The sequence below is a fragment of the Burkholderia sp. MSMB1588 genome (assembly GCF_001546925.1).
In the GTDB taxonomy this organism is placed as follows: Bacteria; Pseudomonadota; Gammaproteobacteria; order Burkholderiales; family Burkholderiaceae; genus Burkholderia; species Burkholderia humptydooensis.
The window spans coordinates 1,470,432-2,393,177 of record NZ_LNJS01000001.1 but is presented as its reverse complement, the minus strand read 5'-3'; the positions used below and the strand labels follow the sequence as shown (position 1 = coordinate 2,393,177).

The following is a 922,746-nucleotide window of genomic DNA, read 5'->3' as shown; positions in this document are numbered from 1 at the left end:
ATGATCAATACGCTGCGCGCGGCGGAAGGCGGCGGCGACGCGCGGCGCGGATGATCGCGGCGGCGCGCGCGGCTTGCGTGCCGCGAGGTGCGGGAAGGAGCGGGATGGCCGGGCGGCGCGGGCGCGCTCGAACCGGACGGGGAAGGGGGGCGATCGAGCGTCGATTGCCGAGTGACGCGCGGCCTTTACGGTATAATCCGTTTTTCCCGCGAGCATCCAGCGATGACCAAATATGTTTTCGTCACCGGCGGCGTAGTTTCCTCCCTCGGCAAGGGCATTGCCGCCGCCTCTCTCGCCGCGATCCTCGAATCGCGCGGTCTCAGAGTCACCCTCCTCAAACTCGATCCTTACATCAACGTCGATCCCGGCACGATGAGCCCGTTTCAGCACGGCGAAGTGTTCGTGACGGAAGACGGCGCGGAGACGGATCTCGACCTCGGCCACTATGAGCGCTTCATCAGCACGAAGATGCGCAAGGCCAACAACTTCACGACCGGCCAGATCTACGAATCGGTGATCCGCAAGGAGCGCCGCGGCGATTACCTCGGCAAGACCGTCCAGGTGATCCCGCACATCACGAACGAGATCCAGGCGTTCATCGAGCGCGGCGCGGCGTCGGCCACCTGCGGCGAGCCGGACGTGGCGATCGTCGAGATCGGCGGCACGGTGGGCGACATCGAGTCGCTGCCGTTCCTCGAGGCGGCGCGCCAGATGAGTCTGCGCCTCGGCCGCAACAGCGCATGCTTCGTTCACCTGACGCTCGTGCCGTTCATCGCGACGGCGGGCGAGCTGAAGACGAAGCCGACCCAGCACAGCGTGCAGAAGCTGCGCGAGATCGGCATTTTGCCGCACGTGCTGCTCTGCCGCGCCGATCGCCCGATCCCCGACGACGAATCGAAGAAGATCTCGCTCTTCTCGAACGTGCCGGAAGACGCGGTGATCTCGGTGTGGGACGTCGACAGCATCTACAAGATTCCGCAGATGCTGCACGACCAGGGGCTCGACCGCATCATCTGCGAGGAACTGCGCCTCGATCCGCAGCCGGCCGACCTGCGCATGTGGGCGGGGCTCGTCGAGAAGCTTCAGAATCCGAAGCACGAGGTGACGATCGGGATGGTCGGCAAGTACGTCGACCTGACGGAGTCGTACAAGTCGCTGATCGAAGCGCTGCGTCATGCGTCGATCCACACGTCGACGAAGGTCAACATCGAGTACATCGATTCGGAAGAGCTCGAGGCGAACGGCACCGCGAGCCTCGCGCATCTCGACGCCGTGCTCGTGCCGGGCGGTTTCGGCCGGCGCGGCACCGAAGGCAAGATCGCGGCCGTGCGCTACGCGCGCGAGGCGAAGGTGCCGTATCTCGGCATCTGCCTCGGCATGCAGCTCGCCGTCATCGAATTCGCGCGGGATGTCGTCGGCCTCAAGCAGGCGAACAGCACCGAGTTCGATTCGAACACGCCGGAGCGCGTCGTCGCGCTGATCACCGAGTGGTACGACCGCGAGGGCAAGGTCGAGAAGCGCACCGAGGAATCCGACCTCGGCGGCACGATGCGGCTCGGCTCGCAGCGCTGCCCGATCAAGCCGGGCACGCTCGCCGAGGAGATCTACGGCAAGGACGTGAACGAGCGCCACCGTCACCGCTATGAAGTCAACAACCGCTTCGTGCCGCAGCTCGAAGCGGGCGGCCTCGTGATCAGCGCGCGCACGCCGAGCGAGGATCTGCCGGAAATGATGGAACTGTCGCGCGGGATGCACCCGTGGTTCGTCGGCGTCCAGTTCCACCCGGAATTCACGTCGACGCCGCGTGACGGCCATCCGCTCTTCAAATCGTTCGTTCAAGCCGCGCTCGCGTGTCAGCAGGCGCGCGCCGGAGCGAAGGCATGAATCTCGCCGGATTCGAAGTCGGCCTCGACAAGCCGTTCTTCCTGATCGCCGGCACCTGCGTCGTCGAATCGGAGCAGATGACGATCGATACCGCGGGCCGGCTGAAGGAGATCTGCGCGAAGCTCGGCGTGCCGTTCATTTACAAGTCTTCGTACGACAAGGCCAATCGCAGTTCGGGCAAGTCGTTTCGCGGGCTCGGGATGGACGCGGGGCTGCGGATTCTCGCCGAGGTGAAGCGCCAACTGAACGTGCCGGTGCTCACCGACGTGCACGAGATCGACGAGATCGCGCCCGTGGCGGCCGTCGTCGACGTGCTGCAGACGCCCGCGTTCCTGTGCCGCCAGACCGATTTCATCCGCGCGTGCGCGCAATCGGGCAAGCCCGTCAATATCAAGAAGGGCCAGTTCCTTGCGCCGCACGACATGAAGAACGTGATCGACAAGGCGCGCGACGCCGCGCGCGAAGCGGGGTTGTCGGAAGACCGCTTCATGGCGTGCGAGCGCGGCGTGTCGTTCGGCTACAACAATCTCGTGTCGGACATGCGGTCGCTCGCGATCATGCGCGAGACGCTCGCGCCCGTCGTGTTCGACGCGACCCACTCGGTGCAACTGCCAGGTGGGCAGGGCACGAGCTCGGGCGGCCAGCGCGAGTTCGTGCCGGTGCTCGCGCGCGCGGCGGTCGCCACGGGCGTCGCGGGGCTTTTCATGGAGACGCACCCGAATCCGGCCGAGGCCAAGTCCGATGGCCCGAACGCGGTGCCGCTCGGCAGGATGGCCGCGCTGCTGGAGACGCTCGTCACGCTCGATCAGGCGGTGAAGCGCGCGCCGTTCCTGGAAAACGATTTCAATTGATGAACTCGGCGGCCGTTGCGCGCGTCAGTAGCAGGAGCGGCTGCCGCGCCGGATCGGCCGCCGTCGCTGAAGACAGGAACCATCGTCATTTTCAGAGGAAACCATGAGTGCAATCGTAGACATCATCGGCCGCGAAATTCTGGATTCGCGCGGCAATCCCACCGTCGAATGCGACGTGCTGCTCGAATCGGGCACGATGGGCCGCGCGGCGGTGCCGTCGGGCGCGTCGACCGGCTCGCGCGAGGCGATCGAGCTGCGCGACGGCGAAGCCGGCCGCTACAACGGCAAGGGCGTGCTGAAGGCGGTCGAGCACATCAACACCGAGATCTCCGAAGCGATCATGGGCCTCGACGCGTCCGAGCAGGCGTTCCTCGACAAGACGCTGCTCGAGCTCGACGGCACCGACAACAAGTCGCGCCTCGGCGCGAACGCGATGCTCGCCGTGTCGATGGCGGTCGCGAAGGCCGCGGCTGAAGAAGCCGGCCTGCCGCTGTACCGCTATTTCGGCGGCTCGGGCGCGATGCAACTGCCGGTGCCGATGATGAACATCGTCAACGGCGGCGCGCACGCGAACAACAGCCTCGACATCCAGGAATTCATGATCGTTCCGGTCAGCCAGCCGACGTTCCGCGAAGCGCTGCGTTGCGGCGCGGAAGTGTTCCATGCGCTGAAGAAGATCCTCGGCGACCGCGGCATGAGCACGGCGGTCGGCGACGAAGGCGGCTTCGCGCCGAACTTCGGCAGCAACGACGAATGCCTGTCGACGATCCTGCAGGCGATCGAGAAGGCCGGCTATCGCGCGGGCGAGGACGTGCTGCTCGCGCTCGACTGCGCGGCGTCCGAGTTCTACCACGACGGCAAGTACCAGCTCGCGGGCGAGGGCCTGCAACTGTCGTCGGCCGAATTCACCGATTACCTCGCGACGCTCGCCGACAAGTTCCCGATCGTGTCGATCGAGGACGGCATGCACGAAAGCGACTGGGACGGCTGGAAGCTCCTGACCGAGCGCCTCGGCAAGAAGGTGCAGTTGGTCGGCGACGACCTGTTCGTCACGAACACGCGCATCCTGAAGGAAGGCATCGAGAAGGGCATCGCGAACTCGATCCTCATCAAGATCAACCAGATCGGTACGTTGACCGAAACGTTCGCGGCGATCGAGATGGCCAAGCGCGCGGGCTACACGGCCGTGATTTCGCACCGTTCGGGCGAAACCGAGGATTCGACGATCGCCGACATCGCAGTCGGCCTGAACGCCGGCCAGATCAAGACGGGCTCGCTCTCGCGCAGCGATCGCATTTCGAAGTACAACCAACTGCTTCGCATCGAAGAGGACCTGGGCGACATCGCGAGCTACCCGGGCAAATCGGCGTTCTACAACCTGCGCTGACGCGCGCTAACGCGTTACTATCGGTCTTGTTCACTGATGACGCCGCTTCGCGATCCCGTGAAGCGGCGCTTCTTATATCTGCGGCTTATTCATGCGGCTCGTTACCGTCGTTCTGATCGCTTTGCTGGTCGTGATTCAGTACCCGTTGTGGTGGGGGCACGGCGGCTGGCTGCGGGTGCACGAGTTGCGGCAGCAGTTGAACGACCAGTTGCAGAAGAACGCCGATGCGAAGCTGCGCAACGAGCGGATTGCGGGCGAGGTGCAGGATCTGCAGAGCGGCACGTCGGCGATCGAGGAGCGCGCGCGCTACGAAATGGGCATGGTGAAGGACGGCGAAGTGTTCGTGCAGTTCGTGTCGCCGAATTCGCCGGCGCCCGCGGCGCAGAGCAACGCGCAGCCGTCGACGTCGACGCGCGGCGAGGTGTCGGCCGCGCCGATGCGCGTCGTGCCGAATCCGGTGTCGCGCGCAAAGCCCGAGAAGCGGCACGGCGGCGACAAGGCGCACAAGCCGGCGCACGGCTGACGGGCGCGCCGCCGGGCGTTGCACGGTGAAGATTTTTTGTTTCCCGTGGGTTTTCAATTCGCCGGAATTCGGCGATTTCACCACCACCAGCCCGGGTAGCCGTAGCTGAAGCCCGACCCCCAGCCATGTCCCCAGCCGCCGCCATAGTAGCCGCCGTAATAGGTGACGGGCGGCGGATAGTAGTACGACCAGGCGCGCGCCGCGTCCTCGGCCGCGATCGCCGCATTCTGCTCGCGCAGCACCTGCCGGTCGATCTCGTCGTAGCGCTTGCGCTCGTCGGGCGTGAGCGTGTGCGCCGGGGTGCCCGCCTGCTCGGGCAGACGACTCAGGACCGTCGTCGACGGCGGCGCGACGCATCCGCTCAGCGACGCGGCCGCAACGAGCGCCGCGAGCGGCGCGGCGCGAACGAGAATCGGTTTCATGCTGCTGCCTCCTGGCTTGTGCCGGCGCCGCGCTTGCCGGACGGCGGCGCGGCGCATTGCCCGCTTGCTCGTTTGTCCGTTTGCTCGCGGGCGAATCAGTGCCGTTGCGCGGCGGCGGGCGCGACGCCGGCGCCGAGCTCGGGCGTCGAGAATAGCTGGACGACGTCGACCGGATCGAATTCGTAGCGCTGATTGCAGAATTCGCAGTGGATCTCGACATGGCCGCGCTCTTCGATCACGCCGTCGATCTCGACGCGCCCGAGCATGCGCAGCATCCCGCCGACCTTCTCGCGCGAGCACGTGCACTGGAAGCGCGTGGCCGTCGGTTCGAAGTGCTGCACGTTCTCCTGCCAGAACAGACGCCGGAACACGGTCTCGGGTTCCACTTCGAGCAGCTCTTTCGACGACAGCGTGCCGCCGAGCGTGCAGACGCGCTCCCACGTATCCGTATCGGTCTCCTCGACGCGCGGCACGATGCCGCCGTCGCCCGGCAGCTTCTGCAGCAGCACGCCGACCGCGCGATCGTGATCGGCGGCGAGCCAGAGGCGCGTGTCGAGCTGCTCGGAGTGCCGCATGTAATGCTCGAGCACGTCGGCGATCGACGCGAGCTGGCCGTCCTCGCCGTTCAGCGGCACGATGCCCTGATACGGCTGCTGGCCGGGCCGCTTGTCGGCGGGATCGAGCGTGATCACGCAGCGGCCGTGGCCGCTCGCGTTGATCAGGTCCGCGAACGAAGTGTCGTCGCCGACGGCCCGCGCGGCGTCGCCCGAGAACTTCGCGGTCGCGCGCATCGCGAGGTCCGAGCTGCACTGGACGACGAGCATCTTCAACGGACCGTCGCCGAAGATCTGCATGATGAGCGTGCCGTCGAACTTGAGATTTGCCGACAGCAGCGCGCACGCCGCCATCATCTCGCCGAGCACGTTGCGCACGGGCGTCGGATAGTCGCGGCGCGTGAGCACCTCTTGCCACGTGTTGCGCAGCGAGACGATCTCGCCGCGCACCGGGGCCGCGTTGAACATGAATTTCTGTAACTGGTCGCTCACTTTTTCCCTCGACGATCAAACGGCTCGTGCGCGGCGGTTCAGCCGATCCGCACGAGCTGCTCCTTGAAATACGCGCGCCGCATCGCGTAGCTCTTCGTGTTCATGTGCATCCGCGCGACGTCCTCGTCGGACAGCGTACGCACGACCTTCGCCGGCGCGCCGAGAATCAGCGAATTGTCGGGAAACGCCTTGCCCTCGGTGATCACCGCGCCCGCGCCGACCAGACAGTTGCGGCCGATCACCGCGCGATTCAAGATCACGGCCTGAATGCCGATCAGCGAGCCCTCGCCGATCGTGCAGCCGTGCAGCATCGCCTGATGGCCGACCGTCACGTTCGGCGCGATCGTGAGCGGGCAGCCCGGATCGGTGTGCAGCACCGCGCCTTCCTGCACGTTGCTGCCGGCGCCGACCGTGATCGGCTCGTTGTCGCCGCGGATCGTCGCGCCGAACCAGACACTCGCGTTCTCTTCCAGCACGACCTTGCCGACGATCGTCGCGCTGTCCGCGACGAACACGCTTTCGTGGATGGACGGGGCGTTGTCGCCGAGCTTGTAGATGGTCACGATGTCTCCCTTGGGCCTTGTCTGGGCGGCCGGTACAATGGCGCGCGGTTGCGTCGCGCCTGGATGCGGCGCATCGAATCTTTTATTGTAAACGGTTGTCCCGGTCGTTCGCGCGCGCAGCGTGCGAGCATGTCGTCTTCTCATGTCATCCGTCTCGATTTCGTCGCCCGAACCGTTGCGCTGCGTGCGCAGCGACGCACTTGCCGCGCTTTGCGAACCCGATCCCGCGCGCAAGGCCGCGCTCGTCGTCGAGCTGCGCTCGGCGCTCATCGACGGCCGCGCGGCGGCGTTCCCCGAGCGCGAGCTGAGCGCGCCCGAGCACGGCCTGCCCGGGCGGCCGGTTCGCCCGGAGCTCGTCGAGCCGCGCCGGCTCGAGCGGCGCAGCATGCGCTCGCCGCAAGGGCGGGTCGTGCTGCTGCATGCGCTCGCGCACATCGAATTCAACGCAATCAATCTCGCGCTCGACGCGGTATGGCGCTTTGCGCGGATGCCCGCGGCGTTCTATGCGGACTGGCTGAAAGTCGCCGCGGAGGAGGCGCACCACTTCTCGCTGCTCGCCGCGCGTCTTGCCGAGTTCGGGCACGCGTACGGCGATTTTCCGGCGCACGACGGCCTCTGGGAGATGTGCGAGCGGACCGCGGGCGACGTGCTTGCGCGGATGGCGCTCGTGCCGCGCACGCTCGAGGCGCGCGGGCTCGACGCGTCGCCGCCGATCCGTGCGCGGCTTCAGCAGGCGGGCGATCATGCGTCGGCGGCGATTCTCGACGTGATCCTGCGCGACGAGATCGGCCACGTAGGGATCGGCAATCGCTGGTTTCGCCATCTGTGCGACGACGCCGGGTTCGATCCGCATGCGACCTACGAACGGCTCGCCGAGCAGTATCGGGCGCCGCGGCTGCGCGGCCCGTTCAATGTCGATGCACGGCGCGCCGCGGGCTTTACCGACGACGAATTGAATGCGCTCGTGGCGCAGGACGTCGATCCGAAGGGATGACGCGGGTGCCGGCTCAGTTTGGCTCGTTCGGCACGGCGGGGCGGGTTGCGCCACGCCCGACGCCCGCATCGGCGTGGCCCAGGGTCTGTTCACGCCCGTCATCAGCGTGAACAGACCCTGGAGAAGTGTCTCGACACGCGCCCGGCCTTGCGACTCGCCATACGCCGGACGGGCCGGATCGATATAATCGAACGGTCATTCTTTTTTGGCGGTTGCGATGCACTCCACTCAATCTGTCTCCGATTTCGTCACGGTTCGCGGCGTGAAGCTGCATGTGCGCCGCTGGGGGCGGCCCGATGCGCCGACACTCTACATGCTGCACGGCTGGATGGACGTCGCCGCGTCGTTCCAGTTCGTCGTCGACGCGCTCGCGGGCGACTGGCAGGTGATCGCGCCCGACGCGCGCGGCTTCGGCCTGTCCGATTGGCCGGTCGCCGCGCAAGGCGGCGGCCATTACTGGTTCCACGAGTACCTGGCGGACCTCGATGCGCTGATCGATCACTACACGCCGGAAGGCGAGGTAAACCTCGTCGGCCACAGCATGGGCGCGAACGTCGTGTGCCTGTATGCGGGCGCGCGGCCGCGGCGGGTGCGGCGAGTCGTCGATCTGGAGGGCTTCGGGCTCGCGCCCGCGCGCGCCGAGCAGGCGCCGCGGCGCCTCGAGCAATGGCTCGACGAGCTGCGCACGCCGCCGACGCTCAAGCGTTACGCGTCGCTCGAAGACGTCGCCGCGCGCCTCGTGAAGACGAATCCGCGCCTCGAGCCGCGCCGCGCGGCGTTTCTCGCCGCGCACTGGTCGACGCGCGATGCGGATGGCCAGTACCGGCTGCTCGCCGATCCCGCGCACAAGCTGCGCGGCCCGCTGCTGTACAGGCTCGACGAGGTGATGGCGATCTGGGCGAAGGTGCGCGCGAAGGTGCTGCACGTCGAGGCCGTCGATTCGCCGACGTTCGCGTTTCTGGCGGGCGAGATTCCGATTCCCGAGTTCAAGGCGCGCTTTGCGGCGTTCGCCGACTGGCGCGAGAAGCTCGTCGAAGACGCGGGACACATGGTCCATCACGACCAGCCGGAGCAGATCGCGGCGCTGATCGAGGCGTTCTGCGCCTGAGCCGATTTCGAGGGGCGTCGATCCGGGCGGGGCGGCGAATCGGCGAATCGGTGGGCGGCGAAAATCTGAAGGCGAAAGACCGAAGGCGACGAGCGAAGGGCGAAGGAAGGGCGGCCGCGCGCCGGCTCGCCGGGTCCGCCGCCGTTCGCGGTCCCGCCGGCTGAGCGTCTGCGGCGAATTTGCGCGTTGCAGTAGAATGAACGCTTAGCCTCCGACGCCCACGATGAACGCCGATCTCCACTGCCATTCGAACGTTTCCGACGGTCAGCTCGCGCCCGCCGACGTCGCGCGCCGCGCGCACGCGGGCGGCGTCACGCTGTGGGCGCTGACCGATCATGACGAGGTCGGCGGCCAGCGCGCCGCGCGTGAAGCCGCCGAGGCGCTCGGCATGCGCTATCTGCACGGCGTCGAGATTTCCGTGACGTGGGCGTCGCGCACCGTGCACATCGTCGGCCTGAACATCGATCCGCAGAACCCCGCGCTCGTCGACGGGCTCCGCCGCACCCGCAACGGCCGCGCGGCGCGCGCGGTCGCGATCGGCGACGCGCTCGCCGCGCTCGGCATCGAGGGGGCCTACGAAGGCGCGCTCGGCTTTGTGTCGAATCCCGATCTGATCTCGCGCACCCACTTCGCGCGCTTTCTCGTCGACAAGGGCTACGCGGCGTCGATATCCGACGTGTTCGACCGCTATCTCGGCGACGGCAAGCCGGGCTACGTCGCGCACCGCTGGGCGAAGCTGTCGGACGCCGTCACGTGGATCCGGCAGGCGGGCGGCGAAGCGGTCATCGCGCATCCGGGCCGCTATGCGTACACGAGCGTCGAGTTCGACGCGTTCTTCGGCGAGTTCATCGATCTGGGCGGCGTCGCGATCGAGGTCGTGACGGGCAGCCACACGCCCGACCAGTACCGCGAATACGCGGACGTCGCGCGGCGCTTCGGCTTCGAGGCGTCGCGCGGCTCCGATTTTCACGCGCCGGGAGAAGGGCGCACCGAGCTCGGCAGCCTGCCGCCGCTGCCGTCCGATCTCAAGCCCGTCTGGGAGCGCTGGCTGTAGCGGCGTTTGCCGGCAGCACATCCGGCCGCGGCACGCGCGCGCCGATCCATACCTTTGTCCCCATGTCCCAATTCTTCAGGATTCACCCGGATAATCCGCAGACGCGTCTCGTCAAGCAGGCGGCCGAAATCGTGCGCGGCGGCGGCGTGATCGCGCTGCCGACCGATTCGAGCTATGCGCTCGCATGCCATCTGGACGACAAGGACGCGGTCGAGCGCGTGCGCCGCATCCGCGGGCTCGACGAAAAGCAGCACCTGTCGCTGCTCGTGCGCGATCTGTCCGAGCTCGCGACGTTCGCGATGGTCGACAACCGGCAATACCGGCTGATCAAATCGGTGACGCCGGGGCCGTACGTGTTCATCCTGCAGGCGACGAAGGAAGTGCCGCGGCGGCTGTCGCACCCGTCGCGCAAGACGATCGGCCTGCGCGTGCCCGCGCACGCGATCACGCTCGCGCTGCTCGAGGCGCTCGGCCAGCCGCTTCTCGGCACGACGCTGATCCTGCCGCCCGACGATGAGCCGCTCAACGATCCGGAGGAAATCCGCGCGCGCCTCGAAAAGCAGATCGACCTCGTGATCGACGGCGGCGCGTGCTCGCGCGAGCCGTCGACGGTCATCGACCTGACGGGCGACGAGCCGCAGCTCGTGCGGGCGGGGCGCGGCCCGCTCGAGCCGTTCGGCCTCGCCGCGTGAGCGCCGCCGCGCCGTCCCGGCGCACCGGAGCGGCCGCCGTTTCGGTCCGCATGCACACGCGCCGTTCGCGCGTTTGCCGCTTGTTACAATAGTGCGCTATGGATGCTTCTTCCCTGATACAGACAATTGCCGTCTACGCACTGCCCGTGGTCTTCGCGATCACGCTGCACGAGGCTGCCCACGGCTACGTCGCTCGCCTGCTCGGCGACAACACCGCGTACATGATGGGCCGCGTGTCGTTCAACCCGATGCGCCACATCGATCCGTTCGGCACGATCGTGATTCCGCTCGTGCTGTACTTCCTGACGAGCGGCGCGTTCCTGTTCGGCTACGCGAAGCCCGTGCCCGTCACGTTCCGCAATCTGCGCAACCCGCGCTGGGGGAGCCTGTGGGTCGCGCTCGCGGGGCCAGGCTGCAACTTCGTCCAGGCGCTGATCTGGGGCTTCGTGAGCATCGGCCTCGCCGCGTTCGCGGTCGACGAGCCGTTCTTCACGCGCATGGCGGGAGCGGGCGTCGGCGTGAATCTCGTGCTCGCGGTGCTGAACCTCTTTCCGCTGCCGCCGCTCGACGGCGGGCGCGTGCTCGCGGCGCTGCTGCCGCCGAAGCCATCGATCGCGCTGTCGCGGCTCGAGCCGTACGGCTTCTTCATCGTGCTCGCGCTCGTCGCGACGGGCCTTCTGACGAAGCTCTGGCTGCGGCCGCTGGTGGGCGCGGGCTACGCCGTCGTGACGGCCATCCTGACTCCTTTCGCCTCGCTTTTCTAACGACAATCATGTTCCCAGACCGTATCTTTTCCGGCATGCGACCCACGGGGTCGCTCCATCTCGGCCACTATCACGGCGTGCTGAAGAACTGGGTCAAGCTGCAGTCCGAGTATCCGTGCTTCTTCTGCGTGGTCGACTGGCACGCGCTGACGACGCACTACGAAACGCCCGAGGTGATCGAGAAGAACGTCTGGGATGTGCTGATCGACTGGCTCGCCTCGGGCATCGACCCGGCGCAGGCGACGCTCTTCATCCAGAGCAAGGTGCCCGAGCATGCCGAGCTCGCGCTGCTGCTCGGCATGAGCACGCCGCTCGGCTGGCTCGAGCGCGTGCCGACCTACAAGGAGCAGATCGAGAAGCTGAAGGACAAGGATCTGTCGACGTACGGCTTCCTCGGCTACCCGGTGCTGATGGCGGCCGACATCCTGCTGTACCGCGGCTCGCTCGTGCCGGTCGGCGAGGACCAGGTGCCGCACGTGGAGATGACGCGCGAGATCGCGCGCCGCTTCAATTATCTGTACGGCCGCGAGCCGGGCTTCGAGGAGAAGGCGCTCGAGGCGGCGAAGAAGCTGGGCGGCAAGCGCGCGAAGCTCTATCACGAGCTGCGCAACGCGTATCAGCAGGAGGGCGACGACGAGGCGCTCGAACAGGCGCGCGCGATGCTGCAGGAATCGCAGAGCCTGTCGATGAGCGACCGCGAGCGCCTGTTCGGCTATCTCGAAGGCGCGCGCAAGATCATCCTCGTCGAGCCGCAGGCGCTTCTGACCGCAGCGTCGCGGATGCCGGGCCTCGACGGCCAGAAGATGTCGAAGTCGTACGGCAACACGATCGGCCTGCGCGAGGACGCCGAGACGATCACGAAGAAGGTCCGCACGATGCCGACCGATCCCGCGCGCGTGCGCCGCAGCGATCCGGGCGATCCCGATAAATGCCCGGTCTGGCAACTGCACCAAGTCTACACCGACGACGCGACGCACGACTGGGTTCAGAAGGGCTGCCGCTCGGCGGGCATCGGCTGCCTGGACTGCAAGCAGCCGGTCGTCGACGGCATCCTGCGCGAGCAGCAGCCGATGCTCGAGCGCGCGCAGAAGTACATGGACGATCCGTCGCTGCTGCGCGCGATCGTCGCGGACGGCTGCGACAAGGCGCGCAAGCACGCGACCGAGACGATGCGCGACGTGCGCGAGGCGATGGGGCTGTCGTACAGTTGAAAACGCTGACGATCGCGGTTCACGACGCGCCCGGCGCGGGGGCGCACGGCGTGGCGGCCGAGCCGTCGGCGTGGGTGCGCGAATGGTCGCATCTCGTGCCGGCGGGCGGCGCGGTGCTCGACGTCGCCGCGGGCCACGGCCGCCACGCGCGCTGGTTCGCCGAGCGCGGCCATCCGGTCCGCGCGCTCGAGCGCGAGCCGGCCGCGCTCGCGTCGCTCGGCGCGCTGCCGGGTGTCGTCGCGCAGGCGGCCGATCTCGAAGGCGCGCCGTGGCCGCTCGCCGGCGATGCGCGCTTTTCCGCCGTCGTCGTCACGAACTATCTGCATCGCCCGCTGCTGCCGCGTCTCGTCGCCGCGGTCGCGCCGGGCGGCGTGCTGCTGTACGAGACCTTCGCGCAAGGCAACCAAACGGTCGGCAAGCCGTCCAATCCGGCATTCCTGCTCGCGCCGGGCGAGCTGCTCGACGCGGTGCGCGGGCAGTTGCGCGTCGTCGCGTTCGAGGACGGGTTCGCCGCCGCGCCGCGCGACGCATTCGTCCAACGAATCTGCGCGGTGCGCGAGCGTGCCGTGGCGGAAGAAGGGGCGGGATTTCCGCGTTACGGACTGGCGGGCTAATCCGCTACAATCGACCCTTACCGATTTTTCATCGCGTTTGTTTCATGGCTAACGGCACTCAAGACGGCATTCAAATCCGCGGCAGCGTCCCCGCGATCGTCACCCCGATGCTCGAGGACGGCGGCCTCGATCTGGCGGCCTTCCGCAAGCTGATCGACTGGCACATCGAAGAGGGGACGGATGCCCTCGTCGTGGTCGGCACGAGCGGCGAATCGGCGACGCTTTCCGTCGACGAACATGTCCTCATGATCGAAACCGCCGTCAAGCATGCGGCGAAGCGGATTCCGATCGTTGCGGGCGCGGGCGGCAATTCGACGACCGAGGCGATCGAGTTGTCGAAGCATGCGAAGGCGGTGGGCGCCGACGCGACGCTGCAAGTGGTGCCGTATTACAACAAGCCGACGCAGGAAGGGATATACTGCCACTTCAAGGCGATCGCCGAGGCGGTCGACCTGCCGGTGATCCTGTACAACGTGCCGGGCCGCACGGTCGCGGACATGTCGAACGACACGATCCTGCGTCTTTCTCAGGTGCCGGGCATCGCCGGCGTGAAGGACGCGACGGGCAACATCGACCGCGCCGCGCAGTTGATCAAGGCGGCGCCCGCGCACTTCTCGATCTACAGCGGCGACGATCCGACCGCGATCGCGCTGATGCTCCTCGGCGGCCATGGCAACATCTCGGTGACGGCGAACGTCGCGCCGCGCGCGATGAGCGAGCTCTGCCGCGCGGCGCTCGCCGCCGACGTGAAGACGGCGCGAGAGATCCATATGAAGCTCCTGTCGCTGCACAAGCATCTGTTCATCGAGGCGAATCCGATCCCGGTGAAGTGGGCGCTGCAACAGATGGGCAAGATCGCGGGCGGCATTCGCCTGCCGCTCACACCGCTCGACGAGCGTTGCCACGACACCGTGCGCGGCGCGCTTCGCGAGGCCGGCCTCCTGTGAGGCCGGACGCGGCCGCTCGGGCGGCCGCACCGCACCCCGATCGATCCGACACTGACCCGGCCGCTCCCGGCGCCGTGCGTGACACGCGTTCTAGCAAGACGAAGGACTTCATGAAACATTCCGCCTTTTCCTCCCGCGCGATCCAGGTTTCGGTGCTGGCGCTCGCGCTGGGCGCGCTCGCCGGCTGCGACACGCTGAACGACTACCTCGCGCCCGACCGGGTCAACTACAAGTCGACCGGCTCGGCGCCGCCGCTGCAGGTGCCGCAGGATCTGACGGCGATGCCGCTCAGCCCGTCGTACGTCGCGCCGCCGACGAATTCGGGCCTGGGCTCCGCACCGACGCGCGCGGTGACGGCCGCGGGCAACTCGACGGAAGGGCAGCCGAGCGCGCAGGACCCGTTCGGGATGCACATCGAGCGCGACGGCGACCGCCGCTGGCTCGTCGTCGACGGCCGCACGCCCGAGCAGCTCTGGCCGCAACTGAAGGAGTTCTGGCAGGACAACGGCTTCGCGCTGAAGACGGACGCGCCGTCGACGGGCATCATGGCCACCGACTGGGCGGAAAACCGCGCGAACATTCCCGACGACTGGTTCCGCCGCACGATCGGCCGCGTGATCGATTTCGCCTATTCGTCGGGCACGCGCGATCGCTTCCGCACGCTCGTCACGCGTACGCCGGACGGCAATACGGACATCTCGATCACGCATAGCGCAATGGAAGAGAAGCTGACGGGCGCGCAGGGCGGCTCGTCGTCGCGCTGGGAGGAGCGTCCGCGCAATCCGGTGCTCGAAGCCGTGTTCCTCGCGAAGCTGATGGAGAAGTTCGGCCTGACCGACGCGCAGGCGAAGCAACTGCTCGCCGACGCGCGCCCCGCCACCGCGCCCGCGACCGTCGTCGGCGCCGGCGGCGCGTCGACGCTCGATCTGGCCGAGTCGTTCGACCGCGCGTGGCTGCGCGTCGGTCTCGCGCTCGACCGCACGAACTTCACGGTCGACAACCGCGATCGCTCGAAGGGCGTCTACTACGTCCGCTATGCGAATTCGATGGAAGAGCTCAAGCGCGACGGCCTGTTCGGCAAGCTGTTCTACGGTGGCCCGACGGCCGCGAAGCCGGGCAAGGAATTCCTCGTCAACGTGCGCGCGCAAGGCGACTCGAAGACGCAAGTGGCCGTCGTCGATGCAAACGGCCAGATCGACACCTCGTCCGACGCGCAGCGGCTCATCTCGCTGCTGCACGCGCAGCTAAATTAAGCGCACGTGCGATTCGCGAGCCTCGGAAGCGGCAGCGAAGGCAATGCGCTCGTCGTCGAAGCGTCGAATGGCGCGACGACGACGCGCGTCCTGCTCGACTGCGGCTTCTCGGCGAAGGAACTCGAACGCCGGCTCGCACGCGTCGATTTGCGCGTCGACGATCTCGACGCGATTCTCGTCACTCACGAACACGGCGACCATGTCGGCTGCGCGCTGGCGCTCGCCCGCCGTGCGTCGCTGCCGCTGTACACGAGCTGGGGCACCGCGCGCGCGGTCGGCGCGGACGAGGCCGACGTCGACCTCCGCGTGCTCTGGGGCGACGAGACGGCCGCGGTAGGCGATCTGTGCGTGCTCCCCTATACCGTTCCGCACGACGCGCGCGAGCCGCTCCAGTTCGTCTTCAGCGACGGCGCGACGCGTCTCGGCGTGCTGACCGACGTCGGCATGTCGACGCCGCGCATCAGCGCCGTGCTGAGCGGCTGCGACGGCCTCGTGCTGGAGGCGAATCACGACGTCGCGATGCTCGCGGCCAGTCGCTATCCGGCGTCGCTGAAGGCGCGCATCGGCGGCTCGCACGGCCATCTGAGCAACGACGCGGCGGCCGCCATCCTCGCCGAGCTCGATCGCAGCCGGCTGCGACACCTGGTGGCCGCGCATCTGAGCCAGCAGAACAACGCGCCGGCGCTCGCGCAGGCGGCGCTCGCAGCGGCTTTGGGAGGGCAGGCGGACGACGTGCTCGTTGCGTCGCAAGACGAGGGATTCGGCTGGCTCAGCCTGCGCTGAAGCGCGCCCTGCGGCGCCTCATGGACCCGCAGGTCATGCAAGGGACATAAAAAGGACGTAAAAAAAACCGGCCCGTAGGCCGGTTTTTTTTTAGCTGATGCTGACGCGGACTTACTGGCTTGCGCCCGAAGCCGGAGCAGCCGTCGCTGCCGAAGCAGCCGACGCCACAGCAGCAGCCGCATCGCTCGCAGCAGCGGCAACGCTCGAAGCAGCGTCCGAAGCAGCAGCGGCAACGCCCGAAGCAGCCGAAGCGGCAGCGGCGGTTGCTTCGCTAGCAGCCGACGAAGCAGCTTGCTCGGAGCTCTTGTTGCACGCAGCCAGTGCAACGGCAGCCAACAGGGAAGCTACGAGGAGGGATTTCTTCATGATCACGTCCTTTTATGGTTAAAGGTAAGCAACAGCGCGAAACAATACCGGTAATGTGCTCCAACACCGACCTGGGCCGCTGGTGGAGATGCACTTCTAGAGCGTGAATCTTCCCTACGGCTTGGGCGGAAATTATATGCACTTTCCTATCGACCGTCGACAAATGCGGGGTCAATACGTTGTCTTTCCCATACAAAAACATGCGTTCGTATGGGTATACGGCCGGGCAACTCTACCCCATGTCGCCCACCCGTATCCAGCCCGCACGATACCACTCGTGCAGCAGGCCTGTCATGGCGGGGTCCCGGGAGAGTGTTACAAACCGTTTCGCCTCCATCCGCCGCGTATCGGCCAGCTCCGGCAGCCATTTCGCCGCGGTTGCGAGCGGATGCGCGTCGCCGTTGATGAAGTACGAGCGCGCGTTATACAACAACGCCGCTTTCCTGTCGAGCCGGATGCCCCGGCGAGACGCCTGGGCGACGAACGCGGCTTCGCCAAGTCGTCGCGGCGGCGGCTCGAAAACGACGTTTGATTTGGGCTCGCTCAAATAACAGCCAAGAAAATCGCCAATATCGCGTTCGTCCCATTTGATTCCAGCGAGCATCGCGGCCGCGCGCTCGACCATCGCGGCAGGCAGCATCGCGGGCGTGTCGACCGCGGGCTGCGCCGGGTCGCGGTATCGCGTGTCGTCGCACGTGCCTGTGCGCAGGCCGCCGCGCTCCGCGAGGTGATAGAGGAACTGCGCGCGCAACTCGCCTGCGGACGGGGCTCGGAAGCCGATCGAGCACGTCATGCACTCGCCGAGCGCGATGCCGTCGTGCGCGACGTGCGGCGGCAGGTACAGCATGTCGCCGGGTTCGAGCACCCATTCGTCTGTCGGCTCGAAATTCGCGAGGACCTTGAGCGGCAAACCTTCCTGCAGCGACAGATCCTGCTGCGCGCCGATCCGCCAGCGGCGCTTGCCGTGCACCTGCAGCAGGAACACGTCGTACGAGTCGAAATGCGGGCCGACGCCGCCGCCGTCCGTCGCGTACGAGATCATCAGGTCGTCGAGGCGTGCATCCGGAACGAACCGGAAGCGCTCGAGCAGCGAGCGGGCGCGCTCGTCGTGCAGGTCGAGCCCCTGCACGAGCAGCGTCCACTCGCGGCGCTTCACGGACGGCAGATTCTCGGGCTCGAACGGCCCGTGCTCCAGTTGCCATCTGTTACGAAAATGGGTGACGAGACGCGATTCGACGTCAAAGTCGGCTGCAAGCTCGAACAGCGCATCGCGCGACAGCGGCGGCGCGATGTCGGCAATGGCCTGCCGAATCAGAAGCGGCTTTTTCTGCCAATATCGGCGCATGAATTGCGCGGGACTGAGATTGCCGAGAAGCGGGGTCGGCGCCTCGGGCAACGGCGCGCGGGTGCGTTCGAGCACACGGCCGGATGGTTCGGGTAGGGGCCGTTTGGGCATCGTATAATGGCTGTTGTACTTGGGAGAATTGGATGAAAATCGCAAAAAACACTGTCGTATCGGTCGCTTACAAGCTGTCGGATGCGCAAGGCAATCTGATCGAGGAGAGCGATGAGCCGATGGTCTATCTGCACGGCGGCTATGATGGCACGTTCCCCAAGATCGAGGAACAACTCGACGGCCAGGAGCCCGGCTATCAGACGCAAATCCAGCTTGAGCCGCAGGATGCGTTCGGCGATTACGATCCTGAACTCGTGAAAATCGAGCCGCGCGACCGTTTCCCCGAGCCGCTCGAAGTCGGCATGCAATTCGAAGGCACGCCGGAGGACGGTGACGAGGAAATCGATTCGCTGATCTACACGGTGACCGATATCGCGGAAGACAAGGTCGTCCTCGATGGCAATCACCCGCTCGCCGGGATGGCGCTGCGTTTCGCGCTGACCGTCAAGGACGTGCGCGAAGCGACGGAAGACGAAATCGAGCACGAGCATGCGCACGGCGCGGAAGGGCTCGAAATCGTCGACGAAGACGAGGATGACGACAACGAAGGCAACGGTTCAGCGCGCACCCTGCATTGAGCCCGGTGCGGCGATGCCCGGCGTTTCGCCGGGTGTCGTGCTCGATGGCGCGTGGTGATCGAATGAACCTTCGCGCGCGCCATGCCATTCACCATAGCCAGGCGGCGTCGCGCCGCTCGCGCCCGAATCGGGCAGCACCGGCGGCGCCGGGATTTCCGGCATGTCGGGCAGCGGCGTGTTCTCATGCGGCACGATGGGCAGCGCGGGCGGTTGAGGCAGATGCTTCGGTACGGTCTGCATGCTCACGTTGAACATCGGCTGCTTCGCCGAATCCACGCCGATTCGCACCCATTGCGTCAGGCGCGCATGCGGCGCGATCGCGACGCGCGTCAGATTGCCGACCAGATTCCCCTTGTCGTCGCGTAACGGGCGGTCGATCCTGAATCCGTCCGCAAGCGGCTCGCCGCTCGGATGCACGACGATGATCGAGCCGCGAAAGACGGCCGCGGCTTTCACCAACGCTCGCTTGAATTCGCGAAAGCCGTCGCGCACGCGCGGGCGGTTGAAGCGCAGCCACCCGAAGCGCTCCGAACGTTCGTAGCGATCGAATTGCGGGTCGCCCTCGAGAAAGATCACGAGCGCGCGCGCCTTGCGGCGCTTCGCATACTCGGCCGCGTGATCGATCCAGAACGCATTTGCGATGACACGATCTTCGAACTCGCCGTTGCGCCCGCCTGCTGTCAGGTAGCGATTGTTCGGCCCCGGCGCGTTCAGGCCGATGAACACCGTATCGTCGCGGACCCAGCGAACGTTTTCGCGATACGGGTGAAAGCGCGCCACTTCGCTTTCGCGCGCGAGTGGCATCGGATTCGCGCCGGGCGATGCCGGCTCGGCAAAGACGTTCTGACGCAGGAAGTCGAGCCGCTCGACGGGATCGTACGCACCGGCATCGCGCGTGCCGCAGGCTGTCCAGTCGTATTGGCCGGGCAGCAGCACGAGCGGGACGCGGGACGCTGCGAACAGCACGTTGCGCTGCTCGTACAACTGATCGCGACAGGCTTCCTTCGGCCCCTTCAGGTTGCCTTCGTAGACGATGAACGACACCGAACGGTCGCGCGCGATCGCATCGAGCAGGCGCCGGGCCTGCGGTTCGTCGTCGGCCGACGCGATCACGCCGGACAAGACCGCGAATGTGTACGGCTCGCTGCCCGCTCGCGACGATGCGTGCGCGGCCGGTGCGCTGCCGGCGAGTGCCCATGCGAGCGCGCCGGCGAGCGCCGCGGATGCGGTGACGCGCGCGCGAAGCGTCGCGCGCGGCGCGGTACGGTCAGCGTTGCGCATCCGTTGAGCCTGAGCGGGCGAGCGCGTGCAGTTCGTAGAGCAGATCGAGCGCGTCGCGCGGTTTCAAGTCGTCCGGATCGAGCCCGAGCAGGCGCTCGAGCGCCGGGTGCGGCGTCGCAGCCGGCGGCTCGTTGCATTCCGGTTCGTCGACGATCGGTTGCGCGGCGAAGAGATCGAGCTGCGGCGTTGCCTGGGCCGCGGACTGCTGCTCGAGGTGCGCGAGATGCTTGCGGGCGGCACGAATCACCGGCGCCGGAACGCCCGCGAGTTGCGCGACCTGCAGGCCGTAGCTCTGGTTCGCCGGACCTTCCTCGACCGCGTGGAGGAACACGATGCCGTGGCCGTGCTCGACCGCCGACAGGTGTACGTTCGCCGCTTGCGGGAATTCCGCCGGCAATTGCGTGAGCTCGAAGTAGTGCGTCGCGAACAGCGTGTAGCAGCGATTGTGCGACAACAGATGGCGCGCGATCGCCCATGCGAGCGCGAGGCCGTCGAACGTCGACGTGCCGCGGCCGATTTCGTCCATCAGCACGAGGCTGTGCGGCGTCGCGTCGTTCAGGATCGCGGCGGCCTCCGTCATCTCGACCATGAACGTCGAGCGGCCGCCCGCGAGATCGTCCGCCGCGCCGATGCGCGTGAAGATGCGGTCGATCGGGCCGAAGCGCGCCGCCTTCGCCGGCACGTAGCTGCCGACGTATGCCATCAGCGCGATGAGCGCCGTCTGTCGCATGAACGTCGACTTACCGCCCATGTTCGGGCCGGTGATGAGGAGCAGCTTCCGATCGGGGTTCAGCGCGCAATCGTTCGCGATGAATTGCTCGACCTGCGCTTCGACGACCGGATGGCGGCCCTGATCGATCTCGATGCCGATCTCGTCGGTGAATTCCGGCGCCACCCAGTCGAGCGTGCGGGCGCGTTCGGCGAATGCCGCGAGCAGATCGAGCTCCGCAAGGCCGCTTGCGACGCGCTGGCAACCCTCGATGTGAGGCAGGAGCGCCTGCAATACGCCGTCGTAAAGCGCGCGTTCGCGGGCGAGCGCGCGCTCCTGCGCGGACAGTGCCTTGTCCTCGAACGTCTTCAGCTCGGGCGTGATGTAGCGCTCCGCGTTCTTGAGCGTCTGGCGGCGGCGATAGTCGTCGGGCACCTTGTCGGTCTGGCCGCGCGTGACTTCGATATAGAAGCCGTGAACCTTGTTGTACTCGACGCGCAGGTTCGGAATGCCCGTGCGTGCGCGCTCGCGCGTTTCGAGATCGATCAGGAACTGGCCACAGTTCTCCGAGATATCGCGCAGCTCGTCGAGCTCGGCGTCGTAGCCGCGGGCGATCACGCCGCCGTCGCGGACCATCGCCGCCGGCTCGGCCGCGATCGCGCGCGTGAGCAGATCGAGGCAGCCGGGCGGCGGCTCGAGCGCGGCGTCGAGGCGTCCTAGCGCGGCCGCGTTCGGTGCGATCTCGGCGACGCGTTCGCGCAGCGCGGGAAGGGCGGCGAACGTGTCGCGCAGGCTGGACAGATCGCGCGGCCGCGCGGACAGCAGCGCGAGGCGGCCGGTGATCCGCTCGACGTCGGCGATCTGCCGCAGCGCCGAGCGCAGGCTGTCGAGGCCGACGTGCGCGGGCGCGTCGAGCAACGCGCCGATTGCCTGGTGGCGCGCCTGCGCGGCGACCGATGCGCGCGGCGGATGATGCAGCCAATGGCGCAGCAGGCGGCTGCCCATCGCGGTGCAGCAGGTGTCTAGCAGCGAATAGAGCGTCGGCGATTCGGTGCCGCGCAGCGTTTCGGTGAGTTCGAGATTGCGTCGCGTCGACGGGTCGAGACCGATGTACTCGGATTCGTTTTCGACCTTGAGGCTGCGCACGTGGCGAAGCTGCTGGCCTTGCGTCGCGGCCGCGTAGATCAGCAGCGCGCCCGCCGCTCCGCTCGCGCTCGTGAGCGCTTGCGCGCCGAAGCCGTCGAGGCTCGCGACTTCGAGTTGATCGCAGAGGCGTTGCGTGCCCGATGCGATATCGAAGTGCCACGCGGGCACGCGCGTGATCGCGCCCATGCCGGCCGGCACCGCTTCGATCGCGCCGTCAGCCGCGAGAATCTCGGCGGGGCGGATGCGCTCGAGCGCCGCGCCAAGCTGGTCCGGCGCGATCTCGGCGAGCCGCAGCGCGCCGCTCGCGAGATTGAGCCATGCAAGGCCGATGTTCGACGCGACGCCGCGTTTGTTGTGTCCGACGCAAAGCGCGAGCAGGAACACGTCGCTCTTGTCGGACAGCAGCGCGGCGTCGGTCAGCGTGCCCGGCGTCACGACGCGCACGACCTTGCGTTCGACGGGGCCCTTCGACGTCGCGGGATCGCCGATCTGTTCGCAGATCGCCGCCGATTCGCCGAATTTCACGAGCTTCGCGAGGTACTGCTCGACCGCGTGGTGCGGCACGCCCGCCATCTTGATCGGGTTGCCGGCGGACGCGCCGCGTTGCGTGAGCGTCAGGTCGAGCAGGCGAGCGGCTTTCTCCGCGTCTTCGAAGAAGAGCTCGTAGAAGTCGCCCATCCGGTAGAACACGAGCGTGTCGGGGTGCTCCGCCTTGATGCGTAAATATTGCTGCATCATCGGCGTATGCTGCGCGGCGGCCGTTGCCGCTGCGTCGGAGGAGGCGTCGATTTGGGTGGCCATCTTGCGGATATCTGTCTGCGTATACGGAATTGGGTGAGAGTTTACCTTGTCGCGCCGGCGCGCGAAGCTGGCCGGACGGCCAATGTATCGTCTCGGTGGCGATCCGCACGTGTCGCGCGCGCCGTTTGACGGCTCGGCGACGTGTTTCGCAGAAGGCCGGCCGTCGCGGCAAGCGATATCGAAATTCGGTATCGAACCCATCTCGCGCTCGATCGGCGCGATACGGTTCGCCCGGGCATTCGCCCGCGCATATCGAATCGATGCATCGGGCGCTTGTCGCGCATCTGCGCATGGCAAAGTCTTCAAACGACGCATTGCACGCGCGGATCGGCGACGCTGGTCGTGGGGCGCGAATTAAAAGACGCCATGGCGCCATGCAAACAAAATTCACTATCGCACTATTCAATGATTTATTTTTTGTGAGAATAAAATCTTTGCATGATGAAGTTCATATTGCTTGTTTTGTAATCGATGATGCCGAATCCTATCGAGTGGCGGGTTGGATAAATTAATACCATTTGTTTTGATGGCGGGGAGGTAATAGTCTCCGTCGAGTGCCAAATTCGAATGAATTTGAAAATCCATGATCGGTTTCGGTGCATGTGTCGAGGCGATGAAAATGGCCGATCGACGCATTGAATAAAGAGGGGTTGTACGGCGTCGGCCGAGAAGAACCCGGAATGTGACGTTGTTGGAATCTCTTCCTGAAGAAGATAATCGTTTCGAGTAGCGATGTCCGCCGATCGGCTTGAATGGCCGACACGACGCGGCAGTCGCGGAAGTCGGGGAAGTAGCGGGAAAAAGCGGACGGCATCGAACGATGCGACGCCGTCGCGGAGATCAGTAACATCCCGTGAAAAAGGGGACTCGTGATGTCTCGTCAAATCTTGTCGGCTTGGCCGGGGTTGGGCTCGATGCGTGTGTATGCGTCGGTTTGCTTTGTGCGCCGTCACGCCACGTTGAGAGATTCATGATTTTTTGATGATCGATGCGCGTTGTGCCCGCCGTCGATGCGGCCGCTGACGCGAATCTCCCCGTTCGAATCCATTGCATGCGCGTTGCGCTCCACGAAGCCGGGGCGTCAGGCGCCGTGTCCGCTTGTTTCGAATCTGGCGCGTGAGAATCGGCCGGCGGCGCATATTCGGATGTCCGAATGTTGTTGGAGTTGAGCAGACGTTGTGAAAGGGTGCATGCAGCCATGCTTTTCAATCGCCAATCCTTCTTGTTTAGGAGAATGAAATGAAAAAGACTTTTGCCGCAGCCGTTTCCGCCGTACTTCTGGCCTCGTCCTACGCGCACGCCGACACGTTGTGCACGTCCGGTACGATCACCAAGCTCGTCGTCGACAATACCGGCGTCATGGAGGTGACCGTCGGCAGCCTCGCGTATCGGAACGGAAACAAGGATACCTATTCGATCATCACGTCGGCGTTCCTCGCGAACAAGCAGTTATATATCTACGCGCCCAATTGCCAGCCGGATTCGACGATGGGGAGCTTCGCCGTGCGGTAACGCGGGCCGCATACGCGGGCGAGGGGCGCGCGACGTTCTTCGTTCGCGTCGTGAAGTCGCCTGATGGTTCGCGCTTTCGCGATGAAGAAGCGCGCGCTTGCGCGTTTCTTCTCGAAATCGGCGGGATGGCGCACGCCGGCGCGTTCGCGCAGGCCGGAAATGAAACGGCCCGCGGCGCTTCGAGTGCCGCGGGCCGCCGGAGCTTGCCCGCCGCCGCGATCGGCGTCACGCGGGCGGGGGAGTCGAGCCGCTCATTCGTCCGCCGGCCGCGTATGCGTATAGCGGTTCAGGATCGGAATCATTTGCGCATAGATCTTCGGATTCGCAGCGACGATCTCGCGCCGGTGCAGGAAATCGGAGTCGCCCGTGTAATTGCCGACGAGGCCGCCCGCCTCGGTGATGAGCAGGCTGCCCGCCGCGACGTCCCACACGTTGATGCCTTGCTCGAAGAAGCCGTCGAGGCGGCCCGCCGCGACGTTCGCAAGATCGAGCGCGGCCGCGCCCGGACGGCGCAACCCGGTGCACGCCTGCGTCATCTCGGTGAAGAGGCGCGAGTAGGCGTCGAGGCCGTCTTTTTCGCGGAACGGAAAGCCCGTGCCGACCAGCGCGTCCGCGAGGCGGTCGCGCCGTCCGACGCGGATGCGCCGATCGTTCAGGTACGCGCCGCGGCCGCGCGTCGCGGTGAAGAGGTCGTTGTGGTTCGGGTCGTAGACCACCGCCTGCGTGACGACGCCCTTGTGCGCGAGCGCGATCGACACGCAGTAGTACGGAAAGCCGTGAATGAAGTTCGTCGTGCCGTCGAGCGGATCGATGATCCACTGGAATTCGGATTCGTCGCCCGACTCACCGGACTCTTCGGCGAGGATCGCGTGATCGGGATAGGCGGTCTTCAGCGTTTCGATGATCGCGTCTTCCGCCGCCTTGTCGACTTCCGTCACGAAATCGTTCTGCTGCTTCTTGCGAATCTCGATCAGATCGAGATCGAGCGAGGCGCGATTGATGATCTGTCCGGCGCGGCGAGCCGCCTTGACAGCGATGTTGAGCATGGGATGCATGAGCCTGAATCCTGAAGCCGGCGACGCGAGGCCGCCACGAGGGTGATCGAACCAGCGAAGCGGCGCCGCGCGCGCGGGAGGGCGGCAGGCGGGCGTTTCGCCGACGGAAGACGAATTGGCAAAGAGCGGGTGCAGCGGGTGCGGGCCGAACAGCGCGAGCGCCGCATGCAAAAACGCGATTTTACCCGACTCGCGGCAGTTTTTTGCGAAACGGTCGCGCATACCGTTCGATCGTCCGTTCGGACGAGTGGGTTTGCCGGCGAGTTGGCGATACCATACCGGCATCCTGATCAGTCGAATGAACGCTTTGGAATCTCAGCAGAAACCGTCCGCGCCGTCCGGCGGCGCGGCCACATCCCGTCCGGCGCGGGCCGCGCGCGGCGGATTCACGTCGACGCGCTTCGTGCTCATCGAGCCGAGCCACCCCGGCAACGTCGGCGCGGCGGCGCGCGCGCTGAAGACGATGGGCTTTTCGCGCCTCGTGCTCGTCGCGCCGCGCGTGCCGCGCGTGCAGAGCGATCCAGAGGCGCTCGCGATGGCGAGCGGCGCCGACGACGTGCTCGCGTCCGCGCACGTCGTGCCGACGCTCGCCGACGCGCTGAACGGCGTGCAATGGTCGCTCGGGCTCACCGCGCGTTCGCGCGAGTACGGGCCGCCGCGGCTCGCGCCCCGCGCGGCGGCCGCAAGCGCGCTCCAGCAGGTGCGCACGGGCGACATCGCGCTCGTGTTCGGCAACGAGCGCACCGGCCTGTCGAACGAGCACGTCGAGCGCTGCAGCGCGATCGCGCACATTCCGGCAAACCCCGCATACAGCTCGCTCAATCTCGCGCAGGCGGTGCAGGTGCTCGCGTACGAGCTGCGCGTCGCGCTGCTCGAAGACGACGAGTCCGCCGCGCCGCCGGACGCCGCGTTCGGCACGCTCGCGCAAAGCGACGAGATCGAGCGGATGTTCGTTCATCTCGAAAATGCGCTGATCGCGCTCGATTTCCTCGATCCGCGCAATCCAAAGAAGCTGATGTCGCGGTTGCGGCGGCTCTTTGCGCGAACGGGGATCGAACGCGAGGAAGTGAACATCGTTCGCGGGATCGCGAAGCACATCCTGCTGAAGGCGGGCGGTGCGGACGCGCGCGCGGGCGCTTCGGGCGACGGCGAAAGCGGCCCGGGCGATGCGGACTATTCCGGCCGCGACACCGGGCGGGACGACTGACGCGGCGCGGCCCCGCGGCCGGCCATACCCGCGGCCGCAGCAGGGAGAACGCGGCGCCTGCTGCGCGTTCGCGGCGGCGACTCTACAATCGTCCTCGTGTCATAAGCAAAGCTGTCAAAACGATAATGCAACGACAGCGCGATAACGGCTCCGCCCGGCGGCCGCGCACCGGGCTTCCTTCTTCCATCGTCACCACCATGTTCACGAGACTTCGCGAAGACGTCGTTACGATCCGTGAGCGCGATCCCGCCGCCCGCAGCGCCTGGGAAGTGCTCACGTGCTATCCGGGGCTGCACGCGCTCGTGTTTCACCGGATCGCGCACGCGTGCTGGCGTTCCGGCTGGCGCTGGCTCGGCCGGTTCGTGTCGCAGGTCGGCCGCTTCCTGACCGGCATCGAAATCCACCCGGGGGCGACGCTCGGCCGGCGCGTGTTCATCGATCACGGGATGGGCGTCGTGATCGGCGAGACGGCCGTTGTCGGCGACGACTGCACGATCTACCAGGGCGTGACGCTCGGCGGCACGTCGCTCACGCGCGGCGCGAAGCGTCACCCGACGCTCGAGCGCGGCGTGATCGTCGGTGCGGGCGCGAAGGTGCTGGGCGGCTTTACGGTCGGCGCGGGCGCGAAGATCGGCTCGAATGCGGTCGTCGTGAAGCCGGTGCCGGCGGGCGGTACTGCGGTCGGCAATCCGGCGCGGGTCGTCGTGCCCGCCGATGCGAAACGCACGCCCGAGCGCGCGGCGTTCTGCGCGTACGGAATCACGCCAAACGCCGACGATCCGATGTCGCTCGCGATTCACGGCCTCATCGATCATGCGGCAAAGGAGGCGCAGCGCGTCGACGAAATCGTTGTCGCGCTTGAGCGTCTGGGCGCGCACCTGGATGCGCTGCAAGGCTCGGACGGCGCGCGACTCGATTTGCGTCGCCTGTCCGCCGCGTTCGAGGGCCGAGCGCTGGACGGGAAGGCGGCCGAGCGCTGAGCGGGAGCGCGCGGGTCGCGTTCGCCCGGCCGGCACGCCCGGCTGCGGCCGCCTGGTGGGCTTTTGAAAGCCCGGCCTCTTGAAAGCGCGCAACGCTCAATCGAGCGGCCGTGCGCGTATCCCTTCTGCGTCGATGCACAGATAGCCGCCGCGTCGCGGCCCGTGGTCCAGCTCCCAATCCGGCAGTACCCAGCGCACGCCGCCCGCCTCGACATGCCGCGCCGGTTTGTGCGTGTGCCCGTGGATGATCGTGCGCGCGCCGCTGCGCCTGAAGAGCGCGGCGATGCCCTTGCGCGTCACGTCGTAGCGCGGCGATGCGGGGCGCATCCGGCCGGATTCGCTCGATGCGCGCATCCGTTCGGCGAGCGCGCGGCGCCACGCGAACGGGCATGCGAGAAAGAGCCGCTGCGCCATGCCGTTGCGCGCGAAGCGGCGAAACCACTGGTAGCCGCGATCGGCCGTGCACTGCGCATCGCCGTGCGCGAGCGCGATGCGGTTGCCGAACGCGACGACGACGGACGGATCCGGAATCAGGAGCGCGCCCGCCGCCTTCATGAAGCGCTTGCCGAGCAGGAAGTCGCGATTGCCGCGCATCACGTAGAGCGCGATGCCGCGTTCGGAGAACGTGTGCAGCAATTCCGCCATCCGTGCGGCGAACGGATCGTGATCGAGGATGTCGTCGCCGATCCAGTATTCGAACAGATCGCCGAGGATGAACACCGAATCCGCACTGTCGGCCGTCACGCGCACGAAGTGCTCGAACGCGGCGACCGTGTGCGGAATCGCGTCGCTCAGATGCAGATCGGAGACGAACAGGAACGGGCGCGCCGCGTGCGCGAGCACGCGCTCGCCCGGCACGCCCGCAAACACGCTTCGCGGCGGTGTTTCCTGCAACATCCCGATGCCTCGTCGCGCCGTCTTCAGACCACGACAGCCTTCTCGATCACGACGTCGTCGTTCGGCACGTCCTGATGGAAGCCCTTGCTGCCCGTCTTGACGGCTTTGATCTTGTCGACGATATCCTGGCCCTCGACGACCTTGCCGAACACCGCGTAGCCCCAGCCCTGCGGCGTCGGCGACGAGTGGTTCAGAAAGTCGTTGTCGTTCACGTTGATGAAGAACTGCGCGGTCGCCGAGTGCGGATCGTTCGTGCGCGCCATCGCGATCGTATACGTGTCGTTCTTCAGGCCGTTGTTCGCTTCGTTTGTGATCGGCGCGTCGGTCGGCTTTTGCTTCAGGCCCGGCTCGAAGCCGCCGCCCTGGATCATGAAGCCGTTGATCACGCGGTGGAAGATCGTGCCGTCGTAGTGGCCCTTCTTCACGTAGTTCAGGAAGTTCTCGACCGTCTTCGGCGCCTTCGCCTCGTCGAGTTCGAGCTTGATGACGCCGTGGTTCGTATGCAGTTCGATCATGATGAATTCCTTCGATGGATGGGGTTTAAACGGCGCGCGGCCGCTCGGGACGACGCGGCCGCGCGAAAGAGTCTGGCTGGCTTATTTCGAGACGATCGTCGCCGATTCGATCACGATCGGCTTTTCCGGCACGTCGCGCATCGGACCGCGCACCGTCGTCGTCGTGGCCTCGATCTTCTTCACGACGTCCATGCCCGACACGACCTTGCCGAACACCGCGTAGCCGTTGCCGTCCGGATTCGGATAGTCGAGGCTCGCGTTGTCGACGGTGTTGATGAAGAACTGCGCGGTCGCCGAGTTCGGATCGCTCGTGCGCGCCATCGCGATCGTGCCCGTCGCGTTCTTCAGGCCGTTCTTGCTCTCGAGCGGGATCGGCGCGCGGGTCGGCTTTTCGTCGAAGTTCGTCTTGTAGCCGCCGCCCTGGATCATGAAGCCCTTGATCACGCGATGGAAGATCGTGCCGTTGTACTGGCCCGCCTTCACGTAATCGAGGAAGTTGGCGACGGTCTTCGGCGCCTTCTCCGGATACAGCTCGATGCGGATGTCGCCCTGCGTGGTCTTCATCTGCACGACGGGGTGCGTCGCGGCCGATTGCGCGAACGCGGGGGCGGTCGCGAGGAGGGCGGCGCTGCCGAGCGCCAGCAACAGACGTTTCATAACGGTCCTCTGGGTGGGTGAAGGAAAGACGCGGCGGCCGCCGCGCGTCATTGCGTCATTGGGACGGCGCGACGTAAGGCGGCATCGCGAGCGTGCCGCTCGGCCCGCCGAACTGGAACGTCGGAGAGAGCGGCAGCGTGGTCGTCGTCACGTTCGCGGCCGCCCGGGCCGAATAGTCACGCGCGGCCGGCGCCTGCGCGGCCGCCGATTTCGTCTTCGGCGGCGTGATGATCTTCTGCAGATCCGACAGGCGCTGCGCGGTCGCGCCCGTCGTGCGGCCGAGCGACTGCGCGCGTTTGTACGACTCGGCCGCGAGGCGCAGGTAGAGATCGCCGAGGTTCTCGTACGCGAGACCGTAGTTCGGGTTCGCATGCGTCGCCGTGACGAGCGCGCTGCGCGCGTCGTCGTAGCGGCCGTGCTTCGCGTAGAGCGCCGCCAGGTTGTTGTAGGGTTCCGGCAGTTCCGGATAGGCCTGCGTCAGCTCGACGAACTGCTTGATCGCGTCGTCGTCGCGGTTCAGCCGCGCGAGCACGGTGCCGCGCTTGAACTGCGCCTGCACGTCGCGCGGGTTCGACGCGATGCGCGCGTCGAGTTGCGCGAGCGCCTGCGCCCAGTTGCGATTCGCGATCGACGCGTCGATTTCCGGCGTGCCGTCGGTGGGGGCGGGCGCTTTCTGCGCAAGGGCCGCCGCGCCCGGAAAGAGCGCGAGCGCGGCGCTCACGGCGGCGGTCGCAACAAGGGTCGCAGCGCTCGGCGCGCGGCCGCGGGAAGGTTTCATAGGCTCAAATCGGAATGTTATACTCCGACCCATTCTAACAAAACGTCCGCGCGTTCCGGCGAGCCGCGGACAGTCTTTGCCTCTCGTGGCCGTCACCGCTTCGCTTGCGGATCGATCGCCGCATGTCATCCGAGGAAGCGCACGGCACGCGGCCCAGCCAGAAGTCCGGCCGGGTGCCGCATGCACGGCGGGCATCGCCAGGCGGTTTCCCTCGGCTCACTTTCGTCTCTATGGAATCACTGCGCATCTACAACACGCTCGCGCGTGACAAGCAAGTCTTCGTGCCGCGGCAGCCCGGCGAAGTGCGGATGTACGTCTGCGGGATCACCGTCTATGACTATTGCCATATCGGCCATGCGCGGATGGTGGTCGTGTTCGACGTCGTCCAGCGCTGGTTGCGCGCGGCCGGCTATCGCGTGACGTACGTGCGCAACATCACCGACATCGACGACAAGATCATCCGCCGCGCGGTCGAGAACGGCGAGACGATCCAGTCGCTCACGAGCCGCTTCACCCGCGCGATGAACGCGGATTTTGACGCGCTCGGCGTCGAGCGGCCGGACATCGAGCCGCGCGCGACCGATTTCATCCCGCAGATGCTCGGGATGATCGAGAAGCTCGAGGCGAACGGCTACGCGTACCAGGCGAAGGACGGCGACGTCAATTACTCGGTCCGCAAGTTCGCGAACTACGGCAAGCTGTCCGGCAAGTCGCTCGAGGACTTGCGCGCGGGCGAGCGCGTCGCCGCGAACGACGCGAAGGAAGATCCGCTCGATTTCGTGCTGTGGAAGCGCGCGAAGCCGCAGGATCCGGCCGGCGCGTCGTGGGAATCGAAGTACGGCGCGGGCCGTCCGGGCTGGCACATCGAATGCTCGGCGATGGGCTGCACGCTGCTCGGCGAGCACTTCGACATCCACGGCGGCGGCCAGGACCTGCAGTTCCCGCACCACGAGAACGAGATCGCGCAAAGCGAGGGCGCGACCGGACAAACTTTCGTCAATTATTGGATGCACAACGGTTTCGTGCAGGTCGATAGTGAGAAGATGTCGAAGTCGCTCGGCAACTTCTTCACGATCCGCGAAGTGCTGGAGAAGTTCGATGCCGAAGTCGTGCGCTTCTTCATCGTTCGCACCCACTATCGTTCGCCGCTCAATTACAGCGACGTTCATCTCGACGACGCGCGCGCGTCGCTCACGCGTCTTTACACGGCGCTGAAGGACGCGACGCCGGATGCGGCGCCGCTCGACTGGAGCGAGGCGCACGCGCGGCGTTTTGCGGCCGCGATGAACGACGACTTCAACACGGCGGTCGCGGTGGCCGTGCTGTTCGAGCTCGCGACCGAGGTGAACCGCACGCGCGAGCCGGCGCTCGCGCGCCAGCTCAAGCGGCTCGCGGGCGTGCTCGGCCTGCTCGGCCGCGAGCCGCGCGAGTTCCTGCAGCAAGCGGCGGGCGCCGCGCGCGCGGGCGCGCTCGAGCCGGAAGAGATCGAAGCGAAGATCGCCGCGCGCGTCGCGGCGAAGCAGGCGAAGAACTATGCCGAAGCGGACCGGATCCGCGCGGAACTGCTCGAAGCCGGGATCGCACTTGAAGACAAACCGGGCGGATCGACCGAGTGGCGTCGCGTATGAGCGCGCATGGTCTGTCCCGCTGATCGATTCGCCAGGTAGGAGGCTAGATGGCAACGGCCAGAAAAGCGCCGGCTAAGCGCGCGGCGACGCAGCCGCCGATTGCGGCCAAGCGGGCCGGCGCGCGTGCGCCGGCGGTGCACAAGGCGGGCGCGAAGCGCGCGGCGCCGAACGGCGCGGCCAACGGCGCCGCGCACAAGCCGAGCTTGCGCACGGCGGCTGCGAAGTCGGCGCGCGCGAAGGTCGATGGCGAGCGCGTCGCCGACGCATTGCCGCGCGAGGCCGCCGTAACCGCGGCGGAGCCCGCCGCGCGCAAGGCGCGCGTATCGGAGGCAGCCGTGCCCGTGCAGCTCTCCGACGCCGAGACGGTCGCGCGTCCGCCATACTGGGACAAGGCGTGCGCCGATCTCGTCAAGCGCGACCGGATTCTCAAGAAGCTGATCCCGAAGTTCGGTCCCGCGCATCTCGTCAAGCGCGGCGATTCGTTCGTCACGCTCGCGCGCTCGGTGGTCGGCCAGCAGATCTCGGTCGCCGCCGCGCAATCGGTTTGGGTCAAGATCGAGACCGCGTGCCCGAAGCTCGCGCCGCCGCAGATCATCAAGCTCGGCCAGGAAAAGCTGATCGCGTGCGGCCTGTCGAAGCGCAAGTCCGAATATATTCTCGATCTCGCCCGGCACTTCGTGTCGGGCGCGCTTCACGTCGACAAATGGGCGACGATGGACGACGAGGGCGTGATCGCCGAACTCACGCAGATTCGCGGGATCGGCCGCTGGACGGCCGAAATGTTCCTGATCTTCAACCTGTCGCGGCCGGACGTGCTGCCGCTCGACGATCTGGGGCTCATTCGCGCGATCAGCGTCAATTATTTCAGCGGCGAGCCCGTCACGCGCAGCGAGGCGCGCGAGGTGGCTGCGAACTGGGAGCCGTGGCGGACGGTCGCCACCTGGTACATGTGGCGCAGTCTCGATCCGCTGACCGCCGTTAACTGATCAAAGCTATTGCTTTTCTCCAATCGATAGTTGCGGCCCGGTCTTGCGTCCGGCGGGCGCGGTTAGAATACGCGCTGCCGCAAGATTCAAGGATTTCAGACACATGAAGACCACCTTTCTGGATTTCGAACAGCCGATCGCCGAGCTCGAGGCGAAAATCGAGGAACTGCGCTTCGTGCAGGACGATTCGGCTGTCGACATTTCGGAAGAGATCGAGCGGCTGTCGAAAAAGAGCCAGCAGCTCACGAAGGATCTGTACGCGAACCTGACGCCTTGGCAGGTGTCGCAGATCGCGCGCCATCCGCAGCGGCCGTATACGCTCGATTACGTGAGCGAGCTCTTCACCGATTTCCATGAGCTGCACGGCGACCGCGCGTTCGCGGACGACCAGTCGATCGTCGGCGGCCTCGCCCGCTTCAACGGCCATGCGTGCATGGTGATCGGCCACCAGAAAGGCCGCGACACGAAGGAGCGCGCCGCACGCAATTTCGGGATGCCGCGCCCGGAGGGCTATCGGAAGGCGGAGCGCCTGATGCGCGTCGCCGAAAAGTTCGGGCTGCCGATCTTCACGTTCGTCGACACGCCGGGCGCGTATCCGGGCGTCGGCGCGGAAGAGCGCGGCCAGTCGGAGGCGATCGGCCACAATCTGTACGTGATGGCCGAGCTGAAGACGCCGATCATCGCGACGGTGATCGGCGAGGGCGGCTCGGGCGGCGCGCTCGCGATCGCGGTTGCCGATACGGTGACGATGCTGCAGTTCTCGACGTACTCGGTGATCTCGCCGGAAGGGTGCGCGTCGATCCTGTGGAAGAGCGCCGCGAAGGCGCCGGAAGCGGCCGAGGCGCTCGGCCTGACCGCGCATCGGCTGAAGGCGCTCGGCCTCGTCGACAAGATCGTCAACGAGCCGCTCGGCGGCGCGCATCGCGATCCGAAGGGAATGGCCGCGCTGCTGCGCCGCGCGCTCGGCGATTCGCTGCGCCAGTTCCAGGGCATGAGTGTCGATGCGCTGCGCGAGCGCCGCTTCGGACGTCTGATGGCCTACGGCAAGTTCAAGGAAACGACGCCGCGCGCGTGAGCGCCGGGCCGTCGACTCACGAGGCGCGCCGCGCCTTCCCGCCGTGATTCCCCCGCATGAATTTTCCGCCGATCGCGTCGTGCTCGACGCGATCGGCGTCGCATTGTCCACGCTGCCCGACGATGCGCCGATCGCGATCGCGTATAGCGGCGGCCTCGATTCGACCGTGCTGCTGCACGCGGCCGCGCGCGTCGCGGGCGCCGGGCGCTGCATCGCGCTGCATGTTCACCACGGCCTGAGCGCGAACGCCGACGCGTGGCTCGCGCATTGCGCGGAAACGGCGGAAGCGCTCGGCGTGCGGTTCGACGCGGCGCGCGTCGACGTGCCGTGCGCGAGCGGGCAGGGCGTCGAAGCGAGCGCGCGCGAGGTGCGCTATCGCGCGCTCGAGACGATGTGCGCGCGGCACGGCGCGCGCACGCTGTGGCTCGCGCAGCATGCGGACGATCAGGCGGAGACGGTGCTGCTGCAACTGTTGCGCGGCGCGGGCATCGCGGGGCTGGCGGCGATGGCGCCGCAGTACCGGCCGGCGCCTGCCGACGTCGTGCGCGTGCGGCCGCTGCTGCACCTGCTGCGTGCGCAGCTCGAGCGCTACGCGCAGCAGCATGCGCTGCGCTGGATTGACGACGAATCGAATGCGGATACGCGCTATGCGCGCAATGCGCTGCGCGTCGACGTGCTGCCCGCGCTTGCGCCGCACTTTCCGGGCTTTCGCGATGCGCTCGGCCGCACGGCGCAGCATGCGGCGGCGGCCCAGCGTCTGCTCGACGATCTCGCCGCGATCGATCTGCGCGCGGTCGCGCGCGACGACGCTCGCGTGTTGTCGCGTGATGCGCTCGTCGCGCTCGACGACGAGCGCGGCGCGAATCTGCTGCGCTACTGGATGCGCTCGCTCGGGCTGCCGGGCGCGTCGGCCGCGCGCCTTGCCGAGATGATGAAGCAGTTGCGCGCGGCGCGCGACGCGCATGCGCTGCGCGTCGATCATGCGGGATGGCGTCTGCGTCTCTATCGCGACGATGTTCAATGGGAAGCGGGTGACGGCGGCGCATCGCCAGCGGCGCGAACCGCGCGCGCCGCCGCGGCTGACGATGACGCCCGCGACGACGCGGCCGATGCCGCGGGCGCCGCGCGGCGGCCGGAATGCGTGCTCGCGTGGCGGGGGCAGGCGGTGTGGCGCCTGCCTGAATGGCGCGGCACCTTCGTGTTCAGCCCGGCGGCGGCGCACGAGCACGATGCGGTGCCGGAGGCGCTGCTCGCGGCCGCCGACCTGCGCGCCTGCGCGCGCGCGGGCGGCGAGCGGATGCGCACGTGGCGGGGCGGCCCTGGGCGCACGCTGAAGAATCTGTTCCAGGAGCGCGGCGTGCCCGCGTGGCAGCGCGACGTGCCGCTGTTGTACGCGGGCGAGCGGCTGCTGTTCGTGCCGCGCATCGGCGTGAACCGCGCGGTGCACGACGGTGCCGATACGCCGGGTGGCTGGCGGCGCATCGAATGGCGGCCGGACATGCTGATCGCTTGAACGGCGCATCCGGCGCGCATCGCGGCGGATGCGCATCCCGTGTCGGCGGAAAAAGATTGCGATCCGGCCTGCCGACGTCCGCTCGGCTTGTCAAGCAGCCGTCGATCGGGTACGCTCAAGTGTTTGCTCGGCTCGACTTTCGAGCGTTTTGTGCAGGTTTTCCGCGTGACGTACCCGGTTTGCGCGGCCTGATCCGCCTTCTCCGGGCAAATCGCCACGCCCGCGTGCTGCGCCCCAGCCGTTCTTCCCGTCGTCCGTCCACAGCCACAAGCCGCGTGACCGAACGGCACCGCGGTCTGTCCAGTACGCCCGTGCGGCCCTTCTCCAGTTCTGAACGACAATGGCACTCATCGTACATAAATACGGCGGCACTTCGATGGGCTCGGTCGAGCGCATCAAGAACGTCGCGAAACGCGTCGCAAAATGGCATCAGGCCGGGCACCAGATGGTGGTCGTGCCGTCCGCGATGTCCGGCGAAACGAACCGTCTGCTCGGTCTCGCGAAAGAGATCTCGAGCCAGCCGAGCCCGCGCGAGCTCGACGTGATCGCGTCGACGGGCGAGCAGGTCAGCGTCGGCCTCTTGTCGATCGCGATGCAGGAAATCGGCGTCGAGGCGGTGAGCTACGCCGGCTGGCAGGTGCCCATCAAGACCGACAGCGCGTACACGAAGGCGCGCATTCATTCGATCGACGACGAGCGCGTGCGCCGCGATCTCGAAGCGGGCAAGGTCGTCATCATCACGGGTTTTCAGGGCGTCGATCCGAGCGGCCACATCACGACGCTCGGCCGCGGCGGCTCGGACACGTCGGCGGTCGCGGTCGCGGCGGCGCTCGAGGCGGACGAATGCCTGATCTACACGGACGTCGACGGGGTGTACACGACCGATCCGCGCGTCGTCGAAGAGGCGCGCCGGCTCGATAGCGTGACCTTCGAGGAAATGCTGGAAATGGCGAGCCTCGGCTCGAAAGTGCTGCAGATCCGCTCGGTCGAGTTCGCGGGCAAGTACCGCGTGAAGACGCGCGTGCTGTCGAGCCTCACCGATCCGCAGATTCCGCTCGACGAAGAGATGCGCTCGGGCACCCTGATTACTTTTGAAGAAGACGAGACCATGGAAAAGGCAGTCATTTCCGGCATTGCGTTCCAGCGCGACGAAGCGCGCATTGCGGTGATGGGCGTGCCCGACAAGCCGGGCATCGCATATCAGATCCTCGGCCCCGTCGCGGACGCGAACATCGACGTCGACATGATCATCCAGAACCAGAGCGTCGAAGGGAAAACCGACTTCACGTTCACGGTCGGCCGCGGCGACTACCAGAAGGCGATGGACATCCTGACGAACCAGGTGAAGGGCCACGTGAACGCCGAGCAGGTGCTGGGCGACCCGAAGGTGTCGAAGGTATCGGTGGTCGGCGTCGGGATGCGTTCGCACGTCGGCGTGGCGAGCACGATGTTCCGCACGCTGTCGGAGGAGGGCATCAACATCCAGATGATCTCGACGTCCGAAATCAAGATTTCGGTGCTGATCGACGAGAAATACATGGAATTGGCGGTGCGCGCGCTGCACAAGGCATTCGAACTCGACCAGGCGTGACGAAATTTCCGTGACGCGCTGAACAAAATGCGTCGCGGAAATTGACCTTGGCCCCGTAACCCTATAGAATTTTGGTTTCGTCGCGCTGCCTCCCTGGCGCGAGCGAAGGTTTGGGAGACGTGGCCGAGAGGTCGAAGGCACTCCCCTGCTAAGGGAGCATCTGGGCCAAAACCTGGATCGAGGGTTCGAATCCCTCCGTCTCCGCCAGGAGTTTTGAGCAAGAAAGCCCCGTAAATTCAAGGATTTACGGGGCTTTTCTCATTGTGTTTCGAGTTCTAAGTTCGATCGTCCTACCCATGTGAATACCCACGGTAGCGATGGCCTCTGTCCAAAAAACCCCGTGTACACGGACCGTGGACAAATAGAACTTTTGGGCAAACGTTCGGAGCGGTCAGCGCCATGCTCTCGTTTCCGTCGAATATCGCAAAGGTGAGAGGCGATGTAGCCGCTAGCATCTAGGCGCCTGGCTCCCCGGGTGTCTCGACCGGCGTTTCGTCTTGTGGCTTCTGACCGCGACTTCGAGGGATTTTTTGTAGCGCAGGGCCGGGGGACGGTTCTCGGTAGTAATGCTCTGACAGACGAGCAAGGCAGTAGAGAATTCGCCGAACTTTGCCCCGCCGGCGCAGTTTGCCTGCACAAGTACTTCGGATAGGCGCTGCTCTCGGCGCCTCGCCGTTCATTGCGTTACTTCGCGCTAACGTCGCCAAGCCGATGGCGCCAGCGGATATTGCCTGATTTCGCGCTATGATTCCGGCAGTGGCACATGAGCAGAAAATAAGACTCGGGAGCGTTGGTTCCCGTGGCGTATTCGGGGTAGCCTGCCGTGACTCAAAAAGAACCAGAATCAGACCAGCCGATTCCTAACAAGCGCCGTATGCGCTTGCCTGCGAAGACAAAATACGTAATCGAGGCTGGCGCTCATGCGCCAGTCGCCCAATTGCGACTGCTCAATCCAGCACAGTGGGAGCAATTCATTGAAGAGTGCTGCTTGCCCTTAGAAGGAAATGCCTACGCAAAAGTGAAGCGCCTCGGTATGCCGGGCGATAAAGGTCGCGATGTCGAGGCAATCGTTTCGCTGCCGCGCGCCAAACATGGCTGGGATCTTTACCAGTGCAAATACTATAAGGATCCAGTCTCTCCTTCGAGCTTCTTCCCGGAGATGGCTAGTTTCTTCGGTCACCTTGCCGGCAAAAGTTATCCTGAGCCGCGAGCCTATTACATCTGTGCCCCGATGGATTGCGGTGTTGATCTTCATGACCTCCTTGTTGCAGATCCTGCTGCATTCAAAGCGGTGTTTCTTGAAGCTTGGCAACAATGCAAGCGAGGATTGAAGAGCAAGCCGACCGACGACGTGAGGGCCGCAGTCGAAGCGTTCGATTTCGCTCGATTCGAGGAGATGCCCGCTCGAACTCTGGTAGAGCTGCACGCAGCCAACAAAGTTGCCCACTACAAAAGATTTGGCATCAAGCCGAAGCGAGACGAAGACGATGAGGCTCCTTCGTCCCCTACCGCAGAGGAAGACCGGTACATCGAGGAGCTGCTGGCGGTATATAGTGAGCACGCCGAATGTCCAATTGGGCGAGGCACACTGCCTGGCAGCGACTACGAAGACCACTTTTCTGGGAGTCGCTCGGAGTTCTACAGTGCGGCAGGATTGGAACGATTTAGTCGCGACATCTTCCCTGGCGAGTTCGACACATTTCTCTCCATGATGTTGAAAACTGTGAAGACTTCCGTCAGCCATCCGAAGCATAAGAGTGGATTCGAGCGACTCGACGCCGCGGTGAATCGCGCACACCAATTCAGGATGCCGGAAAGTCCTCTCAGCGAGAGCTTCCGGCAACCGGACATGCCTGGTGCCTGCCATCACTTGGTCAATGTCGGCAAGCTCAAATGGGTGAAATGAGATGACTGTTTCTCCATTCAATTCTGCATTTGAGCTTGGTATCAGGATGGCGTTCCTGCTACAGGCGTTACGTCCCAAAGTCGCCGACCTTCAAAAACTGGTGCTGCTCGACTATGCGCTTGTCTATTCGGCCGACCTTGACGGGCCGTCGAGTCTTCATACGCCGGTTCCACAGCGAAACAGCGAGATATTCACGCGTCGTGACCGCATTGAGGAAGGCCTGTACATGATGAGTGTGAAAGGCGTCGTCACAGCCGACTACGACCACGACGGGATTGTCTATCTTGCGGGTCCACGCTGCCGACAGCTTGTCCAGGCATTTACCTCGAAGTACGCGCGGGAATTGGAAGAGCGTGCACGCTGGGTTGCGGAGACGTTCGGGGATGTTACTTCTGAGGATCTGACCCGACGGTTCGACCGTGAAGGACGGCGCTGGGGCGCTGAAATTGGCGACTTGCTGAGCTGATCATGGCCTTTACACTGGAACGACTCATGGTGACGGGGCCGGGAAAAGAACCCGCCATCATCGACTTGTCCCGACCCGCCTCGGTCATTTACGGGCCCAGCGAAACAGGCAAGTCATACGTTTATCAATGCATCGCTTACTGCCTGGGCAGTGACGAAATCCCAGAGGAAATTCCACAAGCACATGGTTACCAATCGGTTTACCTCGAGATTTGTGCCGGTCGTGGCGCGGAATCGGTAGCGGATGAAACCGACAAGCAGGATGAGTTCGATTGGGACGGTGTTCAGGACGAGTTCGAATTCGAAAGAGCACTTGACCAGGTCACCGCACCGGAGAAGGTCTTTACCATCGTGCGTGGTATTCAGGGTGGCTCCGAAGCGATCTACCGTTCGACCATCGAGGGAACCGCGACTGCGCGGAAACTGAAACTCGATTGCAATGAACTCATGAAGCGTCTCGTGGGCGTTAGTGAGAACGTTGTCTTCAAGAAGGCCGGGAAGAAAGGCCATATTGCGGCCGGACCTTTACGACATTGGTCGCTGCTGTCGCAGACATCGATCGTCGCAAAAGACAATGTTCTGGGCGATTCCAACACGCGCACCGAAAGAAGCGCGGCTCTGGCGCTCATGCTGACTGGCGTGGACGATGCAGCGATCGAGACGGGTGTAAGCACGGACGAGCGACGTTCAGCAGCCGGTGGCGCCGACGCCGTGCGCGGAATGATTCAGGCGTTGCAGGCGGACATTCCCGAGGGCGCTGTCAAGAAGGATGTCGAAGAGGCTCTTTCACGGGTGGATGAGACACTGAAGGCACTGTCAGAACAGCAAAAGTCGCGAGCCCAAGCACTCGAAACCGGTCGGAGCGAGATCGCGCGAGTGAGCGGAGAGCTTCGCAAGCGTGATGTCGCGATAGCGCAATCGGCAGGCCTCGAAAGCCGATTCCGCTTGCTGCAAGCCAAGTATCAAAGCGATTTCGCTCGTCTGGTGTCGCTCGACGAAGGAGCGGCAGTATATGGCCTTCTCGAGAACGTACCATGCCCGTTATGCGGCGCAACAATGGAGAAGCATGCCAAGGAGTCGCTGACATCGCCTGGCGCGGCCAAAAAGCAGCGGCGCGCAATCATAGCGGAAGCGAAGAAGATTGAGAAGCAACAGGCCGGCCTCGATGCTGCGCTGCGATATGAGACACAACGACTGATCGATTTGAAGCTGGAACGCAAGGAACTGCAGGAGGAATTCGAGCATTATAGCGCGCAAGAAAAGCGCATGATTGCGTCCGGGATCGACGAGTTCAAGGTGTCTGCAACCGACCTTGCCCGTCGACGGACAGAGCTGTACACGCAGGTGCGCGCATTCGATGAGATCGTGCGTTTGACGCGTGAGGCAGCACGACTGCAAGCCATCAGTGTGACGAAGAACGCGCGCATCGAGCGCCAAGTGGCCGGAGACGGCTTGGAGTTATCGGCACTCATCAAGCAGTTGCTGCATGTGTGGGGCTTCGAGTCCGTGAGACAGGTCGCGTTCGACGCCTCGACTTTTGATATCACGGTTGATGGTCGTCGTCGCACTTCGTTTGGGCAAGGTGTTCGCGCGCTTTTCCTGTCCGCGTATTACATCGCACTTCTGCAATACGCGGAAACCGCCGGACGTCCTCATCCCGGTTTGGTCGTAGTTGACTCGCCCTTAAAGTCGTTCGCAGACCAAAAGCAGGAAGGAGACCCGGATGTTCCTTTGGTGACAGTCAACACCAAGTTCTACAACTGGCTTGCCGGCTGGAAGGGGCCGGGGCAATTGATCGTCCTGGAGAACGAAGAGCCACCGGCCGAGCTACGGCCAACCTTGGACGCTATCGAGTTCACAAAGATAGACGGAGTTCGTCGTCGTGGGTTCTTTCCCTGAGGATTTTGTGTGACCGTATTGCGGCTCCGCCGCCGCATGTTTCGCTAACTGCAGTGAAGCATCGGCGGTCCGGGCCCGCGAGACGACAACTGGCATTCGACCGCATCTACGGGACGGTCTACGGCAACGCGATGCGAAAGAAGATGGGAAACGTGCGCACGACGGAGCCTTGTCCTTCCATGGCGCGGTATTAGCAAAAACTAGAGGCAAAGCCACTACGTAGAGTATGTCAATCAATCTGACACCGTTCAGCCACGAATCGCTCTGCCACGGTAATACTTGGACCGTCGCAGATGAACTTGTTCTTGCCCAGCAAATTGCACGCGTTGCCCTCGGCCAGTCAAGGCATGTGCAAAAGATTCTCGCCGGAGCATCGCTTGGTGTACCGCCGACCACGAGCAACGCGGCAGCAGGGGCCATTGAGCTCCTTACTGTTGCCAAGGGCGAGGATCCTTGGCATCGGGACGGTTGGATGTTTCAGGTGCTATCTTGGGTTGCCGCTCATCGTGCCGCTCCGGGTGGCATCATTCGGGCGCCACATATGATATTGGCGCATAAAGGCTTCGACGGTCTTCAGCTCGAAGTTGAGAAGGAGAAGGTAAAGGCTGCCATAATTTTTGAAGACAAGGCGACCGAGAATGCTCGAGCCACTATCCGAGACGATGTCTGGCCCGAGTTCGCGGCGATGGAAGCCGGCGACCGCGAAAACGTGCTGACTGCCGAAGTAACCGCGCTTTTGGCGACACAGCCAAACATTGACCCAGACGTCGCAATCGAGAACGTGATCTGGAAGAACGTCCGTCAATACCGTATCAGTATCACCGTGGGCGATAGTCATTCAGATGAAGCGGGGCGGCTTCGACTTTTCAAAGGCTATGACCAGGTCGCCGCTGGAGAAAATCAACGACGCCGGGGCGAAACCCTCCATGTGAGCAATTTACGGAAATGGATGCAAGGCTTGGCCGATCAGGCGATCGCCGAAGTTCACGCGGGGGTGACGAAGAATGTTTGATGCCGACACGGTTGCTCTGATTTCGAGCGCACCTCCGCTTCCTGGGCTTAACCTCGCGGATCTTCCTCAACAATTGACAGGCGCGTATGCCACCCTTGTCGCGGCTCGCATCCGCATCCGCGAACTGGCCAATGAGGACTCATTGCCAGACGATATTACGAATCTTGTGAGGGAAACAAATCGTCTTGCGTTTTCCCAGGAAGCGCTCGTCTCCGCGCTAGGTGAGCGTGAAAATCGTGCGGCCGCTGCATTCGTAGCCGGTGCTGCACACCACGTGGCATTGCTGGCTGACAGGATACGAAAGACCGAATCACGACGGAGCAGCCTCGCGCTGGACAGCATCTCGCCTGAAGTGTCGGCGACAATTCTTTTCCTAATCGCCGAGTCAAGCGCCGATGCTGCAGAGATGGCTAAGGCGATCGTCATCGGAGCATCCGAGCCGGTCGAAGCTGCGTTGCTTGCTGCGATCGTTCATCTTGCAAACGGCCGACTGCGAAATGTCCTTGACATTGCGTTGCCAGGCACAGCTCAGATACTGGTCGGCAACCGGTATGACCAGGCCGTCAGTGCGCTCTATCTTATGCTGCTGCAGGGAGTGCGCCTGATGGCAGCCAACATGCTCGGCGGAAATAGCGAGGACCCTTTCGCCAATCAAGCCGATCCCGTCGAACTGTTCGAACGGGTGAAAGCGCTCTGCGTCGAACCGCTGAACGATATTTTGGGCGGAGTGGGTGCATTGCCCTACAGCGTTTATCCCGGGCCACGGCACCTTGCGTCCCTTCTGTCTTCTGCCTCACGAGATCTCGCTGCATCTGCACTTGTCAACACGCCTCCGCCGTCTGGCATAGATGGTGAGCAATGGCGGGGCTTATTAAAGAGGACGGCAGAGCGTCGTCCCTATTTATGGCGGAACCATCGGCAGGCGATCGCGTCGGGATACCTAGAGCCCGGGGTTTCCGCCGCCGTCAGTTTTCCAACCGGCGCGGGGAAATCGACCCTGGCAGAACTCAAGATTGCTACAGCTCTGCTAAGGGGCGTAAAAGCAGTCTTTCTGGCGCCGACCCTTGCACTTGTTGACCAGACGGCGAGCGCCCTAAAGGCGACCTTCCCGGATTCGGATGTGTTGCGAGAGCGAACAGACGAACTTGTTCTGGACGTCGAAGGCGACACGCTGCCAGCGATCTCGGTGATGACGCCGGAGCGGTGCTTGGCCATGCTCAGCTTTAACCGGGAGATATTCGCTGACGTGGGCTTGCTGGTATTCGACGAATGTCATCTTTTGCATCCGCGGGGGACGGAAACGAGTCGTCGAGCGATTGACGCCATGCTTTCGGTGCTTAATTTTGTCGCTGTGGCACCGAAGGCCGATCTGCTGTTTCTATCAGCGATGATGATGAACACGGAGGAAATGGCCGGTTGGATGAGCGAGCTCACGGGACGCGAGTCTTTGTCACTTACGTTGACGTGGAAACCAACTCGGCAGGTGCGTGGGTGCGTGGTATATGGCGATGAGGAAATCAAGGCCCTAAATCTTCGTTTGCGTCAAACTCGTGCGAAGGTGTCCAATAAGGATGCGCCGGCGGAGCTAAAACGTGGCTTGAAAATCTCGCCATTCGGGTTTTTCTGCCTACACCAAACCTGGCAATCGAAAGCCCGCAAGGACTATGCGCTTCTGCCGCTGCTCGACGAGCAGGTAACGCTTTCTACCGGATCGACAAAGAACCGGGATTGGTACCTTACGCCAAACGGAAATCAGGTTGCTGCTGCGATCGCTCAGGCAACTGCTCACCAAGGATTAAAAACACTAATATTCACTCAGACTATTCCTCTTGCCAACAGTGCTTCGAACACCCTCTCGAGGGAGCTCGGTCAACCGGACTGCTTGCTGACAGCTGACGAACGGGACCTCTACCTATCCGCTGCTGACGAGCTCGGAGGAGCAGAACATTTGTACCTGCAGGTCGAACATGAAGTAAGGCTGGTGTCATCAAGCGCATGCCATCACGGATTGCTACTACCCGCCGAGCGGAACCTTCACGAGTCTCTGTTCAGAAGGGAGGATGGCATTAATGTCCTGGTTGCGACGTCGACACTTGCCCAAGGCATGAACCTGCCCAGCGAGGTGGTCATCATCGGAGGCGACAGCCGGTTCGACCCGAAAGCAGACCGGATGGAAAAGCTTGATGCTCACGAACTTCTGAACGCTGCGGGTCGAGCGGGCCGAGCAGGGGATGCATCCTATGGGTTTGTATTGATTGTGCCAAGCAAAGTGGTCAACTTCGATGACAAGGCCAGCAAAATTCATAGCCACTGGTCCGATTTGCAAGCCATCTTCGCCCAGAGCGACCAATGTCTTACTATAGATGATCCATTGACGCGGCTGCTCGACCAAATTCACGACGAAGCAGCATCGAAATCTGAAATGGCAATGTATTTGCTCCGAAGACTACCTGTTTCGGCTCCATCGGATGCAGGCGACGACGATGCGCCAGCTAAAGCATTGCTTGTTCGTTCCTTCGCTGCGTTTCGCGCCAGGCAGCAGGGGAATGCTCAGTGGATTCAATCCAGAATTGACGCCGCGATTGCTCTCAGACGCGCGGATCCGAACACACCCTCCGTGCTGACGTGGGCCGATCGCCTGGCTGCGTCCGCAGGGATCCCTGTTGCAATCATTCGTGAGCTCGGGCAACCACTATCTGGATCAGTGAACCCCAACGCAACGACGCGCGACTGGTACTTATGGCTCGTCGGTTGGTTCACACAGAGACCAAAGTTGATACCGCAACTCATTCGTAAAGAAAGTCTCGAAGGGATGTTCGGAAACACCTACAAGAAGCTTGAGGATGACGAAGCGCGCGGAGCGTATGCCGTCGGTCGCATCTTCTCGCTGCTGGATCGCTGGATAGCAGGAGACACACTCGCGCAAATGGAGCGCGTGTTTGGTACGAAAGAAACTCGTCTCGGAAAATGCGAGGCGGCGCGGGAATTCGTTCTACGTCTATTACCAGAAATCTCATATATTTTTAGTTTGCCGGCACAGATATTCCGGGCAATCTCCGTTGAAAATGGGCAGAAGCCTGATATGCCACTTGTGCTTGACTTACTTGGTTCGTGCGTTCGACAAGGTTTTGACGATGCAGACAAGCTGGTCCTGCGACAATACCTGAGTGGGCGGCCGGCTCGTCGTGCAGTGCACCGGAAGTTCGCGGAAATTGCCTCCGTGCTACAACCCGCTTCTGCAGGTGAAGACTTTGGCCGTGCGTTTAAACGTGTCGCCCAAGCCGTTGAAATTTCCGCATTCCTGTAGCCGTTTGCTTCACGCGTCACAAGTTCATTCGCGGTCGTATACGCTTGCGCAATCACACAATCTACTTACTCGACCCTGGAAATTGGACAAGCAACTCTCCGAAAGCCTCTCAATGCTGGCCCTGTTCATAAAGCGCTTTCCGAACCAGCTTTCTATAGCAAGACGCCAACCGTCCTTTCCGGAAATAGAGACGAGGATAGTGGACGCGATTGGGGATGCTGTTTCTCCTGCCGCGGCGGCGGACGCTTATGAGCGCTTTGGCAGCATCTTGCCTAACTGGACGTTCTATGTTGCGTCAGACACAGGTGTCGCGCCCGGCGTTTCGGTAAACAGATCATTTTCCGAGGGCTCGGTCGTTCGTGGCTTGTTGCCCAAAGAACGGGTAATGCTACTAGACAGCAATATTCAGCAGACGCGGTCAACGGGGAGTTATGCCGTACTCTCATGTGACTATTCGATCGCTTTAGACACGCAAACAGTTAGTTACCTCGAACCTTACCTTTCGGGAAACCGTGGACGCCTACCTAAAGACTTCCGGGAGGTCTTCGAGTTCATTGCTCGCGACGACGTGTTTGTGGACCCGATTCCGTACATGATAGAGAACCTTCCAAACATTTTGGAGGAAGAAAACGTTCTCGGAATCAAGGAAAAACTGATTGGCTACGAACGGTTGCGAGAGCTTGATGCGAGCGCTCTCCACTCAACGGGGGACGTACGTTTCAAAAGCTCGGACGAAGAAATTGAGCGCCGCGTCGACGAGCATCTCTCGATGATGAAAGAGGACGCGGCGCAGCCGGAAATATTGGAATCGGTCTTGTATGATCACGCGGTGATGTACAGCCTTCTCCTGAAGATGACGATCATCCAATTACGTAAGCCGCAAGCGTTAGCGGTAGCTTCAAAGGTGAACGAATTTTTGGAGTTCCTTAACGACCGCTTGCATACGCTGTTTCTCAGGGAAATCGTAGTCGCAACAGAGTATTTTAAGAAGGGGCAGCAGTTGCGATTTTTTGGAAAGATTCAACGTTCCGAACCGGACTGTCTTCCGGAACTGCTTGATCAACTCAAGAACATGGCGTGGGATCTTCTGCATCTTCGAATGATGGAGGGCATGCTCAACGTTCGGCTCAGAACGACGGCCTTACGTAGCCGGCCGCGCTACTATTTTCCGTCACTGCTCACTTGCGACAGACGCTTCATCGAAGTAATCGATCTCTATCCGCTTAAGGCTTATGCTTATTGTCACGACTCAGGGCGAATTCTCACGTTCCCAGAAGCCTCGTGGAAAAAAAGACTTATCGAAACGGGAATCGTCACCGCAAAGTCGTTAGATGAAGTACTTAGCGAAGATGCAGCTCTGCGCAGAAGGGCAAATCGTGACAATTCCAAAAAATACCTAGCTTCGCTGATTCGTGAATTAGAGGAGGAATTTGCGGCAGCGGCAAAGCGAACCGGCTAAAAAGCCACGTAGACTCTCAACTACCCACGCGAGTCCCAGCGACAAGCCGCCCTCGACCGTGCCAACATTCGCACTCGTTGTTCACCTCCGCAGGAAACGTCTCAAGCACGCGACGAGGGCTGAAACATCGCTGCCCGGTGCCAGTTCGAATGTCCCTACCCGAAACGCATCCTGGAATGCGCCGTCTGCCAGCCAGTCGACGGCTCCACCTCGCGGAAGGAGGAGAAAACTGCCCGACGGACGTTCGCCGTGCCACGTGAGGCTGTCCTGATAGATGTGAGCCGACTGCATGGCGTCCAGGACATTGTCCCGACTGACTCGGTACTTTGCATCGAGCACCAGGAAGCGCCGGGCCTGAGAAGACTCAACCGTGAGAACGATGTCCGGCTCACGCTGCCGTGACAGACTTCTGAAGTCACGCACGCTCGGTTGGTCCCAGGCGTGAAACGTAGGCTGCAAATGAAGGATCACGGCATCGCTGTCCATACAGCCTTGCACCCGGGGGCGAACACGATCGGAGTCGCCAGCGGCGAATCGCCATTCGGCTTCGGGCGCGATCTCCTGGAGCAACTGCCACACCTGCAAGAAGCACCATCGCTCATAGACCTGCCACGTCGCCCCTGTCGGCAACGAGTCGTCGGCGTCATCGCCGAGCACTCCCATGTTCAAGGCCTTCCACGCCAACTGGAACGCGCGGGCATAGTCAGGCTGCGCCGAAATGGCGTTAAGACCCGCCGCGGAAATTTCCGGGCGCGTCACGGCGCTCAATACCGGAGACCGCCGGATGCTATGCAGTCCATCGTCGAGCGCAGCCAGTACACCAAGGCGGCGCGATACCCTGGTCGACAGCCGCTCATTCTGTCGGCCGGTCATGCTGGCGAACTGCTGGCCGAGTGCCGCCGCGCGAGCACTCAAGCGGTCCACCATAACCGCAATCGTCCGGTTGGCGGCATGGTCGAAGGTGGGATGCACATGGGGCACCGTCACCCGGCTCAACTCAACGGGATCGCCCTGGTCCAAGCCCAGCAGTTGCACCACCGCGGGCGTCCGGGAGAGTTCTTGCACTGTTCTGAGATCTAGTTGCCGAATCTGGTGCGGCCGTACGGTGCGTCGCTGCTCTTGCAGACGCATCAGGGGATGCAAGCAGACGGCACGCAAGGCAGCGAGGCACGCGGCGCCGTAGCGACGCATTCTGGCATAGGCCACCTCAACGGACGCGACGTCTCCGTCCTGGCCGAATCGGGGCAATGCAGCGCCGTCGCCCAGAAGCAGCTGGGGCATGGCGGACAGAATCTCGCTGACCATGCATACAAACTGAGGCTGGCCCAACTTGTCCGGCGAGGGGCCGACATCCAAGCCATAGGTAGCTATCAGCCTGCCTGCGCCGTCGAGCACCTCCGCATCAACCCTGCCAGCATAGAAACCAGGCGTCCAGACCCATATCTGCTGGGCAAGCTGCCGACCCAACGGGACTTCGTCAACCAGGACGAAAGCATGCGGCATCGCCACCCGAAACGTATAGATACCGCCCTCCACGAATCCCGTGGCAACATCGCCGGGCGGTACTTCCCATGACCGCCCCGTGGCCTCCTCGATCCAGAGCATACGCGCGTCAGCGCCAGAAGCGGGCGCTGCCCAAGCGGGCAAGATCGTCGGACAGCTGTGTTACTTTTTCCAACGACATCGGCAACTGGTTCGTCTCCAGCAGCTTCTTCGCCTCGGTCAAGGCCGCGCGCAGACGCGGGCTATCCTCGCCACGCAGCTTGGGCAGGATCTTCCCATAGACGGCATGGTCGACCGCCTGCCGGAATCCGACGACGCCGCCGGCGAGCGCAGTCCGCACGTATCCGATCACGTCACCGATCGTGCGCCAACCGAAATGCAGGCGCACCGGCCGAAGAGCCGCAGCCAACTGCCTCAGAATATCTTTCAGATCCGCAGTATGACCACTATCGAGACCGCAGCTTCCCCACCCAGGATACGCATCCGTGTCGATGTCCCAGAACTCGATGACCGATGCGCGATCAAGTACTTTGTCGCTCAGGCCATGCGTGGTTTCATCCATATTAACCGTCCCGATAATCAGCAAGTTGGACGGGTAGGCTACGCTCGGTGGAATTTCATCGACATCGTCATCCTGGGCATGCAACTCGATTTGATCTCCCGTCTCCATTGCAGACAACAACGGCGCGAGATACTGCTCCGGGTGGGATAGGTTCATCTCGTCGAGTACCACCGTATAGGGTCGCTCGGGATCGCGCACGGCGTCCAGGAGAAAGTTCAGAAAGCTCGTGCGCACATACCGCTCTGTGTTCAGGGGATTCACATATCCGAGCAGAGGGCTCGGATCGTGCCAACCGGGCTGCACCGGTAGCACATAAATACCGTCGTCGGTACCTAGTGGAGATTGACCACGCAATGCACGGCCGTAGCTGCGAGCCAACTGTGTTTTGCCGGATCCGCTGAGGCCGCTCAACACCACAAAGTGGCGCCGCTCGTGACTCCACAATGCGGCATCCAGTTGCGCAACCAGCGCTCGATTGAATACCAGTGCGTCAGGAAACTGCGCCAGGATCTGATCGACGCTTGGGCGTTCGAACACGAGCGACGGGGCTCCATCGGCCAACGGAAGTGCGGGCTCGGTCGGCGTGGTCGCCACTGCCAGCTTGCCCGGCTCCCAGTGGATTCGACTCGCCCAGTCCTTGCCTCGGGCCGTTAGCGCCAGAGTCTTGCCGGTTGTGAACTCCACGAGCTCCATGGCGCGCAACCAACCAATTAGTGACGTAGGTGCGAAGTTGGTTTTCCAGCCGGGGTTGACCTGCTGGAGGTCCGAAATCAAGGTTTTCTGCTCGCGCGGCCCTTCGCGCAGCAAATACAGCAGGTTGTCAAAGCCAAGAATCTGCGTCAGCATCCAATCGGACACCTCATCCGGATCACCGGACTCGAGAAACGCCATCCCGCGTGAGGTCAGCTTCAGGTTGTTACCGTCAGCCGTCAGCACACCCCATTCCGCGATCAGGGCATTGATGTTTGTGTTGACGGAACTTGCCGACAACTTGGGATTGACCGCGCGCACATGCTCGCGGAAGTCCTCGCGCGAGCATCCGTCCTTGACGAACTGGAGCATAGCAAGCACCGAGGACATCGATCCGGCGATGGCCAACATCCCGCGACGGCGTCGGTTTGCCGGCAAAGGCCTTAGTTGGCCCTGGCCCGCGGCGTCGCCGCTGTCCGTCGTGACTTCTTCGTCTGCCTGAGTGTTCTCCCGCTTGAACAGGAGCCATGGCAACTTCATGCGCGTCAGTTCGGGCGGTTCGTTCTGCAAAACTTCGATGCGCGGCCAGACGCTATCGAGCCGGTTAAGGATGCGTTGATTCAGTACTGCACGACCTTCGCGGAGCCTGCCGACATGCATGGCTTTGCCAACACTGTCGAGAGCCTTTCCGTCGGCGAGGCTCGTGAAATGTTCGGGCTGCAGGGCCGCAAACACGCGTGCGAGTTTGAGCCGCGGTACCCGGGATCCGCGTTGCTGGATCTTTTCAGCGACCTCATCCCACAACCGCTGCAGTTCCTGCGTGAAGGCCTCGTGCTCGGGTGAGGCACGCAAGTTACGGACCGCCCAGAGGCAATCAACCATTGCGGCGTCCGTCCAGAACGGTCGCGTCGCAATGAAGCCTTGCCCGGTCGCGGAAATGGCTTCGCTGTCCCACAGTACCTGCTGGAAGTCCTCGGTCCGAAACACATCCTCGCTTGCCTGCTGTACCTTGGCGATATGCGCAGCCAAGTCCTCCGTCCACTTCCGATAGCGCGGATCGTTTCGCCGAGCTGCCAATGCCTGGTTTGCCGCTGCGACCAGCACGTCATCCTCTTGCAGATCCATTCCCGATTCCTGAAGCGAGTTAAATTAACGGTGACGCGATATCAACGTTCACCCGCAATTGTGCAGTTGACCTCTTCGTGGCAGCAAGCTATTCCAATCCACGGATCGGAGCCTTGTATCCGACGCAGACAGCCATTGGCGGTCGGCGTTGCGGCAGTTAAACCGCCATGGTTGCGTCCTCTGGCGCCAGTTCGATGATTCTGGTCGCCGGATGGATGGTGATGCGCACGACATCACCCGAGTCATAGCCCTGCGCGAGCATCTCCTGGATCAGCCGGTTAAGGACCGTCGCTCCTGAGGAACGGTTGACGCAGTCAGCGGTCGACCCAGAATCGCGCACGCGGTATTCGCCCGCGGGCACGTATGGGACAGCGCTGGCGGGAATGAGACATGCTTTGCTCTCGGCGGCGAACTCTGTGATGACGTAGGGAAAGCTCAGACTCCCATCAGGATGGCGGCGCACCTCGATCCGGTTCGGCGTTCCTTCGCGTGGCGACGCAGCTCGCGCAAAAGCGGTGGGGTCCAGCGGCCTTCCCGTAATGGCGTAAATGCCGCGGCTAACGAGGCGCACGACGGGCGTCGTCATGAGCGCTGCTGAGAAGGTTATCAGCTTGATGTCGGCAAGTGCGGACCTCAGTTCGAAACGGCTGGCCGCGCCGTCTCGTGCCTCGAGCGCCGCCACCAGTCGCAACTCCGTCTCTGACAGCTCTTCCCTTGGGTTCAATGGTGTGCTCGCGCGATAATCGTCATGCTGGACGACTTGCAGCCATGTAAGTCGCTCCAGGACCGCGCGCGCGACATGGATCGGCGGAATAAGCATCAGCGAACGATCACGGTCGAATTCTGCGGTTGCCGTCCGGCTGCGGTAGCGCATGATTGCTGCCAGCAGTTGGTCGATGTCGACACGCTCGCGCGCCACTGCGAACACCTTCCGGGCGACGCTCAGGATAATGTTGCGGCTGGGCTTTTCTGGCCCGAACCAGAACCACAGCCTGTCGGCGTCAAGCCACTCGAAGCCCTCTACTGACTGCAGCATGTTGGCCAGGCTCGCACCTTGCAGCCCGTGAGTGAGCGACGCCTCGCCAGCGACCGTAGGGAGATGTGCCACGCCGCAGGAACGGATCATGGCGTATGCGACGCTTCGGACTGCCTTGACGTCTTCGACCTGCGCGACGTCATCTTGGCCCGGACCATATGCCCATGGATCGATGCGCAAGCCGCCCGGTTGCATGACCGGATCACTCATTCGAACAATGCGTTTTCCAAGCAGGTCATTGGCAAAGAGACACGCGTCTTCGAGCGTCAGATGTTCACCTAGTTGTGTACGCACCTGGTTATTCAGTACCGACACGGGGCAGGGTAAATGTGAGGCACAGGCGAGTTGAAGGGAATCGAATACTGGGATGCCAAACTCAAATTGAGAAGAGCGTTCGGTCAATTTCTCGATGATCTGACGTGCCCGCTCTCGGGTGATTCCCACGGGTGCCGCGAGCTCGATCAAGGTGGTACCGTCCGGACCGTTCACACCGTAGCGCCTAGCAAAGAGATCGGCGTCGCGTTGTGCGCCCGCCTCGATAGGTCGATCGGGAAAGGCCAGATTCCGCCCCCGTGTGGCGAGACAGGTCGCGACCTCGCGGATTGCATCGGTTACCGTGTTGGCGACGATGGTCACCTGCTGTCGCCGAGGCGCGGGAACCGCTGGCTCATCGCCGTCCGGCGCGAGGAGCCAGCCGGATGGCAGCGCGAGCGCCATCTCCCATGCAAGCAGACGGCTGCTGTGGATCGAGCGGGGAAGCTCTCCTCTTTCCCATTTGAGCAAACTCGGGACAGAGATTCCGGCCCGCTCGCCGACCTGTGCCCGTGACAGTCCGAGACTACGTCGGCGAGAGCGGGCGCGCAGGCCCAAGGCGTGGCCGGCTGCCGCCGGAATGAGCACGCGGTCAGATTGCACTGAAACCGAAAGGGGCGCGGGCGATTCTGTAATGACCGGGTCGGGCAGGGTCTTGCTATCTGGCGACAGCAGCCACCCGGAGGGCGCCTGCAAGGCCGCCTCCCATGCGTTGACTCTCGTCGGGCGCATGCTGTCGGGTAGATTACCCGATTCCCATCGAGCGATAGTCGGCGGCGTCACATTGACGAGCGCCGCTATTTCCGGGATGGACTTTCGCATTGCCTCGCGGCGTGCGCGGGCCCGAGCTGCGAGATCGGGCGCAAGCGATCGCGGGATATATGTACGAGGTTCTGTCTTCACAGGCTAGGCGCGGGCGGCGGAGTGGTGGGTTGCTTGCTTTTTTCCGGAGCCAGGCGAGTTCGGTGTCACCCTTTGGATAGTGCAGCAGGCTGCTTGGATCCCACGTAATCTTGTTGTGCCCATTTTCATCCCCGGTCATTATTTTTTCCACGCGGAGAGTATAGCCAGGACAACAAGTGCATCGACGTTCGCTTTCCGCTCCGCCATTCGGCCCGATTTTGCTACCAGCTCAGTTACTCGAAGAAGCGCATCAGCTTGGCCCATTCCAATTCGTCGCCTTTGAAGGTTTCGCTCAATGGTCGCGATGAACCACCGAGATAACGAACCTGCTCGATGCGTCTCGGTTCACCGGCGACCCTTTGTGTCAGTAGTCGTCGCCCAGCGGGATCGACAACGAATAACCCGAATTCCGCGTTTGCTTCTTGAGCATCGCATATCGCATCGTTGATGTGGTGGTCGTTAAAGCTATAACCGATGGTCATCAAAAGGCTATTGGCCTGAGTGAGGGACTCGCTGAAATATCGCCCGTAGCTGGCCAGCAACGGATTCCGTTCGATCGCTTCCAGCTTGTTGCCGCCGATGACGATCACGGGAGCTCGGTCATTTTCCGGTCCTTCATACCAGTGCGCTGATCCGTGCAGTTTGATTATCGGCTGAAGATGCGCTTCAATCTGCAATTGTTCCTCTGCTTGCCCCACTATCCACCGCTGTCGGGGCAAACCTCCGATCGTGGCACGGGTGATGGCCCGGAACTCGGGCGGCACCACACATCCAGGCCATTGGACGCCTTGCCAGCGGCGTTGTCCGGCAAGCTCGATGCCGTGATAGTGCAGCTCGAGCAGCATGTCCTGATTGAGAGTAAAGATCGCGTCGAAGCGTGACAGAAAATCGAGAATTGAGAACTGTCGATCTTGCGATAGCTCCAGGGATGGACGTCGTGTAAAGGAGGCATTCATGGCGCCGAACGCCTCCCAGAGCGCCGTTTGAAAAGCAAGAATCTGTGGCAGAAGCCTATTGCCGTCGGGGCGGCGGAATTGCTCGTACAGGTCAAAGAACGCCGGTTCGAAGCCTTGCTCCAGGATCAGCGAGCAGATTGCTGGGTACTCCTTGAGGCGCCAAACCAGATCGTCGCAAACCTCACTGGCAAGCCAGCCACCCCAATTCCGGCTGAACCCCGCCCCCAATAGCAAGTAGCGTCGCATGGTCTGTCTCCTGGTCTAAGGGACCTCGTCGGCACTGGAGCGAGAAGAGCGCTTCGAATATCGTGTTTATCCATTACACGTCTCTTCTGTTTATCCTTCCTTCGATGTCAGCGCATGCCTGCATGAGTTCATCGAAGGTTGCAGGATCGCCGAGCAATATTGCGTCATCCAGCATGGCGGCGTAGTCGTCGGCTAGGGCTTTGCGCGCATCCTCTTCGGGAACGAGCCGTAGCTGTCCCTGCGCCGCTTTGGTGTAGTCGATGACCGCGCCATCGGTGTCTTTTTCGATGAAGAAGATGGACTTGTGCTGGGCGACCATGGTCGCGACAGCGCGATCGGAAACGACTTCGTCGAAGTACGCACTGCGCGCGATTGCAGCGAGATCATGCCAATGCCGAGCATAGCGCTCACCACGGATACGGCCTTGTGCACAGTACACGTGCGCCGCAGTCGCTTTCTCCCAGAAAGTGCGTGCGAGGCTCATGACCAGCGGCGAAGCTGTTGGAAACGACACCTCAGGTACATGTCCGTCCATGTCGCACGTGACCGACATAATCTGATGCGGTTCTCCTGTAGCACGGGCGCCAAATTCCAGGGTGACCACCGGCGCCACATAGCCAGTCCCCTCGGCGAGGGGAGGGTAACGCAAGAACAGTTTGTCGTTCTCCTGTCCGCCAATCTCGACCTGTGCGTCCAGCCGATCGTGTTCCAGCGCTGCCTGAATGACGGGTTGGACGTTCGTTTTGATCCAATCCGGAAGCCGGTGGCGTACGGCTTGCGTCCATTTGCTGGCTTGGCTGCGGCTGGATGGTAGTTCGCCACCGTCGTCAATCAAATCCGGTATCAGTTTGCGAATGTCGTAGGTCAGGTCAATGTCTTCGGAGAAGCGATCGATGATTTTGTAGGCCTTGGACAAGGAGGTACCACCTTTGAAGGTGAGATCGGCGGCTAGCGGCGACTCGAAGATCGAGCGCAGTGCCCACACGACCCACACGTCCTTTTCAAGCAGATGCGCAGGGCGCCCCGTTTGATCGCGGGCGTATTCCAGCGCTTCGCGCCGGTCGTCCGCGCTGAGACCGAAGAAGTATTCAGCCATGCGCCGCTTCCTGACCGATAGCCTGAGCCATCCACGACGGCAGGATGGCTCGGGCAGACGTCAGCGTTTGCCATTCCGTTGCCGGAAGGGTGCGGTGCAGTGCCGCTAGCGAGCTGCCGACATGTGTCGGCCCCATCCAGGCCAGCGCGCGGATCGCGGCGCCGGCCGGCCCGTTACCCAAAGCCAGCATCCAGCGGGGGGCATGTTTGACTAGCAACTCCGAGCGACCGAGTTTCAGTTTCCGGGTACGCCCCGACGTCAGATAGACCTCCCGGGTCGGCACCTGCTGGGTCAGGCCGAGCGCGTTCGCAGCACTGGCGCCGTGCGGGGCGATGGTTTCGCCGCTTTGCTCCGCCATGGCCTTTACGACCTTTCCCGGCGCAGGGGCGCGCGAGCCGAACCGGCTGGAGACGGGGGCGACATAGGTGCCGCGCGCTACGCGCATAAGCTTGCCGGCCTTGCTGAGGCGCGAAAACGCCTGGTCGACCGCAACGCGGCTTCCCAGGTGCAGGAATTCCTTGGGCGACAGCACGCCGCCCTCGGGGAGAGACTGGGCGTGGAGCAGGATCGTTTCAGGGAGCGTGTTCATGGATGCCTCTCGTGTCAGTAATTGTACACTGTTTCTGACATCCAATGCAACCGCCGGGGCTGAGGTAACGGCCCGGGCGCTTTTCACGGCGAGCTTCGAGGGGACGGGCGGTTAAAATTTCTCGGCGATGGTTGTCATCGCGACTTCGTAGCAGTCTGGCGGGAATACGAACCGCGGCGCTTCCGGCGAAGCGACTACCGATCTCGTCTCGTTTAGGCGGGAGAATGTGACCCTTATATTTGTCGCGAGATGGGATGTCTGTCGGTGAGCCCTGTGACGTTTTCTGCTGCTGGCGCGCCGGCTTCAGCGATGATGTCGGTTGCGGGAATGGACGAGCTGATCTCCGAACACGAATTGATGACCAAACTCGATGATCTGGCGGCGCTGCGGGCGGAAAATACCCGACTGATCGCATTGCTGGAAGCCCACGGCATAGAATGGCGCCAGCCGCCTGGATCTGCTGATCCACCCAAGGTCGCGGATTCGTTGCGCCTGTCCACTGACGAAAAGGTCGCGCTGTTTCGCAAGCTATTTCGCGGTCGTACCGACGTCTACCCGGTGCGTTGGGAAAGCAAGAGCACCGGAAGAGCCGGCTACACGCCAGCCTGCGCCAACGAGTGGCGCGCCGGAGTATGCGAGAAGCCGCGGGTCAAGTGCGGTGATTGCAATAATCGTCTGCTGATACCGCTTTCCGATGCCGTCATCTACGACCATTTGGCTGGCGAGCACACAGTGGGCGTCTATCCCTTGCTGGAGGACGACGGGTGCTATTTCCTGGCCGTCGACTTCGACGAGGCGGAGTGGCGGGATGATATCCGAGCGTTCTCACAATCCTGCCGTGAGCTGGGCGTGCCCGTGGCGCTGGAGATTTCGCGCTCGGGCCAAGGGGCGCACGCATGGATATTCTTCTCGACCAAGGTGTCTGCGCGTGATGCTCGCCGGTTGGGGACGGCCATCATCAGCCATACCTGCTCGCGTACCCGGCAACTTCAGCTTTCATCGTATGACCGCCTATTTCCGAATCAGGATACGATGCCCAAGGGCGGATTCGGCAACCTGATCGCCTTGCCGTTGCAGAAGCGGCCCCGGGAGGTCGACTGCAGCGTGTTTGTCGACACCGATCTATGTCCCTATTCCGACCAATGGGCATTCCTCGCCTCCATTCAACCCATGGAGCCTCTGGACATCGAGCCCATCATCCTGCGTGCTACCGGGAACACGCATCCTCTCGACATTACTTTCATTGACAATGAGGATCTCGCTACGCCATGGAAGCGGAACGGCGTACCAACGAATCAGCTGGCCGAGAAGATGCCGTCGTCGTTGACGGTGACGCTTGCCAATCAGGTCTACTTCGAAAAGGCGCAACTGCCGCAGTCGCTGGCCAACCGCTTAATCCGGCTCGCAGCCTTCCAGAATCCAGAGTTCTATCGAGCCCAAGCGATGCGGTTGTCGGTGTGGGACAAGCCTCGTGTCATCGGGTGCGCTGAGAACTATCCGCAGCATATCGCGCTGCCGCGTGGCTGCTTCGACGCCACCGTAGAATTGTTGGCGGCCAACGGGATACGCTGCGACGTGAATGACGAGCGGATTGCTGGGATGCCGATCGACGTTGACTTCGTTGGCACACTGCGGCCCGACCAGGAGGCCGCTGTCTCGGCGATGATGCATCACGATATCGGTGTGCTTTGCGCACCGACTGCGTTCGGTAAGACAGTGACGGCCGCCTCGATGATCGCTCGGCGGAAGGTGAATACCTTGGTGCTGGTGCATCGCACCGAACTGCTCAAACAATGGCAGGAACGCCTGCAAGCGTTTTTAGGCGCGGGAAAGGGCATGATAGGCACACTCGGTGGCGGCAAGGCTAAACCTACGGGCGTGATCGACATCGCGGTCATGCGGTCGGTGTCACGACAGGGCGAAGTGAATCCGTTGGTGGAGAACTACGGTCACGTGATCGTGGATGAATGTCATCACGTCGGCGCGGTTTCATTCGATGCCATCCTGAAACGAACGAAGGCGAAGTTCGTGCTCGGACTCACGGCGACGCCGATTCGCCGCGATGGGCAGCAGCCGATCATCTTCATGCAGTGCGGCCCAGTCCGGTACACCGCGGCCAAGCCGGTCGGTGCTCCTGACGACCTGGAGGTAGTGCCTCGCTCATTGACTGTGCCCATCGATTTGCCTGCAGGCGTGGGTATTCAAGACGTGTTCCGTCATCTCGCCAAGGACATGGTAAGAACGGAAGCCATCGCCGCTGAAGTCGGCGCCGCCGTCGAACTAGGACGCAAGATTCTTGTGTTGACCGAACGCACGGAGCACATCGACGCAATCCTTGCTGCGCTGGAAGGTGTGAAGCCAGCCCCATTCGTCCTGCACGGTAAGCTATCCAAGAAGCAGCGCGCAGCTTTAATCACTGAGTTGGACGCTTTGCCTCCTGATGCACCTCGCATTCTGCTGGCCACAGGCAGACTCGTTGGCGAAGGCTTTGACCATCCACCGCTCGATACATTGGTACTGGCCATGCCGATTTCCTGGAAAGGCACCTTGCAGCAGTATGCCGGTCGTCTGCATCGCGAGCATATCAACAAGACGAGCGTGCGCATCGTCGATTTCGTCGACATGGGCCACCCGGCTCTGCAGAGGATGTGGGACAAGCGGCAGCGCGGCTATAGGGCGATGGGCTACCGCATAACAGGCATCTCTACCGGTGGAGAATGAATATGCCGCGACCTGGCCGGTTCGCCGATGAGGATGGCGGGAGATAAAGCAGGCTGTCTTCCGCTGCACGCCGAGGAGGAACGGCAGCGCGGGCGTACGGTGGGCGAGCAAGCAGTTTGCGACTCGGATGCCTCGGCTCTGCGACAATAAGGCCTCGTCGCCTCATCGAGCTCACCATGAAGCATTCGGATTTTCACATCGGTCTCGAATTTCTCGGTCCGGCCGGTTTCCGTTGGCGCTGCACCGACGTCGGGACACGCACGATCCTCGCTGTACGCCTCGAGCACGACGATCCGAACTGGTATTGCGGCCCACCATACGTCGCGACGGAAGAGGTATTTGATGAGCACGAGATGGAGCGCTGCCACCTCACGCAAGAGCATGCCATTCGCGCGGCGATTGAAGAAGCGGATATGTCAGGCCATCCCGGCTATCCACATAATGTCGTCAGTCACATGTTGCATGCTCGTGTTGATGAAGCTGCTGCGGTTCCCTACCCGAACAAGGGCGTCTTGCGCTTCGACCGGTGCGCGCCCGATGGCGAAATCCTGCACCCGTTCGCTGGGCGCAAGGACGGCGAGCAATGGATCGTGCGGCTCTATCTGCCGTTCCTGCAGGCATTCCGCGAAATGTCGGAGCGGGAGTTCATTGCGTTGCCGATCGCCACGGCCGCCGACGTAAAGACACGCGCCAATCGGCAATCTGTTTGACGAGGAAGCATTACCCACGATGGCCAATATCGCGCTCGCCCGCCAAGGACGTCACGTGCGGCTGCTCCGAGAGTTCTGTGGCCGCAGCGTTGACGATGCCTGTCAGGTTATACATCACCCAGAAGCTGAACCGATCAGATGGAAGCCGCTTCTCGCAAAGGCTCGGCGCGGTCGGTCCTGGTGTTGGCAGGCTGCTGTGCCTCGGCTGGCGCCGTATTGATGTAATTGCACCAGGACTGCATCAATTCGCGTCGCTTCTCGAACATGTCGCTGCGGAAGTAGGCGGCCTCAGCCTTGTTGCTTAGCGTATGTGCAAGCGCAGCTTCAGCGAGCTCGCGAGGGTAGGTGGTCATTTCGGCGCACCAGTCACGGAACGTCGAGCGGAATCCGTGAACCGTAAGTTCTGAATAACCAGCCTTGCGCAGCAACTGAAGCATGGCCATGTTCGAAAGACCCGTTCCCGCTTTCCATCCCGGGAAGACGAAGTCGCTCTTGCGTGCTTTCTTCATCTGCCTCAGAAGTTCGACTGCGCGGTCGGACAGCGGAACCCGGTGTTCGCGCTTTGCCTTCATCCGCGTTTTTGGAATGATCCAGATCGCCTCGCGCAGATTGATCTCTTCCCAGGTGGCTGCGATGACCTCGCCCGTGCGTGTCGCAGTCAGAATGGCGAACTCGAGTGCTCGCGCAGTCACGCCGGGTTGTGCGCACAGTTCGATGACGAACGAGTGGATATCTTTGTAGGGGAGGGCTGCGTGATGTTTCTGCCGTTGTACCGAGGTGGGCCGGGGCAAAAGAGTATCAAGATGATTACGCCAGGTCGCCGGATTGTCGCCGGTGCGCAAGCTGCGGGTTTTGGCCCATGCCAACACGCGCTCGAGGCGGCCGCGTACACGGGACGCTGTTTCGTTCTTGCTAATCCAGATCGGTTCGAGGATCTGGACGATATGCTGGGTGTCGACAAGACCGACGTCGAGCTTGCCGATGACAGGCATCGCATACGTCTCGAGGGTGCTTGTCCACTGGCTGGCGTGCTTGGGATTTTTCCATCCGGGGCTGTGCATGGCAATGTATTGTTCGGCGCACTGTGCGAAGGTCAGCCTGGCCGCGGCCGCCGCCCTCGCGGCAATGCGTGCTGCGAGCGGGTCCTCGTCGCGTCCGAGCGCGTGGCGCATGGCCTCCGCTTTCTGTCGTGCCGCGCTTAGCGGTACGTTCAGATAGGAGCCCAGTCCCAACTCATGGGTACGGCCGTTTCGCGTGTACCGGAAAACCCACGATTTGCTGCCCGACTTGCTGACCTGCAGCCAGAGACCGCCGCCATCGCCGAAGTATCCGCGTTGTTTCATTTCTCGGACCATGCGGTCCGTAAGCTTGAAAAGTTTTAGGGCCATACTGTCCTCGGATGACGCTTCACCCATGTTATTACCCACGCCAATGGGGTCGATTTAAGCGTACGCCATTAAACGCGGATGGACAAGTATTTTCATTTAAAACAATGGCTTGGGTGATTTTGAGTGACGTAGAGTGACCTGCCGTGACAAGCGGAGGAGTTCTCCGTCTCCGCCAGTTAATGGCGGCGAAACCCCGCAGAGTCTAGGCTCTGCGGGGTTTTTGTTTGGCGGTCACTATCAAAGCGACTATCAAAACACTCGGCGCTTCAACAGCCCGTTCCCACCCGAAAATTCAGTCAACCTCCATCGGTTCCTGAGCGCAAGGATACCCTAGCAGGCTGTTGAAAAGCCCTCCGTCATGACAACCGGAGCGCTGGTTAAAAGGATTTCACGTGCGATCAAGCGGTGAATTACAGCAGCACCATGCAAATCTCCCGGCTGGTGGACATGCCAGCCGGCATGCCGACGCACGTCGGCCCCGCTCAGGCGGCTTATTGCGCAACTCGGGGCGACACCACCGTCAGTATTCGAGCCATGCGAGTCAGGTTACTGGCGAGCATCGTCAGCTTGAAGTGCTGATCGACGCGCCGGATGCCGCGATACACCGTCTGCCGAATCCGGCCCACCGTCTTGCCCCAACCGAAGTGCTCTTCGATGCGTTTGCGGATGACTTGGCTGATCCGGTAGCCGGCATGCCGCGAGGTGCGGCCGTCGATCGCGCTGCCGCCTTGGCGGGTGTCGTTGCGTGCCACGTGCGGCGTCACCTTGCGTGCCCGGCAATCGCCAACGAAGTCGCGCATGTCGTAACCCTTGTCGGCGCCCAGCGTCTTGGCATGGCGGCCCGGTACACAATCAAGCAAGCGCAGGGCGCTCGCGCGTTCGGCAAAGCCGTCGGCATGGCTCACCACGGCACCCACCACCAGGCCCGAGCGGTTCTCCATGAGAATGTGTCCTTGGTAAGCGAGGATGGCCCCGCTTTGCTTGCTCTTCCTGAACAGGCGTGCATCCGGATCGGTACTCGACTGGTGTGTCTCGTTGCTGCGCCGCTGGCCACGCCAGTCAGTGTCGGCGTTGCGAGCGCCACCCGCGGGCGGCTCGTCGCCCGGGCCGTCCTTGGGGCGGAAACTCTTGTGGCTGGCCCAGGCCTGGATCAGCGTGCCATCGACCGAGAAGTGCTCGCGCGAGAGCAGGCCACGCTGCTCGGCCAAGCCCATGACCTTGGTGAAGAACGCTTCGACGACCTCGTGTTCGAGCAGCCGGTCGCGGTTCTTGGAAAACGTCGAGTGGTCCCACACGGCGTCCTCGATCGCCAGCCCGACGAACCAGCGGAACAGCAGGTTGTAGCGCATCTGCTCCATCAGCATGCGCTCGCTGCGCACCGAGTACAGCACCTGCAGCAGCAACGCCCGCAGCAGCTTCTCCGGCGCAATCGACGCGCGGCCGCTGTCCGCGTAGATCACGCTGAACAATCCGTTGAGCTGCTTGAGCGCTTCGTTGACAAGTTGCCGTACCGGCCGCAGCGGGTGATCGGCCGGCACGAAGTCTTCCAGCTTGACCGTTGTGAACAGCGGTTCTTGCATCTCGTCCATTCCGCGCATCGCTCTCATTGCCCAAGGTCATGAACACGATATCCATAACGCGCGACTCTCAACGCCCGTTTACGCTGGGCCCAAATTCAACAGCCTGCTAGACAATGGATTTCGATCGTTCCGTGGCGAGATGAGCGGCGGCTATGGCTCCGGCCGCGCCATGACACAAGGTGTCCGGTGCTAGAACGGCGTGTGGCGCAGATCGCCTTGCGCGCACTGAGACCGTCCGACGCCTTCCGTATATATAGAATGGCGACTGTCGTCGTCCGCACGAAGGCCGTGAGCATTGCAATTAAGAGCCAGCCTAGAACGCTGGAACATCGAATGAGCCCCTGCCGTTGATGCGGGCGACTTTGTGCAAATGAGTACGCTGGGTTTGGGGCAATAACCAGGGAGGCGCGATGGCGGGGGCAATGCGAGAAGGCGTGATGACGGAGGCAGACACTTGCCGTGAATTCGTCACGCCGCGATTGATCGAGGCCGGCTGGGCAACAGAGGGTCATGCCATTGGCGAACAGCGCACTTTCACTGATGGCCGCATCATGGTTAGCGGGGGCAAGGTGCGGCGTGGCAAGCAAAAACGGGCCGATTACCTGCTCTTTTTCGACGCGACTTTCCGCTGGCAGTGGTGGAGGCCAAGGAAATAGGCATGCCCGCTGAAACCGGGGGGGGCAGCAGGCGCATGAGTACGCGGAAATCCTCGGCCTCAAGTTTGCGTACGCCACCAACGGCCACCGCATCATCGAGATCGACTACACCACCGGGACGGAGCGGGAAGTTGAACGCTATGACGCTCATCGAACCCTAGCAGGCTGTTGAATTTGGGCCCAGCGTAAACGGGCGTTGAGAGTCGCGCGTTATGGATATCGTGTTCATGACCTTGGGCAATGAGAGCGATGCGCGGAATGGACGAGATGCAAGAACCGCTGTTCACAACGGTCAAGCTGGAAGACTTCGTGCCGGCCGATCACCCGCTGCGGCCGGTACGGCAACTTGTCAACGAAGCGCTCAAGCAGCTCAACGGATTGTTCAGCGTGATCTACGCGGACAGCGGCCGCGCGTCGATTGCGCCGGAGAAGCTGCTGCGGGCGTTGCTGCTGCAGGTGCTGTACTCGGTGCGCAGCGAGCGCATGCTGATGGAGCAGATGCGCTACAACCTGCTGTTCCGCTGGTTCGTCGGGCTGGCGATCGAGGACGCCGTGTGGGACCACTCGACGTTTTCCAAGAACCGCGACCGGCTGCTCGAACACGAGGTCGTCGAAGCGTTCTTCACCAAGGTCATGGGCTTGGCCGAGCAGCGTGGCCTGCTCTCGCGCGAGCACTTCTCGGTCGATGGCACGCTGATCCAGGCCTGGGCCAGCCACAAGAGTTTCCGCCCCAAGGACGGCCCGGGCGACGAGCCGCCCGCGGGTGGCGCTCGCAACGCCGACACTGACTGGCGTGGCCAGCGGCGCAGCAACGAGACACACCAGTCGAGTACCGATCCGGATGCACGCCTGTTCAGGAAGAGCAAGCAAAGCGGGGCCATCCTCGCTTACCAAGGACACATTCTCATGGAGAACCGCTCGGGCCTGGTGGTGGGTGCCGTGGTGAGCCATGCCGACGGCTTTGCCGAACGCGCGAGCGCCCTGCGCTTGCTTGATTGTGTACCGGGCCGCCATGCCAAGACGCTGGGCGCCGACAAGGGTTACGACATGCGCGACTTCGTTGGCGATTGCCGGGCACGCAAGGTGACGCCGCACGTGGCACGCAACGACACCCGCCAAGGCGGCAGCGCGATCGACGGCCGCACCTCGCGGCATGCCGGCTACCGGATCAGCCAAGTCATCCGCAAACGCATCGAAGAGCACTTCGGTTGGGGCAAGACGGTGGGCCGGATTCGGCAGACGGTGTATCGCGGCATCCGGCGCGTCGATCAGCACTTCAAGCTGACGATGCTCGCCAGTAACCTGACTCGCATGGCTCGAATACTGACGGTGGTGTCGCCCCGAGTTGCGCAATAAGCCGCCTGAGCGGGGCCGACGTGCGTCGGCATGCCGGCTGGCATGTCCACCAGCCGGGAGATTTGCATGGTGCTGCTGTAATTCACCGCTTGATCGCACGTGAAATCCTTTTAACCAGCGCTCCGGTTGTCATGACGGAGGGCTTTTCAACAGCCTGCTAGGTATTGCGCGATGCCTACACGGAATGAAGGAAGCATTTCCAGAGTGGATCATTCTATCTAATTCGCCGATGTCGCGTGCACTGTGAGCGAGTTCAAAGAACGATGACGGAAGACGGCAAAATGCGCGCGAATGGATGTCGAGATGCCATGCATTTCGCTTGGCCTGTACAAGACGTTCACCTGCAATAAACGTAGTGAGGATGACTTAACGAGTATTCGTACTCGTGGATCACTCTAGATCCAATGCTCCAATTCTGACACCGTCACCACCCCTGGTTCAGCCAACGAAATCAGTTCGCGATGCACCGCTGTATCTTCACGCAAGAGCCGCCCCAGTTGCGGCAACAATGGGGGCGAGGGTGTATCACGCGATTCACGAGCGTGCTAGGCAGGAAGTAGACCGGCCGCACGATAGCCGTCGATCAATGTGTCGTAAAGGGAGACGTCCGAACGGCTCCTTGCAATGAGCTGTGCGCCAGCTACCGCAGCGAAGATGGCGCGGGCCCGTTGATCACTCCTTTTTGAGTCAACAACCTCCGCCGATGAGAGAGCCTTGCTCAGCCAAGCAATGTGCACCTCAGCGAAGGTTCGGACTTCTTTCATCACTTCATCGGGAAGGTCATCGCTTTCGGCAGCCATGAAGCTGCACAAGCAGATCCGATTTGCGTTTTCCAGCGCCTTGCGGAACGTTTCGGGATAGCGGTGCAGGCGGTGCAACGGGTCCGGGGATTCGGCCTGGAGGGCTTCAAGAACCGCTGCCGAGTCCTCCCAATAGCGTCGTGCCACCGCTGCACCGAGGTCGGCCTTGTTTGCGAAATGGTGATAGATGCTAGCGGGTCTGATACCGACGTCTTCCGCGAGATCCCGAAAATTCAACCCACTGTAGCCGTGGGCCTGAGCAATCTTCGTGGCCGCCGCCAGGATCCGCTCCCTGGAGCCTGTGTTCGATTCGTTCTTCACTTGTACGGTTCTCCGCATCGACGACTCAGTGTTGACAACCCGGATTGTAACGCATATGATAAACCTAACGAACGTTAGGTAGGCAATGTCGTTCGCCACAACACAACCGCGGAAGGAAAGCCAAATGAGTGCTACTGCAACGAGCATCAATGACCATCAATTGTCGACGATGACGATTTATGACTTCCCGCAAGGGCCGTATCCGACGCGTGTTCGCATTGCGTTGGCGGAAAAGAATCTGCAATCGCGAGTGCGTTTCGTGCTGGTCGATCTGTACGCGGGCGAGCACAAGAAGCCCGAATTCATGGCGAGCAAGAATTACTCGGGCACGCTGCCGGTGCTCGAACTCGATGACGGGACCTGCATCGCCGAGTGCACGGCCATCACGGAGTACCTTGATGGACTCGATGGCGTGCCGACACTGACTGGCATGGCGCCGCTCGAAAAAGGCGTGATCCACATGATGAGCAAGCGTGCCGAATTGGAACTGCTCGACGCGATAAGCGTGTATTTCCATCACGGGACGCCGGGCCTGGGGCCGCAGGTCGAGCTGTACCAGAACCCCGAATGGGGATTCAGGCAGCGCGACAAGGCCCTGCGCGGGATGCATTACTTCGATGCTGTTCTACGAAACCAGCCGTACGTTGCGGGCAACGAATTTTCGATGGCCGACATCACCGTAATCGGCGGCCTGGTCTTCGCTTCTATCGTCAAGCTGCCAGTGCCAGCCGAGTGCACCGCGCTGCTGGCGTGGTACGAAAGAATGCAGGAGCGGCCCAGCGTAAGTACCCAGCCGGCGTTTTCCGTACTGGCGGCCGACTGAAAAAAATTCATTCTTTCAAAGTCAGTATTCCTACCAATCGCCGAAAGATCCGCCTATTTGTTGCGGGGATTCGCGGCAGCGGCACCTCAGCGTCCATACTTTGGAGAATAATTCATGTCCGCATTACCTCAAGCAGTTCAGTCTGTTGACATTTTCCACGGCCCGTATTACCTCAGCATTGCTGGTAATCTTGTGAAGTCGCAAGATAGCTTTGATGTAATCAACCCGGCTACTGGTGAAGTATTCGCCAAGGCTCCGGCAGCCTCAGCCGAGCAGCTTGAAGAAGCCGTCGCAGCGGCCAGGCATGCGTTCAAAGCCTGGTCTGCGCTTGGCTACGATGGGCGCCAGAAGTACCTCAACGCCTATGCCGATGCACTCGAAGTACATCGGGATGAGTTGTCACGCCTGCTGACCCTTGAACAGGGGAAGCCGCTGAAGACCATGGCGGAGCCGGAGGTCGATCAATCCATCTCGTGGATTCGTCAGATTGCCGCCCGTCGAATTCCGGTCGAGATCGTCGAGGAGACCGAAGAACATATTGTCGAGTTGCACCATACGCCGCTCGGCGTGATCGGCGCCATCACACCGTGGAATTTTCCGGTGCTGCTTGCACTTTGGAAGGTGGCGCCTGCGCTGATTACTGGCAACACCATGGTGATCAAGCCTTCGCCCTTTACTCCCTTATCAGCACTGCGCTTTGGGCAGATTGCGCAATCCGTCCTGCCGCCAGGCGTGCTGTCGGTAGTTTCGGGGGGCAGTGAACTTGGCCCGCTGCTGACCAATCATCCCGACATCGCCAAGATCAGTTTCACAGGTTCTACAGAGACGGGAAAGCACGTGTTGCGCGCTGCCGCTGGAACGGTCAAACGCGTGACGCTTGAAATGGGTGGTAACGACGCAGCGATTGTGCTTCCCGACGCAGACTACAGATCGATCATCCCTCAACTCTTTTGGGGGGCTATCGGTAACTCAGGCCAGTGGTGTGTCGGTATCAAGCGTCTCTACGTCCACCGGTCGCTCTATCCCGATTTCGTGAAGACCTTCGTCGACTATGCACGGCAACAAAAGCTTGGCAACGGGCTCGATCCTGAGGTTACGATCGGACCGGTGCAGAACAGAATGCAGTATGAAAAGGTGAAAGATTTTCTCGACGACATCAAGGCTAACGGCCAGAAGATTGTTCTTGGTGGGAACGTCGACGAAAGCCGCCCCGGCTATTTTATTCCGGTTACGATTGTCGACAACCCACCGGAGAACGCGAAAATCGTACAGGAGGAGCAGTTCGGCCCGATAGTACCGATCATCGCCTACGACGATGTAGACGATGTAATCGATCGCGCCAATAACAGCCCGTTTGGCCTCGGCGGCTCAGTCTGGGGCCGCGATACCCAAGTCGCAGTTGCGGTAGCGAACCGCCTGGAAACGGGAATGGTCTGGGTGAACGAGATCCATACCCAAGGCGTTGACATTCCGTTTGGCGGACACAAGCAATCAGGCCTCGGTACGGAACATGGTGCTGAAGGTCGTCAACTCTTTACCAATCCGAAGACGGTGTTGATAAGGAAAACCGTCAGCCAGCGATGAGTGCCTGCTAATGAAGGGGGCGAGCGCGTGACTGATCAGGATAGCTACGCCTGGTCCTGGCCGCTCTCAGGAACCCGCGACTTTGAGCGTCTGGCCATCTACGGCCCGCTGGAAGGAGCGTTGATCGGAATCGCCGCTACCGGCCGGGCCATCCGAGCTTCTGTGCCCGGTCGAGCGAGGCTCGCACGACGAGGCGATGGAAAGGAGCGATAAGGCCAAGATAGACCCGACCCAGCAGACGATTGTAGAAAACAAGCGTAGTGACTGTCAGTCGCTGGGGCCGGTCCTCAGATGCAGGCAGCACGAGAACCGACACGCGGAAATCAAGATGCGTGTCGTCCTCGCCCAGAATGATCTCGTCTTTATGCCGTTCGAACACGCGAAAAATACTTAGCCGGTTGTCCTTCGCGATTTTCAGATCAATCGTTCTTTTAAGGCCGAATGGCCATACCGCAATGTCGCGAACCCCCAGCAGCATCGCGATCCACTTGGGTTGCCCTGCAAAGATGTATCGAGCGAGAGACTCTGCGTCGTTGCAGGCAGTCGCTGGCAAGTCCACCGCAAATGCGTCGACAAAATCAGCCTTGCCGTACGAGCGGCTCAGCCGTGAGGTCGCCGGCGGGCCGACCTGTTCGGTTTTCTTCGAATTCGTCTGCATGCTTATTCTCCATGCGTTCAAGTTGCCCGGCTGCCTCAGTGCGACCCAAGCGAACGCAGTCGAGAGAATTAGCGTGACATATTCCTGCGTGAGCCGAAGCCAAACTGATTGCGGCGGTCCGGCAATGGACAATGCTAAGACATTCATCCGGTGGCTGGGCGTCTGCGAACGGACATTCGCGAAAGACCGACGCTCTTCGGATGACCGGTGCCAATTTCGTCCGGCCGAGAACATTGGACCGGATCACCCCTCGGGGGCAGCCCACCTTTGGACACTAACCTCTGCCAGCGCCTCGAATATAGCCGGCGTGCGTTCCAGGCGGGCGATCGTCCGCGCGCCTTCGAGGGCGGCTACCAATGCGGCTGCGGTAGAGGACGCGCGCGCGGGAGCGAAACCGCACCCCCTAAAATGCTCCGCAATAATCTCGGTCGACTCAACAAATCCGCGCGCTACCCGTTTGGTCAGCTCAGCGTCGAGCGCGGGCAGCTCATTCGCCAGATTTTGCATTAGACATCCATACTGGAAATCAGCGGCGACCATTTCGGCCGCGAATGTCCTGAAAATCTGATGAACAAAATTCAGAGCATCACCCGTCGTATTCGCCGAGATGTCCCGTAATACGGCAATTCGATTCGCAACGTAATTATCGATTGCTTCTTCTGCGAGTTGCGCCTTACCGCGTGGAAAGTGAAAGTAGAACGATCCTTTAGGCGCACCGCTTTCTTCAAGGATCTGGATCAATCCCGTCGCAGTGTAGCCTTGGATGCGAAACAGTCGTTCGGCCGTGGCAATCGCGCGAGCACGGGCGTCAGTCTTACGTGGCATGCCGAGAACATAGCACGTTTCGCTTGATGGTTCTATGGTGATTGCCATACTATGGCGATCACCATACTAGGAGTCCGGCGATGCTCCCCGACCCAATCGCAAGCCAGGAAGGTTCGTTCAGTGATGCGCAACCTGCCCAGATTGCGGCAGGAATACTTCAAGACGAAGCACGCGGGCTTCCTCGCTCACCCTCTGCCGAGCGTCTTCGTTTCGGAGCTAATCGTCCTCGATTGCCCGGCCGCCGTGCGAATTGTTCGTCGCGTGCGCTGCCGCAGAAGCTGAAGATAGCGCTTGCACGCGGACGGCGCGCTCCGTCATGAGTCATCCACTTAGCTTCAAGCCATCGGCGTCCCGACGAGCCGTCTTAGCGATGGGCGCGGCCAGCCTGGTTGCGGCTGTACTTCGACCCGCCCGTGCAACCCCCATAGGAGAAATTGATTTGTCCACATCAACATATGGCGAGGGAACGCTTCCGAATAGGGTTCGCTCGCGCATGATCCATGGGGTCAACGGCCTCGATGTCCATATTCTCGAGGCCGGTTACGAAAGCCCCGGCCTGCCGCTCGTGCTGCTTCTGCACGGCTTTCCGGATCTGGCTTACGGCTGGCGACACCTGATCCCGATTCTGGCTGACGCCGGCTACCATGTCGTGGCGCCTGACCAGCGGGGTTTTGGCCGCACCACCGGTTGGGTGAACGACTACGACGCTCCGCTAGCGCCCTTCAGCCTCCTGAACATGACGCGTGACGCCCTCGGATTGGTTTTGGCGTTGGGGTATCGGCGCACCGCAATGCTCGTCGGGCACGACCTCGGCTCACCCGTGGCGGCCTATTGTGCGCTGGCCCGACCTGACGTTTTTCCCTCGGTGGTGCTGATGAGCGCACCGTTCCCCGGTCCGCCCGTGCTTCCGTTCAACACCGCGGAAAGCGAGGCATCGTCGGTTCAACCGAATACTGGCAATCAAAAGTTAGCGGCCGCGTTGGCGGCGCTCGGCCCACCGAGAGAGTATTACCAGCAATACCTGAGCACACGGGAGGCGAACCATGACATGTGGCACCCACCTCAAGGCCTACACGCGTTTCTTCGTGCATTTTTCTACGTCAAGAGCGCCGACTGGCCGGGAAATAAGCCGCATCCGTTAAAGGCGCTAACCGCCGCAGAACTTGCACAAATGCCCACCTATTACGTCATGGATCTCGGCAAGACGATGCCCGAGACCGTCGCTCCATTCCAACCTTCCTCCGCCGAGGTCCTGGCCAGCAAATGGCTCACCGAGCCGGAACTTGGGGTGTACACGGAGGAGTATGGCCGCACGGGATTTCAAGGCGCTCTGCAGGCTTATCGCGTCTTTTCCGATCCTGACCTGAACGCTGAGTTGCGCCTGTTTTCGGGCAAGACGATCGATGTCCCGTCGCTCTTCATTGGCGGGAAGAGCGATTGGGGCACCTATTCGGCGCCGGGCGCGCTCGATCTTATGAGGACCAAGGCGACGACGAGAATGGGGGGCATCGAGCTGATCGACGGCGCCGGTCACTGGATCCAACAGGAGCAGCCGGTTCGGCTCAGCGAACTCTTGCTCGCCTTCATCAAGGCGGTAGCTGGGGCGGATCACACCAGCGGTTAGGTTGGGGAATGGCTATCGTTGCTCTTGAAAATATCGTCCGGCCTCCAGACCACCGTCCCGTCAGGTCCGTCACGTTTCAGTGATGCGCTTTTGGCTGGATGGTCCCGGTCTGGCATCAGCTTCCGCCTCCGCTGCCCTCGATCGGGGAGTGACACATGCTCCCCGATGTTGAACGACGTCCCGGGGGCTAGATGCACTTAACGACCGAAAGACGTTCTACACTGGACACCGACTTTGCTTCGGTCCCAAGGACCGCAGTGGGTCGGCGAAATGCGTCCGCCGAGCAACGCACGGTTAGCGTGCCCAACTTCTGCGATGCAGCAGAGAACGCCAGTTTCGACGGCCTATGGCGCGACGCTGCCGCTGCGGCTCGCGCTGGCGCTGCGCGTCGCGCGCGCGATCGGCGAGCGCGCGCAGTCGAGCCGGCTCGTCAACGCATGCTATCCGGACGCATCGAACGAAGTCCTCGCGCGGCTCGGCCACGACGTGGCGTGCGGCATCGGCAACGTCGCGACGCTGGCCGCGACGTATGCCGCGCAACTGGGCGTCGAGGCGCCGCGGCGGCTGCGGATGCTCGCGCATCATCGGCAAGTCGCGGCGGCCATCGCCGGGCGGAGCCGCCTGCATCCGCCGCGGGTATGGATCGACGGCGCGGCACAGTGCACGCCGGATGCGCTGCCCGACGTGCGGCTGCCGGCCGGCCCATCGCTCGCCGGTCGCTCGATTTTCGCTCGGCCCACACACAGGTCGCGCAAGCGGTGCGGGAAAGCGTCGCGCAGGGGCGCGCGAGCCATGACGCGCTCGTCGCGCTCGATCCTGACTTCGTATTGCGCGCGCCGCTGGATTGGGCGCGCAGCCATCGGTTTCGGCGGCGGCCCGGGCGCGGCCGATCTGAATCATGGCGTCGCGCGCGCGTGCCGTGCGCTCGCCGACGACGAAGCCGCGTTTCGCCGCAAGCAGGACGTGTGGCGGGAAGCGGAGCAAATGCGGCGGCTTGCGGCGCAGCAATTGGCGGGCGACCGATCGGCCCGGCGCGTGACGGCTGCGGTCGCCGCCAGGCCTCGGCGATGGCTTGATCGTTTCCGTGCCTGTCGGTAATATACGTTTCGTGTATAAACCGTATAAAATCGTGCGATGGGAATAGTCAAGATATCCGACGCGATGCATGAATCGCTGCGTCACGCGAGCGCCGCTCTGAGCCGGTCGATCAACGCGCAGGCGGAGCACTGGCTGCGCATCGGGATGCTCGCAGAATTGCATCCCACACTGACCTACGCGGAGATTTGCCGCCTGCTGATCGAGACTGAAATCCAGGGCGACGAAGCGACGCCGCCCGTCGACGCCGCGAGGAGCGCATGATGGCGCGTTCTCGACAGGTCCCGATCCGCACGCAAGCCGAGATCGCGATGGCGCGCCGCGCCGGCACGATGGCGGCGCAGGTGTTGAGCATGATCGCGCCGCACGTGCGGGCCGGCGTGACGACGAACGAGCTCGACCGGCTATGCCGCGAGTACATCGTCGACGTGCTGCGCGCGCGGCCCGCGAACATCGGCTATCACGGGTATCCGAAGACGATCTGCGCGTCCGTGAACCACGTGGTCTGCCACGGCATTCCGTCCGATCACGCCTTGAAGGACGGCGACATCGTCAATATCGACGTCGCGCTCGAGATGGACGGCTGGTATGGCGACACGAGCCGCATGTACTTCGTCGGCGAGCCGGCCGAGCCGGCGCGGCGTCTCGTCGACGCGACCTGCGAGGCGATGCTGGCGGGCATCGCGGCGGTGCGCCCGGGCGCGACGCTCGGCGACGTCGGCCATGCGATCCAGCGCGTCGCGCATCGCGAGGGCTTCAGCGTCGTGCGCGAGTATTGCGGCCACGGCATCGGCCGCATCTATCACGACGAGCCGCAAGTGCTCCACTACGGACGGCCGGGCACGGGGCTGCGTCTTGCGCCCGGGATGATCTTCACGATCGAGCCGATGCTCAACGCGGGGCGCGCCGAAACGCGGCAGCTCGCCGACGGCTGGACGGTCGTGACGCAGGACCGCTCGTGGTCCGCGCAGTGGGAGCATATGGTCGTCGTGACGGAAGACGGCTTCGACATCCTGACGCCCTGGCCGGATGGCGAGCCCGAGCAGTCGCCGGTCGCGGCGGAGGCCGGCGGCGCGGTCGAGCGGGGCTGAATAGACGGCGCGGGCGATGGTTCGCCCGCGCGCGTCGGGCCGCGATGCGTGCGCCGCGTGACACGTCGTTCTCGCGCGTGTCCGGCACGCCGGCGTTTGCGATGCACGCATGCACGCCGAATCCGGCGCGTGCGATGCGTCCTTCACTTCTTCTGCTGCGTGTCGCCGTCGAACGATCGTATCGTGTACGCGAGCACCGCGCGCAGCACTTCGCCGCGGCGCTCGGGCGTCGCCATCGCGCGCGCGACGAGCACCGCGCCGATCGCCGCGCAGCCGAGCGTCCACGCGGCTTCGTCGTCGTCGAGCGCGCTCGCGAGCGACGCCTGGAAGCGCTTGATCAGGTCTTCGAACATCTTGCGGGTCGCGACGTCGGCGCGCGCGATCTCCGCGCCGAGCGCGGGCACGGGGCAGCCGAGCTCCGGATGATCCGCGTGCGCGGTGCTCAGATAGCTTCGCAATGCGGCGACGAGGTCGTCCTTCGAGCGGTTCTCGACCGTCGCGAGCACCTTCGACATCTCGTGCTCGACGATCGCGTGCAGGAATTCCGGCTTCGAGCGGAATTGCGAATAGAACGCACCCGTCGTCACGCCGGCCGCCGCGGTGAGCGCATCCATGCCGGTGTTCGCGAAGCCGTTCTGCTTTGCAAGCGCGGCGCCCGCCTCGACGAGGCGCGCCCGGCTTGCCTCCTTGTGTTTCGGTGAATAACGCATGTCCGTTCCGTTTTCGAGGCTTTGTTCGATTGACGTCGATGGAAGTATAGAATAACGTCCGTTACGATAACGACCGTTATTCAATATTCACCCTTCCCCGATCCCGGCGGATGCGCCGGCAGATGGAGCGTGCGATGGCAGTCGAAAAAACCGCCTGTATTTTGTGTTCGCGCAATTGCGGCCTCGTCGTCGACGTCGTGGACGGCAAGTTCGCGAAAATCCGCGGCGACGACGATCATCCGGTTTCGAAAGGCTATCTGTGCCAGAAGGCCGCGCGTCTCGCGTACTACCAGCATCACGACGACCGCCTCACGCACCCGCTGCGCCGCGAGCCCGACGGCAGCTTCACGCGCGTCACGTGGGACGAGGCGCTCGACGACATCGCGCAGCGCCTCGTCGCGCTGCGCGAGCGGCACGGCGGCGACGCGTTCGCGTTCATCGGCGGCGGCGGGCAGGGCAATCACGTCGGCGGCGCGTACAGCCGGCAATTGCTCGCGGCGATGCGAAGCCGCTTTGCGTACAACGCGCTCGGCCAGGAGAAGACCGGCGATTTCTGGCTCAACGGCCGACTGTTCGGCCGTCAGGATTGCCATACGACCGAGGACATCGAGCATGCGGACTACGTGCTCGTCATCGGCGCGAATCCCTATCAGGCGCACGGCATCCCGAACGCGCGCGACACGCTGCGCGAGCTGAAGAAGGACCCGGACCGCACGCTCGTCGTCGTCGATCCGCGCCGCTCGGAGACGGCGAAGCTCGCCGATCTGCATCTGCAGGTGCGGCCGGGCGCGGACGCGTATCTGATGAGCGCGATGCTCGCGATCATGCTGCGCGACGATCTGATCGATCGCGAGTTCATCGCGCGGCGCTGCACGGGCTTCGAGTTCGTCGAGCGCGTGCTGCGCGACGTGCCGATCGCCGAATACGCGCGCCGCGCGGACGTGCCGCTCGAGGACATCGAGCGCGTCGCGCGCGGATTCGCGACCGCGCGCGCGGCTTGCCTGCGCATCGATCTCGGCATCCAGCAAACGCTGCACACGACGCTCAACGGCTACCTCGAGAAGCTGCTGTTTCTCGTGACCGGCAATTTCGGCAAGCGCGGCGGCAACAACCTGCATTCGTTCCTGCTGCCCGTCATCGGCCATACCGACGAGCGCGCGAGCAGGAACGGCAAGCCGCTCAAGCGGACCGCGCATCACCGGATGTTTCCGATCGCGGGCATCTATCCGCCGAACATCCTGCCCGACGAGATCGAGCTCGCGGGCGAGAAGCGCGTGCGTGCGGCGTTCGTCGACAGCGCGAACCCGGTCGTCACGTATGCCGATTCGAACGCGTACGAGCGCGCGTTCGGCAAGCTGGAGCTGCTCGTCGTGATCGACGTCGCGATGACCGAGACCGCGCGCCTCGCGCACTACGTGCTGCCCGCCGCGTCGCAGTTCGAGAAATGGGAGGCGACGGGCTTCAACCTCGAGTTTCCCGCGAACGCGTTCCATCTGCGTCATCCGCTGCTGCCGCCGCTCGGTGAATCGCTGCCGGAGCCGGAGATCTACACGCGGCTGCTCGAGAAGATGGGCGAGCTGCCGCGCCGCTTCCCGCTGCTCGAGCGCATCGCGCGGCTCGAGCCCCGTGGGTCGAAGCATCTCGCCTACATGGGTGCGCTCGGGATCGCGCTCGCGGCGAACAAGAAGTGGCAGCGTCACGCGGCGTCGATCGTCTATCGAACGCTCGGCCGCGCGCTGCCGAACGACGCGGCGGGGATCGCGCCGCTGCTGCCGCTCACGATGCTGTATGCGCAGCGGCATGACGCGGCCGTGCGCCGCGCGGGATTTCGCGGCAGCCGCGCGACGCTCGGCACGGCGCTCTTTCGCGGGATTCTCGAACGGCGCTCGGGGACGTTGATCAGCGTTCACGAGTTCGACGAAATGTGGCGTTTCATTCGCCATCCGGACGGCCGCGTGCATCTGCACATTCCGGAGATGATCGACGAGTTGCGCGCACTCGAGACGGAGACGCCGCCCGGCGCCGACTATCCGTTCGTGCTGATGGCGGGCGAGCGGCGCGCGTACAACGCGAACCAGATCTATCGCGACCCGACGTGGCGCAAGGTCGATCCGCACGGCTCGCTGCGGATTCATCCGGACGACGCGGCGGCGCTCGGCGTCGCGGACGGCGGCAGGCTCGTGTGCGCGTCGGCGACGGGCAGCATCGAAGTCGTCGCCGAGTTCGACGACAGCGTGCGGCGCGGGATGGTCACGTTGCCGCACGGCTATGGCATGCGCTACAAAGGCGGGCCGCCGATCGGGCCCGAGCTCAATCGTCTGACGTCGGGCGCGCATTGCGATCCGCTGTCGCGCACGCCTTATCACAAGTACGTGCCCGTGCATTTGCGCGCCGTCGATATGCCGGTTGCCGTGCCCGCGACCCTCGAAGCCGAGCCGGCTTGATTGCGCGCGCCGCCGCGCGAGGCGGATTTCGTTCGCTTCCGATTTCTCCGCTCGGTGGTCTGCCGCCCCGTTCGCGCGTGCGGGCCGGGCTGCCGTCCGGTTCCCGGTCTTTCCCTTCCGTCTCTCCCGCCTGCCTCTTCCTCCGCGGCGCTCGTGTTGCCGCCTCTTCGCAGCCGCCGCGGGCCCGAATGTAACCAAAAGTTAGCCCGCCGATGCGGCTGCGATGCCGCGCATCAGTTCTTACAAAGTTGAAATATGCGGTGCAGACGGTTCCCGCTATAGTCGAATCCAACGAATCAACCAGAAGGGGAGTCCATGAAAACCTTGCGTGCTGCCTCGCTCGCGGCCGGTCTCGCCGCGCTGCTCGCATCTGGCGCCGCGTTGGCGGGCGTCAGCGTCGGCATCAACGTCGGCGTGCCCGCACCCGTCTACGTCGCTCCGGCGCCCGTTTATGCGCCGCCGCCGCCCCCCGTCGTGTACCAGCCGGCCCCCGTCTATGCGCCGGCGCCCGTCTACGTGCCCGCGCCGTCGATCGTGATCGGCTGGCACGGCGACCGTTACTGGGACGGCCGCCGCTACTGGGGGCGTGACGAGTGGTATCGCCATCGCGGCCGCGATTGGGACCGCGGCGGCCACTGGGACAACGGCCGCCACAACGGCTGGCGTCACTGATTCCGTCGCGTGTCCGCGGCCGGCCACGCGACGGCTGCCGGCCGGCATGCGGCGCGACGGCCGCAGCGCTGGCGCGCTGACTCTTTTACTCTTCGAGGCCAGCCATCCCGCCCACCACCGCGTTGAAGCCCGAGTCGACGTGCATGACTTCGGCCGTGACCCCGCTCGCGAGGTCCGACAGCAGGAACGCGCCCGCGTTGCCGACCTGCTCGATCGTCACGTTGCGCTTGAGCGGCGAGTTGCTTTCGACGAAGTCGAGAATCTTGCCGAAGCTCTTGATGCCGCTCGCCGCGAGCGTCTTGATCGGGCCCGCCGAGATCGCGTTCACGCGCACGCCCTTCGCGCCGAGCGACACCGCGAGATAACGGACGCTCGCTTCGAGCGCCGCCTTCGCGAGGCCCATCGTGTTGTAGTTCGGAATCGCCCGTTCCGCGCCGAGATACGAGAGCGTGAGCAGCGACGCGTCGTCCGACAGCATCGGCAGCGCGGCCTTCGCGAGCGCGGGGAAGCTGTATGCGGAGATGTCGTGCGCGATGCGGAAGTTCTCGCGCGTGAGGCCGTCGAGGAAGTCGCCCGCGATCGCCTCGCGCGGCGCGAAGCCGATCGAGTGGACGAGGCCGTCGAGCGTGTCCCAGTGCGTCTTCAGCGATGCGAAGAGCGCGTCGATCTGCGCGTCGTCGGCGACGTCGCACGGGAACACGAGCTCGCTGCCGAACTCGGCCGCGAACTCGGTGATGCGATCCTTGAAGCGATCGCCGACGTAGGTGAACGCCAGCTCGGCGCCTTCGCGCTTGCACGCCTTGGCGATGCCGTAAGCGATCGAACGGTTCGACAAGAGGCCCGTCAGCAGAATACGTTTACCGTCGAGAAAGCCCATGAATTCTCCTATGTGTGGCGCCCGCGCCCGCACGGTCGGCAGGCGGCGGTTGGCTGCAACCGGTTGCGAATGGGTAGAATTCTCTCACATCGCCATCCTCGAACGACTGCCAACACCCCCATGACGATCGGTTCGCTCCGGGCTCGCCGGCCGCGACCGCCGCGACGCGCGGCGGCATCAGAACAGGCCGCGCAAGCCGCCGCGCCGCAACGGGCGGCCCGCGTGCGCGCCGCGCTCGCGCGTGTCGCGCGCCGCGCGGCGGCAGGCGTCGCGCTCGCGCTTGCCGCCGCGCCGGCGGCGCACGCCGCCTACGCGATCGCGCAGTACGGCGAGCCGAAGTACCCGCCCGGCTTCAGGCATTTCGACTACGTGAATCCCGACGCGCCGAAAGGCGGCACGCTCGTGCTCGCGAATCCGAACCGGCTCACGACGTTCGACAAGTTCAATCCGTTCACGATGCGCGGCAACCCGGCGCCCGGGATCGACCTGCTGTTCGAGAGCCTGACGACGGGCAGCGCCGACGAGCCCGCTTCCGCGTACGGCCTGCTCGCGGACGACATCGCCGTCGCGCCGGACGGGCTGTCGGTCACGTTTCATCTGAATCCGCGCGCGCGCTTCTCGAACGGAGAACCCGTCACCGCAGCGGACGTCAAGCATTCGTTCGACACGCTGAAGAGCCCGAAGGCGGCGCCGCAGTACCCGGCCTACTACGCGGACATCACGCGCGCGGTGATCGTCGATCCGGCGACCGTGCGCTTCGAGTTTCGCAGGAAGAACCGCGAGCTGCCGCTGATCGCGGGCGGCATCCCGGTGTTCTCGCGCAAATGGGGCTTGCGCGCGGACGGCTCGCGCATTGCGTTCGACCAGCTCGCGTTCGAGCAGCCGATCGGCAGCGGCCCGTACCTGATCGAGCGCTACGACAGCGGGCGCACGATCACGTACCGGCGCAATCCCGCTTACTGGGGCGCGGCGCTTGCCGTGCGGATCGGCACGAACAACTTCGAGCGCATCGTCTACAAGCTGTACGGCGATGGCGTCGCGCGGCTCGAGGCGTTCAAGGCGGGCGAATACGACGTGCTCGTCGAATACATCGCGCGCAACTGGGCGCGGCGCGACGTCGGCAAGCGCTTCGACAGCGGCGAGCTCGTCAAGCGCGAGTTCCGCCAGCACAACGGCGCGGGGATGCAGGGCTTCTTCATGAACCTGCGGCGGCCGCTGTTCCAGGACGTGCGGGTGCGCCACGCGCTCGATCTCGCGTTCGATTTCGAATGGCTGAACCGGCAGCTCTTCTACGGCGCCTACACGCGTCAGAACAGCTACTTCGCCGATACCGACCTGCAGGCGACGGGCCTGCCGAGCGCGGGCGAGCTCGCGCTGCTGAATCCGTTGCGCGCGCAGCTCGACGCGGCCGTGTTCGGGCCGATGACCGTGCAGCCCGCCACCGATCCGCCCGCGTCGCTGCGCGCGAACCTGCTGAAGGCGCGCGCGCTGCTCGCCGAGGCCGGCTGGACCTACCGCGACGGCGCGCTGCGCAACGCGAAGGGCGAGCCGTTCGTGTTCGAGATCCTCGACGATTCGGGCTCGGCGTTCGAGCCGGTGGTCGCCGCGTACATCCGCAATCTCGCGAAGCTCGGGATCGTCGCGAAGTACCGGACGGCCGATTACGCGCTGCTGCAAAAGCGCCTCGACGCATTCGACTACGACATGACGACGGTGCGCTACCCGGGCGTCCAGGTGCCGGGCGCCGAGCAGGTCGCGCGCTTCGCGAGCCGCTACGCGGACGAGCCGGGCTCGGACAACCTGACGGGGCTCAAGTCGCCCGCGGTCGACGCGATCCTGAGGGCGCTCACGCAGGCCGAGACGCGGCAGGAACTGCTCGACGCGACGCACGCGCTCGACCGCGTGCTGATGCACGGCTACTATGCGGTGCCGCAGTGGTACAGCGCGACCCACCGGATCGCGTTCAAGCGCACGCTCGCCTATCCGTCGACGCTGCCGCTGTACTATTCGGCGGAAGGCTGGGTCGCATCGACGTGGTGGGCGAAGCCCGAGCATGGCGCGCCCGCGCGCTAGCCCGGCCGTGCGGGTCGCGCGCCGGCCGAGCCCGGTCGGGCGGCGGCGGCCCGGCTGACCCGCGTGCCGCGCGCGGCTTGGCGTGCGGCGCGAAGTACGATGTGAAGCGCGATGCAACGAGCGGCCCTCCGCCGCCGCGCCGATTGACGAAACCGTTCGAACACGCCCGAATGCGCCTATGTGGAGCTACATCCTCAAACGTCTGCTGCTGATGATCCCGACGCTCGTCGGCGTTTTGACCATCACGTTCGCGGTGATCCAGTTCGTGCCGGGCGGCCCCGTCGAGCAGGCGGTGCAGGAGCTGCGCAAGGGCGCCGAGCGGGGCAGCACGCCGTTCGGGATGCGCTCGTACACGGGCGTCGACGCGCAGCAGCTCGCGCAGCTCAAGGCGCTGTACGGCTTCGACAAGCCGCCCCTCGAGCGCTACTGGCTGATGCTCGAGCGCTTCGCGCGCTTCGATCTCGGCGACAGCTACTTTCACCATCAGAGCGTGTGGTCGCTCGTCGTATCGAAGCTGCCGGTGTCGATCAGCATCGGCGTGTGGACGTTCCTGCTCACGTATCTGATATCGGTGCCGCTCGGCATCGCGAAGGCGGTGCGCAACGGCTCGCCGTTCGATTTCGCGACGAGCCTCGTCGTGCTCGTCGGCTATGCGATTCCGGGCTTCGTGCTCGGCGTGCTGCTGCTCGTGCTGTTCGGCGGCGGCTCGTTCTGGCAGATCTTCCCGCTGCGCGGCCTCACGTCGGACAACTTCGCGCAGCTCACGCTAGCCGGCAAGATCGCCGATTACCTGTGGCACATCGCGCTGCCCATCATCGCGTCGGTCGTCGGCAGCTTCGCGGTGATCACGATGCTCACGAAGAACGCGTTCCTCGACGAGATCCGCAAGCAGTACGTGCTGACCGCGCGCGCGAAGGGGCTCGCCGAGCGCACCGTGCTGGGCAAGCACGTGTTCCGCAATGCATTGCTGCCGCTCGTCGTCGGCTTTCCTGCCGCGTTCATCGGCGCGTTCTTCACGGGCAGCCTGCTGATCGAGACGCTCTTCTCGCTCGACGGGCTCGGCCTTCTGTCATACGAATCGGTGATCCGGCGCGACTATCCGGTCGTGCTCGGCACGCTGTACGTCTTCACGCTGATCGGGCTCGCGACGAAGCTCGTATCCGATCTCTGCTACGTGTGGGTCGACCCGCGCGTTCAATTCGAGCAACTGGAGCGCTGATTTGAGCCGACTCGCCGTCTCTCCCCGGATCGACGCCGCGCGCGCGCGGGTGTCGCCGTCGCCCGCGCGGCGCGTGTGGCAGCGCTTCAAGGGGCAGCGCCTCGGCTACTGGAGCCTCGTGATCTTCGTGATCGCGTTCGCGGCGAGCCTCGCCGCGCCGCTGTGGTCGAACGACAAGCCGATCGTCGTGCGCTACGACGGCCAGTTCTATTTCCCGCTCTTCAAGAGCTATCCGGAAACGACGTTCGGCGGGGATTTCCCGACGCCCGCCGACTATCTCGATCCGTACGTGCGCGGCAAGCTCGACGCGCCGGGCAACTTCGCGCTGTATCCGCCGAACCGCTATTACTACGACACGCTCAATTACTTCTCGAAGCGCCCGAACCCGGCGCCGCCGTCGCGCGAGAACTGGCTCGGCACCGACGCGCAAGGGCGCGACCTGCTCGCGCGGCTCGTCTACGGCTTTCGCGTGTCGGTGGAGTTCGCGCTGATCCTGACGTTCATCGGCACGCTGCTCGGGATCGCGGCGGGCGCGGTGCAGGGCTTCTTCGGCGGGCGCATCGACATCGTCGGCCAGCGGCTCATCGAAATCTGGAGCTCGATGCCGGAGCTGTATCTGCTGATCATCTTCGCGTCGGTGTTCGAGCCGAGCTTCGTGCTGCTGATCGTGCTGCTGTCGCTGTTCGGCTGGATCGGGCTGTCCGATTACGTGCGCGCGGAGTTCCTGCGCAACCGCACGCAGGACTACGTGCGCGCCGCGCGCGCGATGGGCCTCACGAACTGGCAGATCATCTGGCGCCACGTGCTGCCGAACAGCCTCACGCCCGTCATCACGTTCCTGCCGTTCAGAATGAGCGGCGCGATCCTCGCGCTCACGAGCCTCGACTTCCTCGGGCTTGGCGTGCCGCCGCCGACGCCGAGCCTCGGCGAGCTGCTCGCGCAGGGCAAGGCGAACCTCGACGCGTGGTGGATCTCGCTCGCGACGTTCTGCGTGCTCGTCGCGACGCTCCTGCTGCTGACGTTCATGGGCGACGCGCTGCGCAACGCGCTCGACACGCGGATCGCGGACACGACGCGCGCCGCGGGAGGCCTCCGATGAGCGCCGTGCAAATCGCGGGCGGCGGCGCGGCGCCGTCGCCGCCCGAGCCGCTGCTGTCGATCGAGCGGCTGCAGGTGCGCTTTCGCGACGCGCTAGCCGTCGACGACGTGTCGTTCGTGATCGGCCGCGGCGAACGCGTCGCGCTCGTCGGCGAATCGGGTTCCGGCAAGAGCGTGACCGCGCTGTCGATCCTGCGCCTGCTGCGCGACGCCGACGTGAGCGGCGCGATCCGCTTCGCGGGCGAGAACCTCGCCGACAAGAGCGAGCGCGAGATGCGCGGGCTGCGCGGCGCGGACATTGCGATGATCTTCCAGGAGCCGATGACGGCGCTCAATCCGCTCTTCACGGTCGGCGAGCAGATCGGCGAGACGATCGAGCTGCACGACGGCGTGTCGAAGCGCGACGCGCGCGAGCGGGCGATCGCGCTCCTCGCGCGCACCGGGATCGACCGGCCGCGCGAGCGCGTCGACAGCTACCCGCACCAGTTGTCGGGCGGCCAGCGGCAGCGCGCGATGATCGCGATGGCGCTAGCGTGCCGGCCGCGCCTGTTGCTTGCCGACGAGCCGACGACCGCGCTCGACGTGACGGTCCGCGCGCAGATCGTCGAGCTGCTGCTCGAGCTGCAGCGCGACGCGGCCGCCGAACGCGGGATGGCGGTGCTCCTCATCACGCACGATCTGAATCTCGTGCGGCGCTTCGCCGAGCGGGTCGCGGTGATGGAGAAGGGCAAGCTCGTCGAGTGCGGGCCGGTCGAGCGGATCTTCGATGCGCCCGAGCATCCGTACACGCAGCGTCTGTTGCACAGCCGGCCGCAGCGCACGGTGTCGCCCGTGCTGCCGATCGCGCCCGTCGTGCTCGACGCGCACGGCGTCACCGTGAAGTTCAAGCAGAAGCTGCCGGGCTTCGCGGGCTGGTTTCGCTCGGGGCGCTTCACCGCGGTGTCGGACGCGAGCGTGTCGGTGCGGCAGGGCGAGACGCTCGGGATCGTCGGCGAATCGGGTTCCGGCAAGTCGACGCTCGCGATGGCGCTCCTCGGGCTGCAACAGGTCGCGCACGGCGACATCGAATTCGAGGGCCGCTCGCTCGCGAGCTTTCGCGGGCGCGAGCGCACCGCGCTGCGCGCGAACATGCAGGTGGTATTTCAGGACCCCTTCAGTTCGCTTTCGCCGCGGCAGACGATCGAGCGGATCGTGTCCGAAGGGCTGGCGCTGCATCGCCCGCAGCTCGCGGGCGATGCGCGCCGCGACAAGGTGGTCGCGGTGCTGCGCGAAGTCGGCCTCGACCGCACGGTGCTGCATCGCTATCCGCACGAATTCTCGGGCGGCCAGCGCCAGCGGATCGCGATCGCGCGCGCACTCGTGCTGGCGCCGCGCGTGCTCGTGCTCGACGAGCCGACGAGTGCGCTCGACGTGTCGATCCAGCAACAAGTGTTGAAGCTTCTGTCGAATTTGCAACGAAAGTACAACCTTGGCTACGTATTCATCAGCCACGATCTGGAGGTGATCGGCGCGATGGCGCACCGGGTGGCGGTGATGCAGGGCGGGGTGATCGTCGAGACGGGCGACGTCGAGCGGATCTTCACTGATCCGGTGCATCCTTACACGCAAAAATTGTTGAAAGCAGTTCGTTAAGTCTGATGAACCCGAATGGTGCAAGAAGTTTGATTGAAATTATCAATTCCTTTTGACAAACAAATACTTCGTGGCTAGTATCGAGCGAAATTTTTCCGCCAATCGAGCTGATTTTCCAGCGCAAATCCATCGACCAATGCAGCACCGATATCTGACCCAGGCTTGTACGCGCGTCGTCGCCGGGATGTTCATCGGCGTCCTGATCGCTGCAGCTCCCGGCGCGTTCGCCGACGAAGTCAGCAGTTCCAGTCAGAATGCGATCAGTTCGGCTCAATCCGAGCCGGCTTCCTCTTCCCAGAATCCCCAACAGGTCAGTGCCGCCACGCCCGCGAAGAGCCAGGGTGGTGCAAAGGCGTTCCTGTCGGGCATGGCCGGCAAGGCGGGCGACGTCGTCGTCGGCGCGCTGAACATGATCGGCGTGCGCTACCGCTGGGGCGGCAATACGCCGGATTCGGGCCTCGATTGCAGCGGCTTCGTCCGTTACGTGTTCCAGGACACGCTCGGCATGTCGCTGCCGCGCCGCGCGGAGGAGATGAGCCGCGTAGGCGAGAAGGTGCGCATGAGCGAGCTGAAGCCGGGCGATCTCGTGTTCTTCAACACGATGCGCCGCACGTTCTCGCATGTCGGCATCTATATCGGCGACAACAAGTTCGTGCACTCGCCGTCGACGGGCAGCACGATTCGCGTCGACGATCTCGATAGCGGCTACTGGGAAAAGCGTTTCACCGGCGCGCGCCGGATCGAGACGCAGTTCTCGACGAAACCCGACGATCTGCGCCAGCGCGTGAAGGCGACGATCGGCGACGGCGGCGTCAACGCGAGCGCGAACGGCGGCAACTGAATCGCGCACCGGTTTGCGCCGGCCGATGTCGCGCGCCGAAGCCCCGCTCCTCGATGGATGCGGGGCTTTGCTTTTGTGGATCGCGTTTTCGATGCGGCGTGACGTTGATGTGGCTCGGCGCGGGCAGGCGTCGGGCGTCAGCCGTCAGGCGGCCGCGGTCGCCGAGTGCGCGGCCGCGAGCTTGCGCTGCAGCTCCGGCATGATTCGCGCGACCGCTTCCTCGCCCGCGAGGATTGCCGCGTTGCGCTGATTGAAGTCGCTGCCGCCCATCGCGGCGAGGTTCGGGCGGATCACGACGTCGGCGTACTTGTCGAGCTCGTAGGTCTTGATCGTCTGGCCCATGATCGTGAACGTCTGCAGCAGCATCTCGATCGGATTGCCGGTCGCCGCGCCGTCGGGGCGCGAGGAGATGTCAACCGCGATCACGAAGTCCGCGCCCATCCTGCGCGCGAACGACGCGGGCACGGGGCTCACGAGCCCGCCGTCGACATACTCGCGATCGCCGATGCGCACCGGCTCGAACACCGAGGGCACGCTGCACGACGCGCGCACCGCGAGCCCCGTGTTGCCGCGCTGAAACAGGATCGGCTGGCCGCTCTTCAGATCGGTCGCGACGATGCCGAGCGGCTTCGCCATCTTCTCGATCGGCCGGTTGTTCAGCGTCTTGTTGATGAAGTTCTGCAGCGCGATACCTTGCAGCAGGCCGCGCGAGCGGAACGGCGTCGCCCAGTCGCTGATCGACGCTTCGTCCATCGTGAGCGCGAGCTTGTTGATTTGCAGCGCGTTCATCCCCGACGCGTACAGCGCGCCGACGACCGAGCCCGCGCTCGTGCCGGCGACGAGCTCGACCGGAATTCCGCGCGCCTCGAGCGCCTTCAGCACGCCGACGTGCGCGAAGCCGCGCGCCGCGCCGCCGCCGAGCGCGATGCCGATCCTGATCGGCTTCTCGCGCGGCGGCGGGTTGGCGGGCGTGGCGGCGCCCGTCGTCGGCTTCGTGCCGGTCGACGTGCAGGCGGCGAGGGCGGCCGACGCGCAGGCGAGCGTGAACGCGCGGCGGGACAAACGGGGGGACGACATCGGCTCGATCTCCAGCGACGAGCCGCGCGCGGCCTCGATGGACGCGCCGCGCGCGGCGAAATTCCGGCGGTCGCGCCGACGGAGTCGGGCGGCCGTGCGCGGCGCCGGCATGGCGGCCGCGGCGCGCACATCATAAAGCAACTGGCGGCGCGCGCACGAAAGCCGCGCGCGGCGGCGCGATCGTCGGCCGAAAGGACGACGGGCGATTCGGGCGGACATCGGCGAAGATGGTGGCGTGCCGGGTTCGCGAACGGCTCGCGGGCTGCCTCGGCGCCGGCGCGGCCCTGCTCGGCGCGACGAGGAACCGCGGCGCGCCGAGTATAATTCGTGCTCTTTCCGTTCCGGTCGCGTGCGCACCCGGCAATGCCGTGCGGCGCGCGCCGCCGCGTCGTTTCAATTGATGCGCCGCTTGAGGCGTTCGAGCTATCGTTTATGACCCGTCCTGTACGCACCCGTTTTGCGCCGAGCCCCACCGGCTTCATCCACCTCGGCAACATCCGATCCGCGCTTTATCCGTGGGCGTTCGCCCGCAAGATGAAGGGCACGTTCGTGCTGCGGATCGAGGACACCGACGTCGAGCGTTCGAGCCAGGAGGCGGTCGATGCGATCCTCGAAGGGATGGCGTGGCTCGGCCTCGATTACGACGAAGGTCCGTACTACCAGATGCAGCGAATGGACCGCTATCGCGCAGTGCTCGCGCAGATGCTCGAGAAGGGCCTCGTCTATCCATGCTACATGTCGACCGAAGAGCTCGACGCGTTGCGTGAGCGCCAGCGCGCGGCGGGCGAGAAGCCGCGCTACGACGGCACGTGGCGCCCCGAGCCGGGCAAGGTGCTGCCCGAGCCGCCCGCCGGCGTGAAGCCCGTGCTGCGCTTCCGCAATCCGCTGACGGGCACGGTGGCCTGGGACGACGCGGTGAAAGGCCGCGTCGAGATCTCGAACGAGGAGCTCGACGATCTCGTCGTCGCGCGTCCCGACGGCACGCCGATGTACAACTTCTGCGTCGTCGTCGACGATCTCGACATGGGCATCACGCACGTGATCCGCGGCGACGACCACGTGAACAATACGCCGCGCCAGATCAACATCCTGCGCGCGCTCGGCGGCGAAGTGCCGGTGTACGCCCACCTGCCGACCGTGCTGAACGAGCAGGGCGAGAAGATGAGCAAGCGCCACGGCGCGATGAGCGTGATGGGCTACCGAGATGCCGGCTATCTGCCGGAGGCGGTGCTCAACTATCTCGCGCGCCTCGGCTGGTCGCACGGCGACGCGGAGATCTTCTCGCGCGAGCAGTTCGTCGAATGGTTCGACCTCGAACATCTCGGCAAGTCGCCTGCGCAGTACGACCACGACAAGCTGAACTGGCTGAACAACCACTACATCAAGGAAGCGGACGACGCGCGTCTTGCCGAGCTGTCGAAGCCGTTCTTCGCGGCGCTCGGCATCGACGCCGGCGCGATCGCGCAGGGCCCGGGCCTCGCGGGCGTGATGGCGCTGATGAAGGATCGCGCGTCAACGGTGAAGGAGATCGCGGAGAATTCGGCGATGTTCTACCGTGCGCCGGCGCCTGACGCGGACGCGCTCGCGCAGCACGTGACCGACGCGGTGCGTCCGGCGCTTGCCGAATTCGCGGCGGCGCTGAAGACGGCCGAGTGGACGAAGGAGGCGATCGCGGCCGCGCTGAAGGCCGTGCTCGGCGCGCACAAGCTGAAGATGCCGCAGCTCGCGATGCCGGTGCGCCTGCTCGTTGCGGGCACGGCGCACACGCCGTCGATCGATGCGGTGCTGCTGCTGTTCGGCCGCGACGTCGTCGTGTCGCGTCTCGAGGCGGCGTTCGCGTAAGCGCGCGGCAAGTGTGCGACGCCGCGTCGTTCGAGGTGACGAGCCATTCGGAGCCATTCGGAGCCGTTCGAATAAGCGGGTTCGCAAAAAATTTTGCTCGAGGCGCAAATAGGGTATTTACAAACCTCAAAACGGTCTCTACAATCTCGCTTCTCTGTTGTTCAGCAGTCAACGAGACACGGGGGTATAGCTCAGCTGGGAGAGCGCTTGCATGGCATGCAAGAGGTCAGCGGTTCGATCCCGCTTACCTCCACCAGTTGAACGCAGAGTGAATGAAGTTTGCGAAGCATTGAGTGACAGAAAAAATGCTTCACAAATGGAATGAAAGAAGTTAGAATTTCGTTCTCTGCTGTTGGTGAAAATTAACAGCGAGAACAAAGTGGCAAGGCAGATCTGAAAAGATTTTGTCCCCTTCGTCTAGAGGCCTAGGACATCACCCTTTCACGGTGAGTACAGGGGTTCGAATCCCCTAGGGGACGCCAGACATGGCGTCGTTTCGACAGAAGCGAAGCGAAGCGGGTCGGCAAGAGCGTAACCGACGCTTGTCGATCAGGTGCAGGAAGTGGAGCGGTAGTTCAGTCGGTTAGAATACCGGCCTGTCACGCCGGGGGTCGCGGGTTCGAGTCCCGTCCGCTCCGCCAGATCGAGAGCCCGTTCAGGCTGCATGTGAACGGGCTTTTTCGTTAAAGGTGTAAGCAGTACGTTGTCCCCTTCGTCTAGAGGCCTAGGACATCACCCTTTCACGGTGAGTACAGGGGTTCGAATCCCCTAGGGGACGCCAAGACAAAGCGTCGTTCGGCCGAGTGTCGAGACGATGCGCCGGCAGGAAGCAACCGACGCCTGCCAGGCAAGCAGCAAGACTGGAGCGGTAGTTCAGTCGGTTAGAATACCGGCCTGTCACGCCGGGGGTCGCGGGTTCGAGTCCCGTCCGCTCCGCCAAATCGAAGCCCGTTCAGGCATGCCTGAACGGGTTTTGTTTTTGCCCCGCACGTTTTCGAGGCGAACGATGTGGCGCGCCGTTGCCGCATGCGTGCAAATCGGCATTGCAACGTGCGCCGGCTGCGCTATCGTGGCGGTGACGCAGGTTTTGCGAATATGCCATGTCCGATTCCGCCGCCGTTCCTCTCGTTTACCTGCTGCGTCCCGCCGAGCAGGGCGATTTCGAGTTCGCGGAAGCGCTCACGCACGGCAACATGAACGCGTACTACCAGCGCCACGGTCTCAGGTGGCGCGCGGATCTCTTTTTTGCGAGCTGGCGCGATTCGGAAAACTTCATCCTCGAGCTCGACGGTGTGCCGATCGGCCTGTTGAGGATTACGGAGGAAGGCGATTCGCTGCACATCCGCGACGTGCAGATCGCGCCGGGGCACCGGCAGCGCGGCGCCGGCACGTATCTGCTCGAATCCTCGCACCGTTTCGCGAAGGCGCGCGGGCTGCGCGAGACGCAACTGCGCGTGTTCGTCGACAATCCGGCTGCGCGGCTGTACCTGCGAATGGGGTATCGGCTCGCGGGGCCGCGTCTCGCGCAGTTCGGATCGATCCGTCATATGGCGCGGCCCGTGTCCTGATCGTGGCCCGAATGAGCACGCGGAACCGCCTCGGTCCGCCGGACGAGCGAGATCGCATCGTGCGGACTTCGTTCGGGCTGCATTCCTCGGGGACGGCGGACGGCATCGTTCGATCCTTCCGTTGTCATCCGGTTCTGCCGCGCCTGGCCGCAAGTGCCCCTATCCTGAAGACTTCAGCGACTTGCGCAACCGAGCTCACAGCAGCGGTTCCGCATCCCCATCATCGAACGATGCAAGCTCCGTCGCCGCATGCATGTCGCCGCGCTGAATGAACGCGCGCGGGCTCGCGCCGAACGCGCGCCGGAACATCGCGGAGAACGCGCTCTGGCTCTGGTAGCCGAGTTCGCGCGCGATGTGCGACAGCGGCCGCCCCTGATTCAGGAGCGGAATCGCGCGCGCGAGCAGAGCCTGCTGGCGCCATTGCGAAAAGCTCACGCCGAGCTCCTGCTTGAACAGCCGCGCGATCGTCCGCGTGCTCGCGCCGACGCGCGCCGCCCAGTGCTCGAGCGATTCGCCCTGCGCCGGATGCGCGAGCACCGCTTCGCACAGCGCGCGCAGCCGCTTTTCGGTCGGCATCGGCACCGCGAGCGGCAACGGCTCGGCGCGCGTGAGTTCGTCGAGCACGAGCTCGGCCAGCAGCCGCTCGCGCGAGCGGTTGAGCGAGCGCGCCTCGAGCGCGACGATCAGCTCGCGCAGCAATCCCGACACCTCGACGACCCGGCACGCGTCGAGCCCGTCCGGCACCGCCGATTCGTCGACGTACAGCGTGCGCAGATACGCGTCCTCGACAATCACGACTTCGTGCGGAATTCGCGGCGGCACCCAGATCGCGCGCGACGGCGGCACCATCCACGTCGAACCGGCCGTCGCGAGCCGCAGCACGCCACGCGACGCGTACGCGAGCTGCGCCCACGCGTGCGTGTGCTGCGGCACGCGCACGCCGGCCGCGATCGCGCGGGCGCGCACGCGCATCGGATGCGAGCGCGTCGGCGCGAATTCCGACGGAACGTCGATCGTGGCGGCGGGCGGCGGCGCCAAAAGGGGAACGGACGGGCTCATCGATGATCGAAGACGGGGCGGATGGTGCGTCCGGCTATTGTAGGGCGAGCCTTCTACCCGCCGCAGCGGGAATTTTCTTCGCCGATAATGCCGGATCGACACCCTACGACTATCCAGGAGACTTCGACATGATGTTCGCCACCACCGACCTTTGCGACGCGAACGAAGACCGCCTCGCGGCCGGCACGCTGCGCGTGCTCGAGTCCGTGTTCCGCTCGTTCGGCGGTGTGCGGCGCTTCGCGGGGCCGGCCGCGACGCTCAAGCTGTTCGAGGACAACACGCTCGTGCGCGCGGCGCTCGAGCAGGGCGGCGCGGGGCGCGTGCTCGTCGTCGACGGCGGCGGCAGCCTGCGCTGCGCGCTCGTCGGCGGCAACCTCGGCAAGCTCGCCGAGAAGAACGGCTGGGCCGGCATCGTCGTGAACGGCTGCGTACGCGACTTGGACGAGCTCGCCGAATGTCGCGCGGGCGTGCTCGCGCTCGCCGCGCATCCGCGCAAGAGCGACAAGCGCGGCGCCGGCGTGAGCGACGTGCCCGTCGACGTGCGCGGCACGCGCATCGTGCCGGGCGACTGGATCTACGCGGACGCCGACGGCGTCCTCGTCAGCGACGACGCGCTGCTCGAGTGACACGGCGGCGTGCCGGTTGGATGGCGCGACTGAAACAAGGAAGGAAGATGCGATGCGCTACGTATTCTGCTACGGGACCCTGAGAGCGGGCGAGATCAACGACATCGGCCGTGCGGCGGCGACGCACGGCATCGCCGCGCCGATGCTCGTCGGCGCCGTGGCGGTGACGGGGCGGCTGTACGACTTCGGCAACTATCCGGGGATGGTCGCCGACGGCGGCCGCGATCTTGTCTGGGGCGACGTCTACGCGATCGACGAGCGGCTCGTGCCGGTGCTCGACGAGATCGAGGAGGTCTATCCGGGCATCGAGGGGCTGTTCTTGCAGCAGCAGGCATCGGTCGAGCTCGGCGGGCGCCGGTACGATTGCCTGTATTACCCGGTCGGCGCGCATTCGGTTGCGGGCAAGCCGCGGATCGAGTCGGGCGACTGGGTGCAGTATCGCCGCGCGCGCGTCGCGTGACGCCTCGCGGCGGCGCTCGAAGCCTTGACGAACCGTGCCAAGAGGCTGACGCTCGGGCGTCCAAAGGCTGCGGAACAAAAATGGATACCCGTGTCCGATGCGGAACGCGGAACGCCATACCGTCATCGCCTACGGCGGCCTGAAGCCGAGCCCGCGTGCAAGGGCGCGTCGTTCAGCCGGCCGATCCGCGAGCGGCAGGTGGCGCATCGACCCCGCCTGCCGCCCGCGTCGTTCAGATCTCCTCGTAGAGCGGCAGCGTCAGGAACTCGGTGAAGTTCTCCGACGTCGACATCTGCTCGAAGATCGCCGCGGCGCGAACGTACGGCGCCGTGTCGCCACCGACGACCTGCTTCACGTTCTCGAGCTCGACCTTCGCGTACTCGCGCACGAGCTCGGCCGTGACCTTGCGGCCGTCGTCGAGCGTGCCCTTCGGCGAGCGGATCCACTGCCACACCTGCGAGCGCGAGATCTCGGCCGTCGCCGCGTCTTCCATCAGGTTGTGGATCGGCACGCAACCGTTGCCCGCGAGCCACGAGCCGAGGTAGTGGATGCCGACGTTGATGTTGTTGCGCAGGCCGGTTTCGGTGATCGGCGCTTCCGGCTGGAAGTCGAGCAGGTTCTTGCCTTCGATCTGCACGTCGTCGCGCTGTTTGCCGATCTGGTTCGGCTTGTCGCCGAGCACCTTGACGAACTCCTCCATCGCGAGCGGCACGAGCCCCGGGTGCGCGACCCAGCCGCCGTCGTAGCCGTCGCCGGCGTCGCGCGCCTTGTCCGCGCGCACGCCCGCCATCGCGCGGTCGTTCGCCTCCGGATCGTTCTTGATCGGAATCAGCGCGCTCATCCCGCCGATCGCGGGCGCGTTGCGCTTGTGGCAGGTCTTCAGCAGCAGGAGCGCGTAGGCGCGCATGAACGGCACCGTCATCGTGATCTTCGCGCGATCGGCGAGGCAGAAGTCGCGGTCGTTCTTGAACTTCTTGATCGCCGAGAAGATGTAGTCCCAGCGGCCCGCGTTCAGGCCCGAGCTGTGCTCGCGCAGCTCGTGGAGGATCTCGTCCATCTCGAACGCGGCGAGGATCGTCTCGATCAGCACGGTCGCGCGGATCGTGCCGCGCGGGATGCCTACCGCTTCCTGCGCGACGACGAAAATGTCGTTCCAGAGGCGCGCCTCGAGATGGCTCTCCATCTTCGGCAGGTAGAAGTACGGGCCGGAGCCGCGCGCGATCAGCTCCTTCGCGTTGTGGAACAGGAAGAGGGCGAAGTCGAAGACGCCGCCCGACACGCGCTGGCCGTCGACCGTCACGTGCTTCTCGTCGAGGTGCCAGCCGCGCGGGCGCACGATCAGCGTCGCGATCTTGTCGTTGAGCTTGTACGACTTGCCGTTCTGCTCGAGCGAGATCGTGCGGCGCACGGCGTCCTTCAGGTTGATCTGGCCGTCGATCTGGTTGGCCCAGCTCGGCGCGTTCGAATCCTCGAAGTCCGTCATGTACGAATCCGCGCCCGAGTTCAGCGCGTTGATGATCATCTTGCGCTCGACGGGGCCCGTGATCTCGACGCGGCGGCACTGCAGGTCCGCGGGCAGCGGAGCAACCTTCCAGTCGCCTTCGCGAATCGATTTCGTCTCGGCGAGGAAGTCGGGGCGCTCGCCGGCGTCGAGGCGCTTCGTGCGCTCGGCGCGCGCCGCGAGCAATTCGCGGCGGCGCGGCTCGAACTGGCGATGCAGCTTCGCGACGAGTTCGAGCGCCTCGGGTGTGAGGATCGCTTCGTAACCGGGCTTGATCTCGCCCGTGATCGCCATGCCTTGCGGCAGCTTCAGCGTCGTGGTCATCGGTTTTCTCCTTGGTCGGTCAGTGACTGAGTGATGCAAATGCGTGAATCTGGTCCGCGCCGCGTCAGGCGGGCGCCGGGCGCGTGCGGCCGGCCGCTTTCGCGGCGGCGGGCGGCGCGTCGAGAAAGGCGAGCAGCTCGGCCATCCCGGCGCCCATGCCCGAGGGCGCTGCGCCGAGCTCCTCGAGCGGCGCGCCCGTGCGGTTCAGCCAGAAGGTCCGGTAGCCGAACCAGCCGGCGCCCGCGACGTCCCAGCCGTTCGACGACACGAACGCGATGTCGGTCGCGGCCGCATCGAACGCCGCCGTGCCGAGCGCATACGCGGCGGGCGACGGTTTGTACGCGCGAACCGCGTCGACGGACAGCACGCGATCGAAGAGGCCGCTCATCCCGGCGCTCTTGACCGCGATGTCGAGCATCTGCGGATTGCCGTTCGACAGGATCGCGAGCTTCGGCGGCGCGCTGCGCGCGCGTAATGCGCGCAGCGTCGGCACCGTGTCCGGATACGTCGACAGGCACGCGTATTCGTCCATCAGCCGCTTCTCGGCCGCGGCGGGCAGCGCGAGGCCGAGCGCGCGCGCGGCAAAGCGCAGCCCGTCGAGCGTCAGGTCCCAGAACGGCCGATAGCGCGCGCCCGCCGGATCGGCGAGCGTGCGCAGTTGCGAGTATTCGATCTGTTTGCGCCGCCAGAGCTGCGACAGCGCCTCGCCGCGCCCCGGAAACATCTGCTCGGCCGCGGCGACGACCGCGTGCACGTCGAACAGCGTGCCGTACGCGTCGAAAAGAATCGCCTTCGGGAAGGCGGGCGGGGTGCCGGGCATGATGTCGCGCTCCACGATCAGAGGTCGAAATCGATTCTATTAGTGATGGCATGAACTAAAAAAGACAGTAATCATCACTTGATCTTTTACTTTTTGATATCTAATCTGGAGCGACTTCGGGTTTGACGGGGCGGCCGGTTCGCGCCGCCCGCATACGGGATGGATCGCTTCAAACAGATCGAAACGTTCGCCGCGGTCGTGGCGAAGGGCAGTCTGTCGGCGGCCGCGCACGCGGAAGGGGTCGCGCCCGCGATCATCGGCCGCCGGCTCGATGCGCTCGAGGAGCGGCTCGGCGTGAAGCTGCTTGTGCGCACGACACGCAAGCTCACGTTGACGTTCGAAGGCTCGGCGTTCCTCGAGGACTGCCATCGGATCATCCACGACATGCAGAACGCCGAAGCGAGCGTGTCCGCGGGCGGCGTGAAGGCGAGCGGGCACTTGCGGGTGTCGGCGCCCGCGGGCTTCGGCCGGCGTCACGTCGCGCCGCTCGTGCCCGCGTTCACGGGCGCGCATCCGGACGTGTCGGTCACGCTTGATCTGTCCGACCGGATGGTCGATCTCGTCAACGAGGGGTTCGATTGCGCGGTGCGGCTGGGCGAGCTGCCCGATTCGTCGCTCGTGTCGCTGAAGCTCGGCGAGAACCGGCGCGTGTGCGTCGCGTCGCCTGAGTATCTCGCGCGCGCGGGCACGCCCGAGACGCTCGCCGATCTCGCGCGCCACCACTGCCTCGCGCTCGCGGCGAACGCGAACCAGCAGCGCGGCTGGACGTTCGTCGACGACGGCGAGGTGGCGTCGATCCGCGTGTCCGGCACGATGGAATGCTCCGATGGCGCGGTGCTGCATGAATGGTGCCTCGAAGGCCACGGCCTGGCGTGGCGCTCGTGGTGGGAAGTCGGCGCGGACATTGCGGCGGGCCGGCTCGTCAGCGTGCTCGACGCGTTCGCCGCGCCGCCGATCGGCATTCACGCGGTGTTTCCGCAACGCCGACACCTGCCGCTCAGGGTCCGGCTCTTTCTCGATTTTCTGAAGCACACATACGAGCGTCCAGGCTACTGGGGATGACGCCCGCACGGCGGCGGCGCTCGCCTTCGCCGCGCGCGCGCCGTCCTTGCGCATCGTTTCGGCGCGCGGTGCTTGCGCCGAATACGTACCCGAATTCGCACCCGATTGCGCGCGTTTCCGATATGAGGGCGAACCCTCTAGCGGGTTCGGCGGCGCGGATTCGCGCACTACAATCGAATCACCCAGCGTCCGCGCGGGCTGCCCGGCATCGGCTGCCCGCCGCGGGTACGCCCGCGTCCGGACGCGCCGCAGTTGCCGACGGAGGTCGCCATGTTCAAGCACATCCTGGTTCCGACCGACGGGTCCGAACTGTCGAAGAAAGCGATCGACGGCGCGATCGATCTCGCGCAGGCGGTGGGCGCGCGCGTGACCGCCTACGCGTGCCTGCCGCAATATCCATACTCTCCGTTTTCCGAGGTCGTGATCGAGCCGCCCGCCGATTTTCGCGAGCGCAGCGAGCGCGAGGCGCGCGCGCATCTGGACGAGGTCGAGGCGGCCGCGCGGCGCGCGGGCGTGGCGTGCGAGTCGGCGACGAGCGTGCACCCGTCGCCGTATCTCGGCATTATCGAGGCCGCGGAGCGGGGCGGCTGCGATGTGATCTTCATGGCGTCGCACGGCAGGCGCGGGCTCGGCAGCCTGTTGATCGGCAGCGAGACGCAACGCGTGCTGACCCATACGAAGATTCCTGTGATCGTCTATCGATAGCGGGCCGCACGCAGCCGGACGATCGGCGGCAATGCGTCGCGCAAAAAATAGGCGCGCCGGGCAGGGGCCGGCGCGCTCGAATGTCCGCGGCGTCGAAAGACGCTGCGCGCCCTGGGCAGGCATGGCGCAACCATGCGCGCGGCGGGCGGGTTCTCCCTGATAGGGTCTTGTCTTTTGCCGGGGCGCGCGCCGCGACGGCTCGTGGCCGCGCGCGGCGCGCCTGCGCCTGTCGGCGCTCAGGCGACTTTCTGGCCGTCGAAGAATTGTTCGTCTTCGGTCGAGCCGTGCAGCGCGGTCGTCGACGCTTCGCGCTCGACCGTCTGCGTCACCGCGTCGAAGTAGCCCGTGCCGACTTCGCGCTGGTGCTTGACCGCGGTGAAGCCCTTGTCGGCCGCCGCGAACTCGGCCTGCTGCAGTTCGACGAACGCGCTCATCTGCGTGCGGGCGTAGCCGTGCGCGAGGTTGAACATCGAGTAGTTCAGCGCGTGGAAGCCGGCGAGCGTGATGAACTGGAACTTGTAGCCCATCGCGCCGAGTTCCTTCTGGAACTTCGCGATCGTCGCGTCGTCGAGGTTCTTCTTCCAGTTGAACGACGGCGAGCAGTTGTACGACAGCAGCTTGCCCGGGAACTGCTTGTGGATCGCTTCCGCGAACTTCTTCGCGTACTCGAGATCCGGCTTGCCCGTTTCGCACCAGATCAGGTCGGCATACGGCGCGTACGCGAGACCGCGCGAGATCGCCTGCTCGAGGCCCGGCTTCGTGCGGAAGAAGCCTTCGACCGTGCGCTCGCCCGTCAGGAACGGCTTGTCGTTGTCGTCGATGTCGGACGTGATCAGGTCGGCCGCTTCGGCGTCGGTACGGGCGACGAGCACGGTCGGCGTGCCCATCACGTCGGCCGCGAGACGCGCGGCCGTCAGCTTCGCGACCGCCTCGCGGGTCGGCACGAGCACCTTGCCGCCCATGTGGCCGCACTTCTTGACCGATGCGAGCTGATCTTCGAAGTGAACGCCCGACGCGCCCGCCTCGATCATCGCCTTCATCAGCTCGAACGCGTTCAGCACGCCGCCGAAGCCGGCTTCCGCGTCAGCGACGATCGGCGCGAAGAAGTCGACATAGCCTTCGTCGCCCGGGTTCTTGCCTTCCGACCACTGGATCTGGTCGGCGCGCGTCAGCGTGTTGTTGATGCGCTTGACGACGAGCGGCACCGAGTTCGCCGGATACAGCGACTGATCCGGGTACATTTCGCCTGCGACGTTCGCGTCGCCCGCGACTTGCCAGCCCGACAGATAGATCGCCTTGAGGCCGGCCTTTACCTGCTGCATCGCCTGGTTGCCCGTCAGCGCGCCGAGCGCGTTGACGAACGGCTCGTTGTTGACGAGCGTCCAGAGCTTTTCCGCGCCGCGCTTCGCGAGCGTGTGCTCTTGCTGGACCGAGCCGCGCAGGCGCACGACGTCTTCAGCCGTGAACGCGCGCTTGATGCCCTTCCAGCGCGGATTGGTTTCCCATTGCTTTTGCAGTTCCTGAACCTGTTGTTGACGCGACATGATGCGTACTCCTTGAGTGGTCGTTGCCTGAAGAGAAGAAATCCTTGACTTTGCGAAGCGGGCGGCGCGGTTTGGATCAAGCGGTTCCCTTCGTTAAGTCTTGTATAAGAGTCTAGGCAAATCGACTGCGTCGAGACAGGGGCTTTTTCACAAAGATATAAAAAAATTATTCCATAAAAATCAAATGCTTGCTGCGTTAATTTCTTATTGCGGAATGTGGTTTCCCATGCTGCAACGGTCTTGGTTGTGCCACGCAGCATGACTTTTTACGACGCAAAAGATTTTTTCGCATCGTGAAATCTCGGGCGCAAACAAAAACCGGCGCGAATGCGCCGGTTTTCGAGGGGGGAAGGCGGACACGTCCGCGCCGCGAACGTGTCCGCCGATGGCCGCTTACGCGGCCGAGTTGCCGCGTCGCGGGCCGCCGCGCTGGCCGTCGCCGCGGCGCGCGCCGTAGCCTTCGCGGTTGCCGCTGCCCGGCTTGCCGCTCCAGCCGCCCGAGCGGCCGCCGCCCGGCTTGCCGCCGAACCGGCGGCCGCCATTGCCGTTGCCGCCCGGACGGCCGCGGCCGTTGCCGCGATCGTTGCGCGGCGGCGGCGCCTTGCGCGGCTCGAAGCCTTCGACGACGTTCACGGGCAGCGGCGCGCGCACGAAGCGCTCGATGCGCTTGAGCGCGCCTTGCTCCGCATGATGCACGAGGCTCACCGCGGTGCCCGAGCGGCCCGCGCGGCCCGTGCGGCCGATCCGGTGCACGTAGTCCTCGGCGAACTTCGGCAGGTCGTAGTTGAACACGTGCGTGATGCCGGGGATGTCGATCCCGCGCGCGGCGACGTCGGTCGCGACGAGCACGCGCACGCGGCGCTCGCGCAGCGCGCGGATCGTGCGGTTGCGGGCGCCCTGCGGCAGATCGCCGTGCAGCGCGGCCGACTGGAAGCCGGCATCGGCGAGGCGGCCGGCGAGCTGGTCGGCGTCGATCTTCGTCGCGGTGAAGATGATCGCCTGGTCGAGCGCGACGTCGCGCAGCAGGTGGTCGAGCAGGCGATCCTTGTGATCGCGGTCGTCGACGTAGTGCACGGTCTGCGCGATGTTCGAGCGCGATTCGATCTTCTGCGTGATCTCGATGCGCTCCGGATCCTTCAGCAGGCGGTTCGTGAGCGAGCCGATCTTGCCGTCGAGCGTCGCCGAGAACAGCATCGTCTGGCGCGACGCGGGCGTCGCGGCGACGATCGTGTCGATGTCGTCGATGAAGCCCATGTCGAGCATGCGGTCGGCTTCGTCGAGCACGAGCATCTTCAGTTCGGACAAATCGATGCGGCCGCGCTCGAGGTGGTCGAGCAGGCGCCCCGGCGTCGCGACGAGGATCTCGGGGTTCTTCGCGAGCAGCATCAGTTGCTGGCCGTACGCGACGCCGCCGAGGATGCTGACCGTGCGCAGACGGCGCAGGTGCTTGCCGTACGTCGACGCGGCCGTCGTCACCTGCATCGCGAGCTCGCGCGTCGGCGTGAGGACGAGCAGGCCCGGGCGCGCGACGGGTTGCGGGCGGCGGCCGCGGCGCTCGCCAGGCTGTCCTTCGCGCGGCGCGCGCGGCTGCAGCGCCTGCGTCTTTTGCAACTGCGCGAAGCGCTCGATCGCGGGCAGCATGAACGCGGCCGTCTTGCCCGAGCCCGTCGGGCTCGACACGAGCAGGTCGCGGCCTGCGATGCCGGCCGGGATCGCGCGCTGCTGGACGGGCGTCGGTTTCACGTAGCCGGCCGCCTGCAGCGCGGAGACGATCTCCGGCGACAGGCCGAGCGACGCGAACGTCGGTTCGTCCGGCGCGGCGTCGCCGAGGTCGCTCGTGGCAGGCTGCGCGGCGGCGGGCAGGCCGAGCGCCTCGTCGGCGATTGCGTTGAGCGGGCTGAGGGAATTGCTCGAAGTCATGTCAATCCTTGAAACACAGTGGGTCGAACGCCGCGCCAATCGCGCATACCCAAGTCGACGGATTCATCGAGCAAATCGGGAAACGTGGCGATTGTCCGCATGTCGACGACGTGCGGACAACAATTTCGTTAGAAGCTGTTTTTGGGTGCGGCGCGCATCAGGTGCGCATGCCGCCAGCCTGAGACTTGACAGCCCGCAAGGGGCCACGCAGGAAGGGACAGGTTCTAAACTGGATTGGAGCGAAACGCTATGGAACGCTGGCGAAGAGGGCTGCCGACCTTGGCAGGCAGAGCCGCCCGTCGCGAAGCGCAGCCCGCATTATACCGTTTTTTGCTGCGCCGCGCCACCGTCGATTTCGCACGCCGCGGGTGCGTTGCGGGCGATAGGCCGGCCGACGCGCGCGCCTTCAGGACGCGGTGCCGTTCTTCAGCGATTCGACGAGCTCGACGTATTGCTTCTTCGCATCGTCCTGCGACGTGCCCTTCAGCGCTTCCCACGCGTCGTACTTGTACTTGCCGACGATGTCGGTGAAGCCCGGCTTGTCGCCGTGCGCGTCGCCGTCGGTCGCCTGCTTGAAGAGCGCGTAGAGGCGCAGCAGCGTCAGGTTGCCGGGGCGCTCGGTCAACTGCTTCACGTCGACCTGCGCTTGCTCGAATTGGGCGGTGATGTCGCTCATGGGTGTCTCCGTAAGGGTTTCCAGGCTGGCTTTTCCAGGCCGACGATCTTAGCAAGCGGGGGCGGACGGCGGGTCGAGCGTTCCTTCCAAACCGATTCGCGCACGACAAGCGCGCACGAATCGGGCCCGATCGCCCGTGCGGGCGGGGCGCCGCATTACAATGTCGGCCATGACGCAAACAGTGCTCCTTGCCATCGATACGTCGACCGAGTTCTGCTCGGTCGCGCTTCTCGTCGCGGCCGGTCCGACCGCCGACGCCGCTTCCATCCGAACCTGGGTTCGCCACGAGCGCACGGGCGCCGTGTCGAGCACGCGCGTGCTGCCCGCCGTGCGCGAGGTGCTCGACGAAGCGGACCTCGCGTTCGCCGACTGCGACGCAGTCGCGTTCGGCGCGGGCCCCGGCTCGTTCACCGGGCTGCGCACCGCGACGGGCGTCGCGCAAGGGCTCGCGTTCGGCCGCGCGCTGCCCGTCGTGCCGGTCGGCACGCTCGTCGCGTGCGCGGAGGCCGCGCGCCTGAACGCGGGCGCCGCCGCGGGCCGCGCAATGCGCGTGCTCGCCGCGCTCGATGCGCGGATGGACGAGGTCTACTGGGCCGATTACGCGTGGGACGACGCGGCGGGCGATTGGCGCGAGCTCGCGCCGGCGTCGCTCGCGGCGCCCGCCGACGTGCAGGTGCCCGATACGCCGTTCGTGCTCGCCGGCAACGCGGCTGCCGCGTTCGGCGCTCGCTTGCCCGCCTTCGCGCGCGCGCAGGCGATCGATGCGGGCGCGCTGCCGCACGCGCTGCCGGTCGCGCACGTCGCGCTGCGCGCATATCGCGCGGGGCGTGTCGTGCCGGCCGATCGCGCGGCGCCCGAGTACGTGCGCGACAAGGTCGCGCAGACCACCGCCGAGCGGCTCGCTGCGCGCGCGGGCGGGGACGGGCGATGAGCGGCGTGCTGATGACCGACCGCTATCTGGCGCCGATGACGGATGCCGATCTCGACGAGGTCGTCGAGATCGAGCGCGCCGCGTACGAATTCCCGTGGTCGCGCGGCAATTTCGAGGATTCGCTGCGCAACGGCTATTTCGGCGTCTGCATGCGGCACGTGACGGGCGTGCTCGTCGGCTATTGCGTGCTGATGCCCGTCGTCGACGAGATGCATCTGCTGAATCTGTGCGTCGCGCCCGCCGCGCAGCGCGCGGGCGTCGGGCTCGCGCTGCTGCGAGAGGCGGTGCGGATCGCGCGCGCCGAGCGGCTCGACGGCGTGCTGCTCGAAGTGCGGCCGTCGAATCCGCGTGCGATCCGGCTGTACGAGCGCTTCGGCTTCGTGTCGGTCGGGCGGCGCAGGAACTACTATCCGGCGAAGCACCGGAGCCGGGAGGACGCAATCGTGATGCGTCTCGCATTGACGAAGGAGGGAGGCGCGCATGGCATTGGCTGAAGCGGCGCTCGAAGAGCTGGGGCTCGCGCCCGTGTGGGTGCGGCGCGGCATCGCGCGCGCCGGGGACGTGAACGAGGATGCAACGGGCGCGGCGCGGGAAGCCGCCGCCGCGGCGGTTGCGCAAGGGGCTCAGCCCGTGGCGTTGGATGCGTCGCGCGAGCCGGCGCATCGAAGCTCGCGCGACGGCGGGCAGGACGGGGCGCGTGGCGGCGTCGCGGATTCCGCGGCATTCGCGCGCGACGCGGCGGACCCGGCGCGCGCGTCGACGGCGCCCGCGCCGGCCGCGCGAACCGGCGGCGACGCCGGCGCGGCGGAACCCGACGAAGACATGTCGTGGTTCGATCTCGAGCCGGTGCGCGAGCCCGCGCTGCCGGATGTCGCCGCGAAGCCCGCCGCCGTCACCGCCGGCGCCGAGCCGTCCGTCGCCGAACTCGGCTGGGACGCGCTGCGCGCGCGCGTTGCCGACTGCGAGCGCTGCCGCCTCTGCGAGAAGCGCACGAACACGGTGTTCGGCGTCGGCGACGAGAGCGCCGACTGGATGCTCGTCGGCGAGGCGCCCGGCGAGAACGAGGACAAGCAGGGCGAGCCGTTCGTCGGCCAGGCGGGCAAGCTGCTCGACAACATGCTGCGCGCGCTCGCGCTCAAGCGCGGCGAGAACGTCTACATCGCGAACGTGATCAAGTGCCGGCCGCCCGGCAACCGCAATCCCGAACCCGACGAGGTCGCGCGTTGCGAGCCGTATCTGCAGCGCCAGGTCGCGCTCGTGAAGCCGAAGCTGATCGTCGCGCTCGGCCGCTTCGCCGCGCAGACGCTCCTGAAGACCGACGCGAGCATTGCTTCGATGCGCGGGCGCGTGCACCGGTACGAAGGCGTGCCCGTGATCGTCACGTACCATCCGGCGTATCTGTTGCGCAGCCTGCAGGACAAGGCGAAGGCCTGGTCCGATCTGTGCCTCGCGAACGATACCTACCGGAACGCCGCGCCCGCCGCCGATCCGCAATGAGTGCCGCGGCGTCGCCCGTGCCGCTTCGCGCGCTGCGCGACGCGGCCGTGCGCGACCTCGCGTGGCTGCTGTCGAGCGCGAGCCTGCTCGCGCCGTCGGCGGGGGCGCCGCTCGCTCAGCCCTGGGCGAGCGTTGCCGACGCGGCGCGAACGGCCGCCTGGCTCGCCGCACTCGACGCGCAGCCCGAGCCGCTGCACGACGCGCTCGCGCACGCGCGGCCGGTTCGGCTTGGCCGCTACGCCGAGTGCCTGCTCGGTTTTTTCGCCGAGCATGCGCCGTCGCTGCGGCTCGTCGCCGCGAATCTGCCGCTGAGGCTCAACGGCCGCACGCTCGGCGAATGCGATTTCCTGATCGAAACCGCGCGCGGCGAGCGCCTGCACTGGGAACTCGCGGTCAAGTGCTATCTGTGCGTCGCGACGTCGGGCGCCGCGTCGCTCGCCGATTTCGTCGGCCCGAATCTCGCCGACCGCTTCGATCTCAAGCGCGCGAAGCTCGTCGATCATCAACTGCTGCTCACGGCCCGCGACGAGTTCGCGTCGCTCGGCCACGCGGGGCCGTGGCGCGCGCAGATGCTCGTGAAGGGATGGCTGTTTCATCGCGCGGGCGACGACGCGAATGCGGGCGGCGCGATCGCCGATCCGCCGGAAGTCGACGCCGATCATCCGCGCGGCTTCTGGATCACGCGCGAAGCGTGGCCGGCGTTCGCGCCCGCCGCGCGGCAGGACGCCGCGTGGATCGTGCTGCCGCGCCTCGCGTGGCTCGCGCCGCGCGCGATCGGCGATGCGGACGTGGCCTGCGGGCGCTGCACGCTGCTCGCGCCGCAGGCCGTGCTCGACGAGGTCGCGCGACTACCGGGGCCGTCGCTCGTCGCCGCGCTCGCGCGCGACGCCGACGCGGTGTGGCGCGAAACCGCGCGCGGCTTCATCGTGCCCGACGATTGGCCGCAGCGTGCGATCGCGTTCGCCGCGCGCTGATCGGTGTCGATGCGCATCGGTTCGCGCCGATGCGCGCACCCGCGCGGCTTCCATTCGCGTACGCCTCGTTCGCTCGCTAAGCGGACGCCGCGACGCATCGCGCCAGAAACGTGTCTTGGAGGCCGACGGGGCTTGCCGCCTGTTCGACGCGGATGCCGCCGCGTTCGATGCGCGGCTCGCGCAGTCGGATGCGGCTCGTGTGGCGCGACGTGTCGACGCACGACGCGAGCGAGCGATTCGCGCGCGATATCCGCGGCGTCGGCGCACGCTGTCGCCGCCGGCAGCGTGTGACGATGCCGACGAGACACGAAGCGCGTCAAACGGCGCCACGAGTCCGGGCGGCGAACGCGAACGTCAAGGCGAAACAGAAACAGAAGCCGAAGCCGGGCGACCCGCGCCGGCGCTTGCCCGCCGGCTCACCACCATCGATAGAAGTGATGCACGGGCCCGACGCCGTGTCCGACGTCGAGCCGCCCGCTCGCGCCGATCGCGCCCGTCAGATAGATCTTCGCATCGGCGATCGCGTCCGCGAGCGTCGCCCGCTGCGGCAGCAGCGCGGCGATCGCCGACGACAGCGTGCACCCGGTGCCGTGCGTGTTCGCGACCGGCAGCCGCGCGCCCGCGAAGCGCTGCGCGCCGCGCGCATCGATCAGCCAGTCCGGGCTTTCGCGCTCGGCGCCGAGATGGCCGCCTTTCATCAGCACCGCCTTCGCGCCGCGCGCGACGAGCGCTTCGCCCTGGCGCACCATGTCCTCCTCGGTCGTCGCGGCCGCGACGCCGAGCAACTCGGCCGCCTCCGGCAGATTCGGCGTGACGAGATCGGCGAGCGGCAGCAATTCGTTGCGCAGCGCGTCGACCGCGTCGGGCGCGAGCAGCGCGTGCGTGCTTTTCGAGATCATCACCGTGTCGAGCACGACGTGGCGCGGTGCGTAGCGCGCGAGCGCCGCCCCGACCGCGCGCACGATCGACGCGTTCGCGAGCATGCCGATCTTCACCGCGTCGATGCGGATGTCGTCGAACACCGCATCGAGCTGCGCGGTCACGAAGCCCGCATCGGGCGCATGCACGCCCGTCACGCCGCGCGTGTTCTGCGCGGTGAGCGCGGTGATCACGCTCGCGCCGTATGCGCCGAGCGCGGAGAACGTCTTCAGGTCGGCCTGGATGCCGGCGCCGCCGCCGGAGTCGGAGCCGGCGATCGTCAGCACGTTGGGAATCGGTCGGGTCATGGCGGCGAGGCGGGAAAGGTTGCGGCTCAAGGGCAAGGGTGCGCAGGAGGCGATGTGCCGCTTGGCCGACGGTGGCGCGCGCTGCGGTTCAGTGCTTCGATTCGCCGATCAGCGCGACCGAATCGAAGCGGCGCTGATTCGCGACATGCAGCCGCATCACGAGCCACATCGTCAGGCACACGAACGTGCCGAACAGCACGATCACGACGCCGACCGGCACGTCGAGCCACACGAGCGCCGCGTACACGCAGAGCATCACGAGCACCGACAGGTTTTCGTTGAAGTTCTGCACGGCGATCGAATGACCGGCCGACAGCAGCACGTGGCCGCGATGCTGGAGCAGCGCATTCATCGGGACGACGAAGAAGCCGGACAGCGCGCCGACGAACATCAGGAACACGTACGCGACGAGCAGATAGAGGGGCAGGTGCAGGCGCCCGATGTGCAGCGCCCAGTGCGCGGGGAACAGCTCGCGCGAGTAGAACGCCATCAGCATCACCGCGATGCCCATCACGATGCCGACGGGCAGCACGGTGAGCGACTTGCGCAGCGGAATCCGGCTCGCGGCGATCATCGCGCCCGCCGCGACGCCGAGCGCGACCACCGCCTGCAGGATCGCGCCTTCGGACAGCGACATGCCGAGCGACACTTCCGCCCACTTGAGCACGATGAACTGCAGCGTCGCGCCCGCGCCCCAGAAGAGCGTCGTGACGGCGAGCGAGATCTGGCCGAGCTTGTCGCGCCAGAGCGCCACGAAACAGTTGGCGAAATCGGTGACGAGCTTGAGCGGGCCGTGCTGCTGCTTCGGGTAGCGCGCGCCCGTGTCGGGAATGCGCAGGTTGAAGAGCGCGGCCGTGACGTAGATCGCCATGATGACGAGCATCGCGGCCTCGGCGGGCGTGTTGATCGACGGCGGCGTGTACGCGATCACGTGCGACGCGATCTTCGGGCTGATGAGCGCGCCGCCGAGCACCGTGCCGAGGATGATCGAGCCCACCGTCGTGCCCTCGATCCAGCCGTTCGCGGCGACGAGCCGCTCGGGAGGCAGCAGTTCGGTCAGGATGCCGTACTTCGCGGGCGAATACGCGGCCGCGCCGAAGCCGACGATCCCGTAAGCGACGAGCGGATGCGCGCCGACCAGCATGATGAGGCAGCCGACCACCTTGATCGAGTTGGTGATGAACATCACGTGCCCTTTCGGGCGCGAATCGGCGAATGCGCCGACGAAGGCGGCGAGCACCACGTACGACAGGACGAAGAACAGCTTCAGGAGCGGTATCATCCAGTTCGGCGCGTGGAGGTCTTTGAGCAGGGCGATCGCGGCGATGAGAAGAGCGCTGTCGGCCAACGACGAGAAAAACTGCGCGGCCATGATGGAGTAAAAACCTTTTTTCATCTGAAGCGATGCGTTCCTCGCGGCTCGGCCGCGCGGGCCGTGCAATCGGACTTATTCCGTTCGAAATGGGTTGTGCGCACGGCTTTATATCATGAAAATACGTCAATTCGGACTAGCATGATCCCCCGATCGTTCCGCGCGTTTCCCGCGTCGCGCCCAAAAGGCGCGATAAGCTGATGATTCGCAAGCGTCTTTACTGAAATTTCCTATGCCGCGCCCGATTTCCGCCACGATCCACACCGCTGCCCTCGCGAACAACCTCACCGTCGTGCGCCGCCACGCCGCCCAGTCGAAAGTCTGGGCGATCGTCAAGGCGAACGCGTACGGGCATGGTCTCGCACGGGTCTTTCCCGGGCTGCGCGGCACCGACGGCTTCGGCCTGCTCGATCTCGACGAGGCGGTGAAGCTGCGCGAGCTCGGCTGGGCGGGGCCGATCCTGCTGCTCGAAGGCTTCTTTCGGTCGACCGACCTCGACGTGATCGACCGCTACAGCCTGACGACCGCGGTGCACAACGACGAGCAGATGCGCATGCTCGAGACGGCGCGGCTGTCGAAGCCCGTCAACGTCCAACTGAAGATGAACAGCGGAATGAACCGGCTCGGCTATGCGCCGGAGAAGTTCCGCGCCGCGTGGGAGCGCGCGCGCGCGTGCCCGGGCATCGGCCAGATCACGTTGATGACCCATTTTTCGGACGCCGACGGCGGCCGCGGCGTGGCCGAGCAGATGGCGACGTTCGAGCGCGGCGCGCAAGGTATCGCCGGCGCGCGCAGCCTCGCGAACTCGGCCGCCGTGCTCTGGCACCCGTCGGCGCACTTCGACTGGGTGCGGCCTGGCATCGTGCTGTATGGCGCGTCGCCGTCCGGGCACTCGGCGGACATCGCCGACAAGGGCCTGAAGCCCGCGATGACGCTCGCGTCCGAGCTGATCGCCGTGCAGACGCTCGCGAAAGGGCAGGCGGTGGGCTACGGCTCCGTGTTCGTCGCCGAGGAGACGATGCGCATCGGCGTGGTCGCGTGCGGCTATGCGGACGGCTATCCGCGGATCGCGCCCGAGGGCACGCCCGTCGTCGTCGACGGCGTGCGCACGCGGATCGTCGGCCGCGTGTCGATGGACATGCTGACCGTCGATCTCACGCCCGTGCCGCAGGCGGGCGTCGGCGCGCGCGTCGAGCTGTGGGGCGAGACGCTGCCGATCGACGACGTCGCCGCGCGCTGCATGACGGTCGGCTACGAGCTGATGTGCGCGGTCGCGCCGCGCGTGCCCGTGCGTGCCGAGTAAGGGCGCGCGCATGGCGAAGCAGAAGACGGTATTCGTCTGCACCGAGTGCGGCGGGCAGACGCCGAAGTGGCAGGGGCAATGCCCGTCGTGCCACGCGTGGAACACCCTCGTCGAATCGGTCGAGAGCGCGCCGTCCGCGCACCGTTTCCAGTCGCTCGCGAAGCGCGCGCCCGTGCAACGCCTCGCCGACATCGAGGCGGCCGACGTGCCGCGCTTCTCGACCGGGATCGGCGAGTTCGACCGGGTGCTGGGCGGCGGGCTCGTCGCGGGCGGCGTCGTGCTGATCGGCGGCGATCCGGGGATCGGCAAGTCGACGCTGCTGCTGCAGTCGCTCGCGCAGATCGCGAGCGAGCGGCCGGCGCTCTATATCAGCGGCGAGGAATCGGGCGCGCAGATCGCGCTGCGCGCGCAGCGGCTCGCGCTCCTCGAAGGCGGCGCGAGCGCGGCCGACCTGAAGCTCCTCGCCGAGATCCAGCTCGAGAAGATCCAGGCGACGCTCGACGCCGAGCGGCCCGACATCGCGGTCATCGACTCGATCCAGACGATCTACTCGGAAGCGTTGACGTCGGCGCCGGGCTCGGTCGCGCAAGTGCGTGAATGCGCGGCGCAATTGACGCGCATCGCGAAGCAATCGGGCACGGCGATCATCATGGTCGGCCACGTGACGAAAGAGGGCAACCTCGCGGGGCCGCGCGTGCTCGAGCACATCGTCGACACCGTGCTGTACTTCGAAGGCGACACGCATTCGTCGTTCCGGCTCGTGCGCGCGTTCAAGAACCGCTTCGGCGCGGTCAACGAGCTCGGCGTGTTCGCGATGACCGAGCGCGGCCTGCGCGGCGTCGCGAATCCGTCCGCGCTGTTCCTGTCGCAGCATACGGAGGTCGTGCCCGGCTCGTGCGTGCTCGTCACGCAGGAGGGCACGCGGCCGCTGCTCGTCGAGGTGCAGGCGCTCGTCGATACCGCGAACGTGCCGAACCCGCGCCGGCTCGCGGTCGGCCTCGAACAGAACCGGCTCGCGATGCTGCTCGCCGTGCTGCACCGGCACGCGGGCATCGCGTGCTTCGATCAGGACGTGTTCCTGAATGCCGTCGGCGGCGTGAAGATCACCGAGCCGGCTGCCGATCTTGCGGTGCTGCTCGCGATCCACTCGTCGATGCGTAACAAACCGTTGCCAAAGGGTCTGATCGTATTCGGCGAAGTCGGGCTCGCGGGCGAGATCCGGCCGTCGCCGCGCGGGCAGGAGCGCCTGCGCGAGGCGGCGAAGCTCGGCTTCACGATCGCGCTGATTCCGAAGGCGAATGCGCCGAAACAGCCGATCGACGGGCTTCGCGTGCATGCGGTCGAGCGGATCGAGCAGGCGATCGACCAGATCCGCGTGCTCGAATGAGCGCGGCGGCCGGCGGGCGCGTCCTGGTCCGCCGCCTGTCATGCGCGGATCGGGGGCGTAAAACCATGTAACGTTTTGGTACGTTGATGTAACCCTTTTGCAGCCTGTTTTTTTCTATGCTTGCCCAGGTTGTCTGCCGCATGACGCGGAAAAGGGAAGCGTGTTGAAACGATCTCATCAAGCCAGTGCGCAACCGCGCACGTACAACGTGCGCGGTTGCCGCGTGTCCGAGCCGATCGGCGAGCCGTGGGGCGGCGGTTGCCGGATCGTCGAATGGATCGGCGGAGACGGGCGGATCGCCCGCCGCGTCGCCGCCATCAACGTGACCGAGGCGGAGGTCTACGCGATGATCCGCCGGCCGGTCGAAGGTCGTCGCTATCTGATGGGCGACGACGAGCAGATGCCGCGCGACACGCTGCCGCGGCGCTGACTGCCGGGCGCGGCGCGCGGCGGCAAGCCGATGCCGGCTCGCCGCGTTCGCGTTACCCGATTTTCTCCAGTTCGTCCTGCGCGCCGAGCCAGTCCGCCTCGAGCGTTTCGAGCCGGCCGTTCACGTCGCCGAGCTTGCGGATCGCGTCGGTGAGCCGCGCCTTCAGGTCGGCCGCGTAGCTCGCTGGATCGGCGACGAACGTGTCGAGCTCCGCCTTCTCCGCGTGGAGCCGCTCCATTTCCTTCTCGATCTTCGTGATGCGGGCCTGCAGCGGCTTCTTCAACTGCGATAGCCGCTGGCGCGCTTCGGCTTCCTGCCGTTTCTGATCCTTGCGGTTCACCGCAGACGCGCCGCCGTCGGCGTCGCCCGTCGAACCGGATGCCGCCTTTGCCGCCGCGCGCTGTTGCGCCGCGTGCTGCAGCAGCCAGTCGCGATAGTCGTCGAGATCGCCGTCGAACGGCTGCAGCCGGTGCTTTGCGACAAGCATGAACTGGTCGGTCGTCGCGCGCAGCAGATGTCGATCGTGCGACACGAGGATCAGCGTGCCCTCGAATTGCGCGAGCGCCATCGTGAGCGCGTGGCGCGTTTCGAGATCGAGGTGGTTCGTCGGCTCGTCGAGCAGCAGCAGGTTCGGCTTCTGCCAGATGATCAGCGCGAGCGCGAGCCGCGCTTTCTCGCCGCCCGAGAAAGGCGCGATCGGCGCGGTCGCCATGTCGCCCGAGAAGTTGAAGCCGCCGAGGAAGTCGCGCAGTTCCTGCTCGCGCGTGTCGGGGGCGAGGCGCGCGAGATGCGCGAGCGCCGAATCGTCCTCGCGCAGCGTCTCGAGCTGATGCTGCGCGAAATAGCCGATCGTCAGGCCGCGGCCGGTGCGCACGTCGCCCGAAAGCGGCGCGAGCGTGCCCGCGAGCGTCTTGATGAGCGTCGACTTGCCCTGGCCGTTCGCGCCGAGGAGGCCGATGCGCTGGCCGTTCTGGATCGACAGCGCGACGCGCTCGACGATCGGAATCTCGTCGCCGTCGTCCGCGCGATAGCCGCAGCGCACGTCTTCCATCACGAGCATCGGGTTCGGCGCGGAATCGGGCGTGCGGAATTCGAACGTGAACGCCGACGCGACGTGCGCGGGCGCGATCAGTTCCATCTTCTCGAGCGCCTTCACCCGGCTCTGCGCCTGCTTCGCCTTCGACGCCTTCGCCTTGAAGCGATCGACGAAGCTCTGCAGATGCGCGATCGTCTTTTGCTGCTTTTCGTACGCGTTTTGCTGCAATTCGAGCTGCTGCGCGCGCAGCACTTCGAATTGCGAGTAGTTGCCGCCGTAGCGCTTCACCTGGCGATTCTCGAGATGCAGCGTCACGTTGCAGACGGCGTCGAGGAATTCGCGGTCGTGCGAGATGATGACGAGCGTGCCCGGATAGCGATGCAGCCAGTCTTCGAGCCAGACGATCGCGTCGAGATCCAGGTGGTTCGTCGGCTCGTCGAGCAGCAGCAGATCCGAGCGGCACATCAGCGCCTGCGCGAGATTGAGGCGCATCCGCCAGCCGCCCGAGAAGCTCGCGACGGGCTCGCGCGTCTGCGCGAGCGTGAAGCCGAGCCCGAGCAGCAGCGCCTCCGCGCGCGCGGGCGCGGTGTAGCCGTCGGCATCCGCGAACGCCGCGTGCGCTTCGGCCTCGGCCGCGCCGTCGTGCGCGGCGGACGCCCGCGCGATGCGCGCCTCGATCGCGCGCAATGCGGCGTCGCCGTCGAGCGTGTAGTCGAGCGCGCTGCGCTCGACGGCGGGCGTCTCCTGCGACACGTGCGCGATGCGCCACGCCGGCGGCATCGAGAAGTCGCCCGCGTCCGCGTGCAGCTCGCCGCGCAGCACCGCGAAGAGCGTCGATTTGCCGGCGCCGTTCGCGCCGACGAGCCCCGCCTTCTCGCCGGGATTCAGCGTGAACGAGGCCGCGTCGAAGAGCGGCTTCGTGCCGCGGGCGAGACTGAACTGATTGAAACGGATCACGGCGGGAAATGCTGAGGAAAACCGCTATTCTAGACTGCGCGCCGCCTTCGGGGGATCGTCCGGACGGCGGAGTGTGCGCACCGCGCCGAATTCGCCTAGACTTTCGCGGACGGCGCAACCCTATCGAAACAGGGAGGAACGAGCCGATGTCGAAACTGTATTCATTCAACGCGCAGGCGCTTTCGGGCGGCGAGGTGCCGCTCGAGCAGTACCGGGGCAAGGTGCTCCTCATCGTCAACACAGCGAGCGAATGCGGATTCACGCCGCAGTACGCGGGGCTGCAGCAGTTGTACGACCGCTTTCGCGAACGCGGGCTCGTCGTGCTCGGCTTTCCGTGCAATCAGTTCGGCAAGCAGGAGCCGGGCGACGCGTCGCAGATCGGCGCGTTCTGCGAGAAGAACTACGGCGTCACGTTTCCGATGTTCGCGAAGATCGACGTGAACGGCGCGAACGCGCACCCTCTGTACCGGTATCTGACCGAAGAGGCGCCCGGCATTCTCGGCCTCAAGGCGATCAAGTGGAATTTCACGAAATTCCTCGTGAACCGGGAAGGCGAGATCGTGAAGCGCTACGCGCCGTCGACGAAGCCCGAGGATATCGCTGCGGACGTCGACAAGCTGCTCTAAGCCAGGCGGCGCGCGGTGCGCCGCGCGCCGTCAGAGAATCGGCGCGAACAGCCGCGCGACGTGCATCGCGACGCGCCGCCACGCGGGCGAGCGCCGGTATTCGCTCAGATCGACTTCGAACGCGTCGCCGAAGTCGCGCGCGAGCATTGTCTCGACTTCGGTTGCGAAGCCTTCGTCGACGGTCAGCACCATGATCTCGAAATTCAGCCGGAACGACCGGTTGTCCAGGTTCGCGCTGCCGATGGCGGCGGCAGCGCGGTCGATCAGCACGACCTTCTGGTGCAGGAAGCCGGGGCGGTAGCGGAAGATCCGCACGCCCGCGTCGACGAGATCGCGCGCATAGAGCTTCGACGCTTCGAATACGACATAGTGATCGCGCCGGCTCGGGATCAGCACCCGCACGTCGACGCCGCGCATCACCGCGAGCTTCAGCGCGGAAATCACCGCCTCGTCGGGCACGAGGTAGGGCGTCGTGATCCACACACGCTCGCGCGCGGCGTTGATCGCCTCCGCGAAGAAGAGCGAGCCCGTCTCCTGCTTGTCGGCGGGGCCCATCGGCACGACGAGGCAGTGCATGTCGGCGTCGGGCGCGGGCGCGGGCGGCGGCGCCTGCGGCGGCAGCGACTGGGTCGCCCAGTGCCAGTCCTCGGCGAACACGTACTGGATGTTCGCGACGGCGGGGCCGCGCACTTCGATGTGCGTGTCGCGCCACGGCGACAGGCGCGGGTTGCCGCCGAGATATTCGACGCCGACGTTGTGGCCGCCGACGAACGCACGTTCGCCGTCGACGACGACGATCTTCCGGTGGTTGCGGAAGTTGAGCTGGAAGCGGTTGACGAACTGTTTGTTGGTCGCGAACGGATGCACTTCGACGCCGCCTTCGCGCAGCGCGTGCACGTAGCTCGACGGCAGATCGAAGCTGCCGATGCTGTCGTACAGCAGATAGCAGCGCACGCCCGCCTTCGCGCGCGCGATCAGCGTGTCGCGCAGCATCGCGCCGAGCGCGTCGTCGCGGACGATGAAGAACTGGACGATCACGTAGCTGCGCGCGGCGTCGATCGCGGCGAGGATCGCGGAGAACGTCGCGTCGCCGTTGACGAGCGTGCGCACCGCGTTGCCCGCGACGAAGGGCATGCCGACCAGGCGCGTGAGCGCGCGCACGCGCGCGATGCCGAGCGCGTCCTTCGGCGCGCCGAGCGTCGAGCCTTCGGCGCCCCACGGCGCGGGATGCGTGCGGGTGCGCAGCGCCGCGGTCTCGTGGCGGCGCGCGTCGACATAGCCGGAGAACTTGCTGCGGCCGAGGAACAGATACGGGATCAGCGTCAGGTAGGGCATCGCCGTCAACGACACCGCCCAGGCGATCGCGCCTTGCGACGTGCGCGTGTTCAGGATCGCATGGCAGGCGGCGATCACGCCGAGCATGTGCGCGAGGCCGATGAGGGTGCCGAGATGGAGCCAGTCGAGGGTCATGAGCGCGTCGGATTCCAGAAGGAGGCCACGCGGCGCGCGCCGACCGGGCGCCGCTTACGCGCATCTTACCGAAGCGTGCGCGCAAGCGGTCACTCCGTATGAGCCGGACATGCCGGTCCGCTTCAGCCGGCGACGGCGGGCAGGTCGCCCGCGTGGATCAGGAACACGCTGTCGTCGCCCGCGCTCGTCGGCAGCCAGACGAGATCGAGGCCGCCGAACGCCGCCTCGACGTTCGCGCGCTCGTTGCCGATCTCGACGACGAGCACGCCGTCGTCCTTCAGCCAGCGGCGCGCTTCGCCGACGATGCGGCGCACGATGTCCATTCCGTCCGCGCCGCCCGCCAGCGCCATTTCCGGCTCGTGCCGGTACTCGGCGGGCAGCTCGGCCATCGAATCCGAGTTCACGTACGGCGGGTTCGTGATGATCGCGTCGTAGCGCTGCGCGGGATCGATCCACTTGAACTGCGGCAGCGGCGCGTACAGGTCGCCGCGGTACAGCGCGATCCGCTCGTCGAGCCCGTAGTCGTCGCGATTGATCTTCGCGACTTCGAGCGCGTCGGCCGACAGGTCGACTGCGTCGACGCTCGCGTTCGGGAATGCGAGCGCGGCGAGGATCGCGAGGCAGCCGGAGCCCGTGCACAGCTCGAGCACCGAGCCGACCAGTTCGGGGTCCTCGACATACGGCTGCAGGCCGTCGTCGAGCAGCTCGCCGATGAATGAGCGCGGGACGATCACGCGCTCGTCGACGTAAAAGCGATGGCCGTGCATCCACGCTTCGCGCGTGAGATACGCGGCGGGCACACGCTCGGTCGCGCGGCGCTCGATCACGGCGAGCACCGCGTCGATCTCGTCGGGCGCGAGGCGCGCGTCGAGGAACGGCTCGAGCGTGTCGAGCGGCAGATGCAGCGTGTGCAGCACGAGATAGACCGCTTCGTCGAACGCGTTGTCCGAGCCGTGGCCGAACGCGAGCTTCGCCTGCGAGAAGCGCGACACCGCGTAGCGCACGAGGTCGCGGACGGTCTTGAACGGGGAGGGGGATGTCGTCATCGGGCGGCCTTCGTCAAGCGATCAGTTGTTCGAGCACGCGGCGGTACACGTTCTTCAGCGGATCGACGAAGCGCACTTCGATGTGCTCGTCGATCTTGTGGATGCTCGCGTTCGGCGGGCCGAACTCGATCACCTGCGGGCAGATGCGCGCGATGAAGCGGCCATCCGACGTGCCGCCCGTCGTCGACAGCTCGGGCGAGAGGCCGGTTTCCGCGCGGATCGCCGCGTCGAGCGCGTTCGACAGCTCGCCGCGCGGCGTGAGGAACGGCAGGCCGCTCACCGACCAGTTCAGCTCGTAGTCGAGCCCGTGCTTGTCGAGGATCGCGTGCACGCGCGCCTGCAGGCTCTCGACCGTGCTCGCCGTCGAGAAACGGAAGTTGAACATCAGATCCGCGTGGCCCGGAATCACGTTCGTCGCGCCGGTGCCCGCGCGCAGGTTCGACACCTGCCAGGTGGTCGGCGGGAAGTATTCGTTGCCCGCGTCCCATTGCTCGGCCGCGAGCTCGGCGAGTGCCGGCGCGAGCAGGTGGATCGGATTCTTCGCGAGATGCGGATACGCGATGTGGCCCTGCACGCCCTTGACGATGAGCTCGCCCGACATCGAGCCGCGCCGGCCGTTCTTCACGACGTCGCCGAGCGTCGCCGTCGACGTCGGCTCGCCGACGATGCAGTAGTCGAGGCGCTCGCCGCGCGCGGCGAGCGCTTCGATGACCTTCACGGTGCCGTCGGTCGCCGGGCCTTCCTCGTCGCTCGTGATCAGAAAGCCGATCGAGCCGCGATGCTGCGGATGCGCGGCGACGAACTCCTCGGCCGCGACGACGAAGCCCGCGAGCGAGCTCTTCATGTCGGCCGCGCCGCGCCCGTACAGCTTGCCGTCGCGGTGCGTCGGCACGAAGGGCGGCGAGCTCCACTGCTCGATCGGGCCGGTCGGCACGACGTCGGTATGGCCCGCGAACGCGAGCAGCTTGCCTTCGCGGCCGGCCGCGCCGCGCTTGACGGCCCAGAAGTTCGTCACGCCGTGCGACGCGATCGTTTCGCACTCGAAGCCGAGCGCGGCGAGGCGCTCGATCATCAACTGCTGGCAGTGCTGATCGTCGGGCGTGACGGACGCGCGCGCGATCAACTGTTCGGTGAGGGCAAGGGTGGCGGACATGTTTCGGACCACTTTCGATAAAAAATGCCGGCGCGACGGCCGGCAGCATGTTGGGGGCGGCGGTGCCCGGGGCTCAGGCGAAAAGCCCCGCGTACTCGTCGGCCGAGAAGCCGAGGGCCTTCACGCGGCCGTCGACGACGACGACGGGCCGCTTGATCACCGAGGGCTTGTCGATCATCAGCGCGATCGCGCCCGCCTCGGATTCGGCTGCGGCCTTCTGCTCGTCGGTGAGCGCGCGCCACGTGGTGCCGCGCCGGTTGACGAGCGCCGCGAGCGGCACGTCCGCGAGCCAGCCCTCGACGAGCGGCGCGCTCACGCCCGCTTTCTTGAAATCGTGGAACGCGAACTCGACGCCGTGCGATTCGAGCCACGTGCGGGCCTTCTTCACGGTGTCGCAGTTCGGTATCCCGTAGACGACGGTGCCGGCCGCGGCTTTCGCGCCCGCCATCAGTCGCCCCGCAGCAGTTCGTTCAGGCCGACCTTCGCGCGCGTCTTCGCGTCGACCTTCTTCACGATCACCGCGCAGTACAGGCTGTACGCGCCGTCCTTCGACGGCAGGTTGCCCGCGACGACGACCGAGCCGGCCGGAATGCGGCCGTACGTCACTTCGCCCGTCTCGCGATCGTAGATCTTCGTGCTCTGGCCGAGGTACACGCCCATCGAGATCACCGAGTTCTCCTCGACGATCACGCCTTCGACGACTTCCGAGCGCGCGCCGATGAAGCAGTTGTCCTCGATGATGACGGGGTTCGCCTGCAGCGGCTCGAGCACGCCGCCGATGCCGACGCCGCCCGACAGGTGCACGTTCTTGCCGATCTGCGCGCACGAGCCGACCGTCGCCCAGGTGTCGACCATCGTGCCTTCGTCGACGTATGCGCCGATGTTCGTGTACGACGGCATCAGCACGACGTTCTTCGCGATGAACGAGCCGCGGCGCGCGATCGCGGGCGGCACGACGCGAAAGCCGCCCGCGGCGAAATCTTCGGCGGTGTAGTTCGCGAACTTCGACGGCACCTTGTCATAGAACTGCGTGTAGCCTCCCGCCGGCATCGGCGCGTTGTCCTCCAGGCGGAACGACAGCAGCACGGCCTTCTTCAGCCACTGGTGCACGGTCCATGCGCCGTCGATCTTCTCGGCGACGCGCAGCGCGCCGCGGTCGAGCTGCTCGATCGCGTGCGCGACGGCTTCGCGGATTTCCGCGGACGCGGCCTTCGGCGACAGCTCGGCGCGGTTTTCCCAGGCGTTATCGATGATTTGCTGAAGTTGTTGCGACATGTTCGTGGCTATGCTGGACGTGGATGATGGATGAATCGGGGGCGCTTTGGCGCGCGGCGCGCGTTCAGCGGGCGAGGCCGCGGCAGAAGTCGACGATGCGCTGCGCGCCTTCGACGCATTCGGCCGTGCCGGCGACGAGCGCGATCCGGACGAAGTCGCAGCCGGGATTCGCGCCGTGCGCGTCGCGGGCGAGATACGAGCCGGGCAGGACCGTCACATTATAGTCGGCGTAGAGGCGCCGGGCGAACTCGGTGTCCGACAGGCCGGTTCGCGCGACGTTCGCCCACAGGTAGAACGCGGCGTCGGGCAGGCGCACGTCGACGACGCCGGCGAGCATCGGCGTGACGGTGGCGAATTTCTGCGCGTAGAGCGCGCGGTTCTCGCACACGTGCGCCTCGTCGCCCCACGCGGCGATGCTCGCCTTTTGCCAGACGGGCGACAGCGCCGCGCCGTGATAGGTGCGGTACAGCAGGAAGCGCTTGAGGAGCGCCGCGTCGCCCGCGACGAAGCCCGAGCGCATGCCCGGCACGTTCGAGCGCTTCGACAGGCTCGACAGCATCACGAGGCGCTCGAACCCGCGGCCCAGCTTGTGCGCCGCCTCGAGGCCGCCCAACGGCGGCTTCGCCTCGTCGAAGTAGATCTCCGAATAGCATTCGTCCGACGCGATCACGAAGCCGTGCTCGTCCGACAGCGCGAAGAGCTCGCGCCAGTCGTCGAGCGTCAGCACGGCGCCCGTCGGGTTGCCCGGCGAGCACACGTAGACGAGCTGCGTGCGCGCCCACACGCCGGCCGGCACGACCGAATAGTCGGGCGCGAAGTTGCGCGCCGGGTCGCTGTTGACGAAGTACGGCTCGGCGCCCGCGAGGAGCGCCGCGCCTTCGTAGATTTGATAGAAAGGATTCGGACAGAGTACGATCGGCCTTTCGCCGCTTTGGCTTTCACCGCTTGGTCTTTCACCGTTCCCGCACGGGCTCGAATCGATCACTGCCTGCGCGAGCGAGAAGAGCGCCTCGCGCGAGCCCGACGCGGCGAGCACCTGCGTCGCCGCGTCGATCGCCGGCAGCCCGTAGCGCCGCTCGAGCCAGCGCGCGAGCGCCTCGCGCAGCGCGTCGGTGCCCGCCGTCGCCGGATACGACGCGAGGCCGTCGAGCGCGGCGGCCGCGGCGTCGCGGATCAGCGCGGGCGTCGCGTGCTTCGGCTCGCCGATGCCGAAGCTGATCGGCGACAGATGCGCGCTCGGCGTCACGCCGGCAAAGAGCGCGCGGAGCTTTTCGAACGGGTAGGGCTGCAGCGTGTCGAGACGAGGATTCACGGGCGTGTGGCTCACGGAGCCGGTAGATGGCCGATCGGATGGGCCGGTTTAAGCGAAACGGGCGCGAAGCGGCGGCGCGGCTGGCGCCGCCGGGCGCGGGCGAAGACGGGCGCGGCGGATCGCGGCGTGGGATGCCGGCGGGCCGGCGCGTGCCGGCCTGGTGGGCGCGGCGACGGCGCTCGATTATAGCGTGACATCGGACGGCGGAACGCGCGGCGCGCGCGCCGCGATGCCGTCCGGGGAAGGAAAAAAATAGAGGTTCGGTTTGCAAGCGAATGAACGACGGAGCGCCGGCTGGCCGACGCTCGCGATTCTGGTCGGGGCGTCGGTATGGGGCCTGATCTGGTATCCGTTGCGCCTGCTCGCGGCGCTCGGCGTGACGGGCACGGCGGCGAGCGCGGCGACGAGCGTCGTCGCGTGTGCGTTCGTGCTGATCGTGCGGCGCAAGTCGATCGCGACCGTGCGCCGGCATTGGCTGCTGCCCGCGTTGGGCGTCGCCGCGGGCGTGACGAATCTCGGCTTCGTCTGGGGCACGATTCACGGCGAAGTGCTGCGCGTGATGCTGCTTTTCTATCTGACGCCCGCGTGGACCGCGATCTACGCGCACGTCATCCTGCGCGAGCGGCTGACCGCGGCGGGCGCGGCGCTCGCCGCGCTGTCGCTCGGCGGCGCGGTGCTGATGCTGTGGTCGCCGCGGCTCGGCGTGCCGCTGCCGTCGAACCCAGCCGAATGGGCGGGGCTCGCGGCCGGGATGAGCTTCGCGATGAGCAACGTGCTCGTCGTCAAGGCGAGCCGCGAGCTGCCGCAGATGAAGCCCGAGATGCGCACGGCGACGCTGTTCGCCGGCGCGGCCGCGATGGGCGTCGCCGCGTCGTTCGTCGAGGGGCTGCCGCCGTTGCCCGCGGGCGGCGAGCTCGGCCGTGCGGCGCTTCTCGTCGTCGGGATCGGCGTGACGGTCGCGGCGAACAACATGCTCGTCCAGCACGGCCTCGCGCGCGTGCCGGCGAACCGCGCGTCGATCATCATGCTGTTCGAGATCGTTATCACCGCGTTGTCGGCGTGGCTTTTTGCCAACGAAGTGCCGAGCGCGCGCGAATGGGCGGGCGGCCTGTGCATCGTTGTGGCGACCCTGCTGTCGAGCCGCGTGCATCGGGCCCGCCCGGCGGGCGACGAGCCGCGCGAGCCGCGGGACGGCGCGCGCGCGATGGTATGATTGGCCCCATCCGCGGGGCCGGCTGCTTGACAGCACGGCCCCGTTTTTCGAATCTTGGGCGTGCGGCGCGCGCGCGGGCCTTTTGGCCGAATCGCGGCGCGCAACGCAGGCTCCGAACCGTTTCACACTCTTTACCACCGATACCGCCGTGCGTCTGAGCTCGATCAAACTCGCTGGCTTCAAATCTTTCGTCGATCCCACGCACTTCCAGGTTCCAGGTCAACTGGTCGGCGTGGTGGGCCCGAACGGGTGCGGCAAGTCCAACATCATCGACGCCGTGCGCTGGGTGCTCGGCGAGTCGCGCGCGTCCGAGCTGCGCGGCGAGTCGATGCAGGACGTGATCTTCAACGGCTCGACGGCCCGCAAGCCCGGCAGCCGGGCGAGCGTCGAGCTGATCTTCGACAACTCCGACGGCCGCGCGGCCGGCCAGTGGGGCCAGTACGGCGAGATCGCCGTGAAGCGCGTGCTCACGCGCGACGGCACGTCGAGCTACTACATCAACAACCTGCCCGCGCGCCGCCGCGACATCCAGGACATCTTCCTCGGCACGGGCCTCGGGCCGCGCGCGTACGCGATCATCGGGCAGGGGATGATCGCGCGGATCATCGAGGCGAAGCCCGAGGAGCTGCGCGTGTTCCTCGAAGAGGCGGCGGGCGTGTCGAAGTACAAGGAGCGCCGCCGCGAGACCGAGAACCGGCTGCACGACACGCGCGAGAACCTGACGCGCGTCGAGGACATCGTCCGCGAGCTCGGCTCGAATCTCGAGAAGCTCGAGGCGCAGGCCGTCGTCGCGACGAAGTACAAGGAGCTCGTCGCCGACGGCGACGAGAAGCAGCGCCTGCTGTGGCTGCTGCGCAAGAACGAGGCGGCCGCCGAGCAGGACAGGCAGCGCCGCGCGATCGGCGAAGCGCAGCTCGAGCTCGACGCGCAGACCGCGAAGCTGCGCGAAGTCGAGGCGCAGCTCGAGACGCTGCGCGTCGCGCACTATTCGGCGAGCGACGCGATGCAGGGCGCGCAGGGCGCGCTCTACGAGGCGAACGCCGAGGTGAGCCGGCTCGAGGCGGAGATCAAGTTCATCGTCGAATCGCGCAACCGCGTGCAGTCGCAGATCGCCGCGCTCGTCGCGCAGCAGGAGCAGTGGCGCGCGCAGGCGGACAAGGCGCAGGGCGACCTCGAAGAGGCCGAAGAGGCGCGCGCGGTCGCCGACGAAAAGGCGGCGATCGCCGAGGACGACGCGGCCGCGAAGCACGACGCGCTGCCCGCGCTCGAGGCGCGCTGGCGCGATGCGCAGGCGGGCCTGAACGACGAGCGCGGCCGGATCGCGCAGACCGAGCAGGCGCTCAAGCTCGAAGCCGCGCACCAGCGCAACGCCGATCAGCAACTGCAACAGCTTCAGCAGCGCCACGAGCGCCTGAAGGCCGAGGCGGGCGGCCTCGACGCGCCGGACGAGGCGCAGCTCGAGGAGCTGCGGATGCAGCTCGCCGAGCACGAGGAGATTCTGGCCGAAGCGCAGGCGCGCCTCGCCGACGCGCAGGAGACGCTGCCGCGCCTCGACGCGGAGCGTCGCGCGGCGCACGAGCGCGTGCAGGCCGAGAGCGCGCAGATTCATCAGCTCGAAGCGCGCCTCGCCGCGCTCAGGCAACTGCAGGAAAACGTGCAGACGGAAGGCAAGATCCAGCCGTGGCTCGACAAGCACGAGCTCGGCGCGCTGCCGCGTCTGTGGAAGAAGCTGCACGTCGAGGCCGGCTGGGAAACCGCGCTCGAAGCGGTGCTGCGCGAGCGGCTCGCGGCGCTCGAAGTGTCGAATCTCGACTGGGTGAAGGCGTTCGCGACCGACGCGCCGCCCGCGAAGCTCGCGTTCTACGCGCCGCCCGCCGCAGGCGAGCCGCTCGCCGCGCCGGGCGCGCTGCGCCCGCTGCTGCCGCTCGTGCGGATCGATGACGCGGGCCTGCGCGCGGTGCTCAACGATTGGCTCGGCACGGTGTTCGTCGCCGACGACCTCGCGCAGGCGCTCGCCGCGCGCACGCAACTGCCGCAGGGCGGCGCGTTCGTCGTGAAGGCGGGCCACGTCGTTACGCGCTCGGGCGTGCAGCTCTACGCGGCCGATTCCGAGCAGGCGGGGATGCTCGCGCGCGCGCAGGAAATCGAGAACCTGGCGCGCCAGGTGCGCGCGCAGGCGCTGCTGTCCGACGAAGCGAAGGCGGCGGCGGTCCGCGCGGAAGCGGCGCACACGCAGGCGTCGCAGGCGCTGACCGAAGTGCGCGCGCAGGCCGAGCGCGCGACGCAGCGCGTGCACGCGCTGCAAATGGACGTGCTCAAGCTCGCGCAGGCGCACGAGCGCTACACGCAGCGCAGCACGCAGATCCGCGAGGAGCTCGAGGAGATCGGCGCGCAGATCGAGGAGCAGCGCGCGCTGCGCGCGGAATCGGAGGCGAACTTCGAGCGCCACGACGCCGAGCTCGCCGAGCTGCAGGCGCGCTTCGAGGACAACCAGCTCGCGTTCGAGTCGCTCGACGAGACGCTGACGAACGCGCGCCAGGAAGCGCGCGAGCGCGAGCGTGCGGCCACCGACGCGCGCTTCGCCGCGCGTCAGTCCGCGAACCGGATCGACGAGCTGAAGCGCTCGATCCAGGTCGCGCACGAGCAGGCGGAGCGCGTCGCGGCGTCGCTCGAGGACGCGCGCGCGGAGCTCGAGACGATCAACGAGCAGACCGCGCACACCGGCCTGCAGGACGCGCTCGAAGTGCGCGCGGCGAAGGAGCGGGCGCTCGGCGCCGCGCGCGCGGAGCTCGACGATCTCACCGCGAAGCTGCGCGCGGCCGACGAGACGCGGCTCGCGGCCGAGCGCTCGCTGCAGCCGCTGCGCGAGCGCATCACCGAGCTGCAACTGAAGGAGCAGGCGGCGCGCATGACAGGCGAGCAGTTCGCCGAGCAGCTCGCGGCGGCCGAGGTCGACGAGGCGGCGCTCAGGGAAAAGCTCGCGCCGGACATGAAGCCGTCGTACCTGCAGGGCGAGGTCACGCGGATCAATAATGCGATCAACGCGCTCGGCCCCGTCAACATGGCGGCGCTGGAGGAGCTCGCGGCCGCGAGCGAGCGCAAGGTGTTCCTCGACGCGCAATCGGCCGACCTGACGAACGCGATCGAGACGCTCGAGGACGCGATCCGCAAGATCGACCAGGAAACGCGCGCGCTCTTGCAGGCGACCTTCGACGAAGTGAACCGCCATTTCAGCGATCTGTTCCCGCGCCTGTTCGGCGGCGGCCAGGCGAAGCTCATCATGACGGGCGACGAGATTCTCGATGCCGGCGTGCAGGTGATGGCGCAGCCGCCCGGCAAGAAGAACGCGACGATCCACCTGCTGTCGGGCGGCGAGAAGGCGCTGACGGCGACCGCGCTCGTGTTCGCGATGTTCCAGTTGAATCCGGCGCCGTTCTGTCTGCTCGACGAGGTCGACGCGCCGCTCGACGACGCGAACACCGAGCGCTTCGCGAATCTCGTGCGCGCGATGTCGGACAAGACGCAGTTCCTCTTCATCTCGCACAACAAGATCGCGATGGAGATGGCGCAGCAACTGATCGGCGTGACGATGCAGGAGCAGGGCGTGTCGCGGATCGTCGCGGTCGACATGGAAACGGCCGCGGGTTTTGCCCAGAATTGACGTTTGACGAATGGCCCCGCGGGCGCGCGGCGCATCGGCGCCCGCCCGCGAGTCCGATGAAAAAGAATTGGATGGAGCTTGCATGGACGAGTTGACACTCGGGTTGATCGGCGCGGGCGCCGTCGTGGTGGGCGGCGTCGTGGTCTACAACGCGTGGCAGGGCGCGAAGGTGCGCCGGAGGATGCCGCGCCCGATGCCGACGGAGGCGGCCGAGGCCGCCGCGCGGCACGAGCGCGACGAGGACGCGCCCTTCATCGAGCCGGTGCGGCAGCCGGCGCGTCGCGAGGCCGTGGCGGGCGGCGCGGCGGGCAGCGCGTCGGGCAGCGCGTCGGGCGCGCGAAGCGGCGACGCAGCGCGCGTCGAGCCGACGTTCGGCGGCGGCGTGGCCCCCGCCGATACGCCGGCCGACCTGCAGGCCGAGGCGACCGCCGCGAACGGCGCGGTCGAGCCCGCCGTCGAAACAGCGCATGGCGACGAAGCGGCCGCCGCGCCCGATTCGGCGCGCGACGAGCCGGTCGAACCGGTGCTGCCCGCCGCGACGACGATTTCCGCGGCGCCGCCCGCGATCGTCGACCGCCGGATCGACTGCATCGTGCCGATCCGCCTCGCGAGCCCGCTTGCGGGCGACAAGATCCTGCCCGCCGCGCAGCGGCTGCGCCGCGCGGGCAGCAAGCCGGTGCACATCGAGGGCAAGCCGGATGGCGGCGACGCATGGGAGCTGCTGCAAAACGGCGTGCGCTACGAAGAGCTGCGCGCGGCCGCGCAGCTCGCGAACCGCAGCGGCCCGCTCAACGAGCTCGAGTTCTCCGAATTCGTGACGGGCGTCCAGCAGTTCGCGGACGCGATCGACGGCGCGCCGGAATTCCCGGACATGATGGAAACGGTGTCGATGGCGCGCGAACTCGACGGTTTCGCCGCGCAATGCGACGCGCAACTGTCGATCAACGTGATGTCGGACGGCGCGCCGTGGTCGGCGAACTACGTGCAGGCGGTTGCGTCGCAGGACGGGCTCTTGCTGTCGCGCGACGGCACGCGTTTCGTGAAGCTCGACGCGAAGCAGAATCCCGTGTTCATGCTGCAGTTCGGCGACACGAATTTCCTGCGCGACGATCTCACGTACAAGGGCGGCAATCTGATCACGCTTGTGCTCGACGTGCCCGTCGCCGACGAGGACATTCTGCCGTTCAGGCTGATGTGCGACTACGCGAAATCGCTGTCCGAGCGGATCGGCGCGCGCGTCGTCGACGACCAGCGCCGGCCGCTGCCCGAATCGACGCTGCTCGCGATCGAGCAGCAACTGATGAAGCTGTACGCGCGGCTCGAGGAGGCGGGGATTCCGGCCGGCTCGCCCGTCACGCGGCGGCTGTTCAGTCAGTAGGAACAAGCCGGGCGCTGCGGTTTTCGCTGCGGCGCAGCGCGGCCGGCGCGCCTCGCGCGGGCGATGGCGGTCGCGGCTGCCGATGGCGGCTTGGTGATCGCGGCTGGTGATCGCGTTGCCGCACCGCATCATCCGAACCGTCGGACGCAGGCGATTTCCGCACTCGTTCGGCCATCCAGCCGATGCCGAAACGGGCTCGGAACTGAGATAATCGTCGCCTGATTATCCTCACGAGAAAGTGCCGCCAGCATGGCCCGATCCCCTGTTGAACCGCCCGCCAGCCAGCCGGCGAAGCGCGCCGCGTGGCTGCGCGCCGAGCTCGAGCGGGCGAACTACGCGTATTACGTGCTCGATCAGCCGGACCTGCCCGACGCCGAGTACGATCGCCTCTTCGTCGAACTCCAGCAGATCGAGGCCGAGCACCCCGATCTCGTCACGCCCGATTCGCCGACGCAGCGCGTCGGCGGCGAAGTCGCGGGCGGCTTCACGCCGGTCGTCCACGACACGCCGATGCTGTCGCTCAACAACGGCTTTTCCGACGACGACGTCGTCGCATTCGACAAGCGCGTCGCCGACGGCCTCGACAAGGCGACCGACCTCGCCGGCACCGTGACCGAGCCCGTCGAATACGCGTGCGAGCTGAAGTTCGACGGCCTGGCGATCTCGCTGCGCTACGAGGGCGGCCGCTTCGTGCAGGCATCGACGCGCGGCGACGGCACGACGGGCGAAGACGTCACCGAGAACATCCGCACGGTCCGCTCGATTCCGCTGACGCTCAAGGGCAGGCATGTGCCGCGCATGCTCGACGTGCGCGGCGAAGTGCTGATGTTCAAGCGCGATTTCGCGCGCCTGAACGAGCGCCAGCGCGCGGCGGGCCAGCGCGAGTTCGCGAATCCGCGCAACGCGGCGGCGGGCAGCCTGCGGCAGCTCGATTCGAAGATCACCGCGTCGCGGCCGCTGTCGTTTTTCGCATACGGGATCGGCGTGCTCGACGGCGTCGAGATGCCCGGCACGCACAGCGGCCTGCTCGACTGGTACGAGACGCTCGGCCTGCCGGTGAACCGCGAGCGCGCGGTCGTGCGCGGCGCGGCGGGCCTGCTCGGATTCTTCCATTCGGTGGGCGAGCGGCGCGAATCGCTGCCGTACGACATCGACGGCGTCGTCTACAAGGTGAACCGCCGCGACGAGCAGGATCGGCTCGGCTTCGTGTCGCGCGCGCCGCGCTTCGCGCTCGCGCACAAGTTCCCCGCGCAGGAGGCGCTCACGAAGCTCGTCGCGATCGACGTGCAGGTCGGCCGCACGGGCGCGATCACGCCGGTCGCGCGGCTCGAGCCCGTGTTCGTCGGCGGCGCGACCGTCACGAACGCGACGCTGCACAACGAGGACGAGGTGCGCCGCAAGGACATCCGGATCGGCGACACGGTCATCGTGCGCCGCGCGGGCGACGTGATTCCGGAAGTGGTGTCGGCCGTGCTCGACCGGCGTCCCGCCGATGCGCGCGAGTTCGTGATGCCGACCGAGTGCCCGGAATGCGGATCGCGGATCGAGCGATTGCCCGACGAGGCGATCGCGCGCTGCACGGGCGGGCTGTTCTGCCCCGCGCAGCGCAAGCAGGCGCTCTGGCACTTCGCGCAGCGCCGCGCGCTCGACATCGACGGGCTCGGCGAGAAGATCATCGATCAGCTCGTCGAGCAGAACCTCGTGCGCACGCCGGCCGATCTGTTCAATCTCGGCTTCTCGACGCTCGTCGAGCTCGATCGCTTCGCGGAGAAATCGGCGCAGAACCTGATCGACTCGCTCGAGAAGGCGAAGCACACGACGCTCGCGCGCTTCATTTACGCGCTCGGCATCCGGCACGTCGGCGAATCGACGGCGAAGGATCTCGCGAAGCACTTCGGCTCGCTCGATCCGGTCATGGACGCGTCGATCGACGAGTTGCTCGAAGTCAACGACGTCGGGCCGATCGTCGCCGAATCGATCCATCAGTTCTTCGCCGAGGAGCACAATCGCACGGTGATCGAGCAACTGCGCGCGAAGGGCAAGGTCACGTGGCCCGAAGGGCCGCCCGCGCCGCGCGCGCCGCAAGGCGTGCTCGCGGGCAAGACCGTCGTGCTCACGGGCACGCTGCCGACGCTCACGCGCGACGCCGCGAAGGAGATGCTCGAGGCGGCGGGCGCGAAGGTGGCGGGCTCGGTGTCGAAGAAAACCGATTACGTCGTCGCGGGCGCCGACGCGGGCAGCAAGCTCGCGAAAGCCGAGGAACTCGGCATTCCGGTGCTGGACGAAGCAGGCATGCACAAACTCCTGGAGGGCCACGCGCGATGATTCGCGAGATTCTGAAGATGGGCGATCCGCGTCTGCTGGAAGTTGCCCGGCCGGTCGAGACGTTCAACACGCCGGAGCTGCACGCGCTCGTCGCGGACATGTTCGAGACGATGCATCACGCGAACGGCGCGGGGCTCGCCGCGCCGCAGATCGGCGTCGGGCTGCAGGTGATCATCTTCGGCTTCGGCAACAGCGAGCGCTACCCGGAGGCGCCGCCCGTGCCGGAGACCGTGCTCGTCAATCCAGGCGTCGAGTATCTGCCGCCCGACATGGAGGAGGGCTGGGAGGGCTGCCTGTCGGTGCCGGGGCTGCGCGGCGTCGTGAGCCGCTACCGGCGCGTGCGCTACAGCGGCTTCGACCAGTACGGCGCGAAGCTCGAGCGGATCGCGGAGGGGTTCCACGCGCGGGTCGTCCAGCACGAGTACGATCATCTGATCGGCAAGCTCTATCCGATGCGGATCACCGATTTCTCGAAGTTCGGCTACACCGACGTGCTGTTCCCGGGGCTCGACGCGCAAGCCGACTGACCGGCGAAGCGGCGCGCGACGGCGCCGCTCGCGGCCGCTATTGCGCGGCACCCGGGCGCACGGCCGTCGTGCTCAGAACGACTCGTCCAGCCCGAGATAGCGCCACTGGCCTTGCGGCAGCGCGCCCAGCATCACGCGGCCCATCCGCACGCGCTTCAGGCCGATCACCTCGAGACCGACGAGCTCGCACATCCGGCGAATCTGGCGCTTCTTGCCTTCGCGCAGCACGAAGCGCAACTGCTCGCCGTTCTGCCAACTGACCATCGCGGGCTTGAGCGGCGCGCCGTCGAGCTCCAGGCCGTGGCGCAGCTTCGCGAGCGACTCGGCGGGGAAGTGTCGCTCGATGTCGGCCGTGCGCTCGCCGAAGCGCACGCGCACCAGATATTCCTTGTCGATGTCGGATTGCTCGCCGATCAGTTGTTTCGCGACGCGGCCGTTCTGCGTCAGCACGAGAAGGCCCGTCGAATCGATGTCGAGCCGGCCCGCGGGCGCGAGCGCGCGCAGGTGCTGCGGCGAGAAGCGCAGCGGCGAGCGGTCGCCGCTCCAGTGGTTCTCGCGCGTGACGAGCGTCGCGGCGGGCGCGTAGCCGTCCTCCGCCTGGCCCGACACGTAGCCGACCGGCTTGTGCAGCAGGATCGTCACTTGCGCGGCCTGCGCGGCGCGCGCGTTCGAATCGATCTCGATGCGCTGGTCGGCGCGCACCTTCGTGCCGAGCGTGTCGATGCGCTCGCCGTCGACGAGCACCCAGCCTTTCTCGATCCATTCGTCCGCTTCGCGGCGCGAGCAGAGGCCGAGTTCGGACATCCGCTTCGACAGGCGCACGAGGCCCGTTTCATCGCCCCGGTCGACTCGGTCGCCCTGGGCGGCGGTTTCATCCGGCCCGCCGATGCGGCGCTTGACCGGTTGCGCGGCTTTCAGGCGCGCGCCTGTCTTTGCGCGGGCGGCGGGGCGGCGATCGTCGGACGCGCTCGCGCGGGTTGCCGAGCGGTTGTCGAAGCGCGCCGTGCGTTCGGTACGCTCGGTGCGCGGCGACGCGCGCTTCGCGGATGCGCCGTGGCGATCGTCGGCGCGCTGCGGCGCACGCTTGCCGGTCGTCGCGCTCTTGCCCGCGAACGACGACGACGCGCCGCGCGCGCCGCGGCCGTCCGCGCGGGATGACGGGCCGTCCGTGCGACGCGCCTCGGTGCGCGGCGCACCGCCGAATTTCGCGCCCGTCGCGCCGCGCGCGCCTGGATCGGACGAGCGCATGCCCGGGCTGCGCGACGGCCGCTCGTCGCGCGCGGCTGCGCGGTCGGCCGTGCGACGCTCCGGCTTCGCATCGGTGCGGCGCACGCGCTCGCCGGCCGCTGCGCCGGGCGCGCCGGCACGCTTGGCCGCCGCGCGTTCGTCGCCCGCGCGGCCGGCGTCATGCGCGGCGCGCGGCTTCGCGACGCGCTTGCCTTCGGATGCCGCCGGACGAGCCGGCACGCCCGCGCGTTTTTGCGCGGCGGCCGCCGCGCCGCGCGGCGCCGATGGCTTTGCCGCGGACGCTGATGCAGCGGACTTCGCCCCAGGCTTCGCCGCGGCCGGCTTCGCGCCAGCCGCTTTCGGGTCGGGCCGCGCGACCTTGCGCGCGGTAAGGCTGCCGGAACGGACGGGGGCGCGGCCGGGCGTCGCCGGGCGCGGATTCTTGACGGTCAATTTTGTGCGCATAAACGCTGGAACACTCACACTGCGATCGCGCGCAGCAACTCGGTTTCGACTTGGATCTGCAGACGGTTGTCGGACAAGCCGGTGCCGTCGAGCATGAAGACGTCCTCGACGCGTTCGCCGAGCGTATTGATCCGCGCCGCATGGACGCCGACCCGGTGCTCGGCCAGCACGCGCGCGATCGAATAAAGAAGGCCTGGCCGGTCGTTCGCGGACACGGACAGAATGTAGTACTGGCCACGCTCGTCGGCCCGCAGGTCGACGCGCGGCGTGATCGGGAACGTGCGCGACAGCCGCGAGAGCCGCCCCTTCGACGGCTCGGGCAGCGGCGCCGATTCGGCGAGGCGCGCGGCGAGCTGCTGCTCGACGAGGTTCGCGATGTCGCGGTATTGCACGTCGCGCTCGGTCTGCGTGACGATGAAGTTGTCGAGCGCGTAGCCGTGGCGCGTCGTGTTCACGCGCGCGTCGAGCACCGACAGCCCGTTGCGGTCGAAGTACGCGCAGATGCCCGCGAACAGGTCCGAGCGGTCCTTCACGTAGACGAGCACCTGCAGCGCGTCGCCGACGGGCGACGGCCGCGCGCGGACGATCGCGGTGTCGGCCTCGACGTGCCGGTACAGCACGCGGGTCTGCCACGCGATGTCGGCCGCGTCGTGGCGCAGGAAGTAGCCGACGTCGAGCTGGTCCCACAGCGCGCGGTGCGCGTCGGGCGGCACGGTTTCGAGGCGCAGCAGCGCGAGCGCCTCCTCCTGCCGCGTCTTCAGCTCCGAATGCGCGTCGGGCTGCGCGCCGCCCAGCACGGCGAGCGTCGCGCGATACAGATCCTCGAGCAGCTTGCCCTTCCAGGTGTTCCACACCTTCGGGCTGGTGCCGCGAATGTCGGCGACGGTCAGCAGATAGAGCGCGGTCAGCCGCCGTTCGCTGCCGACGAGGTCCGCGAAGCGCTTGATCACTTCCGGGTCGCTCGTGTCCTGCTTTTGCGCGACCTGGCTCATCGTCAGGTGATGCTGGACGAGCCAGACGACGAGCGCCGCATCGTCGCCCTCGATCCCGTGCTCGCGGCAGAAACGCCGCGCGTCGGCCATCCCGAGCGCCGAGTGGTCGCCGCCGCGGCCTTTCGCGATGTCGTGGAAGAGGGCGGCGACGTACAGCACCCAAGGCCGCTCGAAGTTCACGATCAACTGGCTGCAGAACGGATATTCGTGCGCGTGCTCGGCCACCGCGAAGCGCCGGATGTTGCGCAGCACCATCAGGATGTGCTGATCGACCGTGTACACGTGGTACAGGTCGTGCTGCATCTGGCCGACGATCCGCCGGAAGTTCAGCAGATAGCGGCCGAGCACGCTCGTCTGGTTCATCAGGCGGAATGCGTGCGTGATGCCTTCCGGCTGCTGCAGGATCTGCATGAACGTGCGGCGGTTGCGCGGATCGCGCCGCCACGCGTTGTTCATCACGTCGCGCGAGTTGTAGAGCGCGCGCAGCGTGCGCGCGGACAGGCCCTTCACGCCGCGCGTCGCCTCGTACAGCAGGAACGCTTCGAGGATCGCGTCCGGGTGGCGCTCGAACACGTCGTCCGCGGCGATCTCGAGCATGCCCTGCTTCTCGACGAAGCGCCCGGGCGACAGCACGCGCGTGACGCCGCTCGTCGCCGGGAAGAGTTGCGCCTCGATGTTCTGGATCAGGATCGTCGCGAGCTGCGTGACCGCCTTCGCGGCCCAGTAGTAGCGCCGCATCAGTTGCTCGCTCGCGCGCTTCGCGGGCGTCGGCTGATAGCCGAAGCTCTCGGCCGCCTGAGTCTGCAGGTCGAACACGAGGATGTCCTGGCGCCGCCCGGCGATCACGTGCAGCCGCGCCCGCAGCGTCTTCAGGAAGCCTTCGTTGCGGCGCAGCTCGCGCGCCTCGCGATCGGTGATGAGCCCGCGCGTGTCGAGCTCGCGCCAGCTACTGCCGAAGCCCGCCGCGCGCGCGATCCAGAGAATCGTCTGCAGATCGCGCAGGCCGCCCGGGCTTTCCTTCACGTTCGGCTCGAGGCTGTATGGCGTGTCCTGGAACTTCGCATGGCGCTGGCGCATCTCGAGCACCTTCGCCTGGAAGAACGCGCGCGCGTCGAGCGCCTCGCGGTAGCGCAGCATGAAGCGCTCGAAGAGCGTCGTGCTGCCGACGATGCGGCGCGCCTCGAGCAGCGACGTCTGCACGGTGACGTCCTGCGACGCCTCCTCGATGCACTGGTCGACCGTGCGCACGCTGCTCCCGATCTCGAGCCCGAGATCCCACGCCATGCCGATGAAGCGCTCGATCCGTTCGTCGAGCTCGCTCGCGTGCGCATCGGGCAGCAGCACGAGGATGTCGACGTCCGAATGCGGCGACAGCTCGCCGCGCCCGAAGCCGCCGACCGCGACGAGCGCGAGCGTCGCGGGCAGCCCGCATTCCTGCCACAGACGGCGCAGCGCGTCGTCGGTCGCGCGCGACAGCGCGTGCATCAGCGGCGTGACGTTGGTCGCGGTCTTGAAGCGCGCGAGCAACCCGGCCTTCGCGGCCTTGAATTCGGCTTTGCGCGACAGCGCGTGAGGCGGCGCGGCGACGGATGCGCTCATGGGCGGCGATCGAATTGGGCGGTTGAACGGCCGCGCGCGATGACGCGGGCGGCTACCTGGCTAAATCAAGCTGAACAAGCGTCAAGCGTGCGAAGCGGACGGCGGTGCGCACAAAGCGCGCGGCAAGCCGCTCAAGCCGCTCAAGCCGCCGTCGCCGGCGAGGCGAACGTCGGGCGCGCCGGCGTGCCGGCTGACACCGTCAGCACCTCGTGGCCCGTCTCCGTGACGAGGATCGTGTGTTCCCACTGCGCGGACAGGCTGCGGTCGCGGGTCTTGACGGTCCACTGGTCGGGCATCGTGCGGATGTCGCGCTTGCCGGCGTTGATCATCGGCTCGATCGTGAAGATCATGCCGGGCTTGAGCTCGATGCCCGTGCCCGGGCGTCCGTAGTGGACGACCTGCGGGTCCTCATGGAACACCGTGCCGATGCCGTGGCCGCAGTATTCGCGCACGACGCTGTAGCCTTGCGCCTCCGCGTGCTTCTGGATCGCGTGGCCGATGTCGCCGAGATGCGCGCCGGGCTTCACCTGGTCGATGCCGAGCCACATGCATTCGTAGGTGGTTTGCACGAGGCGCTTCGCGAGGATCGAGCCCTCGCCGACGATGAACATCCGGCTCGTGTCGCCGAAATAGCCGTTCTTGATGACGGTGATGTCGATGTTCAGCGCGTCGCCGTTCTTGAGCGTCTTGTCGCCCGGAATGCCGTGGCAGATCACGTCGTTGACCGACGTGCAGGTCGCCTTCGGGAACGGCGGGTAGCCGGGCGGCTGGTAGTTGAGCGGCGCGGGCACCGTGCCCTGCACGTTGACCATGTACTCGTGGCAGAGGCGATCGAGTTCGCCCGTCGTCACGCCGGCGACGACGAACGGCGTGATGTAGTCGAGCACTTCGCTCGCGAGACGGCAGGCGATGCGCATCTGCGCGATGTCGTGTTCGTTTTTGAGCGTAATAGCCATGAGTCGATGCCTGAAATGCGGTGAATTACACGCAATTATCGCACCTTATTCCTGCCGTCGCAGCCCTTCGCGGAGCGGCGCAGCGCGAATTTTGGCGTGAATTCCGGCGCAGTCGGATGGCCGAGGGTAAGCCGTCCTGCGGCGGCCGGGCGCGCGCCCGGCCCGGCGAAAGCAGCGGGCGACTTGAGGGGCGTCACGCCTGCGTGCTATACTTATTGGCTAAGTCGACGCTGAAATCGCTATTTTTGTCTTGCGCGGGAACCGTTGGAGTTTTCGCTCGGGCGGCGGTCGCGGCGAAGGCTGGCGGCGCGAAGCTTTCGGATGGTTTCGGAGCGCGCGCCGAATCGCGAGCCGGCGCACCCAGGGTGTCGCGGCGCGAACGGAAGAGGCGAGTGCCCGCCGTCGCGCCATGATACGGCAGCCGGCTTAAGACCCAAACCCTCGTGGAGAAATACAAATGGCAGTCACGATGCGCCAAATGCTGGAAGCCGGTGTCCACTTCGGCCACCAGACGCGTTTCTGGAACCCGAAGATGGCTCCCTTCATCTTCGGCCACCGCAACAAGATTCACATCATCAACCTCGAAAAGACGCTGCCGATGTTCAACGACGCACAGAAGTACGTGCGTCAGCTCGCGGCGAATCGGGGCACGATCCTTTTCGTCGGCACGAAGCGCCAGTCGCGCGACACGATCGCCCAGGAAGCGCAGCGCGCGGGCATGCCGTATGTGAACGCTCGCTGGCTCGGCGGCATGATGACCAACTTCAAGACGCTGAAGGTGTCGATCAAGCGCCTGAAGGACATGGAAGCGGCGGTCGAGGCGGGCGAGCTCGAGAAGATGAGCAAGAAGGAAGCGCTCCTGTTCGAACGCGAAATCGCGAAGCTGCAGAAGTCGATCGGCGGCGTGAAGGACATGGGCGGCATTCCGGACGCGATCTTCGTCGTCGACGTCGGCTACCACAAGATCGCCGTCACCGAAGCGAACAAGCTGGGCGTGCCCGTCATCGCCGTGGTCGATACGAACCACTCGCCGGAAGGCGTGGATTACGTGATCCCGGGTAATGACGACTCGAGCAAGGCCGTTGCGCTGTACGCCGAAGGCGTCGCCGACGCGATCCTCGAAGGCCGCACGAACGCGGTCAATGAAGTGGTCCAGGCGGTGCGCGGCGGCGACGACGAATACGTCGAGGAAAACGCGTAACCGGCCCCGAGCCGGCGCAAAAAGGGGGCTCTCAACAAGCCCCCTTTTTTTAAGCCGCTTTTTTGTGCGGCCGATCCGGGCTGACGCGGCGCAAAAATTGCGCGGATGTCCGGAAACGAATGCCTGCCGCCTGCGTCGAAGTGCGGGCGGCGTTGTGAATACAGACTCAAGGAGCGAATGATGGCGGCAATTACCGCAAGCATGGTGGCAGAACTGCGCGCGAAGACCGACGCACCGATGATGGAGTGCAAGAAGGCGCTGACGGAAGCCGACGGCGACATGGGCAAGGCCGAAGAGCTGCTGCGCGTGAAGCTCGGCAACAAGGCGAGCAAGGCCGCGTCGCGCGTGACGGCCGAAGGCGTCGTCGCATCGTTCGTCGGCGCGAATGCCGGCGCGCTCGTCGAGCTGAACTGCGAAACCGACTTCGTCGCGAAGAACGACGATTTCAACGCGTTCGCGAAGACGGTCGCGGAACTCGTCGCGACGCAGAACCCGGCCGACGTCGCCGCGCTGTCGGCGCTGCCGCTCGACGGCAAGACGGTCGACGAAGTGCGTCTCGCGCTCGTCGGCAAGATCGGCGAGAACATCTCGATCCGCCGCTTCGTTCGCTTCGAAACGTCGAACAAGCTCGCGACGTACCTGCACGGCAGCCGCATCGGCGTGATCGTCGAGTACACGGGCGAGCAAGAGCAGGTCGGCAAGGACGTCGCGATGCACGTCGCGGCGATGAAGCCGGTCTCGCTGTCGTCGAGCGACGTGCCGGCCGAGCTGATCGAGAAGGAGCGCCGCGTCGCCGAGCAGAAGGCGGCAGAATCGGGCAAGCCGGCCGAGATCGTCGCGAAGATGGTCGACGGCAGCGTCCAGAAGTTCCTGAAGGAAGTGTCGCTGCTGAACCAGCCGTTCGTGAAGAACGACAAGCAGACGATCGAGCAGATGCTGAAGGCCGCGAATGCGGCGGTGCAGAAGTTTGCCCTCTTCGTGGTCGGCGAAGGCATCGAGAAGCGCCAGGACGACTTCGCGGCGGAAGTGGCCGCGCAGGTCGCCGCCGCCAAGCAGCAGTAACCAGTCGTAAAAGCGGTAACCAGCAGTACGCTTGACCCGCGGCGGGCGACCGTTCCGCCGCGGCCGGCAGCGCCGCCTGACGGGGCTTACAGCCAGCCCGGCCCGGCGGCGCTTGCTCGAATCAGCATTTCGCCCCTACAGTTCGTGCTTGTCATCCTCTCGTCGCTCGGAAGTCCCTATGCCCAATGCCTATAAACGCGTCCTCCTCAAACTTTCCGGCGAAGCGCTGATGGGCGACGATGCCTTCGGCATCAATCGCGCGACGATCGAGCGGATGGTCGCCGACATCGCGGAAGTCGTGCGTCTCGGCACGCAGCTCGCGGTCGTGATCGGCGGCGGCAACATCTTCCGCGGCGTCGCGGGCGGCGCGGCCGGCATGGACCGCGCGACGGCCGACTACATGGGGATGCTCGCGACGATGATGAACGCGCTCGCGCTGCAGGACGCAATGCGCCACGCGGGCATCGAGGCGCGCGTGCAATCGGCGCTGCGCATGGACCAGGTGGTCGAGCCGTACATCCGCCCGCGCGCGATCCGCCAGCTCGAGGAGGGCAAGGTCGTGATCTTCGCGGCGGGCACGGGCAACCCGTTCTTCACGACGGACACGGCGGCCGCGCTGCGCGGCTCGGAAGTCGGCGCCGAGGTGGTGCTGAAGGCGACGAAGGTCGACGGCGTCTATTCGGCCGATCCGAAGAAGGACCCGTCCGCGACGCGCTATTCGTCGATCAGCTTCGACGAGGCGATCGGCCGCAACCTGCAGGTGATGGACGCGACGGCGTTCGCGCTGTGCCGCGACCAGAAGCTGCCGATTCGCGTGTTTTCGATCAACAAGCCGGGTGCGCTCAAACGTATCGTTCAAGGTGAGGACGAGGGCACGCTCGTCCACGTGTAAACTCTCGCCGATGCGCACGGGCGGCGCGAAGCGCCGCCTTTGGCCATTGCCCGCATCGTTTTGAAGTTCGGAAGGTTCGGAGGTTGAAATGAGTGTCGCTGATATCAAGAAGGGCGTCGAGCAGAAGATGCAGCGCTCGATCGAAGCGTTCAAGAACGATCTGGCGAAGATCCGTACGGGCCGTGCGCATACCGGTCTGCTCGATCACGTGCAGGTCGACTACTACGGTTCGATGGTGCCGATCTCGCAGGTCGCGAACCTGACGCTCGTCGACGCGCGCACGATCGGCGTGCAGCCGTGGGAAAAGAACATGGTCGCGAAGGTCGAGAAGGCGATCCGCGAGGCCGATCTGGGCCTGAATCCGGCGACGTCGGGCGATCTGATCCGCGTGCCGATGCCGCCGCTCACGGAAGAGCGCCGCCGCGAGCTGACGAAGGTCGTCAAGGGCGAAGGCGAAACGGCGAAGGTCGCCGTGCGCAACCTGCGCCGCGACGCGAACGAGCAGCTCAAGAAGCTCGTCAAGGACAAGGAAATCTCCGAGGATGACGAGCGCCGCGCGGGCGACGACGTGCAGAAGCTGACGGACAAGCACGTCGCGGAGATCGACAAGCTCGTCCAGGCCAAGGACGCGGAGATCATGACGGTCTGAAGCCGCCTTGCGTCGCACTTTTTCCTGCAGCTACAGTCTCAGCGGCCATGACCTATACCAGCTCTACCGTTCGCGTGCCTGACGTCGCCGCCGTGCCGCGTCACATCGCGATCATCATGGACGGCAACGGCCGTTGGGCGACCGAGCGCCGCCTGCCGCGCGTCGCGGGACACACGCGCGGCGTCGACGCGGTGCGCTCGGTCGTCGAGGGATGTGCGCGCTCGGGCGTCGAATACCTGACGCTCTTCGCGTTCAGTTCCGAGAACTGGCGCCGGCCGAACGACGAAGTGTCGTTCCTGATGCGCCTGTTCATCACCGCGCTCGAGCGCGAAGTCGGCAAGCTGCATGCGAACGGCATCCGGCTGCGCGTCATCGGCGATCTGACGAAGTTCGAGCCGCGCATCCAGGCGCTGATCCGCCGCGCGGAGACGAAGACCGCGCGCAACACGCGCCTGACGCTGACGATCGCCGCGAACTACGGCGGTCGTTGGGATATCCTGCAGGCGACGCAGAAGCTCATCGACGAGGCGGCGCGCGAAGGGCGCGCGGCCGAGGTCGACGAGGATGCGTTCGCCCGCCATCTGGCGATGGCCTATGCGCCCGAGCCGGATCTCTTCATCCGCACGGGCGGCGAGCAGCGGATCAGCAATTTCCTGCTCTGGCAGCTCGCGTACACCGAGTTCTACTTCACCGATACATTCTGGCCGGACTTCGACGCCGGCGCGCTTGCCGAGGCGCTCGCGTCGTACACGCACCGCGAACGCCGCTTCGGCCGCACGAGCGCGCAGCTCGAACCCCAGGCCCAGGACGCCGATTCCCTTTCATGCTGAAGACCCGTGTCATCACGGCGGTCGTGCTGCTGGCAGTGCTGCTGCCCGTGACGCTGTTCGCGCCGCTTGCCGCGTTCGGCGCGCTGATCGCGCTCGCGCTCGTGTTCGCCGCGTGGGAGTGGGGGCGGCTCCTGAAGCTGGGCGGGATCGGTCCCGTCGCGTACGCCGTGGTCGCGGCGCTCGCGCTCGGCGCGAGCACGCGGCTCGGCATCGGCGCGGACGCCGCGCGGCCGCTTTTCGCGGCGGCGGGCGTGTTCTGGCTGCTGGCGGGCCCGTATGCGCTCTGGCGCAAGCCGGCGCTCGCCGAGCGCGCATGGAAGCCGTTCCTGCTCGTCGCGGGCCTCATCGTCTTTTCCGCGTGCTGGCACGCGCTCGTCGCCGCGCGCGCGCAAGGCGTACCCTTCGTGTTGTCGCTGCTGCTGGTGGTATGGCTCGCCGATATCGGCGCATACTTTGCCGGAAAGGCGTTCGGCAAGCACAAGCTCGCGCCGTCCGTGAGCCCCGGCAAAACCTGGGAAGGCGCGGCGGGCGGCTGGCTCGCGGTGACGATCGTCGCCGGCGCGGCCGTCGCGGCGCACGCCTTCGAACCGACCCTTTATTCGGCGTTCGTCGCGCATTACGGCGCGGCGGGCGCATTCGCGGCGCTCACGGCGCTCGTCGCGTTCAGCGTGGTCGGCGACCTGTTTGAGTCGCTGCTCAAGCGCCAGGCCGGCGTGAAAGACTCGAGCGGCCTCCTGCCCGGCCACGGCGGCGTGCTCGACCGCGTCGACGCGCTGCTGCCCGTGCTGCCGCTCGCGATGCTGCTGCTCGGTTAAAACTAGACCCTATTATGCAAAAACGTCTGACATTGCTCGGTTCGACGGGCTCGATCGGAGACAGCACGCTCGACGTCGTCGCGCGTCATCCGGAGCGCTTCGCGGTTCACGCGCTCACGGCCCACCGCAACGGCGACAAGCTCGTCGCCCAGTGCCTGCGCTTCGCGCCCGACGTCGCGGTGGTCGGCGACGCCGAAACCGCCGCGCGGGTCGAAGCGCAATTGCGCGCCGCGGGCTGCAAGACCCAGGTTGCGCACGGCCGGCAGGCGCTCGTCGACGTATCGACGAGCGACGGCTGCGACACCGTCGTCGCGGCGATCGTCGGCGCGGCGGGGCTCGCGCCGAGCCTTGCCGCCGCGCGCGCGGGCAAGCGCATCCTGCTCGCGAACAAGGAGGCGCTCGTGATGTCGGGCGCGATCTTCATGGACGCGGTGCGCGACCACGGCGCGATCCTGCTGCCCGTCGACAGCGAGCACAACGCGATCTTCCAGTGCATGCCGCGCGACGCGGCCGGGCACGGCGGCATCGCGAAGATCATCGTGACCGCGTCGGGCGGCCCGTTCCGCACGCGCGAGCCCGCGACGCTCGCGAGCGTGACGCCCGACGAGGCGTGCAAGCATCCGAACTGGGTGATGGGCCGCAAGATCTCCGTCGATTCCGCGACGATGATGAACAAGGGTCTCGAGGTGATCGAGGCGCACTGGCTGTTCGGCCTGCCGAGCGAGCACATCGACGTGCTGATCCATCCGCAGAGCGTGATCCACTCGCTCGTGTCGTATCGCGACGGCTCGGTGCTCGCGCAGCTCGGCAATCCGGACATGCGCACGCCGATCGCGCACGCGCTCGCGTTCCCCGAGCGCGTCGACGCGGGTGTCGCGCAGCTCGATCTCGCGCAGATCGCGGCGCTCACGTTCGAGAAGCCCGATTACGCGCGCTTCCCGTGCCTCGCGCTTGCCATCGAGGCGCTCGAGGCGGGCGGCGTCGCGAGCGCGGCGCTCAATGCGGCGAACGAGATCGCGGTCGACGCGTTCCTGTCGCGCCGCATCCGCTTCACCGCGATCGCGCAGACGGTCGACGCGGTGCTCAACGGGCTGTCCAATCGCACGCCGGGCGGCCTCGACGACGTGATCGACGCCGACGCCGCCGCGCGCCGCGCGGCGACGACGTTCATCGACAAGCTGCCCGCGCCCGGCGTCGAGCGAGCCGCCTGAATGGAGTCGATACGCTCATGAACGTGCTGGTCGAACTGGTCGCGTTTGCGGTGGCGATCGGCGTGCTGGTCGTCGTGCATGAGTACGGGCATTACCGCGTCGCGCGCTGGTGCGGCGTCAAGGTGCTGCGCTTCTCGATCGGCTTCGGCGCGCCCGTCGCGCGCTGGGTCAGCAAGCGGACGGGCACCGAATGGACGCTGTCCGCGCTGCCGCTCGGCGGCTACGTGAAGATGCTCGACGAGCGCGATCCCGGCGACGGCATTCGCGCGAACGAACTGCCGCACGCGTTCAACCGGCAACCGGTCGGCAAGCGGATCGCGATCGTCGCGGCCGGCCCGATCGCGAATTTCCTGCTTGCGATCGCGCTCTTTTCGGCCGTGTTCGCGACCGGCGTGACGGAGCCCGCGGCGATCGTCGCGCCGCCCGCGGCCGGCACGCCCGCCGCGGTCGCGGGTTTCGACGGCGGCGAGACGATCGTGTCGATCCGCGCCTCGGGCGCCGGCGACGCACAAGGCGGCGACGCCGAGCCGGTGCGCTCGTGGTCCGATCTGCGCTGGAAACTGCTCGGTGCGGCGTTCGACCGCAAGGACGTCGTGCTCGGCGCGCGCAATCGCGCGGACGGCGCCACCTACGATTTCCGCGTCGATCTGCACGGCGTCTCGAATCGCGACATCGACGACGATTTCATGTCGCGCCTCGGCTTCGAGCCGGGCGGCGGGTCGCTGACGGTGACGTCGGTGCTGCCGGGCGGCGCCGCGCAGCAGGCGGGGCTTCAGGCGGGCGACAAGCTCGTGTCGCTCGACGGCGCGCGCATCGGCGGCTCGACGCGTTTCATCGACGACGTGAAGGCCCACGCGGGCCGCGCGCTCGCGTTGCGGATCGAGCGCGCTGGCGTCGCGCGCACGGTGTCGATCGTGCCGCAGGCGCAGCGCGACGACGAGACGGGCAAGCAGGTGGGCCGCATCGGTGCGGCGCTCGCGCTGCAGACGCCGACCGTCGACGTGCGCTACGGCGCGTTCGAGAGCGTCGAGCTCGGCGTGCGGCGCACGTGGGACATCTCGGTGTATTCGCTGAAGATGTTCGGCAGGATGGTGACGGGCGAGGCGTCGCTGAAGAACCTGTCCGGCCCGGTGACGATCGCCGACTATGCGGGCAAGAGCGCGAGGCTCGGTTTGTCGGCGTTCCTATCGTTTCTCGCCCTTGTCAGCATTAGCCTCGGCGTGCTGAACTTGCTGCCGATTCCCGTTTTGGACGGGGGGCATCTGTTATATTATCTGGTTGAAGCCGCGACCGGCAAGGCCGTATCGGAGCGCTGGCAACTGATTCTGCAAAGAGCGGGGTTGATCTGCATCGTCGCGTTGTCGGCGATCGCGCTGTTCAACGATCTGGCTCGGTTAATCCATTTTTGACGCGTCGGGCGGCAGCCGCAACGGTGGTCGCCTGATCTGATGCAAGCTTAAACACTGGGGATGCATGTTGTTCAAACCTCATCGCTTCGTACCTAAGACGGTTGCTGCCGCGGCGCTCGCCGCGCATGGCCTCGCGGCACACGCAACGGCGCCCTTCGTGGTGCAGGACATCAAGATCGAAGGCTTGCAGCGCGTCGAAGCGGGTTCCGTGTTCGCCTACCTGCCGATCAAGCAGGGCGACACGTTCACCGACGACAAGGCATCCGAAGCGATTCGCGCGCTGTACGCGACGGGCTTCTTCAACGACGTGCGGATCGCGACGCAGGGCAGCGTCGTGATCGTCCAGGTGCAGGAGCGTCCGGCGATCGCGTCGATCGACTTCACCGGCATCAAGGAATTCGACAAGGACAACCTGAACAAGGCGCTGAAGGCCGTGGGCCTGTCGCAGGGCCGTTATTACGACAAGGCGCTCGTCGACAAGGCGGAGCAGGAACTGAAGCGCCAGTACCTGACGCGCGGCTTCTACGCGGCGGAAGTGTCGACGACGGTCACGCCGGTCGACGCGAACCGCGTGTCGATCCTGTTCGCGGTCGCTGAAGGCCCGAGCGCGAAGATCCGCCAGATCAACTTCATCGGCAACAAGGCGTTTAAGACGAGCACGCTGCGCGACGAGATGCAGTTGTCGACGCCGAACTGGTTCTCGTGGTACACGAAGAACGACCTGTACTCGAAGGAAAAGCTGACGGGCGACCTCGAGAACGTGCGCTCGTACTACCTGAACCGCGGGTATCTGGAGTTCAACATCGAGTCGACGCAGGTGTCGATCTCGCCGGACAAGAAGGACATGTACCTGACGGTGGCGCTGCACGAAGGCGAGCCGTACACGGTATCGAGCGTGAAGCTCGCGGGCAATCTGCTGGATCGCCAGGCGGAGCTCGAGAAGCTCGTCAAGATCAAGCCGGGCGACCGCTTCTCGGCCGAGAAGCTGCAGCAGACGACGAAGGCGATCGTCGACAAGCTCGGCCAGTACGGCTATGCGTTCGCGACGGTGAACGCGCAGCCGGAGATCGACCAGGCGTCGCACAAGGTGGGCCTCACGCTCGTCGTCGATCCGAGCCGCCGCGTGTACGTGCGGCGGATCAACATCGTCGGCAATACGCGCACGCGCGACGAGGTCGTGCGGCGCGAGATGCGCCAGCTCGAGAGCTCGTGGTTCGATTCGAGCCGCCTCGCGCTGTCGAAGGACCGCGTCAACCGTCTCGGCTACTTCACCGACGTCGACGTGACGACGGTGCCCGTCGAAGGCACGAACGACCAGGTCGACGTGAACGTGAAGGTCGCCGAAAAGCCGACGGGCGCGATCACGCTCGGCGCGGGCTTCTCGTCGACGGACAAGGTCGTGCTGTCGGCCGGCATCTCGCAGGACAACGTGTTCGGCTCCGGCACGAGCCTCGCGGTGAACGTGAACACCGCGAAGAGCTACCGCACGCTGACCGTCACGCAGGTCGACCCGTACTTCACCGTCGACGGCATCAAGCGGATCACCGACGTGTTCTACCGCACGTACCAGCCGCTCTATTATTCGACGAACTCGAGCTTCCGGATCATCACCGCGGGCGGCAACCTGAAGTTCGGCATTCCGTTCTCGGAAACCGACACGGTCTATTTCGGCGCGGGCTTCGAGCAGAACCGCCTCGACGTCGATACGAACACGCCGCAGTCGTACCAGGATTACGTGAACGAGTTCGGCCGCGTGTCGAACACGGTGCCGCTCACGATCGGCTGGTCGCGCGACGCGCGCGACAGCGCGCTGATTCCGAGCCGCGGCTACTTCACGCAGGCGAACGCCGAATACGGCGTGCCGGTCGGCAAGATCCAGTACTACAAGATGGACGTGCAGGGCCAGTACTACTACTCGTTCGCGCGCGGCTTCATCCTCGGCCTGAACCTCCAGGCGGGCTACGGCAACGGCATCGGCAACCCGTACCCGATCTTCAAGAACTACTACGCGGGCGGTATCGGCTCCGTGCGCGGCTACGAGCCGAGCTCGCTCGGCCCGCGCGACACGAAGACGAACGATCCGATCGGCGGCTCGAAGATGGTCGTCGGCAACATCGAGCTGACGTTCCCGCTGCCGGGCACGGGCTACGACCGCACGCTGCGCGTGTTCACGTTCCTCGACGGCGGCAACGTGTGGGGCAACGCGCCGGGCGGCACGAGCACGGGCGCGAACGGCCTGCGCTACGGCTACGGTGTCGGTCTCGCGTGGATCTCGCCGATCGGGCCGCTCAAGCTGAGCTTGGGCTTCCCGCTGCAGAAGCACGAAGGCGATCAGTATCAGAAATTCCAGTTCCAGATCGGGACGGCGTTCTGATCGATCAGGCACTGACTACAGCATCGAGAGGGTAATCTTGCTAACCGGTAAGTTTTCGAAACGAGTGATGTGCGCGCTGGCGCTTGCGGCCGCGCTCGGCGCGACGGCCGCGCACGCGCAGGACGTCGCGCGCATCGCGGCCGTCAATTCGGATCGGATCCTGCGCGAGTCCGCGCCCGCGAAGGCCGCGCAGACGAAGCTCGAAGCCGAGTTCGCGAAGCGCGACAAGGATCTGCAGGACATGGCCGCGCGCCTGAAGTCGATGTCCGATGCGCTCGACCGGAACGGGCCGACGATGTCGGCCAACGACCGCGCGCAGAAGCAGCGCGACCTCGCGCAGCTCGACACCGATTTCCAGCGCAAGCAGCGCGAGTTCCGCGAGGATCTGAACCAGCGCCGCAACGAGGAGCTCGCGGCGGTGCTCGACAAGGCGAACAAGGTGATCAAGCAGATCGCCGAGCAGCAGAACTACGATCTGATCGTGCAGGAAGCGGTGTACGTGAGTCCGCGCATCGACATCACCGACAAGGTGCTGAAGGCGCTCGCATCGCCTTCGAGCCTGTCGAACTGAACGGAGCGAACGTCGAATGGCATTGACGCTTGAGGCGCTCGTCGCGCGGTTCGGCGGCGAGATCGTCGGCGACGGCCGGTGCGAGGTCGGTGCTCTCGCGCCGCTCGATCAGGCGGGCCCGCGGCAGCTCGCGTTCCTCGCGAATCCGAAGTATCTGGCGCAGGTCGAGACGACGGGCGCCGGCGCGGTGCTGATCGCGCCGCGCGATCTGGAGAAGCTCGGCGCGGCCGCGAACGGCCGCAATTTCATCGTCACGCCGAATCCCTACGCGTATTTCGCGCGCGTCGCGCAGATGTTCATCGATCTCGCCGCGCCGCAGCGCGCCGTGGGCGTGCATCCGAGCGCGACGATCGACCCGGCCGCGCAGGTCGCCGCGAGCGCCGTGATCGGCCCGCACGTGAGCGTCGAGGCGGGCGCCGTGATCGGCGAGCGCGTGCAGCTCGACGCGAATGTGTTCGTCGGCCGCGGCACGCGGATCGGCGACGACTCGCACCTTTACCCGAACGTCACGATCTATCACGGCTGCACGCTTGGAGCCCGCGCGATCGTCCATTCGGGCGCCGTGATCGGCTCCGACGGCTTCGGCTTCGCGCCGGATTTCGTCGGCGAAGGCGACGCGCGCACGGGCGCGTGGGTCAAGATTCCGCAGGTCGGCGGCGTGAAGGTCGGCCCCGACGTCGAGATCGGCGCGAACACGACGATCGACCGCGGCGCGATGGCGGACACCGTCATCGACGAATGCGTGAAGATCGACAACCTCGTGCAGATCGGCCACAACTGCCGGATCGGCGCGTACACCGTGATCGCCGGCTGCGCGGGCATCGCGGGCAGCACGACGATCGGCAGGCACTGCATGATCGGCGGCGCGGTCGGCATCGCCGGGCACGTGACGCTCGGCGACTACGTGATCGTCACCGCGAAGTCGGGCGTGTCAAAATCGCTGCCGAAGGCGGGCATCTATACGAGCGCGTTTCCGGCCGTCGAGCACGGCGACTGGAACAAGAGCGCGGCGCTCGTGCGCAACCTGGACAAGCTGCGCGATCGGATCAAGGCGCTCGAAACCGCGCTGGCCGCGCGGGAAGGCGACGCCGGCGGCGCATGAACCCACGTCGGCCGGAAACGCGCGGCGCAGCCACTCGCAGGCTGCCCGCCGCGCCGGTCGACCGAACCCCGCGCGCCGCCTTCCCCGACGCGGCCCGCATCAGCACTTGCAGTCATCACCGCGCAGCCATTGCGTGAGACGAACCATCATGAGCACTGAAAAAATCAACTTCGACATTCACAAGATCCTCACGCTGCTGCCGCACCGCTATCCGATTCTGCTCGTCGATCGCGTGCTCGAACTCGAACCGCACAAGTCCATCAAAGCGTTGAAGAACGTGACGGTCAACGAGCCGTTCTTCACCGGCCACTTCCCGAAGCGGCCGGTGATGCCGGGCGTGCTGATCATCGAGGCGCTCGCGCAGGCGGCCGCACTCCTCACGTTCGCGGAGGCCGAGCCGAAGGACCCGGAGAACACGCTGTACTACTTCGTCGGCATCGACAACGCGCGCTTCAAGCGCGTCGTCGAGCCGGGCGACCAGTTGATCCTGAACGTGACGTTCGAGCGCTACATTCGCGGCATCTGGAAGTTCAAGGCCGTCGCGGAAGTGGACGGCAAGGTCGCGGCGGAAGCCGAGCTGATGTGCACGGTCAAGACGGCCGACGCGGCGCCCTGAGCGCGCGCGGCACGCAACGGCTACGCAACGCGACATAGACATTGAGAGGCAACGGCGCATGAGCAGGATTCACCCCACGGCGATCATCGAGCCGGGCGCGCAGCTCCACGAGACGGTCGAGGTCGGCCCGTACGCGATCGTCGGTCCGAACGTGACGATCGGCGCGCGCACGACGGTCGGCTCGCACAGCGTGATCGAAGGCCATACGGCGATCGGCGAAGACAATCGCATCGGCCATTACGCGTCGGTGGGCGGCCGCCCGCAGGACATGAAGTACAAGGACGAGCCGACGCGGCTCGTGATCGGCGATCGCAACACGATCCGCGAATTCACGACGATCCACACGGGCACCGTGCAGGACAAGGGCGTCACGACGCTCGGCGACGACAACTGGATCATGGCGTACGTGCACATCGGCCACGACTGCCGCGTCGGCAGCCATGTGGTCCTGTCGAGCAACGCGCAGATGGCGGGGCACGTCGAGATCGGCGACTGGGCGATCGTCGGCGGGATGTCGGGCGTTCACCAGTTCGTGCGGATCGGCGCGCATTCGATGCTGGGCGGCGCGTCGGCGCTCGTGCAGGACATTCCGCCGTTCGTGATCGCGGCGGGCAACAAGGCCGAGCCGCACGGGATCAACGTCGAAGGGCTGCGCCGCCGCGGCTTCGCGCCGGATGCGATTTCCGCGCTGCGCAGCGCGTACCGGATCCTGTACAAGAACAACCTGTCGCTCGAAGAGGCGAAGGTCCAGTTGAGCGAGCTCGCGCAGGCGGGCGGCGACGGCGACGCGGCGGTGAAGGCGCTCGTCGACTTCGTCGAGTCGTCGCAGCGCGGCATCATTCGCTGACGCGATGGCGTTCCAACCCACACCGCTGCGCATCGCGCTCGTCGCGGGCGAACCGTCGGGCGACCTGCTCGGCGCGTCGCTCCTCGGCGGGCTGCACGCGCAGTTGCCCGCATCGTCCCGCTATTACGGGATCGGCGGGCCGCGCATGACCGCCGTGGATTTCGACGCGCACTGGCCGATGGAAAAGCTCGCGGTGCGCGGCTACGTCGAGGCGCTCAGGCACATTCCCGAAATCCTGCGCATTCGCGGCGAACTCAAGCGCCAGTTGCTCGCCGAGCCGCCCGACGCGTTCGTCGGCATCGACGCGCCCGATTTCAACTTCGGCCTCGAGCAGGCGTTGCGCGGCGCCGGCATTCCGACGATCCACTTCGTCTGTCCGTCGATCTGGGCGTGGCGCGGCGGCCGGATCAAGAAGATCGTCAAGGCCGTCGACCATATGCTGTGCCTGTTCCCGTTCGAGCCCGAGCTGCTCGGGAAGGCAGGCGTCGCGGCGACGTTCGTCGGCCATCCGCTCGCCGACGAGATCCCGCTCGAGCCCGACACGCACGGCGCGCGGATCGCGCTCGGCCTGCCGGACAGCGGCCCCGTGATCGCTGTGCTGCCGGGCAGCCGCCGCTCGGAGATCGAGCTGATCGGCCCGACATTCTTCGACGCGATGGAGCTGATGCGGCAGCGCGAGCCCGGCGTGCGCTTCGTCGTGCCGGCCGCGACGCCCGCGCTGCGCGAGCTGCTGCGGCCGCTCGTCGACGCGCACCCGTTGCTGCCGGTCACGCTGACCGAGGGCCGCGCGCAGGTCGCGATGACTGCGGCCGACGCGATCCTCGTGAAGAGCGGCACCGTGACGCTCGAAGCGGCGCTCCTCAAGAAGCCGATGGTGATCTCGTACAAGGTGCCGTGGCTTACCGGGCAGATCATGCGCCGGCAGGGCTATCTGCCGTACGTCGGACTGCCGAACATCCTCGCGGGCCGCTTCGTCGTGCCCGAGCTGCTGCAGCATTTCGCGACGCCCGACGCGCTTGCCGACGCGACGCTCACGCAATTGCGCGATGATGCGAACCGCCGCACCCTCACCGACATTTTCACCGACATGCATCTCGCGTTGCGCCAGAACACCGCGCAGCGCGCGGCCGAGGCCGTCGCGCGCGTGATTGACAGCAGGAAGCCGCGCTGATGGCGACGACTCGCAAACTCCGCGGCGGCGCCGATGGCGCGGCCCAGCCCGCGCCCGATTTCGACGCGCCGGGCGAGATCGTCTGCGGCGTCGACGAAGCCGGACGCGGCCCGCTCGCCGGGCCCGTCGTCGCGGCGGCCGTCGTGCTCGATCCGGCGCGGCCGATCGTGGGCCTCGACGATTCGAAGGCGCTGTCCGCGAAGAAGCGCGAGCGGCTCTTCGACGAAATCGTCGCGCATGCGCTCGGGTACTGCATCGCATCGGCGAGCGTCGAGGAAATCGACACCCTCAACATCCTGCACGCGACGATGCTCGCGATGAAGCGCGCGGTCGAAGGGCTCGCGGTGCGGCCGACGCTCGCGAAAATCGACGGCAACCGCTGCCCGGCGCTTGCGATCCGCAGCGAAGCGATCGTCGGCGGCGACGCGCTCGTGCCGAGCATCTCGGCCGCGTCGATTCTCGCGAAGGTCACGCGCGACCGGATGCTCGTCGAGCTGCATCAGCAATTCCCGATGTACGGATTCGATGCGCATGCGGGCTACGGCACGCCGCAGCATCTCGCCGCCTTGCGCGCGCATGGGCCGTGCGAGCATCACCGCCGCTCGTTCGCGCCCGTGCGCGCCGCATTCGATCTGATTCGATGAAAGCGATCACTTCCCGCGACAATCCGCTGTACAAGCGCCTGAAGTCGCTCGCGGGCTCGACCCACCAGCAGCGCCGCGGCGGCCAGGCGCTCCTCGAGGGGCTGCACCTCGCGAGCGCCTATCTCGACGCGGCCGGGCAGCCGGAGCTCTGCGTCGTCACCGACGGCGCGCTCGCGCACGCGGAGGCGCGCGAGATTGTCGCGCGCATCGAGCCGGCGCGGGTCGTCACGCTGCCCGACGCGTTGTTCGGGCAGTTGTCGAACGTCGTCAACGGCGTCGGGCTGCTGCTGCTCGTCGCGCGTCCGGCGCCCGCGTTGCCGGCGCGCGTCGCGGACACATCGGTCGTGCTCGACGGCGTGCAGGACGCGGGCAACGTCGGCTCGATCCTGCGCAGCGCGGCCGCGGCGGGCGTGAAGCGAGTGTTCTGCGCGCCGGGCACCGCGTACGCGTGGTCGTCGAAGGTGCTGCGCTCGGCGATGGGCGCGCATTTCCTGCTCGATATCCACGAGGACATCGACGCCGGCACGCTGATCGAGCGGCTCGCGATTCCGGTCGCGCTGACCGATTCGCACGGCGCGCGCGCGATCTATGATTGCGATCTGGCCGGGCCGCTCGCGTGGGTGTTCGGCAACGAAGGGGCGGGCGTGTCCGCCCGGTGGCGCGACGCGGCGACGCATCGCGTGACGATTCCGCAGCCGGGCGGGATGGAATCGCTGAACGTGGCGGCTGCGGCGGCGGTTTGTCTTTTCGAGCAGTGCCGGCAGCAACGCGCGCCCGGCGCGTGACGCGCGCCCTTCGTCAATACGACTGCCGCTCGAGCTTGATTTCCTGCAGGATCGTCGTCGCGATTTCCTCGATCGACTTGTGCGTCGACGACAGCCATTTGACGCATTCGCGCCGCATCATCGCTTCCGCCTCGTTGATTTCGTAGCGGCAGTTCTCGGGCGCCGCGTACTTGCTGCCGGGGCGGCGCTCGTTGCGGATCTCCGAGAGGCGCATCGGATCGATCGACAGCCCGAACAGCTTGTCGCGATGCGGATTGAGCGGCGTGGGCAGCTTGCCCCGCTCGAAGTCTTCCGGAATCAGCGGATAGTTCGCCGCCTTCACGCCATACTGCATCGCGAGATACAGGCTCGTCGGTGTCTTGCCGCTGCGCGACACGCCGATCAGGATCACGTCGGCGTCGGCGAGGTTGCGGTTCGACTGGCCGTCGTCGTGCGCGAGCGAGAAGTTGATCGCCTCGATCCTCGTCTTGTATTCCTCGGTGTCCGCGTTCTGGTGAACGCGGCCCATCGCATGACTCGACTTCAACTGCAGTTCCTGCTCGAGCGGTTCGACGAAGCGCTGGAACATGTCGAGCACGAGCGCGTTCGAACGCTTGACGATCTCGTTCGATTCGCCGTCGACGAGCGTCGTGAACACGATCGGCCGGCGGCCGTCGTGCTGCGCGGCCTCGTTGATCTTCTGGATGGTGCCGTACGCCTTCTCGATCGAATCGATGAACGGCACGCGCACGAGCCGGAATTTCTGATCGAACTGGGACAGGATCGAATGCGCGAAGGTTTCGGCGGTGATCCCGGTGCCGTCGGAGACGATGAATACGGTTGGAAGCATGAATCGAAGAATGCGTCGAGCGTGTGCGTGGCGGCCGCGCGCGGCCGGAAAGCGGTCATTTTAGCAGGCGCGGGCGCGCGGCCTGGCGCGGCGCATCGCGTTGCGCCGCGCGCCCTCGCTTGCGGCGCGCAGCATCGCCGCCGGCTTCGCGCTATGCTCGTGCGGCGCCGCGCGGGCGGCGCTTCGCTCGTCGAACGACCCAGGAGCCATGACCGTGAACAAGAAACTCGTCGGCGCCGTGCTCGTCGCGCTCGCGCTGGCCGGCCGCGCGGCCGCGCAAACCCTGCCGCTGCCCGGCGGCCTGATCGACCTCGGCAGCCGCGCCGGCGAGCAGATGCTGGCCGAGAGCGGTGCGCGCAGCGCATACGCGTCGCTCGGCAGCCACTTCGTCACGCAGAAGACGCAGAGCTATTGCGGCGTCGCGTCGCTCGTGATGGTGCTGAACGCGCTGCGCGTGCCGGCGCCCGCCGCCGAGCAATATCCGCCGTTCCACTATTTCACGCAGGACAACGTGCTCAACGACGCGACCGAGAAGATTCGTCCGCGCGAACTGATCGAGCGGCACGGCATGACGCTCGATCAGCTCGGCGCGCTCGCGAACGCGCTCGGCGCGAGCGGCGACGTGCGCCATGCGTCCGACGTGTCGGTCGACGCGTTTCGCGCGGACGCGGTCGCGCATCTCGGCCGCCCGGGGCGCTACGTGCTCGTCAACTACCTGAGAAGCCGCCTCGGCCAGCAGACGGGCGGCCACATCTCGCCGCTCGGCGCGTACGACGCCGCAGCCGACCGCTTCCTGATCCTCGACGTGTCCCGCTACAAGTACCCGCCCGTCTGGGTGACGACGGCCGACCTGTACGCGGCGATGAACACGCCCGATGCGGACAGCGGCGGCCGCAGCCGCGGCTATGTGCTGATCGACGGGGCGGCAGGCGGGAGGTGATATCCGGGGCCAGACTGGAACTCGGAACCTGACGGCTGACACCGGACACATCGAGCACTCTCCTCACCGCACCGCCAAACGCCGGCCTCCTTGAGGCAGCACGGAAATCGGCGGTTCGGCGAGCGCGCCCGCGCCGACGACGCGCCCCGGCGCGCCGCGCGTCGAAACCGCGCGCTAGAGCACCATTGCGAGCGGGTTGCGCCACATCCGTTGGCCGGCACGGTAGAATAGCGGCAACCTGTTGGATAAGCCCTTGCGGCTGATGCGCGGCGCGGCCGCGTTTCGGGTCGCGATGCGCTACGGATTCCCGGCAAGTTCGGCGATTTGTCTGCTTTTTCGCCTTTCTGCCGGGATTTTTTGCAAGCGCGCCGGAATCGTCCCCGCCCCGCGAAGGCTTATCCGACAGGTTGTGCAAAGCGCGCCCCGCTTTTTGCAGGCGGCCGCGCTCCGAGCCCATTGCACGATCGAGCATTTTTTCACACTTAGGGGCTTGTATGACTAACGCAGCAAACGTCGCAAAGGATCAGGCGTATGTAATTCCGTTCGAGCAGTTGCGAATGACCGATGTCGAAATCGTCGGCGGCAAGAATGCGTCGCTCGGCGAGATGATCAGCCAACTGGCCGAGGCAGGCGTGCGCGTGCCCACCGGTTTCGCAACGACCGCGCTCGCGTTTCGCGATTTTCTCCAGCACAACAACCTCACCGAACGCATTGCGCAACGTCTCGAGTCGCTCGACATCGACGACGTGAAGGCGCTCGCCGAAGCCGGCGCCGAGATCCGCAAGTGGATCGTCGACGCGCCGCTGCAGCCGCGCCTCGAGCAGGAAATCCGCGCGCAGTTCGAGATCCTGAAGAACGGCTCGCCGGGCGAGCTGTCGTTTGCCGTGCGCTCGTCCGCCACTGCGGAAGACCTGCCCGACGCATCGTTCGCCGGTCAGCAGGAGTCGTATCTGAACGTCGTCGGCATCGAGGACGTGCTCGATCGGATGAAGCACGTGTTCGCGTCGCTGTACAACGACCGCGCGATCTCGTATCGCGTGCACAAGGGCTTCACGCATGCCGAGGTCGCGCTGTCGGCGGGCGTGCAGAGGATGGTGCGCTCGGACGTCGGCGCGGCCGGCGTGATGTTCACGATCGACACCGAATCGGGCTTCAAGGACGCCGTGTTCATCACGTCGAGCTACGGCCTTGGCGAAACCGTCGTGCAGGGCGCGGTGAACCCGGACGAGTTCTATGTGTTCAAGACCACGCTCGCGCAGGGCAAGTACCCGATCATCCGCCGCTCGATCGGCTCGAAGCTGATCAAGATGGAGTTCACGCAGCCGGGCGAGCCGGGCCGCGTGAAGACGGTCGACGTGCCGCACGAGCAGCGCAACCGCTATTCGATCACCGACGACGACGTGATCGAGCTCGCGAAGTACGCGGTCATCATCGAGAAGCACTACCAGCGCCCGATGGACATCGAGTGGGGCAAGGACGGCCGCGACGGCAAGATCTTCATCCTGCAGGCGCGCCCTGAAACTGTGAAGAGCCAGGCGCATGGCAAGATCGAGCAGCGCTTCAAGCTGAAGGGCCAGTCGCAGGTGCTCGCGACGGGCCGCGCGATCGGCCAGAAGATCGGCGCGGGTCCCGTGCGCGTGATCCAGGATCCGTCGGAGATGGAGCGCGTGCAGCCGGGCGACGTGCTCGTCGCCGACATGACCGACCCGAACTGGGAGCCGGTGATGAAGCGCGCGTCCGCGATCGTCACGAACCGCGGCGGCCGCACCTGCCACGCGGCGATCATCGCGCGCGAACTGGGCGTGCCGGCGGTGGTCGGCTGCGGCGACGCGACCAACGTGCTGAAGGACGGCTCGCTCGTCACCGTGTCGTGCGCGGAAGGCGACGAAGGCAAGATCTACGACGGCCTGCTCGAGACCGAGGTGTCCGAGGTGCAGCGCGGCGAACTGCCGCCCGTTGCGGTCAAGATCATGATGAACGTCGGCAATCCGCAGCTCGCGTTCGACTTCTCGCAATTGCCGAACGCGGGCGTCGGCCTCGCGCGCCTCGAGTTCATCATCAACAACAACATCGGCGTGCACCCGAAGGCGATCCTCGAGTACCCGAACATCGACGCGGACCTGAAGAAGGCGGTCGAGAGCGTTGCGCGCGGCCACGCGTCGCCGCGCGCGTTCTACGTGGACAAGCTGACGGAAGGCATCGCGACGATCGCGGCGGCGTTCTATCCGAAGCCCGTGATCGTGCGCCTGTCCGACTTCAAGTCGAACGAGTACAAGAAGCTGATCGGCGGCTCGCGCTACGAGCCGGATGAGGAAAACCCGATGCTGGGCTTCCGCGGCGCATCGCGCTACATCGCGGAGGACTTCGCGCAGGCGTTCGAGATGGAGTGCGTCGCGCTCAAGCGCGTTCGCGACGAAATGGGCCTGACCAACGTCGAGATCATGGTGCCGTTCGTGCGCACGGTGAAGCAGGCGGAGCGCGTCGTCGGCCTGCTCGGGAAGTTCGGCCTGAAGCGCGGCGACAACGGCCTGCGCCTCATCATGATGTGCGAAGTGCCGTCGAACGCGATTCTCGCCGAAGAGTTCCTGCAACACTTCGACGGCTTCTCGATCGGCTCGAACGACCTGACGCAACTCACGCTCGGCCTCGACCGCGACTCGGGCATGGAACTGCTCGCCGTCGACTTCGACGAGCGCGATCCGGCCGTGAAGTTCATGTTGAAGCGCGCGATCGACACCTGCCGCAAGCTCGACAAGTACGTCGGCATCTGCGGTCAGGGCCCGTCCGATCACCCGGATTTCGCGAAGTGGCTCGCCGACGAAGGCATCGCGTCGATCTCGCTGAACCCGGACACGGTCATCAAGACGTGGCAGGCGCTCGCCGCAAAGCAGTAATTCGCGGTAATCGCCGGTCCGGGCGGCCATCGGCCGATTGCCATCCGAATGAAGGCAACTTGCAAGGTTCATGCTATAAACACCCCGGTAACGCCGGGGTGTTTTTCTTTGCGCAACGGGAGGCGCGATGGTATCGGGGCAGTTTTTCTGGTGGATCGGCGTCGGTGTGTTCGTCGTCGCGGAACTGCTGACGGGAACGTTCTACCTGCTGATGATCGCGCTCGGCTTTCTCGCGGGCGGCCTCGTGCATCTCGCGGGCGCGCCCGCCGCCTGGCAGTTCGCCGCAGCGGCGCTCGTCGCGATCGTCGCCGTGATTGCGTTGAGGCGTTCGGGGCTCGGCCGCAAGCAGAAGCGCGACGCCTCCGCGAATCCCGACGTCAACATCGACATCGGCGCGACGATCGCGGTCAGGCATTGGCACGATCGCCGGGCGCGTGCGCAGTATCGGGGCGCGCAGTGGGACGTCGAGCTCGCTGCCGGCGAGCGCGAGGACGCGCATCTATACGAGGTGCGCGCGGTGCGCGGCAACTGCCTGATCGTTGCCGCAAAGCCGTCGGCTTAACCGTGCGCGTTGTCGTGCGCGTTTTTGCGCTTATATTCGCGCTCGTATCCGCGCGTTCGGCTTTCACATTCCAACCAGGAGGACTTGTTTCATGGATTTGTTGATCGTCTGGGCGGTGCTGCTCGTCATCGCTTTCGTGATCGTGTCGCAGACGGTGAAGATCGTGCCGCAGCAGCACGCGTGGGTGCTCGAGCGCTTCGGCCGCTATCACGCGACGCTGTCGCCGGGCCTGAACATCGTGCTGCCGTTCGTCGACCGGATCGCGTACCGGCACGTGCTGAAGGAGATCCCGCTCGACGTGCCGAGCCAGATCTGCATCACGCGCGACAACACGCAGTTGCAGGTCGACGGCGTGCTGTACTTCCAGGTCACCGATCCGATGAAGGCGTCGTACGGTTCGAGCAACTTCGTGCTCGCGATCACGCAGCTCGCGCAGACCACGCTGCGCTCGGTGATCGGCAAGCTCGAGCTCGACAAGACCTTCGAGGAGCGCGATTTCATCAATCACAGCATCGTGTCGGCGCTCGACGAGGCGGCGTCGAACTGGGGCGTGAAGGTGCTGCGCTACGAGATCAAGGATCTGACGCCGCCCAAGGAGATCCTGCACGCGATGCAGGCGCAGATCACCGCGGAGCGCGAGAAGCGCGCGCTGATCGCCGCGTCCGAAGGGCGCAAGCAGGAGCAGATCAACCTCGCGTCGGGCGCGCGCGAGGCGGCGATCCAGAAGTCGGAAGGTGAGAGGCAGGCGGCAATCAACCAGGCGCAGGGCGAGGCGGCCGCGATTCTCGCGGTGGCCGAGGCGAACGCGCAGGCGATTCAGAAGATTGCGCAGGCGATCCAGTCGCAGGGCGGGATGGACGCGGTGAACCTGAAGGTCGCCGAGCAGTACGTCGGCGCGTTCGGCAACCTCGCGAAGACGGGCAACACGCTGATCGTGCCGTCGAACCTGTCGGATCTGAGCACTGCGATCGCGTCGGCGCTGACGATCGTGAACCGCGGCGCGCCGGGCGCGGCCGGCCTGGGCGCGAGCAAGGGCTGAGCGCGGCGCGGATCGAGTGAGGACTCGAATGAAGAAACGGCCCGCTTCGAATCGATCGAAGCAGGCCGTTTCGATTTCGGCGCGGCTCGTGCAGTCCAGTTCGTGCGGCGCGTGCGGCAAAACGTCGCGCGTCAGGTGGCCGACCGCATGATTCGCGCCTTCTCGCGTTCCCAATCGCGCTTCTTCTCGGTTTCGCGCTTGTCGTGCAGCTTCTTGCCCTTCGCCAGGCCGATCTCGCATTTCACGCGACCGCCCTTGTAGTGGAAGTTCAGCGGCACGAGCGTGTAGCCGCGCTGCTCGACCTTGCCGATCAGCTTTTTGATCTCGTCGCGATGCAGCAGCAGCTTGCGGGTGCGGACGGGATCGGGCTTGATGTGCGTCGAGGCCTCGGGCAGCGGGCTGATGTGCGTGCCGATCAGGAAGATCTCCGCGTTCTTCACGACGACGTAGCCTTCCTTGATCTGGCCGCGCCCGGCGCGCAGCGCCTTGACCTCCCACCCCTCGAGCACGAGCCCCGCTTCATAGCGTTCTTCGATGTGGTAATCGAAGAACGCTTTTCTGTTGTCGATGATGCTCATGAAGGGAAATGGCCAACTCGTTTAAAATCACAATTTTAGCAAAGCGGGGCGGCGTTGGCCCGGCTTGCTCGTTTACCTTTGCGATGCCGCGCGATTTATGGCAGATGTCCAGAAAACCGTATTGATCCGCCATTCGGCGGAACAGATGTTCGACCTCGTCACCGACGTGGCCGATTACCCGAACTTCCTGCCCTGGTGCGGCGGCGTCGAGATTCGCCGCCGCGACGAAACCGGGATGGAGGCGCGGATCGACATCAATTTCAAGGGCATCAAGCAGCATTTCGCGACCCACAACACGCAACAGCGCCCGACCCGGATCGACATGGAGTTCGCCGACGGGCCGTTTCGCAAGTTCACCGGCTACTGGCGCTTCACGCCGCTGCGCGCGGACGCGTGCAAGATCGAGTTCGCGCTGCACTACGAGTTCTCGAGCATCATCCTCGAGAAGATCATCGGTCCCGTGTTCACGCACATCGCGAATACGTTCGTCGAATCGTTCGTGAAGCGCGCCGATCAGCGCTACGGCAAGGGGTGACGCACATGCCGAAGGTTCAGGTCTGCTATGCGTTGCCCGAGCGGCAGACGCTCGTCGCCGTCGACGTGCCGGCCGGCGCGACCGTGCGCGACGCGATCCTCGCGAGCGGCGTGCTCGCGCTGCATCCCGACGTCGACCTCGCGACGCTGAAGACGGGCATTTTCGGCAAGCTCGCGCCGCTCGACGCACCCGTCGCCGACGGCGATCGCGTCGAGCTCTACCGGCCGCTCATCGTCGATCCGAAGGTTGCGCGGCAGCGCCGCGTCGACAAGACCCGCCGCGAGGGATCGATCGAGGGCCGCAAGTGGTTGCCGAAGGATTCGCGCTGAGCGGCGCGCAGCGTGGGCGATTCGCCTGACGAAATCCGTCGCCGCCTATTCGTCAAGGCTATCGTCAACGCTATTCGTCAACGCGTTTCGCCGAGCGGTCCGGCCAAACATCCGATGAAATGCGCGGCGCCCGCGCTCAGTGCGCGCCGAGGTTCGCGTTGAGCGGATCGTCGGCCGCGCGCTTGTCGCCGTGCCGGCGCACCGACCCGTAGACGCCCGCGAGCAGCAGCACGAGCGCCGGGATCTCGAGCGCGCGCGGCAACCGGTGATCGAAGACGAAGCCGTACAGCAGCGCGAAAACGGTTTCGAACACGATCAACTGGCCCGATAGCGTGAGCGGCAGCCGCTTCGACGCCGCGTTCCACAGCCCGTTGCCGAGCCACGACGCGCCGATCGCGAGGCCGAGATTCAGCAGCCAGAACAACTGCCAGCGCGATGCGGGCAGCGCGGGCTGCAGCGCGCCGGCCGGCAGCGCGGCGATGCCGATCCAGCACAGCCCTCCGATCAGGCCCGTGACGACGCCCCACAGCACCGACCATTCGTTGCCGTCGAAATGGTGATGGCGTTGCAGATAGCGGGCGTTCGCGACCGCGTACCACGTCCAGCTCGCGAGCGCGCCCGCCGCGCATGCGATGCCGGCGAGCTTTTGCGCGAGCGTCGTTGCGTGCGCGGCTTCGGACGTGAACAGATCGACGTTGATGCACACGATGCCGGCGATGACGAGCGCGAGCGGACCCGCGAGCCGCTTGAGCGGCACCGCGCCGTGGTCGCCCAGGCCCGCGAGCGTGACGGTGACGGGCAGCACGCCGACGATCAGCGAACTGGGCGCGATGCCGATCAGGTGCACGGCGCTCGACAGCAGCATGTAGTACGCGACGTTGCCGACGAGCGCGAGCTTCACGAGCGCGACGAGATCGTCGCGCGTGAGGCGCGCGGCGAGCGAGCGGGCGGCCGGCAGCGCGGCCGCGAGCGATACGAGGCCGTACATCGCGTAGCGGCCGACGCTCAGCAGCAGCGGCGAGAAATCGGTCAGGAGCCGCGGCACGAGAAACACCATTCCCCACAAGGCGCCTGCCAATACGCCATACACCACACCGCGCCGCATCGAATTCTCCGACCATTCCACTGACGAGCGCGCATCATAGCGGTGCGGGGCGGTGTTCGTCTTGTTCATTCCTGCACTCGGCCGATGCGGCGCGTCGGCCGGGGGCGCGCATTGCCGCGGCTACTCGTCGGCCGAGCCGGCGGCGCGCCCGGTGTCGCCGCGAGTCGCGGCGTCGCGCGCGGGGCGGCGGACGGCCCGCACTTTTCCGCTGTTTCCGCCGCCGCAGTAGAACCGGTCGCCGCCGTCGGATTCGAGCCCCGATACGCCGACGCCCGCCGGCATCCCGAGCGCCTCCAGCACGTCGCCCGTTCGCGGATCGACGCGGCGCAGCTCGCTCTCGTCGTTTTCCCACGTGCCATGCCAGAGCTCGCCGTCGACCCACGTGACGCCGGTGACGAAGCGGTTCGATTCGATCGTCCGAAGAATCGCGCCCGTTTCGGGATCGATCTGATGAATCCGGCGTTCGCGATACTGGCCGACCCAGAGCGCGCCCTCGGCCCACGCGAGCCCGGAGTCGCCGCCGCCGCCGGGCGCGGGAATCGTCGCGAGCACGCGGCCCGTGTCCGGGTCGATCTTGTGAATGCGGTCCTCCGCGATCTGATACAGATGCCGGCCGTCGAACGCGGTGCCGGCGTGCGCGGCGACGTCGATCGAGCGCAGCGTCGTCCCGCTTGCCGGGTCGAGCGCGTTCAGCCTGTCGCCGGATGCGAACCATACCCGGTGGCCGTCGTATGTGACGCCGTGCACGCCGTCGACGCCCGGAAACGGGCCGTATTCCCGAATGATTTCGGCGGTCGATCGCTTCATGTCCGTCTCCCGGTTGCTCGATTACGTCATCCTAATCGCCCGGCAGCGGCGCGGGGAGTAACAAGGTCGTCGCGAATCCCGGCACGGGCGGAGTCGTCCAGCGGCGCGCGCGGCCGCGGCCGAACGACTGCGCCTTGCCGGCCGTCGCGAGCGCGTCGAGCGAGCGCTGCACGGTGCGCTGGCTCGCGCCGAGCGCGAGCGCAAGCGCGGAGCTCGACCACGACTCGCCGTCGGCGAGGAGGGCGAGCACCGTCGCGTGCGCGTCTTCGACCGGGCGCGCGAGCACGGCCACGTCGCGCGCCGTGCACGGCGTCAGCGCGAATCCCCGCTTCGTCGCGCGAATGTCGGCCAGTTCGCCGAGCAGCGCGCGCAGCCGTCCGATCTCGACGCGCAGGCGCGCGCGATGCGATTCGTCGATGCGCTTCGCGCGGAACGCGCGGGCGACGAGCGCCTCGCGCGGCACGTCGTCCGGCCAGGCTTCGCCGAGCGCGCGGGCGAGCGCGAACAGGACGGGGCGTCTCGCGAGCGGGACCGTCGTGCGCGCGTCGTGCACGACGTGACGGCACGCGTCGACGACGAGCGACGTCGACGTGCGCCATGCCTCGACGTCGTCGAGCCGCAGCGCGTGTGTTTCGCCGCGCGCGATGAGGCGCGCGGCGGGCGTGTCGAGGGCGCGAAACGCATGTTCGACTTCGGCCGCGAGCGCGGGAATGCCGGCGACGCGCGCCGCGCGTTCGGCGCGGGCGAGCGCCGCGCGCGCGGGTTTCGTCTCGATGCGCCGCAACGCGATGCCCGCGACGATCAGCTCGTGGGCGGCCTGCAAGGCGGGCGGGCAGGCGGCGGCATCGAGCGTGGCGAGCATGCGCTCGGCCTCGCCGACGCGGCCGATCAGCAACAGGCGACGGACCGCGAGATACCGCGCGTGCGCGGCGTTGACGCGGTCGCCATGCGCGTCGAGCGTCGCGCGCGCCGCGTCGAGCGCCTTCTCGGGCCAGCCGAGCTCGCGCGATGCGAGCGCTATCTCGGCTTCGGCGACGACGCATCGCGCACGGGCGAGCGCCTCCTTCGGGCCGAATGCGCGGGCCGCGCGCCGCACGAGCGCCTTCGCCCGGACGAAATCGCCGAGCTGCGCCATCGCGACGCCGCGCAGCGCGAGCGCGGGCGCATCGTCGCGCAGCGCGACGCGGTTCAGCGCGCCGAGCGGATCACCCGCCGCGAGCGCGCGCGCCGCGGCCGTGATCAGCGAGTCCATCGGAATCCCGCCACACTTGTCACTCCCACCGTTCGAAGCACGCGACTAATCTACCACCACGCGATCAAGCAGCCCGCGCGCCGGATCGCGGACCGATCGAGCGGCGCGCGGCGCAGACGAAAAGGAGGGACGAACGATGACGACACACACGATCGGCACGCGCGACGAATGGCTCGCCGCGCGGCTCGAACTGCTCGATGCGGAAAAGGCGCACACGCGGCGCGGCGACGCGCTCGCGCGGCAGCGCGCGGCGTTGCCGTGGGTGCGCGTCGACAAGGCGTATCGATTCGACACCGACGAGGGCGACGCATCGCTCGCGGAGCTTTTCCGCGGCCGCTCGCAACTGCTCGTCTACCACTTCATGTTCGGCCCCGACTACACGGCGGGATGCCCGTCGTGCTCGGCGATCGCGGACGGCTTCGACGGCTTCGTCGTCCACCTCGCGCATCACGACGTCACGCTCGCGGCGGTGTCGCGCGCGCCGCTCGCGAAGCTGCAGGCATACCGGAAGCGCATGGGATGGACGTTTCCGTGGGCGTCGTCGCGCGACAGCGACTTCAACTACGACTTCAACGTGTCGTTTACTGACGCGCAGCAGCGCGACGGGCGCGTCGAATACAACTACCGGCGCGGCGGCCACGCGATGGACGCGACGCCCGCGCCTGCGCCCGTTGCCGAATTCGCGGCCACCTGCGGGACCGACGCGCGCACGTACGCGCGCGAGCGGCCGGGGATGAGCGCGTTCGTGCTCGAGGACGGCGCCGTCTATCACACGTATTCGACGTACGCGCGCGGGCTGGACGGACTCTGGGGCATGTACCAGTGGCTCGACCGCGCGCCGAAGGGGCGCAACGAAACGGGCGTCTGGTGGCGTCGCCATGACGAGTACGACGGGCGCTGACGGCGCGCGTGAGCGCGGCCGGCGCGTTCCCGGGCGCGACGTGTCGTGCCGCGCGGCGCAAGGCGCGCGCCGGGGCGTATCGGCGGCGCTGTTGATTGCGCTGTTGGTTGCGGCGGAGGCGGCGGCGCTCGGATGGCTTGCACCGACGCCCGCGACGGGCGAGACGCCGATGCCCGGCGGCTGGATGTTGTCGGCGATGTGGACGCGGCTGTGCGGACGGACGTGGGGCGGCTCGGCGGCGTCGTTCGTCGGCATGTGGATCGCGATGATGGCGGCGATGATGCTGCCGTCGTTCGCGCCGATGCTGTGGCGCGGCGGGCGATCCGTCCTGCGGCTGGGCCTCGCGGGCGGCGCGCGCGCCGGGCTGCGGGCCGCGTCGGTCGCAGCGGGGTACGGTTTCGTGTGGGCCGTGGCCGGCCTCGCCGTCCATGCGCTCGGCGCGGCGCTGGCGGCGCTCGAGTGGCGCATGCCGGCGCTCGCCCGCGCGGCTCCGGCCGCGGGCGGCGCGATCGTGCTCGGCGCGGGCGCGCTTCAGTTCACCGCGTGGAAGGCGCGCCATCTGGCGTGCTGCCGCGATGCGGCGCGTTGCGGCGGTCCGTCGCCGGCGAGCGTTGGTGCGGCGTGGCGACAGGGCGTGCGTTTCGGTGTGCGCTTCGGCGTTCGCTGCTGTTGCTGTAGCGCGGGCCTCACCACGAGCCTCCTCGTCGCCGGGATCATGGATTGGCGCGCGATGGCCGCCGTGACCGCCGCGATCGCCGTCGAGCGCCTCGCGCCGGCGGGCGAGCGCGCCGCGCGCATGATCGGCGGGGGCGTCGCCGCGATGGGCGCGGTCATGGTCGCCCGTGCGGCGGGCCTGGGTTGACGTCGCGTGCGATGCGCGCGGCGCGTCCGTCGCATCCGGCACATTTCTGCCATTCGGCGCGAACCCGCGCGATGCCGGCCGAAACGAAACCGGCTCGAAAACGACTCGAACTGGAATCCGAACGATTCGGGGGGCAAACGGCGAGAAAGGGGGGAGAGACGGCTAAGCCGTTGTTCGTGTTGTGAAAATTAGCCGGGCATCGCGTATAATTCGCTTTTGCGCCTATAGGATTTGCCATGCGTCTGATCCAAAAAGCACTCACGTTCGATGACGTGCTCCTCGTCCCGGCGTTCTCCGACGTTCTGCCGCGCGACACCAGCCTCAAGACCCAACTGACTCGCCACATCTCCCTGAACATGCCGCTCGTGTCCGCCGCAATGGACACGGTCACCGAAGGCCGTCTCGCGATCGCGATGGCGCAGCAAGGCGGCGTCGGCATCGTCCACAAGAATCTCACCCCCGTCGAGCAGGCGCGCGAGGTCGCGAAGGTCAAGCGCTTCGAATCGGGCGTCGTGCGCGATCCGATCACCGTCCCGCCGAGCATGAAGGTGCGCGACGTGATCGCGCTGTCGCGCCAGCATGGCATCTCGGGCTTCCCGGTCGTCGAAGGTCCGAAGCTCGTCGGCATCGTGACGAACCGCGATCTGCGCTTCGAAACCCGCCTCGACGAGCCGGTCAAGTCGATCATGACGCCGCGCGAGCGCCTCGTGACGGTTGCCGAAGGCACGCCGCTCGCCGAGGCGAAGGCGCTGATGCACAGCCATCGCCTCGAGCGCGTGCTCGTCGTCAACGCGGCGTTCGAGCTGCGCGGCCTGATGACGGTCAAGGACATCACGAAGCAGACCGAGCACCCGGAAGCGTGCAAGGACGAGCACGGCAAGCTGCGCGCGGGCGCGGCGGTCGGCGTCGGTCCGGACAACGAGGAGCGCGTCGAGCTGCTCGTGCAGGCGGGCGTCGACGTGATCGTCGTCGATACCGCGCACGGCCACAGCAAGGGCGTGCTCGAGCGCGTGCGCTGGGTCAAGCAGAACTTCCCGAAGGTCGAAGTGATCGGCGGCAACATCGCGACCGCGGCCGCTGCGAAGGCGCTCGTCGAATACGGCGCGGACGCGGTGAAGGTCGGCATCGGCCCAGGCTCGATCTGCACGACGCGGATCGTCGCGGGCGTCGGCGTGCCGCAGATCAGCGCGATCGCGAACGTGTCGGACGCGCTGCGCGGCACCGGCGTGCCGTGCATCGCCGACGGCGGCATCCGTTTCTCGGGCGACGTGTCGAAGGCGCTTGCCGCCGGCGCGAACGCGGTGATGATGGGCAGCATGTTCGCCGGCACGGAAGAAGCGCCGGGCGACGTGTTCCTGTATCAGGGCCGCCAGTACAAGTCGTATCGCGGCATGGGCTCGGTCGGCGCGATGAAGGACGGCGCGGCGGACCGCTACTTCCAGGACAACTCCGCGAACATCGACAAGCTCGTGCCGGAAGGCATCGAAGGCCGCGTCGCGTACAAGGGCTCGGTCAACGCGATCCTCTTCCAGTTGATCGGCGGCGTGCGCGCGAGCATGGGCTACTGCGGCTGCAAGACGATCGCCGAGCTGCACGACAAGGCCGAGTTCGTCCAGATCACCGCGGCCGGCATGCGCGAGTCGCACGTGCACGACGTGCAGATCACGAAGGAAGCCCCCAACTATCACGTGGACTGATCGCCGATGAAACCGTTGCTGCGCGCCGTTCTCCTGATCGATGCCGTCCTGCTTGCCGCTTTCGGCGCGCTGTTCGTGCTGACCCCGTGGAAAGCGCTGTATGACGCGCTGCAACTCGTCACCGTCGATCCCGCGATGGTCGGCCAGGCGTTCGGCATCGCGCTCCTCGGGCTCGCATGGCTGTCCGCGCACGCGGCTTTCAACGGCGATCTGACTGCGGGCGTCGCGCGCGCGGTCGGGCACGTGAACTGGCTCACGGGCGTCGTGATGTTCGTGTGGCTGCTCGCGATTCGCTCGCCGCAGTTGTCGTCGTTCGGTCAATTCGTATCGGTCGTCGCGGGGGCCGTGCTGCTCGTGGTCGGTCTCGGCGGCGTGCGGCTCGCGGCCGCGGTGCGGCGGCGCGAGAAGGCGCAGGCGGCGCAGGCGGGCGAGGCGCGCGTCGCGTCGAAGCGCGCTTCGGAGCCGGCCGTGACGCCGCCCGCCGCCGCGCGGATCGAGCCGGACGTGTCGCGCGCGGATGCAGTGGCCGGATCGTCGGGCGCCGCATCGGCAACGAGCGCCGCGCCGGCCGCGGCGAGCGAGTTCGGCGACGCGGCGCGACCGCCGTCGCAACCGTGACCGGCCCGGCTTTCCCGACTGTCAGGCCACCGCGCTTCGCGGCGGCGCGATCGCCCGGATACGTGTTCGATGCAGCGCCTCGTGCGCTGCTTTTGTTATTCCATTGTTCTTTTCTCCGTCCGCTGCCATGCACGACAAAATCCTGATTCTCGACTTCGGTTCGCAAGTCACCCAACTGATCGCGCGGCGCGTCCGCGAAGCGCACGTCTACTGCGAGATCCATCCGAACGACGTCTCCGACGACTTCGTCCGCGAATTCGCACCGAAGGGCGTGATTCTGTCCGGCAGCCACGCGAGCACCTATGAGGACCATCAACTGCGCGCGCCGCAGGCGGTGTGGGATCTCGGCGTGCCCGTGCTCGGCATTTGCTACGGAATGCAGACGATGGCCGTGCAACTGGGCGGCAAGGTCGAGTGGAGCGATCATCGTGAGTTCGGCTATGCGGAAGTGCGCGCGCACGGCCACACGCGCCTGCTCGACGGCATCCAGGACTTCGCGATGCCGGAAGGCCATGGAATGCTGAAGGTGTGGATGAGCCACGGCGACAAGGTCGTCGAGATGCCGCCGGGCTTCGCGCTGATGGCGTCGACGCCGAACTGCCCGATCGCCGGCATGGCCGACGAGGCGCGCGGTTACTACGCGGTGCAGTTCCACCCGGAAGTCACGCACACGGTGCAGGGCCGCAAGCTGCTCGAGCGCTTCGTGCTCGACATCGCGGGCGCTGCGCCCGACTGGATCATGCGCGACCACATCGAAGAGGCGGTCTCGCGAATTCGCGAGCAGGTCGGCGACGAGGAAGTGATCCTCGGTCTGTCGGGCGGCGTGGATTCGAGCGTCGCGGCGGCGCTGATCCACCGTGCGATCGGCGATCAGTTGACTTGCGTGTTCGTCGACCATGGCCTGCTGCGCCTGAACGAAGGCAAGATGGTGCTCGACATGTTCGAGGGCCGGCTGCATGCGAAGGTCGTCCACGTCGACGCGTCCGAGCAATTCCTCGGCCATCTCGCGGGCGTCACCGATCCCGAGCGCAAGCGCAAGATCATCGGCCGCGAGTTCGTCGAAGTGTTCCAGGCCGAGGCGAAGAAGCTGACGAACGCGAAGTGGCTTGCGCAAGGGACGATCTATCCGGACGTGATCGAATCGGGCGGCGCGAAGACGAAAAAGGCGACGACGATCAAGAGCCATCACAACGTCGGCGGCCTGCCGGAAACGCTCGGCCTGAAGCTGCTCGAGCCGCTGCGCGATCTATTCAAGGACGAAGTGCGTGAACTCGGCGTTGCGCTTGGCCTGCCGGAAGAGATGGTGTATCGCCATCCGTTCCCGGGCCCGGGCCTCGGCGTGCGAATCCTCGGCGAAGTGAAGCGCGACTACGCGGACCTGCTGCGCCGCGCAGACGCGATCTTCATCGAAGAGCTCCGCGGGACGTTGGCGACCGAGCAGGATGCGGCGGCGGGTCTTTGCGAGCCCTCGCAGGTCGGCAGGAGCTGGTACGACCTGACGAGCCAGGCGTTCGCGGTGTTCCTGCCGGTGAAGTCGGTCGGCGTGATGGGCGACGGCCGCACGTACGACTACGTGGCTGCGCTGCGCGCCGTGCAGACGACTGACTTCATGACCGCGCACTGGGCGCATCTGCCGTATGCGCTGCTCGGCCGCGCGTCGAACCGGATCATCAACGAAGTGCGCGGAATCAACCGGGTCGTGTATGACGTGTCGGGCAAGCCGCCGGCGACGATCGAGTGGGAGTGAAATCAGGTCCTTCGGGGACTATCGTCAGCTATCGAAAATATGCCGTAACTTATTGATTTATAAGGAAATACGTCGCATCACCTATCGGTGGCTATCGCCGGCCAGCGGAACAGGTTGGCAGTAGAAGTGGCGGTAAGAACTGGAGGCCGGATTAAGACCGTCCCGTTCACTATTCAGACCAAAGCCGTCTTTGACGGTAAAAGTCTTCTCAGGAAAGCTGGTTTTATGCGGCTTACCCAAATGGCGAGGACGATGAAGCGAAGACGGTGTTTCCAGATGTGATCGTGCATCGGCGAGGTACAGACAGAACCATCTGGTCTTGGAGTTCAAAAAATCAACGAGCCGCGTTGACAGACAGATCCAGGCTGTGCGTGAATGGATTGCTGAGCTTGTCACTGTCGCGCAGATCCGGATCGAATGGCGCGAGTTCAATCATCGTGTCCTTGTGTTCAGCGAGTGCCGCAGGCAGTCTGGATTGATGATCTTGACAGTGCGCTGGCGATGATCGGCAAGCGTGGCGATGCGGCACACTTCGGCCGCTTGCTCACCCTCGTGGGCTCGCGGCAGCCGGCGCTGCTGGTATGGTTTCGCCGGCGTCCGCTGCAGGCGCTTGAGCTGGCTGACGAATGTGAACGTTTACTGGCAGTGGTCGGTTGGATCGTACGGCATCCACGTCCCGGCATTTACCTGAGACAAGTGGACATTGCCGATGTACACAGCAAGTTCATCGAAAAGTGGCGCGGTGTGTTGTCGGAATGGCTCGATCTCGTACTTCCCTTGGAGGCCGTCGCGGTAGAAAGAAACGGCGGTGCGCATTTCGCGGCCCGCTACGGCTTCCTCGAAAAGCCTGACCGTATCCGGTTTCGCGTGCTCGACGCGCAATTGCCCATGTTGCCCGGTCCTGCGCTTCCCGATATCACAGTCGATGCAGACAGCTTTGCCGCGCTGGCCGTGCCGATCCGCCGGGTTTTCATCACTGAGAACGAGACGAACTTCCTCGCGTTCCCGCCTCTAGCCGATGCGATCGTTGTCTTCGGTGCAGGCTATGGATGGGACGCGCTGTCGAAAGCGGCATGGCTTTCCCGCTGCAGCATCCACTACTGGGGAGATATCGACACGCATGGCTTCGCCATCCTCGACCAATTGCGCAGCCGCTTTGACCACGTCAAGTCTTTCCTGATGGACCGGGCGACGCTGATCGCCCACGAAGCTCAATGGGGCAAGGAGCATGATCAGGTGCTCCGCGACTTGCCGCGGCTCGACGATGCGGAGCAAGCGCTGTTCAACGACCTGCGCGATAACCGGATTCGTAAAAATTTGCGGCTCGAGCAAGAGCGTATCGGCTTTCAGTGGGTTGAAACCGCGCTCGCCACGACTGCAAGACAGTGAAGACGGTATTCGGGGGCAGTTCGAGAGGAGGCTCACTTGATACTGTCGGAGGTGTCAACGATCGTATTGACATGCCACGTTGTGGCGATGCTGCAGAAAAAGCGGCATCGATCGTCCGAGGCGGTCGGTCGAAGGCCGTTAAGTGCCGGCAGGAATCCTTGAAGCGCTATGCCGGCAACAGACCGGCAGCGCGGTAGCCCTCGATCAATGCGTCATAGACGGAGATGTCCGACCGGCTCCGCGCGATGAGCTGGGCGCCGGCGACCGCCGCGAAGATGGCGCGAGCCCGCTGTTCACTCTGCTCCGGCCTGACCGCGTTCGCGGCCGACAAGACCTTGCTGAGCCACGCGACATGCACGTCGGCAAAGGTCCGAACCTCTTTCATTACCTCGTCGGGCAGGCCGTCGCTTTCGGCCGCCATGAAACTGCACAGGCAGATGCGATTGCCGTCCACGAGCGCCTTGCGAAACGTCTCGGGGTACCGGCGCAGGCAGCGCGCCGGATCTGCGGATTCCGCCAGCATCGCGTCCAGAACTGCCGCCGAGTTCTCCCAATATCGCCGCGCCACCGCCGCACCGAGGTCGGCCTTGTTCGTGAAGTGATGGTAGATGCTCGCGGCCCTGATGCCGACGTCCTCCGCAAGATCCCGAAAATTCAGTCCGCTGTAGCCGCGGGCCTGCTCCATCTTCGTGGCCGCCGCCAGGATTCGCTCCCTGGAGCTTGGATTCGCTTCGTTCCTCACTGCTACGGCCCCCGCTTCGAAGGATCGGTTCTTGACAACAGGGATTATAACCTTTTATGTTTGCCCTAACGAACGTTAGGTAGAATGTGCGATAAGTGACGATCCTTGTGCCATCTGTTCCAGTACAAACCGTGGAGAGGAAACGCAATGACTTTCGCTGCGACGAGTTTTGACCCGACCCGACTGCCGATGATGAAGATTTATGACTTTCCCCGAGGGCCTTATCCGACACGCGTGCGCATCGCCCTGGCAGAAAAGAACCTGCAATCCCGCGTGCAGTTCGTGATGGTGGATCTGCGTAAAGGGGAGCACAAAAAGCCCGAATTCATCGCGAGCAAGAACTACTCGGGCACGCTGCCGGTGCTCGAACTCGACGACGGGACGTGCATTGCCGAGTGCACGGCCATCACCGAGTACCTCGACGGGCTTGACGGCGCGCCCACGCTTACCGGCAGGACGCCGCGTGAAAAGGGCGTGATCCACATGATGAGCAAGCGCGCCGAACTGGAACTGCTCGACGCCGTTAGCGTCTATTTCCATCACGGGACGCCGGGGCTCGGGCCTGAGGTCGAGCTGTATCAGAACCCCGAATGGGGGTTCCGTCAGCGTGACAAGGCCTTGAGAGGCATGCACTACTTCGACGCCGTTCTGAAGAGCCAGCCATATGTCGCCGGAGAGGCTTTTTCGATGGCCGACATCACCGCGATCGGCGGTTTGCTCTTCGCGTCGATGGTCGAGCTGCGGGTGCCTGCGGAGTGCCGGGCCCTTCTAGGCTGGTACGCGAGAATACTGGAACGTCCCAGCGTAAAGAACCAGCCGGCGTTTGCTGCACTGGCATCCGACTGAACGCGATCTCTGCAAATGCGTGCTTTCGTCCTTTGAAGTCAGCCTTGGCGCGCGGTGTCGTGAGGATCCTGTTCATCCGTCATGCAACCTTCGGGACCGCGCCGATCGGTCACGGCGACGGTTGCCGGCAGGCCCTTCATCTCGAAGGCAATCCCGAGGCGCGTCGTCGATACCGGGAATTCCGGCGGCGCGGGACTCGTGTTGCCACGGCCGCGCGGCAACACGCGACGTCGCTGCCGCTAGCCGGCGTCGCGCGTCGGCCCGGCCGGATGCTCGTTCAGTACCCGTAGCATCGTCTCGACGAGGACTGCCGCATCCGAGCGGCGCTTCACCGCGAGGCGCGCCTCGCCGAGCGCCCTGAATGCCGCGCCGCCGAAGTATTCCATGATGTCGGGGAGGCGGTGCACGCTGCCGCGGCTGCCCCAGCAGCCGTCGTCGACCTCGGTCGGAAAGATCCACACGCGTGCCCCGATCTCGTCCGCTGACGTGCCTTCCGCACGCGCGACGGCCGCAGTGACTTCCTTGACGAGGCCGGCTCGCGCGGCATCCGTGTACTGGCCTTCCGGCACCGACGGCACGATCCGATAGATCGGCGCGCCGGCGGGCGCACCCGCCCGATAGACCGCCGCGGGCCGATGCACGAATATCCACGTGACGTCACGCACGCGTGGATCGTCCGGATCGAGCTGCTCGTGACGGATCAGAATATTGGTCAGCTCGCGCATCAACTGCGCCTCTGCTTGCGGCGCGAGCGCGCGCTCCGGTATGAATGCATCGATCATCGGCATCGTATGTATCCTCGAATGGTGTTTGGGCGAGTCGCGCCGAGTGCGGCGCGACAGGGTTCCACTTTAGGAGCGCATACGCTGCAACGACAGTGTCTGAACTGCCATTCGACAAGGGCATTTCAGACACACCCATCGACGAAGCGGATCACCGGCGATCACCGCGCGAACCGGCGTCGATATTCGCCGGGCGATATGCCCGTCACGCGCTTGAACAACTGCCGGAAGCCGCTGACGTCGGTATATCCGACGCGCTCGCAGACCGCATCGATACCCAGCTTCTTCTGTTCGAGCAGCCGCTTCGCGACTTCGATCCTGATCGTTTGCAGATACTTGAGCGGCGGCGTGCCGACGGCTTGCTTGAAACGCCGGTTGACCGTCCGCTCGCTGAGCGCAAGATGGCGGCTCAAGCGGGGCAGATCGAACGGCTCGCGCAGATGTCGCTCCATCCAGCGCTGCGCCCGCGCGACCACGGGATCGTCGTGCTCCAGGCCGTCGGCGCGGTGCAGGTCGATGAACGAATCCTGCGACACGCGATTCAAGTCGATCAGCATGATCTTTGCCGTCGCCGCGGCAAGCTTCGGCGTCCCGAGCTTGTCGACCACACGTAGCGCGAGATTCTGATAAGACGTGACCGCGCCGCCGCAGAGAATGCCGTCCTGTTCGGTCAGCACGTCAGCCGCGCGCAACTCGACCTCCGGGTACCGCATGCGGAAGCTCGCCGCTTTCGACCAATGCGTGGTGGCTACGCGAGCGTCGAGCAGGCCCGCTTCGGCGAGCAGGAACGCGCCCGTGCAATACGTCGCGAGCAGCGTGCCGCGCGCGTGCTGCCGCCGCAGCGCGTCGACGAGCGGCGCCAGCCGCGCGGGGCGGCTCAGGATGCGATCGATATCGGATACGAACGGCCCGGTCAGCCAGACCGCATCGGCGACGCTTCTGCCGTCGATTCGACCGTCCACCTGAATGATCTGGCCCGACGCGGCGCGGACCGGCTTGCCGTCGATCGATTCGACGCGCCACGTGAACGGGCGCGCGTGCCGCTCGCCATCGGCTTGCGTGGCGAGGCGATTGGCGGCCGTCAGGATGTCGATCGGCGCGGCGACGCCCGATGCGAGGCAATGCTCGACGGCCCAAATCCGGATGAGTGGCATGGTTGGCAGAATCGTCCCTGTACAGGGACGATCCTACCATCGCGATATTCGCTACCGGGGTTGCCCGTTTGCGGTATTTCCCGACGCGGATTCGCACGGCGTCAACCGCGCCGTGGCCGCCCAGAACACGAGCGCCGCCGCGCTGACAGCCGCGCCCAGCATGCAGACGCCGCGCCATCCGGCGCTCGCGTAGACGGCCGTCGAAGCGAGCGCGCCAAGCCCGCTGCCAACCGAGTAGAACAGCATGTAGACGGCGACGAGCCGGCTGTGCGCGTCGGGCCGCGCGCGGAATATCATGCTCTGATTCGTCACGTGAATCGCCTGCCCGCCGACGTCGAGCAGCACGATGCCGAGCACGAGCGCCCACAGCGATGCCGGCATGAAAGCGAGCGGCAGCCATGCTGCGAGCAGCAGTGCGAGCGCCGCGGCGCTCGTCGGCTGTCCGAAGCCGCGATCGGCCCAATGTCCGGCGCGCGCGGCGGCGAGTGCGCCCAATGCGCCGACGAGCCCGAACGCACCGATCGCGGTGTGCGAAAACGAGTAGGGCGGCGCGCTCAGCGGCAGCACGAGTGCATTCCAGAAGACGTTGAACGCGGCGAACATCAGCATGGCGATCGTGCCGCGAATCTGCAATACGCGCTCGTCGCGCAGCAGGACGAACAGCGACGCGATCAGCCGCGGATAGCCGATGCGCGGCGACGCCGGCGCGAGGACGGGCAGCTTGCGCGAGAGCAGCGCCGCGAGCACGAGCATCGTCGCCGCCGACACGAAGTAGACGCCGCGCCATCCCGCGATGTCGCTGACGGCGCCCGCCAGCACGCGCGCGAGCAGCAGCCCGATGACGACGCCGCCTTGCGCGGCGCCGACCACGCGTCCGCGCTCGTGCGAGGCTGCGGCGCTCGCCGCGTACGAAACGAGCCCCTGAGTCATCGCCGTGCCGAGCAGCCCTGCGCCGAGCATGCCGGCAAGCAGCACGGCGGTCGTCGTCGCGAAGCCGACAACGATCAACGTCGCCGCGAGCGCGAGCGATTGCACGAGCATCAGCCGCCGCCGGTCGACGAGATCGCCGAGCGGCACGAGCAAGAGCAGCGCGAGCGCGCAGCCGATCTGCGTGGCGGTCATGACGCCGCCGATCGCCGCGCGCCCGATTGCGAAATCGGCGGCAAGCGCATCGAGAAGCGGCTGCGCATAGTAGACGTTGGCGACGCTCAGGCCGCTCGCACAGGCGAACAGCGCGACCGTGCCGCGCGGCAACGCTGCCGATGCCGTGGACGAACCGGTCGTGTGAATCGAAGGGGCGGCGGGCGCCGCTTGTGGAGCTGGCATGACGACATCTCTCTTTGTGGTTGCAAATTGAAACCAAAAGAAGAATAAATGCGCCGGTTTTAAATTGCAACTCGTTGGGCGAGCCTCGATGCCGCGATCCGGCCGGATGTGCGATGAAAAGCCGAGTGCGGGGAAGCCTCGTTTCGCGCCGAGCATCGTCGGCGGCGAGCGTGGCCGTCCGATCCGGTCTATGCTGCGGAGCCGGCGTCAACCGTAGCCGGCCATCCCGCAGACGATCCAGGAACCCGTCAGGAGAACCCATGGCACTTTCGATGTACGACGTCTCCATTCCCGTGCTCATTCGCGGCTTGAACAACCTGTTGGCCGTGCTCGACAAGGGCGACGCATACGCACGCGCGCAGGGCGTCGATCCGGCCGAGCTCGTTCGCGCGCGGCTTCGCGACGACATGCATGCGCTCGACGCGCAGGTCCAGCGGGCGAGCGACACCGCGAAGGGATGCGGCGCGCGGCTCGCGGGCATCGCGGTGCCGTCGTTCGGCGATACGGAGACGACGTTCGCCGAGCTGCGTGCGCGCATCGGCAAGACGATCGATTTCCTGAAGACGATCCAGCCCGCGCAACTCGACGGCAGCGAGACGCGCACGATCGAGCTGCCGTTGCGCGATGGCGTGATGACGTTCGACGGCAAGTCGTATCTGCTTGGCTTTGCGTTGCCGAATTTCTATTTCCATACGACGACCGCGTACGACATCCTGCGGCACAAGGGCGTGCCGCTTGCCAAGATGGACTTTCTCGGCGGGCGTTGACGTGAATGGGGCTCGCGCCGCCGTTGCCGGCGGCGTCCGCGAGCGTGCCACGTTCGGACGACAACGACCAACGCGGCAGTCGACGTGGCCGGCCGACACAAAGACGGGCGGAGCGACGCGGATTTTCGACGAGTGCATATGCGGGAAGGGGGAACTTGACGGATCGGCACATGCGGCGCGAGTCGATGAGTCGGCAGCCGGAATCCGGCGAAGGAGGCGGCGCGAGAACAATCGGAGGCCTGCGCGGCGCGGCGCCGTATGCCGGGATGGCGCGATGGGTCGATGGCGCGGAGCGCCGTCGACCGACGCCATTGATCGCGATTCCGCCGCACGCGGCCGACGTTTGCCGACCGGTTCCGCTTGCGTCTCGCGTCACGCGCAGAGGCTTTCCGCTACGGCTAGAACCTAAAATCTCACCCCGGTCGCGCATCCGCCCGCGAATCCGCCGGTCCCGCCGGCGCCGCCGCACATCATGCCGCAGCCCGACGCCAATCCGGCGACGCTGAGGGCAGCGGCAAAAACGAGGGCGCGAACACTGCGCCAAGTGACGACCGACATTGTTTCGTTGCCCTGAGCGAGCGCGGAACGGCAGGCGCCGCGCGGTTGGATGGATCGCAGCAAGAATAGCGCCTTTTCTCGCGTCCGAGCCCGGATATCGAGCATTTACTCGGGCGGGCTGGACCTGGGCGCGCCGCCTGCTAAAATCCGCATGCCGCATTGTCATGAAACCCCGATGAAACTGCTTGACGCTCTAGTCGAACAACGTATCGCTGCCGCCGCCGCGCGGGGGGCGTTCGACGATTTGCCGGGTGCCGGCGCGCCGACGGAGCTGGACGACGATCTGCTCGTCCCCGAAGAAGTGCGCGTCGCGAATCGGATCCTGAAGAACGCGGGCTTCGTGCCGCCCGCGGTCGAGCAACTGCGGGCGCTGCGCAATCTGCAGGACGAGCTGCGCGCGGTCAGCGACCGCGCGACCCGCTGCCGTCTGCAAGCGAAGATGCTCGCGCTCGATATGGCACTGGAATCGCTGCGCGGCGGCCCGATGGTCGTGCCGCGCGAATACTGCCGTCGCATCGCCGAGCGGCTGTCCGAGCGCGTGCTCGGCGACGCGCAGGGCGAAGCGGGGGTGATGTGAGGCCCGTCGACGCGCCCGCGTCTGGCGACGAACTCGACGACGAACCGCCAGCGCCGCTTCCGTCCGCCGCCGCCGAGCGCGACCGCCGCTACATGCGCATCGCGCTCGCCGCCGCCGAGGAGGCGCGCGCGGCGGGCGAAGTGCCGGTCGGCGCGGTGATCGTGCGCGGCGACGAGGTGATCGCACGCGGCTTCAACCATCCGATCGGCGGCCACGATCCGTCCGCCCACGCCGAGATGGCCGCGCTGCGCGCCGCCGCGCGCGCGCTGCGCAATTACCGGATGCCCGGCTGCGAGCTGTACGTGACGCTCGAGCCGTGCCTGATGTGCTCGGGCGCGATCATGCATGCGCGGATCGCGCGCGTCGTGTTCGGTGCGCCGGACCCGAAGACGGGCGCATGCGGCAGCGTCGTCGATGCGTTCGCCGATGCGCGCCTGAACCATCACACGACAGTCGAGGGCGGCGTGCTCGCCGACGAATGCGGCGCGGCGCTCAAGTCGTTCTTCGCGGAGCGGCGGCAGGCGATGCGCGAGGCCCGCCGCGTGCAACAGACGCCCGACGCGCCGCCGCGCGACGAATGAACCGGGCGGCGCGGAACGCCTCTAACCACGTCCGATCCTCTTCCTGCGAATTCATGATTTCCACGTTCCGCACGCCGCGCACGATTCGTCTGCTCGCCCCTTCCGGCTATCCGCACGACCCGGCCGCGATCGATCGCGCGATCGAACGCCTGAGCATCGAGCAGCATCGCATCGAGAACCTCGACGCGACGCAACGCCGCTACCAGCGCTTCGCCGGCACCGACGGCGAGCGCGCAGGCGACCTGAACCGGCTCGCCGATCCGTCGCTGCCGCTGCCCGACATCGGCCTCGCGGTGCGCGGCGGCTATGGCGCCGCGCGAATCCTGCACGGGCTCGACTACCGGGGCCTCGAAAGGCGGCTGCGCGACAAGCCGATCGCGCTGGTCGGCCATAGCGATTTCACCGCGATCCAGCTCGCGCTTTATGCGAAGGCGCGCGTGCAGACGTTCGGCGGCCCGATGCTGTCGGCCGATTTCGGCGCTCAGGCGCCGAGCGAGTTCACGCTCGCCCATTTCTGGCAGACCCTCACGCAGCCGACGACGACGATCGTCTCCGACGTACCACAGACGCAGGTCGTCAACGCGTCGGGCACGCTGTGGGGCGGCAATCTCGCGATTCTCGCGTCGCTCGTCGGCACGCCGTACATGCCGCAGATCGAAGGCGGAATCCTGTTCGTCGAGGACGTGAACGAGCAGCCGTTCCGGATCGAGCGGATGATCTATCAGTTGCATTTCGCGGGCATTCTCGCGCGCCAGCAGGCGCTCGTGCTCGGGCAGTTCACCGGCGCGCGTCCGTTCGAATACGACAACGGCTACGACATGCAGACGATGATCGAGCAGGTGCGCGGCGTGATCGGCATTCCTGTCGTCACCGGGTTGCAGTTCGGCCATGTGCCCGATCTGCTGACGCTGCCGTTCGGCGCGCGCGCGGAACTCGTCGCGAACGAGCATGGCTTCAGGCTGACGATGTCCGACTATCCGCATCTCGCGGCGTGAGCGGAGCGCGAGCCGATGCAAAAAAAGGCGGTCTCCCGCCTTTTTTTGCATCGATATGCGCAACTAACGGTCAACCCTCATCGAGTACTCGAACTGTCGCGCGGCACCAAACAAAGGCAAAATTGTCGACAAAATAGTACAGGCTTGACGGCGAGGGCTGCGGTCGAATGCGCCAGAAGCTTGGTCGAATGTACCAATTCAGGGCGATGGCACCGATGCGAAGCACGCGGCATCACTCGAATTGTGCAAAATGGCAAAACAAAATTGTTGACAATATTTATGTCCAACCTACGATGCTGTCGATAACGAGATGCGAATCATGACGAAGAAAGATTCCGCGCTGACGGGCGCGAGCCCCGAGTCGATCGCCGAGCGGATCCGCACCGCGATCCTCGAGCATCGGCTCGCGCCCGGCACGAAGCTGACGGAAGCGCAGTTATGCGAAGTGTTCGGCGTGAAGCGCGGCGCGATCCGGCAGGCGCTCGCGCTCCTCGCGACCGATCGGCTCGTCGATCTGGAGCCGAATCGCGGCGCGTTTGTCGCGAGTCCGACGCTGCAGGACGTGCACGAAGTGTTCGAGATGCGGCGCATCGTCGAGCTCGCGGTGATGGAGCGGCTCGCGACGGGACCGGGCGCGAAGCGCCTGAAGGGCGTCGCGGCGATGATCGACAAGGAGCGCCACGCATTCGAGCGGCGCGATTATCCGGCATGGATTCGGCTGTCGGGCGAGTTCCATACCGAGCTTGCGGCGCTCACCGGCAACACGGTGCTGCGCGATTGCCTGGGCGGGCTCGTCGCGCGCTCGACGCTGATGTCGGCGCTGTATGAATCGCACGGGCGCAGCCCGTGCTCGTTCGACGACCATGCGCAGATCCTCGCGGCGCTCGAAGCCGGCGACGCGAAGCGCGCGGCGCAGTTGATGGCGCGCCACCTGCAGCACGTCGAACTGAAGATGCTCGATCGGCCGGCGCAGGGCGCGGTCGATCTGCGCGAGGTGTTCGGCCATCCGGGCTGACGGCCCGGCCGCACACCGAGCGCGCTCACTGAACTGACGAAATGCCGGGCGGCCGCGCACGCGGACGCCTCGCCAGGGCGGCATCGGGCGACCACGTTCGAGCCGCGATTTCAATGACGATCGCGCGGCTCGTCCGCGGCAGGCAAGGAGATGTCATGGCTCAGTTCAGTGTGGCGCAGCAAAGCGCGTCGTATCGGCCGAACGAGGATCGCCCGGGCGATCCGGACGGCGGCGCGGCGATGCCCGCCGGCTACAGCAAACGTCTGTACAACGAAGATCTCGCGCCGCTCGCGAACCAGAGCTGGGGCGCATACAACATCTTCGCGTTCTGGATGTCCGACGTGCACAGCGTCGGCGGCTACGTGTTCGCGGGCAGCCTGTTCGCGCTCGGCCTGACGAGCTGGCAGGTGCTCGTCGCGCTGCTCGTCGGCATTTCGATCGTCAACGTGCTCTGCAACCTGATCGCGAAGCCGAGCCAGCAGCTCGGCGTGCCGTATCCGGTTGCGTGCCGCGCGACGTTCGGCGTGCTCGGCGCGAACGTGCCCGCGGTGATCCGCGGCCTCATCGCGATCGCATGGTATGGCATCCAGACTTATCTCGCGTCGAGCGCGCTCGTGATCGTCGTGCTCAAGTTCTTTCCGCAATGGATGCCGTATGCGGACGTGCATCGCTATGGCTTTCTCGGGCTGTCGGCGCTCGGCTGGGCGGGCTTCATGCTGCTGTGGGTGCTGCAGGCGCTCGTGTTCTGGAACGGCATGGAGACGATCAAGAAGTTCATCGATTTCGCCGGTCCCGCGGTCTACGTGGTGATGTTCGTCCTCGCGGGCTACATGGTGTGGCGCGCGGGCTGGCGCAATATCGGCCTCAATCTCGGCGGCGTCAGGTATCACGGCGCCGCAGCGATCCCGGTGATGGTGACGGCGATCTCGCTCGTTGTGTCGTATTTTTCCGGGCCGATGCTCAACTTCGGCGACTTTTCGCGCTACTGCGGGAGCTATCGCAGCGTGAAGCGCGGCAATTTCTGGGGGCTGCCCGTCAACTTCCTCGCGTTCTCGCTCGTCACCGTGATCACGACGGCCGCGACGCTGCCGGTGTTCGGACAACTGATCACCGATCCCGTCGAGACGGTCGGCCGCATCGATCATCCGACCGCGGTGATTCTCGGCGCGCTGACCTTCACGATCGCGACGATCGGCATCAACATCGTCGCGAACTTCGTGTCGCCCGCGTTCGACTTCTCGAATGTCGCGCCGCGCCTGATTAGCTGGCGCGCGGGCGGGATGCTCGCGGCGGTCGCGTCGGTGTTCATCACGCCGTGGAATCTCTTCAACAATCCCGCGGTGATCCATTACACGCTCGACGTGCTCGGCAGCTTCATCGGGCCGCTGTACGGCGTGCTGATCGTCGATTTCCATCTCGTGAAGCGCGGCGCGTTGCGGCGCGACGATCTGTACACGACGTCGACCGACGGCGCGTACTGGTATCGCGACGGCGTGAACCGGCGCGCGGTCGCCGCGCTGCTGCCCGCGGCCGCGATCGCCGTCGCGTGCGTGATGGCGCCCGCGCTGTCCGGGCTCGCGAACTTCTCGTGGTTCATCGGCGCGGCGCTCGGCGGCGTGTTCTACCGCGCGCTTGCGAAAGCATGACGGAGTCCATATGAAAATAAAACTGATCAATCCGAACACGACGCAGCGGATGACCGACGCGATGGGCCGCTGCGCGCGCGAGGTCGCGTCGGCGGGCACGGCGATCGTCGCCGTGAGCCCGGCGATGGGGCCGCCTTCGATCGAAGGCCATTACGACGAGGCGCTCGCGATGCCCGGCCTTCTGGCCGAAGTCGCGGCGGGCGAGCGCGACGGCTTCGACGGCTACGTGATCGCGTGCTTCGGCGATCCGGGGCTGTACGCGGCGCGCGAGCTCGCGCGCGGGCCCGTGATCGGCATCGCGGAGGCGGCGATGCACGCGGCGAGCGTGCTCGCGCCGGGCTTCTCGGTCGTGACGACGCTTGCGCGCACTTGCGGGATGGCGTGGCATCTCGCCGAGCGTTACGGGATGAAGCGGTTCTGCCGCAACGTGCGCGCGACCGATGTCGCGGTGCTCGATCTCGACCGGCCCGGCTCGGCCGCGCGCCGCGTGATCGTCGACGAATGCCGGCGCGCGCTCGACGAGGATGGCGCGGACGCGATCGTGCTCGGCTGCGCGGGGATGGCCGAGTTCGCGCACGAGATCGAGGCGGCGATCGGCGCGCCCGTCGTCGAGGGCGTGACGGCCGCCGTCAAATGGGCGGAGGCGCTGATCGCGCTGAAGCTCGCAACCGCGAAGCGCGGCGATTTCGCGCGGCCGCTCGCGAAGCGCTACGACGGCGAGTTCGCGCGCTTCAGCCCGGACGGGGCGCTCGCGCCCGTCGCGGCGACGCAAGACACGCCGTCTCCCGACGTTTTTCCGCAACCGCACATATATTCCGTCTGACATGCATTATCCGTGTGCCCGTATGGGCGCTCCGGGGTGTTTTCGCTACACTGGGTCGTCCGTCGCATCGGCCGCGCAGCCCCGGTTTCCGGGCATCGCGCGGCCGAGGCGAACCCGCTGACGGAGCATCACTTCGCACCCAACCATGGCATTCGATCCCAACTATCCACGCGATCTGATCGGCTACGGCCGATATCCGGTGCAGGCGAACTGGCCGGGCCGCGCGCGCGTCGCGGTGCAGTTCGTGCTCAATTACGAGGAAGGCGGCGAGAACTGCGTGCTGCACGGCGATCCCGCGTCCGAGCAGTTCCTGTCCGAGATCGTCGGCGCAGCCGCGTATCCGGCGCGCCACATGAGCATGGAATCGATCTACGAATACGGCTCGCGCGCGGGCGCGTGGCGCATCCTGCGCGAGTTCGAGACGCGCGGGCTGCCGCTCACGGTGTTCGGCGTCGGCATGGCGATCGAGCGGCATCCGGAGCTCGCGCGCGCGTTCGTCGAGCTCGGCCACGAGATCGCGTGTCACGGCTGGCGCTGGATTCACTATCAGGACATGACGCCCGAGCGCGAGGCCGAGCACATGAAGCTCGGGATGGAAGCGATCGAGCGCGTGACGGGCGTGCGCCCGCTCGGCTGGTATACGGGCCGCGACAGTCCGAACACGCATCGGCTCGTCGCCGAGTACGGCGGCTTTTTGTACGACTCCGATCATTACGGCGACGACCTGCCGTTCTGGATGGACGTCGAGGTGTCGGGCGGCGCGAGCGCGCCGCAACTGATCGTCCCGTACACGCTCGATGCGAACGACATGCGTTTCGCGACGCCGCAGGGCTTCAACACCGCCGATCATTTCTTCCACTACCTGCGCGACGCGTTCGACGTGCTATACGAAGAGGGCGACGAGGCGCCGAAGATGATGTCGATCGGCATGCACTGCCGGCTGCTCGGCAGGCCGGGGCGCTTTCGCGCGCTGCAGCGCTTCCTCGATCACGTCGAGCGGCACGATCGCGTATGGGTTGCGCGCCGCGTCGACATCGCGCGCCACTGGCGCGAGCATCATCCGTATCGGCCGCAACCTCGGCGCGAGGGGGACGCATGATGCAGGCGATGCACTACACGCTCGCGCAGTTGAACGCGATGTCGACGGATGCGTTCGTCGCGGCGCTGTCCGGGATCTTCGAGCATTCGCCGTGGGTCGCCGAGGCGGCGGCGGCCGCGCGGCCCTTCGCCAGCATCGGCGCATTGCACAGGACGATGAAGGACGCGGTCGAGGGCGCGGGCGACGCGCGGCAGCTCGCGCTCGTCAATGCGCACCCGGAGCTCGCCGGCAAGGCGGCGGTGCGCGGCGAGCTGACCGCAGAATCGACGCGCGAGCAGAGCGGCGCGGGTCTCGACCGCTGCACGCAGGCGGAGTTCGACAAGCTGCAGCGGCTCAATCGCGCGTATCGCGAGAAATTCGGCTTCCCGTTCATCCTCGCGGTGCGCGGCTACGACCGGCACGGAATCATCGCGAACTTCGAGGCGCGCGTCGGCCATACGCGCGACGAGGAACTGCGCGCGAGCCTCGGGCAGATCTATCGGATCGCGCGTTTCCGGCTCGACGATCTGATCGACGCGTGAGCGCCGGCTGAACGCTTCGGCCGGTTCGGCGCGGCCCCCGCCAGGTCCGCGCGCGACGACGCGCGGCGGCGGTTTTCCACTCATCAGGCATCAGGTATCACGCACCACGACAAGGACAAGACGATGACTCTTCCGCTTTTCGATCCGAATGCTCCCGAATTCACGCGGCGTTACGTGAATCTCGCCGACCCGCGTCTCGGCGCGCAGGCGCTCGAGGCGAGCGACGATTTCTTCGCACCGAAGGAGCGCATGCTGAATCCGGAGCCCGCCGTGTTCATCCCGGGCAAGTACGACGATCACGGCAAATGGATGGACGGCTGGGAGACGCGCCGCAAGCGCACGACGGGCTACGACTGGTGCATCGTGAAGCTCGCGCGGCCCGGCGTGATCAAGGGCTTCGACATCGATACGAGCCACTTCACGGGCAACTTCCCGCCGGCCGCGTCGATCGAGGCCGCGCACGTGCCCGAAGGCGCGCCGAACGAGGCGACGGAGTGGGCCGAGATCGTGCCGTCGACGACGCTGCAGGGCAATAGCCATCATTACATCGAAGCGCATGACGCGAACGCGTACACGCATCTGCGCGTGAACATCTACCCGGACGGCGGCATCGCGCGGCTGCGCGTGTACGGCCAGCCGCAGCTCGATTGGGCGGGCGCGAGCCGATCCGAGCTGTTCGATCTCGCGGCGATGGAGAACGGCGGCTACGTCGTCGCGGCGAACAACCAGCACTTCGGCCTCGCGTCGAACGTGCTGCTGCCGGGCCGCGGCGTGAACATGGGCGACGGCTGGGAGACGCGCCGCCGCCGCGAGCCGGGCAACGACTGGGCGATCATCGCGCTCGCGCGGCCGGGCGTGATCCGCAGGATCGAAGTCGATACCGCGCATTTCAAGGGCAACTATCCGGACCGCTGCTCGGTCCAGGCCGCCTGCGTGACGGGCGGCACCGACAGCTCGCTCGTCACGCAGGCGATGTTCTGGCCGGTGCTGCTCGGCGAGCAGAAGCTGCAGATGGACAAGCAGCACGCTTTCGAAGCCGAGCTCGCCGCGCTCGGGCCCGTCACGCACGTGCGGCTGAACATCATTCCGGACGGCGGCGTGTCGCGTCTGCGCGTATGGGGCACGCTCGACAAATGAAGACGCTCGCGATCGAACCGTTGACGCGCGCCGCGTTCGCGCCGTTTGGCGACGTCATCGAAACGGCGGGCGCGAAGCAGATCCCGATCAACCTCGGCACGACGATGCGCTTTCACGATCTCGCGAAGATCGACGTCGCCGACGAAGGCGGGCGGCCGCTCGTGAACCTGTTTCGCGGACAGCCGCGCGCGCTGCCGTTCGAGGTGACGATGCTCGAGCGGCATCCGCTCGGCAGCCAGGCGTTCATTCCGCTGACGGACCGGCCTTATATCGTCGTCGTCGCGCCGGCGGGCGATCTCGATCCATCGAAGATTCGCGCGTTCGTGACGAGCGGATGGCAGGGCGTGAACTACGCGAAGGGCGTCTGGCACCACCCGCTGATCGCGCTCGGCGAGGTGAGCGACTTCATCGTCGTCGATCGCGGCGGCGACGGGTTGAACCTCAATGAACAGGATCTGCAGGAATCGCTGTGGCTCACCGAAGAGGCGCTGCACGCGCTGACGGCCTGATCCGGCAAACCCCCCGCTTGACCCGGGAAGCCCGCGCAACGATGTGCGGGCTTTTTTCGTATCGGGGCGTGGCGACTGCGTAAGGACTTTGCATATTCCGTATTGTTGGTTCGTCGCGACGAACGGATCCGGTATCGTGACCGCCGCGTCAATCTATCGATCGATGCAGGTCAATTTCCCGCGATCCTGTCCCACGAACATCCCAACATGAACCGAAGAATCACGATCGCGGCAGCCGCGGCGTCAGCCGTGCTGGTGCTCGCCGCCTGCGGCGACGGCGGCATCGTCGCCAGCAACGACACCGGCACGAGCGCGGTGCGCGGCGCGAACCCGCTCGCCACGCCCGATCAGATCGCGGCGGAGAAGCTTGCGATCGAACTGGTGGCCGCACCCGCGGTCGTGCAAGCGAAGGCCGCGCTGAAGGCGCAATGGCTGGCCGCGGCGCAGGCGGTCGGCGGCGTGCCGGACGAATCGCTCGCGTATCTGCAGACCGCCGTCGATGAATCGGCGATGTCGACCGCGCTCTCGCTCACGAATCAGGATCTGAACGCGCCGAAGGTGATTTCCTGGCTCGCGGCGCCGCACTCATGGTTCGGTATGGACGTGCCGGGCTCGCGCACGACGTTCGACAATCCGGACACGATCTATCGCAGCTTCCCCGTCGACCCGGCGGCGCGTTACGTGATCCATGGCACCGTGCATCGCGACGGTCCGGTCGATACCAACGTCAGCCTGTGGGACAGCCGCCACGCGACGCTGGCGAACCTGACCGGCGATCAACTGCAGGTGAGCGCGGACGGCCGCTTCGCGATCACCGCCGATGCCGGCGCCGGAGACGGCGCCGGCAATCACGTTTCGTTGCCGCCGGCCGCCGCATCGTTCTTCATTCGCGATACCGTCGCCGCATGGGGCGAGCAGCAATTCGACGACCTGTCGGTCGAGCGCGTATCCGGCGTATCGCCGGCGGCGGCGCCGACCCGAGACGCGATGGTAGCCGCGCTGGCCGCGCAACTGACCAGCGGCGGTAGCGTGTTCGCCAGTTACAACGCACTCGCGAATGCACAGCCGGTCAATACGATTCCGGCCGTGTCGCTGGGCGGCACGGCCGGACGACTGGCGACGCAGGCGGCCACGTACAGCGCATTCCGGATCGCCGACGACGAAGCGCTGGTCGTGACGGTCGACCTCGGCGGCGCGAAATACTTCATCGCACCGGCATACGGGCGCTGGCTGATCACGACCGACTATGTGAATCACACGCAGTCGCTGAACAACAGCCAGGCGGTCGCGAATCCGGACGGCACGTTCACGTTCGTCGTGTCGCCGACCGATCCGGGCGTCTATAACTGGGTCGATACGGTCGGTATTCACGAAGGTTTCCTGAATCTGCGCTGGCAGCGGCTGCCAGCGACGTCGGGCGGTGCTGCGCCGGCCGCGCGGGCGACGCTCGTGAAGCTGGCCGAGCTGCGCTCGGTGCTGCCCGCGGCGACGCGCTACGTCACGCCGGCGGAGCGGGCAGCGCAGCTCGCCGCGCGCAAGGCGAGCTACGCACCGCGCTATTCGGCGGGTTGAGCGCCCGGGTTGACCCGGCCGCGGCGAGACCTTCGCCGCGGTCGCAGATCGCCCGCGTTCCGCAGCCGCGCTCATCGCGGGTGGTATCGTGCGTCGATCGTCATCACTTCGCGCCCGACCTGGACGCCCGCTTTCCGATGAGCCAGCCCGAAAGCGATCTCGCAATCCTGTTGCGCACGATGCAGCCCGAGCTGAACCCAGGCGCGTACGCATTCACGACCACATCTTCGTCGCATTCGTCGACGGCGCGCGGGCGCTCGACGTACTGGTCGCGCTGCAGCGCGACGCTTTGCGCGACTGACGCACGCATCCGCCGCACGCAAAAAAAACGGGCCCGTTTCCGGGCCCGCGAACGGAGAGGATGGCGCCGGCGCACCGGCACGCGGCAGCTTACTTCGCCGCGCCGCTCTCGAACCACGCGGCGATCTTCGTTCGCTCGTCATCCGTCATGTGCGTGACGTTGCCGATCGGCATCGCTTTCAGTTGCACCGCCTGCTGATAGATCCGCGGCGCGTTCCGCGCGATCTCGTCGGGCGTGTCGAACATCACGCCGGCGGGCGCGCTGCCCATCAGCGTCGGTTTTGCCGAGTGGCACGCGACGCAGCGCTGCTGCAGGATCGGCGCGATGTCCCCGATTGCGGGCTTCGGCGCATTCGGGGCGTTCGCCGCCTGCGCTTCGGGCGCGATCGGCTTGGGCATCGTCGTCACGAGCGCGAGCACCATCAGCGCGACGCCGCCGAGCGGCAGATACCAGAGCTGCTGGCCGCGATGCCGCATCACGAAGAACTGACGGATCAGCGCGCCGGCGAGCATGATGACGACGAGCACGATCCAGTTGTACTGGTTCGCATACGTCATCGCGTAGTGGTTCGACAGCATCGCGAACACGACGGGCAGCGTGAAGTACGTGTTGTGCACCGAGCGCTGCTTGCCGCGCTTGCCGTAGATCGGGTCGGGCGTCTCGCCCTTGAGCAGCGTGTCGACCATCTTGCGCTGGCCGGGGATGATCACGAAGAACACGTTGGCCGTCATGATCGTCGCGAGCATTGCGCCAACGATCAGGTACGCGGCGCGACCGGAGAACACGTGGCACGCGATGTACGCCGCCGCGATCACATACAGGCCGACGAACGCGCCGAGCAGCCTGTCGCGGCTGCCGAGCAGGCGGCACGCGCAGTCGTAGACGATCCAGCCCGCGAGCAAAAAGCCGAGCGCGGACGAGACCGCGACGACGGGCCCCATGTCGAGCACGTTCCGGTCGATCAGGTACGTGTTCGGCGCGAGCAGGTACAGCACGAAGAAGAGGCCGAAGCCGGACATCCACGTCGTGTACGACGGCCACTTCGACCAGTGCAGATCCTCGGGCATCTCGGGCGGCGCGACGAGGTACTTCTGCATGTTGTAAAAGCCGCCGCCGTGCACGTGCCACAGCTCGCCGAACACGCCGCGCGATTTCAACTGCGCGTCCTTCGGCGGCTTCAGGCTGTTGTCGAGCGCGACGAAATAGAACGACTCGCCGATCCACGCGATCGCGGCGACGACGTGCAGCCAGCGGATCGCGAGATTCAGCCAGTCGGTGATGAAGCCTTCCATGAAACTCCTCCTGAGTCGATCGTTGTCGTGTGCGGGCAGCGATGCGCGGTCAACTGCCGCGATAGGTGCTGTACGACCACGGCGACACGAGAAGCGGCACGTGATAGTGCGCGGCGGGATCGGCCACGCCGAAGCGCAGCACGACGAGATCGACGAAGCGCGGCTCCGGCAGCGCGACGCCTTGCGCGGCGAAGTAGTCGCCCGCGTGGAACACGAGTTCGTAGGTGCCGGCCGCGAGCGCGTCGCCTTCGAGGAGCGGCGCGTCGCAGCGGCCGTCGTCATTGGTGAGCGCGGTCTTCAGCAGCCGGCTGCCGTCGCCCGAGATCGCATGGAGCTCGATCTTGATCGCGGCGCCGGGGCGGCCGTACGCGATGTCGAGTACGTGGGTAGTGAGCTTTCCCATTCGCATGAGTCCTTGTGTAGTCGCGAGGATCGGCGGCGGCTCGATCCGTTGATGCTGCGGCGGATCGAGGCTCCACGTCAGTGGCTACATACCCGTCGGCGGATCGAAGCGAGCGCCGTGCAGCCATTGTAAGAAGGTTCGGGGGGCAAACCGTGAGCGATAACGAAGATAATGCGCGCCGCATGAGCGCGCGTCCATGCGCGTCGCCGCCGTCGCCAGCGGTAGCCGAACATATCGCCGGCGTGAAGACGATCATGCGCGCGGCGAAGCTTGCGCCGCGCCGCGCGTTCGACGATGCTTGGCCCGTGCGGGCGAGCGTGCCGATCCGTCGGAATCGCGCTCGCGCACCCCGAAGACGGCGGGCACGCCGGGTAACCGGGCCAGGGCGTTCGAACGGACGCGGCGGCGCGGTGCGTGCCGAGCGTCGCGTTCGAGCGTTCGGACATTCGAGCAGCGAGGCCGCTTCGGCGGCGCAACGACACGGAGATCGAACGACGATGGAACGACACCCGAGCGCGCGCGCCGGCGCGCAGTCCCTTTCCCAAAATCGGCCAAGGACGCTCGCCGTCAGGCACGCCGACGTGCTCGTGACGATGGACGGCGCGCGCCGCGAGCTGCGCGATGCGGGCCTCTATGTCGAGGACAACCGGATCGTCGCGGTCGGCCCGAGCGCCGAGCTGCCCGCGCACGCGGACGAAGTGCTCGATCTGCGCGGCCATCTCGTGATCCCGGGGCTCGTCAACACGCATCATCATATGTATCAGAGCCTCACGCGCGCGATTCCCGCCGCGCAGAACGCCGAGCTGTTCGGCTGGCTCACGAGCCTGTACCGGGTCTGGGCGCATCTGACGCCGGAGATGATCGAGGTGTCGGCGCTGACCGCGATGGCCGAGCTGCTGCTGTCCGGCTGCACGACGTCGAGCGATCATCTGTACATCTATCCGAACGGCAGCCGGCTCGACGACAGCATCGCGGCCGCGCAGCGCATCGGCATGCGCTTTCACGCGAGCCGCGGCAGCATGAGCGTCGGGCAGCGCGACGGCGGGCTGCCGCCCGACTCGGTCGTCGAGCGCGAGCCGGACATCCTGCGCGATACGCAGCGCGTGATCGAGACCTACCATGACGAAGGCCGCTACGCGATGCTGCGGGTCGTCGTTGCGCCGTGCTCGCCGTTCTCGGTGAGCCGGGGCCTGATGCGCGACGCGGCGGCGCTCGCGCGCGCGTATCGCGTGTCGCTGCACACGCACCTTGCGGAGAATGTGAACGACGTCGTGTACAGCCGCGAGAAGTTCGGGATGACGCCCGCCGAATATGCGGAGGATCTCGGCTGGCTCGGGCGCGACGTGTGGCATGCGCACTGCGTGCAGCTCGACGAGCCGGGCATCGCGCGCTTCGCGCGCACCGGCACGGGCGTTGCGCATTGTCCGTGCTCGAACATGCGGCTCGCGTCCGGGATCGCGCCCGTGCGGCGGATGCGGCTTGCGGGCGTGCCGGTCGGACTCGGCGTCGACGGCTCCGCGTCGAACGACGGCGCGCAGATGGTCGCCGAGATGCGGCAGGCGCTGCTGCTGCAGCGCGTCGGATTCGGCCCCGACGCGATGACCGCGCGCGATGCGCTCGAGATCGCGACGCTCGGCGGCGCGCGCGTGCTGAACCGCGACGACATCGGCGCGCTCGCGCCCGGCATGGCGGCGGATTTCGTCGCGTTCGACTTGCGCACGCCGCAGTTCGCGGGCGCGTTGCACGATCCCGTCGCGGCGCTCGTGTTCTGCGCGCCGTCGCAGGCGGCGTACAGCGTCGTCAACGGACGCGTCGTCGTGCGGGAAGGGCGGCTGACGACGCTCGAGATCGAGCCGCTCGTCGAGCGACACAACGCGCTTGCGCGGGCGCTTGGCGAGGCGGCGCGCTGAGCGGCGCGGCTTGCGGGCGGTTCGGCGCGGGGGCGGCCCCGTGTGTCGCGCGCGCGGATGGGTGTGCGCCCGTGCGGATTCGGCCGAGCATCCGCAAAAGCTCGTGGCGGCATGCGCGTCGGCCGATCGCGCGCCGACATCGCCGCCGACGGCGTGACGCGCATCAAGCGCCGTGACCCCCGCGCCGCGCGTCCTTACACCTCGATCAGCGTGCGGGTCGCCTCGGCGACGAGACCGCGCAGCCAGCGCACCTCGTCCGAGTAATGGCAGCGCTCATGCCAGAGCTGGTAGTACTGCATCGGCGGGAAATCGAGCGGCGCGGGCACGACCGACAGCGGCAGGAACTTCGCGTAGTGATCGGCGAAGAGCCGCGTCGTCGTGAAGATCAGATCCGACTTCACGAGCACGTAAGGCGCGAGATTGAAGTACGGCAGCGTGACGACGACGTGGCGCTTCAGGCGCTCGCGCGCGAGATGGACGTCGATCGCGCCGCGCTGCCCGACCGAGTACGGCGTCGGCGCGAGATGCGGCGCGTTCAGGTATTGGTCGAGCGTGAGGCCGCCGCGCTTGGCGAACGGATGCGTGTTGCTCATCAGGCAGACGATCTCGTCGACGAACAGGTTCGACAGGTGCAATTGCTCGGGCGGCTCCGGCCAGTTGCCGACGACGATGTCGAGCTTGCCGTCCTCGAGCGCGAGCTCGTAGTCGAACGCGGGGCCGAGCGAATGGAACTCGAGCGTCGCGTTCGGCGCGGCCTGGCGGAAGCGCTCGACGACGGTCGGCACGAACAGCACGTTCAGATAGTCCGGGCAGCCGATCCGGTAGCAGCGGATCGACGTCGCCGGATCGAAGTTGTGCTGCTGGAACTTGATCCGTTCGATTTCGCGCAGCGCGTTCTGCACGGGCTCGAGCAGGCGCAGGCCGTACTCGGTCGGCACCATCCCGGACTTGCCGCGCACGAGGAGCGGATCGCCCGTGATGTCGCGCAGGCGGCGCAGCGCGGCGCTGATCGCCGGTTGCGACTGGTTCAGCTTGACGGCCGCGCGCGTCACGCTGCGCTCCATCAGCAAAGTATGCAGGACGCGCAATAGATACGTGTCGATCGCCTCGCGTTGCTGGCTCATGCTCTCTCCGTTTATATGTCCGGGCTGATCGATGGGGGCTGGGGGTATATGGTTTTTAATATGGACATAAAGGAGCGTCAAGCGTGACGCATTCGAATCGCCGCGCGCGGCGGGGGATGATCCGCGACGGGCGGGCGGTGCGGACGGCGGCGGCGAGCTTGCGGTGCAACCGTGCGAAGGCGGCTGAAAAGGAGGTAAAGGGGACGGCAAGAAAGACGGTGAAACGAGCGGCGGGACGAGCGACGAAAAAAGGAACGACATGTCGACGTGCAAAGGAGACCGAAACGGTAACGGCAGGTCGGCCCCATCGGTAGCGCCGAGCCGATGTCGCGCGAGGCGTCACGTATCATCGGGCGCCTGAGAGGCGGACCGGACGATACGCCGCCCGACGCGCGTTCCGCGCGCGTCGCGGGGCGATCGTCGCGTTCCGCGCGAACGAGCGTTCCAAACGTTCGTTTGATGCCCGCGCGTCGTGCGCGGCGCAGCCGGCCGGTCCGCCGGGCCCGTTCAGTCCTCGATCCGCAATCCGACCTTCAGTGTCACTTGCCAGTGAATCACCTGATCGCCTTCGATGTGTCCGCGCGTGTCGGTGACTTCGAACCAGTGCAGATTGCGCACGGTCTTCGCCGCCTTGGCGATCGCGTTGCGAATCGCGTCGTCGCTCGACTGGCGCGACGAGCCGGTGAGTTCGAGCAGCTTGTAGACGTGGTCGTTCATGATGTTCTCCGGTGAGTCGTTCGACGTTCGGTTCAGCGGGCAAGACGCGCGCATCAGGCGTTCCCGCGCATGCCTTCTTGAGTGATAGGTATGATGGGCGGCAACTGCAATCGGTATTCGAACGAGAGGAAAGGGGAAGACGTGGACGTAGGATTCTGTGGGCCGGGGTTGATGGGCGCGCCGATGATCCGGCATCTGCTGTCGGCGGGCCATCGGGTGCACGTATGGAACCGCACGCGCGCGAAGGCCGACGCGCTCGCCGCGCACGGCGCGCAGGTCGTCGACACGCCGGCCGAACTCGCCGCGCGCGCGGAGACGGTGATGCTGTGCGTGCTCGATGCGCAAGCGGTCGGCGACGTCGTGTTCGGCGCATCCGGCGTGCTCGCGGGCGATGCCGCCGCGCGTCGCGCGCGGCGCATCGTCGATCATTCGAGCATTCCGCCCGCGGCGACGCGCGCGTATGCGGCGCGCGCGGCGGCGCTCGGCGCGAGCTGGGTCGACGCGCCGGTGTCGGGCGGCGTGCCGGGCGCAGAGGCGGGCACGCTCGCGGTGATGGCGGGCGGCCCGCAAGCGGATGTCGATGCGGTGCGCGCGCTGATCGGCGCTTACGCATCGCGCGTCACGCATCTCGGCGATGCGGGAGCGGGGCAGACGGCGAAGCTGTGCAATCAGGCGATCGTGACGGCGACCGTCACGGCGATCGCCGAAGCGGTGGGGCTCGCGCAGGCGAGCGGCATCGACGCGGCGCGCCTGGCCGAAGCGCTCGCGGGCGGCTGGGCGGATTCGGTGCTGCTGCAGACGTTCGTGCCGCGGATGACGGGCACGGGCCATCCGTCGATCGGCGCGCTGAGGACGTTTCAGAAGGATGTCGACGCAATCGCCGATGCGGCGCGCGATACGGGCGCGGTGATGCCTGTTGCGGCGGCCGTGCAGCAGGTGCTGCGGCTCGGCGCGGCGATGGGGCTTGCGCAAGCCGATTTCGCGGCGTTCATCAACATCGTGCGGCCGCAGGCGAAGCGAGGCGAGTGACGGGTGGATGTTTATGCGCTGGCGTCGCGGCGGCGCGTGCAGATCTCTCTGACAACGCGCCGAAAGATACGCCGAAAAACGCGCATGCCGCCGCGCGACGGCGGCGGCGTGAATGAAGAACGGGCCGTTTCAAACGGCCCGTTTCATGATGGCGAGAATTACAGCGAGCGAGGCGTGGTATCGCCGGCGTTCGGCTGTCCGATTCCGCTGCGCAGCCCGGCTTTCACGCCCGCACCAAATTCGGGCAGGATGCGCGCGCGGGCGCGGCTCGCGAACACGAGGAAGCCGAATCCGTTTGCTTCGTACCAGTAGCCGCCGTTTTCGAGCCCGTCGAGCGGCTGCTCGAGCGCATTGGCAATCGATTCGATGCAACGCTTGCGCAGCTCGGCGATCGCGGGATACGGCGGCTGCGCGCCGCGAACGCTGCAGAGCAGGACGTCGAGGCCGGGCAGCACGTGCGCGTAGAGCACGGGCTCGTCCTGCGCGCGCGCGCGCGCGATCTTCGTGTCGAGCTGGGCGAACGGCTTCGCATGGCGCAGCACTGCGAGGAACGATTCCTGGCCGTCCGGTTGCGCGCGTCGGCGTTTTTTCGGGAAGGACATAAACACTCGCCTCAAAAACAATTGCAAGAAATGCGGCATCCTCATGCGACCCACTCCCGGCTATGCGCGCCGCATGTCGATCTTTTATAGCATACGAAAATGCCGGCTTCACGAAGTTCGCCGATGCGTTTTGCCGTGCGTCGACCGAACCGGGGAGAGCCTACGATCGCCAAAGCCAGCGCTTCTGCGCCTGCACTGTCGTTGAGTCTCCATCATAGACCCGGTAGCGCCGCGCGTGCGTCAGAACGTCGCAAAAAATGATGCGGGTATTCTCTGCCTTGCGCGCGCCGCACCGCCGGAGACCGTCCGGACGACGAAAAAAAGCCCGCGCGCGGCGGGCTTCGTGGCGATCGTGCGGCGCGTGCGTTCAGCGCTGCTTCAGCGAATCGCGAATCTCGCGCAGCAGCAGCACGTCTTCGGGCGTCGCGGCGGGCGCGGCTTCTTCCGGCTTGCGCAGCTTGTTGATGAACTTGACCATCAGGAAGATGATGAACGCGAGGATGATGAAGTTGATCAGCACGGTGATGAACGAGCCGTAGCCGAACGTGGCGACGCCCGCCGCCTGCAGATCCTTGAACGATTCCGGATTGCCCTTGAACGACGCGGGAATCTGGCCGAGCAGCACGAATTTGTTCGAGAAATCCAGGCCACCCGTCAGCACGCCGATGACGGGCATGATGAGATCCTTCACCACCGAATCGACGATCTTCGAAAACGCTCCGCCGATGATCACGCCGATGGCGAGATCCATGACGTTGCCCTTGACGGCAAATTCCTTGAATTCCTTGATGATGCTCATGGGCGGCTTGCTCCTGTCGAAAGTGAATTGGCGCGTGGCGCAACGATTCGTTACGGCACATTGATGGCCGTCATCATAACGAACCCGATCCTTTATCGATAGTTCATCTGAAAAATCTTGACAAAGGGGCGCGCAAAAAAAATGGGCCGTTTCCGGCCCATTTCGTCGTTTCCGCGGCGCATCGTCAACCGTTGCTGCTCCAATCGTCGCCGCTGCTGCCGAGATCGACGCTTCCGCCGCCGTCCGAGCCGCCGCTGTCCCAACTGTCGCCCTGGCCGAAGTCGATGCCCGGATCGGCGCCTGCGCGGCGCCGCGCTTCGTCGTCGACGATCACTTCGCGCTCGATCACGCGGTCGCGGCCATGCGACATCGCCTGACCGAGCAGCACGCCCGTGAGCAAACCGCCCATGCCGCCGCCGAAGCCGCCGCCTTGCTGGATCACGACGGGCGGCTGCTGTTGCGGCTGCGGCGGATATGGCGAGTAGGGCGGCTGGCCTTGCGCGCCCGTCAACCGATCGGCCTCCTGAGCAAATACCGAGCCCGTTTGGCCGGGGGCGCCTGCTGCGGCCGCGGCCGCGTTCGGATCGGGGCGGCCCTCGACGCGCGCCTTCAGGCTCGCGAACTGCTTCTCCAACTCGTCGAGCCGGTACGGCGGCACCGGGTTCTTGCCGTTCGACAGCGTTTCGACGAACTCGCGCGCCTGCGCTTCGAGCGCCTCGATCTCGCCGTTGAGCGCGGCGGCGCCGGGCGCCGTCGACAGCCGCGCGTCGAGCTTGAGCGGGCGCACGTCGTTGAGGATGTCGGTTGCGCGCTTCAGTTGCGCGCGACGTTCGTCGTCGGCGCGCTGATCGTCGGCCGAGCGCGCGCGGCGCAGCGTTCTGCGCAGCACGAGCACGATCGCGCCGATCAGCACCGCGAGGCCGATCCACATGCCCGCCGACGGGCCGCGGTGCACGGGCGCGGCGGGTGCCGCGGCGAATTGCGATTGGGATTGGGCCTGGGCCTGCGGCGCGGCGAGCATGCCGCCCGAGGTCGCCGAGCGCGACGTCTGCGCAGCCGCCACGCGGCGCGCATCGGCGCGCACGCGCGCTTCCGTCTGCGCGAAGCGTGACGGATCGGTGAAGCGCAGTTGCGGATCGAGCGACTTCGCGCGCTCGATCTGCGCGAGCGCGTCGGCGGGGCGGCCCTCGCGGTCGAGCACCTGGCCGTACAGATAGCGGGCGCGCGCGTTGTCCGGATATGCGTCGATCACCTGCGAGAGCTGCGCGTCGGCGCGCTGCCAGTTGCCTTGCGCGATCGACTGCTGGATTTGTTGCAGCGACGGCACTGCCGCGTTCGCGGCGGCCGACACGAGGAGTAGCGACAATCCGACGGCTGCGAGAAGCTTTTTCATGATCGGTTCGGGCGCTCGGCCCGTCTCCTTGCGGATGTTCGCGGCGCGGCGGCGGAGCGAAGCGGACGCGCCCGCCGCCGCGGCTGCGAAGCGCCGGCTGGCGGAGCCGCCGTTACTGCGCCGGCGTGTTCAGTTGCTTTTTCAGCGCTTCGAGGCGGTCCTCGACGGACGGCCCCTTGTTCAGCGCCGCGAGCTTGTCGTCGAGCGCGCGGCCGCTGTTCGTATCGGCCGAGTTCAGGCGCGCGTCCGAACGCGCGTTCGACAGCGCGACCTTGTCCTCGAGCTTCTGGAAGTCCTCGGACAGGTTCTTGCCGCCGATCCCGCCGAGCGCGGTGGCCGCGACGTCCTTCGCCTGCGCGATTTCCTGCTTCGCCTGCAGGATGTTCGAGCGCGCGTTCAGATCGTTGCGGCGCGCGCGCATGTCGGCGATCTGGCCTTTGAGCTTGTCGACCGACGGCTCGAGCGTCTCGAGCTCGCGGGCGAGCGCGTCGCGCTCGGCCTCGGCGTTCGCCTGCGCGGCGAGCGCTTCGCGCGCGAGGGCTTCGTCGCCCGATTGCAGCGCGCGCTTCGCGCCGTCCTCGTACTTCTTCGCGCGCTCGTCGGCGGCGTCGCGCTTGCTGCGTTGCGTCGCGACCTGCGCCTCGATCTCGATCAGCGAGTTTTCCGCGCGGCCGATGCTGTCGTCGAGCTCCCGCACGATCTGCCGCGCGTCGCGCGACGGGTCCTGCACCGAGTCCGCCGCGTCGTTCAGCAGACCTTTGATCGTGCGCGAAATAGAGTCGAAAAGCGACATGGATTCCTCCGTAAGTGATGAACGATGCGCGCATCGCGCATCGCGGGCAATGCCTCGCCGCGGTGCGAGGCGGCTCGCGTCGGCGGATATTACACCACCGGTTCGCTTAAACGCCGCTTAAACGCAGGCCCGGGCGGGCGGCGCGCATGCCGGCCGCCGCGACCGAACATATGGCCGGCGACGGCAATTTCCAGTGCGCCGCGCGCCATTTTTTTGCGCGTGCGCGCCTTTCAGAACGAAAGGAGGCGTCGCGCCGCGTTTCGCCTTCATCATAGGAGCGTTCGCGGCGCACGACGGTGCGCGGCGCAACGAACTGGGGGATTTTTTACAAAAAATCCTGAAGGGGGGCGATCGATTTCATTAAAATGCGCTGTCACGCTGCGGACCGGACAGCCGTATGGACCGACGCGCGCCGGGAGCCGTCGACGTGATACGCTCCACGACGCTACGTCCATCGATTCCACGCACGCGCTCAGCGCGTGCTCGAGGCGCGCCTCGTGCGCCGCCCATCCGACATGCCTATTATCAAACGACCGCCTTCCTCCCGCGCCACGAACGAGCACCATTATTCGCTACGACGCTCGCCTGCCGGCGCCTATTACACCGATGACGACGATGACGGCGACCGCGCGTCGCGCCGCACGAGCCGCGACAGCGGCTCGCGCACGTTCGGCTCGCGCGTCGCGTTGTGGTTCGTCGGGCTCTTCGCGACGCTGCTCGTCGTCGGCGCGCTGATCGTGGGCTACGCGCTCGTCGTGATGGGGCCGCAACTGCCTTCGCTCGACGCGCTCACGCACTACCAGCCGAAGGTGCCGCTGCGCGTGTACAGCGCGGACCACGTGCTGCTCGGCGAATTCGGCGAGGAGCGCCGCAGCCTCGTGCGCTTCGCGGACATCCCGGACGTGATGAAGAAGGCGGTGCTCGCGATCGAGGATTACCGCTTCTACGAGCACGGCGGCGTCGACTTCGTCGGCATTCTCCGCGCGGGCGTGGCCGATCTGCTGCACGGCGGCGCGCGGCAGGGCGCGAGCACGATCACGATGCAGGTCGCGCGCAATTTCTTCCTGTCGAGCGAGAAGACGTACACGCGCAAGATCTACGAGATGCTGCTCGCATACAAGATCGAGCGCGCGCTCACGAAGGATCAGATCCTCGAGCTGTACATGAACCAGATCTATCTGGGCCAGCGTGCTTACGGCTTCGCGGCCGCCGCGCGCGTGTACTTCGGCAAGGACCTGAAGGACATCACGCTCGCCGAGGCGGCGATGCTCGCGGGGCTGCCGAAGGCGCCGTCCGCGTACAACCCGGTCGTCAATCCGAAGCGCGCGAAGGTGCGCCAGGAGTACATCCTGAAGCGCATGCTCGAGATCGGCTACATCACGCAGCAGCAGTACGACCAGGCGGTGAAGGAGGAAATCCATGTGCGCACGCCGGGCAACCAGTACGCGGTGCACGGCGAATACGTCGCCGAAATGGTGCGGCAGATGATGTACGCGCAGTACAAGGACGAGACCTATACGCGCGGCCTCACCGTCACCACGACGATCAACGCGGCCGACCAGGAGGCCGCGTACCAGGCGGTGCGCCGCGGGATCATGGACTACGAGCGCCGCCACGGCTACCGCGGGCCGGAAGGCTTCGTCGCGCTGCCGCCCGCGGGCGACGAGCGCGACGAGGCGATCGACGACGCGCTCGCCGATCATCCGGACAACGGCGATCTGCAGTCGGCCGTCGTGCTTGCCGCGTCGCCCGCGGCGGTCGACGTGCAGTTCGTCGGCGGCGCGACCGCGACGATCAACGGCGCCGGGCTGCGCTTCGTGGCGGGCGCGTTGAGCGCGCGCGCGTCGGCCGCGCTGAAGATCAAGCCGGGCTCGATCGTGCGCGTGATGAAGGACGCGAAGAGCGCATGGCAGATCGCGCAGTTGCCGCAGGTCGAAGGCGCGCTCGTCGCGGTCGCGCCGCAGGACGGCGCGATCCGCTCGCTCGTGGGCGGCTTCGACTTCAATAAGAGCAAGTTCAACCACGTGACGCAGGCGTGGCGGCAGCCGGGCTCGTCGTTCAAGCCGTTCATCTATTCGGCGTCGCTCGAAAAGGGCCTCGGGCCTGCGACGATCATCAACGACGCGCCGCTCTATTTCCCGCCGAGCGTGCCGGGCGGCCAGCCGTGGGAGCCGAAGGACGACGATCAGCCGGACGGCCCGATGCCGATGCGCACCGCGCTGCAGCGCTCGAAGAACCTCGTGTCGATCCGGATTCTCGCGTCGATCGGCACGTCGTACGCGCAGGACTACGTAACGCAGCGCTTCGGCTTCGATCCCGCGAAGACGCCGCCGTATCTGCCGATGGCGCTCGGCGCGGGCCTCGTCACGCCGCTGCAGCTCGCGGCGGGCTATGCGGTGTTCGCGAACGGCGGCTACAAGGTCGATCCGTATCTGATCGCCGAAGTCGACGACGCGCGCGGCCAGGCGCTGCAAAAGGCGCAGCCGGTGGTCGCGGGCACGAGCGCGACGCGCACGATCGACGCGCGCAACGCATACGTGATGAACAGCCTGCTGCACACCGTCGCGACGGCGGGCACGGGCGCCGGCACGAACGCGCTCGGCCGCGGCGACCTGCAGGGCAAGACGGGTACGACGAACGACGCGAAGGACGGCTGGTTCGCCGGCTACCAGCAATCGCTCGTCGCCGTTGCATGGATGGGCTTCGACCAGCCGAAGAGCCTCGGCAGCCGCGAATTCGGCGCGCAGCTCGCGCTGCCGATCTGGGTGAACTACATGCGCACCGCGCTTTCCGGCGTGCCCGAGCAGCAGATGGCGATGCCGGACGGGCTGACGACGATCGACGGCGAGCTGTATTACGCGGATCGCACGCCGGGCGCGGGCTTCGTCGCGAACGTCGACTTCAACCCTGCCGCGAGCCCCACCGTGAGCGCGAACGACGCGCTCGGCTCGGCGGGCGCCGCGGGCCTGACGCCGCCGCCCGTGACGCCGGAGGAGAAGCGGCAGATTATCGACATGTTCGAGGGCAACAAGCCTTGATCGAATGTCGATGCGTTGATCGCATCGCGAAGAAACGGGCGCTGACGGCGCCCGTTTTTTTGCCGGCGCGGATTTGGCGGCGGCGATTGCCGATGGCGGTGCGGTGCCGTTGCGCCGGCGGGCGGCGCGCTCGCCGGCAATATTCGGTCTGCTTCGACTTGGAGGGCGAATGACCGGCCGCCATGCAATGCATTCCGGAACGAGCCGATCAGAACGACGCGCAAACGCGCGCCAGCACGAGCCCGACCGATTGCTGATGAAACCGCTCGATGTACGCGCGGCGGATGGCGGCGAGGCTGTCGAGCGTCGCGGGCGAGTCGGGCGCGACGATACGGATCACGAAGCTTTTCTCGTGCACGACGCCGCCCGTTTCGCGATCGCGCCATTGGCCGCGCGTGTCCCACGTCGTGATCCCGTCGGGAAAGCGCGGCGTGACCGCGTCGGCGACGAAGCGCGCGCGCTCGGCGTCGGTGACGGGGCCGCGGCCGGCGATGTCGCGGCCGAACAGCAGGTCTGCCTGCAGTTCGCGCGTGCCGCCGGCTTGCGCGCAGCGCGCATCGCTTGACGCCGGCTGCGGCGACGTCGCGCAGCCCGGCAGCGCGGCGACGGCGGCGATCAGCGCGATGCCGCCGATCCATGTCGAATGAGTCACTCGCATCGTTGATCCTCGTCGAATGTCGTGTTTGATCGACCACGCGACCACGCGACCGTGCAAATGCGCGCCGCCGCATCCGGGAGCGCGACTGCAAAGCGCTGCGCGCTCAGGCATTTACGCAGTTGTCCGGCCGCTTATCAACAAGCCTGTCAACATAATCTGTGGAAAACGCGCCGCCCGGCCCGGCGCGCGGCCGACGCGATTCGATCGTGCAACGCTCCGCGCCGGCGCAGGCGAATCGAATCGGATCAAGCAGTTAGCGCCGCTGCCCCATGCTTATCAACAGCCCTTTCAACAAAAACTGGGGATAACCGCATCGCTTTGCACGCCCGCTGCGCGCACTATCGACGCATTTCGCGGCGCTCCCCGAAAACGTCGCGCGATCAACGCGTTAGCGCGCTTGTCCGCGGCTTTTCAACATGCTCTTCAACATGAACTGGGGATAACCGGCGTCACGGCCGCGCTGCCCGGTGCAGCCGCGCGTGCTCGAGATGCGTGGCGAGCGCCGTCGAATCGATATTGGTGCCCGACAGCAGCACGCCGACGCGCCTGCCCTGCAGCGGCTCGCGCAGCGGCCCGAGCAAGGCGGCTGTCGCGGCCGCGCAGGCGGGCTCGACAGCGACTTTCAGATGCGCGAACAGATAGAGCATCGCCGCGCGCAGCGCGTCGTCCGAGACGGTGACGATCCGGTCGACATGGCGGCGGCACAGCTCGTAGCTGTACTCCTCGGTGTGCGGCGCCATCAGCGAATCGGCGATCGTGTGCATCGCACCCATCCGGATCGGGTGATTCGCGGCGAAGCTGCGGCTCATCGCATCCGCGCCCTCCGGCTCGACGCCGTACACGTGCACGCGCGGATTCGCGAGCCGCAGCGCGGTCGACGTGCCCGCGGCGAGACCGCCGCCGCCGATCGGCACGATCACCGCATCGAGGTCGGGCGTCTGCGTCGCCCATTCGTAGCCGAGCGTCGCGGTGCCGAGAATCGTGTGATAGCCGTTGAACGGATGCACGAAGAAACGGCCTTCCTCGGCCTCGATTCGCCGGACGATCTCGAACGCCTCGGCGGGGCTCGACGCCATCACGACCTCCGCGCGGTACTGGCGGCAGAGCGCGATGCGCGCCGGGCTCGCGGTGTCGAACATCACGACCTTCGCGCTCATGCCGAGCCGCATCGCCGCATAGGCGACGGCCGCCGCGTGATTGCCCGCCGACACGCAGGTGACGCCCGCGCTCTTCCTGTCCGCGCCGAGCGCGAGCAGGTTCGTGAACGCGCCGCGCGCCTTGAAGCTGCCGCTCGCCTGCAGCAGCTCGAACTTGAAGTTCACGTGCGTGTTGTCGAGCGACGGCAGGTCCGCGCGCTCGAACACCGGCGTGCGCATGACCCACGGCGTGAGCGCGAAGTGTTGCGCGGCAATTTCGTCGAGCGTCGGAATCGGCTCGCCGTTGATCGTCAAATGAGCGGGGCGGTTGGGTGAAGTCGACATGTGCGTGCGCGTATCGATGAGGTGGCCGATCGGCCGGCCAAGACGAAGCTCGCCGCGGCGCGCGGGCTCACGCGAGCGTCATGCCCCGCACGAGCTTGCGCAGGAAGCGTTCGCACGACGCGAGCTGGTCGAGCTCGACGAACTCGTTCGGCTTGTGCGCCTGCTCGATGTAGCCGGGCCCGCAGATGACGCTCGGAATGCCCGCGCGCTGGAACAGGCCCGCCTCGGTGCCGTACGCGACCTTGCGCTTTTCCCGATCGGCGGTGAGCGTGCGCACGAGCTCCGTGACCGCCGCCTGTTCGACTGCGTCGAGGCCGGGCGCGGCGGCGACCTTCGTGAACTCGATCGCCGCGTTCGGATGCTCGCGGCGCATCCGCGGCAGCAGCGTGTCGCGCGCGTAGGCGTTGATGCGCGCGAAGATCGCATCGGGGTCGAGCGTCGGCAAATTGCGGAACTCGAACGAGAACTGGCATTCGGCGGGCACCGTGTTGACCGCGTTGCCGCCCTGGATGATGCTCGTCTGCGCGGTCGTGAACGGCACGTCGTACAGTTCGTCGAACGGGCCTTGCGCGCGGAATTCGTCGGCGAGATCGCGGATGTGGCAGATGAGGCGCGCCGCGTATTCGATCGCGTTCAGGCCCTTCGGCGTGAGCGACGAATGCGCGGCGTGGCCGCGCACGCAGCAGCGGTAGACGTTGATGCCCTTGTGCGCGATCACGGGGCGCATGCCGGTCGGCTCGCCGACGATGCAGCCGGCGGGCGCGACGCCGCGCGCCTTCAGATCGGCGAGCATCAGCGGCGCGCCGGCGCAGCCAATCTCCTCGTCGAACGACAGCGCGAAGTGGATCGGCTGCGCGAGCCTTGCCGCCTGCATCTCGGGCAGCAGCGCGAGCGCCGCGCCGATGAAGCCTTTCATGTCGCAGGTGCCGCGCCCGTAGAGCTTGCCGTCGCGCACTTCGGGCCTGAACGGATCGCTGTCCCATTGCTGCCCGTCGACGGGCACGACGTCGGTGTGGCCCGACAGCACGATGCCGCCGTTCGTCGCGCCGTCGTGCGCGGGGATCGTCGCGAACAGGTTCGCCCAGCCGTCGCGGGCGTCGTGCGTGAGCGTCGATTCGACGCCCGCCGCGGCGAGCGTGTCGCGGACCATTTCGATGAGGCCGAGATTCGGCACGCGGCTCGTCGTGTCGATCGATACGAGCCGCTCGACCCACGACAGGCTGATCGGTTCGGCTAGCGAGGTGGGCGAGGACGCGGACGGTGCCGTTGCGTCGGGAACGGACATGGCGGGGCTCCGGCAGATGGGCAGATGAATGCAAAGATCATACTCAAAAACGATGCGGCCCGTCTTCGCGCGACGCTTTGCGGCGCAGCATCCGGCGCGTTCGCGCGCTGGGTGTGCTGGCATCTGTCGGCGGAGCGATCCGCATTGTCCTGCGAATCCGTGACAACGCTCCCGGCGGGCCTGTGGCCGGATACTGTCCGTGCGACGCGCTCGTCGACGCGTGACTAAGTTCTATTTAGAAACTTAATATCGAGACAATTACATTTATCGATGTAATTGTTTTGGCGGCCGCAGCGCCGAACAGCCGAACAAGGAGACGATGACGCATCTGCACATCGAACGCAGCGCGCGCGTGCTGATCGTGAGTTTCGACAATTCACCGGTCAACTTTCTCACGATGGCGATGATGCGTGAGCTGAAGCGCCTGCCCGACGGCATCGAGCGCGGCGCGGAGATCGGCGTCGACGAACTGGGCACGTGGATCGACGGCGTGGCCGTCGATTTCTCGCGTTAGGGCGGGGGGCTTCCGGCAGCCGGTCGTGCGACGGCTGTCCGCACGCGCCGGCGGCTCGCGCGCGAAGGATGCGCTGCGTCGCTCGGCGACGAAGCCGCCAGCCGCGCCCCGCGTCCCATGCCCCGCCAACTATCGCGCCGCCGCCTGCGCGCGCGACTGCTGAGGCTGGCCGAGCGCGCGCAGCGTCTCTTTCACCGTCGACACGCGCACCGCGAGGTCCGGCGTGCGCGTCTCGATCCGCAGCTTGTCCTGGCCCGCGAGCTTGATGTGCCGGTGCTTCTGCACCATGTCGATGATGCGCATCGGATCGATCGGCGGATTCGGCACGAACTGCAGCCCGATCGCCGCTTCGCTCGCGTCGATCTTCACGATGCCGAGCGGCTTCGCGGCGAGCCGCAGCCGGTGCGTCTCGACGAGCGCGTGCGCCTGCGGCGGCAGCTTGCCGAAGCGGTCGATCAGCTCTTCCTGGATGCCGTCGATCGAATCGCCGTGCTCGCAGTTCGCGAGCCGCTTGTACAGCGACAGCCGTTCCTGCACGTCGCCGCAATAGTCGGCGGGCAGGATCGCGGGCGCGTGCAGGTTGATCTCGGTCGTCGCGGCGAGCGGCGCGGTGAGGTCCGGCTCCTTGCCGTTCTTCAGCGCCTTCACCGCGTCGTTCAGCATCTCGGTGTAGAGCTGGAAGCCGATCTCGTGGATCTCGCCCGACTGCTTGTCGCCGAGCACCTCGCCCGTGCCGCGGATCTCGAGGTCGTGCATCGCGAGGTAGAAGCCCGAGCCGAGCTCCTCCATCTGCTGGATCGCCTCGAGCCGCCGCTGCGCCTGCTTCGTGAGCGCCTGCGGATCGTGCACGAGCAGGTATGCGTACGCCTGGTGGTGCGAGCGGCCGACGCGCCCGCGCAACTGGTGCAACTGCGCGAGGCCGAACTTGTCCGCGCGGTGCATGATGATGGTGTTCGCGCTCGGCACGTCGATGCCGGTCTCGATGATCGTCGTGCACAGCAGCACGTTCGCGCGCTGCGCGACGAAATCGCGCATCACGCGCTCGAGCTCGCGCTCGTGCATCTGGCCGTGCGCGATCGCGATGCGCGCCTCGGGCACCAGCGCCTCGAGCATCGCGCGGCGGTTCTCGATCGTTTCGACCTCGTTGTGCAGGAAGTACACCTGGCCGCCGCGCTTCAACTCGCGCAGCATCGCCTCGCGGATCACGCTCTCGTCCTCGCTGCGCACGAAGGTCTTGATCGCGAGCCGCTTCTGCGGCGCGGTCGCGATCACCGAGAAGTCGCGCAGGCCCTCGAGCGCCATGCCGAGCGTGCGCGGGATCGGCGTCGCGGTCAGCGTGAGCACGTCCACTTCCGCGCGCAGCGCCTTCAGCGCTTCCTTCTGGCGCACGCCGAAGCGGTGCTCCTCGTCGATGATCACGAGGCCGAGCCGCTTGAACTGCACGTCTGACGACAGCAGCTTGTGCGTGCCGATCACGATGTCGACGCTGCCTTCGTTGATCTGCTGGATCGCCGTGTTCACTTCCTTCGTCGACTTGAAGCGCGACAGCTCGACGATCTTCACGGGCCAATCGGCGAAGCGGTCGATGAAGGTCTGCGTGTGCTGCTCGGCGAGCAGCGTGGTCGGCGACAGCAGCGCGACCTGCTTGCCGCCCAGCACCGCGATGAACGCCGCGCGCAGCGCGACCTCGGTCTTGCCGAAGCCGACGTCGCCGCACACGAGGCGGTCCATCGGCTTGCCGCTCGTCATGTCGCCGATCACGGCCGCGATCGCGGCGGCCTGGTCGGGCGTTTCCTCGAAGCCGAAGCTGTCGGCGAACTTCACGTAGTCGCGCGGATCGAGCGCGAACGCGTGGCCCTCGCGCGCCGCGCGGCGCGCATAGAGGTTCAGCAGCTCGGCCGCGGTGTCGCGGATCTGCTGCGCGGCGCGGCGCTTCGCGCGCTCCCACTGGCCGGAGCCGAGCGCGTGCAGCGGCGCGCTGTCCGGGTCCGCGCCGCTGTAGCGCGAGATCACGTGCAGTTGCGCGACGGGCACGTACAGCTTGCTGTCGCTCGCGTATTCGAGATGCAGGAACTCGGTCTCGCCTTCGCCGAGATCCATCGACACGAGCCCCATGTAGCGGCCGATCCCGTGCTGCGCGTGAACGACCGGGTCGCCCACCTTCAGCTCGGACAGGTCGCGCACCATCGCGTCGACGTTGCTCGCCTGCTCCTGGCGGCGGCGTCCCGCGCGGCGGCCGAGCGCGCCGTACAGCTCGGTCTCGGTGACGATCGCGTAACCTTCGCCCGGCACCGCGAAGCCGCTCGCGAGGGGCGCGACGCCGAGCGCGAAGCGCTCGTCGCTCTCGAGCCACGCGGCGAAGCTGTCGCTGCCCGCGGGGCGCAGATGGTGCTCGGCGAACAATTGCGCGATCGTCTCGCGGCGGCCCGCGGATTCGACGGTGAAGAGCACGCGGTTCTTCGTCGCTTCCAGATATGCGACGAATGCGGCGAGCGGCGCGTCCGCGTGGCGGTCGAGCGCGAGGTTCGGCAGCGGCGCGGCCCAGCCGCCCGCCGGCTGCGCGGGCAGCACGAGCCGCGCGAACGGCTTCGCGAGCAGATAGAAGTCGTCGTCGGACAGGAACAGGCGCTGCGGCTCGAGGATCGGCCGCTCGCGGTCGTGCGACAGGAACGCGTAGCGCTGCTTCGTGTCGGCCGTGAAGCGCTTGATCGCCGCGTCGAGATCGCCCGCGAACACGAGCTGCGCGCGCTCGGGCAGATAGTGGAAGAGCGTCGCCGTCTCGTCGAAGAAGAGCGGCAGGTAGTATTCGATGCCGGCCGACGGCACGCCGTTGCCGATGTCCTTATAGATCGGCGAGCGGCTCGGGTCGCCTTCGAAGGTCTCGCGCCAGCGGCTTCTGAACGCGGTGCGCGCGGCCTCGTCGAACGGGAACTCGCGGCCGGGCAGGAGGCGCACGTCGCGCACCGGGTAGAGGCTGCGCTGCGTGTCCGGATCGAACGCGCGGATCGAGTCGACCTGGTCGTCGAACAGATCGATCCGGTACGGCAGCGGCGAGCCCATCGGGAACAGGTCGATCAGCGAGCCGCGCACGCAGTATTCGCCGGGCCGCACGACCTGGCTCACGTGCTCGTAGCCGGCGAGCGTCAGTTGCGCCTTCAGCTTCGCTTCGTCGAGCCGCTCGCCCTGCGTGAACGAGAACGTGTACGCGGCGAGGAACGACGCGGGCGGCATCCGGTAGAGCGCCGTCGTCGCGGGCACGAGCAGGATGTCGCAGCGGCCTTCGCCCAGGTCGTGCAGCGTCGCGAGCCGCTCGGACACGAGATCCTGGTGCGGCGAGAACGTGTCGTACGGCAGCGTCTCCCAGTCGGGCAGCACGCGCACGCGCGCGTCGGGCGCGAAGTAGCGCAGTTCCTGCGCGAGCCGCTGCGCGTCGACCGCGTTCGCGCAGATCACGGCGAGAAGCGGCACCTGCGCGCGGTGCGCGGCGAGATAGCGGGCGATGACGAGCGCGTCGGCGGAGCCGTGCGCGCCGTCGAATGCGAAGCGTTGGCCCGCCTTGACGAGCGCGATGGGGGACTGCGAAGGGGAGGCGTTGTCTGACATAGCGAGCGGCTGGTTGGCGGACGCCGGATGGCGGACGAGCTCGGCGCGGCTCATCGCGGCGAAAGACGTATTATAAAATCCGTCCTTCGATTTCATCTTTCCCGGCGCTCCCTTTCCGTGACCTCCCGACTTTTTGCCCTGATTCCGTGCGCCGGCACCGGCAGCCGTTCCGGCTCGGCATTGCCGAAGCAATACCGCACGCTCGCCGGACGCGCGCTCCTGCACTACACGCTCGCCGCGTTCGACGCGTGCAGCGAGTTCGCGCAGACGCTCGTCGTGATCTCGCCCGACGACGCCCACTTCGACGCGCGCCGCTTTTCCGGCCTGCGCTTCGCGGTGCGGCGCTGCGGCGGCGCGTCGCGGCAGGCATCGGTGATGAACGGGCTGATCCAGCTCGCCGAATTCGGCGCGACGGACGCCGACTGGGTGCTCGTGCACGACGCCGCGCGCCCCGGCATCACGCCCGCGCTGATCCGCACGCTGATCGGCGCGCTGAAGGACGACCCCGTCGGCGGCATCGTCGCGCTGCCGGTTGCCGATACGCTCAAGCGCGTGCCGGCGGGCAGCGACGCGATCGAGCGCACCGAGTCGCGCAACGGCCTCTGGCAGGCGCAGACGCCGCAGATGTTCCGCATCGGGATGCTGTGCGACGCGATCCAGCGCGCGCAGTTCGAGGGCCACGATCTGACCGACGAAGCGAGCGCGATCGAATGGGCGGGCCACACGCCGCGCGTCGTGCAGGGCAGCCTGCGCAACTTCAAGGTCACGTACCCGGAGGATTTCGACCTCGCGGAGGCGATCCTCGCGCATCCGGCGCGCGCTTCCTGAACCGCATCTTCACCATCGCATCACACTCGGATCGAATCACATGGATTTCAGAATCGGACAAGGCTACGACGTGCACCAGCTCGTTCCCGGACGGCCGCTCATCATCGGCGGCGTGACGATCCCGTACGAGCGTGGGCTCCTCGGCCACTCGGACGCGGACGTGCTGCTGCACGCGATCACCGACGCGCTGTTCGGCGCGGCGGCGCTTGGCGACATCGGCCGCCATTTCTCCGACACCGATCCGCGCTTCAAGGGCGCCGACAGCCGCGCGCTGCTGCGCGAATGCGCCGCGCGCGTCGCGCAGGCGGGCTTTTCGATCCGCAACGTCGACAGCACGATCGTCGCGCAGGCGCCGAAGCTCGCGCCGCACATCGACGCGATGCGCGCGAACATCGCGGCCGATCTCGGCTTGCCGCTCGAGCGCGTGAACGTGAAGGCGAAGACGAACGAGAAGCTCGGCTATCTTGGCCGCGGCGAGGGGATCGAGGCGCAGGCGGCGGCGCTCGTCGTGCGCGAAGCGGCCGCGTGAGCGGCGGCTTTCGCCATGATCGATCGCCGTTGCGGCGAGCTCGAATGCTGGCGTCGCGTCGGCCCGCCGTGCCGGCCATCTCGCCGCCCGCACAAACGAAAACGCCACGCGCAATCGCCGCGTGGCGTTTTTCATTGAAACGACGGCCGCGCCGCGAACGTGCGCGGCTGCGGCGGCGGCCGCCGCGCTTACTTGCCTTCCGCCGCGATCACTTGCGCGGCGGCGTTGATCACCGCCGCGATCCGGCCGACGTCGCGCAACTGCGTGACCGTCATCCCTTGTTCGTTCTTGAGCAGCGCGTAGTGCGATTTCACGCAGAAGTGGCACTTGCCGACGATCGACGCGGCGAGCGCGTACATCTCGAACTTGCGCTTGTCGACGCCGCCGTGCGAAGCGTACGCGCCCATCCGCAGCTCGGCGCGCTGGGTCTTCAGGTCGGCGTCGTCGGCCATCTCGACATACGGATACCAGACGTTGTTCATCCCCATCAGCGCGGCCGCCGTCAGCGCCGCCTGGGATTCCTCGGGCGACAGCACGCCCGCTTCGCGAATCGCCTTCACGAGCGCCGGGCTCTTCGCCGCGAAGGCCGCGGCGAGCGCCGCGCCGACCGCGTCTGCGCCGTCGAGCGACGAGCGCGAGATCGTGCCGTCGAGGTTCAGGCGGATGTCCTTCGCGTAGTCGGGAATTAGCGCCTTAATCGAATCGATGAATTCCATTGATATCTCCTATGATTGGGCCGTTAAAAAAGCCCGCGGGCAACACGCAGCGCCGCGGGCTTTCGTGCATCGGACGCTTACAGCGTCGCGCCGCCGATCGCGCGGTTGCACGGGCAGAGTTCGTCCGTTTGCAGGCCGTCGAGAATGCGCAGGATTTCTTCCGGGCTGCGGCCGACGTTCAGGTTGTTCACCGACACGTGCTGGATCGTGTTGTCCGGGTCGACGATGAAGGTCGCGCGCAGGGCCACGCCCGCTTCCTTGTCGCGCACGCCGAGCTGGTCGATCAGCTCGCCCTTGACGTCGCCGAACGAGTAGTGGTTCAGCTTGTCGAGATCCTTGTGCTCACGGCGCCACGCGAGCTTGACGAATTCGTTGTCCGAGCTGCCGCCGAGCAGCACGGCGTCGCGCTCTTCGAACTGCTTCGCGAGCTTGGCGAATTCGACGATTTCCGTCGGGCACACGAACGTGAAGTCCTTCGGGTAGAAGTAGACGACCTTCCACTTGCCCGGGAACGACGCTTCGGTGACGGTCTCGAATGCCGACTGGCCGTTTTCTTCGTGATTGTTGAAGCCCGGCTTCGCGGCCACAACGGTGAAAGCTTCGAGTTTATCGCCCACGGTCTTCATGCGGATGCTCCTGTATGAGTTGGAAAAAACGGCTACCTAGGTCAAGCTACCGATGCGCTGCAACGTTTCCGTGACAGCATAGGCAACATCATAACGCTATTATATTTTTCTATCAATAGATTTTAACTAACGATCCTCATAGAAATTTTCAAAGACGTCGATAGGGTCGACCATCGGGGGAAGGGAGGCGCCGTGCGTTACGCGGCCGCACGCGCTCTTGCGCTCGGAAACTCCAGCGTGACTTCGAGGCCCGCGTCGGGCGTGCGGTTGCGCAGCCGCAGCGTGCCGCGGTAGCGGTTGACGAGGCGCAGCACGATCGCCATGCCGAGCCCGGTGCCGTCGGCCTTGCTGCGCGCGGTGTCGACGCGATAGAACGGGCGCATCACGAGGGGCAACTGATCATCGGGGATGCCGGGGCCCTCGTCGGCGACGACGAGCTCGACGCGCGCGTGCGTCACCCGCGTTTCGAGCAGGATGCGCGCGATGCCGTCCTTCTTGCTCTGCCCGTACTTGCGCGCGTTCTCGACGAGGTTGCCGATCACGCGGCGCATGTCCGTTTCGTCCGCTTCGATGACGGCCGCGGGCGCGAGGCGGATGTCGAGCTGCACGCCGTCTTCGCTGACGATCCGCGCGGCGACCTCGCGTGCGACCTGCGACAGATCGACGGGCTCCGGTGTGCGCTGCGCGGGGCGCGCGTAATCGATGAACGCGGCGATGATGCGGTCCATCTGCTCGATGTCGTCGACCATCGCGTCCTTCGTCGCCTGATCGGACGGGCTCATCTCGGTCTCGAGGCGCAGCCGCGCGAGGGGCGTGCGCAGGTCGTGCGAGATGCCCGCGAGCATCAGCGCGCGATCGGCCTCGAGCTGCTCGAGATCGCGAACCATCTGGTTGAAGCTGCGGTTCGTCTCGGCGGCGACGCCCATTCCGCGCTCGGGCAGCGGTTCCGGCGTTTGGCCGGAGCCGACCTTGCGCGCGGCGAGCGCGAGCCGCGAGAACGGCTGGTTCACGAGGCTCGTGATGAACGCCGAGCCGAAGAGCGACAGCGCGAGCGCGAAGAGGCCCCATCCCGCCCATTGCAGGCCGGTGACGGTGTCGAGCTGATCGCGGTCGAGCGCGACCCAGTAGTCGTCGTCGTCGATCTTGAAGCTGATCCACACGCCGGGAATGTCGTTGACCGATTGCGCGATCACCGTGTCGTCGCCCAGGCGGCTGCGGATGTCGTGCTCGATCAGCCGGTTCAGCGACTCGTCGGGCTGCAGCTTGAACTTGTCGGTTTTCTCGCGCGGATAGACGCGCACGCCTTCGTTGCTCTCGAGATCCTGCAGCAGCGCGCGGCGCAGGTCGGGATCGGAATAGAGCAGCGCGGTGCGCGTGAGCTTCACGATGGCGACGAGCTGGAGCGCGACGCGCTGCGCGCGCGGCTCGCGCTCGATCACCCGGAAGCTCTGGAACCACGCGGCGAGGCTGACGGCGATCAACAGCGCAATCAGCAGGAAGGTGCGCCAGAACAGCCCGCCGAACACGAGCGTCAAGAGGCGCCGGTCGATACGCATAGGGACTGGCTGTCTAACTGGCGTCAAAGGCGTGGCGTCAAAGGCGTGGCGTCGAAGATGGCGTCGACGCCACGTATTGCGTCGAAGCGGAATCAGGCGGCGCCGTCGGGGATGAACACATAGCCGAGACCCCACACCGTCTGGATGAAGCGCGGGCTGCCCGGATCGGGTTCGATCAGCTTGCGCAGGCGCGAGATCTGCACGTCGAGGCTGCGGTCGAACACTTCGTATTCGCGGCCGCGCGCGAGCTCCATCAGCTTTTCGCGCGACAGCGGCTGGCGCGGATGGCGCGCGAACACCTTCAGCACCGAGAATTCGCCCGTCGTGAGCGGAATCTCCTGGCCGGATTTCGTGAGCGTGCGCGTGGCGAGGTTCAGCGAGAACTCGCCGAACTCGAACACCTCGGTGGTCTCGGAGGGCGCGCCCGGCAGCTCGGCGGGCGCCTGGCGGCGCAGCACCGCGTGGATGCGCGCGACGAGCTCGCGCGGGTTGAACGGCTTCGGCAGGTAGTCGTCGGCGCCCATCTCGAGGCCGACGATGCGATCGACGTCCTCGCCCTTCGCGGTGAGCATGATGATCGGCGTGCGGTCGTTGCTGCCGCGCAGGCGGCGGCAGATCGACAGGCCGTCCTCGCCCGGCAGCATCAGGTCGAGCACGAGCAGATCGAAACGCTCGCGCACCCAGAGCTTGTTCATTGCCGTCGCGTTCTCCGCGACATACACGTTGAAGCCCTGCTCGCCGAGGTAGCGGCGCAGCAGGTCGCGCAGGCGCGGGTCGTCGTCGACGACGAGAATCTTGGAGGGGTTTTTCGTTTCCATGAGCGGCATCTTATCGCGATTAGGAAAAAACGCGCGGTAGCGGCTTTCGACGGGTTACAGTCAGTTACAAAATTTACCCGCGCTATTGTGCGGAGTAAAGACAGTCACGACAGACTCCTTTACTCGAAGACGACATTCGGTGGATACTCCATCCACTTAACATTTACATGGTTTGCACGCCCGATTCTCGCAGGGTTTGTTCGTGTGCCAAAGGTAGCCGGTTGCCGCGTGACGAAGGGAACAAAACGACGAAAGAGGCGAGGCCAGTGATGCGGCCGACGAAGATGGCGCTCGTGCTGGCGCTCGCGTGCGTCGGCTTCCTCGCTTCGGACTTCGCTTGCGCGCAGCGCCCGGACCGCGGCGCCGCGACGTCGCACAAGATGCCGCGCGGCAACGGCGCGGCAGGGCGTTCCGCGCCGCCCGGCGAGCCGCCCGCGCGCGCGGCCGCCGTCCCGCCCGATCTCGAGCAGCGCCGCCGCGACGGCCACATGACGCCGGAAGAGCGGCATCTCTTGCGCCAGCACATCGAAGACGCAGTGCGCGAGCTTTACAAACGTTGAATCGTTAAATCCGGCGTATCGCCGCGCGCCGTCCCTCGGACGTTGTCCTTCGTCCTTCGTCAGAAAAATTCCGTAGCAATTCGACCGTCAACTGCGCGTCGCCGCGAACCGTTGAATCGCCATCACGGACGGCTCGCGCGCTTCGCGAGCCGACGTGGCTTGTCTCTTTCGGAGAACGGTCGACGATGAGCGATTCGAGAACGTCCGGGCGGCCCCCGGCGAAGCCGGACCGGATTCCGGCTGCCATGCAGACGCTGCTTGACGCGGACGACGCGCGCTTCCTGCTGACGCGCACCGGCTTTTCGCCGCCGCCGCGCGACGTTGTGCGCCTCGTCGGCATGACGCGCGCGCAGGCGCTCGCCGAACTGCTCGACGGTGCGCGCACGCAAAGCGTGACGCCGCCGCCCGACTGGGTGCGCGAGGCGCCGCCGTCGCGCGCGGCGCGCGCCGCGTTCTCGCCCGACGAGCGACGCGCGGAACAGCAACTGCGCAATCGCCGCTACGACGAGCTGCGCGCGTGGTGGGTGCGCGAGATGCTCGTGACGCCTTCGCCGCTCACCGAGCGGATGACGCTCTTCTGGCACAACCACTTCACGTCCGGCCAGGACAAGGTACCGTTTCCGCAAACGATTGCGGCGCAACATGCGCTGCTGCGCGCCGATGCGCTCGGCAACTTCGGCGCGATGCTGCACGGCGTCGCGAAGGACCCGGCGATGCTGCAGTATCTCGACGGCGCGAGCAATCGCCGGGGCCGCCCGAACGAGAACTTCGCGCGCGAGGCGATGGAACTTTTCACGCTCGGCGAGGGCCACTATACGCAGCGCGACGTGTCCGAAGCCGCGCGCGCCTATACCGGCTGGGGGCTCGATCCCGATACGCTCGCGTATGTGTTCCGGCCGAACGTTCACGACGACGGCGTGAAGACCGTGCTCGGCGAAACCGGCCGCTTCGACGGCGACGCGGTGCTCGATATCCTGCTCGCCCGCCCCGAGACCGCGCGCTTCGTCGTCGCGAAGCTGTGGCGCGAGTTCGTCTCCGATGCGCCGGATGCCGGCGAGCTCGAGCGCATCGCCGCGCGATTCCGGCAGAGCGGCTACGACATCAAGGCGGCGCTCGCGGAGCTGTTCTCGTCCGATGCGTTCTGGGCCGACCGCAATCGCGGCGTGCTCGTCAAATCGCCGGCGGAGTTTGTGGTCGGCACGGTGCGGCTTTTCGACGTCGACTACGGCGATACCGCGCCGTTCGCGAACACGTTGCGCGCGCTCGGCCAGAACCTGTTCTATCCGCCGAACGTGAAGGGCTGGCCGGGCGGCGCGGCCTGGATCAACAGCTCGACGCTGCTTGCGCGCAAGCAGTTCGTCGAGCAGATGATGCGAGCGACGGAGGCGCCCGGCATGCGCGCGGCGCCCGTCTCCCATGACATGGCAGGCCGGCCGGCGTCGATGCGGCGCGCGGCGATGCGCTTCGATCTCGACGCGTGGCTCGCCGCGTACCGGACGAAGCCGCAGGCGCAGCCGGATCTGTCGACGGAGCTGCAACTGCAGCACGCGGTGCTGCCGATTTCGCCCGTCGCGGCGATCGAGGCGGGCGCGACGAGCAGCGCGTATTTGCAGACCCTGTTGATGGATCCGGCGTATCAACTGAAGTGAAGAACATGAACATGACGACGACGGAATATCGCGCGATGCGGCAACGCGCGGGCCGCGTCGAATGCTAAACGAGGAAAGCAGCATGAAACGACGCGATTTTCTGGCCTTGGCGAGTCTTGCCGGCGCGGCGGGCGTATCGCTGTCGCTGCCGCGCGCGTTCGCGGCGGCGCCGGCCGCTTCGGGCGAGAAGGGGGCATTCGGCGCGATCGGCGCGGCGGGCGCCGCGCGCTACTCGAACCTGCTGATCCTCGTCGAGCTGAAGGGCGGCAACGACGGGCTCAACACGGTGATTCCCTATGCGGACCCGCTGTACCGCACGCTGCGCCCGACGATCGGCGTCAAGCGCGAGCAGGTCGTGCAGCTCGACGAGCGCGCCGCGCTGCATCCGGCGCTCGAGCCGATCGTGCCTCTCTGGCGCGAGGGGCGGCTCGCGATCGTCGACGGCGTCGGCTATCCGCAGCCGAATCTGTCGCACTTTCGCTCGATCGAGATCTGGGATACCGCGTCGCGCGCGGACGAGTATCTGCGCGAAGGGTGGCTCACGCGCGCCTTCGCGCAGGCCAGCGTGCCGCCCGGCTTCGCCGCGGACGGCATCGTGCTCGGCAGCGCGGAAATGGGGCCGCTCGCGAACGGCGCGCGCGCGATCGCACTCGTCAATCCCGCGCAGTTCGCGCGCGCGGCGCGGCTCGTGCAGCCCGTGTCGCTGCGCGAGCAGAATCCCGCGCTCGCGCACGTGATCGACATCGAAAACGACATCGTCAAGGCCGCCGACCGGCTGCGTCCGCACGCGGGCACGCCCGCGCTCGCGACCGCGTTTCCGGGCGGACCGTTCGGCGCGTCGGTGAAGACCGCGATGCAGGTGCTCGCCGCGTGCGACACGCCGCAGCGCACGCCGGCGCCGGGGCAGGGCGTTGCGGTGCTGCGCCTCACGCTGAACGGCTTCGACACGCACCAGAACCAGCCCGGCCAGCAGGCGGGATTGCTCAGGCAACTGGCGCAGGGGCTTGTCGCGATGCGCTCGGCGTTGATCGAGCTCGGGCGCTGGAACGATACGCTCGTGATGACGTATGCGGAATTCGGCCGGCGCGCGCGAGAGAACCAGAGCAACGGAACGGATCACGGCACGGCCGCGCCGCATTTCGTGATGGGCGGGCGTGTGCGCGGCGGGCTGTATGGCGCGCCGCCCGCGCTCGCTGCGCTCGACGGCAACGGCAACCTGCCCGTCGCGGTCGATTTCCGTCAGCTCTATGCGACCGTGCTCGGCCCGTGGTGGGGGCTCGACGCGACGAGCGTGCTCAAGCAGCGCTTCGAGCCGCTGCCGCTGCTGCGCGCCTGATGTGCGGGACGTGCGGCGGCATGTGTCGGCGCGTGTCAGCGGCGCCGCGCGGCGCGCCACGCGATCCACAGCTTGCGGATCGGTGTGAGCGCGATTCGCTGGTGCAGCACCTGGAAGCCGTCGCGCTCGATCTCGTCGAGCACCGCGAGCGCGAGCGCGCCGAGCGCGCGCAGCGTGCGCTGCGCGCGGCGCTCGTCGGCGGGGATGCCGGATAGCGACGCGTTGAGCGCGTCGCGCGCGCGCGACGTCTGGAAGCGCATCAGCTCGGTATACGCGGGGGTGTAGCGGCGATTGAGGAGATCGGCGGCCGTCACGCCATAGCGTTGCAGTTCGTCGATCGGCACGTAGATGCGCCCCTGCCGCGCATCCTGCCCGAGATCCTGCACGAATTGCGCGAGCGTGAGCGCCTCGCCGAGCGGCTGCGCCCAGCGCGCGTCGCCCGCGGCGGGCCGGCTCGCGCTCGCGCGCGCGACGAGCGCGGCGAACGTGCCGCCCGTATGGTCGACATAGCGGCGCAGATTCGCGAAGTCCAGATAGCGCGCCTGCTCGAGATCCATGCCGTATCCGCTCACGAGCGTGCGCAGCGCGCCGGCTTCGCGCGCGATGTCCGGATGATGCGCGGCGAGCGCCTGTGACACCGGATGCGACGGATTGCCGGCCGCGAGCGCGGCGAGTTCCTTTTGCCACCACGCGAGCTTCGCGTGGCCGACAGTCGGATCGCTGACCTCCTTCACCGTCTGCTCGATTTCGCGACGCAGCGCGAACAGCGCGGCGACGAGCGGCTGGCGCGCGAGCGGCGCCTGGCGCAGCGCATAGTAGAAGCTGGAGCCGGGCGGCGCGGCTTTCTGCTGGCAGTATTCGTCGAAATTCACGGGGGCAGGAACGAGTGAGGCGAGATCGGCTCGGACGGGGGCGGGCGTTCGACCGCACGGTATCGCGGCCGCATTGCGGGGACAACGGCGAATTCTAGCATCGCGGCAAAAGAGAGGCAGGACGCTAGAGACAAGCGTAGGGAGATCGGTTAGAATCTCGCGCTCGCGCTTTCCAGGCGGTCGCGAAAGCGTTATGCGACCCCGGCGTGCAGCCCGTTGGCTGCAGCATTTTCTCGCGTGCGTGAGTGGCGAAATTGGTAGACGCACCAGGTTTAGGTCCTGACGCCCGCAAGGGTGTGCCGGTTCGAGTCCGGCCTCACGCACCATCCACGCTTTTCCGCTTCGATCAGGCTCGAAGCCGAGATCGGTTCGATCGACGCATCGTCTGAATCATTTCGATCCGTCGTTTCGGAAAGCGCTCCCGTCATTCTTCCGCTTCTCCGTTAGCCACCGCCGAACGTCCGTCGCGCGTATCGTGGCCAGAGGCAAAAATCTTCCGTTATTCCGTCATTTTCGGGTTTCGCCGCGCGACAGTTCGTGTGGCGCGTTGTCGATGCGCGATCGAGGCCGTGCGGCGCGGCATCCGAATCGCGGCATCCAGGCGCGGCGTTCGGGCACGGCATTCGTCAGCGGCCGATGATTCCTCGATTCGTCGAACGCTTCTCCGCACGCGTTGAACCAGGCGCACAATCTGCAGTCGATTCACCTTGACGCGTGCGGCGGCGCGTTTCGCCGTGCTCGCGCGATTTCCTCCACTCATTTTCAGAAACAGAACGAAGCCATGTCCCATTCGCTTGCGCTGGATCCGGATTTCTTCGATCTCCTTGCGGTCAGCCACCTGCGGCTGATCGGCACGCCGCTCGTCGACCCTGCGGTGCCGCGCGCCGACGGCCCGCGCTGGCTCTACGAGGACGCGCCGTTTTGCGTGCTCGCCCACGACGCCGCCGAGGACCCGCGCTACGTCTATGCGAACAGGACCGTGCAGCGCTGCTTCGAGTACGACTGGGACGAGATGACCGCGTTGCATTCGCGGTACTCCGCCGAGGAGCCGAATCGCGACGAGCGCGCGCGGCTGCTCGAATCGGTGCGGACGCGCGGCTTCGCGACCGGCTATCGCGGCCTGCGGGTGGCGAAATCGGGGCGGCGTTTCTGGATCGAGGACGTCACCGTCTGGAATCTGATCGATCGCGACGGCACGTATCGGGGGCAGGCCGCGACCTATCGCCGGTGGACGGACGCGTGAGTCGCGGTGGCCGGCCGATGCGCGAACGGCGCGTGCGAGCGAGCCGGCGATCGAGCATCGAGCCTTCGCCGACCGATAGCCGACCGATAGCCGACCGATAGCCGACCGATAGCCGACCGATAGCCGATCAATAAGTCGACCGATAATCGGTCCCCTGATCGTACCGGTTCTGCCAGTGCTTCAGGTACTGCGCGGCGAGCGCCGGATTGTTCCAGACGACGAGCACGTTTTCCGAGTTGCGCGCGGCCGCGGCGGCGCTGAAATTGAACGACCCCGTCTCGACATGGCGGCCGTCGACGACGATGTACTTGTCGTGATGGATCGCGTAGCGGCCGATCGTGCGCGTCGGCACTTTCGCGTTGACGAGCAGGTTGAGCGCCTGCTTCGACGCCCTTGAGCGATTGCCGTCGTTGTCGACGACGATCGCGACGTCGACGCCGCGGCGGCGCGCGTCGAGGAGCGCGCGCACGACCTTCGGCGACGTGAACGAATAGCCGGCGAGGCGGATCGACGCGCGCGAGGTGCCGATCACCTTCAACACGAGCGTTTCCGCGCCGCCGTCCGGCGAGAACGCGGCCTCGACGACCTGTCCCGCCGGCGCTTCCTTCGCGGACGACGGCAGCGCGTCGGCGATCAGCGCGACGAGGCGCTCGATCAGTGATTCGGAAGCCGTCTTGCTGACGGCGGGCGGTGCGGCGGACAGGAAAACGGCGGCGAGACACGCGGCGGCGAGCCGCTTCGGCAACTGCATGAGAGGGTCGGGCGTTCGAAACTGACGAGGACGAGAGTGTAACGGCATCGGCGCGGTTTTCGTCGACGCGCCGGAAAGTCTCTGTCGACGCGCACCGGCGCATCGTCGACGCCCATCCACGCCCATCGACGAACGGCGCCGCGCGGCGCCGTATCGGCATGCTTCGCGCCGCCCGATCCTCGGCCGCTCGATCAATAACCGAAGCGCGCCGCCATCTCGTCGATCAGTTGCCGCTGGAACGCGTTGAAGCGCTCGCCGGGCTGCTGCGCGATCGCAAGTTCGAGCATCGGATCGGCGACGTCGGTGCGCATGCCCGACAGCGCCTCGACGATCGCCTGTCCGCAAAACGGTACATAGGCCTCCGAATAACCGCCTTCGTGCACGACGACGAGCCGCCCCGCGCAATGCCGCTGCGCGGCCTGCTTCAGCGCGTGCGTCATGAACCGGTAGCTGTCGCTGTGCAACTGCATTCGCGCGAGCGGGTCGACCGCGTTCGCGTCGAGCCCGCTCGCGACGACGACGAGGTCGGGCCTGAACGCGTCGAGCGCGGGCAGCACGATCCGCTCGAATGCGTAGCGATACGCATCGTCGCCCGCGCCAGCGAGCAGCGGAACGTTGACGTTCGCGCCCGCACCCGCGCCCGCGCCGCGCTCGTCGGCGCCGCTGTAGCCGGGCGGAAAGCAGCGGTCCTGATGCAGCGAGATCGTCAGCGTGTTGGGATCGTCGTAGTAGATCGCCTGCGTGCCGTTGCCGTGATGCACGTCCCAGTCGATCACCGCGACGCGCTCGACGCGATGCTTCGCGCGCGCGGCCTCGATTGCGATCGGAATGTTCGCGAGCAGGCAGAAACCCATCGGCTTGTCGCGCAGACAGTGATGGCCGGGCGGGCGCGACAGCGAGAACGCGTTCGCCGCGCGCTCGGCGAGCACCGCGTCGACGGCGGCGAGCGCGAGCCCCGCCGACAGCGCCGCGATCTCGTAGCTGCCCCGCCCGAACGGCGCGAGCTCGCCGAGGTCGCCGCCGCCCGCATCGCTCGCGCGCTTGAACGCGTCGAGGTAATGCGCGGGATGAATGCGCAGCAGATCGTCATCGGTTGCGGCGGGCGCGCTCGACATGTCGAGCCTCGCGGCGAGCCCCGACGCGTGCACGAGCGACAGCAGGCGCCGTTTCGAGTCGGGCGATTCCGCATAGCCCGCGCTCGACGGCGGCTGCACCCATCCGCCGACCGGAAAGAACAGCGCATGCGCGCCGCCCGTGTGCCAGAAAGTGCGTTCGTCGGTGAAGAAAGCGGTTTTTGTCATGGCGATGAGCCGAAGCGATGAAGGAGGGGAAGGAACGGCATCAGGCGTCAATGCGCGTCGCGCTCGACGCGCAGCATCGTCGCGAGCGATGCGGCCGAGACCGCGGCCGCGATCGAGAACAGCGCGCGCAGCGTGCCGCCGCCGTCGAGCAGCAGTCCGGCGGCGAGCGGCCCGGCGGCGAGCCCCGAGCCGATCACGAGATTGAGCGTCGCGATCAGGCGCCCGGTCGCATCGACGGCCGCGACGCTCGCGAGGATGAACGGCAGGACGAAGGTCCACGCGAACTTGAAGCCGAAGATCGCGATCGTGTAGCCGGTTGCGTTCGGCGCCGCGGCGAGCGCGACGAGCGATGCGGCGAGGATTCCGTAACCGGCGAGCAGCATCGCGCGCCGCGCGGCGCGGCCGCCCAGATACGACGCGAGCGCCGCGCCCGCGATGCCCATCAGGCTCGCGATCGCGAGCACGTTGCCGCTCGCCTGCGCGTCGAAGCCGACGGCCGCCGCCGCTTTGCTGGCGAAGGTCCATACACCGCCGATCGCGAGGTAGAACGTCAGCACCCCACCGACCGCGAGCGCGGCCGCCGTGCGCGCCGCGGCCGGATGCGCGTGCGACGCGTGCCGCGCCCGCGCGTGCGGCACGGCCGGAAAGCGGCTCGCGAGCGGCGCCGCGCACAGTGCGAGCGTGGCGAGCACGACGTACAGCGCGCGCAATCCGACCGCGCCGAACAGGTGCGGCAGCAGGAACAGGCCGGCCGCGCCCGCGACCAACTGGCCGACGACCCAGAGCCCGTAGACGCGATCGCTGTTGCCGCTCGCCGCGGCGCTCGTCATGCAGAGCACCATCAGCGTGCCGCCGCCGAGCGCCGTCGCCGCGCGCAGCGCGAGAAGCGGCGCGAAGCCCGGCATCCACACGGCGGTCGCGAGATTGCCGGCGCAGAACACGGCGGTCGCGCACCACGCGATGCGCCGCGCGTCGATGCGGCCGAGCCATAGATACGACGGCAGCGTCGCCGCGCTGAACGCGCCCAGCTCGACGAAGAAGTACGTGCCGATCTGCGACGCCGACAACCCGAGCTGCGCGCCGAGCTGGCCGGCCACGGCCGGCGCGACGAGCAGCAGGAGCGGCGTGATCGCCGCGAACGCGACGAGCGCGGCGAGCGTGCCGCTCGTGAAATCGGGCGCGTCGGCGGACGGCGCCGCGCCCGGCAGCGCGGGTTCTTGCAGCAATGTCTTGATGGTCATGGTCGTGATCTCGCGGGCTCGATTCAGAAGACGTGGTACATGCCGAGCATCGCGCCGAACTGCGATGCGCCGGCGAGCGGCGTCGGGTCGTATTCGTAGACGGTCTGCGAGCTGCGGTCGCTGTTTTTCGCGTAGCCGAGGTTCAGGTATGCGACGGTGCGCTTCGACAGCGAACAGGTCGCGCTCGCGATGAAGAGCGTCGGATGGCCGATCCGTGGCGTCGGCGAATCGGTGTGATAGACGCCGCCCGCGAAGCCGAAGCGGCCGCTCGTCTGGTAACGCGCGCCGCCCCAGACGATCGTGCGCGCGGGATCGAGATCGCCCGTCAGGCGCTCGACGCCGGCATGGACGGTGAGCGGCAGCGATGCGAACGCATAGCGCGCGGCGAACGTGCCGATGTCGCGCCGCTGCGCGGAGCGGTCGACGCCGCCGTCGACCGTGCCCTGCGACCGATGCAGCACGGCGCTCGCCGACAGGCCGTTGCTCGTGAACTGGCCGCCCAGCTCGAGCACGCGGCCGGCGCGCGTATTGCCCGCGATGCCCGCCGTCGCGGCGAGCGCCTCGACGTCGAAGCCCGCGAACGTCGCCGACTGGAACTTGATCGAGTGGTCGATGAAGTTCGCGGACAGCGGCACGAGCACGCCCTGGCCGCTGTACGACGCGTACCAGAGCGGGTCGTAGAAGAGCGTCTTGTCGAACAGCGTGCTGAACTGGCGGCCGAGCGTGACGGTGCCGGCGGGGCCGCCGATGCCGACGTACGCGCCGCGAAAGAACGCATGGCCGGGCACGGTCGCCGTGCCGTCGTTCAGGTTGATGCCTTGCTCGAGCTTGAAGAGCGCCCGCCAGCCGCCGCCGAGATCCTCTTCGCCCTTGATGCCGACCTGGGAAGGCAGGATTCCGTAGTTTTGCAACTGCCAGGCGGCATGCCGGCCGTCGGCGTTCGACAGATACTGCACGCCCGCGTCGGCCACGCCGTAGAGCGTGGGCGTCGACTGCGCGTGCGTCGGGCCGGACAGCGCGGCGAGCGTCGCGGTTGCGGCGAGCGCGCGTCGTCGGCGTGTATTCCTGAACCTGAACGTCTTCATCGCTTCGTTTCTCCAAACCGGGTGATCGTTTTTCTTGAGGGGGCGTGCGCAGTGTCGGTAGCGGCAAAGTCGCTGCAAAGCCGTTCAGATGAACGGTGCGGGAAACCCTCCAGGCATCCTGAATGCCGTCATGCCGCGGCGCGCGCGGGCGGCTGCGGCGCGACGGCGTCGATGACGCGGTGCGGCAGCGCGCCGACACCGTTCAAATGGATGGGACATTCGCGCGTTCGCGCACGGGCGGTTTTCAAAAAAGCCGGCGGCTATAATCAAGCGCTCAGCGAAGCGATCGAAGCGCGCAAGGCCGGCTGCGAGCGGGCAAGGGAGCGGTCAGTGGTGGCGAGCAGGGCGGGATTCCGGCAGGACATCGATGCGCTGCGCGACGTGCCGGCGGCGATCGTGCTCGACGAAGCCGCGTGGCCGCCGCTTGCGTTGCGCCGGCGCGATTTCGACGGCGTCACGCAGACGCCCGGCCCGGCGTCGCGCGAGCTGAGCCTGTTCCTGCTCGATCTGTACGCGGTCGCGAGCCGCGCGTCGATCGGCGAGTTCGAGTGCCGCTTCTTTCAGTTGCTGTCGCGCTATCTGCCGTTCGACGCCGGCTGGACAGGCGTCGCGAACCACACGCCGACCGGCCCCGTGATGCACAACAGCTATCTGTACCGGCTTCCGCACGAGTTCTTCCCCGACTGGAAGCGCGTGCGCGACTGCGATCCGCTTGCGCACCGGACCTTGCATGGCGCATACGGCCGGGCGGCGATCCTGTCCGTCGTCGAGCCGGGGCTCGATGGGCGTTTTCGCGACTGGTGCGTCAAATACGGGCTCGCGCAACTGATGTGCGTGTGCACGCTCGACCGGCGTTTCGGACTCACGACGTTTCTGTCGATCTACCGGCAGGCCCTGAATCGTCCGTTCACCGAAGACGACGCGCGCCGCTACGAAGACGTGATTCCGCACCTCACGGCCGCGCTGACGATCAACCGCGCCGCGCAGCTCACACGCCTGCGCAGCGAGGCGGCCGCATCGACGATGCGCGCGATCTGCGACAACTTCGGCGTGCTGCATCACGCGGACGCCGGCTTCGGCGCGGTGCTGCGCACCGAGTGGCCGGACTGGGCCGGCTCGCGGCTGCCGCCCGCGCTCGTCGAGCACCTGCGCCGCCACGCGTCGCAGCCGTATTTGGGCGACGCGCTGCGCATGCGGTGCGTGCCCGTCGCCGGACTGTTCCAGCTCGAGGTGCGGCCGCGCTCGCTGCTCGATCGCCTGAGTCCGCGCGAGCTCGCGGCGATCCGCTATTACGGCGAGGGGCGCTCGCACAAGGAGGTCGCGCAGCAGATGGAGATCGCACCCGCGACCGTGCGCCACTATCTGCGCTGCGCGTATCGCAAACTCGGGATGCACGACAAGAGCCAGATTTCGGGCGTGCTCGGCGAGCTCGATCGCGCCGCGGAGGGAGCCGGCGCGGCGCGCGACATCGACGAGTGACGCGCGGTGCGCGACCAGATGGTTGTGCACGCAACCATTTGGCTCTATGCTCGCCGCTTCATTGAACGAGGAGGGGGTGCATATGGATCGGGCACCGGTGCGCGCGGCGATCGTCGGGATCGGCGCGATCGGCGGGCTGTTCGCGGCGGCGCTTGCGCGCGCGGGCTGGGACCTGAGCGCGTTCGCGCGCGGCGCGACGCTCGATGCGCTGCGCGAACGCGGGCTGCGGATCGTCGGCGAGTCCGGCGACGAAGCGGCGGTCCCGCTGCGCGCGAGCGACGACGCGCGCGTGCTCGGCGAACAGGACTACGTCGTCGTCGCGCTGAAGGCGCAGGCGTTGCCGGCGCTCGCCGCGCGCATCGCGCCGCTCGTCGGGCCGCGCACGACCGTCGTCGCCGCGATGAACGGGCTGCCGTGGTGGTTTTTCGACGGCTTCGGCGGTCCGCTCGACGGCGCCGTGCTCGACGCGGTCGATCCGGGCGGCGTAACGGCCGCGGCGCTGCCGCCCGCGCGCGCGATCGGCTGCGTGGTCCACCTGTCGTCGGCGACGCGCGAGCCGGGCGTCGTCGTGCGCGGCCGCGGCAACCGGCTGATCGTCGGCGCGCCGCGCCCCGAGCTGCTCGATCCGGCCGCACGCGTCGCCGGCGCGCTTGCGGCGGGCGGCTTCGACGTCGAGCGCTCGGCCGACATCCGCACCGACATCTGGGCGAAGCTCTGGGGCAACATGAACATGAATCCGCTGAGCGCGCTGACGGGCTCGGCGGCGGACCGCCTGCTCGACGATCCGCATACGAACGCGCTCGCGCTGCGAATGATGGAGGAGGCCGACGCGATCGGCGCGCGGCTCGGATTGTCGGCGGGGATGAGCGGCGCCGAGCGGATCGCGGTGACGCGCCAGTTGGGCGCGTTCAGGACGTCGATGCTGCAGGACCTGGAGGCGGGGCGGCCGCTCGAAGTCGGGCCGATTCTCGGCGTGTTCCCGGAGCTCGGCCGCAAGCTGGGCGTGCCGACGCCGTATTGCGACGCGGTGCTCGGGCTGTTGCGCCAGCGGGCGTTCAATTCCGGGCTGTGACGCGTCGCGCGGCGGCCGGCCAGTTCGCCGATTGCGCCGGCAGGTCGACCGGCGGCAACGGGCCAGCGGGCGATCGGCCGCTCAATTCTCGCGTTCGCGCGCGCCGGCGATGATCTTGTCGAGCGCACGACTGAACGCCGCCCTTTCGCTTTCGCTCAGGCAGTCGAGCAGCGTGGCGTTCCACTTGCGCGCGATCGGCATGATTTTCCGGTTGAGCGCGGCGCCCGCCGGCGTGAGCGCGATCAGCACGACGCGCCCGTCGTCGTCGCTCGGGCCGCGCTTGACGAGCCCGCGCCGGATCAGCGCCTCGGCCGCGCGGCTCGCCTGGCTTTTGTCGAGGTTCGCGCGCCGCGCGAGCTCCATGATCGAGAACGGCCCGAACGCGCCGACCGACGCGATGATCCGCGCCTCAGGCAGCGATACGCCGAGCCTCGTCTGATACAGCTCGCCGATTCCGCGATCGGACAGCTTGTTCAGCACGTGCATCCGGTAGGTCATGAACTGGTCGAGCCCGACTTTGCTGCCTGCCATGTCGTGTCCTGAATGAGGGGTGCGGCCCGATTGTTGCCGCATCGCGGCGCGCGGTCAACGGTGCGGTTCGCGGCGCGCGCGCCGCGCCCGTCACGCGCGGCCGTAGCGCAGCCGCGTCAGTTGCTCGGCCGCGTTCTCGATGAGGCGCGCGGCGTCGCGCAGCGCGGCGTCGAGCGCGATCGGACCGGGCGCCGGCGAGAAGCAGCCGTCGAAATGTTCGGACAATTGCGGCAGCGCTGCCGTGTCGATGGCGCCCGACAGCAGTGTCGCCGGCACGCCCGCCGCGCGCGCATGCCGGCACGCGACGAACGGCGCCTTGCCGTGCAGCGTCTGCGCATCCGAGCGGCCTTCGCCCGTGATCATCCAGTTCGCGCCCGCGAGCGCCGCATCGAGCCCGATCTGCCGAGCGACGACTTCGGCGCCCGGCTCGAAGCGCGCGCCGAGCACGTGCAGCGCGAAGCCGAGCCCGCCCGCCGCGCCGGCGCCGGGCAAGTCGCGGGCGCGACGGGCGGAAGCCCCGGTGGAGCGGCCCTCGAGCGCGGCTTCGACGAGCGTCGCGAAATGGCCGAGCGCGGCGTCGAGCGGCGCGACCTGCGCGGGCGTCACGCCCTTTTGCGGGCCGAACACGGCGGTCGCGCCGTGCTCGCCGGTGAGCGGGTTGTCGACGTCGGACATCGCGACGAACGACGCGTCGGCCACGCGCGCGTCGAGCCCGGCGACGTCGACGCTCGCGACGTGCGCGAGCCGCTCGGGCGTCGGCTCGATCTCGCGGCCGTGCGCATCGAATGCGCGCAGGCCGAGGCCGGCCAGGAGGCCCGCGCCGGCGTCGTTCGTGCTGCTGCCGCCGAGCGCGACGTAGAACGTGCGCACGCCGTCGTCGAGAAGCGCGCGGATCGCGTCGCCGAGCCCGCGCGTGCTGCGCGCGGCAACGGGTAGGCGCATGCCGGCCGGATCGGTGATGCCGACGATCTCCGCCGTCTCGACAATCGCCGTGCGCGCGTCGATGAGGCCGACGGCGGCGTCGCGCGGCGCGAGCGACGCGCCCGGCACGCGCAGCGTTCGACGCGTGCCGCCGTGCGCGAGCAGCGCATCGAGCGTGCCTTCGCCGCCGTCCGCCATCGGCCGGCGCCGGACGACGGCGTCGGGGCGCGCCCGCGCGACGCCGGCCGCGATCGCGTCCGCGGCCTGCTCGGCGGACAGCGAGCCCTTGAACGAATCGGGCGCAATGACGACGACGGGCGAGGGCGGCGGCATGGTGTCTCCGGATGCGGTTCGTGATGGCGGGCGGTTCGCGCGGGGCGGCGGGCACGGCGCATGCATGCGCACGCGTGCGGCGCGAGGGCGGGCGACGACCGTGAAGGGAGCTTACCGGATGGCTGGCGCGTGCGGGATATGGCGGCGCGCATGTCCGGGATCGCGCGGCGGCATGCGGCTGGCGGCGACGCGCGACGATGCTGCGGCGCGCCACTGCCCGAACTCGCGGTGAGGGGAAAATAGTTTGCTAGAATAGCCGATTCTTCCGGCCAAAGCCGTGCTTCAAGCCGCCGACGGCTCGCATGCGGCGCACGCGCAGTCGGGCGCGGACCGCGCCCGACTGCGCCCGCATGAGCGAGACGGCGGTGCGCGACGGCGCGTCCGCCGCAAGGCTGGCACGGCAAGGAAAAACCGATTCGCTCGAATAATTTTAGGACGATTGAAGCCATGGCTAACGTTGTTGAAAACCTCGGCAAGCTCGAACGCCGCGTGACGATCTCCCTGCCGAAGGATGTCGTGCAGAAGGAGATCGACGCCCGTATCCAGAAACTCGCGAAGAACGTGCGCATGCCGGGCTTCCGCCCGGGCAAGGTGCCGCTCAAGATGGTCACGCAGCAGTATGCGGGCCAGGTCGAGGCAGAGGTGCTGAGCGACAAGATCGGTCAGGAATTCTTCACGATCAGCCGTGCGGAAAACCTGCGCGTCGCGGGTCAGCCGAGCTTTGCGCCGAAGCAGGATGCGGCGGAAGAGGGCGCGTACGCGTTCGACGCGACGTTCGAGGTGTATCCGGAAGTGAAGATCGGCGATCTGGCGGCGGCTGAAGTCGAGCGCTCGACGACGACGATCGGCGACGCCGAGATCGACCGCACGCTCGACATTCTGCGCAAGCAGCGCGTGCACTTCCACGCGCGCGGCGAAGGCGGCGAGCACGGCGACGGCGGCGCGGACACGGCCGCGCAGAACGGCGACCGCGTGACGGTCGACTTCGTCGGCAAGATCGACGGCGTCGCGTTCCAGGGCGGCACGGCCGAAGACTTCGTGTTCGTGCTCGGCGAAGGGCGGATGCTGCCCGAATTCGAGACGGCGGCGCTCGGCCTGAAGGCGGGCGAGCCGCGCGAATTCGACCTGAAGTTCCCGGACGACTATCACGGCAAGGACGTGGCGGGCAAGACCGCGCAGTTCACGGTCACGATGAAGAAGGTCGAGTGGCCGCACCTGCCCGCGATCGACGCCGATTTCTCGAAGTCGCTCGGCATCGAGGACGGCGATCTGACGAAGATGCGCGGCGAGATCAAGGAAAACCTCGAGCGCGAGGCGAAGCGCCGCACGCAGTCGATCGTGAAGAACCAGGTGATGGACGCGCTCCTGAAGATCTCCGAGCTTGACGTGCCGAAGGCGCTCATCGAGCAGGACCAGCAGCGCCTTGTCGAGATGGCCCGCCAGGACCTCGCGCAGCGCGGCGTGCCGAACGCGAAGGACGCGCCGATTCCGGTCGAGATGTTCGCCGAGCAGGCCGAGCGCCGCGTGAAGCTCGGCCTCGTGCTCGCCGAGTTGGTGAAGGCGAACGGCCTCGAGGCGAAGCCCGAGCAGATCCGCGCGGAAGTCGACGAATTCGCGAAGAGCTACGAGGACCCGAAGGAAGTGGTCCGCTGGTATTATTCGAATCAGCAGCGCCTCGCCGAAATGGAAGCGTTCGTTGTTGAGAGCAACGTCGTCGATTTCGTGCTGGGCAAGGCGAAGGTGACGGACAAGGAAGTAAGCTTCGAAGCACTGGCGAGCGCAACGGCGCAAGCGTAAGTTTCGCTCTAGCGGCGTGCCGGCTGTCGGAGCGACGACGGCCCGCACGCCGTTTTTTCATCGGCGCGGCGCCGCGCCGCGTGTGCGACGCTCCCCGGCTCGTTTCCTGCCGTTCAATACTCATTCTCGGACAAGGCTCATTGAATGATTAATCGCGCTCAATTGCTGGACACGTTGGCTTCGCAAGCCCCGCGGGATTTCGAGGCGCAAGCGCTCGGGCTCGTGCCGATCGTCGTCGAGACGAGCGGCCGCGGCGAGCGTTCGTACGACATCTACTCGCGGCTCCTGAAAGAGCGCATCGTGTTCATGGTCGGCGAGGTCAACGACCAGACGGCGAATCTCGTCGTCGCGCAGCTCCTGTTCCTCGAAAGCGAGAATCCCGACAAGGACATCAGCCTGTACATCAACAGCCCGGGCGGCTCGGTGTCGGCGGGGATGGCGATCTACGACACGATGCAGTTCGTGAAGCCGGACGTGTCGACGCTCTGCATGGGCCTCGCGGCCAGCATGGGGGCGTTCCTGCTCGCGTCGGGCGCGAAGGGCAAGCGCTACGCGCTGCCGAACGCGCGCGTGATGATCCACCAGCCGCTCGGCGGCGCGCGCGGCCAGGCGTCGGACATCGAGATCCAGGCGCGCGAGATCCTCTACCTGAAGGACCGCCTGAACCACCTGCTCGCCCACCATACCGGTCAGGACGTCGAGCGCATCGCGCGCGACACCGACCGTGATAATTTCATGTCCAGCGAAGATGCGAAGGCGTATGGGCTGATCGACCACGTGTCGACGAAGCGTCCGTAAGCTTTAGTGGGGTGCCGCCCCAATAGGAGCGGCGCCCGCCACGCGCCCCGAGCATCTGCGGCAAAAGAACATGCCGGCGTTTCCCGAGTATTTACCAGGTCATGGTGCCGGGGACAAACGGCGTATCATGTAACTCACGTGTCCGGAGGCTCTACATTCATGGCGGACAAGAAAGGTTCGAACAGCGAGAAGCTGTTGTATTGCTCGTTTTGCGGCAAAAGCCAGCATGAGGTGAAGAAACTCATCGCGGGGCCGTCGGTGTTCATCTGCGATGAATGCATCGATTTGTGCAACGAGATCATCCGGGACGAAGCGGCCGCGGCGGGTGTCGAAGCCAGCCTGTCCAAATCCGACCTGCCGAGCCCGCAGGAGATTCGCGACATCCTCGATCAGTACGTGATCGGCCAGGAGCGCGCGAAGAAGATCCTCGCCGTCGCCGTGTACAACCACTACAAGCGCCTGAAGCATCTCGACAAGAAGGACGACGTCGAGCTGTCGAAGAGCAACATCCTGCTGATCGGCCCGACGGGTTCTGGCAAGACGCTTCTCGCGCAGACCCTCGCGCGCCTGCTGAACGTGCCGTTCGTGATCGCCGATGCGACCACGCTGACGGAAGCCGGCTATGTCGGCGAGGACGTCGAGAACATCATCCAGAAGCTGCTGCAGAACTGCAACTACGAGGTCGAGAAGGCGCAGCGCGGGATCGTCTACATCGACGAGATCGACAAGATCAGCCGCAAGTCGGACAACCCGTCGATCACCCGCGACGTGTCGGGCGAGGGCGTCCAGCAGGCGCTGCTGAAGCTCGTCGAGGGCACGATGGCGTCGGTGCCGCCGCAGGGCGGCCGCAAGCATCCGAACCAGGATTTCATCCAGGTCGACACGACCAACATCCTGTTCATCTGCGGCGGCGCGTTCGACGGCCTGGAGAAGGTGATCACCGATCGCACCGAGAAGACGGGCATCGGTTTCGGCGCGACCGTGAAGAGCAAGCAGGAGCGGGACGCGGGCGAGGTGCTGCGCGAGGTCGAGCCGGAAGACCTGATCAAATTCGGGTTGATCCCCGAGCTGATCGGCCGGCTGCCCGTCGTCGCGACGCTCGGCAAGCTCGACGAAGCCGCGCTGATGAAGATTCTCGTCGAGCCGAAGAACGCGCTCGTCAAGCAATACCAGAAGCTGTTCGCGATGGAGCGGGTCGAACTCGAAATTCGTCCGGACGCGCTGCAGGCGGTCGCCCGCAAGGCGATTCGCCGCAAGACGGGCGCGCGCGGGCTGCGCTCGATCATCGAGCAGGCGCTCCTCGACGTGATGTACGAACTGCCGACCCTCAAGGGGGTCAGCAAGGTGATCATCGACGACAATGTCATCGAAGGAGACGGTAAGCCGTTACTCATCTATGAGGACACGCCGAAAGTGGCGGGTTCGAATTGACCGGCTTTGACGTTTCGTGTGCAAAAAAGCCGTTCATGGAATCGTGAACGGCTTTTTTTCGTTTATCTTGTGGGTAACTCTGACTCGTACCGTACGGTAACTTTTTTACTGAATATTTCCCACGCGCTGAAGGCTTGCAATCCGCTATGCCGGCCTTACTTACCGAACAATTGATTCCACTCATGGGGAAATGAAATGTCAGGCACCCAACTTCTCCCGCCGGAACGCACTACGCTCCCACTGCTGCCGCTGCGGGATGTCGTCGTTTTCCCGCACATGGTGATTCCGCTCTTCGTGGGCCGGCCGAAGTCGATCAAGGCCCTCGAAGTGGCGATGGAGGGCGGCAAGCACATCATGCTCGTCGCGCAGAAGACTGCCGCGAAGGATGAGCCGACCGAAAAGGACATGTACGACGTCGGCTGCATCGCGAACATCCTGCAGATGCTGAAGCTGCCCGACGGCACCGTGAAGGTGCTCGTCGAGGGCTTGCAGCGCGCGCAGGCGCTGTCGATCGAAGAGCAGGAGACGCAGTTCTCGTGCGAGGTGATGCCGCTCGAGCCGGATCACGCCGACAGCGCCGAGACGGAAGCGCTGCGCCGCGCGATCGTCTCGCAGTTCGACCAGTACGTGAAGCTGAACAAGAAGATTCCGCCCGAGATCCTGACATCGCTGTCGGGCATCGACGAGGCGGGCCGTCTTGCGGACACGATCGCCGCGCACCTGCCGCTCAAGCTCGACCAGAAGCAGCACATCCTCGAGATGTTCCCGGTCATCGAGCGTCTTGAGCACCTGCTTGCGCAGCTCGAGGCCGAGATCGACATCCTGCAGGTCGAGAAGCGCATCCGCGGGCGCGTGAAGCGCCAGATGGAGAAGAGCCAGCGCGAGTACTACCTGAACGAGCAGGTCAAGGCGATCCAGAAGGAACTGGGCGAAGGCGAGGAGGGCGCGGATCTCGAGGAACTCGAGAAGCGCATCAACGCCGCGCGCATGCCGAAGGAAGCGAAGAAGAAGGCCGATGCCGAGCTCAAGAAGCTGAAGCTGATGTCGCCGATGTCGGCGGAAGCCACCGTCGTGCGCAACTACATCGACACGCTGATCGCGCTGCCGTGGCGCAAGAAGAGCAAGGTCAACAACGATCTCGCGAACGCCGAGAAGGTCCTCGACGAGGATCACTTCGGCCTCGAGAAGGTCAAGGAACGGATCCTCGAGTATCTTGCGGTGCAGCAACGCGTCGACAAGGTGAAGGCGCCGATCCTCTGCCTCGTCGGGCCTCCGGGCGTCGGCAAGACCTCGCTCGGCCAGTCGATCGCGCGCGCGACGAACCGCAAGTTCGTCCGGATGGCGCTGGGCGGCGTGCGCGACGAGGCCGAGATTCGCGGTCACCGCCGGACCTACATCGGCTCGATGCCGGGCAAGATCCTGCAGAGCCTGTCGAAGGTCGGCGTGCGCAATCCGCTCTTTCTGCTCGACGAAGTCGACAAGATGGGGATGGATTTCCGCGGCGATCCGTCGTCGGCGCTGCTCGAAGTGCTCGATCCGGAACAGAACCACACGTTCGCCGATCACTACGTCGAGGTCGATTTCGACCTGTCGGACGTGATGTTCGTCGCGACGTCGAACTCGCTGAACATTCCGCCGCCGCTCCTCGACCGGATGGAAGTGATCCGCCTGTCGGGCTATACCGAGGACGAGAAGGTCAGCATCGCGCAGCGCTACCTGTTGCCGAAGCAGAAGAAGAACAACGGCCTGAAGGAAGGCGAGATCGAGGTCGCCGAGCAGGCGATCCGCGACATTATCCGCTACTACACGCGCGAAGCCGGTGTGCGTTCGCTCGAGCGCGAGGTGTCGAAGATCTGCCGCAAGGTCGTGAAGATGCTGCTGCTGAAGAAGGCATCGGGTGCGGTCAAGGTCGACGGCGAGAACCTCGATACGTTCCTCGGCGTGCGCAAGTACGATTTCGGTCTTGCCGCGAAGGAGAACCAGGTCGGCCAGGTCACGGGTCTCGCATGGACCGAGGTGGGCGGCGATCTGCTGACGATCGAGGCGGCCGTGATGCCCGGCAAGGGCAACGTGATCCGCACGGGCTCGCTCGGCGACGTGATGAAGGAATCGGTCGAGGCCGCGCGCTCGGTCGTGCGCTCGCGCTCGCGCCGGCTCGGCATCAAGGATGAGGCGTTCGACAAGCAGGACATCCACATCCACGTGCCGGAAGGCGCGACGCCGAAGGACGGTCCGTCCGCCGGCATCGCGATGACGACGGCGCTCGTGTCGGTGCTGACGGGCATTCCGGTGCGCGCCGACGTCGCGATGACGGGCGAGATCACGCTGCGCGGCGAAGTGCTGCCGATCGGCGGGCTGAAGGAGAAGCTGCTCGCCGCGCACCGTGGCGGCATCAAGCTCGTGCTGATTCCGGAAGAGAACGTGAAGGATCTCGCCGACATTCCGGACAACGTGAAGAACGCGATCGAGATCGTGCCGGTTCGCTGGATCGACAAGGTGCTCGAGCTCGCGCTCGAACGTCTGCCGAACGCGCTGCCCGAGGAAGAGGCGAAGGCGGCGGCGCCTGTCGCGGAATCCGCGAAGGAAGCCGGCTCGACCGAAGTCGTCAAGCACTGAGCGCCCGCGCGAGCGGTTGCGTTTCACCGAACAAGCTCACGGCCGCAAGGCCGTGGGCTTTGTTTTTGCGCGGCGGGTGGGCGTTGGTATCGGAGGGTTGGCTGCCGGCGGCGAGTGCGACTTCCTGCTTCGGGTCGAGTTTTTCTCGCGCGATGTGCCGCCGGCGTGTTTCTTCCGCACAAGTAGCGGCGGACGGGCCGGGTGCGGATCAGAATTTGGTGCTGGTAAAGAGGGGAAGGTTGCGCTAAACTAGCAGGCTCGCTGCGTGAGGGGTGCGATGCTCCGATCGAGAACGGCGTGAATCCGGAGCGGGTGCTTAGCTCAGTTGGTAGAGCGGCGCCCTTACAAGGCGTAGGTCGGGAGTTCGAGCCTCTCAGCACCCACCATTTCCGTTTCGCGACACGCGTTCGACGCAGCTCGAAGAAGATTGCAGCAGTAATCGAAACCCGCATGGCGATTGGCTTTGCGGGTTTTTGCTTTTTTGGGACGTCGCCGGCGGTGTTCTTGGTCGCGCGCCGCTACGCGGACTGTCTCGCCCGGTCGCGGCGCTTGCTCACCGCATCGTCGAGCATTCGCTCGGCATTGCCGAACGCATCGCGCAGCGCGACGTACACGTCCTCGTCGGACTCGCGATTGGACACGATCTCGATCCCCGGAATCGTCACGTCGACGTGCACGTCGAAGGGCTTGCGCTGGTGCTTGTGCTTGTCGTCGAGGATCACGCTGACCTGGCGGGCGGCGACGCCTTCATTGTTCGTCGCGGCGCGAATGGCGGTTTGACGCCGATCAACGTCGATCGGTTGCGCGGGCATGCGCATCGCGGCGCGCATTGCGCCTGCCCGGGCGCCCGGCATGGCTTCGTTGACTCAGGTCAACGTGGGCGCGAGCGGCCGCCATAGGCTGGAGCTGTCGTTGCACTCGTTCGGCATCATGCAAGGAGCGTCTCCATGAACCGTCGCACGCGGCCTTTCAAGGCAGGCAGTCACGAAGAGGTCTATCCTGGCCTCGCGCAAGATCCCTATGCGATGCGTCGCAAACTGCACGAGCCGACGGTGTGCCCCACCTGCGGCGCGGTCTTCAGCGCCGGGCGCTGGCAGTGGCTCGCGCGTCCCGACGGCGCGCACGAGCATCTATGCGGCGCCTGTCGGCGCAGCGCGGAGAACATGCCGGCCGGCTATCTCCATATCGACGGGCCGTTTGCGAGCGAGCATTGGTCCGAGCTGCTCCAGTTGCTCCGCAGTCGCGAGGAACAGGCGCGGGCCGAGCATCCGATGCAGCGGATCATGTCGATCGACACGGACGACGGCGCGACGGTCGTGACCACGACCGATGTCCATCTGGCGCGCAATCTCGGCTCGGCGCTGAAGTCCGCGTATCAGGGCTCGCTCGACCTGAAATACAGTCCGGACGAGCAGCTCGTGCGGGCGTATTGGCGTCGATAGCGACTCGCGGGCGTCGCGTGTGCGCCGCCCGGGGCCCCGGGGCGAGCCGCACGTTCGAAGGGGTTCCAACCATTCGCTGTCGGGTGTGGAGGCAACATGCCGTGGACCGTCGATCGCTATCCGGCGTCGATGCGCAACATGACGCCCTGGGTGCGCGACAAGGCGATCGAGATCGCCAATTTGCTTCTTCTTTCTTTTGGGCGGTTGCTGCGTCTCGGCGCGTTGAGTTCGGCGATTCGGCGTTCGTGGATGCCGCCTGCCGCCTCTCGCGCGATGGTTCGGCTCCAGGTGCGCCCACACGTGAACTTCCGATGCGCCGCGCCGTGTTGACATGCGTCAATCGGCAGCGCGCCCGCCCGCCGACAATCGGTTCGTGGCGAACGCATCGTCGCGATTCGGCCGTGCCGCGCAATGGTTTTGCCGGGGCTTGCCGGGCGCGCGCCGGCATCGGCGAGCGCGCGATGCGTGGCGCGGACATGCTGCGGCCGGCCTCGACGGGCCGCATGGAGACCGATGATGAGCAAGACCTATCCCGAGCAATATCACGAATTTCAACTGACGCTGGGCAAGCTGGCGAACAGCCCGCTCGGGCCGACGCTCGACGGATTCTCCCGGATGCATCAGCCGGCGCTCGCGGCCGGCGCGATCGACGAGCGCGGCAAGCGGCTGATCGCGCTCGCGATCGCGGTTGCGACGCAATGCGACGATTGCATCGGCTACTACGTGCACGAAGCATTGCGCGCGGGCGCATCCGATCACGAGATTCTCGACGCCGCGGGCGTCGCGGTGATGATGGGCGGCGGGCCGGCCGTCGTCTATGCGTGTCACGTCTACGAGGCGCTCGAGCAGTTTTCGGCCGCCGCGGCGGAGCCGCCCGTGCCGCCCGATGCGGTGCTGGCCGGCACGGCGACTGTCGACGATCCCGATTGAGCGTCACGGTTTTTCGCCCGTGTGTCTTCGTGGTCGGCGGGCCGCCGGCGCATGGTGGGCGAAGACGCCGCGAGAATGCCGAGGCGGCTGCGCGACCCGCGCCGAAGTTTCGGGCCCGAGAACCTGAAGTTTATCGATCGTGATCTGCAGGCACGTCGATATTGCGTGCAGGCGACAACTTCGGATACCATTGCAGATTGGCCGCGCTGTCGCGGTAGCTGCTGGGCCCAGCCGGGCGCGCCTTCGATCGGCGCCTCGGCGCGCCGCAAGGTTGCGCGTGCCCTGCACGCAAGCAAGACCAAGGAGCGGTAGTTCAGTCGGTTAGAATACCGGCCTGTCACGCCGGGGGTCGCGGGTTCGAGTCCCGTCCGCTCCGCCATCATCCCGAAAGGCGAACTCCGGTTCGCCTTTTTTCTTGCCTGCTGTTGTAATATCGGGCGTTTTGTCCAGTTCACGCCGTCACGCATGCTCGATTTCTTTCGCAATCACCAGCGCCTGATGATGTTCTTCCTGCTCCTGATCGTGCTGCCGGGGCTAGGGATCGTCGGCATTCAGGGTTTCCGTGGGTTCTTCGACGAAAACGCGAACGTCGCGGCCGTCAACGGGCACAAGATCACGCGCGCCGAATTCGACGGCATGCTGCGCCAGCAGGTCGACCAGGCGCGCCAGATGCTGGGCGCGCAGTTCGACGCGAAGGCGTTCGATACGCCGGAGCGCCGCCAGCAACTCCTCGACGGGCTGATCCAGCAGCGCGCGCTCGCCGACGAGACGCAGCGCCTGCATCTGACCGCGTCGGACGGCGCGGTGCGCCAGACGCTGTTGAGCGACCCCGTGATCGCGTCGCTGAAGAAGCCGGACGGCTCGTTCGACGCCGAGCGCTACACGCAGATGCTCGCGATGCAGGGCATGACGCCCGATCAATACCAGGAGCGCGTGCGCTACAACCTCGCGCTGCAGCAGATTCCGGCCAGCATCGTGGCGAGCGCGTTCACGCCGAAGAGCATCGCGCGCCGCCTGACCGAACTTGCCGAGCAGCAGCGCGAAGTGCAGCCGATGGTGCTGAAGCCGGCCGACTACGCGGCGAAGGTGCAGCCGACCGACGCACAGATCTCCGCCTACTACGACGCGCACAAGCAGGCGTTCGCGACGCGCGAGACGGCGACGATCCAGTATCTCGTCTACTCGCAGGCGGCGGCCGTTGCGGCGGCGCAGCCGAGCGACATCGACATCAAGAAGTACTACGACGACAACATCGCGCACTACCGCACCGATGCGCAAGTGCGCGTGAGCCATATCTTCATCGCGGCGGCGAAGGACGCGAGCGCGGCCGACAAGGCCGCCGCGAAGGCGAAGGCCGAGCAGTTGCTCGCCGAAGTGAAGGCGCACCCGGACCAGTTCGCGCAAATCGCCGAGAAGAACTCGCAGGACGCGCCGTCGGCGGCGAAGGGCGGCGATCTCGGCTTCATCACGCGCGGCTCGACGGCGGGCGGCGCAGCGTTCGACGATGCCGCGTTCGCGTTGAAGAAGGACGAAGTCAGCGGCGTCGTGCAGGGCGACTTCGGCTTTCACATCCTGAAGGCGACCGACGTGAAGCCGGCCGTCGTGAAGCCGCTCGCCGAAGTGAAGGATTCGATCGCGGCGGACCTGAAGCAGCAATTCGCGGCGAAGGCGTTCGCCGACAACGCGGAAGGCTTCACGTCGACCGTCTACGAGAAGGCGAAGAGCCTGCAGCCCGCCGCCGACAAGTACAAGCTGACGATCCAGACCGCGGCGGTGTCGCCGCAGCCGAACCCGGCGCTGCCGCCCGACAGCCCGCTCAACAACGCGAAGTTCCTCGCGGCCGTGTTCGCCGCCGATTCGGTGAAGAACGGCAACAACACGCAGGCGATCGACGTCGGCAACAACACGCTGATCGCCGCGCGCGTGACGAATCACCAGCCGTCGACCGTGCCCGCGCTCGACGCGATCAAGGACCGGGTGCGCGCGAAGGTGGTTGCCGACGAGGCGGCGCGTCTCGCGAAGCAGGACGGCGAAGCGAAGCTCGCGGAGCTGCGCAAGTCGAAGTCGACGGCGGGCTTCGCCGCGGCCGACAAGATCTCGCGCACGCAGGCGCACGGCTTGCCGCCGGCGGCCGTCAGCGCGATCTACAAGGTCGATCCGAAGACGTTGCCTGCCTATGTCGGCGTCGATCTCGGCAACGACGGCTATGCGATCTTCCGCGTGAATTCGGTGGTCGCGGCTGCGCCCGCCGACGATCAGCGTCTCGCGGCCGCTCAGCAGCAGCTCGCGCAGGTGTATGCGCAAAGCGAGACGGAAGCGTATCTCGCGTCGCTGCGCGCTCGCTCGAAGGTCAAGCTGTACGGCTCGACCGCCGGCGGCGCGCAGGACGGCTCGAACTGACGGCGGACGACGGCGCGCCAGCGCGCTCGTTCGAGAAGGAACAGCCCCGCCATCGCGCGGGGCTGTTTCGTTTCGGCGGGTGTGCGGGGCCGGGTGTTCGGGGTCGGGTTTCGCGCCGGGCGATGCGGGGCGCGAAGCCGAAGCGGCTGTCTGACGGCATCGGCCGGTCCGAGACGGTCGACGGACAGACGAATCGCCGCATCGACGCATCGAGCGCCGGCGCGGCGCGGTCAGCGCGCCGACGTCCGCAACAGCGGCTTGAGGGTCGGCCACACGTTGTCGAGCAACTGGCGCTGCGCGGCCTGCGTCGGATGGATCTGGTCGGCCTGGAACATGTCGGGCTTGTTTTCGATGCCGGCGAGCAGGAACGGCACGAGCGGCACGCGCATTTCCTTCGACAGCGCCGTGTAGACGCCGTGAAATTTCTGCGTGTAGTCCGGCCCGTAGTTCGCCGGCACGTACATGCCGACGAGCAGCACCTGCGCGCGTGCCTGCCGTGCCTGCGCGACGATCTCGCGCAGGTTGCTTTCGGTCGCGGCAAGCGGCACGCCGCGCAGCGCGTCGTTCGCGCCGAGCTCGACGACAACGACGGCGGGCTTGAGCCGCGCGAGCGCCGCGGGCAGCCGCGCGCGGCCGCCGCTCGTCGTGTCGCCGGAGATGCTCGCGTTCGCGACGTTATAATCGATTCGCTCGGCCGCGAGGCGCGCGCGCATCAGCGCGACCCAACCCGTGTCGCGCGGCAGGCCGTACTCGGCCGACAGGCTGTCGCCGAGCACGAGGATCACCGGCTTGCTGCCGTTGGCGTTCGGCGCGGGCGCGGCATTCGTTGCGGCGGATGCCGCGCCCGCGAGCGCCACGATCACGGCGAGCGTCGCGCCGACCTTCCAGTGAAATGTGCGTTTCATGCTCAAGATTACCGATCCGATCATCGAAGTGCGGAATGTGTGCAAGCGTGTCGCCGATGCCGCAGGCGAGCTGACAATCCTCGACGGCATCGACCTGACGGTCCGCGCGGGCGAGAGCGTCGCGATCGTCGGCGCGTCCGGGTCGGGCAAGTCGACGCTGCTCGGCCTGCTCGCCGGCTTGGACAGCGCGACCGAGGGCACGGTTCGCCTGTTCGGTCAGGATCTCGGCCGGCTCGACGAGGACGCGCGCGCGGCGCTGCGCAACGGCGCCGTGGGCTTCGTGTTCCAGTCGTTCCAGTTGATGCCGCATCTGACCGCGCTCGAGAACGTGATGCTGCCGCTCGAGCTGCAGGGCGGCGTCGGCGCGCACGAGGCTGCGCAGCGCGCGCGCGCGCTGCTCGAAGAGGTCGGACTCGGCGCCCGCACGGGGCACTATCCGAAGCTGCTGTCGGGCGGCGAGCAGCAGCGCGTCGCGCTCGCGCGCGCGTTCGTCACGCGTCCGGCGCTCCTGTTCGCCGACGAGCCGACGGGCAGCCTCGATGCGGCGACGGGCCATGCGGTCATCGATCTGATGTTCGAGCTCAATCGCGCGCACGGCGCGACGCTCGTGCTCGTCACGCACGATCCGGAGCTCGCGCGCCGCTGCGGGGCGACGGTCGTGCTCGACGCGGGGCATCTGCGCGGCGCGGACCGCGCGCGGCAGCAAGCGAGCTGACGCGGCGCGCGCCCCGAGCCGCACGAGCGCAGCGGCCGCGCTCTCGCCGCCGCCCGCGTGGGCGCATGCGTTATTCGCCCAACGCCTTCCTTGCGCGCGCGATCAGCGCCGACGTCGACGAATCGTGCTTTGCCGGATCGGCCTGCGCGGCCGTCAGGTCCGCCTCGACGACCTTGCCCAGAATCTTGCCGAGCTCGACGCCCCACTGGTCGAACGGATTGATGTTCCACACCGCCGCCTGTACGAGCACCTTGTGCTCGTACAGCGCGATCAGCGCGCCGAGCGTGCGCGGCGTGAGTGCGTCGACGAGAAGCGTCGTCGTCGGCCGGTTGCCGGGGAACGTCAGGTGCGGCGCGAGCTCGGGCTTGGTCGGGCCGGCGATCTTGCGCGCTTCGTCGAGCGTGCGGCCGAGCATCAGCGCCTCGCTCTGCGCGAAGCAGTTCGCGAGCAGCTTCGGATGATGGCTCGCGAGCGGATGCTCGGGCGTGAGCACCGCGATGAAATCGATCGGCACGAGCGTCGGGCCCTGGTGCAGCATCTGGAAGAACGCGTGCTGGCCGTTCGTGCCGGGCTCGCCCCACGTGACGGCGGACGTCGGGTAATCGACGAACGCGCCGTCGATTCGCGCGGACTTGCCATTGCTCTCCATCTCGAGCTGCTGCAGGTACGACGGCAGGTAATGCAGCGCCTCCGAGTACGGCGCGACGAGATAGCTCTGCGCGCCGAAGAAATTCCGATACCAGATGCCGACGAGACCCTGCAGCACCGGCAGGTTGCGCTCGAGCGGCGCGGTGCGGAAGTGCTCGTCCATGTCGTGCGCGCCGGCGAGCAGTTCGTCGAAGCGCTCGGGCCCGATCGCGATCATGATCGACAGGCCGACCGCCGACCACAACGAATAGCGGCCGCCGACCCAGTCCCACATCTCGAACACGTTCGCCTCGGCGATGCCGAACCTGACGACCTCGGCGGGATTCGCCGACACGCCGACGAAGTGCTTCGCGAGCGCGCTCTCCGGGCAGCCGTTCGCGACGAACCAGTCGCGCAGCGAGCGCGCGTTCGTCATCGTCTCGAGCGTCGTGAAGGTCTTCGACACGATGATCGCGAGCGTTTCCTGCGGATCGATCTGCTCGAGCACGCGCGCGAGGTCCGCGCCGTCGACGTTCGACACGAAGTGCGTCGCGATGTCGGGCGTCGCGACGTGGTGCAGCGCGTGGACGACCATCTTCGGCCCGAGGTCCGAGCCGCCGATGCCGATGTTCACGACGTGGCGGATACGCTTGCCGGTGTGGCCTGTCCATGCGCCGCTGCGCACCGCGTCGGCGAAGCGCGCCATTTTCGCGCGCTCGGCCGCGAGCTGCGCGTGAAACGGCGCGTCGGGCGCATTCGCGCGCAGCGCGGTGTGCAGCGCCGCGCGTCCTTCAGTCGGATTCACGGTTTCGCCCGCGAACATCGCGTCGCGGCGCGCCTCGACGCCCGCTTCGCGCGCAAGCTGCACGAGGAGGGCGAGCGTCGCGTCGGTGATGCGGTTCTTCGAGAAATCGGCGGCGAGGCCGCCGCCTTCGAACGTGAAGCGTTCGGCGCGCGTCGGCGCGCGATCGTTGGCGGGGGCGAACCAGTCGCGCAGATGCGCGTCGCGGATCTCTTCGTAGTGCGCTTGCAGCGCGGGCCAAACGGGGAGCGAATTCAGCGTCATGGCAATCAGGAGCGAAACAGCATGAACCGGGGGAGGGCTGCGCCTGCGCGCCGGCGCGCGGCATGCAGGCGGACGAGGAGCCCGCCTGGGCGGCGGGACGATCAGTATAGCGGCGCTTCGCCCGGTGCGGCGGGTCGCGTATAAAACAGCCGATTGACGAGCACGCGCACGGCGGCCGCGAGCTCGCCCGCGGCGAGGCCCGCGGGGCCCGCGCCAGCCGCGCACAGCCGCTCGGCGGCGAGCCCGTGCAGATAGACGCCGGCAAGCGCCGCTTCGTAGCGCGGCATGCGCTGCGCAAGAAACGCGCCGATCAGGCCGCCCAGCACGTCGCCCGTGCCGCCCGTGGCGAGCGCCGCGTTGCCGGTCGGATTGATCGCGATACGGCCGTCGGGCGCCGCGATCACGGTGCCCGCCCCCTTCAGCACGACGACCGCCGAAAAGCGCGCGGCGAGCGCGCGCGCGGCGGCGATACGGTCGCGCTGGACGGCGGCCGCGTCGGTGGCGAGCAGGCGCGCGGCTTCGAGCGGATGCGGCGTGAGGACGGCGGCGTCACCCGCGCGGCCGCGCGCGGCGAGCGCGTCGGCGAGCGCGGGCGTGTTCGCGATCAGGTTCAGCGCGTCCGCATCGACGAGCTTCGGCGCATCGAGCGGCAGCAGCGCCGCGAGCGTGCGCGCGGCCCGCTCACTCGCGCCGAGCCCGCAGCCGATCGCGAGCGCGGTGAGCGACGCGCTCGGCAGCGCGTCGGCCGGATGCAGCATCAGCTCCGGATACGGCGGATCGTACGGCGGCGCGCCCGCGCCGACAAAGCCGACGTGGACCTTGCCCGCGCCCGCGAAGAGCGCCGCGCGCGCGGCGAGGATCGGCGCGCCGCACATGCCCGTGTCGCCGCCGACGATCGCGATGCTGCCGTACGTGCCCTTGTGCGACGCGAACGCGCGCGGCGGCAGGCGCGCATCGAAGAGCCCGGGTGCGTTCAGCCGGATCGCGGGCGCGGGCGGCTCGCCGAGATCGAGGGGCGCGACGTGAATCTCGCCCGCGAGGTCGCGCCCGTCGCCGGTGTAGAGGCCGGGCTTCGCGGCGATGAACGACAGCGTGTCGGTGGCCGCGACGGCGCTCCCGCCGCCGACGCGCGTGCCGGTGTCGCTGTCGAGGCCGCTCGGCACGTCGAGCGCGAGCACGCGGCCGGTGCGCCGCGCGCGCGCCGCGATGCGCTGCGCGATCGCGGCGAACGCGCCGTCGAGCGGCCGCGCGAGCCCGATGCCGAACAGGCCGTCGACGAGCCAGCCGTAGCCGTCGAACGATTCGGGCGCCGCCTCGTCGATCGGCACGTTCGCCGCGCGCGCGCGCTCTAGCGCCCAGCGCGCGTCGCCGGGCTTCACTTCGATCGGCATCCAGGCGTCGGCCGCGAAGCCGAGCCGGCGCAGCTCGGCCGCGGCGACGAGCGCGTCGCCGCCGTTGTTGCCGGGGCCGACCGCGAACCAGACGGGCCGCGGATCGCTGACGAGCCGCGCCGCGAGCCATTGCGCGGCCGACTTGCCCGCGCGCTCCATCAGCGTGTGGGGCGGCAGCGCGGCGGCCGCCGCGGTTTCGATGTCGCGCAGCTCGGCGATGGTCAGAAGCGGCTCGCTCGCGTGAAGCGGCGGCAAGTCGAACGGTTCGGACGAATGGGGCAGGGGGGAATCGGCGGACAGGATCATGGGCGGCTCGCGATCACGCGCCGCCCGCGCGCGGCGGCAACGGCGTCAGGTGGCAAAGCGCTCCGCGCGCAGCGCGGCGAGCGTGTCGGCGGGCACGCGCTGCGCGCTGCCGCCGAGGTCATCTGCCACCACTTTAGCAGACCCGAACGCGAGGCCCCAGCCCGCCGGGCCGTGGCCGAAGTTGACGAAGACCCGCGGATCGGCGGTCGGCCCGACGACGGGCAGGCCGTCCGGCGACAGCAGCTTCGCGCCTTGCCACGCGCGCGCGGCGGAGATCTTCGCGGTGCCGGGCAGCCAGTCGTGCGTCGCCTGGCCGAGGAGGGTGAGCGCCGCCTCGGACAGCGGCTCGGGCAGCGGCCGCGCGAGATCCCGCGCGCTTTGCAGCACGGCGCCGCCGCCGATCCGCAGCCGCTGGCCGAGCCGCGTGATCGCGATCCGCTTGACCGAGTCGACGATGCTCAGATGCGGCGCGTGCTCCTCGTACGCGAGGGGCGCCGTCAGCGTGTGGATGCGCACCGGATGCAGCGGCGCGCGCACGCCGAGCGGCTCGACGAGCGCGAGGCTTTCCGTGCCCGCCGCGACGACGATCGCGTCGGCCGAGATCACGTCGACTTCCTTCGATTTCGCCGCGCGCGGATCGGCCGGGTCGGGCGCGAGCTCGACGGCCGCGCGCGTCGCGTCGGTGCGGATCGCGGCGACCGCGCGGCCGAGCCGGAACTGCACGTCGCGCTCGTCGAGCACCTGCTTGACGAGCTTCGCGAAGAGCGGGCAGTTCGCGGTGCGCTCCTGCGCGAACAGCACGCCGCCCGCGAACGCGGGATCGGCCGGCATCGACGGCTCGAGCGCCGCGCACGCGTCGGGCGCGAGCGTCTCGTAAGGCTGGCCGAGGTCGCGCATCAGGTCGAGCGCGGGCTGCGTCGCGTCCCATTCGGCCGCGTCGCGCACGACGTGCAGCACGCCGCTCTTCTGTTCGAATTCGAGACCGAAGCGCGCTTCGACGTCGGCGATCGCCTCGCGCGACAGCTCGACGAGCGGCCGCAGCCTCGCGTACTGCGCGGCGAACGCGGCGGGCTCGCGCAGCGCGTCGAGGCGGCGCGTGAAGCGCCGCAGCGCGCCGTCGAGGCCCGGCTTGTAGACGACGCCGCTCTTCTGCGCGCGCCGCTCGCGCATGAAGGTCGGGCCGAACCAGACGTCGAGCGGGGTCGGCAGCAGCGTGCCGCCCTGACCGTAGGTCGCGCCTTGCGCGACCGTCGCGTGGCGCTCGACGACGCACACGCGATGGCCGGCCGCGCGCAACTGGTAGGCGGTGGCGATGCCGGCGATGCCGCCGCCGATGACGATTACATCCATGTTCGATTCGATGTCGGGCGCCGCATACGGCCCGATTGAGGATCTTGCGTGGCGGGCCGTGCGCGGCCCGGTGAAGCGCGCATGATAGCGCCAAATGAAGCGCGCCGGCCGATGCGGCGCGCGCGGGCGGCCGTTCGGCGGGCGACTTCCGGGTATAATTACGGCCTTCCTTACGCCCCACGTCGCCAGCTTGCGCGACTCATCGACGTCAGTCCAGCCCATGGCTCACTTCTCGTGTTTTCCCGGTGCTTCGGCGCTTTCCGATTTCCGTCAAACCCGCCTGCTCGACGCGCTCAAGCAAATCGACGGCGACATCGTCGCGGTTCGCGGCCAGTATCTGCATTTCGTCAACGCACATGAGCCGCTCACCGCGGACGACGACGCGCGCATCGGCGCGCTGATGCACTACGGCGCGCCGTTCGAGCCCGCCGCGGAGAAGGGCGCGATCGAGACCTTCGTCGTGCTGCCGCGCTTCGGCACCGTCTCGCCGTGGGCGAGCAAGGCGACCGACATCGCGCAGCACTGCGGCCTCGCGCGCGTGCGCCGGATCGAGCGCGGCATCGAGTTCACGGTGACGCTGAAGGCGGGCCTCCTCGGCGTCGGCGCGAAGAAGGCGCTCGCCGCCGACGCGCGCGCGGCGGTCGCGGCCGCGCTGCACGACCGGATGACCGAAAGCGTCGTCGCGTCGCGCGACGACGCGCGGCACCTGTTCGACGAACTGCCGGCGAAGCCGCTCGCGACGGTCGACGTGCTCGCCCGCGGCCGCGCCGCGCTCGAGCGCGCGAACGTCGAGCTCGGCCTCGCGCTCGCCGACGACGAGATCGACTACCTCGTCGACGCGTTCAAGAAGCTCGAGCGCAACCCGACCGACGTCGAGCTGATGATGTTCGCGCAGGCGAACAGCGAGCACTGCCGTCACAAGATCTTCAACGCGCAGTGGACGATCGACGGCGAAGCGCAGGACATGTCGCTTTTCGCGATGATCCGCAACACCGAGAAGATGAGCCCGCAAGGCACGATCGTCGCCTATTCGGACAACTCGTCGATCATGATGGGCGCGCAGGCGGAGCGCTGGTTCCCGCGCGGCGCGAACGGCTCGAATGGGCTCGCCAATACGCCCGCCAATGCGCCTGCCGAGCGCTACGGCCGCCATACCGAACTCACGCACACGCTGATGAAGGTGGAGACGCACAACCACCCGACCGCGATTTCGCCGTTTCCGGGCGCCGCGACGGGCGCGGGCGGCGAGATCCGCGACGAAGGCGCGACGGGCCGCGGCGCGCGGCCGAAGGCGGGCCTGACGGGCTTCACGGTGTCGAACCTCGATCTGCCGGGCGCGCGCGAATCGTGGGAAAACGCGCGCGACGCCGCGCGGCCGGCAGGCGCGCGCGACGCGCACGAGCCGCACGCGCCGTACGGCCGCCCGGACCGGATCGCGTCGCCGCTGTCGATCATGATCGACGGCCCGCTCGGCGGCGCCGCGTTCAACAACGAATTCGGCCGGCCGAACCTGGGCGGCTACTTCCGCGTGTACGAGCAGAACGTCGGCGGCCAGGTGCGCGGCTATCACAAGCCGATCATGATCGCGGGCGGCATCGGCAACATCTCGGACGCGCACACGCACAAGCACGACGTGCCGGCAGGCTCCTTGCTGATCCAGATCGGCGGCCCCGGCATGCGGATCGGCATGGGCGGCGGCGCGGCGAGCTCGATGGCCACGGGCGCGAACACGGCCGAGCTCGATTTCGATTCCGTCCAGCGCGGCAACCCGGAAATCGAGCGCCGCGCGCAGGAAGTGATCAACGGCTGCTGGCAGCTCGGCGATCAAAACCCGATCCTCAGCATTCACGACGTCGGCGCGGGCGGCCTGTCCAACGCGTTCCCCGAGATCGTCGACGGCGCGGGCAAGGGCGCGCGCTTCGAGCTGCGCAAGGTCGCGCTCGAGGAGTCGGGCCTGTCGCCGCGCGAGATCTGGTCGAACGAGGCGCAGGAGCGCTACGTGCTGGCGATTTCGCCCGCCGATCTGCCGCGCTTCGAGGCGATCTGCGCGCGCGAGCGCTGTCCGTTCTCGGTCGTCGGCGTCGCCACCGACGAGCGCCGGCTTCAGCTCGTCGACGACGAGGCGACGGGCGCGGCCGGGCATCCGGTCGACATGCCGATGGACGTGCTGCTCGGCAAGCCGCCGCGCATGCACCGCGACGTGAAGCGCGTCGCCGTCGAGCGCGCGGGCGTCGACGTGACGGGCCTCTCGTTCGCCGACGTCGCGCGCGACGTGCTCAGGCACCCGAGCGTCGCGAGCAAGTCGTTCCTCATCACGATCGGCGACCGCACGGTCGGCGGCACGTCGGTGCGCGACCAGATGGTCGGCCCGTGGCAGGTGCCCGTCGCCGATTGCGCGATCACCGCGCTCGACTACGCGGGCTTCGCGGGCGAGGCGATGACGATGGCCGAGCGCACGCCGCTCGCCGTGATCGACGCGCCGGCGTCGGGCCGGATGGCGGTCGGCGAGGCGATCACGAACATCGCGGCCGCGCCGATCGCGTCGCTCGACAAGCTGAAGCTGTCCGCGAACTGGATGGCTGCGTGCGGCACCGAAGGCGAGGACGCGAAGCTCTTCGACACCGTGAAGGCGATCGGCATGGAGCTGTGCCCGGCGCTCGGCATCGGCATTCCGGTCGGCAAGGATTCGCTGTCGATGAAGACGAAGTGGGACGACAACGGTGTCGCGAAGGAAGTCGTCGCACCGGTGTCGCTGATCATCTCGGCGTTCGCGCCCGTCGAGGACGTGCGCCGCCATCTGACGCCGCAACTGCGCCGCGTCGCCGACGTCGGCGCGAGCGTGCTGATCGCGATCGATCTCGGCCGCGGCAAGCATCGCTTGGGCGGCAGCATTCTCGCGCAGGTCACGCAGCAGGTGGGCGACGAAACGCCCGACGTCGACGATCCGGAGGACCTGAAGCGCTTCTTCGCGGCGATCCAGTCGCTGAACGCGCGGAATAAGCTGCTTGCGTACCACGACCGCTCGGACGGCGGTCTGTGGGCGGCCGTCTGCGAAATGGCGTTCGCGGGGCACGCGGGCGTGTCGCTGAACGTCGACATGCTGACGCTCGATGCGCAGCACGAATCCGATTACGGCGACGCGAAGGACTGGGCGAAGCAGACGAGCGGCCGCCGCGAGGATCGCACGATCCGCGCGCTTTTCTCCGAGGAGCTCGGCGCGGTCGTCCAGGTGCGCGCGGCGGACCGCGACGCGGTGCTCGGCGCGCTGCGCGAGCATGGCCTGTCCGCGTGCTCGCACGTGATCGGCGCGGTCAACGAGACCGATGCGATCGAGGTGTACCGCGACGCGAAGAAGATTTACGAAGCGCCGCGCGTCGAACTGCAGCGCGCGTGGAGCGAGGTGAGCTGGCGCATCGCGCGGCTGCGCGACAATCCGGCGTGCGCGGACGCGGAGTACGACGCGGTTCTCGACGCCGGCGATCCGGGCCTCGCGCCGGTGCTGACGTTCGATCCGGCGGAGGATATCGCCGCGCCGTTCATTGCGACCGCGGCGGGTGCGCGGCCGCGCGTCGCGATCCTGCGCGAGCAGGGCGTGAATTCGCATCTCGAAACCGCCTATGCGTTCGACCGCGCGGGCTTCGACGCGCACGACGTCCACATGAGCGACCTGCTCGCCGGCCGCGCGACGCTCGCCGATTTCGCGGGCGCGGTAGCGTGCGGCGGCTTCTCGTACGGCGACGTGCTGGGCGCGGGCGAGGGCTGGGCGAAGACGATCCGCTTCAACGACAGGCTCGCCGACATGTTCGCCGCGTTCTTCGCGCGCCCCGACACGTTCGCGCTCGGCATCTGCAACGGCTGCCAGATGATGTCGAGCCTCGCGTCGATGATTCCGGGCGCGGATGCATGGCCGAAGTTCACGCGCAACAAGTCCGAGCAGTTCGAGGCGCGCTTGTCGTTCGTCGAGGTGCAGAGCTCGCCGTCGATCTTCTTCGCCGGCATGGAAGGCTCGCGGATTCCGGTCGCGGTCGCGCATGGCGAAGGCTACGCGGACTTCTCGCAGCAGGGCGATCAGAGCCGCGTCGCGGTCGCGATGCGCTACGTCGATCATCGCGGCGGCGCGACCGAGCGCTATCCGTTCAACCCGAACGGCTCGCCCGCGGGCATCACGTCGGTGACGACGGCGGACGGCCGCTTCACGGTGCTGATGCCGCACATGGAGCGCGTCCATCGCACGGTGACGATGAGCTGGCATCCGGAAGGCTGGGGCGAGGCGAGCCCGTGGCTGCGCGTGTTCCGCAACGCGCGCCGCTGGATCGGCTAAGCGGCGGCCCGCGCCGCGCGCATTGCCGCCGGCGCTTCGCTTTTTGCGGCAAACAAAAAACCGCTCGGGGGAGCGGTTTTTTTGCGATGCATGGCCGCGCGCGATGCGCGGCGCCGAGGCCGGCGAGCGTTACTGGATCTTCGCCTGCTGGCGCAGGCCTTCCTCGAATGTCTGCAGTTTCTGCTGGACCATCTGCTGCGCGATCTGCTGCTTGACCTGCTCGAACGGCGGCGGCGTGATGCTGCGGACGTCGTCGACGCGGATGATGTGCCAGCCGAACTGCGTCTTCACCGGCGCGTCCGTCATCTGGCCTTTCTGCAACTGCTGCGCGGCCGCCGCGAACTCCGGCACGTACGCCTTCGGATCGGACCAGTCGAGATCGCCGCCGTTCTTCGCCGAGCCCGGGTCCTTCGAGAATTGCTTCGCGAGATCCTCGAACTTCGCGCCGCCCTTGATCTTCGCGATCAGGTCCTTCGCCTGCTGCTCGTTGTCGACGAGGATATGGTGCAGGTGATATTCGCGGCCCCCGGCGTTCTTCACGAGCTCGTCGTAGCGCGCCTTCAGCTCGGCGTCGCTCGGCTGGTTCTTCTTCAGGAAATCCTCGATCAGCGCGCGCAGCACAGCGGTCTGCTGCGCGACGACGATCTGCGCCTTCACGTCCGGGCGATTCGGAATCCCGCGCCTGATCGCTTCCTGCATCAGAATCTCGCGATTGACGAGCTCCTGGCGCACCGCCTGCTCGAGCTGCGGCGTGTCCTGCTGACCTTGCTGGACGAGCTGCGCGATCATCGCGTCTGCGCGCGATTTCGGAATCGGCGTGCCGTTCACGACGGCGATGTTCTGGGCGAAAGCGGGAGCGGCTGCGAGAGCGGCTGCCGCGGCCCACAGGCGGGGAGATTTCAGGATCATCGGGAAGTTCCTAATGAGACGGACTTAATGAGAACGGGAAGACTCGGGATATTCTTCTGGCGTGTACGCAACGATCGCAAGCGCGTGAACGCCGCGCTGCAGGGCGTCGGCGAGCGCATCATACACCAGCCGATGTCGCGCAACGCGGCTCTTGCCGGCGAACGCGGCGGACACGATCGTGACCGTGTAGTGGCCGCCAGCGGCCGCGCCCGCGTGGCCCGCGTGCTGCGCGCTATCGTCGCGCACATGGACCGACGCGGGCGCGAGCGCGGCGGCAAGCCGTGCCTCGATGAGCGCGATGCGCTCGCTCGGCGTGGCGTGCAGGAAGGTGTCGCTCATCGTCACTCGTCCTTCAGGTATTTCGCGAGCCAGAGGCTTTGCAGGATCACGAAGACGACGATCGCGCCCGTCGTGCCGAACAGCTTGAAGTTGACCCACTGCGATTCTGTGAAGTTGTGCACCACGTACAGATTCGTCACGCCGAGCGCCGCGAAGAACGCGGCCCATGCGAGGTTCAGCTTGTCCCAGACCGGCTCGGGCAGCGTCAGTTGCTTGCCCATCATCTTCTCGATCAGGTTCTTGCCGAACGCGTAGCGCGCGGCCACGAGGCCGACCGCGAACAGCCAGTAGAGGACGGTCGGCTTCCACTGGATGAACTTCTCGTCATGCAGCACGAGCGTCGCGCCGCCGAACACGACGATCACGCCGAGGCTCACCCACAGCATTGTGTCGACCTTCCGATGCCGGAACGCGACCCACGCCACTTGCGCGAGCGTCGCGGCGATCGCGACGGCGGTTGCCGTGAAGATGCCCCATAGCTTGAAGGCGGCGAAGAACAGAATGATCGGGAACAGATCGAACAGGAATTTCATGGTGCTCGCGGCTGCGTGGCGGGCGCGTGACCCGCCACCGTTGTAGGGACGCCCCGTCGCGGCGCGCGGGCCGGCCGGCTCCACGGCCGGCGCGGGCTCACTTCCGCTCGGGTTTAGCCTCGAAGTTTAACGCAGCCGAGTTGATGCAGTACCGCAATCCGGTTTTGTCGCGCGGGCCGTCCTCGAACACGTGGCCGAGATGCGCGCCGCACTGGTTGCAGCGCACCTCGACGCGCGTCATGCCGTGCGTGTAGTCCATCTTCTCGTCGATCACCTCGCCGTCGATCGGCATGAAGTAGCTGGGCCAGCCGCAGCCCGAATGGTATTTCGCGCCCGACTCGAAGAGCGCGGTGCCGCAGACGACGCAGTGATAGATGCCCGCGTCCTCGGTGTCCGTGTACTCGCCGGTGAACGGCCGCTCGGTCGCCGCGCGCTGCGTGACCTCGTATTGCAGCGGCGTGAGCCGGCGGCGCAGCTCGGCGTCGTCCTCCTGATACGGATAACGCCGGTCGTCTCGATCTCCTGACATCTTCGATTCTCCTGATGGATTCATGCGCAACGCGCGCGGCGGATGCGGCTTCACGACGAGCAGCTCACTTCGAGCGTGCTCGCCCAGTCGGGCGGCAGCGCGGCGTACGCGTCGTGCTCCGGCTGCTCGTCGAACGGGCGGCGCAGCACGGCCGCAAGGCGCTCGATCTCGGAAAAGTCTTTCTCCTTCGCGCGGCGGATCGCCGTTTCCGCGAGATGGTTGCGCAGCACGTATTTCGGGTTCGAGCGGTTCATCGCGGCCGCGCGTGCCGCGTCGTCGCGCGCTTCTTCCGACAGGCGCGCGCGGTAGAGGTTCGCCCAGCGGTCGAATGCGTCGCGATCGATGAAGAGATCGCGCGCGGGCGCATCGCCGCGCGCGTCGTGCTTCGACACGCGCGCGAGATGGCGGAACGTCAGCGTGAAATCGGCGTGGCTCGCGTCCATGATCTCGAGCAACTGGTTCGCGAGCGCCGCGTCGCCTTCGCGCTCGAGCGCGAGACCGAGCTTTGCGCGCATCGCGCGCTCGAGCGCGGGGCCGAATTGCTCGGGGAAGCGGCCGAGCACCGCGTGCGCGTCCTCGACCGCGCGCTCGGCGCGCGCGTCTTCGCTCGGCGCGTCGCGATCGAGGCCGAAGAGCGGCAAGAGCGCCTGCGCGAGGCAGAAGCAGTTCCAGTGCGCGATGCGCGGCTGCATCCGGTAGGCGTAGCGGCCGTGCGTGTCCGAGTGGTTGCAGACGTGCTTCGCGTCGAACGCGTCGATGAAGCCGAACGGGCCGTAGTCGATCGTCACGCCGAGGATCGACATGTTGTCGGTGTTCATCACGCCGTGGCAGAAGCCCACCGCCTGCCATTGCGCGACGAGCTCCGCGGTGCGCCGCGTCACTTCCGCGAGGAGCGCGAGATATGGATCGTCGGCGTCGCGGCAGGCCGGGTAGAAACGGTCGATCACGTGGTCGGCGAGCGCGCGCAACTGCTCGGGCCGATCGTTCGCGAAGAAGTGCTCGAAATGGCCGAAGCGCACGAAGCTTTCCGCGACGCGCGTGACGACCGCCGACGTTTCGATTTCCTCGCGGATCACCGGCTGGTCCGAGCCGATCACGGTGAGCGCGCGCGTCGTCGGGATGCCGAGGTGGTGCATCGCCTCCGAGCCCAGGAACTCGCGAATCGACGAGCGCAGCACCGCGCGGCCGTCGCCCATGCGCGAATACGGCGTGCGGCCCGCGCCCTTCAGTTGCAGCTCGTAGCGGCGGCCGTCGTGCGCGAGCTCGCCGATCGTGAGCGCGCGGCCGTCGCCGAGCTGGCCCGCCCACACGCCGAACTGGTGGCCCGAGTAGACCGACGCGTATGGCAGCGACGCTGGCGGCCAGTCGCGCGTCGGGTTGCCGCAGAACAGCTCGGCGAAGCCGGGCGCGTCGCGCAGTGCGGGATCGAGGCCGAGCATGCGCGCCGCTTCGTCGGAGAAGCCGACGACGTACGGCGCGGGCAGCGGCGCGGCGGGCAGCCGGGTCAGGAAGGCGCCGCCGAGCTGCGCGAACGCGTCGCCGCGCGGCGCGGCGAGCGTCGCGGCGAGATCGGGGAGAGGGGCGGCCGGTGCGGCTTCGCTTGTGGAAAACGACATATTGCTGATCGGTAAGTTAGCCGATATTGTAAGTCCGCGCCGCGCGGCGCGCTCGAAGCCGTCCGCGCGCCGCCGAGCCGCTTGCAGCAGACCGTATCGGACAAATCACTTCAGGGAGAAGGAAGACGATGGGTAAGCCGTTGCTGGGCCAGATGATGGATATGCCGCTCCTCGTGTCGTCGCTGATCGCGCATGCGGCGCGGCACGCGGGCGACGTCGAGATCGTGTCGCGGCGCGTCGAGGGCGACATCCACCGCTATACCTATCGCGATTGCGAAATGCGTTCCAAACGGCTCGCGCAGGCGCTGATCCGCCTGGGCGTGGGCGTTGGCGACCGGGTTGGAACGCTCGCGTGGAACGGCTACCGGCACGTCGAGGCGTATTACGGGATCAGCGGGATGGGCGCCGTCTGCCATACGATCAACCCGCGCCTCTTTCCCGAGCAGATCGCGTACATCGTCAACCACGCCGACGATCGATACGTCCTCTTCGACCTGAATTTCGCGCCGCTCGTCGACCAGATCGCGCCGCAATGCCCGAACGTGAAAGGCTGGATCGCGATGACGGACGACGCGCATCTGCCGAAGGGCACGACGCCTTATCTCTGCTACGAGACGCTCGTCGGCGCGCAAGACGGCGATTACGCGTGGCCGCTCCTCGACGAGCGGCAGGCGTCGTCGCTCTGCTACACGTCCGGCACGACGGGCCACCCGAAGGGCGCGCTCTATTCGCATCGCTCGATGGTGCTGCACGCATACGGCGCGGCGCTGCCCGACGCGATGGGGCTGTCGTCGCGCGACGCGGCGCTGCCCGTCGTGCCGATGTTCCACGTCAACGCGTGGGGGCTGCCGTACACGGCGGCGCTCACGGGCGCGAAGCTCGTGCTGCCCGGCAAGGACCTCGACGGCAAATCGCTGTACGAGCTGATCGAAAACGAGCGCGTGACGTTCTCGGCGGGCGTGCCGACCGTCTGGCTCGGCCTGCTCGCGTACATGCGCGAGGCCGGCGTGCGCTTCTCGACGCTCGGCCGGGCGGTGATCGGCGGCTCCGCGTGCCCGCCGTCGATGCTCGAGACGTTCGAGGATGTCTACGACGTGCGCGTGATCCACGCATGGGGGATGACCGAGCTGTCGCCGCTCGGCACGCTGTCGAAGCTCAACTGGGCGCAGTCGCAGCGGCCCGTCGGCGAGCAGCGGCGGCTCCTCGAGAAACAGGGCCGGGTGATCTACGGGATCGACATGCGGATCGTCGGCGACGACGGCCGCGAACTGCCGTGGGACGGCGTCGCGTTCGGCGATTTGCAGGTACGCGGCCCGTGGGTGATCGATCGCTATTTCGGGAGCGACGCGTCGCCGCTTGTCGACGGCTGGTTCCCGACGGGCGACGTCGCGACGATCGACGCCGACGGCTTCCTGCAGATCACCGACCGCAGCAAGGACGTGATCAAGTCGGGCGGCGAGTGGATCAGCTCGATCGACATCGAGAACGTCGCGGTCGCGCACCCGGCCGTCGCCGAGGCCGCGTGCATCGCGTGCAGGCATCCGAAATGGACCGAGCGGCCGCTCCTCGTCATCGTCAAGCGCGCCGGCATGGACGTGACGCGCGACGAATTGCTCGCGTTCTATGACGGCAAGGTGGCGAAATGGTGGATTCCGGACGACGTCGTGTTCGTCGACGCGCTGCCGCACACCGCGACGGGCAAGCTGCAAAAACTCAAGCTGCGCGAGCAATTCCGGGACCACGTGCTGCCGACGGCGGTCGACGCGTAGGCGCGCAGCGCACCGCCCGCCGGACGTCCCGCGCGCACCGCCACGCACCGCGCGCCGCGCGGGCCGTCACTAAATTGAACGACCGTTCTTTTTTGTTGTATCCTGCCTCTGTTTCTCGGAAAACGGCGCATCGACCGCACGGCTTGCCCGCCGTTGGCGGACAATGACCGCATCACAAGCTGGCGCCGCCGCACCGGCCGCGCATACGCATGGAGGCAGGCAGATGGCAGTGGACTACACGACTCGCGACGGCGTGGCCGTCATCACGCTCAACAATCCGCCCGTCAACGGCCTCGGCCTGTCGACGCGGCTCGGCATCATGGAAGGGCTCGAGCGCGCGCAACGCGACCCGTCCGTCGCGGCGATCGTGCTCACGGGCGCGGGCCGCGCGTTCTCGGGCGGCGCGGACATCACCGAATTCAACACGCCGAAGGCGCTGCAGGAACCGACGCTGCACACCGTGATCGACGCGGTCGAGGCGAGCGGCAAGCCCGTCGTCGTCGCGATCCACGGCGTCGCGATGGGCGGCGGCCTCGAGCTCGCGCTCGGCGCGCACTACCGCGTCGCGTCGCCCGGCGCGCAGATCGCGCTGCCGGAGGTGAAGCTCGGCCTGCTGCCCGGCGCGGGCGGCACGCAGCGCCTGCCGCGCGCGGTCGGCCTCGAGACCGCGCTGAACATGATCGTCTCCGGCGCGCCCGTGCCGTCCGAGCAGCTCGCCCAAAGCGGGCTGTTCGACGCGCTCGTCGAAGGCGATCTGCTCGATGCGGCCGTCGCGTTCGCACGCAAGGCTGCTGCTGCGAGCGGCCCGCATCCGCGCGTGCGCGACCGCGAGATCGTCCACGAGAACGCGGCGGGCTTCATCCAGTTCGCGCGCAACAGCGCGAAGGCCGTCGCGCAGCATTATCCGGCGCCGCACAAGTGCATCGACGCGATCGAGGCGGGCGTGCTGCAAGGCTTCGACAAGGGGCTCGCGTTCGAGCGTGACTGCTTCGTCGCGCTCGTGCAGACGCCCGAGAGCCGCGCGCTGCGCCACGCGTTCTTCGGCGAGCGTGCGGCGAGCAAGATTCCCGACGTGCCGGCCGACACGCCCGCGCGCGAGATCAAGGCGGTCGCGGTGATCGGCGCGGGCACGATGGGCGGCGGGATCACGATGAACTTCCTGAACGCGGGGCTGCCCGTCACGCTGCTCGAGACGAAGCAGGAAGCGCTCGACCGCGGCGTGGCGACGATCCGCAGGAACTACGACGCGCAGGTGAAGAAGGGCAAGCTCACGCAGGAGAAGCTCGACGCGCGGATGGCGCTCATCCGCCCGACGCTCGCGTACGACGACCTGAAGGACGCCGATCTCGTGATCGAGGCGGTGTTCGAGGAGCTCGGCGTGAAGGAGCAGGTGTTCAGGCGGCTCGACGAAGTAGCGAAGCCGGGCGCGATCCTCGCGTCGAACACGTCGACGCTCGACGTGAACAAGATCGCCGCGTTCACGAAGCGGCCGCAGGACGTCGTCGGCATGCACTTCTTCAGCCCGGCGAACGTGATGAAGCTGCTCGAGGTGGTGCGCGGCGAGCGGACCGCGAAGGATGTGCTCGCGACCGTGATGCAGCTCGCGAAGAAGATCCGCAAGACGGCGGTCGTGTCCGGCGTGTGCGACGGCTTCATCGGCAACCGGATGGTCGAGCAGTACATCCGCCAGGCGCTCTTCATGCTCGAAGAGGGCGCGCTGCCCGCGCAGGTCGACCGCGCGATCGAGAAGTTCGGCTTCGCGATGGGGCCGTTCCGGATGAGCGATCTCGCCGGCAACGACATCGGCTGGGCGATCCGCAAGCGCCGCTACGTCGAGCAGCCGGATCTGCATTACTCGAAGATCGCCGATCGCCTGTGCGAGCAGGGCCGCTTCGGCCAGAAGACGGGCGCGGGCTGGTACGACTACGTGCCGGGCGAGCGCCACGCGAAGCCGTCGAAGCTCGTCGACGAGATGATCGTCGCGTATTCGAACGAGCGTGGGCTCGAGCGGCGCGAGATCGGCGACGACGAGATCGTCGAGCGGCTCGTCTACGCGCTCGTCAACGAAGGCGCGAAGATCCTCGAGGAGAAGATCGCGTCGAGGGCGTCCGACATCGACATGGTGTATCTCACGGGCTACGGCTTCCCGCTCTGGCGCGGCGGGCCGATGCTGTACGCGGACACGGTCGGCCTCTACAACGTCGAGCGCGCGATGCGCGGCTACGCGGCGCGCGCGAACGGCGATGCGTGGCAGATCGCGCCGTCGATCGCCGAGCTCGCGAAAAGCGGGCGCGGTTTCAACGCGTGACGCGCGGCGGCGGCGTCGCCCATTGACGGAGCACCACGATGCAGCGCACCGACGATGTCCTTCTCGTGATCGACGTGCAGAACGATTTCATGCCGGGCGGCGCGCTCGCGGTTGCGCACGGCGACGAAGTCGTGCCGGCGATCAACCGGCTCGCCGCACGCTTCGATTGCGTCGTGCTGACGCAGGACTGGCACCCGCGCGATCACGTGTCGTTCGCGGCGAACCATCCGGGCCGCGCGCCGTTCTCGACGATCGCGCTGCCGTACGGCGAGCAGGTGCTGTGGCCCGCGCACTGCGTGCAACGCACGCAAGGCGCGGCGCTGCACGCCGATCTCGACATCCCGCACGCGCGGGCCGTGATCCGCAAGGGGCACGACGCGTCGGTCGACAGCTACTCGGCGTTCGTCGAAGCCGACCGCAGCACGCCGACGGGTCTTGCCGGCTATCTGCGCGAGCTCGGCGTCAAGCGCGTGTGGTGCTGCGGGCTCGCGACCGACTATTGCGTCGCGTGGTCCGCGCTCGACGCGCGCGCCGCGGGATTCGACGCCGCCGTGATCGAGGACGCGTGCCGCGCGATCGATCTCGACGGCTCGCTCGCGCGCGCATGGGCGTCGCTCGCGGCGGCGGGCGTCGCGCGCGTGCGGGCGGCCGACGTCCATCCCGGCGTCAATTCGTAGCCGCCGTCATTCATTTCATCGCCTATCGATCCACAGAATTCAGATTCAGAATCAGGAGACTCGGATGACCGAAGCCGTAATCGTATCGACTGCCCGCACCGGGCTTGCGAAATCCTGGCGCGGCGCGTTCAACATGACGCACGGCGCGACGCTCGGCGGCCACGTGGTCGCGGCCGCCGTCGAGCGCGCGAAGCTCGATCCCGCGCGCGTCGAGGACGTGCTGATCGGCTGCGCGAACCCGGAAGGCGCGACGGGCGCGAACATCGCGCGGCAGATCGCGCTGCGCGCGGGGCTGCCCGTCAGCGTGCCGGGGATGACCGTCAACCGCTTCTGCTCGTCGGGATTGCAGACGATCGCGCTCGCCGCGCAGCGCGTGATCGCGGGCGAGGGCGACGTGTTCGTCGCGGGCGGCGTCGAATCGATCTCGTGCGTGCAGAACGAGATGAACCGGCACATGCTGCGCGAGGGCTGGCTCGACGCGCACAAGCCGGAGATCTACTGGACGATGCTGCAGACGGCCGAGAACGTCGCGAAGCGCTACGGCATCCCGAAGGAGCGTCAGGACGAATACGGCGTGAATTCGCAGCTTCGCGCGGCGGCCGCGCAGGCGGCGGGGCGCTTCGACGCGGAGATCGTGCCGATCACCGTGCGCGCGGGCGTTGCCGACAAGGCGACGGGCCGCCTCTACACGAAGGAGGTCACGCTCGCCGCCGACGAGGGCGTTCGGCCCGACACGACGCTCGAAGGCGTCGCGAAGATCCGCGCGGCGTTGCCGGGCGGCGTGATCACCGCGGGCAACGCGAGCCAGTTCTCGGACGGCGCGGCCGCGTGCGTCGTGATGAACGCGAAGCTTGCGGAGCGCGAGGGCCTCGCGCCGCTCGGCATCTTCCGCGGCTTCGCGGTGGCGGGCTGCGAGCCGGACGAGATGGGCATCGGGCCCGTCTATGCGGTGCCGAAGCTCCTGAAGCAGGCGGGGCTCAAGGTAGCCGACATCGATCTGTGGGAGCTGAACGAGGCGTTCGCGGTGCAGGTGCTCTATTGCCGCGATACGCTCGGGATTCCCGACGATCGGCTGAACGTGGACGGCGGCGCGATCGCGGTCGGCCATCCGTATGGCGTGTCGGGCGCGCGGCTCACCGGCCATGCGCTGATCGAGGGCAAGCGGCGCGGCGCGAAGTACGTCGTCGTGACGATGTGCATCGGCGGCGGGCAAGGCGCGGCGGGGTTGTTCGAAGTGGTTTGACGGCGGCGTCGCGCCGATCGGGCGCGGCGGGTCCCTGCTGTCGCGCCGGCGCCGCATCGCGCGATGCGGCGCCCGCCGGCCCGGCACGCCGATCAAGCGGATTGCGGCTCGGCGGACTCTAGTATTTCGGCGGTTTTTTCACGAGGGGCGACTGTATGCCGGCAAGCTTGCGGTCGATCGTCCCGTCTTTGATGCCTTCCAACTGAAGCGCGCGCTGCAACGGCGACGCGGGCGTGACGGGCTTCGCTTTATTGTGCCGAGGCGCGACACCGATCCTCTTGCCGAGATGGTAGATGCCGGAAAGCGTGCGTGCTTCCCATGCCGGATACTTGCCGTTCGAGACCCAGTCCCGCGTCAGAAAATAGTGTTCGACACAGGCCATGATTTCGTCGTCCTTGTCGACGAGATTGCCGGGCAGATTCGGCGGCGGCGAAATGCCGCCAAATCCGGCGTTTCGCACCAGGTACAGATCGTGTGCAATCCGTTCGGACCGTTCGGTGGCGGACGTGACGCCCAAAACGGTCGAGTAGTGGCGATCCCAGCGCCTGATGAGCGTCCTGACTGTCGATTCCTTGGGGAACACTTTGCGCTCCTTGGATTCAGGTGGAGCATGCGCAGACCAACCGCCGACGTCGCATCGCTCCCGTCTCCGATGTATCCGGGCATCATTCGAGTGCCGGGCGGCGGCGTCTTCCTTCGACAGGATTCGACGTTCTGCGGGAATCGGCATCCGGGGGCCCGATCGCGCGGCGATGCGCGCCGTCGGCGTTCGACGCGACTATCGTCAGGCAAAAAGCAGTATAGGACGCGCGGCGCGATTAGCCAGCGTCCTGTCGGCCGCACAAGGCGGCGTCATGCCGGGCGACGCACGCCGATCTGTCGCGCGTTTCGCGGCCGCCCGCGCGCTACCGCTTCGCCGGGCTCCGCGCCAGAACCATCGGAATCGATAAGTTTGGTAGGCTTGCTGTCTGTCTCGGCTCGGCCGATGTCGGCGGCGATTTCGGGCGGCGCGGGCAAACGGCGGATGTCGCCGGACGGCCGGACCGCTGAACCGCGAACGCCGACGGCTCCGGCGAGGCGGAATTGACGAACGACTGCGAAGAACCACGGACATCATGATCAGACACATCGTAAGCTGGAAACTCAAGGAATCGGCCGAAGGCGCGACGCGCGCGCAGAACGCGCAGAAGCTGAAGGAAAAGCTCGAAGCGTGCCGCGGCATCGTGCCGGGGCTGCTCCATCTCGAAGTCGGGCTCGCGACGCCCGGCCTCGAGGCGACCTGCGACGTCGTGCTCGTCGCCGATTTCGCCGACAAGGCCTCGCTCGACGCATACCAGGTGCATCCGGTGCACGAGGAGGTGAAGAAGTTCGTCGGCGCGGTGCGCGAGAGCCGCGAGTGCATCGACTACCTCGTCGACGACGTGCGATGAGCGCCGGCTCCGCCACGGCCGGCCGCGAGCCGGCGATCGAAAGCCCGTTCGTCGACGCGCTCGGCGTGCGGCTCGTATCCGCGAAGGACGGCGCGAGCGAGATCGTGCTGCCGCTCGTCGAGCAGCACATGAACACGTGGAACATCGCGCACGGCGGCGTCACGATGACGCTCGCCGACGTCGCGCTCGCGATGGCCGCGCGCAGCCTGACCGACGACGGCGTCGGCGTCGTCACGGTCGAGATGAAGGTGAACTTCATGCAGCCGGGGCGCGGCGAGTTGCGAGCGTACGGCCGCGTGCTGCACCGCTCGACGACGATGGCGTACTGCGAAGGCGAGGTCCGCGACAGCGCGGGCAACTTCGTCGCGAAGGCGCTCGGCACGTTCAAGTACATGAAGCGGCTCGCGGTCGGCCGCGACATCGCGCGGCAGCGCACCCGCACCGATCCGGGCGCGCATCCCGGCCCGAGCGACGCGTGATGCAATCGGGCGGCCCCGCCTGTCGGCGGGGCCGTTTGCCGTCGGCACGGCCGCGCGCGGCGATGGACAGGCGGACAAGGAGGCAGGCGATGTCACAGGTCAACCGGCGGGTGCTGCTCGTTTCGCGCCCCGAACGCGAGGCGAGCGTCGAGAACTTCAAGCTCGTCGAGACGCCGCTCGCGCCGCTCGCCGACGGCGAGGTGCGCGTGCGCAATCATTTCCTGTCGATCGATCCGTACATGCGCGGGCGGATGAATGCGGGGAGGTCGTACGCCGAGCCGCAGCCGCTCGGCGAGGTGATGGGCGGCGGCACCGCGGGCGAGGTCGTCGAATCGCGCAACCCGGCGTTCGCGGTCGGCGACAAGGTGGTCGGTGCGTATGGCTGGCAGGAGTACGGCACGTCGACGGGCAAGGAACTGCGCAAGGTCGACACGACGCACGTGCCGCTGTCCGCGTATCTCGGGCCCGTCGGCATGCCCGGCGTGACCGCGTGGTACGGGCTGAACCGGATCATCCGGCCGCGCGCGGGCGAGACGGTCGTCATCAGCGCGGCGAGCGGCGCGGTCGGCAGCGTCGTCGGGCAGCTCGCGAAGCTCGCGGGCTGCCGCGCGGTCGGCATCGCGGGCGGCGCGGACAAGTGCCGCTACGTCGTCGACACGCTCGGCTTCGACGCGTGCGTCGACTACAAGGCCGGTCGGCTCGCCGACGATCTCGCGGCCGCCGCGCCGAACGGCGTCGACGGCTATTTCGAGAACGTTGGCGGTGCGGTGCTCGACGCGACGCTCGCGCGGATGAACCCGTTCGGCCGAGTCGCGATGTGCGGGATGATCGCCGTGTACGACGGCGCGCCGGCGCCGCTCGCGAACCCGGCGCTGATTCTGCGCGAGCGGCTGCTCGTGCAGGGCTTCATCGTGTCCGAGCACTTCGACGTGTGGCCCGAGGCGCTCGCGCAGCTCGCGGCGCTCGTCGCGCAGAAGAAGCTGCATTATCGGGAGACGATCGCGCACGGCATCGAGCGCGCGCCCGACGCGCTGCTCGGGCTGCTGAAGGGGCGCAATTTCGGCAAGCAGCTCGTCGCGCTCGTCTGACACGCCGTGGCATCATACGGCGCTCTGAGTCCCCGGGCTTTTTCGCCGGCGCGCTCGCGCCGCTCGCCCGCCGTTTGCCTTGCCGTTTGCCTTTGACGATGCCGCTGAACCCGAAGATCGCGCAGGTGCTCGACATGATCGAGCGCGCAAAACGTCCCGATTATCACGAACAGACGCCCGCGCAGGCGCGCGCGGCGTACGAGAAGAGCGCGCCGATCCTCGACGTCGCGCCCGCGCCGATGTTTTCGGTCGAAGATCTGCGCGTGCCGTCGCGCGACGGCGGCGCGTTCGGCGCGCGGCTCTATCTGCCCGTCGAGCCGAGCCTGGCCGAGCCGCTGCCCGCGCTCGTCTACTATCACGGCGGCGGCTTCACGGTCGGCAGCGTGAACACGCACGACGCGCTGTGCCGGATGTTCGCGCGCGACGCGCGTTGCGCGGTGCTGTCGGTCGATTACCGGCTCGCGCCGGAGCACCGGTTTCCGACCGCGGTCGGCGACGCGGAGGACGCGCTCGTGTGGCTGCATGCGCACGCGTCGCGTTTCGGGATCGATCCGGCGCGGCTCGCGGTCGGCGGCGACAGCGCGGGCGGCACGCTCGCGACGGTGTGCGCGGTGCTCGCGCGCGACCGCGGGATCGCGCTCGTGTTGCAACTGCTGATCTATCCGGGCACCACGGGGCATCAGCAGACCGAATCGCACGCGCGGCTCGCGAAGGGCTATCTGCTGTCGGCGGACACGATCCAGTGGTTCTTCGAGCATTACGTGCGCGACGCGTCGGATCGCGACGACTGGCGCTTCGCGCCGCTCGACGGCACGCGCGGCGCGCCGTCGTTCGAGTGCGTCGCGCCCGCGTGGATCGCGACGGCGGAGTACGATCCATTGGCCGACGAGGGCGACGCGTATGCGGACAAGCTGCGTGCGGCGGGCAACCGGGTGACGCTCGTCGCATACGCGGGAATGATTCATGAGTTCTTCAAGATGGGCGGTTTCGTGCCGGAAGTGCGGCTCGCGCATGCGGACGCGGCGGGCGCGCTGCGCGCGGCGTTCGAAGGCGATTGAGCGCGAACGCGCGGGCGATTCGGCGCGGCGCGGAATCCGCGAGACGGGACGTGCGTCATGGGTCGGAGGGAATGCCGCGCCGCGTGTAGCGGCTCATCGCGGCTTGCGCGGCCGCCCGGACGGCGGGATTGGCCAATCGGCCGATTGCCGGGGCATTTCATTCGGCAGACGATACGGATATGAAGCGGGCCGATGAAGTGGGGCAACGAGGCGCGCCTATCATGCGGAGCCGTTTCCGGCGGCGGACACGAGCGGCATGCGCGGCACGGGCGGCCGGCGACGGCCGGATGATCGGCGCGCGAATGCGGTGCGCCGCACCGGGCCCGGCGAGAACCGGCTGACGAGGATTCGACACATGGAAAGCATCGAAATCGAAACAGGCGACTGGTCGCGCCTTGGCGGCGATGCGTCGCGGATCCGCGACGCGGTGTTCGTGCGCGAGCAGCGCATTCCGGCCGAGCTCGACCTCGACGACGACGATCCGCACGCGCGGCACGCCGTCGCGTATCTGGTCGGCGGGGCGGCGGGCGCGCGGCGCGCGGTCGCGACCGGGCGGCTCTTGCCGACGGGCGCGATCGGCCGGGTGTCGGTGCTCGCCGACGTGCGTGGCCGCGGCGTCGGCTCGCGGCTTCTGGACGCGCTTCTCGCCGAAGCGCGGGCGCGCGGCGACGCGCTCGTGCGGCTCTATGCGCAACAGCGCGCGGTCGCGTTCTATTTGCGGATCGGCTTCCGGATCGTCGGCGAGCCGTTCATCGAGGCGGGCGTGCAGCATGTCGAGATGGCGCGCGAGCCGTGAGCGGGGCGGGACCGGGCGGGCGCGCATCCCGATCCGCCGCCGGCGCGATCACCGCCGCGCGACGCCGCTCCCGTCGACATCGAACGTGTACGCGCGCTCGAACGCGCCCGGCCGCACGATCCGGTGCGAGCCGTCGTCGTCGCAGCGCTCCTTCATGTCGAACCTGAGCCGTCCCTCGACGTCGCGCACGACCCGCAGCACGGTCGTGCCGCGTGATCCGTACTCGGGCGTCTCGATGAACGCCGCGGACAGCGCGCGCTCGCGCTCGATCGGAATGCCCGTGTGCGGCAGCGCGTCGGCGGCGGCCTCGCGAGTGTCGCGCATCATCTCGATCAGCGCGTCGAGCGGCGCCGCCGCGTCGTCGGTGAGCAGCGCGCCGAGCGCGCTGCGCTTGCCGACGAGCTTCGGCCACGGCGTGTCGAGCCGCGCGTTCGACAGCCCGTGCATGCCGGGCGCGACGGACACGGGCGCATCGGGCGCGGGCCGCGCGTCGTCCGGCCGGTTGCAGTACCACGCGAGCTCGCCGCGCGCGACGTCGCCCGCGAGCAGCGTGAAGCCGTTGTAGAACACGGCCTTCTCGGCGACGTTCGCGAGATAGTCGAGCGGCGCGACGTTCTCGCCCGTGAGGAATCCGGACACGAGCTTGCCGCGCGTCGGCGCGCCCGCGCGTATGTCGAACGGCGCTCGGTAATTGGTGAGCGCGGCGAAGCGGCCGTCGCGCGCGACGCCGAGCCATGTGCCGCCGCCTTCGAGATCGCGGCCCGCGAGCACGTGCGGCGCGTCGCTCCACCACGCGAGCGGCGCGCTCGTGCGGCGGAAGAATTCGTCGCGGTTCGCGGCAAGTGTCAGCACCGGGCCGTGCGTGGCGTCGGGCTGCCAATCGAATACGATCAGGCACATCGGGCGATATCCTCGCTGGGTGAGGCCGGCGCGCCGCGGCGCGTGCGCTCCGGCGGCGCGGCTGTCAGGCTTCGGCGGGCAGCGCGTAGGGAAGCGGCAGGAACGCGAGCGTCGGACCGTTCGCGGACGCCAGGTGGACCGACCCGTTCCCGAGCGCGGCGAGCTTGATCTCGACGAGCGCGTCGACGCCGCCTTCGGGCGCCGCCGCCGCGTTCACGATCATCCCGCACGGCTGACCGGGGTCGTCCGAATGATAGAGCTCGACGCCTGCACGTGCGGCGTCAGTGTCGGCCGCGACGTGCGCGAGCGCCGTGCGGCGCTTGATCGTGCCCCGGTACTGGCTGCGCGCGACGACTTCCTGCCCCGGATAGCAGCCCTTGCGGAAGTTGACGCCGCCGATCACGTCGAAATTGACCATCTGCGGGACGAATTGCTCGACGGCGGGCTGCGTGATGCGCGGCTCGCCCGCGCGCACGTCGAGCCAATCCCAGACGGCGGCCGACACGCGCGGCAGCGCGTTCTCGAGCGCGGGCAGGCGCGCGTCGAGCTCGGCGCGCGTGGCGATCCACAGGTGGCGCGCGCGCCCGGCCGCGTCGGGCAGCCGCACGAGCGCGCCGGCGGGCGCGTCGACTTTCGTGTGGACGCCGTCTGGCAGCGCATCGAAGATGCCCGACAGCGCGGCGCGCACGTCGCCCGCGAAGCCGACCGCGACGAGCGTGCCGCTCGCGTCGGCGAGCTTCGCCTTCGCGCGCAGCACGAACATCGACAGGCGCTTTTGCACCGCGGGCTGTACGTCCTTCGATACGAGCAGGCGCACGTCGTGGCCGGTGCGCCACGCGAGGAACGACGCGAGCAGGCGCCCCTTCGGCGAGCAGTAGCCGGCGAGGCGCGCGCTCGCGGCGTCGAGATGCTCGATGTCGTTCGTCAGTTGGCTGTGCAGGAACGTTGCGGCGTCGGGGCCCGTCACGTCGACGATGCCGAACTGTTCGAGCACCGCGAACGCGCCGCGCTCGAGCACGGCGGCGAAATCGCCGGCGCCCGGACGGGGCAGCGTCGGCGGCGCGGTGGGGGCGTCGGCCGGTGCGGCCGGAGAGGCGATCGGTGTGCTCATGGAATGAGGGAACAGTCAATCCTGACTTTGGCAGAGGCGAGCAAGTATTATATGGGTCTTACCTGATTCACGTTCCGCATGTCCCTACTGAAGAAGTGCGCCGCGCTCGCGGCGCTCGCCGTCGTATTGCTGGGCGCCGCGTGCGCGGGCGGCGCCTATTACTGGGCCACCCGGCCGATCGCGCTCTCCGCGCCCACCCTCGACGTCACGATCAAGCCCCGCAGCAGCGTGCGCAGCGTCGCGCAGCAGCTCGTGCACGGCGGCGTGAGCGTCGAGCCGCGCCTCTTTGTCGCGATGACGCGCGTGCTGTTCCTGTCGAGCCGGCTCAAATCCGGCAACTACGAGTTCAGGACGGGCGTGACCCCTTACGACGTGCTGCAGAAGGTCGCGCGCGGGGACGTCAACGAATACGTCGTCACCGTGATCGAAGGCTGGACGTTCAGGCGCATGCGCGCGGAGCTCGACGCGAATGCGGCGCTCACGCATTCGAGCGCGGGGATGAGCGACGCGGCGCTGTTGCGCGCGATCGGCGCGCCCGACGAAGCCGTCGCGCACGGCACCGGCGAGGGGCTGTTCTTTCCGGACACCTACCTGTTCGACAAGGGCACGAGCGACCTGAACGTCTATCGGCGCGCGTACAGGCTGATGCAGACGCGCCTTGCCGACGCGTGGACCGCGCGCCGGCCCGGCCTGCCGTTCAAGACGCCTTACGAGGCGCTGACAGTCGCGTCGCTCGTCGAGAAGGAGACGGGGCACGCGGCCGATCGCGCGTTCGTGTCGGGCGTGTTCGCGAACCGCCTGCGGGCCGGGATGCCGCTGCAGACCGATCCTTCGGTGATCTACGGAATGGGCGACGCATACGCGGGGCGGCTGCGCAAGCGCGATCTGCAGACCGACACTCCGTACAATACCTACACGCGCCGCGGGCTGCCCCCGACGCCGATCGCGCTGCCGGGCGAGGCGGCGCTCTATGCCGCGGTGAACCCGGCGGCGACGTCCGCGTTCTATTTCGTCTCGAAGGGCGACGGCACGAGCGTCTTTTCGGACACGCTCGGGGATCACAACAAGGCCGTGGACAAATACATACGAGGTCAATGAATGGCGCGTGGCAAATTCATCACGTTCGAAGGGATCGACGGCGCGGGCAAGACCACGCATCTGCAGTGGTTCTGCGACCGGCTCCAGGAAAAGCTCGGGCCGGCCGGCCGGCACGTCGTCGTCACCCGCGAGCCGGGCGGCACGCAGCTCGGCGAGACGCTGCGCGAGATTCTCCTTAACCAGCCGATGGACCTCGAGACCGAGGCGCTGCTGATGTTCGCCGGCCGGCGCGAGCATCTCGCGCTCGTGATCGAGCCCGCGCTCGCGCGCGGCGACTGGGTCGTGTCGGACCGCTTCACCGATGCGACGTTCGCCTACCAGGGCGGCGGGCGCGGGCTGCCGCGCGACAAGCTCGAGGCGCTCGAGCGCTGGGTGCAGGGCGGCTTCCAGCCGGACCTGACGGTGCTGTTCGACGTGCAGCCGCAGGTGGCGAGCGCGCGGCGCGGCGCCGCGCGGATGCCGGACAAGTTCGAGAGCGAATCGGACGCGTTCTTCGCGCGCACCCGCGCCGAATACCTGCGCCGCGCGCAGGAGGCGCCGCATCGGTTCGTGATCGTCGATTCGAGCGAGCCGATTCCCCAGATCCGCAAGCAGCTCGAAGGCGTGCTCGCCGCGCTGTGACGAAAGGAAGACGCGAACGATGATCTATCCGTGGCAGACCGACGACTGGACCCGCCTGCAGGCGCTGCGCGCGCATTGGCCGCACGCGCTGCTGCTGTACGGCCAGGCGGGAATCGGCAAGCTCGCCTTCGCGCAGCATCTCGCGAAGGGCTTCTTGTGCGAGACGCCGCGCGAGAACGGCGAGCCGTGCGGCGCGTGCGCCGCGTGCACGTGGTTCGAGCAGGGCAATCATCCCGATTACCGGATCGTCGTGCCCGAGGCGCTCGCGGCCGAGCTGCCGGGCGCGGCCGACGAGCCGAAGGCCGCCGACGCCGACGAAGGCGGCAAGAAAACCAGGACCCCGAGCAAGGAGATCAAGATCGAGCAGGTGCGCGGGCTCGTCGACTTCTGCGGGATCGCGTCGCATCGCGGCGGCGCACGTGTCGTCGTGCTGTATCCGGCCGAGGCGCTCAACGTCGCGGCTGCGAACGCGCTGCTGAAGACGCTCGAGGAGCCGCCTTCGGGCGTCGTGTTCCTGCTCGTGTCCGCGCGCATCGACCGGCTGCTGCCGACGATCGTGAGCCGCTGCCGGCAGTGGCCGATGACGGTGCCCGCGCCCGACACGGCCGCCGCGTGGCTCGCCGCGCAGAACGTGGCGGACGCGAACGCGCTCCTCGCCGAGGCGGGCGGCGCGCCGCTCGCCGCGCTCGCGCTCGCGAGCGACGAGAACCGGCCGCTGCGCGACTGGGCGCTCGCGCAGCTCGCGGCGGGCGCCGCGTGCGATCCGTTCGCGTGCGGCGAGACGCTGCAGAAGCTGCCCGTGCCCGTCGTGCTCGGCTGGCTGCAGCGCTGGCTGTACGACTTGCTTGCCGAACGCGCGGCGGGCGCGCCGCGCTATTTCCCCGCGCAGCGCGCGGCGCTCGCGCGCTGCGCGGCGGCCGTCGACGCGAACGCGTTCGCGCGCTTCCTGAAGACGGTCACGCGGCAGCGCGCGGTGGAAAACCATCCGCTCAGCGCGCGCCTCGTGTTCGAAGAGCTGTTTCTCGGCTATCGGGAACTGTTCGCGTCGTCCTGACCGACCGTTTCGTCCAACCGTTTCGCCCATCGGATCGCATTCATGACCCAGCTTGCCTACCGCGACGCCACACCCGCCGATCTGCCGGCGATCGTCGCGATCTACAATTCGACGGTCGCGTCGCGCCGCGTGACGGCCGACACCGAGCCCGTGACGGTCGACAGCCGCCGCGCGTGGTTCGACGCGCACAATCCGCATGCGCGGCCGCTGTGGGTCGTCGAGGAAGCGGGGCGGGTGATCGCCTGGCTGAGCTTCTCCGATTTCTACGGCCGTCCAGCATACGGCCACACGGCGGAGATCAGCATCTATCTCGACGAGGCTGCGCGCGGCCACGGGCTCGGCAGCCGGCTGCTCGACGCGGCGCTCGCGAAGGCGCCCGCGCTCGGCGTGCACACGGCGCTCGGCTTCATCTTCGGGCACAACGAGCCGAGCCTGCGGCTCTTCGCGCGCTACGGCTTCGCGACCTGGGGCACGCTGCCGCGCGTCGCGGTGCTCGACGGCGTCGAGCGCGATCTCGTGATCGTCGGCAGGCGGCTCGCCGACGCCTAAGCGCGCACGGCGCGGCGAGCGGGCGCGTCGGTCCGCCGGCGCCGGCACGCGCAGCGCAGCAAGGAATTCAACATGTTCGTCGATTCACACTGTCACATCAATTTCGAAGGGCTCGCCGACCGGCTGCCGCAGGTGCTGGACAACATGCGCGAGCACGGCGTCACGCACGCGCTCTGCGTATCGGTCGATCTCGAGACGCTGCCCGCCGTGCTCGCGATCGCACGCGATCACGACAACGTTTTCGCGTCGGTCGGCGTGCATCCGGACCACGAGGACGCGAAGGAGCCGACGGTGGCCGAGCTCGTCGAGCTCGCCGCGCATCCGAAGGTGGTCGCGATCGGCGAGACGGGCCTCGACTACTACCGGCTCGAAGGCCGCTCGATCGCCGACATGGAGTGGCAGCGCGAGCGCTTTCGCACGCACATCCGCGCGGCGCACGCGACGGGCAAGCCGCTCATCGTCCATACGCGCGCGTCGTCGGAGGATACGCTGCGGATCATGGCCGAGGAGCGCGCGAGCGTGCCGGGCGGCGTGATGCACTGCTTCACCGAGCCCTGGCCCGTTGCCGAGGCCGCGCTCGCGCAGGGCTTCCACATCTCGCTGTCGGGCATCGTCACGTTCAAGAGCGCGACCGACGTGCAGGACGTCGCACGGCGCGTGCCGCTCGACCGGCTGCTGATCGAGACCGATTCGCCATACCTTGCGCCCGTGCCGTATCGCGGCAAGCCGAATGAACCTGCGTACGTGAGCCATGTCGGACGCTTTATCGCGGCGCAACGCGGGATGACCGACGAGGCGCTCGGCGCCGCGACGTCGCAAAACTTTTTCCGGCTGTTCAAGATCGCCCGCACGGGCGGCGCCAGCCCAGTCAACCAGGGGTAGGAGCTGAAAAAAATGAAGTCGATCAAGCACTTGTCGAAACAACGCACGATGGGCGCCGTGCTGCGCACGCTCGCGGTCGCGGGCGGGCTCGGTGCGCTCGCGGCGGCGTCCGCGCACGCGGAGTCGCTCGACGGGATCGTGAAGGCCGTCAAGTTCGACGACATCAAGGACATCTCGAAGCAACTGAAGAACGGCCTCGACCCGAACACGATCGCGCCGAACGGCGATCCGCTCCTCGTGATCGCCGCGCGCGAGAAGTCCGACCAGGTCGCCGCCGCGCTCGCGGCCGCGCCGAACGCCGATCTCGACAAGGAAGACAAGGCGGGCGAGAACGCGCTGATGCTCGCCGCGCTGAACGGCGATCTGCAGCTCGCGAAGCTGCTCGTCGACAAGGGCGCCGAAGTGAGCAAGAAGGGCTGGTCGCCGCTCCATTACGCGGCGACGAACGGCAACGACGAGGTCGTCAAGTATCTGATCGACAAGTCCGCATACATCGACGCCGCGTCGCCGAACGGCACGACGCCGCTGATGATGGCCGCGCGCGGCAACCACGGCTCGACCGTCACGCTGCTGCTCGACCAGGGCGCCGACCCCGCGCTGAAGAACCAGCTCGGCATCACCGCGCTCGACTTCGCGAAGCACTACAACGCGCCGGACGCGACCGCGATCCTGTCGAAGCGCACGGTGCGCATCGGCGATGCGCCGGCGCCGAATGCACAAAAGAGTGCAAAATAAGGGTTTTCGGCGCGGCGGCCTGCCGCGCCTTTCGAAGTATCGGCGGTTTCGCCTTCTGACATAAGGAAGATTCATGTTGCGGGCTATGTTTTGCGCCGCCGCGTTCGCCGTGCCGCTGACGGCGGCCGCCTTCACGGCCGGCGACCTCGACAAGCTGTGCGCGAAGACCGACGTCAAGTCGCGGGCGTCGTGCGCGGCGTACATCGAGGGCGCGGCGGACGGCGTCTACAACACGATCGACGCGATCGGCGGCACCACGGGGCCGCGCGTCGGCCAGTACTTCTGCCTGCCGCCCGACATCAAGGCGCAGCAGATGACCGATGCGGTGCGCAAGTACATCGCGGAGAATCCGAAGCTCGCCGACTACAACGCGAGCACGGCAGTGTCGCTCGGGCTCGGCAAGGCGTTTCCCTGCCGCGGCTATTGATCCGGGCCGGCCGCCGCCCCGGCGCGGGGGCGCGTTCCCCGCGAACCTGACGGAGACACGGCGCGCATGTTGACGATCGACGACTTGTGGCGCATCGCCGATGCGCCGCTTCATACCTGGCTCGGCACGCTTGTCGTGTCGGCGCTCGTGTTGCTCGCGGTCGCGGGCATGCACCGCGTCGGCGCGCGCATCGTCGTGCCGATCGCCCGGCCTTATCCGTTCATGAGCGTGATCGTGTCGTATGTCGACCGGCCGTCGCTCGCGCTGCTGTCGTTCCTCGCGCTCGAATTCCTGTGGCTGCAGGTCGACGAATCGCTGCCGCACGCGGGCGGGCTGCGCACGCTCGCCGCGGTCGGCACGATCGCGGCGCTCACGTGGCTGTTGATGCGCCTGGCCGCCGCGGTCGGCGACGCGATCATCCGCGCGCATCCGCTCGATACGCCGGACAACCTCGAGGCGCGCCGCATCCACACGCAGACGCGCGTGCTCGCGCGGACCGTGATGGTGCTGATCGTGATCATCGGCACGGGCGCGGCGCTGATGACGTTCCCGAACGTGCGGCAGGTCGGCGCGAGCCTGCTCGCGTCGGCGGGCGTCGCGGGCCTCGTCGCCGGTATCGCCGCGCGGCCGGTGCTCGGCAACCTGATCGCGGGGCTGCAGATCGCGCTGTCGCAGCCGATCCGGCTCGACGACGTCGTCATCATCCAGGGCGAGTGGGGGCGCATCGAGGAGATCACGGGCACCTACGTGTCGGTGCGCTTATGGGATCAGCGCCGGCTCGTCGTGCCGCTGCAGTGGTTCATCGAGAATCCGTTTCAGAACTGGACGCGCAGCAGCGCCGAGCTGATCGGCACCGTGTTCCTGTATGTCGACTATCGGCTGCCGCTCGAGCCGCTGCGCGCGGAGCTCGCGCGGATCGTCGCGGGCGCGCCCGAATGGGACGGCCGCGTGCAGGTGCTGCAGGTGACGGACGCGACCGAGCGCTCGATGCAGGTGCGCGCGCTCGTCAGCGCGCGCGATTCGTCGCTGGCGTGGGATTTGCGCTGCCGCGTGCGCGAAGGGCTCATCGCGTTCATCAATGCGCATTATCCGCATTGCCTGCCGCGCGAGCGCACCGAATGGACGACGCCCGATGCGCTCGCGCACGAGTCGCGTCCGGGCGAACGCGCGCCCGAGCCGGCCGCGAGCACTGCGGCGTTCACCGCCGCGGACCCGACGACGTCGGAGACCGGTGTGCCGCGCGCGCCGCATTGAGCGCGGCGCGCCGCGCCGGGCCGTGCGTCGCGCCGGCTTGAGGCCCGGTTGGCGCACGCTTCGCTCGATGACCGCCTCGTTCGTCGCCGATTCGCCTGATTCGCCCGATTTGCCCGATTTGCCTGATTCGCCTGATTCGCCTGATTCGCCGACTCGATCCACCGATTTCCGACAACCCGTTTCCCGATGCCGCCACTCACCGCACTCGCCATCGCCAATTACCGCTCGCTGCGCGATCTCATCGTGCCGCTCGCGACGCTCAACGTGATCACCGGGCCGAACGGCAGCGGCAAGTCGAGCCTGTATCGCGCGCTGCGCCTGCTCGCGGATACCGCGCAAGGCCGCGTGATTCCGTCGCTCGCGCGCGAGGGCGGGCTGCCGTCGACGCTCTGGGCGGGCCCCGAGCGCTTCTCGCGCGGGATGCTGGCGGGCGAGGTGCCGGTGACGGGCACGGTGCGCAACGAGCCCGTGAGCCTGAAGCTCGGCTTCGCATGCGAGGATTTCGGCTACGCGATCGATCTCGGGCTGCCGCCGCTCAACAGCGAGACCGAGTTCGGGCTCGATCCGGTCGTCAAGCGCGAGTGCATCTGGAGCGGACCGCTGCCGCGGCCGTCGACGCTGCTCGTCGACCGGCGCGGCGCGCAATTGCGCACGCGCGGCGAAACGGGCGAGTGGCAGACCGTGCCGCAGCCGATCGCGAGCTTCGACAGCATGATGACCGAGTTCTCGGACCCGCGCGGCGCGCCGGAGATGATCGCGGTGCGCGAGCGAATCCGCTCGTGGCGCTTCTACGATCATTTCCGCACCGACGCGCTCGCGCCCGCGCGGCTTGCGCAAGTCGGCACGCACACGCCGGTGCTGTCCGACGACGGCGGCGATCTGGCGGCCGCGCTGCAGACGATCTACGAGATCGGCGACGCCGACGCGCTCGACGCGGCGATCGGCGACGCATTCCCCGGCGCGCGGCTCGAGATCGACAATCCGGGCAAGTGCGGCCGCTTCGAGGTGCTGATGCGGCAGCCGGGCCTGCTGCGGCCGCTGCGCGCGGCCGAGCTGTCGGACGGCACGCTGCGCTACCTGCTGCTCGTCGCGGCGCTGCTGACGCCGCGTCCGCCCGCGCTCCTCGTGCTGAACGAGCCGGAGACGAGCCTGCACCCGGACCTGCTGCCCGCGCTCGGCCGGCTGATCGCGCAGGCGGCCGAGCGTTCGCAGGTGATCGTCGTGTCGCACGCGGCGCGGCTCGTTGCGTCGCTCGAACGCGAGCCGGACAGCCATTCGATCGTGCTCGAAAAGGAACTGGGCGCGACGCGGATCGTCGATGCAGACGCGCTCGAACTGCCGGCGTGGAAGTGGCCGGCGCGGTGAGGGCGGTTCGATCAGGCGCTCGACAGGAGCGGAAAGGCAAGCGCGGAAAGGCAAGCGCGGCCCGACGCGGCGGGCGGGGCTGCAAACATGCGGCTTCCATGAATGTATCCCGTCTGTAACAAGCCCCAAAAAATGCAATCGGTCCGCTGGCGCGTGCGCCGATCGCTAATAATGGCAATTTGCGGGCGTCGCCCGACGCCGGTCCGCTGGCCGGCCGCCACTGGAGATCGTACCCATGAGAATTGCGCAGATCGCTCCGTTGACTGAATCGGTGCCGCCGAAGCTCTACGGCGGCACCGAGCGCGTCGTGTCGTACATCACCGAGGCGCTCGTCGATCTGGGGCATGACGTGACGCTGTTCGCGAGCGGCGACTCGATCACGCGCGCGAAGCTCGACGCGGTATGGCCGCGCGCGTTGCGGCTCGATTCGTCGATCCGCGACCGGATCGCGCCGCACATGCTGCTGATGGAGACCGTCGCGCGCCGCGCGCGGGACTTCGATGTGCTCCATTTCCACATGGACTACTACTCATTCTCGATCTTCAAGCGGCAGGACACGCCGTTCGTGACGACGCTGCACGGCCGCCTCGATCTGCCCGAGCAGCAGCCCGTGTTCGACACGTTCGACACCGCGCCCGTGATCTCGATCTCGAACGCGCAGCGCCACCCGATGCCGCAGGCGAAATGGCTGACGACCGTCTATCACGGGCTGCCGGAGACGCTCTACACGCCGCAGCCCGTCGAGCAGTCGTATCTCGCGTTCCTCGGCCGGATCTCGCCGGAAAAGCGCGTCGACACGGCGATCCGGATCGCGCAGCGCTGCGGGATGCGCATCCGCATCGCGGCGAAAGTCGATGCGGCGGACGAAGAGTATTTCGAGCGCGAGATCAAGCCGCTCTTTGCGCTGCCGCACGTCGAATACATCGGCGAGATCGCCGACCACGAGAAGGCGGCGTTCCTGTCGGGCGCGCACGCGTTGCTGTTTCCGATCGACTGGCCCGAGCCGTTCGGCCTCGTGATGATCGAGGCGATGGCGTGCGGCACGCCCGTCATCGCGTTCAATCGCGGCGCGGTGCCGGAGGTGATCGACGAGGGCGTGTCGGGCTTCATCGTCGAGGACGAGATCGGCGCCGCCGCGGCGGTGAACCGGCTGCACACGCTGTCGCGTGAGCGGGTGCGTGCGCGCTTCGAGGAGCGCTTCACGTCACGCCGGATGGCGCAGCAATACGTCGAGGTTTATCAATCGCTGATTCGCGCGCAGAAGCGCTCGCGCTTCAAGGTGATCGATTCGGCGTCTTGAGCGAGCGGCGAGGGCGGCGGCGCGCGGTGCGTGGTCACGCCCGCGCATTGCCGCCGCGCACGCGGATCGTGCGAGCGTCAGCCGGCTGACGCATTGCGATGACGCATGAAAAAACGGCGATGCGCTTTTACGCGCATCGCCGTTTTCGCGTCGGCCGCCGCTCGCCCTCGGCGCGTCGGCCGCCCGCGCGGGCGTCAGATCTTCAGCTTCGTGACCTTCGTGCCGCTGATCGACACGTCGCCCATCAGGCCGGCGTTCGTCAGCACGATCACTTCGACGGGCGCGGTCGCCGTCGTCGTGTCGATTGCGCCGTTCGCGCCCATCTTCACGAGCGCGACTGATGCGTCGGCGCCCGCCGCCCAGCCTTCGGAGTTGCGGAATTTGTCGAGCGCATCCTGCGTCATGAACAGGAACACGATCGCCTTCGACTGCGCGCCCGCCTGCAGGCCGACCGACAGCGACGACGTGTTGTAGTAGCCGAGCGTCGCGCCGCCGACGCGCAGCGCGCCGTTGCCGGTCTGGCCGCCGATGATGAGGCCCGCCTGGATTACGTCCGGGAACACGAGCACGCCGCGCGACTTCGCGACGAGTTCACGCGAGCCGGGCACCGTCGAGTACAGGCGCGACAGCGTCGCGTCGACGCTCGCATCGATGGCTTGACGCTTCGACGCGTTGGTCGCGGCATTGGCGGGCTTGTCCGGCGTCGTCGTGCAACCGGCGAGCGCCAGGCTGCCCACGACGAGCGCGGCGGCGGCTTTCAACACGAGATTGCGTTTGTGCATCGTTTTTCTCCATCAAGTGTAGATCAGCGTGATTCCCGCGAACGGGCGTGTCACGCGGGACTTTATAACACAGCGAAACGCCTTGCCTTGCCGCTGTAAGGTGAAAGACGGTCAAATCGGCGTGTTTCATTGTGCGGCGGCGCGCGCGCATGCACGTTGTCGCGGGCCAAGGTTCGTGTCGGTGAGCGATTCGCGCGCCACGCGTCACGCATGATTTTGCGCGCGGCGCCAGCCGTCAGTGATGCGAAACGGGAGGTTCGATGGGCGGCTTGATGGGCGGACGCCGCAGCGCGCGGCGCACGAGGCCGATCACGACGCCGCACGCGAACAGGAACGCGGCGGGGACGATCCAGTAGCCGACGAACGCGTGCCACAGGTAGCTCGCGAGCGTGCGCTTGCGCACCGCGAATTCGTCGCGCGCCTCCTGCTGGCGGCGCGCGTTCGCCGCGAGCACGTCGGTGGGGCAGCCCGCCGCGCGCGCTTCGTCCGGCTCGCTGCGGCAGACCTTCGCCGCGCCCGCCGCGCGCTGCGCGTCGGTGAGCTCCCAGGTCGACAGCGCGAGCTTGAGGTCGGCGCGGTTATAGGCCATTTCCTCGCGGATCTCCCGCACGGCGACGATCGCGACGGGCACGGCCCAGAACACGATGACGATCAGCCAGCGCCGGAACCAGCGGTTTTGTCTCCATGCCATCCCGTGCCTCCGTTTGATGCGCGGTGCGCATCTGTCATGAGGGCGGCCCGATGGCGCTTCGTTTTGGTGGTGAGGGCCGCGCTGCAGCCATCATAGAAGAAATTGCGGCCAAACGCCGCAGCCGGCCGCGCGCATGCATGCGCCGCAAAAGAAAATGCCGCGCCCGTCGAAACGGTGCGCGGCATCGTGCCGATTCGCCGGAAGCGTCAGGCGGCGGGCTTCGCCGACAGGCAGTCCTTCATGAACGCCTTGCGATCGTTGCCCGTCTTGCCGGCGGCTTGCGTGTTGCAGGCCTTCATCTTTTCCTGCTGCGACATCTTCTTCGCCGGCTTCGCCGACAGACAGTCCTTCATGAACGCCTTGCGCTCGTCGCCCGTCTTGCCGGCGGCCTGCGCGTTGCATGCCTTCATCTTGTCCTGCTGGCTGTTTGCGGCGAATGCAGGCGTTGCCAGCACGCCGCCGACGAGCAGCGCGGCCATCAGCGATCGGATCTTCATTGGACACTCCCGGTGGGTGAATTGCATCTTGTTCGATAAGCGACGAATCGCGCGGCTGCGCGGATCGCGGTTTGCATTATGGCAAATCGGCGCCGAAACGACAAAATACTCGGGAAAACGAGCGGTGCGCTAATTTTCGCGTGACGCGCGCGCAACGGCCGGCCGCGCCCGAAATGCTTTCGCAAGGCTGCAAACGCCGGCGCCGCAGGCGTTTCGGGCGGCCGCCGCATGCGAATGCCGCGTGCTGTCGCCGAGGCGCGCCGCCGGGCGTCGTCACGGATTTTGTCTATTTCGGGATAACGCGGACCGGTGCGGCGCGCGCGGTCTCGCGCGTCGCGCGTGCATTGCACGGGAGTGCGAACGGTCGCCGCGCGCGCCCGCCCACTCGGGGAAACTCCGTCCTTGCCGAAGGGCGGCCGGCTGCCGTTACAATCGCGGCCATGAACGCACCGACATCTTCCCATCCCCTCCACGTTTCGAACCCGGCGCCGCGCGCGCTGCCGCGCATCGCCGTCCTCGCGACGGGCGGCACGATCGCCGGCGCTGCCCCCGACGCCGCGCAGACGGCCGGCTATCAGGCAGGCGCGCTCGGCGTCGACAGGCTGCTCGCCGCCGTGCCCGCGCTCGCGCAGATCGCGACGATCGAGGCCGAGCAGATTGCGAGCATCGACAGCAAGGACCTGTCGCCCGCGCTGTGGACGACGCTCGTCGAGCGGATCAATGCGCTTGCCGCGCGCGATGCGATCGACGGCATCGTGGTCACGCACGGCACCGACACGCTCGAAGAAACCGCGTACCTGCTGCATCTGACCGTGAAGACCGCGAAGCCCGTCGTGATGACGGCGGCGATGCGCCCGGCGACCGCGCTGTCGTCCGACGGCCCGCTGAACCTGCTGAACGCGGTGGCCGTCGCGGGCAGCGCGGCGGCGCGCGGGCAGGGCGTGCTCGTCGCGTTCAACAACCGGATTCACAGCGCGCGAGACGTCGTGAAGACGAGCACGTACGCGGTCGACGCGTTTCATTCGCCGGAGCTCGGCGCGCTCGGCTGGGTGCAGGACGGCCGCATCGAGTTCGCGCGCCGCGCGACGCGCCCGCATACGCTCGACTCGCGCTTCGCGACCGGCGCCGCCTGGCCGCAGGTCGACGTCGTCGCGAGCTATGCGGGCGCATCGCGCGTGATCGTCGACGCATGCGTCGCGGCGCGCGCGCGCGGGCTCGTCGTCGCGGGCACGGGCAACGGCTCGATCCACGCGACGCTGCAGACGGCGCTCGCCGAGGCGGCGGCGAAGGGCGTCGCGATCGTGCGCGCGTCACGCGTCGGCTCGGGGCACGTGATGCGCAATGGCGCGGCGAACGACGATGCGCTCGGCTTCGTGAGCGCAGGCTCGCTCAATCCGTACAAGGCGCGCGTGCTGCTGATGCTCGCGCTCGCGGCGGGCATGGCCGACGTGCGCGAATTGCAGCAGGTGTTCGATACGTATTGACCGGCGCGCGCCGGCATCGCGCACGGCGCGCAAGAAAAAAGCGGACTCGCAGGTCCGCTTTTTTCATGATGTCCGCTGCGCGCGCGTCGTTCAGGACTGCGGCGGAATCACGAGCTTCTGGCCCGGATAGATCTTGTCCGGGCTCGACAGCATCGGGCGGTTCGCCTGGAAGATCACGTCGTTCTTCGAGCCGTCGCGGTAGTACTTCTCGGCGATCTTCCACAGGTTGTCGCCGGAGACGACGTCGTGATATTGCACTTGCGGATCGTCCGGCTGCAGGTCGTCGTCGTTGACGCCCGCGACGCCTTGCACGTTGCCTGCCGCCACTTTGACCTTGGCCTTGGTGTCGAGATCCGCGACGCTGCCCGTGAGCGTGACGGTGCGCGACGTGCCGTCGAACGCAACCGTCAGGTTCGACGTGTCGAGGCCCTGTGCGGAGATGTAGTTCTTGATCGCATCGGCGGCCGTCTGGTTCGCGGCGGCCGGATCGGCCGCGGCTTGCTCGTCGCTCTTGCCGAGCAGTTTTTCACCCGCTTCCTTGATGAACGAAAGAAGACCCATCGCAACACTCCTTCAGGTGATTGACAAAAATGCGCCGTGAAGTCGCGAGAAGCGCCCGGGTGATGCGACGCTTCTCGAAAGGCGTCGCGAAAGTGTAGGCGTTCACGTTGCAAATTGCATGAAAAATCGCTTCGTCGAACGTAAAGAAATGTAATACGCGCCGCGACGAATCCGACAGACGGACACCCGACGACGACGTCTGACCGACCAAGGCTTCCCCGTCGGCGCCGGGTGCCGCTGCGGACCCACCTGCCGCTCTCAGCCGAAAGCGGCTTCGTTTGCCTGCCGCGCGCACGATGCGCGCGGCGAGGCGCCCCATCGACGATGCGTCGCGCACGCATCGCATTCGATTGCGTCGAATGTCACGTCGACGACTCGTTGTTGTGTTAAGCCTTGATGCGGTGGCGAAGGCGCGCAGCATCGCGGCGTCGCGATTCGCCGCGCCACGCCGCCGCGTTCGCTCACGCGACCTTCTTGCCGCTTTGCGGCTCGCCAATCTCGACGTTCGACATGATCTCGAGCGCGCGCACGATCGCCGAGTGATCCCACGCGCCGCCGCCGTTCGCCGCGCACACGCTGAAGAGCTGCTGCGCGCTCGCCGTGTGCGGCAGCGCGATGTTCATCCGGCGCGCGCCGTCGAGCGCGAGGTTCAGGTCCTTGCGATGCAGGTCGATCCGAAAGCCCGGCTCGAACGTGCGCTTCGTCATTCGCTCGCCGTGCAGCTCGAGAATCCGCGACGACGCGAAGCCGCCCATCAGCGCGCGCCGCACGCGCTCCGGATCCGCGCCGGAGCGCGCGGCGAAGAGGAGCGCCTCCGCGACCGCCTCGATGTTCAGCGCGACGATGATCTGGTTCGCGACCTTGCAGGTCTGGCCCGCGCCGTTCTCGCCGATCAGCGAGACGTTCTTGCCCATCCGCTCGAAGAGCGGCTTCGCGCGCTCGAACGCGCGCTGCGGGCCGCCGACCATGATCGTGAGCGTCGCGTCGCGCGCGCCGACTTCGCCGCCCGATACGGGCGCGTCGAGATAGTCACAGCCGAGCGAGTTGATCTCCTTCGCGAACTCGCGCGTGTCGAGCGGCGAGATCGAGCTCATGTCGATCACGAGCTTGCCGGCCGAGAGGCCCTTCGCGACGCCGTCGTCGGCGAACAGCACGTTTCGCACGTCGGGCGTGTCGGGCACCATCGAGATCACGATGTCCGACGCCTGCGCGACGGCCGTCGAATTCGCGACGACCCGTGTCTGCTCGCGCAGGTCGGCAGGCACCGGATACGCGCCGTTCACGACGAGGCGGTGGCCGCCCTCGAGCAGGTTGCGCGCCATGTGCGCGCCCATGATGCCGAGGCCGATGAAGCCGATCGTTGTCATTGCAGTGTCTCCTGTGAGTGCGTTGATTTCGAATCCGAAACGGGTGAATAGGGACGTGTGCGCGCCGGATCACGCGCCGCTGCGCGCGCGCGGCGCGTCGGCGCGCGCGATCTGCCGCAGCCAGCCGAGGCCTTCGGCCGTCGTCGTGCGCGGCTTGTATTCGCAGCCGACGTAGCCGTCGTAGCCGAGTTCGTCGAGCAGATCGAACAGGTACGCATAATGGATCTCGCCCGTGCCGGGCTCGTGGCGGCCAGGGTTGTCCGCGAGCTGGATGTGCGCGATCGCGCCGAGGTGCTTGCGCAGCGTCGCCGCGAGCTCGCCTTCCATCCGCTGCATGTGATAGATGTCGTACTGCAGGAACAGATTGTCGGCGCCGACCGCGCGGATCACGTCGAGCGCTTCGGCGGAGCGGTTCAGCGCGAAGCCCGGGATGTCGTACGAATTGCACGGCTCGACGAGCAGGCGAATGCCCGCCTGCTTCAATTCGGCCGCGGCGAAGCGCAGGTTCCCGACGATCGTCGCGAGCGCCGTGTCGCGCTCGACGCTCGCGGGCGCAATGCCGACGAGGCAGTTCAGTTGCGGCACCTGCAGCGCGCGCGCATAGTCGATCGCGCGGCCCACGCCGTCCTGGAATTCGCCGACGCGATCGGGCAGGCACGCGATGCCGCGCTCGCCCCGATCCCAGTTGCCCGCGGGCAGGTTGTGCAGCACGAGGCGCAGGCGATTCGCGTCGAGCCGCTCGGCGAGCTCGTCCTTCGCGTATGGATACGGAAACAGGAACTCGACGGCGGTGAAGCCCGCGTCGGCCGCCGCCTCGAAGCGGTCGAGAAACGGGACTTCGTTGAACAGCATCGTCAGATTGGCTGCGAATTTCGGCATGTCGGTCGTCTCACGGGGCGGTCAGTGGTGCAAGTCAAGTGTGGCGAACTGATCAGCCATGCTGATCAATCAATCGAGCAATCGAGCTGGCAAGCGAAGCGCGTCAGTCGAGCAGCGAGATCGCGGTCGGCGCGTGCTCGGCCTTGTCCGCGAGATCCTCGAACTCGTTGATCGCATCGATCTCGGCGCCCATCGAGACGTTCGTCACGCGCTCGAGAATCACCTCGACGATGACGGGCACGCTGAACTCGGCCGTCATCTGTCGCGCACGCTCGAGCGCGGGCGCGATCTCCTCAGGCTTGAACACGCGCAGCGCCTTGCAGCCGAGCCCTTCGGCGACGGCGACGTGATCGACGCCATAGCCGTTCACCTCGGGCGCGTTGATGTTGTCGAACGCGAGCTGCACGCAGTAGTCCATGTCGAACGCGCGCTGCGCCTGGCGAATCAGGCCGAGATAGGCGTTGTTGACGACGACGTGCACATAAGGCAGCTTGAACTGCGCGCCGACCGCGAGCTCCTCGATCATGAACTGGAAGTCGTAGTCGCCGGACAGCGCGACGATCGGGCGCTGCGGATCGGCCGCGCGCACGCCGAGCGCGGCGGGAATCGTCCAGCCGAGCGGGCCCGCCTGGCCGCAGTTGATCCAGTTGCGCGCCTTGAACACGTGCAGGAACTGCGCGGCCGCGATCTGCGACAGCCCGATCGTGCTCACGTAGCACGTATCGCGGCCGAACGCCTTGTTCATCTCTTCGTACACGCGCTGCGGCTTCACGGGCACGTTGTCGAAATGCGTCTTGCGCTGCAGCGTGCGCTTGCGCTGCTGGCAGTCGGCGACCCACGCGCCGCGGTTCTTCAGCCTGCCCGCGGCCTTCCATTCGCGCGCGATCTCGACGAACAGCTCGAGCGCCGCCTTCGCATCCGATACGATCCCGAGATCGGGGCCGAACACGCGGCCGATCTGCGTCGGTTCGATGTCGACGTGCACGAACTTGCGGCCCTTCGTGTAGACCTCGATGCTGCCCGTGTGGCGGTTCGCCCAGCGGTTGCCGATGCCGAGCACGAAATCGGAGGCGAGCAGCGTCGCGTTGCCGTAGCGGTGCGACGTCTGCAGGCCGACCATGCCGGCCATCAGCGGATGATCGTCGGCAATCGCGCCCCACGACATCAGCGTCGGGATCACCGGCACGCCGAGCGTTTCGGCGAACTGCACGAGCAGTTCCTCGGCCGCCGCGTTGATCACGCCGCCGCCCGACACGATGAGCGGGCGCTCGGCGTCGTTCAGCATCGCGAGCGCGGCCTCGATCTGCGCGCGCGTCGCGCGCGGCTTGTAGACGGGCAGCGGCTCGTAGGTCGCGATGTCGAATTCGATCTCGGCGAGCTGCACGTCGATCGGCAGGTCGATCAGCACGGGGCCCGGGCGGCCCGAACGCATCAGATGGAACGCCTGCTGGAACACGCGCGGCACGAGCGCCGGCTCGCGCACCGTGACGGCCCACTTCGTGACGGGCTTCGCGATCGATTCGATGTCCACCGCCTGGAAGTCTTCCTTGTGGAGCCGCGCGCGCGGCGCCTGGCCGGTGATCGCGAGGATCGGAATCGAGTCGGCCGACGCCGAGTAAAGGCCCGTGATCATGTCGGTGCCGGCCGGGCCCGACGTGCCGATGCACACGCCGATGTTGCCGGGCGCGGCCCGCGTGTAGCCTTCCGCCATGTGCGACGCGCCTTCGACGTGCCGCGCGAGCACGTGGCCGATCGCGCCCGAGCGGCGCAGCGCCGAATACAGCGGGTTGATCGCGGCGCCCGGCACGCCGAACGCGGTCTGCACGCCTTCCTTCTCGAGCACGAGCACGGCTGCGTCGACGGCTCTCATCCTGGCCATGAAATGTCTCCTTGTTCGATGCGAATCGCGGGTATCGCTGGTGTCGAGGACACTTTAGGGATGCAGGAAAGGTTTGATAAGATCAGCTCAAGTCGCTTATTCCGAGACTAAAAGTATCGAATGCCGGGCGCGCGGTGGCGCCGGGCAGGGAGGAGACAGCGGATGGACCGGTTCAAGCAGATCGAAACCTTCGTGCGGGTGGCCGACGCGGGCAGCCTCGCGGCGGCCGCGCTCGAGGAGGGCGTGTCGCCCGTCGTGCTCGGGCGGCGCATCGACGCGCTCGAGAAGCGCCTCGGCGTGAAGCTGATGTACCGGTCGACGCGGCGGCTCGTCGTGAGCGAAGACGGCGCCGCGTTCCTCGAGCGCTGCCGCGGGCTCCTCACCGAATGGGCGCAGGCGGAGAACGAGGTTGTCGCGGGGCGCCGCGCGGTGGGCGGGCACCTGATCGTGTCGGCGCCCGCCGCGTTCGGGCGCAAGCACGTCGCGCCGCTCGCGCCCGCGTTCATCGCCGACAAGCCCGACTTGCAGATGTCGTTCAACCTGACCGACCGCGTCGTCGATCTCGTGCGCGAGGGCTATGACCTGTCGATCAGGATTGGCGGCGCGGTCGATCCGAACTTCGTCGCGGTGAAGCTCGCGTCGAACCGGCGCGTCGTGTGCGGCACGCCCGAGTATTTCCGGCGGCACGGCCGGCCGACGACGCTCGACGATCTCGCCGAGCACAACTGTCTCGCGTTCAATCTGCAGGGCGGCCAGAACCGCGGCTGGTACTTCCGGCGCAACGGCAAGCTCGTGACGATGCGCGTATCGGGCACGCTCGACTGCAACGACGGCGAGCTCCTGCACCGCTGGGTGTCGGAAGGGCTCGGGCTCGGCTGGCGCTCGACGTGGGAGATTGCGCAGCAGCTCGCGCGCGGCGAGCTCGCGACGGTGCTCGACGAGTACGCGCTGCCCGATTACGACATCCTCGCCGTCTATCCGCAGCAGCGCTACGTGCCCGCGCGCGTGCGCTATTTCATCGATTATCTGCGCGACGTGTATGCGCGGCCGGGGTATTGGGAAGGCGCCGCGTGAGCGCGCCGGGCGCCGCTCGGTTAGCCGGCGGGCCTTCGCGCTACCCGACGACGAGCACGCCGTTCATCGTCTCGTGCCCGGAGCCGCAGAAGATGTCGCACAGGAACTGGACCGTGCCCGGATCGCCCGCCTGCGCGGCAAGATGGACGACCGCGCCCGGCGGCACGTCCGCACGCACGCCGTACCGCGGGATCGAAAAGCCCATCACGGTGTCCTGCGCGGTCAGCTCGAACACGACCGATTCGTGCGGCGCAAGCGCGATCCGGTCCGGCGTGAACACGAAGCGCCGTGCGTGAACCTTGATCACGCGCGGCGGTGCCGCACGCGTGCGCGACGTGTGAGCGCCCGCGAGCGCGGCGAGCGCCGCGCTGCCCGCGGCGAAGAGCCAGCGGCGGCGCGACGCGGACAATGCAGTCGCGCGAGCCCGGCCGCGAAGCGCACGCGGATCGAAGAAAAAATGGCGCATCGCGTTCTCCTCAGGCAGCCGGTTGCGTCTGCTTCGCGCCGACGGGCATCTCGGTGAGCACCGGCGCGCGCGCCGCGTCGCCGACGCGCACCTCGCGCCAGCCGAGCCCGCGATAGGGCGCCGCGGCATCCCACGGCACCGGCAGGCGCTTGTCCTGCGAGCCGGGCGCGGGCAGCGGGAACATCAGCGAGCGCGCCGCGTGATGCGCGATGTGGCCCGTCATTGCGTGGTGCTCCTGGTGGATGTGCCCGTAGAACACAGTGACGTTCGGATAAGGCATCAGCACGTCGACGACCTTCGCGCCGTCGCGCGTCGCCCAGTCCCATTGCGGCGCGAGATCGAAGAGCGGGCGGTGCGTGAACACGACGATGCGCGCGTCCTTCGGCTGCCGCGCGAGATCCTGCGCGAGCCATTCGATCTGCGCGTCGCCGACGCGGCCGGCCGGGTCCGACACGTTGTCGACGACGACGAAGTGCACGCCCTTGTGATCGAACGCGTAGTGCGTGTCGCCGAAGATCTCGCGGTACGCGGCGCCCGCGTCGAGACTCGCGTCGTGCTCGCCCGGCATCAGATGCAGCGGCTTCGCGTTCAGTTGCGCGACGATCGACTGGAACTGCCGCAGCCGCGCGCGGCGCTCGGCCGGGTCGTCGGTCGTGTGCGTGAGGTCGCCCGTGAACATCACGAAGTCGGGCGCGACGGGCAGCGCGTTGACGGCATCGATCGCCTTCGGCAGCGTGCCGCGCGCGTCCGGGTTGATCGCGGGGCCGGTGAAGCCCCAGTGTGCGTCGGAGAGCTGGACGAAGAAGAAATCGGCGCGGGCGTTCGCGGCGAAACTCCAGCCGGGCAGCGCGGACGCGAACGCGACACCGCCGCCGCACGCGGCCAGGCGCAGGAAATCGCGCCGTTTCAGGGATCGGGTGGGGTTCGGCATGGGGGCGCCTTCGCAAGTGACGGTTCGTGCATGCAATACCGCCGCGGCGGCGCGGATATTCCCGGCTTATTTTTCGCCGCCGTGCGCGGATCGCGGGAATAAACTGGATCGATGAGCGGTAAGCATCGTTGACGGCGTGCGCGGCCTCGGGCGGCATGCGCCGGACGCGAGCGGCCGGCGGGCGGCCGCGCATCCCCGGGAGGCGACGTGGGTCAATTCGGCCGGATGGTCGACGAACGTGACGCGGGCGACGAGGACAGCAAGGATGGGGCGGGCGGCAGGCGCGCGGCGGCCGACGCGGCGGCGCGCGGCGAGCGTTTTCGCACGCTCGCGCTGCCGCATCTGGATGCCGCATACAACCTCGCGCGCTGGCTGTGCGGCAATGCGAGCGACGCGGAGGACGTCGTGCAGGACGCGTGCATGCGCGCGTTCCGCTTTCTCGATTCGTGCCGCGGCGACAACGCGCGGCCGTGGCTGCTGACGATCGTGCGCCACACGTGGTACACCGAATGGCGGCGGCGGGTGAGCGCGCACGAGGTGGCCGCGACCGACGCGCTCGACGCCGCCGATTCGCCGGACGATTGGCATCCGGCGGCAGAAGATCCGCTCGCGCTGCTGATGCGCAGCGAGGACGTGCAACGCGTGAACGCCGCGCTCGCGAAGCTGCCGCCCGAGTACCGCGAGGTGCTCGTGCTGCGTGAAATGGAAGACTTGAGCTATCGCGAGATCGCTGCGATCGCCGACGTGCCCGTCGGCACCGTGATGTCGCGGCTCGCGCGGGCGCGGCGGCGGCTTGCCGCGTTGCTCGGCGGAGCGCGCGACGTGACGACGCCGGCGTCGCGTGCGGCTCGCGCGCCGGCGCGTTCGGACGATCGCGCGGCGGAGGGCGAGCGCGGCGCGCCGCCGGCCGGAACCGCATCGGAGGCCATCGATGGACTGTAACGAAGCGCGTGCGCTGCTCGGCGCGGACGTCGACCGCGAGCTTTCCGCCCCCGACGCGTGGCGGATCGAGCGGCACGTCGACGGTTGCGGCGCGTGCCGTGCCGAGCGGGAGCGGCTCGTCGCGCTCGGCCGGGCGGTGCGGCGGGCGCAATATCATCTCGCGCCGCATGCGCTGCGCGAGCGCGTCGTCGCGCAATTGGCGGGGACGGAGGTGCCGGTGGCGGAGGTGCCGGTGGCGGATGCGTCGGTCGCCGAGACGCCGGCCCCGGTCATGTCGGACAGCGGCGGGCGGGAAGGACGGACCGCCGAGATCCCGGCTGCCGATGCGTCGGCGCCGGGCGGTGACGGCCCGCCTGCGTCGCGGGCGAGGCGCTGGTTCGCGCGGCCGGGTTCGCACGACAGGCCCGCCGGGCAGGGCGCTGGGCAGATGGCCGGCGGGCCGCGGCCGCGCGCCGCGGCGCTGCCTGGCCTCGGCTGGGGCGTCGCGCTGGCGATCGCGTTTGCCTCGGCGGCGGGCCTCGTGCTCGATGCGCGCCGCGCGGCGACGGAGCGCGTCGTCGACGAAATCGTCGCGAGCCACGTGCGGGCCGGCCTGTCGTCGCGCGACATCGACGTGGTTTCGAGCGATCGCCACACGGTCAAGCCGTGGTTCAACGGGCGCCTCGACTACGCGCCGCCCGTCGTCGACCTGAGTGCGAGCGGCTTCGCGCTCGCGGGCGGCCGGCTCGATTATGTCGGGCAGCGGCGCGTCGCGGTGCTCGTCTATCGCTACCGGCAGCATGTGATCGACGTCTACGTGCAGCCGGCGGGCGAGCGCGGCGCGGCGCGTTACGCGACCGTGTCGCAGGGCTATGCGCTCGACCGCTGGGACGCGGCGGGCATGACGTGGTGGGCGGTGACGGACGCGGAGCCGTCCGCGCTCGCGGCGTTCAGGGCGGCGTTGATCGCGCGCGTCGCGGCGCCGCGGAGCCAATGATCCGAGGGGCGGGATGCGACCCCGTCATGGCTCAGCCCAGCCCAGCCAAGCCAAGCCGGCCCGGAACCGAACGGGCCAGCGACCGTTGCACGCGCCCAGCGAATGAGCGTGCCGCCCGGCGCCGCCCGCGAAGTCCCCAAGTCGTTGAAAACACGGCCGAAACACGCGGCGAAACGCTGATCAGCCTTGCGCGCGACCCATATCCGGGTTAAACTTTCCGGCTTCTCACTTGCCACACCGGTTCAGACGCCCGGGTGGCTTCTATCCATAAGGAGTGTGTAATGCGTCATTACGAAATCGTCTTCATCGTGCACCCCGATCAGAGCGAGCAAGTGCCCGCGATGATCGAGCGCTACAAGTCCACGATCACGTCGCACGGTGGCCAGATCCACCGCGTCGAAGACTGGGGCCGCCGCCAACTGGCCTACATGATCGAGAAACTCGCGAAGGCTCACTACGTCTGCATGAACATCGAGTGCGACCAGGCGACGCTCGACGAACTCGAACACGCGTTCAAGTTCAACGACGCCGTGCTGCGCCACCTCATCGTCAAGATGAAGAAGGCCGAAACCGGCCCGTCGCCGATGATGAAGGAAGTTCAGCGCGAAGAAGCCAAGAAGGCGGCTGCAGCTCAGCCGACCGAAGCGCAGGCTTAACGCACCAAGCCATCAGGGAAGGAGCGCGTCGCCTCCGTGAACAGGCTGCAATTGACGGCGAGCGTCGTCGAGCGTGAACCGGTGCGGTACACCCCCGCCGGCGTTCCGATCGCAAGCGCCACGTTGCAGCATCGCACGGAAGTCGTCGAAGCAGGCATCGCCCGGCAGGTCGAATTGACGATCCCGGCCGTGGCGGCAGGCGAGGCGAGCGGCAAGCTGGAAGCATGCGAGATGGGCGTCGAGACGCTCTTCACCGGTTTCCTGGCGAAAAAGCACCGCAACGCGAGAACCCTGGTGTTTCACATCACAGCATTGCAGGACATTGGAAAGGACTGAACATGGCCCGCCCCACTGGTAAGAAATTCGACAAGCGTCGTCAGCAACAAAACCCGCTCTTCAAGCGCAAGAAGTTCTGCCGCTTCACGGCAGCCGGCGTCGAGCAGATCGACTACAAGGATACGGAAACGCTGAAGGACTTCATCGGCGAGAACGGCAAGATCACGCCGGCGCGTCTGACGGGCACGAAGGCCCACTATCAGCGCCAGCTCGATACGGCGATCAAGCGCGCGCGTTTCCTCGCGCTGCTGCCGTACACCGATCAGCACAAGGCGTAATCAGGCGACGCAATAAGGAGAATTCGAATGCAAATCATTCTGTTGGAAAAAGTCGCCAATCTGGGCAATCTCGGCGATATCGTCAAGGTCAAGGACGGTTACGCCCGCAACTTCCTGATCCCGAACCGCAAGGCACGCCGCGCGACGAAGGACGCGATCGCTGAATTCGAAGTGCGCCGCGCCGAGCTCGAGAAGGTCGCCGCTGAAAAGCTGGCAGCTTCGCAGGCAGTCGGCGAGAAGCTGACGGGCCAGACGTTCGAAATCACGCAGAAGTCGGGCGTCGACGGCCGTCTGTTCGGCTCGGTCACGAACGGCGACGTCGCGGAACTGCTGAAGAAGGCGGGCTACGAAGTCGAGAAGGCGCAAGTGCGCATGCCGGAAGGCCCGCTGAAGATGATCGGCGAGCACGGCGTGCAGGTCGCGCTGCACACCGACGTCGTCGTCGACGTCACGATCAACGTGATCGGCGACCACGCGTAAGCGACATGCAGTCTTTGCGGGCGGCCCACGCCGCCCGACATGAAGGGCAGGGGCCCGGGCAACCGGTTCCTGCCTTTTTTCGTTTCTCGGCGTTGCCGACGCCGGGTGGCGAAGCCGCGCCCATTTCGCGATAATCCGAAGCCATGAACGCGCCGAAAGACCCCCAAATCGAATCGCTGAAAGTCCCGCCGCACTCGATCGAGGCCGAGCAGTCCGTGCTCGGCGGCCTGTTGCTCGACAACGGCGCCTGGGACCGGATCGCCGACTTCCTGTCGCAGAGCGATTTCTACCGGTACGACCATCGCATCATCTTCGAGCACATCGGCCGGCTCATCGCGGCGACGCGCCCCGCCGACGTCGTCACCGTCTATGAGGCGCTCACGACGTCCGGCAAGGCCGAGGACGTGGGCGGGCTCGCGTATCTGAACGCGCTCGCGCAGAACACGCCGAGCGCGGCGAACATCCGCCGCTATGCGGAGATCGTCCGCGATCGCGCGGTGCTGCGCCGGCTCGTGTCGGTCGCCGACGAAATCTCGGCCGATGCGTTCAATCCGCAGGGCAAGGAAGTCCGCCAACTGCTCGACGAGGCCGAATCGAAGGTGTTCTCGATCGCCGAGGACGGCGCGCGCGGCACGCAGGGCTTCCTCGAGATCGGGCCGCTCCTCACGCAGGTCGTCGAGCGGATCGACACCCTTTACCACACCGCGAATCCGAGCGACGTGACGGGCACGCCGACGGGCTTCGTCGATCTCGACCGGATGACCTCCGGCATGCACGGCGGCGAGCTGATCATCGTCGCGGGCCGCCCGTCGATGGGCAAGACGGCGTTTTCGATGAACATCGGCGAATACGTCGCCGTCGAGTACGGATTGCCCGTCGCGGTGTTCTCGATGGAAATGCCGGGCACGCAGCTCGTGATGCGGATGCTCGGCTCGGTCGGCCGGCTCGACCAGCACAGAATGCGCACCGGGCGCCTGACCGACGAGGATTGGCCGAAGCTCACGCACGCGGTGCAGAAAATGAGCGAGGCGCAGCTCTTCATCGACGAGACGGGCGGCCTGAACCCGATGGAGCTGCGCTCGCGCGCGCGGCGTCTCGCGCGCCAGTGCGGCAAGCTCGGACTCATCATCGTCGATTACCTGCAACTGATGACGGGCTCGTCGCAGGGCGAGAACCGCGCGACCGAGATTTCGGAAATCTCGCGCTCGCTGAAGAGCCTCGCGAAGGAGCTCGACGTGCCGGTGATCGCGCTGTCGCAGCTCAATCGCGGCCTCGAGCAGCGGCCGAACAAGCGGCCGGTGATGTCGGATCTGCGGGAATCAGGCGCAATCGAGCAGGATGCGGACGTGATTCTGTTCATCTACCGCGACGAAGTGTATAACCCGGACAGCCCCGACAAGGGCACTGCCGAGATCATCATCGGCAAGCAGCGTAACGGCCCGATCGGCCCCGTTCGCCTCACGTTCCTGGGGCAATACACGAAGTTCGACAATTTTGCAGGGGTGCAAAACTTCTACGGCGAGTAACGCCGGATGTAAACCCCTATTTCGCAAAACGTTGTATCTCGTCGCCGTCGTTGCGATCGGGCGCTTGGCGGCCAAGTGTAAAACAGTACAATGTCGCCGGTTTTTGTGACCGCCGTTTGACCATCTTTCAGGAATCCCATGTTCGGTCGATTCATGCCCACCGAGGGCAAGTTCTTTGAAATCTTCAATGCGCACGCGAATTACATCGTCTCTGGCGGACGCGAGCTCGAACTTCTGATCGACAATCTCGCGGACGCCGAGATTCACAAGCAGAACGTGCAATCGGCCGAGAAAGCCGCCGACAAGCTGACGCACGAAGCGATCGATCTGCTGCACAAGACGTTCATCACGCCGCTCGACCGCGACGAGATCCACAAGCTGATCACGACGATGGACGACATCCTCGATCTGATGGAGGACGTGGCAACCGCCGTGTCGCTGTACGACGTGCGGTCGGTGACGTCCGAGGCGAGCCAGCTCGCGCACATCGTCACGCAGTCGGCGCAGCACGTGCAGGCGGCCGTCGCGCTGCTGTCGGACATGAAGCAGTCGGGCCAGATCCTGAAGGCGTGCGAAGAGATTGACCGCTGGGAGTCGGAGGCGGACCGCGTGCTGCGCGCGGCGATGTCGAAGCTCTTCCGCGAGGAAGACGACGTGAAGACGCTCATCAAGCTGAAGGCGATCTACGAGCTGCTCGAGCAGATCACCGACAAGTGCGAGGATGTCGCGAACATCATCGAAGGCATCGTGCTGGAAAACGCCTGAGCGGATCACGATGCATTCGATACAACTCGCCTTGTGGGCCGTCGCGGCGCTCGTGCTCGTCGCGCTGGTGTTCGATTTCATGAATGGCTTTCACGACGCCGCGAACTCGATCGCGACCGTCGTGTCGACCGGGGTGCTGAAGCCCCAGCAGGCCGTCGTGTTCGCGGCGGCATTCAACGTCATCGCATATTTCATCTTCCACCTGAAGGTCGCGCAGACCGTCGGCAAAGGGACGATCGACGCGAGCATCGTCGATCACTATGTCGTATTCGGCGCGCTGTTCGGCGCGATCGGCTGGAACATCATTACGTGGTACTACGGGATTCCGTCGAGCTCGTCGCATGCGCTGATCGGCGGGCTCGTCGGCGCCGCGGTGTCGAAGTCGGGCTGGGGGTCGCTCAACGTCGACGGGCTGATGAAGACCGTCGCGTTCATCTTCATCTCGCCGCTGCTCGGCTTCATCCTCGGCTCGCTGTTCATGCTCGGCGTGTCGTGGCTGTATTTCCGGACCGCGCCGAGCAAGGTCGACCGGCGTTTCAGGCGGCTGCAACTGCTGTCGGCCAGCCTCTACAGCCTCGGCCACGGCGGCAACGACGCGCAGAAGACGATCGGCATCATCTGGATGCTGCTGATCGCGTCGGGCTACGCATCGGCCGCGTCCGACGCGCCGCCCATCTGGGTGATCGGCGCGTGCTATCTGTCGATGGGCCTCGGCACGCTGTTCGGCGGCTGGCGGATCGTGCGCACGATGGGCCAGAAGATCACGAAGCTCAAGCCCGTTGGCGGTTTCTGCGCGGAGACGGGCGGCGCGCTTACGCTGTTCATCGCGTCGTGGATGGGCATTCCGGTGTCGACGACGCACACGATCACGGGCGCGATCGTCGGCGTCGGCGCGACGCGCAAGCTGTCGGCCGTGCGCTGGGGTGTCGCGGGCAACATCGTGTGGGCGTGGGTGCTGACGATTCCCGCATCGGCGCTGATCGCGGCGGCCGGCTGGTGGATCGGGCACCGCGTGTTCTGATGCGCTGAGCGCGCCGGTCGCGCGGCACGACGCCGCGTTTCGCCGCGTAGAAAACAACGATGCGCCGCATGCCGACAGGCTGCGGCGCATCGTCTTTTCAGCGCCGGCGTTTTCCGGCGCTCGGATGGTCGTTCGCGTTTGGGTGTGCGTCCCGCTTTTGCCGGGTGGGTCGGGACGACGCGTCGAGCAGCCCGCACCGCGTGCGTTCGCGCGGTTCGTCCGGTTTGTCAGTAGCTGCCGTTCGCGAAGCGGGCGATCGGGTCGTCGTTCGTGCCGGTTGCGGCGGCGCGCGCCGCGCCGCTTGCTGTCGACGCGCGCAGGATTTGCACGTTGCCGGGCGCGGCGAGCTGCGCCTGGCGGGCTGCCGCGCTCGCGGCGGGCGGGGGCGGCTCGAATGCGTCCGCGGCGGCGTCGATCGGATCGGCCGGCGACGCGCCGGCAACGCTCGCCGTGCCGCCGCGCGGCGGACATCGCGGACGGCGGCGGCTCGTACGGGTCGGCGGCGGCGGTGGTGGCGACAGGCGGCACATTCGGCACGGCGGGCGTCGTCGGCGCATTGGCCGCCGCGTAGGTCGCCGCGGGGCTCACGCGCGGCACGGGTTCCGGCTGCCGGCTCGCCTGATAGGTCGGCGCGTCGAACGGCGCCGGCTTCGCCTTCGGCGCCGCGACGCGCCGGATCCCGTCGAAGCGCTTCGCCCAATACGGATTCGTCAGATAGTCGAGCCGCACCGTGCCGCCCGTGGACGGCGCGTTCACGAAGCGCAGCTTGCCGACATAGATGCCGACGTGCGAATGCGGCCGCCCCGACGTATTGAAGAAGATCAGATCGCCCGGCGCGATGCCATCGGGCTCGATCGATTCGCCGGCCGAGCTCATGTCGGCCGTCGTGCGGGGCAGGGTGACGCTCGCCGCGCGATCGACGACATAGCGCACGAGCCCGCTGCAATCGAAGCCGCTGTCCGGCGTGTTGCCGCCCCAGCGGTACGGCACGCCGACGAGGCTCATCGCCTGGATCGAGATTTCCTCGCGGCCGACGCTATGGTCGACGAAATTCGGGAAGCCGCGCGGCGGCGTATACGCGCGCGGCGTGGTGATCGCCATGCCCGACGACGAGCGCGCCGACTTCTGCGGCGCACTCGAGCAGGCGGCGAGCAGCGAGATCACGAGAACGGACAGCGAAAGACGCAGCATGAGAGGCGGGCGAACGCGCTGCGCTCGCCAATCGTATGACAACGGTTAATCGCGATAGTAGTGTGTCCGGCGGGGCTTCCGCAAGAATTCTTGAGAAATGACTTGAAGTTTCGCGCGTAAATGTTGTGCAGGAAGGACGTTTTGCTCGTCGCTGATTCGACCCTGAAATGAAAAAGCGGCGCCTGACGAATCAGGCGCCGCTTCAGGCCGGAAGCCGCTCGCCGCGGCCGCCGGCGCATCGTTACAGGATGTCGGACGCGTAGTCGGCAAGCCGCGAGCGCTCGCCGCGCGCGAGCGTCACGTGGCCGCTGTGCCCCCAGCCCTTGAAGCGGTCGACGACGTACGTGAGGCCCGAGCTGCCTTCCGTCAGGTACGGCGTGTCGATCTGCGCGATGTTGCCGAGGCAGATGATCTTCGTGCCGGGGCCCGCGCGCGTGACGAGCGTCTTCATCTGCTTCGGCGTGAGGTTCTGCGCCTCGTCGATGATCACGTACTTGTCGACGAACGTGCGGCCGCGCATGAAGTTCATGCTCTTGACCTTCAGGCGCGAGCGGATCAGCTCCTGCGTCGCCGCGCGGCCCCATTCGCCGGCCGCGTCGTCGGTCTTCTGCAGCACTTCGAGGTTATCGTCGAACGCGCCCATCCACGGCTGCATCTTCTCTTCCTCGGTGCCGGGCAGAAAGCCGATGTCCTCGCCGACGGGCACGGTCGCGCGCGTGACGATGATCTCGTTGTAGCGCTTGTCGTCGAGCACCTGCGCCAGGCCCGCCGCGAGCGCGACGAGCGTCTTGCCGGTGCCGGCCTGACCGAGCAGCGTGACGAAGTCGATCTCGGGGTTCATCAGCAGGTTCAGCGCGAAGTTTTGCTCGCGGTTGCGCGCGGTGATGCCCCACACGTTGTTCTTGTGGTGGCTGTAGTCACGCAGCGTCTGCAACAGCGCCGTCTTGCCGTTCAGCTCGCGCACGATCGCGTGGAACGCGGGCTCGCCGTTCTGCGGCTCGAGATAGACGAACTCGTTGACGAGCATCGACGCGACGAGCGGGCCCGTCACGCGGTAATACGTCGTGCCCGTCTTCGTGTCCTGCCAGCTCTCCATGCCCTTCGCATGCTTCGTCCAGAAGTCCTGCGGCAGTTCGCGCACGCCGGAGTAGAGCAGATCCTTGTCCTCGAGGACCTGGTCGTTGAAGTAATCCTCGGCGGGCAGGCCGAGCGCGTGCGCCTTGATCCGCATGTTGATGTCTTTCGACACCAGCACGACCTGCCGGTCGGGCCGCTCGCGCTGCAGCGCGCGCACGACGCTCAGGATCTGGTTGTCGGCCTTGCCCTGCGGCAGGCCCTCGACGGGCTCGATGCTCGTGAGCGTCGTCTGGAAGTACAGGCGCCCGAGCGCCTCGCGGCTGCCGAGGCGCGCGAGCGGAATGCCGGCCGAGATCGGGCCCGCATCGGCGACGAGCGAGTCGAGCGTGCGGCTCACCTGACGCGCGTTGCGCGCGACTTCCGACATCCCCTTCTTGTGATCGTCGAGTTCCTCGAGCGTCATCATCGGCAGATAGACGTCGTGCTCCTCGAAGCGGAACAGGCTGCTCGGATCGTGCATCAGCACGTTCGTGTCGAGCACGAAGAGCTTTTGCATCTCGATTTCGGCGCTCTTGCCGCCGCGCGTTTTCGCGGCCGCGCGCGGCGTGGCGGGCGCGGCCGCCGCGGGCTTCACCGCATCAGTCTTCGACGAGCGCGCGACGGGGGCGGCGGGCGACGCGGGCGCGGCCGGCACCGGTTGCAGCAGCGCGGCCGTCTGCTTCGTCTTGCGCGCGCGCGGCGCGGCGGCGCTCGCTTCGGTGGGCGCGACCGCGCGCAGCGGCGAGGTGGTGTTCGCGGCAACGACCATCGGTTCGGCTACGCTCGCCGGGCTGTAATCGGCCGCGGCAGCGTGAGCGGGGCCCCCGGAGGCGGATTGCTTCGCGGCTTTCGCGGGCCGCGCTTTCGCCTTGTATTCGTCGGGCGGCAGAAGGCTGCCGAGCTTGCTGGGGGGAGTAGGCAAAGGCATGGTGTCCCTCGGGAGGAATCGTGTCGCAGGCATGCGCCGCCGTTCGCATCCTGCGACGCGTCGTGCGTGCAGTTTGCGCGCAGTGGCGCACATGGGGTTCGAATCGCCGGTTCGCCTAGATTTCGATCGTCTCCTTGACGCGTTGGACGGCCGGCGCGCAATGGCTGGCCCGGAAACCATAAAAAAAGCCGCTCCCCCGAACAGGGGCAAGCGGCTCGGCTTTAACCGTCGTGCTGCGCGTCAGACGCGTGGGCGCATCGTTGGGACCACCGGCGCAGCTACGAGAAAAATGGGTCGGACAGGCATTCATTGCGGCCCAATATAACGCGCCTCAAAGCGCTTGTACAGCGCTCAGCACGTCGTCGACGTGGCCCGGCACCTTCACGCCGCGCCATGCGTGGCGCAGCACGCCTTCGCCGTCGATCACGAACGTCGAGCGCTCGATTCCGCGCACTTCCTTGCCATACATTTTCTTCAGTTTCATGACACCGAACAGCGCACAGAGCGTTTCATCGGGGTCCGAAATCAACGGGAACGGCAATTCGAGCTTCGCCTTGAAGTTCTCGTGCGAGCGCAGGCTGTCGCGCGACACGCCGGCGATTTCCGCGCCGGCCTTCTTGAACTTCGGATACAGATCGCGGAACTGCAGGCCCTCGGTCGTGCAGCCGGGCGTGTTGTCCTTCGGATAGAAATACAGCACGAGTTTCTTGCCCCTGACGCCCGACAGCGAAAACTCGCCGCTCGTGGCAGGCGCGGTGAAATCGGGAACTTGACGGTCGACTTCGACAGACACGTGTTTCTCCTGTTGTTATGAACGAGCGCGGACGGCGGGCCGCGCGTGGCGATGCGGGATGTGAGGCGAAAGCCGGCGACGGCGTTCGTTCAGTCGGGCTGGACGATCAGTTCGCCGGAGCGGCCGGGGATCTCGCCCCACGCGACAGGGTACGATGGCAGCGCGGCGCGGTCCAGCGTCGCGTAATAGTCGCCCATCGTCGCGAACGTGTGGCCTTGCGCGCGCCAGCCCGCGAGCAGTTGCTCGAACACGGGCGCGAGCTTCTGGCCTTCGAGCTCCGCGTGCAGCGTGAATACCTGATCGTGCGGATTGCGCTCGGTGTGCTCAAGCAGATGCGCGGCGACGTTGCGCGTGTCGATGCCGTCGATGCCGAGGATCTCGTCGAGCGTCGGCAACGTCGTCGGCATCTGCACGTGCGCGAGCGTCCTGCCCGCGACGACGGGCAGATACGGCGAATGGCCGCGGCCGTCCGACGCGTAGCGCATCCCCCACGCGTCGATCTGCTCGAATGCGGCGTCGTTCATCTGCCAGCCGGCCGCGCCGTGCGTGACGGGCGGCGCGCCGAAGATCTCGACGAAGCGCTCGCGGCTCTTGTTCATCTCGCGCACGGTCCAGTCGCGCGAACGCTGGCGGACGTTGTCCTGCCAGTACACGTGATCCCAGGTGTGGATCCCGCATTCGAAGCCGGCTTCGTGGATCGCGCGCATGTCGGCTCTCGCGCGGCGGCCGATGTCGGGGCCGGGCAGCAGCACGCCGTACAGCAACTGCCTGACGCCGTAATGCTCGACGACCGACGTGCGCGACACCTTCTTCAGGAACCCCGGCCGCAGCACGCGGCGCATCGCCCAGCCGGTGTGGTCCGGGCCGAGGCTGAAGAGGAAGGTCGCGCGCGCGGCGAAGCGATCGAAGATGCGCGCGAGGTTCGGCACGCCTTCGCGCGTGCCGCGCAGCGTGTCGACGTCGATCTTGAGGACGATGCGGGCCAAGTGGCGGCGCCCCTCTTCAGCCTTGCTGCTCGACGAGCGCGCGTGCGTCGGCGACGTGGCCGCGGTACGCCTCGAAGATCTGGCGCAGCGCGTCGTCGAACGTGAACTGCGGCGCCCAGCCGAGCTCCTGCATCGTGTTCTCGATCTTCGGCACGCGGTTCTGCACGTCCTGGTAGCCGTTGCCGTAGTACGCGCCCGACGTCGTCTCGACGAGCTGCACGCGCTTGGCCGAATCGGCGTATTCGGGGAATTCCGCCGCGAGCTCGAGCATCTTGTTCGCGAGTTCGCGCACCGAGAAGTTATTGTCCGGATTTCCGATGTTGTAGATCTTGCCTGTCGCGACGCCGTTCGGATTCTCGATGATCTTCATCAGCGCGCTGATGCCGTCGTCGACGTACGTGAACGCGCGCTTCTGCGAGCCGCCGTCGACGAGGCTGATGTTCTCGCCGCGCACGATGTGGCCGAGGAACTGCGTGACGACGCGCGAGCTGCCTTCCTTCGGCGTGTAGATCGAGTCGAGGCCCGGGCCGATCCAGTTGAACGGGCGGAACAGCGTGAAATTCAGGCCCTCCATCCCGTAGCCCCAGATCACGCGGTCCATCAGTTGCTTCGAGCACGCGTAGATCCAGCGCGGCTTGTTGATCGGGCCGTAGGTGAGGGCGGACGCGTCCGGATCGAACTGCTCGTCCGCGCACATGCCGTACACCTCGGACGTCGACGGGAACACGAGGTGCTTGCCGTACTTGACGGCCGAACGCACGATCGGCAGGTTCGCCTCGAAGTCGAGCTCGAACACGCGCAGCGGCTGCTTGACGTAGGTGGCGGGCGTCGCGATCGCGACGAGCGGCAGGATCACGTCGCACTTCTTCACGTGATACTCGACCCACTCCTTGTTGATCGTGATGTCGCCCTCGAAGAAATGCATCCGCTCGTGCTTGACGAGGTCGCCCAGCCGATCGGTCTGCATGTCCATGCCGAACACTTCCCAATCGGTGGTTTCAAGAATGCGCTTGGACAGGTGATGGCCGATGAAGCCGTTCACACCCAGGATCAGGACTTTTTTAGCTTTCATGAATGACGGGAAGAATGAATGAACTGCGCGAATTCCGCCGGGGAAACGACGGCTTCGCCGCCGTCGCGCTGCCGGCGCAGTTCGAGAATGGAGACGGCGCGGCTGTCGCCGCAAACGCCGAACAGCGCATTATCGCTTACGTGCAGGCCCGGCGGCAAATCGGCGGCCGCGCGCGCGGCCGCCGAGCCGGGCGCGGCGAGCCGCGCGCGCGCGATCACGAAGCGCGCGCCGTCGAGGTCGGTGAACGCGCCAGGATACGGCGGCGCGACTGCGCGGATCAGGTTGTATACGGTCGCGGCCGGCTGCGACCAGTCGATGCGCCCGTCCTCGGGCTTGCGCCCGCCGTAGTAGCTGCCCTGCGACAGATCGTTCGGCAGGTGCGGCGCCTCGCCCGCGAGCAGCGCGGGCAGCACGCGCCAGAGCGTCTGCTCCGCGGCGACCGTGACCTTGTCGAATACCTGCGCGGCGGTGTCGTCGGGCAGGATCGGCACCGCGGTCTGGCCGACGATCGCGCCCGCGTCAGGCTTCGCGGCCATCTCGTGCAGCGTCGCGCCGGTTTCGGTCTCGCCGTTGAGCACCGCCCAGTTCGTCGGCACGCGGCCGCGGTACTTCGGCAGCAGCGACCCGTGCATGTTGTAAGCGCCGCGCGCGGCGAGCGCGAGGAGGTCGGCGGGCAGCATGTGCCGGTAATAGAACGAGAAGATGAAATCGGGCTTCGTGCTCGCGACCGCCGCGCGCACGTCGGCGCCCGCCGGATCGGCGGGCGTGATGACCGCGATGCCGTGCTCGGCCGCGACCGCCGCGACGCTGCCGAACCAGATGTTCTCGGTCGGGCTGTCTTCGTGCGTGACGACGAGCGCGACGTCGACGCCGCGCGCGAGCAGCACCTGCAGGCAGCGCACGCCGACGTTGTGATACGCGAAGACGACGGCGCGCGGCTTCATCGCGCGGCCTCGCGGCGCTCGGCGGCGAGCGTGACGCCGGGCTTGCCGTCGCGCGCCTCGAGCACGGTGTGGATCAGGTAGCGCGGCCGCGCGCGGACCTGCTGATAGATGCGTCCGATGTACTCGCCGAGCAGGCCGAGCGCGAAGATGATCACGCCGAGCAGGAAGAACGTGATCGCGAAGAGGGTGAACACGCCTTGCACTTCCGCGCCGACGATGAAGCGCCGCACGACGAGCAGCACGAAGAGCGCGGCCGAGCCGAGCGAGAGGATCACGCCGATGAACGACAGCCATTGCAGCGGCACGACCGAGAAGCCCGTGACGAGATCGAAGTTCAGGCGAATCAGGCTGTACAGCGAGTATTTCGATTCGCCCGCGAAGCGCTCTTCGTGCGCGACCTCGATTTCGGTCGGGTTCTGCGCGAACGTGTACGCGAGCGCGGGGATGAACGTGTTCACCTCGCCGCAGCGGTTGATCGTGTCGATGATGTGGCGGCTGTAGGCGCGCAGCATGCAGCCCTGATCGGTCATCTTGATGCGCGTGATGCGCTCGCGCAGCCGGTTCATCGCGGCCGACGCCTTGCGGCGGAACAGGCTGTCCTGACGTTGCAGCCGGATCGAGCCGACGTAGTCGTAGCCTTCGCGCATCTTCGCGATCAGCTTGCCGATTTCCTCGGGCGGGTTCTGCAGGTCGGCGTCGAGCGTGATGACGATCTCGCCGCGCGACTGCTCGAAGCCCGCGAGGATCGCCATGTGCTGGCCGTAGTTGCCGTTCAGGAGCACGACGCGCGTCGTGTCCGGACGCACGCGGAACTGGTCGGCGAGGAGGGCGGCCGAGCGGTCGCGGCTGCCGTCGTTGACGAGGATCACTTCGTACGGCGTGCCGAGCGCGTCGAGCGCCGGGTAGAGCCGCGCGAAGAGCGCAGCGAGCCCCGCTTCCTCGTTGTACACGGGGATGACGATCGAAACTTCAGGATTCGTCGCGCGTGTTTCAGGGTGAGTCATGTCCGCTTATTTTCCGTATTGTTCGCAAATCTGGTTGACGGCGTCGACGACCCGTTGCACGTCCGCATCGCTCATCTGCGTGAAGAGCGGCAGCGTGACGGTCGACGCGCCGAAGCGCTCGGCGTGGGGGAACATGCCCTCCGTGAAGCCGCGCGCGCGGTACAGCGTGAAAAGATGAATGGCCGGGTAATGGACGCCCGAGCCGATGCCGCGCTGCTTCAACTGCTCCATGAACTCGCCGCGCGAGATCGACAGTTTCTCGAGCGGCAGCGTGATCTGGAACATGTGCCAGTTGCCGTGCTCGAAGTCCGCGACAGGCAGCCCGACGCCGAGCGCGAGCGCGGGCCCGCTCGCGAACGCGTCGAAGTAGCGGCGGGCGAGCCCGCGGCGCGTCGCGTTGAAACGCTCGAGATGCGCGAGCTGGCCCCAGCCAACGCGCGCGGCGACGTCGGTCAGATTGTACTTGCCGCCGAGCACGTCGCAGTCCATCCCGTCGAGGCCCGTGCGCGTGATCCCCTGCAGGCGGTACTTCTGCGCGAGCGTCGCCTCGGCTTCGTCGTTGAGCACGAGCGCGCCGCCTTCGATCGACGTGATGTTCTTGTTCGGATGGAAGCTGAACGACACGATGTCGCCGATCGCGCCGATGCGCTGGCCGCGCCACGTCGAGCCGAGCGCCTGCGCGGCGTCCTCGATCACGCGCAGCTCGTGTGCGCGCGCGATCGCGTAGAGGCGGTCCATGTCGACGGGCAGGCCCGCCAGGTACACAGGGATGATCGCCTTCGTGCGCGGCGTGATCGCCTTTTCGACGAGGTCGAGATCGAGGTTGCGCGTGGCGGGATCGATGTCGACGAACACGGGCGTCGCGCCCGTTTCGAGGATCACGTTACTCGTCGCGACCCATGACGCCGGCGTCGTGATCACTTCGTCGCCGGGGCCTGCGCCCGCGATCCGCAGGCCGATCTCGAGCGTCGCCGTGCCCGAGTTGAACACGCGCACGGGGCGCCCGCCGCAGTATTCGGACAGCGCGGCCTCGAAGCGCTGGCACTGCGGGCCGGTCGTGATCCAGCCGGAGCGCAGCACGTCGGCCACGCCCTGAATGGTTTCCTCGTCGATCTCGGGTTTGACGAACGGCAGGAAAGGAACGGAAGTCTGGCTCATGTAAGCTTCGCTCGTTGTCGTGTGAAAGGAATCGGGCGCCGCCCGACACGCGCATTTGACACTGTCCGCCGGAACGGGTGCGTCACTTTTTGTCGGCGCGGCCGGTGCGCGTCGAGCGCGCGGGCCGGGTGCGGGCGCGTCAACTGCGCGCGAGCACGAACACGCCGATCAGGATGATGCCGATGCCCACGAGGCGCTGCACCGACAGCACCTCGCCGAACAGGTACCACGCGGCGAACGCATTGACGACGTAGCCGAGCGAGAGCATCGGATACGCGACCGACACGTCGACCCGGGACAGCCCGACGATCCACACGACCACCGAGAGCACGTAGCAGCCGAGGCCGCCGATGATCGGCAATTGGGTCGCGATCTTGAAGCCGATGGGCACAATGTTCGCACGGGTGAATTCGAAGTGTCCAACGGCGCGCACGCCGGCTTTCAGCAGCAGTTGCGCGCAGGCGTTCAGCATCACGCCCGTGACGATGCAGAAGAGAGAGACGGGATTCATCGGTTCGGGTCCCTCGCGGCTCAGGATTGCGGCTTCTCGACGACGACGCGCCGGTTGTCGCGCGCGACGACGCGCATCGGCAGGCCCGCTTCCGACAACTGCCTGTAGCGGTCGGGCGACATCAGCGCGAGCGCGTAGCGATCGGCGCGCCAGCGTTGTTCCCATTCGGCGACGGTCGGAACCCACTTGTCGGGCTCGACCGAGATGCCGAACGCGAGTTCGTCCTTGCGCTCGACCATGATCATCGTGTGGCCGACGTAGAACGGCAGCGTGTGGTCGAGCGTGTCGACCGAATAGAACGGCGTGTCGGGCGGCAGCTTCGCGAGTTCCGCGCGGATCGCGGGCGCGAGGAGCGCGCCCGAGCTGTAGCGGCCGAACGCGTCGTGCCCGGTGCCGCCGATCGTGCCGAGGAGGAGCCACCCGGCGCCGAACGCGACGGCCGCCGCGGCGATGCCCGCGCGGCCCCGGCGATTGAGCCACACGGCGACGAGCGTGAGCGCGAACGCGGCGGCGAGCGCCGCGTACACCCACTTCTGGAACGCCAGGTATTGCGCATTCGGCGTGCGCGCGTCGCCCAGGCGCGCGAGGAAGAGCGCGCCGAACGCGGCGGCGACGAGGAACACCAGGTAGCCGAACAGATGGCGGCGGAACCGCTCGCGCGGCACGAGCGGCAGATACGCGCCGATCATCAGCGCGAGCGCGGGCGCGACGGGCAGCACGTACGAGATCAGCTTCGAGTGCGACGCGCTGAAGAACAGGAAGATGAACGCGCTCCATGTAGCCAGCACGAGCATCGGCGCGAAGCCGTTCGGCTGGCGCGGGATGCGCAGCGCGTGGCGCACGCTCTGCACGCTCACGGACAGCCACGGCAGGAAGCCGACGATGAGCACCGGCACGAAGTAGTAGAACGCGCCGGGGCGGTTCTGCTCGGGCGTCAGGTAGCGCCGGAACTGCTGGACGATGAAGAAGAAGTTGAAGAATTCGGGGTTGCGCGACTGCACGAGCACGAACCACGGCGTCGCGATCGCGAAGAAGACGACGAGGCCGCTCGCGAGGTGGAGGCGCTTCCACAGCGCCCAGTCGCGCGACGCGAGCGTGTAGAGGACGAGCACGGCGCCCGGCAGGATCAGGCCGACGAGGCCCTTCGACAGCACGGCGAGCGCCATCGATGCCCAGCAGAGCCACATCCAGCCGCGCTCGGCGCGCTTGCCGATGCCGGGCCGCTGTGCGAGGAGGAGGGCGCAGAGCGTGATCGTCATCCACAGCGACAGTCCCATGTCGAGCGCGTTGAAGTGGCCCATCAGGTTCCAGTACGGCGAGCTCGCGAGCACGAGCGCCGCGAAGAAGCCCGCGCGCGGGTTGAACACGCGCGCGCCGGTGTAGCCGGCGAAGAGGACGCCCGCGAAGCTCGCGAGCGCCGTGTACAGGCGCGCCTGCCATTCGCCGACGCCGAACCACGCGAACGTGAGCGCGTTGAGCCAGGTCTGCAGCGGCGGCTTCTCGAAATACTTGTAGCCGTTGTAGCGCGGCGTGATCCAGTCGCCCGTGGCGAACATCTCGCGGGCCATTTCGGCGTAGCGGCCTTCGTCGCTCGGGATCAGATGGCGCAGGCCGAGCGGCGCGAACCAGATCACGGCGAGCGCCGCGACGAGAAAGAGGAGCGTGGCGCGGCTCAGCGTCATGGGCGCGGCGCGATCGAGCGGTAGCCTGGTCGGCGTATCGTTCATAGGGTTCGTATCGAGTTTGTCAGATTCGGTCGGGTTGCGGCTGTCGTCCGCGGCGAGTGGGGTGCGGTGCGAAACAGGGGCAAACACGGGCACAAGCACAGACGCAAGCGCCGCCGGGGGTTTTAGCGCGGTGCGGCTTAACGCTCGCTTAACGTTCGATCAGCAGCGCCGCGGCGACCTTCCGGCCTTCGGCCATCAGGATGTTGTACGTGCGGCAGGCGGCCTGGAAATCCATCGTCTCGACGCCGATCCGCTGCGCAGTGAGCTGCGCGGTCAGGCGCGGGTGCGGGAAACGCAGTCTCGCGCCGCTGCCGAAGATCACGACCTCGGGCTGCGGCTCGAGCAGCATCGCGAAGAGCTCGGGCGTGAGCGCGTCGAACGATGCGACGGGCCATTCGGCGACGGGCGCGCCCGGCAGCACGATCACGCTCGTCTCGTGGCGCTGCAGATTGATGTCGACATAATCGGGGCCGTAGCCGGTGACGGTATTGAGCGCGTTGCTCGGGTCCTGATGTAATTTCAAATCGGTCTTCCGCGGTGTCGAAAAGGGCCGGAACAGCGGCCGCGCCGCTCGGCAATCCGGCCCCGAACGGGACGGGCCGCCTGCCGCGATGCGTGCGGCCGTCGTGGCGGACACTGCCGCGCGAAGGCCGCGGCCGGGTTGGTGCATTGCGAAAGTCGGCCAAAATCCGCTAAATTATAACTTTTTAGCCGCTCCCGGGCGGCGTTTCTGTCGCGCGCCGCCACAAGCCGCGCCCGTCAGCCGCATGAAGCCATTCCTAGACAGCGCGCTACCGGCCGCTCTCCAGTTTTGATCCCCGCCCCCAGGCCCGCAGGCATTACCCAGGAACGTGTCCGCCGTGAAACCGATTCAGAAGTCGAACAAGCTGCTCAATGTCTGCTACGACATCCGCGGCCCCGTGCTCGAGCACGCGAAGCGCCTCGAGGACGAGGGGCACCGCATCATCAAGCTGAACATCGGCAATCTGGCCCCGTTTGGATTCGACGCGCCGGACGAGATCATCCAGGACATGATCCGCAACCTGCCGACGTCGTCCGGCTATTCGGATTCGAAAGGCGTGTTCGCCGCGCGCAAGGCGATCATGCACTACACGCAGCAAAAGGGCGTGCAGGGCGTCGAGCTCGACGACATCTACGTCGGCAACGGCGCGTCCGAACTCATCGTGATGGCGACGCAGGCGCTCCTGAACGACGGCGACGAGGTGCTGCTGCCCGCGCCCGATTACCCGCTCTGGACGGCGGCCGTGAGCCTGTCGGGCGGCACGCCCGTGCACTACGTCTGCGACGAGTCGAACCGCTGGATGCCCGATCCCGACGACATTCGCCGCAAGATCACGCCGAACACGAAGGCGCTCGTCGTGATCAACCCGAACAACCCGACGGGCGCGCTCTATTCGGACGAATTGCTCGTCGAGCTGATCGCGATCGCGCGCGAGCACGGGCTCGTCATCTTCGCCGACGAGGTCTACGACAAGATCGTCTACGACGGCAAGTCGCACACGGCGCTCGCGTCGCTCGCGGAGGACGTGATCACCGTCACGTTCAACAGCCTGTCGAAGAGCTACCGGTCGTGCGGCTATCGCGCGGGCTGGATGTCGGTCGCGGGGCTCACGGCCGGGAACCGCCGCCGCGCGCACGATTACCTGGAGGGGCTCGGCATCCTGTCGTCGATGCGCCTCTGCGCGAACGTGCCCGGCCAGTACGCGATCCAGACCGCGCTCGGCGGCTATCAGAGCATCAACGAGCTGATCATGCCGAGCGGGCGCCTGTACAAGCAGCGCGAGCTCGCGTACGACATGCTGACGTCGATTCCCGGCGTGTCGTGCGTGAAGCCGGAAGCGGCGCTCTACATGTTCCCGCGCCTCGACCCGAAGCTCTATCCGATCGACAACGACCAGCAGTTCATCCTCGAGCTGCTGCTCCGGGAGCGCGTGCTGCTCGTGCAGGGCACGGGCTTCAACTGGCCGACGCCGGATCACTTCCGTGTCGTGTTCCTGCCGAACGTCGACGACCTGACCGATTCGATCGAGCGGATCGCGCGCTTCCTCGATGGCTACCGGAAGCGCAACGCGGTCTGACCGGGCGCGTCCCATCTTTTTCATTCAATAGACCACACGCAGCATGGAACCGATCAAAGTAGGCCTGTTGGGCTTCGGCACGGTGGGCGGCGGCACCTTCAAGGTGCTGCGCCGCAACCAGGAAGAAATCAAGCGGCGCGCCGGGCGCGGCATCGAGATCGCGCGCGTCGCGGTGCGCAATCCCGCGAAGGCGCTCGCCGCGCTCGACGGCGACGCGGGCGGCGTGTCGATCGGCGACGATTTCAACGCGGTCGTCGACGATCCGTCGATCGCGATCGTCGCGGAGATGATTGGCGGCACCGGCATCGCGCGCGAGCTCGTGCTGCGCGCGATCGCCAACGGCAAGCACGTCGTGACCGCGAACAAGGCGCTGCTCGCCGTGCACGGCACCGAGATCTTCGAGGCGGCGCGCGAGAAGGGCGTGATGGTGGCGTTCGAGGCGGCCGTCGCGGGCGGCATTCCGATCATCAAGGCGCTGCGCGAGGGGCTGACCGCGAACCGGATCCAGTACATCGCGGGCATCATCAACGGCACGACGAACTACATCCTGTCGGAGATGCGCGACCGCGGCCTCGATTTCGCGACGGCGCTCAAGGCCGCGCAGGAGCTCGGCTACGCGGAAGCCGATCCGACCTTCGACATCGAGGGCGTCGACGCCGCGCACAAGGCGACGATCATGAGCGCGATCGCGTTCGGCGTGCCGGTGCAGTTCGAGCGCGCGTACGTCGAAGGGATCAGCAAGCTCGCCGCGACCGACATCCGCTACGCGGAAGAGCTCGGCTACCGGATCAAGCTGCTCGGCATCACGCGCCGCACCGAGCGCGGCATCGAGCTGCGCGTGCACCCGACGCTGATTCCCGCGAAGCGCCTGCTCGCGAACGTCGAGGGCGCGATGAACGCGGTCGTCGTGCATGGCGACGCGGTCGGCACGACGCTGTACTACGGCAAGGGCGCGGGCGCGGAGCCGACGGCGTCGGCCGTCGTCGCCGATCTCGTCGACGTCACGCGCCTGCACACGGCGGACCCCGAGCACCGCGTGCCGCACCTCGCGTTCCAGCCGGACAGCCTGTCGAACACGCCGATCCTGCCGATCGAAGAGGTGACGAGCGGCTATTACCTGCGCCTGCGCGTCGCCGACCAGACGGGCGTGCTCGCCGACATCACGCGCATTCTCGCCGAATCGGGCATCTCGATCGACGCGCTGCTGCAGAAGGAGTCGGAGCAGGTCGACGACGCGAACGGCGAGACCGACATCATCCTGATCACGCACGAGACGATCGAGAAGAACGTCAACGCGGCGATCGCGCGCATCGAATCGCTCGCGACGGTCGTGTCGAAGGTCACGAAGCTGCGCATGGAAGCGCTCAACTGAGGACGACATGAATTACATCTCCACGCGTGGCGCCGGCATCGGCGAGCGCCACACGTTCTCCGACATCCTGCTCGGCGGCCTCGCGAAGGACGGCGGGCTCTATCTGCCGAGCGAGTATCCGCGGGTGAGCGCGGACGAGCTCGCGCGCTGGCGCGCGCTGCCGTACGCGGATCTCGCGTTCGAGATCCTGTCGAAGTTCTGCGACGACATTCCCGCCGACGACCTGCGCGCGATCACGCGCCGCACGTACACGGCGGATGTCTACCGCCACACGCGCCACGGCGGGAACGCGGCCGACATCACGCCGCTCACGACGCTCGGCGTCGAGCACGGCGCGCCCGTCGCGCTGCTCGAGCTGTCGAACGGCCCGACGCTCGCGTTCAAGGACATGGCGATGCAGTTGCTCGGCAACCTGTTCGAGTACACGCTCGCGAGGCACGGCGAAACGCTGAACATCCTCGGCGCGACGTCGGGCGACACGGGCAGCGCGGCCGAGTACGCGATGCGCGGCAAAGCGGGCGTGCGCGTGTTCATGCTGTCGCCGCACCAGAAGATGAGCGCGTTCCAGACCGCGCAGATGTACAGCCTGCAGGACCCGAACATCTTCAACCTCGCGGTGCAGGGCGTGTTCGACGACTGCCAGGACATCGTGAAGGCCGTGTCGAACGATCACGCGTTCAAGGCGCAGCAGAAGATCGGCACGGTCAATTCGATCAACTGGGCGCGCGTCGTCGCGCAGGTCGTCTACTACTTCAAGGGCTACTTCGCGGCGACGCAGTCCAACGACGAGCGCGTGTCGTTCACGGTGCCGTCGGGTAACTTCGGCAACGTCTGCGCGGGCCACATCGCGCGCATGATGGGGCTGCCGATCGAGAAGCTCGTCGTCGCGACGAACGAGAACGACGTGCTCGACGAGTTCTTCCGCACGGGCGCGTACCGCGTGCGCAGCGCCGAGGACACGTATCACACGAGCAGCCCGAGCATGGACATCTCGAAGGCGTCGAACTTCGAGCGCTTCGTGTTCGACCTGCTCGGCCGCGATCCGGCGCGCGTCGTCCAGTTGTTTCGCGACGTCGAGCAAAAGGGCGGCTTCGATCTTGCGGCGAGCGGCGATTTCGCGCGCGTCGCCGAGTTCGGCTTCGTGTCGGGCCGCAGCACGCACGCGGACCGGCTCGCGACGATCCGCGACGCGTTCGGGCGCTACGGCACGACGATCGACACGCACACGGCCGATGGTCTGAAGGTCGCGCGCGAGCATCTGCAGCCGGGCGTGCCGATGGTCGTGCTCGAGACCGCGCAGCCGATCAAGTTCGGCGAGACGATCCGCGAGGCGCTCGGGCGGGAGCCGTCGCGGCCCGCCGCGTTCGACGGGCTCGAGGCGCTGCCGCAGCGCTTCGAGGTCGTCGGCGCGAACGCTCAGCAGGTGAAGGACTTCATCGCCACGCATACGGGCGCGTGACGCGCCGGCGAATGCGGCGGGCGGCGCGTGCGATGCCGTTGTCGGTCGCCGCGTTGCGCGAAGTCACCGGGGTGCGACGCCGTGACGCGCGCTGCTGCGCCGCATGGCCATCGTGCGGTGCGATATCGGCCGATCGGCGGGACCAGCGGCAAAGGCCGCGACGTGCAATCGTCAGACCCATTCCGTGCCGACTCGCGCTGCCGTATCGGCGAGCGGGGCGGCCGGGCCGAACAGCTCGATCGGCACACGCTGATCGGGCTGTTTTTCTTTTCAGGCGATCGATTGCGCATGCGCGATCCGCCGCGCGCGGTCATCGCTGCGATCGGTCGCCCACATCCGTGCGGAGGCGTCGCTACAATGTCGCCATCCGGTCAACATATCAATCGACGATGTCCCACCCCAATCCCCAGACGCCGCGCGCGCCGATGCTGTCGACGGCCGATGCGCTGGCGGCGCTCCTCGCGGCGGCGCGCCCGCTCGCCGAAACCGGAGCCGAAACCGAAACCGTGCCGACGCTCGATGCGCTCAACCGCGTGCTCGCGGCCGACGTGGTGTCGCCGCTCGACGTGCCGCCGATGAACACGAGCGCGATGGACGGCTACGCGGTGCGGATCGCGGACCTGACGCGCGGCGAGCGGCGCCTGCCGGTGTCGCAGCGGATTCCCGCGGGTCATCCGGCCGGGCCGCTCGCGCCGGGCACGGCCGCGCGCATCTTCACGGGCGCGTCCGTGCCGGCCGGCGCGGACGCGGTCGTGATGCAGGAGCAGACGGAGGAGGCGGGCGACGAGATCGACATCCTGCATACGCCGACGGCGGGCGAATGGATCACCGCGCAGGGCGCGGACATCCGCCGCGGCTCGGTGATCCTGCCCGCCGGCACGCGGATGACGCCGCAGGCGATGGGGCTTGCCGCGTCGGTCGGCTGCGCGTCGCTCGCGGTCACGCGGCGCGTGAAGGTCGCGGTGTTCTTCACGGGCGACGAGCTGACGATGCCGGGCGAGCCGCTCAAGCCCGGCGCGATCTACAACTCGAACCGCTTCACGCTGCGCGGGCTGCTCGAGCGGCTCGGCTGCGACGTGACCGACTACGGCATCGTGCCGGATCGGCGCGACGCGACGCGCATGGCGCTGCGCGAGGCGGCGCGCGAGCACGACGTGATCGTGACGAGCGGCGGCGTATCGGTGGGCGACGAGGATCACGTGAAGCCCGCGGTCGAGGCGGAAGGCCGGCTCGCGCTGTGGCAGATCGCGATGAAGCCGGGCAAGCCGCTCGCGTTCGGCGCGATCCGGCGAGACGGCGCGGCGGGAAGGGCGGCCGCGGGCGAAGCGTATTTCGTCGGCCTGCCGGGCAACCCGGTGTCGAGCTTCGTCACGTTCCTGCTGTTCGTGCGGCCGTTCCTGCTGCGGATCGCGGGCGTGACGCAGGTCGCGCCGCGCGCGGTGTCGCTGCGCGCGGACTTCACGCAGAACAAGGCCGACCGCCGCAATGAATTCCTGCGCGCGCGCGTGAACGCGGCGGGCGGGCTCGACCTGTTTCCGAACCAGAGTTCGGCCGTGCTGACATCGACGGTATGGGGCGACGGCCTGATCGACAATCCGCCCAACCACGCGATCAGCGCGGGCGAGACGGTGCGTTTCATTCCTTTTTCCGAATTGCTCGGCTGAAGCCGGGCGGTGTAGTGACGATGAAGATCGAACTGAAGTTTTTTGCGAGCGTGCGCGAAGCGCTCGGCGTCGCGAGCGAGACAGTGACGGTGCCGGACGGCGTCGCGACGGTGGGCGACGTGCGCGCGTGGCTGCGCACGCGCGGCGGCGCATGGGCGGACACGCTCGCCGAGGGGCGCGCGCTGCGGATGGCGTGCAACCACACGATGACGGATGCCGGCACGCGGATCACCGACGGCTGCGAGGTGGCGTTCTTCCCGCCCGTGACGGGCGGCTGAGGAGGCGGCGATGGCGACGGTACGGGTGCAGGCCGACGATTTCGACGTGAGCGCCGAGATCGCGGCGCTGCGCGCGCGCAATCCAAGGGTGGGCGCGGTCGCGTGCTTCGTCGGCACGGTGCGCGATCTGAATGAAGGCGAGCAGGTCGACACGCTCGAGCTCGAACACTATCCGGGGATGACCGAGAAGGCGCTCGCCGCGATCGCGGACGATGCGATCGCGCGCTGGCCGGGCATCGACGTCGCGATCGTCCACCGGGTCGGCAAGCTCCGTCCGCTCGATCAGATCGTGTTCGTCGCGACCGTGTCCGCGCATCGCGGCGACGCGTTCCAGTCGTGCGAGTTCGTGATGGATTACCTGAAGACGCAGGCGCCGTTCTGGAAGAAGGAGAAGACGCCTGCGGGCGAGCGCTGGGTCGACGCGCGCAGCGCCGACGACGCGGCGCTCGCGCGTTGGGGCGTCGAATCGGGGAACGCGGGGAGCGAGAAGCGCGGATAGTGAGGTTTCCTGCGTTCGGGACCGTTCGGCAAATGATCGTTCGCCAATTTTGGTGTCGCCGACGCCTGCGGGAGAGCGCCGTTTGAAACAGGGCGTTCGTGAGTACATTGATTTCGACGCTGAAGCGCCGGTCGCCCGGCGCAGTCACGCGCTTACGTATCGTCGTGCGCCGTCCGGCCGACGATCTTCGCCGGAAACGGCTCGCCGCGCGGCTGGCGCGCGTGCGCGTCGTCGTCTGCCGGCCGTTTCGGCGCGATCAGATCGAGAATCGCCTGCTGCTCGGCCGGAATCCGGTAATCCCAGCCGAAGCGGCTCAGTTGCAGGCTCTGCGCGATCCGCAGCGCGGGCTCCATGAAGCGCACGGCCGCCGCGGGCTCGTAGCGCGCCTCGACGGTCTTCAGGAACAGCGCGAGCCAGCGGCTGAAGTGGACGGGTTCGAGGCCGTCGAGCGGCTGGTGCGCGGCCTGCACGTTGCCGCGGTAGCGTTTCGTGCCGAGCACGAGGCTCGACCAGAATTCGCCCATTTTCGGCAGGTGCTGGTCCCAGCGGCCGGCGAGCTTGCTTTCGAACACGGGGCCGAGGAGCGCATCGTCGCGCACGCGATCGTAGAATGCGTCGACGAGCGCGCGGATGTTCTCCGGCGTCGGTTCGGCGTCGCGCGCCGGCGCCGCAGCGGCGGATGAGGCGGAAAAAGCTTGGGTCATCTAAAAAGGGCCGGGTAATACGGCAGCACGTGGGTGCGTTTTTGTCGCACAATATTAAACGGCCACTCTCTCAATAAAAGTGCTGACGGCATGCATCTTATGACGCGGCCGTCCGATCGGCAATGGCAGACGCGCGATGTTTGCGTGAGCGCCGGTCGCACTGACACAACATCTACTTCGTAATGAGACTAACCGACTACACCGACTACTCTTTGCGCGTCATGTTGTTCCTCGCAGTCCGAGGCGAGGGCCTGTCGACGATCCAGGAGATTTCGGATGCCTACGGCATCTCGAAGAACCATTTGATGAAAGTGGTGCAGCAGCTCGGCGAGCTTGGTTGGATCGAGACGGTGCGCGGCCGCAACGGCGGCTTGCGTTTGAACGCCCAGTCCGCGACGCTGACCGTCGGCGAAGTCGTGCGCAAGACCGAAAACGATTTCGCGCTCGTCGGCTGCTTCGCGGGCGAAGCCGAATCGCACCGCAACTGCGTGATCCAGTCCGTGTGCCGGCTCAAGGGCGTGTTCGTGGCGGCTCGCGAAGCGTTCTTCGCGGAGCTCGACAAGCATACGATCGGCGAGCTCGCGCAGCCGGCGTCCCAACTCGCGACGCTGCTCGGCCTCACGCCGGTGCGGATCGTGTCCACGGCCGACGTCCGCGCGGCCGCGACCATCGTCGGCTGAAGACGCGCCGCCCGCGCTGCGTGGGCGGCTTTCCCGGTGGTCTCCTCGCGTGCGCCGGCCGCGCCGCTCGCTGCGCTTCGTTCCCATCGCCGCCACGCGTTTCGCGTGACGCGTCCCTTTGCTGTGCCTCAATAAAAAACCGGCTTGAAAGGCGGATAACCATCCTCATTTGGTTGCTATTCGCAAATTGGAGGTCTCATTCATGAGAATCGACAAGCTCACCACCAAATTCCAGGAGGCGCTCTCGGACGCGCAGAGTCTTGCCGCCGGGCGCGACAACCAATACATCGAACCCGTTCACGTGCTGGCCGCGCTCGTCGCGCAGCAGGACGGTTCGTCGCGCTCGCTGCTGTCGCGCGCGGGCGTGCACATCCAGGCGCTGCAAGGCGCGCTCAACGAAGCGATCTCGCGCCTGCCGCAGGTGACGGGCACGGGCGGCGACATCCAGGTCGGCCGCGAGCTCGCGGGCCTGCTGAACCAGGCCGACAGGGAAGCGCAGAAGCTCAACGACACGTTCATCGCGAGCGAGATGTTCCTGCTCGCCGTGGCCGACGACAAGGGCGACGCGGGCCGTCTCGCGCGCCAGCACGGGCTCACCCGCCGCGCGCTCGAATCCGCGATCGCCGCCGTGCGAGGCGGCTCGCAGGTGCACAGCCAGGACGCCGAAAGCCAGCGCGAGGCGCTGAAGAAATACACGATCGACCTGACCGAGCGCGCGCGCGCGGGCAAGCTCGATCCGGTGATCGGCCGCGACGACGAGATCCGCCGCTCGATCCAGATCCTGCAGCGCCGCACGAAGAACAACCCGGTGCTGATCGGCGAGCCGGGCGTCGGCAAGACCGCGATCGTCGAAGGGCTCGCGCAGCGGATCGTCAACGGCGAAGTGCCCGAGACGCTGAAGAACAAGCGCGTGCTGTCGCTCGACATGGCGGCGCTGCTCGCCGGCGCGAAATATCGCGGCGAGTTCGAGGAGCGCCTGAAGGCGGTGCTCAACGACATCGCGAAGGACGAAGGCCGCACGATCGTCTTCATCGACGAGATCCACACGATGGTGGGCGCGGGCAAGGCCGAAGGCGCGATGGATGCGGGCAACATGCTCAAGCCGGCGCTCTCGCGCGGCGAGCTGCACTGCATCGGCGCGACCACGCTCGACGAATACCGCAAGTACATCGAGAAGGACGCCGCGCTCGAGCGCCGCTTCCAGAAGGTGCTTGTCGACGAGCCGAGCGTCGAGGCGACGATCGCGATCCTGCGCGGGCTGCAGGAGAAGTACGAGCTGCACCACGGCGTCGAGATCACCGATCCGGCGATCGTCGCCGCGGCGGAACTGTCGCACCGCTACATCACCGACCGCTTCCTGCCCGACAAGGCGATCGACCTGATCGACGAGGCCGCGTCCAGGATCAAGATGGAAATCGATTCGAAGCCCGAAGAAATGGACCGGCTCGATCGCCGTCTGATCCAGTTGAAGATCGAGCGCGAAGCGGTGAAGAAGGAGCAGGACGAGGCGTCGCAAAAGCGTCTTGCGCTGATCGAGGAGGAAATCGAGCGGCTCGGGCGCGAGTACGCGGATCTCGAAGAGATCTGGACGGCCGAGAAGGCGGCCGTGCAGGGCAGCGCGCAACTGAAGGAAGAGATCGACAAGGTGCGCGCCGACATCGCGCGGCTGCAGCGCGAAGGCAAGCTCGAGAAGGTCGCCGAGCTGCAGTACGGCAAGCTGCCGCAGCTCGAGGCGCGCCTGAAGCAGGTCGCGCAGGCGGAGGAAAGCGAGCAGCACAATCCGACGCGGCCGCGCCTGTTGCGCACGCAGGTCGGCGCGGAGGAAATCGCCGAGGTCGTGTCGCGTGCAACGGGTATTCCGGTGTCGCGGATGATGCAGGGCGAGCGCGAGAAGCTGCTGCACATCGAAGAGAAGCTGCATGAGCGCGTGGTCGGCCAGAACGAGGCGATCGACGCGGTCGCCGACGCGATCCGCCGCTCGCGCGCGGGCCTCGCCGATCCGAACCGTCCGTACGGCTCGTTCCTGTTCCTCGGCCCGACGGGCGTCGGCAAGACCGAATTGTGCAAGGCGCTCGCCGGTTTCCTGTTCGATTCGGAAGAGCACTTGATCCGCATCGACATGAGCGAGTTCATGGAGAAGCACAGCGTCGCGCGGCTGATCGGCGCGCCGCCCGGCTACGTCGGCTACGAGGAAGGCGGCTATCTGACCGAAGCCGTGCGCCGCAAGCCGTACAGCGTGATCCTGCTCGACGAGATCGAGAAGGCGCACCCGGACGTGTTCAACGTGCTGCTGCAGGTGCTCGACGACGGCCGGATGACGGACGGGCAGGGGCGCACCGTCGACTTCAAGAACACGGTGATCGTGATGACGTCGAACCTCGGCTCGCAACTGATCCAGTCGATGTCGGGCGCGTCGCAGGAAGAGATCAAGGACGCGGTGTGGGTCGAGGTCAAGCAGCACTTCCGCCCCGAGTTCCTGAACCGGATCGACGACGTCGTCGTGTTCCACTCGCTCGACCGCAGCAACATCCAGGCGATCGCGAGAATCCAGCTCGCGCGCCTGCATGACCGGCTCGCGAAGCTCGACATGGCGCTCGACGTGTCGGAGGCCGCGCTCGAGCAGATCGGCAAGGTCGGCTACGATCCGCTGTTCGGCGCGCGGCCGCTCAAGCGCGCGATCCAGCAGGAGATCGAGAACCCGGTCGCGAAGCTCATCCTCGCGGGCCGCTTCGGTCCGAAGGACGTGATTCCGGTCGATGTGCAGGACGGCAGGTTCATGTTCGAGCGCGTCGTGCATTGAGCGCCGCGGCTCGGCTGGGCGGTTCGGCGCCCGGTCTCACGGCCGGCTCCGGCCCGTGAAAGCAAAACACCCCGCTCGCGAGCGGGGTGTTTTTTTATCGGCGGCGTATGCCGTTTCGGCGGTCGGCCGCGATCGCGGGGCGCGGTGCGGTTACGCCTGCTTGTTGCCGAACAGGCCCGTGAGCTGCGACAGCGTGCCGAGCACGTTCGACGTGTCGAGCTGGCCATTCGCCGGCACTTCGCCGTTCGGCGTCGCGCCGTTGACGACGTGCGGCAGCACCTGCGCGAGGAGGCCGGACACCTGCTGAGGATCGATGCCGATCTTTTGCGCGAGCGCGCCGACCGTATCCGAGCCGAGCACGTTCTGCAGCGTCTCGGGCGAGATCGGCTGGTTTTCGCCGGTGCCGACCCACGAGCCGATGACGTCGCCCGCGCCGCCCGCCTTGAATTTTTCGATGAGGCCGTTCAGGCCGCCCGGCTGGTTGTTGATGAACTCCAGCGCGGCGCTGACGAGCGCGTTCTGATTGCCGCCTTGGCCGCCGATCAGACCGCCAACGATGTCGAGTAGACCCATGATTCACCTGCTAGGTTGAGGCGGCGCCGCGAACGGCGCCGGTGGAACGAAGACGCCGCGCGCAACGCGCGGCGCCCGACTTATGCGCCCGATGCCGCGGACGCGGGCGTCGCCGCCTTGTTCTTCTTGCTCTTCCTCGAGCCCTTCGCCTTCATCGACGACGCGGCGGCAGGCGCGCTCGCTTCTGCCGCGGCGCTCGCCGCGGCGGCGGCCTTGTCCTTCTTCTTCGACGAACGGGTCTTTTTCGCGGCCGGGGCGCTCGCCGCCGTCGCCGGCGTGGTCGCGGCGGGGGCGGGCGTCGTCGCGGACGGGGCCGGCGCGGGTGCTGCGGTCGTCGCGGTCGTCGCGGTCGCGGCCGGCTTCGCCGCGCTCGTCTTCGCCTTCGCGCCCGTCGGCGGCGTCGTCGAGCCGCCGATCGTCAGGCCCGCCGCCTCGAGATTGGCGACCGATTTCGCGCCGAGACCCTTTACGCGGCTCGCGAGATCGTCGGCGTCCTTGAACGGGCCGTTCTTCGCACGCTCGTCGATGATCGCCTTCGACTTCACCGGGCCGAGGCCCTTCACCGATTCGAGCGCCGCCTGGTCGGCGGTGTTGACTTCGACCGCGGCGGCGAGCGCGGCGGTCAGCGAAAGCGACAGTGCGACGACCAGCATCAGCAGCTTTTTCAGCATGGCGGGAGCTCCCTTTTGATGGAACGGATGAATGGCTGTCGGAACGAACGCCGGCGCGCGGCGCGAGCCGGGCGTCGCGTTCAAGCATAGGACAAATGCGTGCCCTTTTTAAGACAGCGGGGGCAGTGTTGCGCATCGACGGCGACACTGTAAAGGCTGCCGCGTCGCGTGCGGGCGGGTTTTGACCATCTTTGACGGAAAAACGGGCCGGGCGACGGCGCGAAGCGGCGACGCAGGCCACCCGGACGCTGGCCATCGCGCGGCGCTTGACTTAGAGTGCACTCTAAGTCCTAACCTTGAGAACGTCATGTCGAACGCATCGAAGCCAACGTCCCCGCGCGCCTTGACGATCGGCCAGGTGGCCGCGCTCGTCGGCGTGTCGACGCACACGCTGCGCTATTACGAGCAGGCCGGTCTGCTGAGGTCGATCTCGCGCACGCCGGCGGGGCACCGGCTGTACGCGCCCGCCGATCTCGACTGGCTGCGTTTCGTGATGCGGCTGAAGGCGACCGGGATGCCGATCGCCGGGATGCAGGCGTTCGCCGAGCTGCGCGCGCAAGGCGATGCGACGTTCGGCGAGCGGCGCGCGCTCCTCGCCGCGCATCGCGACGCGGTGCGTGCGCAGATCGACGCGCTGCAGACGAACCTCGACGCGATCGTCGATAAGATCGCGTATTACGAGCGGGCCGAGCGCGACGCGATTCGACAGACAGGGCAGACGACTCAACCTCAACCGGACAAGGACGAACGATGGAACCACGAATCGCAGAAGACCGCTACGCGCGCGGCTGGAACACGCTGAAGGAAATCGACGGCGAAGTCGGCGAGCGCGTCGTCGCGGCGCTTGCGCCGATCGCGCCGGACTTCGGGCGGCTGCTCGTCGAGTTCGGTTTCGGCGACATCTACAGCCGGCCGCAGCTCGACCTGAAGTCGCGCGAGATCGCGACGATCGCGTCGCTCGCGACGCTCGGCCACGCGCAGCCGCAACTGAAGGTGCATATCGAGGCGGCGCTGAACGTCGGCTGCACGCGTGACGAGATCGTCGAGGTGTTCATGCAGATGGCCTTGTACGCGGGCTTTCCGGCCGCGCTCAATGCGCTCTTCGCCGCGCGCGACGTGTTCGAGCAGCGCGACGCCGCGCATGCGTGACGAAGCCGTCGCGTGCAGCGGCTTCGCGCGCGGGCGGCGCGCTCACACGCGATGCGGCGCGACGATGCGGTATTTCGCGATGCGCCGGTAGAGCGTCGCGCGCGAGATGCCGAGTGCGCGCGCAGCCGCGTCGGGCCGCCAGCGATGCGCGGTGAGCACGGCGACGATGCGGCTGCGCTCGTCGGTTGCGCCGGTTGCACTGGCCGCGCCGCCGTGCGCGGCGTTCGCGGGCGCCGCGTCGCCCAGTTGCGCGGCGAGCCCGGCGGGCAGATGGCGCAGCTCGACGCGCGCCGAGTCGCACACCGCGCACGCATAGCGCAGCGCGTGGCGCAACTGGCGGATGTTGCCAGGCCACGCGAACGCGCGGAGCCGCTCGACGAGCGCGGCGTCGAGCGTCAGCACGTGGCCTGCCGCCTGCGCTTCCTCGCCGAACACCGCATCGACGATCTCGCGAATGTCCGCGCGCTCGCGCAGCGGCGGCAGCTCGAACACCGCGCCGCTCAGCCGGTAGTACAGATCTTCCCGAAAGCCGCCGTCGGCGACCATCCGCGCGAGATCGCGGTGCGTGGCGCAGATGACGTCGATGTCGACGCGTACCGGCGCGTCGCTGCCGAGCGGCACGACTTCGCGATCCGCGAGCACGCGCAGCAGGCGCGTCTGCAGCGCGAGCGGCATGTCGCCGATCTCGTCGAGGAACAGCGTGCCGCCGTCGGCGAGCGCGATCTTGCCGCGCGCGCCCTGGCGGCGCGCACCGGTGAACGCGCCCGCCGCATAGCCGAACAGCTCGCTTTCGATCAGCGCCTCGGGCAGCGCGCCGCAGTTGACGGCGACGAACGGCCGCGCGCGGCGCGCGCCCGCATCGTGCACCGCGCGCGCGAACACTTCCTTGCCCACGCCCGTCTCGCCGAGCACGAGAATCGGCAGCCGTCTGCTCGCGACGCGCAGCGCGACTTCCGCGTGGCGCGCGATGCGCGGGTCCGCGCTGCGCAGGAACGGCGTCAGCGCGCCGACGCTGCGCGCGGCGGCATCGGGTGCGCGGTGCGCCGCGCGGCCCGCGTCGCGCGGCGCGCGCGCGAGCGGCGCGCGGATGCGCGCGTGCAGCGTCGCGCCGGTGGCGCGCAGCCGCAGCGCGACGACTGCATCGATGCGGCCCGCGTCGCGCAACGGCAGATCGACCGTGTCGAAGATCTCGTCGATGTGGCGCGGATGGGCGAGCTCGGGCAGCGCGTCGCGCGCCGGACGATTCGCGGCGACGACGTTGCCGCATTCGTCGAACGCGATCAGCCATTCCGGCTGCGCTTCGACGAAATGGCGGCTCGGATGCCCGAACAGCACCGAGTGCTGCGCGGTGCGATGCAGGAAGTAGCCGTTCTCGATCAGCGTCGCGCTCTGCCGCACGAGCTGGAAGACGAGCCGCTGGCTGTCGCGGTTGTCGGGCGACTGCACGGCGGACGCGTCGAGCACGCCGATCAGCTCGCCCGTCGGCGCGAAGATGGGCGCCGCGCTGCAGGTGAGCGTCGTGAACGCCGCGCGGAAATGATCGGTCTTGTGCACGGTGATCGGCGCGAGATCGGCGAGCACGTTCGCGACGCCGCACGTGCCTTCCTCGCTCTCGGACCAGCACGAGCCGATGTGCAGCCCAGCGTGGCGAAAGTCGCCGCGCCGCTCGCGGTCGATCCGGTAGTCGATCGTCACGCCGTGCGCATCCGTCAGCATCACGCAGTAGTCGGCGACGCGGATCATCTCGTGCAGCCGCGTCAGGCACTGGCCGGACGCGCGCAGGAACGCCTCCTCCCTGTCGCGCACTTCGCGCAGCTCCGCCGCGGTCAGCACGCGCGGGCCGATCGTCGACGCGGGGTCGAGCCGGTAGCGCTCGAACGAGCGCTGCCAGGACGACGCGAGGCGCGGCGAATCGGCGGGCGCGGGCAGGCGGCCTTCGAGCGCGCCGCGCACGCGGTCCGCGTGCCGGGTCTGGGAAGCGGCGTAAGGCATGATCGGCTGACTCTTCGCGGCAGGGATGTCGACGTTTTGTAGCACATCCGGTTCGCGCGATCACCCTGCATTGCAGCACGGCAAACGGTTGAGACAATTGTCTCAGCGCGCGTCTCACGCGCGTGAGACGCGCGCCGATGCCCGCGCGGCGGGCCGCGCGCGGCAGTCGAGGCGAGGCGTCGCAGCGGTCGCAGGGACGTGGAGGCGAGACGCGTCGCATGAGTCGCCCCCGGCGCGCGCATCGCCAGATCGGCCGCGAAGCCGCGCGCGGCGGCGCGCTCGCGCCGATCGTCAGGTCTGCTGCGCAATGTGGCATGCCGCTTGCAGAGATCACGGGCAAGCACGGTGCGTCCGCACCGCCGATGAAAAACAGTTCGCGCTTGACGCTGCGAACAGGAGACAAGCCCGTGACCTCGCCCGTTACCGTCGGCGTGATTGCGAACCCCGCGTCGGGGCGCGACATCCGTCGTCTCACGACGCACGCGTCGGTTTTTCCGACCGCCGAGAAGGCGAACATGGTCGTGCGCCTGTTCGCGGGCCTCGGCGCGCTCGGCGTCGAGCGCGTGCTCGCGCTGCGCGACAAGACGGGCATCGCGACGCTGATCCTGCGCGCGCTCGACACGCACGCGGCCGTCGAGCGGCGCACGCGCTGGCCCGCCGTCGAATTCGTCGATCTGCCGATCACCGACAGCGTCGCGGACACGCATGCGGGCGCCGCCTACATGCGCCGCGCCGAAGTCGCGCTGATCGCGGTGCTGGGCGGCGACGGCACGCATCGCGCGGTGGCCGCGCATTGCGGCGACACGCCGCTGCTCACGCTGTCGACCGGCACGAACAACGCGTTTCCCGATCTGCGCGAGGCGACCGTCGCGGGGCTCGCGGGCGCGCTCGTCGCGACGGGCGCGGTGCCGCCCGACGTCGCGCTCGCGCGCAACAAGCGGCTCGTCGTGCGCTGCGTCGCGGGGCCGGACCGCGGCCGCGAGGAGATCGCGCTCGTCGACGTGTGCGCGGCGCGGCAGCGCTTCATCGGCGCGCGCGCGATCTCGGCGCCGGAGGACATCGACGCGCTGTACCTGACGTTCGCGCAGCCGCACGGCATCGGCCTGTCCGCGTTGGGCGGCGCGTGGGCGCCGATCGAGCGGCGCGCGCCGCACGGGCTCGCGATGCGCTTCGCGCGCCCCGGCGAGCGCGGCGGCACGCCGCTCGTCGCGCCGATCGCGCCCGGCCGGATCGAGCGCGTCGTGATGCGCGGCTGCGAGCGGCTCGACGCGAACGCGTGGACGCCGATCGAACTCGAGCAAGGCACGCTCGCGTTCGACGGCGAACGCGAAATCGAAGTCGCGCGCGGCGAGCGCTACGAGATCGCGCTCGACTGGCGCGGCCCGCTCACGGTCGACGTCGAGCGCACGCTGCGCCATGCGGCGTCGCATCGCGCGCTCGGCGACGCCTATCCCGGCGACGCATTTCCGTATCCCGCCGCCGACTGAGCGGCGCATCCACGATTCCAACCGAGAAGGAGACAAGAAGCATGACGACACCATTGGAAGGACAGGTCGCCGTGGTCACGGGCGGCGCGCGCGGCATCGGCCGCGGCATCGCGCTCGCGCTCGCCGCGGCCGGCGCGGACATCCTGCTCGCCGATCTGCTCGCCGACGCGCTCGACGCCACCGCGCGCGACGTGCGCGCGCTCGGCCGGCGCGCGGCGGCGCTCGAGGTCGACGTGACGCAGCAGGCGCAGGTCGACGCGATGATCGCGCATGCGCTCGACGCGCTCGGCGGGCTCGACATCGTCGTCAACTGCGCGGGCGTGATCGGCATCCGGCCCGTCGCAGAGCTCACCGAGCGCGACTGGGATTTCGTGATGGACGTCAACGCGAAGGGCACGTTCCTCGGCTGCCGCGCGGCGCTGCCGCATCTGAAGGCGCAAGGACGCGGCCGGATCATCAACGTCGCGTCGATCGCGGGCAAGGAGGGCTTTGCGAATCTCGCGCACTACAGCGCATCGAAGTTCGCGGTCGTCGGCTTCACGAACGCGCTCGCGAAGGAGCTTGCGCGCGACGGCGTGACCGTCAACGCGATCTGCCCCGGCATCGTGCGCACGTACATGTGGGAGCGGCTGTCCGACGAATGGAAGCAGGCGGGCGAGACGGTCGAGGAGTCGTGGCAGCGCCATCAATTGACGCTGATTCCGCAGGGCCGCGCGCAGACGCCCGAGGACATGGGCCGGCTCGCGGTGTTCTTCGCGACGATGGACAACGTGACCGGGCAGGCGGTGAACGTCGACGGCGGCTTCACGTTTCATTGAGCGCGTCGAGGCTCGCGCATTCGACGCCGCTCGATTTTGCGACGGCGCGCCGCGACGGCGCGAGCCGTCGTCCCGCCGCCTCGCGGCACAGGCCGCGGCGCGGCTTCAACGATAACCTATCCAGGAGACAGACATGTCCGTTTCGAATCAGCTCGGCAGCGATCGGCTGCTGCACGCGTATCGCCTGATGCGCACGATTCGCGAATTCGAAGAGCGCCTGCACGTCGAGTTCGCGACGGGCGAGATACCCGGCTTCGTGCATCTGTATGCGGGCGAGGAGGCGTCCGCGGTCGGCGCGATGCTTCATCTGAACGACGTCGACTACGTCGCGACGACGCACCGCGGCCACGGCCACTGCATCGCGAAGGGCGTCGACGTGCACGGCATGATGGCCGAGATCTACGGCCGCAGGACGGGCGTGTGCCGCGGCAAGGGCGGCTCGATGCACATCGCCGATCTGGCGAAGGGGATGCTCGGCGCGAACGGGATCGTCGGCGCGGGCGGGCCGCTCGTCTGCGGCGCGGCGCTCGCCGCGAAGCTGCGCGGCACGGGCGGCGTCGGCGTGTGCTTCTTCGGCGACGGCGCGTCGAACCAGGGCGTCATCTTCGAATCGATGAATCTCGCGTCGGTGTGGCGGCTGCCCGCGATCTTCGTCGCGGAGAACAACGGCTACGCGGAGGCGACCGCATCGAGCTGGTCGGTCGCGACCGACAACATCGCCGATCGCGCGAACGGCTTCGGGATGCCCGGCGTGATCGTCGACGGCTTCGATTTCTTCGCGGTGCACGAGGCGCTCGGCGAGGCGGTCGAGCGCGCGCGCGGCGGCGGCGGGCCGACGCTCGTCGAAGTGAAGTTCTCGCGCTACTTCGGCCACTTCGAGGGCGACGCGCAGACCTATCGCGCGCCGGGCGAAGTGCAGAAGCTGCGCGACGAGAAGGATTGCCTGAAGCGCTTCGAGGAGCGCGTCGTGCGCGCGGAAGCGCTCGCGCGCGAGGATCTGCGCGCGGTCGACGCGGCGGTCGCGGAACTGATCGACGACGCGCTCGCGCAAGCGAAGGCCGCGCCGCTGCCCGACGCGGCCGATCTGCTCACGGACGTCTACGTGTCGTACCCGTGAACGCGCGATGCGCGGCGAGCCGACATCGAACAACACTCAGGAGACAGACATGGCACGGAAAATCAGCTATTCGCAGGCGATCAACGAAGCGCTCGCGCAGGAGATGGCGCGCGACGCGAGCGTGATCGTGATGGGCGAGGACAACGCGGGCGGCGCGGGCGCGCCGGGCGAGGACGACGCCTGGGGCGGCGTGCTCGGCGTGACGAAGGGGCTTTATCATAAGTTTCCGGGGCGCGTGCTCGACACGCCGCTGTCGGAGGGCGGCTTCATCGGCGCGGCGGTCGGCGCGGCCGCGTGCGGGATGCGGCCCGTCGCGGAACTGATGTTCATCGACTTCATGGGCGTGTGCTTCGACCAGATCTTCAACCAGGCGGCGAAGTTCCGCTACATGTTCGGCGGCAAGGCGGTCACGCCCGTCGTGATTCGCACGATGATGGGCGCGGGGCTGCGCGCGGCCGCGCAGCATTCGCAGATGCTCACGTCGCTCTTCACGCACATTCCCGGCCTGAAGGTCGTGTGCCCGGCCACGCCGTACGACGCGAAGGGCCTGCTGATCCAGGCGATCCGCGACGACGATCCGGTGATCTTCTGCGAGCACAAGCTGCTGTACAGCCGCGACGGCGACGTGCCGGAGGAGTCCTACGCGATTCCGTTCGGCGAGGCGAGCGTCGTGCGCGACGGCGACGACGCGACGATCGTCACGTACGGGCGGATGGTGCACGTCGCGGCGCAGGCGGCGGACAAGCTCGCGAAGGACGGCGTGCACGCCGACGTGATCGATCTGCGCACGACGTCGCCGCTCGACGAGGAGACGATCCTCGAGAGCGCGGCGCGCACCGGGCGCGTCGTCGTCGTCGACGAGGCGAATCCGCGCTGCTCGATCGCGACCGACATCGCCGCGCTGATCGCGCAGCGCGCGTTCAGATCGCTGCAGGCGCCGATCGAGCTCGTCACCGCGCCGCACACGCCGGTGCCGTTCGCGAGCGTGCTCGAGGAGCTGTACATCCCGTCGTCCGATGCGATTGGGCAAGCCGTGCTGAAAACGAGGAGCTGACACGATGTCGATTCACATGATCACGATGCCCAAGTGGGGGCTATCGATGGAGCAGGGGCAGGTCAACGGCTGGCTGAAGGCGATCGGCGAGCGGGTTGCGAAAGGCGACGAGCTCGTCGACGTCGAGACCGACAAGATCTCGTCGGGCGTCGAATGCGCGTTCGACGGCACGCTGCGCCGGCAGCTCGCGCAGGCGGGCGAGACGCTGCCCGTCGGCGCGCTGCTCGGCGTCGTCGCGGCGCAGGACGCGAGCGATGCGGACATCGATGCGGCCGTCGCCGCGTTCCAGCGCGATTTCGTGCCGGACGCCGGCGCGGACGGCGACGCGGGACCGCAGCCGGAGAACGCGCGGATCGGCGGGCGCACGCTGCGCTTCCTGCGGCTCGGCGACGGCGGCGGCACGCCCGCCGTGCTGATCCACGGCTTCGGCGGCGACCTGAACAACTGGCTCTTCAACCACGCGGCGCTCGCCGCGCGCCGGCCGGTGTGGGCGCTCGATCTGCCGGGGCACGGCGAGTCGGGCAAGGCGGTCGAGACGGGCGGGCTCGACGAGCTCGCGGACGCGGTGCTCGCGCTGCTCGATGCGCGCGGCGTCGAGCGCGCGCATCTCGTCGGCCATTCGATGGGCGGCGCGGTCGCGATGACGGCGGCCGAGCGCGCGCCCGCGCGCGTTGCGTCGCTCACGCTGATCGCGAGCGCGGGGCTCGGCAGCGAGATCGACCGCGACTACATCGACGGCTTCGTCGCCGCCACGAGCCGCAACACGCTGAGACCGCACCTGACGAAGCTCTTCGCCGACGGCTCGCTCGTCACGCGGCAGCTCGTCGAGGACCTCGTCCGGTACAAGCGGCTCGAGGGCGTCGACGCCGCGCTGCGCAAGATCGCCGGCGCGGCGTTCGACGGCGCCGCGCAGCGCCGCGTGTTCCGCGAGCGCATCGCGTCGCTCGCGCCGCGCACGCTCGTGATCTGGGGCGGGGCGGACCAGGTGATCCCCGCGCATCATGCGCGCGGTTTGCCGGACGGCGTGCGCGCCGAGGTGCTGGCGGGGTGCGGCCACATGGTGCAGATGGAGGCGGCGGCCGACGTGAACCGCCTGGTCGACGCGTTCCTCGGAGACTGACGATGGCGCGCCGCGCCCGAACCGGCCGCCGCCGTCGAATCGACGGGCGCGGCGGCGGGCCGCGCGCGCGGTTCGACGCTCGAAAGACCGAAATCCGATGCCGGGAAGCCGAACGGGCGGCGACGGGAACGACGGGAACGACAGGAAGCCGGAGGGTGTGAGCGGGGGCGTTGCGGGCCGGACGAGCGAAGCGTGACGGGCGCGCAACCGACGCCCGCACGCAAGGCTTTCACGGCCGGCCGCGGCTACTGCGGCGCGCCGCCCGACTCCCGCTTCCCGACGCGTCGCAGATAGACCGCGAGCCCGCCGCCCGCGAGCATCAGGCTCGCGGCGTTCGCGATCCAGAAGCCGCGCGCGCCCGTGAGCGACGCGGGCACCGCACCGCCGACGTCGAACCCCAGCAGGTATCCGCCGCCGAGCCCGACGCCCCATAGCGCGACTGCATAGATCGCGGTCGGCACGATGGCGACCTTGTGCGCGCGCAGCACGAACGCGGTCGTGATCTGCAGCGCGTCGAAGAAGTGATAGAACGTGACGATCGCGACGAGCGGCATCGCGGCCGCGACGACGGCCGGGTTCGGCGTGTAGCCCGCCACGATCAGCGGCCGCAGCGCGAACACGACGACGCCGTACATGCACGCGAGCCCGCACGCGAGCGCGATGCCGTGCCGGCCGGGCGCGCGGGCCTCGTCGAAGCGCTTTGCGCCGAGCGCGCGCGCGACGAGCGTCGACGACGCGACGCCGATCGACAGCGGCGTCATGTACAGCACCGCGCCGACGTTGCCGGCGATCTGGTGGCCGGCCGAGCGCCGGCATGCCGAGGCCGCCGAAAATGAACCAGACGTTGAGCGGCACCTTGACGACGATCCGGCGGATGTCGCGAACATCGGTCAGCGGGCTTTGCGGGGCGCGCGGCGCTTGACTGGCGTCTTCGGGCGCTCGATCCGCTCGTACAGGCGGAAGCGCTCGTCGCGGTCGGCGACGCGGCGGCCTTCCCACACGAGACGCCACACGTATTGCGAGATCGAGCTCGGCTCGCCGAAGTCCGCGCGATCCTGGCGCAGGATCACGTCGCAGTCGTCGGTGAACGAGAAATGCATGTCGCCGAAATACGCGAACGTCGCGATCTGCGCGTCGCCGAGCCGCACGGGCGAGATGCATTCGTAGTCGGAGGGCAGGTGCGCGGCGATCTGCTGCGCGACGTCGCGATAGGTCCGGCTGTAATTGACGATCGGCAGCCACAGCGTCATCAGCAGCACCCACATCAGCGTCGTGCCGGCGCTCGACAGCACGACGCTGCGCCACAGCACCTTCGGTTGACGCGAGATGCGCCAGCGCACGAGCATCAGCCAGCATGCGGTCGCCGCGAGCGCGCAGACGAATGACAGCACCTTGAAGTGCGGCTCGTAGCCCGGCACGAGGCGCCCGAGGTTGCGCGCGAGCGGGTGCGGGAAGCCCGTCAGCGATGCGAGCCACACGAGCCACACGAACGTGCCGAGGATCGTGAAGCTCAGCACCGCGAACCAGTCGATCGCGTTGATCGCGCCGCGCTTGAGCGTCGGCAGCGCGAACGTCGCGACGACGGCGAGGGCGGGCAGCAGCAGCATGTACATCCGGTTCGTTTGCTGGCTCTGCAGGATCACGAGCACGAGGAGCGGCACGACGACCGACAGCGGAATCGCGATGTGCGGCCGGCGGCGCAGCCCCGCCCAACTGACCCACGCCCAGATCGCGAGCGGCCACGCGGGCCACGTGAAGAGCGGCAGGTTCTTGGCCGCGTACGCGAGCACCGTCGTCGGCGGGCCGGAGAAGCGCGTGAGGCTGCCGTGCAGCCATTGGTTGAAGAACCAGCTCGCGTCGTCGGGGAACGCGACGTGCGCGGCGAGCGGCCAGATCGCGAACACGGCGACGGCGAGCGGCAGCCCGATCGCCGGCACCTGAACGCAGCGGATCTCCGGCGTGACGAGATAGAGCGCGAGCGTGCCGACCGCGAGCGCGGCGACGAGCACCGGGTTGCCCGACAGCGCGACGAGGCCGAGCGCGAGGCCCCACCAGAGCGCGCCTTGCACCGGCTTGTCGATCACGCGCACGAGCCCGTAGACGAACATCGCGATCCACGCGAACTGCGCGAGTTGCGGCGTCGTCTCGTGGCCGCGCTCGGCGAGGCCGAAGCACGCGAGCAGGATGAGGAGCGCGCCGTCGGCGAGCGTGCGCCCGTAGTCGCGCGGCTCGGGCTCGCCGCCGAACGCGTACTTGAACGGCTGGATCTCGGCGCGCCGGCCGAGCAGGTAGGCGGCGTACCAGACGAACGCGGACGCGACGCAGAACAGCACGCCCGTGTAGACGCGCGACGCGTTGCTCGCGTCGACCCACGGCAGCGCGCGGATCGCGAGGCTGCCGAGCCAGTAGCCGAGCGGCCCGTCGGACGTGACGAACTTGCCGACGAGATTCGGCAGCAGCCAGTCGTGCAGGCCGCCCTGGGCCATCGTCCACATCACGCCGAAGCCCGCCGCGTCCTCGTTCTTCCACGGATCGCGGCCGAACAGCCCGAACGCCGCATAGACGATGCAGAGCGTGAGCAGTAGCCAGCGCGGCAGCGCGCGGGTGGCGGAAGCGGTAAGGCGAACGACAGGCTTCATGCAGATGGGGGCAAGAGGATGAGCGGCATGCCGACGCGCGAGCGGCGGGCGGTTCGGGCATCCGGCATTGTAGACGCGCCGGGCGGCGCGCGTCAGCGAACCGGAAGGCCCGCGCGGCGCCCGGCGGCGACGCGGGATCGGCAGGGACAAAAAAAGGCAGCCCAGGCTGCCTTTTTTTGCGGGAACCGGCCCGGCGCGACGCCGGGTGCCGTGCGGGCGCGAAGCTTACTTCGCGGCCTTGCCGCTGGCGCGTGCGCCGAACTTGTTCTTGAACTTCTCGACACGGCCCGCCGTATCCATGATCTTTTGCTGGCCGGTGTAGAACGAGTGCGATTCCGACGACACTTCGACCTTCGCGAGCGGGTAGGTCTTGCCGTCGAGTTCGATGGTCTCACGCGTCTGGATCGTCGAGCGCGTGATGAACTTGAAGCCGTTCGACATGTCTTGGAAGACGACTTCGCGGTAATCCGGGTGAATGCCTTGTTTCATGGTTTTTCCTATGTGAGAGCGGTAGCCAGCCCGCCGCTTGCGCATCGTGGCGCGAAAGCCCGGCGCGAGCCACTTGCCTAAGGTCGAAAGCTCGTGATTATGCCAGAAAATCAGACGCTTGGCGAATTTTTCGTCAGACGTGCGCGACGAGGCGCGAGAGACACCCCGTTTGCGCCGGGTCCTGCCGGTAGTAACGGGCGAGCAGCCGGTACAGCTCCGGAAATTCGGCCTCGAACGGGCGCGGCTTGACGAAGAGCGCCTCGCTGCAGACCGCGAAGAATTCCGACGGGTGGTCGGCCGCGTACGGATCGATCAGCGAGTCGCGCTCGAAGCGCGCCCACGCGCGGTCCGGCACCGCGTCGACACGGTCGCAGAACTGATCGTACGCATGGTCGAACACGTCGGCCCAGCGCTCGGCGTCGAGCTCCGGCGCATGCCAGCGGCGAAAAAGGGGCGGATGACCGTCGGCCGCGCCGCTCATCATGTCGATCTTGTGCGCGAATTCGTGGATCACGACGTTGTACGCGTCCGAGCCGTCCGACATCTGCACGTCCTCCCACGAGAGGATCACCGGCCCGCCTTCCCATGCTTCGCCGCTCGCGTCGTGCTCGACCTCGTGCACGACGCCGTCCTCGTCCTCGACCGTCTTGCGGATCACGAATTCGCCCGGGTAGACGACGATGCCGACCCAGCCGCGATACAGGTCGAGGCCGAGGTTCAGCACGGGCACGCACGCCTGCGCGGCGATGCCGACGACGATCGCGTCGGTGAGCTCGAGCCCGTGCGCGGTCGAGAACGACTTCTGCGCGAGAAAGAGGCTCGTCGTTTCGCGCAGCCGTGCGCGGTCTTCGCCGGACAGGTACGACAGGAACGGCAGGCGCTCGAGCGTCTCGCGCCACAGTGCGTCGGGAATCGGATGCGAGCGCAGTGCGCGATTGCGGCGGCGCGCGTCGAGCCATTGGTTGAGCTTGGAGAACATCGAGGCGGAAAGGGCGTGAAGCGACAGGCGCTAAACGTACCTCAATCGATCTCTTTTTGCCAGGCGGCGAAGAGGCCGCCGCAGATCGCGACGCCCGCGAGGAAGTAGAAGCCGTCGAGCGACGCGAGGAACGACGCCTGTTGCGCGATCGTGCGGCTCACGGTGACGAGCGCGAGCGCATGCGCGTCGGAGAGCGCGTGGCCCGCGGCCGCAAAGCCGCGCGCGAGTGTGTCGACGGTCTGCTGGAACAGCGGATTGTAGACGTTCGCCTGCTCGACGAGCCGCGTCTCGTGCACGGCGAGCCGATGCCGCTCGACGATGATGACGGACGCGGTCGCGAACGAAATCGTCAGTTGCCGGACGATGTTCTTCAGCCGGTAGCCGTGCGAATACTCATCGATCGCGAACACGCGGAACGTCAGGTTCGCGACGGGCAGCACGATGAAGAGGAGCAGCAGCCCGCGCATCAGGAGCGGCGCGACGAGTGCCGCCTCGCCGGCATCGGGCGACATCCGCGTCATCCACAGCGCGGCGAACGCGGCGAGCGCGAAGCCGGGCACGATGATCCATTTCTTGTGCGTGAGGCGCTTCGCGTAGCGCAGATAGACGAAAAGCGCGCTCGCGGAGATCAGCGACATCGTGCCGACGAGCCGCCCCGAGTTCTCGACCGGATAGCCGAGCCCGGTTTCGAGAAAGCGGGAGATCAGATAGCTGTAGCCCGTCGTCTCGTAGTAATAGAACATGTAGAGCAGCAGGCCGACCTGGAACGTGCGCTCGCGAAACGCGTGCAGCCGCACGAGCGGCGCCGGATGATGCCACTGGTGATGGCCGAACCACGCAAGCGCCGCGAGGCCGCCGGCGGCGAGCAGCACGAGCTGCGGCGAGCCGGCGAAGAGCTGGAAGCGCACCTGCTGCATCACGATCTGCAGCGCGCCCTGCGCGAGCGCGAAGATCACATATGGCCAGAAGTGCGCGCCGCCGCGCTCGTCGGGCGGCGTGTGGCCGGAATCGGGCAGCGCGACGAACGCGAGCGCCGCGAACAGGATGCCCGCCGGCACCGTGCACGCGAACAGCGCGCGCCACGTGAAATGCGCGACGAGCAGGCCGCCCGCGATCGGCGCGAGCGCGCTGCCGAGCAGCAGCATGATGAGGAATGCGCGCGTCGCGGGCGGGCGATCCTTCGGCGCGAAGCTGACCTGGATCAGGATCCGGCACGCGCCCATCATCGGGCCGATGAAGTAGCCCTGGAAGCCGCGCGCGAACGCGAGTTGCAGCGACGTGTCAGCGAGTGCCGCGGCGGCCGCGCCGAGCGAGAACATCAGCATGCAGCCGGCGACGTAGCGCCGGTGCCCGAGCCGGTCGACCCACCATTGCTGCTGCAGGATGCCGAGTACGGCCGTCACCGCGTACGCGCTCGACGCCCACACGAGCTCGTCCGGCGACGCGTTGATGCCGCCCGCGATATAGCTTGCGAAGAACGAGAACGTCGCGTTGTCGAAGTAGTCGAGGCCGGTGACGATCGCGAGCACCCACGGAAAGAAATCGCCGCGCAGATTGGCGGCGTTCCATAGCGGCGGCCGGCCCGGCGTCGCGTTCATGCGCCGGGCCCGCCGGTCTTGCGGATCTCGCGGGTCTTGCGGGTCTTGCCGCCGCGCGCGGCGGCGCGGCGCTGCGCGATCAGCTCGTCGGGGTTTTCGCCGGCGAGCCGGCGCTCGACGTAGTCGATATCGTGCTGCAGCTCCTTCTTCAGCGCGCGCACTTCCTTCAGTTCGCGCTGCGCGGCGGCGATGCGCGCATCGAGCGTCGCGATCTGCTGCGACAGATCCGCGTGGATATCGCGCAGCGACGCGTCCGAATAGCGCCGCCGTCCGTCGCCCGCCGGCTCGAGCGGGCGCTTGAGCATCTCGGTGATGCCGTGCAGCGAGAACCCGATCGCGCGCAGCCGCAGGATGCGCTCGAAGCGCTCGAGGTCCGCGGCGTCGTACAGCCGATAGCGGCCTTCGCTGCGCGACGGCGTGACGAGCCCGCGCTCCTCGTAGTACTTGAGCGTGCGCGGCGTCACGCCGAGCCGCTCGGCGGCGTCGCGCACGGTCAGAAGCAGGGTGGGCGGGGCGTCGCTCATGGCGCGGAATTCTCCGGATGACGAAGGATCGATGTCCGCGATTATAGATCAACGTGTACGTTCACGTACAAGTTTGCCGATAAAAAACCGCCCGGGGAAGCGGGCGGTTTTTCGCGCTGCGGGGCGTGCGGCCGGAATCAGCCGCCGCGGCGCATCAGATCGAAGAACTCGGCGTTGTTCTTCGTCTGGCGGATCTTGTCGAGCAGGAATTCCATCGCCTCGACTTCGTCCATGTCATGGATGAACTTGCGCAGCACCCAGATCTTCTGAAGGATCTCGGGCTTGATCAGCATTTCCTCGCGGCGCGTGCCCGACTTGTTCAGGTTGATAGACGGATACACGCGCTTTTCCGCGAGACGGCGCTCGAGGTGCACTTCCATGTTGCCCGTGCCCTTGAACTCTTCGTAGATCACGTCGTCCATGCGGCTGCCGGTTTCGATCAGCGCGGTGCCGATGATCGTGAGCGAGCCGCCTTCCTCGATGTTGCGCGCCGCGCCGAAGAAGCGCTTCGGGCGCTGCAGCGCGTTCGCGTCGACGCCGCCCGTCAGCACCTTGCCCGACGCCGGGATCACGGTGTTGTACGCGCGCGCGAGGCGGGTGATCGAATCGAGCAGGATCACGACGTCGTGCTTCATCTCGACGAGGCGCTTGGCCTTTTCGATCACCATTTCGGCGACCTGCACGTGGCGCGTGGCCGGTTCGTCGAACGTCGACGCGATCACTTCGCCCGCCACCGAGCGCTGCATTTCGGTCACTTCTTCGGGGCGCTCGTCGATCAGCAGCACGAACAGGATCACGTCCGGGTGGTTCTGCTTGATCGCGTGCGCGATGTGCTGGAGCATCACGGTCTTGCCGGACTTCGGCGACGCGACGAGCAGGCCGCGCTGGCCCTTGCCGATCGGCGCGATCATGTCGATGATGCGGCCCGTCACGTTCTCCTCGCCGCGCATCTCGCGCTCGAGCCACAGCGGCTTGTTCGGGTGCAGCGGCGTGAGGTTCTCGAACATGATCTTGTGTTTCGAGGCCTCGGGCGGCTGCCCGTTGACTTTGTCGACCTTCACGAGCGCGAAGTAGCGCTCGCCGTCCTTCGGCGTGCGGACTTCGCCTTCGATCGTGTCGCCGGTGTGCAGGTTGAAGCGGCGGATCTGCGACGGGCTGATATAGATGTCATCCGTGCTCGCGAGGTACGACATTTCAGGCGAGCGCAGGAAGCCGAAGCCGTCGGGCAGCACTTCGAGCGTGCCGTCGCCGAAGATCGTTTCTCCCGTCTTGGCGCGCTTTTTGAGAATGGCGAACATCAACTCCTGCTTGCGCAGGCGGTTCGCGTTTTCGATCTCCAGGCCATTGGCCATTTCGATCAATTCGGAGACGTGCAGAGACTTGAGCTCGGATAAATGCATACGGAGATCCCGCCAGGGAGGAGATGCGACGAAAGATATAGGGAGGAGGGCGAGCGGAAGCGCTCAGAGACTTAAATGCGTCTTATCGACGTTTTTGATTCTAGCATAGGCCGATTCGGGCTTGAGCGACCGATCGGCGGATTTAACGGCGCACGTGTTGCCGGCTGACAACACGTGCGCCGCGGCGCATCTATTTAGAGATGGCTGTCCAGGAACGCGGTGAGCTGAGACTTTGACAGCGCGCCGACCTTCTGCGCGGCGACCGCGCCGTTCTTGAAGAGGATCAGCGTCGGGATGCCGCGCACACCGAACTTCGCGGGCGTCGCCTGGTGGTCGTCGACGTTGATCTTCGCGATCTGCAGCCTGTCGCCGTAGTCCTTCGCGACTTCGTCGAGGATCGGGGCGATCATCTTGCACGGACCGCACCACTCGGCCCAGAAGTCCAGCAGGACCGGCTTGTCGGACTTGACGACGTCCTGCTCGAACGATGCGTCGCTGATGTGTTTGATCTGTTCGCTCATTGGGTCAATACCTCTTTCGGTTCGGGGACTGCCTGCGCCGGCCGCCCATGGGCCTTGCCGGTCGCCGGGGCAGGAAGCTCCGCTCTTGCGAAAAGAAGGGCGTGAGCGCTGCGTACCGCGGCTCGCGGGTCATTCGGGCGTCATATTAGCCTAAATTGCTATCCGCTGTTGACGGCGATAGTAGTCGTCATGCGAACAGGGATGTGATGCGGTTTCGGGCTTGCCGCCCGAGTGTGTCCCGCGTGTGTGTCAAATGGGAGCGGCGTCGCGAATTGCAAGGGGCGCGCGACGCCGCGCGATTTGTCGTCTCGTATGCGAATAACGGTCGCGCGGCGCGCCAAGCGATGCTAGAATGCGCCGTGACGGGCCTCCTCGCATGGTGGGGCGGTCAACCTGGTCAGGTCGGGAACGAAGCAGCCACAGCCGTTTTCCGCCAGTGCCGAGGGTCGGGCTCGTCACCTTCCACTTGCTTCACCCGCATTCCGCTGCTCGCCGTCGCTCGCTATTCTCCGCTCGCGTTCTTCCGTTTTCTCTCCCTTTTTCTTCGCTTCCCTGATCGGCTCGATATGCGCGTGCTTCGCGGCGTTCAACCTGTCGGCGCGGCGCAGCGTTGCTGATACAATTTCCCGATGACCTATCAAGTTCTCGCACGCAAGTGGCGTCCGAAGGATTTCGCTTCGCTCGTCGGCCAGGAGCACGTCGTCAGGGCGCTCACGCACGCGCTCGACGGCGGGCGTTTGCATCACGCCTATTTATTCACGGGCACGCGCGGCGTCGGCAAGACGACGCTGTCGCGCATCTTCGCGAAGGCGCTCAATTGCGAGACGGGCGTCACGTCGCAGCCGTGCGGCGTGTGCCGCGCGTGTCGCGAGATCGATGAAGGGCGCTTCGTCGACTACGTCGAAATGGATGCGGCGAGCAATCGCGGCGTCGACGAAATGGCCGCGCTGCTCGAGCGCGCGGTGTACGCGCCCGTCGATGCGCGCTTCAAGGTCTACATGATCGACGAAGTGCACATGCTGACGAACCACGCGTTCAACGCGATGCTGAAAACGCTCGAAGAGCCGCCGCCGCACGTCAAGTTCATCCTCGCGACGACCGACCCGCAAAAGATTCCCGTCACCGTGCTGTCGCGCTGCCTGCAGTTCAATCTGAAGCAGATGCCGGCCGGGCACATCGTGTCGCACCTCGAGCGGATTCTCGGCGAGGAGCGGATCGCGTTCGAGCCGCAGGCGCTGCGTCTTCTCGCGCGCGCGGCGCAGGGCAGCATGCGCGATGCGCTGTCGCTGACCGATCAGGCGATCGCGTATTCGGCGAACGAAGTGACCGAAACCGCTGTATCCGGGATGCTCGGCACGCTCGACCAGACCTACATGGTGCGGCTACTCGACGCGCTCGCCGCCGCCGACGGTCCGCAGATTCTCGCCGTCGCCGACGAGATGGCGCTGCGCAGCCTGTCGTTCTCGGCCGCGCTGCAGGATCTCGCGAGCCTGCTGCACCGGATCGCGTGGGCGCAGTTCGCGCCCGCGTCGGTGCTCGACGAATGGCCGGAAGCGGCCGATCTGCGCCGCTTCGCCGAGTTGCTGAGCCCGGAGCAGGTGCAGCTCTATTATCAGATCGCGACGCTCGGGCGCGGCGAGCTCGGCCTCGCGCCCGACGAATACGCGGGCTTCACGATGACGCTGCTGCGAATGCTGGCGTTCGAGCCGGCGACGACGGGCGGCAGCGCGCCGGGCGGCGGGTTGCCCGCTCAGGCGGCCGGCGCCGCGCCGAAGTCGGGCGCGCGCGCGACGGCTGCGGTCGGCGCGGCGGCGCCCGCAGTTGCTGCGGTGGCGCAAACGCCAAGGGCGGCCGGCGCGCGTGCGGCAACGCGCGCCGAGACGCCGTCGCTCGCGCAAGCGGCGCTGGCGACGGCCGAGCGGGGCGGAGACGCGTCCGCGAACACGCGCGTGCCGGCCGACGCACGCCCCGGCGAGCACGAGCGCGACGCGCGGCTGCATGCCGGCGCGCCGCGCGCCGACTTGAGCGCATCATCGGGCACGCAGTCGGACGCTGCGTCCGAATCCGCGCCGCGCGCGGCCGAGTCGTCCGAATCGACGCCCGCTGCCGTGTCCGCAGCGCCCGCCGTACCCGAGTCGGCCACGCCGATCGCTGCCTCATCGACTGAGGCAGCGACCGAGGCCTCGACTGAGGGGGTCGCCGCGGCGCCCGCGCCCGTCGCGGCCGAATCCCGAGCGCCGGCACCCGCATCCGCTGCCGGCGCACCCGCGCCGCGCGCGACTGGCGCGGCCGCCGCGCTCGACGTGCTGCGCAACGCGGGCATGCGCGTGTCGTCCGATCGTGGCCGCGGCGCAGACGCCGCGCGCCCGGCCGCGCCGGCCACGGCGTCCGCCGCGAAGTCCGCGCCGCGCGTGCAGGTGCCCGTGCCGACGCCGCGCGCCCGCGCGTCGGCCGGCGATGCGCCGCCGGACGGCGCCGCGCGCGCCGAAGCGAGATCCGGGTCTCGCAACGCGCCGCCGCCGTGGGAGGACATACCGCCCGACGATTACGTGCCGTTGTCGATGGACGACGGGTTCATCCCGCCCGACGACGGTTTCGTCCCGGTGTTCGACGGCGGCCCCGACGACGTCCGCGTCGCGCCGAAGCCGGCACCCGCACCGCCCGTCGACGCGCGTCCGTTGCCGGAGCCGATTCCGCTCGACGCAATCGGCTACGACGGCGAATGGCCGACGCTCGCGGCGAGCCTGCCGCTCAAGGGCGTTGCTTACCAGCTCGCGTTCAACAGCGAACTGACGTCGGCCGGCGGCGGCGCGCTCAAGCTTGCCGTGCCGGTGCCGCAATACGCGGACGCCGCGCAGGTCGCGAAGCTGAAGGCGGCGCTTGCGGATGCGCTCGGCAAGCCGATCGACGTCACAGTCGAGGTCGGGCCGGCGCGCCGCACCGCGGCGGCGATCGCTGCCGCCGAGCGTGCGAAGCGGCAGCGCGAGGCCGAGCAGGAGATGAGCGCCGATCCGTTCGTCCAGCAGTTGCTGCGCGAATTCGGCGCGAGCATCGTCGAAGGCTCGATTCGGCCCGTCGGCCCGGAAACGGGCGCCGCGGACGGCGCCGCGCCGACGCTGCATTGACGCGAGCCGGACGCCGCGCACGCCCGGTTTCCCTATTCACGCGCGGGCGCTAAGATCGCGCCCGTTCGCAATCGATTACGAAGGAGCAAGTCCATGATGAAAGGCCAACTCGCCGGGCTGATGAAGCAGGCCCAGCAGATGCAGGAAAACATGAAGAAGATGCAGGAGCAACTGGCCCTCATCGAAGTGGAAGGCCAGTCGGGCGCGGGGCTCGTCAAGGTGACGATGACCTGCCGCAACGAGGTGCGCCGCGTGTCGATCGATCCGAGCCTGCTCGCCGACGACAAGGACATGCTCGAGGACCTCGTCGCCGCGGCGTTCAACGACGCCGTGCGCAAGGCCGAGGCGACGTCGCAGGAGAAGATGAGCGGGATGACGGCGGGCCTGCCGCTGCCGCCCGGCTTCAAGCTGCCGTTCTGACGATGAACCGTTCGGCCGACGCCGCAAGCGCATGAGCATCAAGCCGCCGTCCGCGCTGTCCGAGCTCGTCGAGGCGCTGCGCGCGCTGCCGGGCGTCGGGCCGAAATCCGCGCAGCGCATCGCGTACCACCTGATGCAGCACGATCGGGAGGGGGCCGAGCGCCTCGGGCGGTCGCTGCTGTTCGCGACCGAGCATCTGCGGCATTGCGAGAAGTGCAACACGTTCACGCAAGCGCCGATCTGCGAGGTCTGCAGCGATCCCGAGCGCGATCCGGCGCTGCTCTGCGTCGTCGAGACGCCCGCCGACCAGATCATGCTGGAGCAGACGATGACCTATCGCGGGCTGTACTTCGTGCTGATGGGGCGCCTGAGCCCGCTCGACGGCATCGGGCCGAAGGAGATCCATTTCGACCGGCTCGTGCGCCGCGCGTCCGACGGCGTCGTGAAGGAGGTCGTGCTCGCGACGAACTTCACGAACGAAGGCGAGGCGACCGCGCACTATCTCGGCCAGACGCTGAAGGCACGTGGCCTTGCCGTCACGCGGCTCGCGCGCGGCGTGCCGGTGGGCGGCGAGCTCGAATACGTCGACGCCGGCACAATCGCCCGCGCGATGCTCGATCGGCGCACGCTCTAGCCGGCCGCGCGGCCCGCTGGCGCCGCGCGTTCCGTTCAACGATCCAAGGAAGCAACATGAGCGCAACCCCCGGCCCGCTCGCGGGCGTCAAGGTGCTCGAACTCGGCACGCTGATCGCCGGCCCGTTCGCCGCGCGCCTGCTCGCCGAGTTCGGCGCGCAAGTCATCAAGATCGAAGATCCGAACGGCGGCGATCCGCTGCGCAAGTGGCGCAAGCTGTATCCGGAGGCGGGCGGCACGTCGCTGTGGTGGGCGGTGCAGGCGCGCAACAAGAAATCGGTGACGATCAACCTGAAGTCCGACGAGGGCAAGGAGATCGTGCGCCGCTTGGCGCGCGACGCCGACATCGTCGTCGAGAACTTCCGCCCCGGCTTGCTCGAGAAACTCGGCCTCGGCTACGACGTGCTGTCGGCCGGCAATCCGGGCCTCGTGATGGTGCGCCTGTCCGGCTACGGGCAGACGGGCCCGTACCGCGACCGTCCCGGCTTCGGCGCGATCGCCGAATCGATGGGCGGGCTGCGCCACATCACGGGCTACCCCGAGCTGCCGCCGCCGCGCATCGGCATTTCGATCGGCGATTCGATCGCGGCGCTGCACGGCGTGATCGGCGCGCTGATGGCGCTGCATCATCGCAACGTGAACGGCGGCGCGGGACAGGTTGTCGACGTCGCGCTGTACGAGGCCGTCTTCAACATGATGGAAAGCGTCGTGCCCGAGTACGGCGTCTACGGGCTCGTGCGCGAGCGCACGGGCGCGTCGCTGCCGGGCATCGTGCCGTCGAACACGTATCCGTGCCGCGATGGCAGCGTCGTGATCGGCGGCAACAGCGATCCGATCTTCAAGCGCCTGATGAAGGCGATCGGGCGCGACGATCTCGCCGACGACCCGGCGCTCGCGCACAACGACGGCCGTGTGCCGCGCACGCAGGAGATCGACGCGGCGCTCGCCGAATGGCTCGCCGGGCGCACGATCGACGACGCGCTCGCGGTGCTGAACGCGGCTGACGTGCCGGCGTCGCGCATCTACAGCGTCGCCGACATGTTCGCCGATCCTCAATTCGTCGCGCGCCAGATGATCCAGCGTTTCAAACTCGCCGACGGCGCGGAGATCCCGCTGCCGAGCGTGACGCCGAAGCTGTCCGACACGCCGGGCGAAACGCGCTGGCTCGGCCCGGCGCTCGGCGAGCACACGGACGAGGTGCTCGGCGCGCTCGGCTACGACGCGCAGGCGATCGCCGCGCTGCGCGAGAAGCGCGCGATCTGAGCGCCGAGGGCCGCGCGGCGTGCGTTTGCGCGCCGTCGCGCGCGGCGCGCCGTGCGGCCCGGGCTGTCGCTCTCGCGCAATCTTTCCTCGGTTACAATCGCCGGATGCGAATACTACTCAGCAACGACGACGGATATCTCGCGCCCGGCCTCGCCGCGCTGTACGAAGCGCTGTGCCCGCTCGCCGAGATCGTCGTGATGGCGCCCGAGCAGAATTGCAGCGGCGCGTCGAACTCGCTCACGCTGTCGCGTCCGCTCTCGGTGTCGCGCTCGGCGGCCACGGGTTTCTACTACGTGAACGGCACGCCGACCGATTCGGTGCACGTCGCGCTGACGGGCATGCTCGACGCGAAGCCGGACCTCGTCGTGTCGGGGATCAACAACGGCCAGAACATGGGCGACGACACGCTGTATTCCGGCACGGTCGCCGCCGCGACGGAAGGCATCATGTTCGGCGTGCCGGCGATCGCGTTCTCGCTCGTTCACAAGGAATGGGCGCACCTCGACGACGCGGCGCGCGTCGCGGCGGAGATCGTGCGTCATTACCTCGACCATCCGCTGCCCGGCCCGCCGCTCCTGAACGTCAATATTCCGAACCTGCCATACGACGAGCTGAAGGGCTGGCGCGTGACGCGGCTCGGCAAGCGCCATCCGTCGCAGCCGGTGATTCGCCAAACCAATCCGCGCGGCGAGCCGATCTACTGGATCGGTGCGACGGGCGACGCGCTCGATGCGAGCGAGGGCACCGATTTTCACGCGGCCGCGTCGGGCTACGTGTCGATCACGCCGCTGCAGCTCGATCTCACGCACACGCAGATGCTCGCAGCCACGCGCGATTGGGCGCGTGCCGGGAGCGGCGCTTCATGAGCGGCGAGCGCGCGAAGCGGTTTCCGCTCGCGCTCGAGGACCTGAAGCGCGAGCCGCGCAAGCCCGAGGGGCGCGCGGCCGAGCGCCAGGCGGCTGGCGACGCCGCCCGCCAGCGCCTCACCGCGGCGGCGGCAGCCGCGCCCGCAGCGGCTTCCCCGATCGTGTCCGGGCGCCGCGCGCCACGCGCGGCCGGCGCGTCGGGTATCGGCGGGTCCGTTTCGAAATCCGTGCGCGCGAAGCAGCATGCGCCCGCGATGCCCGGCGTCGCGAAGGGCGCGTTGTCCGCCGGCACGAAGAACGGCGACAAGGGCGCTGCGCCGAACGTCGCGTTGAGCAGCGCGCTCGCGCTGACTTCGGAACGGGTGCGCGAGCGCATGGTCGAACGGCTGCTGGCAAACGGCGTGAGCGATCCGCGCGTGCTTGCAGCGATGTCGGCCGTGCCGCGCCACATGTTCGTCGATCCCGGGCTCGCGGCCCAGGCGTACGAGGATGCCGCGCTGCCGATCGGCCATCAGCAGACGATCTCGAAGCCGTCGGTCGTCGCGCGAATGATCGAGCTCGCGGCGGCGGGCCGCACGCTCGAGCGCGTGCTCGAAATCGGCACCGGCTGCGGCTATCAGGCCGCGGTGCTGAGCCGCGTCGCGCGCGACGTGTATTCGATCGAACGCGTGAAGCCGCTCTACGAGCGCGCGAAACTGAATTTGCGGCCGCTGCGCGTGCCGAACATCCGCCTGCACTACGGCGACGGACGCGTGGGCCTGCCCGCCGCGGCGCCGTTCGACGCGATCGTGATCGCGGCGGCGGGGCTCGACGTGCCGCGGGCGCTGTTGGAACAATTGGCGATCGGCGGCAGGCTAGTCGCGCCTGTCGGAGAGCAGGCGGGCGAGCAGGTGCTGACGCTCGTGGAGCGTGTCGCACCCGCGCAGTGGCGCGAGTCGCGGCTTGATCGCGTTTTCTTTGTCCCTTTAAAATCCGGAGTGATTTGATACCGATGAGTATGCTGCGCGCGATGCAAAACAATCGTTCGAAGGTTCCGCTCTCGCTCGCTCAGCGCGCGATTTGCATGGCGGCGTTCACGCTGCTCGCCGCGTGCGCGACGCGGCTCGACCAGGCGCCCGTCGTCGACCGTTCCGGCTCGCTCGGCACGACCGCCGCCGCGCAGCCGCCCGCGCCGCTGCCGCCTGCGCCTCCGGGTTACTACCGGGTGAAGCCGGGCGACACGCTTTATCGGATCGCGCTCGAGAACGGCCAGAACTATCGCGACATCGCCGCGTGGAACAACCTGACGAACCCGAACCAGATCGAAGTCGATCAACTGCTGCGCGTGTCGCCGACCGCGGGCGGCGCGACGGCGGCCGCACCGGTCGCGGGCGCCGCGGTCACGCCGCCGCTGTCGAGCGGTCCGTCGAGCGGCTCCGCCGCGGTGCCGCCGATCTATGGCTCCGGTTCCAGCGCGAGCGCCGCGCCGACTGCGCCGGCCGCGACCGCGCCGACCGAAACGGGCGCGCTCGCCGCGAGCAGCAACGTGTCGTTTGCGTGGCCGGTGCGCGGCGCGCTGCTCAACACGTTCGACGATTCGAAGAACAAGGGGATCAACATCGGCGGCCCGGCCGGCGAGGCCGTGAAGGCCGCCGCGGATGGCCGCGTGGTATACGCGGGCAACGGGCTGCGAGGCTATGGCAACCTCATTATCATCAAGCACGACGCAACTTATCTCACGGCGTATGCACACAATCGCGCTTTGATGGTAAAAGAGGGGGACGCGGTGACGAAAGGCCAGAAGATCGCAGAGATGGGCAACAGCGATTCCGACCGCGTGATGCTGCATTTCGAGGTTCGCCGGCAGGGTAAACCTGTCGATCCGCTGAAGTATTTGCCGCCTCAATAAACGAGACGACCATGCCGAAATCGAAGCGCCACGATCCGCAAGCCGAGTCTGAGAAGATCAGTCGAGCCACGCAAGCATCGGCGGAGCGAGCTGGCGCTTCGACGGACGAGGACGAAGACGCTGCCGACAGCGAACGCGACTACGAGCCGCGCGACGCGGATTCGGACGATTCGGGCGAAGGGCGCAGCGACGCGGCCGACGCGTCGCCTGATCTGGACGACTTCCGGGCGCTTCTGCAGGCGGAGCTCACCGCCGACACGATCCAGCACTACCTGAACCGCATCAGCGTGAAGCCGCTGCTGACGGTCGAGGAAGAGCAGCGCTATTCGCGGCTCGCGAAGGCGGGCGAATTCGAGGCGCGGCAGGTGATGATCGAGCGCAACCTGCGGCTCGTCGTCAGCATCGCGAAAGGCTATCTGAATCGCGGCGTGCCGCTCCTCGATCTGATCGAAGAGGGCAACCTCGGGCTCATGCACGCGATCGAGAAATTCGATCCGACGCGCGGCTTTCGCTTCTCGACATATGCGACCTGGTGGATCCGCCAGAGCATCGAGCGCGCGATCATGAATCAGGCGCGCACCGTGCGGCTGCCGGTGCACGTGATCCGCGAGCTGAACCAGGTGCTGCGCGCGAAGCGACATCTGGAGAAGAACTCGCTGTCGACGGGCGCGGCGGCCGAGCGCCGCGAGGCGAGCATCGACGACATCGCGTATCTGACCGGCAAGACGGCCGAGGAAGTCACCGACATCCTCGCGCTGAACGAGCACACCGCGTCGCTCGACGCGCCGCTCGATCTCGATCCGGCGAGCAGCCTGCTCGATCTGCTGCCCGACGACCAGAGCCAGTCGCCCGACGCTGAGGTTCAGCACCGCGAACTGGAGACGCTGACGCGCGCGTGGCTGTCGCGCCTGTCCGACAAGCATCGCCACGTGATCGAGCGGCGCTTCGGCCTCAACCATATCGAACCCGCGACGCTCGAGGAGCTTGCCGACGAGATGGGGCTGACCCGCGAACGGGTCCGCCAGATCCAACAGGAAGCGCTCGTGCGGCTCAAGCGGTTTTTTGCCTCCAACGGCGTGCGCAAGGACGCCGTTCTGTAATTCATCGATGACACCGATTCTGGTTTTTGACATCGAGACGATTCCCGATGTCGACGGCATTCGCCGTCTCGAAGATCTGCCCGCCGACCTCGCCGACGCCGAAGTGGCCGAGCACGCGTTCGCCGCGCGCCGCGAGAAGACGGGCAGCGATTTCCTGCCGCACCATCTGCAACGGATCGCGGCGATCTCGTGCGTGTTCCGCGACAGCAACGGCTTTCGCGTGCGCTCGCTCGGCACGCCGGGCGACCCGGAAGCGACGCTGGTCCAGTCGTTCTTCCGGGTGATCGAGAAGTACACGCCGCAGCTCGTGTCCTGGAACGGCGGCGGCTTCGATCTGCCGGTGCTGCATTACCGCGCGCTCGTGCACGGCGTCGCGGCGCCGCGCTACTGGGACATGGGCGAGGACGATCGCGACTTCAAGTGGAACAATTATCTGTCGCGTTACCACACGCGGCATCTGGACCTGATGGATCTGCTCGCGCTCTACCAGCCGCGCGCGAGCGCGCCGCTCGACGCGCTCGCGAAGCTATGCGGCTTCCCGGGCAAGCTCGGGATGGACGGCAGCCAGGTGTGGACGGCATTCCAGGAGGGGCGAATCGAAGAGATTCGCAATTACTGCGAGACCGACGTCGTGAACACGTACTTGCTGTATTGCCGGTTCCAGCAGATGCGTGGCAGCCTGTCGCCCGCCGAATACGCGGAGGAGATCGTGCTCGTGAAGAACGCGCTCGTGCAGGAGCCGGCGCCGCACTGGGCCGAATACCTCGCCGCGTTCGGCGCGTGACGCGGCGCGCGATGCGCAACGCGTGACGGGGACGTCGCGCTTTCCGTTCATCTCGATCCGCTTGCGCATCGCCCGGCTACGCGTCGCTCAATTCGAGCACGATCGGCTGATGATCCGACGCGCGCACCGCGCCGTCGATCTCGCAGCGTGATATGCGGTGCGCGAGCGTATCGGTGACGAACACGAAATCGCAGGTCATCGGCCCTTCGTGCCATTGCACGGTGTCGTAGACGCCCGCCGTCATCGGCGGCGTCTTGCCCGGATGGCGCGCGAGCCATGCGTCGACGAAGCGCGGCGCGTCCGGAAACGGCGCGAGAAAGCGCCGGTACGCGTCACTGCGGTACGCGCTGTTGAAGTCGCCGCAGACGATCGCGTCGGCCGCGCGCGCGGACGGCGCGAAAGGGCCCGTCGGCGTTTCCGGCGGCGCGCTCTCGCGTGCGTGCGCGGCCGCCTCGCGATGCAGGCGTCGCAGCGCATCGACCTGCGCGAGCCGCTGCCGCGCCGAGTAGTACTCGAGATGCGTGACGACGACGCGCAGCGGCCCGAACGGCGCGCGCAGCGTGACTTCGAGCGCGCAGCGCGGCATCGACGGCGCAGCGGCGCTCGCGGGCCACGGCAGCGCGTGGCGCATCGCGCGCTCGACGGGCAGCCGCGTCGCGAGCGCGTTGCCGAATTGCCGGCGCGGCGCGCCCGGCTCGAGCGGCGGCAGATCGACGCCGATCGCATCGAACACCACGTAAGCTGGCAATAGCGCGCCCAGTTCGGCATACTGATCGCCGGACGGCCCGCCTGGCAGCGCGTGAAAGCCGCGCGTGACTTCCTGCACGCACAGCACGTCGAAATCGCCGAGGCCGCGCGCGGCGTCGACGGTGCGCGCGAGGTCGACCGTGCCGTTCGCGTCCCGTCCCCATTGGATGTTCCAACTGATGAGTCGCATCGTCGAATCTCCATTGCATGGCGGCCGTTCGTCTACAATCTCGCCTTTCCCCACAATCGTTCGTCAGGAAAAGCTGGTGTCAGAAGCCGTCCCTCTCTCCACGCGCCGCGCGTCCCATGCGGGCGCCGCGCCTGATCGCGCCCCGGTTCTCGATATCGATTCGCTCGACATGGAAGCGCGAGGCGTCGGCCGCGTCGTCGACGAAAACGGCGAGCCCGGCAAGGTGATTTTCGTCGAGGGCGCGCTGCCCGGCGAGCGCGTCACCTATTCGAGCTTTCGCCGCAAGCCGACCTACGAGCAGGCGCAGGTCGTCGATATTCTGCGCCCGAGCGTGATGCGCACGCAGCCAAAATGCGCGTTTTTCGGCACCTGCGGCGGCTGCTCGATGCAGCATCTCGACATGCGCGCGCAGGTCGCGATCAAGCAGCGCGTGCTCGAAGACAATCTGTGGCATCTCGCGAAGCTGCGCGCCGAGGCGATGTTCGCGCCGATTCACGGCCCGTCGTGGGGCTACCGCTATCGTGCGCGCCTCACCGTGCGCCACGTCGCGAAGAAGGGCGGCGTGCTCGTCGGCTTCCACGAGAAGAAAAGCAGCTACGTCGCCGACATGACGAGCTGCGAAGTGCTGCCGCCGCACGTGTCGGCGATGCTCGTGCCGCTGCGCCGGCTCGTCGAGCAATTGTCGATCCGCGATCGCATGCCGCAGATCGAGCTCGCGGTCGGCTCGCAGGTGACGGCGCTCGTGCTGCGCGTGCTCGAGCCGATCGACGCGGCCGACGAGGCGCTCCTGCGCGAATTCGCGGACGCGCACCGCGTGCAGTTCTGGCTGCAGCCGAAAGGGCCGGATACGGCTGCGCCGTTCTATCCGCTCGACGTGCGGCTCGACTACACGCTGCCCGAATTCGGGATCCGGATGCCGTTCAAGCCGACCGATTTCACGCAGGTCAATCACCAGATCAACCGCGTGCTCGTCGGCCGGGCGCTGCGCCTGCTCGCGCCCGAGCGCGGCGACCGCGTGCTCGACCTGTTCTGCGGAATCGGCAATTTCACGCTGCCGCTCGCCCGGCTCGCGCGCGAGGGCGAGGTGGTCGGGATCGAGGGCAGCGAGACGCTGACGTCGCGCGCGCTCGCGAACGCGAAGGAAAACGGCGTCGACGGTCATACGTCGTTCGCGTGCCGCAACCTGTTCGAGGTGACGGCGGACGATCTGCGCGCGCTCGGCGCATTCGACAAGTTCCTGATCGATCCGCCGCGCGAAGGCGCGCTCGCGGTGTCGAAGGCGCTCGCCGAGATCGCGCAGAGCAGTGAAGGGCCGCTGCCCGCGCGGATCGTCTACGTGTCGTGCAATCCGTCGACGCTCGCGCGAGACGCGGGTCTCCTCGTGCACGAGGCGGGTTATCGGCTCAAGGGCGCGGGTGTCGTCAACATGTTCCCGCACACGTCGCACGTCGAATCGATCGCGCTCTTCGAGCGCGGCTGACGCGGAATGCGGGCGGCGCGCGCATGAAAAAACCGGCCCGAGGCCGGTTTTTCGTGACGCGCGGCGACGTGTCGCCGAGCTTCAGTTCCGGTTGCCGCCGAAGATGCCGAGCAGCGCGAGCAGGTTCGTGAACACGTTGTACAGATCGAGGTAGATCGCGAGCGTCGCGCTGATGTAGTTGGTCTCGCCGCCGTTCACGACGCGCTGGACATCGAACAGCATGTACGCCGAGAAGATTACGATCGCGAGCACCGACACGGTCAGCATCAGCGCCGGCAACTGCAGGAACATGTTCGCGACCATCGCGAGCAGCAGCACGATCACGCCGACGAAGAGCCATTTGCCTAGGCCGGAGAAGTCGCGCTTGCTGACGGTTGCGACCGTCGCCATCGCGGCGAAGATCACGCCGGTGCCGCCGAACGCGAGCATGATGAGCGAAGGGCCGTTCGAGAAACCGAGGATGAAGCTCAACAGGCGCGACAGCATCAGGCCCATGAAGAACGTGAAGCCGAGCAGCACGAACACGCCGGCCGAGCTGTTCTTCGTGCGCTCGATCGCGAACATGAAGCCGAACGCGATCGCGAAGAATGCGAGGAGGCTCATTATCGGGCTCGTCGCGGCGAACCGCGAGAAACCCGTCGCGACGCCGGCCCACGCGCCGAGCACGGTGGGCACCATCGACAGCGCGAGGAGCCAGTAGGTATTGCGCAGTACGCGGTTGCGGGTCTCGGCGGTGCTGATCGCGCCGCCGCGGCCGAAGTTGTACGGATAATCGTTCATGGTTTCTCCTAGCATGGAACGTGGCGGCACCGCCGGCGGGCGACGCGCTTGTTGCGCCGCAAAAAACCGTGAAGCCGCTACCCCTATGATGGGTTTCGACGGCGGAGGTTTCAACGCCTTGGCGCCTGCGAAACACGAAGTATTAGAACCTTTCTGCCGTGTAAGGGTTCAATCGCAATGATACACGGGATCGTGTTACAATAACGGATTCATTTGGAACTGTAACCTCTTAATTTCTTGGAGTTTTTATGGCACTCGAGCGCACCCTGTCGATCATCAAGCCGGATGCGGTGGCGAAGAACGTGATCGGCCAGATCTACAGCCGTTTCGAAAACGCCGGCCTGAAGATCGTGGCGGCGCGCATGGCGCACCTGTCGCGCGCCGATGCGGAGAAGTTCTACGCCGTGCACGCCGAGCGTCCGTTCTTCAAGGATCTCGTCGATTTCATGATCTCGGGCCCGGTGATGATCCAGGTGCTGGAAGGCGAGGACGCGATCCTGAAGAACCGCGACCTGATGGGCGCGACGGATCCGAAGAAGGCGGAAAAGGGCACGATCCGCGCCGATTTCGCGGACAGCATCGACGCGAATGCCGTGCACGGCTCGGACGCGCCGGAAACGGCGCGCGTCGAGATCGCGTTCTTCTTCCCGGAAATGAACGTCTACTCGCGCTAAGCTGGTCAGGGTCCGGCGCGTTCGGCGGCAAGGCAGGGCAATCATGGCGGGCGAAACCATCGTCAATCTACTCGACCTCGACGCCGAGGGGCTCGTCGCGTATTGCGGCAGCCTCGGCGAGAAGGCGTTTCGCGCTAAGCAACTGCAGCGCTGGATCCACCAATACAACGCGGCCGATTTCGACGGGATGACCGATCTCGCGAAATCGCTGCGCGAGAAGTTGAAGGGGCGCGCCGTGATCGGTACGCCCGACATTCTGAGCGATCACCTGTCGGCCGACGGCACGCGCAAGTGGCTCATCAACGTCGGCAACGGCAATGCGGTCGAGACGGTGTTCATCCCCGAGGAGACGCGCGGCACGCTGTGCGTGTCGTCGCAGGCGGGGTGTGCGGTCAATTGCCGCTTCTGCTCGACCGGCAAGCAGGGTTTTTCCCGCAATCTGTCGACGGGCGAGATCGTCGGGCAGTTGCGGATGGCGGAATTCGCGCTGCGCGCGTCGCTCGGCCGCGCGCCCGGCCCGAACGGAAAGGCCGAGCGGGTGGTCACGAACGTCGTGATGATGGGCATGGGCGAGCCGCTTCTCAATTATTCGGCGGTCGTGCCCGCGATGCGCCTCATGCTCGACGATAACGCGTACGGCCTGTCGCGCCGGCGCGTGACGCTGTCGACGTCGGGCGTCGTGCCGATGATGGACCGGCTCGGCGCGGAGCTGCCCGTCGCGCTCGCGGTGTCGCTGCACGCGCCGAACGACGCGCTGCGCGACGAGCTCGTGCCGCTCAACAGGAAGCATCCGCTGCGCGAACTGATGGCCGCGTGCCAGCGCTATCTGAAGGTCGCGCCGCGCGATTTCATCACGTTCGAATACTGCATGCTCGACGGCGTCAACGATACGCAAGCGCATGCGCGCGAGTTGCTCGCGCTGACGCGCGACGTGCCGTGCAAATTCAATCTGATTCCATTCAATCCGTTCCCGGAATCGGGGCTCGTGCGCTCGAAGACAGAGCAGATCAAGCGCTTCGCGCAGGTTCTGATCGACGCCGGCATCGTGACGACGATCCGCAAGACGCGCGGCGACGACATCGACGCCGCCTGCGGGCAACTGGCGGGCGCGGTCAGGGATCGCACGCGCCTTGCCGAGCGGACGGGGACGACGAAGGTTATCGAGGTCCGGGCGGTTTGATGGGGATGTCCGGGCCGGTAGTGAAATGCGCGTAAAGCGATCGGGGGCGGCGCGCGGCGCCGCGCAGTGTGTGACAACGGTGGTGTTGCGGGCCCGGCCGGAGCTGGCGCGGGCGTGCAGGCAAGAAGAATCGACGCGAGGATGAGGATGAGCGAACCGCAGCCGTCAAAGGGCCCAGAGACGAACGCAGGCGAGAAACCGGCGGCGGCCGGCGGCGGCATTGCGTCGGTCGCGGCGGTGGGCGCACGGCTCGCGGCCTTGCGTGAGTCGAAGGGATGGTCGGTTGACGACGTGTCCGCGCGGCTGAAGGTCGCGGCGCCGAAGCTGCAGGCGCTCGAGGCGGGCGATACGAGCCGGTTGCCGGGCACGACGTTTGCGCTCGGCCTCGTGCGCAGCTACGCGAAGATGCTCGGCGTCGATCCGGAGCCGTTCGCGCAGGCGCTGCGCCGCGAGAAGGGCGCGCCCGAGGTCGATCTGTCGATGCCCGCTTCGGCCGGCACCGATCTGCCGCGCGGCCGGGTGTCGATCCCGCTCGGCGGCTCGTCGCGCGGCCGGCCGTGGCTGTGGGCGGTTGCGGCGGTCGTCGTCGCGCTCGTCGCGGCGGCGATGTGGCGCACGGGCGGCGAATCGTCGAACTGGCTCGCGCGCTTCAAGTCGAGCGGCGCGGGCGAGGCCGCGTCGGGCACGCACGCGCAGCAGGAAGGCACCGCGTCCGATCTGCCGGCGAGTGCGGCGGTGTCGGGCACGGTGACGCAGGCGGGCGCGATCGCGGCGCCCGCGACGCAGCCGATCGGCGGCGCATCGGCGAGCGTGCCGGCCGCGGGCTCGGCGCCCGTCGTCGCGAGCGCGGTGGTCGTGCCGCCCGCTTCGACGCCAGTTGCCGTCGCGCAACCGGCGCAACCCGCGCAGCCGGCGCAAGTGACGCAGCAGCCGGCCGCGCCGGCGGCCGACGGCGCGAGCGCAGCCGTCGCGGTCGCGACCGGCCAGTCGGTCGTCGCGCTGAAGGTCGCGCAGGACTGCTGGTTCAGCGTGCGCGACAAGAACGGCAAGGAGCTGTTCTCGGCGCTCGTGCGCGCCGGCGAGACGAAGCAGGTCGCGGGCGCCGCGCCGCTCAAGGTCACGATCGGCAACAAGGCCGGGCTCGAATCGGTCGCTTTCGACGGCAAGCCTGTCGATCCGGCAAAATACTCGACGGCTCGGGGCAACGTCGCGCGTTTCGCATTGCCCTGACGGCAAGCGCCCCGCGGCCGGCCCGGTCGCGGCGCTTTTCCCTTTCGCGCGCAGCCGGGCAGGCGGCGCGCTTGGCGTAAATTGGATCTATCGATGCAATCCGAAGCTCAATCCCCACGCAGCAGTCAGATTTGTTCAACCGAGCCGGTATTCGGCGGGCATGCGCCGCGGCGCGTGTCGCATGCGGTCGACGTCCGCTGGGGCGGCACGCTCGTGACGATCGGCGGCGCGGCGCCCGTGCGCGTGCAGTCGATGACGAACACCGACACGGCCGACGCGATCGGCACCGCGATCCAGGTGAAGGAGCTCGCGAACGCGGGCTCCGAGCTCGTGCGCATCACCGTGAACACGCCGGAGGCCGCCGCCGCCGTGCCGGCGATCCGCGAGCAGCTCGACCGGATGGGCGTGTCGGTGCCGCTCGTCGGCGATTTCCACTACAACGGCCACCTGCTGCTGCGTGATTATCCGGGCTGCGCGGAGGCGCTGTCGAAGTACCGGATCAACCCGGGCAACGTCGGCCAGGGCGCGAAGCGCGATTCGCAGTTCGCGCAGATGATCGAAGCCGCGATCAAGTACGACAAGCCGGTGCGAATCGGCGTGAACTGGGGCAGTCTCGATCAGGATCTGCTCGCGCGGATGATGGACGAGAACGGCGCGCGCGCGAAGCCGTGGGAAGCGCAGAGCGTGATGGTCGAGGCGCTGATCCAGTCGGCGATCGGCTCCGCCGAGCGCGCGGTCGAGCTGGGCCTCGGCCGCGACAAGATCGTGCTGTCGTGCAAGGTGAGCGGCGTGCAGGACCTGATCGCCGTGTACCGCGAGCTGTCGCGCCGCTGCGGCTTCGCGCTGCACCTCGGCCTGACCGAGGCGGGCATGGGCTCGAAGGGCATCGTCGCGTCGACGGCCGCGATCGGCGTGCTGCTGCAGGAAGGCATCGGCGACACGATCCGCATTTCGCTCACGCCGGAGCCGGGCGCGGCGCGCACGGGCGAAGTGGTGGTCGGCCAGGAAATCCTGCAGACGATGGGGCTGCGCTCGTTCGCGCCGATGGTCGTCGCGTGTCCGGGCTGCGGGCGCACGACGAGCACGCTGTTCCAGGAGCTCGCGCTGCAGATCCAGACATACCTGCGCGAGCAGATGCCGGTGTGGCGCGACGAATATCCGGGCGTCGAGAAGATGAACGTCGCGGTGATGGGCTGCATCGTCAACGGCCCGGGCGAGTCGAAGCACGCGAACATCGGCATCAGCCTGCCGGGCTCGGGCGAGAATCCGGCCGCGCCCGTGTTCGTCGATGGCGAGAAAGTGAAGACGCTGCGCGGCGAGCGCATCGCGGAAGAGTTCCAGCAGATCGTGAGCGACTACGTCGCGCGCACCTACGGCCGCGCCGCGGTCCAGAATTAATTCGTCCACCGTATTTCAGATGACAGAACAAAAGCGAAAGCTCGAGAAGCTGACGGGCGTGAAGGGCATGAACGACATCCTCCCGCAGGATGCCGGCTTGTGGGAATTCTTCGAAGCGACGGTGAAGTCGCTGCTGCGCGCGTACGGCTATCAGAACGTCCGAACGCCGATCGTCGAGCACACGCAGCTCTTCACGCGCGGCATCGGCGAAGTGACCGACATCGTTGAAAAGGAGATGTACAGCTTCGTCGACTCGCTCAACGGCGAGCACCTGACGCTGCGTCCCGAGAACACCGCGGCCGTCGTGCGCGCGGCGATCGAGCACAACATGCTGTACGACGGTCCGAAGCGGCTGTGGTACCTCGGGCCGATGTTCCGCCACGAGCGCCCGCAGCGCGGCCGCTATCGCCAGTTCCATCAGGTCGGCGTCGAGGCGCTCGGCTTCGCGGGCCCGGACGCGGACGCGGAAATCATCATGATGTGCCAGCGCCTGTGGGACGATCTCGGCCTCGCCGGCATCAAGCTCGAGATCAACTCGCTCGGCCTCGCCGAGGAGCGCGCCGCGCACCGCGTCGAGCTGATCAAGTATCTCGAGCAGCATGCCGAGTCGCTCGACGACGATGCGCAGCGCCGCCTCTACACGAACCCGCTGCGCGTGCTCGACACGAAGAATCCGGCGCTGCAGGAGATCGTGCAGAACGCGCCGAAGCTGATCGATTTCCTCGGCGACGCGTCGCGCGCGCACTTCGAGGGCCTGCAACGGCTGCTGAAGGCGAACAACCTGCCGTTCACGATCAATCCGCGCCTCGTGCGCGGGCTCGACTACTACAACCTGACCGTGTTCGAGTGGGTGACCGACAAGCTCGGCGCGCAGGGCACGGTCGCCGCGGGCGGCCGCTACGATCCGCTGATCGAGCAACTGGGCGGCAAGCCGACCGCCGCGTGCGGCTGGGCGATGGGCGTCGAGCGTATCCTCGAGCTCCTGAAGGAAGAGAACCTCATGCCGGAGCAGGAAGGCGTCGACGTGTACGTCGTCCACCAGGGCGACGCCGCGCGCGAGCAGGCGTTCATCGCCGCCGAGCGCCTGCGCGACACGGGCCTCGACGTGATCCTGCATTGCAGCGCGGACGGCGCGGGCGCGAGCTTCAAGTCGCAGATGAAGCGCGCGGACGCGAGCGGCGCGGCGTTCGCGGTGATCTTCGGCGAAGACGAGGTCGCGAACGGCGCGGCGAGCGTGAAGCCGCTGCGCGGCGCGGGCGCAGACGGCGAGAAGAACGTTCAGCAGTCCGTGCCGGTCGAAAGCTTGACCGAATTTCTAATCAATGCGATGGTTGCAACCGCCGAAGACGGCGACGACTGATCGCGGCGCATCCGCTCGACAAAAAGCGTGTACAGGAAGGAATCGCTAGGCGATGAGTTATCACGACGAACAAGAATCGATTGAAAACCTGAAGGCGTGGTGGGCCCGGTGGGGCGATCTGACGACCTGGATCGCGATCGCCGTTCTTGCCGCCGCGGCCGCCTGGAACGGCTGGAACTACTGGCAGCGCCGTCAGGCGTCTCAGGCGGCCGTGCTCTATGAGCAGGTGCAGCAGGCCGTCCAGTCGAACGACAAGGCGAAGGTCTCGCGCGTCGCGTCCGACATGGAAGACAAGTTCGGCGGCACCGCCTATGCGCAGATGACGGCGCTCGAGGCGGCGAAGGCGCTGTACGGCGCGGGCGATGCGGCGGGCGCGAAGGCGCAACTGCAGTGGGCCGCCGATCACGCGAAGGACGACGAGTACAAGCAGATCGCGAAGCTTCGCCTCGCGTCGTTGCTGCTCGACGAGAAGGCGTACGATGCGGGCCTCGCGCTGCTGTCGGGCACGCCTTCGGACGCGTTCAAGGGCGCCGTCGCCGATCGCCGCGGCGATCTGCTCGCCGCGCAAGGCAAGAGCGACGATGCGAAGGCGGCGTACAAGCTCGCGCTCGACGCGCTGCCGAAGGACGACGCATCCGCTCGTCAACTCGTGCAGTTCAAGCTGGACGCGCTCGGCGGCTGAGCGCCCACGCTTTCGTTTTACAACTTAACTTTGCTTCGCTATCGATGAATCTGCTGAAACGTTACGCTGCACCCGTTGCCTGCGCGGCGGCCGTCCTGGTTCTCGCGGCCTGTTCGTCAACGAAGGACGCGCGCCGCGTGCCGACGCCGCTCACCGAGTTCAAACCCGTGCTCGACGTGCAGCAGGTGTGGAAGGCGAGCGTCGGCAAGGGCGGTCGCTATTCGTTCTCGCCCGTCGCGGTGGGCGATGCGGTGTATGTCGCCGGCGCGAACGGTTCGGTCGAGAAGATCGACGCGAAGACGGGCCAGGAAGTCTGGCGCGCGAAGATCGGCTCCGACCTGTCGGCGGGCGTCGGCAGCGACGGCAACCTGACCGCGGTCGGCGCGCTGAAGGGCGGCGTGTTCGTGCTCGGCCCGGACGGCAAGCAGTTGTGGAAGAGCACCGTGCAGGGCGAGATCTTCTCGCCGCCGCTCGTCGGCAACGGTCTCGTGATCGTGCGCACGATCGACGGCCAGGTGATCGCATTCGCCGCGCAGACGGGCGAGCAGAAGTGGACTTACCGCAACCGCGCGGTGCCGCTCAACCTACGCGTGTCGGCCGGCATGACGTTCGCGGGCGACGCCGCGGTGCTCGCGGGCTTCCCGGGCGGCGGCCTCGTCGCGTTGAACCTGCAGACGGGCGAGCCGTTCTGGCAGACGCCCGTGTCGTTTCCGAAGGGCGTGACCGAAGTCGAGCGGATCAATGACGTGACGGGCGCGCCGACGCTCGTCGGCGCCGAGACGTGCGCGGTGACGTTCCAGGGCCAGCTCGGCTGCTTCGATGCGAACTCGGGCCGCCCGCTGTGGGAAAAGGCGTTTTCGAGCCGCAGTGGCGTCGCGCAGGACGATACGGCCGTCGCGGGCGGCGACGACTGGTCGGTCGTGTCGGCTTACGACGTCGCGACGGGCAAGGAGCTCTGGCGCAACGACAAGCTGAAGAGCCGCGACGTCGGCGTGCCGTACCTGCTCGGCCGCGCGGTCGTGCTCGGCGATTACAAGGGCTTCGTGCACTTCCTGTCGCGCGACGACGGCACGTTCGTCGCCCGGATGAAGACGGACGGCAGCGCGATCGCCGCGGCGCCCGTGCTCGCCGGCAACACGCTCGTCGTCCTGACGCAGGACGGCGGCGTATACGGTTTCCGTCCGCGCTAAGCGCGCGACGTTTTTCGCGCGGCCGTGCGCTTAGCCGGCCGCGCGTCGCATTTTTTGCGCGCGCGCTCGGCGTTGGCCGGGCGGGCGCGGCCCGGCGGCGCGGCATCGCGCGATCGGCGGGCAGCCGGGAGCGAATCGAAAAAAATGAGCGGCGCGACACGTATGCCGCCGCCTGCGCGCCGACGCGGCGCGAATTCGTGCTAATTTCCATCAAGCGCAGCCGCCTGCGGCATGCGGGCTCACCGCCGCTGCGTTTCACGTAGACGACATCATCAGATGAAACCGGTCATTGCCCTCGTTGGGCGCCCCAATGTGGGGAAATCCACGCTGTTCAACCGGCTCACGCGCTCGCGCGATGCGCTGGTCGCCGATCTGCCCGGCTTGACGCGCGATCGCCATTACGGCGAGGGGCGGGTCGGCGCGCGGCCGTACCTCGTCGTCGACACGGGCGGCTTCGAGCCCGTCGCGAAGGACGGCATCCTGCACGAGATGGCGCGGCAGACGCGTCAGGCGGTCGAGGAGGCGGACGTCGTCGTGTTCATCGTCGACGGACGCAACGGCCTCGCGCCGCAGGACAAGTCGATCGCCGATTACCTGCGCAAGACCGGCCGGCCGATCTTCCTCGTCGTCAACAAGGCCGAGGGGATGAAATACACGGCGGTCGCGTCGGATTTCTACGAGCTCGGCCTGGGCGACCCGCGCGCGATCTCGGCCGCGCATGGCGACGGCGTGACCGACATGATCAACGAGGCGCTCGAAGGCGCGTACGCGGGCCAGCCGGAAGAGAGCGAAGAGGACGCCGCCGCGCGCGGCACCAAGATCGCGATCGTCGGCCGGCCGAACGTCGGCAAATCGACGCTCGTCAACACGCTGATCGGCGAAGACCGCGTGATCGCATTCGACATGCCGGGCACGACGCGCGATTCGATCTACGTCGATTTCGAGCGCAACGGCAAGCAGTACACGCTGATCGACACGGCGGGCCTGCGCCGCCGCGGCAAGGTGTTCGAGGCGATCGAGAAGTTCTCGGTCGTGAAGACGCTGCAGTCGATCTCCGACGCGAACGTCGTCATTCTGCTGCTCGATGCGCAGCAGGACATCTCCGACCAGGACGCGCACATCGCGGGCTTCGTCGTCGAGCAGGGGCGCGCGCTCGTCGTCGGCGTGAACAAGTGGGACGGGCTCGACCCGCACGTGCGCGAGCGCACGAAGGCGGATCTCGCGCGCAAGCTGAAATTCCTCGATTTCGCGAAGTTCCACTTCATCTCGGCGGCGGAGAAGACGGGCATCGGCGCGCTGATGCGCTCGGTCGACGACGCGTATGCGGCCGCGATGAAGAAACTGCCGACGCCGAAGCTCACGCGCGCGCTGATCGAGGCGGTCGAGTTCCAGCAGCCGCGCCGCCGCGGCCCGGTGCGGCCGAAGCTGCGCTATGCGCACCAGGGCGGACAGAACCCGCCCATCATCGTGATCCACGGCAACGCGCTCGACGCCGTGACGGAAACGTACAAGCGCTATCTCGAGAATCGTTTCCGAGAAACTTTCTCGCTGACGGGCACTCCATTGCGCATAGAGTTCCGCTCGTCGACGAACCCGTATGCCGACAAGGACTGAGCGGCGCGCGCCGCGTCGGCCGGTCGGCAGAGCCGGGCGGGGCGGACAAAATCGGCTATAGTGTAGCGATTGGCGGCGGCTCTCTTTTTCTTCGCCCCAATCTAGTTCAACCTGCAAAAAAGATGGAGTACGCCATGAGCAACAAAGGGCAATTGTTACAAGACCCGTTTTTGAACGCACTGCGTAAAGAGCACGTGCCGGTTTCGATCTATCTCGTCAACGGCATCAAGCTCCAAGGGAACATTGAATCGTTCGACCAGTACGTCGTGTTGCTCCGGAACACAGTTACCCAGATGGTTTACAAGCACGCCATTTCGACGGTCGTGCCGGCGCGTCCGGTGAACTTCCACCCGGATGCGGAAGCAGCGTCCTAACCCATGCCGCGGCTGGCTTGCGTCGCCGCCGGCAGCCGATGCCAGCCGCCTTATCTTGACGTCCGATAATTTGATCAACGCAGCGTTAGTGGGCATCGATTTCGGCAAGACCGATTTCGAAGCCAGTCTCGAAGAACTCAGCCTGCTCGCCTCCAGCGCGGGCGCCCATCCCGCCGTCACGCTGACGGGCCGCCGCGCGAGTCCCGACGCCGCGATGTTCGTCGGCAGCGGCAAAGCCGAGGAACTGCGGCTTGCCTGCGAAGCGAACGACGTAGAAATTGTCATCTTCAATCACGCGCTCGCACCCGCCCAGCAACGCAATCTGGAGCGAATGCTTAATCGGCGCGTCGTCGACCGCACGAGCCTCATTCTCGACATCTTCGCGCAACGCGCGCGCAGCCACGAAGGCAAATTGCAGGTCGAGCTCGCGCAACTGCAGTATCTCGCGACCCGGCTGATTCGGGCCTGGACCCACCTCGAGCGGCAAAAGGGTGGCATCGGCCTGCGCGGCCCCGGCGAAACGCAGCTCGAAACCGACCGCCGGCTGATCGGCGAGCGCATCAAGATGCTGAAGTCGCGGCTCGACAGGCTGCGCCGCCAGCATCACACGCAGCGCCGGCAGCGCGCGCGCAGCGGCGCGATGTCGGTGTCGCTCGTCGGCTATACGAACGCGGGCAAATCGACGCTCTTCAATGCGCTGACGAAAGCGCAGGCCTATGCGGCCGACCAGTTGTTCGCGACGCTCGACACGACGTCGCGGCGCGTGTATCTCGGCGACGAGGTCGGGCAGATCGTCGTGTCCGATACCGTCGGCTTCATTCGCGAACTGCCGCACCAACTCGTCGCGGCGTTTCGCGCGACGCTCGAGGAGACGATCCACGCGGATCTGCTGCTGCACGTCGTCGACGCGTCGAGCGCGGTGCGGCTCGAGCAGATCGAGCAGGTCAACGACGTGCTGCGCGAAATCGGGGCGGACTCGATCCGCCAGGTTCTCGTGTTCAACAAGATCGATGCGGTGCCCGAGCTCGCGGCCCGCGGCGGCGCGGTCGAGCGGGACGAGTATGGTAATATTTCGCGCGTCTTTTTGAGCGCGCGCACGGGCCAGGGTCTGGATTCGCTGCGTGCCGCCATCGCCGAGATCGCTACCGCGGAACATCTTGTCGGCGCCGTGCCGCTCGGCGGCGCGCCGGCGCAACCACACGAAGACCACCCGGTTTCCGAACACGGGCGCTGACGGCTGCGGCCGATCGAGTTGCTCCAATCTGGTGAACAAATACAGGTGAACGATTACAACGAGCGGAGTACCTGGCGGCGAATGCGCGCCTTGCTGTCGATCAACGATCCCCGCTGGGGACGCGGCGGCAACGGCGACAAGCCGCGCGCGAACGAATCGAAACGCCCGAACGGGCGCGACGACGGCCCCCCGGATCTCGACGAAATGTGGCGGAACTTCAACCGTCGCCTGAGCGGCTGGTTCGGCGGCAAGGGCGGCGGCAACAACGGCTTTCGTCCCGACAACGGGCGTGCCGCGCGCGTCGGCGTTGGCATTGTCACGGGCGTGCTGATCGCGATCTATCTCGGCAGCGGCATCTTCATCGTTCAGGATGGCCAGACGGGCGTCGTGCTGCGCTTCGGCGAATACAAAGGCTCGGTCGGCGACGGCGTTCACTGGCGCCTGCCGTATCCGTTCGAATCGCACGAGATCGTCGACACCGCGCAGGTGCGCTCGATCGAGATCGGTCGCAACAACGTCGTGCGGCTCGCGAACGTGAAGGACGCGTCGATGCTCACGCGCGATGCCGACATCGTCGACGTGCGTTTCGCCGTTCAATATCGGGTCGGGTCCCCGACCGATTACCTGTTTCGCGCCGTCGACCCCGAGCGCAGCGTGTCGCAGGCCGCACAGGCGGCGGTGCGCGAGATTGTCGGCGCGAAGCGTGCTGAAGACGTGCTCGCGCAGGATCGCGACGCGCTGCGCGATGCGCTCGCGAAGGCGATCCAGCGCGACCTCGACCGCTATCGCACGGGCCTCGTCGTGACCGGCGTGACCGTGCAGAGCGTGGCGCCCCCCGAGCAGGTGCAGGCGGCCGTCGACGACATCGCGAAGGCGCGCCAGGACAGCGAGGCCGCGAAGAACGCCGCGCAGGCGTATGCGAGCGAATTGCTGCCGCGCGCGCAGGGCGACGCGGCGAAGATGGTCGACGACGCGAAGTCTTACGCCGAGCGCGTCGCCGCGCAGGCCGAGGGCGACGCGGAGCGCTTCAAGCAGGTCTACGCGCAGTACTCGAAGGCGCCCGCGGTGATTCGCGAGCGGATGTACCTCGAGACGATGCAGGAGATCTATTCGAACACGACGAAGGTGTACGTCGGCAACAAGGCGGGCAACAGCGTGCTGTATCTGCCGCTCGACAAGATCGTCGAGGCGGGGCGCCAGCGCGCGGCCGAGGCGGCGAGCGCCGCCGCCGCGACGCCTGCGAGCGGCGCGCAAGCGCCCACGCCCGCGTTTTCCGCGCCGGCATCGGCCGCGGCTGCCGCGAGCGCGCCGCGCGCGTCGGCGCCCGCCGCGGCGAGCCCGGCGTCCGGCAGCGATTCGCTGCGCTCGCGCGAGGCGTTCCGCAGCCGTTCGCGCACCGACGATCTGCAGTAACGAGGAGCGCTTTACATGAACCGAATCATCGCGCTCGTCGTAGCGATCGTCATCGTCGCGCTGGTGGCTTCGTCGACGGTGCTCGTCGTCGATCCGCGCCATACGGCCGTGCTGTCGTCGCGCGACGGCGACACGCCGGCGCTCGCCGGCCCCGGCCTGCATTTCAAGCTGCCGCAGCCGTTGCAGACGGCGACGCTCGTCGACGTCCGCGTGCAGACGCTCGACTCGGCCGATCCGCTGAGCCTCGCGACGAAGGACAAGAGCGACGTGCTCGTGAGCCCCGTCGTCAAATACCGGATCGCCGACGTGCTCAAGTACTACAGGGAGACGGGCGGCGCGCCGCGCGGCGAGGTCGATCGCCTGACGGCGGCGGCCAGGGGCGCGCTCGGCGCCGCGTTCGCGAAGCGCGATCTCGACGACGCGCTCGGCAGCCAGCGTGCGATCGCCGACGATGCGAAGCGCGCGCTGCAGGCCGACGCGGCGCCGCTCGGCATCGACGTCGTCGACGTGCAACTGACGCGCGTCGACCTGCCCGCCGCGCAGGCGGACGGCGCGTATCAGCGGATGACGGCCGAGCTGCAGCGCGAGGCCGAGCGCGAGCGCGCGGAAGGTGCGGCGCAGGCGGAAGAAATCAAGGCGGACGCGGCCCGGCAGCAGCAGACGATTCTCGCGGAAGGCTACAAATCCGCGCAGTCGATCAAGGGCGAGGGCGACGCGAAGGCCGCGTCGATCGCCGCCGACGCGTTCGGCCGCGATCCGCAGTTCTACCAGTTCTACGCGAGCCTGCAGGCGTATCGGAACAGCTTCAAGCCGAACGACGTGATCGTCGTCGATCCGGACAGCGAGTTCTTCCGCTTCATGCGCAGCCCGACGGGCGGCGCCGCGGCGCCGGCTGCCGCGCCCCGCAACCGTTGATGTGCAAGGGGCGTCGTCGTCTGCATGGATCTCGCTGGCTCGTTACTGCTCGCTCTCGCGCTGATGCTCATCATCGAGGGCGCCTTTCCGTTCGTGTTTCCGAGCGCATGGCGCGACACGTTCCGTAGAATAGCGGAGCGGCCCCCGCACCATATCCGGATCGGCGGGTTCATCGTGATGGCGCTCGGGCTCGCGCTGCTTCTGCTCGTCACCTGATCCGGCCGCTTGCGCCCGTTCGGCGCCGCCCGGCCATCCGCCGAGGCGCCGGGCGCCGACCCGATTCCAATCCGAGGCGCGCGACGCGCGCGCCGTGTTTCCTGTCGTAGGACCGCCACGATGTCGACCTGGTTACTTCCCGAGAATATTGCCGACGTGCTGCCGTCGGAGGCGCGCAAGATCGAGGAGCTGCGTCGCAGGCTGCTCGACCGCTTTCGTTCGTACGGCTACGAGATGGTCATGCCGCCGCTCCTCGAGTATCTGGAGTCGCTGCTGACGAGCGGCGGCAACGAACTGCGCCTGCGCACGTTCAAGCTCGTCGATCAGGTGTCGGGCCGCACGCTCGGCTTGCGCGCCGACATGACGCCGCAGGTCGCGCGGATCGACGCGCACCTGCTGAACCGCCAGGGCGTGACGCGCCTCTGCTATGCGGGCCCCGTGCTGCACACGCGTCCGCGCGGGCTGCACGCGAGCCGCGAGCAGTTGCAGATCGGCGCGGAAATCTACGGGCATGCGGGCCTCGAGGCCGATCAGGAGATCCAGCAACTGATGCTCGATGCGCTGCACCTGACCGGCCTGAAGAAAATCCGGCTCGACCTCTGTCACGCGGGCGTGCTGGCCGCGCTCTTCGCGCGCGATGCGGTCGCGGCCGAGCGCGGCGAGGCGCTCTACGACGCGCTCGCCGGCAAGGACGTGCCGCGCCTCACCGAGCTGACCGACGACCTCGGCGCCGATACGCGCGCCGCGCTGCGTGCGCTGCCGCGCCTGTACGGCGACGCGTCGGTGCTCGACGAGGCGCGCCGCCAGTTGCCGGCGCTGCCGGAGATCGCCCGCGCGCTCGACGATCTCGCGCATCTCGTCGCGCAGGTGAAGGACGCCGAGGTCGCGATCGATCTCGCCGATCTGCGCGGCTACGCGTATCACAGCGGCGCGATGTTCGCCGCGTACGTCGACGGCGTGCCGAACGCGGTCGCGCACGGCGGCCGCTACGACCACGTCGGCCAGGCTTACGGCCGCGCGCGTCCGGCGACGGGCTTTTCGCTCGACCTGCGCGAAATCGCGCGGATCTCGCCGGTCGAGGCGCGCGGCGCCGCGATTCTCGCGCCGTGGAAACAGGACGACGCGCTGCGCGCGGCGGTGGGCGCGCTGCGCGACGCGGGCGAGGTCGTGATCCAGGCGCTGCCGGGGCACGATCACGTGCTCGACGAATTCGCATGCGATCGCGCGCTCGTCGAGCGCGACGGCGCGTGGGTGGTCGAGCCCCGCTGAACGTGTTGCGCCACCGGGCTTCCGATGCGCGTCCAGCGTGCAATGTCGTTGAAGCGAAACGGAAAAATTCGGAGCCGGCGGCGAACCTAGGTAGAATACGTTTTTAACCAGCTAACGAATCAACATGTCTGCCAGCGCAGTGAACGTGACTCCCGGGCGCAACGTCGTCGTCGTGGGGACTCAATGGGGTGATGAAGGCAAAGGCAAGATCGTCGACTGGCTGACGGACCACGCTCAGGGCGTCGTGCGTTTCCAGGGCGGCCACAACGCCGGCCACACCCTCATCATCGGCGGCAAGAAAACCATCTTGCGCCTCATCCCGTCGGGCATCATGCGCGAAGGCGTTGCCTGCTACATCGGCAACGGCGTCGTCCTGTCCCCCGAGGCACTGTTCAAGGAAATCGGCGAGCTGGAAGAGGCCGGTCTTTCCGTTCGCGAGCGCCTGTTCATTTCCGAGGCGGCGACGCTGATCCTCCCGTATCACATCGCGATCGACCAGGCGCGCGAAGCGCGCCGCGGCGCGGGCAAGATCGGCACGACGGGCCGCGGCATCGGCCCCGCGTACGAGGACAAGGTCGGCCGCCGCGCGCTGCGCGTGCAAGACCTGTTCGACGCGAGAACGTTCGCCGATCGCCTGCGCGAGAATCTCGACTTCCACAATTTCGTGCTGACGCAGTATCTCGGCGGCGCGGCCGTCGATTTCCAGGCGACGCTCGATACGATGCTCGGCTACGCGGATCGCCTGAAGCCGATGGTCGCGGACGTGTCGCGCCGCCTGTACGAAGAAAACCACGCGGGCCGCAACCTGCTGTTCGAAGGCGCGCAGGGCACGCTGCTCGACATCGATCACGGCACCTATCCGTTCGTCACGTCGAGCAACTGCGTCGCGGGCGCGGCGGCGGCGGGCGCGGGCGTCGGCCCGCAGAAGCTCAACTACATCCTCGGCATCACGAAGGCGTATTGCACGCGCGTCGGCTCGGGCCCGTTCCCGAGCGAACTGTACGACGCGGACAATCCGAGCCGCCAGGATCAGATCGGGATCACGCTCGCGAACGTCGGCAAGGAATTCGGCTCCGTCACGGGCCGTCCGCGCCGCACCGGCTGGCTCGACGCGGCCGCGCTGCGCCGCTCGATCCAGATCAACGGCGTGTCGGGCCTGTGCATGACGAAGCTCGACGTGCTCGACGGCCTTGACGAAGTGAAGCTGTGCGTCGGCTACAAGATCGACGGCGAAGACGCTGATCTGCTGCCGCGCGGCGCGGCCGAAGTCGCTCGCTGCGAGCCTGTCTACGAGACGTTCGGCGGCTGGAAGGAAAGCACGGTCGGCATCAGCTCGTGGAACGCGCTGCCCGAGAACGCGCGCGCGTACCTCGCGCGCGTGCAGGAAGTGGCCGGCGTGCCGATCGACATGGTGTCCACGGGCCCGGATCGCGACGAGACGATCCTGCTGCGTCATCCGTTCAAGGTGTAAATCGCCGATGACGCAGAACCTCATGACCGCGCTCAAGATGTCCGATCCGCGCAACGACGACAAGAATCTCTGGGTCGGCTGGGACGAATACCACCGGCTGATCGAGATGCTCGCGCTCGCCGTGCACGATTCCGGGTGGAAGTTCGACAAGATCCTGTGCCTCGCGCGCGGCGGGCTGCGCGTCGGCGATCAGCTCTCGCGCATCTACGATCTGCCGCTCGCGATTCTCGCGACGAGCTCGTATCGCGAGGCGGCGGGCACGCAGCAGGGCGATCTCGATATCGCGCAGTACATCACGATGACGCGCGGCGAACTGACGGGCAACGTGCTGCTCGTCGACGATCTCGTCGATTCGGGCGTGACGCTCGCGCGCGTCCAGCAGCATCTGAAGGAGCGCTATCCGGCCGTGACGGCCGTGCGCTCGGCCGTGCTCTGGTACAAGGGCTGCTCGAAGGTGAAGCCCGATTATCACGTCCAGTATCTGCCGACGAATCCGTGGATTCATCAGCCATTCGAAGAATGGGATACCGTGCGTCCGCACAATCTCGCGGCGTGGATCAAGCGCGGCAACGCGCAGCGCGACGACACGTCCGCCGCATAAGCGCGCGGGATGTCGCACCGGAAACGGCGCCTCGATGGCGCCGTTTTTTTTTAGGGGGTGCGTTCGATCTTTTACGTCTTCTTTACGGTATCCGAAGAATCGCGCGAGAGGGTAGGCGCGGCGCCCGCGCCCGGCTATCATGACGCCCCATCGCGGCAGGAGGCATCGTGCCCCCATGCTACACTTGGCGCGCCGCAGCAAGTGGTGTGCCGACAACGTCAGTGGGCGGCATTTTTGCGTGCCCAGTTAGAGTAGCGCTCGTTTTTCCGACCCCAGCACGGATTTATCCCGCTTTTATGACCGACACGAATCACTCGTCCATGCGCCAGCATTCGCTGCAATCGCTCGCGATTGCAGCAATCGGCGTGGTTTTCGGCGACATCGGCACGAGCCCGCTGTACTCGCTCAAGGAAGCGTTCAGTCCGGCACACGGCATTCCTCTCACGCCGAGCTCGATCCTCGGTGTGATCTCGCTCCTGTTCTGGGCGATCATTCTCGTCGTCGGCATCAAGTACGTGCTGTTCGTGATGCGTGCCGACAACAACGGCGAGGGCGGCGTGCTCGCGCTGATGGCGCTGTCGCTGCGGCCGCTGAATCCGAAGTCGCGTATCACCGGCCTGATGATGGCGCTCGGCATCTTCGGCGCGTGCATGTTCTACGGCGACGCGGTGATCACGCCCGCGATCTCGGTGATGTCGGCGGTCGAGGGCCTCGAGGTTGCGACGCCGCAACTGTCGCACCTCGTGCTGCCGATCACGATCGTGATCCTGATCGCGCTGTTCTGGATTCAGCGGCACGGCACGGCGATGGTCGGCAAGCTGTTCGGCCCGATCATGGTGCTCTGGTTCGTGACGATCGCCGCGCTCGGCGTCTATCACATCGCGCGCGCGCCGATGATCGTCCGGGCGATCAATCCATACTACGCGTTCTCGTTCATGTCCGAGCACGTGCTGCTCGCGTACGTGGTGCTCGGCTCCGTCGTGCTCGTGTTGACGGGCGCGGAAGCGCTCTACGCGGACATGGGGCACTTCGGCGCGAAGCCGATCCGGCTCGCCGCATACGTGCTCGTGATGCCGTCGCTCGTGCTCAACTACTTCGGCCAGGGCGCGCTGCTGCTGCTCGATCCGAAGGCGATCGAGAATCCGTTCTTCCTGCTCGCGCCGCAATGGGCGGCGCTGCCGCTCGTCGTGCTGTCGACGGTTGCGACCGTCATCGCGTCGCAGGCGGTGATCTCGGGCGCGTATTCGCTGACGAGCCAGGCCATCCAGCTCGGCTACGTGCCGCGGATGAAGATCCTGCATACGTCCGAGCTCGCGATCGGGCAGATCTACGTGCCCGTCGTCAACTGGCTGCTGCTGTTCGTGATCCTCTGCATCGTGATCGGCTTCAAGAGTTCCGACAACCTCGCGGCCGCGTACGGCATCGCGGTGACGGCGACGATGGTGATCACGACGATCCTCGCCGCGGTCGTGATGGTGAAGGTCTGGAACTGGAACAAGCTGCTCGTCGCGGTGATCATCGGCGTGTTCCTCGTCGTCGACCTCGGCTTCTTCGGCGCGAACCTGCTGAAGGTCGAGCAGGGCGGCTGGCTGCCGCTCGGCATCGGCGCGCTGCTGTTCTTCCTGTTGATGACCTGGTACAAGGGCCGTCATATCGTCAAGGAGCGCACCGCCGCCGACGGCATTCCACTCGCGCCGTTCCTTCAGGGGCTGCTCGCGCATCCGCCGCACCGCGTGTCGGGCACGGCGATCTATCTGACGGGCAACGACACGCTGGTGCCTGTGAGCCTTCTGCACAACCTGAAGCACAACAAGGTGCTGCACGAGCGGACCATCTTCATGACATTCGTCACGCGCGACATCCCGTATGTGAAGGACGACGAACGGGTGACGATTCACGATGCGGGTGAAGGACTCTACATCGTCAAGGCGGAATACGGCTTCAACGAAACGCCGGACGTGAAGGCGGTGCTCGAGGAGGTCGCGCGTCAGCGCGGAATGACGTTCGAGCTGATGGACACGTCGTTCTTCCTCGCGCGCGAAACCGTCGTGCCGACCCATCTGCCGGGCATGTCGATCTGGCGCGAGCGCGTGTTCGCGTGGATGCATCAGAACGCCGCGAAGCCGACCGATTTCTTCGCGATCCCGGCGAACCGCGTCGTCGAGCTCGGCACGAAGATCGAGATCTGAGCGGCGAGTGCCGCGCGCCGTTCGTTGTCGACGTGCGGCGCGTTCCACCGCTTTCGCGCGACAGGAATCGATGCCAGCGCTATCGGGCGGAGATGCCGAATCGCCCCCCGTCTCGCGATCGGGCAGATCTACGTGCCCGTCGTCAACTGGCTGCTGCTGTTCGTGATCCTCTGCATCGTGATCGGCTTCAAGAGTTCCGACAACCTCGCGGCCGCGTACGGCATCGCGGTGACGGCGACGATGGTGATCACGACGATCCTCGCCGCGGTCGTGATGGTGAAGGTCTGGAACTGGAACAAGCTGCTCGTCGCGGTGATCATCGGCGTGTTCCTCGTCGTCGACCTCGGCTTCTTCGGCGCGAACCTGCTGAAGGTCGAGCAGGGCGGCTGGCTGCCGCTCGGCATCGGCGCGCTGCTGTTCTTCCTGTTGATGACCTGGTACAAGGGCCGTCATATCGTCAAGGAGCGCACCGCCGCCGACGGCATTCCACTCGCGCCGTTCCTTCAGGGGCTGCTCGCGCATCCGCCGCACCGCGTGTCGGGCACGGCGATCTATCTGACGGGCAACGACACGCTGGTGCCTGTGAGCCTTCTGCACAACCTGAAGCACAACAAGGTGCTGCACGAGCGGACCATCTTCATGACATTCGTCACGCGCGACATCCCGTATGTGAAGGACGACGAACGGGTGACGATTCACGATGCGGGTGAAGGACTCTACATCGTCAAGGCGGAATACGGCTTCAACGAAACGCCGGACGTGAAGGCGGTGCTCGAGGAGGTCGCGCGTCAGCGCGGAATGACGTTCGAGCTGATGGACACGTCGTTCTTCCTCGCGCGCGAAACCGTCGTGCCGACCCATCTGCCGGGCATGTCGATCTGGCGCGAGCGCGTGTTCGCGTGGATGCATCAGAACGCCGCGAAGCCGACCGATTTCTTCGCGATCCCGGCGAACCGCGTCGTCGAGCTCGGCACGAAGATCGAGATCTGAGCGGCGAGTGCCGCGCGCCGTTCGTTGTCGACGTGCGGCGCGTTCCACCGCTTTCGCGCGACAGGAATCGATGCCAGCGCTATCGGGCGGAGATGCCGAATCGCCCCCCGTCGATCCAGACGCCGCGTGTCACAAAAAAGCCCGCTTTGAAGCGGGCTTTTTCGTGACTGGCGCGTCGCGCTCAACGCGGCTGCTTGAGCTTCGCGAACGCGGCGGCCATCGCGCCCGCCGGCTCCGGCTCGCGCGAGCGCTGCGGCCGCGCGCCGCCGCGCTCCGCGCCACCGCGATTGCCGGCCGTGCTCGGCGCCGCGTCGTCGTCGAGCCGCATCGTCAGCGAAATCCGCTGGCGCTTCACGTCGACGTCGAGCACCTTCACCTTGACGACCTGGCCCGCCTTCACGACTTCGTGAGGATCCTTGATGAATTTCGTCGACATCGCGGACACATGGACGAGCCCGTCCTGATGCACGCCGATGTCGACGAACGCGCCGAACGCCGCAACGTTCGTCACCACGCCTTCCAGCACCATCCCCGGCGCGAGATCCGACACTTTCTCGACACCTTCGCGGAACGTCGCGGTCTTGAATTCGGGCCGCGGATCGCGGCCGGGCTTCTCGAGCTCGGACAGGATGTCGCGCACGGTCGGCAATCCGAAGCGTTCGTCGACGAATTCGGCGGGCGACAGGCCCGCGAGCGCGTCGCGGTTGCCGAGCACGTCGTCAATGCGCTTGCTGATCTTCGCGAGCATCCGCTCGACGACGGGGTACGCCTCCGGGTGCACCGACGAGCGGTCGAGCGGATTCTCGCCGCCATTGATGCGCAGGAAGCCCGCCGCCTGCTCGAACGTCTTGTCGCCGAGGCGCGGCACGCGGCGCAGATGCTCGCGCGACGGGAACGGGCCGTTTGCGTCGCGGTAGTCGACGATGTTGCGCGCGAGCGTCGGGTTCAGGCCCGACACGCGTGCGAGGAGGGCGGCCGATGCGGTGTTCGCGTCGACGCCGACCGCGTTCACGCAGTCCTCGACGACCGCGTCGAGCGACCGCGCGAGCTCGCGCTGGTTCACGTCGTGCTGATACTGGCCGACGCCGATCGCCTTCGGCTCGATCTTCACGAGTTCGGCGAGCGGGTCCTGCAGCCGGCGCGCGATCGATACGGCGCCGCGCAGCGACACGTCGAGCTCGGGGAATTCCTTCGCGGCGAGCTCCGACGCCGAGTAGACGGACGCGCCCGCCTCCGACACGACGATCTTCTGCAGCTTGAGCTCGGGATGCCGTGCGATCAGCTCGCTCGCGAGCTTGTCGGTTTCGCGCGACGCGGTGCCGTTGCCGATGCTGACGAGCTCCGCCTGCGTGTGCGCGGCGAGGCGCGCGAGCTTTGCGATCGAGCCGTCCCAGTCGCGGCGCGGCTCGTGCGGATAGATCGTGTCGGTCGCGAGCACCTTGCCCGTGCGATCGACGACGGCAACCTTCACGCCCGTGCGCAGGCCGGGGTCGAGACCGATCACGGCCTTCGGGCCCGCGGGCGCGGCGAGCAGCAGGTCCTTCAGGTTGCGCGCGAACACGCGGATCGCTTCGTGCTCGGCCGTCTCGCGCAGGTGCGTGAGCAGCTCGGTCTCGATGTGCGGCTGCACCTTCACGCGCCAGCACCACCGGCATACGTCGGACAGCCACTTGTCGGCGGGCCGGTTCTGGTTCGCGATCCCGAAATGGCGCGCGATCGTCGCCTCGCCCGGATGCGGCACCTGCGCGTCGAGCTCCTCGCCGAGGCCGAGCTTCACGGTCAGCACGCCGGCGTTGCGGCCGCGGAACAGCGCGAGCGCGCGGTGCGACGGCACGGTCTTGAGCGTTTCCGAGTAGTCGTAGTAGTCGCGGAATTTCTCGCCTTCCTCGCCTTCCTTGCCGTCGACGACGGCCGACGACACGACGCCGCGCTCGAACAGGTAGTCGCGCAGCTTGCCGAGCAGCTCAGCCGTCTCGCCGAATTGCTCGGACAGGATATCGCGTGCGCCGTCGAGCGCCGCCTTCACGTCGGCGACGCCTTTGTCCGCGTTCACGTAGGCGGCGGCCTCCGTTTGCGGATCGAGGAGCGGATTCACGAGGAGCGCCTGCGCGAGCGGCTCGAGCCCGGCTTCCCGGGCGATCTGCGCGCGCGTGCGGCGCTTCGGCTTGTACGGCAGGTACAGATCCTCGAGCGTCTGCTTGCTGTCGGCCGCGTCGATCGCCGTGCGCAGTTCGTCCGTCAGCTTGCCCTGCTCGTCGATGCTCGCGATGATCGTCGCGCGGCGTTCCTCGAGCTCGCGCAGATACAGCAGGCGCTCTTCGAGCTGGCGCAACTGCGTGTCGTCCAGGTTGCCCGTGACTTCCTTCCGGTAGCGGGCGATGAACGGAACGGTGGAGCCTTCGTCGAGGAGTTGCACTGCCGCGGCGACTTGCCGGGGCTGGACCGACAGTTCGTCGGCGATGCGCTGTACGATCTTGAGTGCTACGGTTTCCGTCATGTCGTGATGTGCGTCTACTGCCTGCAGAAATCGCCCGGTCCGGCCGGCTGCGCCCTCGAGTCGGCCCGGGCGGGTGAATGGAGCGGGGCATTTTGCCATAAATGCGAAAGGGTCTAGCCGCGGGTGTTAGAATTCGCCCCATGATCCGCAGCTTTCCTACGACGTTGCCAACCTCCCGATTTTCCGTTCTCGCGTTCGCCGCTGCGCTTGCGGCGACGCTCTCCTGCGCGCCCGTCGCCGGCATCGCGCAGACGTCCGCATCCGCCGTCGCGGCGCCTGCCGCCGCCGCATCCGATGCGGGCACGTTCGGCGCGCAGGCGAATTTCGACGCACGTCAAAAAGTGCTCAATCAACGCGCGTCGGAAAACGATTATCGTTATGCGGTGGCCCAGCACGATTGCTACAGCACGTTTTTCGTCAATCACTGCCTGAACAAGGCGCGCGAGACGATGCGGGCCGAGCGCGCGAGCGTCAGCCAGGAGCAGCTCGCGCTCGACGACGAGCAACGGGCGGTGCGCGCGCAGGAGCGGGACCGGCAACTCGCGCTGAAGGAAGCCGAGCGGCAGGCGCAGGCGCCGCAGCGCGCGGCGAACGAACAGGCGAACGCGGCCGCGTACGAAGGCAAGCAGCAGGAAAACGCGCTCAAGCGCGCGCAGCGCGACGCGCAGGCGCCGCAACGCGCGGCGAACCAGCAGGCGTATGACGCGAAGCAGGCCGAGTTCCAGCGCAAGCTCGACGCGGCGCACGCGCAGGCGGCGAAGGATGCGCAGCAGCGCGCGGAGAACGCCGGGCGCTACGAACAGAAGCAGCGTGACGCGGCGCAGCACAAGGCGGACGTCGACGAACGCCGGCGGCAGGCCGCCGAGAAGGCGAAGCAGAAGCAACAGCAGCAGTAACGGTTAGCAGCAGGGGTACACGCGGCAGCGTTGGGTGGTGGTTTCGCAAGGCAATCTCGGGCATGCAGGCGGCTCGGTCGGCATGCCGATTCAATGAGGAGGCAAGTATGCAAACCCGTTCGGCGGAAACGCAACAGGAACTGTACAACCGACTGGTGTCTTTGCAGGAGCTGCACCAGCAGCTTGCCCGCGAGATCGAGCAGAAAGAGGGACGCTCCGACATCGACGACCTGGCGCTGCACCGGCTGAAGAAGGAAAAGCTGCTGGCCAAAGACAAGATCATCATGCTGCAATCGCAGCTCGAACCGGATAAGCGCGCTTGACGCGCGGCCTGGCAAGCGCCGGCGCCGCGGCAGGCGCCGGATGATATTAGGAACCGCTTGCCTTGAATTCACCGCTTGATGCCACTCCCGACGCGCGGCGCGACGATTCGTCCGCCGCGCGCTCCCGCACGTCCGGCGGCAGCGCCGTTGCCGCCGCGGGCGCGTACACGCCGAGCGTGAAGCGCATCGTCGAGCTCGACGCCATCTTCGGCGACGGCGGCCTGTTCGCGCGCGCGCTCGACAACTACCGCCCGCGCGCGTCGCAGATCGACATGGCGCGCGCCGTTGCCGCCGCGATGGAAGCATCGGGCAAGCTGATGCCGGAGCCCGAGATCTTCGAGGCGCGCAAGCGCCCCGCGCGGCGCCTGCAAGACGGCGCATCCGCCGGCCGTGACGATGCGCACGCCACGTCGTCCGGCGACGAAGGCGCCGACAACGGCGACAACGGCGACAACACGTTGATCGTCGAAGCCGGCACCGGCACCGGCAAGACATATGCGTACCTCGTGCCGGCGATGCTCTGGGGCGGCAAGGTGATCGTGTCGACGGGCACGAAGCACCTGCAGGATCAACTGTTCCAGCGCGACATCCCGACGGTGCGCAACGCGCTCGCGGTGCCCGTGACGGTCGCGATGCTCAAGGGGCGCGCGAATTACCTGTGTCATTACTATCTGCAACGCACGGCCGACAACGGCCGCTTGCCGTCGCGGCAGGACACCGCGTACCTGCAGGACATCATCCGCTTCGCGAAGATCACGAAGAGCGGCGACAAGGCCGAGCTCGCGAGCGTGCCGGAGACGTCGCCCGTGTGGTCGATGGTCACGTCGACGCGCGACAACTGCCTCGGCCAGGAATGCCCGCATTACAAGGACTGCTTCGTGATGCAGGCGCGCCGCGAGGCGCAGCAGGCGGACATCGTCGTCGTCAATCATCACCTGTTCTTCGCCGACATCATGCTGCGCGACACCGGGATGGCCGAATTGCTGCCGAGCGCGAACACGATCGTCTTCGACGAGGCGCATCAGTTGCCCGAGACCGCGACGCTCTTTTTCGGCGAGACGCTGTCGACGACGCAACTGCTCGAGCTCGCGCGCGATGCGGTGGTCGAGGGGCTCGCGCATGCGCGCGATGCGGTCGAATGGGTGAAGCTCGGCGGCGCGCTGGAGCGTGCGGCGCGCGACGTGCGGCTCGCGTTCGCCGACGACGGGATCGTCCGGATGTCGCTCGCGCAACTGGGCGACGGCCATCCGCTTTTCGGCGCGCTCGATGCGGTCGATTCGGCGCTCGACGCGCTGTCGACGGCGCTCGCGGGGCAGGCGGAGCGGGCCGAATCGATCGCCGCCTGCCAGCGCCGCGCGCGCGAGCTGCAGGAGTTGCTCGCGGGCTGGGTTGCGCCCGGTGCGAAAGACGATGCGGCCGATGCGAAGGCCGCTGCGGAAGCGGGCGAGCGCGACGATCCGAACGAGAAAGTGCGCTGGGTCGAGGTGTTCGCGCACACGGTCCAGTTGCACGAAACGCCGTTGTCCGTCGCGCCGATCTTCGCGAAGCAGCGCGCGGGCGTGCCGCGCGCGTGGATCTTCACGTCGGCGACGCTGTCGGTGCGCGGCGATTTCACGCACTACGCGGCGCAGATGGGGCTCAATTCGCGCCGCTCGATGACGCTGCCGAGCCCGTTCGACTATCAGACGCAAGGGCTCCTGTACGTGCCGCGGAACCTGCCGCAGCCGTCGTCGCCCGCGTTCACCGACGCGGTGTTCGACGTCGCGCTGCCGGCGATCGAGGCGTCGGGCGGCGGCGTGTTCGTGCTGTGCACGACGCTGCGCGCGGTCGACCGGATCGCCATGAAGTTGCGCGAGACGATCGAGGCGCGCGGCTGGAACACGCCGCTCCTCGTGCAGGGCGATGCGAGCCGCACTGAGCTGCTCGACCGGTTCCGCGCATACGGCAATGCGATTCTCGTCGGCAGCCAGAGCTTCTGGGAAGGCGTCGACGTGCGCGGCGACGCGCTGTCGCTCGTCGTGATCGACAAGCTGCCGTTCGCGCCGCCCGACGATCCGGTGCTCGCCGCGCGGCTCGATGCGCTGACGAAGAAGGGGTTGAGCCCGTTCGCCGTCCATCAGTTGCCGCAGGCCGTCATCACGCTGAAGCAGGGCGCGGGGCGGCTGATTCGCGCGGAGACGGACCGCGGCGTGCTGATGATCTGCGACACGCGCCTCGTCGACAAGCCATATGGCCGTCGTATCTGGCAGAGCCTGCCGCCCTTCAAGCGAACGCGCGAGATCGACGTCGTGCGCGAGTTCTTCGCCGAGCGGCGCGAAGCCGAGCAGGCTTGAGCGCGCGGTAATCGTTGAGCCTGCGCGGCAGGGGCAGGCGCGCAAAAAGAAAAACCCGGCTCGACCAGGCCGGGTTTTTCTTTCATGCGCCGGTCGCGCACGAAGCGCGACGCGCGATGCTCAACTCAGAACTGCCACCACGATTTCTTCGCACCCGGCCGCGCATGGCCCGTGACGTAGGGGCTGTCCGGGAACGTCGACGCGAGCACGCGTTTCGTGTCGTCGGCGAGCTGCGGCTGATTCAGCTTCGCGTACGACAGCATCATGATGTGCAGCGCGTCCTCGATCGCCGGCGCGTTCTTGTATTCCTTGATCGCGAGCTGCGCGCGGTTGATCGCCGCGACATAAGCGCCGCGCCGGTAGTAGTAGTCGGCCGCGTGCACTTCGTGCGACGCGAGCGCGTTGACGATGTAGCGCATCCGCGCGGCCGCATCGGGCGCGTACTTGCTCTTCGGATAGCGGTCGACGACGACCTTGAACGCGTCATACGATTCGCGCAGCGCCTGCGGATCGCGCTCGCTCATGTCCTGGCCGGAGAAGCGGCCGAAGAGACCGAGGTCGTCGTTGAAGTGGATCATCCCCTTCAGGTAGTACGCGTACGCGACATCCGGGTGATCCGGGTGGAGCTGGATGAAGCGGTCGACCGCCTGGTCGGCGGAGGCCGTTTCGTTGTCCTTCCAGTTGCAGTAGGCGACGTTGATCTGAGCCTGCTGCGCGAAGTGGCCGAACGGGTCGCGCCCCTGCAGCGCCTCGAAATATTTCGCGCACTTGCCCCAGTCGCCGCCCGTCAATGCATCCTGAGCCTCTGAGTATAATTTGTTGTTCGACCAGGTTGCCGTCTCGTCGCTCTTCTGCGGCAAGCCGTGGCAACCCGCGACGAGCACCGCGGCCGCCGCCAGCGCGGCCCAGGCGGCCGCAGGTTTTGCGACGCGTTTGGTCGAATGCATCATGGTGAAAAGGGCTCGCATTGTCCTAGCTTCAAGTCTCAAGTGACCCAGTTTAAATGACCCGTTCAAGTTCGTTGAATGCCCGTGCGGGCAAGTCAAACCGCGACGATTATAGCCCAAGCGCCAGCCCCGCCGACGCTTCTGCCGGCGATTCGCTCGACGACGATCTGACGAGCGACGCGCTCGTCGCGCCAGCGGGCGCCGATGCCGGCGCCGATGCGCCGCGCGTCGTCGGCGTGCCGCCCGCGCTCGCGGGCGAGCGCCTCGACAAGGCGCTCGCGCAGTTGTTCCCCGAGTTCTCGCGCAGCCGTCTGCAGCAGTGGATCGAGTCGGACCGCGTGCGCGTCGACGGCGCGCCCGCGAAGATCCGGCAGCCCGTGCCGCTCGGCGCGACGATCGAGCTGCTGCCGGATCTGTTGCCCGAGCAACTCGCGTTCACGCCGGAGCCGGTGCCGCTTTCGATCGTCTACGAGGACGAAGCGATCGTCGTCGTCGACAAGCCGGCCGGCCTCGTCGTTCACCCGGCGGCCGGCAACTGGAGCGGTACGCTGCTCAACGGCCTGCTGCACCGCTATGCCGACGCGGCCGGCCTGCCGCGCGCGGGCATCGTGCATCGGCTCGACAAGGAGACGTCGGGCCTGATGGTCGTCGCCCGCACGCTCGCCGCGCAGACGGATCTGATCCGTCAATTGCAGGCGCGCACGGTGAAGCGCCGCTATTTCGCGCTCGTGTGGGGGCAGATGCCCGACGAGGGCACGATCGACGCGCCGATCGGCCGCGATCCGCGCGAACGCACGCGCATGGCGGTCGTCACGGGCGCGGCGGGCAAGCCTGCGCGCACGCATTTCCGCGCGGTCGACACGACGCTGTGGGAGCGTCAGCCGGTGTCGGCGATCCATTGCGATCTCGAAACCGGGCGCACGCACCAGATCCGCGTGCACTGCGCGCACGTCGGGCATCCGCTGCTCGGCGATCCGGTGTACGGCCGCGCGCGCGGCAAGCGCTCGGTCACGCCGCTGCCGGGCGGCTTCGCGCGGCAGGCGCTGCACGCATGGCGGCTCGGCCTCGTTCATCCGGCGACCGGCCGGACGATGCAATGGCGCGCGCCGCTGCCGGCCGATCTCGCGGCGCTCGTCGAGGCGCTCGGCTTCGGCGCGGACGATGCGGAATTCGGCGACGACGACGCGGTCTATGACGACGGTTACGATGAAGGCATCCCGTATGCCGACGACGATGAGGACTGACTGCCGATGACGACGTTGCGACCCCTGACGCTGGCCGATTGCGTGCAACCCGACTGGCATGCGCCGCCGCGCGTGCGCGCGCTCGTCTCGACGCGCAACGGCGGCGTGAGCGAGCCGCCTTATGGCGGGTGGAGCGGCTGGGGTGGCCGGGGCGGTCAGGGCGGCGAGGTCGCGGGCGGGATGAACCTCGGCCGGCACACCGGCGACGATCCCGCGCATGTCGATGCGAATCGCGCGCGGCTGCTCGCGTTGACGGGCCAGCCGCGCGCCGCGTGGCTCGAGCAGGTCCACGGCACGGATGTCGTGCGCGCGGAGGACGTGCTCGCCGCAAGCGCGGCGGATGCGGGCGAGGGCGGCGTCGTGCGCGCGGATGCGAGCGTCGCGGCGACGCCGGGCGCCGTCTGCGTCGTGATGGTCGCCGACTGCCTGCCGGTGCTGCTGTGCGACGAAGCGGGCCGCGCGGTCGGCGCCGCGCATGCGGGCTGGCGCGGCCTCGTCGCGGGTATCGTCGAGAAGACGGCCGAGCGCGTCGCGGCGCTGGCGGGCGACGGCGCCGGCAGCCTGCACGCGTACCTCGGCCCGGCGATCGGGCCGACCGCGTTCGAAGTCGGCGCCGACGTGCGCTCGGCCTTTCTCGATGCGGCGCCGCTCGCCGATTACGCGGCGACGGAACGCGCATTCGCGCCGCGCGCGGACGCGCCCGGCAAGTATCTGGCGGATCTCTACGCGCTCGCGCGGCTGCGCCTCGCGCGTGCCGGCGTCACGCGCGTGAGCGGCGGCACCGCGTGCACGGTGACCGAGCGCGAGCGCTTCTATTCGTATCGCCGCGATCGCGTGACGGGCCGGATGGCCGCGATGATCTGGCTCGCCGACTGACGGCCGTCGGTTGCGAGCGGCGTCGTGGCGACTGGCCGCGACGGCATGCCGGCGCTGTTCCTGCCGCGCCGCGGCGCGCGGATTGCTGCGCCGCACCGTGCGATGGTTGTCATCGAGATCGCTTAGGCTCTTGCCGGCCGAACGGGCCGGACATCCCCGCCGCGCGTCGCGCGGCGCGTCCCGCAACAATCATTCCGGTTGTCGAAGCATGTGTTGTCGGAGGTGACGGATCACATGGGGAAAACGATAATGATAAAACTACTGCACTGCGGCAGAATCTGGAGAAGCGCTCCGGAACACGACGCCCGGCCGGACGGGGCGCGCAGTGGGTGGTCGACTTCATGCGGCTCGAGCAGGATTTCCAGGGTCCCCGCAGGCAACACCGAGGAACCACCGAGGAACCACCGTTAAGGCAGGTATGACAGCATCGAAAAAATCGTCGACGTCCTCTCGCACGGATACTCCCCAGGGCCGCAACACAGCCGGATCGGCGGCCCAGCCCATGCAACAGTTGTTCGAGTCCTGGCTCGACGCATGGCGCAGCTTCGCGGAACCGGCCCGGGCGGCTGCGGGCGGCGCACCCGCGCAGTCGCCGTTCGCGGCGTTCCAGACGCCTCAGCCGTTTTCGTTCGCGATGCCGAAGATGCCGCCGATGCCGGACTGGTCCGGCGCGGCCGCGTCGCCCGCCGGGCTCGCGCCCGTCGCGTCGGTGCCGCCCGCGCGGCTGCAGAAGCTTCAGGCCGATTACTCGCGCGAGTGCATCGCGCTGATCCAGCAGGCGAACGTCGCGACGCCGACCGTTCCTGAACTGAAGGATCGGCGCTTCAGCTCGGATGCGTGGAAGGCTTCGCCCGCGCACGGATTCGCGGCCGCCTGGTATCTGCTGAACGCACGCTATCTGCAGGAGCTCGCCGACGCGCTCGAGACCGATCCGAAGACGCGCGAGCGAATCCGCTTCACGGTCCAGCAGTGGACGGCCGCCGCGTCGCCGAGCAACTTCCTCGCGCTCAATCCGGAGGCGCAGAAGAATCTCGTCGAGACGCAGGGCGAGAGCCTGCGTCTCGGGATGATGAACCTGCTCGCCGACATGCAGCGCGGCAAGATCTCGCAGACGGACGAATCGCAGTTCGTCGTCGGCGAGAATCTCGCGGTGTCGGAAGGCGCGGTCGTCTACGAGAACGATCTGATCCAGTTGATCCAGTACAAGCCGACGACGCCGACCGTCTTCGAGCGGCCGCTGCTCATCGTGCCGCCGTGCATCAACAAGTTCTACATCCTCGATCTGCAGCCCGAGAACTCGCTCGTCGCGCACGCGCTGTCGTGCGGCCATCAGGTGTTCCTCGTGTCGTGGCGCAATGCCGATGCATCGGTCGCGCACAAGACATGGGACGACTACATGGACGAGGGCCTGCTCGCCGCGATCGACGTCGTCCAGCAGGTGAGCGGGCGCGAGCAGATCAACACGCTCGGCTTCTGCGTCGGCGGCACGATGCTTGCGACGGCGCTCGCGGTGCTCGCCGCGCGCGGCGAGCACCCGGCCGCGTCGATGACGCTCCTCACCGCGATGCTCGACTTCTCCGACACGGGCATTCTCGACGTGTTCGTCGACGAAGCGCACGTGCAGATGCGCGAGCAGACCATCGGCGGCAAGAACGGCGCGCCGGCGGGCTTGATGCGCGGTGTCGAGTTCGCGAACACGTTTTCGTTTCTGCGTCCGAACGATCTCGTGTGGAACTACGTCGTCGACAACTACCTGAAGGGCCGCACGCCCGAGCCGTTCGATCTGCTGTACTGGAACGGCGATTCGACGAGCCTGCCGGGCCCGATGTACGCGTGGTATCTGCGGAACACCTATCTCGAGAACAAGCTGCGCGAGGCGGACGCGCTCACCGTGTGCGGCGAGCCCGTCGATCTGTCGCGGATCGACGTGCCGACGTTCATCTACGGCTCGCGCGAGGATCACATCGTGCCGTGGCAGACCGCGTACGAATCGACGTCGCTGCTGACGGGGCCGCTGAAGTTCGTGCTCGGCGCGTCGGGCCACATCGCGGGCGTGATCAACCCGCCCGCGAAGAACAAGCGCAGCTACTGGAGCTACGACGCGGATGCAAAGGCGCTGCCGGAATCGGCGAACGACTGGCTCGACGCGGCCGTCGAGCATCCGGGCAGTTGGTGGCCGGTGTGGATCGAGTGGCTCGATCAGTACGGCGGCAAGAAGGTGAAGCCGCGCGCGCAGCCCGGCTCCGCGCACTTCCCGGTGATCGAGCCCGCGCCCGGCCGGTATGTGATGCGACGCGATTGACGAACGACGGAAGGCGGAGCACGCTTTGCGTCGCCACCGATTTTTAACAGGGCGGTTCGCGGCGCGCCGTGCCGCGTTCGTTCGGAGGATAGTGAAATGACTGACGTAGTGATCGTATCGGCCGCGCGCACCGCGGTCGGCAAGTTCGGCGGCTCGCTCGCGAAGATCGCCGCGCCCGAGCTCGGCGCGACCGCGATCCGCGCGGTGCTCGCGCGTGCGGGCGTGAAGCCTGAGCAGATCAGCGAAGTGATTCTGGGCCAGGTGCTGACGGCGGGCTCGGGCCAGAACCCGGCGCGTCAGGCGCTGATCGCGGCGGGGCTGCCGAACGCCGTGCCGGGCATGACGATCAACAAGGTGTGCGGCTCCGGCCTGAAGGCCGTGATGCTCGCCGCGAACGCGATCGTCGCGGGCGACGCGGAGATCGTCGTCGCGGGCGGTCAGGAGAACATGAGCGCCGCGCCGCACGTGCTGCCGGGCTCGCGCGACGGCTTCCGGATGGGCGACGCGAAGCTCGTCGACAGCATGATCGTCGACGGCCTTTGGGACGTCTACAACAAGTACCACATGGGCGTCACCGCGGAGAACGTCGCGAAGGAATACGGGATCACGCGCGAAGAGCAGGACCAGTTCGCGGCGCTGTCGCAGAACAAGGCGGAAGCCGCGCAGAAGGCGGGCCGCTTCGACGACGAGATCGTGCCGATCGAGATCCCGCAGCGAAAGGGCGAGCCGCTTCGCTTCGCGACCGACGAGTTCGTGCGTCACGGCGTGACGGCCGAGGCGCTCGCGGGCCTGAAACCCGCGTTCGCGAAGGACGGCACGGTGACGGCCGCGAACGCGTCCGGCATCAACGACGGCGCGGCCGCGGTGCTCGTGATGTCGGCGAAGAAGGCCGAGGCGCTCGGCCTCGAGCCGCTCGCGCGGATCAAGGCTTACGCGAACGCGGGCGTCGATCCGAGCGTGATGGGCATGGGCCCCGTTCCGGCGTCGCGCCGCTGTCTCGAGCGCGCGGGCTGGTCGGTCGGCGACCTCGACCTGATGGAGATCAACGAGGCGTTCGCCGCGCAGGCGCTCGCGGTCCACAAGCAGATGGGCTGGGACACGTCGAAGGTCAACGTGAACGGCGGCGCGATCGCGATCGGCCATCCGATCGGCGCGTCGGGCTGCCGGATTCTCGTCACGCTGCTGCACGAGATGCGCAAGCGCGATGCGAAACGCGGCCTCGCGTCGCTTTGCATCGGCGGCGGGATGGGCGTCGCGCTCGCGCTCGAGCGCCCGTAACGCCAATCAGGAGGCACCCGAGCCGGCCGCGCCGACGGGCGCGCGGCCAGGCGAACGGGCGGATCGGCATGCAGGCGACGGAGAGGTTGCCGCTCGGCGCTTCTCAAAACGATAATGGAGTGATGGTTATGTCTCAGCGAATTGCTTACGTAACGGGCGGCATGGGCGGCATCGGTACGAGCATCTGCCAGCGCCTGCACAAGGACGGCTTCCGGGTGGTCGCGGGCTGCGGCCCGAATTCGCCGCGCCGCGTGAAATGGCTCGAGAACCAGAAGGCGCTCGGCTTCGATTTCTACGCATCCGAAGGCAACGTCGGCGACTGGGATTCGACGAAGCAGGCGTTCGACAAGGTGAAGGCCGAGATCGGCGAGATCGACGTGCTCGTCAACAACGCGGGCATCACGCGCGACGTCGTGTTCCGCAAGATGACGCGCGAAGACTGGACGGCCGTGATCGACACGAACCTGACGAGCCTCTTCAACGTCACGAAGCAGGTGATCGACGGCATGGTCGAGCGCGGCTGGGGGCGCATCATCAATATTTCGTCGGTGAACGGCCAGAAAGGGCAGTTCGGCCAGACCAACTACTCGACCGCGAAGGCGGGCATTCACGGTTTCACGATGTCGCTCGCACAGGAGGTCGCGACGAAGGGCGTGACGGTCAACACGGTGTCGCCGGGCTACATCGGCACGGACATGGTGAAGGCGATCCGTCCGGACGTGCTCGAGAAGATCGTCGCGACGATTCCGGTGCGCCGTCTCGGCTCGCCCGACGAGATCGGCTCGATCGTCGCGTGGCTCGCGTCGGAAGAGTCCGGCTTCGCGACGGGCGCCGATTTTTCGCTGAACGGCGGCTTGCATATGGGCTGAGCCATTCGGCCGGGCGGCGCATGCCGTCCGGCCGTGTGGGTCGGATGTTCCGGGAACGCCCGGTTCCGCGCGCGGCTCGCGCCCGCGTGCGGCGCCGGGCGCCGTCACTGCGCGCATCAGGCGCTCAAAGGCGTTACATGACTACTACAAAGAAAACTGGCGAACGGCTGATCAAGAAGTATCCGAACCGCCGTTTGTACGATACGGAGACGAGCACCTACATTACGTTGACCGACGTGAAGCAACTCGTGCTCGAACAGGAGGACTTCAAGGTCATCGATGCGAAAAGCAGCGAGGACCTGACCCGCAGCATCCTGCTGCAGATCATTCTCGAAGAGGAGAGCGGCGGCGTGCCGATGTTCTCGTCGTCGATGCTCTCGCAGATCATCCGGTTCTACGGGCATGCGATGCAGGGGATGATGGGCGCGTATCTGGAGAAGAACATCCAGGCGTTCATCGACATCCAGAGCAAGCTTGCCGACCAGTCGAAGAACCTGTACGAGAACAACGCGATGAATCCGGAAGTCTGGTCGCAGTTCATGAACATGCAGGCGCCGATGATGCAAGGGATGATGACGAGCTACATCGAGCAGTCGAAGAACATGTTCGTGCAGATGCAGGAGCAGATGCAGAACCAGGCGAAGACGATGTTCAGCTCGTTCCCGTTCAAGCCGGCGACGCCGCCGGGCAGCGAGCCGGAGAAAAAGTAGACGCAACGCGCGACGTCGTGCGACGTCTTTCGCCGGGACCGTGGCCGGAATGCGACCCGGCTGCGTTGCGATACCGCATGTGTCGTCGCTCCGTGAACCCGCTTGCGGCTCGGCGGGGCGGCATCGATTGCGCTCGGCGGGCGCATCGCCCGAGGGGCCGCGGCTTGCCGCGCGTCATCGGGCGGACGTCGCAATCGCATGCAGGAAACGGCGCCGCGCAGGCGCCGTTTCTTTTCGGGGTGGGATGCGCCCGAATGATGCCGCCGCGGCAGACGGGCAGGCGGCCGTTTCGTCTGCGACGCACGCGCTGCATTCGCGAACCCGACTCCTGAAGCTGTCGGCCGGCCTCGCGCGTCTGCCGTGTACGAGCGCGATGGGCGCGTGCTACGTCGGGGCGATCCGGCTCATGAGGCTCGTCACCAAGCAACTCGCAATCGGCGTCACGCATGCGGTCCGGGTGGGCGACGCGCTCGGTGTGCTCCCTCGGGGAAACGTCGCCGCGCGGAGGGTAAAATGCCGGCAAACCCAAGGCGTGCCGCCACCGGACGCCGTCCCCTCACGCATGGAAGCGATAGTTGGAAAATTCATTGAAATCACGCGGTAAGCCGCTCGCCGCGCCCAAGGTGGGCATGGTTTCGCTCGGGTGCCCAAAGGCGCTCGTCGACTCCGAGCAGATCATCACGCAACTGCGCGCCGAAGGCTACGAAATCTCCGGCACCTATGACGGCGCGGATCTCGTCGTCGTCAACACCTGCGGCTTCATCGACGAAGCGGTCCAGGAAAGCCTCGACGCGATTGGCGAAGCGCTCGCGGAAAACGGCAAGGTGATCGTCACCGGCTGCCTCGGCGCGAAGAAGAGCGCGAGCGGCTCCGGCCTCATCGAGGAAGTGCACCCGAAGGTGCTCGCCGTCACCGGCCCGCATGCGGTCGGCGAAGTGATGCAGGTCGTGCACAGCCATCTGCCGAAGCCGCACGATCCGTTCGTCGATCTCGTGCCGGCCGCGGGCATCAAGCTCACGCCGCGCCACTACGCGTATCTGAAGATCTCCGAAGGCTGCAATCACCGCTGCTCGTTCTGCATCATTCCGTCGATGCGCGGCGATCTCGTGTCGCGGCCCGTCGCCGAGGTGATGCTCGAAGCCGAGAACCTGTTCAAGGCCGGCGTGAAGGAACTGCTCGTGATCTCGCAGGACACGAGCGCGTACGGCGTCGACGTCAAGTACCGCACGGGCTTCTGGAACGGACGGCCGCTCAGGACGCGGATGACCGAGCTCGTCGGCGCGCTCGGCGAACTCGCCGCGCAGTACGGCGCGTGGGTGCGTCTGCATTACGTGTATCCGTATCCGCACGTCGACGAAATCATCCCGATGATGGCGCAAGGCCCGCTCAAGGACCACGTGCTGCCGTATCTCGACGTGCCGTTCCAGCACGCGCACCCGGACGTGCTCAAGCGCATGAAGCGCCCGGCGAACGCGGAGCGGGTGCTCGAGCGCGTGCAGAAGTGGCGCGAGATCTGTCCGGATCTGACGATTCGCAGCACGTTCATCGCGGGCTTTCCGGGCGAGACCGAAGCGCAATTCGAGACACTCCTCGACTTCATTCGCGAGGCGGAGCTCGATCGCGTCGGCTGCTTCGCGTATTCTCCGGTCGAGGGTGCGAGCGCGAACGAGCTCGACGGCGCGCTGCCCGACGACGTGCGCGAGGCGCGCCGCGCGCGCTTCATGGAAGTCGCCGAGGAGGTGTCGGCCGCGCGCATCGAACGCAAGGTCGGCAAGACGCTCAAGGTGCTGATCGACGAGGTCAACGAAGAGGGCGGCGTCGGCCGCACCGCGGCCGACGCGCCCGAGATCGACGGCGTCGTCTACGTCGAGCCGGCAACGAAGGCGTCGAAGCGGTACAAGGTCGGCGATTTCGTGTCCGTGAAGATCACGGGCGCCGACGGCCACGATCTTTGGGGCGAGGTCTGACGATGCCGGCGACGTCTCCGGACGTGCTCGCGCTCGGCGAGGCGATGGTCGAATTCAATCAGGCGCGGCCGGGCGAGCCGAACTATCTGCAGGGCTTCGGCGGCGATACGTCGAACTTCTGCATCGCCGCCGCGCGGCAGGGTGCGCGCGCGGGTTTCGTGTCCGCGGTCGGCGACGATCATTTCGGCCGGTTGCTGCTCGATCTGTGGCGTCGCGAGCGCGTCGACACGTCGTGCGTGCGGATCGACGGCAGCGCGCCGACGGGCGTCTATTTCGTGTCGCACGGCGAGCACGGCCACGCGTTCGATTATCTGCGCGCGGGCTCGGCCGCGAGCCGCTACGCGATCCGCGATCTGCCGCTCGACGCGCTCGCGGCCGCGCGCTTCGTGCATCTGTCGGGCGTGAGCCTCGCGATCAGCACGAGCGCGTGCGATGCGGCGTTCGCCGCGATCGGGCACGCACGTGCGAACGGCGCGCGCGTGAGCTTCGACACGAACCTGCGGCTCAAGCTTTGGCCGCTGCCGCGCGCGCGGGCGGTGATGACGGAGGCGCTGCGCCATACGGACGTCTGCCTGCCGAGCTGGGATGACGTGACGGCGCTCACCGGGCTCGTCGAGCGCGACGCGATCGTCGATGCGATGCTCGGCCTGGGGCCGAGCATCGTCGCGCTGAAACTCGGCCGCGAAGGCGCGTATGTCGCGACGCCCGACGAGCGGCGCGCCGTGCCCGGCTTCTCCGTCGACGCGCTCGACGCGACAGGCGCGGGCGACTGCTTCGGCGGCGCGTTCGTCGCGCGGCTCGCCGCAGGCGACGATCCGTTCTCGGCCGCGCGCTACGCGAACGCGGCGGCCGCGCTGTCGACGCAAGGCTTCGGCGCGGTCGCGCCGATTCCGTCGCGTGACGCGGTCGAGCGGCTATTGGATGCGTGATCCGATGCGTGAATCCAGAGCTGGTCCGAATGCATGACGCGCACGATCGCGGTCGCGCGCTCGATCGGTTTTCATCAAGAGAAGAGAGGGAGGCAACGATGCAACGCGAAGTAGTGGTGGTAAGCGGCGTACGCACCGCGATCGGCGATTTCGGCGGCAGCCTGAAGGACTTCGCGCCGACCGAGCTCGGCGCGCGGGTCGTGCGCGAAGCGCTGTCGCGCGCGCAGGTGTCGGGCGACGAAGTCGGCCACGTCGTGTTCGGCAACGTCGTGCACACGGAACCGAAGGACATGTATCTCGCGCGCGTCGCGGCGATCAACGGCGGCATCGCGCAGCACGCGCCCGCGCTGACGCTCAACCGCCTCTGCGGCTCGGGCCTGCAGGCGATCGTGTCGGCCGCGCAGGGCGTGCTGCTCGGCGACGCGGACATCGCGGTCGCGGGCGGAGCGGAGAACATGAGCCGCGCGCCGTACTCGGTGCCGGTCGCGCGCTTCGGCCAGCGGATGGGCGACGCGAAGCTCGTCGACATGATGGTCGGCGCGCTCAGCGATCCGTTTCAGTCGATTCACATGGGCGTGACGGCCGAGAACGTCGCGGCGAAGTACGGGATCACGCGCGACGCGCAGGACGCGCTCGCGGTCGAATCGCATCGGCGCGCGTCGCATGCGACGAAGTCCGGCTACTTCAAGGAGCAGATCCTGCCGATCGAGATCGCATCGCGCAAAGGCACGGTCGTGTTCGACGCCGACGAGCACGTGCGCCACGACGCGTCGCTCGACGATTTCGCGAAGCTCAAGCCCGTGTTCGCCAAGGAGAACGGCACGGTGACGGCGGGCAACGCATCGGGCATCAACGACGCCGCCGCCGCGGTCGTGCTGATGGAGCGCAGCGTTGCCGAGCAGCGCGGCGCGAAGCCGCTCGCGCGCCTCGTCTCGTATGCGCACGCGGGCGTCGATCCGGCGTACATGGGCATCGGCCCCGTGCCCGCGACGAAGAAGGCGCTCGAGCGCGCGGGCATCACGGTCGCCGATCTCGACGTGATCGAGGCGAACGAGGCGTTCGCCGCGCAGGCGTGCGCGGTGTCGAGCGAGCTCGGCTTCGATCCGGCGAAGGTCAACCCGAACGGCTCGGGCATTTCGCTCGGCCATCCGATCGGCGCGACGGGCGCGCTCATCACCGTGAAGGCGCTGTACGAGCTGCAACGGACCGGCGGGCGCTACGCGCTCGTCACGATGTGCATCGGCGGCGGGCAGGGCATCGCCGCGGTGTTCGAGCGTCTGTAACGAGAGGGCCGCGCAGTTGAAGCTGATCACCGGAATCCGCGGCGCGGCGCTCGCCGCCGCACTTGCGACGGCGGCGGGGCTCGCGTTCGCGCAGTCTCCCTCTCAGGGCGTGGCGGCTTCCGCGGGCGCGGCCGATGCGGCGTCCGCCGCCGCGCCGCAGGCGGACGCGCCGCCGCCCGCCGCGCCGCTCAAGCCGAATCCGGCGTATGCGCGGCTGCCGCGCTACGAAGGGACGGTCGGCGGCCGGCAGGTCGTCGTGCGTCTCGGGCCGAAGACGGACGAGCCGGGCGTGCATGGCGAGTGCCAGTATCTCGACACGGGGGCGGTCGTCCTGCTCGCGGGCGATCGCGACGGCGACACGCTCGAGATCGAGGAATCGGACGACGGCACGAACATCACGGGCGTGTGGATCGGCCGCTTCGATGCGTCGGGCGGCTTGTCCGCCGACAGGATGAACGCCGATCAGTCGGATCCGCTGCCCGTCGCGCTGCGCCCGGCGGGCGGCGCGCCCGCGCCGTCGCATGCGGCGGGCGCGCAGCCCGCGCCCGCCGCCGCAGGCGCGCCGCAGGCGGGCGTCCGGGGCAGTCGATCGACGGCGTGAGCAATCTGCGGACCGCCGAATAGCGAACGCGGCGGGTCGGCGCGGCGGCCGAGTCTCCCGGTCGCCGATCGGCGCTTGCCGGGCGGCTCAACGGGCCGGGTAGCTCAACGGTTTTGGGCGATGCGGCCGGGGCTCGGCGGTCTCTTGCCGGTCCTCTTGCCAGTCCCCCTTACCGGCCCCATCTGTTGCCCCCGCTCCCGCATCGGTCTCGGGCGCGGGCGCCTCTCGCCGGCACGGTCGCGGCCGCGCCGACTGTACCGGGCCAAACGTGTGGAATCCGGCTAAGCTAGCCGGGTTTCCAATCTTTTCCGGCTCGTTTTGCGCCGAGCCCTCCCAGTGATGACCGCATCCATTCCCAAGCGCGCGCTCCAGACGCGCGTCGTCCAGCCGGACGATCGCATTCCCGCCGGTTTCGAATCGTTCGTCGTGCCGGTCGCGCGAGCGTCGACGGTCGTGTTCCCCGATCTCGCGACGATGCGCAACCTCGACTGGCACCAGGATGGCCAGTGGCGCTACGGGTTGCACGCCACGCCGACGTCGCTCGCGCTCGCGCAGCGGCTCGCCGAGATCGAAGGCGGCACGCACGCGCTGTTGCAGCCGTCGGGGCTCTCCTCGATCACGAACGTGTACTTCGGCCTCGTCAAGGAAGGTGACGACGTGCTGATTCCGGACAACGCATACGGGCCGAACGGCGATTTCGGCAAATGGCTGGCGAAGGATTTCGGCATCACCGCGCGCTTTTACGATCCGATGATCGGTGCGGGCATCGCCGATCTGATCCAGCCGAACACGCGCATCATCTGGCTTGAGGCGCCCGGCTCGGTGACGATGGAGGTGCCCGACGTGCGGGCGATCACGGCGGTCGCGCACTCGCGCGGGATCGTCACGGCGATCGACAACACGTATTCGGCGGGCCTTGCGTTCAAGCCGTTCGAGCACGGCGTCGACATCTCGGTGCAGGCGCTGACGAAGTATCAGTCGGGCGGCAGCGACGTGCTGATGGGCGCGACGATCACCGCCGACGACGAACTGCACGCGAAGCTGAAGCTTGCGCGGATGCGGCTCGGCATCGGCGTGTCGGCCGACGACTGCTCGCTCGTGCTGCGCGGCCTGCCGAGCATGCGGGCGCGTTTCGAGGCGCACGGCCGCAGCGCGCTGTCGCTTGCGCGCTGGCTGAAGACGCGTGCGGAGATCGCGGCGGTGCTGCATCCGCAACTGCCCGATTGCCCCGGCCACGAGGCCTTCATGCGCGACTTCACGGGCGCGGGCGGCCTGTTCTCGGTCGTGTTCGACGAGCGCTACGATGCGGCGCAGGTCGACCGCTTCGTCGAGGCGCTCGCGCTGTTCGCGATCGGCTGGAGCTGGGGCGGCGCATGCAGCCTCGCGATGCCGTACGACGTTCAGTCGATGCGCACGGGCAAGTGGCCGCATCGCGGCACGCTGGTGCGTTTCTATGTCGGCCTCGAAGATGAAGCCGATTTGCGCGCGGACATCGAGCGCGCATTCGCCGAAACGTTCGCGTAACGCGCGACATCGGACCGCGGCGGCGGTTCTTTCGGCCGCGCCGCGCGCGGGCCGGGCGAGCCTGAGCGCGGCCTCAGAACAGCCGCAGCAATCCGTCGAGGCCGACGTGATCGAACGCGGCGCTCGCCGCGCTGCGCACGACCGGCTTCGCGCGAAACGCGATCGAGAAGCCGCCGGCGGCCATCATCTTCAGATCGTTCGACCCGTCGCCGAGGACGATCGCGCGTGCGGGCTCGATGCCGAGCGCCGCGCACGTATCGCGCACCGCGCGCGCCTTCACGTCCGCGTTGACGATCTCGCCGACGACCCTGCCCGTCAGCTTGCCGTCGACGATCTCGAGCGTGTTCGAGTGCGCGAAGTCGAGGCCGAGCCGCGCCTTCAGGCGCTCGGTGAAGAAGGTGAAGCCGCCCGATACGAGCAGCGTCTTCAGGCCCGCCGCTTTCACGCCGGCAAGCATCGACTCGGCGCCCGGCGACAGCCGCAGCCGTTCTTCGTAGACGCGCTCGAGCGCGCTCGCGTCGAGGCCCGCGAGCAGCGCGACGCGGCGGGTCAGGCTCTCGTTGAAATCCTTGATCTCGCCGCGCATCGCCGCCTCGGTGATCGCCGAGACTTCGGCTTTCAGGCCGCAGAAGTCCGCGATCTCGTCGATGCACTCGATCGTGATCAGCGTCGAATCCATGTCCATCGCGACGAGTCCGAAGTCGGCAAGCTTGCGGGCCGCGTCGACGAACGCGTAGTCGAGCGCGTGCGCGCCGCAGTATGCGTCGATGTCGGCGCGCTGCGCGGGGTCGGCGCCCTCGATGCGGATCGACTGCGCGTCGAGCGGAACGACGCGCGCGCCGCGCGCGAGTGCGGCGAGCGGCTTGTAATGCGCGTCGGAGAGCGGCGCAGTGCTTTGAACGACGAGATTCGTGGTCATGGAAGTGTCACGGTGGAGCGGGTGGCGGCGCCGACCAAGGGGATGCGGCGAACCCGTTATTGTAGCCGGTTGCGACGCAGCGCCAGCGGACGGGCGGTAGGGGGACAGGGCTTCCGCATGAAGGCCCCCATGAATCAAGGCTGAGAGCGGAAAAGGTTGTTGTAAACATTTGGCGTCTCAGGTTTACTCTCGATTTTTGCCGGACGAGAGATGCCAACGATCATGGACGCGTTTGCCGAACTGCGAGACCCGCGCTGCCGCGCCTGCCGTTATCCGCTGGAGGAAGTCCTGTTTGCGGCGCTGTGCGCGGTGCTGTGCGGCGTGGAGGACTGGGAAACGATGACACTGTGGGGCCGCACGCAGCTTGCTTGGCTGCGTAGCCATCTGGCGTATGAGAACGGCGTGCCGTCGCCCGATACGTTCCGGCGGGTATTCGGCGCGCTCAGTGCGAAAGCGTTTGAGCGCTGCTTCATCGACTGGGTCGGGCAACTGTGTCCGGCGCTGGCTGGCCAGCATGTGGCGATTGACGGCAAGGCGGTGCGCGGCAACCGTAGCGGCACGCATGCGGCGCTGCATTTGGTGTCGGCATGGTGCTCGAACAACGGCTTGAGCCTCGGGCAAGTGAGCACGGCCGATAAGAGCAATGAGATCACGGCGATCCCGGAATTGCTGGCCGCGCTCGATTTGCAGGGCGCGACGATAACGATCGACGCGATCGGCACGCAGCACGAGATCGCACGCACGATCGTGGAGGCCGGGGCCGACTACGTTCTGGCGGTCAAGGACAATCAGCCGCGACTGGCCGAAGGCGTGCGCCAGTGGTTTGCGGCTGCCCAGGACGGCAAGCTCGAAAGCTCGTACTGGGAGCACACCGAACATGACAAAGGCCACGGGCGGCTGGAGACCCGGGTTTGCCGGGTCAGCGATGATGTGGCGTGGCTGAGCGGGACAGGACAGCACTGGGCGGGTCTCCAGCGGCTGGTGATGCTTGAGCGCACACGCCAGATTGGCGAGAAAGTGACGACCGAGCGCTGTTACTACATCAGCTCGAAAGCGGTGAAAGCAACTGAGATGGCTCCGATCATCCGTGCTCATTGGGGCATCGAAAACCAACTGCACTGGGTCCTCGATGTCTCGTGGGGCGAGGATGCCAGCCTGATCCGCGACACCCTGGCCGCCCGCAACATGGCCAGTCTGCGCAAGATCACACTCAATCTCGCCCGGCTGGCTCAGAGTCGGCAGCCCAAGAAGGTGAGCCTGAAGAACATCCGTAACCTCGCCGCATGGGATACCGCTATGCGTGACTCCATCCTCGGCCTTGCCTGACATGCCTCTTCATGCGGAAGCCCTGGGTAGGGGGAGGGCTCGGGCGTGTCCGATCGGACGGTGGCGGGCGGGGCGTGGCTGATCGCTGCGCATTCCCGGCTGGCGATTTCCGGCTCTCGGCTCTTGTGCGGACAGCGTTTGATACCGGACGTCGCCGTCAACTCGATTCGATGGTTCGAGCAACAAGGCGTGAAAATTTGCGATGGATCAAATTTGTCGTGCGCGCGCTTGGCGTCTTCGCCGTCGACGGCTTCACGTTCCGGCAGCATGCGAGCGAGTATGACGTATCCGCGATGCATCTCGTCCATTCCGGGCGATGCCGCGCGAAGCGAGCGCCCCGAGGCGAGTATCGAGCCCGTGATCGCGCGCCACGCACGCTCGGCGCGGATCGTGCAAGCAGGGGTAACACCCGATGCGCGGCAGGCGCCACGCGTGCCGCTTCGCGTTAGACTGGCATTGCGTCATGCATCGATAACCCGGCGATTCGCGCAGCACGTCGTCATAAAAGGAGGTCAGCATGAGTCAACGCATTCTGTCGCCGCTCGTCGCGTCGTGCGCCGCCGCGGTGCTGCTCTCGGCTTTCGCCGCGCATGCGGCGCCGCCCATCAAGGGCAGTGTGCTGGGCGGCAACGACGGCCAGCTTCAATACACGGTCAAGGTCGACTCGAAGCAGTTCGGCACGATGCAGGAGACGCGCAAGATCCGCTCCGGCGAAACCGACGATTACAACTGGAAGTCGGTGCCGCCGTCGGGCGCCGTGCCGATGCCCGACGCGTGCCCGAATGCGGACACGCTGCCGCGCGACGCGAACGGCGCGATGGTCCGGCAGGCGCAGGTGCGGCTCGCGCCATCCGTCGACAGCAAGGGCGTCGCGAACGTGCAACTGAGCTTCCAGGCGAGCGCGCCGAACGGCGCGAAGAAGGTCACGGTGAACGGCAAGACGCTGCAATGCCCGAATGTCGTATCGGTGAGCCAGGTCAAATGGCTGTCGGTCCCGACGGGCGGCTCGAAGTCGATCGCGATGCGCGACGGCACGAAGATCACGGTGTCGATCAAGCGGTGAACGGGGTGGCGCGGCGGCGTTCGCGTGGCGGATGGCGGCGGCGCGGCACGCACGCCGCATGACACGCCGGATGTCGGCGCGCGACTCGATAATCACTCGGATCACTCGGATCGGCGACAAGGCTCGCGCCAATCGCCAGTCCGCCGACTCGCCAAGCCGTTACGCCCCACGCGAATCGACGAACCATCAAGCGTCCGACGAGCGGGTCCACTCCACGGGCGTGCGCGTCTCACCCGCGATTCGCGGTCTTTTCCCGCTCGACGAGCCGCGATGCCAGAAACCGGTGCTCGGCGGAGAAGAGCCGCCGATAAGTCGACAGCACCGCGCCGACGGTGCCGAGCGCGGACGCCGCCGCGATCAGGAACATGATGACGATCTGATAGCGGACGGCCTGCAGCGGCGACTGCCCGGCGAGCACTTGGCCCGTCATCATCCCGGGCAGGCTCACGACGCCGACGACGGCCATCTGGTTGAGCGTCGGCAGCATGCCGGCGCGCACCGCCTGCCGCGCCGCGTCCTGCGCCGCTTCCCAGCGCGTCGCGCCGAGCGCGAGCGCCGTCTCGACGCGATCGCGCCGCGCGGTCAGCTCCTCCATCATCCGCTCGATGCCGAGCGACACGCCCGTCAGCGTGTTGCCGAGAATCATCCCGAGGATCGGGATCGCATATTGCGGCTCGTACCACGGATGGATGCGGATCACGACGAACAGCCCGATTGCCGCGACGAACCAGCTACTCGCCCAGATCGACAGGATGCTGTCGGCGCGCTGCCCCGCGTAGGTCCGCTTGCCGCGCGCGGCGCCCGCGAAGCCGGCGATCAGCGTCATCAGCGCGACGAGCGGCAGCACGACGTACCAGCGCGGATGGCCGAACACCCAGCCAAGCACGTAGCCGATCGCGAGCAACTGCACGACGGTGCGCGCGGCGGCCCACGCGAGCTTGCGGCCGAGGCCGAGCGACAGGGCGACCGAAATCGCGCCGTTGATCGCGACGAGCGCCGCCGCGATCCCGACGTCGACGAGGCTCAGGTCTTGCAGCGGCGTGTTCATCGCATGCCCTCCGTCGCGGCATCGCCGAGCACGCCGGCGCGCATCGTCAGGCGCCGGCGGCCGACGCGCGCCGCCTGCGCCGGGTCGTGCGAAATCCACAGATACGAGCGCGCGGCGGGCGCCGCGGCGAACCAGGCGGCCACGAGCGCCTCGATCGCGCGGGTCGAATCGGGATCGAGGGCGGACGTCGGCTCGTCGAGCAGCAGCACGTCGGGGGCGAGCTGCAGCACGCGCAGCAGCGCGGCGATCTGCGCCTCGCCGCCCGACAGCTCGCTCGCGGCCTTGCGCAGGAAATCGTCGCCGCGGCCCGCCTGCGCGGCGAGGCGCGCGACGCGCGCGCGGTCGAAGTGCGCATCGCGATAGACCGCGAGCGAATAGGGGTAGCGCAGCAGGTCCTCGACCGTGCCGTCGGCCGTCGCGGGGCGCTGCCGAACGTACGCGACGCTGCGCCGGTAGCGTGGGATGGCCGCGCGCGGCACGCGCTTGCCGTGCCAGAGCAATTGACCGCCGTCGATCGGATCGAGGCGCGCGAGAACCCTCAGGAACACGCTCTTGCCGGAGCCCGACGGGCCGGTGAGCGCGATCCGCTCTCCCGCCGCGAGCGAGAAATCGGTCGGGGCCAGGAGCGTTTTGCCGCTCGCCGCGTCGCGTCGCGTGATCTGTCGGGCTTCGATCAGGGCATCGGCTGTCATAAATGCAAAAAACGCAAAAAACGGTAAATGGGGGCGGGTGGCGCCGCATCGTGCGCCATAATAACTGTCAGTGGCAGCGTCGCGCACGCTGCGCGGCGCTGCCGGTTCAGGAAGAACAACGACGGAATCTGGCATGACGCTCACCCGTACCCTCGGCAAAACGGCGGCGTGGATCGTCGGCATCTTCGCGGTCTTGACCGCGGCGGTCGGCGTGTTCATCTTCACGTTCGACTGGAGCCGCGCGAAACCGTGGATCAACGAGCAGGCAAGCGCGTCGATCGGCCGGCCATTCGAGATCCGCGGCGACATCAAGGTCGGCTGGCGGCGGCCCGACGGCGAGACCGGCTGGCGCGCCTGGGTGCCGTGGCCGATGTTCTCGGCGCGCCAGGTCGTGATCGGCAACCCGCCCTGGGCGAAGGCGCCCGACTTCGCGACGCTCGACGAAGCGCGCTTCGAGCTCGCGCTGCTGCCGCTGCTCGCCCATGAGGTCGTGATCCCGACGATCGAGCTCGTCAATCCGGCGCTCGACATCGAGCGCCTCGCCGACGGCCGCAACAACTGGACCTTCGAATTCAAGCAGTCTTCCGGCCCGTCGCCGTGGAAGGTGCAATTGCGCGACTTCGGCTTCGCGAAGGGCACGGTCGCGTATCGCGATGCGATCACGAAAGCTGATCTGAGCGTCGCGGTCGACACGCTCGGCCAGCCGATCCCGCTCGGCGACGTGCTCCGGCAGCAGGAGGAAACGTCGCGAGCGGCGTCGGCGCAGCGGGTCGGCAAGAAGGGGGCGGCGCAACTGACCGCGAAGGCGAAGGCCCAGATTGTGTCCGAGGCGTCGGCAGCGTCGGCAGCGTCGGCGGCCGAAGCGCCCGGAACGGGCGGCGCTTCGGCGGCGAGCGGCGCACCGGGCGCACCGGGCGCACCGGGCGCACCGGGCGCGAATGGCGCGAATGGCGCGGCGCCGGCCGGCAAGGCTTCCGGGGGCAGCCAGGCGGCGTCGGCGCAGGCGGCGGGCAATCGGGTTTCGGCGAATGCGGGCGGCTCGCCGAAGACGGCTGCGTCGTCGTCAGGCGGCAGCGCCGCGGCGATTGCCGCCGGCAAGGTGCCCGCGTCGAATGCAGGCGGAGCGGCCGTTTCCGCAGCGGCCTCCGCCGCCGCTGTATCGACGACCGCGGCCGGGCCCGGCACAAGCAGCGCAAGCGGCACAAACGACACAAGCGGCGCAAGCGCGGCCTCCGCCGCTGCCGCGGCGAAGCGGCCGGCCGGTCCGACCTACGCGTTCGGCCTGACCGTCAAGGGCCGCTACAAGGGCGTGCCGATCGCCGGCACGGGCAAGATGGGCGGCGTGCTGTCGCTTCGCGATGCATCGCGGCCGTTCCCGCTGCAGGCCGACGTGAAGGCGGGCGACACGCGCCTCGCGATCGTCGGCACGCTCACCGATCCGGTCCATCTCGCCGCGATCGATCTGCGGCTGTGGCTGCAGGGCACGAGCATGTCGCATCTGTATCCGCTCACGGGCGTGACGCTGCCTGACACGCCGCCCTACGCGACCGAAGGCCGGCTCATCGGCCATTTCAAGCGAGGCGCGAGCACGTTCCGCTACGAGAACTTCAACGGCCGCGTCGGTGGCAGCGATCTGCGCGGCACGTTGACGTACCAGCAGCGCGCGCCCCGACCGCTGCTGTCCGGCGAGCTCGTGTCGAATCTGCTGCAATTCTCCGATCTCGCGCCGATCGTCGGCGCCGACACGGCCGCGAGCAAGGCGCAGCGCGGGGACACGACGAAGCAGCCGCCCGGCCGCGTGCTGCCTGTCGAGACGTTCCGCACTGACCGCTGGCGCGCGCTCGACGCCGACGTCAAGTTCACGGGCCGCAAGCTGATCAAGAGCGCCGCGCTGCCGATCACCGATCTGTACACGCACATCGTGATGACGGACGGCGTGCTGTCGCTCGAGCCGCTGAAGTTCGGCGTCGCGGGCGGCTCGCTCGCGACGACCGCGCATCTCGACGGCGGCACCGCGCCGCTCAAGGGGCGCTTCGCGGTGGCCGCGCGGCATCTGAAGCTCAGGCAACTGTTCCCGACGCAGAAGGTCATGCAGTCCGCGTTCGGCGAGATCAACGGCGATGCGGCGCTGTCGGCGACCGGCAACTCGCCCGCCGCGCTCGCGGCGACGTCGAGCGGCGAAGTGAAGATGCTGATGACCGACGGCGCGATCAGCCGCTTGCTGATGGAGGCGGCGGGCCTGAACGTCGCCAACGTCCTTTACGAGAAGATGTTCGGCGGCCACGACGTGAAGATCAATTGCGCGGCCGTCGATTTCGTGGCGACCAACGGCTTGCTCGACACGAAGCTGTTCGCGTTCGATACCGACGACGCGCTGATCAACATCGACGGCCCGATCGACTTGCGCAACGAGTCGATGAACCTGAAGGTCCATCCGCATACGAAGGGATTCCGCGTGTTCTCGCTGCGCTCGCCGCTCTACGTGAAGGGGACGTTCAAGAATCCGGACGTCGGCGTCGATGCGGGCGCGCTCGCGTTGCGCGCGGGCGCGATGGTCGGCCTCGGGCTCGTGAATCCGCTCGCGGCGCTGATCCCGCTGATCGCGCCGAGCAACAACAAGGACGTGCCGTGCCCGGAACTGTTCGCGCAATTGAAGGCGCCGCAGCAGGCGGCGAATGCGCGCAAGTGACGGGGGCGCGGGCTTGACGGATCGGCGCGCCGGGCAATTTATGCCGGCCGCTGTAGGAAAAGACAGGCGAATGGCGCGCCCGTTTTCGGGGCCCGAAGGGCATGCGGCGCAGCGATTCATCGACTCCTGCTAAAATGCCCGGTTTTCCGTCGATCTATCTCTTAACGGGATCTGCCGTGCTTTCTACCGCCAACATCACGATGCAATTCGGGCCCAAGCCCCTGTTCGAGAACATCTCGGTCAAGTTCGGGGAGGGCAACCGCTACGGCCTCATCGGAGCGAACGGCTGCGGCAAGTCGACCTTCATGAAGATCCTGGGTGGCGATCTCGAGCCATCGTCGGGCAACGTCGCGCTCGAGCCGAACGTTCGTCTCGGCAAGCTGCGCCAGGATCAGTTCGCATACGAGGACGTGCGCGTGCTCGACGTCGTGATGATGGGCCACACCGAGATGTGGGCCGCGATGACCGAGCGCGACGCGATCTACGCGAACCCGGAGGCGACCGACGACGACTACATGCACGCAGCCGAGCTCGAGGCGAAGTTCGCCGAATACGGCGGCTACGACGCCGAGGCGCGCGCGGGCGCGCTGTTGCTCGGCATCGGCATCGAGGAGAAATTCCACAATGGCCCGATGCGCGACGTCGCGCCGGGCTGGAAGCTGCGCGTGCTGCTCGCGCAGGCGCTGTTCTCGAACCCGGACGTGCTGCTGCTCGACGAGCCGACCAACAACCTCGACATCAACTCGATCCGCTGGCTCGAGGACACGCTCAACAACTACGATTCGACGATGATCATCATCTCGCATGATCGTCACTTCCTGAACTCGGTGTGCACGCACATGGCCGACATGGACTACGGCACGCTGAAGGTCTGGCCGGGCAATTACGACGACTACATGCTCGCGTCCGCGCAGGCGCGCGAGCGCCAGGCCGCCGCGAACGCGCGCGCGAAGGAGCGCGTCGCCGAGCTGCAGGACTTCGTGCGCCGCTTCTCGGCGAACAAGTCGAAGGCCCGCCAGGCGACGAGCCGCGCGAAGCAGATCGACAAGATCAAGATCGAGGAATTCAAGCCGTCGTCGCGCCAGCACCCGTTCATCCGCTTCGAGTACGAGAAGAAGCTGCACAACGTCGCGGTCGTCGCGCAAGAGATCACGAAGAAGTACGAGCGCACGATCTTCGAGAACTTCAACCTGTCGGTGCAGCCGGGCGAGCGCATCGCGATCATCGGCGAGAACGGCGCGGGCAAGACGACGCTGCTGCGTTCGCTGCTCGGCAACCTGGCGCTCGAGCACGGCACCGTGAAGTGGGCCGAGAACGCGAACGTCGGCTACATGCCGCAGGACACCTACGAAGCGTTCCCGAACGACGTCACGCTGATGGACTGGATCGACCAGTACCGCAGGGAGGGCGACGACGAAACGATGGTGCGCGGCACGCTCGGCCGCCTGCTGTTCTCGGCGGACGACATCAGGAAATCGGTGAAGGTGCTGTCGGGCGGCGAGAAGGGCCGGATGATCTGGGGCAAGCTGATGCTCGGCCGCCACAACGTGCTCCTGATGGACGAGCCGACCAACCACATGGACATGGAGTCGATCGAGTCGCTGCAGATCGCGCTCGAGAAGTTCGAGGGCACGCTGATCTTCGTGTCGCACGACCGCGAGTTCGTGAGCGGCCTCGCGAACCGGATCATCGAAGTGACGACGGACGGCAAGCTGACTGACTTCGGCGGGAATTACGAGGATTTCCTCGCGAGCAAGGGTTTGCAGTAAACGAAATCGTGACGGCGGCCCGATCGAAACCGGGTCGCCTGATCATCCGATCCGGCTTCGTGCGACGCAGGGCGGGAAGGGGCCGACAAGAGGCCCGTCCTCGGTCGGCGATTGGCCCCGTCGTCGGTCCGGACGAAGACGAACGCCCCCCGCCTCCGCTCCCGCCTATTGCTTGCGTCGCTGATTGGTGTACGCCAATCGGCTCCAGGGAGATGAGCCCGAAGATGTCGTGGCGTACTGGTACAGGTCCATTTGCCGGGGGCCGCTGACGATTCCACCCACCACCGCCTCTCCCAGATTGTCGCGTCCGTATGTGCTCGGGGCGGGGCCTTCAAGATACTTGGATAGATTCCACAGGTTGTCGCGTTGGCCCGCGCGATGAAGATAGGCAATCGCTTGATCGGTGCCGATCTCCCAATCCTCCATCCATTCGTCGCTCGACATTCTGGGCCAGAACTGCTCGACCTCGACTGGCGCATCGATGTGCCAGACGGGGCCGCCGCTGGCGGCGAATACTTTGCAACCAGTCAGGTAGTAGGTGAAGAACAGCATGCCCGTGGTCGAGATCGATCCGGGTTGCAGTGTTTGCAGTTCGCCTTGCTTCCACGGTAGCCACAGTATTTTCGCCGGTTCGCCTTGATTGCCCGAATCGAGATCTATCCTTACGCCGCCTTTCGTCGAGTGAAGAAATACATTCAAGGTGCCCGGCGATTTCTGATTGAGAGCCTGATCGAATTCGATAGTGAGGGTGCCGCCTGTTTTCATTGCCTGGCGAATCTGGGTTTCGAGTGAGTTTGGCATGGTCGTACGTCCTTTCGATGAAACGGCGATTTGCAGAGCGGGCGGGAAGTCGGGTCAGCGCACGCCGCCGAAAGCCGGTAGCGGCGTCGATCGGTTTGATGACATGAGTCTGCGAACCGTTGCGGAGCGAGAAACGTCTCCTGCCGAAACGCAATTCTTCGAGTGTAGTTTGTCCGGCACATTGGACCTTCTCCGAAACGATGGGGGGATGCCGAGTGGTCGATGTGCTCGACTGGGTAGAATGACCGTATTTCCACCGGGATCAAGAGGGCTGCGATGAAAACCTGCGAACAGTTCTACATCGGCGGCACGTGGCGCCCGAGCGCGGGCAAGGGCACGATCGACGTGATCGACTCCGGCACCGAGGCCGTGATCGGCCGCATTCCCGAAGGCGCCGCCGAAGACGCGAAAGCGGCCGTCGCCGCCGCGCGCGCGGCGTTCGACGACTGGGCCGCGACGCCGCCCGCCGAGCGCGCCCGCTATCTGCACAGGATCACCGACAACCTGAAGGCGCGCAGCGAGGAACTCGCGCAATCGATCACGGGCGAAGTCGGCATGCCGATCAAGCTGTCGCGCGCGATCCAGGTCGGAGGCCCGATCTACAACTGGGGTGCGTATGCGAAGCTCGCCGAGACCTTCGCGTTCGAGGAACAGGTCGGCAATTCGCTCGTCGTGCGCGAGCCCGTCGGCGTCGTCGCGGCGATCACGCCGTGGAACTACCCGCTCAACCAGATCACGCTGAAGGTCGCCGCCGCGCTCGCGGCCGGCTGCACGGTCGCGCTGAAGCCGTCCGAAGTCGCGCCGCTCAATGCGTTCATCCTCGCCGAAGCGATTCACGACGCGGGGCTGCCCGCCGGCGTGTTCAATCTCGTGTGCGGCTACGGGCCCGTCGTCGGCGAGGCGCTCGCGAGCGACCCCGATGTCGACATGGTGTCGTTCACCGGCTCGACGCGCGCGGGCAAGCGCGTCGCCGAGCTCGCCGCGGCCGGCGTGAAGCGCGTCGCGCTCGAGCTGGGCGGCAAGTCGGCGTCGGTGATTCTCGACGACGCCGACTTCGCGGCCGCGGTGAAGGGCACGGTGTCCGCGTGCTATCTGAATGCAGGCCAGACGTGCTCCGCGCACACGCGGATGCTCGTGCCGGAATCGCGCTACGAAGAAGCGCGCGACCTCGCGAAGGCCGCGGCGCAAACCTATGTCGCGGGCGATCCGCGCGACGATGCGACGCGGCTCGGCGCGCTGGCGTCGTCAGTCCAGCAAAAGCGCGTGCAGGATTATATCCGGCGCGGCATCGACGAAGGCGCGGAGCTCGTCACGGGCGGCCTCGGCATGCCGGAAGGCATTGCGCGCGGCTTCTTCGTGAAGCCGACCGTGTTCGGGCGCGTGGAGCCCGGCGCGACGATCGCGCAGGAGGAAATCTTCGGCCCGGTGCTGTCGATCATCACGTATCGCGACGAAGACGATGCAGTGCGGATCGCGAACGATTCGCCGTACGGCCTCGGCGGCGCGGTGTGGTCGGGCAGCGACGAGCGCGCGATGCGCGTCGCGCGCCGCATTCGCACGGGGCAGGTCGACATCAACGGCGGCGCCTGGAACATGGCCGCGCCGTTCGGCGGTTTCAAGCAGTCGGGGATCGGCCGCGAGAACGGCACGTATGGGCTCGACGAATATCTCGAATACAAATCGATGCAACTGCGGCCGAAGAAGGGCGCGTAACGAGCGCGTGAAGCGCGCGCGAAGGACGCATAAGCACACATCGAGCGCGCCTCTTTTTGTGACGACACGGCACGCGTCCATGCGCACGCGTGCCGTTTTTCTTGACGACGGTCAAAGCGTTTCGCCGGCAATCGCCGATCATCGAATTTTTTCTGCTGTATCGAGAGGTTGCGATGATCGGTCCCATTCCCTTTCCGCCGCTCAGGATCCGTGGCCGCTCGCTGTTGCCCGTCGTGCAGGGCGGGATGGGCGTCGGTATCTCCGCGCATCGGCTCGCCGGAAGCGTCGCGCGCGAAGGCGCGCTCGGCACGATCGCGAGCATCGACTTGCGCCATCACCATACCGACCTGATCGAGCGCTGCAGGCTGCACCCCGATCGCGAGACGATGGAGGCTGCGAATCTCGAGGCGCTCGCGCGCGAGATCCAGCGCGCGAAGACGTGGAGCGAGGGCCGCGGCATGATCGCGGTCAACGTGATGAAGGCGGTGCGCTCGCACACGGACTACGTGCGCATCGCGTGCGAATTCGGCGCGGACGCGATCGTGATGGGCGCAGGGTTGCCGCTCGATCTGCCGGACATGACGCAGGGGCACGATATCGCGCTGATCCCGATCCTGTCGGACAGCCGCGGCATCGCGCTCGTGCTGAAGAAGTGGATGAAGAAAGGGCGCGTGCCCGATGCGATCGTGATCGAGCATCCGGCGCATGCGGGCGGCCATCTCGGCGTGACGAGCCTCGACGACATGGACGATCCGCGCTTCGAATTCGCGCGCGTCATCGACGAAACCCGGCAGACGTTCGTGTCGCTCGGCCTCGAGCGCGAACGCATTCCGCTCGTCGTCGCGGGCGGCATCAACAGCCACGAGACGGTGCGCGCGGCGCTCGCCGAAGGCGCGGACGGCGTGCAGGTGGGCACGCCGTTCGCTGTCACGGAGGAGGGCGATGCGCATCCGAATTTCAAGCGCGTGCTCGCGAACGCGCAGCCGGACGACATCGTCGAATTCGTCAGTGTCACGGGGCTGCCCGCGCGTGCGGTGAAGACGCCGTGGCTCGAGCGCTATCTGCGGCACGAGGCGCGCATCCGCGCGAAGATCGGCGCGCTCAAGCAGCGCTGCCCGTCCGCGCTCGAATGCCTGACGGTGTGCGGTTTGCGCGACGGCATCGAGCGCTTCGGTCACTTCTGCATCGATACGCGTCTTGCCGCCGCGCTGCGCGGCGACGTCGCGAACGGGCTGTTCTTCCGCGGCCGCGAGTCGTTGCCGTTCGGGCAGGCGATTCGCAGCGTGCGCGATCTGCTCGACCTGCTGCTCACGGGCGCCGCGCCCGAGGCTGCGGCAAACCGTCCCACTTTCTCGCTGTCGTGATGCTTGATGTCGGTCAATATAAGTAGGGAACCATCCCCGGAGAATGAAGCCTGTTCTTAGGGGGTCCTTATGATGCGTTGTCAAACAATCCGTACTTGCACCACCGCTATCGCCTGCGCAGCCGGTCTTGCGATGATTCCGTCGCTATCGCATGCGGCTTCGCCCGGGGAGGGCATCAATCAAGGCGACATCATCGCGCGCGTTCGCGGGATCAGCATCATGCCGGACGAGCGCACGAGCAATACGCTGTCGGCGCTGAACGTCGGCGTGAACAACGCGATCGTCCCCGAGCTCGACTTCACGTACATGATTCGCGATTACCTCGGCGTCGAGCTGATCCTCGGCACATCGCGGCATCAGATCACGTCGTCGCTCGGCGATCTCGGCGGCGTCGGCGTGCTGCCGCCGACGCTGCTGCTGCAGTACCACTTCAATCACGCCGGCAAGGTGCGTCCGTATGTCGGCGCGGGCATCAACTACACGTTGTTCTACAACAACGGACTGCACGCGGGCGGCGAGGGGATCGGGATCAACAACCACAGCTTCGGTCCCGCGCTGCAGTTCGGCGTCGACGTGCAGGTGACGAAGAAAGTGTTCGTCAACGTCGACGTGAAGAAGATCTGGATGCACACCGATGCGACGCTCGGCGGCCAGCCGCTCGGCCGGCTGAACATCGATCCGCTCATCGTGGGCGTCGGTGTCGGGATGAAGTTCTAGGAATCGGCGGAATCGAAAAGTGTTGGGGTTGGCGGCACGGCTTCATGCGTGCCGTCCTTTTTTTTGCTCCGATCGTTTCGGCATGCTGATCGAATGCGCATGCGCATACTCTGCAACCGCCGCGCGTTGCGAGTGGACAGCACTACAGCTTGTCGTACTGGAAGCGCATCGCGGTGCCTTCGCGCGTGATGCGCTCCCATACCGCCTGCTTCTCGGCGTCCGTCATGAACACCCAGTTCGCGACTTCGAGCGCCGTGCGACCGCAGCCTTTGCAGACTTCGTCGAAGAGCGTCGAGCAGACGCCGATGCAGGGGCTGTCGGGTTTGTCGTGAAGATTCGAGGTCATCGGAGCATGGAATTCGGTGATCGCCGCGCGAGCGGCAAGCCGTTATGTTAAAGCATGCGCGCGAAACGCCTGGCGCGGTCGATCGGGGCGGCCCGGAAGGAGGAGGCGTGGCGCGCCGAGGCGCATGATGCGTGCGAGCGTCGCTGCGGTTTTTCAATCGAACGGGTGAATGGCCGGGTGAATGGCTGGGTGAATTGCCGCCGCCGTCGCTGCTGCCGGCGCGCGAGCCGTGCGCCAATTTCTTCCGCTCACTCCGCCGCAACGACCTGCCAGACGAGCGCCCCGTTCAGCAGCAGGATCACGGCGGCGCACACCCACGCGGCCGCGAGCGGCAAGCCGCGGACTCGCCAGTTTCCCATCAGCGCGCGGCTCGACGCGAATACGACGAGCGGAACCATCGCGAGCGGCAATTGCAGGCTCAGCACGACCTGGCTCGCGACAAGCAGTTGATTCGATCCGTGCTGCCCGAACAGGCCGACCGCGGCGAGCGCGGGGCCGATCGCGAGCGCGCGGGTGAGGAGCGCGCGCTGCCAGCGCGGCAGCGTGAGCTTCAGGAAGCCTTCCATGATCGCCTGGCCGGCGAGCGTGCCCGTCACCGTCGCCGACAGCCCGCACGCGAGCAGCGCGGCCGCGAACAGCAGCCCTGCCCAGCGGTTGCCGACGAGCGGCGCGATGAGCCGGTGCGCGTCGGCGAGATCGGTGACGTCGTCGTGGCCGCTCGCATGGAACACCGCCGCCGCGACGATGAGAAGCGCCGCGTTGATCACGAATGCGAACCCGAGCGACACGAACGTATCGAGATTGACGCCGAACAGCGCGCGCCGGATCGACTGCTCGTCGCGCTCGCTCGCATGGTGCTTGACGAGCATCGAGTGCAGGTAAAGGTTGTGCGGCATCACGGTCGCGCCGAGGATGCCGGCCGAGAGCCACAGCATGCCGGGCTCGCGCAGCAGCCGCGGCGGCGGCGCGGCGCCCGCGAGCGCCGCGTGCCAGTCGGGCCGGGCGAGCGCGACTTCGATCACGAAGCACAAGCCGACGAAGAAGATGAGTGACGCGATCGCCGCTTCGAGCGTGCGCCGGCCGCGCCGCTCGAGCGCGAGCATCGCGAGCGTGCCGACCGCCGACACGAGCACGCCCGCCGTCAGCGATACGCCGAAGAGCATCTGCAGCGCGACCGCCGCGCCGACGACCTCCGCGACGTCGCACGCGATGATCGCGATCTCGGCGGCGATCCACAGCAGCACGGTGACGCGCGGGTCGAAGCGCTCGCGGCACAGTTGCGCGAGGTCGCGCCCGGACACGACGCCGATCCGCGCGGCGAGCCATTGCAGCAGCATCGCCATCAGGCTCGCGGCGATCACGATGCCGAGGAGCGCGTAGCCGTAGCCTGCGCCGCCCGCGAGCGCGGTCGCCCAGTTGCCGGGGTCCATGTAGCCGACGGCGACGAGCACGCCCGCGCCGACGAACGCGACCCAGCGGCGGCCGCCGCCCGGCCCGCCGGAGGCGGACGGGCGGCGCGGCGGCGTGCAGCGGGCGGCAAGCGGGCGACTGTTCATGATGGCGGTTCGGCGAACGGTTCGCTGCGCACGGCCGGGCGGCGGGCGCGGCGTTCGGACGGGCCGGTGCGCGTCCTCCTATCCGGAATGACGAACGGGCACCGCCTGAATTTAGGGTAGGTGATCCGTTCGGCCCGGGCGGGCCTTTTTCCCGGATGGACACGCGCCGATAACCCGATAAAATTGCGCCCACCCGCTGCGTGGCGGTGGCCCCGCGCTGTGCAATTGAAAAGCGCAAATGTGTTCCGTTTGTACGACAACGGCGGGAAATTTTTGTGGTGGGGCCGGATTAGTGGTAGCTTTCGGGGTTTTCAAGGGGGCGGCGCGAAACGGGAAACAAGCGCCGCCGCAGTGGCGAGGCTGACGACGATCGAATCGGTTCGATCAGGGAGAACGGGATGAAGGCAAAGGTGGCGGGCCGGTTGACGGCACTTGCGCTCTGCGCGGGCGCAACGGTGGCGGCGGCAAAGGATACGCAGCTCAACGTCTATAACTGGTCGGACTACATTGCGAAGGACACGATCCCGAACTTCGAGAAGCAGACGGGCGTCAAGGTCCGCTACGACAACTACGACAGCGACGACACGCTGCAGGCGAAGCTGCTGACCGGCAACTCGGGCTACGACATCGTCGTGCCGACGAGCAACTACGCGGGCAAGCAGATCCAGGCCGGCATCTTCGCGCCGCTCGACAAATCGAAGCTTCCGAACCTCAAATATCTCGACGCGCAACTGATGGCGCTCGTCGCGGGCGCCGATCCGGGCAACAAGTACGTGGTGCCCTGGGCATACGGCACGACGGGCCTCGGCTACAACGTCGACAAGGCGCAGAAGATCCTCGGCAAGGTGCCGCTCGACAACTGGGACATCCTGTTCAAGCCGGAGAACATCTCGAAGCTGAAGGCGTGCGGCGTGTCGGTGCTCGACGCGCCCGACCAGATGTTCGCGGCGACGCTCCACTACATCGGCAAGGACCCGATGAGTACGAACCCGGCCGACTACCAGGCCGCGATGCAGGTGCTCAAGAAGATCCGCCCGTACATCACGCAGTTCAATTCGTCGGGCTACATCAACGACATGGTCGGCGGCGACATCTGCTTCGCGTTCGGCTGGTCGGGCGACGTCGTGATCGCGAAGCACCGCGCGCTCGAGGCGAAGAAGCCGTACAGGGTCGAGTACTATGTGCCGAAGGGCGGCGCGCCCGTGTGGTTCGACGTGATGGCGATCCCGAAGGACGCGAAGAACAAGGACGCCGCGCTGCAGTGGATCAACTACATCGAGGATCCGAAGGTTCACGCGGCGATCACGAACGCCGTCTACTACCCGAGTGCGAACGCGCAAGCGCGCAAGTACGTGCGCCCGGACGTCGCGAACGACCCGGCCGTGTACCCGCATCCGGACGTCGTGAAGACGCTGTTCCTGCTCAAGCCGCTGCCGCCCGAGATCCAGCGCCTGCAGACGCGTCTCTGGACCGAGCTGAAATCGGGACGCTGACGCGAAGCGCGCAGCATCGCAGCAAACCTGAGAAGCCCCTGGTGCCCCCGGGGGCTTTGTTCGTCAAACGTAGGAGCACGGCAGCACATCATGAATAGTCAGTCGGGCGTGGCAGTGGCGGGCGCGCCGTCCTATCGGCCTCAGGCGGGCGCCGACGAGCGCGCCGAAAACTTTGTCCAGATCATCGACGTCGTCAAGAAGTTCGGCGAGACCGTCGCGGTGCGCAACGTCGACCTGACCGTGCGCAAGGGAGAGCTGTTCGCGCTCCTCGGCAGCTCCGGCTGCGGGAAGTCCACGCTGCTGCGCATGCTCGCCGGCCTCGAGACGATCACCTCCGGCAAGATCCTGATCGACGGCGAGGACCTCGCGCAGATGCCGCCGTACAAGCGGCCCGTGAACATGATGTTCCAGTCGTATGCGCTGTTCCCGCACATGACGGTCGAGGCGAACGTCGCATTCGGCCTCAAGCAGGAAGGCGTGCCGAAGGCCGAGCTGAAGGAGCGCGTGCGCGACGCGCTCGAGCTCGTGCAGATGGCCCGCTATGCGGGCCGCAAGCCGCATCAGTTGTCGGGCGGCCAGCAGCAGCGGGTCGCGCTCGCGCGCTCGCTCGTCAAGCGGCCGAAGCTGCTGTTGCTCGACGAGCCGATGTCGGCGCTCGACAAGCAGATCCGCCAGCGCACGCAGATCGAGCTCGTCAACATCCTCGAGAAGGTCGGCGTCACCTGCATCATGGTCACGCACGACCAGGAGGAGGCGATGACGATGGCGGGCCGGCTCGCCGTGATGAGCGAAGGCCAGATCGTGCAGATCGGCACGCCGCATGAAGTCTACGAATATCCGAACTGCCGCTTCTCCGCGGAGTTCATCGGCTCGACGAACCTGTTCGAGGGCGTGACCGTCGAGGACGAGCCGGATCACGTGTTCATCGAATCGCCGGATCTGTCGTGCCGGCTGTACGTGAACCACGGGATCACGGGCCCGCTCGGGATGCCGGTCGCGGTGTCGGTGCGCCCGGAGCGCATCGCGCTCACGCGCAAGCCCGCCGACGGCGCGTACAACTGGGGGCGCGGCGTCGTCACGAACGTTGCGTACATGGGCGGCTATTCGCTGTATCACGTCAAGCTCGATTCCGGGAAGACGGTGATCGCGAACGTGTCGAGCCTCGCGATCGCCGATCTCGATTCGCCCGGCTGGGGCGATGAAATCTACGTGCGCTGGAGCGCCGCCGCCGGCGTGGTGCTCACGTCATGAACGCGCTTTCGTCGTTCTTTGCGTGGCCGGTCAGGAAGTTCGGCCTGACGGGCCGCACGGCCGTGATCGCGGGCCCGTTCTTCTGGCTCGTGCTGTTCTTTCTCGTGCCGTTCATCCTCGTCGTCAAGATCAGCTTCGCCGAGCTGCAGCTCGGCATTCCGCCGTACACGGAGCTCACGTCGTTCGCCGACGGCGTGCTCGGCATCAAGCTGAACCTGCAGCACTACGCGTTCCTGTTCAGCGACAGCCTGTACTTCGCGACCTACGTGAACTCGGTCGTCGTCGCGGCGGTCACGACGCTGCTGTGCCTGCTGATCGGCTATCCGATGGCGTACTACATCGCGCGCTCGAACCCGGGCACGCGCAACCTGCTGATGATGGCGGTGATGCTGCCGTTCTGGACGTCGTTCCTGATCCGCGTGTACGCGTGGATCGGAATCCTGAAGAACAACGGGCTGCTGAACAACTTCCTGATGTGGACGGGGCTCATCAGCGCGCCGATCGAGCTGTACCGGACGAACGTCGGCGTCTACATCGGCATGGTCTATTCGTACCTGCCGTTCCTCGTGATGCCGCTCTACGCGCACCTCGTGAAGATGGACCTGCGCCTGCTCGAAGCCGCGTACGATCTCGGGGCGAAACCGTGGAAGGCGTTCGTGCAGATCACGCTGCCGCTGTCGAGGAACGGGATCATCGCGGGCTGCCTGCTCGTGTTCATTCCGGCCGTCGGCGAGTACGTGATTCCGGAACTGCTCGGCGGCGCGAACACGCTGATGATCGGCCGCGTGATGTGGAACGAGTTCTTCAACAACGCGGACTGGCCGATGGCGTCGGCCGTGACCTGCGCGATGGTGCTGCTGCTCCTCGTGCCGATGGCGATGTTCCAGCACTTCCAGGCGAAGGAGCAGGAGGGCCGCCGCCGATGAGGCCGAATCGCTATCTGCAGGTGCTGATGCTCGCGATCGGCTTCGCTTTCCTCTATATCCCGATCGCGAGCCTCGTCGTCTATTCGTTCAACGAGTCGAAGCTCGTCACCGTCTGGTCAGGCTTCTCGACGCGCTGGTATGCGGCGCTCGTCGAGGACGACGAGCTGATCGCGGCCGCGTGGCTGTCGCTGAAGATCGCGGTGATGACCGCGTTCGCGTCGGTGTTCATCGGCACGTGGGCGGGCTTCGTGCTCGCGCGGATGGGCCGCTTTCGCGGCTTCGCGCTCTACAGCGGGATGATCAACGCGCCGCTCGTGATTCCCGAGGTGATCCAGGGCATCTCGCTGCTGCTGCTGTTCATCGAGCTCGGCAAGTGGTTCGGGTGGCCCGCCGGCCGCGGGATGTTCACGATCTGGCTCGGCCATGTGATGCTGTGCATCTCGTATGTCGCGATCATCGTGCAGTCGCGCGTGCGCGAGCTGAACCCGTCGCTCGAGGAGGCCGCGCTCGATCTCGGCGCGACGCCGTTCCGGGTGTTCTTCTCGATCACGCTGCCGCTGATCTCGCAGGCGCTCGTGTCGGGCTGGCTGCTGTCGTTCACGCTGTCGATCGACGATCTGGTGCTGTCCGCGTTCCTGTCCGGGCCCGGCTCGACGACGCTGCCGCTCGTCGTGTTCTCGCGCGTGCGCCTCGGCCTCAATCCGGAGATGAACGCGCTCGCGACGCTCTTCATCGTCGCCGTGACGATCGGCGTCGTGGGGGCGAACTACGTGATGCAGCGTCAGGAAAGAAAGAGGATGGCCGAAGCCGTCTGACGCGGCCGGCACGCTCCGGCTTTTGCCGCGCCGCGTGCGCCGCGCGCGGCGTCAGAAGCCGAGCGCCGCTTTCGCGAGCAGCCCGGCCGCGACGCACACGAGCGCGGCCGCAAAGCCCATCTGCACGTGCCGCGCGGACACGAAGCGCGACACCCAGCGCCCGGCCGCCATGCCGAGCGCCGTCGTCACGGTGAACCACAACGTGACGTCGAGCGGCGCGGGCGTGCCGCTCACGATCGTCGCGATCACGCCGCCCGTGCCGACGAGCGCGATCACCATCAGCGACGTCGCGACGATGCCGTGCATCGTCACGTTCGTGAACTTGCGCAGCATCGGCACAATCACGAAGCCGCCGCCGACGCCGAGCAGGCCCGTCATCAGCCCCGTGAGCGCGCCCGTCGACGCGAGCGCGATGCCGGCCGGCCAGGACCAGACGAGGCGCCCCGTATCCGGGTTGATGCGGCCGACGCACAGCGGCGAGCGGGCCGGCTCGCCTGCGGCATGCGCGAGCGCGTGGCGCAACAGGCGCACCGCGACGATCAGCATCACGAGCGCGAAGAGCGCGAGCAGCACGCGCTGCGGGAGCACGTGCGCGAGGCGCACGCCGAGCGCCGTCAGCGGCACGCCGGCCGCGGCCATCAGGAACGCCGCGCGATAGCGCACAAGCCCGCGCCGAAAGCCTTCGAGCGCGCCGAGCGCGGCGCTGCCCGCGACCGCGACGAGCGCGACGGGCGTCGCCTGCTGCATCGGCCAGCCCATTCCGACAACGAGCGCGGGCACGGCGAGAATGCCGCCGCCCGCCCCCGTCAATCCCAGCACCGCGCCGACGATGCTGCCCAGCACCAGGGAAATCAGCATGCTTCGTTGTTCCGGACGAGGGTCATCGAAGGGCGGCGATCAGCCGACGATCTCGGGCTTCGCGAGCCATTCGCGGCCCTTGAGCATCGCCTGCCAGTAGAGCGGCGGCAGCAGCCGCTCCTTGAGCAGCCACGCGAGCCGTGACGGGCGCTTGCCGTCGATGAGCCATGCGGGGAAGGTCGGCGCGACCTTCCCGCCGTACAGGAACTCGGCGAGCACGATCTTGCCGCGCTCGACGGTCAGCGGGCACGAGCCGTAGCCGTCGTAGGTCGCGTCGCCGTGGGCCTTGCCGAGCGCGGCGAGCACGTTGTGCGCGACGACGGGCGCCTGCTTGCGCGCGGCGGCCGCGGTCTTCGCGTTCGTCGTGTTCGTCACGTCGCCGAGCGCGAACACGTCCGCGTGGCGCCGGTGGCGCAGCGTCGCCGGATCGACGTCGATCCAGCCGGCCGCGTCGGCGAGCGGGCTCGCGCGCACGAAATCGGGCGCCTTCTGCGGCGGCACGACGTGGATCATGTCGAATTCGCGCATGACGGTCTCGGCGCCGCCTTCCGGCAGCGTGCGCGCGAACGTCGCGCGCTTGCGCTCGCCGTCGATCGCGATCAGGTTGTGGCCGAAATTCAGCGCGATGTCGTAGCGCTTCACGTATTCCATCAGCGCCGGCACGTAATCGGCGACGCCGAAGAGCGCCGCGCCCGCATTGAAGAACTCGATGTCGATGGTGTCGAGGCGTTTCGTGCGCCGCCAGTGGTCGGCCGACAGATACATCGCCTTTTGCGGCGCGCCCGCGCACTTGATCGGCATCGGCGGCTGCGTGAACAGCGCGCGGCGGCCGGCGAACGCGCGCACGAGCTGCCACGTGTACGGCGCGAGATCGTAGCGATAGTTCGACGTGACGCCGTTCTTGCCGAGCGTCTCGGGCAGGCCTTCGATGCCGTGCCAGTCGAGCTTCAGCCCCGGGCAGACGACGAGCTGCCGGTAGCGCACGAGCCGGCAGCCGTCGAGCACGACCGTGTGCGTATCGGGCTCGAACGCGGCGACAGCGGCCTTGATCCAGTGCACGCCGCGCGGCAGCACGGCGGCCATCTGCCGCGCGGTCGTCTTCGGCTGGAACACGCCCGCGCCGACCATCGTCCAGCCGGGCTGGTAGTAATGGGTGTCGGCCGGATCGATGACGGCGATGTCGAGCGAGCGCTCGCGCGCGAGCAGGCTCGACGCGACCGCGATCCCCGCCGCGCCCGCGCCGACGATCACGATGTCGTGGCTTGCCTCGACGGTTTGCGTCGCCGCGCTCTGGCTGCGCTGCATGATCCGGCGGCCGAGCGCGGCGAGGTCGTAGCCGGCCGCGCGGCCCGTGGCGACGATGTCGTTCAGCGGACGCAGGCCCGCCTGCGACAGCCCCCACAGCGTCGCCGAGCGCATGCCGGTGCGGCAGTACGCGAGCGCGGGCGAGGCGAGCGTGCCGAGCAGCGCGCCGAACTGCTCGCCTTGCGAATCGGTGACTTTGCCCGAGTCGACGGGCAGATAGTGGACCGCGATGCCGAACGGCTTCGCGGCCGCGTCGATCTCGGCGACGGTCGGCTGGTCCGGGCCTTCGCCGTCCGGCCGGTTGCAGACGATCGAGAGAAAGCCGGCCTGCGCGATCGCGGGCAGATCGGCGGCGACGAGCTGGGGAGAGACCGACAGCGTGTCGGTCAGCTTGCGGATTTCCATGGTTGGCGTGTCGTATGTGTCGTGTCGTCGTTGGGGCGGGCAGGCTCAGATCGCGTCGAGCGGGATCTTCAGGTAGCGCACGCCGTTGTCCTCGGGCTCGGGCAGGCGTCCCGCGCGCATGTTGACCTGCACCGAAGGCAGCATCAGCACCGGCATGTCGAGCGTCGAATCGCGCACGGTGCGCATCGCGACGAAATCGTCCTCGGTGACGCCGTCGTGGATGTGCACGTTCTCGCGCCGCTCGTCGGCGACGGTGCTCGCGTACTGGACCGCGCGGCCGTTCGGCTGATAGTCGTGGCACATGTACAGGCGCGTCTCGGGCGGCAGGCTCAGCACCTTGCGGATCGACCGGTACAGCGTGCGCGCGTCGCCACCGGGGAAGTCGCAGCGCGCGGTGCCGTAGTCGGGCATGAAGAGCGTGTCGCCGACGAAGGCGGCCATCTCGTGCGCCTCGTGCGCCTCGTGCGCCTCGTGCGCGTGGGGTGCGTCATGTCGTGCCGCTCGCCCTTCGGCGACGACGTAGGTCATGCATGCGGGCGTGTGGCCCGGCGTGTGCATCGCGCGAATCGAGAGCGCGCCGAGCGCGAGCGTGTCGCCATCGTCGAGCAGGCGATCGAACTGGCGGCCGTCGCGCGAGAACGCGGGCCCCGCGTTGAACAGCGCGCCGAACACATCCTGCACGCGCGTCACGTGGCGCCCGATCGCGATCTCGCCGCCGATCTGCGCCTTCAGGTATGGCGCGGCCGACAGATGGTCGGCGTGCACGTGCGTTTCGAGCAGCCAGCGCACGCGCGCGCCGAGCGCCGCGACGCGCGCGATCAGTTGGTCCGCGCTCGCGGTGCGCGTGCGGCCGGATTTCGGATCGTAGTCGAGCACGCTGTCTATCAGCGCACATTCGCCGCTGCCGGAATCGAGCAGCAGATAGCTGATGGTGCACGTCGCCGGGTCGAAAAAGCCTTCGACGGTCATCGTGGACGCTGTTGTCACGAGGTTTCTCCTGGAGCCGATTCATCGAGATGGCGATCGTTCGAACAAGAACCGTGCCAAGCCGACAGCATTGCCGATCGCCGGGCGCAGGTACTTGATTCAAATCGTGTTTTGTTTCGATGCAGCGCACTGCGCGCCGCCGCGCGGACGGTATTCGTCCCGGTTCGCTGCCATGATTGGCAGTTCGATGGCAGAATTGGCAGTCAGCGTGGCCGCTGGCCGCGCAGCCGGAGCTCAACGCATGGATCAGCACGACGTCATCCCGATCGTTCCAGTCTCGCCGCCCGACGTGAGCGGGCTCGTGTCGTACCTCGAGCAGGACCCGCAGCCGATGATCGTGCTCGATCCGTCGTACCGGGTCCTCGCCGCGAACGCCGCGTATCAGCGGCAGTTCGGGATCGCCGGTGAGGCGCACGTCGGGCGGCGCTGCTATCAGGTGTCGCATCGCTACGACGTGCCGTGCGACCAGGCGGGCGAGCACTGCCCGATGAAGCAGGCGGCCGAATCGCGCAGCCTGAACCGCGTGCTGCACATCCATCACACGCCGCGCGGGCCCGAGCACGTCGACGTCGAGCTGCGGCCGATCTTCGATGCGCGCGGCGCGGTGATCGCGTACGTCGAGCGGCTGACGACCGTGCGCAGCGCGTCGGCGAAGCCGAGCGGCGAGGGGCTCGTCGGCGGCTCGGACGCGTTCAACGCGGCGCTGTCCGCGCTGCAGCGGGTCGCGCCGGCGATGCTGCCCGTGCTGCTGCTCGGCGAATCGGGCACGGGCAAGGAGCTGTTCGCGCGTGCGCTGCACGAGGCGAGCTCGCGCGCGATGGGGCCGTTCGTCGTCGTCGATTGTTCGGGGATCGCCGAGACGCTGTTCGAAAGCGAGCTGTTCGGCTACGAGAAGGGGGCGTTCACCGGCGCGGCCGCGCGCAAGCCCGGCCTCGTCGAGACCGCGCAGGGCGGCACGCTGTTCCTCGACGAAATCGGCGACGTGCCGCTGTCGATGCAGGTGAAGCTGCTGCGCCTCATCGAATCGGGGACGTTCCGGCGGGTGGGCGGCGTCGAGGTGCTGCGCGCGGATTTCCGGCTCGTCGCGGCGACCCACAAGCCGCTCAAGGCGATGATCGGCGACGGCCGGTTCCGGCCGGATCTGTACTACCGGATCAGCGCGTATCCGATCCCGCTGCCCGCGGTGCGCGAGCGGCCGGGCGACATGCCGCTCCTCGTCGATTCGATCCTGCGCCGGATCGCGGCGCTCGGGCCTGTGGCCGGGCAGCGCTTCACCGTTGCGCCCGACGCACTCGCGCGGCTCGAAGCGTATGCATGGCCGGGCAATATCCGCGAGCTGCGCAACGTGCTCGATCGCGCATGCCTGCTCGCGGACGACGGCGTGATTCGCATCGAGCATCTGCCCGACGAGGTCGCGCGCGCGGGCGATGCGTGCGCGGAGCCGGGCGCAGAGCCTGGCGCGCCGGCGAAGCTGTCCGACGACGAGCTCGCGCGGATCGCGCGCGCGTTCGGCGGCACGCGGCGCGCGCTCGCCGAGTGCGTCGGGATGAGCGAGCGCACGCTGTACCGGCGGCTGCGCGCGCTCGGGATCGCGACGCGGGACGCGTGAAAGCGGCCCGCGCCGCTCGTCGCTTGCGATGCGATACACGAATCGCGACAAATAATAAAATTTCTACAATCATTAATGATTGTTTTACGATAAAAACAACGCTAGAATCCGAGCCGTGATCCCCATCGTCGAGGAATTCCCATGCACTCCGATCGTGTCGCCCGTCTCAGCCAGCGGATGGCTGCCGTCACCCTCTGCTTCATCGTCGCGATGATGCTGCTCAACGCCGCGTGCTGGGCGTTTCCGTCGCTGAACGCGGTGAAATCGGGCGCGGGTCTCGAATTCGGCCTGACCGATTCGCTGATCGCGGGCCTGAACGCCGACGTCGCCGCGTTTCCGTGGTGGCAGAAGGCGGGCGGCATCGTGCTGTCGAGCGTGCCGCTCGTCGCGCTCGCGAGCGGCCTGCGTCATCTGCGCGAGCTGTTTCGCACGTATGCGCGCCGCGAATACTTCTCGGCCGAGGCCGCCCGCCATCTCGGCAAGACGGGGCGCGCGGTCGGCGCGTGGGTCGTGCTGAGCGTGCTGTGCGAGCCGCTCCTGAGCGTGTGGGCGACGATGCGCGAGCCCGTCGGGCATCGCGTCGTCACGCTGGGCTTCGGCCTGCCGTACGTCGTCGCGCTGTTCACCGCGGCCTGCATCGCGGTCATCGCGCACATCCTGCAGCACGCGAGCGAGCTCGACGCCGAGCACCGGCAGTTCGTCTGAGGCGCGCGCCATGCCGATCATCGTCAAGCTCGACGTGATGCTCGCGATCCGCAAGGTCCGCTCGAAGGATCTTGCCGTGGCCGTCGGCATCACCGAGCAGAATCTGTCGCTGCTCAAGCAGGGCAAGGTCAAAGGCATCCGTTTCGCGACGCTCGAGGCGATCTGCCGGCATCTCGATTGTCAGCCCGGCGATCTGCTGACATTCGAAGACGAGCCGGGCGCCGATGCGGGGTGACGCGGCACACGGGCAGCCGGCGGGCGGGATCGTCAGCGTCGTCAGCGACTCCGGACTTCGAACCGGCGCTGCGGCGCGGGCTCGATCCGCGCGCCGGCGACGAACATGAGCAGGCTGAGCAGCGCGACGAAGCCCATGCCGTAGAACATCGCGCCGCCGCCGTAATGCAGCAGCACGAGGCCGCCTAGCCAGGGGCCGAGCAGGTTGCCGACGTTGCCGAGCGAATGCGCGCCGTAGTAGATACCGCGCATCGGCTCCGGCGTGATGCTGTCGAGGACCGCGTATTCCGACGGAATGAGCAGCACTTCGCCCCATGTGAAGACGACCATCGATGCGACGAGCGCGGTCATGTTCGGCGAATTCGCGAAGCCGGCGGCGCCGATCGCGAGCAGGATCGCGCCGAGCGTGAGCGACGCGAACGGCCCGCGCCGCTCGCCGATGCGGTTCAGCAGCGGCTGGCTCGCGACGACCGTGACCGCGTTCGTGCTCATCAGCCACGCGAACATCTCGAGTCCGTCGTCGAACGCGCCGATCAGGTATTGCGAGAACGTGACCGACATTTCGCCGTGCACGGCGATCGCGAGCATGCTGCCCGCGGTGAAGAGAACGAGGCGCCGGTCGGCCCCGACGATGCGCAGCTTCACGGCGAGCGGCAGGCCGGACGCCGCTGCTTCGTGCGGCGCACGGCGACGCGCGAGCCGGGCCGTGGCGGCATGGATGGCGATCGAGAACAGCAGGTAGACCGCGCCCGTGACGAGAAACACGGGCGACTTGTCGAGCAGGCCGAGCGACGCGCCGGCGAGCGGCCCGATCGCGAAGCCGACGTTGATCGCCACGTAGCGTCGCGCGAACGCGCGCAGCCGCTGTTCGGGCGGGAGACTGTCGCTGAGGGCCGCCTTCGAGACCGGCTCGTAGAACGCGCTCGCGAGATTGATGAAGAGGTTGACGGCGAAGACCTGCCACGCATTGGCCGCGAAATGAAGCGCGACGAACGACACGCTTGATGCGAGCAGGCAGCCCGTCAGCACCTTGCGCCGGCCGAGCACGTCGGACAGATGGCCGCCGAAGAAGCCGCCGAGCGTGCCGACGAGCGCGCCCGAGCCGAGCAGCAGGCCGATCGTCGCCGCGTCGAGCCTCATCCGTTCGTGCAGATAGATGGCGAGAAACGGCAGGCTCATCGCGCGGGCCATCACGACGAAGCCGGTGCCGACAATGAGCAGCCAGACGAGGCGCAGTTGTTCGATGCGCCGTTTTGGGAATGCCTGTCGTTCTTGCATTGGTCGTTCTTGCATGATTGTGTGATGGGGCGGCAGGAGCGGGAAGGGAACCGCAAGCCGCATTGTTGCCGCCCGTCAGCGCGCCTGCGCGAGATTGCGCATCGCGTCGCGGATGAAGTCGAGCAGCGTCTCGTCGGCCCACGTGCCCGCCAGCAGCTCGGGGTCGGTCGTCTGCGCCCGGATGAACTTCGCCTGCGTGTCGGGATCGTCGCCCGCGTAGCTGCGGAACAACTCGCGCCAGCGCCGCGCGAGCGCGCGCCCCTCCGGCGAAGCGGGCGACGCGCCCGCATCGATCGCATCGCGCACGTCGGCCATCAGTTGCGGCCACTCCATCGCGTGCTTGCCGTAGTTCGCGCGCATGAAGCGGGCTTCGTCGGGCGACAGGTGGCGCTCGTAGATCCGCATCTTCGTTTCCGCAAACGCGCGCAGCACGTAATCGCGCAGCGCGGGCGAGATGCCGATGTGCGCCTGCATCGACGGCTCGCGCTCGTGCATCAGATTCAGCTTCGCGAGGAAGCGCGGGTCGCCGTTCGTGTCGCGCACGAGCATCGTCATCCAGCGGATCGACAGCGCGCGCACGCGCTCGTCCTCGGGCGCGACGCCCGCGTCCATCAGCGCGCGCACGTCGTCGACGAGAGCCGTCCATTCCGGGGCCGGTGCATGGCCGTTGCGGTACATCGGCAGGCGCGCGAGTTCCTCTTCGGAAAAATAATGGTCGTACACGGTCATTAACTCCAGGGTGTTGAGCCAGTCGGCCAGCTCGGGCTGCGCACCGTCGACGAGATCGCGCCGCAATTGCGCGAGGCGCTCGCGCAGCCGCGCCGCCTGCTCGATCTGCCGGTCGAGCATCGCGATCTGCCGCGCGACGATCGACGTGAGCGGCGTGCCGGGCTGGGCCAGGTAGGCGCCGACGTCGGCGAGCGCGAGGCCGAAACGGCGCAGCGCCTGGATCTGGTGGAGCCGGGCGATGTCGCTGCGGTCGTACAGCCGATAGCCGTTGTCGGCGCGCGCGGAAGGTTTGAGCAGGCCGATCGCGTCGTAGTGGTGCAGCGTGCGGACCGTCAGTCCGCTGTGTTTCGCCAGTTCTCCGATCTTGAGCAGCATCCTTGGCCTCCGTTTCATGCGCACCGTGGAGGATGAAACCTTACGCTACGTGAGGGTCAAGCGGAATCGGCGGCCGAGGCGGCCGAGGCCGCGCAACGGACGCAACGGGCGCGGGAGCGGCGCGAAAGAAGCGTGTGGACGGAGGAGGCGGGGCGAATCGTGCGGCCGCCGCGTGCGATGCGCGGTGCGCTTGATCGTTCGATTCGTTCGACGCGAGCGCCGCGGGTTGCGCCGCGCGCGGCGTTTGCGCGCGCGCGCGAATTTCACGAGGGACGGTGCGGCGCAGCGCGAAACATGGCGAAGCGCGCATCCGGGCGCGCTTCGCGCCAGTCCGCGAGTGCATCGAACCTGGCCCGGCCGGCCACGCGGTGCGCGCCCGCCGCGCTTATTGCGCGGCGGCCTGCGTGCGCAACGCGCGTTCGGCGCTCGCCGCCGCGTGCGCGTCGACGGTGGCCGGCGCTGCGCTTGCGGTCTCCGAGGCCTGGATCTTGCCGACCGCGTCGACGTTGCCGGGCGCGCTCGCCCCGCTCGCGCGCGCCGCGTCCTTCGCGTCCTTGCCGTCGTCGGTCGGCGTGCCCATCGCCTGAAAAAGCCGCGCGGTATCGACGAGCCGCGCGCCCGTCGCGCGGATCTCGTCGAGCCGCGCGTTGCGGTACTGCTGTTCGCTCGCGCGCGCGGCCGATGGCGGCAGCGCGCCGAGCCGCACGCGCGCCGCGGTGTCGTCGAACGCGCCGCGCGCGGCGACGGCCGAGCGGTTCGACGCGTCGAGCGCGCCCGCGTCGTTGTCGAGCGCGGCGAGCCTGTCGGCGACGTCCTGGAACGCGGCGAGCACCGTCTGCCTGTACTGGTCGACGGCCACGTCGTAGGTCGCGCGCGCCGCGCGGCGCTGCGCGAGCAGCGCGCCGCCGTGGAAGAGCGGCTGCGTGAGCGATGCGCCGACGCTCCAGATCGCGCCCGCTCCCGACAACATCGCGGGCCAGTTGAAGCCCGCGTGCCCCATCGACGCCGACAGCGACAGTTGCGGGAACATCTGCGCGGTTGCGACGCCGACTTCGGCCGCGGCCGCCTGCAATCCGGCTTCGGCGGCGCGGATGTCGGGCCGCGTCTGCAGCAGCGTCGACGGCACGACGACGGGTACGTCCTGCGGCAGCCGCATGTCGGCGAGCGCGAGATCGGCGGGCGCCGCGTCCGGCGTGCGGCCGAGCAGCACGGCGAGCGCGTGGCGCGTCGTCTGCCACTGCTGGCGCAGCGCGGGCAGGCTCGCCTCGAGCGCCGCCGCGCTCTGCTGCGCGTTCAGCATGTCGGTGCGCGACGCCGCGCCGAGCCGATGGCGCGCGGCCGCGTCGTTCGCCTGCTCGCGCGCGAGCGTGACGAGCCGCTCGGTCGTCGCGACCTGCTCGGCGAGCGCGGCCGACGTGACGGCGGCCGTGACGATGTTCGCGGCGAGCGCGCGCCGCGTGGATTCGAGCTGGTACGCGTTCATGTCGACGCGCTTCGCCAGCGCGCGGTTCGCGAAGCGCGCGGCGCCGAACAGGTCGAGCGTGTAGCTCGCCTGCAACTGGCCCGCGAACACGTTGTAGAGCACCGTCTGCGGGCCGAACGTCGGCACGCCGAGCGCGCGCTGGCGCGTCGCCTGGCCGCCCGCGTCGATCGACGGCAGCAGCGAGCCGCCGATCTGCGCGCGCAACTGCTCGCGCGCGGCGCTCAGGCTCTTTTCGGCGGCGGCGAGCGTCGGGCTGTTGCGCAGACCCTCGTCGACGAGTGCGTCGAGCGCGGGCGACCGGTAGCGCTTCCACCAGTCGGGCACCGGCTGCGCGCCGATGTCGAAGCGCTGCGCGACCCCTTGTGCGGCGGCCGTGCGCTCGGGCAGCGGCGTTGCGCCGTAATGCGCGGGCGACGGCATCGCGGGCGGCGCGTCGCTCGGTGCGAACAGCGAGCAGCCGGCCGTCGCGCCCGCCAGCGCGAGCGCGGCGGTCAGGGCGCTCGCGCGCGGCGCGACGCGGGCCGCGATCGGCAGCAGGGACGGCAACGAAGGAATCGAAACGCGCATGGTCAGGCTCCCGAAGGCGTGGCGGGCGGCTCCGGATCGCGCTCGTCCGGCTTCACGCGGAACCACGCGGCATAGAGCGCCGGCAGGAAGAAGAGCGTGAGCACGGTCGCGCTCGTGATGCCGCCCATCAGCGCGGTCGCCATCGGGCCGAAGAAGTTCGAGCGCAACAGCGGAATCAGCGCGAGCACGGCGGCCGCGGCCGTCAGCGTGATCGGCCGGAAGCGCCGCACGGTCGCGCCGACGATCGCGTCGAAGCGGCCGTGCCCGGCGGCGATGTCCTGCTCGATCTGGTCGACGAGAATCACCGAGTTGCGCATGATGATCCCGAACATCGCGATCACGCCGAGCATCGCGACGAAGCCGAACGGCTTGCCGAACAGGAGCAGCGTGCCGACGACGCCGATCATCCCGAGCGGCGCGGTCAACACGACCATCAGCACGCGCGAGAAGCTCTGCAACTGGATCATCAGGAGCGTGAGCACGGCGATCACCATCAGCGGCATCTGCGCGTTGATCGACGTCTGGCCCTTCGCGCTTTCCTCGACGGAGCCGCCGATCTCGATCCGGTAGCCGACGGGCAACTGCGCGCGCAGCGCGTCGAGCTTCGCGTTGATCGCATGCGTGACGTCGATCCCTTGCGCGCCCGCCGTCACGTCGGACTGCACGGTGATCGTCGGCTGGCGGTCGCGCTCCCAGACGACGCCGTACTCGAGCGTGTCGTGGAAGCGCCCGAGCGAGCCGAGCGGCACGGGGCCGCCCGGCGTCGGCATCGCGAGGCTCGCGAGATTCGCCGGGTCGACGCGCTGCGCGCGCGGCGCGCGCAGATCGACGGCGATCAGCTTGTCGCGCTCGCGGTATTGCGTGACCGTCGTGCCGGACAGCGTCATCGCGAGGAAGCTCGCGACGTCCTGCGAGCTTACGTTCAGCTCGCGCGCCTTGTGCTGGTCGAGCTCGAAGCGCACCGAGCGCTCGGCGGGCTCGTCCCAGTCGAACTGGACGTTGGTCGCGCGTGCGTCGGCGCGCATCGTCGCCGCGACCTTCTCCGAGATCGCGCGCACGCTCGCGATGCTGTCGCCGCTCACGCGGAACTGCACCGGATAGCCGACGGGCGGGCCGTTCTCGAGCCGCGAGATCCGCGTGCGCACCGCCGGGAACTGGTCGCGCAGCACGCTCGCGAGCCAGGCCGAGAGCTTCTCGCGTTGCTCGACCGATTTCGCGGTGATCACGAACTGGGCGAAGTTCGGCAATTGCAGTTGCTGATCGAGCGGCAGGTAGAAGCGCGGCGCGCCGGAGCCGACGAAGTTCACCGCGTGATCGATCTCCGGCCGTTTCTCGATCAGCTTCTCGAAGCGCTCGGCCTGCTTGAGCGTCGCGTCGAACGACGCGCCTTCGGGCAGCCGCAGGTCGACGAGCAGCTCGGGGCGGTCCGAGCTCGGGAAGAACTGCTGCGGCACGAGCGAGAAGCCCGCGAGCGCGACGACGAACAGCGCGATCGTGATCGCGAGCACGACGAAGCGCCGCTCGATGCACCACTTGATCCACACGCGCAGCCGCGTGTAGAAGCGCGTGTCGTAGATGTCGTGGCCGTGCTCGTGGCCGTGCGCGGCGTCGGGCGCGTGCGGCGCGCCGCCTGCGGCGTGTTTCGACGGATGCTTGCGCTCGGGCAGCATGTGGTAGCCGAGGAGGGGGATCAGCACGACCGCCGCGAACCACGACGCGATCAGCGCGATCGCCGACACCTCGAAGATCGAGCGCGTGTATTCGCCCGTGCTCGACTTCGCGAGCGCGATCGGCAGAAAGCCGGACACCGTGACGAGCGTGCCCGTGAGCATCGGAAACGCGGTGCTCGTGTACGCGAACGCGGCGGCGCGCGCGCGGCTGAAGCCCTGTTCGAGCTTCACGGCCATCATCTCGACCGCGATGATCGCGTCGTCGACGAGCAGGCCGAGCGCGAGCACGAGCGTGCCGAGCGACACCTTGTGCAGCCCGATGTCGAACAGATACATGAAGAGCGCGGTGACGGCGAGCACGACGGGGATCGAGATCACGACGACCATCCCGGTGCGCAGGCCGAGCGACACGAGGCTCACGATCAGCACGATCGCGACCGCCTCGGCGACCGCCTCGAGGAAGTCGTCGACCGAGCGCGACACCGCGTGCGGCATGCTCGACACTTCGGTGAGCTTGAGGCCCGCCGGCAGTTGCGCCTGCAGCGCCTTCGAGCTCGCGTCGAGCGCCTTGCCGAGCCGGATCACGTCGCCGCCCGGCTGCATCGTGACGCCGATGCCGAGCACCGCGCGGCCGTTCGATCGCATCTGCGTGACGGGCGGGTCGTCGTAGCCGCGCTTGATCGTCGCGAGGTCGCCCAACCGGAACGTGCGGCCGTTCACGCGGATCAGCGTGTCGGCGATCGCGTCGACGCTCTCGTACTGGCCGCTCGGCCGGATGAACACGCGATCGTGCGTGGCCGTGAGCACGCCCGGCGACGACACGTCGTTCTGCGCGTTGATCGCCTGCGCGATCTGCTGCGGCGAGATCCCGAGCCGCGCAAGCCGCGTGTTGTCGATCTCGACGAAGATCCGCTGGTCGGGGTCGCCGAAGTAGTCGACCTTCGCGACGCCCGGCACGCGCAGCAGCACGACGCGCAACTGGTCCGCGTAGTCGTGCAGTTGCGCGGGCGAGAAGCCGTCGCCTTCGAGCGTGTAGATGTTCGTGTAGACGTCGCCGAATTCGTCGTTGAAGAACGGGCCCTGGACGCCGGGCGGCAGCGTCATCGAGATGTCGCCCACCTTCTTGCGCGCCTGGTACCAGGTTTCCGGCACGTCCTTCACGGGCGCCGAATCCTTCATCGCGAAGAAAAGCAGCGATTCGCCGGGCCGCGAGTAGCTGCGCAGATAGTCGATCGCGGGCATTTCCTGCAGCTTGCGGCCGATCCGGTCGGTGACCTGCTCCTGCACCTGGCGCGCGGTCGCGCCGGGCCAGAACGTGCGGATCACCATCACGCGGAACGTGAACGGCGGGTCTTCCGATTGCGCGAGACGCGAGTAGGCGAGGATGCCCGCGATCGTCGCGAGCGCGATCAGGTAGATGACGAGCGCCTGATGACGCAGCGCCCACGCGGACAGGTTGAAGCGTCCGCCTTCTTCTCGGCCCGCCGTCATGACGCGACATCCTCCGGGTGCAGCGGCGGCACCGCGCGCACCTTCTCGCCCGCGCTCACCGTGTGCACGCCTTGCAGCACGACGCGCTCGCCCGGCTGGATTCCGCCCGACACGGTCACCGTGCGCTCGTTGTAGCGGACGATGTCGACGCGGCGCAGCTCGAGCGTGTCGTCCTGCTTGCGCACGACCCACAGCGCGGGCGCGTTGCCCGCGTGGAAGAGCGCCGTCGACGGCAGCGTGAAGCGCGTCTGCGCGCTCGCGTTGTCCGATGCGTCGGACGAGAACGCGACGTTCGCGGTCATCCCGAGCCGCACCGCGGCGTCGGGCTGCGCGAGCGTGAGCTTCACGCGGTACGTGCGGCTTTGCGGATCGGCGGCGGGCGCGATCTCGCGCACGCGCGCGTCGAACGCGCGGCCGGGCAGCGCCGGCAGCGTGACGCGCGCCGCGTGGCCCGGCGTGAGGAGGGGCAGCTCGCTTTCCGGCGCGTCGGTGACGACGTCGACGTCGCCCGACCACGCGAGCTGATAGACCGGCTGGCCGGCGGACACGTTCTGCCCGGTGTCGGCCTGCTCGGCGGTGATGTAGCCCGCGTGATCGGCGACGAGCGTCGCGTACTGCAACTGGTTCTTCGCGAGCGCGAGCTGCTGCGCGGCCTGGTCGCGCTGCGCGCGCGCGGACGCGTAGGCGTTCTCGGTCTGCTCGAGCTGGGCGGGCGCGATCAGGCTCTCGCGCGACTGCGCGCGGTCGCGCTCGAGCTGCTGCTGCGCGAACGTGAGCGCGTGCGTCGCGGCGTCGAGTTGCGCCTGCGCGCTCGCCGCGTTCTTCGCGACGTCGGACGTGTCGAGCAGCGCGACGATCTGACCTGGCTTCACGGCGTCGCCGAGGCGCACCTTGCGCTCGACGATCTTGCCGGCGATGCGGAACGACAGCGGCGTCGCATAGCGCGGCTGGATCTCGCCGGGCAGCGACACGGCGGCGGCGGCGCCGTCCGCCCGGGCCGGCACCGCGACGACGGGGCGCGGCGCGCTCGGCGCGGCTTCCTTGCGGTGACAGGCGGCAACGATGAGCGCGACGCCGATCAGCAGCGCGGCGCGAGAACCGGAACGATTCACGGTGACCCCTCGAACAGGAGAAAACGGAAAAACCGGCAAGCCGGATGCGCTTGCCCGGCGTCGTGCGCGGCAAAAACAAAACAGGCAAAACAATCGGCGCGCACGTTGCCGACTTGTTGACAAAAACTTGGCTGAATTCTAATACGGGGTTGTATCTGAATGCAAAGATGTTTTGATTCGCGAGAAGATGCTAGACTTCCCGGCCATGAAGCCAATCCGCCTGACTCGAGAACAAAGCAAGGATTTGACGCGCGAGCGTCTGCTGAGCGCTGCGCACGCCACATTCACGAAGAAGGGGTACGTGGCGACGAGCGTCGAGGACATCGCGTCGGCGGCGGGCTACACGCGCGGCGCGTTCTATTCGAACTTTCGCGGCAAGGCCGAGCTGCTGCTCGAGCTGCTCAGGCGCGATCACGAAGAGGCGGAAGCGGATCTGCAAAAGATCTTCGAGAGCGGCGGCACGCGCGAGCAGATGGAGGCGCACGCGCTCGAGTATTACAGCCAGTTCTTCCGCAACAGCCCGGCGTTCCTGCTATGGGGCGAAGCGAAGCTGCAGGCGACGCGCGACGCGAAGTTCCGCGCGCGCTTCAACGAGTTCGTGAAGGAAAAGCGCGACCGCTTCACGCACTACATCCTGACGTTCGCCGACCGCGTGGGCACGCCGCTCCTGCTGCCCGCCGACGTGCTCGCGCTCGGGCTGATGAGCCTGTGCGACGGCGTGCAGTCGTACCACGCGGCCGATCCGAGACACGTGACGGGCGATACCACGCAGCAGGTGCTCGCCGGCTTCTTCGCGCGCGTCGTGCTCGGGCGCGCGCCGGACTGACGGCGGCCGCGCCGCGTTCGGCTTGCTTTTCCGGCGCGCCTGTCGCGGGCGAGATCGATCAGCGTTCGAGATCCATGTTCATCCGGCGATACGCATCGAGGAGCGACGTCTTGTAGACGACGCCCGCGAGCGTCGGATCGTCCGCGCGCTCGACAACGGGCAGCCGCTCGCCCTGGAACTGCATGAAGTGCTCGAGCGCGGTGCCGATCGGCATGTCGGGGGTGAGGAGCGGAAACGGCGTATGCAGGTAGTTCGCCGCGCGCTTGTGCGTGGTGTCGCGCTTCTCGAGCAGATCGGACGTGATGTCCTTCAGCGCGACCGCGCCGCGAAACCGCCCGGCGTCATCCGTCACGTACAGGTACTTGACCGGATATTCGAGAAACACGCGCGTCATGTCGGCCACGCTCGCCGTGAGCGGCACGACGGTCGCGGCAGGCTGGATCAGGTCGCGCATCTGCGCGGCGCGCAGGCGCGTGCGCGCCTCGTCGTCGCGGTGGCGGCGCAGCGTGATCTCGTACATCGAGGTCTTGCCGAGCGCGCGCGCCGCGAAGTACGCGACGACGCACGACATCATCAGCGGCAGCACGACCTGGTAGCTCAGCGTCATCTCGAAGATCATCAGGATCGCCATTAGCGGCGCCTGCGTCGCGCCCGCGAGGAACGCGCCCATGCCGACCATCGCATACGCGTACCACGCGGATACGTGCCCGGGCATGAGCGCGTGCAGCGCGATGCCGAACAGCGAGCCGACTACCGCGCCGACGAAGAGCGTCGGCGTGAAGATCCCGCCGACCGCGCCGGAGCCCGCCGTCGCGGCGGTCGCGATCAGCTTGAAGACGAGCACCGCGACGAGCGCCTGCCAGGTCCACGGCGCATGCAGGATCGCGTTGACGACGCTGTAGCCGTTGCCCCAGACGTCGGGCACCCACACCGAGATCACGCCGACGACGAGGCCGCCCGCCGCGAGCCGCACGGGCAGCGGCGCGGGCAGGCGCTTGAACTGCGTCTTCGACAGGTCGAGCAGGCGCAGGAACTGCGGCGCGGCCGCGCCGCACAAGAGGCCCAGCGCGACGAAGAGCAGCACTTCCCAGCCGGCGACGGCCGGAAACACCGGCATTTGATAAGGCGGCTTGTAGCCGGCGAACTCGCGCATCACGATGTTCGCGACCACCGATGCGACGACGACGGGCCCGAAGCTCTCCATCGCGATCGAGCCGAGCACGATCTCGCAGACGAAGAACGCGCCCGCGATCGGCGCGTTGTACGCGGACGTGATCCCGGCCGCCGCGCCGCACGCGACGAGCAGGCGCAGCCGCGGCGGATCGAAGTGCGCGAAGCGTCCGACGAGCGACGCGGCGAGCGCCGCGAGCTGCACCATCGGGCCTTCGCGGCCGATCGAGCCGCCGCTGCCGATCGTGAGCAGCGACGACGCGCTGCGCCAGAGGCTCTGCCGCACCGGCACGATGCCGTCGCCGAGCGCGACGGCTTCCATGTAGTCGGTCTTGCTTTCCTTGCGCGCGCCGCGCTGCGCGACGAGCAGCACGCAGCCCGCGAGAAAGCCGCCCGCGGCGGGCAGCCAGAACCGCACCTGCCACGGCAGGCGCTTCGCCATTTCGGTGAAGCTGCCGCTCGTGCCGGAGATCGCGTGCTGGATCAGCTCGATGCCTTCGCGGAACGCGACCGTCGCGAGCGCGCCGCCGATGCCGACGATCACCGACCACACGAGCATCGTATGCGCGTCGGACAGCCGGAACAGGGTTTGCGCGCGGGTGCGCAGCTTGAGCAGGAACGAGAGCACGACGGACGAGGCTCGGCGGATGAAATCGAGCGGAAGAATAGCATCGCGCCGCGTGCGCGGGGCAGACCCGGCGCACGCGGCGCGGCGGCGCGAGGAGGCGCGCGGCGGCTCAGCCAAGCCAGCGCTCCGTCGCGACGACGATCGCATAGCCGCCGAAGATCAGCCACGCGTACAGGATGAAGCCCGTCATCAGCGCGCGGGGCCCGGCCGCGCGGATCTGCGACATCCGCGTCTCGATGCCGAGCGCCGTCATCGCCATCGTCAGCGCGAACGTGTCGAGCGCGTTGAGCGTGCCGATCGCGGCGGCGGGCAGCATCTGCAGCGAATTCACGACGACGAAGCCGAGGAAGCCGAGCGCGAACCACGGCACCGCGAGCTTGCGGGGCGCGCCGTGGCCCGTTGCCGCCGATTGGCGGCGCGCCGAGCGGGCGAGCCACGCGCCGAGCACGAGCAGCACCGGCACGAGCAGCATCACGCGGGTCATCTTGACGATCGTCGCGACGCGCGCGACTTCCGGGCCGACGTCGCTCGCCGCGCCCACCACCTGCGCGACCTCGTGGATCGTGCCGCCGAAGAAGAGGCCCAGGCCCGTGGCGTCGAGGTGCAGCCAGCCGGCGCGGTACGCGAGCGGGTACGCGAACATCGACAGCGTGCCGAACAGCACGACGCTGCCGACCGCCATCGCGCTCTGATGCGGCTTCGAGCGCAGCGTCGATTCGAACGCGAGCACCGCGGCCGCGCCGCAGATCGCGCTGCCGGCGGCGGTCAGCAGCGCGGTGTCGCGGTCGAGCTTCATCAGCTTGATGCCGGCCCAGGTGCCGACGGCGAGCGTGCTCGCGACGACGAGCGCCGACACCGCGAGCCCCGGCATGCCGACCTGCGCGATTTCCTGCAGGCTCACGCGCAGCCCGAAGAACGCGACGGCGATCCGCAGCAGCTTGCGCGCGGAGAAATCGACGCCGGCCGCCCAGCTCGCGGGCATGCCGTCGCGCAGCAGGTTGCCGTAGAGCGCGCCCGCGACGATCCCGACGATGAGCGGGCTCAGGCCGAAATGCGCGACGGCGGGCAGTTGCGCGACGCTCGTGACGGCGAGCGCGAACAGGCCGACGAACAGGATGCCGTTGAGCCGACCGCGCATCGACGGCGCGGCGGCGCTGAGCTGGGGTGAGGTAAGCGTGGACATGGCTTCGTTCGTTTTTTGTGGTGACGGGCCTAATCCTAAATTGATTATATCGATATGAAAAATCGTCATTTATCGTGTAAAGTATCCGGAAATCCGATATTTCAGGCCGATGACCCCAGATCAACTGATAACGTTCGCCGCAGTCGCCGAGCACCGGAACATCAGCCGCGCGGCGCTCGCACTGCATCTGTCGCAGCCCGCGGTGTCCGGCCAACTGCGCCAGTTGCAGGACGAATTCGGCGAGCCGCTGTACCAGCGCGACGGGCGCGGCGTGCGCCTCACGCCGGTCGGCGAGGCGCTCGCGCGCCATGCGACGCAACTGCGCGACACGTTCGCGCAGGCGCGCGCGTACCGCGACGCGGTGCGCGGGCTCGAGCGCGGCACGCTGCGGATCGGCGCGAGCACGACGCCCGCGAGCTATCTGCTGCCGTATCTGCTCGCCGCGTTCCAGCCGCTTGCGCCGGACGTCGCGATCCAGACGATGAGCGGCAACACGTCGGACGTCGTTGCGTCACTCGCGTCGCTCGACATCGCGCTGATCGAAGGGCCGCCCGGCGACGCGCTGCCGGCCGGCACGACGGTGCACGCATGGCGCGAGGACGAGATCGTCGCGATCGTGCCGGCGTCGCATCCGCTCGCCGCGCGCGGCGAGCCGGGCCGCGCGCGCGCGACGCTCGCCGCGCTCGCCGCGTATCCGCTCGTGCTGCGCGAGGCGGGCTCGGGCGTGCGCCAGCTCGTCGAGCGCGCGTTCGCGCGCGCGGCGACGCCGCTGACGGTCGCGTTCGAGATCGCGGGCGTCGAGGCGGTGAAGGAGGCGGTGCGCGCGGGGATGGGCGTCGGCTTCGTGTCCGCGATGTCGCTGCGGCACGACGACGCGGCGCTCGCGATGGTGTCGATCGCGCCCGAGCCGCTCACGCGCCATTTCTCGATTCTCGTTGCGCACGGCGCGGCGCCGTCGCGCGTCGCGACGCGCTTTCTCGAGCTGTGCGTCGCGCAGGCCGAGCCGGCCTGACGGACGGCGCGGAGTGCGGCGAGGGCGCCGGCGGCACGCTGTTTGCCCACGGTCGATGCCGAAGGTTCGCCGGCCCGTGCCTAGGGATTTCCTCTATGGTTCGCTTCAGGTGCTCGGCGCACCATTCGTCCATTAACGAATGGAACCGGTTCCATTGCCGTGTTCCGACGAAACCCCGGCCGAGGAGGAGGCAAACCAGCATGGTCGACATCGTGATCGTCGCGAGCGCGTTCGGCGCGGATGCGGTGCGCCGCGCGGGCCATCGCGCATTCGTCGCCGCGGCGGCCGACGCGGGCGCCGCCGGCTTCGAGGTGCGCGGCGAGCTGTTCGCGTCGAGCGGCGACGCGTCCGCGCCCGCGCTGGCGGAACTGGGCCGCGCGATCGTCGCGGCCGGGCTGTGGCCGGTGTACTCGACGCCCGCGACGCTCTATGCGGACGACGGCGGCCTGAACCGCGACGCGCTCGCCGCAGCGCTCGCGCAAGCCGACACGCTCGGCGCGCGCTTCGTCAAGTTCCAGTTGGGCGGCTTCGCCGCCGATCCGCACGCGGCCGAGCTCGCCGACGCGACGCGCGGCGCGCGCGCCCGCGTGCTGGTCGAGAACGGCCAACTGCGGCGGGGCGGCGCGCTCGCGCAATTCACGGCGCTGTTCGCCGCGCTGCGCGACGCGCGCCGCCCGGCGCTCGTCGGCATGACGTTCGACATCGGCAACTGGCTATGGGCGGGCGAGGCGCCGCTTGCGGCCGCGCGCGCGCTCGCCGCGCACGTCGAATACATCCATTGCAAGGCGGTCGACGGCGAGGGCGCGCGCCGCTTCGCGATCGCGCCGCCGCCCGGCGACCGCTTCTGCGACGACGCGCTCGCGCTGCTGCCGCGCGCCGCGCCGCGCGGGATCGAATTTCCGCTCGACGCGGCGCGCGTGGCCGACGACGCGGCGGCGCGCGTCGCGTGGCTCGCGGCCGCATGAAACCCACCCACCGGCGCCCGGCTCGGCTAAGCTCGACGCTTACGCCGACGCCAGGCCGTTGATCGAAGGAGTCAGCCCACACCATGCAAGCCCCGCTCGACGTCGTCACCTATGGCGAAGCGATGGCGATGTTCGTCGCCGCCGAACCCGGCCCGCTCGACAGCGCGACGCAATTCACGAAGCGCATCGCGGGCGCCGATCTGAACGTCGCGATCGGCCTGGCGCGCCTCGGTTTCCGGGTCGGCTGGGTGAGCCGCGTCGGCGCCGATTCGTTTGGCCGCTACGTGCTCGACACGCTCGCGCGCGAGCACGTCGACGCGTCGTGCGTGACGGTCGACGCGCGCTATCCGACGGGCTTCCAGTTGAAGTCGCGCGCGACCGACGGCGCGGACCCGACCGTCGAGTATTTCCGCAAGGGCTCGGCCGCGAGCCGCCTGTCGCTCGACGACTACGCGCCCGGCTACGTGCTCGGCGCGCGCCACCTGCATCTGACGGGCGTCGCGCCCGCGCTGTCCGATTCGTCGCGCGAGCTCGCGTTCCATCTCGCGCGCACGATGCGCGCGGCTGGCAGGACGGTGTCGTTCGATCCGAACCTGCGGCCGACACTGTGGCCGTCGCCGGAAGCGATGGCGAGCACGCTGAACGCGCTCGCCGCGCACGCGGACTGGGTGCTGCCCGGGCTCGCCGAAGGGCGCCAGTTGACGGGCCTCGGCACGCCCGCCGACATCGCGCGCTTCTACCTCGCGCAGGGCGCGCGCGGCGTGATCGTCAAGCTCGGCGCGCAGGGCGCGTACTTCCGCACGGCCGACGGCTGCGAGGGCACGGTTGCGGCCGAGCGCGTCGAGCACGTCGTCGACACGGTCGGCGCGGGCGACGGCTTCGCGGTCGGCGTCGTGAGCGCGCTGCTCGAGGGCCGCGCGATCGGCGACGCGGTGGCGCGGGGCAACCGGATCGGCGCGCTCGCGATCCAGGTGATCGGCGATTCGGAAGGACTGCCGACGCGTGCGGCGCTCGATCGAATCGAAAATCTGAGCAATGCGCGGGATCGCCTAGAGGCGCCGCTCGCGCGATAAACCGCCTGTCCCGTCGCAGGACGGGCACAATCGCGGCGAATCCCGCGTTTCATACGGCGCCGCTCGACACAGGAGACACACACCATGCCTGCAACGCTCGCGATTCGCCGCTGGTGGACGATCATGCCGATCGTCTTCATCACGTACAGCCTCGCGTATCTCGACCGCGCGAACTACGGCTTCGCCGCCGCAGCCGGGATCAATCAGGATCTCGGCATCGGCAAGGGGCTGTCGTCGCTGATCGGCGCGCTGTTCTTCCTCGGCTACTTCTTCTTTCAGATTCCGGGCGCGATCTATGCGGAGCGGCGCAGCGTGAAGACGCTCGTGTTCTGGAGCCTCGTGCTGTGGGGCGCGTGCGCGTCGCTCACGGGCGTCGTCAGCAACATCCCGTCGCTGATGGCGATCCGCTTCCTGCTCGGCGTCGTCGAGGCGGCCGTGATGCCCGCGATGCTGATCTTCATCAGCAACTGGTTCACGAAGCGCGAGCGCTCGCGCGCGAACACGTTCCTCATTCTCGGCAATCCGGTCACGGTGCTGTGGATGTCGGTCGTGTCCGGCTATCTCGTCCACGCGTTCGGCTGGCGCCACATGTTCGTCGCCGAAGGGCTGCCCGCCGTCGCGTGGGCGGTCTGCTGGTGGTTCCTCGTGCAGGACCGGCCCGCGCAGGCGAAGTGGCTCACCGACGAGGAAAAGCGCGCTCTCGACGCCGCGCTCGCGGCCGAGCAGGCGGCGCTCAAGCCGGTGCGCAACTATCGCGACGCGTTCCGCTCGCCCGCCGTCGTCAAGCTCTGCGCGCAATACTTTTGCTGGAGCATCGGCGTGTACGGCTTCGTGCTGTGGCTGCCGTCGATCGTGAAGAGCGGCTCGGCGCTCGGCATGGTCGAAACGGGGTGGCTGTCCGCGCTGCCGTATCTCGCCGCGACGATCGCGATGCTCGCCGCGTCCTGGGCGTCCGACCGGCTCGGCTCGCGCAAGGGCTTCGTGTGGCCGTTCCTGCTGATCGGCGCGGCCGCGTTCGCCGCGTCGTACGCGCTCGGCTCGACGCATTTCTGGCTGTCGTACGCGCTGCTCGTCGTCGCGGGCGCGGCGATGTACGCGCCGTACGGGCCGTTCTTCGCGATCGTGCCGGAATTGCTGCCGAAGAACGTCGCGGGCGGCGCGATGGCGCTCATCAACAGCATGGGCGCGCTCGGCTCGTTCGTCGGCTCGTACGCGGTCGGCTATCTGAACGGCGCGACGGGCTCGCCCGCCGCGTCCTACGCATTCATGAGCGCCGCGCTCGTCGCGGCCGTCGTGCTCACGCTGTCGGTGAAGCCGGCGGGCGCGACGCCGCCGCTCGCCCATCCGTCGCAAGGAAAGTGAACACATGAAGCATCGCATCGTCGTCTACAAGCCGCTTCCTGACGACGTGCTCGCAACCCTGCGCGAGCATGCGGACGTCGTGCTCGCCGAGGGCGCCGACGCGCTCGCGCGCGCGCTGCCCGACGCCGACGGCGCGCTCGGCGCGAGCCTGAGGATCACGCCCGGGCTGCTCGATCGCGCGCCGCGGCTGCGCGCGTGGTCGACGATCTCGGTCGGCTTCGACAACTTCGACGTCGCCGATCTGACGCGCCGCGGGATCGTGCTCGCGCACACGCCGGACGTGCTGACCGAGGCGACCGCCGACACCGTGTTCGCGCTGATCCTCGCGAGCGCGCGGCGCGTCGTCGAGCTCGCCGAATTCGTGAAGGCGGGGCAGTGGCGGCAGAGCATCGGCGAGTCGCTCTACGGCACCGACGTGAACGGCAAGACGCTCGGCATCGTCGGGCTCGGGCGCATCGGCGCGGCGGTCGCGCGCCGCGCGGCGCTCGGTTTCCGGATGCCGGTGCTCTACACGAACCGCAGCGCGAACCCGCAGGCGCAGGCGCAGTTCGGCGCGCGCCGCGTCGAGCTCGACGAACTGCTCGCCGAGGCCGATTTCGTGTGCCTGCAAGTGCCGCTTTCGCCGCAGACGCGGCATCTGATCGGCGCGCGCGAGCTCGCGAAGATGAAGCGCAGCGCGATCCTCGTGAACGCGTCGCGCGGGCCCGTCGTCGACGAGGCGGCGCTCATCGACGCGCTGCGCGCGGGAACGATTCGGGCGGCGGGGCTCGACGTGTTCGAGCGCGAGCCGCTCGCCGCGGATTCGCCGTTGCTGTCGATGCGCAACGTCGTCGCGCTGCCGCACATCGGCTCGGCGACGCGCGAGACGCGCCACGCGATGGCGCGTTGCGCGGCCGAGAACGTGATCGCGGCGCTCGACGGCACGCTCACGCGCAATATCGTCAATCGCGACGCGCTGCGGCGCGCGACATCGACGCCGTGAACGCCGAGCCGAACGCATGCGGCATGCCGCATCGCGCGGCACGTGGCGAACGCAGGCGCCGGATAAGGCTCATCGCTTCGCGCCGTGATTCGGCGGCCGAATCGTCAGCAGTCCGACAGCTTGCGGCCTGGTGCATGAGTGCGGGATTCGACGCGGAGAAAACGCGATGACAATGGGCGACGCAGCGCGCCGCGACTCGACTGACGCCGCGCGTCCCTCCACGCTAGAGGAGGCCATCTTGGTGCGGCCCGATTGCCTGCGTTATGATCGCCCGCTGATCGCCGCGCAGCCGCTGCGGCAAGATAGGCGCTCGTGCGCCGTCCTAGGCTTTGCCGGGCCGGAATCGGCCGACAGGAGACATCGTCAGTTGGCCTTTCCATCCAACAACAATGACCCGCCCGCTCGCGAGGCGGAGCGGGCCGCTCGTCACGAGGCGCCACTGTGAGCGATCCACGAACTCAGCCGTCGCGTCCCGCGACGATCAGCGACGTCGCCCGCGAAGCGGGCACCGGCAAGACCAGCGTCTCGCGTTACCTGAACGGCGAAACGAACGTGCTGTCCGCCGATCTGCGCCAGCGCATCGAGGACGCGATCGCGCGCCTGAACTACCGTCCGAACCAGATGGCGCGCGGCCTGAAGCGCGGCCGCAACCGCCTCCTCGGCCTGCTCGCCGCGGACCTGACGAATCCCTATACGGTCGAAGTGCTGCGCGGCGTCGAGGCCGCGTGCCACGCGCTCGGCTACATGCCGCTCATCTGCCACGCGGCGAACGAACTCGAGATGGAGCGCCGCTATCTGCAGTTGCTCACCACCTACCGCGTCGAAGGCATGATCGTCAACGCGCTCGGCGCCGATGAGAATGCGCTGAAATCGCTGCGCGGCGGCGGTATTCCGACCGTGCTCGTCGATCGCAGCGTCGCAGGCTTCGAAACCGACATGATCGGCCTCGACAACGCGGCGGCGATCGAGACGGGCTTGCAGCACCTGTTCGCGCAGGGCTTCCAGTCGATTCATTTCGTCGTGCAGCCGTTCGAGCACGTGAGTTCGCGGCGGCTGCGCGAGGCCGCGTTTCGCGCGCAGGTCGCGGCATCCGGGCGCACCGTGCATCCGACGATCGTGCTCGAGCCGAACGAGCCGGAATCCACGCGGCGCGCGCTCGCCGAGCTCGATGCGCGTATCGACGCGGCCGCGGGCGAGCCCGTGCGGCCCGCGATCTTCGCGGCGAACGCGCCCGTTGCGCTCGTGATCGCGCGGCATCTGCACGCGCGGCTCGGCGACGCGTGGCAAAAGCGCGTCGCGCTGATCGCGATCGACGATCCCGACTGGGCGGAGCTGATCGGCGTGACGACGATCCGTCAGCCGACTTACGACATCGGCTATCGCGCGGTCGAATTCGTTCACGAGCGGATCGACGGCGGCACGGGCGCCTTCCACGAGGCGCTGCTGGCGGGCGAGCTCTGCGTGCGCGCGTCGACGGCGACCTGAGTTGAGTATCATTCGGGGCACGCACCGCACCGGTGCGCGTTTCGAACAAGGATTGTCATGACCGTTGCCCCCGTCACGCTGGCGGCGCTTGTCATCGCCACGCTCATCGTGGCGTTGCTGCCGATCGGCCTCTATCGATTCCTGCGCCGGCCGATGGCGCTCGACCGGCGCGACGCGATCGTCGGCGTCGCCGTCTACACGCTGTTCGCGACGCTGCTCGAACGCGGCGTCTACGCGTTGCTGCTGAGCCAGCCGTCGGCCGTCATGTGGCTGTCGAAGCCCGTCACGTTCGCGGTGTTCGGCACCGCCGTCGCCGCGCTGTTCGAGGAGGTCGGCCGCTATCTCGGGCTGCGCTTTCTCGCGAAGCGCTACGGCCCGTCGAGCGGCGACGCGCGCGGCCTCGCGAACGGCATCGGCCATGGCGGCGCGCAGGCGTGGTTCGTCGGCGTCGTCGTGCTCGCGCAATGGGTCTATCTCGCGTGGCTCGCGAATCGCGGCGAGCTGAACGCGCAACTGTCGACGATGCCCGCCGATCTCGCGCTGCGCATCCAGGTGATGCTCGCGACGATGTCGCCCGTATCGGTCGCGGTGTCGGCGCTCGAGCGCGTCGCGGCGTTCGTCGTGCAGGTCGCGCTGTCCGTGCTGATGTGGCGCGGCATTCGCGCGAACCGGCGCTGGATCCTGCCCGCGATGATCGTGCTGCATCCCGTCATCGATCTGCCGTCGATCGTCTACAACGGCGGCGGCGTGCCGTTCGAATGGATGGTCGCGCTGTATCTGCTCCTCGCGGCGGGCTTCGCCGGCGCGCTGATGAAACTGTGCCGGCCCGCGCGCGCCGCACGCTGAACCGAAACCCGACGATGGACGATTATCAATACGATTGCGCGAGCGCCGAATTCGGCGAGCTCGCGCGCGTGATCTGCGATCTCTTTCCCGAGCAGACGCACTTCGCCGAGCGCGCCGACGAAGCGGGGCGCTTTCTCGCCGTGCACTGGCTCGCGATGCGCTTCGGCGCGACGCCGCGCAAGACGACGCTCGACGTGCGCTTCGCGGGCGCCGCGCTGCAGCGCTATCTCGCGCTCAAGCCGATGCAGCGCGCGCGCAGCCATGCGGTGCTGCGCGCGTACGTCGAGGCGACGCTCGGCTCGCTCGAGGAGCGGCATGCGGCGGGCGAGGCGGTGCCGCGCGAGACGACGCTCGAGCTCGGCGACGAGTTCGCGTGACAAGCGCGCGGCGCGTGCCGGCATGCGCCGCGCCGCCTGTCCGATGCCCCAATGCTTCCAATTCCGATCGCGATAAAAAGCCCGCCGTTCGGTAGACGGCGGGCTTTGTATTTGTCGTGGCGCGCTGTTTTTTTCGCAGGCGGCGCTTGCACGCGTTCCTGCGCTTGGGCGCCGCGGCGTACGGCGGATTCGTCGAGGATGCGTCGCGGCTCCGGAGCCGGCCGGCTCACGCGGCCGCCGAGCCGGCGAGCGCAACGGGCGAATACGACGCGAATGCGCCGCGCGTCAATCCGCTTTGCGGTACACCTGCGCGAAGCGCTTCGCCTGCACGACGCCGTAATCGCCGGGCGCGTACTGCATCACCCAGTCGCCCGCGTCGCCGCGCAGCGTGTCGCCGCCCGCCGAGCGCGCGATCGAGAACGCCGCGTCCATCCGCTTCGCGAGCACGACGGCCGGGCGGTTGCGGTACGCGCCCGGCGCGCCGTGCGCGGCGCCCGCCGTCGCGGGCGCATACTTCGCGTCGAAGCGCTCGCGCGACACCACCCAGCGGTCGCCCGTCGAACCGGTGACGAGCGCGTCGCCCGCCGCATAGCGGTTCAGGCCTTCGAGGCTCATCAGCTCGCCCGGCTGCGCGGCGAACTCGACCTGAACCGTCTCGTCCTTGACGACGCGCAGCGCGTCCGGATCGTTGCTGAGGTCGACGTTTTTTAGTTCGATCATGTCGATTTTCGTCAATAAAGGCGCATCACTTTAGCGCGAATCCGGGCGCGCGTGAACGCCGACCTTGCGGGCGACGAGCGTTGAGACAAAGATGAAGTGATCGCGTCTCGATTTGCCGTCCGACTGTGTCGACCAGGCCGGGCGACGCCGGCCGTGCTCGCCGTCGCCCGGCGCAGACCAAGGGGAAAGCCATGCAGATGCGCCATGCCGCCGCGCGCGCGATGCCCGCCGTCGCGCTCACGATCACGCTCGCCGCCGCGCCCGCGCCCGCGGCGCCGCCGTTGCCCGCGCTGCGCGCGGACGCGAATCGCGTATCGGTGTCCGGCTTGTCGTCGGGCGCGTACATGGCGCTCCAGTATCAGGTCGCGTATTCGGCGTCGGTGATCGGCGTCGGCGTGATCGCGGGCGGCCCGTACTATTGCGCGGCGGGCAGCCTCGCGAACACCGACCTCTGCCGAGGGCTCGTGCCCAACATGGTGCCGGATCCGGGATTGCTGGTCGCCGCCGCGCAGGGCTTCGCCGCGCGCGGGCAGATCGACCCGCTCGCGAACCTGCAGCGCGCGAAGGTCTATCTGTTCAGCGGAACGAAAGACACGATCGTCCGACAATCGGCCGTCGACGCGGCGTGGTCGTTCTTCTGGCTCTCCGGCGTGCCCGTATCGAGCATCGTCTACGTCGCCGACATCCCGGCCGGTCACGCGTTCGTCACGCCGTCCGCGGGCAACGCGTGCGATGCCAACGCCTCGCCGTACATCAGCCATTGCACGGTCGGGCAATCGGGCTACGACCAGGCGGGCGCGCTGCTCGAGACGATTTACGGACCGCTTTCGCCGCCCGCCGCGAAGCCGGCGGGGCGCGCGATCACGTTCGGCCAGCGCGAGTTCGCGCCCGCGTCGAGCGGGCTCGCGGCCGACGGATATGCGTACGTGCCGCGCGCGTGCGACGCGAACGCCGGCTGCAAGGTGCACGTCGTGTTTCATGGCTGCCTGCAGTCGGCCGCCGTCGTGCGCGACATGACGACATACGACAACTGGGCCGACGCGAACGGCATCGTCGTGCTGTATCCGCAGGTTGCGAAGACGAGCACGCCGAACGATCCGCAGGGCTGCTGGGACTGGTTCGCGTACACCGGGCAGAACTACGCGTGGAAGTCGGGCGCGCAGATGCGCGCGGTGCGGGCGATGATCGAGCGGGTCACGTCCGCGCCCTGAGTGACGGGCGGGGCGGCGCGCCTGCCGGGCGGGAGCGGGGCCAAGCGTCGATGCGCTTGCATCACGCGCCGAGCGTTGGGGGCGGACGTCGCGAACGAGCGCGAGCGCGCCGGTTGCCGCATGCGCGCGGCCGGCGCGCTCGCGCGTTCGCGTTACTGCGCGGCGCCGGCGCTCGCGGGGGGCTGGCCGTCCGCCTTGCCCGGATGCTTGCGCGCGCGTGCCTTGCCCGGCTCCGGGTGCAGCCATTTGCGGAACGTCGAGTCGGCCAGCGCCTTCTGCTCGGCCGGGAAGCTCGCGTACAGCGGCGTGAACGCGTCGGCGAGCTTTTTCGCGCCGTCCGCGTTCGCCCGCGTGAGTTCCGCGTACTGGTTCATGTCGTCGAGCGCGGACGCGGTCTTGTTCTCCATCCGCTCGCGATAAAGACGCGCCATCGTTGCGCCGTTGTCGCGCATCGTGTCGGCGAACGTCTTCCATTGCGACTCCTGCTCCGGCGTAATCTTCAACTGGTTGTGCAGGTACGTGATGCGCTCCTCGACGCGCGCTTCATGGCGCGCGGCCGCGGCGGCCGGGGCGGAGGCCGCCGCGGCGGGCGCCGACGCGCTCGTTTGCGCGTGCGCGAGCGTGGCCGCCAGCGCGAGCGCGGCAGCGAAAGTCAGCGAGATCTTTTTCATGGGAGCTCCTGTGTGGTCGTCGGACGAAAATCCGGAAGGCGGGCGCGGCGCTCGACCGCCTGCGCGGCGCGCGTCCCGCGCTATTAGTAGCACGGCGGCGGGCCGTTGGGCGGCAATGCGACATCTGCTTACAACCGAAACGAATCGAAATCGCGGCGGCGCGGGGAATGCGCCGGCCGGCGTGCCCGTCGATGCGTGTTGCGGGTCGGGGCGGGCGCGCATCGAATATGCAGGGGCGCGACGAACGGTGTCCGGTGTCGTCTGCGGCGCGGACGCTGTGCGAGGCATTGCGGGAGTCGAGCAAAGGCCGGAAGCGCGCAAGCGCCGGACGTCACGGCAGCCGCGAATGTTTCGGCAGCGCACGTCCCGGCGATATGCGGACCGGCGATGCGCCGATATCGATGCGTCAGCGCGTTGAGGAAACCCATGCGGCCGCGCCTGCGCGGCGCCGCGTTTCGCCCCCCGGGCGGCGAGCGAGCCTGCGAAATCGTTCTCGATGAAGGAGCCTGGCATGCGCACGACGAAGTCATCATCCGGCATTTCCGCGCGACTCGGCGCGGTCGCGATGTTTACCGCACTGTTCACCGCATTCGCACTCGCGGGCGGCGCCGCGCAAGCCCAGAGCGCCGTGCCGGCACCGGGTTCGGCAGTCGCGACGCCGGACAACGCGATCCTGCTCACCGTCTTTCTGCGGCACGACGAATCGCGTCCGCTCGCCGAGCTGAACGCGCAGCTCGCACGGCAAGGCTTTTACAAGGCGTTTCCGCCGGCGGGCGTCGAGGTCGTGAGCTGGACGGTCGCGATGGGGATCGGCCAGGTCGTCGTGCTGCGCCTGCCGGCGTCGCGGCTGCGCGAGGTGAATCGCGTGCTCGAGGACACCGCGTGGGGCGTGTATCGCACAGAGTTCTATCCGACATACGACTACAAGGCGATCGGCCTCGCGCAGCACGCGAAGGCGCAGTGAGCGGTGCGAACGGCGAGCAGGCGCCGAACGGGCGCGGCCGGGAAGGGCGGCGGTCGAAGCGCTTCGGCATGTGTCTGGTCGAGCTGACCAGCACACCTGGCTGCGGGAGCACGCGAGCACGTCGGCGTTCCTCGCGGGCAGCGGTGCGCGGCTGCCCGAATTCGACGAGCCGGCGCTGTGCCGCTATCTCGTGCATTCGATCGGCATCGCGCCGGCGTGACGCATCGCATCGTGGCGCGCCCGGTGCGCGGCGGGGCCGTGGCGACGGCCGCTCGAACGATGGACAGGACGACGGATAGAACGACGGATAGAACGGACGATCGGAACGGCCCTTGCGCGGCCGCCGGCTTGGGCGCACGGCCGTTCGGCGCTATCATCGCGGCACCTCCATTCGCCGATCCGCCATGCGCCCACCCCGACTCGATCAACTCGACGACCTCGACCGCAACCTCGTCGCGCTGCTGCAGGCGAACGCGCGCGCGAGCGTCGCGGATCTCGCGCGGCAACTGGGCGTCGCGCGCACGACGGTGCTCGCGCGGATCGCGCGGCTCGAGCGCACGCAGGTGATCGCGGGCTACAGCGTGCGGCTCGGACAGGACGTGCTCGACGCGAGCATCTATGCGTACGTTGGCATCATCCTCGCGCCGAAGTACGGCAAGGATGTGCTCAAGCGTCTCGACCGCATGCCCGAGGTGCAACTGCTGTGCGCGGTGAGCGGAGAGTACGACTATGTCGCGTGGCTGCGCGCCGATTCGCCCGAACGCCTGAACGACCTGCTCGATCAGATCGGCGCGCTCGAAGGCGTCGAGCGGACGACGACGTCGATCATCCTCGCGCGCAAGATCGATCGCGGGACGATCGGCTGACGCGCACGACGCACGACGACGGACACGACCACCCTGACGAGAGAGATCGGGATCATGACGACGAGCCAAACCTATTCGCGCCCCGAGCGGTTGCTGCAGATCGCATCGTGGGGCATTGCCGTGGCGTTCGCGCTGTTCCTCAACATGCTCGGCAGCCTCGTGATCCGCGACATGGCGTTCGCGCCGCGCGGCGGGCCGCCGACGCTCGAGCGCTACGCCGATACGCGGGCCGACGCCGCGCTGCGCGCGACGCAGCGGGAGCTGCAGCGCGAGCAGGGCGCGCTGACCGACAAGGCCGATGCGTTCGCGACCGCCCGCAATCGCGCGCAGCAGGAATACAACCAGGCGAAGGAGAGCTTTCGCAATTGGATCGCGACGCGCAGCGCGACGGGCGACGCGAGCCGCAATCCGGACGTGCTCGCGCGCACGCGCCAGCTTGACGCGCTGCAGACGGCGGTGGCTGGCTGGCAGCGCCAGCAGGACCAGATCGCCGACCAGCTCGACGCGCTGCGCAAGCGCCAGGACGACGTGAGCGCGCAGCTTTCGCAATCGCAGGCGCAGGCCGAGCGGCGCTACGAGCAGGCGAGCCGCCGCTACGAGCTCGTCGTGTTCGTGTGGCGGCTCGCGTTCACGCTGCCGATTCTCGCGCTCGCCGTCTGGCTTTTCGTCCGTTACCGGAAGGTGCACTACTGGCCGTTCGTCTATGGCTTCGGGATGTTCGCGCTGACGGCGTTCTTCGTCGAGCTCGTGCCGTATCTGCCTAGCTTCGGCGGCTACGTGCGTGTGACCGTCGGCATCGTGCTCACCGTGTTCGCGGGCATCTACATGCTGCGCGCATTCCAGCGCTACGTCGAGCGCAAGCGCGAGGAGATGCGGCGCAGCCAGCACGAGCGCGCACAGGCGATCGGCTACGAGAAGGCGATCGCCGCCTATCAGAAAAAGCTCTGCCCGTCGTGCGACAAGCCGTGGAACCTGGGCGGCGACGGCGCGACGTTCTGCATCCACTGCGGGCTCAGGCTGTTCGAGCAGTGCGCCGGATGCGGCACGCGCAACTTTGCGTTCTTCCCGTTCTGCAGCGGCTGCGGCGCATCGGTCAAGCATGCGGAAGACGGCGGCGCGCTCGCGTCCGGCGCGAAACGGGACGCGGCGGGCGGGTAGCCCAGGCGATCCGCGCCGCGCCGGATCGCAGCCGCCGTCGGCGGCCCGGCGTCCGCCCGGTCCGTCCGCGATCGCGTGCTTTGGCTTTCCGGTGTCCGATCACGGAAAATCCGACGTTTCGGAAAGCCAATTCGCATGCCGGCCGTGTGTTATGCTCGATCGCCGGTTTCATGTCGAAAAAGGCAATGTAATTGTTTTGTCGGCGCCGCGTCGGATATTTCGAATGAGGGCGCTTCGCTCGCGAAAATCGATTTCGCCGGCGTGCTTTGCCGCTCGCAGGTTTGTCGCGATCGGCGGTTTTATGAAAATCAATCAGACCTCGCGTTCAACGAGGCAATTGAAGCGATAAAAATACAGCTATCCGAGGGCCAAGATGAAAAAACTGATTTCGCTATTCGCTTTCGCGCTGATGTTCGCTTGCGGAAATGCATTTTCCTTCGATCTGGTGATATCCGGAGATATCGATAAATACACCGATCCGAAAAGCAAGAGCTATGTTTTCAGCGAAACCGAATTGATGCGGATGCCGGTGCGGGAGATCCGGACCTCGACCGCGTGGACCGCGGAAAGCCGGTTCGAGGGCGTGCCGATTCTCGACCTGCTGAAAAAAGTGGGCGCCAGGGGAAAGGTGATCACCGTCTATACGCTGGATGACTATTACGAAGATATTCCCGTTTCGGATTTTGAGAAATATGGTACAATTCTGGCCTATAAAATGAACGGAAAAATACTGTCCCTGAAGAATTTCGGGCCTTTGTTCGTCATATATCCGCGTGATACCGGAGGCGCCGAATTGAGCGGTCCGCTGTACAGCACTCGATTTCTTTGGCAGGTGTATAAAATCGTCGTCAAGTGAAATTAATGAAATCGTCGCCGATCGGCAGCATCCGGCTTTATCTGGTCCTGACGCTCCTGATGGTTGCGGCGATGTCTTCGGCCATCTATTGCTACAGCAACCTGTTTTCCGAGCGCAGCTTTCTGGCTCTCGTCGGAACGCAGGAAGACTACGCATCGTCTACCGCACAGTTTGAAACCCGGCTCGCGGACTTCGAATTGCTTCTTTACAGGAAGGATTGGGGGTGCCTCAGCGAGTGCAAGGATCTGAAATCGGAATTCGACATTCTCGAATCGAAGTTCTTCGTGCTGTCGAATCGATCGGAATCCACTCGCCTGCTTTATGCGGAGCAGGGTTATGACGAGCGCATCGAGCGGATTCGCACGCTGTTCGCGGACGTCGGGCGCATCATGGAGCTGCCCGGGATGACGCAGAAGTCGCTGACGGAGGTGGCCGAGAAGATACGGTTGATCCGCATCGAGGCGCTGAACCTGTCGGCATTGGCGGCGCACGCGGAGGCGAAGCAGCGCGACCGGACATACCGGATCTTCCTCAAGAATCGCACGATCATCCTGATCGGCGTATCGATCATCATCTCGTCGGTCGCGATCATCGGGTTCATCACGATATTCAACATCCAGCAGAGCAGAAAGACGATCCGGCAGCAGGCGCAGGCGCTCGCCGCGGAACGGCGCGCGACCGCGGCCGCCAGCGAGGCGGTGCGCGCGAAGAATGCGTTTCTCGGCGCGATCGGCCACGAGCTCCGGACGCCGCTGCAGAGCATCACGTCCGCGATCGACGTGATCTCGGGCGCGCGGATCGCGCTCGAGCACACCGACACGATCAAGCGGCTGGAACTCGCGGCGATGCAGATCGAGTCGCAGATGCGCGATCTGACCGATTACGCGCGGCTCGACAGCGGCAAGCTGGAACTGAGAAACAGCGACTTCAGGCTCGCGCCGATCGTCACCGCCACCGCGACCGAGGCGGTCTCGCTGATCGGCAGGAAACCCGTTCGGCTCATCTGCGAGAACCACGGGATCGACGACGTGTGTCTTCATTCGGATGCCGCGAGGATTCGCCAGATCATGACGAATCTGTTGAGCAATGCGATCAAGAACACCCGTGCGGGAAGCGTCAAGCTCTCCTGCGAGCTGGCGCCGGGCGCGCAGGGCGGCCGCCTGCGGCTGCGGGTCGAGGACACCGGCACGGGCATTCCCGCCGACAAGCTCGACCATATCTTCCATCCGTTCACGCAGATCGATCACGGGCAGACGAACATTCACGACGGCGCAGGCATGGGGCTGTCGATCGTGAAGGGGCTGGTCGACTTGTTCGGCGGCGGGATCGGCGTGCGCAGCGAGGTCGGCAAAGGGAGCGTTTTCACCGTCGATTTGCCGGTCCGGATATCGCGCGTCGCCGCGGGGCCGGGCGCGGGCGGCGACGATCCGGCGCAAGCGGAGGACGGCGGCGTTTTCTCGACGCCGCATCATGTGCTCGTCGTCGACGACAACAAATCCGCGTTGAGCTCGTTTTCGTCGCTGCTGGAGCAGATCGGCTGCACTTGCGAGCCATGCGATTCGGCGGAGCGCGCGATGCAGAAGCTGATGCGCCGTCCGTACGACGTGCTGCTGCTGGATCTCCACATGCCGGAGCGCGACGGCATTTCGGTGGCGAAGGAGTTGCGGCTGACGCGCGGCCCGAACTACAGGATTCCCGTGGTGGGCGTCAGCGCTCACGCACCCGAGCTTCTCACCGAAGAGCAGATGGCGCTGTTCGACGATTACCTGATGAAGCCGGTTCGGCGGGAGATCCTGTTCCGGACGCTGAAGCGGCTGGTTTCCGTCAGCGGTTGAAGTGGCGGTCGAACGCCGCCTTGATGACCGATAGCCGGATCGGCTTTTCATACGGGCCGAGAATGTCGAAAGTGCGCATCGCGCGCGCGATTTCCGATTCACGCTCGCTCGTGTTCAATTGCCCCGTCAGCACCAGAATCGGCGCATCCGGATTTTCCGATTGCCGGATCTCCGTCATGCAGCTTTCGGACGTTTCGCGGCCGATGATCCAGTCGACGACGAAGCCGTCGAACATGTTGTCCCGCACGGCTTCGTTGAACGAATCGATGTCGTAGTAGGTGTAGGTGTTGAAACCTTGCGCGCGCAGATACTTCGACAACTCGTCCGCCGCTTCCGGCGAGTCGTCCAGAATCGCGATGCTCAGCCTGCGGATCTCCTCGACGGTCGGCGCGATCCTGACCTCGCGCACGGCGTAATGCGGCGCTTCCGGGGCCTGGTCGTGAGCATGGATCGACCATCGATGGTTGATCCGCACGGCGACGAGATCCGATTTCTGATCGGCGGACAACGCTTCGCCGATATGCGCATGGCATGCGATGCGCGTGTCGCCAATGGCGAGCAGCGCGTCGACGGGATCGCCTTCGACCGGCGCGGCATCGGCGAGCGGCGCGCCGAACAACTGGCCGACATCTTCTCCGAATTCCGCGGTGATCTGGTTGACCTGATGGATCGCCCAGGGGCTTTGGCCTTTGAGCTTGCGATGCGCTTGCGAGAAGCTCAGATTGAGAATCCGGCTCACGGTGTTCGCATGCTGGCGCTTGCTGATGCCGTTCTTCGTCAGGATTTCCCGGATGCGATTGGCGATCTGGATGGCGCTGGAATGCTGTTCGTGACTGTCCATTATCGATAAGCGGTGGCTGTCTGATTTGCGTCTTCTTCGTCGCCGGCCGGTTCGCCGGGCGACGGGCAGTGAGGGCATGCGCGCTCCGGGGGCGGCATGGGCGCGCGAAGCGGACGGTCGGCATCGTAGCGCAAGTATTGCAGGCATGACACTATCGCACAGTCAATCAAAGATCGCATGTCATACCATAATTGGGCGAATAAATTATTCCTTACAGCAATTCTGGCTTAAGCATTGCATTTAAAAATCTGATAAATGCTTGACATGCGATGTTTTGTATCTAGAATGGTGCTGGATGCGATAATTTGATTGCGTTTCATGCGATAAGCGGCTGGCGGCATGCCGGAACGATGCATCCGCCATTCGGCCATGCATGACGCCCGAGCCGCATCGCCGCACTTTCCTGTCGTCAGACTCGCCCGTTTTCCCGTTTCTCCCGGTTTTTCGCCTCACCGCATTTTGCGTAGCCGATCGGCTTCGATATTCATGGTCCCTGCGAGCACGGGGACCCGAGACAATATTTAGGAAGGCTTATGAGAAGGGATAGATTCCCGAGCGGTTTTCGCGTCACCGTCTACGCCGGATCGTCGTTCGGCATGGATCCCGCATTCGCGCGCGAGACGGAGAAATTCATCGGGGACGTGGTGGCCTCCGGCGCCGAGATCGTTTATGGCGGCGGCAAGGTCGGCCTGATGGGCGTGGTCGCCAATACCGCGCTGGCGGCGGGCGGCAAGGTGACGGGCGTCATTCCGCGGGCGCTGACGAGCGGGGAGATTTCGCACACGTCGCTGACGGCGCTGCATATCGTCGATTCGATGTCGGCCAGGAAGAAGCTGATGGAGGACCTGGGCAACTGCTTCGTCGCATTGCCGGGCGGCATCGGCACGATCGAGGAGACGATCGAGGTGCTGTCCAATCTGATTCTCGGCAATCACAAGAAGCCGATATTCCTGTTGAACGTCAATCGCTATTGGGACCGTCTGCTGGATCTGATCGCGCACGTGGTCGATTCCGGCTTTGCGAATCCGCTCGAGGGCAAGCTGCTCATCCGCGTCGACAGCAACGCGGCGCTGCTCGACGAGCTGGAGCGTTGGAATCCGCCGCGCCCCAGGTGGGGCGAGGGCTGATGTCGAAGTTGCGCCGTTCGTCCGCACGAAGGATGAACATTCACTGAGAAGTCCGAATTTAACCATTCACAAGACTATGGAAAATTTACTTCTGGACGTTACTCCGAGGGCAGCGATTCATCACGGTTTCACGAACATCTACGGCGATTCGGTCGACGACCTGGTCAGGCAGGGCATTCACAACATCGTGAAGGAGGGAAGAAAGATCAAGTCGCGCGCCGGAGACGCGATGCAGGCGTATGGCGTCAACTACATCCTGAAGGACCCGCGCAGCCGCGTGCATTCGCTTCGAAACGGCGCAAAGCGATACCTGTGCCGCGAACTGCTCGCGTATTTCAGCGGCAGCCTGAAGGCCGAGAACGGCCTCGCGAACGCGTCGAAGTTCTGGATGACGCTCACGGACAAGGACGGGAACGTCAATTCGAACTACGGGTATTACGTGTTCTACGAGCCGGTCGAAAAATACGGCAACCAGTACAACTGGATCGTCAGCATGCTGAAGTCGAACCAGGACTCGCGCCGCGCGATCATCAACATCAACCAGAACTACCACAAGTCCGATACGAAGGATTTTCCGTGCACGATCGGGATGCAGTTCTTCATTCGGGAAAACCACCTGTTTTGCGAGACGATCTCGCGCAGCACCGACGTGATCACGGGGCTGCCGTACGACATGGGTTTCTTCTCGTTCGTTCACGAACTCGTGCATAGCGATCTCGTGTCGCAGGGCTACGACGATCTGCAACTGGGCTCGACCATCATGAAGACCACGTTCACGCAGATTTACGACAACGCGATGGAGAAGGCGAAGGACGCGATGAACGGCTGCGGCGACACCGAAATGATGCCGGAAATCTCGTCGGCGAAGGATACGCTGGGCGACATCTACGCCGGCTCGGCAAAAACCGATGTAATCAAGTGGATTTACGAGAATGCCGAATAACCCGACGATCCTTGCAATCGCTTCGGCAAACGAAGCAAAAGTCAATGCGCTGCGCAGCGTGGCCGGCGCGGTCTTCGAGTCGCACCGGATCGTTCCGGTGCCGGTCGACTCAGGCGTGTCCGAAACGCCCGACAGCGACGCGCAGGCGCTGGCGGGATGCCGCAATCGCCTCGTGGCCATGCAGGCGCGCTGTCGCGACGCCGTCGATTACTGGGTGGCGCTCGAAGGGCTGATCGAGCGCACCGGTTTTGGCGATTTCGTGTACGGCTGGGCCGCCGTGCTGCGCGCGGGCGAAGAGATGCCCGCCTATGGATGCAGCGGCAAGGTGATGCTGCCGCACGGCCTGCTGAACGCGTTGCCGCCGGGGGAAAGGCTGTCGGCGTTCATCAAGGAGACACTCGATGCGACAGGCGACAGCGTGATCGACGTGCTCGGCACGAACGGATTCCTGACGAACGGCCTGTACGACCGGACCATGGAGTTCGAAACGGCGATTCGCTGCGCGTTGGGCGTCGCACTGAATTCGAAACGCACCGCGAGCGCCGCGATATGAACGACGACATCCTGTATGCGGGCATCGAGTATCTCGATCCCGACACCTGCCGGCTGGCGACGGCCGACATTCGCGTGAAGGACGGCCGGTTTCACAGCATCCGGCCGGCCGGCGCGCCGCGCCCCGATGGCGTCGCGACGGCGGACGGGACGGGGCGCGTGATGTTTCCGGGGCTCGTCAATGCACACCTGCATCCGAGCAAGGAGCTGTACGGCGATCTGCACGACTTCTCGCCGATTCAGACGGTGCTCGACAGCGTGCACAAGAACAACCGGCTCGAAAGCGCGCAAACGCAGTATGCGGCCGCGCTCTACAGCATCATGCGCAACGTGCGCAGCGGCGTGACGAGCGTCGGCGTGTTCACGAGCCGCTTCGAAACGGATGCCGACGCGTGCAAGGCCGTCGGCGTGCGCGCATCGGTCCAGTTCTGCCAGAGCGATCAGTGGCTCGGCGGCGGGAGCAAGCCGTCGGCGTACGGCATCGACGAGATCATCCGCAGATACGAGCGGTCCGTCGATACGCACGCGACGCCGCTGATCGATCTGCAGCCGGCCACCGCGTCGGAGCTGTCCGCGAGCGACGATTTGATCCGGCAGTTGCATGGATTGGCGAAGGCGCGCGGCAAGACGTTCTCGATGCATGTTCACGAGGGGCGAACGCAGGTGAAATCGTTTCGCGACGCGCACGGCATCAGCGCGATCCGGCATCTTGGCGGGCTGGGCGTGCTGGACGAGCACCTCACGCTCGTTCATGCGAGCAGCGTGGATGATGACGATGTCGCCGAGATCCGTCGGTCGCGCGCGAACCTGGTCCATTGCCCGATCAGCAACAGCTTCGTCGGTGCGGGCAGGATGCCGGTGCGCCGATTCGCCGGCGCGCGGCACATGGGGCTCGGCACGGACGCGGCGATGGTCAATCCGGAAAACCGCCTGACGAACGATGCGATGTTCTGCCTCTATCACCACGGCGAGCACGATCTCGACGACAAGCTGAGCGCGGCGGAGGTGCTCGGCATGTTGACCGCGTCGGGCGGCGAGAGCATCGGATTGCGCGGGATCGGCGCGATTCGCGCCGGCCGCCGCGCGGATTTCATCGTCTTCCGGCGCGACCGCTTGACGGAGGCGTACGGCAACAGCCCGATTTCCCATTTGCGGCTGCTGCGCAACGAAAACCCGGACCAGGTATTCGTCGACGGACGGGCGATCTTCTCGGACGGGACGTTCGCGTTCGTCGATTTCGACGAATGGCGGTCGCGGTTCGAGGCGCTCAGAGAAGAGGTGACGGCATGAAGAAGATTGCATTTCTGTTTTCCGGGCGCGGATCGCTGATCGGCTCCGTCGTCGAGGGCATCGGGCGATCGTCGGTGCCCGCGGAGGTCGCGCTCGTGATCACGAACAACAAGGCGTTTCCGGCCGAGAACGGCTCGCTCGCGGGGCGGTTTCCGGTCAGCCGGGTCCTGCACTCGGATTTCGCCGATCGCGAATCGTTCGAGGCCGAAATTTCCCGGCAACTCGACGCGAACGACATCGATCTGATCGTCCTCGGCGGGTTCCGGCGCATTTTCTCGCCGGCCTTCGTCGACAAATACGGGAGCCGGACGATCAACACGCATCCGTCGATCCTGCCGGCGTTTCCGGGCGACGGCGCGCAGCGCCGCGCGCTCGAGGCGGGCGTGAAGGTGACGGGCGCGACGGTGCATTTCATCAACAACGAAGTGGATGCAGGGCCCATCATCGATCAGGGCGTCGTGCGCATTGCGCCGGGCATGACGGAGCAGGCGCTGAAGGAAGCAATCATCAAGGTGGAAGAAGTCATCATCGCGGACGCGGTCACGAACATCCTGGAAGACCGGATCGCCGTTCGCGACGGAATCGTGAGGGTCGTTCAATGAAAGAAAACGTGAAAACCGGAAACTTCGCATCGGCGGTCGTCGTTGCGCTCATTCTCTTTGTCGCGATCGTCAGCCTGGGCACGTCGCTTGCCATATTGCCGATCTACGTGAACAAGGTGTTGGGACTGTCGCCGTATTTCGTCGGCGCGGTCGTCACGGCCGAGTCCGTCTCGACGCTGCTGTCGCGCGCGTACGCCGGCCGGTTCTCCGACACGCGGGGCCCGAAGACCGGCATGATCCGCGGGCTGCTGCTGATGTTCGTCGCGGGCGCGCTGTGCGTCGCGGCGCTCGCGACGCACGGCGCGAGCGCATACCTTTCGTTTGCCGTGGTGTTCGGCAGCCGCGTGCTGATGGGCGTCGGCGAGAGCCTCATCTTCACCTGCAGCGGAACGTGGCCGATCGGGCTTGTCGGGCGCGAGCACGCCGGCAAGATCATGTCGTGGGTCGGGATCGCGATGTTCCTCGGGCTCGCGATCGGAAACTACGCGGGCGTGTGGTCGTATCAGCACGTGGGGCTCGTCGCCGGCGCGGCGGCGATGACGGGGCTGCCGCTGCTCGGAACCGTCGTCGTATGGTTCATCAAGGAGGTCAGCGTCCATGACGACGCAGGCCATCTGCCGCTCAGTTATGCGGTGAAGCGCGTGTGGAAGGCCGGCGCGGGCTTCGCGCTCGCCAACGTCGGATACGCGTCGGTCACGTCGTTTCTCGCGCTGCTGTTTCTCGACAACGGCTGGAACGGCTATGCGGCGCTCGCGCTCGCGCTGTTCGGCATCGGCTACGTCGCGGCGCGGCTGCTGCTCGGCTGGCGCGCCGATTCGTCGGGCGTCAACACGATCGTCGTCTCGCTCGCGATCGAGGCGGCGGGCCTGCTTTGCCTCGCGTATGCGAGCACGCCGCTCTACGCGTCGATCGGCTCCTTGCTGGCGGGCTTCGGCCTGTCGATGGTCTATCCGCTGCTCGCGCTTCCCGCGATCAAGAGCCTGCCCGAAAAGAACATCGGGCTTGCGCTGAGCACCTATGAATCCTGCTTCGACATCGGGATTCTCCTCGCCGGCGCGGCGGGCGGGATCATTGCGTCGCACGTCGGCTATGCGTCGATTTTCGTCTTCGCATTCGTCTGTTCGCTGCTCGCGATCGTTTGCTCGTATTTCGCCTATCAGCAGCTCTTTTCGGAGGTCGGCCGAGCGGCGACCTGACGCACGTTCGCTGACGGGGCCCGGCCGGCGAGCGCGGCGGCCGGGCCGAAACGACACCTCATCCGCGAGCGGCTCCCCGCAGCGGCGAACAACGTCGCGGGCCCGGCGCGGGTTCCGCGCGCGCGCCGGGGCGGCGGCTCGCACCAGGACGATACGGATATGCCTATCGAAATGTCTTGCGCAGCACGACCGTGGGTGATCAGCGACACGATGCGCTTCGACAGCGCCGGATGCGCGTTCGAGCGATGCGATATCGAGATCGCCGGCGGCAGGATCGCAGCTATCGTGCCGGCCGGCAGCTCGGCGCTCGCCGACGGCATCGACGGTGCGTCGCTCATCTGCACGCCGGGCGTCGTCGATATCGCGCCGCCGGACGGCCGAATCCATCCGTCGTGGGCCGCGGTTGCCGAGCCGCCCGCTTGCGTCACCACGATGGCCCGCCATTGCACGGGCGACGCACCTCTCGATGCGGGAGCCGCCGCGGCGGCCATGCGACGTGTCGCGCTGCTGCGCGTCGACGATCGGCGCCCGGAGCAGGCCGACGCGTGGCCGGGCTGGATGCCGGCCGCGCCGGCCACGTCGGCCGCGCCCGCCGGCGCTGCCGCGCCGGACGTTCCGTCGCTCGTCACGGCGCTGCCGGTGATCGCGAGCGGCGATCTCGCGTCGGCGGCCGAGATCGTCGCGTGGGCGCACCGCGCGAAGTGCGCGGGCACGCGGATCGGCATTCAGTTCTCCGCGCACTCCGATGTCGCGCACGAGTTTCGCGCGCGCTTCTGCTGCTCGGAGGCGGCATTGATCGCTTATCTGATGGCCGACGACAAGCGGGTGACGGTGTTCGGCGCAGCGCCGCTCGACGGGCGGGACATCGCCGCGCTGGCGCGCACGCGAAGCCATGCGGTGATCGACGCGTGCCGCGACGGCGAGCGCGTGCGAGGGCGGAGCGCCTATGCGCCGCTGCTCGAAACGGGCAGGGCCGCACTGCGTTTTCGCGGCGGCGCGGCGTTGCATCGCTTGATGCGCGAGACGGAGCGTGCGTCGGCTGCGCTCCTGGACCGCTGCGCGCTTGCGTTGACCCGCTCGGCCGCGGCGGCGCTCGGTCTCGACGACGTAGGCGCGATCGCGCCGGGCATGAAGGCCGACCTCTGCCTGTTCGAGCGGCAGGCCGGCGACGATCTGCGTGGCGGCGGCGCGACGCTGCTGTCGCTGCTCGCGACGCGCGCGCCGCGAGCGGTGCTCGTCGACGGACGCTCGCGCGTGTGCGCGAAGGCGGCGCTCGCCGCGACCGGCGCTGCGCATTGATACGGCGTTTACGTCAACTCGACGAAACGTATCATCAAATCGTCGAAAATTGACGTCGTTTCGCATCACTTTTCGTCTATAAAGTGTTTTTGCGCATCCGTACACTTTCCTGCAGGGCAACACGCCGTTTACAACAAACAATCACCTTGTCAGGAGAGAACGACATGAAAATCGCCATCGTCGGCGCGGGTCTCATCGGCCACACCATCGCTCATCTGCTGCGCGAAACCGGCGACTACGAAGTCGTCGCGTTCGATCGCGATGCGGACGCGCTCGCGAAACTCGCCAGCGAAGACATCGCGACGCGGCGCGTCGATTCCGCCGACGCGGCCGCGATCCGCGAAGCGGTGAAGGGCTTCGACGCGCTCGTCAACGCGCTGCCGTATTACCTGGCCGTCAATGTCGCCGCCGCCGCGAAGGCCGCGGGCGTGCATTATTTCGATCTGACCGAGGACGTGCGCGCGACGGGCGCGATCCGCGAGCTCGCCGAAGGCTCGGATCGCGCGTTCATGCCGCAATGCGGCCTCGCGCCGGGCTTCATCGGCATCGCCGCGCACGAGCTCGTGAACGGCTTCACCGAGGTGCGCGACGTGAAGATGCGCGTCGGCGCGCTGCCCGAGTATCCGACCAACGCGCTCAAGTACAACCTGACGTGGAGCGTCGACGGCCTCATCAACGAATACTGCCAGCCGTGCGAAGCGGTGCGCGACGGGCGCCGCCAATGGGTGCAGCCGCTCGAAGGGCTCGAGCACTTCTCGCTCGACGGCACCGAATACGAGGCGTTCAACACGTCGGGCGGCCTCGGCACGCTGTGCGAGACGCTCGAGGGCAAGGTCGAGACGCTCGATTACAAGTCGGTCCGCTATCCGGGCCACCGCGAGCTGATCCAGTTCCTGCTCGAGGATCTGCGCCTGGCGACCGACCGCGACACGCTGAAATCGATCATGCGCCGCGCGGTGCCGTCGACGAAGCAGGACGTCGTGCTCGTGTTCGTCACGGTGACGGGCGTGAAGCACGGCCAGCTCGTGCAGGACGTGTTCACGCGCAAGATCTTCGCGAAGGAAATCTGCGGGATGCCGATGAGCGCGATCCAGATCACGACGGCGGGCGCGATGTGCGCGGTGCTCGATCTGTTCCGCGAGAAGAAGCTGCCGCAGAGCGGCTTCGTGCGCCAGGAGCAGGTGCCGCTGCACGCATTCCTCGCGAACCGCTTCGGCAAGCTGTACGAGGGCGGCACGCTCGAGCGGATGCACGCGCTCGCATGACGCGACGTAAAAAAACGCCGGGTGGCCCGATGGGCGTCCGGCGTTTTTTCATGCATGCGGCGCCGCGTCAGGCGGGCAGCGGCGGCACCGTCGACGCGACGCGCGCGGGCGGCGGCGCGATGTGATCGAGGAGCGCTTCGACGTCGGCATCCGACGGCGCGGTGTTGTCGAACATCAGCAGGCCCTCGCATTGCTCGCCTGTCGGGATGAAGCGGCGTTGCCGGTATTCTTCCCAGTGCGCGAGCTTGTATGCGTCGTTCGGATTGCCGCGCGCGACGATCCGCGCATGCGCGGTGTCCTCCGACGTGTGGACCCAGACGATCCGCAGCTCGACGTTGGGTCCGATGCCGAGCCACGCGCGATCGAACAGACGCCGGTCGCGCACCTCGCGCGACAGCGGTCCGACGACGATCGCGCTGATGCCGAGCTCCAGGTTCTCGCGCGCGGTGTCGAGCAGCCCCTGGTATTCGGGATCGCGCAGATGCTTCAGATAGAGCGGGCTGTCGCGATCGTTCGGGTCGTGCGTGAGCGCGCCCATCGCGGCCGAGCTGTAGCGGCCGTACAACGTGTCCTTGTCGAGCAGGCAGAACGCTTCGCCCGTCGTCTTCATCAGCGGCCGGATCAGCCGCTTCGCGAGCGTCGTCTTGCCGGTGCCCGCATGGCCGCAGAAAAACACCAGATACGTCACGAACGTGGGTCCTCCGGCGGCGCGGCGGGCCCGTGCGCGTCATGCGCGTCGCCGGCGGCGCCCGTCGGGAAATTGCCGTTCGCTTCGAGCCACATCGCGTTGATGATGCCGAAGCCGAGCGCGACGCCGATGCCGAGAATCCACGAGAAGTACCACATCGCTGTCTCCTTGACGGTCAGGACGGCCGCGCGGGCCGCCGGGCGATTCGAGGGAGCGCCGCCCGCGAGCGCGACCGGCGACGAGTGCACGACGTCGATCATGACCAATATCGGCGGGCCGCGCAAGCGAACCGCGGCCGCCGGCGCGCGCGGGAGCGGCTAAACTGTGCGCCGGAATGGCTTCGAAACACGTTACTGCATGCTGATCAACTGCGCTGCATATCAGGATGGCCGCAAAGTGGCCGATATCGACATCGACGACATCGGCGACTACGTCGCCAGGCCCGAGTGCTTCGTCTGGGTCGCGCTGAAGGACCCCGAGCCGGACGAGATCGAACGGATGGGCGAGGAGTTCGGCCTGCACGAGCTCGCGCTCGAGGACGCGCGCAAGGGCCACCAGCGCCCGAAGATCGAGGAGTACGGCGATTCGCTGTTCGCCGTGCTGCATACGGTCGAGATCGACCGGCGGGGCGAGCTCCAGCTCGGCGAGCTGAACGTGTTCGTCGGGCCGAACTACGTGCTGTCGATCCGCAATCACAGCGAGCAGGACTTCCGCGCGGTGCGCGCGCGCTGCGAACGCGAGCCGCATCTGCTGAAGGAGGGCTCGGCGTTCGTGTTCTATGCGCTGATGGACCAGGTCGTCGACCGCTATTTCCCGACGCTCGAGGCGCTCGGCGCCGAGCTGGAGGCGCTCGAGGACCGGATCTTCGAGAAGACGGGCACGGCCGCCGCCCGCGCGCTGATCGAGGATCTGTACACGCTCAAGCGCCGGCTCGTGATGCTGCACCAGCACACGGCGCCCCTCGTCGAGCCGCTCGCGAAGCTCGTCGGCGGGCGGATTCCGCAGGTCTGCGCGGGAATGGACCATTATTTCCGCGACGTCTACGACCATCTGCTGCGGATCGTGCGGACGATCGAAGGGCGGCGCGAGATGCTCGTCACCGCGATCCAGGTGAACCTCGGGATGATCTCGCTCGCGGAAAGCGAAGTGACGAAGCGGCTCGGCTCGTTCGCCGCGCTGTTCGCGATCCCGACGATGATCGCCGGGATCTACGGGATGAACTTCAACAACATACCGGAGCTGCACTGGCGCTTCGGCTTTTACGTGTGCCTCGGCGTGATGGCGGCCGCCGACCTGTTCCTGTGGCGGCGCTTCAGGAAGGCCGGCTGGCTGTGAGCCGCATTCACGCGGGCGCGGCGAGCTTGCCGATGACGACCGTCCACGGCCGCACCCGCCAGCGCTTGACGAGGCCGTTCGCGACGTAAGGATCGGCTTGCGCGAACGCTTCGGCGACGGCGGGCGACGGCGCGTCGAACACGAGCACCGCTTCGTCGGCCGGGTCGGCGAGCGCGCCCGCGAGCAGCAGCTCGCCGCGGGCGGTCGCGGCCTTCGCGAGCGCGAGATGATCGGCGCGGTAGGCGCCGCGCCGATCGAGATAACCGTCGACGAGTTCGTAGGTCAGCAGGTAGTACATGAAATGCTCCTCATGCGATGGGGCGTGCCGGTCCGCCGCGGCGAACCGGCGCCGGTTGACGGGCAACGGCTAGTATAGGCCGGGCCCCGCGGGCGCCGCTTCGTGTAACAAGCGGTCGCGTTCGCCGGCCCTGCATCGTCGGCGCGACCGCTCGCGCCCGCCGCTTGGGCGCGTGCGGCGGGCCCTCGGGCGTCGGGTCGCGCCGCCGGCGCGGCTTTTGCCGCGCGTCGCGGCGAACACGCCGTTACAAATCGATACGGATCGCGGCCCGCGCACGCGTCAGACTGGCGCGCGAAACGCATGCACGATGGCGTTGGCGAAACGCGCGGCGCGCGTGCGCCGCCCCGCGCCGGATGATGCGAAACTATGCGAAACCACACGAACCGATGAAGCTCCGAACACTGTTGCTGCTGGGAATGTCGTTAGCGATGCTTGCCGCCTGCGGCTGGTTCCATGCCGGCCCCGGCGCGCGCGACATCGACGCGGCCGTGCGCCGCGCGCTCGACGCCGAGAATCGCGGGCCGCTCAATACGATGCTCGGCCAGCCGCTGCCCGTGGCGGCCGACGTCGCGTCGGTGAAGCCCGTCGGCGATTGCACGAAGGTCGCCGAGCGCGCGTATTCGTGCAACGTCGCGATCGCGTGGCACGACGGGCAGCCGAGCGACGGCGACGCGCCGTTGCGCGCGACGCTCACATTCACCGAGGACAGCGACGGCGCATGGCAGACGTCGCACGTCGATGCGGCGCTCGCCGCGGGCGCGGCGAAGTCGCTGATCGACCGGATCAGCGGCGCGGTTGCGGCAAGCGGTGCGTCGCAGGCGCAGTGAGCCGGGCCTGCGCGCGGCCCGACACGTCGTCAGTGATGCGCGTACGTCCGCGGCGCACGCACGGCGCGCGTATGCCGCGCATGATGCGCGCGGTGCTTGCGAAGGTGCGTCGTCTTCGCGGCGCGGCGCGCCGGCGCGGCATGCATGTCGCTCGACTGGCCCGACAAGCCCGACTGGCCTTCGCCGAATCGATAGGTTTGCGACGTTTGCGCGCGAGCGGCCGTTGTCAACGCGAATGCGACGCACGCGGCCGCGATGAAGATCGAAAGCTTCATGTATGGGCTCCTCTGTCCAAATGGGGCGCACGAGCATAGCGCGATTGCGGTGCGCCGACCTTTCCGCCGGCTTGTGTCGAACGCCTTTCGACGCATGCGGCCGTCGCCGGGGATCGACGCGCGGCGACGGCGTCAGTCAGTATGGGCGATTGTCGTCGCCGCGCCGGTCGTCGCGCCAGCGGCCGCCGTCGCGCCGGTCGCCGTCACGGTAGCCGCCGCGATCGTCGCGCCGGTCGTCGTCGCGACGATAGTATTGCGGCGGATGCGCGCGCTCCCATTCGTCGCGCTCCCAGTAGCGGTGGCCGTCCCAATAGCGCTCGCCATGCCAGCCGATGCCGACGTCCACGCCGACGGCGGGCTCCGTCGGATACACCGCACAGCCCGAGAGCAGCGCGCTCGCGACGAGCGGCAGAATCATCAGTTTTTTCATGGTCGCGCCATCCATTGAAGCGGGTTCGTGGTTCCCATCATAGAAAGCCGGCGAATTCCCGCGTGTAATGGATTGCAACGCGATATGACGTGGGCCCGCGGAGTGAACGGACATTCGCGCACGGCCGCATCCGCATCGGTCCACGCCGATCCGCGCCGGCTCGCGTCATTCGCTCGGCGGCGGCAGGTTCTGCACCATCAGCGTCTGCGGATTCGACAGCGGAATGCCCGCCGCGCGCAGCCGCTTGAGGATCTCGAACAGCAGGTCACTCTTCGTCGCCGCCGTGATTCGCGGACTGCCGACGTAGCCCGTCACGCTGAGCGTGATCCCGTCCGGCGTCAACTGGCTGAACGTGACGGACGGCGCGGGCTTCTCGAGGATCGACGCATGCTCGCGGTACGCGTCGAGCAGCAGGTCGCGCACCTGCTCGGGATCGGTGTTGAGCGCAAACGTGAGCGTCAGCGTCGCGACGCCCTGCGTGCTGTTGCCCATCGTCACGTTGCGCAGGTTCTGCGAGATCAACTGCGAGTTCGGCACGATCACCATCGAGCGGTCGGACAACTGGATTTCGGTCGCGCGCACGTTGATCCGGCGGATGTCGCCCTCGACGCCCGAGATGCTGATCATGTCGCCGACCTTCACCGGCCGCTCGGTGAGCAGGATCAGCCCGGACACGAAGTTCTTCACGATCTCCTGCAGACCGAAGCCGATGCCCACCGACAGCGCGCTCACGATCCACGCGAGGTTGTCCCATTTGACGCCGAGCAGCGACAGCGCGAGCAGCACGATCGCGACGTAGCCGAGATTGCTGTACAGCGTGATGAGCGACGCGCGCATGCCTTGATCCATGCCGACCGCGGGCAGCAGCTCGTTGTCGAGCCAGCGTCGCACCGAGCGCAGCAGGTAGATGCCGATCGCGAGCGCGAGCGCCGCGTTCAGGATGCGGTCGGGCACGATGTTCAGACGCTGCAGGCGCTCGCCGCCGAACATCGAGATCACGCTCACGAGCAGGTCGTTCGGCGTCGTTCCGAAGCCGCCCGTCAGCAGCGCGACGACGGCGACGAGCAGCAGCACGCTCGTGCTGAGTCCGGTCAGCACGGTTCTCGCCTGATCGAGGTGGCCGTCGTTCAGCCCGAACAGATTCTTGATCAGCCTGCCGCTCGACAGGTTCGCGGAGAACGCGCTCGCGTACGCGTCGCGGGTGAGGCGGGTCAGCAGATACGCGCTGCCGAGCACGATCTCGAACCAGACGAGCTCGTAGGTGAGGAAGCGGGCGACCGAGATGTAGCCGACGAGGAGCGCGACGAGCGCCGCGACGACGGTCAGCGTGACGCCCGCGTGGATCAGCCCCGCGAGCGTCGAGCGGGCCTCGGGCGGCTCGCCAGCGGCCGCGAGCGCGGTGCGCGCGCGGTTCGCGCGCAGCAGCGATGCGCCGATCGTCACGACGACGACGAGCGACACGATCCCGCGCCCGAACAGCGTGACCTGCAGGCTCGTGTCGGCGGTTCGGTTCAGCTCCTCGAGCGCACCCGCGACGAGCAGCAGCGCCGCGAGGATCGCCGGGAACGGCCGCATCGCGAGCGCGACTTCGTCGGCGAGCGCGGGCAGCCGCCAGCTCGGGTGGCGCGTGCACAGCAGCGCGCGGCCGAGGCCCGCGATCAGCGCGCAGGTCAGCGCGAGCTTCGCGAGTTCGTCGGCGAAATCCTGCAGCGCGCTCGTCAGCACGACGTCGCGCGTGAGCGCGAGGTAGACGAACTGCACCGCGATGCCCGTCGTCACGATGCTCGACACCGCGATCGACGTCGCGAGCGCGCTGCGCCGCACGCGGGTCTCCGGCAGCTTCGTCAGGCTGAACCACGCGAGCGCGCGCTCGGCGAGCCGCCCGCCGAGGGTCCACACGGCGAGCGCGGCGGCGAGCAGCAGCGCGGTGCCGAGCCGGCGGCCCGGCTCCCATGCCGCGCTCAGCACTTGCCCGATCTGCGCGCTGAACGCGTCGAGCTCCTGCCGGTCGTCGTCCGACGGATGAACGAGCGGCGCCCAGAATTGCGCGCCGAGAATGCTGCCCGAGCGCAGCACGAGCTGGTCGCGCAGCAGGCTGCGGCGCAGCTTCGAGTATTGCTGCATCAGGTTCGCGAGGCTTTCCTTTTCGTCGGCGGCCTGTTTCAGCGCGGCGTCGAACTGCGTCTTGCGCGCATTCAGATCCGCGCGCTGACGCGCGACGGCGGCTGTTTCGGGCGCCGCGCCCGGCGCGGGCGGCGGCCCGAGCACGTCGAGCTGCGCCTGAAGCTGCGCGCGCGTGGGCACGAGCGCGGCCGTCAGCTTGTCGACGTCGGCCGCCAGCGCCTGCGTCGATTCGTCGAGCGCGTCCAGTTGCTTGTAGGTCGTCGCGGCCGACGCCTGCTGCTTGATCCGGTCGAGCGCGGCCTGCACGCGCTTGAGCTCGGCGAGCGCCTCGTCGCGCGAGATCGTCGGCGCGGGCGGCACGGCGGCGCCCGATGCGAGGTCGGCCGCCGCCGCCGCGGGCAGCGCCGCACAGAAAAGATGCAATAGGCCAATCAGCGCGACGCGGCGCGCAAATGTCGCAAGACGAATCATCGGGAAACCTTACAGATCGGTTGCGCGAACGGACAACCGGATTGCGTCGTAGATTGCCACGGTTTTTCGGCTTGCGGATTGCCGACGACAATCCGAAACAATTGAAAGGAAAACGAAATATTTTTGCCGGCCGCGCCGGACCTTTGCGCGCCGGCGCGCCGCGCGTCAGACCCGCTCGATCGGAATGTACCGTCCATCCTTGCCGACGGGCGTGAGCGGCAGGCTGGCCTTTTCGCGGCGCTTGCGTTCCTTCGACAGCGGCGGGCAACTGTGCTCGTCGTAGTACATGACCATGCAGTCGAGGCAGAGCAGGCACTCCATCGGGTCGATCCGGCCGGCCGTGTCGATCGCCTGCGAGCCGCAGCCGACCGCGCACGCATGGCAGCTCGTGCATTCGGGCTTGCGCCGCAGCTTGAGCAGCCGCAAGCGCCCGGGCAGCGCGAGGCTCGCGCCGAGCGGGCACAGGTACTTGCAGAACGGCCGCTCGACGAAGATCGACGCGCCGACGACGGCGGTCCAGAACAGCACGAACGGCCACGAGCGGCGCGCACGCGGCCGCGTCGGCGCCTTTCAGGCGCGCCAAGAAGCGCAGCGTCTCGAGCCCGGTCAGGTTGTCGCACAGCACGACGTTTTCCGGCAGATAGCCGAGCGTGCGCCGGACGGCGCGGAACCGCGGGTCGCGGGCCGACACGCCGTCGATCCGCACGTCGCCCGCGTCGGCGGCGAGAAGGCCGAGCATCAGTTGGAACAGCGTGCTCTTGCCCGCGCCGTTGCGGCCGATGTCCGCCCGCAGGCAGGCTGCGACGCGATGCACGAGCGCGCGCCGTTTGCGAGCGAAAGCGGGGACCGCCGCGAACGCACCGTGAACCGGTCCCGATGGCACAATGCACGGCAGCGTGCCGGCCGTGCCGGTCGGCAACGAAGAGGAGGCTCGCGCACGAAGCGGATGCTCCGCATGCGCCGCATCGCACGCCGAATCGCACGCCGCATCGCACGCCGAATCGCACGCGCCCGCTGTCGTGACGAGCCGCCGCCCTCACTCACAGTCAGGAAATCGCCGCCATGAAAAAGCTCGTCAACCACCCGTCCGATGTCGTGCGCGAAATGCTGGAGGGCATCGCGCGGCAGTCGCCGCACGTCGCCATTCTCGGCGACGAACACGTGCTGATCCGGCGGCCCTTGCCGGAGCCGGCGCAGCGCCCGGTCGCGGTCATTTCCGGCGGCGGCAGCGGCCACGAACCGGCGCACGGCGGCTACGTCGGCGCGGGGATGCTGAGCGCGGCGGTGTGCGGCGAAGTCTTCACGTCGCCGTCCACCGACGCCGTGCTCGCCGCGATTCGCGCGACGGCGGGCCCGAACGGCGCGCTCCTCATCGTGAAGAACTACACGGGCGATCGCCTCAATTTCGGTCTCGCGGCCGAGCTCGCGCGCGCGGAGGGCATCCCGGTCGAGATCGTCGTCGTCGCGGACGACGTGTCGCTGCGCGAACTCACCGGGCGCGGGCGGCGCCGCGGCATCGCCGGCACCGTGCTCGTGCACAAGCTCGCCGGCGCGGCCGCCGAGCGCGGCCTGACGCTGCCGCAGGTGGCCGCCGTCGCGAACGAGGCGGCGGCGAACCTGGGCACGATGGGCGTCGCGCTCGACGGCTGCACGATTCCGGGCGTCGAACAATCCGGCTTCAGCCTCGCCGATGACGAAATCGAGCTCGGTTTGGGCATCCACGGCGAAAAGGGCGTGCGGCGCACGGCGCCGATGCCCGCAAACGCGCTGGCGGAAACGCTCGTGGCGACGATCGTCGACGATCAGCCCGTCGCGCGCGGCGACCGCGTCGCGCTGCTCGTGAACGGGCTCGGCGCGACGCCGGACATGGAGCTCGGCATCGTGCTGCGCGCGGCCTACGACAGCCTGAGCCGGCGCGGCGTCGAGGTGGCGCGCGCGTGGGCGGGCACGTTCCTGTCCGCGCTCGACATGCCCGGCTGCTCGATTTCGCTGCTCAAGCTGAGCGACGGCATGCTCGCGCTGCTCGACGCGCCGACGCAGGCGCGAGCGTGGCCCGGCGGCGGCGCGGTGAACCGGGACATTCGCGTGGCCGCGGCCGAACCCGGCCCGGGCGACCGGCTGCCGGAATGGGCGACGGGCGGCGCGGCGAGTGCCGACGGGCTGCGGCCCGCGTTGCATGCGGTCGCGGCCGCGCTGATCGACAACGAGCCGGTGTTGACCGAACTCGATTCCATCGCCGGCGACGGCGATCTGGGCGCGAGCATGCGGCGCGCGGCGAACGCGATTCTCGCGCTGCCCGCCGATGCGTATCGGGGGCCGGCCGTGCTGCTCGCCGCGCTCGGCGCCGCGCTGCGCCGGGCGATCGCGGGCAGTTCCGGGCCGTTTTACGCGACCGCGCTCGTGCGGGCGGCCCGCCGGCTCGCCGACGCGCCGGCGCCGAGCGCGCGCGACTGGGCGGGCGCGTTCCGCAGCGGCGTCGACGCGATCGGCGATCTGGGCGGCGCGAAGCCCGGGGACCGCACGATGCTCGATGCATTGGTGCCTGCCGTCGATGCGCTCGAACGCGAGCTGTCGGCCGGCAGGCGCGCGAGCGATGCGTGGGCGGCGGCCGTGCGCGCCGCGGAAGAGGGCGCGGCAAAAACCGCGGGCATGACGCCGCGCGCGGGACGCGCGAGCTACCTGGGCGCGCGCGCCGTGGGATCGCCCGACGGCGGCGCGGTCGCCGTGGCGTGCTGGTTGCGCGCGTTGCAGCCGCACGTCGCGTAGCGGCTAATCGCGTGCTGTCCGGGGGCGCGCGCCGTCGCCCGCGTCGCCGATCGAGGCCGGTCGGGCGATCCGGCGCGCCCGGCCCTTCCGGCGGCGAGCGCAAGCCCGTCGTTAGCGTGAACAGACCCTTCTAGCCCGGCATGCCGAGGATGCCGCGCGCATCCTGGCCGGGGAGCGCATCGGCGGCGTAAGAGAAATCGCCGTCGAGCTGCCGCCGGGCGAGCTGCCGCAACAGGAGCCGGTAGCGCAGGCCCGCGCGGTCGAAGCGCGAAAACAGGTCGCGGCGCTCGCCGGCTTCCTGGTAGCGGCCGTTCTGCGGGCCGACCATCCGGTTGTCCTGCGGCGCGACGACGTAAGGCGTCAACGGCATCAGCACGCGCAGCGGCCAGGGCGTGGACGTCGCGTTCAGCGCGAAGCTGAGCCGGCACCGGTCGCGTGACTCCGGCAGGCACGGGTGGAACAGCGGCAGGTCGATGCCCGGCGTATAGCGGCCGTACGCGAGCGCGACCGAGCTGCGCACGTGCACGTGAATCACCGCGTGAACGTCCTGATGCTTCGCGCGCACGCCGCCGAACCAGCGCATGATCGGCGCGACCGACTTGTGCGTGCAGCGCCGGATCATCGTCACCGTCTCGGACGTGAACTGCACGTCGATCCGGTCCTCGTCGGAACGCTCGTTGCCGAGCACGTTCGCATGCAGGAAGTCCGCATGCGTCAGGTCCAGCAGATTTTCGACGAGGAGGGGCGAGCAGCAGTCGAGCCGGACATTGCCCTGCATGTGCGGAGGCAGCCCGCCGTCGCGCGGCAGAAACGGCACGTCGGGCACGAGCGCGTCGCTCGCGTCGCCGGGGTCTCCGTACCAGATCCACACGTAGCCGTATCGCTCGAGCACCGGATAGCCGTCGGCGTCGACCGGCGAATCGGACGCCGGGCGTCGCGCGGCCGGCAGGTCGGGGTGCCGCCGCGATGCGTGAATGCGTCCGCCCGCGCGCCACAGAAAGCACGGTTGCGAGTGGAGCCGCCAGCGCGATGCGCGCGCGCCGACTTCGAACGCGTGGGCGAGCGGAAACCATGCGTTGCGCAGGCGAATCCCGCCGGGCACCCAGTCGTCGCTCGGGCGGCTTGCCGCCTCGATATCTTCGTTGTCGACGGTCAGCATCATCCTTTCCTCGCACACGGTAATCGATCGGGGCCGCGCGCGGCGGCGGCACCCGCGGACCGCGAGTACGGGCCGAGCCAGGCGCGCGAGCAGGTCACGTCGAGCCTCGACAGCGCGCGTGCGTCGATCTGCTCGCGCATCGCGAACGGCGCGCGGCGCAGCCGCGCCCACAGGCGCAGCAGCGTGGCGTCGGCGCCGCTCGCGTCAGCCGCGATGCCGCCGCGCCACATGACGTTCGTCGCGCCGCGCGCCGCGGGAACGACGGCGATCGACGCCCACAGCGCCGTCTCGCCGTCGCGCGTGTCGAGCTCGACCGACGCGAGCGCATCGTCGCGCGGCGGCGCGAGCCGCAGCGTCCACGGATAATGCGCGCCGAACCGGTGATTGTGCGCGCGCGCCGCCCACGTGACGCCGCGCTCCATCTCGATGCGGCCGCCGCGCGGCTCGGGGTCCGCGATCACGTAATCCGTGATGCGCAGGCCGGCGATGCGCATCAGCAGATGCGGGCCGTCGGCCAGCGCGGCGACATACTCGTCGCATCCGACGGCGACCGTCGCGCAACCCGCGAACCGCTGCGCGCAACGCGACGCGGGCGCGGGGGGCGCGGCCGGCTTTCGCGTGTCGGCGCCGTGGGCCGCGCGGCCCCACACGTAGCCGTCGCACTCGAACGTCTCGTAGGCGCGCACCGCGTAGTGCGGCGGCACCGGCTCGCCTTGCGACAGATTCGGGATCGCGACGCATGCGCCTGACGCGCCGTCGTAGATCCAGCCGTGATAGCCGCACTGCAGTCGGCCGTCGGGCGTCACGCGGCCGAGCGACAACGGCGCGCGGCGATGCGCGCAGCGATCCTCCATCGCGCGGGCGGCGCCCGATGCATCCCGATACAGCACGAGCGGCTGTCCCATGCAGACGACGCCGAGCGGCGCCCGGGCGCTCACCTGCTCGGACAGCGCGAGCGGCAGCCAGCGTGCGGCGGAATCGGAACGAAGCGTTGCGACGGTCTCCATCATGGGCGTTCATCGCGATGGCCGCGATGCCTCCGGCAAGTCGGGCAAGTTCGGTAAACGCGCGTCATCGCCGAGCGCGCGCATCGGCGCGGCCCGCCGCGCCGGCGGCGCATCGGCGGCGGGCATGCGTCGCGCGCGAGGCGGCTGCCGCTTCGCGAGCCGGTGGGTCGACATGGCGCTCAGCCAGGTCATCGTCAGCGTCGCGATCAGCAGGACCGTGTACAGCGAGACAGGAATGATCCTCAGTTGCAGGCCAATCGCGAGCACCATCAACTCGACGGTGCCGCGGCAGTTCATCAGCACGCCGATCAGCGTCGCCTCGGTGCGATCGATCCCGCATAGCCGCGCGCCGGCGTAGCAGCCGCCGAATTTCGCCGCCACGCCGCCGATCAGGAACGCGACGAGCCACCCCCACGCCGCGCCGCCGTCGAGCGCGGAAAACGACGCGCGAAAGCCCATGCTGACGAAGAACAGCGGGATCAGGACGAGGTCGGCCAGCCCCGCGAAGCGCGCATCCCACCACTGTCGCAGATCGTCGCGGCCCGACAGGGCGACGGCCGCGACCAGGGCGCCGAACGCGCTGTGAAAGCCGAGCCGGGAGGCGGCCCACGACGACAGCAGCAGATAGCCGAGCGCGCAAATCAATGTCGCCGATCCGCTGCGGTCCCGGCGCGCGCGATCGAGCAGCCACAGGACGATCTTGCGCACGAGCGTGATCGACGCGACGAAGAACGCGACGAGCACGCCTAGCGCATGCAGCGTCGACGCAGGCGACAGGCCGGATGTCGCGATCGCGCCGACGGCGGCGAGAATCAGCCAGCCGAGCGCGTCGGTCAGCGTGGCCGCGAGTATCGACAGCGTCGCCGCCGGGCGATGCGCGATGCGCGCGTCGGCGACGATGCGCATCATGACGGGCAGCGCCGAAACGGACAGCGCGATGCCGCAGAACAGCACGTAGGCGAGCGGCGACGCCTGCGGCTGGAACGCGTGCGACGACGCGATCGCGATCACGCTGCCGGTTGCGAACGGCAACGCCATCCCGCACGCCGCGACGACTGTCGCGACGAGCGCGGCGGAGCGTCTTTGCGGAATCGTCCATGCGATGTGCGTGCCCGTCTGGAACATCAGGAAAACGAGCCCGAGCTCGCCGAGCCGGGAGAGGATCGCGGCCGATTCCTCGCCGGGCAGCACGCCGTGCCCCGCAGCGGCGAGCGCGCCGAATGCCGATGGGCCGAGCAGCAGCCCGGCGAGCAGCTCGCCCACGACGCGCCCTTGGCCGAGCCGCTGCGCGAGCGCGCCCAGCACGAATGCGACGACGATCACGACGCACAGTTGCAGTATCCAGTCCGCCATCTTGTCCCGGCTCCTCGCGTTTGGTGCATGCCGATGAGCGCGCCGTGCGCCGGCGCATCGGCCCGGTGCGCCGCGCGCAGGGTCGGGGCCGCCGCGGCGGCGGCCGTTCGACGCATGCGCGCGGATTGCCGCCAAGCGCGCGGGCTACATCGCGGCGACGCGCTGCAGGCCGAGCCGGGGCCGGGTCGACACGTAAAGCCCGTCGAGCGCCATGTTCGCCGACAGGCAGGGCAGACCCTCGATCGCATCGAAGAAGCGCGCGTTGTCCTCGGCTTCCGGGCTGCCGATCGCCGATGCGAGCGCCTCCTTGTTCTTGCGAAGCGCGAGGTTCTGATCGATGCGGCGGGACATTTCGCCCATCAGGTGCGACGTGGCCTGCTCGACGTCGGCGATGTCCTCGAGGCCGGAGACGAGATTCAGGAACGCGCGCCGGATGTCGCCCGCCTCGATCATGTAGTGGCTCAGCTCGTCGGCCTTGCTGAAGTAGCCGAGCTTGCCGTGCGCCTCGTAGAACGTCTGCACGAACACGAGGAAGCGCAGATAGGCCTGCCGGTAGCTGTCGCGATAGTACGCGGCGGCTTCCCGCTCGGCCACCTCGCCGCGCAGGATGCTGGCGAGCGACGCGGCGGCGAGCATGCCGCTGTACATCGCGAGGTGCACGCCCGTGGACAGCAGCGGATCGAGAAAGCACGCGGCGTCGCCGGACAGGAAGTAGCCGTCCGCCGCGAACGAATCGCAGGTGTACGAATAATCCTGCTCGGTCCTGAGCGGCGTGACGAGGCGCGCGTGTTGCGTGAGCTTCGTCATCACCGGGCTCAGCGCGAGCGCCTGCTCGTAGACCTGCTCGAGCGAGCCGGCGCGCTTCGCCGCGAGGAACGCGTCGCGGTGCATGACGACGCCGACGCTCGTCGGGCGATCGGCGAGCGGGATCGCCCACCACCAGCCGTCCGGAATCGAGCTGACGAGAATCGAGCCCGGCGCGCAATCGTCGGGCCAGCTCAAGCCTTCCCAATAGCCCCACGCCGCGACGTTGCGGAAGATCTCGTGAAATTTGCGGTTGTTCAGGTAGCGGGTCGACATCAGCCCGTTGCGTCCGGATGCGTCGACGAGATAGTCGAACTCGACGGTCGCCGTCTCGCCGGAATCCTGCGCGACGCACAGCGCGGCGCACGGGCGGCCGTCGTCGAACAGGATCTCGCGCACGCTGACGCCTTCGTGCACCTGTGCGCCGACCGTGCGCGCATGCTGCAGCAGCAAGTGGTCGAATTCCTCGCGGCGCACCTGGTAGCTGTAGTGATAGGTGCCGCCCAGCTCGCCGAAATCGAGTTTCCAGGTCTCGCCTTTCCAGTTGAAGTACGCGCCGGGCTTGCGCTGGAAGCCGTGGCGGTCGAACGTGTCGCGTGCGCCCATCAGCGTGAGGATTTCGAGACACGACGGCAGCAGCGATTCGCCGATGTGATAGCGGGGGAACACCTCCTTGTCGACGAGCGTGACCTCGACGCCCTCGCGGGCGAGGAATGCCGCGCCGGTCGCGCCGGCCGGCCCGCCGCCGATGACGAGGACTTGTGTGCGATTCGGAAGACGCATGCTTGTTTCTCCTTGTATGGGGGACGTCATGACCGCGAGCGCGTGCGCTCCCCGGATCGGCGATTCGATTCGGAGCGCTTGACGATTCAGCCGGACTCCGGCTTCGCGAATCATGCCCGGGCGCTGCCCGGGGCCTCGTCAGTTGGCGAGCGCCAGTTTGTTGACCTCGTACTTGTAATCGAGGAACGCGATGAAGCTGCGGAAATGATCGTCGACGATCGACTGCGCGTCCGCGCGCTTGTCGGCCGACAGCGGCTCGTCGAAGAAGACCGATTCGTTGATCGAATGATCGAGTTCGCTGTCGATGTGCTCGGCGCCCAGATAGCGCAGCGTATTGCCCGTATCCGCTTCGTAGGCCGCCGCGAGCTTGCGCGACGTCGTGAAGAAGACTTTCGACGTCGCCTCGCCGGCCTCCATCGACGCCATCTTCAGCAGCGGACAGTTTCCGCACCGGCGCGCGCGCGACACGAGCGAATACATGTACTGGCGCACGGGGCTGCCGAGATCGGCCCAGATCACATTGATCGCGCTTTCGCAATCGAACGCGCGATTGTTCACGCCGAGCGTCTTGATGTCCGACACCATCATGTGCCAATGCTCGCTGTCGACGTCGACGTGATCGTTGATCGCGTTCTGCAATTCGTCTTCCGGCTTTTCGTAGTGGTAATACATGCGATTGATGTCGCGAAAGGTCATGGCCAGGTGAATCAACAGCGGCGACCAGACGCGCATCATTTCCTTGATTTGGGGAAGTGTGACCGCTTCGAGCTGCGGGAAGACCGGGTGGTCGAGAAGCGCGGCCTTTTTTCTATGAATTGTTTCGAGAATTTCCCTCATGACGCAAACTCCTGTGGTGAACGAGTCGCATTGTTGTGGGGGGATCGAGGCCGAAAATTTCGAGCGGATTGTCTTGCCTCAGGACGGAGTCTAGGTGCATATGCGGATATGTCAATAAAACGGAGGGTGGAATTTTTTTAAAGAGAATGAATCGTTCGTGATCGTGATTTTAAAAATAAAGAGAGACCGATTGGTTATTTCATTGAATGAATGGTGTTCGATGATTTGATGGATTGTTTTTTACAAAAAGAAAGGGAGACAATGAGCTTGCGGTAAACGGTGGAATTGAGAATTTTGATTGACGCATTTCTCGCGAAAAACGAAATACGGGCGGCGAATCGGCTCGCCGGCGCGCAAATGCGTTCGGCGGCTCGGGGCCGATTGCCAAAATGAAGGGCCGCTTCGGCGCGACCGGGCGCTTTCGCCGCGCCCCGCTGTCGCATGAGCGGCTTTTTGCTCGCCAGCGACGACAAAAATCATCGTTTCGCGCACGGCGGCGTCTGCGCAGAATGTCTGCATTCCCACTCGCGCGTTGCGCCGCGCGTCGCCGCGGCGGCCGACACAGGCCGCGCCCGACAGCGGCATCGAAGCGGCGGCTGGCTTCGATCGAGCCGCCTTTCTGAAGGAGACAGCCGTAACCGCTGAAACAACGTCAATCGATACGCTCGTCGCGAACGGGCCGGCATGGCACGACCGGTTCCCGGGCCTCGGGTTCGAGGGCCTCGATCCGGATGCGTTCGCATCGAAGGATCAGGTGGCCGACTACTTCGAAGCGTATGCGAGAAGGATCGACGCGCCGATCCGCACGGGCGTCGACGTGACGCGCGTTGCGCGAGCGGCCGGCCCGGCTTCGTCGTCGACACGTTCGACGGCGTGATCGACGCGCGCCGCGTGGTCGTCGCGACGGGGCCGTTCCAGCGGCCCATCATCCCGCCCATCGCGCCGCTGGAGGCGCGCATCGCGCAGATCCATTCCGCCGGCTATCGCAATCCGGGCCAGTTGCCGGACAGCGGCGTGCTGGTGGTCGGCGCGGGATCGTCGGGCGTGCAGATCGCCGACGAGTTGCGGCGCGCGGGCCGGCGCGTCTATCTGACGGTCGGGCCGCACGATCGTCCGCCGCGCCACTATCGCAATCGCGCCTTCTGCTGGTGGCTCGGCGTGCTCGGCGAGTCGGTTCGTATCAGTCTTTCCAGCGTGAAAAATAGAGGAATATTCGCAAAATATCTGTCCATTTTGGTTAGCCGGACTTGGCCGGCGCGCCGGAGGCTGGCTGCTTTCAAGTTTTCCCCAGCAGATTTGGTATCCTTATTCGCCAAAGAAGGCGGTTCGCCGGTACCGATACTGCGCTCAATCGCCTGACAACAAGGGGCGCGACGCGCCCCATTCCGGCGAACCTGAGAAAAAAAAGGATTTGAACCATGACGTTGGGGCCACGCGGGCCGCAGGAGGCGGCGTTTGCGCCGATCTTCGAGGCGATTCATCGTGGGCTGTTGCAGCGCGAGCGGCTGCTGAAGCTCGACACGCCGCTCGGCGCGAACACGCTGATTCCGTTGCGCGCGGTCGGCGACGCCAGGCTCGGCCGCGATTACACATGGACAATCGACGCCGCGACCACGCGCGACGACCTGAATCCCGACGCGCTGATCGCGCAGCCCGTGACGCTGTGGCTCCAGCAGCCGCGCGGCGTGCTCGACCTGAATGCCGACTACCGGCCGATCCACGGCTATGTGCATACCGTGCGCCGACTCGGGGCCGACGGCGGCCTGACGTCGTGGCAAATCGGCTTTTCGTCGGCGCTGCACTTTCTCCGGCATCGCCGCGACGAGCATTTCTGGCTCGACCGCGATGCGCAGGACATCCTGTCCGACGTATTCAATCGCTATCCGCCGCTTCAGGGCGCATTCCGGTTCGCGCTGAGCGGGGCGCTCGCGAAGCGTTCGTATTGCCGGCAGAGCGAAACCGACTGGCACTTCGTCAACCGGATCATGGAAGACGAAGGGCTCTATGGCTACTGGACCCACGACGGTCGCGAGCAGAAGACGATGCTCCGGATCGTCGATCGCGTCGAGGCGCTGCCGGACGCCAAGCCGATCGACTTCTATCGAGGCCATGCCGGCGACGAGTTCGACGGGTTCACGCAATGGGCAACGCTGCGCCAGTTGAACAGCGTGCACGTCGCCTCGCGTTCCGGCGACTACCAGCGCCCGACGATGCCCTTCGAGGTCCGGCAGTCGGTGCAAACGACCCGCTACGTCGAGCAGACGAACTGGCGTACGCAGGAGCAGAAGGCGATTCCGTATCCGCCGCTCGAAGACTATAGCGCGGGTGCGTACCGGTATCCGGACTCGGATCGAGGCGTTGCGTGGGCGCGCATTCGAGCGGAGGAATACGAGTCGCGCTCGAGGCGGTACGCCGGCGTCGGCGGCTCGCGCTGGGTCGATGTCGGCGGCCGGTTCGTGCTGAACGATCATCCGGCGCACGCCGAAGCCGATCCGAAGGAGCGGGAATTCGTCGCCGTCGCGGCCCGCTGGACGATCGAGAACAACGTGCCGATCGCCCGCTCGGGCCTGCATTTCCCGTACAGCCTGCAAGCGGACATCGAGCGGGCGCGTTCGGGCTATGGCCCGGCGTTCGCGGTTGCGCCGCATCCGCAGGACGGCGCGATGGGCCTCTACGTCATCGAGGTGGACGCGCAGCGCACCGACATCGAATACCGCAGCCCGTTCGAGCATCGCAAGCCGTCCATGTCGGTCGAGATGGCGACGGTGGTCACGCCGAACGGCGAGGAGGTCTGGACCGATCCGCTGAACCGCGTGCGCGCGCGATTCCATTGGGACAGGCAGAGTCCGCCCGACGCGTTCGAGACGTCGCCGCCGTTGCTGGTCGCGCAGTCGGATACCGGGCAGCAGTACGGCGGCGTACACGTGCCGCGTCGCGGCGAGACCGTCTATGTCGATTTCGTCGGCGGCGACTGCGACCGCCCGTATATCGTATCGCGCGCGCCGGGCGGGGCGACGCCGCCGATGTGGCATTCGGACGGGCTGCTGTCGGGCTTCCAGTCGCGCGAATACGGAGGCGGCGGCGGTTACAGCGAGATGCAGCTCGACGATGCGACCGGACAGGTGCGCGCGCGTCTGCTGAGCAAGACGCGGGGCGACTACAGCCATCTGACGCTCGGCTACGGGATCGTTCAGCGGGGCAATACGCGCGGCCGCTATCTCGGCTCGGGCTTCACGCTGCATGCCGACCAATACGGCGCGGTCCGCGCGAATCGCGGCCTGTACATCGGCACGCACTCGACCCGCCATGACGCCGAGCAACTGGAGGTGGACGCGGCGCGCGATCAACTGAAGGACGCGGCCGAGGTGCTCGCGCAGCAATCGTCGCTGAGCGAGCAGCATCGCGCGGAGAGTCTGAAAGCGGGTCACGACGCGCTCACGGAACTGACCGACGCGACGCGGCAGCCGGTCGAGCCGGGCTTGAGCGGCGGGCGCACCTCGGGCGGCGGGACGGGCAGCGCGAACGGCTTCAAGGTGCCGGCGATGCTGCTCGGCAGCGCGGGCGGCATGGGCCTGACGACGTTTCAGTCGCTGCACGCGTCGGCGGATCGGCACGTGAACGTCGTCGCGGGTCAAAGCGCGTTCGTCGCGACGGGGAAGTCGTTCGTGGCAAGCGCGGGCGAGAAGGTGAGCGTGTTCGCGCAGGACGGGATCAAGCTGTTCTCGAAGGACGCGATTCAGATCGAGTCGCATCGCGAGACGCTCGACCTGATCGGCCAGAAGACGGTGCGAATCGTGTCGGCGACGGAGCGCATCGAGATCGCGGCGGACAAGGAGATACTGATCACGTCGGGGCAGGCGTACATCCGGCTGAAGGACGGGGACATCCAGATCCATGCGCCGGGCAAGATCGACATCAAGGGCAGCATGCACAGCTTCTCAGGCCCGGCCGGCATGCCGTATCCGATGCCGACGCAGCCGGATGCGGTCTGTGTGCCGTGCATGATGAAACGCGCGGCGGGGCGATCGGCGTTCGTGTCGACGGGGGGCTGATGGATACGCAAACCGTGTTCGGCGAGGCCGATTCGTTAGGGGCGCACCTATATGTGCTCGTCGACCCGTTGCAGAACGGCAGTCTGCCCGGGGCATTGTCGGTCCGGTCGGATCATGTCGCGTGCCTGATGGACGGCGGAGCGGACGTGCGGGCCGTTTCGCCACATCTCGTCTACATTCCCCCAAGTCACTTTGAATCGGCGCGCGCATGGCTGGAACGACATGGACCGTCATCGCCGTGCGCGACGCTGCTCGCATCGCCATTGCCGCTTGCGGCGCTCGCGGAGCATCTGAAGTCGTTTCTGCGCGTGCGCTTGCCGGATGGCGAACCGATCGTGCTCGCGTATTGGGACCCGGCGATTCTCGCGACGCTGGTCGGTTCGCAAGACGACGAGACGCTGTTCGTGAAAGGGCCGGTGCTGTCCGACGCGCAGCGTCAGGCATGGCTCACGCCGATTCTGAGGTGGACGTATTGGGATCGCGAAGGCGCGCTGCGTCAGATCGACTGGCGTCAGGATCGGATGCCGGCCTCCGCCGCGACGCTCAGGCCGCCGTTCAAGCTCGATCAGGGGCAGGTGGATGCGTTGATTGAGGCCAGTGTGCCGGACGGGTTGCTATTGCATCTCAATGAACGCGATCCGTCGACGTTAGCTGAAATCCCGGAAGGCGAGCGCTACGGATTCGTATGCCGGCAGATTGAACGTGCTCGGCAGCGCGGTATCGAGGGAGTCGGCGTGCTCATGGAATACTGCTCGCTTGCCGCCCGGTATGGGGATGAGTTCGAGGCATCGCCCGAAGGCGCTGCATTATTGAAACCGCTACTACCGGTAGCGATCGATCGACCCCAAGCATAATCAGGCTATTTGCCAAGAAGGACGCACAAGATGACCTTTGCTACATTCCAGCGCATGGCTTTCGCGGCGGGCTTTGCTGTCTTCACGCTGACCGCTTGCGCGGGTTCCGACATTCTTCCCGACGATCCGTTTGCTGGGGAAGGGCCGGCGCTTGCGATGGTGCCAGCCAATCATACCGATCGCTGGGCAGTGAACATCTTTGTAGAGAAGTATTGGGCGGGGGATGTGAGCCCTCGGGGAGGGGGCGCGAAGGCGGCATGCTGTTTCCCTGGCATGAAAGACTGGAGTAAGCCGGTCACAGTGACTTGGACTTGGGACGCCGTCGAAGACCCGAAAACCAAGGCCGTAACAGTACCTGAAGAAAAGCGCAGTGTTCAGGCGAACTTTCCGCCCGGCGGTCCGCATCAAGATTCCGACTGGCACAAGGCGGACGCCTACCTGTGTGTCATTTTACGAGATCGCAATACCGCTGCTTTGGCTTTTTCGCCCAGTCGATCGGGGTGCATGACGAAGTAACTACACAACGGGAGAGATTCATGACGGTTCGACAAGCGGGCGCGCCAATTACCAACGAAGCACTCAAACAAGCAGCAATCGACGGCGTAACGGAACGTATCCTTCTGCAATGCCCCGAAAATCAGGCAGAAAAAATCGCGTGCCGTCTTTACCCCGCACTATCGTTCTTTTTCGACGGTACGAACAACAACATGGAACGAGACTTGCCGCAGAACAAGCACTCGAATGTCGTCAAATTATTTCGAGCGGCAAAAGATTCCATCCAAGAAGACGCGAGGTCCATCTATCTTTCTGGTGTGGGGACGCCATTCAAATTCGTCAAGGTAGCTGGCTACACCGATCATCTGAAAGACGATGAAGGTGGGGTGCTTGGGCTTGGACTCGGCGCGGGCGGTGAGCTTCGTATTAAGTTTGCCCTCGCGGAATTTTCTCGATTGTTGGAAGTTGAATGGGGACCGGGCTCATGGAAGCACATGCGCGCAGTTACTGTCGCGATCTTCGGCTTTTCTCGGGGTGCGACGGAGGCGCGCGCATTTGCTCGTCGATTAATTGAACAAAAATGCGTGAAGGACGGGGGCAAGCTGTATTGGGCAGCCCCGAGCGGTGTGCGCGTGCCGTTACGTATTACCTTCATGGGCATTTTTGATACGGTCGCCTCGGTCGGCGGCCCCGCTCTGCATCTCGATTGGGCGTCGGAATTGGCGATACCGGCCGAAGTAGAGCGATGCGTGCACTATGCTTCGGCGCATGAAGTTCGACGCGCATTTCCGCTCGATTCGGTGCGCGTCGACAAGACCTATCCGGGCAACTGCGAGGAAGTCGTATATCCGGGCGTGCATTCCGATGTCGGCGGTGGTTACGGGCCTGAGGAGCAGGGGCGCGTTCACGATCTTTCGTTGATTCCGCTGAGGCATATGTTTGCGGAGGCGTTAAAGGCCCGCGTGCCGATGATTCCTATCGATCAGATGCCAAGGAACATCAGGAAGGATTTCGAACTGGCTGATGAGGCTCGTGTCGTGAAGCTGTACAACGAGTATATGGCTGCGCTTCCGGCCGCGTTCGGCGATGGCCTCGAAGCGCTGATCCAACCGCACCGTTACCTGAACTTCCGGTGGCGCAGCGTTCTTGCTCGCAACCGTGCGGACGATCGCGTATTGGGGCGGCTCTATCAAAAAGTCGGCGCATCGTTTTGCGCGGCCGTGTCGGCCGGAACCGACGCTGACCACCCGCCATGCCAGCCGAACGAATGGGTCTATGACGTCCCGAAGGATCCCGAAGAGCAAGCCAGACAACTATTGGGCGAGCAACGGCGGCTGGAGCGGCATATCGAGTTCCTGCGCAACCCGATCGAACGCCGCCCCGGCCCGCATAGCTACCCGCCGACCCCGCGCGAACTGACTCCATACGAAAAAATGATCCTGTCGGCGTGGGACGAGCAGGAGCCGCCTTTGCTGGCCGTCGATCAACTGCTGGCCGAATACGTTCACGATTCGGTTGCTGCATTCACGTCGTGGCCCTGTGCGCTATGGGATCAGCGGGGGATCTGGTGTGACCAGCGGCGCTATCTCGCGGAGAATGACCCGATGAATGCGGGGGATTTAGCAGTGGCGTAGGCTTTTGCCGATGTCAGAGCCATTACGGTGGCTCGAGCGGTCTTCCCGGAAAGAACGCGGGGACTTCAGCGTGGTTTGTGCGTCGATGTCTGAGGGCGAGTGGAGAGCAACCAGAGCCGCGTTGCAATTGATCTGCGATCCGGTTAGGGCCGGATACGCTAAAGCCCGCTGATCACGGGCACTTTTCCAGTGCGACAGATTTGCTACAGCACGAGGCGAGAGGCTTGTGGAACAAGACTTTTGCCTCTCATTCCATCCCCTGAACCACGTGATCCACAAGGGGAAGTACGACATCGAGTCGATCTTCGTCGCGGACGGCGGCATCTCCGGCCGCTTCAATCCGCAGGCGCTCGCGGCCTGCGCGATCGGCGTCGCCGTGCAGATTCCGTTCATGAACACGCCGATGTACGCGGGCCCGATTCCGCGCTACCTCGACGGCGCGGATCTGTCGTGGCTCGTCGGCCTGCAGGCCGTCATCTTCCCGGGCGCGGAGCCCAATCCGACCGACATCAACGTCCACGACGGCATCGAGCTCTATCAGCGCGAGGGGTGCGACTTCATCGTTTCGCTCGGCGGCGGGTCGTCGCACGACTGCGCGAAAGGCATCGGGCTCGTCACCGCCGGAGGCGGACATATCCGCGACTATGAAGGGATCGACAAATCGACGGTGCCGATGACGCCGTTGATTTCGATCAACACGACGGCGGGCACGGCAGCGGAGATGACACGATTCTGCATCATCACCAACTCCAGCAATCACGTGAAAATGGCGATCGTCGATTGGCGCTGCACGCCGCTCATCGCCATCGACGATCCGCGCCTGATGGTGGCGATGCCGCCCGCGCTGACCGCCGCAACCGGCATGGACGCGCTCACGCACGCGGTGGAGGCCTACGTTTCCACGGCCGCGACGCCAATCACCGACGCCTGCGCCGAAGAAGGCCATCGCGCTGATCGGCGAATGGCTGCCGAAGGCTGTCGCGAACGGCGAATCGATGGAGGCGCGCGCTGTGATGTGCTATGCGCAGTATCTCGCCGGGATGGCGTTCAACAACGCGTCGCTCGGCTATGTGCACGCGATGGCGCACCAGCTCGGCGGTTTCTACAACTTCCCGCACGGGGTCTGCAATGCGATCCTGCTGCCGCACGTGTCCGAGTTCAACCTAATTGCCGCGCCTGAACGCTTCGCCACCGTCGCGTCGCTCCTCGGCGTCAATACGGCAGGCTTGAGCACCGTCGACGCCGCTCGGGCCGCCATTGCGGCGATCCGCGGGCTCTCGGCATCGATCGGCATCCCGGCCGGCCTGGTCGCGTTGGGCGTCAAGGCCGAAGACCACGTCCGCCGCCTGGCTGTCTCGTCCCGACTGGAATGGTCCGTACCATTCGACACGTGTCTGCCATACGCGTCGCTTAATGTGCGTACGCGGCGCCGGCCGCGCCGGCGCGGGATGCCTCGCGTGAGCCGGCTTCTCATCCAGTACGGCGCCGGGCGACTCATCGACAGACGCAGGCCATGTGCGACGACAAAACCGACCATCACGATCGTCCGGCACGCGGCGGTTCGCGCGCGGCACGGGAACGGGAACAGGAACAGGGATTCACGCTGATCGAGGTGCTGGTCGCGCTCGCGATCGTCGCGATCGCATTGGGCGCCGTGATGCGCGCGATCGGTGCGCTCGCGTCGGACACCGATACGGCCCGCATGCGCCTGCTAGCGTTGTGGAGCGCCGACAATGCGCTCGGCGAGATTCGCATCGCGTCGAGCTGGCCGCCGGTCGGCGCGCGCACGTTCGCGTGCCCGCAGGGGCGTTATCCGTTCGTGTGCCGCCAATCCGTCGCGGCGCTGCCGAGCCCGCTCGTGCGCCGGGTGACGGTGAGCGTCTATCCGTCGGCGTCGAGCCGCAACGTGCTCGCCGAAGTCGCGACGGTGATCCAGAATGAGGCGCGGCGCTGAACCGCGCGCGCTAGCGCGCGCACGGGGCTTCACGCTGATCGAGATGCTGGTCGCGATCGCGCTGCTGGCCGTGATCGCGTTGCTGTCGTGGCGCGGGCTCGACGCGACGATCCGCGGCCGCGACGGCATCGCGTCGAATCTCGCGCAAACGCGCCTGCTCGGCCGCTATTTCTCGCAGTTGCAGTTCGACTTGCTGAACCTCGTGACGGCCGACGAGGTGTTCGGGCCGCCGCTGCGCATCCTGCCGAACGAGCTCGTGATGGTGCGTCACCTCGGCGTAGGCGGCGGGCCGACGCAGGTACAGGTCGTGCGCTACCAGTTGCGCGGGCGCGAGCTCGTGCGCAGCGCGTCCCGGCCGCTCGCGTCGCTCACCGAGGTCGAGGACGCGCTGCATCACATGGATGCGTTCGCGCGCGTCGTCGTCGGCCGCGATGCGCGGTCGATGCAGCTTTCCGTATGGATTCCGCCCGGCGGATGGACCACGAGCCAGGCCGTCGTCGAGCAGGCCTACGCGCAATTCCTCGCGCAGCACGGCGTGAGCAATTCGACGTCGCTCGGGATGCCGCTGCCGCGCGGGGTTCGCTTCGCGGTCACGATGGGCTCGCCCGCGGTCGAATACGTGCGGACGATTCCGATCGGGCAGTGACGGCGCCGCGCGACGCTGCCCATGCGCCCCGGCGGGCGCCCGGGCGCGGATCGGATCGAGCGCGGGCATGCGCTTGCGGCGCATCGGCACATCGTCTGCGCGACCGGGCCGCCCGAGCGCGAGCGCGACCGCCCCGGCGCGAAAAGCGCGCCGTCCCCCAGGGCGAAATGGTCCGTAACTTTCGTCATACGTCTGTTATCGGCCGTCCGTTAGTCTCGCCGTGGGCATGATCGCCGCGACCGCCGCTTCGGACGGTCGAGCGGCGGCGCCGGCAATCGGGAAGGGGGCGAACGTGACGGTCGAGCACCGGCATGAGGCACACGCGGGCGCGTCGGGGAACGACGCGTCCGGACAATGGCAATCGGCAGCCGTTCTGGCGCGCGCGAGGAACTGGCACAGCGCTGGAAGGCTCGACGACGCGGCGCGCGAGTATCTCCGCGTGCTTGCGAAGGCGCCCGACGATCCGCGGGCGCTGCATCTGTACGGCGTGCTGCAGTTCCAGCGCGGCGCGGCCGACGACGCCGAATCGCTGCTGCGCCGCTCGATCGCCATCGAGTCGGGCGTGCGCGCGCTGTCGGATCTCGGCGCGATCGCCGGCGAGCGCGGCCGCCTCGACGAGGCGCTCGAGCATTTTGCCGCCGCGTTGCGCGCGGAGCCGGGCGACGTGCAGACGCTCGTGCGCCGCGGCAACACGTTGCTCGCGCTGCGCCGCCATGACGATGCGCTGGCGTCGTTCGACCGCGCGCTCGCCGTGTCGCCGCTCGTGCTCGATGCGCTGTGCAATCGCGGCAGCGCGCTGCGCGCGCTCGGCCGCTTCGACGAGGCGCTCGACACGTACGATCGCGCGCTGATGGTCGAGCCGCGTTCGTTCGAATCGTGGTTCAACCGCGGACTCGTGCTTCGCGAACTGGGGCGGCCGGCCGACGCGCTGCCATGCTTCGACCGCGCGCTCGCGATCCGGCCCGGCATGGCCGCGATCGCGGCGGAGCGCGGCCGGGCGCTCGTCGCTCTCGGCCGCTACGGCGAAGCGCTCGCCGCATACGACGAGGTGATCGCGGCCGATCCCGCGCGCGTCGACGCGCTCCATGACAGCGCGGTCGCGCTCGCGCGGCTCGGCCGCGCAGACGAGGCGCTGATGCGCTGCGAGCGCGTGCTCGCGCTCGATCCGCTCCACGCCCGCGCGCTCGCGAGCCGCGGCGACGCGCTGTTGCAGCTCGAGCGTTACGGCGACGCGCTCGACAGCTATGCGCGCGCGCTTGCGATCGAGCCGCATTCGGCCGAGACGCTGTGCAATCGCGGCACCGCGCTGCGATTCCTGAAGCGCTTCGACGAAGCCCTGGCCAGTTGCAACGCCGCGCTCGCGTGCGACGGCCGCTTCGCGCACGCATGGATGGCTCGCGGCGGCGTGCTGCGGGATCTGCACCGCCACGACGAAGCGGCGGCGTCGCTCGACCGTGCGCTCGCGCTGCGCCCAGATCATGCGGCGAACTGGCTCGATCGCGGCAACCTCCATGCGGACATGGCGCAGATGGACGACGCGCGCGCCGCGTACGACCGCGCGATCGCCCTGCATCCCGGCTACGTCGACGCGCATGTCGCGCGCGCGTCGCTTCATCTGATGGCGGGCGAGTTCGCGCGCGGCTGGCCCGAATACGAATGGCGGCTGCGCGATGCGCGGCTCGCGCGTCACGATCGCCCGTTCACGCAGCCGTCGTGGCGCGGCGACGCGCCGCTCGACGGCAAGACCCTCCTGATCCACGCGGAGCAGGGTGTCGGCGACACGCTCCAGTTCTGCCGCTACGTGCCGCTCGCGGCCGCGCGCGGCGCGCGCGTCGTGTTCGAAGTCGCGCCGCCGCTGCGCACGCTGATGGCGTCGCTGCACGGCGCGGCTGACGTAATCGCGCGCGGCGCGCCGCTGCCGCCGTTCGACTGTCGCGCGCCGCTGCTGAGCCTGCCGCTTGCGTTTCGCACCGACGAAGCGAGCATTCCGCGCGCGGCCGCCTACCTGCATGCGGACCCGCAACGCACGCGCGAGTGGGACGCGTCGCTCGGCGCGCGGCGCCGGCCGCGGATCGGGCTCGCATGGGCCGGCGATCCAGCGCACCCGAACGATCACAACCGGTCGATCGACCTCGCGCGGCTCGCGCCGCTGTTCGATCTCGACATCGACTGGGTGAGCCTGCAGAAGCTCGTGCGCGAGCATGACGAAGCGCTGCTCGCGACCGTTCCCGTGCGGCGCGTCGACGACGAGCTCGGCGATTTCGCGGACACGGCCGCGCTGATCGGCGCGATCGATCTCGTGATCGCAGTCGATTCGGCGGTCGCGCATCTCGCGGGCGCGCTCGGGCATCCCGTCTGGCTGCTGCTGCCCGATCCGCCGGACTGGCGCTGGATGCGCGCCCGCACCGACAGCCCGTGGTATCCGTCGGCGCGGCTCTTCCGCCAGCCGGCGCCCGGCAAATGGGCGGACGTGATCGACGCGGTGCTCGCCGCGATCGAGGCGATGGCACGTTAGGGTCTGTAAACAGACCCTGGGGATAACGAAGCACAACGATCAGCGACCAGCGGGGGCCACACGATGACATCGAACGGGGAAGGGACGACACTCGCGAGCGCGCTGGCGGAGCCGCGATCGCCGGATCGCCGCCCGCCCGACGCCGCGCAGCTCGAACGGCTGCTCGCCCGCGCGCGCAACGCGCATCGCGAGGGCGCGCTGCAGCACGCGGAGAAAGCGTACGCCGAGCTGCTCGCGCTCGATCCCGATCACCCGGAAGCGCTGCATCTGCTCGGCGCGGTGCGCTTCCAGCAAGGGCGGCTCGACGACGCCGAGCCGCTGATGCGGCGCTCGGTCGAGCATCGGCCGGCGCCGCTCGCGCTCGCGAACTACTCGGCCGTGCTCGCAGGGCTCGGGCGCGCGTGCGACGCGCTCGCGCGCCTCGACGAAGCGCTCGCGATCAATCCCGCGCATCCGCGCGCGTTGTACCAGCGGGCCGGCCTGCTCGCGCAACTGGCGCGGCACGACGACGCGCGCGCCGCATACGATCGTTTGCTCGAACGGACGCCCGGCTTCGCCGACGGCTACGTGAAGCGCAGCGACACGCTGCGCGCGCTCGGCCGCTTCGACGCCGCGCTCGCCGATTGCGACCGCGCGGTCGCGCTCGCGGGCCGCACGTTCGACGCGATGCGCGCGCGCGGGCTCGCGCTGCGCGCGCTCGGCCGCTTCGGCGACGCGGCGGACAGCTACGGCCACGCGCTCGCGCTGACGCCGGGCAGCGCCGATGTATTGTTCCTGCGCGGCGTCGCGTATCTGGACCTGCACGAGCCCGAGCGCGCGCTCGCGGATTTCAATGCGGCGATCGCGGCGAGCCCTGGGTTCGTCGACGCGATCTTCAACAGCTCGATCGCGCTCGACCAGCTCGGCCGGCACGACGACGCGCTCGCGCGCTGCGAGCGCGCGCTCGCGATCGAGCCGCGCCACGCGCACGCGCTCGCGAATCGCGGCAACGCGGCGAGCCATCTGGGGCGCCACGGCGACGCGGTCGACAGCTACGCCCGCGCGCTCGACGTCGAACCGGACAGCGTCGGCGTGCTGTGCAACTACGCGAGCGCGCTGATGCGCGTCGATCGCCATCGCGATGCGCATCGCGCGTGCGACCGCGCGCTCGCGCTCGCGCCGCACGATCCGCACGCGTCGTTGACGCGCGCGCGCGTGAGGCTGGAGACGCACCGTTACGACGAGGCGCTCGACGATCTCACGCGCGCGATCGCCGTCGCGCCGCGCGAGAAGCTCGCGCATTTCCACCGCGGCAACGCATTGCGCGCGCTGCGGCGTCACGAGGAAGCGCGGCAGGCCTACGCGGATGCGATCGACATCGATCCCGACTACGCGCCCGCGCACTGCATGCGCGCGTTCCTGTGCCTGTCGATCGGCGATTTCGAAGCCGGCTGGGCCGAGTACGAATGGCGCTGGCGCGACAGCCAGCTCGACGGAAGCCGGCGCGACTTCGCGCAGCCGCGCTGGACGCGCGGCATGCCGCTCGACGGGCGCACGATCCTGCTGTACCACGAGCAAGGGCTCGGCGATACGCTGCAGTTCTGCCGCTACGTGCCGCGCGTGAAGGCGCTCGGCGCGCGCGTCGTGGTCGAGGCGCCCGTCGAGCTGAAGACCCTGTTCGCGACGCTCGACGGCGTCGACGCGCTCGTCGCGCGCGGCGAGCCGCTGCCGCCGTTCGACCTGCATTGCCCGCTCCTCAGCCTGCCGCTCGAATTGCGCACCGATCTGTCGTCGATTCCGGCGGACGTGCCGTACCTGCGGGCCGACCCCGTTCGCGTCGAGCGCTGGCGGATGCGTCTCGGCGCGAGCGGCCGGCCGCGCGTCGGTCTCGTGTGGTCGGGCAATCCGCTGCACGTGAACGACCGCAACCGTTCGATGACGCTCGCCGATCTGCTGCCGCTGCTCGACGACCGCTACGAATGGGTGAGCCTGCAGAAGGTGATGCGCGATGACGACCGTCCGGCGCTCGACGCGAGCCCGGTTCGCTTCGTCGGCGACGAGCTGGCGGATTTCGCGGACACGGCCGCGCTCGTCGAAGCGATGGATGCGGTGATCAGCGTCGATACGTCGGTCGCGCACCTGGCCGGCGCGCTCGGCCGGCCGCTCGCCGTGATGCTGCCGCACACGCCCGACTTCCGCTGGCTGCTCGATCGCGACGACAGCCCGTGGTATCCGGGCGCGCGGCTGTTCCGCCAGCCCGAGGGCGGCGAGTGGGCGAGCGTCGTCGAGCGGGTCCGCGGCGCGCTGCCGGCGCTCGTGGCCGCAGGCGCGCGGTGAGCGCGGGGCCGGCGTCCGGCGTGCATGCCGCATCGCTGCGGGCAGCCGTCGACGACGCGCTGCGCCACGCGCGCAAGCGGCTTGAGCAGCGCGATTTCGCGGGCGCGGGGCGGCTCTACGAAGGCGTGCTGACGATGATGCCGGACCACGTCGAGGCGCTCCATCTGCTCGGGCTCGTCCATCTGCAGCTCGGCGATCCGGCGCGCGCGGAGCCGCTGATCGCGCGGTCGATGCGGTTCGGCCTGAACCAGCCGTGGAATCTCGCGAATCATGCGGCGGCGCTGACGGGCGTGGGCCGCCATCGCGAAGCGCTCGACGCCGCCGAGCGCGCGCTCGCGGGCGACGCCGGCCACGCGCCGTCGCATGCGGCGCGCGGCGACGCGCTGCTCGCGCTCGGCCGGCACGACGACGCGGTGGCGTCGTACGATCGCGCGCTCACGCGCGAGCCGGGCCGCGCTGCCACGTGGGTCCGGCGCGGCGAGGCGCTGCGCGCGCTCGGCCGGCCCGCCGACGCGCTGATCAGCGTCGGGCGCGCGCTGCGTGTCGATCCGGACGACCCGCGCGCGCACGCCGAACGCGGCCACGCGCTGCGTGCGCTCGGTCGCGGCGACGAAGCGCTGCACAGCTACCAGCTCGCGATGGTCGTGCGCGGCAAGACGCCCGATCTCGTCTACGCATGCGGGTACGCGCTGATCGAGCTGGGCCGGCCGGCCGAGGCGCTCGCATGCATCGACGAAGGGCTTGCCCGCGCGCCGGACGACGCGCAGTTGCTGTTCGTGAGCTGCGTCGCGCTCGATCTGCTGCACTTGCGCGACGAATTGCTGAAGCGATGCGACCGGCTGCTCGCGCTGAACCGCGACGACGTCGGCGCGTGGATCGGCCGCGGCAACGCGCTGCTCGGGCTCCGGCGCCACGCGCAGGCCGCGCACGCGTATGGCGAGGCGCTCGCGCGCGCGCCGGCCGATTTCGACGCGCTGCGCAATCGCGCGGGCGCGCTGCGCTCGCTCGGCGCGTTCGACGATGCGCTCGCGCTGTACGACCGCGCGCTCGAAGCGGCCGGCCCGCATGCGGAAGTGCTGTGCAACCGCGCGCTCACGTTGCAGCATCTCGGCCGCCACGACGAAGCGCTCGCCGGTTACGCCGCCGCCGCCATCGCGCCCGGCCATTCGGCGCAGGAGATCCATGCGCGCGCGGTCGCGCACCAGCAGCTCGGCGATCACGCCGCCGCGCTCGCCGATTTCGCGCTCGCCTGCGCGCGCGATCCGAAGCACGGCGTCGCGCGTCGATCCGAGGCGTTCTGCCGCCTGCTGATGGGTGATTTCGATGCCGGCTGGCGGCAGCACGAGGCGCGCTGGGACGCCGCCGACGTCGCGCTGCACCGGCGTCATGCGGACCGGCCGCAATGGCGCGGCGACGTGCCGCTCGCGGGCCGCACGCTGCTGCTGCACGCGGAGCAGGGTTTCGGCGACACGCTGCAGTTCTGCCGCTACGCGAGCCTCGCTCACGACCGCGGCGCGACCGTGCTCGTCGAAGCGCCGCAGGCGCTGGCCGAACTGCTCGGCACGCTGAGAGGCGTCGCCGGCGTCGTCGCCGAAGGGCAGGCCGTGCCGGCGTTCGACCTACACTGTCCGCTGATGAGCATGCCTTACGCGTTTTGCACGACGCTCGACACGGTGCCGGCGGACGTGCCGTATCTGCGCGCCGACCCGCGGCGGCGCGCCGCGTGGATCGAGCGGCTCGACGCGGCCGCGCCGTCGCGCCGGCTGCGGGTGGGGCTCGCATGGTCCGGCAATCCGCTGCACGCGAACGACGAGAACCGCTCGATGACGTTCGCCGCGCTCGCGCCGCTCGTCGCGCTCGACGCGACGTTCGTGAGCCTGCAGCCGCAGGTGCGCCCGCGCGACGCCGACGCGTTCGGCGCAAGCGGCGTCCTGTCGTTCGACGGCGCGCTGACGGATTTTGCGCAGACGGCCGCGCTCGTCGACGCGCTGGACCTCGTCGTGAGCGTCGACACGTCGGTCGCGCATCTGGCGGGCGCGCTCGGGCGGCCCGCGTGGGTGCTGCTGCCGCGCGTGCCCGACTGGCGCTGGCTGCTCGATCGCGACGACAGCCCGTGGTATCCGGGCGCGACGCTGTTCAGGCAGACGCGCCCCGGCGACTGGCGCCCGGTGGTCGAGCGCGTCGCGGCGGCGCTCGCCGCGCGCATCGCGCGGGGAACCCGCGTGACGGGCCGACTGTGACAAAAGCTACGGACCTTTCGCGGGCGGCCGGAATGGTCCGTAACACCCGCCATGCCGTTGCCATCGGGCCTTCGTATGTTCTCTCGATTCCACGGCCTGTCACGGCCTGTTTCAGGCGCAGCTCGGACGCAACCCGGGCGCAACCCAAGGGCAACGACATGCGCGGCTTCGATTCGGCGTCGTTTCCGGCGCGTTTCGTCGCCATGCGCAATTTTCCAGGATTCGGAGTGAAGAATGGCAGCACGCGCGCGTATCGCACGACAACCTGACACGACGGGCTCGCGGTCGGCCCTCAAATCGGAACTGCGGCCGCTGGTTCGGGCCGTCGCCCTGATGCTGCTGACGGGCGCGTCGACGCACGCGCACGCGGCGGGCATCATGAACCTCGGGGCGGCGGCCGCGCGCGCATCGGGCGTCGGCGCGGGCGGCGTCGGCGCGGCGGGCGTGCCGAATCCCGGCGTGTCGCCGCAGCAGGCGCTGCAGGCGAGCCAGCCGTCGATCCGCAATCTCGGTTACGCGGCGCATGCGATCGCCGCGCAGATCGCCGCGCAGCAGAACGCGGCCGCGGCGGCCGCCAGGCTGCCTTCGACCGTGCCGAACGGGCTCGCGCCGGGCGGGCTGCAGGTCGCCGCGGGCGCGTCGAGCGACCCGAATTCGAACAATCCCGTGCTGTGGTTCAACGCGAACGCCCCCGCGCAGAGCGTCGACGCGAACGGGCACGTGAACGTCGACGTCAAGCAGACGGGGCAGAACGCGGTGCTGACATGGGAGACGATGAACGTCGGCCGGCAGACGACGCTGAACTTCGATCAATCGGCCGGCACGCAGACGAACGGCGCGAACAACTGGGCGGTGCTGAACCGGATCAACGATCCGAGCGGCCGGCCGAGCCAGATCCTCGGCAACCTCACCGCGCAGGGCGCGGTGTACGTGATCAACCGCAACGGCGTGCTGTTCGGCGCGGGGTCGCAGATCAACGTGCATTCGCTCGTCGCGTCGTCGCTGAACCTGCTCGACATGAAGAACCAGCTCGCGCCGACGGCGGACGGCATCGTCGCGAGCAACAAGCAGTTCCTGAGCCTGCCGGCCGGCACGACGGGCGGGCTGGCTTATCCGGAGGCGGGGAGTTCGAGCGGCGTGGCGGGGGCGCGCAATCCGAACGAAGTGCTGGGCCTCGGCAACAAGGTGCTGCTGAGCGGCGCGTATCAGGCGCCGGGCGACGTCACGATCGAACAGGGCGCGTCGATCACGACGCATACGAACGGCACGGCGAGCGACGGCGGCTTCGTGCTGGTCGCCGCGCCGAACGTGACGAACGCGGGCAGCATTTCGGCGACGGCGGGGCAGGTCGTGCTCGCGGCGGGCGTGGGGGTGAGCCTGCGGCCCAACGGAACCGGGGCGACGGGCAATCCGCAAGTCCTGCTGCCGGAGCTGAGCGGGCAGATCGTCACGACGGATCTGCAGACCGGCTACACGATCGACGTCACGCCGGCCGGCACCTTGACCAATACCGGCATCGTGCAGGCTGCGCGCGGCAACGTGAACCTGCTCGGCAGCCGCGTCGCGCAGAACGGCGTGGTCGGCGTCACGACGAGCGTGAACACGCCGGGCGCGATCACGATCTCGACCGCGGACGAGTACGCGTCGAACAATCCGCTCGGCAACCCGTACACCGGCCCGACGCCGGTCACGGGCGGCGCCGGCGGTGGCGACAACGTCAATCGCGCGGGCCTGCTGAGCTTCGGGCCGGGATCGGTGACGACGGTGCTGCCCGACGAAAACGGCCAGACGGCGACATCGACGCCGGGCACGACCTTCACGCCCGGCGGCATCGCGATGACGGCCGGCTCCGTGTGGTTCCAGGGCGGCTCGCTGATCGAGGCGCCGGGCTCGAACGTGTCGGTGACGGCCTATGCGCCGTCGGTGGTGACGAACAAGGTGGCCGGACAGACCGCGGTGCCGGGCCGGATCTACGTGGACGACGGCGCGACGATCGACGTGTCGGGGCTCGCGGACGTCCAGACGCCGATCTCGCAGACGCTCTTGACCATCGACCGGATCGGCCAGAACGAACTGGCCGATTCGCCGCTGCTGCGCAACAGCTTCCTGTTCGGGCTGAAGGGCGTCGTCGTCGACAGCACGCTCGCGGGCACGCGCAGCGACGGCGTGCAGTGGGTCGGCAGCCCGATCCTGAACCTGTCGGGGTACGTGAACCTGATTCCGCGCACGGTCGATCAACTGCTGACCAACGGTGGCACGATCACGCTGTCCGGCAACGAGGTGATGACCGCGGCCGGTTCGTCGATGAACCTGAACGGCGGTTATGTGCATTACAACGGCGGGATGGTCAACACGACACGGCTCGTCGACGCCAACGGCGCGATCGTGCCGATCGGTCAGGCGAGCCCGTACGAGCGCTATGTCGGCATCGCGGGGCAGTTCATCGAAAGCCATCCGCGCTGGGGCGTGACGAAGTCCTGGTTCAACCCGCTGTTGACGGGCGGCACTTACCAGTCCGACTACATCGTCGGCGGCAATGCGGGCACGCTTGACCTGTTCGCGTCGCAGGCGCTGGTACTCGACGGCGACATCAGCGCGCAGGCATTCGGCGGCGCGAAGCAGATGCAGGGCAACAGCCTGCCGTCCGGCGGCACGTTCAACCTCGGCGCCGATCCGAAGCTGGCCGGTGGGGCGCTGGTCGGTCTCGCATGGAACAGTGCCAGCGGCGTGGACCATTCCGTCAGCGGCATCTCGGGGCTGACGATCCTGCAGGACGAGGCGCCGCAACTCGGTGCGCTGATGCCGGGTTTCTCGATCGATACGTCGCTCGACAAGCCCGCTTCGCAGGCGCCGTCGGGCAACGATCCGAACAATCTGCTGACGACTCGGGTGATCCCGGTCGCGACGCTGAACAACGGCGGTTTCGCGAGCCTGAACGTGACCGAGGACAAGAACGCGGGCAAGGGCATCGTGGTTGCGCAGGGCACGCAGATGAACCTGCAGCCGGGCGGCTCGATCTCGCTGAACAGCCCGGCGGTCGGTGCCGACGTGAATGTTGCGGGGCGGTTGTCCGCGCCGTCCGGTTCGATTTCGATCACGAGCGGCGGCAATGTCGTCGTTGGGCCGCAGGGCGCGCTGAGCGCAGCCGGGCAGTGGGTGAACAACGATGTGCAGGCCGCGCCGGGCACGACCCTGGGCAACAGTCAGTTCATCAACGGCGGCAGCATTTCGCTGTCGGCCGATGCGACTTCGATCGGGACGCGGGGCGGTCCGATCACGGATACGACGGGATCGATCCTGCTTCAGCCAGGGAGCGTACTGGACGTGTCCAGCGGCGGCGAGATGACCGCGAACGGGCAACTGTTGATGCGCAACGGCGTGCCTGTCGGCCGCGGTGGCAACGTGACGCTGCAGACGTACGCAACGTCCGGCTCGGGCGGCTTCGGCGGCGTCAGCAGCGCCACGATCCTGCCTAGCGAGCAACCGACTGCCGGCACGATCGCGATGGGCGGCACGATCCTCAGCGAAGGCTTTTCCGGCGGCGGGACGCTGTCCCTGCAGGCGCTCGGCCTCCGGATCGGCGGCGATCCTTCCGCGGCATCGCCGTGGGACGTGTACCTGCCGGAGAGTTTTTTCTCGCAGCACGGTTTCGGCAAGTATGTTCTGAATGCGTATTACGACGCGACGGTGGCGCCGGGCGCGACAGTCGCGCTCACGCAGCGCAATCGAATTCCGGACGCGCTGGCGTTGCAGCGGACCGGTTCGGGCGCGAACCTGTCGACAGGCGGCCTGACGACGGTTGGCCAGCTCGACGCATATCATCGTCAGGCCACGAACCTCGTGATGACGGGAGGCGCCTACGTGTCGTGGGTGGGGTTATCCAACACGGTGCCGTCATATCCGGGCGTGACGGGAGCCGTGACGCTGTCGCAGGGCGCATCGATCGACGCGGATGCGGGAGCGAGCATCGGTTTTGGCTCGCCGACACAGGTCACGGTGCTCGGCTCCATGCACGCGCCGGGCGGGGCGATCACGTTGAGTGCGGATTCCTCCGGGGGCAAGTTCGCGCAGACAGGACAATACTCGGGCGGTTTTCCGAGCGGCAGCCGGTCGGTGTGGCTAGGTCCCGACGCGACGCTCGACGTGTCGGGCGTCGCACTGTCCGATCCGCTCGCTGCTCCTGTCAAGATCGGCGGAACGACCGTCGTGCCGAATACCGGCAAAGTGCTGCCGGGCGGCTCGGTGACGCTGTCGAGCGATACGGGCTACGTCGTCACGCAAGCCGGCTCGAAGATAGACGTGTCCGGCGTATCGGCGAACTTCGATCAATTGCAGGCGAACGGCACGTATGCGTCGCAACCCGTGTGGAGCGACGCCGGTTCGATCACGCTGTCGGCCGCGTACGGCCTTTTCGCGGACGGGACGCTGGCCGGTCATGGCGGTGCATCGCAGGCGCGCGGCGGCACGCTGACGGTCCTGCCGCACCAGAACAGTGGCGTGGCAGGCGCGACCGCGCTCGTCGTGCGACAGAGCGGCACGCTCGTGCCGGCCGGCCTCGCGCCGGGCGCGGATTTCTCCACCGCAATCGATCCGACGACCGGTCAGCCGATCGGACAGCCGACCGGTGTGATCCAGTTTGCCGCCGACCGCCTGAACGATTCGGGACTCTCGAATCTCGTGCTGGGCGACAGTACGCCGGCGGTCGTTCCGTCCCCGGTGCCGCCGATCGTCTTTGCCGGTAACGTGAACCTGACATTGCCGGAATCGGTGACGCTGAATACCGGCCGGATTGCCGCAATCGGGATGGACCAACTGTCCACGTTGCTGTCGGCCCCGGCGTTGCCGGCGAGCGGCAATTCGGTACTCACGAACCTGCTTGCCCATCCGCCGGCCAATCCGCTCGGCACGACGGTGACGGTCGACGCGCCTTATGTCGCGCTGGTGGGCCCGACGATGACTTCGCTGTCGCCCCAATTCGTTCCTGTCGCGACGCTCTCCGACGCAACGCTGAACGTGAACGCGTCGTTCGTCGATCTGCGCAATCAGTTCCAGCTCAACAATTTCGGCCAGACGAACCTCAATAGCAGCGGCGATATCCGCCTGAGTTCGACCAGCGTGTCGCAGCAGGTGGCGAATCTCTTGTTGCCGGGCGTGCTGTATACGCCGGGCAACGTGACGTTCAACGCGGCGAGCATTTATCCGGTCACTGGAAGCACGTTTATCGTCGATGCAGTCGGCCCCGCCGATCCGGTTACGGGCAAACTCGCTCCGACCACCGTCACGTTCGGTTCGACGGGGTCGTCCGGCACGCCGCTGTCGGCCGGCGGCACGCTGCTCGTCGATGCGACGAACATCGTGCAGGGCGGCAACGTGCGTGCGCCGTCCGGCACGCTCGTGTTCGGCGTCGGCGATCCGACGAACAGCACGACGCAGAAGCAGTTCGGCAACCTGCCGCTCGTCGCGACGGATTCAGTGACGTTCGCGAACGGCAGCGTGACGTCGGTTTCGAACGGCGGATCGATCATTCCTTACGGCACCACGATCGATGGTGTCGAGTGGCAGTTCAATCCGCTCGCGGGCACGACGGCATCCGACCTGAATGCGCCGCCTGCGAAGTACATCGGCGTGAACGGCACCAGCGTCGCGCTCGACAAGGGCGCGACGATCGACCTGTCGGGCGGCGGCGACCTGCAGGCGGCCGAATGGGTGCCGGGCACGGGCGGCACGCGCGACGTGCTTTCGCAATACAACGTGAGCTACGCGAGCGGCAAGGGTGCGACGGCGGTGCCGACCAATGCCGGCGCGGGGAATGTCTACGCGATCGTGCCGGGCGTGCAGTCGCCGGTGGCTGCTTACGATCCGGTGTTCGCGCAGTCGGTGCAGCCGGACGTCGCCGCGAACGGTACGCCGACGACCACGCCCGCAGCGCTCGGCGTCGGCCAGGCCGGAATGAACGACGCGATCGGCAAGGCCGTGTACCTGTCCGGCGTACCCGGCCTCGCGGCCGGCTACTACACGCTGCTGCCGGGCAAGTACGCGACGCTGCCGGGCGCGTACCGCGTGACGGTGTCGGCCACGACGGGCAACGTCGTGCCGGGCGCATCGCAGGTGCTGCCGGACGGCACGGTCGTGGCGGCAGGATACTTCGCCGATGCGGTGACGGGCGGGCGCAGCGCGACGCCGACGCTCTTCAACGTGCAGTCGGGCAAGGTGTGGCAGCAATACTCGCAATACACGCTGAAGGGCGCGAACGACTTCTTCACCGCGCAGGCCGCGAAGCAGGGCAACGTGACGCCGCCGCTGCCGGTGGACGGCGGCCAGCTCGCGCTGGCCGCGACGAAGGCGCTCGCGCTCGGCGCGACGCTGAACGCGGCGGCGGGTGCGGGCGGCGCGCCGGCCGAGGTCGACATCGCGTCGCAGGACATCCAGGTCACCGGCAACGGCAGCGCGGGGTTGCCCGGCTATCTGCAGATCGGCGGCGATGCGCTCGATTCGCTGAACGCGGGCAGCCTGCTGATCGGCGGCACGCGCACGGCGACGACGAAGGGCGTGACGATCACGCCGATCGCGAACAGCGTGGTGGTGTCGAACGATGCGAACTCGTCGTTGAAGGGCCCCGAGATCCTGCTCGTGACGAAGACCGACGCGAGCGGCACCGATCCGAATGCGGCGAACGGCCTGCGTGTGGACACAGGCGCGTCGATCGCGGCGGCGGGCGATTATCCGGCGGCGAAGGACCAGCCGATCGCGATCGCCGGCGACGGCGCGCTGCTGCGCGTGTCGAACGGCGCGATGGCGCCGCTCACGCGCACGGGCGGCACCGGCGCCGGGTTGCTGGCGGTTGGCGCAGGTGCGACGCTCACGGGCGGGCAGGCGCTGATGCTCGATTCGTTGGGCAACCTGAAGGTCGACCCGAGCGCGGTGCTGTCGGCGAAGGCGATTACGGCGGACGGTTCGGCGATCACGTTCACCAATGCGAGCGGCTCCGCCGCGGCGAACCTGCCGGGCTTCGTGATCGATCCTGCCGGGCTCGCGCAGTTCGCCAATGCGGATCTCGTCACGCTGCGCAGCTACGGTGCGATCGGCTTCGTCGGCGACGTGAATGCGACGTTCGGCAAGAGCGTCGATCTGAGCGCGGGCACGTTCACGAGCGACGGCGGCTACGTGACGCTGAACGGGCAGCAGATCGCGTTCACGAACGAGACGGGCGCGCCCGCCGGCGCGGCGGCGACGGGCAACGGCACGCTGGCGGTCAACGCGAAGGAGATCGACTTCGGCACGGGCACGAAGACGCTGAACGGATTCTCGTCGGCGAACATGACCGCGAGCGGCGGCATCGTCGGGCAAGGCACGGGGACGTTCGATTTCGGTGCGCTGCCGGTGACGCTGAGTGCGCCGGTGTATCTCGCCGATACGAGTTCCGCATCGACCGTGAAGACGACCGGCGCGCTGACGCTGAACGGTGCAGCGGGCACCGCATTGACGAAAACGCCGGTTGGCGGCGCGTGGAAATTCGTCGGCGGCATGCTTGCCGACAATGGCGCGACGATCGCCGCACCGGCCGGCAACGTGAGCCTGGAGGCGACCAACGGCAACCTGACGATCGGCAGCGGCTCGACGGTCAGCTCGGCGGGCGTGTCGAAGCAGTTCTTCGATGTGACGCAGTACGCGCCGGCCGGCTCGATCATCCTGACCGCCGATGCGGGAACGGTCGATGTGCAGCCGGGCGCGACGCTCGATTTCTCGGGCGCGAACGGTGGCGGTGCGGCGGGCAGCCTGACGCTGTCGGCGCCGAAACAGGTCGTGAACCTCAACGGCACAATCAAGGGCGGTGCGGCGAACGGCTATGCGGGCGGTTCGCTGTCGCTCGACACGGCCGGCGCGGCCGACCTCGATTCGCTCGCGAAGACGCTCGCGTCGAGCGGCGTGAACCAGTCGATTACGGTTCACACGAAGTCGGGCAACCTGACGCTGTCGGCCGGCAATGCGCTGACTGCGCGCTCGGTATCGCTGACGGCCGACGGCGGCGCGGGCAATGCGCTGGATACGGCGAACGGCAATGTGAACGTGCTGGGGACGATCGACGCGTCGGGCAAGGCGGGCGGGGAGATCGACCTGTATGGCCGCAGCGGCGTCGACGTGGAGGGCACGCTGCTCGCGCGCGGTTCCGATCCGACGCAGCGCGGCGGCAAGGTGAACGTTGGCACGAGCGCGGTGTTCGATCCGGGCGTCGCGAATCCGTACAACGCGACTTACGGCTACGAGAACATCGATCCGTCGCATTCGGGCGCGATCCGCGTCGGCGCGAATGCGCTGATCGACGTGTCGGGCGGGACGGCCGGCGGTTTGTCGGGCGGCACGGTGAATTTCCGCGCGCCGCTGCTCGCGGACGGCAGCGTCGATGTCCAGTTGCCGAATGCATTCAACAGCGGCAAGGGCATCGTCGGTTCGCGCGCGACGACGCTCGAAGCGTACGCGGTGTGGAGCACGACCGACGCGTCGCCGAGCGGGCAGCACTTCGACGGCATCGTCGATCCGGCCGGCTGGTACGACAGCAACGGGCATTTGCTGGCCGGCACGTTCACCGCGCAAGGCACCAATCCGCCGACCTTCACGTTCGCGCCGGATGCGAACGGCGACGGCGGCGGAACGCTGACGAACAACGCGACGGGTGCGCAGGTGACGCTGACGGGTAGTCAGGCCGACCTTGCTTCGCTGTACACCGGGATTTCATCGATCGGCTTCCCGGGCATGGACAGCGCGTACTTCGTGCCGACCACGGCGAACGCCGATCACCAGACGTTCTACGGTGGGCAGATCGTCAAGGCGAGCGACGGCACGCTGTCGATGACGCCGGGAACGCTGATGGGATTCATTCAGAACGGGCTCGGCGCCAATGGGCCGACGCTGCAGGGATCGACGGCGAACATCGCGAATTTCCGCGTCGCGCCCGGCGTGGAATTCGACAACCCGAGCACGGCGATCAACGGCGGCAATATCTCGATCCTGTCCAACTGGAATCTTGGCGCGGGGCTGCCGAACAACAGCGGGACGATCGTGCCTTCGTATCGGTACCACGGCACGGTCGCGCCGATGCTGACGTTCCGGGCGACGAACAATTTCGATGCGCAAGCGAGCATTACCGACGGATTTTTCCAGAGCGAGGTGGCGACGATTCTCGGGGCGGCGGGGAATGCGACAGCTACGGGGACGTATGCGGCGGCGCTGACGCTGTACAACAACCTGGTGTCACTGGATGATCCTGCATCAATTACCGTGCAATTTGTCGACGGGTCGAGTCAATCGCTGACTTCGATCGGTACCGATTCGACGAATCCGTTGCATGATCCGAATTACGCGCTGAGTGCGCCGCTGCAGAATCAGGCAGCTCAATATTATTCGGACTATTTGCAGTACGGTAGTTCATGGGGTACGTATTATGGGAACTGGGCAAGTGGAAAGTACGCTTTCCATATCATGCCTTATGCACCGTTACATACCCCCGCTCCCGTCTTGTCGGGCTCTTCGTCCTACGGCGACTATATTGCGGAATACCAAGGCTGGTTTTCGAATTATAGTCAAATCGGGATTACGGGATTGGTTAAAGGATCGATAGTCATTCCGAAATTCGGAACGCCAACTCCACCGATTTTGTCGTCCAGTCCGGCAGACTATGAGACGTATGTATCGGTCTATAAAAATTACCTGGACACGGTGTCCGGAATAGCTTCGTCGAATTCGCCGATCATCAGCCCGCATGGCGCATATAATTTTTTCTATGCTCCCGCCGCCCCATTGTCGATTCCGATGGCGGGCATCAATATCGGTGCATTACCCGGCAATACGCCAGCGAATGTCGCGACGGCCGACAATCCGCTGCCGATCAGCTTTGCCGCGCTGCTGGGCGGACAAAGTTCGTCGTATCGCATTGTCGGCGGCGCCGATCTCGCAAGCGCGAATCCGCTTGCCGTGCAGCCTGTTGCTGCACTCAACGCCGGCAGCGCGCCGGCGGGCAACGTGACGTTGAACCAGCACACCGCTTACGTCGATTCGAACGGGTTGACGTTGTTGCAACCGACAACGATCCGAACCGGTACCGGATCGATCGATATCGCGGCGGGCAATGATTTCACGCTGGCGGATACAACCGCACCGGGCGTCTTGTATACGGCGGGTGCGCCCACGCAGGGAAATCCTGTGTTGGGTCTCGCCTCGGCGGTCGCTCATGGCAGCCAGCCAGGTCTGCAAGACATACTGGTCACACCCACCGTGAATCCGGATTCGGCCGGCGATATTTCGCTCCATGTGCAGGGCGACATCAATGGCGTCCAGAGCGTGACCGACGCGACGGGTGCAGTGACGGGCGGGGCAGGCAACAGCATCAGCCAGTACTGGTGGCAGTGGATGCAGATCACGCCGGGAGAAACCGCCGACATCAGTGGCGCCATCCTTGCTCGGTTGACCCGGTCCTCGATTGATTTCGGCGCGTTTGGCCAAGGCGTGATGAGCGTCGGCGGCAACGTGTCGATCAGTGCCGGCGGCAATATCTCGGATCTGGCCGTGTCGTTGCCGACTACGTGGTACCTGGATGGAAACAACAAGCCCGTCACCGTTGGCGGCGGGAATCTGACAGTGCATGCCGGCGGCGATATTCTGAGCGGCGACTACTTCGTCGCCAAGGGAGCGGGGACGATATCGGCTGGCGGAAGCATCGGGTCGGATATTGCCGTGATGTCTCCACAGACTGGAGTGGCTCCGATTGCCGTATCGACGGTGCTTGCGACGCAGAATGGCATATTCGATGTCACGGCGCGTCAAGGCGCGGACATCGGCGCAGTGTTGAATCCGTCTTATGCAAGCAGTTTCGCGCCGCCCGGCGGGCAGCCTACCTCGGCTGTTCATCTGTTCAACTACGGACAGTACGCCGACAGCCAGGGTTACTCATCGACTTCCGCCGTGAATGTGCTATCCACAACCGGAGACATCCGAATCGGCGCGCTCGGTGGCTTGTTGACGGGGGCAAATGGAGTATTGCCGGCGAGCGTCAATCTGACAGCATTTGACGGCGGGATTCATGTCGAATCAGGCGGCGTGCTCTATCCGTCGGCCGTCGGCCAGTTGAATCTGGTTGCGGATCAGTCGGTGTCCCTTTCCAATGTATCGTCCAAGGGGACCGGCGCCGCATTGCCTGATACATTTGGCTTGTCCGACGCCGATCCGTCGCAGATGCCTTCGCCGACGAATCCGCAAGCAGCGATTCCGGCGTTGACGGATACGACGCTCGCTGCACATGCGCTGACTGCGCTCCATGATGGCGACATGCTGCCTGCGCGCATCTACAGCCTGAACGGAAGCATCGTCAACGGCACCGCCGATACCCCCGGTGATAGTGACGGCTTCTACCGGAGCCTCGTCACGCTGTCGGTCGACAAGCCGGCGTTCATGCAAGCCGGGCAGGACATCGTCAACCTGGCGTTCTGGGGGCAGAACTTGCGCAGCTCCGACGTAACGCGCATCGTGGCAGGCCGAGACATTTACGACACGCCGATTCCCCACAACGGTGGTGGTGGTGCAGTGCCGGTGTTGTCGGTCGGTGGCCCAGGCTGGTTCGACGTGCAGGCGGGACGCAACATTGGCCCGCTGACGAGCCAGGCCGAGTTGTACAACCAGCAAGCCGATACCGGCGGCATCGCACACGTTTTCACGGGCATCGACGCAGTCGGCAACGCAAACAATCCGAATCTGCCGCACGAGAGCGCGAACGTCAACGTGATGTTCGGTGTCGGGCCGGGCGTTGATCTGCCGGGATTCATCGCGACTTATATCGCGCCGGGCAGTGCGGTTGCCGGCGTACCGAGTGCGACACCGGCATTGATTGCGTTCATGGAGCAGTACGACGCGGGACTTGGCGTCGATACTGGATTGCAGGTGGACAAGGACAAGGCGCTGGCCAAGGTCGGCCCGTTGACGGCCGATGAAGCATGGAAGCAATTCCAGGCGTTGCCGTCTTACGTTCAGCAACTCTTTGCGGAAAAGGTGCTGTTCGACGTGCTGGCGCAAGTAGGCGCGGACTTCAACGATGCATCGAGCCCGTATCGCGGCCAGTACGCAAGAGGTTATCAGGCGATCAATACGCTGTTCCCCGCCTCGTACGGCTATACCGCGAACAATCTCGGTGGCGGTTCAAACGGCGCGAACAAGTCGGTCAGCACGGGCGATCTCGACATCCGCAGCACGACGATTCAGACGCAGCAGGGCGGCGATGTCACGATCCTCGGGCCTGGCGGGCAGGCGCTCGTGGGCAGCACGACGGCACCGCCGCAGATCGTGGACAGCAACGGCAAGGTTGTAGCGGGCCCGGGCACGATGGGGATTCTGACGCTCGAGAAGGGCAATGTCGGCATATTCGCGGATCAAAGCGTGCTGCTCGCGCAAAGCCGGATCTTCACCGAGCAGGGCGGCGACATGACGATCTGGAGTTCGAACGGCGACATCAACGCGGGCAAGGGCGCAAAGACGTCGGCCGACACGCCGGCGCCACAGTATGTTTGCGATGCGAATCATTACTGTACGGTCGATTCGCGTGGTCAAGTGACGGGGGCGGGCATCGCGACGCTACAGAGCATACCGGGCGCGCCGAAAGGCACGGTCAACCTGATCGCGCCGCGCGGCACCGTCGATGCGGGCGATGCGGGCATTCGAGCGGGCAACCTCAACGTTGCAGCGTTGCGTGTGGTGAACGCCGACAACATTCAGGTGACGGGCAAGGCGACCGGCATTCCGCTCGTGCAGGCCGTCAACACGGGCGCGCTGACGGCCGCGAGTTCGGCCGCCTCGGCGGCGAGTCAGGTTGCGCAGGATATCGCGAAGAACAATGCATCGGGCGCTGCGCCGCGCCGCTGGACGATCAGCGTGCAGGTCGAGGGCTTCGGGGATAACGGCCCGGACGGTGGGGCGAAGCGCCGCAAGTCGGAACAGGTTGGCTACGATTCGTCGAACGCCGTTTCGCTGCTTGGCTTCGGGGCGGCAGGGCCTACTCAGCGGACGTTGCTCAGCAAGGAAGAGCTTGGAAAATTGAACCGGTTCTGAATGAAGCCGGGGGATACCGCGCGACCCGGTATCTCGCGATTCAGTCCGACTGAGTGAACGAGAACTCTCCGCTTCGTCTGTTCGATGCGGAGAGTTTTCATTTTACGCATCCGAATCGGACTCGTTTGAGAGGCTGGTTCGATGGACTGTTCGGTCAACGCATCCTGACCGATTCGACGGAGGACGACCCGGAAGACGGGGAGCACGTGATACATGCAGCCCGCGAGTGTCGGCGATGGATCGCGAAGGCGTCGAGGGATGAAAAAAAACCGCCTCGAAGCGCCCGAGGCGGGTTCAGCAGGACGCGTCGAATCAGCGGTGATTCGAATTAACGGCCCACATACTGGAGGCAACTGTTCGCGTTGTTGATATCGAGCCCGTACCCGCTGGTGTTGCTCAGGAAATCGGCCGAAATCGCAGTCTTGAAGCCCGACGGCACGGTGTCGAAGCCGTTGCCATGCACAACCGATGCATAGCTGGCGTCCGTGTAGTGGTGGTTCAGGAAGCTCTGAACATTCGATGCCACCGTGGCGTCCGCATAGCACTGGCTCAGGATGATCTGGCTCGTACCCGAAACCGGATAGCCGGCAGACGGATTGGCCAGGTTGGTGTAAGGAGTGCCGGAAACCGGCACCCATTGCGTCGGATCGGCGGCGGTGGCCTTCGTCGACGGTGCCGAGATCGTGCCGATTGCCGTCGTCGCGTTCGCGTACGTCGGTGCGTAGTACTTCGTGTCCTTTGCGTTGTAAAGGCTGGCGAGCGGAAGCTGCAGCGCGCCCGACGACTTCACGACCGAGCTTTGCGATGCGATGTACGTGTTCGTGTAGTCCGGGCTCAGGTACGCGACGGCGGCCGTGCCGGCCGTCGACAGCGACGCGAGCGAGGCGCGAACGCCGCCGCTGCCCGAAGCGGCGATGAAGTTCGCCGGCACGCCGGTCGGGAACGCCGACGTATTCGCAAACGTCAGCGAATCGATGAACTTGACGCCCGAAGCCGTGTTGTTGGTCGTGCAGACTGCGGCCAGGTGGCGGGTCAGCAGTTCGGTCGTGCCGCTGCCGTCAGCGCGATAGACGACCTTGATCGGCGCGCTCGACGCATAGAACGTGCCGGTCTCGGGGTTGACCACATGGCCCCAGTCGGTGATCTTGCCCGAGAAGATGCCGCACAGATCATCGTCGTTCAGCGCGATGCTGTGCGCTTGACCCGGCGTCGTTTGCGGCGTGATCGAACTCGTCACGGCCGGGCCGTTGACGACCGGCACCGTGATCGCCGTCACGATGTACGGGATCTGGATCAGCGGACCGCTGTTCGCGCCGACCGTGCTGGCGTTGTACGACGTGACTTGTGCGGTCGTGAGTGCGGCGTCGCTGTTCGCGAAGTCGACCGTGCCCGTGACGCCCGAGCCGAAGTACGTCGGCTGGTTGTTCAGGAACGCGTTCTGGCCGGCGCCCGAGCCGACCGAGTAGTACGTGAACGTGGCGCTGGCGGTGCCATACAGGCCGAATTCGCCGGCAGCCGGCGAAGCGGTGCCGAGCGTCGGCGCGACGAGCGACGAGCCGCCGCCTTGAATCACCGGGCCCGCGGCCATCGCGAGCGATGCGCTCATGCCCGAAACGACGAGAGCCAGGACCTGACAGATCTTGCGCTTGCTGGATTTCATGAGAATTTCCTTGAACGAAGATAAACGGGAAGCCTGCTGCTGCGGACGGAATGCCGTATCGGCCGCCGAGTAAATGTAGGAGGAAATTCTCCAATCGCGTGTGAATTTTTCATAACGAATGGTACGGAACATTTTTAAATAAAAATGCGATCGATTTATTTTGGTCGACAAAAACATGATTCCGGAAAAATTCAGAACGGAAAGAAAAAACGGATGCCGGGATCGAGCCGACGAGCATCGTCGCGCATCGCCCGCCGGGAGCTTGAGCGGAGCATTCTTGCCGTAATCGATTCGATGATTCTCTCGCAGCCGTTCGTCATTATTTTGATTGGACGAACAAATTGGGGTGGCGATATTTGAACGGGAAATCGACATCGGAATAATCGATTGAATTTGGCGATCCAAAATCGTTTTTCGAGATGCGGGAATTGCGAATCGGCGTGACCGGCGAGCCGAAAAGGTAGCCCAACATTCGTCACAAATTTGCGCCGGTTCGCTCCTTAGTCTTGCCCAGCGACGCCGTTCGGCGGCATCGCAAACGGACCGCGGTCCCGCGGCCCGCGGGGCGTGTCCCGGCGTAAGGAGAACACTGACATGTCGGCATTCCGCTACGAAGCGATCGATCCTGCCGGCCGCACGCTGAAAGGCGTGCTGGAAGCGGACAGCGCGCGCGGGGGGCGCAACTGGCTGCGCACGCAGGGCCTGACGCCGCTTGTCGTCGAGGCGGCCGCGTCGCGCCTGCACGGCGAGCGCCACCAGCGCCTCGCGCTCGGGCGCAAGCTGTCGCAGCGCGAGCAGGCGATCCTGACGCGCCAGCTCGCGAGCCTGCTCGTCGCCGGGCTGCCGCTCGACGAATCGCTCGCGGTGCTGAGCGAGCAGGCCGAGCGCGAGTACGTGCGCGAGCTGATGGCAGCGATTCGCGCGGAAGTCGTCGGCGGCCATTCGTTCGCGAACGCGCTCGGCCAGCATCCGCGCGATTTCCCCGACATTTACCGCGCGCTCGTCGCGGCGGGCGAGCACACGGGCAAGCTCGGCGTCGTGCTGTCGCGGCTCGCCGACTACATCGAGCAGAGCAACGCACTCAGGCAGAAGATCCTGCTCGCGTTCACGTATCCGGCCGTCGTCACGCTGATCGCGTTCGGCATCGTCACGTTCCTGCTGAGCTACGTGGTGCCGCAGGTCGCGAACGTGTTCACGAGCACGAAGCAGCCACTGCCGACATTGACGGTCGTGATGCTCGCGCTGTCCGATTTCGTCCGCCGCTGGTGGTGGGCGGCGCTCGCCGCGCTCGTCGCGGCCGCCTATGCGGTGCGCAAGGTGCTGTCGCAAACCGGGCCGCGGCTCGCGTTCGACCGCTGGGCGCTCACCGCGCCGCTCGCGGGCAAGCTCGTGCGCGGTTACAACACGGTGCGCTTCGCGAGCACGCTCGGCATCCTGAGCGCGGCGGGCGTGCCGATCCTGCGCGCGCTGCAGGCGGCGGGCGAGACGCTGTCGAACCGTGCGATGCGCGCGAACGTCGACGACGCGATCGTGCGCGTGCGCGAGGGCTCGGCGCTGTCGCGCGCGCTCGCGCACACGAAGACGTTTCCGCCCGTGCTCGTGCACCTGATCCGCTCGGGCGAGGCCACGGGCGACGTGACGACGATGCTCGACCGCGCGGCCGAAGGCGAATCGCGCGAGCTCGAACGCCGCACGATGTTCCTGACGAGCCTGCTCGAGCCGCTGCTGATTCTCGCGATGGGCGGCGTCGTGCTCGTGATCGTGCTCGCGGTGATGATGCCGATCATCGAGCTGAACAACATGGTGCAGTGATGCGGCGCTCAGCGCACGAACGCGTTCGGCTTCCGCGCGGCGGGCCGCGCGATCTCGCGTTGCGGGCCGTCGCCGCCGATGCCGCCGATCGCGGCCGCGTGACGCGCCGGAGCAGGCGCGTCACGCGTGCTAGCGATACGGCGACGAGGGCCGCGCCGGCGGCGAACGTCGCGACGAGCGGATTTTCAGCGCGCCGGTGAATACATGATGACGCGACACGGCGAAACGCGAGCGCCGCACGCGAAGGGGCCGCGGGAACGGGCGCGGCGGCGCCGGTCGCAACGCGGCTTCACGCTGCTCGAGATGCTCGTCGTGCTCGTGATCGTCGGGCTGCTCGTCGCGGTCGTGACGCTCGCGCCGTCGCGCAATCGCCGCACCGGGCTGGCCGAGGAGGCGCAGCGGCTCGCGAACCTGCTCGAATCGGCGGGCGACGAAGCGCAGGTGCGCTCGACGTCGATCGCATGGCAGCCTGACGGCGGCGGCTACCGCTTCATGCAGCGCACCGAAAGCGGCGCGTGGGCGCCGATGACCGACGAGCTGTTTCGCGCGCGTCGTTGGGGCGGCGAGGTGACGGGCGTGTCGGTACGCTACACGGACGGCGGCGACGCGCTGTCGCGCGTCGTGCTCGGCGACGAAAGCATCGACGTGCCTGTCACGATCACGCTGTGGTCCGGCGACACGCGCATCGCCGTCGTGGCCACGGGCATCGGCAACTTCGCCGTGCGCGGGCCGTGAACGGCGCGGCGTTCCGGCGTGCGGCCGGCGCACCGGCTTCGTCGCGCACGCACGCGTGCACGCATTGACTCGCGCCGCTGCACGGTTCACCTGACTGTCATAGTGTCCACGCACAATCTGTCGTTCGCTCGCGACGGAGCCGCACACGGGATGCGCCGGCTCCGCCGGCGGCGTGCCACTTCACTTCCGTCCAGGCATTCATGACTCGTTCACGGGCGCGGACCGGTGTCCTGGCGCTCGTCGCGTGGCTTGCGTTCGTCGCGTTGTGCATGCGCGGCGCGCAGGCGCAGGAGACAAGCGCCGCCGGCCGCCAGCCGGGCAGCGTCGCGCACTTCGATCTGCCCGCGCAGCCCCTCGCGAAGACCTTGCAGGACTTTGCGCGGCTCACCGAGCTGATCGTGCTGGCGAGCGCGCCGCTGCTCGACGGGCGGACGAGCGCGCCGGTGCAGGGCGATTTCGCGCCGCGCGACGCACTCGAGCGGATGCTGGTCGGAACGGGGTTGCGCGCGGCGTTCTCGCGCCCGGACGAGGCGATCATCGTCGCGCAGTCGGCCGTTGAAACGGCGAGCGCCGTCGATGCGCAGGCGGGGGCCGCGCTGCCGGTCGACGGCATCGACGGGATCGGCGATTCCGGCGAGCGGCGCGCGTTCGCGGGCGTGCTGCAGGCGCATCTGATCGATGCGCTGTGCGCGCAGCCGGCGGCGGTGCCGGGCAGCTATCGACTCGTCGCGCAGATGCGCATCGACAACAAGGGGGCGGTGGTGGCGGTGAACATGGTGGCATCGAGCGGTTCGGCCGCCCGCGACGCGGCGGTCCTGCGCGCGCTGCGCGCGCTGAGGCTGGACGACGCGCCGCCGGCGGATCTGCCGCAGCCGGTCACGATCCTGCTGCGGCCCGCCGGCAATGGCGTGCATGCGCGCTGTCCGCAGGCGGCGAGGAATTAGGCCGCCATGTCCGACAGCACCCGCAGCGGGCTCAGGAAACTGCTGGCGTCGCGCTATGCGTATCTCGTCAGGCGCCTCGAGCGCGTGACGGGATCGAAGGACGGCGCGGCCGATGCGCTGCACGAGACCTGGCTGCGCCTCGAGAACGCGAACGTCTCCGCGCAGGTGTCCAACGCCGACGCCTACATACTCGGAATGGCGAACAACGTCGCGATCGATCAGCATCGCCGCGAACGGCGGCATCTGCACGACGACGACGTCCAGACGCTGCTGGAGATGCCCGACGAGCTGGCCGATCCCGAGCGGATCGTCGCGGCGCGCCGCAAGGTCGACACGCTGAAGGACGTGTTGCGCGGCCTGCCGCCGCGACGCCGGGCGATCCTGCTGGCCGCCCGCGTGGACGGCCTGCTGAACCGGGAGATCGCCGAGCAGTTCGGGATTTCGCTGCGGCTCGTCGAAAGCGAGCTGAGCGCGGCGATGAAGTATTGTTTGCAGCGCATGCAGGAAGACAGTGACCTGTACGCCGGTTCGCGAGGCGGACCGCGTAAATTTTGAGCATCCGGACGATGACGAAAGCCCAGGCCGATACCGCCCACGACGCGCTCGACGAAGCGAGCGCGTGGCTGCCGCGTCTGCGCTCGGGGCGCGCGAGCCAAGCGGAAGCCGACGCGTTCGAGCGCTGGTGCGCCGATCGCCCGCAGGCCGCGCATCTGCTGCGCGACACGTGGAGCGCGCTGCGCACGGCCGCCGCGGAGCTCGAGCACGAGGAACGGACGGCCGCGGCGTGGGCAAACGTTGCAAGGCGCGAGCGCGCGGTGCGCACGGGGCGGCGGGCCTTCGTCGGCTTCGCGGTCGCGGCGGGCGCGTCGTGGCTCGCGCTGCGCCCGCCGATGCGGCTCTGGCCGTCGCTCGGCGATCTCGCGGCCGACTACCGCACGGGCACCGGCGAGCAGCGCCGCATCGCGCTGTCGTCGCAGGTGACGGTCGAGATGAACACGCAGACGCGCGTCGACGTGCTGCCCGCGCGCGTCGCCGCGCACGGCATCGAGGTCGTCGCGGGCGAAGCGGAGATCGACGCGGCCGCGCCCACGGCCGATCGCGCGGCGCCGCTCGGGCCCGTCACCGTGGTCGCGGGCGGCGGCCGCATGCAGGCGACGGTCGCGCGGTTCAACGTGCGGCGCACGGACGCGCAGGTGTGCGTGACCTGCCTGTCGGGCACGGTCGCGCTCAGCCACCCGCGCGGCGCTCGCACGCTGCGGGCCGACGATCAGGTCGTCTACGACGATCGCGGCGTGCAGCCGGTGTCGCGGGCCAACCCGGGCGCCGTCAGCGCATGGCGGCGCGGGATGCTCGTGTTCAACGGCGTGCCGCTCGCGGACGTCGTCGCCGAGATCAACCGCTACCGGCCCGGCCGGGTCATCCTGCGCAACGCGGCGCTCGGCGAGAACCGGATGCAGGCGCAGTTCCCGATCGCGCGGCTCGACGACGTGATCGACATGGTCGGGCGCCTGTACGGCGCGCGCGTCACCCGTCTGCCCGGCAACATCGTGCTGCTGAGCTGACCCGTCCGCATTCTCCCCATCCTCCTTTCGGCGATTCCGCCGGCGCTTTCGGGCATCCCGCGGCCTGCGGGGCATGCGGGTTAAGGCGCGTCGATACGACCTGATCCATGAGGGCCGGCAAACGCCGGGCGGGCCGGCAGCGGCCGCCCGGTGGAGCGTCGTCGGACCCGAGGCGTGTGTGGCAAGCGCCCCGGCCCGCGCAGCGATGCGCGCAACGGGGAAGGTGCGTCGATTGAGCTTCGGGCGGTGGCGTGATCATGACCATATCGCAACGGGATGCAGATTCCGGCGCCGCGCAGTCGCGCGCCGACGACATTCGCGAGGGCGCGGTGCGCTGGCTGCTGTGGCTGCGCGCGGGCGACCCGACCGCGCGCGAGCTCGACGCTTTCCGCCGCTGGCGCGCGCAGAGCGACGAGCATGCGCGCACCGTCCGGGAGTTGATCTGGATGTGGGCGGTGCTCGAGTCGATCGGCCGGCAGGGGCCGGACGGATCGACGCGCTCGCATTGACGCGCCGCCCCGCGCCCGGAAGCGCCCGTGCGAGCGGGCGGCAAGAAAAGTCTGCGGGTTAGGCGAGCCCGTTTCGACCTTGTTTACGAGAGAGCGAGAGGGCCGTGAAGCGCGACCGGGGCTGGACGAAGCAGGCCCCGGCGCGCGGGGGGAGCGATCGCAGCCGGCGCGCCGCGAATGTCACGCGTGCCGCGCATGCCGCGCAATCGTTCGCGATCAGGACGGCGGCGCGTCCTGCGCGCCGGCGCGCGCGCCGCGCCAGGCGGCGTCGAGCCGGTCGCCGGCGTCGTGCAGGGGCTCGCGCAGGAAGGGGAAACGTTCGAAGAACGGTGCGGATTCTTTCAGGGCCACGATATGGTCGACCATCCATTGCAGCAGATCGCCGCCGTGCCGGACCTGCTCCGGGCGCCAGTGCGGCATCGCGCAGAAGAGCTCCGCGAATCCGCTCCAGCGGGACGGCCTGTCGTTGTCGCCGGGCCGGAAATACGTGTTCATCGCGATGTCGCGCGTGTCGGTCAGCGTGCCGACGAAGAGCCCGTGCGGGGTCGGCACGCCGATCTGCCGCCAGCGCTCCGCGAGCGCGAGCGCGCGCATCACGCGCGCCGCGACGAACGCGATGCGCGTCTCGTGCTCGATTTCCGTGAGCGTCATCACGCCGTTGCGCTGCATGCAACGGGCGACCGCGTGCGGCCGGATGACGTCCGACGCGAAGCTGCGCAGCACGAGGTCGGGCACCGTCAACTGAAGCTGGAATTCGCGCAGGCCGTGCTCGGCGCTCATCGTCGAGAAGTTGACGAACAAGCCTTCGAGCCGGCCGAGCGCGCCGACGTACGGTTCGAGCCCGAGGCGCGCGAGCTTCGGCGCGATCCGGCGCTCGAGCAGCCGCATCAGGTTGCGGCGATTGCGCTCGCCCGCGAAGTCGTCGATGCAGCGCGTGACGACGTCGCTGATTGCCCAGCGGCGCTCGTCGGCGACGAGGCGCGGAGAGCGGCTCAGGTCGAACCGGGCGCGGCCGTGCGCCACGCGTGGATCTACGTACATGCCGGTGCCTCGTGCATCGATTGCGGGCGGATCGGCGCGACGGCGCGTCGTCGTGCGTCTCCGGTCGCCCACGATGCTGCGGCGTCGAAAGCGGCCCGTCAAGCGCGATCGTGCCGACGGCCGGGCTGCATGCGCGGGCGTTCAACCATACAGCGCGGGGTGATCAGGTGATGCGCACGATCGTGGAACGCTTCGTCGAACAGAGCCCGATGGCGATCATGGCGCGGCTCGTGCTGCAATGCGCACTGCACGACGACTGGATCGACGCCGCCGCCGACATGGACGACGCGCCGAACGGCGAGCCGATTCGCGAGACGCTGTTCGCGCTCGCGGTCGACGCGTTCGCGGCGATCGCCGCGCGCACGCGCGCGCCGGGGAGCGCCGCCGCCGGCGCGTCGCCCGAGCTCGGCGCGGCCGTGACGGCGCTGCACGACGGCATGAGCCGGCTGCGGGCCGGCTGGGGGCGCGCGCTCGTGAAGGACAGCGTCGAGCTGCTGCAGCCCCTCGCGGCGATGCGCGCCGAAGACCGCGCGCCCGCGGTCGGCGGCATGCGGCTGCGCGTGCTCGACGGCGGCGCATGCGCGCCGGGAGCCGACGGCTGCGCCTGCGACGATCCGGCGCGCGACGCCGCCGAGCGTGCGCGGGCGCTGCCCGTCTACGATCCGGCTCTCGGCATGATCGTCGATCTGTTGCCGTACGAGCGCGGCCGCGCGCACGAGCGCGCGCTCGTCGCCGCGTTGCTCGAAACGGTCCGGGCGGGCGAGCTGTGGATCGTCGACGGCCGCTTCGACACGGATGCGATCCTGTCGGGCTGGCCGCGCGGCGGCGGCGCGTTCATCGTGCGCGAATACGGCCGCACGCTCGCGTGCCGGCCGCTCGGCGACTGGCATGAAGCCGGCGTGCTCGGCGACGGACGCCTCTACGAGCAGGCGGTCGGCATCGCGGGCGACGGCGGCGTGTCGGGTATGCCGGGGATGCCGGGTATGTCGGGCGTGTTCCGGCGGATCGAGTGGCGGCGCGGCGCGGGCTCGCCCTCGCACTCGCACTCGGATTCGCCCTCGGATTCGGGCTCGGATTCCGACTCGCTCGAGCCCGGCTCGACGATCGCCGTGCTGACCGATCTGCCGGCCGCGCCGTTTGACGCGCGCGAGGTCGTGCAACTGTCCTGCACGCGCTGGCGCGACGCGCTGCCGCTGCCGATCGAGCCCGTGCTCGGCGCCGCGCGGTTCGGTAACGTGCCCGCGCGCGCGGCGCAGCTCGCGCGCGGCATCGCCGCGCTCGCGTACAACGCGCTCGGCGCGATGATGAAGGCCGTCGCCGGCGCGCTCGATCTGGACGCGCGCGATATCGAGCGTCTGCCGCCGCATATCGCGGACGGCGTCGCGGCGACCTACGCGGGGATGATGATCGCGCTGCCGCCCGAGTGGTGGCGGCGCTACGACCGGCTGTCGGCGGCGACGCTCGGCCAGATCGTGCGGCTGCTCGCCGTGCACGTCGATCCGCGCAGCGAGCGCCGCAAGCGTCGCGACAACCGGCTGTCCGCGAAATCGCAGGCGCTGCTGCGCACGGCGACGCTCGAGCGCCTGCTGCACGACGACGGCGACGATCCCGTGGCGAACGTGTTCAGCCTGCGCACGATCGCGATGGCGACGCGCGACTTCAGCAGCAATCCGTCGAAGGCGCTGCGGCACGCGGGCGAGGCGCTCGTGATGGTCACCAAGTACAACCGGCCGATCGCGCTGCTCGTGTCGATCGACGACTGGAACCGGCTGCTCGGCGAAGTGCGCGAGACGAGCCTCACGAGGCTGTCGTTCGACTGCGCGGACGCGACGCCGGGGGTGTGTCCGGTCACGCTGAGCGAGTCGTCGCTGAACTAGCGGCGTTTCCGCGGGCGGCGTGCTGGCGGCAGGTGGGCGCTCGCGCGTCGAAGCTTGCCTGCGCGCGGCGGCACGCGCCGCGTTCAGCCCGCGAGCCGGCGAACCCAGATCACCGCGGTCCAACTGAAGTTGCCGCTGCCGTAGCGCGCGATCAGCGTGTCGATGCGCGCGTTGATCCGGGCCGAATGCACGCGGCAATGCACGACGAAATAGCCGCTGTCGACGCCGACGGTCGACCCGTCCGGCAGCGTCGGGTTGCCGCCCTGCGCGGGCGTCAGATATTCGGCGACGTCGCCGGTGCTGACGAAGTACGCGGTCTGGCGGCGATCGACGAGCCGCTTCGCCTGGCTGCGCGAGAGCGTCGGAATCGCGGCGACGAGCACGGGCTCGGGCGCGGTGTTGACGTTGACCGTGGTCAGATCGGGCAGGATCGTCACGAATGGCGCGAGCGTCGCGATCGCGTGCGCGTCGTAGCCGGGGATGCGCGCGAGATCGTCGACGGACACGAGCTGCAGCGGCCAGCCGTCGGGCGCGTTCGTTTCGCGCAGCGAGCGCAGCATGTAGTCGGCCGTCTGCTGGGCGAGCGCGGGATCGAGCGACAGCTCGCCGAGCAGCCGCCGGTAGGCGAGCACGCCTTCGCCGCTGGTCTGCCACGGCTTGCCGGGCGCGACGCGCGACACGAGATTCGTCAGGTTCAGGCGCGCCTGCGCATCCTCGACGTGGCCGGAGATCCATGCGCGCGCGAGCTCGGCGTTGAGCGCCGCGGTGCCGGGCGGCAGCAGGTCCGCGAGCTGCACGTCGGCGAGCGGCGCGGACCACGTCTGACCGACGACGGTGACGTTCGACGTCGCGCTTTGCGCGCGCAGCGTCGCCCGCGCCCATTCGACCGCGGCGCGCTCGACCCACATCGTCTGGGTCGCGAGACGCTGGTTCTCGACGTCGCGCGTCGCGACCTGCTGACGCCACAGCACGCTCGCCGCGAGCGTGGCCGCCAGCGCGACGACGAGCAGCGCCGTCACGATCGCGATGCCGCGCTCGCGTCGCGCGCGCGTCGCCCCTCGCTTCTCGTATCGATCCATCGCGTGCCCCATCGTGGCGATCATGTGGCGATTCCGTGCCGATGCCGGCCGCGCTCAGCCTTCGAATGCCAGCCACGCATGCGCGATGCTCGCATGCGCGGATGACGCCACGCCGAATGTCGCCGCGAGCCCCGTCACCCAGCACGCGAGCGTCGCGGAGCGCGCGCCGCCCGTCGTGACGGCGAGCGGGCCGACGAGCCCGGCAATCGCGTGCGAGCGCCACAGCAGCAACACGAACAGCGTGCAGCCGACCGCCATCGCGACGCAGAACGCATGGAGCGCGACCGCCGAACGCCGCGTGAACGGCGCGCGGTGATGGCGCTGGTTCGTCGCGACGATCGCGGCTGCGTTCGCCACAGGCACGATCGCCATCGCGAGCATCCAGAAGAGCGGCTGGTCGCTCGACGAATTGATCAGCAGCAGCGTGCCGATCGTCCAGATCGGCGGCGCGAGCAGCGTGAGCGCGATCCATGACAGCAGTTGCCACGCGAGCCACGGTGCGCGCCAGCGCAGCGGGCGGCGCGCGGCGGCATGGCCGGCCACGGTCGGGCGCAGCCGGCCCGGCATTGCGGTGGTGCGGGACAGGCGCACGGCGAGCCACCGTGCGAGCATCGCGGCGAATGACATGAGTTCGTCCGAGTCGTTGACGTGCTTTCTCTTGGCGGGCTTTCTCAATAGCTAGGACGGATCGGGCGGCCGCAAGCCGCAGGATTTCGGCGGGCGCGGCGCCGCGGCGGCATGGATCGGGCGCGTGGCCGGCGCGCGGACTCGTGCGAATCTTCAGGAGAATGTCACAAAAAGTTCCCGGTACAAACCCGACGATTGTCGGGCTGCCCGCGGGTGCGTCGCGATCGCGCGCCGCCGACGATCCGTGCCGGCCGGGCAGACGATATGCACACGAAACGGGGCTCAGCACAGTCATGCGCAACGTCCTCGCCAACGACGCGGGGTATCCGCTGCGCGCGCATTGCGGGTCGTGCTCGATCGGCCGCGCCGTTTCATGGGCGCAGCCGAGGGGCGACATGCGCGCCGCTCGCACGCCTGCGGCGTCGAGTCGGCCGTCGCACGCAAAAAGGTTGCGGCAATGCGCGCTTCGTTCCGTCTAGGTAGATGAGCGTTGCATCGAGCGTGTCGCGCGCGGTGCCGCTCGCGATCGACGCTCGCGCGGCCGCTGCGGGTTTTTCGCTTTCGTTTCGTCCTTTCCGGTGAGACGCCGCTTGTCGCGCCGGAGCGCATCTCGCCGTCAATGCCAACCGGCGCTGTTCGTCGGCGCTCGGGGTGCGCGGGACATGATCAGGATGGCGAAGTAAGAGTCATCGAAATGAAACACGTATTTGATAGCGGGCAAGCGGGTGACGCCGTTCGCGCCGTTGCGATCCGGAACAAAAAGGGGAATGGCGCATGCCGCCGAGAGTAGACCGTAAGTCACGCGAGCCAAGGCGGTTGATGCGCCGACGCCTGACCAGCGCCGTGCTGGCCGGGGGGCTGAGCGTCGCGCCCGTCGCCCGCGCGCTGGAGGCCGCCGCCGCGCCGGCCGCGAACGCGGCCTCGACGGCGCCGCAGACGTTCGACGTCAACGCATTCATCGTGCGCGGCAACACGATGTTGCAGGCGATCGAGATCGAGAAGGCCGTCTATCCGTTCGAAGGGCCGGGCAGAACGCTCGCCGACGTGAACGCGGCTCGCGACGCGCTGCAGAAGGTCTATCAGGATCGCGGCTATCAATCGGTCGTCGTCGAATTGCCGCAGCAGCAGGTGAAAAACGGCGTGATCCTGCTGCAGGTGGTCGAGACGAAGGTCGGCCGGTTGCGCGTCGACGGCGCGAAGTACCACTCGCCGCAGCACATCCGTGACGCGGTGCCCGCGCTCGCCGAAGGCGCGGTGCCCGACTTCAGCCAGGCGCAGCAGCAGCTCACCGAGCTCAATCGCTCGGCCGACCGGCAGGTGATTCCCGTGCTCAAGCCGGGGACGATGCCGCAGACCGTCGACGTCGACCTGAAGGTCGACGATCACCGCCCGCTGCACGGCACGCTCGAGCTGAACAACGACAACAGCCCTGGCACGTCCACGCTGCGCACGAGCGCGAACCTCAGCTACTCGAACCTGTGGCAGCTCGGCCACGTGATGTCGGCCACCTATGTGATCGCGCCGCAGCACCCGAACGACGCGCGCGTCTACGCGTTTTCGTACCTCGCGCCGATCCGGGATTCGCGCTGGAGCTTCCTCGCGACCGTCGTCCACTCGGACAGCAACGTGGCGTCGGTCGGCGGCATGAACGTGCTCGGCAAGGGCACGACATACGGCTTCACCGCGATCTACGCGCTGCCGGCGACGGATACCTACGCGCAGTCCGTCAGCATCGAGATCGACCGCAAGCATTACGACGAAAACGTGATGTTCGGCCGCCAGACGTCGACGGCGCCGCTGACCTACGTGCCCGTGACGTTCTCCTACAACGGCCAGTTGAGCCTGAAGCAGTCGCAGACGTCGTTCCTGGCGTCGCTCACGACGAACATCCGCGGCATCGGCAGCGACTGGGGCGCATGGGACAACAAGCGCTACAACGCGACGCCGGATTTCGTCTACGGCAAGTTCGACCTCAATCACACGCAGCGCTTCGCGAACGACATGCAGGCCAATGCGCACGTGAGCGCGCAGCTCTCGAGCTCGCCGCTCGTGTCGAGCGAGCAGTTCGCAGCGGGCGGGATGAACAGCGTGCGCGGCTACATGCAGGCGGAGGACACGGCCGATAGCGGCGTGATCGGCTCGCTCGAGCTGCGCAGCCCATCGCTCACGAAATGGCTGGGCGGCGCGGTCGGCAGCCGCGTGAACGAGTGGCGCTTCCACGCGTTCGTCGACGCGGCGCATCTGTGGTTGCTGAGCCCGCAGGCGGAACAGACGTCGCGCTTCAATCTGCTGAGCGTCGGCGTCGGCACGCGGCTGCAGTTGCTCAAGTACGCGAGTGCGGATTTCGAGGCGGGATGGCCGCTGAAGGCGGGGGTCTATACGCGGCGCTACAGCCCGCGGTTCGATTTCTACGTTCGGCTGGGGTTCTGACGGATTTTCTTTTCGTGCCGGGGCGGCGCGACGTGCGCAACGCCCGCACATTCGGGGAGTGGATCGTGAAGCGAGTCTTGTTTTTCCTGTTGGCGGTGATGCTCGGCGCGCTGCCCGGCGTCGCGAGCGCATGGTGGCAGAGCGACTGGTCGTACCGCAAGTCGATCACGATCGACGCGAGCGCCAAGGGCGCGAACCTCACGGAGTCGGCCGGCCGCGTGCCGCTGCTGATCCGTCTGCATTCGGGCAATTTCCAGTTCGACGGGCTGGCCGACAACGGCGCCGACATCCGCTTCGTCGGATCGGACGACAAGACGCCGCTGAACTTCCACATCGAACAGTACGATCCGGTGCTCGGCGTCGCGCTGATCTGGGTCGACATCCCGAAGATGCCCGCGGGCGCCGCCGAGTCGATCTGGATGTACTACGGCAACAAGAAGGCGCCGGACGGCGGCAAGCCGGCCGAGACGTTCGACGCCGACTACACGCTCGTCTATCACTTCAACGGCGCGGCGGGCGCGCCGCCGAAGGACGCGACGGCCTACGGCAACAACGCGCAGAACGCGTCGTTCAGCACGATCGAGGACGGCATCGTCGGCAAGGGCGCGCGGTTCGACGGCAACGGTTCGCTGACGCTGCCGGCGAGCCCGTCGCTGAACGTCGCCGCGGGCGCGGGCTTCACGTTCAGCGCATGGGTGAAGCCGTCGGCGCTCGCGCCCAACGCGCTGCTCTACAGCCGCCGCGACGGCGCGAACGCGCTGCTGATCGGTCTCGACAACGGCGTGCCGTTCGCGCAGATCGACGGCGGCGCCGCGCCGGCGCGCACGCCGGCCGCGCCGCCCGTCGGCGCGAATCAGTGGGCGCATCTCGCGGTGACGGCCGACGGCAGGAACCTTACCGTCTACGTGAACGGCAAGCAGGTGGCGCAAGCGGCGGCGGCGCTGCCCGCGCTGTCGGGCGTGGCCGCGATCGGCGCGGACGTGGCCGGCGCGCCGGCCGGCTTCGCCGGGTACGCGGGGGCGCTCGACGAGCTCCGGCTGTCGAGGCTCGCGCGCTCGCCGCAGACCATCGCGGTCGACGCGCTGGCGCAAGGCTCCGAATCGAAGCTTCTCGCATACGGCGCCGACGAGAAGCAGTCCGGCTTCGGCTTCGGCTATTTCGGCGTGATCGTCCAGTCGGTGACGGTCGACGCATGGGTCGTGATCGCGGTCCTGCTCGCGATGGCGGCCATCTCGTGGTTCGTGATGTGGACGAAGGCGCGCTACGTCGGCGCCGTCGATCGCGCGAACGGCTACTTCGTCCAGCGCTTTCGAGAGGTCGCGGGCCGGCATCTCGTCGGTCTCGCGCACGTCGACGCGCGCTCGGACGAAGGGCGCCGGCTCGCGCAATCGTCGCTGTATCGCCTGTATCGCGCGGGCGTCGACGAGATCCACAGCCGCGTCGACGACAACGGCCGCACGGTGATCACGACGGAATCGATCGAGGCGATCCGCGCGTCGATGGACGCGACGCTCGTGCGCGAGAACCAGCGGCTGTCGAAATCGATGGTGCTGCTGACGATCGCGATCTCGGGCGGCCCGTTCCTCGGCCTGCTCGGCACCGTGGTCGGCGTGATGATCACGTTCGCCGCGATCGCGGCGGCGGGCGACGTGAACGTGAACGCGATCGCGCCGGGCATCGCGGCCGCGCTGCTCGCGACGGTGACGGGCCTGTTCGTCGCGATCCCGGCGCTCTTCGGCTACAACTATCTGCTGATCCGCAACAAGAACGTGACCGCGAACATGCAGGTGTTCGTCGACGAGTTCGTCACGCGCCTCGCGGAGGCGCATCGCAATCCGGACCACGCGCTGGCGGCGGATTGAACGGGGGGAACGCGCGATGCAAGTACAGGACGACGACAAGCCATACGACGACATCAACATCACGCCGATGCTCGATCTGGCATACGTGCTGCTCGTGATTTTCATCATCATGACGACCGCGTCGGTGCAGGGGATCAAGGTCGATCTGCCGAAGGCGAGCTCGTCCGCGAGCCTCGCGAAGCCGAAGACGAAGGCGATCACGGTCGCGGACTCGGGGCAGATCTTTCTCGACGCATACCCGGTGACGATGGACGAGCTCGAAGCGCGCCTGCGCACCGAGAAGGCGGCCAGCCCCGAATTCCCGATCGTGCTGAAGGGCGACGCCGCCGTGCAGTACCAGAAGGTCATGGACGTGCTCGATCTGCTGCGGCGCCTCGATCTGTCGCAGGTCGGTCTCGTGACCGGCAAGGCGAAGCAGGGCGGCTAGGGACGCGCGATGGAAATGACCTACAACGGCGGCCCGCGCGACAAGGGGCCGGGCCGCTTCGTGAAGCCCGTCGCGCTCGCGCTCGTCCTCGCGGGGCTCGCCGCGCTGATCTGGCGTTTCGCGGGCGACACCACGGGCGTGAAGCGCGCGAGCGCGCCGCAGGTGACGACCGTGATCCCGCTGCCGCCGCCGCCGCCGCCGAAACAGAAGCCGCCGCCCGAGAAGATGAAGGAGGAGGCCAGGACGCCCGTCGACAAGCCGACGATCGCGCCGAAGCCGTCGGAGGCGCCGAAGCCGTCGGACAACCAGCCCCGGCAGATGACGATGAACGCGCCCGCGCAGGCCGGAACCGACAGCTTCAACATCGGCGCGGGCGACGGATCGGGCATGGTCGGCAGCGGCGGAGGCGGCAAGTTCGGCAATTCGAGCTACGCGCAGTACATGGTGTACGTGCTGCAACGCGCGATCGAGCAGGACAAGGGCGTGCAGGAGGCGGGCGGCGCGCGCTTCTCGGGCAGCCTGAACCTGTGGATGGACCCGTCGGGCCGGATCACGAAGGTGACGATCGCGCAGTCGACCGGCGACGCGAAGATCGACGCGGCCGTCGTCGCGGCGGTCGAGTCGCTCGGCCGGGTCGACGAGGCGCCGCCGCCCGCGACCGCCTATCCGGTGCTCGTCAGGTTGCAGGGGCGCAAGCCGGCATGACGGCGCGCGCGAATGCGAACGGCGAATGAATCATGGGGCAGGTCCGTCGCACGGATGCTGCCGGAAAAAGAAACGGCAATTGTTCGGAGTGCTTTGATGATTCGGAAGATGAACGGACGGGGTGACGGGCCCCGCAGCGGCGCGCTGTCCGCGCGCCTGTCGCGCATCGGCGCGGCGGTGCTGACGCTCGGGCTGACGTGCGCGTCCGCCGCGCACGGGCAATCGCTCGAGACGCAGGCGGCATCGGGCAAGGCCGCGCCGACGGAGAGCGTGGTGGTCAACCTGATCAACCTGCTCGTCAAGCGCGGCGTGCTCACGCAGCAGAACGCGAATGAGCTGATCGGCGAGGCGCGCGCGGAAGCCGCGCAGGCGAAGGCCGCGCGCGCGTCGGGCGTGCCCGTGGTGGCGGGGGCCGCCGTGGTCAACCCGCCGACGCAGCCGGGCGACGTCGCGGTGCCGTACGTGCCGCAGGTCGTGCGCGACCAGATCCGCGACCAGGTCAAGCAGGAGGTGATCGCGCAGGCGAAGGCCGAGAACTGGGCGCAGCCGAACACGTTCCCGGACTGGGTGTCGCGGATCAGGCTCGACGGCGATCTGCGCGTGCGCGACGAATACCACTTCTACGGCAGCCGCAACGCGAACAACGTGACGAACTTCGCGGCGATCAACCAGGGCGGCGGGTTCGACATCAACCCGAACACCAACACGACGCAATTGCCGACGCAAAACACCACGCAGAACCGCAACAACCTGCTGCGTTACCGCGCGCGGCTCGGCGTGACGGCGACGCTGTCCGACGAGCTGACGGCGGGCGTGCAGCTCGCGAGCGGCAACGACAACGGGCCGGTGTCGACGACGGCCACCGCGGGCGGCGGCTTCGCGAAGAAGAACATCTGGCTGAACAAGGCGTACTTCTCGTACCGGCCGGCGGCCTGGCTGAACCTCACGGCCGGCCGCTTCGACAACCCGTTCTTCAGGTCGGACCTGGTGTTCTCCGACGATCTGATGATGGACGGCCTCGCGGCGAATCTGCACCACGCGCTGCCGTGGAATCCGGACGTCACGCTGTTCGGCACGCTCGGCGTGTTCCCGATCCAGTACACGAGCGAGAACTTCCCGTCGAACAGCACCGACAAGGCGGGCAGCGACACGAAATGGATGTTCGGCGCGCAGTTCGGCGCGGACTGGAAGATCGACGCGAAAAACCGCCTGAAGGGCGCGGTGGCGTACTACGACTTCCAGAACATGCGCGGCACGCTGTCGTCGCCGTGCGCGCTGTATCTCGGCGCGACGAACTGCAGCACCGACAACGAGGCGCCGGCGTTCATGCAGGGCGGCAACTCGCTGATCGCGCTGCGCAACATCGTGCAGAACCCGAACCTCGCGCCGGGGATGACGCCGCAGCCGCAGCTCTTCGGCCTCGCGTACAACTACCGGCTGCTCGATCTGAAGACGCAGTGGGATACGGTCGTCGCCGATCGCTTCAAGCTGCGCCTCGACGGCGAATACGTGCGCAACCTCGCGTACAACGAGAACAAGGCGTTCGCCGCGGCGTCACTGCCCGTCAACAACTACGAATCGACGTCCGTGAACGCGACGCGCGCCGATTATCGGAGCGGCCCGAACGGCTTCCTCGCGAAGGCGACGATCGGCGAACCCGAGCCGCGCACGAAGGGGCAGTGGAATTTCTCGGTGGCGTACAAGTATCTGCAACCGGACGCGGTGCTCGACGCGTTCAACGATTCGGACTTCCATCTCGGCGGCACCAACGCGCGCGGCTACGTGATCGGCGCGGCGTATGCGGTGGCGCGCGACGCGTGGGTGTCGGCCCGCTATCTGAGCGCGAAGGAAGTGTACGGCCCGCCGGTATCGATCGACGTGCTGCAGCTCGAGCTCAACGCACGTTTCTGACCGGAGCCGAGGATGAACACCACCCATCGCGCGATGCTCGCGGCCGGCCTGGCCGGCGCGCTGCTGCTCGCCGCCGGCGGCGCGCGCGCGCAAGGCATCGAGGACAAGCTGCGCAGCCAGTTGCGCTCGACCGTGCAGGAACTGCGCCAGTTGCAGGACGGCCAGGCGCAGTTGCAGGCCGACAAGGCGGCCGCCGAGAAGCAGCGCGACGACGCGCTCGCGCAATTGAAGACGGCGCAGGCGCAGCTTGCCGCGGCGCGCGGCGATTCGGGCGCGGGGGCGGCCGCGAAGCGCGCGCTCGCGCAGGAGCGCGCGCTTCGCGAGCAGGATGCGCAGTCGCTCGCGAAATACAAGTCGTCCAACGAGGCGCTGCTCGCCGCGGCGCGCGCCCACGATGCGCAGCGCGCGCAATGGCGCGACGACGTCGCCGCGCGCGACACGCAACTGACAACCTGCGAGGCACACAATGCGGCGCTGTATCGCGTGGGCCACGAGATCCTCGAGGCATACGAGCACGTCGGCTTCGGCGCGATCGTCGCGTCGCGGCAGCCGTTCGCGCAGTCGGCGCGCGTGAAGTACGACGAGCTCGCGCAACGCTACGGCGATGCGCTGTACGCGGGCAAGTATGACCGGGCCGCGCGTTCCGCCGGCGCGGCGCCGGTGCCGGCACCGGCCGCGTCGGCGGGCGTCGCGGCCGGCGCGCCATGAGCACGCGGCGCGCGGCGGCTCGTCGGCCCTGCGGCGCGGGACAAGCGCATCGCTCGGCCGGCTCCATTCATTCGTTGAACACAGGAAGAACGCACATGCAGGACAGCCTTTCGAACGCCGGCGGCGCACGCCCGGCGCAAGACGACGAGCCGATCGCGGCGATCAGCGCCGACCGACTGGCCGACATACTGCGCCGCGCCGGCTATCGCGTGACGGCGGCCGAGCAGAACGGCGCGGTGCAACTGATGAGCGCGAGCCAGGGGATCGGCTTCTCGGTGCGCTTCGGCAATCCCGCCGCCGGGCTCGGGCCGCGGCCCGCCGATGCGGGCGAGGGCCCCGCCGCCGCGCTCTACGTCGACTACACGCTCGCGTGCCTGCTGCAGGTGCAGGGCGAATTGCCGGCCGAGCTCGTCGCGAACTGGAACCGCACGAAGCGCTTCGCGCGCCTCGCGAACCACGGGCCGCTGCTCGCGCTGGAGATGGACGTCATCGTCGCGGGCGGCGTGTGCGAGCGCCACGTGCGCTCGACGATCGAGCTGTGGGATCGCCTGATCCAGGAATTCCTGCTGCATCTGCGCAACCGGCCCGCGATGACCGAGCAGGAAGCGGCGGCCCAAGCCGCGCACGAGCGCGCCGCGCAGCCGTGACCGCCGCGAGCCGGATCGGCGCTGCACTGCGGACTGCGCGCCGGATGCAATGAACGTAACGATGCCGATGCGTGCGTCGCCCGGGCGCGATGCACGCGATTCGGGAGGGCAGTCTCAAGAGAGGGCGGTCAAGGCATGATGACGAAGATGAAGATAAGGGCGATCGCGGTGAGTGGACTCTTGCTGGGTGCGCCGCTCGCCGCGCACGCGCGGGACGACGTGATCGCGAACGCCGCGCAGGCGTCGGTCACGCAGGCGGATCTCGCGACGCTGCTGAAGACGGTGAACCCCGAAGTCCGTGAACGGCTCGCGGCCGCCCCCACGGCGCTGGACCAGGTCGTGCGCTCGGCGCTCGCGCAGAAGGCCGTGCTCGCCGAAGCGAAATCGAAGGGCTGGGACAAGGAGGCGCAGGTGCAGTCGGCGATCGAGCAGGCGCGGCGCGACATCGTCGTGCGCAGCTATCTCGCGTCGATGAACGCGCCGCCGGCCGACTATCCGTCGGACGCCGAGATCCAGGCCGCGTATGACCGGAATCTCCCGGCGTTCATGGCGCCGCGCGCGCTGCACGTCGCGCAGATCTACATCGCCGTGCCGCCGAACGCGGAGGCCGCGACGCTCGACAAGGCGCGCAGGCAGGCGGCCGATCTCGCGAGCCGCGCGCGCAACGGCGATTTCGCCGCGCTCGCGAAGGCGAACTCGCAGGACCACGCGAGCGCGGCGAACGGCGGCGATCTCGGCTTCGTGCCCGAGCCGCTGATGCTGCCGGAAGTGCGGCAGGCGGCCGGCGCGCTGAAGCCGGGCCAGGTCTCCGCGCCGATCCGGACGCCGGCCGGCTTTCACGTGGTGAAGCTGATCGACGCGCGCGCCGCCGCGCCGCGCCCGCTGGCCGACGTGAAGGAGCAGGTGCGCGCGATGCTGCGCGCGCAGCGCACGCAGCAGAACGCGCAGGCGTATCTCGCGAAGCTGACCGCGAACGCACCGATCAACGAAGAAGCGCTGAAGAAGGCGCTGGCGGCCGTCCGGTAGGCGCCCCGTGGCCACCGCCCGTCCGACGCCGCGCATCGATCCGCCCGATGCGCATGCCGATGTGCATGCCGATGTGCACATGCCGAAGCGGCCGCGCCCGGCCGTCTCGATCGGGCGAGTGCGCCCGCCGAAGGCCAACCTGTGGCCGCGTCCGCCCGGCGAGCTGCCGACGCACTGTCCGCTCTGCTTCGGCGCGCTGGTGTCCGTGCCCGGCGCGAGCGGGCACGCGCGGCACCGGAGCGCGCGGTGTTCCGCGCAATGCGTGCTGACGACCCACCGCTACCAGCCCGACGAACCGATGATCTGCGGCTCGCGCGACGCGCAATGCTCGGCGCGCCATCGGGAGCGCTTCGTCGCGCAATGGGCGCGCCATTACGCGTTGATGCGGCGCGTGTGGCCCGCGCTCACGATCGAGCGCTTCGTCACGGTGATCGCGTGCGCGGACGTCGCGGATCTCTGGTCGTACCGCGCGCTGCGCGACGACGATCTCGCGGCCGTCCTGCTCGTGCTCACCGGCTTCCTGCGCGTGCCGGACGCGCCCGCCGCCGATGCGCTCGTGCCGGCGGCGCGCTGGGTGCGGTTCTGGTTCGACGCGAGCGTGCGCGAGATCGGCGACTTGTGGGCGGCGGGCGCCGCCGCGCCGCGGCTCTTTCGCGTCGACTATCGCGAGCCGCTCGCCACGCCGTATCCGACGGGCGCGCAGGTGCACGCGTGGCAGCGCATCGACGGGATGCGCGATGCATGGGCGCAGCAGGCCGACGCGCCGGCGGCGGCCGTCAGTCCGCGCGATCGCGCCGCGTTCGCGCGTTTTCTCGCGAGCCCGCCGCCGCGCGGCGGCGAAAGCGTATGAGGGCGACGCGGTGCGGTGTGATCGAACAAATCTCGAAGGAGGCTCGCATGAGGGTGCGACGCAAGTGTATCGCCGTGGGCGCATGCCTGTTGCTGATGGCCGGCGCCCATGCGCAGGGCGGCCGTGCCGACGTGGATGCGGCCGCCGTGGATACGGCCGCCGTGGATGCGGCCGGCTCGGCCGCGCGGCCGAGCCCGACGCCGAAGCCGGTGTGCGTCGACGCGGAAGTCGACGGCAAGCGCGCGCTGTCGTACGACTGTCTCGGCGCGCAGTTGAAGCCGAAGGCCGAGCCGCAGGCCGGCGCGTCGCAGACGGATTCGGAGCGGTTGTCGAAGCAGCCGTCGAACCGGCTCGGCACGTTCAACCTGTCGGCCGAGCGCAACCGCTTCGGCGCGAACTGGGGTAAGTCGGCGACGCCGCAGCGGCCCGCCGCGCCCGTCGCCATACCGCCGAAATGACGCGCGGGGCGGCGTCGCGCAATGGGCGCGCGCGAGGCCGGCGGCGCGCCGCCGGGCAACGAAGAGGAGCAGCAACATGAAATCGCGCAAACGGGCAGGCATGGCGGCGAGCCGGGCGATCGCGGGGGGCTTGGCGATCGCGATCGCGCTCGCGTGCGGCGCGCCGCGCGCCGCCGACTGGCCGGCGCGGGCCGACGGCGCGCCGACGGTCGCGCTGCCGAATTTCTCCGCGCTCGTCAGCCGGGTCGGCGCGGCCGTCGTCAACATCAGCGTCACGCGCGAGGTGACGCAGATGGGCATTCAGCTTCCGCCCGGCATCCCGCCCGATCATCCGCTCGCGCCGTTTCTCGCGCGCCGCGTGATTGGCAATCGCGACGAAGTGAGCCTCGGCTCCGGCTTCATCGTCAGCGCGGACGGCGTGATCCTGACCAACCGGCACGTGGTCGGCGACGCGGCTGCCGTGGACGTCAAGCTGACCGACAAGCGGCAATTCAGGGGGCGCGTGATCGGCAGCGATCCCGTGTCCGACGTCGCCGTGATCCGCATCGACGCGCGCAACCTGCCCGTCGTCGCGACGGGCGACCCGGCGCGCACCGAGGTCGGCGACTGGGTGATGGCGATCGGCTCGCCATATGGCTTCGCGAACACGGTCACGCAGGGCATCGTCAGCGCGAAATCGCGATCGCTGCCCGGCGAGCGCGCGATCCCGTTCATCCAGACCGACGTGCCGATCAACCCCGGCAATTCGGGCGGCCCGCTGTTCGACCTGAACGGCCGCGTGATCGCGATCAATTCGATGATCTTCTCGAAGACGGGAGGCTACCAGGGGCTTGCGTTCGCGATTCCGATCGACATCGCGCTCGACGTGAAAGACCAGTTGATGCGCACCGGCAAGGTCACGCGGGGGCGGCTCGGCGTCGCCGTGCAGGAAGTCAGCCAGGCGCTCGCGCGCTCGTTCGGCCTCGCGACGCCCGACGGCGCGCTGATCACGACGGTCGAGCCCGACGGCCCCGCCGCGCGGGCCGGCCTGCAGGCGGGCGACGTCGTGCTCGCGGTCGACGGCCGGCCGATCGCCGAATCGGCCGACCTGCTCGGCATGATCGCGGCCATGCGCCCAGGGCGCATGGCCGATCTGCTCGTCTGGCGCGCGGGGCGCGCGACGCACATGACGGCGACGGTCGGCGCGTTCGACAGCGGCACGGCGTCGAGCGGCGGCGCGCCGGGGCCCGCGCGTCTCGCGCGTTTCGGGCTGGCGCTGCGCGCGGCGACGGAGCAGGAGCAGCAGCGGCTCGGCATGAGCCGCGCGCTCGTGGTCGAACAGGCGAGCGGCCCGGCGGCCCGCGCGGGACTGCGGGCCGGCGATGTCCTGCTGTCGGTGAATGGCGCGCCGGCCGCGAGCGTCGGCGCGCTGGCGAGCGAGATCGACCTCGCGCACGGGACGGTCGCGCTGCTCGTGCAACGCGGCGGCGCGCGATTGTATGTTCCGATCGAGCCGGGGTGAGCGCCGGCGCCCGGGGCGGGAGCGCGTGGCCCGGCGCGGCCTGCCTGCCGCATCGGCGTCGTGCGAACGGGAAAGTGAAACAGGAGGCGTGATGAAGCGAAGGCGAGGAAGGGGCGTGCTCCGATGGCTGCCGGCGTTCGCCGTCGCGTGCGTGCTCGCGTCGGGCGTGCCTGCCGCCGCGCAGACGGCCGACGTGCCGCAGCCGTGGATCAGGTACGGCGAGCTGGCCGGCGGCCAGTTCCGTGCGCGGCTCGAAGCCGACGGCGAAGCGGCCGACCGGCTGCACCGGCATCTGGCGGCGCGCATGGCGAACGCGAGCGCTGACGCACCGATGCAGTCGATCGTCGTGCGCGCGTGGATGGACGCGAACGGAGCCGTCACGCGTGTCGAATTCGCATCGCTCGGCGATCCGGACGCGGACGCGACGCTCAGGCAGTTGCTCACCGCGACTCCGCTGGCGGAGCCGCCGCCGCCGGACATGCCGCAGCCGCTGCGCGTGCGCCTGCGGTTCGCGCCGAATCCCGAATCGCAAACCGGCGAGCCGGCTGAAACCGGGCATGCGCGATGAAGCGCCGCGCGGCGCCGGACGGCGATTCGCGCCATCCGGCGAGCGGCCGGGATTCGCCGGATGCGCGGGAATCGCTTCCCGGCGCGATGCTCCGTCGATCGTCGGGGCGAGCGCGGACTGGGCGGCCGGCGTTCGCGACGCACGAGGTTCTGCGGCCGGGAAGAGCCGGATGAGGGACGAAGAGTCACGAGGAAACCGAGATGCGGATAGGGATTTCGTATATTGCACGGCCTGGGCGCACGGTATGGGACGACGGGCCGGGCCAAAGCGTGTTCTTTCTGGTCAAGCTGCTGCGCGCGCTGCCGGCGATCGAGGACGTCGCGCTGATCGACTGCGGTCCGGAACCGGCGTTGCCGGCGCAGGCGAAAGCGCTGTTTCCGGACCTGCCGCTGATGGCGCCGCGCGAGGCCGCGCAGCGGGTGGACGTGGTGATCGGGATGTCGGGCGGGCCCGATGCCGAATGGCTGGATCACGTGCGCGCGCGAGGCAAGAAGGTGGTGTACCTGTGCGGCGGCGAGCCGGACGCGCAATGGCTCGGCCCGAGCGTGTTCCAGCGAGGCGGGTATGGTTCGCACGCGCCGCGCTGCGACGAGATCTGGGTGCTGCCGAAGGATCGGGCGTTCGGCCCGGTGCTGGAGGCGCTGCATCGATGCCCGGTGCACGAAGTGCCGCTCCTGTGGGACCCGATGTTCATCGATCGGCGCATCGGCGGGCTGGCGGCGCGCGGACGGCGCTTCGGCTACGCGGCGCGGCACGGTGGTCGGGGCGGGACGCGGGGGCTGCGCGTGGCGATATTCGAGCCTGACGGAGCGCAGGCCAAACGCTGCGTGATTCCGGTGCTCGCATGCGACATGGCGTTTCGCGCGGCGCCCGATGCGATCGACGAAGTGCGGGTGCTCGACGGCGCGCTGATGCAGGCGCACCCGAGCTTCTCGTTTTTGCGGAACTCGCTCGGCGTGAAGCAGGCGGGACGGCTGCATCTGGATGGCCGGCACGACTTCGCGGACTACATGAGCCGGGCGGCCGATGCGGTGGTGGCGCATCACTGGCGCGACGATCGGAACGTCCCGCACCTCGACGCGCTGTATGGCGGCTATCCGCTGATTCACAACGCGACGTGGCTCGCGGATCTCGGCTATTACTATCCGGCGTTCGACGTGTTGTCGGCGGCGCGCGCGCTGGTCGCTGCGGCGACGCGGCACGACGCGGCCCAAGCGGACTACGTGCGCCGTTCGCGCGCCTTTCTCGCCGGGCTGAGCCCGCTGTCGCCGGCGAACGGCGCGCGTTATCTGCAGCGGTTGCTGCATCTGACGGCCGCGCGTGCCGGCAGATCGGGCGATGCCGCCGCGGGGCGGCGCTCCGCGCAGGCTGCATTCGCGGATCGTGAGATGGCGGCATTCACGGCCGCACGCCGATCCGGTACTTCGTCGTCTGCCGATACGTGCCCCCGGGCCGCAGCACGGCGCCGTCCCGCAGGTTCGTCATGTTGATCTGATTCGGAAACCTGCCGGCCTCGAGGCACAGCGCCGCGTGGCGCGCACAGCGCGCGCCGTCGCGCACGCGCAATCCGTGCAGATGATTGCCCGTATAGCATTGCAGCCCCGGCTGGTCGGTCGACACGGTCAATTCGCGCCCGCTCTCGGGATCGTACACGCACGCGACGGGCCGCACGCCCCGCGTGCCGGCGCTGCCCAGCACGTAGCAGTGGTCGAAGCCTCCCGCCCGCGCGAGCTGCGCGTGCGGCCAGTCGAGCCGCGCGCCGAGCGGCGCGCCGTGCCGGAAATCGAAGGCGGTGCCGGTCACGTCGGCGGCGCCCGTCGGGATCAGCGCGTCGTCGATTTCGAGGAACATGTCGGCGTCGATCGTCAGCAGATGACCGCGCACGTCGCCGCCCGGGCGGCCGCTCAGGTTGAAATAGCTGTGATTCGTCAGGTTGAGCGGCGTGGGCGCGTCGGCGGTGCCGGTGTAGTCGATCGTCAGCGCGCCGTCGTCGTCGAGCGTGTAGCGAACCTGCACGGTCACGTTGCCGGGGAAGCCCGCGTCGCCTTCGGGCGATTCGAGCCGCAGCGCAAGGCCACCGCAGTCGTCGACGACTGCCCAGCGCTCGCGATGAAAGCCGCTCGCGCCCCCGTGCAGCAGGTTGCCGTTCTCGTTGCGGTCGAGCGCGTAGTCGACGCCGTCGAGCGTGAAGCGCGCGCCCGCGATCCGGTTCGCCCAGCGGCCGATCGTCGCGCCGAGGTAGGCCCCCGATTCGATGTATTCGGCCGGCGCGTCATGCGCGAGCACGATGTCGGCGAAGCGGCCGGTGCGGTCGGGCGCGAGCCAAGACACGACCGTTGCGCCGAGATCGCTGACGACGACGCGCATGCCGTCCGCATTGCGCAGCGTGTAGCGGCGCACCCGGTCGCCGCCGGGCAGCGCGCCCCAGGGCTCGGACGGCACGCGGGCGACGCCGGGAGCCGGGGGAAAAGCGTGAGTGTCGGTGTCGATGGGCATGGGCGGAATCGGTTCGTGGACGGTCGTCTTCATCGCGCGGACGCGGCGCGCTCCTGGTATTCGCGCGGCGTGCAGCCGAGCTCGCGCCGGAACACCGCGTGCATGTACTGCAGCGACGTGAATCCGCAGCGGATCGCGACCTCGGCGCTCGACGCGTGACGGCCCGCGAGCAGCGCCTGCGCCGCTTCGAGCTTGTGGCGCAGGATTTCCTGGTGCACGGTGCGCCGCAGTTCGCGGCGAAAGTGCTCTTCGAGCAGCGAGCGCGACACGCCGACGTAGTCGGCGACCTGCTCGGTCTTGATGCCCTGGCACGCGTACTGGCGGATGAAATGGCGCGCGCGCATCACGTGCGGGCTCGCGAGCGGCTGGTGGCGCGTCGATTCGAGCACGTTGATCCCGACGGGCGGCACGAGGATTCGCCGCCCCGGAAAGCGCGCGCCGCCCAGCATCTGATGCAGCAGATGCGCGGCGGTGCGGCCCATCTCCCCGGTGCCCTGGATCACCGACGAGAGCGGAATGCGCGTGAGCGTGCGCGTGAGCGGATCGTTGTCGATGCCGACGATCGCCACCTGCTCGGGCACCGGGATGCCGGCGATCAGGCACGCCTGCAGCAGGTGCCGCGCGCGCGCGTCGGTCACGGCGATCACGCCGACCGGCTTCGGCAGCGCGCGCAGCCAGCCGATCAACTGCTCGATCGCGTGGTTCCAGGCCGACGCGCTCGTCGACAGCCCGCGGTAGACCGGCGCATCGAGCCCATCCGCGCGCGCGAGCCGGTCGAACGCGCGCTCGCGCTGCTCCGCCCAGCGGTTCTGCCGCGCGACGGGCAGGCTGTACATCGCGAAGCGCGGCAGCCCCGCGCCGATCAGATGCGTGTAGGCGAGCGACACGAGCTTCGCGTTGTCGGTCGCGATATACGGCAGGTCGGCCGGATACTGCGCCGCGTCCTCGTACGACGAGCCGACCGCGACGATCGGCAGCGGCGAGCCGGCGAGCGCGTCGGCGACGGCCGGATCGTCGAAGTCCGCGATGATGCCGTCGCCGTCGAAGCGCTCGATGCCGGCGAGCCGGCAGCGGAAGTCGTCTTCGAGGAACAGGTCCCACGCGACGCGCGTCGAGCGCAGGTAATCGCCGATGCCGCCGATGATTTCGCGGTCGTAGACCTTGTTCGCGTTGAACAGCAGCGCGATGCGGTGCGGCGTCCGGGCGGAAGGGGCGCGGGTCATCTCGATCTCTAGCAGGCTGTTGAATTTGGGCCCAGCGTAAACGGGCGTTGAGAGTCGCGCGTTATGGATATCGTGTTCATGACCTTGGGCAATGAGAGCGATGCGCGGAATGGACGAGATGCAAGAACCGCTGTTCACAACGGTCAAGCTGGAAGACTTCGTGCCGGCCGATCACCCGCTGCGGCCGGTACGGCAACTTGTCAACGAAGCGCTCAAGCAGCTCAACGGATTGTTCAGCGTGATCTACGCGGACAGCGGCCGCGCGTCGATTGCGCCGGAGAAGCTGCTGCGGGCGTTGCTGCTGCAGGTGCTGTACTCGGTGCGCAGCGAGCGCATGCTGATGGAGCAGATGCGCTACAACCTGCTGTTCCGCTGGTTCGTCGGGCTGGCGATCGAGGACGCCGTGTGGGACCACTCGACGTTTTCCAAGAACCGCGACCGGCTGCTCGAACACGAGGTCGTCGAAGCGTTCTTCACCAAGGTCATGGGCTTGGCCGAGCAGCGTGGCCTGCTCTCGCGCGAGCACTTCTCGGTCGATGGCACGCTGATCCAGGCCTGGGCCAGCCACAAGAGTTTCCGCCCCAAGGACGGCCCGGGCGACGAGCCGCCCGCGGGTGGCGCTCGCAACGCCGACACTGACTGGCGTGGCCAGCGGCGCAGCAACGAGACACACCAGTCGAGTACCGATCCGGATGCACGCCTGTTCAGGAAGAGCAAGCAAAGCGGGGCCATCCTCGCTTACCAAGGACACATTCTCATGGAGAACCGCTCGGGCCTGGTGGTGGGTGCCGTGGTGAGCCATGCCGACGGCTTTGCCGAACGCGCGAGCGCCCTGCGCTTGCTTGATTGTGTACCGGGCCGCCATGCCAAGACGCTGGGCGCCGACAAGGGTTACGACATGCGCGACTTCGTTGGCGATTGCCGGGCACGCAAGGTGACGCCGCACGTGGCACGCAACGACACCCGCCAAGGCGGCAGCGCGATCGACGGCCGCACCTCGCGGCATGCCGGCTACCGGATCAGCCAAGTCATCCGCAAACGCATCGAAGAGCACTTCGGTTGGGGCAAGACGGTGGGCCGGATTCGGCAGACGGTGTATCGCGGCATCCGGCGCGTCGATCAGCACTTCAAGCTGACGATGCTCGCCAGTAACCTGACTCGCATGGCTCGAATACTGACGGTGGTGTCGCCCCGAGTTGCGCAATAAGCCGCCTGAGCGGGGCCGACGTGCGTCGGCATGCCGGCTGGCATGTCCACCAGCCGGGAGATTTGCATGGTGCTGCTGTAATTCACCGCTTGATCGCACGTGAAATCCTTTTAACCAGCGCTCCGGTTGTCATGACGGAGGGCTTTTCAACAGCCTGCTAGGGTCTGCTTACATACGGAACGCGCATGCGAATGCCCGGCATCGCGCGGCTCCCAAGGGGACTTCCCGCGGGGCGCGGGGCGGCGCGGCGCCGTGGCTCCCGAAGGCGCGCGGGCGGCGCCGCGCGGCTGTCGGGCGTGCGGCCATTGTAGGACGGGATGCGCGCCGTGCGCGGGCGGCTGGCAAGAAACGTTATGCGCGCTGCGCAATTTCGCAATTGCCGGCGCGAGGGTGCGCGAGCACGATCCTGCCAGACCGAATTCGGCCCCGCGCGTCGCCGCGACGCGCGTTGCGCCGCAACACGGATGGAGACGCCATGTCGTATTTCGAACACATTCCCCCGATTCGCTACGAAGGCCCGCACTCGGACAATCCGCTTGCGTACCGGCATTACGACCGCACGAAGCGGGTGCTCGGCAAGACGCTCGAGGAGCACCTGCGGATCGCCGTCTGCTACTGGCACACGTTCGTGTGGCCGGGCCACGACATGTTCGGCCAGGAGGCGTTCCGGCGGCCGTGGCAGCAGCCGGGTGAGCCGCTCGAGCGCGCGCGGCAGAAGGCCGATGCGGCGTTCGAATTCTTCACGAAGCTCGGCGCGCCGTTCTACACGTTCCACGATACCGACGTCGCGCCGGAAGGGGCGAACCTGCACGAGTACGTCGAGAACTTCACGCGGATGGTCGACTATCTCGGCGAGCGCCAGCAGGCGAGCGGCGTGCGGCTGCTGTGGGGCACCGCGAACCTGTTCTCGCATCCGCGCTTCGCGGCCGGCGCGGCGACGAACCCGAACCCCGACGCGTTCGCGTGGGCGGCGACCCAGGTGTGCCACGCGCTCGACGCGACGCGCCGGCTCGGCGGCGAGAACTACGTGCTGTGGGGCGGCCGCGAAGGGTACGAGACGCTGCTCAACACCGATCTCGCGCGCGAGCGCGAGCAATTGGCGCGGTTCCTGTCGATGGTCGTCGAGCACAAGCACCGCACCGGCTTCACCGGCGCGCTGCTGATCGAGCCGAAGCCGCAGGAGCCGACCAAGCACCAGTACGACCACGACGTCGCGACGGTGCACGGCTTCCTCACGCAATACGGATTGCAGAACGAAATCCGCGTGAACATCGAGGCGAACCACGCGACGCTCGCCGGCCATTCGTTCCATCACGAGATCGCGAACGCGTTCGCGCTCGGCGTGTTCGGCAGCGTCGACGCGAACCGCGGCGATCCGCAGAACGGCTGGGACACCGACCAGTTCCCGAACAGCGTCGAGGAGCTGACGCTCGCGTTCTACGAGATCCTGCGCCACGGCGGCTTCACGACGGGCGGCATGAACTTCGACGCGAAGGTGCGGCGCCAGAGCGTCGATCCGGAAGACCTGTTCCACGGCCATGTCGGCGCGATCGACGTGCTCGCGCTCGCGCTCGAGCGCGCGGCCGTGCTGGTGGAGAACGACCGGCTCGATGCGCTGCGCCGGCAGCGCTACGCGCAGTGGGATTCGGCGTTCGGCCGCAAGATCCTCGCGGGCGGCTACTCGCTGCAGTCGCTCGCCGCCGACGCGCTCGCGCGCGGCGTGAACCCGCGGCACGCGAGCGGCGCGCAGGAGCGGCTCGAGAACATCGTGAATCAGGCGATCTACGCGCTGCGCTGATCGCACCGGCAGGCGGGCGTCCGGCACGCGCGGCGCTGCGCTCCGACGCGGGCGGCGCGCTGCTGCGGCTGTCCGGCGTTTCGTGGGTTCGTGGGTTCGTCCAATAAAGAGGAGTGCAGACATGAGATCCGTCACGCGTCGTACCGTATTGGGTTCGCTTGCCGGCGCCGCGGCGCTGGCGCTCGCCGCGCCGCTCGCGCACGCGAGCCGGGACAAGCCGGAGATCGGCTTTTGCATCGACGACCTGCGCGTCGAGCGCTGGTCGCGCGACCGCGACTATTTCGTCGCCGCCGCGACGAAGCTCGGCGCGAAGGTGTCCGTGCAGTCGGCGGATGCGAGCGAGGCTCGGCAGATCTCGCAGATCGAGAACCTGATCTCGCGCGGCGTCGACGCGATCGTGATCGTGCCGTTCAATTCGAAGACGCTCGGCAACGTCGTCGCCGAAGCGAGGAAGGCGGGCATCAAGGTCGTGTCGTACGACCGGCTGATCCTCGACGCCGACGTCGACGCCTACATCTCGTTCGACAACGTGAAGGTGGGCGAGCTGCAGGCGCAGGGCGTCTACGACGCGAAGCCGAAGGGCAACTACTTCCTGCTCGGCGGCGCGCCCACCGACAACAACGCGAAGATGCTGCGCGAAGGCCAGTTGAAGGTGCTCAAGCCCGCGATCGACCGCGGCGACATCCGGATCGTCGGCCAGCAGTGGGTGCCCGAGTGGAGCGCGTCCACCGCGCTGCGCATCGTCGAGGACGCGCTGACCGCGAACGGCAACCGGATCGACGCGATCGTCGCGTCGAACGACGGCACCGCGGGCGGCGCGATCCAGGCGCTCGCCGCGCAGCATCTCGCGGGCAAGGTGCCGGTGTCGGGGCAGGACGCGGATCTCGCGGCCGTCAGGCGCGTGATCGCCGGCACGCAGACGATGACCGTCTACAAGCCGCTGAAGCTGATCGCGAGCGAAGCCGCGAAGCTCGCGGTGGATCTCGCGAAGGGCGCGAAGCCCGCGTACAACGCGCAATACGACAACGGGAAGAAGAAGGTCGACACGGTGCTGCTGCAGCCGACGCTGCTGACGAAGCGCAACGTCGACGTCGTCGTGAAGGACGGCTTCTACACACCGGCGCAACTGGCGAGCCAGTGAGCCAGCAACGGCGATACGCGCGCGGCCGGCCGCCGGTGCGGCTCGGCCGCGCGCACACTGCGAGGCATGCGCGTATGACCGGACCCTTGCTGACGATGCGCGGCATCGTCAAGGAATTCGACGGCGTGAAGGCGCTCGACGGCATCGACCTGACCGTGCGGCGCGGCGAATGCGTGGGCCTGTGCGGCGAGAACGGCGCCGGCAAGTCGACGCTGATGAAGGTGCTCTCGGGCGTCCATCCGCACGGCACATGGGCGGGCGAGATCCGCTGGGAAGGCGCGCCGCTCGCCGCGTCCGGCGTGCGCGACACCGAGCGCGCGGGCATCGTGATCATCCATCAGGAGCTGATGCTCGTGCCCGAGCTGTCGGTGGCGGAGAACATCTTCCTCGGCAACGAGATCACGCTGCCCGGCGGCCGGATGCACTACGCGGCGATGGTCCGGCGCGCGGACGAGCTGCTGCGCGAGCTGCGCATCGACGCGATCAACGTCGCGCAGCCGGTGATGGACTACGGCGGCGGCCACCAGCAACTGATCGAGATCGCGAAGGCGCTGAACAAGCGCGCGAAGCTGCTGATCCTCGACGAGCCGTCGTCGTCGCTGAGCGCCGCGGAGACGCGGGTCCTGCTCGACATCGTGCGCGGCCTGAAGCGGCGCGGCGTCGCGTGCGTCTACATCTCGCACAAGCTGGGCGAGGTCGAGGCCGTGTGCGACACCGTCACCGTGATCCGCGACGGCCGCCATGTCGCGACGGAGCCGATGCGCGCGCTGAGCACCGACCGGATCATCGCGATGATGGTCGGCCGCGAGATCCGCAACCTGTACCCGCGCGAGCCGCACGAGATCGGCGACGTCGTGCTGGAGGCGCGCAACGTGACCTGCCACGACGTGACGAATCCGCGCCGCAAGCGTGTCGACGACGTGTCGTTCAGCGTGCGGCGCGGCGAGATCCTCGGCGTCGCGGGGCTCGTCGGCGCGGGCCGCACCGAGCTGATGCAGGCGATCTTCGGCGCGTACCGGGGAGCGTCCACGGCGACCGTGCGGATGAACGGCCGGCCGCTCGCGATCCGCTCGCCCGCCGACGCGATCCGCGCGGGCCTCGCGATGGTGCCCGAGGACCGCAAGCGGCACGGGATCGTCCCGCAGCTCGGCGTCGGCCACAACATCACGCTGTCGGTGCTGCGGCGCTTCGCGAAGCGCGGGCGGATCGACGCGGCAGCCGAGCTCGACGCGATCCGCACCGGGATGCAGCGGCTGTCGGTGCGCGCGGCGCACCCTTTCCAGCCGATCGCGAGCCTGTCCGGCGGCAATCAGCAGAAGGCGGTGCTCACGAAGATGCTGCTGACCGATCCGCAGGTGCTGATCCTCGACGAGCCGACGCGCGGCGTCGACGTCGGCGCGAAGGCGGAGATCTACCGGCTCGTGTTCGCGCTCGCGAAGCGCGGCGTCGCGCTCGTCGTCGTGTCGTCGGAGCTGCCCGAGGTGCTCGGCCTCGCCGACCGCGTGCTCGTGATCGGCGAAGGCGAGCTGCGCGGCGATTTCGTCAACGACGGGCTCACGCAGGAACAGATCCTCGGCGCCGCGCTGAAAAGCAGCCGGCGCGCCGACGAACCCACCGCAGCGAGCGCGACATGAATACCGAACTGTCTTCCGCCGCGGCGCGCGAGCGAGCCGCAGACGGCCGCCGCGCGCACGGCCAGCCGCTGCGCCGGCTGTTCGTCCGCTATCAGGTGCTCGCGCTGCTGTTCGCGGTCGCGGCGATCTGGGCGCTCTTCTCGGCGTTGACCGACGGCGCGTTCGTCACGCCGCGCAACGTGTCGAACCTGCTGCGGCAGATGTCGATCACCGGCATGCTCGCGTGCGGGATGGTGTTCGTGATCATCGCGGGCGAGATCGACCTGTCGGTCGGCTCGCTGCTCGGGCTGCTCGGCGGCGTCGCCGCGATCCTCGACGCGAGCCGCCACTGGCCGGTCGCCGCGACGGTGCCCGCGGTGCTCGCGCTCGGCGTGCTGGCCGGGCTCTTCAACGGCTGGTGGTCGACCTACCGGCGCGTGCCGTCGTTCATCGTCGGGCTCGGCGGGATGCTCGCGTTCCGCGGGGTCCTGCTCGGCGTGACGGGCGGCTCGACGATCGCGCCGGTATCGGACGGCTTCGTGTTCATCGGGCAGGGCTATCTGCCGCGCGCGGCCGGCGACGCGCTTGCGCTCCTGTTGTTCGCGCTCGTCGCGCTGCTCGTCGTGCGGCAGCGCGGCAACCGGCGCCGCTACCGGCTCGCGGTCGCGCCGCCGTGGCAGGACGCCGCGAAAATCGCCGGCGTGGGCGCGGTGCTGTTCGCGTTCGTCGCGACGCTCGACCGCTACGGCGGCATTCCGGTGCCCGTGCTGCTGCTGCTCGCGCTGCTCGGCGCGTTCTCGTGGATCGCGACGCAGACCGTGTTCGGCCGGCGCATCTACGCGGTCGGCTCGAATCTCGAGGCGACGCGCCTCTCGGGCGTCGACACGGACCGCGTGAAGCTCGCGATCTTCGCGCTGATGGGGCTGATGTGCGCGTTCGCCGGCCTCGTCAATACCGCGCGGCTCGCGGCCGGCTCGCCGTCGGCGGGCACGATGGGCGAGCTCGACGCGATCGCCGCATGCTTCATCGGCGGCACGTCGATGCGCGGCGGGTCCGGCACCGTGCATGGCGCGCTGATCGGGGCGCTCGTGATGGCGAGCCTCGACAACGGCATGTCGATGCTGGACGTCGACGCGTACTGGCAGATGATCGTCAAGGGTGCGGTGCTGGTGCTCGCGGTGTGGATCGACGTGGTGTCCCGGTCGAACCGGCGGTGACGCCGCCCGGCCGGCCTTCGCGCGCCGGAATTTTTACACCCATACCGATAGCGATATCGCCCGAATCCAAATTTTCATTGGGCGGTTATCGGACTTGTCCCTAGACTGATCCGGGGTCTGCGCACGCCGGATCGGCCGGTGCCGCCGGCGGCGCGACCCCGAACCGCGCCCGCGTCACGGAAAAACAGAACAGCGCACGGCCGGCGCCGCGGCGAACAACGACATCATCGGAGACGACCATGACATTCATCAGGACGCTTGCGGCCGGCGCGATCGTTGCCGCGACGGCGTGGCTCGCGCCCGGCGCGTTCGCGCAGCAAAAGCCGATCACGCTCGGGTTTTCGCAGGTCGGCGCGGAGAGCGCGTGGCGCACCGCGAACACCGTGTCGGTGAAGAGCGCGGCGAAGGACGCCGGCATCAACCTGAAGTTCTCGGACGCCCAGCAGAAGCAGGAGAACCAGATCCGCGCGATCCGCTCGTTCATCGCGCAGAAGGTCGACGTGATCGCGTTCTCGCCCGTCGTCGAATCGGGCTGGGAGCCGGTGCTGACCGAAGCGAAGGCGGCCCGCATTCCGGTGATCCTGACCGATCGCGCGATCGACGTGAAGGACCCGTCGCTGTACGTGACGATGATCGGCTCCGACTTCCTCGAGGAAGGCCGGCGCGCGGGCCGCTGGCTCGAGGAGCGCTACCGGAACGATGCGGGGCCCGTCAACATCGTCGAGCTGCAGGGCACGGTCGGCTCCGCGCCCGCCAACGACCGCCGCGCGGGCCTGCTCGAAGTGATCAGGAGCAATCCGAAATTCAAGGTCATCGCGTCGCAGAGTGGCGACTTCACGCTCGCGGGCGGCAAGCAGGTGATGGAAGCGTTCGCGAAAACCTACGGCAAGCGGATCAACGTCGTCTACGCGCACAACGACGACATGGCGCTCGGCGCGATCCAGGCGATGGAGGAGGCGGGGATCAAGCCCGGCAAGGACGTGAGCGTCGTGTCGTTCGACGCGACGAAGGGCGGCTTCCAGGCGATGGTCGCCGGCAAGATCAACGTCGACGTCGAGTGCAGCCCGCTGCTCGGGCCGCAACTGATGAGCGCGGTGAAGGAGGTCGTCGCCGGCAAGGCGCTGCCGAAACGCATCGTGACCGATGAGACGGTGTTTCCGATGAGCGTCGCCGCGCAGGTGCTGCCGACGCGCAAATACTGAGGTCCGCCCGGGCGGCGGCAACACCGCCGCCGTTCGGCATTTTTTTGCGGGAGCGTGCATGACGAATCCGCCGGTGGTCGAGATGATCGACATCGACAAGGCGTTTCCGGGCGTCCGCGCGCTGCGGCGCGTGCGCTTTCGCCTGTTTCCGGGCGAGATCCACGCGCTGATGGGGCAGAACGGCGCGGGCAAGTCGACGCTGATCAACGTGCTGACCGGCGTGCACGCGCACGACGCCGGCGAGATCCGCGTCGGCGGCCGGCCGGTGCGCTTCGCCGCGCCGCGGGAAGCCGAGGCGGCGGGCATCCGGACGCTCTACCAGGAAGTGAACCTGTGCCCGAACCTGTCGGTCGCCGAGAACGTGTTCGCGGGCCGGCAGCCGATGAAGCGCGGCGCGATCGACTGGAAGACGATCCATGCGCGCTCGCGCGACGCGCTCGCCGATCTGAGGCTGTCGATCGACGTCACGCGCTCGCTCGACGCGTATCCGATCGCGGTGCAGCAGATGGTCGCGATCGCGCGGGCCGTGTCGGTCGACGCGCGCGTGCTGATTCTCGACGAGCCGACGTCGAGCCTCGACGACGGCGAGGTCGCGCGGCTGTTCGACGTGCTGCGGCGGCTGAAGGCGTCGGGCATCGCGATCCTGTTCGTCACGCATTTTCTCGAGCAGACCTATGCGGTCTCCGACCGGATCACCGTGATGCGCAACGGCGAGCGCGAAGGCGAGTATCTGGCGCGCGAGCTGCCCGTCGACGCGCTCGTCGCGAAGATGACCGGCCGCGAGCGGATGCCCGACACGCCGCGGGCGGAGGCGGCCGCGCGCGCGAGCGACGCCCGCGCGGCCGCGCCGTTCCTGTCGATGCGGCGCGCCGGCCGGCGCGGGATGATGCAGCCGCTCGATCTCGACGTGCGGCCGGGCGAGATCCTCGGCCTCGCCGGGCTGCTCGGCTCGGGCCGCACCGAAACCGCGCGCCTCGCGTTCGCCGCGGAACGCACGGACACCGGCGCGATCGAGATCGACGGCGCGCGCGCGCGGCTCGCGTCGCCGCGCGATGCGGTGCGGCGCGGGATCGCGTACTGCCCGGAAGACCGCAAGAAGGAGGGGATCGTCGCCGCGCTGTCGATCCGCGAGAACATCGTGCTCGCGCTGCAGGCGCGGCGCGGCTGGTGGCGGCTGATCGGCCGCGCGCGCCAGCGCGAGATCGCCGATACCTACATCGCGCGGCTCGGCATCAAGGCGCGCGACGCGGAGCAGCCGATCGGCCTGCTGTCGGGCGGCAACCAGCAGAAGGTGCTGCTCGCGCGCTGGCTCGCGACGGAGCCGAAGCTGCTGATTCTCGACGAGCCGACGCGCGGCATCGACGTCGCAGCGAAGTTCGACATCATGGAGCGCGTGCTCGCGCTCTGCGCGAAAGGGCTCGCGATCCTGTTCATCTCGTCGGAGATCGGCGAGGTGGTGCGCGTGAGCCACCGGATCGCGGTGCTGCGCGACCGGCGCATGATCGCCGAGCTGGCCGGCGGCGACGCGTCCGAGGAGCGGATCTACCGGCTGATCGCGGGAGGCCAGTCATGACGCGGCTCAGGATGCTGCTTCGCCATCCGCTCGTGTGGCCGGCGCTGACGCTCGCGCTGCTGTTCGCGCTCGACGTCGCGCATCGACCGGGCTTCCTGTCGATCGCGCTGCTCGACGGTCATCTGTTCGGCGCGCCGGTCGATATCCTGAACCGCGCGTCGCCGCTCGTCATCGTGTCGCTCGGGATGACGCTCGTGATCGCGACGCGCGGGATCGACATCTCGGTCGGCGCGATCGTCGCGATCGCCGGCGCGGCCGCGGCGATCGTGCTCGACGCGGACCCGTCGCGCGTCGGCGCGGCGCTTGCCGCCGCGCTCGGCGTCGGCGTGCTCGCGGGCGCGTGGAACGGCGCGCTCGTCGCATTCGTCGGGATGCAGCCGATCATCGCGACGCTGATCCTGATGGTCGCGGGCCGCGGCGTCGCGCAACTGCTGACGGGCGGCCAGATCGTTCCGATCGGCGCGCCCGGCTACCTCGCGCTCGGCGGCGGCTATCTCGCGACGGCGCCGTGCTCGGTGTGGATCGCGATCGCGGCGATCGCCGCGACGGCGCTGCTCGTGAATCGCACCGCGCTCGGCCTGTTCATTCGTGCGATCGGCGTGAACCCGGTCGCAACAAGGCTCGTCGGGCTGCGATCCGGCGCGGTGGTGTTCGGCGTCTATCTGTTTTCCGGCGTGATGGCCGCTATCGCCGGAATCCTCGCGAGCTCGAACGTGCGCAGCGCCGACGGCAACAATGCGGGCCTGCTGCTCGAGCTCGACGCGATCCTCGCGGTGACGCTCGGCGGTACGTCGCTGCTCGGCGGCCGCTTCAGCCTCGCCGGCACCGTGCTCGGCGCGCTGATCATCCAGACGCTCACCTATACGACGTATTCGATCGGCGTGCCGCCGGAAGCGACGCTCGTCGTCAAGGCGATCGTCGTGATCGTGGTGACGCTGATCCAGTCGGACGCGGCGCGCGCGACGGCCATCCGGCACGCGTCGCGGCTGCTGTCGTTCGCGCGCTCGCGCGCCGCCGCCGGAGCGACGCCGCGATGAACCGATTCCTTGCCAGGCTCGCCGACCCGCGCACGTTGCCGATCGTCGTGACGGTCGGGCTGTTCGCCGCGCTGCTCGGGTTCGGGGCCGTGATGTACACGGGATTCTTCTCGATGCAGGTGCTCACGGGGCTCTTCGTCGACAATGCGTTCCTGCTGATCGTCGCGATCGGGATGACGTTCGTGATCGTGTCGGGCGGCATCGACCTGTCGGTCGGCTCGGTCGTCGCGCTGACGACGATCTTCTGCGCGGTGGGCGCCGAGCGGCTGCACTGGCCGGTGTGGGCGATCGCGCCGCTCGTGCTCGCGTTCGGCGCGCTGTACGGCGCGGCGATGGGCGCGCTGATCCATTGCTTCCGGCTGCAGCCGTTCATCGTCACGCTCGCCGGAATGTTTCTCGCGCGCGGCGCGTGCTTTCTCATCACGACGCAGTCGATCACGATCAACGAGCCGACGTTTCACGCGATCGCGGGCATCGGCGTGCCGATCGGCGGCGGCAGGCTGAGCGCGGGCGCGCTGATCGCGCTCGCCACGCTGGCCGCCGCGGTCTACGTCGCGCATTTCACGCGCTTTGGCCGCAACGTCTACGCGATCGGCGGCAACGAGCGCTCGGCGCTGCTGATGGGGCTGCCGGTCGCGCGCACGAAGATCGGCGTCTATGCGCTGAGCGGGCTGTGCTCAGCGCTCGGCGGCATCGTGTTCACGCTGTACGTGCTGTCGGGCTACGGGTTGCAGGGGCAGGGCATGGAGCTCGACGCGATCGCGGCGACCGTGATCGGCGGCACGCTGCTCACGGGCGGCGTCGGGTACGTGATCGGCTCGGTGTTCGGCGTCGGCATACTCGGCACGATCCAGACGCTGATCACGTTCGACGGCACGTTGAGCTCGTGGTGGACGCGGATCGTGATCGGCGCGCTGCTGTGCGTGTTCTGCCTGTTGCAGCGGGTCATCGAGCGGCACGCGGCGCGACGGCGCACGGGCGGCACCGGGCTCGACGCGCAGCGCCGGCCGCCGGAAACCGGGCCCTCGCGGCCGGACGCGCACGCAGAGGGCGCGGCTCTGGTGTCGACGATGCGGCGGCTGTAGGGCGCCCGTGGCGAGCGGCGCAGGCCGCCCGAACCCCTACGCCCGCGCGAGCAGCGTCTCGACGACGCCGTACCCGATCGTCGGCGGGATCGAGCGCGCGCAAGGTGTCGAGTCGCGCGCGGGCCAGCTCCTGCTCGCCGAGCCTCACGCTGATGAACGCGAGCGCCTTGAGCGTGAACAATTTCGCCGCGCTCGTCAAACGGGTCGGCGCGGCTGTCGTCAACATCAGCGTCATGCGCGAGGTGATGCTGATCGGCATTCGGCTTTCGCCCGGCATCCCGCCCGATCATCCGCTCCGCGCTGGCGGAGCCGCCGCCGAACATGCCGCAGCCGCTGTGTAAGCGGCTTTTTATTTCATAATGTGACGCCAGAGTCATCCGGATGTCATCAATTGGTGAGCCAGGATCTCCGGTGAATAAAAAATAAATTGCCGATGCGCGCATCTCGGATCGCAATTATTCAAAAAAGTGAGGCGCGGCAGGAGGCGGTGCATGGGTATTTTGAAATAATCCAGGCCATACATTTGAGTATTTGAAAATGAATAAATATCCACTCATGGCAATTTCAACTTTCATCAAATTCTTTCTTTTTTATTGCGATAAATTTAATTTTCAATATTGCTTTTGAATTCGAGGCGATGGTGAGAGTGTGAACAGAACCAAACCACTGGACATGCGGCGCTGCAAATTCCTCAATAATAATGCGATAGCCAACTGTTCCGGTCGGCGAGCTGGAATGCATGGATTCAGGCGTCGGCACATGCTTGCTAGAGGGTCGTAATCGCATAATGTTGATCGGCAATCCTTCCGCCAAATTTCCATATGAATCGGACATCCCATATGGCGTGAGAATTCCATGCGTATGATACCCAGCAGACAAGCAGAGTATTCTTTAAGTGTGAATTAAAAAATCGAGTTCGCAGATTCCGGAGAACAAAATGGAATGGAGAGGCGCGGACGATGAAAGCGGGGAGCGATCCCGGAGATTTTCAGAAAGCGGAATGCCGGAGGGGGTGCGGAAGGTCGCGATCGTCGTTTTCGAGAACTTTTCGCTGACAGAGGTTTGCTTGATCGTCGAGATGCTCCGGATCGGGAATGAACTGGCTCTTGGCGATCCGAAAAAGCCTGCATTCAGCGTGGCGGTGCTATCGAGCCGGCAGGCCCTCGTTCCGAGCGGATCATTCGTGCAATTGTTTGCAAGAGCAACCGCTGCTCACGACGCGCGGCTATTTGAAACGGTATTTGTTGCCGGAGGAGCGGGCGCGCGTGCCGCCTCGCATGATGCGGACCTGCTGTCGTGGCTGCGCGAATTGCCAGGGCATGCTCTCGTGATGGGCCTTGCACCGGGTGCCGAGGCAATTCTGTCAATGAGTGGGCGCACCGGCAATCCGGTCGCCGGGTACAAAGTCCTTGCGGACGATAGTGCCGTGTGGCGCGCGGTAACCTGTACGCGTACGACGGGCGAGGGGCGGGGCACCGTCCAGTACGAACTGGCCGTTGACGCGGTGCTGTCGATGGTGCGCAGCGACTTTGGCCCACGGGTGGCGTTGGAACTGGAGAGACGGGTCAACTCGCATCTGCGGATGAACTTCGTCGATACGGCCGGGCCAGGCAGCAACGACAAGCGCATATTGAGCGATCGCATTGCGTGGTCGGTACGGTGGATTCACGAAAACAGCGAGCACCCGGTTTCCGTTGCCGATCTGGCCCGGCATGTATCGATGAGCGAGCGCAACTTTCTGCGCCGATTCAAGCGCGAGATCGGCCAGACGCCGAGCGAGTATCTGACGCGCGTTCGCATCTATCTTGCGCGGCGTCTGCTCGTCGATTCCGATCTGCCACTCGACAAGATTGCGCGGCGCTGCGGCCTGTTCAACGGCGATCATCTGCGCAAGCTCTTTCAGAAACATTTCCTGATGTCGCCAGCGGACTATCGAAGGACTGCCCGCAACGTACTTGAGGGGATGCACGGGAACATAGGCGCTTCCCCTTTTTGCCAGCGGACTGAGTGCAGCCACGGCTCGGATGGCTGCTCCGTGGGAGCCTTGCAGGTTGAACGGTCTGGACGGGATGTCGGGCACGGCACGACGTCGAAAAAAACCGTCGGCGTGGCGCAACGAATGACATAAACAGACATCTTCATCCGGGGAAGCACATCGTCGACTGGCTTGGCTTCTGCAATGCCTGCCGACCGCATTCGACATTGAACTACGTCAGCCCCATGACGTTCGAGAAGAATTGGGCCGCCGCTCAGCAAGGGCAAGCGGTCTGATGACCTCGGTTACGAGATTCGTGAAACAGGAGCAAGGTCAATTTGTTGTCGTGTACGCAAAATTGATTAAGACGGCGTATTTTTTAGATTGCGGTGCAACCTGTTGAAATAATCATGTGGCGTAATCTCGCATTAATGGAGAGGCTATCTTCCAGGCAAGCCGGTTAAGGCATTCTGTACTGCAAGAGTCACATGGGAAATTGTAAATGTGGCGCCAGATGAAAGCGGTTGATTGCGGATACTATTGCTGCTGCAATTTCATATGCAGAGGATGCGGCTCATTTTCGGTGATTGACGCAACCAATGCCGTGCTGTCGGGGAACGGATAGCCATTTTCCGACTGCCAGCACCTGTTGGGTTGCACTCGAGCGGAGAAATCAGTCGATGGCAAGCAATCTCCAACTGGTGGAAGACACTTTCTCCGCAATGGGCGAGGCGACGATTCTCCTGTCGACCTCTGGCATGGTCGTGCATGCTTCTGACCTCGCCAGATCGCTGCTGGGCAACCTGCACGGCCTGAGCGTCAAGCAGGGAAAGCTATGGCACCCCAGCGCTGCCGTCCTGGACAATTTATCCAAGGCCGTGGTGACGACGCTCGAGACCGGGCAACGCTCGAGGACGACGGTCCCGCTTGAATGGGGGGAGACCTTGACCCTGGATATGACGGTGGCGCACCCGCGCATCCATCTTTCCGAAGCGCCTCTTGTCTTTGTCCGGATCCGCCGGAACAGCGCGCTGAATGGGGCGGACGTCGGCAACTTGATCACCGCGTTCAGCATCTCCAGGGCGGAAGCCAAAGTGCTGGCCGGACTCGTGGCGGGCCTGATGCCATCGGAGTGCGCTATCCAGAATGGCGTCCGCGAGAGCACGGTGCGCACACAGATTGCAAATCTGAAAAGAAAGATGCAGTGCAGTCGGATCGTAGATCTAGTGAAGCTTGCGCTGCTGGCGTAAAGCTGGAGTCGTGACGCCTGACTAGTGGGGTGTCAGGTTTCGCAAGCAGTGGTGTTTTCTATCCAAAGAGCACGCTCAACAACCTATTGATCACACCGACAGAATGCAGCTCCCTCAAGATACGCTTTGCGCAACGTTCGTTTTTTTTAAACAAGCGTTGTCAAGACTTTTCGCTGACAGCAACGGGCTTGCCATCTTGATCATGGCGCCATTGCTGGCATCTTGCGCCTTTGCTCCCGGTATGCGGTTCGATCCTCAGCGGCCTTTGAATCCCGAGGATCCGAGTTCGGTGCCCAAGGTGACGCAGATCACGCCGGATCTTGTTCGTGAGCAGCAGGCGGCGATCAACTCGATCAATGCGGGGGTGAGCGCACTGTACGACAAGCCAGCGCCCTACAACGTCGGGCCTGGCGACATCCTTTCCATCGTTGTATGGGATCACCCGGAGCTGGTCTTTCCCACGCAGACATACACCATCGGCACGGCGTATGAGATTCCCAGCTTCAGTGGCGCTGCCAACGTGCCTGGCTACGTGGTCAGCGCGGCAGGGGATATCCAGTTTCCCTATGTCGGCGTGCTCAAGGTTGTGGGTAAGAATCAGGATCAGATTCGTGAGGACATCGGTAGACACCTGAAATCCGTCATCGCCAATCCACAGATCACGGTGCGCGTGCTCGCGTTCCGCAGCCAACGTGTCTACCTTGACGGAGAAGTCAAGACGCCAGGTCCGCAGAACATCGACGATGTGCCCATGACCTTGGTGGAGGCGCTCAATCGTGCCGGCGGCATCAACGTGCTCACCGGCGACAGCAGTCGCATCCGTGTTTCGCGCCAAGGTAAGAACTATGACGTCAACGTGCCTGCGCTGTTGCGGCAAGGGATTGATCCCGCGCGCATTCTGCTGCGCAATGGCGATATCGTGCGCGTGGAGCAACGCGAAGACAGCAAAGTCTTCGTGAGCGGCGAGGTCGTGAAACCTTCCACCGTCCTGCTTCGCAACGGACGCCTCACGCTGAACGAGGCGCTTGGCGATGCCGGCGGCGTGAATCCTGCGACGGCTAACGCGAAGGAAGTGTATGTGATTCGCAAGAGCCCCGAGGGTGGCGCTCAGGTCTTCCACCTCGACGGCAAATCTCCGGTTGCGATGGCGTTGGCGGAAGGCTTCGAGCTCAAGCCGAAGGATGTCGTCTATGTGGATGCCGGCGGATTGGTGCGCTGGAGCCGTGTAATCAATTTGTTGATCCCTAGTTCGCAGCAGGTGATCGGTTCTGCGTCTTTGGCGAAATGATCAAGTCGATTCTGGTTGTGTGCGTTGGCAACATCTGCCGCAGCCCCATGACGGTGGGGCTGTTGCAGCAGGCTATGCCTGAACTGACCATGTTCTCCGCGGGGCTGGGCGCTCTGGTGGGAAATCCGGCGGACTCCATGGCTGTGCAGCTTCTGTCGGAACTGGGCGCCGATATTTCGGGCCATCGCGCACAGCAAATGAATAGTGAGCTTGCCGGCCGTGCTGACCTGATCCTGGTGATGGATAACGACCAGAGGGGTGAAGTCCAGCTTTTGTATCCCCAGGCATCCGGCAAGGTGTTCCGGCTGGGTGAGTTGGTCAAGATGGATATTCCCGACCCTTACGGCGAGCCGCGCCGTGCGTTCGAGCATGCGCTGCACTTGATTCGAGAAGGCATCGACACGTGGGTGCCCCGTATTCGTGGGCTTCGCTAACCGTACAGATAGTCTCCGGTATTTCGATGAACCAGAATCCTCCGTACCTTTCTGAAGTCGAGCCCCAGGACGATGAGATCAATCTCGTGCGGTACCTGGATGTGCTTCTCTCCAATCTGTGGCTGATCGCGGCCATTACCGCTGTCGTGACGGCGCTTGGAATTGCCTATGCGCTGATGGCACGCCCCATCTACCAGGCGGACATCCTCGTTCAGGTCGAGGACAGCCCCAATAACGCCAAGAGCTTGCTGAGCGATGTCTCCAACCTCTTCGACGTGAAGACCGAAGCCGGAGCCGAGATTGAGATCCTGCGCTCGCGCATGGTGGTCGGCAAAGCGGTTGACAACCTGAACCTGTATCTCGAGGCGACGCCCAGGTACTTCCCGCTGGTTGGGCGCTGGCTGGCCGCGAGGAACAAGTCGCTGTCAGAACCGGGCTTCCTGGGCTTTGGCGGTTATGTCTGGGGGAGTGAGGCCATCAGGGTTGCCTCGTTCGAAGTGCCGCAGGAACTGGAAGGGCAAGCATTCAAGCTGACGGCGTTGGGGGCGGACCGTTTCCGCATCGAACAGCCGAGCCTCGACAAGCCAATCGAAGGTCGTGCCGGAGAGGCGCTGAGCGTGACGCAATCCGTTGGCACCATCAAGTTGGATGTGGCGGAGCTCAAGGCCAAACCAGGGGCCGGTTTTGTCCTGGTTCGTCACTCCAGGCTCAAGACCCTGGAATCTCTGCAAGGCAGACTCAACATTGCCGAGCGCGGCAAGCAGAGCGGCATCATCAGTGCCTCGCTGGAGGGTGCTGATCCCAAGTTGACCGCCGCAGTTCTCAACGAGATCGGCGAGCAATATGTCGCGCAAAACGTCAAGCGCAAAGCGGCGGAAGCGGAAAAGTCGCTCACGTTCCTGGACGATTTGCTGCCACGGCTCAAGTATGAACTGGACCAGGCCGAAAGCCGCTACAACGCGGTGCGGAACAGGCGCGGCACCTTCGATCTGGGCGAGGAAGCGAAGGTTTACCTTGAAGAAAGCGTGGCCACGCAGGCAAAGCTGCTGGAACTGAAGCAGAAACGTGCGGAATTGCTGACGCGCTTTACATCCGCTCACCCGGGCGTTGCCGCAGTGGATCAACAGATTGCCGCGCTTGAATCCAGGATCGCCGCGGTGAGCGGCAGGATCAAGAACCTGCCGGATCTGGAGCAGGACACCCTGCGCGTGATGCGAGACGTTAAGGTCGACAACGAGCTGTACGTGAACCTGCTTAACAACATGCAGCAGCTCAGGTTGGTAAAGGCCGGCAAGGTGGGCAACGTGCGGCTCGTCGACAGCGCCCCGGTACCGGAGGAACCCGTCAAGCCAAAACGGGCGATGGTTGTCGCCTTGGCGGCTTTCCTGGGGGCCGTACTGGGTGTGGTGGCTGCATTTGTGCGCAGCGCCCTCTTTGGCGGCATTACCGATCCACAAGACATCGAGCAGCACACCGGTCTTAGCGTGTATGCCACGGTACCGCTTTCGCGGGCCCAGGCAACCTTGGCCGAGAACATCAGGGCGCGCAAGCCGGGAACTCACCTTCTTGCCAGTCGCTATCCCAACGAACGCTCAATCGAGAGTCTGCGCAGCCTGCGTACCGCGTTGCAATTTGCGATGGTGGACGCCGGCAACAACCGTGTCCTGTTGACCGGCCCGACGCCAGGCGTTGGCAAGTCGTTTATTTCGGCCAACCTTGCTGCGCTGGTTGCCTCTGCCGACAAGCGCGTGCTGCTGGTGGATGCAGACATGCGCAAGGGTCATCTGAACGGGTACTTGGGCAAGGGGCGGGAACCAGGTCTTGCCGACGCGCTGACGGGCTCTGTCGCGCTGGACAAGGTGATCCAGCGGGAAGTGTTTCCGGGCCTCGACCTGATCGCCGCGGGGACGCTGCCGCCCAATCCGGCCGAACTCCTGCTCAGCGAACGCACGGGGCAATTGCTGGAATCGCTCAGCGAACGTTACGACCTGATGCTGATCGATACCCCGCCGGTGCTGGCCGTATCGGATACGGCCATCATCGCAGCGCGCTGCGGCGTGGTGTTCCTCGTGACCCGGTTTGGAGAGACCACCATCGGGGAAGTCGCGGAATCCGCCAGGCAGCTCCGGCATGCCAATGTGAATGTGAACGGCGTGATCTTCAACGCGCTGGATCCGAACGGCTTCCGTTATGGCTACGGGTACAAGTACGGCCGCTATCGCTACGCATCCTACGGATATGCAGCGCAGGTCGGGGACAAGGGCTAGCCCGGCGCGCTCCGGGCCGCGGGACGAGAAGAAGCGCCGGATGCAGCACGCTTACAGGTGTTGAGCAGAGTGAGGAGTGCAAGGGTCGCGCGTTTGAGGTGGCCCGTTTCATTGAGAAGCCTGCACGGAAAATGGCCGCATCGAGTTTCTGCTGAGACCGGAAAGATGATGAGAGGGGAGGTCTGACGACATGTGCGGCATAGCGGCAATTTACAGTTATCGTAGCGAAGGCCCCCTGGTATCGGCTGACGAGCTGGTCAAGATTCGGCAAGCTATGACCCTGCGTGGCCCGGATGGCGCAGGGCTGTGGGTATCGGAAGAGCGGAACATCGGGCTCGCCCATCGGCGGCTGGCTATCGTCGATCTCACCGAAAATGGCGCGCAACCCATGACCACCAAGGATGGCAGGCTGAGCGTCACCTTTAATGGTGAAATATACAATTATCGCGAGCTACGGGCTCGCCTGACGGAAAAAGGGCATGCATTTTTCTCCGACTCGGACACGGAGGTGCTGCTTCACGCATACCGCGAATACGGCCAGGATATGGTCGATCATTTGCGGGGCATGTTCGCCTTTGCCATTTGGGATCAAGAAATACGCGGCCTTTTTCTCGGCCGAGACCATTTCGGTATCAAACCCCTTTATTACCACGACGACGGTAAATCGATCCGCGTCGCGTCGCAGGTCAAGGCGCTACTGGCGGGGGGAGCCATTCAACCCGATCCGGAACCGGCCGGGCTGGTCGGCTTCTATTTGTGGGGCTGCGTGCCCGAGCCTTACACCCTTTATCACAAGCTCTTCGCTCTGCCTGCCGGTCACACGCTATGGGTGGACCAGGACGGGCCGCGCGCGCCGAAGCGGTACTTCGACCTCGCCGAGACGTTGGGAACAGCCGCCTCACAGCAGGCCCGCGCCCCCGTGGAGGAGGCCCTGCGAAACGCCGTGAAGGATAGCGTCAAACATCATTTGATTGCCGATGTGCCCGTGGGCGTCTTTCTTTCTGCTGGTCTGGATTCTGCCACCTTGACTGCTTTGAGTGCCGAAGAAGTGACGCATATTCAGGCCATCACGCTGGGATTCACCGAGTACAAAAATACTCTGGATGACGAAACACCCTTGGCGGGGAAAATTGCAGCACATTACGCTTGCCGGCATCAAATCGCGCATATCGATCAGCGGGATTTTGCCGAAGATCTTCCGGCCATCCTTCAGGCCATGGACCAGCCGAGCATCGACGGGATCAACACATACTTCGTCGCTCGAGCCGCGGCGCGCGCCGGACTCAAGGTGGCACTCTCGGGCGTAGGCGGAGACGAATTGCTCGGCGGCTACCCGAGTTTCCGCCATGTGCCTCAACTGGTTCGCCGCGTCCGGCCCATTGCCCGCCCACCCGGCATAGGCAAAGTCTTCCGCTGGGTGTCCGCGCCCATTCTCAAGCACACGACTTCGCCAAAATTTGCCAGCCTCTTCGAATATGGCGGCAGCTATGGCGGCGCCTATCTGCTGCGCCGGGGTCTATTTATGCCCTGGGAATTGCCGCAATTTCTCGGCAGCAAGCTTGTCCGCGAGGGTTGGGCAAAGCTGAGGCCAATCGCGCGTATGGACGAGTGGGTGTCAAGTGTCAAAGTCCCTCATGCCAAGGTGACAGCGCTGGAAACGGCCTTTTATATGCGCAACATGCTGCTGCGGGATTCTGATTGGGCAGGCATGGCCCATTCCCTGGAGATTCGGACTCCCCTGGTGGACATCGCCCTGTTTCGCACGATGGCGCCTTACTTGTGCGGCACTGGTGCGCCTCCTTCAAAGCGGCAACTTGCGCAGTGCGCGCGAATCGCGCTGCCGGACGCGGTGCTCAATCGTCCCAAGACAGGTTTTTGCATCCCGGTGGCGCAATGGCTGAACACTCAGGGGACATCGAAACAACAACGTGGCTTGCGAGGGTGGGCGACTCGCGTGATGGACGACTTCACGTTGCATGGCAGCGCGTGAAGGCGCGGTCGGGGGTGTTCGGCGTCACTCTCTGTACGGCATCAATCGAAGCAGGAGAAAGAAGTGGATAACGGGCGTAGAAAACGGATCCTGGTCACCGGCGGAGCGGGCTTTCTTGGATCGCACCTCTGTGAACGGCTGTTGTCGGATGGCCATGAGGTACTTTGCGTCGACAACTTTTATACCGGCACCAAGGACAACGTTGCCCATCTCCTGGCCAATCCTTATTTCGAGATCATGCGCCACGATGTCACATTCTCGCTCTACGTCGAAGTAGACGAAATCTACAACCTGGCGTGCCCTGCGTCGCCTATCCACTATCAATTCGATCCCGTGCAGACCACCAAGACGAGCGTGCACGGGGCCATCAATATGCTTGGACTCGCCAAGCGGGTCAAAGCCAAGATATTTCAGGCGTCCACCAGTGAAGTCTATGGAGACCCCGAGGTTCATCCTCAGCGCGAGGAGTATTGGGGAAACGTCAATGCGATCGGCTTCCGATCCTGTTACGACGAAGGCAAGCGTTGTGCAGAAACCCTCTTCTTCGATTACCACCGGCAGCATAATCTGCGTATCAAGGTCGCGCGCATTTTCAATACCTATGGTCCGCGCATGCACCCGTCGGATGGCCGCGTGGTGTCCAATTTCATCGTCCAGGCGTTGAAGAACGAGCCCATCACCCTATACGGCGATGGTACTCAGACACGATCGTTCTGCTACGTGAGCGATTTGATTGAAGCCTTTACGCGTTTCATGCAATGCCCGGATCAGGTCACAGGTCCCATGAACATGGGGAACCCGGAGGAGTTCACCATCCGCACACTGGCGGAGACGGTGATCGAGCTGACGGGTTCCCGCTCAAGAATGACCTTTCTCCCGCTGCCCCCTGACGATCCGAAACAACGCAGGCCGGATATCACATTGGCGCGAGAGTTTCTGCACTGGACGCCGACAACGCCACTGGAGCATGGCCTCAAACTGACGATTGACTATTTCGATCGGTTGCTTGGCCACGGGCGAGGATGAAATATGAGATTGCTCGTCGTGGGTTCCACTTACATTACTGCGGTTTCGCAAGAAAAGTTCGTGGCGATGAAGCGTCATGACCCGGGGCTGGAGCTGAAGATACTCACTCCCCGATCGCTTCCGCACGTCTTCAAGCGCTATACGCGCGAACTTGCATCAGGTCTCTCCAAAGACGAGGTAGTCGACATTCGCGACTACTTCTGTCGCTCGCATATGTCCTACATGCTTGATCCCCTGCACTTCGCCAGGGTGTTGCGGGAATTCCAGCCCGATCGCGTCCACATCGAGGAGGACCCCCACTCTGCCTCAGGGTTCGAGACTGTGCTTCTGACGCGATGCATTTGTCCGTCGGCCAAAATCAGCTTCTTTCTCTGGGACAACCTGGCCAGAGAGCCTCGCTTCCCACTCAACGTCATTAAACGGACACTCAACCGATATGCGCTGCGCAGCACCGAATTGGTGATCTGTGGAAACCGGGACGGTGAACGGCTATTGCGCGAGAAGAAGGGATACGCCGGGCGAGCCGCGGTGTTGCCTCAGGTGGGGCTCGATCCCGCTGGCTATACGGGGAAAAGCGACCGCCATATGAGGCGTGCGTTGAATATCCCAGAGAACGTGCCGCTGATCGGCTATGTGGGCCGCCTGATTCCTGAAAAAGGGATCATGCAATTGCTCGAGGCACTCCATCGCCTTCTGGAAATTCCCTGGCGCATTCTAATCGTGGGCGCGGGCGCGTTGGAGACGGACATCGTCGACAGGTGGAAGCCCGTCTTCGGGGAGCGTCTGGTGATGCACAACGCTGTCCCGCACGCAGAAATGCCGGCCTATATGCGGGCCTTGGACATCCTTGTTCTGCCTTCGTATGCGACCCGGAGGTGGAAGGAGCAGTTTGGTCTCGTCCTGGCGCAAGCCATGCTGGCAGGGGTGCCTTGCGTGGGTTCGACATCCGGCGCCATTCCGGACGTCATTGGACCCGGCGGATTGGTGTTCCAGGAAAACAACGTTGACGATCTCACGACTGCGCTCAAACGCCTTCTCACTGACGAAGACGCGAGGAGATCGTTGGGAGAGAGTGCCCAGGCGTTCGCGTTACAGCGCTATACCCATGCAGCCGTGGCGCGCGCTTATTTGAATCAATTCGATTGCATGGAAGGTCCCACAGCCGGCGAATTCATATCTGCTGCCGGATAGAGGAGATTCGGTTGAAATGGATGCTGATCTTGTGTATTCCGCGCATGGATCCGGGCTATGAGAATATTCGCAGTCGTTCCCGAGGCATTTGGCGGGCATGGCGGTATCGCCCGATACAACAGCGATTTGCTGCACGCGCTAGCCGCCATGCCCGACGTTGAGGAAATCGTCGTGGTGCCACGCGGCACGCCTTTTCCGGTTGAATCCGTTCCCGTCAAGATTACGTATCGATCCGCCGCTGTGGCGGGGAAATTCAAGTACGCCAAGGAAGCGTTCCTTGCGGCGAGAGGAGGCTTTGACCTTGTCATCTGTGGGCACATCAACCTGCTGCCCCTGACTGCCGTGCTCAACTTCAAGATACGTGCCCCACTTGTATTGATGGTGTACGGCATCGACGTCTGGCGGCCTCACCGCTCCCGGTGGGCTCGTCAGTTGGTCAATCGGCTTGCCAAGGTGTGGTCGATCAGTGAGTTCACGCGTGACGCCATGCGGCAATGGACGGCCATGGCCGTATCGAGGTTCACGATTCTGCCTAATGCCATTGACCTTTCTCGCTATGGGATGGTCCCCAAAAATCCCGCTCTGGCCAGACGGTACGAGGTTGGGGGAAGAAAAGTGATTCTCTTTCTCGCGCGTCTGGTGTCGTCCGAGCGCTACAAAGGGGTGGACGAGGTCCTTGAAGTCATGCCGAACCTGTTAAAGAAACTGCCCAGTCTTTTATTTCTTGTGGCTGGCGATGGCGATGATCGGACTCGCCTGCAACAGAAGGCTGAATCACTTGGCCTCAATGGCCATGTGACTTTCACCGGCTTTGTGCCGGAATCCGAGAAGCGCGACCTTTTCGGATTGGCAGATCTCTTTGTCATGCCTGGTTATGGCGAAGGATTCGGCTTTGTTTTCCTGGAGGCGCTTGCTTGCGGCGTGCCTGTCGTGGCCAGCCGTCTCGATGGCAGCCGAGAAGCTGTCCGCAACGGGGAACTGGGCAGGCTGGTGGACCCGCGCAATCGCGTCGAACTCGAAACGGCGATTCTCTCTGGCATCAATGACCCTCGCAGCATCCCGCCGGGCCTCGGCTATTTCGCGTTCCCCGAATTTCAGCGGCGCCTTGCCGCTGCCGTCCGTGAGGTATCGGGTTCATGAAACGCGCTCTGATTTGCGGTGTCTTTGGGCAACACGACGCCAATCTTGCGCGCTTCCTGCTGGATCGTGGATATGAGGTGTTCGGTACCTCGCGCGAAGCATCCACGAGTCATGACGGAAACTTGAAAAACTTGGCAGCAGCGACCGAGTCTCCATCATGTCGACGCGTGTTGACGGCACAAGCAAGTCTTGAGCACGAGTGATTTTCGGAAGGATCGTATCCATGAATGATGATTCTCTCGTTTCTCAGTCAAGCTATCGCACCCGCATCTATGCGCATTACGCGTCCGTCTTTCAGGACGCCACCGCAACTTTCGATGCTGATGCAGCATGGCGATGGGGGCGCGGCTACCGCCACTACTTGCGCGGCTGGTTACCGGATAGCCAGGAAGCCCGCGTTCTTGATATGGCCTGCGGCGGCGGCAAATTGCTGTATTTCTTCAAACGGATGGGTTATCGCAAAGTCTGCGGCGTGGATACCAGTCCGGAGCAGGTCCGACTTTCCCGACAGGTGACCGCCGATGTGATGCAAGAAGACGTGCTGGATTTCCTGGAAGATCGTCCGCAAAGCTACGATCTTGTCACTGGCCTCGACATCGTCGAGCACCTGCATAAGCCCGAGGTGTTGCGCTTGCTCGATACCTGTCATGCGGCCTTGAAGCCCGGTGGCCGGCTTGTGCTTCAGACACCCAATGCCGATAGTCCCTGGGGGGCGAGCTCTCGTTATGGCGACTTTACTCATGAGTTGGGCTTTAATCCGAATTCACTTTCCAGATTGCTTGCCCTTTCTGGTTTTTGCAACATTGAGGTCAGGGAAACCGGCCCCATTCTGATCGGCCACGGCGTCCTTTCTTCGGTGCGGTATTTCATTTGGCAGGCAATACGTGCTGCTCTGATACTCTGGAACTTGGCGGAAACGGGTGACGCGGGTAGTGGTGTATTCACGCGTGTCTTTTTGATTTCGGCGAAGAGGGCGAGCAAGTGAAGGTAAATTTTGCCGTATGTGGCCGCTTTCACTACCACAAGTACGTGAAATATCTCGGCGAATTTGGGCTGCCTCAAAGATTTTATTACTCGCATAGATTCGGCGCAAACCATGATATCGATAGGTATTATGGAAGGAATATGTGGCTAAAGGAATATTTGCTTGCTGCGCACTCGAAAGTGCTCGGTGGGCATTTGCTTGACTTGTCGTTGCCCGTGTATCACAAGATATGGGAGTCAGCGGTTCTGAGAGATTGGACGAGAGCGGACCTTAGTCACGTGTTGCTACATGGCGCCGCACCCAGGCTCATCAAGCGCTGCCAAGCGGAGGGTACGTGCGTGGTTGGTGAGGCTGTATGTGGGCACCCGGATGTCGTTAATCGCATTCTTGCTCCGGAGTATGAGCGATTGAACATGCAATATCGACGCTTCGACAAGATCTGGGAATACATGAGGCAGGAATACACTCTTTGTACCCACATTCTGGTTCCCTCGAATTGGGTCGCCAAGTCCCTTGTCGAGTTCGGCATTCATCCGGAAAAACTGATCAAGCTGCCTTATCCGTCAGGTACGGACAAAAAACAAAAAGGGAATAGGGCCGCGAAAGGAAAAGGTCGCACTATTCGGGTGCTTTGCGTTGCTGGTCTTAGTGTTATAAAAGGCCAGCACTACCTATTGGAAGCCGTTGCGCATCTTAATAGGCGAAATGCGAGAGTCAAATTTGAAGTCACCTTGGTCGGCGCTTCCGGCAAGGATTATCTTGTTCGATTGTCGAGGATCGGTGTGCCGTTTGAGCACATTGAACACATCCCAAATGCGGACATGATCGACTTCATGAGTGGCTTTGATGTGTTCGCCCTGCCAAGCCTGGCGGATGGGTTTGCGGTAGCCGTCAGTGAGGCCCTTCAGGCGGGGATTCCGGCCGTGACCACGCAAAACAACGGCGCGGCGGATGCGATTGTGGAGGGGGAAAACGGTTATGTCGTGCCAGCCCAAGACCATCTCGCTCTCGCCAACGCTATCGCGGCTGCTGTTGATGTGACACCTGATCCCGGTTTCGTTGCGCCCGATCAGGTTCTTGACTGGCAAACATACGCTGCAAGATTGGCCCAGATTTACGGCCATGCCGTAGGGCAAGCTGATGGCCTCGGTTCCGACATCGTTACCCACTCGGAAATTTGAAAGATGCACTCTTTAACACGGTAATAGCAAGCGATCGGGAAAGTCATGGACAGCACCGCCATCCACAGGATTTGGCAAACCATGCAGGCGCAGGGCTTCGCCCATGTGGCGCAGATGGCGATGCGTTTCGTCGAGGTTCCGTTGTTTCTGCACTATTGGGGAGCGGCACGGTACGGGGAATGGCTGGTGTTGTTTGCGATACCGGCCTATTTTTCGATAGCCGATCTGGGTTTCAATAGTGTTGCAGCCCATGAAATGACCATGAAGACAGCACAAGGAAAGCGGGAGGAAGCCTTAACCATTTTTCAGTCGGTTTCTTTGATTGTCTTCGGGCTTTCTGCAATATTGCTGCTTTCCATTACCTTGTTATCGCACACGCTCTTATCGTGGATGCCGAGGGCCGATGAAGCCGTGGTTGGCATCGCACAAAGTGATGTCGTTTTCTATCTCGCGCTTTACGTTATTGCCCATATACAGATCGGCACCCTTCAAACGGGGTTCTATAGTCAAGGGATGTACGGTCGCGGCATTTTGTTGTTCTCGTCTCTACAGTTCGTGGAGTTTCTGTTCGCCGCGGTCACAGTGGCGCTTGGAGGTGGTTTGTTGCAGGTCAGCCAAGTCTATGCCGGCGCGGCATGTCTAGGTTATCTGGCATATTGGGGTATCACGGCGCATTACCTGCCTTGGCTTAGGTACGGTTTTTCCGGATTTCGATGGCGCACCGTCGTGCGGCTGGGCCGGCCGGCCGTCGCGGCATTGATGTTCCCTGTCGGTCAAGCCATGAATCATCAGGGGATGCGATTGGTTGTCGGCTTTGTCGCCGGACCAGGTGCCGTCACATTATTTGTGGCGAGCAGAATGCTTACCGCCATCGCGGTGAAGTTGCAAGACGCGGTGGGTCAAGCACTTGAACCCGAATATGCGCGAGCGCACGGTAAAAGCGACCGTGCAACTGTTCAGCAACTGCTACTTCATGGAATGCAGGCCACCACCTGGTTAAGCGTCGTCACACTTGGCGCTATGCTGGTTTGTGGTGAACGCCTTTTCCCGCATTGGACAGGGGGGCAAGTGGCTTTCAACAGGATCCTGGTCCTGGTGCTGGCGGCGTCCACGATCGTCAATGCGGTCTGGTCCAATGTAATGAAAATCGCGTACGCAGCAAATCGGCACACGAAAATTGCCGTGATATTTTTCCTGGGATATTCGGCAGCATGTATTGTGGCTCTGCCACTGACAACTGCGGCCGGACCTGTCGGCGCTGCGCTGGCACTTCTTATTGCGGAGGTCGGCATCGCTCTGTGCGTTGTGCCAATTGCCCTTCGAATGGCGGAGATCGGTTTAATGACTTGTATAGGAGCGATGGGCAAACCACCTATACACCAAGCCCTTGATCTCGTGCGCCGGAGCACCTTGCGGTTTGCAAAAAAGGGAGGGGAGCAGGATGTCTGATATGCATGCGCCCCGCATCGCTCAGCGGATCTTTGTTGTACCAAGGCGCTCGCACGCGAACCGCTTGATTGTTCGAATGATCATCGCGGTTTATTTACTACTGATCTTTGAGGGGGCGATCAGAAAATGGCTCTTGCCTACGATGGGGGATTTGCTCTATTTCGCCCGTGTCCCGTTGGTTTTTCTGATTTACGCGGTTGCGTTGGGTTCTGGAATGTGGCCGCGCTCCAACAAGTACTTGGCTTTTGGACTGTGGTTCGGTGGGTTGACTGCCTGCCTGGTCGTGCTGCAAATGGTACTCGGCGGCTATAGCGAGCGTCATTTGATCATCGCGGCGTACGGCTGGATCAACTATTTTTTCTTCATCCCGTTCGCATTCATCATAGGGGAACAGGTCAGAGGAACGGATCTTGCAAAAATCGCCCGCATAACCATCTGGTTATCGATAGCCGTCATGCCGCTGGTTATATTGCAATATTATTCGCCAGCGGAGTCGATTGTTGTCAGAGGTAGTGGTGAGCTGGAAACCCAGCAATACATAGGTTTGGGGTTTTCCGGAGACAGAATTCGTCCTATGGGTCTTTTTACATCCTCGCTCGGACAGCAAGCTTTTGTGGCAAGTGGCCTCGCTTTTGTGACAGGCGCTTGGTTTATGAGGAAATCCCAGCGCCGCGTTGCAGCCGCTACTCTAGTTGCAGCCGGCGTCGCAATTTTGATTATGATCGGATTTAGCGGGCAGCGAGGGCTTGTTATTCACGCAGCTATTGTGTTCATGTTTTCCGTAGTGGGCGGCACGGCACTAAGGCGCCGTCACGCGGGCTCTGGGCTGTTCATCGCAGCCGCAGCGCTAATATTTTCCTTTCTTTATCCAATACTTTTCCCGGACGTCTATTTCGAGTTTTCAGAGCGATGGATAGACGCTGCGTGGGTGGAAAACATAAGTTATGGTGGCGGAGGCATCCTGGGCCGAATGGTTTACCAGCTCGTTCATTTCTTGAGCATGTTTGACAAAGCACCGCCGCAAGGCTATCTGCTTGGAATCGGTGGGAATGCCACCGGATCTCTTACGTGGGTTCAATTGCCTGACGTGGCCAACCAGTGGTCCGGGCCGACAGGCTGGGCGGAAGACGGACTGGCTCGCCATATTGTGGAGCTCGGCTGGTTCTTCGGTCCGTTGTTCATCATGTATCGGTTTGCCTTGGCCTTTTGGTTGATGCGTCAGGCCGTCCGATTCACGAGAAAATCCGGCCAGGTCTTGCCACTCGCGCTCGTCGCCTTCATGTTGCCATTGCTTATTTTCATGCAAATCACCGGGCAGGGGACCCTTGTGGGTTATGCGTGGATTTTTGTTGGTTTCAGCATGGCAGCGAGCCGAAACGACAATTTTATGAATGAGAAAACACCGCTACGATCGCCCGTCATTACGTCAGCCTACACTCATGAAATACGTAAAACTTAATTTGGTGCGCGGCATAAGCGCGATATTGGTCGCGGCATCGCACTTACGGGCGGCAACTGTTATTGACTATGATTCGGGTGTTGCCGGATCGATATTGGCAAAGGTCTTTTATTTTGTAACTGGCCTGGGTCATCAGGCAGTGATGGTCTTTTTTGTCCTGAGCGGATTTTTCGTCGGCGGCGCAGTGCTCAGGGCGGGGCGCGATTTTTCTTGGGCAAATTATCTGGCTGCGCGTTTTGCGCGCCTTTGGGTTGTCCTCTTGCCATGCCTGCTTCTTACTTATGGCATTGACAGAGTGATCATGGTCGTCGCGCCGGAGGTGCTCTCCGGTGCGTTTGCCGAACAGTGGCACTCTGCGCCGCATGCCGGCAATTATGATTCCAGCTTGACCACCGCTATTGGCAACGTGTTCTTTGTGCAAACGATCATGGTGCCGACATTTGGAAGCAATGGCCCGCTATGGAGTCTTTCAAACGAGTTCTGGTATTACATACTATTTCCGTTCACGACAATTGCTTTCGGTGGAATCGGCAAATCACCATCAATGTCGCAGCGCATTATATGTGCCTTTTCAGCGTCGCTGGTGATCCTGTTCATTCCTATAGCCATGTTGCAGGGATATGTGGTCTGGCTTCTCGGGTTGGCAGTCCTCGCCGTTGAATGGACGGGAGGGCGCAGGATTGATCGATATTTCAATGCTCTATGGCCTATTGCAACGGCGTTTCTCTTGATTGCATTGATCTTGTCAAAAACGGGCCACAATCAACGCGCTAATTCTGGCGTGGATGATCTCTTGATTGGATTAGCATTTGCATCGTTGTGCGCGGTTTTGGTGTCGCGTGCTGACGCAAAGAGGACGCGAGCCTGGTTTGATAATCTCTCAAATACGCTGGCGGATTTCTCATTTTCGCTTTATCTTTCTCACTTTCCTTTGGTCATTTTGATTGGAGCGCTGTTCTATACCGAGGGGCGGATGAGGCTGAGCGCAATCAGCATCGCCATTTACTTTGGGTGGTTGGCATTTCTTTTAATATTTGGTTGGATAATCTGGTGGATTTTTGAAAGGCACACGGAGGCAGTTCGGCGTCGCTTTGAAGTGTTGTTTTCAATGGTTATGGCGAGAAATCGCGGAGCGGCATGAAAAGGATAGATATGAAAATCCTTCACATCAGCCCAACCTACTACCCCGCCACCTACTGGGGCGGGCCAATCTTTTCTGTCTATGCCTTGAATAACGCTTTGGCGCAGTTGCCCGGCGTGAGACTCAGGGTATTGACCACTGATGCCGCGGGGCCGAGTGTGTCCAGCCGATTGGACGGCGCAAAGCTCGCTGGCCTTTTTCCGAACCAAGAAGTGATGATGGCTCGGCGGCTCGCAGCAGGAAGCGTATCGTTCGAATTGCTGCGCAAACTCCCATCGCTTGTGCGCTGGGCGGACGTCGTGCATTTGACGGCGACGTACTCTTTTCCAACCATTCCTACGCTTATGTTCTGCCGGCTCATGAATAAGCCGGTCGTTTGGTCACATCGCGGAGCGATTCTTGATGCGTATCAATGGCCAGACGTGCCGCGTAAGCGGCTGAAACGACTTTGGGAGTTGCTCTGCAACGTCTTGATCCGGCAGGGGCGCGTAGTAGCCCATGTCACATCGGACGAGGAGGAAAACGCAGCGCGGGTCAGGATTCCAAACGCAGCACCGGTGCTGGTTCCCAATGCCGTCGAGGTTCCCGACGGCCTACCCGAAAGAGATTGGATGCCGGACAGTAAACTGCGCATCATGTACCTCGGTCGCATCGCACCGAAAAAGGGTATTGAAAATCTGCTTGAGGCCATGAGCCATTTAAAGGAGCAGGATATCGTTCTAACCATCTACGGAGCCGGTGATGCAGACTTTGTATCAAGCATGAAGGCGTGCGCATCGGATAAGGGCCTGGCCGGCGACAATGTTTTTTTTGCCGGCCACGTGGACGGCATCGAAAAGCAGCGTGCGTTTCTCTCCGCGGATGTCTGTGTGGTGCCATCCCATAGCGAAAACTTTTGCATGGTTGTGGCGGAAGCGTTGGCTCACGGATTGCCGGTCATTGCCAGCCGCGGTACTCCATGGAGCCAAATCGAAAGGCACAATTGCGGGCTTTGGGTGGAAAACAGTCCGGAATCGTTGGCGCAAGCGATAGATCGGATACGGACCATGAAATTGGAGAGAATGGGCCGGCAAGGGCGTACTTGGATGAAAGAGGCGTTCTCATGGCAGGCGGCCGCCACGCGGATGATGGCTGTCTATCAAGCCATCCAATAGTTAGCACGCGAGGGTATTTCACCTCCGAGCATTAATGTGGGTATCGGTGGCGCCAGCGTCGATATAAGGCCAAGAATGTCACATTCTCTTTTTACTGCGCCACCTCGAAGCAACAGGCTTGCCGACTTGACGGCCATTATTCTGACCTTCAATGAGGAGAAACACATCGAGCGCTGCATACGGAGCGCCAGCGAAGTCGCACGATGCATCTTTGTCATCGATTCATTTTCTGATGACAGGACGGTGGCCATTGCAGAATCATTTGGGGCGCGGGTGAGGCAGCACGAATTCGTCAACCATGCTGCTCAGCTCGATTGGGCATTGGACAACCTGCCTTTAAACACTGAATGGGTGATGAGGGTTGATGCAGACGAAGTGATCACCCCTACTCTTGCGGAACAGATACGGGCCAAACTTCCGCTGGCCGCCAAGAACGTCAATGGTTTTCTCGTTTGTCGATATCCCACATTTATGGGTACCATCATTCGCCACGGTGGATTTCCGCAATGGAGTCTGAGGCTTTGGAGGAAAGGCACTGCGGAGATTGAGCGGCGCTGGATGGATGAACACATGGTGCTCACGACGGGAGAATCCGAGCGCCTGCAAGGTGAATATATTGATGACAACTTGAATAACATCACATGGTGGACCAACAAGCACAACGGGTACGCGACTCGGGAAGCGATTGATCTGCTCAATCGAAAATATGAGTTCCTGCCTAAACTGGCCGATGCTGGAAAGCTTGCATCTCAGGCCCGATTAAAAAGATGGCTGAAAGACCATTTTTATCTACATCTGCCTCTTGGCCTGCGCGCGTTCCTGCTATTCTTTTATCGTATGAGCTTGCGCCTTGGTTTTCTCGATGGAATGGGAGGCGGTTTTGCGTTCCATTTCCTGCAAGGGTTCTGGTACCGATTTCTTGCGGATGTGAAAGTAAGGGAAGTGGAACGTCGCATGCATTCGGATAACGTAGACTGCGTTGAAGCAATCAAACGGGAGTTGGGAATTGATCCGATTTGCGCAACTGAAAACAACTGCAAATCGGCTTGATTGGTGTGCGACGCAGGGATCAAATGGATTGTGGCGTAATTGGAGGCAATTATTAAGGTGGGTGCTATGATTTTGCAAGATAATGACCCCTTTACCGGACCATCGTTTTCATATCGCCATCGTGTTCTCCGCCAGGCATGGAGTATCGTATACGTGACGCTATTTCGACCAAGCCCCCGCCCATTTCATGCTTGGCGTGCGTTACTGTTGCGCATGTTTGGCGCGAAGCTTGGGGCACATGTCCACATCTATCCAGGTGCGAGAATCTGGGCGCCTTGGAATCTGGAAATTGGGGATAAGGTGGGTGTTGCGGATCGAGTTAACATATACAACATGGATAAAATTCGCATCGGAAACCACTGCGTAATCTCTGATGGGGCGTACTTGTGTGGCGGTTCGCATCAATACAACATGGCAAATTTTCAACTCTGCGCCGAGCCCATTACGTTGGAGGATAACGTCTGGATCTGTGCGGAAGCTTTTGTGCATCTGGGAGTGCGAATATCCGAGGGAGTTGTCGTAGGAGCCCGTGCTGTTGTGACAAAAACGATTGACGAGCCCTGGTCTGTCTATGCTGGAACTCCATGTAAAAGAGTTGGTAAGAGGACCAGGATAACTCAATCGCAATGAATAAAATATTCAACACCCAACGCTCGGCTAGAAAGTTGTCGAATGGGAAAATGGCGCTGGATGTTGATGCTGGATGCGGTTTTTCCAAATTGATTGATCAAATTTGGATTTTATGCTGAAGCTATCGAGTTAGATTTCTCGTCAAGGAGAATATTCTGCGTGATGAATGGCTTTGAGTCGAAGGGCGCGGATTTCAACTTGGACTATGCTGATATTAATAATGAAAGATATGATGTGGCTCTCTTGTCGCAAGTCCTGGAGCATCTATCCATAGACTCTAGGCACATTGATGGCATTAAGGATTTAAATTTCGTCATCTTGAATGCGCATAAACGGAGATCGGGAAATGAAAATCGCGCTTCATGGCATCAATTTTTCTCCCGAACTCTCCGGAATCGGAAAATATACCTGCGAAATGGCCGAATGGCTCGCCAGGCGAGGACACGAGGTGCGCGTTGTAACTGCGCCGCCCTATTATCCGGCATGGCAGATCGGGCAGGGATATTCGGGACGTTCATATAGCCGGGAGGTCAAGGACCTTTCACCTACCCAAAGCAACGCCCTCAACGGGGAAGGGCGTCTTTGGGTCTACCGCTGCCCGGTGTGGGTTCCGCGCCATCCCAGCGGCCTGAAACGGCTGGTGCATCTGGCAAGTTTCGCCGCGAGCAGCCTGCCGGTGATGCTGGGGCAGGTTTTTTGGCGGCCCGATATCGTGTGGGTTGTGGAGCCTCCGTTTGTATGCGCGCCTCAAGCGTGGTTGCTCGCCCGTTTGTCGGGCGCCCAAGCGTGGCTCCACGTTCAGGACTTCGAGGTGGATGCCGCTTTCGAGTTCGGTTTGTTGCCTCGCGGCATATTGAGCCGCCTGGCGTATTGGGCGGAACGGGTGATCATCAAAGCTTTCGATCGGGTTTCCACGATTTCCGAGAATATGTCGGCGCGCCTCGCTGAGAAGGGCGTCATGCACGGGACATTGTTCCCCAACTGGGTGGATACCGAAGCAATTTATCCGCTGACCGGACCGAGTTCAATGCGGCACGAGCTAGCGATTCCGCGGCACGCGATCGTTGCCTTGTATTCCGGCAACATGGCGAGCAAGCAGGGGCTGGAGATATTGATTGATGCGGCGCGGTCGCTCATTGCACGCCCGGACGTCCGCTTTGTCTTGTGTGGTGACGGACCCGCCAAATCACGGCTGCAGGAATTGGCGTCCGGTCTGAGCAACATCACGTTTCTGCCGCTGCAACCCGTCGACAAACTGAATGCGTTGTTGAACCTCGCGGATATTCATTTGCTGCCCCAACGGGCGGATGCTGCCGACTTGGTCATGCCTTCCAAGCTGACTGGCATGCTGGCAAGCGGAAGGCCCGTGCTGGCAACCGCTGCGCATGGCACCCAGGTCGCTTCCGTTGTAGCGGGACGCGGGGTGGCCGTCGAGCCCGGTGATGCGCAGGCGCTCTCGGCTGCCATTGAGCAGCTTGCAACGAACCCTCAACTGCGTTCTGAACTTGGTGCCGCAGCCCGAGCGTATGCCGTGGCGCATTTGGGGCGGGAAGCGGTGCTCGGCAAGTTCGAGCAAGCACTGCTTTCCTTGGTAGAGGGTAAGCTGGCCAGTTCCCCAGGATAGCTTTCATGAGCTTTCGACGCCATCAATATGCATTCTTTCCGCTCCAGCCCTTAAATGCTGTCCACAGAATAATTCGCAAGTCCAACAGGAACGACCAGTTCCGGATGTAGAAGAGATCATGCTCGACACGCTTGGCCATTTTTTCCAGCGTGTCGGTTTCGCCTCGACATCCGTTGATCTGCGCCCAGCCGGTGATGCCGGGCTTGACGCGGTGGCGCAGCATGTAGAACTCGAGCTGCTCCTTATAGATGTCGTTATGTGCGATGGCGTGGGGGCGCGGGCCGACCACGCTCATGTCACCCCGGAGAACGTTGATGAACTGCGGCAGCTCATCCAGGCTGGTCCGGCGCAGGAAGGCGCCGACAGGCGTGACGCGGCTGTCGCCTCGGCATGCTTGTGTGACCGTGCCGCCGTCTTCGTGATGCATTTTCATGCTGCGGAATTTGTAGACATGGATGACCCTGCCGTCGAGCCCAAGCCGCTCCTGCTTGAAGAAGACCGGCCCTGGAGAGCTGCGCTTGATCAGAATCGCAATGGTAGCGAACAGCGGGGACAGCATAAGCAGCACGAGCGCGGCAAACAGGCGGTCGAAGATTTCCTTTACGATGCAGCGCATCCCCAGTGGCGGAGGGCGATTCAGATCGATTGCCGCCATTCCCATGAACTCGCCCAGCCTGTTGTTGAACAGTTGGAAGTCAAGCGCCGGTGGCACCCACTTGATGTCGATGAAGTCGTTGCGCAACGCGTGAGCGATGGCTTGCATTTGTTTTTTTGTCATCGAGGGCATCGCAAGCCATACTTCATCCACCTGACGGCTGTGGGCAAACGTTGCGATGTCTGCCAGGCTGGTGATGCGGCTAATGCCCTCCGGGATGGGCTCATCGCCTTCGGTATAAATGGCCTTGACGGTGAAGCCAAGCCACCGGTTTGCGGTGGCACGGCGATACATTTCCTGGCCTGTATCGCCGAAACCGGCGATGAGCACATCCTTGGCATTTCGGCCGCTGTGCCGGACAATGCTGAGTGCACCGTGAACCAGAACGCGCAACAGGATCAACCCTAGCAATGCGCTTACATGCCAATACATTGCCCACAGCCGAGACACGAATCCAGCCTTGTGTATCAGAAAACACAAAGAGATGCCGATAAGCCAGATCAGGCTCCATGCGCCGGCCAGGCGCAGCAGGAGCAAAAAATAGTTACGTCCGCGCCACGATGAGTAAAGGTGGAAGTTCGGCAGTACCACAAGTGCCACGGCACAACTGAAATAGAGAACGAAGTAGTAGATGGGGGGGATGGAGGCCGCGTCATCAACGAAGCGCAGCGCGATTGCAAGCTGCCCCGTCAGCCAGATCGTAGCGATATCCAGCAATCGCGTTGCAAGCGCCGTTCCATCAGCGTGGCGGATCAACATCTCTCGATATAATCCCACTTGACGCTCCCCCTGCGAAGAACTCCATGTCGGGCGAGATTGTCTTAAGCTGTTTTTTTTGCTGTATGCAACTTATCACGGCCGCGATTGACCGACATCCTCAAAATTGGCGAAATCTGCATATCGGTGCTGCCTGAATGAAATGGGTAAATATCATTGTCATCAGAATTAATTTAATGATGAACAGTGGGCGTATCAAACTCAAAAGCCCGAAAAACGCACGCCAAAGGACGCGTAGCCGTAGTATCGATTGAGCCGTCCAGCCGTAGCACCGTTGTAGAGGAAGGGGATGGTGCCGACAAAATTGTGCATGAAGGCTTGCCCGCGCACGAACAGCTCGACGTTCTTCACCACCTCGTACGTGAGCTCCAGGCCCAATGTATGGTTGGACTTGATCGGTGACACGCCATAGTTCGACAGACCGTTGTCGACATGGCTGCGGATCAGGTACTGGAACTGATAGCCCACCTGAGCGCCAAAGTGCTTGTACCGCCAGCGCCACGAACCGCCCAGGTTGAGGAAGCCGGCCGTGTAGTTGAGGTCCTGGTTGACATTGAGGCCGAACTGCGCCGCATCGACTGAGAAGGTTGCGTCCTGCAGGGTCGTATTGCCCGCCTGGCACGGTGCGCTCAGGGTGCCATTGGCGATATTGTCCGAACCGATATGGACGTTGAAGTTGCAGTTGCCTCGGCGCAACTGGGCGTTCAAGTCCCCAACCGAGACCCGGCTCAGGCCTACGCCGGCAAATACGGTCAGCGTGTTGTTGTCGTCCAATTGGCCAGAAAAAATCGCGTCGGCCTGCGCTTGTACATCCATGGGGCCGCTGACCCGGATTTGGTTGAAGGTGGTGCGCTGTACCTGCGTCGGCGAAGTTTTGCTGAGCGTGCCGGCGTAGTCGCCCCACAGCGAGAAGCGGAAGATCGCGCGGTCGCGTGCGCCGGGCTCCGCGAGCGGGTCGTAATTCAGCGCCAACTGCCAGCTATTGATGCTATTGGTGTCCTGGCCGTAATCGATATTGCGGCGCCAGTAGGTGACGGCACCAGACCAATACGGCGAGAACTTGTAGGCGATCATGATGCGCGCGCCCTTGTAGTCGCCGGCATTCTCGGGTGCCGGTCCCTGGCGCGTGCGCAGTTTGAAAATGTCGAGCGTGCTGTTGACCGCGTCGTAGCTGGCCTCGGCACGCAAACGGGTGAACTCGCCTGTGGTGGGCTCGGCGCGCAGAAATTCATCCTCGGGCGCAGCCTCGGCGCCGCCGGCCGCAACCATGCCGAGGATCGCCAATACCGTGGCAACGCGCTGGCGCGGACGAAACTTCGACATCGTGGACTCCGGGGCAGAGTGTGGTACAGAGAAACGGGCGCCCGTAACACGCTGTCGGACCAACCGTAGCGTGCAGGCGCCCGGCGGCGCCGCCGCGCGAGGCGGGGCGCGCGACTGAAACGACAAGATCGCTTAGGGATTGACCGTGATGGCCACTGTTACACCGTCGCCGCTCACCTGGTCGGTGCCTGTCGACACCGAAGTCGTCGCTGTTTCCGCAGCGTTGCTGCCTGAGCCGGTGCCGACCTTGACCGCCGTGCCGCTGGTGCCGCTGACCGAGAGGGTGGTGTTCACGGTGCTGGTCGCTTTCGGCGTGAGTGCGTCGATCTGGCCGGCCGTCAGGCCGCCCGCGCCCTGCAGCTTGTTGAGGAATATCACGATCGGCAGATCGAGTGAGCCGCCGCCTGCGGTGGAGAACAGGTTGTCAGCGATGGAGGTCGACAGCGAAGCGGATGCGTTGACCGCGCCGTTGATGCTGAACGCGTACTTGGTGCCGACCGGCACTATGGCAGCGATCAGCGAGCTGCCGTTGAATGTCAGCACAACCCTCTCGATGATCACGTTGACCGTATTGCCGTTGAACGTGTAGCTCATGCCTGCACGCACCTCCGACGCACCCGTGCCAAACGGCGAGCCTTGCTTGGTCAGCGCGACCTGGACGTCCGTCAAGCTGCCGCCGCTGACGGACAGGCTGGGGGAGAGCGGTACCGGCACGCCGTTGTTGAGCGTCACGTTGCCCAGTTGGATATAGTTGGTCAGCGTAACCAGGTTCACGACTTGGTTGAGCGTGGTGCTGTTGACGGCGCTGCCCAGGGCGTTCGCCGCGTTCGTGATAGTCTGCGCGGTGCCGGTCGCCACCGCGTTGCCCAACGTGGTCAAATTGGCTGTCAGACTGGCGTTGCCCAGCGCAACCGGCGTGATTGCCGAGACCAGCGTCGTGGTCAGGGTCGATTCGCTGCTGTCGAAGATGCCGTTGAGCGCACCGGATTTTTGCAGCGCCGCCACGGTCGACGCTGGATCAGTGCCAAGGTTGATGGTGCCGAGTCCGGTACTGACATTGGATGCCAGTTTGGTCACCGTGGGAGCGCCAAGCGCTGCCGCATTGATGGCCACATTGCCGATATTGCTCTGCAGGCTGGTCGGCAGGCTGGACTGCACATTGATCACCGCGGCCTGGATAGCGCTCGACACGGTCCCGGTGTTCAGGCTCACTACACCGCTGCCATTGTTGATCACGTTGGCCACGGCGTTGGCGGCCGCGGCGGTGGCGACATCTGTGCTCAGCGTACCACCGGCACTATTGGCCACGCCGATCAGGGTCTTGCTGATCTGATCGACCACTTGTTGAACCACCAATGCTGCCTTGAGCACTGCGCCGTCCTTCATTGGGTCCGTGTTGAGCAGATCCTTGCCGGGCAGTCCCAGCTTGAAAGCGAGCGAGGTGGCCTGGGCGGCGCCCACTTGTGCCACGAGCGTGCTCAGCGGTGTGACCATAGGCGTGACGCCGGCGATGTTGTCCTGCGCAGGTGCTTGTAGCACGCCGGTAAACGGCAGGTTGGTGCCGATATCGGTCCCCCCCGTGGCCGACAACGCGCTCCTGGCGCAATTTGCAGGGAAGGTGAAGTCGCCGGTTGTGCTGGTGGTGGTCGTTTGGTTGCCACAATCAAGGAAAGTAACCGTGGCACCTGAGAGATAAAAGTCAACCACCTTGCCCTGGATGGTGGCCGAGGGGGAGGATCCACCACCGCCGCAGGCGGCAAGCAGGATTGCTGCCGAGGCCATGACTGCAAACGATAGCAGTTTGGGAAAGCTCGTGTGCATTACGCGCTCCTGAAAACGGTTTGATGACTTGCTTGCTTACGGCAAGGCCGCTTCCTCGCTGGAGGCAAGGCGCCAATCAGCAGGCGCTGGTGGGATAAGTTCAAAAAAAAATTAAAGGGCATTGTCGTGAATTAGGCAACCCCTTCCAAGGCGATAATGAAAAGTACCCATCTGGATTTCGTCACTATCATTAGTTTCGATGATGAATATCGTTGGAAAATGTGATAAGCGCCATAAGAAAATGCAGAATCATGACGGCTGCGCTTGTCAGTCTATATGCTGATACAGCCCGCGTTCGGCGCATTGTCGGATCGGATTGGCAGGCGGCGCTCGATGATGCTGTTCGGTTTGTCGCCGGGATTGCGGCTTGGAACCCCAACCCGGCCGACCTTCTGTTCAGAGGCCGATGAATTGAGCTCGTGAATGCGGTATCGGCCCGATACGACATCGTCCTTATCGATGCCGCTGCGGTGCCGCCAGTGTCGGGCGCCGGCATCATGGCCCCTGTTGCAGGTGCTCCCCGACGGGCGATCTGCGTGGCAATGCCGGCGGCATGCAGCGGCCTGCGATATTTATCGTGGTCGTAGCCGCGATCGTCGAGCGGCTTGCGTCCCGGGGATCGCGTCCGGCGCGGCTTGGGTGGCGGCAACAACGGTTGGATAAGCGACCACCATTCGTCATCGAGTATCGCTTTTGCCATGACCTCCTCGTCAGCGAAACAACGAAGAATCAGGCGCAGGAGTGAAGGTTGAATGCTCTGCCAGAGATGACAAAACTCCATACCAGCCAGACAGATGAAAGATTCAGAGTACTAACCGGATACGATACGAAGGAGAGGGAACGGGAGTCGATATGAGGACCGCGCTGATTACCGGGATAACAGGACAGGATGGTGCTTATCTCGCGGAGTTCCTGTTGAAGAAAGGGTACTTCGTGACTCGTTCGGGCCGTGCCGCAAAAGGAAACCACGCTCACGCGTGCACTGGCGCGAATCAAGCTCGGTCTGCAGGACTGTCTCTGTCTCGGCAACCGGGGACAGGCGCGCGACTTCGTCGACGCCGCAGCGAGAGAACTTGACATGCCGATCAGTTGGCGGGGAAAGGGGGCGAGGCGCGCGGCCATGACGAGCGCGGAAAGGTTGTCGCGGCGGTGGACTCACGCTATTTCCGACCGACTGAAGTGCCTTCGCTGCTGGGCGATGCAGGAAAGGTTCGCGAAAGGCTGGGCTGGACGCCGCGCACAAGTTTTATCGATCTCGTCACGGAGATGGCTCGAGAGAATCTGCGCTGTGCCGAGCGCGACGCGCTCGTCCGAGAACACGGCTATCTATCGCGTGTTCGAATGCCATAAGTGACTGACTGAAAGAGGAGGGTGCCAATGTCTGGAACAGTGGATAAACATGCCCCTATCTATGTCGCGGGCCATCGGGGCATGGTCGGCTCGGCGATCGTGCGGCGTCTTGATGCGGGCGGCTACGACAATATCGTCACGCGCGATCGGAAATCGCTCGATCTCACGGATCAGCAGGCGGTTCGGAAATTCTTCCGTGAACAACGACCTGCCTATGTCTTTCTGGCGGCGGCGAAGGTCGGCGGCATCTATGCAAACAACACGTATCCCGGCGACTTCATTCGCGAGAATCTGGTGATCCAGTGCAATGTAATCGACGCCGCGATGGCGGCCTCGGTCGACAGGCTGCTGTTCCTCGGCTCGTCTTGCATTTATCCGCGCGATTGCCCGCAGCCTATCCGCGAGGAGTACCTGCTCACCGGCACGCTCGAGAAAACGAACGAGCCCTATGCCGTCGCGAAGATTGCGGGGGTCAAACTTTGCGAAGCGTTCAATCGTCAGTACGGCACGCATTACCTGTGCGTCATGCCGACCAATCTGTACGGTCCCAACGACAACTACGACCTGCAGACGAGCCATGTCCTGCCGGGGTTGCTGCGCAAAACGCATGAGGCAAAGCTGCGTGGCGATTCGCATCTGGTGGTGTGGGGCACCGGCAAGGCCAGGCGCGAGTTTCTCTATGTGGACGATATGGCGGACGCCTGTGTGTTTCTGATGGAAAACGGCATCGAAGAAGGTCTTTTCAACATCGGCATGGGGGAGGACGTGACGATTCGTGAGCTTGCCGAAAAGGTCATGGACGCGGTTGGGTTTCGAGGCGAGATCGTCTGCGATCCGACCCAGCCTGACGGCACGCCGCGCAAGCTGTTGTCGGTCGAACGCCTGCGCGCGCTCGGGTGGCTGCCGAAGACACCGCTGGCGGAGGGCATCCGAAAAACCTATGCGAGTTTTCTGGCCGAGAGCGGTCGATGAGAGCCGCGCAATCGCGGTCGATGCCCGTCCGCAACCCAATGGAAGATGGCGACATTCGCAAATGAACTGGCTCATCACCGGCGGGTGCGGATTCATCGGCACCGCGCTGATCCGAAGGCTGCTGGACGAGGGGGGCCACGCCGTGCGAGTGCTGGACAACCTCAGCACAGGCACGCGCGCCGATCTTGCCCGCGTCGCCGCGTACGAAGAGCTCGTGCACTACGAGGTCCGTTCGGCACCGCGCGGCGTCGAGCTTATCGTGGGCGATATCGTCGACGCGCAACTGGCGGTCGATGTCGCCACAGGCTGCGACATCATTGTCCATCTGGCCGCCAATACAGGCGTTGTGCCGTCACTGCAGAATCCGCGCGCGGACCTTGGTGCCAACGTGATCGGCACGTTCAACTATCTGGAGGCAGCTCGCCGCCACGGCATCAGGCGGTTCGTGTTCGCATCGAGCGGCGCTTCGACAGGCGAGGTCGAACCGCCGATCCACGAGGAAATCGCGCCACGTCCGGCGTCACCCTATGGTGCGAGCAAGCTCGCGGGAGAGGCGTATGCGTCGGCCTACAAGCACGCGTTCGGCATCGACACTGTCATGCTCCGTTTCGGCAACGTCTATGGACCGGGATCTGCGCGCAAGTCCAGCGTCATCGCGAAGTTCATTCGCGCAGCGCTTGTGCAGATGCCCCTTGAGATACATGGTGACGGCTCGCAGACCCGTGACTTCATCTATATCGACGATCTCGTCGATGCCGTGATGCTGGCGTCGATCGTATCGGACATAGGCGGGGAGGTATTCCAGATCGCAAGCGGCGCCGAAACCACGATCGACGAGTTGGCCGTTCGTCTCGCGAGGGCGCTGGAACGCGCGGGTATCCGCAATCTCAGGGTGACACGCACCGACGCGTATGCGCAGGGTGTGAGACGACGTTTCTCCGACACCACGAAGGCGCGCGTGCTTCTTGGATGGCGGCCGAAAGTGACGCTCGAGGAAGGTCTGCAAGAGACGGTCCTTTACTTTCTCGATAACGTGAGGGCTTCGCCATGAATCCGCTGATTCATGGCCATTCGATCCTGGTGACGGGCGCGTGCGGCGCCGTCGGCTCCGAACTGATCGGCAGTTGCTTTCCCAATTCGTCGGACGGCCTTCGTGAACCGAGGCCGCGCGCGCTGCGGGATCAGAGCAGACACCGGGCAGCGGCCGCAATAGCGGAACTTTCCGGCCCGAAGACCCCGATGTGCTTCCATACGTAGTCGCCAATCGGCGCATTGCCGGGCGTATTCTGCCTGTTGCAGCGGGTCATCGAGCGGCATGCGGCACGGGCGAATGGCCGAATCGGGGGCACGCGGCCGGCGCAGGCCGCCCGAATCGCCCGAATCGTTTGCGATCGGGGCGACCGATATCTGTCCACCGGCGTGTTCCCCGAGTAGCGCGATGTCAGCGAGCTGACGTGCGATGCGAGGCTGATCTTCGAATCGCCCAGACATTGCTTCACGACCGACTCTCTTCGGATAATGTCCGGGTTGAACAGACAGCCGTGCTGGCTGACGAAAATGTAATCCCTGCGCAAAAGGGCAAGGGGTCAAGTGCGCAGCCGGCATCTGGCGTGCGCGGAAACTTGCCGCGGATCATTCATTCATGAAAGTGCTCGTTATCGAAGACGACGCGGCCATTGCGGCGAACGTCTATGACTATCTGGAAAGCCGCGGCTTTCACGTGGACGTTGCGAGAAGCGGCCCCGCGGGCCTGCAGTTCGCGCTCGCCGACGCCTGGGATGCGATCCTGCTGGATATTTCGCTGCCCGGCATGGACGGCCTGACGTTGTGCCGAAAACTCCGCGAGGAAGCGCATCGCGACACGCCGGTCCTGATGTTGACCGCCCGGGATGCGCTCGATGACAAGCTGAGCGGATTCGAGCACGGCGCGGACGACTATCTGGTCAAGCCGTTCTCGCTCAAGGAGGTCGCCGCGCGTCTCGATGCGCTGATCAAGCGGTATCGCGGCCGCGTCGCCGTACCGGAGCTGCGCTTCGCCGACGTGCGGCTCGATCTGGGCACGCTCGCCGTCGAGCGCGCGGGGCGTCCAATCAAGCTCCAGCCCAAATGCCTGCATCTGTTGCGCATCCTGATGCTGTCTCCGGCGCGCGTATTCACTCGCGCGGAACTGGAAACCGAAGTCTGGGGCGACGAACTGCCGGGCAGCGATACGCTGCGCGCGCATATCTACATGTTGCGCAAGGCATTGACCCGACCGGGCGAAGCGGAACTCATCGAGACGGTCCACGGACTCGGCTACCGGCTCGTGGCGGGCGACACCGATGCGGCGTAGCCTGCGCGTCAAGGTTGCGCTCGTTTTCTCGGCGCTCGCGATCGTTCTGCTGCTTGCCCAGGCGCTCGGCGTCAGGGTGCTCGCCGAAGCTCAGGAAGAAAAGCTGATCGCCGCCCTGATCCAGGACGACATGGCCAACGTGTTGCGCAGCTACGAAGCGAACCCGTCCCTGCTGCCGCCGTTCGACGAGCGCCTGCGCGGCTATGTTTCAACCCCGGACACGCCGCCGATCGCATTGCCCGCCGCGGTTGGCGGCCTGCCTGCCGGAACCCATGAAATCGTCGTCGGCGAACGGGAGATCCATGTCGCGATCGCCCCGTTCGGCGCGGCACGCCTCTACCGCGTCTACAATTTCAGCGGCTACGAAAAGCACTTCAAGCAGGTGATCAACGCGCTGATGGCCGGCACGGGGGTGTTCGCGCTGCTGACAGTCTGGCTCTCGTTCGGGGTGTCGGGCCTGCTGGTGCGTCAGGTGGCCGGCCTTGCGAGGCAGGTCAAGGCGCTCGAACACGAGCGTGCGGCGTCGATCGACCCCGGCCGGTATGACGAAGCCGAGCTCGTCGGGTTGGTCGACGCATTCAATGACTACCACCGGCGCATGGCGGACATGATCGAGCGGGAGAAGGCGTTCACAGGCAACGTCAGCCATGAATTGCGCACGCCGCTTACCACGATCAAGACCAGTTGCGAGCTGCTCGAGCAGGATTCCGCGATCACGGGCAAGTCGCGCGCGCGGCTGCTTCAGATCGATCGCGCGGCGGACGGCATGCGCGAACGGGTCGATGCGCTCCTGATGCTCGCGCGTGAGGATTCGGTGCGAGGCATCGAGCAGCTCGGACTCGCGCGCATGATCGAAACGGCGCTCACGCCGTTTGCGGAGCGGCTGGCCGACAAAGGTGTCGAAACACGGGTCGACGTGCCACGCGGCATCCATGTCAAGGCCAATCGCTCGGCTCTCGCAATCGTGCTCTCGAACCTGGTCGACAACGCCGCGCGCCACACCGATCGAGGGCACGTACGCTTCTCCTACGCGGGAGGGTGGTTGCGCATCGAAGACACCGGCTCCGGTATAGAAGCGTCGGCGCTGCCCCATCTGTTCGAGCGTTTCTACCGGGCGGAGCGCCACGATGCAGGCGGACGCGGCTTCGGTATCGGTCTCGCGATCGTGAAGAAGATCTGCGACCGTTACGGCTGGCAGATCGAACTCGAGAGCGAACCGGGACGCGGCACGCGCGTCTCGCTATATCTGCCTGCCGACATTCCTGGCGAAGCGGGGCGCGACGCCCATCCGGCACCTTCTTGACGAAAATTTCACAACCGGTTGCGTAGCATCCGGGGCTGGAGCCGCCCGAGCGGGCAGCAGCGAGACCCAAGGATGCCGCCATGCGCCGAGCGATACTGATTGCGTTTGCCCTGCTGGCGGGCTGCGCGACGTACCACGCACAGCCGATCGCGCCGGTCCGGATGACGCGGCAGTTCGAGGAGCGGTCGCTCGTGAGCGACGGGCTGCGCACGTACCTCGTTCGCGAACTCGGACATGACGTGCATCCGTGGCCGCCGGTGCGCTGGAATCGCGAGAGGCTCACGCTCGCGGCCTGGTATTACAGTCCGGCGCTGGATATCGCGCGAGCCCAGTGGGGAACGGCCCGCGCCGGCATCCAGGTCGCCGACGCGATGCCGAACCCGGTTCTGCAACTGCCGTTCCAGTATGCGACGCCCAACCCCGGACCGGGCGCTCCCTTCGTATGGGGCCCGGCCCTCGACATTCCGATCGAGACCGCGGGCAAGCGCGGCTACCGTGTCGACCAGGCTTCCCACCTGTCGGAAGCGGCGCGCCTTGCGATCGGCAATGAAGCATGGAAGGTACGCGCGCAGGTTCGCGACGCCCTGCTTGCGCTGTATGCGGCGCGCGAGCGCGGCGTGTTCCTGTCCCGCAAGGCCGACGCTGCGCAGCAGATCGCGCGGATGGTCAAGAAGCGCCGCGCAGTCGGGGAAAACTCGGGGCCGGATGTCGATGCGGCGGTACTCGCGGCGACGCAGGCGCAGGCCGCTCTGGCCGCAGCCGAGAGCGCCCGGCAGGACGCACGGGCGCAACTGGCGGCGGCGATCGGCGTACCGGTGGCCGCGCTCGACGGCATCCAGCTCGATCTCGACGGCTTTGCCGCCGCGCCACCTGCGCCTCCGGCCGCCGATGCGCGACGCGACGCCATCTTCCACCGCGCCGACCTGCTTGCGTCGCTGGCCGAGTACGCCGCGGCGGAGTCGGCGCTTCAGCTTGAAGTGGCGAAGCAGTATCCCGACCTTCACCTCGGCCCCGGCTACACGTACGACACGGGCACACACAAGATCGCGTTCGGGCTCGCCGGCATCACGCTGCCGATTTTCGATCAGAACCAGGGCGGCATCGCGCAGGCCGAGGCGAAGCGCAAGGAGGCCGCCGCGCGCGCGGCGGCCTTGCAGGACTCGATCCTCGGCGATCTGGATCGCGCGCTCATGCGTTACCGGGCCAGTCTCGATGCCGTGCGGCTTTCGGCGCGCAGCCTCGCCGCCGCGCGCCGGCAGCTCGACAGTCAGGCCGCCGGGTTTGCCGAGGGCAACGCGGACCGGTTGACCTTCACGCAGGCGAACGCCGACTACCAGGCGAACGAAATCGCGCATCTGGACGCCGTCGTCGCTGCCCGGCAGGCGGGCGGCGCGCTCGAGGATGCGATGCAACGGCCCCTGGCCCCCGACCCCGAGGCGGCGGGGAACGCATCTCTGACCGAACAGGAACCACGGCGATGAAATACCGGTTGCTCCTCTTTTTCGCCGTCACGATCGCGCTCACGGCGGGCGCGGTCTGGTACATCTACCAGACGCTTTACCCGAACCCCTCGGCATCGCCAGCGATTGCACCGACGGCGTCTCAACCGGCGGTACAGACCGTCAATGGCGAAACCGTGGTCGTGCTCGGCGCCGACGCGCAGCGCGCGAGCCACATCGAGGCCGCGCCGCTCGCCTTCGCGACCGGGCCGTCGGCCAGCACCGCGTGGGCAACGGTCGTCGACCTGCAGCCGCTCTTCGACTTGCGCAACCGCCTGTCCGCCGCGCGGGCGGACCTCGATACCCTCACGGCGCAGGCAGGCAATTCACATGCGCAGTACGAGCGCAGCCGCGTCCTGTTCGAGGACGACCGCAACGTTTCGCAAAAGAGTCTGCAGGATGCGCGAGCCGTCATGCAGGCCGACCAGGCGAAACTGAAGTCGGCGGCGGCCGCGGTCGGCGGGCTGGAGGCGACGCTGCGCCAGCAGTTTGGCGAGGCGCTCGCCAACGCGTCGATGGCGGGCGCGTCCGACCTGTTCCCGCGCCTGCTGGCGGGCCGCATGGTCGTGCTGCGTGTCACGCTGCCCGCGGAGTTCGGGGACACTGCGCCCGCGCGCATCCTTGTCGACGCCGCGAACGGCCAGCCGATATCGGCAAGGAGGCTCTCGGCTTCCCCGCTCGCCGATCCATCCGTGCAGGGAACGCCCTGGTTCTACGCAGCGGACCGCGCGCTGCCCGTGGGCACCCGGACCAGCGTGAACGTGCCGTCGCCGGGTTCCGCCGCGCGCTCGCTCGTCATTCCGGGCAAGGCCGTCATCTGGTACGGCGGACAAACGTGGGTCTATGTGCAAACCGCGCCCGATCGCTTCACGCGGCGCTACGTGGCGGCAGGCAACGAGAGCGATCAGGGCTTCGTCGTGACTTCGGGCTTTCACGCCGGAGACCGCGTCGTCACGCAGGGCGCCCAGTTGCTGCTCTCCGAGGAACTGAAGCCCCAGGGCATCGCAACCGCCTGCAAGGACCCGCCCGAGTGCGACGACTGACGGACGCCCGACACCGCCGGGCACGATACGAACCCACCTATCGCCCATGCTGAACGCAATCATCCGGTTTTCGCTGCGTTTTCGCGGCGTCATCTATGCGCTGGCCGTGATCGCGGCCGGCTACGGTCTCTATACGCTGACACGGGCGAAGCTCGATGTGTTTCCCGAGTTCGCGCCGCCGATGAGCCTCGTCCAGACCGAAGCGCCGGGCCTGAGCAGCGAGCAGGTCGAGACGCTCGTCACCCAGCCGTTGGAGAATGGCCTCGGCGGGATGGTCGGACTGCAGTCGATGCGCTCGAAATCGATGCAGGGGCTGTCGGCCATCACACTGGTATTCGACGCCCATGCGAACGTGATGCAGATCCGGCAGTTGGTTTCCGAACGGGTGAATGCGCTCGCGGCGACGCTGCCCGCCGGCGTCATGCCGCCGCGGCTCCTGCCGCTGACGACCACGACGAGCGTCGTGCGCACCGTTGGCCTCACGTCGAAGACGCGCGCCCTGACGGACCTCTACGACATCGCGCAGTGGACCATCCGGCCGCAGTTGCTGAGCGTGCCGGGCGTGGCGGACGTGATCGTGTTCGGCGGCGACGCGCGCCAGATGCAGGTCCGGATCGATCCCGCGAAGCTGATGCGATACGGTCTGTCGATACAGGACGTGATCGCCACGGCGCGCGCATCCACGGGCGTACGTGGCGCCGGCTTCGTCGAGAACGACAACCAGCGCATCGCGATCAACGCCGATGGCCAGATCACGGCGCCGGAGAAGCTCGCCGATGTCGTGCTGCGCTGGAGCAACGGCGCGGCAGTCCGTCTCGGGGACGTTGCAACCGTCGCATGGGGCAGCGCGCCGGCGATGGGCGCGGCCTCGATCATGGGCCAGCCCGGCGTGATGCTGGTGCTCGAAAGCCAGTACGGCACGAACACGCTGGCGGTCACGAAGGACATCGAGAAGACTCTTGCCGGGCTCGCGCCCGTCCTCGCGAAGCAGGGCGTCGACGTCAATGCGAATGTGTTCCGGCCGGCCAATTTCATCGACGCGTCGGTCGGCCATCTGCGCACGGCGTTGCTCGTCGGCGCCGTGCTGGTGGTCGCCGTGCTGTTTCTCTTCCTGTTGAACGTGCGCACGGCCGTCATTTCGGCCGTGGCGATTCCGCTGTCGCTGCTCGTCGCCATCATCGTGCTGACGTCGCTCGGCGTGAGCCTGAACACGATGACGCTCGGTGGCCTCGCGATTGCGCTCGGCGAAGTGGTCGATGACGCAATCATCGACGTCGAGAACATCTACCGCCGGCTGCGGCAGAACCGGAGCCTGCCGACGCCGCTGCCCGCGTTGCGCGTCGTGCTGCGCGCGTCGCTCGAGGTGCGCAGCGCGGTGGTGTTCGCCACCTTCATCGTGATGCTGATCTTCCTGCCGGTGCTCACGCTTTCCGGCGTGGCGGGCAAGCTGTTCGCGCCCCTCGGCATGGCATACATCCTCGCCGTGCTGGCCTCGCTCGGCGTGGCCCTCACGCTCACCCCCGCAATGGCGCTCGCGCTGCTCGCGCGCGGCCCGCTGCCGGCCGACGAACCGCGTCTGGTCGCGCGCCTGAAGGCCCGCTATGTCGCATTGCTGATGAAGGTCGAGCCGCGCGTGAAAACGGTCATGGCCGGGGTGGCGCTGATGTGCGTCGCGGCGCTGGGCGCGCTGCCGTTCATGAACGGCAACTTCATCCCCGAGCTGCGGGAAGGGCACTACATCGTGCACATGGGCCTCACGCCCGGCACGTCGCTCGCGGAATCGATGCGAATCGGCGCACGGGTGTCGCGGGCATTGATGCACGTGCCGGGCGTGCGTCTCGTCGCACAGCGTGCGGGCCGCGCGAACGAGGTCGTCGATCCCGCGGGCGTCCAGCTTTCCGAGTTCGAGGTCGATCTGGAGCCGATGGGCGCGTCCGGCCAAAACCGGGCGCTGCATCACATCCAGCAGGCGCTCGCGCGCTTTCCCGGGCTGACCACGGCGGTGAACACCTTCCTCGTCGAGCGCATCGACGAGACGATCTCGGGGACGACGGCGCCGGTGGTCGTCAACGTGTTCGGCGACAACCTGGACGTGATCGATCGCAAGGCGCAGGAGATCGCGCGCGTTCTCGGAACAATCCGCGGGGCGGCCAGCGTGCAGGTGGAATCGCCTCCCGGCATTCCCGAGCTGGACGTCAGGCTCGATCCCGGCCGATTGAGCCGCCGGGGCTTCAGGCCGGTCGAGGTGCTCGATGCGATTCAGGCCGCGTATCAGGGCGCCACGGTCTCGCAGATCTATCGGGGCGGCCGCACGTATGACGTCACGGTGGCACTCGCGCCGGCCGCACGCAGGACCCTCGGCGAGATCGGCGCGCTGATGCTGCGCAACCCGGATGGCCTGGCCGTCCCGCTACGCGAACTCGCGACGATCAGTCAGGTTTCCGGCCGTTATCAGATCACGCACGACGGCGGCCGGCGCATGCAGACGGTGTCCGTCAACCTCGGCCGCCGCGCGGTCAGCGATTTCGTCAACGAAGCTCAGGCGCGCGTGAATCGTGAAATAACGATGCCCCAGGGCACGTATGCCGTATTCGCCGGCGAAAGCGAAGCGCGCGCGCAGTCGCAGCGGGATCTGCTCGTGTACGGCGCGATGTCGATCGTCGGCATCGCCATGCTGCTGTTTCTCGCGATGAAAAGCCGCCGTGGCGTGCTCCTCGTGATGGTCAACCTGCCGTTCGCGCTGGTGGGCGGCGTACTCGGCGTGGCGCTCGCCGGTGGTAATCTGTCGCTCGGCGGCATGGTGGGTTTTGTCACGCTCTTCGGCATCTCGCTGCGCAACTCGATCATGCTGATCAGCCACTACGAGCATCTCGTGCACGTGGACGGCCTGGCGTGGAATCCCGACACGGCCGTGCGCGGCGCCGCGGAGCGGCTGGTGCCGATCCTGATGACCGCGCTCGTGACCGCGCTCGCGTTGCTGCCGCTCGCGGCGACGAGCGGCGCAGCCGGCAACGAGATCGAAGGGCCGATGGCGATCGTGATCCTGGGCGGCCTGATCACGTCCACGATGCTGAACCTGATCGTGCTGCCCACGCTCGCGCAGCGCTACGGGCGCTTCGAGCGCGACGCGCCGGACGAACCGGGGCCGGCGATTGCGTAGCCCGGCAGAGGAGGCACCGCATGGACGAACTGCAACCGATGGCGGCGCTCCCCGACGGCCTCGGTTCGTCTGAAGTGACCGGGCGCAGGCAGCGCGGCGACGTCAACCGGATCGAGCGCCGGACCAGCCGCAGCCTCGCCGACATCGTGCGCGCCAACGTGTTCACGCGCTTCAACGCGCTTCTCGGCTCGCTGTGCGCCGCGGTGCTCATCGCGGGCCCGTGGCAGGACGCGCTGTTCGGCGGCGTGCTTGTGGCGAACTCGCTCATCGGCATCGTTCAGGAATGGCGGGCGAAGCGCACGCTCGATCGTCTCGCGCTGCTTCACCAGCCGCGCACGCACGTGCGCCGCGACGGGCGGACGATCGAAATCGACGTTGCCGACATCGTGAAGGACGACCTGATCGGGATCGGGCGCGGCGCGCAAATCGTGGTCGACGGTATCGTCGCGGCTTCTGCCGGGCTGCAAGTCGACGAGTCGCTGCTGACCGGAGAATCCGAGCCGCAGGACAAGGCGTGTGGGGCGCGGCTGCTGTCCGGCAGCTTCGTCGTCGCGGGGCAGGGCTGGTATCGCGCAACGGCCGTCGGACAGCAGGCGTGGGCGCACCGGCTCGCGGCGCAGGCGCGGCGCTTCGCGCCCGCGCGTTCGGAGCTCGCGGCCGGCATCAACCGCATCCTGCGCTACGCCGGGTGGGCGATCGCGCCGCTGTCGGTATTGCTGGTCGCGACCCAACTGTTGCGTCAGATGCCCTTTGCCCAAGCGGTGCTGTTTTCCGCGGGCGGCGTCGTCGGCATGGTGCCGGAGGGGCTGGTGCTGCTCACGAGCGTCGCCCTCGCGGTCGGTGCGATGCGGCTCGCGCGACGCGGCACGCTGATGCAGGCGTTGCCGGCCATCGAGACGCTGGCGCGTGTCGACGTGGTGTGCATCGACAAGACCGGTACGCTCACGCAAGGCGAGCCCGTCCTCGAGCAGGTCGAGATGCTCGCCGGCGACGGCGCGGCGCACGATGCGCTTGCCGCGCTCGTCCTCGGCGAACCCGCGCCGAATGCCACATTGCGCGCCATCGCCTCCCGCTATGCGGTCTCGCCGGGCTGGCAAGCCAACCGCACCGTGCCGTTCTCCTCCGCGAGAAAGTGGGCCGGCGCATCGTTCGGCGAACGCGGCACCTGGGTGCTCGGTGCGCCGGATGTCATGCTCGCCGGCGCCGCGATGGCCGACGACGTGCGCGCGGCCGTGTCCCGCCATGCGCACGACGGGCGCAGGGTGCTGCTGCTTGCGCGTTCGGACCTGCCGCTTGCCGATGATGGGCTACCGCGGCTGTTGACGCCCGTCGCGCTGGTGCTGCTCGCGGAGCGCATCCGGGACGATGCGCCCGGCACCGTGGCGTGGTTTGCCGCAGAGGGCGTCTCGCTGAAGGTGATCTCCGGCGATCACCCGGATACGGCGGCCGAAGTCGCCCGGCGCGTGGGCATCGCGTCTGCATGGACGGGCGTCGATGCTCGCGCGTTATCCGACGACGGGGCGCTGCTCGGCGAACGGATGGAGCGTGAGTCCGTATTCGGCCGCGTCTCGCCGCGGCAGAAGGCGGCGATGGTTGCGGCGTTGCGGGCCCGCGGCCATGTGGTCGCGATGGTCGGCGACGGCGTGAACGATCTCCTTGCGCTCAAGGAAGCCGACATCGGCATCGCAATGGGCGGGGGCAGCAGCGCCGCGGCGGCCGTCGCCCAGGCGGTGCTGACCGACAACCGCTTCGCGAGCCTGCCCGCGATCGTGAGCGAAGGCAGGAGGGTCATCGGCAACATCGAGCGGGTCGCCAATCTGTTCGTGACGAAAACGGTGTATGCGATGCTGCTCGCTTTCGCAGTGGGCATCGCCGATCTCGCCTTTCCGTTTCTCCCGCGACATCTGACGCTGGTCGGCTCGCTGACCATCGGCATCCCGGCGTTCTTTCTGTCGCTCGAACCGAGCGCCGAGCGCGCGAAGAGCGGCTTCGTCGAACGCGTGCTGCACTTCACGGTGCCTTCCGGCGTGCTGGCGGCCATCGCGACGTTCGCGGCCTACGCGATCACGCTCAGCTATCTCCACGGCACGCTCGATCAGGCGCGGACTGCCGCGACCGTGACGCTGTGCGCCATCGCGCTCTGGATTCTTGCGCAGCTTGCGCGGCCGTTCAACGCCTCGCGGCTGGGCATCGTCGCGGGGATGGCCGCCGCGTTCGCCGCCATTGTCGTCGTTGGGCGATTGCGGACCTTCTTTGCGATCGAAGTGCTGCCCGTGCGGATTTGGCTCGGCGCGACCGGCATTTCAATGCTGGCATGTTCAGGCATGCACGCGCTCACGATCCGATCCCGCGCCGGTGAAGCGCCATCGACAGACGGCGACGCCGCGGCGACAAAACCGGTCCTGCACGCACTGCTGTCCCTGTGGCGGGCGCACATCGTATTCGTCACGGCGACGCTGATGCTGATCGTCGGCAGTGTCTGGCTGTTCCTCGGCGTGCTGGAGGACGTGATTTCGCGGGACCCGCTCCTGCAGGCGGACCTCATTGTCTGGCGCGTCTTGCAAGACATCCGGCCGTCGTGGCTCGACAGCATGATGACCGGGCTGTCCGAGCTGGGCGACGCGGCAGTGGTCGTTCCCGTCGTGCTGGTCGTGCTCTCGTGGCTGATCTGGCATCGGCTCTGGCGTACGGCGCTGTACTGGCTCGCCGCGGTGGGCGGCGCCGAAGTCATCGTCAAGCTGTTCAAGCTCCTGCTGCATCGTGCCCGGCCGAATCCGTTCGCCGCGGGCATCGAGAGCTTCTCCTTTCCAAGCAGTCACGCGACGCTTGCCCTGGTCGCGTACGGGTTCCTTGCGTTTCTGCTATGTGCGGGCGCGGGCCAGCGACATCGAACACGCGTCGCGATTCTCGTCGCAACAACGATCGCGGTGACGTTAATCGCCACGTCACGCCTTTATCTGGGCGTGCACTGGGTATCCGACGTCGTCGCCGGCGCGAGCCTGGGTCTCGCATGGGTCGCGGGTCTCGCCATCGCATACTCGCTCCGGGAAAACCCGTCCATCGGGTCGAGGAAGCTCACGGGGATCGTCGTGATCACGATGCTGGCGGCCGCCGCGCTGCACATTGTTCGGCATCACGACGCCGACGTGATGCTCTACGCGCCGACCCGCCATATCGAGCGAATGACGGCCGCGCAATGGCGCGCGCATGGATGGCGTGCGCTGCCCGTGGGGCGGGTTGCGGTGGTGGGCCGGATCGACGAGCCGTTCACCATTCAGTGGGCCGGGGCCGCCACCGCGATCGGGCGCGCCCTGCAGGCCGCGGGCTGGCGAACGGCGCCCGGCGGCCCGGCCTGGGCGCCGTGGACGGGGCGTCGCGCGGTGGTCCTCAAGTTCCATGACGGCGCCCCGCCAGCCATGACATTCGTGCAAGGCGACGCGGCTTCGCCGGACATGCAGGCCGTGCTGCGGCTGTGGCGAGGCGACCACGTCATTGAACGGCCGAGCGGGTCGTCAGCCGATCGCGACGTTTCAGTCTGGGTCGGCACCGTCACGCGCGAGCACGCTTCGGCTGCCGGCTCATGGACGTTTTCCGCCCCGTCGGTCGACGAGGATTTCACGTCACCGGCACGCGCGTTCGCCCAGCAGTTCCCTGGTGCGCGCAGCGTGACGCGCGATGATGCGGCAAGCGCGCGCTTCCAGCGTTGGGACCGCCGCGTGTGGCTCATCGAAAGCGGCGAGATCCACGAAGCAGCATGCATGGGATCATGCGAGGCGGTATATCTACGACGTTCACGTCGGTCGGGCCGAGATCAGCAACGTGCTTGCCGAAAACGCCCTGCGCTGTGTCGCGCTCGGTCGGAAAAACTATCTGTTCGTCGGCTCCGACAGCGGGCGCGAGCGGGCCACGAAAGCCCCGCGGCGTTGCAGCGCATGCTGAACGGCGCCCGGACTCAAGGGCTCGCCGAAGTCGACGCGCGGGGTGAGGACAGCAACAGGCTGGCGAGCTTGCCCAGCATCGTGACCGGCGTAGGCCGATGTCGGTCCGCGCGGCTGATGGCGGCGCGCGTCGCCGCGGCCGCGATGGGCGCCGCGGCCTCGCCGGGCGAGCGATAGCGCTTGAGTACCGCGCGCACATAAAGCTGCGTCTCCCGATACGGCGGGATTTTCCGGCCGGCCTTCATCACCGCGCCTTCGCCTGCGTTGTAGCCGGCGACGGCGAGTTCGAGATTGTCGTCGAAGGTCTTCAGCAGCCATTTCAGGTAAGTCGCGCCCGCCCGCAGGTTGGTGTCGGGATCGGCGAGATCGGTGAAGCCGAAGCGGCGGCCGGTCTCGGGCATCACCTGCATCAGGCCCACGGCGCCCTTGGGGGAGCGCGCGTCGGCGTCGTAGCGCGATTCGGTTTCGATCATCGCGTGCAGCAGTCGGGCGTCGAGCTCGAACTGCCGCGCGACCGCGTCGATCAACGCATCGTAGCGCGCGCCGTGCGCGGCGGGTTGGGGCCCGGCCGGGCCGGGAGGCGCAACGGGTGGCGCAGGCGCGGCTTGCGCGTGCGCCGGGTCGCCGTCGGCCTGAACCGGTTCGACGCGGGTCCAGACGAGCGGCGCGGGCGCATCCTGCGCGGTGGCCGACAGCGCGCGCATGAGCATGAGCGCGGCGAACACGAGCCGCCCCACGCGGCGCTGGCGGTCCAGTCGCGGCGGATCAGGCGGACGGACGGGACACGTCGTCGTCATAGTGATCGGGATCGTAGTCGAGATGCATGACGAGCCGCAGGATATGCGCGACGGGCTCGAACAGGTCGGGCGGAATGACCTGGCCGACCGCGAGGCGTGCGGCGAGCGCGCGCGCGACCGGCACGTTCTCGACGACCGGCACGCCAGCGCGCTCGGCGAGCGCGACGATATGCAGCGCGCGCTTGCCGTGCCCTGTCTCGACGACTTCCGGCAGCGGGGCCGCGATGGGGTCGTAGTAGAGGCAGACGGCGACGTGGGTCGGATTGCGAACGACCACGGTCGACTTCGCCACGTTCGAGGCGAGACTGCCGCTTTGCACCTCGCGGTGGATTTCCTTGCGCTTGTGCTTCATCTCGGGATTGCCTTCCGAATTCTTGAATTCCTGCTTGATATCCTCGATCGACATCATCAGTTGCTTGGTCGTGTTGTAGCGCTGGAACGCGAAGTCGGCGAGACCGAACAGCACATAGAAGCCGATCAGCGCGGCCCACATCCAGTAGAGGAGCCGCACGCTGACCGCGAAACCGCACTCGACGCTGCATAGCGGCAGGAATTGCAGCGACGGCGCGTATTCGCGGATTAGGTAATAGAAGATGAGCGACAGCACGCCGACTTTGAACAGCGACTTCGCGAACTCGAACAGGCTCTTCATCGAGAACATCTGTTTCGCATTATTGATTGGGTTGATCTTGTCGACGGACGGCTTCAGCGCCTCGGACGCGAGCAAGGGGCCGATCTGCGCGACGACCGCGATCACGGTCACGCCGATCACGACGAGCGCGAGGCCGATCACGAAGCGCGTGACCACCGCGCCGAGAACGCCGAGCCAATGGCCGAGCGCGGTGACGAGATCGTCGTTGATGACGTCGATGGACGCGCGGGTAAGCGTCTCGAACGCTTGCATCAGATGCGGGCCTTCGAACAGGAAGTAGCCGAGCAGGACCGCCAACTGCGCGCCGCTCGTGATCTCGACGCTCTTCGCAACCTGGCCCTTGCGGCGCGCATCGGCGCGCTTCTTGGCGGTGGGCTGCTCGGTCTTCTCGCTCATCGCAGTCGGTTCGTCAGCGCGGCAGCGTGCTCGACGAGCCGAAGGCTTTCAGAGAGCGGCAGTTGGAACGCGAAGTTCGCGCAGATGATCATCAGCAGCAGCGCAAACGCGCTCTTGATCGGCATCGCGACGAAGAACACATTGAGCTGCTGCGCCGAGCGATTGACGAGCCCGAGCGCCATGTCGACCAGCAGGATCGCGACGATCGCGGGCATCGCGAAGCGCAGGCACAGCGTGTACATCAATTGCCATTGCTGGCCGAGAAAGTCGAGCGCGGCCGGTCGAAAGCGGAACGCCGCGCCGGGCGGCAGCGTCAGGTAGGACGCGTAGAGGGCTTCGAGCAGCGCATGAAAGCCGCCGAACATCATGAACAGCAGCGAGAACACCTGCGAGAATACGATGCCCATCATCGACGATTGCTGGCCGAGCAAGGGATTCAGCACGCTCGCCATCGAGGCGCCGCGCATCGTGTCGATCAGGAATCCCGCCATGTCGAGCGCCCAGAACGGCACCGCCGCGCAGAAGCCGATCACGAGGCCGATGCTCAGTTCGCCGCACGCAAGCCACAGATAGGCGGCCCACGACCGCGCGCCGTCGACGGCGGGCCACAGATCGTGCAGGGCGAGCACCGGCAGCGAGATCGCCAATACCAGCGCGTTGCGCGCGAGCGTGCCGCCGAGCGTGCCGGTACTGAACACCGGCACCAGCAGCATCGCGCCGAGCGGGCGCAGCATCGACAGCGCGACCATCGGCAGCCATTCGCCGGCCATCGCGGCCGTCATGGCCTCATCCCGCCGATCTGGTTGAAGCTCTGGGTCGCGTAGTTGATCAGCACGTCGCCCATCCAGTGATAGGTGGCGGCGAGCGTGACTGCGACGGCCAGCAGCTTGATCAGGAACTGGATCGTCTGATCCTGTACCTGGGTCAGCGCTTGCACGAGGCTCACGAGGATGCCTACCACCGACGCGACCACCACGACCGGCAGCGACAGCAGCAGCACGAGCCACATCATCTGCGCGGCCAACTGGGTAATGACGGCTTCGCTCATGGGGCAGGCGGGCGCGACGCGCTCAGTGGAACGACAGGACGAGCTGGCCGAGCAGCTTTTCCCAGCCGTTGATCAGCACGAACACGAGCAGCTTGAGCGGCAGCGCGATCGTCATTGGCGAGACCATCATCATGCCCATCGCAAGCAGCACGTTGGACACGATCAGGTCGATCGCGACGAACGGCAGGAACAGGAGCAGGCCGATCTTGAACGCCTCGATCAGTTGGCTGATCGCGAACGCCGGTATCAGCACGATCAGCGAATCGTCCGGAATGCGGTTGCGGTACGGCTCGGGCCAGGTGCGATGGCCGATGTCGGCAAAGAAGCGCACCTGGGCTCGGGCGGTGTTGCGCGCCAGAAAGTCGCGGTACGGCGCGAGGATCGTTGTCTCGACCTGCTGCGTGAACTGCTTGTCGTCGAGCTGTACGGGATGCTCGGCGAGGTTGTCCTGGATCGCGAGCCCGACGGGCGCCATGATGAACAGCGTCAGCACGAGCGCGAGCCCGTACAGCGCGATGTTCGGCGGGATCTGCTGCGTGCCGAGCGCGTTGCGTAGCAGCGCGAACACGACTGCGAGCTTGAGGAACGAGGATCCGAGCACCATCAGCAGCGGCAGGATCGACAACGCGAACAACACCACGATCAATTGAACGGGCTGGTCGAGCACGCTCATGCATCACTCCGCAGGAAATCTTCATCGGGGCCATTGTGGGGCGCACGCACCGCGAGGCCCATCCGGCGTAGACCTGAACCGGCGGCGCGCCCGCGCGACTACACGAAGTGCTCGATGCGGATCGCGAGGCGTCCGTCGATGTCGAGCAGCATCCCGCGCGCGAACGGCCTGCCGCCGATCTTCAGCGTGCACAGGCCGTCGCCGATCGCGGGGCCTTCCAGGATGTCGCCGGGCCTGAGCGCGGCGAGCCGGTCGAGCGGCACGTCGATCGCCGCGGCCTGCGCGACGATCCGCACGCTGGCGTCCAGCGGCAACACGAGGGGCAGCGTCGCCGCGGGGTCCGCGGGCTCGACGTCCAGCCAGTCGTCAAAGGTTTCCATCGTGACTCCTATCGTGTAGCCGAGCGCGTCGCGGCGGATGACGCTGGCGAGCGGCCGGTCGGTAAAAAGGCCCAGTTCGCCGTCGGCGACGGCGTAGGCGTGGTGCAGCAGCAGTGCGTCGCCGCGGTGCAGGCGCGCAAGCTGCGTGGTGTCGATGCAGCTCCAGCCCGCGATCAACGCGACGCGCAACGCGGGCGCGGGGCGGCCGGGCGCATCGCCGGGCGGGGCGTCGAGCGGATCGAGGCCGGCGGCCAGTTGCGCAATCCAGGTGCTCGGCGCATCGAGGATCTGCAGGTCGAGCGTCGCGCCCTCGCGTTCGAGGCGCAGCAGCCAGCGGTTCGTGATCGAGCAGGCCTCGGGCTCGACGGCTTCGGCTTGCGGCCACGCGAGGCCGGCCGCCGCGGCGCACGGCGCGACGCAGGCGAAGGTCCAGGCGGCCAGCGCCGCGCGCAGTTCATCGGGAACGGCGTGCCAGTCGGCGACGGGCAGCACGGGAGCAATCCAGCGGCACCATTGCGCGCTGTCGCACCAGACGCGTACCACGGCGTCGTCGGCGCGGCTGGTCAGGATGAGGCCCGTGCCGCCGCCGCGGCGAAATAGCAGGGTCAAGGCGTCCGTGTCGCGCCGATACGCGCGGCCGTGCCCGAGCGTGCGCAGGACGGGGGCCGTGCCGGCGTCAAGCGGGATCGTTCGCATCGCGCCAGGTCACGACGGTGGGGCCCGCGAAGCGGGCGGCGCAGGCCGCCTCGATTCGCGCGCGATGATGCGCGACGAGCGCGCGCTGGCCGGCGTTGGCCGGGACGAGCGTGATGGTCAGCGTGCCCTGTTGCAGGCGCGCCTGCACGACGAGCCCAGCGAAGCGGCCGCGGGTCAGGCGCCAGCTCAGCGCATCCGCGGCCACGCCGGGGCGGCCGTGGAGCCGTTCGAAGCGGGCCGCTGCCGCGGGCGCGACGGACAGGCGACGGCGGGCCGCGTCGTCGCCGTCATGCGCATCGCGCTCGTCGTGGGGTCTCGTCAGGCAATTGGCGAAGCGCCGCACGTCGGCGACCTGCACGACACGCGGCGCTCTGGCCGCGTCTGCCACGCGCGAACCGGCCGACGGGCCGGGCTTGAACTGAACGGACATCGTGTCACTCCAGCAAGGTCTTGAGTTTTTCGTGATCGATCTGCGCGCGGCGCAGCAGCGCACGCTGCTGATCGCGCTCGAGCCGCAGCTCCGTGCATTGCGCATCGACCAGCTCGACGCGATCGACGAGCGTCTGGTCGCGATGGTGATAGCCGGCCAGCTCGTGCTTGAGCAATTGCAGCGAGGCGTGGTCGTGCACCCTGTCGACGGCGCTGCAGGTACGCCAGGCATTCCATAGTGCGCGCCGTTCGTCGAGCAAGGCGGCCTTGTCGGCGAGCAGGGCGGTTTCGCGCTGGTCGAGCAGCGCGAGCGCGGCGCGGATGTTGCGTTCGCGCCGCACTTTGAGCTCCATGAGCGTGGTCAGGGTCGAGCGTCCACTGTGGTCCATAACTGTTCTAGCGTTTGATCGAAGGAGGTTTTATCCGTGACGGACTGACAGAGGAATTGCCGGATCGCCTCGCGGCGGGCGAGGGCGTCGTCGGCTTCGGGATCGGCGCCGTGCCGGTATTCGCCGACCCGCACCAGCAGCTCGATGTCGCGATACACGGCGTCTAGCCGACGCAGCCGCGCCGCGCCGTCGCGATGGCGCGTGGCGACGATCTGGCTCATCACGCGGCTCACGCTCGCGCCGACGTCGATCGCCGGATAGTGATTCGCCTCGGCGAGCTTGCGCGACAGCACGATGTGGCCGTCGAGGATCGAGCGCACCTCGTCCGCGACGGGCTCGTTCAGGTTGTCGCCCTCGACGAGCACTGTGTAGAGGCCGGTGATGCTGCCCGTGGCGGCCGGGCCTGCGCGTTCGAGCAGGCCCGGCAGGCGCGCGAAGAAGCTGGGCGGATAGCTGCCGGCCGCGGGCTTTTCGCCGGCGGCGAGGCCGATTTCGCGCGCCGCGCGCGCGAAGCGGGTCAGCGAATCCATCATCAGCAGCACGTCGCGGCCCTGGTCGCGGAAGTGCTCGGCGATCGCGGTGGCGGTATAGGCCGCCTTCAGCCGCTCGAGCGCGGGGCGGTCGGAGGTAGCCACCACGACGATCGCACGTGCGCGCGCCTCGGGCGTGAGCGTGTGTTCGAGAAACTCACGCACCTCGCGACCGCGCTCGCCGATTAGTGCGAGCACGGTCACGTCGGCGAGGCTGCCGTCGCAGATCATGCCGAGTAGCGTGCTCTTGCCGCCGCCGGCGGCCGCGAAGATGCCGACGCGCTGGCCGCGCCCGCAGGTCAGGAGGCCGTCGATCGCCCGCACGCCGAGCGGCAAGGGCGTATCGATGATCGCGCGGCGCAGCGGATCGGGCGCGGAGCGCGCCAGATCGACCCAGGTGGCGCTGTCCGGCACGTCCGGGCCATGGTCGAACAGACGACCGAGGCCATCGACCACGCGGCCGAGCAGGAACGTGCCAACCGGGATCCGGTGCGCACGGCCGAGCGGCCGCACCGCGCAGCCGGCGGCGATGCCGCGCGGTTCCGCAAACGGCGACAGCAGCGCGGTGTCGCCTTCGATCGACACGACTTCGGCGTCGATGCCAGCGGGTTCGAGGCGGCAGAGCTCCGCGAGCCCCACGTGCGGCAGCGTCGCGCGCACGAGCGTCGGGCCGACCTCGGTCACGCGGCCGAAGCGGGTGTGCGCAACGGGCGCGTCGCCGCGCGGCACGAGGTGTGCGGCGACGCGCGCGCGCAACTGGTCGGGGTCAGGCAAGCGCATCTGCTGGCTCCCCGATCAGGTCGATGGTGCCGATCACGCGGAGCTCGGCTTCGTCGCCGATCTCCTGGAACGACAGCACGGCAAGGCCGCCGAATTCCCGCTCGACCATCTTGCGGATGAAGCGGCGCACGTCGACCGCCGTCAGCAGCACGACGCGGCGCAGGTCGGCATCGGCGAGCGCGGCGCGGATCTGGCCGAGGATGGCGCGACTGGATTCGGCGCCCAGCGACGAATACGAGCCGGCGGCGGTCTGGCGGATCGACTCGCGCACCATCGCCTCGATACGGTCGCCGATCATCCAGCCGCTGATCCATGCCTGGCCCGCGCGATAGCGTGCGCCGATGTGGCGGCGCAGCGCGATGCGCACATACTCGACGAGCATCACCGGATCCTTCTCGCGCGGCGCCCATTCGATCAGCGCCTCGAAGATGCTGCGCAGGTCGCGCACCGAAATGCCTTCCTCGACGAGCCGCTGCAACACGTCCGCGATTCGTCCGATCGGCATCTGGCGCTGCACCTCCTTCACGAGTTCCGCATAGCGCGCTTCCATCGCGTCCATCAGAAAGCGGGTCTCCTGCACGCCGACGAACTGGTTCGCGAAGCGCTCGACGACGAGCGACAGACAGTGGGCGATGCGCGCCTCGTCCCGGTGCAGCACGATGCCGAGCGCAGCGAGCGTATCGGCTTGCCCCGGCGCGATCCAGTGCAGACGTAGCTTGCCGAACGGCAGCGTGTCGACGCGCTCGCTGTGCGCGACGCCCGCACCGCGCGCGTCGGCGAGCAGCAGATCGCGCGGCACACTGAGCGCCAGCACGGGTTCCTGGTACAGCAGCACCTCGACCGTGTCGGCGTCGAGATCGGCGGCGGCCTGCAGGTGGATGTCGGGCAAGGGCAGGCCCAACTGCTCAAAGGTGCGCCAGCGCAGCGCTTCGAGCGCGTCGGCCAGCTTGTCGGCGCGCGCGGCGGATTCCGCGAAGCGGATCATCAGCGGCACGGCTCCCGGCGTCATCGCGGTGTCGGCCGGGCCGGCGCCGTTCGCCGCGCCCGGCGCCGCGCCGTTCGCGGCATGCGCCGCGCCAGCCGTGCCCGCGCGGCGGCCGCGCCGCTTGAGCAGCCAGGCCCCGCCGAGCATCAGTGCGGCCAGCGCGAGGAAGTACGCCACCGGAAATCCCGGCAGCACCGCGAACACCAGCAGCACGGCGCCTGCGAGCCACAGGGCCTGGGGTTGCCGGCCGATCTGCTCGGTGAGGTCCGCCGCGAGTGACTGGCGGACCTCGCCGGGCACGCGCGTGACGATGATGCCGGCCGTGATCGAAATCAGCAGCGCGGGAATCTGGCCGATCAGGCCGTCGCCGATCGACAGGATCGCGTAGGTCGACATCGCCTCGCTCGCGCTCATGCCGTGCATGAACACGCCGACGGCCGTGCCCCCCAGGATGTTGACGAGGATGATGATGATGCCCGCGATGGCATCGCCCTTGACGAACTTCATTGCGCCGTCCATCGCGCCGTACAGTTGGCTTTCCTTCTGGACGAGGCCGCGCTGGCGGCGCGCCTCGTTGGCGTCGATGATGCCGGCGCGCATGTCGCCGTCGATGCTCATCTGCTTGCCGGGCATGCCGTCGAGCGAGAAGCGCGCGCCGACCTCCGCGACGCGCTCCGAGCCCTTCGTGATGACGATGAACTGGACGATCGTGATGATCACGAACACGATCAGCCCGACGCCGAGATTGCCGCCCACGGCGAAGCTGCCGAAGGTGTAGACGATCTCGCCCGCGTCGGCCTGCAGCAGGATCAGGCGGGTGGTGCTGATCGTCAGCGCGAGCCGGTACAGCGTTGTGATCAGCAGGACCGACGGGAACGCAGCGAATTCGAGCGGGTCGCGGATGTAGAGCGACATCATCAGCAGGATGATCGCGATCATCAGGTTGAACGCGATCATCAGATCGACGAGCCCCGTCGGCAGCGGCACGATCATCATGAACACCGCGACGAGCAGCAGCACCGCGAGCGCGATGTCCTGGCGCGACGCGACGAGCGCCAGCCAGCGGCTGATCCGGTTCACCGTGCGTCCCCCGCGTGCGTGTCGAGCAGGCGGCGCAGCGTGCGATGCGCGTCGAGCCACGCGCCGACGTCGTGCGCGGCGTCGAGCGTGCAACTGAGCATCAGGTCGCGGCGCAGCACGCAGGCCCGCAGGACCATGCCGCCGTGGCGGGCCGGATCGCAGCGTCCGACGAGTCGTCGCAGGGCGTCGTCGCGTCGCGCAGCCTCGACCGGCCGCGCGACGGACAGCACCAGTCGCGCGCCGACGGCCTCGATGAAGACGCGCAGCGGCGGTTGGGCGAATTCGAGGCGCGGCGCGATGCGCGAGCAGGGCAATTCGAGCAGTCGCAGGAACTGTTCCAGCTTGCGCTCCGTTTGCAAATCCATTCGACTCCTGAAGGAAAAGCCCTTCCGCGGCGGAAAGGCACGACGCATCTTCTATAATTGCGGTCGCACGAACCATCCGGCGAAGACCTGAAAAGGGCCTGTGCAGCCATGACTTAAGGACTGCACGCGCTGGACTCTTGATGGAAAAAAACATGCGCCCATTCTGGGAAAAATCGCTGACGGCACGCATCGTCGCGATCCTTTGCTGCGCGATGGTTTTGTTCTGGATGTTGTCCGAAGCAATCAGCTTTTACTACCGCTACAAGGGGACGCAAAGCGAACTGCGCGATGTGCTGAGCTGGGAGCTCAAGGAGGTCGTCGGTCGCGAGAATCGTCGCTTCGACGATGCGCAGCACCATACGCGTGCGCTGCTGTGGGTCTGGAAGACCCTGAACCAGCGCCTGACCACGCTCGATCCGGCGGCCGAACCGTCGCCGCACACGATGTTCGTCTCGTTTCCCGACGCGCGCGGCGACGCGGCGCTGGTCCGTCGTGCGCGGGAGATCCTCGGGATCTTCGGCGACGCGGATCCGGAGAGCCGTCGCGACGCGTTCCTGCTGCTGCCGACGGAAGGCATCGTGCTGTATCGCGCGGCGGAAGCCAGCGCCGCCGACATGCAGCGCAAGCTCACCATGCTGATGTCGCTGCGCGGCGCCGCTCAGGCGGGCGGCGACATGCGCTGGAGCGACGCGCACCGGGATTCGCACGGCTTCGTGCAGGTTGCCGCAACTGCGATCGATCGCGAATCGGGCGTGATGGCCGGCCAGAATGTGCGCATCGGCGATCTGTCGCAGTTCAGCAAGGAACTGCATCTCGATCGCGAGCCGCGTTTCGTGCTGCGCTCCGCGCAGGGCGAACTGCTGTGGTCCGACGGCGAGGTGCCCACCGACCTGAACCGGGCGCTGGACCAACTGCCGATGTGCGCGCAGAGCTATTCGCGGCGCGTCAACAACCAATACGTAGTGTGCATGCCGCTCGATGGTCCGCACTGGCAGCTCGCGGTGATTTTCCCGGCGGCGGCCGTCACCGACAAGGTGATGATCTTGCTGCGCCAGACCGTGCCGTGGACGCTCGTGATGCAGCTATGGCTCATCGTCGTGGTGTTCCAGATCCTGCAGTGGCAACTGGGACGGCCGCTCAGGCTGATCGTCGAGACCATCGACGCGCAGCGCGACGGCGACTGGGGCCGCCGGCTGCCCGCGCGCCACGACGACGAGCTCGGGCGGATCGCGCGCGCGTACAACACCTTGCTCAGCACGCTGAACGCGTACCACAAGACCTTGGAGAACAAGGTCGACGAGCGCACCCGCGAGCTGAACGAGGCGAAGCGCATGGCGGAGTCGGCGAATCACAGCAAGAGCGAGCACATCGCGAGCATCAGCCATGAGATTCGCACGCCGCTGAACGGCATCATGGGCGCGCTCGCGCTGCTCGCGCGCAGCCAGTTGCAGCCGCGCCAGCAGGAGCTGGTCGGCGTCGCGCAGCAGTCATCCGGCTACCTGCTCGGGATCGTCAACAACGTGCTCGACTATTCGCGCATCGAGGCTGGCCACCTGGAGCTGGCCTACGAACAGACGCAACTGCTGCCGCTGCTCGACCAGGCAATGCTGACGATCCACCTGCGCGCGAACGAGAAGCATCTCACGCTATCGACCTTCGTCGCGCCCGACGTGCCGCAGCAGATCTGGCTCGATGCGCTGCGGGTGCGGCAGATCCTCATCAACCTGCTCGGCAATGCGGTCAAGTTCACCGATTTCGGCAGCATCCGCCTCGTCGTCGAGCGGCGCGGCAATCGGCTCGCGATGATCGTGGAGGATACGGGCAAAGGCATCCCGCCGTCGTACCAGCTCGACATCTTCAAGCCGTTCGTGCAGGTGCGCGCGCACGACAGCGGCAACGGGCTCGGCCTGCCGATCGCATCGCGGCTCGCGAACCTGATGAACGGCGAGATCCTGATGAGCAGCCAGCTCGGGCGCGGCACCCAGTTCACCGTGCTGCTGCCCCTGCAGCGCGGCGAGGTTGCGCCGACGCCGCTCGCGGGCAGTGTGACGGCGCCCGCGACGCTGCACGCGCAATTGCGCAGTTGGGGGCTGGAGCCCGTCGACGGCGACAATCCGCTCCTGGCGATGCCGGAGCTGTGCTACCTGCCCGGCAAGCTCTACCGCAGCATCGCGCAGGTGCTGCGCGGCGAGGCGGTGCAGGACGATGCGCGGCCGACGGCGATGTGCCCGTGGACGCTCAAGGTGCTCGTCGTCGACGACGTCGCCGTCAATCGCGACATCGTCGGCAAGATGCTGCGCGAACTCGGCCACCAGTGCCAGGCGGCGGCCTCGGGCGAGCGGGCGCTCGCGCTGGGCCGCACCCAGGTGTTCGATCTCGTGCTGATGGACGTGCGGATGCCGGACCTGGACGGGATGGCGACCACGCGCCGCTGGCGTCATGCGGACGAGCGGGTCCTCGATCCCGACACGCCGATCGTGGCGCTGACGGCCAATGCGATGCCCACGGAACACGAGCGAGCGCGGCAGGCGGGAATGAACGCCTATCTGACCAAGCCCGTGTCGCTCGAACAGATGGCGGCCACGCTGAACCAGGTGGCCGCCACGCAGCTCGCGCGCGGCATGGAGCTCGCGCCCAATGCGATAGCGAACATGCCGCTCCTGGACTGGAACGACCAGATGATGCGCGATCAACTGCACAAGACGCTCAAGGAGCTGCACCAGCAGGCGGAAGTGGCGTGGCACGCGAAGGATACCGAAGGCATCCTGAACATTCTGCATTCGCTCAAGGGCTGCGCGGGGCAAGGCGGGCTCGATCTCGTGCGCGAGGGCATCGAGCAGCAGGAGCGGCAGATCCGCTCGGGCCGCTGGGTCAGCCGCCGCGACCTGAGCGACCTGGCCGAGCTGATCGCGCTTCAGTTCACCTGAAGCGGCGCGCCCCGTCTCAATTCAAGCCGAGACGGTGCGCCCAGTTCGTGAGGTCCGCCGCGTTGTGCGCGTCGAGCTTGCGCATCAGGTTCAGGCGATGCGTCTCGACCGTCTTGATCGTGATGGTCAGGCGCTCGGCCACGTCGCGATTGCGGCATCCCTCGGCGATCAGCTTGAGCACCTGACGCTCGCGCGGCGTGAGCGCGACCTCCGCGGGGGCGGCGGACGGCGTGCCGAGCTGCGCGGCGTTCAGCGCCGGATCGAGCGCGGTATGGCCGCGCCAGACCTTCCACAGCGTTTCCAGCAACACCTGCTGCGAACTGTTCTTCAGCACGTAGCCGTTCGCGCCCGCGAGCAGCGCGGCGCTCGCGCGATGCTCGGCGGTGTCGGCCGTCATCACGACGATACCGAGGTCCGACCAGCGGCGGCGCAACTGATGAATCACGTCGATGCCGCTCATCCCGGGCAGGCCGAGATCGAGCAGCACGATATGCGGCGCATGGCGCTGGCACGCCGCATAGACCTCGAGGCCGTCCTCGACTTCCGCGACGACCTTCAGCGGCGGCGCGGCGTCGAGCAGGTTCTTCAGCCCCAACCGCACGACCGGATGATCTTCGACGATCAGGATGCGGACTTCGGCGGGAATAGCGGTATGAGTGACGACGGGCATGGTGGAGTCAGCATGGGATCGAGGGGCGGCCCGCCTCGACTTATTTTGGAATTCAGGTGATCACCGGATCGATCTTATCAAGATTTATCGTAAAAATCTTGATGCATGAATGAAACGATTTTGATGGAATTTCCGCCTGCATTGTTGCGTCTGGAAACGGTTTCAGCCGGGGTCTGGCGGCAGGGTCGCTGGTCGATGACGATCGACGGCATCGCCGGCTGGTGTGTGGCCACGGCGGTGCCGCCTGGCGTATGCGTCGGCTGCCAGGTCGACGTCGCGCCCATCGACGGCTGCTGGCTCGAGCAGGCGTGTCTCTGGCTGATGTCGCTGCGCGGCGAGACAGACGATGCGCTGTGGCTCGACGCCGCGAACGCGCTGGTGTTCGTGCGCCGCCACGATATCGTGGCGGGCTCCGCCGCGCTGCGCGCAAGCCTCGAACAGCAGATCGCGATCGCGCGCTGGCTGGGCGCGCATCATGCGACGCTCAAGGAAGCGCCGCGTGCGGCATGGAGACCGGCATGAAGCGGCGCGCCAGCCGTTTTCGCGCCGCGTCGCGCGCGCTTCTCGTCGGCTGCCTGCTCGCGCACGCCGCGCCGGCGCCGGCGAAAGCGATTCCGACTGCGGGAATCGCCCCGTTTTTCCTGAGCACGCGCGGCATGAAGTTGTCCGACGTGCTGCGCGACCTCGGCGCGAACTATCGCACGCCGGTGGTGGTCAGCCCGAAGATCGACGGATCGTTCATCGGATCCGTGGACGCCCGCACGCCGGAAGCGGCGCTTGACCGACTTGCGCGCCTCTATCAGCTCGCCTGGTACTACGACGGTCTCACCCTGTACGTGTATCGCGCGCAGGAGGTGTCGAGCGCGCTGATCACGCCGGACTATCTGGCGCCGTCGACCCTGATCGAGCAACTGCGCGCGGCGGGGCTGCTCGATAGCAGGCAATGCTTCGTGCAGGCGATTCCCGCATCGAACGCCATCGAGGCGCGGGGCGTGCCAATCTGCATCGAGCGCGTCACCCAGTTCGCGAAGCGGCTCGACGAGCAGACCATCCACCACGCGCAGAATCAGGAGTCGGTGAAGCTGTTTCCGCTGCAGTACGCGACCGCCACCGATTCCCGCTACGCCTATCGGTCGCAGCAGGTGGTCGTGCCGGGCGTGGTGTCGGTCCTGAAGGACATGGCGCAGGGGCGTGCGCTGCCCTTGAAGGACAACCAGGGGCAGCAGCCGGCGAGCGACCGCCTGCTGCCGATGTTCGCTGCCGATGCGCGCCAAAACGCCGTGATCGTGCGCGACAAAGAGACGAACATGAAGCTGTACGGCGACCTGATCGCGCAACTCGATCGCAAGCCGAAGCTCGTCGAGATCTCGGTCGCGATCATCGACGTCAACGCGCAGGATCTGAGCATGCTCGGGGTCGACTGGTCGGCGTCGGCGCGCATCGGCGGCGGCTCGGTGAGCTTCAATAGCGGCGGCGAACCGGATTCCGGCAGCTTCTCGACGGTGGTGTCGAACACCGGGCAGTTCATGGTCCGGCTGAGCGCGCTGGAGCAGAACGCGAAGGCGCAGATCCTGTCGCGACCTTCCGTCGTCACGCTCGACAACATGCAGGCGGTGCTGGATCGCAACATCACGTTCTATACGAAGGTCAGCGCCGAGCGTGTCGCGAAGCTCGAATCGATCTCGACCGGTTCGCTGCTGCGGGTCACGCCGCGCGTGATCGGCGATCCCGGCAAGCAGGAAATCATGTTGACGCTGATGGTCCAGGACGGCCGACAGACCGGTGCGCTCAGCAAGCAGGAGCCGCTGCCGCAGACGCTGAACTCGGAAATCGCCACGCATGCGCTGCTCAAGGAAGGGCAGGCGTTGTTGCTCGGCGGCTTCGTGCAGGACGAGCTGAGCGAGGGTGAACGGAAGATCCCGCTCCTGGGCGACATTCCGTTGCTCGGAAATCTGTTCAAGATGCGCCAGAAGAACCAGCGCCACACGGTGCGGCTGTTCCTGATCAAGGCTGAACCCTGGCTGCAGGCATGACGACACGCAAGCTCAGATGGCTGAACGGCCCGCTCGCCGGGCACCCGTTCGTGCTGCCCGACGGGCCGCTGCGAATCGGCGGCGCCGACGCGGATCTCGCGATGGTGCTCGACGACGAGGCGAGCGCCGTGCTGAACGTGGGCGCGGACGGCGTGACGGTGTCGCCGGGCGTACCGGTGTGGGTCGCCGGGGCGCGCTGGGATGTCGCGATGCCGTTGCCGGAGCACGTGGTCGTGGATCTCGCGGGGCTGGCATTCATCGTGGGCGGCGCCGACGATCCGCTGCCGGCGGTGCAGGTCCCGCCGCGCCAAGCATCACGCGCGCGGGGACTGAATGGCGTGCATGCGGCCGGCGCGCTCGCGTGCGCCGGCCTGCTGGGCGCGCTCGCGTTGGCGCTGTGGCAGCCGGCCCAGGTGCGTGCGCCCGATCTCGACGCCTGGCTCGCCGCGCGACTGCGTGAGCCTGCGCTGCACGGCCTGCAGGCGAAGCGGGAGCCGGACGGTACGGTGGGATTGAGCGGATCGTGCGCGCGCAGCGAGGCAGTCGGGCAACTACGCGGCGAGCTGCGCGCACGCGGCGTACATGTGCGCGATACCAGCCAGTGCGCGGATACGCTGCGCGGCAGCGTCAAGGACGTGCTGATGTTGAACGGCTACCGCGACATCGACGTGCGCAGCACGGATGCGCCGGGGGCGGTCGAGATTCATGGCGCGATCGCGGCCGACGGCCACTGGCGGCGCACCGTCGCACAGCTGCAGGCGGTGCCCGGGCTGCGGAGCTGGCACGTGATCAACGATCGCGCGCAACAGTTCGAGCGCCTGCTGGACGCACTGTCGGAGGCTGATGTGCTCGACGGCATCGGCGTCTCGCTGGCCGGTCGGACGCTGATGGTGAGCGGTAAGCTTGACGCGGGCAAGACGGCCGCGCTGAATGCGGCCGTCGAGGCGTTCAATCAGGGCGGCGCGGATGGCTTCACGGCGATCTACGACGCGATTCCCGCCGTCGACGCCGCGCAGTCGCTGTTGCCCGCGCCGGTGGTGACGGTCGGCGGCCAGGCGCATTCGATCTATGTCGTGCTCGCGAACGGCATGCGCCTGCAGGTGGGCGGCGTGCTGCCGAACGGCTATGCGATCGTCCGCCTGAGCCGGCGCGCGATCAGCCTGCGCAACGGAGAACATCTGGTGTCGATCCCGTTCGATGTGTGAGACGACGAACTTTGAGGACAAGGCGATGGTGCGATTGACGCGTCTGGAAGACGAACTGGCGGCCGATACGTGCGGCGAACGGCGAGATGCGTGCCTTGCATCCCTGCGCGAGGCCGTGGCCGGAGCGCACGACCGGGCGGCGACGCCGGAACTGGACGAGGCGCGCCGCGCGGCGATCGAGGTGATCGAGCGACTGTGGGCGCGCTATCACAATCGGCCGTGATAGTGCGCGCGACGTGACGGTCGGCTCCGCGATGCGACGGCGCGCATGCGCCGCGCATCCGGCGAGACAAAGCTCCTCCGCGTCGATCGCCCGACCGCTGGCGGCACGGAGGCTGCCGGTCGGGACGCGCCCACGTGAGGTCGTGCGCGAAGGGCGGCGCGGGCCGCTGCAACGCCCATCGCGTATCGGCAGGCTGATGAATCTCGAGGCAATGGGTTGCATCGTGCGTTTCCGGTCCGGTTCATGTCGATGCGACGCATTCTGGCGAATCGATGCGCGGCGGCTTCGGAAAAACCGTCGTTTCTGTCGGAAGCGGTACGCGCTCACGTAACTGATAGAGACTGAAAAGATACAGAAGCGGAGTTGATTTGACGCAGCGACAATCGAGCCGGTACTTCATGGCTTATTACGATTGCGAGGTGAACGATGCGTACGATCCAGTCCAACCAGCCGCCGATTCAATTGCAGGCGCAGATCGAGAGCGGCGGGTTGAAGGAGATCACCCAGACGAACCAGACGGGTGAAACCACTGCGGTTTCGACGGCCAAGGGCATTACGTTGAATGCGGCGCAGCAGCTCGCGCTGACCAACGGCCGGCTGTTCGAGGCGGGCGTCAGCATGGCGGTGCTCGATCGTCCCGGCACGGTCGGCAAGGTGTTCGACACCTATGCGGCGCGCCTGGCCGACGTGCTGACGCCCGTGCTGACAGGCGGCGGCGCAGCCGCAAGCACGGTCCATTTCAACGGCAGCGAGAAGCCGCTCGTCGACGTGTTCAAGGACACGATGCTCACGCCGATGACGGATCCGAAGTCCGACCAGATCGGCCGCAAGACGACCGAGGGTGGCGACGGGGCGGCGTGGATCGTCGCGCAGTTGGGGACGCCGCTGATGTCGCCGTCGGGCGAGTACGCAGCCGGACAGGATTTCAAGAACCTGTTGACCAAGGTCAAGGCGGTGTGCGGTTTCGGCACGACCGTGTGGCAACTGATGAACCAGCAGGACGCGACGAAGCGCGCGCAGAACGAGGCCGTGCTGCGCGACGTGATGAAGCCGCTGGGCGAGGGCGTCGCGAGCCAGTTCGGCGCGCGCTTCGACGAGTTCAAGGAGGTGATGCGCACGCCGCTGTTCGATGACCCGATCAGCCGGATGCGCAGCGAACGCCAGCCGCTGGATGCGCAGGGCAAGCCGATTCCCGTCGGATATGAATCCGCGCATCTGCACGGGCTAGGTTTCGGCAATGTGGCGGTCACCGCCGCGGACGGCGATCGGCAGACGGAGCTGGATCAACTGCTGGGCGCGAAGCCCAACGCGGCGGGTACCAAGGTCTACGCCAACATCAATGGTGCGGCCCGTGACGGCGCGCCGATCGAACCCGGTGCGAGCGGCTTGCCGGAGCGGCCTTTCATGATGGCGTCCGACGAGCTTCAGCTTGCGCTCGACAGCCCGCTGATGAATTCGTACCAGAACCTGCTGTTCAGCACCCAGGGCGGCGCCGACCAGACCTTCCACGAAGCGTTGGGCAACCATGCGTTCCCCCACGGCACCGGCGTCAACCGCTGGCAGCCCACCGGCACCTTCGCGGTCGAATCCAACTTGCGCGGCTTGCCGTCCGCCGGCGCGCAGTCGGGCGGCACCTGCGACGCGCTGCTGGCGCTCAATACGCTGAGCGACGGGCCGCTCTATGACCGCTTCGACATCGTCGAGCCCGCGACGCTCGGCATCGCTGCGTTCATGAACTTCGGCGGCTATCACACGTTCGCGGAAACGGTTCCGGTCGGCATGGCGATGGCGAACGGCGCCGACGAATTCAATCCGTCGTCCGGCACCGCTTTCCGGTCGACCGAACGGCTCGTGGAAAACGTGGCCCGGCAGCCCGCGTTGCAGCAGGCGATCGAGACGCCCGGCAATCCACTGACGCTGGACACGCTGCGCGCCGATTTCTTCGGCCCGGTCGGCACCGATCTCCAGCACGAGAACCTGTATCAGCGCGTCGCCGGCATGGCGGCGAACTATACAAACGCGACCGGGGACGTCCTGGCGATCCACGATGCGTACGAGCAGAATCACGGCGCGCTATGCGATGCGCATCCGGAGCTGCTGCAGATCGGCACGGTCGGCATCCAGACGTCGCGGGTCGATCCCGATCGTCTGGCGTGACGTGCGCGTTTGCCGGCGCGCCGGGCGGCGCCGCGTTCGAACCGGCTTGCCGTTCACGTTGCGCCGTCCGGCCTCGACACACGAGTTTCATCCCCATCACGCATCGGAAGGAGCGCACACATGAGAGAAGTGTCCATGCAGGTCGGCGGGTTGCATCGCCCCTCCGTGGACGGAACCCCGACTGTCGACGCGCGTACCGCGCCGCAGGGTGTGCAGGTTGATCAGGCGTCGCGGCTGCAAGCCATGGTCGAGCGGGTGAAGAGCGAGACGGGTATCGTTCCGTCGCATCTGATCAAACTGCAGCAATCCGCCCAGGAACACCGATGCCTGATCGGCATCCGTCCCGTCGAACCGATCGCAACGAGCCTCATTGCAAGCGGTCATCCGACCAAGGGTTTTCACATCAAGGGCAAGAGCGCGAACTGGGGGCCGCAGGCGGCGTTCATTTGTGTCGACCAGCGGTGGAGCAAACTCGAAAACAACGCCGAGCGGGTCAAGAAATTCAACGGGCAAGTCGAAAGCTGCCTGCGCGACCAATATGCGAAGAAGGTTCCGCTCGCCGTATCGGGCGCGCGCCTCGATGAACTGCTAGGCATGGGGATGATCGACCGGATCAAGTACGACGCGCAGCGCAATCCGATCGCGTTCGAAGCCCGGGCGCCGAGCGGGAAGATCTATTCGTTCGAGGCGAAGCCGCACGCCACCGGCGATGGGATGCGCTACGCAATCACGCATGAGGGACGACCGATCGAGGTGCTGGCGCCGCCGAAGCCCGACGCCAAGCCGCTGACGGCCGACTACGACTTGCTCGTGATCGCGCCGCGGGTGGAGGATCTCGGGCCGCAGGACAACGTTCCCGTGCCGGATGTCGCGCATGCGGTTTTCAAGGCGCGCGTGGATCGATACGCCAACCCGGTTCCTGAACCGCTTCGAGCCGCCTATGATGATCCGGCGGCTTTCTACGCAAAGGAGGACAAGGAGATCGGCAATGCGTCACCGAGAATTCGCGCGATGATTCCGATCCTCAATCAGGCGCTGGTCGGCGACGGCGAGCCGGTGATCCATCACAATGCCGACGCGGCCAGCCCCGCGGCGGACCCGACGGCCAACTATCCCGCGACGTTCGCACTGCCGGAGCCGATCGGCCGCTTCGATGAAATCTGCATCGTGCACGATGCGGCCGAACTGGCGGAACTGATTGCCGCCGCCAAGACGCAGGGCTTCCACGTTCCCCTCAATCCGCTGTGGGAACTGGAAGTGACCAGCGTGCGCAGAGAAGCCTTTACCCAGGCGCGCGAGAGGGTGATGTCGAACCTCCTCGGCAACTGAGCCATTGTCGAGCGGGGCGCCCGGCATCTGCGTGCATGGGGCACCGGGCGCCTTGCAGGCCAAACCCACGCGGGGCCCCATCGCGCAACAGGTATTCGAAATTCGGTCAGTCCTGCGTGAGCCACGCCGTGTCCATCTCACCCCTGCGCATCGCTCAACGCCTCCAGATGTTCACCGAACGCATCGAGGATCGTTGTGCGCTGATCGGCGTCGTCGAAGCAGTCGTCCGGCAGCAGCTTCACCAGTTCCATCATGCCTTTCGCGTGGCGATACCGCAGCGTGGCGTCGGGCATCATCCGCCGTGTCTGCGCATCGAGCCACGCGGCGCTGAGCCAGCTTTGCTCGACGATCTCGAGTAGCGCGGCGATCAGCGCATCGCCGTCGACGTCCGCTGCCCGCAGGCTGTCCGCGCAGCGCCCGCAATGGTCCTCGATGCCGAGGAATTGCAGGATCCGCTTCAGGTCGGTGATCACGGCAGCCAGCCGCACGTCCATCGCGGGACCTTCGGACGACAGCTCGAACGCGAGCGCGCGGATCAGCGTCTTGAGCTTGCGGCGCCGGTCGGGCAGCCGGCGAAACTCGTCGAACCATTGCGTCAGGCGGCGCTCGCGCGCGGTGGCCCGCTGGTAGAGCTGACGCAATTGCGCGAGCCCCGCCTGGCCTGCGCGGCCGAACTCCAGATGCGCAAACAACTGCAACGCCCATTCGTCGCCGCTCAGCACGGCGGCAAGCCGCGCCTCGGCGCGTCGGCGGCGCGCGCCCGACAGCTTGCCTTCCTCCAGCATCGCGCCGAGCAGCAGCGCCATTTCACCGTCGTTCATGCCGGCCGCGCGCATGGCGTCGCCGACGTCCTCGAGTTCATCGATTCCCGGCATGCGCCGCCGCAGATCGTCGAGTTGCGCGGCCGAAACAGCGCCGATCTGCCGGATCAACTGCTGCAGCATCGCGCGCGTGCGCGGCCGGTCGGTCGAGCCGCCGGCCTGCGCGCGGCGCGTTTCGCGCAGCCGTGTGCCGACCACGAAGCCGATGTCCTCGAGCGTCTCGGCGAAGGACTCGGCGGACACGCCGGCAAGCTCGGGCGGCATGGTGTCGAAATCGTGCGGCAAGTCGGCGAGCGCCTCCTGGGCCAGATCGAGCGCGGAGCCGGCCGGGACGATTTCCCGCGCGATCGGCGTGGCGGACGGGCCGGCCGGCGTGACGGAGGGAGCGGGCCGGCCGGCCGCGGGGTCAATGCGGTTCATCATGGTTCGTGGGCGTCGGTGCGATGGCAGTTGAAGGGGCGGGCAGCAGGCGGGACAGCAGCAGATCGAGATGTCGACCGGGATCGAAGTGGACGATCGCGTACGGCGATGCGAGGCGAGCCTCGTGGGCGCTCAGCGCCGCATCGACTTCCACGCGCACGCGCGGCGCGTCCTCCAATGCGACGCGAATGCGTTCTGCGCTTGCCGCGCCGATCTGCAGCACGAGCGGCGCTGCGCCGTGGTCGGCTGCAATGCAGGCCCGCACCTGCGCCAGCAGCAGCTCGACGGCGTTGCGGTCGCGCAGATAGGGCTCCACGACGCTCGCGACCAGGACCCGCAGCCGGTCGTCGAGATGCATTGCGATCCGGGCTTCGAGGTCGGCCTCGTCGACCAGCCATTGGACCGTCTCGCCGATCAGGTCCTCGCGCGCGCGCGCCAGTTCGGCGGCGGCATCCGCCAGCCCTTGTCGATGAGCGTCCTCGCGGAGCCGGCGTGCGTCGCGTTCGGCGTCGGCAAGCGCGGCGCGCGCCTCGTCGAGCATGCGCGCGGCGTGCGCCTGCGCGCGCTCGACGATCGATGCCGCGTCGACATAAGCGGCCAGCGCCGCGGCAGGGATGAGTGACCCCGCGGGCGCGGGACCCGGAAGGTAGGTGATGGAGACGGGGAAACCGGTCATAGCAGGCGTCCCATCCTGACCAGCCAAGCGGATGCCCGGCCTTGTTGGTTGTCGATCGGTGCGGCAGGCCACGGTGGCGATGACGGCAGCGGTGGCAGCACGGTACTCAGCAGTCGCGTGGCGAGGCATACGGCAGCGTCCGTGCGCCACCAGCGCGCGCCGGCATCGCGCAGCGCGTCGACGAGCCGGTCGGGCGCGAGGTCCGGCCCGCGAACGGGCCGATCACGGCACAGCGCGAGGAGCTGCGCGCAGCCTTGCTCGCCGAGTTGCACCGCAAGCAGGGTCCGATACGGCTGGGCGAGCAGGTAGTCGGGGCGTCCGTGCGCGAGCAGGCCGAGCGCGACCACCAGCATATCGAGCCGTGGCTCAAGCGCAATCAGGGCCGCTTGGGACGCATCGAGCCGGGCCGGCAACGCCGCTCGCGGAAAACCGCGTCGCGCGACGATCAGTCGATCGATTGACGCGTGGCAGGCGGGATAAGCGTAGCTTTCCCGCCAGGCGTCGAGATCCAGTGCCGGCCACCAGTCGGGATGCATGTTGGCGCCGGGCCGCCACGCGAGCGCATGCAGGCGCGACACGGCCGGCGCAATCGCACCGATCGTCATGAGGATACGCCTCCTCGCAGCCGCATGCGTCGATACCAGCCGTAGCCGGCGCCCGCGAGCGCGGCGCAGACGGCCAGCGCGGCCAGCACGCCGGCCACGCGCAGCCGCGCCTCCTCGAAGCGCCCGACGACGCCCGATGCGGCGGCGCTGGGCTGCGCGTAGCGATAATCGGCCGCCTGCACGACGACGCTGACCCGCTCGGGGCTCAAATTCGGTACGCCGGTGACGACCAGACTGCGGATCTCCGGCACGCGCGCGGCGAAGTTGTACTCCGGGCTGTACTTGACGAAAACCGCGGCGGAAGGCGGCTCGGGATCGCGCCGGTCCTGCGCCGCGCCTTCGGCGACCGAGACCTGCGCGTTGATGACGCCGTCCATCGCACGCAGCATCTTCTCGAGCTGCTGCTCCTTGAGGAACTGGATCTTCGCCTGCTCCTGCGCGGGCGACGTCACGAGCTGGCCGGACGGGAACATTTCCTCCATGGTCGCGAGCTTGCGCGCGGGCAGGCCGTTCTGCCGCAGCAGCTCAACCGCGTTGACGAATTGACCGGGCTCGACTCGGATCGTCACGTTGCCGTCCTTGATCACTTTCTTGTCCGCATCGATGTGGCGCAGCATCAGCAATGCGAGCATCTGGTTCGCCTCCGCCTCCGGCAGATTGCTGTACAGCTCCGTCTTGCAGCCGGCCAGCGCGCACGCGAGCAGGCCGACGCCGAGCCAGTGCGTCCTGCGTGCGCTCATTGCATGTTCACCAGCTTGTTGACGCCCTGCGAGACCGCGCCGGCCGTCTTGGCCATGAGGTCGACCTCGATGATCGAGCGCAGCATGGTCGATTGCGTCGCGAGCATCTCGAGCGGACTCGCGAGCATCGCCCCGGTGTCGCGCGCCGGCGCGAGCGCGCGGTCCACTTGCTGCGACACCTGCTGGAAGCGGTCGACGACCTGTTGCTCGGGCGTTTGCGCATTCTGCCCGAACAGCGCGCGCGTGAAGGCGTTGATCTCGTCGGTGCCGGCGGGTTGTACAGTGGTCTGGGATTGCAGAGCCTGGGCGGCGGATTGGGTAGCGCTGACTTCCATCAGAATTCCTTTGAATGGCAAGGTCGAGAAGTGCCGCGCGGGGCGGCGGGTGGTGCGAGCAGAGGGGCGAGCAACCGCGCGTGCTGCGCGCCTGCGCGTTCAAGCAGCCGCGCGGCCGACTCGCTTCGACCAAGTCCGATCAGCATCACGGCTTCGAGCGCGAGCCGATCGTGCGCATCGGGGATCAACGCGGACAGCGCCGCATGGATCGCCCAGGCCTCGCGATGCAGCCCGTGATTGACGGCGGCGAGCCCGGCCTCGACGATCAGGCGGCGTGCGGCAGCGGACAGCGGAGTCATATCTTCTGGATGATGCCGGACAGCATGTCCTTGACCGCTTTGAGCACGGCGCTCTGATAGCCGACGAACACCGAGTACTGCTGAATCGCGAACTGGGCCTGCAGCATGCTGGCCGGGTTGTTGAGATCCGACGCAGACATCTTCGATTCGACGTCGTTGCCGACCTTGTCCACGAGCTGGGACAGTTGTTGATTGACCGCTTCGATATCCATGATGCGCAGAAGGTCAGGCCGCCGAGCGCTCGGGCTGCGTGGTCCGCAGCCGGTACTGGGTGGGATTGCAGAGGAAGTGCTTGCGGAAGCTGTCGGTGAAGTGCGCGTGGTTCGCGAAGCCGCATTCGAGCGCGATGTCGAGCACCCGCATCGAGGTGGCGGTGAGCAGATACCGCGCATGGCCGAGCCGGCGTTCCAGCAGCCAGCGCTTCGCGGGCATGCCGAACTTCTCGGTGAACAGGATGTTGAACTTGCGCAGCGGCAGGCCGAAGCCATCCGCGAAGCGCGCGACGGTCCACGGTTGCAGCGCATTGGCCTCGACGAAGTCGACGAACGCCGTGTCGCCGGCCATCATGTGGTGCAGCAGCCGCGAGAAATACGCGCGGTCGACGCCCAGGCAATACAGGTACACGAAGCGCAGCAGAAGCGGCGGCGACGTGCGGCTCAGCAGGTCCACCATGCGGATCACTGCGACGGGTGCCTCGACGATCCGAAGCGGCTCGGGCCAGAAGCGCGCGCGCTGATCCGGATCGACCAGCTCGGCGATTTCCGAGAAAACCTGGCGGAAATGCGCCGGATAGAAATCGACTGTCTGGAAATCGGAATCGGCGCCGGCATCGCACAGCGCCGCGTCGGCTTGCGTCACGACGACGCAGTGATCGGGCACGTGGTGATTGGTCCCGGCGGTTCGAATCTGGCCGCCGTAGCAGCCGAACATCATTCGTACAACTTGCATCAGATCTCCGGCGAATACGTCGTGTCGTTGCGTTGCCTGCATGATCGCCGATCCGTTGCTGAAATCCCCTCAGGTCATCACCTGAAACCGCACGCCGCGGTGGCGCGAGAAAAACGCAACTACAGGCCGAATTCCGAAAAACGCCCTGAACGCCCGCGCCTACGATGTGGGTGTTGGCGCTGCGGTATCACGAACGCGGCGCCGGATGCCTCGACGCACGGACAACCGGTGCGGACGAGCGATCGGAACGAAGGCGGCGGGCGTCAGTCCGCGCAACCAGGAGAGCAACCACGATGAATTTCGCTATCGAACGTCAAGGGGCGCTGCCCGACGCGGGCCGGGTATCGGCGTCGCCGGCGGACAGCAGTCGCAACGTGACGAACCCGCATCCGATCGGCGACAGCATCGCGATGATGCTGGTGATCATGGATCTGCTGAGCCGGCAGACAAGCGCGAAGCTCGACGACATGCAGAAGAAGTCGAATATCTCGCGCGATGCGCAGGACATGGCGAACAAGGTGGAAGCCGCGCTCGCGAAGCTGATCAAGGCGGACGACAAGACGCCGTTGCCTGACGACGTGGTGGCATACCTGCGCGACAACAATATTCTCGTCAACGACATGACGATCGATGATTTCCTGGCCGCGCGCGCCGCGCCGGGCAACGACCCGGCAAAGTTCGCCGCAATGGTTGCCAAGCTGCAGCAGATGATCGCGCAGTCGGGCCCGGACGGGATGCAGTCGCGCGAATGGCAGGACGTCGTGAGCTACATGGATTCGGTGGGCATCAAGATCGACGGCAAGCGCGTGTGCGACTACATCTGGAGCCTGCCGGAGGTCGATTATCAATCGGGCAGGAAGATCAGTCTCGATCACATGAAGACGATTCTGAACGCGCTCCAGAGTTCGACCGGCCTGGACAAGGCGGACCTGATGTCGGTGAAGGCGGCGCTTGAATCGGTGGCGGGCCGCGCATCAGATTTTGTCCAACAGAGTCAGCTCAAGATGCAGCAACTGATGCAGAACTACAACACGGCGGTGCAGATGATCAACAGCCTGCAGAGCATGCTGGCCGAATCGACCAAGGGCATCGCCTCGGCGATCCGCTAAGCCGCGCCTGCCGCAAGCGCCGGCCGGCACCAACCTTATGACCATGACGCACTGTCGTCGAAGGAGGTATCGCATGAAAACCGTGGAGCAACTGAAGGATGCAATGGGCGACCTGCAGCGTCGCCGCTCGACCCTGCAACGGGAAATGACGGCGTTCGACGCGCTGCAGCGCGAGATCGTCAGCCTGCGCCAACGCTCGCAGGCGGAAGGCGAGGCGCGCCGCAAGCTCGAACGGCTGGACGCGCTGATGAAGAATGGCGGCCAGCACCTGATCGATGCGCTCGTCAAGCAGGCCGGGCAGGCCGAGCGCTGCATGCAGAAAATCGGCGAGGAGTTGCAGCAGTTGGCCGCGCCGGCCGAAGCCGCGCCGCGCGAGGTGCGGCAGGTCGCGAAGTTTCGTCGCGCATTCGTTTGAGTTGTTCCTGAATCAACATTTCATCCATCGAGGAAACGGTATGACCACCATCACCCATAACCCGGTTCAATTCCAGATGTCCCAGTCCGTGTCGGGCAGCGAAGCCGGCGGCCACAACGTGAAGAACTCGCATCCGATCGGCGACAGCATCGCGATGATGCTGGTGATCATGGATCTGCTGAGCCGGCAGACAAGCGCGAAGCTCGACGACATGCAGAAGAAGTCGAATATCTCGCGCGATGCGCAGGACATGGCGAACAAGGTGGAGGCGTCGCTCGCCAAACTTATCAAGGCTGAAGACAAGACGACGCTCGACGACAGTGTCATTCAGTATCTGCGTGAAAATAACATCCTCGTTAACGACAAGACGATCGATGAATTTCTCGCGGACAAAGAGGGTGGCAAGCTCGACAAGGCGGACCTGATGTCGGTGAAGGCGGCACTCGAATCGGTAGCGGGCCGTGCGTCGGACTTCGTGCAGCAGAGCCAGCTCAAGATGCAGCAACTGATGCAGAACTACAACACGGCGGTGCAGATGATCAACAGCCTGCAGAGCATGCTGGCCGAATCGACCAAGGGCATCGCTTCGGCGATTCGCTAAGACGCGTGGCGGCCGGCGCCATCGCGCCGGCCGCAGGAGACCAATGCATGTCCGCACCATCATCCGCAGCCGGAGCACCGGACGACGCTCACGAAGTGCTGCAGCAGTTCTTCGCGTCGGGCGGCTCGATCAGGATGCTTGTCGACGTTGACAAGCAAGACATGGACACGATGTTCGTATTCGCTGGCCAGTTGTTCGATGCCGGAGACTGGGCAGCCGCGCGCAATGTCTATTTCATGCTGGCGCGCATCGATCACTGGAATTTCGACTACTGGTTCTGGCTGGGGATCTGCTATCAGCGTCTTGGCCAGCACGATGAGGCGATATTCTGCCTGAGCCGCGCGGGGATGATCCACATCGACGATCCGCGCTCCTCGTACCATGCGGGAATCAGCTACCTTGTCGCAGGCAATCTCGACTATGCGCGCAAGGCGTTCAACGCCGCGCGCAACTGGTGCGGCGAGGTGCCGGACCATCGCGCGCTTAAGGCGGATATCGAACAACACTTGGCATTGTGCGATCAGGAGGGGTGAGATGACTGTTTCATTGAGCATGACTGGGCCACAAGGCAGCGTGCCGATCGCGTCACGCGAGCCGGCCGAACAGGCCGAGCGAGCGCGCGCCGCGACCCAGGCGATGCTGGGCGGCGTCTCGGTGATCGTCGACGACGTGCGCGCCCGGCTGCCCGACGCGACCGGCATCGCCTGCCGGGCGCTGGTGTCGCTGAAGGACGCCGCGCAGGCGCTCGGGCGGATCATCGACAAATTCGACAGCGCGACCGCGCCGGGTGCGAAGCACGGCGCGGCCGATTTGCGCGACTTCGGCAACGTGTCGATGGATTCGATGCTGCTCGCGACCACGCTACTGTCGTCCAAGGTGCTGGGCAATACGGCGGAACTGAAGACCAAGGCCCTCAGCATCATGTCGGCGAAGCAGGAGGAGGTGCGCCGGCAGGAAGTCCAGGAGTATCGCGAACAGATCGACAAGGCGATCGAGCAGCAGCAGAAGGCGAAGAAGGCGGGCATCTTCGGCGTGATCTTCGACTGGATCGTCGCGGCCGTCGAAGTGGTGTCGGGCGTCGCGAAGATCGTCGGTGGCGCGTTGACTGGCAACGTGACAACGGTCGCGGGCGGCGCCATGGACCTGATGGCCGGATTCGCGGGTGTGATCAAGGCGACGATGAACACGCTCGCGTTGATCGACAAGAACAATGCGGAAAAGTACCACGCGGTGGCCGACGTCGCCGCGAAGGTCCAGCTTGCGTTCGAGATTGCAGGCGCGGTGGTCGACATAACCAGTGCGGCGCGCAACATGTTGTTGACCAAGGCGATCCCGAAGGCGACCACCGCGGTCTTGCAGCAAGGCGCGGAGCAGGCGCTTGTATCGGCGATCAAGGCAGGCAGCAAGGATGCGATCAAGAGCACTGCCCAGGCGGTTGGAAAGGAAGTGGCCGCGCAGGTGTCGGACCAGATCCTGCAGGGCATAGGCAAGGCCGCGCTCGAAGCGTCGAAGAAGGCCGGCAAGGATGCCGCGCAGAAGGCCGTACAGCAGCTCGGCGTGAACCGGATGCTCGAGAGTTTCTCGCGCGAGGCGATCGAGAAGATGGTGGCGAAGAGCGTCGAGAAAGTGGCCAGCAAGGCGATCGAAGAGGGCATCGAAATGTCAGCGAAGGAATTGACAAAAGCGATCACCAGGGAGGTCAACAAGGAGGTGATGTCTGCTGCGCTGAGAGCATCGACTTCGGTTTTGCTGAATGCGACGCGGGCATCAGTCGGTGCGGCGCAACAGGTAACGGCGGGGGTGCTCGCTGTCGAGCGCGCGAAGCTGCAAAAGGAAATTGATCAACTGATTCTCGACCAGCAGTGGCTGCAGATGTGCTTCGAGTTCTATGCGCAGCAGAAAGAGGCGCAGACCAAGCAAGTCAAGGATCTGATTGAGAAATCGGGCGAGATCATTGCGGACGGCAGCAAGACATTGAAGCAGACGGCAACGGTGCAGGCGCAGATCGCCGCATCGATGGTCTGATTAACCGTAATCAAGCAGGAGGTCAACATGAGTGAAATCACGTCATCCAGTCGAGTACCGGTCAGCATGGACACGTTGGGGATCGACACGCTTGATGCGTATGGATCGGGTAACGGTGCGATTGCGACGATCAACGAGATCATCGCGCGGCTGCAGAAGATCGGTAGCGACATGCGCGATCTCGAACGGCAATTCAGCGAGACGATGCAGCGAATCGCGTTTGATCGGCAGGTGCTTGCGCTCGATACGAAGCGGCAAGCGATCGAGCACAACTTCAACGCGTCGATGGCGGCCGCGGTGACGCAGATCGTCGGCGGTACGGTGAGTGCGCTCGGCGCACTATCCGGCAGCCAGATTGCGACAAGTGCAACCGAGGGGCTGTCGAAAAGTGGCCAAGGGATCGCTGGCGTCGCGTCGGCGAATATGACTCGCGAAGCACAGGAGATCCAGTTGCAGGGCGATTTCGAGCACCAGGCGGCCGAGAACTTCAACAAGACGCTGGCAACGGCTGTCGATCGCGCCGCAGATGCATCGCGGCAGATGCGCGATGTGACACGCGACCTGGTGTCGCTGCACGACCGGATCGCGTCCGCGGTGCGCTTCTGATCGGGCGAAACGATGACGGAACAGACGGCAGACGGCGTGACGAACTTTCTGGTCGCGCATGGGATGCGCCCGGAGCCGGCCCATTTCGGACAAAGCAGCTTTCGGGTGGGTTGGCGCGTACGGGTGAACGACCTGGAGCTGGTCTATCGGCTAGACGGCGACAGCCTGATAATTTGCGATTTTGTCGCGGCCGAAGGAACGAATGGCGCGAGCGATGCCGTGGCCACCTTCATTCGCCTGATTCATCGAATCGAGCGGGGCAACGTGCCGTTGCGGGACGTGCGCGGCATGCTGTTCGAGACCGCGTCGAATCCGTCGATCAACGAGCTGCGCCGCCGGCTCGCCTCGGTACTCGAAGCGCAGGGTGCGTACTGGCGGGAGATCGACGGCGACTGGTGGCTGCACTATCCGGTCGCGGGATCTAGGCAATAGCCGACTGACCCTGCCTCGTTTTCACGTACAACGGCGATCAAGCCGGCCTCGTAGTAGACGGGGGTGAGGAAGTCGATCGAGGTACGCAGGGCGCTGCTGATTGTATAGCCCTCGAGCCAATCGACGATATTCAAGCTGGCGTGGGCATGCGTTTTGTCATGAGTCTGGTAGATTCTTTCAATTTTGAACCGGACTATTTCCTGGGTCAGGGTCACATGAAAAGTGCCCCATCAAATGAAAGACCGCGGGCGAGGAGGGGGACCGCGCAAAGACCACCGTCGGGGCTTGGCTGCGCGCCGAAGAGCCTGATCCCAAACACCCCGCCCCCCGGACGCGCCTCGACCTCATTGCGCCGCTCGTGGCGTGCGGTCCAGGTGAGCTGCCTCGCGAATGCAAAGCCGTTGTAGGCCCGTTATTCGCGCCGTCGCCAGACACACAGGGATCGCACCCAGCACGCTCGGGACAGATCGCAGATATCATTTTTCGCTAGCGCAGAGATAGCACTTTGCGCTATCATTCCAACATGAAAACGAAACACGCCGCGAACGCTCGCGGCGATCTTTACGAAGCCGACCTTGGGCGGCATCGTATTCGCTGACATCGAATCGCTGGTTGTCGCGTTGGGCGGCGACATCAATGAAGGCGCAGGGTCGCGCATCGCCTTCGAATTGAACGGGAAGCGCCGCTACCTACATCGCCCTCATCCGGGTAAAGAGGCAAAGCGGTATCAGGTGGAAGATTTGCGCGACTGGTTCATCGAATTGGGGATCAAACCATGACCAACGCAATGACTTACAAGGGATATTTCGCCCGCGTGGATTTCGACGGGCGCGACAAGATTTTCGTCGGTCACGTGCTCGGCGTGGACGACAAAATCAGTTTTCACGGCGAAACCGTCGACGAGCTGACTGCGGATTTCCACGCAGCCATTGATCACTATCTGGAAGACTGCAAGCACACGAACCGGAAGCCTCAGAAGCCCGCATCGGGTAAGTTGATGTTGCGTATCAATCCGGAAGTGCATGCGGTTGTCGGCATCGCGGCGGCCGTGTCGGGGGAGAGTGTCAATCAGTGGTCGGAAGAGGTGTTAGGGCGCGCGGCCCGAGAAGTGCTCGATCGTGCCGCGCATGCGTGACGCCTGCCACCTATGATGCCGCGATCGGCGCCGGCGGAACCTCGTAATCGTCGAACGTCGCCCAGCCAGTCGTACAGCTCGGCGAAGCGCGCCTGTAGCGGCCTGATTTCGTTGCGCCCGAACACGCGCGCGGCGAGCAGGTCGTCGCGCTGCCGAACTGCGGGACGCGCTCGCGAAAATCCTGATCGCGCACATCGACCAAACGCACGAATCGGACATGTCGTTTCTGACGCGCCTGGCGAAGCAGCTAGTGATCAAATTTGACATAATATCAATTATCGCATTATTGCATGGAATGCCCTCGTCACAATCCGACATTAGTTTCCCGTTGCTGGGAGCGTCGATGACTGTTCATGCAATGGGCAGCCGCACTGTAGCCGTGAGCCCGCCGCTGTTGCGCAGCGACAGATCGAGCCGGCCGCCGTGCTGACGGGCGATGCGTTCGGCGATCGCGAGCCCAAGGCCCGTGCCGCCCGATGGACGGTCGGGCCGCTCGACGCGCCGAAACGGTTGCGTGAGAAGCGGCAACGCGTCTTCCGGCACGCCGGGCCCGGCATCCTCGACGCGGATCACGACTCGCCCGCCTTCCACCGAGGTGTGCACCGACAGCCCGACCCGCCCGTGTATCGCCGCATTGTGCATCAGGTTCATCAGCAGACGCTGCATGCCGACCGGACGAAATCGCATCGCCGGCAGCGGCGCGAGCCGCATGTCGAACCGGTATCCGAGGCCGGTGTAGTCCGCGACGAGTTGCTCGATCAGCGCATTCAGGTCGCCCGGCAACACCGCTTCGCCGTCCCCGCTGCGCGCGAAATCGATGAACTGGTCGACGATCGCGTCGATTTCCGCGACGAAGCGCTCGGCACTCTCTCGCGGCGCATCGAATGCCTCCGGCGCGGCGATCGCCATCCGCAGCTTCGTGAGCGGCGTGCGGATGTCGTGAGAGATACCCGCCAGCATCTCGGCGCGGGTCGTCTCCATGACGGCGAGCGACGCGACCATCCGGTTGAACGCATCGGCGACCATCGCCAGCTCGGCGGGCCCCGTGACGGGCACGGCGTCGGGCCACTCACCACGCTCGATCGTCGCAGCAGCACGCGACAGGCGTCGCAGCGGCACCGTCGTATCGCGCTGGATCATCCAAGCACCGAATACCGGAAAGGTCGCGAACACCAGCAACAGGCACGCGACACCCCATGGTTGCGCATTTCCGATATGCGCCGTGACGGGCAGCGCGACCCAGTAGCTATCGCGGTCGATCGCGAGCCTGACCCAGAATCGGTGTTGCGGGCCGCCCTCCCACAGCACCAACGTACCCGGCGTCAGCCGCGCGGCGAGCTGCGTCACGAAGCGACGGATCTGGTAGTTGCGCGGCATGGCGGTCAGATGCCGCTCGGGCGGGCCCTGCAGGCCGCCGTTCATCGCGACGACTTCGCGTCGACGCTCCGGCTCCGGCCGCGCGGCCAGCAGCCGTTCGACGGCTTTCGTCTGCGAAGCGACCACCGACGCGATCTCGTCGATCCTCGGCAACTGGATCAGCAGGAAATAGAGCACGGCCGTCGCCACTTGACTCGCGGCGACGATGCAGACCAGCAACAGCAGATTGCGTCCGAGCAGCGTGCGTGGCCGCGGCACCTTCATGATTCCAGCTCCGCGACGAGCATGTAGCCGATACCCCATATCGTCCGGATATGGCGCGGCGCCGACGCATCGACTTCGATGATCTGCCGCAGGCGCAGTACCTGCACGTCGACGCTGCGCGTGTTCGCATCGTAGTTTGGCCCACGCGCCCGCTCGATCAGGTTCGCACGGCTCACGGGCCGGTTCGGTGTTTGCGCGAGCGCGCACAGGAGACGCATCTCGGCCAACCCGACCTCGACAGCGGCGCCGTTGGGCCCGCCAAGTTCCTGGCGTCCGGTGTCGAGTTGATATCCGCCGAAACGCAGTATCGCCCCCCCGCTTTCCTGCAGCGCGCCATCGCGCAGATCGCGTTGGCGCAGCGTGACTTGCTGACGACGCAGCATCGCGCGAACGCGGGCCAGCAACTCGCGCGGCAGGAACGGTTTCGCCAGATAGTCGTCCGCGCCCAGTTCGAGCCCGACGACACGATCGACCGGATCGCCGCGCGCCGTCAGCATGAGGATCGGGATCGTTTGTCCCCGCGCGCGCAGCCGTCGGCAGACGGCCAGCCCGTCCTCGCCGGGCATCATGATGTCGAGAATCAGCAGATCGTATGGCTGACGCTCGAGAAAGACGTCGAGCTGGGTGCTGTTCCTCGCCGACCGAACATCGAAGCCGTGCGATGCCAGAAAGCGCTGCAGTATGTTTCGGATCTCCGCTTCGTCGTCCAGGACGATGATGCGGCCTGACGGGATGTCATTCGGGCAAGAGGTGGCGTTCGGCATCACGACCGGGCGATTTCCTGTGCTGAAAAAGATGAACGGGCGCCGTCACGTCCGATCAACGCTGGTTGCGTGCGGCGAACTGCTTGAGATCGGCGAGCGTGATGTAACCCTTGTGCGCCGTGTCGATCTGGTCGAAATGCTGTGCGACGCGAGGCATGCCGGCCTGCGCTTCCGAGCGTGTCAGCTTGCCGTCGTGATTGACGTCAGCCGCTGCGAAGCGCGCCTCGAGCTTCTGCTGCATTGCGTCATCCTGTTGCGCCATCGCGTTCGACACGAGGACGAAAGATGTGCCGAGCGCGGCTACGAGCATCAGACTAAAACGGTTCATTCTGTTCCCCTTGGTAAAGATGATAAAAAAAGTCGCTTTTCGCCAGTGGCGAATTGCAGAACGCTAAAGTGAGCAAAGATTTCGGTCTGTTACAACTCGATGTCAAGTCATGTCACGGTACGCCGCGACGAACCTATCAGAAGCGGTAAGCGACACCCATCGAGCCGAACACGCTTGCCCGCCGCTCGACGATCGGGCTGTTGGCCGCGTCGCCCACGAGCGTGCCCGCGCCCACGCCCGCGCGTGCCGACCAGTGCGCGTCGAGCCGGTGCTCGAGCGTCACCCGCAGATCAGTGCGCTGGAAGCCCGACGACGGCGCATAAGTCGGCAGATGGGCGGCACTGGCCGCCGCCTGCGCGTCGTCGATGCCGAATTCGGTTTGCGCGGCCGAGCGGTTGGCCCAGACCGTGCTCAGCGACGCGGTCACGCGATCGCGCGGCCCGTCGAAGATCCGGTATGCGAGCGCCAGCGTCACGTGATTGCCGTAGCCTGAATGGGCCGACTGCAGGAAGCGCACGTTGGCGCTCGCCGGGCCCGCTTGCCAGCGAACGAATGCGCCGTAGAGAAAGCTGTCTGCGATGTTGCCGGTGCCGTTCAGGATCGCCGCGTCGTCCTCCTTGCGACCGAGCCCCAGGCCGACGAGCGGACCGATCGAGAGGTTCGGCGTGACCGACCACGCGGCGCCGGCCTCGAGACCGCTCGCGAAGACATGCCAGTTCGACGCGGAATGGCCGGCCAACGCCACCGCCGGCAGTGGCAGCACGTGATAGCTGCTTGCGCCCGCGTAGCGCGGCACCGCTGCCAGGTCCAGGCCGACGCTGCCCGTCGCGGAAGACTGGGCGAATGCGTGAGTATTGCCGACGATGGCCTGAAGCGCGAGCGCGGCCGCGACGGCGCCGCAACGCGCGGCAACGTGCGCCGGCCCGTCGAATCGAGTCGTACGAGTCAACATCGAATGGTGTTCCTTACAAGGAGTCAGGATGGCTTGCCAGCGGTGTCGCGCATGTCCGGGCTCGGACGCGCACCGTATTCGGCGGTAATAAAGAATGCGGCGCGACGCTGCCGTGACGGTCCGGGAACGTCCGCCTGCCGCGCCGATCGGATCGGCCGATCCGATGCTCAGGACCAGTGTCCCGTGACCCATACGCCGCCGACCCAATGTTCGGGCACCCAGACGCGCGGACGGACGACGACAGCAGGCGCCGGGGGCGGCACAACGGCAACCGCGGCGGGCGCCGCGACCACGGCGGGCGCGACGACGGTGACAGGAGGCGGTGGCGCGACGACGGCGACGCGCGGGGCACCCGCGACCACCACCCCACCCGTCGCCACTGTCCCGCCGCGCGGTCCCGTCACGCTGCTCGTCGTCGTCACGACTCCGGGCGCGACTCGCGTCGCCGTGTCCGTCCAACTGACGGAATGGCCGTCGGAGCCGGCGACACTCGCCGAATGCGTACACCCGCCGCCAGCGCAACTCGTGCTGGCCGTACGCGTATAGGTGCCGTTCGGCCCCGTGACCGTCTCGGTCGACGAATAGTGACCGGGAGACGACCGCGTGACGCTGCCGGCCGTGTCGATCGTCTGCCCGTGTGGCGTGGTCATGCTGCCGTCGTGCGTGCAAGTGCCGCCGCTGCAGGCCGTCGTCCCGCTGTGCTCATAGCGGCCGCCGCGTGGACCGACGGTTGTTCCTGTGTTGGCGAACTGCCCCGGCCCCGTACGCGTGACCGTGCCGTCATTCGTCGTCAGGCCGCCGCGCGGGCCGACGAACGCGCCACGGTGCGTACAGTTGCCGCCGCCGCAGGATGCGCTCCGGACCGACGCCTCGCGACCGTATCCGAATGCCCCGGCGAGGGCCGGCTCGATGCGGAGCGCGATCAGCAGTGAAGCGCAGGCGGCAAGATAGATCTTCGTCATGTGGACTCTCCCGAGACGGATTGGGTGATTCGATGCCTCGCAATGTAGAGAATCCGGTCCGAAAAAACTGTTAGCAATTCATGTCAGACGATGTCGTGAATCCGTTGAAACGAGATGACATGGTTTCCCAACAGATTTTCATCGGCATTGCTTCTAATGTGGCGATGTCGTCCTGGCCGCGGCCAGCCGATCCCTTTCTGATCAAGGAACTGCCATGAAACTGCATGCATCGTTTGCCGCCGCAAGCGGTCTCGCGCTCGCGCTGATTGCCCCCTCCTCATTCGCCGGTGTCGCCGTCGGCATCACAGTGCCGGTTACTGCGCCGGTCGTCGCGGCGGCGCCCGCGGTGCCCGTCTACGCCGTGCCGGCCGTGATCGCGCCACCGCCCGTCGTCGTCCCGCCGCCGGCTGTCGTGGTGACGCCCGCGTACGTCACGCCCGTGCGGCCGGTGGTCGCGAGTCCCGTCGTCACGGTCCGTACGGGATATTGGGCGCACGGCCCGGTCGTCGTACGCTAAAGATTTGCGTGCGGCGTGCCTCCCGCCCCCCTCAGCGCAGTACCGTATGCCGCGCCGCCGGACGTTGCCGCGCTCGCGCAACGCTACGGCTGCACAATATTCGTCGACGCGTTTGGCGATCCGTCCGCGCAAGCCGAGGCATTGACAATGGGAGGATGCCGTCCTCGCGCCCACCGCTGGCCGAAGTGCGAACGTCATCGTCGAGTTCATCGGCGGCGACAATGTGATGCATTCGATCGGCGCGGTCGCGGATCATGGTCATATCGTCCAGGTCGGCTTTCTGGGAAGCCCGAAGGTGCGCATCGATGCGATTCCGCTGATGCTGACGCGCGCGTCGATTCACGGTGTCTCGGTAGGCAGCCGGCAGTCGTTCGAAGCGCTCGCCCGCGCAATCGATCGGCACGCGATCAAACCGGTCGTCGACTCGGTCTATCCGTTCTCCGACGTGCGCGCTGCATTCGAGCACCTCGATCGCGTACCACGCGCTCGTGCCGGCCGTGCTCTGCTATCTGCGCTGGTACGCCGGCTCGGCGCGCACGAGCGGCACCGAGGCCGCATTGTTCACGGCCGTCGCGCCGGCGTCGGCGGTGCTGTTCGCGGTTGCGGCGTTCGGGGAGCCGCTCGGCGGGACGCGGCTCGCCGGCATCGCGATGGCGGTGACGGGCGTGCCGGTCGGCGCGATCCGGCCGCGGTCCGGCGCGATGCGTTCGGCCGCCGCCGCGGCGGATTCGCGGGAAGCGGCCTGAAGCGATCGCCCAGGCACGACGGGCGGCGTCGACATCGCCGGCGCTGCCCGCAATCGCCCTGCTCCGCGGTAACGCGGCAACGCCCGCTCAGCCGACTCGCCCGATGTCGGCCGACGCAATCAGCCGCTCGATGTCGAGCAGAATCAGCATCCGGTCGCCGTCTTCGCCCGCGATCGATCCGAGATCCGTGATGAAGCCGGTGTCGATCGCCGCGCCGAATTCGGGCGCCGGCCGCCGGTCGGCGGCCGCGAGTTCGAGCACGTCGCTCACCGCGTCGACGACGACGCCCACCGTGCGCGCCGCGACGTTCAGCACGATCACCACCGTCGACGTGTTGTACTCGGCGGAATCGAGCGCGAACTTCAGGCGCAGGTCGATGATCGGCACGATCGCGCCGCGCAGGTTGATCACGCCCTTGATGAACGCCGGCGCGTTCGCGATGTGCGTCGGCTCTTCGTACGACCGGATTTCCTGCACGCGCAGGATGTCGATTCCATATTCCTCGGTGCCGAGCCGGAACGTGACGAACTCCTGCGCATCGCGTGCCGTGTCCTGTCCGCCCATGCGCGCCGCGTGCGGCGCTTTCAGAATTGCATTCATTGCGCTGTCCTCCTCGTGTGGGGCGCGCGCCGCCGTCAGAACGCCGGCGTGGCGTGCGGAACGCCGTGCGGCGCATTACCACGTGGTAACGGCCGCCACGCCGAATGCTTGAGCAGCGTTTCGATATTGACGAGGAAAACATCGGGAAAACAAGGGCAATCGCGTCGGAGCCTACACCGCCCGACGAAGGCCGCAGCTTTCATCGCCGAAAGCAGCGCCGGGTCGCGTTTCCAGCGAAACGTTCGGCGAACCGCTTCGCCGTATTCGATGACGATCGCGTGTCACCACGCGAGGCGGCGCGGCGCACGCGATCAATGCGTTCGATTGCGCAGTGTCTCCCTCACCCGCTTCGCGACGAGCACGGTCAGATAATCCCGCACCCGTGCGCCTTCACTGTATTCGGCGAGCGTTTCTTCGTAAAGCCGCGACACCGCGTCGGCGGGCGTGTGGGTTTCGGAAGCGATTGCCTGGACGATCTCGTTGACGCTGACGCGGTTCTGAACCATGTTTGCGCTCCGCAAGGAGGAAAGACGGACAAAAACAGCTTGGGGTGGGGTGCCTATTGAATGTCGTCAAAAGCGTCGATGCAAATTGAATCCGTCTATGACCGCCGCGTCTGCGCAACCGGGGCTCTATTCGGACGAATCCGGCCGCACGTGGCGAACGCCCGGGGCGAAGGCGCGTTCCGGCGCCACGTCCTCGCCGCGCTGCGACGCAACGCAGGAGCGGGTGCCGATGGCCGGCGATCCCGCGCGCGGCACGTTACACTCTCGTCGCATTCGCGCCATTGCGTCCCGGCGCCGCCCGAACGAACCGCCGCCGCACCTTGCCTACCGGCTGCAAGGCGCGGCGGCGGTTCGCATCCGACGCACGGCTTTCACAGTCCGACAGGAGTTCATGCATGGCGGTTCGCGACATCCATGACATCGAGCAGATCGAGCGCGTTCCGCTGCACGCGCGCGCGCTGCCCGCCAACACGCTGCAGATCTTCGACGAGCGCGCGGCGAAGACGCCCGACGCGCCCGCCCTCACCTTCTTTCTCGACGCCGACCGGCTCGACCGGTCGCACACGTGGACCTTCGCCGAGCTGCGCGCCGACATCGTCAGGACGGCGAACGTACTCGCGAGCGTCGGCGTGGGCGCGGGCGACGTCGCCGCGTTCGTGCTGCCGAACCTGCCCGACACGCATTTCGCGATCTGGGGCGGCGAGGCGGCCGGCATCGCGATGGCGATCAATCCGCTCCTCGACGGCGCGCAGATCGCCGAGCTCGTCGACGCGGCGCGCGCGAAGGTGTTGATCTGCGTCGCGCCGACGCCGGGCGTCGACATCTGGCCGAAGCTCGCGCCGCATCTGAGCGCGATGCCGACCGTCGAGACGGTCATGTGGGTCGATCTGCGGCCCTATGTGCCGCTCGCCAAGCGCGCGGCGCTCGCGTGGGTCGAGCGCCGCGAGAAGGCGCGCCTGCGCGGCGAGCGGGTCCGGATCGTCAATCTGCACGCCGAGATGCGGCGGCAGCCGGGCGACCGGCTGATCCGGCCGCGCACGATCAGGCCCGACGAGCCGTCGTCGTACTTCTGCACGGGCGGCACGACGGGCCGCCCGAAGATCGCGGTGCGCACGCACGGCTGCGAGGTGTTCGACGTGTGGGCGGCGAGCGAGACGCAGGCGCGCGACGGCGAGGACGCGCGCACCATCTTCTGCGGGCTGCCGCTCTTTCACGTGAACGGCCAGCTCGTGACGGGCCTGATGGCGTGGTTGCGCGGCCATCACGTCGTGCTCGGCACGCCGCAGGGCTATCGCGGCAAGCACGTGATCGCGCGCTTCTGGGCGATCGTCGAGGCTTACAGGATCAACGCGTTTTCCGGCGTGCCGACGCTTTTCGCGGCGCTGTTGCAGCAGCCCGTCGGCCGGCACGACATCCGCTCGATCGAATACGCGGCGTGCGGCGCGGCGCCGATGCCAGTCGAGCTCGCTCGCGGCTTCGAGCGCACGACCGGCGTGAAGATCGTCGAGGGCTACGGGCTCACCGAGAGCGCATGCATCGCGTCGCTGAATCCGCTCGACGGCGAGCGGCGCATCGGCTCGATCGGCCTGCGCCTGCCTTATCAGCGCATGCGCGCGGTGATCGTCGACGACACCGGGCGCTACGTGCGCGACGCGCTCGTCGACGAGGTCGGGCTGATCGCGCTCGCGGGGCCGAACGTGTTTCGCGGCTACCTCGATCCGGCGCACGAGCGCGGATTGTGGATCGACATCGCGGGCGAGCGGTGGCTGAACACGGGCGACCTCGGCCGCCGCGACGCCGACGGCTATTTCTGGCTCGTCGGCCGCAAGAAGGAGCTGATCATTCGCGGCGGGCACAACATCGATCCGCGGATCATCGAGGACGCGCTCGCCGCCCACCCGGCCGTCGCGCTCGCGGCGGCGATCGGCCGCCCGGACGCGCACGCGGGCGAGTTGCCCGTCGCGTACGTGCAGTTGAAGGCGGGCGCGAGCGCTGACGAAGCCGCGCTGCTCGCGTTCGCCGCGGGCGCGATCCCCGAGCGCGCGGCGGTGCCGAAGCACGTGCGGATACTCGACGCGGTGCCGACGACCGCGGTCGGCAAGATCTTCAAGCCCGAGCTGCAGCGGCTGGAAATCGCGGATGTCGTGGCCGCGTGCGCGCGCGACGCGCAGGTCGCGCTCGAACGGGTCGACGTCGTCCAGGACGCGCGGCGCGGGCTCGTCGCGCAGATCGCCGTGCGCGGGGCGCACGGCGCGCTCGCCGAGCGGCTTGCGCGTTATGCGTTCGCCGTCGACTGGCGCGGCGAAGGCGAGCGCGACGGCGCGCATGCGCATGCCGCCGGGGCGACGCGCGGCGAAACCGCCGCGCGCGAGCGCGCGTCGTGAGCGCCGACCTGGGCCGCCCGCCGTTTCGTCGCCGATTTCGTCGCCGATTTCGCCGCCGATTCGTCATGCGGGCCGAATCCTGATGCGCGCCGGCAACTTCCGCGTGACCGCGGCCGTCGTCGCGAGCGCGCTCTTCATGCAGAACGTCGACAGCACGGTCGTCGCGACCGCGCTGCCGAGCATGGCGCGCGACCTCGGCGTGAACGTCGTGTTCCTGAGCAGCGCGATCACGTCGTATCTCGTCGCGCTGACCGTGTTCATCCCGGTGAGCGGCTGGATCGCGGACCGCTTCGGCGCGAAGCGCGTGTTCATCGCGGCGATCGCGATCTTCACCGCGGCGTCGGTGATGTGCGCGGCGGCGAACGGGCTCGCGGCGCTGATCGCCGCGCGCATCCTGCAAGGCGCGGGCGGCGCGCTGATGGTGCCCGTCGGCCGCCTGATCCTCTATCGCGGCGTGTCGCGCGACGAGATGCTCGCGGCGACCACCTGGCTCACGATGCCCGCGCTCGTCGGCCTGCTGCTCGGGCCGCCGCTCGGCGGCTTCCTGACCGATGCGCTGTCGTGGCGCGCGGTGTTCTGGATCAACGTGCCGGTGGGCGTCGCGGGCGCCGCGCTCGCCGCGCGTCTCATCCCCGCGTCGGCGGGCGAGCGGCGCGCGCCGCCCGACCTGGCCGGCATGCTGCTCGTGGGCACGGCGCTCGCCTCGCTGATGCTCGGCGTCGAGACAGCGGGCCGCGGCGTGCTGCCGGCCGGCACGCCGGCGCTCGGCATCGGCGCGGGCGTCGTGCTCGGCTGGCTCGCGATCCGCCATTGCCGGCGCGTCGAGCGTCCGGCCGTCGATCTGTCGCTGCTCGCGATTCCGACGTTTCATGCGGCGACGATCGCGGGTAGCCTGTTTCGCTCGGGGGCCGGCGCGCTGCCGTTTCTCGTGCCGCTGACGTTGCAGGTCGGCTTCGGCGCGAGCGCGTCGAAAAGCGGCGTCATCACGCTTGCGAGCGCGCTCGGCTCGCTCGCGATGCGGCCGATGACGCATGCGGCGCTGCATCGCGCGTCGATGCGCACGGTGCTGATCGCGGGCAGCGTGTCGTTCGCGGCCGTGCTCGTCGCGTGCGCGACGCTGTCGGCCGCCTGGCCGGACGCGGCCGTCTTCGCGCTATTGCTGATCGGCGGGCTGTCGCGCTCGCTCAGCTTCGCGTCGCTGGGCGCGCTCGTGTTCTCCGACGTGCCGGGCGAGCGCCTGTCGGCCGCGACGTCGTTCCAGGGAGCCGCGCAGCAACTGATGCGGGCGGCGGGCGTCGCCGTCGCGGCGGGCGCGCTGCATCTGGCGATGCTGATCGGCGGGCGCGGCCGGGCGAGCCAGGCGGATTTCGCGTGCGCGTTCGTGGCGATCGCGCTCGTCGTGCTCGCGTCGGTGCCGATGTTCGCCGCACTGCCGGCCGGCGCCGGCGAAGGGCTTGCGGGGCCGGCGCGCCGATCGCGGGAATGAGACGGCGCGCGCGGAAGCCCGCCGGTCACGTCGATTCGGCCGACGATCTCGGCGCAGTCCGCATCAGTCCGGATCAGGCCGCGTCGGGCGATCGCGCGCGACGAGATCGAGATACGCGCGCACGTCGCCGCCGTCGAGCGGCTTGACCATCACGTGCACCGTGCGCACCGCGTCTTTCATCGGAACGTCCTCGACGGTGCGCACGCAGGCGTAGCCTGCGCGCGCCCAGAAGCGCTCCGCGCGCGGCGCGCCGCTGACCACGCCGAGCCTCAGCCAGCGCGCCCCTCGCGCCCGCATCCACGCCTCGAGCGCCGCATAAATGCATCGCGCGACACCCTGCCCGTGCCGCACGGTCTCGACGATGAACAGATCGACGTGCCAGATGCCCGGCGCGAACATGTCGGCGAAAAGCGTCGCGACCGCGGCGAGCGGCGCGTGCGCGCCGGACGAAACGGGCGACGAAGGCGTCGGCGCATTGCAGCCGGCCGGCGCGGAAGGCCGAAAGCCGATCGTCCATTTGGCCGTGCAACCCCGGTCGGCAGGCGGCATGCCCGCGTACTCGACGGCCGCTTCGTCCGGTGCGGGCGGCTTGCCCGTCGTGTCGACGAAATACTCGGGGTTGCGCTCGAAGAACGCCTGGATCGCGGGAATATCGTCGGCGCCGAGCGCGATCGCGCACAGGTCGTCGATTTCGAAGAGCGCCGGCGCGCGGGCGGACGAAGATTCGGATTCGGTCGGAGGCATGGATGGGATTGATGGGATGGAGGCGGATCGTATGCGCGAAGAACGTGACGCCGGCCACGGCCGATCGGCCGCCGTCGGCGGGCCAATGCGCCGGCGCGCGCGGCCGCCGCTCAGCTCCCCGCCCGGATCGCCGCGAGGAACAGCATCGGCGGGCGCCGGCACTCCGCCTCGAGGTCCGGCCGCACCGCGAGCGCGTCGGGAATCGGCGCCGGCTCGCCGAGGTGCGTGAGCGTGAAGCCCGCCTTCAGCAGCGTGTTCACGTAGGTCTCGACCGTCCGGTGGTATTTGACGACGCCGTCGACGAACCAGCGCGTGTCGCGCCGCCCTTCCTGCCGGTAGCGGTCGACGGGCCAGTGCTGCTTGTGGCCGTCTTCGTCGCGCACCCAGCCGTGCGGATACGCGGTGCAGATCGGATGCTCGACCGAGAACACGAAGCGGCCGTTCGAGCGCAGCGCGTCGTAGATCCGCGCGACGACGCCCGGGTAATCTTCGACGTAGTGCAGCGCGAGCGACGACACGACGAGATCGAACGCGCGCGTCGCCGCGTGATAGGTCTCGATCGACCGCTGCAGATAGGTGATCGCGCCGTCGTCGGTGCGCGCGCGCGCCTCGTCGAGCATCCGCGACGACACGTCGACGGCCGTCACCGTCGCCGCGCCGCGCGCGCGCGCATAGCGGGCGAAATCGCCGAAGCCGCAGCCGAGGTCGAGCACGTGCAGGCCCGCCAGGTTCGGCAGCAGACGTTTCATCGCGGGAAATTCGAGTGCGCCGTTCAGGCCGGTATCGCCCTGTCGAAGCGTTTGGTAGCCTTCGAAGAACGATGCGTCGTCGTAGATGTTTTGCGGCGCGGACGGAGGCGCCGTGTTGGGATCGCTGCTCACGATGGACGCTCCTTGACGTAGACGGCAATCGGCGGGAAAGCGGCTCAAGACGATTCGAGGCGACGGGCGGCGGTGCGGCGCAATATCCGTTCCACGCGCGGCGCCGTCCGTCGCATTGTATCGCCGCGATACGGAAATGCGCAGTCCAAAACGATGGTTCGCGATGATCCGCGCCGATCCGGCCCGCGCGTGAACGCGCCCTTGTTTGCCAAAGCGCGCCCGCTCAAGTACCTTGAACCCCTGCCGCCTGCGATCGGCCCCCCGCTTCGCCCACGGCCGAGTCCCGCCGCCCGGGCCGGCGCGCGCCGTCGCATCCGTTCATCCGCTGTCCGACAGGAGTGCCAGCCCCGATGAGAGTCCCCCGTTTCAGCCGTTCCGTGCGCGCGGCCGCGGCCGCCGCCGCGCTCGCCGTTTCCCTCTGCGCCGCCGCGCCCGGCGCGCGCGCCGCCGGCGCGGTCACCGTCGCGTCGAAGATCGACACCGAAGGCAACCTGCTCGGCAACGTGATCGCGCAGGTGCTGAAGGCGCACGGCATCGCCGTCGTCGACAAGATCGGGCTCGGCGCGACGCCGATCGTCCGCCGGGCGCTGACGACGGGCCAAATCGACATCTATCCGGAATACACGGGCAACGCCGCATTCTTCTTCAACAAGGCCGACGATCCCGCGTGGAAGAACGCCGCGCAAGGCTACGCGCTCGCGAAGCAGCTCGATTACGCGGCGAACCGGATCGTCTGGCTCGCGCCCGCGCCCGCGAACAACACGTGGGGCGTCGCGGTGCTCAATTCGATCGCGCAAACGCAGCATCTGAAGACGTTCAGCGATTTCGGCAAGTGGGTCGGCGCGGGCGGCAAGGTGAAGCTCGCCGCGTCGGCCGAGTTCGTCAACAGCGCGTCCGCGCTGCCGTCGTTCGAGAAGGCGTACGGCTTCAAGCTGAAGCCGGAGCAGATGCTCGTGCTGTCGGGCGGCGACACCGCCGCGACGATCAAGGCCGCCGCGCAGCAGACGGACGGCGTGAACGCCGCGATGGTCTACGGCACCGACGGCGGCATCGCGGCCACGGGGCTCGCGGTGCTCGACGACGACAAGCACGTGCAGCCCGTCTACGCGCCCGCGCCGATCATCCGCGAGGCGGTGCTCAACGCGCATCCGCAGATCGCCGATTATCTGAAGCCCGTGTTCGCGAGCCTCGATCTGAAGACGCTGCAGACGCTCAACGCGCGGATCCAGATCAACGGCGAGCCGGCCGCGAGCGTCGCGGCGAGCTATCTGAAAGCGAAGGGCTTCGTCAAATGACGGCGCGCACGGCGGGCGGGGCCGGCGCCCCCGCTCCCGCGCCGCGGCCGCGCGCGATTCCCGGATGGGCCGCGCGCGTCGACAAGGTCGGCGCGCTGATCGCCGCGCTCGTCGCATACGCGGCGTTCGTCCAGCCTTTCGTCACGCTGCGCGCGAACCGGATCGCGGCGGGCTCGGAACTCGCGCTCGGCGCGGTGTTTCCGGCGCTCCACGCTTACGCGCTCGACGCGCTGTGGGCGGCAGGCGCGCTCTTCGCGCTCGCGCGCAGCCGCGCGGCCGCGCGCGCCGCCGTCGGCGTCGTGCTGGTGCTCGTGCTGTGCGTGGCGCTCGGCGCGGCGCCCGCGCATCTCGTCACGCCGGACACGCCGCTCGCGCGCGTGTCGCCCGCGGCGGGCGCCTGGCTGCTGCTGTTCGCGTTCGCGGTGCTGATCGCCGACGCGCTCGCCCGGATCGCGCCCACCCCGGCGATGCGCCTCGTCGCGCTCGCCGCGGCGCTCGGGGCGCTCGCCGCGTTCATCCACGGCGGCTTCTGGGACGGGCTGTCGGTGATGCAGGAATACGCGGTGCGCGCCGACACGTTCCGCAGCGAGGCGATCCGCCACCTCGCGCTCGTCGCCGGCTCGGTGGCGGCGGCCGTCGCGCTCGGCGTGCCGCTCGGCATCGGCTGCACGCGCTTCGCCGCGCTGCGCGGCGCGCTGCTGCCGCTCTTGAACGTCGTCCAGACGATTCCGAGCATCGCGCTGTACGGCCTGCTGATGGCGCCGCTCGCGATTCTCGCCGCGCGCGTGCCGCTCGCCGCCCGCCTCGGCGTGAGCGGCATCGGCGTCGCGCCCGCGCTGATCGCCCTCTTCCTGTATGCGCTGCTGCCGATCGTGTCGAGCGTCGTCGTCGGCTTCGCGCAGGTGCCGGCCACTGTCGTCGAGGCGGCGCTCGCGATGGGGATGACGGGCCGCGAGCGGCTCGTCGCGATCGAGCTGCCGCTCGCGCTGCCCGTCGTGCTCTCCGGCGTGCGCATCGTGCTCGTGCAGAACATCGGCCTGGCGGCCGTCGCCGCGCTGATTGGCGGCGGCGGCTTCGGCACGTTCATCTTCCAGGGGATCGGCCAGTCCGCCACCGATCTCGTGCTGCTCGGCGCGCTGCCGACGATCGCGCTCGCGCTCGTCACCGCCGTGCTGTTCGAGGCCGCGACCGACCTCGCGAAAGGAGCGCGCCGATGATCGAGATCGAACGCGTGAGCCGGCTGTTCGGCGATCTCGCCGCGGTCGACGACGTGTCGCTCGCCGTCGCGCGCGGCACGGTGACGGCGCTCGTCGGCGCGTCGGGCAGCGGCAAGTCGACGCTGCTGCGGATGATCAACCGGCTGATCGCGCCGACGAGCGGGACGATTCGCGTCGACGGCGTCGACACCGCGAGCGTGCCCGCCGAGACGCTGCGGCGCGGGATCGGCTACGTGATCCAGGGGCACGGCCTCTTTCCGCACTGGACGGTCGCGCGCAACATCGCGACCGTGCCGCGCCTGCTCGGCTGGCGCGCGGCGCGCATCGACGCGCGCGTGCGCGAGTTGCTCGAGCTGTTCGAGCTCGACTACGGCACATACGCGCGCAAGCTGCCGCACCAGTTGTCGGGCGGCCAGCAGCAGCGCGTCGGCGTCGCGCGCGCGCTCGCGGCCGAGCCCGCGATCCTGCTGATGGACGAGCCGTTCGGCGCGCTCGATCCGATCATCCGCGGCAAGGCGCAGGACGATCTCGTCGCGCTGCAGCGCAGGCTCAAGATCACGATCGTGATCGTCACGCACGACATCGACGAGGCGCTGCGGCTCGGCGACCAGATCGCGGTGATGGACGCGGGGCGCATCCTGCAGGCAGGCCCGCCCGCCGAGATTCTCGGCCGGCCGCAGCCGGGCGTCGTCGAGCGGCTCGTCGCGGGCCTCGACCGGCCGCTGCGCCTGCTCGCGCTCACGCGCGTCGCCGCGCTCGCCGAGCCGGGCACCGCGCCCGGCGAGCCGATCCCGGGCGCGCTCACGCTGCGCGACGCGATCTCCGAGCTGCTGTGGCGCGGCGTGAGCATGCTGCCCGTATCAAGCGCCGACGGCGCGGTGACGACGCGCATCACGCTCGATGCGATCGTCGCGCAGGCGAAGCGGCCGGAATGAGGCGCGCGATGAAAGCCGCGAGCGCCGCGCGCAATACGGGCGCGCCGGGCGCGCTCGGCGCAGCGAGCCGGCGCGCGGGCGTCACGCTTGCGCGCATCGCCGCGCTGGCGGCGCTCGCCGTGATGCTCGCGCGACCCGGCTGGCTCGAGCCCCTTTTCGCGCCGTTCGCCGACAACGGCGCGCCCGCGATCTACCGGCGCGCGAGCCTCCTCGACCTGACGCTGTCGCATCTCGCGATCGTCGCGGCGGCGAGCGCGGCGGGCGCGATCGTCGCGCTCGCGGCGGGGATCTTCGTCACGCGGCGCGCGGGCGCGGAGTTCCTGCCCGTGGCGCGCAGCGTCGTGCACATCGGGCAGACCTTTCCGCCCGTCGCGGTGCTCGCGCTCGCGGTGCCGGCGATCGGCTTCGGCGTGAAGCCCGTGCTGATCGCGCTGATCCTGTACGGACTGCTGCCGATCTTCGAAAGCACAATCGCGGGGCTGCAGGACGTGCCCGCCGACGCCGTGGACGCCGCGCGCGGGATGGGGATGAGCGGGCTGCAGCGGCTCGCGTGGATCGAGCTGCCGCTTGCGTTTCCGGTGATCCTGAACGGCATCCGGCTTGCGGTCGTCATCAATCTCGGCACGGCGACGATCGGCTCGACCGTCGCAGCGAAGGGACTCGGCGACGTAATCATCGCGGGGCTGCAGACGGCGAACACCGCGTTCGTGCTGCAAGGCGGCCTCGTCGTCGCGCTGCTCGCGGTGCTGATCTACGACGCGCTCGGCGCACTCGGCCGATGGCTCGCGCCGGCGGGCGCGGCGCGGCGCGAAGGCGGCGCGTAGCCCGGCCGCACGCGCCGCGAGCGTCGCCCGGCGTCGCTTTTGTCGCATCGCATCGCATCGCAGCCTGCCCGTGTCGGCTTCGGCATGCGCGGCCTGCAGCGATTTCAGCAAGATGGAATCGTATCGAACGAGGTCATCGCGACAGGCACCTACCTGTCCGACGAATGCCGATCCGTGCCGTTGAAACGTGCTCGCCGCGTGCGTGTACGACAGCGACACGCACACCGATCCTAGCACCGTTTGCACATGCTCCGACCGCCTTCCGGCCGCCTTCCGGCGTTTTTTGATCCATGACATGAAGTGCCGTTTAAATTGTTTCCAATCAGTAAGCCATCGGGAAGAATTGAATCGACGAAAGCGAATTCAAATGCCGAATTTGACGGATTTGGAACGCGTTCGATCGGCTCGTTTTGCACACGAGAAGCGGGATTCAAGGCCTGATTCGGTCGCGTGCGGAAATGCGGCGCCAAAAGCGCTCGTGAGCAAGGTCGAACGGAAAAGCAGGAAAGCACGATGAGAATCTGCATTGAAAATATTCAACCGGGGGTCACGCGAGAAGAGCTGCAGGCTTTTCTATTCAAATACACCGGGAAGACATTTACCGATATTCAATTCATCGGAGAGTCGGGCCCGAGGCCGGGCGCGCTGATCGACATCGACGGCGCCAGTTGGAGCGCGCTCGCGGAAATCCGCCGCCGGCTGCACGGCATGTACTGGAAGCGGCGCCGGATCGGCGTCTGGCTCTTTTCATTCTGGGACCGCAGCGACGCAGCCGAGGTGCGGCGTCAACGCGAAGCCCGGACACAAGCGGCAAGGAGCACGCCCATGACGACGCTCCGCCGATAACGCCCGAACGGGCACGCATCGACCCAATTCAAACGACGCGCGTTCCGCCGGACCGCGCGCAAGCGGCAACCGCCGTGCTCCCCCGCCCCCGGCGGACGCGCGATGGCCGCGTGCGCGCCGCGTTTTTGCGCGAACGCGATTGCGAGGAAACATCATGGCTGAAGTGACACAAGAACGAGACGTCGCGGCGCAATCCGTGACGAACAGGCTGCGGCTCGGCGCGCTCACCGCGCTCGTGGTCGGATCGATGATCGGCGGCGGCATTTTCTCGCTGCCGCAGAACATGGCGGCCACCGCCGAAGCGGGCGCGATCCTGATCGGCTGGGCGATCACCGCGGTCGGCATGCTCACGCTCGCGTTCGTGTTCCAGACGCTCGCGAACCGCAAGCCGCAGCTCGACGGCGGCGTCTACGCGTATGCGCAGGCAGGCTTCGGCGACTACATGGGCTTCTCGTCCGCGTGGGGCTACTGGATCAGCGCGTGGCTCGGCAACGTCGGCTACTTCGTGCTGCTGTTCTCGACGCTCGGCTATTTCTTCCCGGTGTTCGGCGAAGGCAACACGCCCGCCGCGATCGCGGGCGCATCGGTGCTGCTATGGGCCGTGCACTTTCTCGTGCTGCGCGGAATCCGGCAGGCGGCGTTCGTCAATCTCGTCACGACCGTCGCGAAGATCGTCCCGCTCGCCGTCTTCATCCTGATCTGCTTCTTCGCGTTCAAGCTCGACGTGTTCCGCACCGATATCTGGGGCCGCGCGAATCCGTCGCTCGGCTCGGTGATGAACCAGGTCCGCAACATGATGCTCGTGACCGTCTGGGTGTTCATCGGCATCGAGGGTGCGAGCATCTTCTCGGCGCGCGCCGAAAAGCGCAGCGACGTCGGCCGCGCGACCGTGATCGGCTTCGTCGGCGTGCTGCTCGTGCTCGTGCTCGTGAACGTGCTGTCGCTCGGCCTCATGACGCAGCCGCAGCTCGCGAAGCTGCAGAACCCGTCGATGGCGGCCGTGCTCGAGCACGTCGTCGGCCACTGGGGCGCGGTGCTCATCAGCGTCGGCCTCGTCGTGTCGCTCGCCGGCGCGCTGCTGTCGTGGGTGCTGCTCTGCGCGGAAATCATGTTTTCTGCCGCGAAGGACCACACGATGCCCGCGTTCCTGCGCAAGGAGAACGCGAATCACGTGCCGGCGAACGCGCTCTGGCTCACGAACGCGATGGTCCAGGTGTTCCTGCTGATCACGCTGTTTTCGCAGAGCACCTATCTGTCGCTGATCTATCTCGCGACGTCGATGATCCTGATCCCGTACTTCTGGTCGGCCGCCTACGCGCTCCTCATCGCCGTGCGCGGCGAGACCTACGAGGGCGACGCGCGCGCGCGCCGCAAGGACCTTTTCGTCGCCGCGCTCGCCGTGCTCTACGCGGTGTGGCTGCTGTACGCGGGCGGCGTCAAGTACCTGCTGCTGTCCGCCCTTCTCTATGCGCCGGGCGCGCTCTTCTTCGCGAAGGCGAAGCGCGAGCTCGGCAAGCCGGTTTTCACCGCCGCCGAAAAGCTGATCTTCGCGGCGGCGGCCGCCGCCGCACTCGCCGCGGCCTACGCGCTCCACCGCGGGCTCATCACACTTTGATCGAAGAGGTAATCAACATGTCCCAAGCCACTCCTCAAGTCGGTGTCCATTCCGAAGTCGGCAAGCTGCGCAAGGTGCTCGTCTGCTCGCCGGGCCTCGCGCACCAGCGCCTCACGCCGAGCAACTGCGACGAGCTGCTGTTCGACGACGTGATGTGGGTGAACCAGGCGAAGCGCGACCACTTCGATTTCATGTCGAAGATGCGCGAGCGCGGCACCGAGGTGCTCGAGATGCACAACCTGCTGACCGAGACCGTGCAGAACCCGGTCGCGCTCAAGTGGATTCTCGATCGCAAGATCACGCCGGACAACGTCGGCATCGGCCTCGTCGACGAAGTGCGCGCGTGGCTCGAGAGCCTCGAGCCGCGCGCGCTCGCCGAGTTCCTGATCGGCGGCGTCGCGGCGAGCGACATTCCGGGCGCCGAGCGCTCGAAGGTGCTCACGCTGTTCCGCGACTATCTCGGCAAGTCGTCGTTCGTGCTGCCGCCGCTGCCGAACATGATGTTCACGCGCGACACGTCGTGCTGGATCTATGGCGGCGTCACGCTCAATCCGATGCACTGGCCCGCGCGCCGGCAGGAGACGCTCCTCGTCGCCGCGGTCTACAAATTCCATCCGGCGTTCGCCGATGCGAAGTTCGACGTCTGGTACGGCGACCCCGATCGGGATCACGGCATGGCGACGCTCGAAGGCGGCGACGTGATGCCGATCGGCCGCGGCGTCGTGCTCGTCGGGATGGGCGAGCGCACGTCGCGCCAGGCGGTCGGCCAGCTCGCGCAGTCGCTGTTCGCCAAGGGCGCGGCCGAGCGCGTGATCGTCGCCGGGCTGCCGAACTCGCGCGCGTCGATGCACCTCGACACCGTGTTCAGCTTCTGCGACCGCGATCTCGTGACGATCTTCCCCGAAGTCGTGAACCGGATCGTGCCGTTCTCGCTGCGCCCCGGCGGCGACGCGCATTACGGCATCGACATCGAGCGCGAGGACAAGCCGTTCATCGACGTCGTCGCGCAGGCGCTCGGCCTGAAGTCGCTGCGCGTCGTCGAGACGGGCGGCAACGATTTCGCCGCCGAGCGCGAGCAATGGGACGACGGCAACAACATGGTCTGCATCGAGCCGGGCGTCGTCGTCGGCTACGACCGCAACACGTACACGAACACGCTGCTGCGCAAGGCGGGCGTCGAGGTGATCACGATCGGCTCGAGCGAGCTCGGCCGCGGCCGAGGCGGCGGCCACTGCATGACCTGCCCGGTCCTGCGCGACCCCGTCGACTACTGACGCAAGCGTCGCGGCGCGCGCGCATGCGCCGCTGGCCCCGACCAACCTACGGAGAAACGAGATGAGCTTCAACCTGCACAATCGCAATCTGCTGAGCCTGATCCATCACAGCGCACGCGAGCTGCGCTATCTGCTCGACCTCGCGCGCGACCTGAAGCGCGCGAAGTACAGCGGCACCGAGCAGCCGCGCCTGCTGCGCAAGAACATCGCGCTCATCTTCGAAAAGACGTCCACCCGCACGCGCTGCGCGTTCGAGGTCGCCGCGTATGACCAGGGCGCGAACGTCACGTACATCGATCCTTCGTCGTCGCAGATCGGCCACAAGGAAAGCATGAAGGACACGGCGCGCGTGCTGGGCCGGATGTACGACGCGATCGAGTACCGCGGCTTCAGCCAGGAGATCGTCGAGGAGCTCGCGCATCACGCGGGCGTGCCCGTCTTCAACGGGCTCACCGACGAATACCACCCGACGCAGATGCTCGCCGACGTGATGACGATGCGCGAGCACAGCGACAAGCCGCTGCACGACATCAGCTACGCGTATCTCGGCGATGCGCGCAACAACATGGGCAATTCGCTGCTTCTGATCGGCGCGAAGCTCGGAATGGACGTGCGCATCGGCGCGCCGAAGTCGCTCTGGCCTGCCGCCGGTTTCATCGCGCAGTGCGAGGCGTTCGCGGCTGAAAGCGGCGCGCGGCTCACGTTGACCGAAGATCCATACGAAGCGGTCAAGGGCGTCGATTTCATTCACACCGACGTGTGGGTGTCGATGGGCGAGCCCGTCGAGGCGTGGGACGAGCGGATCAACGCGCTGCTGCCGTATCAGGTGAACCGCAAGCTGATCGAATCGACGGGCAATCCGCGCACGCGCTTCATGCACTGCCTGCCTTCGTTCCACAACTGCGAAACGAAGGTCGGCAAGCAGATCGCCGAGCGCTATCCGCACCTGAAGGACGGCATCGAAGTCACCGACGAAGTGTTCGAGTCGCCGCGCTGCATCGCGTTCGAGCAGGCGGAAAATCGCATGCACACGATCAAGGCGGTCCTCGTGTCGACGCTCGGCAGCATCTGACGGCCCGGCGCGCGCAATCGAACCGGATGGCGCGCGAGGCCGCGCCGTCCGCACCGTTGGCACAGCAAGGAGAAACATGATGCGTATCGTCATCGCATTGGGCGGCAATGCGCTCTTGCAGCGCAATCAGCCGATGACCGAAGCCCAGCAGCGCGAGAACGTGAAGATCGCGGTCGCGCAGATCGCGCAGATCGCGCCCGGCAACGAGCTCGTGATCGCGCACGGCAACGGGCCGCAGGTCGGCCTGCTCGCGTTGCAGGGCGCGGCATACGCCGAAGTCGCGCCCTACCCGCTCGACGTGCTCGGCGCGCAGACGGAAGGGATGATCGGCTATCTGATCGAACAGGAAATGGGCAACCTGCTGCCGCCCGACGCGCCGTTCGCGACGCTGCTCACGCAAGTCGAGGTCGATCCGGCCGATCCCGCGTTCGAGCATCCGACGAAGCCGATCGGCCCCGTCTACTCGCGCGGCGAGGCCGAGCGGCTCGCGCGGGAAAAAGGCTGGCACATCGCGCCCGACTGCGACAAGTTCCGCCGCGTCGTGCCGAGCCCGCGGCCGCGGCGCATTTTCGAGATCCGGCCGGTCAAGTGGCTGCTCGAGAAAGGCACGATCGTGATCTGCGCGGGCGGCGGCGGCATTCCGACGCGCTACGATGCGAGCGGCAAGCTCTCGGGCGTCGAGGCGGTGATCGACAAGGATCTGTGCGCGTCGCTGCTCGCGCGCGAATTGCATGCGGACCTGCTCGTGATCGCGACCGACGTCGACGGCGCGTACATCGACTGGGGCAAGCCGACCCAAGCGCTGATCGAAGCCGCGCATCCGGACGAACTCGAGCGGCTCGGCTTCGCGGCCGGCTCGATGGGGCCGAAGGTGCAGGCGGCGATCGAGTTCGCGCGGCAAACCGGGCACGATGCGGTGATCGGCTCGCTCGCCGACATCGTCGCGATCGCCGAGGGCCGCGCCGGCACGCGGGTCAGCACGAAGGTCGACGGGATTCGCTACCGGAAGCCGCAGTAACCGCGCGGTGACATGGAACGGCGGCCGCGGCGGGCTGTCCGCTGCGCAGCCTGAGCCGCCGAACCGCGTTGGCGGCGCGATGATCGTCGACGCAGTCGCGATGCACACGGCGTCGTGCGCTCACGCGCCGCGCCGCTCGTTCTGGCGGCGCGTCCACGCCCGCGCCTGCTCGTCGCGCACGAACTGCTCGACGGCGGCGGGCAGCAGGTTGCGGAACAGCCCGCCGTCGCCCTCGGTCACGTCGACCATCTTCTCGATCATCTCCAGCGGATCGTATTGCTCGAACGGGAACGTCAGCCTCTCGGGCGTCGCCGCGGCGCGCGCCGGGTCGAGCCAGCGGCGCGGCGTCTCCATCATCCGGTCGTTGAAGCCCGTGCTGTACGGCCCCGGATTGACGACGGCGATCTGGATGCCGTGCGCGTCGAGCTCCGCGTGCATCGCCTCGGCAATCGCTTCGACCGCGTGCTTCGACGCGCAATACGCCCCCGTATACGCGCCGGTGACGAGCCCCGCGATCGACGACACGAACACGATCCTGCCGCGCCCGCGCGCGATCATCCCCTGCGCGACCTGCTGCGTCAGCGCGAGCGGGCCGAACACGTTGATCTCGAACAGCTCGCGAACGATGTCGAGTGGCAGATCGACGAGCGCGCCCGCCTCGCCCGCGCCCGCGTTGTTCAGCAGCACGTCGATCTCCCAGCGCTCGGCCTGCGCGCGGTCGCGCGCGGACGTCACGTCGAGCTTCACGGCGTCGAGCGCGACGCCGCGCCGCGCAGCCTCGGCGTTCAGCTCGGTGATCTGCGGGACGATCTGCACGCCCGCGATCACGTGATGGCCCCTCGCGGCGAGCCGCAGCGCGACCTCTCGGCCGAATCCCGAGCCTGCGCCCGTCACCAGAATGCGTTTGTCAGTCATGTCCTTGCTCCTTGTGCTGTGTCCAGAAGAGTGGCGAAAGCGTCGACGCACGCCTGCGCGATCGCGACATCGTCGTCGACCGCGCCGCCCGACACGCCGACCGCGCCGGCGCAACGCCCGTGCGCGCCGACGAGCGGCAGGCCGCCGCCGAACGTGACGAGCCCGCCGTTGCTGTGTTCGATCGTGCGGATCGGCCCGTCGGCGGCCGACAGCGCGCCGAGCGACGCGCTCGGCGTCCGGAAGCGCGCAGCCGTGCCGGCCTTGCGCGTCGCGAGGTCGATCGCGCCGATGAACGCGCCGTCCATCCGCGCGAACGCGACGAGATGCGCGCCCGCATCGACGACGGCGATCGCGACGGCGACGCCCGCCCCGTTCCGGCGCGCGGCGCGGGCGACGCCAGCCTCGACGATGCGCTGCGCGTGTTGAAGCGTGAGTTCGGCGGACATCGGCGGCTCCTTGTGCGGTTCGACTGCGAGCCAGTGTAGAGATCGGCGGTATCTGAGAGAATCGGCATTCCGCTCACAAACGTATCAAGTTTTTCTAATGACTCTGCGACGCGATCCGCTCGGCGGCCTCCACGTTTTCATGAGCGTCGTCACGCACGGCAATTTCACGCGCGCGGCGGCAGCGCTCGGCCTCACGCCCGCTGCGGTGAGCCTCGCGATCGGGCAGCTCGAAAGCGAGCTGAAAGTGAAACTCTTCAGCCGCAGCACGCGCGGCGTGAGCCTGACGGAGGCCGGCCAGCGCTATTGCGACGCGACCGCGCAGCCGTACCGGCAGGTCGTCGAGGCGCGCGACGCGCTGAACGACGCGCGCGACGAACCCGAGGGCCTGTTGCGGATCAGCGCGCTGCATCTCGCGAAATCGGTCGTGACGGCCGACGTGCTCGCCGAATTCTTCCACCGCTATCCGAAGGTGAGCGTCGAGATCCGCTACGAGGATCATCTCGTCGATATCGTCAAGGAGCGGCTCGACGCCGGAATACGCCTCGCCGACCGGCTGCATCCCGGGATGGTCGGCGTGAGGATCGCGCCCGCGCTCACGTGCGCGCTCGTCGCGACGCCCGGCTATCTCGCGCAACACGGCACGCCGGCGAAGGTCGCCGACCTCGCGCGGCACATGTGCATCCGCTTTCGCTTCCCGAAGAGCGGCCGCCTGCACAAATGGCCGCTGCGCGACGGCCGCCGCGACGTCGATCTCGACGTCGCCGGCCGCTTCGTCAGCACGGATACGGGCGCGGTGATCGACGCCGCGCGCGCGGGCGCGGGCATCGCGTTCGTGTTCATGCGCGAGCGGATCGCGGGCGACCTGCGCCGCGGCACGCTGCGCGAGGTGCTGCCGGGCGCATGCCGGACGCTGCCGCCGATGTGGCTCTACTACGCGAACCGCAAGCACGTGCCACCGAAGCTGCGCGCGTTCATCGCGGTGCTGCGCGAGCACGCGGCGGCCGACGGACGGCGCTGACGGCGGGCATGCTCCATTGCGGCGCCATTGCGCTGCGCACTTTGCATGCGCGCTGGCGCGACCAGGTTCGCCACGCCTGACGAAAGCGTTCGCGCGATGTCACGATTTCGTCATCTCGCGCCGCCGCCAGCAACAATGCGCGGGATCGGCTACATTGTGCGGACCGCGCCGCCCGCCCCGGCTTGCCCGGCAGCGCGTCGCGCGTTCATCATCGATTCATCGACCGAGTCCATCCATGTCCGATCTTTCCGAGTTCCCGATCACGAAGAAATGGCCCGCACAGCATCCGGACCGCATCCAGCTCTATTCGCTGCCGACGCCGAACGGCGTCAAGGTGTCGATCCTGCTCGAGGAAACGGGGCTGCCGTACGAGGCGCACGTCGTGCGCTTCGACACGAACGACCAGATGTCGCCCGAGTTCCTGTCGCTGAACCCGAACAACAAGATCCCGGCGATCATCGATCCGCACGGCCCGGGCGGCAAGCCGCTCGCGCTGTTCGAATCGGGCGCGATCCTGCTGTACCTCGCCGACAAGACGGGCCAGTTCATTCCGGCCGATCCCGCGCGCCGCTACGAGACGATCCAGTGGCTGATGTTCCAGATGGGCGGCATCGGGCCGATGTTCGGCCAGCTCGGCTTCTTCCACAAGTTCGCGGGCCGCGAGTACGAGGACAAGCGGCCGCGCGACCGCTACGTCGGCGAGGCGAAGCGCCTGCTCGGCGTGCTCGACGGCCGCCTCGCGGATCGCCGGTGGATCATGGGCGACGCCTATACGATCGCCGATATCGCGACTTTCCCGTGGGTGCGCAACCTGATCGGATTCTATGAAGCGCGCGAGCTCGTCGAATTCGACCGCTATCCGAACGTCGCGCGCGTGCTCGGCGCATTCGTCGCGCGGCCGGCGGTGGCGCGCGGGTTGAACGTTCCGGCGCGGCCGTAAGCGCTTCGTTCCGCTTCGTCTCACCTCTTATCGCGGCTTCGTCGCGGCTTCGTTGCATCGCGCATGCGGAGCCGCGCGCGTCCCGTCCGGGCGTTCCTTGCCCGTCGATTTTTCCGCCGAAATCCCGATGTCCGGCCGCCGCGCGCTCGCGCGTCGCATGCCTCCATTCACGACATGCCGGATGCACCTTGGTGCGGATCATTCCCCGAGTGGTGCATAAAGCGCGACGCCGTTTCAGGGCATTGCGTGGCCATTTCGCGGCCATTCGCCCGGGAAGCCGCGTCGGCCAACGATCGCGCCGGCCCTGGTCCGCTCCTTGCATGCGCACGCGGTACGAGAGGACGCGACGCACGCAATAAAGCGGTAACAGCAACGGCGGCGACTCGAATACGGGACCGGCATCCGCCGTTTTTTTTGGCTCGAATATTTTCAAAATGCAACCAATCGGCAAACAGTCGGGGGCGGCGCTGCGGCTCGACGAATGGCTTCCGTATCAGTTGTTCCTGCCCGCGCAGCACGTCGCGCGCCTGCTCGCCGAATTCTATGGGCCGCGCTACGGGATCAGCCAGCAAGCATGGCGGATTCTCGCGACGATCGTCGATCGGCCCGGCGCGAACGCGCGGCAGATCGGCGCGGCGCTCGGCATGGATTCGGTGTCCGTCAGCCGAGGGATCGCGCAGCTCGTCGCGGTCGGCTTCGCCCGGCGCGACGCGGCGCGCAACGACCGTCGCTACGCGTGCGTCGTGGCGACGCCCGCCGGCCGCGATGCATTCGACGAGATCGCCGCCGTGGGCCTCGCGGCGGAGCAACGGATGCTGGACGTGCTGACGCCCGGCGAGCGCGCGATGCTCGACGCCGCGCTGCTGAAGATCGGGCGCGAGAGCGAGCGCATCGCGATCGTCGGCTGGCGGCGTCTGCTCGACGAGCCTTGAGCGCCGGCTTTGCCGCCCATTCCGGGGGCCTGGCTTCGCGCGCGGCGTCGCCGCACCGCGCGCGGAACATAACGAGAACCTGAGAGCGCGGCGAGCTTCCGGCCGGGCGTGCCCGCTGCCGTCGATTCATGCGTAAAACGATTTGGCATCCGAATCGACGGATCTTTTCGCGGCCGCCCGGCGGATCGAAAACCGTGACGTTTTTTTCGAGCGAGGGTCGACATGAACGTTCGCATAGGGTGTCTGTCGCTGCTGGCTGCCGTCGTGTTCGACGCGCATGCGCAATCGGTCGTCCGGATCGGCGTCGCGATGCCGCTGACGGGGCCCGTCGCCCATCTGGGCAAGGATGTGCAGAACGGCGCGCAGCTCGCCGTCGACGATCTGAACCGCGCGCCGCCGGCGATCGGCGGCAAGCCCGTGAAGTTCGAGCTCGTCGTCGAAGACGATCAGGGCGATCCGCGGCAGGCCGTGCAGGTCGCGCAGCGCCTCGTCGACGCGCGCGTCGCGGGCGTCGTCGGCGATCTGAACTCGGGGCCGACGATCGTCGCGGCGAAGGTCTACGCGGCGGCCGGCATTGCGCAGATCGCGCCCGCCGCGACCAATCCCGCGTATACGCAGCAAGGCTACAAGACGGCGTTCCGGCTGATGGCGACCGACAGCCAGCAAGGCGCGTCGCTCGCCGCGCTCGCCGCCAAGCTCGCGAAAGGCGCGCCGATCGCGCTGATCGACGATCGCGGCGCGTACGGCCAGGGCCTCATCGATCAGGCGGAGAAGACGCTGCGCGCGAACGGCGTCACGCGAATCACGCGCGACTACACGACGGACACCGCGGTCAATTTCGCGTCGATCCTCACGCGCGTGAAAGGCGAGCATGCGGCCGTGATCGTCTACGGCGGCGCCGATGCGCAGGCGGGGCCGATGGTGCGGCAGATGAAGGCGCTCGGGATCGACGCGGCGTTCGTCGGCGGCGACGGCGTGTGCACCGGGCAGTGGACGGCGCTGTCGTCGGGCGCGAACGAAGGCCAGTTCTGCACGCAGGCGGGCGACCCGCGCACGAGGATGGCGGGCTACGCGGCGTTCGAGCGGCGTTTCGAGGCCCGCTACGGCAAGGTGATCGTATTCGCGCCGTACGGCTACGACGCGGTGATGCTGCTCGCCGACGCGATGCGCCGCGCGAATTCGACCGATCCGGCCGTCTATCTCGGCGCGCTCGCGAAGACCCGCTACGACGGCGTGATCGGCAGCATCCGCTTCAATCCGCAGGGCGACAACGTGAACGGCGCGGTGACGGTTTACCGCGTGCAGCGCGGCGCGCTCGTGCCGGTGCCCGACTGAGGCGGGACGCAACGGCCGCGCGTGCGCACGACGACGTCCGGCGCCGGGCGATGCGGGCCGGAGCGCGCCGCAGAACGGCCCGGACACAGACGTCGTCGTGACGAACGAGCCGAACGAATGCAGCCGGGACGGCGCGAGGAGACCAGCTCGCCTCGTCCACGCATGCGCGGGCCCCGCCCGCACCGCGCGCAAGCGCACACGCACGACCAACGCCCATTCGAAAAACAATCCCGAACGCACGGCGGCCGCGGACCCGGAGACGCCCGGCAGCCTGGAGATCTCCCATGATGGACGTCATCGAATTCGCGGGCAATCGCGCGACGCACTACAAGGACGCGCTGTCGCTCTACCCCGACGCGTGGCTGCAGGACATCGCATGCATGCATCGTTTCCTGCGGCCGTCGCCGGGCGAGACGATTCTCGAAATCGGCGGCGGCAGCGGCTACTTCAGCCGCGCGATCGCGGCCGCGCTCGGCCCGTCCGGGCGCCTCGTCGTGACCGATCCGTCGATCGAGCAACTCGACGCGCTGCGCGGCATGCCCGATTCGAACATCCGTGTCGTTCAGCAGGCCGCCGACGCGCTCGATCTCGACACGCGCGATTTCGACGCGATCTGGAGCCGCGGCGCGATCCACCACGTGCCCGACAAGACCGCCGCATTCGCCGCGAGCGCGCGCCATGCGCGGCCTCGCGCGCGCTTCGTGATCTACGACATCTTCGCGGGCACGCCGCTCGCGCGCTACTTCGACGGCTTCATCGCGAAGAGCTGCTCGACGGGACACGAGGTCGCGTTCCTGTCCGAGGATTTCGCGAGGACGCTGTGCGCGCTGACGGGCTGGGCAGAGCCGCGTTTCCACGACGTGACGGTGCCGTGGGAATTCGACAGCCGCAAGTCGATCGGCCATTTCCTGAGGCTGCTTTTCTCCGCGACCGACGCGTACTCGGACGACGATTGTCTCGCGGCGGCCGAGGCGTTCCTGAGCGTGAGCACGACGCGCACCGGCTACGCGCTGATGTGGCCGATGACGGTGATGGTCACGCAGCGGCTCGCTTGACGCGGCGCCGGCGGATGTCGCGCGCTCCGCTCAACCGCGCAGCACGAGCACGTTGCCGGCGAGCACGGCCGCCGCGCCGGCGAGGATCCGCGCATCGAGATGCAGCCCTTCGAACAGCGCGGACAGCCCGAGCGCGACGATCGGCACCGCGGCGAGCGTATAGGCGGCCTTGCCGGGGCCGAGGCGTCGCACGAGGTCGAAGTACAGCATGAACGTCACGCACGACGCGCCGATCGCGAGATACAGCAGACTGCCGACATAGCGCGCCGACCAGTCGGCGACGAACGGCACGTGCTGCGCGGCGGCCCAGGCGGCGCTCGTCGCCGAGCCGACGAGCGCGCCCCAGCCGAGGATCGCGACGGTCGGCAGTCCCGCGCGCTGGTTGCGTGCGCCGACGACAGTGCCCGCCGCGGTCGCGACCGCGGCCGCAAGCGCCCACGCGAAGCCGGATGCGGAATCGGCGCGCACCGCGCCGAGCGACGGGCCGACGATGATGCCCACGCCCGCGATCCCGCACGCGGCGCCCCACAGCAGCGCGCGCGTGAGCGGCGTGCCGAGCAGCGCGCGGCCGATCAGCGCGGCGAACAGCGACGATGTCGACAGCACGAGCGCGGCGAGTCCGCTCGGAATGCGTCGCGTCGCTTCGTAGAACGTGATGAATGCGAACGCGAAAAAGAGCGCGCCCTGTAGCGCGACGAATACGCGATCCTCACGCGGAATCGCGAGCGCGTGGCCCTTCCACCGTCCGTAGCCGAGCAGCAGCACGCCCGCGAGCGCCATGCGCATCGACACCGACCAGAGCACGGGCGTCGCGCCCGCCTGCATCGCGGTCGCGAGCGCGCCGCCGCCCCACAGCAGCGCGGTCAGGCCGAAGAGCAGCGCGGTCATCGCGCGCGTTGCCCGACGAGCGCGCGCCAGTCGCCGGCCTCGATCCGCGCGCTCGCGTTCTCGAGCTTGCGCAGCGCGGCGTCGAGCACGCGCGTTTCGTCGTTCGACAACGTCGCGAGCAGATTTCGCTCGATCGCGATGCCGAGCGCCGCGATCTCGTCGAACGCGGCGCGGCCTTTCGCGGTGATCGTGACCGATGCGAAGCGCCGGTCGTTCTTCGCGGCCGTGCGCCGTGCGAAGCCGAGCGTGACGAGTTGGCCGATGCCGCGGCTCACGGTGAACGGATCGAGCGCGCATGCGAGGCCGATCTCGGTCGCGTTCGCGCCGGTGCGCTCGGCGTTCACCGCGAGGATGCGCCATGCGGCCTGCGTGAGGCCGAAGCGCTCGGAATAGAACGCCTCGAGCGGGCGTGCGACCTGCGCGGCGACGACGAACAGCCGATACGGGAGCCAGTTGCCGAGCCGCAGCGGCGCGACGGGCTTCTGCGATCCGGACGACTTCGGCGCGCGAGGGGCGGACGGTGCGGCAGGCATGCGGGCGGCTCCCGATCAGGTACTTGCACGATGCAAGTATATGGCAATCAAAATTGCCGCAAGACTTTTTTGCATCCGTGATGCCGCGGCGGCCGCATTGCCAGCGACGGGTTTCGAGTAGGGATGGGGGGCGGTGCGACGCGCGAAGGGGCGCGCGTCGCTCAACCGGCTAGCTGGTCGAGTAGCCCAAGGGAATCTCACCCTCAGGCCCTCACGCAACCGGACGTGAATCTCTCGATTCATCCGGCTCCTATCGTCCAGCCAGACCGGCATGAGTAATAGACCAGTGGGCGAACAGCCGAGGCCACCGCGCAACCACGCGCTTTAGCCAGGCCGTCGCCCGTGAGGCGCTACCCAGTCGTTTGTATTTCCGTTTGGCCCAGCGTACGAGGGAATAGTTGAGTTGCCAACCTTGCGCCGCTCCGGTTCGCGCGCGAACCGGCAGAACTGTTCCCACGTGCACATATCGCGCCCCCCTTCAGCGGGTAAATACGTGAGCCAGTCCTCGAGCCGAGAGTGCTTCTCTGACCGATGCCGCTGATCGTTGTAGCGCAGCAGATAGCGCAACAGCCATTCATTCGCCTGTGCCTCGGTCTCCGGCTTGTGGAAGTGATACAGCGTTTCGTGCGCTTGCTTGATGTGTTGGCCTCTCTCGTCTCGTGGCTTTGGGATGAGGTCGATGGCAAGCAGACTGAGGACGGCGTTCCACAGCCAATAGCAGCGTGCTTTTATTCCCTTGCCTTGGATCACGTTTCAGCTATCGTCGAGCTGATCAAGCTCGACATGACTGCGTCGGCGTTCGCGCTCTTTCGCGCGGCCTACGAGGCATACGTAAGGGGACGATGGATTCAATCTTGCGCGAACATGGGTTGGTTGCGCTCGTTTGCGGAAGATGACACCCACAAAGAATTTCCTAGCGCGCAGAAGATGATTGATCAGTTGGAGAAGAACCCGGACTTCGAGACGGGACAGTTTTCAACGCTACATCGCGCACATTGGCCGTCGATCTGCGACTACGCGCATGGCGCGCGGTTGCAAGTGACACGGCGCCTGACGAACGCTGAAATCTCGCCGAATTTTTCTGCTCAAGATAAGGCTAGTCTGACCCACATGACTGCGGCTATTGCCATATTGATCGGAGTCGGCTTTGCACAGGTGCTGGCTGACGGCACTTCCCTTATGTCGGTTGGCGAGAAAGCAAAAGAACTGGGGTTCAAGCTCGGGAAGCAATAGTAAATTGGTAAATGCGGAGGAATCCGTGATGAATCAGACTGAGTTTGAGAGAACCTATCCAGGCTACTTTCACAAGTGTAAGGCGCCTGCCGCTAGCAAAGACCGCCGACGACTACGACGCGTTGCTGCCCTGGAAAATGCCGGCCGACCTGCGCTGATGCGCTTCGCTACCACACCTCACGCACTCCACCGATTTACTCTGAAGGACGTCGTTCGTGGATCGCATACGTTCATGGACTGCATACCGTTGATCGGGCCGGGAAAGCAATGCTTCGACGCCCCGGGGCCTGATGGATCGTCGAGATATTCGGGTGGTTTGCTGAGCATCCGCAGCGGAAGCAGGCCGCGCCCGATGTCATTGGCGTCGCAACGAACGGCGCGTTTCATCGCGGAGAATTGTTCCGTTTGACCGTGGTCTCGATCGACCCCGGTGGGTTGGCGAGCGTGCGCTTGCTTGACTGTGCGACGCGAGGTGTCCGCGCATTCGATTCGAACGCCTCGCCGTCATAGGCGAGGCGTTTATCGAAATCGTCTCCGCGCCATCCGCCAGCGACAGCGTCGAACGCATTGTGCTTGACGCCGCCAAGCGCCAACCGCATGCGCCGCGAGCAGCGACCAGCGAGCAAAGGCGTCGGAGCCGGCGGATTTTCAACTCGGAGCCGACCGTGTTTGCCCACCTACATACGATCGAGCGACAAAGCGCAAACATTCTTGTCGGGCGGGCAGTATTCGGCGAGCCGGCTCCGCGCGCTGTCGTAGTCCTTTTGCTGCTCGGGTGTCAAATTTCCTAGCCCGATTCTTTCATAGGCCTGCGTCAAGCCGAAATAGGCCCAACTGTTGCCTCTGAAACTCGTGTACGCGTTGTGTTCCGGGTCGTCGTCGCCGAGCGACGCGTGGAGCGTCTTGATCGCCTTGTCGTATTGGCCGAGGCCGATCTGGAGCGCGGCCAGGGTTTGCCTGACCGGAACCATCCAATAAGGCGGCTCGTCGTAGTTCATCTTGTCCTGCTGCTTGACGGAGCGTTCGAGAATGCGCACCCCGCGTTGCGCGTCGTCTTTCATCTGGTCGATCCGCGCGCGCGCGACCGATTGCATGATTTCTGCCGTCTGGCTGTTCATCACTTCGTCGGGCCGCTCTTTTCTGAAGGCGATCACGTCCTTTACAAGTTTCGCGTACGCACGTTGCGCACCGCGAACATCGTGTTTGCGGACGTATGCAAGCGCTTGTGCGTAGTTCCAGGAAACGCTTGCAAAGCGCCAGTCCTTTTCTGTCCCGTGCGGTGGCGGCTGCCGGATAATCTCGTCCGGCGACATGAAATACGGCAGCGATTGGTAATAGATGCCGCGATAACGGTCGGTCCGGAACGTAATGCCTTCGCCTTCCGATTTCCGCAGACGATCAGCCGCCCAGCTCATGTTCTCGACGTTGCCGGCCATGATCGCCGAAGCAAGCGCGAAATGGATATTGTGCCGGTAGTAGCCCCAGCGATAACGGTCGCCGTCCGGATGATCGATGCCGCCCGCGAGCTTGGCATCGACTTTCTTGAAGTAGCCTTCGTCGCTCAACGTTGCGTCCCGATTCGCTTCGAACGATTGCAGGTGCGCGCCGGTGCGGTAATAAATGTGCGAGGGCATGTGAACCAAGTGGCCGGCATCGGGCGCGAGTTTGGCCAGTTTGTCCGCATAAGGCCTCACGTCGTTCGGCTCGGTCGATCCCTCGCGAATATGGATGTACCAATGGATGAGACCCATGTGATCGGAATGGTCCTTCAGCCCGCCTTCGATCGCTTCGACTGCCTGGGGAATGTCACGGTAAGTGGCGTTCCCCTGACGGTCCCAGTATTCCCAAGGCTTGAGGTTCATCACGGCATCCGCGTACAGGGTTTGGATGTCGGGATCGTCCGGGTAGCGGTGGGCCAGCGCGGTCATCGCCTCGGCGTAGTCTCGGTTGCGCCGGTTCTGGCGCTCGAGTTCGCCGGGTAGTTGCGCATGAGCTTCATAGCGCGGTAGCAATGCGTCGACGAGCGAGCGTTCCTTCGGATCGGCATCACGTATGCGAAGTGCGTCCTTGAGATTCTGTTGCGCGATCCGGCGATCCGCTTCCGGCTGATCGAGTTGGTTGATGTTCACGCCCAGCGACATCGCGATCCCCCATCGGCACATGACGCAGTCGGGGTCTCGCTTGAGCGCGGCCTTGAACGCGCGGTACGCTTCGCGAAAGTTGAACGCGCAGTAGAAGCGCAAGCCTTGATCGAAGAAAGCTTGCGTTTGCGGGTTTTCCGTCTTGATTTTTTTCGTCAGTGTCCCGAGGCGGAAATCCGTCGGCGGCTCGGGATCGTCGGCCGCGATTTTCGAAAGCGAGAACGATGTGCTGCTGCCGGGCGGCGCGCTCATCATGTGCTCGCTTTCCATGTGCGGCATGCGGTGCTCAGCCGTGGCATGCGCGTCGTCATTGGGTGCGGATATCGCGCAAGTCGCGCTCAGCGATGCCACAAGGCCGATCGTTCCATACAGGCAAGCTTGCCTGAGCCGGTTCCGAAGGTTGCCGTCGCCGTAAGAACGCGAATGATTTTCGATTGTTCCCATTGCATGCTCTCCCGGAAATTGAACGCCTCGAACTGCCGTGCTGGTGAACCACTGTGCCGCGAGCCAATCTCAATGCCTCATTCGCGCGACATGCGCGCTCGCGGCGCGGACGTTGAACCAAGGCGGTGTGCCCGGACCGGTTGCGGCTGCCGTGCGAAGTCGGCGGCCCGAACGGCGCGTTCTGCGCGGTGCGGCTGCCCGTAGCGCGCGGCGCGGGCAGCGATCGCACCATGCGGGCGCGGCACGCGCCCGCGGCACGAGCCACCTGCGATGCAGCGCGCAGATCTCGACGAGGCTGAGCGCGCGAGCCGTTGGGCGCGCGTCGAACGCGCCCCGTGCATTGTCGAAGCCGATCACCGACGATGCGACCGCTCATCGCTCATCGCGCGTCACCGCTGCGGCACACACCATCCGAGCGCGAATCGAGCCTTCATCCCCGCTCGTTATTCCCCAACGGTCACTTTTCCGGTTATCGCGTCCACGAACACGAATTTCCTCGCTTGGCGGGGCCCCGAACCGAAAATATAGAGGGGGTTTCCTCGTTTGGGGCCGAGCGGATTGCGCAGCGTGACCGTATCGTATGCGCCTGTTTGCCCCGCTGCGTTCTTCGCGCGATCGGCCTCGTCCAGATCCAGCTTGACGGGCCATTCGATCACCACGTCTCCGACCCAGGGCTCTGGATAAAGCACGGGGGAACCGAATTCGTCGTAGCTTGTGGATTCGATGATGACAGTGTTGTTCTCGTCTTGAAACACGACTCGCAGTTTGTCGATTTGCTTGGGGTCAGTGGTCGGGCCGCCTGAGGCCACACCATCCGCTTCATAGAGCTTGGCGTGCGGATACTGCTTGGTCACTTTGTTGATTGCGATAGTCACCCTTCCTTTGAAACCTAGAACAGTTGTCGACATGGTGGTTTTCTCCACTGAGCGGTAGGCTGCCTCAATATCGAGGGGCGTCGCGTGTCTTCAGGTCACGCCCAGCGTATTTAAGGTATCCGACGGCTGAAGTTCAACCTGGAAAATGTAGTGGGATTGCCGCAGGTTTGCCGGGCATTGCCGTTTCCGCGAGGGCGGCCTTGCGCGCGTGGCCGGGCGGAATCCGTTCCGCTGCGCGATGGCGGGAGCGCATTTGTTTCACGCGATCCAAGCGATCGACCAACGAGGCTTCGCCATCGTCGGCAAACTGCATGGTTCATTGTTGCGGGTTGGCGCACTGACAGGCGCTGCGATGACAGACGTGCAACACTCTCTGAGAACGTGGAAGGCGCGCTTCCGCGCGACATCGGCGCTCCTCGAAATCGACGCCGCGCGGGGATTGACGATCGGCCAGTTCTACAGCCTCATCTCGAACATGATCGGCGAAGTCGGCGACAAGGCATTCATCAACCCGCCCCGCAATCAGATCGGCCCCGCTCTGATGCCGGACGCCGTCATCGTCACCAACGTCGCAACCGCGCAGCAGGCCAGGCAATCCGCACGATCGTCGAAGAAGGAGGAGGCACGTCGAAATCGCCGACCGAGGTGGTCGGGCGTTACCGCTACGCGCATTACTACCGCCTCATGCAAATCAAGCAGGGGCGAAAACTCGTGAAAGACCAGTCCGGCTATTCGTATTCAGGCGATTCCATCGTCTTCGATCCGAGCGGCGTCTATGACGTGCCGGGCAACCCGAAGGTCGCCGACTATCCTTCCGGATCCGCGCAGCGGCGTGCCTGCAACAACTTCAACTACACCTATACGAGCCTGCTGAAGACATTGCATGCGCTGTTCAACGGACAAACCCCAGGCGACCGCTTCAATGCTGTCATCGGACTGATGATGTCGTTGAAGGCGCAAGCCACCGCGATGATGTCCGGCATCCCGAATCCGGCGGCGAAGCCCCTCCCCGCGCCGAGCTTCGAGTATCAGCCGGTCGATCCGGGCAGCGCGCAAGCATTCGATGCGCAGACGATCCCTTCGGAATTGCAACCGAATCGATGAGGTCGTTGGCAGGACGAGCGGCGGCGATGATGTTCGGCATCCCGAAGTCATCGGCAAAGCGGCTCCCCGGATCGCATGGCGGGTATCGAGCTGTCGATCCGGGGAGCGCGTCCCGTCAAACACGCGCCGCCGGCGCGCGATCGTCGCGGCACGGGCCCGGCGCTTCAGCCCTGCGCCTGCCCTTGCAACAGCTTGTCGAGCAGCTTCGCGAGCTGACGCTGTTCCGCGGCGCTGAGCGCGGACAGCACGCGCCGCTGATTGTCGACGTGCGCGACGACGGCGTCGTCGATCAGCGCGAGCCCCGCGCGCGTCAACGCGACGAGCGTGCCGCGGCCGTCCGCCGGGTTCGGACGCCGCAAGACCCACCCCGCCTTCTCGAGCCGATCGATCCGGTTCGTCATGCTGCCCGACGAAATCATCGCCGCGTCGTAGAGCGCCGTCGGCGTCAGCGCGTAAGGCGCGCCGCTGCGCCGCAGCGTCGCGAGCACGTCGAATTCGCCCGGCTGCAGGCCGTAGCGCACGAAAAGCGGATTGAGCCTGTCGCGCGCGATGACGAGCGCCGCCTCCTGCAGCCGCCCGAGCACGATCATCGACGACGGATCGAGATCCGGGCGCTCGCGGCGCCATTGCTCGATCGCATGGGCTGCGCGATCCATTAACCCTCCTGTTCGTCCAAGTTATCTTGACGTAGAGACAAGTCGAATCTATCTTGATGTCGAGACAATTATACGCAACGCGCACGCCCGGCAACCGTCCGGACGCGCGCCGCATCCACGCTCATGCACAGACTCCTTTCTCCCGCATGGCGGCTCGCCGCCATCATACTAGTCGGCCTCAACCTGCGGCCGGCGCTCGCATCGGTCGGGCCGCTTCTCGACACGATCCAGCGCGCGAGCGGCTTGTCCGACAGCGCCGCGAGCCTGCTGACCACCGTGCCGGTCCTGCTGATGGGCGCGGGCGCGCTCGCCGCGCCGTGGCTCGCGCGCCGCGCCGGCGTGCGCGCGGGCGTCTGGCTCGGCGTCGCGCTGATCGGGCTCGCGTGCGCGGCGCGCGGCGCGGCGAGCGCGCCCGCCGCGCTGCTCGCGTCCGCGCTGTGCGCGGGGCTCGGCATCGCGGCCGTGCAGGCGCTGTTGCCCGGGTTCATCAAGGCGGAATTCGCCGCGCGCGCGGGCAGCGTGATGGGCTTCTATTCGACGTCGATCATGGGCGGCGCCGTATTCGCGAGCGTCGCGACGCCGTTCGCCGCGCACGCGATCGGATGGACCTCCGCGCTCGCCGGCTGGGCGCTGCCCGCCGTCGCGGCCGCGCTGCTGTGGCCGCTCGCGACCCGCGCGACAGCCCGCGACGCGCGAGCGCGCCCCGCCGCGCGCCGCACGCACGGCGCGCGTGCCTGGCTGCTCGCTGCGTTCTTCGGCCTCGGCACGGGCGCCTATACGCTCGTGCTCGCGTGGCTGCCGCCCTATTACATGTCGCTCGGCTGGTCGCCCGAAGCGGCGGGCGGCCTGCTCGGCGGCGTGACGCTCGCCGAGGTCGTCGCGGGGCTCGCCGTGTCGGCGTTCATCGACCGGCTGCCGGACCGCCGCCCCGCGCTCTTCGCGGCGATCGCGTCGCTGTTCGTCGGCCTGATCGCGCTGATCGCCGCGCCGCTCGGCTCCGCGCTGCCCGCGTCGCTGCTGCTCGGCCTCGGGATCGGCGCGCTGTTTCCGCTGTCGCTGATCGTCACACTCGACCACGCGACGAGCGCGGCCGAAGCCGGCGCGCTCACCGGCTTCGTCCAGGGCATCGGCTATCTGATCGCGGGCCTGTTTCCGTTCGTCGCCGGCGTGATCCGGCAGAACGTCGCCGATCTGTCGCCGGCCTGGGGCTTCATGGCCGCGGTGTGCGTCGTGATGGCCGCGATGGCCGCACGCTTCGCGCCGCCGCGGCTCGCCGCCACGCGAAGCGGCGCGTGAACGGCCCCCGTCCCGCCCGCTCCGGAACTCGCTCCGGGCGTGACGGTCCCTACTGGATCTCCTCATCTCAACGCGCTGATCCGGCTCAAGGACCTGCTCATGCTGTCGACTCGATTCCGTCACCTCGCCACAGCCGCGCTCGTGCTGTCGGCTGGCGCGTGCGCCGCTGCGCCGGACGCCGCGCCCGAGCCTGAAGTCGCGTGCCGACCGGACGAGACGATGCCCAAGCGCCAGTTCCGCGGCACGTGGATCGCATCGGTGACCAACATCGACTGGCCGTCGCGCCCGGGCCTATCGGTCGCGGACCAGCAGGCCGAGCTGGGCGCGTGGCTCGACGACGCGGTGCGGATGAACCGCAACGCGGTGATCCTGCAGGTTCGACCGACCGCGGACGCCTTCTGGCCGTCGCCGTTCGAGCCGTGGTCGAAGTATCTGACGGGCACGCAAGGCGGCGACCCGGGCTACGATCCGCTCGCGTTCGCCGTCGCCGAGGCGCATCGGCGCAATCTCGAACTGCACGCGTGGTTCAATCCGTATCGCGTCGCGATGGACGACCGGGTCGACGCGCTCGCCGCCACGCATCCGGCGCGCCTGCATCCGGACTGGATCGTCCGCTACGGCGGCAAGCTGTATTACAACCCGGGCGTGCCGGCCGCGCGCGCGTTCGTCGTCGATGCGATCATGGACGCGGTCGGCCGCTACGACATCGACGCCGTGCATCTCGACGATTACTTCTATCCGTACCCGGTCGCGGGCGCGGCGTTCGACGATGCGTCGGCATACGCGCAATACGGCGCGGGCTTCGCGACGCACGCCGACTGGCGGCGCGACAACGTCGATCGTCTCGTCGAGTCGCTCGCGCGGCGCATCAAGGCCGCGAAGCCGTGGGTGAAGTTCGGGATCTCGCCGTTCGCGGTCTGGCGCAACGCGGCCACCGATCCGCAGGGCTCGCAGACGTCGGCTTCGGTGCAGACCTACGACGATCTGTACGCGGACACGCGCCGCTGGCTGCGCGAGCGCTGGATCGACTACGTCGTGCCGCAGGCGTACTGGGCGCGCGGCTTCGCGCCTGCCGACTATGACAAGGTCGTGTCGTGGTGGGCGAACGAGGCGCGCGGCCGCGACGTGCACCTGTATATCGGGCAGGCGGCGTACAAGGTCGGCACGTCGAATCAATCGCCGGGCTGGTCCGATCCGGCCGAGTTGAGCAACCACCTGGCGTTCAATCGCACGGCGCCCGAGGTAAAGGGCGATGTCTACTTCTCCGCGAAGGACGTGCGCGCGGACCGGCTCGGCGCGACGTCGCTCGTCAATCGCACCTGGCATTCGCGGCCGGCGCTCGTGCCGGCGATGCCCGCGCTCGACGGAGCGGCGCCGCCGCCCGTGAAGGACCTGCGCGCGCAACGCCCGCCCGACGGCGTGCGGCTGCGATGGAAGCCGCGCTCGAAGGCGACGGCGTCATACGCGGTCTATCGTCACGAGCTTGGGCGGCAGGACATGTGCGGCAACCACGATGCACGCCATCTGCTCGCGACGGTTCGGGGAACCGAATTCGTCGACATCACCGCGCGCGCGGATCGCGGCTACCGCTACGCGGTCACGGCGCTCGATCGTCTTTGGAACGAGAGCGAGCCGGCCCACGTCGTGATGCCCGCGGCGAAGCCGTATTGACGATCCGATCGCGCATCCGCGCCACGCGCCCCGGCCTTCGCGCCTTCACGCCTTCGCGTAGAGCGTCGATTCGTCGAAGCCCTCGGCGTCGAGCACGCGCCCGATCAGGATCAGCGCGGTGCGCTCGATCCGCGCGCCCGCGACCTTGCCGACGATATCGGCGAGCGTGCCCGTCACGCGCGCCTCGTCCGGCCAGCTCGCTCGATAGATCACGGCGATCGGGCAATCGGCGCCGTAGTGCGGCAGCACGTCGTCGACGATCCGCGCGAGATGCCGCACGCCGAGATGGATCGCGAGCGTCGCGCGGTGCGCGGCGAGGCTCGCGAGCGATTCGCCTTCGGGCATCGCCGTCTTGCCCGCGTAGCGCGTGAGGATCACGGTCTGCGCGACGCCCGGCAGCGTCAGCTCGACGCCGAGCGCCGCCGCGCACGCGGCCGTCGCTGTCACGCCCGGCACGATCTCGTAAGGAATCCCGAGCGCGGCGAGCCGGCGGATCTGCTCGCCGATCGCGCCGTACAGCGAAGGATCGCCGGAATGCACGCGCGCGACGTCCTGCCCTTTTCCGTGCGCCTGCGCGAGCAGCGCGACAATCGCGTCGAGATCGAGCTCCGCCGTGTTCACGACGAGTTCGGCGCGATGCCCGTCGAGCACCGCGGCCGGCACGAGCGAGCCCGCGTACAGGATCACCGGGCAACTGCGCACGAGGCGCTGGCCCTTCACCGTGATCAGCTCGGGGTCGCCCGGACCCGCGCCGATGAAGTACACCGTCATTCAAAATACTCCGTCATTCGTTCGATGATTCGATTCGAGGATGCGCCGACGCGCGCTCGCGCGCGGCCCGTCACGGCGTGCGAAAGGCGCGAAACGGACGAACCGCACGAAACGCGCGCAGCGCGTCGACGAGCGCCGCGATATCGCCGAATTCGCGATCCGCATCCGGCAGCGCCGGTCGCTCGACCATCACGACCGGCAAGCGCCGCTCGCGCGCGACGTCGAGCTTCGCCTCCGTCGCCGCGCCGCCGCTGTTCTTGCTGACGACGACGTCGATTGCGGCCGTCGCGAAGAGCGCGCGCTCGCCTTCGACCGAGAACGGCCCGCGCGCGGCGAGCACGTGCGCGCGCGCGTTGCCTGCGTGCGCGTCGAGGCAGCGCACGAGCCAGTGCTGATGCGGCGCAATGTCGTCGAGATGCGCGAGCGGCTCGCGCCCGAGCGTGAAAAGCGGCCGCGCGAACGGCGCGATCGCGGCGAGAACGCCCGCCCAGTCCGCGACGCCGCGCCAGTCGTCGCCCGGCCGCGGCCGCCACGGCGCGCGGCGCAGCGCCCAATACGGCACGCCCGCCGCGCGGCACGCGGCGGCCGCGTTCGCGCTGATCCGCGCGGCGAACGGATGGGTCGCGTCGATAACGAGCGCGACCGCGTGCCCGCGCAGATGGCGCGCGAGCCCGTCGGCGCCGCCGAAGCCGCCGACCCGCACGTCGCACGCGAGATCGTCGGGCACCTTGCCGAGGCCGGCGAGGCTGTACACGTCGTGCGGCGCGAGCGTGCGCGCGACGCGCAGCGCGTCGCCCGTGCCGCCGAGCAGCAACACGCGGCGCGCGCTCATCGCGCGACGCCGACGATGCGGCCCTCGCGGTCGATCGCGAGCGCCTCGACGTCGACCTCGTCCGGCACGATGTCGCGCGCGACGCGGCGCGCGTGCGCGCAGACGACGTCGCCGAGCGGCACGTGATGCGCGAGCGCGAGCGCCAACGCCTGCTGGCTCGTGTTCGCCGCGCGGATCTCGTGCTGCAGCACCGTGCTCGCGCCCGCTTCGCCCGCCCATTGGGCAAGCAGCGGCAAGTCGATGCTCGAATGGCGGCTGTGCAGATCGAGGTGGCCCGCCGCGAGCTTGCTCAGCTTGCCGAAGCCGCCGCACAGCGTGAGCCGCGCGACGCGCGCGCGGCGCAGGTACTTGAGCACCGCGCCCGCGAAGTCGCCCATCTCGATCAGTGCGATGTCGGGCAGGCCGTAGCGCGCGCGCACCGCGTCCTCGCTCGCGTTGCCTGTGCACGCGGCGATGTGCGTGACGCCGTTCGCGCGCGCGACGTCGATGCCCTGGTGAATCGACGCGATATACGCGGAGCACGAGAACGGCCGCACGATGCCCGTCGTGCCGAGGATCGACAATCCGCCGACGATGCCGAGGCGCGGATTCATCGTCTTCTGCGCGAGCGCCTCGCCGTTCTCGACGCCGATCGCGACGTCGAAGCCGCCCGCATAGCCCTGCTCGGCCGCGAGCGCCGCGAGATGCTCGGTCATCATCCGGCGCGGCACCGGGTTGATCGCGGGTTCGCCGACGGGAATCGCGAGCCCCGCGCGCGTGACCGTGCCGACGCCCGGCCCCGCGCAAAAGCGCACGCCCGGCTCGTGAACGAGCCGCACGCGCGCGAACACGAGCGCGCCGTGCGTCACGTCCGGGTCGTCGCCCGCGTCCTTGATCGTGCCCGCCTCCGCGCCGCCGGCGTCCGTCGCGCGGCAGAACGCGAGACGCATCGCGACGTGCTGCCCCTTCGGCAGCACGATGTCGGCCATGTCGCTCGCGCGGCCCGTCAGCAGCAGGCGCGCGGCCGCGAGCGACGTCGCGGTCGCGCAACTGCCCGTCGTGTAGCCGAAGCGCAGCGGCCGCGGCTGCTCGGGGGTTTCGTCGCGCATCATCCGTGCTCCGGCTGCGCGCCGCGCGGCTTGCACGCGTCGTACAGCGTGACGGGCAGCGCCTGCCGCCAGGCGTCGAAGCCGCCGAGCGGCTGCGCGTGCGCGACCGACACGCGCGTGAGCGTGCCGCCGTGCCGCTCGCGCCATGCGACGAGCGCCGCCTCGCCCTGCAGCGTCACCGCATGCGCGACGAAGCGGCCGCCCGGCTTCAGGCCCGCCCAGCACGCGTCGAGCACGCCGTCGCGGCTCACGCCGCCGCCGACGAACACCGCGTCTGGGGCGGCAAGGCCCGCGAGCGCGTCGGGCGCGCGGCCGGCGACGAGTTCGAGCGCCGGCACGCCGAGCGCGTCGCGGTTGTGCTCGATGAAGCGCTGCCGGTCCGGATGCGCTTCGATCGCGATCGTCCGGCAGCTCGGATGCGCGCGCATCCATTCGATGCCGATCGACCCGGAGCCCGCGCCGACGTCCCACAGCAATTCGCCCGGCGCGGGCGCGAGCCGCGCGAGCGCGAGCGCGCGCAGATCGCGCTTCGTCAGTTGGCCGTCGTGGCGGTACGCGTCGTCCGGCAAGCCGGGCGTGAGCGCCAGGCGCGGCGCGGCGCCGCACGCGCGGCATTCGATCGCGACGACGTTGAGCGCGGCCGCCCGCGCATCGCCCCACGCGTCGGCGCGCGCGTCGATGCGCCGTTCGAGCGGGCCGCCGAGATGCTCGAACACCGTCATCGCGCTCGGCCCGAAGCCGCGCGCGGCGAGCGCGCCGGCAATCGCGGCGGGCGTCGCGCCGTCCGCGCTCAGCACAAACAGCCGCCGGCCCGGATACAGATGCCGATGCAAAGACGCGAGCGGCCGGCCGACGAGCGACACCGTGTCGACATCCTGCAGCGCCCAGCCGGTGCGCGCGGCCGCGAGCGACAGCGACGACGGCGCGGGCAGCACGCGCCACTCGTGCGGCGCGAGCGTGCGCGCGAGCGTCGCGCCGACGCCGAACAGCATCGGATCGCCGCTCGCAAGCACGCACACGCGCGCCGGAGCCCGCGCGAAGAGCGGCGCGAGATCGAACGGCTTCGGCCACGGCGCGCGCTCGGCGCCGTGCCGCGCCGGCAGCATCGCGAGATGCCGCTCGCCGCCCATCACCACCGCCGCGTCGGCGAGCGCGCGCCGCGCCGGCCTGCCGAGCCCCGCGTATCCGTCGTCGCCGATGCCCACCACCGTCAGCCACGCGCTCATCCGTCGTGCTCCATCGTGTTCCTGTCGATCCTGAAAGCGTCGCCCGCCTCGCGCATCGCGCGCTCGGGCGTCGCGAAAAAAGGCATAATACAGCGTCCGTCGACCGGCGCCCCACGGGGCCCAAGAGGGAACGCAGGGCGTGCCGCGCCGCTGCGGCTGCCCCCGCAACTGTGAGCAGCGAGTCCGCATCCGATCCACGCCACTGGCCAGGCCGCCCTTTTCGCGGCCGCCGGGAAGGCCCGCTGCGGATGACGACCTGCCAGCCAGGAGACCTGCCGGGACGTTTCGTTCGTGCCAGCCTTCATCGGGCGGGGTGTACCGATGCCGTAGCCCGCCGCTCGCGCGCTTGCCGCGCGGGAACGGCCGCCTCGGGCCGCCGCGCGACGCTTGATCCGGAGCGCTGTTGAATCCTTGCACCGCTGTTTTTTCATCCGACGCCGCGCGCGCCGCGAGCGCGTGTCCGGGACTCGTGCGCATCGTCGCCGCGCGCGACGGCGGCCTGTGCCGGATCAAGCTGCCGGGCGGCGCGCTTGCCGCCGCGCAGGCGCGCGCGGTGGCGGCCGTCGCGCGCGCGTTCGGCTCGGGCGTGATCGAGGCGACCAATCGCGCGAACCTGCAATTGCGCGGCGTGCGGGCCGGCAGCGAGGCTTGCGTGAGCCGCGCGCTGATCGACGCGGGGCTCGGGCCGCTGACGGACGGCTTGCCCGCGGCGTCGCCCGACACATGCGTCGCCGCGCGCGACGACGTGCGCAACGTGATGCTGAGCCCGACGGCCGGGCGCGACCCCGATGCGCTCGTCGACAGCGCCGCGCTCGCCGCCCGCCTCCTCGCGATGCTGCAGACCGAGCCGCGCTGCGTCGCGCTGTCGCCGAAATTCTCGGTGCTGCTCGACGGCGGCGAACGGCTCGCCGCGCTCGACCACCCGCACGACATCTGGCTGTCCGCGCTGCGCGACGCGCGCGGGAACACGCTGCTCGCGGTCGGGCTCGCCGGCTGCCCGCCCGTCGACGGCGAGCGCGTCGCACCGGGCGCAACGTTTACCGGCGCGCTCGCGGCCATCGCGCCGGCGCACGCGGTCGAGTGCGTGCGTGCGCTCGTGACGAGCTTCGTCGAGCTCGCGCCGCCGGGCGCGACGCGCATGCGCGACCTGCTCGCGACGTGCGCGCCCGACGCGTTCCTTTCGCATGCCGAATCGAAGCTGTCCGAATCGAAGCCGCCGTTCGCGCTGCGGCGCCGCGCGGATCTCGCCGGCTGGCGGCGCGCGCGCGTCGACACGGCGCTGCGTTTCGGCATCCAGCCCGAACGGGACCCGGCGCGCTGCGTCGTCGGCGCGCAGCCGCCGCTCGGCCGGCTCGACGCGAACGCGCTCGCGGCGCTCGCGGCGCTTGCCGACACGCACGGCGACGGCACGCTGCGCATCACGCCGTGGCAAGGCGTGATGCTGCCCGCCGTCGCGCGCGCGGCCGCGCCCGACGCGCTCGCGCGCCTCGCCGCGCTCGGCTTCGTGTGCGACGCGGCCGCTCCGCTCGCGCACGTCGTCGCGTGCGCGGGCTCGGCAGGCTGCGCGCGCGCGCCCGCCGACACGAAAGCCGACGCGCTCGCGCTCGCCGCGCGCCTCGCCGCCCCCGTCGACGTGCACGTCACGGGCTGCGCGCGCTCGTGCGCGTTGCCGCATGCGGCCGCGCACACGCTCGTCGCGAGCGCGGCGGGCCGCTACGACCTCTATCGGCGCGACGGCGCGACGGGCTTCGGCCGCGCCGTCGCGCGCCAATTGACGATCGACCAGGCCGCCGCCGCGCTCGCGCTCGGCGCACGGCCCACTCAGGATGACCTCGATGCTTGACTACCTTCGCGACGGCGGCGCGATCTATCGCGAATCGTTCGCGACGATCCGCGCGGAAGCCGATCTGACGGGCGTGCCGCCCGACCTCGAAAAACTCGCGGTGCGCGTGATCCACGCGTGCGGCATGGTCGACGTCGTCCGCGACCTGCGGTTTTCCGAAGGCGCGGGCGAAGCGGGCCGCGCGGCGCTCGCGGCCGGCGCGCCGATCCTCTGCGACGCGCGGATGGTCGCCGAAGGAGTCACGCGCGCGCGGCTGCCCGCGAACAACCCGGTAATCTGCACGCTCGGCGATCCGGACGTGCCGCGGCTCGCGCGCGAGATCGGCAACACGCGCTCGGCGGCCGCGCTCGAACTGTGGCGCACGCATCTCGCGGGCAGCGTCGTCGCGATCGGCAACGCGCCGACCGCGCTCTTCCATCTGCTCGACATGATCGACGCGGGCGCGCCCCGCCCCGCCCTCATCCTCGGCTTTCCGGTCGGCTTCGTCGGCGCGGCCGAATCGAAGGCGCTCCTCGCGGCCGACAGCCGCGGCGTGCCGTTCGTCGCGGTCGCGGGCCGCCGCGGCGGCAGCGCGATGGTCGCCGCCGCCGTCAACGCGCTCGCTTCGGAGGCCGAATGACGCGCAGGACTGGGCGCCTCTACGGGCTCGGCGTCGGGCCGGGCGACCCCGAGCTGCTGACGATCAAGGCGCTGCGGATGCTGCAGGCCGCGCCCGTCGTCGCGTACTTCGTCGCGAAGGGCAAGAAAGGCAACGCGTTCAGCATCGTCGAGGCGCACCTGGGCGATGCGCAGACGCACCTGCCGCTCGTCTACCCGGTGACGACCGAGGCACTGCCGCCGCCCCTGTGCTACGAAACCGTGATCGCCGATTTCTACGACACGGCGGCCGCGCTCGTCGCCGCGCACCTCGACGCGGGCCGCGACGTCGCGGTGATCTGCGAAGGCGATCCGTTCTTCTACGGCTCGTACATGTACCTGCACGACCGGCTCGCGCCGCGCTACGACGCCCAGGTCGTGCCGGGCGTGTGCTCGATGCTGGGCGGCGCGGCGGTGCTCGGCGTGCCGCTCGTCTACCGGAACCAGAGCCTCTCGGTGCTCTCCGGCGTGCTGCCCGAGGACGAATTGCGCGAGCGTCTCGCGAGCGCCGACGCGGCCGTCGTGATGAAGCTCGGGCGCAACTTCGACAAGGTGCGCCGCGTGCTCGACGAGCTCGGGCTCGCGCGGCGCGCGCTGTACGTCGAGCGCGCGACGATGGCCGCGCAGCGGATCGTGCCGCTCGCGGACGTCGATCCGATGGCGTCGCCGTATTTTTCGCTGCTCGTCGTGCCGGGGGAAAAATGGCAAGGATGACCATCGCGCCCGCGATCGTGATACTCGGGCCGGGCGCGCTCGCGACCGCGCGCCGGCTCCAGGCGCGATTCGACGGCGCGCAGGTGCACGCGCTCGCGGGGCGCGCCGACGCCGACGTGGCGTTTTCCGAGCTCGGCGCGCACCTGCGCGAGCTGTATGCGCGCGGCGCGCCGATCGTCGCGCTGTTCGCGGCCGGCATCGCGATCCGCTGCGTCGCGCCGTGTCTCGCCGACAAGGGCGCGGAGCCGCCCGTGCTCGCCGTGGCCGAGGACGGCAGCGCGGTCGTGCCGCTGTTGGGCGGCCTCGCGGGCGCGAACGTGCTCGCGCGCGAGATCGCCGACGCGCTCGGCGTCGCCGCCGCGATCACGACGAGCGGCGAGCTGCGCTTCGGCGCGTGCATGCTGAATCCGCCCGAAGGCTACGCGCTCGCCGATCTCGACGCGGGCAAGCGCTTCGTGTCCGATCTGCTCGCGGGCGAAAGCACGCGCATCGAAGGCGACGCACGGTGGCTCGACGACGTCGCGCTGCCGCGCGACGCGCACGCGCCGCACGCGATCCGCGTCACGCCGCATGCGTCGCGCGGCGACGCGCGCGAATTGCTGATTCATCCGCGCAGCGTCGTCGTCGCGCTCGGTGACGGCGATGGCGATGGCGATGGCGATGGCGACGCCAACGGCATCGGCGACGTTGCGAGCAACGCTTCGGATCACGATGCAATCGCATCCACCCCTGCAAACGCGGCGGCGAACGCGAACGCCGCATCGCCCGGCTTGCCGCCGCTCGCCGCGCGCATCGTCGCGACGCTCGCCGCGCACGATCTCGCGACGCTCGCACTCGCGGCCGTCGTCGCGCCGGCGCGACGCATCGCCGATCGCGCGCTGACCGATGCGGCGCGCGCGCTGCGCGTGCCGTTGCGTTTCATCGAGACGAACGCGCACGACGCCTCGGGCGTGCTCGATGCCGCGCTGCCCGCCACGCTCGCGCGCCGCGCCGATGCGGGGCCGTCGCCGACGCCGCGCCACATCGCGATCGCCATCGCCGGCGCGCCCGTCGACGCCGATGCGCTCGGCGCGGCGCGCGGCCGCCTGACGGTGCTCGGCCTCGGCCCCGGCCGCGCGGACCTGATGACGCCCGCCGCGCGCGCGGCGCTCGCCGACGCGACCGACATCGTCGGCTACGCGACCTACGTGAACATGGCGGGCCCGTTCCGCGCGGACCAGCAACTGCACATCTCCGACAACCGCGAGGAACTGCAGCGCGCGCGCCACGCGTTCGAGCTCGCCGCGCAGGGCCGGCGCGTCGCGGTCGTATCGTCGGGCGACCCCGGCGTATTCGCGATGGCGGCGGCCGTGCTCGAAGCGCTCGACGGCGCCGGCGACGCGCGCTGGGCAGCCGTCGAGCTCGACGTCGTGCCCGGCGTGTCGGCCGCGCTCGCGACGGCGGCCGAAGCCGGCGCGCCGCTCGGCCACGACTTCTGCCTCATCTCGCTGTCGGACAACCTGAAGCCGTGGGCGATCATCGAAAAGCGCATCGACCACGCGGCGGCCGCCGATTTCGCGCTCGCGTTCTACAACCCGGTGTCGCGCGCGCGGCCCGTGCAGTTCGATCGCGCGCTCGACATCGTGCGCCGGCATCGCGCGCCGGACACGGTCGTCGTGCTCGGCCGCGACATCGGCCGCCCCGGCGCGACGCTCGCGACGACGACGCTCGCCGCGCTGTCCGCGCAGCAGGTCGACATGCGCACGATGGTGATCGTCGGCTCGTCGACGACGCGGCGCATCGTGCGCGACGGCGCGCGCGACTGGGTGTACACGCCGCGCTGGTATCGCTGACGCCGCGGCGCAGCGACGCCCGGCACGCGCCGCGATCTCACCCGTGAATCCAATACGCCCAATCGTTTCGGATAGCAAATCAAGGCGTCCGTCAAACCTTGAATCCGAATAATAAAAAGAATGACTAACGATTCCATCATGCGGTGGATTCCTCCATGATGTGCAAGCCGAAGCGCCGACCGCCCATCGAGCGCGGCGACGCGACGGCGATATGCAGGCCAGCATATCCACCCATCAACATGGAGAGAACAATGAACTTCAGCATGTTGTCCCGCATCGTCCCGCGCGCGATCGCGGCGGGCTGTCTGTTCGCGGCGGCGGGCGCGTCGCAGGCGGCGGGCGTCTACGCGCCCTACGTCGACGTGACGCTCTATCCGACGCCGCTCGTCGACCAGATCGGCGTGCAGCAAGGCATCCAGCAATTCATGCTCGCGTTCGTCGTGTCGGGCGGCAACCAGTGCGTGCCGTCATGGGGCGGCGTGCAGCCGATCGGCAACGGCGCGACGGGCGATCTGCTCGACAAGATCGCGACATCGGTCGCGGCCTATCGCGCGAAAGGCGGCGACGTCGCGGTGTCGTTCGGCGGCGCGGCCGGCCAGCCGCTGATGCAGGCGTGCGCGAGCGTCGCCGCGCTGAAGGGCGCGTACCAGACCGTGATCGACACGTACAGCCTCACGCACGTCGATTTCGACATCGAAGGCGCGTCGCAGCAGGATTCGGCCGCCGTCGCGCGCAACTTCCAGGCGGTCGCGCAACTGCAGGCCGACTACGCGGCGAAAGGCAAGCCGCTGCACGTGACGCTGACGCTGCCGGCGATGCCCACGGGCCTCGTGCAGGACGGCCTGAACGTGCTGAACGCGGCGCTCGCGAACAGCGTGACGCTCGACGCGGTGAACATCATGACGATGGATTACGGCCCGTCCGGCATCGACATGGGCGCGGCCGCGATCAGCGCCGCGCAGGGCCTCTACTCGCAGCTCGACACCGCCTACAAGTCGGTGGGCAAGCCGCAGACCGACGCGCAGCTCAAGCAGCTCGTCGGCGTGACGCCGATGATCGGCGTCAACGACGTGGCGGGCGAGGTCTTCACGCTCGCGAACGCGCAGAGCGTGCAGACGACGGCTGCGAACAACGGCTACGGCGTCGTCGGCATCTGGTCGATCACGCGCGACAAGGCGTGCGACGGCGGCTCGCAATACGCGTCGCCGATCTGCTCGGGCGTCGCGCAGCAGCCGTATGCGTTTTCGTCGGTCTTCAAGCAACTGGGCGGCCACTGGGGCTCGGGCGTCACGCAGGACCCGAACTACGGCGGCGGCTCGGACGGCGGCGGCACGCCGCAGCCGGGCGCGCCGTGGTCGGCGACGCAGGTCTACACGGCGGGCGCGACGGTCACGTACCAGGGCACGACCTACCAGGCGCAATGGTGGACGCAGGGCGACATTCCGGGGCAGGCGGCGGTGTGGAAGCCCGTCGGCGGCAACGTGCCGGCGTGGTCGTCGACGGCCGCGTATCCGGGCGGCGCGTGCGTGATGTATCAGGGCGCGAAGTATTGCGCGAAATGGTGGACGCAGGGCGACGTGCCGACCGCGGGCGGGCCGTGGGCGAGAGCGTGAGCGCGCCGGCCGGGCCGCGCGCCGGCGCGCAGTAGCCGGCTGTCGCGGCGGGACCGGCCGCGGGCGGGCCTCTCCCGCGTGGATCGCGATGCGAGCCGCGCCGGCGGATCGGATGTCGGCGCGGCTGCAATATGACGATCGGACGATGGAGCAACGCCGCGCGGCTGCAGTATCCTGAGCGCACCGATCCTTCCGGAGCCGCCATGAAACGCTTCCTGTCACGCGTCACCCTCTCCTGCCTCGCGCTGGCTGTCGCACTCGTCGCATCCGTCGCGCAGGCTCAAAAGCAGACCTACCATTTCGACGAAGGCGGCACGACGCCGACGGGCGTCACGTCACAGCCGGCTTCCGCGCCCGCGCAGGCGCGCACGCGTCAGGCGAAACCGCATCGGCATCCCGTGCACCGGAGCAAGCATCATCGGACGCACCGCCGCGCGCGCAGCGTGCGGAGCGATAGCTTCTATTCGCATCCTTGATGCGTGCGTGACATACGCGACGCGCACGCCGTCCGCGGCGCACGCGTTCGAGGGCATCGCGCAAGCGCACTTACGCGCGGGCGGCGGCCCCGAACGGGCGTGATCATGCCGTCTGAAGCGCCGCGATCCGCGCGTGCAGCCACTGGCGCAGCGCGTCGAGTTCCTCGATGCACACCGAATGCGGCATCGGGTACGCGTGCCAGTCGACGCTTGCGCCCTTCTCGCGCGCGAAATCGCGGGCGACCTCGCCGAGACGGATCGGCAGGATGTCGTCGTCGGCGCCGTGCGCGGCGAAGATCGGCGTCGTGCGATTCGCGTCGGCGAGCCGCTCGTCGATGAAGCGCGGCGACGGCACGTAGCCCGACAGCACGATCAGGCCCGCGAGCGCATCCGGATGCGTGAGGCCCGCCGAGTACGTCATCGCGCCGCCCTGCGAGAAGCCCGCGACGAAGATCCGCGACGTCGGGATGCCGCGCCGGTTCTGCTCTGCGATCAGGCGCCGCACGGTCGCGCACGACGCGTCGATCCCCGCTTCGTCGACTTGCCGGTTCACGCCTTCGAACGACAGGATGTCGTACCACGCGCGCATCACATAGCCGTTGTTCGCGGTGACCGCGATCTCGGGCGCGTTCGGGAACACGAAGCGCACGGCCGGGCCGTTCGCGATCCGCAGCTCGGGGACGAGCGGCACGAAGTCGTTCGCGTCGGCGCCGAGGCCGTGCATCAGGATCACCGCGAACGCGGGATGGGGGCCGGTTTCGATTTCGATCGTCGGCGGGTCGTCGAGCATGCTGAGGCTCCGTGGGATGGGATGGATCGGGGACAGTGCGTCGATGATCGCATATCGAGATGGCGATCGGCGAGCGGCGCGTGCAATGGGCAGCCGAGTCCCGCCGTTCCGTCACACGCTCCCGCGCGCGAGCGCGTGGGGCGCGACGAACGTCGCGCCCCACGCCTGCGCGAGCCGCTCGCAGCGGCCGAGCCTCACGGCCGCGTCGTCGAAGTCGACGATGACGACCCGGTCGGCGAGCGCCGGCCGCGCCGGCGATTCGGCCGTTCGCCCGTCCGACAGCAGCCACAGCCAGCGCTGCTGCCGCGGGCGGCGGCGCGCGGCGCGCGCGAGCAGCCGCGTCGCAACGCCGATGCCCTGCGCGAGCGGCGTGCCGCCACCTCCGCCGACGGGCGCGAGCCAGCGCTCGTTCCACCAGCGCGGCACGGCCGGCCCGAAGCGCACGTCGGCCGAGCCGCCGCCGAAGCAGACGAGCGCCGCGTCGGTGCGCTCGCGCGCGAGCGAATCGAACAGCGCGACGACGAGCCCCTTCGCACGCGCAAGCCGCTCGGCCGTCAGCATTGACGCCGAGCAGTCGAGCACGAAGCAATGCAGCGCGCCCGGCGAGCCGGCCTGCGGCCGATAGCGCAGATGGTCGGCGCGCAGCGCCTCGCCACGCTTCGCCGCGAGCGTCGCGCGCCATGCGATGCGCGTGCCGGGGCGGCCTCGCGCATCGTCGCGGCGCATGCCTCGTTCGAGCCATCGAAGCCCGCTGTCCGGCGCGTGCGCGGCGACAGCGGCGGCATCCGTTCGATGGCTCAGCGTTTTTTTAGCGGCAGCGGGATCACGCCTTTGACGGACGCGATGCCCACCGGCTCGGGCGGCAGATAGCCCCAGTCGCTGTCGTCGGCGGCTGCGCGGCGCTCGCCCGCCGCTTGTCGGTCCGCATCGGACGACGCGGGCCCCCGCTCACGCGCCGATCCGGCCGCGTCGGCCGGCCGTGCGCCGCCTGCATCGCGCGGCGGCGCATCGCGATGCGCCGGATCGGTCGCGGTTTCGCGCTCGGCGGCATCCGTCGCCGCTTCGGGCTTCGATTCAGGCTTCGATTCGGGCCACGATTCAGACCGAGACTCGGGCCGCGTGCGCCGATGGCGCAGCACGTCGACGGCGACGCGCCCGACGTGCGCCACATCGACGCTCGCCGCCCCGTCGAGCGCCGCGAGCGCCCGCGCGGCGCGCAGCATCACGAGGTCGCCGCGCAGGCCGTCGACGGCCGCGTCGATGCACAGCTCGGCGACGCGCGCGTGCGCGGCGTCGTCGAACGCAAGCGCCGGCAGCGCTGCACGCGCCGCACGGATTTTCGCGGCGAGCGCCGCCTGCGCGTCGCGGTACTGCGCGCGAAAGCCGTGCGGATCGAGATCGAACGCGAGCCGCGCCTTGACAATCCGCTGCCGCGTCGCCGCGTCGTAGCAGTTCGCGAGCTCGACCATCAGCCCGAAGCGGTCGAGCAGTTGCGGCCGCAGCTCGCCCTCTTCCGGGTTCATCGTGCCGACGAGCGCGAAGCGCGCCGCGTGGCTGTGCGAGACGCCGTCGCGCTCGACCGTGTTGACGCCGCTCGCGGCCGCGTCGAGCAGCGCGTCGACGAGCGCGTCCGGCAGCAGATTGATCTCGTCGACGTACAGCACGCCGAGATGCGCGCGCGCGATGAGGCCGGGCGAGAAGCGCACCGCATTGTCGGCGAGCGCGCTCGCGAGGTCGAGCGAGCCCGTGACCTGCTCGTCGGTCGCCGACAGCGGCAGCGTGACGAAGCGCCCTTCGGGCAGCAGCTCGGCGAGCGCGCGCGCGGCGGTCGACTTCGCGGTGCCGCGCGGGCCGCTGACGAGCACGCCGCCCAGCCCCGGATCGACGGCGACGAGCAGCAGCGCCTGCTGCAGCGCAGCCTGGCCGATCAGCGCGGAAAACGGATAGACGGCCGGCAGTGCGCGGTCGTCGGAGGCGGCGGCCGCAGCCGCGCCGGCTTCGTTCGTTTGGTTCACCTGAGTTCCCGTGATGGTGACGGTTGCGCCGGATGCATCGGATATGCCGGGCGCGACGGTCGGCTCGACCGCGCGTTTCGCGACGCGCGCCGCGCTTGCAACGTCGTTCATGCCGTTCGCGCCGCGCGCGACACCCCCGCCGTCGATCGCCCCGCCGCTCACCGCCGCCCGCCTTCGAGCCGCTGCTCGCTCGCGAGCAGATAGCCTTCGATCGCGTCGCGGTGCGCGCCCGGCGCCTGCCACAGGCCGCGCTGCATCGCCTCGACGAGCCGCTCGCAGATCCCGTGCAGCGCGTGCGGATTGTAGCGCTCGAGGAACGCGCGCGTGTCGGCGTCGTGCAGGTACGCGTCGGCGACGAGCGCGTACTGGTGATCGGCGACGACGCGGGCGGTCGCGTCGTACCCGTACAGGTAATCGACGGTCGCGGCGATCTCGGCCGCGCCCTTGTAGCCGTGCCGCTTCACGCCGTCGATCCACTTCGGATTGACGACCCGCGAGCGGATCACGCGCGCGATCTCCTCGCGCAGCGTGTTGATCCGCGGCGCGGCCGGATTGCTGTGGTCGCCGTGATAGAGCCCCGGCTGCCGGCCCGACGCGTGGCGCACCGCGGCCGCCATCCCGCCCTGGAACTGGTAGTAGTCGTTCGAATCGAGGAGGTCGTGCTCGCGGTTGTCCTGGTTCTGCACGACGGCGTCGATCATCGCGAGGCGCGCGCCGAACGCGTCGTGCGCGGCTTCGCCGGCGCTGTTCTGCGCGTACGCGTAGCCGCCCCAGTTCCGGTACCCGTGCGCGAGATCGGCGTCGGTCTGCCAGCGGCGGCCGTCGATCAGCGCCTGCAAGCCCGCGCCGTATCCGCCCGGGCGCGCGCCGAACACGCGCCAGCCGGCGCGCCGGCGCGCCTCGTTGGCGGGCATGCCGCGCGCGACGAGCGCGTCGGCCTCGCGCCGCACGCGCGCGCGCACCGGATTCAGGTGCTCGGGCTCATCAAGCTCGGCGACCGCCTGCACGGCCGCATCGAACAGGTGCATCACGTTCGCGAACGCGTCGCGAAAGAAGCCCGACACGCGCAGCGTCACGTCGATGCGCGGCCGGTCGAAGATCTCGATCGGCAGGATCTCGAAATCGGTCACGCGATGGCTGCCGGGCGCCCACTTCGGCCGCACGCCGAGGAGCGCGAGCGCCTGCGCGACGTCGTCGCCGCCCGTGCGCATCGTCGCCGTCCCCCACACCGACAGGCCGACCGCGCGCGGGTAGTCGCCGTGCTCCTGCAGGTGGCGCTCGATCAGTTGCTGCGCCGATTTGAGGCCGATCGTCCACGCGGCCTGCGTCGGCACCGCGCGCGTGTCGACCGAGTAGAAGTTGCGGCCCGTCGGCAGCACGTCCGGCCGGCCGCGCGACGGCGAGCCGCTCGGCCCCGGCGGCACGAAGCGGCCTTCGAGGCCGCGTCGCAGTTGACGCAGTTCCTCGTCGCCGCATGCGTCGAGGCGCGGCAGCACGTCGCGCGCGATGCGTTCGAGCACCGCGTGCGTGCGCGGCCAGTGCGCGGCGACGTAGGCGGGATCTGCGAAGTCCGCTGTGCTCGGGCGCGGCGCGTCGTTCGGCGTCCCGGCGTCGCGTGACGCGTCGCTTGGGCCGATGAGGCTTTCGGTGGCGTGGTCGTGCGCGGCGCTCGACGCATGCGCGCAAAGCAGCGCTTTGCCGCCACGCCCGTGCGCATCGCGGCCGTCCGCGCTGATCCGCTCGATCAACCGGCTCGCGAGCCCTTCGAGCCGCTCGCGCGTGTCGCCCGCGTGCCGCCACGGCTCGTCGCCGACCGCGCACAGCGCGGCGGGCCGCGGCCCCGTCCACGGCGCGGCCCAGTCGGACGCGAGCGGATCGAACGATTCGCCGAGCGCGAGATCGTGCGCGAGCGCGCCGATCAGCCCCGCGTGCTCGCCGCGCCCGTCGCCCGACGGAAAGCGCGCGAGCGCCGCGAGCGTGTCGCGCCGCTGCCGCCCGCGCGGCGAACTGCCGAACGTGTGCAGCCCGTCGCGGATCTGCGCCTCCTTCAGCTCGCAGAGCCACGCGTCGACGCGCGTGAGCAGCGCATCCTCCGCGTCGCGCCCGGCAGGCGGCGCGATGCTCAATTCCTCGTGCAGCTTGTGCTCGACGATGGTCGCGAGAATCGTCTCGCGCAGCACCTTCGCACGGCGCGCGTCGACCATCAGCGCGTCGTAGTATTCGTCGACCTGCCGCTCGAGGTCCTGCAGCGGCCCGTAGTTCTCCGCGCGCGTGAGCGGCGGCATCAGGTGATCGACGATCACCGCCTGCGCGCGCCGCTTCGCCTGGCTGCCCTCGCCCGGATCGTTGACGATGAACGGATACAGATGCGGCATCGGCCCGAGGATCAGATCCGGCCAGCACGCATCGGACAGCGCGACGCTCTTGCCCGGCAGCCATTCGAGATTGCCGTGCTTGCCGACGTGGACGACCGCGTCGATGCAAAACGCGTCGCGCAGCCAGAAGTAGAACGCGAGATACGCGTGCGGCGGCACGAGATCGGCGTCGTGGTAGTTCGCGTAATCGTCGTTGCCGTGCGAACGCGACGGCTGCACGCCGACGAACACGTGGCCCGCGCGCCAGCCGGCGATCGGAAAGCGCCGCTGCCGCAGCGTCGGGTCCGCTTCGGGCGGCCCCCAGCGCGCGTCGAGCGCATCGCGCACCGCGGCCGGCAACTGCGCGAAGCGGCGCAGGTAATCGTCGAGCGGATAGCTCTGGAACGCCGGGCGCAACGCGCGCGTCGACGGATCGTTCGTCACGCCCTCGGTGATCCGTGCGAGCAGCGCGTCGCCGTCGCCCGGGAGCGCGTCGATCCGATAGCCTTCGTCGCGCAGCATCGCGAGCACCGCGAGCGCGGACGCCGGCGTGTCGAGCCCGACGCCGTTGCCGATCCGCCCTTCGCTCGCCGGATAGTTCGCGAGCACGAGCGCGACGCGCTTGCGGGCGTTCTCGAGCGTGCGCAGCCGGCACCAGCGGCGGCTCAGCTCGGCGACGAACGCGATCCGCTCGTCGTCCGGCTGGTAGCGCACGACGTCGACCTCGGTGTGCGGGCAACGGTACGCAAGCCCCTTGAAGCTCACCGCGCGCGTGACGATCCGGCCGTCGACCTCGGGCAGCGCGACGTGCATCGCGATGTCGCGCGCGTTCAGCCCGTGCGGATCGGCAAGCCACGCGTCGCGGTTGCCGCCCGACAGGATCACCTGCAGCACGGGCGCATCGCCCGCCAGCGCCTCGGGCTCGGCGGCGTCGAGCGCGCCCGCGGCGAACGCGGTCGTGTTCAGCACGAGCGACACGTTCGCTTCCGCGCACAGTGCGTCGACGACCGCGCGGCTCATCGCGTCCTTGAGCGACGTTACCGCGATCGGCAGCGGATTCAGGCCGGCGCGCGCGAGCGCGTCGGCGAGCGCGTCGAACACCGCGGTGTTCGCGGCCTGCCAGTGCGCCTTGTAGAACAGGATCGCGACCACCGGCGCATGCTCGCGCCAGCGTGCGCGCCAGTCGTCGAGGCTCGGGCTCGCGAGCGCCGGATGATAGAGCGCGGCGGCGGGCAATGGGCGCGGCGGCTCGGGCTCGCCGCCCACGCCGAGCGCGTGATGCGCGATGCTGCGCAACAGCGCTTGCGCGTTCGCCGGCCCGCCCTCGCGCAGATAGCGCCACCACAACCGACACAGCCCGGGCGCGACGGTGCTCTTCGCGATCAGGTTCGGATCTTCCTGCAGGTCGCCCGAGAACATCGCGAGCTTTTGCCCGGCGCGGTCCGCGAGCGCGACCGCCTGCTCGATCCCGTACGGCCAGTACGTCTCGCCGCCGAGATGGTCGATCACGACGACGCGCGCATGCCGCAGCACGTCGTCGACGTAGAAATCGACCGACGCCGGTTGCCTGAGGAACGTCACGTTCGCGAGCCGCACGCTCGGAAAGCCGTCGCCGAGCGTCGGCACGACGCTCGCGAGCAGCGACAGCGTGGTGTCGGCCGAGCTCAGGATCACGATGTCGGCCGGCCGCTGGTCGATCCGGACGACGCCCGCCGTATCGTCGACGAAACCGCCCGGCGTGGTGCGCAACAGATGCATCGCTCTACTCCCGCTTCAATCGCGCCCGGCTGCGCCGCGCTTCGCCCGCCGCCGCGTCACGCGGCCTGCCCGCGCGCGGCGAGCGCCGCGTCGAACGCGCGCTGCAGCGCGGCCGCGTCGAGATCCTCGCCGATCAGCACGAAGCGGCTCGCATCCGCTTCGCCGTCGCGCCAGCGGCGGTCGAAATAGCTGTCGAAGCGCCGGCCGACGCCCTGCACGACGAGCCGCATCGGCGTGCCCGGCAGCGCGGCGAAGCCCTTCACGCGATAAATCGTGTGCGCCTCGACGAGCGCCGCGAGCGCGTCGAGCACCGCCTCGCGCGAGCTCACGCGCGCCTCGACGACGACCGAATCGAATTCGTCGTGGTGATGATCGGGATCGTCGGCCGAGCCGTGGTGGTCGTGCCGCAGATGGATCGTCTCCTCGGACGCGGCATTCAGCCCGAGCAGCGTCGCGAGATCGAGCTCGCCGCGCTGCGCGCGCACGAGCTTCACCTGCGGCGGAACTTCGTCGCGGATCGTCGTCTCGACGGCCGCGAGCGCCGCGTCGTCGAGCAGATCGGTCTTGTTGACGATCACGAGATCGGCGCACGACAACTGATCGGCGAACAGCTCGTGCAGCGGCGATTCGTGATCGAGGTTCGGATCGGCGCGGCGCTGCGCGTCGACGGCGACGGGGTTCTCGGCGAACAGGCCGAGCGCGGCGGCGGGCGCGTCGACCACGGTCAGCACCGCGTCGACCGTGAAGCCGTTCCTGATCGACGGCCAGTTGAACGCCTGCACGAGCGGCTTCGGCAGCGCGAGGCCGGACGTCTCGATCAGCACGTGATCGATGTCCGCGCGGCGCTCGACGAGCTTTTCCATCACCGGATAGAACTCCTCCTGCACGGTGCAGCACAGGCACCCGTTCGCGAGCTCGTAGAGGCGGCCGTCGGCTTCGCGGCCGGTTTCGTCGCAGCCGATGCCGCAGCCCTTCAGGATCTCGCCGTCGATGCCGAGCTCGCCGAACTCGTTGACGATCACGACGATCCGTTGGCCGCCCGCGTGCTGGAGGATGTGGCGCAAGAGCGTCGTCTTGCCGCTGCCGAGAAAGCCCGTGACGATCGTCACGGGGATTTTGCGCATCTGCATGGTGGTTCCGTTGGTCGGTATCGGGTCAGTGTCGGGGCGGTGCGCGAACGCGCGCGGCTCACGAGGCAATTTCACGCGCGGATCTCATGCGGAGATCGTCACGTCGATGTCGTCGTAGCGCTTGATCCGGTAGACGAGCGCGGAGACGATCCAGCTCGCGGCGAACAGGCCGATCACGACGTAGCCGAGAACGCCGAAGTGCTCGGCCGCCATCGCTGCGAAGTCCCACAGGCCGCCCTTGAGCGCGAGCTTGCCGCCGATGAGGGCGAGCGCCTCGATGCCGCCGATCACGACCGCGACGAGCACCGACACGAACGTGATCGTCATGTTGTAGTAGATCTTGCGGATCGGCCGCACGAACGCCCAGCGATACGCGCCCATCATCATGATGCCGTCCGTCGTGTCGACGAGCGTCATGCCCGCGGTGAAGAGCACGGGCAGCGCCATCACCGACCAGAACGACAGCCCGCCGTGCGCCTGCGTCGCCGAGATGCCGAAGAGCGCGATCTCGGTCGCGGTGTCAAAGCCGAGGCCGAACAGGAAGCCGATCGGATACAGGTGCCAGCTACGCGACACGATCGCGAACAACGGCCGGAAGATCCGCGCGAAGAAGCCGCGCTGGTTGAGCAGGAGGTCGAGATCCTGCTCGACGAGCGGCTCGCCGCGCCGCACCGCGCGAAACGTGCGGTACACCGAGATCAGGATCAGCAGGTTCGCGAACGCGAGCACGAGCAGGAAGAATGCCGATACGCTCGTGCCGATCGTACCGCCCCACGCCTTCATTCCTTCGAAGCGCTCGGCGAGCGTCGCGGCCGTCAGCGCGACGGCGACCGTCATCAGCAGCACGACGCTCGAATGCCCGAGCGAGAAGAAGAGCCCCGCGCCGAGCGGGTTCTTTTTCTCGTGCATCAGCTTGCGCGTGACGTTGTCGATCGCGGCGATGTGGTCGGCGTCGACCGCGTGGCGCAGCCCGAACGTGTACGCGAGGAGCGCGGTGCCGAGCAGCACCGGCTGGCCGTGGAACGCGGCGAACGCCCAGACCCACGCGCCGACGTTGAACGTGATCAGCATCGCGTAGATTCCGACGATCTTGCTGCGCAACTCGACGGGGCTGTCGTTGAAGAGACGGAGAAACGATCTGAGCATGGCGCTCCCTTTGCGAACGGTCGACAAACACGATGAATGCCAACACGCGCGGCATCGCGCGCTCCCCGCTCCTTCCTTGCGTCGATCGCCCGCGCGCCGGTATGCGTCTGCGGCGGCGCGTTCGCGACATGCGCGGCGCGCGCCGAAGCGCGCGGGGCGGACGGGGATGAAGCAGGCAAGCCGCGTCAAGCGGCGCGATGCAGCCGTGGACGATACGCCGCATCCCCGCGGCGCTGAACCTCGGGGCCGCTCGCCGCCGCGGCCGCGCATGCGCACGACCGGCGAACGGGCCCCGTGTCTCGGCCGGTATCCGGGCTGACGAAAACGCCGCTTCACCTTCCCGGACGCGATGCGTCCAGTGGTTGGCCGCGCATGCCGTCAGGCACGCGGAGAAGCCGGCGTCGCACCGCTTGCGCGATGCCTTCGCTTACCGTTGCGGGGGCAGCACAGGTTGGCGAGCCGCGACGCGGCGACGCTCCCTGTTTCCCGTTTGACTGCGTGCGACAGAAGCCGCACGCGAGCACCGAAACGCGAGCGAGTGTAGGCCGTGCGGGCGCGGTGCGTCAAGGCGGACAAAAGCGCCGACAAAAGAGCAAACAAAAAGGAGAACAAAAGGCGCCGCCGCGATCGTGCGGCGGGCCGCCCTGCCGGCGCTGTGCTATCGTATGCGCGCGTTCGGCGCCCGCCGCGCGTCGCGCATCCCGCCCACGCGCCACTGTCTTCACGGACGGGAAGGCGGCGGGATGGCAAGCGCTCAGCCCGGATACCGGCCGACGCACGGGGCGAGCCGCGCTCGCCGAACGCCCGGTTCCGCGGGGGACGGAAGCGGGCGCGCCATCCACGCAACCCATGCGATCCGACACCCGGCCGGCAAGCCGGCTGTCGATCGCCGAGACCGCATGATCCGATCCGATTCACGCCACCGGAACCCGCGCGAGCGCGATGCGCGCGCGGCCGTCCGATGATGCGCGTCGCGCTCGGCATCGGCTGCCGCGCGGGGCGGCCCGCCGACGCGATCGAGGCGGCGATCCGCGCGGCGCTCGCCCGTTTGCCGGAGGCGTCGCTCGCCGATGTCGGCGTCGTCGCGACGCTCGACGCGAAAGCGCGCGAGCCCGGCCTCGTCGCATGCTGCGCGCGCCACGGCTGGCCGCTCGCCGCGTTCTCGCGCGACGAGATCGCCGCGCACCTCGCCCGTCTCGCCCACTTTGCGCACGTTGCGCACCTCGGCCGCGACGCGTCGCTCGCGGCGAGCGCCCCGCCGTCCGCGGCCGTGCGCGCGCGCTTCGGCATCGACGGCGTTTGCGAGCCGTGCGCGCTGCTCGCCGCGCCGAACGGCGCGCTCATCGTGAGCAAGCTCGCGCTCGACGGCGTGACGGTCGCGCTCGCCGGCCCGCTGTGACGCGCGCCGATCCCCGAACCCAACGACTCACAGGACTCCAGTCGATGAAAACCGATTCCGAATCGCATCAACGCATGACCGAGCGCCGCCGCGCGGGCCACGAGAAGAAACAGGCCGCCGCGACCGTCGAGAAGGGGCTTTTGATCGTCCACACCGGCAACGGCAAGGGCAAGAGCACGGCCGCGTTCGGGATGGCCGTGCGGATGCTCGGCCACGGGATGCGCACGGGCGTCGTGCAGTTCATCAAGGGCGCGCTGCACACGTCCGAGCGCGACTTCCTCGGCGCGCACGCGCAATGCGATTTCGTCACGATGGGCGACGGCTACACGTGGAACACGCAGAACCGCGACGCCGACATCGCGACCGCGCGCCGCGGCTGGGACGAGGCGCGCCGGATGATCGAAAGCGGCGATTACCGGATGGTGATCCTCGACGAATTGAACACGGTGCTCAAGTACGACTACCTGCCGCTCGACGAAGTGCTCGCGACGCTCGCCGCGCGCGATCCGGCGCTGCACGTCGTCGTGACGGGCCGGCATGCGCCCGACGCGCTCGTCGACGCGGCCGACCTCGTCACCGAGATGCGGCTCGTCAAGCATCCGTACAAGGAGCAAGGCGTGAAGGCGCAGCGCGGCGTGGAGTTCTGACGCGATGCCCGCCTGCCCCGCGCTCTTCGTTGCCGCCGCCGCGTCCGGCCAGGGCAAGACATCGGTGACGGCGGCGCTCGCGCGCCATCACCGGCGGCTCGGCCGGCGCGTGCGCGTGTTCAAGACCGGCCCGGATTTTCTCGATCCGATGCTGCTCGCGCGCGCGAGCGGCGCGAGCGTCTATTCGCTCGATCTCGGGATGGTCGGCGAGCGCGGCTGCCGCGCACTGCTTGCGCGCGCCGCGGCCGAAGCGGACGTGATCCTGATCGAAGGCGCGATGGGGCTCTTCGACGGCACGCCGTCGAGCGCCGATCTCGCGCAGGCGTTCGGCGTGCCCGTCGCCGCGGTGATCGCCGCGCAATCGATGGCGCAGACGTTCGCCGCGCTCGCGTTCGGGCTTGCGCATTTCCGGCCCGGCGTGCCGTTTCACGGGGTGCTCGCGAACCGCGTCGGCTCCGGGCGCCACGCGCAGTTGCTGCGCAGCGCGCTGCCCGAATCGATCCGCTGGCTCGGCCATCTGCCGCGCGATGCGCAGATCGCGCTGCCGGAGCGGCACCTCGGGCTGCATCAGCCGGACGACGTCGCCGATCTTGACGCGCGGCTCGACCGCGCGGCCGACGCGATCGCGCACACGGCGCTCGCCGAGCTGCCGCCCGTCGTCGAGTTCGCGTTCGACGGCGATGCGAATGCGGCGACGAGTCGCGCGGCAGACGGCAGCGGCGCGTCTTTCGCATCGGCCCGCGCCGCCGACGCCGGGCCAAGCCTCGCCGGCAAGCGGATCGCGATCGCGCGCGACGCGGCGTTCTCGTTCATCTATCCGGCGAACCTCGACCAACTGGAAGCGCTCGGCGCCGGGCTCGCGTTCTTCTCGCCGCTCGCCGACGAGCCGGTGCCCGACGGTTCCGACGCGCTCTACCTGCCGGGCGGCTATCCGGAGCTGCATGCGGCGCGGCTCGCGGCGAACGCGACGGCCGCGCGCTCGATCGCCGCGCACGTCGCGGCGGGCAAGCCGGTCGTCGCCGAATGCGGCGGGATGCTGTACCTGAGCGAAACGCTCACCGACGCCGACGGCGTGACGACGCCGATGCTCGGCCTCGTGCCGGGTCATGCGACGATGCAGCGCCGTTTCGCAGCCTTGGGCATGCAAACGCTCGCGACCCGTTTCGGCATGCTGACGGGGCACACGTTCCACTACTCGCGGTTTTCGACGCCGCTTGCGCCCAGGCACGGCGCGACGCGGCCCGACGACGGCGCGGCGGGCGAAGCGGTCTATCGGCACGGACCGATCGTCGCGACGTATCTGCACGCGTACTGGCCGTCGAATCCGCGCGCGGCGGCGGCGCTGTTCGCGCTCGACGCGCTGTAGCCGTCGCGCGATCGCCTCGAAGATGCGGGTGTAATTCCGTGTAATGGCGCATTGCTTCGCGCCTTTCTAGCATGGTCATATCGTCGGCGCTCATCGCCGGCGACAGCGGGCACGGGGCGGCATTCGCCCGGATCGCGATCGCGGATCGCGCTACGCAATGCTCGAAAAAAACGGATATTTCACATCAGAACGAGGTAGATCATGGTCACGGTCAATTCGAGAATCGACAGCGCGAGCGCGTCGAGCCACATCACGATCAACGTCATGACGGTGATGGACGTCGCCGCGATCATCGACGAGGTCAGGGCGCAAGAGAAAAATCTGGGGCAAACGCCGGACACGGCAACGCCGATCGGCCACAAGTACATCTACATGTCGTCGGACGACCCGCGCGGCTGGAGCGTCGGCAACGATCCCGGCAACATCACGCTCAACGCCCATGTCGCCGACACGCTGTCGTTCTACTGCACGAGCACGAGCGGCAATTCCGAATACGCCGCATTCATCTACAGGCTGACGGGCGGCGATCCGCAACTCGATCCGTCCCACGTGAACGTGATCAAGCTCCAGAACGCGGCGCAGCCGACCCCGCCCGACGGCTATCCGTTCACGACCGGACCGGTGGCGTTTTCCAGTTGCGACGCCAAGGTGGCCCAGCAAGGAGAGGCCAAGAACTTCTACGTGTGGGCTGCGCTGTTTACGCTCGACGACAGCGGCGAAAAGCAGGTGCTCGCCGGATACGTCAAGTGGGACCCGACGGTCAACGTCGCCTGACCCGTCATCCGCGCGCTCGTCGCGGTATCGTCCGAACGGATTCTCGCGAGGCGGGCGCGCCGCATCCGCGGCGCGCCCGCGCGCGCTCACGCCACGCGCGCGTCGAGCCCCGCCATCATCGCGAGCCCCTCATGCAGCGCCGGAAACAGGCTGCGGTTGAAGTTGTTCCAGCGCAGCTCCAGGATCGTGTCGTCCGGGTCGATCTCGGTGTTCAGCACGTCGTGGATCACCTCGCCGGAATCGACGCCGTTGTCGACGTAATGGAACGACGCGCCCGTCATCCGCAGCGGCTCGACCGGCACGGTCCGCTTTGTCGTCCAGTCGACGACCTTCTGCCCGCGCGCACCGAACAGCGCGTCGAGCGTCGCATACGCGCCGCGCCGCTCGTACGGCGATTCCGCGCGCGTGATGCCCGGATGGATGTTGACGACCCGCCGGCAATACGGCGCGCCCGGCCGCACGAGCTCGTCGAGGATCACGAGCAGCCCGTCGAGCACGACGAGATCGGCGCCGAGCGCGTCGAGCGTCTCGCGCAGGCGCGCTTCGAACGCGTGCTTGCCCGCCGGCCGCGCGGGCGAGCCGAGCGGCTCGCGCCGGTATCCGGACGGAATCGCGAGCAGCAGATCGTTCACGAGCCGGCCCTGCACGCGCAGCTCCGGCGGATAGAACCAGCGCTTGCCGGGCTCGTGCGCAAAGCCGTACTCGGCGAGCTTCTCGCGGTCGAGCGGCGAACCCGCGTCGTCATCGTAGATCACGCGCTCGAGCGAGTACGCGTCGCCGAGCTCGGTGTCGTTCAATGCGTCGACGAGCGATTCGAGCACCGACTTCATGTAGCGCGTGCCGCCCTTGTAGTCGATCTGCTGCCCCGCCCTGTCGGCGGCGGCGTTTCTCAGCGACCAGATGTAGACGAGCTTCTTCCTTGCCATCGCAGTGTTGTCCTCTCGTTCGGGCGGCGCGCCGCCGCGCCGCCCTTGGGATGATGAAACGCGCTTACCAGTTGTATTTCGCCGTCGCGATCACGGTGCGCTGGTTGCCGTACAGGCACACCGAATCCGACTGGCAGCCGGCCACGTAGCGGCGGTTGAACAGGTTCGTCGCGTTGAGCGCGAAGCGCCAGTTGCGCAGCTCGTAGTGCAGCGCCGCATCGAACAGCGTGTAGCTCGGCACCGTCAGCGAGTTGTCGGCCGCGCCCGCCGACGCGCTCATGTAGCGCACGCCCGCGCCGACGCCGAAGCCCGTGAGCGGCCCGTTGCGCCACGTCCAGTCGGCCCACAGCGATGCGATCTGGCGCGGGCGCGGCACGTCGACGGGCCACTTGTTCAGCGTGTCGTCGTTCGCCTGCACGTTCTTCACGTCCTGGTAGACGTAGGCCGCGATCACCGACAGCTCGCGCGACAGGTTGCCCACCGCGCTCAGCTCGATCCCGCGCGAGCGCACCTCGCCGACCTGCACGAACGTGCTGCTCGTCGAATCGTTCGGATTGCTCATCGCGACGTTCGTCTGGTTGATCTGGTAGACGGCCGCGTTCAGCATCAGGTTCCTGGCCGGCGGCTGCCAGCGCAGGCCGGCCTCGATCTGGCGGCCCTTGGTCGGCGTTGCGAGCCCGCCGCCCGCGAGCTTCAGGCCGATCTGCGGATTGAACGACGTCGAATAGCTGAGATACGGCGCGAGGCCGTAGTCGCCGAGATACGTGAGGCCGACGCGCCCGCTGAACGCGTGGTCGTTCTGCCTGAAGCTCGCCGAGTTCGCGATGTCGTCCTGCGACGTGCGTGTCCAGTCCTGCCGGCCGCCGAGCGTCAGCACCCAGCGCTGCCACTTGATCTGGTCCTGCACGTACAGGCCGAACGCGTTGAGCGTCGTCTTCGTGTCGGTGCGCGGGTACGCGTTCGGCCCGCTGAAGATGTCGGCCGGAATCGGCGCGTAGACCGGCCGGTACAGATTCAGGCTCGGCCCCTTCGCGAGCCATTCGCTGTCGGTCGTCGTCTGCCGGTTGTAGTCGAAGCCGAACAGCAGCGTGTGGCTCAACGGCCCCGTCGCGAATTTCGCCTGCGCCTGGTTGTCGACGTCGAAGCGGCTGTAGTTGAACTGGAAGAGGCCCGCGTAGCGCGTCATCGTCGCCATCGTCGGGTCCGCGTCGTCGAGGCCGCCGCCGTACACGGACGCGTCGTCGAGCGACAGGTGCATCCAGCGCACGTTCTGCCGGAACGTCCATACCGGGTTCAGCCTGTGCTCGAACTGATAGCCGAGCGACCACTGCTTCTTGCGGTAATGGTCGAAATTCGCATCGGCCGTGTACAGGTCGTTCGAGATCGTGCCGTTCGGATTCGGCAGCACGGTGCCGCGCGACGGCAGGAAGTTGGTCGACGTGTCGCCCCAGTCCTGCAGGTACGTCGCAGCGAGCGTGAGCGACGTGTCCGCGTTCGGCTGCCACTTGAGCGACGGCGCGAACGACACGCGCTGGTCGGCGAGCGGCCCCGTCTGCGCATTGCCGTCGCGGCCCACGCCGACGATCCGGTACGACAGCGTGCCGTCCTTGTCGATCGTGTCGCCGACGTCGAACATCAGTTGCTTGCGCGCGTAGTTGCCGATCTGCACGCCGACCTCGCGGATGCGCTCGCCGTTCGCGAGCTTGCTCTGCACGTCGACGATCGCGCCGGGGTCGCCCTGCCCGTACAGCACCGACGTCGGGCCGCGCAGCACGGCGATGCTGTCGATCATGTACGGATCGACGCGCCAGCTCGACAGGTTCAGCGTGTTCGGCACCTGCAGCCCGTCGACGAACACGGTCGGCGTGAAGCCGCGCAGCGCCGCGTACCAGTCCGAGCGGTTGTCCGACCCGTAGCTCGAGAAGCCCGGGATGTAGCGGAACGCCTGATTGATATCGGTCGCGCCCGTCGCCTCGATCTGCTGAGCGGTGACGATGTTGATCGTCTGCGGGATCTCGATGATCGGCGTATCGGTTTTCGTGCCCGTCGTGCTGCGCCGCGCGACGAGGCCGACGGCCGCGTCGCGCTCCGTCTGCCCCGACACCGAGATCGCGGGCAACGTGCCGCCCGCCGCGGTGCCCCCGTTCACCTGACTGCCCGGCTGCCGCAGGTCTCCTCCTGGCTGCGTCGCCTGTGCCTGCGCATGACTCGCCGCCGCCGCGTAGAACGCCACGCCTGCCGCGGCTGCGATCGCACGCACGCGCGTGCTGGTTGCCCACTCCATCTTCCTTTGCTCCAAGTTGCAAAGCGGCCGCGAGGCCGCCCCCTTCATCAAAGAGCGATGGCCAGCCGGCCGTCGCTCACCCCGTTGTTGTCATGTCGTGGCCGCGCGCGGTCTTCGCGCCGGTCGGCTGTGTCGTGTTCGGCCGCGTCGCCCCCGTCGGCGAGCGACGCGGCGATTTCGTCCGCGCGGCGCGCGAGCACCGACAGCAGCGTGTCGGACAGCCCGTGGCTGTCCTCGCAGCAGCCTTGCAGATAGATCCGCGGCTTGAAGTGCGCGGGCGTCGCGAGCCGGTAGTCGCGCGCGACGTCGCCCGCCGCGAGCGCGTCGCCCAGATGCGGCGCGAGAGCGTCGAGGAGCGGCAGATGCGTGTCGCGGCGATAGCCGGTCGCGAGCACGAGCGCGTCGAAGCGCTCGGCGCGCGCGTCGCCCGTCAGGCGGTCGCGCAACGCGAGCTCGACTTGTCCATCCGCCGTGCGCGCGGCCGATTCGATCGCGGTGTTCGCGAGCAGCCGGTGGCGCGGCGCGCCGTCCGACGCGCCGGGCACGCGCTGCAGATAGAGCATTTCGTAGATCTGCTCGATGAGCGGCCGGTCCACCACCGCGTAGTTCGTGTCGCGAAAGCGCTCGATGAGCGAGCGCCGGCCGCTCGCCGGCTGCGCGTAGACGACGTCGGTGAACGCCGGATTGAAGATCTCGTTGACGAACGGGCTGTCGTCCGCGGGCTTGAGCGCGCCCGAGCGGATCACGAGGCTCGCGTCGACGTGCGGGAAGCGCCGCGCGAGATCGACGAACACCTCGGCCGCGCTTTGGCCCGCGCCGATCACCGCGACGCGTTTTTTCACGTGGGCGTTCAGCGCACGGGCGTCCGGCACGCCGACCAAGCGGTCGATCGACGTCAGGTAGTTCGACGAATGGGCGACGCACGCCGGCCCGAGCGCGGCGAACGCGTCCGGCACGCTCGGCGCGCCGCCGACGCCAATCGACAGCGCACGCGCGACGCGGTGCCGCTCGCGCCCGTCGGCGTCCTTCGAGAACACGCGCAGCGCGTCGATCTCTCCGGGCGCGCCCGGTGCCGCGACGGGCTCGATCGCCGTCACCGTCTCGCCGTAGTGGACGCGCTCGCCGAACGCGCTCGCGACCCAGCTCAGGTAATCGTTGAACTCGACGCGCGTCGGGTAGAAGTTCTTCAGGTTGACGAATTCGCTCAGGCGCCCGTGCTCGTACAGGTAGTTGATGAACGTGAAGCGGCTCTTCGGATCGCGCAGCGTGACGAGATCCTTCAGGAAGGAGATCTGCATCCGGCAGTCGTCGAGCAGCATCCCGCGGTGCCAGCCGAATGCCGGCTGGCGCTCGACGTAGCAATGCGTGAACGCGGCCGCGTCGCCCGCTTCAGCGAGGCGCACGGCGAGCGCGAGGTTCGACGGTCCGAAGCCGATGCCGGTCAGGTCGAATACGGTATCTCTCTGCATGTCTCTGATTCCCTTAACGGTGTGGCCGGCGCGCGGACGGCGCCGGCCGGACAAAAACGCAATGCGGATCGAGCGCATCGCCGATGCGGCCGATCCGCTCCCGGCGCGGCGAATACGGCGGGCGGCGCTCAATCGGCATCGCGCGCCTCCGTGGCCGGCTGGCCCGCCGCGTGCGCGGCGCGCTCGGCGAGCGCCGCGAGGCTCGGCGCGGCGAACACGTCGGCGATTGCGAGCGCGAAGCCGGCCGCGCGCGCCGCGTCGACGAAGCGCACGACGTCGAACGATGTCGCGCCCGCTTCGAACAGGTCGTCGTGCGGCTCGGGCGCGGCGAGGCCGAGCGCCGCGCGCCACACGTCGGCGAGCGCGTGCGCGCGGCGCTCGGCCTCGCTTGCCGCGTGCGACGACGGCGACCGCGCGGCGCGCCCATCGTGCATATCGTGCATATCGAGCGGAAAGCGCGCGGCGCACGCGCCGAGCGCGCGCGCGGGCGCGTCGACGAAGCCGCGCACGACGTCCAGATAGTCGGCCGCGAGCGCGGCGACGAATGCGCCGTCGACGCGCTCGGTCGCATACGAGAACGCGCCCGTCACGCGGCCGTCCGGATGCTCGACGATGTCGAGCTCCAGCTCGAACACGACGCGGTGCCGGACGTCGTTGAATTCGTCGACCGCAAGCCCCGCCCAGTCGCGCGCGGCGGCGCCCGCCGGCCGCAGGTAGTTGAACATCACCTGGAACAGCGGATTGCCGTTGACCGCGCGCGGCGCGCGCAGCGCGGCGACGACGTCGCAGAACGGCGCGTCCGCGTGCGCATACGCGGCGAGCGCCGCGTCGCGCACGGCGGCGACGAGCGTGGCCGGCGTATCGGCGCCCGACAGCCGCGTGCGCACGACGACTGCGTTGATGAAGAGCCCGAGCGCGCGCTCGGCCGCGTCGCCCGTCAGCTCGCGCGTCGACGCGAGCACGCCGACCGGCTGATCGGTCGCGCCCGTCGCGCGGTAGAACGCCGCGTTCAGCGCCGCGTGCAGCAGCATCGGCAGCGTCGCGTGCGCGGCGAGCGCCATCGTGCGCGCGCGGCGCACGAGCGCGCCGTCGAGCGCGAACGCGAGACGGCCCGCGTCCCAGCGCGGCGCCGCCGCGCGGCCCGTGCGCGGCGGCGGCAGCGCGTGCGACGGCACGCCGGCGAGCGCCTCGCGCCAGAACGCGAGGCGCGCGCGCGGCGCGGCGGCGGGCAGCACCAGGGCGTCGCGCGAATCCGGATGCCGATCCGCCCGCGTCCCGGCCCGCGCATCCGGCGCCGCCGGCGTCCATTCGCCCGCGCGCCGCGCGACGTATGCCGCGCGAACCTCGTCGAGCCACAGATCGATCGATTGCCCATCCGACACGATGTGATGGACGACGAGCGACAACACGTGATCGTGCGCGCCGAGCCGGACCACGCGCGCGCGCCACAGCGGCGCATCGGCGGCGAGATCGAACGGCGCGAGCGCGTCGTCGTCGGTCAGCGCGACGGCGGCGGCGAGCCGCGCGTCGTCGTCCGCGGCGCGCGAATCGGCGCGCAGGTCGACGATCGGCAAATCGACGCGCCGCGCCGGCACGATCCGCTGCCCCGGCGCGCCGTCCGCCCGCGCGACGATCCGCGTGCGCAGCGCCGGATGCCGGGCGGCCGCGCGCGCGAACGCATCGGCGAGCGCATCGATGTCGAGCGCGCCGCGCAGCCGCAGCGCAACCGGAATGTTGTACGCGGCGCTGTCCGGCTGCGCGCGCCACAGGAACCACAGGCCGCGCTGCGCGGCGGACAGCGGCAGCACGCCGTCGGCGTCGGGCGCATGCGCTGCGATGCTCGCGCCGGGCGCGCCGTGCGGCGCGTGCGCCTGCGCGGCGGCGGCCACGCACTGCGCATACGGCGCGAGAATCGGCGCCTCGAACAGCGCGCGCACCGGCACGTCGCGCGCGAGCCGCTCGGCGACGCGCGTCGCGACGCGCACCGCCGCGAGCGAATGGCCGCCCAGCTCGAAGAAATGATCGGCGCGGCCGACCCGCTCGAGCCCGAGCACTTCGCGCCAGATCTCCGCGAGCGCCGTCTCGATGTCGCCCTCGGGCGCCTCGTAGGCGCGCGCGACGTGCGCGGGCTCGGGCAGCGCCGCGCGGTCGACCTTGCTGTTCGCGTTGCGCGGCAGCGCGTCGAGCACGACGATGTGCGCGGGCACCATGTAGTCGGGCAGCGTGCGGCGCAGATGCGCGTCGAGCCCGGCCGCGTCGGCGCGCCGCGCGCGCTCGCGCGCGTCGCCCGTCAGCTCGACGAACGCGACGAGCCGCGCCTGCGCGCCCTTGCCGAACACCACCGCCACCGCCTCGCGCACGTCGTCGTGCGCGGCGAGCTGCGCCTCGATCTCGCCCAGTTCGATCCGCAACCCGCGCAGCTTCACCTGATGATCGATGCGGCCGATGAAGTCGAACACGCCGTCCGCGCGGCGGCGCACGAGGTCGCCCGTGCGGTACAGCCGCGCGCCGGGCGCGCCGTACGGATCGGGCACGAAGCGCTCGGCCGTGAGCGCGGCGCGCCCCAGATAGCCGCGCGCGAGCCCGATGCCCTCGCCGCCCAGATACAGCTCGCCGATCACGCCGACAGGCAGCGGATTCAGGCGCGCGTCGAGCACGTGCGCGGTGCGCGCGCCGACGAGCGTGCCGATCGGCAGATACGCGGCGTCCGCGAGCCTGGCCGGATCGTCGCCCGGCGCGAACATCCACAGCATCGGCGTGATCACCGTTTCGGTCGGCCCGTAGCCGTTGACGACGCGCGCGTTCGGAAACGCGCGGCGCATCAGCGCGAACGCCTCGCGCGACGTCGCCTCGCCGCCCACCGTGATCGAGCGCAGCGACGGCGGCGCGCCGTGCTCGAGCGCCCATTCGGCGAGCTGCGTCGCGCAGCCGGGCGGCACGTAAGTCATCGTCACGCCCTCGCGCGCGATCAGCTCGCAGGTACGCGCGGGCGGCCACAGCGTGTCGGCCGTCACCGCGACGGCCGCGCCCGACAGGTACTGCGAGAACCAGCCTTCGTGCGCGCCGTCGAAATTGACCGACTGGAACAGCATGAACACGTCGCGCCCGGTCACGCCGTAGCGCGCGGCGATCGCCTCGCAATGGCGCGCGAACGCGCCGTGATCGACGACGACGCCCTTCGGCTTGCCGGTCGAGCCCGACGTGTAGATCACGTATGCGGCCTGATGCGGCGAGACGTCGGGCAGCGCGACGCCGTCGATCTCCGAGTCGGCGATCGCATCGTCGACGAGCCACGCGCGCGTCGCGCCCGCGAGCGGCAGCGCGTCGACGCTGCCGCGCTCGGTGATCACGTGCGCGATCTGCGCGTCGTCGAGCATCTGCGCGAGGCGCTCGCGCGGGTGGCTCGGATCGAGCGGCACGAACGCGCCGCCCGACTTGAGCGCGGCGATCAGCCCGACGAGCAGATCGACGGAGCGCGACAGCGCGACGCCCACGCGCATCTCCGCGCGCACGCCCGCCGCGACGAGGCGCTTCGCGAGCCGCGCCGCGCGCGCGTCGACCTCGCCGCGCGTGAGCGCGCGCTCGACGTCGGCAACGCCGCGCGCGTCCGGGCAGCGGCGCGCATGCGCGGCGATCCGGTCGTGAACCGAGACGAATGGCTCGCCGAATGGCTCGCCGAGCCTCGCGCCGACGCCGCGCTCCGGCGCCGCCCGGCGCGCCTCGTGACCCGAGAAATCGATGAAATCATGCGTCTGCCCGTTCCACGCGGCGAGCTGACGGCGCTCAGCCTCAGGCAGCCATTGCAGGTCGCCGAGCGCCGCGCCGGGCGCGTCGAGCGCGTGCGCGAGCAGTTCGACGTAGCGCGCGGCGAAACGCTCGATCGCGTCGGCGTCGAAAATGTCGGTCGCGTAGACGAAGCGCGCGTCGAGCCCGCCGTCGTCGCGCTCGTCGAAGCTGAGCGCGAGATCGAATTTCGCATACGGCATGCCCGACGGCAGCTCGGTCGCGCGCACGTCGGCGAACGACGGCAGCACGCGCCGCGCGCCGTAAGCCGCCATCACCTGAAAGAGCGGATGGTGGCTCGCGCTGCGCGCGACGCCGAGCGCGTCGACCACCTGATCGAACGGCACGTCCTGGTGCGATTGCGCATCGATCAGGCCGCGCTGCGTCGCGTCGACGAGCGCGTCGAACGCGAGCGCCGCGGGCGTTTTCGCCGCGAGCGTCAGCGTGTTGACGAAAAAGCCGATCAGCCCGACGGTCTCGCCGCGCTCGCGATTCGCCGACGGCACGCCGATCCGGATCTCGGGCTCGCCGCTCGCGCGCGCGAGCAGCGTCGCGAGCGCGGCGAGCAGCACCGCGAACGGCGTCGCGCGGCGCGTCTGCGCGAGCGCACGCGTGCGTTGCGCGAGCGCGGCGGGCACGTCGAACGCATGGCGCGCGCCGCTCGCGCCGCGCCGCGCGGGCCGCGTCGCGGCGCCCGGCAGCAGCAGCACGTCGCGACTCGCGTCGAGCATCGCGCGCCAGTGCGCGAGCTGCCGCTCGCCCTCGCCCGCGTCGAGCCAGCGGCGCTGCCAGAGCGCGTAGTCCGCGTACTGCACCGGCAGCGGCGCGAGCGACACCGCGTCGCCCGTCGTGTACGACCGGTAGAACGACGACAGCTCGGCGAGCATCACGTCGGCCGACCAGCCGTCCGACACGATGTGGTGCGTCGTCAGCACGAGCCAGTGCGTGGCCGCATCGAACCGGATCAGGTGCGCGCGCACTAGCGGGCCGTGCGCGAGATCGAACGGCTCGGCCTCGTCGCGCTCGGCGACGGCCGCCGCGCGCGCGTCGCGCGCCGCGGCGCTCGCGCCGGCGAGATCGGTGAATCGCCACGGGCAGCGCATCGGCGCGTGCACCGTCTGCAGCACGCCGTCGGCGCCTTCGGCGAACGTCGTGCGCAGCGCCTCGTGGCGTGCGATCAGCGCGTCGCACGACAGCCGCAGCGCGTTCGCGTCGAGCGCGCCGTCGAGGTGCAGCCGCTCGGTGATGTGGTACGCGGCCGATTCGCCGAGCAGGCGCGCGTGCAGCCAGAGGCGCGTCTGCGCGAACGACGCCGGCACGCTCGCCGCGCGGTCCTCGCGCGGCGGGATCGGCAGCATCCGGAAATCGATCCCCGCGTCGCCGAGCTTCGCGAGGAACTGCTTGCGCTGCGTGTCGGGCAGCCGCGCGAAGCGCGCGGCGAGCGACAGCAGATCGGGGGAGGTCATGCGGGCTCCTTCATGCGGGTTCCTGTGCTCTTGATTGGGCGCCTTACTGGGCTTCGAACTCGCCGAGCAGCGCGTCGATCGCGCTCGCGGCGTCGTGGTCGCGGCCGGCTTCGTGCGCGCGGTCGATCGCCGCCGCGCAGCGCGCGAGCGTGCGTTCGTCGAAGATCGTGCGCAGCGGCAGCGTCAGCGACCACTGCAGATTCGCCTGCGCGTTCGCCTGCGCGGCGAGCAGCGAATGGCCGCCGAGCGTGAAGAAATCGTCGTCGCGGCCGATGTCGGGCAGCTTCAGCACGCGCTGCCAGATCGCCGCGAGCGCGCGCTCGGTGTCGGTTCGCGGCGCGTCGATGACGCGCGCGTCGAACACGGGCGCCGGCAGCGCGCGGCGGTCACACTTGCCGTTCGGCGTGACGGGCAGCGCCTCGAGCGCGACGAGCTGCGCGGGCACCATGTACGCGGGCAGTTGCGCGCGCAGCCGCTCGATCTGCGCGGCCGCGTCGAATTCGGCGGGCGCCGCGCACGCGACGTAGCCGACGAGCCGCTCGTCCCGCACGATCACGACCGCGTCGCGCACGCCGTGCGCCGCGCGCAGCAGCGCCTCGATCTCGCCCAGCTCGATGCGCTGGCCGCGCAGCTTCACCTGCGTGTCGATCCGGCCGAGATAGTCGAGCGCGCCGTCGGCGCGCCGCCGCGCGAGGTCGCCCGTGCGGTACAGGCGCGCGCCGGGTGCGAACGGATCGGGCACGAAGCGCTCGGCCGTCAGCGCCGCGCGGCCGAGGTAGCCGCGCGCGAGCCCGGCGCCGCCGAGATACAGCTCGCCCGTCGCGCCGACGGGCACCGCGTGCAGCGCCGCGTCGAGCACGTGCAACCGCACGTTCGCGATCGGCCGGCCGATCGGCACCGCGGCGGCCGCGGCGTCGTCGGCCGTGCAGCGCCAGTGCGACACGTCGATCGCCGCCTCGGTCGGGCCGTACAGGTTGTCGAGCCGCGCGTGCGGCAGCAGCGCGGCCACGCGCGCGACCAGTTCGGGCGCGAGCGCCTCGCCGCTCGCGACGATCGTGCGCACGCTCGCGCAGCGCGCGGCCGCGCCGAAATCGTCGAGATACGCGACGAACGCGGCGAGCATCGACGGCACGAAGTGCAGCGTCGTCACGCGATGCGCGTCGATCGCGGCGACGAGGCGCGCCGGATCGCGGTGATCGCCGGGCGCCGCGATCGCGAGCGTCGCGCCGACGGCGAGCGGCCACACGAACTCCCACACCGACACGTCGAAGCCGAACGGCGTCTTGTGCAGCACGACGTCGCCGGGCGTGAGGCGGTACGCGCGCTGCATCCACGCGATCCGGTTCGCGAGCGCGCCGTGCGTGTTGCCCGCGCCCTTCGGCTGGCCGGTCGAGCCGGACGTGTAGATCAGGTACGCGAGCTGGTCCGGCGCGACGTCGGCCGCCGCCGCGATGCGGTCGGCTCCGTTTTCGGTTGCGGTTGCGGTTGCGGTTGCGATTTTGCCCGGACGAGCGGCCGGCGCGCGTTCGAGCAATTCGTCGACGGTGACGACGACGGCATCCGCGCCCGCCAGCGCCGCGCCGACGCGCGCGCGCAGATGCGCCTGCGTGATCACGACGGGCGGCTTCGCGTCGCCGAGCAGGTACGCGACCCGCTCGGCCGGATAGTCGGGATCGACGGGCAGATACGCGGCGCGCGCCTTCATCGCGCCGACGAGCGCGACGACCATGTCGAACGAGCGCTCGACGCACAGCGCGACGACCGAATCGGGCCGCACGCCGCACGCGACGAGCGCCGCCGCGACGCGCCCGGCCTTCGCATCGAGTTCGCCGTAGCGCATCTGCGCGACCGTGCCGCCGCCGGCGGCATCGGCAATTTCGAGCGCGATCGCGTCGGGCCGCGCGCGCGCGGCCGCCTCGAATTGCGCGAAAAGCGGTGCGCGCTGCGCGGCGGGCCAGTCGACATCGGTCGCGTTGCTGCGCGCGATCAGCGCGAGATCGTCGGCGCCCGCGCACGAGATCGCGCCGAGCGGCGCGTCGGGATCGCCGACGAGGCCCGCGATGCACGCGGCGAACGCGCGGTGCAGCGCCTCGACGCGCGCCTGCCCGATTCGCGCGGGATCGTAGCCGTAGTCGATCGCGAGCGTGTCGCCCGCTTCGATCACGAGCGTCACCGCGAAATCGGTCGCCTCGATGTTGCGCAGGTCGCGCTTTTGCAGCGCGCGCGCATCGCGCCCCTGCCACGCTTCGTCGACCGGATAGTTCTCGAACACGACGAGCGTGTCGAACAGCGCACCGCCCAGGCCCGCCCACTGCTGGATCTCGTAGAGCGGCGTGTGCGCGTGCTCGAGCGCCGCCGCGTTGTCGCGCTGCAGGCTCGCGAGCCAGTCGCGCGCGGCGAGCTGCGGCAGCGGCGCGGCGATCACCGGCAGCGTATTGATGAAGAGACCGAGCACCGTGTCGACGTCGGGCAGCGCGTCCGGGCGCCCCGCGACCGTCGCGCCGAATGCGACCGCCGTGCGATGCGTCATTCGCTGCAGCGCAAGCGCCCACGCGCCCTGCACGATCGTGTTGACGGTCACTTTCATCCGGCGCGCCGCCTCGGCGAGGCGCGCGGTGTCCGCGGCGGGCAGCGTCGCGCGCCAGTTCGCGCGGCCGGCCGTCTCGCGCGCGGCCGCGCTGTCGTCCGATGCGTCGCTCGATGCGTCGCCCGGTACTTCGCCCGGTGCGCTGTCCGGTGCCGCGACGGATGCGCCGATCGCGCCGTGCTCGCGCTCGGCGACGCGCGTCGGCTCGTCGAGCCGCGCGACGCGTTCGAGCCAGAACGCGCGGTCCGCGTCGGCATCGCGCCGCGCGAGCCACGCGATGAAATCGCGGTAGCGCGTGCGCGCCGGCGCGGCGAACGGATTCGCGCGCGGCGGCTCGATGTAGTCGCGCAGCACGTCCGCGAAGAGGCGCGCGGTGCTCCAGCCGTCGAGCAGCAGATGGTGACGGGTCCAGACGAGCCGCCAGTCGGTCTCGCCCGTGCGGATCAGCGTCACGCGCATCAGCGGCGGCGCTGTGAGATCGAAGCCGCGCGCGCGGTCGCCGGCGAGCCACGCATCGAGCGCCACGTCGCGCTCCCCGGCCGACGCGTGCGCGCCGCGCCAGTCGATGATCTCGACCGGCATCCGCGCATGGCGGTGGACGATCTGCATCGGCGCCGCCTCGTGCGCGGCGAAGCCGGTGCGCAGGATGTCGTGGCGCGGGACAGCCGCGTCGAACGCGGCGCGCAGCCGCTCGACGTCGGGCTCGACGAGCGTCGCGACGAGCTGGTTCACGTACGTCGCGCGCTCCGGCGCAAACAGCGAATGGAACAGGATGCCCTGCTGCATCGGCGACAGCGGATAAATGTCGTCGATCGCGCGCGCGTCGAACGGCAGCCGATCGAGCGCCGCCTGCGTGAGGCCGGCCGCGCACGCGAGCGGATAGTCGCCGGGCGTCGCGCCCGCGCCGCGCTCGGCTACGCGCGCGCGACACGCGGCGGCGAGCGTGCGCAGCGCGGCGTCGAACTGCGCGGCGAGCGCGTCGATCGTCGCGCGGTCGAACTGCGTCGCGCCGTACACCCAGTGCACTTTCAGCGCGCGGCCGTCGTTCTCGTCGACATACGCGTGAATCGCGAGCGCGTTGCCAAGCGGCCCCGCCGGGTCGCGCTCGCGGCCCGCGCCGCCGAAACGCGGCACGAGCGCGGCGTCGCGCGGCGCATCGAACTGGCCAAGGTAGTTGAACGTCACGCGCGGACGCGCGACCTGCGCGAGCGCGGCGCGCGTCGCGTCGTCGCCGTCATGGCGCAGCACGCCGAAGCCGAGCCCCTTGTTCGGCACCGCGCGCAGCGCGTCCTTCACGCCGGCGAGCGTCGCTGCGGGCGTCGGCTCCACCGCGAACGCGACCGGATAATGACTCGTCAGCCAGCCGAGCGTGCGGCTCGCGTCGATGTCGTCGAAGAGCGCCTCGCGGCCATGCCCCTCGAGCTCGAGCCGGCACGCCGCCGCGCCCGTGTGGCGGCCGAGCGCGGCGACGAGCGCCGCGATCAGCAGCTCGACCGCGTGCGTGCGGTACGCGGCGTTCGCGTCGGTCAGCACGTCGCGCGTGAGCGACGCGTCGAGCGTCTGGATCACGACGTCGGCGTCCGCGTTGGTCGCCGCCGCGTCGGGACGGTCGAGCCGCAGATCGTCGTGCGGCGCGGCGAGCGCGGCCCAGTACGGCAGTTCGCCCGCGAATGGCCCGGCCGGATCGCGGGCCGCGCGCGCAAGACGCGCCGCCCATTCGGACGCGCTCGCGCCCGTCGGCCCGAGCCGCACCGCGCGGCGCTCGCACGCGGCGCGATACGCGGCGTCGAGATCGTCGAGCAGCACGCGCCATGACACGCCGTCGACGATCGCGTGATGAATCGCCAGATAGAGCTTCGTCGCGCCCGCCGGCAGCGCCGCCGCGAACGCGCACGCGAGCGGGCCGCGCGTCAGGTCGAGCGCGGCCTGCAGCGCGTCGAACTGCGCGAGCGCATCCGCCTCGTCGCGCACGGCGGCGGCGGCGAGCGGCAGCGTGTCGAACGCGCGCGGCGCGGCGCACATCTGCCATGCGCCGTTTTCCCCCGTTTGCGCGAAGCGCTCGCGGAACACGGGGTGGTGGGTCAGCAGCGCGTCGAACGCGCGCGCGAATGCGTCGAAATCGAACACGCCGGAAACGTCGAGCTCGATCGACTGGTTCCAGTGGCCGCGGCGCGGGATGTCAAGATCGAAGAAACGCCGCTGCGCGGGCGTGAGCCGCGCTTCGTCTGGTCGCGCGTCGGCGGCCGCGCCCTCCCTCGGCACCGCGACCTCGATCGCCACCGCGACGCGCGCGAGCTCGGCGAGCGTCGGGCCGTCGAACAACTGCTTCGGCGTGAACCTGACGCCGCGCTTGCGCGAGCGCGCGATCACCTGCAACACGAGGATCGAATCGCCGCCGAGCTCGAAGAAGTTGTCGTGACGGCCGATGCGCGTCGCCTTCAGCACGTCGCGCCAGACGGCCGCGAGCGTCTCTTCGACGGGGCCTTGCGGCGCGTCCTCGTCGGCGGCGGGCGCGGGCGCGGGTGTCTCGGCGAGCGCGCGCAGCGCCGCGCGATCGATCTTGCCGTTCGCGGTCACGGGCAGCGCATCGAGCACGACGAGCGCGGCGGGCACCATGTAGTCGGGCAGGCGCGCGGCGAGCGCATCGCGCAGCGCGTCGCCCGACATCCGCGCGCCGGCAGCGGGCGTCGCGAACGCGACGAGGCGCAGCCGTCCTTCGTGCCCGACCGCGAGCGTCTCTCCTTGCGCGACGCCCGGCAGCGCGCGCAGCGCGGCGCTCACCTCGCCCGGCTCGACGCGGTAGCCGCGGATCTTCACCTGATCGTCGAGTCGGCCGAGGAAATCGAGCCGGCCGTCCGCGCGCAGCCGCACGCGGTCGCCCGTCCGGTAGACGCGCGCGCGCGCCTCGTGCGGATGCGGGACGAAACGCTCGGCGGTCGCCGCCGCGCGGCCCAGGTAGCCGCGCGCGACGCCCGGCCCGCCCAGATACAGCTCGCCGATCGCGCCGACGGGCACGCTCGCGCCGTACGCGTCGAGCACGCACGCGTGCGCGTTCGGCAGCGGGCGGCCGAGCGGCACGCCGCGCGCCGGCGCGCCGCCCGCTTCGCTCGCGCTCGTCACACCCGCGCGCAAGTCGGCCTGCGCGGGCGCGGACGTGTCGCACACGAGCGCGCCGACGGTCGCCTCGGTCGGCCCGTAGTGATTGATCACGCGGCAGCCGGGCTTGAGCGCGGCGATCCGCTCGACGAGCGACCACGGCAGCGCCTCGCCGCCCGTGACGAGCGCGTGCGCGGGCAGCACGTCGGCCGCGCGCTGCGCGTCGAGCAGCGCGTGCAGATGGCTCGGCACGATCTTCAGCACGCCGACCTCGCGCGCCGCCATTTCTTGCGCAAAGCGGTCCGGATCGAACGCCGCGTGCGCGGGCAGCAGATGCAGCGTGCGGCCCGAGCACAGCGCGCCGAACAGCGTCGTGTGGCCGAGGTCGGCCGCGACCGTCGACACCATCGCCATCGATGCGTCCGGCGCGAACGCGAGCTCGTCGAGCATCCCGGCGACGTAATCGGCGAGCGAGCGGTGCGACACGACGACGCCCTTCGGCGCGCCCGTCGAGCCCGACGTGAAAATCAGATACGCGGCCTGCTCGGGCTGCGGCGGCACGCGCGGCGCGGCGGCGTTCGCGAGCGACGCGTCGTGCGCGCAGGCGTCGACGTCCTGCACGGCCACGCCGTCGAAATCGCCGAGCGCGCCGGGATCGCCCGCCGCGAGCATCCGGCGCACGCCGCACGCGGCGAGCGCCGCGGCGATCCGCTCGCGCGGCGACGCCGGATCGAGCGGCACCGCGTACGCGCCCGACTTCAGCACGCCGACGAACGCGACGACGAAGCACGCCGAACGCTCGATGCAGATCGCGACGGGCGTCTCCATGCCGGGCGTCGCCACGCCGGACGCTTTCACGCGCGCGCCGTCGCGCCGCAGCGCGAGCGCGACGCGGTTCGACGCGTCGTCGAGCTCGGCGAACGTGAGCTGCGTGTCGGCGTCCGCGAGCGCGATCCGATGCGGATGCTCGGCCGCCTCGCGCGCGAAGAGCGCCAGCACGTCGGGCGCGGTCGCGAGCGGCCGGCCCGCGAGCAGCGCGCGCGGCGCGCCGCCCTGCGCGACCGCGAGCTCGGCGATCGTGCGGCGCGGATCGCGCACCGCGTCCTCGACGAGCGCCGCGAAGCTGTCGAGCCACGCCTGCGCGGTCGCCTCGTCGATCCCGTCCTGTGCATACGCGGCGACGAATTCGATGCCGCGCGCATCGTCGGTGAAATCGAGCGCGTAATCGAAGCGCGCGGCCGGATCGAGCCCCGGCGCCATCCGCACGGTCGCGCCCGGCAGCGTCGCCGAGAGCGCCAGATCGAACTGCTGCGCGAACTTCACGCGCAGCCACTCGTCGCCGCGCCGCACGGGCGGCTTCACCGCGTCGACCACCTTGTCGAACGGCACGTCCTGATGCGCGAACGCGCCGAACGCGGCGTCGCGCACCGAAGCGACGAGCGATTCGAACGACTGCGCGGGCGACACGCGCGCGCGCAGCGCGAGCGTGTTGAGGAACAGGCCGACGAGCGGCGCGGTTTCCGGCCGCGCGCGCTGCGCGATCGGCGCGGCGACGGCGAGATCGCGCTCGCCCGTCAGGCGAAAGAGCCACGCGTCGAACGCGGCGAGCAGCACGGTGAACGGCGACGCATGCAGCCGCCGCGCGGCATCGCGCACCGCGTCCGACGCGGCGGGCGAAAGACGCCGCGCGAGCCGGCCGCCGCGATAGTCCCGCTCGGCCGCGCGCGGCCGGTCGAGCGGCAGCGCGAGCGGCCCGGGCGCGTTCGCGAGCGCGGCGCGCCAGTACGCGAGCTGGCGCGCCGTCTCGTTCGCGTCGAGCGCGTCGCGCTGCCATTGCGCGTAGTCGGCGTACTGGATCGGCAGCGCCGGCAGCTCGGGCGCCCGGCCCTCGGCGAGCGCCGCGTACGCGGCCGTCAGCTCGGCGAACGCACAGCGCGAACTCCAGCCGTCGCTGACCGCGTGGTGCGTCGTCAGCAGGAAGCGCTGCGCGCCGTCGGCGAGCGTGACGAGCAGCGCGCGCACAAGCGGGCCGTCGGACAGGTCGAACGGCGCGCTCGCGTGGCGCTCGGTCAACTCGGCCAGGCGCGCGGCGCGCGACCCGCCGGCCTCGCCGCGCAGGTCGACGGCCGCGATCCGCACCGGCAGCGCCGCGTGAATGCGCTGCACGACGACGCCGTCGTCGTTCTCGACGAGCGTCGTGCGCCATGCCTCGTGACGCGCGATCAGCGTGTCGAGCGCGCGCTGCAGCGTGCCGGGGTCGAGCGCGCCGTCGACGTCCCAGTGGAACGACACGTGATACGCGGCGCCCGCGTCCTGCGTGCGCGCGAGCACCCAGAAGCGCTGCTGCGCGAACGAGGCGGGACGCTCGAACGCGCCGGCCGTTTCGATTGCCTCGCCCGCCTCGTCCGCCCCGCCCACTTTGTCCACGTTGCCCGCGTCGATTGCATCGGCCGTGATCGCGCGCGTCGCAGGCGTCCCGATCGCGGCCGGCCGCTGCTCTTCGCGCTCGGCCGCATCGATGCGCGCGGCGAGTTCGGCGAGCGGCGCATCGTCGAAAATCGCGTCGAGCCGCAGGTTGACGCGCCAGTCGAGCCGGATCGCCGCCTGCAGTTGCATCGCGGCGAGCGAATCGCCGCCGCGCACGAAGAAGCGGTCGACGCGGCCGATCGGCGCCGGGTCGTGCAGCAACCGCTGCCACAGCGCGGCAACGCGGCGCTCGGTGTCGGTGCGCGGCGCGTCGAAGTCCGCGGCGGCCCCGGCCGGCTGCGCCGCAACCGCGTCGCGCAGCGCGGCGCGGTCGAGCTTGCCGTTCAGCGTGTACGGCAGCGTGTCGAAGCGCACGAACCGATGCGGCAGCCACGCGGCCGGCAGATGCGCGGCGACGTGCGCGCGCAGCGCGTCGTCGTCCGGCCGCGCATCGGAACGCGCATCGCCGGCCGACGTTTCGCGCTGCGCCGCCGCGAGCGCGACGCATGCGATCAGTTGCGTGCGCCCGCCCGCCGTCTCGGCGAGCACGCCCGCGTCGCGCACGCCCGGATGCGTGAGCAGGCACGCGGCGATCTCGCCCGGCTCGACGCGCACGCCGCGCACCTGCACCTGATCGTCGATCCGGCCGAGATAGTCGAACGCGCCGTCCGCACGCTCGCGCGCGAGGTCGCCCGTCCGGTAGATCCGCGCGCCGGGCTCGCCCGCCGGATCGGGCAGGAAGCGCTCGGCCGTCAGCGCGGGGCGGCCGTGATAGCCGCGCGCGAGGCACGCGCCGCCGAGCAGCAGCTCGCCCGCGTCGCCGCGCGCGACCGTGCCGTCGGCATGCTCGACGCGCGCGGCGCGCCAGCCGATCGGCCAGCCGATCGGCAACGACGCGTAGCCGTTGCCGTCGTCCAGCGCGGGCGCCGTGCCCGGATCGACCGGCCAGAGCATCGGCGAGATCACGGTTTCGGTCGGCCCGTAGCCGTTGACGAGGCGGATCGCCGGGAACACGCGGCGAATCTCGTCGAACGCGTCCTGCGACATCGCCTCGCCGCCGAACAGCAGCACGCGCAGCGACGGCGGCACGCCTTCGCGCGCGCACACGGCCGCGAACTCGCGCAGGTACGCGGGCGGCAGCGTCGTGTTCGTCACGCGCTCGCGCGAAATCAGCGCATGCGCGGCGTCGGGCGGAAACGGCGGCGGATCGCTGATCACGACGCTGCCGCCGACCGCGAGCGGCACGAGCCACGCCTCGATCGCGACGTCGAAGTTCACCGACGCGAAATGCAGCACGCGATCGCCGGGCCCGATCGGCAGCGACTCGGCGAGCGCGTCGCCGTGCGCGGCGAGCGGGCCGTGCTCGACGACGACCGCCTTCGGCGTGCCCGTCGAGCCGGACGTGTAGATCATGTACGCGGCCGCGCGCGGATGCACCGCCGCGCCGTGCTCGCGCGGCGCGGCCGGGTCCGCCGCCGCGACGCTCGCGACGTCGAAGCACTGCGCGAAGCGCGCGCGCATCGCGGCGTCGGCCGACGCATCGACGATCCCGTGCGCGAGCCCCGCGTCGCGCGCGACCCAGTCGAGCCGCGCGGCCGGATGGCGCGGATCGAGCGCGACGAACACGCCGCCCGCCTTCATCACGGCGAAAAGCGCGACGAACAGGTCGCACGCGCGCGCGACGCACACGCCGACCGGCACCTCCGCCGCCACGCCTGCCGCGCGCAGTTGCGCGGCCAGGCGCGCGGCGCGGTCGTCGAGTTCGCCGCGCGACAGGCGCACGGTGTCGGGCGTGAACGACGCGAGCGCGGGCGCGTCGGGGTCGAGTCGCGCGAGCGCGTGGATTCGATGATGCAGCGCAGTCGGAAAGCTCGTCATAGGGCGTGAAGTCCGTTGATTCCGGCCGCCTCGGCCGTTTCGTTCAAGTCGCCGGCCGCAAGCGGGCCGCTTCAACAGTGTGACGAATCGCGCGCGAAATTTTTTACCGGGCTGTTTTTACCTTCGTCGACGAACGGCGTGTCGCGCAGCGCAGCGCGGCGCCGGCGACGCGCAGATGCGCGGCTGATGCGCGGCGCGGGTCAAGCGCAAGCACCGCGCGAATGAAGCACAGGTAAAGATTCGGCGCGCCCATTCGTCTAGCAGACAGAAGAGGCGCGCCCCGCGCCTTGCCGTTCGCTTCGCCGCCGAAGCGCCGATTCGTTTCCTTCACTGACCCGTGCTCCGCCGATGACCGATGCCACCGGGCGTCTCGACGCCCCGCCCTCGACCGATTCCCGCCCCGCCGTGAAGCACGCGCGGCGCCTGATAGTCGCGCTGCTCAAGCGCTCCCGCGGCGCGTTCGCGATCGCGCTCGCCGCATGCGTGATGAACGGCGCGTCGAGCGTGCTGCTCGTCGCGACGCTGAGCCGCGCGCTCTCCGAGCCGCAAGCCGCCGACGCGTCGCTCGCATGGCGCTTCGGCCTGTGCGCGGTGATCGCGCTCGTCACCCGGATCGTCACGGGCGTGCTGTTCGCGCGGCTGTCGCAAGACACGATGGCGCAGTTGCGCGAGCACGTCGCGCGGCGCGTCGCGGCGGCCGAGCTGCAGGACGTCGAGCGGATCGGCGCGGCGCCGGTCCAGTCGGTGCTGACCGACGACGCGACCAACGTGTCGATGCTGTTCTTCGCACTGCCCAATCTCGTGATGCACGGCTCGATCGTGTTCGGCTGCCTCGGCTATCTGGCGTGGCTGTCGTGGCCCGTGTGCCTGCTCGCGGTCGCGGCGATCCTCGTCGGCTCGCTCGGCTATCACGCGGGCGACAAGCGCGCGATCGCCTGGCTCGAGGATGCGGGCCGCTCGCAGGACAGGCTGTTCGGCTATCTCGGCGCGCTCTTTTCGGGCGCGAAGGAGTTGAAGCTGCATCAGGCGCGCTCGCGCCAGTTCGTCGACGGGCAGCTCGGCGCGGCGATCGCCGAGGTGCGTGACCATCGCCGCCGCGCGTTCAGCGCGTACGCGATCGGCGTGGGCTGGATCGTGTTCCTGTTCTATGTGTTCCTGGGCGTCGCGGCGTTCTGGCCCGCGCTCGGCGTGCGCGGCGACGGGCCCGCGGCGTCCGGCTACGTCGTCGTGTTCCTGTTCATGCTGCTGCCGCTCGACGGCCTGCTCAACAACGTGCCGACGCTGAACGCGGCGCGCGTATCGCTCGAACGGATCGAGAAGCTGATGGCGCAGTTCGGCGCGCTGCGCACCGCGCCGCCGCCCGACGAGACCGCGTCGCACGTGCCGTTCGACACGCTCGCGCTGCGCGGCGTCACGCATTCGTATTTCCACGAGCGTGACGAGCGGATGTTCCGCGTCGGGCCGATCGACCTGACGCTCAAGCCGGGCGAGCTCGTGTTCATCGTCGGCGGCAACGGCAGCGGCAAGACGACGCTCGCGAAGGTGCTGACGGGCCTGTACGAGCCCGAAGGCGGCACGATCGAGCTCGACGGCAAGCCGGTCGGCCTCGCCGAGCGCGCCGCGTACCGCGAGCGCTTCTCGGCGGTGTTCAACGATTTCCATCTGTTCGACGCGCTGCTCGGCATCGTCGACCCGAGCGACGCGGCGCGCGCGCAGGCCGACGCGCGCGCGAACGCGCTCGTCGCGAAGCTCTCGCTCGACCACAAGGTGCAGGTCGTCGACGGCGCGTTCTCGACGCGCGCGCTGTCGACCGGGCAGCGCAAGCGGCTCGCGCTCGTCGTCGCGTATCTCGAGGACCGGCCGCTCTATCTGTTCGACGAATGGGCGGCCGACCAGGACCCGGCGTTCAAGGCGGTGTTCTACGAGCAACTGCTGCCGGAGCTGCGCGCGCGCGGCAAGACGGTGATCGTGATCAGCCATGACGACCGCTACTTCCCGATCGCGGACCGGGTGCTGAAGCTCGATAACGGGAAGATCGTCAGCGAAACGCACGGCGCGCGGCGCGCGGCGCTCGCGAACGGGACCGAGGGGTGATGGCGCGGCGCGCGGCGTGATCGGCGCGGCGAACCGGGTGATTTGCTGTCGAAACGGCTCGCCGCCGACATGTTTCCGCTCGCCGCACAAGTCCGCTTCACGGCCTTTCAGGCGCAGGAGCCGGTCTACCGCCTGCGCGGCGACGCGCTTCCCGAGTCGCTGCTCGCGCTGCGCCGCGCGGGATGGAATGCGGATGCGGCGCCCGGCTCGTTGCACGATGCGCAGACCTGCATCGCCGATGCACTCGCATTCCTCGGCGCGCTCGCACCGCACGCGCTCGACGAAGGCGCCGAACGGCCGATCGCGCTCGAACTGCCCGACGGCGCGGTGTTCGACATGACGGGCGAGCAATACGTCCGCGATTGGGCGCGATTGGGCGCTGCCGCAGTTCTACTTTCACGCGATCGCCGCCTATGCGATTCTGCGCAATCACGGCGTCGCACTGGGCAAGCCGGACTGCGTCTCGCACATGTTCGCGTACCTTCGGCCCGCAACGATGCCGCGGGAGCGATAGCGCGGCGCATCGGGCGAACGGGGACAATCCGAGGGCGATCGGCAGCAATCGGCGGCGGCGCGGCCGGCCTGCGTCACCGCGGCGGCGCGTCCGCCCCCGGCTTCGGCAACGCCAGCACCCGCTCCGTCATCTCGTCGGCGAGCCTCAACGCCGACATCGGCCCGCCGAACCCCCAGATGTTCCGCTCGACGAGCGCGACCCTGCCCGCCTTGCGCGCCGGCACGAACCGCCAGATTCTCGAATCGAGCTTCGCGTCGAGCGGCACGCCCGGCCCGGTTGCGCTGACGAACAGCACCGCGAGACCCGGCTGCTTCAGCAGATCCTCCGACGTCACGTATGCGGTGCCTTCGCGCGTCGGCTCGCCCGGCCAAGGCTCGAGGCCGAGCGCGCGCGCGATGCCCGCCGGCGCGCTGTTGCCCGTGAACGCCCAGTAGCGATCCGGCAAGCCCAGTTCCTGCAGCCACGCAACGCGCTCGCCGGCGTGCCCCGCCGCCGCGATCCGCCGCGCGTCGCGCGCGAGCCCCGCGTCGACGCGCGCCTGAACCGCGCGCGCGTCGCGCTCGCGCCCCGTCAGGCAGCCGATCGTGCGCAGGATCGCGCGCGCCCAGTCGTACTGCGTGACCTGCCGGCCGTCCTCGACGTAGTTCGGGCTGTACTTGAACAGCACGGTCGGCGCGATCCGCGACAGCGCGCCGAAGACGGGCGCATGCCGCAGCCCGACGCCGAGGATCAGGTCCGGCTTCGCGGCCGCGATCGCCTCGAGGCTCGGCTCCTGCCGCGTGCCGACGTCCTGCACATGCGCGAGCCGCGCGTCCTCGTAGCCGATCCAGACCGGGTAGTAGGCGGGATCGGCCATGCCGGCCGGCGTGATGCCGAGCGCGACGAGATCCTCGGCGAACATGAATTCGAGCACGACGATGCGCATCGGCCGCGCGGGCAGCCCTCGGCTGAACTGCGACACGGTCGGATCGGCGGCGAGCGGCCGGCAGACGCCGGGCGGCTCGCCCGCCTGCGCGAGCGGCGCCGCGTGCGCGACGCACGCGGCCAGCGCCACCTGCGCAGCCGCCGCAGACACGATCGCCCGCGCAACGGACAGCCGCCCCGCCGCGCATCGCCCTTGCCCCACTCGCGCCGTCAATGCGCGGCGTCCTGCTTCGCGAGCGCTTCGTCGCACATCGTCAACAACAGCGGACAGCTTCCACACAGTTGGTCTTCCCCAGGAATTTCATTGCGCAGGCAGCACACGCGGCGCGCGCGGAACGGATCGGGCAGCCGCGCCGAGCACGGCTTCACGCGGCGCACCGGCAGCCGCAGCGGGTTCACTTCGCCGCGCGCGTCGACGGGGCCGAACAGCCATGCGGCGTCGGCCGCCGCGCGCGGCGCATCCGCGCATTGCTCGAACAGGTAGTCGAGCAGGTTGCCCGCGTTCGCCCACAGCACGCGCGGCGACAGCTTCGCGAGCGCGGCGAGCGCATCGATCGTCGCCCGCAGATGGTCGACGAGCGCCGCATAGCGCGACGCCGGCTCGGCTTGCGCGGGCCGCAGCGCGTCGGCGTCGAAGATCAGCGCGACCGGCATCCCGGCGCGCAGCGCGACGCGCATCCGCGACGGCGTCATGTCGAGCGGCCGGCCGAGCAGCAGCGCGGCCGCGAAGCCCGCCGACGCGGCCAGATTGAAGTAGTGCTTGCTCCATTGCGACAAGAGCGCGCGCGCATGCGTGCACGGATCGCCGCCGTACAGCGCGGCCATCGCGTCGACGAGCGCATCGCGCCTGAGCGCGAGCGCCGCGGCCGGGATCAGGTCCGGCGGCTCGCCGCCGTCGGCCGCGAGCGCGGGCTCGTCGAGCGCGTCGGGTGCGCCGAGCCACACGTGCTCGAGATAATGCGCGATCGCGGCCGGCGCGAACGTCGAAAAGCGCGTCGCGCGCAGGCTCGCGCTCATCGGCCGCCGCGCCGCTCGCGCCGCGCTTCGGCGATCAGCAGCGCGAGCAGGTACGGCGCGCCGATCAGCGCGGTCAGCACGCCCGCCGGAATCTCGCGCGGCGCGAGCAGCGTGCGCGCGACGACGTCCGCCGCGGCGAGCACCAGCGCGCCGCACGCGGCGGCCACCCACAGGCGCGTCGCGTGCGCGCGCGCGCCGAGCATCGCCGCGAGATGCGGCGCCATCAGCCCGATGAAGCCGACCGGGCCGACCGCCGCGACCGCCGCGCATGCGGCGAGCGTCGCGATCGTCAGCACGAGCGGGCGCAGCGCGGCGATCGGCAGGCCGAGCGCGGCCGCCTGATCGTCGCCGAGCGCGAGCAGATCGAGCGGCTTCGCGAGCAGCACGAGCGCCGGCGTCGCGAGCGCGCACCACGGCAGCAGCGCGACGACCTCGCCCCAACTGCGCCCGTAAGTGCCGCCGACGAGCCAGACGACGAAGCGCGCGGGCTGCACGCTCTCCTGCGTGATCAGCCATTGCGCGAGCGTCGTCCACAGCGTGCCGATCACGATGCCCGTCAGCGCGACGGCGAGCGGCGCATAGCGATGCCGGCGATTGAGCGCGAGCGTGAGCGCAAGCGTCGCGCCGCCGCCCGCGAGCGACGCGGCGACGAGCGCGCCGTGCGCGGCGAGCGGCCATGCGACGAGCGTGGCAAGCGTCGCGAGCCCTGCGCCCTGCGTGACGCCGAGCACCTCGGGCCCGGCGAGCGGATTGCGCACGATGCTCTGCATCAGCACGCCGGACGCGCCGAGCAGCGCGCCCGCGAGCAACGCGCACAGGAGCCGCGGCGCGCGCAGGTCGAGCACCATCCGCGCGACGTCGTCGCGCTGCGCGAGCGCCGCGAGCCAGCGTCCGGGGCCGATCCACACCGGGCCGAACGACACGCCGAGCGCGAGCAGCACGGCGGCGGCCGACAACAGCAGCGCCGCGACGGCGGGCCACGGCAGCGCGGCGAGCGCGCGGACGACGCGCGCGCAGCCGCGCATGCCCGGCTGCGCGTGCGCCGCCGCCTGCTGCGCCGCGCCCGACCACGCCGCGCCGCGCCGGATCATCGCGAGCATCAGCGGCGTGCCGACGAACGCGATCGCGACGCCCGTCGACAGCGTCGCATCGAGGCCGAGCGCGAGCACCGCGCTGTCGGTGACGAGCACGAGCGCGCCGCCCGCGAGCGCGGCGAGCGGCACGAGCGCGCCGAGCCTCGACGCCCTCGCGCCGCGCATCTGCCGGATCAGGTTCGGCGCGATCAGGCCGATGTACGACAGCGGCCCCGCGACGCTGACCGCGACGCTCGCGAAGCCGACCGCGACGACGGTGGCCGCGAGGCGCGTCGCGTCGACGCGCACGCCGGCCGCGGCCGCCGCGTCGTCGCCGAGCGCGAGCGGATCGAGCGGCCGGATCACGAGCGGCAGCGCGACGAGCGGCGCGACGAGCCACAGCAGCGCGTCGCGCAGCCCGGCCGCGCCCGGCTGATACAGGCTGCCGCTCGCCCACAGCGATGCACCGACCACCGTCTCCTCGAAGAACGCGAGCAACAGCGTCGTGACCGCCGAGAACAGCAGCATGCAGACGCTGCCCGCGAGAATGAGGCGCAGCGGCGTCGCGCGCCAGCCGCCCGCGGCGGCCGACACGCAGGCGGCCGCGGCGAGCCCGCAGGCGAACAGCAGCGGCACCGACGCCTGACCGGCGAGCGCCGGCACGAGCATCGCGGCGATCAGGCCGAGCTGCGCGCCGCCCGTGATGCCGAGCAGATCAGGCGCGGCGAGCGGATTGCGCGTGAGCGACTGGAACAGCGCGCCCGCGACGGCGAGGCAGCCGCCCGCGACGAGCGCCGCCGCGGCGCGCGGCGCGGCGAGATCGAACAGCATGACGTGCGCGAGCTGCGCGGCGTCGCTGCCCGCCGGCGCGGCGAGCCACGCGCGCAGCTCGGGCGCGAGCCGCATCGCGGCCGTGACGACGACGAGCGCGACGAGCGCGCCGGCAATCGCGCCGACGCGCCCGGACGCCGGCGAGCGCGAGGCTCGCGACGCCGGCGGCGTGTCCGGCGCGCGCGCGGCGCGGCGCAGCCGCTTGCGAACCGCGAGCGTCGTCATGCGGCGAGATCCCGTTGCGTGCGGGCGCCGGCGCGGCGCTCGCCGGACGCGCCGCATACCGCGTCGGACGTACCGGACGCACATGACGCGCCGCGCGCGTCCGCCGGATCGGCATCGAGCACGCCCTCGTATGCCGGCACGCACATCGGCGCGCCCGTGAGCGGATGCGCGGTCTTGAGCATCGTCACGCCGAACGCGGCCTGCAGGTGATGCGGCTCGAGCATCGCATCGGGCGTGCCCTGCGCGACGATCCGCCCCGCGCGCATCAGCACGATCTCGTCGCTGTACGCGGCCGCCTGGTTGAGGTCGTGCAGCACCCAGACGATCGTGAGGCCGCGCTCGCGATTGAGCCGCCGCAGCTCGCGCAGGATGTCGAGCTGGTGATGGATGTCGAGATAGGTGGTCGGCTCGTCGAGCAGCACGATGGGCGCCTGCTGCGCGAGCGCCATCGCGATCCACGCGCGCTGCCGCTCGCCGCCCGACAGCGCGGCGACATCACGCGCCGCGTCGCGCTCGAGGCCCGTCGCCGCGAGCGCCTCGTCGATCGCGTCGCGGTCCGCGCGCGACAGCCCGCGCAGCCAGCCGCCGTGCGCGTAGCGGCCGTACGCGACGAGCTCGCGCACCGTGAGCCCCGCGGGAATCTGGTTGAACTGCGCGAGCATCGTCAGCGTGCGCGCGAGCGCGCGCCGCCGGTACGAACCGAGCGGCGCGCCGTTGACTTCGACCGTGCCCGACAGCGCGGGCTGCAGCCCCGCGAGCGTGCGCAGCAGCGTGCTCTTGCCGCAGCCGTTCGGGCCGCACAGCGCGCTCACGCGCCCCGCCGCGATCGGCAGATCGAGGCCGTCGAGCACCCGGTGATCCCGGTAGCCGACGCTCAACGCGCGCGCCGCGAGCGCCGGCACCGCTTTATTGTTCATCGTTTCGTCATCCGCCCAATCCGCTAAGCGCCGTTCCTTTCGCGGTGGCTTCGCGCCATCGCCACCACCACCTTGCGCGGCCCCTCGAACGGATCGCGCGCGTGCGCGCTCAGCATGTTGTCGAGCATCAGCACGTCGCCCGTCCGCCACGGGAACACGATCCGCTGGCCGTCGAGCACCGCGCGGATCTCGGCGAGCGCGTCTGGCTCGAGCGGCGCGCCGTCGCCGTAATAGACGTTGCGCGGCACGTTCTCGATGCCGACCGCGTCGACGAGCGCCTCCTGCATGTCCTCGTCGAGCGCCGACAGGTGAAAGAGGTTCGCCTGGTTGAACCATACGGGCTCGCCCGTGCGCGGATGGCGCGCGACCGCCTGGCAGCGCTCGCGGGTGCGCAGAAGCGGCTCGCCGTCATCGCTCTCGCGCCATTCGCAGTCGATCCCGCGCGCCGCGCAGATGCGCTCCACTTCGCGCGGATCGTCGGCGCCGAACGCCTGCTGCCACGGCAGATCGAGCCCCTGCCCGAAATTGCGCACGTACAGCAGCTCGCGCTCGGCGAAGCGCGCGACGAGCGCCGGATCGAGCGCGCGATAAACGGCGCGGCTGTCGGCAATCGGCGTCGCGCCGCCCGTGCGCGCGGCGAGCGCGCAGTGGAACCAGATCCGCAGCGGCCATTCGCGCGTGTACGACTGCTCGTTGTGCAGCGGGATCGAACGGTGCGGCGGGTATTCGGTCGACGTGTAGACGGCGCCCTCGACCTGGCTGCGCGGCGTCGACGCGAACTCGTAGCCGATCAGCGGATCGCCGAAATCGGCGGCGAAGCGCTGGAACGTCTCGATCGACGCGACGCGAAAGCCGGTGAAAAGTACGCCGCCCGCACGCTCGAGGACGTCGTTCGCGATCTCGCGCAACAGCGGCGCGGCGTCGTGGAGCGCGATGTCCGCGCCCGCGCGCGGCGACACGACGGTCGGCAGGCCGGGCTCGACGCGCAGATCGCCGAGCGTCGGGCGGGCCGCCGCGGCCGGCATCGAAAGCTGGGTCATCCGGAAATCCTCTTGCTCTGGCGATACGAACGATGCGAACGGGGCGCGCGCCGGATCACGACGCGTTCGCCGCGTCCAGATGGCGGCGCAGGCTCGCGGGGCGCATGTCGGTCCACACGGTCTCGATGTGCGCGAGGCAGTCGGCCTTCGGGCCGCGCACGCCGGCTTCGCGCCAGCCGGCCGGCAGCGCGCGGAACGTCGGCCAGATCGAGTACTGCTCTTCGTCGTTGACGACGACCGCGTAGACGACGTCGTCGGCCTCGGCGGGCGCGCTCGCGGGTTGCTGGGCTTGCGTCATGATCGTGAAAGCTCGCTGGAAAGGTTCGAGGGACGGCGCGCCGGGCGCGCCGCGTGGGCGTCTACTCGATAGACGAATCGCGCACGCATTTTTTTACCGGCCGCGCGCGGCCGCCGCAAAACGCCGGGCACGCGAGCCCGCGCTCGGACGCGTCGACGCACGCGGCGCAGTGCCGCTCGGCGTCGCGGACCATGAAATGCACGAGCGTCTGCGACACGTTCAGCGCGCGCGCGGCGCTCTGCAGCGTCTCCTCGCGCAGCCGCACCATCTCGAACGCGGCGCGGCTGCGCGCGGGCAGTTGCGCGAGCGCGTCGTACACATGGCGCAGCGTGTCGCGCACGGCGAGCGCCGCTTCCGGCGACAGCTCGTTCGACGGCACGTCGAGGCCGTCGTCCTCGTCCGCGTGATAGGCGTTCTCGAGCGTCTGGCGGCGGCACGCGTCGATCGACGCGTTGCGGACCATCCGCGTCACGTACGCGACGGGCTGCCGGATCGCGTCCTGGTTCGGGAAATCGACGAGCTTGACGAACACGTCGTGCACGACGTCCTCGGCGCGGCTCGCGCAGCCGACGAAGCCGCGCGCGAGCTTGACGAGCATCGGCCGGTTCGCGACCAGCACGTCGACGAGCACGCCGTGCGCGGACGCGCGCGCCGCGGCGCGCGACGGCGCGCGCGGGCCGGGCGCAAACGCCGCGTTCGGATCGAGGATCGGTAACGGTTTTGCCGGCGCCGGCCGGGCGAGCGCTTCCGCCATGCATTCTCCAGATGTTTGCCCAATGGCAGGCAATTTAACGTAAACGCGAATCGTTCTCAATATGATTTATTGATACCCAAATCATCTCGCGGGATTTGCCGTTTTGCGGCACTTCGGCGGCGCTTCGTTCACCCCCCGCGCAACGATGGCGGTACGATCCCGCGTTCGCCCCGCTCCGGCGACCTTCGAATGCCCTTTTTGAATACCTTTTGATCGCCATTCGACCGATGCCCGTCATCGCCTGCCTGCACACCGCCGACAGCAACGTGCCGCTCTTCGAACAGGCCGCCGCCGCGCTCGGTTTCGCCCCCGGTTCGCTCGCGCACGGCGTGCGTGCCGACCTGCTCGCCGCCGCCGAGCGCGCGGCCGCGGCCGCCGGCGCCGCCGCTTTCGCGCTGCCCGAGCCGATCGTCGAGCAAACCCGCGCGGCGCTCGTCGCGCTCGCGCGCGATGCCGACGCGGTGATCCTCACGTGCTCGACGCTCGGGCCGAGCGTCGACGCGCTCGCCGCGCTACCGAAGCCGGTCGTGCGCGCGGACGCGGCGCTCGCCCGTGCGTGCGCGCACGCCGGCGCGCGGATCGCCGTGCTGTGCGCGGCGCCGAGCAGCGAGCGGCCGACCCGCGCGTTGTTCGAAGAGGAAGCGCGCGCGACGGGCGCGCGTCTGGAGGTGCGGATCGTTCCGGATGCGTGGGCGCGATTCCATGCGGGCGACGCGGCCGGCTATCGCGCGCGGCTCGCGCGGGCGGCCGACGCCGCGTATGCGCAAGGCTTCGATGTCGTCGCGTTCGCGCAGACGTCGATGGCGATCGCCGCGCCCGACGTGACGCTCGGGCCGCCGCCGCTCACGGTGCCCCGCGCCGCGCTCGCGCGCCTCTTGCGGGCGTGACGCGAGCGGGCGGGCGGCGAGCGCGATCGCCGACTCGCGGATCGCCGGCTCGCGATCTCCGGTGCGGCCACGGCGTGCCGCGAGCGCGCCCGAGGCCCGAGCGCGACGCCCGCGAACCGCGTGCGCGCTATCGCGCGGTGTAGCCGCCGTCGACGGGCAGCGCGACGCCGCTCACCATCGCGGCCGCGTCGCTCAACAGGAACAGGATCGGCGCGACGACGTCCGCGACGCGCGCGAAGCGCCCGAGCGGAATCGCCGCGAGCATCGGCCCGCTCGCCTGCGGGTCGCTCCACGCGCGCTCGGCCATCGGCGTGAGCGTGACGGTCGGATTGACGCTGTTCACGCGGATCCCGTGCGGCCCGAGCTCGACGCACTGCACGCGCGTCATCGCGTCGAGCGCGGCCTTCGACGCGCAATACGCGAGATGCGACGGCAGCGCGACGAGCGCCGCCTGGCTCGACACGTTGACGATGCTGCCGCCCCGCCCCGCGCCGATCATCGCGCGCGCGACGTGCCGCGCGACCAGCATCGCGCCGCGCGCGTTGACGGCCATCACGCGGTCGAACTCGGCGGCCGTCGTGTCGGTCGCCGCGGCGAGGCTCGTCACGCCCGCGCAGTTGACGAGCCCGTCGAACGCGCCGCGCATCCGCTCGCCGGAGAACGCCGCGCTCACCGATGCGTCGTCGCCGACGTCGAGTTCGAGCGGCTCGCAGCCCGTCTCGCCGGCAAGCCGCGCGAGCTCACGCACGTTGCGCGCGGCCGCGACGACGCGCGCGCCGCAGCCGCGCAGCGCGACGGCCGTGGCGCGACCGATCCCGCTCGAGGCGCCCGTCACGAGGAACGACCGGCCGTTGAAATCGAAAGCGACGCTCATGATGTCTGCAATCCGTGCATGAAGGGTTGGAGCGCCGGATAGAGCCCGGCGTACAGCGCAAAGCGCGCGTCGTGCAGCGCCGCGTGCCGCGCGTCGGGGCGTGCGCGCTCGGCGAGCGTGACCCAGCCGCGCCGCGCGGCCTCGCGCGACACAAGCCCCGCGCCGAGCGCGGCGAGCAGCGCCGCGCCCATCGCCGCCTCGACGTCCTCGGCGATCGTCCACACCGGGTAGCCGGTGATGTCGGCGATGCTCTGCATCCACAGATCCGAATGCGCGGCGCCGCCGACCACGACGAGCCGGTCGTCGAGCGCGCGCGCGCCGGCCGCGCCCGCCGCGATGTTGTGCCTGAGCGCGTACGCGAGCCCTTCGAGCACCGCGCGATACAGATGCGCGCGCGTGTGATACAGCGACAGGCCGACGAACGCGCCGCTCGCCTTCGGGTCCCACACGGGGCTGCGCTCGCCCATCAGGTACGGCAGGAACAGCACGCCGTCGCTGCCCGCGCTCACCTGCGCGGCGGCGGCTTCGAGCAGGCGGTGCGCGTCGCCGCCCGGGCTCGCGCGCGCGGCCTCGAGCTCCGCGTGGCAGAACTGCTCGCGGAACCACGTTACCGACGCGCCCGCCGTGAGCGCGCCGCCGAACACGTACAGGTCGCGCCGGCCGTCGAACACGTGCGGCATGCTGACGAGCCCGTGCCGCGCGTCGGTCGTCTCCGCGATGTAGCCCCAGCACATGCTCGTGCCGATCATCGCGACGTGCTGGCCGCGGCGCGCCGCGCCCGCCGCGAACGTCGCGACGGCCGCGTCCACGCCGCCCGCGACGACAGGCGTGCCCGCCGCAAGGCCGAGCGCGTCCGCCCATTGCGGGAGGAGCCCGCCCACTACCGCATCCGAATCGACGAGCCGCTCGGGCATCATCGTCGCCGGGATGCCGAGCATGTCGAGCGCTTCGTCGGACCAGTCGCGGCGGCTCAGATCGTAGACGCCGCCGATGTTGCCCGCCGCGCTGTGATCGACCGCGAGCTCGCCCGTCAGCCGATACGCGACATACGCGTTCGGCGGCACGAAATAGCGGATGTTCGCCCACACGTCGGGGCGCTTCTCGCGCAGCCACAGCATCTTCGTGTAGCCGTAGTAGCTGTCGACGCCGTTGCCCGTGATCGCGCGAAGCCGCGCGACGTCGACGTGCGCGCGCACCCAGTCGACTTCGTCGGTCGCGCGCCGGTCCATCCAGATGAGGCACGGATGCAGCGGCCGCATCTCGCGATCGACCGGAATCCCCGAGCCGCCGTACAGGCTGCTCACGCACAGCGCCCCGATCGACGCCGCGCCGATGCCGGCCGCGCGCGCGTCGGCCGCGACGCGCGCGATGCATTCGCGCACCGCGTCGAACCACACGTGCGGCCACTGCTCGGCCCACAGCGGCTTCGGCGTGTCCGGCCGGTACGCCACCGCGTGCTGCGCGACGATCGCGCCGTCGATGCCGGCGAGAACCGCCTTCGTGCTCTGGGTGCCGATGTCGACACCAATCACGCATTCCATGTCGCCTCCGCGATTCGGTGAGCGGCGCGCGGTCAGCCGCGCGGCTTCATCAGCACCTTGATCGAGTCGAGCGAGTTCGCGACCCGGATCGCCTCGTCCCACTCCTCGAGCGAGAAGCCGTGCGTGACGATGCCTTTCGACGTGACGAGCCCGCGCGCGAGCAGATCGATCGCGACTGGATAGCAATACGGGCCGAGATGCGCGCCGCGCACGTCGAGCTCCTTGCGGTCGCCGATGATCGACCAGTCGAGCGTCGTGTCCTTGCCGAACACCGAGAACTCGACGAAGCGGCCGAGCTTGCGGATCAGGTCCATCCCCTGCGTGACGCCCGCCGGCGCGCCGGTCGTCTCGATGTAGACGTCGCAGCCGTAGCCCCCCGTCAGCGCCCGGACGATCGCGGGCGCGTCCTCGCGCGTCGGGTCGATCGTCACGTCGGCGCCGTACTCGCGCGCGAGCGCGAGCCGTTCCTCGACGAGATCGATCACGACGAGCCGCTTCGGCGTCTTCAGCTTCGCGACCTGCGTCATCATCAGGCCGAGCGGCCCCGCGCCCGCGATCACGACGACGTCGTCGAGCTGGATGTCGCCGCGATTGACCGTGTGGATCGCGCACGCGAGCGGCTCGATGATCGCCGCGTCCTCGAGCGAGATGCCGAGCGGAATCCGGTGGACGATCGCGGTGGGCGGAATGCGCATGTACTCGGCCATCCCGCCGTCGGCGACCTCGCGCTGAAAGCCGAAGATGTTGTGCACCTCGCACATCCAGTACTGGCCCGACCTGCAGTAGCGGCACTTGCTGCACGGCACGATCTGCTCGGCGATCACGCGATCGCCGAGCGCGACGCCGAAGTGCTCGGCCGCGCCCTCGCCCAGCTCCTCGACATGGCCGAAGAACTCGTGGCCGGGAATCACGGGCGCCTTGACCCACGGGCTCGGCCCCCCCCAGAACATCTTCGCGCCGGAATGGCACTTGCAGTCGCTCGCGCAGATCCCGCACGCGCCGATGCGGATCACGAGCTCGCGCGCGTTCGCGCGCGGCTTCGCGACGCGCTCGACGCGGTAGTCCTCGGGGGCGTGGCAGACGACTGCCGTCATCTGCTGCGTTTCGTCGTTTCGATTCGTCATGGTTTCGGTTTGCCTGGCTGGGTTCGAAGAAGTGGAATGCCGGCCGTGCGGCCGCTCGCCGCGACGCCGTGCGCGGCGTGCCCGAAGTGCCCGACGCACGCGACACACGCCGCGCATATCGGCGTCGCATGCGCCGCGCAGCTCACTTGCGCCGCTCGCGGCCGATGTAGATCGCGAGCAGGATGATTGCCCCCTTGATCACGTTCTGCACGTAGGGATTCACGCCGATCATGTTCAGGCCGTTGTTCAGCACGCCGAGCAGCAGCGCGCCGACGAGCGTGCCGACGATCGAGCCGCGGCCGCCCGCGATCGACGTGCCGCCCATCACGACGGCGGCGATCGCGTCGAGCTCGAAGCCGACGCCCGCGTTCGGCTGCCCGCTCATCAGGCGGCCCGTCAGCACGATCGCGGCGAGCGCCGACGTGAGCCCCGCGAACGTGTAGACGGCGAGCTTCACGCGCGAGACGCGCACGCCCGAGAGCCGCGTCGCGTGCTCGTTGCCGCCGATCGCGTACACGTAGCGGCCGAACGGCATGCGCTCGAGCATCAGCCAGGCGAGTGCGTAGACCGCGAGCATCGTCAGCACGGGCATCTGCACGCCGAGCACCTTGCCGCTGCCGAAGAAGCGGATCCAGTCGGGCAGCCCGTCGATCGGATAGCCGCCCGTATAGATGAGCGCGAGGCCGCGCGCGATGCCCATCGTCGCGAGCGTGACGATGATGGGCGGCATCCCGGCGAACGCGACGAACAGGCCGTTCGCCGCGCCGAGCGCGACCCCGACGCCGACGCCCGCGGCAAGCGCCGCCGCGCCGTTCGCGCCCGCGACGAGAAGCCCCGCCGTCAGCGTGCCGGACAGCGCCATCACCGAGCCGACCGACAGGTCGATGCCGCCCGTCAGGATCACGCAGGTCATCCCGACGCCGATGATCGCGTTGATCGATACCTGCCGCAGCACGTTCTCGAGGTTCGCCGCGCTCAGGAAGCTGTCGCTCGCGAACATCATCGCAACGCACACGGCGACGAGCCCGACGAGCGGATAGAACGTCGTCGTGCGCCTGAGCGCGGCGAACGCGTGCCGCGCGCGCGCGTCGATGGGCAACGGCGCGCCGGCGGCGGCGGGCGCGGGAGAGGAAGACGACGGCGTCGCCGTCCGGTCATGCATGTTCATGATTCGCTCCGCGTACGTCTGAAGTCGCATAAGTCATCACCGTGTTCGGCTCGATCGCGTCGCCGTCGAGCACCGCCTCGATGCGCCCCTGCCGGAACACCGCGACGCGGTCGCACATGCCGACGATCTCCGGCAGCTCGCTCGAGATCAGCACGATCGAATAGCCGCGCGCGGTCAGCTCGCGCATCAATTGGTAGGTCTCCGCCTTCGCGCCGATGTCGATGCCGCGCGTCGGCTCGTCGAAGATCAGGATCCGCGCGTGGTGATTGAGCCAGCGCGCGATGACGACCTTCTGCTGGTTGCCGCCCGACAGCGTGTCGACGCGCGTGTGCGGCGTCGGCGCCTTCACGCCGAGCCGCCGCATCAGCTCGAGCGTCGTGCGCGTCTCGGCCGCCGCGTCGACGAGCCAGCGCAGGCTGCGGTGCTTGCCGAGATTGTTGATCGCGACGTTGTGCCGGATCGAGAACCCGGTGATGAGCCCTTCCGTCTTGCGGCTCTCCGGCAGGAGGCCGATGCCCGCGGCGAGCGCGTCGGCGGGGTCGGCGAAGCGCACCGCGCGGCCGCGCACGCGCACGCGCCGCACGCGCGCGGGCTTCGCGCCGATCAGCGCGAGCGCGCTCGACGTGCGCCCCGAGCCGACGAGGCCCGCGAAGCCGAGAATCTCGCCTTCGCGCAGCGTGAAGCGGTTCACGGGCCCGTTCTCGCGCACCTGCAGCGCGTCCACTTCGAGCACGGGCGCGGCATCGCGCGCGAGACGCGGCTTCGGCGGAAAGCTGTTCTCGATGCGCCGGCCCACCATCATCTCGACGAGCGCGCCGACGTCGGTGCGCGCGACGTCGGTCGCGCCGACGTACTGCCCGTCGCGCAGCACGGTGATCCGGTCGCACACCTCGAAGATCTCGTCGAGATGGTGCGAGATGAAGATCATCGCGACACCCTGGCGCTTCAACTCGCGCATCACGCCGAACAGGTGCGCGGCCTCGGCGGGCGTGAGCGTCGCGGTCGGCTCGTCGAGGATCAGGACCCGCGCGTCGAGCGACAGCGCCTTGCCGATCTCGACGAACTGCTGCTGCGCGACCGACAGCTCGCGCACCGGCGCCGCCAGATCGATCGCCACGCGAAGCCGCGCGAAGATGTCCGCCGCGGCGCGGCGCATCCGCGCGCGCTCGCGCAGCCCGAGCCGGCCGCGCCACTCGCGGCCGAGGAACAGGTTGTCGACCGCGTTCAGGTCCGGAATCAGGCTGAACTCCTGAAACACGATGCCGACGCCCGCCGCGATCGCTTCGTGATAGTTCGCGAAGCGCCGCGGCTCGCCGTCGATCGTGATCGTGCCTTCGTCGGGCTGATGGATGCCGCAGAGAATCTTCATCAGCGTCGACTTGCCCGCGCCGTTCTCGCCGAGCAGCGCGTGAATCTCGCCGCGCGCGACGCGCAGATCGATCCCTTGCAGCGCGACGACGCCCGGAAACCGCTTCGTGATGCCGGTGAGCGCCAGTATCGTGTCCATTGCTTCCTCGCTCGCGCGCGCCGCGCCCGCCACCGCCTCCATCGCGGCTCGGCGCGCGTCGCCCGCCTCGTTCATGCCGTCGGCCTCGTGGCCGCGCCGGCTCACCAACTGAAGGTCTTCGCGTTGTTCTTGTCGATCAGCTTCACGTCGACCGGAATCGCCTTCGGCACATTGGCGCCCCACTTCTTCGCGAGCCCGATGCCGATCGCGAGGCGAATCTGGTCGCGCGGGAACTGCGCGGACGTTTCGATGAACTTCGAGTTCGGCTTCTGCATCGCGGCGATCGCCTCCGGCGCGCCGTCGACGCTCGTGAGCCGGATGTCCTTGCCCGACGCCTCGATCGCGGACAGCGCGCCCATCGAGCCGCCGTCGTTGACGCTGAAGACGCCCTTGAGCAACGGATGCGCCTGGATCATGTTCTCGGTGACGGTGAGCGCGCTCGCGCGCTCCTGCTTGCCGTTCTGCACGTCGACGATCTTCACGTTCGGGAATTTCGCGAGCGCCGCGCGGCAGCCGCGCACGCGCTCGAGAATCGGCACGACGGCAATGCCGTCGAGGATCGCGACTTCGCCGCTGCCGCCGATCGCCTTCGCGAGGTAGTCGCACGACATCGCGCCCGCGTCGAAATTCTTCGAGCCGACGAACGCATCGACCGGGCCGTTCGCGTTCGCGTCCACCGCGACGACGACCGCGCCCGCCTTCTTCGCCGACACCACGGCCGACTGGATGCCCGTCGAATCGGTCGGATTCACGAGCAGGATGTCGATCTTCTTCTGCAGCATGTCCTCGACGTCGCTCACCTGCTTGCTGACGTCGTGATGCGCGTCGGTGACGATCACCTGCGCGCCGATCGACGCGGCCGCTTCGTTGAGCGCCTTTTGCATCGTCACGAAGTACGGGTTGTTCAGCTCCTGGAACGTCATGCCGATCTTCAGCGGCGCCGCATGCGCGATGCCTGCGGCGCCGAGCGCGATCGAAAGCGCCGCGGCGCGCAGCGCGCGGGCGGCCCGGTTGCCGGAAGCCGGCGTCGACAAAGCGGTGTCCATCATGGTTGTCTCCGTTTTCTAGGTATGAGCGCGCCCCGCGCGCCGCGAGAGCGGCGCGCGGGGCGACGCGTTTTGGGCTGGGTTGCTCGGGAACGCGGGCCGGCTTCAGCCGGACAGCAGGATTTCGGGGGGCGGCCGAGCGTTGCCGCGCGCCTGCGCGGCGGGCACGATCGCCGGCGCGCCGGCGATGCCCGCGCCGCGCTTCGCGGCCGCCTCCGACGCATCGCGGCTCGCGTCGTTCAGCGCCTGATAGCGGCGAAAGCGCGACGGCGACATGCCCTTCACCGCGAGGAACTGGCGATTGAAGTTCGACAGATTGTTGAAGCCGCTCCTGAAGCAGATGTCGGTGATGCTCGCGTCGCCGTCCATCAGCAACTGGCACGCGAGATTGATCCGCATCCGGTTCACGTACTGGACGAACGGCAAGCCGGTGTGCCGGCGGAAGTAATGCGAGAACGCGCTCACGCTCTGCCCGGCGAGCCGCGCGAGATCGGTCTCGCGCAATTCGTTCGCGAGGTTCTTGCCGATGTACGCAAGCACGTGGTTGATGCGGGTCGACGCGAAGGTCGACGCATCGGCTTCATACGCGGGGCTCGCGAGCAGCTCGCGGTCGGTCGCGTCGACGAGGATCTGCAGCATCGACAGGAACAGCACGATGCGGCGCAGCCCGCGCGCGTGGATCAGCTCGGCGAAGAGCGGCCGGATCGCCTCGCTCGTGCGCGCGCCGAACTGCACGCCGCGGCGCGCGTCGGCGAGAAGCCCCTCGATGTGCCGCCATTCGGTGAAGCTGTCCGCGCAGCGCGACACGAACGCCTGGTCGAACTGCACGACGAGATTGCGCTCGGCGATCGTCTTGCCTTCCGGCACGTCGCTCACCCAGTTGTGCGGCAGGTTCGGTCCCATCAACACGAGGTTGCCGGGGCCGAAGCCGCCGACGTAATCGCCGACGAACATCTGGCCCGTCGTCTCGACGATCAGATGCACTTCGAACTCCGGATGGAAGTGCCACCGCACGGTGCGGTACGGGTAGCCATGCGACCACGCCTTGAACGACTCGCCACGGCGCACGTCGACGACTTCGAGATCGGGCTGCACACGCTCCTCCTGTTCTCCAGACCACGGCGCGCGCGCCGCTCCTTCGATGCGGCGGAGCGCTCGGCAACGCGCTTCGCCGTTCGTTTTGTGTAGTGCGAACGATAGTCGCCGGCCATCCGGCCGGCCACTAAAAATCAGACACCGGGCTGGTATTTTTTTGAATCCGGACGAATGCGGAGGCCGGATGCGTCAAATTTGGTGCGAAGCAGCAGGTCCCGCGCGCATCCGGCGGCGCGATCCGCGGAACCCGATGCGGGCAATGCGGGATTTATTCCGCTTCCAAATTCATGAATCAAGCCGACAAATCACGATTTCACTTTTTCGATAAAGATAAATCGTTCATTCAAGATAAATTCCGCAATGCCGGGATATAAAATTACCCACGGCGAGAAAAAAATATTCCGATTGAATTTCTTTCCGGGCGATGCTATAAACCTAACGCCGGCTACCTTACTATCATGAAAGGCGGTTGGCTCACTCGATATCTTTTAGGAGATTAAAATGGTTCGACTTTTGGCGAAGCTGCTTCGTTCGACGATCCACGGCTCCAACGGCGTCAGCCTGGACGCGGTTTCCTCGACCCACGGTACCCCGGGTTTCCAAACCCCGGATGCCCGCGTGATTTCGCGTTTCGGGTTCAATTAAGTCGCGCCTCGTGCCCGACTGAGTAGCGCTTCATGAAGCTGGTGGGGCATTTTGCCCCACCAGAATAAATAGTCATGACACCAGCCAACCATTGCCATATTGCAGTATTCGATCAGGCGATCGTCGCGCTCGATATGCAACGGTCGCGTTATTTTCTTTATGACGAGGCATGCGCGAAGGCTTTTGCCGATCATTATCTGGATTTCAAGCCGCTCGATGCGCCGCACGCATTGAAGCCGTTGATATCCGACCGGATCGTCGCCGCCGAATCGCCGGCGTCCGCCCCGGGCCGCATTGCCGATTACCGCGGGTGGGCGTTCGACACGTTCGATTCGGGCGTCTGGGGAAGCCGCACGCTCGGCGAGCGAAGCGCGTCCGGCTTCGAGTGGCTGCCGTTCTGGCGCATCGTGCGAAGCGCGGTGTCGCTCAAGATCCGCGGCTTTCACGCGCTCTCGTTGCTCGATCGGCTCGATGCGCGCGCCGGGCAAGGCGCGCGTGCCGGCGACGCCCCGTCTCGCACGATCGAGCGCTATCTGCGCGCGTCGATCTGGTCGCCCATTCGCATCACGTGCCTGCAAATGTCGTTCGCGCTCGCCACACACCTGAGACGGGAGAACGTGCCCGCTCAACTGGTGATCGGCGTGAGGCCGATGCCGTTCGTCGCCCATGCATGGGTCGAGGTCGACGGGCGCGTGTGCGGCGACGAACCGGAGCTGAAAAAGAGCTATGGCGAAATCTATCGGACGCCTCGACATGACGAACGCGCCGCCCCGTTCGGGCTGGCGGCTTGAACGGCGCGCCTGGACGAACGCGCACGGGTATCGCGAATGGCTGTCCTGCGCGGCCGGCCCCGACCGGCCGATCGGCGTGACGCTGCTCGAAGCCGACGGCCCCGGCCGCGCGTACCTGCGCGACGCGCACTCGAGCCTCGTGCGCTCGCTCGCGCGCGCGCGCACGTTGCCGGACGCGCGCGACGCCGTCACACGCTCCGTCTGGGGCGCGTACCTTCTCGTGCTCGACGAGGCGGCGACCGGCCGCCGCCTGTTCATGCCCGATCCGCTGCATTCGGTCCGGCTCTATTACCGGACGGGCGAGCACGGGCGCGTCGACGTCGATCCGCAGGCGGCGAACCTGCTCGATCGCGGGCCGATCGACTGGAACCTCGATTACCTGATCGAATTCGCGTGCACGCAGTTCGGTCCGCTCGACGAAACGCCGTTCGCGTCGATCCGCGTCGTGCCGCCCGGATGCGCGCTTATCGTCGACGCCGACGGACGATGCGCGATCGAGCGCGCGTGGCTGCCGCGCGCGCCGGCCGCGGACGACATCCGCGCATCGTGCGCGGCGGCGCTCGACGACGTCTATTCGAGCATCGCGCGCAGCCACCCGAGCGTGTGCGCCGCGCTGTCGGGCGGCGTCGATTCGTCCGCAGGCGCGATCTTCCTGCGCAAGGCACTCGGCGCGAACGCGCCGCTCGCCGCCGTCCATCTGTTCTCCACGTCGTCGCCCGACTGCTACGAGCGGGACATGGCGACGCGCGTCGCCGATTCGATCGGCGCGGCGCTCATCTGCATCGACATCGATCGCCATTTGCCGTTCTCCGAGCGGATCGTGCAGACTCCGCCCGCCGCGCTGAGCCAGGACATGCTGTTTCTCGGCATCGACCGGGCGGTGTCGAACGCGATCGGTCCGTCGTCGGTGCTGCTCGAGGGCCAGGGCGGCGATCTGCTGTTCAAGGCGGTGCCCGACGCGAACGCGGTGCTCGACGCGCTTCGCGCCAAGGGATGGTCGTTCGCGCTGCGCACGGCGGAAAAGCTCGCGGTGCTTCACAACGATTCGATTCCGCGCATCCTGCTGATGGCGGCGAAGATCGCGCTGAGAAGGCGGCTGTTCGGACAGGACACGTCGGCGTCGGAGCGGGCGCTGTCCGGGCTGTTCGCGTCGCACGCGCCGCGCGCGGCGGCCGAGATCCCGCGCCGGCGCGCGCCGCTCGACGAGTCGATCTCGGTGCTCGACCGGTTCGTGTCGATCATGACGCCCGTCACCGACGCCGCGTACACGCGCCGGCTCAATCCGTATCTCGCGCAACCGGTCGTCGAGGCGACGTTCGGCCTGCGCAGCTACGACAGCTTCGATCACCGCAACGACCGGATCGTGCTGCGCGAGATCGCGTCGGCGCACACCCCCGTCGACGTGCTGTGGCGCAGGACCAAGGGATCGTTCGGCATCGGCTTCGTGAAGGGCATCGTGTCGCACTACGACGCATTCCGCGAGCTGATCCGCGACGGCGTGCTGATGCGAAGCGGCAAGCTCGACGAAGCCGAGCTCGAGCGCGCGCTCAAGGCGGTGCGCGTCGGACAGAACGCGGCCGCGATCAGTCTCGCGCTCGTCGGATGCGTGGAGATTTTTTGCGCGTCCTGGCAGAATTTCGTGACGAACCGGCGCGCCGCGGTATGCTGACGAACCGTCTCGCCGCCCTCCCGACGGCGCGCGTGCGGCCGCATCCGGTCCCACCGCGCGCCGGAACCGGGCCCTCCCCATTCGAAACGCCGGCTTGCCGGCCCGATCGCGAATCGACATGAAGCTTGCTGCGCTACGCTCGTTGGCGGACGTCGTCCGCCTGATGGTCGACAAGGAAACGAAGGCGAGAAAGCTGATCGTCGCCGGCGTGCTGATCGAGGCGCTGACATCGGCCTTCATGCTGCTCGGCCCGGTTGCGCTGAAGCTCGCGGTCGACGAGATGTCGCGCGCGCAGTTCGACGCGGCGAAGGCTTCCGTCGATATCGTGCTGTTCGCCGTGCTCTGGTCCGCGTCCGCGGTCTCGTCGGTCGCGCTGCTCGCGTACACCGGCAAGATCGTCCACGCCACGTCGAATACGCTGCTGCGCCGCGCGCTGCATGCGCAACTGCCGGCGCTCGCGAGCCGCGCGTCGTGCGACAGCGGCTACGTGCAGGGCCTTCTCGAGCGCCTGCCGTACAGCCTGCAGGTGATCATCGAAGGCGTGCTGTGGAAGATCGCGCCCGTGGCGATCCAGCTCGTCGTCGCGATCGTGCTGATCGCGCTGCTCGTGCCGCTCCGGTACGCGGCGATCCTGTTTGCCGTGCTGGCCGCCTACTTCGTGTTTTCTCACTTGTCGGCCGAGCAGTACGAGAACAGCGCGGCGGCGACGAACGAGGCGGCGGGCGCGCTGTCGGCCGCGCTCGGCGACGTGCTGGCGAATGCGCCGCGCGTCGTCTACAACGGCGCGGTGCCGCAGGAAATCGACTACGTCGCGACGCGCGCCGTCGCGCGCCTCGATGTCGACTGGCGCCGGTCGTGGCTGCTCACGCGCGCGGCCGCCTGTCAGTACGGCATCATCGCGCTCGGCATGGCGGCGATGTTCGTGCTGTGCGTGCGCGACATCGCCGCCCACCGGATCACGCTCGGCGATTTCATGCTGCTGCAGACGTACGTGCTGCAGTTCGCGCTGCCGCTCGGCGCGTACGGATTCGTGCTTCGCCAGGCGGGCGCAGCGCTCGCGAACGTGCGCGAAGCGCTCGCGATCGCGCCGCGCGCGGGCGGCGACGGCGGCGACGGCGCGCGCGCGCTTGCGCACCCGGGCGGCTCGGCCGCGCACATCGCGGTGCGCCGGCTCGCGTTTGCCCGGGCGGGGCGCTTCTCGATCGAGCCGATGTCGTTCGATCTGCCGGCGGGCAGCTACACGGCGATCGTCGGGCACAACGGCTCGGGCAAGTCCACGCTCGCGAAGATCGTCGCCGGGCTGCTGCCGCCCGACGACGGCGCCGTCGCGTATGACGGCGTCGACCTGTACAGCGTCGGCGACGACGCGCGCCGCCGCTTCGCGCTGTACGTCCCGCAGGACGTCGCGCTCCTGAACCGCTCGCTGCGGGAAAACGTCCGCTACCACCCGTCGACGCTCACCGACGTCGACGCGACCCGGCTGCTCGAGCGCCTCGCGTTCCACAAGGACGGCCGGCGCGTCGATCTCGACGGCGACGTCGGCGAAGGCGGCGCGCGCCTGTCGGGCGGCCAGGTGCAGAAGGTCGAGCTCGTCCGGCTGATGGGCGTCGACGTTCCCGCGATCGTCCTCGACGAAACGACGTCGGGGCTCGACCCGCACAGCGACACGCTCGGCATCGCGATGCTGCGCGAGCGCCTCGGCAAGCGGACGACGCTCGTGCTGATCACCCACCGGATCGCGAACGTCGAGGCGGCCGACCAGGTGCTGTTCCTGTCCGGAGGCCGGCTCGTCGCGGCGGGCCCGCACCGGCGCCTCATCGATACGTGCGACGAATACCGGACGTTCTGGCGCCGCCAGCCCGAGCACGCCGACGCGAAGGCATGACGCGCGGCCGTCCGCGCGATCCGGCGGCGCCGGCTGACCGCTTCGTCATTTCATGCGAACCAGGACGACCGGCAGGCGATCGCCGTCGATGAACACGCGCGTCGACGCGTTCACGCACACGCGTCTTCGCCGCCGCACGCGGCGCGCGACCAGCCGCCGCCGAGCGCGCGATACAGCGCGATCGCATTCGTGAGCCGCAACTGCTTCAGGCGAATCAGCTCCTGCCCGGACTCGAACGTGCTGCGCTGCGCGTCGAGCAGTTCGAGATAGCTCGCGACGCCGCTGCCGTAGCGCCGCTCCGCGAGCCGCAGCCGCTCGGCGTCCGCGCCGTAGACCGCCTGCTGCGCGGCGAGCTGCGCGTCGATCTGATCGCGCGCGACGAGCGCGTCGGCGACTTCGCGGAACGCCGTCTGAATCGTCTTCTCGTATTCGGCGACCGCGATATGCTTGCGCGCGTCGGCAAGTTCGAGATTCGCGCGATTGCGCCCGCCCGCGAAAATCGGCAGCGTGAGCCGCGGCGCGAACGTCCACACGCTCGAGCCGGCCGAGAAGAGCCCCGAGAATGCGTCGCTGACCGAGCCGACGTCGGTCGTGAGCGCGATGCGCGGGAAGAATGCCGCGCGCGCGGCGCCGATGTTCGCGTTCGCCGCGACGAGCCGCTGCTCGGCCTGCCGGATGTCCGGCCGCTGCTCCAGCAGATCCGACGACAGCCCCGGCGACACCCGCGCGACCGCGAGCTCGTCGAGCGCGGGCGCATCGGCGGGCAGCGCCGCCGAGAAGTCGCCCGCGAGCAGCTTCAGCGCGCTCGCGGCCTGCGTGTGCTCGCGCTCGAGCGCCGCCTTCGACGCGCGCGCGGCCGCGACGAGCATCTCGGCCGTGCGCAGCTCGATCGCCGTGCTCGTGCCGGCCGCGTAACGGCGCTGCGTGAGCGCGTAAGTCGCGTCGCGCGCGGCGAGCGTGCGTTCCGCGAGCTTCACTTGATCGACGAGCGCGCGCTCGGTCACATACGCGGACGCGACTTCGGCGATCAGGCTGAGCCGCGCCGCGCGCTGCGCTTCGGCGGTCGCGAAGTATTCGGCGAGCGCCGCGTCCGACAGGCTCTTCACGCGGCCGAACAGGTCGATCTCGAACGCGCTCAAGCCGACGCTCGCGCGATAGAGCGAGCTCGTCGCGCTCTCGCGCAGCACCGGGTCGTAAAGCCGCGTGCGCTCGTAGCCGAGACTGCCGTCGATCGACGGCAGCCGGTCCGCGCGCGCGACGCCGTAAAGGCCGCGCGCTTCCTGGATGCGCAGCGTCGCGATCCGCAGGTCGCGATTGTTCATGAGCGCCGCGTCGATCAGCGCGCGCAGCGCCGGATCGGTGAAGTACGCACGCCAGTCGTCGAGGCGCACGTCGTGCGCCTCGGACGCCTCGCGCACCTGGTGCGCGCCGCCGGACGCGTTCGCGGCATCGCGCGAGCCGCCGTCCACCGCCGCCGGGCGCACGGCGCTCGCTCCGTGCGGCGCGCTCGCCGCCAACGGATAGCTCACCGGCACGGGCGCGGCCGGCCGCTCGTAGCGCGGCGCGAGCGTGCAGCCCGCGACGAGCGCCGCCGCGAGCGCGACCGGCCATGCGCGCGGCCCGCGCCGCCGGGCCAGGGGTTTCATCATCGCTTTCACTTGATCTCCAGTGCCGCGTGCGCGCCGCCGCGGCGGCGCGGAACGACGTCGAACACGCGGCCGACGCACACGAAAAAGAGCGGGACGAGGAAGATCGCGAACAGCGTCGCGCTGATCACGCCGCCGAGCACGCCCGTGCCGATCGCGATCTGCGCGCCGGACGCGGCGCCCGTCGCGAACGCGAGCGGCAGCACGCCGACGCCGAACGCGAGCGACGTCATCACGATCGGCCGCAGCCGCAGGCGCGCCGCCTCGAGCGCCGCATCGGCGAGCGACATGCCCTGCGCGACCAGATCCTTCGCGACCTCGACGATCAGGATCGCGTTCTTCGCGGACAGCCCGATCGTCGCGATCAGTCCCACCTTGAAATAGATGTCGTTCGGCATCCCGCGCAGCGTGACGCCCGCCACCGCGCCGATCACGCCGAGCGGCACGACGAGCATCACCGCGAACGGAATCGACCAGCTCTCGTACAGCGCCGCGAGCGCGAGAAACACGACGAGCACCGACAGCGCGAACAGCATCGGCGCCTGCGCGCCCGAGAGCCGCTCCTCGTACGACTGGCCCGACCACGCGTAGCCGATGCCCGCGGGCAGCGCAGACGCGATCCGCTCGATCGCGGCCATCGCCTCGCCGCTGCTGTGCCCGGCCGACGCCGCGCCGTTGATCGTGAACGACGGGAAGCCGTTGTAGCGCGTCAACTGCGGCGGGCCCATCGTCCAGTGCAGCGTCGCGAACGCGGAGAGCGGCACCATCTCGCCCTTCGCGTTGCGCACCCGCAGCTTCGTCACGTCGCCCGGATCGAGCCGGTGCAGCCCGTCCGCCTGCACGATCACGCGGCGCACCTGCGAGCCGTGCATGAAATCGCCGATGTAGTCGGAGCCGAACATCACCGCGAGCGTCGCGTTGATCTCCTCCATCGGCACGCCGAGCGCCGACGCCTTCGCGCGATCGATGTCGAGCTTCAGTTGCGGCGCGTCCTGCGTGCCGGCGAACATCAGATCGGTGAGGACGGGGTCCTTGCGCCCGTCGGCGAGCAGCTTCTCGCGCGCGGCGACGAACGCGCCGTAGCCGAGCCCGGCGCGGTCCTGCAGCCGGAAGTCGAAGCCGCCCGTCAAGCCGAGGTCGGGCAGCGCCGGCATGTTGATCGCGAACACCATCGTGTTCGGCGTGCCCGCGAAACGCGCGTTGATCCCCGCGATGATCGCCTGCACCTGATCCTGCGCCTGCTTGCGCGCCTTCCAGTCCTTCATCGTGACGAAGATCATCCCCCCGTTCGGCCCCTCGCCGTACAGGTTGTAGCCGCCGAGCGCGAACGTGTACGCGCTCGGCGAATGCGTGCGCACGTATTCCTCCACGCGCCGCACGCTCTGCATCGTCTCGGCGAGCGGCGTGCCCTGCGGGCGGATCACCATCACCATGAAGTTGCCCTGATCCTCGTCGGGCAGGAACGCGGCCGGCAGCTTCGTGATCAGCAGCGCGGCGGCGGCCGTCAGCGCGCCGTAGACGGCGAGCCAGCGCAGCGGGCGCGCGAGCACCCGCCCGACGCGCCGCGTGTAGCGCTGCGTCGAGCGCGCGACGAAGCGGTTGAACCAGCCGAAGAAGCCGTCCTTCTCGTGATGGTCGTCGGCGACGGGCCTGAGCAGCGTCGCGCAGAGCGCCGGCGTGAGCGACAGCGCGAGGAACGCCGAGAAGCCGATCGACACCGCGAGCGCGAACGCGAACTGCCGGTAGATGTTGCCGACCGCGCCGCCGAAGAACGCCATCGGCACGAACACCGACGTGAGCACGACGGTGATCCCGACGATCGCGCCGCTGATCTGCTTCATCGCCTTCACGGTGGCCTCGTACGGCGGCAGCTTCTCCTCGACCATCAGCCGCTCGACGTTCTCGACGACGACGATCGCGTCGTCGACGAGGATGCCGATCGCGAGCACCATCCCGAACATCGTCAGCACGTTGATCGAGAAGCCCGCGGCGAGCATCGCGCCGAACGTGCCGAGGAGAGCCACGGGCACGACGAGCGTCGGAATCAGCGTCGCGCGGAAGTTCTGCATGAAGAGGAACATCACCGCGAACACGAGCACGCCCGCCTCGACGAGCGTCGTCACGACCTTGCTCATCGATACGCGCACGAACGACGCCGTCTCGTACGGAATCTGGTATTTCACGCCCGGCGGGAAGAACTTCGCGAGCTCGTCCATCGTCGCGCGCACGCGCTTCTCGGTCGCGACCGCGTTGGAGCCGGGCGCGAGCTTGATGCCCATGCCGGTCGCCGTCTTGCCGTTCACGAGCGACGGGTAGTTGTAGTCGTTGCCGCCGAATTCGATTCTCGCGACGTCGCGCAAAAAGAGCGTCGAGCCGTCGGCGCGCGAGCGCAGCGCGATCGCGCCGAACGCGTCGGGCGTCGTGAGCGGCGCGTCCGCGAGCACGGTCGCCGCGATCGGCGCGCTGTCGGGCACCGCGCTGCGGCCGACGTCGCCGATCGTCACGCGCGCGTTGTGCGCGCGCACGGCCGACGCGATGTCGGACGCCGTCAGGCCGAGCGCCGCCATCTTGACGGGGTCCGGCCAGATCCGCATCGCATACTCGGCGCCCCAGAACTGCACCTTGCCGACGCCCTCGACGCGCCGCAGCGCCTGCAGCACGTTCGCCGACGCGTATTCGCCGAGCTCCACGCCCGACAGCCGCCCGTCCTCCGACGTGAGCGACACGATGATCTGCGCGTTGTCGGCCGCCTTCTCGATCGAGATGCCGTCGCGCCGCACGGGCTCGGGCAGCCGCGCCTCGACGGTCTTCAGGCGGTTCTGCACGTCGACGGCCGCGAGATCGGCGCTCACGCCCTGCTTGAACGTGAGCGACAGCGACGCCTGGCCGGCGCTGCTCGTCGCCGACGTGTACAGCAGGCCGGGCACGCCGTTCATCTCGCGCTCGATCACGGCCGTGACCGATTCCTCGACGACCTGCGCGGACGCGCCCGGATACGTCGCGTAAAGGCTGACGACGGGCGGCGCGATGTCCGGATACTGCGCGACGGGCAACGCGCGGATCGCGAAGATGCCGCCCAGCATGATGAATAAAGAGATCACCCACGCGAACACCGGGCGATCGATGAAGAAACGAGCCATGATCGAATTGTGCTTGTCAGGTTTGGCGCTTGTCGGGCGCGGCGGCCACGGCGGAACCGGAGGCCGGTTGCGCGGCGCCGCCGCGCTCGACCGCCTTCACGGTCGCGCCCGCTTCGAATTGCGCGGCGTCGTCGACGACGACACGCTCGCCGCCCGCGAGCCCGCGCGTGACGATCCAGTCGCGGCCTTTCATCTGCGCAGCCTCGACCGTCACGTCGCGTATCTTGCCGTTCTGGCCGACAACCTTGACGGTCGCGCTGTCGGCCGTGCGCAGGAGCGCGTCGCGCGGCACGAGGATCGCGTCGCGCGCGATCGCGCGATCGAGCGCGATCCGCACGTACGCGCCCGGCAGCAGCTCGCGCTCCGGATTCGGAAAGAGCGCGCGCATCGCGACCGTGTCGGTCGACGGATCGACCGCGAGATCCGCGAACAGCAGCTTGCCCTTGCGCGCGTATGTGCTGCCGTCCGGACGCACGAGCGTCACCTCGATATCCTGCTGCGCGATGCCCGCCGCGCGCCCGCTCTTCACCGCGCGCCGCAGCGATTCCACCTCGGCGGCGGGCTGCGAGAAGTTCACGTAGATCGGATCGAGCTGCTCGACGGTCGTGAGCGGCGTCGCCTGATCCTGGCCGACGAGCGCGCCTTCCGTCACGAGCGCGCGGCGCGCGCGGCCGTCGATCGGCGACGTGACGGTTGCGTAGTCGAGCTGCAGTTGCGCGCGCGCGAGCTCCGCGCGCGCCGACGCGGCGGCCGCCTTCGCCTGCCGCTCGTCGGCGAGCGCCTCGGTGTGGTCGCGCTCGCTGACCGCGCGGTCGCGCACGAGTTCGTCGTAGCGGTGGCGCTTGTCGAGCGCCGCGAGATACGCGGCCTGCGCCTTCTCGAGCGCGCCCGCGGCCGCATCGCGCGCCGCCTTGAACGGCGCGGGATCGATCCTGAACAGCACCGCGCCGCGCCTGACTTCCTGCCCTTCCTCGTAGGTGCGCGCGGTCACGATGCCCGCGACCCGCGCGCGCACCTCGGCCTGCCGGTAGGCATCGAGCCGGCCCGGCAATTCAACCGACAGCGGCACCGATGTCTTCTTCACCGTGACGACGCTCGCCTCGCGCGGCGCGGCGGCGTCGTGCTCGCTTTCGTGCTTGCCGCAGCCGGCCGCGACGAACGCCGCGACCGCGAGCGCCGCCGACAAGCGGCGCACGCGTGCCCATTCGTATTTCATTTTTTCCTCGCAAGTCGCTCGACCGGGACGAATTCGGGGCCGGTCGGGGCGATCGATTATAATCAGTCACGATTGATTAAATAGTGTCGCCCGACATATTGTCGTAAGAAAGCGACAAACATTCGAAAGGGAGCAACACCCACATGGCCCGCAAGACGCGCGAAGAATCGCTGAACACGAAGAACCGGATCCTCGACGCCGCCGAGCTCGTGCTGCTGGAAAAGGGCGTCGGCCAGACCGCGATGGCGGACATCGCGGAGGCGGCCGGCATGTCGCGCGGCGCGGTCTACGGGCACTTCAACGGCAAGATCGAGGTGTGCGTCGCGGTGTGCGATCGCGCGTTCTCGCGCGCGGCCGAGGGCTTCGATCTGTCCGACGAGCGGCCCACGCTCGCGACGCTGCGGCTCGCCGCGTCGCACTATCTGCACCAATGCGGCGAGCCCGGCTCGATGCAGCGCGTGCTCGAGATCCTCTACATGAAATGTGAGCAGAGCGAAGAAAACGCGCCGCTGATGCGCCGGCGCACGCTCTACGAATTGCAGACGCTGCGCATCGCGAAGGCGCTGCTGCGCCGCGCGGTCGCCGCGGGCGAACTCGACGCGTCGCTCGACGTGCATCTGGCGGGCGTCTTTCTGCTGTCGCTGCTCGAAGGCATCTTCGGCTCGATGATCTGGACGACGCGGCTGCGCGGCGATCGCTGGCGCGATGCCGAAGCGATGCTCGACGCGGGCGTCGATGCGCTGCGCGCGTCGCCCGCTCTACGGATGGCCGAAGATTGCGCGCCGCGCGCTTTGTCGCGCGCAAACGCGCGCTGAGCGCGCATCGCAGGCTTTGCGTATCCGCCCCTACATAAAATCGTCAAATTGCCCGGAACATTTGCGCGCGCCGCGCGGTCATCCTGGATGGCGTCGATGCTTCATCTGGGTTTGAACCCTCGGAAACCGAATCGCCGTTCGGAGCGGACATCGTCCGCGTCGTTGGGCCGGGCGGCGCGCAGCGGGGCGCGTTCCGTTCGCGAGCGCGCCCCGCCGCGTTGACGCCCAGGCGCTGCCGGCCCGCCCCGACGCGGGTTCCAACGCAGTCGCCGCCCACACCCTTTTCGTTCGAACCGCCCTTTTCAAGGATGTGGACACTCTTGGCCAAGCCAATCGCGCAATCCGTTTCCGTTTCTTCCGTCTCTTTCGCCGATCCCGCGTCCGTCGCCGGATCGGCGGCTCGCTCGGCCCCTCCTCGTTCGTTCAGGCGCAAGCTGCCCGCGGCGGGCGCGCTCGGCGCGCTGATCGCCTGCGGCCTCGCGGCGCTGCCGGCCGTGTCGAAGTCGCCCGATGCGTCGAGCGCGAACGCCGCGCGCACGCCGCAGCGCGTGTTCGCCGACGCGCCGTTTCCGAGCGCGCAGCGCTTCGTCACGGGCGAGCTCGAGCGCCTGATCGCCGAGCAGAACCCGCCTGCCGCGCCGCTGCGAACGCTCGGCGACGCGCAGGCGGACGTCACGCAGCCCGGCCCGGCGCAGCCGGGGCTCGCGCGGCCCGGCGCGAGCCCCGGACTCTTCGCGTCGCTCGCCGCGCACCGCAACCAACTGCTCGGCTACGACGGCCGCGCGTTCTCGCTCGCCGATTCCGTGCTCGCGCTCACGGACAGCGGCGTGCGCGCCGGGCCGATCGACGACACGCTCGCCGACACGCTGAACCGGATCGACATCCCGCCCGAAGTACGCATCCAGATCGGCGACCTGATCGCCGACCGCGTGCAGTCGCACGCGAACGCGCAACAGGGCGACCGCTACCGGATCGCGTTCGACGCCGCATCGGGCAAGCCGCGCGTGACCGCGCTCGAGCTGCGCGTCGCGGGCCGCCGGTTCGGCGCGGTCTGGTTCAAGCCGCCGGGCGCGGCGGGCGGCGCGTACTACGCGTTCGACGGCGCACCGCTCGACGCGCCCGCGCTCACGATGCCCGTCGTCAGCACGCGCATCAGCTCGTACTTCGGCGAGCGCGTGCACCCGCTGTCGCACATCCTGCAAATGCACACGGGCGTCGATCTCGCCGCGCCGGCCGGCACGCGCGTCGATGCGGCGGCGGCGGGCGTCGTGTCGTTCGTCGGCTACGATGCGCTCGGCTACGGCAAGTATGTCGTCATCGACCATCCGGACCGCACGTCGACTTACTACGCGCATCTGTCGGCGTTCGCGCCGGGGCTCGACGTCGGGATGACGGTCGCGCAGGGCCAGCGGATCGGCTCGGTCGGCGCGACGGGCGCGGCGACGGGCCCGCATCTGCATTTCGAGGTGCGCGTCGACGATCGGCCGGTCGATCCGCTCGTCGCGCTCGCCAACGCGCAGAACACGCTGTCGGCGATGCAGCTCGACGCGTTCAGGCGCGTCGCGAGCGAGGCGCGCTTCCGGCTCGCATCGGGCGGCGCGCGGCCGCTCGGCTTCGCGCAGGTCGACGCGCCGCTGTGGGCCGAGTTCGCGACCGATACGTCGACGCTGCGCGCGATCTTCAACACGCATTACGCGTCGTCGTGACGCCGCGACGCTATCGCGGCCCGCCCGACGCCGGCTGCGCGGCAGTTGCGCGCGACGCCTCGTCGCCGCGCGGCGAGCCACGCCGACGGCCCGCGAGCAGCCACGTCGCCGCGACGTCGAGCGCGGTGCAGAGAATCAGGTAGATCACGCCGACGAACAGGAAGATCTGCGCGGGATACACCATCAGCCGATTGTTGACCTGCGTCGCGACGAACGACAGCTCCGGCACGCCGACGATGTACGCGAGCGACGTATCCTTCACGAGCGACACCCACTGGTTGACGAACGACGGCGTCATGATCTTCACCGCCTGCGGCAGCAGCACGTGGCGCACCGTCTGCCAGCGCGTGAGCCCGAGCGACAGCCCGGCCTGCCACTGCCCGTCGCCCGCCGCCCGGATGCCCGCGTGCACCGAATGCGCGAGATACGCGCCGCCGACGAGCGACAGCGCGCACACGACGGCCGCGAGCCCCGGCACGTCCGCGTGCAGCAGCACGGGCAGCAGGAAGTAGGTCCAGAAAATCAGCATCAGCACCGGAATCGCGCGGAAAAAGCCGATCACGACAACGAGCGCGCCGCGCAGCGCGCCCGTCGCGAGCGTGAGCGCGACGCCGAGCGCGACGCCCAGCACGGCCGATGCGAGCGCCGACGCGAGCGCGAGCACGAGCGACAGCGCGGCGCCGCCGAGCGGGCCGTCGGGAAACGCGCCGACGAGCAGGTATGGCAGGTTGTGCGCGAGTATCGACAGATCCATCGTCAGCGCCCCGCGAACGTGCGATCGCGGCGCCGCACCGCCCATTGTGCGAACGCTTCGACGGCCGCGACCGCCGCGATGTACAGCACGGTCGACACGCCGAACGCGGCGAAGGTCCGGAACGTCTCGGTCTCGACCTGGCGCGACGCGTACGACAGCTCGGCGACGCCGATCGCCATCGTCAGCGACGAGTTCTTGATCAGATTCATGTATTGGCCGAAGAGCAGCGGCAGCGCGATCCGCACCGCCTGCGGCAGCACGACGAACCGGAACGTCTGCAGCGGCGACAGGCCGAGCGCGCTCGCCGCGTGATGCTGCGCGGCCGGCACGCCGCGCAGCCCCGCCTGGAACTCCTCGGCGACGAACGCGCTCGTGTAGCAGCTCAGGCCGACCCAGCCCGCGACGAACTCGAACGACGGCCAATGCAGCTCGACGCCGCCCAGGGCGGCCGCATGGCGCGCGTTGAGCCACGCCATCACGGGCTCGGGCAGCAGCGACGCGACGCCGAAATACCAGAACAGCAATTGCACGACGAGCGGCGTGTTGCGAAACGCGACGACGTACGCGGCCGCCGCGCGCCTCGGCCATGCGCGCTTCGCATGCCGCGCGATCGCGAGCGCGAAGCCCGCGAGCGTCGCCGCGACGGCCGCCGCGAACGACAGGCCGAGCGTCAGCAGGAAACCCTGCCATAACCACATCAGATATTTGGGAGCGAGCCAGGCGTCCATCTCGTTGCTTCGGGCCGCCGGGGCGGGCGGCCGCAGGTTGCGTGTCGCGTGATTGCGTGTCGCGCGCCTCGATCGCGCACGCGCTCGCATCACGCGCGAATGCGGGCCGCATGCGGCGTGCAGGCGGCCCGCGCGGGTTCAGCGGGCTCGGCGCTGCGTTCAGCGCTTGTCGCCGATCCGGAAGATCCGCGCGAGCGGCGTCTTCGTGTTCGGCCCGAACCATGCATCGTAGATCCGGCCCGCGCGGCCGTTCGCTTCGAGATTCGTCAGCGTATCGTTGACGAACGCGACGAGCCGCGTCTCGCCCTTCGGCACGCCGACGCCCATGTAATCATTCGAGATCGAAAACGCCGGCACTTCGTAGTTCTGCTTGTCCGGCACGTTCGCGAGCAGGCCGATCAGCTTCGGGCCGTCCTGCGTGATCGCCTGCACGTTGCCCGCGCGCAGCGCGGCGAACGCGAACGGCGTGTCGTCGTACGCGACGATCGTCGCCTTCGGGAATTTCTCGCGCAGCGTGACTTCGTTCGTCGTGCCCTTGTCGGCGCCGACGCGCAGGCCGTTCAGTTGGTCGGCCGATTTCAGCACGCCCTTCTTCGCGAGGAACTGCTGGCCGGACGCGAAATACGGAATGCTGAAGTCGATCTGCTTCGCGCGCTCGTCGGTGATCGTGAAGTTCGCCAGCACGAGATCGACCTTGCCCGAGGTCAGGAACGGAATGCGGTTCGCGGGATTGGTGGGCTGCAGCTTCAGCCTGACGCCGAGCCTGTCGGCGAGCGCCTGCGCATAGTCGACGTCGAGGCCGACGATCCGGTTCGTCTTCGGATCGACGAAGCCGAATGGCGGATTGCTGTCGAACGTCGCGACGCGCAGCACGCCGGACTTCTTGATGTCGTCGAGGCGGTCCGCGTGCGCGGCCGCATGCGCGGCGACGAGCGACAGACCGATGAGCCAGGTAGCGAATGGCTTGAGTTTCATTGGTGCGTTTCTCTTGTTCTAGGTGACGCCGGCGCGGCGCGTCCGGCTGATGAGCGACGCGGCGCGCGATGCGCCGCGAATTCGTCACCGTATCAGTGCATGCACCGTTTTCGAACCAAGAAATGCTGCTGAACTCAGCAGTTTTCATGCTATCGCGTGCGCGGGCGGCGTGCGATGCGGCGCGGCGCGTTCGCGTCGGCGCGCGCCGCGATCATGCACGTGGCCGCAGGCGTGCGTCTGCGCTCAATACGCGAGACGCGGTGCGACGTACGCGCCGTACGCGGGCCCGACGCCGCCCGCGCTCGCGGGAATCCGGTAGCCGCCGACGAAGTGGCCGGTGATCGCCTTGATGTTCGCGCCGTTGGACGCGTCGATATGAAGCGCGGCGAACGCGACGACCGGCACATAGGTCTTGCTGCTGATCTGCGTGGCGACCGGCACGACGACCGTCACGCCGACCGGCACGTCGTAGTAGATCGCAGTCTTCATGCCGGGCTCGATCCAGATGCTGTCGCCGATCGAGAGCGGCGTCGGGTTGCCGTTCGCGATCAGTCCGCGCACGGTCGGCACGTCGTTCGCGTTGACGAGAAACGTCGTCCACTGGCCGGCATAGCATGTGCCGCCGTAAGTCTGGCCGTTGCCGACCTGGAACTCGTACGGCGCGCCCGTCGCCGGATCGACGCGCGGCGCGCCCGCCTGCGCGTCCCAGTACTGGTCGAGCACGCATTGATCGATGACCATCGGAAAGAGCCCGCCCGCGCCGAGCGTCGACGGCGCGGCGGCAACCGCGACCGCCGTCGCCGCCGCGGGCGTGCCGACGAGGCCGAGGAAGCCGCCCATCAGCAGCGCAAGCGGCCCGCCGTTGCGGTTCGTCGCGCGCGTGACGGTTGCCTGCACGGCCGGCACGTCGTATGCGCCGGGCACGAGCGTCGTCGGCTCGAGGCCGGCGGGCGCGCCCGTCACGTTCCAGTAGCCCGTCTGCACCGTGCCGCTCGACAGCGTCGCGCCGTCGGCCGCGTTCAGCGACAGCGCGGCGCTTGCCGCGCTCGCGGCCGCCGCCCACACGGGCGCGCCCGGGCTCGACTCGAGCGACGCGGCGCCGGCGAGCGCGGCCGCATCCGCCGCGTTCTGCAGTTCGTTGCGCGCGGTGGCGACGTGCGGCAAGTCGATCGCGAACGCGCCGAAGAGCAGCAGCACCGGCAGGAACAGCAGGAACCACAGCACGACGGAGCCGCGCTCACGGCGGCGCGCGGCGGCGGCGCGACGCTCATTCATAGTTCATCACCGTCACGGCCGTCAGCGTGATCGGGCCCGTCAGCGCGCTCAGCGCGGAGCCGAGCACGAGGCCCTGATACGTGTAACTGACGGTCACTTTCAACGGGCTGCCGGGCGACGTGCCGGCCGACTGGTCGACGTTGACGACGGGCGCGCCGACCGTGCCGCCGCTCACGAGGCTGCCCTGCGCGTATGACAGCGCGACGTTCGCGATGTCGGTCGCGGCCAGTTGCGGCACGCGCACGACGACGCCCGCGCGCGCGGCCTCGCGGCTCGCGTTGGTGATCACCGCCTTGTCGCAGAGCAGCAGGCTCGTGTCGACGATGCCGAACAGCACGAGCATCATGAACGGAAACACGAGCACGAATTCGAGCGACACCACGCCGCGCTCGTCGCGCACCAGCCGGGAGACGCGTTTCATTTGACGATCTCCGCGCGCACGGGCGCGGGGCCGGCGTCGGCGGTCGCGCCCGCTGCCGCCGCTGCATGCGCCGCGTTCGCCTCGCCTGTCGCACTCGTCACATTCGGCGCGCCGCCCGGACTGCCCGCCCCCGCCGCCCTTCGCTCGCGCACGTTCCGGTAGAAACGCATGTTGTCCTCCGCCGACGCCGCCGGCAGATCGTGAATGAGGATGCGCTTCGCGGCATCGTCGTTGCCGAGCATCCCGTATGCGAGCGCAAGGTCCTCGCGCGCCTGCGCCGGCGCGTTCGGCAGCCCCGCGACGTCGAGCAGCACGTTCGCGCCCTCGCGCGCGCGATTCGCGAGCACGAGCGACAGGCCGAGATCGGTCGTGAGCGCGTGCGCGTCCGGATGGCGCGCGAGCGCCGCGCGATACACGCGCTGCGCGTCGTCGTGCCGCCCGAGCAGATCCAGCACCGTGCCAAGGCCGGCCGCCGCCGCGATGTTCTCCGGATGCGCGGCGTTCAGCTTCGCGTAACGCGCGAGCGCGTCGTCGAGATGCCGCTCGCGCAGCGCGACGCGCGCGAGGCCCAACTGCGCGCGCGGATCGTCCGGCGCGGCGGTCGCCGCCTGCGCATACAAGACACCCGCGCGCGCAAGTTCGCCCGTCTGGTACATCGCATCGCCGAGCCCGACCTGCGCGGGCAGCGACCGCGGGTCGGCCTTCAGCGCGCGCTCGAAGAGCGTCGCCGCGAGCTCCGCGTTGCCGGCCGCGAGCGCGCTCTCGGCGACGGTCAGATCGCTGTCGCCGACCGTGCCGCGCTGCGACAGCACTGGCCGCGGCTGAAACGCGCCGTGGCTCGCGCAGCCCGCGAGCAGCGCGGCGAACGACAGGGAGAACAGCAAGGAGAACAACGGGCAGAACACCCGCGCGGCCGGCATCGCGCGGCGCAGGCGCCCCACGCGCCCTGCCCGCCCTGCCCGCCCTGCATGCCCCTCGCGGCCGATGCGCCGCGCCGTGCATGCGCGATCGCATGCGTCGTCGAAATGTGGCTCGTTCATTTGTGGAACACCGCTATCAGTCGAATCACCGCCGGCCCCGCCGCGATCAACGCGACGGTCGGCATCACGAACAGCATCATCGGCAGCGTCATCTTCGGCGCGAGCTTCGCCGCCTTTTCCTCGAGCGCGATCATCTGCATCGCGCGCTCCGTGCGCGACAGCATCCGCAGCGACTGCGTGATCGGCGTGCCGTACTGCTGCGACTGGACGAGCGTCGTCACGAGCGCGCGCATCGACGGCAGGCCGATGCGCGCGGCCATCGCGTTGAGCGCGAACGCGGGCTCGCCGCCGATCTGCAGTTCGTTCGCGCAGACGGAGAATTCGTCGGCGAGCGGCGGGCAGATCGTCTTCAGCTCGGACGCGACGCGCCGGATCGCGACCGAGAGGCTGTTGCCCGCGTTCGTGCAGATGACGAGCAGATCGAGCGCGTCGGGCAGGTACGCGGCGATCGTCTTCTGGCGGCGCGCGACCGCGAAGCCGAGCGCGTGCTCGGGCAGCATCATGCCGATCACGAACGCGCCCGCCATCATCAGCACGCGCAGCACGACATAATCGCCGGCGCGCGGCACGTGCGCGCCGACGACGAGCGCGGCGAGCCCCGCGCACGCGCCGACGACGAGCTTGAGCCCCACCATCACCGACACCGCGTGGCACTCGCGAAAGCCCGCGCTCGCGAGCCGCGCGGCGAGCTTCATCCGCTGCGTCGCGTCGACGACGGGCACCCGCTCGCCGAGCGACGCCACCCGCTGCGCGACGCGCCGCGGCACGCTGCGCGCGCCGTCGTCCACGGGCGCGTAGACGGCCGCTGCGCGCGCGGCGCTCGCGCGCGCACGCTGCGCGACGCGCCGGCGCGCCGCGACGTCGCGCGCGAGCAGCCACGCAAGCGCCACGACAGCGGCGAGCACGAGCATGATGGCGATCGACAGCGCGGCCGGGTTCATCGCGACGTGTCCAGGTTGGCGATCTTGCGAATCATCGCGAGGCCGATCGTGAGCAGCACCGCGGCGAGGATCAGCATCTTGTGCCCCGCGCGCGTGCGGAACAGCAGGTCGATGTACGGCCGGTTCACGACGAACAGGAACGCGGCGATCGCGAACGGCACGGCCGCGATGATCTTGCTCGCGATGCGCCCTTCCGCCGTCAGCGCGCGCGTCTTCATCCGGATGTCGCGACGCGTGCGGATGATGCCCGAGAGGTTCTCGAGCGTCTCCGTCAGATTGCCGCCCGTCTCGCGCTGCAACACGAGGCACACGCCGAAGAACGAGAAATCGGCGAGCTGCAGGCGCTCGGCCTGCTGCTCGAGCACGTCCTTCAGGTCCGCGCCGACGCGCAGCGCATCGCCCATCGCGCGAAACGTCGCGCGCACGGGCTCCTCGCTTTCGCGGCCCGCGGTGCCGATCGCCTGTGCGACGGGGATGCCCGCGCGCACCGCGCGGATGATCAGATCGAGCGCGTCCGGGAACACGCCGAGAAAGCGTTGCTTGAAGCGCGCGATCAGAATCCGGTAGACGGCGCGCGCCGCGCCGGCCGCGAGCGCCGCCGCGAGCGCGATCCGCAGCCACGGCGCGACGCCCGCGAACGACGCGCCGACGAAGCCCGCGAGCGCCGCGAGCGCGGAGGCGAACGCGATCGCGCGCGCGCCGCCCGCGCCCGCCGCCGTGCGCACGCGCTCGCTGCGCGCGCGCAACCATGCGCGCAGCGCGCCGTCTTCGCCTTCGCCGTGCGGGCGGGTGAACAATTGCTGGCCGACGCGCGACGCGGGCGCGGGCGGCGCGCTGCGCCCCGCGGCGCGCAGCGCGCCGACGCGCGCCCGCACGCGCGCGGCGGGCCGCCGACGCGCGAGATCGTGCAGCGCGCGCACGACGAAGCCCGCGACGACGATCGCGAAGAACGCGCCGACGGCAACGACGTCCGCGGCGCTCACGGCTGCAACGCGCCGAGCAGCGCGCCCTCGAGGCCGTAATACGCGGCGCGCTGCGCGAACGCCGGCCGCAGCGAAGACGATTCGAACATCCCGTGCACCTGCTCCTGGAACGCGCTCGCGTCGTAGCGGAACGCGAACAGATCCTGCGTGATCACGACGTCGCCCTCCATGCCCGCGATCTCGGTCACGCGCGTGACGCGCCGCACGCCGTCGCGCATCCGCTCGATCTGCAGGATCATGTGCACCGCGCTCGCGATCTGCCGGCGGATCGACACGAGCGGCAGGTTGCCGTTGGCCATCATCACCATGCTCTCGAGGCGCGTGATCGCATCGCGCGGCGTGTTCGCGTGGATCGTCGTCATCGAGCCGTCGTGCCCGGTGTTCATCGCCTGCAGCACGTCGAACGCCTCCGGGCCGCGCGTCTCGCCGAGGATGATCCGGTCGGGGCGCATGCGCAGCGCGTTGCGCACGAGATCGCGCTGCGACACGCCGCCCAGCCCCTCGCTGTTCTCCGGACGGGTCTCGAGGCTCACCACGTGCGGCTGCTGCAGTTGCAGCTCGGCCGCGTCCTCGATCGTCACGACGCGCTCGTGCGAATCGATGAAGTGCGACAGCGCGTTCAGCAGCGTCGTCTTGCCGGAGCCCGTGCCGCCCGAGATCACGATGTTCAGCCGGCACGCGCTCGCGATCTTCAGCACCTCGACCATCGCCTGCGACAGGTTGCCCTGCTGCGCCATCCGCGCGAGCGTGATGTTGCGCTTCGCGAACTTGCGGATCGAGATCGACGCGCCGCGGATCGCGATCGGCGGCAGCACGACGTTCACGCGGCTGCCGTCCGCGAGCCGCGCGTCGACCATCGGGCTGCTCTCGTCGACGCGCCGCCCGACCGCCGCCGCGATCCGCTGCGCGACGTTGATCACGTGCGCGTTGTCGCGGAACTTCAGCGGCGTGAGCTCGAGCTTGCCCGCGCGCTCGACGTACACCTGGTCGGGGCCGTTGACGAGGATGTCGGTCACACGCTCGTCCGCGAGGAGCGGCTCGATCGGGCCGACGCCGAACATGTCGTTGAGGATCTCGTCGACGATGAGCGCCTGCTCGGCGAGCGTCACCGTCAGGCGCTCGCGCGCGATCATGTCGGCGGCCGTCTGCTCGATGCCTTCGCGCACCTCGGCGCGCGACATCATCAGCGCGGCCGACATGTTCATCGACGAGAACACGACCGCGCGGATCGTCCTGAACGTCTCCGAGCGGATCAGCGCCTCGTGGTGGTCTTGCGCGTGGCCGGAGCCGTCCGGGTCGTTTCGATCGTCGCGATCGTCGCGATCGTCGCGATTGTCCCGAGCATCGCGATCGTCCCGAGCGGCGCGCGGCGCGCGCGGATGGCCGTCGGGTGCGCCGCTTTCCCGCCGGGCGCCCGCGGGCGGATTCGCGCGCGACGCGCCGCCCGCATCGGGCGCATCGGGCGCATCGGGCGCATCGGGCGCATCGGGCGCATCGGGCGCATCGGGCGCATCGGGCGCCGACGCGTGCCCGACGGCGGGCGTCGCGCCCGGCAACGCGGCGTCGTTCGCGATCTCGCGCACGCCGACGTCGGCGCCGGGCGCGAACGAAGACGACGGGCGGCGGCCGAACATCATCGCGCGCCCCGCGCGCCGGCAAGCCGCGCGTACCACGGCCGGCGCGGCGCGCTCGCCGCGTCGGCGCCCGTCAGCCCTTGCGCGAGCGCGGCGATGCCGGCCGCGAAGCCGCCGCGCGGCGCGTCGAGCGCCGCGCCGAGATTCTCGGCGACGGCGAGCGTGAGCGGCTCGTACGGCAGCTCGAGCGCCGACGCACGCCCGACCGCGCGCGCGAAGTCGGCCGGCTCGACGCGGCCGCGCACCGGCTGCTGCGCGTTGTTGAGGATCAGCGACACGTGCGCGTCGCCGTCGAGCGTCTCCGCATGATGCAGCAGCCGCGCCACCTCGCGCGCCGCATGCACGGAGCGGTCGGCGACGATGTAGACGCTCGCGCACGCGGCGAGCGCTTCGTCGGCGAGCCGGCCCGCGCGCTCGGGCAGATCGAGCAGCACGTAATGGAACTGATGCCGGAGCGCGCCGACGAGCCCCGCCACCGCGCCCGCGCGCAACGGCGCCTCGCTGTCGTACGGCAGCTCGGCCGACAGCACCGAGAGCCGGTCGCTCTGCGCGACCATCGCGTGCTTGATCAACTGCGCGTCGAGCCGCTGCGGATTCTGCAGCAGCTCGACGAGCCCCTGATTGCTCACGACGCCGAGCATCGAGCACGCCGCGCCGCCGTGGCAATCGAAATCGACATACGCGACGCGGCGGCGGATGCGGTCCGCGAGATGGCGCGCGAGCGCGACCGCGATGCTCGTCACGCCGACGCCGCCGCGCGCGCCGACGAAGCCGATCGCCTTGCCGGTGCGCGCGGCCGCGCCCGGATCGGCTGCGGACAGCGCGCGGTGCACGAGCTCGACGGTCAGCGGCTTGACGAGATAGTCGCGCACGCCGATGCGCAGCATGTTGCGGAACAGGCCGACGTCGTTCTGCTCGCCGATCACGATCACGTTCACCGACGGATCGCAGACGTCGGCGAGCCGCGCGAGATCGGACAGCGGCATCGCCGCGCCCGACACGTCGACGAGCAGATGCTGCGGCCCGTGCGGCAGATCGCGCATCAGCGCGATCGCGTCGTCGATCGCGCCGCGCGCGACGTGCGCGCCCGTCATCGCCTGATCGACGATCAGGTTGCGGATCGCTTCGTCGCTCGCCGTGTCGGCGACGATCGCGATCAGGCGCGCGCCGCCCGCCGCCTCGCGCAGGTCCTTCGCGCGCCGCGCGCCGCCCATCAGATCGAGTGCTCCCATCTCGCCTCCGCTAATGCGTGACGGACGTCGTCGTCGACGTCGGGTTGAGCGGCGTCGTGCGGCCCTCGTCGTAACGGCGCACCGCGCTCGCGCCGAGCGCCGCGTCCGCGCCCGCGTAAGGCAGCGGCGCGACGAGATCGGCGGGCCGCGCGAGCATCGCCGCGAGGTTGCCGTAGGTCGCGCAGCCGAAGCTCACGCCGGGCCGCGCGCGGCCCGCGTCGATCATCTGCGAGCGCTGCTCGAGCGCCGCGCAGTCGGGTGCGCGCGCGAGCCCCGTGCGCGCGTCGTAGCCGATCACCGACGCATCGGGCATCCCGTACGGCGGATGGCCGGCCATGCAGCCGCCGAGCGCGGCGAGCGCGGCGAGCGCCGTCCACGCGCACGCGGCCACCGCGCGCGACGCGTGCCGGCGCAGCGTGTGTTCCAATCGAATCGCCATCGCATGCCTCCGTGTTCCTCTTGCCTTCCGTCGTCAGTAGACGAAGCCCGCCGGACCCGCGAGCCGCGGCGCATCGCCGCCGAGCGGATCGATGCCGAGCGAGCGCTGCAGCACGAACTCGATGTCGCTGCTCGGGCGCGTGACGTCGTCGAGCGCGTCGTGCAGCTCGCCCGGATTCGCCGGCTGCACGATGTACGGCGTGACGATCACGACGACCTCGGTCTTGTCGTTCAGGTAATTGCGCGACGAGAACAGCTTGCCGAGCACGGGCAGCCGCGCGAGCCCCGGCAGCTCGGCGAGCACGTCGCTGCTCTTGCTCTGCAGGAGGCCGCCGATCGCGAAGCTCTGCCCGCTCGACAGCTCGACCGTCGTGTCGACGCGCCGCACCGTCAGCGCCGGCACCTTGATGCTGCCCGTCGTCACGCTGTTGGTGGGATCGATCTCGCTCACCTCCGGGCGCACCTTGAGGCTGATCCGGTTGTCGGCGAGCACGGTCGGCGTGAAATCGAGCGACACGCCGTAAGGCTTGAACTGGATCGTGATCGCGCCCGTCGTGTCCTGCGCGACCGGAATCGGAAACTCGCCGCCCGCGAGAAAGCTCGCGGTCTGGCCGGAGATCGCGGTGAGGTTCGGCTCGGCGAGCATCGTGATGAGGCCCTCCTGATCGAGCGCGTCGAGCACGCCGTCGATCGAGTAGCGCGACGTGTGAAAGCCGCCCAGCACCGAGAACGCGCCCGACGGCGACAGATCGAACGCCTTCGACGCCGTATCGAACAGCGTGCGCCCGTTGAACAGCCCGCCGACGAAATTGCCGCTCGCGCCGAGCGCGCTCCAGTTGATGCCGAGCTGCTGCGTGATGTTGCGGTCGACCTCGGTGATGCGCACGCGCAGATGCACCTGGATCGGCCGCGCGAGCGTGAGCCGGTTGACGAGCGATTCCTGCTGGCGCAGGTAAGGCTTGAGCGTCTGCGCGACGGCGTCCGCGTCCGCGGCGCTCGGCACGCGCCCGCTCACCATCAGCGAGCCCGGCGCGCCCGCGAGCGTCAGATGCAGTTGCGGGAAGCGCGCGTCGAGGATGCGCTGCAGCGACGGCGTGTCGACGTCGACGACGACGGTCTCGCGCAGAATCGTCCGGTTGTTCGCGCCGAGCGCGAACAGCGTCGTCGTGCCGGCTTTCTTGCCGAGCACGAACACGGCCTGCGGCGTCGGCACGTGCACGTCGGCGACGTCCGGGTCCGCGACGAACACCGCGACCGCGGGCTCCGGCAGCTTCACCATCTCGCCGCCGCCGGCGGGCACGGCGAGCACCGGCGCGGGCTCGGCCGCACGCGCGAGCCGCGGCACGACCGTCATCACGCTCAGCGCAACCGCGAGCCACCCCAGCGCGGCCGCCGCCGCGCGCCGCCCGCTTGCACGCGCGCGCGAGCGCACCGCGTGCGGCGATGCCGATGCCGACGCCGCTTGCCGCACGCCGATCGCGCCAATCACGCTCCCCATTTCGACTCGTCCTCCTGATCGATCGCCATCCGTCACGCCGCCGGCCGCGCGCCGCCGGCCGGCGCCGTCGCCGCTCCCGGCAACGGCGGCAGCGTCGGAATCGGCGGCACGCCGCCCGGCAGCGGCGCGCCGGCGCCCGCGCCCGCCGCGTCGTCCTGCTTCGAGCCGTGATAGACGATCACGCGCCGCTCGGCCCCCGCACGCGCGGCGCCTCCGCGCGCAGCGCGCGCGACACGTCGCCCGCCCATACCGGCGGCGCGGGCGGCTCCGCAAACGCCACGCCGCCCGCGCCGCGATCGCTCGTCGCGAAGCTGCGCAGCGCGAGCGACAGCGCGCCCAGATGCGCGCCGACCGTGATCACCTGCGCATCGTGCGAGCTCACCTCGAACGTCACCGTGCGCGCGCGCGTGTTCGGCTGCGCGGCGTCCTCCTTCGGCCGCTGGAACGCGGAGCCGACCGCGAGCACGCGCACGCGCGCGGCGATCGTCTCCGATTCGACCGCGCGCTCCGGGTCGGCCGGCGCACCGCCCGGCGCGGCGAGCTGCTGCGTGAGCAGCACGTCGACGTAGTCGCCCGGCTCAATGAGGCCGGCATTGCCGGATACGTCGTCGATCGCGACCGAGATCGCACGCATGCCGGGCTTGAGCGCGGCCGCGAGAAAGCCGGGCGCGCTCGGCAGGATCACGTCGGCCGGGCCGAGCGGCGCGCCCGCGCGCACCGGATGGCGCAGCAGGTCGCCCTTCAGATCGCCGGCTGCGGCGACGCTCGCGTCGATGGCCACGTTCGCGGTCTTGGCGTCGCTGCGCACATCGCCTTCGATCAACGCGCCGGCGGGCGCGTCGCCGCGCGCCATCGTCTTCCAGCCGAGATCGGCGTCGCGCAGCAGCAGGCCCGCCGGCAGATCGGCGGCCGCGACGCGCACGCGCACCTGTTGCGGCGGCGCGGCCGGGCGCGGCTGCGACGCCGCCACATATAGCGCGCGAAACAGGAACGCGCCGACCACCGCGACGAGCATCAGGCCGGCGAGCTTGAGAAAATGGGACATGTCGGCCGCCTGTCATCCAAGACATGCGGGCAGCCGGCAAGCGGCCGGCGCCCACACGGCGAAAAGGCCGCCCGCCGCGAGCGCGACCCCGTACGGGACGCCGCGCGCCGGCGCGAACCACGCGAGCGCGCGCGGCGCGCGCGCGGCCGCGATGCAGACGGCGCCGACGGCGAGACCGCCGACGCCGATCGCGAACGCGACCGGCCCCGCATGCGCGGGACCTGCCCACAGAAACACCACGGCCGCGAGCTTGACGTCGCCGCCAGCGATCCAGCCGATGCGGAACATCGCCGCGCCGAGCGCGAACGCGGCCACACCGAGCGCCGCATGCGCGGCGAAGCCGCCGTCGCCCGGCGCGCCCGCGAGCGCCAGCGCGCCATACAGCGCGCCGACGATCGCGACCGCGAACGTCGCGAGCCGCCGCGCGCGCAGATCGGCGAGCGCGAGCGACGCGAGCGTCCAACTGGCGACGAGCTTGAGCGAGAGAATCATGGGCGTTCGCGAAATCGGGGAACGCGGCCGGCGCGCCACGGCGAGCGGCGCCGGCCGGTTCGTCGTCAATGGCCGTTGGTTTGTACGCTCGTCACCTTGGTGATCATGTTCTGGAACAGGTTCGGCAAGCCGGAATTGCCGCCGAAGATGGCACCTGCCGCAGCGACTGCCACCACCACGATGCCGGCCAGCACTGAATATTCGAGTGCGCTGACCCCGCGCTCGTCGCGCAAAAGCGATTGAATGAAACGCAGCATGAGAGTCTCCTGAAAGAACGGCTGCATGATCGAAGCGCCGTGGGCACGACGCTGGAAAGCTTGACTTTCCGTACCGCTTAACGGGCGCGACGCAAACGTTCCACAGTGGGACTAACCCTCGTTCCCTCAATTTGCTTTGGGATCCGATGAAAGCCTCGAAGGCAAGGCGAAATGCACCCGTCAGGTTTCACCGTTGCCCGCTCAATCGAATGAAGAAACGCGCGGGCGAACGGCGGATGATCCGCGGTTGATCATTCGGTATCCGGAATGAATGGCGGGATTCGGCTGATCGCTTTACTGCGCGTGCACGCCCCAGCGCCTGACGGTTGCGCGTTCAAGCGCGTCGAACACGCCGTGCTCGACGACGAGCCCGATCACGATCACCGCGGCCAGGCCGGCGAACACGCGATCCGTGTAGAACTCGTTGCGGTTCTGGAAGATGTACCAGCCGAGCCCGCCGCCGCCCGCGCTCGCGCCGAACGCGAGCTCACAGCAACGCGAGCGGCAACAGCAGATCGTTGTCGATCGCGCGCGCGGCGATTTCCCATGCGGCGATCAGCGCGAGCGCGATCGATGTCTTGCGCAGCCACTGCGCGTCGCGCAGGCGGTGCATACCGCGCAGGCGCGCGAGCACCGCCGCTCGCTGGTAGCGGCCCAGCCAGTCAAGCTTCTCCAGCCTCGGCCTGCCACAGCGTTTGCACCAGACCCGGCGACGGGGGACATGCAGTACCACCCGATACTCGAACAGCGGCAGATCGCGCCCCCGCCGCACCGTCGTTTCATGAATCTGCTGGCAATGCGCTGCGCATTGCTCGCAGTACATCACCTTGCTGACCGGCCTCAAGTACAGCGACAGCGTGCGGCTATCGCCCTGCGGCCACTCCACCCGCTCCAGCCGATAGCCTGTCCAGCAACCCAGTGCCTGAAGTGCCTTGCGATCGAGCAATTCTTCCTCCTGACCTCCATAAAGTCAGGCGTCAGGTTACGCAATCGCCCTACAAGGCTCCACGGTTTTCTGCGATGAACCAAAAAAAAGCCCGCTGCGAGAGCGGGCGAGAATCCCAGTCAAGGAGGTGTCACACGAACTACGGATTCAGATTAAGACTCGTCGCCGCTGTGCACAACGAAGCATTTTCGATATCGATATCGTGCGCGCCGCATTGACGGCACGTCGATGCCGCGTCGATGTCGGGGCGACTCCCGTGCCGAACGCGGCCCGCCTCGCGAAACGGGACGGCGCGCGCATCAACTGCCCTGCGCAGTCGCGGGATCGTCGAAGAAATAATCGCGCCAGGTCTTCGGCTCGTGGCGGATCGCGCCGACGCGATGCATGAACGTCGCGAGCGCAAACGTATTCTGCGGCGCGATCCTGAACTGCACCTGCGGATTCTTGACGATCTTCAGCAGCAGCGCGCGATCGGCCTTCGAGCGGTTCACGCGCAGATACGCGTCGACCGCGCCTTCCGGGTTCGCCTGCACATAGCGCGCCGCCTGCCCCAGCGCGGCGACGAACGATGCGGCGGAGAGCGCGGCTGCCAGCGCGGCCGCGAGCGAGCGTCGCCCGAAAGACGATGCGCGTGTCATGACGACTCCATGAATTGCGTCGAGACAGCGAATCTAGGGGCGCGCGCGCGCAGGTCAACGAAGCAAATCCGCTACGCTTGTCGGCCGCGGCGATAACGGCGCGCGCCAGGAAAAAACGGCGCTTCGCGGATCACGCGAAACGCCGTTCTGCATCATGCGGCGCGGGCGTCCCGCCGCGCCCGACCGGCATCGCGCGGCGCGCGCCGAACCAGACGCCGCCCGCCGCGCGGCCAGGCCGCGCTCAGGGCTCGTTGCGCAGGTAGCCGTCCTTGCTCGGATCGCGCATCCGCCACGACACGACGAGCGAGATCGCGCACAGCGCGGTCACGTACCAGTAGAAGCTCGATTCGCTGCCGACCGACTTGAACCACAGCGCGACATATTCGGCCGAGCCGCCGAAGATCGCGTTCGCGACCGCATACGACAGGCCGACGCCCATCGCGCGCACCTCGGGCGGAAACATCTCGGCCTTGATGAGGCCGCTGATCGACGTGTAGAAGCTCACGATCGCGAGCGCGACGACGATGAGGCCGAACGCCGCGAACGGGCTCGTCGCGCCGCCGAGCGCATGCATCAGCGGCACCGTGCCGATCACGGCGCCCGTGCCGAACAGGATCATCGACATCCGTCGGCCGATCTTGTCCGACAGCGCGCCGAACACCGGCTGCATCAGCATGTAGACGAAGAGCGCGGCCGTCATCACGTTGCTCGCCGTCTTCGCGTGCATGCCGGCCGTGTTGACGAGGTACTTCTGCATGTACGTCGTGAACGTGTAGAAGATCAGCGAGCCGCCGGCCGTGAAGCCGACGACTGTCAGGAACGCGCCCTTGTGCTGCCACACGCCGCGGATCGTGCCGGCGTCCTTCGCCTTGCGCGATTCGCTTGTCGACGTCTCGTCGAGCGACTTGCGCAGATACAGCGAGACCAGCGCGGCCGCCGCGCCGACGACGAACGGAATCCGCCAGCCCCATGCCTTCAGCTCCGCGCTCGAGAGCGTCTGCTGCAGGATCACGAGCACGAGGAGCGCGCAGAGCTGGCCGCCGATCAACGTCACGTACTGGAACGACGCGAAGAAGCCGCGACGGCCCTCCAGCGCGACCTCGCTCATGTACGTCGCGCTCGTGCCATACTCGCCGCCCACCGACAGGCCCTGGAACAGCCGCGCGACGAGCAGCAGCAACGGCGCGAGCGCGCCGATCTGCGCGTACGTCGGCAGCACCGCGATCACGAGCGAGCCGCCGCACATCATCAGCACCGAGATCATCATCGCGGTGCGGCGGCCGTGCTTGTCGGCGATGCGGCCGAACAGCCAGCCGCCGATCGGCCGCATCAGGAAGCCGGCGGCGAACACGCCCGCCGTGTTGAGCAATTGCGTCGTCGTGTTGCCGCTCGGGAAGAATGCCGGCGCGAAGTACAGCGCGCAGAACGAGTAGATGTAGAAGTCGAACCACTCGACGAGGTTGCCCGACGATGCGCCGACGATCGCAAGCACGCGGCGCCGTACGTCTTGCCGCGCGACGGCGGCGAAGGCGGTCTGGTCATTCATGGATGGTCTGTTCCTTGAAGTTCTCTGGATGGCTGGCGGTGACAGTTGCCGCCTTCTTGTTCAACGCGCGCGGTGATACCGGTTCCACCTTGGCGTGGCGGCGATTTTAGCGAAATGTAATGTCTCTGGATGCCCGGGAACGCCCCGATGTCGAAAAATAATTTCCGCTCGACCGGTCATCCAATGAAAACGCGAGCCCGAGGGCTCGCGTTTCGTGCAAGGCGGCGCGCCGCGCAAGCGGCGGCGGACCACGGACGACGCTCGCGACGCCGAGCGCATCGGCATGGGCGCCGTCGACTTCGGCACCAGGCGACTGCCGCGATCGCTGCGACTCGCCCCGCCGCCGTCAGAGCCGTATTTCGGGCGCCGAGTAGCGGCACTCGTAGCGCTTGCGGACCGTCCCCGTCTCGTCGACGCTCTCGAGGAACACGTCGAACTGCCAGAGCCGCGCCATGTGCTTGAGCACCTCGTCGCTGTCGTTCGACAGATGGCGGTTGTCGGTCATGAAGTGACGCAGCGTGAGGCTGCGGTCGCCGCGCGTATTGACCGACCACACCTGAATGTTCGGCTCGCGGTGATGGATGTCGTACTGCCGCGACAGCGCCTGCCGCACGTACTGGTAGCCGGATTCGTCGTGGATCGCCGACACTTCGAGCGCGTCGCGCATGTCGTCGTCGAGCACCGAGAACAGGCGCATCTCGCGGATCAGATGCGGCGACAGATACTGCGCGATGAAGCTCTCGTCCTTGAAGTTGCGCATCGCATAGTGGAGCGCGGGCAGCCACGGGCTGCCCGCGAGCTCGGGGAACCACGCGTAGTCCTCGTCGGTCGGCGCCTCGCAGATCCGGCGAATGTCGCTCATCATCGAAAAGCCGAGCGCGTACGGATTGATTCCGCTGTAGTACGGCTTCGTCACGGGCGGCTGGTAGATCACGTTGCTGTGCGAATGGAGGAACTCCATCATGAAGCCGTCCGCGAGCTTGCCTTGGTTGTACATCGTGTTGAGCAGCGTGTAATGCCAGAACGTCGCCCAGCCTTCGTTCATCACCTGCGTCTGCCGCTGCGGATAGAAGTACTGGCCGATCTTGCGCACGATCCGGATCACCTCGCGCTCCCACGGCTCGAGGAACGGCGCGTTCTTCTCCGCGAAGTACAGCAGGTTTTCCTGCGGCTCGGACGGAAAGCGGCCTTCCTGCTCCTCGTCGGCGAACTCGGGCTTCTTCGCGGGCAGCGTGCGCCACAGCTCGTTGACCTGCGACTGCAGATACGCCTCACGCTCGCGCCTGAGCTCGGATTCCTTCGCAAGCGACGGCTTCTGCGGCCGCTTGTAGCGGTCCACGCCGTAATTCATCAGCGCGTGGCACGAGTCGAGCAGTTCCTCGACGCGGTCGAGCCCGTAGCGCTCCTCGCATTCGGCGACGTAGTTCTTCGCGTAGACGAGATAATCGATGATCGCGTGCGCGTCGGTCCACAGGCGGAACAGGTAGTTGCCCTTGAAGAACGAGTTGTGCCCGTATGCCGCGTGCGCGATGACGAGCGCCTGCATCGTCATCGTGTTCTCTTCCATCAGATACGCGATGCACGGGTTCGAATTGATGACGATCTCGTACGCGAGCCCCATCTGCCCGCGGCGGTAGCTCTTCTCGGTCGAGAGGAAGTGCTTGCCGAACGACCAGTGACGGTAGTTGACGGGCATCCCGACCGACGCATACGCGTCCATCATCTGCTCGGCGCTGATCAGCTCGAGCTGGATCGGGTAGATGTCGAGCTCGTACTGCTCCGCGACCTGCGAGATGTGGGTGTCGTACTCCTCGATCAGCTCGAAGGTCCAGTCGGACGGGCACGGCAACGGTTTGCGGTCGGCAACGTTCATACGCGCTTCCTTGAGCCCGCTCGCGGGCGCCTCTGCCTCTGGGTGCTGCGCCGCCGCTTCGGGCGATGCGCCGCGCTCGCGCGCGGCGCGTCCCGACGCTTCGTCGCTCTTGCGCCGCGGCTCGTAGCCGCGCGCTTCGTTGTGCAAGTGGCGTGTCGTCATCAGGTTTCCACGTGCTTTTCAAAGAGCTCCCGGAACACGGGATAAATGTCGGCCGCCGATTCCACTTTCTTCATCGCGAGATGCGGCTGCGACAACGCCAGTTGCGCGTATTCGAGCCACAGGTTCTGCTCCTCGGGCGTCACCTGGATGTACGCGAAGTAGCGCACCTTCGTCAGGATGTCCTCGTCGAGGATCTTGCGGCACTTCGGCGAATCGTCGGTCCAGTTGTCGCCGTCCGACGCCTGCGCGCCGTAGATGTTCCATTCGGTCGGCGAATAGCGCTCCTCCATCACCTTGCGCATCAGCTCGAGCGCGCTCGATACGACCGTGCCGCCGCTTTCGGTCGAATGGAAGAACGTGTCCTCGTCGACTTCCTCCGCGCGCGTGTGATGACGGATGAACACGACTTCGATCCGCTCGTAGTTGCGCTTCAGGAACAGGTACAGCAGGATGAAGAAGCGCTTCGCGAGATCCTTGCGCTGCTCGTCCATCGAGCCCGACACGTCCATCAGGCAGAACATCACCGCCTGGCTCGACGGCTGCGGCATCTTCACGCGATTCACGTAGCGCAGGTCGAACGGATCGATGAACGGGATGCGCCAGATGCGGCCCTTCAGATGATGGATCGCATCCTCGAGCTGCGCGATCTCGACGCGGTGATCGCCCGGCTCCTCCTTCAGCGCGGCGAGTTTCTCCTCGAGCTCGTGCAGCTCGTTGACGAGCGGCGAGCCGAGCGCGATGCGGCGGCCGAGCGCGCTTCTCAGCGAGCGCACGACGTCGATGTTGTTCGGCGTGCCCTCCGCCGCCCAGCCCGCGCGAACGCTCTTCCAGCTCGGCACGGTCAGCAGGTGGGTCTTGACGAGGCGCGGCAGTTCGAGATCGTCGAAGAAGTACTGCATGAATTCCTCGCGGGACAACTCGAACACGAAGTCGTCCTGACCTTCGCCTTCGTTGCTCGCCTGGCTGCCGCCGCCTCCGGCGCCGCCGGGCGGACGCGGGATCTTGTCGCCGCGCACGTAATCGGCGTTGCCCGGATGCACGAGCTCGCGCTTGCCGCCCGGCCCGTGCCGGAACGTCGGCTCCGCGATGTCCTTGCGGGGAATCGTGATGCTCTGCGTGCCCTGGATGTCCTTGATGCTGCGATCGCGCACCGCGTCGGACACTGCACGACGAATGTAGTTCTTGACGCGGCGCAGGAAGCGCTCGCGGTTTGCAATGCTCTTGTTCTTGCCGGCCAGTCTGCGGTCGATGATTTGATGAAGCACGCCCGGTCTCCCGCTCGAATGTCGATACGCCGGGACGCACGCCGCGCACGCGGGGCTGCCGCAATGCGGGCGGCGTCTCTCAAGGTGCCCGCGCGCGGCCGCGCGGGCGTCGCGTTGCGCGCGTCATGACGACTTGCGCACGCGCAGATACCAGTCGCACAGGAGCCGCACCTGCTTGGGCGTATAGCCCTTCGCGACCATCCGGTTCACAAAGTCTTCGTGCTTGCGCTGTTCCTCCGCCGAGCCCTTCGCGTTGAACGAAATGACCGGCAACAATTCCTCCGTGTTCGAGAACATCTTCTTTTCGATCACGACGCGCAGCTTCTCGTAGCTGACCCACGCCGGGTTCTTGCCGCCGTTCGCCGCCCGCGCGCGCAGCACGAAATTCACGATCTCGTTGCGGAAATCCTTCGGATTGCTGATGCCCGCCGGCTTCTCGATCTTCTCGAGCTCCGCGTTGAGCGCCGCGCGGTCGAAGCTCTCGCCCGTGTCGTGATCGCGGAATTCCTGATCCTGGATCCAGAAGTCCGCGTACGTGACATAGCGGTCGAAGATGTTCTGGCCGTATTCCGAATACGATTCGAGGTACGCCGTCTGGATCTCCTTGCCGATGAACTCCGCGTAGCGCGACGCGAGCAGGTCCTTCACGAACGACAGATATTTCTGCTCGGTTTCCGGCGGGAACTGCTCGCGCTCGATCTGCTGCTCGAGCACGTACATCAGGTGCACCGGGTTCGCCGCGACTTCCGTCGAATCGAAGTTGAACACGCGCGACAGGATCTTGAACGCGAAGCGCGTGGACACGCCCGTCATCCCTTCGTCGACGCCCGCGTAATCGCGATACTCCTGGTACGACTTCGCCTTCGGATCGGTGTCCTTCAGATTCTCGCCGTCATACACCTGCATCTTCGAAAAGAGGCTCGAGTTCTCCGGCTCGTGCAGGCGCGTGAGCACCGAGAGCTGCGCCATCATCTTCAGCGTGCCGGGCGCGCACACGGCCTCGGCGAGCGACGAGTTGCGGATCAGCTTCTCGTAGATCTTGATCTCCTCCGACACGCGCAGGCAGTATGGCACCTTGACCACGAAGATCCGGTCGAGCAGCGCCTCGTTGTTGCGGTTGTTGCGGAACGCCTTCCATTCGGACTCGTTCGAGTGCGCGAGGATGATGCCGTCGAACGGGATCGCGCCGAAGCCTTCCGTGCCCTTGAAGTTGCCTTCCTGAGTCGCGGTGAGGAGCGGGTGCAGCACCTTGATCGGCGCCTTGAACATTTCGACGAACTCGAGCAGGCCCTGGTTCGCGAGGCACAAGCCGCCCGAGTAGCTGTATGCGTCGGCGTCGTCCTGCGCGTATTGCTCGAGCTTGCGGATGTCGACCTTGCCGACGAGCGACGAGATGTCCTGATTGTTCTCGTCGCCGGGCTCGGTCTTCGCGATGCCGACCTGCCGCAGGATGGACGGATAGCGACGCACGACGCGAAAGCGCCGGATGTCGCCGTTGTATTCGTGCAGGCGCTTGACCGCCCACGGACTCAGGATGCTCTTCAGGTAGCGGCGCGGAATGCCGTATTGCTCTTCGAGGATCGGGCCGTCTTCGTCGTAGTCGAACAGGCCGAGCGGCGATTCGTTGACGGGCGAGCCCTTGAGCGCGTAGAACGGCACGCGCTCCATCAGTTGCTTCAGGCGCTCGGCGATCGACGACTTGCCGCCGCCCACCGGACCGAGCAGGTAGAGAATCTGCTTCTTCTCCTCGAGCCCCTGCGCCGCGTGGCGGAAATAGGCGACCACCTGCTCGATCACCTCTTCCATGCCATAGAATTCGCGGAACGCAGGGTACACCTTGATGACCTTGTTCGCGAAAATCCGCGACAAGCGCGGATCGTTGCGCGTGTCGATCTGTTCCGGCTCCCCGATGGCCGCCAGCATGCGTTCGCCGGCAGCGGCGTACGCCGATGGATCGTTCTTGCAGAGCGCGAGATACTCCTCCAGCGAGAACTCTTCCTCTCGCGTTTTTTCGAAGCGGTTCGCGAAGCTGCTATAAATATCCATGCTACCTCCTCGCCTGAGTCTGAAGACGATCTTGCCTTCGTATAGATCGTGTCGAAGCAGGACCGTTCGATTTCATCCTAAACCCATTTACTTTTTTTTTCACGAACTACTTCAACGGCCTCGCAGCGGTTTTCAACATTGCGGAAAACGCTGCTTGGAAAGCACTTTCCGCTGCCCTAGAATGGTTCTCCCGCTTCGCACCAACACTGCATCGGCGCTCTCCATTCAGGCAGCGAATCGTCTCGTCCGTTGACGTTCCGGCGCTCGCCGAACCCCTCCCCGCTTCTTTCCACCGCTTCTTTCCATACACGCACGACACGCCGATTGCGACGACAGCGTGAACGCGCCGTTACAAATTTTTTTGCGGTGCGCGCAACAGCGTGATGCCCGTGACGTCGATGCGGACGATTGCGCGCGGTGGACGCGCGTAGGCGACATGCGCGTAGGCGACGTGCGCGTGGGCGACATCGCGAATCGGCGGACATCGCGACGCTTCTTAGCGCCGAATATCGAGATAACGATGCCGACCTCCTCGCGCATCGCGCAACGCCTGCTGCGTTTCGCGCGACGAATCCGCGAGCGGCCGGTCGCGATGCGAAAACGCCCGCTGGTGGCGGGCGTCGTCGTTCAATCAAATTGGGGATAGATCGGTGTCCGATACGTTTTCCCGTTCATGTCAGAAGGTCTCCCAATCGCCGTCGCTCGCGGCGGACGCCGCGGCAACCGGCGCGGCGCGCGGCGCAGGCGCGGGTTTCGGCTTGGCCGCCGCCGCGGCCGTGGGCGCGGGCGCAGCCTTCGCGGCCGAAGCGGACGGTGCGGACGGTGCGGACGACGCGAGCTTGAGCGCCGCGTGCGCCGCCGCCACGGCCGGCGCGCCGGAAGACGCGGCGGCACGCGCCGGCGCAGCCGCGCTCACCGCCGCCCTGTGCGCGACGTGCGCGACGCCGGCCGCTGCCCGCGCCGGTGCATGCGGCGCGTCATCGCGCGCATCGCCGTCTTCGACGCGGAACACCGAGACGGTCGCGCGCAGCCGCGCGGCCTGCTCGTCGAGCGATTGCGCGGCCGCCGCGGCCTCCTCGACGAGCGCCGCGTTCTGCTGCGTGACTTCGTCCATCTGCGACACGGCGCGCGACACCTGGTCGATGCCGGTGCTCTGCTCGTCCGACGCCGCCGCGATCTCGCCCATGATGTCGGTCACGCGTTGCACCGCGCCGATCACCTCGCTCATCGTGCGGCCTGCGTCGTCGACGAGCGTCGAGCCCGCGCGCACGCGCTCGACCGACGTATCGATCAGCTCCTTGATCTCCTTGGCGGCCGTCGACGAGCGCTGCGCGAGGCTGCGCACCTCGCCCGCGACGACCGCGAAGCCGCGCCCCTCCTCGCCCGCGCGCGCCGCCTCGACGGCTGCGTTCAGCGCGAGAATGTTGGTCTGGAACGCGATCCCCTCGATGATCGTGATGATGTCGGCGATCTTCGCGGAGCTCTGGTTGATGTCGCCCATCGTGCCGACGACCTGGCCGACGACCGCATTGCCCTTGTTCGCGATCTCCGACGCGCTCGCGGCAAGCGCGCTCGCCTGCCGCGCGTTGTCCGCGTTGCGCCGCACCGTGCCCGTCAGCTCCTCCATGCTCGACGCCGTCTCTTCGAGCGCCGCCGCCTGCTGCTCGGTGCGCGAGGACAGATCGACGTTGCCCGCCGCGATCTGCCTCGCCGCCGTCGCGATCGACTCGCTGCCGACGCGCACCGAGCGCACGGTGTTGGCGAGGCTCGCCTGCATCTTCGCGAGCCCTTCGAGCAGCAGCCCCATCTCGTCGCGCCGCGCGACGACGATCGGGCGGCGCAGCTCGCCCGCGGCGATCGCGTCGAAGTGGCCGAGCGCGTCGGCGAGCGGCCGCGCGATCGCCGCGCGCAGGCTCAGGAAGCAATAGAGCGAGATCGCGAGGCCGAGCACGAGCGCGACGATGCTGGCGATCCGGCTCGCCGCATATACGCTCTGCGCAGCGCTGAAATTGAGGCTCGCCTGCTTGAGCTGAAACGTGCGCAGCGCCTCGCTCGCGAGCGAGAAATCGTTGAACACGCTCTGCATCCGCTTCGCGGACACGATGATCCTGTCGTGATCGTTCGCGTTGATGAGCTCGACGAACCCGTCGAGCTCGCGCTGCAGGATCTGCCGTTTCGACGCGACGTCCTGCGCGAAGCGGTCCTCCTCCCCGTTGCGCGGCAAGTCGAGGTACTTTTTCCACCATGAATCGGAGACTCCGCGCATGTTGCGCGCGCGCTCGATCGTCGGCGCGGCGTCCGGCGTGCCCGCGAGGAGCGCCGCGCGGTCGAGCACGAGGCGCTCGCGCGCGGCGAACAACTCGGCGCTCGCAACGTCGATCGCGCTCGGCAACTGGTTCGACGAGGTTTGCTCGTTCGCGTCGTTGGCCTGACTCATGCCGATGAGGCCCAGTGCGCCGACGACGCACAGCAGGACGGAAAGGAGCGCCATCGTGACGGCGAGACGCGTCCTGATCGAGATGTTCTTCAGCAGCATGGTTCTTCCTGTGATGCGTCGCAAAGACGAAGGCGGCGGCCCGCAACGGCGAAACGCTTGCTCGGCTACGCCTGGTTTACGGCTTTCGACAGGAAGACTTGATCCGGGCGGGCGTCCGTGTGAAGAAAATCCCGTTCGCCACGGCCACCGGGTTCGACATTTTTCTTTCTTTTTCCTGACGAAGCCCGGTGCGGCGTGGCGCGCGTCAGGACGGGTCCGGCGCGAACGCGTCGAGCTCGGCGAGCGTCGGAATCGACGGCTGCGCGCCCGCGCGCGTGACCGACAGCGCAGCCGCGCGCTGCGCGAACCGGATTGCGTCGTGCGGCGCGTCGCCCGCCGCGAGCCGTGCGGCGAAGCCGCCGATGAACGTGTCGCCCGCGGCCGTCGTGTCGACGGGCGCGACGCGCGGCGCCGGGTAATGGCGCGCGGCGCCGTCCGCCGTCAGCGCGAGCACGCCCTGGCCGCCCAGCGTGACGATCACGTTGCGCGCGCCCGCCGCCGCGAGCGCGCGCGCGGCGGCCTCGGCGCCCGCCGGGTCGCGCACCGGCAGCCCGGTCAGCGCGGCGGCCTCGATCTCGTTCGGGATCAGATAGTCGACGAGCGGCAGCCAGTCGGCGGGCAGCGGCCCGACGGCGGGCGCCGGATTCAGCACGACCGTCTTGCCGAGCCGGCGGCCGGCGGCGAGCGCCGCGCGGACCGCGGCGTCTGGCGTCTCGAGCTGGCAGATCAGCACGTCGGCCGCGGCGAGCGCCGCGCCGTGCTCGGCGATCGATTCGGGCGTCACCTCGCCGTTGCTGCCGGCAACGATCACGATCGCGTTCTGGCTCGCATCGTCGACGACGATGAGCGCGACGCCCGTCGTCGCCGTCGTGCTGACCGACAGCGCGTCGCAGTCGATCCCCTCGGCGACGAGCCCCGCGCGCAGCGCGGCGCCGTGCGCGTCCGCGCCGACCCGGCCGAGCATCGCGACCTGCGCGCCGAGCCGCGCGGCCGCGACCGCCTGGTTGCCGCCCTTGCCGCCCGCCGCCTGCGCGAACGAGCGGCCGGCGAGCGTCTCGCCCGGCTGCGGCAGCCGCGGCGCGCGCACGACGAGGTCCATGTTGAGGCTGCCGACCACCATCACCCTGCCGGCGCGCGCGGGCGCGGCCCGCCCGGCGGCGCGTTCGACGGCGGCCGTCATCCTCGATATCCGGCGTCGGCCGGCTCCACGTAGACGGTCGTCGATTCGCGCAGCACGAGGCGCGGCGATACGACGCGCCGGCGCTGCGGCGCGCCCGACGCGCCGCAGCCGATCCGCTCGATCAGCGTCTGCGCGGCCATCTCGCCCAGCGCGCGCACCGACTGGCCGACCGTCGACAGCGCCGGATACGTGTAGCGCGACAGCTCGATGTCGTCGAAGCCGATGATCGAGCAGTCCGACGGCACGCGAATGCCGCGCTCGGCGGCCGCGCGCAGCGCGCCGAGCCCCATCAGGTCGTTGCCTGCGAAGATCGCGCTCGGGCGCACGGTGTCGAAGAGGCGCACGGCCGCGTGATAGCCGCCGATGCACGAAAAGTCGCTTTCGGCGATCGCGCCCGGCACGATGTCGATCCCGCGCTCGGCCATCGCGCGGATGAAGCCGTGCACGCGCATCGCGCTCACCGCGGTCGACACGGCGCCCGTGATGCAGCCGATCTTCGCGTGGCCGAGTTCGAGCAGGTGGCGCGTGGCGAGATACGCGCCGCGCTCGTGGTCGATCTGCACGAGATCGGCCGCGAGCCCCTCGATGTTCCGGTCGACGACGACGAGCGGCTCGCGCGTGTCGGCAAGCGACTGCGCGAGCACCGCGTCGTCGCCCGCCGACGCGATGATGAGCCCGTCGATGCGCTTTTCCTGCAGCACGCGCAGGTAGTTGCGCTGCTTCTCGGGATCGTCGTCCGAGTTGCACAGGAACACGCAATAGCCGGACAGCGCGCACTGGTCTTCGATGCCGCGCGCGAGCTCGGCGAAGTACGGGTTCGTGCTGTTCGGCACCACGAGGCCGATGGTGGCCGTCGAGCGCGCCTTCAGCGAGCGCGCGACGGCCGACGGCACGTAGTTGAGCTCGCGGATCGCCCGCTCGACCTTGGCCCGCACGTCGGCCGACACGGGCCGCGAGTTGTTGACCACGTGCGATACCGTCGTGAACGATACGCCGGCGATGGCCGCCACATCCTTGATCGTCGCCATTCCGATTCTCTCTGGTTCGTTGTTCTTTGCTATCCCCGCGCGCGCCGGCTGCGATACGTGTCGAGCACGACGGCCACGACGATCACGGCGCCGGTGATGATGCGCTTGGTCGGTTCGTTCGCGCCGATCTGCGCGAGCCCTGCCGCGAGCACCGAGATGATCAACACGCCGAAGAACGTGCTGACGACCGAGCCGCGACCGCCCATCAGGCTCGTGCCGCCGATCACGACGGCCGCGATCACCTGCAGCTCGAGGCCCGCGCCCGCGTTCGGATCGGCGGCTTCGAGCCGGGAGATCTGGAACAGCGCGGCGAGCCCCGCGAGCGCGCCCATCAGCGCGAAAACGATGATTTTATACGGCCTCGGGTTAACCCCGGCCAGTCGCACCGCTTCCTCGTTCGTGCCGATGCCGACGAGATAGCGGCCGAACACCGTGCGCGCGAGCACGAACTGGGCGACGGCCATCACCGCCACCGCGATCAGGAACGCGGGCGAGATGCCGAGCGCGATCGGGTTCGACAGGAAATCGAATGCGTCGCCGATGTAAGCGGTGCGCGAATTCGTCAATTGATACGCGACGCCGCGCGCCGCCTCGAGCACGCCGAGCGACACGATGAACGACGGAATCCGCCAGCCGACCGTCACCGCGCCCGTGAGCGTGCCCGTCGCGGCGGCGGCCGCGACGCCGGCGAGCGCGGCGGGCAGCGGCGGCCACTGCCAGCGCAGCGCGGCGACGCTCACGACCGACGCCGCGAGCGCGAGCACGGAGCCGACCGACAGGTCGATTCCCGCGATGATGAGGACGAAGGTCATGCCGACCGACAGCACGACGAGATCGGGAATCTGATTCGCGATCGTGCTGAACGTGTCGTACGTGAGGAAATGCGAGCTGAGCATCGAGAAGAGCGCGATCAGCGCGAGAAGCGCGAGCGCGAGCCCGACATAGTTCGACAGGCCGAGCCGCACGCCGGCCGGCTTCGCCGTGACGGCCGCCGCCTGCCCGGACGGGCTATCGGCGTGTCGGTCGATGGATCGGTCGTTCATCGTGAAAATCCTGGGTGTTGCTGTCTCGATTATGGATGAGGGAGTGGGCCGCGCGGCGGCTTCGGAGCCGCGTCGGGCGCGGCCGCTACGCGGCGCTTCGCGCGTCGCCGGGCGGCTGCAATGCCGCGTCGCGGCGCGCGTAGCCGGCGAACGCGGCGGCGAGGAGCGCGTCCTGCGTCCACGCGCCGCGCTCGAACACGGCGTGCATCCGCCCCGCCGACATTACGCCGATCCGGTCGCAGATCAGCATCAGCTCGCGCAGGTCGCTCGACACGACGACGATCGCGCGGCCCTCGCGCGCGAGCGCGTCGAGGAGCGCGTAGATGTCGAACTTCGCGCCGACGTCGATCCCGCGCGTCGGCTCGTCGAACAGCAGCACGCCCATGTCGCGGCCGAGCCAGCGGCCGATCGCGACCTTCTGCTGATTGCCGCCCGACAGCTCCGCCACCGGCTGCGCGGGGCCGCGCGCGCGGATGCGCAGCGTATCGATCCGCCGCGCGGCGAGCGCGTTTTCCCGCTCGCCGTCGACGACGCCGCCGCGCGCGACGCGCGCAAGCTGCCCGAGCGACAGGTTCGCCGCGATCGACTGCGGCAGCAGCAGCCCCTCGCCCTTGCGGTCCTCGCTGACGAGCGCGATGCCGTGGCGCACCGCGTCGGCGGGCGAGCGGATCGCCGCGGGCCGCGGCGGATCGCCGACCGACACGGCGCCGCCGTCCGCCGCGTCCGCGCCGTAGATGAGCCGCAGCAGCTCGGTGCGCCCCGCGCCGATCAGCCCGGAAATGCCGAAGATCTCGCCCGCGCGCACGTCGAACGACACATCGCGCACCGCGTCGCCGCGCGACAGCCGCTCGATCCTCAGGCGCGGCGCGCCCGGCGCGCGCGCGCCGTGCACCGCCTGCTCGGCGATCTCGCGCCCGGCCATCAGCGCGACGAGCCGCTCGACCGGCTGCGCGTCGATCCGGTCGACATGCACGAGCCGGCCGTCGCGCAGCACCGCCACCCGCTGCGCGACGCGCGCGAGCTCCTCGAGCCGGTGCGAGATGTAGACGAGCGCGACGCCGTCGGCCTTCAGCCGCGCGATCTGGTCGAACAGCAGCTCGACTTCGCGCGCGGTCAGCATCGCGGTCGGCTCGTCGAGGATCAGCACGCGGCAGTCGCCCGCGAGGCTCCGCGCGATCTCGACCATCTGCTGATGACCGATCCCGAGCGCGCCGACGGGCGTGTCGGGATCGAGCGAATCGAGCCCGACGCGCGCCATCGCCGTGCGCGCGTCGGCCGCGAGCCGCCGGCGGTCGATCACGCCGAACCGGTGCGGCAGGCGGTCGAGAAACAGGTTCTCGGCGACGGTGAGCGTCGGCACGAGGTTGAGCTCCTGCATCACCATCCGCACGCCGAGCGCCTCCGCATGCGCGCGGCTTTGCGGCGCGTACGCGGCGCCCGCGAGCCGCATCGCGCCCGTCGTCGGCGCGACGAGCCCGGCGACGATCTTCGACAGCGTGCTCTTGCCCGCGCCGTTCTCGCCCGTCAGCGCGAGCGCCTCGCCCGGATGGAGCGTGAGCGACACGTCGGCGAGCACGGGCTCGGCGTAGGTCTTGCCGATGCCGGTCACGACGAGCGTCGGCGTAGTCGACGTAGGCGGCGTATCAGGCGTCGAATCTGGGTCGGTCGAATCCATCGCGATCCTGGTGAAAAACGGTCGTCGCGATCCGCGCGAGCCGCGCGGACGTGGACGCGAGGTGGCCGCGGTCACGCTCTGACCTGATATCGGCCGCCTCGCGGCGTTCTTGAGCGGCGCGGCGCGCGCCGCCGCGCCGGATTACGGCTTCGTCACGAGATCGACGGGCGTCGCGACGACCCCCGTCATGTCGGCCTGCTTACGATGCTCGGCGAGCGCCTTGAGCGCCGTGTCGATGCCGAACACGGCCTGCTTCGCCGCGTACTGGTCGGCGGTCGCGAGCACGCGGCCGTCCTTGAGCATCGGCTTGATCGCGTTGATGTTGTCGTAGCCGACGACGTACACCTTGCCCTGGCGGCCCGCCGCGCGCACCGCGGACACGGCGCCGATCGCCATGTTGTCGTTGCCGCAGAGGAGCGCCTTCAGGTTCTGGTATTCGTTGAGCATCGCGGACGCGACCGCATTGCCCTTGTCGATCTCCCATTCGCCCGACTGCACCGACACGACCTTCGCGCCCGCCGCCTTCATCGCGTCCTGGAAGCCCGCGGTGCGCTGCTGCGCGTTGGTGGTCGTCGGCACGCCCTCGACGATGCCGACCTGGTCGCCCGCCTTCAGCCGCTTCGCAAGATGGTCGCCGACCATCCGCGCGCCCTTGCGGTTGTCCGGGCCGACGAACGGCACGTTCAGGCTCTTCGACTTGAGCACGTCCGGATCGAGCCGGTTGTCGATGTTGACGACGACGATGCCCGCGTCAACGGCCTTCTTGACGACGGGCACGAGCGCCTTCGAATCGGCGGGCGCGAGCACGATCGCGTCGACCTTCGACACGATCATCTGCTCGACGATGCGGATCTGGCTCGCGGTGTCCGTTTCGTCCTTGATGCCGTTCGTGACGAGATCGAACTGGCTCGCGTTGTGTTTCTGGTATTCCTTCGCGCCGTTCTCCATCGTGAGGAAGAACTCGTTGGCGAGCGACTTCATCACGAGGGCGACCTTCGGCTTGTGCGCGGTCTCGGCGCGCGCGACCGAGAACGGTCCGGCAGCGGCGACGGCGACGCAAACGGCCGCGGCGGCTAGCACGCGGCGGCGGAGGCTGACATCCATGCGACTCTCCTGGCAGTGGTTGTGGTCCCGGACGGATCGAGTGTCGTTTTCACGACGAGCAAACGTTTGCTCAGACCAAACCGACAAAGCGTTTCAAGCATCTGCGCCACGAAGGGAATACGTCGGAAGAGACTGCCTGCGTACGGTCGGCCGCGCAAACTGCGCATCCCGGTCCTTTTTCTTGATATCGGGAGCGCCTATCGTCAGCCTTTTCTTCGCATTACGCAACGCCGATTCGGGCATTTAAGGGTTTGTGCGGAGCCGACCCGGACAGGAAAACGACAGTCGGCGCGACGGGAAGTCAAGCGACGAAGCGCGCGGCGAAGAGCGAAGGAGGAACGGCCGACTCGAAGAAGCCGGCATGCCGGGTGCGGCAAGGCCGCGGCCGCGCGGCCCCGCCGCCCGCGCCCGGCGCTCAGGCCGCCGCTTCCCGCAATTGCCCGGCGATCTCGCTTTCGGACAGATGCGGCGCGAACATCTCGATCAACCGGTACGCGTACGCGCGCAGGAACGCGCCGCGCCGCAGGCCGACGCGCGTCGTGCTCGCTTCGAACAGGTGCTGCGTGTCGAGCGCGACGAGCCCCGTGTCCCGCTGCGCGTCATACGCCATCGCGGCGACGACGCCGATCCCCATCCCGAGCTCGACGTAGGTCTTGATCACGTCCGCGTCGATCGCCGTCAGCACGACGTCCGGCACCGCGCCCGCATTCGCGAACGCCTGGTCGATGTGCGAGCGGCCGGTGAAGTCCTGGTCGTACGTGATGATCGGATACTCGGCGATGTCGTCGAGCGACACGTTCTCGCGGCCGACGAGCGGATGCCCCTTCGGCACGACGACGACGTGATGCCACGAATAGCACGGGAACGTGGCGATGTCCGGATAGCGGTCGAGCGCCTCGGTCGAGATGCCGAGATCCGCCTCGCCGTTCAGGATCATCTGCGCGATCTGCTGCGGGCTGCCCTGGCGCAGCGCGAGATGCACCTTCGGATAGACCTCCGTGAACTGGCGGACCACCTTCGGCAGCGCGTAGCGCGCCTGCGTATGCGTCGTCGCGACGACGAGGTGGCCGCTGTCCTGATCCGCGAACTGGCGCGCGACGCGGCGCAGGTTCTCCGCGTCGAGCAGCATCCGCTCGATCAGTTGATGGACCGCCTTGCCGGGCTCGGTCAGCCCCGTCAGGCGCTTGCCGCGGCGGATGAAGATGTCCACGCCGAGCTCGTCCTCCAGATCCTTGATCTGCTTCGACACGCCCGACTGCGACGTGTACAGCACGTTCGCGACTTCCGTCAGGTTCATGTTCTGCCGCACCGCTTCGCGCACGAAGCGCAACTGTTGGAAATTCATGGGTAGCCTCTCGGGCGATGTCCTTGTTGGTCTGTGAAATCCGCATGCGCGAAGCGCTCGCCGGCCCGCCGTCAGCGCACCGGAAACACGCGCACCGCGCGCGGCACGACGGTCAGCGCGTCGCCGACGTCGAGCGCGAGCGCGCGCCACGCGTTGCGATCGAGCTCCGCCTCGAGCACGCCGCCCGTGCGCGCGGCGAGTTCGACGCGCACCGAGCCGCCGAGCGGCACGACGCGCCGCACGTCGGCCGCGATGCCGTCCGCGCGCGCGAGCGGCGCGACGAGCTCGAGATCGTGCGGGCGCACGTACGCGCGCGCCGGGCCCGCGAAATCGGCATCGACGGCGATCGCCTGCGCCGCGCCGTGCGCGACGAAGCCCTGGCCGCTCACGGTGCCGTCGAGCCGGTTCGCCGCGCCGAGGAACTCGTAGACGAACGCGCTTCGCGGATGATCGTAGACGTCCTGCGGGCTGCCGACCTGCTCGATGCGGCCGTGATTGAGCACGACGATCCGGTCGGCCACCTCGAGCGCCTCCTCCTGATCGTGCGTGACGAAGATCGTCGAGATGTGCAGATCGTCGTGCAGCCGGCGCAGCCAGCCGCGCAGCTCCTTGCGCACCTTCGCGTCGAGCGCGCCGAACGGCTCGTCGAGCAGCAGCACTTTCGGCTCGACGGCGAGCGCGCGCGCGAGCGCGATCCGCTGCCGCTGGCCGCCCGACAGCTCGGACGGATAGCGCTGCGCGAGCCAGTCGAGCTGCACGAGCGACAGCAGCTCATGCACCTTCGCGCGGATCGCGGCTTCGCTCGGCCGCTCGCGGCGCGGCTTCACGCGCAGCCCGAACGCGACGTTCTCGAACACCGTCATGTGCCGGAAGAGCGCGTAATGCTGGAACACGAAGCCGACCTGCCGCTCGCGCGCGCCGACCGATGCGACGTCGAGCCCCTGCAGCACGACCTGCCCCGAATCCGCGTGCTCGAGGCCCGCGATCACGCGCAGCAGCGTCGTCTTGCCGCAGCCGGAGGGGCCGAGGAGCGCGACGAGCTCGCCCGCGGGGAAATCGAGCGTGACGTCGTCGAGCGCGGTGAAGTCGCCGAACCGCTTGTGCAGATTACGAACGGTGATGCCCATCTGGTTTGCCTCTTTACGAAATCGACGAAGTGACGGCGGCGCCCGGGTGCGCGGCGGCGGCGGGCGCGCCGTCGCGGCCGTCCCCGAGTTCGGCGGACAGCCGCCGCTCGGCGAAGAGCTTGAGCGCGAGCGTGACGAGCGCGAGCAGCGCGAGCACCGACGCCACCGCGAACGCGGCCGCGAAGTTGTACTCGTTGTAGAGAATCTCGACGTGCAGCGGCATCGTGTCTGTCTGGCCGCGGATGTGGCCGGACACGACCGACACCGCGCCGAACTCGCCCATCGCGCGCGCGTTGCAGAGAATCACGCCGTACAGCAGGCCCCACTTCACGTTCGGCAGCGTAACGCGCCTGAAGATCTGCCAGCCGGACGCGCCGAGCACGCGCGCGGCCTCTTCCTCGTCGGAGCCCTGCGCCTGCATCAGCGGAATCAGCTCGCGCGCGACGAACGGGAACGTGACGAAGATCGTCGCGAGCACGATGCCCGGCACGGCGAAGATGATCTGCACGTCGTGCGCCTGCAGCCACGGGCCGAGCCAGCCCTGCGCGCCGAACAGCAGCACGTAGACGAGGCCCGAGATCACGGGCGACACCGAGAACGGCAGGTCGATGAGCGTCGTCAGCAGCGCGCGGCCCTTGAACTCGAACTTCGCGATCGCCCACGACGCGCACACGCCGAACACGAGATTGAGCGGCACGGCGATCGCGGCGACGGTCAGCGTGAGCTTGATCGCCGACCACGCATCCGGATCGGCGAGCGATTCGAGATAGAAATCGACGCCCTTGCGCAGCGCCTCGAAGAACACTGCGGCGAGCGGCACGACGAGAAAGAGCGCGAGGAACGCGAGCGCCGCGCCCGTGAGCAGCCAGCGCACCGCGCGCGGCTCGCTGACGGGATCGAGGCGGCGCGCTCGCGCTGGCGCGCCGGCGGCGCGGCGGGAGTCGAGGCTTGCGTCGCGGCCGGCATCGGCGCGCGCGGCGGCCGCGCGGGATCGAACGGTATCGTGGCTCATTGCGCGCCTCCGAGTGCCGTCGCCGCGTGCGCCGCCGGCGCCGGGCCGCTCGCGCCGCGGCTCGTGCGGCGCTGCAGATACCACTGCAGCGTGTTGATGAGGAGCAGCATCACGAATGACACGACGAGCATCACGACGGCGAGCGCGGTCGCGCCTGCGTAGTCGTACTGCTCGAGCTTCGTGATGATGAGGAGCGACGTGATTTCCGACTTCATCGGCACGTTGCCGGCGATGAAGATCACCGAGCCGTATTCGCCGAGCGCGCGCGCGAACGCGAGCGCGAAGCCCGTCAGCAGCGCGGGCGTCACGGCGGGCAGCACGACGCGGCGGAACGTGAGCCAGCGCGGCGCGCCGAGGCACGCGGCCGCCTCCTCCTGCTCGCGCTCAAAGTCCTCGAGCACGGGCTGCACGGTGCGCACGACGAACGGCAGGCCGATGAACGTCAGCGCGACGAGCACGCCGAGCGGCGTGAACGCGATCTTGACGCCGAGCGGCGCGAGGTGGCCGCCGATCCAGCCGTTCTGCGCGTAGACGGCCGCGAGCGAGATGCCCGCGACCGACGTCGGCAGCGCGAACGGCAAATCGACGATCGCGTCGACGAGCCGCTTGAGCGGAAACGTGTAGCGCACCAGCACCCACGCGACGAGAAAGCCGAACACGGCGTTGACGAGCGCGCCGCCCAGCGCGGCCGCGAACGTCAGCCGGTACGACGCGAGCACGCGCGGCGACGTCGTCGCGGCGACGAACTGGTCCCACGTGAGCGTGGCCGTCTTCAGAAAGGTGGCGGCGAGCGGAATCAGCACCACGAGGCTCAGGTAGGCCAGCGTGATGCCGAGCGTCACGCCGAATCCGGGCAGCGCGCTCGGCTTGCGGAAGGTGAACGTCGTCATGCGGAATGCTCTTCCAGGGTGATGCACATGGGTCCAACGGCTCGGCGGACGCGCTGCAACGCGCGTCCGCCGGCCCGATATCGTGTTGTCGCGAAACGGCGCGCCCGTGAGGCGCGCCGCCCGCCCTCGCTCATTGCGGCTTGTAGATCGAATCGAACACGCCGCCGTCGGCGAAATGCGTCTTCTGCGCGTGGGTCCAGCCGCCGAACGTGTCGTCGACCGTGTACAGCTTCAGCTTCGGGAACTGCTTCGTGAGCGCCGCCGGCACGTCCTTCGAGCGCGGCCGGTAGTAGTTGCGCGCGGCAATCTCCTGCCCTTCCTTGCTGTACAGGAAATTCAGGTACGCGTCGGCGAGCTTGCGCGTGCCCTTCTTGTCGACGACCTTGTCGACGACCGCCACGGGCGGCTCCGCGAGAATGCTCGCGGACGGCACGACGATCTCGAACTTGTCGGCGCCGAATTCCTTGATCGACAGGAACGCCTCGTTCTCCCACGCGATCAGCACGTCGCCGATGCCGCGCTGCACGAAGCTCGTCGTCGCGCCGCGCGCGCCCGAATCGAGCACGCCCGCATTCTTGTACAGCTTCGTGACGAAATCCTTCGCCGTCTGCGCGCTGCCGCCCGGCTTGTGCTGCGCGTACGCCCACGCGGCGAGGTAGTTCCAGCGCGCGCCGCCCGAGGTCTTCGGGTTCGGCGTGACGATCGACACGCCCGGCTTCACGAGGTCGTCCCAGTCCTTGATCCCCTTCGGATTGCCCTTGCGCACGAGAAACACGATCGTCGACGTGTATGGCGACGCGTTGTCCGGCAGGCGCTTCTGCCAGTCCTTGTCGATGAGGCCCTTGTTCGCGAGCGCGTCGATGTCATACGCGAGCGCGAGCGTGACCACGTCGGCCTGCAGGCCGTCGAGCACCGAGCGCGCCTGCGCGCCCGAGCCGCCGTGCGACTGCTTGAAGTTCACCGTCTCGCCCGTCTTCGCCTTCCACGCCTTGCCGAACGCCTGATTGACGTCCTGGTAGAGCTCGCGCGTCGGGTCGTACGAGACGTTCAGGAACGTCGTTTCCGCGAGCGCCGGCGTGAGCGCGCCAAGCGCCGCCGCCGCGCCGAGCGCGAATGATGCGATGAGACGGCGCGCGCCGCCTGCCAGCCCCGTGTTGCGCTTGACCATCCGTTGTTCTCCAAATGCGTGGGTCGTTCGTTGCGGTTTGTTTGCGATGCCGGGCCAGTCTAACGAACAGGTTTCATCATTAAAAATAATCGTTCCTCATTTTTTAATACTCAAAAGTGGTAAGGGGCGCCCAATCGACGACTATCGCGTCCGAAGCGCCGCTTCGACGCAGCCGGATCGCGGCGGAATCGCCGCGATAGCGCCGAACTTCAAGTAACGCTTGAATTTCCTGCGATACTGTATAAAAATACAGCTCACTGTCTATCCATACAGTCATGCCATGATCAAACTCACCGCCCGCCAGCAGCAAGTGTTCGACTTGATTCGTCGCGCGATCGAGCGCTCGGGCTTTCCTCCGACGCGCGCGGAAATCGCCGCCGAGCTGGGCTTCAGCTCGCCGAACGCGGCCGAGGAGCACTTGCGGGCGCTCGCGCGCAAGGGCGTGATCGAACTGGCGGCGGGCGCGTCGCGCGGCATCCGCCTGCTCGGCATCGACGATGCGCCGCATCAGCTAACGCTGCCGCACGCGGCGCTGATGCAGTTGTCGCTGCCGCTCGTCGGCCGTGTCGCGGCGGGCAGCCCGATCCTCGCGCAGGAACACATCTCGCAGCACTACGCTTGCGATCCCGCGCTCTTCTCGAGCAAGCCGGATTACCTGCTGAAGGTGCGCGGCCTGTCGATGCGCGACGCCGGCATCCTCGACGGCGATCTGCTCGCCGTGCAGAAGCGCACCGAGGCGAAGGACGGTCAGATCATCGTCGCGCGGCTCGGCGACGACGTCACGGTCAAGCGCCTGAAGCGCCGGCCGGGCGGCGTCGAACTGATCGCCGAGAACCCCGACTACGAGAACATCTTCGTGAAGGCCGGCAGCGCGGAATTCGCGCTCGAAGGCATCGCCGTCGGGCTGATCCGCCCGGGCGAGTTCTGACCGCCTTTCGGCCAGCCGCAGCCCCGCCCGTCTATCCGCCATTCGACTGGATCTGGAGAACCTCATGGAACGCCTCGCCCGCCTGCTGCCCTTCCGCCAATTCGGCCGTCTGCGCCATCTGCGCGGTCGCACGCCGTGCGCGCCGCTCGTCGCCGCTCATTCGCGCGACGATGCGAACGCGCAGCCGTCGCTGCTGCCGTCCGCGCTCCCGGCGTTCGCACGTGTGTCGCTGAACGGTTCGCTCCATCATGCGGAGCCCGCGCGGCGTGCGCCGGTTCGCGTCTATCACGGGCCGTCGCGATTCATCATGGTCGGCACGGTCGACGCGATCTGCCGAATGATCGATCGATGCATCGCCGAGGAACGTTCGTTGACGCAGCAAGGTCTGTAACAGACCAGGGCCCGTTCGTTTCGTCGGGGAGACCGCTTGAATTCCACTGCACGCCTGCGAGGGCGTTTCCTGAAGCCGGCGTCGGTCGTCGTGGCGCTGATCGTCGCCGCTGTCGCGGTGGTGTATGCATACGCGTCGCCTTATCTCGCGCTCAGGCAGATGAAGCAGGCAATCGACGCGCGCGACGCGCAGGCGATCAGCGCCTATGTCGATTTCCCCGCGCTGCGGATCAGCCTGAAGCAGCAACTGACCGATGAATTGATGCGGCGCATCGACGCGCAAAAGCGCGACAACCCGCTCGCGATCATCGGCGCGATGATCGGCTCGGCGCTCGTTGGCCCGCTGGTCGACGCCTATGCGACGCCTGAAGGCGTCGCCGCGCTGATGAGCGGCCTGCCGCCGCGCGCGCGGCCCGGACAACGGCCGCCCGAGTTGAATCGGCCCGGCGATCAAGCGGCCAGCCAGGCCGTGACGGCCTCAGCCGGCGCAGGCGCGCCGCCGGGCAGCGCAGGCAACGCCGACGCCGCGCGCAGCCCGTCGCCTGCGGCAAGCGGCGCGGCGGCGCAAACCGCATCGGCGCCCGCGCCCGATATGCCGGCCGCCGCGTCGGGCACGCCGTCCGGCCAATCGCCGCAAACAAGCGCCGGCTATCGAAGCTTCGACGAATTCGTCGTCACGTATCGCCGCGACGACGGCAGCGCGCGTTATGCCGCGGTCTTTCGTCGTAGCGGGGTCTTGGGCTGGAAATTGTCGGCAGTCGATTTACACGACGATTGAATCCGACTCGGGGCGCGAGCGTGTCGGCCGCGCGATCTGACGGCGACTTGCGCCGCGCATCAAAGCAAACCGCTACAAACCGCCACGCGAAGCAAACGGCCACGCGGCAAACCGCCGGGATACCCTCCCGCGGGCCCTTCACTGAGAACGGGCCGGAACCGGCGCGGGCCGTTTACCCGATCGAGCCAATACCGAGCGTCAGCGGCCAAGAAGAACCGCCAACGCCGGCCCCGACCGCTCGGCCGCCCCCTCGATCCGTCAATTCCTGTTCGCCCACCGCCGCGCCGGCGGCTCGTCAGTGTCCGGTCGTCGCGGCCGCGTCCTTCGCGCTTTCCGCTTTCTGCTCGGCAGGCGACGAACACGCTACCAGAATGCTGCACGACACGCGGTCGAGCAGTTGCGTACTGCCGGAGCCCATCCACCACCGCGACAAGCCGCTGCGGCAACGATGGCCGACCACGACGAGATCGACGTTCAGCTTCGTCGCAAGATTCGCGATCTCGTCGATCGGATAACCGAACGCGAAATGCCCCTGCGCGTGCACGCCACGCTCGGTCAGCCAGTCGACGCCCTCTTGCAGGATCTCCCGCGCGGTTTCCTCGAAGCGGCTGCACGCGACGTCGGTCAGCAGGCCGGCGCTTTGCGCAATGCTCGAGCGCATGTCGACGACCGACAGCAGGTGCGTCTCCGCCTTCAGATCGAGCGCCAGATCGGCGCCGCATCGCAGCGCCTTGCGGCCTTCGAGCGTGCCGTCGTAGCACAGCAGAATCTTCTTGTAGCTAGCCATTTCGGCCTCCCCAATGCGCGACTCGCGCACGGATTCATCATGCTGCGCCGCAATTCCAGATGCAAGCGCTGGAAAACGCTGATTCGCGTTGCACCGCGAAAGCGCGATGATGCGACGCAGGAAGCAGCGACATCTGCGCCGGGACAATGCAAACGCGCTGAAGCGATACGGCCGATGCACTAGAATGGCCCGTTCGTGTCGCACGATTCCAATTGAAAGTCACTTGCCCATGTCTGTCGCACCGATCGATTTTCAACAAGTCGAGAAACGCTATGACGACAAGCTCGTCGTCAACGGCTTGTCGTTTCATGTGCAGCCCGGCGAATGCTTCGGCCTGCTCGGCCCGAACGGCGCCGGCAAGACGACGACGCTCAAGATGCTGCTCGGCATCACGCATCCGAACGCAGGCTCGATCAGCCTGTGCGGCGAGCCCGTGCCGTCCCGCGCGCGGCATGCGCGGCGGCGCGTCGGCGTCGTGCCGCAATTCGACAACCTCGACCCCGACTTCACCGTTCGCGAGAACCTGCTCGTGTTCGCCCGCTACTTCGGGCTCGCCGCGCACGAGGCGCGCGCGCTCGTGCCGCCGCTGCTCGAGTTCGCGAAACTCGAAAACAAGGCGGATGCGAAGGTGGGCGAGCTGTCGGGCGGGATGAAGCGGCGGCTCACGCTCGCGCGCGCGCTCGTCAACAATCCCGACGTGCTCGTGCTCGACGAACCGACGACGGGCCTCGACCCGCAAGCCCGGCATCTGATGTGGGAGCGGCTGCGCTCGCTCCTCGCGCGCGGCAAGACGATTCTGCTCACCACGCACTTCATGGAAGAGGCCGAGCGCCTGTGCCACCGCCTGTGCGTGATCGAGGAAGGCCGCAAGATTGCGGAAGGCGCGCCGCGCACGCTGATCGAATCGGAAATCGGCTGCGACGTGATCGAAATCTACGGGCCCGATCCCGCGCAGCTTCGCGACGAGCTCGCGCCGTTCGCCGAGCGCACCGAGATCAGCGGCGAAACGCTCTTTTGCTACGTCAGCGACCCGGAGCCGATCAACGCGCGCCTGAAGGGCCGCGCCGGCCTGCGCTATCTGCACCGCCCCGCGAATCTCGAAGACGTATTCCTGCGGCTGACGGGCCGCGAGATGCTGGATTGACACGATGGATACACGCCACTACACGCCGTCGCAGGCGCTCGCCCCCCGCCGGCGCGAATCGGCGTTCGCACTCGCGCTGCCCGCGAACGCCACCAACTGGATCGCCGTCTGGCGACGCAACTATCTCGTCTGGCAAAAGCTGGCGATCGCGTCGATGTTCGGCAATCTCGCCGATCCGATGATCTATCTGTTCGGCCTCGGGCTCGGGCTCGGGCTGATGGTCGGGCACGTCGAGGGTGTATCGTACATCGCGTTCCTCGCGGCCGGAACGGTCGGCTCGAGCGTGATGATATCGGCGAGCTTCGAGTCGATGTACTCGGGCTTCTCGCGGATGCACGTGCAGCGCACGTGGGAAGCGATCATGCACACACCGCTGTCGCTCGGCGACGTCGTGCTCGGCGAGATCGTCTGGGCCGCGAGCAAGGCGATGCTGTCGGGCGCGGCGATCATGCTCGTCGCCGGCGTCCTCGGCTATGCGAAGTTTCCGTCGATGCTCGTCGCGCTGCCGGTGATCGCGCTCGCCGGCGTCGCGTTCGCGAGCCTCGCGATGATCGTCACCGCGCTCGCGCCGTCCTACGATTTCTTCATGTTCTATCAGACGCTCGTGCTGACACCGATGCTGCTGCTGTCGGGCGTGTTTTTCCCGCTCACGCAATTGCCCGAATTCGCGCAGCACATCGCGCACGCGCTGCCGCTCGCAAATGCAGTCGACCTGATCCGCCCGGCGATGCTCGACCGTCCGGCAACCGACGTCGCGCTCCACGTCGCCATGCTCGCCGCGTATGCGGTCGGCGGATTCTTCGTCTGCGCGCGCCTGTTCAGGCGCCGGATGATGCGCTGACCAACCGGGCCGCGCCGGCCCCGGCCGGCGCGCCGCCGCGACGGCGCGCCGCGCCGAATGCCGGACGAGCGAGCCGTTCGGACCGCGCCGCGCCGATGCGCCGCGCGGCCTCCGGCGCTGCGCTCACTCGGACGCTCACTCGTCGTCGTCGCTCCACGGCATCTCGACATCGGTCAGAAACGCGACGGTCGCGAGCGGCCCGCCTTCCTGCCGGCCGAGCTTGCCGTCCGCGCGGTGCCATTCGACCCGGAACATCGTGCCCGGATCGTCGGCGAGCAGGTACACGGTACGCAATTCCTCCGGATCGGCGTCCCCGACCGGGCCGTCGAACGACACGAGCATCTTCTGTGGCCACACGCCGTTGACCGGATCGTAGACGCGCTCGCCCTGCGGAATGTCGATGCTCGCGTCGACGCCGATCGTCGCCGACGCCTCGACGATCATCTTGCCAAGCGCGCTCAGCACCGCGGTCGCGCGCGTGGAGTTGGCCTGGCGAATCGCGAGATCGCCGCGCGTCAGTGCCTGTTCGAGGCGGGGATGTACCTTGTGTTGCGTCATGCGTTTTCCTGATTGCTTCTGCTTCTGAAAAATGACGGCCGGCCTCGACTCCGAGACCGGCCCGATCGAGTGCACCGCATGCGGACGGCCGATGCGCCGACACCCCGGCCGCACACCCGCCGAACCATCTAACCGCCGAACGGATTTCCCCGTCCGGTCACCCGGCCCGCGGTTCGGCCAACCTCGCTCAGAACCCGAGCGCGACCGCCGCCAGCCCGCCGACCACCCCGAACGCGACGACGAGCGCCGCGACGAGCGCGAGCGTCGTCGGCTTGAACGAGCGCGCCAGCATCGCGAGCGACGGCACGCTGACGGGCGGCAGCGTCATCAGCAGCGCGCCCGCGGGGCCGACGCCCATGCCGAGCGACAGCATCGCCTGAATGATCGGCACCTCGCCCGCGGTCGGAATCACGAACAGCATGCCCGCGATCGCGAATGCGAGAATCCAGCCGATCCCGTTGCCGATGTCCGGCCCGATGTGCGGAAACAGCCACGCACGCGCCGCGCCGAGCAGCAGCACGAGCACCAGGTATTCGGGCACGAGGCGCACGGTCATCCGCGCGAAAATCTTCATCCACCGCACGAACGCGTTGCCGGCCGCCGCCTGCTCGGCGACGAGCTTCGCGCGCAGCGCATCGTCGACGACGCGCGTTTGCGCGCCGGCGAGACGATTGATCAGATAACCGATGCCGAACACCATCGCGACGCCAAGCACGAGCCGCAGCGCACTCCAGTGCCAGCCGAGCACGAAGCCCATGAACACGAGCGCGGCGGGATTGAGCACGGTGTTGCCGAGCCAGAACGCGAGTGCGCCGCCCGGCGACGCGTCGCGCTCGCGCAGGCCCGCGACGACGGGCGCCGCGCAGCACGTGCACATCATGCCCGGCAGCGCGAGCAAGCTCCCCGCCGCGACGCTGCCGAAGCCCGTGCCGCCGAGTGCGCGCGCGACCCAGTGCGCGGGCAGGAGCGCCTGCACCGCCGAGCCGAGCAGCAGGCCGAGCACCATCGCCTGCCAGATCGCCTTGCCGTATGCCCACGCGTAATCGAGCGCCGCCTGCAGCGACGGCCCCGGCGCGTGCGCCGCGGCGCCCATCAGGATCGACTGGCCGATCGAATGATGCTCGGCCGCGACGAACGCCTTGTGATAGTACGGAAACCACTTCACGTAGAAGAGGCCCGCGACGGCCAGCACGACGAACGTCGCGAGGCCGAGCGCCGGATGCGGTGTGTAGGAACGGGAACTGCTCATGCTGGTCGCCGTGAATGCGTGTGATTGAACGTTATGGCGCATCGACGCAGAAAGCCGAAGACGGACGAATGCCGCGTCGCGTCATGACGCGACGGACGGCGGCTCGCCGGCGCCTCGGTTTCGGATGCGGGATGACGCGTCCGGCCTGACGAGCCGGACAGCCAACGGAAAGCGGCAATTATCGCACGCGGCGCGCGATTCTCCGATTGGGGCATTCGAGGCGGCGGCGCCTGGCGTCCTGCCGAACGGCGTCCGGTGGGCCGTCAGCGCATCCGCGAGGCCGACAGGCCAACATCTCGGCAGGCCGAGGGCCGCGCCGCCGACCGTCAGCCGTTACGGCGCAGGATTCGGCTGCTGCTCATGGAGCGCGTCGATTTCGGCGAGGATCTCGGGCGACAGCTTCACATCGACGCTCGCGATGTTTTCGCGCAATTGCTCGAGCGACGTCGCGCCGATCAGGTTGCTCGTCACGAACGGCCGGCTGTTGACGAACGCGAGCGCGAACTGCGCGGGCGACAATCCGTGCCGCCTCGCGAGCGCGACATAGCGCGACGTCGCCTGCACCGCATGCGGCCTGCTGTAGCGCTGAAAGCGCTCGAACCGCGTGATGCGGGCGCCCTCGGGACGCGCGCCCCCTTCGTACTTGCCCGACAGCCAGCCGAACGCGAGCGGCGAATACGCGAGCAGCCCGATGCGCTCGCGATGGCTGAACTCCGACAAGCCGTTCTCGAACGTGCGGTTCAGCAGGCTGTACGGATTCTGGATGCTGACGATGCGCGGCAGGCCGAGCTTTTCGGCCGCGCGGAGAAATTGCGCGACACCCCACGGCGTCTCGTTCGACACGCCGACATGACGCACCTTGCCCGCTTTCACGAAATCGCCGAGAACGGCGAGCGTCTCTTCGATCGGCACCGTGTATGGATCGTCGATCCACGGATAGGCGGGGCGGCCGAACGTCGTCGTGCTGCGATCCGGCCAGTGCAACTGGTACAGGTCGACGTAATCGGTGCGCAGGCGCTTCAGGCTGCCGTCGAGCGCCTCGGTCAGGTTCCTGCGGTCGAACTGGTTGCCCGCGCCGCGAATGTGCGTCGGGTTGTGCGGCTGGCGCGCAGGGCCGGCGATCTTCGTTGCGATCGTCAGCTTCTCGCGCAGCGCCGGGCGCTTCGCGAGCCACGTGCCGAGATACGTCTCCGTGCGGCCCTGCGTTTCCGCCTTCGGCGGCACCGGATACATCTCGGCGGCGTCGATCAGCGTGACGCCCCGGTCGGTCGCATAGTCGAGCTGCGCATGCGCATCGCTTTCGGTGTTCTGCTCGCCCCAGGTCATCGTCCCGAGACCGATCAGGCTAACTTTGACGGCTGAATCGCCGAGTGTGCGGTATTCCATGCCGAGGTTCCTGTCGCGTCGAATGCAAAAACCCAAAGCTAACACATCGGAACAATTGCTTCAGGGCATCGCCTCGACGCCGGCGCGCCACGCATGCCGCTTACGCCGGCCGCTGGATGAAGCACGTCGCCGACGCGTGCGCGACCACCTTGTCGTCCGGCGTCTTCAACGTGCCCTCGGCGACGCCGAGACTCTTCGAGAGATGGATCACACGCCCTTCGGCGACGAGATCGACGTCGCGAGGCACCGGGCGCAGCATTTTCACGTGCAGATCAACGGTGCCGTAGCCGACGCCCGGATCGAGCATCGTATGCACCGCGCACCCCGTGACCGAATCGAGCACCGTGGCGGCGAAGCCGCCGTGCACGCCGCCGAGCGGATTCAGATGGCGGCCGTCGGCGCGCGCGGTCATCTTCACGTAGCCGAGCTCGACGCTCTCAGGCCGCATCGGGATCGTCTCGGCGATCGACGCGGCGGGCAAGTCGCCCGCCGCCGCGGCGCGCAACAGTTCGAGACCGGACAGGGAAAGCGGATTCATCGACGACACTCCTCGCAGGGATGCGGAACGCGGCGCGACGCGCCATCAGTTCCAAAAAAGAACTTATATTGGCGCTCATTATTGGCAGACGCTCATCGGCTGTCAATACACAAGGGCGCGGCCGATTCGAGCATGCGTTCTATAATCGAACGCACTTTCCCTGCTCTCACGGAATCCGATCATGAAATGGGACGACGTCGGCTCGATGCCATGCTCGGTCGCTCGCACGCTCGCCGTGCTCGGCGACCGCTGGACGATGCTGATCCTGCGCAATGCGTTTCTCGGCCATCGCCGCTTCGAAGCGTTCCAGACGCAACTGGGACTCACCCGCCACGTGCTCGCGGAGCGGCTCGCGCGGCTCGTCGACGAGGGCATCTTCACGAAGCGCGCGTATCAGGACCGGCCGCCGCGCTTCGAGTATCGTCTGTCGCAGAAAGGCCTCGACCTGTATCCGGTGCTGCTCGCGCTCGCCGCGTGGGGAGACCGCTGGAAGGACGACGGCAACGGGCCGCCCGTCGTGCTTCGCCACCGTCGATGCGCTCACGTGATGCATCCGGTGATGGTGTGCTCCGAATGCGGCGAGCCGATCGATCCACGGGAAGTCGAGCCCATGCCGGGGCCGGGCTGGGCCGAGCGACAGGCGGACAAGGTCGAGTGACGGCGCGGGCCGCCGCCCGCAACGGCGACGATCGCGCCGCGATCCGGAACCCGCGTGAGCGTAGACATGCGAGCGCGAGGCGGCCCGCTCACCGCGGCACGAATTCAGCCGTGGCCGATCTGGCGGCGGTTTTCCGCATGCCGGAAAAACTTTGGATCGCGAACCGTTCGTGCAGCCAAACACATGACGCACGGCTCTTCTCCGGTCGATGCGGCAAGCCCTCGTGACATGCGAGCCGGCGAAACCGCATTCGGCGGCCTCACCCGAACGCGATCACGAGCCGCCGCAACAGCGCGCACCGCACCGCCGCCGCCGATCCGCAGGGGCGTGCGCGGCGACGGCCGCGCGACACACGTGCGACGCGATGTCCCGAGCGAACGGCTGTCATTTTTGAAAGCGGCCCGGTCAATTGAGGTACCATAGCGCCCGCTTGCGTCGAGCGTCCGCCTCCCGCCACCCGTCTCCCGCGAGCATTGTCTGGTGCGTGCCGTACCGGAAGGCGCGCGAACAGCTCAGATTCCCAGTCCACTGCTTGCACGCCGGCGAGCCGCGCCGTCATCTGCATTACCTGCCGTGCATTTGGACTCCTCATGAAGAAAAGACGCAACATCACCTCGTACATCGTGATTGCGATGATCCTCGGCATCGCGGTCGGCTATGGCTGCCACAGCGCGTTTCCGGACCCGGCGATCGCGAAGGAAATCGCCGGCTACGTCTCGTTGCTGTCCGACGTGTTCCTGCGTCTCATCAAGATGATCATCGCGCCGCTCGTGTTCGCGACGCTGACAGTCGGCATCGCGCACATGGGCGACACCGGAGCGGTCGGCCGGGTCGGCGTGAAGGCGCTCGGCTGGTTCTTCGTCGCGTCGCTCACGTCGCTGCTGCTCGGCCTGCTGGCCGCCACGGTCCTGCAGCCGGGCAGTCATCTGAGCCTGCCGCTGCCCGCCACCGATGCCGCCGTCAACCTGAATACCAGCTCGTTCACGCTGAAGGACTTCGTGACCCACCTGGTGCCGAAATCGATCGCCGAAGCGATGGCGAACAACGAGATCCTGCAGATCGTCGTGTTCTCGATCTTCTTCGGCACCGCGCTGTCCGCGCTCGGCGACGCCGGCAAGCGTCTGACCGGCGTGATCGAGGATCTCGCGCAAGTGATGCTGAAGGTCACGGGCGCCGTGATGTGGTTTGCGCCCGTCGCGGTGTTCGCAGCGCTCGCGTCGACGATCACGACGGAAGGACTCGGCATCCTGCTCACGTTCGCGAAGTTCATGGGCAGCTTCTATATCGCGCTCGCGCTGCTGTGGGGCGTGCTCACGCTCGCGGGGCTCGTGTTCCTCGGCAAGCGCACGTTCACGCTGATCCGCCTGATCCGCGAGCCGTTCCTGCTGTCGTTCGCGACCGCGAGCTCGGAGGCCGCATATCCGAAGCTGCTCGACGCGCTCGACCGCTTCGGCGTGAACCGCAAGATTTCGAGCTTCGTGCTGCCGATCGGCTATTCGTTCAATCTCGACGGCTCGATGATGTACTGCACGTTCGCGGTGCTGTTCATCGCGCAGGTGTACGGCGTCCACCTGCCGCTCGGCACGCAGATCACGATGCTGCTTCTGCTGATGCTGACGTCGAAGGGCATGGCGGGCGTGCCGCGCGCGTCGCTCGTCGTGATCGCGGCGACGCTCAACCAGTTCCACCTGCCCGAAGCCGGCCTGCTGCTGATCATGGGCGTCGACATGTTCCTCGACATGGGCCGCTCGGCGACCAACGCGGTCGGCAATTCGATCGCGGCCGCCGTCGTCGCGAAGTGGGAAGGCCAGCTCGACGACCCGCGCGACGATGTCGACTCCGACAGCGACGACGCGTCGCGCGAAGCGCCGCGGATCACGGAGCGCGTGTAGCGCGCGGCATTCGCATGCGCCGGCCCGACGGCCGCCTTGCGGTAAAATATGCGGTTATCCATGCGCCCCGGCGCTTTTCCGTACCGCCTATGTCCGCTTCGCCTGCCCTCAGTCCTCGCCGGGTGTCCGTCGCCCCGATGATGGATTGGACCGATCGCCACTGCCGTTCGTTTCATCGCACGATCTCGCGCCATGCGTGGCTCTATACCGAAATGGTGACGACGGGCGCGTTGATCCACGGCGACGTCGCGCGCCATCTGGCGTTTACGCCCGACGAAGCGCCCGTCGCGCTGCAACTGGGCGGCAGCGAGCCCGCCGATCTCGCGCACGCCGCGAAACTCGGCGAGCGCTGGGGCTACGACGAAATCAATCTGAATTGCGGCTGCCCGTCCGAGCGCGTGCAGCGTGGCGCGTTCGGCGCGTGCCTGATGAACGAGCCTCGGCTCGTTGCGGATTGCGTGAAGGCGATGCGCGACGCGGTGTCGATTCCGGTGACGGTCAAGCATCGAATCGGCGTCGACTCGGTCGACGACTACGCGTTCGTGCGCGACTTCGTCGGCACGGTCGCCGCGGCCGGCTGCGAGGTGTTCGTCGTGCATGCGCGCAACGCGATCCTGAAGGGCTTGTCGCCGAAGGAAAACCGCGAGATCCCGCCGCTCAAGTACGACTACGCGTATCGGCTCAAGCGCGACTTTCCGCAGCTCGAAATCGTCATCAACGGCGGCGTCACGACGCTCGACGAAGTCGAGCAGCATCTGCGGCATGTCGACGGCGTGATGCTCGGCCGCGAGGCGTATCACAATCCGTACGTGCTCGCCGGCGTCGACGCACGCTTCTACGGCGCGACCGCGCCGGCGCCGACGCGCGAAGCGGTGGAGGCGAAGCTCGTCGAATACTGCGCGACCGAGCTCGCGCGCGGCACCTATCTCGGCGCGATCGTGCGGCATGCGCTCGGCCTGTATCGAGGCGTCGCGGGTGCGCGCGGCTGGCGCCGCGTCCTGTCGGACAACAAGCGTCTCACGCATGGCGATCTATCGATCTTCGACGAGGCACACACACACCTGGCGAACCCGGAAGAATTTTTTGAAAAAAAGGCTTTGCAAAGCTAAACGGCCTTTGTATAATCTCGCTTCTTCATTGATGCCGCTGCTGCAGCGAATCAAACGGAGAGAAAATAGTGGTGGCTGTAGCTCAGTTGGTAGAGTCCAGGATTGTGATTCCTGTCGTCGTGGGTTCGAGTCCCATCAGCCACCCCAAAGTTTCATTGCAAAACAGGCGCTTCGGCGCCTGTTTTGCTTTCCGCGACAGGAATTCGGAAACGACGCGCATGTCTTGCCGCGATTCGCAGGCAACGCGAAATCTTCAGCGCCAATCAAACGATATTCGAAACTTCACCGGGATCGCACCGCAGCGCACTCGGCACGCAGAAGCTTCCCGGGCCTCCCCGCCCGCGGCGCCCATTTCCACTTCATGAGCCACCGTCGATCCTTCTGATCGCCGCAGGCCCTACGCCACACCGTTTCGCGCGCCGCTTTTGCGCCGACACTCCGGACGTTCGACGCCCAAAACGCGAAAGCCCCAACCGCATTACGCAGCCGGGGCTTTCTTTTGCATCAGATCCTTTGGCACGAGGAGAAGATGCTTTTGCAGTATATTCGACGCGCGACGCGCGACATGTCGATTCTTTGTGAATATTTGTATCGCGAGTTAAGCGCTTTCGTGAAAACCGATTCGCTCGATCGGATCGATGCAAGACGGCAACCGGCATGCGGCGCCGATACCCGTTCGGCCCCCGCAGCGCGACCGCTGCGCGCCGACACCGCACCCACATCCGGACCCCGCGATCCGCCGACGGATCGCCGGCATGCCGGCCAGCTCCCAGGCAAGCGTCGTCAGACGACGCCAGCGCCCAGCAATTCCCGGTCGATCGCCGATCGCGCGACGGCAAGCGTCTGCTCGATCACCCGGCGTTCACTGAGCAACAGCCCGTCAACGTGCACGAGCCGCCAGTCGATCATCACCGCGCCGCCCTGCAGCACCCGGTAATGCGCCTTCTCGCCCGCCCAGACCTGCTCGGTCTTCACTTCGATGTCGTAGCCCTTGTAGGCCTCGCCGAAGTCGCCGATGTCCCTGCCTTTCGGTTCCATTTCGTCGCCTCCCGATCCGGACGGCCGTGCCGGCGTCGGCACGGGCAAGCTCCGCCCGGCGTCCGCCATCCCCGTCAATCGTACGCTTCAGACAGGTAAGCCTTGCCGTCGTCGGTGATGTCGACCCGGTCCGGGCCGCTCTGATAGACGAAGCCGTCGTTCAGAAGCTCCTCGAGCGCAAGCCGGAAGCCCGCCGGCAGCGGGCGGCCGGCGCCGAACTGGTCGATCCATTTCAGCGCTTCGATCGCTTCGGGACTCAGGGTAGGAAACATGGCCCGCCTCCGCCGTCGGTTTCGTTCCATCCTAGCACTTTCGTTCATGCGCGGAAAAACGGCGAAGCCGGCGCCGGCGGGCGCAAAGCGTCGCCCCGCGCGGGCCGGGCGCGCGCGGGCGGCGGCCGCTCGCTCAGAGGCGGGCGATCGATACTTCGGTCGACTTGACGAGCGCCACCACCTCGGTGCCGACCTTCAGCTCCAGTTCGTCGATCGAGCGGGTCGTGATGACCGACGTGACGATGCCGAACGGCGTGTCGACGTCGACCTCGGACACGACAGGCCCGCGGATGATCTCCTTCACCTTGCCTCGGAATTGATTTCGTACGTTGATTGCCGTGATGCTCATCAGGTATTCGCTCCGAATGGTTCGTCTGATTGATCGTGGCGATCGGTCCGATCGCGCGGGCGGCCGCGCGTCGTCGCCCGCCCGTCATACCGCCCAGCGCAATCCGCTCGCCGCCGCCGCGCGGCCGCGCGGAGCGCCGTCCGGAATCGCGGCGGCCGGCGTTGCATCCGCCGGCTCCGCGCCCGTCAACACGCGTTGCAGCACGCGATCCTCGAACGCGGCGAACGCCGCCGACGCCCGCGCGCGCGGCCGCTCGAGCGGCACCCGCTGATCGAATGCGATCCGGCCCGCTTCGATGAGCAGAATCCGGTCGGCGAGCGCGACCGCCTCCTGTACGTCGTGCGTGACGAGCAGCGCGGTGAAGCGATGCTCGCGCCACAGGCGCTCGATCAGCGCATGCATTTCGATGCGCGTGAGCGCATCGAGCGCGCCGAGCGGCTCGTCGAGCAACAGCAGTTGCGGGCGGTGGACGAGCGCCCGCGCGAGCGCGACGCGCTGCCGCTGCCCGCCCGACAATTGCGCGGGCCAGTCGTTCGCGCGCGCGAGCAGCCCGACTTCGTCGAGCACCGCGCGCGCGTCGTCCTTCGCGCGTCGCCCGAGACCGAGCATCACGTTCTGCAGCACGGTCTTCCACGGCAGCAGGCGCGCGTCCTGATACATGATCCGCGTATCGAGCGCGCCGCCGCCTTCGCCGCGCTTGACGAGCGCGCCGGCGCTCGGCGTCTCGAGCTCCGCGACGAGACGCAGCAGCGTCGATTTCCCGCAGCCGCTGCGGCCGACGATCGAGACGAAGCTGCCTCGCTCGATCGCCAGATCGACATCGGCGAGCACGGCCCGCTCGCCGTAGCGCTTGCTCACGCGCGTCAGGCGCACCGATGCGTCGCCGGCGCCGGCGACGCGCCGCGCGTCAGCGTCGTCGCGCGGCGCACGGCCAAATGCGCCGCCCGACGCGAACGGCAGCACGTGCGCGCCGCTGTCGCGTTCGAGCACCGCGGCGTCCTGCGCATCGCCGTCGGCGGTGCGCGCCTGCGCGAGCTCGGCTTCGAGATCCGCTCCCGCGATCGGGCCGTATGTGGCGGCCAGCGTGGTTCCAGTCATGCGTCGGCTCCCGGTTGATACGCGGGGTGCCAGCGCAGCGTCGCGCGCTCGAGCCACTTCGCGAGCACGTCGGCGAGCTTGCCGAGTACCGCGTACAGCAGGATGCCGACCACCACCACGTCCGTTTGCAAGAATTCGCGCGCGTTCATCGTCATGTAGCCGATGCCCGATTGCGCGGAGATCGTTTCGGCGACGATCAGCATCACCCACATCAGCCCGAGCGCGAACCGCACGCCGACGAGAATCGACGGCAGCGCGCCCGGCAGGATCACGTCGCGATAGAGCGCGAAGCCCCTCACGCCGTAGCTCCTCGCCATCTCGACGAGGTCCGCGTCGACCGAGCGTATCCCGTGATACGTGTTGATGTAGACGGGAAAGAACACGCCGAGCGCGACGAGGAAGAGCTTCGCGTTCTCGTCGATGCCGAACCACAGGATCACGAGCGGGATCATCGCGAGCGCGGGGATGTTGCGGATCATCTGGATCGTCGAGTCGAGCGCGACCTCGGCCGTCTTCGAAAGCCCGGTCGCGAGGCCGAGCGCGAGCCCGACGCCGCCGCCGATCGCAAAGCCGACGAGCGCGCGCCACGTGCTGACCTTCACGTTCGCCCACATGTCGCCCGATTCGACGAGCGTCCACGCGGCGCGCGCGACGGCGAACGGCTCGGGCAGCACGCGATTCGACAGCGCCCCCGAGCGCGCGGCGAATTCCCACGCGAGCACGAGCGCAAGCGGCACGAGCCACGGCGCGATCGCGCGCGCGGCCTGGCCGGCGCGGCGAGCCGCGAAACCCGCGCCTGGATGCGTCATCGCCATGTCGGTGCCCTCCTCGCTCAGCTCTGGCTCGCCTTCGGCAGATACTGATTGCCGACGACTTCGCCGAACGGCCCCGACAGCGGCCCCGCGCGCCGCGCGCCGCCGCCGCCCTTGACGAGCGGGAACACGAGCTCGGCGAAGCGGTACGACTCCTCGAGGTGCGGATAACCGGACAGGATGAACGTCTCGATGCCGAGCGCCGCATACTCGCGCATCCGCGCGGCGACTTGTTCGGGATTCCCGACGAGCGCCGTCCCCGCGCCGCCGCGCACGAGCCCGACGCCCGCCCACAGGTTCGGATAGATCTCGAGCTCCTGGCGCGAGCCGCGCTTGCCGCCGTGCAGCGCGGCCATCCGGCGCTGCCCTTCGGAGTCCATCTTCGCGAACGCCTGTTGCGCGCGCGCGATCGTGTCGTCGTCGAGCCGGCTGATGAGGCGGTCGGCGTCGCGCCATGCCTCTTCTTCGGTCTCGCGCACGATCACGTGCAGGCGAATCCCGAACTTGATCTCGCGCCCGCGCTCGGCCGCGCGCGCGCGGATGTCGGCGATCTTCCTCTCGACCGCCGCGGGCGGCTCGCCCCAGGTCAGATAAGTATCGATGTGATCGGCCGCGATTGCATGCGCGGCGTGCGACGAGCCGCCGAACCACAGCGGCGGATGCGGGCGCTGAACGGGCGGGTACAGCAGCTTGCCGCCCTTCGCGCTCAGATGCTCGCCGTCGAAATCGACGCGGCCGTTCTCGTGCGATTCGGCGAGCAGCTTGCGCCAGATGTGCAGGAAGTCGCCGGTGATCGCGTAGCGCGTGTCGTGATCGGCAAAGAGGCCGTCGCCTTCGAGCTCGGCCGAATCGCCGCCCGTCACGACGTTGATCAGCAGACGCCCGTCGGAGAGCCGGTCGAACGTCGACGCCATCCGCGCGGACAGCCCCGGCGACGACAGGCCCGGCCGGATCGCGACGAGGAATTTCAGGCGCTTCGTCGCCGGAATCAGGCTCGACGCGACGACCCACGCATCCTCGCACGAACGGCCCGTCGGCAGCAGCACGCCGTCGTAGCCGAGCGTATCGGCCGCGACAGCGACCTGCCGGAAGTAGTCGTAGTCCGCGGCGCGCGCGCCCTCGGCCGTGCCGAGATAGCGGCTGTCGCCGTGCGTGGGGATGAACCAGAACACATTCATGCGAAGCTCCTGCCTGACTGATCGTGCAAAAAAGGGCGACGGCGACACGACGCGGCACGCGCATCGCTCGCGGATGAGCCGGGAAACACGCGTCGCGGCGGATCGCGCGATGCGCGCGCGCCGTCGCGCGGTGGGCGGCCGGGCCGTCTCTCGGGGAATCAGTCTAGGGAGCGCGGTTTCGTATAGGAACGATTTTTTTGAGCTTAGGTTTTCCGCTTTCGTGCATAGCGTGCTGCTGCAGCGAATATGCGCGCACGGGCCCCTATAATGTCGCACCAGGTCCCTGACAACCCGGCGCGCGCCGCATGGCGCCGCGCCTTCACGTGGCGCTCTCGATGCAGAAAGTGATCCTGCCGTTTCTGTCCGGCTTTCTCGCCGCTCTCTTCTTCCGCGAAGCGACGCTCGCGCTCTTGCACACGGCGGGCCTCATCGACGCGACGGGCTTCTCGACCGCGCCGTTCGCACCGCTCGGCATTCCTGAATTCGTCGCGAACGCGATCATGAGCGCGTGCTGGGCGATCCTGATGGCGTGGCTGTTGCGCGTGTCGCCCGAGCGCGCGGCGCCGTGGGTGCCGTCGCTCGTGTTCGGCGGCATCGTGCTGACCGCCGCGCGCGTGTTCGCGATCGATCCGCTGCGCGGCATCTGGCCCGCCGGCAACATGCTGCCGCCCCTCGTCGTCGGCTTCGTCGCGAATGCGGTCTGGGGCTGGGGCACGCTCGTGTTCATGCGCGCGTTCATGTCGGACGATGACGGCGGCGGCGACGCGTGAGCACCGCCGGCCCGGCGCGCGCGATGCGGCGCTCGGCTGCGCGGCCGGCCGCCCCGCGCGGAGCGGCGATCGCTCGCCATCCGCGCCGACGATCGCGCGATCGTCGGCGTCGATCGGCGCGCACGCCGACGGATCGACGCTCCCGCATCGCGCCAACCGATCATCGTTTTTCTGCGAATAGATCGTTCGAAGCGACCGTCCGGATCGATCCTGCTCGCGCCTGTCGAGCGCCGCTCGAACAACGCGAAGCGATCACGCGATGCCGCACACGCGATGCCGCGCGCGATCCGCAAAATCGTCAGTCATGCAAATTCCTGAGCGGATGCTCGTCCGCGCGCCACGGGCTCTCGAACATCGCCGCGACCGCCTCCGCCGTCACGTCGGCGATCGCAGGATAGCGCCACTTCGGCGCGTGATCCTTGTCGACGATCACCGCGCGCACGCCTTCGATCACGTCGCCGCGCGCGAACGTCGAGCGCGTCAGATCGAGATCGCGGCGCAGGCAGTCGGCCATCGTCGCGCCGCGCGCGCGCTCGACGACTTCGAGCGACACCGCCATCGACAGCGGCGACAGCGAGCCGCCGCGCATCGCGGCGCGCGCCTTGTCGGCCCACGCGGCGCGCACCGCATCGTCGTGCTCGGCGTCGAGCGACGCCGCAATCGCGGCGACGTCCGCTTGCGCGAAATGCCGGTCGATCGACGCGCGCGCGGCCGCGAGCGCCGACGCATCGGGCGCGGGCGCCGGCGCGTGCCGCGCGGCTTCGGCCGCGATGCGCGCCGTCACCGCCGCGCCGTCGCCGAAGCGCTCGGCGCGCAGCGCGTCGACGAGTGCCGGCAGCGCCGCATCCGGCAGATAGGCGTCGGCGAGCCCCGCGTACAGTGCGCTCGCCGCGTCGAGCGTCGCGCCCGTGACGGCGAGATAGCGGCCGAGCGCGCCCGGCGTGCGCGCGAGAAACCAGCTCATGCCGACGTCCGGAAAGAGCCCGATGCGCGTTTCCGGCATCGCCATCTTCGTCGAATCGGTGACGACGCGCAGCCCACCCGTGCGCTTCGCCGCCTGCGAGATGCCCATCCCGCCGCCCATCACGACGCCGTGCATCAGCGCGATATACGGCTTCGGGTACGTGAAGATCGCGTGGTTCAGCGAATACTCTTCGATGAAGAACGTGTCGATCGATGCTTGATCGCCGCGCCGGTGCGCGTCATGGAAGAAGCGCACGTCGCCGCCCGCGCAGAACGCGCGCGGATGCGGGCTGTGGATCACGACCGCGAGCACGTCGGCATCGTCGCGCCACGCGTCGAGCGCGCGATGCAGCGCACGGATCATGCCGGTCGACAGCGCGTTGAGCGCCTGCGGGCGGTTCAGCTCGAGAAAGCCGATGCGGTTCGCGACGTGCGCGCGGACGTCGGCCTTGGGCGAATCGGAATGGAATGCGTTCATACATTGAGAAGTGGGCGGGCGCGGCCGTCAATGCGCCTGCATGTTCGAAAACAGGTTGAGCACCGCGACGCCCGAGATGATGAGCGCGAGCCCGACGATCGCGGGCCAGTCCGGCACCTGCCGATAGAGCACGACCGCGACGAGCGTGATGAGCACGATGCCCGCGCCCGACCAGATCGCGTACACGATGCCGACCGGCATGCTCCTGAGCGTCAGCGACAGGCAATAGAACGCGGTGCCGTAGCCCGCGGCGACGACGAGCGTCGGCCCGAGCCGCGTGAAGCCTTCGGCCGCGCGCAGCGCCGACGTGCCGATCACCTCGGCGACGATCGCGATCGCGAGCCATGCGTAAGCGGGCAGTTGCATCGCGTCAGCTCCTCGCGAGCGCGAGCGTCTCGTACGCGTGGCCGAGCTGCGCGCACAGCGCCTCGACGACGAGCTCGTGGTCGCCGCGCTGCGGCAGCCCCGACACCGTGACCGAGCCGATCACGCCCGCGCCCGCGACCGTCAGCGGAAACGCGCCGCCGTGCGACGCATATTCGGCGACAGGCAGCCCGTGCTTGTCGGCGAGCGTCGCGCCCGCCTGCTGCATCCGCAGCCCGACCGCATACGAGCTGCGCCTGAAGTGCGCGGCGACGTTGCCCTTGCGGCGCGCCCAGTCGACGTTGTCGGGTGTCGCGCCGTCGAGCAGCGCGAAGAAGAGCGGCTGACCGAACGTGCGCACGTCGATTGCGACCGCGTGGCCGCGCGCGAGCGCGAGTTCGCGCAGTTGCGAGCCGAGCGCCCATGCGCGCGCGGCGTCGAACTGCGGGAACACGAGGGTCTTTTCCTGTACGGCGATCGACTGCAGATCGAGAGCGATATCCATGAAGCGTATAGGCGAACGAAAGCGGGAATACGGAAGGAAAAGGCGCGCGCCGTCCCGGATGGCATGCGCACTGCGCGGCCCTTGCGGCGCGGCCGGTAAAGCGGCCCGATGGAACGGTCCGATAAACGGTCCGATTCTAGCGCAGCACTGCTTGCGAGCTGTTCGGCGAGCCGCTCGGGCGAGTCGGCAAACGGAAATCATCAGGAAGGTGTTGCATTTGTCCGGGTAACTCCCTATAATTTCATCTTTCGACGGACGCGGGGTGGAGCAGTCTGGCAGCTCGTCGGGCTCATAACCCGAAGGTCGTAGGTTCAAATCCTACCCCCGCAACCAAGCCAGTTTTTTCGCAGGCAAGCCCCAAGCGCGAGCATGCGAAAACGGATGAATCCGCGTCGAAACCGATCAGAAAGCCCGCCCTCCACGGTGGGCTTTTTGCTTTTCCAACGCCTGCGCGATTGCGTCGCCGATCTGCATCCGCGCGCCATCGCATGCGACCGGCACAAGACGAGCTGCGATACGAGCGAAAGACGATGCGGGAGGCGGCGCGAAAATGCGAGACGAAAAGCGCGAAACAAAAATCGCGATCGCACTCGGCCCCGCGAACCGGCAGCGCCGCCGCGCCCGCCCGCTTGGCGCCGCTCGACTTCGCGCGCACGAGAATGCCCTCGCCCGGTGATACACTCGCATCACCATTTCCCATCCCCTTTCTATGAAATTCTGTTCCGTTTGCGGTCACGAAGTCGTCGCGCGCATCCCGCCGGGAGACAATCGCGAGCGCTTCGTCTGCGACCAGTGCGGCACGATCCACTATCAGAACCCGCGCAACGTCGTGGGCACGATTCCCGTCTGGGGCGATCAGGTGCTGCTGTGCCGGCGCGCGATCGAGCCGCGCTACGGCTACTGGACGCTGCCCGCGGGCTTCATGGAGATGGGCGAGACGACAGCCGAGGCCGCCGCGCGCGAAACGCTCGAGGAAGCGGGCGCGCGCGTCGAGGTGCAGAACCTCTTCACGCTGCTGAACGTGCCGCACGTCCATCAGGTGCATCTCTTCTACCTGGCGCGCCTTGTCGATCCGTCGTTCGAGGCGGGCGAGGAAAGCCTCGAGGTGCGGCTCTTCGACGAGGCGGACATTCCGTGGGACGAGATCGCGTTCCCGACCGTCAGCCAGACGCTGCGGTTCTTCTTCGCCGACCGCGAGGCGGGCGACTACGGCGTCCACACGGGCGACATCTTCCGCTCGCTGCGCAACGGCTAGGCACGCGCATGGTCCCCTGGCTCGGCCCAGACGATCCGTTTCCGAGCGTCGAGCGCGCGCTCGGCGCGGCGAGCGGCGCGCCCGGCCTGCTCGCCGCGAGCGCGGACCTGCTGCCGTCGCGCCTCATCGACGCGTACCGGCGCGGAATCTTCCCGTGGTATTCGGACGGCCAGCCGGTGCTCTGGTGGAGCCCCGATCCGCGAATGATCCTCGTGCCCGCCGAATTCAGGGTTTCGGCGACCTTCAGGAAGACGCTCAAGCGCGTGCTGCGCGAGCCGCGCTGGGAAATCCGCGTGGACTGCGACTTCGCCGGCGTGATGCGCGCCTGCGCGCAGGCGCCGCGGCGCGGGCAGCGCGGCACGTGGATCACCGCGGAGATCATCGACGCGTATTCGTCGCTGCACCGCGCGGGCGACGCGCACAGCATCGAAACCTGGCTCGACGGCCGCCGCGTGGGCGGCCTCTACGGCGTGTCGTTCGGCCGGATGTTCTTCGGCGAATCGATGTACGCGGACGTCAGCGACGCGTCGAAAATCGCGCTCGCCGCGCTCGTCGCGCACCTGCGCGAGCACCGGGTGGAAATGATAGACTGCCAGCAGAATACGTCGCATCTGGCGTCGCTCGGCGGCCGCGAGATCGCGCGCAAGGCGTTCGTCGCGCACGTGCGCCGCGCCGTCGCCGAGCCGCCGATACCCTGGCGGTTCGACAAGACCGTCGTCGCCGGATTGCTCGGCCAGGCCGCTTCGGCGACGGCAGCGGAAGCGTTCGATCGTTAGCGCGGCAAAACATCAATACATCGAGAGCTGCCCATGACTCATCCCACTGAGCTGCCGCTTTCACCGCTTTCGGCGTTGCAATTCTATGCAACGGCCCCCTACCCGTGCAGTTATCTGGACGGGCGCATTGCGCGCTCGCAAGTCGCGACGCCGAGCCATCTGATCAATTCCGACATCTACACCGAGCTCGTGAAGGCGGGCTTTCGCCGCTCCGGCGTGTTCACGTACCGCCCGTACTGCGACGGCTGCCGCGCGTGCGTGCCGGTGCGCGTGCCCGTCGACGCATTCGCGCCGAACCGCGCGCAGCGGCGCGCATGGAAGCGCCACCGCGCGCTCGTCGCGACGGTGTCGCCGCTCCACTACGACGAAGAGCACTACGCGCTCTACATGCGCTATCAATCGGCGCGCCACGCGGGCGGCGGCATGGACCGCGACAGCCGCGATCAATACGAACAATTCCTGCTGCAGAGCCGGATCAACTCGCGGCTCGTCGAATTCCGCGATCTCGATCCGGCCGAGGACGGCGCGAGCGCGCTGCGAATGGTCAGCATGATCGACATCCTCGGCGACGGCCTGTCGTCCGTCTACACGTTCTTCGATCCGGACGAGCCGCACGCGAGCTACGGCACCTACAACATCCTCTGGCAGATCGAGCAGGCGAAGAGCCTGCGCCTGCCATACGTCTATCTCGGCTACTGGATCCGCGAAAGCCCGAAGATGGCTTACAAGGCGAACTTCCATCCGCTCGAAGGGCTCATCGACGGCCGCTGGAAAGTGCTCGACCCGACGCTCGCCGTTCTGCCGCCCGTCGACGCCGCCTTCGCGCGCGCGCCGTTGCCGGGCGGCCATTCGGGCACGCGCTGAAAGCCGCGCGGCCGCATCCGCCGCCGCGCCGCCCGACGAAGGCGCGCCGGCGCTTCTCGGCTAAAATGACGGGTTGTCAATTTTTCGGCTGCCGCCGCCCCTTTTCGTGTTCAGCTCCCTCTATCCGCTTGCCCGCGCGTCCCTCTTCAAGATGGATGCGGAAGATGCTCATCATCTGACCCTGCGCATGCTCGGCGCCGCGGGCCGCACCGGTCTCGCGTGCGCACTGTCGCCTCGCGTGCCCGACGCGCCGCGCACCGTGATGGGGCTCACGTTCCGCAATCCGGTCGGGCTCGCGGCCGGCCTCGACAAGGACGGCGCGGCGATCGACGGCTTCGCCGCGCTCGGCTTCGGCTTCATCGAGGTCGGCACGGTCACGCCGCGCGCGCAGCCCGGCAACCCGCGCCCGCGGATGTTCCGGCTGCCCGAGGCCGGCGCGATCATCAACCGGATGGGCTTCAACAACAGCGGCGTCGACCAGTTCGTGAAGAACGTGCAGGCGGCGCGCTACCGCGGGGTGCTCGGCCTGAACATCGGCAAGAACGCCGACACGCCGATCGAGCGCGCGGCCGACGATTATCTGTACTGCCTCGAGCGCGTCTACCCGTTCGCGAGCTACGTGACGATCAACATCTCGTCGCCGAACACGAAGAATCTGCGCCAGCTTCAAGGCGCGGGCGAGCTGGACGCGCTGCTTGCCGCGCTGAAGCACAAGCAGCAGCGCCTCGCCGATCTGCACGGCAAGCTCGTGCCGCTCGCGCTGAAGATCGCGCCCGATCTCGACGACGAGCAGGTGAAGGAAATCGCCGCGACGCTGCTTCGCCACGACATCGAGGGCGTGATCGCAACCAACACCACGCTGTCGCGCGACGCGGTGAAGGGCCTGCCGCACGCCGACGAAGCAGGCGGGCTGTCCGGGCGGCCCGTGTTCGACGCGTCGAACGCGGTGATCCGCAAGCTGCGCGCGGAGCTCGGCGACGCCGTGCCGATCATCGGCGTGGGCGGCATCTTCTCGGGCGATGACGCGCGTGCGAAACTCGCGGCGGGCGCGTCGCTCGTCCAGTTGTACACGGGCTTCATCTATCGCGGTCCGGCGCTCGTCGCCGAATGCGTGAAGGCGATCGCTCTCGGGCAAACGCGGTGATATAGAAATAAACAAACAATATTTAGATATCGATTGTTATTTCGCTATCATCGGGCGATCGATTTCAAGGCCTCGTCGAAGGCCCTCTCCCAGGCAAGGAAACAACACGATGAAAATTGCGTCGCTGAAGAAGCTTCTGGTCGCCGGCCTGATCGGCGCGTCGTTCGTCGCCGCCACCGCGCACGCGGCGGATCTGCTCGACGAAGTCAAGCAACGCGGCACGCTGCGGATCGGCCTCGAAGGCACGTTCCCGCCGTTCAACTCGAAGAACCCGCAAGGCGAGCTCGTCGGCTTCGACGTCGACATCGCGAAGGCGGTCGCCGCGAAGCTCGGCGTGAAGCCCGAATTCGTCACGACCGAATGGAGCGGCATCATCGCGGGCCTGCAGGCGGGCAAGTTCGACGTGATCGTCAACCAGGTCGGCATCACCGACCAGCGCAAGCAGACGCTCGACTTCTCGCCGGCGTACACGTTCTCGTCCGCGCAGCTCATCCAGCGCAAGGACGACACGCGCCAGTTCACATCGCTCGAGGACCTGAAGGGCAAGAAGCTCGGCGTCGCGCTCGGCACGAACTACATGGACATGGCGAAATCGGTGCCCGGCGTCGACGTGAAGACGTATCCGGGCGCGCCCGAATACCTGCGCGACCTCGCGGCGGGCCGGCTCGACGCGGCGCTCAACGATCGCCTGATGCTCGCGTACCTGACGAAGAACTCGCAGTTGCCGCTGCGCCCGGGCGCGAACGTCGGCTCGGCGAACCCGTCCGGCATTCCGTTCAAGAAGGGCAATCCGAAGTTCGCGAAGGCGATCGCCGACGCGATGACGCAACTCGAGGCCGACGGCACGTTCACGAAGATCTCCGACAAGTGGTTCGGCATCGACGTGACGAAGCCCGTCAAGTGAGCGTGTAATTCGTAGCCTCGCCGCCTCATCCGGCGGCGAACGAGGGCGGCATTCGCAACGGTGCCGCCCTTTGCATTGCGCGCCCGGTTTATGATTGCGCTTTCATGATTGCGCTTTCGCTCACGCCTCGTCTCCGCTTCACATGCCGATCACTTCCCTCCTCGCCCAATCGCTCCCGGTTCTGCTCCAGGGCGCGCTGCTGACCGTCAAGTTCGCCGTGCTGTCGATGCTGTTCGGGCTCGTCGGCGCCGTCGTGCTCGCGCTGATGGGCATCGGCCGCAACCGGGCGCTGGCCGGCCTCGCGCGCGCGTACGTGAGCGTGATGCGCGGCACGCCGCTCCTCGTGCAGATCTTCGTCGTCTATTACGGACTGCCAAGCCTCGGCGTGTCGCTCGATCCGACGCCCGCCGGCGTGATCGCGCTGTCCGCGAACGTCGCCGCTTACATGTCCGAAAGCATGCGCGGCGCGATCAACGGGATCGACAAGGGGCAGTGGCTCGCCGCGTACAGCCTCGGGCTGTCGTGGCGGCAGACGCTGCACTATGTGATCGGCCCGCAGGCGCTGCGGATCGCCGTGCCGAGCCTGTCGAACAGCCTCATCAGCCTGATCAAGGACACGTCGCTCGTGTCGGTGATCACCGTCACCGAGCTGCTGCGCAGCGCGCAGGAAATCATCGCGTCGACCTATCAGCCGCTGCCGCTCTATCTCGCCGCGGCGGGCGTCTACTGGGTGCTGTGCCAGATCCTCGAATGGGTGCAGCGCTGGTACGAGCAGCGGCTCACGCTGCCGAGCCGGCATTGAGCGGGATCGCGCATTGCTCGGCGCGGCGGGCGGCGGCACACGCCACGCGCTAAGCGCAGCGCCCATCAATCCATCGGATAGCGCACGCCGAGCGCCGCACGCGCAGCGTCCGTCATCGCGATCATCCGCCGCGAATGATCGTGCGTCATCACCGGGCTTTCGAGCTCGCCCGCACGCAGCAGATCGCAGAAGTGCGCGATCTCGTAATTGAGGCCGCCGCCGTCGAACGGCTCGTCGAGCTCGACGATGCGGCCATCCGCGTAGCGGATCGTCGCGCGCGCCGGATTCCACCAGTTCTCGTGAATCGTCACATAGCCGCCCGCCGCCGCGAGCAGCGCGTCGCCGCGCCCCATCACGTCGAGCCCGCAGAACAGTTGCGACACGCCGCGCTCGTGCCGCGCGTTGACGCTCGCGAACACGTCGACGCCCGTCGCGCCGACGCGGCCCAGCGTCTGCACGTCGAGCGGCGCGCCGAGCCAGTCGACCGCAAGAAACATCTCGTAGATGCCGATGTCGAGCAGCGCGCCGCCCGCCTGCTCGAAACGGTAGACAGGATGATCGGCCGGCACCGTCGACGACGCGCAGCCCGCGCGCACGAGCGCGACCTCGCCGATCGGATCGCGTTCGAGATGCGCGCGCAGCTTCCGGTATAGCGGATAGAACGGCGGCTTCATCGCCTCCATGAACAGGCGCTTGCCCGCGTGCGCGGCGGCGAGCACCGCCTCGAGCTCGCGCGCGTTGACGGTCGCGGGCTTTTCGCAGAGCACCGCCTTGCCGGCCGCGAACGCCGCGAGCGCGTAATGCGCGTGGCTGTCGTTCAGCGTCGCGATGTAGACGGCATCGATGTCGGACGCGAGGAGCGCGTCGACGCTATCGCACGGCGCGCCGCCATGCGCCGCGCAGAACGCGGCGGCCGCATCGGCGCGACGCGCCCAGATGCGCGACAGCTCGGCGCCGCGCACGTGCGCGAGGCTCTGGGCGAACCGGCGCGCGATGCTGCCCGCGCCGACGATGCCGAAGCGAATCGGCGTCGGTTGATAATCGGTCATCGAATCCATTCCGTGTCGCTGAGAGAGTCCGGCGTCGGGCTCGCGGCCCGGCCGGCCGTCATGATAAACGGCCGGCCAGCGGCGTGCGACACGGCGCAGCGCTCAATTGCGTTCGGGCACGTCGACCGCGAAGTCGCGCATCTCCTCCGCCGTGTAGTCGATCAGCTCGAGCGCGGCCGCTTCCGCGTCGCGCGCGTCGCGCCGCTCGATCGCGTCGACGACGCGCCCGTGCGACTTGAGCGCGAGCGCGCGAATGTCGTTGCGCTGGCTCATCCGCGGATTCACGACACGCAGCGCGCCGCGGATGATCGCCGCCATTTGCTGGAAGAACTGATTGCCGCTCGCATGCACGATCCGCGTATGCAGCAGCTCATCCGCCTCGTCGTAGGCCGGCGTTCCCGGCTCGGCCAGTTTGAACAGCTCGTATGCCTCCCTGATCCCGGCAATTTCCGCCGCCGTTGCGCGACTCGCCGCCTGCGCGGTCGCACGCGGCTCGATCAGCGTCCGGAATTCGATCACGTCGCGGATGAACTGCCGATCGGGCTTCGCCCGGAAACGCCAGTTCACGACATCTTCGTCGATCATCCTCCAGTGGCTCATCGGCCGCACGCGCGTGCCGACCTTCGGACGCACGTCCAGCATGTCGCGCGCAAGCAACATCGAGAGCGCTTCACGCATCACGGTGCGGCTGACGTCGAACTCTTTCGACAGCACGTCCTGCGGCGGCAGCACGCCGCCATACTTGTCCTCGACAATTCCCGTGACAAGCCCATCCATCACTTTACTGACCAGTGACCGGTCCTTTCCCTGCTCCATGAGACCTCTCCCCGAACATCACCTGTGTTGGCACAATGCCCTCGCAGTCTCGCCGGCCCTCTGTATCGAAATGACACGACTATCAGCCTTTGTTCTTATGAACGATACGTTGCTGAGTTCGTCGCAATTCCGCTATCTGGTAAACACCTGACAGGGTAATCCCTCTTACTATATCCAGAAAAAACAGCCCTAAAAAAATAGGTCCAGCAAGCTTGTTGCAAGCTTGCTGGACCTCGGATCGAACGGTACGCGAAAGCGTCGGCAATCCACTTTTTTTTATGATTGGATTTAACCGACTTTATTGCTTTAGCGCATCGAATTCATTCTTGAATGATTTATTTAACGCGTCGCATAACGGAGCGTCTCTACGCCATGCTCGGTGCCGAGCAGGCAGAGATCCGCGCCGCGTTGCGCGAACAGGCCGACCGTCACGACGCCGGGCCAGCCGTTGACCGTCGCTTCCAGCGCGCGCGGATCGTCGATCCGCAGGCCCTTCACGTCGAGGATCTCGTTGCCGTTGTCGGTGACGTACGGCGCGCCGTCCTGCTTCACGCGCAGCACGGGCACGCCGCCCAGCGCGGCGAGCCGGCGGCCGATCGCGGTGCGCGCCATCGGCACGACCTCGACGGGCAGCGGGAACTGGCCGAGCACCGCGACGCGCTTGCTCGCGTCCGCGATGCAGACGAACGTTTCGGCGACCGAAGCGACGATCTTCTCGCGCGTGAGCGCGCCGCCGCCGCCCTTGATCATCGCGCCGCTTTCGTCGATCTCGTCGGCGCCGTCGACATACACCTGCAGCGATTCGATCTCGTTCAGATCGAACACCTTGATGCCGTGCGACTTCAGACGCTCGGTCGTCACCACCGAACTCGACACCGCGCCGCGATAGCGGTCCTTGACGGCCGCGAGCGCGTCGATGAAGCAGTTGGCGGTCGAGCCCGTGCCGACGCCGATCACCGCGCCTTGCGGCACGTTGTCGGTCACGTATCGGGCAGCGGCCTCGCCGACGAGGCGTTTGAGTTCGTCTTGTGTCATGAGAAGCGTCAAGCAATCGAAGTACGGAAAACGCAAGTTTACCGGAGTCGCTCCGTCCGACGGATATTTTCGTTGCGGCGGCGGCGCCGCCGCTGCCGTTGTTCAGATTGAGAATCGTTCAGCCGCACCGCCGTTCGACTTTCCGAGCGCCCGATGCGCTCACTGCGCGGCCACGCCGCTCGCCACATCGACCGCCGCCGCGTCGCGCTCGGGCGCCGGCTGCGACGGCATGTACTTGTCGAGCAGCGCTTGCGCGATCGCGTCGGTTTCCGCATCCGGATTGCCCGCGTAATCCGTCGGCCGGAAATGCATCTGGAACGCGGCGAACACGCGCTGCGTGCGGTCGTCGAGCACGCCGTCCGTCGCGATGTCATAGCCGTAGCGCGCGAGCTTCAACTGCAGTTCGCGCACGTCGACGAGCGACTTCGGCGGACGGCCGGCGAGGCGCGCGGCCACCGTCTCGTCGTCCGGCCACGCGCCGACGCCCGCCTTCGCGAGCGCGCGCCACGGGAACAGCGGGCCTGGATCGATCTTGCGCTGCGGCGCAATGTCGCTGTGGCCGACGACGCGCGTCGGCGGAATCTGGTAGCGGGTGACGATATCCTTCGCAAGCCGAACGATCGCGTCGACCTGCGCGGGCGGATACGGCGCCCACATGCGGCCGTGCGGCGTATCGATCGGGCCGCGGTTCACGTTCTCGATGCCGATCGACACACCGTTCAGCTCGGTCGTGCCCTGCCACGCGCTCACGCCCGCGTGCCACGCGCGCTCGCTTTCCGGCACGAGCTGATAGACGACGGGCGCGCCCCGCTCGGTGCGTGGCGCGTCGGGCACGACGTAATGGGCGCTGACGTTTTCCTGCGTCAGCACGCGCAGCGACTGCGCCTCGCCGATCTCGGTGTAGTGCATGACGAGGAAGCGGATGCGCGAATCGACACTGCGCGCGGGAAGGCTCGTGTCGGCGTAGTAGTCGCCGTGATTGACGAGCGTGGGCGTCGTACAGGCAGTGGCGAGCACGCTGAGGCTCGCGAGAAGCGTATGACGCAGAGAAAATTTCATGATGACGGCGGCTCGGTGAATCGACGGTCGCCGGGACGGGCGTCCCGGCACGAGCGCTTCATTCTAGACGCTTCGTCGACCCCATTCCTGCGCGTTTCGTGTCTCCTTTGCGAAAGCGGCGCGCGCTCACTGCTTCGCGCGCCGCTGGCGCACCGCTTCGTACAGGCACACGCCGCTCGCGACCGACACGTTCAGGCTCTCGACGCTCCCCGCCATCGGAATGAACATCACTTCGTCGCACGTGTCGCGCGTCAGGCGCCGCATGCCCTCGCCTTCCGCGCCCATCACGAGCGCGACGGGGCCGTCGAGCTTCGTGTCGTACAGGCTCGCCGTCGCGTCGTCCGACGTGCCGATCACCCACACGCCCGCGTCCTTCAGCTCGCGCAGCGCCCGCGCGAGATTCGTCACCGTGATGTACGGCACCGTGTCGGCCGCGCCGCTCGCGACCTTCGCCGCGGTCGCATTCAGGCCGGCCGCGCGGTCGCGCGGCGCGATGATCGCGTGCGCGCCCGCCGCGTCGGCCACGCGCAGGCATGCGCCGAGGTTGTGCGGATCGGTCACGCCGTCGAGCACGAGCAACAGCGCGGGCCCTTCGATCCCGTCGAGCAGCTCGGCAAGGTTCTGCGCGAGCGGCAGATCCTCGACGCGCGCGACGACACCCTGATGGCGCTCGGTATGCGCGAGCCCCCAGAGCCGCGTCTCGTCGGCGGCGATGAGGCGCACGCCCGCTTCCTTCGCCGCATGCAGGAAATCCTGCATCCGGCGATCGCGGCGCGTCGAATCGTAGAACACCTCCGCGACCGTCGACGCATCGTGCCGCATGCGCGCGGTCACAGCATGAAAACCGTAGAGAACCTTCAGACGTGACATGGCTGGAACAACCTTCGATCAAAACGCCCGGTGCGCGCACCGCGCGCACCGCATGGAAAACAGAAAGCGCCGCGCGCCCTTGCGGGTGCACGGCGTTTCGATCGGCGTCGCCGCATGCCGGCGACGCGCTCGATCAGTACTTCTTGCGCGAATGCGCCTTCTTCGCGGCCGGCTTCGATGCGGCGCCCTTCTTGCGGGCGGCCCGCGCTTCCTTCACCGCCGCGCTCGGCGCGCTCGCGGCCTTCTTGCGCCGCGCAGGCCCTTCGGCGGGCGGCAGCGCACGCACGCGCGGCCCGCCCGATTCGGCCGCGGCCGCCGACGCCGCCGGACGCGGCGCCTTCACGGGCGTCTCGCGCACGAGGCGGAAATCGATCTTGCGCGCGTCGAGATCGACGCGGCTCACCTGCACGCGCACGCGATCGGACAACCGGTAGCGGATGCCCGTGCGCTCGCCGCGCAACTCGTTCTTGACCTCGTCGTACTGGAAGTAGTCGGCGCCGAGCTCTGTCACGTGCACGAGGCCTTCGATGAAGAGCGCATCGAGCTGCACGAAGATGCCGAACGACGTGACGCCGTTCACCATCCCGCCGTATTCCTCGCCGAGCTTGTCGCGCATGAAATAGCACTTGAGCCACGCCTCGACGTCGCGCGACGCTTCATCCGCGCGCCGCTCGTTCGCCGAGCAGTGAAGCCCGAGCTCCTCCCAGATCGCCGCGTTCGACCGCGGGCGTCCGCGCGCCTCGTCTTCCTCGCGCTGCATCGCGCGCGCGCGCGGCGACAGCGCGGTGTTCAGCTCGACGCCTTCCGGCGACTTCGGCGTGTACTTCCTGCCGGACAGGATCGCGTAGATCGCGCGATGCGTGAGCAGATCGGGATAGCGGCGGATCGGGCTCGTGAAGTGCGCATACGCGTCGTACGCGAGGCCGAAGTGACCGATGTTTTCCGGGCTGTAGACCGCCTGCTGCATCGAGCGCAGCAGCATCGGCTGCAGCATCTGCGCGTCGGGCCGGTCGCGGATGTGCGCCATCAGCGCCGCGTAGTCGCTCGCATGCGGCGTGTCGCCGCCGCCCAGCGTGAGCCCCATGTCGCGCAGGAACGCGCGCAGGTTCTCGAGCTTCTCGGGCGTCGGGCCCGCGTGCACGCGGTAGAGGCCCGGATGCTTGTTGCGCTTGAGGAAATCGGCCGCGCACACGTTCGCGGCAAGCATGCATTCCTCGATCAGCCGATGCGCGTCGTTGCGCTGGCGCGGCAGGATCTGCTCGATCTTGCCTTGCGTATTGCAGACGATGTACGTCTCGGTCGTATCGAAATCGATCGCGCCGCGCTTCTGCCGCGCGGCGAAGAGCGCCTTGTAGACGCCGTACAGGTTCTGCAGGTGCGGCATCAGCTCGGCGCGGCGCGCGGCCTCCGGCCCCTTCGTGTTCGCGAGCACCGCGGCCACTTCGGTATACGTGAGCCGCGCGGCCGAATGGATCACGGCCGGATAGAACTGGTATGCCTTGATGTCGCCGCGCGCGTTGATGATCATGTCGCACGCGAGCACGCAGCGGTCGACCTGCGGATTCAGCGAGCAGAGCCCGTTCGACAGCTTCTCCGGCAGCATCGGAATCACGCGGCGCGGGAAATAGACCGACGTGCTGCGCTCGACCGCGTCGACGTCGAGCGGGCTGCCAGGCTGCACGTAGTGCGACACGTCCGCGATCGCGACGATGAGCCGGAAGCCCTCGCCGCGGCCGACCGCGACGGGCTCGCAGTACACGGCGTCGTCGAAGTCGCGCGCGTCCTCGCCGTCGATCGTGACGAGCGGCACGTCGCGCAGGTCGACGCGATAGCGCAGATCCGCGGGCCGCACCTTGTCCGGCAGCGCCGTGGCCTCGCCGAGCGCCGCCGCGCCGAATTCGTGCGGCACGCCGTACTTGCGCACCGCGATCTCGATCTCCATGCCGGGATCGTCGATGTCGCCGAGCACCTCGGCGACGCGGCCGAGCGGCTGCGAATGACGGCTCGGGAAATCGGTAAGCTCGACGACGACGACCTGCCCGACCTTCGCCTTCTTCACGTTCTGCGTGACGAGGATGTCGTGGCTGATCCGCTTGTCCTCGGGCGCGACGATGAGCGCGCCGTTCTCGTTCAGCAGACGCCCGATCACGCGCTTGTTCGCGCGCTCGGTCACCTCGACGACGTGCCCTTCCGGCCGCCCGCGCCGGTCATAGCCGACGATCCGCGCGAGCACGCGATCGTTGTGCATGACCTTCTGCATTTCGGCGTTCGGCAGGAACAGGTCGTCCTGGCCATCGTCGCGGATCACGAAGCCGTAGCCGTCGCGATGGCCTTGCACGCGGCCCGCGACGAAGTTGGACGGATGCGTCAACTGATAATGGCCGCGCTTGTCGAGACGGATCTGGCCGTCGCGCTCCATCGCGGCGACGCGACGGAAAAATCCTTCGCGCTCCTGACGCTTGATCGACAGCGCTTCGGCGATGTCGTTCGCGGCAAGCGGCGTGTCGCTCGTGCGCAGCACGCCGAGAATCTCTTCGCGGCTCGGGATGGGATACGGATACTTGCTCAAGGGCTTGTCGATGATTTTTCTCGTTGCGTTTGGCTTGCGCGACCGCGGCAAGCGGAGCCGAACGGGCGCGCCGCTCATGCCGCCCCATTCTAACACCCGCCGCTGCGGCGAACGGACCGCGCGCCGCGTATTGCGCCGCATGCGCCGCGATACGCGCGGCCGATCAGGGCTTCCGCATGAAGGCCCCCATGAATCAAGGCTGAGAGCGGAAAAGGTTGTTGTAAACATTTGGCGTCTCAGGTTTACTCTCGATTTTTGCCGGACGAGAGATGCCAACGATCATGGACGCGTTTGCCGAACTGCGAGACCCGCGCTGCCGCGCCTGCCGTTATCCGCTGGAGGAAGTCCTGTTTGCGGCGCTGTGCGCGGTGCTGTGCGGCGTGGAGGACTGGGAAACGATGACACTGTGGGGCCGCACGCAGCTTGCTTGGCTGCGTAGCCATCTGGCGTATGAGAACGGCGTGCCGTCGCCCGATACGTTCCGGCGGGTATTCGGCGCGCTCAGTGCGAAAGCGTTTGAGCGCTGCTTCATCGACTGGGTCGGGCAACTGTGTCCGGCGCTGGCTGGCCAGCATGTGGCGATTGACGGCAAGGCGGTGCGCGGCAACCGTAGCGGCACGCATGCGGCGCTGCATTTGGTGTCGGCATGGTGCTCGAACAACGGCTTGAGCCTCGGGCAAGTGAGCACGGCCGATAAGAGCAATGAGATCACGGCGATCCCGGAATTGCTGGCCGCGCTCGATTTGCAGGGCGCGACGATAACGATCGACGCGATCGGCACGCAGCACGAGATCGCACGCACGATCGTGGAGGCCGGGGCCGACTACGTTCTGGCGGTCAAGGACAATCAGCCGCGACTGGCCGAAGGCGTGCGCCAGTGGTTTGCGGCTGCCCAGGACGGCAAGCTCGAAAGCTCGTACTGGGAGCACACCGAACATGACAAAGGCCACGGGCGGCTGGAGACCCGGGTTTGCCGGGTCAGCGATGATGTGGCGTGGCTGAGCGGGACAGGACAGCACTGGGCGGGTCTCCAGCGGCTGGTGATGCTTGAGCGCACACGCCAGATTGGCGAGAAAGTGACGACCGAGCGCTGTTACTACATCAGCTCGAAAGCGGTGAAAGCAACTGAGATGGCTCCGATCATCCGTGCTCATTGGGGCATCGAAAACCAACTGCACTGGGTCCTCGATGTCTCGTGGGGCGAGGATGCCAGCCTGATCCGCGACACCCTGGCCGCCCGCAACATGGCCAGTCTGCGCAAGATCACACTCAATCTCGCCCGGCTGGCTCAGAGTCGGCAGCCCAAGAAGGTGAGCCTGAAGAACATCCGTAACCTCGCCGCATGGGATACCGCTATGCGTGACTCCATCCTCGGCCTTGCCTGACATGCCTCTTCATGCGGAAGCCCTGGGCGGCCGATCAGGGCTTCCGCATGAAGGCCCCCATGAATCAAGGCTGAGAGCGGAAAAGGTTGTTGTAAACATTTGGCGTCTCAGGTTTACTCTCGATTTTTGCCGGACGAGAGATGCCAACGATCATGGACGCGTTTGCCGAACTGCGAGACCCGCGCTGCCGCGCCTGCCGTTATCCGCTGGAGGAAGTCCTGTTTGCGGCGCTGTGCGCGGTGCTGTGCGGCGTGGAGGACTGGGAAACGATGACACTGTGGGGCCGCACGCAGCTTGCTTGGCTGCGTAGCCATCTGGCGTATGAGAACGGCGTGCCGTCGCCCGATACGTTCCGGCGGGTATTCGGCGCGCTCAGTGCGAAAGCGTTTGAGCGCTGCTTCATCGACTGGGTCGGGCAACTGTGTCCGGCGCTGGCTGGCCAGCATGTGGCGATTGACGGCAAGGCGGTGCGCGGCAACCGTAGCGGCACGCATGCGGCGCTGCATTTGGTGTCGGCATGGTGCTCGAACAACGGCTTGAGCCTCGGGCAAGTGAGCACGGCCGATAAGAGCAATGAGATCACGGCGATCCCGGAATTGCTGGCCGCGCTCGATTTGCAGGGCGCGACGATAACGATCGACGCGATCGGCACGCAGCACGAGATCGCACGCACGATCGTGGAGGCCGGGGCCGACTACGTTCTGGCGGTCAAGGACAATCAGCCGCGACTGGCCGAAGGCGTGCGCCAGTGGTTTGCGGCTGCCCAGGACGGCAAGCTCGAAAGCTCGTACTGGGAGCACACCGAACATGACAAAGGCCACGGGCGGCTGGAGACCCGGGTTTGCCGGGTCAGCGATGATGTGGCGTGGCTGAGCGGGACAGGACAGCACTGGGCGGGTCTCCAGCGGCTGGTGATGCTTGAGCGCACACGCCAGATTGGCGAGAAAGTGACGACCGAGCGCTGTTACTACATCAGCTCGAAAGCGGTGAAAGCAACTGAGATGGCTCCGATCATCCGTGCTCATTGGGGCATCGAAAACCAACTGCACTGGGTCCTCGATGTCTCGTGGGGCGAGGATGCCAGCCTGATCCGCGACACCCTGGCCGCCCGCAACATGGCCAGTCTGCGCAAGATCACACTCAATCTCGCCCGGCTGGCTCAGAGTCGGCAGCCCAAGAAGGTGAGCCTGAAGAACATCCGTAACCTCGCCGCATGGGATACCGCTATGCGTGACTCCATCCTCGGCCTTGCCTGACATGCCTCTTCATGCGGAAGCCCTGGGCGGCCGATGAGGAAGTGTTGACAGGATCGTTCGGCCATCTATAATAGCGATCTTTGCAGCACACACCTGCCCAGGTGGCGAAATTGGTAGACGCACTAGGTTCAGGTCCTAGCGGTGGCAACACTGTGGAGGTTCGAGTCCTCTCTTGGGCACCAGATTCAAAAGCCAGCGCAAGCTGGCTTTTTTCTTTTATGTGTGAGGCGACATGCGTCCCGTGAACACCGTCTTCAAGAAATTTTGGTCTCTCCCTAAATTTCTGTTGACAGATTTCATAAGACGTCTAAAATAGCGGTCTTGCTCGATGCAGCAGTGCCCAGGTGGCGGAATTGGTAGACGCACTAGGTTCAGGTCCTAGCGGTGGCAACACCGTGGAGGTTCGAGTCCTCTCCTGGGCACCAACATAGGGTCCAACGCGATCCACTGAAGTCCAAAGAAACCCCGCAACCCCCCGAGTTTCCGGGGTTTTCTGTTTTCTGGCATCCACTGAGAACCACCTCTAGCCAGCCTCCAAGTAGTACATTAGCCAGTACATTGAAAGTTCGAGTTCGTTCCCAATGTACTAGGAGCGCTGGCATGCCGCTAACCGTCAAGGAAGTCGACGCTGCAAAGCCGTCGACCAGAGAGTACACACTCAAGGATCGCGACGGCCTGTTCCTCTTCGTTGCCCAGACCGGCATCAAGAGTTGGCACTTCCGCTACAGCTTCGCCAAGAAGCAGCGACGCATTTCGTTCGGTACGTATCCTGATATATCACTGCAACGCGCACGCGAACTTACCGGAGCAGCACGAACACAAGTTGCAAACGGCATCGACCCTTCCGTACAGCGACCACGTGATGGCAGTAACCGCGCAGCGGACGACGACACATTCAGCACTGCAGCCGAGCGCTGGTTTAAGGGCAAACAGGACGCGGGACGCTCCACCTCCACACTCGACAAAATGCGCACCTATCTCGACAAGGACATCCTGCCAGAACTGGGTAAAAAACGAGTGCCCGACATTACGCGCGCGGACTGCGTACGCGTTCAAGAGCGCTTCGAGAGACGAGACGCGCTCAACGTCGCCAAGAAGGCTCGTGGTTGGTTGCGCGAAATTTTCAGTCAAGCCATCGCCCGTGGGCAGTGCGAGTACAACCCTGCATCGGAATTGAAAGTCATCGCCAAGGAAGCGCCCAAAGCCAAGCCCTATCCTCATCTACTGGAACCCGAGCTGCCCAATTTCTTGAAAGCGCTCGACCTATCCACTAGCCGGGTGGTCGCCCGCGTTGCAGCGTGGATGACGATCTTGACCGCGAGTCGTCCCGGTATGGTTCGTTACGCCGAATGGACTGAGCTTGATCTCGACGGAGGTCTTTGGACCATCAATGCCGCCAAGATGAAGATGCGCCACGCCCATGTCGCGCCCCTTCCCAAACAATTGATCAAGGCTCTCAAAGAGCTTCAGAGGGTCACAGGCCGTCATCGCTACCTGTTCCCCGGCATCGGTACCAAAAACGAGATCATCAGCGAAAACACTATCAACCTCGTTTTTTCAAAAATCGGGTACAAGGGCCGCATGGTCGGGCATGGAGCGCGGCATACCGCAAGCACGCTGCTGCGAGAACACGGCTGGAACCGCGACCACGTAGAAACGCAACTTTCCCACCTCGAGGGCGGCGTGGCCGGCGATTACAACCATGCCATGTATCTGCCCAGGGCTTCCGCATGAAGGCTCCCATGAATCAAGGCTGAGAGCGGAAAAGGTTGTTGTAAACATTTGGCGTCTCAGGTTTACTCTCGATTTTTGCCGGACGAGAGATGCCAACGATCATGGACGCGTTTGCCGAACTGCGAGACCCGCGCTGCCGCGCCTGCCGTTATCCGCTGGAGGAAGTCCTGTTTGCGGCGCTGTGCGCGGTGCTGTGCGGCGTGGAGGACTGGGAAACGATGACACTGTGGGGCCGCACGCAGCTTGCTTGGCTGCGTAGCCATCTGGCGTATGAGAACGGCGTGCCGTCGCCCGATACGTTCCGGCGGGTATTCGGCGCGCTCAGTGCGAAAGCGTTTGAGCGCTGCTTCATCGACTGGGTCGGGCAACTGTGTCCGGCGCTGGCTGGCCAGCATGTGGCGATTGACGGCAAGGCGGTGCGCGGCAACCGTAGCGGCACGCATGCGGCGCTGCATTTGGTGTCGGCATGGTGCTCGAACAACGGCTTGAGCCTCGGGCAAGTGAGCACGGCCGATAAGAGCAATGAGATCACGGCGATCCCGGAATTGCTGGCCGCGCTCGATTTGCAGGGCGCGACGATAACGATCGACGCGATCGGCACGCAGCACGAGATCGCACGCACGATCGTGGAGGCCGGGGCCGACTACGTTCTGGCGGTCAAGGACAATCAGCCGCGACTGGCCGAAGGCGTGCGCCAGTGGTTTGCGGCTGCCCAGGACGGCAAGCTCGAAAGCTCGTACTGGGAGCACACCGAACATGACAAAGGCCACGGGCGGCTGGAGACCCGGGTTTGCCGGGTCAGCGATGATGTGGCGTGGCTGAGCGGGACAGGACAGCACTGGGCGGGTCTCCAGCGGCTGGTGATGCTTGAGCGCACACGCCAGATTGGCGAGAAAGTGACGACCGAGCGCTGTTACTACATCAGCTCGAAAGCGGTGAAAGCAACTGAGATGGCTCCGATCATCCGTGCTCATTGGGGCATCGAAAACCAACTGCACTGGGTCCTCGATGTCTCGTGGGGCGAGGATGCCAGCCTGATCCGCGACACCCTGGCCGCCCGCAACATGGCCAGTCTGCGCAAGATCACACTCAATCTCGCCCGGCTGGCTCAGAGTCGGCAGCCCAAGAAGGTGAGCCTGAAGAACATCCGTAACCTCGCCGCATGGGATACCGCTATGCGTGACTCCATCCTCGGCCTTGCCTGACATGCCTCTTCATGCGGAAGCCCTGTGTATCTGCCGCAGCGCAAGGCAATGATGCAATGGTACGCTGATTACTTAGATACTCTAAAAGATGGCCCGCTATCTGCAAACTCAGCGGCAATATTCGCGAAACGGGTTAATGTCTACGTTCGCTACCACGGTAAGCCCAGTGCTACCAAATAGTGGATTTGACCCAAGGACGTTTGGGTCGGATGCATTGGCAACTCACTCCGCTCACGCGAAAAGTCACACCATCAATCCGGGGCCCTGCCACTGACTCATCGCGCCGCCAAGCGCCGAGCCATCTTCAACGCTACGAGGGTTCTACGTCGAAGTGGATTGTTTTCAGCCGCTCGGCCCCGACATGTACGCATGGCAGAGTGACGATCGACAGCCCCATTGCTCTTGTGACCTCTCTTTTCTATGCGTTAGGGACATAAAGTGCATGCGCGACGGTACGCTCACCTGACGACGGAGCATTTGACGTCAATATCCGATTGGCAAGACTCGCGATGAGATTTCGCAGATAGCGGCACACCGAAGCGAGAGTGATTCGCGCGAGCGCGATCAGTCCCCTATTGCGCGCAACCTATTCTGTCGCAACCCTCGACCTGTCAATTCAGACAGGTAGTGCAATCATTTTTGTTGTGGCAAGTTTCATTATTTGTCTAATGATTTGTGGGGGTTAATTGGCAAAGCGGGCCATCATCCGTAAGGGCGATACCACGTCGCACGGCGGCACTGTGCTTGAGGGAACGGAAAACGCCACCATCGACGGCCGAGAAATCGCCGGCGTCGGACACAAGGTCACGTGTCCGCTCTGCAAGGGCGTCTTTACTATTTCGCCGGACCTGCTAGGTCGGCGCTTCCCACACCGAATTCACCACCGCGATACGGCTGTCGAAGGGATGCGAACGACCTGCGGCGCGGTGCTCATCGCCTCGCAGTTCAACTCCACGATCGACGACATCGGCGAGGCTGATCCAGGCCAAGGTATCGGCACCGCGGCCGCTGTCTTGCCGCTCGCTCCGAGCCCCACACTGTGTCTCGAATGCCTGAAGGCTGCGGCCGAAAGCGGCGCAACGACTGTGATGCGAGAGTAAGCCGTGCAGCTCTCAACGATCGAAAACTATCTCGCGCAGCGCCAAGCTCAAACCTCGATACCCGTGCGGCTCTATGCGCTCATCGATGCGCTCCTGTACACACGCGTGCCGAACGCGGCTCCGCTGGAGCGCTCAGCCGCTACCGCTGCCCTATTCGATGGCACGCCCGACGCCTCGCTGGCTGATGCCGGCCCGTGGTTAATCGACATCGACCAGGCCTCGATCACCATGCATCGCATATTGCATGAGCTGGCCGGTGGTGCGGATGGCGTGTCGTGGCTCGTCAGTGCGTACCCGTTCCCGTCGCTCGCCCAGGAATTGCGCGAGCGGCTGAACGTGCGGATGCCCGACGGCCGCACGGCGCTGCTGCGCTTCTACGATGCGCGCCTCATCGGCGACATCGCCAGATTGCTGTCGTTCTCGCAGCGTGCGGAGTTTTTCGTATCCACCTTCGACTGGCTGATCGAGATCAACGGCGCGCTAACCAGGGTGCATCCGCATGCTTGAACTGACGATCGAACAAGTTGCTGCACTCGCCGAGATCGATGCCAAAGGCTTCGTTGCGCGTGTGTGCGAGGATCTGGTCGGAGACGATGCAAAGCTCGCCGATGACCCCACCCTCACCAACCGATTGTGGCATGCATTCACTGCTGCGCGCGCGGTCGGCATCCACGACGATGACAACCTCGTCGCGTTCCTGCGCGTCGAGGCCTATGCACCCAGCTTCTATGAGAAGCCGGCGACGCGCACCTGGCTCACACGGCCCGGCCACTCGGCCGACGAACGGTTTCACGACTATCTGCGCGTGATGCGCAGGCGAATTGAACACCCTGAGTTTGTGGGAGGATTAACGTATGGCGGGATTGCTCGCGCCGGTAGTGGAAGCAGCGGTCACGGAGCTTGGGCCAGTCTTGGCACGCACTGGCGCCGCCTTGTTGGGCGGAGCAGCGACAGCGGGAACAGCTAGTCTGTCGGGCGACACGACGAAGGATGGCAGCAAGGCAACGCCTGCCGTCCGTTCAGTGCCACGAACCGGCGAGAGCTGCAAGAAATGCCCGCCCGAGGAATCTGGACGCGCTATGCGCGCCAATCACTCCATGTCCCCGCGCTCCCGCGAGTATCAGGGACGCATCACGGGCCGCCCTTATAGCGTAGCGGAGGAGTGGAGCGAAGAATGGAAATGTACCGGCGTCGCCTTGCGTCGGCGTGAACGCAAAGATCGCCAATTGCCCGGCAGAAAGCGGTGCACTAATCGAGCCTACGTACCCCAAGGCATCGTAGCCGTACTGAGTCGTGGTGCCGCTGCTTTGGGTGACCGCGACAACGCGACCATTGGCGTCGTACACATAGCGCGTGGATTGCGCATGCACAATGCCCCCTGCCAGCAGCATGAGGCAGAGCAGTCCGACGAGACTTGCACGAAACCCTCGATCGAGCCGGCTTCGAAGACGCTCCCTTACGCTCGATCCCTCCAGGCCACCTTCCACCCACTGCCCGCCCTTATCCAGCGACTCCATTGCACAGTCCTTTCCGCCGCTCCTTGGGAAACGGCCAGCCTGATCTCAACGCATAAACCCCTGAACCCAGACACCCCACCACGACGTGAACGAGGTGTGAAACTACCCGCTGATCGCACCAGAAACCCTGTGAAGAGTTTGTGAAGAAGCTCTCAGTAGGCAGACGTCCCTTCGTTGTGGTGTGATGATGCGGCTCCGCGGCGGGCTCAGCCTATCGACGCGCTTCACATTCACTGCATCACGAGGGGACCATGTACCGCTTAGGACGTCTGACGCTCGCCGTCACGCTGGGAGCACTGCTCGCCGCTTGCAACCATCCCGCCACGCCCGCCGCGTCCAACACCTCAACGGCAGTCAACGGCCCCGCTAAACCGGCCTCCACCGCTGACGAAAACACCTGGGGCAACTACCTCGCCGAGCAGGGCAAGCTGCACGGCAAGGACGTCGGCATGCGCCCGTACATCTACGTGATTCCCGCGGGTGACAGCGTCGCGGCAAATGCCCGTCGCCAAAACGAAACCGATTCGGTCGTGCATAGCATCGGGCCGATCCTCATGCCCGGCGGCATGCTGATCGTCGGTGGTCCCGATCCCAAGCAGACCACGGCCTTCCTCGGTGACGTCGCGAAGCAGGTGAAACCCGGTGCGCTGAAGGGCATCGTGGTGATGGTGGTCAGTGACGGCTCCGAACGGGCCACGGTGGCGAACACGTTAAGAGCAAGCGGCGCGACCGTGCGCTTTGTGACCATGTGATGCGGGACATCGCAGGAGCTCGGCGCAGGATGTCGCGGATACGTGGGTTCGGATGGCTCGTTACTGGCGTGATGGTGAGCACGCTTGTGATCTTCGTGCTACACCATACAGCACACGGATCGCCTGATGCCTCCTTGCTTGCGCAACGCATCGCGCTGGGCCAGCAGCTCTTCAATGACCCGTCGCTAAGCGACGATGGCACTATGCGCTGCGCGTCCTGCCACATCCCCGAGAAGGCTTATGCCGACGGGCGAACGGTAGCCATCGGCGTCTACGGGCGCGCCGGCACACGCAACACCCCCAGTCTCCTCTCCGTGGAACTCGCCAAGGAAGGCGCCTTTTTCTGGGATGGGCGGCGCACCGCGCTCGAGCAAGCCGTGCTCGATCCGCTCACCAATCCGATGGAGATGGGGCTGCACGATCAAACGGAACTGATGCAGCGGATCGTACAAAATCCAGCGTACCGCACGGCGTTTACGCAAGCCTTCCCTGACGACCAAGGCCATCTGGCTCCGACCGAGATCGGCGCGGTGCTCGCGACCTATGTGCGTTCGCTTCATCCGTCTGACAGCGCCTCCGATCGCTATCTTCACGGCGATCGAACGGCCTTGAATCCGCGTGCGCAACTCGGGCTGGCCCTGTTCCAGGGCAAGGCCGGTTGCACAGAGTGCCACCGGCTCGACGGTTCCCCGCCGGCGTTGACAGATCATGGTTACCATCGCACCGGTGTCGGGCTCGATGGCATCACAGCGAATCTGCCCGCACTCACGGAAGGTGTCATCGCGCGCTCACTGCAAGGCAGTGCGATCGGCGATCGCATAGCGACGCATGCCGACGAAGCGCAGCTTGGACGCTTCAACGTGACGCAAGATCCCGCGGATATCGGGCTGTTTCGCACACCGTCACTGCGTGGTGTCGCGCACACCGCGCCGTATATGCACGATGGCAGCGTGCCGACACTCGAGGACGCGATCAATCGCGAGGTGTATTACCGCAGTCTGCAAGCCGGGCGCCCGTTGAATCTGAGCGTGGAAGAACGCCTTGACCTCGCCGAATTCCTGCGCGCGCTTTGAGGGCAACGAACACCGCCCCTCTCAATGTGCGGAGCGCTGACGCGCCTCGGCCAACAGCGCTTGCGTGGCTCGCCACGCATGACGCGCCGTGCGTGGATCACGAAACGCGCGCGCGTGGGACGTCGCGCCATCGATCAGCATGAGGATCACGCCGGTAAGCCGCTTCGTTTCGCTGGCATCAAACTCATCCTGCAGGACGACTTCGAGCAAGGCGAGAAGCGCCTTCTTGTGACGCACCGCGACCTCCGATAATTCTGGTTCGCTCATGCCGTATTCGCCAATCGCGCGCTCGAACAAGCAGCCCGTAGAGGCATCACTGGTAAACCACGCTTCGTGCCAGTCAAAGAATGCCTTGAGTTTCGCATCGACACCCTCGACGGTAGCGATGCGCGCAGTGAGTTCCTCGATCACGCCACGGTGCCTCCATTCAAGCACTTCCTTGGCCAACGTCTCCCTTCCCTCGAAGTTGTTGTACATGGATTGGAACGCCACACCGGCCTCCCGCGTAATCTGACGCACGCTGACCGCATGAAAGCCATAGCGGCCAAAGAGCTCCGCGGCTTTACCCAGTACCTTGGTTCGTGCTCTGCGACGGGCGAGTTCGTTTTTTTCGTGGGTGATGGTCATGATCGTCCCCGGCCGGTGGGCTCGTCGTCGACGACAACTGACGACTCAAGGCATCGTAGTAGTCGCCGCAACTGGCAAGCCGGAGCATACATCCTGCCCACACGGCGGACATGGCACGTGGTTCACGCTGCGCGAGGGGACGGATTACGTTGTCGAGCCAGCCTTCACCGTGTACATCGTCGACCGTGACGTGTTCGTCGTAATAGCGTGTCATCGACGGCCCGAGACCAAGGCGGCGGCATCCGGCGATGAGCTTGCGGTACTGCGGCGGGTCGAGCAGTTCCGTCGCGGCCATCACGCCCAGAAGTTTGAAATAGTGCTGCCGGTTCAGGGCGCAGAGCATGAAGAGGTTGTAGCCGCGCAAGCCCTGCCAGCCCAGTTCCGACGCGAAATCTGTGCTTGAGGGAGCGATACCCACGTCCGTCAGGAGATGTCGAAACAGGTTCACGTGACTGTGCTGCGGATCGCCCCGCCCCACTTCGTCCCAGAAGTTCGAGGCCAGTTCCTTGCGGGCCTCGGGATGCGAACCGATCATCGCCATCACAATCAGATCAAAAAAACGGACGTTGAGCGCCGTGTCGCTGCGAAAGAACGCTTCGAGCTGCGCGCGCGTGGCATGCATCGCAAGCAGGTCGAACAAGGGGTGATGCGAAGCTGGATGCGCCTGGACAGCGCTGCGCAACGCCGTGATCAACGCGTCCGGTGATTCGAAGACAGGGGCGGCGCCGATCCGCTGGTATTCGGCCGCCAGCCAATGCTGCTCGATAGTCCCGCGCACAGCCATCAGAAACGGGGCGAACTGGTTGACGACCGCCGGCATCGCCGGATCGGCCACGTGCAAGTCGTACAGCGCGAACAACACGCGATGCACGTCGATCAAGGCCGCCTCGTCCCCCTCGACGAAGGCACGACGCAGCCAACCTACCAGACGCGCCTGCCATCGCGCCGCGAACCGGTCGTCGACGTGCACGGACCGCTCAAAGCGGGGCGTGCCTATCAGGGCGAGAATCGCGTCGCCAATCGGCATGGCCAACAGGTCAGCCCGCGTCGCCGGTGCCGCTGCTGCCTTCGTTCCGGTTTGCATTCCCCAATCCGTGAACATCGCGTTATGCCCTCCTAGGTGATCGCCCCCGATTGCACGATATGGATCGATTGATCCAGTCGACCCTTGAATCGTGCCCCGTTATATCCCTCACACGCAGCCGCTACCCCTGCAAAACCAGGGCTCACGTGCCATCGCGACGGACCTTGCCGCATCTTTGCGCAAGGAAATACGGCACCTGTCACAAAAATGACATGTCCCGATTGACACCGATCTAATAAAGTCCTGACATGCACCCCGCAAAACTGGATCAATCGCTCTATCTCCTTACAGGCTTCTGAACGAGGAAGCCAGCGCCTTCACACGGGGAGCATGCAAGTGGCGACCGTCGGGCGTCGCACAAGCCATGACGCCTCGTCATCGGCTTCACCGCGGCAGCACGGCTCGCCGGATGGCATGTGGAAGAACGGCAGCCTGCTGCACGACATGGCCTGCGATGCTGCAGGGGACAGATCGCCGAATACGACTTATGCGAGGTTTCTTGCGTTCGTGCGACGGCCAATTGCACTTTCTCACCGCGGTACTTGCCCAACGAATATTGGCGCCGAACGCTTTCGGCATCGGGTGTGCGCGATCATCCACGCTGTTTTCAAGTTCCTAACAAAGCGAAAGGAGGCCTCGATGAAAGGCATGGCATGGCTGCTGTCGGTTGTCACCCTGTCGGTGGCATGGACCGGCGTCAACGCGGAAACGTTCAAGACCATCCGCTTCGGCGTGGAACCCTCGTATCCACCGTTTGAGTCCAAAGCCCCGGACGGCAAGCTCGTGGGATTCGATATTGATCTGGGTGAAGCGATCTGCGCAAAACTTCATGCCAAATGCGTCTGGGTGGAAAACACCTTTGACGGCATGTTTCCCGCCCTCCAAGCGCGCAAGTTCGACGCCATCAACTCATCGATGTCCGTCAACGAAAAGCGTCTGAAGCAAATCGACTTCACCGACAAGCTCTATCACCCGGCCGCGAGGCTCGTCGTCCGTGTGCCGTCCACGCTGTTGACGACACCCGAGTCGCTGCGCGGCAAGCGCGTGGGTGTGCAGCAAGGCACCACCATGGAAGCCTATGCGAAAACCTATTGGGCACCGAAAGGCATCGACGTGGTGTCCTATGCTACCCAGGATCAGGTCTGGGCGGACCTGACCAGTGGACGGCTCGATGCCGCGTTGTGCGTCGCGGTGCAAGCCGACCAGGGCTTCCTCAAGACGCCGCAGGGGCGCGACTTCGGCTTTGCCAAGGGACCGACGCTCAATGACCCGGCGATTTTCGGTGTAGGCATCAGCATCGGTGTGCGCAAGGACGATCCGGCGCTGCGTGACGCGTTGAATGGCGCGATCCGGCAGATTCGCGCCGATGGAACGTACGATCGGATCGCCAAGAAGTATTTCAGCTTCGATATCTACGGCGGTTAAACGCATCGATCGGGCGTGGCGGGCAGGATGCCTGCCGCCCGTCGCTTCATACAGGAAATCAAGGATGATCGACCTGAGAACCGATGCGGCCAGTCTTCCCCCACCGGGTATGCGCCGGGCCATGGCTCGAGCCGTGATGGGAGACGACGCCGTGGGCGAAGACCCGTCCGTCAATGCCTTGCAGGCGCACATGGCCGCACTGCTCGGCATGGAGGCCGCGCTATTCCTGCCAACCACCACGATGGCCAACCTCGCCGCCGTCTGTGTGCATGGCCGACCGGGGGATACGGTGATTACCGATACGTTGTGCCATCTGCACGTCGCCGATGACGGTGCGCAACGGTTTGCCGGCGTCCGTTTTCATGCACTGCCCGGCGATGCGGGCCGATTGGCGGCGACCGACGTGGCGCGCGCGATTCAAGCCGTGCGCGCCCAGGGAGAACGGCCGTGCCTGATCGCACTGGAACACCCACACAATCGGGGCGGCGGCGCGCTGTACGCGCTCGATGCGCTGCGTGACGTGATCGCCGCAGCGCATCGCCATGACGTACCGGTGCATCTGGATGGCGCGCGGCTGCTCAATGCGGCGATCGCCACGAACCGTCCCGTGCACGAGATCGTCGAGGGGGTCGATACCGTCGCGGTGTGTCTTTCCAAAGGGCTCGCCTGCCCGGCTGGCGCCATCCTCGCTGGCAACACGGAGGTCATCGATGCAGCGCGGCGCGTGCGTCATGCGTTGGGCGGTGGCATGGCCCAGGCGGGCGTGCTGGCCGCCGCGGCACGCTGGGCGCTGCGCGATCCTTTCGGCCCCTTGGTCGAGGACCATCGACGAGCCGCGCGGTTACGGGCAGCCCTGCACCATGTCGACGGACTGGAGGTGATCGAGATACCGCCTTCCATCAACCTGGTGTTCGCCACGCTCACCCGCGAAGGCCTCCGCGCCGAGGGCGTTGTCAAAGCCATGGAACACCACGGCATCCGCATCGCGGCCTTTGGCCCCCAACGCGTGCGCATGGCGCTCTATCGGGGTGTGACCGATGCCGATATCGATCAGGTCGCCGCCGCTCTCGCCGACGTCATGGCCGTGTCAGCCGTCACGCACGAACGACCACAACCGGTTCGGCGCACGAAAGTGCAAGGCGGCCCCTTGGAGGCCACATAGCGCGCGCGGCACCGACTCGTATTCATACTCACGCGGGATGCACGGTGCGGTCATGCGTGCGATGAATGCCTGGATCGCCTGGGGGCGTTCACTGGCGACGATGGTAGAGAAGTTGCCGCTGTTCCACGTGACCGCGGCGTGGGCGAACGTCTGGGCGATGGCGCGTGCCATGTCGGACAACGACACCTCATTGCGGTTCATCGTGTCGAGAATGTCTCGCTGTTTTCGTTCGATGTCGGCCCGGTCGAAGAAGCGCGTCTTGAAGCCGAAGTCCTTTTGCCTTTCGCGTTCCATGTAGGCATCGCGATCGTCGTCGAGAAACTTCTCCACGAACACAAACAGGCCCCCGGGTTTGAGCACCTGCGCGACGAAGGCAATTTGCTGCGTCCGGTTGGGCGAGACCATCTGAAACGTCGTGTCCTCCAGAATCACGTCAAAACCCGACGCGAAGGGTCGCAACTCGCTATCGCGATCGAGCACGGTACGATCGAGTTCATGGAACGCACCGAGAAAAAACCGGGCATGCGGTGGTTCCCCATAACGATAGAAACTGTCGCGGTTCTCGCGCGTGGCGCTGCTCGACAACGTTTCGATCGCACCGTTGGCCAGCTCCGACATCGTCCGCGCCATCGTGCCCTCCGCGGTCCCAAGCGAGTACACCTTGAACGGCTCGCCCGGACGAGCCGCCTGCATGCCGTAGCTCAGGATGGCTTCGCCAAGGCGGATTTCCTCTTCCAGCCGGTACGGAATGCTGGCGTGATAGTGCAGATCGAAATGCCCCCAACGCCGCCGATGAAGATCCGCGAAGCGTTTGAGCGTCACATCGCCCTCGAACAAGCGCTCGTCCACCGTAGGTGGCTTGCGCGGCATGCCACCTCGCCCGGCGGCGGTGTTCGCAAAAAAGTCGGCCATGCTGTGCAAGCGCGGCGCCGCTTTGCATTCCTCGAGAAACTCAGAGTCCCATGCCATTGTCGCCCCCTACGTTCACATTTAGATCAATGTGTCTAAATTATTTTTGGATCAAGTGATCTCATTTTTTTGTGAAGGCGTTCTTATTGGACGCAGTCGACGAGTCAAAGCTGGGGCGTGACGGTGACTTCATCGTCGCGCTCGACCGGCTTATCAAAGCGTTAGGGCTGGACACACCCTCCCTCTCGTGCGCCCTCTCATCGCGATGCGGCTTTGGCCAGCGCGCACCGCGCGCGGCTCAGGAGGGGCGAACTAGCCCCATCCTTCCGCAAGAAAACACGATGTCCATCACAAAAATGACATGCAGCCATTGACAGCCCCGGCATGAAGGTCCGAACTGGCGCCTCAAAAAAATGGATCAATCGTTCTAGTCTTTAAAGGCCCCTCTCGGGCCTTTCCGGAGGCGATGCATGAGCGAGACATCGGCAGTCGAGGATGCGGGAGCGATGCACGGATCGCTGGTCGAACCACGCGGTCCGCTGTCGCGTGTGGCCGCGAGCCGCGTGACGGTCGCGGCGTTGGCGCCCCGCGTCGTGGGGCAGCGTGTACGGGCCGCGTTGCGCGCGCTTCGCGACGGCGAGGCCTACGGCACGAAAGCGGTGCTGGAACCGACGCGCAACGAATTGCGCGCGCTGCTCGGCGACGCGGCGGATGCGGCGTATGCCGCAGGCGAACGCCCGAACTGGAAACTCAGCGCCCTTGTCAGCATCAACCCTTCGTACGGCGCGGTGAAAATCGTCGGCTCGCACAGCTACAACCGCCAGCACGGCGACCCGCGATCCACCTCGACGGTACTGCTCTACGACAAGCTCACCATGCAGGCGGTGGCGATCCTCGATGGCTCGACGTTGTCGGCGCAACGCACCGGTGCGTATGCGTCCGTCGTCATCGATCGATTGCTGCCCCATCGTGCACGTTTTTCAGTGTTTCTATTTGGCGCAGGCCGCGTGGCGCAAGCGGTCGTCGAGGATCTGCACGCCCATCATCCCGAGCGCATCGACACGCTGTACATCCGAAGCCGCACGCAACCCAGTGCCGAAGCGTTCGTCGCACAGCTCGCGCCGCACGTGTCGTTTCCACTCGTCGCCGCACCCGCGCTCGACGCGCTCCCCGATTGCACGTTGATCGTCACCGCCTCGAACGCCAGCGCGCCGCTGTTCGAAGCCTGGCAGGTCGGCGACGAATCGATCGTGTTGCACCTGGGCGGCGATGAAACGCCGGACGAACTGATCCGCTACATGCTCGAAGCCGGCACGGTGATTTGCGACGACATCGACACCGTCGCGCATCGCCGCTCGCAGAGCTTGCCGCTGTTCTTCGCGCGCACCGGACGCTCCCTAGAGTCGATGGCTAACGCGTATCAGGTGCGCAACCTCTGGCAGATCCTGGACGAGAACACTACGTATCGCATGCCCGCACTCGTGACGTGCGTGGGCCTACCGGTGCTGGATCTGTATCTCGCCCAGCACGTCTACGAGACGGCACGTGACGCCGAAGCATGTCGGGGCTGACGCGTGCCGTGTTCATCGATCGATGGTCGCGTTCAGAAGCGATGCCGCACGCCGGTCGCGACAGTGAACTGCGTGTTGGTCGAGGACGCACCCCCGGCCGTCGTCATCGCGGCGATCGGCCGATAGTGCCCGCCGACCAACGTCGTGCCATCGCCCAGCGCCTTCTGATACCCCGCGGTGACGTAGAGCTCCGTGCGCTTGGACAGCAGATAATCGAGGCCTACGTTGATCTGGTGCCAGGTGGGCTTGAGGTCCGCGCCGCCCGTGCCGGGCAGTCCGGTCGCGCGGCCATCCGTGTAGGTGTAATCGGCCACGATCATCCACGGCGCACTGAGCCGGTAGCGCAGGTTCGCATCGATGTTGGTGAGCTTGCGCGTCGCGCCGTCGTTGTAGTCGAGCTGCACGTGACTGACGCCGAGTCCCACGGTCGCCGGTCCCCACACCACATTGCCGCCGACCGCGGCAATGCGCTGACGCGCCACGCCGCCGTCAAGCCCGTAGAAGAAGCCCGAGCTGTAATCATCCCCGGTTGTCGATGACGCGCCGCCCACGGCACCATTCGTATTGCTGATGGCGTTCGGGTGATTCAACTGCATGTAACCGCCGCCGGCCGACACCGGCCCCTGGGTGTAGTTGATGGCGAGCGCCCACGCGTTGTTGTTGGCGAAGCCTTGCGATCCGCTGCTCGCGGCTTGGTTGCTGAAACCGTAGAGTGCATCGACGCGCCAACCAGCGAATGCGTCGGAACGGAACTTCACCGCGTTGTTGATGCGGAACGACTGATCGAGGTTGTCGTTGTCGCCGACGTGCGTGGACGGTATCCAGAAACCGGACCCGAAATACGGTGCAACGAGATCGGCCAGCGGATCGTACTGGCGCCCGAACGTCAGCGCGCCGACGTCCCGCTTGGCGAGCCCCACGAAGGCTTGTCGACCGAACTCGCGCCCACCTTGTCCGAGCGTGCCGTTGGTCGAATAAAAACCGCTTTCGAGCGTGAAGACGGCCGAAAGTCCACCGCCGAGGTCCTCATAGCCTTTGACGCCCCAGCGATTCCCGCCGAGCTTGCCGGAGCTTTCCTGCCACAGCGAACCGCCCTTGACGTTGTTGGTGTACGAGATGCCCGCGTCGATAATGCCGTACAACGTGACGGTGCTTTGCGCCATGGCGCTGGAGGCAAGCAACGAAAATGCGCTGCCCGCCACGATGAAACGTCCGTGTTTCATGGTGGTGATGTCCCCGTAATGAGGTGGTTGATGAACCGTTCGTCGCGCCGCGATACGCGTGGCGCGATCTCCTGTCATTCGCATGCCTAATCGATAGGCATTCGCGCCATGCTGGCGTCCATCCGTGCGGACGCTGCGGCGTTACGCGGCAGCGCCGGTCATGCCTAGTGGCGCCGTGGCGTGTCCCTCTTCATAGGTGCTCGCTTCGTCGAAGCGATCAATGCGAAACGCCTCGATAGGCAACGACGCACGTCCCTCGCTGATGAGCTCCGCCAGGAGCTGCCCGACGATCGGTCCGAGCTGAAAACCGTGCGCCGAAAACCCGAACGCATGGAAGGCCGCAGGTGATCCGCGGCTCGGCCCGATCACCGGCAACCCATCGGGCAAAAACCCTTCGATGCCCGACCAAAAACGCACGGCGCGTGCGGTGCGCATCACGGGAAAGAGATCGATCGCCGTGCAGGCGGCCTGCGCCAAACCGTCGAGCGCGAGCGACGTGCCGTTCGACTCGAGATCGACCGCCGCGCGATGACCGCCGCCGATCAGCACGGTGCCGTTGGGAAATTGCTTGAACGACAGTGACCGGCCGGCCGCGCCCACCACCGGTCCCACGAACGGCGCCATGCGCGCCGTCACCATCAGCATCGAGCCGTTGGGCTGCAGCGGCACGGCATCCCCGAGCGCCGCGGCCAACCGACCGCCCCAGGCACCGGCCGTATTGACCAGCGTGGGCGCGCGATAGCACATCCCGTCCGAGGTGCGTACCGTCCACTGTCCCTGCGCGTATGTCGGGTTCGCCGCGGTCACGCCTTGATGGATCAGCGCACCGCAGCGCTCGGCCTGACGCTGGAACGCCAGCGTGGTCGGATACGGCGACGCATAGCCATCGTCCTCCACCAGCAAGCCGCCCACACAGTGCGGGGCCAGCGCCGGCAAGCGGTCGTAGAGTTCATCGACATCGATCACGTGTTCGCGGTAGTCGAGTCCCAAGGCCGCGACGGTGCGGCTACGCGTGCGCAAACGTTCGAGTTGTTCCGCGTTTTCGGCAACGCGGATCTGCCCCACCGCCTTGAAGCCGCCGTCACTCCCGACGAGGTCGGGCAACGTGCGCCACAGTCGTTTCGCCGCGATCGACAGCGGCAATTCGGGCAACGCACGGCCGAGCGTGCGTACGCCGCCAGCATTCACGCCCGACGCATGCCGTGCCACGTAATCCTTCTCGATCACACGCACGGTGATGCCGCGCCGCGCCAGGTGCAAGGCGGTCGAACAACCGATCAGGCCGCCGCCGATCACCACCACATCCGTCGTTCGGGTCATCGCGTTGCCTCCGGCACATCGAGCAGTCCCGCGAGCTCGCCCAGCGGCACCGGCACGAGGGGAGGACGCGGGCGCAGCGGCAACGGTATCGCTTCGCCGCACGCCGCATCCGCCATAAGATTCGCCAGCGTCGGCGCACAGAGTCGCCCCTGGCACGGTCCCATCCCGCAACGTAGGGCGCTTTTCACCTGATTGGGATCGCGGCTTCCGCCGTCGAGGACGTGCTGCACGTCGCGCACCCGCACCTCCTCGCAGCGGCAGATCAGCGTGTCGTCGTCCGTCGGCACGAGGCATTCGTCGGCGGGGCGATACAGCGTGTCGAGGAACGGCCGCACCGCCGCGTCGCGCGCGAGATCACGCTGCAAACGCCGGCTCGTTGCGGCGAAGGCGTCTTCGCCCACCTTGCCCAGGTCATGCGCGATCGCGAGCGCCGCCAAGCGACCGCGTGCCGGCGCCGAGGCCGCGCCGGTGATCGCCGCCGCATCACCGGCGACGAATACGTGCGGCTGCGAGGTTCGCCCATACGCATCGGCCACAAGATGCCAGCAGGCCGTGCGAGCATCCCAGCGGCGTTCACAGCCCGCGGCGAGCGCGGCATGGATATGCGGCACCACGCCTTGATGCAGGAACAATCCTGTCACGCCCTCCAACCGCCGACGCCGTCCCCGATGCTGGAATTCAACCGCCTCCACCGTGTCGCGACCGAGCGCGCGCAGATCGCGCACGCCGGTGAACACCGGGGTCCCGGCGCGACGCACCTGCCATAGCAAGCCGAGGCCGCGACGCAGGTACGCGGGTGTACGCATCGCTGCCGGGAGATGGGGCACGGCCTGCACGTAGTGCATGAACGGTGTGGTGTCCAGCACCGCACGCACCGGTACCCCCGCACGCCGATACTGCAGGGCGACGAGGTACAGCAAGGGACCGGAGCCGGCGAACACCGGCTCGCGATGCACGAGGCCTGCCGTCTTCATCAGAATCTGCGCGGCACCGGCCGTCATCACGCCGGGCAAGGTCCAACCGGGCAACGGCCACGGGCGTTCCATCGCTCCGGTGGCGAGCAGGAGACGACGGGCGCGCACGCGATGCGCATGTCCCTCCACCGAAAACGCCACCTCGCCGTCCGCCGCCACCCACCACACCGACGCACCGGGCCGATACTCGACGCCGCACGCACGAAACCGCGTCACGAGTTCGCGTCCTGTCACGGAACCGGGATCAAGCCGCGCATGGCGCTCGGCGTGCTGCTCGATGCCGCGATAGATTTGCCCACCCGGCGCGGGTTGCTCGTCGAGCACGAGCACCGAGAGATGCCACTCGCGCGCTGCCACCGCCGCACCCATGCCGGCTGGCCCCGCGCCAACGATCACCAGGTCATACGCGGTCATGCGAGCCTCCCAACGTGATGCGCATGCCCGCGCGCACCGGCGTCAGGCACGTGCGGCACCCCGATTGACCGTCGATCTCCGCGACGCACTCGAAGCACACACCCATCAGGCAATACGGCGCGCGCGGCGTGTGCGACACGGCCGAGCGTCGCCACGGATATGGCAGTTGCACGGTGAGCAGGGCGGCGGCAACCGTGGAGCCATCGGGAACCGCGACCGGTACGTCGTCCACGAAGATCGTGACCGTCCGCATCGCCGCAGTCGGTGTCGAAAACAGCGGCGCGCTCATCGTGACCCCGCAAAGAGACGTTCCAGCCCGATCAGGCGATCGATCACGAGGATCAGCCCCAGCGCCCCGACGATCAGCAATGTCGAGATGGCCGCCACGGTGGGATCGATGGAATCCTCGATGCGCAGGTACAGGCGCACCGGCAGCGGCGTCATCGTGGGCGAAGCGATGAACACGCTCATCGTCAACTCGTCGAAGCTGTGGATGAAGGCGAGCAGCCATCCGCTCGCCAGCCCCGGCACCAGCAGCCGCAGCGTGATGCGCCGGAACACGATCCAGGTGGAAGCGCCCAACGACATCGCCGCCTGTTCGAGCGAGTGGTCGAGATCGCCCGCCGAGGTGAGGCACAACCGCAACGCATACGGCAGCACGATCAGCGTGTGCGCGACGACCAGGCTCGCGAAGCGGCCGTTGAGGCCCAGATCGGTGAAGAAGCGCAGGAACGCTACGCCCAGCACGATGTGCGGGATCAACAACGGCGACATCAGCACGCCGTGGATGGCGGTGCGTCCGGGAAACGACCCGCGCGTCAACGCCAACGCGGCCGGTACGGCGAGCAGCAGGGCAAGGCTGGCCGAGGTGACGCCCAAACCGAGACTGGTGCGCAAGGCCGTGACGAATTCCGGCACGTGCGCCAGCGCGCGATACCAACGCAGCGAGGCGCCATCGAACGGCATCGCCAGATACCCCTTCGCGGTGAAAGACACCAGCACGATGACGATCAGCGGTGCGGCGAGAAACAGGAGGAAGAGCGCGTGGAAACCAAGCGCCAAGAGTCCGTTCTTTCTCATGGCGTCACCTCCTCCATCGTCACCGGCAGAGGTCGATGCGATCGCGTGCCGCGTCGCTCGCCGAGGCGTTGCCATGCGGCAAGGATCGCGAGGTTCGCGATCAACAACGCGAGCGCGAGCGCGAGCGCCGCGCCTTGCGGCCAATCCATCGTGCCGAGGAACGCGTCGTATATTGCGGTGGCGACGACCTTGAGACGACGCCCGCCGATGATCGCGGGCGTGGCGAACGAGGTGGCGGCGAGCGAGAACACGACGACCGCGCCCGAGGCGATGCCCGGCACGATCTGCGGCAATATCAGGCGCTGGAAGATCCACCACTCGCTCGCGCCCAGCGAAGCGCCGGCCCGTTCGACATCCGGATCGCAACGCTGCAAGGCCACCCACACCGCGATCACCACGAACGGCACCAGCACGTGCACGAGGGCGATCACCATGCCGGTCATCGAATACATCAGCACGACGGGGCCATCCGCGAGCCGCAGTGCCTGCAACACGCGGCTGACGAACCCATCGCCGCCCAGCAACACGGCCCAGCCCAACGTGCGCACCACGACCGAAATGAGGAACGGCGCGAGGATCGCCACGAGACAGAGGCTTCGCCACGGCGCGCGCATGCGCGAGAGGATGATTGCCTCCCACGTGCCAAGCAGCACGCACACCAACGTCACGGTCGCGGCGAGCGCGAATGTACGCGCGAAGATGACGTGGAAGTACGGGTCGCCGAGGACGGCGACGTAGTTCATGCCGCCGAGCCTCACCCACGTTGCATGCGCGGTATCGGCCACCCGCAGACTCAGCAGTAGCGTGGCCGCGAGCGGCACGGCGAGCAGACCTCCGTAGAACACCAGTGCCGGCGCGCTCAGCGCATACGCCGGCCAACGACGAGACGCGTCATGCATGGGAACCTCCTTCGACGATGCGCAGATCCTCTGGCTTCCAATGCAAACCGACGCACTGCCCTTCGTCGATCGGCGCCGCGCCGTTCTGGCAGCGGGCGAGCAACGTCCCCAACGGACTCTCGACCTCGTAGAGCCAGTGATCCCCGCCGAACAGGCGCATGCGCACGGTGCCGGTCAGGTCGCTGGCCGCCGTGGCGATGGGACCGGGAATCAGCGCGATCTTCTCCGGACGCAGGCTGACGCGAATCGGCCCCGCGGCAGAGGCCATCGACGCCATCGCAAACCGATGCCCGCGTGTGGCGACGATGGCCGCACCGTTGGCGTCCTGTTCGAGCTGCGCATCGAAGAGATTGGTTTTGCCGAGGAACGTCGCGACGAATGCGGTGTCCGGACGATCGTAGACCTGCCGTGGCGGGCCCACCTGTTCGAGGCGTCCCGCGTTCATCACGGCAATGCGATCGCTCATCGCCATCGCCTCGGCCTGATCGTGCGTGACCATGATCGTCGTCGTGCCGACCGTGCGCTGGATGCGGCGCAATTCCACCTGCATGTCTTCGCGCAGTTTCGCGTCGAGGTTGGACAAGGGCTCATCGAGCAGCAGCACGGGCGGCTCGATCACCAAGGCACGCGCGAGCGCCACGCGCTGTCGCTGGCCACCGGACAACTGCGCGGGATAGCGATCACGCAGGCTGCCCAGGCGCACCAACTCGAGGGCGTGCGTAACGCGACGGGTGCGCTCGGACGCCGGAACACGCCGGGTTTCCAGGCCGAAAGCGATGTTCTCGCCCACGGTCATGTGCGGAAAGAGCGCATAGGACTGGAACACCACGCCAAGACCGCGTGTACTCGGCTTCGTGCCGGCGAGGTTGCGCCCATCGAGCTGGATCGCGCCCGACGTGGGTGCGATGAAACCGGCGATCATTTGCAGCGTCGTGGTCTTGCCGCAGCCGGAAGGCCCGAGCAGCGAGAGGAACTCGCCACGTTCCACCGCAAGCGACACCTCGTGCACCGCGGTCGCGTGCGGGTAGCGCTTGGACAGCGCCTGAAGTTCAAGAAAAGCCATGATGGTTATCGCAAAGCATGCCGACACCGCCCGCGTCCGCGAACGTCGTCGGCCGGTTGGCCCGCGCGTGGGCAATCAGCGTTCGATCTCGCGCATCCAGCGCGCGGTCCAGACCGCACGCTGCGCGTTGACGGTTTTCCAGTCGACGGGGACGAGATGCGCCACGGCGTCGGCGCCGTACACGACGGTTTTCGCCACGGCGGGATCGAGCGTCACGGTTGTGTTGGTGGGTCCCCAACCGGCTTGCGCGGCCAGGATGCGCTGCACACGGGGCGAGACCAGGTCCTGCACCAGCGCCTGCGCAAGTGCTCCGTGCGCGCTGCCGTTGACCACACACGCGGTCGTGAGCAGCGCCTGCGCGCCCTCCTTCGGCGCGACGAACGCGACCGGGAAACCCGTGCGCGCCAGCGCCAGCGTGCGGCCACTGCCCCACACGCCCAGCACCACCGCGCCGGTCTGGAAGAGTTCGGAGATCGTGCCGGAGGCCGTCTCGAAACTCAGCACCGACGGCGCGACATACCGGGCCATGTATGCGAAACCCGGATCGATGTGCTGCGCGTCACCACCTTCGACCCGTGCCAACGCCAGCAGCGTCTGCAGGCCGTAGGTGTTGCTGATCGAGGGCACCAGCACGCGCCGATGAAAGCGCGGATCGCCAAGCGCCGCCCACAACGTGGGTGGCGACCAGCCATGCTCGGCGAACACCTGAGTGTTGTACGCCAAGCCCGTGGCGACGATGCCGATGCCCACGGACTTCCCGTCGCCGTTGACCTTGGCAATGCCGTAGAGGTCCGCATACACAGGGGACGGCGTGAGCGGTTGGCACAGGCCCATCGTGACGGCCTGCTGCATCGGACCATCGTCGAGCACCGCGACGTCGATCTGCGGATGCGCGCGCTGCGCCTGCAGGCGCGCCAGGTTGGTGGCCGACGTACCGGCCACATAGGTGATCGACACACCGTGTGCCTGCGTGAACGGCGCAAACACCTGCGTGCGAAACATCGTTTCGGACGAACCGCCGTAACCGGCGACGACCAACGTCGGCGCTGCCGCGACGACGCCTTGCCATCCGGTGACCGCGAGCGCACCGATCGCCACGAACCACCGGCGACAGTACGCGCGACGCGGCTTCCTTGCCTCCTTGCGCATGATCTTCTCTGACAGAAAAAGCTATGGAAATCAGAGCATAAGAAGCCAAAAACGATCGCGTCAAAGTCGAAAAATGCGACAATTCATGCAAAAAATCTATGAACTACCATGTCCTCCGTCAGTGTTCGGCAACTGGAAGCCTTTCGCGCGGTCATCCTCACCGGCTCGGTCACGGGCGCGGCGGAACTGCTGCATCTGACGCAACCCACCGTCAGCAAGCTGCTCGCGGAGCTGGAGTACCGCACGGGCCTCGCACTGTTTGATCGCGTGCGGCAACGACTCGTGCCGCGACCGGAGGCGCACAGTCTGTTTCAGCGGGTCGACAAGACCTTTGCGGCGCTGGAAGAAGTGACGCGCGATGCGCGGCGATTGGCACACGGGCAAAGCGGTCACTTGCGCATTGTCGCGATGCCGGCGTTTGGACTCAGCGTACTGCCGCGCGCCGTGGGTGCATTTCTGCGTGAGCGACCCGACGTCACGGTGGACTTCAACATCCGCGCGTCGACCTACGTCACCGAATGGGTGGCCAATCGCCAGGCGGATGTGGGATTTGCGACGGCGACGCCGGTCAGTTCCGGCGTGACGTTGCAACCGTTCGAACGCTTACAGGGTGTATGCGTGCTGCCGGCCGATCATCGGCTGGCCGGGCAAGCCATGATCAAGCCGAAGGACCTGGAGGGCGAGCGGTTCGTGTCGTTCGGGCGCGAGTCGGCGTTTCGGCATCTGATCGATGAGGTGTTTCGCGTGGAAGGCGTCGCACGTCGGATCGTGATCGAGGTGGGTTACGCCGCAGCGGCATGCGCACTCGTGGCCAACGGCGCGAGCGTCGCGATCGTCGATCCACTCTCCGCGCTTGATGCGTGGCGTACCGGTGGCATCGTGCTCGCACCGTTCGACGCCGATGTGCCTTTCGTAGTGGATACGGTGTCTCCGTCCGGGGTTGCGTCTTCGGTACTGGCGGAGCAATTCTTGGATACAGTAAAAGGCACGCTGCAGCAGCTAAGCAAGGATGTTGCGAACGCATGCGACGCTCGAAGCGGGAAGGCGGTTTCGTCGTAACGACAAGACGGGGCAATAACCATGGAAGAAAGCCGACACAACGCTGCCGAACAAGAAGCCATCGGACTCTGCGTCAGCGTCGAAGCCATCGACGACATGGTCAACCACGCACTATTGCTGTTGATTGATGTCTCGCAATTCCCTGGCGAATGCGAGACCCGCTTTCACAGCCGCATCCACCAACAGTTGTTTCTCATACGCCTCCTCGACTTCGTAAAGGAGCCCGGTGACAAGGCTCTGACCGGCATCAAAGGATCATGCCTCGACATGCTTGAAGCGGCGTGCAACAGTCCTGCACTTTGTCCGAATGGCGACACTCGGTCACTCGGTTTGGCAGTCTCGAACCTCAGGGACTGGCTGAGCAAAGATCGGGAAGTAAAGCTGTGGCTGCCCACGCTGAATATCGAAGCACGCGTCACAGTCTCGTGCATGGACCTGCTCACTATTGCCGGCAATCAGTCCAAGCACAATCTGTCACGCCTTACCGGTGTTTGCCGTCGCATCGCCCAAATACTCGGCGATCAGGACTATGCCGTTACCTTGGACATGATGCCTCTTGCACTGGACGACTTCCGTGAACATCTCAATGAGAACTTCTTCGTTTACCATGGAACATGGTTGGCGGAGCTATTGAACAATGTTCGATGGGGCATTCAGACGTACCTGGCTCCCACGTTCCGTTGGTCGTACCGCGAGCAGATCACCGAACTGCCGGGTATCTATCGGTACGAGTACCCTGTAGCCATTCAAAGCAAAATCGCGCAACACTGGTTCTGGCGGCTCATGAACAACGTACGATCCGGACCGATCTTCAAGAGGTTCGATGGCGCTCATTACTTGAAAACCCAGAGTTCGCTCGAATGGGTCGATGGCAATCGAGACCACGAAGCGTTGCCCTAGCGCGGCACGACGTATCAGGTCGCCGCAACATCTATCGCTTTTCGTGGAGTGACTGAGAGACGGTGCGGCATAGAAAGAGGTGGAACACCAACTTGATACGACATAATGAGTGCCGCTCCTGAATTGAGCTTTTTTGGACTGCCACGTTCACTGCCAGGCCTCAGGATCACACCCTATGCGCGCAGAATTCGAAGAGAAAACGTACGAACAGCACCTCACCTCTGAGCTAGTGCATAGCCGCCGACTCTTCTTTCCTCCAGGCCAAGTTCTTGAAGATATCGTTGGCTTTGATGTAGCACTACGAACATCAAGCCATCATTTCTGGAAACTGTTTCCACACATGTACCGGTGGTGGCATAGGATGCCTTTTATGTACCCGCCTGGGGTCGAGTTGAGGCACGACTGGTGGCAAGAACTCGAACGCGAAATTGAGCATTTCCCGAAGTTCAAGTTCAACTGCTTCATACAGGCGAAGCGACCGAGTCGAATGATCCGCTCCGACGCCGCTGAGTATTCGTCCTGGAAGCAGCCGTACTTTCGCTACGACACATTTTCAAGTCAACAGCAGGCTCTCGAGTCGCTTGCCCACAAGACATCTGGTAAAGCCGTCGTGGTCTATGCCTGCCCCGCTTTTCACACGTCTCGCGAGCTTTGGGCGGCAATCCAATCTGGCGAGCTCGTAAAACAGTCCAACTTTTGCGAGATTGCCAAGCTCAACGGACACGCCAGATACAGCTTCGTATTACCTGGAAGCAGTGGAACCGCACACTCAGAACCTACGCCTTATTGAGAGCCAGCCTTTTGAGCAGGCCCTTGATGCGCTGCAAGATCAGAATCATCAAGAGAGCAATTTGGCATTCCTCTCGGAGACCGCCGAGGCAGTAGCCAGCGCATCAGAACAACTTGGCACCTTGCGCGGAACTTATGATGCTTTGACCGGAACCCTCTTCCAAGACGCAAATAGCAAGTTGGCAAAGTCCCTCGCGAAGATTTATGCCTTCCAGTTCGTTTGCAACGTACAGCTTCTGATTGGGTGCGAGGACTAACCTGACGTCCAAGTGGTTCTGCGCGAAAGCCGAACGGGTCGACTGCCTCGAACAATCAAGGTTCTCAACCGCCAAAGATGTTATAGGGCCGCAATGTCCTCTTACGCGCCGGAACTTCGACCCCGAACTTTGCCTATAGGTTATTTCACATCCTATGCAACGACGACTCCGCCAACGGTTCCACCGCTATGCTCGATACATTCGTCGACCGATGGACACCCTGCTACGTGAAACCGATCAACGTATGACGGGCGGTCTATGGATCGGAGATCCACCGGCACTGCTTCAAGTGGAAGACCTCACTGAAAGCATGCTGGTATTTGGTGTTGGCACTTCGGAACAGCGTGGCTCGAAAACGGCGCAAAAAATGCGCGCACTGATTGAGTACGGCTCGTCGGGTCCCTATGTCCATGTAGGCGTTATCCTGTTGGACAGCGAAACGAACTGCCTGAAGGTGTTCGAAGCTGGGGCATCCGGCGTACAAGCCTGTCCTCTCGATACGTTTCGCGGCCGCTATCGCTACATCGCGGCCTACGAACAACCCGCGCTGCTGCCGAGCGGATCGATCGAGGCAGCACGTCGCTTCGCGCGCCGCGCGGTCGATGTCAAAACGCCCTACTCGCGCCTGGGTGCCTTGCTCGCGCCGCTACGACAATGGCGCCACCAACGACGCGTATGGAAGTGGCCGGATCATGATCCGACGTGGTCGAGTCGGCCACATGGCGCAGGCCCTCATAGACGCAGCCATTACTTCTGTTCGCAGTTCGTGATCGACACCATCCGGGCCGCCGGCGTGCGTGGCTTTGAAACGAATTTTCTGAAGTCCACCTGCTACACCCCCATGATGCTCGCCGAAAGCCCCGGGCTCCTTCGATTCGTCGGATTTGTCGCCGAAGACTACATGTTGCTCGATCCACGAGACCCCGTCATCGCCGGAACCGTCTATGCGCGCCATCCCCACTTGCGCGCCAAATGGGGCGAGCCCGCGTGATATGCCTCCAAGACGGATGTCAGGGAGCGATGACGGCATTCGTCGAAAAACCCGCCTTGCGCGGAAACGGTCATACGGCAGGAGTTATGCGCGACCGTTGCAGAAGACCGCCAACACCTTATCGGCATCTACATCGTATTTTAGGTTCACCACGTCGCATCCGCCCTCGAAGATCGCAGGCGCCTTTTCCTGCGATGTAATGTGTACCGTAGACGTACCACCACCCCGCACAAAAATACCAACCAACAATCGATGGCGATGCTGAAGCAGGCCGTAGTAATAGCGCGTATAGCTGCTCAACAGCGTGCCAGGTGGCATGCTGATTTTCGATTCGACTTTACTTATCAAGGAAGCGGTTGGGGTCCACTCATGGATGGGTTGCGCGCGACTCTGCATGCCGACCGACAGGCTTGCCAGCACAACGATTCGCAGCAAGCGCGTTCCGAAACGCATGCCCGTCATGGCTGACCGTCCTGTTTTGCCGGTGCGGGATCGTAATAGGCCGGGCGTAGCGGCAAACCCTGCTCGCTACGCACCATGTTTTCATTGGCCATCGCCTGAACCTCACTCGGTGGCGTTGTTCCCGGTTTGCCATCGCCTTTGTCGTAGCTCTGCACGCCAAGGTCGATGGCGCGCGCATGCCCGAATTCGTGCGCCACGCCCACGTATTCCGGGCGCGACGTGTTGCCGTGGACATCCGTGCCCCCGGTGGTCTGCATGGGATTGATTCGGACGTCGGAACCGGTGCCCTTGTGATTGGCCGAGATTCCCGACGGATCGGCTTGTGTCTCATTGCCCTTGCCAGCGACCTGCTGGACGACGTAGATGATGTTGGGCGTGTGCTCGAGCTTGGAAACCAGCGCGGCACCACCGGGTTTGGATTTGATCTGCTGGATATCCTTGTTGATGCGCTTGACGAAAGCCTCGTCCCCCGCGATCTGAATGATGCGCCCTGTCGGATCGATGTATCGGACGGGATTGTCGCTGCCGTATGCGTAACGATTGAAGGTGAAGGCATCGCCCGGCTTGGGCACCTCCGGATCGACGCTCAGGAACCGTCCGGTGACCGGATCGTAATAGCGCGCCTGCATATAGATGAGGCCGGTTTCCGGATCATTGACATGTCCGGTGTACCCAGGACCATCGGGCGACGTTCCCATGGCGATCGAGCCATACGGCGCGTAATCGAACGTCTTGGTGATGTTTCCGTGCTCGTCCGCCTCGGCCAGTGGTGTGCCTTGCGGATCGGTATAGACGTAGGTAACGGTTCCGTTCTGTTGCGCATACGACATGCCGCTGCCAAGCAACGCCAACCCTATGCAAGCCATACGTATCTGCATCCATCGTGTGCGCTGCATCTCGGTGTTTCCGTTCTTATCGTTGCGCATGAGCGTCCCCCTATTGCTCGCCCCGTTTTTGTCGCCCAGGGTACCAAAGGACACACCGAATGAAACAGGTCACGCGTGCCTTGTCATGAAAAACAGCGGAGGCTGTGCGGATGACATGACGATGTCCTTTTCGCTTCCCTTTTCAAACGTAACGGGCCCGCCAGTGTGCCGCAGGAAAAGCGGACACCGTGTGCTTCCGATTCTTGATTTCGCAGCAAGCAATACGCCTGTTTACTGACGGCTCGACTTCGCTTCCGGCCTTCCCTCATGCGCATCCTCCGCCTGCGGCCTCCATCGGTCATGAGCATGGCGATCGGATTTCTGATTGCGATGCCACTTTGCACGATGACCTACGCCGCGGCAACCAACGCCGTGTGGGTCGTCACGGACCGTCTGCACCCGGTGCACAACGTCGATGGCGCACGTGTGATCGAGGTGGACACCCCGGCGCGAGTGGAAGCGATGCTGTCCGCCAACCTGCCCGCCAGTCCACGCCAGGCCGAGATACTGGTCCAGCAACGCCTCAATGACGACAACGGCAAACTCGCACGGCAACTCACCACTGCCTATCAAGGCATGGTGGACGCATGGAATCTCGGCGTAGTGACGGTTCCTGCGGTGATCATCGACCGGCATTACGTGGTCTACGGCGACCCGGATGTGGCCCATGCGGTATCGCGCATTCAGGCGTATCGCGAGGTGCATCCATGAAGCATTCGTTGCGTCACTGGGTACGCAGGAGTGCAGCGATCGGCCTGCTCGGCACCACCGTTTCCGCGCTCGCGATCGATACCGCCTCGTTCATCGCGTCTGTGCTGTCACCGGATTGTCTCGCCTGGCGCGTCGTCGGTATCTGCTACTGGCTGTCGTGTTCGACCTTCGGCTGTACTGTGCAGACCTCCGTGAAAGTGCGCCATTACGTGCCGGATGCCGTGGTGTCGAGCTACAGCCACACTGGGGCCAACCCGTGGACCGAAGTGTCCTTCATGAGCGCACCACTGCCCTTCGCGCAAGACGGAGGCAACGGCACGACAAACCAGACTCACGAAAACAATCTCGCTGTCTTCAAGAATGCAGACGTGATCGGCCATCCGGGCATGGCGGCCTTCAGCCGTTTCGCGAGCCAGTTCGGCATGACGTGTTCCGGCGCCGGCGTGCCGTTCGATCCCTATCTGCTCAGCACCTTCGATACGATCGCGTGGCGTTATGGCATCCCCGAGAGCATTTATCCCGAATCGCTGTCACCCGGCGTACGTGAGATCGGGAGCCGCATGAGCGCCGATCTGTGGGGCAATGTCTATCCGCGCGAAGGCTTTCTGCATCAGGTCGACGATTTCAAAAGCGCCGCCGTGGTCGCGCAGCGCGCGGGCGATATCGTCACGCGCCCCGGCCAGCCGCACGTGTACCAGTCCTTGCTCGCCCAACCCTACGACGGCTACTGGCCAGCCGGCGCGCTGGTGGAAAGCGACATCCGCACCGGCAAATGGCAAGCCCTGGTTCCGCAACTGTCGATGACCTGCGCGGTGTTTCCCAACACACGGCCTGCGACGCAAGCCACTGACGGCGGTTACGCCTGGACGCTGTGGCGCCCCTACGCGTGCTGCAAGCGCATGGGCCAGACCTTTCTTGGCAGCACTGACGTGGAGTGATCGCCCATGAAACGACCGCCGATGTTCCCGCGTCGCCTCTCCTCCGCTCGCACGGTTGCATTCGGTGCAACATTGGCGCTCGCCATGGCACTCACCAGCGATGCGGTTGGCCAGAGCAACCCGTCCATCGGCACGTCCGGCAGCGTGCTGGGCGATGACGTGCTGTACACCATCGGTGGCGGCAGTGCGGTCGCGATGAGCCCGAGTGCGAACATGCAGAGTCTCGGTGTGGGCCTCGGCTGGAACAACAACCTGATCTGCGGAAACCTGAGCCTGTCGAACACGCTGCAGAACCAGTTGAACGGCATCACCAACGGCTTCCAGACCATCATGAGCCAGGTGATCCAGAACGCCACCAGCGCGGTCTCCTCGTTGCCGGCGCTGATCATCCAGCGCGCCGATCCGGGACTCTACAACCTGCTCACCAACGGCATCCTGCAGGCCCGGCTCGACTTCGATCGCTCAAAGGCCACGTGTCGCGCGATGGCGAACAAGATGGCCGATCTCGCCGGCGGCACGCTCAGCTGGGACCAACTCGCACAAGGCCAGGCACTCAAGACCGCCGTCTCGAACACGCAAGATGCCGTAGCCGCGACCGAACAGGCCGAAAGCCAACGCGGAAATGCGGGCGTCCCGTGGGTCGGCGGCGGCAACGCGGGCGGTGCGGGCCAATCGTCGATCAAGGTGGTCGGCGATGTGACGCGCGCGGGTTACAACCTGCTGAACGGCCGCGCCATCACCGACACCTCTTCCATCGATACCAGCACCTGTGGCAACCGGCTCACCTGCACCACCTGGAGCTCGCCCGATGCCGCCGCGGCCTGGGCGACGCGCGTGCTGGGCGAGCAGGAGGAACGCACGTGCGACGACTGCACGAGCGCGCAGACCACGCCCGGTGTCGGCCTCACACCGCTGATCCAGGAGGAATACGACGCGAAGCTGAAAGCGCTGCAGGATTTGATCTCGGGCGCCAAGGCTACGACGCCCGACAACTTGCAGGCGGCCGGCAGCGACGCGTTGCCGATCACGCGTGGTGTGATCGAAGCGCTGCGCGATGAACCTGATCAGTCGGTACTGACGCAACGTCTCGCTTCGGAGGCTGCGCTTTCCAGCGTGCTGGAAAAAGCTCTGCTGCTCCAGCGCACGCTGCTCACCGGCAGCAAGGAACCGAACGTCGCCGCGAACCAGTTGGCCGACCAGGCGATCACGCAGAACAACGACACGCTGGAACGGGAGATCACCAACCTCAAGACCGAACTGGAGTTGCGACGCAAACTCGCAGGCAACGCCACCGCGTGGATCGTGGCGCGGCAATACACGCGGGGCGAAGGATCGCGGGGCATTTTCCAGGGCGATACAGTGCCGAACCGGCTTGATCGACTGCAGAAGCCAACCAGTAGCTCAAAGGGTACGGGGCCGTGATCATGCCTCGTTGGCCACGCTCTCCCCGTCCGCTCATCATGGCGCTGGCCATGCTGGCCGCCATGACGACCGTCGCCATTCTCGTGCATGCCATCGGCATTCGGATGATCGGTAGCATCGCCGCCTGGCAAACGTGGCTGCATCGCCACGCATGGTGTTTCGTGATCTGGCGAGTGGCGCTTTATGCGCTGATCGCGCGGGGCTGGTGGTGGATGCGAAATCGAGTCCGGCGGCGCGACGTTTCCCTCGACGCACGACGCCGGCTGCTTCACGCGGAAGCCATGGCGCTGCTCGCTATTGCGCTTACGGAAGGCCTCGCGTGGCTCCATCCGCTGTGATCCCACCGGCTGCACTCATATCGTTCTAGTCGTCACGCCAACTCATCGGGGAATCGGACTCGATCAAAACTGTCGCGAAGCACTCACCCCGGCCTCGTGCGACACCCCGCTCCCGCATGGATCACGCTCCAAGCCCCGACGATCTCAGGCATCGATGCGCGCACCTTGAGCGGAAGGGTGTCCCCTTTCGAGCTAACGCAACGGCTCCACCGACGGTTAGAAATCGCTAAGAGACGGTTTCATAAAGACTGCTGGGCTCGCCGCAGGGTATTCCAGCAGATCAGGCAGCAGCCGAGTTTGAGGAACGCTTCGTGAATGTCGGCGCGACGTTCAAAGCGAATACGTAGACGGCGGAAATGATGCAGCCAAGCATGAGTACGTTCGACGACCCAACGGACTTTTCCAAGGCCACTACCGTGCGGCTGACCGCGCCGCGCGATGCTGGTGGGGATGTTGCGCTCGTGAAGGATGCGTCGGTATTTGTCGTGGTCGTAACCACGGTCGGCGTAGACGCGGGCAGGACGGCTCAGAGGCCGTCCACGCACGCCGCCGATCGGCACAATGGCCTCGATCAGCGGAACCAGTTGGGTGACGTCGTTACGATTGGCGCCGGTCAGGATTGCCGCGATCGGCGTTCCGTTGGCGTCGGTGGCGATGTGGTGCTTCGACCCGGGTCGAGCTCGATCGGTGGGGTTCGGGCCAGTTTTTCGCCCGCCCCAACCGCACGAATCGACGATGAGTCGACGACCACACGGGAGAAGTCGATCTTCTCGGCTGCTCGCAGTTTCGCCAGCAGCACCGCGTGCAGTCGATCCCACACACCGGCTTGCTGCCAATCGCGCAGCCTGCGCCAACAACTTACGCCTGAGCCGCATCCCATTTCGGACGGTAAGTCGCGCCAACGAATGCCCGTCTTCAGCACAAAAAGGATGCCCGTCAAAGCCGCACGGTCCGCTACCGGCTTGCGACCGGGGTACTTGAAGCGGCGCGGCTTTGGCGGAGGTAGCAGTGCTTCGATCAGTGCCCACAGTTCGTCATCAATGATTGGCTTACCCATCTCCTTGGCCCGTCTGTCACGACGGCCAAGGTTAACAGGATGCTGAAAAAGTTAACAGCCCCTTGGACTCTTTTTGAAACCGTCTCTTAAGCACGACCATCGGATTGTCATGCCGTTGAGACCTCACGTGCAAGGCCGCGGTAGCTCGCTCACCCGATCCCGGCGTCCTTAAGAAAGCCCGCGTATCGGGCGCCATACCCAATCGTCAGCACATGGCAAAAAAAGCGGGATACGCCCGAAGCGTATTGATCGATCTGGACGATGTCCGGACGTGGCTCAATGCAAGGCGTCGCCTCCACCCCGGCATGACCTTGCAATCCCTCACTGTGATGCGGGCACATCGGCCGGCCATGTGATCACACATCGTCATGACCCTCTACACCACGGACTACCTCGAGTATTACCTCACCTTGGTTGGCTGGCTGGTCAACAATGGCATCTGGAACGTGCTGGTGGCCAGCGGCGTGTTTGCCCTGCCCTTCGCCGCCATCGTGATACAGGAATGGCTGCGCGCACGTGGCGAAGGTGCGGACGAAGGCAACAAGGGCGTACTGTCGGCGCTGCGCATCGAGAACCGGGTGTATGTCGCGATTGTCGTGACCGTGTTTGCGGGCATGCCTTTCATCCCCGTCAATCTCAGCACTCTCCAGTTCGATCAGACGCGTTCGCAGCAATGCCAGGTCGATGCGCCGAAGCCGACCGATACCGGCTGGAATACGGTCTTCACGTCGCTCAACAACCAGAGCGCCCGCGTGCCGGTGTGGTGGTTCTTCATGCACGCACTATCGAAAGCGATCACCGGCGCCGCCGTCGCATCGATTCCCTGCGGCGTGGACCTGCAGCAGATCCGCATGGACATCGATAGCACACGCATCAACGATCCAGTGCTGACGCAGGAAGTAGCGGACTTTACGCACGACTGTTACGGGCCAGCACGTGCGAAGCTGTTCATGAATCGGCCCACGTTGAACGACGCGCAGATGGATGATGTGAACTGGATCGGTTCAAACTATTTCGTAAATACGGCGGGCTACTACGACAATTACCATTCGAGTACGCCGCGCACCGCGTGGCCCTACGATGCAACCCGTGATGCGGGGCTCGCGCAAGTCGCCTCCGGCGGCGGCTACCCGACGTGCCGGCAATGGTGGTTGGATGCCGGAATCGGCTTGCGCGCGCGATTGCTCCAGCAGGTCGATGCCGATCTGCTGACGCGAATCGGCCAATGGGCAGGATTTCTCAGCGCCGCACAGGTTGACGACGATGTGATTCGCACGATCGTCGCGCCGCGTCAGCAGGTGCTCAGCCAGGGACAGGTCTACACGGATTACGGCGGACAGATCGGCAAGACTTTGCCGAATGCCGTGACGCGCGGCGCGGGTGATTTGGGCCTCACGGTCGGCTCGTTAGGATTCTTCCCGGCCATGGACGTCGTGCGCCAGGCATTGCCGATGGTGCTGTCGTTCCTGAAGATGGCGTTCGTGATCTGCCTACCGCTCGTGCTTGTCATCGGTACATACAATCTCAAAGCGGTCGTCACAGCAAGCTGCGTGGAATTCGCGCTGTTCTTCGTGGACTTCTGGTTCCAGCTCGCGCGCTGGATCGACAGCACGATTCTCGATGCGCTCTACGGTCACGGTTCGCCGCACGAATCCTTCAATCCGCTGATGGGGCTCAACAACGCGATGGGCGATATGCTGTTGAACTTCGTGATGGCAACGATGTTTCTTGTGTTACCGGCATTCTGGATCGCAGCATTGGGTTGGGCCGGCGTCAGTGTCGGAAATGCGCTACGCGCTTTGAACGACTCTACGGTTGACGCCAAGAATGCGGGAAAGTCCGGTAGCAGCGTTGCGATGAAGGCGTTGAAGTAAATTCAACTCGCTACTTCTGATCGTCATCGAACAAGCGGCCGTAATCAGTTCGCGTCCCGTTCTCATAGTAGCCATAGCCTTCTTGTCCATTGCGCCATTCACCTTGGGCGGAATCATGGTCCGCGTGCCGAGCAAGCCAAGCTGCCGCGAGAACAAATATGGCGATCAGCGTCAGCCAGAATGCGACATACAGGAGAACCCCCAATACAAGCAGCTTCACAGCCAACGACACCATTTTCGCCGCGCCGACGGGCAGTCCCTGCCTGGTCAGCCATGCCAAGGCGCGACGATCCTGTTGTGCCAGCCCGCGCCACGTGTGCCCAGCCCACTCGCCGAACCGGTGAGCCCGGGATGGTCTCGATGGGGTCGTCATGGTGGTTTCCCTCCAGGAATGGGGCCGTTCCGCTGTGGGTACAACCGGCCATTTCATCATAGGTTATGAACTGGAACGGCGCGTGACTGGCTCCCAACAACCTGATTAGATTACGTCGTAAAAATATAGTTTCCTTGGATTTATCCGTCAACTTCCAATCAACCCATGCCCACGCGATTAGAATCTGTCGTAAAATTCGCTCATGGAGCGACTTCCTCGACACCAGCTAATCAAGCGCCTGCAGGCCGACGTGCCCCGCGGGGGCCCGTTCGATCTTGCCGCGCTGAACCAACTCGGGGTGTCGAACCAGCTCGCCGCCCGGTACGTGAGCAGCGGCTGGCTGGTTCGGCTGGCATCCGGGGTGTACGCCTTTCCCAACGATGATTTCAATCTCCACGCCACGCTCCGCTTCCTGCAGCAGCGTGCTCCTGGCCTGCACGTCGGCGGCAAGACGGCTCTCGCCTGGCAGGGAGTGCGGCATCAGCTCGGACGGCGCGAACCCTTGGTGCTATGGGGCGATGAGCGCTTCGCGCTGCCGACATGGTTCACCAGCCGCTTTCCGGCGCGCTACGTGTACGCCCGCCTGTTCGACTGGGCCGATCCCTCCCTCGCTACCCGAACGCTTGTCACGCCGCCCGATGTGCCGGACGGTGTTCAGGTCGCGGTACCCGAACGTGCGGTGCTCGAACTCCTGTATGACGTGGGCGTTCGCGAAGGACTGGAGGACGCCCATGCAGTATTCGAGGGCCTACGCAGTCCGCGCAAGGAACTGCTCGGCCAGTTGCTCGCCTGCTGTACCAACGTGAAAACCGTTCGGCTGTGTCTGACCTGGGCGCGCGAGACCAATCTGCTCGATGTCGATGCATTGCTTGCTCAGTTCCAGCTTCCCACCGGTAGCGACCGGCGTTGGATGAGCCGGCTTCCCGACGGCACGCTGCTCGTACTGAAACCCCATGGATAAATTCTTTGCCGACACCGTCCGGCTGCTGCTGCGCATCGCACCGGACGTCTTTGCCAACGATCTCTTCGCGATGAAGGGTGGCACCGCTATCAACCTGTTCGTGCAAAACATGCCGCGTCTGTCCGTCGACATCGACGTCGTCTATGTGCCTCGGCAAACACTCCGCGACGAAGCGCTCGCGGCCATTCAACGGGAACTGGCTGCCATCGAACAACGGCTGGCTCCGCAAGGATTGCGCACGCGCCTTGTCGGTAGCAAGGATCTCAGCGATACCAAGCTCATCGTCGAAAACGAAACCAACCAGGTCAAGATCGAAGTCAACACCGTCTTTCGCGGCACCGTCCTGCCGATCGAACGGCGCGCGTTGTGTGCGCGAACGACCGAGCAATTCGCCACGGAACTGGCGTTGCCCGTGCTCGCGCCCGATGAACTTTATGGCGGGAAACTCGTTGCGGCCCTCGATCGCCAGCACCCGCGTGATCTGTTCGATGTCTGGCAGCTTTATCAATCAGGCGGGCTGACCGCGGGCATGATCGAATGCTTCGTCGTATATCTCGCTGGCCACAATCGACCCATCCATGAAGTGCTGTTTGGTCGCGACAAGAACATCACGCGGGACTACGATGGCGGCTTCGTCGGCATGACCGAGGTACCTTGCAGCCTGGACACCCTGCTGGAAACCCGCCAGCGACTGCGACAGGAACTGCCGGCGCTCCTGACGCCCGCCCAACGACAATTCCTTCTTGGCCTGGCGCGCGGTGAGCCGGACTGGTCTTTTCTCGCTGTTCCTCACGTTGCCGAACTGCCTGCGCTACGCTGGAAGCTCGCGAATCTCGACACCTTTCGTCAACGACGCCCGGCCGTCTTCGCGCAACATGTCGAGGCACTCGAAGCCGCCTTTGCCCGCCATTAAGATCGAGGGGAAAAGGCATCAGCGCGCAAAAAAATGTGTAGCGCACGTGAAGCATGTGATCGGCATCGATCTTCGCCATCGTGGCTAACGAAAACACTGAGAGGAGTGATATCAGCCTCAACATGCCCCCTGGTACAGTCAGCGCTCCCGGTAGGCAACTACCATTCCACCAAGAAGGGGAAGCGCATGTCCTGTACTCACGGAAGCCTTTCACGCACGCTCGCACTGGCTGGATGCATGGCGATCAGCATGACCTCCGCTGCATTCGCACAGACCATCACGCCTGCCACGGGCTTGGGGCAATCCTGGCCCAACGCGACGGATCAAAGCCGCAGTCCCCACTGGCACGTTTACGTGTTTCGCTTGAATGGCATCAAGTATGTCCAGATCAACGATCTGAACGGGACCGTGCATGCCGCCGTTGGCACGGCGGGAGGGACTTCGGTGGTATTGCCCATGGGCACCGACGCGCCCAACGTACGCACGGATGCTGCGCCAGCATCGAGCGCCACGCAGACCGTTTTTCGCGATAGCACGACCACGGTCACGGCGACGCCTCAGAGCAGCGGCACGACCGTGTTCACGGTCGCAACGATCTGCCAGGACCCGTATAACTGCGGTGGCGGCGGTAGTCCGTAAGAGTGTTCAGTGAACCCACAAGCGCAGCGGCTCCGGTTCACCCCCGGAGCCCTCGACATCCTGCTGCACGTCGTAAAGCAGCATGGTCATGCGGACACCGCTCCTCATCGCGCGTTCGTGCAATGTGCCATCGAAGATGCGCGCATGCGCGTGCAGTTGGTCGGCGTCCAGTACGCTGGCGCCGAGCTTCGTTGCAATCTGCTTGCGTTCCGTTGACCGCACGGCCGCATTCGCAACGCGGTCGTCGTCATGCAGACCTTCCACGCGCAGCACCAGCCACCGCTTTCCGCGCGTTTCACCACCCCGCAACGTCACATTGACACGCGAGCACGCCAGTCGCCTCGTGATCAGCACGACCCCTTCGCAGGCACTTCGATACGCAGCACCCAGCACCGACGTCGACATACGAGCGAAGCCACGTCCGCTGATCACGCAGCGGTAAGCAATCCCCGCTTCGTCCAAGGCGCGTGCAATCGTTTGACTCAGCGCCGCGGGTAATCCCCTGTCTCTCCATGCCACCGGATGCAAACTTTCCGCGAGGGCGTATACGCGTTGCTGCGTGTCGGCCAGTTGCCGCTGGTATGCATCCATGTCCGAACTGGGCACCACCCGGCGCAGTTGCTGCGTCAGACGGCTGTTGGTCAGATACAAACTGCCGGCAAGGTATTCCAGCGCCTCGGACGTCTGTCGCCGTCGTTGCTCAGCCACCCGCAGGCCCTGTCTCGCCATCCGCTGAAGATGGATGCCCTCACGTCGCTTGAGCTCATCCTGCCGCAACTGAACGCTGATCCGCGCGCCCGTGGCCATGAGGCAAGTAATCGCGAGCGCAATGAACGCTTGCGCTTCCAGGATCTGCGGATCAGGACGTGACTCCGTCGTGAGGCACGTACTGACAACAGCAAGGACTCCACCGACGACCGCCGCACGCCAGCCGTATTTCAGGGTGAACCACGCCACCGGAAGAAACATCGCCATCCGGGCGATCTGCCGCATATCGTTGTCACCGTGAAGACTCACCACCGACAACACGGCAATCGACGGCACGACGAACAAGGCCACATCGATCGCCATTCGACTGGAGACGACGCGGTGCAGTCGGCTCATCCATCCCTCGGCACGGGCATCCAGCTTCATCATCAGTACCACCGGCACCGTCCCGAGAATGGCGATGTAATTGCCGATGAAATACCCCAGCGCCATCACGGGTCTCGCGTGGAACGATGCCGTGTGAATAAACGAAATCGCCAGGTAGCTGTAGACCGTCCCGATCATCGTCACCATCAGCACACATAGCATCAGGACTTTCATATCGACGAGATGCGGCGCCGGGAACAATCGCAGCTTACGGCGACACCACGCCACGACGGGCATCGCGAGCAGGATCGGCGGAATGCAACGGACGCTCACGAACGCGAGTCCATACTGGTCCCGGCAGGGCCACACTTCGTACGCGTTCGGCAAGGCCTCGGCGAGAAGAAGCGCCGGCCAGTAGCGGTACGGCATCACCAACAGACAGGACAGACGCAACCCGGATCGAAGTGCCCAGTGACCATCCGAGATAGGATGCATGGCGATGTAGATCAACGCGTATCCGACCGCAACGGCAAGCTGTTTCAGCCAGTCGCGTCTCCACCCTCCATTCCCCATTCCGTGCCCCTTTGGCGAGATGTGGTGATGCCTGAAGTGTTCCCCGGTCAGGCCGTCCGGATATCGGCCCATTTTTCAAATCTTTGAATGGAGAGCGTGAAATTTTCGTGGTGATGCCACTTGAAGCGACGGTAGCGCCTTCCCCAGCAGCACGCATCCGAATCAGTGATCCCGAACAAAAAGGGAGTCCCCGATGCCGATTGTCTGCGGCATGTCCTACCGGTTCGGATGTATCTCCAAACGGTTGCGGCAAGGGTGAAAAGGCCAAGGGCGTCAAGGGAATGGCACACAAGGGGAATGGCCCTACCCGAAACGGTGAAAAGGCAAAACGCACACCGGCTACCAGACCATCGATTCGATCATGTTCTCGCTGTTCCATCGTCAAAAGGAAAAGGCTCCGGCGCCCTCCCCGACTTCCGCCCCTGCGGCAGCACCGAAAGAATTGCTGCGGCCGGAGCTGGCGGCGACGCTGCTTGCGACACCGCGCCGGCAGAAACTGCTGGAACATATCTGGCAACGCACGTCGCTGTCGCGCGCGCAATTCGCTACGCTCTATCGCGCCCCAATCGAACGGTATGCCGCGCTGGTCCAGCAGTTTCCAGCATCCGAGAGTCATCATCACGCCTATCCCGGCGGCATGCTGGACCATGGACTGGAGATCGTCGCCTATGCGCTGAAGCTGCGACAGTCGCGGTTGCTGCCGGTGGGTGCGCAGCCCGAAATCCAAGCAGCGCAGGCCGAAGCCTGGACGGCGGCAACTGCCTATGCGGCGCTGCTGCACGACATCGGCAAGATCGCCGTCGATTTCGATGTCGAGTATGCGGACGGCGAACGCTGGCATCCATGGCATGGGCCACTCACTCGCCCTTATCGCTTTCGCTACCGCAAGGACCGCAGCTATCGCTTGCATGAAGCAGCCGCCGGATTGCTCTACGCGCAGATGCTCGATCGTCACATCATGGACTGGCTCAGCGGCTTTTCCGAACTGTGGTCTGCACTGCTCTACGTGCTTGCCGGCCACAAGGAGCAGGCCGACGTGCTCGGCGACCTCGTCACGCAGGCCGACCAGGCGTCCGTCGCGCAGGAACTGGGCGGCAATCCGCGGAAGGCGTTGCTCGCGCCGAAGCAGGCCTTACAACGCAAGCTGCTCGACGGGCTGCGGCATCTCGTGCGCAACGAATTGAAGTTGAATCAACCCCAAGCGTCTGATGGCTGGTTGACAAGTGAAGGCTTATGGCTCGTGAGCAAGACCGTCGCCGACAAGCTGCGCGCATCGCTGCTGGCCCAGGGCATCGAAGGCATTCCCGAAAGCAATCCGACTTTGTTCGATGTGCTGCAAGAACACGGGATCGTGCAATCGACCTCCGACAACAAGGCAATCTGGAAGGCTACGGTAGCAAGCTCGAACGGCTGGACGCAGAGCTTTACCTTCCTCAAGATTGCACCCGCGTCGATATGGGACATCGATAGCCAACCTTCATCGTTTGCGGGTGCGGTGCATATAGAGCAGGACGCTGGTAATGTCGGCGACGCTGCCACAAAGACGCCAGCGACAACTACTTCTGCGCCCACTGGCGACACGTCGCAGTCGCCGACAACGAGTTTTCAGGCATCTAAGGTACCCGCCCGCACATCCGATACGATCGATGCGTTACTCGATCTGCTCGGCAGCCCGGTGCCGACACCAGTCGAAGACGCTGGCAACGACGCATCGACAGCACCGCGAGCAACTGCCGACAACGACGTATCGAAACTGCCATCAAGTGGCATCGCTGAAGCACCGCCGTCGACCGAGCCTTCTTCAGCCTCCACACCATCTGATGAAACGACAATCTCCGGGGAGCATTTCATCGCTTGGTTGCGCGAAGGCATCCAGACCCGGCGCCTGATCATCAATGATGCGAAAGCGTTGGTGCATACCGTCGCCGGAACAGTCTTTCTCGTGAGTCCAGGCATTTTTCAGCGCTATGCTCAAGGACATCCCGAAGTCACACGGTTCGCCAAGCAGGAACAGCAAACCGATTGGGCGTGGGTGCAAAAACGCTTTGAGCGTCTCACCCTCCATCAAAAACAAGGTAACGGATTAAACATTTGGACATGCGAGGTGACCGGACCCAGGAAGAGCCGGCAATTACATGGATACCTGCTCAACGACGCCGCGCTCCTTCTTGGTACCGTCTCGCCCGATAACCCCTACTTGCGGCTTCGGGATTGAGGAGACTGCCGGGTCAAGTAAGCCGATGCAACGCGATCAAAAACTCGTTGTCGCAAACTACCTCAGATCGCCCATATGGCCCTCCATTGCGCGCATGCAGAATGGAAGACTACCGAAATCACTCCACGCATTGCTCGGACAAGCACATCGCACCGGTGGCGAAGCGCATTACAATCGTTGTTTCGCCGACGCCTGCGGAGCACGAAAGCACGCATTTTATGGCTGCCAGGCTTTGCGCCATTGCAACTTCATAGGTACGTCTCATGTCGCTGCTAAGCATCCCTCTCGACAAAATCGCCGAAGCCGATCTTCGCAATCTCATCGCGATGAAGGTCAGTGAGTCGACCTATCTCGACTATAAGAGAGAACCTTACGGTGCCAATGACAGGGCACACTCTGAATTCCTCGCGGACATCTCGTCCTTCGCCAATACTTTAGGTGGCGACATCGTTGTTGGGATGTCCGAACGGGCTGGTATTCCCGTCGAACTGCTGCCACTTGAGGTCGATGCTGACAAAGAAATAATGCGTCTGGAACAGATCGCCAGGAGCGGCCTCGAGCCCCGCATCAGCCAGCTTCGCCTTCGCGCAGTTCCCATCGCAACCGGAGGGAACGTGCTCGTCATCCGGATACCTCGAAGCTTTCTTCCGCCCCATCGCATCATCTACCAAGGCAAGAACAAATTCTTCGCTCGAGGAAGTATGAATAAGTATGAGCCCAACGTGCAGCAGCTTCGTCATCTTTTCAATGATGCACCGCACGTCGCCGAGCACATCCACTCATTTCATGCCGATCGGCTCGTCAAGATTACGGCTGGCGACACGCCGATTCCACTCAATCAGTTCGGCAAGGTGGTCGTCCACGTAATTCCCGCACCATCATTTGCAGAAGGCCGTCTAGCCGACATCATCCAGGTGATGGCTTCTGGGACGCACGTTCCCCTCCCCTTCGGCCAGATCAACACCACCAATCAAGCCGGAGTCAACCTCGACGGATTCTTCAACTATACATCCCAACACGAGGGGTCCCGACAAGCCTATGCCCAGTTCTTCCGTAATGGAGCAATCGAAAGCGTTGCTGAGCTTCCCTACGACGCCGATGGTAAATCACACTTCACCGGCCGGAGTCTGACCTCGCTGCTTATTGATGCGGTCAATCAATATCTCGGCGTGCTGAAATCCTACGATACTGGCTTACCGATCTACGTGTTCCTGTCGCTTTGCAACGCCGAGAAGGCCGTTTACAGCCATTCGTCCGAAGGACTTGGATGGCATGAAACAAAGGCCATCGGGCGTAACATCATCGCGCTGCCCAATGTCTATCTCGAAGGTTATGACGTAGACGTTCCCGCCGTCCTTCGACCGATCTTCAATGTCTTGTGGAATGCAGTCGGTCTTCCCCAATGCGACATGTACGACAACCATGGACAATGGCGAAGAAACGATGCCAGGAGCTGACCGAGTTGAACCAAACAATCGCGCTACTTCGGGGCGATGCCTCTCGAGACACCATCGTCAATCGACTCAAACGATAGAGAAATTCCAACGCCTTGTCCGCTCGCCACCGACCAATCAATTCGCCTACGCCGGCCTTAACAGCCTCTCAATAGCGGTGGCCACTGCCCCCAAGGCATTGATGACGCCGTCCATGACGAAATCGAGTGCCCGTCCATAGCCTGCGTTGACGTTTGCTGTATCGAAACCTAGACGCTGCAGAGTCGTCAGGCATTGCTCCATGGTCTCGTGCGCATCGGCGATTCTCAGATCGTTGTTCAGGAACAAGGGCGCCATGGTCTCATTGCGATCGCTCCAGCCCTCCGGCTCGCTACCTGATGCGAAGGCATCACTTGCCTCCTCGTGAGCATTTAACCTTTCAATGATGTTTAGGAGCGCCTGCAACAACTTTAAGCTTCCGAGGTCTCGAATAGCCGCCCGCGGACACCCAGCATGCTCCAGCAACGATTTTAGGTAGCCATTTGGGACACGCTGCAACACCTCGTGCAAGCTCTTGCAACGGGCCAGAAACATCTGTTGTGTCATGTCCAATGGTGCAACCTGTGCTAAGCGACAGAGCGCCGGATAGGATAACCAGCCATTGGCCACTACTTCCGCGCGATCAAAGCCGATCAATTCTACCGCCGGCTTGTTCACTCCAACTGTTGCGCCCAGTGCAGCAAGGCCATCTCCCAGGCGTAGTAGCACATCGAGCAGCCGCTGGACCTTGGCGACCACATGCTCTTCATTCAGATCGATATGTGCCAAGTCTGCCGGATCGACCGCAAAAGATCGGGCATGCGCGATCTCGCGATCCGGCTTCGGCTAAGAGACGGTTTCAAAAAGAGTCCAAGGGGCTGTTAACTTTTTCAGCATCCTGTTAACCTTGGCCGTCGTGACAGACGGGCCAAGGAGATGGGTAAGCCAATCATTGATGACGAACTGTGGGCACTGATCGAAGCACTGCTACCTCCGCCAAAGCCGCGCCGCTTCAAGTACCCCGGTCGCAAGCCGGTAGCGGACCGTGCGGCTTTGACGGGCATCCTTTTTGTGCTGAAGACGGGCATTCGTTGGCGCGACTTACCGTCCGAAATGGGATGCGGCTCAGGCGTAAGTTGTTGGCGCAGGCTGCGCGATTGGCAGCAAGCCGGTGTGTGGGATCGACTGCACGCGGTGCTGCTGGCGAAACTGCGAGCAGCCGAGAAGATCGACTTCTCCCGTGTGGTCGTCGACTCATCGTCGATTCGTGCGGTTGGGGCGGGCGAAAAACTGGCCCGAACCCCACCGATCGAGCTCGACCCGGGTCGAAGCACCACATCGCCACCGACGCCAACGGAACGCCGATCGCGGCAATCCTGACCGGCGCCAATCGTAACGACGTCACCCAACTGGTTCCGCTGATCGAGGCCATTGTGCCGATCGGCGGCGTGCGTGGACGGCCTCTGAGCCGTCCTGCCCGCGTCTACGCCGACCGTGGTTACGACCACGACAAATACCGACGCATCCTTCACGAGCGCAACATCCCCACCAGCATCGCGCGGCGCGGTCAGCCGCACGGTAGTGGCCTTGGAAAAGTCCGTTGGGTCGTCGAACGTACTCATGCTTGGCTGCATCATTTCCGCCGTCTACGTATTCGCTTTGAACGTCGCGCCGACATTCACGAAGCGTTCCTCAAACTCGGCTGCTGCCTGATCTGCTGGAATACCCTGCGGCGAGCCCAGCAGTCTTTATGAAACCGTCTCTTATACAACTCACGCATTGGCACCTGGATCAAATTTCTTCCGACCCGCCGGCATTCAGTGAAACTCCATTGCCCCCTGTATGAAGGACTGCAATACCATCGCCCCCGAACATTAACTGATGTCGAACTGTAGAAGGTGCTTTGTTCGTATTTCTGAAGGAACCGATCGTCGAGATAGACGGGATCATGCCCTATCAGAGCATCCGCACGTGCGTGGGTCATGGGCTGCCCGTCGCCCGGCCATAGGACGCCCTCGGCGGTCTGCTCCGGACAGAGTTGTGGCATCACCGCCTCGACCGAAGCCCAGAGTTGGAGCAAGAGTCCACCCTCGTGCTCGCGAACGTCCAATTCATACCAAGCCACCCCCTCCTCAGGTTTGCGGGCCACATGAGACTCGCCATCCATGATCGCGCGGACCTCCGGGATGTCTGCCAGTTGTGCTGAGTAGTAGAAGACTCGCACCCCTCTGGCACCGCGCAGCCAAAGATAGCGTCGAAGGTATTCATTCGACATCTGCCAACGAACGGCTCTCTTTAGGTTCCAGTGATATTCACTCGAAACCTCTCCTTCGGCCACACCGAACTCGGGAAGCCCCAAGTCATCGTAGACCAGACGTTGCTGGTCGTTGCCAACACATCGGGGCGTCAACCCGAGAGTCATCCAGACCTTCTCGGCGAGATTGAAAGTGTAGAACAAGCCATCGCCCCATGCCGCGACGATGTAGTCGTGACCCGATATCGACGGAGAAAATTCCGCCGATCTGCCGCATTTGTCACCTACGGGAACCGAGTATGCAACGACGCCATCGCCTGCCTCGGATAGAACTTCGATCGGATCATCATTTACGCCGGGAACCACAGCCATCAACAAATGGAGGTGTTCGGCTTGCTCTCCATACGGGTCGGATTCCTGCATGGAGGCAACCTCCACAAGTTGGCTTGGCGACAAGCCGACAGGCTCCAGCAACTCGCGCAGTCTTGGCGGAATGGCATCAACCGGAATGGGAAATGCTGCTAGATAGTCAAATGGCATGGTTCATCTCGAGGTGCTCTCACCAGCGGTCAAATGAACGCTGCTGTGACACTCCATGGTGGACAACGTGAAGTCGCTCCGGCGGAATCGGGACAGTGGACTACGAACTCAACTCGTCCGAAGCGGCCAGCCTACGCATCGACCTGCTCGGTACTACCCTTCAAATCACCGAAGCGATCTCGATACCGTTCCCGCCCGAGCGCCATCACTTCTAAGTCATGCTCTCCTATCGGGCAGACCGCAGTTTTCATGCGAGTTTGAACAAAGGGCTGGGGTTTGCATCAGGTACAACCAGCGTCAAGGAATTTCTTGCCCGGCTCAGCGCGACGTACATCTTGCTCCTTGCATAAAGCGTCCTTGTGAACTGGATCTTGTCGCACGCCATCACCAGCACGTTATCGCATTCCAGACCTTTGGCCTTGTGAATACTACTGAGAACACGTTGCGGTGGTGACAGCCGGGAGTATGAACGCTTGCGAGAAATCTCCGCGAAAGCCTCATCGGCATCGGCGAACTGGCCGATACGAATGGCGTCGTTGAACTCCGCACGAAGGTCGACCTTCACTGTATCGAACCCGGCAGCATTCGTCTCAATGAATGTCCGAATCAAATTGAGCGCCGACGCCACGCCTAAGTGCGAAGGATCTGCCAGTAAGCACCGCGCGATGGCTTGGATATTGGCGGGCTTGCCAGTTGTCTGTCTTGTCGCCTCGTTGCGAATCTCCTCAATCAGCCGATCTCCGTGACTGGACCTGCTGAAACCGACGGCGACGCTTCCGACAAACCCGATCAACCCCTCGGCCAGAGCTTCGGCATCCCCCGACTTCTTTCGAAGAGCGTCGACCAAGGCCGCAAATGCCTCGCGGGTATGCCCCTCCCAAATGGGAATCACTCTCCCCCAGAAGGCACGTAGCGCGGCCACCAGATCGTTCTGCGAAGCAAGAATCATCAGTTGGCCATTGCCGCGAACCAGCTTGTCGATGGGCTTTCGCTGCTCCCTCGACAGCTGGTAGCCGGTACGCGTCCGCGCGATGTTGTTGCCGATAAGTATCCGAAGCGATGCCGGCAATGAGCCAGTAAGGTCAATAGGCTGCCCACTCTCCAGGCACACCCGTGCTTCAAGAATCCATTCACCCAGCGTCCGGCATCCGTCGCGCCAGCGATGCGGGATATTCAACTTACCAGTAACGCCAGCGCTTTTGAGTGCATCCCACCTCTCACGATCAATACGCGCGGCCTTGTCCGTCTTCGCCCCATAAATACGTTGCAACGGGTCGCCAAAGACACGCAATAGGGCACCTCCGCCGTGCAAGGCCATGACTATCGCGTGTTGATCGACACTGGAATCTTGATGCTCATCGCAGATGATGATGGGGTACCGTTGCGCTAGTGCGCGGGCAATCATTGGTCGCAAGCGAAGAAACTCAGCCACCTTCGCTGCCATGATGTCGAAACCTTTTCCATTGTCGTGCCAAGCCCAGGCAGAAAGATCGCAGGGCAAGCCAAGGGGCTTGTAATAGGCCGTAGCGATCTGCGCGATCAGCGCATCAATGGTCTTAATCTCAACGCGAGAACCTGCGCTTCGTGTTCGATCAGCAAAGACTGCGCAGGCCGCGTGCGTATGCGTCAGGATCAACAGTCGGCCTGAGCCAACGGAGCCGATAGCCTCCCTTGCGTAAGAAGCGCCTTGATAGGTTTTACCGCACCCCGCAGACGCCTCGATGACAACCAGAGGTTCGCTCGATCGCAGAAGCCTGGCGACTACGTCGTCACTCATAGCTTGAGCATGGTAATCGAAGATCTTCCCGCCGCGACCAAGATCGCGTTGATCAATGGAAGCAGTTGCGATTGAAGTCCGTCCCAGGCACCGAGTGCCGCCATTTTTTCAGCCAGTTCACGACCACCTGCTTCCGATTTGAACCAGTAGCGTGAGTGGCTCTTCCAGCTTTTTTCTTCGCTCTCCGGTGCTCCAACCTTGTTTCCTGTCGCCGCATCGATGATGAGTTCCCGCCAGGTTTTGCCAGCGGCAGTCAGAGCTTCTTCTATTGCAGCAGGCCGCTTGTCTTGAATTCCGAGCCGAATCGCGAGGGTACGGAGGCGATCACCATCCATCTCACCATCACTGCCCTTGAGCAGTTCATGCAACTTGGCCTCCGGTATAGCGCCTATTACGTGTTGCTCTGTGCAACCCGTCGGCCACTGAAGCAATCGATCGCCCAACTTGCTCTTCAAATCCTTCCAGCGACTCGGTGCAGTACCCTCGTCGTCCGCGAGCCCTGCGAAAAGTAGTCCCGCAGACGCGAGCGTTTCCAGCAAATCCAAGGTAGCGGGATTGCCCTGACCGTCGCAGACACGTACCCCATAATCAAGCGGTTCGGTGCCGAAGGCCTTCTCCAGCAAGAATTGGAGAAAACCAACCTCCGTCGGCCCCTCGGCAATCACCGCAACGCGCGCGAGGAAGGTCTCCGGGTCTCGCTTCTGTTGCGCCTTGATCTTCTCCTGCGGCAACTTGCCTATGTCACCTTTGCTGTCCAAGTACCACAAATGGGCCTGTCCCGCGCACGCAATCGCCACGGGACTATGAGTCGTCAAGAACGTCTGGCCATGCTGCTCCTGCAAGACGTTGATTAGTTTGCGCAGACGATAAGGCTCCAAACCACGTTCGATTTCGTCGATGATCGTGACGCTAGCCTCTTTCTCCGTAGATGACGCGATTTCCAACGCCGCCATCCGGCGAGTTCCAGCGCCCCAACTGGCCAACGGCAAACTGATGCCGTCCTTGATTGCAAGCAACCCGATCAGCGCTCCGATCGAAAGCCCCTGACTGCTCGTTAAGCCGAGCTTGAGTTCATTTGGAAGTGCAGCGCTGGCCATCCGTGTATCAAGGCTCTGGATCGCTTCTTTGCCCTGCTCATTCAATGAATCGTGCAAATTCAGATCAGAAACCTGCTTGCCGATGCGCGCTCGCAAAGCATTATCGGCAAGCAAGCGATCGAGCGCCGAGCCGAACACCAGACGCAAGTCTCGATCATTTCTCTCATCGGCACTCATGCGGACAAGGCCGATTTTTCGCCGGACCGCAGTTGAGAAGTGGTCAACATCATCGTGCGGTTGAACAATCTCCCAGACCAACTCGAGTTCGGTCGTACCTCTAACGCGGACCCGATAGACAGGATCATCTGGAACCGGCAGATCGTCGTCCTCCGATGCAGACGGCACCACGGCATCTTTCCCGTCCCATGCCCAAGGCCACGAAAAGTTGTGCTGCGAACTGATGCCTGTAGATTCAGGCAAAGTCATGACCGCCTCAATCACGAACTCTTGCGTACTGTCGCGTCTCCAGTAGTCAGATTCCGATACCACTGCTGCATTTGACGGATTAAGCAGCAATGCAACCGCTTCCAGCACCGTGCTTTTCCCGACATCCCCACCGCCGAGAATGAGGTTCATTCCCGGCGCAGGGCGCCATTCGAACGCCGCCAACCCTCGAAATCGTTTGATGGTCAATTTGCGAATCGCAGCGGTTGCCCTCATCCCCTCCCCCTCAGATCTATCGCGTTGCTCACGCTGAGCTCGGATGACTCATTGCCAGTTGAATTGATGCGCCACCAACTGCGGCCCAGCGAAACGACACGGCTGGCCAAGCACAGCATCGCGAGGCGTTGGGCGTAGGCCGAGCGCAAACAGCCGTCGTCGCCCACACCGTTACCCGCTGAACGCGCCAAACACGCTGGCCGGCCCGCTACCTCTCAAAAATCACTTGACCCCGGGCCATTTTATAGCAAACATAACAAACATGACAAATCATCTTGAAATTCCTGAGCTCCTTCGGAGCATCCGAGCGCAGCTCAACTTGACCCAGGACGAGCTTGCGACACGTTTGGGCGTCTCTTTCGCCACGGTCAATCGGTGGGAAGGCGGCCTTTCACAACCCCAACGGGCTCCGATGGCCGCGATTCGGGCGCTCGCACAGGAGGCACAACTGGAAAATACACCGGCATCCGTCGCGAACAACAACACGCCTGCCCGCCGTCGCGGTCGAGGGATGACGGCGACTCCCACGACCAAACCGATGGAACAAATGCTGTGGGACGCTGCCTGCTCGATCCGTGGCGAGAAGGACGCAGCAAAGTTCAAGGATTATCTGCTGCCGCTGCTGTTCCTGAAACGCCTGTCTGACGTGTTCGATGACGAGATCGAGCGTCTGGCCGAGGAATATGGTGATCGCACTACAGCATTGGAGATTGCTGAGTCAGATCACTCGCTCCTTCGCTTCTACCTGCCATCGGAATCGCGCTGGGCTGTTATCAGCGGACGTGAGGCCTACGAATGGCCGCTTGACGAGCGGCGGCGCCCAACCGCACCCAAGGATATCGGGGAGCATCTAACCAAGGCCGTGCGTGCGGTGGTCAAGCAGAATCCATCGCTCTCCGGCGTGATCGATGTTGTCGACTTCGGCGCCGAGCGCAACGGCGAGCGCGACATCAACCCCGCCAAGCTGCGCGGCGTGGTGGAGACCTTCTCCGATCCGCGCTACCGCCTGGGACTGGCGGATGTACAGCCGGACTTCCTGGGGCGCGCCTACGAATATCTGCTGCGCAAGTTCGCTGAGGGATCAGGCCAGAGTGCCGGCGAATTCTTCACACCAACCGAGGTGGGCTTCCTGATGGCCCACATCATGCGACCGAAGCCCGGCGAAACGTGTCATGACTATGCATGCGGCTCGGCGGGATTGCTCATCAAACTGCAGCTCGTCGCCCGAGAACTTGACCCGATTAGTAAGGTGCCGTTGAAGCTTTCCGGTCAGGAACTCCAAGCCGAGAGTTACGCCGTCGCGCAGATGAACGCGATCATCCACGACATGGAGGTGGAACTCGCACGTGGCGACACAATGATCAATCCCAAATTCCGGAATAGCGACAGCACGATTCGCCAACACGACATCGTCGTCGCCAATCCGATGTGGAATCAGCCGTTCGCGTCTGATCTGTTCGCCAACGACCCGTTCGATCGCTTCCGCACTGCCGGTGGTATTACCAATGGCAAAGGCGACTGGGCCTGGCTACAACACGCGCTTGCCTGCGTGGACGACGACGGCCGGGCGGCCGTGGTGCTTGATACCGGCGCCGTCACGCGCGGCTCGGGTTCGAAAAATGATGACAAAGAGCGAAACATTCGCAAGTGGTTCGTCGACCGCGACTTGATCGACGGCGTGATCCTCTTGCCCGAAAACCTCTTTTACAACACCACGGCTGCCGGCGTGATCGTGGTGCTGCGCAAGAACAAGCCATCCGATCGGCGCGACAAGATCGTCTTACTCAACGCAAGCAAGCGCTTCAGGAAAGGGCGACCCAAAAACTACCTGCCCGAGGAAGACCTTCGATCGCTCGCAGCGATGTATCTCAAGAGCGAGCCCGTCGAGGGCGAGCTAACCGTCATCACCAGACAACAGGCCGAGGAGGCGGACTATAACCTCAGCCCAGGACGTTGGGTCGCGCAAGGCGGCAACGCGGATCATCGACCCATCAAGAGCATCGTCACAGACATGCTGGCGCTCGATGAGATGGCCAGGGAGATCGACCAAACACTAGCAAAGTTGCTCGCTCCGCTATGATGAACTCGAACTGGAAATGGCGCCCCTTGGGCGAGCTGTTTGACATTGCCGCGGGAAAGACAATGTCGGCCGCCGCACGCGCGGGCATTGACAAAGTACCCTTTCTGCGCACGTCAAATGTGCTCTGGGACGAGATCGATCTAACGGAGGTCGACGAAATGTCGATCTCTGAAGACGAACTGGTGGACAAGAGCGTTAAGGCAGGCGATCTGCTGGTTTGCGAAGGCGGAGAGATCGGTCGCGCGGCCGTATGGGATGGGAGCGTGCCGATAATGTCGTTCCAGAACCACCTCCACCGCCTACGCCCAATTCACGATGACATCGACGCGCGGTTCTACGTTTACTTCCTGCAGAGTGCGTTCACGCAATTGGGTATCTTTGAAGGTGTGGGCAACAAGACGACGATCCCCAACCTTTCGCGCAACCGGCTCGCGTCACTGGATGTTCCCCACCCACCGCTAGTAGAGCAACGGTCGATTGCGCAGTCGCTGGCCAAGGTGCGCGAGGCAATCACTATTCACGACAAGGCGACCTCGACCGCATGGGAACTGAAACAAGCAGTGATGAACGACCTGTTCGCGCGCGGCCTGCGCGGCGCAGCACAGAAGGAGACCGAGCTCTGTGTAATGCCAGAAAATTGGGATGCAGTGCGTCTTGGCCAAATTTGTGCCCTTAGCACGGGAACAACACCTGCAACAAAAGACAAACACTACTATGAAGGTGAAATCCCATTCATCAAAACCGCTGACATCGTCAACAACCGAATCTCTACAGCAAACACCTTCATTTCTCAACAAGCTGTTGATGACTACAGTCTGAAACTCTTCCCACCTGGCACTATATTGATGGCAATGTATGGTCAGGGTAAAACAAGAGGTCAGGTGTCGTTGCTGGAGATCGCTGCTGCTACAACACAAAATGCGGCCGCGATTCAGCCATCGAATGCGATGGACTCTACGTTTCTTTGGCACTACTTGATGAGCTGCTATGAGCGGCTCCGTGGCATGGGCTCCCTCGGACACGTTTCGCACCTGAACCTTGGGTACCTTCGCGATCTGGTTGTCGTAATGCCACCCTTGGCAGAACAAAAAGAAATTGCGGAAATTCTCAACGCCCTCGACCGGAAGATTGATCTGCACCACAAGAAGCGGACAGTGCTTGAAGAGATCTTCCAGGCCATGCTGCACAAATTGATGACGGGCGAAATTCGGGTCGACGAACTGGATCTGTCAGTGCCCTTAAGCGCCGAGGCCGATTTCAAGGAAGTCGCAGCATGAGTAACCTCAAGATCAGCGAAGCGGGCACGGTGCAGTTCCCGATGGTGAAGCACGCCGTCGAAATCGGCTGGACACCCATCACACCGGAGGACGCTCGCATCAAGCGAGGTGGTGATGCTGGAACGTTCTTCCGCGATGTACTGGAAGCCAAGATCGCGACTTTCAACCCGTGGCTCACCACGGACGCGGTGCGCTCCGTTGTGGAAACGCTGGACGCGCTGCCAGCCAGCATCGAGGGCAACCGTGAGCTGCTGTCATGGTTGCGCGGCGAACGGCAGTGGTACGACGAGGCAGAGAAGCGCCATCACGCCGTGATGCTGATCGATTTCGAACACGTCACGGATAACGCATTTCATGTGACGTGGGAGTGGAAAATCAAGCCGCCGGCCCGCAAGGGCAACCGGGCCGACGTGATGTTCCTCGTCAACGGCGTCCCAGTGGTCATCGTCGAGCACAAGAACCCGAAGGACGGCGACGGCATCGAGCGCGCGATCAAGCAGTTGCGCCGGTACGAATTAGAAACGCCGGAGCTGCTCGCCACCCCGCAGTTGTTCAACGTCACCCACCTGATCGACTACTGGTACGGTGTGACGTGGAATGCTAATCGGCGCGACATGGCTCGCTGGAAGCAAGCGCCCGAAGAGAGCTATCGCTTCGCTGTGCAGGCATTCTTCGAACGCCATGACTTTCTTCGCACCTTGCAACACTGGATACTGTTTTATGTGCAGGACGGCGAGACCCGCAAATCGGTGCTTCGCCAACACCAGCGCCGGGCCATCGGTGCCATTCTTGATCGCTGCGCCGACCCCGCCAAGACACGGGGCTTGGTGTGGCACACCCAGGGTTCCGGCAAAACGTTCACGCTGCTGACCGCCGCGCGCCTGATCCTCGAAAACAAGCCGCGTTTCGCCAACGCGACAGTGATCCTGGTCGTGGACCGCACCGAACTGGAAGGTCAGCTCAAGGGCTGGGTCGAACGGTTGCTTGGCGAAATGCAACAGGAGGACATCGCCGTTGCCCGTGCGAAGAACAAGGCCGAGCTGCAATCCCTGCTGGACGCCGATTTCCGCGGCCTGATCATCTCGATGATCCACAAATTCGAAGCGATCCGCAAAGACAGTTGCCCGCGCGACAATGTGTATGTCTTCATCGACGAAGCGCACCGTTCGGTCGCCAAGGATCTTGGCACCTACATGATGGCTGCGGTGCCCAAGGCGACCATCATCGGCTTTACCGGCACACCCATCGATCGCACCTCGCAGGGCGAAGGCACATTCAAGATTTTCGGCGCGCAGGACGAACAGCGGTATCTGGATAAATACTCGATTGCCGAGAGCATCGCCGACGAGACGACGCTGCCCATCAAGCACGTGATGGCACCCAGTGAGATGACGGTGCCCGTCGACCAATTGGACAAGGAGTTCTTCGCATTGGCCGAGAGTGAGGGCGTCACCGACGTGGAAGAGCTCAACAAGGTGCTCGACCGTGCGGTGGGGCTACGCACCTTCCTCACGGCCGATGATCGCATCGAGAAGGTGGCCGCGTTCGTGGCCGAGCATTTCCAGGAGAACGTACTGCCGCAGGGCTACAAGGCCTTCGTCGTAGCGGTGAACCGGGAAGCCTGCGCCAAGTACAAGAAGGCGCTGGACCAGCTGTTGCCGCCCGAATGGACGGCGCCCGTCTACACGCAGAATGCAGCCGATGCGGTGGATCGGCCGTTGGTCGCTAAGCTCCAACTTTCGGACGAGCAAGAAGAGCAGGTCCGCCTACTGTTCAAGAAGCCTGCCGAGGACCCCAAGATTCTAATTGTCACGGACAAGCTGCTCACCGGCTACGACGCGCCGCCGCTGTACTGCCTGTACCTCGACAAGCCGATGCGCGACCATGTGCTGCTGCAGTCGATCGCACGCGTAAACCGTCCGTACGTCGACGCCAATGGCGTGCAAAAGCGCGTCGGACTCGTGGTCGACTTCGTGGGGGTGCTGCGTGAGCTGAAGAAGGCCCTGAAATTTGACTCTGACGATGTCAGCGGCGTCATCGAGGACCTCGATGTGCTGCTCGTCGACTTCCAGCAAAAGATCAACCGGGCTGAGAAGGATTACCTCGACGCAGGTGAAGGCGGCGGCGCTGACGAACGCCTCGAGCGTCTCGTCTATGGCCGTTTTCTGGCCCCCGAAGCGCGTAAGGCCTTCTTCGAGGCCTACAAGGAAATCGAGACGCTCTGGGAAATTCTCTCCCCTTCGCCCGAATTGCGCGACCATATCGCAACCTACAAACAGCTTAGTCAATTGTATGCCGCGGTTCGCAACGCCTACGCAGAAAAGGTGGGGTTCGTGGCCGACCTCGCCTACAAGACGCGCCGCTTGATCGAGAGCAGCGCGACGCAAACTGGTTTGGGTCGCCTCACCAAGAGCGTCACCTTCGACGTCCAAACGTTGGAGTCACTGCGCGGCGAAAAGGGTTCGGATGAAGGCAAGGTCTTCAACCTAGTCCGAGGCTTGCAGCAAGAGATTGACGGGAACCCCGCAACCGCCCCAGTGTTGCAGCCGCTCAAAGACCGCGCGGAGCGCATCCTCAAAGACCTGGAGGAGCGCAAGACAACTGGGCTGGCTGCCATGGATATGCTGGCCGCTCTCGCGACGGAAAAAGAAACAGCGCTGAAAGCCGCACGGGACAGCGGACTATCACCGCGAGCCTTTGCAGTTTATTGGGTTCTTCGCTCGGAAGCCTATCTTCAGCAAGCCAGCCTCGATCCGATGGACATCGCCCGCGAAGCGGAGAATCTGCTTGCCCGCTTTCCCAATGCGGCGGCCAACACCGACGAACTGCGGCGTTTCCGCGCCTCGCTCTACAAGCCGCTGCTTGCTTTGTCACAGGAGGATCGCGCCCGGGCCGTCGACTTGATCGTCAAGTTGATCCTGAAGGAGGAGAACAATTGAAGTCGTCGCTTTATCCGAGCGAACAACTTAGGCAACGCGCCCTGGCGTGGTCGGTGAAGCTGCGAGTTCGTCCCCGTGTCATCCGTATTCAGGAAATGAAGCGCAAATGGGGATCGTGCTCGTCAACGGGCATCATCACGCTCGCGATGGATCTCGTCGAGCGAGAGCAAGCGTTTCAAGACTATGTAGTCGTGCACGAGTTGCTTCATCTTCGATACGCCACTCATGGACGTGTGTTCAAGGCACTGATGAGCGCACACGTACCGGGTTGGCAACGGTGGGAGGAAACCGGCCGCAGTAAGGTCACATCACATGCTGGGTGAGGACGGCTCCCGACGACAAGACCCCCTCGCGGGACGCGTTGTATTCGCGGCGGCGCAGCGCTGCGTTTTGGCCGACGACTGCGGGCACCGAGAACGGCCATTCTCACGCCCCTCCAGCACCTGCAGTACCCTTGTGCCTAGGAACCCATGGGGGTTGACCGGATTTTCGGGTGGGAACGGGCTGTTGAAGCGCCCGCGGTTTTGATAGTCGCTTTGCTAGTCGCCAAAGAACAAAAACCCCGCAGAGCCTAGGCTCTGCGGGGTTTCGCCGCCAGTAACTGGCGGAGACGGAGTACATCGTTGTTGTTTTGCCGGCTCCAACATCGCCGACTCGTGCAACTCGACGGCGCTACATTGACGCAATCTGATGTGACCCCTAATACCTTCCCCCGACACAAGTCCAGGCAGCGCCACCATTCGCTAATTCAATCCAGCATCTTTACGTATACACCAGCGTATACAGGCGTAATTTCATTCAAGCAAAATAATCATTATCAATGACTTACCTTACTTATTCGAGTCCTCTCCTGCACCACAAGGCTGTTTAGCGTAGTACAGAGAAGTCCAGAAGACCCCGTAAATCATTGAATTTGCGGGGTTTTTTTATTGCCGCCCAAACCGGAACACGGCAAGCCACGTGCAGACGAGTACGTTTTTGAGTACATCGACATCGAAAGTTCGAGATGACGCCGGGAATGCACGCCCTGTCGTGCTTCGCCAGATAGTAGGCAACGCATGCGTTCTTTGCATGCGCGCCAGCGGGTGCGCTACGCTCGATCCGGCCTCGTATCGAGGCTTGAAATTTAAGCGCTTAAAGTCTTGAAGACGACAACTCCTCACCCGACGGGGTCCATCACATGGAGGACGACGATGAACAGACGATCGATGTTGCGCTGGAGCGTTACAACCGCGGCGCTCGCGTGCCTCGACCTGGCCGGCCCGCTGCCGGCCCTCGCGCAACGCACTGCGCGCGGTGCGGCAGCGAGCCCGTTCGCGATAGGCGCCGACGTCTCGACGCTGCCGGAACTCGAAGCCCACGGCGCGAGTTTCTTCGACCGCGGCGGCGCCTCGCGCGACTGCCTGAAGATCCTGCGCGCGCACGGCGTCGACGCGATCCGCATCAAGGTCTGGAACGATCCCGGCAACCCGGACTTCTTCCCCGCGAACCAGAGCGCCGCGGCCGGCTACAACGATGCGGCGCACGCCATCGCGCTCGCGCGACGCGCGGCCGCGCTCGGGATGCGCATCCTGATCGACTTCCACTACAGCGACTGGTGGGCCGATCCGGGCAAGCAATACCCGCCGCATGCGTGGGCCGGCAAGAACCTCGCGGACACCTGCGCGCTGCTGTCCGCATACACGGCCGACGTGCTGCGCTGGCTTGCACGCGCCGGCGTGCGGCCCGAGTGGGTGCAGATCGGCAACGAGATCACGGGCGGCATGCTGTGGCCGCTCGGCCGGTACGATCAGTGGGACAACCTCGCGCAATTGCTGAAGACGGGCCACGACGCGGTGAAGGCCGTCGATCCGCGCATCAAGGTGATGCTGCACATCGACAGCGGCGGCGACAACGGGAAAAGCCGCTGGTGGTTCGACAGCGCGGCGCAGCACGGCGTCGCGTTCGACGTGATCGGCCTGTCGTACTACCCGCAATGGCAAGGCTCGCTCGACGACCTGCGCAACAACGCGAACGATCTCGCGGTGCGCTACGACAAGGAGCTGATCGTCGTGGAGACCGCGTATCCGTGGACCACGAGCGATGGCGATTCGGAGCCGAACTCGATGACGAATACCGGATCGACGACCTTCCAGCCGTCGCCGGCCGGTCAGGCGCAGTTCCTCGCAGCCGTGGTCGACATCGTCAAGGGCGTGCCGGGTAATCGCGGCTCGGGCGTGTTCTGGTGGGAGCCGGAATGGATTCCGACGCCGGGCGTCGGGTGGAAGCTCGGCGCCGGCGATCAATGGGACAACAACACGCTGTTCGACTTCCACGGCCATGCGCTGTCGTCGCTCGACGCATTCCGGCGACGCTGACCTGCCGCCGCACGGGCGCGCGCTGCGCGTCAGTGCGGTGCGTCGAAGCGGCTGCGCGGCCGTTCCGACGCATCTGTCGCACTTGTCTCACGTGTCGCGCCGGCCCGCGGATCGCGCGCATCGTAACCGAGCAGCGCGAGCGCCACGAGTGCGAGCGCGCCGCAATTCGCGAACGTCGCGCGATAGCCGAACAGGTCGACGAATGCGCCCGACAGCACACCCGCGACGATCGAGCCGACACGCGCCGTACTGAAGAACATCGCGGTCGCTGTGCCGGAACGTGTCGGCATCAGGTCGCATACGCGCGTCATGCCGAGGCACGACGTGATCGCGACCACGCACGCGCTCAGCAGTTGCAGCGGCAGGATCGCCTCGACGCGCGTCACCGCCGCGAGCCCCGCGAAATACGCCGCATGCACGGCCGCGCAACCCGTCAGCCAGCGCGCCTTGTCCAGCCGCGTGGAACGGACGCCGAGCCACAGCATCATCGGGATCTCGAGCAGCGCGGCGAGGCCGAGCGCAGCCGACACGTTCGTCGGCGTGCCGCCCAGCCCGCGCACGATATATAGCGGCAGCACGATCATCGTCGCGTTCGCCGCGAGGCCGATCAGCATGAGCGCGGCGAGCGTGCGCAGCACGACCGCACGCGGCGCGACCGCGCCCGGTGCCGCATCGACCGACTGCGCCGGATCGCCGCCGGCTGCGCTCGTCATGGCGGACCTGCCCGCTTCGGCCGCCGCCGGGCGGCGCGTGGGCTCCGGAATGCGCGCGACGATCACCGCGCACGCGACAAACCCGGCGGAGGCCGCGAGAAAGAGCCCGGTGAAGCCCGTCTGCGCGAGTATCAGCGCGCCGAGCGCCGGGCCGAACACCCAGGCGACCGACAACATCGTACGCAGCGCGGCCAAGGCCAGCTCGCGCTGCGCGTCGCTGTCGGCCGGCAGCACCGCACGCGCGAACGAGAAGATCTGCGACAGCGACACGGCGCCCGCGCCGAGCAGGATCGTGCCGGCTGCGATCACGGGCATGGGCGCGCGCAGCACGCACAGCAGCGCGAACCCGAGCGCGGCGGCCGCGAGCGACACGACGAGCAGCGGCCGGTGGCGATCGCGGCGATCGGACCAGCGGCCGGCCCACGTACTCGCGACGACTCCGCTCGCCGCGATCAGCGTCATGAACACGCCCGCGAGGAACGGCGACATTGCGGCCGCCTCGACGCCGAACAGCGACAGGTACGGCGCGGTAAACGACATCGCGACGCCCAGCATCAGCGCCGCGGCGGACAGCGGAACAAAATGCGCAATCCCGGCCAGCCCCGCGAAACGCGATCGCAGCGCCCGCATCGCGTCAGTCCGGCTCGACCCATGCGGCGACATCGACCGCGCCGAGCTCCGGCCCGCCGACCACGAAGCGCGCACCGGCCGGCGCGGACAGCGTGCACGGCGCGTCGCCGTAGTTGAGCGCGAACACGACGCGCCCGCGGCGACGCAGTCTCAGGCCGTCGGGCAGCGCCGCCGCCGGCAATCCGGCGTCGCGCGCGCAGCGGCCGACGATCGTACGCAACAACGCACGATCGAAGCACGCGGTCGCCATCGTCACGTGAGCACGCCGCACCAGCGCCGGCACGCCGTCGTCGAACGTCGCGAGCACGTCGACTCCGGCCGCCGCATCCGCGTCGACGTGATCGCGCCATTTCACCGCGTGGCCATCGACGCCGTCGAACGCGACACGCGGCGCAAGCGACGGCCGCAACGATTCGACCTGTGCGATCCGCATCGGCAGCACGTCGCGCAGCTTGCCGGGCGCAAGTCCCGGCACGATCGAGAAGTCGGCCGTGCGCGAGCCCGTGCGCGGCCCGAACAGCCAGTGCGTGCCGCCGCGCGCGACCTGGGCGGCAACACGGTCCGGAACGACCGGCAGCGTCGGCGCGACCGCCAGCGCATAACGCGACACGTCGGCATCGGCCGCGACGATGTCGACGTCGAGCCCCAGCTCACGCAGCGCGCGATACCAGTCGAACGCGTGCTGTTGATAGTCGAAATCGACGCCGTGCGGCTGGATCCGGATCATCCAGTCGGCCTCGTAGTCGAACAGCAGCGCGACGCGCGCCGGAGCGGCTGCGCCCTCGACCAGCGCGCGGTCGAATGCCGCAAGCTCGCGCGCAACGCGCGCCGCTTCATGCCCGCCCGCCGACAGCCGGTCGTCGGGTGCGTTCAGGCCCGAATGCAGTTGCTCCTGCGCGTGCGGATACTGCCGCCAGCGGAAATACGATACAAGCTCCGCGCCGTGCGCGAACGCTTCCCACGTCCACAGCCGCACCGCGCCGGCATGCGGTACCGGATTGTGCGGCCCCCAGTTGACGGGCCCAGCCTGTTGCTCCATCACCCACATCCGGCCGTTGCCGACCCCGCGATACAGGTCGTGCGAAAACGCCGACACGTCGGGGTGGCCCGTGCGGGCCCAGCGATGCTTGTCCTGCTCGTCGAGTGGCAGCACTTCGGTGCGCGGCACCGGGTAGCTGTCCCACGCGGCGACATCGAGACCGCCGCGCGCGAACGCATAGTGATCGAATTCGGTGAAAAAGCCCATGAAGTTGTGCAGCACGTCGCGCCCCGGCGCATGCGCGCGGATCGCATCGACCTGCACCGCATGAAAACGCGCGACCTCGTCCGACTGAAAGCGCCGGAAGTCGAGCACGTGCGCGGGATTCGCGTCGGTCGGCGTATGGCGCGGCAGTTCGATCTCGTCGAAGCTGCGATATTCCATGCTCCAGAACACGTTGCCCCACGCGCGGTTCAACGCGCCGACGTCGCCGTAGCGCGCGGCGAGCCACGCGCGAAAACCCGCCAGCGCCGCGCGCGTATAGCTCGGCAGCGTGTTGTGGCAGCCGAGCTCGTTGTCGGTCTGCCACGCGATCACGGCCGGATGCGTGCCGTAGCGCCGCGCCATCGCGCCGACGATCCGCACGCAATGCTCGCGATAGACGGGGCTCGAGATGTCGTAGTGGCGACGCGAACCGAACTGCCAGGCGGCGCCGTCCGCGCCGACCGGCAGGATCTCCGGATGACGGTCGACGAGCCATTTCGGCGGCGCGGCCGTCGGCGTGCCGAGCACGATCTTCAACTGCCGGCGCGCGAGCGTGTCGATCGCTTCGTCGAGCCACGCCCAGTCGTAGCGGCCAGGCTCCGGCTCCATCCGGCTCCACGCGAATTCGGCGATTCGCACACGGCTCAGGCCCAGTTCGGCCATCCGCCGAGCATCGCTGTCCCATTGTTCGCGCGGCCAGTGTTCGGGGTAGTAGCAAACGCCGAGGTGCATCATGGATTCCCTGCAGGAAGAAAGAGGATTGGACGGATCAGCCCTTGGTCGCGCCGAACGTGAGCCCCGCGACGAAGTGCTTCTGCATCGCGAAGAACATCAGGACCGACGGCAGCGCGGCGAGCACCGAGCCGGCCGACACGATGTTCCAGGCGGTCGTCCACTGCCCCTTGAGCGCGGCGACGCCGACGGTGATCGGCGCCGCGTCGTCGCCTTGCGTGAGGCACAGTGCCCAGAAGTAGTCGTTCCACACGAACGTGAAGACGAGGATCGCGAGTGCCGCGAGCGCCGGCCGCACGAGCGGCAGCACGACGCGCCGGTAGATCGCCCACTCGGACGCGCCTTCGACGCGCGCGGCCTCGATCAGCTCGAACGGCAGCTCGCGGATGAAGTTGCGCAGGAACAGCGTGCAGAAGCCGGTCTGGAACGCGGTATGGAACAGCACGAGCGCCCACACGGTGTTGTAGAGGCCGACGCCTAGCATGATCTGCCGCACCGGAATCATCAGGATCTGGATCGGCACGAAATTGCCGGCGACGAACAACCCGAGCAGCACGAGGTTGCCGCGGAACCGGTAGTTCGCGAGCGCATGACCCGCCAGCGACGCAAGCAGGATCGACGCGGCGACCGACGGCACCGTGATCAGGATGCTGTTCGCGAAGTAGTGGAGCATCGGCGTCTGCGTGAGCGCGGTGCCGTAGTTGTCGAACAATGCGAACTGCTTCGGCCAGCTCCAGTAATGACCGGCCATGATCTCGTCGGTCGAGCGGACCGACGTGACGAGCACCGCGAGCAGCGGCACGAGCCACAGCGCGAGCGCGCACGGCAGCGACAACCGGTACAGCCAGCGGGCAGGACGTCCCCAGCGGGACACGGGCATCGGGTACATGTTGGCGATCCTTATGATTCCACGCGCACCAGCTTGCGCAGTTGCCACACGATATAGACGAGCATGATCGCGAACAGCACGACCGCGATCGCGGCCGAATAGCCTTCGCGGTAATACTTGATCGCCTGGTCGACCATGAAGTACGCGAGCACGGTCGAGCTGTCGAACGGGCCGCCGCCCGTCATCACGGAGATCAGGTCGAAGCTGCGCAGTGCGCCGATCACGGTCAGCACCACCGCCATGAAGGTGGCGGGCCGCAACTGCGGCAGGATCACGTGCCACAGCAGCGTGAAGCCGCGCGCGCCTTCCATCCGCGCCGCCTCGACGATTTCGCCGTTGATGCCGGTCAGCCCGGTCAGATAGAGGATCATGCAGAACGGAACCTGCGGCCACAGCGCGGCGGCGATCACGCCGTAGGTTGCATAGCGCGGATCGCCGAGCACCGGAATGCCGTGCCCGACGATGAGCTTGAGCAGCCCGAAGGTCGGGTCGTAGAACCACGAGAACACGAGGCCGACGACCACGCCCGGCAGCACGAACGGCGCGAAGAACAGCGACTTGACGAGCCGGATCCCGAACACGTTCTGGTTCAGGTACAGCGCGAGCGCGAGGCCGAGCGGCGGCGCGGCGAGGAACAGCGCGAGCCACAGCACGTTGTTCTTCAGCGCGACGTAGAACGTATCGGACTGCAGCAGCTCGCGATAGTTGTCGAGCCCCGCGTACGTCATCGGCGTCATCCCATCCCAGTGATGAAAGCTCAGCCAGATGCTGCTGACGATCGGATACAGCACGAACATGGTGAAGAGCGCGAAACCCGGCAGCACGAACAGCAGCGCCGCGCGGCGGCGCCGGCGCGCGAGCGACGCACGTGCATGCCGCCGCGGACCGGCCTCGCAGCGCGCGGCACTTTCGGACAGGCTGGTTGACATGAGATGACCTTCGACGAAACGGACGAAACGGACGCAACGGGCGTGACGGTGACAACGAAGCACCGGACCGGCGCAGCCGGCCCGGCCCTGCTGCGCTACTTCCGGTAGATGCGCTTGCGGGTCTGCTCGAGACGCTGCAGGATCGCATCGAGCTGCGTCGGGTCGGACAGGAACTGCTGCATCGCCTTCATCCCCTCGTCCGCCATTTCCTTCGTCATGTCGCGATCGTAGAACTGCGCGATGCCGCCCGGCGTCGCCGCGAGCGTGCGGAAGCCGATCTTCGAGATCGGGTCCTGCGGCTCGGGCGCCTTGTTGTTCGACGGCAACTGTCCCATGCCCTTCGCGAACTCGCCACTGATCGCGGGTTGCCCCATGAACGCGAGCAGGCGGCGCGCATCCGTCTTGTTGCGGGCTTTCGCCGGGACGATCAGCACATTGACCGGGCCGTCCTCGGCAAGCGGCACCGACGCGTCGAGCACCGGGAAGCGGAAAAAGCTGATCGGGTTGCGCGTTGCGCTCAGCAGGCCGGCCGAATACCAGGTGCCCATCAGCGTCATCGCGGCCTGACCGTTGACGATCAGCGGGCTCAGCGAATCGACGTCGTAGGACAGCGCGTTGTCGATGAAATACTTGTCGTCGATCAGCTTCTTCCATGCCGCGTACACGGCGCGCACGCGCGGATCGGTATAAGCGACGTCGCCCGCCATCAGCTTCTGGTGGAACGCATAGCCGTTGATCCGCAAGTCGAGGTAGTCGAACCACGCGGCCAGCGTCCATGCATCGCGCGCAGCCACCGCGATCGGTGCAATGCCCGCCGCCCTCAGCTTGCGACAGGCGTCGAGAAACTGCGCCCAGTCGGCCGGCTCGCCATGAATGCCCGCCTTCTCGAACAGATCCTTGCGGTAGAACAGGCCGTACGCGTCATAGCCGAGCGGCAGACTGTAGAGCTTGCCGCCGTATGTCGACGACTGCTTCACGGCCGCATACGTGTCATTCCAGCCGTTCTTCTGCCAGTCCGCGCTCAGGTCCTCGATCAGCCCGCGCTTCGCGAAATACGCGAGCCGCTCGCCGTTGTTCCAGCTCAGCACGTCGGGCGGATCGGTCGCGAGCCAGCCGGACATCTGCACCTTGTACGCCTCCTCGCCGACGTAGCTGACCTTCAGGTCGATGTCCGGATTCGCCTTGTGGAACTGGTCGAACACCGCTTGCCACGTCGCGCGCTGGTTGCCGCGCGCGGCGACGTTCACCTTCAACGTGCCCGCGTCGGCCGTTGCCGCGGCGAACGCAGCGGCAGTCGTCAGGGCAAGCAGCAGTCGGCTCGCACGAAGTCTCATCGTTGTCTCCTGGTATTGGTGTGATGGGTGCCGCGCCGCGCGCGGCGGATCGGCGCGGCGCCGCTACGCGAACGCCGCTTCGGCGTGTGCGGCCGGCAACGCGATGCCGGCCTCGTCGAACAGGTGGCAGCACGACGGCGGCACGCGGAACGCGCGGCGCTCGCCGCGCCGCAACGCGACCTGGCCCGGCAATTTCGAGAGCAGCGGTACGCCGTCCGGCTGGTCGAGATGCACGTACGCCGCTTCGCCCAGTTGCTCGACGAGCGCGACGTCGCGGACGATCGCGGGCATATCGGTGTCACCGGACGGCGCGACCGCAAGATGCTCGGGACGGACCCCCAGCGTCACGCGCGCGCCGCTGCCGGTATGGCGCGGCAATGGACGATCGCGCAACGTCAGCGTCTCGCCGGTGCTGTCCAGACGCAGGCGGCATCCGTGTGCATCACTCGATACGACGGCCGCCGGCAGGAAATTCATCCGCGGCGAGCCGATAAAGCCCGCGACGAAGCGGTTGGCCGGCCGGTGATACAGCTCGAGCGGCGCGCCGGCCTGCGCGATGCTGCCGAAGCGCGCGACGTCGTCGCCCGCGTGCAGCAGCACGATCCGGTCGGCCAGCGTCATCGCCTCGATCTGGTCGTGCGTCACGTAGACGGAGCTCGATTGCGTGAAGCGTGCATGCAGGCGCGCGATCTCGACACGCGTCTGCCCGCGCAGCGTCGCGTCGAGATTCGACAGCGGCTCGTCGAACAGGAACACACGTGGCTCGCGCACGATCGCGCGGCCGATCGCGACGCGCTGCCTCTGGCCGCCCGACAGTGCCTTCGGCTTGCGCTCGAGCACCGTGTCGAGCTGCAGCACGCGCGCGGCCTCGGTCACGCGGCGGCGGATCTCGTCCTTCGGCACGCCGGCGATGCGCAACCCGAAACCGATGTTGTCGAACACGGTCATGTGCGGAAACAGCGCATAGCTCTGGAACACCATCGCGACGCCGCGCTCGGCAGGCGGCGTGTCGTTCATTCGTGTGCCGCCGATCTGCAGTTCGCCTTCGCTCACGTCCTCGAGCCCGGCAATCATCCGCAACAGCGTGGATTTGCCGCAGCCCGACGGACCGAGAAACACGCAGAACTCGTGCGACGCGATCTCGAGGTTCACGTTGCGCAGCACCGGCGCATGGTCGCCGTAGCGCTTCGAGACATCCTTCAATGAAATGGCGGTCATCGCACTCTCCTCTCCTGAATCACACGCGTCGAATCCATAGATTTAAACGCTTAAATTTTGATGGTGCGATCAGCCCGCTTCGCCGTACCATGTCGTCTCCTTCATGTGATGCGTTCAGAAATTAGCGTATCGCCTGTCTCTGCGCAACTTGTGGGACGCACTCCCAGAATATGAGCAAACACGCCCCCTCTTCATCCTTCCCGCACGACGCTGCCCGACCGGCCGGAGGCCTCGCATGGTGACGCTCGCGCAAGTCGCGCGGCGCGCGAACGTCACCGCGGCGACAGTTTCGAACGTGCTGCGGAATCCGCAGAAGGTGAAGCCGGCGACCGTCGAACGCGTGATGGCGGCGATTCGCGAACTCGGCTATCGACCGAACCTCACCGCGCGCGCGCTCGCCGAGGGCCGCACGTCGACACTCGCGCTGATGCTGTCGAACATCACGAACCCGTTCTATCCGGAGTTCGTGCTCGCCGCGGAGCGCGAGGCGCGCAAACGCGGCCATTATCTGCTGGTGTCCAACACCGACGACGATCCGGCGATCACGCGCAATTATCTCGAGCGGATCGCCGGCACGCTGGCGGCCGGCGCGATCGTGATGAACACCGACCTCGCCGAGGCCGAACTCGCCGACATCGCGCGCCGCGGGGCGGCGATCGTGCTGTGCATGTGGGAGCATGTGCACGCGTCGCGCACACTGCCCTGCGTGACCGTCGATTTCGCGGCGGCGGGTGCGCTCGCCGCCGCGCACCTGTCCGAGCTGCGGCATCGCGCATTCGGCGCACTCGTCGGCAAGGGCTCGGGCGGCCCGCAGTCGTTGCGGCTGCGCGGTTTTGCCGACGAACTCGCAGCTCGCGGCCATCCGGTGGATGCGCTGACGACCGTGTCGACGCACGATTCGATCGAAGGCGGTTACGAAGCGGCCGCCGCGCTGCTCCGGGCGAAGCCCGACCTCACCGCGCTGTTCGCGACCAACGACCTGATGGCGATCGGCGCGATGCAGGCGGCCGCCGATCTCGGCCGGCGCGTGCCGGCCGACCTGTCGGTCGTCGGCATGACGGATATCCAGCTCGCGCACCAGTTCCGCCCCGCGCTGACGACGGTCCGATTCCCGACGTCACTGATCGCCGCGCGCGCGATTGCACTGACGCTCGACATGATCGACGGCTTCGAGCCGGCCGCGGCCGTGCATACGATCGGTGCGCCGGAGCTGGTCGTGCGGGAGTCGACGGGTGCGGCGCGGGGTTGAAGCCGCCCGGCAGGCGCCGCGGCGCCGGGCGGCGACGCCGGTCTGGCGCGGTAAAGCGGCGGCGGGCGCCGAGCGACTCAGGACATCGGCGCCCGCAAGCGGCCCGAAGGCCGGTCAGACGGCGTCGGCCTTCATGCTCCCTTCCCGCCGAACGCCTCACACTCCGCCTTGTCCCACCGCGTCTTCACGACGCGGTTGTCCGAATCGAACTGAACCTGATACCGGCAGGTCTCGACCTTTCCAGCATGACGGAACTGGAACAGGTAGTTCCACGTCCGCACATGGAAAATCCACTCGTGGAAATGCGGCGGCCCGAGCAGTTCGTACAACTGGTTCTTCGTCACGCCCGGCTGGACCTGCGCGAGGTTCGCGAGATTCGGATACGTGCCCTCGGGCAGCGTGGCCGCATCGGGCGACGGGAACGGCGGATCGCCCTGCTGCGTGGCGCATCCGGTCAGGCCGGCGGCGAGCAGGGCCGCGGCCGCGAACTTTGCAAGATTTGCGTTCATGTTTGCCATTGTCTGAATGGAAGGGAAACGGCGCGGGCCGCGGCTCACCACTGATATCCGGCACCGACCACCGCGCCGTACGTGCCGCGCGTGTTGGTCGAGACGGCCGCCTTGTAGATCCAGTGGTTGTTCTCCGAAATCGTCGAAATGCCCAGCGCCTGTCCCGACTGGCCGCGATACACGCTGCCGGCCAGCGCGACCATGCTCTTGCCGGGGCCGGACGGTTGCGGCAGGCCGGCCACGGCCATCGCCGTCGCCGTGCCGCCGTCCGCATCGCGGCGGTAGCTGTCGAGGCTGTTGCGCAGGCTGGCGACCTGGCCGTCCGTATAGCTGTTCGCCTGCGCCAGCGTATTGGCGACGCTGGCGTTCAACTGGTTCACGTTGACCGCATCGGTCCCCTGCGTACCGGCCGCGACGTTGACGACCTGGCGCGCCGAATTCGCCGAGCCGACCGCGACGACGTCCGACCGCCCGCCGTCGTTACTGCCCGTGCCGATCGCGGCCGAATTGCTGCCCGTCGCGGTGGACCCGACGCCGATCGCGGTCGATCCGTTGCCGGACGCCAGCGCCCCGTTGCCGACCGCCGTGCTGTTCGAACCCGATGCGACCGCACCCGAGCCGCCCGCCGACGAGTTCGACCCGGTCGAGCCCGGCGGCACGTTCGTGCTGCTCGGATTCGTCGTGTACGAACCACCGAGGTTCGACGTGCGCTGGTTGATCAACGTCGTCAGTTGGCTGGCGACCGAATCGAGCTGCGACACGTTTACCGCATCGGTGCCGTTTTTCCCTGCGGCGAGACCTGTGATCTGCCGGTTGCCGACGTTGACCTCGCCGGCCGAGGACTGCGGGCTGCTCAGGCCGTACGCGATGTAGTTCGTCAGCGCGCCGACCGTGGTCAGCGAACCCGCGCCGAGCGCGACGCTGTTCGCGAACGTCGCCGATGCGCCTGCGCCGAGCGCGAGCGCGTCGGTCGCATTGCTGCGCGCACCCGAGCCGAGCGCGACGCTGCCCACACTGACCGCGACCGCGTTGGCGCCCTGCGCGACCGACTGCGCGCCCGTCGCCGTCGCGCCGCTGCCGAGCGCGATCGCGTCGGCCTGCGCGGAACTCGCGGCCTGGCCGATCGCGACGCCGCCCGGCGCGGTCGCATCGACGATCGCGCCGTTGCCGATGCCCACGCCGTTATCGCCGTTGACGACCGTCGTGGGCCCCACCGCAACCGATTCCGCGCCGACCGCGAGCGAATCCCCGGACGTCGAGTTCGCATGGAAATACTTCTGGCCCGTCACCGCGAACGACTGTAACGCGCCGGCCAGTTGCCGCACGGTCACCGCATCCTGCTGCCCGGTGCCGTCCGCGACGTTGGTGATCTGGCGATAGGTCTTGCTGGTCGCGTCGCCGACCGATACCGCGCCGAGCAGCGTCTGGTCGGTCGTGTCGAACGGAATCGACGCGCTGCCGTTGCGGATGATGCCCGAGGCCGGCACCGTCGCGCGGTCGGCCACCGAACCGGCGCCGAGTGCGATGCTGCCATCCACCTTCGATACCGCGTTCGGGCCGATCGCGACACTGTCGACGCCAATCGCCTGGCTGTCCGGCGCGGTCGAGTTCGCATGAAAATACTTGATTCCGTGTGCGTTGATGTTGTCGATCGCCGAACCGACGTTGTTGTTGATCGTCGTCGAGCCGTCGCCGTTGTACGTCACGTACGACGGCGCCGAAATCGTTCCGGTCGTCGGATCGTAGGCGGCCCCGCCGCCGATCGCGCCCGCCGTGCTGTTGCCCAGATTGTTGTTGTTCGTCGCGATCGAGCTGAGACCGGTCGACAGCGAACTGATGCCCGTCGACGTCGCGGAGGACAGCGACGTCAGGTTGCTGTTCGTGCTCGACAGGCCGGTGGACAGCGAGCCGACGATCGTCGACGTCGCGGTCGACAGCGACGTGATCGAACTCGTCGTCGAGCTAAGGCCGGTGGACAGCGAACCGATGCTCGTCGACGTCGCGGTCGACAGCGACGTCACACTGCTGTTCGTCGTGCTCAGGCCGGTCGACAGCGAAACGACGCCGGTGGACAGCGAACCGACGATCGTCGACGTCGCGGTCGACAGCGACGTCACACTGCTGTTCGTCGTGCTCAGGCCGGTCGACAGCGAAACGACGCCGGTGGACAGCGAACCGACGATCGTCGACGTCGCGGTCGACAGCGACGTGATCGAACTGTTCGTGCTCGACAGGCCGGTGGACAGCGAGATGATGCCCGTCGACGTCGCCGTGGACAGCGAGGTGATCGTGCTGTTGGTCGAGCTCAAACTGGTCGACAGCGAGCCGACGACCGTCGACGTGGACGTGGACAGCGACGTCACTGAACTGTTCGTCGAACTCAGGCCCGTCGACAACGAACCGACGACCGTCGACGTCGCCGTGGACAGCGAGGTGATCGTGCTGTTGGTCGAGCTCAGCCCCGTCGACAACGACGACACGCCGGTCGACAACGACGTGACGCTCGACGCCGTCGACGTCGACAGCGAATTGACCGCCTGGTTCGTCGCATCGAGCTGCGAACCGTTGATCGCGTCCGTGCTCGCCGAACTGATGCGCCCGGCCGCGACGTTGGTGATCTGGCGCTCGGTGCCCGACGCGCCGACGCTGACGACGCTGGTCGGCGTCGTGCCCTTGAAGTTGTACGTGACGCCGCCGATCATCGCGCTTGCCGTCGGATTCGGCGCGGCGGTCGTCGAACCGGAGCCAAGCGCGACATCGCCCGCGTTGTTCGCCACAGCCGACGCGCCGAACGCCACCGCGCCCGCCGCCGCCGCGGTCGACGTATTGCCGAGCGCGATCGAGCCAGTGCCTTGCGCGTTGTTCGTATTGCCGATCGCCACCGCGCCGTCGCCGTTCGCCGTGTTGTTCGAGCCGGCGGTGACCGCGCCGGTGCCGATCGCGGTGCTCGGATCGCCGATCGCCACCGCGCCGTTGCCGCTCGCCGTCTGACCTTCGCCGAGCGCGACGGCGCCGGTGCCGCTCAGCACCTTCGAGTTGTTGCCGCCGGCGATCGAGCCGGCGCCTGCTGCGGCGGCGACCGAGTTGGTGTCGCCGATGGCGACGGTGGAGCCCGCCGCCGCCACGCTGTTGATGCCGATCGCCGTCGCATTCACGGCCGATGCGGTCGCACCGGAACCCAGCGCGGTCCCCGATATGCCGGTCGCGAGCGCGAGATTGCCGAGCGCGACGCCGAACTCCTGTGTCGCGTTCGACTGCACGCCCATCGCGATCGAACTGATGCCCGACGCGTTCGCGCCCAGGCCGTATGCCATCGCCTGATCGGCACTGGCCGTCGTGCTCGAACCCAGTGCGATCGAACTGATGCCGAGCGACTGCGTGCCCGATCCGGGCACGCCGGCGGTGCCGCCCCAGCCGATCGCGATCGACGACGTGCCCTTCGCGCCGCTGTTGACGCCCATCGCGACGCCGGAATTCCCGGAAGCCAGCGCGCCGCTGCCGACCGCCACGCCGGCCGCGCCGGAACTCGTCGCCTGGTTGCCGAGCGCGACCGTTCCGGTATCGGTGGCATGCGACGCATAGCCGAGCGCGACGCTTTGAGCTCCGGACGCAATCGACCCGAGACCGAGCGCGGCTGCATATTGGCCGGAGGCCAGCGCATTGTTCCCGAGCCCGATGGCGGAAACGCCGGTCGCGGAAGCGCCGCTGCCGATCGCCACCGTGCCGCTTTGGGTCGCACTCGTAAGGTTGCCGATGGAAACCGAGTAGTCGCCGTTAGCGATAGCCTGCACGCCGAGCGACGCGCTATTAACGCCGTTCGCCTGCGCGTTGATACCGACAGCGGTAGACCCGCTGCCTGTCGCGTGCGCACCTGGGCCCAACGCCGTGGCGGAAACACCCGTCGCCGTCGACAGGTTGCCAAACGCGGTGGCATTCTCCTGCGTGGCAATCGAACCGAGGCCGATCGATATGGAACTGGGGCCGCCAGTGGCGGAACCGCCATCCTGCGAATACTGCGCATGAGCGCCTGTCTGGAACAACCCGAGATACGCAGACGCCGTCAGCACGGCCAGCCGCCGCCGCGACATCAGCGAAGGCGTTCCCGCGCTTGCCCCGGTCCCCGTGTTCGTGGCGGGCGTCGACGCGCTCCGCGACGATGCGACACGCTTGCCGCGTGCCCGATCATGCTCCGACGCTGCAACCCAGGCCCCCAATGCTTCGTTCCAGATCGACTTGAACGACTTGTTCATCTTGTCTTCCCTCGGTTCCCATGTGCTGGATGACGCAACAGCGAACGCGGCGGCCGGCAAAAAACGCACCCTTTCCGTTTTCGCCCGCCTCGCGACGCCCCGTTATTTGATTCGCATTACCAATAAAACTGACGAACAGCGCTGCCCGACACTCACGATGAATATCGCGATCACGCGACCGCACGCCGCCCGTGCCCTTCGGCACGATGCGCGACGGCGATCGCCGGTTATCGGATCATGGAAGTCGACGTCGCCGCCGAAACGGCGGCGCGATGCGCAGCGCGCCGCAAAAAGACGCACGCGTGCGCCGTCGCGCCGAACGAAGGGCGACCTCGAATCTCATGGGAAAGCGGCGTTCTGACGCCGGATGGACGGTTGCCGGCCCGCACCGCAGGCGGCCCGTCATGTTTCATTCGGGAGGAGGATGAAGTCGTTCAGTCCCCGGGGCTGAAGCATGCGTCGCCGGATCGCTGACGCTGACAGCCGACCCCGGTTCGAGCGAACCGGTGCCCTGACCTGCCATGCTTGTCGTGCTCATATTTATCGTGCCCGCCTGATTCGATAGAGCGCCACGCGCGACCGCCCCCGAATGGATCGAACTGCCGGCGGCCAACGCGAAGTCACTCACTCTTTCCGTTCGACTACCGGACGAACTTTCCGGATTTCCGGAAAAATCGATGGCTTGCCGAACGACCCCTGCACCGAATTAATTGCTTGAATTTCCTCGACAATTTCTTCTTGCTAGACGCTCATATCTTTACAGGCCTCATAATTCCCAGCTTGCCTTATATATCAACACATTCGAGAAAATATGAAGCTTTCGTTACCTTCGCGCTGGTCAGCAACCTGTCGCCATGCCCTCGGATCTGAAAGAACCGATTCCAACCCCACCTGGCCTAGTGTGCAGGCATTCGTCCAAACAAACCTTTTCCAGAGCGGAAAAAATATTTTCCAGAGCGGACGACATTTACATTCATACGATCCGGCTGAATATTTTATTTAAACATGAAGAAAATTTTGGCCGCCCACCCAAAAATCTCAATCAGATTGGCAATGAATTGCCCCCATTCGATCAACATCAAATTTCATATGGCACTCCGATGCCGTACGCGTGAATTCGTCGTCCATGCCAATTCGAGTTTTCGCGAATTAACCGGGAATAACGACCGAAAATCAAAGCGCCATCCGGCAGATTTTTCCACCTCTTTTCCGTCGCCCGGCCACCTGCCGCGATGACGCAGCCATATCCCGTCCGCCATGCCCCCACCGGTCGCACGGAATCCACACAAACGGCGCTGTTGTCGGCATATAATTTTTCGCAACAATCGTGCACATTGCGATGCTTTCTGTCCAACAGACCATCCTCCCCACGCGTTCGCAACCATGTCATCCCGTTCGTCCAGTCCGGTGTCGCTTCGCACCACGCCGGATCTCGTTGGCGCACATATTCTTGTCGCCGACGATCGCCCGAACGACCTGCGGCTCCTGACCGAGATCCTGCGTGCCGCGCGGTGCCGGATCAGCGTCGCGTTCGACGGCCTGCAGGCCTATCACCGTGCGCAGGCGATCTCTCCCGACCTGATCCTGATGGATGTCCGCATGCCGCGCATGGACGGTTTCGCCGCGTGCAGGCTGCTGGCGTCGACGCCGTCCACGCAGTCGATACCCGTGATCATCCTGACCGCCGCGGGCGATCTCGAGGACCGCATCGCGGGACTCGAAACCGGCGCGATCGACTACATCGTCAAGCCGTTCGAACCGGCTGAAGTGATTGCACGAATCCGCAATCACCTGAAGCGCGCGCGCCGCAGCCAGCCCTTTGCGCATCTGCCCGAGCTTCCCGACCATCCCGACGCCGCGCTGGTGCGCGCGGCGAGCGAGGTCCTGCTGCGCGACCTGCGCTATCCGCCCGCGCTAGAGGATCTCGCCCGGCAGGTCGGCACGCACGAAAAGCGCCTGTCGCGCGTGTTCCGCGACCATCTCGGCCAGACCGTGTTCGAGTATCTGCGCGACACGCGCCTGCGCGCCGCGATGCACTTTCTCGCGGAAACGTCGATGGGAATCGGCGATATTGCCGAGGAAATCGGCTTTTCCACGCCGGGCAATTTCGCGACGGCCTTTCGCGAACGCTTCGGCATCACGCCATCCGACTGGCGGCGCCAGCGCAACGCAGTCGATGCGCGCGCCACATCTGATGAGCATCACCGCGATGCATAAGCAATACGCGGCATGGGCAGCAGGATGTCGTGCATTGCTGCTGCTTCTGATAGCGATGGCCGTCGCCTGCGCCACGGTCAATCGGAACAGCCGGTAGATCACGTGCTGGCCGCGATGGCGCTGAGCACGACGCTGTTCGAGGCGGCGTACCGCAGCCATGCGGCGACGGCGTTGCGGCCCGCCGCGCGCGAGTAGTGGTCGGCGCGCGCTCGATCGCCTTTCCTGCGCATTGCATTTGATCTCCTGCACCGGCATTCGTATAACGATCACATGCCCGGCGTATTTTCAGCACACGAATCCGAGGCCCGGCGCAAGCCGGGAAGCCCACCGCCCCCCGTCATGCGCAACCGCCCGAATGCACGCCGGAGGCCCCCGAACGGAGTCCACTCGTGGCGAATCCACTCTCCAGGATCGAACATGTCGTCTATCTGATGCTAGAAAATCGTTCGTTCGATCAGATGCTCGGCTTTCTCTACGCTGACGACGGCAACCGCTCCCCCACCGGCCAGCCGTTCGACGGCCTCACCGGCAGCGAATCGAATCCCGACGATCTCGGCCGCCCGGTCGGCGTCTACCGGATTCGCGCAACTGATCCGCATCCGTATCTGATGCCGGGCGCCGATCCCGGCGAAGGCTGCATGTACACGCCCGAGCTGCTGCCCGTGCTGTCCGGGCTCGCGAAAGGCTATGCGGTGTGCGACCGCTGGTTCACGTCGGCACCGACGATGACGATGCCGAACCGCGCGTTCGCGCTCGCCGGCACGTCGCAGGGCCATCTCGACGATCACGTGAAGATCTTCACGTGCCCGAGCATCTTCGGGCGGCTGTCGGACCAGGGCGCCGACTGGGCGATCTTTGGTTACAACCGCGATCCGCTCACGCGCCACGATTTCCCCAACACGCAGAACGCCGACGACAGCCACTTCGGCCACTTTCGCGACTTCCAGACGCGCGCGGCGAACGGCACGCTGCCCGCGTTCACGTTCCTCGAGCCGAGCTGGGACGCGAGCGGCAACAGCCAGCATCCGAACTACGACGTCACCGCGGGCGAGCAGTTGATTCACGACGTCTACTACGCGCTGCGCAACGGTCCCGGCTGGAACGGCACGCTTTTCATCGTCACGTATGACGAGCACGGCGGCAACTACGATCATGTCGCGCCGCCATCCGGCGCGACGCCGCCCGGCGACGGCACCGTCGGCGAATTCGGCTTCGACTTCACGCGCTTCGGCGTGCGCGTGCCCGCGGTGCTCGTCTCGCCGCTGATCGCCCCGCGCACCGCTCTCGAGGAAACACGAATGGCCCAGCTCAAATCATGGACGCGCCGCTTGTTCGGCGCTTCGGGATGCGCGCTGTTGCTCGCGCTGTCGGCGCTCGACGCGGCGCATGCGGATTCCGAGCCCGACGCATCGCCGAGCGGCGCATGGCCGAGCGCCGCGCTGCCCGATCGCGCCGCCGTCGACGTGGACGCGTCGCAGTTGCTGCCGACGCCGCAGCTCGTGCAATGGCAGATCGACCTCGATCGCCGCGGCCTGAGATCGACCGGCTCGCCCGCGCACGAACGCTACATCGACGTGTTGCGCCGCCGCCTCGCGCGAGCCGGCGTGCCACAGCTCCATACCGAGGCGGCGACGCTCACGCGCTGGACCGCGCGGCACTGGCGGCTCGACGTCGCCGACGGCGCGCCGCGCGAACGCATCGACGTCACGGGCTACCTGCCCTATTCCGGCGACACCGGCCGCGACGGCGTCGTCGCGCCGATCCGCTATCTCTCAGCCGGACAGATGCCCGATGCGGACGTGGCCGGCAAGATCGCCGTCGTCGAATGGCCGGCATCGCCGCTATCGGGCGCGTTCTTCCACGAGCGCGCGCTGCGCGTGTTCGATCCGGACAACGCGTTTCCGCCGTCGGCGCCCTATGTCCGCACGAGCTTCATGCTCGGCACGCTCACCGCGATGCTCGACAGGCTGCAAGCAGCGGGCGCGGCGGGCGTCGTGATGATCGCCGATACGTCGAGCGCCGAGGCGACCGATCTGTACGCGCCGTACGACGGCCGGCTGCGGCGCGTGCCCGGCCTCTTCGTCGATCGTGCGACGGGCGCGAAGCTCGTCTCGCTCGCGGAGCGCCGCGCGACGCTGCGGCTGTCGCTCGACGCGAGCGTCGAGCGCGTGCAGACCCGCAACCTGATCGGCATCATCCCCGGCATGAGCGACGAGCTGACCGTCGTCAACAGCCACACGGACGGCCCGAACGGAATCGAGGACAATGGCCCGAACGCGATCGTCGCGATCGCGCAATACCTGAGCCGCCTGCCCCGCGCGGCGCTGCCGCGCACGGTCATGATCCTGCTGTCGAGCGGGCATTTCGCGGGCGGTGTCGGCGCCGAGGACTTCATCGCGCGACATGCGCGCGACGGGCTCGTCGCGCGCATCGCGTGCATCGTGACGATCGAGCATCTCGGCGCGCAGGAATGGCTGCCGAACGCGCACGGCGCGCTCGCGCCGACGGGCCGCGCGGAGCCGACCGCGCTCTTCATGCCGCCCGTGCCGGCGCTCGTCGATGCGGCCGACGCACTCGTGCGCCGCGCAAACGCGGCGCCCGCATTCGCGATGCCGCCGCTGAATCCGAACGGAGACGGCAGCGCGGACGACGCGGTCTGGCCCGGCGAGGGGCAGTACTTCTGGGGCCGCGCGCGCGTGCCGACGATCAATCTGATCACGGGCCCCACGTATCTGCTCAACTACGGCGTGACGACGGCGGACAAGATCGACTATGCGCGCCTGCGTCGCGAAATCGCGGCGACGGCGCAGGCGCTGCTCGATCTGTCGCGGGTGCCGTTCGCCGCGCTGCGCGCGGTGCAGCCGGCGATGCGCGCAGCGACGCCGTGACGCGCGCGCCGCGCGCACCCCGCCTCCCCGGCGCGGCGGCGCAAACCGAGCGGCACGATCGCGGGCGAACCCGGCAGCCGCCGATATCGACGATGCGAGAAACGAAGCGGCTCGACATCGATACGTCACGCGCGCGACAGCTCGCCCGCCGCCAGCGACTGCAGGCTTTCGTCGACGCTCAACTCCGACAGCGCGTCCGCCCGCAGCGCCCCGTCCGCCGCGCGCTGCAGCACGCGCAGCACGTTCGGCTTCAGGCGCACGAGCACGAGGCGCCAGCCGCGCGCGCCGCACTCGGCGCCGAACGTCTTCAGCGCTTCGATCGTCGTGCCGTCGACGTCGGGCGACTCCTCGAGACTCAGCATCACCGTGTGCACGGGCGGCTGCGCGTCGCGCGCGAGATGCCGCGTCATGGTCAGCACGCGCTCCGCGTTCGCGAAGAAGAGCTGCGCTTCCGGCCGCACGATCAGCACGCCGGAAATCGGCTTTGCATCCTCGTGCATCGACACGTCGACGAAATCGTGGCTCTCGCGCAGCCGCCCGAGCACGCTCACGTTCGGCTCGGACAACTGTCGCAGCGTCAGCAGCAGGCTCACGCCGATCGCGGCGAGCAGGCCGTGCAGCACGCCGAGCACGATCACGGCCGCGAGCGCGGCGATCACGACGATCCGGTCGCGATGCCAGCTCCAGTACGGCCTGAACACTTCGGGGTGCAGCGAATGACTGACCGCGAAGATCACGATCGCCGCGAGCACGGGCTCGGGGATGCGCGCGAGCTGCGGCAGCAGCAGCCAGACGATCAGCGCGATCACGGCGGCCGCGAACAAGCCCGCCATGCGCGTCTGCGCGCCCGCCGCCTCGTTCGCCGACGTCGCCGAATAGCCGGCGCCGACGGGCATTCCGTGCAGCAGCCCCGATACGAGATTCGCGCAGCCGAGCGCGACGAGATCGCGGTTCGGCGAAATCGTGTCGCCGTGCTTGAGCGCGAAATTGCGAATCGATCCATACGATTCCGCGTACAGGATCAGCATCAGCGCGAAGCCGAACTCGGCCGTCTGCATCCAGTCGGAGCGGCCGAGCACCGGCATGCCGAACGCGAGATTTTCCAGATCGATCGTGCCGACGACGGCGATGCCGTAGCGATGCCAGTCGATCCAGTAGCCGGCCGCGATCCCGAGCACGATCACGACGAGCGTCGCCGGCACGCGCGTGCGCCTGCCGAGCGCGAACAGGATCGCAAGCGCCGTCGCGCCGAGCGCCGCGCTGTGAACGTTGGAGTTCGGTATCCCGAGCACCAGGTCGAGCGCGACGCGCAGCGTGTCGCCGTGACGGATCGGCACGTCGAGCATCTTCGGCAACTGCTTGATCACGATCGTGAGCGCAAGGCCGAACGTAAACCCGCGCAGCACCGGCCGCGCGATGAAATCCGACATGCCGCCGAGACGCGCGGCGCCCGCGAGGATGAACACGATGCCCGTCGTCGCGACGAGCGCCGCGGCGAGCATCAACTGCGTGCCGGCGCCCGGCCCGGCCTCGGAGATCACGGTGGCCGCGAGCACGACGGCCGACGACGACGTCGCCGACACGATCGCGAAGCGGCTGCTGCCCGCGATCGCATAGACGACGAGCCCGGCGACGAGCGCGATGAGCCCCGCCTGCGGCGGCAGGTTCGCGAGCCCCGCGTATGCGACCGCCTCGGGTATCAGGAGGCCCGCGATCGACAGCCCCGCGAGCGCGTCGAGCGCCGCGCGGCGCCCTCGCGGCGCAGGCGGCTCGTCGAGCGGCGCGAAATGCGCGGCCTGCTGCGGCGGCGCGTCGATGTGCTTCGAGCGGAGGTCCATGCGCGTTCCGTGGTCGTTGCCCGTCGTGCACACGAGGACGCGGCGCTCAGCGCGGCGCCGCGATCACGCCGGACCAGCCCGGCAGATAGCGCGCCTCCTGCGTGTGCGCGTAGCCGAGCGCCGCTTCGAGCGCCTTCGCGAAATCCTTGCGGATCTGCGTCAGCGCGATTTTCGGGCGCAGGAAATCGGCCCACAGGAACTCGCTGAACGGCGTCGCGTCCTTCGCGTAGCCGCCCGCCGTGCGCAGCTCGCCCGCGAGGCTGCGGTAGGGATCGTCCTTCAGGCCGACGAGCGATGTCGGCAGGCGGGCGTAGTCGTGGCGCGCGCCGTTCGCGCCGAACGGATGCACCCATTGGTTGTGCTCCATCATCCGCCAGAAGATCGTCTCGTCGAGCCACGACAGATCCTTCAGCAGCATCGCCTTCACCTGGGTCACGCCCTCCTCGATGAGCGCGAGCCCGAGATGATGGTGATCGGTGATGAAGTATTCGCCGCCCGGCCCGAGCACGGCCGGGAACCAGTGCGACTCGATCGCCGCGCGGCGCGCCCTCTTGCCGAGCGACTTCCAATGCTTGCGCTTTGCCTTCACTTCGCGATAGCCGACCGTGATCTGCGTCGGGCGCAGCGCGTCGAGCTTCGCGGGAATGAGATGGACGTCCTGGCCGATCGTCATGATGGGGCTCCCGAATAGGATGTCGGCAACGATACATGGGATCGGCGTTCGCGTTAATACCGCGTTGCCCTCGAAGTTTGCGCAAAGCGCACTGCCGCACGCTGCGCGGCCGGCGGTGCGCGCCTTCCGCCCGCGCGCGCTCAGCCGCGTGCGGCCAGATCCGCGCGCTCGAGCCGGTGGCGAACGTACGGGATGCCGTCCCGCACGATGCCGACGCGCCGCATCCCGAGCTTGCGCGCGACGTTCAGCGACGCGCCGTTGGCCGCGGCGATGTCCGCGACGACGCGCGGCAGCCTGACCGTCTCGAACGCATGCCGGACGACGCGCCGCGCGGCTTCGCTCGCGATCCCGCGCCCCCATGAGGCGCGCACGAGCCGCCAGCCGATCTCGACGTCGCGGCCGCCTTCGACGTAGTCGGGGATCAGCAGCATCCAGCCGACGAACCGGGCGGGCTGCGCCTTCTCGAAGATCGACCAGTAGCCGAGCCCCGGCGGATACGCGCACGTGATCCGATGCTCGACGAAGCGGCGGTGCTCGACGGGGTCGTCCCACGGGCCGGCGATGTGGCGCGTCACGTCCGGATCGCGATCCATCGCGAGGCATGCGTCGAGATCGGCGAGCACGCGCGGACGCAGCCACAGGCGGTCGGTTTCGAGTGTCGGCAGCGCCGGGCGAGCTTGCGTATCCGGATCCATCCGTCAACCTGTAAGCACATGAAAGAAGGAAAACGGCGCTACCTTAGCACCGCTTGCCGCGTCGCGAAAACCGGTGCGAATCCTGTCCTGTCGAAGCCCGTTGAGTCCCGCCGAGTCGCGTGCGATCCGCTCGATGCGCGTGCGACTTCGCCCCGGTATCGCGCGACTCGCATGCGGCGCGCGGCGCACGCGCATCGCAGCGCCCTGCGATTGCGGGACGCGCAACAATCCATTTCATAGGGATAAATCCGGATCGGCCCGCTCGGGGCCTTCACGCGCGCGGCGAGCGGCGTACACTCGCGTTACCGCCCGCGCGCCGCGCCAGCCGGGCGGTGCGGGGCACGACGGCGCTTCCCTCTCGAGGAGACTGCGTCATGGCCATAAGCTGGACCCGGGAACAACGCAACGTCACGATCGCCGCCTACCTCGGCTGGACGCTCGACGCATTCGATTTCTTCCTGATGGTCTTCGTGCTGAAAGACATCGCCGCCGAATTCAACACGAAGATTCCCGCCGTCGCGTTCGCGATCACGCTGACGCTCGCCGCGCGCCCGATCGGCGCGCTGATCTTCGGCCGCCTCGCCGACCACTTCGGCCGCCGGCCGACGCTGATGATCAACATCGCGTGCTACTCGCTGCTCGAGCTCGCGTCCGGTTTCGCGCCGAGCCTCGCCGCGCTGCTCGCGCTGCGCACGCTGTTCGGCGTCGCGATGGGCGGCGAATGGGGCGTCGGCTCCGCGCTGACGATGGAGACGATTCCGCCGCGCGCGCGCGGCGCCGTGTCGGGCCTGCTGCAGGCGGGTTATCCGAGCGGCTATCTGCTCGCGTCGGTCGTCTTCGGCCTCTTCTACCAGTACATCGGCTGGCGCGGGATGTTCATGATCGGCGTGCTGCCCGCGCTGCTCGTGCTGTACGTGCGCGCGAAAGTGCCCGAGTCGCCCGCGTGGCGGCAAATGGAAAAGCGCGCGCGCCCGAGCCTCGTCGCGACGCTCAAGCAGAACTGGAAGCTGTCGATCTACGCGGTGGTGCTGATGACCGCGTTCAACTTCTTCTCGCACGGCACGCAGGATCTCTACCCGACCTTCCTGCGCGAGCAGCATCACTTCGATCCGCATACGGTGTCATGGATCACGATCGTGCTGAACATCGGCGCGATCGTGGGCGGCCTCACGTTCGGCTGGTTGTCCGAACGCATCGGCCGCCGCCGCGCGATCTTCATCGCCGCGCTGATCGCGCTGCCCGTGCTGCCGCTGTGGGCGTTCTCGGCGGGCACGCTCGCGCTCGCCGCGGGCGCGTTCCTGATGCAGATCTCGGTGCAGGGCGCATGGGGCGTGATCCCCGTGCACCTGAACGAGATCTCGCCGGACGAGATTCGCGCGACGTTCCCGGGCTTCGTCTATCAGCTCGGCAATCTGCTCGCGTCGGGCAACGCGACGATGCAGGCGCAGCTCGCGGTCGATCACGGCAACGACTACAGCATGGCGCTCGCGACGGTCGCGGGCATCGTCGCCGTCGTCATCTGCGTTTTAATTGTGTTCAGCCGCGAACGACGCGGGATCGACATGACGCAAACGGCCGCGATGGGCTCGACGACCGGATGACCTCGCGCGCGGCGGCGCACCATCGCGCAAGCGCGCGTCGCGCTGCGCGCGGCGCACCGTTCATGCTGCATCGCACTGTATGCTCTAGAGGATTTTGTCCATAAAGAACGCTTGCCGCCGCCCCGCGCCGCTTTTTATCTTAATGAAAACGGCTGTTTCAATTACAGATTTGAATCGCTTGTTCGCGTACCGGGAAACCGGCAAGGGAGGCGGAACATGGCAGTTCGACAAGCCAGCCGGCAAGCCGGCGGGACGAAGGCGCGCATCCTGGATGCGGCCGAAGATCTTTTCATCGAGCATGGCTTCGAAGCGATGTCGATGCGGCAAATCACATCGCGCGCCGCGGTGAATCTCGCCGCGGTCAACTATCACTTCGGCAGCAAGGAAGCGCTCATCCACGCGATGCTGTCGCGACGCCTCGATCAACTGAACGAGGAGCGCCTGCGCATCCTCGATCGGTTCGACGCGCAACTCGGCCCGCACGTCACCTGCGAGCACGTGCTGGGCGCGATGTTCATTCCGGCGCTGCAGGCGTCGCGCGATCCGCAGCGCGGCGGCCGCGCGTTCCTGAGGCTCATCGGCCGCGCGTACACCGATCCGTCGGCGTTCGTGCGCAACTTCCTGACCGCGCACTACGCAACCGTCGCCGGCCGCTTCTTCGACGCATTCCAGCGCGCGCTGCCGAACCTGCCGCGCGCGGAGCTCGGCTGGCGGCTGCACTACGCGATCGGCGCGCTGTCCGGCGCGCTCGCGGGCGCGGAGACGGAGAGCCTCATCGACGAATTCACGCAAGGCCGCACGATGAACGACGTGCAGATGATCGCGCGGCTGTCCGCGCTGATCGTCGCGGCGCTGAACGCGCCGATGCCCGACGCGACGCAGCTCGCGATCTTCGCATCGGTGCTCGACGGCGCGGCGGCCTCGGCCAGCGCGACGATGCAGCCTGCCGGACCGCTTGCGCCCGCGCCCGCCGCCGCGCCGTCCGCAGCCCCCGCACTCGTGCCGGCTGCCGCCGTGTCGGCGCTCGCGCCAAGCGCCGTGCCGCCGGCTCCGGTCGCGCCGGCGTCCGCCGCGCCGATGCCGGCGGCCCCCGCGGCGCCGGCGTCACCCCGCACCGAGGCGTTCGCGGCCGAACCGGTCGGCGCGGCCGCGCACGAGACGCACGCGACCTGAGAAGGCTCGCGCACCGCGAGCGCCGGCCGCGCGGTGCGCGACTGCACGGGGCGGCGCTGACATATCGCGACCCGGCGCCCGCCTTTTCGGCGCCCACCCCGGCACGCGCATCGCGCGGCGAGTTCGCGCAACGCGCCGCCGACGCCCGCGCGCCGGCCCATACCAACGATTCAGGAGACAAGCGATGACCGCCCCCGTTGCGCCCGCCCACGCCCACACGCAAGCGCCGAACACCGACGGCATCTGGTACGCGTCGTACCCGAAAGGCGTGCCGCACGACATCGACGTCACGCAGTACGAATCGCTTGCTCAGTACTTCGACGAATGCACGACGCGCTATGCGCAGCGCATCGCCTTCATCAGCGCGGGCGCGCGGATGACCTATGCGGCGCTCGCGCACAAGGCGGCCGCGTTCGCGTCGTATCTGCAGAGCCTCGGCGTGAAGCCGGGCGACCGCGTCGCGATCATGCTGCCAAACACGTTCCAGTATCCGGTCACGCTGTTCGGCACGCTGAAGACGGGCGCGATCGTCGTCAACGTGAATCCGCTCTACACGGTGCGCGAGCTTGCGCATCAACTGAAGGACAGCGGCGCGCAGACGATCGTCGTGTTCGAGAACTTCGCGAAGACGCTGCAGGACGCGCTGCCCGAGACGCAGATCAAGCACGTCGTCGTGACCGCGCTCGGCGATCTGCTCGCCGACGGCCTCAATCCGAAAGGCCGGCTGATCAACTTCGTGCTCAAGCACGTGAAGAAGCTCGTGCCGGCGTATCGGCTGCCCCAGGCCGTGCGCCTGCGCGCGGCGCTCGCGGCCGGCGCGAGGAAGGCGCCCGCGCCCGTTGCGATCAAGCGCGACGATCTCGCGTTCCTGCAATACACGGGCGGCACGACAGGCGTCGCGAAAGGCGCGATGCTCACGCACGGCAACCTGATCGCGAACCTGCTGCAGGCGAAGACGTGGATCGAGGATCAACTGACGGGCGACGTCGAGACGGTGCTCACGCCGCTGCCGCTCTATCACATCTATTCGCTGACGGTGAACGCGTTCATCTTCCTCGGCCTCGGCGGGCGCAACATCCTGATCGCGAACCCGCGCGACACGAAGATGATGATGAAGATCCTGCGTCACGAGACCTTCACGGGCATCACCGGCATCAACACGCTCTACAACGCGTTCCTCGACAACGAGGAATTCCGCAAGCGCGACTTCTCGAAGCTCAAGCTCGCGATGGCGGGCGGCATGGCGATGCAGCGCGCGGTCGCCGAGCGCTTCGAGCAGGTGACCGGCTGCCCGATCGTCGAAGGCTACGGGCTCACCGAGTGCTCGCCGATCGTCACGATGAACCCATACGACGCGAACGAGAAGCGCGCGTTCAGCGGCTCGATCGGGCTGCCCGCGCCTTCGACGATCGTGCGCTTTCGCAAGGAGGACGGCGCATGGGCGAACGTCGGCGAGCCGGGCGAGCTGTGCGTGCACGGCCCGCAGGTGATGCGCGGCTACTGGCAGCGCCCCGACGAGACCGCGAAGGTGATCGACGCCGACGGCTGGCTCGCGACGGGCGACATCGGCGTAATGGACGAGCAGGGCTTCATCCGCCTGATCGACCGCAAGAAGGACATGATCCTCGTGTCGGGCTTCAACGTGTATCCGAACGAGATCGAAGACGTGCTCGTGTCGCATCCGGGCATCCGCGAAGCGGCGGCGATCGGCATTCCCGATCCCGTGCATGGCGAGCGCATCAAGGTGTTCGTCGTGCCTCGCGATGCGTCGCTGACGGTCGAGGACGTGCTCGCGCACTGCCGGAAGAACCTGACGGGATACAAGATGCCGAGGGCCGTCGAGTTCCGCGACGCGTTGCCGCAGACCAACGTCGGCAAGATCCTGCGCCGCGCGCTGCGCGACGAGGAACTCGCGAAGCTCGCGAACGCGCCTGCCGATCCGTCGGCGAAGCACTGATCCGGGCGGACCGCGAAAGCCCCTCAACAGGATTCTTGATCGCGTTCTGGGAGGAATGCATGTCGTACGCGTCACCACAACACCCGTCTTCGTCGTCGCGAACACGATTCGCACGGCGCCGTCTCGCCGCCGCGTCGGCCGTGGCCGCGCTCTCGCTCGTGCCCGTGCTCGTGCTCGGCCAAGGCGCCGCGCACGCGCAGGCCGACGCCGAGGCGAGCGCCGCCGTCGAACCCGGCGCGCCGGGCGCGGCGCTGCCGCCCGAGCTCGCGAAGGTCGCGAAGCTGCCCGCCGACCAGCAGGCGCGCTGGCTGCGCACGGCCGCGCGTCAGGGCACGCTCGAAAAGCTCGACGACGCGACGCTCACGGCGCTCTTCGAGTCGCTCGATCCGCAGACCGTGCCGGATTACGTCGCGGCGGGACCGATCGGCCATCCGTCGTACCAATTCACGATGCTGCGCCAGGAGCGCATCAGCGGCAAATGGTCGGATACGCCCGACCACATGTTCGTCAAGGTGACGCGCGGCCCGCTGCGCGTCTACGCGAAGTGGCTGCCGGACGGCGCGCATTCGGGCCAGGAAGTGATCTACGATTCGACGAAGCGCGCCGACGAAATGTACGGCCACCTGGGCGGCCTGCTCGGCAAGCTGCCGATGTGGACGGCCGTCGACGGCACGCTCGCGCGCGCGCAATCGAATCACCAGGTGCGCGATCTCGGCACCGAGTTCGTCGCGAACCTGTTCCTGAGCGAGGCGAAGAAGTACCGCGACGCGGGCGTGCTGAAGCCGACGCACGTCGAGGCGAAGACGATCAAGGGCGTGCGCGTCGTCGCCCTCACCTACGAGACGCCCGGCGGCCGGCCGCAGTTCTACGCGAAGAAGGAAACGCTCGGGCTCGACTTGCGGCAACCGTACTTCCGAACCGTCGAATCGTACGACAACGACGGGCGCCTGTTCGAGAAGGTCGTGTTCGAGAAGATCACGCCGAAATCGCTCGACGAAACGGCGTTCGATCCGAAGAATCCCGATTACGCATTCTGATTCGTCATCGCCGTGTCATGAACGGCGGCGGCGGGCTGCGATGAAAAACGCCGCGCGGACCATCACGGCCCGCGCGGCGTTTTTTTCGTTGCGGCGGCGCGACGGGCCCGTCGCGGCGGCAGGCCGGATCGCGTGGTCAATCGTCATCGTCGTCGTGATGGCGGTGCCACTTGCGCCAGTGCTTGCGATAGTGCTTCCAGTAGTCTTCGTCATCGTCGCCGCGCCAGCCGCCGTAGTACGCCGGGTAGCCGACGACCGCGGGCTGCGGCGCGACATAGACGGGTTCCGGCGCCACATACACCGGCGCGACAGGCACGCCGACGCCGATCGACAGATCGACGCCGCCCGCCGTCGCGGCGCCCGATGCCATGAGCGCCGCGACGCCCAGCATCGTGCTCGTCAGTAATTTTTTCATGTTCGTCACCTCACCTCGTTTCGCCGGCATGGCCGGCCTTCTGCACGCACTCTATCGGACCTGCGCGGCGGCAGGTGCAACGGCCGTGCGAGACCTGTAACCCGACGTAACGAAAATGCGCGCCAACGCGCATTGGCCGATCGGACGGATCGCGCAAACGCGCGGGACCGTCTATAGTGGGTAACGGTTGGACACAAACGCTCGCGCGCGCATCGGGTTCGAACAGGGTAAAATCCCGCCAAACGCTGTGTAAGTTCGCATGCGGCGAAACGCATAACTCTTAATTGACGCCGGCACCTGCCGCTTTTTAATGGCCAATCCTGCAGAATCCCATCCGCAAAACGACTTCATCAATGCCGCGCGCAAGGAACGCAAGCGCGTCGAAATTTATCTCGTCAACGGTATTCGCCTGACGGGATGCATCGAGTCGTTCGACCAGTACCTGGTGATGCTGCGCACGCCCGTCGGCCTGCAAGGCATCTATAAACGCGCCATCTCGACGATCCAGCTCGACACGGGCGGCTCCCGTCCGGGCGGCGGCCGCGGCCCGCGCGCGGGCGGCCCCCACGGCGGCGGTGGTCGCCCCGGCGGCCGCGAAGGTGGCGGTCACGGTCCGTACGGCTCGCACGGCGGCCCGCGCGGCGAAGGCGGCGGCTATGGCGCTCGCGAATCGCGCGGCGATGGCGGCTATGGCTCCCGCGAACCGCGCGGCGACGGCGGCTACGGCTCGCGCGAACCCCGCGGCGACGGCGGCTATGGCGCGCGCGAACCGCGCGAGCCCCGCGAGTCTTACGGCGCGCCGCAAGAAGGCGCATCGGCGCCCTCCGGCACGCAGGAGCGCAACGGCAACGGCCCCGTGATCGTCACGCGCCGCCGCCGTTCGCTCGGTCCGACCGACGGCCAATAAACCGGCCCCGCCAAATCGAAAGGGCAAGCCATCACCGGCTTGCCCTTTTTTGTCTCAGGCCCGTTCCCGGCGTGAACGGGCCTCAGTCTCGCGAGCCCGCGCCACGGCGAATCCCGGGGCCTGCGCGAAGCGGGACCGTCCGATCCCGCCCCGTCCGTGGTGCGATCACCGCATCTTCGGCAATCCTGCGTCGGCTTGCCGCTGCAACGAACGAACCTGCTGCTGCAGCTTGCGCAGTTGATCCTGCCGCTCGTTCTTCTGCTCCCGCAGCGCGGCCGCCTCGTCGAGCTTGTCCTTCTGCCGGCTCGCGACGGCCGCGCGCTGCTCGCGCGCGATGCTCAGATCCGCCTGCAGCCGGCTCGCCCGCTCCTGCACGGCGGCGATCTGCCGATCGGTCTGCGCTTTCTGCGATTCGAGCTTCGCGGCCTGCAGTTCATTGACCGCGAGCGTCTCGGATTGCTTCGCGAAATCGCGGTAGACCGCTTCCGCGCGCGCCTCGCTCGCCGTCCTGATCACGCGCCAGAACGCCCTTTGCTGGAACAGCGCGACAAAATACGTGCCTTCCTGGATGTTGAGCAGCAAGCTCGCGCCGTAGCTCCCGTTGTACGTCGTGCGCATTTCGGTCAGCTCGCGCGCCTGAATCTGGCGCTGCAGCTCGTCGATCGTGCTCCTGCCGTTCGCATCCGCGCTCGCGGCCGCCGCCGGCGCGCCGCCGGGCGCCGACAGATTGACGACGGCCGGCGCCGAGACGCCCGGCGCCGCCGCCGCGGCAGATGCCGTCAACGCCGGCGACGCAGCGCCGCCTTCGCCTTCCAATGCCTGCGCATGCGCGCCGCAGAGGCCGCCCGCCGCCGCGATCGCGACGAAGACGCGCCCCATTCCCCGTATGTGGCTCATTCTGTTTTTCCTGCTTCGAAGTGTTGTAGTTTTTCGAATGCATGTTCGTCGGCTGCGTCGCAGCCCTTTTTCATTCGCTTTCCCGTGCCTCAGGCTCCTCGTCGAAAATCTGGTATTTGCGCATCTTTTCCCACAGCACCTTGCGGCTGATCCCGAGATGCTGCGCGGTATCCTGCCGACGCCAACCGTTGGCGTCAAGCGCGGCGATCACGCGGTTGCGCTCGGCCATGTCCCACTTGCTGCGATCGGCGAACACGTCGGGCGCGCTCTCCGCCGGCACCGGCTGCGCGGCGCTGCGCGCGCGCGCGACGAGCCGCTGCAGCCGCGCCGTGTCCCAGCCGCCCGTCTGCCGCACCGTCACGCCGACGCGCTCGGCCAGGTTGCGCAGCTCGCGCACGTTGCCCGGGAAGTACGAATCGGCGACCGCCTCGGCAAGCCAGTAAGGCAGCTCCGGCAGCGCGGCGAGCCGGTCCTCGCCGACGACCGACGCGACGAACGATTTGAAGAGCGCGATCTTGTCGACGGGCCCGCGCTCCTCGAGCGACGGAATGCTCAACTCGATCACCGCGAGCCGGTAATACAGGTCCGCCCTGAACAAGCCGTCCTTGACGAGCAGCGGCAGTTTCTTGTTGCTCGCCGCGACGAGCCGGAAGTCCACCTTGACGGGCGCGGTTGCGCCGATGCGCAGCACCGCGCCGTCCTCGAGCACGCGCAGCAGCTTCACCTGCTGGTAGAGCGGCAGGTCGCCCACTTCGTCGAGAAAGAGCGTGCCGCCCGCCGCCTGCTCGAAGTAGCCCTTGTGCGTGCCGACCGCGCCCGTGAACGAGCCCTTCGCGTGCCCGAAGAAGAGCGACTCGAACAGGCCGTCCGGAATCGCGCCGCAGTTGACGGGCACGAACTCCCCCATGCAATAGCGCGAGTGCTTCTCGTGCAGCAGTTGCGCGACCCGCTCCTTGCCGACGCCCGTCTCGCCGTGCAGCAGCACGTTCGTGTCGCAGTCGGCAAACGTGTCGACTTCCTGCAGCAGCGCCTGCATGCAGTCCGAATGCGCGACGAGCGTGCTCGGCTCGAGCGTTTTCGCCGCATGCGCGCGCAGTTGCACCGCGAGCTTCGAGATCATGCCGCGCAGTTCCGCGCACGTGAAATCGAGCGGCAGGATGTGCGAATACTCGGGCGGATACTGCGACGGATCGTGATCGCGCGCCGCGCCGACCCAGACCACCGGCATGCCGATGTCCGCCTGCCAGGTGCGCAGGAACGCCGCGCCGCTCTCGATCATCGACACGCTGATGATCGCGAGCGACGGCCGCATCGCAGTTCGATCGGGCGACAGCGCCTCGTTGTCCGCGCGGATCACTTCGACGTCGAAGCTCGACATGCAGCGCGCGACCCGGTCGACGATGTCGGCCTTGCCCTCCCAGACGTACAGGTCGAGTCCTTCGATTGCGTTCGTGTTTCTCATCGTTATGCGTGAATCTTCAATAAACCGTTTGCGCGGCGCCGCAGGTCAGCGCCAGGTTGTGAACCGTCGCCGCGCCGAGCTGCACGCCGAGCAGGCTCAAAAGCGGCACGACGACCTGGTCGAGCGAGCCCAGCACGGGGCCGAGCAGGTTCAGCAGCACGGAGACCACCGGCCCCAGCGCATCGCCGACGGGCACCGGCATTTGCAGCACATAGAGCGTGAGGCCGTTCGGCCCCGTCAGCGATTGCGCGGCGCCCGACAGCGCGTTCGAGATCACCGAGCCCACCGCGTTCGAATTCGTCGTCTGATAATCGTCGGCGTCGCCCGTCACGCCGTTGAACGTGAGCGTCGCGGCGCTGGCCTTCGGCACGACCGCCGGCAGCGCGACGGCCGACTTGACCTGCAGGAGCGGCGCGTTCGCCAGGCCGATCGATGCAATCGTCGCAGGCGCGTCGCAGGCGAACGTCTGCTGCGCGGAAAGATCCGTCGGCGGGTTGCCCACGCACAGGTTCGCGAGGCCCGGCTGCACGACGATCGTCGCGCGGCTCGCTGCGGCGGTTGCAGCGCAACTCGTCGACTGCAGCCACGCGGAGCCCGTCGCGACCTGCAGCGCGATCGGCAGGCTCAGATCGACCTGTATCAGGTTCTGCACGAGGCTCACGAGCGGCGCAAGCGGCAACAGCGCGCTGGTGGGCGACAGCCCCGTGGTGCCGAGACTCACTTTCACATACAACCGGATCTGCGCATTGTTCGCCTGCGTGCGCCACGCCCCCGTCTTCGGGTCCGTTCCCGCCTCGCCGATCACGATCGTCGGCGGCTCGATGACCTGCAGCTTCAGCGTCGCACCCTGGCCCGCCGCGAGCTGCAGCTTCGTCGCGACGTCGACGGCCGGCTTGCCCGCCGCCGCCACCTCGGCCGCGACCATCAGCGCATCGAGCACGTCGATCTTCGCGTCGGCGGCCGCCTGCGTGTCGGACAGCCCGAGCGCGAACACGCCGGGCCCGCCCGACTGGCCGCCGAGGCTGAATTTCCCGCCGCCGGGATTCGCGCCGGCGATCGCCTGCAGCGCGGCGACGCTCGCCTGCAGGTTCGCGTTCACGACTTGCGTGCGCGACAGCGCGGTCAGCATCAGATCGACGAACTGCCCCGCCGTCACCTGCGTCGCGAGCAGTTCGTTGACGGTCAGCACGTTCGCGGCCGCCATCAGGTCGCCGACCTTGATCTGCGTCGACGCGAGCGCCTGGTACGACAGCGCGCTCAGGCCCAGATTCGTGCCGAGCAGCGCATTGAGCACGCCGTTCACGAGGCCGCCCTGCAAGCTCGCGAGCGTCGTGCCGATCGTGAACTGGTCGACGTTGGTCGCCTTCGCGGTCGACGTCGCGCTCACCGTGCGCGACGGGCCGAGGAAGAAATACGGCACGGTCTGCGTTGCCGTCACCTGCACCGCGTTGAGCGGCGTCGACGCCGTGTTGAAGTAGCTCGGCCCCACGTTGCTTTGCGTGTCCCAGCGCCCGCACGCGACCGTCAGCGTGTTGCCGCCCGCCGACGGATCGAAGCCGTTCGAGCTCGCGTTCGCGGCGGCGGCCGCGTTCGGCTGCGCGCATCGATCGTCCATTCTCTGCGCGCCGGCGAGCGCGGCCACGTCGGCGACCCGCTGCAAGTCGCGGCGCACGAAGAACACGTTGCCGATGTCGACCGCGCCGAGCGCGGCGATCGCGACGAGCATCCAGATCGCCGCGACGACCGCGAACGAGCCGCGCTCGCGCGCGATCGCCGCGCGTCCGCGGGCGGAAGGCCGATGCTCGGCGCGACGGCGGGCCAATGGCATGCGATCGCTCACTGCGAACGCGACGCCGGCGTGAGGAGATAGTCCGCGCCACCGCCTCCTCCGCCGCTCATGCCCGCGGCCGATCCGTAGAACGCCGGGATCTTCGTCTTGAACGACTCGAGATAGCGCGCGTACGCGAGCGACGCCGCCTCGCCGATCATCGGCTGCGCCGGCGCCGCCTCGCGGTTGCTGGCCTGCAACGCAAACCATGTCTGTGACGCGTGGCCGATTTCCGATGCGGGCGGCGCGTCGTGTTGCGGCTGCGGCTGCGACGATTGCGCGCGGGCGGCGCCCGCCGCGCACGCGAGCGCGGCCGCGAGCGCGAGCGTCGCCGCGCAAAGCGCGCGGCCGCGCCCGGAGCGGGCAGCGGCGGTCTGGGTATGGTCATGCGTCGTCATGTCGACTCCGTATCACGTCTGTCATTGCGAGAATCGCTGCAAGAGCGGCACCGTCGGCTCGAACGCCGGCGCCGTGGCGGCCGCGACGGGCGCGGGCGCGGCCGCGCCGGCCACGGCGCCCCTGCTGGCCGCCGCCTCGCCGCTCGAACCCGCCGCGCCGCCCGCCGCCGCGTTCGCGGCGATCGCCATGCCCGCGGCAGCGGCCGCGCCCGGCGCGCCCGGGCGCGCGAGCGCCCGCTGCCGCGCGCGCGACGCGGCTGCGATCTTCGTCGCGTCGTTGCGGATTTCCGTGCGCACCGCGGGCGCGAGCTTCAGTTGGTTCATCAGGCCGAGCGCGTCGCGCGTCTGCCCCGTCGCGAGCAGAAAGAGCGCGAGATTGCTGAGGATCTTCGGATTGTTCTGGTCGAGCTCCGCCGCCTTCATCAACGGCACGCGCGCGCCCCCGACATCGCCGCTGCGCATCCGCGCATACGCGAGATCGGACAGCGTCAGCGAATCGGTCGGCGCGAGCGCGCTCGCCTGCGCGAGCGCCTGCGACGCGGCGTCGAAATCGCCCGACGCGCCGGCCAGCAAACCGAGCCCGCGATAGCCGCGCGCGGCAAGCGGCGTGCCGAGCAACTGCCTGTACGCGACCGTGCTCGCGGCCGGCTGGTCGGTCGCGCGCAGCGCGTCCGCGCGCAGCAGGATCGTGTCCGGCGACGCGCCGTACTGCTTCTCGTAAGCGTCGATGTGCGCGAGCGACGCGTAATGGAGCCCCTGCGACTGCATCCGGCCGATGAGGCCGAGATACATGCCGGGCGTGTCGGGCGTCGCGTTCCTGTCGGCCGCGGCCTGCATCAGCGCCGCGCGCTCGGCCTGCGCGCCGATCCCGTAGCCCGACTCCTTGAACGCCCCGCACGCGGCGAGCGACAGCGCAAGCGCCGCGAGCGCCGCCGTCGTCATCGGTGAAAAGCTGCTTCGTCTCATGTCGTTCCTTCCTTCGTTGCGCGGCGGCAAACGCGGCTAGCGGCGCGCGGCCGTGAGCGCGTGCGTGACGGCGAGCATCCCCGGCCCCGCGGTCACGATGAAGAGCGCGGGCAGCAGCGTGAGAATCATCACGCCCGTCATCTTCACCGTGAGGCGGCCGATCCGCTCGCGCAGCATCGCGCGGCGCACTTCGCGCAGCCGGTCGCCGAACTGCTTGAGCGGCTCCTGCACCGCGCCGCCGTGCTTGTCGACCTGGATCAGCAGGCGCACGATCGCGCGCAGATCCTCGTTGTCGAAGCTCGTCGCGAGGCGCTGCAGCGACTGCTCGCGCGTGCGCCCCGCGACGAACTGCCGCTGCGCGATCCCGAGCTCCGACGACAGCACGGGCAGCATCCCCTTGAAGTCGTTCGTGACGACCTGGATGCTCTGGTCGAGCGACAGCCCGACGCCCTGCAACAGCCGCAGCATGTCGACGAGCAGCGGCATCTCGTCGACGACGGACTGGCGGCGCGCCGCCGCGCGGCGGCGCACGTAGATCTTCGGCAGCATGAAGCCGGCGATGACGCAGAGCGCGACCCAGGCGGTCAGATGCGTGCGGACCGTCTCGCCGCCGGCGAGCGCGACAGCGGCGGGCAGCGCGATCGCGCACGCGATCCGCGCGCTCAGGAAGACGCCGCGCGTGTGCGCGTCGACGTAGCCGCACTGCTCGAGCAGCATCCGGTCTTCTTCGGCGACGATCTGCTTGCCGAGCCGCGTGTCGAGCAGGCGCATCCCGAACTTGCCGGCGCGATCGAGCAGCGTCGCGAAGCGCGGACGGCACTCGTCCGGCGCCGCGTCCGCGGCGCTCGCGCGCGCCGCGCCGAGCGCCGACGCCGCACCCGCCGCCGCACGCGCGGCGGCCGCCTCGAGCGCAGCGGCGCGCTGGTCGAGCGCGTCCGCAAGCGTGCGGCCGGTGCGCCGCGCGAGCACGGCCTGCATGATCGCGAGCCCGGCGAGCATCAGCACGCCGATTGAGCCGAGGACGAGCGCGATTGCGCCAAGACGGCTGGGGTCCATCGTGATCACCTCAATCGGGCGAGCCGGTACAGCCAGTAGCCGCCGGCGACTTGCAGGATGAACGCGAGATACACGAGCTGGCGGCCCATCGGATCGAGCCACATCGCGCTGAAATACTTCGGATTCGTCGCGATCACGAAGCTGCCGATGCCCACGGGCAGCGCGCCGAGTACCCACGCCGACAGCCGCGTCTCCGCCGACATCGCGACGAGCTCACGCTCCGCCTGCTCGAGGTCGCGCATGAAGACGGCCATCCGGTCGAGCATCACGTCGGCGCGGCCGCCGTACTTGACGGACAGCCGCAGCACCGAGCCGACGAGCTCGAACTCCTTGATCCGGTAGAGCGTTGCGACATAGACCATCGCGCGATCGATCTCGACGCCCGAGCGCAGCATCCGCGACACGTGGTCGAGGCAGCCGCGCAGCGGCGCCTCGGTCGTCTGCAGCGTCGCCTGGAACGCGGCGGGCACGCTGTTGCCGAGCGTGACGAGGCGCACGATGCCGTCGAGGAACGACGGCAACTGGCGCACGATCCGCAGCCGCCGCTTCTGCATCCGCGACACGAGCCAGAAGACCACGAGCGTCGCGCCCGCGACGAACGCCGCGACGGCGGCGAGCAGCCCGCCGCGCAGGCCCGCCCACAGCGTCGCGACGGCCGTCGCCGCAACGAGCGCGATGAGCGGCGTGCGAATCTCGGACACGCCCGCGCGGTTCGACACGTTCAGCCACGCATCGGCCGCGCGTTCGCGCCAGCGCGCGAGGCCCTCGGCGGGCTTCGCCGCGGGCGCGCCCGCCGCCGGCACCGCCGCCGCGCGCTTCGGCTCGGCCGCGGCCGGCATCTTCGGCGGCGCGCCCGGGCGCGCGCCGGGCTCGAGCCGGCTGTCGATGTAGCGCGCCGCGTGCGCGCGCTCCTTGTTCGCCGCGCCGCGCCGCCATAGTGCGAGCGCCCCGGCGACGCACAGCAGCGCGAGCGCGAGCGCCCAGAGCGCCGCGCTAGACATTGAAGCCCCCGCCGCGGCCGTACGGCTCGCCGCCGAAGCCGCCGCCCGCGAGCGCCTGCCTGAAGCGCGCGAGCTTCGGCGAATGCGGATGGATGCCGAGCGATTCCCACGCGTCGGTCTCGTCGCCGTCCACGTTCACGCGCGGCTCGTAGCGATAGAGCTCCTGCGTCGCGATGATGTTGTCGGACAGCCCCGTCACCTCGGTGACCGACAGGATGCGCCGCCGCCCGTTCGACAGCCGCCCGATCTGCACGATGAAATCGACCGCGTTCGCGATCTGCCGGCGCAGGCTCGATTCGGTGCCCTGGAAGCCCGCGAAGCCGGCGAGCATCTCGAGTCGGTACAGGCACTCGCGCGGCGAGCTCGCGTGGATCGTGCCCATCGAGCCGTCGTGACCGGTATTCATCGCCTGCATCATCTCGAGCACTTCGCCGCCGCGCACTTCGCCGACGATGATCCGGTCCGGGCGCATCCGCAGCGTGTTGCGCAGCAGGTCGCGGATCGACACGACGCCCGTGCCGTCGAAGCCGCCCGGCCGGCTCTCGAGCCGCACCACATGCGGGTGGTTGAGCGACAGCTCGGCCGTGTCCTCGATCGTCACGACGCGCTCGACTTCGGGAATGTGGAACGCGAGCGCGTTCAGAAGCGACGTCTTGCCGGAGCTCGTGCCGCCCGACACAAGGATGTTGCAGCGCGCGGCGACCGCGGCTTCGAGCAGCGCGCCGATCTCGTCGTTGAACGTGCCGTTCGCGAGCAGATCGGCGGGCTTCAGCGGGTCCTTGCGGAACTTGCGGATCGACACGACCGGGCCGTCGATCGACAGCGGCTCGATCACGACGTTCACGCGCCCGCCGTCCGGCAGCCGCGCGTCGACCATCGGATTCGACTCGTCGAGCCGGCGGCCGATCGGCGCGAGAATGCGCCGCACGATGCGCAGCAGGTGTGCGTTGTCGGTGAAGCGCACGGGCAGCTTCGTCAGGATTCCGTGCTTCGACACGTAGACGTCGCTGTAGCCGTTGATCAGGATGTCCTCGACGTGCGGATCGGCGAGCAGGTCCTCGATCGGGCCGAAGCCCGCGAGCTCCTTCGTCAGCGCCTGCGCGACCGCGCGCACCTCGTTCTCGTTGAGCGGAATGCGGCGCAGCCGAACGAAGCTGTCGATCTCCAGATCGACGAACTGATTGATCGCCTGCCGCGACCAGCGCCCGAACTCCGCGCCCAGCTCCTCGATGCGCGTCAGAAGGTGCTCGTGCGCGGCGTTCTTGATGTCGTGAAACTGCTGCGTTTGCGAGAACGGCGTCGCCCCGTCGGCAAATTGAATGTCGTGTGCCATCTCTTACGACCGCTTGGAGGTGGGTTGAATGAAGCGCCTGAGCGCGGAAAAGCCGCCCGCCGGGCGCGGCGCGGCGGCCCCCGTGCCGCCCGTCGCGCGTTCGACGAGCGGCTCGAGCGCGCGCACGTAGGGATCGCGCTCGGCCGCGTCGACGATCAGCTTGCCTTGATTGGCCGCATGCCCGATCGGCACGCGCCGCGACGGCAACGTCGCGGCGAGCGCGAGGCCGAGGCGCTCGGCGATCTGCGCGGGCGCGAGGCCGAGCGCCGGATCGTACTGGTTCACGACGAGGCGCACGTTGTCCGTGTCGACGCCCGCGTCGCGCAGCGATTCCAGCAGCTCGGCGGCCGACACGACGGACGCGACGCCCTGGTCGCACAAGAGCCACGATTCGTCGGCCGCGTTCGCGGTCTGCGCGACGAAGTCGCGGTTCGAGAAGCCGCCCAGGTCGACGATCTGGCAGTCGAAGAACGCGCGCAGGCGGTTCAGCAGGCCGACGCACGACGCGTACGACACGTCGCGCAGCCCGGTCAGGCTCGGCGGCAGCGACGTCAGCGCGACGCCGCTCGGATGGCGCGCGAGCGCCGTGTTCACGAAGGTCCGGTCGAAGCGGCGCAGGTTGCGCACCGCCTCGACGAAATCGAATTCGCAGCGCGTGTTCAGGAACAGCGCGCCGTCGCCCGCCGGCAAGCCGAGATCGACGAGCGCCGTCTGGCGGCCGAGCGCAGCCGAGCGTTTTTGCACCAGCACCGACAGGTTCGCGGCGAGCGTGCTCGCGCCCATCCCGGCGCGCGCGCCGAGGAGCGCGATCAGCCGGCCGTGGCGGCTCGGCTGCTCGCCGACGTGATCGAGCAGCCCGCGCGTGATCCTGAGCGCGTCCTCGGCGGGCGCGGAAAAATCGATGAAGTCGCGCACGCCGGCGCGCAGCGCGGCGAGCGCGCTTTCCGGCTCGCCGAGCGAGCCGAGCGCGACGATCGGCAGCCCCGGATGCGACACCCGCACCGCGGCCGCCGCGGCGCTCGCCGCCTGCGCGCGGCCGCCCGAGAAATCGACGAAGACGAGCACCGGGTTGAGCCCGGCGATCCGCTGCGCGAGCGCCGCCGGCTCGAGCGGCGCGGACTCGACCGCGCCCGCCGAGACGAGCGTCTGCGCGAGCCAGCGCACGTGCTCGCCGTGAGGCGACGCGCAGACGAAGTAGTCGGTGACGGCGGGCTCAGCCAAGGATTGTGTTCTCGCGTTCATGGTGATGCATCCCGGTTGCGCGCCGCATCGCGGCGCTCGCGCGTGCGCTGTCGTGGCGTCGCGCGCTCATTTCGAGAACCCCGGCCCTGCGTCCGGCGACAGCGCGCCGCCGAGATACGACCGCCACACCGGCCCGTCGCGCTGCTCGGACAGTTCACCGGGCGTCGCGGGCAGCGACGCGTTCTTCGCGATCGGCGCGACGAGATGCGGCGTCACGATGATCACGAGCTCCTTGTCGTTCTGCTGATAACTGAGGTGCTTGAAGAACGTGCCGATGATCGGCAGATCGCCGAGGAACGGCACCTTGTCGACGTTCGACGTCGTCTCGCGGTCGATCAGGCCGCCGATCACGAAGCTCTCGCCGTCGCCCAGCTCGACCGTCGTGTCCGCGCGGCGCGTCGTGAGCGCGGGCACCGTCACGCCGTTGATCGTGATCGAATGGACGAAGTCGAGCTGGCTCGATTCCGGCGCGACCTTCAGCGCGATCCGGCGCGGGCTCAGCACAGTCGGCGTGAGCGTGAGGCCGACGCCGTACGGCTTCCAGTCGATCGAGATCGTGCCGAGCGACTGCGGCACCGGCACCGGGATCTCGCCGCCCGCGAGGAAGCTCGCGCTCTGCCCGGACAGCGCGACGAGCGTCGGCTGCGCGAGCACGCGCGCGAGGTTGTTCGCCTCGAGGATCGACAGATCGGCGAAGAGGCCGCGCGTCGCGGAGCCGACGACGAGATTGAACGCGGACGCGATCGGAATGTTCGCCGACACCGACATCGACGACGTGCCGCCGCCCGTCACCGACGCGAGGCCGGCGGGCGCGAACGAGCCGAACGTGAAGCCGTTGTTCTGCTTGAAGAAGTTCAGGCCCGCCTGCTTGAGCACCGAGCGGCTGAACTCGACGACGCGCACGTCGACCTGCACGACGTTCTTGCCGCCGACCGTCGATGCGTCGACGACGCCGCCCTTGCCCGCCATTCCCTTGCCGACGGCGAGCGCGCGCGCATGCGCATCGAGCGTCGCGGCCGAGCCGGACACGACCGCCGTGCCGTCATACGCCCTCACGCCCGGCGCGCCGCCGTCGAGGAGCGCGCGCGCCGAGCCGCTCACGACGTCGACCGTGTAGACCGCGGGCTCGTCGCGGCCGCGCTCCCACACCATCAGGCTCGTCGAGCCGGCCGCCTTCGCGACGAGCAGCACGCCGCCGCGCCCGCCCTTGATGACGAGCACGTCGGCGACGTTCGGATCGCCGATCGCGACCCGCTGCACGCCGCGCCCGACGGCAATCTGCCGCTGCGCGCCCGTCGTGAGCTCGATCGCCCCCATCTCGGCCGCCTGCGCGGCGAACGACAGCAACACGCCAAACGCCATCGCCCATGCAATCAGTTTATTTTTCATCGTGTCGGAGACCGGCGCGAGCCGGCCTTCCCCCTGCCGTCACTGTTCGAAACTGCTCGTCGATCAATAGGCGACCGTCTCGGCCCGCCCCCCCCGGATTACCTCGATGCCGCCTCCCGCACGCGGCGCGGCCGCCGCCGTCACCCGCGCGGGCGCGGGCGCCGCGCGCGCCGTCTGCGCTGACGCGCCGCCGCCCGACAGCGCGCTCAGCACGAGCCCCGCCGCCGCCTGGTTCGATGCCCCCGCGCCGCCCGGCGCGCGGATCGCCACCGTCTGGGCGGCGACATCCTCGTCGCGCGGGCTGCGCAGCGCGAGCACGAGCCGGCCGCTCGCCTCGGCGAGCGTCAGCGCGTCGACCTGCGCGGTCGGCACGGCGAGCACTGCGGTGCGCGCGCCCGCGCCCGTCGGGCCCGGCGTGCCGTCGCGATCGGCCGTCGCGTCGCCGAACGACAGCACGCGCACCCGCGACAGCAGCAGCCGCGCCTGCGTTTGCGCGATCTCGGCGCCGGTCGCGCCGAAGCCGCCTTCGCGCTTCAGGTTCACGAATACATCGACGAAATTGCCGGGACGCAGCCGGTTGCCGACCGCGTTCGTGTCGTCGACCTTGATCGCGACCGCGCGCTCGCCGGGCGCGATCTGATCGGCGAGGCCCGACATCAGCTCGCTCTCGAGCACCGGCGCCTGCGCGACGATGTCGCTCGCCGGGATGCGCCCCGTGACGAGCGTCGGATTCGGGAAGGCGCCGGCGATCGGCGTCGGCGTCTGCTGCACTTTCAGCGCATCGGCGGGAATGGGCTGCCCGGCGGGCAGCGCGCGCGCCGCGACGACGACGGGCACCATCGCCGTCGCGGCAGCGGGCGCGGCGGCAGGCGCGACGGGCGCCGGCTTGCGCCCGAGCAGCCACGCGTATAGGCCGAGCAGGATCGCGATCCCGATCAGCAACACCGCGATGATCTTGGTCAGATGATTGGCCATGATTGTTATCAGTGCAGCGGCAAGAAAAAACGTTGGAGAAAACCGGTGGCGCGCGGCGCGTCGGTCCGGCCTAGTCGATCGTGTTCTTCATATGATGTTCGTCGGATTGATCTGCACCGTCGCCCGGCTCGTCAGCGTGGTCGGCAGCACCGCGTCGAACAGCGCGACCGCCGGCACGAGCGGATTGGCCGCGTACGGATACGTGACCGTGACCTGGATGCAAAACATCGTCGAATCGTACGAGCACGTGTAGTTCGACGAAGTCGTGCACGTCGCGCCCGACAGCCAGCCCGTCAGATTGTTCGCGGCCGTGCACGCGGCCGCCGCGCGCAGGCCGAGCGCCGCCGCCTGGGTCTGCGCGACCTGATAGTTGAGCGCGGCGCGCGCGCCCTCCGTCGCGGCGAGCGTCAGGCTCTGCTGCGCGGCGAAGATCATGCCGTATGTCACGATCCCGTAGAGGATCAGAAAGAACAGCGGAAACAGGATCGCGAATTCGATCGCGGTCGCGCCGCGCTGGCGGCGCGGCGAGCGGAATCGGCCGAGCGCGCGCATCATCGCGTGCCTCCGGTGTGAATCAGATAGGCGAGCCACGCGGCGGCGGGCGCGACGAGAAACGCCGCATAAGGCGCGGAGCGGCGCGCGCCGAGCGCGAACGCGGGCGCGCCGTTGCGCCCGAGCGAGCCGAGCGGCGTGCGGGTCACGAGCATCAGGCCAAGCGCGTGGATGCCCGCCGCGACGCTCGCGACGATCCATAGCCGCGGCAACGCCGGCAGCCCGCACCACGCGCCGAGCACCGCGAATACCTTCACGTCGGCGGCGCCCATCACGCGCAGCGCGAAAAACGGAAAAAGGGAAACGAGACCGACTGTTGCGCCGACCAATGCGCCGGTCAATGTCGTTTCGAACGGATTTTGTCGGCAGGCTGTAAAAATGATAACGGCGGCGAAACCGGCGAGCACCAATTCATTGGGAATACGGCGATTGCGACAATCTGCAATTGCAACAGCCGCAGCCCAGGCGAAAAAGAATCCAATACTGAAGAGACGAATCATCTCAGCCCCAGCCGCCCAGCGACGTTTGCGGATTGCCGAAGCAATCCGCAATTCGTGGTCATGCGTAATTGGATGTGAAAGTCAGGCCGCCGGCAATTTGCTGGCGATCGTGCTGAACAGCGAGCTCAGATCGGTACCGACCGTGCCGACCGTCGTCGCGATGGCCACCGCGATAAGACCTGCGATCAACCCGTATTCGATCGCGGTCACCCCGGCCTCTTCCTTGAAGAAGCGATGCATCAGTTGTTTCATGTTGATCCTCGTGCCTTGAGTCTTCATTGGCCTTGCTTTTCGCTATCGGCCGACCTTGCCCCCGCCAGTCCGACTTTAATGCCGGCTCGGGCGGTTTCGTTATAACTCCTTTTTTCAAGAGTTTCTAACAATTTGATACAAGTTAACATTTATGTCGGCGGCGTCCCCCTCGTATTCCCTGATGTACTAGGTCGTACAAATAGCGCACGAGCGCATCTTATATCCGAACCCTTTTTTGTTCCACATTTTTCATCGATTTTGATCAGACACTATGACCGTGCGCACGCTTATTTTTACGATCTGTCGGTAGTCCTTACACATAAGGACTTACGATAGGTTAGATCTACATACCTAATTCATCAGTAAAACGCAGGGTTCAAATGTCGATGGCGCGCGACGCGTTTCTGTCGCACGTTACGCCGCATCCGTAACGCGCGCCATGCGGCGTTACGTTACGAACGCATAAAAACACGCCCTCGCCGCACCCGCCCCATCGTTTTTCCCGCGCCATCCCGCTCCGCCAAAACCCTTGTCTGACAAGGGTTTGCCGGATCTCGCCGCGCGCACCGAAAAGATCGTCCAACGAAATGGCACGCCAGTTGCAGAGTAGTCGTGCGCAAGTGCGGCAAATCAAGCAACAGACAACACACCAATGCGAGGACGATGATGAACATCAGCACGATTTCCCATGGCACGCTCCGGACGACTTTGATCGCGGCCACCGTGGCAGCCATGCTCTCCCTTTCCGCGTGCGGCGGCTCCGGCTCGATCAGCAAGGGGCTCGACGGCTCGGGCTCCGGTAGCGGCAGCGGCAACGCGATTTCCACGACGGGGGACGGCGGCTCGGGCTCGGGTGGCACGAGCGGCTCGGGTTCGGGCGGCTCCGGCGGTTCCGGCTCGACGGGCGGCCTGTCGGGCGGCGGCGGCTCGACCTCCGGCGGCAGCTCCACGTCGGGCGGCGGTTCGACCTCGGGCGGCGGCTCCACGTCAGGCGGCGGCTCGACGACGTCGAGCATCAACGCACTCGGCACGATCGCCGGCAACACGGGCGGCATCGTCAGCGGCGCCGGCTCGACCGTGTCGGGTCTCGGCACCGTCGTCGGCAGCCAGACGCTGCCCGGCGTGAACCCGCAGACGACGCAGGCGCTCGGCGGCGTCGTTCAGAGCCTCGGCGGCGCGGTCAGCGTGCTCGGCTCCGGCGTGACGAGCGGCATCGGCCAGCTCGGCTCGTCAACCAACCCGATCGGCACGACCGTCGCAAGCACGGGCGGCGTGGTCAGCCAGTTGGGCGGCGCCGTCACGCAGACGGGCAAACTCGTGACGAGCCTCGGCAGCGGCCCGCTCGCGCCGCTGTCGCCGCTCACGTCGCCGCTCGGCGGCGCGGTCAGCACGCTCGGCAACACGATCACCGCGGGCGGCACGACGCTCACCACCGCGCTGTCGACAGGCCCCGTCCAGCAACTGACGCAGACGGTCAGCTCGGCGATCACGCCGATCACGTCGATGGTCACGGGCACGACGCAGACGGTCGGCAACGTGACGGGCCTCGGTGCGCCCGCCAACACGCTGCTCGGCACGATCGGCGGAGGCCTGAACCAGGCCGGCGCGCTGATCACGAAGACGGGCAACAACCCGGTCACGACGGGCCTCGGCCAGACGGTGTCGGCAACCGGCAACACGATCACGTCGGTCGGCGGCCTGCTGACGGGCGGCACCGGCTCCACGAATCCGCTCGCGCCGATCACGGCCGCCGTCGGCGGCCTGACGGGCACGCTGAGCGGCGTCGGCGGCGCAACCTCGGGCACCCCGCTCGCGCCGCTCACGAACGTCGTGTCGACGGTCACGGGCGCGCTCTCGGGCGCCGCTGGCAGCGCAGGCTCGAGCTCGCCGCTCGCGCCGCTCACGAACATCGTGTCGACGGTCACGGGCGCGCTCACGAGCGCCGCGGGCAGTACAGGCGGCAGCAGCCCGCTCGCGCCCGTCACGGGCCTCGTGTCGACCGTCACGGGCGCACTCTCGGGCGCCACCGGCGGCGCGACGTCGACGAGCCCGCTCGCCCCCGTCACGAACCTCGTCTCGACCGCGACGGGCGCGCTCGGCGGTGCAACCGCCGCGCCGGCGACGGGTTCGACGACGACCGCGACGAACCCGGTCGCGAGCCTCACCGCGCCGCTGACCGGCGCGAGCAGCGGCACGGGCGGCTCGACCAACCTGCTGTCGCCCGTCACGTCGCTCGTCGGCGGCCTGCTCGGCGGCATCAAGAAGTAAAAGGGCCGGCGCCCATCCAGCATCAGAGAAGACAGCGAGGAGCAGCATCATGAACCAGCAACGTTTCGTCCCGTCATTCGCGCTCGCGGCCTGGCGCGTTCCGCTCACCGCGCTCGCAACCGCGTGCGTGCTCGCCGCGTGCGGCGGCAGCGACGTCACCGCGCCGCCGTCCGCCGGCGGCGGCACCAGCGGGACCAGCGGCACGAGCGGAACCAGTGGCACGAGCGGCACCAGCGGCACGGCGGGCACGTCGGGCGTCGTCAACACGCTCGGCAAGACCGCGACCGATCTCGGCAACACGATCGGCTCGACGAGCGTGCCGGGCCTCGGCAGCGGCGTCACCCAGGGCGTCGGCGCGACGGTCGGCAGCACGGGCGGCATCGTCAACGCCGCGGCGGATGCGCTCAGCAACGGCCTCGGCCAGATCGGCTCCACGCAGAATCCGGTCGGCACGACAGTCGCGGGCCTCGGCAACGTCGTGAGCGCGGCGAGCAACACCGTGCAGGGCCTCAGCCAGACCGTCCAGGCGCTCGGCACGGGCCCGCTCGCCCCGCTCTCGCCCGTCACGACGCCTGTCGCGGGCGCGCTCGCGACGGCCGCGAACGGTGTGAACGCGGCCGGCACGATGCTCGGCAACGCGCTGTCGACGGGGCCTGTCCAGCAGATCACGCAGCCGATCAGCTCCGCGGTCACGCCGCTCGTCATCACGGCGGGCCAGGTCACGCAGACGGTCGGCACGACGACGGGCGTCGGCCAGCCGGTGTCGGGCCTGCTGCAGCAAGTCGGCGGCGCGATCAGCTCGGCCGGCAAGCAGATCGCGGGCACGTCCCCGTCGCAGCCGCTCGTCGGCGACGTCGGCCAGCTCGTGTCGGCGGTCGGCAACACCGTGACGAACGCGGGCGGCCTCGTGAACCCGGCCGCACCGAACGGCGCGGCGCCGATCCCGGGCCTCATCACGAGCCTCGTCGGCGGCTCGACGGCAACGGTCGCGACCGGCTCGGGCACGAGCTCGGGCTCGACGCTCGGCAGCCCGCTGAGCGGCCTGCTGTCGAGCCTCGGCGGCGGCGCGCTGCCGACCAGCTCACTCGGCGGCAGCGCGGTGTCGGGCGGCGCGAGCAACCCGCTCGCGCCGATCACGAGCCTCGCGAGCGGCGGCACGAGCGCTGGTGCGAACCCGCTCGCGCCCGTCACCGGTTTGCTCAATCCTCTCACGGGCACGCTGTCCGGTTCGACGTCGTCGACGGGCGGCGCGACGGGGCTCCTCGCCCCTGTGACGGGTACGCTCGGCACGCTGGGCAGTTTCGGCAAGTGATGCGACATACCGCGCGCGCCTTCCGGCAAGGAGCGCGCGGCGCAGTGGCAGTCGCATAGAACAACGGAAGACCACGTTGCGCGGCCCGCCAGGCGCCGCGCAACGGCATTAGAAGATCACAAGCACAAAGAGGCCCACGAGGAATCACAATGAAATCCAGACACGATTCTTGGATGCTGCTGCTCGCGCTCGTCGCGGCCGCCGGTGCCGCGCATGCGCAAAGCCGCTCGGGCGGCAATCCGCTCGAAGCGCTGCCGCAGATCAACACGCCGAGCAAGCCGAGCGTGACCGTGCAGGTCGCGCCGCAGGAAGTCCAGGTGCAGGCGCTCCTCGCGCGCCATCTGACGCCGACCTCGTTCCAGGTCGAGGGCGTCAGGTCGATTCCGTTCGAAGAGATCTCGCAGCGCTTCACGCCGCTCGTCGGCAAGGACATCACGATCGGCCAGTTGATCGAGACGGCGAACGGCGTGACGAAGCTGTATCAGGAGCGCGGCTATGCGCTGTCGTTCGCGTTCGTTCCCGCGCAGACGTTCGAAGGCGGCGTCGTGCGCGTGACGGTCGTCGAGGGCTATGTCGCGAACCTGAAGATCACCGGCCGGCCCGGCGCGATGGAGCCGAAGGTGCGCGCGATCGCCGCGCACATCATGGACGACCGCCCGCTGCGCCGCGCGACGTTCGAGCGCTACGTGAACACGTTCGGCCTGCTGCCCGGCGTGACGGTGAAGGCAAACGTGCCGCCGCCGCAGAACACCGACGGCGCGACGACGCTCGAGCTCAACGTCGATCGCAAGCCGATCAACGTGAGCGCGGGCCTCAATACGAACAACCCAGGCGTACAAGGGCTTTTCACCGTGACCGAGAACGGCCTCACGTCGCTCGGCGAGCAGATGAGCATCTCCGCGCTGTTCCCGAAGGGGCCGAACAATCAGACGTACGTATCGTTCAGCGGCGCCGTGCCGATCGGCAGCAACGGCCTCGTCACGCGCCTCGACGCGAGCCACTACCGCGGCAATCCGTCCGTCGACCAGACCGTGCTGCCCAACGTGCAGCGCACCGTGATCAACGACAAGCTCGGCCTGTCCGCGTCGTATCCGCTGATGCTGAGCAACCAGCGCAGCCTGCTCGGCACGGTGTCGGGCTACGCGTCGCACAACGAAGACCGCTACCAGAACCGGAGCACGGGCGCGATGATCGGCATGCGCTCGCAGGTGCGCGTGCTGCAGATGCAGCTCGACTACACGAGCGTGCAGCCGAAGCAGGTGCAGAAGCTGAGCTTCAATGTGGCGAAGGCGTTCGACATTCTCGGCGCGTCGAAGTCGGGCTTCACGAACCTGCCGGGCGTCACCACGACGAACCCCGCCTCGACGACGTTCGTGCGCACGGGCGCGACGTTCGCGCAGACGAACGAGTGGCCGTTCAAGATCGGCTCGACCGTGCAGCTCACGGGCCAGTACAGCCCCGATTCGCTGCCGACCACCGAGCAGATCTCGTTCGGCGCGCAGCGTTTCGCGCTCGGCTATCAGCCGGGCGAGACGTCGGGCGATTCGGGATGGGGCGCGTCGTTCGAACTCAATCGCGCATTCACGCCGGGCTTCACGTACCTGAAGAACATCACGCCGTACATCGCGTACGACATGGCCCGCGTGTATCTGCATTCGGGCACGCCGGTGCCGCGCCGCCTGTCGTCGGTCGGGCTCGGCGTGCGCCTGACCGATAGCCGTTTCTACAATCTCGACGTGTCGATCGCGAAACCCGTCGGCGACGCGCCGATCGAAAGCGCGTCGCGCAGCCCGCGCGTGAACGCATCGTTCTCGTATCAGCTCTACTGACGTCCGCCCGCCCCGCTCGTTTGCGCTTCGCGGCCCGTCGCACGGCGGGCCGCGCGCGTTTGCATTTTTTCATTTTTGCATCGCACGTCGCCACTTCGATTAGAAGCACTTGTATCAAACGCCGCGCGCGGATTCACGTATTCTGCGCAAAGCTCGCATCCACCGCCGTCCGACGCAGACGGCCCGCGGGCTGACGAAAACGACATCGTGCGATCCAAGGAGGAAGACATGTTTCAAATGACTCGTTCACTGCGCTCGATCACCGTGGCAGGCGCACTTCTCGCATGCGCCGCGAGCGCGTTCGCTCAGGCGGACAGCCCGATCGGCACGTGGCAGACGATCGACGATCACACGGGCAAGCCGAAGGCGCTCGTGCAGATCACCGCAGACTCGGCCGGCGAGTTGTCCGGCAAGGTCCTCAAGGGCCTCGGCGAGCACGACACGCCGGACCGCCGCTGCACCGCGTGCACCGACGAGCGCAAGGATCAGCTCATCAAGGGCATGACGATCATCAAGGCGATGAAGAAGGACGGCGAAGGCTGGGACGGCGGCAACATCCTCGACCCGGAAAACGGCAAGGTCTACAAGTGCAAGATGAAGCTCGAGGAAGGCGGCCAGAAGCTCATCGTGCGCGGCTACATCGGCGTATCGCTGCTCGGCCGCTCGCAGACGTGGATGCGCGCTCAATAAGCCAAGCGCCCGTCTCCCGATGCACCGGTCGCCGCTTGCGCGCCGCGTCCCGCGAACGCCAGGCGGCAAAAGCGGCAAAAACAAAACCGGCCTCGCGCATCTGCGCGAGGCCGGTTTTTTCATGCGTGCGAGACGCCGCGCGCCGTGTCAGGCGATGTGCTCGAGCGAGTGTTCGTGACGCGGCGCGGGCGAGGTCGCCGTCGATGCCGCGCCGCTGCGCGCCTGCGCGGCCTTCGAGCGCGCATGCGTGCGCATGCGCATCGCCATCAGCTCGCACAGATCGTCGCTCTGCGTGCCGAACAGCTCGACGAGCACGCGCTTCAACGCGCCGGATTCGTGCCACGCCTTGAAGCGGCGATGGCAAGTCTGATACGCGGGAAAGCGGCGCGGCATCGCCGACCAGTTCGCACCGCTGTAGATCACCCAAAGCACGCCATTCAGCACCGCGCGCGTGTCCGCGAGCGGCCTGCCGCGCAATTCCTTGCGCGGACGCAGCTCGGGCAGCAATGGAGCAACGCGCTGCCACTCCTCATCGGTAATATCGCGATACGGCGTCATGTGCTTCTCCGTTCATGAAGAACATGACCGCAACGATATCGAGACGAACCGGCATTGGATACACGACGCGCGCCGATTTAAGAATAGTTAATACCGAATTAACCGAAGTTAACCGTCTGCGCGCGTTTTCGAATTCGGGTCGGGTCGTTCGCGGCGCACGGCGCGCGAACCGGATCAGGTCAGCGACGTATCGATCAGGCGCCGCGGCGCCTCGAGATATTCCTTCGACTGCATCTCGACGATCCGCGAAACCGTGCGGCTGAATTCGTTCGCCATCGGTCCTTCGACGTACAGATCATCGGCCGCCACCGCGGCCGACATCAGCAGCTTCACCTTGTGGTCGTACAGCACGTCGATGAGCCACGTGAAGCGGCGCGCCTCGGACGCCATCCGCGGCGACATCTGCGGCACGTCGGACAGCACGATCGCATGGAAGCGGCTCGCGAGCTCGAGATAGTCGTTCTGCGAGCGCGGACCGCCGCAGAGCGTCGCGAAATCGAACCAGACGACACCGTCCGCACGGCGCAGCGCCTTGATCTCGCGCTTCTCGATGTGCAGGATCGGGTTCTCGTCCGGCACCGCGGCGAGCTGCGCGAACGCGTGGCGCAACTCGCGGTCGGCTTGCGCGCCGAGCGGCGTGTGATACATCCGCACCTGCGTGAGCGTGCGCTGCCGATAGTCGACACCCGCGTCGACGTTCAGCACGTCGAGCCGCTCCTTCAGAAGCGCGATCGCGGGCAGCATCCGGTCGCGATGCAGGCCGTCCGGATACAGATCGTCCGGATCGTAGTTGGACGTCATCACGAACTGCACGCCGTTCGAGAACAGCCGGTCGAGCAGCCGGTACAGGATCATCGCGTCGGCGATGTCCGACACATGGAATTCGTCGAAGCAGATGAGCCGGTAGCGTTTCGCGATCCGGCGCGCGAGCTCGTCGAGCGGATCGGCCTGCCCTTTCAGCTCCTCGAGCTCGCGATGCACTTCGCGCATGAACTCGTGGAAGTGCAGCCGCGTCTTGCGCTGCACCGGCACGACCGCGTAGAAGCTGTCCATCAGGAAGCTCTTGCCGCGCCCGACGCCGCCCCACATGTAGACGCCGCGCGGCAGATCCGGGCGGATGACGAGTTTCTTGAACGCGTTCGAGCGGCGCGCCTTGTAGGCGACCCATTCGCCGTAGCAGCGCTGCAGGCGTTCGACCGCGGCGCGCTGCGCGGCATCGGACTGATAGCCGCGCGTCTTCAGCTCGTGCTCGTAGTATTCGGTGACATTCATCATGCAAGCCGGCAAAAAACGAAGGCGAGCGGAAAATCCCGCCCGCCTTCGCCGAGAAACTGCGCGGCCGGCCGCGAAGGCCGGCGCGCGGTGCTGCGCCGTCGCGCTTAGCTGTTGAGCGAGCGCTTGTCGACGGCGAGCGCCGCTTCGCGCATCACTTCGGACATCGACGGGTGCGGATGGCAGATGCGGGCAACGTCTTCCGACGCCGCCTTGAACTCCATCGCGACGACGGCTTCGGCGATCAGATCCGACGCGTTCGCGGCGATCACGTGCACGCCGAGCAGCTCGTCCGTCTTCGCGTCCGCGATCATCTTCACGAAGCCGTCCGGCGCGTTCATGCCGAGCGCGCGGCCGTTGATCGAGAACGGGAACCGGCCCGACTTGATCTCGCGGCCCTCGGCCTTCAGTTGCTGCTCCGTCTTGCCGACCCACGCGATTTCCGGATACGTGTAGATCACCCACGGAATGCAGTTGTAGTCGATGTGCGGCTTCTGGCCGTCGATCACTTCCGCGACCAGCACGCCTTCGTCTTCCGCCTTGTGCGCGAGCATCGGGCCGCGCACGACGTCGCCGATCGCGTACACGTTCGGCACCGCGGTGCGGCAGTGGTCGTCGACGTCGATGAAGCCGCGCTCGTTCGCCTTCAGGCCGATCGCCTCGAGGCCGAGGTTCTCGGTGTTCGGCACGCGGCCGACCGACACGATCAGGCGGTCGGCGTCGAGCGTCTTCGCGTTGCCGTCCTTGTCCGTGTAAGCGATCGACACGCCGTTCGCGCCCGTCTTCACTTCGTCGATCTTCACGCCGAGGTGGATGTCGAGGCCCTGCTTCTTGAACAGCTTCGCCGCTTCCTTCGCGAGCGCCTCGTCGGCCGCGCCGAGGAACGCCGGCAGCGCTTCGAGCACCGTCACTTCGGCGCCGAGGCGCCGCCACACCGAGCCGAGCTCCAGGCCGATCACGCCCGCGCCGATCACGGCGAGCTTCTTCGGCACCGTGTCGAACGTCAGCGCGCCTTCGTTGTCCGCGACGATCTTGTTGTCGACCGGCACGTTCGGCAGGTGACGCGCCTTCGAGCCCGTCGCGATGATCACGTTCTTCGCGGTGACGACTTCGGTCTCGCCTTCGCCGCTCACTTCGATCGTGACGCCGGCGTCGGTCTTGCCGGTGAACTTGCCGTGGCCCTTGAGCCACGTGATCTTGTTCTTCTTGAACAGGAACTCGATCCCGCCCGTCATCTTCTCGACGATCCCGTCCTTGCGCGCGAGCATCTTCGCGACGTCCATCTTCACGCCGTCGACGCTGATGCCGTGGTCGGCGAGATGGTGCTGCGCGTTCTCGAATTCCTCCGACGACGCGAGCAGCGCCTTCGACGGGATGCAGCCGACGTTCAGGCACGTGCCGCCCAGCTTCAGCGCGCCGGCCGGGTTCTTCCATTTTTCGATGCAGGCAACCGTTTTGCCCAGTTGAGCGGCGCGGATCGCGGCGATATAGCCGCCCGGGCCCGCGCCGATCACGACGACGTCAAATTCCTTCGACATGACAATCCTTTGATTTGGCTCCGGCAAGCCGAGCAGGCGCCTCGCGATGGGCGCCCGCGCGGCCCGCCGAAGCGGTTCGATACGGTGAGAAAAGCGTGCTTACAGGTCGAGCAGCAGGCGCGCCGGATCTTCGAGCGCGTCCTTCATCGCGACGAGCGACAGCACCGCTTCGCGGCCGTCGATGATCCGGTGGTCATACGACAGCGCGAGATAGTTGATCGGACGGATCACGATCTGGCCGTTCTCGACGACCGGACGTTCCTTCGTCGCATGCACGCCGAGGATGGCCGACTGCGGCGGGTTGATGATCGGGGTCGACAGCATCGAGCCGAACACGCCGCCGTTCGAGATCGAGAACGTGCCGCCCGTCATTTCCTCGATCGACAGCTTGCCGTCCTTCGCCTTCTGGCCGAATTCGGCGATCTTCTTCTCGATGTCGGCGAGGCTCATCTGATCCGCGTTGCGCAGGATCGGCACGACGAGGCCGCGCGGCGAACCGACCGCGATGCCGATGTCGAAGTAGCCGTGATAGACGATGTCGTTGCCGTCGATCGACGCGTTCACGAGCGGGAACTTCTTCAGCGCGTGGACGGCCGCCTTCACGAAGAACGACATGAAGCCGAGCTTCACGCCGTGTTCCTTCTCGAACTTGTCCTTGTACTTCGCGCGCAGATCCATCACGGGCTGCATGTTCACTTCGTTGAACGTCGTCAGGATCGCGTTGGTCTGCTGCGATTCGAGCAGACGCTCGGCGATACGCGCGCGCAGGCGCGACATCGGCACGCGCTGCTCCGGACGGTCGTTGAGCCACGTCGTCGCCGACGCCGGCACCTTCACTTCCGGCAGCGACGGCTTCGCCGCGGCCAACGCCTGCGCGGGGGCCGCCGCGGCCTTCGGCGCGCTGCCCGCGGACAGCACGTCGCCCTTCGTGATGCGGCCGTCGCGGCCCGAGCCTGCGACGTCGGCCGCGCCGATGCCCTTCTCGGCCATCAGCTTCGATGCGGCGGGCGATGCGGCCGCGGCGCTCGACGCGGCGGCGGCAGCCGGCTGCGCGGCGGGCGCCGGCGCGGCGGCGGGAGCGGCGGCCGGCTTGACTTCGGCGGCGCCTGCCGCAGCTTCGGCCGCGCCCGCCTTCGCTTCGGTGTCGATCGTCGCGATCACCTGGTCGGCGACGACCGTGTCACCGTCGTTCTGCAGCACTTGCGCGAGCACGCCCGCGGCGGGCGCCGGCACTTCGAGGACGACCTTGTCGGTCTCGAGCTCGATCAGGATTTCGTCTTGTGCGACGGCTTCGCCGGGCTTCTTCTTCCACTGCAGCATGGTCGCTTCCGAAACCGACTCCGAAAGCTGGGGGACTTTGACTTCTACGATAGCCATGTGAATTTCCTGGATGCTTAATCTGGGTAATGACGAGACGTCCGCATGCGCTGCCGGGTATCGCGGCGCGCGTCGCGCGCAGGAAAGCGCGCCGCGCCTTCCCGCTTCGCTACGTCTCTTTATTTCGCGACCGATGCGCTCTTCAAGCGGCCGAATGCGCCTTCGATGAGGGCCTTCTGCTGCTCGTAGTGCTTCGCGTAATAGCCGACGGCCGGCGAGGCGGAAGCCGGGCGGCCGCTGTACGCGAGCTTCTGCCCTTCCTTCATGCCTTCCTTCAGGTGGTGTTCGACATAGAACCACGGCCCCTGATTTTGCGGCTCGTCCTGCACCCAGACCACTTCCGTCGCGTTCTCGTACTTCTTCATTTCCGCTTCGAACTGCTTGTGCGCGAACGGATAGAGCTGCTCGATCCGCACGATCGCGGCGTCGTTCGCCTTCGCTTCACGGCGATGCGCGACGAGGTCGTAGTACACGCGGCCCGAGCACGCGATCACGCGCTTGACCTTCTTCGCGTCGATGCCGCCGTCGACTTCGCCGAGCACCGGCTGGAACGAACCCTTCGCGAGCTCCGACAGATCCGACACAGCTTCCTTGTGGCGCAGCAGCGACTTCGGCGTCGCAACGATGAGCGGCTTGCGGAACAGGCGGATCATCTGGCGGCGCAGCAGGTGGAAAATCTGCGCGGGCGTCGTCGGCTGGACGACCTGCATGTTGTGCTCCGCGCACAACTGCAGATAGCGCTCGATGCGCGCCGACGAGTGCTCCGGACCCTGGCCTTCATAGCCGTGCGGCAGCAGCATCGTGAGGCCCGACACGCGGCCCCACTTCACTTCGCCCGACGAGATGAACTGGTCGATCACCACCTGCGCGCCGTTCGCGAAATCGCCGAACTGCGCTTCCCACAGCACGAGCGTGTTCGGCTCGGCGGTCGAGTAGCCGTATTCGAAGCCGAGCACCGCCTCTTCGGACAGCACCGAGTCGATCACGTTGAACTTCGCCTGGCCTTCCGAGATGTTCTGCAGCGGCACGTACGTGCCGTCGTTCCAGCGCTCGCGGTTCTGGTCGTGCAGCACCGCATGACGGTGCGTGAACGTGCCGCGGCCCGAATCCTGGCCCGTCAGGCGCACGGCGTAGCCGGACGCGACGAGCGATGCGTACGCGAGGTGCTCGCCCATGCCCCAGTCGAGGGGCTGATCGCCGCGCGCCATGTTGCGGCGGTCGTTGATCACGCGCTCGACGAGCGGGTGGACCTTGAAGTTTTGCGGCACCGTCGTGATGCGTTCGCCGAGGCGCTTCAGCTCGGCGAGCGGCACCGCGGTGTCGGCGGCGTCCGTCCACTTGCGGTTCAGGAACGGCATCCAGTCGACCGCGTACTTGCTCTTGTAGTTCGACAGCACCGGATCGACCGTGTGGTGGCCGTCGTCCATCGCCTTGCGGTACGCCTTCACGAAGCCGTCGGCGTCCTCGGCGCTGATCACGCCCTGCTGCGCGAGCTTCTCCGCGTACAGCGCGCGGGTGCCTGGGTGCTGAGCGATCTTCTTGTACATCAGCGGCTGCGTGACGGCCGGCGTGTCCTGCTCGTTGTGCCCGAGCTTGCGGAAGCAGACGATGTCGATCACGACATCCTTGTGGAACTGCATCCGGTAGTCGATCGCGATCTGCGTCGCGAGCACGACCGCTTCCGGATCGTCGCCGTTCACGTGCAGCACCGGCGCCTCGATCATCTTGACGACGTCCGTGCAGTACAGCGTCGAGCGCGCGTCGCGCGGGTCCGACGTCGTGAAGCCGATCTGGTTGTTGATGACGATGTGCAGCGTGCCGTGCGTGCCGTAGCCGCGCGTCTGCGCGAGGTTCAGCGTTTCCATCACGACGCCCTGGCCGGCGAACGCCGCGTCGCCGTGGATCTGCACGGGCAGCACCTGCAGGCCGTCGGCGTCGCCGCGGCGGTCCATCCGCGCCTTCGCGGAGCCCTCGACCACCGGGTTCACGATTTCGAGGTGCGACGGGTTGAACGCGAGCGACAGGTGGACCGGGCCGCCTTCCGTCGCGATATCGGACGAGAAGCCCTTGTGGTACTTCACGTCGCCCGCCGGCAGGTCGTCGACGTGCTTGCCCTCGAATTCGGCGAAGAGATCCGCCGGCATCTTGCCGAGCGTGTTCACGAGCACGTTCAGACGGCCGCGGTGCGCCATGCCGATGACGATTTCCTGCACGCCCTTCGAGCCTGCGCGCTGGACGACTTCGTCCATCGACGCGATGAAGCTCTCGCCGCCTTCGAGCGAGAAGCGCTTCTGGCCGACGTACTTCGTGTGCAGATAGCGCTCGAGGCCTTCGGCGGCCGTCAGGCGGTTCAGGATGTGCTTCTTCTTGTCGGCCGAGAAGTTCGGCGTCGCGCGGCTCGACTCGAGGCGCTCCTGCCACCAGCGCTTCTGCTCGGGATCGCTGATGTACATGAATTCGACGCCGATCGTGCCGCAGTACGTGTCGCGCAGCCCCTTGACGATGTCGCGCAGCGACGCCTGCTCGAACCCGAAATACAGGTTGCTCGCGCTGAACGTCTGGTCGAGGTCGGCTTCGGAGAAATCGTAGAACGCGGGTTCCAGCTCGGGAATCGCGGGGCGTTCGCGGCGCTTCAGGGGATCGAGGTTGGCCCATTGCGAGCCGAGGAAGCGATACGCGCTGATGAGGGACTGAACGTGGACTTGCTTGCGGGCGGTGGCGAGGTTGCCGCCGCTTTCGCGCGGGATGAAAGCGTTGGCTTTCGCGCGCTGGGCGAACGACTCTACGATCGGGTTGTGGGCCACGTCGCTCGCGCTCGAACCATCGGTTGCGGGGACGTTTTGCAGCGCATCGAAATATTCGCGCCAGTTGTCCGGCACCGACGCCGGGTTATCCAAATAGGCTTCGTACAGTTCTTCAACATACGAAGCATTGCCGCCGAACAGATACGAGTTCAGCTGGAATTGCTTCATTACATCTGACATTTGACGCTCACCTTTCTTCGAGCTTCTCGAGAAATAGCGGGTTACTCAACCTTCCGCGACACGGCCTGACCGTTTAGCGGATTGCGCGAATCAAGTCTTGCTTGGAAGGACCTAAAACTTGCGTGCGCGCAGCATAGCACAGAAAACCCTGCGGCGAGCGGGCGATAGCGCCCTGAAAGCCCGCTGCGACGGGCTTTCGCGGGCATCGCGCGCATTCCCGAGCACGCATGAAACACAGTTTTTCAATCGGCGCGCCCGCCACCCGTCGGCGCATGCAAAAAAGCCGCCCGAAGGCGGCTTTCGAGATGCGCGGCGAATGCGGCGCGACGCCCGGACGATGCCCGGCGCACGCTCAGCCGGCCTCGGCCTCGCGGCTCGCGCGGCGGCGCTCGTGCTCCTTCAGGTGGCGCTTGCGCAGGCGGATCGACTGCGGCGTCACTTCGACGAGCTCGTCGTCATCGATGAATTCGACCGCGTATTCGAGCGACATCTGGATCGGCGGCACGAGACGCACCGCTTCATCGGTGCCCGACGCGCGCACGTTGGTCAGTTGCTTGCCCTTGATCGGGTTCACGACGAGGTCGTTGTCGCGGCTGTGAATGCCGATGATCATGCCCTCGTAGAGCGCGTCGCCCGGCTTCACGAACATGCGGCCGCGATCCTGCAGCTTCCAGAGCGCGTACGCTACCGCCGCGCCGTCGTCCTGCGAGATCAGCACGCCGTTGCGGCGCTCGCCGACCGAGCCTTCCCTGACGGGCGCGTACGAATCGAAGATATGGCTCATCAGGCCCGTGCCGCGCGTAAGCGTCAGGAATTCGCTCTGGAAGCCAATCAGGCCGCGCGCCGGAATCCGGTACTCGAGACGCGTGCGGCCGCGCCCGTCCGACACCATGTCGAGCATTTCGCCCTTGCGGCGCCCCAGCTCCTCCATCACGCCGCCCTGATGCTCGTCCTCGAGGTCGACCGTCAGCAACTCGTATGGCTCGTGCTTGACGCCGTCGACCTCCTGCATCACGACGCGCGGACGCGACACCGCGAGCTCGTAGCCTTCGCGGCGCATGTTCTCGACGAGGATCGTCAGGTGCAGCTCGCCGCGGCCCGACACTTCGAACACGGTTTCGTCGCCCGTATCCTTCACGCGCAGCGCGACGTTGTGGTTCAGCTCCTTCATCAGGCGATCGCGGATCTGGCGGCTCGTCACGAATTTGCCTTCGCGGCCGGCGAGCGGCGACGAATTGACGAGGAAGTTCATCGTCAGCGTCGGCTCGTCGACCGTGATCATCGGCAGCGCTTCAGGCGCTTCGACCGCGCAGATCGTCGCGCCAATGCCGACGTCCTCGATCCCGTTGATGAGAACGATGTCGCCCGCCTCGGCCGACTCGACCTGCACGCGCTCGAGCCCCTTGAACGACAGCACCTGGTTGATTTTGCGGTTGAGCACCTCGCCTTCCGGGCCGAAGCGCATCACGACCGGCTGGCCCGGCTTGATGCGCCCGCGCGTGATGCGGCCGACGCCGATCCGGCCGACGTACGTCGAATAGTCGAGCGACGTGATCTGCAGTTGCAGCGGCGCCTCCGGATCGGCCGGACGCACCGGCACGTGCTGGAGGATCGCCTCGAACAGCGGACGCATGTCGCCGTCGCGCGCGGCCGGATCGAGCGACGCGTAGCCGTTCAGGCCCGACGCGTAGACTACGGGGAAGTCGAGCTGCTCCTCGGTTGCGCCGAGCTTGTCGAACAGGTCGAAGGTCTGGTTGATCACCCAGTCGATCCGCGCGCCCGGGCGGTCGACCTTGTTGACGACGACGATCGGCTTCAGGCCGAGCGCGAGCGCCTTCTTCGTCACGAAGCGGGTCTGCGGCATCGGGCCCTCGACCGCGTCGACGAGCAGCAGCACCGAGTCGACCATCGACAGCACGCGCTCCACTTCGCCGCCGAAGTCCGCGTGCCCGGGCGTGTCGACGATGTTGATGTGCGTGCCTTCGTACTCGACCGCGCAGTTCTTCGCGAGGATCGTGATCCCGCGCTCCTTTTCGATGTCGTTCGAGTCCATCACCCGTTCTGCGACCTGCTGGTTCTCGCGGAAGGTGCCGGACTGGCGAAGCAGTTGGTCGACGAGCGTCGTCTTGCCGTGGTCGACGTGGGCGATGATGGCGATGTTGCGAAGGGCGCGGGTCATAGAAACCTGAAAACGGATGGAACGCGCAAGCGCGCGCGCACCGTTTTGCCCGATGCGCGCGCGATTTGCAGCTTGGAAAGCCTGAAATTATAGCACGCCAAGATGTCGCGAGCGGCGCACTCCGTTGCAGCGCGGCATCGACGTCACCCTGCGCGCGAGGCCATCGATGAGCCCACTCGCGTCAGGGCCATTTTTGCAACTCTGCAACCAAATCGCGCTTCAATTAACATTTGCCGCAGCAACTATTCGCGTTATACTGCTGCCTAGTCAACTATTGCAGCCTCAGAGAATTTATGTCGGATCCCTCTTCCCCGCGGCCCGATCAGGATCTGGCCCTGTACCAGATCAACGACAGCGTCGGCTACCTGATGTCGCGCGTGAAATCGCTGATGACGAACATGGTCACGCAGCGCACGCAAACCGAGCTCGGCATCACCGGCACGCAGGCGACGATGCTGTTCATGCTCGCCGTCGGCAAATGCTCGACGGCGGCCGAGCTGGCGCGCGAGTACGGCATCGACGCGAGCGCGATCACGCGGCTGCTCGATCGCGTCGAGAAGCGCGGCTTGCTGCAGCGAGTGCGCAGCAGCGAAGACCGGCGCGTCGTGCGGCTCGAGCTGACCGACGAGGGACGCGAACTCACGAGGCGCATGCCGGTGATCTTCCGCAGCGTGCTCGATCAGGTGCTCGACGGCCTCACGCCCGAGGAAGTCGGCTTCCTCAAGAGCATGCTGCGCCGCATTCTCGTGAATTCGGGCGAATGCCCTGGCGCGACCGGAAGCCCGTCATAAATATTGCCGCAACAATCAATTTAGACAGATAAATGTAAGGAAATCCTTGCAGTGTCCATTATTCATTCCGAGTCAGATTCCGAGTCAGGAAACCCAGCGATGAAAACCTTCCCGTTATCCGCTTGCCGGACCGCCACGGCCGTCGCGGTCGCCGCGCTGGCGCTCGCGGGATGCGCGAACTATTTCGGCATCAAGAGCGACAAGACGATTGCGCCCGCGGCGCAGTTCGAAAGCGCGCAGAGCCTGCCCGCGCAGGGCGGCCAGTGGCCGTCGCTCGACTGGGCGAGCCAGTTCGGCGATCCGCAGTTGCCGAAGCTGATCGACGAGGCGCTCGAAGGCAATCCGACGATCGCGCAGGCGCAGGCGCGCCTCGCGAAGGCGTCGTCGTACATCGAGTCGTCGCGCTCGACGCTCCTGCCGAAGGCGGACGCTCAATACTCGTGGACCCGCGAGCTGTATTCCGGCAACGCCCTCGTTCCGCCGCCCTTTGGCGGCCAGTGGTACAGCGAGAACAACGCGCTCGCGAGCGCGTCGTGGGAACTCGACCTGTGGGGCAAGAACCGCGCGCGCCTCCATGCGGCCGTGTCGCGGGAAAAGGCCGCCGAAGCCGACATGCAGCAGGCGCGCGTGACCCTCGCGACGTCGGTCGCGCGCACGTACAACCAGCTCGCGCAGCTATACGCGCTGCGCGACATCGCCGAGCACGAGATCTCGAACCGGCAGACGGTCGGCAAGATCACCGACGGCCGCGTCGGCGCGGGTCTCGACACGAACGTCGAGCGCCAGACCGCGCGCGGCAACATCGCGACGAGCCAGTCGACGCTGTCCGATCTCGACGGCCAGATCACGAACGTCCGTTATCAGCTCGCCGCGCTGCTCGGCAAGGGCCCGGACCGCGGGCTGCAGATCGCCGCGCCCGTGCTGAGCCCGGGCGGCGCCGTCGCGCTGCCGGACAGCCTGCCCGCCGATCTCGTGTCGCGCCGCCCGGACCTCGTCGCCGCGCGCTGGCAGGTCGAGGCGGCGATGCACGACGTGAAGGAAGCGAAAGCCGAGTTCTTCCCGGACATCAACCTCGCGGCGGGCTTCGGCTTCGACGCGTTCGGCTGGGGGCGATTCCTGAACTTCGCGAGCCGCCAGGCGCAGTTCGGCCCGGCGATCCATCTGCCGATCTTCGACGGCGGCGCGCTGCGCGCGCAGTTGAAGGGCCGCTACGCGGACTTCGATCTGTCGGTCGCGAACTACAACCAGACGCTCGTCAATGCGCTGAACGACGTCGCGACGCAAGTCGCGTCGATCCGCTCGGTCGACACGCAGATGGGCGACGCGCAGCGCGCGCTCGACGCATCGACGCGCGCATACGAGCTCGCGGTGATCCGCTACAAGGCGGGCCTGTCACCGCAGTTGCAGGTGCTGAACGCGGACAGCAACCGGCTCGCCGCCGAGCAGACGGTGACGAACCTGAAGATGCGCCGCCGCGACCTGCAGATCGGCCTCGTGAAGGCGCTCGGCGGCGGTTTCGACGCCACCGGCACGCCGCTCGCCGCCCCCGCGTCCGCATCGGCGCCGGCCACGGCCGCGCAGCACGCGTCGAACTGAACCGAATCATTCCCGGCACGCCGCCGGATCATCGCTTTAATCGCCTAGATACAAGACGGAGAAACTCGCCATGAGCGACCCTCAACAAAACGCAGCGCCCGCGCAGCCGCAGAACAACGGCAAGCGCAAGCGAATGATGACGCTGCTCTTCGTGGTGATCGCGATTGCCGCGATTGCGTACGGCCTCTATTACCTGCTCGTCGCGCGCTTCCACGAAACCACCGATGACGCATACGTGAACGGCAACGTCGTGCAGATCACGCCGCAGGTGACGGGCACCGTGATCGCAGTGAAGGCGGACGACACGCAGACCGTGAAGGCAGGCGATCCGCTCGTCGTGCTCGATCCGGCCGATTCGCAGGTCGCGTTGCAGCAGGCCGAGGCGAATCTCGCGCAGACGGTGCGCCAGGTGCGCGGCCTCTACGTGAACGACGACCAGTACCGCGCGCAGGTCGCGCTGCGCCAGTCGGATCTGTCGAAGGCGCAGGACGACTTGCGCCGCCGGCTCGCCGTCGCGCAGACGGGCGCCGTGTCGCAGGAGGAAATCTCGCACGCGCGCGACGCGGTGAAGGCCGCGCAGGCATCGCTCGACGCCGCCGACCAGCAGCTCGCGTCGAACCGCGCGCTCACCGCGAACACGACTGTCGCCGATCACCCGAACGTGCTCGCCGCCGCCGCGAAGGTCCGCGACGCGTACCTGAACAACGCGCGCAACATGCTGCCCGCGCCCGTCACGGGCTACGTCGCGAAGCGCTCGGTGCAGGTCGGCCAGCGCGTGTCGCCGGGCACGCCGCTGATGTCGGTCGTGCCGCTCTCCGCCGTGTGGGTCGACGCGAACTTCAAGGAAGTGCAACTGAAGCACATGCGGATCGGCCAGCCGGTCGAGCTGACGGCCGACATCTACGGCTCGTCGGTCAAGTACCACGGCAAGGTCGTCGGCTTCTCGGCGGGCACGGGCGCGGCGTTCTCGCTGCTGCCGGCGCAGAACGCGACGGGCAACTGGATCAAGGTCGTCCAGCGCCTGCCGGTGCGCGTCGAGCTCGATCCGAAGGAGCTGAAGGAGCATCCGCTGCGCATCGGCCTGTCGATGCAGGTCGACGTCGACATCAAGGACGAAAGCGGCAACCAGCTCGGCAACGTGCAGAACACCGTCTACGAGACCGACGTGTTCGCGAAGTACGGCGACGATGCGAACGCGGAGATCGCGCGCATCATCGCGCAGAACGCGGGCAGCGGCGCGCCGGCCGGCGCAGTTGCGCCGACGCCGGCGGCGAAGGTCGTCGGCGGCCGCGCGTCGAACCTGATGTAAGCGCCCCCCGGCCGAACCAGCATGGCACAGCCACACGCTCCCCTTCCTCCGCTCAAGGGCGGACAACTGATACTCGGCACGATCGCGGTATCGCTCGCCGTGTTCATGAACGTGCTCGATACGTCGATCGCCAACGTCGCTATCCCGACGATCTCGGGCGACCTCGGCGTATCGTCCGACCAGGGCACCTGGGTCATCACGTCGTTCGCGGTCGCCAACGCGATCTCGGTGCCGCTCACGGGCTGGCTCACCGATCGCATCGGCCAGGTGCGCCTCTTCCTCGCGTCGATCACGCTGTTCGTGATCTCGTCGTGGATGTGCGGCCTCGCGCCGACGCTGCCGTTCCTGCTAGCGTCGCGCGTGCTGCAGGGCGCAGTCGCCGGACCGATGATCCCGCTGTCGCAAGCGCTGCTGCTGTCGAGCTATCCGCGCGCGAAAGCGCCGATGGCGCTCGCGCTCTGGTCGATGACGACGCTGATCGCGCCCGTGGCAGGCCCGATTCTCGGCGGCTGGATCTCGGACAATTACTCGTGGCCGTGGATCTTCTACGTGAACATTCCGGTCGGCATCGCCGCCGCGGCCGTCACGTGGATGATCTATCGCAGCCGCGAGTCGGCCGTGCGCCGCGCGCCGATCGACGGCGTCGGGCTCGCGCTCCTCGTGATCTGGGTCGGCTCGCTGCAGATCATGCTCGACAAGGGCAAGGACCTCGACTGGTTCGCGTCGACGACGATCGTCGTGCTCGCGCTCACCGCGCTGATCGCGTTCGCGTTCTTCGTCGTCTGGGAATTGACGGCCGAGCACCCGGTCGTCGACCTGTCGCTGTTCCGGATGCGCAACTTCTCCGGCGGCACGATCGCGCTGTCGGTCGGCTACGGCCTCTACTTCGGCAACCTCGTGCTGCTGCCGCTCTGGCTGCAGACGCAGATCGGCTACACGGCCACCGACGCGGGGCTCGTGATGGCGCCCGTCGGCTTCTTCGCGATCCTGCTGTCGCCGCTCACGGGCAAGTACCTGTCGCGCACCGATCCGCGCTACATCGCAACGGCCGCGTTCCTCACGTTCGCGCTGTGCTTCTGGATGCGCTCGCGCTATACGACGGGCGTCGACGAATGGTCGCTGATGGCGCCGACCTTCGTGCAGGGGATCGCGATGGCGGGCTTCTTCATCCCGCTCGTGTCGATCACGCTGTCCGGCCTCCCGGGCCACCGGATTCCGGCGGCGTCGGGCCTGTCGAACTTCGTGCGGATCATGTGCGGCGGCATCGGGACGTCGATCTTCCAGACCGCATGGGACCATCGGAACAACTTCCACCACGCGCAGCTCGTCGAGCAGGCGACCCCGTACAACCCGACCTTCAACCAGGCGGTCACGCAGATGGGGCAGCTCGGGCTCACGCGGGACCAGGCGCACGGGCTCATCAACAACATGGCGACGCAGCAGGCCGCGCAACTGGGCGTGAACGATCTGTTCTACATCTCGGCCGCGATCTTCGTGCTGCTGATCGCGCTCATCTGGATCACGAAGCCCGAGCGCGCGGGCGGCGGCAACTCGAGCGCGGCGGCGTCGGCCGCGCACTGAGCAGCGTCCCGCGCCGTTCGCGGCGCGCGAAGCGAAACGCCCGGCTTTCGAGCCGGGCGTTTTCGTTGTGTCGACGCGATGCGACGCGATGCGATACGCGGCGCGAATGCGGCTACGCGCCCGTCACGACGAGCCGCTCCGGCGCAAGCACGCCTTCCGACGCGCGCGCGACGCCGAGCAGCCGGTCATCGGCATCATAGACGCGCACGCGCTCGCCTTCGTTCGCCTCGGGTCGCGCCGCGAGCTCGGAGAGCTTCAGCCGCTGTCCGTGCAGAAAACGCTTCGCGAGCGCCGCGTCGAGCGTCACGAACGGGAACGTCGACAGCAGCGCGTCGACGGGCGCGAGCCGCGCGTCGCGCTCGTCCTGCGTCGCGGCGTCGAGCGCATCGAGCGTCACCGCATGCTCGAGCGTCAGCGAGCCGACGCCCGTCCGCCGCAACATCGTCAGATGCGCGCCGCAACCGAGCGCCGCGCCGATGTCCTCGGCGAGCGTGCGCACGTATGTGCCCTTGCTGCACGTCACGCGAAACGTGACGTCGGGCAGCGCGCACGACAGGAGCTCGAGCGAGCGGATCGTCACCGTGCGCCCTTCGCGCTCGACCGTCTGGCCGGCGCGCGCGTATTCGTAAAGCGGCTTGCCGTCGCGTTTGAGCGCCGAATACATCGGCGGCACCTGCACGATGTCGCCGACGAAGCGCGCGAGCACCGCGCCGACCGCTGCTTCGTCGCAGGTGACGTCGCGCGTGTCGAGCACGTCGCCTTCGGCGTCGCCCGTCGTCGTGCGCACGCCGAGCCGCATCGTCGCTTCATAGGTCTTGTCGGCGTCGAGCAGATCCTGCGAGAACTTCGTCGCCTCACCGAAGCAAAGCGGCAGCAGCCCCGATGCGAGCGGGTCGAGCGTGCCCGTATGGCCCGCCTTCTTCGCAAGATACAAACGCTTCGCGCGCATCAGCGCGTCGTTGCTCGAAAGCCCGACCGGCTTGTCGAGCAGCAGTACGCCGTCGAGCGCGCGGCGGGCAATCCGGGGGCGGGGCGAAACAGTCGTCATGGTCAGCGCGCAATGGCTCGTGCGATGCTCAGTCGTCCTTCGCGCGCGTCGCGTTCGCCTCGTCGATGAGGCGCGACATCGCGACGGCCTTCTCGATCGTCTGGTCGTAGTGGAAATGCAGCGTCGGCACCGTATGAATGTGCAGGCGCTTGAAAAGCAGATTGTGCAGATGGCCGGCCGCATGGTTGAGCGCTTCCTGCGTGTCCGCAGGATTGCCCGTGAGCGCGGTGAAGTAGACCTTGGCGTGCGCGTAGTCGGGCGTGAGCTCGACCGACTGGATCGTCACGATCCCGATGCGCGGGTCCTTGACCTCGCGCATGATGAGCTCGGACAGATCCCGCTGGATCTGATCGGCGATCTGCACGTTGCGATTGGGAGAACTGCGTTTTTTCGACATGATAAATCCGTCATCCGGTTGATCGGCGAAGCGCGCGACACCGTTCATGAAAATGGGCGGGGCGGGCCCAAGCCCGACCCGCCCATTCAAGCCGTCACGCCGGCGTTACAGCGTACGCGCGACTTCCGTGACCTCGAACACCTCGAACTGGTCGCCTTCGACAATATCGTTGAAGTTCTTGATCGACATACCGCATTCGAAACCCTGCTTCACTTCCTTGACGTCGTCCTTGAAGCGCTTCAGCGAATCGAGCTCGCCCGTGAAGATCACGACGTTGTTGCGCAGCACGCGCACCGACGACGAGCGCTTGACGATGCCGTCCGTGACCATACAGCCGGCGACCGCGCCGACCTTCGGCACCTTGAACACCTGGCGAACCTCGACCATGCCCGTCACGACTTCGCGCTTCTCCGGCGCGAGCATGCCCGACATCGCCGCCTTCACCTCATCCACCGCGTCGTAGATGATGTTGTAGTAGCGGATGTCGATGCCGTTCGCCTCGGCGAGCTTGCGCGCCTGGGCGTCCGCACGCGTGTTGAAGCCGATGATGACGGCCTTCGACGCGGTCGCGAGATTGACGTCGCTTTCGCTGATGCCGCCCACCGCGCTGTGCACGATCTGCACGCGCACTTCGCTGGTCGACAGCTTGAGCAGCGATTGCACGAGCGCTTCCTGCGAGCCCTGTACGTCCGCCTTGATGATGAGCGGCAGGTTCTGCACTTCGCCTTCGCCCATCTGCTCGAGCATGCTTTCGAGCTTCGCCGCCTGCTGCTTCGCGAGCTTGACGTCGCGGAACTTGCCCTGGCGGAACAGCGCGATTTCGCGCGCCTTGCGCTCGTCCGGCAGCACGATGACTTCCTCGCCCGCGCCCGGCACTTCGGACAGGCCCTGGATCTCGACCGGAATCGACGGGCCGGCTTCCTTCGTCGGCTTGCCGTTCTCGTCGAGCATCGCGCGCACGCGGCCGTAGGCGGTGCCAGCGAGCACGACGTCGCCGCGGTTCAGCGTGCCGGACTGCACGAGCACCGTCGCGACCGGGCCCTTGCCCTTGTCGAGCTTCGCTTCGATCACGATGCCCTTCGCCGGCGAATCGACGGGCGCCTTCAGCTCCAGCACTTCCGCTTGCAGCAGCACGTTCTCGAGCAGCTCGTCGATGCCCGCGCCCGTCTTCGCCGACACCGGCACGAACGGCGAATCGCCGCCGTACTCTTCCGGCACGACGCCTTCCGCGACGAGTTCCTGCTTGACGCGATCGGGGTTCGCGTCCGGCTTGTCGATCTTGTTGATCGCGACGACGATCGGCACCCCGCCCGCCTTCGCGTGCGAGATCGCTTCTTTCGTCTGCGGCATCACGCCGTCGTCGGCCGCCACCACCAGAATGACGATGTCGGTCGCCTTCGCGCCGCGCGCACGCATGGCCGTGAACGCCTCGTGGCCCGGCGTATCGAGGAACGTGACGACGCCGCGCGGCGTTTCGACGTGATACGCGCCGATGTGCTGCGTGATGCCGCCCGCTTCGCCCGCCGCGACCTTCGCGCGGCGGATGTAGTCGAGCAGCGACGTCTTGCCGTGGTCGACGTGACCCATGACGGTGACGACGGGCGGCCGCGGCAGTTGCTCCGCATCACTGCCGACTTCGCCTTCGACGAGCAGCGCCTCCGGATCGTCGAGCTTCGCGGCGAGCGCGCGGTGGCCCAGTTCCTCGACGACGATCATCGCCGTTTCCTGGTCCAGCACCTGGTTGATCGTGACCATCTGGCCCATCTTCATCATCACCTTGATGACTTCCGATGCCTTGATCGCCATCTTGTGCGCGAGATCCGCGACGGAGATGGTCTCCGGCACGTGCACTTCACGCACGATCGGCTCGGTCGGCGCCTGGAACGACGACCCGTTGTCCTGATGCTTGCCGCGCCCCTTCGGGCCGCCGCGCCAGCCACGGTCGACGCCGCCGCTCGAATCGCCGCGCGTCTTGATGCCGCGGCGCTTCGCAGCGTCGTCCTGCCAGGGGCCCTTGCCTGCGCCCGGCTTCTTGTTGCGGTCGCCCGCGGGCGCGGTGGCGGGTGCCGCCGCGCCGCTTGCCGGCTTCTTCGCCGCAGGACGGGCCGCAGCCGCCTCGCCGGCGGGCTTCGCCGGCTTGTGCAGCGTGCCCTTCGCC

789 protein-coding genes, 13 tRNA genes, 1 other RNA gene, 26 pseudogenes and 2 riboswitches (2 of these 831 running past the window's edge) are annotated in these 922,746 nt (G+C 67.1%); of the genes and pseudogenes, 475 read left to right on the top strand and 354 right to left on the bottom strand.

The window, feature by feature from the left end; genetic code table 11:
* The 5 genes from WS92_RS22595 to ftsB all read left to right on the top strand — a co-directional run.
* Positions 1-54, top strand: partial view of an alpha/beta fold hydrolase gene (locus WS92_RS22595; RefSeq protein ID WP_059929238.1) — the 3' end only. Its footprint begins 774 nt before the window's first position; 54 of the gene's 828 nt are visible here — the last part of the coding sequence; the start codon falls outside the window, past its left edge; it ends in the stop codon at positions 52-54.
* Positions 55-222: 168 nt separating this feature from the next.
* The gene (locus WS92_RS22590; RefSeq protein WP_006025971.1) at positions 223-1,884 is read left to right on the top strand and encodes a CTP synthase; all 1,662 of its coding nucleotides are present in this window, start codon (positions 223-225) and stop codon (positions 1,882-1,884) included.
* On the top strand, positions 1,881-2,735 hold the full coding sequence (kdsA, locus tag WS92_RS22585) for a 3-deoxy-8-phosphooctulonate synthase (protein ID WP_006025972.1): 855 nt from the start codon (positions 1,881-1,883) through the stop codon (positions 2,733-2,735). Before WS92_RS22590 ends, kdsA begins: the two co-directional genes overlap by 4 nt.
* A 103-nt stretch (positions 2,736-2,838) precedes the next feature.
* Positions 2,839-4,122 (top strand): phosphopyruvate hydratase, encoded by a 1,284-nt coding sequence (gene eno / locus WS92_RS22580; RefSeq protein ID WP_006025973.1) that lies wholly within the window; start codon positions 2,839-2,841, stop codon positions 4,120-4,122.
* A gap of 91 nt (positions 4,123-4,213) precedes the next feature.
* Positions 4,214-4,645, top strand: coding sequence for a cell division protein FtsB (gene ftsB, locus WS92_RS22575; protein WP_009912938.1), 432 nt, complete (start codon positions 4,214-4,216; stop codon positions 4,643-4,645).
* Between the two features lie 77 nt (positions 4,646-4,722).
* On the opposite strand, the gene WS92_RS22570 is transcribed toward ftsB, so the two are convergent.
* The 3 genes from WS92_RS22570 to WS92_RS22560 form a co-directional block, all read right to left on the bottom strand.
* Positions 4,723-5,067: a hypothetical protein gene (locus tag WS92_RS22570; RefSeq protein WP_006025975.1), complete on the bottom strand. Its 345-nt coding sequence runs from the start codon at positions 5,065-5,067 to the stop codon at positions 4,723-4,725.
* 95 nt (positions 5,068-5,162) lie between these two features.
* The gene (gene hslO / locus WS92_RS22565) at positions 5,163-6,113 is read right to left on the bottom strand and encodes an Hsp33 family molecular chaperone HslO (RefSeq protein WP_015602261.1); all 951 of its coding nucleotides are present in this window, start codon (positions 6,111-6,113) and stop codon (positions 5,163-5,165) included.
* Positions 6,114-6,151: 38 nt separating this feature from the next.
* Complete coding sequence (locus WS92_RS22560) at positions 6,152-6,676, bottom strand: gamma carbonic anhydrase family protein (RefSeq protein ID WP_006025977.1); 525 nt, start codon at positions 6,674-6,676, stop codon at positions 6,152-6,154.
* 175 nt (positions 6,677-6,851) lie between these two features.
* On the opposite strand from WS92_RS22560, the gene WS92_RS22555 reads away from it, so the two are divergent.
* The 10 genes from WS92_RS22555 (at position 6,852) to WS92_RS22510 (ending at position 16,096) form a co-directional block, all read left to right on the top strand.
* Positions 6,852-7,670 (top strand): ferritin-like domain-containing protein, encoded by an 819-nt coding sequence (locus WS92_RS22555; protein ID WP_059929315.1) that lies wholly within the window; start codon positions 6,852-6,854, stop codon positions 7,668-7,670.
* 217 nt (positions 7,671-7,887) lie between these two features.
* Complete coding sequence (locus WS92_RS22550; protein WP_059929313.1) at positions 7,888-8,778, top strand: alpha/beta fold hydrolase; 891 nt, start codon at positions 7,888-7,890, stop codon at positions 8,776-8,778.
* Between the two features lie 223 nt (positions 8,779-9,001).
* Entirely contained in the window at positions 9,002-9,832 is an 831-nt protein-coding gene (locus WS92_RS22545; RefSeq protein WP_059929235.1) for a 3',5'-nucleoside bisphosphate phosphatase, read from the top strand.
* 62 nt (positions 9,833-9,894) lie between these two features.
* Positions 9,895-10,524, top strand: a complete 630-nt coding sequence (locus tag WS92_RS22540; protein ID WP_059929232.1) for an L-threonylcarbamoyladenylate synthase — start codon at positions 9,895-9,897, stop codon at positions 10,522-10,524.
* A gap of 98 nt (positions 10,525-10,622) precedes the next feature.
* Complete coding sequence (locus WS92_RS22535; RefSeq protein WP_009912931.1) at positions 10,623-11,288, top strand: site-2 protease family protein; 666 nt, start codon at positions 10,623-10,625, stop codon at positions 11,286-11,288.
* Between the two features lie 8 nt (positions 11,289-11,296).
* The gene (locus WS92_RS22530) at positions 11,297-12,499 is read left to right on the top strand and encodes a tryptophan--tRNA ligase (protein ID WP_006025983.1); all 1,203 of its coding nucleotides are present in this window, start codon (positions 11,297-11,299) and stop codon (positions 12,497-12,499) included.
* On the top strand, positions 12,496-13,113 hold the full coding sequence (locus WS92_RS22525) for a class I SAM-dependent methyltransferase (RefSeq protein ID WP_015600794.1): 618 nt from the start codon (positions 12,496-12,498) through the stop codon (positions 13,111-13,113). Before WS92_RS22530 ends, WS92_RS22525 begins: the two co-directional genes overlap by 4 nt.
* 44 nt (positions 13,114-13,157) lie before the next feature.
* Entirely contained in the window at positions 13,158-14,060 is a 903-nt protein-coding gene (gene dapA / locus WS92_RS22520) for a 4-hydroxy-tetrahydrodipicolinate synthase (protein WP_059929228.1), read from the top strand.
* Positions 14,061-14,170: 110 nt separating this feature from the next.
* Positions 14,171-15,313: an outer membrane protein assembly factor BamC gene (gene bamC / locus WS92_RS22515; RefSeq protein ID WP_059929225.1), complete on the top strand. Its 1,143-nt coding sequence runs from the start codon at positions 14,171-14,173 to the stop codon at positions 15,311-15,313.
* A 6-nt stretch (positions 15,314-15,319) separates the two neighbouring features.
* Positions 15,320-16,096, top strand: coding sequence for an MBL fold metallo-hydrolase (locus WS92_RS22510; RefSeq protein ID WP_015601865.1), 777 nt, complete (start codon positions 15,320-15,322; stop codon positions 16,094-16,096).
* A gap of 271 nt (positions 16,097-16,367) precedes the next feature.
* Here the strand turns inward: WS92_RS22510 and WS92_RS37260 are convergent, their stop codons facing one another.
* Both WS92_RS37260 and WS92_RS22505 read right to left on the bottom strand, forming a co-directional pair.
* Positions 16,368-16,637 (bottom strand): hypothetical protein, encoded by a 270-nt coding sequence (locus WS92_RS37260; RefSeq protein ID WP_009904701.1) that lies wholly within the window; start codon positions 16,635-16,637, stop codon positions 16,368-16,370.
* A gap of 57 nt (positions 16,638-16,694) precedes the next feature.
* Positions 16,695-17,882 (bottom strand): cupin domain-containing protein, encoded by a 1,188-nt coding sequence (locus tag WS92_RS22505; protein ID WP_041861620.1) that lies wholly within the window; start codon positions 17,880-17,882, stop codon positions 16,695-16,697.
* A gap of 68 nt (positions 17,883-17,950) precedes the next feature.
* Here WS92_RS22505 and WS92_RS22500 point away from each other — a divergent pair, with 68 nt between their 5' ends.
* Entirely contained in the window at positions 17,951-18,496 is a 546-nt protein-coding gene (locus tag WS92_RS22500; RefSeq protein ID WP_006025990.1) for an FKBP-type peptidyl-prolyl cis-trans isomerase, read from the top strand.
* Here WS92_RS22500 and WS92_RS22495 read toward each other — a convergent pair.
* Positions 18,476-19,777 carry a hypothetical protein gene (locus tag WS92_RS22495; protein WP_059929222.1) on the bottom strand — a complete coding sequence of 434 codons (1,302 nt, stop codon included), beginning with the start codon at positions 19,775-19,777 and terminating at the stop codon, positions 18,476-18,478. The genes WS92_RS22500 and WS92_RS22495 overlap by 21 nt on opposite strands.
* Positions 19,764-22,433 carry a DNA mismatch repair protein MutS gene (gene mutS / locus WS92_RS22490; protein ID WP_059929219.1) on the bottom strand — a complete coding sequence of 890 codons (2,670 nt, stop codon included), beginning with the start codon at positions 22,431-22,433 and terminating at the stop codon, positions 19,764-19,766. Before mutS ends, WS92_RS22495 begins: the two co-directional genes overlap by 14 nt.
* A gap of 290 nt (positions 22,434-22,723) precedes the next feature.
* Between mutS and WS92_RS35930 the strand changes: the two genes are divergently transcribed.
* Together WS92_RS35930 and WS92_RS22485 are read left to right on the top strand one after the other, a co-directional pair.
* Positions 22,724-22,945, top strand: coding sequence for a hypothetical protein (locus tag WS92_RS35930; RefSeq protein WP_156442973.1), 222 nt, complete (start codon positions 22,724-22,726; stop codon positions 22,943-22,945).
* A gap of 727 nt (positions 22,946-23,672) precedes the next feature.
* The gene (locus WS92_RS22485) at positions 23,673-23,945 is read left to right on the top strand and encodes a hypothetical protein (RefSeq protein ID WP_015600132.1); all 273 of its coding nucleotides are present in this window, start codon (positions 23,673-23,675) and stop codon (positions 23,943-23,945) included.
* Positions 23,946-24,196: 251 nt separating this feature from the next.
* Here WS92_RS22485 and WS92_RS22480 read toward each other — a convergent pair whose 3' ends face one another.
* Positions 24,197-25,000: an inositol monophosphatase family protein gene (locus WS92_RS22480; RefSeq protein ID WP_009912921.1), complete on the bottom strand. Its 804-nt coding sequence runs from the start codon at positions 24,998-25,000 to the stop codon at positions 24,197-24,199.
* A gap of 307 nt (positions 25,001-25,307) precedes the next feature.
* Between WS92_RS22480 and WS92_RS22475 the strand changes: the two genes are divergently transcribed.
* Both WS92_RS22475 and cysE read left to right on the top strand, forming a co-directional pair.
* Positions 25,308-26,207, top strand: a complete 900-nt coding sequence (locus WS92_RS22475; RefSeq protein WP_059929216.1) for an RNA methyltransferase — start codon at positions 25,308-25,310, stop codon at positions 26,205-26,207.
* A gap of 197 nt (positions 26,208-26,404) precedes the next feature.
* Positions 26,405-27,187, top strand: coding sequence for a serine O-acetyltransferase (gene cysE, locus WS92_RS22470; protein ID WP_015600533.1), 783 nt, complete (start codon positions 26,405-26,407; stop codon positions 27,185-27,187).
* A gap of 96 nt (positions 27,188-27,283) precedes the next feature.
* Here cysE and WS92_RS22465 read toward each other — a convergent pair whose 3' ends face one another.
* From WS92_RS22465 to WS92_RS22450, 4 genes are all read right to left on the bottom strand, one after another.
* Positions 27,284-28,084, bottom strand: coding sequence for a UDP-2,3-diacylglucosamine diphosphatase (locus tag WS92_RS22465; RefSeq protein ID WP_059929213.1), 801 nt, complete (start codon positions 28,082-28,084; stop codon positions 27,284-27,286).
* Between the two features lie 23 nt (positions 28,085-28,107).
* Positions 28,108-28,599 (bottom strand): peptidylprolyl isomerase, encoded by a 492-nt coding sequence (locus tag WS92_RS22460; RefSeq protein WP_006025998.1) that lies wholly within the window; start codon positions 28,597-28,599, stop codon positions 28,108-28,110.
* 81 nt (positions 28,600-28,680) lie between these two features.
* Positions 28,681-29,256 (bottom strand): peptidylprolyl isomerase, encoded by a 576-nt coding sequence (locus WS92_RS22455; RefSeq protein WP_009912917.1) that lies wholly within the window; start codon positions 29,254-29,256, stop codon positions 28,681-28,683.
* A 55-nt stretch (positions 29,257-29,311) separates the two neighbouring features.
* Positions 29,312-30,034 carry a tetratricopeptide repeat protein gene (locus WS92_RS22450; RefSeq protein ID WP_009912916.1) on the bottom strand — a complete coding sequence of 241 codons (723 nt, stop codon included), beginning with the start codon at positions 30,032-30,034 and terminating at the stop codon, positions 29,312-29,314.
* A gap of 230 nt (positions 30,035-30,264) precedes the next feature.
* Between WS92_RS22450 and cysS the strand changes: the two genes are divergently transcribed.
* The 4 genes from cysS (at position 30,265) to tilS (ending at position 35,236) form a co-directional block, all read left to right on the top strand.
* Positions 30,265-31,662, top strand: a complete 1,398-nt coding sequence (gene cysS, locus WS92_RS22445; RefSeq protein WP_059929209.1) for a cysteine--tRNA ligase — start codon at positions 30,265-30,267, stop codon at positions 31,660-31,662.
* 47 nt (positions 31,663-31,709) lie between these two features.
* Positions 31,710-32,648 (top strand): DNA-3-methyladenine glycosylase family protein, encoded by a 939-nt coding sequence (locus tag WS92_RS22440; protein WP_015600103.1) that lies wholly within the window; start codon positions 31,710-31,712, stop codon positions 32,646-32,648.
* 103 nt (positions 32,649-32,751) lie between these two features.
* Entirely contained in the window at positions 32,752-33,723 is a 972-nt protein-coding gene (locus WS92_RS22435; protein ID WP_015602471.1) for an acetyl-CoA carboxylase carboxyltransferase subunit alpha, read from the top strand.
* Positions 33,724-33,766: 43 nt separating this feature from the next.
* A complete protein-coding gene (tilS, locus tag WS92_RS22430; protein WP_059929207.1) occupies positions 33,767-35,236 on the top strand; it encodes a tRNA lysidine(34) synthetase TilS in 1,470 nt (489 codons plus the stop codon).
* Positions 35,237-35,351: 115 nt separating this feature from the next.
* On the opposite strand, the gene WS92_RS32990 is transcribed toward tilS, so the two are convergent.
* Positions 35,352-35,594, bottom strand: a complete 243-nt coding sequence (locus tag WS92_RS32990) for a hypothetical protein (protein ID WP_082743508.1) — start codon at positions 35,592-35,594, stop codon at positions 35,352-35,354.
* Here WS92_RS32990 and WS92_RS22425 point away from each other — a divergent pair.
* The 8 genes from WS92_RS22425 (at position 35,577) to WS92_RS22380 (ending at position 46,875) form a co-directional block, all read left to right on the top strand.
* Complete coding sequence (locus WS92_RS22425; protein ID WP_006026005.1) at positions 35,577-36,827, top strand: aspartate kinase; 1,251 nt, start codon at positions 35,577-35,579, stop codon at positions 36,825-36,827. The two genes, WS92_RS32990 and WS92_RS22425, sit on opposite strands and share 18 nt — an antisense overlap.
* A gap of 113 nt (positions 36,828-36,940) precedes the next feature.
* Positions 36,941-37,034, top strand: a tRNA-Ser gene (locus WS92_RS22420).
* Positions 37,035-37,650: 616 nt separating this feature from the next.
* The gene (locus WS92_RS35085) at positions 37,651-38,733 is read left to right on the top strand and encodes an ABC-three component system protein (protein WP_141668077.1); all 1,083 of its coding nucleotides are present in this window, start codon (positions 37,651-37,653) and stop codon (positions 38,731-38,733) included.
* 1 nt (position 38,734) lies between these two features.
* Positions 38,735-39,199 (top strand): ABC-three component system middle component 2, encoded by a 465-nt coding sequence (locus WS92_RS22405; protein ID WP_059929198.1) that lies wholly within the window; start codon positions 38,735-38,737, stop codon positions 39,197-39,199.
* A 2-nt stretch (positions 39,200-39,201) separates the two neighbouring features.
* Entirely contained in the window at positions 39,202-41,097 is a 1,896-nt protein-coding gene (locus WS92_RS22400; protein ID WP_059929195.1) for an ATP-binding protein, read from the top strand.
* A gap of 226 nt (positions 41,098-41,323) precedes the next feature.
* Entirely contained in the window at positions 41,324-42,109 is a 786-nt protein-coding gene (locus WS92_RS22395) for a hypothetical protein (RefSeq protein ID WP_059929189.1), read from the top strand.
* A complete protein-coding gene (locus tag WS92_RS32985; protein ID WP_082743507.1) occupies positions 42,102-45,416 on the top strand; it encodes a DEAD/DEAH box helicase in 3,315 nt (1,104 codons plus the stop codon). The genes WS92_RS22395 and WS92_RS32985 overlap by 8 nt, the downstream gene beginning before the upstream one ends.
* An 82-nt stretch (positions 45,417-45,498) precedes the next feature.
* Positions 45,499-46,875: a hypothetical protein gene (locus tag WS92_RS22380; protein WP_141668076.1), complete on the top strand. Its 1,377-nt coding sequence runs from the start codon at positions 45,499-45,501 to the stop codon at positions 46,873-46,875.
* Between the two features lie 81 nt (positions 46,876-46,956).
* Here the strand turns inward: WS92_RS22380 and WS92_RS22375 are convergent, their stop codons facing one another.
* From WS92_RS22375 to WS92_RS22350, 6 genes are all read right to left on the bottom strand, one after another.
* On the bottom strand, positions 46,957-48,480 hold the full coding sequence (locus WS92_RS22375) for a DUF2357 domain-containing protein (protein WP_059929179.1): 1,524 nt from the start codon (positions 48,478-48,480) through the stop codon (positions 46,957-46,959).
* A gap of 7 nt (positions 48,481-48,487) precedes the next feature.
* Positions 48,488-50,755: an McrB family protein gene (locus tag WS92_RS22370; protein ID WP_059929175.1), complete on the bottom strand. Its 2,268-nt coding sequence runs from the start codon at positions 50,753-50,755 to the stop codon at positions 48,488-48,490.
* Between the two features lie 157 nt (positions 50,756-50,912).
* Entirely contained in the window at positions 50,913-52,925 is a 2,013-nt protein-coding gene (locus WS92_RS35080; RefSeq protein ID WP_141668075.1) for a helix-turn-helix domain-containing protein, read from the bottom strand.
* Positions 52,926-53,239: 314 nt separating this feature from the next.
* Positions 53,240-54,208, bottom strand: a complete 969-nt coding sequence (locus tag WS92_RS22360; protein ID WP_082743506.1) for an SIR2 family protein — start codon at positions 54,206-54,208, stop codon at positions 53,240-53,242.
* A 73-nt stretch (positions 54,209-54,281) separates the two neighbouring features.
* Positions 54,282-55,304 (bottom strand): nucleotidyl transferase AbiEii/AbiGii toxin family protein, encoded by a 1,023-nt coding sequence (locus tag WS92_RS22355; protein ID WP_059929166.1) that lies wholly within the window; start codon positions 55,302-55,304, stop codon positions 54,282-54,284.
* Positions 55,297-55,893, bottom strand: a complete 597-nt coding sequence (locus WS92_RS22350; protein WP_059929163.1) for a DUF6088 family protein — start codon at positions 55,891-55,893, stop codon at positions 55,297-55,299. Before WS92_RS22350 ends, WS92_RS22355 begins: the two co-directional genes overlap by 8 nt.
* 327 nt (positions 55,894-56,220) lie before the next feature.
* Here WS92_RS22350 and WS92_RS22345 point away from each other — a divergent pair, with 327 nt between their 5' ends.
* Positions 56,221-58,614, top strand: a complete 2,394-nt coding sequence (locus tag WS92_RS22345; RefSeq protein WP_331457898.1) for a TOTE conflict system archaeo-eukaryotic primase domain-containing protein — start codon at positions 56,221-56,223, stop codon at positions 58,612-58,614.
* 176 nt (positions 58,615-58,790) lie between these two features.
* Complete coding sequence (locus WS92_RS22340; RefSeq protein ID WP_059929159.1) at positions 58,791-59,324, top strand: hypothetical protein; 534 nt, start codon at positions 58,791-58,793, stop codon at positions 59,322-59,324.
* A gap of 134 nt (positions 59,325-59,458) precedes the next feature.
* Here WS92_RS22340 and WS92_RS22335 read toward each other — a convergent pair whose 3' ends face one another.
* The gene (locus WS92_RS22335; protein WP_242425364.1) at positions 59,459-60,739 is read right to left on the bottom strand and encodes a tyrosine-type recombinase/integrase; all 1,281 of its coding nucleotides are present in this window, start codon (positions 60,737-60,739) and stop codon (positions 59,459-59,461) included.
* A gap of 464 nt (positions 60,740-61,203) precedes the next feature.
* The gene (locus WS92_RS22330) at positions 61,204-62,301 is read right to left on the bottom strand and encodes an IS5 family transposase (RefSeq protein WP_015602980.1); all 1,098 of its coding nucleotides are present in this window, start codon (positions 62,299-62,301) and stop codon (positions 61,204-61,206) included.
* A gap of 413 nt (positions 62,302-62,714) precedes the next feature.
* On the opposite strand from WS92_RS22330, the pseudogene WS92_RS37255 reads away from it, so the two are divergent.
* A pseudogene (locus WS92_RS37255) lies at positions 62,715-63,090 on the top strand (type I restriction enzyme HsdR N-terminal domain-containing protein); the annotation flags it as partial.
* Positions 63,091-63,206: 116 nt separating this feature from the next.
* Positions 63,207-64,304, top strand: a complete 1,098-nt coding sequence (locus WS92_RS22320; protein WP_015602980.1) for an IS5 family transposase — start codon at positions 63,207-63,209, stop codon at positions 64,302-64,304.
* A gap of 545 nt (positions 64,305-64,849) precedes the next feature.
* Here WS92_RS22320 and WS92_RS22315 read toward each other — a convergent pair.
* On the bottom strand, positions 64,850-65,425 hold the full coding sequence (locus WS92_RS22315; RefSeq protein WP_059934686.1) for a TetR/AcrR family transcriptional regulator: 576 nt from the start codon (positions 65,423-65,425) through the stop codon (positions 64,850-64,852).
* A gap of 124 nt (positions 65,426-65,549) precedes the next feature.
* On the opposite strand from WS92_RS22315, the gene WS92_RS22310 reads away from it, so the two are divergent.
* Positions 65,550-66,248, top strand: coding sequence for a glutathione S-transferase (locus WS92_RS22310; protein ID WP_041861624.1), 699 nt, complete (start codon positions 65,550-65,552; stop codon positions 66,246-66,248).
* A gap of 114 nt (positions 66,249-66,362) precedes the next feature.
* Positions 66,363-67,832 (top strand): aldehyde dehydrogenase family protein, encoded by a 1,470-nt coding sequence (locus WS92_RS22305; RefSeq protein ID WP_059934562.1) that lies wholly within the window; start codon positions 66,363-66,365, stop codon positions 67,830-67,832.
* Positions 67,833-67,968: 136 nt separating this feature from the next.
* On the opposite strand, the gene WS92_RS22300 is transcribed toward WS92_RS22305, so the two are convergent.
* A complete protein-coding gene (locus WS92_RS22300) occupies positions 67,969-68,490 on the bottom strand; it encodes a DUF2867 domain-containing protein (protein WP_059934687.1) in 522 nt (173 codons plus the stop codon).
* Positions 68,491-68,733: 243 nt separating this feature from the next.
* On the bottom strand, positions 68,734-69,363 hold the full coding sequence (locus tag WS92_RS22295; protein ID WP_015602117.1) for a TetR/AcrR family transcriptional regulator: 630 nt from the start codon (positions 69,361-69,363) through the stop codon (positions 68,734-68,736).
* Positions 69,364-69,808: 445 nt separating this feature from the next.
* Between WS92_RS22295 and WS92_RS22290 the strand changes: the two genes are divergently transcribed.
* The 5 genes and pseudogenes from WS92_RS22290 to map (WS92_RS22275) all read left to right on the top strand — a co-directional run bounded on the left by WS92_RS22290 (position 69,809) and on the right by map (WS92_RS22275) (position 73,125).
* Positions 69,809-70,939 carry an alpha/beta fold hydrolase gene (locus WS92_RS22290; protein WP_059934563.1) on the top strand — a complete coding sequence of 377 codons (1,131 nt, stop codon included), beginning with the start codon at positions 69,809-69,811 and terminating at the stop codon, positions 70,937-70,939.
* A 336-nt stretch (positions 70,940-71,275) separates the two neighbouring features.
* A pseudogene (locus tag WS92_RS32975) lies at positions 71,276-71,650 on the top strand (hypothetical protein); the annotation flags it as partial.
* Positions 71,650-71,959, top strand: a pseudogene (locus tag WS92_RS32970) (argininosuccinate lyase); the annotation flags it as partial. The pseudogenes WS92_RS32975 and WS92_RS32970, both read left to right, overlap by 1 nt.
* A 114-nt stretch (positions 71,960-72,073) precedes the next feature.
* Entirely contained in the window at positions 72,074-72,298 is a 225-nt protein-coding gene (locus tag WS92_RS22280) for a ParD-like family protein (protein ID WP_006026011.1), read from the top strand.
* A complete protein-coding gene (gene map / locus WS92_RS22275) occupies positions 72,298-73,125 on the top strand; it encodes a type I methionyl aminopeptidase (protein WP_059934565.1) in 828 nt (275 codons plus the stop codon). Before WS92_RS22280 ends, map (WS92_RS22275) begins: the two co-directional genes overlap by 1 nt.
* 143 nt (positions 73,126-73,268) lie before the next feature.
* On the opposite strand, the gene WS92_RS22270 is transcribed toward map (WS92_RS22275), so the two are convergent.
* A complete protein-coding gene (locus WS92_RS22270) occupies positions 73,269-73,835 on the bottom strand; it encodes a TetR/AcrR family transcriptional regulator (RefSeq protein WP_006026013.1) in 567 nt (188 codons plus the stop codon).
* A gap of 110 nt (positions 73,836-73,945) precedes the next feature.
* Between WS92_RS22270 and WS92_RS22265 the strand changes: the two genes are divergently transcribed.
* Together WS92_RS22265 and WS92_RS22260 are read left to right on the top strand one after the other, a co-directional pair.
* Positions 73,946-76,279, top strand: a complete 2,334-nt coding sequence (locus WS92_RS22265; protein ID WP_059934566.1) for a molybdopterin oxidoreductase family protein — start codon at positions 73,946-73,948, stop codon at positions 76,277-76,279.
* 315 nt (positions 76,280-76,594) lie between these two features.
* Positions 76,595-76,951, top strand: a complete 357-nt coding sequence (locus WS92_RS22260; protein ID WP_006026015.1) for a hypothetical protein — start codon at positions 76,595-76,597, stop codon at positions 76,949-76,951.
* A gap of 85 nt (positions 76,952-77,036) precedes the next feature.
* Here WS92_RS22260 and fabI read toward each other — a convergent pair whose 3' ends face one another.
* On the bottom strand, positions 77,037-77,828 hold the full coding sequence (gene fabI / locus WS92_RS22255) for an enoyl-ACP reductase FabI (RefSeq protein ID WP_015601138.1): 792 nt from the start codon (positions 77,826-77,828) through the stop codon (positions 77,037-77,039).
* Between the two features lie 120 nt (positions 77,829-77,948).
* On the opposite strand from fabI, the gene WS92_RS22250 reads away from it, so the two are divergent.
* The 5 genes from WS92_RS22250 to WS92_RS22230 all read left to right on the top strand — a co-directional run bounded on the left by WS92_RS22250 (position 77,949) and on the right by WS92_RS22230 (position 84,691).
* Complete coding sequence (locus tag WS92_RS22250; RefSeq protein ID WP_006026017.1) at positions 77,949-79,901, top strand: extracellular solute-binding protein; 1,953 nt, start codon at positions 77,949-77,951, stop codon at positions 79,899-79,901.
* A 178-nt stretch (positions 79,902-80,079) separates the two neighbouring features.
* On the top strand, positions 80,080-81,120 hold the full coding sequence (locus tag WS92_RS22245; protein WP_006026018.1) for a microcin C ABC transporter permease YejB: 1,041 nt from the start codon (positions 80,080-80,082) through the stop codon (positions 81,118-81,120).
* Between the two features lies 1 nt (position 81,121).
* Complete coding sequence (locus WS92_RS22240) at positions 81,122-82,219, top strand: ABC transporter permease (RefSeq protein ID WP_006026019.1); 1,098 nt, start codon at positions 81,122-81,124, stop codon at positions 82,217-82,219.
* Positions 82,216-83,850, top strand: a complete 1,635-nt coding sequence (locus WS92_RS22235; RefSeq protein ID WP_059934567.1) for an ABC transporter ATP-binding protein — start codon at positions 82,216-82,218, stop codon at positions 83,848-83,850. The genes WS92_RS22240 and WS92_RS22235 overlap by 4 nt, the downstream gene beginning before the upstream one ends.
* Before the next feature lie 136 nt (positions 83,851-83,986).
* Positions 83,987-84,691 carry a C40 family peptidase gene (locus tag WS92_RS22230; protein WP_006026021.1) on the top strand — a complete coding sequence of 235 codons (705 nt, stop codon included), beginning with the start codon at positions 83,987-83,989 and terminating at the stop codon, positions 84,689-84,691.
* Between the two features lie 144 nt (positions 84,692-84,835).
* Here WS92_RS22230 and WS92_RS22225 read toward each other — a convergent pair whose 3' ends face one another.
* A complete protein-coding gene (locus WS92_RS22225) occupies positions 84,836-85,879 on the bottom strand; it encodes a patatin-like phospholipase family protein (protein WP_059934688.1) in 1,044 nt (347 codons plus the stop codon).
* 321 nt (positions 85,880-86,200) lie between these two features.
* Here WS92_RS22225 and gltX point away from each other — a divergent pair, with 321 nt between their 5' ends.
* From gltX to WS92_RS22190, 7 genes are all read left to right on the top strand, one after another.
* The gene (gltX, locus tag WS92_RS22220) at positions 86,201-87,610 is read left to right on the top strand and encodes a glutamate--tRNA ligase (RefSeq protein ID WP_059934689.1); all 1,410 of its coding nucleotides are present in this window, start codon (positions 86,201-86,203) and stop codon (positions 87,608-87,610) included.
* A 180-nt stretch (positions 87,611-87,790) separates the two neighbouring features.
* Positions 87,791-87,866 (top strand) — tRNA-Ala (locus WS92_RS22215).
* Positions 87,867-88,016: 150 nt separating this feature from the next.
* Positions 88,017-88,092: transfer RNA gene (locus tag WS92_RS22210), tRNA-Glu, on the top strand.
* Positions 88,093-88,174: 82 nt separating this feature from the next.
* Positions 88,175-88,251: transfer RNA gene (locus WS92_RS22205), tRNA-Asp, on the top strand.
* Between the two features lie 64 nt (positions 88,252-88,315).
* A tRNA-Glu gene (locus WS92_RS22200) sits at positions 88,316-88,391 on the top strand.
* Between the two features lie 81 nt (positions 88,392-88,472).
* Positions 88,473-88,549, top strand: a tRNA-Asp gene (locus WS92_RS22195).
* Between the two features lie 161 nt (positions 88,550-88,710).
* Positions 88,711-89,178, top strand: coding sequence for a GNAT family N-acetyltransferase (locus WS92_RS22190; protein ID WP_006026025.1), 468 nt, complete (start codon positions 88,711-88,713; stop codon positions 89,176-89,178).
* Positions 89,179-89,373: 195 nt separating this feature from the next.
* Here the strand turns inward: WS92_RS22190 and WS92_RS22185 are convergent, their stop codons facing one another.
* The gene (locus WS92_RS22185) at positions 89,374-90,237 is read right to left on the bottom strand and encodes an AraC family transcriptional regulator (protein ID WP_059934568.1); all 864 of its coding nucleotides are present in this window, start codon (positions 90,235-90,237) and stop codon (positions 89,374-89,376) included.
* Positions 90,238-90,365: 128 nt separating this feature from the next.
* Here WS92_RS22185 and rraA point away from each other — a divergent pair, with 128 nt between their 5' ends.
* Together rraA and WS92_RS22175 are read left to right on the top strand one after the other, a co-directional pair.
* Complete coding sequence (gene rraA / locus WS92_RS22180) at positions 90,366-90,863, top strand: ribonuclease E activity regulator RraA (RefSeq protein WP_059934569.1); 498 nt, start codon at positions 90,366-90,368, stop codon at positions 90,861-90,863.
* Between the two features lie 52 nt (positions 90,864-90,915).
* Entirely contained in the window at positions 90,916-91,323 is a 408-nt protein-coding gene (locus tag WS92_RS22175) for a gamma-glutamylcyclotransferase family protein (RefSeq protein WP_015601240.1), read from the top strand.
* Between the two features lie 232 nt (positions 91,324-91,555).
* Here WS92_RS22175 and aceB read toward each other — a convergent pair whose 3' ends face one another.
* Together aceB and WS92_RS22165 are read right to left on the bottom strand one after the other, a co-directional pair.
* A complete protein-coding gene (gene aceB / locus WS92_RS22170) occupies positions 91,556-93,148 on the bottom strand; it encodes a malate synthase A (RefSeq protein ID WP_006026029.1) in 1,593 nt (530 codons plus the stop codon).
* Positions 93,149-93,212: 64 nt separating this feature from the next.
* Positions 93,213-93,989: a haloacid dehalogenase type II gene (locus WS92_RS22165; protein ID WP_171845254.1), complete on the bottom strand. Its 777-nt coding sequence runs from the start codon at positions 93,987-93,989 to the stop codon at positions 93,213-93,215.
* A 138-nt stretch (positions 93,990-94,127) separates the two neighbouring features.
* Between WS92_RS22165 and WS92_RS22160 the strand changes: the two genes are divergently transcribed.
* Together WS92_RS22160 and WS92_RS22155 are read left to right on the top strand one after the other, a co-directional pair.
* A complete protein-coding gene (locus WS92_RS22160; RefSeq protein ID WP_059934570.1) occupies positions 94,128-95,030 on the top strand; it encodes a LysR family transcriptional regulator in 903 nt (300 codons plus the stop codon).
* Positions 95,031-95,300: 270 nt separating this feature from the next.
* Positions 95,301-95,735 (top strand): universal stress protein, encoded by a 435-nt coding sequence (locus WS92_RS22155; RefSeq protein WP_006026032.1) that lies wholly within the window; start codon positions 95,301-95,303, stop codon positions 95,733-95,735.
* A 236-nt stretch (positions 95,736-95,971) separates the two neighbouring features.
* Here the strand turns inward: WS92_RS22155 and aceA are convergent, their stop codons facing one another.
* The 3 genes from aceA to WS92_RS22140 all read right to left on the bottom strand — a co-directional run bounded on the left by aceA (position 95,972) and on the right by WS92_RS22140 (position 99,875).
* The gene (aceA, locus tag WS92_RS22150; RefSeq protein WP_015600508.1) at positions 95,972-97,279 is read right to left on the bottom strand and encodes an isocitrate lyase; all 1,308 of its coding nucleotides are present in this window, start codon (positions 97,277-97,279) and stop codon (positions 95,972-95,974) included.
* Positions 97,280-97,672: 393 nt separating this feature from the next.
* Positions 97,673-99,199: a DEAD/DEAH box helicase gene (locus WS92_RS22145; RefSeq protein ID WP_059934571.1), complete on the bottom strand. Its 1,527-nt coding sequence runs from the start codon at positions 99,197-99,199 to the stop codon at positions 97,673-97,675.
* 406 nt (positions 99,200-99,605) lie between these two features.
* Positions 99,606-99,875: an acyl-CoA-binding protein gene (locus WS92_RS22140; RefSeq protein WP_006026035.1), complete on the bottom strand. Its 270-nt coding sequence runs from the start codon at positions 99,873-99,875 to the stop codon at positions 99,606-99,608.
* Between the two features lie 169 nt (positions 99,876-100,044).
* Here WS92_RS22140 and tsaB point away from each other — a divergent pair, with 169 nt between their 5' ends.
* Genes tsaB through WS92_RS22120 form a run of 4 tightly spaced genes read left to right on the top strand, consistent with a single transcriptional unit; the run spans position 100,045 to position 103,277 of the window.
* Positions 100,045-100,806 carry a tRNA (adenosine(37)-N6)-threonylcarbamoyltransferase complex dimerization subunit type 1 TsaB gene (gene tsaB, locus WS92_RS22135; RefSeq protein ID WP_171845236.1) on the top strand — a complete coding sequence of 254 codons (762 nt, stop codon included), beginning with the start codon at positions 100,045-100,047 and terminating at the stop codon, positions 100,804-100,806.
* Positions 100,803-101,300, top strand: coding sequence for a ribosomal protein S18-alanine N-acetyltransferase (rimI, locus tag WS92_RS22130; protein WP_006026037.1), 498 nt, complete (start codon positions 100,803-100,805; stop codon positions 101,298-101,300). Before tsaB ends, rimI begins: the two co-directional genes overlap by 4 nt.
* Positions 101,287-102,303: a uracil-DNA glycosylase gene (locus WS92_RS22125; RefSeq protein WP_059934573.1), complete on the top strand. Its 1,017-nt coding sequence runs from the start codon at positions 101,287-101,289 to the stop codon at positions 102,301-102,303. The genes rimI and WS92_RS22125 overlap by 14 nt, the downstream gene beginning before the upstream one ends.
* On the top strand, positions 102,300-103,277 hold the full coding sequence (locus tag WS92_RS22120) for a DUF1853 family protein (protein WP_015600322.1): 978 nt from the start codon (positions 102,300-102,302) through the stop codon (positions 103,275-103,277). Before WS92_RS22125 ends, WS92_RS22120 begins: the two co-directional genes overlap by 4 nt.
* 416 nt (positions 103,278-103,693) lie before the next feature.
* Here the strand turns inward: WS92_RS22120 and thiD are convergent, their stop codons facing one another.
* Complete coding sequence (gene thiD, locus WS92_RS22115; protein ID WP_059934574.1) at positions 103,694-104,503, bottom strand: bifunctional hydroxymethylpyrimidine kinase/phosphomethylpyrimidine kinase; 810 nt, start codon at positions 104,501-104,503, stop codon at positions 103,694-103,696.
* 88 nt (positions 104,504-104,591) lie between these two features.
* Entirely contained in the window at positions 104,592-105,899 is a 1,308-nt protein-coding gene (lplT, locus tag WS92_RS22110) for a lysophospholipid transporter LplT (protein ID WP_006026041.1), read from the bottom strand.
* A gap of 208 nt (positions 105,900-106,107) precedes the next feature.
* Between lplT and alr the strand changes: the two genes are divergently transcribed.
* From alr to WS92_RS22095, 3 genes are all read left to right on the top strand, one after another.
* A complete protein-coding gene (alr, locus tag WS92_RS22105) occupies positions 106,108-107,178 on the top strand; it encodes an alanine racemase (RefSeq protein WP_015601930.1) in 1,071 nt (356 codons plus the stop codon).
* A gap of 10 nt (positions 107,179-107,188) precedes the next feature.
* A complete protein-coding gene (gene radA / locus WS92_RS22100; RefSeq protein WP_059934575.1) occupies positions 107,189-108,565 on the top strand; it encodes a DNA repair protein RadA in 1,377 nt (458 codons plus the stop codon).
* A 163-nt stretch (positions 108,566-108,728) separates the two neighbouring features.
* Positions 108,729-108,995, top strand: a complete 267-nt coding sequence (locus tag WS92_RS22095) for a DUF2866 domain-containing protein (protein WP_009912854.1) — start codon at positions 108,729-108,731, stop codon at positions 108,993-108,995.
* Positions 108,996-109,047: 52 nt separating this feature from the next.
* On the opposite strand, the gene WS92_RS22090 is transcribed toward WS92_RS22095, so the two are convergent.
* Complete coding sequence (locus WS92_RS22090) at positions 109,048-110,988, bottom strand: ATP-binding cassette domain-containing protein (protein WP_059934576.1); 1,941 nt, start codon at positions 110,986-110,988, stop codon at positions 109,048-109,050.
* A 146-nt stretch (positions 110,989-111,134) separates the two neighbouring features.
* On the opposite strand from WS92_RS22090, the gene WS92_RS22085 reads away from it, so the two are divergent.
* Positions 111,135-111,614, top strand: a complete 480-nt coding sequence (locus tag WS92_RS22085; protein WP_006026046.1) for a glutathione peroxidase — start codon at positions 111,135-111,137, stop codon at positions 111,612-111,614.
* Between the two features lie 30 nt (positions 111,615-111,644).
* Here the strand turns inward: WS92_RS22085 and cls are convergent, their stop codons facing one another.
* The 6 genes from cls to dapC form a co-directional block, all read right to left on the bottom strand.
* Positions 111,645-113,084, bottom strand: a complete 1,440-nt coding sequence (cls, locus tag WS92_RS22080; RefSeq protein WP_006026047.1) for a cardiolipin synthase — start codon at positions 113,082-113,084, stop codon at positions 111,645-111,647.
* A 122-nt stretch (positions 113,085-113,206) separates the two neighbouring features.
* A complete protein-coding gene (gene prmB / locus WS92_RS22075) occupies positions 113,207-114,130 on the bottom strand; it encodes a 50S ribosomal protein L3 N(5)-glutamine methyltransferase (RefSeq protein ID WP_059934577.1) in 924 nt (307 codons plus the stop codon).
* Positions 114,131-114,143: 13 nt separating this feature from the next.
* A complete protein-coding gene (gene dapE / locus WS92_RS22070; RefSeq protein ID WP_059934578.1) occupies positions 114,144-115,283 on the bottom strand; it encodes a succinyl-diaminopimelate desuccinylase in 1,140 nt (379 codons plus the stop codon).
* 73 nt (positions 115,284-115,356) lie between these two features.
* Entirely contained in the window at positions 115,357-115,731 is a 375-nt protein-coding gene (locus WS92_RS22065) for an ArsC family reductase (RefSeq protein ID WP_006026050.1), read from the bottom strand.
* Positions 115,731-116,558, bottom strand: a complete 828-nt coding sequence (gene dapD, locus WS92_RS22060; RefSeq protein ID WP_006026051.1) for a 2,3,4,5-tetrahydropyridine-2,6-dicarboxylate N-succinyltransferase — start codon at positions 116,556-116,558, stop codon at positions 115,731-115,733. The genes WS92_RS22065 and dapD overlap by 1 nt, the downstream gene beginning before the upstream one ends.
* Positions 116,559-116,622: 64 nt before the next feature.
* The gene (gene dapC / locus WS92_RS22055) at positions 116,623-117,870 is read right to left on the bottom strand and encodes a succinyldiaminopimelate transaminase (RefSeq protein WP_171845235.1); all 1,248 of its coding nucleotides are present in this window, start codon (positions 117,868-117,870) and stop codon (positions 116,623-116,625) included.
* 265 nt (positions 117,871-118,135) lie between these two features.
* Between dapC and WS92_RS22050 the strand changes: the two genes are divergently transcribed.
* From WS92_RS22050 to def, 5 genes are all read left to right on the top strand, one after another.
* The gene (locus WS92_RS22050) at positions 118,136-119,083 is read left to right on the top strand and encodes a DMT family transporter (protein WP_059934580.1); all 948 of its coding nucleotides are present in this window, start codon (positions 118,136-118,138) and stop codon (positions 119,081-119,083) included.
* Between the two features lie 148 nt (positions 119,084-119,231).
* Complete coding sequence (smc, locus tag WS92_RS22045; RefSeq protein ID WP_015602242.1) at positions 119,232-122,744, top strand: chromosome segregation protein SMC; 3,513 nt, start codon at positions 119,232-119,234, stop codon at positions 122,742-122,744.
* Between the two features lie 82 nt (positions 122,745-122,826).
* Positions 122,827-124,122 (top strand): cell division protein ZipA C-terminal FtsZ-binding domain-containing protein, encoded by a 1,296-nt coding sequence (locus tag WS92_RS22040; protein WP_059934581.1) that lies wholly within the window; start codon positions 122,827-122,829, stop codon positions 124,120-124,122.
* Positions 124,123-124,371: 249 nt separating this feature from the next.
* On the top strand, positions 124,372-126,447 hold the full coding sequence (ligA, locus tag WS92_RS22035; RefSeq protein ID WP_006026056.1) for an NAD-dependent DNA ligase LigA: 2,076 nt from the start codon (positions 124,372-124,374) through the stop codon (positions 126,445-126,447).
* Positions 126,444-126,974, top strand: a complete 531-nt coding sequence (def, locus tag WS92_RS22030) for a peptide deformylase (protein ID WP_006026057.1) — start codon at positions 126,444-126,446, stop codon at positions 126,972-126,974. The genes ligA and def overlap by 4 nt, the downstream gene beginning before the upstream one ends.
* A 72-nt stretch (positions 126,975-127,046) precedes the next feature.
* On the opposite strand, the gene WS92_RS35925 is transcribed toward def, so the two are convergent.
* The 3 genes from WS92_RS35925 to map (WS92_RS22015) form a co-directional block, all read right to left on the bottom strand.
* Positions 127,047-128,666, bottom strand: a complete 1,620-nt coding sequence (locus tag WS92_RS35925) for a pseudouridine synthase (RefSeq protein ID WP_171845234.1) — start codon at positions 128,664-128,666, stop codon at positions 127,047-127,049.
* A gap of 14 nt (positions 128,667-128,680) precedes the next feature.
* Positions 128,681-131,257 carry a [protein-PII] uridylyltransferase gene (locus tag WS92_RS22020; protein WP_006026059.1) on the bottom strand — a complete coding sequence of 859 codons (2,577 nt, stop codon included), beginning with the start codon at positions 131,255-131,257 and terminating at the stop codon, positions 128,681-128,683.
* A 140-nt stretch (positions 131,258-131,397) separates the two neighbouring features.
* Positions 131,398-132,213 (bottom strand): type I methionyl aminopeptidase, encoded by an 816-nt coding sequence (gene map, locus WS92_RS22015; protein ID WP_006026060.1) that lies wholly within the window; start codon positions 132,211-132,213, stop codon positions 131,398-131,400.
* 457 nt (positions 132,214-132,670) lie between these two features.
* Here map (WS92_RS22015) and rpsB point away from each other — a divergent pair, with 457 nt between their 5' ends.
* The 16 genes from rpsB to WS92_RS21935 all read left to right on the top strand — a co-directional run bounded on the left by rpsB (position 132,671) and on the right by WS92_RS21935 (position 148,392).
* Positions 132,671-133,414: a 30S ribosomal protein S2 gene (gene rpsB, locus WS92_RS22010; RefSeq protein ID WP_009912840.1), complete on the top strand. Its 744-nt coding sequence runs from the start codon at positions 132,671-132,673 to the stop codon at positions 133,412-133,414.
* 180 nt (positions 133,415-133,594) lie between these two features.
* Positions 133,595-134,476 carry a translation elongation factor Ts gene (gene tsf / locus WS92_RS22005; protein WP_006026063.1) on the top strand — a complete coding sequence of 294 codons (882 nt, stop codon included), beginning with the start codon at positions 133,595-133,597 and terminating at the stop codon, positions 134,474-134,476.
* 178 nt (positions 134,477-134,654) lie between these two features.
* Positions 134,655-135,368 (top strand): UMP kinase, encoded by a 714-nt coding sequence (gene pyrH, locus WS92_RS22000; protein ID WP_004193606.1) that lies wholly within the window; start codon positions 134,655-134,657, stop codon positions 135,366-135,368.
* Positions 135,369-135,456: 88 nt separating this feature from the next.
* Positions 135,457-136,017 carry a ribosome recycling factor gene (frr, locus tag WS92_RS21995; protein ID WP_006026064.1) on the top strand — a complete coding sequence of 187 codons (561 nt, stop codon included), beginning with the start codon at positions 135,457-135,459 and terminating at the stop codon, positions 136,015-136,017.
* Between the two features lie 47 nt (positions 136,018-136,064).
* Complete coding sequence (uppS, locus tag WS92_RS21990; RefSeq protein WP_059934582.1) at positions 136,065-136,847, top strand: polyprenyl diphosphate synthase; 783 nt, start codon at positions 136,065-136,067, stop codon at positions 136,845-136,847.
* Complete coding sequence (locus tag WS92_RS21985) at positions 136,841-137,662, top strand: phosphatidate cytidylyltransferase (RefSeq protein ID WP_059934583.1); 822 nt, start codon at positions 136,841-136,843, stop codon at positions 137,660-137,662. The genes uppS and WS92_RS21985 overlap by 7 nt, the downstream gene beginning before the upstream one ends.
* 14 nt (positions 137,663-137,676) lie before the next feature.
* Complete coding sequence (locus WS92_RS21980; protein ID WP_059934584.1) at positions 137,677-138,873, top strand: 1-deoxy-D-xylulose-5-phosphate reductoisomerase; 1,197 nt, start codon at positions 137,677-137,679, stop codon at positions 138,871-138,873.
* Between the two features lie 17 nt (positions 138,874-138,890).
* Entirely contained in the window at positions 138,891-140,282 is a 1,392-nt protein-coding gene (gene rseP, locus WS92_RS21975; RefSeq protein ID WP_059934585.1) for an RIP metalloprotease RseP, read from the top strand.
* Between the two features lie 64 nt (positions 140,283-140,346).
* Positions 140,347-142,656, top strand: a complete 2,310-nt coding sequence (gene bamA / locus WS92_RS21970; protein ID WP_045554835.1) for an outer membrane protein assembly factor BamA — start codon at positions 140,347-140,349, stop codon at positions 142,654-142,656.
* A gap of 67 nt (positions 142,657-142,723) precedes the next feature.
* Positions 142,724-143,227: an OmpH/Skp family outer membrane protein gene (locus WS92_RS21965; protein WP_006026070.1), complete on the top strand. Its 504-nt coding sequence runs from the start codon at positions 142,724-142,726 to the stop codon at positions 143,225-143,227.
* Positions 143,228-143,243: 16 nt separating this feature from the next.
* Positions 143,244-144,329 carry a UDP-3-O-(3-hydroxymyristoyl)glucosamine N-acyltransferase gene (gene lpxD / locus WS92_RS21960; protein ID WP_059934586.1) on the top strand — a complete coding sequence of 362 codons (1,086 nt, stop codon included), beginning with the start codon at positions 143,244-143,246 and terminating at the stop codon, positions 144,327-144,329.
* 148 nt (positions 144,330-144,477) lie between these two features.
* Positions 144,478-144,945 (top strand): 3-hydroxyacyl-ACP dehydratase FabZ, encoded by a 468-nt coding sequence (gene fabZ / locus WS92_RS21955; protein WP_006026072.1) that lies wholly within the window; start codon positions 144,478-144,480, stop codon positions 144,943-144,945.
* A gap of 58 nt (positions 144,946-145,003) precedes the next feature.
* Positions 145,004-145,792, top strand: a complete 789-nt coding sequence (lpxA, locus tag WS92_RS21950; RefSeq protein WP_006026073.1) for an acyl-ACP--UDP-N-acetylglucosamine O-acyltransferase — start codon at positions 145,004-145,006, stop codon at positions 145,790-145,792.
* Positions 145,793-145,796: 4 nt separating this feature from the next.
* On the top strand, positions 145,797-146,963 hold the full coding sequence (lpxB, locus tag WS92_RS21945; protein ID WP_006026074.1) for a lipid-A-disaccharide synthase: 1,167 nt from the start codon (positions 145,797-145,799) through the stop codon (positions 146,961-146,963).
* Positions 146,963-147,607 carry a ribonuclease HII gene (rnhB, locus tag WS92_RS21940; protein WP_059934587.1) on the top strand — a complete coding sequence of 215 codons (645 nt, stop codon included), beginning with the start codon at positions 146,963-146,965 and terminating at the stop codon, positions 147,605-147,607. Before lpxB ends, rnhB begins: the two co-directional genes overlap by 1 nt.
* A complete protein-coding gene (locus WS92_RS21935; RefSeq protein WP_006026076.1) occupies positions 147,604-148,392 on the top strand; it encodes a TrmH family RNA methyltransferase in 789 nt (262 codons plus the stop codon). Before rnhB ends, WS92_RS21935 begins: the two co-directional genes overlap by 4 nt.
* 13 nt (positions 148,393-148,405) lie before the next feature.
* On the opposite strand, the gene WS92_RS21930 is transcribed toward WS92_RS21935, so the two are convergent.
* Positions 148,406-149,221 carry a posphoenolpyruvate synthetase regulatory kinase/phosphorylase PpsR gene (locus WS92_RS21930; protein ID WP_006026077.1) on the bottom strand — a complete coding sequence of 272 codons (816 nt, stop codon included), beginning with the start codon at positions 149,219-149,221 and terminating at the stop codon, positions 148,406-148,408.
* 122 nt (positions 149,222-149,343) lie between these two features.
* On the opposite strand from WS92_RS21930, the pseudogene WS92_RS21925 reads away from it, so the two are divergent.
* From WS92_RS21925 to WS92_RS21910, 4 genes and pseudogenes are all read left to right on the top strand, one after another.
* Positions 149,344-150,161 (top strand): annotated as a pseudogene (locus tag WS92_RS21925) (phytochelatin synthase family protein); the annotation flags it as partial.
* Between the two features lie 494 nt (positions 150,162-150,655).
* Positions 150,656-153,055, top strand: a complete 2,400-nt coding sequence (ppsA, locus tag WS92_RS21920) for a phosphoenolpyruvate synthase (protein WP_059934589.1) — start codon at positions 150,656-150,658, stop codon at positions 153,053-153,055.
* A 127-nt stretch (positions 153,056-153,182) separates the two neighbouring features.
* Positions 153,183-153,617 (top strand): NfeD family protein, encoded by a 435-nt coding sequence (locus tag WS92_RS21915; RefSeq protein ID WP_015602049.1) that lies wholly within the window; start codon positions 153,183-153,185, stop codon positions 153,615-153,617.
* Positions 153,618-153,708: 91 nt separating this feature from the next.
* The gene (locus WS92_RS21910; protein ID WP_041861631.1) at positions 153,709-154,656 is read left to right on the top strand and encodes an SPFH domain-containing protein; all 948 of its coding nucleotides are present in this window, start codon (positions 153,709-153,711) and stop codon (positions 154,654-154,656) included.
* A gap of 131 nt (positions 154,657-154,787) precedes the next feature.
* Here WS92_RS21910 and smpB read toward each other — a convergent pair whose 3' ends face one another.
* Entirely contained in the window at positions 154,788-155,234 is a 447-nt protein-coding gene (smpB, locus tag WS92_RS21905; RefSeq protein ID WP_006026082.1) for an SsrA-binding protein SmpB, read from the bottom strand.
* 97 nt (positions 155,235-155,331) lie between these two features.
* Between smpB and WS92_RS21900 the strand changes: the two genes are divergently transcribed.
* Together WS92_RS21900 and WS92_RS21895 are read left to right on the top strand one after the other, a co-directional pair.
* Positions 155,332-155,769 (top strand): type II toxin-antitoxin system RatA family toxin, encoded by a 438-nt coding sequence (locus WS92_RS21900; RefSeq protein WP_006026083.1) that lies wholly within the window; start codon positions 155,332-155,334, stop codon positions 155,767-155,769.
* Positions 155,770-155,774: 5 nt separating this feature from the next.
* Positions 155,775-156,098, top strand: coding sequence for an RnfH family protein (locus WS92_RS21895; protein WP_009912827.1), 324 nt, complete (start codon positions 155,775-155,777; stop codon positions 156,096-156,098).
* A 136-nt stretch (positions 156,099-156,234) separates the two neighbouring features.
* Here WS92_RS21895 and WS92_RS21890 read toward each other — a convergent pair whose 3' ends face one another.
* From WS92_RS21890 to WS92_RS21880, 3 genes are all read right to left on the bottom strand, one after another.
* Complete coding sequence (locus WS92_RS21890) at positions 156,235-157,203, bottom strand: DMT family transporter (RefSeq protein WP_059934691.1); 969 nt, start codon at positions 157,201-157,203, stop codon at positions 156,235-156,237.
* A 120-nt stretch (positions 157,204-157,323) separates the two neighbouring features.
* Positions 157,324-158,010: a Vgb family protein gene (locus tag WS92_RS21885; RefSeq protein ID WP_059934590.1), complete on the bottom strand. Its 687-nt coding sequence runs from the start codon at positions 158,008-158,010 to the stop codon at positions 157,324-157,326.
* Between the two features lie 31 nt (positions 158,011-158,041).
* Positions 158,042-159,262, bottom strand: coding sequence for a hypothetical protein (locus WS92_RS21880; RefSeq protein ID WP_059934591.1), 1,221 nt, complete (start codon positions 159,260-159,262; stop codon positions 158,042-158,044).
* Positions 159,263-159,398: 136 nt separating this feature from the next.
* Here WS92_RS21880 and WS92_RS21875 point away from each other — a divergent pair, with 136 nt between their 5' ends.
* The 6 genes from WS92_RS21875 to WS92_RS21850 all read left to right on the top strand — a co-directional run bounded on the left by WS92_RS21875 (position 159,399) and on the right by WS92_RS21850 (position 166,476).
* Positions 159,399-160,163: a DUF899 domain-containing protein gene (locus WS92_RS21875; RefSeq protein ID WP_015600211.1), complete on the top strand. Its 765-nt coding sequence runs from the start codon at positions 159,399-159,401 to the stop codon at positions 160,161-160,163.
* On the top strand, positions 160,141-161,025 hold the full coding sequence (locus tag WS92_RS21870) for a copper chaperone (protein WP_059934592.1): 885 nt from the start codon (positions 160,141-160,143) through the stop codon (positions 161,023-161,025). The genes WS92_RS21875 and WS92_RS21870 overlap by 23 nt, the downstream gene beginning before the upstream one ends.
* A 236-nt stretch (positions 161,026-161,261) precedes the next feature.
* Positions 161,262-162,722, top strand: a complete 1,461-nt coding sequence (guaB, locus tag WS92_RS21865; protein ID WP_015601134.1) for an IMP dehydrogenase — start codon at positions 161,262-161,264, stop codon at positions 162,720-162,722.
* A 6-nt stretch (positions 162,723-162,728) separates the two neighbouring features.
* Positions 162,729-163,340 (top strand): hypothetical protein, encoded by a 612-nt coding sequence (locus tag WS92_RS21860; protein ID WP_059934593.1) that lies wholly within the window; start codon positions 162,729-162,731, stop codon positions 163,338-163,340.
* Between the two features lie 127 nt (positions 163,341-163,467).
* Positions 163,468-165,087 (top strand): glutamine-hydrolyzing GMP synthase, encoded by a 1,620-nt coding sequence (guaA, locus tag WS92_RS21855; RefSeq protein ID WP_059934594.1) that lies wholly within the window; start codon positions 163,468-163,470, stop codon positions 165,085-165,087.
* Positions 165,088-165,543: 456 nt separating this feature from the next.
* Positions 165,544-166,476, top strand: a complete 933-nt coding sequence (locus WS92_RS21850; RefSeq protein WP_231756007.1) for a Wadjet anti-phage system protein JetD domain-containing protein — start codon at positions 165,544-165,546, stop codon at positions 166,474-166,476.
* A gap of 166 nt (positions 166,477-166,642) precedes the next feature.
* Here WS92_RS21850 and WS92_RS21845 read toward each other — a convergent pair whose 3' ends face one another.
* Positions 166,643-167,218, bottom strand: coding sequence for a TetR/AcrR family transcriptional regulator (locus WS92_RS21845; protein WP_041861632.1), 576 nt, complete (start codon positions 167,216-167,218; stop codon positions 166,643-166,645).
* Positions 167,219-167,365: 147 nt separating this feature from the next.
* Between WS92_RS21845 and WS92_RS21840 the strand changes: the two genes are divergently transcribed.
* Positions 167,366-168,064 carry a glutathione S-transferase gene (locus tag WS92_RS21840; RefSeq protein WP_059934595.1) on the top strand — a complete coding sequence of 233 codons (699 nt, stop codon included), beginning with the start codon at positions 167,366-167,368 and terminating at the stop codon, positions 168,062-168,064.
* A 239-nt stretch (positions 168,065-168,303) separates the two neighbouring features.
* Here WS92_RS21840 and WS92_RS21830 read toward each other — a convergent pair whose 3' ends face one another.
* The 3 genes from WS92_RS21830 to WS92_RS21820 form a co-directional block, all read right to left on the bottom strand.
* Positions 168,304-168,852 carry a tautomerase family protein gene (locus WS92_RS21830; RefSeq protein ID WP_059934596.1) on the bottom strand — a complete coding sequence of 183 codons (549 nt, stop codon included), beginning with the start codon at positions 168,850-168,852 and terminating at the stop codon, positions 168,304-168,306.
* 155 nt (positions 168,853-169,007) lie between these two features.
* Entirely contained in the window at positions 169,008-170,000 is a 993-nt protein-coding gene (locus WS92_RS21825; RefSeq protein WP_059934597.1) for a GlxA family transcriptional regulator, read from the bottom strand.
* Between the two features lie 51 nt (positions 170,001-170,051).
* On the bottom strand, positions 170,052-171,326 hold the full coding sequence (locus tag WS92_RS21820; protein WP_231756008.1) for an MFS transporter: 1,275 nt from the start codon (positions 171,324-171,326) through the stop codon (positions 170,052-170,054).
* Positions 171,327-171,586: 260 nt separating this feature from the next.
* Here WS92_RS21820 and WS92_RS21815 point away from each other — a divergent pair, with 260 nt between their 5' ends.
* The 13 genes and pseudogenes from WS92_RS21815 (at position 171,587) to WS92_RS37250 (ending at position 183,427) form a co-directional block, all read left to right on the top strand.
* Positions 171,587-172,093 (top strand): DUF1993 domain-containing protein, encoded by a 507-nt coding sequence (locus tag WS92_RS21815; RefSeq protein WP_059934598.1) that lies wholly within the window; start codon positions 171,587-171,589, stop codon positions 172,091-172,093.
* Positions 172,094-172,826: 733 nt separating this feature from the next.
* Positions 172,827-173,228: a DnaJ family domain-containing protein gene (locus tag WS92_RS21810; RefSeq protein WP_006026105.1), complete on the top strand. Its 402-nt coding sequence runs from the start codon at positions 172,827-172,829 to the stop codon at positions 173,226-173,228.
* Positions 173,225-173,809, top strand: a complete 585-nt coding sequence (gene tadA / locus WS92_RS21805; RefSeq protein WP_059934599.1) for a tRNA adenosine(34) deaminase TadA — start codon at positions 173,225-173,227, stop codon at positions 173,807-173,809. The genes WS92_RS21810 and tadA overlap by 4 nt, the downstream gene beginning before the upstream one ends.
* Before the next feature lie 53 nt (positions 173,810-173,862).
* Positions 173,863-174,804 carry a muramoyltetrapeptide carboxypeptidase gene (ldcA, locus tag WS92_RS21800; protein WP_015601805.1) on the top strand — a complete coding sequence of 314 codons (942 nt, stop codon included), beginning with the start codon at positions 173,863-173,865 and terminating at the stop codon, positions 174,802-174,804.
* A 319-nt stretch (positions 174,805-175,123) separates the two neighbouring features.
* The gene (locus WS92_RS21795) at positions 175,124-175,819 is read left to right on the top strand and encodes a GntR family transcriptional regulator (RefSeq protein WP_006026108.1); all 696 of its coding nucleotides are present in this window, start codon (positions 175,124-175,126) and stop codon (positions 175,817-175,819) included.
* A gap of 155 nt (positions 175,820-175,974) precedes the next feature.
* Positions 175,975-177,465 (top strand): NCS1 family nucleobase:cation symporter-1, encoded by a 1,491-nt coding sequence (locus tag WS92_RS21790; RefSeq protein WP_059934693.1) that lies wholly within the window; start codon positions 175,975-175,977, stop codon positions 177,463-177,465.
* Between the two features lie 10 nt (positions 177,466-177,475).
* Positions 177,476-178,288 (top strand): aspartate/glutamate racemase family protein, encoded by an 813-nt coding sequence (locus WS92_RS21785; protein ID WP_059934600.1) that lies wholly within the window; start codon positions 177,476-177,478, stop codon positions 178,286-178,288.
* A 145-nt stretch (positions 178,289-178,433) separates the two neighbouring features.
* On the top strand, positions 178,434-179,387 hold the full coding sequence (puuE, locus tag WS92_RS21780; RefSeq protein ID WP_059934601.1) for an allantoinase PuuE: 954 nt from the start codon (positions 178,434-178,436) through the stop codon (positions 179,385-179,387).
* Positions 179,387-179,908 (top strand): 2-oxo-4-hydroxy-4-carboxy-5-ureidoimidazoline decarboxylase, encoded by a 522-nt coding sequence (uraD, locus tag WS92_RS21775; RefSeq protein WP_015600525.1) that lies wholly within the window; start codon positions 179,387-179,389, stop codon positions 179,906-179,908. Before puuE ends, uraD begins: the two co-directional genes overlap by 1 nt.
* Positions 179,909-180,031: 123 nt before the next feature.
* Complete coding sequence (alc, locus tag WS92_RS21770) at positions 180,032-181,045, top strand: allantoicase (protein WP_059934602.1); 1,014 nt, start codon at positions 180,032-180,034, stop codon at positions 181,043-181,045.
* A complete protein-coding gene (locus WS92_RS21765) occupies positions 181,042-181,554 on the top strand; it encodes an ureidoglycolate lyase (RefSeq protein WP_059934603.1) in 513 nt (170 codons plus the stop codon). The genes alc and WS92_RS21765 overlap by 4 nt, the downstream gene beginning before the upstream one ends.
* Positions 181,555-181,761: 207 nt before the next feature.
* Positions 181,762-183,126, top strand: coding sequence for a hypothetical protein (locus tag WS92_RS21760; protein WP_059934604.1), 1,365 nt, complete (start codon positions 181,762-181,764; stop codon positions 183,124-183,126).
* Positions 183,127-183,263: 137 nt separating this feature from the next.
* A pseudogene (locus tag WS92_RS37250) lies at positions 183,264-183,427 on the top strand (hypothetical protein).
* Between the two features lie 89 nt (positions 183,428-183,516).
* On the opposite strand, the gene WS92_RS21750 reads toward WS92_RS37250, so the two are convergent.
* Together WS92_RS21750 and uraH are read right to left on the bottom strand one after the other, a co-directional pair.
* Positions 183,517-184,719, bottom strand: coding sequence for a urate hydroxylase PuuD (locus tag WS92_RS21750; protein ID WP_059934605.1), 1,203 nt, complete (start codon positions 184,717-184,719; stop codon positions 183,517-183,519).
* Positions 184,720-184,768: 49 nt separating this feature from the next.
* Positions 184,769-185,122, bottom strand: a complete 354-nt coding sequence (gene uraH / locus WS92_RS21745) for a hydroxyisourate hydrolase (RefSeq protein ID WP_059934606.1) — start codon at positions 185,120-185,122, stop codon at positions 184,769-184,771.
* A gap of 497 nt (positions 185,123-185,619) precedes the next feature.
* Here uraH and WS92_RS21740 point away from each other — a divergent pair, with 497 nt between their 5' ends.
* Positions 185,620-187,032, top strand: a complete 1,413-nt coding sequence (locus tag WS92_RS21740; RefSeq protein WP_059934607.1) for an 8-oxoguanine deaminase — start codon at positions 185,620-185,622, stop codon at positions 187,030-187,032.
* A gap of 194 nt (positions 187,033-187,226) precedes the next feature.
* Here the strand turns inward: WS92_RS21740 and WS92_RS21735 are convergent, their stop codons facing one another.
* On the bottom strand, positions 187,227-188,156 hold the full coding sequence (locus WS92_RS21735) for a LysR substrate-binding domain-containing protein (protein WP_006026119.1): 930 nt from the start codon (positions 188,154-188,156) through the stop codon (positions 187,227-187,229).
* A 507-nt stretch (positions 188,157-188,663) separates the two neighbouring features.
* On the bottom strand, positions 188,664-188,873 hold the full coding sequence (locus tag WS92_RS21730; RefSeq protein ID WP_009912804.1) for a dodecin: 210 nt from the start codon (positions 188,871-188,873) through the stop codon (positions 188,664-188,666).
* Positions 188,874-188,963: 90 nt separating this feature from the next.
* Between WS92_RS21730 and WS92_RS21725 the strand changes: the two genes are divergently transcribed.
* The gene (locus WS92_RS21725; protein ID WP_061083876.1) at positions 188,964-189,902 is read left to right on the top strand and encodes an NAD(P)-dependent oxidoreductase; all 939 of its coding nucleotides are present in this window, start codon (positions 188,964-188,966) and stop codon (positions 189,900-189,902) included.
* Between the two features lie 158 nt (positions 189,903-190,060).
* Here the strand turns inward: WS92_RS21725 and WS92_RS21720 are convergent, their stop codons facing one another.
* The 4 genes from WS92_RS21720 to WS92_RS21705 form a co-directional block, all read right to left on the bottom strand.
* A complete protein-coding gene (locus WS92_RS21720) occupies positions 190,061-190,504 on the bottom strand; it encodes a hypothetical protein (RefSeq protein WP_004191671.1) in 444 nt (147 codons plus the stop codon).
* A gap of 367 nt (positions 190,505-190,871) precedes the next feature.
* Positions 190,872-191,303 carry a large conductance mechanosensitive channel protein MscL gene (mscL, locus tag WS92_RS21715; protein ID WP_004192898.1) on the bottom strand — a complete coding sequence of 144 codons (432 nt, stop codon included), beginning with the start codon at positions 191,301-191,303 and terminating at the stop codon, positions 190,872-190,874.
* A 184-nt stretch (positions 191,304-191,487) separates the two neighbouring features.
* A complete protein-coding gene (locus tag WS92_RS21710; protein ID WP_015600473.1) occupies positions 191,488-192,696 on the bottom strand; it encodes a tetratricopeptide repeat protein in 1,209 nt (402 codons plus the stop codon).
* Positions 192,697-192,808: 112 nt separating this feature from the next.
* Positions 192,809-193,489 (bottom strand): PspA/IM30 family protein, encoded by a 681-nt coding sequence (locus WS92_RS21705; RefSeq protein ID WP_006026123.1) that lies wholly within the window; start codon positions 193,487-193,489, stop codon positions 192,809-192,811.
* Between the two features lie 515 nt (positions 193,490-194,004).
* Between WS92_RS21705 and WS92_RS21700 the strand changes: the two genes are divergently transcribed.
* Entirely contained in the window at positions 194,005-196,527 is a 2,523-nt protein-coding gene (locus tag WS92_RS21700; RefSeq protein WP_059934694.1) for a penicillin-binding protein 1A, read from the top strand.
* A gap of 208 nt (positions 196,528-196,735) precedes the next feature.
* Here the strand turns inward: WS92_RS21700 and WS92_RS21695 are convergent, their stop codons facing one another.
* The 3 genes from WS92_RS21695 to argE form a co-directional block, all read right to left on the bottom strand.
* Entirely contained in the window at positions 196,736-197,185 is a 450-nt protein-coding gene (locus WS92_RS21695) for a DUF3574 domain-containing protein (protein ID WP_015601734.1), read from the bottom strand.
* A 449-nt stretch (positions 197,186-197,634) separates the two neighbouring features.
* A complete protein-coding gene (locus WS92_RS21690) occupies positions 197,635-198,666 on the bottom strand; it encodes a threonine/serine dehydratase family protein (protein ID WP_009912791.1) in 1,032 nt (343 codons plus the stop codon).
* A 67-nt stretch (positions 198,667-198,733) separates the two neighbouring features.
* On the bottom strand, positions 198,734-199,951 hold the full coding sequence (gene argE / locus WS92_RS21685; RefSeq protein ID WP_059934609.1) for an acetylornithine deacetylase: 1,218 nt from the start codon (positions 199,949-199,951) through the stop codon (positions 198,734-198,736).
* A 319-nt stretch (positions 199,952-200,270) separates the two neighbouring features.
* Between argE and WS92_RS21680 the strand changes: the two genes are divergently transcribed.
* On the top strand, positions 200,271-200,465 hold the full coding sequence (locus tag WS92_RS21680) for a hypothetical protein (RefSeq protein ID WP_059934610.1): 195 nt from the start codon (positions 200,271-200,273) through the stop codon (positions 200,463-200,465).
* A 129-nt stretch (positions 200,466-200,594) separates the two neighbouring features.
* Here WS92_RS21680 and mfd read toward each other — a convergent pair whose 3' ends face one another.
* Positions 200,595-204,164 (bottom strand): transcription-repair coupling factor, encoded by a 3,570-nt coding sequence (gene mfd / locus WS92_RS21675; protein WP_171845233.1) that lies wholly within the window; start codon positions 204,162-204,164, stop codon positions 200,595-200,597.
* A 21-nt stretch (positions 204,165-204,185) separates the two neighbouring features.
* Between mfd and ispD the strand changes: the two genes are divergently transcribed.
* Both ispD and ispF read left to right on the top strand, forming a co-directional pair.
* Positions 204,186-204,896, top strand: a complete 711-nt coding sequence (gene ispD / locus WS92_RS21670) for a 2-C-methyl-D-erythritol 4-phosphate cytidylyltransferase (RefSeq protein ID WP_059934611.1) — start codon at positions 204,186-204,188, stop codon at positions 204,894-204,896.
* A 40-nt stretch (positions 204,897-204,936) separates the two neighbouring features.
* Positions 204,937-205,425, top strand: coding sequence for a 2-C-methyl-D-erythritol 2,4-cyclodiphosphate synthase (ispF, locus tag WS92_RS21665; RefSeq protein ID WP_006026131.1), 489 nt, complete (start codon positions 204,937-204,939; stop codon positions 205,423-205,425).
* Between the two features lie 188 nt (positions 205,426-205,613).
* Here ispF and WS92_RS21660 read toward each other — a convergent pair whose 3' ends face one another.
* From WS92_RS21660 to ompR, 4 genes are all read right to left on the bottom strand, one after another.
* On the bottom strand, positions 205,614-206,141 hold the full coding sequence (locus WS92_RS21660; RefSeq protein WP_059934612.1) for a carboxymuconolactone decarboxylase family protein: 528 nt from the start codon (positions 206,139-206,141) through the stop codon (positions 205,614-205,616).
* A gap of 77 nt (positions 206,142-206,218) precedes the next feature.
* Entirely contained in the window at positions 206,219-206,767 is a 549-nt protein-coding gene (locus WS92_RS21655) for a peroxiredoxin (RefSeq protein WP_009912787.1), read from the bottom strand.
* Positions 206,768-206,964: 197 nt separating this feature from the next.
* Complete coding sequence (locus WS92_RS21650; protein ID WP_015600436.1) at positions 206,965-208,323, bottom strand: ATP-binding protein; 1,359 nt, start codon at positions 208,321-208,323, stop codon at positions 206,965-206,967.
* A 92-nt stretch (positions 208,324-208,415) separates the two neighbouring features.
* Complete coding sequence (gene ompR, locus WS92_RS21645; protein ID WP_004199523.1) at positions 208,416-209,141, bottom strand: osmolarity response regulator transcription factor OmpR; 726 nt, start codon at positions 209,139-209,141, stop codon at positions 208,416-208,418.
* Positions 209,142-209,228: 87 nt separating this feature from the next.
* Here ompR and WS92_RS32905 point away from each other — a divergent pair, with 87 nt between their 5' ends.
* The 4 genes from WS92_RS32905 (at position 209,229) to WS92_RS21630 (ending at position 212,686) form a co-directional block, all read left to right on the top strand.
* On the top strand, positions 209,229-209,411 hold the full coding sequence (locus WS92_RS32905; RefSeq protein ID WP_009904927.1) for a hypothetical protein: 183 nt from the start codon (positions 209,229-209,231) through the stop codon (positions 209,409-209,411).
* Positions 209,411-209,701, top strand: a complete 291-nt coding sequence (locus WS92_RS21640; RefSeq protein WP_015601254.1) for a hypothetical protein — start codon at positions 209,411-209,413, stop codon at positions 209,699-209,701. Before WS92_RS32905 ends, WS92_RS21640 begins: the two co-directional genes overlap by 1 nt.
* A 185-nt stretch (positions 209,702-209,886) precedes the next feature.
* The gene (locus WS92_RS21635; protein ID WP_059934613.1) at positions 209,887-211,350 is read left to right on the top strand and encodes a DUF1800 domain-containing protein; all 1,464 of its coding nucleotides are present in this window, start codon (positions 209,887-209,889) and stop codon (positions 211,348-211,350) included.
* A gap of 82 nt (positions 211,351-211,432) precedes the next feature.
* A complete protein-coding gene (locus WS92_RS21630) occupies positions 211,433-212,686 on the top strand; it encodes a DUF1501 domain-containing protein (protein ID WP_015601607.1) in 1,254 nt (417 codons plus the stop codon).
* A gap of 35 nt (positions 212,687-212,721) precedes the next feature.
* Here the strand turns inward: WS92_RS21630 and hpnD are convergent, their stop codons facing one another.
* Positions 212,722-213,558, bottom strand: a complete 837-nt coding sequence (gene hpnD, locus WS92_RS21625; protein WP_006026138.1) for a presqualene diphosphate synthase HpnD — start codon at positions 213,556-213,558, stop codon at positions 212,722-212,724.
* Positions 213,559-213,797: 239 nt separating this feature from the next.
* Between hpnD and WS92_RS21620 the strand changes: the two genes are divergently transcribed.
* Both WS92_RS21620 and WS92_RS21615 read left to right on the top strand, forming a co-directional pair.
* Positions 213,798-213,884, top strand: a tRNA-Leu gene (locus WS92_RS21620).
* Positions 213,885-214,339: 455 nt separating this feature from the next.
* Positions 214,340-214,801: an MEKHLA domain-containing protein gene (locus WS92_RS21615; RefSeq protein WP_009911954.1), complete on the top strand. Its 462-nt coding sequence runs from the start codon at positions 214,340-214,342 to the stop codon at positions 214,799-214,801.
* 127 nt (positions 214,802-214,928) lie between these two features.
* Here the strand turns inward: WS92_RS21615 and WS92_RS21610 are convergent, their stop codons facing one another.
* The 4 genes from WS92_RS21610 to WS92_RS21595 all read right to left on the bottom strand — a co-directional run bounded on the left by WS92_RS21610 (position 214,929) and on the right by WS92_RS21595 (position 219,179).
* A complete protein-coding gene (locus WS92_RS21610) occupies positions 214,929-215,552 on the bottom strand; it encodes a phospholipase D family nuclease (RefSeq protein WP_006026140.1) in 624 nt (207 codons plus the stop codon).
* Positions 215,553-215,743: 191 nt separating this feature from the next.
* A complete protein-coding gene (locus tag WS92_RS21605; RefSeq protein ID WP_059934614.1) occupies positions 215,744-216,853 on the bottom strand; it encodes a class II histone deacetylase in 1,110 nt (369 codons plus the stop codon).
* 47 nt (positions 216,854-216,900) lie between these two features.
* Positions 216,901-218,094, bottom strand: a complete 1,194-nt coding sequence (locus WS92_RS21600; protein WP_059934615.1) for an MFS transporter — start codon at positions 218,092-218,094, stop codon at positions 216,901-216,903.
* Positions 218,095-218,117: 23 nt separating this feature from the next.
* A complete protein-coding gene (locus WS92_RS21595; RefSeq protein WP_059934616.1) occupies positions 218,118-219,179 on the bottom strand; it encodes a porin in 1,062 nt (353 codons plus the stop codon).
* A gap of 333 nt (positions 219,180-219,512) precedes the next feature.
* Here WS92_RS21595 and WS92_RS21590 point away from each other — a divergent pair, with 333 nt between their 5' ends.
* Both WS92_RS21590 and WS92_RS21585 read left to right on the top strand, forming a co-directional pair.
* Positions 219,513-220,658: a helix-turn-helix transcriptional regulator gene (locus tag WS92_RS21590; protein ID WP_059934617.1), complete on the top strand. Its 1,146-nt coding sequence runs from the start codon at positions 219,513-219,515 to the stop codon at positions 220,656-220,658.
* Positions 220,659-220,740: 82 nt separating this feature from the next.
* A complete protein-coding gene (locus WS92_RS21585; protein WP_059934618.1) occupies positions 220,741-221,730 on the top strand; it encodes a 2-dehydropantoate 2-reductase in 990 nt (329 codons plus the stop codon).
* A gap of 81 nt (positions 221,731-221,811) precedes the next feature.
* On the opposite strand, the gene WS92_RS21580 is transcribed toward WS92_RS21585, so the two are convergent.
* Positions 221,812-222,261 (bottom strand): MarR family winged helix-turn-helix transcriptional regulator, encoded by a 450-nt coding sequence (locus tag WS92_RS21580; RefSeq protein WP_006026146.1) that lies wholly within the window; start codon positions 222,259-222,261, stop codon positions 221,812-221,814.
* A gap of 90 nt (positions 222,262-222,351) precedes the next feature.
* Positions 222,352-223,515 (bottom strand): glycerate kinase family protein, encoded by a 1,164-nt coding sequence (locus WS92_RS21575; protein WP_059934619.1) that lies wholly within the window; start codon positions 223,513-223,515, stop codon positions 222,352-222,354.
* 447 nt (positions 223,516-223,962) lie between these two features.
* Here WS92_RS21575 and tig point away from each other — a divergent pair, with 447 nt between their 5' ends.
* The 5 genes from tig to WS92_RS21550 all read left to right on the top strand — a co-directional run bounded on the left by tig (position 223,963) and on the right by WS92_RS21550 (position 230,543).
* Entirely contained in the window at positions 223,963-225,312 is a 1,350-nt protein-coding gene (tig, locus tag WS92_RS21570) for a trigger factor (protein ID WP_006026148.1), read from the top strand.
* A gap of 144 nt (positions 225,313-225,456) precedes the next feature.
* Positions 225,457-226,110: an ATP-dependent Clp endopeptidase proteolytic subunit ClpP gene (clpP, locus tag WS92_RS21565; protein WP_006026149.1), complete on the top strand. Its 654-nt coding sequence runs from the start codon at positions 225,457-225,459 to the stop codon at positions 226,108-226,110.
* Positions 226,111-226,269: 159 nt separating this feature from the next.
* Positions 226,270-227,541 carry an ATP-dependent Clp protease ATP-binding subunit ClpX gene (gene clpX, locus WS92_RS21560; protein ID WP_004521258.1) on the top strand — a complete coding sequence of 424 codons (1,272 nt, stop codon included), beginning with the start codon at positions 226,270-226,272 and terminating at the stop codon, positions 227,539-227,541.
* Positions 227,542-227,736: 195 nt separating this feature from the next.
* Entirely contained in the window at positions 227,737-230,157 is a 2,421-nt protein-coding gene (gene lon / locus WS92_RS21555; protein ID WP_015600102.1) for an endopeptidase La, read from the top strand.
* 310 nt (positions 230,158-230,467) lie between these two features.
* Positions 230,468-230,543 (top strand) — tRNA-Val (locus WS92_RS21550).
* A gap of 132 nt (positions 230,544-230,675) precedes the next feature.
* On the opposite strand, the gene WS92_RS21545 is transcribed toward WS92_RS21550, so the two are convergent.
* Entirely contained in the window at positions 230,676-231,011 is a 336-nt protein-coding gene (locus WS92_RS21545) for an HPF/RaiA family ribosome-associated protein (RefSeq protein ID WP_059934620.1), read from the bottom strand.
* A 93-nt stretch (positions 231,012-231,104) separates the two neighbouring features.
* Between WS92_RS21545 and WS92_RS21540 the strand changes: the two genes are divergently transcribed.
* The 5 genes from WS92_RS21540 (at position 231,105) to WS92_RS21520 (ending at position 234,929) form a co-directional block, all read left to right on the top strand.
* Complete coding sequence (locus WS92_RS21540; RefSeq protein WP_006026152.1) at positions 231,105-231,599, top strand: BCAM0308 family protein; 495 nt, start codon at positions 231,105-231,107, stop codon at positions 231,597-231,599.
* Positions 231,600-231,695: 96 nt separating this feature from the next.
* Positions 231,696-231,929 (top strand): DUF2188 domain-containing protein, encoded by a 234-nt coding sequence (locus WS92_RS21535; RefSeq protein ID WP_059934621.1) that lies wholly within the window; start codon positions 231,696-231,698, stop codon positions 231,927-231,929.
* Positions 231,930-232,010: 81 nt separating this feature from the next.
* The gene (locus WS92_RS37245) at positions 232,011-232,529 is read left to right on the top strand and encodes a carboxymuconolactone decarboxylase family protein (RefSeq protein WP_308411156.1); all 519 of its coding nucleotides are present in this window, start codon (positions 232,011-232,013) and stop codon (positions 232,527-232,529) included.
* A gap of 302 nt (positions 232,530-232,831) precedes the next feature.
* Positions 232,832-232,908: transfer RNA gene (locus WS92_RS21525), tRNA-Asp, on the top strand.
* 86 nt (positions 232,909-232,994) lie between these two features.
* Positions 232,995-234,929: a SurA N-terminal domain-containing protein gene (locus tag WS92_RS21520; RefSeq protein ID WP_015602446.1), complete on the top strand. Its 1,935-nt coding sequence runs from the start codon at positions 232,995-232,997 to the stop codon at positions 234,927-234,929.
* A gap of 230 nt (positions 234,930-235,159) precedes the next feature.
* On the opposite strand, the gene WS92_RS21515 is transcribed toward WS92_RS21520, so the two are convergent.
* Entirely contained in the window at positions 235,160-235,834 is a 675-nt protein-coding gene (locus WS92_RS21515) for an arylesterase (RefSeq protein ID WP_006026156.1), read from the bottom strand.
* Here WS92_RS21515 and WS92_RS21510 point away from each other — a divergent pair.
* Positions 235,833-236,549, top strand: a complete 717-nt coding sequence (locus WS92_RS21510; RefSeq protein WP_059934622.1) for an ABC transporter ATP-binding protein — start codon at positions 235,833-235,835, stop codon at positions 236,547-236,549. The two genes, WS92_RS21515 and WS92_RS21510, sit on opposite strands and share 2 nt — an antisense overlap.
* 70 nt (positions 236,550-236,619) lie before the next feature.
* On the opposite strand, the gene pgi is transcribed toward WS92_RS21510, so the two are convergent.
* From pgi to WS92_RS21495, 3 genes are all read right to left on the bottom strand, one after another.
* On the bottom strand, positions 236,620-238,242 hold the full coding sequence (gene pgi / locus WS92_RS21505; protein WP_059934623.1) for a glucose-6-phosphate isomerase: 1,623 nt from the start codon (positions 238,240-238,242) through the stop codon (positions 236,620-236,622).
* 101 nt (positions 238,243-238,343) lie between these two features.
* Positions 238,344-239,939: an NAD(P)H-hydrate dehydratase gene (locus WS92_RS21500; RefSeq protein WP_059934624.1), complete on the bottom strand. Its 1,596-nt coding sequence runs from the start codon at positions 239,937-239,939 to the stop codon at positions 238,344-238,346.
* Positions 239,940-239,984: 45 nt separating this feature from the next.
* Positions 239,985-241,289 (bottom strand): FAD-dependent oxidoreductase, encoded by a 1,305-nt coding sequence (locus WS92_RS21495; RefSeq protein ID WP_059934625.1) that lies wholly within the window; start codon positions 241,287-241,289, stop codon positions 239,985-239,987.
* A gap of 220 nt (positions 241,290-241,509) precedes the next feature.
* Between WS92_RS21495 and purL the strand changes: the two genes are divergently transcribed.
* Positions 241,510-245,610: a phosphoribosylformylglycinamidine synthase gene (purL, locus tag WS92_RS21485; protein ID WP_059934627.1), complete on the top strand. Its 4,101-nt coding sequence runs from the start codon at positions 241,510-241,512 to the stop codon at positions 245,608-245,610.
* A 129-nt stretch (positions 245,611-245,739) separates the two neighbouring features.
* Here the strand turns inward: purL and WS92_RS21480 are convergent, their stop codons facing one another.
* From WS92_RS21480 to WS92_RS21460, 5 genes are all read right to left on the bottom strand, one after another.
* Entirely contained in the window at positions 245,740-246,519 is a 780-nt protein-coding gene (locus WS92_RS21480) for a peptidylprolyl isomerase (protein WP_015601097.1), read from the bottom strand.
* Between the two features lie 24 nt (positions 246,520-246,543).
* Positions 246,544-246,858: a BolA family protein gene (locus tag WS92_RS21475; RefSeq protein WP_059934628.1), complete on the bottom strand. Its 315-nt coding sequence runs from the start codon at positions 246,856-246,858 to the stop codon at positions 246,544-246,546.
* Positions 246,859-246,860: 2 nt separating this feature from the next.
* On the bottom strand, positions 246,861-247,391 hold the full coding sequence (locus tag WS92_RS21470; protein WP_015600398.1) for a septation protein A: 531 nt from the start codon (positions 247,389-247,391) through the stop codon (positions 246,861-246,863).
* 97 nt (positions 247,392-247,488) lie between these two features.
* The gene (msrB, locus tag WS92_RS21465; RefSeq protein WP_059934629.1) at positions 247,489-247,920 is read right to left on the bottom strand and encodes a peptide-methionine (R)-S-oxide reductase MsrB; all 432 of its coding nucleotides are present in this window, start codon (positions 247,918-247,920) and stop codon (positions 247,489-247,491) included.
* A gap of 50 nt (positions 247,921-247,970) precedes the next feature.
* Positions 247,971-249,536 carry a protein adenylyltransferase SelO gene (locus tag WS92_RS21460; protein WP_059934630.1) on the bottom strand — a complete coding sequence of 522 codons (1,566 nt, stop codon included), beginning with the start codon at positions 249,534-249,536 and terminating at the stop codon, positions 247,971-247,973.
* Positions 249,537-249,664: 128 nt separating this feature from the next.
* On the opposite strand from WS92_RS21460, the gene WS92_RS21455 reads away from it, so the two are divergent.
* The 4 genes from WS92_RS21455 to WS92_RS21440 all read left to right on the top strand — a co-directional run bounded on the left by WS92_RS21455 (position 249,665) and on the right by WS92_RS21440 (position 255,533).
* Positions 249,665-251,305 carry a 3-(methylthio)propionyl-CoA ligase gene (locus WS92_RS21455; protein ID WP_059934631.1) on the top strand — a complete coding sequence of 547 codons (1,641 nt, stop codon included), beginning with the start codon at positions 249,665-249,667 and terminating at the stop codon, positions 251,303-251,305.
* A gap of 223 nt (positions 251,306-251,528) precedes the next feature.
* The gene (locus WS92_RS21450; protein ID WP_059934632.1) at positions 251,529-253,613 is read left to right on the top strand and encodes a 3-hydroxyacyl-CoA dehydrogenase NAD-binding domain-containing protein; all 2,085 of its coding nucleotides are present in this window, start codon (positions 251,529-251,531) and stop codon (positions 253,611-253,613) included.
* Positions 253,614-253,651: 38 nt separating this feature from the next.
* On the top strand, positions 253,652-254,290 hold the full coding sequence (gene pncA / locus WS92_RS21445) for a bifunctional nicotinamidase/pyrazinamidase (RefSeq protein ID WP_059934633.1): 639 nt from the start codon (positions 253,652-253,654) through the stop codon (positions 254,288-254,290).
* A 64-nt stretch (positions 254,291-254,354) separates the two neighbouring features.
* A complete protein-coding gene (locus WS92_RS21440) occupies positions 254,355-255,533 on the top strand; it encodes an acetyl-CoA C-acyltransferase (protein ID WP_059934634.1) in 1,179 nt (392 codons plus the stop codon).
* A 118-nt stretch (positions 255,534-255,651) separates the two neighbouring features.
* On the opposite strand, the gene WS92_RS21435 is transcribed toward WS92_RS21440, so the two are convergent.
* Complete coding sequence (locus WS92_RS21435) at positions 255,652-256,116, bottom strand: hypothetical protein (RefSeq protein ID WP_015602343.1); 465 nt, start codon at positions 256,114-256,116, stop codon at positions 255,652-255,654.
* A 532-nt stretch (positions 256,117-256,648) separates the two neighbouring features.
* Here WS92_RS21435 and WS92_RS21430 point away from each other — a divergent pair.
* From WS92_RS21430 to WS92_RS21410, 5 genes are all read left to right on the top strand, one after another.
* Positions 256,649-256,963 carry a Dabb family protein gene (locus tag WS92_RS21430; protein ID WP_015600687.1) on the top strand — a complete coding sequence of 105 codons (315 nt, stop codon included), beginning with the start codon at positions 256,649-256,651 and terminating at the stop codon, positions 256,961-256,963.
* The gene (locus WS92_RS21425) at positions 256,960-257,442 is read left to right on the top strand and encodes a PaaI family thioesterase (RefSeq protein ID WP_006026173.1); all 483 of its coding nucleotides are present in this window, start codon (positions 256,960-256,962) and stop codon (positions 257,440-257,442) included. The genes WS92_RS21430 and WS92_RS21425 overlap by 4 nt, the downstream gene beginning before the upstream one ends.
* An 89-nt stretch (positions 257,443-257,531) precedes the next feature.
* The gene (locus WS92_RS21420; RefSeq protein WP_059934635.1) at positions 257,532-258,530 is read left to right on the top strand and encodes an NADP-dependent oxidoreductase; all 999 of its coding nucleotides are present in this window, start codon (positions 257,532-257,534) and stop codon (positions 258,528-258,530) included.
* Positions 258,531-258,628: 98 nt separating this feature from the next.
* A complete protein-coding gene (locus WS92_RS21415) occupies positions 258,629-259,588 on the top strand; it encodes an alpha/beta hydrolase (protein ID WP_059934695.1) in 960 nt (319 codons plus the stop codon).
* A gap of 355 nt (positions 259,589-259,943) precedes the next feature.
* Positions 259,944-260,384, top strand: coding sequence for a GNAT family N-acetyltransferase (locus WS92_RS21410; RefSeq protein WP_006026176.1), 441 nt, complete (start codon positions 259,944-259,946; stop codon positions 260,382-260,384).
* A 48-nt stretch (positions 260,385-260,432) separates the two neighbouring features.
* On the opposite strand, the gene WS92_RS21405 is transcribed toward WS92_RS21410, so the two are convergent.
* Positions 260,433-261,284 carry an NRDE family protein gene (locus WS92_RS21405; RefSeq protein WP_059934636.1) on the bottom strand — a complete coding sequence of 284 codons (852 nt, stop codon included), beginning with the start codon at positions 261,282-261,284 and terminating at the stop codon, positions 260,433-260,435.
* Positions 261,285-261,348: 64 nt separating this feature from the next.
* Positions 261,349-262,395: a CAF17-like 4Fe-4S cluster assembly/insertion protein YgfZ gene (locus WS92_RS21400; RefSeq protein ID WP_059934637.1), complete on the bottom strand. Its 1,047-nt coding sequence runs from the start codon at positions 262,393-262,395 to the stop codon at positions 261,349-261,351.
* A gap of 78 nt (positions 262,396-262,473) precedes the next feature.
* On the opposite strand from WS92_RS21400, the gene mltG reads away from it, so the two are divergent.
* The 10 genes from mltG (at position 262,474) to WS92_RS21350 (ending at position 271,680) form a co-directional block, all read left to right on the top strand.
* On the top strand, positions 262,474-263,493 hold the full coding sequence (gene mltG, locus WS92_RS21395; RefSeq protein ID WP_059934638.1) for an endolytic transglycosylase MltG: 1,020 nt from the start codon (positions 262,474-262,476) through the stop codon (positions 263,491-263,493).
* Positions 263,494-264,114 (top strand): dTMP kinase, encoded by a 621-nt coding sequence (gene tmk / locus WS92_RS21390; protein WP_006026180.1) that lies wholly within the window; start codon positions 263,494-263,496, stop codon positions 264,112-264,114.
* Positions 264,115-264,133: 19 nt separating this feature from the next.
* A complete protein-coding gene (locus tag WS92_RS21385) occupies positions 264,134-265,168 on the top strand; it encodes a DNA polymerase III subunit delta' (RefSeq protein ID WP_059934639.1) in 1,035 nt (344 codons plus the stop codon).
* A gap of 42 nt (positions 265,169-265,210) precedes the next feature.
* A complete protein-coding gene (locus WS92_RS21380) occupies positions 265,211-265,717 on the top strand; it encodes a GNAT family N-acetyltransferase (protein WP_015600855.1) in 507 nt (168 codons plus the stop codon).
* A 72-nt stretch (positions 265,718-265,789) separates the two neighbouring features.
* Positions 265,790-266,599, top strand: a complete 810-nt coding sequence (locus tag WS92_RS21375; protein WP_059934640.1) for a TatD family hydrolase — start codon at positions 265,790-265,792, stop codon at positions 266,597-266,599.
* Between the two features lie 12 nt (positions 266,600-266,611).
* Positions 266,612-267,334, top strand: a complete 723-nt coding sequence (locus WS92_RS21370; RefSeq protein WP_006026184.1) for an ankyrin repeat domain-containing protein — start codon at positions 266,612-266,614, stop codon at positions 267,332-267,334.
* 73 nt (positions 267,335-267,407) lie between these two features.
* Positions 267,408-267,761 (top strand): Rap1a/Tai family immunity protein, encoded by a 354-nt coding sequence (locus WS92_RS21365; protein ID WP_009912008.1) that lies wholly within the window; start codon positions 267,408-267,410, stop codon positions 267,759-267,761.
* A 66-nt stretch (positions 267,762-267,827) separates the two neighbouring features.
* On the top strand, positions 267,828-269,015 hold the full coding sequence (locus WS92_RS21360) for a mechanosensitive ion channel family protein (RefSeq protein WP_059934641.1): 1,188 nt from the start codon (positions 267,828-267,830) through the stop codon (positions 269,013-269,015).
* Positions 269,016-269,201: 186 nt separating this feature from the next.
* Positions 269,202-270,380, top strand: coding sequence for an AAA family ATPase (locus tag WS92_RS21355; RefSeq protein WP_015601787.1), 1,179 nt, complete (start codon positions 269,202-269,204; stop codon positions 270,378-270,380).
* Positions 270,381-270,615: 235 nt separating this feature from the next.
* The gene (locus WS92_RS21350) at positions 270,616-271,680 is read left to right on the top strand and encodes a glycosyltransferase family 4 protein (protein ID WP_006026188.1); all 1,065 of its coding nucleotides are present in this window, start codon (positions 270,616-270,618) and stop codon (positions 271,678-271,680) included.
* 194 nt (positions 271,681-271,874) lie between these two features.
* Here the strand turns inward: WS92_RS21350 and WS92_RS21345 are convergent, their stop codons facing one another.
* From WS92_RS21345 to WS92_RS21335, 3 genes are all read right to left on the bottom strand, one after another.
* Complete coding sequence (locus WS92_RS21345) at positions 271,875-272,462, bottom strand: BPSL1445 family SYLF domain-containing lipoprotein (RefSeq protein ID WP_006026189.1); 588 nt, start codon at positions 272,460-272,462, stop codon at positions 271,875-271,877.
* Between the two features lie 235 nt (positions 272,463-272,697).
* Positions 272,698-273,153 (bottom strand): hypothetical protein, encoded by a 456-nt coding sequence (locus tag WS92_RS21340; protein WP_006026190.1) that lies wholly within the window; start codon positions 273,151-273,153, stop codon positions 272,698-272,700.
* Between the two features lie 206 nt (positions 273,154-273,359).
* Positions 273,360-273,650 carry a PsiF family protein gene (locus WS92_RS21335; RefSeq protein WP_006026191.1) on the bottom strand — a complete coding sequence of 97 codons (291 nt, stop codon included), beginning with the start codon at positions 273,648-273,650 and terminating at the stop codon, positions 273,360-273,362.
* Positions 273,651-274,090: 440 nt separating this feature from the next.
* On the opposite strand from WS92_RS21335, the gene WS92_RS21330 reads away from it, so the two are divergent.
* Positions 274,091-275,134 carry an asparaginase gene (locus WS92_RS21330; RefSeq protein ID WP_059934642.1) on the top strand — a complete coding sequence of 348 codons (1,044 nt, stop codon included), beginning with the start codon at positions 274,091-274,093 and terminating at the stop codon, positions 275,132-275,134.
* A 90-nt stretch (positions 275,135-275,224) separates the two neighbouring features.
* On the opposite strand, the gene lysM is transcribed toward WS92_RS21330, so the two are convergent.
* From lysM to gcl, 5 genes are all read right to left on the bottom strand, one after another.
* Positions 275,225-275,695 carry a peptidoglycan-binding protein LysM gene (lysM, locus tag WS92_RS21325; RefSeq protein ID WP_059934643.1) on the bottom strand — a complete coding sequence of 157 codons (471 nt, stop codon included), beginning with the start codon at positions 275,693-275,695 and terminating at the stop codon, positions 275,225-275,227.
* The gene (locus WS92_RS32865) at positions 275,661-276,032 is read right to left on the bottom strand and encodes a hypothetical protein (protein ID WP_230479270.1); all 372 of its coding nucleotides are present in this window, start codon (positions 276,030-276,032) and stop codon (positions 275,661-275,663) included. Before WS92_RS32865 ends, lysM begins: the two co-directional genes overlap by 35 nt.
* A gap of 124 nt (positions 276,033-276,156) precedes the next feature.
* The gene (locus WS92_RS21320; protein ID WP_059934644.1) at positions 276,157-277,062 is read right to left on the bottom strand and encodes a 2-hydroxy-3-oxopropionate reductase; all 906 of its coding nucleotides are present in this window, start codon (positions 277,060-277,062) and stop codon (positions 276,157-276,159) included.
* Between the two features lie 69 nt (positions 277,063-277,131).
* Positions 277,132-277,941: a hydroxypyruvate isomerase gene (gene hyi, locus WS92_RS21315; RefSeq protein WP_006026195.1), complete on the bottom strand. Its 810-nt coding sequence runs from the start codon at positions 277,939-277,941 to the stop codon at positions 277,132-277,134.
* A 103-nt stretch (positions 277,942-278,044) separates the two neighbouring features.
* The gene (gcl, locus tag WS92_RS21310; protein ID WP_059934645.1) at positions 278,045-279,820 is read right to left on the bottom strand and encodes a glyoxylate carboligase; all 1,776 of its coding nucleotides are present in this window, start codon (positions 279,818-279,820) and stop codon (positions 278,045-278,047) included.
* Positions 279,821-279,982: 162 nt separating this feature from the next.
* On the opposite strand from gcl, the gene WS92_RS21305 reads away from it, so the two are divergent.
* On the top strand, positions 279,983-280,894 hold the full coding sequence (locus WS92_RS21305) for a LysR family transcriptional regulator (RefSeq protein ID WP_006026197.1): 912 nt from the start codon (positions 279,983-279,985) through the stop codon (positions 280,892-280,894).
* A 40-nt stretch (positions 280,895-280,934) separates the two neighbouring features.
* Here WS92_RS21305 and WS92_RS21300 read toward each other — a convergent pair whose 3' ends face one another.
* The gene (locus WS92_RS21300; protein ID WP_059934646.1) at positions 280,935-281,360 is read right to left on the bottom strand and encodes a cupredoxin domain-containing protein; all 426 of its coding nucleotides are present in this window, start codon (positions 281,358-281,360) and stop codon (positions 280,935-280,937) included.
* Positions 281,361-281,370: 10 nt separating this feature from the next.
* The gene (locus WS92_RS21295) at positions 281,371-282,291 is read right to left on the bottom strand and encodes a metallophosphoesterase family protein (protein WP_059934647.1); all 921 of its coding nucleotides are present in this window, start codon (positions 282,289-282,291) and stop codon (positions 281,371-281,373) included.
* Positions 282,292-282,516: 225 nt separating this feature from the next.
* Here WS92_RS21295 and WS92_RS21290 point away from each other — a divergent pair, with 225 nt between their 5' ends.
* From WS92_RS21290 to WS92_RS21250, 10 genes are all read left to right on the top strand, one after another.
* Positions 282,517-283,233, top strand: coding sequence for an RNA polymerase sigma factor (locus WS92_RS21290; RefSeq protein WP_059934648.1), 717 nt, complete (start codon positions 282,517-282,519; stop codon positions 283,231-283,233).
* Positions 283,223-284,209, top strand: coding sequence for a zf-HC2 domain-containing protein (locus WS92_RS21285; protein ID WP_059934649.1), 987 nt, complete (start codon positions 283,223-283,225; stop codon positions 284,207-284,209). The genes WS92_RS21290 and WS92_RS21285 overlap by 11 nt, the downstream gene beginning before the upstream one ends.
* A 281-nt stretch (positions 284,210-284,490) precedes the next feature.
* Complete coding sequence (rpsF, locus tag WS92_RS21280; RefSeq protein WP_006026202.1) at positions 284,491-284,865, top strand: 30S ribosomal protein S6; 375 nt, start codon at positions 284,491-284,493, stop codon at positions 284,863-284,865.
* A 36-nt stretch (positions 284,866-284,901) separates the two neighbouring features.
* Positions 284,902-285,201, top strand: a complete 300-nt coding sequence (gene priB, locus WS92_RS21275; protein WP_006026203.1) for a primosomal replication protein N — start codon at positions 284,902-284,904, stop codon at positions 285,199-285,201.
* A 2-nt stretch (positions 285,202-285,203) separates the two neighbouring features.
* On the top strand, positions 285,204-285,479 hold the full coding sequence (gene rpsR, locus WS92_RS21270; RefSeq protein WP_004193360.1) for a 30S ribosomal protein S18: 276 nt from the start codon (positions 285,204-285,206) through the stop codon (positions 285,477-285,479).
* Positions 285,480-285,506: 27 nt separating this feature from the next.
* Complete coding sequence (gene rplI, locus WS92_RS21265) at positions 285,507-285,959, top strand: 50S ribosomal protein L9 (RefSeq protein ID WP_015601438.1); 453 nt, start codon at positions 285,507-285,509, stop codon at positions 285,957-285,959.
* 5 nt (positions 285,960-285,964) lie between these two features.
* Complete coding sequence (locus WS92_RS36760) at positions 285,965-286,093, top strand: DNA helicase (protein ID WP_075644811.1); 129 nt, start codon at positions 285,965-285,967, stop codon at positions 286,091-286,093.
* Between the two features lie 9 nt (positions 286,094-286,102).
* Positions 286,103-287,485, top strand: coding sequence for a replicative DNA helicase (locus WS92_RS21260; protein ID WP_006026205.1), 1,383 nt, complete (start codon positions 286,103-286,105; stop codon positions 287,483-287,485).
* 138 nt (positions 287,486-287,623) lie between these two features.
* Positions 287,624-288,250: a DUF47 domain-containing protein gene (locus tag WS92_RS21255; RefSeq protein WP_004193838.1), complete on the top strand. Its 627-nt coding sequence runs from the start codon at positions 287,624-287,626 to the stop codon at positions 288,248-288,250.
* Positions 288,251-288,260: 10 nt separating this feature from the next.
* Positions 288,261-289,271, top strand: a complete 1,011-nt coding sequence (locus tag WS92_RS21250; protein ID WP_015601220.1) for an inorganic phosphate transporter — start codon at positions 288,261-288,263, stop codon at positions 289,269-289,271.
* A gap of 227 nt (positions 289,272-289,498) precedes the next feature.
* Here WS92_RS21250 and WS92_RS21245 read toward each other — a convergent pair.
* Both WS92_RS21245 and WS92_RS21240 read right to left on the bottom strand, forming a co-directional pair.
* A pseudogene (locus WS92_RS21245) lies at positions 289,499-290,462 on the bottom strand (NlpC/P60 family protein).
* A 241-nt stretch (positions 290,463-290,703) separates the two neighbouring features.
* Positions 290,704-292,506 carry a PhoH family protein gene (locus tag WS92_RS21240; protein WP_082744096.1) on the bottom strand — a complete coding sequence of 601 codons (1,803 nt, stop codon included), beginning with the start codon at positions 292,504-292,506 and terminating at the stop codon, positions 290,704-290,706.
* Here WS92_RS21240 and WS92_RS32855 point away from each other — a divergent pair.
* Positions 292,390-292,644: a hypothetical protein gene (locus WS92_RS32855; RefSeq protein WP_006026209.1), complete on the top strand. Its 255-nt coding sequence runs from the start codon at positions 292,390-292,392 to the stop codon at positions 292,642-292,644. The two genes, WS92_RS21240 and WS92_RS32855, sit on opposite strands and share 117 nt — an antisense overlap.
* A 193-nt stretch (positions 292,645-292,837) precedes the next feature.
* Here WS92_RS32855 and WS92_RS21235 read toward each other — a convergent pair whose 3' ends face one another.
* The 9 genes from WS92_RS21235 to WS92_RS21195 form a co-directional block, all read right to left on the bottom strand.
* Positions 292,838-293,299: a peroxiredoxin gene (locus tag WS92_RS21235; RefSeq protein ID WP_006026210.1), complete on the bottom strand. Its 462-nt coding sequence runs from the start codon at positions 293,297-293,299 to the stop codon at positions 292,838-292,840.
* 89 nt (positions 293,300-293,388) lie between these two features.
* Positions 293,389-294,285, bottom strand: coding sequence for a polysaccharide deacetylase family protein (locus tag WS92_RS21230; protein WP_015601280.1), 897 nt, complete (start codon positions 294,283-294,285; stop codon positions 293,389-293,391).
* Between the two features lie 16 nt (positions 294,286-294,301).
* Positions 294,302-295,357 carry a bifunctional UDP-4-keto-pentose/UDP-xylose synthase gene (locus WS92_RS21225; RefSeq protein ID WP_006026212.1) on the bottom strand — a complete coding sequence of 352 codons (1,056 nt, stop codon included), beginning with the start codon at positions 295,355-295,357 and terminating at the stop codon, positions 294,302-294,304.
* Positions 295,354-296,301: a formyltransferase gene (locus WS92_RS21220; protein ID WP_059934651.1), complete on the bottom strand. Its 948-nt coding sequence runs from the start codon at positions 296,299-296,301 to the stop codon at positions 295,354-295,356. The genes WS92_RS21225 and WS92_RS21220 overlap by 4 nt, the downstream gene beginning before the upstream one ends.
* A complete protein-coding gene (locus tag WS92_RS21215) occupies positions 296,298-297,305 on the bottom strand; it encodes a glycosyltransferase (protein ID WP_009890744.1) in 1,008 nt (335 codons plus the stop codon). The genes WS92_RS21220 and WS92_RS21215 overlap by 4 nt, the downstream gene beginning before the upstream one ends.
* Before the next feature lie 6 nt (positions 297,306-297,311).
* The gene (locus tag WS92_RS21210) at positions 297,312-298,463 is read right to left on the bottom strand and encodes a DegT/DnrJ/EryC1/StrS family aminotransferase (RefSeq protein ID WP_006026215.1); all 1,152 of its coding nucleotides are present in this window, start codon (positions 298,461-298,463) and stop codon (positions 297,312-297,314) included.
* 139 nt (positions 298,464-298,602) lie between these two features.
* Positions 298,603-298,974: an SMR family transporter gene (locus WS92_RS21205; RefSeq protein WP_004192320.1), complete on the bottom strand. Its 372-nt coding sequence runs from the start codon at positions 298,972-298,974 to the stop codon at positions 298,603-298,605.
* Positions 298,975-298,994: 20 nt separating this feature from the next.
* On the bottom strand, positions 298,995-300,701 hold the full coding sequence (locus WS92_RS21200) for a glycosyltransferase family 39 protein (protein ID WP_059934652.1): 1,707 nt from the start codon (positions 300,699-300,701) through the stop codon (positions 298,995-298,997).
* 148 nt (positions 300,702-300,849) lie between these two features.
* Positions 300,850-301,224 (bottom strand): Mth938-like domain-containing protein, encoded by a 375-nt coding sequence (locus tag WS92_RS21195; protein ID WP_006026217.1) that lies wholly within the window; start codon positions 301,222-301,224, stop codon positions 300,850-300,852.
* A 337-nt stretch (positions 301,225-301,561) separates the two neighbouring features.
* On the opposite strand from WS92_RS21195, the gene WS92_RS21190 reads away from it, so the two are divergent.
* The 6 genes from WS92_RS21190 to moaE all read left to right on the top strand — a co-directional run bounded on the left by WS92_RS21190 (position 301,562) and on the right by moaE (position 308,072).
* Positions 301,562-302,800: a pyridoxal phosphate-dependent aminotransferase gene (locus WS92_RS21190; RefSeq protein ID WP_059934696.1), complete on the top strand. Its 1,239-nt coding sequence runs from the start codon at positions 301,562-301,564 to the stop codon at positions 302,798-302,800.
* A gap of 43 nt (positions 302,801-302,843) precedes the next feature.
* Entirely contained in the window at positions 302,844-304,172 is a 1,329-nt protein-coding gene (locus WS92_RS21185) for a homoserine dehydrogenase (protein WP_015601717.1), read from the top strand.
* A 7-nt stretch (positions 304,173-304,179) separates the two neighbouring features.
* Positions 304,180-305,631 carry a threonine synthase gene (thrC, locus tag WS92_RS21180; RefSeq protein ID WP_059934653.1) on the top strand — a complete coding sequence of 484 codons (1,452 nt, stop codon included), beginning with the start codon at positions 304,180-304,182 and terminating at the stop codon, positions 305,629-305,631.
* A 425-nt stretch (positions 305,632-306,056) separates the two neighbouring features.
* Positions 306,057-307,295 (top strand): molybdopterin molybdotransferase MoeA, encoded by a 1,239-nt coding sequence (gene glp, locus WS92_RS21175; protein ID WP_006026221.1) that lies wholly within the window; start codon positions 306,057-306,059, stop codon positions 307,293-307,295.
* Positions 307,296-307,315: 20 nt separating this feature from the next.
* Positions 307,316-307,573 carry a molybdopterin converting factor subunit 1 gene (gene moaD, locus WS92_RS21170; RefSeq protein WP_009912081.1) on the top strand — a complete coding sequence of 86 codons (258 nt, stop codon included), beginning with the start codon at positions 307,316-307,318 and terminating at the stop codon, positions 307,571-307,573.
* A gap of 10 nt (positions 307,574-307,583) precedes the next feature.
* On the top strand, positions 307,584-308,072 hold the full coding sequence (moaE, locus tag WS92_RS21165) for a molybdopterin synthase catalytic subunit MoaE (RefSeq protein WP_015601148.1): 489 nt from the start codon (positions 307,584-307,586) through the stop codon (positions 308,070-308,072).
* A gap of 152 nt (positions 308,073-308,224) precedes the next feature.
* On the opposite strand, the gene WS92_RS21160 is transcribed toward moaE, so the two are convergent.
* Positions 308,225-308,776 carry a group III truncated hemoglobin gene (locus WS92_RS21160; RefSeq protein ID WP_006026224.1) on the bottom strand — a complete coding sequence of 184 codons (552 nt, stop codon included), beginning with the start codon at positions 308,774-308,776 and terminating at the stop codon, positions 308,225-308,227.
* A 182-nt stretch (positions 308,777-308,958) separates the two neighbouring features.
* Here WS92_RS21160 and WS92_RS21155 point away from each other — a divergent pair, with 182 nt between their 5' ends.
* Both WS92_RS21155 and clpB read left to right on the top strand, forming a co-directional pair.
* Positions 308,959-309,456, top strand: a complete 498-nt coding sequence (locus WS92_RS21155; protein ID WP_059934654.1) for an Rrf2 family transcriptional regulator — start codon at positions 308,959-308,961, stop codon at positions 309,454-309,456.
* A 202-nt stretch (positions 309,457-309,658) separates the two neighbouring features.
* On the top strand, positions 309,659-312,256 hold the full coding sequence (gene clpB, locus WS92_RS21150; protein ID WP_015600325.1) for an ATP-dependent chaperone ClpB: 2,598 nt from the start codon (positions 309,659-309,661) through the stop codon (positions 312,254-312,256).
* A gap of 150 nt (positions 312,257-312,406) precedes the next feature.
* On the opposite strand, the gene WS92_RS21145 is transcribed toward clpB, so the two are convergent.
* On the bottom strand, positions 312,407-312,829 hold the full coding sequence (locus tag WS92_RS21145) for a YidB family protein (RefSeq protein ID WP_015601739.1): 423 nt from the start codon (positions 312,827-312,829) through the stop codon (positions 312,407-312,409).
* Between the two features lie 80 nt (positions 312,830-312,909).
* Positions 312,910-313,500: a ComEA family DNA-binding protein gene (locus WS92_RS21140; RefSeq protein WP_059934655.1), complete on the bottom strand. Its 591-nt coding sequence runs from the start codon at positions 313,498-313,500 to the stop codon at positions 312,910-312,912.
* Between the two features lie 307 nt (positions 313,501-313,807).
* Here WS92_RS21140 and WS92_RS21135 point away from each other — a divergent pair, with 307 nt between their 5' ends.
* Both WS92_RS21135 and WS92_RS21130 read left to right on the top strand, forming a co-directional pair.
* Positions 313,808-314,302 (top strand): MerR family transcriptional regulator, encoded by a 495-nt coding sequence (locus WS92_RS21135; protein ID WP_015602183.1) that lies wholly within the window; start codon positions 313,808-313,810, stop codon positions 314,300-314,302.
* The gene (locus tag WS92_RS21130; protein WP_009912093.1) at positions 314,251-314,649 is read left to right on the top strand and encodes a carboxymuconolactone decarboxylase family protein; all 399 of its coding nucleotides are present in this window, start codon (positions 314,251-314,253) and stop codon (positions 314,647-314,649) included. Before WS92_RS21135 ends, WS92_RS21130 begins: the two co-directional genes overlap by 52 nt.
* Positions 314,650-314,691: 42 nt before the next feature.
* Here the strand turns inward: WS92_RS21130 and WS92_RS21125 are convergent, their stop codons facing one another.
* A complete protein-coding gene (locus WS92_RS21125; RefSeq protein ID WP_059934697.1) occupies positions 314,692-316,641 on the bottom strand; it encodes a sigma-54-dependent Fis family transcriptional regulator in 1,950 nt (649 codons plus the stop codon).
* A gap of 407 nt (positions 316,642-317,048) precedes the next feature.
* Between WS92_RS21125 and WS92_RS21120 the strand changes: the two genes are divergently transcribed.
* From WS92_RS21120 to WS92_RS21100, 5 genes are all read left to right on the top strand, one after another.
* Positions 317,049-318,128 (top strand): ATP-NAD kinase family protein, encoded by a 1,080-nt coding sequence (locus WS92_RS21120; protein WP_015601388.1) that lies wholly within the window; start codon positions 317,049-317,051, stop codon positions 318,126-318,128.
* 41 nt (positions 318,129-318,169) lie between these two features.
* Complete coding sequence (locus WS92_RS21115) at positions 318,170-318,946, top strand: SDR family oxidoreductase (protein WP_015600476.1); 777 nt, start codon at positions 318,170-318,172, stop codon at positions 318,944-318,946.
* Positions 318,947-319,079: 133 nt separating this feature from the next.
* Positions 319,080-320,063, top strand: coding sequence for a thiamine pyrophosphate-dependent dehydrogenase E1 component subunit alpha (locus WS92_RS21110; protein ID WP_006026991.1), 984 nt, complete (start codon positions 319,080-319,082; stop codon positions 320,061-320,063).
* A gap of 49 nt (positions 320,064-320,112) precedes the next feature.
* A complete protein-coding gene (locus WS92_RS21105; RefSeq protein ID WP_059934656.1) occupies positions 320,113-321,117 on the top strand; it encodes an alpha-ketoacid dehydrogenase subunit beta in 1,005 nt (334 codons plus the stop codon).
* A gap of 4 nt (positions 321,118-321,121) precedes the next feature.
* Positions 321,122-322,237 carry an acetoin dehydrogenase dihydrolipoyllysine-residue acetyltransferase subunit gene (locus WS92_RS21100; protein WP_059934657.1) on the top strand — a complete coding sequence of 372 codons (1,116 nt, stop codon included), beginning with the start codon at positions 321,122-321,124 and terminating at the stop codon, positions 322,235-322,237.
* 245 nt (positions 322,238-322,482) lie between these two features.
* Here the strand turns inward: WS92_RS21100 and WS92_RS21095 are convergent.
* From WS92_RS21095 to trxA, 8 genes and pseudogenes are all read right to left on the bottom strand, one after another.
* Positions 322,483-323,040, bottom strand: a pseudogene (locus WS92_RS21095) (MATE family efflux transporter); the annotation flags it as partial.
* Between the two features lie 87 nt (positions 323,041-323,127).
* Positions 323,128-324,876 (bottom strand): ArnT family glycosyltransferase, encoded by a 1,749-nt coding sequence (locus tag WS92_RS21090; RefSeq protein WP_059934658.1) that lies wholly within the window; start codon positions 324,874-324,876, stop codon positions 323,128-323,130.
* 225 nt (positions 324,877-325,101) lie between these two features.
* The gene (locus tag WS92_RS21085; protein WP_006026986.1) at positions 325,102-325,365 is read right to left on the bottom strand and encodes a type B 50S ribosomal protein L31; all 264 of its coding nucleotides are present in this window, start codon (positions 325,363-325,365) and stop codon (positions 325,102-325,104) included.
* A gap of 133 nt (positions 325,366-325,498) precedes the next feature.
* Complete coding sequence (locus tag WS92_RS21080; RefSeq protein ID WP_059934659.1) at positions 325,499-326,344, bottom strand: M90 family metallopeptidase; 846 nt, start codon at positions 326,342-326,344, stop codon at positions 325,499-325,501.
* 41 nt (positions 326,345-326,385) lie between these two features.
* The gene (locus tag WS92_RS21075; RefSeq protein ID WP_059934660.1) at positions 326,386-327,942 is read right to left on the bottom strand and encodes an MFS transporter; all 1,557 of its coding nucleotides are present in this window, start codon (positions 327,940-327,942) and stop codon (positions 326,386-326,388) included.
* Complete coding sequence (locus WS92_RS21070) at positions 327,939-328,466, bottom strand: MerR family transcriptional regulator (RefSeq protein ID WP_006026983.1); 528 nt, start codon at positions 328,464-328,466, stop codon at positions 327,939-327,941. Before WS92_RS21070 ends, WS92_RS21075 begins: the two co-directional genes overlap by 4 nt.
* 137 nt (positions 328,467-328,603) lie before the next feature.
* Positions 328,604-329,866: a transcription termination factor Rho gene (gene rho / locus WS92_RS21065; RefSeq protein WP_009890788.1), complete on the bottom strand. Its 1,263-nt coding sequence runs from the start codon at positions 329,864-329,866 to the stop codon at positions 328,604-328,606.
* 194 nt (positions 329,867-330,060) lie between these two features.
* Positions 330,061-330,387, bottom strand: coding sequence for a thioredoxin TrxA (gene trxA, locus WS92_RS21055; RefSeq protein ID WP_006026981.1), 327 nt, complete (start codon positions 330,385-330,387; stop codon positions 330,061-330,063).
* A 361-nt stretch (positions 330,388-330,748) separates the two neighbouring features.
* Here trxA and ffs point away from each other — a divergent pair.
* The 10 genes from ffs to WS92_RS21005 all read left to right on the top strand — a co-directional run bounded on the left by ffs (position 330,749) and on the right by WS92_RS21005 (position 340,466).
* An RNA gene (gene ffs / locus WS92_RS21050) (signal recognition particle sRNA small type) lies at positions 330,749-330,847 on the top strand.
* Between the two features lie 169 nt (positions 330,848-331,016).
* Entirely contained in the window at positions 331,017-333,512 is a 2,496-nt protein-coding gene (locus WS92_RS21045; RefSeq protein WP_059934661.1) for a DNA polymerase III subunit gamma/tau, read from the top strand.
* A gap of 93 nt (positions 333,513-333,605) precedes the next feature.
* The gene (locus WS92_RS21040) at positions 333,606-333,932 is read left to right on the top strand and encodes a YbaB/EbfC family nucleoid-associated protein (protein ID WP_006026979.1); all 327 of its coding nucleotides are present in this window, start codon (positions 333,606-333,608) and stop codon (positions 333,930-333,932) included.
* 31 nt (positions 333,933-333,963) lie between these two features.
* Positions 333,964-334,566, top strand: coding sequence for a recombination mediator RecR (gene recR / locus WS92_RS21035; protein ID WP_006026978.1), 603 nt, complete (start codon positions 333,964-333,966; stop codon positions 334,564-334,566).
* 56 nt (positions 334,567-334,622) lie between these two features.
* A complete protein-coding gene (locus WS92_RS21030; protein ID WP_006026977.1) occupies positions 334,623-335,828 on the top strand; it encodes a CaiB/BaiF CoA transferase family protein in 1,206 nt (401 codons plus the stop codon).
* Between the two features lie 104 nt (positions 335,829-335,932).
* The gene (gene surE, locus WS92_RS21025; protein ID WP_006026976.1) at positions 335,933-336,694 is read left to right on the top strand and encodes a 5'/3'-nucleotidase SurE; all 762 of its coding nucleotides are present in this window, start codon (positions 335,933-335,935) and stop codon (positions 336,692-336,694) included.
* Positions 336,691-337,680 (top strand): protein-L-isoaspartate(D-aspartate) O-methyltransferase, encoded by a 990-nt coding sequence (locus tag WS92_RS21020; protein WP_059934662.1) that lies wholly within the window; start codon positions 336,691-336,693, stop codon positions 337,678-337,680. The genes surE and WS92_RS21020 overlap by 4 nt, the downstream gene beginning before the upstream one ends.
* Before the next feature lie 11 nt (positions 337,681-337,691).
* Positions 337,692-338,582, top strand: a complete 891-nt coding sequence (locus WS92_RS21015; RefSeq protein ID WP_059934663.1) for a peptidoglycan DD-metalloendopeptidase family protein — start codon at positions 337,692-337,694, stop codon at positions 338,580-338,582.
* A gap of 11 nt (positions 338,583-338,593) precedes the next feature.
* Positions 338,594-339,682: an RNA polymerase sigma factor RpoS gene (gene rpoS / locus WS92_RS21010; protein WP_006026973.1), complete on the top strand. Its 1,089-nt coding sequence runs from the start codon at positions 338,594-338,596 to the stop codon at positions 339,680-339,682.
* A 7-nt stretch (positions 339,683-339,689) separates the two neighbouring features.
* Positions 339,690-340,466 carry a 3'-5' exonuclease gene (locus WS92_RS21005; RefSeq protein ID WP_059934664.1) on the top strand — a complete coding sequence of 259 codons (777 nt, stop codon included), beginning with the start codon at positions 339,690-339,692 and terminating at the stop codon, positions 340,464-340,466.
* 76 nt (positions 340,467-340,542) lie between these two features.
* Here WS92_RS21005 and WS92_RS21000 read toward each other — a convergent pair whose 3' ends face one another.
* On the bottom strand, positions 340,543-341,403 hold the full coding sequence (locus WS92_RS21000; protein WP_059934665.1) for an endonuclease/exonuclease/phosphatase family protein: 861 nt from the start codon (positions 341,401-341,403) through the stop codon (positions 340,543-340,545).
* Between the two features lie 76 nt (positions 341,404-341,479).
* On the opposite strand from WS92_RS21000, the gene rlmD reads away from it, so the two are divergent.
* Positions 341,480-342,883, top strand: a complete 1,404-nt coding sequence (rlmD, locus tag WS92_RS20995) for a 23S rRNA (uracil(1939)-C(5))-methyltransferase RlmD (RefSeq protein WP_059934666.1) — start codon at positions 341,480-341,482, stop codon at positions 342,881-342,883.
* Positions 342,884-342,964: 81 nt separating this feature from the next.
* Here rlmD and WS92_RS20990 read toward each other — a convergent pair whose 3' ends face one another.
* Complete coding sequence (locus tag WS92_RS20990; RefSeq protein ID WP_059934667.1) at positions 342,965-343,663, bottom strand: Bax inhibitor-1/YccA family protein; 699 nt, start codon at positions 343,661-343,663, stop codon at positions 342,965-342,967.
* A 248-nt stretch (positions 343,664-343,911) separates the two neighbouring features.
* On the opposite strand from WS92_RS20990, the gene ndk reads away from it, so the two are divergent.
* From ndk to WS92_RS20910, 16 genes are all read left to right on the top strand, one after another.
* Positions 343,912-344,337, top strand: a complete 426-nt coding sequence (ndk, locus tag WS92_RS20985; protein ID WP_006026968.1) for a nucleoside-diphosphate kinase — start codon at positions 343,912-343,914, stop codon at positions 344,335-344,337.
* Positions 344,338-344,380: 43 nt separating this feature from the next.
* The gene (gene rlmN / locus WS92_RS20980; protein ID WP_059934668.1) at positions 344,381-345,517 is read left to right on the top strand and encodes a dual-specificity RNA methyltransferase RlmN; all 1,137 of its coding nucleotides are present in this window, start codon (positions 344,381-344,383) and stop codon (positions 345,515-345,517) included.
* Positions 345,518-345,664: 147 nt separating this feature from the next.
* Positions 345,665-346,747: a helix-turn-helix domain-containing protein gene (locus WS92_RS20975; RefSeq protein ID WP_059934669.1), complete on the top strand. Its 1,083-nt coding sequence runs from the start codon at positions 345,665-345,667 to the stop codon at positions 346,745-346,747.
* A gap of 93 nt (positions 346,748-346,840) precedes the next feature.
* On the top strand, positions 346,841-348,145 hold the full coding sequence (ispG, locus tag WS92_RS20970) for a flavodoxin-dependent (E)-4-hydroxy-3-methylbut-2-enyl-diphosphate synthase (protein WP_059934698.1): 1,305 nt from the start codon (positions 346,841-346,843) through the stop codon (positions 348,143-348,145).
* Between the two features lie 19 nt (positions 348,146-348,164).
* Entirely contained in the window at positions 348,165-349,505 is a 1,341-nt protein-coding gene (gene hisS / locus WS92_RS20965; RefSeq protein ID WP_059934670.1) for a histidine--tRNA ligase, read from the top strand.
* Positions 349,506-349,557: 52 nt separating this feature from the next.
* The gene (locus WS92_RS20960) at positions 349,558-350,187 is read left to right on the top strand and encodes a tetratricopeptide repeat protein (protein WP_006026963.1); all 630 of its coding nucleotides are present in this window, start codon (positions 349,558-349,560) and stop codon (positions 350,185-350,187) included.
* Between the two features lie 44 nt (positions 350,188-350,231).
* Positions 350,232-351,377, top strand: a complete 1,146-nt coding sequence (gene bamB, locus WS92_RS20955; protein ID WP_006026962.1) for an outer membrane protein assembly factor BamB — start codon at positions 350,232-350,234, stop codon at positions 351,375-351,377.
* A 276-nt stretch (positions 351,378-351,653) separates the two neighbouring features.
* Positions 351,654-352,991 carry a ribosome biogenesis GTPase Der gene (gene der / locus WS92_RS20950; RefSeq protein ID WP_059934671.1) on the top strand — a complete coding sequence of 446 codons (1,338 nt, stop codon included), beginning with the start codon at positions 351,654-351,656 and terminating at the stop codon, positions 352,989-352,991.
* A 134-nt stretch (positions 352,992-353,125) separates the two neighbouring features.
* The gene (hfq, locus tag WS92_RS20945) at positions 353,126-353,365 is read left to right on the top strand and encodes an RNA chaperone Hfq (RefSeq protein ID WP_004192796.1); all 240 of its coding nucleotides are present in this window, start codon (positions 353,126-353,128) and stop codon (positions 353,363-353,365) included.
* Between the two features lie 70 nt (positions 353,366-353,435).
* Positions 353,436-354,599: a GTPase HflX gene (hflX, locus tag WS92_RS20940; protein WP_170963104.1), complete on the top strand. Its 1,164-nt coding sequence runs from the start codon at positions 353,436-353,438 to the stop codon at positions 354,597-354,599.
* A gap of 45 nt (positions 354,600-354,644) precedes the next feature.
* Positions 354,645-356,012, top strand: coding sequence for an FtsH protease activity modulator HflK (hflK, locus tag WS92_RS20935; protein ID WP_041861656.1), 1,368 nt, complete (start codon positions 354,645-354,647; stop codon positions 356,010-356,012).
* A gap of 15 nt (positions 356,013-356,027) precedes the next feature.
* Entirely contained in the window at positions 356,028-356,927 is a 900-nt protein-coding gene (hflC, locus tag WS92_RS20930; RefSeq protein WP_006026957.1) for a protease modulator HflC, read from the top strand.
* A 24-nt stretch (positions 356,928-356,951) separates the two neighbouring features.
* Complete coding sequence (locus tag WS92_RS20925; RefSeq protein WP_006026956.1) at positions 356,952-357,143, top strand: DUF2065 domain-containing protein; 192 nt, start codon at positions 356,952-356,954, stop codon at positions 357,141-357,143.
* Between the two features lie 120 nt (positions 357,144-357,263).
* Positions 357,264-358,412 (top strand): ATP phosphoribosyltransferase regulatory subunit, encoded by a 1,149-nt coding sequence (locus WS92_RS20920; protein ID WP_015600991.1) that lies wholly within the window; start codon positions 357,264-357,266, stop codon positions 358,410-358,412.
* A 124-nt stretch (positions 358,413-358,536) separates the two neighbouring features.
* Positions 358,537-359,883 carry an adenylosuccinate synthase gene (locus WS92_RS20915; RefSeq protein WP_059934672.1) on the top strand — a complete coding sequence of 449 codons (1,347 nt, stop codon included), beginning with the start codon at positions 358,537-358,539 and terminating at the stop codon, positions 359,881-359,883.
* 7 nt (positions 359,884-359,890) lie between these two features.
* Positions 359,891-360,484, top strand: coding sequence for a phosphoribosyltransferase (locus tag WS92_RS20910; protein ID WP_059934673.1), 594 nt, complete (start codon positions 359,891-359,893; stop codon positions 360,482-360,484).
* 137 nt (positions 360,485-360,621) lie between these two features.
* Here the strand turns inward: WS92_RS20910 and WS92_RS32840 are convergent.
* Positions 360,622-360,816: pseudogene (locus WS92_RS32840) on the bottom strand (hypothetical protein).
* Between WS92_RS32840 and WS92_RS20905 the strand changes: the two are divergent.
* Positions 360,781-362,673 carry a potassium transporter Kup gene (locus tag WS92_RS20905; protein WP_009912138.1) on the top strand — a complete coding sequence of 631 codons (1,893 nt, stop codon included), beginning with the start codon at positions 360,781-360,783 and terminating at the stop codon, positions 362,671-362,673. The pseudogene WS92_RS32840 and the gene WS92_RS20905 overlap by 36 nt on opposite strands.
* A gap of 111 nt (positions 362,674-362,784) precedes the next feature.
* Positions 362,785-363,663 (top strand): annotated as a pseudogene (locus tag WS92_RS20900) (KUP/HAK/KT family potassium transporter); the annotation flags it as partial.
* Positions 363,664-363,844: 181 nt separating this feature from the next.
* On the opposite strand, the gene WS92_RS20895 reads toward WS92_RS20900, so the two are convergent.
* Positions 363,845-366,160, bottom strand: coding sequence for a Tex family protein (locus WS92_RS20895; protein WP_059934674.1), 2,316 nt, complete (start codon positions 366,158-366,160; stop codon positions 363,845-363,847).
* Positions 366,161-366,300: 140 nt separating this feature from the next.
* Between WS92_RS20895 and WS92_RS20890 the strand changes: the two genes are divergently transcribed.
* From WS92_RS20890 to WS92_RS20880, 3 genes are all read left to right on the top strand, one after another.
* On the top strand, positions 366,301-367,056 hold the full coding sequence (locus WS92_RS20890; protein WP_059934675.1) for a hypothetical protein: 756 nt from the start codon (positions 366,301-366,303) through the stop codon (positions 367,054-367,056).
* Positions 367,057-367,163: 107 nt separating this feature from the next.
* A complete protein-coding gene (locus WS92_RS20885; RefSeq protein WP_006026948.1) occupies positions 367,164-367,379 on the top strand; it encodes an HP1242/YdcH family protein in 216 nt (71 codons plus the stop codon).
* A 62-nt stretch (positions 367,380-367,441) separates the two neighbouring features.
* The gene (locus WS92_RS20880) at positions 367,442-369,712 is read left to right on the top strand and encodes a DNA repair helicase YoaA (RefSeq protein ID WP_059934676.1); all 2,271 of its coding nucleotides are present in this window, start codon (positions 367,442-367,444) and stop codon (positions 369,710-369,712) included.
* A gap of 125 nt (positions 369,713-369,837) precedes the next feature.
* On the opposite strand, the gene WS92_RS20875 is transcribed toward WS92_RS20880, so the two are convergent.
* A complete protein-coding gene (locus WS92_RS20875; RefSeq protein ID WP_059934677.1) occupies positions 369,838-370,662 on the bottom strand; it encodes an outer membrane protein assembly factor BamD in 825 nt (274 codons plus the stop codon).
* A gap of 53 nt (positions 370,663-370,715) precedes the next feature.
* Here WS92_RS20875 and WS92_RS20870 point away from each other — a divergent pair, with 53 nt between their 5' ends.
* The 11 genes and pseudogenes from WS92_RS20870 to WS92_RS20815 all read left to right on the top strand — a co-directional run bounded on the left by WS92_RS20870 (position 370,716) and on the right by WS92_RS20815 (position 384,242).
* Entirely contained in the window at positions 370,716-371,903 is a 1,188-nt protein-coding gene (locus WS92_RS20870; RefSeq protein ID WP_059934678.1) for an RluA family pseudouridine synthase, read from the top strand.
* A 6-nt stretch (positions 371,904-371,909) separates the two neighbouring features.
* Positions 371,910-372,779, top strand: a complete 870-nt coding sequence (gene pgeF, locus WS92_RS20865; protein WP_059934679.1) for a peptidoglycan editing factor PgeF — start codon at positions 371,910-371,912, stop codon at positions 372,777-372,779.
* A 502-nt stretch (positions 372,780-373,281) separates the two neighbouring features.
* On the top strand, positions 373,282-375,081 hold the full coding sequence (gene phaC / locus WS92_RS20860; RefSeq protein WP_059934680.1) for a class I poly(R)-hydroxyalkanoic acid synthase: 1,800 nt from the start codon (positions 373,282-373,284) through the stop codon (positions 375,079-375,081).
* 96 nt (positions 375,082-375,177) lie between these two features.
* Positions 375,178-376,359 carry an acetyl-CoA C-acetyltransferase gene (locus WS92_RS20855; protein ID WP_015601259.1) on the top strand — a complete coding sequence of 394 codons (1,182 nt, stop codon included), beginning with the start codon at positions 375,178-375,180 and terminating at the stop codon, positions 376,357-376,359.
* Between the two features lie 128 nt (positions 376,360-376,487).
* Positions 376,488-377,228, top strand: coding sequence for a 3-ketoacyl-ACP reductase (locus WS92_RS20850; protein WP_009912154.1), 741 nt, complete (start codon positions 376,488-376,490; stop codon positions 377,226-377,228).
* Positions 377,229-377,365: 137 nt separating this feature from the next.
* Complete coding sequence (gene phaR, locus WS92_RS20845) at positions 377,366-377,938, top strand: polyhydroxyalkanoate synthesis repressor PhaR (protein ID WP_015602025.1); 573 nt, start codon at positions 377,366-377,368, stop codon at positions 377,936-377,938.
* Between the two features lie 575 nt (positions 377,939-378,513).
* Positions 378,514-379,905 carry a 30S ribosomal protein S12 methylthiotransferase RimO gene (gene rimO / locus WS92_RS20835; RefSeq protein WP_082744109.1) on the top strand — a complete coding sequence of 464 codons (1,392 nt, stop codon included), beginning with the start codon at positions 378,514-378,516 and terminating at the stop codon, positions 379,903-379,905.
* A gap of 2 nt (positions 379,906-379,907) precedes the next feature.
* Positions 379,908-380,834 carry a sugar kinase gene (locus WS92_RS20830; RefSeq protein ID WP_059934682.1) on the top strand — a complete coding sequence of 309 codons (927 nt, stop codon included), beginning with the start codon at positions 379,908-379,910 and terminating at the stop codon, positions 380,832-380,834.
* A gap of 98 nt (positions 380,835-380,932) precedes the next feature.
* Positions 380,933-382,117, top strand: a complete 1,185-nt coding sequence (bktB, locus tag WS92_RS20825; protein WP_059934683.1) for a beta-ketothiolase BktB — start codon at positions 380,933-380,935, stop codon at positions 382,115-382,117.
* Positions 382,118-382,133: 16 nt separating this feature from the next.
* A pseudogene (locus WS92_RS20820) lies at positions 382,134-382,741 on the top strand (hypothetical protein).
* A 316-nt stretch (positions 382,742-383,057) separates the two neighbouring features.
* Positions 383,058-384,242, top strand: a complete 1,185-nt coding sequence (locus tag WS92_RS20815; RefSeq protein WP_059934684.1) for a cystathionine beta-lyase — start codon at positions 383,058-383,060, stop codon at positions 384,240-384,242.
* A gap of 73 nt (positions 384,243-384,315) precedes the next feature.
* Here WS92_RS20815 and serB read toward each other — a convergent pair whose 3' ends face one another.
* Positions 384,316-385,161, bottom strand: a complete 846-nt coding sequence (serB, locus tag WS92_RS20810) for a phosphoserine phosphatase SerB (RefSeq protein WP_059934685.1) — start codon at positions 385,159-385,161, stop codon at positions 384,316-384,318.
* Positions 385,162-385,371: 210 nt separating this feature from the next.
* Here serB and WS92_RS20805 point away from each other — a divergent pair, with 210 nt between their 5' ends.
* Together WS92_RS20805 and WS92_RS20800 are read left to right on the top strand one after the other, a co-directional pair.
* A complete protein-coding gene (locus tag WS92_RS20805) occupies positions 385,372-386,487 on the top strand; it encodes an ISAs1 family transposase (protein WP_059930687.1) in 1,116 nt (371 codons plus the stop codon).
* 517 nt (positions 386,488-387,004) lie between these two features.
* Entirely contained in the window at positions 387,005-387,550 is a 546-nt protein-coding gene (locus tag WS92_RS20800) for a DUF6013 family protein (protein ID WP_059930834.1), read from the top strand.
* 229 nt (positions 387,551-387,779) lie between these two features.
* On the opposite strand, the gene fetB is transcribed toward WS92_RS20800, so the two are convergent.
* A complete protein-coding gene (gene fetB, locus WS92_RS20795; protein WP_059930832.1) occupies positions 387,780-388,598 on the bottom strand; it encodes an ABC transporter permease in 819 nt (272 codons plus the stop codon).
* The gene (locus WS92_RS20790) at positions 388,595-389,290 is read right to left on the bottom strand and encodes an ABC transporter ATP-binding protein (RefSeq protein ID WP_059930831.1); all 696 of its coding nucleotides are present in this window, start codon (positions 389,288-389,290) and stop codon (positions 388,595-388,597) included. Before WS92_RS20790 ends, fetB begins: the two co-directional genes overlap by 4 nt.
* 133 nt (positions 389,291-389,423) lie before the next feature.
* On the opposite strand from WS92_RS20790, the gene WS92_RS20785 reads away from it, so the two are divergent.
* Positions 389,424-391,979, top strand: coding sequence for an AsmA family protein (locus WS92_RS20785; protein ID WP_059930828.1), 2,556 nt, complete (start codon positions 389,424-389,426; stop codon positions 391,977-391,979).
* Between the two features lie 176 nt (positions 391,980-392,155).
* A complete protein-coding gene (locus WS92_RS20780; protein ID WP_061083897.1) occupies positions 392,156-393,748 on the top strand; it encodes an ABC-F family ATPase in 1,593 nt (530 codons plus the stop codon).
* Between the two features lie 165 nt (positions 393,749-393,913).
* Here the strand turns inward: WS92_RS20780 and WS92_RS20775 are convergent, their stop codons facing one another.
* Positions 393,914-394,549, bottom strand: a complete 636-nt coding sequence (locus WS92_RS20775) for an eIF4A-inactivating lethal factor BLF1 (protein ID WP_015601377.1) — start codon at positions 394,547-394,549, stop codon at positions 393,914-393,916.
* A gap of 276 nt (positions 394,550-394,825) precedes the next feature.
* On the opposite strand from WS92_RS20775, the gene WS92_RS20770 reads away from it, so the two are divergent.
* From WS92_RS20770 to WS92_RS20760, 3 genes are all read left to right on the top strand, one after another.
* Positions 394,826-396,262 carry an aldehyde dehydrogenase family protein gene (locus tag WS92_RS20770; RefSeq protein ID WP_059930824.1) on the top strand — a complete coding sequence of 479 codons (1,437 nt, stop codon included), beginning with the start codon at positions 394,826-394,828 and terminating at the stop codon, positions 396,260-396,262.
* A gap of 173 nt (positions 396,263-396,435) precedes the next feature.
* Entirely contained in the window at positions 396,436-397,626 is a 1,191-nt protein-coding gene (locus tag WS92_RS20765; protein WP_059930843.1) for an NAD(P)H-dependent flavin oxidoreductase, read from the top strand.
* 72 nt (positions 397,627-397,698) lie between these two features.
* A complete protein-coding gene (locus tag WS92_RS20760; RefSeq protein ID WP_009912175.1) occupies positions 397,699-398,343 on the top strand; it encodes an OmpW/AlkL family protein in 645 nt (214 codons plus the stop codon).
* 142 nt (positions 398,344-398,485) lie between these two features.
* Here WS92_RS20760 and WS92_RS20755 read toward each other — a convergent pair whose 3' ends face one another.
* Both WS92_RS20755 and WS92_RS20750 read right to left on the bottom strand, forming a co-directional pair.
* A complete protein-coding gene (locus WS92_RS20755) occupies positions 398,486-398,689 on the bottom strand; it encodes a DUF1289 domain-containing protein (RefSeq protein ID WP_004191494.1) in 204 nt (67 codons plus the stop codon).
* Between the two features lie 248 nt (positions 398,690-398,937).
* Positions 398,938-400,245 (bottom strand): Nramp family divalent metal transporter, encoded by a 1,308-nt coding sequence (locus WS92_RS20750; protein ID WP_059930822.1) that lies wholly within the window; start codon positions 400,243-400,245, stop codon positions 398,938-398,940.
* A 398-nt stretch (positions 400,246-400,643) separates the two neighbouring features.
* Here WS92_RS20750 and WS92_RS20745 point away from each other — a divergent pair, with 398 nt between their 5' ends.
* The 4 genes from WS92_RS20745 (at position 400,644) to WS92_RS20730 (ending at position 404,730) form a co-directional block, all read left to right on the top strand.
* Complete coding sequence (locus WS92_RS20745) at positions 400,644-401,738, top strand: polyamine ABC transporter substrate-binding protein (protein WP_009912179.1); 1,095 nt, start codon at positions 400,644-400,646, stop codon at positions 401,736-401,738.
* A gap of 90 nt (positions 401,739-401,828) precedes the next feature.
* Positions 401,829-402,989 (top strand): ABC transporter ATP-binding protein, encoded by a 1,161-nt coding sequence (gene potA / locus WS92_RS20740; RefSeq protein WP_009912180.1) that lies wholly within the window; start codon positions 401,829-401,831, stop codon positions 402,987-402,989.
* Positions 402,986-403,915, top strand: a complete 930-nt coding sequence (locus WS92_RS20735; protein ID WP_006026916.1) for an ABC transporter permease subunit — start codon at positions 402,986-402,988, stop codon at positions 403,913-403,915. The genes potA and WS92_RS20735 overlap by 4 nt, the downstream gene beginning before the upstream one ends.
* Complete coding sequence (locus WS92_RS20730; RefSeq protein ID WP_006026915.1) at positions 403,912-404,730, top strand: ABC transporter permease subunit; 819 nt, start codon at positions 403,912-403,914, stop codon at positions 404,728-404,730. Before WS92_RS20735 ends, WS92_RS20730 begins: the two co-directional genes overlap by 4 nt.
* A gap of 51 nt (positions 404,731-404,781) precedes the next feature.
* Here the strand turns inward: WS92_RS20730 and WS92_RS20725 are convergent, their stop codons facing one another.
* Genes WS92_RS20725 through WS92_RS20715 form a run of 3 tightly spaced genes read right to left on the bottom strand, consistent with a single transcriptional unit; the run spans position 404,782 to position 408,267 of the window.
* On the bottom strand, positions 404,782-405,588 hold the full coding sequence (locus tag WS92_RS20725; RefSeq protein ID WP_015602000.1) for a sulfite exporter TauE/SafE family protein: 807 nt from the start codon (positions 405,586-405,588) through the stop codon (positions 404,782-404,784).
* A 39-nt stretch (positions 405,589-405,627) separates the two neighbouring features.
* Positions 405,628-407,298, bottom strand: a complete 1,671-nt coding sequence (locus WS92_RS20720; RefSeq protein WP_059930820.1) for a bifunctional protein tyrosine phosphatase family protein/NAD(P)/FAD-dependent oxidoreductase — start codon at positions 407,296-407,298, stop codon at positions 405,628-405,630.
* 45 nt (positions 407,299-407,343) lie between these two features.
* Positions 407,344-408,267 carry an MBL fold metallo-hydrolase gene (locus WS92_RS20715; RefSeq protein WP_059930818.1) on the bottom strand — a complete coding sequence of 308 codons (924 nt, stop codon included), beginning with the start codon at positions 408,265-408,267 and terminating at the stop codon, positions 407,344-407,346.
* Between the two features lie 259 nt (positions 408,268-408,526).
* Between WS92_RS20715 and WS92_RS20710 the strand changes: the two genes are divergently transcribed.
* The 3 genes from WS92_RS20710 (at position 408,527) to WS92_RS20700 (ending at position 410,834) form a co-directional block, all read left to right on the top strand.
* Complete coding sequence (locus WS92_RS20710) at positions 408,527-409,894, top strand: sigma-54 interaction domain-containing protein (RefSeq protein WP_059930816.1); 1,368 nt, start codon at positions 408,527-408,529, stop codon at positions 409,892-409,894.
* A gap of 141 nt (positions 409,895-410,035) precedes the next feature.
* A complete protein-coding gene (locus WS92_RS20705; protein ID WP_059930814.1) occupies positions 410,036-410,599 on the top strand; it encodes a DUF2975 domain-containing protein in 564 nt (187 codons plus the stop codon).
* Positions 410,600-410,609: 10 nt separating this feature from the next.
* On the top strand, positions 410,610-410,834 hold the full coding sequence (locus tag WS92_RS20700; RefSeq protein ID WP_059930812.1) for a helix-turn-helix domain-containing protein: 225 nt from the start codon (positions 410,610-410,612) through the stop codon (positions 410,832-410,834).
* Between the two features lie 41 nt (positions 410,835-410,875).
* On the opposite strand, the gene WS92_RS20695 is transcribed toward WS92_RS20700, so the two are convergent.
* The 5 genes from WS92_RS20695 to WS92_RS20670 all read right to left on the bottom strand — a co-directional run bounded on the left by WS92_RS20695 (position 410,876) and on the right by WS92_RS20670 (position 419,538).
* Positions 410,876-412,111 carry an MDR family MFS transporter gene (locus tag WS92_RS20695; protein WP_059930810.1) on the bottom strand — a complete coding sequence of 412 codons (1,236 nt, stop codon included), beginning with the start codon at positions 412,109-412,111 and terminating at the stop codon, positions 410,876-410,878.
* Between the two features lie 75 nt (positions 412,112-412,186).
* Entirely contained in the window at positions 412,187-413,215 is a 1,029-nt protein-coding gene (locus WS92_RS20690) for a MerR family transcriptional regulator (RefSeq protein WP_059930808.1), read from the bottom strand.
* A gap of 385 nt (positions 413,216-413,600) precedes the next feature.
* Positions 413,601-415,265: an efflux transporter outer membrane subunit gene (locus WS92_RS20680; RefSeq protein ID WP_059930804.1), complete on the bottom strand. Its 1,665-nt coding sequence runs from the start codon at positions 415,263-415,265 to the stop codon at positions 413,601-413,603.
* 2 nt (positions 415,266-415,267) lie between these two features.
* The gene (locus tag WS92_RS20675; RefSeq protein WP_015600338.1) at positions 415,268-418,426 is read right to left on the bottom strand and encodes an efflux RND transporter permease subunit; all 3,159 of its coding nucleotides are present in this window, start codon (positions 418,424-418,426) and stop codon (positions 415,268-415,270) included.
* Entirely contained in the window at positions 418,423-419,538 is a 1,116-nt protein-coding gene (locus WS92_RS20670; protein WP_059930802.1) for an efflux RND transporter periplasmic adaptor subunit, read from the bottom strand. Before WS92_RS20670 ends, WS92_RS20675 begins: the two co-directional genes overlap by 4 nt.
* Before the next feature lie 205 nt (positions 419,539-419,743).
* Here WS92_RS20670 and WS92_RS20665 point away from each other — a divergent pair, with 205 nt between their 5' ends.
* A complete protein-coding gene (locus WS92_RS20665; protein WP_015600284.1) occupies positions 419,744-420,364 on the top strand; it encodes a TetR/AcrR family transcriptional regulator in 621 nt (206 codons plus the stop codon).
* A 58-nt stretch (positions 420,365-420,422) separates the two neighbouring features.
* Here WS92_RS20665 and WS92_RS20660 read toward each other — a convergent pair whose 3' ends face one another.
* Positions 420,423-422,162, bottom strand: coding sequence for a ClcB-like voltage-gated chloride channel protein (locus WS92_RS20660; RefSeq protein ID WP_059930800.1), 1,740 nt, complete (start codon positions 422,160-422,162; stop codon positions 420,423-420,425).
* A 109-nt stretch (positions 422,163-422,271) separates the two neighbouring features.
* Positions 422,272-423,345, bottom strand: coding sequence for a YeiH family protein (locus tag WS92_RS20655; RefSeq protein WP_059930798.1), 1,074 nt, complete (start codon positions 423,343-423,345; stop codon positions 422,272-422,274).
* A gap of 109 nt (positions 423,346-423,454) precedes the next feature.
* Here WS92_RS20655 and WS92_RS20650 point away from each other — a divergent pair, with 109 nt between their 5' ends.
* The 8 genes from WS92_RS20650 to WS92_RS20610 all read left to right on the top strand — a co-directional run bounded on the left by WS92_RS20650 (position 423,455) and on the right by WS92_RS20610 (position 431,447).
* Entirely contained in the window at positions 423,455-424,357 is a 903-nt protein-coding gene (locus WS92_RS20650) for a LysR family transcriptional regulator (RefSeq protein ID WP_006026900.1), read from the top strand.
* Between the two features lie 200 nt (positions 424,358-424,557).
* The gene (locus tag WS92_RS20645) at positions 424,558-425,322 is read left to right on the top strand and encodes a TIM barrel protein (protein WP_006026899.1); all 765 of its coding nucleotides are present in this window, start codon (positions 424,558-424,560) and stop codon (positions 425,320-425,322) included.
* An 83-nt stretch (positions 425,323-425,405) separates the two neighbouring features.
* Positions 425,406-426,395: a sugar kinase gene (locus WS92_RS20640; protein WP_006026898.1), complete on the top strand. Its 990-nt coding sequence runs from the start codon at positions 425,406-425,408 to the stop codon at positions 426,393-426,395.
* Positions 426,396-426,479: 84 nt separating this feature from the next.
* Complete coding sequence (locus WS92_RS20635; protein WP_006026897.1) at positions 426,480-427,757, top strand: MFS transporter; 1,278 nt, start codon at positions 426,480-426,482, stop codon at positions 427,755-427,757.
* Positions 427,758-427,761: 4 nt separating this feature from the next.
* Positions 427,762-428,739: a 2-hydroxyacid dehydrogenase gene (locus WS92_RS20630; protein WP_006026896.1), complete on the top strand. Its 978-nt coding sequence runs from the start codon at positions 427,762-427,764 to the stop codon at positions 428,737-428,739.
* A gap of 441 nt (positions 428,740-429,180) precedes the next feature.
* Positions 429,181-430,224 carry a LacI family DNA-binding transcriptional regulator gene (locus WS92_RS20620; protein ID WP_006026895.1) on the top strand — a complete coding sequence of 348 codons (1,044 nt, stop codon included), beginning with the start codon at positions 429,181-429,183 and terminating at the stop codon, positions 430,222-430,224.
* Between the two features lie 57 nt (positions 430,225-430,281).
* Positions 430,282-431,070, top strand: coding sequence for a YhfC family intramembrane metalloprotease (locus WS92_RS20615; protein ID WP_006026894.1), 789 nt, complete (start codon positions 430,282-430,284; stop codon positions 431,068-431,070).
* A 14-nt stretch (positions 431,071-431,084) separates the two neighbouring features.
* On the top strand, positions 431,085-431,447 hold the full coding sequence (locus WS92_RS20610; protein ID WP_059930841.1) for a DUF3022 domain-containing protein: 363 nt from the start codon (positions 431,085-431,087) through the stop codon (positions 431,445-431,447).
* Between the two features lie 285 nt (positions 431,448-431,732).
* Here the strand turns inward: WS92_RS20610 and WS92_RS20605 are convergent, their stop codons facing one another.
* Positions 431,733-432,167: a PGDYG domain-containing protein gene (locus WS92_RS20605; protein ID WP_059930839.1), complete on the bottom strand. Its 435-nt coding sequence runs from the start codon at positions 432,165-432,167 to the stop codon at positions 431,733-431,735.
* Between the two features lie 191 nt (positions 432,168-432,358).
* Between WS92_RS20605 and WS92_RS20600 the strand changes: the two genes are divergently transcribed.
* Positions 432,359-433,378 carry an extracellular catalytic domain type 2 short-chain-length polyhydroxyalkanoate depolymerase gene (locus tag WS92_RS20600; RefSeq protein WP_059930796.1) on the top strand — a complete coding sequence of 340 codons (1,020 nt, stop codon included), beginning with the start codon at positions 432,359-432,361 and terminating at the stop codon, positions 433,376-433,378.
* 152 nt (positions 433,379-433,530) lie between these two features.
* On the opposite strand, the gene WS92_RS20595 is transcribed toward WS92_RS20600, so the two are convergent.
* Entirely contained in the window at positions 433,531-434,049 is a 519-nt protein-coding gene (locus tag WS92_RS20595; protein WP_006026890.1) for a Spy/CpxP family protein refolding chaperone, read from the bottom strand.
* 511 nt (positions 434,050-434,560) lie between these two features.
* On the opposite strand from WS92_RS20595, the gene WS92_RS20590 reads away from it, so the two are divergent.
* From WS92_RS20590 to WS92_RS20565, 6 genes are all read left to right on the top strand, one after another.
* Positions 434,561-435,013 carry a hypothetical protein gene (locus tag WS92_RS20590; RefSeq protein ID WP_041861658.1) on the top strand — a complete coding sequence of 151 codons (453 nt, stop codon included), beginning with the start codon at positions 434,561-434,563 and terminating at the stop codon, positions 435,011-435,013.
* Between the two features lie 70 nt (positions 435,014-435,083).
* The gene (locus tag WS92_RS20585; protein ID WP_041861659.1) at positions 435,084-435,233 is read left to right on the top strand and encodes a hypothetical protein; all 150 of its coding nucleotides are present in this window, start codon (positions 435,084-435,086) and stop codon (positions 435,231-435,233) included.
* Positions 435,234-435,417: 184 nt separating this feature from the next.
* Positions 435,418-435,879: an Lrp/AsnC family transcriptional regulator gene (locus WS92_RS20580; RefSeq protein ID WP_006026887.1), complete on the top strand. Its 462-nt coding sequence runs from the start codon at positions 435,418-435,420 to the stop codon at positions 435,877-435,879.
* Between the two features lie 54 nt (positions 435,880-435,933).
* Positions 435,934-437,037, top strand: a complete 1,104-nt coding sequence (locus WS92_RS20575) for a zinc ribbon domain-containing protein (RefSeq protein WP_059930794.1) — start codon at positions 435,934-435,936, stop codon at positions 437,035-437,037.
* A gap of 373 nt (positions 437,038-437,410) precedes the next feature.
* A complete protein-coding gene (locus tag WS92_RS20570; protein WP_059930792.1) occupies positions 437,411-437,893 on the top strand; it encodes a putative pterin-binding protein in 483 nt (160 codons plus the stop codon).
* A 5-nt stretch (positions 437,894-437,898) separates the two neighbouring features.
* Positions 437,899-439,728, top strand: a complete 1,830-nt coding sequence (locus tag WS92_RS20565; protein WP_006026884.1) for an ATP-binding response regulator — start codon at positions 437,899-437,901, stop codon at positions 439,726-439,728.
* Here the strand turns inward: WS92_RS20565 and WS92_RS20560 are convergent.
* Positions 439,718-440,569 (bottom strand): helix-turn-helix domain-containing protein, encoded by an 852-nt coding sequence (locus WS92_RS20560; RefSeq protein ID WP_006026883.1) that lies wholly within the window; start codon positions 440,567-440,569, stop codon positions 439,718-439,720. The genes WS92_RS20565 and WS92_RS20560 overlap by 11 nt on opposite strands.
* 533 nt (positions 440,570-441,102) lie before the next feature.
* Between WS92_RS20560 and WS92_RS20555 the strand changes: the two genes are divergently transcribed.
* The 8 genes from WS92_RS20555 to WS92_RS20520 all read left to right on the top strand — a co-directional run bounded on the left by WS92_RS20555 (position 441,103) and on the right by WS92_RS20520 (position 448,843).
* The gene (locus WS92_RS20555) at positions 441,103-441,696 is read left to right on the top strand and encodes an LOG family protein (RefSeq protein WP_015601217.1); all 594 of its coding nucleotides are present in this window, start codon (positions 441,103-441,105) and stop codon (positions 441,694-441,696) included.
* A gap of 76 nt (positions 441,697-441,772) precedes the next feature.
* The gene (locus WS92_RS20550; protein WP_059930790.1) at positions 441,773-442,639 is read left to right on the top strand and encodes a thymidylate synthase; all 867 of its coding nucleotides are present in this window, start codon (positions 441,773-441,775) and stop codon (positions 442,637-442,639) included.
* Complete coding sequence (locus WS92_RS20545) at positions 442,629-443,192, top strand: DUF84 family protein (protein WP_059930788.1); 564 nt, start codon at positions 442,629-442,631, stop codon at positions 443,190-443,192. Before WS92_RS20550 ends, WS92_RS20545 begins: the two co-directional genes overlap by 11 nt.
* Positions 443,189-444,481: an amidohydrolase family protein gene (locus tag WS92_RS20540; RefSeq protein ID WP_059930786.1), complete on the top strand. Its 1,293-nt coding sequence runs from the start codon at positions 443,189-443,191 to the stop codon at positions 444,479-444,481. The genes WS92_RS20545 and WS92_RS20540 overlap by 4 nt, the downstream gene beginning before the upstream one ends.
* Positions 444,478-445,083 carry a phosphoribosylglycinamide formyltransferase gene (gene purN, locus WS92_RS20535; protein WP_059930783.1) on the top strand — a complete coding sequence of 202 codons (606 nt, stop codon included), beginning with the start codon at positions 444,478-444,480 and terminating at the stop codon, positions 445,081-445,083. The genes WS92_RS20540 and purN overlap by 4 nt, the downstream gene beginning before the upstream one ends.
* An 8-nt stretch (positions 445,084-445,091) precedes the next feature.
* Complete coding sequence (locus WS92_RS20530) at positions 445,092-446,279, top strand: MFS transporter (RefSeq protein ID WP_231748959.1); 1,188 nt, start codon at positions 445,092-445,094, stop codon at positions 446,277-446,279.
* Positions 446,280-446,438: 159 nt separating this feature from the next.
* Complete coding sequence (locus tag WS92_RS20525) at positions 446,439-447,578, top strand: amidohydrolase family protein (protein ID WP_059930781.1); 1,140 nt, start codon at positions 446,439-446,441, stop codon at positions 447,576-447,578.
* A gap of 164 nt (positions 447,579-447,742) precedes the next feature.
* Positions 447,743-448,843, top strand: a complete 1,101-nt coding sequence (locus WS92_RS20520; protein ID WP_006026875.1) for a saccharopine dehydrogenase family protein — start codon at positions 447,743-447,745, stop codon at positions 448,841-448,843.
* Between the two features lie 67 nt (positions 448,844-448,910).
* Here WS92_RS20520 and WS92_RS20515 read toward each other — a convergent pair whose 3' ends face one another.
* Together WS92_RS20515 and cydX are read right to left on the bottom strand one after the other, a co-directional pair.
* Positions 448,911-449,531 (bottom strand): P-loop nucleotide/nucleoside kinase family protein, encoded by a 621-nt coding sequence (locus WS92_RS20515; protein WP_009912221.1) that lies wholly within the window; start codon positions 449,529-449,531, stop codon positions 448,911-448,913.
* On the bottom strand, positions 449,528-449,689 hold the full coding sequence (cydX, locus tag WS92_RS20510; protein ID WP_041861851.1) for a cytochrome bd-I oxidase subunit CydX: 162 nt from the start codon (positions 449,687-449,689) through the stop codon (positions 449,528-449,530). The genes WS92_RS20515 and cydX overlap by 4 nt, the downstream gene beginning before the upstream one ends.
* A 199-nt stretch (positions 449,690-449,888) precedes the next feature.
* Here cydX and corA point away from each other — a divergent pair, with 199 nt between their 5' ends.
* Complete coding sequence (corA, locus tag WS92_RS20505) at positions 449,889-450,866, top strand: magnesium/cobalt transporter CorA (protein ID WP_059930778.1); 978 nt, start codon at positions 449,889-449,891, stop codon at positions 450,864-450,866.
* Between the two features lie 7 nt (positions 450,867-450,873).
* Here the strand turns inward: corA and WS92_RS20500 are convergent, their stop codons facing one another.
* Positions 450,874-451,164 carry a YciI-like protein gene (locus WS92_RS20500; RefSeq protein WP_006026870.1) on the bottom strand — a complete coding sequence of 97 codons (291 nt, stop codon included), beginning with the start codon at positions 451,162-451,164 and terminating at the stop codon, positions 450,874-450,876.
* Between the two features lie 386 nt (positions 451,165-451,550).
* On the opposite strand from WS92_RS20500, the gene WS92_RS20495 reads away from it, so the two are divergent.
* Positions 451,551-451,991 carry a hypothetical protein gene (locus WS92_RS20495; RefSeq protein ID WP_059930776.1) on the top strand — a complete coding sequence of 147 codons (441 nt, stop codon included), beginning with the start codon at positions 451,551-451,553 and terminating at the stop codon, positions 451,989-451,991.
* 29 nt (positions 451,992-452,020) lie between these two features.
* On the opposite strand, the gene WS92_RS20490 is transcribed toward WS92_RS20495, so the two are convergent.
* The 5 genes and pseudogenes from WS92_RS20490 to WS92_RS32820 all read right to left on the bottom strand — a co-directional run.
* Complete coding sequence (locus WS92_RS20490) at positions 452,021-452,266, bottom strand: hypothetical protein (RefSeq protein WP_015600445.1); 246 nt, start codon at positions 452,264-452,266, stop codon at positions 452,021-452,023.
* Positions 452,267-452,402: 136 nt separating this feature from the next.
* Positions 452,403-452,696 (bottom strand): hypothetical protein, encoded by a 294-nt coding sequence (locus WS92_RS35920; protein WP_015601242.1) that lies wholly within the window; start codon positions 452,694-452,696, stop codon positions 452,403-452,405.
* 165 nt (positions 452,697-452,861) lie between these two features.
* The gene (locus WS92_RS20480; RefSeq protein ID WP_059930774.1) at positions 452,862-455,291 is read right to left on the bottom strand and encodes a DUF3772 domain-containing protein; all 2,430 of its coding nucleotides are present in this window, start codon (positions 455,289-455,291) and stop codon (positions 452,862-452,864) included.
* Positions 455,292-455,456: 165 nt separating this feature from the next.
* Positions 455,457-455,834 (bottom strand): annotated as a pseudogene (locus tag WS92_RS20475) (4Fe-4S binding protein); the annotation flags it as partial.
* Positions 455,830-456,072: pseudogene (locus WS92_RS32820) on the bottom strand (ATP-binding cassette domain-containing protein); the annotation flags it as partial. The pseudogenes WS92_RS20475 and WS92_RS32820, both read right to left, overlap by 5 nt.
* 281 nt (positions 456,073-456,353) lie before the next feature.
* On the opposite strand from WS92_RS32820, the gene WS92_RS20470 reads away from it, so the two are divergent.
* Positions 456,354-458,057, top strand: coding sequence for a dihydroxyacetone kinase family protein (locus WS92_RS20470; RefSeq protein ID WP_015602023.1), 1,704 nt, complete (start codon positions 456,354-456,356; stop codon positions 458,055-458,057).
* Between the two features lie 130 nt (positions 458,058-458,187).
* Here WS92_RS20470 and WS92_RS20465 read toward each other — a convergent pair whose 3' ends face one another.
* From WS92_RS20465 to WS92_RS35035, 6 genes are all read right to left on the bottom strand, one after another.
* Complete coding sequence (locus WS92_RS20465; protein ID WP_059930836.1) at positions 458,188-459,216, bottom strand: aromatic ring-hydroxylating oxygenase subunit alpha; 1,029 nt, start codon at positions 459,214-459,216, stop codon at positions 458,188-458,190.
* Positions 459,216-460,223, bottom strand: coding sequence for a Rieske (2Fe-2S) protein (locus WS92_RS20460; RefSeq protein WP_059930770.1), 1,008 nt, complete (start codon positions 460,221-460,223; stop codon positions 459,216-459,218). The genes WS92_RS20465 and WS92_RS20460 overlap by 1 nt, the downstream gene beginning before the upstream one ends.
* A gap of 9 nt (positions 460,224-460,232) precedes the next feature.
* A complete protein-coding gene (locus WS92_RS20455) occupies positions 460,233-461,576 on the bottom strand; it encodes a cation:proton antiporter (RefSeq protein ID WP_059930768.1) in 1,344 nt (447 codons plus the stop codon).
* 144 nt (positions 461,577-461,720) lie between these two features.
* Positions 461,721-463,163 carry an NAD(P)/FAD-dependent oxidoreductase gene (locus tag WS92_RS20450; RefSeq protein ID WP_009912243.1) on the bottom strand — a complete coding sequence of 481 codons (1,443 nt, stop codon included), beginning with the start codon at positions 463,161-463,163 and terminating at the stop codon, positions 461,721-461,723.
* Between the two features lie 138 nt (positions 463,164-463,301).
* A complete protein-coding gene (locus WS92_RS20445) occupies positions 463,302-464,000 on the bottom strand; it encodes a hypothetical protein (protein WP_009912245.1) in 699 nt (232 codons plus the stop codon).
* A gap of 194 nt (positions 464,001-464,194) precedes the next feature.
* Positions 464,195-464,473, bottom strand: a complete 279-nt coding sequence (locus WS92_RS35035) for a hypothetical protein (RefSeq protein ID WP_141668071.1) — start codon at positions 464,471-464,473, stop codon at positions 464,195-464,197.
* Positions 464,474-464,619: 146 nt separating this feature from the next.
* Between WS92_RS35035 and WS92_RS20440 the strand changes: the two are divergent.
* The 13 genes and pseudogenes from WS92_RS20440 to WS92_RS20390 form a co-directional block, all read left to right on the top strand.
* A pseudogene (locus WS92_RS20440) lies at positions 464,620-465,170 on the top strand (NAD(P)/FAD-dependent oxidoreductase); the annotation flags it as partial.
* A 248-nt stretch (positions 465,171-465,418) separates the two neighbouring features.
* On the top strand, positions 465,419-468,052 hold the full coding sequence (locus WS92_RS20435; protein ID WP_061083875.1) for a type VI secretion system Vgr family protein: 2,634 nt from the start codon (positions 465,419-465,421) through the stop codon (positions 468,050-468,052).
* Positions 468,052-468,906 carry a DUF4123 domain-containing protein gene (locus tag WS92_RS20430; protein WP_059932540.1) on the top strand — a complete coding sequence of 285 codons (855 nt, stop codon included), beginning with the start codon at positions 468,052-468,054 and terminating at the stop codon, positions 468,904-468,906. Before WS92_RS20435 ends, WS92_RS20430 begins: the two co-directional genes overlap by 1 nt.
* Before the next feature lie 30 nt (positions 468,907-468,936).
* Entirely contained in the window at positions 468,937-469,422 is a 486-nt protein-coding gene (locus WS92_RS32810) for a DUF3304 domain-containing protein (protein ID WP_082743762.1), read from the top strand.
* A gap of 20 nt (positions 469,423-469,442) precedes the next feature.
* Positions 469,443-471,035: a T6SS phospholipase effector Tle1-like catalytic domain-containing protein gene (locus tag WS92_RS20425; RefSeq protein WP_061083896.1), complete on the top strand. Its 1,593-nt coding sequence runs from the start codon at positions 469,443-469,445 to the stop codon at positions 471,033-471,035.
* Positions 471,036-471,426: 391 nt separating this feature from the next.
* Positions 471,427-471,999: pseudogene (locus tag WS92_RS36755) on the top strand (iron-containing alcohol dehydrogenase); the annotation flags it as partial.
* A 31-nt stretch (positions 472,000-472,030) separates the two neighbouring features.
* Positions 472,031-472,642, top strand: a complete 612-nt coding sequence (locus WS92_RS36750; RefSeq protein ID WP_231755845.1) for a dehydroquinate synthase/iron-containing alcohol dehydrogenase family protein — start codon at positions 472,031-472,033, stop codon at positions 472,640-472,642.
* Positions 472,549-472,989 carry a type II secretion system minor pseudopilin GspI gene (gene gspI / locus WS92_RS20415; protein ID WP_006026851.1) on the top strand — a complete coding sequence of 147 codons (441 nt, stop codon included), beginning with the start codon at positions 472,549-472,551 and terminating at the stop codon, positions 472,987-472,989. The genes WS92_RS36750 and gspI overlap by 94 nt, the downstream gene beginning before the upstream one ends.
* Entirely contained in the window at positions 472,973-473,635 is a 663-nt protein-coding gene (locus WS92_RS20410) for a PulJ/GspJ family protein (RefSeq protein WP_059928453.1), read from the top strand. Before gspI ends, WS92_RS20410 begins: the two co-directional genes overlap by 17 nt.
* 292 nt (positions 473,636-473,927) lie before the next feature.
* On the top strand, positions 473,928-476,150 hold the full coding sequence (locus WS92_RS20405; protein WP_059928477.1) for a tetratricopeptide repeat protein: 2,223 nt from the start codon (positions 473,928-473,930) through the stop codon (positions 476,148-476,150).
* 63 nt (positions 476,151-476,213) lie between these two features.
* Positions 476,214-478,466: a tetratricopeptide repeat protein gene (locus tag WS92_RS20400; protein ID WP_059928450.1), complete on the top strand. Its 2,253-nt coding sequence runs from the start codon at positions 476,214-476,216 to the stop codon at positions 478,464-478,466.
* Entirely contained in the window at positions 478,463-480,706 is a 2,244-nt protein-coding gene (locus WS92_RS20395) for a tetratricopeptide repeat protein (RefSeq protein ID WP_059928447.1), read from the top strand. The genes WS92_RS20400 and WS92_RS20395 overlap by 4 nt, the downstream gene beginning before the upstream one ends.
* A 333-nt stretch (positions 480,707-481,039) precedes the next feature.
* Complete coding sequence (locus WS92_RS20390) at positions 481,040-493,795, top strand: filamentous haemagglutinin family protein (protein WP_059928444.1); 12,756 nt, start codon at positions 481,040-481,042, stop codon at positions 493,793-493,795.
* A gap of 328 nt (positions 493,796-494,123) precedes the next feature.
* Here the strand turns inward: WS92_RS20390 and WS92_RS20385 are convergent, their stop codons facing one another.
* Positions 494,124-495,455 carry a substrate-binding domain-containing protein gene (locus WS92_RS20385; protein ID WP_059928441.1) on the bottom strand — a complete coding sequence of 444 codons (1,332 nt, stop codon included), beginning with the start codon at positions 495,453-495,455 and terminating at the stop codon, positions 494,124-494,126.
* A gap of 594 nt (positions 495,456-496,049) precedes the next feature.
* On the opposite strand from WS92_RS20385, the gene gspF reads away from it, so the two are divergent.
* The 6 genes from gspF to WS92_RS20350 all read left to right on the top strand — a co-directional run bounded on the left by gspF (position 496,050) and on the right by WS92_RS20350 (position 501,017).
* Positions 496,050-497,267 (top strand): type II secretion system inner membrane protein GspF, encoded by a 1,218-nt coding sequence (gene gspF / locus WS92_RS20380; RefSeq protein WP_006026843.1) that lies wholly within the window; start codon positions 496,050-496,052, stop codon positions 497,265-497,267.
* A 204-nt stretch (positions 497,268-497,471) separates the two neighbouring features.
* Positions 497,472-498,002, top strand: coding sequence for a type II secretion system minor pseudopilin GspH (gene gspH / locus WS92_RS20370; RefSeq protein WP_006026842.1), 531 nt, complete (start codon positions 497,472-497,474; stop codon positions 498,000-498,002).
* Positions 498,003-498,202: 200 nt separating this feature from the next.
* Positions 498,203-498,946 carry a secretin and TonB N-terminal domain-containing protein gene (locus WS92_RS20365; RefSeq protein WP_059928438.1) on the top strand — a complete coding sequence of 248 codons (744 nt, stop codon included), beginning with the start codon at positions 498,203-498,205 and terminating at the stop codon, positions 498,944-498,946.
* A 6-nt stretch (positions 498,947-498,952) separates the two neighbouring features.
* Complete coding sequence (locus tag WS92_RS20360; protein WP_006026840.1) at positions 498,953-499,501, top strand: RNA polymerase sigma factor; 549 nt, start codon at positions 498,953-498,955, stop codon at positions 499,499-499,501.
* Positions 499,502-499,512: 11 nt separating this feature from the next.
* Positions 499,513-500,508 (top strand): FecR family protein, encoded by a 996-nt coding sequence (locus WS92_RS20355; RefSeq protein ID WP_059928435.1) that lies wholly within the window; start codon positions 499,513-499,515, stop codon positions 500,506-500,508.
* A gap of 257 nt (positions 500,509-500,765) precedes the next feature.
* Positions 500,766-501,017, top strand: a complete 252-nt coding sequence (locus tag WS92_RS20350) for a FecR/PupR family sigma factor regulator (protein ID WP_230479203.1) — start codon at positions 500,766-500,768, stop codon at positions 501,015-501,017.
* Between the two features lie 216 nt (positions 501,018-501,233).
* On the opposite strand, the gene WS92_RS20345 is transcribed toward WS92_RS20350, so the two are convergent.
* On the bottom strand, positions 501,234-502,058 hold the full coding sequence (locus WS92_RS20345; RefSeq protein WP_059928432.1) for a hypothetical protein: 825 nt from the start codon (positions 502,056-502,058) through the stop codon (positions 501,234-501,236).
* A gap of 170 nt (positions 502,059-502,228) precedes the next feature.
* Here WS92_RS20345 and WS92_RS20340 point away from each other — a divergent pair, with 170 nt between their 5' ends.
* Positions 502,229-503,935, top strand: coding sequence for a type II toxin-antitoxin system Phd/YefM family antitoxin (locus WS92_RS20340; RefSeq protein WP_171845232.1), 1,707 nt, complete (start codon positions 502,229-502,231; stop codon positions 503,933-503,935).
* Between the two features lie 83 nt (positions 503,936-504,018).
* On the opposite strand, the gene gspK is transcribed toward WS92_RS20340, so the two are convergent.
* Together gspK and WS92_RS20330 are read right to left on the bottom strand one after the other, a co-directional pair.
* Positions 504,019-505,014, bottom strand: coding sequence for a type II secretion system minor pseudopilin GspK (gspK, locus tag WS92_RS20335; protein ID WP_015600766.1), 996 nt, complete (start codon positions 505,012-505,014; stop codon positions 504,019-504,021).
* A gap of 54 nt (positions 505,015-505,068) precedes the next feature.
* A complete protein-coding gene (locus WS92_RS20330) occupies positions 505,069-505,641 on the bottom strand; it encodes a hypothetical protein (RefSeq protein ID WP_059928471.1) in 573 nt (190 codons plus the stop codon).
* An 819-nt stretch (positions 505,642-506,460) separates the two neighbouring features.
* On the opposite strand from WS92_RS20330, the gene WS92_RS20325 reads away from it, so the two are divergent.
* The 13 genes from WS92_RS20325 (at position 506,461) to WS92_RS20265 (ending at position 520,224) form a co-directional block, all read left to right on the top strand.
* Positions 506,461-508,071 (top strand): ShlB/FhaC/HecB family hemolysin secretion/activation protein, encoded by a 1,611-nt coding sequence (locus tag WS92_RS20325; RefSeq protein WP_059928431.1) that lies wholly within the window; start codon positions 506,461-506,463, stop codon positions 508,069-508,071.
* Between the two features lie 65 nt (positions 508,072-508,136).
* Complete coding sequence (locus WS92_RS20320) at positions 508,137-509,933, top strand: DUF2341 domain-containing protein (RefSeq protein ID WP_059928468.1); 1,797 nt, start codon at positions 508,137-508,139, stop codon at positions 509,931-509,933.
* A 16-nt stretch (positions 509,934-509,949) separates the two neighbouring features.
* Positions 509,950-510,360 (top strand): ExbD/TolR family protein, encoded by a 411-nt coding sequence (locus tag WS92_RS20315; protein ID WP_006026831.1) that lies wholly within the window; start codon positions 509,950-509,952, stop codon positions 510,358-510,360.
* A 9-nt stretch (positions 510,361-510,369) separates the two neighbouring features.
* Entirely contained in the window at positions 510,370-511,065 is a 696-nt protein-coding gene (locus WS92_RS20310) for an energy transducer TonB family protein (RefSeq protein WP_059928428.1), read from the top strand.
* A 96-nt stretch (positions 511,066-511,161) separates the two neighbouring features.
* On the top strand, positions 511,162-512,976 hold the full coding sequence (locus WS92_RS20305; RefSeq protein ID WP_059928425.1) for a putative porin: 1,815 nt from the start codon (positions 511,162-511,164) through the stop codon (positions 512,974-512,976).
* A gap of 12 nt (positions 512,977-512,988) precedes the next feature.
* Positions 512,989-513,684, top strand: a complete 696-nt coding sequence (locus WS92_RS20300) for a hypothetical protein (RefSeq protein WP_059928422.1) — start codon at positions 512,989-512,991, stop codon at positions 513,682-513,684.
* 95 nt (positions 513,685-513,779) lie between these two features.
* Complete coding sequence (locus tag WS92_RS20295) at positions 513,780-514,331, top strand: YbjN domain-containing protein (protein ID WP_059928420.1); 552 nt, start codon at positions 513,780-513,782, stop codon at positions 514,329-514,331.
* 135 nt (positions 514,332-514,466) lie between these two features.
* Positions 514,467-515,357, top strand: a complete 891-nt coding sequence (locus tag WS92_RS20290; RefSeq protein WP_015600706.1) for a peptidylprolyl isomerase — start codon at positions 514,467-514,469, stop codon at positions 515,355-515,357.
* 7 nt (positions 515,358-515,364) lie between these two features.
* The gene (locus tag WS92_RS20285) at positions 515,365-516,207 is read left to right on the top strand and encodes a hypothetical protein (protein WP_041861666.1); all 843 of its coding nucleotides are present in this window, start codon (positions 515,365-515,367) and stop codon (positions 516,205-516,207) included.
* 47 nt (positions 516,208-516,254) lie between these two features.
* Positions 516,255-516,665, top strand: coding sequence for a hypothetical protein (locus tag WS92_RS20280; RefSeq protein WP_082743469.1), 411 nt, complete (start codon positions 516,255-516,257; stop codon positions 516,663-516,665).
* 76 nt (positions 516,666-516,741) lie between these two features.
* The gene (locus WS92_RS20275) at positions 516,742-518,166 is read left to right on the top strand and encodes a Do family serine endopeptidase (protein ID WP_059928415.1); all 1,425 of its coding nucleotides are present in this window, start codon (positions 516,742-516,744) and stop codon (positions 518,164-518,166) included.
* Positions 518,167-518,281: 115 nt separating this feature from the next.
* On the top strand, positions 518,282-518,734 hold the full coding sequence (locus WS92_RS20270; protein WP_082743468.1) for a hypothetical protein: 453 nt from the start codon (positions 518,282-518,284) through the stop codon (positions 518,732-518,734).
* A 200-nt stretch (positions 518,735-518,934) separates the two neighbouring features.
* Positions 518,935-520,224, top strand: a complete 1,290-nt coding sequence (locus WS92_RS20265; protein ID WP_015601043.1) for a DUF2827 family protein — start codon at positions 518,935-518,937, stop codon at positions 520,222-520,224.
* Here WS92_RS20265 and WS92_RS20260 read toward each other — a convergent pair.
* Together WS92_RS20260 and WS92_RS20255 are read right to left on the bottom strand one after the other, a co-directional pair.
* Entirely contained in the window at positions 520,133-521,230 is a 1,098-nt protein-coding gene (locus WS92_RS20260; protein WP_059928459.1) for an aldose epimerase family protein, read from the bottom strand. The genes WS92_RS20265 and WS92_RS20260 overlap by 92 nt on opposite strands.
* Positions 521,231-521,259: 29 nt before the next feature.
* The gene (locus tag WS92_RS20255) at positions 521,260-522,453 is read right to left on the bottom strand and encodes a XylR family transcriptional regulator (protein ID WP_015601299.1); all 1,194 of its coding nucleotides are present in this window, start codon (positions 522,451-522,453) and stop codon (positions 521,260-521,262) included.
* Positions 522,454-522,562: 109 nt separating this feature from the next.
* On the opposite strand from WS92_RS20255, the gene WS92_RS20250 reads away from it, so the two are divergent.
* From WS92_RS20250 to WS92_RS20205, 10 genes are all read left to right on the top strand, one after another.
* Positions 522,563-523,660, top strand: coding sequence for an IS5 family transposase (locus WS92_RS20250; protein ID WP_015602980.1), 1,098 nt, complete (start codon positions 522,563-522,565; stop codon positions 523,658-523,660).
* Positions 523,661-524,135: 475 nt separating this feature from the next.
* On the top strand, positions 524,136-525,458 hold the full coding sequence (gene xylA, locus WS92_RS20245) for a xylose isomerase (protein WP_006026818.1): 1,323 nt from the start codon (positions 524,136-524,138) through the stop codon (positions 525,456-525,458).
* Between the two features lie 121 nt (positions 525,459-525,579).
* Positions 525,580-526,599, top strand: coding sequence for a D-xylose ABC transporter substrate-binding protein (gene xylF, locus WS92_RS20240; RefSeq protein ID WP_015601802.1), 1,020 nt, complete (start codon positions 525,580-525,582; stop codon positions 526,597-526,599).
* A 74-nt stretch (positions 526,600-526,673) separates the two neighbouring features.
* The gene (gene xylG / locus WS92_RS20235) at positions 526,674-528,233 is read left to right on the top strand and encodes a D-xylose ABC transporter ATP-binding protein (protein ID WP_009916589.1); all 1,560 of its coding nucleotides are present in this window, start codon (positions 526,674-526,676) and stop codon (positions 528,231-528,233) included.
* Positions 528,230-529,429 (top strand): sugar ABC transporter permease, encoded by a 1,200-nt coding sequence (locus WS92_RS20230; RefSeq protein WP_006026815.1) that lies wholly within the window; start codon positions 528,230-528,232, stop codon positions 529,427-529,429. Before xylG ends, WS92_RS20230 begins: the two co-directional genes overlap by 4 nt.
* Positions 529,430-529,668: 239 nt before the next feature.
* Entirely contained in the window at positions 529,669-530,631 is a 963-nt protein-coding gene (locus WS92_RS20225) for an ABC transporter substrate-binding protein (RefSeq protein WP_006026814.1), read from the top strand.
* A gap of 58 nt (positions 530,632-530,689) precedes the next feature.
* The gene (locus tag WS92_RS20220; protein ID WP_006026813.1) at positions 530,690-532,204 is read left to right on the top strand and encodes a sugar ABC transporter ATP-binding protein; all 1,515 of its coding nucleotides are present in this window, start codon (positions 530,690-530,692) and stop codon (positions 532,202-532,204) included.
* Positions 532,201-533,241, top strand: coding sequence for an ABC transporter permease (locus WS92_RS20215; protein ID WP_059934406.1), 1,041 nt, complete (start codon positions 532,201-532,203; stop codon positions 533,239-533,241). Before WS92_RS20220 ends, WS92_RS20215 begins: the two co-directional genes overlap by 4 nt.
* A complete protein-coding gene (gene yjfF, locus WS92_RS20210; RefSeq protein ID WP_059934405.1) occupies positions 533,238-534,326 on the top strand; it encodes a galactofuranose ABC transporter, permease protein YjfF in 1,089 nt (362 codons plus the stop codon). The genes WS92_RS20215 and yjfF overlap by 4 nt, the downstream gene beginning before the upstream one ends.
* A gap of 152 nt (positions 534,327-534,478) precedes the next feature.
* Complete coding sequence (locus tag WS92_RS20205; protein WP_015602312.1) at positions 534,479-534,667, top strand: hypothetical protein; 189 nt, start codon at positions 534,479-534,481, stop codon at positions 534,665-534,667.
* 223 nt (positions 534,668-534,890) lie between these two features.
* On the opposite strand, the gene WS92_RS35030 is transcribed toward WS92_RS20205, so the two are convergent.
* Complete coding sequence (locus WS92_RS35030; RefSeq protein WP_141668070.1) at positions 534,891-535,160, bottom strand: hypothetical protein; 270 nt, start codon at positions 535,158-535,160, stop codon at positions 534,891-534,893.
* Positions 535,161-535,263: 103 nt separating this feature from the next.
* On the opposite strand from WS92_RS35030, the gene WS92_RS20200 reads away from it, so the two are divergent.
* The 18 genes from WS92_RS20200 (at position 535,264) to WS92_RS20125 (ending at position 557,560) form a co-directional block, all read left to right on the top strand.
* Positions 535,264-536,454 (top strand): GlxA family transcriptional regulator, encoded by a 1,191-nt coding sequence (locus WS92_RS20200; RefSeq protein WP_059934404.1) that lies wholly within the window; start codon positions 535,264-535,266, stop codon positions 536,452-536,454.
* A 527-nt stretch (positions 536,455-536,981) separates the two neighbouring features.
* Positions 536,982-537,551 carry a helix-turn-helix transcriptional regulator gene (locus tag WS92_RS20195; RefSeq protein WP_059934403.1) on the top strand — a complete coding sequence of 190 codons (570 nt, stop codon included), beginning with the start codon at positions 536,982-536,984 and terminating at the stop codon, positions 537,549-537,551.
* Positions 537,552-537,792: 241 nt separating this feature from the next.
* The gene (locus WS92_RS20190) at positions 537,793-538,839 is read left to right on the top strand and encodes a polysaccharide biosynthesis/export family protein (protein WP_230479284.1); all 1,047 of its coding nucleotides are present in this window, start codon (positions 537,793-537,795) and stop codon (positions 538,837-538,839) included.
* Entirely contained in the window at positions 538,836-539,273 is a 438-nt protein-coding gene (locus WS92_RS20185) for a low molecular weight protein-tyrosine-phosphatase (protein WP_009916335.1), read from the top strand. The genes WS92_RS20190 and WS92_RS20185 overlap by 4 nt, the downstream gene beginning before the upstream one ends.
* A 26-nt stretch (positions 539,274-539,299) precedes the next feature.
* Positions 539,300-541,540, top strand: coding sequence for a polysaccharide biosynthesis tyrosine autokinase (locus WS92_RS20180; protein WP_059934402.1), 2,241 nt, complete (start codon positions 539,300-539,302; stop codon positions 541,538-541,540).
* A gap of 190 nt (positions 541,541-541,730) precedes the next feature.
* Positions 541,731-543,530, top strand: a complete 1,800-nt coding sequence (gene asnB, locus WS92_RS20175) for an asparagine synthase (glutamine-hydrolyzing) (RefSeq protein WP_006026806.1) — start codon at positions 541,731-541,733, stop codon at positions 543,528-543,530.
* 63 nt (positions 543,531-543,593) lie between these two features.
* Complete coding sequence (locus WS92_RS20170) at positions 543,594-544,556, top strand: UDP-glucuronic acid decarboxylase family protein (protein ID WP_043282612.1); 963 nt, start codon at positions 543,594-543,596, stop codon at positions 544,554-544,556.
* A gap of 3 nt (positions 544,557-544,559) precedes the next feature.
* On the top strand, positions 544,560-545,747 hold the full coding sequence (locus tag WS92_RS20165; protein WP_059934401.1) for a glycosyltransferase family 4 protein: 1,188 nt from the start codon (positions 544,560-544,562) through the stop codon (positions 545,745-545,747).
* A 57-nt stretch (positions 545,748-545,804) separates the two neighbouring features.
* Positions 545,805-546,887 (top strand): glycosyltransferase family 4 protein, encoded by a 1,083-nt coding sequence (locus WS92_RS20160; protein ID WP_059934400.1) that lies wholly within the window; start codon positions 545,805-545,807, stop codon positions 546,885-546,887.
* The gene (locus WS92_RS35020; RefSeq protein ID WP_075644818.1) at positions 546,884-547,090 is read left to right on the top strand and encodes a GDP-mannose 4,6-dehydratase; all 207 of its coding nucleotides are present in this window, start codon (positions 546,884-546,886) and stop codon (positions 547,088-547,090) included. Before WS92_RS20160 ends, WS92_RS35020 begins: the two co-directional genes overlap by 4 nt.
* A 20-nt stretch (positions 547,091-547,110) precedes the next feature.
* On the top strand, positions 547,111-547,872 hold the full coding sequence (locus WS92_RS32800) for a class I SAM-dependent methyltransferase (RefSeq protein WP_082744009.1): 762 nt from the start codon (positions 547,111-547,113) through the stop codon (positions 547,870-547,872).
* 413 nt (positions 547,873-548,285) lie between these two features.
* Positions 548,286-549,053, top strand: coding sequence for a glycosyltransferase family 4 protein (locus WS92_RS35915; RefSeq protein WP_171845231.1), 768 nt, complete (start codon positions 548,286-548,288; stop codon positions 549,051-549,053).
* A 45-nt stretch (positions 549,054-549,098) separates the two neighbouring features.
* Positions 549,099-550,502: a lipopolysaccharide biosynthesis protein gene (locus tag WS92_RS20145; RefSeq protein ID WP_059934397.1), complete on the top strand. Its 1,404-nt coding sequence runs from the start codon at positions 549,099-549,101 to the stop codon at positions 550,500-550,502.
* A complete protein-coding gene (locus WS92_RS20140; protein WP_059934396.1) occupies positions 550,495-551,961 on the top strand; it encodes a hypothetical protein in 1,467 nt (488 codons plus the stop codon). Before WS92_RS20145 ends, WS92_RS20140 begins: the two co-directional genes overlap by 8 nt.
* Positions 551,942-553,102 (top strand): acyltransferase family protein, encoded by a 1,161-nt coding sequence (locus WS92_RS20135; protein WP_059934395.1) that lies wholly within the window; start codon positions 551,942-551,944, stop codon positions 553,100-553,102. Before WS92_RS20140 ends, WS92_RS20135 begins: the two co-directional genes overlap by 20 nt.
* A gap of 11 nt (positions 553,103-553,113) precedes the next feature.
* Positions 553,114-554,256: a glycosyltransferase gene (locus WS92_RS20130; RefSeq protein WP_059934420.1), complete on the top strand. Its 1,143-nt coding sequence runs from the start codon at positions 553,114-553,116 to the stop codon at positions 554,254-554,256.
* Positions 554,257-554,331: 75 nt separating this feature from the next.
* Positions 554,332-555,306, top strand: coding sequence for a glycosyltransferase family 2 protein (locus WS92_RS32790; RefSeq protein WP_082744003.1), 975 nt, complete (start codon positions 554,332-554,334; stop codon positions 555,304-555,306).
* A 976-nt stretch (positions 555,307-556,282) separates the two neighbouring features.
* Entirely contained in the window at positions 556,283-557,560 is a 1,278-nt protein-coding gene (locus WS92_RS20125; RefSeq protein WP_059934394.1) for a glycosyltransferase WbuB, read from the top strand.
* A gap of 22 nt (positions 557,561-557,582) precedes the next feature.
* Here WS92_RS20125 and WS92_RS20120 read toward each other — a convergent pair whose 3' ends face one another.
* From WS92_RS20120 to WS92_RS35015, 4 genes and pseudogenes are all read right to left on the bottom strand, one after another.
* Positions 557,583-558,974, bottom strand: coding sequence for an undecaprenyl-phosphate glucose phosphotransferase (locus WS92_RS20120; protein WP_059934393.1), 1,392 nt, complete (start codon positions 558,972-558,974; stop codon positions 557,583-557,585).
* A gap of 219 nt (positions 558,975-559,193) precedes the next feature.
* Positions 559,194-560,315: a hypothetical protein gene (locus tag WS92_RS20115; RefSeq protein ID WP_015600479.1), complete on the bottom strand. Its 1,122-nt coding sequence runs from the start codon at positions 560,313-560,315 to the stop codon at positions 559,194-559,196.
* Positions 560,316-560,447: 132 nt separating this feature from the next.
* Positions 560,448-562,136 carry a hypothetical protein gene (locus tag WS92_RS20110; RefSeq protein ID WP_059934392.1) on the bottom strand — a complete coding sequence of 563 codons (1,689 nt, stop codon included), beginning with the start codon at positions 562,134-562,136 and terminating at the stop codon, positions 560,448-560,450.
* Between the two features lie 589 nt (positions 562,137-562,725).
* Positions 562,726-562,836: pseudogene (locus WS92_RS35015) on the bottom strand (IS5/IS1182 family transposase); the annotation flags it as partial.
* Between the two features lie 152 nt (positions 562,837-562,988).
* On the opposite strand from WS92_RS35015, the gene WS92_RS37010 reads away from it, so the two are divergent.
* The 11 genes and pseudogenes from WS92_RS37010 to WS92_RS20070 all read left to right on the top strand — a co-directional run bounded on the left by WS92_RS37010 (position 562,989) and on the right by WS92_RS20070 (position 577,734).
* Positions 562,989-563,213: a GDP-mannose 4,6-dehydratase gene (locus WS92_RS37010; protein WP_258006899.1), complete on the top strand. Its 225-nt coding sequence runs from the start codon at positions 562,989-562,991 to the stop codon at positions 563,211-563,213.
* A gap of 72 nt (positions 563,214-563,285) precedes the next feature.
* Positions 563,286-563,486, top strand: a complete 201-nt coding sequence (locus tag WS92_RS37240; RefSeq protein ID WP_331457931.1) for a GDP-mannose 4,6-dehydratase — start codon at positions 563,286-563,288, stop codon at positions 563,484-563,486.
* 27 nt (positions 563,487-563,513) lie between these two features.
* Positions 563,514-564,458, top strand: a complete 945-nt coding sequence (locus WS92_RS20105) for a GDP-L-fucose synthase family protein (protein ID WP_082744031.1) — start codon at positions 563,514-563,516, stop codon at positions 564,456-564,458.
* Positions 564,459-564,519: 61 nt separating this feature from the next.
* Positions 564,520-565,509, top strand: a complete 990-nt coding sequence (locus tag WS92_RS20100; protein WP_059934391.1) for an NAD-dependent epimerase/dehydratase family protein — start codon at positions 564,520-564,522, stop codon at positions 565,507-565,509.
* On the top strand, positions 565,506-565,715 hold the full coding sequence (locus WS92_RS35005) for a hypothetical protein (RefSeq protein WP_141668068.1): 210 nt from the start codon (positions 565,506-565,508) through the stop codon (positions 565,713-565,715). The genes WS92_RS20100 and WS92_RS35005 overlap by 4 nt, the downstream gene beginning before the upstream one ends.
* A gap of 385 nt (positions 565,716-566,100) precedes the next feature.
* Positions 566,101-566,790, top strand: coding sequence for a response regulator transcription factor (locus tag WS92_RS20095; RefSeq protein WP_059934390.1), 690 nt, complete (start codon positions 566,101-566,103; stop codon positions 566,788-566,790).
* Positions 566,780-568,093, top strand: a complete 1,314-nt coding sequence (locus WS92_RS20090) for a sensor histidine kinase (protein WP_059934389.1) — start codon at positions 566,780-566,782, stop codon at positions 568,091-568,093. The genes WS92_RS20095 and WS92_RS20090 overlap by 11 nt, the downstream gene beginning before the upstream one ends.
* Positions 568,094-568,173: 80 nt before the next feature.
* Positions 568,174-569,574, top strand: a complete 1,401-nt coding sequence (locus tag WS92_RS20085) for a TolC family protein (protein WP_059934388.1) — start codon at positions 568,174-568,176, stop codon at positions 569,572-569,574.
* The gene (locus tag WS92_RS20080) at positions 569,571-570,635 is read left to right on the top strand and encodes an efflux RND transporter periplasmic adaptor subunit (RefSeq protein WP_059934387.1); all 1,065 of its coding nucleotides are present in this window, start codon (positions 569,571-569,573) and stop codon (positions 570,633-570,635) included. Before WS92_RS20085 ends, WS92_RS20080 begins: the two co-directional genes overlap by 4 nt.
* Positions 570,636-570,681: 46 nt before the next feature.
* A complete protein-coding gene (locus WS92_RS20075; RefSeq protein ID WP_059934386.1) occupies positions 570,682-573,795 on the top strand; it encodes an efflux RND transporter permease subunit in 3,114 nt (1,037 codons plus the stop codon).
* Between the two features lie 20 nt (positions 573,796-573,815).
* Positions 573,816-577,734, top strand: a pseudogene (locus WS92_RS20070) (HAD-IC family P-type ATPase).
* Between the two features lie 13 nt (positions 577,735-577,747).
* Here the strand turns inward: WS92_RS20070 and WS92_RS32775 are convergent.
* The 11 genes from WS92_RS32775 to WS92_RS20020 all read right to left on the bottom strand — a co-directional run bounded on the left by WS92_RS32775 (position 577,748) and on the right by WS92_RS20020 (position 586,933).
* Positions 577,748-578,458, bottom strand: coding sequence for a lytic transglycosylase domain-containing protein (locus tag WS92_RS32775; protein WP_231755998.1), 711 nt, complete (start codon positions 578,456-578,458; stop codon positions 577,748-577,750).
* A gap of 40 nt (positions 578,459-578,498) precedes the next feature.
* Positions 578,499-579,578: an EscU/YscU/HrcU family type III secretion system export apparatus switch protein gene (locus WS92_RS20065; protein WP_006026791.1), complete on the bottom strand. Its 1,080-nt coding sequence runs from the start codon at positions 579,576-579,578 to the stop codon at positions 578,499-578,501.
* On the bottom strand, positions 579,575-580,360 hold the full coding sequence (sctT, locus tag WS92_RS20060) for a type III secretion system export apparatus subunit SctT (RefSeq protein ID WP_059934385.1): 786 nt from the start codon (positions 580,358-580,360) through the stop codon (positions 579,575-579,577). The genes WS92_RS20065 and sctT overlap by 4 nt, the downstream gene beginning before the upstream one ends.
* Positions 580,357-580,626 (bottom strand): EscS/YscS/HrcS family type III secretion system export apparatus protein, encoded by a 270-nt coding sequence (locus tag WS92_RS20055; protein WP_009916363.1) that lies wholly within the window; start codon positions 580,624-580,626, stop codon positions 580,357-580,359. The genes sctT and WS92_RS20055 overlap by 4 nt, the downstream gene beginning before the upstream one ends.
* 22 nt (positions 580,627-580,648) lie before the next feature.
* On the bottom strand, positions 580,649-581,299 hold the full coding sequence (gene sctR, locus WS92_RS20050; protein WP_006026788.1) for a type III secretion system export apparatus subunit SctR: 651 nt from the start codon (positions 581,297-581,299) through the stop codon (positions 580,649-580,651).
* 98 nt (positions 581,300-581,397) lie between these two features.
* Positions 581,398-582,375 carry a type III secretion system cytoplasmic ring protein SctQ gene (gene sctQ, locus WS92_RS20045; protein WP_059934384.1) on the bottom strand — a complete coding sequence of 326 codons (978 nt, stop codon included), beginning with the start codon at positions 582,373-582,375 and terminating at the stop codon, positions 581,398-581,400.
* Positions 582,356-582,733, bottom strand: a complete 378-nt coding sequence (locus tag WS92_RS20040) for a hypothetical protein (RefSeq protein WP_242425363.1) — start codon at positions 582,731-582,733, stop codon at positions 582,356-582,358. The genes sctQ and WS92_RS20040 overlap by 20 nt, the downstream gene beginning before the upstream one ends.
* 76 nt (positions 582,734-582,809) lie before the next feature.
* Entirely contained in the window at positions 582,810-583,157 is a 348-nt protein-coding gene (locus WS92_RS20035) for a hypothetical protein (RefSeq protein ID WP_006026785.1), read from the bottom strand.
* 8 nt (positions 583,158-583,165) lie between these two features.
* Positions 583,166-584,503, bottom strand: a complete 1,338-nt coding sequence (locus WS92_RS20030) for an EscN/YscN/HrcN family type III secretion system ATPase (RefSeq protein WP_059934382.1) — start codon at positions 584,501-584,503, stop codon at positions 583,166-583,168.
* Positions 584,490-586,568 (bottom strand): EscV/YscV/HrcV family type III secretion system export apparatus protein, encoded by a 2,079-nt coding sequence (locus WS92_RS20025; RefSeq protein WP_015600556.1) that lies wholly within the window; start codon positions 586,566-586,568, stop codon positions 584,490-584,492. The genes WS92_RS20030 and WS92_RS20025 overlap by 14 nt, the downstream gene beginning before the upstream one ends.
* On the bottom strand, positions 586,565-586,933 hold the full coding sequence (locus tag WS92_RS20020) for a secretion system apparatus (protein WP_015601661.1): 369 nt from the start codon (positions 586,931-586,933) through the stop codon (positions 586,565-586,567). The genes WS92_RS20025 and WS92_RS20020 overlap by 4 nt, the downstream gene beginning before the upstream one ends.
* 152 nt (positions 586,934-587,085) lie before the next feature.
* On the opposite strand from WS92_RS20020, the gene WS92_RS20015 reads away from it, so the two are divergent.
* Positions 587,086-589,860, top strand: a complete 2,775-nt coding sequence (locus WS92_RS20015) for a two component system sensor kinase (protein WP_231755997.1) — start codon at positions 587,086-587,088, stop codon at positions 589,858-589,860.
* A 16-nt stretch (positions 589,861-589,876) separates the two neighbouring features.
* Here WS92_RS20015 and WS92_RS20010 read toward each other — a convergent pair whose 3' ends face one another.
* The gene (locus WS92_RS20010; protein WP_006026780.1) at positions 589,877-590,530 is read right to left on the bottom strand and encodes a two component system response regulator; all 654 of its coding nucleotides are present in this window, start codon (positions 590,528-590,530) and stop codon (positions 589,877-589,879) included.
* Positions 590,531-590,653: 123 nt separating this feature from the next.
* On the opposite strand from WS92_RS20010, the gene WS92_RS20005 reads away from it, so the two are divergent.
* The 6 genes from WS92_RS20005 to WS92_RS19980 all read left to right on the top strand — a co-directional run bounded on the left by WS92_RS20005 (position 590,654) and on the right by WS92_RS19980 (position 597,477).
* Positions 590,654-591,052 carry a hypothetical protein gene (locus tag WS92_RS20005; RefSeq protein ID WP_231755996.1) on the top strand — a complete coding sequence of 133 codons (399 nt, stop codon included), beginning with the start codon at positions 590,654-590,656 and terminating at the stop codon, positions 591,050-591,052.
* Positions 591,049-592,563, top strand: coding sequence for an EscC/YscC/HrcC family type III secretion system outer membrane ring protein (locus WS92_RS20000; RefSeq protein WP_059934417.1), 1,515 nt, complete (start codon positions 591,049-591,051; stop codon positions 592,561-592,563). The genes WS92_RS20005 and WS92_RS20000 overlap by 4 nt, the downstream gene beginning before the upstream one ends.
* The gene (sctD, locus tag WS92_RS19995; RefSeq protein WP_059934379.1) at positions 592,560-593,768 is read left to right on the top strand and encodes a type III secretion system inner membrane ring subunit SctD; all 1,209 of its coding nucleotides are present in this window, start codon (positions 592,560-592,562) and stop codon (positions 593,766-593,768) included. The genes WS92_RS20000 and sctD overlap by 4 nt, the downstream gene beginning before the upstream one ends.
* On the top strand, positions 593,761-593,991 hold the full coding sequence (locus WS92_RS19990) for a hypothetical protein (protein ID WP_059934378.1): 231 nt from the start codon (positions 593,761-593,763) through the stop codon (positions 593,989-593,991). Before sctD ends, WS92_RS19990 begins: the two co-directional genes overlap by 8 nt.
* A gap of 426 nt (positions 593,992-594,417) precedes the next feature.
* Positions 594,418-596,148, top strand: a complete 1,731-nt coding sequence (locus WS92_RS19985) for a hypothetical protein (protein WP_059934377.1) — start codon at positions 594,418-594,420, stop codon at positions 596,146-596,148.
* Between the two features lie 120 nt (positions 596,149-596,268).
* On the top strand, positions 596,269-597,477 hold the full coding sequence (locus WS92_RS19980) for a CyaA/EF/ExoY family adenylyl cyclase toxin (protein WP_231755995.1): 1,209 nt from the start codon (positions 596,269-596,271) through the stop codon (positions 597,475-597,477).
* A gap of 137 nt (positions 597,478-597,614) precedes the next feature.
* Here WS92_RS19980 and sctW read toward each other — a convergent pair whose 3' ends face one another.
* Genes sctW through WS92_RS19940 form a run of 8 tightly spaced genes read right to left on the bottom strand, consistent with a single transcriptional unit; the run spans position 597,615 to position 602,321 of the window.
* Positions 597,615-598,718 (bottom strand): type III secretion system gatekeeper subunit SctW, encoded by a 1,104-nt coding sequence (gene sctW, locus WS92_RS19975; RefSeq protein WP_231755994.1) that lies wholly within the window; start codon positions 598,716-598,718, stop codon positions 597,615-597,617.
* Positions 598,705-599,394 (bottom strand): EsaK, encoded by a 690-nt coding sequence (locus WS92_RS32770; protein WP_082743997.1) that lies wholly within the window; start codon positions 599,392-599,394, stop codon positions 598,705-598,707. The genes sctW and WS92_RS32770 overlap by 14 nt, the downstream gene beginning before the upstream one ends.
* Positions 599,391-599,999: a type III secretion system domain-containing protein gene (locus WS92_RS19965; RefSeq protein ID WP_059934373.1), complete on the bottom strand. Its 609-nt coding sequence runs from the start codon at positions 599,997-599,999 to the stop codon at positions 599,391-599,393. The genes WS92_RS32770 and WS92_RS19965 overlap by 4 nt, the downstream gene beginning before the upstream one ends.
* Entirely contained in the window at positions 599,996-600,739 is a 744-nt protein-coding gene (gene sctJ, locus WS92_RS19960) for a type III secretion system inner membrane ring lipoprotein SctJ (protein ID WP_059934372.1), read from the bottom strand. Before sctJ ends, WS92_RS19965 begins: the two co-directional genes overlap by 4 nt.
* Positions 600,736-601,074: a type III secretion system inner rod subunit SctI gene (sctI, locus tag WS92_RS19955; RefSeq protein ID WP_059934371.1), complete on the bottom strand. Its 339-nt coding sequence runs from the start codon at positions 601,072-601,074 to the stop codon at positions 600,736-600,738. The genes sctJ and sctI overlap by 4 nt, the downstream gene beginning before the upstream one ends.
* Positions 601,074-601,373 carry an EscG/YscG/SsaH family type III secretion system needle protein co-chaperone gene (locus WS92_RS19950; RefSeq protein ID WP_006026768.1) on the bottom strand — a complete coding sequence of 100 codons (300 nt, stop codon included), beginning with the start codon at positions 601,371-601,373 and terminating at the stop codon, positions 601,074-601,076. Before WS92_RS19950 ends, sctI begins: the two co-directional genes overlap by 1 nt.
* Positions 601,370-601,585 carry a type III secretion system needle filament subunit SctF gene (gene sctF / locus WS92_RS19945; RefSeq protein WP_006026767.1) on the bottom strand — a complete coding sequence of 72 codons (216 nt, stop codon included), beginning with the start codon at positions 601,583-601,585 and terminating at the stop codon, positions 601,370-601,372. Before sctF ends, WS92_RS19950 begins: the two co-directional genes overlap by 4 nt.
* A gap of 13 nt (positions 601,586-601,598) precedes the next feature.
* Positions 601,599-602,321 (bottom strand): helix-turn-helix transcriptional regulator, encoded by a 723-nt coding sequence (locus WS92_RS19940; protein WP_006026766.1) that lies wholly within the window; start codon positions 602,319-602,321, stop codon positions 601,599-601,601.
* Between the two features lie 173 nt (positions 602,322-602,494).
* On the opposite strand from WS92_RS19940, the gene WS92_RS19935 reads away from it, so the two are divergent.
* Genes WS92_RS19935 through WS92_RS19905 form a run of 7 tightly spaced genes read left to right on the top strand, consistent with a single transcriptional unit; the run spans position 602,495 to position 607,509 of the window.
* Entirely contained in the window at positions 602,495-603,430 is a 936-nt protein-coding gene (locus WS92_RS19935; RefSeq protein ID WP_230479226.1) for a secretion protein EspA, read from the top strand.
* A 37-nt stretch (positions 603,431-603,467) separates the two neighbouring features.
* Complete coding sequence (locus WS92_RS19930; RefSeq protein ID WP_231755993.1) at positions 603,468-603,845, top strand: hypothetical protein; 378 nt, start codon at positions 603,468-603,470, stop codon at positions 603,843-603,845.
* A gap of 40 nt (positions 603,846-603,885) precedes the next feature.
* On the top strand, positions 603,886-604,446 hold the full coding sequence (locus WS92_RS19925; protein WP_015600588.1) for a type III secretion system translocon protein SseB: 561 nt from the start codon (positions 603,886-603,888) through the stop codon (positions 604,444-604,446).
* A gap of 47 nt (positions 604,447-604,493) precedes the next feature.
* Complete coding sequence (locus tag WS92_RS19920; RefSeq protein WP_015601044.1) at positions 604,494-604,979, top strand: SycD/LcrH family type III secretion system chaperone; 486 nt, start codon at positions 604,494-604,496, stop codon at positions 604,977-604,979.
* 1 nt (position 604,980) lies between these two features.
* Positions 604,981-606,471 (top strand): type III secretion system translocon subunit SseC family protein, encoded by a 1,491-nt coding sequence (gene sctE, locus WS92_RS19915; RefSeq protein ID WP_015600661.1) that lies wholly within the window; start codon positions 604,981-604,983, stop codon positions 606,469-606,471.
* A gap of 27 nt (positions 606,472-606,498) precedes the next feature.
* Positions 606,499-607,077, top strand: a complete 579-nt coding sequence (locus WS92_RS19910) for a type III secretion system translocon protein SseD (RefSeq protein ID WP_015602295.1) — start codon at positions 606,499-606,501, stop codon at positions 607,075-607,077.
* A gap of 12 nt (positions 607,078-607,089) precedes the next feature.
* Positions 607,090-607,509, top strand: coding sequence for a type III secretion system effector protein SseE (locus WS92_RS19905; protein ID WP_059934369.1), 420 nt, complete (start codon positions 607,090-607,092; stop codon positions 607,507-607,509).
* On the opposite strand, the pseudogene WS92_RS19900 reads toward WS92_RS19905, so the two are convergent.
* Positions 607,482-607,694 (bottom strand): annotated as a pseudogene (locus WS92_RS19900) (hypothetical protein); the annotation flags it as partial. The gene WS92_RS19905 and the pseudogene WS92_RS19900 sit on opposite strands and share 28 nt — an antisense overlap.
* Before the next feature lie 390 nt (positions 607,695-608,084).
* Here WS92_RS19900 and WS92_RS19895 point away from each other — a divergent pair.
* Positions 608,085-608,288 carry a type II toxin-antitoxin system HicA family toxin gene (locus tag WS92_RS19895; RefSeq protein WP_231755992.1) on the top strand — a complete coding sequence of 68 codons (204 nt, stop codon included), beginning with the start codon at positions 608,085-608,087 and terminating at the stop codon, positions 608,286-608,288.
* Positions 608,285-608,644 (top strand): type II toxin-antitoxin system HicB family antitoxin, encoded by a 360-nt coding sequence (locus WS92_RS19890; protein ID WP_015602418.1) that lies wholly within the window; start codon positions 608,285-608,287, stop codon positions 608,642-608,644. Before WS92_RS19895 ends, WS92_RS19890 begins: the two co-directional genes overlap by 4 nt.
* Before the next feature lie 10 nt (positions 608,645-608,654).
* Here the strand turns inward: WS92_RS19890 and WS92_RS35000 are convergent.
* From WS92_RS35000 to WS92_RS19860, 6 genes and pseudogenes are all read right to left on the bottom strand, one after another.
* Positions 608,655-608,778, bottom strand: a pseudogene (locus WS92_RS35000) (capsid portal protein); the annotation flags it as partial.
* Positions 608,779-608,995: 217 nt separating this feature from the next.
* Positions 608,996-610,285 carry an ATP-binding protein gene (locus WS92_RS19880; RefSeq protein ID WP_059934363.1) on the bottom strand — a complete coding sequence of 430 codons (1,290 nt, stop codon included), beginning with the start codon at positions 610,283-610,285 and terminating at the stop codon, positions 608,996-608,998.
* Entirely contained in the window at positions 610,282-611,049 is a 768-nt protein-coding gene (locus WS92_RS19875) for a response regulator (protein ID WP_059934360.1), read from the bottom strand. Before WS92_RS19875 ends, WS92_RS19880 begins: the two co-directional genes overlap by 4 nt.
* 55 nt (positions 611,050-611,104) lie before the next feature.
* On the bottom strand, positions 611,105-611,290 hold the full coding sequence (locus WS92_RS19870) for an EF-hand domain-containing protein (RefSeq protein WP_231755991.1): 186 nt from the start codon (positions 611,288-611,290) through the stop codon (positions 611,105-611,107).
* A gap of 223 nt (positions 611,291-611,513) precedes the next feature.
* Positions 611,514-612,329: a MipA/OmpV family protein gene (locus WS92_RS19865; RefSeq protein ID WP_059934359.1), complete on the bottom strand. Its 816-nt coding sequence runs from the start codon at positions 612,327-612,329 to the stop codon at positions 611,514-611,516.
* A gap of 167 nt (positions 612,330-612,496) precedes the next feature.
* Positions 612,497-613,291 (bottom strand): hypothetical protein, encoded by a 795-nt coding sequence (locus WS92_RS19860; protein ID WP_015601224.1) that lies wholly within the window; start codon positions 613,289-613,291, stop codon positions 612,497-612,499.
* Between the two features lie 214 nt (positions 613,292-613,505).
* Here WS92_RS19860 and WS92_RS19855 point away from each other — a divergent pair, with 214 nt between their 5' ends.
* From WS92_RS19855 to WS92_RS19850, 3 genes and pseudogenes are all read left to right on the top strand, one after another.
* Complete coding sequence (locus WS92_RS19855; RefSeq protein WP_006026740.1) at positions 613,506-613,808, top strand: hypothetical protein; 303 nt, start codon at positions 613,506-613,508, stop codon at positions 613,806-613,808.
* Positions 613,809-614,004: 196 nt separating this feature from the next.
* Positions 614,005-614,220, top strand: a pseudogene (locus tag WS92_RS36740) (NAD(P)-dependent alcohol dehydrogenase); the annotation flags it as partial.
* 55 nt (positions 614,221-614,275) lie between these two features.
* Positions 614,276-614,554, top strand: a pseudogene (locus tag WS92_RS19850) (EamA family transporter); the annotation flags it as partial.
* An 87-nt stretch (positions 614,555-614,641) separates the two neighbouring features.
* Here the strand turns inward: WS92_RS19850 and WS92_RS19845 are convergent.
* On the bottom strand, positions 614,642-615,154 hold the full coding sequence (locus WS92_RS19845; protein ID WP_059934355.1) for a chemotaxis protein CheW: 513 nt from the start codon (positions 615,152-615,154) through the stop codon (positions 614,642-614,644).
* Positions 615,155-615,465: 311 nt separating this feature from the next.
* Positions 615,466-615,660: a DUF3562 domain-containing protein gene (locus tag WS92_RS19840; protein WP_009916446.1), complete on the bottom strand. Its 195-nt coding sequence runs from the start codon at positions 615,658-615,660 to the stop codon at positions 615,466-615,468.
* A gap of 395 nt (positions 615,661-616,055) precedes the next feature.
* On the opposite strand from WS92_RS19840, the gene WS92_RS19835 reads away from it, so the two are divergent.
* Together WS92_RS19835 and WS92_RS19830 are read left to right on the top strand one after the other, a co-directional pair.
* On the top strand, positions 616,056-618,044 hold the full coding sequence (locus WS92_RS19835; RefSeq protein WP_059934353.1) for an acyl-CoA synthetase: 1,989 nt from the start codon (positions 616,056-616,058) through the stop codon (positions 618,042-618,044).
* An 82-nt stretch (positions 618,045-618,126) separates the two neighbouring features.
* Complete coding sequence (locus WS92_RS19830; protein ID WP_059934416.1) at positions 618,127-619,530, top strand: MFS transporter; 1,404 nt, start codon at positions 618,127-618,129, stop codon at positions 619,528-619,530.
* A 63-nt stretch (positions 619,531-619,593) separates the two neighbouring features.
* Here WS92_RS19830 and WS92_RS19825 read toward each other — a convergent pair whose 3' ends face one another.
* On the bottom strand, positions 619,594-620,274 hold the full coding sequence (locus WS92_RS19825; protein WP_059934351.1) for a GNAT family N-acetyltransferase: 681 nt from the start codon (positions 620,272-620,274) through the stop codon (positions 619,594-619,596).
* 110 nt (positions 620,275-620,384) lie between these two features.
* The gene (locus tag WS92_RS19820) at positions 620,385-621,155 is read right to left on the bottom strand and encodes a class I SAM-dependent methyltransferase (RefSeq protein WP_015600503.1); all 771 of its coding nucleotides are present in this window, start codon (positions 621,153-621,155) and stop codon (positions 620,385-620,387) included.
* A 350-nt stretch (positions 621,156-621,505) separates the two neighbouring features.
* On the opposite strand from WS92_RS19820, the gene WS92_RS19815 reads away from it, so the two are divergent.
* The 9 genes from WS92_RS19815 to arcC all read left to right on the top strand — a co-directional run bounded on the left by WS92_RS19815 (position 621,506) and on the right by arcC (position 631,251).
* Positions 621,506-622,450, top strand: a complete 945-nt coding sequence (locus WS92_RS19815; RefSeq protein WP_075644831.1) for a glycine betaine ABC transporter substrate-binding protein OsmF — start codon at positions 621,506-621,508, stop codon at positions 622,448-622,450.
* On the top strand, positions 622,447-623,667 hold the full coding sequence (locus tag WS92_RS19810; RefSeq protein ID WP_059934349.1) for an ABC transporter permease: 1,221 nt from the start codon (positions 622,447-622,449) through the stop codon (positions 623,665-623,667). The genes WS92_RS19815 and WS92_RS19810 overlap by 4 nt, the downstream gene beginning before the upstream one ends.
* On the top strand, positions 623,664-624,602 hold the full coding sequence (locus WS92_RS19805) for an ABC transporter ATP-binding protein (RefSeq protein WP_059934347.1): 939 nt from the start codon (positions 623,664-623,666) through the stop codon (positions 624,600-624,602). Before WS92_RS19810 ends, WS92_RS19805 begins: the two co-directional genes overlap by 4 nt.
* Positions 624,599-625,426 carry an ABC transporter permease gene (locus tag WS92_RS19800; RefSeq protein WP_059934345.1) on the top strand — a complete coding sequence of 276 codons (828 nt, stop codon included), beginning with the start codon at positions 624,599-624,601 and terminating at the stop codon, positions 625,424-625,426. Before WS92_RS19805 ends, WS92_RS19800 begins: the two co-directional genes overlap by 4 nt.
* Before the next feature lie 513 nt (positions 625,427-625,939).
* Positions 625,940-626,272, top strand: a complete 333-nt coding sequence (locus WS92_RS19795) for a hypothetical protein (protein WP_009912310.1) — start codon at positions 625,940-625,942, stop codon at positions 626,270-626,272.
* Positions 626,273-626,426: 154 nt separating this feature from the next.
* Positions 626,427-627,887: an arginine-ornithine antiporter gene (arcD, locus tag WS92_RS19790; RefSeq protein ID WP_015601023.1), complete on the top strand. Its 1,461-nt coding sequence runs from the start codon at positions 626,427-626,429 to the stop codon at positions 627,885-627,887.
* Positions 627,888-627,904: 17 nt separating this feature from the next.
* The gene (gene arcA / locus WS92_RS19785; RefSeq protein WP_059934342.1) at positions 627,905-629,161 is read left to right on the top strand and encodes an arginine deiminase; all 1,257 of its coding nucleotides are present in this window, start codon (positions 627,905-627,907) and stop codon (positions 629,159-629,161) included.
* A 61-nt stretch (positions 629,162-629,222) separates the two neighbouring features.
* Positions 629,223-630,233 (top strand): ornithine carbamoyltransferase, encoded by a 1,011-nt coding sequence (locus tag WS92_RS19780; protein WP_015602278.1) that lies wholly within the window; start codon positions 629,223-629,225, stop codon positions 630,231-630,233.
* Between the two features lie 79 nt (positions 630,234-630,312).
* The gene (gene arcC / locus WS92_RS19775) at positions 630,313-631,251 is read left to right on the top strand and encodes a carbamate kinase (RefSeq protein ID WP_059934339.1); all 939 of its coding nucleotides are present in this window, start codon (positions 630,313-630,315) and stop codon (positions 631,249-631,251) included.
* 120 nt (positions 631,252-631,371) lie between these two features.
* On the opposite strand, the gene WS92_RS19770 is transcribed toward arcC, so the two are convergent.
* Both WS92_RS19770 and WS92_RS19765 read right to left on the bottom strand, forming a co-directional pair.
* Positions 631,372-632,166 carry an SDR family oxidoreductase gene (locus WS92_RS19770; RefSeq protein ID WP_059934337.1) on the bottom strand — a complete coding sequence of 265 codons (795 nt, stop codon included), beginning with the start codon at positions 632,164-632,166 and terminating at the stop codon, positions 631,372-631,374.
* On the bottom strand, positions 632,163-632,612 hold the full coding sequence (locus WS92_RS19765; RefSeq protein ID WP_015602224.1) for a GlcG/HbpS family heme-binding protein: 450 nt from the start codon (positions 632,610-632,612) through the stop codon (positions 632,163-632,165). The genes WS92_RS19770 and WS92_RS19765 overlap by 4 nt, the downstream gene beginning before the upstream one ends.
* 97 nt (positions 632,613-632,709) lie before the next feature.
* Here WS92_RS19765 and WS92_RS19760 point away from each other — a divergent pair, with 97 nt between their 5' ends.
* The 5 genes from WS92_RS19760 (at position 632,710) to WS92_RS19740 (ending at position 637,892) form a co-directional block, all read left to right on the top strand.
* Positions 632,710-633,630 (top strand): LysR family transcriptional regulator, encoded by a 921-nt coding sequence (locus tag WS92_RS19760; RefSeq protein ID WP_006026722.1) that lies wholly within the window; start codon positions 632,710-632,712, stop codon positions 633,628-633,630.
* 235 nt (positions 633,631-633,865) lie between these two features.
* On the top strand, positions 633,866-634,570 hold the full coding sequence (locus WS92_RS19755) for a glutathione S-transferase N-terminal domain-containing protein (protein WP_015602209.1): 705 nt from the start codon (positions 633,866-633,868) through the stop codon (positions 634,568-634,570).
* Between the two features lie 434 nt (positions 634,571-635,004).
* Entirely contained in the window at positions 635,005-635,502 is a 498-nt protein-coding gene (locus tag WS92_RS19750; RefSeq protein WP_006026720.1) for a MarR family winged helix-turn-helix transcriptional regulator, read from the top strand.
* 222 nt (positions 635,503-635,724) lie between these two features.
* Entirely contained in the window at positions 635,725-636,837 is a 1,113-nt protein-coding gene (locus WS92_RS19745) for a branched-chain amino acid ABC transporter substrate-binding protein (RefSeq protein ID WP_009912315.1), read from the top strand.
* A 284-nt stretch (positions 636,838-637,121) separates the two neighbouring features.
* Positions 637,122-637,892, top strand: coding sequence for a class I SAM-dependent methyltransferase (locus tag WS92_RS19740; RefSeq protein WP_006026718.1), 771 nt, complete (start codon positions 637,122-637,124; stop codon positions 637,890-637,892).
* A gap of 30 nt (positions 637,893-637,922) precedes the next feature.
* Here WS92_RS19740 and WS92_RS19735 read toward each other — a convergent pair whose 3' ends face one another.
* The 3 genes and pseudogenes from WS92_RS19735 to WS92_RS36735 form a co-directional block, all read right to left on the bottom strand.
* The gene (locus WS92_RS19735; protein WP_006026717.1) at positions 637,923-638,780 is read right to left on the bottom strand and encodes a DMT family transporter; all 858 of its coding nucleotides are present in this window, start codon (positions 638,778-638,780) and stop codon (positions 637,923-637,925) included.
* Positions 638,777-639,313, bottom strand: a complete 537-nt coding sequence (locus tag WS92_RS19730) for a MarR family winged helix-turn-helix transcriptional regulator (RefSeq protein WP_059934335.1) — start codon at positions 639,311-639,313, stop codon at positions 638,777-638,779. The genes WS92_RS19735 and WS92_RS19730 overlap by 4 nt, the downstream gene beginning before the upstream one ends.
* Before the next feature lie 405 nt (positions 639,314-639,718).
* Positions 639,719-639,958 (bottom strand): annotated as a pseudogene (locus WS92_RS36735) (IS481 family transposase); the annotation flags it as partial.
* On the opposite strand from WS92_RS36735, the gene WS92_RS35910 reads away from it, so the two are divergent.
* On the top strand, positions 639,845-640,546 hold the full coding sequence (locus WS92_RS35910; RefSeq protein WP_059934333.1) for a DUF6988 family protein: 702 nt from the start codon (positions 639,845-639,847) through the stop codon (positions 640,544-640,546). The pseudogene WS92_RS36735 and the gene WS92_RS35910 overlap by 114 nt on opposite strands.
* A 677-nt stretch (positions 640,547-641,223) precedes the next feature.
* On the opposite strand, the gene WS92_RS19720 is transcribed toward WS92_RS35910, so the two are convergent.
* Together WS92_RS19720 and WS92_RS19715 are read right to left on the bottom strand one after the other, a co-directional pair.
* Positions 641,224-643,131: a tetratricopeptide repeat protein gene (locus WS92_RS19720; protein ID WP_231755990.1), complete on the bottom strand. Its 1,908-nt coding sequence runs from the start codon at positions 643,129-643,131 to the stop codon at positions 641,224-641,226.
* A 443-nt stretch (positions 643,132-643,574) separates the two neighbouring features.
* Entirely contained in the window at positions 643,575-644,039 is a 465-nt protein-coding gene (locus WS92_RS19715; protein WP_059934415.1) for a hypothetical protein, read from the bottom strand.
* 220 nt (positions 644,040-644,259) lie between these two features.
* Between WS92_RS19715 and WS92_RS36730 the strand changes: the two genes are divergently transcribed.
* Positions 644,260-644,721 carry a hypothetical protein gene (locus WS92_RS36730; protein WP_231755989.1) on the top strand — a complete coding sequence of 154 codons (462 nt, stop codon included), beginning with the start codon at positions 644,260-644,262 and terminating at the stop codon, positions 644,719-644,721.
* Positions 644,691-645,110 carry a hypothetical protein gene (locus WS92_RS36725; protein WP_242425362.1) on the top strand — a complete coding sequence of 140 codons (420 nt, stop codon included), beginning with the start codon at positions 644,691-644,693 and terminating at the stop codon, positions 645,108-645,110. Before WS92_RS36730 ends, WS92_RS36725 begins: the two co-directional genes overlap by 31 nt.
* Positions 645,111-645,274: 164 nt before the next feature.
* On the opposite strand, the gene WS92_RS19705 is transcribed toward WS92_RS36725, so the two are convergent.
* Positions 645,275-645,766 carry a MarR family winged helix-turn-helix transcriptional regulator gene (locus WS92_RS19705; RefSeq protein WP_059934329.1) on the bottom strand — a complete coding sequence of 164 codons (492 nt, stop codon included), beginning with the start codon at positions 645,764-645,766 and terminating at the stop codon, positions 645,275-645,277.
* A 123-nt stretch (positions 645,767-645,889) separates the two neighbouring features.
* On the opposite strand from WS92_RS19705, the gene WS92_RS19700 reads away from it, so the two are divergent.
* Positions 645,890-647,062, top strand: a complete 1,173-nt coding sequence (locus tag WS92_RS19700) for an MFS transporter (protein WP_059934327.1) — start codon at positions 645,890-645,892, stop codon at positions 647,060-647,062.
* A gap of 99 nt (positions 647,063-647,161) precedes the next feature.
* Positions 647,162-648,733: a glycoside hydrolase family 10-like protein gene (locus tag WS92_RS19695; protein WP_059934325.1), complete on the top strand. Its 1,572-nt coding sequence runs from the start codon at positions 647,162-647,164 to the stop codon at positions 648,731-648,733.
* A 45-nt stretch (positions 648,734-648,778) separates the two neighbouring features.
* On the opposite strand, the gene cobM is transcribed toward WS92_RS19695, so the two are convergent.
* The 4 genes from cobM to WS92_RS19675 form a co-directional block, all read right to left on the bottom strand.
* Positions 648,779-649,504 carry a precorrin-4 C(11)-methyltransferase gene (cobM, locus tag WS92_RS19690; protein ID WP_059934323.1) on the bottom strand — a complete coding sequence of 242 codons (726 nt, stop codon included), beginning with the start codon at positions 649,502-649,504 and terminating at the stop codon, positions 648,779-648,781.
* A 70-nt stretch (positions 649,505-649,574) separates the two neighbouring features.
* A complete protein-coding gene (locus WS92_RS19685; RefSeq protein WP_059934321.1) occupies positions 649,575-650,336 on the bottom strand; it encodes a cobalt-precorrin-6A reductase in 762 nt (253 codons plus the stop codon).
* A complete protein-coding gene (locus WS92_RS19680) occupies positions 650,333-651,427 on the bottom strand; it encodes a cobalt-precorrin-5B (C(1))-methyltransferase (RefSeq protein ID WP_059934319.1) in 1,095 nt (364 codons plus the stop codon). Before WS92_RS19680 ends, WS92_RS19685 begins: the two co-directional genes overlap by 4 nt.
* Positions 651,424-652,650 (bottom strand): bifunctional cobalt-precorrin-7 (C(5))-methyltransferase/cobalt-precorrin-6B (C(15))-methyltransferase, encoded by a 1,227-nt coding sequence (locus tag WS92_RS19675; protein ID WP_059934317.1) that lies wholly within the window; start codon positions 652,648-652,650, stop codon positions 651,424-651,426. The genes WS92_RS19680 and WS92_RS19675 overlap by 4 nt, the downstream gene beginning before the upstream one ends.
* 87 nt (positions 652,651-652,737) lie before the next feature.
* Positions 652,738-652,945, top strand: a riboswitch (cobalamin riboswitch).
* A gap of 108 nt (positions 652,946-653,053) precedes the next feature.
* On the opposite strand from WS92_RS19675, the gene cobG reads away from it, so the two are divergent.
* The 4 genes from cobG to cobJ are packed head-to-tail and all read left to right on the top strand — an operon-like array spanning position 653,054 to position 657,675.
* Positions 653,054-654,493, top strand: coding sequence for a precorrin-3B synthase (gene cobG / locus WS92_RS19670; RefSeq protein WP_059934315.1), 1,440 nt, complete (start codon positions 653,054-653,056; stop codon positions 654,491-654,493).
* Positions 654,486-655,112, top strand: coding sequence for a precorrin-8X methylmutase (locus tag WS92_RS19665; protein WP_059934313.1), 627 nt, complete (start codon positions 654,486-654,488; stop codon positions 655,110-655,112). Before cobG ends, WS92_RS19665 begins: the two co-directional genes overlap by 8 nt.
* Positions 655,109-655,843 carry a precorrin-2 C(20)-methyltransferase gene (locus WS92_RS19660; RefSeq protein ID WP_006026702.1) on the top strand — a complete coding sequence of 245 codons (735 nt, stop codon included), beginning with the start codon at positions 655,109-655,111 and terminating at the stop codon, positions 655,841-655,843. The genes WS92_RS19665 and WS92_RS19660 overlap by 4 nt, the downstream gene beginning before the upstream one ends.
* Positions 655,840-657,675, top strand: coding sequence for a precorrin-3B C(17)-methyltransferase (gene cobJ, locus WS92_RS19655; protein ID WP_059934310.1), 1,836 nt, complete (start codon positions 655,840-655,842; stop codon positions 657,673-657,675). The genes WS92_RS19660 and cobJ overlap by 4 nt, the downstream gene beginning before the upstream one ends.
* Positions 657,676-657,811: 136 nt before the next feature.
* Here cobJ and WS92_RS37005 read toward each other — a convergent pair whose 3' ends face one another.
* Positions 657,812-657,940, bottom strand: coding sequence for a hypothetical protein (locus tag WS92_RS37005; protein ID WP_009912341.1), 129 nt, complete (start codon positions 657,938-657,940; stop codon positions 657,812-657,814).
* On the opposite strand from WS92_RS37005, the gene WS92_RS19650 reads away from it, so the two are divergent.
* Both WS92_RS19650 and WS92_RS19645 read left to right on the top strand, forming a co-directional pair.
* Positions 657,927-659,288 carry a T2SS-translocated chitinase gene (locus WS92_RS19650; RefSeq protein ID WP_009912343.1) on the top strand — a complete coding sequence of 454 codons (1,362 nt, stop codon included), beginning with the start codon at positions 657,927-657,929 and terminating at the stop codon, positions 659,286-659,288. The genes WS92_RS37005 and WS92_RS19650 overlap by 14 nt on opposite strands.
* 203 nt (positions 659,289-659,491) lie before the next feature.
* A complete protein-coding gene (locus tag WS92_RS19645) occupies positions 659,492-659,764 on the top strand; it encodes a hypothetical protein (RefSeq protein WP_009912344.1) in 273 nt (90 codons plus the stop codon).
* A gap of 103 nt (positions 659,765-659,867) precedes the next feature.
* On the opposite strand, the gene WS92_RS19640 is transcribed toward WS92_RS19645, so the two are convergent.
* The 6 genes from WS92_RS19640 to WS92_RS19615 form a co-directional block, all read right to left on the bottom strand.
* Positions 659,868-660,554, bottom strand: coding sequence for an alpha/beta hydrolase (locus WS92_RS19640; RefSeq protein WP_059934308.1), 687 nt, complete (start codon positions 660,552-660,554; stop codon positions 659,868-659,870).
* A 111-nt stretch (positions 660,555-660,665) separates the two neighbouring features.
* Entirely contained in the window at positions 660,666-661,280 is a 615-nt protein-coding gene (locus WS92_RS19635; RefSeq protein ID WP_059934306.1) for a vWA domain-containing protein, read from the bottom strand.
* Between the two features lie 71 nt (positions 661,281-661,351).
* Positions 661,352-662,569, bottom strand: a complete 1,218-nt coding sequence (locus WS92_RS19630; protein WP_059934414.1) for a magnesium chelatase ATPase subunit I — start codon at positions 662,567-662,569, stop codon at positions 661,352-661,354.
* 158 nt (positions 662,570-662,727) lie between these two features.
* Positions 662,728-666,681, bottom strand: coding sequence for a cobaltochelatase subunit CobN (gene cobN / locus WS92_RS19625; protein ID WP_059934304.1), 3,954 nt, complete (start codon positions 666,679-666,681; stop codon positions 662,728-662,730).
* Positions 666,682-666,737: 56 nt separating this feature from the next.
* On the bottom strand, positions 666,738-667,811 hold the full coding sequence (gene cobW, locus WS92_RS19620; protein WP_059934302.1) for a cobalamin biosynthesis protein CobW: 1,074 nt from the start codon (positions 667,809-667,811) through the stop codon (positions 666,738-666,740).
* Positions 667,812-667,895: 84 nt separating this feature from the next.
* Positions 667,896-668,957, bottom strand: coding sequence for a HoxN/HupN/NixA family nickel/cobalt transporter (locus WS92_RS19615; RefSeq protein WP_059934300.1), 1,062 nt, complete (start codon positions 668,955-668,957; stop codon positions 667,896-667,898).
* A 283-nt stretch (positions 668,958-669,240) separates the two neighbouring features.
* Positions 669,241-669,500: riboswitch (cobalamin riboswitch) on the bottom strand.
* Between the two features lie 418 nt (positions 669,501-669,918).
* Between WS92_RS19615 and WS92_RS19610 the strand changes: the two genes are divergently transcribed.
* The 4 genes from WS92_RS19610 to WS92_RS19595 all read left to right on the top strand — a co-directional run bounded on the left by WS92_RS19610 (position 669,919) and on the right by WS92_RS19595 (position 673,143).
* Positions 669,919-670,356 carry a cobalamin biosynthesis protein gene (locus WS92_RS19610; protein ID WP_015601147.1) on the top strand — a complete coding sequence of 146 codons (438 nt, stop codon included), beginning with the start codon at positions 669,919-669,921 and terminating at the stop codon, positions 670,354-670,356.
* A 44-nt stretch (positions 670,357-670,400) separates the two neighbouring features.
* Positions 670,401-671,003 carry a cob(I)yrinic acid a,c-diamide adenosyltransferase gene (cobO, locus tag WS92_RS19605; protein ID WP_006026690.1) on the top strand — a complete coding sequence of 201 codons (603 nt, stop codon included), beginning with the start codon at positions 670,401-670,403 and terminating at the stop codon, positions 671,001-671,003.
* A 4-nt stretch (positions 671,004-671,007) separates the two neighbouring features.
* Positions 671,008-672,369, top strand: a complete 1,362-nt coding sequence (locus WS92_RS19600) for a cobyrinic acid a,c-diamide synthase CobB (protein ID WP_059934298.1) — start codon at positions 671,008-671,010, stop codon at positions 672,367-672,369.
* A gap of 201 nt (positions 672,370-672,570) precedes the next feature.
* Positions 672,571-673,143 (top strand): inclusion body family protein, encoded by a 573-nt coding sequence (locus tag WS92_RS19595; RefSeq protein WP_043282594.1) that lies wholly within the window; start codon positions 672,571-672,573, stop codon positions 673,141-673,143.
* Positions 673,144-673,229: 86 nt separating this feature from the next.
* Here the strand turns inward: WS92_RS19595 and WS92_RS19590 are convergent, their stop codons facing one another.
* From WS92_RS19590 to WS92_RS19570, 5 genes are all read right to left on the bottom strand, one after another.
* Entirely contained in the window at positions 673,230-674,069 is an 840-nt protein-coding gene (locus WS92_RS19590) for a formyltransferase family protein (RefSeq protein ID WP_009912369.1), read from the bottom strand.
* 64 nt (positions 674,070-674,133) lie between these two features.
* Positions 674,134-676,353 carry a ferric malleobactin receptor FmtA gene (locus WS92_RS19585; protein WP_059934296.1) on the bottom strand — a complete coding sequence of 740 codons (2,220 nt, stop codon included), beginning with the start codon at positions 676,351-676,353 and terminating at the stop codon, positions 674,134-674,136.
* 47 nt (positions 676,354-676,400) lie between these two features.
* On the bottom strand, positions 676,401-677,822 hold the full coding sequence (locus WS92_RS19580; protein WP_059934294.1) for a lysine N(6)-hydroxylase/L-ornithine N(5)-oxygenase family protein: 1,422 nt from the start codon (positions 677,820-677,822) through the stop codon (positions 676,401-676,403).
* A 128-nt stretch (positions 677,823-677,950) separates the two neighbouring features.
* On the bottom strand, positions 677,951-683,071 hold the full coding sequence (locus tag WS92_RS19575) for a non-ribosomal peptide synthetase (protein WP_059934292.1): 5,121 nt from the start codon (positions 683,069-683,071) through the stop codon (positions 677,951-677,953).
* A gap of 43 nt (positions 683,072-683,114) precedes the next feature.
* Complete coding sequence (locus WS92_RS19570; RefSeq protein ID WP_059934290.1) at positions 683,115-693,098, bottom strand: siderophore malleobactin non-ribosomal peptide synthetase MbaJ; 9,984 nt, start codon at positions 693,096-693,098, stop codon at positions 683,115-683,117.
* A 405-nt stretch (positions 693,099-693,503) separates the two neighbouring features.
* On the opposite strand from WS92_RS19570, the gene WS92_RS19565 reads away from it, so the two are divergent.
* Entirely contained in the window at positions 693,504-695,192 is a 1,689-nt protein-coding gene (locus WS92_RS19565) for a cyclic peptide export ABC transporter (protein ID WP_015600484.1), read from the top strand.
* Positions 695,193-695,222: 30 nt separating this feature from the next.
* Positions 695,223-695,706 (top strand): annotated as a pseudogene (locus WS92_RS19560) (DUF1993 family protein); the annotation flags it as partial.
* Positions 695,707-695,779: 73 nt separating this feature from the next.
* Here WS92_RS19560 and WS92_RS19555 read toward each other — a convergent pair.
* The 7 genes from WS92_RS19555 to WS92_RS19525 form a co-directional block, all read right to left on the bottom strand.
* Entirely contained in the window at positions 695,780-696,844 is a 1,065-nt protein-coding gene (locus WS92_RS19555) for an ABC transporter substrate-binding protein (RefSeq protein WP_331457928.1), read from the bottom strand.
* Positions 696,841-697,647 (bottom strand): siderophore-iron reductase FhuF, encoded by an 807-nt coding sequence (gene fhuF, locus WS92_RS19550; protein WP_059934286.1) that lies wholly within the window; start codon positions 697,645-697,647, stop codon positions 696,841-696,843. The genes WS92_RS19555 and fhuF overlap by 4 nt, the downstream gene beginning before the upstream one ends.
* Positions 697,644-699,776: a Fe(3+)-hydroxamate ABC transporter permease FhuB gene (gene fhuB, locus WS92_RS19545; RefSeq protein WP_059934284.1), complete on the bottom strand. Its 2,133-nt coding sequence runs from the start codon at positions 699,774-699,776 to the stop codon at positions 697,644-697,646. Before fhuB ends, fhuF begins: the two co-directional genes overlap by 4 nt.
* Positions 699,773-700,693 carry an ABC transporter ATP-binding protein gene (locus tag WS92_RS19540; protein ID WP_059934283.1) on the bottom strand — a complete coding sequence of 307 codons (921 nt, stop codon included), beginning with the start codon at positions 700,691-700,693 and terminating at the stop codon, positions 699,773-699,775. Before WS92_RS19540 ends, fhuB begins: the two co-directional genes overlap by 4 nt.
* Before the next feature lie 23 nt (positions 700,694-700,716).
* A complete protein-coding gene (locus WS92_RS19535; protein ID WP_006026675.1) occupies positions 700,717-701,733 on the bottom strand; it encodes a TauD/TfdA family dioxygenase in 1,017 nt (338 codons plus the stop codon).
* A 55-nt stretch (positions 701,734-701,788) separates the two neighbouring features.
* A complete protein-coding gene (locus tag WS92_RS19530; protein ID WP_059934281.1) occupies positions 701,789-702,031 on the bottom strand; it encodes an MbtH family protein in 243 nt (80 codons plus the stop codon).
* A 61-nt stretch (positions 702,032-702,092) separates the two neighbouring features.
* The gene (locus WS92_RS19525) at positions 702,093-702,785 is read right to left on the bottom strand and encodes an RNA polymerase factor sigma-70 (protein ID WP_006026673.1); all 693 of its coding nucleotides are present in this window, start codon (positions 702,783-702,785) and stop codon (positions 702,093-702,095) included.
* 227 nt (positions 702,786-703,012) lie between these two features.
* Here WS92_RS19525 and WS92_RS19520 point away from each other — a divergent pair, with 227 nt between their 5' ends.
* A complete protein-coding gene (locus WS92_RS19520) occupies positions 703,013-703,672 on the top strand; it encodes an aspartate/glutamate racemase family protein (RefSeq protein ID WP_059934279.1) in 660 nt (219 codons plus the stop codon).
* A 127-nt stretch (positions 703,673-703,799) separates the two neighbouring features.
* Here the strand turns inward: WS92_RS19520 and WS92_RS19515 are convergent, their stop codons facing one another.
* The 7 genes from WS92_RS19515 to WS92_RS19485 form a co-directional block, all read right to left on the bottom strand.
* A complete protein-coding gene (locus WS92_RS19515; RefSeq protein WP_006026671.1) occupies positions 703,800-704,546 on the bottom strand; it encodes an SDR family oxidoreductase in 747 nt (248 codons plus the stop codon).
* Entirely contained in the window at positions 704,543-706,087 is a 1,545-nt protein-coding gene (locus WS92_RS19510) for an FGGY-family carbohydrate kinase (RefSeq protein WP_059934277.1), read from the bottom strand. The genes WS92_RS19515 and WS92_RS19510 overlap by 4 nt, the downstream gene beginning before the upstream one ends.
* A gap of 32 nt (positions 706,088-706,119) precedes the next feature.
* Positions 706,120-707,211: an alcohol dehydrogenase catalytic domain-containing protein gene (locus WS92_RS19505; protein ID WP_059934275.1), complete on the bottom strand. Its 1,092-nt coding sequence runs from the start codon at positions 707,209-707,211 to the stop codon at positions 706,120-706,122.
* Between the two features lie 142 nt (positions 707,212-707,353).
* The gene (locus tag WS92_RS19500) at positions 707,354-708,373 is read right to left on the bottom strand and encodes an ABC transporter permease (protein ID WP_059934273.1); all 1,020 of its coding nucleotides are present in this window, start codon (positions 708,371-708,373) and stop codon (positions 707,354-707,356) included.
* Positions 708,366-709,928, bottom strand: coding sequence for a sugar ABC transporter ATP-binding protein (locus tag WS92_RS19495; RefSeq protein WP_231755999.1), 1,563 nt, complete (start codon positions 709,926-709,928; stop codon positions 708,366-708,368). The genes WS92_RS19500 and WS92_RS19495 overlap by 8 nt, the downstream gene beginning before the upstream one ends.
* Positions 709,929-709,987: 59 nt before the next feature.
* Positions 709,988-710,935, bottom strand: a complete 948-nt coding sequence (locus tag WS92_RS19490) for a substrate-binding domain-containing protein (protein WP_015602202.1) — start codon at positions 710,933-710,935, stop codon at positions 709,988-709,990.
* 102 nt (positions 710,936-711,037) lie between these two features.
* A complete protein-coding gene (locus WS92_RS19485; protein ID WP_006026664.1) occupies positions 711,038-712,027 on the bottom strand; it encodes an AraC family transcriptional regulator in 990 nt (329 codons plus the stop codon).
* Between the two features lie 501 nt (positions 712,028-712,528).
* Here WS92_RS19485 and capA point away from each other — a divergent pair.
* From capA to WS92_RS19470, 4 genes are all read left to right on the top strand, one after another.
* The gene (gene capA, locus WS92_RS34990) at positions 712,529-712,672 is read left to right on the top strand and encodes a capistruin family lasso peptide (protein WP_009905508.1); all 144 of its coding nucleotides are present in this window, start codon (positions 712,529-712,531) and stop codon (positions 712,670-712,672) included.
* A 74-nt stretch (positions 712,673-712,746) separates the two neighbouring features.
* Positions 712,747-713,463: a lasso peptide biosynthesis B2 protein gene (locus WS92_RS19480; protein WP_006026663.1), complete on the top strand. Its 717-nt coding sequence runs from the start codon at positions 712,747-712,749 to the stop codon at positions 713,461-713,463.
* Positions 713,399-715,132: a lasso peptide isopeptide bond-forming cyclase gene (locus tag WS92_RS19475; RefSeq protein WP_141668065.1), complete on the top strand. Its 1,734-nt coding sequence runs from the start codon at positions 713,399-713,401 to the stop codon at positions 715,130-715,132. Before WS92_RS19480 ends, WS92_RS19475 begins: the two co-directional genes overlap by 65 nt.
* 118 nt (positions 715,133-715,250) lie before the next feature.
* Positions 715,251-717,017 carry an ATP-binding cassette domain-containing protein gene (locus tag WS92_RS19470; RefSeq protein WP_015600945.1) on the top strand — a complete coding sequence of 589 codons (1,767 nt, stop codon included), beginning with the start codon at positions 715,251-715,253 and terminating at the stop codon, positions 717,015-717,017.
* A gap of 110 nt (positions 717,018-717,127) precedes the next feature.
* Here the strand turns inward: WS92_RS19470 and WS92_RS19465 are convergent, their stop codons facing one another.
* From WS92_RS19465 to WS92_RS19455, 3 genes are read right to left on the bottom strand one after another with little or no spacing between them, the layout of a single operon-like run.
* Entirely contained in the window at positions 717,128-718,666 is a 1,539-nt protein-coding gene (locus WS92_RS19465) for an efflux transporter outer membrane subunit (protein ID WP_059934411.1), read from the bottom strand.
* Positions 718,667-718,671: 5 nt separating this feature from the next.
* Positions 718,672-721,803: a multidrug efflux RND transporter permease subunit gene (locus WS92_RS19460; RefSeq protein WP_059934269.1), complete on the bottom strand. Its 3,132-nt coding sequence runs from the start codon at positions 721,801-721,803 to the stop codon at positions 718,672-718,674.
* Between the two features lie 16 nt (positions 721,804-721,819).
* Positions 721,820-723,019 carry a MexX/AxyX family multidrug efflux RND transporter periplasmic adaptor subunit gene (locus WS92_RS19455; protein WP_059934267.1) on the bottom strand — a complete coding sequence of 400 codons (1,200 nt, stop codon included), beginning with the start codon at positions 723,017-723,019 and terminating at the stop codon, positions 721,820-721,822.
* Between the two features lie 143 nt (positions 723,020-723,162).
* Between WS92_RS19455 and WS92_RS19450 the strand changes: the two genes are divergently transcribed.
* The gene (locus tag WS92_RS19450; protein ID WP_006026657.1) at positions 723,163-723,834 is read left to right on the top strand and encodes a TetR family transcriptional regulator; all 672 of its coding nucleotides are present in this window, start codon (positions 723,163-723,165) and stop codon (positions 723,832-723,834) included.
* 320 nt (positions 723,835-724,154) lie between these two features.
* A complete protein-coding gene (locus tag WS92_RS19445; protein WP_059934265.1) occupies positions 724,155-725,540 on the top strand; it encodes a M23 family metallopeptidase in 1,386 nt (461 codons plus the stop codon).
* A gap of 10 nt (positions 725,541-725,550) precedes the next feature.
* On the opposite strand, the gene WS92_RS19440 is transcribed toward WS92_RS19445, so the two are convergent.
* From WS92_RS19440 to WS92_RS19340, 22 genes and pseudogenes are all read right to left on the bottom strand, one after another.
* Positions 725,551-726,294, bottom strand: a complete 744-nt coding sequence (locus WS92_RS19440; protein WP_015600097.1) for an amino acid ABC transporter permease — start codon at positions 726,292-726,294, stop codon at positions 725,551-725,553.
* 2 nt (positions 726,295-726,296) lie between these two features.
* Positions 726,297-727,022 (bottom strand): amino acid ABC transporter permease, encoded by a 726-nt coding sequence (locus WS92_RS19435; protein ID WP_059934263.1) that lies wholly within the window; start codon positions 727,020-727,022, stop codon positions 726,297-726,299.
* Between the two features lie 159 nt (positions 727,023-727,181).
* On the bottom strand, positions 727,182-727,997 hold the full coding sequence (locus WS92_RS19430) for an ABC transporter substrate-binding protein (RefSeq protein ID WP_059934261.1): 816 nt from the start codon (positions 727,995-727,997) through the stop codon (positions 727,182-727,184).
* 243 nt (positions 727,998-728,240) lie between these two features.
* Positions 728,241-729,272, bottom strand: a complete 1,032-nt coding sequence (locus WS92_RS19425) for a TadG family pilus assembly protein (protein WP_059934259.1) — start codon at positions 729,270-729,272, stop codon at positions 728,241-728,243.
* On the bottom strand, positions 729,265-729,693 hold the full coding sequence (locus WS92_RS19420; protein ID WP_009917531.1) for a TadE/TadG family type IV pilus assembly protein: 429 nt from the start codon (positions 729,691-729,693) through the stop codon (positions 729,265-729,267). Before WS92_RS19420 ends, WS92_RS19425 begins: the two co-directional genes overlap by 8 nt.
* Positions 729,690-730,733, bottom strand: coding sequence for a tetratricopeptide repeat protein (locus WS92_RS19415; protein ID WP_059934257.1), 1,044 nt, complete (start codon positions 730,731-730,733; stop codon positions 729,690-729,692). The genes WS92_RS19420 and WS92_RS19415 overlap by 4 nt, the downstream gene beginning before the upstream one ends.
* Positions 730,730-731,674, bottom strand: a complete 945-nt coding sequence (locus WS92_RS19410; RefSeq protein WP_006026649.1) for a type II secretion system F family protein — start codon at positions 731,672-731,674, stop codon at positions 730,730-730,732. Before WS92_RS19410 ends, WS92_RS19415 begins: the two co-directional genes overlap by 4 nt.
* Positions 731,671-732,657: a type II secretion system F family protein gene (locus WS92_RS19405; protein ID WP_059934255.1), complete on the bottom strand. Its 987-nt coding sequence runs from the start codon at positions 732,655-732,657 to the stop codon at positions 731,671-731,673. The genes WS92_RS19410 and WS92_RS19405 overlap by 4 nt, the downstream gene beginning before the upstream one ends.
* Positions 732,654-734,291: a TadA family conjugal transfer-associated ATPase gene (locus WS92_RS19400; protein ID WP_059934410.1), complete on the bottom strand. Its 1,638-nt coding sequence runs from the start codon at positions 734,289-734,291 to the stop codon at positions 732,654-732,656. The genes WS92_RS19405 and WS92_RS19400 overlap by 4 nt, the downstream gene beginning before the upstream one ends.
* Entirely contained in the window at positions 734,291-735,523 is a 1,233-nt protein-coding gene (locus WS92_RS19395; RefSeq protein ID WP_059934254.1) for a CpaE/TadZ family protein, read from the bottom strand. The genes WS92_RS19400 and WS92_RS19395 overlap by 1 nt, the downstream gene beginning before the upstream one ends.
* Before the next feature lie 10 nt (positions 735,524-735,533).
* On the bottom strand, positions 735,534-735,962 hold the full coding sequence (locus WS92_RS19390) for a CpaD family pilus assembly lipoprotein (RefSeq protein WP_059934252.1): 429 nt from the start codon (positions 735,960-735,962) through the stop codon (positions 735,534-735,536).
* Between the two features lie 33 nt (positions 735,963-735,995).
* The gene (locus WS92_RS19385) at positions 735,996-737,459 is read right to left on the bottom strand and encodes a type II and III secretion system protein family protein (RefSeq protein WP_059934250.1); all 1,464 of its coding nucleotides are present in this window, start codon (positions 737,457-737,459) and stop codon (positions 735,996-735,998) included.
* Between the two features lie 32 nt (positions 737,460-737,491).
* Positions 737,492-738,504 (bottom strand): annotated as a pseudogene (gene cpaB / locus WS92_RS19380) (Flp pilus assembly protein CpaB).
* Between the two features lie 12 nt (positions 738,505-738,516).
* Entirely contained in the window at positions 738,517-738,996 is a 480-nt protein-coding gene (locus WS92_RS19375) for an A24 family peptidase (protein WP_006026642.1), read from the bottom strand.
* A 65-nt stretch (positions 738,997-739,061) separates the two neighbouring features.
* On the bottom strand, positions 739,062-739,253 hold the full coding sequence (locus WS92_RS19370) for a Flp family type IVb pilin (RefSeq protein ID WP_015601974.1): 192 nt from the start codon (positions 739,251-739,253) through the stop codon (positions 739,062-739,064).
* Positions 739,254-739,547: 294 nt separating this feature from the next.
* Positions 739,548-739,742: pseudogene (locus tag WS92_RS36720) on the bottom strand (ABC transporter permease); the annotation flags it as partial.
* A gap of 151 nt (positions 739,743-739,893) precedes the next feature.
* A pseudogene (locus WS92_RS19365) lies at positions 739,894-740,199 on the bottom strand (transposase family protein); the annotation flags it as partial.
* 299 nt (positions 740,200-740,498) lie between these two features.
* Positions 740,499-740,768, bottom strand: a pseudogene (locus WS92_RS19360) (ABC transporter substrate-binding protein); the annotation flags it as partial.
* A gap of 310 nt (positions 740,769-741,078) precedes the next feature.
* Entirely contained in the window at positions 741,079-742,383 is a 1,305-nt protein-coding gene (locus WS92_RS19355; RefSeq protein WP_006026638.1) for an MFS family transporter, read from the bottom strand.
* A 346-nt stretch (positions 742,384-742,729) separates the two neighbouring features.
* Positions 742,730-744,418, bottom strand: a complete 1,689-nt coding sequence (locus WS92_RS19350; protein WP_009912496.1) for a SpoVR family protein — start codon at positions 744,416-744,418, stop codon at positions 742,730-742,732.
* Positions 744,418-745,683, bottom strand: a complete 1,266-nt coding sequence (locus tag WS92_RS19345) for a YeaH/YhbH family protein (RefSeq protein ID WP_006026635.1) — start codon at positions 745,681-745,683, stop codon at positions 744,418-744,420. Before WS92_RS19345 ends, WS92_RS19350 begins: the two co-directional genes overlap by 1 nt.
* 123 nt (positions 745,684-745,806) lie before the next feature.
* Positions 745,807-747,729 carry a PrkA family serine protein kinase gene (locus WS92_RS19340; protein ID WP_006026634.1) on the bottom strand — a complete coding sequence of 641 codons (1,923 nt, stop codon included), beginning with the start codon at positions 747,727-747,729 and terminating at the stop codon, positions 745,807-745,809.
* A 337-nt stretch (positions 747,730-748,066) separates the two neighbouring features.
* Between WS92_RS19340 and WS92_RS35905 the strand changes: the two genes are divergently transcribed.
* On the top strand, positions 748,067-748,375 hold the full coding sequence (locus WS92_RS35905) for a hypothetical protein (protein WP_156443019.1): 309 nt from the start codon (positions 748,067-748,069) through the stop codon (positions 748,373-748,375).
* Positions 748,376-748,405: 30 nt separating this feature from the next.
* Here the strand turns inward: WS92_RS35905 and WS92_RS19330 are convergent, their stop codons facing one another.
* From WS92_RS19330 to WS92_RS37235, 12 genes are all read right to left on the bottom strand, one after another.
* Positions 748,406-750,265 (bottom strand): methyl-accepting chemotaxis protein, encoded by a 1,860-nt coding sequence (locus WS92_RS19330; protein ID WP_059934246.1) that lies wholly within the window; start codon positions 750,263-750,265, stop codon positions 748,406-748,408.
* 205 nt (positions 750,266-750,470) lie between these two features.
* Positions 750,471-751,445: a ribokinase gene (gene rbsK / locus WS92_RS19325; protein WP_059934244.1), complete on the bottom strand. Its 975-nt coding sequence runs from the start codon at positions 751,443-751,445 to the stop codon at positions 750,471-750,473.
* Positions 751,442-752,473: a LacI family DNA-binding transcriptional regulator gene (locus WS92_RS19320; RefSeq protein ID WP_009912507.1), complete on the bottom strand. Its 1,032-nt coding sequence runs from the start codon at positions 752,471-752,473 to the stop codon at positions 751,442-751,444. The genes rbsK and WS92_RS19320 overlap by 4 nt, the downstream gene beginning before the upstream one ends.
* Before the next feature lie 29 nt (positions 752,474-752,502).
* Positions 752,503-753,516 (bottom strand): ABC transporter permease, encoded by a 1,014-nt coding sequence (locus WS92_RS19315; RefSeq protein ID WP_006026629.1) that lies wholly within the window; start codon positions 753,514-753,516, stop codon positions 752,503-752,505.
* A gap of 85 nt (positions 753,517-753,601) precedes the next feature.
* Complete coding sequence (locus tag WS92_RS19310) at positions 753,602-755,191, bottom strand: sugar ABC transporter ATP-binding protein (protein WP_059934242.1); 1,590 nt, start codon at positions 755,189-755,191, stop codon at positions 753,602-753,604.
* Between the two features lie 141 nt (positions 755,192-755,332).
* Positions 755,333-756,295, bottom strand: coding sequence for a sugar ABC transporter substrate-binding protein (locus tag WS92_RS19305; RefSeq protein WP_059934240.1), 963 nt, complete (start codon positions 756,293-756,295; stop codon positions 755,333-755,335).
* 415 nt (positions 756,296-756,710) lie between these two features.
* A complete protein-coding gene (locus WS92_RS19300; RefSeq protein ID WP_006026626.1) occupies positions 756,711-757,640 on the bottom strand; it encodes a CysB family HTH-type transcriptional regulator in 930 nt (309 codons plus the stop codon).
* A 71-nt stretch (positions 757,641-757,711) separates the two neighbouring features.
* Positions 757,712-758,767: a sulfate/molybdate ABC transporter ATP-binding protein gene (locus tag WS92_RS19295; protein ID WP_006026625.1), complete on the bottom strand. Its 1,056-nt coding sequence runs from the start codon at positions 758,765-758,767 to the stop codon at positions 757,712-757,714.
* Between the two features lie 13 nt (positions 758,768-758,780).
* On the bottom strand, positions 758,781-759,779 hold the full coding sequence (gene cysW, locus WS92_RS19290; protein WP_059934409.1) for a sulfate ABC transporter permease subunit CysW: 999 nt from the start codon (positions 759,777-759,779) through the stop codon (positions 758,781-758,783).
* Positions 759,776-760,669 (bottom strand): sulfate ABC transporter permease subunit CysT, encoded by an 894-nt coding sequence (cysT, locus tag WS92_RS19285; RefSeq protein ID WP_006026623.1) that lies wholly within the window; start codon positions 760,667-760,669, stop codon positions 759,776-759,778. Before cysT ends, cysW begins: the two co-directional genes overlap by 4 nt.
* Before the next feature lie 130 nt (positions 760,670-760,799).
* Entirely contained in the window at positions 760,800-761,837 is a 1,038-nt protein-coding gene (locus WS92_RS19280; protein ID WP_006026622.1) for a sulfate ABC transporter substrate-binding protein, read from the bottom strand.
* A gap of 103 nt (positions 761,838-761,940) precedes the next feature.
* Positions 761,941-762,114: a sodium:proton symporter gene (locus WS92_RS37235; RefSeq protein ID WP_082743974.1), complete on the bottom strand. Its 174-nt coding sequence runs from the start codon at positions 762,112-762,114 to the stop codon at positions 761,941-761,943.
* A gap of 3 nt (positions 762,115-762,117) precedes the next feature.
* Here WS92_RS37235 and lexA point away from each other — a divergent pair, with 3 nt between their 5' ends.
* From lexA to WS92_RS19265, 3 genes are all read left to right on the top strand, one after another.
* Entirely contained in the window at positions 762,118-762,765 is a 648-nt protein-coding gene (gene lexA, locus WS92_RS19275; RefSeq protein WP_004191638.1) for a transcriptional repressor LexA, read from the top strand.
* Positions 762,766-762,829: 64 nt separating this feature from the next.
* The gene (locus tag WS92_RS19270) at positions 762,830-763,156 is read left to right on the top strand and encodes a hypothetical protein (RefSeq protein WP_059934238.1); all 327 of its coding nucleotides are present in this window, start codon (positions 762,830-762,832) and stop codon (positions 763,154-763,156) included.
* Positions 763,157-763,192: 36 nt separating this feature from the next.
* Positions 763,193-763,933, top strand: a complete 741-nt coding sequence (locus tag WS92_RS19265; protein ID WP_059934236.1) for a DUF2939 domain-containing protein — start codon at positions 763,193-763,195, stop codon at positions 763,931-763,933.
* A 295-nt stretch (positions 763,934-764,228) separates the two neighbouring features.
* Here WS92_RS19265 and WS92_RS19260 read toward each other — a convergent pair whose 3' ends face one another.
* A complete protein-coding gene (locus WS92_RS19260) occupies positions 764,229-764,720 on the bottom strand; it encodes a universal stress protein (RefSeq protein WP_006026618.1) in 492 nt (163 codons plus the stop codon).
* A 184-nt stretch (positions 764,721-764,904) separates the two neighbouring features.
* Here WS92_RS19260 and nodI point away from each other — a divergent pair, with 184 nt between their 5' ends.
* Positions 764,905-765,864, top strand: a complete 960-nt coding sequence (gene nodI, locus WS92_RS19255) for a nodulation factor ABC transporter ATP-binding protein NodI (RefSeq protein ID WP_269435039.1) — start codon at positions 764,905-764,907, stop codon at positions 765,862-765,864.
* Between the two features lie 4 nt (positions 765,865-765,868).
* Positions 765,869-766,705 (top strand): ABC transporter permease, encoded by an 837-nt coding sequence (locus WS92_RS19250; protein WP_059934234.1) that lies wholly within the window; start codon positions 765,869-765,871, stop codon positions 766,703-766,705.
* A 135-nt stretch (positions 766,706-766,840) separates the two neighbouring features.
* Here the strand turns inward: WS92_RS19250 and WS92_RS19245 are convergent, their stop codons facing one another.
* The 4 genes from WS92_RS19245 to WS92_RS19230 form a co-directional block, all read right to left on the bottom strand.
* On the bottom strand, positions 766,841-767,263 hold the full coding sequence (locus tag WS92_RS19245; RefSeq protein WP_009912533.1) for a hypothetical protein: 423 nt from the start codon (positions 767,261-767,263) through the stop codon (positions 766,841-766,843).
* 187 nt (positions 767,264-767,450) lie between these two features.
* Positions 767,451-768,512, bottom strand: a complete 1,062-nt coding sequence (locus WS92_RS19240) for a permease (protein ID WP_015601599.1) — start codon at positions 768,510-768,512, stop codon at positions 767,451-767,453.
* A gap of 333 nt (positions 768,513-768,845) precedes the next feature.
* Positions 768,846-769,898: an NADP(H)-dependent aldo-keto reductase gene (locus WS92_RS19235; protein WP_059934232.1), complete on the bottom strand. Its 1,053-nt coding sequence runs from the start codon at positions 769,896-769,898 to the stop codon at positions 768,846-768,848.
* 100 nt (positions 769,899-769,998) lie between these two features.
* Complete coding sequence (locus tag WS92_RS19230; RefSeq protein WP_059934408.1) at positions 769,999-770,436, bottom strand: PaaI family thioesterase; 438 nt, start codon at positions 770,434-770,436, stop codon at positions 769,999-770,001.
* 181 nt (positions 770,437-770,617) lie between these two features.
* Between WS92_RS19230 and WS92_RS19225 the strand changes: the two genes are divergently transcribed.
* The 4 genes from WS92_RS19225 to WS92_RS19210 all read left to right on the top strand — a co-directional run bounded on the left by WS92_RS19225 (position 770,618) and on the right by WS92_RS19210 (position 774,242).
* A complete protein-coding gene (locus WS92_RS19225) occupies positions 770,618-771,094 on the top strand; it encodes a winged helix-turn-helix transcriptional regulator (protein WP_006026611.1) in 477 nt (158 codons plus the stop codon).
* A 590-nt stretch (positions 771,095-771,684) separates the two neighbouring features.
* The gene (locus WS92_RS19220; protein ID WP_006026610.1) at positions 771,685-772,986 is read left to right on the top strand and encodes a dicarboxylate/amino acid:cation symporter; all 1,302 of its coding nucleotides are present in this window, start codon (positions 771,685-771,687) and stop codon (positions 772,984-772,986) included.
* Positions 772,987-773,075: 89 nt separating this feature from the next.
* Positions 773,076-774,095, top strand: coding sequence for a tRNA dihydrouridine(20/20a) synthase DusA (gene dusA, locus WS92_RS19215; protein WP_059934229.1), 1,020 nt, complete (start codon positions 773,076-773,078; stop codon positions 774,093-774,095).
* 71 nt (positions 774,096-774,166) lie between these two features.
* A tRNA-His gene (locus WS92_RS19210) sits at positions 774,167-774,242 on the top strand.
* 636 nt (positions 774,243-774,878) lie between these two features.
* Here WS92_RS19210 and WS92_RS19205 read toward each other — a convergent pair.
* The 6 genes from WS92_RS19205 to ssuD all read right to left on the bottom strand — a co-directional run bounded on the left by WS92_RS19205 (position 774,879) and on the right by ssuD (position 778,842).
* On the bottom strand, positions 774,879-775,133 hold the full coding sequence (locus tag WS92_RS19205) for a hypothetical protein (protein WP_009912545.1): 255 nt from the start codon (positions 775,131-775,133) through the stop codon (positions 774,879-774,881).
* A 74-nt stretch (positions 775,134-775,207) separates the two neighbouring features.
* Positions 775,208-775,405, bottom strand: coding sequence for a hypothetical protein (locus tag WS92_RS19200; RefSeq protein ID WP_006026607.1), 198 nt, complete (start codon positions 775,403-775,405; stop codon positions 775,208-775,210).
* Positions 775,406-775,538: 133 nt separating this feature from the next.
* Positions 775,539-775,754: a TOBE domain-containing protein gene (locus tag WS92_RS19195; RefSeq protein WP_006026606.1), complete on the bottom strand. Its 216-nt coding sequence runs from the start codon at positions 775,752-775,754 to the stop codon at positions 775,539-775,541.
* Positions 775,755-775,838: 84 nt separating this feature from the next.
* Positions 775,839-776,852, bottom strand: a complete 1,014-nt coding sequence (locus WS92_RS19190; protein ID WP_059934227.1) for an ATP-binding cassette domain-containing protein — start codon at positions 776,850-776,852, stop codon at positions 775,839-775,841.
* Positions 776,849-777,667, bottom strand: coding sequence for an aliphatic sulfonate ABC transporter permease SsuC (gene ssuC, locus WS92_RS19185; RefSeq protein ID WP_006026604.1), 819 nt, complete (start codon positions 777,665-777,667; stop codon positions 776,849-776,851). The genes WS92_RS19190 and ssuC overlap by 4 nt, the downstream gene beginning before the upstream one ends.
* Positions 777,668-777,684: 17 nt before the next feature.
* On the bottom strand, positions 777,685-778,842 hold the full coding sequence (gene ssuD, locus WS92_RS19180; protein WP_059934225.1) for an FMNH2-dependent alkanesulfonate monooxygenase: 1,158 nt from the start codon (positions 778,840-778,842) through the stop codon (positions 777,685-777,687).
* Positions 778,843-779,147: 305 nt separating this feature from the next.
* Between ssuD and WS92_RS19175 the strand changes: the two genes are divergently transcribed.
* Positions 779,148-779,612, top strand: coding sequence for a hypothetical protein (locus WS92_RS19175; protein WP_006026602.1), 465 nt, complete (start codon positions 779,148-779,150; stop codon positions 779,610-779,612).
* Between the two features lie 298 nt (positions 779,613-779,910).
* Here WS92_RS19175 and WS92_RS19165 read toward each other — a convergent pair whose 3' ends face one another.
* Genes WS92_RS19165 through WS92_RS19155 form a run of 3 tightly spaced genes read right to left on the bottom strand, consistent with a single transcriptional unit; the run spans position 779,911 to position 781,921 of the window.
* Positions 779,911-781,053 (bottom strand): enoyl-CoA hydratase/isomerase family protein, encoded by a 1,143-nt coding sequence (locus WS92_RS19165; RefSeq protein ID WP_059934223.1) that lies wholly within the window; start codon positions 781,051-781,053, stop codon positions 779,911-779,913.
* A 27-nt stretch (positions 781,054-781,080) separates the two neighbouring features.
* Positions 781,081-781,419, bottom strand: a complete 339-nt coding sequence (locus WS92_RS19160; protein ID WP_006026600.1) for a DMT family transporter — start codon at positions 781,417-781,419, stop codon at positions 781,081-781,083.
* A 4-nt stretch (positions 781,420-781,423) separates the two neighbouring features.
* The gene (locus WS92_RS19155) at positions 781,424-781,921 is read right to left on the bottom strand and encodes a heme-degrading domain-containing protein (RefSeq protein WP_006026599.1); all 498 of its coding nucleotides are present in this window, start codon (positions 781,919-781,921) and stop codon (positions 781,424-781,426) included.
* Positions 781,922-782,177: 256 nt separating this feature from the next.
* On the opposite strand from WS92_RS19155, the gene WS92_RS19150 reads away from it, so the two are divergent.
* From WS92_RS19150 to WS92_RS19120, 7 genes are all read left to right on the top strand, one after another.
* Positions 782,178-782,254 (top strand) — tRNA-Met (locus WS92_RS19150).
* A 376-nt stretch (positions 782,255-782,630) separates the two neighbouring features.
* Positions 782,631-783,176, top strand: a complete 546-nt coding sequence (locus WS92_RS19145; RefSeq protein ID WP_006026598.1) for an NUDIX hydrolase — start codon at positions 782,631-782,633, stop codon at positions 783,174-783,176.
* Between the two features lie 8 nt (positions 783,177-783,184).
* Complete coding sequence (aat, locus tag WS92_RS19140) at positions 783,185-783,952, top strand: leucyl/phenylalanyl-tRNA--protein transferase (RefSeq protein ID WP_015601105.1); 768 nt, start codon at positions 783,185-783,187, stop codon at positions 783,950-783,952.
* A gap of 33 nt (positions 783,953-783,985) precedes the next feature.
* Positions 783,986-784,816 (top strand): arginyltransferase, encoded by an 831-nt coding sequence (locus WS92_RS19135; protein ID WP_015600343.1) that lies wholly within the window; start codon positions 783,986-783,988, stop codon positions 784,814-784,816.
* 106 nt (positions 784,817-784,922) lie between these two features.
* Positions 784,923-785,960, top strand: a complete 1,038-nt coding sequence (locus WS92_RS19130) for a quinone-dependent dihydroorotate dehydrogenase (RefSeq protein ID WP_009912565.1) — start codon at positions 784,923-784,925, stop codon at positions 785,958-785,960.
* Between the two features lie 109 nt (positions 785,961-786,069).
* Positions 786,070-786,864, top strand: coding sequence for a cystine ABC transporter substrate-binding protein (locus WS92_RS19125; protein WP_006026594.1), 795 nt, complete (start codon positions 786,070-786,072; stop codon positions 786,862-786,864).
* Positions 786,865-787,006: 142 nt separating this feature from the next.
* Complete coding sequence (locus WS92_RS19120) at positions 787,007-787,666, top strand: amino acid ABC transporter permease (protein ID WP_015600753.1); 660 nt, start codon at positions 787,007-787,009, stop codon at positions 787,664-787,666.
* 65 nt (positions 787,667-787,731) lie between these two features.
* Here the strand turns inward: WS92_RS19120 and WS92_RS19115 are convergent, their stop codons facing one another.
* From WS92_RS19115 to rnr, 6 genes are all read right to left on the bottom strand, one after another.
* A complete protein-coding gene (locus WS92_RS19115; RefSeq protein WP_009912567.1) occupies positions 787,732-788,715 on the bottom strand; it encodes a Gfo/Idh/MocA family protein in 984 nt (327 codons plus the stop codon).
* Between the two features lie 102 nt (positions 788,716-788,817).
* Entirely contained in the window at positions 788,818-789,531 is a 714-nt protein-coding gene (locus WS92_RS19110) for a FadR/GntR family transcriptional regulator (protein WP_009912568.1), read from the bottom strand.
* A 339-nt stretch (positions 789,532-789,870) separates the two neighbouring features.
* A complete protein-coding gene (gene rpiA, locus WS92_RS19105) occupies positions 789,871-790,566 on the bottom strand; it encodes a ribose-5-phosphate isomerase RpiA (RefSeq protein ID WP_015602053.1) in 696 nt (231 codons plus the stop codon).
* 159 nt (positions 790,567-790,725) lie between these two features.
* The gene (locus WS92_RS19100; RefSeq protein ID WP_059934221.1) at positions 790,726-791,625 is read right to left on the bottom strand and encodes an N-acetylmuramoyl-L-alanine amidase; all 900 of its coding nucleotides are present in this window, start codon (positions 791,623-791,625) and stop codon (positions 790,726-790,728) included.
* A 126-nt stretch (positions 791,626-791,751) separates the two neighbouring features.
* Complete coding sequence (gene rlmB, locus WS92_RS19095) at positions 791,752-792,495, bottom strand: 23S rRNA (guanosine(2251)-2'-O)-methyltransferase RlmB (protein ID WP_006026588.1); 744 nt, start codon at positions 792,493-792,495, stop codon at positions 791,752-791,754.
* 133 nt (positions 792,496-792,628) lie between these two features.
* A complete protein-coding gene (gene rnr, locus WS92_RS19090; RefSeq protein ID WP_059934407.1) occupies positions 792,629-795,064 on the bottom strand; it encodes a ribonuclease R in 2,436 nt (811 codons plus the stop codon).
* A 269-nt stretch (positions 795,065-795,333) separates the two neighbouring features.
* Between rnr and WS92_RS19085 the strand changes: the two genes are divergently transcribed.
* The 9 genes from WS92_RS19085 to WS92_RS19045 all read left to right on the top strand — a co-directional run bounded on the left by WS92_RS19085 (position 795,334) and on the right by WS92_RS19045 (position 802,711).
* Positions 795,334-796,449: an ISAs1 family transposase gene (locus WS92_RS19085; protein WP_059930687.1), complete on the top strand. Its 1,116-nt coding sequence runs from the start codon at positions 795,334-795,336 to the stop codon at positions 796,447-796,449.
* Positions 796,450-796,589: 140 nt separating this feature from the next.
* Positions 796,590-797,705, top strand: coding sequence for an ISAs1 family transposase (locus WS92_RS19080; RefSeq protein ID WP_059930687.1), 1,116 nt, complete (start codon positions 796,590-796,592; stop codon positions 797,703-797,705).
* Between the two features lie 95 nt (positions 797,706-797,800).
* Positions 797,801-797,887: transfer RNA gene (locus WS92_RS19075), tRNA-Leu, on the top strand.
* 156 nt (positions 797,888-798,043) lie between these two features.
* Positions 798,044-798,130, top strand: a tRNA-Leu gene (locus tag WS92_RS19070).
* A 175-nt stretch (positions 798,131-798,305) separates the two neighbouring features.
* Positions 798,306-799,439 (top strand): tyrosine-type recombinase/integrase, encoded by a 1,134-nt coding sequence (locus tag WS92_RS19065; protein WP_059932445.1) that lies wholly within the window; start codon positions 798,306-798,308, stop codon positions 799,437-799,439.
* An 89-nt stretch (positions 799,440-799,528) separates the two neighbouring features.
* Positions 799,529-800,644 carry an ISAs1 family transposase gene (locus tag WS92_RS19060; protein WP_059930687.1) on the top strand — a complete coding sequence of 372 codons (1,116 nt, stop codon included), beginning with the start codon at positions 799,529-799,531 and terminating at the stop codon, positions 800,642-800,644.
* Positions 800,645-801,330: 686 nt separating this feature from the next.
* A complete protein-coding gene (locus WS92_RS19055) occupies positions 801,331-801,744 on the top strand; it encodes a PAAR domain-containing protein (RefSeq protein ID WP_059934176.1) in 414 nt (137 codons plus the stop codon).
* Between the two features lie 3 nt (positions 801,745-801,747).
* The gene (locus tag WS92_RS19050; protein WP_059934174.1) at positions 801,748-802,251 is read left to right on the top strand and encodes a DUF4123 domain-containing protein; all 504 of its coding nucleotides are present in this window, start codon (positions 801,748-801,750) and stop codon (positions 802,249-802,251) included.
* Positions 802,244-802,711: a hypothetical protein gene (locus WS92_RS19045; protein WP_059934172.1), complete on the top strand. Its 468-nt coding sequence runs from the start codon at positions 802,244-802,246 to the stop codon at positions 802,709-802,711. Before WS92_RS19050 ends, WS92_RS19045 begins: the two co-directional genes overlap by 8 nt.
* A 52-nt stretch (positions 802,712-802,763) precedes the next feature.
* Here the strand turns inward: WS92_RS19045 and WS92_RS37230 are convergent, their stop codons facing one another.
* On the bottom strand, positions 802,764-803,261 hold the full coding sequence (locus WS92_RS37230; RefSeq protein ID WP_082743954.1) for an RHS repeat domain-containing protein: 498 nt from the start codon (positions 803,259-803,261) through the stop codon (positions 802,764-802,766).
* Positions 803,262-803,512: 251 nt separating this feature from the next.
* Between WS92_RS37230 and WS92_RS36705 the strand changes: the two genes are divergently transcribed.
* Together WS92_RS36705 and WS92_RS19030 are read left to right on the top strand one after the other, a co-directional pair.
* On the top strand, positions 803,513-804,013 hold the full coding sequence (locus tag WS92_RS36705; protein ID WP_059934168.1) for a hypothetical protein: 501 nt from the start codon (positions 803,513-803,515) through the stop codon (positions 804,011-804,013).
* A gap of 71 nt (positions 804,014-804,084) precedes the next feature.
* Positions 804,085-805,086, top strand: a complete 1,002-nt coding sequence (locus WS92_RS19030; protein ID WP_231755986.1) for a cytochrome-c peroxidase — start codon at positions 804,085-804,087, stop codon at positions 805,084-805,086.
* A gap of 21 nt (positions 805,087-805,107) precedes the next feature.
* Here WS92_RS19030 and WS92_RS19025 read toward each other — a convergent pair whose 3' ends face one another.
* Positions 805,108-805,713, bottom strand: a complete 606-nt coding sequence (locus WS92_RS19025) for a TetR/AcrR family transcriptional regulator (RefSeq protein WP_082743952.1) — start codon at positions 805,711-805,713, stop codon at positions 805,108-805,110.
* A complete protein-coding gene (locus tag WS92_RS19020; protein WP_231755985.1) occupies positions 805,649-806,797 on the bottom strand; it encodes an iron-containing redox enzyme family protein in 1,149 nt (382 codons plus the stop codon). The genes WS92_RS19025 and WS92_RS19020 overlap by 65 nt, the downstream gene beginning before the upstream one ends.
* A gap of 639 nt (positions 806,798-807,436) precedes the next feature.
* On the opposite strand from WS92_RS19020, the gene WS92_RS19015 reads away from it, so the two are divergent.
* The gene (locus tag WS92_RS19015; protein ID WP_171845252.1) at positions 807,437-808,222 is read left to right on the top strand and encodes an ABC transporter substrate-binding protein; all 786 of its coding nucleotides are present in this window, start codon (positions 807,437-807,439) and stop codon (positions 808,220-808,222) included.
* Between the two features lie 64 nt (positions 808,223-808,286).
* Positions 808,287-809,384 (top strand): threonine aldolase family protein, encoded by a 1,098-nt coding sequence (locus WS92_RS32680; protein ID WP_171845229.1) that lies wholly within the window; start codon positions 808,287-808,289, stop codon positions 809,382-809,384.
* Here the strand turns inward: WS92_RS32680 and WS92_RS19005 are convergent.
* Positions 809,310-810,353, bottom strand: coding sequence for a class I SAM-dependent methyltransferase (locus WS92_RS19005; RefSeq protein WP_059934160.1), 1,044 nt, complete (start codon positions 810,351-810,353; stop codon positions 809,310-809,312). The two genes, WS92_RS32680 and WS92_RS19005, sit on opposite strands and share 75 nt — an antisense overlap.
* 410 nt (positions 810,354-810,763) lie before the next feature.
* Here WS92_RS19005 and WS92_RS19000 point away from each other — a divergent pair, with 410 nt between their 5' ends.
* Positions 810,764-811,864 carry an ornithine cyclodeaminase gene (locus WS92_RS19000; protein ID WP_059934158.1) on the top strand — a complete coding sequence of 367 codons (1,101 nt, stop codon included), beginning with the start codon at positions 810,764-810,766 and terminating at the stop codon, positions 811,862-811,864.
* Between the two features lie 32 nt (positions 811,865-811,896).
* On the opposite strand, the gene WS92_RS18995 is transcribed toward WS92_RS19000, so the two are convergent.
* The 8 genes from WS92_RS18995 to WS92_RS18960 form a co-directional block, all read right to left on the bottom strand.
* Positions 811,897-813,087, bottom strand: a complete 1,191-nt coding sequence (locus tag WS92_RS18995) for a porin (protein ID WP_059934156.1) — start codon at positions 813,085-813,087, stop codon at positions 811,897-811,899.
* Positions 813,088-813,228: 141 nt separating this feature from the next.
* Positions 813,229-814,407: an NAD(P)/FAD-dependent oxidoreductase gene (locus tag WS92_RS18990; protein ID WP_059934154.1), complete on the bottom strand. Its 1,179-nt coding sequence runs from the start codon at positions 814,405-814,407 to the stop codon at positions 813,229-813,231.
* Entirely contained in the window at positions 814,404-815,795 is a 1,392-nt protein-coding gene (locus WS92_RS18985) for an FAD/NAD(P)-dependent oxidoreductase (protein ID WP_059934153.1), read from the bottom strand. The genes WS92_RS18990 and WS92_RS18985 overlap by 4 nt, the downstream gene beginning before the upstream one ends.
* Positions 815,782-816,084, bottom strand: coding sequence for a (2Fe-2S)-binding protein (locus tag WS92_RS18980; RefSeq protein WP_059934151.1), 303 nt, complete (start codon positions 816,082-816,084; stop codon positions 815,782-815,784). Before WS92_RS18980 ends, WS92_RS18985 begins: the two co-directional genes overlap by 14 nt.
* Positions 816,081-816,875: an ABC transporter permease gene (locus tag WS92_RS18975; protein WP_059934149.1), complete on the bottom strand. Its 795-nt coding sequence runs from the start codon at positions 816,873-816,875 to the stop codon at positions 816,081-816,083. The genes WS92_RS18980 and WS92_RS18975 overlap by 4 nt, the downstream gene beginning before the upstream one ends.
* Positions 816,872-817,774 carry an ABC transporter permease gene (locus WS92_RS18970; RefSeq protein WP_059934148.1) on the bottom strand — a complete coding sequence of 301 codons (903 nt, stop codon included), beginning with the start codon at positions 817,772-817,774 and terminating at the stop codon, positions 816,872-816,874. Before WS92_RS18970 ends, WS92_RS18975 begins: the two co-directional genes overlap by 4 nt.
* The gene (locus WS92_RS18965) at positions 817,767-818,837 is read right to left on the bottom strand and encodes an ABC transporter ATP-binding protein (RefSeq protein ID WP_059934147.1); all 1,071 of its coding nucleotides are present in this window, start codon (positions 818,835-818,837) and stop codon (positions 817,767-817,769) included. Before WS92_RS18965 ends, WS92_RS18970 begins: the two co-directional genes overlap by 8 nt.
* A 75-nt stretch (positions 818,838-818,912) precedes the next feature.
* Positions 818,913-819,986 carry an ABC transporter substrate-binding protein gene (locus tag WS92_RS18960; protein WP_059934146.1) on the bottom strand — a complete coding sequence of 358 codons (1,074 nt, stop codon included), beginning with the start codon at positions 819,984-819,986 and terminating at the stop codon, positions 818,913-818,915.
* A gap of 108 nt (positions 819,987-820,094) precedes the next feature.
* Between WS92_RS18960 and WS92_RS18955 the strand changes: the two genes are divergently transcribed.
* The 4 genes from WS92_RS18955 (at position 820,095) to WS92_RS34965 (ending at position 823,982) form a co-directional block, all read left to right on the top strand.
* Positions 820,095-821,045, top strand: a complete 951-nt coding sequence (locus WS92_RS18955) for a LysR substrate-binding domain-containing protein (protein ID WP_059934145.1) — start codon at positions 820,095-820,097, stop codon at positions 821,043-821,045.
* Positions 821,046-821,066: 21 nt separating this feature from the next.
* Complete coding sequence (locus WS92_RS18950) at positions 821,067-821,945, top strand: hypothetical protein (RefSeq protein ID WP_059934144.1); 879 nt, start codon at positions 821,067-821,069, stop codon at positions 821,943-821,945.
* A gap of 175 nt (positions 821,946-822,120) precedes the next feature.
* Positions 822,121-822,735, top strand: a complete 615-nt coding sequence (locus tag WS92_RS34970) for a hypothetical protein (protein ID WP_141668064.1) — start codon at positions 822,121-822,123, stop codon at positions 822,733-822,735.
* Positions 822,736-823,202: 467 nt separating this feature from the next.
* The gene (locus tag WS92_RS34965) at positions 823,203-823,982 is read left to right on the top strand and encodes a hypothetical protein (protein ID WP_141668063.1); all 780 of its coding nucleotides are present in this window, start codon (positions 823,203-823,205) and stop codon (positions 823,980-823,982) included.
* Positions 823,983-824,066: 84 nt separating this feature from the next.
* On the opposite strand, the gene WS92_RS18935 is transcribed toward WS92_RS34965, so the two are convergent.
* Both WS92_RS18935 and WS92_RS18930 read right to left on the bottom strand, forming a co-directional pair.
* Positions 824,067-824,444 (bottom strand): hypothetical protein, encoded by a 378-nt coding sequence (locus WS92_RS18935; RefSeq protein ID WP_059934141.1) that lies wholly within the window; start codon positions 824,442-824,444, stop codon positions 824,067-824,069.
* Positions 824,441-825,370 carry an RHS repeat-associated core domain-containing protein gene (locus WS92_RS18930; RefSeq protein WP_141668062.1) on the bottom strand — a complete coding sequence of 310 codons (930 nt, stop codon included), beginning with the start codon at positions 825,368-825,370 and terminating at the stop codon, positions 824,441-824,443. The genes WS92_RS18935 and WS92_RS18930 overlap by 4 nt, the downstream gene beginning before the upstream one ends.
* A gap of 300 nt (positions 825,371-825,670) precedes the next feature.
* Between WS92_RS18930 and WS92_RS18925 the strand changes: the two genes are divergently transcribed.
* The 4 genes from WS92_RS18925 (at position 825,671) to WS92_RS18910 (ending at position 828,779) form a co-directional block, all read left to right on the top strand.
* On the top strand, positions 825,671-826,081 hold the full coding sequence (locus WS92_RS18925; protein WP_082743956.1) for a TIGR03757 family integrating conjugative element protein: 411 nt from the start codon (positions 825,671-825,673) through the stop codon (positions 826,079-826,081).
* Positions 826,078-827,019 carry a TIGR03756 family integrating conjugative element protein gene (locus WS92_RS18920; protein WP_059934138.1) on the top strand — a complete coding sequence of 314 codons (942 nt, stop codon included), beginning with the start codon at positions 826,078-826,080 and terminating at the stop codon, positions 827,017-827,019. Before WS92_RS18925 ends, WS92_RS18920 begins: the two co-directional genes overlap by 4 nt.
* Positions 827,020-827,103: 84 nt before the next feature.
* Positions 827,104-828,441, top strand: a complete 1,338-nt coding sequence (locus tag WS92_RS18915; protein WP_059934137.1) for an integrating conjugative element protein — start codon at positions 827,104-827,106, stop codon at positions 828,439-828,441.
* A 38-nt stretch (positions 828,442-828,479) separates the two neighbouring features.
* Positions 828,480-828,779 carry a hypothetical protein gene (locus WS92_RS18910; RefSeq protein ID WP_231755984.1) on the top strand — a complete coding sequence of 100 codons (300 nt, stop codon included), beginning with the start codon at positions 828,480-828,482 and terminating at the stop codon, positions 828,777-828,779.
* Between the two features lie 239 nt (positions 828,780-829,018).
* Here WS92_RS18910 and WS92_RS32675 read toward each other — a convergent pair.
* Positions 829,019-829,836, bottom strand: a protein-coding gene (locus WS92_RS32675) for an IS5 family transposase (protein WP_085954781.1) whose coding sequence is annotated in 2 segments (ribosomal slippage) — positions 829,019-829,488 and positions 829,488-829,836 — 819 coding nt in all. Because the reading frame shifts where the segments join, the coding sequence is not laid out codon by codon here.
* A 368-nt stretch (positions 829,837-830,204) separates the two neighbouring features.
* Here WS92_RS32675 and WS92_RS18905 point away from each other — a divergent pair.
* The gene (locus WS92_RS18905) at positions 830,205-831,710 is read left to right on the top strand and encodes a conjugal transfer protein TraG N-terminal domain-containing protein (RefSeq protein WP_059928504.1); all 1,506 of its coding nucleotides are present in this window, start codon (positions 830,205-830,207) and stop codon (positions 831,708-831,710) included.
* A gap of 10 nt (positions 831,711-831,720) precedes the next feature.
* Here the strand turns inward: WS92_RS18905 and WS92_RS32670 are convergent, their stop codons facing one another.
* Positions 831,721-832,083 (bottom strand): DUF3742 family protein, encoded by a 363-nt coding sequence (locus WS92_RS32670; protein ID WP_141668061.1) that lies wholly within the window; start codon positions 832,081-832,083, stop codon positions 831,721-831,723.
* Positions 832,084-832,285: 202 nt separating this feature from the next.
* Here WS92_RS32670 and WS92_RS18895 point away from each other — a divergent pair, with 202 nt between their 5' ends.
* From WS92_RS18895 to WS92_RS18885, 3 genes are all read left to right on the top strand, one after another.
* Positions 832,286-833,044 (top strand): type IV toxin-antitoxin system AbiEi family antitoxin domain-containing protein, encoded by a 759-nt coding sequence (locus WS92_RS18895; protein WP_059928497.1) that lies wholly within the window; start codon positions 832,286-832,288, stop codon positions 833,042-833,044.
* Complete coding sequence (locus WS92_RS18890) at positions 833,037-833,957, top strand: nucleotidyl transferase AbiEii/AbiGii toxin family protein (RefSeq protein ID WP_059928494.1); 921 nt, start codon at positions 833,037-833,039, stop codon at positions 833,955-833,957. The genes WS92_RS18895 and WS92_RS18890 overlap by 8 nt, the downstream gene beginning before the upstream one ends.
* A gap of 237 nt (positions 833,958-834,194) precedes the next feature.
* Positions 834,195-834,596 (top strand): hypothetical protein, encoded by a 402-nt coding sequence (locus WS92_RS18885; RefSeq protein ID WP_059928492.1) that lies wholly within the window; start codon positions 834,195-834,197, stop codon positions 834,594-834,596.
* 6 nt (positions 834,597-834,602) lie between these two features.
* On the opposite strand, the gene WS92_RS18880 is transcribed toward WS92_RS18885, so the two are convergent.
* Positions 834,603-836,180 (bottom strand): MASE1 domain-containing protein, encoded by a 1,578-nt coding sequence (locus WS92_RS18880; RefSeq protein WP_171845228.1) that lies wholly within the window; start codon positions 836,178-836,180, stop codon positions 834,603-834,605.
* 424 nt (positions 836,181-836,604) lie between these two features.
* On the opposite strand from WS92_RS18880, the gene mobH reads away from it, so the two are divergent.
* Both mobH and WS92_RS18870 read left to right on the top strand, forming a co-directional pair.
* Complete coding sequence (gene mobH / locus WS92_RS18875; protein WP_059928484.1) at positions 836,605-838,458, top strand: MobH family relaxase; 1,854 nt, start codon at positions 836,605-836,607, stop codon at positions 838,456-838,458.
* Positions 838,459-838,721: 263 nt separating this feature from the next.
* Positions 838,722-839,915, top strand: a complete 1,194-nt coding sequence (locus tag WS92_RS18870; protein WP_059928480.1) for an AlbA family DNA-binding domain-containing protein — start codon at positions 838,722-838,724, stop codon at positions 839,913-839,915.
* A gap of 123 nt (positions 839,916-840,038) precedes the next feature.
* Here the strand turns inward: WS92_RS18870 and WS92_RS18865 are convergent, their stop codons facing one another.
* The gene (locus WS92_RS18865) at positions 840,039-840,719 is read right to left on the bottom strand and encodes a hypothetical protein (protein ID WP_197420736.1); all 681 of its coding nucleotides are present in this window, start codon (positions 840,717-840,719) and stop codon (positions 840,039-840,041) included.
* A 147-nt stretch (positions 840,720-840,866) separates the two neighbouring features.
* On the opposite strand from WS92_RS18865, the gene WS92_RS32665 reads away from it, so the two are divergent.
* Positions 840,867-841,684, top strand: a protein-coding gene (locus tag WS92_RS32665) for an IS5 family transposase (RefSeq protein ID WP_085954781.1) whose coding sequence is annotated in 2 segments (ribosomal slippage) — positions 840,867-841,215 and positions 841,215-841,684 — 819 coding nt in all. Because the reading frame shifts where the segments join, the coding sequence is not laid out codon by codon here.
* Here the strand turns inward: WS92_RS32665 and WS92_RS18860 are convergent.
* From WS92_RS18860 to WS92_RS18850, 3 genes are all read right to left on the bottom strand, one after another.
* Positions 841,609-842,724: a hypothetical protein gene (locus WS92_RS18860; protein ID WP_197672282.1), complete on the bottom strand. Its 1,116-nt coding sequence runs from the start codon at positions 842,722-842,724 to the stop codon at positions 841,609-841,611. The two genes, WS92_RS32665 and WS92_RS18860, sit on opposite strands and share 76 nt — an antisense overlap.
* Before the next feature lie 247 nt (positions 842,725-842,971).
* Positions 842,972-844,501, bottom strand: a complete 1,530-nt coding sequence (locus WS92_RS18855) for a UvrD-helicase domain-containing protein (RefSeq protein ID WP_059929634.1) — start codon at positions 844,499-844,501, stop codon at positions 842,972-842,974.
* On the bottom strand, positions 844,498-846,231 hold the full coding sequence (locus WS92_RS18850) for an ATP-dependent nuclease (RefSeq protein ID WP_231755883.1): 1,734 nt from the start codon (positions 846,229-846,231) through the stop codon (positions 844,498-844,500). Before WS92_RS18850 ends, WS92_RS18855 begins: the two co-directional genes overlap by 4 nt.
* A gap of 289 nt (positions 846,232-846,520) precedes the next feature.
* On the opposite strand from WS92_RS18850, the gene WS92_RS18845 reads away from it, so the two are divergent.
* The 5 genes from WS92_RS18845 to WS92_RS18830 all read left to right on the top strand — a co-directional run bounded on the left by WS92_RS18845 (position 846,521) and on the right by WS92_RS18830 (position 854,911).
* Entirely contained in the window at positions 846,521-848,338 is a 1,818-nt protein-coding gene (locus tag WS92_RS18845) for an N-6 DNA methylase (RefSeq protein WP_059663151.1), read from the top strand.
* Positions 848,335-849,615 carry a restriction endonuclease subunit S gene (locus tag WS92_RS18840; protein ID WP_059929638.1) on the top strand — a complete coding sequence of 427 codons (1,281 nt, stop codon included), beginning with the start codon at positions 848,335-848,337 and terminating at the stop codon, positions 849,613-849,615. The genes WS92_RS18845 and WS92_RS18840 overlap by 4 nt, the downstream gene beginning before the upstream one ends.
* A complete protein-coding gene (locus WS92_RS18835) occupies positions 849,612-852,554 on the top strand; it encodes a type I restriction endonuclease subunit R (RefSeq protein ID WP_059929640.1) in 2,943 nt (980 codons plus the stop codon). Before WS92_RS18840 ends, WS92_RS18835 begins: the two co-directional genes overlap by 4 nt.
* Entirely contained in the window at positions 852,551-852,877 is a 327-nt protein-coding gene (locus tag WS92_RS32660; protein ID WP_082743535.1) for a M48 metallopeptidase family protein, read from the top strand. Before WS92_RS18835 ends, WS92_RS32660 begins: the two co-directional genes overlap by 4 nt.
* Positions 852,878-853,747: 870 nt before the next feature.
* Positions 853,748-854,911 carry a glycoside hydrolase family 53 protein gene (locus tag WS92_RS18830; RefSeq protein ID WP_059929642.1) on the top strand — a complete coding sequence of 388 codons (1,164 nt, stop codon included), beginning with the start codon at positions 853,748-853,750 and terminating at the stop codon, positions 854,909-854,911.
* Positions 854,912-854,940: 29 nt separating this feature from the next.
* On the opposite strand, the gene WS92_RS18825 is transcribed toward WS92_RS18830, so the two are convergent.
* From WS92_RS18825 to ugpC, 6 genes are all read right to left on the bottom strand, one after another.
* The gene (locus tag WS92_RS18825) at positions 854,941-856,254 is read right to left on the bottom strand and encodes a sugar efflux transporter (RefSeq protein WP_059929737.1); all 1,314 of its coding nucleotides are present in this window, start codon (positions 856,252-856,254) and stop codon (positions 854,941-854,943) included.
* Between the two features lie 4 nt (positions 856,255-856,258).
* Complete coding sequence (locus WS92_RS18820; RefSeq protein ID WP_043282667.1) at positions 856,259-858,229, bottom strand: beta-galactosidase; 1,971 nt, start codon at positions 858,227-858,229, stop codon at positions 856,259-856,261.
* A gap of 37 nt (positions 858,230-858,266) precedes the next feature.
* Positions 858,267-859,118 (bottom strand): carbohydrate ABC transporter permease, encoded by an 852-nt coding sequence (locus WS92_RS18815; protein ID WP_059929645.1) that lies wholly within the window; start codon positions 859,116-859,118, stop codon positions 858,267-858,269.
* Between the two features lie 11 nt (positions 859,119-859,129).
* The gene (locus WS92_RS18810; RefSeq protein ID WP_059929646.1) at positions 859,130-860,047 is read right to left on the bottom strand and encodes a carbohydrate ABC transporter permease; all 918 of its coding nucleotides are present in this window, start codon (positions 860,045-860,047) and stop codon (positions 859,130-859,132) included.
* Positions 860,048-860,142: 95 nt separating this feature from the next.
* Positions 860,143-861,381: an ABC transporter substrate-binding protein gene (locus tag WS92_RS18805; RefSeq protein ID WP_059929649.1), complete on the bottom strand. Its 1,239-nt coding sequence runs from the start codon at positions 861,379-861,381 to the stop codon at positions 860,143-860,145.
* A 63-nt stretch (positions 861,382-861,444) separates the two neighbouring features.
* Positions 861,445-862,599 (bottom strand): ABC transporter ATP-binding protein, encoded by a 1,155-nt coding sequence (gene ugpC / locus WS92_RS18800; protein ID WP_009917109.1) that lies wholly within the window; start codon positions 862,597-862,599, stop codon positions 861,445-861,447.
* Between the two features lie 235 nt (positions 862,600-862,834).
* Here ugpC and WS92_RS18795 point away from each other — a divergent pair, with 235 nt between their 5' ends.
* Positions 862,835-863,848, top strand: coding sequence for a LacI family DNA-binding transcriptional regulator (locus WS92_RS18795; protein WP_009917110.1), 1,014 nt, complete (start codon positions 862,835-862,837; stop codon positions 863,846-863,848).
* Between the two features lie 131 nt (positions 863,849-863,979).
* Here WS92_RS18795 and WS92_RS18790 read toward each other — a convergent pair whose 3' ends face one another.
* Complete coding sequence (locus tag WS92_RS18790) at positions 863,980-864,357, bottom strand: outer membrane protein assembly factor BamE (protein WP_006026578.1); 378 nt, start codon at positions 864,355-864,357, stop codon at positions 863,980-863,982.
* A gap of 44 nt (positions 864,358-864,401) precedes the next feature.
* Positions 864,402-868,607: a YadA-like family protein gene (locus WS92_RS18785; RefSeq protein ID WP_059929651.1), complete on the bottom strand. Its 4,206-nt coding sequence runs from the start codon at positions 868,605-868,607 to the stop codon at positions 864,402-864,404.
* Here WS92_RS18785 and WS92_RS36700 point away from each other — a divergent pair.
* The 4 genes from WS92_RS36700 (at position 868,591) to WS92_RS37225 (ending at position 873,712) form a co-directional block, all read left to right on the top strand.
* Entirely contained in the window at positions 868,591-868,968 is a 378-nt protein-coding gene (locus WS92_RS36700) for a hypothetical protein (RefSeq protein WP_231755886.1), read from the top strand. The two genes, WS92_RS18785 and WS92_RS36700, sit on opposite strands and share 17 nt — an antisense overlap.
* Before the next feature lie 1,022 nt (positions 868,969-869,990).
* Positions 869,991-870,824 (top strand): response regulator transcription factor, encoded by an 834-nt coding sequence (locus WS92_RS18780; protein ID WP_043282585.1) that lies wholly within the window; start codon positions 869,991-869,993, stop codon positions 870,822-870,824.
* Positions 870,825-870,836: 12 nt separating this feature from the next.
* Entirely contained in the window at positions 870,837-871,019 is a 183-nt protein-coding gene (locus WS92_RS35900; protein ID WP_156442975.1) for a hypothetical protein, read from the top strand.
* Between the two features lie 194 nt (positions 871,020-871,213).
* Positions 871,214-873,712 carry an alkaline phosphatase family protein gene (locus WS92_RS37225; protein ID WP_141668060.1) on the top strand — a complete coding sequence of 833 codons (2,499 nt, stop codon included), beginning with the start codon at positions 871,214-871,216 and terminating at the stop codon, positions 873,710-873,712.
* Positions 873,713-873,837: 125 nt separating this feature from the next.
* Here the strand turns inward: WS92_RS37225 and WS92_RS18765 are convergent, their stop codons facing one another.
* The 3 genes from WS92_RS18765 to WS92_RS18755 all read right to left on the bottom strand — a co-directional run bounded on the left by WS92_RS18765 (position 873,838) and on the right by WS92_RS18755 (position 876,918).
* Positions 873,838-875,550 (bottom strand): SulP family inorganic anion transporter, encoded by a 1,713-nt coding sequence (locus WS92_RS18765; RefSeq protein WP_009912573.1) that lies wholly within the window; start codon positions 875,548-875,550, stop codon positions 873,838-873,840.
* Between the two features lie 46 nt (positions 875,551-875,596).
* Positions 875,597-876,223: a ParB-like protein gene (locus WS92_RS18760; RefSeq protein WP_059929653.1), complete on the bottom strand. Its 627-nt coding sequence runs from the start codon at positions 876,221-876,223 to the stop codon at positions 875,597-875,599.
* 140 nt (positions 876,224-876,363) lie between these two features.
* Positions 876,364-876,918, bottom strand: a complete 555-nt coding sequence (locus tag WS92_RS18755) for a GNAT family N-acetyltransferase (protein WP_059929654.1) — start codon at positions 876,916-876,918, stop codon at positions 876,364-876,366.
* Positions 876,919-877,292: 374 nt separating this feature from the next.
* On the opposite strand from WS92_RS18755, the gene WS92_RS18750 reads away from it, so the two are divergent.
* The 4 genes from WS92_RS18750 (at position 877,293) to WS92_RS18735 (ending at position 882,686) form a co-directional block, all read left to right on the top strand.
* Positions 877,293-878,519: an MFS transporter gene (locus WS92_RS18750; RefSeq protein WP_006026569.1), complete on the top strand. Its 1,227-nt coding sequence runs from the start codon at positions 877,293-877,295 to the stop codon at positions 878,517-878,519.
* Between the two features lie 216 nt (positions 878,520-878,735).
* Positions 878,736-879,692: a TetR/AcrR family transcriptional regulator gene (locus tag WS92_RS18745; RefSeq protein WP_059929657.1), complete on the top strand. Its 957-nt coding sequence runs from the start codon at positions 878,736-878,738 to the stop codon at positions 879,690-879,692.
* A 184-nt stretch (positions 879,693-879,876) separates the two neighbouring features.
* Positions 879,877-881,649 carry an AMP-binding protein gene (locus tag WS92_RS18740; protein ID WP_006026567.1) on the top strand — a complete coding sequence of 591 codons (1,773 nt, stop codon included), beginning with the start codon at positions 879,877-879,879 and terminating at the stop codon, positions 881,647-881,649.
* 59 nt (positions 881,650-881,708) lie between these two features.
* The gene (locus WS92_RS18735; protein WP_059929659.1) at positions 881,709-882,686 is read left to right on the top strand and encodes a DUF1571 domain-containing protein; all 978 of its coding nucleotides are present in this window, start codon (positions 881,709-881,711) and stop codon (positions 882,684-882,686) included.
* 136 nt (positions 882,687-882,822) lie between these two features.
* On the opposite strand, the gene WS92_RS18730 is transcribed toward WS92_RS18735, so the two are convergent.
* On the bottom strand, positions 882,823-883,101 hold the full coding sequence (locus WS92_RS18730; RefSeq protein ID WP_015600364.1) for a PXPV repeat protein: 279 nt from the start codon (positions 883,099-883,101) through the stop codon (positions 882,823-882,825).
* A 310-nt stretch (positions 883,102-883,411) separates the two neighbouring features.
* Between WS92_RS18730 and hfq (WS92_RS18725) the strand changes: the two genes are divergently transcribed.
* A complete protein-coding gene (gene hfq / locus WS92_RS18725) occupies positions 883,412-884,008 on the top strand; it encodes an RNA chaperone Hfq (protein ID WP_006026564.1) in 597 nt (198 codons plus the stop codon).
* 165 nt (positions 884,009-884,173) lie between these two features.
* Here the strand turns inward: hfq (WS92_RS18725) and WS92_RS18720 are convergent, their stop codons facing one another.
* The 14 genes from WS92_RS18720 to WS92_RS18655 all read right to left on the bottom strand — a co-directional run bounded on the left by WS92_RS18720 (position 884,174) and on the right by WS92_RS18655 (position 897,886).
* Positions 884,174-884,887, bottom strand: a complete 714-nt coding sequence (locus WS92_RS18720) for a DUF2968 domain-containing protein (RefSeq protein WP_059929661.1) — start codon at positions 884,885-884,887, stop codon at positions 884,174-884,176.
* Positions 884,888-884,975: 88 nt separating this feature from the next.
* The gene (locus WS92_RS18715) at positions 884,976-886,367 is read right to left on the bottom strand and encodes a sigma 54-interacting transcriptional regulator (RefSeq protein WP_006026562.1); all 1,392 of its coding nucleotides are present in this window, start codon (positions 886,365-886,367) and stop codon (positions 884,976-884,978) included.
* 16 nt (positions 886,368-886,383) lie between these two features.
* Positions 886,384-888,195, bottom strand: a complete 1,812-nt coding sequence (locus tag WS92_RS18710) for a TadG family pilus assembly protein (protein ID WP_059929741.1) — start codon at positions 888,193-888,195, stop codon at positions 886,384-886,386.
* Between the two features lie 8 nt (positions 888,196-888,203).
* On the bottom strand, positions 888,204-888,593 hold the full coding sequence (locus WS92_RS18705; RefSeq protein ID WP_059929663.1) for a DUF3613 domain-containing protein: 390 nt from the start codon (positions 888,591-888,593) through the stop codon (positions 888,204-888,206).
* 21 nt (positions 888,594-888,614) lie between these two features.
* Positions 888,615-889,559, bottom strand: coding sequence for a tetratricopeptide repeat protein (locus WS92_RS18700; protein WP_059929665.1), 945 nt, complete (start codon positions 889,557-889,559; stop codon positions 888,615-888,617).
* Positions 889,560-889,595: 36 nt separating this feature from the next.
* Positions 889,596-890,615, bottom strand: a complete 1,020-nt coding sequence (locus tag WS92_RS18695; RefSeq protein WP_059929743.1) for a type II secretion system F family protein — start codon at positions 890,613-890,615, stop codon at positions 889,596-889,598.
* A 5-nt stretch (positions 890,616-890,620) separates the two neighbouring features.
* Complete coding sequence (locus tag WS92_RS18690; protein ID WP_015600665.1) at positions 890,621-891,616, bottom strand: type II secretion system F family protein; 996 nt, start codon at positions 891,614-891,616, stop codon at positions 890,621-890,623.
* Positions 891,609-892,949 carry a TadA family conjugal transfer-associated ATPase gene (locus WS92_RS18685; RefSeq protein WP_015600967.1) on the bottom strand — a complete coding sequence of 447 codons (1,341 nt, stop codon included), beginning with the start codon at positions 892,947-892,949 and terminating at the stop codon, positions 891,609-891,611. The genes WS92_RS18690 and WS92_RS18685 overlap by 8 nt, the downstream gene beginning before the upstream one ends.
* A gap of 3 nt (positions 892,950-892,952) precedes the next feature.
* The gene (locus tag WS92_RS18680; RefSeq protein WP_015601278.1) at positions 892,953-894,191 is read right to left on the bottom strand and encodes a transcriptional regulator; all 1,239 of its coding nucleotides are present in this window, start codon (positions 894,189-894,191) and stop codon (positions 892,953-892,955) included.
* A gap of 66 nt (positions 894,192-894,257) precedes the next feature.
* A complete protein-coding gene (locus tag WS92_RS18675; protein ID WP_059929666.1) occupies positions 894,258-895,580 on the bottom strand; it encodes a type II and III secretion system protein family protein in 1,323 nt (440 codons plus the stop codon).
* Between the two features lie 63 nt (positions 895,581-895,643).
* Entirely contained in the window at positions 895,644-896,555 is a 912-nt protein-coding gene (gene cpaB, locus WS92_RS18670; RefSeq protein ID WP_059929668.1) for a Flp pilus assembly protein CpaB, read from the bottom strand.
* A gap of 87 nt (positions 896,556-896,642) precedes the next feature.
* A complete protein-coding gene (locus WS92_RS18665; protein ID WP_006026552.1) occupies positions 896,643-897,110 on the bottom strand; it encodes a TadE/TadG family type IV pilus assembly protein in 468 nt (155 codons plus the stop codon).
* Positions 897,107-897,607 carry an A24 family peptidase gene (locus WS92_RS18660; RefSeq protein ID WP_059929671.1) on the bottom strand — a complete coding sequence of 167 codons (501 nt, stop codon included), beginning with the start codon at positions 897,605-897,607 and terminating at the stop codon, positions 897,107-897,109. The genes WS92_RS18665 and WS92_RS18660 overlap by 4 nt, the downstream gene beginning before the upstream one ends.
* An 81-nt stretch (positions 897,608-897,688) precedes the next feature.
* Positions 897,689-897,886, bottom strand: a complete 198-nt coding sequence (locus WS92_RS18655; RefSeq protein WP_006026550.1) for a Flp family type IVb pilin — start codon at positions 897,884-897,886, stop codon at positions 897,689-897,691.
* 639 nt (positions 897,887-898,525) lie between these two features.
* Here WS92_RS18655 and WS92_RS18645 point away from each other — a divergent pair.
* The 4 genes from WS92_RS18645 to WS92_RS18630 all read left to right on the top strand — a co-directional run bounded on the left by WS92_RS18645 (position 898,526) and on the right by WS92_RS18630 (position 903,958).
* On the top strand, positions 898,526-900,127 hold the full coding sequence (locus WS92_RS18645) for a collagen-like triple helix repeat-containing protein (RefSeq protein WP_059929745.1): 1,602 nt from the start codon (positions 898,526-898,528) through the stop codon (positions 900,125-900,127).
* A 49-nt stretch (positions 900,128-900,176) separates the two neighbouring features.
* On the top strand, positions 900,177-901,439 hold the full coding sequence (locus tag WS92_RS18640; RefSeq protein WP_059929673.1) for a collagen-like triple helix repeat-containing protein: 1,263 nt from the start codon (positions 900,177-900,179) through the stop codon (positions 901,437-901,439).
* Between the two features lie 173 nt (positions 901,440-901,612).
* A complete protein-coding gene (locus WS92_RS18635) occupies positions 901,613-903,268 on the top strand; it encodes a ShlB/FhaC/HecB family hemolysin secretion/activation protein (protein ID WP_170963106.1) in 1,656 nt (551 codons plus the stop codon).
* Between the two features lie 228 nt (positions 903,269-903,496).
* On the top strand, positions 903,497-903,958 hold the full coding sequence (locus tag WS92_RS18630) for a DUF2147 domain-containing protein (protein WP_059929675.1): 462 nt from the start codon (positions 903,497-903,499) through the stop codon (positions 903,956-903,958).
* A 147-nt stretch (positions 903,959-904,105) separates the two neighbouring features.
* Here the strand turns inward: WS92_RS18630 and WS92_RS18625 are convergent, their stop codons facing one another.
* The 6 genes from WS92_RS18625 to typA form a co-directional block, all read right to left on the bottom strand.
* On the bottom strand, positions 904,106-904,516 hold the full coding sequence (locus WS92_RS18625) for a transposase (RefSeq protein WP_059929677.1): 411 nt from the start codon (positions 904,514-904,516) through the stop codon (positions 904,106-904,108).
* Positions 904,517-904,690: 174 nt separating this feature from the next.
* A complete protein-coding gene (gene zapE, locus WS92_RS18620) occupies positions 904,691-905,788 on the bottom strand; it encodes a cell division protein ZapE (RefSeq protein ID WP_006026544.1) in 1,098 nt (365 codons plus the stop codon).
* A gap of 107 nt (positions 905,789-905,895) precedes the next feature.
* Entirely contained in the window at positions 905,896-907,326 is a 1,431-nt protein-coding gene (lpdA, locus tag WS92_RS18615) for a dihydrolipoyl dehydrogenase (RefSeq protein ID WP_015601780.1), read from the bottom strand.
* Between the two features lie 99 nt (positions 907,327-907,425).
* Positions 907,426-908,703, bottom strand: a complete 1,278-nt coding sequence (odhB, locus tag WS92_RS18610) for a 2-oxoglutarate dehydrogenase complex dihydrolipoyllysine-residue succinyltransferase (RefSeq protein ID WP_015601426.1) — start codon at positions 908,701-908,703, stop codon at positions 907,426-907,428.
* Between the two features lie 119 nt (positions 908,704-908,822).
* Positions 908,823-911,687, bottom strand: a complete 2,865-nt coding sequence (locus WS92_RS18605) for a 2-oxoglutarate dehydrogenase E1 component (protein WP_009912636.1) — start codon at positions 911,685-911,687, stop codon at positions 908,823-908,825.
* Between the two features lie 352 nt (positions 911,688-912,039).
* The gene (gene typA, locus WS92_RS18600) at positions 912,040-913,866 is read right to left on the bottom strand and encodes a translational GTPase TypA (protein ID WP_006026540.1); all 1,827 of its coding nucleotides are present in this window, start codon (positions 913,864-913,866) and stop codon (positions 912,040-912,042) included.
* On the opposite strand from typA, the gene WS92_RS36685 reads away from it, so the two are divergent.
* The 5 genes from WS92_RS36685 to WS92_RS18580 all read left to right on the top strand — a co-directional run bounded on the left by WS92_RS36685 (position 913,819) and on the right by WS92_RS18580 (position 919,143).
* On the top strand, positions 913,819-913,959 hold the full coding sequence (locus tag WS92_RS36685) for a pyridoxal-dependent decarboxylase (RefSeq protein WP_162486747.1): 141 nt from the start codon (positions 913,819-913,821) through the stop codon (positions 913,957-913,959). The genes typA and WS92_RS36685 overlap by 48 nt on opposite strands.
* Before the next feature lie 200 nt (positions 913,960-914,159).
* The gene (locus tag WS92_RS18595; RefSeq protein WP_015601381.1) at positions 914,160-914,657 is read left to right on the top strand and encodes a MarR family winged helix-turn-helix transcriptional regulator; all 498 of its coding nucleotides are present in this window, start codon (positions 914,160-914,162) and stop codon (positions 914,655-914,657) included.
* Between the two features lie 99 nt (positions 914,658-914,756).
* The gene (locus tag WS92_RS18590) at positions 914,757-916,253 is read left to right on the top strand and encodes an efflux transporter outer membrane subunit (RefSeq protein ID WP_015602240.1); all 1,497 of its coding nucleotides are present in this window, start codon (positions 914,757-914,759) and stop codon (positions 916,251-916,253) included.
* Between the two features lie 70 nt (positions 916,254-916,323).
* Complete coding sequence (locus tag WS92_RS18585; RefSeq protein ID WP_059929679.1) at positions 916,324-917,562, top strand: HlyD/EmrA/EmrK family protein; 1,239 nt, start codon at positions 916,324-916,326, stop codon at positions 917,560-917,562.
* 21 nt (positions 917,563-917,583) lie between these two features.
* Complete coding sequence (locus WS92_RS18580) at positions 917,584-919,143, top strand: DHA2 family efflux MFS transporter permease subunit (RefSeq protein WP_059929681.1); 1,560 nt, start codon at positions 917,584-917,586, stop codon at positions 919,141-919,143.
* Between the two features lie 112 nt (positions 919,144-919,255).
* Here the strand turns inward: WS92_RS18580 and truB are convergent, their stop codons facing one another.
* The 3 genes from truB to infB all read right to left on the bottom strand — a co-directional run.
* Positions 919,256-920,164, bottom strand: coding sequence for a tRNA pseudouridine(55) synthase TruB (gene truB / locus WS92_RS18575; RefSeq protein WP_231755889.1), 909 nt, complete (start codon positions 920,162-920,164; stop codon positions 919,256-919,258).
* 55 nt (positions 920,165-920,219) lie between these two features.
* A complete protein-coding gene (rbfA, locus tag WS92_RS18570; RefSeq protein ID WP_009891499.1) occupies positions 920,220-920,588 on the bottom strand; it encodes a 30S ribosome-binding factor RbfA in 369 nt (122 codons plus the stop codon).
* Between the two features lie 105 nt (positions 920,589-920,693).
* A protein-coding gene (gene infB, locus WS92_RS18565) for a translation initiation factor IF-2 (protein WP_015601358.1) crosses the window boundary here: on the bottom strand, positions 920,694-922,746 show its 3' portion. 875 nt of this gene lie beyond the right edge of the window; 2,053 of the gene's 2,928 nt are visible here — the last part of the coding sequence; the start codon falls outside the window, past its right edge — the gene reads right to left on this strand; the stop codon is at positions 920,694-920,696.

Excerpts from the sequence above, each read along its gene's own strand:
- WS92_RS22485 (WP_015600132.1), top strand. The coding sequence starts at position 23,673 with ATGAAAAAGACTTTTGCCGCAGCCGTTTCCGCCGTACTTCTGGCCTCG.
- WS92_RS22085 (WP_006026046.1), top strand. The coding sequence starts at position 111,135 with ATGTCGAAACTGTATTCATTCAACGCGCAGGCGCTTTCGGGCGGCGAG.
- WS92_RS20450 (WP_009912243.1), bottom strand. The coding sequence starts at position 463,163 with ATGCGTCTTCCGAATCGCACACAAGTCCTCGTCATCGGCGGCGGGCCG.
- der (WP_059934671.1), top strand. The coding sequence starts at position 351,654 with ATGAAACCGGTCATTGCCCTCGTTGGGCGCCCCAATGTGGGGAAATCC.
- WS92_RS21405 (WP_059934636.1), bottom strand. The coding sequence starts at position 261,284 with ATGTGCCTGATCGTATTCGATTGGCAGCCCGACGCCACGCACGGCCCG.
- xylA (WP_006026818.1), top strand. The coding sequence starts at position 524,136 with ATGTCGTATTTCGAACACATTCCCCCGATTCGCTACGAAGGCCCGCAC.
- WS92_RS21340 (WP_006026190.1), bottom strand. The coding sequence starts at position 273,153 with ATGGCATGGAGACAAAACCGCTGGTTCCGGCGCTGGCTGATCGTCATC.
- fhuF (WP_059934286.1), bottom strand. The coding sequence starts at position 697,647 with ATGAGCGCGAGCCTGCGCGCGACGCGCTTTTCGACGTTCGCGCCGGCC.
- WS92_RS21830 (WP_059934596.1), bottom strand. The coding sequence starts at position 168,852 with ATGCCGATGATCGATGCATTCATACCGGAGCGCGCGCTCGCGCCGCAA.
- ispF (WP_006026131.1), top strand. The coding sequence starts at position 204,937 with ATGGATTTCAGAATCGGACAAGGCTACGACGTGCACCAGCTCGTTCCC.
- WS92_RS18915 (WP_059934137.1), top strand. The coding sequence starts at position 827,104 with ATGGCACTCACCAGCGATGCGGTTGGCCAGAGCAACCCGTCCATCGGC.
- WS92_RS19370 (WP_015601974.1), bottom strand. The coding sequence starts at position 739,253 with ATGCTGCGTTTCATTCAATCGCTTTTGCGCGACGAGCGCGGGGTCAGC.
- WS92_RS21575 (WP_059934619.1), bottom strand. The coding sequence starts at position 223,515 with ATGCCGCCGCCCTCGCCCGTCGTCGTCATTGCGCCCGATTCGTTCAAG.
- WS92_RS18990 (WP_059934154.1), bottom strand. The coding sequence starts at position 814,407 with ATGACCCGAACGACGGATGTGGTGGTGATCGGCGGCGGCCTGATCGGT.
- cobM (WP_059934323.1), bottom strand. The coding sequence starts at position 649,504 with ATGACGGTGTACTTCATCGGCGCGGGTCCGGGCGACCCCGAGCTGATC.
- WS92_RS21900 (WP_006026083.1), top strand. The coding sequence starts at position 155,332 with ATGGCAGATGTCCAGAAAACCGTATTGATCCGCCATTCGGCGGAACAG.
- WS92_RS22290 (WP_059934563.1), top strand. The coding sequence starts at position 69,809 with ATGATCCATGGGGTCAACGGCCTCGATGTCCATATTCTCGAGGCCGGT.
- WS92_RS21455 (WP_059934631.1), top strand. The coding sequence starts at position 249,665 with ATGGGTAAGCCGTTGCTGGGCCAGATGATGGATATGCCGCTCCTCGTG.
- WS92_RS18970 (WP_059934148.1), bottom strand. The coding sequence starts at position 817,774 with ATGCATGACGCGTCTCGTCGTTGGCCGGCGTATGCGCTGAGCGCGCCG.
- WS92_RS18860 (WP_197672282.1), bottom strand. The coding sequence starts at position 842,724 with ATGCCATTTGACTATCTAGCAGCATTTCCCATTCCGGTTGATGCCATT.
- WS92_RS20140 (WP_059934396.1), top strand. The coding sequence starts at position 550,495 with ATGTCTGATATGCATGCGCCCCGCATCGCTCAGCGGATCTTTGTTGTA.
- WS92_RS22375 (WP_059929179.1), bottom strand. The coding sequence starts at position 48,480 with ATGCTCTGGATCGAGGAGGCCACGGGGCGGTCATGGGAAGTACCGCCC.
- hfq (WP_004192796.1), top strand. The coding sequence starts at position 353,126 with ATGAGCAACAAAGGGCAATTGTTACAAGACCCGTTTTTGAACGCACTG.
- WS92_RS18870 (WP_059928480.1), top strand. The coding sequence starts at position 838,722 with ATGTCGCTGCTAAGCATCCCTCTCGACAAAATCGCCGAAGCCGATCTT.
- WS92_RS21475 (WP_059934628.1), bottom strand. The coding sequence starts at position 246,858 with ATGAGCGACACCTTCCTGCACGCCACGCCGAGCGAGCGCATCGCGCTC.
- WS92_RS19845 (WP_059934355.1), bottom strand. The coding sequence starts at position 615,154 with ATGAATGCAATTCTGAAAGCGCCGCACGCGGCGCGCATGGGCGGACAG.
- WS92_RS18705 (WP_059929663.1), bottom strand. The coding sequence starts at position 888,593 with ATGACGACGCATGACCATACCCAGACCGCCGCTGCCCGCTCCGGGCGC.
- WS92_RS18745 (WP_059929657.1), top strand. The coding sequence starts at position 878,736 with ATGGCAGTTCGACAAGCCAGCCGGCAAGCCGGCGGGACGAAGGCGCGC.
- WS92_RS22230 (WP_006026021.1), top strand. The coding sequence starts at position 83,987 with ATGCAGCACCGATATCTGACCCAGGCTTGTACGCGCGTCGTCGCCGGG.
- WS92_RS21040 (WP_006026979.1), top strand. The coding sequence starts at position 333,606 with ATGATGAAAGGCCAACTCGCCGGGCTGATGAAGCAGGCCCAGCAGATG.
- WS92_RS19425 (WP_059934259.1), bottom strand. The coding sequence starts at position 729,272 with ATGAATGAGCGTCGCGCCGCCGCCGCGCGCCGCCGTGAGCGCGGCTCC.
- WS92_RS22320 (WP_015602980.1), top strand. The coding sequence starts at position 63,207 with ATGGACGAGATGCAAGAACCGCTGTTCACAACGGTCAAGCTGGAAGAC.
- serB (WP_059934685.1), bottom strand. The coding sequence starts at position 385,161 with ATGACCACGAATCTCGTCGTTCAAAGCACTGCGCCGCTCTCCGACGCG.
- WS92_RS19920 (WP_015601044.1), top strand. The coding sequence starts at position 604,494 with ATGTCCGCACCATCATCCGCAGCCGGAGCACCGGACGACGCTCACGAA.
- WS92_RS19005 (WP_059934160.1), bottom strand. The coding sequence starts at position 810,353 with ATGGCATGGGACTCTGAGTTTCTCGAGGAATGCAAAGCGGCGCCGCGC.
- zapE (WP_006026544.1), bottom strand. The coding sequence starts at position 905,788 with ATGAATGTCACCGAATACTACGAGCACGAGCTGAAGACGCGCGGCTAT.
- clpP (WP_006026149.1), top strand. The coding sequence starts at position 225,457 with ATGATTAATCGCGCTCAATTGCTGGACACGTTGGCTTCGCAAGCCCCG.
- WS92_RS20805 (WP_059930687.1), top strand. The coding sequence starts at position 385,372 with ATGCCAACGATCATGGACGCGTTTGCCGAACTGCGAGACCCGCGCTGC.
- WS92_RS18590 (WP_015602240.1), top strand. The coding sequence starts at position 914,757 with ATGAAAACCTTCCCGTTATCCGCTTGCCGGACCGCCACGGCCGTCGCG.
- map (WP_006026060.1), bottom strand. The coding sequence starts at position 132,213 with ATGGCTATTACGCTCAAAAACGAACACGACATCGCGCAGATGCGCATC.
- WS92_RS19390 (WP_059934252.1), bottom strand. The coding sequence starts at position 735,962 with ATGGCGATTCGATTGGAACACACGCTGCGCCGGCACGCGTCGCGCGCG.
- WS92_RS35080 (WP_141668075.1), bottom strand. The coding sequence starts at position 52,925 with ATGCGAAAGTCCATCCCGGAAATAGCGGCGCTCGTCAATGTGACGCCG.
- WS92_RS20255 (WP_015601299.1), bottom strand. The coding sequence starts at position 522,453 with ATGACCCGCGCCCCTTCCGCCCGGACGCCGCACCGCATCGCGCTGCTG.
- WS92_RS18605 (WP_009912636.1), bottom strand. The coding sequence starts at position 911,687 with ATGTCAGATGTAATGAAGCAATTCCAGCTGAACTCGTATCTGTTCGGC.
- WS92_RS19440 (WP_015600097.1), bottom strand. The coding sequence starts at position 726,294 with ATGGATCTGTCGATACTCGCGCACAACCTGCCATACCTGCTCGTCGGC.
- WS92_RS20090 (WP_059934389.1), top strand. The coding sequence starts at position 566,780 with ATGCGGCGTAGCCTGCGCGTCAAGGTTGCGCTCGTTTTCTCGGCGCTC.
- argE (WP_059934609.1), bottom strand. The coding sequence starts at position 199,951 with ATGTCCGTTCCCGACGCAACGGCACCGTCCGCGTCCTCGCCCACCTCG.
- WS92_RS21535 (WP_059934621.1), top strand. The coding sequence starts at position 231,696 with ATGCCGTGGACCGTCGATCGCTATCCGGCGTCGATGCGCAACATGACG.
- WS92_RS20355 (WP_059928435.1), top strand. The coding sequence starts at position 499,513 with ATGACGAAAGCCCAGGCCGATACCGCCCACGACGCGCTCGACGAAGCG.
- WS92_RS22175 (WP_015601240.1), top strand. The coding sequence starts at position 90,916 with ATGCGCTACGTATTCTGCTACGGGACCCTGAGAGCGGGCGAGATCAAC.
- WS92_RS20695 (WP_059930810.1), bottom strand. The coding sequence starts at position 412,111 with ATGCAAGAACGACAGGCATTCCCAAAACGGCGCATCGAACAACTGCGC.
- WS92_RS19495 (WP_231755999.1), bottom strand. The coding sequence starts at position 709,928 with ATGGAGGCGGTGGCGGGCGCGGCGCGCGCGAGCGAGGAAGCAATGGAC.
- WS92_RS20770 (WP_059930824.1), top strand. The coding sequence starts at position 394,826 with ATGAAAACCTGCGAACAGTTCTACATCGGCGGCACGTGGCGCCCGAGC.
- WS92_RS21880 (WP_059934591.1), bottom strand. The coding sequence starts at position 159,262 with ATGGACTCGCTGATCACGGCCGCGGCGCGCGCGCTCGCGGCGGGTGAT.
- WS92_RS19650 (WP_009912343.1), top strand. The coding sequence starts at position 657,927 with ATGAACTTCAGCATGTTGTCCCGCATCGTCCCGCGCGCGATCGCGGCG.
- WS92_RS20525 (WP_059930781.1), top strand. The coding sequence starts at position 446,439 with ATGCCTATCGAAATGTCTTGCGCAGCACGACCGTGGGTGATCAGCGAC.
- WS92_RS20875 (WP_059934677.1), bottom strand. The coding sequence starts at position 370,662 with ATGATGCATTCGACCAAACGCGTCGCAAAACCTGCGGCCGCCTGGGCC.
- WS92_RS20490 (WP_015600445.1), bottom strand. The coding sequence starts at position 452,266 with ATGAAGCTTTCGATCTTCATCGCGGCCGCGTGCGTCGCATTCGCGTTG.
- phaC (WP_059934680.1), top strand. The coding sequence starts at position 373,282 with ATGCAACAGTTGTTCGAGTCCTGGCTCGACGCATGGCGCAGCTTCGCG.
- WS92_RS20495 (WP_059930776.1), top strand. The coding sequence starts at position 451,551 with ATGAAGCTCCGAACACTGTTGCTGCTGGGAATGTCGTTAGCGATGCTT.
- WS92_RS18680 (WP_015601278.1), bottom strand. The coding sequence starts at position 894,191 with ATGAACGCGAGAACACAATCCTTGGCTGAGCCCGCCGTCACCGACTAC.
- WS92_RS22140 (WP_006026035.1), bottom strand. The coding sequence starts at position 99,875 with ATGAGCGACATCACCGCCCAATTCGAGCAAGCGCAGGTCGACGTGAAG.
- WS92_RS21440 (WP_059934634.1), top strand. The coding sequence starts at position 254,355 with ATGACCGAAGCCGTAATCGTATCGACTGCCCGCACCGGGCTTGCGAAA.
- WS92_RS19645 (WP_009912344.1), top strand. The coding sequence starts at position 659,492 with ATGAAACGCTTCCTGTCACGCGTCACCCTCTCCTGCCTCGCGCTGGCT.
- WS92_RS22590 (WP_006025971.1), top strand. The coding sequence starts at position 223 with ATGACCAAATATGTTTTCGTCACCGGCGGCGTAGTTTCCTCCCTCGGC.
- WS92_RS19515 (WP_006026671.1), bottom strand. The coding sequence starts at position 704,546 with ATGAGCGTCGCTTTCGATTTCAACGGCCGGTCGTTCCTCGTGACGGGC.
- WS92_RS19200 (WP_006026607.1), bottom strand. The coding sequence starts at position 775,405 with ATGTTTCCTACCCTGAGTCCCGAAGCGATCGAAGCGCTGAAATGGATC.
- WS92_RS21470 (WP_015600398.1), bottom strand. The coding sequence starts at position 247,391 with ATGAAATTCCTGTTCGATCTGTTCCCGATCATTCTGTTCTTCGCCGCC.
- WS92_RS18995 (WP_059934156.1), bottom strand. The coding sequence starts at position 813,087 with ATGAAACACGGACGTTTCATCGTGGCGGGCAGCGCATTTTCGTTGCTT.
- WS92_RS20565 (WP_006026884.1), top strand. The coding sequence starts at position 437,899 with ATGAAATCGTCGCCGATCGGCAGCATCCGGCTTTATCTGGTCCTGACG.
- WS92_RS19415 (WP_059934257.1), bottom strand. The coding sequence starts at position 730,733 with ATGAACGAGCCACATTTCGACGACGCATGCGATCGCGCATGCACGGCG.
- WS92_RS19635 (WP_059934306.1), bottom strand. The coding sequence starts at position 661,280 with ATGCGCCGCGACGATGCGCGAGGCCGCCCCGGCACGCGCATCGCATGG.
- WS92_RS21725 (WP_061083876.1), top strand. The coding sequence starts at position 188,964 with ATGATGGGCGGCAACTGCAATCGGTATTCGAACGAGAGGAAAGGGGAA.
- WS92_RS20185 (WP_009916335.1), top strand. The coding sequence starts at position 538,836 with ATGATCAAGTCGATTCTGGTTGTGTGCGTTGGCAACATCTGCCGCAGC.
- WS92_RS20130 (WP_059934420.1), top strand. The coding sequence starts at position 553,114 with ATGAAAATCCTTCACATCAGCCCAACCTACTACCCCGCCACCTACTGG.
- pgeF (WP_059934679.1), top strand. The coding sequence starts at position 371,910 with ATGACGACGTTGCGACCCCTGACGCTGGCCGATTGCGTGCAACCCGAC.
- WS92_RS20465 (WP_059930836.1), bottom strand. The coding sequence starts at position 459,216 with ATGCTGACCGTCGACAACGAAGATATCGAGGCGGCAAGCCGCCCGAGC.
- WS92_RS21520 (WP_015602446.1), top strand. The coding sequence starts at position 232,995 with ATGCTCGATTTCTTTCGCAATCACCAGCGCCTGATGATGTTCTTCCTG.
- WS92_RS19735 (WP_006026717.1), bottom strand. The coding sequence starts at position 638,780 with ATGACCGCGCTGCTCTTCGGCCTGACCGCGCTGCTGTGGGGCGGCGGC.
- ligA (WP_006026056.1), top strand. The coding sequence starts at position 124,372 with ATGGCCCGATCCCCTGTTGAACCGCCCGCCAGCCAGCCGGCGAAGCGC.
- WS92_RS21660 (WP_059934612.1), bottom strand. The coding sequence starts at position 206,141 with ATGGAATTCATCGATTCGATTAAGGCGCTAATTCCCGACTACGCGAAG.
- arcA (WP_059934342.1), top strand. The coding sequence starts at position 627,905 with ATGTCCCAAGCCACTCCTCAAGTCGGTGTCCATTCCGAAGTCGGCAAG.
- WS92_RS20035 (WP_006026785.1), bottom strand. The coding sequence starts at position 583,157 with ATGGAGCTCAAAGTGCGGCGCGAACGCAACATCCGCGCCGCGCTCGCG.
- WS92_RS20125 (WP_059934394.1), top strand. The coding sequence starts at position 556,283 with ATGAAAATCGCGCTTCATGGCATCAATTTTTCTCCCGAACTCTCCGGA.
- WS92_RS21965 (WP_006026070.1), top strand. The coding sequence starts at position 142,724 with ATGTGCGCGCTGGCGCTTGCGGCCGCGCTCGGCGCGACGGCCGCGCAC.
- WS92_RS22395 (WP_059929189.1), top strand. The coding sequence starts at position 41,324 with ATGTCAATCAATCTGACACCGTTCAGCCACGAATCGCTCTGCCACGGT.
- dusA (WP_059934229.1), top strand. The coding sequence starts at position 773,076 with ATGTCCGCTTCGCCTGCCCTCAGTCCTCGCCGGGTGTCCGTCGCCCCG.
- WS92_RS20755 (WP_004191494.1), bottom strand. The coding sequence starts at position 398,689 with ATGACCTCGAATCTTCACGACAAACCCGACAGCCCCTGCATCGGCGTC.
- WS92_RS21705 (WP_006026123.1), bottom strand. The coding sequence starts at position 193,489 with ATGTCGCTTTTCGACTCTATTTCGCGCACGATCAAAGGTCTGCTGAAC.
- bamA (WP_045554835.1), top strand. The coding sequence starts at position 140,347 with ATGTTGTTCAAACCTCATCGCTTCGTACCTAAGACGGTTGCTGCCGCG.
- cobO (WP_006026690.1), top strand. The coding sequence starts at position 670,401 with ATGAAAACCGATTCCGAATCGCATCAACGCATGACCGAGCGCCGCCGC.
- WS92_RS20195 (WP_059934403.1), top strand. The coding sequence starts at position 536,982 with ATGGCAAGCAATCTCCAACTGGTGGAAGACACTTTCTCCGCAATGGGC.
- WS92_RS19765 (WP_015602224.1), bottom strand. The coding sequence starts at position 632,612 with ATGTCCGCCGAACTCACGCTTCAACACGCGCAGCGCATCGTCGAGGCT.
- WS92_RS19510 (WP_059934277.1), bottom strand. The coding sequence starts at position 706,087 with ATGGAATGCGTGATTGGTGTCGACATCGGCACCCAGAGCACGAAGGCG.
- WS92_RS19715 (WP_059934415.1), bottom strand. The coding sequence starts at position 644,039 with ATGTCGACAACTGTTCTAGGTTTCAAAGGAAGGGTGACTATCGCAATC.
- WS92_RS19320 (WP_009912507.1), bottom strand. The coding sequence starts at position 752,473 with ATGGCGACGATCAAGGATGTGGCGGCCATCGCCGGCGTATCGTTCACG.
- WS92_RS20200 (WP_059934404.1), top strand. The coding sequence starts at position 535,264 with ATGGAATGGAGAGGCGCGGACGATGAAAGCGGGGAGCGATCCCGGAGA.
- WS92_RS21985 (WP_059934583.1), top strand. The coding sequence starts at position 136,841 with ATGCTGAAGACCCGTGTCATCACGGCGGTCGTGCTGCTGGCAGTGCTG.
- guaB (WP_015601134.1), top strand. The coding sequence starts at position 161,262 with ATGCGTCTGATCCAAAAAGCACTCACGTTCGATGACGTGCTCCTCGTC.
- WS92_RS21735 (WP_006026119.1), bottom strand. The coding sequence starts at position 188,156 with ATGAGCCAGCAACGCGAGGCGATCGACACGTATCTATTGCGCGTCCTG.
- aceB (WP_006026029.1), bottom strand. The coding sequence starts at position 93,148 with ATGACCACGACGCTGAAGCTGCCGCAAGGCATGGCGATCACGGGCGAG.
- WS92_RS21000 (WP_059934665.1), bottom strand. The coding sequence starts at position 341,403 with ATGCGACTCATCAGTTGGAACATCCAATGGGGACGGGACGCGAACGGC.
- WS92_RS20260 (WP_059928459.1), bottom strand. The coding sequence starts at position 521,230 with ATGCCCATCGACACCGACACTCACGCTTTTCCCCCGGCTCCCGGCGTC.
- WS92_RS22455 (WP_009912917.1), bottom strand. The coding sequence starts at position 29,256 with ATGAAACGTCTGTTGCTGGCGCTCGGCAGCGCCGCCCTCCTCGCGACC.
- WS92_RS19795 (WP_009912310.1), top strand. The coding sequence starts at position 625,940 with ATGAGAATCTGCATTGAAAATATTCAACCGGGGGTCACGCGAGAAGAG.
- WS92_RS22540 (WP_059929232.1), top strand. The coding sequence starts at position 9,895 with ATGTCCCAATTCTTCAGGATTCACCCGGATAATCCGCAGACGCGTCTC.
- WS92_RS20890 (WP_059934675.1), top strand. The coding sequence starts at position 366,301 with ATGATCCGCAGCTTTCCTACGACGTTGCCAACCTCCCGATTTTCCGTT.
- WS92_RS22370 (WP_059929175.1), bottom strand. The coding sequence starts at position 50,755 with ATGGATCTGCAAGAGGATGACGTGCTGGTCGCAGCGGCAAACCAGGCA.
- alc (WP_059934602.1), top strand. The coding sequence starts at position 180,032 with ATGACTCTTCCGCTTTTCGATCCGAATGCTCCCGAATTCACGCGGCGT.
- WS92_RS18585 (WP_059929679.1), top strand. The coding sequence starts at position 916,324 with ATGAGCGACCCTCAACAAAACGCAGCGCCCGCGCAGCCGCAGAACAAC.
- cobN (WP_059934304.1), bottom strand. The coding sequence starts at position 666,681 with ATGCATCTGTTGCGCACCACGCCGGGCGGTTTCGTCGACGATACGGCG.
- WS92_RS19910 (WP_015602295.1), top strand. The coding sequence starts at position 606,499 with ATGAGTGAAATCACGTCATCCAGTCGAGTACCGGTCAGCATGGACACG.
- mutS (WP_059929219.1), bottom strand. The coding sequence starts at position 22,433 with ATGGCCACCCAAATCGACGCCTCCTCCGACGCAGCGGCAACGGCCGCC.
- WS92_RS21710 (WP_015600473.1), bottom strand. The coding sequence starts at position 192,696 with ATGAAAAAGCTTCTCGCAGCCGTCGGATTGTCGCTACTCCTCGTGTCG.
- WS92_RS22155 (WP_006026032.1), top strand. The coding sequence starts at position 95,301 with ATGTTCAAGCACATCCTGGTTCCGACCGACGGGTCCGAACTGTCGAAG.
- WS92_RS22295 (WP_015602117.1), bottom strand. The coding sequence starts at position 69,363 with ATGGCAATCACCATAGAACCATCAAGCGAAACGTGCTATGTTCTCGGC.
- WS92_RS32990 (WP_082743508.1), bottom strand. The coding sequence starts at position 35,594 with ATGTACGATGAGTGCCATTGTCGTTCAGAACTGGAGAAGGGCCGCACG.
- WS92_RS19165 (WP_059934223.1), bottom strand. The coding sequence starts at position 781,053 with ATGAACGCATTCCATTCCGATTCGCCCAAGGCCGACGTCCGCGCGCAC.
- WS92_RS21255 (WP_004193838.1), top strand. The coding sequence starts at position 287,624 with ATGTTCGGTCGATTCATGCCCACCGAGGGCAAGTTCTTTGAAATCTTC.
- WS92_RS21820 (WP_231756008.1), bottom strand. The coding sequence starts at position 171,326 with ATGCCAGCTCCACAAGCGGCGCCCGCCGCCCCTTCGATTCACACGACC.
- rpsB (WP_009912840.1), top strand. The coding sequence starts at position 132,671 with ATGGCAGTCACGATGCGCCAAATGCTGGAAGCCGGTGTCCACTTCGGC.
- WS92_RS35920 (WP_015601242.1), bottom strand. The coding sequence starts at position 452,696 with ATGAAAAAACTGATGATTCTGCCGCTCGTCGCGAGCGCGCTGCTCTCG.
- WS92_RS19195 (WP_006026606.1), bottom strand. The coding sequence starts at position 775,754 with ATGAGCATCACGGCAATCAACGTACGAAATCAATTCCGAGGCAAGGTG.
- fhuB (WP_059934284.1), bottom strand. The coding sequence starts at position 699,776 with ATGACGACGCTCGCGGTTCGCAAGCGGCTGCGCCGCGCCGCGCGCGCG.
- WS92_RS19470 (WP_015600945.1), top strand. The coding sequence starts at position 715,251 with ATGAAGCTTGCTGCGCTACGCTCGTTGGCGGACGTCGTCCGCCTGATG.
- ugpC (WP_009917109.1), bottom strand. The coding sequence starts at position 862,599 with ATGACCGCCATTTCATTGAAGGATGTCTCGAAGCGCTACGGCGACCAT.
- WS92_RS21260 (WP_006026205.1), top strand. The coding sequence starts at position 286,103 with ATGAACGCGCCGAAAGACCCCCAAATCGAATCGCTGAAAGTCCCGCCG.
- WS92_RS19310 (WP_059934242.1), bottom strand. The coding sequence starts at position 755,191 with ATGGATTCGACCGACCCAGATTCGACGCCTGATACGCCGCCTACGTCG.
- WS92_RS20315 (WP_006026831.1), top strand. The coding sequence starts at position 509,950 with ATGCAAGTACAGGACGACGACAAGCCATACGACGACATCAACATCACG.
- WS92_RS20895 (WP_059934674.1), bottom strand. The coding sequence starts at position 366,160 with ATGACGGAAACCGTAGCACTCAAGATCGTACAGCGCATCGCCGACGAA.
- WS92_RS20455 (WP_059930768.1), bottom strand. The coding sequence starts at position 461,576 with ATGGCGGACTGGATACTGCAACTGTGCGTCGTGATCGTCGTCGCATTC.
- sctD (WP_059934379.1), top strand. The coding sequence starts at position 592,560 with ATGACGACACGCAAGCTCAGATGGCTGAACGGCCCGCTCGCCGGGCAC.
- WS92_RS21495 (WP_059934625.1), bottom strand. The coding sequence starts at position 241,289 with ATGGATGTAATCGTCATCGGCGGCGGCATCGCCGGCATCGCCACCGCC.
- WS92_RS18665 (WP_006026552.1), bottom strand. The coding sequence starts at position 897,110 with ATGATGCGCGCGCTCGGCCGATTCCGCTCGCCGCGCCGCCAGCGCGGC.
- WS92_RS21355 (WP_015601787.1), top strand. The coding sequence starts at position 269,202 with ATGCCGCCACTCACCGCACTCGCCATCGCCAATTACCGCTCGCTGCGC.
- WS92_RS18765 (WP_009912573.1), bottom strand. The coding sequence starts at position 875,550 with ATGGACCTCCGCTCGAAGCACATCGACGCGCCGCCGCAGCAGGCCGCG.
- radA (WP_059934575.1), top strand. The coding sequence starts at position 107,189 with ATGGCGAAGCAGAAGACGGTATTCGTCTGCACCGAGTGCGGCGGGCAG.
- WS92_RS21825 (WP_059934597.1), bottom strand. The coding sequence starts at position 170,000 with ATGCCACTCATCCGGATTTGGGCCGTCGAGCATTGCCTCGCATCGGGC.
- WS92_RS22235 (WP_059934567.1), top strand. The coding sequence starts at position 82,216 with ATGAGCGCCGTGCAAATCGCGGGCGGCGGCGCGGCGCCGTCGCCGCCC.
- WS92_RS21380 (WP_015600855.1), top strand. The coding sequence starts at position 265,211 with ATGACCCAGCTTGCCTACCGCGACGCCACACCCGCCGATCTGCCGGCG.
- WS92_RS19595 (WP_043282594.1), top strand. The coding sequence starts at position 672,571 with ATGGTCACGGTCAATTCGAGAATCGACAGCGCGAGCGCGTCGAGCCAC.
- lplT (WP_006026041.1), bottom strand. The coding sequence starts at position 105,899 with ATGAAAAAAGGTTTTTACTCCATCATGGCCGCGCAGTTTTTCTCGTCG.
- WS92_RS20725 (WP_015602000.1), bottom strand. The coding sequence starts at position 405,588 with ATGCTGATTTCCCTGGTGCTGGGCAGCATCGTCGGCGCGGTGCTGGGA.
- thiD (WP_059934574.1), bottom strand. The coding sequence starts at position 104,503 with ATGACCCGACCGATTCCCAACGTGCTGACGATCGCCGGCTCCGACTCC.
- WS92_RS20265 (WP_015601043.1), top strand. The coding sequence starts at position 518,935 with ATGCGGATAGGGATTTCGTATATTGCACGGCCTGGGCGCACGGTATGG.
- WS92_RS20645 (WP_006026899.1), top strand. The coding sequence starts at position 424,558 with ATGGTCGACATCGTGATCGTCGCGAGCGCGTTCGGCGCGGATGCGGTG.
- WS92_RS21135 (WP_015602183.1), top strand. The coding sequence starts at position 313,808 with ATGTCGAACGCATCGAAGCCAACGTCCCCGCGCGCCTTGACGATCGGC.
- WS92_RS20570 (WP_059930792.1), top strand. The coding sequence starts at position 437,411 with ATGAAAAAACTGATTTCGCTATTCGCTTTCGCGCTGATGTTCGCTTGC.
- WS92_RS20500 (WP_006026870.1), bottom strand. The coding sequence starts at position 451,164 with ATGTACTACCTGCTGACCTACGAACTCGTCGACGGTTATCTCGATCGG.
- WS92_RS21540 (WP_006026152.1), top strand. The coding sequence starts at position 231,105 with ATGAACCGTCGCACGCGGCCTTTCAAGGCAGGCAGTCACGAAGAGGTC.
- WS92_RS19175 (WP_006026602.1), top strand. The coding sequence starts at position 779,148 with ATGGCGCCGCGCCTTCACGTGGCGCTCTCGATGCAGAAAGTGATCCTG.
- sctQ (WP_059934384.1), bottom strand. The coding sequence starts at position 582,375 with ATGCGAACGATCCCGCTTGACGCCGGCACGGCCCCCGTCCTGCGCACG.
- WS92_RS19420 (WP_009917531.1), bottom strand. The coding sequence starts at position 729,693 with ATGAAACGCGTCTCCCGGCTGGTGCGCGACGAGCGCGGCGTGGTGTCG.
- WS92_RS22345 (WP_331457898.1), top strand. The coding sequence starts at position 56,221 with ATGGACGAGCTGATCTCCGAACACGAATTGATGACCAAACTCGATGAT.
- WS92_RS20960 (WP_006026963.1), top strand. The coding sequence starts at position 349,558 with ATGAGTTATCACGACGAACAAGAATCGATTGAAAACCTGAAGGCGTGG.
- xylG (WP_009916589.1), top strand. The coding sequence starts at position 526,674 with ATGACCGGACCCTTGCTGACGATGCGCGGCATCGTCAAGGAATTCGAC.
- WS92_RS21240 (WP_082744096.1), bottom strand. The coding sequence starts at position 292,506 with ATGCCTTTGCCTACTCCCCCCAGCAAGCTCGGCAGCCTTCTGCCGCCC.
- WS92_RS19015 (WP_171845252.1), top strand. The coding sequence starts at position 807,437 with ATGAAAGGCATGGCATGGCTGCTGTCGGTTGTCACCCTGTCGGTGGCA.
- WS92_RS21460 (WP_059934630.1), bottom strand. The coding sequence starts at position 249,536 with ATGTCGTTTTCCACAAGCGAAGCCGCACCGGCCGCCCCTCTCCCCGAT.
- ldcA (WP_015601805.1), top strand. The coding sequence starts at position 173,863 with ATGATTTCCACGTTCCGCACGCCGCGCACGATTCGTCTGCTCGCCCCT.
- WS92_RS21045 (WP_059934661.1), top strand. The coding sequence starts at position 331,017 with ATGACCTATCAAGTTCTCGCACGCAAGTGGCGTCCGAAGGATTTCGCT.
- WS92_RS18935 (WP_059934141.1), bottom strand. The coding sequence starts at position 824,444 with ATGACGGGCATGCGTTTCGGAACGCGCTTGCTGCGAATCGTTGTGCTG.
- WS92_RS37235 (WP_082743974.1), bottom strand. The coding sequence starts at position 762,114 with ATGACTGTATGGATAGACAGTGAGCTGTATTTTTATACAGTATCGCAG.
- rpsF (WP_006026202.1), top strand. The coding sequence starts at position 284,491 with ATGCGTCATTACGAAATCGTCTTCATCGTGCACCCCGATCAGAGCGAG.
- WS92_RS19825 (WP_059934351.1), bottom strand. The coding sequence starts at position 620,274 with ATGCCTCCGACCGAATCCGAATCTTCGTCCGCCCGCGCGCCGGCGCTC.
- WS92_RS19640 (WP_059934308.1), bottom strand. The coding sequence starts at position 660,554 with ATGCTCGACGACCCGCCGACGATCGAAATCGAAACCGGCCCCCATCCC.
- WS92_RS18845 (WP_059663151.1), top strand. The coding sequence starts at position 846,521 with ATGACAAATCATCTTGAAATTCCTGAGCTCCTTCGGAGCATCCGAGCG.
- WS92_RS19755 (WP_015602209.1), top strand. The coding sequence starts at position 633,866 with ATGTCCGATCTTTCCGAGTTCCCGATCACGAAGAAATGGCCCGCACAG.
- WS92_RS20800 (WP_059930834.1), top strand. The coding sequence starts at position 387,005 with ATGAGTCAACGCATTCTGTCGCCGCTCGTCGCGTCGTGCGCCGCCGCG.
- WS92_RS20990 (WP_059934667.1), bottom strand. The coding sequence starts at position 343,663 with ATGAACGATTATCCGTACAACTTCGGCCGCGGCGGCGCGATCAGCACC.
- WS92_RS20595 (WP_006026890.1), bottom strand. The coding sequence starts at position 434,049 with ATGAAAAAGATCTCGCTGACTTTCGCTGCCGCGCTCGCGCTGGCGGCC.
- WS92_RS20920 (WP_015600991.1), top strand. The coding sequence starts at position 357,264 with ATGTCGACCTGGTTACTTCCCGAGAATATTGCCGACGTGCTGCCGTCG.
- WS92_RS20555 (WP_015601217.1), top strand. The coding sequence starts at position 441,103 with ATGAGAAGGGATAGATTCCCGAGCGGTTTTCGCGTCACCGTCTACGCC.
- fabI (WP_015601138.1), bottom strand. The coding sequence starts at position 77,828 with ATGGGCTTTCTCGACGGTAAACGTATTCTGCTGACGGGCCTCTTGTCG.
- ssuC (WP_006026604.1), bottom strand. The coding sequence starts at position 777,667 with ATGGCGATGACGCATCCAGGCGCGGGTTTCGCGGCTCGCCGCGCCGGC.
- WS92_RS18820 (WP_043282667.1), bottom strand. The coding sequence starts at position 858,229 with ATGCACCTCGGCGTTTGCTACTACCCCGAACACTGGCCGCGCGAACAA.
- rimI (WP_006026037.1), top strand. The coding sequence starts at position 100,803 with ATGAGCGGCGTGCTGATGACCGACCGCTATCTGGCGCCGATGACGGAT.
- WS92_RS21790 (WP_059934693.1), top strand. The coding sequence starts at position 175,975 with ATGGCTCAGTTCAGTGTGGCGCAGCAAAGCGCGTCGTATCGGCCGAAC.
- WS92_RS19990 (WP_059934378.1), top strand. The coding sequence starts at position 593,761 with ATGTGTGAGACGACGAACTTTGAGGACAAGGCGATGGTGCGATTGACG.
- WS92_RS22260 (WP_006026015.1), top strand. The coding sequence starts at position 76,595 with ATGAAAACCTTGCGTGCTGCCTCGCTCGCGGCCGGTCTCGCCGCGCTG.
- WS92_RS22400 (WP_059929195.1), top strand. The coding sequence starts at position 39,202 with ATGGCCTTTACACTGGAACGACTCATGGTGACGGGGCCGGGAAAAGAA.
- WS92_RS21335 (WP_006026191.1), bottom strand. The coding sequence starts at position 273,650 with ATGAAGATCCGATCGCTGATGGCCGCGCTGCTCGTCGGCGGCGTGCTG.
- WS92_RS20300 (WP_059928422.1), top strand. The coding sequence starts at position 512,989 with ATGAACACCACCCATCGCGCGATGCTCGCGGCCGGCCTGGCCGGCGCG.
- WS92_RS19770 (WP_059934337.1), bottom strand. The coding sequence starts at position 632,166 with ATGACTGACAAACGCATTCTGGTGACGGGCGCAGGCTCGGGATTCGGC.
- ftsB (WP_009912938.1), top strand. The coding sequence starts at position 4,214 with ATGCGGCTCGTTACCGTCGTTCTGATCGCTTTGCTGGTCGTGATTCAG.
- WS92_RS21635 (WP_059934613.1), top strand. The coding sequence starts at position 209,887 with ATGAGCGATTCGAGAACGTCCGGGCGGCCCCCGGCGAAGCCGGACCGG.
- WS92_RS37010 (WP_258006899.1), top strand. The coding sequence starts at position 562,989 with ATGAGGACCGCGCTGATTACCGGGATAACAGGACAGGATGGTGCTTAT.
- WS92_RS20720 (WP_059930820.1), bottom strand. The coding sequence starts at position 407,298 with ATGGAAATCCGCAAGCTGACCGACACGCTGTCGGTCTCTCCCCAGCTC.
- WS92_RS21760 (WP_059934604.1), top strand. The coding sequence starts at position 181,762 with ATGAACCGAAGAATCACGATCGCGGCAGCCGCGGCGTCAGCCGTGCTG.
- WS92_RS18675 (WP_059929666.1), bottom strand. The coding sequence starts at position 895,580 with ATGAAAAATAAACTGATTGCATGGGCGATGGCGTTTGGCGTGTTGCTG.
- WS92_RS19875 (WP_059934360.1), bottom strand. The coding sequence starts at position 611,049 with ATGCCGAACGCCACCTCTTGCCCGAATGACATCCCGTCAGGCCGCATC.
- bamB (WP_006026962.1), top strand. The coding sequence starts at position 350,232 with ATGAATCTGCTGAAACGTTACGCTGCACCCGTTGCCTGCGCGGCGGCC.
- WS92_RS32985 (WP_082743507.1), top strand. The coding sequence starts at position 42,102 with ATGTTTGATGCCGACACGGTTGCTCTGATTTCGAGCGCACCTCCGCTT.
- lpxB (WP_006026074.1), top strand. The coding sequence starts at position 145,797 with ATGGCGTTCCAACCCACACCGCTGCGCATCGCGCTCGTCGCGGGCGAA.
- WS92_RS20460 (WP_059930770.1), bottom strand. The coding sequence starts at position 460,223 with ATGGAGACCGTCGCAACGCTTCGTTCCGATTCCGCCGCACGCTGGCTG.
- dapE (WP_059934578.1), bottom strand. The coding sequence starts at position 115,283 with ATGTCCGCCACCCTTGCCCTCACCGAACAGTTGATCGCGCGCGCGTCC.
- WS92_RS21890 (WP_059934691.1), bottom strand. The coding sequence starts at position 157,203 with ATGCGGCGCGGTGTGGTGTATGGCGTATTGGCAGGCGCCTTGTGGGGA.
- WS92_RS21360 (WP_059934641.1), top strand. The coding sequence starts at position 267,828 with ATGTTGACGATCGACGACTTGTGGCGCATCGCCGATGCGCCGCTTCAT.
- WS92_RS20340 (WP_171845232.1), top strand. The coding sequence starts at position 502,229 with ATGCGCACGATCGTGGAACGCTTCGTCGAACAGAGCCCGATGGCGATC.
- WS92_RS18625 (WP_059929677.1), bottom strand. The coding sequence starts at position 904,516 with ATGACGCCGTATCGCGATATTACCGATGAGGAGTGGCAGCGCGTTGCT.
- WS92_RS21300 (WP_059934646.1), bottom strand. The coding sequence starts at position 281,360 with ATGCGCCATTTTTTCTTCGATCCGCGTGCGCTTCGCGGCCGGGCTCGC.
- WS92_RS20275 (WP_059928415.1), top strand. The coding sequence starts at position 516,742 with ATGAAATCGCGCAAACGGGCAGGCATGGCGGCGAGCCGGGCGATCGCG.
- WS92_RS19520 (WP_059934279.1), top strand. The coding sequence starts at position 703,013 with ATGCCCGTCATCGCCTGCCTGCACACCGCCGACAGCAACGTGCCGCTC.
- WS92_RS22040 (WP_059934581.1), top strand. The coding sequence starts at position 122,827 with ATGGACGAGTTGACACTCGGGTTGATCGGCGCGGGCGCCGTCGTGGTG.
- WS92_RS21075 (WP_059934660.1), bottom strand. The coding sequence starts at position 327,942 with ATGAACGCGACGCCGGGCCGGCCGCCGCTATGGAACGCCGCCAATCTG.
- def (WP_006026057.1), top strand. The coding sequence starts at position 126,444 with ATGATTCGCGAGATTCTGAAGATGGGCGATCCGCGTCTGCTGGAAGTT.
- WS92_RS19475 (WP_141668065.1), top strand. The coding sequence starts at position 713,399 with ATGGCGAAATCTATCGGACGCCTCGACATGACGAACGCGCCGCCCCGT.
- WS92_RS19980 (WP_231755995.1), top strand. The coding sequence starts at position 596,269 with ATGAGAGAAGTGTCCATGCAGGTCGGCGGGTTGCATCGCCCCTCCGTG.
- rpiA (WP_015602053.1), bottom strand. The coding sequence starts at position 790,566 with ATGACACAAGACGAACTCAAACGCCTCGTCGGCGAGGCCGCTGCCCGA.
- WS92_RS37245 (WP_308411156.1), top strand. The coding sequence starts at position 232,011 with ATGGTTTTGCCGGGGCTTGCCGGGCGCGCGCCGGCATCGGCGAGCGCG.
- WS92_RS18930 (WP_141668062.1), bottom strand. The coding sequence starts at position 825,370 with ATGCGCAACGATAAGAACGGAAACACCGAGATGCAGCGCACACGATGG.
- clpB (WP_015600325.1), top strand. The coding sequence starts at position 309,659 with ATGAGAATCGACAAGCTCACCACCAAATTCCAGGAGGCGCTCTCGGAC.
- WS92_RS21015 (WP_059934663.1), top strand. The coding sequence starts at position 337,692 with ATGCTGCGCGCGATGCAAAACAATCGTTCGAAGGTTCCGCTCTCGCTC.
- WS92_RS20765 (WP_059930843.1), top strand. The coding sequence starts at position 396,436 with ATGATCGGTCCCATTCCCTTTCCGCCGCTCAGGATCCGTGGCCGCTCG.
- WS92_RS20600 (WP_059930796.1), top strand. The coding sequence starts at position 432,359 with ATGCAGATGCGCCATGCCGCCGCGCGCGCGATGCCCGCCGTCGCGCTC.
- WS92_RS19160 (WP_006026600.1), bottom strand. The coding sequence starts at position 781,419 with ATGCAACTGCCCGCTTACGCATGGCTCGCGATCGCGATCGTCGCCGAG.
- WS92_RS21815 (WP_059934598.1), top strand. The coding sequence starts at position 171,587 with ATGGCACTTTCGATGTACGACGTCTCCATTCCCGTGCTCATTCGCGGC.
- WS92_RS19300 (WP_006026626.1), bottom strand. The coding sequence starts at position 757,640 with ATGAATTTCCAACAGTTGCGCTTCGTGCGCGAAGCGGTGCGGCAGAAC.
- WS92_RS20560 (WP_006026883.1), bottom strand. The coding sequence starts at position 440,569 with ATGGACAGTCACGAACAGCATTCCAGCGCCATCCAGATCGCCAATCGC.
- WS92_RS21205 (WP_004192320.1), bottom strand. The coding sequence starts at position 298,974 with ATGAATCCCGTCTCTCTCTTCTGCATCGTCACGGGCGTGATGCTGAAC.
- gspF (WP_006026843.1), top strand. The coding sequence starts at position 496,050 with ATGTCGGCATTCCGCTACGAAGCGATCGATCCTGCCGGCCGCACGCTG.
- WS92_RS20005 (WP_231755996.1), top strand. The coding sequence starts at position 590,654 with ATGGAATTTCCGCCTGCATTGTTGCGTCTGGAAACGGTTTCAGCCGGG.
- WS92_RS22435 (WP_015602471.1), top strand. The coding sequence starts at position 32,752 with ATGAAGACCACCTTTCTGGATTTCGAACAGCCGATCGCCGAGCTCGAG.
- WS92_RS21330 (WP_059934642.1), top strand. The coding sequence starts at position 274,091 with ATGAACGCACCGACATCTTCCCATCCCCTCCACGTTTCGAACCCGGCG.
- WS92_RS34965 (WP_141668063.1), top strand. The coding sequence starts at position 823,203 with ATGGACACCCTGCTACGTGAAACCGATCAACGTATGACGGGCGGTCTA.
- WS92_RS22340 (WP_059929159.1), top strand. The coding sequence starts at position 58,791 with ATGAAGCATTCGGATTTTCACATCGGTCTCGAATTTCTCGGTCCGGCC.
- tsaB (WP_171845236.1), top strand. The coding sequence starts at position 100,045 with ATGACGCAAACAGTGCTCCTTGCCATCGATACGTCGACCGAGTTCTGC.
- hflC (WP_006026957.1), top strand. The coding sequence starts at position 356,028 with ATGAACCGAATCATCGCGCTCGTCGTAGCGATCGTCATCGTCGCGCTG.
- fabZ (WP_006026072.1), top strand. The coding sequence starts at position 144,478 with ATGAGCACTGAAAAAATCAACTTCGACATTCACAAGATCCTCACGCTG.
- WS92_RS20220 (WP_006026813.1), top strand. The coding sequence starts at position 530,690 with ATGACGAATCCGCCGGTGGTCGAGATGATCGACATCGACAAGGCGTTT.
- WS92_RS19505 (WP_059934275.1), bottom strand. The coding sequence starts at position 707,211 with ATGACGAATCGAAACGACGAAACGCAGCAGATGACGGCAGTCGTCTGC.
- WS92_RS20545 (WP_059930788.1), top strand. The coding sequence starts at position 442,629 with ATGCCGAATAACCCGACGATCCTTGCAATCGCTTCGGCAAACGAAGCA.
- WS92_RS21915 (WP_015602049.1), top strand. The coding sequence starts at position 153,183 with ATGGTATCGGGGCAGTTTTTCTGGTGGATCGGCGTCGGTGTGTTCGTC.
- WS92_RS18760 (WP_059929653.1), bottom strand. The coding sequence starts at position 876,223 with ATGACGATCGGCCAGGACGTCCATCTCATTCCCGCGAAGCTCGACGCG.
- WS92_RS21365 (WP_009912008.1), top strand. The coding sequence starts at position 267,408 with ATGTTGCGGGCTATGTTTTGCGCCGCCGCGTTCGCCGTGCCGCTGACG.
- WS92_RS19305 (WP_059934240.1), bottom strand. The coding sequence starts at position 756,295 with ATGGATGTCAGCCTCCGCCGCCGCGTGCTAGCCGCCGCGGCCGTTTGC.
- WS92_RS21110 (WP_006026991.1), top strand. The coding sequence starts at position 319,080 with ATGTCCGTTTCGAATCAGCTCGGCAGCGATCGGCTGCTGCACGCGTAT.
- WS92_RS19375 (WP_006026642.1), bottom strand. The coding sequence starts at position 738,996 with ATGATTCTCTCGCTCAAGCTCGTCGCCAGTTGGACGCTCGCGTCGCTC.
- dapD (WP_006026051.1), bottom strand. The coding sequence starts at position 116,558 with ATGTCGCAACAACTTCAGCAAATCATCGATAACGCCTGGGAAAACCGC.
- moaD (WP_009912081.1), top strand. The coding sequence starts at position 307,316 with ATGAAGATCGAACTGAAGTTTTTTGCGAGCGTGCGCGAAGCGCTCGGC.
- WS92_RS19700 (WP_059934327.1), top strand. The coding sequence starts at position 645,890 with ATGCACAGACTCCTTTCTCCCGCATGGCGGCTCGCCGCCATCATACTA.
- WS92_RS20700 (WP_059930812.1), top strand. The coding sequence starts at position 410,610 with ATGCCGATCATCGTCAAGCTCGACGTGATGCTCGCGATCCGCAAGGTC.
- WS92_RS18905 (WP_059928504.1), top strand. The coding sequence starts at position 830,205 with ATGACCCTCTACACCACGGACTACCTCGAGTATTACCTCACCTTGGTT.
- WS92_RS20290 (WP_015600706.1), top strand. The coding sequence starts at position 514,467 with ATGATGACGAAGATGAAGATAAGGGCGATCGCGGTGAGTGGACTCTTG.
- WS92_RS22020 (WP_006026059.1), bottom strand. The coding sequence starts at position 131,257 with ATGAGCGCATCCGTCGCCGCGCCGCCTCACGCGCTGTCGCGCAAAGCC.
- WS92_RS18960 (WP_059934146.1), bottom strand. The coding sequence starts at position 819,986 with ATGCGCAAGGAGGCAAGGAAGCCGCGTCGCGCGTACTGTCGCCGGTGG.
- WS92_RS21385 (WP_059934639.1), top strand. The coding sequence starts at position 264,134 with ATGATCTATCCGTGGCAGACCGACGACTGGACCCGCCTGCAGGCGCTG.
- WS92_RS18715 (WP_006026562.1), bottom strand. The coding sequence starts at position 886,367 with ATGAGAAACACGAACGCAATCGAAGGACTCGACCTGTACGTCTGGGAG.
- WS92_RS19855 (WP_006026740.1), top strand. The coding sequence starts at position 613,506 with ATGAAACTGCATGCATCGTTTGCCGCCGCAAGCGGTCTCGCGCTCGCG.
- WS92_RS21090 (WP_059934658.1), bottom strand. The coding sequence starts at position 324,876 with ATGAAGCCTGTCGTTCGCCTTACCGCTTCCGCCACCCGCGCGCTGCCG.
- nodI (WP_269435039.1), top strand. The coding sequence starts at position 764,905 with ATGGCCCGTTCGTGTCGCACGATTCCAATTGAAAGTCACTTGCCCATG.
- gltX (WP_059934689.1), top strand. The coding sequence starts at position 86,201 with ATGACCCGTCCTGTACGCACCCGTTTTGCGCCGAGCCCCACCGGCTTC.
- WS92_RS20325 (WP_059928431.1), top strand. The coding sequence starts at position 506,461 with ATGCGCCGACGCCTGACCAGCGCCGTGCTGGCCGGGGGGCTGAGCGTC.
- sctF (WP_006026767.1), bottom strand. The coding sequence starts at position 601,585 with ATGGATATCGAAGCGGTCAATCAACAACTGTCCCAGCTCGTGGACAAG.
- WS92_RS21895 (WP_009912827.1), top strand. The coding sequence starts at position 155,775 with ATGCCGAAGGTTCAGGTCTGCTATGCGTTGCCCGAGCGGCAGACGCTC.
- WS92_RS21200 (WP_059934652.1), bottom strand. The coding sequence starts at position 300,701 with ATGAACGATACGCCGACCAGGCTACCGCTCGATCGCGCCGCGCCCATG.
- lon (WP_015600102.1), top strand. The coding sequence starts at position 227,737 with ATGTCAGGCACCCAACTTCTCCCGCCGGAACGCACTACGCTCCCACTG.
- WS92_RS37005 (WP_009912341.1), bottom strand. The coding sequence starts at position 657,940 with ATGCTGAAGTTCATTGTTCTCTCCATGTTGATGGGTGGATATGCTGGC.
- WS92_RS20430 (WP_059932540.1), top strand. The coding sequence starts at position 468,052 with ATGGATACGCAAACCGTGTTCGGCGAGGCCGATTCGTTAGGGGCGCAC.
- WS92_RS18735 (WP_059929659.1), top strand. The coding sequence starts at position 881,709 with ATGTCGTACGCGTCACCACAACACCCGTCTTCGTCGTCGCGAACACGA.
- WS92_RS20360 (WP_006026840.1), top strand. The coding sequence starts at position 498,953 with ATGTCCGACAGCACCCGCAGCGGGCTCAGGAAACTGCTGGCGTCGCGC.
- WS92_RS21005 (WP_059934664.1), top strand. The coding sequence starts at position 339,690 with ATGACACCGATTCTGGTTTTTGACATCGAGACGATTCCCGATGTCGAC.
- WS92_RS19480 (WP_006026663.1), top strand. The coding sequence starts at position 712,747 with ATGACACCAGCCAACCATTGCCATATTGCAGTATTCGATCAGGCGATC.
- WS92_RS20435 (WP_061083875.1), top strand. The coding sequence starts at position 465,419 with ATGACGTTGGGGCCACGCGGGCCGCAGGAGGCGGCGTTTGCGCCGATC.
- WS92_RS21580 (WP_006026146.1), bottom strand. The coding sequence starts at position 222,261 with ATGGCAGGCAGCAAAGTCGGGCTCGACCAGTTCATGACCTACCGGATG.
- WS92_RS18840 (WP_059929638.1), top strand. The coding sequence starts at position 848,335 with ATGATGAACTCGAACTGGAAATGGCGCCCCTTGGGCGAGCTGTTTGAC.
- mscL (WP_004192898.1), bottom strand. The coding sequence starts at position 191,303 with ATGAGCATCATCAAGGAATTCAAGGAATTTGCCGTCAAGGGCAACGTC.
- WS92_RS21415 (WP_059934695.1), top strand. The coding sequence starts at position 258,629 with ATGCCGCTGAACCCGAAGATCGCGCAGGTGCTCGACATGATCGAGCGC.
- WS92_RS21225 (WP_006026212.1), bottom strand. The coding sequence starts at position 295,357 with ATGAAAGCTAAAAAAGTCCTGATCCTGGGTGTGAACGGCTTCATCGGC.
- WS92_RS20095 (WP_059934390.1), top strand. The coding sequence starts at position 566,101 with ATGAAAGTGCTCGTTATCGAAGACGACGCGGCCATTGCGGCGAACGTC.
- WS92_RS20250 (WP_015602980.1), top strand. The coding sequence starts at position 522,563 with ATGGACGAGATGCAAGAACCGCTGTTCACAACGGTCAAGCTGGAAGAC.
- WS92_RS20055 (WP_009916363.1), bottom strand. The coding sequence starts at position 580,626 with ATGAGCGAAGCCGTCATTACCCAGTTGGCCGCGCAGATGATGTGGCTC.
- WS92_RS21545 (WP_059934620.1), bottom strand. The coding sequence starts at position 231,011 with ATGCCGGGCGCCCGGGCAGGCGCAATGCGCGCCGCGATGCGCATGCCC.
- WS92_RS21700 (WP_059934694.1), top strand. The coding sequence starts at position 194,005 with ATGCCTATTATCAAACGACCGCCTTCCTCCCGCGCCACGAACGAGCAC.
- WS92_RS19435 (WP_059934263.1), bottom strand. The coding sequence starts at position 727,022 with ATGGACGCCTGGCTCGCTCCCAAATATCTGATGTGGTTATGGCAGGGT.
- WS92_RS19780 (WP_015602278.1), top strand. The coding sequence starts at position 629,223 with ATGAGCTTCAACCTGCACAATCGCAATCTGCTGAGCCTGATCCATCAC.
- WS92_RS20910 (WP_059934673.1), top strand. The coding sequence starts at position 359,891 with ATGACGCAGAACCTCATGACCGCGCTCAAGATGTCCGATCCGCGCAAC.
- fetB (WP_059930832.1), bottom strand. The coding sequence starts at position 388,598 with ATGAACACGCCGCTGCAAGACCTGAGCCTCGTCGACGTCGGGATCGCG.
- rpoS (WP_006026973.1), top strand. The coding sequence starts at position 338,594 with ATGCCGAAATCGAAGCGCCACGATCCGCAAGCCGAGTCTGAGAAGATC.
- WS92_RS22330 (WP_015602980.1), bottom strand. The coding sequence starts at position 62,301 with ATGGACGAGATGCAAGAACCGCTGTTCACAACGGTCAAGCTGGAAGAC.
- WS92_RS20115 (WP_015600479.1), bottom strand. The coding sequence starts at position 560,315 with ATGTCGAAGTTTCGTCCGCGCCAGCGCGTTGCCACGGTATTGGCGATC.
- WS92_RS19315 (WP_006026629.1), bottom strand. The coding sequence starts at position 753,516 with ATGAACGACCGATCCATCGACCGACACGCCGATAGCCCGTCCGGGCAG.
- WS92_RS19705 (WP_059934329.1), bottom strand. The coding sequence starts at position 645,766 with ATGGATCGCGCAGCCCATGCGATCGAGCAATGGCGCCGCGAGCGCCCG.
- WS92_RS18660 (WP_059929671.1), bottom strand. The coding sequence starts at position 897,607 with ATGATTCGTCTCTTCAGTATTGGATTCTTTTTCGCCTGGGCTGCGGCT.
- WS92_RS22120 (WP_015600322.1), top strand. The coding sequence starts at position 102,300 with ATGAGTGCCGCGGCGTCGCCCGTGCCGCTTCGCGCGCTGCGCGACGCG.
- WS92_RS19065 (WP_059932445.1), top strand. The coding sequence starts at position 798,306 with ATGCCGCTAACCGTCAAGGAAGTCGACGCTGCAAAGCCGTCGACCAGA.
- lpxD (WP_059934586.1), top strand. The coding sequence starts at position 143,244 with ATGGCATTGACGCTTGAGGCGCTCGTCGCGCGGTTCGGCGGCGAGATC.
- WS92_RS22245 (WP_006026018.1), top strand. The coding sequence starts at position 80,080 with ATGTGGAGCTACATCCTCAAACGTCTGCTGCTGATGATCCCGACGCTC.
- WS92_RS20080 (WP_059934387.1), top strand. The coding sequence starts at position 569,571 with ATGAAATACCGGTTGCTCCTCTTTTTCGCCGTCACGATCGCGCTCACG.
- WS92_RS20705 (WP_059930814.1), top strand. The coding sequence starts at position 410,036 with ATGCACTCCGATCGTGTCGCCCGTCTCAGCCAGCGGATGGCTGCCGTC.
- WS92_RS21070 (WP_006026983.1), bottom strand. The coding sequence starts at position 328,466 with ATGAGCGACGCCCCGCCCACCCTGCTTCTGACCGTGCGCGACGCCGCC.
- WS92_RS19460 (WP_059934269.1), bottom strand. The coding sequence starts at position 721,803 with ATGGCTCGTTTCTTCATCGATCGCCCGGTGTTCGCGTGGGTGATCTCT.
- WS92_RS21290 (WP_059934648.1), top strand. The coding sequence starts at position 282,517 with ATGGTCGACGAACGTGACGCGGGCGACGAGGACAGCAAGGATGGGGCG.
- gspK (WP_015600766.1), bottom strand. The coding sequence starts at position 505,014 with ATGGATCGATACGAGAAGCGAGGGGCGACGCGCGCGCGACGCGAGCGC.
- WS92_RS19890 (WP_015602418.1), top strand. The coding sequence starts at position 608,285 with ATGACCAACGCAATGACTTACAAGGGATATTTCGCCCGCGTGGATTTC.
- WS92_RS21720 (WP_004191671.1), bottom strand. The coding sequence starts at position 190,504 with ATGTCCTTCCCGAAAAAACGCCGACGCGCGCAACCGGACGGCCAGGAA.
- WS92_RS18855 (WP_059929634.1), bottom strand. The coding sequence starts at position 844,501 with ATGAGTGACGACGTAGTCGCCAGGCTTCTGCGATCGAGCGAACCTCTG.
- msrB (WP_059934629.1), bottom strand. The coding sequence starts at position 247,920 with ATGTCAGGAGATCGAGACGACCGGCGTTATCCGTATCAGGAGGACGAC.
- WS92_RS20575 (WP_059930794.1), top strand. The coding sequence starts at position 435,934 with ATGACGACGAGCCAAACCTATTCGCGCCCCGAGCGGTTGCTGCAGATC.
- WS92_RS21145 (WP_015601739.1), bottom strand. The coding sequence starts at position 312,829 with ATGGGTCTACTCGACATCGTTGGCGGTCTGATCGGCGGCCAAGGCGGC.
- WS92_RS19025 (WP_082743952.1), bottom strand. The coding sequence starts at position 805,713 with ATGACCATCACCCACGAAAAAAACGAACTCGCCCGTCGCAGAGCACGA.
- WS92_RS18690 (WP_015600665.1), bottom strand. The coding sequence starts at position 891,616 with ATGTCTAGCGCGGCGCTCTGGGCGCTCGCGCTCGCGCTGCTGTGCGTC.
- WS92_RS18810 (WP_059929646.1), bottom strand. The coding sequence starts at position 860,047 with ATGTCAACCAGCCTGTCCGAAAGTGCCGCGCGCTGCGAGGCCGGTCCG.
- WS92_RS19385 (WP_059934250.1), bottom strand. The coding sequence starts at position 737,459 with ATGGGGAGCGTGATTGGCGCGATCGGCGTGCGGCAAGCGGCGTCGGCA.
- WS92_RS21125 (WP_059934697.1), bottom strand. The coding sequence starts at position 316,641 with ATGCCTTACGCCGCTTCCCAGACCCGGCACGCGGACCGCGTGCGCGGC.
- WS92_RS19525 (WP_006026673.1), bottom strand. The coding sequence starts at position 702,785 with ATGGCGGAAGCGCTCGCCCGGCCGGCGCCGGCAAAACCGTTACCGATC.
- WS92_RS18910 (WP_231755984.1), top strand. The coding sequence starts at position 828,480 with ATGGCGCTGGCCATGCTGGCCGCCATGACGACCGTCGCCATTCTCGTG.
- cobJ (WP_059934310.1), top strand. The coding sequence starts at position 655,840 with ATGACCATCGCGCCCGCGATCGTGATACTCGGGCCGGGCGCGCTCGCG.
- WS92_RS19120 (WP_015600753.1), top strand. The coding sequence starts at position 787,007 with ATGCCGATCACTTCCCTCCTCGCCCAATCGCTCCCGGTTCTGCTCCAG.
- WS92_RS22265 (WP_059934566.1), top strand. The coding sequence starts at position 73,946 with ATGCGCCGGCAGATGGAGCGTGCGATGGCAGTCGAAAAAACCGCCTGT.
- WS92_RS22160 (WP_059934570.1), top strand. The coding sequence starts at position 94,128 with ATGGATCGCTTCAAACAGATCGAAACGTTCGCCGCGGTCGTGGCGAAG.
- WS92_RS20790 (WP_059930831.1), bottom strand. The coding sequence starts at position 389,290 with ATGACAGCCGATGCCCTGATCGAAGCCCGACAGATCACGCGACGCGAC.
- WS92_RS18925 (WP_082743956.1), top strand. The coding sequence starts at position 825,671 with ATGAGCATGGCGATCGGATTTCTGATTGCGATGCCACTTTGCACGATG.
- sctJ (WP_059934372.1), bottom strand. The coding sequence starts at position 600,739 with ATGAGCGCACGCAGGACGCACTGGCTCGGCGTCGGCCTGCTCGCGTGC.
- WS92_RS18790 (WP_006026578.1), bottom strand. The coding sequence starts at position 864,357 with ATGAACGCAAATCTTGCAAAGTTCGCGGCCGCGGCCCTGCTCGCCGCC.
- WS92_RS18975 (WP_059934149.1), bottom strand. The coding sequence starts at position 816,875 with ATGAGAAAGAACGGACTCTTGGCGCTTGGTTTCCACGCGCTCTTCCTC.
- capA (WP_009905508.1), top strand. The coding sequence starts at position 712,529 with ATGGTTCGACTTTTGGCGAAGCTGCTTCGTTCGACGATCCACGGCTCC.
- WS92_RS21605 (WP_059934614.1), bottom strand. The coding sequence starts at position 216,853 with ATGACAAAAACCGCTTTCTTCACCGACGAACGCACTTTCTGGCACACG.
- WS92_RS20180 (WP_059934402.1), top strand. The coding sequence starts at position 539,300 with ATGAACCAGAATCCTCCGTACCTTTCTGAAGTCGAGCCCCAGGACGAT.
- WS92_RS18835 (WP_059929640.1), top strand. The coding sequence starts at position 849,612 with ATGAGTAACCTCAAGATCAGCGAAGCGGGCACGGTGCAGTTCCCGATG.
- trxA (WP_006026981.1), bottom strand. The coding sequence starts at position 330,387 with ATGAGCGAACAGATCAAACACATCAGCGACGCATCGTTCGAGCAGGAC.
- recR (WP_006026978.1), top strand. The coding sequence starts at position 333,964 with ATGAGCATCAAGCCGCCGTCCGCGCTGTCCGAGCTCGTCGAGGCGCTG.
- WS92_RS35020 (WP_075644818.1), top strand. The coding sequence starts at position 546,884 with ATGAAACGCGCTCTGATTTGCGGTGTCTTTGGGCAACACGACGCCAAT.
- WS92_RS20350 (WP_230479203.1), top strand. The coding sequence starts at position 500,766 with ATGACCATATCGCAACGGGATGCAGATTCCGGCGCCGCGCAGTCGCGC.
- WS92_RS19675 (WP_059934317.1), bottom strand. The coding sequence starts at position 652,650 with ATGAGCGCGTGGCTGACGGTGGTGGGCATCGGCGACGACGGATACGCG.
- WS92_RS22145 (WP_059934571.1), bottom strand. The coding sequence starts at position 99,199 with ATGACTTCGAGCAATTCCCTCAGCCCGCTCAACGCAATCGCCGACGAG.
- WS92_RS20410 (WP_059928453.1), top strand. The coding sequence starts at position 472,973 with ATGAGGCGCGGCGCTGAACCGCGCGCGCTAGCGCGCGCACGGGGCTTC.
- WS92_RS20205 (WP_015602312.1), top strand. The coding sequence starts at position 534,479 with ATGAACGCGAGCGCCTTGAGCGTGAACAATTTCGCCGCGCTCGTCAAA.
- WS92_RS35005 (WP_141668068.1), top strand. The coding sequence starts at position 565,506 with ATGAATCCGCTGATTCATGGCCATTCGATCCTGGTGACGGGCGCGTGC.
- WS92_RS22350 (WP_059929163.1), bottom strand. The coding sequence starts at position 55,893 with ATGAACACGCTCCCTGAAACGATCCTGCTCCACGCCCAGTCTCTCCCC.
- WS92_RS20690 (WP_059930808.1), bottom strand. The coding sequence starts at position 413,215 with ATGCTGCTCAAGATCGGAGAACTGGCGAAACACAGCGGACTGACGGTC.
- WS92_RS36725 (WP_242425362.1), top strand. The coding sequence starts at position 644,691 with ATGCAAATCAAGCAGGGGCGAAAACTCGTGAAAGACCAGTCCGGCTAT.
- WS92_RS21400 (WP_059934637.1), bottom strand. The coding sequence starts at position 262,395 with ATGAGCACACCGATCGCCTCTCCGGCCGCACCGGCCGACGCCCCCACC.
- WS92_RS34970 (WP_141668064.1), top strand. The coding sequence starts at position 822,121 with ATGCGCGCAGAATTCGAAGAGAAAACGTACGAACAGCACCTCACCTCT.
- WS92_RS18795 (WP_009917110.1), top strand. The coding sequence starts at position 862,835 with ATGGTGACGCTCGCGCAAGTCGCGCGGCGCGCGAACGTCACCGCGGCG.
- WS92_RS21080 (WP_059934659.1), bottom strand. The coding sequence starts at position 326,344 with ATGTTCTCCAAGCTCAACCAATGGCTCGACGCGCGCCGCCGCAATCGC.
- WS92_RS21295 (WP_059934647.1), bottom strand. The coding sequence starts at position 282,291 with ATGCCGAACCCCACCCGATCCCTGAAACGGCGCGATTTCCTGCGCCTG.
- ispG (WP_059934698.1), top strand. The coding sequence starts at position 346,841 with ATGCAATCCGAAGCTCAATCCCCACGCAGCAGTCAGATTTGTTCAACC.
- WS92_RS21930 (WP_006026077.1), bottom strand. The coding sequence starts at position 149,221 with ATGCTTCCAACCGTATTCATCGTCTCCGACGGCACCGGGATCACCGCC.
- WS92_RS21285 (WP_059934649.1), top strand. The coding sequence starts at position 283,223 with ATGGACTGTAACGAAGCGCGTGCGCTGCTCGGCGCGGACGTCGACCGC.
- cysT (WP_006026623.1), bottom strand. The coding sequence starts at position 760,669 with ATGACGACGTTCACCTTCCGCAAGCCGAGCGCGCTGCCCGGATTCGGC.
- WS92_RS21345 (WP_006026189.1), bottom strand. The coding sequence starts at position 272,462 with ATGCACAAACGCAATCTCGTGTTGAAAGCCGCCGCCGCGCTCGTCGTG.
- WS92_RS20710 (WP_059930816.1), top strand. The coding sequence starts at position 408,527 with ATGGATCAGCACGACGTCATCCCGATCGTTCCAGTCTCGCCGCCCGAC.
- WS92_RS21030 (WP_006026977.1), top strand. The coding sequence starts at position 334,623 with ATGAGCGCAACCCCCGGCCCGCTCGCGGGCGTCAAGGTGCTCGAACTC.
- purN (WP_059930783.1), top strand. The coding sequence starts at position 444,478 with ATGAAGAAGATTGCATTTCTGTTTTCCGGGCGCGGATCGCTGATCGGC.
- WS92_RS18730 (WP_015600364.1), bottom strand. The coding sequence starts at position 883,101 with ATGAAAAAATTACTGACGAGCACGATGCTGGGCGTCGCGGCGCTCATG.
- WS92_RS20905 (WP_009912138.1), top strand. The coding sequence starts at position 360,781 with ATGACCGACACGAATCACTCGTCCATGCGCCAGCATTCGCTGCAATCG.
- prmB (WP_059934577.1), bottom strand. The coding sequence starts at position 114,130 with ATGACGACATCCCCCTCCCCGTTCAAGACCGTCCGCGACCTCGTGCGC.
- WS92_RS21425 (WP_006026173.1), top strand. The coding sequence starts at position 256,960 with ATGAGCGCCGGCTCCGCCACGGCCGGCCGCGAGCCGGCGATCGAAAGC.
- bamC (WP_059929225.1), top strand. The coding sequence starts at position 14,171 with ATGAAACATTCCGCCTTTTCCTCCCGCGCGATCCAGGTTTCGGTGCTG.
- WS92_RS22500 (WP_006025990.1), top strand. The coding sequence starts at position 17,951 with ATGAAAATCGCAAAAAACACTGTCGTATCGGTCGCTTACAAGCTGTCG.
- WS92_RS19760 (WP_006026722.1), top strand. The coding sequence starts at position 632,710 with ATGACTCTGCGACGCGATCCGCTCGGCGGCCTCCACGTTTTCATGAGC.
- WS92_RS18920 (WP_059934138.1), top strand. The coding sequence starts at position 826,078 with ATGAAGCATTCGTTGCGTCACTGGGTACGCAGGAGTGCAGCGATCGGC.
- WS92_RS19340 (WP_006026634.1), bottom strand. The coding sequence starts at position 747,729 with ATGGATATTTATAGCAGCTTCGCGAACCGCTTCGAAAAAACGCGAGAG.
- rbsK (WP_059934244.1), bottom strand. The coding sequence starts at position 751,445 with ATGACGGCCGCCGTCGAACGCGCCGCCGGGCGGGCCGCGCCCGCGCGC.
- WS92_RS18685 (WP_015600967.1), bottom strand. The coding sequence starts at position 892,949 with ATGGCACACGACATTCAATTTGCCGACGGGGCGACGCCGTTCTCGCAA.
- WS92_RS21875 (WP_015600211.1), top strand. The coding sequence starts at position 159,399 with ATGACGACACACACGATCGGCACGCGCGACGAATGGCTCGCCGCGCGG.
- WS92_RS18720 (WP_059929661.1), bottom strand. The coding sequence starts at position 884,887 with ATGGGGCGCGTCTTCGTCGCGATCGCGGCGGCGGGCGGCCTCTGCGGC.
- WS92_RS21885 (WP_059934590.1), bottom strand. The coding sequence starts at position 158,010 with ATGAAGCGATCGACCGCCGAAATCATTCGGGAATACGGCCCGTTTCCG.
- WS92_RS21430 (WP_015600687.1), top strand. The coding sequence starts at position 256,649 with ATGATCAGACACATCGTAAGCTGGAAACTCAAGGAATCGGCCGAAGGC.
- eno (WP_006025973.1), top strand. The coding sequence starts at position 2,839 with ATGAGTGCAATCGTAGACATCATCGGCCGCGAAATTCTGGATTCGCGC.
- WS92_RS21640 (WP_015601254.1), top strand. The coding sequence starts at position 209,411 with ATGCGGCCGACGAAGATGGCGCTCGTGCTGGCGCTCGCGTGCGTCGGC.
- WS92_RS20385 (WP_059928441.1), bottom strand. The coding sequence starts at position 495,455 with ATGAAATCCAGCAAGCGCAAGATCTGTCAGGTCCTGGCTCTCGTCGTT.
- cydX (WP_041861851.1), bottom strand. The coding sequence starts at position 449,689 with ATGTGGTACTTCTCGTGGATTCTCGGCATCGGCGTCGCGCTCGGCTTC.
- WS92_RS19205 (WP_009912545.1), bottom strand. The coding sequence starts at position 775,133 with ATGGAACCGAAAGGCAGGGACATCGGCGACTTCGGCGAGGCCTACAAG.
- rbfA (WP_009891499.1), bottom strand. The coding sequence starts at position 920,588 with ATGTCGAAAAAACGCAGTTCTCCCAATCGCAACGTGCAGATCGCCGAT.
- WS92_RS21215 (WP_009890744.1), bottom strand. The coding sequence starts at position 297,305 with ATGACTCACCCTGAAACACGCGCGACGAATCCTGAAGTTTCGATCGTC.
- WS92_RS20550 (WP_059930790.1), top strand. The coding sequence starts at position 441,773 with ATGGAAAATTTACTTCTGGACGTTACTCCGAGGGCAGCGATTCATCAC.
- WS92_RS32670 (WP_141668061.1), bottom strand. The coding sequence starts at position 832,083 with ATGACGACCCCATCGAGACCATCCCGGGCTCACCGGTTCGGCGAGTGG.
- WS92_RS19060 (WP_059930687.1), top strand. The coding sequence starts at position 799,529 with ATGCCAACGATCATGGACGCGTTTGCCGAACTGCGAGACCCGCGCTGC.
- lpxA (WP_006026073.1), top strand. The coding sequence starts at position 145,004 with ATGAGCAGGATTCACCCCACGGCGATCATCGAGCCGGGCGCGCAGCTC.
- WS92_RS21860 (WP_059934593.1), top strand. The coding sequence starts at position 162,729 with ATGAAACCGTTGCTGCGCGCCGTTCTCCTGATCGATGCCGTCCTGCTT.
- WS92_RS32800 (WP_082744009.1), top strand. The coding sequence starts at position 547,111 with ATGAATGATGATTCTCTCGTTTCTCAGTCAAGCTATCGCACCCGCATC.
- WS92_RS21140 (WP_059934655.1), bottom strand. The coding sequence starts at position 313,500 with ATGCTGAAAAAGCTGCTGATGCTGGTCGTCGCACTGTCGCTTTCGCTG.
- WS92_RS20010 (WP_006026780.1), bottom strand. The coding sequence starts at position 590,530 with ATGCCCGTCGTCACTCATACCGCTATTCCCGCCGAAGTCCGCATCCTG.
- WS92_RS18830 (WP_059929642.1), top strand. The coding sequence starts at position 853,748 with ATGAACAGACGATCGATGTTGCGCTGGAGCGTTACAACCGCGGCGCTC.
- WS92_RS19660 (WP_006026702.1), top strand. The coding sequence starts at position 655,109 with ATGACGCGCAGGACTGGGCGCCTCTACGGGCTCGGCGTCGGGCCGGGC.
- sctW (WP_231755994.1), bottom strand. The coding sequence starts at position 598,718 with ATGAACCGCATTGACCCCGCGGCCGGCCGGCCCGCTCCCTCCGTCACG.
- WS92_RS19590 (WP_009912369.1), bottom strand. The coding sequence starts at position 674,069 with ATGGCAAGGAAGAAGCTCGTCTACATCTGGTCGCTGAGAAACGCCGCC.
- rlmB (WP_006026588.1), bottom strand. The coding sequence starts at position 792,495 with ATGTCACGTCTGAAGGTTCTCTACGGTTTTCATGCTGTGACCGCGCGC.
- WS92_RS20730 (WP_006026915.1), top strand. The coding sequence starts at position 403,912 with ATGAGGCCGAATCGCTATCTGCAGGTGCTGATGCTCGCGATCGGCTTC.
- WS92_RS19730 (WP_059934335.1), bottom strand. The coding sequence starts at position 639,313 with ATGCCTGCCGCACCGTCCGCCCCTCGCGCGCCGAAGTCGTCCGGATCG.
- WS92_RS19740 (WP_006026718.1), top strand. The coding sequence starts at position 637,122 with ATGATGGACGTCATCGAATTCGCGGGCAATCGCGCGACGCACTACAAG.
- WS92_RS18885 (WP_059928492.1), top strand. The coding sequence starts at position 834,195 with ATGGCGATCAGCATGACCTCCGCTGCATTCGCACAGACCATCACGCCT.
- WS92_RS21615 (WP_009911954.1), top strand. The coding sequence starts at position 214,340 with ATGTCCCATTCGCTTGCGCTGGATCCGGATTTCTTCGATCTCCTTGCG.
- ppsA (WP_059934589.1), top strand. The coding sequence starts at position 150,656 with ATGACTAACGCAGCAAACGTCGCAAAGGATCAGGCGTATGTAATTCCG.
- WS92_RS20470 (WP_015602023.1), top strand. The coding sequence starts at position 456,354 with ATGAAAAAGCTCGTCAACCACCCGTCCGATGTCGTGCGCGAAATGCTG.
- WS92_RS32680 (WP_171845229.1), top strand. The coding sequence starts at position 808,287 with ATGATCGACCTGAGAACCGATGCGGCCAGTCTTCCCCCACCGGGTATG.
- WS92_RS21650 (WP_015600436.1), bottom strand. The coding sequence starts at position 208,323 with ATGCGTATCGACCGGCGCCTCTTGACGCTCGTGTTCGGCGGGCTGTTC.
- WS92_RS22545 (WP_059929235.1), top strand. The coding sequence starts at position 9,002 with ATGAACGCCGATCTCCACTGCCATTCGAACGTTTCCGACGGTCAGCTC.
- rpsR (WP_004193360.1), top strand. The coding sequence starts at position 285,204 with ATGGCCCGCCCCACTGGTAAGAAATTCGACAAGCGTCGTCAGCAACAA.
- WS92_RS18980 (WP_059934151.1), bottom strand. The coding sequence starts at position 816,084 with ATGAGCGCGCCGCTGTTTTCGACACCGACTGCGGCGATGCGGACGGTC.
- map (WP_059934565.1), top strand. The coding sequence starts at position 72,298 with ATGGCGCGTTCTCGACAGGTCCCGATCCGCACGCAAGCCGAGATCGCG.
- WS92_RS18805 (WP_059929649.1), bottom strand. The coding sequence starts at position 861,381 with ATGAGACTTCGTGCGAGCCGACTGCTGCTTGCCCTGACGACTGCCGCT.
- cysW (WP_059934409.1), bottom strand. The coding sequence starts at position 759,779 with ATGAGCCACGATACCGTTCGATCCCGCGCGGCCGCCGCGCGCGCCGAT.
- WS92_RS21085 (WP_006026986.1), bottom strand. The coding sequence starts at position 325,365 with ATGAAACAAGGCATTCACCCGGATTACCGCGAAGTCGTCTTCCAAGAC.
- WS92_RS19815 (WP_075644831.1), top strand. The coding sequence starts at position 621,506 with ATGAGAGTCCCCCGTTTCAGCCGTTCCGTGCGCGCGGCCGCGGCCGCC.
- WS92_RS18755 (WP_059929654.1), bottom strand. The coding sequence starts at position 876,918 with ATGGATCCGGATACGCAAGCTCGCCCGGCGCTGCCGACACTCGAAACC.
- pncA (WP_059934633.1), top strand. The coding sequence starts at position 253,652 with ATGCAGCGCACCGACGATGTCCTTCTCGTGATCGACGTGCAGAACGAT.
- WS92_RS20605 (WP_059930839.1), bottom strand. The coding sequence starts at position 432,167 with ATGATCGAACTAAAAAACGTCGACCTCAGCAACGATCCGGACGCGCTG.
- WS92_RS20785 (WP_059930828.1), top strand. The coding sequence starts at position 389,424 with ATGACGCTCACCCGTACCCTCGGCAAAACGGCGGCGTGGATCGTCGGC.
- WS92_RS19455 (WP_059934267.1), bottom strand. The coding sequence starts at position 723,019 with ATGAAATACGAATGGGCACGCGTGCGCCGCTTGTCGGCGGCGCTCGCG.
- WS92_RS19465 (WP_059934411.1), bottom strand. The coding sequence starts at position 718,666 with ATGATGAAACCCCTGGCCCGGCGGCGCGGGCCGCGCGCATGGCCGGTC.
- WS92_RS18815 (WP_059929645.1), bottom strand. The coding sequence starts at position 859,118 with ATGTACCCGATGCCCGTGTCCCGCTGGGGACGTCCTGCCCGCTGGCTG.
- WS92_RS19045 (WP_059934172.1), top strand. The coding sequence starts at position 802,244 with ATGCTTGAACTGACGATCGAACAAGTTGCTGCACTCGCCGAGATCGAT.
- WS92_RS36760 (WP_075644811.1), top strand. The coding sequence starts at position 285,965 with ATGCAGTCTTTGCGGGCGGCCCACGCCGCCCGACATGAAGGGCAGGGG.
- WS92_RS19800 (WP_059934345.1), top strand. The coding sequence starts at position 624,599 with ATGAGGCGCGCGATGAAAGCCGCGAGCGCCGCGCGCAATACGGGCGCG.
- WS92_RS20190 (WP_230479284.1), top strand. The coding sequence starts at position 537,793 with ATGCGGTTCGATCCTCAGCGGCCTTTGAATCCCGAGGATCCGAGTTCG.
- WS92_RS19745 (WP_009912315.1), top strand. The coding sequence starts at position 635,725 with ATGAACGTTCGCATAGGGTGTCTGTCGCTGCTGGCTGCCGTCGTGTTC.
- WS92_RS22425 (WP_006026005.1), top strand. The coding sequence starts at position 35,577 with ATGGCACTCATCGTACATAAATACGGCGGCACTTCGATGGGCTCGGTC.
- WS92_RS20365 (WP_059928438.1), top strand. The coding sequence starts at position 498,203 with ATGACTCGTTCACGGGCGCGGACCGGTGTCCTGGCGCTCGTCGCGTGG.
- WS92_RS19085 (WP_059930687.1), top strand. The coding sequence starts at position 795,334 with ATGCCAACGATCATGGACGCGTTTGCCGAACTGCGAGACCCGCGCTGC.
- WS92_RS21250 (WP_015601220.1), top strand. The coding sequence starts at position 288,261 with ATGCATTCGATACAACTCGCCTTGTGGGCCGTCGCGGCGCTCGTGCTC.
- WS92_RS21420 (WP_059934635.1), top strand. The coding sequence starts at position 257,532 with ATGTCACAGGTCAACCGGCGGGTGCTGCTCGTTTCGCGCCCCGAACGC.
- WS92_RS19240 (WP_015601599.1), bottom strand. The coding sequence starts at position 768,512 with ATGAGCAGTTCCCGTTCCTACACACCGCATCCGGCGCTCGGCCTCGCG.
- WS92_RS21810 (WP_006026105.1), top strand. The coding sequence starts at position 172,827 with ATGAAACTGCTTGACGCTCTAGTCGAACAACGTATCGCTGCCGCCGCC.
- WS92_RS32790 (WP_082744003.1), top strand. The coding sequence starts at position 554,332 with ATGTCACATTCTCTTTTTACTGCGCCACCTCGAAGCAACAGGCTTGCC.
- WS92_RS19840 (WP_009916446.1), bottom strand. The coding sequence starts at position 615,660 with ATGGTTCAGAACCGCGTCAGCGTCAACGAGATCGTCCAGGCAATCGCT.
- hisS (WP_059934670.1), top strand. The coding sequence starts at position 348,165 with ATGACAGAACAAAAGCGAAAGCTCGAGAAGCTGACGGGCGTGAAGGGC.
- WS92_RS22495 (WP_059929222.1), bottom strand. The coding sequence starts at position 19,777 with ATGCGCAACGCTGACCGTACCGCGCCGCGCGCGACGCTTCGCGCGCGC.
- moaE (WP_015601148.1), top strand. The coding sequence starts at position 307,584 with ATGGCGACGGTACGGGTGCAGGCCGACGATTTCGACGTGAGCGCCGAG.
- rho (WP_009890788.1), bottom strand. The coding sequence starts at position 329,866 with ATGCATTTATCCGAGCTCAAGTCTCTGCACGTCTCCGAATTGATCGAA.
- WS92_RS21740 (WP_059934607.1), top strand. The coding sequence starts at position 185,620 with ATGGAACGACACCCGAGCGCGCGCGCCGGCGCGCAGTCCCTTTCCCAA.
- WS92_RS21450 (WP_059934632.1), top strand. The coding sequence starts at position 251,529 with ATGGCAGTGGACTACACGACTCGCGACGGCGTGGCCGTCATCACGCTC.
- frr (WP_006026064.1), top strand. The coding sequence starts at position 135,457 with ATGAGTGTCGCTGATATCAAGAAGGGCGTCGAGCAGAAGATGCAGCGC.
- gspH (WP_006026842.1), top strand. The coding sequence starts at position 497,472 with ATGATGACGCGACACGGCGAAACGCGAGCGCCGCACGCGAAGGGGCCG.
- mobH (WP_059928484.1), top strand. The coding sequence starts at position 836,605 with ATGTTCTCGCTGTTCCATCGTCAAAAGGAAAAGGCTCCGGCGCCCTCC.
- WS92_RS19685 (WP_059934321.1), bottom strand. The coding sequence starts at position 650,336 with ATGAGCGCGCGCCGCGTGTTGCTGCTCGGCGGCACGGGCGACGCGCTG.
- WS92_RS19100 (WP_059934221.1), bottom strand. The coding sequence starts at position 791,625 with ATGAAATTTTCTCTGCGTCATACGCTTCTCGCGAGCCTCAGCGTGCTC.
- WS92_RS19410 (WP_006026649.1), bottom strand. The coding sequence starts at position 731,674 with ATGAACCCGGCCGCGCTGTCGATCGCCATCATGCTCGTGCTCGCCGCT.
- WS92_RS19950 (WP_006026768.1), bottom strand. The coding sequence starts at position 601,373 with ATGACTCCGCTGTCCGCTGCCGCACGCCGCCTGATCGTCGAGGCCGGG.
- WS92_RS19985 (WP_059934377.1), top strand. The coding sequence starts at position 594,418 with ATGCGTACGATCCAGTCCAACCAGCCGCCGATTCAATTGCAGGCGCAG.
- WS92_RS20015 (WP_231755997.1), top strand. The coding sequence starts at position 587,086 with ATGCGCCCATTCTGGGAAAAATCGCTGACGGCACGCATCGTCGCGATC.
- WS92_RS18595 (WP_015601381.1), top strand. The coding sequence starts at position 914,160 with ATGTCGGATCCCTCTTCCCCGCGGCCCGATCAGGATCTGGCCCTGTAC.
- WS92_RS19330 (WP_059934246.1), bottom strand. The coding sequence starts at position 750,265 with ATGCTGCTGAAGAACATCTCGATCAGGACGCGTCTCGCCGTCACGATG.
- WS92_RS19750 (WP_006026720.1), top strand. The coding sequence starts at position 635,005 with ATGCAACCAATCGGCAAACAGTCGGGGGCGGCGCTGCGGCTCGACGAA.
- WS92_RS19295 (WP_006026625.1), bottom strand. The coding sequence starts at position 758,767 with ATGGGCATCACCGTTCGTAATCTGCACAAGCGGTTCGGCGACTTCACC.
- sctT (WP_059934385.1), bottom strand. The coding sequence starts at position 580,360 with ATGACGGCCGCGATGGCCGGCGAATGGCTGCCGATGGTCGCGCTGTCG.
- WS92_RS21515 (WP_006026156.1), bottom strand. The coding sequence starts at position 235,834 with ATGAAACGCACATTTCACTGGAAGGTCGGCGCGACGCTCGCCGTGATC.
- WS92_RS20020 (WP_015601661.1), bottom strand. The coding sequence starts at position 586,933 with ATGGATTTGCAAACGGAGCGCAAGCTGGAACAGTTCCTGCGACTGCTC.
- WS92_RS21160 (WP_006026224.1), bottom strand. The coding sequence starts at position 308,776 with ATGACCCAAGCTTTTTCCGCCTCATCCGCCGCTGCGGCGCCGGCGCGC.
- WS92_RS20065 (WP_006026791.1), bottom strand. The coding sequence starts at position 579,578 with ATGAGCGAGAAGACCGAGCAGCCCACCGCCAAGAAGCGCGCCGATGCG.
- WS92_RS19245 (WP_009912533.1), bottom strand. The coding sequence starts at position 767,263 with ATGACGCAACACAAGGTACATCCCCGCCTCGAACAGGCACTGACGCGC.
- WS92_RS19235 (WP_059934232.1), bottom strand. The coding sequence starts at position 769,898 with ATGGAATACCGCACACTCGGCGATTCAGCCGTCAAAGTTAGCCTGATC.
- ndk (WP_006026968.1), top strand. The coding sequence starts at position 343,912 with ATGGCACTCGAGCGCACCCTGTCGATCATCAAGCCGGATGCGGTGGCG.
- puuE (WP_059934601.1), top strand. The coding sequence starts at position 178,434 with ATGGCATTCGATCCCAACTATCCACGCGATCTGATCGGCTACGGCCGA.
- WS92_RS21630 (WP_015601607.1), top strand. The coding sequence starts at position 211,433 with ATGAAACGACGCGATTTTCTGGCCTTGGCGAGTCTTGCCGGCGCGGCG.
- lexA (WP_004191638.1), top strand. The coding sequence starts at position 762,118 with ATGATCAAACTCACCGCCCGCCAGCAGCAAGTGTTCGACTTGATTCGT.
- WS92_RS20640 (WP_006026898.1), top strand. The coding sequence starts at position 425,406 with ATGCAAGCCCCGCTCGACGTCGTCACCTATGGCGAAGCGATGGCGATG.
- gspI (WP_006026851.1), top strand. The coding sequence starts at position 472,549 with ATGTGCGACGACAAAACCGACCATCACGATCGTCCGGCACGCGGCGGT.
- WS92_RS20850 (WP_009912154.1), top strand. The coding sequence starts at position 376,488 with ATGTCTCAGCGAATTGCTTACGTAACGGGCGGCATGGGCGGCATCGGT.
- WS92_RS18710 (WP_059929741.1), bottom strand. The coding sequence starts at position 888,195 with ATGCCATTGGCCCGCCGTCGCGCCGAGCATCGGCCTTCCGCCCGCGGA.
- WS92_RS20925 (WP_006026956.1), top strand. The coding sequence starts at position 356,952 with ATGGATCTCGCTGGCTCGTTACTGCTCGCTCTCGCGCTGATGCTCATC.
- WS92_RS21870 (WP_059934592.1), top strand. The coding sequence starts at position 160,141 with ATGACGAGTACGACGGGCGCTGACGGCGCGCGTGAGCGCGGCCGGCGC.
- dapA (WP_059929228.1), top strand. The coding sequence starts at position 13,158 with ATGGCTAACGGCACTCAAGACGGCATTCAAATCCGCGGCAGCGTCCCC.
- WS92_RS19530 (WP_059934281.1), bottom strand. The coding sequence starts at position 702,031 with ATGACGCAAGCCCAGCAACCCGCGAGCGCGCCCGCCGAGGCCGACGAC.
- WS92_RS20120 (WP_059934393.1), bottom strand. The coding sequence starts at position 558,974 with ATGTTGATCCGCCACGCTGATGGAACGGCGCTTGCAACGCGATTGCTG.
- WS92_RS21370 (WP_006026184.1), top strand. The coding sequence starts at position 266,612 with ATGAAGTCGATCAAGCACTTGTCGAAACAACGCACGATGGGCGCCGTG.
- WS92_RS19220 (WP_006026610.1), top strand. The coding sequence starts at position 771,685 with ATGAAGAAAAGACGCAACATCACCTCGTACATCGTGATTGCGATGATC.
- WS92_RS20075 (WP_059934386.1), top strand. The coding sequence starts at position 570,682 with ATGCTGAACGCAATCATCCGGTTTTCGCTGCGTTTTCGCGGCGTCATC.
- rplI (WP_015601438.1), top strand. The coding sequence starts at position 285,507 with ATGCAAATCATTCTGTTGGAAAAAGTCGCCAATCTGGGCAATCTCGGC.
- WS92_RS18780 (WP_043282585.1), top strand. The coding sequence starts at position 869,991 with ATGTCATCCCGTTCGTCCAGTCCGGTGTCGCTTCGCACCACGCCGGAT.
- aceA (WP_015600508.1), bottom strand. The coding sequence starts at position 97,279 with ATGTCGCGTCAACAACAGGTTCAGGAACTGCAAAAGCAATGGGAAACC.
- WS92_RS22465 (WP_059929213.1), bottom strand. The coding sequence starts at position 28,084 with ATGTTGCAGGAAACACCGCCGCGAAGCGTGTTTGCGGGCGTGCCGGGC.
- WS92_RS22300 (WP_059934687.1), bottom strand. The coding sequence starts at position 68,490 with ATGCAGACGAATTCGAAGAAAACCGAACAGGTCGGCCCGCCGGCGACC.
- potA (WP_009912180.1), top strand. The coding sequence starts at position 401,829 with ATGAATAGTCAGTCGGGCGTGGCAGTGGCGGGCGCGCCGTCCTATCGG.
- WS92_RS21910 (WP_041861631.1), top strand. The coding sequence starts at position 153,709 with ATGGATTTGTTGATCGTCTGGGCGGTGCTGCTCGTCATCGCTTTCGTG.
- WS92_RS19615 (WP_059934300.1), bottom strand. The coding sequence starts at position 668,957 with ATGCTCAGATCGTTTCTCCGTCTCTTCAACGACAGCCCCGTCGAGTTG.
- WS92_RS20715 (WP_059930818.1), bottom strand. The coding sequence starts at position 408,267 with ATGACCGTCGAAGGCTTTTTCGACCCGGCGACGTGCACCATCAGCTAT.
- WS92_RS21585 (WP_059934618.1), top strand. The coding sequence starts at position 220,741 with ATGGATCGGGCACCGGTGCGCGCGGCGATCGTCGGGATCGGCGCGATC.
- WS92_RS20915 (WP_059934672.1), top strand. The coding sequence starts at position 358,537 with ATGTCTGCCAGCGCAGTGAACGTGACTCCCGGGCGCAACGTCGTCGTC.
- WS92_RS19535 (WP_006026675.1), bottom strand. The coding sequence starts at position 701,733 with ATGACCCAGCTTTCGATGCCGGCCGCGGCGGCCCGCCCGACGCTCGGC.
- uppS (WP_059934582.1), top strand. The coding sequence starts at position 136,065 with ATGACCTATACCAGCTCTACCGTTCGCGTGCCTGACGTCGCCGCCGTG.
- WS92_RS19225 (WP_006026611.1), top strand. The coding sequence starts at position 770,618 with ATGAAATGGGACGACGTCGGCTCGATGCCATGCTCGGTCGCTCGCACG.
- WS92_RS21220 (WP_059934651.1), bottom strand. The coding sequence starts at position 296,301 with ATGAAGCCGCGCGCCGTCGTCTTCGCGTATCACAACGTCGGCGTGCGC.
- lysM (WP_059934643.1), bottom strand. The coding sequence starts at position 275,695 with ATGGGTCTTCTTTCGTTCATCAAGGAAGCGGGTGAAAAACTGCTCGGC.
- WS92_RS19585 (WP_059934296.1), bottom strand. The coding sequence starts at position 676,353 with ATGGAGTGGGCAACCAGCACGCGCGTGCGTGCGATCGCAGCCGCGGCA.
- WS92_RS20590 (WP_041861658.1), top strand. The coding sequence starts at position 434,561 with ATGCGCACGACGAAGTCATCATCCGGCATTTCCGCGCGACTCGGCGCG.
- WS92_RS19570 (WP_059934290.1), bottom strand. The coding sequence starts at position 693,098 with ATGACGAGCTTTCCGACTGCGCTGCATCATCGAATCCACGCGCTCGCG.
- WS92_RS18890 (WP_059928494.1), top strand. The coding sequence starts at position 833,037 with ATGGATAAATTCTTTGCCGACACCGTCCGGCTGCTGCTGCGCATCGCA.
- WS92_RS21750 (WP_059934605.1), bottom strand. The coding sequence starts at position 184,719 with ATGGAAGGCTTCATCACCGACTGGCTGAATCTCGCGATCCGCTGGCTG.
- WS92_RS21840 (WP_059934595.1), top strand. The coding sequence starts at position 167,366 with ATGACTTTCGCTGCGACGAGTTTTGACCCGACCCGACTGCCGATGATG.
- WS92_RS19680 (WP_059934319.1), bottom strand. The coding sequence starts at position 651,427 with ATGATGCGCGACGAAACCCCCGAGCAGCCGCGGCCGCTGCGCTTCGGC.
- WS92_RS18785 (WP_059929651.1), bottom strand. The coding sequence starts at position 868,607 with ATGAACAAGTCGTTCAAGTCGATCTGGAACGAAGCATTGGGGGCCTGG.
- WS92_RS18750 (WP_006026569.1), top strand. The coding sequence starts at position 877,293 with ATGGCCATAAGCTGGACCCGGGAACAACGCAACGTCACGATCGCCGCC.
- WS92_RS19020 (WP_231755985.1), bottom strand. The coding sequence starts at position 806,797 with ATGCAAACCGGAACGAAGGCAGCAGCGGCACCGGCGACGCGGGCTGAC.
- WS92_RS21105 (WP_059934656.1), top strand. The coding sequence starts at position 320,113 with ATGGCACGGAAAATCAGCTATTCGCAGGCGATCAACGAAGCGCTCGCG.
- WS92_RS18955 (WP_059934145.1), top strand. The coding sequence starts at position 820,095 with ATGTCCTCCGTCAGTGTTCGGCAACTGGAAGCCTTTCGCGCGGTCATC.
- WS92_RS20750 (WP_059930822.1), bottom strand. The coding sequence starts at position 400,245 with ATGAACAGTCGCCCGCTTGCCGCCCGCTGCACGCCGCCGCGCCGCCCG.
- cysE (WP_015600533.1), top strand. The coding sequence starts at position 26,405 with ATGTTCACGAGACTTCGCGAAGACGTCGTTACGATCCGTGAGCGCGAT.
- WS92_RS20135 (WP_059934395.1), top strand. The coding sequence starts at position 551,942 with ATGAAATACGTAAAACTTAATTTGGTGCGCGGCATAAGCGCGATATTG.
- WS92_RS21785 (WP_059934600.1), top strand. The coding sequence starts at position 177,476 with ATGAAAATAAAACTGATCAATCCGAACACGACGCAGCGGATGACCGAC.
- WS92_RS22460 (WP_006025998.1), bottom strand. The coding sequence starts at position 28,599 with ATGATCGAACTGCATACGAACCACGGCGTCATCAAGCTCGAACTCGAC.
- xylF (WP_015601802.1), top strand. The coding sequence starts at position 525,580 with ATGAGATCCGTCACGCGTCGTACCGTATTGGGTTCGCTTGCCGGCGCC.
- WS92_RS18695 (WP_059929743.1), bottom strand. The coding sequence starts at position 890,615 with ATGGACCCCAGCCGTCTTGGCGCAATCGCGCTCGTCCTCGGCTCAATC.
- WS92_RS20830 (WP_059934682.1), top strand. The coding sequence starts at position 379,908 with ATGCCGGCGACGTCTCCGGACGTGCTCGCGCTCGGCGAGGCGATGGTC.
- WS92_RS19940 (WP_006026766.1), bottom strand. The coding sequence starts at position 602,321 with ATGCAAGTTGTACGAATGATGTTCGGCTGCTACGGCGGCCAGATTCGA.
- WS92_RS19930 (WP_231755993.1), top strand. The coding sequence starts at position 603,468 with ATGACCATGACGCACTGTCGTCGAAGGAGGTATCGCATGAAAACCGTG.
- odhB (WP_015601426.1), bottom strand. The coding sequence starts at position 908,703 with ATGGCTATCGTAGAAGTCAAAGTCCCCCAGCTTTCGGAGTCGGTTTCG.
- alr (WP_015601930.1), top strand. The coding sequence starts at position 106,108 with ATGCCGCGCCCGATTTCCGCCACGATCCACACCGCTGCCCTCGCGAAC.
- WS92_RS19695 (WP_059934325.1), top strand. The coding sequence starts at position 647,162 with ATGCTGTCGACTCGATTCCGTCACCTCGCCACAGCCGCGCTCGTGCTG.
- WS92_RS19135 (WP_015600343.1), top strand. The coding sequence starts at position 783,986 with ATGACTCATCCCACTGAGCTGCCGCTTTCACCGCTTTCGGCGTTGCAA.
- WS92_RS20345 (WP_059928432.1), bottom strand. The coding sequence starts at position 502,058 with ATGTACGTAGATCCACGCGTGGCGCACGGCCGCGCCCGGTTCGACCTG.
- WS92_RS19965 (WP_059934373.1), bottom strand. The coding sequence starts at position 599,999 with ATGACGATCGGTGCGATTGCGCCGGCCGTGTCGCGCCTGCATGCGCTC.
- WS92_RS19925 (WP_015600588.1), top strand. The coding sequence starts at position 603,886 with ATGACCACCATCACCCATAACCCGGTTCAATTCCAGATGTCCCAGTCC.
- WS92_RS20390 (WP_059928444.1), top strand. The coding sequence starts at position 481,040 with ATGCTGCTGACGGGCGCGTCGACGCACGCGCACGCGGCGGGCATCATG.
- WS92_RS19500 (WP_059934273.1), bottom strand. The coding sequence starts at position 708,373 with ATGCATGACCGGACGGCGACGCCGTCGTCTTCCTCTCCCGCGCCCGCC.
- WS92_RS19430 (WP_059934261.1), bottom strand. The coding sequence starts at position 727,997 with ATGAAACTCAAGCCATTCGCTACCTGGCTCATCGGTCTGTCGCTCGTC.
- pyrH (WP_004193606.1), top strand. The coding sequence starts at position 134,655 with ATGCCCAATGCCTATAAACGCGTCCTCCTCAAACTTTCCGGCGAAGCG.
- uraD (WP_015600525.1), top strand. The coding sequence starts at position 179,387 with ATGCAGGCGATGCACTACACGCTCGCGCAGTTGAACGCGATGTCGACG.
- WS92_RS20680 (WP_059930804.1), bottom strand. The coding sequence starts at position 415,265 with ATGCGCGTTTCGATTCCTTCGTTGCCGTCCCTGCTGCCGATCGCGGCC.
- WS92_RS19720 (WP_231755990.1), bottom strand. The coding sequence starts at position 643,131 with ATGGGAACAATCGAAAATCATTCGCGTTCTTACGGCGACGGCAACCTT.
- WS92_RS19270 (WP_059934238.1), top strand. The coding sequence starts at position 762,830 with ATGGAACGCCTCGCCCGCCTGCTGCCCTTCCGCCAATTCGGCCGTCTG.
- WS92_RS21595 (WP_059934616.1), bottom strand. The coding sequence starts at position 219,179 with ATGAAGACGTTCAGGTTCAGGAATACACGCCGACGACGCGCGCTCGCC.
- hfq (WP_006026564.1), top strand. The coding sequence starts at position 883,412 with ATGGCCAATCCTGCAGAATCCCATCCGCAAAACGACTTCATCAATGCC.
- WS92_RS18985 (WP_059934153.1), bottom strand. The coding sequence starts at position 815,795 with ATGACCGCGTATGACCTGGTGATCGTTGGCGCGGGGCCAGCCGGCATG.
- WS92_RS19490 (WP_015602202.1), bottom strand. The coding sequence starts at position 710,935 with ATGATGGACACCGCTTTGTCGACGCCGGCTTCCGGCAACCGGGCCGCC.
- WS92_RS19575 (WP_059934292.1), bottom strand. The coding sequence starts at position 683,071 with ATGACCTCCCCCGATCTGCTGTCGCTCGCCGCGCGCTTCGCGCGGCTG.
- WS92_RS20610 (WP_059930841.1), top strand. The coding sequence starts at position 431,085 with ATGGACGATTATCAATACGATTGCGCGAGCGCCGAATTCGGCGAGCTC.
- ssuD (WP_059934225.1), bottom strand. The coding sequence starts at position 778,842 with ATGAATGTGTTCTGGTTCATCCCCACGCACGGCGACAGCCGCTATCTC.
- WS92_RS22250 (WP_006026017.1), top strand. The coding sequence starts at position 77,949 with ATGACGATCGGTTCGCTCCGGGCTCGCCGGCCGCGACCGCCGCGACGC.
- WS92_RS18630 (WP_059929675.1), top strand. The coding sequence starts at position 903,497 with ATGTTTCAAATGACTCGTTCACTGCGCTCGATCACCGTGGCAGGCGCA.
- WS92_RS19865 (WP_059934359.1), bottom strand. The coding sequence starts at position 612,329 with ATGTTGACTCGTACGACTCGATTCGACGGGCCGGCGCACGTTGCCGCG.
- WS92_RS19000 (WP_059934158.1), top strand. The coding sequence starts at position 810,764 with ATGAGCGAGACATCGGCAGTCGAGGATGCGGGAGCGATGCACGGATCG.
- WS92_RS21155 (WP_059934654.1), top strand. The coding sequence starts at position 308,959 with ATGAGACTAACCGACTACACCGACTACTCTTTGCGCGTCATGTTGTTC.
- WS92_RS22280 (WP_006026011.1), top strand. The coding sequence starts at position 72,074 with ATGGGAATAGTCAAGATATCCGACGCGATGCATGAATCGCTGCGTCAC.
- WS92_RS18640 (WP_059929673.1), top strand. The coding sequence starts at position 900,177 with ATGAACCAGCAACGTTTCGTCCCGTCATTCGCGCTCGCGGCCTGGCGC.
- WS92_RS20330 (WP_059928471.1), bottom strand. The coding sequence starts at position 505,641 with ATGTCATTCGCCGCGATGCTCGCACGGTGGCTCGCCGTGCGCCTGTCC.
- WS92_RS20655 (WP_059930798.1), bottom strand. The coding sequence starts at position 423,345 with ATGTCCACGCTTACCTCACCCCAGCTCAGCGCCGCCGCGCCGTCGATG.
- WS92_RS19830 (WP_059934416.1), top strand. The coding sequence starts at position 618,127 with ATGCGCGCCGGCAACTTCCGCGTGACCGCGGCCGTCGTCGCGAGCGCG.
- WS92_RS20665 (WP_015600284.1), top strand. The coding sequence starts at position 419,744 with ATGAAGCCAATCCGCCTGACTCGAGAACAAAGCAAGGATTTGACGCGC.
- WS92_RS20615 (WP_006026894.1), top strand. The coding sequence starts at position 430,282 with ATGACCGTTGCCCCCGTCACGCTGGCGGCGCTTGTCATCGCCACGCTC.
- WS92_RS35930 (WP_156442973.1), top strand. The coding sequence starts at position 22,724 with ATGGCAAAGTCTTCAAACGACGCATTGCACGCGCGGATCGGCGACGCT.
- WS92_RS21410 (WP_006026176.1), top strand. The coding sequence starts at position 259,944 with ATGGAAAGCATCGAAATCGAAACAGGCGACTGGTCGCGCCTTGGCGGC.
- WS92_RS22450 (WP_009912916.1), bottom strand. The coding sequence starts at position 30,034 with ATGAAACCTTCCCGCGGCCGCGCGCCGAGCGCTGCGACCCTTGTTGCG.
- WS92_RS20580 (WP_006026887.1), top strand. The coding sequence starts at position 435,418 with ATGCGCCCACCCCGACTCGATCAACTCGACGACCTCGACCGCAACCTC.
- WS92_RS20855 (WP_015601259.1), top strand. The coding sequence starts at position 375,178 with ATGACTGACGTAGTGATCGTATCGGCCGCGCGCACCGCGGTCGGCAAG.
- WS92_RS21320 (WP_059934644.1), bottom strand. The coding sequence starts at position 277,062 with ATGACAACGATCGGCTTCATCGGCCTCGGCATCATGGGCGCGCACATG.
- WS92_RS20885 (WP_006026948.1), top strand. The coding sequence starts at position 367,164 with ATGCAAACCCGTTCGGCGGAAACGCAACAGGAACTGTACAACCGACTG.
- WS92_RS19450 (WP_006026657.1), top strand. The coding sequence starts at position 723,163 with ATGGCCCGCAAGACGCGCGAAGAATCGCTGAACACGAAGAACCGGATC.
- rnhB (WP_059934587.1), top strand. The coding sequence starts at position 146,963 with ATGGCGACGACTCGCAAACTCCGCGGCGGCGCCGATGGCGCGGCCCAG.
- WS92_RS18645 (WP_059929745.1), top strand. The coding sequence starts at position 898,526 with ATGAACATCAGCACGATTTCCCATGGCACGCTCCGGACGACTTTGATC.
- WS92_RS20445 (WP_009912245.1), bottom strand. The coding sequence starts at position 464,000 with ATGAGGGAAATTCTCGAAACAATTCATAGAAAAAAGGCCGCGCTTCTC.
- WS92_RS18965 (WP_059934147.1), bottom strand. The coding sequence starts at position 818,837 with ATGGCTTTTCTTGAACTTCAGGCGCTGTCCAAGCGCTACCCGCACGCG.
- WS92_RS19580 (WP_059934294.1), bottom strand. The coding sequence starts at position 677,822 with ATGCAGAGAGATACCGTATTCGACCTGACCGGCATCGGCTTCGGACCG.
- WS92_RS21185 (WP_015601717.1), top strand. The coding sequence starts at position 302,844 with ATGGAACCGATCAAAGTAGGCCTGTTGGGCTTCGGCACGGTGGGCGGC.
- WS92_RS22125 (WP_059934573.1), top strand. The coding sequence starts at position 101,287 with ATGGCATTGGCTGAAGCGGCGCTCGAAGAGCTGGGGCTCGCGCCCGTG.
- WS92_RS18825 (WP_059929737.1), bottom strand. The coding sequence starts at position 856,254 with ATGCGGGCGCTGCGATCGCGTTTCGCGGGGCTGGCCGGGATTGCGCAT.
- WS92_RS18580 (WP_059929681.1), top strand. The coding sequence starts at position 917,584 with ATGGCACAGCCACACGCTCCCCTTCCTCCGCTCAAGGGCGGACAACTG.
- WS92_RS20675 (WP_015600338.1), bottom strand. The coding sequence starts at position 418,426 with ATGACGGCGGGCCGAGAAGAAGGCGGACGCTTCAACCTGTCCGCGTGG.
- WS92_RS21795 (WP_006026108.1), top strand. The coding sequence starts at position 175,124 with ATGACGAAGAAAGATTCCGCGCTGACGGGCGCGAGCCCCGAGTCGATC.
- glp (WP_006026221.1), top strand. The coding sequence starts at position 306,057 with ATGCTGTCGACGGCCGATGCGCTGGCGGCGCTCCTCGCGGCGGCGCGC.
- WS92_RS20760 (WP_009912175.1), top strand. The coding sequence starts at position 397,699 with ATGCGTTGTCAAACAATCCGTACTTGCACCACCGCTATCGCCTGCGCA.
- arcC (WP_059934339.1), top strand. The coding sequence starts at position 630,313 with ATGCGTATCGTCATCGCATTGGGCGGCAATGCGCTCTTGCAGCGCAAT.
- WS92_RS19155 (WP_006026599.1), bottom strand. The coding sequence starts at position 781,921 with ATGGATATCGCTCTCGATCTGCAGTCGATCGCCGTACAGGAAAAGACC.
- ompR (WP_004199523.1), bottom strand. The coding sequence starts at position 209,141 with ATGGAAACGAAAAACCCCTCCAAGATTCTCGTCGTCGACGACGACCCG.
- rlmN (WP_059934668.1), top strand. The coding sequence starts at position 344,381 with ATGGCGGGCGAAACCATCGTCAATCTACTCGACCTCGACGCCGAGGGG.
- sctI (WP_059934371.1), bottom strand. The coding sequence starts at position 601,074 with ATGGAAGTCAGCGCTACCCAATCCGCCGCCCAGGCTCTGCAATCCCAG.
- WS92_RS20160 (WP_059934400.1), top strand. The coding sequence starts at position 545,805 with ATGAGAATATTCGCAGTCGTTCCCGAGGCATTTGGCGGGCATGGCGGT.
- WS92_RS20815 (WP_059934684.1), top strand. The coding sequence starts at position 383,058 with ATGACCGCATCCATTCCCAAGCGCGCGCTCCAGACGCGCGTCGTCCAG.
- sctR (WP_006026788.1), bottom strand. The coding sequence starts at position 581,299 with ATGAGCGTGCTCGACCAGCCCGTTCAATTGATCGTGGTGTTGTTCGCG.
- WS92_RS20030 (WP_059934382.1), bottom strand. The coding sequence starts at position 584,503 with ATGCGCTTGCCTGACCCCGACCAGTTGCGCGCGCGCGTCGCCGCACAC.
- WS92_RS21730 (WP_009912804.1), bottom strand. The coding sequence starts at position 188,873 with ATGAACGACCACGTCTACAAGCTGCTCGAACTCACCGGCTCGTCGCGC.
- WS92_RS19880 (WP_059934363.1), bottom strand. The coding sequence starts at position 610,285 with ATGAAGGTGCCGCGGCCACGCACGCTGCTCGGACGCAATCTGCTGTTG.
- WS92_RS20630 (WP_006026896.1), top strand. The coding sequence starts at position 427,762 with ATGAAGCATCGCATCGTCGTCTACAAGCCGCTTCCTGACGACGTGCTC.
- WS92_RS20110 (WP_059934392.1), bottom strand. The coding sequence starts at position 562,136 with ATGCACACGAGCTTTCCCAAACTGCTATCGTTTGCAGTCATGGCCTCG.
- purL (WP_059934627.1), top strand. The coding sequence starts at position 241,510 with ATGGCTCACTTCTCGTGTTTTCCCGGTGCTTCGGCGCTTTCCGATTTC.
- kdsA (WP_006025972.1), top strand. The coding sequence starts at position 1,881 with ATGAATCTCGCCGGATTCGAAGTCGGCCTCGACAAGCCGTTCTTCCTG.
- typA (WP_006026540.1), bottom strand. The coding sequence starts at position 913,866 with ATGACCCGCGCCCTTCGCAACATCGCCATCATCGCCCACGTCGACCAC.
- WS92_RS20775 (WP_015601377.1), bottom strand. The coding sequence starts at position 394,549 with ATGCCAAACTCACTCGAAACCCAGATTCGCCAGGCAATGAAAACAGGC.
- WS92_RS35030 (WP_141668070.1), bottom strand. The coding sequence starts at position 535,160 with ATGTCCGATTCATATGGAAATTTGGCGGAAGGATTGCCGATCAACATT.
- WS92_RS22065 (WP_006026050.1), bottom strand. The coding sequence starts at position 115,731 with ATGGCGGGCGCGAAAGCCGCGGCCGGCACCGTCGTCTACGGGATACCG.
- WS92_RS20650 (WP_006026900.1), top strand. The coding sequence starts at position 423,455 with ATGACCCCAGATCAACTGATAACGTTCGCCGCAGTCGCCGAGCACCGG.
- WS92_RS19395 (WP_059934254.1), bottom strand. The coding sequence starts at position 735,523 with ATGGGAGCACTCGATCTGATGGGCGGCGCGCGGCGCGCGAAGGACCTG.
- WS92_RS19260 (WP_006026618.1), bottom strand. The coding sequence starts at position 764,720 with ATGGCTAGCTACAAGAAGATTCTGCTGTGCTACGACGGCACGCTCGAA.
- WS92_RS19190 (WP_059934227.1), bottom strand. The coding sequence starts at position 776,852 with ATGACTGGAACCACGCTGGCCGCCACATACGGCCCGATCGCGGGAGCG.
- cpaB (WP_059929668.1), bottom strand. The coding sequence starts at position 896,555 with ATGGCCAATCATCTGACCAAGATCATCGCGGTGTTGCTGATCGGGATC.
- tsf (WP_006026063.1), top strand. The coding sequence starts at position 133,595 with ATGGCGGCAATTACCGCAAGCATGGTGGCAGAACTGCGCGCGAAGACC.
- WS92_RS22550 (WP_059929313.1), top strand. The coding sequence starts at position 7,888 with ATGCACTCCACTCAATCTGTCTCCGATTTCGTCACGGTTCGCGGCGTG.
- WS92_RS22360 (WP_082743506.1), bottom strand. The coding sequence starts at position 54,208 with ATGCGACGCTACTTGCTATTGGGGGCGGGGTTCAGCCGGAATTGGGGT.
- WS92_RS21695 (WP_015601734.1), bottom strand. The coding sequence starts at position 197,185 with ATGCGAGTGACTCATTCGACATGGATCGGCGGCATCGCGCTGATCGCC.
- WS92_RS32810 (WP_082743762.1), top strand. The coding sequence starts at position 468,937 with ATGACCTTTGCTACATTCCAGCGCATGGCTTTCGCGGCGGGCTTTGCT.
- WS92_RS37230 (WP_082743954.1), bottom strand. The coding sequence starts at position 803,261 with ATGGAGTCGCTGGATAAGGGCGGGCAGTGGGTGGAAGGTGGCCTGGAG.
- sctE (WP_015600661.1), top strand. The coding sequence starts at position 604,981 with ATGACTGTTTCATTGAGCATGACTGGGCCACAAGGCAGCGTGCCGATC.
- WS92_RS22530 (WP_006025983.1), top strand. The coding sequence starts at position 11,297 with ATGTTCCCAGACCGTATCTTTTCCGGCATGCGACCCACGGGGTCGCTC.
- WS92_RS19905 (WP_059934369.1), top strand. The coding sequence starts at position 607,090 with ATGACGGAACAGACGGCAGACGGCGTGACGAACTTTCTGGTCGCGCAT.
- WS92_RS19080 (WP_059930687.1), top strand. The coding sequence starts at position 796,590 with ATGCCAACGATCATGGACGCGTTTGCCGAACTGCGAGACCCGCGCTGC.
- WS92_RS22305 (WP_059934562.1), top strand. The coding sequence starts at position 66,363 with ATGTCCGCATTACCTCAAGCAGTTCAGTCTGTTGACATTTTCCACGGC.
- WS92_RS19110 (WP_009912568.1), bottom strand. The coding sequence starts at position 789,531 with ATGGAGCAGGGAAAGGACCGGTCACTGGTCAGTAAAGTGATGGATGGG.
- WS92_RS22480 (WP_009912921.1), bottom strand. The coding sequence starts at position 25,000 with ATGCATCCCATGCTCAACATCGCTGTCAAGGCGGCTCGCCGCGCCGGA.
- WS92_RS19115 (WP_009912567.1), bottom strand. The coding sequence starts at position 788,715 with ATGACCGATTATCAACCGACGCCGATTCGCTTCGGCATCGTCGGCGCG.
- WS92_RS19610 (WP_015601147.1), top strand. The coding sequence starts at position 669,919 with ATGATGCGCGTCGCGCTCGGCATCGGCTGCCGCGCGGGGCGGCCCGCC.
- rraA (WP_059934569.1), top strand. The coding sequence starts at position 90,366 with ATGATGTTCGCCACCACCGACCTTTGCGACGCGAACGAAGACCGCCTC.
- WS92_RS22405 (WP_059929198.1), top strand. The coding sequence starts at position 38,735 with ATGACTGTTTCTCCATTCAATTCTGCATTTGAGCTTGGTATCAGGATG.
- WS92_RS19810 (WP_059934349.1), top strand. The coding sequence starts at position 622,447 with ATGACGGCGCGCACGGCGGGCGGGGCCGGCGCCCCCGCTCCCGCGCCG.
- WS92_RS19250 (WP_059934234.1), top strand. The coding sequence starts at position 765,869 with ATGGATACACGCCACTACACGCCGTCGCAGGCGCTCGCCCCCCGCCGG.
- bktB (WP_059934683.1), top strand. The coding sequence starts at position 380,933 with ATGCAACGCGAAGTAGTGGTGGTAAGCGGCGTACGCACCGCGATCGGC.
- WS92_RS18895 (WP_059928497.1), top strand. The coding sequence starts at position 832,286 with ATGGAGCGACTTCCTCGACACCAGCTAATCAAGCGCCTGCAGGCCGAC.
- uraH (WP_059934606.1), bottom strand. The coding sequence starts at position 185,122 with ATGGGAAAGCTCACTACCCACGTACTCGACATCGCGTACGGCCGCCCC.
- WS92_RS21600 (WP_059934615.1), bottom strand. The coding sequence starts at position 218,094 with ATGACCATCAAGACATTGCTGCAAGAACCCGCGCTGCCGGGCGCGGCG.
- WS92_RS20295 (WP_059928420.1), top strand. The coding sequence starts at position 513,780 with ATGCAGGACAGCCTTTCGAACGCCGGCGGCGCACGCCCGGCGCAAGAC.
- WS92_RS20735 (WP_006026916.1), top strand. The coding sequence starts at position 402,986 with ATGAACGCGCTTTCGTCGTTCTTTGCGTGGCCGGTCAGGAAGTTCGGC.
- smpB (WP_006026082.1), bottom strand. The coding sequence starts at position 155,234 with ATGAGCATCATCGACAACAGAAAAGCGTTCTTCGATTACCACATCGAA.
- WS92_RS35900 (WP_156442975.1), top strand. The coding sequence starts at position 870,837 with ATGGGCAGCAGGATGTCGTGCATTGCTGCTGCTTCTGATAGCGATGGC.
- WS92_RS20000 (WP_059934417.1), top strand. The coding sequence starts at position 591,049 with ATGAAGCGGCGCGCCAGCCGTTTTCGCGCCGCGTCGCGCGCGCTTCTC.
- WS92_RS20280 (WP_082743469.1), top strand. The coding sequence starts at position 516,255 with ATGAGGGTGCGACGCAAGTGTATCGCCGTGGGCGCATGCCTGTTGCTG.
- WS92_RS19665 (WP_059934313.1), top strand. The coding sequence starts at position 654,486 with ATGCTTGACTACCTTCGCGACGGCGGCGCGATCTATCGCGAATCGTTC.
- WS92_RS36705 (WP_059934168.1), top strand. The coding sequence starts at position 803,513 with ATGTACCGCTTAGGACGTCTGACGCTCGCCGTCACGCTGGGAGCACTG.
- WS92_RS19125 (WP_006026594.1), top strand. The coding sequence starts at position 786,070 with ATGAAAATTGCGTCGCTGAAGAAGCTTCTGGTCGCCGGCCTGATCGGC.
- WS92_RS21765 (WP_059934603.1), top strand. The coding sequence starts at position 181,042 with ATGAAGACGCTCGCGATCGAACCGTTGACGCGCGCCGCGTTCGCGCCG.
- WS92_RS21690 (WP_009912791.1), bottom strand. The coding sequence starts at position 198,666 with ATGTCGACTTCACCCAACCGCCCCGCTCATTTGACGATCAACGGCGAG.
- WS92_RS20870 (WP_059934678.1), top strand. The coding sequence starts at position 370,716 with ATGACCCGTTCAAGTTCGTTGAATGCCCGTGCGGGCAAGTCAAACCGC.
- WS92_RS19870 (WP_231755991.1), bottom strand. The coding sequence starts at position 611,290 with ATGCAGCAGAAGCTCGAGGCGCGCTTCGCAGCGGCTGACGTCAATCAC.
- WS92_RS20310 (WP_059928428.1), top strand. The coding sequence starts at position 510,370 with ATGGAAATGACCTACAACGGCGGCCCGCGCGACAAGGGGCCGGGCCGC.
- WS92_RS20520 (WP_006026875.1), top strand. The coding sequence starts at position 447,743 with ATGAAAATCGCCATCGTCGGCGCGGGTCTCATCGGCCACACCATCGCT.
- WS92_RS19350 (WP_009912496.1), bottom strand. The coding sequence starts at position 744,418 with ATGACGACACGCCACTTGCACAACGAAGCGCGCGGCTACGAGCCGCGG.
- WS92_RS21935 (WP_006026076.1), top strand. The coding sequence starts at position 147,604 with ATGAAAGCGATCACTTCCCGCGACAATCCGCTGTACAAGCGCCTGAAG.
- WS92_RS21480 (WP_015601097.1), bottom strand. The coding sequence starts at position 246,519 with ATGATCCTGAAATCTCCCCGCCTGTGGGCCGCGGCAGCCGCTCTCGCA.
- WS92_RS19540 (WP_059934283.1), bottom strand. The coding sequence starts at position 700,693 with ATGAACAATAAAGCGGTGCCGGCGCTCGCGGCGCGCGCGTTGAGCGTC.
- WS92_RS21680 (WP_059934610.1), top strand. The coding sequence starts at position 200,271 with ATGACGCATCTGCACATCGAACGCAGCGCGCGCGTGCTGATCGTGAGT.
- thrC (WP_059934653.1), top strand. The coding sequence starts at position 304,180 with ATGAATTACATCTCCACGCGTGGCGCCGGCATCGGCGAGCGCCACACG.
- asnB (WP_006026806.1), top strand. The coding sequence starts at position 541,731 with ATGTGCGGCATAGCGGCAATTTACAGTTATCGTAGCGAAGGCCCCCTG.
- WS92_RS19030 (WP_231755986.1), top strand. The coding sequence starts at position 804,085 with ATGGTGAGCACGCTTGTGATCTTCGTGCTACACCATACAGCACACGGA.
- gcl (WP_059934645.1), bottom strand. The coding sequence starts at position 279,820 with ATGGCCAGGATGAGAGCCGTCGACGCAGCCGTGCTCGTGCTCGAGAAG.
- WS92_RS20745 (WP_009912179.1), top strand. The coding sequence starts at position 400,644 with ATGAAGGCAAAGGTGGCGGGCCGGTTGACGGCACTTGCGCTCTGCGCG.
- tig (WP_006026148.1), top strand. The coding sequence starts at position 223,963 with ATGGCTAACGTTGTTGAAAACCTCGGCAAGCTCGAACGCCGCGTGACG.
- aat (WP_015601105.1), top strand. The coding sequence starts at position 783,185 with ATGGTCCCCTGGCTCGGCCCAGACGATCCGTTTCCGAGCGTCGAGCGC.
- WS92_RS21130 (WP_009912093.1), top strand. The coding sequence starts at position 314,251 with ATGGAACCACGAATCGCAGAAGACCGCTACGCGCGCGGCTGGAACACG.
- surE (WP_006026976.1), top strand. The coding sequence starts at position 335,933 with ATGCGAATACTACTCAGCAACGACGACGGATATCTCGCGCCCGGCCTC.
- WS92_RS20100 (WP_059934391.1), top strand. The coding sequence starts at position 564,520 with ATGAACTGGCTCATCACCGGCGGGTGCGGATTCATCGGCACCGCGCTG.
- yjfF (WP_059934405.1), top strand. The coding sequence starts at position 533,238 with ATGAACCGATTCCTTGCCAGGCTCGCCGACCCGCGCACGTTGCCGATC.
- WS92_RS20400 (WP_059928450.1), top strand. The coding sequence starts at position 476,214 with ATGACATCGAACGGGGAAGGGACGACACTCGCGAGCGCGCTGGCGGAG.
- phaR (WP_015602025.1), top strand. The coding sequence starts at position 377,366 with ATGACTACTACAAAGAAAACTGGCGAACGGCTGATCAAGAAGTATCCG.
- WS92_RS21610 (WP_006026140.1), bottom strand. The coding sequence starts at position 215,552 with ATGCAGTTGCCGAAGCGGCTCGCCGCCGCGTGTCTCGCCGCCGTTTTC.
- WS92_RS20425 (WP_061083896.1), top strand. The coding sequence starts at position 469,443 with ATGACGGTTCGACAAGCGGGCGCGCCAATTACCAACGAAGCACTCAAA.
- rseP (WP_059934585.1), top strand. The coding sequence starts at position 138,891 with ATGAACGTGCTGGTCGAACTGGTCGCGTTTGCGGTGGCGATCGGCGTG.
- WS92_RS18655 (WP_006026550.1), bottom strand. The coding sequence starts at position 897,886 with ATGAAGACTCAAGGCACGAGGATCAACATGAAACAACTGATGCATCGC.
- hyi (WP_006026195.1), bottom strand. The coding sequence starts at position 277,941 with ATGCCGAAATTCGCAGCCAATCTGACGATGCTGTTCAACGAAGTCCCG.
- WS92_RS32770 (WP_082743997.1), bottom strand. The coding sequence starts at position 599,394 with ATGACCGGTTTCCCCGTCTCCATCACCTACCTTCCGGGTCCCGCGCCC.
- WS92_RS21115 (WP_015600476.1), top strand. The coding sequence starts at position 318,170 with ATGACGACACCATTGGAAGGACAGGTCGCCGTGGTCACGGGCGGCGCG.
- WS92_RS20480 (WP_059930774.1), bottom strand. The coding sequence starts at position 455,291 with ATGATTCGTCTTGCGACATTTGCGCGCCGCGTCGCGCTGATTGGCCTA.
- WS92_RS18950 (WP_059934144.1), top strand. The coding sequence starts at position 821,067 with ATGGAAGAAAGCCGACACAACGCTGCCGAACAAGAAGCCATCGGACTC.
- arcD (WP_015601023.1), top strand. The coding sequence starts at position 626,427 with ATGGCTGAAGTGACACAAGAACGAGACGTCGCGGCGCAATCCGTGACG.
- cysS (WP_059929209.1), top strand. The coding sequence starts at position 30,265 with ATGGAATCACTGCGCATCTACAACACGCTCGCGCGTGACAAGCAAGTC.
- WS92_RS21655 (WP_009912787.1), bottom strand. The coding sequence starts at position 206,767 with ATGAAGACCGTGGGCGATAAACTCGAAGCTTTCACCGTTGTGGCCGCG.
- WS92_RS21020 (WP_059934662.1), top strand. The coding sequence starts at position 336,691 with ATGAGCGGCGAGCGCGCGAAGCGGTTTCCGCTCGCGCTCGAGGACCTG.
- WS92_RS22270 (WP_006026013.1), bottom strand. The coding sequence starts at position 73,835 with ATGCGTTATTCACCGAAACACAAGGAGGCAAGCCGGGCGCGCCTCGTC.
- WS92_RS19860 (WP_015601224.1), bottom strand. The coding sequence starts at position 613,291 with ATGACGAAGATCTATCTTGCCGCCTGCGCTTCACTGCTGATCGCGCTC.
- pgi (WP_059934623.1), bottom strand. The coding sequence starts at position 238,242 with ATGACGCTGAATTCGCTCCCCGTTTGGCCCGCGCTGCAAGCGCACTAC.
- WS92_RS19600 (WP_059934298.1), top strand. The coding sequence starts at position 671,008 with ATGCCCGCCTGCCCCGCGCTCTTCGTTGCCGCCGCCGCGTCCGGCCAG.
- WS92_RS22185 (WP_059934568.1), bottom strand. The coding sequence starts at position 90,237 with ATGAGCCCGTCCGTTCCCCTTTTGGCGCCGCCGCCCGCCGCCACGATC.
- WS92_RS20540 (WP_059930786.1), top strand. The coding sequence starts at position 443,189 with ATGAACGACGACATCCTGTATGCGGGCATCGAGTATCTCGATCCCGAC.
- WS92_RS19400 (WP_059934410.1), bottom strand. The coding sequence starts at position 734,291 with ATGTTCGGCCGCCGCCCGTCGTCTTCGTTCGCGCCCGGCGCCGACGTC.
- WS92_RS21510 (WP_059934622.1), top strand. The coding sequence starts at position 235,833 with ATGCTCAAGATTACCGATCCGATCATCGAAGTGCGGAATGTGTGCAAG.
- WS92_RS22535 (WP_009912931.1), top strand. The coding sequence starts at position 10,623 with ATGGATGCTTCTTCCCTGATACAGACAATTGCCGTCTACGCACTGCCC.
- WS92_RS21305 (WP_006026197.1), top strand. The coding sequence starts at position 279,983 with ATGGACCGGTTCAAGCAGATCGAAACCTTCGTGCGGGTGGCCGACGCG.
- mltG (WP_059934638.1), top strand. The coding sequence starts at position 262,474 with ATGTCCCTACTGAAGAAGTGCGCCGCGCTCGCGGCGCTCGCCGTCGTA.
- WS92_RS20975 (WP_059934669.1), top strand. The coding sequence starts at position 345,665 with ATGAGCGAACCGCAGCCGTCAAAGGGCCCAGAGACGAACGCAGGCGAG.
- WS92_RS19355 (WP_006026638.1), bottom strand. The coding sequence starts at position 742,383 with ATGAATGACCAGACCGCCTTCGCCGCCGTCGCGCGGCAAGACGTACGG.
- WS92_RS19835 (WP_059934353.1), top strand. The coding sequence starts at position 616,056 with ATGGCGGTTCGCGACATCCATGACATCGAGCAGATCGAGCGCGTTCCG.
- WS92_RS20225 (WP_006026814.1), top strand. The coding sequence starts at position 529,669 with ATGACATTCATCAGGACGCTTGCGGCCGGCGCGATCGTTGCCGCGACG.
- lpdA (WP_015601780.1), bottom strand. The coding sequence starts at position 907,326 with ATGTCGAAGGAATTTGACGTCGTCGTGATCGGCGCGGGCCCGGGCGGC.
- WS92_RS36750 (WP_231755845.1), top strand. The coding sequence starts at position 472,031 with ATGGAGGCGCGCGCTGTGATGTGCTATGCGCAGTATCTCGCCGGGATG.
- WS92_RS20165 (WP_059934401.1), top strand. The coding sequence starts at position 544,560 with ATGAGATTGCTCGTCGTGGGTTCCACTTACATTACTGCGGTTTCGCAA.
- cobW (WP_059934302.1), bottom strand. The coding sequence starts at position 667,811 with ATGCAGATGCGCAAAATCCCCGTGACGATCGTCACGGGCTTTCTCGGC.
- WS92_RS22225 (WP_059934688.1), bottom strand. The coding sequence starts at position 85,879 with ATGCCGGCGCCGCGCACGGCCGCCCGACTCCGTCGGCGCGACCGCCGG.
- WS92_RS21210 (WP_006026215.1), bottom strand. The coding sequence starts at position 298,463 with ATGAGCCAGACTTCCGTTCCTTTCCTGCCGTTCGTCAAACCCGAGATC.
- WS92_RS20085 (WP_059934388.1), top strand. The coding sequence starts at position 568,174 with ATGCGCCGAGCGATACTGATTGCGTTTGCCCTGCTGGCGGGCTGCGCG.
- WS92_RS21375 (WP_059934640.1), top strand. The coding sequence starts at position 265,790 with ATGTTCGTCGATTCACACTGTCACATCAATTTCGAAGGGCTCGCCGAC.
- WS92_RS22355 (WP_059929166.1), bottom strand. The coding sequence starts at position 55,304 with ATGGCTGAATACTTCTTCGGTCTCAGCGCGGACGACCGGCGCGAAGCG.
- WS92_RS35910 (WP_059934333.1), top strand. The coding sequence starts at position 639,845 with ATGCCGCTGATCGTTGTAGCGCAGCAGATAGCGCAACAGCCATTCATT.
- WS92_RS20230 (WP_006026815.1), top strand. The coding sequence starts at position 528,230 with ATGAATACCGAACTGTCTTCCGCCGCGGCGCGCGAGCGAGCCGCAGAC.
- WS92_RS18740 (WP_006026567.1), top strand. The coding sequence starts at position 879,877 with ATGACCGCCCCCGTTGCGCCCGCCCACGCCCACACGCAAGCGCCGAAC.
- WS92_RS19805 (WP_059934347.1), top strand. The coding sequence starts at position 623,664 with ATGATCGAGATCGAACGCGTGAGCCGGCTGTTCGGCGATCTCGCCGCG.
- WS92_RS21500 (WP_059934624.1), bottom strand. The coding sequence starts at position 239,939 with ATGATCCTGTCCGCCGATTCCCCCCTGCCCCATTCGTCCGAACCGTTC.
- WS92_RS18635 (WP_170963106.1), top strand. The coding sequence starts at position 901,613 with ATGCTGCTGCTCGCGCTCGTCGCGGCCGCCGGTGCCGCGCATGCGCAA.
- WS92_RS20145 (WP_059934397.1), top strand. The coding sequence starts at position 549,099 with ATGGACAGCACCGCCATCCACAGGATTTGGCAAACCATGCAGGCGCAG.
- WS92_RS21350 (WP_006026188.1), top strand. The coding sequence starts at position 270,616 with ATGAGAATTGCGCAGATCGCTCCGTTGACTGAATCGGTGCCGCCGAAG.
- WS92_RS22335 (WP_242425364.1), bottom strand. The coding sequence starts at position 60,739 with ATGGGTGAAGCGTCATCCGAGGACAGTATGGCCCTAAAACTTTTCAAG.
- tmk (WP_006026180.1), top strand. The coding sequence starts at position 263,494 with ATGGCGCGTGGCAAATTCATCACGTTCGAAGGGATCGACGGCGCGGGC.
- WS92_RS19230 (WP_059934408.1), bottom strand. The coding sequence starts at position 770,436 with ATGAATCCGCTTTCCCTGTCCGGTCTCGAACTGTTGCGCGCCGCGGCG.
- corA (WP_059930778.1), top strand. The coding sequence starts at position 449,889 with ATGCTGATCAACTGCGCTGCATATCAGGATGGCCGCAAAGTGGCCGAT.
- guaA (WP_059934594.1), top strand. The coding sequence starts at position 163,468 with ATGCACGACAAAATCCTGATTCTCGACTTCGGTTCGCAAGTCACCCAA.
- clpX (WP_004521258.1), top strand. The coding sequence starts at position 226,270 with ATGGCGGACAAGAAAGGTTCGAACAGCGAGAAGCTGTTGTATTGCTCG.
- WS92_RS19145 (WP_006026598.1), top strand. The coding sequence starts at position 782,631 with ATGAAATTCTGTTCCGTTTGCGGTCACGAAGTCGTCGCGCGCATCCCG.
- WS92_RS22190 (WP_006026025.1), top strand. The coding sequence starts at position 88,711 with ATGTCCGATTCCGCCGCCGTTCCTCTCGTTTACCTGCTGCGTCCCGCC.
- WS92_RS18700 (WP_059929665.1), bottom strand. The coding sequence starts at position 889,559 with ATGAGACGAAGCAGCTTTTCACCGATGACGACGGCGGCGCTCGCGGCG.
- WS92_RS21980 (WP_059934584.1), top strand. The coding sequence starts at position 137,677 with ATGCAAAAACGTCTGACATTGCTCGGTTCGACGGGCTCGATCGGAGAC.
- WS92_RS20305 (WP_059928425.1), top strand. The coding sequence starts at position 511,162 with ATGATTCGGAAGATGAACGGACGGGGTGACGGGCCCCGCAGCGGCGCG.
- WS92_RS20215 (WP_059934406.1), top strand. The coding sequence starts at position 532,201 with ATGACGCGGCTCAGGATGCTGCTTCGCCATCCGCTCGTGTGGCCGGCG.
- cls (WP_006026047.1), bottom strand. The coding sequence starts at position 113,084 with ATGACCCTCGACTGGCTCCATCTCGGCACCCTCATCGGCCTCGCGCAC.
- WS92_RS35915 (WP_171845231.1), top strand. The coding sequence starts at position 548,286 with ATGCAATATCGACGCTTCGACAAGATCTGGGAATACATGAGGCAGGAA.
- WS92_RS22570 (WP_006025975.1), bottom strand. The coding sequence starts at position 5,067 with ATGAAACCGATTCTCGTTCGCGCCGCGCCGCTCGCGGCGCTCGTTGCG.
- WS92_RS21100 (WP_059934657.1), top strand. The coding sequence starts at position 321,122 with ATGTCGATTCACATGATCACGATGCCCAAGTGGGGGCTATCGATGGAG.
- WS92_RS20635 (WP_006026897.1), top strand. The coding sequence starts at position 426,480 with ATGCCTGCAACGCTCGCGATTCGCCGCTGGTGGACGATCATGCCGATC.
- WS92_RS20105 (WP_082744031.1), top strand. The coding sequence starts at position 563,514 with ATGTCTGGAACAGTGGATAAACATGCCCCTATCTATGTCGCGGGCCAT.
- mfd (WP_171845233.1), bottom strand. The coding sequence starts at position 204,164 with ATGAAATCGAAGGACGGATTTTATAATACGTCTTTCGCCGCGATGAGC.
- WS92_RS22310 (WP_041861624.1), top strand. The coding sequence starts at position 65,550 with ATGAGTGCTACTGCAACGAGCATCAATGACCATCAATTGTCGACGATG.
- WS92_RS35925 (WP_171845234.1), bottom strand. The coding sequence starts at position 128,666 with ATGCGCACAAAATTGACCGTCAAGAATCCGCGCCCGGCGACGCCCGGC.
- WS92_RS19280 (WP_006026622.1), bottom strand. The coding sequence starts at position 761,837 with ATGGTCAAGCGCAACACGGGGCTGGCAGGCGGCGCGCGCCGTCTCATC.
- WS92_RS22440 (WP_015600103.1), top strand. The coding sequence starts at position 31,710 with ATGGCAACGGCCAGAAAAGCGCCGGCTAAGCGCGCGGCGACGCAGCCG.